This window comes from Micromonospora inositola (assembly GCF_900090285.1).
GTDB lineage: Bacteria > Actinomycetota > Actinomycetes > Mycobacteriales > Micromonosporaceae > Micromonospora > Micromonospora inositola.
The window spans coordinates 566192-1459613 of sequence record NZ_LT607754.1 but is presented as its reverse complement, the minus strand read 5'-3'; the positions used below and the strand labels follow the sequence as shown (position 1 = coordinate 1459613).

The following is an 893422-nucleotide window of genomic DNA, read 5'->3' as shown; positions in this document are numbered from 1 at the left end:
CGTCGGTCAACTTCGGGAAATACCCCAACCGCTGGTACGCCTTCAACCACACCACAGCGCCAGCAGACCGCCGCAGCCGTAGCCCGCCCCAGTCCTCGCCGTCGTCATCGTCGTCCGGCTCGGCCGCGGCCGGGCGAGTACGGCGATGGCAGTCTTCCGCCCGCCAGGATGCTGCTAGACCTCGACTACATCGTGCGATGGGTGCAACCCACTGGGCGAGACCGCCATTTCACCTTCTGGGTCGCGCCCGCGACGCTCGTGTTCGAACGGGCGTGGAGCATCGAAGGCACGCTCGGCCCGCTCCACGAAGTCATGGAGATCGCCGACGTTCACCGACTTGATTCCCCAGACAGCAGCCCGGAGCCGTTGTGGCACATTGAGGGTCAGAACTTCGAGTTCCGTCTTCGAGCTGTTGGCTACACCCAGTACCTCCGGCTGCCGCCGCAGCACATCCCCCGGCAGGCCCTCACCTCCACCGAGCGCGCCGGGATCAGCTTCGCCGAGCGGTCCTTTACGTGACAACGGCGCACGGATCTGCCGCGCTCCGCGCGGTTGCAGCTAGACGGTTGGGCCCGCCTGGGCCGTTTTCGGGAGCCCGCTCATCATGAGCGGGCTCCCCGGAGCCTGGCCCGGCTCGAACGATGCTGCCATCCCTGTGTTCAGTGACGCGCGGTACCGGCGCCGCACGTTGGGCAGGCCGGCCTCCGAGCTTAGTGCGTCCAAGCCCAAGGCAGGGGTGTCCGCACATGCCGCATATGGCGTAGTAGCGCTATTACCGCTCCGTGTTGCGCGGCGACCGTTGGCGGCTCCGTCCCGCGCTGTGGTCGTTGCGGGCAACGAACCGTGGTGGTGCCGTGTTCCGCGGGCGGGCCATGATTGCTTCGGTGACCAGTTTTCCCGCGCAGGCTAACCGCGTCCGCGACAGCACACTCCCGCCACAGCGGAGGCTGTATGCGCTGCGGGAATGCACGCTGCACTGTGCTCCGTACGGGTTCCGTGCCACCTGGCACCACCTGGTCGTTTCCGCCCGCATCCCACGCAGGCTCGCAGACGATCCCGACGCACTCGTGCGCGCCGCAGACGAACTCCAACGTGCTCGCGACGTGGTCATGCCGCAGGTACAGGAGTACGCCGAGCGGCGGCGCCGGGAAAAAGCGGTAGGCATGCGCGCCCCACAGGCGCCGCCGCCCTGGAACTCGTGGGGCTGGTGTGGGATCGCCTACTGTCCCGACCCAGAGCACCACCCGGCGGGACCCCTCGCCACGGTCGTGCAGGGGGTACTCAACCGCTACACCGCCGGAATCACCGTCGACACGCACTGCCTCGCATGCGGCATCGAACGCCGCCGGCCAGGCCGCGCATGCCCGACCTGCGGCGTCCACCCGGACGGTCCCGCCGCACGTTGGCGTGTCCCTTCCACCGAGGAGCGTTGGAGGCGGATCTGGCGCCGCGACCTCGGTAACCGCTCGGAGACCCTCGCCTCATAGTCCTCGGCCGTACCAACCCGTCGCGGGCCACCTTCCGGCGGCGCACTTATCTAATGGCGCAGACAGCGAAGACGCGAAATTGCCGATGAGCGGCCGTTCAAGCGGGACGGCCGAGTGCCGCGGAAGTCGTCGCTAATGTGAAGGCGGCGTTCCATCCGAAGAGACGCCGTGCAGCTCGCGGGAGCAGGATGCGTCAGGCTGCGGCGAGCGCCTTGATGATGTTCCACTCGGCCAAGTCCAGCATCCACTGCCGATCCGGGAAGTCAGTGTCCGCGATGCGCAGTGGCCCCTCGATCAGGGACAGCGTCTGCGCGTATCGATAGAGCTCCAGGCGGTGGGGGTCGAGATCGACCGGACGCAGGTCGGGTACGTGTCGCCGAAGCGCATCTGCAGCCAGGCGTGGTCCCATTCGATGTCGAAGTACGCCAGGCCCTCAAAGTCGATCATGACTGCTTCGCCGGCCGGTGTGACGAGCACGTGATCCGGGCCGAGCTCACCGTGTACCAGCCCGTATTCCTCGCGCGCCATAACCGCGCTCCTCAGGTAGCGCACGTGAGCAGCGATCCGGTGATGCGCATCGGCCAGTCGGGCGTCGCGGGCCGCTGCTGGCGGTCACGATCCCCTCGGCCTCGAGCCGCGCCTCGGCGCGGTGGTCGTCGGCCTGCTCCTCGGCGAGTTTGAGGATCTGTTCTACCCGGGTGCCCAGGCCGCTGAGGGTTGGCCGCTGCCGGTTCCGCCGTCGTCGTTCCGCGACGACCGCGGTTCCTGTGGTCGTCCCGTCGCCTGCGACCCCGGCGTCCTCGTCGCGGTCGACCAGGCCGTCCCCAACGAGATCGGATTCCGTCGTACCGACCAGGGAGAGCACGACGCCGAGCGCGGCGATCGCGACGCCGGACCAGACGGCGGCCGGCCCAAGGGACGGACCGACCGTGGCGCCGACACCGAGTCCGAAAAGGACGCAGCAGTCTTGGCCGGCTTGCGCATCGGTCCTCCTCGCGTGGTGCGGGCATGGGGCTTCCGGTTCCAGCATGAAGAACGAGTCAACCCGGGTCGATCCCCGACGGAACGTCCCGACGCAAAAGGGGTGCTGGATCAGTCGAGCTCGTAGTCCCCAGTGGCGGACAATCGAATATCCGGATCTGCCCCGGACCGCGCGTCACGCAGCGTGGACGGCGGCCGAGGGACGGGCGTCCAGACGTGGCCGGACATGCCGATGAGCATGTGCTGGCCTCACCGCTTGTATCGATGGAACCGTTCGGCTATTCAAACCGGTCAGCGAGCTTCGTCAGCTTGGTGACGTACGCCGGCCAGTCATAGTCGTGGGGGACGTTGGTGTTCTCCCGCCGCAAGCCGATCGCCGTGTCGTGCTGCTCGCGCATGATGTCGGCGTGACCGGCGTGACGGGCGAGGTCGGCGGTCACGTGGATGATGATCCTTTGCAGCGTCACGATCTGTCCACCAGGCTGCCACCACGGCACTCGCCCCGGCGCGTCGAGCGGTAGCTGTTCGATCGTCTGATCCGCGAACACCCCGATACGGCGATACAGGTCGATCAGCCCATCCTTCGTCTCGTCCTCTCGCGCGTACCAGTCTGCCTGCGGATCCTCGTCGTACGCCTGCATGGGGACCAGTTCCTCGGGCGTCGGGAACTCACGCCCGAAGGTAGGCCCGAAGTAGCCGGCTTCGACATTGAGGCAGTGCTTGAGGACTCCCAGCAGGTTGTTGCCGGTCGCGGTGCGGGGCAGTCTGGCCTCGCGTTCACTCAGCCCCTCGAGCTTCCAGATGAGGTCATCGCGAGTCGCCTGCAGGTAGTGGTGCAGCGCCGCCTTCGGGTCACCCAGATCAGCCATGCCCGCCAGTCTTCCTTATGCGCCGGACCATCGTGCGAGCTGTCGCCTGCAAGATCAGTGCCCGACTGGGTGGGCCGGCATCCTCATCTGCCGCTCCGGGCGTGCTGGCGTTCATCGCCGCTGGGGACGCACGGTGATGTATGGCTGTCTTTCCTGCTCCCGCTTCCGCTCGGCCTGCGGATCTTCGAAGCCTGCGGGGCCAGCATCGCCGACCTGGGCGAGGAGCACGGCCACCGGGTACTGCGCGTGCGCGGCAAGGGTGGCAAGGTCGTGCTCGTCCCGCTGCCACCCGCGGTGGCCCGAGCCATCGACCGGGCCGTCGACGACCGCACCAGCGGGCCGGTCCTGCGCAACACCCTCGGCGTGCGGATGGACCGGCACGCCGCGACCCGCTGGCTCAAGCACCTGGCCCAGGCCGCAGGGCTCCGGATGCCGAGGATGCATCCCCACATGCTGCGCCACACGTTCGTGACGACGATGCTCGACGCCCGGCGTCAGTCTGCGCGACGTGCAGATCGCCGCCCGCCACGCCGACCCGCGAACCACCATGCGCTACGACCGGGCCCGCAAGAACCTCGACCGGCACCCCAACTACATCCTGGCCGCGTACCTGGCCTCCGGGACATAGCCAGCCGCTCGTGGCTTTGCCGATGAGCGATAGACAGTTCCGAAGGACCACCGATCGCGCGGGAGCTACGGGCTGCCCCAACGGGCGATCGGGCTACTGCGTCTGAGCCGGTCGCGAAGGGGCGTCGAGGAGTACCTCGTATAGGTAGAGGTCACCGTTGGTGCCTATTTGGCGGAACCCGGCACGTTCGAGGGTCCGCTGGGAAGCGACGTTGTCCCCGGTGGTGTGGGCGACAACTCGGGACAATTCGTGATCGGCCGCGACGTTCAGCAGGGCGACGAGTGCCTCCGCTGCATAGCCGTGACCACGGGCTGATGGGGCAAGGCCGTAACCGACCTCGACACATCCGTCGTCCGGCTGACCCTTGAAACCGATTCCACCGATGGCCTTCCCGTCGGCGGTCCGGGTGATCCGGTAGTGCCCGAAAGGGCGCTGGTCCCCGTGGGCGGCCGTAGCTGTGAGAAAGGCCGTGACGCCCATGACGTCGCCGTCGAAAGGAAAATCCTCAGCCCAGGCATCCCCGGCTCCGGCGCGCCGCCCGACGATGCGTTCACCCTCTGCTGTGTCGATGGCGTGCAAGCCCAGTCGCGGCGTTTGAAGTTCGGTCACGGGCAACAGCGAAGCAGCCCTCGACACTCCGCACAAGCCGATTACGCCACCTCGGAAAAGGCCGGTCGCGGAACCCCTTGGGACACGCGCACATGCCGCTGACCGGGCGTCCCGGTGTGTTACGAGGGGTGCGTGCAGCGAACAGCCGGTCCTTCCCGGGAGAGTGCGCGCACCTGGCTCAGCCCGGATGGGCCCACGATACGGTTCGAGCGTGATGGCCGGCCTTGCCAACAGCCCCTTGATCTTCGTCGATGTCGACGGACCGCTGATCCCGTTCAAAGCCCGGCCGGTTAGCCGCGAGCGTTCTTTGGGCGGTGCCGTCGTGCAGCCACTGGACGGTACTGGCAACCCTCTGCTCGATCGGCTTGACCCAGATGAGGGCGGAGGCTGTTGGCACTGGGATGCCAGTTGGTCTGGGCGACGACATGGATGGCGGAGGCGAACGAGGTCATCTCGCCACGGCTCGGGCTTCCGGACCTGCCGGTCGTCGAATGGCCGGACGACGACGAGGATCCGGAGCACGGTCTGCACTGGAAGACCGTATTCCTTGCCCGGTGGGCGGCCGGCCGCCCATTCGTCTGGCTTGACGAGGAGATAACTGATGCTGACCGGCGATGGGTAGCAGCACACCACCCGGTGCCGGCGCTGCTGCAACGTGTCGACCCCATACGTGGGCCTGACCGAAGCGGATTTCTCAGCGGTCCGTCGATGGCTCGGGCAGCTTGACGGCGCCGCTTGATCACCTGCACGCTCATGCCGCATCCGCGCTACGTCACGTCACGCCGAGCTGGCCCGGGTGCCGTCCGGACGCCGATGAGCGGACGTAGCGACCGGCTGCATGGGCGAGCCCAACGCCGTCATGGCCGCCCGCCAGCGATCTCGGCGTCGCTCCGAAGAATGCAGAACTCGTTGCCTTCCGGATCGGCAAGCACAACCCATCCCGTTCCGTCGGCCTCGCGGCGGTCAGCCACGACGGCCGCACCGAGCTCGGTCAGCCGCGCCAGCTCCGCGTCGCGCGTGCCGTCGACAGGACGCAAGTCGAGATGGATCCTGTTCTTGACCTGTTTTACTTCCGGCACCTCGATGAAGAGCAGGCGGTGCCGCCCGTCACGGGAGTAGATCATGCATTCCTCGTGGCCGGGCTCGTTCGGATCGTCCGGGTTCTCGCTGTAGTCGAGAACGGCTTGCCACCAACGACACAAGGCGTAGGCGTCGGCACAATCCACGGTGGTGTGGGACACGTAGGAGGTCACCACTGGATCATCGCAAGGCGAAGGTAGGCGGGGGAACTCTGTACGCGCCGCGAGCGCACGCTCATGCCGCTGTCCGCGCGTTGGCCGCGCCCAGCCCACTGCGCTGCGCTGTCATGCCGAGATGAGGATGTGCACGCCCAGTCAGCTGCCGCATCCGTGCAGCTACGCCGGGTCCCGCTCGACGAGCAGCCGGGCATAATTGCCCATCGACCGCTGGTAACGCGCCAGGTGCGGGGCGAGTGCGCCCAGCGCCAGCGCGACGGCCTCCCGGTCGCGCCCGACGTCGACCAGCGCCAGAGCCAGGAACCCCGCGACCGCGTCGTCGAGCTCGTCGCTACCGGCGTCCCGTTCGGCCGTCAGGAGCGCCACGCTCTCCCCGGCGCGACCGAGGTTGCGCAGCGAGCTGGACATCTGGATGATCGTCCGGCGCCGCCGCAGCCCGTTGAGCCCAGCCTGCAGTGCCTGCCGGTAGAGCGGGACAGCCAGATCGGAGTGCCCGGTCGAGTCCCACGCGCAGGCGCGCTCGAACAGGCCGACCGCGCTGTCGGCGGGTAGTTCAGCGGCGAGCTCGCCGATCCGACTGACGAAGTCGTCCTCGGCGAAGCTGTCCATCGTCGCCCACGCCTCGGCGACCCGCCGCTCCCAGTCGGCGCTGATCTCGCTCTGGCTGGTCACGTCATGCATGGTGATCTCCCTCGTTGCGGGCGGCCGGTCGGCTCGCGCCCGCCCATCCTGGGAGAGTCGCTAAGCTCGAACCACTGATTCGGTCACAACCGAATCTCTCAGACTCTGCGGGGAGGAGCCAGCCATCGCGGCAACCCTCCGATTCAGCACCGCCGACCTGCTGCGCTGCCGCTTCGCAATCTCGCCGGCCTTCGAGACGCTGTCGGCGATCCGGCTCACCCTGCCGGCGGAGTCCCCCGGGCAGCACCGGCGCTGGCTGGACACGGTCGCCGGCCAGGTCGCCGGAATCGACCTGCGGCCGATCACCCTGCTGCAGCCCCGACGCGGCTACTCCCCGGACTTCCTGGCCCCGCCCCCAGCCGGGCCGCTCGCAACCTTCGAGGACGATCTGGCCCGGATCGCAGACACCCCGCCCAGCCAGGTCGCCGCCGAGATCGCCCGATCCCTGCACGACACCCCGGGTGCGGCCGACAGCGAGATCGGCCGATACCTGCTCGGCGATCCCGTCGAGGTCCTCGCGACGCTGACCGGCCTGATCCGTACCGCGTGGCACCAGCTCGTCGAACCCAGCTGGCCCCGCGTGCGTGCCCTGCTCGACGCCGACGTGGGCTTTCAGACCAGGCGGCTCGCGGAGGGTGGCCTCGACCGGCTCTTCGCGGAACTGCATCCCACCCTGCGCTGGCACGACAACACGCTCATCCGCGAGTACGGCGACGACGACCACCCGCGACCTCGCCGGTGCAGGGCTCGTCCTGATGCCCAGCGCGTTCAAGTGGGACCAGGTGGTTGTGGTGATGGACGAGCCGTGGCAGCCCACCGTGATCTATCCCGTCCGCGGGTCCGGCACACTCTGGCAGCAGCTCAGCGGCACGCCCGACGCCGCACTGGGTCGCCTGATCGGGCGGACCCGGGCCGCGCTGCTGATCGGGCTGACCGAACCCGCGACGACGACCACGCTCGTCCACCGGCACGCTCTCGCCCCGGCCACCGTCTCGGAACACCTGACGGTGCTGCGCGACGCCGGGTTCATCATCGGCGAACGCCACCGGCACGAGATCCGCTACCGGCGTTCGGCGCTGGGCACCGCCGCGGTCGACCGGCGGTCTTGAGCACCCACATCTGCCGCGAGTCGCGCGGTTGTCGCGATCACTGTCAAGCGTCATCCGAGGCCCTGTCGTGGCCTGTGAGACCAGGCAACCCGGCAGCTGGCAAGCGGCAGCCGGACGTGTCACTCACGTGAAGTGATCCCCTGAGACCGGACACCTGCACCCGTTCGCGGCATAACCCGGTGTCCACATCCCCGGGGAACCTCACTAGACGGTCAGTGGAGACGGGCCCGCAGGTCGGCGATCCGATCCGCCGCGGCGATGAAGCCGGCGGAGTCGAGCTGGCCCCCGGTCTGGGCGTTGACCAGCGCGGCGGTGGCGGCTTCGCCCTGGCTGACGTCACGGGCGGAGCACAGGATGAGGTCCATGCCGGCGGTCGCGGCGGCGACCGCGCGCTGGCCGGTGCTGCCGTAGTGAGCCAGCGCACCGGCTTCCAGGGCGTCGGTGACGGTCACCCCGGTGAACCCAATGCGGCCGCGCAGTTCCTGCCTGACCACGGTCGGCGACAGGCCGGCTGGGCGGTTCGGGTCCAGCGCCGGGTAGATGGCCCAGGACACCATGACGAGGTCGACGCCGATGGCGACGGCGGCTGAGTACGGGAACTCGTCGGTGCCGCGCAACCTGGCCAGCGACTGGGACAGGGTGATCGGCCGGGTGTCGGTGTTCTGGGCCGTTGCCGCCCATCCCAGTCCGGGGAAGTGCTTGGCGGTGGCGGCCACGCCGGTGCGCTGCTGGGCGGTGATGAACGCCCGCCCCAGGGACGCGACGGTGCCGGGGTTCGCGCTGTAGGAGCGCTGGTACTGGTCGATGAAGTTGCCCGCAGTGGAGTAGACGTCGAGAACCGGGGCGAGGTTTACGTTCATGCCCACCGCGGCGACGGTGCGGCCGGCTCCGGTGCCCGCCGCGGCCGCCGCGGCCACCGGATCAGCGGCCTGGCCGATCCGCTTCTCCGACAGCGCGGGCGCCCCCGACAGCCGCCGGATCAGGCCACCCTCCTGGTCGACCATCAGCAGCAGCGGCACGTGGACCGGGCTTTGCGCCTGGGCTCGTCGCAACTGGGCGATCACCGAGCTGATCTGGGCGGTGCCGGCGATGTTCTCCCCGAAGAAGATCACCCCGGCGGCCTCACCGGCGCGGATGATCCTCAACAGGCTCGCCGGTGGTGTCAACCCGGGATAGGAGTAGATGATCCGCTGCCCGGCCAGTTGCCACCTGGTCAGGCCGGCCGACCTGCTCGGCGCCGGCACGGACGGTACCGACGCGGGTGACGTGCCCGGGGCCTTCGTGGGCGGCGGCGCGGTCGATGTGGACGGCGATGCCACCCGTCCGCCACCCGACCCACCGGGCGCGGACCAGATTGAGCGTGCCGCATCAGGGGCGGACGGCCCGGGCGTGGGGGCGTGCGAGGACTGGCAGGCGACCATGGCAAGGCCGAGCGTCCCGGCCGCCAGAACGGTGCGAACCTTCGCCGCTGGGTACATGACCACCTCCGCGTAGCCCGCACCGATCCCGGTGCGCCTGACGGGACCCGACGATCAGTCGACGGTGACCGGTCTGCGGTGTTCCGATCTCATCCGCCGGCGACGATGAACGGTGGCATCCGCTCCGGCGGCGATCGCCAGCCCTGCGCCTGCGGCATAAGTGCCTCCCGGTGTCACCGGACCCCGTGCGGCGGCTCTGTCAATAAGCAGTATGTGCGGGACATTCGTCGGTGACTAGTCGCCCACATCATCGCCCTACGCGGCCATTCGGCTAAACCTTCGCCCCTGCTCCTCACTCTTTGCCGATGGGCCGCCGAATCGCTGCACGGTGTCGGGGAGATCACCCCTGCCGGTTCCATCCGCCAGGCCACCTGCGCCGACAGTGAATCGGTGCTCGGCCCAGACCACCCCGACACCCTGACGACCCGCCAGCAAATCGTGGACAGGACCACCGCGGGCGAAACCAGACGACCGAGGTGCACCGGGGCCGCCCCGAACACACGCTCATGCCGCTGGTCGGCCGTTGACAGCTCGCCGAGCGGGGCACGTCCGACTCTGCCGCGAGCAGTGCGATGGCATAGCTACCTGGAGGACGAGCTGGAGAGCCACCACGGTTCGCCGGCCGGAGCTGCGTCCGGCCGCCCCGAAACGACGAGTGACCGTTGATCAGTCGTGGCCAAGAGTAGTGTGCCGTCGTCCGTGACATGGGCCTCTGCGATCGTGGCGCCGTTGAGAGTGAGCGCAGCTGTTAGCCAGGTGGCCTCGTCGGCAGCGGTGCCCCGAACACGAGAACCGGCCTCGATACGCCAATCGGTGTCCAGGTAGAGGCGGCTTTCTTGCGGCGGCGTCGATCGGTTGTCACAGAACCCGAGAAAAGGCCATGCCGGGCGGAGGCCGACCTCCACGACGAAGCAGCCGGCGAGTTGGTCAGGAGCCACGAGTAAATAGTGCCCGGCGTTGAACGCTCCGCGTGCCCTGATCTCGCGGGCCGTGCCCGACAAGATCACGTGCACGCTTCTGCCGCGACTCGCGCGCTACGCAGCGTCACGCCGAGCCGGCCCGGTTGCCGTCCGGACGTGCCCATGACCGAGCGGTGGATCAGCCTTGACGCCACTCCCGCAACCTGAGCAGGCGACCTGCCTTGCTCGCGGGCTTGACCTTGACGCAGGGTCAACCCTGCATGCTGGCGCCATGTCCATGAGTCTTCAGATGACAACCGAGCAGGTCCGCGGGCCTGCGATCCAGGTCCAGGGCCTGGAGAAGTCATACAAGGAGCTGCACGTGCTGCGCGGCGTGGACTTCGACGTGGCGCGCGGCAGCATCTTCGCCCTGCTCGGCTCCAACGGGGCGGGCAAGACCACGGTCGTGAGGATCCTGTCCACGCTGCTCAAGCCGGACGCGGGGACGACCAGCGTCAACGGCTTCGATGTCGTCACGCAAGCGGCGAAGGTGCGGGAGTCCATCAGCCTGACGGGACAGTTCGCGGCCGTCGATGAGATCCTCAGCGGGCGGGAGAACCTGGTGCTGGTCGCCCGGTTGCGGCATCTGAGGGATCCGGGCCGGATCGCGGATGACCTGCTGGCCCGCTTCTCACTGACTGACGCGGCCACACGGAAGGTGTCGACGTACTCGGGCGGCATGCGCCGCCGCCTCGACATCGCGATGAGCCTCATCGGGGACCCGCCAGTGATCTTCCTCGATGAGCCGACGACCGGGCTCGATCCACAGGCGCGTCTCGAAGTGTGGCAGGCCGTCAGGGAACTCGCCAGGCAGGGCACGACGGTGCTGCTCACCACGCAGTACCTCGACGAGGCCGAACAGCTCGCCGACCGGATCGCGGTCCTCCACAAGGGGCGCATCATCGCGAACGGCACTCTCCCCGAGCTCAAGCAGCTGCTCCCGCCCGCCAAGGTCGAGTACGTCGAGAAGCAGCCGACCCTCGAGGACGTCTTCCTCGCCATCGTCGGCGACGACGGCACCGACAGAAAAGTAGGCGCCGCCAGCCCAGACGGCACGAACAACTAAGGACCCTCGATGATCAAGCATTTCTTCAGCGACACCGCCGTCCTGCTGGGCCGGTCCCTGCGCCACATCAGCCGCAGCCCGGACACCATTATCACAACCGCGATCATGCCGATCGCATTCATGCTGCTGTTCGTCTACGTATTCGGCGGCGCGATCCAGACCGGGTCGGACAAGTACGTGAACTACCTGCTGCCTGGCATCCTGCTCATCACCGTCGCCTCGGGCATCTCCTACACCGCATACCGGCTCTTCCTGGACATGAAGGGCGGCATCTTCGAGCGGTTCCAGTCCATGCCGATCGCACGCTCGTCCGTGCTGTGGGCGCACGTGCTGACCTCGCTGGTCGCCAACCTGATCTCGCTCGCGGTGGTTGTGCTGGTCGCCCTCGTCATGGGCTTCCGCTCGGGGGCCGGCGTGCTGGACTGGTTCGCGGTCGCCGGCATCATGATGCTGTTCACGCTGGCCCTGACGTGGCTCGCCGTCATCCCGGGCCTGACCGCGAAGTCCGTGGATGGCGCGAGCGCGTTTTCCTATCCGCTCATCTTCCTGCCGTTCATCAGCTCGGCCTTCGTACCCACGGCGAGCATGCCCGGGCCGGTGCGCGCCTTCGCCGAGAACCAGCCGGTGACGTCCATCGTCAACACGATCCGCGACTTGTACGCTCAGCAGCAGGTCGGCGCCGACATCTGGATCGCCCTCGCCTGGTGTGCCGGCCTCCTCATCGTCGCATATGGCGTCGCCATGGCCATCTACCATCGCAAGATCAGTTGACGATGTGTCTCCTTCGTGCAGGCTGAAGCCATGCTGACGATCGGACGGCTGGCGTCCTACGCCGGGGTAACCATTCGCGCGGTGCGGCACTACCACCAGATCGGTCTGCTCCGGGAGCCAGAGCGCGACGCCTCCGGCTACCGGACGTACGACGCGGCCGCAGTCGTGCGACTCATCCGGATCCGGACCCTAGCCGAGGCCGGCGTCCCGCTGGCCCGGGTCCGCGAGCTACTCGACGCTGACCCCGAGACGTTCGCCGCCGCGACCACCGAGATCGACCGGCAGCTGCGCGCGCAGATCCGCGCACTGCAGGAGCACCGGCGGCGGATCGCGCAGCTGGGCTCCGGCGATTCGTTGGCTCTCCCGGAGGAGGTGATCGACTACCTGGACCGCCTGCGTGCCACCGGAGCGCCGGAGGCGATGATCGTGGCCGAGCGGGACGCCTGGATCCTGATAGCGGCGCGCTGGCCGGAGGCTATCCCGGCGTTCATGGCCCAGAAGGTGGCCGAGCTGGCCGACCCGAAGATCGTCCGGCTCTACCAGCTCATCGGTCGGATCGCGGAGGACTGGGAGGACGAGGAGCTGCTGCGCGAGACGGCCGACCTGATGAGCGAGTTGTTCGAGCAGGCGGCGGCCAATGGGCAGCTGGACTGGCGGGACGAGCACGGGCCCGATGCGGAGTTCATCCGCCTGATGGACGCGTTCGCCGATGGCGCCCACCCCGCCGTCGCGCGGCTGCGGGAACTGATCGCCGAGCGTGGTTGGACCGGGTGGACTCGGGTCGAGAAGCGCGAGCCCTGAGGCGTCACGCCGTGCCCGCACCCGCGTCTGATCAGGCGCAGCCATCTAATGGGTTCTGTCAGCCTGCTGGTGCGGGATGGCTCCGGTAGGGGCTGGCGGCGCTCACCCGCCGCACCAACCAGTGCTACCTTCCACCGTCCGCGGCATATCTGCGCCGTCTACTCGACGATTAGAACGGCAGCCGCCGTTCATGGCGGCAGCTCTACGGCCACGCCGAGCGAAGCCGACGCATGTCATCTCTCTTGCCGCGGGGAGCGCGGCCATGCTCGCCGGCAGGGCCGAACGGCCCGCTCGGACGCGTCGGATGCCTGGCCCGGAACTGCGCCTGCCAGTCGTGCGTGATCCGATTCCGTGTCACTTGCTTGGAACTCGACGGCGTGCAACCCGCAGGCGTGGGCGAGTGGGGCTCCACTCCTTCTCCTGCGCGGCCAAGCTTGGCCTTGATGCCCAGAACGGCGAAATCGTGCTGGACCCCGACATCCCTGAGGAGATCGGCCGGATTCGTCCTGATCGGCACACACGTGTTCGCCAACCGCTGGGCCGGTGGAAGCGACGGGAAACCCGTTACAACGGCCGCCTCGCCCCTGACAGCTCCACGAACAGCCACGCGGCCTGCGTGGGCTCGGTCAAGGAGCGAGGCAGGGAGTAGTCCGGGCGCCCTTGCATCCACGTCGGTTAGTCGTTGTCGCCATGGGTACTCCCTTCTGTGGGCATCTCAGGCCGCAAGAGGCTCCCCATGCTGCCGCCCACCCTCGGCGGCGCGGAGCGGCACGGTACGAAACCCTTCCTCATGGCCGAGGGCCGGAACCCTGGGTGGGTAGGAAAACGTCAGGCGCTGCGGGGCCGTGGGGGCGAAGGCGGTGCGGCGCGGAACGCGTCGTACGTTGCGGTGCCGGCTCCTCTGCTGGCCCCGGCCGCGTTGGTGCGCACGGCGCTGGTCGTCGCGGCTGCCGTCGCCGCTGGTTGGCTCGTGGGCTGGCTCATTGGCGTAGCCATCAAGAAGGCGGCGAGGGAGCCCTACCGGTCGTTGTTGATGCCGACCTATCGCGCCTGCCGCCGCCTGACGATTTTCATCCTGGTACTCGCTGCGCTGTACTTCACACTGCAATACACCGACCTGCCCAATGATTGGTTGCCCCACGGCCGTAACGCGCTGCGCCTGGTGTTGGTCCTTGCACTCGCTTGGTTGGTGGCCAAGGCGCTGCGCGTCACCGAGGCAGGCACCCTGCTACATCTCCCTATGCACAGCAAGGATCCGTCCATCCGGCGGACCCGCAACGAGATCCGGCTGCTCCGCAAGCTGGCCGGGGCTGTCGTCACAGTGCTGGCGATCGGCTGGGCCCTGACAACCTTCGACACCCTGCGGGCATTCGGCATATCCCTGCTGACATCCGCCGCAGTCCTCGGCGTCATCGTCGGCCTCGCCGCCCGGACCACGCTCGGCAACGTCCTCGCCGGACTCCAGGTGGTTGTCGCCCACGCCATGCAGGAAGACGACGTCGTCGTGGTGAACGACGAGTGGGGCCGCATCGAGGAGGTGAACCTCACCCACGTCGTCATGCGGATGTGGGACGAACGGCGGCTGACCCTGCCCACCACCTACTTCACCGAACGCCCTTTTCAAAACTTGACCCGACACGACGCGCGAGTGATCAGCGAAGTCACCCTGCACTTGGACTTCACCGCCGAGTTGAACGAGCTGCGCAGCGAGGCGCAACGCCTCCTGGAGGCGAACCCGCTGTGGGAACGCGACAACAAATGGCAACTACAGATGGTCGACGTGACACCGCAAACAATCGCCGTCAAGCTACGCGCCTGGGCCGCAGACTCACCCAGCGCCTGGAACCTCGCCTGCGAAGTGCGGGAGGCCCTCACCACGTACGTCCGGGACCAACACCCGCAATGGCTCCCACGGACCCGGGGCGAGTATCACCCGTAATGCCTCGCCCGGGACGGCCGCAGGTCGACTGCGGCAGCAGCGCCGAGCCGGGTCGTGCGGAGGCGGACTCCGGTTCGTGATCGCGCGCTCATGCCGCTGACGGCGCTGGCGCCACACGGGCACCGCTGTCGGTGGGGGCTGACGTTCTCTGCGCAACGGGGGTCGGGGATGGTGTGCACCTACACTGCCCGGCCGTAGGTGACGGCTTCGCGGACGAGCCGAGGCGCTTTCTCGGCAAGCTGCGGATCCGGCCGCGCTCCCAGCGCGTCGTTGACAGTCGAGAACGCCAGCCGGAACGCGATCCACGTCGTCGCCTCGAAGATTTCCTGGTCATTGAGGCCCGCGTCGCGTAAGCGGTCCACGTCCGCCTGGGTCGTGGCATTCGGATCCTGGACGACCTGACGAGACCAGCCGGCCAGTGCAGCCTCCCGATCGGAGAGGCCACCGTCAACGCCTTGCAGCACCCTTGCGGCGGTCGCCTCGTCGCTGAGTTCGGCCAGCCTGGATCCCCAAGCCAGCGCGCAGTAGGCGTCGCGGCGGGCAGCGGCGGTGGCGGCGACCATCACGGCCACTTCCCGGGGCGACAGGCCCGAATCGGCCAGGAGATCAGCACGCACGGCTTGGAAGGACGCCAGCACATCCGGACGCCAGCACCAGGCGCGGGTGAGGTTGTTGACGTAGCCGTCGGAGGCGACATCGGCCTGGTAGACGGCAGTGACCGCAGGGCTTTGCGGCGGATCGGCAAGGAACGCAGCAGCGTGATTCATAGGGTCAATGTGCATTACCCGACGATCATTCAGTGACCGATCAACGACAGCTCAGAAGTCCGATACTTCTCCTGCGTGCCGCGCTCGGTCGCGGCGAGCTTCCCAATGCCCTGTTGTTGACGTCGATGGCGTGTTCTTATACCGGGACGACGATGTCAGTGACCTCGTCGCGGCGACCCTCGGCCATCCCGCTCCGTGACCCCTCCATCCCCCAGACGTGAAAGGTGCAACGATGCGCAGGAGATCGACGTTCCAACTGGCAGTCCTGACCGCTACCGCTGCGACATTCTTGGCGGCCGGTGGAGCCTCCGGGGCGGTGGGCACGGCAGCGTCCGTCACCGCCTCCGCGGGTGTTGCGGCGTGCGAGCCGGGTGCCGAGGGGCACAGCGCGGCGCGGGTGAGCGTGGGCGCCACCGCACAGGAGCCGGAGCTGTATTCCAAGAATGAGGCGAACGCCTACGGCGTGATCAAGGATTCGCCGCGGCTGACCAACGGCAGCGTCACCGTGCCCACGATCTTCCACATGGTCTCCGACCACCCCCTCGGCGCGGCCGAGACGAACAGGTGGAACACCCTGATCGCGGCGCAGATGACCGTGCTCAACGATTCGTTCGCGGGCCGCACGGCGGCGAACGCCTCCGACACGCCGTTCCGGTTCTCGCTCGTCGACACGACGTGGACGGTGAACAGCGACTGGTACACGGTCGTGCCGGGCAAGAACGAGCGGGACATGAAGCAGGCGTTGTACACCGGCGACTCCCGCACCCTGAACGTGTACGCGGCCAACATCGGTGGCGGGCTCCTCGGCTGGGCGTACTTCCCGAAGGGTTACAACAACGGCCGGGACTACATCGACGGCGTGGTGATGCTCGATGAGTCGATGCCGGGCGGAACGGCGGGCAAGTACGCCCTGGGTGACACGCTGACGCACGAAGTCGGGCACTGGCTGATGCTGGAGCACACCTTCGCGCACGGGTGCTCCGCTTCCGGCGACTACGTCGCGGACACTCCGCGGGAGGCGGCGCCGCAGTTCAACTGCCCGGTGGGCGCGGACACCTGCACCGCACCCGGGCTGGACCCGATCCACAACTTCATGGACTACACGCAGGACTCCTGCATGGACATGTTCACCGCAGGACAGGCGGACCGAATGAGCGACGCCTGGGTGGCGTTCCGGGCCGGTGGCGTCAAGTAACCCAGCCTGGGTGGGTACGTGTCGGGGTTGACGGGTCGCGGCCAGCGGCTCGTCAACTCCTTTCGTATACGCAGACCGAAGCGCTACCGAACGCCGGCGAGCTGGTCCGGTCGGTGCACCCGGCGTGACCAGACCGACGGGCTGGACCCCTCGTCGGGGTGCAAATGGACTCCGGCACGGCCCTGCCGTTCGGTTGCGCGAGGTCGTAGGTTGGGCGCGTGACCGAAGAGCTGGTGCCACGGCCCGAGATGCGGGTGTCCGACGCCGAACGGGAGCGGGTGGTCGAGCAGCTGAACCAGGCGGTCGGCGAGGGGCGGCTCACGCTCGCCGAGTTCGAGGACCGGATCGGGGGCGTGCTGGCCGCGCGTACCCACGGCGACCTGGCGCCGTTCACCGCGGACCTGCCGGCGACCGGCGCACCGCAGGTGCTGGAGTTGCGCTCCCGCGCGTCGTCGCTGAAGCGGGCCGGACGGTGGGTCGTGCCCCGTCGGGTGGTCGTCAAGGCCCGGTCGTCGAGCGTACGACTGGACCTCACCGAGGCGGTGATCGTGTCGCCGACGGTGGAGGTGTTGCTCGACGTCCGGTCCAGCTCGGTGACGGTGGTGCTGCCGCACGGTGCGTCCGCCTCGGTGGATGAGGTGGAGATGTCGTCCAGCTCGGCCAGGGCGGGCGTGCCGGACTCGGGCGGTCTGCACGTGGTGATGCGCGGTCACCTGCAGACCTCGAGCCTCACGGTGCGACATCAGCGCCGGTTCCTGCGCTGGCGGTGGTGACCGGGACAGGTGCCGGTGGTCAGCGCGCGAGCACCGCGCGGCGAGCCTGCCGGGCGGCCCGCCGCGGTGGGGCGCTCAGCGGGCCGGGCTCAGCCGTTCGGCCAGGAAGTCCTCCCAGGTCCGCGCGCCCACGTCAGCGCCGTCGAGCGTCAGGTTCGCGCCGGCCCGGTACGCCCGGCCGGCCTTCCCCGGCATCCGTACCGGCAGCATCGGGCGGCGCTTGCCGCTTGCCCGCAGGTAGCCGCGGGCCAACTCGGCCAGCCCGTACACCCGGGGCCCGGCCAGATCGGGCACCGGGCCGGCGGGCTTGTCGAGGGTCAGGTCCACGAGCCGGGCGGCCACGTCCCGCACGTCAACCGGCTGGAACCGGAGCCCGCCCGGGACCGGTATCACCGGCAGCTTCGCCATCTTCTCCACCACGGTGAAGGCAAGGTCGTGGAACTGGGCGGCCCGCAGCGTCGTCCAGGGCAGGCCGGAGTCGGCGATCGCCCGCTCGGCGTCCAGCTTGGACCGGAGCCAGCTCAGCGGCACCCGGTCCGCGCCGATGACGGAGATGTACACCAGGTGTCGCACCCCGGCCCGCGACGCGGCCCGAACCAGGTTCCGGGTCGCCTCGTCATCGCCCTTGGGGCCGCCCGCGAGGTGCACGACGGTCTCGGCACCGGCCACCGCCGACTCGACCCCCGCGCCGGTGAGCAGGTCGCCGGTGACGTGCTCGACGCCGCTCCCGGGCTGGTGGCGCCCCCGGCTGAGCACCCGCACGTCGCGGCCGGCGTCCCGCAGGCGCGGTACGACGAGGCGGCCGAGGGTGCCGGTGCCACCGGTGACCAGGATGGGTGACGTCATGGCTGCTCCAAACTCGTTCGGTTCGGGAGTCGATCTCCCGGTCACATCGGCTGTGTTTCGTGGGTCTACCGCTGTGACACCCGGCGAGAAGGGGATGTGACCGGTGGATGAGCGCGAATTTCTGACCGAGCGGTTCGAGGAGCAGCGGAGCCGGCTGCGGGCGGTGGCGTACCGGATGCTCGGTTCGGTGAGCGAGGCGGACGACGCCGTCCAGGACGCCTGGCTGCGGGTCAGCCGCGCCGACACCCGTGACGTGGAGAACCTCGGCGGGTGGCTGACCACGGTGGTGGCCCGGGTCTGCCTGAACATGCTGCGGGCGCGGGCGCACCGGCGGGAGGAGCCGCTCGACGTGCGGGTGCCCGATCCGGTCATCAGCCCGGAGTCCGGCGCCGACCCCGAGCGGGAGGCGGTGCTCGCCGACTCGGTCGGGCTGGCGCTGCTGGTGGTGCTGGAGACGCTGACGCCGGCCGAACGGCTCGCGTTCGTGCTGCATGACATGTTCGCCGTGCCGTTCGAGGAGATCGCCCCGATGATCGAGCGGACCCCCACCGCGGCCCGGCAGTTGGCGAGCCGGGCCCGCCGCCGGGTACGTGGGCAGGCCCCCGAGCCCGACCCCGACGCCAGCCGTCAGCGGGAGGTCGTCAGCGCGTTCTTCGCCGCCGCCCACGACGGCGACTTCGACGCGCTCGTCGCGGTGCTCCACCCCGACGTGGTGCTGCGGGCCGACGGCGGGCTCACGCGGGCCCGCCAGACGGTCGTGCTCACCGGCGCGCACACGGTGGCCGGACAGGCGCTCACCTTCGGGCGGCTCTCCCCGTTCGCGCGCCCGGCGCTGGTCAACGGCGCCGCCGGGGTCGTGGTCGTCGTACAGGGGCGGCCGGTCTCGGTCATGGGCTTCACCGTCGCCGCCGGGAAGATCGTCGCCATCGACGTGCTCTCCGACCCCGAGCGGCTGGGGAGGCTCGACCTGTCGGTCCTCGACGGCTGACGATCCGCGGCGAGGCGGCAGGGTGGCCAGCGGGAATCCGGGGACCTGAGGTCAGCGGCCGCGGCGCGCCTCGCGCTCGGCGCGCTTGCGCTCGCGCTGCTCCCGGCTCCACTGCTTACGATTCTCCAGGTCCCGCTTCCACTGCTCCCGTGCCTCCTGCGAGCCGCCGTGGACGGCGTTGTCGACCGTCGCGGGGCCGGCAAGGTTCCGGTAGACCCAGTCCAGGATCCGGCCGCCCTTGCCCTGGTCGTCGGGAGTCTTGCTCTCCTCCGCCATGTGTCCCACCCCTCACCATTGGCAATCCAACGATTGGTACACCAACTATTGGTACGGTAACAGCGAGAGGGAGGGGCCGATCGGATGGGTGACCTGAGCGACATCGATGATCCGCTGGCGCTGGAACAGCAGGTCTGTTTCGCCCTCTCCGTCGCGGCCCGTGGAGTGGTGGCCGTCTACCGCCCACTGCTCGAACCGATGGGACTCACCCACCCGCAGTACCTGGTGATGCTGGCCCTCTGGCAGCACGCGCCGCTCTCCGTACGCGAGCTGAGCCGTCTCCTGCAACTCGACCCGGGCACCCTGTCGCCGTTGCTCAAGCGGCTGGAGGCGATCGGCTACCTCCGGCGCGAGCGCGATCCGGCCGACGAGCGCAGCCTGGCCGTGACGCTCACCCCCAAGGGTCAGGCGTTGCGAAGTCAGGCCCAGCGCATCCCCCCGGCCATCGTCGAGCGCCTGGGCATGCCGATCGAGGACCTCAAGCGCCTGCACGCCACGCTGACCGACGTCATCGAGGCGGCGCGGCAGGCGTCGAAGGCGCCTCCCGCCAGCCACGGCGCGGAGTGAAGCCGGCCAGGTGCCACAGCCCGGCGTACCGGGGGTCGGGGAGCCAACGGGCGTGCGCCGCCTCGTCGGGACGAGGCGGCCAGTCCCGGTACGGCAGGTAGGCCAGCCGCCAGGCGATCACCAAGAAGACGTACCCGCCGACACCGACCGGCCAGAGCAGGGCATCGCGTCGGCGGTAGGAGACCCTGGGCGCGAGCCAGGCCAGCACCGCCATGGGGACGACGACCGCGCCGGCATCCGCCAGTGGAGCAAGACCGGTACGTGCCGCGATCAGATCGCGGATCAGCAGCGCGGGAATCATCACGGCGATCACCAGCAGCACCGTGATCACCGTGCGCGGCACCCGGCCCAGCGGCGGACGTAGCGGCGTGTCGGTCATGATCGGAGAATACGGATCGTCGGCGATCGTGGACGCGGGTGAGGACGGGAAGGCGCCGCATGACCGAGATCGGTGTTGAGCTGGACGAGGACGACGAGGACGAGGACGAGGCTCCCGGCTGGGACGCTGTCGGAACTTTCCGCGTCGTCGCCACTCCTGGTCACCGATCCCGCCCGGTGACGGCAACAAGCTGCGGCGTTCACCGCAGCGGACCGAGCCCGGCGGGCTCGGCTCCGGGCCGGCCCGCCGGGCTCACTCCGGCAGGGAGACGACGTGCGTCAGAGGTTGCGGCGCGGGTCGGCCGGATCGGCCGGATCGGCCGGGAAGGTGCTCGTCCGGGGCGTCGGGACGTCGGTCACCACGTACTCGGTCTCGGTCTCCGGCGTGCTGGTGCCGTCGTCGCTCGACCGGTGCTTGGTCACTGCCGCCGCGCCGGCCGCGGCCGCGCCCGCGACGGCGGCGCCGGCCGCCACGGCCTTGCCGGAGACGCCGGCCTTGCCGTCGTCGCCCCGCGACGAGGCGGCGTGCTCCACGCCGGGGGTGCCGAGGTTGCGACCGTCGTCGATCGTGCCCCGCCAGGCGCCGGTCTCGGTGCCCCGGCCCTCGATGTACGACTTGAACTTCTCCAGGTCCGCCTCGGCCCGCTTCTCGACGATGTGCAGCTTGTCGCCGGCCTTCTCGACCAGCCCCTCGGGCTCGTACTCGAGGGAGAGCCGGACCTGGGTGCGGTCGGTGCCGACCGGCTGGAAGTAGACGGCGCCGGCGTTGGTGGCGCCCTCGGTGGCGGCCCAGGCCACCTTGCGGTCCGGGACCTGCTCCAGGACCTTGGCGTCCCACTCGCGCTTCACGCCCGCGATCTCGGCGACCCAGTGCATCCGCTTGTCGTCGAGCTGGCGTACCTCCTGGACGCCCCCCATGAACCGGGGGAACTCCTCGAACTGGGTCCACTGGTTGTAGGCGGTGCTGACCGGAACGTTGACTTCGATGGACTTCTCGACCTTCGTGGTCATGGGCACTCCTTGTCGTTGAGTCGTCAGGAGGGTCTCTCCTCGCGTTACGAGAACTCCTACCCTCGGAAGAGGCGCTCAACCGGACCCGGTGCACTAGGGACGAGCCCGTCCATCGGCCAGGTGGATCAGGCGGCGGTGCTGCCGGAGTTGGCGGCGACGATGAACACGAAGACGATCAAACTGAGGATGCCGAGGATCGTGAAGATGTAGCTCAGCACCAGACCGGCGGTGGCCAGGCCGCTGCCCTGCTCCCCGGTCCGCCGGATCTGCTTCTTGGCGATGTGGCCGAGCACGATGCCGACCGGGGAGAAGACGAAGGCGAAGACCAGGGACAGGATCGCCATGACGTTGGTGCCGCGGACCGCCGGGGCCGCGCTGCTCCGCGGATGCTCCGCATACGACGGCTGGCTCATCGGACCCTCCAGTGTGAAACGACCTGGAGGCTTCTGATATCCACCGGTTCACCTGCCCAAACATCGCGGTCGATGGCCGGGCGGGACCGCCGGTACGACCTGCCGGAGGCCCAGGTCAACGCGCTGACCTGGGCCTCCGGACCGACGCGGGGACGGTGGCCGTCCCCGCGTACGCTCAGCCGTCCTCGCGGTCCGGGCTCTCCAGCCGGAAGAAGTTGCTCTGCTTCCCGTCGGAGCGTTCCTCCTGGTAGATGAAGTTGAGCCGGCGCTCGTCGAACGCGCGGAACCACTCCTCCCAGCTGATCTCGCGCAGTCGCGCCTCCCGGCCGTTGGCCGGGAAGTCGAAGCGCAGCACCCCGGCGTGCCCGTCGTGCTCGCTGCCGTCGACCGTGGTCGGTACGCCCTTGCGCTCCTCGGCCCACCGCCGGATCACCTCGTGGTCGGTGGTGACCAGGCTGCGCCCCGGGCGCTCCGGCTCGTCGTCGACGGAGGTGATCTCCTGCGAGTATCTGATCGACTTCGAGCTGTGCTCGCCGGTACGGATGCCGCCACCGGCCGGGCCCGAACCGCCGGACCTGCCGGGGCCGTCGCGCAGGGTCTTGATCAGGGTCTTGACCAGGTCGTCCTTGTGCATGTCGGCGGTGTCGGTGACGCCGCGGTTGCGCAGCCGGTTGCGCAGCTCGTCGACCTTGAGGCGGGCGATCTCGCTCTCGTTGATGTCGGGGGTGTTCGGGGTCTGGTTACCCGGCGGGTTCTTGGTCGCGGTGGAACCACTGCCGCGCGCCGAGCTGTTCTGCGTGGGCATCGAACATCATCCTTCCTCGACCCGTGTCCAGGGGGTACAGCGCCGCGTGACGCGGTGGACCGTCCCTTGATCTGTACCCTCAGCCGACCGCTCAAACGTCAGTCGTCCGCCGCCGGCTCGGGCAGCTCACGCAGCGCGCGGACCGGGGAGAAGGCCACCCAGAGCAGACCGCCGAGGGCCCCGACGGTGGCGATCCAGAGCGCCGGTCGTACGCCGAGGGCCTGGCCGAGCGCACCGCCCAGCAGGGCGCCGATCGGCCGGATGCCGTAGTTGACCGTGCGTCGGACGCCCGACACCCGGGCGAGCAGCCGCGGCGGGGTGAGCGCGGTCTGCACCGAGCCGCCGGCGATGTCCAGCATCATCACCCCGGCGGCGGCCAGGAACTCGGCGACGAACAGCATGCCCAGCACCAGCGGCATGGGTCCGTCGGCCAGCGGGACGAGCAGCAGCGGGGCGGGGAAGAGGACGTAGCTGGCCACCACCGTCGGGCCGACGCCGAAGCGGCGGGCCAGCCGCCCGGTCAGCGCCGCGCCGATCAGCCCGCCGATCGCGCCCGCGCCGATCACCGCGCCGAGCACGCCGGGCGTGATGCCCAGCTCGCGGGTGGCGTACAGCACGAAGAGTGCGATGAACATGAAGTTGAACAGGTTGACCGTGGTGGACCCGAGCAGGAGCCCGCGCATCATCGGCGAGCGGACCAGCACCCGCAGCCCCTCGCCGATGCCGAGGCCGGCGCCGCGCGCGGGCGCCGGCTCCGTCGGCCGGATCCGCCCCAGGAAGTACGCCGAGACGAGGTACGACAGGGCGTCGGCGACCAGCGCGACCGGCGCGCTGAGCACCTGCACCAGGACGCCGGCGGCACCCGGGCCGGCCACCGTGGACATCGCCCGGCTGCCGTTGAGCAGCGTGTTGGCCTCGACGTAGTCCTGGCGGTCGACCAGGGACACGAACAGCGTGCTGCGGGACACCTCGAAGAGGACGGCCAGCGTGCCGATCGCGAAGGCGACGACGTAGAGCTGGGTGAGGGCCAGCACGCCGAGCAGGTACGCCACCGGAACGGTCGCCATCAGCAGCGCCCGGCCCACGTCGGTGAGCACCATGATCCGACGCTTGTGCGGGTACCGGTCCACCCAGGCGCCGACCAGGAGCGGGAAGAGCAGGTTCGGGGCGAGCCCGGCGGCGGTCAGGTAGCCCATCTCGGCGGGCCCGGCCGTGGTGCCGAGGACGGCGAGCAGCGGTAGGGCGAGCGTGGAGACCTCGTCGCCGAAGAGGGAGACCGTGGTCGCCGACCAGTACCGCCGGAACGCCCGCTCACGCAGCAGGCGGGGCAGTGCCGGGCGGCGCGTCCGCACGGGTGGCGCCGGCGGGAGCGTGGCGGTGCCCGCCGGTTGCTCAGTCATCGGCCTGGGCGCGGTCGTCCGGGCTCGGACCGTCCTCGCCGGGTCGGTCGAGGCCGGCTGCCGGGGGAGCGGCGGGCGGCGGTCCGTCCTCGATCGGCATGAGCATCTGGAAGAGCGCGACCGGCCGGGTGCCGGCGGGCCGGGCGGCCGGGTCGGTGACGCGGTCGTCGTACTCGGCGAAAAGGGCGTCCATCCGGCGGGTCAGCTCGGCCAGCTCGGCGGGGGTCACGTGCAGCAGCGCGTCGCTGAAACCGGTGACCGCGCGCCAGGACGCCGGCTCCTGGGCGCGCCGGGCGACGAAGTCCTCGGCCCGTCGGACGTACCGGGCGAGCTGCACGGCGCTGAGCTGGTCGGTGGCCGCCCGCATCTCCGGGTCCTCGGCGCCCTCGTCCCAGGTGGTCACCGCGGCGGTGGCCCGCCAGGGCCGTTCCCGGCCGTCCGCGCCGGGCACCCGCTCGGCCAACCCGTACTTGGCCAGCTGCCGCAGGTGGAACGAGCAGCTCGGCACGCTCTCCCCGAGCAGCTCGGCGGCCCGGGTCGCGGTCATCGGGCCCTGCCGGCGAAGCAGCCCGATCAGGGTCATCCGCAGCGGGTGGGCGTAGCCGCGCAGCGTGACGGGGTCGGAGAGATTCACCCGGGAGAGCGCCATACGCTAAAGCTATCTTTATAAAGATGTCTTTAGCAATGTCGCGAGCGACCTCCGACCCCGGTCGGACCGGCTGGCTCAGGAGTAGATGTGCGCGGCGTAGTCCGGGCCGTAGTGGCGCTCCAGGTCGGCGAGGCTCTCCGCCGGGGCCTCCACCTCCTTGATCAGCCGGGCCCGGGACGGCAGCGCGTCCGGCCGCCAGGTCGCCGGCTGCCACAGCTCGGAACGGAGGAACGCCTTCGCGCAGTGGTAGAAGATCTGCTCGATCTCCACCACCACGGCCAGCACCGGGCGGTGCCCCTTGACCACCATGTCGTCGAAGAACGGCGCGTCCCGGACCAGCCGGGCCCGGCCGTTGATCCGCAGCGTGTCGGTGCGCCCGGGGATCAGGTAGATCAGCCCGACGTGCGGGTTGTCCAGGATGTTGCGGTAGCCGTCCGCCCGGCGGTTGCCCGGCCGCTCCGGGATCGCGATCGTCGTCTCGTCGAGCACCAGCGTGAAGCCGGGCGGGTCGCCCTTCGGCGACACGTCGCAGCTGCCGTCCGCGCCGGCCGTGGCGACCAGGCAGAACGGCGACGCGGCGAGCCACTGCCGGTCCCGCTCGTGCAGCACCGTCCGCTCCTTGGCGACGGCCCGGGGCATCGGCGTCCCCAGCAGCTCGCGCAGCTCCTCGTGCGAAGTGATCTCCACCGTCACGTGTGCCTCCCCCGTCCGTTGACCCCGGTGACGGGCCGGCGGAACAGCCGGTCCTCACCGCCGACAGCCTAGGCGAGCGCGTCGAACGCGAGGTTTGCCCGGGAACCCCACGGGTACCGCCTAACCCGCAGCGCGCTCGGACGCGACCGATGGAGGCCCCATGGAGAGCCGACTGAAGGTGCTCGGCCATCCCGTGCACCCGATGCTGGTGATGTTCCCGGTGGCGCTCCTGGTCACCGCGGTGATCTTCGACGTGGTCGACACCGTCGGCGGGCCCGACTTCCTGGGCGAGGTGGCGTACTGGAACATCACCGTCGGCCTGATCGGCGGCCTGCTGGCCGCGGCGGCCGGCACCGTCGACCTGCTCGCCCTTCCCACCGGAACCCGGGCGAAGCGGGTGGGCCTCACCCACGCCGCCGCCAACGTCGCGGTGATCCTGCTCTTCGCCGCGGTCTGGGTGGTCCGGCTCAACGCCGACTCCCGCGCCGCCGGGGGCGCCCTGATCGCCATCGAGGTGGTGGCCGTGGCGATCCTCGGCATCAGCGCCTGGCTCGGCGGTGAGCTGGTCGACCGGCTCGGCGTCGGGGTCGACCCGCAGGCCGACCTGAACGCCCCGAGCTCGCTGCGACCCCCCACGGCCAACCAGCGGATCGGAGACGTGCGATGACGGAACAGCCGAGCGGCCGGGGCTGGCGCGGCCGGCAGCAGGGGTGGGACCCGATGGGCGAGCTGCAGTCGCTCCGTTCCGAGCTGCGCCGCCTGGTCGGCGGCCGGTCCGGCCCGCCCGACGTCGAGCTGACCGAGACCGCCGACGGTTGGGAGGTCGTCGTCCGGCTGCCCGGGGTGGCGCCGGAGGAGGTGGCCGTCGAGCTGGACGACCGGGAACTCTGCGTGCGAGCCCGCTCGGAGGCCGAGGTCAACGCCGACCAGGGCATCCCGGGCGGCTTCCAGACGCGCGGCTTCGAGTACCGGGTCGACCTGCCGTCCCGGGTGGACCCGGACCGGATCGACGCGGTGATGGACCACGGCCTCCTCCGGGTCCGGCTGCCCCGGGCGTCCCGACCCACGCCGCGCACCATCACCGTGGGCCGCACCGGCTTCCAACAGGCCGGCCCGCCCACCGGTACGCGCACCCTCGCCGACCCGGCCGCGGACCGGGAGATGCACCACCCGGACACCACGGTCGACGAGATCGACCGGCCGTAGCGGCGCGAGTGGACAGCCCGTCCCTGCTCGGGCCGGTCGGCGAGCGGGTGCCCGACGTCGAGCGGATCGCCGTGCTCCGGGCCAACGCGCTCGGCGACTTCCTCTTCACCCTGCCCGCGCTGGAGGCGCTGCGGGCCGCGTACCCGTCGGCGGAACTCGTGCTGCTCGGCGCGCCCTGGCACGCGGAGCTCTGGCGCGACCGGCCCGGCCCGGTGGACCGGGTGCTGGTGGTCCCGCCCGCACCCGGCATCCGCGACCCCGGCCCCGACGAAGCCGGGCCCACCATGGACGACTTCCTCGCCGCGGCGCGCGAGCAGCGCTTCGACCTGGCGTTGCAGTTGCAGGGCGGCGGCCGCAACTCCAACCCCGTCGTCGCCGCGCTGGGTGCCCGGGTCAGCGCCGGGCTGCGGGCCGAGGACGCCCCGCCGCTGGACCGCTGGATCCGGTACGTCTACTACCAGCACGAGGTGATCCGCTACCTGGAGGTCGCCGCCCTGGTCGGGGCGCCGGCCACCACGATCATCCCGGCCCTCGCGGTGACCGACGCGGACCGGGCGGAGGCCCGGCAGGTGCTCGGCGAGCCGCGGCAGCCCCGGGTCGCGCTGCACCCGGGGGCCACCGACACCCGCCGGCGCTGGCCGCCGGAGCGCTTCGGTGAGGTCGCCCGCACCCTGGTCGGCGACGGGTACGAGGTGCTGGTCACCGGGACGCCAACCGAGCGCGAGGTGGTCGAGGCGGTGGTCGCGGCGGCCGGGGTGCCGGTACGCCCGCAGGTCGGCACGCTCAGCCTCGGCGGGCTGGCCGCCTGCTACGCGGGCTGCGCGCTGGTGGTCTCCAACGACACCGGTCCGCTGCACCTGGCCGCCGCGGTCGGCGCCCCGACCGTGGGCGTCTACTGGGTCGGGAACCTGATCAACGGGGCCACCCCGCTGCGCGCCCGGCACCGGCCGATCGCCTCCTGGACGACCCGCTGCCCGGTCTGCGGCGTCGACTGCACCCCCGGGATCTACCCGCACCGCCCCGGCGACGGCGACTGCCCGCACCGGGACTCCTTCGTCGCCGACGTGCCCACCGTGGAGGTGGTCGAGGCCGCCCGCGAACTGCTCGGCGGCTGATCGGGCGCTCAGGCGGGCTGCGGGGTGTCGGACTCGGTGAGGATGACCTCCCAGGCCTCCACGTCCCGCTCGGTCACCGTGGTCGGCGACTCCAGGTGGTACGCGCCGCTGGGCAGCACACCCGCGCCGCCGTGCCGGGCCATCACCGCGAGTTGCGCGGCGACGTCCTCGCCCTGGTGCCGCTCGTGCAGCCGGCGCCAGAACTCGAAGCCGCCGGCGTCGACCAGCTTGGCCCGGTCGTAGAGCACGCACCCGCCGATCCAGGAGATCTTGTACGCGCGCCACGCGCCCGCCGGCAGCCGAAGCTTCTCGGTGACGTGCAGCAGGTTCGCCGCCGGGTGGATCCGCGCCCGGTGCCAGGCCGGGGTGCCGGGGCGGACCCGCTCGGGGGTCGGCGGACCCTGCCACTCCTCGTAGTGCCCGTGCGTCTCCGGCCGGACGTCGTCGACGTACGACAGGCCGTGCACGGCGTTGCCGACGAACCCGCAGCCCAGCTCGCGGATCGCGGTGACCAGCCGGGACAGCGTGCCCGGTTCCAGCCAGACGTCGTCGTCGAGGCAGAGGACGTACCGGGCGACGGACCGGTCCAGCAGGTACGCCCGGTGTTCGGCCAGGCCGCGCCGGGGCAGCCGGCGGGTCAGCAGCACCGGGTGGCCCCGGTGGCGCAGCGCCCGGACCATGGTGGCCGCCGCCGGGTGCAGGTACGCCGGCTCCTCGTCGGACTGGTCGCTGACCACCACCCCGAAGTCGGGGACGCCCTCCTGGGCGGCCAGCCCGGAGAGGGTGACCGCCAGCTCGGCCGGGCGGTCGCGGGTCGGGATCAGCACGTCGAGCTGCCGCCGCCGGCGGAAATCGTCCGGCGTGCCGAGGTCGACCGGTCGGTTCACGTCGGCCTGCCGGGCGCACCGTCGGTGACGGTCGAGGGCCGCGGCGCCGCGCCGTGCCCGGCGACGGACTGCGCCCGGATCCGGTCGATGATCGCCGAGGTGGACCGGTCCGGCACGTAGCCCAGGGTGCGCACCTGGCCGCCCAGCCGGCGGACCAGGGGCGCCTCCGGGACCATCTCCGGCGGGTAGTCGCCGCCCTTGACGTAGACGTCCGGGCGGACCGCCTCGATCAGCGGCGCCGGGGAGTCCTCCTCGAAGACCACCACGTGGTCGACGCACGCCAGGGCGGCGAGCAGGGCGGTCCGGTCCTCGACCGGGTTCACCGGCCGGTCCGGCCCCTTGAGCCGGCGTACGCTGCCGTCCGAGTTGACCGCCACCACCAGCAGGTCGCCGAGCGCGCGGGCCTGGGTCAGATAGCGGACGTGCCCCGGGTGCAGCACGTCGAAGCAACCGTTGGTGAAGACCACCGAGCGGCCGGACCGACGGTGGTCCTCGACGATCGAGGTCAGCTCGTCGGCGTCCACCAGGGTCGGGTGGCCGGTCTCGTCCGGCCCGGTGCCCAGCGCCGCCAGGAGGTCCTCCCGCCGGCACACGCAGGTGCCGGTGTCGGAGACCGTGATGGTGGCGGCGAGCTGGGCGAGCTGGGCGGCGGTGGGCAGCGTCGCGTCGGCGGCCAGCGCCAGCGTCATCGCCGCCAGGTACGCGTCCCCGGCGCCGACCGCGTGGCTGGCCGGTACCGGGATGCTGTGGCTGCGTCGGGGCTCCCCGTCGGCCCCGCCGACCACCGCGCCCTCGGTGTCCAGGGTCACCGCGACCACGTCGGCGCCGGTGTGCGCGCGCAGCTCGGCCAGGCGCGACTCGGCCAGCACCGCCCGGTCGACCCCGTCGCCGGCCGCCGCGTTCACGGTGACGCCGGTGCCGGTCACGCTGAGCCCGTCGCCGGTCATCGCCACCCGTTCCTCGCCGGGTGTCGGTTCCCCGGTCGGCTCGCCGCCCGTGCGGGCTCCGGCCGGGCCGAAGTTCGCGCCCCGGTCCGTCGCGCGCGGATGCGAGTCCACCGACTCGGCGCCGGTCGGGCGTTCGCCCGCCCCGCCCGGGGCGGTGCCGACGCTGAGCTCGGAGGGGCCGTCCGCCGGGTCGGCGACCGGGTGGTCCAGGTGCAGGTCGGGGCCGGCGTGCTCCCGGGGGGCGGGGCGCGGGTCGGCGTTGAAGCCGGCCGCGGCGCGGGCCAGCAGCCGGGCCGCCTCGGCGAAGCTCGGGGTCACCACCGTCGGGTTGAGGCCGCGCCAGTCGGCCAGGTCGTGCGCGTCGAGGGCCACGGTGGCGTAGCGGTCCCGGTTGGCCACCAGCCAGGCGCGTACCGCCGCGGGCAGCCCGCCCAGGCCGTAGTCGCAGACCACCAGCGTCGGCGGTTGGCCGCCCGCCGCGGCCTTCAGCTCCTCGGTGGCACAGTCGAGCGCGGTGAGCAGCCCCGCCAGGCCGTCGTCGTCGAGCGCGTCCTCCGGGTCGCCGGAGTCCTCGCGCAGCAGGATCTGGTTCCCGGCGAGCATCCGTCGCTTCACCGGGGTCGGCCGGCCGGGCTGGTTCACCGTCCGGTCCCAGACGCCCGCGCGGTCGAGGCAGTCGTGCAGCTCGTCGCCGGCCACGTCGGCGCCGATCGGGGCCACCAGCACGGCCCGGCCGCCGAGGGTGGCCACGTTGACCGCCGTGTTCGCCGCCCCACCTGCTGCGGAGATGCGCCGGCGCAGGGTGAGGACCGGGGCGGGCGCCTCGCGGCAGAGCCGCTCGGACTCCGCGAACCGCCACTCGTCCAGCATGGCGTCGCCGACGACCAGCACGGGACGCCCCTGCCAGCCCGCCACGACGGTGGCCAGCCGGCGCTCTTCCGCTGCTGCTCCTGCCATGCCTCCCGGGGTCCCCCGAGGCATGCCGGTCAAACCTGGGGCGGGCGTGGGCCGAGGCGTCCGTGCGGTCGGCCACGCCGGATGCCGGGCTCACGGCGGGGGCCGCGTTTCGGTCATCCGGGCTCGGGAAGGCATACCTGGTACCCGAGAGGAGAACCGACATGGCAGCGACACTGCAGGGCAAGCGGATCGCCTTCCTGGCCGCCGACGGCGTCGAGGAGGTCGAGTACGTCAAGCCGCGCGAGGCGGTCGAGAACGTCGGCGCCCGGGTCGAGCTGGTCTCGCTCAAGCCCGGCTCGATCCAGTCCTTCAACCACCTCGACCCGGGCAGGACGTACGACGTGGACGTGACGGCGGCCGAGGCGGACGCCGGGGCGTACGACGCGCTGGTGCTGCCCGGCGGGGTGGCCAACCCGGACTTCCTGCGTACCGACGCGGACGCGGTGCGGTTCGTGCGGGCGTTCTTCGACGCCGGCAAGCCGGTCGGCGTGATCTGTCACGGCCCGTGGACGTTGATCGAGGCGGACGTGGTGCGCGGTCGCCGGTTGACCTCCTGGCCCAGCCTGCGCACCGACCTGACCAGTGCCGGCGCCAGCTGGGTCGACGAGCAGGTGGTGACCGACGCCGGCCTGGTCAGCAGCCGCAAGCCCGGCGACCTCCCCGCCTTCTGCGCGAAGATCGTCGAGGAGTTCGCCGAGGGCCGGCACTGACCTGTTGATTTCCCCCGCCGTCCGGGCATGTTCCGGGAGGCGGGGGAAAGAAGCGGGATGACCACCGAAGCTCACGCCCGGCCGGTGCTGCACGCCCGCCAGATCCGCCTGCTGATGTTCGGCCTGATGACCGGGATGCTGCTGGCCGCGCTGGACCAGACCATCGTCGGTACGGCGTTGCCCACCATCGTCGGCGAGCTGGGCGGGATCAACCACTACTCGTGGGTGGTGACCGCGTACCTGCTCGCCTCCACCGCCTCGACCCCGCTGTACGGCAAGATGGCCGACCTGTACGGGCGCCGGCCGGTCTTCCTCTTCTCGATCGGCACGTTCCTGCTGGGCTCGCTGCTGGCCGGCCTGTCGCAGAACATGACCCAGCTGATCGTCACCCGGGGCGTGCAGGGGCTGGGCGCGGGTGGCCTGTTGACGCTGGCGTTCACCATCATCTCGGACGTGGTGTCGCCCCGGGAACGTGGCCGCTACCAGGGGCTCTTCGGCGCGGTCTTCGGGCTGTCGTCGGTGGCCGGGCCGCTGGTCGGTGGGTACTTCGCGGAGACCAACTGGCGGTGGATCTTCTACATCAACGTGCCGCTGGCGATCCTGGCGATCGTGGTCTGCTACCACGTCATGCGGCTGATCCCGTTCCAGCGGCGGGAGCACGCCATCGACTGGCTCGGCGCGGCGCTGCTGGTCGCCGGGGTGAGCTGCCTGCTGCTCGCGCTGAGCTGGGGCGGCAACGAGTACGCCTGGAGCTCGGGCCTGATCATCGGGCTCTTCGTGGCCGGCGCGGTGCTCGGGGTGCTCTTCGTGATCCAGGAGGCCCGGGTCGCCGAGCCGATCCTGCCGCTGCGGCTGTTCCGCAGCCCCACCTTCGCGCTGGCCAACTCGGCGGGCTTCGTGCTCGGTCTGGTGATGTTCGGGTCGATCATCTTCATCCCGCTGTACCTGCAGATCGTCAAGGGCGCCTCGCCGACCCGCAGCGGTCTGCTGATGCTGCCGATGATGGCCGGCATCATCGTCACCTCGGTGCTGACCGGGCGGGCGATGAGCCAGATCGGGCGGTACAAGTGGTTCCCCGTGGCGGGCTCGGCGGTGCTGGTCACCGGCATGCTGCTCTTCACCCGGCTCCAGGTGGCCACCTCGCTCTGGATCGCGTTCGGGTTCATGGTGGTGATCGGCGTCGGGCTGGGCCTGTGCATGCAGTCGCTGATCCTGGCCGTGCAGAACGCGGTGGACATCCGGGACCTGGGGGCCGGTACCTCCTCGGCGACGTTCTTCCGGTCGCTGGGCGGGTCGTTCGGCGTGGCCATCCTGGGGACGGTGCTGTCGTCGCGGCTGACCGGTCAGCTCGCCGACCGGCTGCCGGCGGCGATCGCGCAGCTTCCGCCGGACCAGCAGGCCGCGGTGGCGGCCCGTGGCGGCGCCAACATCTCGATCAACGACCCGGCGACCATCCTCGCCCTGCCCGGCCCGGTCCGGGCCGCCATCCAGACCGCGTTCACCGAGTCGCTGCACCTGGTCTTCCTGACCACCGGCCTGATCGCCGTCCTCGCCGTGCTGGTCACCCTGGCGCTCCCCGACGATCAGCTGCGCGGCGCCGGCCCGCAGGGCGCCACCGGCGGCGCCGACCCGCTGGGCGGCAAGGCCGCCGCCCCCGGCGGCAAGCCCCTGTCCAAGGAGTCGAAGGAGGAAGCCGCCGCCGAAATGGAGGCCAAGTCCCAGACCCTGCTCTGACCGCCGACCACACCGGTGATCAAGAAGTTACTTGAGGATCAGGCGGTTGGTCTGTTCGAAGACGTCGAGGTCGGCGAGGGTTTCCGTGACGCTGGCGGAGAGCGGGGCGGGGAGTTCGTCGCGGTGGAAGAAGCCGGCGTCGGTGGTCTCGTCGGTGACCCGGACCAGCTCGCCGTCCCACTCGTCGACCCGGAACGCGCTGGTGAAGATCTGGTACGTGTGGCCGTACATGTTGGTGTGGGTGCGGTCCGGGCCGGTATAGAGGGCGAACGCGCTGACCCGCAGGGCGCGCAGCCCGGTCTCCTCGCGTACCTCCCGGACGGCGCAGTCGGCGATCGACTCGCCCAGCTCCATCGCGCCGGCCGGCATCGCCCACTGGCCGTTGTCCGAGCGCTCGATCAGCAGCACCCGGGCGGCGTTGTCGCGGACGACCGCGCGGGCGCCGACGAACATCAGGGTGCGGTCACCGGCCAGGGCGCGCAGCTGCCCCACGTACGAATCGGCCCAGGAGATGCTCACCCGGACAATTTACGGGGCTTCCCAACGTGTGACCGCCGACACTAGCTTGTTACCCATGCGTAGCACGATGATGGACGCCCCCCTCCAGGTCGCCCGGATCCTCGAACACGGCTCCACCGTGCACGGCACGGCGGAGGTGGTCACCTGGACCGGCGGCGAGCCCAAACGGATGTCGTACGCCGAGGTCGGGCGGACCGCCGCCCGGCTGGCCCACGCGCTGCGCGACGAGTGCGGGGTGACCGGCGACGAGCGGGTCGCCACGTTCATGTGGAACAACAACGAGCATCTGGTGGCGTACTTCGCCGTGCCGAGCATGGGCGCGGTGCTGCACACCCTCAACATCCGGCTCTTCCCCGACCAGGTCGCCTACATCGCCAACCACGCCGAGGACCGGGTGGTGCTGGTCGACTCGACGCTGATCCCCCTGCTCGCCCGGGTGATCGGCGAGATGACCACGGTGCGGCACGTGGTGGTGGTCGGCGGCGGCGACCCGGCGCCGCTGGTGGCCGCGGCCGGCGACCGGATCGCCGTGCACCACTGGGACGCCCTGCTGGCCGACAAGCCGGACGGCTACGACTGGCCCGAGGTGGACGAGCGCGACGCCGCGGCCCTCTGCTACACCTCCGGGACCACCGGCAACCCCAAGGGGGTCGCCTACTCGCACCGCTCGATCTACCTGCACTCGTTGCAGGTCTGCATGCCGGAGGGGTTCGGCCTCGGGCCGACCGACCGCGAGCTGGCCATCGTGCCGATGTTCCACGCGATGTCCTGGGGCCTGCCCTACGCGGCGTTCCTCTCCGGCGCCTCGCTGATCATGCCGGACCGGTTCCTCCAGGCCGCCCCGATCGCCGAGATGATCGCCGCCGAGCGGCCCACCCTGGCCGGCGCGGTGCCGACCATCTGGACCGACCTGCTGGCCTACCTGGACAGCCACGACGTGGACACCTCCTCGCTCACGGAGGCGATCGTCGGTGGCTCGGCCTGCCCGCCGGCGCTAATGCACGCGTTCCACGAGCGGCACGGCATCGAGGTGATCCACGCCTGGGGGATGACCGAGATGTCCCCGCTCGGCTCGGTCTCCCGGCCGCCGGCCGGCGCGACCGGCGACGCGGCCTGGCGTTACCGCTACACCCAGGGCCGGGTGCCGGCCGGGGTCGCCGCCCGCATCGTCGGCCCGCTGGGCGAGTCGCTGCCCGCCGACGGGACGGCCGTCGGCGAGCTGGAGGTCCGTGGGCCGTGGGTGACCGCCCGGTACGTCGGCGACGAGACCCCGGACGAGGAGAAGTTCCGCGACGGCTGGCTGCGTACCGGCGACGTCGGCACGCTCTCGCCGGACGGCTACCTCACCCTCACCGACCGGGCCAAGGACGTGATCAAGTCGGGCGGGGAGTGGATCTCCTCGGTCGAGCTGGAGAACGCCCTGATGGCGCACCCGGCAGTGCTGGAGGCGTGCGTGGTGGGCGTGCCGGACGAGCGCTGGGACGAGCGGCCGCTGGCGACCGTGGTGGTCCGGGAGGGCGCGTCGGTGACGGCCGAGGAGCTGCGCGACTTCCTGGCGAAGTCGGTGGCCCGCTGGCAGTTGCCCGAGCGGTGGGCGTTCATCGATGCGGTGCCGAAGACCAGCGTCGGCAAGTTCGACAAGAAGGTGGTCCGTTCCCGGTACGCCGACGGCGGCCTGGAGGTACGCGAACTGACCGCGCCGTAACACTTTCCGACGTACCGTCGCTGCAATGGGTAGGGACTGATCCCTGTGGACATCCCTCCCCAGGGGCGGCCCCGGCGTTCGCACCGCGCCGGGGCCGCCCGTCCATGGGGCGCACACCAATTGTCGCGAAACTTGTTCGCCTCTGTCTCGATGACGGAGAAATCCGTTTCGTGGTCCTACGTCTCGCTCGTGGTGATGAGCACCTTGCCGACCACCGAGCTCTCGACGGCCTTGTGGGCCGCCGCCGTCGCCGCCAGCGAGTAGTGGTGCAGCGGCAGGCCGGCCTCCTCGCCCACCCGGATCGCGCCCTGGGCCACCGCCGCCGCGATGTCGGTCACCGCCTGCGCCTTCGTCGCCTTCGGGGCGGTGTAGATCAGCACGAACTGCCAGCGCGCGTTCGGCACCATCAACGGCCGGATCGGGAGGGTCACCTCGTCCCCGCCGTCGTCGGCGTACGCGCACACCGCGCCGCCGCTACGGAGGAGCTGGACGTCGGTCGCGGCGTTGCGGGCGGCGGAGACCTCGACGATCGTGTGCACCCCGTCGGGGGCGATCTTGCGGACCTCCTCGACCACGTCCTGCTCGCGATAGTTGACCACGAAGGAGGCGCCGGCCGCCGCCGCCAGCTCCGCCTTCTCCGGGCTGCTCACCGTGGCGACCACGCAGGCGTCCGCCCACCGGGCGAGCTGGATCGCCGCGTTGCCCACCGCGCCCGCCCCGCCCTGCACCAGCACCACGTGGTCGCTCAGCGCGCCCGCGTGCAGTTTGTCCGGCATGAACTCGCCGGCGGTCAGGCAGCGGTGCGCGGTCATGAACGGGATGCCCAGGCAGGCGCCCAGGTCGAACGAGGCGGAACCGAGCCGCACCGCGTGCCGGACCGGGACCAGCGTGTACTCGGAGGCGGTGCCCCAGGGCCGCTGCCAGGCCGCCTCCCAGAGCCACACCCGCGCGCCGATCAGGATCTGGTCGACACCCTCGCCGACCGCCTCGATCACGCCCGCGCCGTCCTGGCCGGGGATCTGCCAGCCGGCCGGCAGCGGCCACGCCTGGCGGGCCTTCCAGTCCGTCGGGTTCACCCCGGAGACCGCCATCCGCACCAGCACCTCGCCCGGGGCCGGCTCCGGGATCGGCCGCTCGACCAGTTGGAGCACCGAGGCGTCCCCGCTGCGCTCGTACACGATCGCCCTCATCGCCGTCTCCTCCCCGCCGGACGCCGGCACCGCGGCCTGCGGTACCCCGCCGATCCCTGATCATTCCGATCCGGTCCGCCCGGGAAACCGTACAACCCGGTAGTCGGTGGCAGGAGGGGTGACATGCGGGACGTACCGGTGGCGGATCGACGACCTGCCCCGACGCGGGCCGCGACGGAGGCCGGCGGCCCGGAGCGGCCCGCGGACGAGCCGGCCCGGCCGCCGGGCCCGGCGCCCCGGCGGTTCCTGCCGAGGTCGAGCCGGAGCCGGGCGGTCTGAGCGCGGGGTCGGTGCCGGCGTCCAGCTTCGCCCCGCTCAGCCGAGCCGCTCCACGACCTCCGGGGTGAGCGCGTCGACCGAGGGCAGCAGCACCGCCGCGTGCCCTTCCGCGTCCGGATCGAGGGGGTACGACCCGTGCGGGATCGCCACCACCCGCATGCCGGCGGCGGCCGCGGAGCGCACCCCGTTCGAGGAGTCCTCGACCGCCACGCAGCGGGTCGGGTCGACGCCGAGTCGCGCGGCGACGGCGAGCCAGACGTCCGGCGCCGGCTTGCCCCGCGCGGTCTCCTCGGTGGACAGCGTCGCGCCGAAGGCGTCGGCCAGGCCCGTCGCCTCCAGCGCCGCCGCGATCAGCGCGGTGGGGGAGGAGCTGGCCAGCCCCAGCGGCCACCGCGCGGCCATCCGGCGCACCACCGCGGCGGCGTCGTCGATCAGCGGTACGCGCTCCGCGTACCGCCGGGTCATCTCCGCGACCACCTCGGTGGCGACCTGCTCGGGACTCCGGTCGACGCCCAGCTCGCCGCTGAGGTAGGCGGCCCACTCGCCGGTGCTCATCCCCATCAGCCGGCGCTGGGTGTCGGACTGCCAGGTCCCCCCGTGCGCGGCCACGTACGCCCGCCGGACCTCCTCCCAGACCGGCTCGGAGTCCACGATCACGCCGTCCAGGTCGAAGAGCACCGCGTCCACCATGAGCCCATCCTGCCCTGCCCTCCCGACGGCGGGCCGGCTCAGGTCAGGAAGGGTGCCCACTCCCGGATCTGGACGATCTCGACGCCGCGCGTGGTGAAGTACGGGTCGGCGGCCAGCAGCCGGTCCAGCTCAGGCCGGTCCGGCACGTCGAAGACCAGCACCGCGCCAGAGTCGTCGGCCAGCGGCCCGGTGATCCGTACCTTGCCCTCGGCGTGCAGGGCGGTGAGCCGCTCCCGGTGGGCAGGTCGGGCGGCGAGCCGCTCCGGGGCGTCGGTGAAGGCGAGTTCCACGATCCACATGCCGGGCACGCTACGCCGACCGCCGGGTTGCCCTCCGCGGGGTTGCCGCGGCCCGGGGTCAGGTGGGCTGGGTCGCCGGCAGGCCGATCGGGCTCTGCCGGGGGATGATCGTGCGGCAGCGGCGGGCGATCGGTTCGAGCAGCTCGCGCAGCCGCTCCGTACGGTCGGCGCCGAGCGCCCGCCACGGGCCGGCAGCGGCCCGGTCGGTGGCCTCCTCGACCGCCCGGAACGTGTTGCTGGCGTGTTTGGTCGGCGCCCGGTCGGCGGTCAGCCAGCCGCGTTCCACCAGCCGCTCCTCCGCGGCCGCCCACTCCTCGTCGGTCCAGCCCCGGGCCGCCTGGTGGAACTCCCGGGACTGGTCGACCCGGCAGCGCCAGGCCAGCACCTCCACCGGGTCCAGCCCGGTGGTGACCAGGGCGGCGACGTGCCCGTCGCCCCGGTGCTCGCGCAGGGTGGTGGCGGCCTGCCAGAGCCGGGACAGCGGGTACTCGCCCCGGGGCAGGGCGGCGTTGACCGCGCCGAGCACCCGGCCGGCGGTCTCCACCCGGCCAGCCGCCTCCTCAAGCAGGTCCGCCGCCTCGACCAGGTGCGCCTCGGGCAGCTCGTAGGTGAACTCGGCGAGTGCCTGGACGGCGCCGGTGAGCCGGGCCCGCAGCGCCTCCTCCGGAGTGGCCAGCCGCCACACCGAGGGCAGCGCCCGGGCCACCATCGGGGGCGCGAAGCTGAAGAACGCGGCGATCACCGGCGGCGCGGGCGTCGGGCCGAGCGGGGCGGCCCGGCCGGCGAAGTAGCCCCGCCAGTAGCCGCGCAGCCCGACCGCCTCGTACGCCGCCCGGGCGCGCGGGTGGAAGTAGGTCACCGCGTGGACCGGCTCGAAGTGCGTCCACATCACCCGGGCCAGCCGGGGGTCGTCCAGCGCCGCCACGTGCACCTCCGCCTCGGTGACAGGTCACCGTGGGCGGGTGGTGCCGCCCACGGTGACCATGAACCTACTGCCGGTAGGTGACCGGAAGGAAGACCGTTGTGAGCTACTGCGCGGCCAGCACGTCGACGATGAAGCGCAGCGGGCCGGCCGGGCGGCCGCCCGCGCCGTCGTTGCCGTACGCCAGGTCGGCGGGGATGTCGAGCTGCACCCGGCTGCCCACGGTCACCCCGACCAGGCCCTGGTCCCAGCCCTTGATGACCTGGCCGACACCGATCGGGAAGCTGGCCGGCTGCCCGTTGTTCCAGGACGCGTCGAACTCCTTGCCGTCCTTGTAGAAGACACCCACGTAGTTGGTGGTGATGGTCTGGCCGGCCTTGACCGCCGGGCCGTTGCCCTTGATCAGCGGGGTGACGGTGAGCTTGGTCAGCTCGCCCTTACCCGGGTCGACCTTCGGCTTGGTGGCGAGCGCAGGGTCCGCGCCCTCCGGGAGCTGCTGCTGTGGTGCGGCGGGGGCGGTGGCTTCGGGGGCCGGGGCGGTCGCCGAGGGGGTGCCGGCGGCCGGCTTCTTGTCGTCGCCCCCGCTGTTCACGACGACGAAGACGCCGATCAGCACCGCGACGACGGCGACACCGGCGAGCGCGCCGAGCAGCGACTGCCGGCGACGCTTCGCCTCGGCCGCCTTCTTCGCCGCCAGCTGGGCGGCCAGCCGCCGCTCCGCCTTGGTGCCCGGGCCCTGGCCCGCCGACCGGTTCTGCACACGCTCGCTCACGTCGAACTCCCCTGCTGGGTGGGTGGGTGCGGCCCGGCGGCCGCTGCCGAGACCAGCGCACACGGTACCCGTCGGGACGCCCTCGGTGCCCCCTCGCCCGGGCCGAATCGGGCAGGAGGCCGGTCGGCGGCAATTTCCGGTAGTAGGTTCTCGACCATGGCGATCCTCACCGAAGTAGACCTGGCCCTGCTCGAAGAGCCGCAGCTCGCCCACGTGGCCACCATCGAGGCCGACGGCACCCCGCACGTGACCCCGGTCTGGGTGGACACCGACGGCGAGCACATCGTGTTCAACACCGCGAAGGGCCGGCAGAAGTACGTCAACATCCAGCGCAATCCGGTGGTCGCGGTCTCCGTGGTGGACAAGGCGGACGACTTCCGCACCCTCTGGGTCAAGGGCACGGCCGAGTTCGTCACCGAGGGCGCCGACGAGCACATCGACAAGATGGCCAAGAAGTACCTCGGCCAGGACACCTACCCGTTCCGGCAGCCGGGCGAGGAGCGGGTCATCGTCCGGATCACCCCGACCGGCAAGCTCGGCCGGGGCTGACGCCCGGTCCCCCTGCCGTCCGATCCGGCTCGGCAGGGGGCGGTCGCAGGTCAGGCGGTCTTGCGGGGTGCCGCCTTCTTCTCGGCGGCCTTCTTCGCCGGGGCCTTGGCCGCCTTCTTCTCCGCGGTCTTCTTCGCCGCCGCCTTCTTGGCCGGCTCGGCCTTCTTGGCGGCGGCCTTCTTCGCGGGCGCCTTCTTCGCGGCCGCCTTCGTGGCCGGCTCCTTGGCGGCCTTCTGCGCCGACCGGGCAGCCGAGATCGGCGTCGGCTCGGCGGCCTTACCGGAGGGCTCTTCGCCGCGGGCCGCCCGGGCCCGCTCGACCGAGGCCTTCAGCGCGGCCATCAGGTCGACCGCGGCGGCCGGCGCGGCCTCTTCCTCCTCCGGCTGGACCACCTCGCGACCCTCGACCTTCGCGTCGATGACCTCCTGCAACGCGGCCCGGTAGTCGTCGGTGAAGGCGTCCGGCTGGAACTCCCCGGCCATCGAGTCGATCAGCGAGCTGGCCATCGCCAGCTCCGGCGGCCGGACCTTGAGGTCCTCGTCCAGGAAACCGAAGTCCGGGGTACGCACCTCGTCCGGCCAGAGCATCGTGTTGAGCAGCAGCACGCCCTCGCGTACGCGCAGGGTGGCGAGCTGTTCGCGCTGGCGCAGCGCCACCTTGACGATCGCCACCCGCTCCGAGTCGGCGAGCGCGTCCCGCAGCAGCACGTACGGCTTGGTCGCCGTCCCCTCCGGCTCCAGGAAGTACGCCTTGTTGTAGAGGATCGGGTCGACCTGCTCGGCGGGGACGAACTCCAGCACGTCGATCGCGTGCGAGGTGGTCAGCGGCAGCTCGGCGAAGTCCTCGTCGGTGAGGATGACCATCTCGCCGCCGCCGAGGTCGTACCCCTTGGCGATGTCGTCGTAGGTGACCTCCTCGCCGCAGACCGAGCAGGTGCGCTTGTAGCGGATGCGGCCACCGTCGTCCCGGTGCACCTGGTGGAAGCGGATGTCCTTCTCCTCGGTGGCCGAGTAGAGCTTCACCCCGATCGACACCAGCCCGAACGACACCGCTCCTTTCCAGATCGCCCGCATCACGCGCTCCTCTCCCCGGTTCTGCTCAGGATCGCAAACGATCGAACGGGACGCACGCTCTTCGCGGTCCAACTACAGTCAGAAGGTGCCCGGCGCGCCGTTGAAGCCGATGCTCGCGATGACCGGGCAGCTCCCGGCCGGTGCCGGCTGGGCGTACGAGTTCAAGTGGGACGGGGTCCGCGCGCTCGCCGACATCACCGCCACCGCCATCCGGCAACGCCTGTACGCCCGCTCCGGCGTGGAGATCACCACCGCGTACCCCGAACTGATCACCCTGGCCGACCAGGTCGACGACGCGCTGCTGGACGGCGAGGTGGTGCTCTTCAACGCCGCCGGGCAGCCGTCGTTCACCGCGCTGGCCGAGCGGATGCACGTCCGGAACCCGGCGAAGGCGGCCCGGCTGGCGGCTACCGTGCCGGTGACGTACATGATCTTCGACCTGCTCCGGCTGCGCGGCGAGGACCTGACCGGTCGCTCCTACCGGGACCGGCGGGCGGCGCTGGAGTCGCTCGGGCTGGGGGCCGCGCGGTGGGCCGTCCCGCCGAGCTTCGGCGACGGCCCGGCCACCTACGAGGCGGCCGGCGAGCACGGCCTGGAGGGGGTGATGGCCAAGCGGGTCGACTCGGTCTACCGGCCCGGGGTGCGCTCGCCGGACTGGGTGAAGGTCAAGCTGGAGGTGACCGGCGACTTCGTGGTGGGCGGCTGGCGGCCCGGTGCCCGGAAGATCGGTGGCCTGCTGGTCGGGGTGCCCGGCCCGGACGGCCGGCTCACCTACCGGGGTCGGGTCGGCGGCGGGATCGGCGCGGCCCTGGAGCGGGAGCTGCTGCGCGAGCTGGAGCCGCTGCGCACGGCGGCGTCGCCGTTCGCCGGCGACGTGCCACGCGAGGATGCCCGGGGCGCGATCTGGGTAACCCCGCAGATCGTGGTGGAGGTGAAGTACGGCCAGCGCACGCCGGACGGCCGGCTGCGCTTCCCCCGGATCCTGCGCCTGCGCCCGGACAAGCCGCCCGAGGAGGTCGAGGATGCCAGCTGACCGGTTGAAAGTGGAGGTCGAGGGACGTTCGCTGGAACTGTCCAATCTGGACAAGGTGCTCTATCCGGAGGCCGGCTTCACCAAGGGCGAGGTGATCGACTACTACACGCGGATCGCCCCGGTGCTGCTGCCCCACCTGGCCGACCGGCCGCTCACCCGGATCCGCTACCCGAACGGCGTGGGGGGTGCCTCGTTCTTCGAGAAGAACGCCCCGGCCGCCACCCCCGCCTGGGTACGCACCGAGACGCTGCCGGCGCCCGGATCGAGCAAGGGCCGGGAGACCATCGACTACGTGGTCGCCGACGACCTGCCCACCCTGGTCTGGCTGGCCAACCTCGCCGCCCTGGAGCTGCACACGCCGCAGTGGAAGATCGGCGACCACCCGGACATGATGGTGGTCGACCTGGACCCGGGCGCGCCGGCGGCGCTGAAGCAGTGCTGCGAGGTGGCGCTGCTGATGCGGGACCGGCTGGCCGAGGACGGCATCGACTCGTACCCGAAGACGTCCGGGAAGAAGGGCATGCAGCTCTGCTGCCCGATCGCGGGCACCCAGGACTCCGATCTCGTCTCCGGTTACGCCAGGCGGATCGCCCAGGAGCTGGAGAAGGCGCATCCGAAGCAGATCGTGTCGAAGATGGCGAAGAACCTGCGCCCGGGGAAGGTCTTCATCGACTGGAGCCAGAACAACGCCGCGAAGACGACGGTGGCGCCGTACTCGCTGCGCGCCCAGGCGGTGCCGGCGGTATCGACCCCGCTCACCTGGGACGAGGTGGAGGCGGGCGCGGCGGGCAAGCGACCGTCGACCAAGCCGTACACGGCGGGTGAGGTGCTCAACCGCGTCGAGAAGCAGGGCGACCTGCTCGCCCCGCTGGTGGAGGGCGGGCCCGAACTTCCCGAATCCTGACGACAGCCGGTTCCTGGCGGTGCCCGCAGCGGCATGCCCGGCCGTGGCCGGCGCGTGGTGTGTCGACCCGCTTGGATTCCCGGCGGCGGATCCCGGGCTGTGCGGCGCGTGGTACGACTGACGGCATAAATGCGGCAGAACTGACAGAACGGGCGCGCCGATGACCGCCGGCAACACGAGCGACCTGCTGCGGAATCACGCCGAGCCGCAGCGCGCCACCTACGTCGAGCTCTTCTTCGACGTGATCCTCGTCTTCGCGCTGACCCGGCTGTCGCACACCCTGTTCACCGACCTCACCTGGCTCGGCGCCCTGCACACCGTGATCCTGCTCGCCGCGTTCTGGTGGGTCTGGGTCTTCACCGCGTGGACCACGGACCGCCTCAACCCTGCCCAGCCCGCGATTCAGGTCGTGATCATCCCCATCATGCTCGGCACCCTGATCATGGCGGGCGCGGCGCCCACCGCATTCGGCGAGGATGGCATGATCTTCGCCGCCACATACGTGATCATCCAGGCGGCCGGGCCCTCTTCGTCACGACCGCGATGCGCCGCCGGCCGGAGGTGGCGATCGGCTCGGTGCAGCAGCTCATCTGGAACTGCTTCTCAGGAGTGCTGTGGATCGCGGGCGCACTGACCCAGGGCACCACCCGGGTGGTGATCTGGCTCCTCGCGGCGGCCCTCGGCTACACGATGAGCCGGCTGGACTACCGGCTGCCCAAGCTCGGCCCGGCCCGGATCACCACCCAGGTGGTCTCCGCGGAGCATCTCGCCGAGCGCTACCAGCAGATCATGATCATCGCGTTCGGTGAGTCGATCCTGGCAGCAGGCGGGCAGTTCGCCGCGTACGGGTTCGAGCGGGATCGGCTGATCGCATTCGTGCTGGCGTTCGCCATCACCACGCTGCTGTGGCGGATCTACTTCTACCGCGCGGGCCTGCTCCTCCCGGCTGCGATCGCGGCCAGCGCCGCGCCGGCATTCTTCAGCCGGTCCGCCTCGTATGCCCATCTGGTCATGGCCGGCGGCATCGTACTCAGCTCGGTTGGCGACGAGATCATCATCAACCACCCGTTCGCCGAGGCCAACCTGGTCTGGTCCGCCGTCATCCTGTGCGGGCCCGCGCTCTACCTGGCCGGGCGTGCTCGGCTCGACTACCTGTCGTTCAGCAGGGTCGCCGTGTCCCGAGTGATCGGTCTACTCCTGCTCGTCGTCCTGTCACCCGTGGTGGCGTTCATGTCACCGATCCTGATCGCCGTCGTGGCCGTTGTCATCCTTATCGCGATCGCCGCCTCGGACACCATCTCCTGGCGCTTCCGCCCGAGCAAACCGAACCCGCCGCCGCCCGGCAGACCGTACCGACGCCGGTAGCGCCACAGCCGGGCGGCTGTCGGCGAGCAGCCGGATGGTGGTCGGTGCCCGCCCCACCACCTCGGCGTCGGCGTCTCGGACGATGACGGACCGGTCGAAGTCGGGCGTGATCAGGGACATCGGACGGCTCCTTCGCGGGGATGGCGGGTGGGCTACAGGGCGAACAGCAGGACGGCGTCGAGGAGTACGACCACGGCGGTGGCGAAGTGGATGCCGAAGGCGGTGGCCTTCGTGCCGCCGTGGCGGAGCACGATCACGGTGTCGCCCAGCGGTTCGAGCGCGCCGAGCAGCATGTACCAGGCGACCGCGGTGGGGGTGGCGAACGCGATCAGGGCGAGGCCGAGCAGGCCGTAGGTGAGGTCGCGCAGTCCCTTGACGGTGAGGTAGGCGCGGTCACCGTCCGGCTTGGCCGGGACGCCGTAACCGGCGGCGGCAGCCTCGGGCTGCAGGAGGAAGCGGGCGCCGATGACGACGACGAGGAGGCTGATGACGACGGCGAGTCCGTAGGCGAGGGGGCTGAGCATGTCCGACTCCGATTCGCTAGCGCTGCTAGGTCTGAGAGCGAAGCTAGCAGAACGTCGGCAGAATCGCTAGCGGTGCTAGACTTGCGGTCATGGCTATACGAGAGCGCCGGGAGCGCGAGCGGGCGGAACGGGAGCGGGCCATCGTCGCCGCAGCCCGGGAGCTGGCCGAGTCGGAGGGCTGGGACGCCGTCACCACCCGCCGCCTCGCGGCGCAGATCGAGTACAGCCAGCCCGTCCTGTACAGCCACTTCAAGGGCAAGGACGCCATCATGGCCGCCGTCGCGGTGGAGGGCTTCGGCGATCTGGGCCGGGAGCTGGCCGCCGCGCGTACCGCCGCGATCGACGAGCGGCACGCGGTGGCCGACGTCGCCGCGGCCTACACCGCGTTCGCCGAGCGGCGGCCCGCGCTCTACGACGCGATGTTCACCCTCGCGGTCGACCTGCCGTTCGCCAGCCAGGACGTCCCGGTCGACCTGGCCCGGGGCTTCGCCGAGCTGGCCGAGACCCTGCGGCCGGTCGCCGGCGACGACGACCTGGAGACGTTCACCGAGACCTTCTGGAGCGGGCTGCACGGCCTGGTCACGCTGATGCGCAGCGGGCGGCTCCGGCGTGCCGACCACGACCGGCGGCTGGCGCTGCTGGTGGACCGATTCTGCCGCTGACGCTGGATCGTTAGGGTGATCGGACCGGCAGGGAGGAGCACCCCGATGGCTGTCCACACGCCCGTAACCGTTCCGGCCGACGCGCCGCGCGAGGCCGACCTTCCGCTGCTCACCTACTACGACGACGCGACCGGGGAGCGCACCGACCTGACCGCGCAGCAGCTCGGCGGCTGGGCGGCGCGCAGCGCGGCGCTGCTGCGCGACGGCTGCGGACTCGGCCCCGGCAGCCGGGTCGCGGTGCTGCTGCCGCCGCACTGGCGTACCGCTGCGGTGCTGGTCGGCGCCTGGTCGATCGGGCTGGCGGTGTCGTTCCGGCCGCGGGCCACCGCCGGCCTGCCGGTCCTCGAACCCGGCGCTGACCTGCCGTACGACGCGGTCTTCGTGACCCGGGAACGCCTCGACGACTGGCTGGAGGACGTGCCCGACGGGGTGCACCGCTACCTCGTCGGCACCCGGCCCGGCCCACTGACCGACGTGCCCCTCGGCTGGCTCGACTGGTCCGCCGAGGTGCTCCGGCACACCGACACCCCACCCGACTACACCGGCATCCGCCCGTCCGACCCGGCCAGCCCGGACGGCACCAGCTACGGCGAGTGGGCCGCCGTGGCGAAGGGGCTCGCCGAGCAGCTCGACCTGCGTTCCGGGGCCCGGCTGCTGGTCGACACGGCCGAGCACGAGCAGCCGCTGAAGTGGCTGCTCGCGCCGCTCGCCGCCGGCGCGTCGGTGGTGCTCTGCGCCAACCTGGACCGGGCGCGGCTGGACGCCCGGATCGCCGCCGAGCAAGTCACCCGCGTCCTCTGAGCCCTCGTACCGGCGAAACCGCGTTGACAGGGTCGGTGGCTGGGACGCCTACTGGTGCGCCGGAGCAGGACGACGGAGGACGACGGTGGACCGGACGTACCCGGGCGTGGACGCCCTCACCTGGAAGGAATTCGGCGAGGAGCACCTCGCCGGGTTGACCGAGCTGGCCGAGGTGTGCCTGGCGGCCGACGGCGGGCTGCCGTTGTTCGCCGGCCCACCGCTGCTGCGGGCGCGACTGCTCCAGACCCGTACCCTCGGCGCCTGGCACGACGGCGCGCTGGTCGCGGCCATCGGCGTCGGCACCGACCGCCGGCCGGCCACCGGCACCGGGCTGGTGCATCCGGCGTGGCGCGGGCAGGGCCTCGGCAGCCGGCTGCTGAGCTGGGCGGACGAGCAGGCCGGCGACGCGGACCTGGTGCTGACCACCGAGTCGTGGAGCGCCGACGCGGACGCCCTGTTCACCGCGCGCGGCTTCGACCAGACCTTCCTGGAGTGGGTGCTGCGGCACGACCTCGACGCGCTCCCCGGAGTGGCGGCGCCGGACGGAGTGCGAACCGAACCGATCACCTGGGAGATCGGCCCCGAACTCTTCGAGGCCTACCGTGCGTCGTTCGCCGACCGGCCCGGCTTCGTGGAGCCGGAGGCCGACGAGTGGCTGGGCGAACTGCGGGAGGACGACGAATACCGGCCGGACCTGTCGATCATCGCCCGAGGTCCCGACGGCGCCGCCGTGGGCTTCCTCAACGTCATCGACAACTGGATCGACCAGGTGGGCGTCGTCCCCGGCTGGCGGCACCGCCGGGTCGGGGCGTACCTGGTGGCGAGCGCGCTGCGCGCACTGACCGCCGACGGCGCCGGCGAGGCGTGGCTCTGCGTCAACGACAACAACCCGGCCGCCGCCCTGTACCGGCGGCTCGGCTTCCACAATGCTGGCCGCCGCGCCCGCTACCTGCGCCGCCACCCGTGACCGCCGCCGAGCGGGACGACCACCTGCCCGAACATTTGCGCCCGGTCGTCTTCACCGGCGGCTGAGCCACGGCGCGCCGCCGGCCGCGAGGGTCATCGGCTTCCGGCGGGTGGCGCTGTCACTGAAAGATCCTGCCGGGCCTTCTGGAGCGGCTCGGCTTGGTGATCAGGGAATCCTTGCGCCTGCGGCGCACCATGATCGAGTTTGTCTTCCTCTTCAACCCCTTGAGGATTCTGTCCTTCATCGCATGCCTCTCTTCTCGCGTACGTCGGATCGGAGATGGCGATTCCGCCCCGAACAACGGGCCGGCGTGGCAGCGGCACGGGGTCTACCCGGCCTGATCCTTCGCGTATCGCAGCCCGCGTACCCGATGGGACAGCAGTCATTCACCAGCGTCGGCCCACGCCGCGTCGACGACCCACGTGACGGAAATGACCGGGTTCGTCGAGGCCGAGCGCGCCTGGCAGTACGACCACCTGCCCGCCCACCTGCGCCCGGTCGTCTTCACCGCCGGTTGAGCCACGGCGCGCGCCGCGAGCAGGGCGAGGTGTGGTCCACCGGCTGCGCACACCGCCCGCCGCCGGGCAGTGGTCGGTCACAGAAGACCCAATGGCGTACGCCCTGCTGGTCCTCGGCCGAGACGGTCACCCCGCCCGGCTCGACGCGTGCGCTGAGCCGGGCCAGCACCCGGGCGGCGGTACGGGCGAAGATCCGGGCCCGGAGCAGGTCGGGCGCGGTGACCGGCAGGTGAATCACCCAGCGGTCGGTCATCGGTAGCGGTGGTTCGCCGACTGGGCGCTCTGCCAGGCGCGCAGGGCGTTCTTGATCCGTACGTTCTCCTCCTGCACCGCGACCAGGGCGGTCTGCGCGACGGTGAGTTCGTCGGCCACCCGGTGCAGGAACGCGCGGATCTCGACCGGGTCGAGGCCGTGCCGGCGGACGTTGAAGCACCGGTCGCGGATCTGCCAGGGCCGCAGCGGAAGCCGACCCTGGAGCGGGCCGGCGTTTTCCGTCGGACGTCGTTGGTCGTGTCGGCTCGCCAGCCGACGGATCAGGTTGCGCACGGGTGACCGCCCATCGTCGGATCGCGTCGAAGTGGAGGGGGCGGTCTCCGCCGGTTGTGGTCGGCGGAGACCGCCCGCCCTGCCACCGCAGCCTCGATCGGCGGTACGACAGCAGGGCCGCGCCGGGGGAGCGCGGAGGGTGAGGTCTCGGCGGCGATGCGAGACCGGTACGAGAGGCGCCAACCGACCGCAGCAGCACCGCATCACCGAGAGCGACGGTATTGCCACCGAGTCACCTATGTCAAGCATGTCTCTGAGTCAGTCGCCCACCTACGCCATTCGTTCTACATGCGTTGCCTGCGTCGAAGCGGCTGATCAATACTGGGTGGGCCAACCGACTGCAAGGGGCCTGACGTGCCTATTCCGCCCACGATGGACGAGCTGCTCGACGATCTCCTGAGCAAGATCAAGGACGGGACCTATCCGCCCGGCTCTCAGCTCCCCTCCGGGCGGGCGCTGGCGGCGGAGTACGACGTCTCGCAGTCCACGATCAGCCGGGCTGTGGCGACGCTGCGAGAGCGGGGTGTGCTGGTCGGCCGCCCGGGTCGCGGCGTCTTCGTCGCGGAGTCCACCCGGCGCTGACCCTCGACGGCTGGCGCGAGCAGGCCCAACGCAGACGGTCCGGCCTTATGACCTCGCCAAGTCACCGCCCTCGAAGGCCGCCTGACGGACCGACCGTTGACCTACGCATTACGAGATCAAGTTGCCCGCTCCGGTGGCCTGGGTGCATGGGGGTCTAGCAGCGGAAATGCCTCTCGACATCTCACAACACTCGCCCGCCGTCCGTCGACCTCTTGCGGACTAGATGCGGACTAGTCGCCGGGCGGGACCATGAACATCGCGGGCGATGCTGTCGCCGTCTCAGAGATTGCTGCGCCGCGATCCACTCGCGCTGTCGCTCGCCAAACTTTCTGACCGGTTCCATGGAACCTTTGGCCCCGCTCGTGAGTGGACGTGGTGGAGAAGGGAGGTGACGGTGTCCGACGGTGATCTGATCTCCGAGTTGTACGCAGGCTGTTTCCGGCGGCTGGTCGTCCAGCTGTACGCGGTGAGCGGGGACGTGAACGAGGCCCAGGAGGCGGTCCAGGAAGCGTTTACGAGGGCGCTGGCTGCGCCCCGGCGCTTCGCTCGTCTGGAGAATCCGGAGGCGTGGCTTCGGCGGGTGGCGGTGAACGTTGTCCGCAGCCGGCATCGGCGGCGTCGGGTGCTGGACAGGCTGCTGCGCCGGATCGGCCCGCCGGCTGCGGTTGTCGACCGGTCGCCGGAGCATGTTGCGCTGCTAGCCGCCCTGCGGAGCCTGCCCGAGGGGCAGCGGCATGCGCTGGCCCTGCACTACCTGGTCGACCTGCCGGTCGATGAGGTTGCGGCGACTCTCGGCGTCTCCGCCGGCACGGTCAAGTCCCGTCTATCGCGGGGTCGGCGGGCGCTGGCGGAGCTTCTCACCGACCCCGATGTCAACGACAGCACGAGCACCGGGAGAATCGATGTCCGATCGTGAGTTCACCGGCTTCGATGTCGACACCATCGCCGACGCCGTCCGGCAGCCGCCCCTCGACGATCTCCGGTCAGCAGCGAGGTCCCGCCGGCGCCATCGCATCGGCGGGGTGGGGGTGGCCCTCGTGGTCTTCGCCGGCCTGGCGGTCCTGCCCCTGGCCGCCGGCCCGCGCGGCGTGGACTGGGCCGACCCGACCCCGCCTCCGCAGGCCGACGACCGCGGCACCCAGCTCTTCATGACCGGTCCGGACTCCGGTGTCGGCGTCGAACAGGTCGACTTCGGGTGCACGGTGCGCTTCGCGCACACCGAGGACGGCGGGCAGAGCTGGACCGAAGACGACACGGCCCAGTACCGGGCCACGACCTGCCGGGTCAACGGGTCCGGGAACAAGGAGGCCGACATGGCGTTCTCCGTGCTCGGGCAGCGCTCCTACCTGGTCCTCGACGGCGACAAGTCCCGGCTCTCCAGCGACTACGGCCGAACCTGGCGGGACGCGGAGCAGGCGATGGTAACCGTGCCCGCATTCCCGCCGAAGGCCCGTGCTGTGTTCTGTCAGCAGGGCTGCGGCGCGATCCGCCAGCCGCTCGCCGTGGACCCGTCGACCGGGACGGTGTACCGGCTCGGCGGGAAACCGGCCTCGCCCTACCCCCCGTACAGCATCTATCCGAGCGCCGACGGAACTATCTGGGCGACCTACTGGCCGGGCGACGTCGACGTCATGATCGTCGCCCGGAGCGTCGACCAGGGCGCCACGTGGAACACCTGGCGACCGGCCAAGGGGGCGGACGTAATCGCGGTCGCCGGGGTCAGCGAGCGGGAGGCCTACCTGCTGATCGAGCCCCCGCCATCGCCCGGCGCCGAGCCGATGGAGCGCAAGGGCCCGTCCCAGCTACTGCACACCACGGACGGCGGAGCGACCTGGAAGGACGTCGGCACAGACCTGCCCGCGTCGCCGGCGCACCGGCCGTTCGCCATCGGCTCGGACGGCTCCCTGCTGATCGCCCAGCCGGGCAACATGACGCCGGCCCTCGCCTCAGCCCTGCTAGTCAGCCGGGACGGAGGGCGGCATTTCACCAAGTCACGGGAGTATGACCGGCTTGATGGCGGGGTCGGGGCCGCCCCGGGTTTCGCCTGGCTCTACGGGCGGGACGACATGTCGGCGCTCGGCGCGGACCACACCGCGATCACGCGGGACGGTTCCTCCTGGGCCCGACTCGATCTCCCTCACTAAGCCCGGTGCGTCGGCGTGGCCGGGCGGCCGCGCCGACACGCGTCGGATCACTCTCGCCCATCGGGACAGGGTGTAAGAGGCGGAGCCCAGCCGGATGCGGGAGTCGCCGTTCATGTCGGCCATCCAGCGTCGCGGCATCTCGGGTGCATCCCACGGCCTGAAAGCGGACCTCCTCGTCGGGCAGTCGCCAGACCGTCCAGCCTCCCCGGACGGGGACCAGGTGGAGCGCCCTACCGGACGAACGACCTGGTCCCCGTCCGGGGAGGCTGGTAGCCCTTGTGGTGCCCGGCGAGGTGATCCGCGGCTGATCTCTGAGGAGGGTCGGGGTTCGGGGCGGAGCCCCGAGGTCTTCAAGGCATTGTCGTCCCCAAGCGTGGCCGGCCGGCCCGGCCGATGCCGGCCGGAGGTCGCCAGCAGGCCGGGGCTGGGCCGGCGCGGCCCGCTTTGCGGGCCGCCTTGATCTGATAGAGCGGAATTCGGCAATGCACGCGGTCCGCGGTCTGTCCTCCGTCGACTGATGTGCGACACATGTCCGCCAACTGATCTGCGACACCTCAGCACGCTGATCGCGGCATGTGCGGGCGCTACCGCGCAGTGGCCGATGGCGGGAGGTGCGAGTGTGACCCTGAGGGCGCGCAGCTACGTCTCCCGCCGGGTGGATACCAGCATGTCTGACGTGCTGGTATCAGGGGCCACCGAGCAGTTGCTGGCGAGCCGCAGCAAACTCCTCGTCGGTCAACTCGCCGCGTTGATGCTGCCGGACCAGCACCGACAGTTGGGAAATCTGGCCGATGATCGGACGGGCTGCCCCAGCGACCGGCGCTGGCGCCGAGTCGCCCAGGTAATGAGTTGCTGGCGCCGAGTCGCCCGGGTAATGAGTTGCTGGCGCCGAGTCGGCCAGGTAATGAGTTGCTGGCTGCGGTGCCAGCTGTCTGACCGGACGGAAGAAGCGGTTGGCTGAGGGTCGCGCGAGCAGCACGACGACGACGATCAGGGCGAGCATCGCGAAGAGGGCGAAGCCGGCGCTGAGGTACTGATAGGCCGGCGGGTACGCGGCCGGCAACCGCTGGACGAACGTGTGAGTTCCGGAGGCGTCACGGCTGAAGGCGGACACGTAGGCGATTCCGCTGAAAGCGGGCGTACCAGCTTGACCCAGCCCGCAGAAGCTGCACATCAGGGACAGACCGATCGCGATCCAGGCGATGATGCGGCCCGCGAAGTGCCCCGCACGCACTGAGGCCGCGATACCCAGTAGGACCAGTGCTGCCACGGCGGTGATCAACGCCGCGACGTAGGGCAATGCCGAGGCCAGTGGTTTGAGAGCGTCAAAGGCACGTGGGTCGACGTCGGAGGCGTTCAGTGCCTCGCGCACTCGGTCCGGGTATGCAGCTGCCCCAGCGGCGACCGCCACCGCGTCTGCGAGATACCCGGCGGCCACGACGGTCATCAGAGTCACTGCAATCGTTACCGACCGCGGCCGTCCGCCGACCTTCGCCCGATCCACCATCGGCACTCCCTTCTCAACGGTTGCCGGTGACGCTAGCAGCGGCCGTCGATGGGAGCGATCGGCGGCTCGACACACTCTCGGCATAGAAAGACGTTCTGCGTGTCGATGCAGGACGTAGGAACGTCCCCCTGATGCGCTTGGCGGGCTTGGTGTCCCATCGCAGGAGGAGGACGTTCATGGGTAACGGTAGCGGCGTGTCCCGGGGTGACCGCAACCGCAACGCGCGGCTTGCTCGGTTGCGGGTGCTGGTCCCGGCCACGAACGCGATCGTCGGCATTGACCTGGCAGATAAGAAGCAGATGGTCGTGGTCACCGATCATGACTCAAAGGTGTTGGCGCGCAAGACGTTCAGGTGCCGGGCGTGGGATCTGGGTGCGGCGCTGGACTGGGCCGCCGAGCGGGCCGCGGCGAGGGGGTGGGCGGGGGTGACGGTGGCGTGCGAGCCGACCGGGCACCGGTGGCGGGTGCTCGGGCAGCTGGCCGCGGACCGGGCGATGCCGTTCGTGTGCGTGCAGCCGATGCTGACGTCGTGGGCGCGGCGCAGTGAGGACCTGACCTCGGACAAGACCGACGAGAAGGACGCGGTGCTGATCGCCCGGCTGACCGCGCAGCTGCGCTGCTACGTACCCGAGCCGGTCGATGAGACCTGGGGCCGGCTGCGGCATCTGGGCGCCCGCCGCGAACAGCTCATCATCGAGATGGTCAGCCAAATCCAGCAAATCCGCGCGCTGCTCGAGTGCGTGTGGCCCGCCGGGCGAGCGATGCTGCTGTGGCCCGCCTCACGGCCGAATTCGCCACCTACCTCACCGTCTACTCAGACATCGAGATCGTCTATAACGGCCAACAGATCGATCCCCAATCCTCGATTCATCGGGACGAACGCTATCCGCTGACGTTTTCGAGCGCGGACGGACCGGAGAAGCACGCCGTTCTCCGGGTAGTTGAGTGGACCATGCGGACTCCCCGAGAGCTTCACCTCTGCGATGCGGACGGAATGACGATAGACATCGCAAACGCAGGAATCCAAGCTCCTGAGTTCGACTTCACGGCCTACGTGCTGTGGGACGAAATGAGAGAACATCAGGGGCAATTCCTGCTGATGGAGAGCGAAGATTCTGAGATATTCGCGCTAATTGGGGCCGCCCGGTCGCAACTCCGAGAACACTTCCGGGAGCGTTCAACGGAGCGGCGACGTGAGGTCATCGAAAAGTGGAAGGCTGATGGCTCATACCCATACAAGGATGAGCCGGAGGATGATGTCGAGCGACTTGAGCGTGAAACCTTCGACGTCGTCGCTACCACCGTGCATCGCCACATGCCTCGGCCCAAAAGGCAGCAGAAGGTCACGCTCGCTCTTATTAGGGAAGCAGTAAAGCACCAACCTGAAAATGTGCACCGAATCCTCGATGAGGTTTTCCGACTCTCCAACGACGACAAGTCGGCACTAGATAACCTGCTCAACCGCACCAACCTCTCTAGCATGATCAAGGCGTCCAGCAACGTTGCGGATCGGCTCGACTTTCTTGCGGCACTTAGTCACATGGTCATCGACCCCGAAGTCAGGAAGATGGTCAAAGAGAGGTCGCAGCTCCATAAGATCCTCGAAAACGAGGCGTGGGTCTTTGGTGATCACTACAGCATCTTGGTCAGCGATCAGGCGCTAGACACGGTACTTGACCGGCATCTGCACATTCTGGGCCGCGAGAACAGGGCGCCCGAGCCAGTGCGTCGCCTTGACGGCTCGACCGGGATCGTGGACCTAATGCTCTCTCGCGCTAGACGTGAGCACGATCGCCGCCAGCATCTTGTTGTCGAACTCAAAGCGCCGGCAGTGGTGGTTGGAGCAAAGGAAGTCAACCAAATCAAGAGCTACGCCCAAGCTGTTGCCTTCGATGATCAGTTCCATGACCGGACGGTCGAGTGGGACTTCTGGCTTGTGACCACCAGGATGGACAGGGTTGCCAGAATCGACGCAAATCAGCGTGAGAGAAAGCCGGGATGCGTTTGGGACTTCACCGAAGGAGCGATCACTGTCCGGGTCTGGCTCCGCACCTGGTCCGAAATAGTCGAAGAATGCCACGATAGGTTGCAGTACTTCCGCGAGCACTTGGACCATGACCCAAATCTCGGGCACGCCCTCGAATACCTCAACGCGAACCACAGCGCGGTTATACCCTCCGCCCTGCGGTTGCCTGAACAACAGGACGCCGAGGATTTCGCTCTAGAGAGCCTGGATGGCGCCGGTACGCAAAGTGCCGGTCGGCCGAGGTAATGGCTTGCTACGGTAACCGCACTGCGAGACCCTATTCGACGAACCGGAGAGACTCCACCGGGAACAGCCCGAATGCCTCAGTCTGCACCCCTGCGCGATCGACGCTGTACGGCCGTGCTAGCTCTGGATCTCCTGGGCAGCGCGGACGATCAGTCGCCGTGCATCTTCACCGGTGACGGCTTCGGTCCAGAGTCGTTCGATGGCCCTGGTGTAGGTGGCTGCTTCGTCGTCGCGGTAGGTGGTCTCGCCGACGAAGGTCTCCACGATGGCGACGTCGTCGTACATCTGGAAGGAGTTCTGCGGGGTGGTGGCGAGGGGGACGCCGAGCGGCAGGATGCCGAAGCGGATGTTCTGTACGCCGACGACGGTTTGCAGCCGGTCGAGCTGGCCGCGCATGACCTCGGGTGAGGCGAGCAGCCACCGCAGCACGGGTTCGGCGAGCAGGAACTCGAACCGCTTGGTGGTGTCGTAGAGGAGCTGTTGGCGCTGCATCCGGGTGGCGACTGCGGTGTCCACGTCGGCGATGTCGAGGTTGTGCAGCTCGACCATCTCGGTGAGGAGGCGGCGGGCGTAGTCGGCGGTCTGGAGCAGCCCGGGTACGTACACGGTTTCGAAGTGCCGGATCAGGCGTGACTCGGCGACGAGCTGGTTGTAGCTGTCCTGAACGGCGGCCTGGCCTTGGCGCATTCGGCGGCGGAAGCTGCGGTGGGCGGCATGGACCTCGCCGAGCATCCGCAACAGGTCCTGGGCGGCGGTGTCGTCGGCGCCGCAGGCGCGTGCCCAGGCGTACAGGTCGGCGGGGGCCGGCATCTGGCGGCCGTTCTCCAGTCGGGAGACCTTCGACGGCGCCCAACCGTTCGCCTCGGCGAGTTCCTTGCCGGACAGGCCGGCCTGCGTGCGCAGGGCACGCAGGCGATCGGCCAGTCCTTCGGGCTGGGTCAGCCACTCTTCCATCGGGTTCACTTACCGCTTGGGGCCGATCAGGCTGAACACGTCGCCCTCCCGGCCGTCCTCGCGGACCAGCGTCGCGGTCAGCCCTAGCCGGCGGCGGGCCTGGAGGTCCGCGGTCAAAAGAGGGTTTCTTGAAGATCACCAAGGAAAGCGCCCGGCCCAGGATCGGATGATCCTGGACCGGGCCGGATTCGTCTGCGCGTCAGTCGAACGCGGCGGCGAACATGCCGGGCTGGTAGGAGCCGCCCTGCTGGTGCACGATCACGGCGAGCCGGTTGGCTGCGTTGATCAGGGCGACCAGGGAGACCAGCGCGGCGACCTGGTCGTCGTCGTAGTGCTTGCGTACCTGGGCCCAGGTCTCGTCGGACACGCCCTGGTGAGCGTCGGCGAGCCGGGTGCCCTCTTCGGCGAGCGCCAGCGCGGCCCGCTCGGCCTCGGTGAAGACGCTGGACTCGCGCCAGGCGGCGACCAGGTGGAGCCGGACCGCGGTCTCGCCGGCGGCCGCGGCCTCCTTGGTGTGCATGTCGATGCACCAGCCGCAGCCGTTGATCTGGCTGGCGCGCAGCGACACCAGTTCCTGCGTGGACTTCGGCAGCGGCGACTGCTGGATCACCATGCCGGCGTTGGCGAACCGCTTGAAGAACTTCATGGCGATCTCGTTGTCGAACATGTTGAATCGGGCGTCCATGGTTCCGTCCTTCACTCGTGGTGTTCGGTGGACGAACATGAGATGCCGGCGATCGGGTCCCTGTGACGGCGCGGCCAGGTGACGGCCGCCACAGCCGGAGGTGTCACACAACGGCGGGGTCCGGCATCTGGTGGGCGACACAGTCGAGAGCGAACGGGAGTCACCCATGGTGGGCACGCCGCAGACCGCAGCCGACGATCGAGGCCGGGGCATCGGCCGTGACGACCGCCCGGATCCCGCCACCGAGGCGTTCCTCGCCCACCGCAACCTGCTGTTCACCGTCGCGTACGAGATGCTCGGCTCGGCCGCCGATGCGGAGGACATCCTGCAGGAGACGTGGTTGCGGTGGGCGGGCGTCGATCTCGGCACGGTGCGGGAACATCGTGCCTACCTTGTCCGGATCACCACCCGCCAGGCACTCGCCCGGCTGCGTACGCTCGGCCGCCGCAGAGAGTCCTACGTCGGCTCCTGGCTGCCCGAGCCGCTGCTCACCGCGCCCGACGTTGCCGAGGACGTCGCGTTGGCCGACAGCGTCTCGATGGCGATGCTGCTGGTGCTGGAGACGCTCGCGCCGACCGAACGGGCGGTGTTCGTGCTGCGCGAGGTGTTCGACGTCGGGTACGACGAGATCGCCGAAGCCGTCGACAAGAGCCCCGCCGCGGTCCGTCAGATCGCACACCGGGCACGGGCACACGTCGCGGCACGACGGCCGCGCCGGGTCGTGTCGGCGACCGAGACCCGGTACGCGCTCGACGCGTTCCAGCGGGCGCTCGAAACCGGCGATCTGCAGAGCCTGCTCGACATCCTCGCCCCCGATGTCGTCCTGCTCGGCGACGGTGGCGGGATCAAGCAGGCCGTCCCGCGACCCATCGTCGGAGCCGACAAGGTCGCCCGCCTGCTGGCCGGCGGCTGGGGCAGAATCGCCGACATTACGTCGCTTCGGCCGGCGCAGGTCAACGGCCACCCGGCGCTGATCATCCGGCTCGACGGTGAGCTGGACACCGTGCTGGCCGTGCGGATCGACGACGGCCTCATCACCGGGCTCTACGCCGTGCGCAACCCCGAGAAGCTGTCGCACATGGAGCGGGAGACCGTCCTGAGCCGCTGACTCCGGCAACGGACGCGTGGCCGGCTGAGTCGTTTACGACATCAGCTCCACAGCGTGCGAGACAGACACCTGCGCCGGGCCGCGCGTCAGTCGACCGTCGGCAGCGACGGGCCGAGGACGTCGTCGGCGTCGATGATCGTTCAGGCGTACCCCTGCTCGGCGAGGAAGCGCTGCCGGTGGGCGGCGTACTCGGTGTCGATGGTGTCCCGGGAGACCACCGTGTAGAAGTGGGCCTGCCGGCCGTCGGCCTTGGGCCGGAGCACTCGGCCGAGCCGCTGCGCCTCCTCCTGGCGGGAGCCGAAGGTGCCCGACACCTGGATCGCCACCGCCGCCTCGGGCAGGTCGATGGAGAAGTTGCCGACCTTGGAGATGACCAGGGTGCGGACCTCGCCCGAGCGGAACGCGTCGAACAGCCGCTCCCGCTCCTTGTTGGTGGTCGAACCCTGGATGATCGGCGCGTCGAGGTATTCGCCGAGCTGGTGCAGTTGGTCGATGTAGCCGCCGATCACCAGCACCTGGTCGCCCTTGTGCCGGTCGACGAGCGCCTTCACCACCGGCAGTTTCGTCCGGGCGGTCGCGGCCATCCGGTAGCGCTCCTCGGCCTCCGCCGTCGCGTACGTCATCCGCTCGGCGTCGGTCAGCGTGACCCGTACCTCGGTGCACTCGGCCGGGGCGATCCAGCCCTGCGACTCGATGTCCTTCCACGGCGCGTCGTACCGCTTGGGGCCGATCAGGCTGAACACGTCGCCCTCCCGGCCGTCCTCGCGGACCAGCGTCGCGGTCAGCCCCAGCCGGCGGCGGGCCTGGAGGTCCGCGGTGAACCGGAAGATCGGCGCGGGCAGCAGGTGCACGGCGAAGCGTTGAAAATATGGTACCGCCAGCAGTACCATATACCGGTGCCGTCCATAGACAAGCTCGTTGAAGCGATGCGAAGGAACCAGCAGAACGTCGCCTACAACGATCTCTACGGGGTGTGCGAGCACTACTTTGGGAAGCCACGGCAGGCTGGCACCTCCCACGCGGTGTTCAAGATGCCCTGGGCGGGCGACCCACGCGTCAACATTCAGAACGACAAAGGCAAGGCCAAGGCGTATCAGGTACGGCAAGTCCTCAAGGCGATCGACAAGAAGGAGGCCATGTGATGCAGACCGATCCCCGTCCTGAGGTATCCCACTACACCTACCGCGTCACCTGGTCGACCCAGGACCGCGAGTTCGTTGCCACCTGCGCCGAGTTTCCGTCCCTCTCGTGGCTGGCGTCTTCTCAGATCGAGGCTCTGCAGGGACTCCAGGATCTGCTGCGTGACGTGATCGCGGACATGGAGGAGCAGGGCGAGCAGGTGCCGCAGCCGTTCGCTGAGCGCAGCTACTCGGGCAAGTTCAACCTCCGCGTCGGAGAGAGCCTGCACCGCGAACTCGCCATCCACGCCGCCGAGGATGGCATCAGCCTCAACCAGTACGTCCTGCGGAAGCTCAGCGCGGCCTGATCAGTCCACGCTCGGGAGCTTCGGGCCGAGGACGTCGTCAGCGTCCACGATGGTGTACGCGTACCCCTGCTCGGCGAGGAAGCGCTGCCGGTGGGCGGCGTACTCGGTGTCGATGGTGTCCCGGGAGACCACCGTGTAGAAGTGGGCCTGCCGGCCGTCGGCCTTGGGCCGGAGCACTCGGCCGAGCCGCTGCGCCTCCTCCTGCCGGGAGCCGAAGGTGCCCGACACCTGGATCGCCACCGCCGCCTCGGGCAGGTCGATGTAGCCGCCGATCACCAGCACCTGGTCGCCCTTGTGCCGGTCGACGAGCGCCTTCACCACCGGCAGCTTGGTCCGGGCGGTCGCGGCCATCCGATACCGCTCCCTCGGACTCCGCCGTCGCGTACGTCATCCGCACTGGGACGGCCAGCCGCTCGCAAGGGGCCTCCACGTGCCGAATCGCCAGCCATGGACGAGTTGATCAAGGATCTGCTGAAGCGGATCGAGGTGGGCGAGGTTCAGCCCGGATCGCTGATACCGTCCAGCCGAGAACTTGGCTGCTCACTACGACTTGTCGCTCTCGACGGCTCTGCTGCGGGCTTGTCATACACGTCCCGGTACTCCCGACACCGGCACCCCAACCATCGGACGTGCTCGTTCGTCTTAATGGTGGGGCGGCAGGAACCCGATACGAACGAGGCGGAGAAGGGGGCGGGGTGACGAGCTGGGAAGGCGTGCTCACCGGGCTGGTGCAGCAGCGGGGCACTACGCTCAAGCGGTACGGCTACCTCCTGTGCGGTGACAGCAGCGAGGCCGAGGACCTGGTTCAGGATGCCCTCGTTCGCACGTTCAGCTCGGCCCGGCGCACGGATGTGGGACAGGTCGAGGGGTACGTCCGCACCGTCATGCTGCGCTTGTACCTCGACCGGACGCGTCGCCGGAACCTCTGGCGGCGGATCCAGCCGCTCGCGGCGCCGGCGCCGCAGCCGGATCAGCACGCGTACGCGGACCTGCGGGGAGATCTCGGCCGCGCGCTGCGGGAGTTGTCCGCCCGGCAGCGGGCGTGCGTAGTCCTGTATTACTACCTCGACCTTCCGGTGCAGGAGTGCGCCGATCTGCTCGACCTCAAGCCCGGAGCCGTCAAGCGGTACCTGTACGAGGCCCGCTCGCGGCTCGCCGAACGGCACGGGCCTCCCGAGCCTGCCCGGGAGGAGCACTGATGCAGCCTGATGAGCCACAGCTGCGCGACGGCCTGGAGGTGGTCGCAGCGCAAGCCGGGCCGCTCCGCCTCGACGCGGCACCTGTCGTACGGCGGGTACGCCGCCGTCGCCGTCGCCGGGCGCTGGTCGGCGCCACCGCCGGGACCGCGATCGCGGTGCTGGCCGTGACGGCGATCGTGGGGAGCCTCGGCGGCGCTCCCCGACCGGAGCGGGCGGTCGGGGGCGATGCGTCGGTTGATCCGTCGATGGCGGTCACGTCCCCGGTCGCCTCGCCGGTGCCCGACTCCCCGGTGTTCATGTGCGGCCGCCGGCTCGAGCTGCCCGACGCGGCGAGCACCCGGTCTGCCCTCACCATGACGGTGGGCAGCGCCAGGTACCGCAGCGATGAGGTCGGGCCGATGCTCAGCGTGACCTTCACCGCCAGCGCCGCGACCCACGTCACCTCCAGTCCGCCGGGCCTGTTCCAGGTGCTCTATCTCCGGGACGGGCTCATCGTCGGCGGTGGCCCGATGTTGAACGGCCCAGGGGACACGCAGCCCCAGGGCATCGATGCCGTGGGCTACGGGTTCGAGCTCGGGCCCGGGCATCCGGCACAGCTCGATCTCGGCGCGCGCGACCGGCTCTGTCCGTCCCTGACCTGGCGCCAGATCTGGTCCGAGCCCGAAGCGTACGAGGTGGTGGTGCTCCAGGGGCCGGTCCAGGGCGGGTCGGGGCAACTCTCGGTTGGCATCCCTGCCCTGTCCGGTCCGCTGCTGAGAGGCCGAGCCCGGTTGTCCAGGTGAGCGGTGCGCGGCGCCGACATGGCACCGCGCACCAATCAGCTCACGGCGCGAGGGTCATTCCGAAGTTGGAGAAGATGTATGGCGCCTCGGTCCGGCCGGAGCACCCGGCTGAGCCGCTGCGCCTCCTCCTGGCGGGAGCCGAAGGTGCCCGACACCTGGATCGCCACCGCCGCCTCCGGCAGGTCGATGGAGAAGTTCGCGTACGTCATCCGCTCGGCGTCGGTCAGCGTGACCGGACGGATCTCCTTGCGGGCGAAGCGGTTGCTGCAGTTCCGGGTGCGGGTCTACCGACGGGGCCCTGGTAACGGGAGTGGCCAAACGGGCACCACACCGAGCAAGGAATCTTTAGGTTTAAGGATGTGCCGAAGTACCGCATCGAGGTCTTTAGCGACGCCGTCATGGCCATTATCATTACCCTCCTCGTCCTTGATCTGCGAGCACCAGAAATCGACGCCCACGCCACCTTGCATGAATACCTGCAAGCGATGACGCCCCTTGTGCCAAAGTTCGTCAGCTTCGCCCTGTCATTTACCATGGTGGCAATCTTTTGGGTAAACCATTACTATTTCTTCCGCCGTATCAAACGAGCCACCGGCCGTCTGGTCTGGCTCAACAACCTGCTCCTCTTTTGGCTCTGCCTACTACCGTTTCCCACGCAGTTCCTCGGTGAGCATCCGACCGATCAAATCCCTGTCATGCTCTATGGCGTAGATATCTTCTTCTGCGGTGCGGCCTTTCAAATGCTTCGTTGGCATGCCTCACGGGCTGGACTGCTTGAAGGTGGTGACGAGGTAGTGCGAGCCCACGGACCGCGGCAAAGTGTACCTTCCGTCATCCTCAGCGGTCTGTCAATCGTGCTCACGCTGATCAATGTACATGTTGCCCTGGCCTGCCTCGTGCTAGTACCTCTCCTGTATTTCGTCCCTCAGGCTTGGCGTTATGCGGCGAGCCGGCTGTCCGCACTTGAGCAGCGTGTCGCCCGTAAATGAGGCTCGCCTCTGACGGCTGAATCGTTTACGACATCAGGTCTGTAGCGAGCGCGAGGGCCAGTCGCTCCCCGCGCGGCCTCCCCGAGGCTCTCGGTGGCCGATGCCGCTTCCCGGAAATGGCGTTGTCGGGGCGACCCGGACACCGAAACATCCCGGAAGCCGAGTCGATCAAGGACGAGGGCTCAGTCGAACGACGGCAGCGACGGGCCGAGGACGTCGTCGGCGTCCACGATCGTGTACGCGTAACCCTGCTCCGCCAGAAACCGCTGCCGGTGCGCGGCGTACTCGGTGTCGATGGTGTCCCGGGAGACCACCGTGTAGAAGTGGGCCTGCCGGCCGTCGGCCTTGGGCCGGAGCACTCGGCCGAGCCGCTGCGCCTCCTCCTGGCGGGAGCCGAAGGTGCCCGACACCTGGATCGCCACCGCCGCCTCGGGCAGGTCGATGGAGAAGTTGCCGACCTTGGAGATGACCAGGGTGCGGACCTCGCCCGAGCGGAACGCGTCGAACAGCCGCTCCCGCTCCTTGTTGGTGGTCGAACCCTGGATGATCGGCGCGTCGAGGTATTCGCCGAGCTGGTGCAGTTGGTCGATGTAGCCGCCGATCACCAGCACCTGGTCGCCCTTGTGCCGGTCGACGAGCGCCTTCACCACCGGCAGTTTCGTCCGGGCGGTCGCGGCCATCCGGTAGCGCTCCTCGGCCTCCGCCGTCGCGTACGTCATCCGCTCGGCGTCGGTCAGCGTGACCCGTACCTCGGTGCACTCGGCCGGGGCGATCCAGCCCTGCGACTCGATGTCCTTCCACGGCGCGTCGTACCGCTTGGGGCCGATCAGGCTGAACACGTCGCCCTCCCGGCCGTCCTCGCGGACCAGCGTCGCGGTCAGCCCCAGCCGGCGGCGGGCCTGGAGGTCCGCGGTGAACCGGAAGATCGGCGCGGGCAGCAGGTGCACCTCGTCGTAGACGACCAGGCCCCAGTCGCGGGCGCCGAACAGGTCCAGGTGGGTGAACGCGCCGCCGCGCCGCGAGGTGAGCACCTGGTACGTGGCGATGGTGACCGGGCGGATCTCCTTGCGCTCGCCCGAGTACTCGCCGATCTCGTCCTCCGTCAACGACGTGCGGGCAATCAGCTCCCGCTTCCACTGCCGGCCGGCGACCGTGTTCGTCACCAGGATCAGCGTGGTCGCCTTCGCCTCGGCCATCGCCGCCGCCCCGACCAGCGTCTTGCCCGCGCCGCAGGGGAGCACCACCACGCCCGACCCGCCGGCCCAGAACGCCTCCACCGCCTCCCGCTGGTACGACCGCAGCGTCCACGGCTTACGCCCGCCCTTGCCGGCCTCGGCCAGCTCGATCGGGTGCGCCTCGCCGTCGACGTACCCGGCCAGGTCCTCCGCCGGCCAGCCGAGCTTGAGCAGCGCCTGCTTCAGCCGGCCCCGCTCCGACGGGTGCACCTGGATCGTGTCGTCGTCGATCCGGTCGCCGAGCATGCCGGCGAGCTTCTTGCTCTTGGCGACCTCGACCAGCACCACCCGGTCCAGGGCGCGCAGCACCAGACCGTGCGCCGGGTCGTTGGCGAGCTGGAGCCGGCCGTACCGGTCCATCGTCTCGGCCACGTCGACCAGCAGCCCGTGCGGGACCGGGTAGCGGGAGTACTTGATCAGCGTGTCCACCACGCCCTCGGCGTCGTGGCCGGCGGCCCGGGCGTTCCACAGCCCCAGCGGGGTCAGCCGGTAGGTGTGCACGTGCTCGGGGGAGCGCTCCAGCTCGGCGAACGGCGCGATGGCCATCCGGCAGGCCTGCGCATCCTGGTGGTCGATCTCCAGCAGCAGAGTCTTGTCCGACTGCACGATCAGTGGTCCACCGCTCACGCCAGCGTCCTCTCCCTTGCCGGATTTTCGCGCCCGTCGGCCGGCTGACCAGCCGAAGGCCGACCATCCAGTGTTGCACGCGCAGGAGTGTTACCGAAAAGTCGCACAGCCGACGCAACGCACCCGGCGCTCCCATACGTCTAGCAAGGTGACGGCTGTCCAGGGGAGGGCCCATGAAGCATGTCCGGATTGTCGCTCGGGTCGTCGCCCTGGCAGCGGTCCTGCTGGTCGGCGTCGGTGCGTGCGCGCTCGATCCGCAGGGCGACGGAACCGGCGCGGCCGCGCCGGCCCCCGTCGGCCTGACGGAACGGGCATCGGGGGCGAGCGCGACGCCCGCGCCTGACCCGACCACCGGTCGTCCGGCTCCGCAGCCGAGCCGGACGGCCACGCCGAAGCCCAGCCGCACGGCGACGCCGAAGCCGAGCGCCACACCGAAGCCAGGCAGCTCCGGCTTCACCGGCTGCCCGCAGGGCGAGCACCAACGGGCCGTGGAGACGTACCTGGCCCGGTTGGGTGGGTTCGGGAAACTGACCGTGGACGGGCGGCAGTCCGCCGCCGACTGCGCCGCGATCAAGAAGTTCCAGCGCCGGTACGGCATCAGCCCGGCCGCGGGCCGCGCCGGCGCCACCACATACGACGTGGCGAAGCGGCTCGCCACCACCGACGTGCACCGCTGCCGGGCCGGCTCGGGGCTCACCTTCTGCATCGACCTGACCCGGCAGACGGTCTGGGCGATGCGCGGCGGCACAGTCGTGCTCGGCCCCACCGTCACCCGGACCGGCATGGCCGGGTACGCCACGCCGGCCGGCACCTACCACGTCGGCGGCCGGAACCTGCGGGAATGGTCCAACCCGTACGAGGTGTGGCTGCCGTACTGGCAGCAGTTCAACGGCGGGATCGGCTTCCACGAGACCACCACGTACCTGCACAACGGCGCGATCGGCTCGCACGGCTGCGTCAACCTGCTGCACGCCGACGCCGTCCGGCTCTGGGAGCTGGGCTCCATCGGCACCCGGGTGGTCGTCATCGGCCGCCGCCCCGGCACCTGAACCGGATCGGGGTTTTCGCCCCTGTCACCGCCGCCCGCCGGGTGACACGCTGGAGGTCAGGCCCGGCCGGGACGGGGGTGGGAGATGACGGTCGACCAGGACGCGATCCCCGACGACGATCGGGCACCGGCCGACCAGGTCTCCACGGCGGCCCTGGTCGGCTACGCGGCGGCCGCGGTCGGCCTGGTCGGCTGGTTCCTGTTCGGGCTGCTGGTGCAGCGGCAGGGCTTCGTCGACTCGGTCGGCGAGTCGGCCGGCGCCGGGTTCGCGCTGCTGCTGGCCGTCTCGGTCATCGGCACGGTCCGGCGCAACGGGCGCTGACCGGCCGGCTCAATCCTCCAGCACCGCCGCGGTGATCCGGTGCAGCGCGAAGGTGTGCAGCATCTCCGTCCGCTCGTCCTCCGCGCGCAGGTAGCCCGCTCCCATCGACACCGGCCGGACCAGCCGGGACGCGGTCGCCCCGTGCGCGTCGACGTACCCGACCCAGACCAGCGCCTTGTCGCGGATCGCCTGCTGGAGCACGGCCAGCGCCTCGCTGTGCCCGTGCGCCGGCGCCGGCCCGGTGTGCGCCGCGCCGCCGCGGACCACCGCCGGGGCCCGCCGGGCCGCCCGCGCCGCCGCCTCGCCGCGCCGGATCTGCTCCACCACGCCGCGCAGCCGGGGCAGCGGCAGCTTCGGCGCCGCCAGCGGGTCGAGGGTCCGGGTCGACACGGGCACCCGGGCCGGCGCCCGCCGGGTCTTCGGCCGGGCCAGCACCGTCGCGCCGCTGGCGTCCTCCGGCACCGGGGCGTAGCCGGCGTCGCGCAGCGCGACCAGCATCCGCTGCACCTGGTACGGGGTGGAGAGCACCGTCGGGGCCAGCCGGCGGAACGCCAGCGACTCCAGCCGCCGGTCGGCCAGCACCTCGGTGAGCAGCGCCTCGTCGTCGCTGCGGACGTAACCGCCGGCGGAGCCGACCCGCAGCCCGCCGTGCTTGCGCGCCACGTCGTCCACCAGGTACGTCAGGCCCTGCGGCACCGGGGTACGCGACCGGCGGCGGAACAGCTTGTGCAGGTCGTCGGCCGAGTAGCCGGCGTCCAGGGCACGCCGGACGCTGGCCGTGGTGACCCGGTGCACGCTCGCCCCGCCCGCCGACTCGTGCTCGGCCACCACCTCCAGCTCGGCGGCGAGCGCCGGGTCGGGCGGGCCGGGCACCACCACGGTCAGGTCGGCCTGCACCAGGAAATGGTCGACCGGGGCGGGGAGCAGGGCGTCCAGCGCGCGTACCGCGGTGGACGGCTCGCCCGACTCGGCGTCGGAGCGCAGCCCGAGCGGGTCGTCCGCGCCCCGCTCGTCCGCCTCGGCCACGTCGGACAGCAGCAGCCGCCCGTACGAGGTGAGCGCGCCGAGCCCGGTCACGCCGAGCTGGGCCGCCTCGGCCAGCACCTCCCGGTGCGCGGTCTCCCGGCCCCGGGCGCGTCGGGGCGTCCGCCAGTCCAACAGCTCCAGCACCTCGTCCGGGGTGGGCGCGGTCGCCGGTTCCAGGTCGGCCAGCACCCCCAGCACGGCCCGGCGGGCGGCCGGCGCGCCGGCCCGTTCCGCCTCGGCGGAGAGCACCGAGATCGGCCGGTCCCGGTCGTCCCGCTGCCCCACCAGGCCCGCCTGACGGGTCATGGTCAGCCAGGCCCGGGCCAACTGCTCCCAGCGGTGCGCGAGCGAAGTGGCCCGCCACACCTCGTACCCGCCGGTGGGCAGGACCTGCTGGTCGCCGCCGTACCGGGTGGTGGCGCTGCCGGTCAGGTCGAGTTCCCCGAGCAGCCCGGCCGCGTACGCCACCTCGAAGAGCAGCGCGGTCGTCGGGTCGTCCAGGCCGAGTCCCCGGGCCAGCCGGCGCAGGTCGCGGACGCCGACGCCGCCGGAGCGGAGCACCGGGGCCGGCTCGGCGGCGAGCGCCTCCAGCAGCGCCTCGGTGTGGCGTACCACCTCCATGGTCTGCCCCGTCCCGGCGGAGTCGACGGCCTTCGGCTCCCGCGGCGGGCTCGACACCCGGGGTGGGCTGGTGCGCAGCGGGCCGAGCGGGCCACTGTCCCGACGCAGCAGCAGCCCCACCTCGCGGGGAAGTTCGACGGTGCCACCGTTCTTGCCGCCCGACACCCGGACGAGCAGCCGGTGGTCGACCAGCCAGCGAATCGGGGAGCCGGTCGGCGCGCCGCCGTTGGTGGTGTCCGGGGGCAGGCTGTCCTCCGCGCCGACCGCGGGGGCCTGCAGCGCTCCCGGCGGCACGCTGCCCACCGGCGGGCCGGCCGCGAGCCGGTCCAGGATCGCCCGGGCCGAGGGGGGTGCGGCCAGCAGCGTGCGCCGCAGCTTCGCCGGGTCCGCGCAGAGGGCCGCCGTCCGCGGGTCCAGCTCCGCCGCCGGTCGGCCCAGCCCCGCCGGGTACGGGGCCACCTCGTCGACGCCGGCCACCACGCGCAGGTCGTGCTCGGGGCCGTACAGCAGGAAGAGCGCGCGGAGCTTCTGCACCGCGGCACGGACGGCGGTCGGGGCGGGCGGGTGCGGGCCGGCGGTGGCCATCGCCAGGATCGCCGCGGTGGCGGTGCCCCCGGAGCCGGGGTCACGGGTGAGCCGGGCGGCGTCCAGGATCTGGAGGGTGAACTGGTCCAGCCCGTCGAGGGCGCGGGCCACGGAGACCCGGGACTGGGCGCGGATCGCCAGCGCGGAGACGTCGGCGGGCACCGGCACGACGAGGTCCGGCCGCAGTTGGAGCAGGGCGGCGAGGGCCTCGTCGGGGAGGGTCCGCAGCTGGTCGGCGAGTGAGGTGGTCATCGTCGTTCCACGCTAGCCCGGCCGGGGCCGGTCCCGCCCCTCGGACGTCCGGCTCGCCGGGGTTGGCCGCGGTTGGCCGGGTACGTTCTCGACATGCCCCCACTGATGGTCGGATTCGATCTCGACATGACCCTGGTCGACTCGCGTCCCGGCATCGCGGCGGCCTACCGGGCCCTGACCGCGCGGACCGGTGTGCACGTGGACGCCGACGCGGCGGTGTCCCGGCTGGGCCCGCCGCTGCGTACCGAGATCGCCCGTTGGTTCCCGCCGGAGCGGGTGGAGGATGCGGTGACCGCGTTCCGGGAGCTCTACCCGGCGTACGCGATCACGCCGACCCTGCCGATGCCCGGCGCGGAGGCGGCGATCCAGGCGGTGCACGCGCGCGGCGGTCGGGTCATGGTGGTGACCTCGAAGATCGGCCGTTTGGCGAAGCTGCACCTGGACCATCTGGGGCTGGCGGTCGACGAGCTGGCCGGGGACCTGTTCGCGGAGGAGAAGGCAACCGCGCTGCGGGAGCACGGGGCCACCCTCTACGTCGGGGACCACGTGGCGGACATGGCGGCGGCGGAGGCGGCGGGCATCCCGGGTGTGGGAGTGGCGACCGGGCCGTGTTCGCCGGCGGAGTTGTCGGCCGCCGGGGCGTACCTGGTGCTGGATGATCTCACCGGATTCCCGGCGGCGCTGGACCGGATCATCGGGCTAGCCTTGGAGCAGTAGACGTTTCGAGCGAAGCAGGGGTTTCAGGTGCCGACGGGTCGAGTGAAGTGGTACGACGCGGCCAAGGGATACGGGTTCGTCACCAGTGACGAGGGCGGCGACGTGTTCCTGCCCAAGGGCGCGCTGCCGGCGGGCGTCGCCGACCTGAAGGGTGGTCAGCGGATCGACTTCAGCGTGGTCGACAGCCGCCGGGGCGCCCAGGCGATGGGGGTCAAGCTGCTGGAGGCGCCGCCGTCCGTGGCGGAGCTGCGCCGCCGGCCGGCCGAGGAGCTGCACGGCCTGGTCGAAGACATGATCAAGGTGCTGGAGGCGAAGGTCCAGCCGGACCTGCGCCGGGGCCGCTTCCCGGACAAGAAGACCGCGCAGAAGGTCGCTCAGCTGGTCCACGCGGTGGCCCGCGAGCTGGAGGTCTGAGGGACGAGCCCGGCGTCGGTGGCCCGGCCCAGCAGCGCCTCGACGGCGGCGAAGCCGGCCTCTCCCAGGTCGGCGGTGAATTCGTTGACGTAGAGGCCGATGTGCCGGTCCACCACGTCGGGCTCCATCTCCTGCGCGTGGGAGAGCACGTACTCCCGGCTGGCCTCCGGGGCGGCCCACGCCTGGCGTACCGACTCGCGGATCCAGGCGGCGGCCTCGACCGGGTCGACCGTGCCCTTGCGGGCCAGGATCGCCCCGAGCGGGATCGGCAGGCCGGTGTCGCCCTCCCACCACTCGCCGAGGTCGACCAGGGCGGTCAGCCCGTGCCGCGGGTAGGTGAACCGGGCCTCGTGGATCACCAGTCCGGCGTCGTACCGGCCGGCGGCGACACCCGGCATGATCTCGTGGAACGGCACCACCTCGATGCGCGCCGGCGGCCGCTCCGCCGACCAGAGCCGGAAGAGCAGGTACGCCGTGGTCCGCTCGCCGGGCACCGCGACGGTCGCACCGGAGAGGTCGGTCCGGTCGCCCCGGGTGAGCACGAGCGGGCCGCAGCCGCGGCCGAGCGCCCCGCCGCAGGGCAGCAGGTGGTAGTCGTCCAGGAGCCAGGGCAGCGCCGCGTAACTCACCTTGACCAGGTCGAACGCCCCTCGCTCGGCGGCCGTGTTGGTGACGTCCACGTCGGCGTAGGTCACCTCGACCGGCGGGGCGCCGGGCACCCGCCCGTGCACCAGGGCGTCGAAGACGAACGTGTCGTTGGGGCAGGGCGAGATCGCCAGAGAGAGCGCCACGCCCCCACGTTAGCCCCGCCCCCCTCCCGGCCGTCGGCCCGCCCGCCCGCCGCCGGCCGGCCCGCTGCCGGCTCGCCCGCCGCCGTCGGCCCGCCCGCCGTCACCCCGGCTCTTCGTCGGCGGCCGTCCCGGCCTTCGGCAGCCGCCGATCGGACCGTCGGCGTCGTCGCCCTGGGCTTCGATGCAGTTGTCTACCTCGGACGCTACGAAGCTGATGACGTAGATGGATCAGGGGGCTCGGCTGCCGGTCGGGCCGGCTGGTGGATGGGGTGAGTCATCCACGTCATCAGCCTCGTAGCAGGTCGTCACCACATCGTTGTCCCCAGCGTTGGCCGTTTTCCACAGGCTTGCCCACAGGCTTGTCCACAGGATCCCGGCGGGTGTTGAAGGCGGGCGAGGCGGGCCGGAGCATGGCGGTGTGCGGGAATTCGGGCCACGAGTCGACCTCGGGGGAACGCTGCGGGCGCTGCGCCGCCAGGCCGACCTGAGCCAGCGACAACTGGCCGAGCGGTCCGGGGTGCCGCAGGCGACGATCGCCCGGATCGAGTCGGGCCGGACAGCCGACCCGACGCGCCTCACGGGCGGTGGCCTCCCCGCGACGTCGTGGCGGTTCCTCGCCGAGCTGCCCGACGGCGAGTTGGTCGGCGAGCTACGGGCGCACGAGCGCAGTGTCGACCTGCTGCTCGGGCACGACCTGGACGACCGGCGGGAGCTGGTGCTCGACGGGGTCCTGATCGACCCGGCGCACCGTCTGCTGGGTGTCGGACGCCAGCTGGTCGAAGCGCTTCACGCCGAGATGGACCACCTCGGTGTCGCCACCGTCCACGCCATCGCGCAGTTCGGCGGCGTCGGCTTCCTGATCGCGTGCGGTTTCGAGGCCGAGTGGGGCCGGCCGTCGGCGCTGCGGTGGGAACGGCCGGTCAGCGCAGGGCGGCGGCCGCCGCGGTGAGGGCGGCGAAGGCCTCCTTCATCCGCCAGGCGCCCCGGTCCCGCGGTCCGATCGGGTTCGACACCGTCCGCAGCTCGGCGAAGGGCAGGCCGGCCTGAGCGGCGGCGACGGCGACGCCGTACCCCTCCATGGCCTCGGCCACCGCGTCGGGGTGCCGGTCGGCCAACGCCTCGGTGCTCGCGACCGTGCCCGTCACCGTGCTGACCGTGAGCACCGCGCCGACCGCCGCCGCCGGCAGCGCCGTCCGCAGCGCCCCGAGCAGCCCAGGGTCGGCGGGGACGGCAACCCCGCCACCCAGCAGCTCCGCCGGCATGCCCAGCTCGTCGACCGGGATGAAGCCCTCCGGCGACTCGGCGCCCAGGTCCGCCGCCACGCTGCGGGTCGCCAGCACGGTCCCGCCGACCACCACCCGGCCGGCGAAGCCGCCGGCGATCCCGGCGCTCACCACCGCCCGGTACGGCCGCCCGGCCGCCTCGGCCAGCGCGAGCAGCCGGGCGGTGGCGGCGCCGGCGACCGCCGGGCCCACCCCGACCGGGACGACCGTCACGGTGGGCTCGGTGAGGCCCGCCAGGAGCGCCGCCGCCTCGGCCGGCACGGCCGTCACCACCAGCAGACCGCTCACGCCACCGGTCCCCGGGGCTCCCGCCGGTTCTCGTCCTCGGCCCCGCCCGGCCCGCCGACCGAGGAGGAGGGGCGGTAGATGTGGTAGCCCGGTGGCGCCAGACCGTCGTCGTCGACCGGTGCCGGCGTACCGCACTGAGGCGGTGCCGGCGAGGTCGGCGCGGGATCGGCGAACCCGGCCTGCGGATGGTCGGTCCCGAGCGGGCCGGTCTGCTCGGCGGCCAGTTCGTCGTCACCGAGTGGCCGGCCGACCAGCCGCTCGTTGCGCAGCCGACCGGCCACCACCAGGCCACGCGTGGCCACCAGGGCCGCGACGCCGGCCGCCACCGCGACCCCGATCCGGCCGGTGAAGGGGACCAGACCGAGCCCGCCGCCGGCCACGAAGGCGAGCATCAGCGCGGTCTCCGAGTGGGCGAACGAGCTCGCCCGCAGCCGCTCCGGGATCCGCTCCTGGATCGACGCGTCGACCGCGAGCTTGGCGATCCCGCTGAACAGGGCGGCCACCAGGCAGAGCAGCGCCACCATGGGCAGCGAGAACTTCAGCGCGGCGAGGACCGCGACGCCGGCCACGATGATCATGCCGCTGGACTGGATCGCGGTCGGTCGGTGGATGCGCAGCCGGGTGCCGACCGCGGTGGCCAGGAAGCTCCCCACGGCCAGGGCGCCGCCGACCAGGCCCAGCGCGCCTTGGGCGCCCAGCGTGCGGCCGAAGAAGTCGGTGGTCAGGTCGCCCGCCTTGATGGCGAAGGCGAGGAAGAGCAGCAGGAAGCCGTACAGCCCGCGCAGCGCCGCCGCCCCGATCAGCGTGGCGATCACCAGCCGCCCGGCCGGCCGGCCCCGGCCCAGTGGCCGTTCCCCGTCCCGCCGGCGCAGCGCCCGCAGCGGTTGGGGCACCCGCTCCGGCGGCTCCGAGTCGGCGCGTGGCGGCAGGCGCAGCGAGATCACCATGCCGACCAGGAAGATCACCGAGGCCACCCGGAGCGGCCACTGCGCCCCGAACCAGAACGCGCCCAGCCCGATCGGGGCGACCAGCGCCCCGGCCACCGTGCCGTAGACGCTGGCCCGGGCGCCGACCTGGGACAGCCCGACCCCCTCGGGCAGCAGCCGGGGCACGGCCGCCGAGCGGGCCACGCCGTACGCGCGGGAGAGGGCGAGGACGCCGAACGCGGCCGGGTACAGGCCGAAGCTGCCGATGTAGTCGGAGATCAACCAGGCGAGGAAGGCCCGGCCCAGCATGGTGGCCGCCAGGGCGTACCGGCGGCCGTGCCGGAAGTGGTCGAGCAGTGGCCCGACCACCGGCGCGAGCATGGCGAACGGCACCATCGTCACGAGCAGGTAGAGCGCGACCTTGTTGCGGGCCTCGCCGAGCGGTACGTCGAAGAAGATCGTCCCGGCCAGGCCGATCGCGATCAGGGTGTCCCCGGCGCAGGAGAGGGCGTGCAGGTCGAAGAGGCGGACCATGCCGACCTCGTGGCCCGCGCTGCGCGCCCGGGCCCGGCCGGCCCGGCGGGTCATCCACCGTCCGCTGGTGACCGAGCCGCGGACCAGCAGGCGGGTGGCGCGGATGCCCGTGCCGACGGTCCGCCCGAGGACGGACCGCCCGGAGCGGGAGGACAGCGGCATGTGCACCATCCTCGCCCATCTGATCCACGTGTGCCGCGCCACCCGGGGAGAACTACTCCGGGGAGTCCCTGTCAGTCGACCGTGGGCATGGGGAACAATGGGCGGGTGACCAGGCCCGCCTCCGCCCGTGCCGCCCGCCTCGACCAGGTCTGCGCCGCCGCCGTCGAGGTGGCCCGCGCCGGCATCATCGAGGTGGACCCCGCCGACGTCGGCGACCACCTGCAGGCCGTCGCCGAGGGCGACCGGCTCGTCACGCACTACTTCGAGTGCCGGCTGGCCGGCTACCGCGGCTGGCGCTGGGCCGTCACGGTGACCCGGGTGCCGCGCAGCCGGCACGTCACCGTCTGCGAGACGGTCCTGCTGCCCGGCGCCGACGCGCTGCTCGCCCCCGGCTGGCTGCCCTGGCAGGAGCGGCTCAAGCCGGGCGATCTCGGCCCCGGCGACCTGCTGCCCACCCCGGCCGACGACGAGCGGCTGGCCCCCGGCTACCTGCTCTCCGACGACCCGGCCGTCGAGGAGACCGCCTGGGAGCTGGGCCTGGGCCGCCCCCGGGTGCTCTCCCGCGAGGGCCGCGCCGAGGCCGCCCAGCGCTGGTACGACGGCGACCACGGCCCCTCCGCCCCGATCTCGATGGCCGCGCCGGCCGCCGCTCGCTGCGGCACCTGCGGGTTCTACCTGCCGCTCGCCGGTGCGCTCCGGCAGTCCTTCGGCGCCTGCGGCAACTTCTACGCCCCCGACGACGGCCGGGTGGTGAGTGCCGACCACGGCTGCGGCGCCCACTCGGAGACGCTGGTGGAGGCGGGCGAGACCCCGGTCGACGAGCTGCCCACCGTCTACGACGACAGCGCGGTCGAGGCCGTGTCGGTCAGCCGGGCCCCGGGCTCGGTGGAGTCCGCCGAGCCGGCGGAGCCGTACGGCCACTCCTGAGCGTCAGTCCTGACCGGCCGCCGCCCGGCGGCGCCGCCGGTTGGCGTCGTGCCGCATCATCACCGCGAGACCGGGAAAACCCCACAGGAATCCGGCCAGGCAGGTCCAGAGCCAGTTCTGGTGCCCGTGCTCGGTGAGCCAACCGCGGCAGAAGATCAGCAGGACGAGCCCGACCACCGCCCAGACGACCAGCCCGGCGACGGCGATCGGCACCATCGGGGGGTCGAGCGGTTCGGGCCGCGGCGGTTGCTCTTCTGGCACGGGGAAAGGGTACGCGATCGACCTTTCCCGCCGGCCGGGTGATCTGGGACGATGCGCGCGACCGACGTGAGCATGGTCATATCGCATGTCGTTAGCCAGGCTCATTAGTTAAGCTAACGATTGTGACGGAGTGGACGGTGACGGCGAAACGCGTGCCACCGGCGCAGCTGGCCCCTCAGCTGCGGGATGCGATCACCCGGTTCAACCGGCGGGTCCGACGGGCCCGGCCGGTGGGCGACCTCACGGTCACCCAGCTCTCCGCGCTCACCAGCCTCAAGCTGGCGGGCGCGCTGACGCCCCGGGAACTGGCCGACATCGAACGGGTGCAGCCACCGACGATGACCAAGATCGTCGCGAAGTTGGAGGAGCGCGGCCTCGTGCAGCGCACCCCCCATCCGACCGACGGTCGACAGGTCATCCTGGCGGCGACCGAGGGGGGACGGGCCGTGCTCGAGCAGTTCGAGCGGGCCCGCAACGAGTGGCTGGCCAGCCGCCTGGCCGCGCTCACGGAGGACGAACGCGACACGCTGCGGCGGGCCGCCGAGATCCTCCAGCAGCTCGCTCGCGCCTGACTCGAGCGTCCCGCAGTCCGCGCCGTCCATCGTCGATGACGCGTACGACCGCGAGGAGGCGCACCAAGAGTGCAGGCCAAGCTGAGCACGATGTTCCAGTCCCTACGAGTCCGCAACTACCGACTCTTCGCCACCGGACAGCTGATCAAACTGATCGGCGTCTGGATGATGTTCATCGCCCAGGACTGGCTCGTCCTCGAGCTCTCCGACAACTCCGCCACCGCGCTCGGCGTGGTCACCGCGCTCCAGTTCACCCCCGTACTGCTGCTGACGCTGCTCTCCGGCCGCCTCGCCGACCGGTACGACAAGCGGCTGCTGCTCTTCGTGGCCAACGCCTTCTGGACGGTGCTGTCGCTGGCGATGAGCCTCCTGGTGCTCACCGGTCTGGTCCAGCTCTGGCACGTCTTCGCGTTCGCCGCCCTGCTCGGCGTGGCCAACGCGGTGGAGACCCCGGTCCGGCAGGCCTTCGTCTCCGAACTGGTCGGCATGCCGCTGCTGCCGAACGCGCTCTCGCTCAACGCGGCGGTGTTCAACTCCGCCCGGATCGTCGGACCGGCCGTCGCCGGCCTGGCCATCGCCGCGTTCGACGTCGGGCCGGTCTTCCTGATCACCGCGTTCAGCTCGATCGCTCCGCTGGTCAACGTGGTCCGGATGCGCCCGGCCGAGCTGCACCGCAAGGACCTCCTGCCGGTCGGCGAGCGCGACCAGGCGAAGGTGATCGACGGGCTGCGCTACGTGTGGCGCCGCGCCGACCTGCTGCTGCCGATGGTGCTGATGTCGGTGGTCGGCATGACCCTGTTCAACTTCCAGCTCACCCTCGCCGCGCTGGCCAAGACCGTTTTCAAGACCGGGGCGGCCTCGTTCGGCCTGTTCACCACCGCGCTCGCGGTCGGCGCGCTGGCCGGGGCGCTGGCCGGCACCGGGCGGCGCAGCCGGCCGTCAATCTGGCTGGTGCTCGGCGCGGCGGTCGGCTGCGCCAGCTTCGGCACCCTGGTCGGGCTCGCGGGGGCGTACTGGCTGGTGGTGGCGCTGCTGCTGCCGACCGGGTTCTTCATGGTCTTCTTCGCCCAGGCCGCCAACCAGCGGGTCCAGCTCGGCGTCGACGCCGCCTTCCGCGGCCGGGTCATGGCGCTCTGGGTGCTGGTGTTCCTCGGCACCAACCCGGTGGGCGCGCCGCTGATCGGCTGGGTGGCCGAGACCTACGGCGCCGGGGCGAGCATCTGGATCGGCGGGCTGATCTCGCTGGCCGCCGCGCTGCTCGCGCTCACCTGGCAGCTGCGCCACTCCGGCGCCCGGCTCCGGATGCGGGTGCTGCCCATGCCGCGCTTCTACGTGGTGTCGCCCACCGGCGAGTGACGCCGGCGATCGCCCTCGAAAGACCGGTTCCCGTCGTGGGGGCCGGTCTTTCCGCATTCAATCGCGTCCGGATACCGGCAATCGGGTGGCGGGCGGTCATGGCGCGGCTTAGCGTCGATGTGTGGGAGTGGGGCGCGGTCTGCTGCTGATGTTGGCGATCCTCGCTGTCTGCTGCCTGCCCGCCGCCTTCGCGCTGCTGTTCTGCGCCGACGAGATCATCGATCGGGTGGCCTGCCGGTGGGCCGAGTGGCGGGAGCAGCGGCGCGAACGACGCACCATCGCCCGGCTGGACCGGGCCATCGAGGCGGACGCGCTCACCCGCGACATCGACCTGACCGAGTTCGACCGGGACGGCCGGCGCCCGTTGGAACAGATCGCCGCCGACCTGCGCCGCCTAGGCGGGCACCGGCTCGCCGCCGTCGAGCGCTCGGTGGTCTGGCACGGCGCGGTCATCGACGCGTACGACGAGCGGCTGCGGGCCGCCTGCCGGGCGCTGGGCATCCCCGAACATTTGGCCGAGCTGGAGGGTGTGGACCGGGAGATCGAGCGGGTCCGGGTGGAGGGGCTGCTGCACGCCGCCGGGGTCACCCTGCCGACCGCCCGGGCCGGCCACCGCCAGCGGCACCGCTGAGCGGGCTCCCGGGTGCGGCTCTTCGTCGCGGTCTATCCGCCCCGGCCGGCGGTCGACGACCTGACCGCCCAGGTGGCCCGGCTCCGGGTGGGCGCAGCCTCCGCCGCCGGCACCAACGTCCGGCTGGCCGACCCGGGCCACGCCCACCTCACCCTCGTCTTCCTCGGCGACGTCGAGGACGGGCGACTGGTGGACGTGGAGAGCACGCTCGGCCTGGCCGTCGAGACGTTCCGGGACGGACGGGACAGCTCGCCCCGGCTGCGCCTCGGCGGCGGGGGAAGCTTCGGGCGGGGCCGGTTCACCGTGCTCTGGGTGGACCTCCGAGGTGACGTCGAGGAGCTGGCGACGCTCGCCCGGCTGCTCCGGTTCGGACTGCGCCGGGCCCGGCTGCCGCACGACGAGAAGCCATTCCGGGCGCACCTGACCATCGCCCGCCCGGGCGACCGGATCGACCGCGCCGACGTGCTCGCCGACCGGGAGACCATGCACGACTACCTGGGGCCGGAGTGGCCGGCGAGCGAGCTCGTCCTGGTCCGCAGCCACCCCGGCCCGCACCCCACCTACGACCGCCTGGCCGCCTGGCCGATCTGACCCCCGGGAGCCCCCGCCCGAAGATGGGCGGGGGCGGGGTGGGTCAGGGGTGGAGGGTCACCAGGCCCAGGCTTCCGGGCCGGGGCCGCCGTTGCCGACGGGCGGGAAGAGCTCGTCCAGGCGCTTCAGGGTCGGGTCGTCGAGGTCGACCTCGAGCGCGCCGAGGGTGCCGTCGAGCTGGTCGAGGGTGCGTGGGCCGATGATCGGGGCGGTCACCCCGGGGCGGGAGAGCAGCCAGGCCAGCGCCACGTCGGCCGGGTCGTGGCCCAGGTCGGCGCAGAGCTTCTCGTACGCCTCGACGGTGGGCCGGTGCTCGGCGAGCGCGTCGGCGGCGCGGCCGCTGGTGCCGCGCGCCGCGCCGCCCTCGGCCATCTTCCGCAGCACCCCGGCGAGCAGCCCGCCGTGCAGCGGCGACCAGGGGATGATGCCCAGCCCGTAGTGCTGGGCGGCGGGAACCACCTCCAGCTCGACGTACCGGGTCATCAGGTTGTAGATGCACTGCTCGGCGACGAGGCCGAGGAAGTTGCGCCGGCCCGCCGCCGCCTGCGCCTGGGCGATGTGCCAACCGGCGAAGTTGGACGATCCGACGTAGATGACCTTGCCCTGGGCGACCAGGGTCTCCATCGCCTGCCAGATCTCCTCCCACGGCGTGGTCCGGGAGATGTGATGCATCTGGTAGAGGTCGATGGTGTCGGTCTGCAACCGGCGCAGCGACTCCTCGCACGCCCGGATGATGTGCCGGGCGCTCAGGCCCTGGTCGTTGGGCCAGTCGCCCATCTTGCCGTAGACCTTGGTGGCCAGGACGACCTTGTCGCGGCGACCGTCGCCCTGGGCGAACCAGCGGCCGATGATCTGCTCGGTGATGCCCTCGCCGAGCTGCCAGCCGTAGACGTTCGCGGTGTCGAAGAAGTTGATTCCGTGTTCCAGCGCCCGGTCCATGATGGCGAAGCTGTCCGGCTCGGTGGTCTGCGGCCCGAAGTTCATGGTGCCGAGGCAGAGCCGGCTCACCGACAGACCGGTGCGTCCCAGGTTCGTGTACTCCATGGGTCCACCCTGGCACGCGGGCACTTCGAGTGCCCTACGACAACTCCAGTTCGGCTGACGGCCATAATTCGGCCTCCGCGCCGCTTGGCGGCGCTCCGGACCGAATGAAGGCCGGTCTGACGCCGCGCTGCGACCTGGAGCCGTCGCGCGTTACCAGGGTGGCCGATGGATCAGGAGGACTCGCGGGCCGCGGGACCGGTGCCGAACAGGACGTCGTCCCAGCTCGGCAGCCGCTTGCGCGGCTTGCCGCTGGCATCCGTCGACTCGGCGCCGCCGGCGGCCGCCGCCGCGCCCGTCCGTCGCGGTCGGAGCACCGCCAGCGACGGTACGGCCGGGATCTCCTTCGGCGCGTCCGAGTCGTCGTCGAACGCCGAGCCCTGACCGCCGCCGAGCAGGGCCGCCGCGCCGCCACCGACCGCCCGCTGGCGGGGTGCGTCCTGCGCGGCCGGCGAACGCGGGTCGAGCCCGCGCCCCGAGGTCGAGCCGAGCGGCCGGTCCAGCGAGGCGAGCAGCGCGTCCCGCCCGGCCCGGATCGGGTCCCGACCGGGACGGGCGTGTTCGCCCGCCGACGGCAGGCCGTGCCCGCCCCGGCTGGGCTCGCCGCGCGACGGCCCGGGCAGCGCGTGGCCGCCCCGCTCCGGCGCCGGCTCCTGGCCGAGGATCGGGGTGGGGCGCTCGGCGCAGAGGTACTGCGCCATGTCGTCGTGCGGGGTGACGTTCTGCCGGAGCTTGTCGAGATCCCAGACCGCCTGCGCGGTGGCCTTGCCGGACGGCCAGGTGGCGATGATGCGCCAGGTGCCGTCGTCGCGCCGGTACGCGTCCCAGGAGATCTTCTCGGTGTCGATCCCGTGCTGGGCCAGCCGGCCGTTGACCACCTCGGCCAGCGGGGTCGGCTTCTCCGCGCCCTTGAGCCGGGTGCGCCGGGCGTGCTGGGCGAGCATGGCCCGCTCCTGGAGCACCGGGCCGGCGTAGCGCAGGACCCGGTCGACCGGGACGCCGGCGATCCGGGCGACGTCCTCGGCGGACTCACCGGAGCGGATCTTGGCCTGGATGTCCCGCGGGGAGAGCGACGGCCTCGGGTCGGCGGCGGTCGGCGCCACCGCCAGGGGGGCCGCGCCGGGCTCGGCGTGCAGCGCCGAGGCGATGCGTTCGTCGATGGGGAGGGCGAGCAGCCGCCCGACCTCGTCGGCGAGCACCATAGCCTGGCCGTCCTCGGAGAGGGCGACGAAGCGTACTGGGCGCATGGCGGTGCCTCCGTCCCGCTTCGCTGGCCGCGTCACGCCACGAGCCGGCCACCCGGGCGTCTCGGACCACCGTACGCGCATCTACCCGGAGGTGGGGGATGCGACACCCGGCATGTCGTGATTGAGCTGCGGCGATGATCACGGTGGGTGGTCGCCGGGGTCCCGACGGCCACCCACCGTGACGGCCTGCTAGAGCCGCTCCACCACGTAGTCGATGGAGGCGGTCAGCGCCTCCACATCGGCCGGCTCGACCGCCGGGAAGAGCGCGACCCGGAGCTGGTTGCGGCCCAGCTTCCGGTACGGCTCGGTGTCCACGATGCCGTTGGCCCGCAGCGCCTTGGCGATCGCCGCGGCGTCCACCCCGTCGGCGAAGTCGATGGTGGCGACCACGTTGGAGCGCAGCGCCGGGTCGGCGACGAACGGCGTGGCCACCTCGGAACGCTCGGCCCAGCCGTACACGATGCCGGCGCTCTCGGCGGTCCGCTTGGCCGCCCAGGACAGGCCGCCCTGCGAGTTCATCCAGTCGGTCTGCTCGGCCGCCAGGAAGATGGTGGCCAGCGCGGGCGTGTTGTACGTCTGCTCCAGCCGCGAGTTGTCGATCGCGGTGACCAGGTCGAGGAAGGCCGGGATGTAGCGGCCCGACGCCTTGATCTCGGTGGCCCGCTCCAGCGCGGCCGGCGACATCAGGGCCAGCCAGAGGCCGCCGTCCGAGCCGAAGCACTTCTGCGGGGCGAAGTAGTAGACGTCGGTCTCGCCGACGTTGACCTCCAGGCCGCCCGCACCCGAGGTGGCGTCGACCAGCAGCAGCGAGCCGGGGTCGGCGCCGGCCACCCGGCTGATCGGCACGGCGACGCCGGTGGACGTCTCGTTGTGCGGGGTGGCGTAGACGTCCACGCCGGCCTCGGCGACCAGGGTCGGCGCGGTGCCCGGCGCGGACTTGCGGACGGTCGGCTCGCCGAGGAACGGCGCGTCGGCGACCGACTTGGCGAACTTGGCGCCGAACTCGCCGAAGCTGGCGAACTGGGCCCGGTCGCGGACCAGGCCGAAGGTGGCGACCTCCCAGAAGGCGGTGGTGCCACCGTTGCCGATGATCACCTCGTAGCCCTCGGGGAGGGAGAAGAACTCGGCGATGCCCCGGCGGAGCCGGGCCACCTGGTCGCGGACGGTCTTCTGCCGGTGCGAGGTGCCCAGGTAGCTGGTGGCCACATCGGCGAGTGCGGAGACCGCCGCTGGACGGACCTTGGACGGCCCGCAGCCGAACCGGCCGTCGGCGGGCTTGATGTCGTCGGGAATCCGGATGGTCGGTGCGTCAGCCACGGTGGTCGAGATCCTTCCGCAAGGGCGAGGGCGGGCCCGCTTCTTCGAGAGCGGGCGCGGATCGACGGCGGGCTCGTGCGCGGGGCGCACGGGGGAGCCGGGATCCGAGCCCGGTCCGGCGGCACTGCCGAGCCTTCATCCTCGCACCTGTGCCGGCCCCGGCGACGGGAGGTCCCACGGCGGACGCTGAGGCGTGCGCCACAGGCCGGCGGGTCCGCCAACGTGCGAAGGGCCCCGTCCGCGCGGACGGGGCCCTTCGCGGGTACGACTCAGACGCCGTGCGGGATCGCGCTCCAGCCCTCGACCTCGCTGGGCTTGCGGCTGCCCGGGCCGACGTACTTCGCGGACGGGCGGACCAGCCGCTGGAGCTTCTTCTGCTCCAGGATGTGCGCGGACCAGCCGCCCATCCGGGCGCAGGTGAACATCGAGGTGAACATGTGCGCCGGCACCTCGGCGAAGTCCAGCACCACGGCCGACCAGAACTCGACGTTGGTGGCCAGCACCCGGTCCGGGCGGCGGGCCTGGAGCTCGGCCAGGGCGGCCTTCTCCAGCGCCTCGGCGACCTCGAAGCGCGGCGCGCCGAGCTCCTTGGCGGTGCGGCGCAGCACCCGGGCGCGCGGGTCCTCGGCCCGGTAGACCCGGTGGCCGAAGCCCATCAGCCGCTCACCCCGGTCGAGGACACCCTTGACGTACCCCTCGGCGTCGCCGCTGCGCTCGACGGCCTCCAGCATGCTGAGCACCCGGGACGGCGCACCGCCGTGCAGCGGGCCGGAGAGGGCGCCGATGCCGGAGGAGATGCAGGCCGCGGCGTCGGCGCCGGTGGAGGCGACGATCCGGGCGGTGAACGTGGAGGCGTTCAGGCCGTGCTCGGCGGCCGAGATGAAGTACGCGTCGACGGCCTTGACGTGCCGCGGGTCGGGCTCACCCCGCCAGCGCTTCATGAACCGCTCGACGATCGTCTCCGCCTTGTCGATCTCCTTCTGCGGCACCGCCGGCAGGCCCAGGCCGCGGGCGGACTGAGCGACGAAGGAGAGCGCGGTGACCGACACCCGGGCGAGGTCCTCGCGGGCCTGCTCGTCGGAGATGTCCAGCAGCTGGCTGAGCCCCCAGTACGGGGCGAGCATGGCGACGGCGGACTGCACGTCGACCCGGATGTCGCCGGAGTGCACCGGCACGGGGAACGGCTCGGCCGGCGGCAGGCCCGGGCCGAAACGCCCGTCGACCAGCAGCGCCCAGACGTTGCCGAAGGAGACCTGACCGATCAGATCCTCGATGTCGACGCCGCGATAGCGCAGCGCGCCGCCCTCACGGTCCGGTTCGGCGATCTCGGTCTCGAAGGCTACGACGCCCTCCAGGCCCGGTTTGAAATCGGACATGTCGTCTCCTGGCTTCCGGCTCGGTACGCCCGAGCGGGCCGATCAGGCCCGGCACCTTAGGCGACCCTCAGGGTTGTGTTCGTGACATCTTGCCTGCTCGGTAACCGAGTGCGCGACCCGCGGCGACTGTGCCGCACGCGACATCTCCGCGGGTGGACAAGCTCACGCGCTCGGGAAGACTGGGCGGTGGGCTCTGGCCAGCGTCTCCGGGACGCTGACGGCCCGGCGAGGGGGAAGAGCAACGTGACGGGCGACACAGTGGTCCCGGCGGCCATGCGTAACGAGTACACCGCCGACCAGGGCCTTTCCGAGGCGGACCTGGCACCGGACTGGCCCAGCCAGTTCGACCGCTGGTTCGCCGACGCGGTGGCGTTCCCCCTTCCGGAGCCGAACGCGATGGTCGTCGCCACCGCCGACGCCGCGGGGCGTCCCAGCGGCCGGACGGTCCTGCTGAAGGGGTACGACCCGGAGGGCTTCGTCTTCTACACCAACTACGACTCGCGCAAGGGCGCCGAGGCGGCCGCCAACCCGTGGGTGAGCCTGGTCTTCCCCTGGTTCCCGATGCAGCGCCAGGTGGTCGTCGCCGGGCAGGTGGAACGGGTCGACCGGGCGGAGACCGAGGCGTACTTCGCCAGCCGGCCGCGCGGCTCCCAGCTGGGGGCCTGGGCGAGCGCCCAGTCCCGGGTGATCTCCGACCGCGCCGCGCTGGACGAGGCGTACGAGGCGGTGGCCGAGCGCTTCGCCGAGGTCGAGCGGATCCCGGCGCCACCGCACTGGGGCGGGCTGCGGGTCCGCCCCGAATCGGTGGAGTTCTGGCAGGGACGGGCCAGCCGGCTGCACGACCGGCTGCGGTTCCGGCGTACCGACGGCGGCGCCTGGGTCACCGAGCGGCTGGCGCCGTGACCGGGGTCAAGGAGGCCCGGCCGCGCGGGGCGCGCCGCTGGGCGATCGACCTGCGACCGCTGGGCGTGCCCGCGTTCCGGCGGGTGTGGCTCGGCAACGGCGTGGCGATGTTCGGCTTCCAGTTCACCGCGGTCGCCGTACCGGTGGAGATGTTCGCGCTGACCGGCGGCTCGCTCTGGGTCGGGCTGCTCGGCGTCGCCGGGTTCCTGCCGCTGCTGATCTTCGGGCTCTGGGGCGGGGCGGTCGCCGACGCCCGGGACCGGCGCCGGGTGCTGCTGGCCGGGGGCGCGCTGCTCTGGGTGTCGACGCTGGCGCTGCTGGTGCAGGCGCTGCTCCGGGTGGGCAGCCCGGTGCTGCTGCTCGTGCTGGTGGCGGTGCAGTCGATCGCGTTCGCGATCACGTCGCCGGCCCGCAGCGCGATCCTGCCCCGGCTGGTGCCGGTCGATCTGGTGCCGGCGGCGAGCACGCTCAACTTCACCACCTTCACCGCCACCTCGGTCTTCGGGCCGCTGACCGCCGGCCTGATCTTCGCCACCTGGCGGACCGACGTCGGACTGCCGATCGCGTACGCGGTGGACGCCGTGCTCTTCACCGTCTCGCTGTGGGCCACCCTGCGGCTGCCGGCAATGCCGGCGGAGCCGGACCCCGAGGGCGACGGGACGCCGCGCAAGGCGGGGCTGGCCAGCATCGTCGACGGCTTCCGCTACCTGGCCACGACTCCGGTGCTGCTGCTCTCGTTCGCGATCGACCTGATCGCGATGATCCTGGCCATGCCCCGGGCGCTCTTCCCCGAGGTGGCCCAGGAGCGCTTCGGCGGGGGTGCGGCGGTGGGCTGGCTCTACAGCGCCATCGCCATCGGCGCGATGCTGGGCGGCCTCACCTCCGGGTGGATCGGCCGGCTGCGCCGGCAGGGGCTGACGCTGGTGCTGGCCGTGGTCGGTTGGGGCGTCGCGATCGCCCTGGCGGGGCTGGCCCGCCAGCTCTGGCTGGTGGTGCTGCTGCTCGGGCTGGCCGGCGCGGCCGACCTGGTCAGCTCCGTGCTGCGGCAGTCGATGCTGCTGATCTACGCGCCGGACCGGATGCGCGGCCGGCTCCAGGGCGTGAACACGGTGGTCGTCGCCGGCGGCCCGCGCCTGGGCGACCTGCGGGCCGGGGGGATGGCCGCCGGCTTCGGCACCGGCGTCGCCTGGGTCGGCGGCGGCCTCGCCTCGGCCGCCCTCGCGGTCCTGCTGGTCGTGGCCTTCCCGGCCCTGCTCCGCTATCGGGCCGCCGCCGCGGCGAGCGCCGACCGGGACTGAGCTGCCGGCGTCGACCGATCGCCGGCTGGGACGGTAGTGCCGGGCGCAGCGGGGGCCGGGGCCCACGGACTAAGGTCGCCGGCATGGAGCACGCCGCGAACCGGTCACCGTCCGGTGCACAGTGGACAATTGCCGCCGACGGCCACGAGGCGGTCCTCGTCGAGGTGGGCGGTGGGCTGCGGGCGTACCGGCACGACGGGGTGGACTACGTCGACGGGTACGCGGCGGACGAGCTCTGCCCCGGCGCGGCCGGGCAGGTGCTGGCGCCCTGGCCGAACCGGATCCGGGACGGGGCGTACACCTTCGGCGAGCGGTCGTTGCAGCTCGACCTCAGCGATCCGGCCCGGCACAACGCCATGCACGGCCTGGTCAACTGGGTCTCCTGGCACCTGGTCGAGCAGTCCGCGGACGCGGTGACGGTCGGCTACGACCTGCCGCCGAGCCCGGGCTACCCGTGGCCGCTGCGGCTGCGCACCCGGTGGAGCGTGGGCCCGGCGGGGCTGCGGGTGGAGCACGAGGCCACCAACCTCGGCGGCGAGCCCTGCCCGTTCGGCTACTCCATGCACCCCTACCTGCGGCTGCCCGGGGTCCCGGTGAACGAGCTGACGCTGCGGGTGCCGGGGCGCACCCGGGTGCTGCTGGACGGCCGGCTGCTGCCGATCGCAGCCACCCCGGTCGCCGGCACCGAGTACGACTTCACCGAGCCCCGCGCGATCGGCGGCGCGGTGCTCGACGTGGCCTTCGGCGACATCGTCCGGGACGACGACGGCGGCTCGGCGGTGACCCTCGCCGCGCCGGACGGCTCGGCCGCCGTGCACGTCTGGGCGGACCGGGAATTCGGCTGGTGGCAGGTCTTCACCGGCGACACCCTCAGCGGGGAGCGGCACCGCCGTTCGGTCGCGGTGGAGCCGATGACCTGCCCGGCGGACGCGTTCCGCTCCGGCAAGGACGTGATCGTGCTGAAGCCCGGGCAGACCTGGCGGGGCGCCTGGGGCGTCCGGCCCGGCGTCTGAGCGGCGCGGGGCAGCGGCATGGAGTTCGCCGAGGTGGTCCGGCGCCGCCGGATGGTGCGCAACTACGACCCGGACCGCCCGGTCCCGCCCGACGTGGTGGACCGGCTGCTGGACCACGCGGTGCGGGCGCCGTCGGCGGGCTTCGCGCAGGGCTGGGGCTTCCTGGTGCTGGAGACGCCGGAGGACCGGGAGCGGTTCTGGACGGCGGCCACCCCGGGCGGCGGGGGCCGGGAACGCTGGCTCGCCGGGATGCGCCGGGCGCCGCTGATCGTGGTGCCGCACGCGAACCGCTCGGCGTACCTGGAGCGGTACGCCGAGCCGGACAAGGGCTGGGCGGACCGCTCGGCCGAGCGGTGGCCGGTGCCCTACTGGTACGTCGACACCGGCTTCGCCGCCCTGCTGATGCTGCTCACCGCGGTGGACGAGGGGCTGGGCGCATGCTTCTTCGGCATCCCGCCGCAGCGGCTCGACGCCTACCGGGAGGCGTTCGGGGTGCCCGCCGAGTACCAGCCGATCGGCGCGGTGACGGTGGGTTACCCGGCGCCCGACCACCGGTCGCCGTCGCTGCGCCGGGGCCGGCGCCCGGTCGGTGAGGTGGTTCGCCGGGGTCGGTGGAGTTGAGTGCGATTCGTCCCGTCGCGCCAGGGGTACGAGCGGTAGCGAAACCGACATGAGGGAGCAAAACGCAGTGTGGCGAGGGCGGCTAGGCTGGCACGGACATCAGCGCCACGCCGCGCGGTGCCCCGCCGTTCACCGGCGCGGCGCCGGGGGCCGGCCGGATCGAGGGGAGGGGAGCGTGCCGTGATCTTCAGAGCGGTCCGGGACGGACGTCCCTACCCGGAGCACAACCTCACGCTCAAGCAGTGGGCGGAGATCCCGCCGCGCCCGCTGCGGCTCGACCAGCTCATCACCACCAAGCGGGAGCTGGCGCTGGACAAGCTCCTCGCCGAGGACTCGACCTTCTACGGCGATCTCTTTCCGCACGTCGTGCAGTGGAACGGCGGCCTCTACCTGGAGGACGGCCTGCACCGGGCGCTGCGCGCGGCGCTCCAGCAGCGCAACCAGATCCACGCCCGGGTGCTGGTGCTCAGCGGTCAGGCCGAGTGACCCCCGCCTGAAGACTCGTTAAGGTGACCCCCATGAGCCCTCTCGACCTGCTGGACATCGACGCGTCGCTCAGCGAGGAGGAGCGGCAGATCCGGGCCGTCGTGCGCCAGCTCGTCGAAGACCGGGTACGCCCGCACGTCGCCGGCTGGTACGAGGACGGCCAGGTGCCCGCCCGCGAACTGGCCCGGGAGTTCGGCAAGCTCGGTTTGCTCGGCATGCACCTGACCGGGTACGGCTGCGCCGGCGCCTCCGCCGTCGCGTACGGGCTGGCCTGCCTGGAGCTGGAGGCCGGTGACTCCGGCGTCCGCTCGCTGGTCTCGGTGCAGGGTTCGCTGGCCATGTACGCCATCTGGCGGTTCGGCAGCGAGGAGCAGAAGCAGCGCTGGTTGCCCGCGATGGCGGCGGGCGAGGCGATCGGCTGCTTCGGCCTGACCGAGCCGGACCACGGCTCCGACCCGGCGTCGATGGCCACCCGGGCCCGCCGCGACGGCGACGACTGGATCCTGTCCGGCGCCAAGATGTGGATCACCAACGCGCCGATCGCCGACGTCGGGGTGATCTGGGCGCGCACCGACGAGGGCGTGCGCGGTTTCGCCGTACCGATGGACACGCCCGGGGTGACGGCGCGGGAGATCCGGCACAAGATGTCGCTGCGCGCGTCGCTGACCGGCGAGATCGCCCTCGACGATGTCCGGCTGCCCGCGGACGCCCGGCTGCCCGAGGCGATCGGGCTCAAGGCGCCGCTGAGCTGCCTGACCGAGGCCCGGCACGGCATCGTCTGGGGTGCGCTCGGCGCGGCCCGCGACTGCCTGGAGGCGGCCCTGTCGTACGCGACCACCCGGACCCAGTTCGGCCGGCCGCTGGCCGGCTTCCAGCTCACCCAGGCCAAGCTCGCCGACATGGCGGTCGAGTGGAACAAGGGCCTGCTGCTCGCGCTGCACCTGGGCCGGCTCGCCGACGCCGGGAAGCTGCGCCCCGAGCAGGTCAGCGTCGGCAAGCTGAACAACGTGCGGGAGGCGCTGGCGATCGCCCGGGAGTGCCGGACGATCCTCGGCGCGAACGGCGTCTCCGGCGAGTACCCGGTGATGCGGCACGCCAACAACCTGGAGAGCGTGCTGACCTACGAGGGCACCTCGGAGATCCACCAGCTGGTCATCGGGCAGCGGCTGACCGGACTGTCCGCGTTCGCCTGACCTGCGGGTTCAGCCGTTCGGGTCGCTCACCGAGCGGGTGTCGTACCGGGGACGTACCGTCATCATCAGGCGAACAGTCTGACGAGGACGGTGAGGGCGATGGCACGCGACGGTGGCATCAACGAGCCCACCAGGGAGTTCCCCGGTTACCCGACCGGCGACGACCTCCGGGCCCGGTCGGACGTCCCACCCGAGTCGGCGCCCGGCGCCCCGGCGTCACCCGGTGGCCCGGCCCGTGGCCTGCTCTGGGTGCTCGGCGCGGCCACGCTGGCGGTGGTGGTGCTGCTCGGCGTGCAGGCCACCGGGATCCTGCCCGACTTCCGCAACCCGTTCGCCAAGCAGCAGACCGACCGCAGCCAGCCGCCGCTGCTGAAGTCGATCCGCGACCTCAGCCGGTACGTGGCCGCCGAGGGCAACTTCCAGGTGGTCGTCGACCTGCAGAACGACCGGCAGAACGTGCCGGAGTTCCTGCTCAACGAGCGGACGCTCTTCGTCGGGGCGGGCAGCGTCGAGGCGTACGTCGACTTCGCCAAGATCGCTGACGGGGCGGTGGTCGTCTCCGCCGACGGGAAGTCGGTGGAGATCAAACTCCCCGCGCCGCAGCTCGGCGAGACCAACCTCGACCTGGAGAAGAGCTACGTCTTCGCCGAGCAGCGTGGCCTGCTCAACCGGCTGAACGAGCTGGTGAAGGGCGACCCCAACCGGCAGCAGCAGGTGTACAAGCTGGCCGAGGACCGGATCACCGCCGCCGCTCGGGACAGCGGGCTGACCGCCCGTGCCGAGGAGAACACCCGGAAGATGCTGGAAGGGCTGCTGCGTTCGCTGGGCTACGAGAAGGTGACCATCACCTACACCGCCCCCTGACCGGGTACGCGACGCGCCCGCCCCGGGCCGGGGCGGGCGCGTCGCGTCCGGGGATCAGTAGCGGGTGGCCGCGTAGCGGTCCTCGTTCGGCATCAGGATCCACAGCACCAGGTAGACGATCACCTGGGTGCCGGGCAGCAGCAGCGACAGCAGGAACAACAGCCGGATCATGCCGGCCGACATGCCGAACCGCTGCGCCAGGCCGGCGCAGACACCGGCGAGCATGCGCCCCTGACGGGGCCGGACCAGTTTGCGACTCATCGTCGTACTCCCACTCTGCGGCGGTCCGCCGCGCTGTCTTCAACGCTAGGAACGGGTGGCCGTCCCGCCCTCGGCCCCGAGGAGGATCGGCGTCCCCGGCACCCGTAGGTACTTACCCGGCGGGGTCGACGCCGACGCGCCGTGCCGGATCGTGCCGGTGCCGGCTGCCCCGGGGCACGCGCGGACGGGGGGTGACCTGGGCGGGTAGGCTCGCCGGTCGGGCGCCCACACCCCGGGCACCCGCCAGCCCGCCCCGGACCGGGGTCGGCACGACCGGGCCGGACTCCGCACAACGGGTACGACGGCGAGGAAGCGCAGCCATGATCAGTGTTTTCGACCTCTTCAGCGTCGGCATCGGGCCGTCCAGCTCGCACACCGTCGGGCCGATGCGAGCGGCCCGGACCTTCGTGACCGGGCTCAAGGCGGACGGGCTCCTCGCCGACACCGCGCGGGTGCGGGCCGAGCTCTTCGGGTCGCTCGGCGCCACCGGGCACGGCCACGGCAGCGACCGGGCGGTGCTGCTCGGGCTGGAGGGCGAGTCCCCGGAGACGGTCGACACCGACACGGTGGGGCCGCGGGTGGACCGGATCCGCGCCGAGCGGCGACTCAGCCTGCTCGGCGCCCAGGAGATCGACTTCGACCCGGACCGGGACCTGGTGCTGCACCGTCGCCGGTCGCTGCCGTACCACCCGAACGGGATGACGTTCGCGGCGTACGACGCGGCCGGGGGGCAGGTCCGGGTCCGCACGTACTACTCGGTGGGCGGCGGGTTCGTGGTCGACGAGGCGGCAGCCGGGGCGGACCGGATCGTCCCGGACACCACCCGGGTGCGCCACCCCTTCCTGACCGGCGCCGAGCTGCTGACGGTCACCACCGGCACCGGGCTGTCGATCAGCGAGGTGATGCTCGCCAACGAGCTGTCCTGGCGTACCGAGGGGGAGGTGCGGGCCGGGCTGCTGGAGATCTGGCGGGTGATGCGGGAGTGCGTCGAGCGCGGCTGCGAGCGGGACGGCACCCTGCCGGGTGGGCTGAAGGTGCGGCGCCGGGCGGCCGAACTGCGGCGCAGCCTGGAGGCGGAGGTCGACTCCACCGACCCGCTGCGGGCGATGGACTGGGTCACCCTCTTCGCCCTGGCGGTGAACGAGGAGAACGCGGCCGGCGGCCGGGTGGTCACCGCGCCGACGAACGGGGCGGCGGGCATCATCCCGGCGGTGCTGCACTACTACACCCGGTTCGTGCCGGACGCCTCCGACGAGGGGGTGGTCCGCTTCCTGCTGGCCGCCGGCGCGATCGGGGTGCTGTTCAAGGAGAACGCCTCGATCTCCGGGGCCGAGGTCGGCTGCCAGGGCGAGGTCGGCTCGGCCTGTTCGATGGCGGCCGCCGGGCTCGCCGAGGCGTTGGGCGGCACCCCGGAGCAGGTGGAGAACGCGGCCGAGATCGGCATGGAGCACAACCTGGGACTCACCTGCGACCCGGTCGGGGGCCTGGTGCAGATCCCCTGCATCGAGCGGAACGCGGTGGCTAGCATCAAGGCGATCACGGCCGCCCGGCTGGCGCTGCGCGGCGACGGGGTGCACGCCGTCTCGCTGGACAAGGTCATCAAGACCATGCGGGAGACGGGCGCCGACATGAAGGTCAAGTACAAGGAGACGGCGCGCGGCGGCCTGGCGGTCAACGTGATCGAGTGCTGAACCTGCCGGGGTGACCCGATCCGACGCCGCCGGCGGGCGGCGCGCAGCGAGGAGGGGTCGGTGACGTCAGCCGTCGCGGCGCTCTGGTCGGCCCGCAACTCGCTGCGCATCCTGGTCAAGCGGGACCTCGCGGTGAAGTACCAGCAGTCGGTCCTGGGTTACCTCTGGTCGCTGATCGAGCCGCTCGGCATGGGCGCGATCTACTGGTTCGTCTTCGGGGTGCTCTACTCCGGGGCCACCCGCCGGCACCTGGGCGCCGCGGCGGGGTCGTACCCGCTCTTCCTGATCACCGGCATCTTCGCCTGGATGTGGGCCAGTTCCGCGATCAACGAGGCGACGAACGCGCTGACCGGCCAGGCCCGGCTGATCACCACCATGAACGTGCCCCGTCAGGTCTTCCCGATCGGCCGGGTCACCGGCCGCTTCGCCGAGTACGCCGCCGGCCTGCCCATCCTGATCGGTATCGCCGCGGTCTACGCCGCGCACGGGAAGATCCACCCCGGCTGGTCCCTGCTCGCCCTGCCGCTGGCGGTGACCGTGCAGCTCGTCCTGCTGGTGGGGATCTCCCTGCTGCTGTCGGCGCTCAACGTGCTGATGCGCGACATCGAGCGGTTCATGCGGCTGATCATCCGGGTGCTCTTCTACGCCACCCCGATCATCTACCCGCTCAGCCTGGTCCGGGACTCGGGCATGCCCACCTGGGTCAAGGTGGCCTACGAGCTGAACCCGCTGGTCGGCATCTTCCAGCTGCACCACGCGATCTGGTACCCGGACGAGTTCCCGGACGCCCGGCTGCTCGCCACCACCGTGCTGGGCAGCCTGCTGCTGCTGGTGGTCGGCTGGTGGTCGTTCCGTCGGCTCGAACCCGCCGTGCTCAAGGAACTGTGAATGGCGATCATCGAGGCGGAGGGCCTCGGCATCCGCTTCGTCCGCAACCGGCGCCGCCAGCTCCGGCTGCGGGAACTGCTCATCCACCGGGGCGGGCGGACCGCGGCCGCCGGCCAGTTCTGGCCGCTGCGTGACGTGTCGTTCCGGGTCGAGCCGGGCGAGACGGTCGGCGTGGTGGGGCGCAACGGCACCGGGAAGAGCACGCTGCTCCGGCTGATCGCCGGGGTGCTGATCCCGGACGAGGGCCGGATCCGGGTCAACGGGGACGTGGCGCCGCTGCTGGAACTCTCCGCCGGGTTCTCCAACGACCTGACCGGCCGGGAGAACCTCTACCTGGTCGGCGGCCTGCACGGGCTCTCCACCGGCTACCTGCGCCGGCACTTCGACGAGATCGTCTCGTTCGCCGGCGAGCAGATCGAGCGCTCGATCGACACCTCGGTACGCCACTACTCGTCCGGGATGAAGGTCCGGCTCGGCTTCGCGGTGATCGCGCACCTGCCGCACCCCGTCCTGCTGGTGGACGAGGTGACCGCGGTCGGGGACGCGGAGTTCCGCGCGAAGTGTTATGCGACCATCGAGCGACTTCTCGCGGAAGGGCGCACGCTGGTGCTGGTGTCACACAACGAAAAGGACCTCACCCGGTTCTGTCGTCGGGGGCTCTACCTCGACGCGGGACGGTTGACCGTCGACGGGACGATCGACGAGGCGCTCGCCGCCTACGCCAGCGCGGCGCAGCGGTGACGCTCGCGATCGTGCTCGCCGCCGACGCGGCGGGCGGGACGGACGCCGCGGAGCGCCTGGCCGGGCAGTGGCGGCGAGCCGGCATGGCCGACGTGCGGGTGGCCGCCGACCTGTCCGAGCTGGCCGCGCTGGTGGCCGCCGCCACCGGCCCGGTGCTGGTCAGCGGTGCGGACCTGGTGGCGCACACCGCCGTACTCAAGCACCTGGCGACCAGCCCGGTCGGGCCGACGGTGGCGTTGGTGCTCACCGACCCGCCCGCGCCCGGGCAGGTCGCGGTCCGGGAGGAGCGCGGCCAGGTGGTCGCGGTCGGCGCCCCCGGCGAGCTGCCCGACGCCACCGGCGTCTTCGGCGGCGCGCTGCGGGTCGGCGTCGGCGACCTGCCGGCCCTGGCCGCCGCCGCCCGGTCGGCCGCGACCGGAGCCGCGCCCGCGACGGCCGGGTCCGCGGTGGACCGGCTCTTCGCCGGTCTGGCGGCGTGCGTACCGCTGATCTTCGCCCACCGGGTACGCCTCCTCGTCGCGCACCGGGTCGTCGATCCAGCCGGCCGGGCCGCCGCCGAGGCGGCCGTCGCCGCGGTCGACGAGGACAAGGCCGAGCTGCGCCTGTCGGTGAAGGAGCGGGACGACTTCTTCACCACGTTCTTCGTCAGCACCTGGTCGCCGTACGTGACGAAGGCGGCGGCCCGGATCGGGCTGGGCCCGACCGCGGTCACCATGATCTCGGTGGCCTTCGCGGTGGCCGCGGCGGTGCTCTTCGGCGTCGGTGGGCGGCCCGCGCTGGTCGCCGGCGCGGTCCTGCTCTACCTGGGCTTCGTGCTGGACTGCGTGGACGGCCAGCTGGCCCGCTACACCCGGCACTTCAGCGCCTGGGGCGGCTGGCTGGACACCATGGCCGACCGGGCCAAGGAGTACCTGGTCTACGCCGGCCTCGGCTACGGCGCCACGCACGCCGGTTTCCGCTACGGCTGGGCTCTCGCCATCGCCGCGATGACCCTGCAGACCGTCCGGCACATGACCGACACCTGGTACGGCGTGCTGCACGACGAGGCCGCCCGCCGCCCCCGCCCGGCGACCGGGGACGCCGGCGGCATCGGCGGGAAGCTGAACGCCGCCTCGACGAAGGTGCAGGCGGACACCGGCTCGGTGTCGTACTGGCTGAAGCGGACGGTGGTCTTCCCGATCGGCGAGCGGTGGGCGTTGATGGCGCTGACCGCCGCGCTGTTCGGCCCGCTGGTGGCGCTCTGCGCGGTGCTGATCTGGGGGACGTCGGCGTTCGCGTACACCGGGGCGTTGCGGACGCTGCGGGCCCGCTGGATGCGGGTGCCGGTGCTGACCACGGTCGACGCCACCCTGCACCGCGACGACGGACCGCTGGCCCGTTCCCTGCCGGCCGCGCGCGGGCCGCTGGCGCTGGCGGCGTTCGGCGCGCTGGGCGCGGCGGTGCTGCTGGTCGCCGCGCTGCGCACCGTGCACGCCGACGACCGGCTGCCGGGTTGGGCGGTGCCGGTGGGCCTGCTGGTCCTGCTCGTCGCCGGGTTCGGCGCGCGGGCGGCGCACGCCGGGCCGCTGGACTGGCTGGTGCCGGCCGCGCTGCGGGCCGGCGAGTACCTCTTCGCGATCGCCGTCGGGGTGGCCGGCCGGGCCCCGGCCTGGCTGATCTTCGGGTACGTCCTCGTGCTCGCCCTGCACCACTACGACCTGACCGCCCGGCTGGAGAAGCGGCAGGCGGCCCCGCCGCTGCACGCCGCCACGCTGGGCTGGGAGGGCCGGTCGGCCGTGCTGGCGGTCGCGTCAATCGCCGGAATCGCGAGTATCGCTCTGGCTACACTCGGTGCGTACCTTCTCGTGGTTTTCGTCGCGAGTGTGGTCCTCGCCTGGGTGGTCCTGCCCGCCCGCGCCCGACGGACGCCGGTCCCGGTCGGCGGAGGTGACCGCTCGCCGGGCTGACGGAGGACCAGGCCGGGATGACTCTGATCAGCTTCGTCGTACCGGCCTTCCGGGTGCAGGGCTACCTGCGCGAATGCCTCGACTCGATCCTCGACCAGCCGTTCGCCGACCTGGAGGTGATCGGGGTCGACGACGCCTCCCCGGACGACAGCGGCGAGATCTTCACCGAGTACGCGGCCCGCGACCCCCGGGTCCACCCGGTCCGCCTCACCGAGAACGCCGGCCTCGGTCCGGCCCGCAACATCGGGCTGGACCGGGCCGTCGGCGAGTACGTCTGGTTCGTCGACGGCGACGACTGGCTGGTCACCGGCTGCCTGCCGCACGTCGCCGACCGGCTGGTCGCCACCCGCCCCGACGTGCTGATCGTCGACCACGTCCGGGCCCACTGGAACAACACGGCGACGCGCAGCGCCATGCGGGACGTCTTCCCCGAGCCGCCCGGCGAGGAGGCGTTCCGGCTGCGGGACCGGCCGGAGACGATGTGTCTGCTGCACACGGCGTGGAACCGGGTGGTCCGCCGGGAGTTCCTGGTCGACCGGGGCCTGCGCTTCGCGCCCGGCTGGTACGAGGACGTCTCGTTCAGCTATCCCGCCCTGATGGCCGCCGACCGGATCGGGGTGCTGGACCGGGTCTGCGTCAACTACCGGCAGCGGCGGACCGGGGCGATCACCCGGACCCGGGGCGACCGGCACTTCGAGGTGTTCGCCCAGTGGCACCGGGTGTTCCGGCTGATGGACCGGTGGGGGCCGGCGGTCGCGGAGCTGCGGCCCGCCGTCTTCGAGCGGATGATCTGGCACTACCTGACCGTGCTCGGCAACTGCGACCGGATCGTCCCGGAGCTGCGGCCCGCGTTCTTCGCCCAGATCCACGCCGACTTCAACCGGTTCCGGCCGCCCGGCGGGTACCCGGTCCCGGGCGGCGTCGAGGGGGTGAAGCACCGGCTGGTGGCGGCGGGCCGGTGGCGTACCTTCAGCGCCCTGCGCGGCGCGAACCAGGCCGGGGACGCCGCCCGGCGCTCGGTGCGACAGGCCCGCCGGCGGGTGCTGCCGGTGGCCCGGCGGACCGCGCGGCGGTCCCGGGACGCGCTGCTGCGCGAGTACTACCGGGCCGAGCTGCGCCGGCCGATCGACCCGACGCTCGCCGTCTACGCCGCCTACTGGTACCGGGGGTACGCCTGCAACCCGGCCGCCGTGTACGCCGCCGCCCGCCAACTCGCCCCGCACGTACGCGGGGTGTGGATCGTCCGGCGGGACCGGGTCGGCACGGTCCCGCCCGGGGTGGAGTACGTCGTCGCCGGCACCCCCGCCTACTACCGGGCCCTGGCCCGGGCCCGCTGGCTGGTCAACAACGTCAACTTCCCGGACTTCGTCCGCAAGCGGCCCGGCTCGGTGCACCTGCAGACCCACCACGGCACACCGATCAAGGTGATGGGGCTGGACCAGCAGCGGTACCCGGTCGGCGCGATGCGGATGGACTTCGCCCGGCTGCTGCACCGGGTGGACCGCTGGGACTACAGCGTCAGCTCGAACAGCTTCTCCACGCAGATGTGGGAGCGGGCGTACCCGGCCGCGTACACCACGCTGGAGATCGGCTACCCGCGCAACGACCGGCTGGCGCTGGCCACCCCGGACGAGGTCCAGAAGGTCCGGGCGGAGCTGGGCATCGACCCTGACGAGCGGGTGGTGCTCTACGCGCCGACCCACCGGGAGCACCTGCCGGGCTGGCGGCCGCCGTTCGACCCGGACCGGCTGCTCGACGTGCTGGGCCCGGCCAGCCGGCTGCTGATGCGCAGTCACTACTTCCACGACCGGGACCGCAGGCCCCGTGGGCCGACGGCGGCCCAGCTGCTCGACGTCAGCTCCCACGACCGGGTTGAGGACCTCTACCTCGCCGCGGACGTGCTGGTCACCGACTACTCGTCGGCGATGTTCGACTACGCCGTCCTGGACCGGCCGATCATCGTCTACGCGCCGGACTGGGAGGCGTACCGGGTGGCCCGGGGCGTCTACTTCGACCTGCTGGCGGAGCCGCCGGGCGCAGTGGCCCGGGACTTCCCCGAACTGCTCGAAGTGTTCCGCTCCGACGCGGTCCGGTCGACGGCCGCCGAGCAGGCCCGGCAATGCTTCCGGGCCCGGTTCTGCGCACTGGACGACGGGCACGCCGCCGAGCGGGTGGTCCGCCGGGTCTTCCTCGACGAGCCGGCGGAGAGCGTGCCGAGCCATCGTGACGGACCGATGCGTGCGTAACACGCCTGTCACGAGACGAACATGGCACGTTTACCCGATGTGCTGATCGAATGATCCTGGTCACAGTCATTCCCGGGTTCGGCCGACGAGCTGGGGGAGGAGACGGTGAGCACCGTCGCACTCAAGGATGTGACCAAGGTGTTCCAGGACGGGACAATCGCGGTCGACACCATCAATCTGGACGTCGACGACGGCGAGTTCATGGTGCTGCTCGGCCCGTCCGGCTGCGGCAAGTCGACCGTGCTGCGGATGGTGGCCGGTCTGGAGGACCCGACCACCGGCGCGGTGCTGCTCGGCGGCGAGCTGGCCAACGACCTGTCACCCCGGGAGCGGAAGATCGCCATGGTCTTCCAGGACTTCGCGCTCTACCCGCACATGACGGTGGGCGACAACATCGCGTTCCCGCTGCGCCTGGCCGGGGTGGAGCCGACGCCCCGCGGTGAGCGGGTCACCGACGTGGCCGGCGCGCTGGGCATCGGCGACGTGCTCGGCCGCAAGCCGAGCCAGCTCTCCGGCGGCCAGCGGCAGCGGGTGGCGATGGGGCGGGCGATAGTGCGCCGCCCGGGGCTGTTCCTGATGGACGAGCCGCTGTCGAACCTGGACAGCGGGCTCCGCGCGGAGCTGCGGGCGGAGATCTCCGGTCTCACCCGGGAGCTGGGCGTCACCACCATCTACGTCACCCACGACCAGGCCGAGGCGCTCACCATGGCCGACCGGGTCGCCATCATGCGCAAGGGGGTGCTCCAGGACGTCGGCACCCCCACCCAGGTGTACGGCCGGCCGGCCACCCTCTACGTCGCCGCGTTCCTGGGCAGCCCGCGGATGAACCTGCTGGAGGCCTCGGTCTACGTCCACCTCGACCGGTACGTGACGCTCAACCTCGGCGAGCAGGCGCTCTACCTGCCCTGGGACGACATCCGCAGCCGGGCGGTGGCGCACTACCACGGCGAGCGGATCGTGGTGGGGATGCGGGCCGAGGCGCTCACCCCGGTCACCCCGGACACCCCGGGACACGTGCTCCAGGGGCGGATCCGCTACCTGGAACACCACGGGCACGAGTCGCTGGCCTTCCTCGACATCGGCGCCACCGCGATCGTGGTGGACGAGATGGGTGGCCCGGTGGAGTCCGGCGAGAACGGCCAGCGCGGCCTGCGCCGGTTCGGCCAGGTGATGCAGCGGCTGGCCGGCCGGGCCGCCGAGGCGCCGGTCTCCGCGCCCACCGGCGGGGGTAACCGGACCAGTGTGCTCAACGACCCGGGCCGGCACCACCGCCGACCGGCCGAGCTGGCGGTCCGGCTCGCCCCGTACCCGGCCGTGTCGGCGGGTCACCCGCTGGCCGTGCAGGTCCGGATGGACGCGCTGCACTTCTTCGACGAGCGCGGCGACCGGATCGACGTCGGCTGGCGGTGAGCGTGATGCCTGGCCGACGGGGTCTTGCCGGGGAAGTTACCGACGAGTAGCGTCTGGGCATGTCCATCGACTCTCGCCAGGTAGCGGCCGGTCTGCTGGAGGCCGTGCCGTTCGCCCGCACGCTCGGAATCGAATTCGTCGAGGTCGCGCCGGAGGCGGAGGGCGGGGTCCGGGCCGTCGTCCGGCTCCCCGACTCGCCGGCCACCCACAACCACGTCGGCGGCCCGCACGCCGGGGCGATGTTCACCCTCGGGGAGACCGCCTCCGGCGCGGTGGTGCTCGTCGCGTTCGGGCCGGTGCTCGACCGGGCGGTGCCGCTGGCCGTCCGGGCGGAGATCGCGTACCAGAAGGTCGCCCTGGGCCCGGTGCTCGCCACCGCCCGACTCGGTCGCCCGCCGGCCGAGGTGCTCGCCGAACTGGACGCCGGCAAGCGGCCCGAGTTCCCGGTCGAGATCGAGATCGGCACCGAGGACGGGACGGTCACCTCCGTGCTGACCGTGGTCTGGACGCTGCGCCCGAACCGCTGACGGCCCGCGCGAATCGGGTTTGCCCGGCCGATCCGCTGGATAGATTCGAAGGGTGCTGGGCCTACCCGCTCATGTGACCGCCTGTCTCTTCGATCTGGACGGTGTGCTGACGCAGACCGCCCGGGTGCACAACGCCGCCTGGACCGAGACCTTCAACGCGTTCCTGCGGGACCGCGCAGCGGCGACCGGCGAGCCGTACCGCCCGTTCGACCCGGGACCGGACTACAACCGGTACGTGGACGGCAAGCCGCGCGCCGACGGGGTGCGCTCCTTCCTGGCCTCCCGCGGGATCACCCTCCCCGAGGGGACGGCGGACGACCCGCCCGAGGCGGACACGGTGCACGGGGTGGGCAACCGCAAGAACGTCATCCTCCTCAAGCGGATCCACACCGACGGCGTCGAGGTCTACCCCGGCTCGGTGGCCTACCTGGAGGCGGCCGCCGCCGCCGGGCTGCGCCGGGCCGTGGTCTCGGCGAGCGCCAACTGCCGGGACGTGGTCGCCGCCGCCGGACTGGACCGGCTGCTCGAGGCCCGGGTCGACGGGGTGGTCGCCCGGGAGCGGGGGCTGCGCGGCAAGCCGCACCCGGACACCTTCCTCGCCGGCGCCGAACTGCTCGGGGTCGCCCCGGCGAACGCCGCCGTCTTCGAGGACGCCCTGGCCGGGGTGGCCGCCGGTAGGGCCGGCGGCTTCGGGCACGTGGTCGGGGTCGACCGGGTCGGCCAGGCCGACGAGCTGCGCGCGCACGGCGCCGACGTGGTGGTCACCGACCTCGCCGAGCTGCTGAAGGAGCTGGCGGCATGATCCGCGAACGGGCCTATCCGGTCGAGCCGTGGCACGTCCGGGAGGTCCGCCTCGACATGGACGTGCTGGCCCAGTCCGAGTCGGTCTTCGCCCTCTCCAACGGGCACGTCGGGCTGCGCGGCAACCTGGACGAGGGTGAGCCGCACGGCCTGCCCGGCACCTACCTCAACTCCTTCTACGAGCTGCGTCCGCTGCCGTACGCGGAGGCCGGGTTCGGCTTCCCCGAGTCGGGCCAGACCATCGTCAACGTCACCAACGGCAAGCTGATCCGGCTGCTCGTCGACGACGAGCCGCTCGACGTCCGGTACGGCGAGCTCCTCTCCCACGAGCGGGTGCTCGATTTGCGCGCCGGCACCCTGCACCGGGAGCTGCACTGGCGATCGCCGGCCGGGCGGGAGGTCAAGGTCCGCAGCACCCGGCTGGTGTCGTTCACCCAGCGGTCCGTCGCCATGATCAACTACGAGGTCGAGGCGGTCGACGGGCCGATCCGGCTGATCCTCCAGTCCGAGCTGGTCGCGAACGAGACCCTGCCGGCGCAGAGCCGCGACCCCCGGGTGGCCGCCGTACTGGAGTCGCCGTTGCAGGCCGAGGAGGAGCTGACCACCGACGACGGCGGGCTGCTGATCCACCGCACCAAGGTCAGCGGGCTCCGGGTCGCCGCCGCCATGGCGCACGACGTGCACGGCCCCGAGCGGACCACCATCGAGTCCGAGGGGTACGAGGACTGGGTCCGGACCACCGTCGGCTGCGTGCTCAAGCCCGGCCAGACGCTGCGGGTGGTCAAGTACCTGACGTACGGCTGGTCCAGCCGGCGGTCCCTGCCGGCCCTGCGCGACCAGGTCGGCGCGGCCGAGGCCGCCGCCCGGCTGGACGGCTGGGACGGGCTGCGCCGGGAGCAGCGGGAGTACCTCGACGAGTTCTGGGACGCCGCCGACGTCCGGGTGGAGGGCGACCCGGAGGTCCAGCAGGCCGTCCGCTTCGGGCTGTTCCACGTGCTCCAGGCCGGTGCCAGGGCCGAGCGGCGGCCGATCTCCGCCAAGGGGCTGACCGGCCCGGGCTACGACGGACACGCGTTCTGGGACACCGAGATGTTCGTCCTGCCGGTGCTCACGTACACCCAGCCGAGCGCGGCCCGGGACGCGCTGTACTGGCGGCACTCCACCCTGGCCCAGGCGCACGAGCGCGCCCGGACCCTGAACCTGGAGGGCGCCGCCTTCCCATGGCGGACCATCGATGGCCCCGAGTCGTCGGCGTACTGGCCGGCGGGCACGGCCGCGTTCCACATCGCCGCCGACGTCGCCGACGCGCTGCGGCGGTACCTCCTGGTCACCGGGGACGACACGCTCGAACAGGAGATCGGCCTCGAGCTGCTGGTGGAGACCGCCCGGCTGTGGCGCTCGCTGGGGCACCACGACCGCAACGGCCAGTTCCACATCGACGGGGTGACCGGCCCGGACGAGTACACCGCGGTCAAGGACGACAACATCTACACCAACCTGATGGCGCAGCGGAACCTGCTGACCGCCGCCGACTGCGCGATGCGCCGCCGGGACCAGGCGTTCGACCTCGGGGTGAGCGAGGAGGAGGCGGCCGCCTGGCGGGACGCCGCCAACGCCATGCACGTCCCGTACGACGAGGACCTGGACGTGCACGCGCAGGTCGAGGGCTTCACCCGGTTGCAGGAGTGGGACTTCGAGCACACCCCGCCCGAGAAGTACCCGCTGCTGCTGCACTACCCGTACTTCGACCTGTACCGCAAGCAGGTGATCAAGCAGGCCGACCTGGTGCTCGCCATGCACTGGCGGGGCGACGCGTTCACCGGCGAGCAGAAGGTGCGCAACTTCCTCTACTACGAGCGCCGGACGGTCCGCGACTCGTCGCTGTCGGCCTGCACCCAGGCGGTGATGGCGGCCGAGGTGGGTCACCCGGAGCTGGCCCACCGCTACCTGCGCGAGGCCGCCCTGATGGACCTGCACGACCTGAGCGAGAACACTCGCGACGGCGTGCACATGGCCTCGCTGGCCGGCGCCTGGATGGCCCTGGTCGCCGGCTTCGGCGGCCTGCGCGACCACGACGGGACGCTCTCCTTCTCGCCGCGGCTCTCCAGCCGGCTCAGCCGACTCGAGTTCTCGCTGCAGTGGCGGTCGATGCACCTGCGCGTGGACGTCCGGCCGCACCAGACGACGTACTCGCTGCGGCACGCCGGGCCGGACGCCGTGCTGGAGCTGCGCCACCACGGCGAGACGATCCGGGTCACCCGAGACCAGCCGGTCACCGTGCCGGTGCCGCCGGCCCACCCGTCCGGGCCGGCGCCGGAGCAGCCGCCCGGCCGGGCGCCCCTGCTGCACCTGCCCGAGCACGCGACCTGAGTGGCTGGCACGCGGCGCGTCCCCGCCCGGGCGGGCGGGGACGCGCCGGTGCGGTCAGAACTGGCGGCCGTTGGACGGGCGGCCGCCCGCGTCCCGGGGCGCCACCGCCCGCCGGTCCTCCGGTGTCCGGGCCTCGGCCGCCTCGTCCCCGAAGTTCCGGGCGTGCTCGGCGTCCTTTTCCTGCCGTTCAAGCTCGGCGATCTGCTGCCGGGACCTGTCCTGCTGCTGAGCCATGACGATCCTCGCGATCCGTCGGGGCGCGGCTGCGCCGATCTACGGTCCCTCCGCGCCTTCCCGCTCGACCCGCCGGCAAACGGCCGCTCACCCCTCGAGGTGTCGCGCGAAGCTCAGCCGGAGGTGGTTCTTGGGCCGGGCGCCGACGATCGAGCCGACCACCTCGCCGCCCCGGAAGACCAGCAGCGTCGGCATGGACATCACCCCGTACGCCCGGGTGGTGGCCGGATTCTCGTCGGAGTTGAGCGCGGCGAAGAGCAGCGCGTCGCCGAACTCCTCGGCCAGCTCGGCCAGGTGCTTCGAGACCGCCCGGCAGGGCGGGCACCACTCCGCCCAGAAGTCGACCACCACCGGCCGGGTGCTGGCCAGCACCGTCGCGGCGAACGTGTCGTCGGTGACCGTGGTCAGTCGGGCCTGTTCCGTGTCCTGAGGCATGTCTTCTCCCGGTGGGCGATCGCCTGGGCCAACTGGTCGTGCAGTTGCCGCCGTACCGTGCCGAGCCGGTCGAGGTAGTCGTCCACCTCGGCGAGCTTGCGGCGCAGCACGGCGACCGAGTCCGGGCAGACGTCGCCGGAGCTGTTGCCGGCCCGCAGGCAGGCCACGAACGGCCGGATGTCGTCGAGGTCGAAGCCCACCGCCAACAGCGCCCGGATCTCGTGCACCACGCGCAGCTCGGCCTCGTCGTACACCCGGTAGCCGTTGGCCGAGCGGCGTGGTCGTACCAGTCCCCGGGTCTCGTAGTACCGCAGGGTGCGGGTGCTCGTGGCGGCACGTTCCGCCAGCTCACCGATCAGCATCCGACCTCCCTCGCCCGCCCTCGACGCCACGCTAAACCTTGTCGTCGGCGTCAACGCAACAGGTGAACAGGGGTCTCAGCGGGGTATGCGCGCGATCGGCAACGTGTGGAGGTCGCAGATGCGTACGCGCGAGGTGACGATCCCGGTGGTCGCGGACGGCCTGCCGGCCGACCTGATCATTCCCGAGCGGGCGACGGGGGTGGTGCTCTTCGCCCACGGCAGCGGCAGTTCCCGGCACAGCCCGCGCAACGTCGCGGTGGCCCACGTGCTCAACGACCGGTCGCTGGCCACCGTGCTGGTCGACCTGCTCACCCCGGCGGAGGACGCGGTGGACGCCCGTACCGCCGAGCTGCGCTTCGACATCGGGATGCTGGCCGACCGGTTGGCCGCGATCGTGGACTGGATGGCCACCGACCCGGACCTCGGCCCGCTGCCGGTCGGCCTCTTCGGCGCCAGCACCGGCGCCGCGGCCGCCCTGGTCGCCGCGGCCGCCCGCCCGGAGCGGGTCCGGGCGGTGGTCTCCCGTGGCGGCCGACCGGACCTGGCCGGCACCGCACTGTCGCAGGTCCGGGCGCCGACGCTGCTGCTGGTGGGTGGGCTGGACGAGGAGGTGATCGTGCTCAACGAGCAGGCGCAGGCCAAGCTGGGGGACGTCGCGGAGCTGCGGATCGTCCCCGGCGCCACCCACCTCTTCGAGGAACCCGGCACCCTCGACCAGGTCGCCGACCACGCCGCCGGCTGGTTCGCCAACCGGCTCGCCGTCCCGGCCTGATCCACGGCTTGCGCTGGCGCCGCGGCCTCAGGTGTGGGCGGACCCGGTCGCCGGCTCGCGGTGGCGTTGGACGGTGTCGATGATCCGCCAGGTGACGGCGGCGATGGGCACCGAGACGAAGGCGCCGGCGATGCCGGCGATCAGGGTGCCGGCCGTGACCACGACCAGGATGACCGCGGGGTGCAGCTGCACCTGACGCTTCATGATCAGCGGCTCCAGCAGGTTGCCCTCGATCTGCTGGACGGCGATCACCGCGGCCAGCGTGAGCAGCGCGGTCGTCGGGCCGTTCGCGGCGAGGGCGACCAGCACCGCCACCGCGCCCGCCACCGTTGCGCCGATGATCGGCACGAACCCGCCGAGGAAGGTGATCAGCGCCAGCGGCAGGGCCAGCGGCACCCCGAGCAGCACCAGCGCCAGGCCGATGCCGATCGCGTCGATCGCCGCGATGATCATCGTGCCCCGGCTGTACGAGCCGAGCGTCCGCCAGCCGACCCGGCCGGCCTCCGCGGTGACCGCCCGGTTCGGACCGGTCATCCGGCGCAGCACCCACCGCCACATGGACCGGCCGTCCTTGAGCAGGAAGAAGAGCAGCACCAGCGCCAGCAGCACGGAACCGGCCACCTCGGCGGCGGTGCGCGCCCCGCCGATCGGGTCGGGGGCGCTGCCGCTCAGCCCGTCCCGGGTCTGCTGGATCAGCCGGTCCAGCTGGGCGTCGGTGATCGGCAGGGTGGAGGTGACGAAGTCGCGGCTGCGTTCCAGGCCCTGGTCGAGCTGCTGGCTCAGCTCACCGAACTGGCTCGCGGTCAGGTTCCACACCAGCACGCCCACCCCGACCAGGACCCCGAGCAGCAGCAGGATGGTGAGCAGGGCGGCGGGGGCCGCCGGCACCCGGAGCCGGCGCAGCAGGAGCAGCACCGGGTCGAGCAGCGCGGTGAGGAAGAGCGTCCCGGCCAGCGCGATGGCCAGCGGCGCCAGCAGCACCGCGATCTTGCCCAGCAGCCACAGCCCGGCGATCACCACCACCAGGCAGGCGCTCCACGTCACCGCGGTCCGGACCGGCCAGGGCAGGCCCGCCCAGGCCTGTCGGGGTCCCGCCGCGCGGGTGCGCTCCGCCGTCACCTCGGGCGTCCGCCCGGTACCGTCCTCGACCACGTCGGTCCTCCTCGATCGTGGCCGCTCGATACCCGCCCGGCCCCGATCCGACACCCGGGCCGGGTCCCGCCCGGGCTGCGTTTGCGCTCCCGACCCGAGGGAAGGCATCAGGGCAACGAAGGGAGATCCGAGCATGAGTGACTTCATGGACAAGGCCAAGGACGTCGCCGGCCAGCACGACAAGCAGGTCGACAAGGGGCTGGACAAGGCCGGCGACATGGCCGACCAGCGCACCGGCGGCAAGTACGACGAGCAGACCGACAAGGGTGTCGACAAGGCGCAGCAGCGGACCGGCCAGGGCGACACCGACCGCTGACGTCACCGCGCTCCCGGGCCGCCGCACCGCCGGTGCCCGGGGGGCGGCGTTTCCGGTCGGCGGAAATCCGTCCCGGGCGGCTGGTCCGGGTCGACGGATCTCGCCCCGATCCGCAATCGGGGCCTGACTCAGCGTCGAGTCGTGCGGAGCCGACCCGCACCCACGGCGGTGCCGTGGACGAGAGCGAGCCAGCCGGTGCCCGAGACCTCCCAGGCGACCATCCCGCAGCGCGGCTGCCCGTCCCGAACCGGGGGCGGGCGGCCGCGGCGTTGCCGGCGGCGGCAGCTCAGCCGCGTAGCAGGGCGGGCAGCTCGGCCAGGGAGGCGAGCGTGCGGCCGTCCCAGGCCGGGTCCGTGTCGTTGTGCTCGGTCGTCCGCAGCACCGTCATGCCGATCGCCGCCGCTCCGGCCAGCTCGCCGTCCGCGCCGTCCCCGACGTAGACGCAGTCGGTCGGTGCGGCGCCCAGCCGGTCGGCGGCGGCGAGGTAGCTGGCCGGGTCCGGCTTGGCCACGCCCAGCTGGCAGGAGAAGACGGCCGCGTCCAGCCGCCGGGCCAGCACGGTCTCCGGCCACGCCTCGGCGGTCTCCGAGGTGGCGTTGCTGAGCAGGGCGAGCGGGTGGCCGGCGGCCCGCAGCGCGTCGAGCGCGTCCAGAGTGGCCGGTGACACCGAGGCCAGCACCCGTCGGGCCAGCGCGCACCGGTGGGCGGCCGCCCGGGCCACCGCCTCGTCGGAGGGCGTGCCGCCGAGCCGCCCGGCCAGGATCCGGACGGTCTCCGCGACGTCCCAGCGGACCAGCCGCTCCCGCCACGTCGCGTGGTACGCGGCGACCAGCGCCGGCGGGTCCACGCCCACCATGACGGCCATCTCGCCGACCACCCGGTCGCGCTCGGCGTCCGCGCCGCGGACCAGGGTGTGGAAGAGGTCGAAGATCACCGGTCGGCGCACGGTCCAGATGCTACCGACGCCGGTTGGCCGCCGTGGACTCCGGCTCCGGTCACCTCGAGGGCTGCCCGCCGCCGCCGACGTGGTGCAGACCTGGTGCCTGGCCGCCGGGCTGGCGGTCGAGCGCGCCCCGGCCGCCGACCCGGCGCCCCGGGTGGCGCTGCTCGCCAGCCTGATCGACGAGGTCGCCCGGGCCGACCGGTCCTGAGCACAACGAAGGGCCGGTCTCCCCGCTCGGGGAGACCGGCCCTTCGTCGGTCGTGCTCATCAGGAGCTGTAACCGCGGCCCGCGATCCAGTTGGCCAGCTCGGTCACGTCCATCCAGTACTCCGGCTCGTTCGGGCTGGCCGGGTCGGCGATCATCACGGTGTTGCCGTCGTCCTTGTACTCCACCACGGTCACATAGTGGCCGGGGAAGCCGTGCTGGACACCGTCGATGTCCAGCGCGGTGCCCATCGCGTTGGCGACGACCGGGCGACCGGCGTCCACCGCCGTCTTGACGTCCTCGCGCAGGCGCTCGACCTGCTCCTTGGTGGCCACGTCGTCCCGGAGCTCGGTGGTCTTGTACTTGCCACCGGTGTACTCGTTCAGCACCCGGGTGACGTCGAAGGCCGAGTCGGTGCCGTTCTCGGTCGTGCCGAGCTTCTGCGCCACCTCGTCCAGGCTGACGACCTTGCCCTCGGCCGACAGCGCCATCGCGGTCGCCGTCGGGCCGCAGTAGAAGAAGTTCGGCTGGGCCTCGTACTGGTAGTTGGCACGGCGCTCGCTCTTGTCGGCGCCCTTGCCGTTGCCCTTGCCGTTGTCCTTGTCGGCCTTCACCGAGCTGACCGGCTTGGCCTGGGCCGGGGCGGCGGCCTGCGCGGCCACGGCGGCACCGGCGATGACACCAGCGGACATGATCAGGCCGGCGACGGAAAGCATGCTGTTGCGGAACATCAGGTACATGTAGAAGCTCCATCGGGGGGTTGACGCCTCCGGGTAAGGAGACGCAGCACCGGGACTGGCGCTCGGCTTGTAGGAGGGATCGGTGGACCGGGGCGGCACCCGCTGGCCCATCGGGGAGGTAACGACCGGCCGCCGCGGGCCATTCCGCCCGGCCGACCGTCCTGCTCAGTCGTACGGAGGACGTAACGACCAGGGCCGGGCCGCGATTCCACCAGCAGCGCGACGCCGGTCACCGCCAGACCGGACACCAGCCCCATCCCTCGCGCCTGGCCCGAGACCGGACGCCGTTCAGGACAGGTGGATCATGAGGGACCGGGTCGGGCGGTCAGCTGCGTGGCTCGGCGGCGGGGAGGCTGCCCAGCAGGCGGGTCACGGCGATCTCGATGACCACCCGCGCCGGGTTCGGTCGGGGCTGCCGGTACCGCTCGGCGTACCGGCGCTCGGCCTCGGCAACCGACCCGGGATCCCGGCGGAGCATCGCCCGGCCCTCCACGGTCAGCCACCACCGCCCGTCCGCCTGGCAGACCGCCACCGGCGTGCCGTCGGGTCCGGCCGTCGCCACGTTCCGGGCCTTGGCCGAGGTCCCCGAGGTGATCACGCGGGCCAGCCCGGCTTCCGCGTCGAAGGTGACCCCGACCGGTACGACGTGCGGGGTACCGTCCGCGCGCAGGGTGGTCAGGGTGGCGAGGTGCCGGTCCCGGAAGAACGCGGCGACCCGTTCGTCCCGCGGGTCCAACCGGTGGTCGCCCGCCATGTACCGCCCCCTGTCCGCCCGTCCGGGCCGACCATCGGCCCGGACGGAGATCATGACACGGGACGACGGAGCCGGCCCTGTTCCGGCGGAGGCTCCGGTTGACCGGGCAGCCGCCGCTGCGCGGCCCGATGCTTGTGGGCCAGCCGGGTCAGATAGATCAGGGCGCCGGCCAGGACACCCATGTCGTCCAGATAGATCGGGTCGGGGAGCACGTCCACCGGAAGGATCGTGTAGATCAGCGCGCCGTAGAAGGCGACCTTGCCGCCCACCCCGAGCGCGCCGAGCAGCCGGCGGGCGCGCACCAACCGGACGGCGAGCAGCACGGCCCCGACCAGCGTCGCCAGCGCGACGATGGCGGCGAGCACGACCAGGATCCAGGTCTGGCGGGACACCCGGTCACGCTAACCCAGTCCGACCACCCCCGCGAGCGGCCCGGCCGGGTCGTCGCCGCCGTCAGTACGCCGGCACGGCCGCTCGACCGCGGGCCACGGTCGGCGTCTCCCGGGTGGTCTCCGTCGCTGCCCGGGTCGCCAGCGCGGCATCGCGGGTGGTCGCACCGGCCAGGTCCACGGTGGCGAGCAGCGACTGCGCCCCGGGCGCCCGGCCGGTCGCCGCGTACGCCTCGTCGCGGAGGCTGCGGGCGGCGGCGGCGGCCAGCTCGGCGGCCCGCCAGGCGGCCTGCTCCCGCTCCCGGGCGGCCTGCTGCCGGGTGCGCAGGTTGTCGCGGACCAGCCGGCGCAGCAGCAGCTCCTGCTCCACCGGGTGCCGGCTCGGTTCCCAGCCACGGTGGCCCAGGATGTCGCTGAGCTGCTCCACCGTGATCTCCTGCCGCCACTGCGCGTCGAGCGCCGCCCGGTGCAGCCAGCGCTCCCGATCGGCGTACTCGGCGGGCGTCCGGGGGGTACGCGGCAGCGGCAGCGCGGCGGCGGCCGCCAACCGGCGGACGTCCTGCTCCGCCGCCTCGTACGCCCGCCAGGCCTCCTCGACCTCCTCCTGGGCGGCCAGCCACTCGGCGCGGCGCCGCTCGGCGGTGACCGCCGCGCGTTCCGTGGCCACCGCCACCTCCTGCGCGTAGCGGGCCTGTTCCCGGGCCTCCTCGGCCAGCTCGAAGCTGCTCGGCATCGCGGCTTCGCTGATCCGGTCGCCGAACACCGACCGGAACAGGGCGGGGCGCACGATCAGCGCGGCGACGGCGATCGCCGCCACTGCGAGCAGGACCAGCCAGATCCCGGCGGCCTGGGGGACGTCGGGCAGGACTGTGGAGAAGACGGTCTGCATCCAGCACCTCGTGGTGGATCGTTCGAATTGGACGGTCGTGCCCGGCCGGCGAACGGGGATCGCCGCGGGGCGCGACGGCGGCGCGGAACGGTCCTCGTGGCCGTACCCGAGCGGGTCAGCGGGCAATCAGCGGGACCGCACGGCGGCGGGAAGTCGGCGAGACCTCCCGGCGTCGGCCGGCCGGATCAGCCGCGCGGCGGCCCGCGCCGGCCGACGGCGTCCCGGCCCGGGTCGACGGGGGCCGGGCCGGACGCGGGGGCTGGCGAGAGAGCGGCGGAGCGCCGCGCCGGCCGCTCGGGAGCGGCCCCGGCCGGGCGCCCGCCCGGCGTGCCGGTGATCCGCTCGGCGGCGGACGCTCCGCTCGGGGCGGCGACCCACTCGACGGCGGCGCCGGCGCTCCGGTCGGCGGTCGCCGGGCCGACGAAAGAAACTGGGGCGACCTGGAACGCGGCGACCTGGCCGGGCTCCGCGGTCGGCCGGAAAGCCTCGGCGGGAGCAGCGGAGGCGGTCGCGCCGCCGAGCCCGGCGACGAGCACCAGGGCCGTCACCGCCAGGCGGGTCAACTTCCGCAGGGTGCGCAGCGTCGCTGCCCAGAGGGGCGGGGCGAAAGCTACGGGCAGCACCATCTCAACCTATCGGTCAGGTCCGCCTCATGCAGCTCGACGATCTACCGGGTCGACGTGACGCGCCCCACCATGCGCTGTGGACGGAGGCATCCAACCCCGCAGGTACGTCGCGGTGGCGGATCAGTTGGTGCCGAGCACCGGGGGCGGGGCCGCCCCGCCGTCCCCCCAGACCATCTCGTCCTCGGTCAGCCAGGTCAGCCGCTCGTCCGACTCCTCCGCGTCGGGCTCGCCGCGCCCGCCGAGCACGCCATTGCGGTTGCCGCCGGCCATGGCGGACCGCCCGGTGGCGCCGCGGCCTCCGCCGGAGCGGCCCTCCACGTCGACCGCGCCGGCCCGGCCCGACGCCAGTCGACCGGTGCCGGCCGCCGAACGGCTCTCCGGGCCCGCCGTCCCGCCGCCCGCCCGGGCGGAGGTCGGCGTGCCCTGCCCCGACCCGGCCAGCGATCCGGTGCCGACCACACCGCCGGCCGGCGTGCCGCCGGGGACCCCGAAGAGCAGACCGGCCCCGCCGGTCGTGGCCGTCGCGGTCGCGCCGGCCGTCCCGGCCCCGGCGACGCCGCCGGCCAGCAGCCCTCCGCCGAGCAGCGGGGCGGCACCGGCCAGCGAGGTGCCCGCATCCGGGTCCACCACGCCGGGAGTGCCGCCGGTGTGGCCCGGCGTGCCGGAGCCCGCCGTCTGGCTGTCGGGCCCGGCCGGGCCCGCGGAACCACCGGTCGGTGCCGGGTGGTGCACGCCGGAGGTGGTCGCGGTGGCGCCGGTGAACGTGCCCGAATGCGGCGCGGCCGACGGGGTGCCCACGGACGGTCCGCCGCTCGGCGTCGTGCCCGACCGGTCGGTGTGGCCCGGCAGGTCCCGATCCGGTGCCGGAGCGGTGACGACCCGCCCGTACGCGGAGAAGTCGTAGCCCTCGGCCAGCGCCGCCACCACCTGCACCATCCGCTGGTGCGCCTTCTCCTGCTCGGCCTTGTCCTGCTCGTGGCCGAGGAACCCGCCGACGAGGGCGCCGGGGACACCGCCGAGGAGCAAGCCCTTACCGGCGCCGGAGAGCGCCTTGTCGTTGTCGTCGGTCGCTTCCGGGCTCTCCGCCTTCGCCTGGGCGGTACGCAGCTCGTCGGCCATCATGGTGAGCGCCCCGCGGACGTCGGTCATCCCCTGGGCGAGGTCCCCCGAGTAGCCGACCACCAGGTCCAGCCGGCGGTGGAACTCGCGGGAGGCGTCGCCCGTCCAGGATCGGGCCAGCGCGTCCAGGTCGCCGGCGAGGTCCCGACCGAGGCTCTCCAGCGTGTCCTGCAGCGAACTCCACTGCGCGCTCAGGCCGTCCACCTGCCTGGGGTCGCCGGACTTCACGCCGTTGTACAGCTCCTGGTGGCTGACGTGCTGGTAGCGCTGGGTGTACTCAGACACGCGGGTCCCCCTCCGCCGGCTTCAGCGCCTCGTCGACGCCCGCGAGGGCGGCCATGATGTCGGCCGCGGTGGCCGCGTTGCGCGCCTCGGTGGTCCGGTAGTTGGCCATGATCGTGCTGGTCGCCGTCTGCGCCGCGATGATCGCCTTGCGCAGCCGCTCGGCCTGCGTCACGTAGCTGGCGTGGGTCTCGCTGTAGCGGCGGGCGTTCCCCGTGGCGTCGGCGAACGTGCCGAGCGCCGGCGGCCGGCACTGCAACTCGGTGTTGAGCTTCCGTAGCACCGACTCGACCTCGGTCAGCCGACCCGCCAACCGCTGGTGGAAGTCCTCCAAGGACAGTACGTCGACTGTCGTGCGCCCGGTCATGGCTGCATCCCCGTAGTCATCGTCGATAACCATTGGCCATGCCCAGGTTAGTCGACCGGGGCCAACCGGGGCGACCCGTCGACCCCGGCCTTCCAACTCCACATCGGACCGGGGGACGCTCAGCCGCCCTGGGCCGGCGTTGCGTCCGGGCTCTCGGCCGTCGGTCCCGCTGTGGCGGGCGTCGAGCCGTCGGCCTCCGGCTCGAAGTAGGCCAGCGCGTCCGCCCGCTCCAACGCGGGACCGGTCGGGATGAGCGCCAGCAGCGCCGCGGGCACCGCCAGCGGGGACACGCCGCCGTACCCGAGCGCGGCCAGCGCGTCCCCGGAGCGGGTGCCCAGTGGGTAGCGGACGCCCTGGCCGCTGACCAGGTAGACGGTCGAGCCGGCCGCGGCGGCGCCCCCCTCGCCCGACCCGGCCGCGGCCTGGACCAGGACACCCTTCCCGCCGGGAAGCAGCACGCTCTCCGCGGTGCGGACCGCGTCCCGGGCGCCCTGGCGTACGGCGACCCCGGCGTCCCCGGTCAACTCGGCCGGCGCCCGGTCGAAGACCTCCAGGGTGGTGGTCGGCGGCCCGCCGGCGGCGCCGGCCCGGTAACTGGCGCAGACCACGGTCTGGCCCGCGCGGATGTCGTGCACGGTGGGGAGCTGCTGCGGCATGCCCTCGGCATCCAGCCGCTGGTCGGTGAGGAGCTGACCGGCCTGGTCCGGGGTGATGTCGGTGATCTGACCGCCGTCGCCCAGCAGCAGCAGGGCGGTGATCTCCTTGATCGCCGCCAGTCCCTGCCGGGTCAGCACGTAGTGCTGGCCAGCCGCCCGGTACACCTGGCCGATCCGCGCCGGACGGTCCGCCACCGTCAGGCCGCTCGGGTCACCGTCGCCGTCGATCGTCGGCTTCCGCAGCTCCGGCCCGGCCGGCACCGCGTTGAGCAGTTGCTGCCCCACGGTGAGGGTGGCCGCGCCGGCCATCTTGAGGGCGACCAGCGCCTGCTCGCCCCCGACGATGCGCAGCCGCGAGCCGCCGGTGAGCAGGTACCTTTCGCCGTCGACCCGGGCCAGGACGGCCTGGTCGGTGAGCGGGATGCCGCCCGGCAGCGGTCGGTCGATCGCCACCCGGGTGCCCGAGCGCCGCGGGTCCGCCGGGTCGGGCACGTCGCAGACCGACCAGGGGAGGCCGACCAGCGACTTCCGGTCCGGCAGGTCGTCCGGGGCGCCGACGATGCCCACGGTACGACCGCGCGGCCGGTCCTTGATGGACGCCTGGGACATGGTCCGCACCTGCGGGTACGCCTCGTTGAGGATGAGCCGGGCGGAGGCGTAGTTGAGCGTCGGGTGCAGCTGGCCGTCGGCGAAGACGTACGTGGCGCCGGTCTCCCGCTCGATCACCAGGGTGTTCGCCTCCAGCGGGGCGGCGTTGCCGGTGAACTGGCCGTACGCGCCGGCGCCGCCGAGCACGATGGCCGCCACGAGGACGCTGCCGAAGACCGCCATGCCGAGCCGCCGCATCGGCAGGTCGTTGGTCTCCGGGTCGCCGGAGAGCAGCGCGGAGACGATGCGGCGGGTGACGAAGCGGTACGCCTGCACCTGGTCGCGGCGGGTCCGCATGACTAACCTCCGGCGGGGGTGGGTCCGCGACGATCAGGTCCGAACTCCGCCGCGGGCTTCCCTACGATAAGGGGCCGTCGGCGGTCCACCGGGACCACTGCCCGTCCTCCGGCCGCACCGCTCCGGCGGATGTCCAAAATGTCCAGAAGGGACGCTCACCGATGACGCAGGTCCAGGCGCCACCCGGTCGTACGGCCGCCGTCCCCGCCGTGCCGGCGGACCGACCGGTCACCCCGGTCGACCGGCGGCGCCGCGGCCGGCTCGGGCCGGTGGTCGTCGGCCAACTGGTGGTGCTGGAGTGCGCCGCGCTGGCCCTCTGGCTCGCCACGGGCGGCCCCGGCTGGCTGCTCGGGCTCGTCGGCGGGCTCGCCGTGCTGGCCGTCGGCGCCGCCTTCGCCCGCCGCGGCGGCCGCTGGTGGTACGAGGACCTGATGCTCCGCAGCGGGCTGCGGCGTCGCAGGCAGCGGTCCCGGGCGGCGGTGCCCGCCGGCGATCCCCGGCTGGCCGCGCTCGCCCCGGAGCTGACCGTCGTCGAGCTGACCGAGCGGAACACCCGGCTCGGCATCGGCCAGGACGACCGGGGCTGGTTCGCCGCGGTCGCGCTGACCGGGCGGTCCGGCGCGCCGGCGGGTTCCCTTGAGGCGGCCGTGGTGGACCGGGCGCTCGCGGTGCTCGCCGACTTCACCGGGCCGGTCACGCAGACCCAGGTCGTCTCGCACACCCTGGTCTGGTACCCGGCGCCGGGCGCGCCGCCGGCCGCGCACCGGACCGTCTGGGTGGCGCTGCGGCTCTCGGTGTCCGACGCCCGCGCCGAGACGGTCAGCCGGGGCGGCGGGATGCGCGGCGTGCACCGTACGGTCGCGGCCGGGATCGGCCGGCTCGGCAAGACGCTGAACGCCGCCGGTCTCAGCCATCGGGTCCTCGGCCGGGACGAGCTGTACGCGGCGGTGGTCTCCGCGGCCGGGCTGGACCTGGCGCCGGAGTCCCCCGCGGAGAGCTGGACCAGCCTGCGCGGTGGCGGCTGGACCCAGCGCTGCCTGGCCCTGCGCCCCCGGTCGAACGGCTCGCTCGGCGCGCTGGTCGACGCGGTGACCGCGACCTCCGCCCCCTCGCACACGGTGGCCGCGGTGGTGCTGCCCGGCGGGCGTCGGGTGCCCCCGCTGCTGCGGGTGGCGGCGATGGACGACCACGCGGCGGCGCTGGTGAAGGCCGTCCGGGAGGTGGCGAAGCGCTGCGGCGTGCCCGCCCGCCCACTGGACGGCCAGCACGGTCCCGGCGTCTACGCCACCGCGCCGGTCGGCGCCGGGATGGGCACGGTCACGGTCGAAGGTTGACGATCCAGCCGTAGAGGCCGCATACCCAGGCCGCCAGCGGCACCAGGGCGACGATCAGCAGGACCTCGACGATGTCGAGGGTCCGCCCCCACACGGGCGAGATCCGCTTGCCGGCCACGGTCAACCCGTAGATCAGGCTGATCACCGCGGCCAGCAGCAGCCCGCCCAGGATCAGGCCCAGCCGGACCGGCAGCGATCCGGCGCCGAAGGTGGCCGCGGCGGCCAGCCCGAGGCCGACGGTGCCCGCGAAGAGCACCGGCGTGCGCTGGGCCCGGCCGATGAACGGCCGCGCCCGCAGCAGCGACAGCAGCGACAGCACGAGGCAGAGCACCACCGGCGGCAGCCGGCCGTTGTCGGCGAGGACGACCTGCCCGCCGAGGACGAGCAGGGCGACCGTCCACAGCAACCCGGTGAGGAACTGGTCCGCGCGCTCGCTGTCGCGCAGCACCTGCCGGCCGTCGACGGTCTCCGCGTCGGTCTTCAGGTCCTCCGGGCCGGTGGGGATCGACGGCACGGGCAGCCGGGCCAGCCGGTAGGCGATCATCGGCAGGGCCGGCAGGGCGGCGAACGCGACGGTGGCGACCACCGCGGCGGCGGCCGCCGCGCCGATGCCGAAGGCCAGGCAGAGCGCGGCGCCCAGACCGACCGCCGCGCCGACCGCGGTCGCGCCGAAGAACAGCGGCAGCCGGTCGCCGACGGCCAGCGCCGCGATCGCCCCGAAGAGCACCACCGCGGTCGCGGCCAGCAGCACGTGCGGGCTGGCCAGGTCCGTCAGCTTCCGGTCGCCGGCCAGGACCAGCAGCCCGCCGACCGCCGCGTAGCCGAGGGCCCCCACGGCCAGCACCGCGCCGGTCCGGCTGTCGCCGCCCGCCCGGGACACCACCGCGGCGCTCACCAGCAGGGTGACCGCGACCGCCAGCGCGGCCAGCGCGCCGGGCAGCTGGGGTGGGCCGGCGAAGAGCACGGCCAGCGCGCCGGCCGACAGGGCCGCCCCGGCGAAGAGCACCGCGAAGGAGCGGGTCGTGCCGACCTGCCAGGTGCCGGGCCGCTGGTTGGTGGCGGTGGCGACGGCGTCCACCACGTCGTCGAAGACGATCTCCGGTGCGGTGCCGGCGCGGGGACTGAAGTAGAGCACCTCGCCGTCGCGGACGCCGAGCTGCGCGGGGGTACGACCACCGTCCAGCGGCTGGCCGCCGAGCCGGGACAGGCTCCACCCGCCGTGCCGGACTCCCTCGTCGGCGAGGTCCTCACCGGCGTACCGGAGCAGGGTCGGCAGCAGGTCGGCCAGGGGCACGTCGGACGGCAGGGCGAGATCCATCCTGGTCCGCGGCGCCACGATGGTGATCCGGCTCAGCCCGCCGGTCGCCGCCTTCGTCGCCACTATGGCCTCCTCGTGCTCGCCTACGATCCACCTCGGCCGTTGACGTCGCCCACCCGGTGGGTCCACGACGCCCACGGGAGATTACCTACGATGGCGGGCGCATAGGATGCCCACCCGACGACTCGGTCGGTCGCGAACCGCATCAGGGCCGCTCTTGGGGAGGAGACAGCCGTGAGCACCGTGGTGTTCCGCCGGCTTCCGCGTCAACCGGGGCCCGCGCTGCCGCGGGGCGAGGTGCTGCTGGAGTCCCCGCCGGAGCTGCCCGAGCCGCAGCCGCGCGGGATGGGTCAGCTGCTGATGATCCTGCCGATGATCTGCGGCGTCGGCGCGATGGCGTTCCTCTACGCCGGCCGCGGCGGCGGCATGATGACGTACGTCGCGGGCGGCCTCTTCGGCGTGTCCATGTTGGGCATGGCGATCGGCACGATGTCCAACGGCGGCAACGACAAGGCCGAGCTGAACGCCGAGCGGCGCGACTACATGCGCTACCTGGCCCAGATGCGCAAGCGCACCCGGCGGGCCGCCGAGCAGCAGCGCGCCGCGATGTCCTGGCGGCACCCCGAGCCGGACGCGCTCTGGTCGATCGCCTCGTCCCGGCGGCTCTGGGAGCGGCGGATCACCGAGGACGACTTCGGCGAGGCCCGGATCGCGCTCGGCCCGCAGCAGCTGGCGGTGGAGATCGTGCCGCCGGAGACCAAGCCGGTGGAGGACCTGGAGCCGATGAGCGCGATCGCGCTGCGGCGCTTCGTCCGCGCCCACTCCACGGTGCCGGAGCTGCCCACCGCGCTGTCGCTGCGCGCGTTCAGCCGGATCGTGCTGCGCGGCGACCGGGAGCCGGTGCTCGACCTGACCCGGGCCGCGCTGGGCCAGCTGATCGCCTTCCACGCCCCGGACGACCTGATCGTCGCGGTGGTGGCCGCGCCCGACCGGCAGCCGGTGTGGGACTGGGTGAAATGGCTGCCGCACGCCCAGCACCACGGGCGCACCGACGCGGCAGGCGCGCGCCGGCTGGTCTTCGCCAGCCTCGCCGAGGCCGAATCGGCCCTCGCCGACGAGCTGGCCGGCCGGCCCCGATTCGCCCCGGAGGCGAAGCCGCTCACCACCGCCCCGCACGTCGTGGTGGTGATCGACGGTGGCGAGATCTCGCCGACCTGCCACCTGATGGGGCCGGGCCTGCTCGGCGCCACCGTCATCGACCTCTCCGGGACGGTGCCGCGGGACGCCGGCCGCTGGCTGCTCTGCCTCGACGCCGGCGACGGCAGCGGGCTGGACCTGGTCCGCGGCTCCTCGACGTCCCGGCTGGGTCGGCCGGACCGATTGAGCGAGGCGGCGGCCGAGGGGCTGGCCCGGCTCATCGCCCCCTACCGGCTCTCCCAGCAGCAGGCCAGCACCGAGGAGCCGCTGGCCCGCAGCATGGAGCTGCCCGACCTGCTCGGCGTCGGCGACGCCGCCGCGGTGGACGTGCGGCAGAGCTGGCGGCCGCGCAGCCACCGGGACCGGCTGCGGATCCCGCTCGGCGTCGGGCCGGACGGCAATGTGGTGGAGCTGGACTTCAAGGAGTCCGCGCACGAGGGCATGGGCCCGCACGGTCTGGTCATCGGCGCGACCGGTTCCGGCAAGAGCGAGCTGCTGCGGACGGTGGTCGCCGCGCTGGCGGTGACGCATTCGTCGGAGGAGCTCAACTTCGTCCTGGTCGACTTCAAGGGCGGCGCCACCTTCGCCTCGCTCGACGCGTTGCCGCACACCAGCGCGGTGATCACCAACCTCTCCGACGAGCTGCCGCTGGTCGACCGGATGCGGGACGCCCTGGCCGGTGAGATGAACCGCCGGCAGGAGGTGCTGCGGGCCGCCGGCAACTACGTCTCCCGGTACGACTACGAGCAGGCCCGGGCCGCCGGCGAGCAGCTGGAGCCGATGCCCAGCCTGCTCATCATCTGCGACGAGTTCAGCGAGCTGCTCGCCGCGAAGCCGGACTTCATCGACCTCTTCGTGATGATCGGCCGGCTCGGCCGGTCGCTCGGCGTGCACCTGCTGCTGGCCAGCCAGCGACTGGAAGAGGGGAAGCTGCGGGGGCTGGACACCCACCTGTCGTACCGGATCGGTCTGCGGACCTTCTCCGCGGTGGAGAGCCGGATCGTGCTCGGCGTGCCCGACGCGTACGAGCTGCCCAGCGCCCCCGGCCACGGCTACCTGAAGACCGACACCAGCACCATGTTGCGGTTCCGGGCGGCGTACGTGTCCGGGCCGTACCGGGCGCCGGGGCAGGTGCAGCGGTCGACCCGGGCGCAGGTGCAGCGTCGCATCGTGCCGTACGGGGTGGACTTCGTGCCGGTGCCGGTCGCCCAGACCGCGGTGGAGGCGACGCCGGAGCCGGAGCAGCCGACGGACGGTAAGACGGTCGCCATGCTGGACGTGCTGATCGACCGGCTGAAGGGCCAGGGCCGGCCGGCGCACCAGGTCTGGCTGCCGCCGCTGGCCGAGCCGCCGAGCCTGGGCGAGCTGCTGCCGCCGCTCGGCGTGCACCCGACCTTCGGGCTGTGCACGGCGAACTGGCCCGGCCGGGGCCGGCTCGCGGTGCCGGTGGGCGTCGTGGACCGCCCGTACGAGCAGCGGCGCGACCCGATGATGGTGGACCTGGCGGGCGCGGGCGGCAACGGGGTCGTTGTCGGCGCCTCGCTGAGCGGCAAGAGCACCATGCTCCGGTCGATGATCGCGTCCCTGGCGCTCACCCACACCCCGCGCGAGGTGCAGTTCTTCTGCCTCGACTTCGGCGGTGGGGCGTTGCGCAGCCTGGAGGGGCTGCCACACGTGTCCGGGGTGGCCGGCCGGCGGGACACCGAGGCGGTCCGCCGGACGGTGGCCGAGGTGGTCGCCGTGCTCGACGACCGGGAGACCTTGTTCGCCCAGCACGGCATCGACTCGGTGGCGAGCTACCGGCGGCGGCGGGCGGCCGGCGAGTTCTCCGACGACCCGTTCGGTGACGTGTTCCTGGTGGTCGACGGCTGGAACACGCTGCGCCAGGAGTACGAGGAGCTGGAGCAGACCATCACCAACCTGGCCAACCGGGGGCTGGGTTTCGGCGTGCACGTGGTCATCACGGCCGTGCGCTGGGCGGAGATCCGGATCAACATGCGGGACCTGCTGGGCACGAAGCTGGAGCTGCGGCTCGGCGACGCGGCCGAGTCGGAGGTCGACCGGCGGGCGGCGCAGAACGTCCCGGTCGGCTCGCCCGGTCGCGGTCTGACCCGCGACAAGCTGCACTTCCTGACCGCCGTTTCGCGGATCGACGGCAAGCGGGACGTCGACGACCTGACCGAGGCGTCGGTCGCCCTGGCCGGGCACGTGGCGGCGAACTGGCCGGGCCGACCGGCCCCGAAGGTACGGCTGCTGCCGCGCAGGCTGCCGGTGGCCGAGCTGGCCAAGGTCGTCGACCGGTCGGCGCCGGGCCTGCCGATCGGGGTCAACGAGTCCGCGCTGGCCCCGGTCTACCTGGAGCTGGCGAACGAGCCGCACCTGACCGTCTTCGGCGATGCCGAGTGCGGCAAGACCAACGTGCTGCGGCTGATCGCCCGGGGCATCGTCGAGCGGTACACCCCGGCCCAGGCCCGGCTGGTGATCGCCGACTACCGGCGTGGCCTGCTCGGCGCGGTGGAGGGCGACCACCTGCTCGACTACGCGCCGTCCAACCAGGTGTTCAGCCAGGGGCTCGGGTCGATCCGCAGCGCGCTGCAGAACCGGCTGCCGGGACCGGACGTGACCACCGCGCAGCTGCGCGACCGGAGCTGGTGGGCGGGACCGGACCTCTACCTCCTGGTCGACGACTACGACCTGGTCGCCTCGGGCGGCAGCAACCCGCTCAGCGCGCTGCACGAGCTGCTGCCGCAGGCCCGGGACATCGGCCTGCACCTGATCGTCGCGCGCCGGGTCGGCGGTGTGGCCCGGGCGCTCTACGAGCCGGTGCTGCAACGGCTGCGGGAGCTGGACTCGCCGGGCCTGCTGATGTCGGGCAACCGCGAGGAAGGCGCCGTCTTCGGCAACCTGCGGCCGAGCCCGCAGCCGCCGGGCCGGGGCACGCTGGTGCGCCGGCGCGACGGTCAGCAGCTCATCCAGACCGCCTGGTCGGAGCCAACCTGATCCGAGCCGTTCCGTGGCCTCCCTTGTGGACGACGGCAATCGGTCGATGTCGTGAACTCCACTGCGGACTCGCGCCATTTGCCGGATTGGCGGGCTGCGACCCCTTGCCGCCGTGGGCTACCGTCTCAGTGAGGATGTCCGTCGGTGGGGTTGGTTTGCTCTGCCGCGGGGGAGGGGCGCGGCAGATCCGCCGCCACGAAAGATGACGGAAGGGTGTGAAGCATGGCGTTCGAGGTCGAAGCTGCGACTCTCCATACCGCCGCGAGTGACGTGCGGTCCACGCGCAGCGAGGTCGACGGCGAGCTGAAGAAGCTCTGGAACGTGGTCGACGACCTGGCCATCGCCTGGAAGGGTCAGGCGTCCGGTGGCTTCCAGCAGCTCATGCAGCGCTGGAACGAGGACACCGTCAAGCTGCTGACGGCGATGGACAGCATCGCCGACCTGCTCGACAAGTCGGGTACGACGCACCAGGTCAACGACGAAGAGCAGCAGCAGATGCTGGACAAGTTCCACTCTGCTCTCAACCCGTGATCCGCGCAGACGAGCAGAGGAGGAACTCATGAGCATCAAGGTTGACTACGCAGTCCTCGAGAGCAGCAACCAGCAGATGCAGGCCATCTCGCGGACCATCGACGAGAAGCTGGACACGCTGCGCTCGATGCTGACCAAGCTGGAGTGGGACGGTCAGGACCGGGCCGCGTACCAGCAGCACCAGGCCCAGTGGGACGCCGCCGTGCGGGACATCAACAAGGTCCTGAACGACATCGGCGCGGCCGTGGGCATCGCGCGCGAGAACTACGTCTCCACCGAGATGAGCAACGCCAAGGTCTGGCAGTGAGATAATCGACCGCTGCGGCTCCGGTCCGGCCCGACCGGACCGGAGCCGCAGCGCGTCACGTGTCGACCGAGGTCCTGGGAGTGCCATGGGTACGGGGAAGCGCCGACCACTGCTGAGTTCCGCCGCCGCCATGCTGACGCTGGTCGCCACCGCCGGCGCCGGCCTGCTGGTCGGGCCCGCCCCGGCGCGCGCCGCGGACACCGTACGCGGTCTCCAGTGGTACCTCGACCCGCTGAAGATTCCGCAGGCGCACCAGCTCTCCAAGGGCCGCGGCGTGGTGGTGGCGGTCGTCGACTCCGGCGTCTACGCCGCCCACCCCGACCTGAAGGGCCAGGTGCTGCCCGGCAAGGGGCTCAGCCCCGACGTGGCCGCCGACGGCCGGAGCGACCCGGACGGGCAGAAGGGCCACGGCACGGGGATGGCCGGCGTCATCGCGGGCCGCGGCGGTGGTGTGATGCACGAGTTGGGGATCGCCCCGGAGGCGAAGATCCTGCCGGTCGGTCTCGGCGCGGACGACCGCAACGCCGACATCGCCGCGGGCATCCGGTGGGCGGCGGACCACGGCGCGGACGTGATCAACGTGTCGCTGGTGAACGACTCCCTGAAGCGCGAGCTCTCCGAGGCGGTCCGGTACGCGCTGAGCAAGGACGCGGTCGTGGTGGCCGGGGCCGGCAACGTCGAGCAGGGCATGGTCGGCGTGCAGGCGCCCGCCAGCATCCCGGGCGTCGTCGCGGCCGGCGGCACCGACCGTTCCGGGGGCCTGTGGACCGGTTCGGCGACCGGCCCGGAGCTGGTGCTGGCCGCGCCCGGGGAGCGGATCATCGCCCCGGCGCCGCCGACGGTTTCGCCCAACGGCTACGTGGTCAACGACGGCACCAGCCTTTCCACCGCGATCATTTCCGGGGTGGCCGCCCTGGTCCGGTCGCGCTATCCGAAACTCGACGCGGCCAACGTGGTCAACCGTCTGATCCGGACCGCGCGGGACGAGGGGCCGTCGGGGCGGGACCCGCGATTCGGGTTCGGCGTCGTCGACCCGCTGGCGGCGCTGACCCGTTCGGTACCCCCGGTCTCCGCCAGCCCGCTGGTCGAGGCCGCGCCGCCGGCGCCGACCGCCAGCAGCAGCCGGGACGGCCGCGACGACGAGCCGATGGTCACCTTCGGGCTGGCCAGGGGCGCGGGTCCGGCCGTCGCGACCGCGCTCTGCCTGCTGGTCGTGGCGGCCCTGGTCGTGCTGCTGGTGTGGCTCACCAGGCGCGGTGTGCGTCGCCGGGCGGCGCGGACGGCGTCCGGCCCGCACCCGCCACTCGGCCCGCCGCCGGGCCACCGTCCGCCCGGCTTCGGCCCGCCGCGCGGCCCGGGTCAGCCTCCCGGCTACCCGCCGCCGGGCAACGGTCAGCCGGCGGGCTTCGGCCCGCCGCCCGGTCACGGGCCGGCGTCGCCGCACCCGTACCAGCCCTGGCCGGTGAACCAGCCGACGGCGCCGCACCCGTACCCGCCGCCCGCCGGGACGGTTCCGCCGGCGACCGGGCCGGTTCCACCGTCCACCAGTCCTGAGCAGGGCTGACGCCGGGCACCACGAGCACCGCCAGGGGGAGGACAGGTATGAGCTGGGACATCAGCCACAACGTCAGCAAGGATCCGGACCGGGTCGAGCAGCGGTTCGACGTTCCGATGCCGCTCAATCCGGGCATGCCGCTCGTCGGTGACCTGCGAGGTGTCAACTTCGACCGGGTCGGGGTCGACCAGGCGGAGACGCCGAGCAAGCTGGTCGCCGGCGACGGCGAGCGGGGCGTGGCGACCGAGTGGGACGCCGGCAACCTCGACTCGGCGGTGACCTGGCTGGAGACCCACGCCAGCTACGTGCACCGGCTCTCCTACGACATGTCCGCGATCAAGGACGAGCTCGCCCCGAACGAGTGGGCGGAGCCGGGCCAGGGCGCGCTGGGCGGGTTCCCGAACGCCCAGGAGCTCACCAAGAACCACGACGCCCTCTTCTCATCCACCCAGCAGGGTCTGCGCACCCTCTCGGACGGGCTCTGGGCGGCCGCCGACGCGCTACGCGAGGTCAAGCGGAAGTACGAGGACGCCGAGCACGCCAACGCCATGTCGGCGCAGGAGATGCAGCAGGCGTTCACCGACGCCGCCAGCGGCGGCAACGGCTAGACCGGGGGAGCGGAGAGATGGCCGACTGGGAGCAGATGGCCCGCGAGGTGCTCGTGGCGGGCCGGCCGGACAAGGTGGAGAGCGCGGCGCTCGGCTGGAAGGAGCTGGTCAAGAACATCGGGCAGGTCCAGGAGAGCCTCCAGCAGAACGTCAAGGACCTCGGCACGGTCTGGAAGGGGCCGGCGTACGAGGCGTTCAAGTCGCACGTCGAGGCCCTGGCCAAACAGGCCGGCGGCCTGGTCGACGCGGCCGAGAAGCCCGGCCGGGACCGGGTCAGCATCGTCACCAATCTGGAGACCGCCGCCCGGCAGCTCCAGACGGCCCAGGACAGCATGCCCATCCCGTCCGCCTGTGTCGGCGACGTGCTGGCGGCCCGTAACGGCGAGGTCGTGATCGGCGCGGGGCTCTTCGAGACCCGCGTCAAGGCGGACCTGATGGGCAGCTGGCCGATGGAGAAGATCGGCGAGCTGGGCGACTGGGTGTCCGGCTGGTTCTCCGACCAGGAGGGCGACGCCCGCAAGGTCTACAACGAGGTCAACGGCAACTACCAGGACCGCGTCCTGGAGGCCCCGAGCGGCGGACCGAGCGGCAGCGTCACCAATCCGCGCCCGGACATCCCGAACCTCGGCAACGGCCCCGGCACCGGCGGTGGCGGCGGCGTACCGGGGATCGGCGGGACGCCCTCCACCGGCGGCCTGGGCGGCGGCCCGTCGGCCGGCAAGATGCCCGGCGTGGGCTCGGGCGGCCCGAACATCGGGTCGAGCGCACACCCCGACCTCTCCTCCGGCGGCTACACCCCGTCCACCGGCACCGGCTACCCCCCGTCCACGGGTACCGGCGACTACGGCACCGGGCTGGCCGGCGCGGGCACCGCGACCGCGCCGGGGCTCGGCTCCGGCTTCGGTTCGGGCGGTGGGCTGCCCGGCAGCACCGGCCTCGGTGGCAGCGCCGGTGGCCTGGGCGGTGGCGGGCTCGGCGGTGGCGGCATCGGCCGGGCGGTGAGCCCCGGCCTGCCCCCGATGATGGGCGGCGGCGGTATGGCCGGCGCCGGTGGTCGTGGCGGCGGTGGCCGTACGGGCGCCGGGAAGCTGGGGGCGGGCGGCAAGCTCGGCGCGGGCGGAATGGCGCCCGGCATGGGCGGCGGCATGGCCGGGGCCGGTGGCCGGGGTGCCGCCCGGGGCGGCGCGGCCGGCGCCGCCGGCGGTGCCCGGGGCGCCGGCGCCCGGGGTGGCATGGCCGGCATGGGCCACGGTGGCGGCGCCGGGTACGGCGAGGAGGACAACGCCCGCAACACCTGGCTGGAAGAGGACGAGGACATCTGGGGCGCCGACAGCGGCGGCACGCCGGGCATCCTGCGCTGATCGTCGACCGGCGCCGGCCACGGTGACGTGGGCGGCGCCGGGTCGCCGGCACGTCCGTCCGGTGTCGACGGTCAGGCGTCGGGCGCCGCCGAGCGGCGTCCGGGACGCCAGCCGCGTCGGCGGCCGAGGGTCAGGACGGGCCGGGCCGCCAGCAGGACGCCCGCCAGGAGCGCGCCGACCGCGGCCACCCAGACCGCCACGGCCCGCTGCCAGGCCAGCGGGTCGGCGGGCGGGACGGGCTCCGCCATCGCGCCGGGCGGCGGATCCGTCCGCGTCCCCAGCAGGCTGGTCACCGCCCGGTACGGGTTCACCACCCCGTACCCGACCTCGGCGTTGCGCCCGTCGGGCGGATTGTCGGCCGTCCGGGTCAGCCGGAAGGCGACGTCGGTCGGGGTGAGTTCCGGGTGGGCGGCGCGGACCAGCGCGGCCACCCCGGAGACGTACGCGGCGGCGAAGCTGGTGCCGCCCTGCGGCTCGGCGAGGTAGCCCGCTCCCTGCGGCGCCGGGCCGACGATGTCCAGTCCGGGCGCGGCGATGTCGACGTAGTCACCGGCGACGGAGGTGCCGACGTGGCCGCCCTGCGCGTCGACCCCCGCCACCGCGATCACCCCGGGGTACGCGGCTGGGTACGCCGGCTGGTCCTGCTGGTTCTCCTGCCGGTTGCCGGCGGCGGCCACCACGACGACCCGCTTGCGGAGCGCGTAGTCGATCGCGTCCTTCAACTCCGGCCGGTCCAGCGTCACGAGGGAGAGGTTGACCACGTCGGCGTCGTGGTCCACCGCCCACCGGATCGCCTTGGCGATCTCACCGGGGAGCGCTTCATCGGTGGTGCGCTCGGTGGAGGCCAGCACCCGCACCGGCAGGATCCGGGCCTCGGGGGCGATGCCGCTGTACGGCGTGCCGGTCCCTTCCTGGCCTGCGATGATGCCCGCCACGATGGTCCCGTGACCGGCCAGGTCGCACTGCCCCCGGAGCTGAGCCAGGCCGTTGAGGTCGTCACCGGCGAGCACCCGGCCCTTGAGCAGGGGATGGGTGGACGAGACGCCGGAGTCCACCACCGCCACGGTCACGCCCTCGCCCCGGGTGATCCGCCATGCCGACGACGGGTCGAGCCGGCGCAGCGCCCACGGGGCCTCGGTCGGGCCGGGGCCGCCGGGCCGGCCGCACTTCGGCGCCGCCGACGCCGGCGGCGGAGCCACCAGCAGTGTGCCGAGCAGCGCCGCGGCCGCTCCACAGAGGACCGACCGGGATCGGTGCCCGGTTCGGGCGCGCAAGGTCGTCCCGTCCGGCCGCAAGCTGTCGCGCACGCGCTGAGATTACCGTCGTCGCGCCCGTCGCGCGGTGACGGGAGCGCCCAACCGACCGGGACTCGCTGTCGCGTCGCCGGCGGCCGGGCTCAGGACTCGGTGGCGGGTTCGGCGGTGAAGAGGGCGAGCAGGGCGCCGACCTGCTGGTCGGCCTCGGCCGGGTGGCGGAAGTGGCCGCTCGGGTTGATCGTGTACTCGTTGCGCCGGCCCACTCGGGTGCGTTGCAGGTAGCCGCCCGCCTCCAGGTCGGCGACGATGGCCTGGGCGGCCCGCTCGGTCACCCCCACCTCGTCGGCGACGTCGCGCAGTCGGGCGGTGGGGTCGCGCGCGATGGCCAGCAGCACGTGCCCGTGGTTGGTGAGGAACGTCCAGTTCCGGCTGCTCCCGTTCTGGCCTGCTGTCGTCGCCATGTGCGTCATCGTATGGCCCTTCGTTCGCGTTTCCGGCCCTGCCCTGGCCCGGACGGTGCGCGGCCGTCCCGGCCGCGCTGGACGCACTCGTCCCGCCGTCAAGTCTCACGCAACGTATGAAATCCGTATCACGTAAATCTTGACGTGCCTTGGGCTGCGTGTGACCGTTGGTCGCGTGGCCGCCTCCGCCGCCGGCCCGGCTGACCAGGTCGTTTCATGCGAGGACGAGGTGAGGGAATTGACCCCGACCACTCCCGAGCAGGCACTCGCCGAGCTGCATGCCGGGAACCGACGGTTCGTCACCGGCGTTCCGCGCCACCCCAACCAGGACGCCGGCCACCGGGCGGCGGTCGCCGACGGCCAGCACCCCTTCGCGGTGATCGTCGGCTGCTCCGACTCCCGCCTCGCCGCTGAGATCATCTTCGACCGCGGCCTGGGTGACCTCTTCGTGGTCCGGACCGCCGGCCACACGGCGGGTCCCGAGGTGCTCGGCAGCGTCGAGTACGCCGTGACGGTGCTCGGCACGCCGCTGGTGCTGGTGCTCGGGCACGACTCCTGCGGCGCGGTGCAGGCCGCCCGGGAGGCGGTCAGCACCGGCAGAACCCCGGCCGGGCACCTCGGCGCGGTGGTCGACGCCGTGCTGCCCAGCCTGCGCCGGGCGGCGGCGGAGGGCATCGAGGAGATCGACGGCATCGTCGACATTCACATCGCGCAGACCGTCGAGGCGCTGCTGGCCGGCTCCGCCGTCCTGGCCGGTGAGGTGGCCGCCGGTCGGTGCGCGGTGGTCGGCATGTCGTACCAGCTCAACGCGGGCGAGGTGCGGACGGTGGCCGTGGTCCCGGCGGGTGCCGCGACCACGCCGCCGCCCGCGCAGGTCGACCGCGCCGAGCCCACCGCCGTCGCCGGCTGAGCGCCCGGCCACCGACGACAACGGCCGAGGGGCCGTCCCGCGGGTCGGCGGGGCGGCCCCTCGGCCGGGTACGTCGTCGGTCAGAGCAGCGACATGTGCACGTGGTCGGTGTGGTTGGAGGGCCCGCTGTAGGACTTCCAGCCGGTCGCCGGGAACCAGATCTGCCGGTTCCAGATCACGTAGTAGATGCCGAGCCGGTCCGCGTTGCGGATCAGGAAGGCGGCGACGTTGTTGCCGTACATCCGGGTGTCGTTGTTGTGCCAGGGGGCGAACCCGCTGTTCTGCAGCGACCAGTCGCAGGCCCGGCCCTTGGGGTGCTCCCACGGCCCGCCGGGCCGGTAGCAGCCGACGAAGCGGTTGAAGCCGGCCCGCTTGACCTCCTTGTACGCGTGCAGCGTGCGCGGCGTGATGCAGCCGGAGGTGGTGGGGTCGTTCTCGCTGCACGACTCGGGCTTCCAGTCCCCGTCGGCGGTGCGACCGGGGCCGATCCGGGCGACCGGCGAGGTGGCCGAGACCAGGCCGCCGGTGAAGCCCTTTCCGCCGACCAGGGCGAGCGCCTTCTCCGTCTCGATCTTCTCCCGGGCCATCGCGTTAGTCAGCGTCTGCTGCGCGCGCACCTCGGCGTCGAGCGCCAGCTTGGCCTGCTCGGCGCGGGTCTTGGCCGCGTTGACCTCGGCGAGCTTCTGCGCGTTGACCATGTTCAGCTCGTCGAGGGCGGCGGCCCGCCGGACGAACGAGTCCGGGGCGTTGCTCTCCAGCAGCATGGCCAATGCGCCGATCCGGCCGGTCCGGTACGACTGCGCCGCGATCTGGCTCACCTGCGGGCGCAGGGCGTCCAGCTGGCGCTGCGCCGTCCGTACCTCCAGGGCGAGCTGGAGCTGGCGCTGCTGCGACTTCGCCAGCTTGGTCTTCGCCTGCAGGTAGTTGCGGTTGGCGGCCTCGATGGCGTCGGTGATGAGCTTCGGCTCGCCGTCCTCGTCGTGCCCGGAGGGGATGGGCGGCGTCGTCGGCGCCGCGATCGCCGGGGCGGGGCCGGCGAGGATGGCGAACGCGGCGAGCACGGCCAGCACGGGTGTCAGCCAGCGGCGCAGGGGTGCCGTCACAGTGTTCCCTTCCGTCGACCGCCGACCGGGTTAGCTGACGGGTTCGGGACGGAAGTGGCCCCTACCGCTGGCGCGGATTCACCCCAGGTGCCTGGTTCCCCGGCTCGCCGTGCGGCGATTGGGCGGCGGCACCGCAGGCGCCGCTGCGCGCCTTCGTCGGTGACCGGCAGCGAGGTTACCCGAGAGTCGTCCCGAGGATCTACGTCCGGAAGCCGACTAAAAGCGGTAATTCGGCGCGCGACTCCGTGACCAGCGTCGCGTTCGGCGCGGACGGTCACGCTGCGCAGTGTCACCATGCGGTGTCCGTGCTCCTTTCCGGTCCGGTCCTGCCGCCGAGGGCGCCCGGGGCGGCGCCGGCGCGCGGTGCGCTGAGCGCCGCCAGCGCGGCGTCCGGTTCCGCGGGGGGACGGGACGCCGGCGCGGCGGACCCCGCCGCCCCGCCCCGGCCGGCGGCGGTCACCACGGCCGCCAGGCCGGTGGTGAGCGGTACGGCGGCGATCAGGCCGATCGTGGCCACCGCGCTGCGGACGATCTCCTGCGCCATGAACTCGCTGGTGAGGATCTCGCTCACCGGCCGCGAGTCGGCGACGAGCAGGAGCAGCAGGGGCAGCGAGGCGCCCGCGTACGCCAGCACGATGGTGTTGACCGTGGAGGCGATGTGCGCGCGGCCGACCCGGGTGGCCGCCCGGTAGAGCTGCAACCGGGACAGCCCCGGATTGGCGTGCGCCAGCTCGGTGACGGTGGCCGCCTGGGTGACCGTCACGTCGTCCAGCACGCCCAGCGAGCCGATGACGATGCCGGCCAGCAGCAGCCCGTGCAGGTCGACATCGCGCTGGAACATCGACAGGGTGGTGGCGTCCTCGCTGCCGAACCCGGTCAGATGGGTGGCCGCCGTGGCGAGGGTGCCGAGAACGCCGGTCAGCACCAGGCTGCCGAGGGTGCCGAGGACCGCCACCGAGGTCTGCGCGGTGATCCCGTGGGTCAGGTACAGCACCACGAACATGATCAGCGCCGAGCCGACGATCGCCACCAGCAGCGGCGACTGGCCGGCGCCGATTCCCGGCAGCACGAAGCCCAGCAGGATGGCGAAGCTCGCGACCAGGCCGCCCAGCGCGGCCAGCCCCCGCCAGCGGCCGAACGCGACGATGGCGACGGCGAAGAGCGCCGCCAGCCAGATCAGCGGCTTGCCCCGCTGGTGCTCGGCGATGTTGTAGCTCTTCGTCGCAGGGTCGGCCGGGTCCAGCAGCTCCACCAGGACGATCCGGTCGCCGACCTCGACGGTGGGTGCGCCGGGGCCGGCGGGGAGCGGGGTCTCCACCTGGCGGCCGGCGTCCGGGCCCTGCTCGACCGCGACGCCGACCGTGCCGCACGGCCCGGCGGAGCCGCCCGGGGTGCCCTCCGGCACCTCCGCCGCCGGCGGGCACGGCTCGGTCACCACCCGGGTCACCGTGCCGTGGTACCGCGGCACGTCGGCGGCGTGCTCCGGCGTCGGGGTGTGCCGGGGCCAGAGCACCAGGGCGGCGAGCACGGTGAGGACGAACAGCGGGACCACCGTGGCGACGAGGATCCGTCGTACCCCCGGCGGGGCGGACGGAGCCGGACGGGTGTGGTCGGCGCCCATGGCGAGTCTCCCAACGGTTCTCAGGCGAGGTACGTGTCACCGGGCCGGTCGGTTCACCCGGCCGGGAGAGGCGCCCGCCGGTGCGGCGGTCGCCGGGCCGTCGCCGGGAAATGCTAGTCAGGGCGACCCGTGTCCCGCCGGACGGTTGGGCGCGCGTCCGGCGCCGCGGACCTGGCCTTTCCTCCCGACCGGTACGCCCCGGCAGACTAGCGTGGTCGTCGTGCGTACCAAGGCGGCGCTGGCGACCGGACGGTGGGTCCGGCTCCTGGTGCTGCTCGGCACGCTGGTCGGGCTGGCCGCCATGCACACCGTCGGCCACGGCGCGCACGCCTCCGGCGGGCACCGGGCGGGTCATCCGACGCAGCGCGCCGGGCACCACCTCGGTCTTCCGGCGGTCCTCGCCGAGCCGGCCGCGACCGTCGCGACAGCGGTCGGCGCGGTCGCCGGCTGCCCGGGCGACGGGTGCCACGCCCGCGCGCTCCCGCTGTCCGGTCCCGGTGGCGACCGGTCCGGGTGGAGTGTGTGCCTGGCCGTGCTCGGCGCGTTCGCCGTGGCGCTGCTGGTCGCCGTGCTGCTGCGGGCCGCTTCGCGGGCCGTCGGACGGGCCGCCCGTGGGTCGCTGCGACCCGCCTCGGGACCGCGGGCCCCGCCGTCCCGGCCGTTCGCACTGCGTCTGGGGACGGCGTCGGTGCTGCGCAGATAGGACGCCCGACGCGGGTGACCGGCCGGTGACCCGCGTCAGTGTCCGCTGCGTACGTTCCGACACCGAAAGGTCCTTCCCGTGTTCACTCGTACCATCGCGCGTCGTGCCGGCCTGGCCGGAGCGACCGCTCTCGCCGCGCTCGCCCTGGCCGCCTGCGGCGACGCCGACCATTCGACATCCGGCTCGGGCCACGGCATGCCCGGCATGGGCGGCACCGGCGCGCCCACCGTGGGCGCCTCGGCATCGTTCGGCGAGGCCGACCTGATGTTCGCCCGGATGATGATCCCGCATCACCAGCAGGCCGTGGAGATGTCCGAGCTGGCCGACAGCCGGGCCGCCGACCCGGAGGTGAAGAGGCTGGCCGGGCAGATCAGGGCGGCCCAGGCGCCGGAGATCGCCACCATGACCGGCTGGCTCGCCGCCTGGGGCCGGCCGGTCCCGTCGGCCGGCGCCGGTCATGGCATGCCGGGGATGGACCACGGCATGCCCGGCATGATGTCCGACGCCGACCTGGCGAAGCTCGCTGCGGCGTCCGGGGTCGACTTCGACCGGCAGTTCCTGACCATGATGATCGCTCATCACGAGGGCGCGATCACGATGGCGCAGGAGGAGACCGCGAAGGGCGTCAACCCGGAGGCCAAGGCCCTGGCCCGGCGGATCGTCACCACCCAGCGGGGCGAGATCGACACCATGAACAAGATCCTCGACCGGCTCTGAGTCCCCGTGCCGGGCACCCGGTGGGGTCGGCCGGAGTGCGCTCGTCGGGGGCCGGCCGGCGGCTCACGCCAGGCCGGCGCGGCGGCTGCGATACTCCTCCTCGTCGATCTCGCCGCGGGCGTACCGCTCGTCGAGGATGCGCCGGGCCGACGAGGGCAAGGTCCCGCCCAGTTGACCGCCGGTCAGCCGGGCCGCCAGCCAGACCAGGACCAGCAGGACCGCCAGCCCCAGCAGCGACCCGATCCACATCCAGCCCATCAGCGGGCCGTTCCACATCATGGCTGCCCTCCCGAGTGCCGAGGGTCGGCCGGTCCGACGTGCCGGGGGCGCCGGTACCGGTCGCCACCCCGACCCTATGGCGGGAGAGGAACGGCGGAGCCTGGTCGAAGGACCCGACGTACGGGCCGGAGGTCCCGGTCAGCCGCGCTTCATCAGCCGGCCGACGGCGGCCATCATCTCGCTGGCCATCTCGTCGGCGCGCCCCTCGGCGGCGCCCTCGTGCATGCAGTGCCGGGCGTGCCCGTCGAGCAGGCCGAGCCCGACCTTGTCCAGGGCGGCCTGGATGGCGGAGATCTGGGTCAGCACGTCGATGCAGTAGCGGTCGTCCTCGACCATCTTCTCGATGCCGCGGACCTGGCCCTCGATGCGGCGGAGCCGCGCGAGGAGCTGGTCCTTGCTGGCGGTGTAGCCCCGGGTCGGGGTCGTCGGTGCGGTCATGACGTCCAGGATAGCGTACCCCTCGGGGGTATGGTACGGTCCTCCTCGTCGCCGATACCCCCACGGGGTAGAGGTAACCGGAGAGTAGGATGTGAACGGCGGAAGGGGAGTTGCGATGGTCACCACCACCTACCAGGTCCAGGGCATGACGTGCGGGCACTGCGTCAGCTCGGTCAGCGCCGAGGTCGGCGCGATCGCGGGCGTCAGCGACGTCCAGGTGGACCTGGCCTCCGGTCGGGTCACCGTCACCAGCGAGAGCCAGTTGGACACGGACACCGTGCGCGCCGCCGTGGACGAGGCCGGGTACGACCTCCTCGGGGCGTGACCGGTCCGGGGACCCGAAGGAACCGAGGTATCACGATGAACACGGCGACGAAGCTGAGCGGCTTCGCCCTCGGCCTCGCGGCGGTGTTCGGCGCGGCGTACGGGGTCGGCCAGGTGGCCGGCCCCGACACCCCCGCCGTCGCGACCCGCCACGACGCCACCGACGCCGGTCACACCGACGGTGACCACCCGACCGGCGCCGCCACCACCAGCCACCTGCCCGGCGGACTGCTCGTCTCCGACCGCGGCTACACGATGCAACCGGTGACCGCACCGGCCGGGGAGTTCGCCTTCCGGATCACCGGCCCGGACGGCGCGCCGGTCACCCGCTACGACGTGGCGCACGACAAGCGGATGCACCTGATCGTCGCGCGCCGCGACCTTTCCGGCTTCCGGCACGTCCACCCGGAGCTGGCCGCCGACGGCACCTGGCGGGTCGCCTCGCCGCTCGCCGGCCCCGGCGTCTGGCGGGCGTTCGCCGACTTCACGCCCACCGGCGGGGAGCCGCTGACCCTCGGGGTCGACGTCACCGTCCCCGGCGCGCTGGCGGCCCGGCCGCTGCCCGCGCCGGCCACCAGCACCACCGTCGACGGGTACACGGTCACCCTCGCCGGCGCCCCGCAGCCCGGCCGCACCGCCGAGCTGACCCTGAGCGTCAGCCGGGACGGGAAGCCGGTCACCGACCTCCAGCCCTACCTCGGGGCGTACGGGCACCTGGTCGCGCTGCGGCAGGGCGACCTGGCGTACCTGCACGTGCACCCGGACGGCGCACCCGGCGACGGGCGCACCCCCGCGGGTCCCGTGGTGACCTTCTTCGCGGAGGTGCCGTCGGCCGGCAGTTACCGCCTCTTCCTGGACTTCCGGCACGGCGACGCCGTGCACACCGCCGAGTTCACCGTCGTGGCCGGCAACCCGGGCGTCCCGGCGACCACGGCCGCGCCGGCCGCCACGACCACCCCGACCGCCGACCCCGGGCACGGCGCCCCCGGTCACGGGCACAATTGACAGGAGGTGCCGTGATGACATCGACCGCCAAGTCCCTGCCGGTCGCCCCGAACCTGATCGAACTCGCGATCGGCGGCATGACCTGCGCGTCCTGCGCCGCCCGGATCGAGAAGAAGCTCAACCGGATGGGCGGCGTCGAGGCCACCGTCAACTACGCCACCGAGAAGGCCACCGTCCGGTACGCCGACGAGGTCACCCCGGCCGACCTGATCGCCACGGTGGAGAAGACCGGGTACACCGCCGTCGTACCGCCCCCTCCGGCGTCGGCCGGGGCCGAACAGAGCGCCGAACCGGTGGACGAGCTGCGCGGACTGCGGACCCGGCTGTGGGTCTCGGTGGCCCTGGCCGTGCCGGTGATCCTGCTGGCCATGGTGCCGGCCTGGCAGTTCGACTACTGGCAGTGGCTGTCGCTGACCCTGGCCGCCCCGGTCGTGGTCTACGGCGGACTGCCGTTCCACCGGGCCGCGCTGGTCAACCTGCGGCACGGCGCGGCGACCATGGACACCCTGGTCTCGCTGGGCACCCTGGCCGCGTTCGGCTGGTCGCTCTGGGCGCTCTTCCTCGGCGACGCCGGCATGCCCGGGATGACCCACCCGTTCCGCTTCGACATCACCCGCACCGACGGCGCCGGCAACATCTACCTGGAGGCGGCGGCCGGGGTCACCGTCTTCATCCTCGCCGGCCGCTACTTCGAGGCCCGCTCCAAGCGGACCGCCGGCGCCGCCCTGCGCGCCCTGCTGGAGCTGGGCGCCAAGGACGTGGCGGTGCTCCGCGGCGGCCAGGAGGTCCGCGTCCCGGTCGACCAGCTCGCGGTGGGGGACCGGTTCGTGGTCCGGCCCGGCGAGAAGGTCGCCACCGACGGCGTCGTCGAGGAGGGCGCCTCCGCGGTCGACGCCAGCATGCTCACCGGCGAGTCGGTGCCGGTCGAGGTCCGGCCGGGCGACACCGTGGTCGGCGCGACCGTCAACGCGGGCGGCCGGCTGGTCGTCCGGGCCACCCGGGTCGGCGGGGACACCCAGCTCGCCCAGATGGCGAAGCTGGTCGAGGCGGCGCAGACCGGCAAGGCGGCCGCGCAGCGGCTCGCCGACCGGATCTCCGGGGTGTTCGTGCCGATCGTGATCGCGCTGGCCGTCGGCACCCTGGGTTGGTGGCTCGGCACCGGGGCGGGGACGACCGCCGCGTTCACCGCCGCGGTGGCCGTACTGATCATCGCCTGCCCGTGCGCCCTCGGCCTGGCGACGCCGACCGCGCTGCTGGTGGGCACCGGCCGGGGCGCCCAGCTCGGCATCCTGATCAAGGGTCCGGAGGTGCTGGAGTCGACCCGCCAGGTGGACACCGTGGTGCTGGACAAGACCGGCACCGTCACCACCGGGAAGATGACCCTGGTCGACGTGCTGCCCGCCGCCGGCGAGGACCGCGCCGACCTGCTCCGGCTGGCCGGCGCGCTGGAGGCCGCCAGCGAGCACCCGATCGCCCAGGCCATCGCGGTCGGGGCGGCCGAGGCGGGGACGCTGCCCACGGTGACCGGGTTCGGCAACGTCGAGGGTCTCGGCGTGACCGGGTCGGTCGACGGCCGTGAGGTGGTGGTCGGGCGGCTCCGGCTGCTGCGGGAGCGGGGTCTGGACGTACCGGATGAGGTCGCGCGGACGGTGACCGACGCGGAGGCCGCCGGACGGACGGCGGTCCTCGCCGGCTGGGACGGTCGGGCCCGTGGGGTCCTCGCGGTGGCCGACGTGGTCAAGCCGACCAGCCGGACGGCGGTCGCCCGGCTGCGCGGGCTGGGGCTCACCCCGGTGCTGCTGACCGGGGACAACGCCACGGTCGCGAAGGCGGTGGCCGCCGAGATCGGCGTCGACGAGGTGATCGCCGAGGTGCTGCCGGCCGACAAGGTGGACGTGGTGCGGCGGCTCCAGGCCGAGGGGCGGACGGTGGCGATGGTCGGTGACGGGATCAACGACGCCGCCGCGCTCGCCCAGGCCGACCTGGGGCTGGCCATGGGAACCGGCACCGACGTGGCGATCGAGGCGTCCGACCTGACCCTGGTCCGGGGCGACCTGACGGCCGCCGTGGACGCCATCCGGCTCTCCCGGCGGACCCTGGGCGTCATCAAGGGCAACCTGTTCTGGGCCTTCGCCTACAACGTGGCCGCCCTGCCGCTGGCCGCCGCCGGCTTGCTCAACCCGATGATCGCCGGGGCCGCGATGGCGTTCTCGTCGGTCTTCGTGGTGGCCAACAGCCTGCGCCTGCGCCGCTTCCGCCCGGTCGGCTGACGTCGGCTCCGGCCGCTCCCCTCCTCACCGTCCGTGAGCGGCCATTGGTGACGGAGGGTTGAGCAACCGGACGTGGGGGTACTTCCAGGGCGTAGCGAAAACCGCTGAGTGGAGGTTCGCATGGGTATCGACGACAAGATCGACAACGCGTCCGAGAACACCGCGGGCAAGGTCAAGGAAGGCGTCGGTCGGGCCACCGACGACGAGCGCCTCGAGGCCGAGGGTCGCAACGAGCAGGCCAACGCCAACCTCAAGCAGGCCGGCGAGAAGATCAAGGACGCCTTCAAGAGCTGACGTACGCCATTCGCACGCCGGGCCGGCAACCGCCGGCCCGGCGTTCGGTCGATCTGTTCGGGGCGCGGGCGGCAGCACGACAGCGAGCCCCGGTTGCCCGAGGACCGTCCACGGGACGGCCACCGACCGTACGGGGGAGAACGATGTCCGGTACCACCGCGATCCGTACCGCCGCCCTGGTGACGCTGACCGCGCTCGCCGGCGGCTGCTCGTCCAGCGGGGAGGAGACGGCGGCGCCGGGCGGCACCACGGCCCCCGCGCCCAGCGCCTCCGCCCCGGCCACCGGGACTCCCGCCGCCACCGCCGCGCCGTCCCCGGTGACGACGGCGAACACCGCGGCGGTGTGCGCCAGCCTCGACAAGCTGATCATCGCCGGCAGCCGGAAGATCGCCGACGACTCCGCCGCGGCGACCCGCCGCGAACTCACCCCCGAGCAGGTCAACGCGCAGCTCAAGGGCAACCTCACCGACCTGGCCGACGACGTACGCGGGCAGGCCGCCGGGGCCCGGGATCCCGAGATCAAGGCCCTGATCACCGACACGGCCGATTGGATCGACGCCGGCGCCAGGTCGGCCACGCCGGTGAAGTGGCTCAGCTCCACCTTCGTCGGCATCCCACGCCGCCTCACCGACGAGTGCCACGCCTGACCGTCCGTCCACCCTGATCAGCGCACCACCCGGCACCTGACGTGGGTGACGATCGGCGCGGGAACTCATCGGTCGGCGGCCAGCCGGGCGGCGCGTACCTCCAGATAGCGCCGCTCCGGCAGGCTGGTGGTGCCCCGGGCGGCGGCCAGGTACGCCGCCCGCGCCGCCTCGCGGTCACCGGCCAGTTCCAGCAGATGGGCGCGGACCGCGGCGAGGCGGTGGTGCCCGGCGGTCCGCTCGTCGGCGTCCAGCGGCGCCAGCAGGGCGAGCCCGGCGCGCGGACCGTCCACCATGGCAACCGCGGCGGCCTGGTTGAGGGTGACCATCGGGTTCGGCGCGACCCGGGCGAGCAGCCGGTAGAGCGCGACGATCTGCCGCCAGTCGGTCTCCGCCGCCGACGGCGCCTCGGCGTGCACCGCGGCGATCGCCGCCTGCACCTGATACGGCCCCGGCGGCGACCAGGTCAGCGCCTCGGTCACCAGGGCGACCCCCTCCGCGATCGCGGCCCGGTCCCAGCGGCTGCGGTCCTGCTCGGCCAGCGGGACCAGCTCGCCCCCCGGCCCGGTCCGGGCGGCCCGGTGCGCGTCGGTGAGCAGCATCAGCGCCAGCAGCCCGGTGACCTCGCCGTCGGCGGGGAGCAGCCGGCGCAGCTCCCGGGTCAGCCGGATCGCCTCCCCGGTCAGCTCCGCCCGGTGCAGGTCCGGCCCGCTGGAGGCGGTGTACCCCTCGCTGAAGACCAGGTAGAGCACGTGCAGCACGGCACCGAGCCGCTCGTCGCGATCGGCGGCCGAGGGCAGGACGAAACGGGCGCCGGTCGCCTCGATCCGCTGCTTGGCCCGGCGGATCCGCTGGCTCATGGTCGCCTCCGGCACCAGGTACGCCCGGGCGATCTGCGCGGTGCTCAGGCCGCCGACCGCGCGCAGCGTCAACGCCACCTGCGCCGGGACGGTGAGCGCCGGATGGCAGCAGAGGAAGAGCACCTTCAGCGTGTCGTCCCCGGCCGGCGGCTCCTCGTCGGCGGGCGGCGCGACCGCCGCGTACCCGGGCTCGCGGAGCGCCACCGCGACCTCGCGGTCCCGGCGGGCCCGCTCGCTGCGCCACTCGTCGGTGAGCCGGCGGGTCGCCACGGTGACCAGCCAGGAGCGGGGGTGCTCGGGCACGCCCTGCTCGGGCCACTGCACGGCGGCCGCGACAAGGGCCTCCTGCACGGCGTCCTCGCAGGCGTAGAACTGGCCGTGCCGCCGCACGAGGACGGCGAGGACCTGCGGCGCCAGGGTGCGCAGCAGGTCCCCGCCGGCGTGGTCGGCAGCGGTCACATCTCCGTCCCGGCCTCGTCCATGACCGGCCGCACCTCCAGCACGCCGAGGCCCATCCGGACGTCCGGCCAGCTCGCGGCGATCTCGGCGGCCCGCTCCGGGCTCTCGCAGTCGACCATCAGGTAGCCGGCGAACTGCTCCTTGCTCTCCATGAACGGGCCGTCGGTGATCTCGGCGCGGCCGCCGACGGACCGGACCGTCCGGGTCTGCGACGGGTCGGCGAGCGCTTGGCCGCCGACCAGCTCACCGGACTCGGTCAGCTCCTTCATGATCTCGTCGACCTCGCCGAAGATGGCGTTCCGCTCCTGCACGGAGAGCTCCTCCACGAAGCCGGGACGGTTCCAGATCAGCAGCATGTACTTCACGGTGCACTCCTCGGGTACGGGCCACAGGCGTGGGCGCCTCTCGGTGAGGGGTCGGAGCCGAGGCGCCGTACCCGACATCCTCGCCCGAGGAATCTTGTAACGGGGTCAGCGCCGCCCGCGTACCGGCCGGCGGGCCGGGGCGCCGGCGTCGAGGGAGGCCCGGTCGGCGGCGGAGGTCCCGGAGGACCAGCCCTCGGCGTCCCGCACCTGGAGGCGGTGCCGGGTGACCCCGGGGAAGAGGGTGTCCAGTCGTTCCCGGACCGCGTCCGAGCGGGCGGCGAGCACCGGAAGCAGCCGGTCGTCGCCCCGCTCCTCGGCCGCCTCCCGGTCGGCCGCCCGGGTGGCCGCCCGCAGCCGTTCGCCGATCCGCAGCGCGAACGCGTTGAGGAACGACTCGTCGTAGCCCTTCGTGCGCCGGCTGCCGCTCTTCGCCCGCCGCTCGTCCCGGCCGCGCAGCATCGCGGCGGTGGCCTGCACCAGCAGCGAGGTGTGCAGCAGCTCGACCGCCGCCAGGTCCGCCGGGAAGCCGAGCACGGTGGCGAAGCCGAGGTCGTCGGACCAGACCGACTCGCACCGGTTGGCCGCCGCCACCTCCTGCACCAGCAGCGCCTTCGCGGCCGCGTACGGGGCGTCGGTGCTCAGCCGTAACCCACCCGGCTGGTCCGGCCGTTCGGCGGTCGCGTCGAGCAGGGCGGCGTCGATGCTGTGCCGGGCCATCAGCTCCTGGGCTTTGCCGGTCAGCGCCTCCGCCTCGGCTGGGAAGGTGGTCGACTCGGCCTTGGCCAGCAGCGCGCGTACCCGGTCCAGCATCCGCGACCCGGACACCGGGGCGGCCACCCGGGCGGTGGCGGCCGGTCCACCCGGCGGTGGGCGGAGCAGCGCGATCGGGGGAAGTCCCTCGACCAGGCCGAGGGCGTCGACGGCGTCGCGCAGCGCGGTGATCCGATCCACACCCGCCCGGGCCGCCCACCGGTTCAGCCAGTCGACCTCGGTGTCCCACCCGGCGTTCAGCTCGGCCACCTGCTCGTCGAACCACTGCGGAACGGGCCCGGGCAGCCCGGCGCGCTGGGCCGCGACCGCCTCCCGGACCAGCCGGGTGGCGCGCGGGTCGAGCCGCCGGGCGGCGAGCCGGTCCAGGTCGACCGGCTGCCAGCCGCGCGGCCAGAGCCGGCCGACGCCGCGGCGCAGCCGGGCGAGGAGAGCGGCGTCCACCGCGGGGCTGTCGCCGACCACCAGCTGGTCCAGGGCGCGTTCCGCCTCGCGTACGTCGGTGCCGCGCGCCGCCACGAGGGCGTCGGCGACCAGGTTGTCGGCGTCCGGCACGGGCTGGCCCCTTCTCCACGGTCGTTCCGGTGCGGCCGACCCCGGGTGGCGAGGTGCACACCCGCCCCGAACGGTACCGGCGCCCTGGGTGCCCTGACCCGTGAGCGACCTCACCAGCGGCCCCGGCCGGGATTTCGCCGCCGCGGGGTCAACCGACCCGGGCCGCCGTCCGTACTCCAGGGCGGACCTCGGGCGGCGCGACGGACGGAGATCGATGTGGGCGGGCGTACCAGGCGGGACAATGGCCTGCACCGCCGACGTCGGGCGTCCCGCGCCGGCTCGGTGACCCTGCTGGCGCTGGTGGTGGCGGTCGGGCTGGCCGCCGGTGGCGCGTACGCCGCCCGGCGCGGCGGCCCCGACCTGCTGGTCCGGGCCGGCGTCCGGTCCGCCGGCCCGGCCTCGGCGCGCCCGGCGGCGTCGACGCCCCCGCCGGCCGTGCCGGCGGCAGGCCGGGTCGCCCAGCCGCCCGTCACCTACCCGTCCCGGGGTACGGGAAGCTTCCGTACCGCGACCGCCCTCGGGGCGGTGGCGGGCCGGAGCGGCCGGCTGCTCCGCTACCGGGTCGCGGTCGAGGAGGGCATCGACGCGGTGGACGTGGAACGCTTCGGCCGGGAGGTCGCGGTGATCCTCGCCGATCCTCGGGGCTGGACGGGCGACGGAGAGTGGCGGTTGCAAAGGGTCGGCCCGGACAGCCCGGCCGACTTCACCGTGCTGCTGGCCACCCCGGTGACGCGCGGGGAACTCTGCGGCGACCCCATCGACCACTACACCTCGTGCCGTAATGGTGACCGGGTGGTGATCAACGTGACCCGGTGGGCCCGCGGTGTCCCGCAGTTCGACGATCTGGGCAGCTACCGGCAGTACCTGCTCAACCACGAGGTAGGTCACCGCCTGGGCCGGGGCCACGAGCTGTGTCCACGGGCCGGCGGGCCGGCGCCGGTGATGGAGCAGCAGACGCTCGGCCTGCACGGCTGCACGCCGAACGCCTGGCCCCGGGTGGACGGCACCCTGCACACCGGCCCGTCCGGCCAGTACGACGACCCGATCCCCGCGGAGTTCTGACCCGCCCGGCGCTGCGCCGCGCCTGCCGCGGTGGTGAGATGGACCGCGGAGCAGCGGAGCGGGGAGAGGACGGCGGATGAGTCGGGTCGTGGTCACCGGGGGCAGTGGGAAGCTCGGCCGCGCGGTCGTGGACGAGTTGCTCGCCCACTCGTACGACGTGGTGAACCTGGACCTGGTCGCGCCGGCCGAGCCGCGCTGCCCGTTCACCCGGATCGACCTGACCGACCAGGGGCAGGTGCTGGAGGCGTTCACCGGGATCGACGAGCGCTACTCGGGGGTGGACGCGGTGGTCCACCTGGCCGCCATCCCGGGGCCGGGGGTGGCCGGGAACGCGGTGACCTTCCGGAACAACATCACCGCCAGCTACCACGTCTTCTCCGCCGCTCGCGCGGTCGGCATCACCAACGTGGTCTGGGCGTCCAGCGAGACGCTGCTCGGCCTGCCGTTCGAGACCCCGCCGCCGTACCTGCCGGTGGACGAGGAGTACCCGGCCCGGCCGGAGACGTCGTACGCGCTGGCGAAGCACCTGGAGGAGCAGATGGTGGCCCAGTTCTGCCGCTGGGAGCCCCGGCTCAAGGCGATCGGGCTGCGCTTCTCCAACGTGATGGAGCCGGCCGACTACGCCGCCTTCCCCGGGTACGACGCCGATCCGGCGCTGCGCTCGTGGAACGCCTGGGGCTACATCGACGCCCGGGACGGGGCGCAGGCGGTCCGGCTGGCGCTCCAGCGCGAGGCGACTGGGATGGACGTCTTCATCATCGCCAACGCCGACACGGTGATGAGCCGCCCGAGCGCCGAGCTGGCCGCCGAGGTCTTCCCGGGCGTGCCGCTGCGCCGGGAGCTGACCGGCAACGAGACCCTGCTCTCCATCGACAAGGCCCGCCGGGTGCTCGGTTACGAGCCGAAGCACGGCTGGCGCTGAGGAGGCTCACCGCATGCGGTACGTGAAGTTCGGGTCCACCGGCCTGGAGGTGTCCCGGCTCTGCCTGGGCTGCATGAGCTACGGCGAGCCCTCGCGGGGGGCGCACCCGTGGTCGCTGCCGGAGGAGCAGAGCCGGCCGTTCATCAAGCAGGCGTTGGAGCTGGGGGTCAACTTCTTCGACACCGCCAACGTCTACTCCGACGGCACCAGCGAGGAGATCGTCGGCCGGGCGCTGAAGGACTTCGCCAACCGGGACGACGTGGTCATCGCCACCAAGGTGCATGGCCGGATGGGCCCGGGGCCGAACCGGGGCGGGCTCTCCCGCAAGCACATCATGAGCGAGATCGACGCGAGCCTGCGCCGGCTCGGCACCGACTACGTGGACCTCTACCAGATCCACCGGCTGGACCCGACCACCCCGATCGAGGAGACCCTGGAGGCGCTGCACGACCTGGTCCGCGCCGGCAAAGTCCGCTACCTCGGCGCCTCGTCGATGTACGCCTGGCAGTTCGCGAAGGCGCTCTGGGCGGCCGAGCGGCACGGCTGGACCCGGTTCGTGTCGATGCAGAACCACTACAACCTGCTCTACCGCGAGGAGGAGCGGGAGATGCTGCCGCTCTGCGCGGACCAGGGGATCGCGGTGATCCCGTGGAGCCCGCTGGCCCGGGGGCGGCTGACCCGGGACTGGGGCGAGCGCACCGGGCGGACGGAGACCGACGAGTTCGGCCGGGAGCTCTACGCGCGCACCGAGGAGCCGGACCGGCGGGTGGTCGAGGCGGTGGCCCGGATCGCCGAGGCGCGGGGCGTACCGCGGGCACAGGTGGCGCTGGCCTGGGTGGCGCGCAACCCGGCGGTGACCGCGCCAATCGTCGGCGCGACGAAGCCGCACCACCTGACCGACGCGGTGGCCGCAGTGGCGCTGGAGCTGACCGACGAGGAGGTGGCGGCGCTGGAGGCGTCGTACGTCCCGCACCCGGTGGCCGGCTTCTAGCCGGCCAGCCGCCGTGCGGTCTCCGGCAGCGGCAGGTCGTCGGCGATCGCCAGGCTGGTCAGGGTGAGCGGGGGAAGGACGCCCAGATGTTCTTGGTGTCCGGCGTCGCGTACCAGCCGACGGCGAGGGAGACCGACTGGGCCAGCAGCAGCCCGCGACCGCCGGAGTCGAGCGGCTGGGTGTCGGCCAGTTCGGGCACGGTGGTCAGGTCGCGATCAGCGACGTCGAGGATGAAGCAGTCGTCGGCGGCGAGCAGCGTGACGATGGTCGGCGGGATGCCGTGCCGCAGCGCGTTGCTCGCCAGCTCGGTGGCGACCAGTACGACCAGGCCGGGCACCTCGTCCAGCTCCTCGCCCTGGGTCAGGCCATAGCGGGTCAGCGCCGCGCGCAGCGACGCCCTCAGCTCGCGGAGTTCCGCCCCGTTGCCGAGGTTCCACCGTTCGAGCTCGGTGGCCTGCGGCGGCGGCGGCGACGTGTGGAGCTGGCCCATGATCCCGCTTTACCCTGCGTAGCCATCGGTTAAGCGGACGGGCCCGTCCGCGGGAGAAAGAGATGCGTCGAAGCGCTTGACGGACAGAACCGGCCTCTGTAATTTACGAGTCAGTTAAATAACGACTTCGTTAACCAGCGAGGAGTGATCGGGATGGGCAAGGTCGTCGCGGTGGAGTACGTGACCCTCGACGGGGTCTTCGAGGAGCCGATGTGGAGCTTCCCGTACTTCAACGAGGAGCTGCAGCAGTGGCAGTGGGAGAACCTTCAGGAGGCCGACGCCCTGCTGCTGGGCCGCAAGACGTACGAGGGCTTCAAGGCGTCGTGGCCGCAGATGGACGAGGGCTACTTCGGCGAGCGGATGAACGCCATCCCCAAGCACGTCGCCACCACCACCCTGACCGAGCCGGAGTGGGGGGCGAGCTTCCTGCCCGGCGACGTGGCCGAGGAGGTGGCCGCGCTGAAGGCTCAACCGGGCACCCTGCTCATCAACGGCAGCGCCGAGCTGCTCAACCACCTGACCGCGCACCGGCTGGTCGACGAGTACCGGATCATGGTCTTCCCGATCGTCGCCGGCAAGGGCCGCAAGCTGTGGGCCGAGGGCGTGGCGGTGGACCTCGCGCTGACCCGCTCGCACATCACCACCAGCGGCGTCGCCGTGCTCACCTACGTCCCGGCGTGACCGGGGCGCGGCGCGGTCGGGCCGGCCCCCGGGTACGGGTGCCGAGGGGCCGGCCCGGCCGGTCAGCGCCGGAGCAGCGCGAAGACGCCCCAGCCCAGGTACTCCCGCTGGTAGCGGACGTGGCGGAGCGGGTCCTCGGTCAGCTCCCGCCGCAGCTCATCGGCGAGCTCGTCGTCCGGGTTCTCGTCCAGCCAGCGGCGCAGGTTCAGCCAGTGGGCGGCGGCGTACCGGTCCCAGCTGTCCTGGTCGGCGAGGACCATCTCCACCAGGTCCCAGCCGCACTCGCCGAATAGCCCGACCAGGCCGGGCAGGTCCCGGAACTGCTCCTTCGACTCCGCGTGGCACGCCGCCACGGTCTCCCCGTCCGGCGGGTCGAGCCGCCAGTACGGCTCCCCGACGAGCAGCATCCCGCCGGCGCGCAGACTGCGCGCCAGCAGCTCGATCGTGCCGGGAACACCCCCGCCGATCCAGGTGGCGCCGACGCAGGCGGCCACGTCGACAGGCTCCTCGGGTACGAACGTCGCGGCATCGCCGTGCACGAAGCGGACCCGGTCGGCGACGCCCAGGGCGGCGGCCCGCTCCCGCGCCGCGGCGGTGAAGGCGGTGCTGATGTCCACTCCGGTGCCGACCACGCCGTGGTCGCGCGCCCAGGTGCAGAGCAGCTCACCCCTGCCGCTGCACAGGTCGAGGATCGACGTGCCCTGCCTCAGCTTGACCGCCCGCCCGAGGGTGGCCAGCTTGCCGGCGTCGATGGGGTTGAGGATGCGGAGGTCGCCCTCACGGATGACGAAACTACGTGGCAGGTCCATGTCGGTGACTCCAGACGGTCGATGTCGGGGCGGGGCGGCGCTGAACGCTGGTCGGCTCGGATCAGCACGCTGGGCACCGGCACCAAAACACCCTCTTCGACTCGTCGGAGTGACGTCGCGGCCAGGCTAGGCGGCGTCGCGTCGACCGCCAACCGAAATACCCCGGTGGTCCGTCCACACCAGCGGCGGCCGCGAGGTGTCCGCCGCATGGATATCCGCTGTGGTCTATGTCACGTTAATGTCCTGGCACGCCGGTGAGTCGCCGGTGCTGCAAACGGGAGAACGCCATGAAAACATCGTGGAAAGCCGCCACCATCCTCGCCGCGGCCCTGCTCCTGGTCCTGCCCGCCACCACCGCCGCGCGGGCCGCCAACACGCCGTACACGAAGGCGCCGGTCGCCGGGACCCTCCGCACGTACCCCGTCTCCGCCGTCTACGTCGCCGGGGTCTCCTCCGGCGGGTATCTGGCCACCCAGCTCCAGGTCGCCTACTCCGCGCGGATCCGGGGCGCCGCCGTCTTCGCGGCCGGGCCCTACTACTGCGCCCAGAACAACGTCTCGCAGGCGCTCTACGGCTGCGGCGACAACATCTACCCGACGTACGTCCCCACGTTGGAGAGCTACACCCGCAGCTGGGCGTCGTACGGCTGGATCGACGGCACCGGCAACCTCGCCGGCCAGCCCGTGTACGTCTACCACGGCGGCAGCGACAGCACCGTGAAGAAGTCCGTCACCGACGACCTGGTCCGCTACTACCAGGACTTCGGGGCCAGCGTGCGGTACGACGCCGGCAGCGCCGCCGGGCATGCCTGGGTCACCCCGTACGGCACGGTGGGCTGCGCGGCGACCGCCTCGCCGTATCTCAACGACTGCGGGACCGACCCGCAGGGCGCCTTCCTCGGCACGCTCCTCGGCTCGGTGGCGGCGCCGAACATCGGCCCGCTCGGCGGCACGCTGATCCGGTTCAGCCAGGACACGTACGCGGTGAACGGCTGGGCCAACGGCCTGAGCATGGACGCCAGCGGCTTCGCGAACGTCCCGAGCGCCTGCGCCGGCGGGCAGACCTGCCGGCTGCTGGTCGCCCTGCACGGGTGCGTGCAGGGCTACTCCAAGGTCGGCACCGCCTTCGTCGACCGGGCCAACCTCAACCAGTACGCCGACACCAACCGGCTGATCGTCCTCTACCCGCAGGCCATCCCTTCCGGAGCGAACCCGAACGGCTGCTGGGACTGGTGGGGCTACCTCGGCGGGACCAACTACCCGATCAAGGGCGGCGCCCAGGTCGAGACGATCATGAACATGGTGCGCCGGCTGGACGGCTGAGCCGCGCCGCGGCCCGGGGCCGCGAAACCGCAGTGATCCCGGCCCCGGGCACGTGCTCGTCCGCCCGGGGCAGGTTCTGCCGTCCGTGATGGCCGTCGCCGCGCCTTCTGTCCGGTACGGCGTCGGGGGTGGGCGGGTGGGCCGGCCCTGATCCGGCTGCCGGGCGGTGCGGTCCGACCTCCTGTTGAGATACCGTCGGCAGGTGATCGTCGAGGAGCACTGGTGGAACGGGAACACGACGGCGCGTGGGCGTCGCGACGTGTACATCCGCACTGATGGGCAGCGGTGGGAGGTCCAGGCGCAGATCGGCGGCGCCCTCGGCCGGTCGAAGGTGCAGGAGTGCCCCAGCCGTGGCTCGGCCAGCATTCTCGCCGGGGCGTGGCGCGGGGGCGACCCGGCCTGGCGCGAACTGCGGCGCTGACCGCGTCGGCGCGCGCCCGACGTCGGCTCCCGGCCGCCGTTGTCGGCGGCTCCGGGTCAGCCCATCGGCAGGCCGTGGGTGCCCGCGTACGGGAAATGCAACCGGACGCTGGTGCTGCTCTCCCCGCAGTGCATGGTCACCACGTCGGCGAGCTGTCGGGCTAGCCAGAGACCTCGCCCGCCGACCCGGTCCGCGCTGCCGGCCTGGTGGAAGCCAGCCGCCGGGGGGATCCGGCGGCCGCCCGAGTCGTCGACCTGGACGATGAGCATGTCCCCGTGGTGCCAGCTCCGGAGGCGTACCGGGAGCGCCCCGTGGACCAGGCCGTTCGTGGCCACCTCGGTGACCGCCACGACCACGTCACCCGTCGCGTCCGCGTCGAACGATCTCGCCCCCGCCCAGCTGCGCAGCGCGCTGCGCAGCTGGGTGAGCTGATCGAGGTCGACGAGGCCGACGTCGAGGTCCACCACCGGCGGCACCGCCTCGAGCGGGATCTCGCTGCGCGCCCGCAGGTAGTCGGTCGACGCGACGTAGCCGGAGTTGGGCTCGCAGCCTTTCCCGGTGAGTTCGTGGTTGTGCAGGTCCCGGACGCGCTCGATGAGGACGGTGGGGTGGCGCCTGCTGTCCCAGAGGCAGGTGACGGCGCAGCCGTAGTCGGCGTACGCGTCGTCGCACGCGGACTCGTACGAAAGGTGGGCGGTGGCGCGGTCCACCGGGGCGTCCGGCGCGGGGTCGGCCGACACGTCGGGTTCGGTGATCACGTGGACGCTGCTGCCGGCGGCGTGCTGGGCGGCCAGATACCGGCGGAGCCGCTCGTACGCGAAGCCCAGCCGGGCGTAGAAGGTGGCCCGTTCGCCCCATTCGAGCCGGTCGGCCAGCGCGCCCAGGGCATCCCGGACGACCCGTTCGACGTGCGCGCCGACCAGCAGGTGGACCCGTTCGTGCGCTTCGATCGACCGCCGCAGCGCGGGGACGAGCCGGGAACGCAGGGTGTCGTCCGAGTCGACGATCAGGGCGGAGTGCACGAAGTCCCGCCCCACGGGGGAGGGGTGGCCCGTCATGCGGCCCCCCCAGGCGGCGCCGTGCCGCGGTAGCCGGCGGCGTCGACCCGCCCGGTGCCGTCGGGGACGCCGACGAGGGCGGGTACGAGGGCCGGGGGCCGGTCCGCCATGTGACACCACGCCTTCCGGGAAGGAGGGGCAATCCGGGGCGGTACGGCGTCGGCGTGGGTGTCGAAGTCGGTGATGCCCGACGGGGTAGGTCCCGTGGGACGAGCCTAGCCCGGTCCCCCGACCCCCGCTCAGCTCACGGTCATCATGCAGCGACGCCGACGGGGACGGGCGGCGCCCATGCCGGCCGGGGTCGCCTCCGCAGCGCGGCCCGGATGATTGGCCATGCGGTCGCGGGGTACCAGGAACATGCCGCCTCCCGGGCTGCTCACGTTCGCCGATGTGTTGCCGGCGGGGTCGGATAGCGTGGTAGCCCTGGTGTGCCGGGAAGTCTGGTCGGCGATGGATGACGCGACCCCTGTCGACGAGGAGACCCCGTGACCGACGCCGCCCGGCGCCGTGCCAGCCTGTTCGCCCGCCGCTCGTGGGGCGAGACCAGTCGCATCTCCGCCATCCTCCGCAAGGAGACGGTCGGTGGGGCGCTGCTGCTCGTCGGCGCGCTGCTGGCCCTGGTCTGGTCGAATTCCCCCTGGTCGGACGGCTATCGCGAACTGCGCGACCTCCGCTTCGGTCCGGCATCCCTGCACTTGGATCTCAGTGTGGCCAGCTGGGCCGCCGACGGCCTGCTGGCGATCTTCTTCTTCGTCGCCGGGTTGGAGCTGAAGCGCGAGTTTGTCGCCGGCGACCTGCGGGACCCGCGCCGGGCGGCGGTGCCGGTGGCGGCGGCGGCGGGCGGCGTGCTCGTACCGGCCGTGCTCTACGCCCTGATCGCCGGGGGCGACGGCGCGAAGGGGTGGGCGATCCCGACCGCGACCGACATCGCCTTCGCCCTCGCCGTGCTCGCCGTGGCGGGCCGCTTCCTGCCGTCGGCGCTGCGCACCTTCCTGCTCACCCTGGCGGTCGTCGATGACCTGCTGGCGATCGTGATCATCGCCGTCTTCTACACCGCTCACCTGTCCGTCGTCCCGCTGCTCGGCGCACTGGTTCCGCTCGCGATCTTCGCCGTGCTGGTGCGTCGGCGGGTCCGGTCCTGGTGGCTGCTGCTGCCGCTGGCGGCCGTGACCTGGGCGTTGGTGCACGCGTCCGGGGTGCACGCCACGGTGGCCGGCGTCCTGCTGGCCTTCACCGTGCCGGTGATCCGCAGTCGGGCCGCAGGCGGTCCCGACGCCGGCCCGGGCCTGGCCGAGCACTTCGAGCACCGGTTCCGGCCGATCTCCGCCGGCATCGCGGTGCCGCTCTTCGCGTTCCTCTCCGCCGGTGTCACCGTCGGCGGCGTCGCGGGCCTGGCCACCGCGCTGACCGACCGGGTCGCGCTCGGCATCGTCGTCGGCCTGGTCGTCGGCAAGCCGGTCGGCATCATGACCGCCACCTGGCTCGTCTCCCGCTTCACCCGCGCGGATCTGGAGGAGGGCCTGAACTGGCTCGACGTGCTCGGCCTCGCCCTGCTCGGCGGCATCGGGTTCACCGTGTCGCTGCTGATCGGCGAGTTGGCGTTCGGCCTGGGCAGCGAACGCGACGGTCACGTCAAGGTCGCCGTGCTCACCGGGTCGCTGCTCGCCGCGATGGTGGCCACGATCATCCTGCGCGCCCGCGGCCGCCTCTACCGCCGGGTGTACGAGGCGGAGACCGTCGACCGCGACCGGGACGGCGTGCCGGACATCTACCAGCCGGAGCCTGATCGGCCGACCGGCTGAGGCGGCCGTCCCGCCGGGTCCCGCTCCGGCGGCTGGTCAGTCCTTTCGGCGGTGGTGACCGAGGTCGGCCCAGAGTCGCTCCTCCACCGGCGACATCGGCACGTGTGCCGCGAGCCGCTCGGGGTGTCCCGATGCCGGGGCCGCCGGGGCCGTGCCTGCCGGCTGCGTCGTTCCGTGGTGCGGCGGCAGGATCAGCCCGGCGTAGCTGGCCCCGCAGTGTTGCAGGCCCAGCCACAGTGTCCGCGAAACCGTCCGGAGCCATCGCACGTACCCTGCCGGCACCGACCTCACCACCCACGACTCTGCCCGCCCCGACGCCCGACGCCCGGCGCCGGTGCGCCCATGGTCGGTGCACCGGCTCGAGGAACGCTCGACGCGGCGGCGTGTCCCGATCGTCACGCCCGCCCGCCCTGTTCGGTCACCCCGCTTTCGCGCCGCCGGAACCCGACGACCGTTCGCCGATGCCGGAGGCTGAAGCGTGCATTTTCCCGCGCTTTTCGCGCCACCCGACAACGCGGCCGACGCGGGCCCGATCAATGGTTTCCGACCGTCGTCAAATTCCCGTCAAAATTGCGCCACCCCGCGTAGCAGATGTGTGAAGGCCGTCGACGATCACCGCCGGTGGGGACTGGTATGGCCTGAGCCGGGCCCGAGGTGCGGGCCCGGGCCGGCGCCGGAGGCGGGTCATGAACGTCGATCGAGATCAGGAAGCCGCGGGGCGCGAGGAGCCGACGCCGGTTGGGGTCAGCGTGGCGGCCGGTGCGGTGCTGGTCGTCGCGGCGACGCTGCTCGCGGCGGCCGTGTTCCCGGCGCCGGACCTGGCGGGGCGGGCGCTGCTCGTGGCCGTCGCCGTCGGCGCGTACGCCGCGGGGGTGGCGGATCTGCGGACGGTCGGCGCGGTGGCGGCCCTGGCGGTGGCGACGTTCGTCGGCTTCCTCGCGCACCGCTTCGGTGAGCTGACCGGGGGCGGGGACGCCTGGTCCTACACGCCGGTGATCGTGCTGGCCGTCGTGCTGGGCGCCGGTTACCGGCGCCTGAGGTCGGTCGCGTCCGCCACCGCCGGCGACGTTCCGCCGGATGCCGCCGCCGTCGTCGCCCCGCCGGACGACGTGCCGGGCGGATTCCGTGCGGCGTGACCACGCCGGTGCCGACCAGCGGCGGGCACCGGAGCCCGACGGGCTGTCGGTGTCCGTCGAACTGGTGAACGGGCGCGGCCTGGACTGGTTGCGCCGCCCGGGTCGCGTCTTCGCGGCGAGCGCTGGGGTGCCCCCGCCGGAACAGTACGGGCGGATCCGTTCTGACCACCTTGTCGATGGCTGTCCGCACCAGGGTTCGGGGGCGTCGCTGGCGGGTCTCCCGCCGGTTCTGCCGTCCTAGGGCAGGCCCTTCTGACCTTTCGTCCGCGGTGATCCCCTTCATCTGAGCGGCGGACGGCGTCAAGAACGCGTCAAGAAATGGCGGGTCGGCGTCATGGTCGCGTTATGGACCCTGTCCATTCGAAGGGTGTGGCGTTTTGATTGCCCGGCGCGACCGGAAGGCGGTCGTGACGAACGAGTCCGCGATGAGGAGTCAGCTGTGTCTGACGTGGTGTTCGTGCTGGTGACGGTGGCGCTGTTCGCAGCGCTCGCCCTGGTGGTACGGGCGGTGGAGAAGCTGTGAGCGCCGTCAACGCCGTCGGCCTGGTGCTGGCGATCGGCCTGGGTGTGTTCCTGGTGGTCGCCCTGCTGTTCCCGGAGCGCTTCTGATGACCATGACAACAGCCGGCGTCATCTTCGTCCTGTCCCTGATCGCGGCGCTCGTCGCGGTCTACAAACCCTTCGGCGACTACATGTACCGGGTGGTCTCCGGCACCCGGCAGTCCCGGGTCGAGCGCGGGATCTACCGGCTGGTCGGGGTCAACCCGGCCGCCGAGCAGTCCTGGGGCGTGTACGCCCGCAGCGTGCTCGCCTTCTCCGCCATTTCGATCCTGTTCCTGTACGCGTTCCAGCGGGTGCAGAACCACCTCTGGTGGTCGCTCGGCTTCGACCCGGTGGTGCCGCACGGCGCCTGGAACACCGCGGTGTCGTTCGTGACCAACACGAACTGGCAGTCGTACTCGGGTGAGTCGACCATGGGCCACCTGGTGCAGATGGCCGGGCTGGCGGTGCAGAACTTCGTCTCCGCCGCCGTCGGCATCGCGGTCGCGGTCGCGCTGGTGCGCGGCTTCGCCCGCAGCCGCACCGGCGAGCTGGGCAACTTCTGGGTCGACCTGACCCGGATCACGCTGCGGATCCTGCTGCCGATCGCGGTGCTGGCCACGCTCGCCCTGATGATCGGTGGCGTGGTGCAGAACCTCTCGGGCGGCACCGACGTGACCACCCTGACCGGCGGCGGCCAGACCGTCACCGGCGGCCCGGTCGCCAGCCAGGAGGCGATCAAGGAACTCGGTACCAACGGCGGCGGCTTCTACAACGTCAACAGCGCCCACCCGTTCGAGAACCCGACCGCGTGGACCAACTGGCTGCAGCTCTTCCTGATCCTGCTGATCCCGTTCAGCCTGCCCCGGGTCTTCGGCCGGATGGTCGGGCAGAACCGGCAGGGCTACGCGATCGCGGCCGTGATGGGGATCCTGGCTTTCCTCAGCATCGCCATGACCAACGTCTTCGAGCTCGCCGGGCACGGCACCGTGCCGCAGGCGGTCGGCGCGGCCATGGAAGGCAAGGAGGTGCGGTTCGACGTGTCGAACTCGGCCACCTTCGCCGCCGCCACCACGCTGACCTCGACCGGCGCGGTGAACTCGTTCCACGACTCGTTCACCTCGCTCGGCGGCATGATGACCATGGTCAACATGATGCTCGGCGAGGTCGCGCCCGGCGGTACCGGTTCCGGTCTCTACGGCCTGCTCATCCTCGCGGTGATCACCGTCTTCGTCGCCGGCCTGATGGTCGGCCGCACCCCGGAGTACCTGGGCAAGAAGATCGGATCGCGGGAGATCAAGTTCGCCTCGCTGTACTTCCTGATCACCCCGGCGCTGGTGCTGATCGGCACCGCGGCCGCGTTCGCGACCGGCAACAACTCGACGGCGCTCAACGTCGGACAGCACGGGCTGTCCGAGGTGCTCTACGCGTTCACTTCGGCGAGCAACAACAACGGCTCCGCCTTCGCCGGCATCACGGTCAACACCACCTGGTGGGACACCGCGCTGGGCCTGTGCATGCTGCTCGGCCGGTTCCTGCCGATCATCTTCGTGCTCGCGCTGGCCGGCTCGCTGGCCCGCCAGGCACCCACCCCCGCCTCCGAGGGCACCCTGCCGACCCACCGACCGCTGTTCATCGGAATGGTCGTCGGCGTCACGGTGATCCTCGTCGCGCTGACCTTCCTGCCCGCACTCGCTCTCGGCCCGCTGGCCGAAGGGCTGTGACCACCATGAGGAACAAGGACATGTCCGTCACGCCAGTGACATCCGGGACCGAAGAACAGCCGACCGCCGGCACTCCGGCCACCCACGGCAACCGGGTCGGCGGGGGCCTGCTCGACCCCCAGCAGCTCATCAGGTCGCTGCCGGACGCGCTGCGCAAGCTCGACCCGCGCACCCTGTGGCGCAACCCGGTGATGCTGATCGTCGAGATCGGCGCCGCGTTCACCACCGTCCTGGCGGTGACCGAACCGTCGGTGTTCGCCTGGGCGATCACCGTCTGGCTCTGGCTGACCGTGCTCTTCGCCAACCTGGCCGAGGCGGTCGCCGAAGGCCGGGGCAAGGCGCAGGCCGCGGCGCTGCGGCAGGCGAAGCGGGACACCATCGCCACCCGGCTGATCGGCTGGACGCCCGGCGCCGCGGCGAACACCTACCGCGACGAGGCCGTGCCGGCCCCCGCGCTCAAGCAGGGCGACGTCGTCCTGGTCGAGGCGGGCGGGATCATCCCGGGCGACGGCGACGTGGTCGAGGGCATCGCCAGCGTGGACGAATCCGCCATCACCGGCGAGTCCGCCCCGGTGATCCGGGAGTCCGGCGGCGACCGCAGCGCGGTCACCGGCGGCACCAAGGTGCTCTCCGACCGGATCATCGTCAAGATCACCCAGAAGCCGGGGGAGAGCTTCATCGACCGGATGATCGCCCTGGTGGAGGGCGCGAACCGGCAGAAGACCCCGAACGAGATCGCGCTGAACATCCTGCTCGCCGCGCTCACGATCATCTTCGTGCTGGCCGTGGTCACCCTCCAGCCCCTGGCGATCTTCTCCAAGGGGTACCAGGCGGCCGCGTCGGACAGTGGCGCGATCACCGACGCGGGCGTCACCGGCGTCGTCCTGGTGTCGCTGCTGGTCTGCCTGATCCCCACCACGATCGGCGCGCTGCTCTCGGCCATCGGCATCGCCGGCATGGACCGGCTGGTCCAGCGCAACGTCCTGGCGATGAGCGGCCGGGCCGTCGAGGCCGCCGGCGACGTCAACACTCTGCTGCTCGACAAGACCGGCACGATCACCCTCGGCAACCGGCAGGCCACCGAGTTCCTGCCCGTCGAGGGCGTGACCGCCGAGCAGGTCGCCGACGCCGCCCAGCTGTCCAGCCTCGCCGACGAGACCCCCGAGGGGCGCTCGATCGTCGTACTCGCCAAGAACGCCTTCGGGCTGCGGGAGCGCGAGCCGGGCCTGATCCCGCACGCCACGTTCGTGCCCTTCACCGCACAGACGCGGATGAGCGGGGTGGACCTGACCCCGGACGCCAGCGTCGACGGCGGGGCCACCGGACCGGTGCGCCGGATCCGCAAGGGGGCTGCGGCCGCGGTCATGAAGTGGGTCCGGGAGAACGGCGGTCGCCCGACCGAGCAGGTCGGCCAGCTCGTTGACGAGATCAGCGGCATCGGTGGCACTCCGCTGGTGGTGGCCGAGCACCTCGACGGGGAGCCGGCCCGCACCCTGGGCGTCATCCACCTCAAGGACGTCGTCAAGACGGGCATGCGGGAGCGGTTCGACGAGATGCGCCGGATGGGCATCCGGACCGTGATGATCACCGGTGACAACCCGCGTACGGCGAAGGCGATCGCCGACGAGGCCGGCGTGGACGACTTCCTCGCCGAGGCCACCCCGGAGGACAAGCTCGCCCTGATCCGCAAGGAGCAGGAGGGCGGCCGGCTGGTCGCGATGACCGGCGACGGCACCAACGACGCCCCCGCGCTGGCCCAGGCCGACGTCGGCGTCGCGATGAACACCGGCACGTCGGCCGCCAAGGAGGCCGGCAACATGGTCGACCTCGACTCCGACCCGACCAAGTTGATCGAGATTGTGGAGATCGGCAAGCAGTTGCTGATCACCCGGGGAGCGCTGACCACCTTCAGCATCGCCAACGACATCGCCAAGTACTTCGCGATCATCCCGGCCATGTTCGCCGGGCTCTACCCGAGCCTGGACGCCCTGAACATCATGCGGCTGGCCAGCCCCGAGTCGGCGATCCTCTCGGCGGTCATCTTCAACGCCCTCGTGATCATCGCGCTCATTCCGCTCGCCCTGCGCGGCGTCCGCTACCGGCCCGCCGCCGCGTCGAAGCTGCTCAGCCGCAACCTGCTGGTCTACGGCCTCGGCGGCATCATCGTGCCGTTCATCGGCATCAAGCTCATCGACCTGCTCATCCAGTTCATCCCAGGGATCTCGTGATGCGCCTACCCACCTGGCTCGCCCAACACCTCGCCGCCCTGCGCGCGCTGCTCGTCTTCACCGTCCTGCTGGGGCTCGCGTACCCGCTCGCCCTGGTCGCGGTGGGCCGGCTGCCCGGCCTCAACGACAAGGCGGACGGCTCGCTGCTCGCCGCGAACGGGAAGACCGTCGGCAGCGCGCTGATCGGACAGTCCTTCACCGACGCGGACGGCAACGCCGTCCCGCGCTACTTCCAGTCCCGGCCGTCCGCCGCCGGCGACGGCTACGACCCGACGTCGACCGCGGCCAGCAACCTCGGCCCGGAGAGCGTCGTCGACACCATCGCCACCGACCCGGCCGAGTCGACCCCGAGCCTGCTCAGCCTTGTCTGCGCCCGCAGCAAGGCGGTCGGGGAACTCGAGGGCGTCGACGGGCGGCGCCCGTACTGCACTCCCGACGGGGTCGGCGCCGTGCTCGCGGTGTTCCGCGCCGACGGACTGACCGGCCGGATCACCCGGGTGGTCAGCGTCAACCAGACCGCCCCGGCCACGCCGTTCGTGGGCTCGTACCAGGGCGTGCCGGTCGAGCTGGCCAAGGCGGGCGAGGACTACGTGGCGGCCGGCGGGGTGATCACCCCGATGCGCGGTGACGCCCCCGCCGACCCGGCGGTGCCGTCCGACGCGGTCACCGCGAGCGGCAGCGGCCTCGACCCGCACATCTCCCCGGCATACGCGAAGTTGCAGGTCAACCGGGTCGCTCGCGAGCGGGGCGCGGACCCGGCGGCGGTCCGCCGCCTGGTCGACGAGCACACCACCGGGCCGTCGCTGGGCTTCATGGGCGCACCGGGCGTCAACGTCCTGGAACTCAACCTCGCCCTGGACCGGAAGTTCCCGGTCCGCTGATCCACCCGGGGCGAGGCCGGACCCGACCGGCCGCGCCCCGGCCGCCGGCCCCCACGCCACGGCACCGACCCCGGTCGGTGCCGTGGCGGCTCGCGATCAGGAAGGATGTTCTGCGTGCCACGAGGAGAACTCCGCATCTACCTGGGGGCTGCCCCCGGTGTCGGCAAGACGTACGCGATGCTGGAGGAGGCTCAGCGCCGCGCCGAACGCGGCACCGACGTGGTGATCGGCCTGGTCGAGACCCACGGCCGCCCGCACACCGCCGCGATGATCGCCGACGTGGAGGTGGTCCCGCGCCGGGAGATCAGCTATCGCGGCACCGAGTTCACCGAGATGGACCTGGACGGCCTGCTGGCCCGCCGGCCCGAGGTCGCCGTCGTCGACGAACTGGCCCACACCAACGTCCCCGGCTCCCGGCACGAGAAGCGCTGGCAGGACATCCAGGAACTCCTCGACGCCGGCATCTCCGTCCTGTCCACGGTCAACGTCCAACACCTGGAATCGGTCAACGACGTCGTCGCCCAGATCACCGGCACCACCCAGCGCGAGACCGTCCCCGACGAGATCGTCCGCGCCGCCGAACAGGTCGAGCTGGTCGACATGACGCCGGAGGCGCTGCGCCGCCGGATGGCCCACGGCAACATCTACCGGCCCGACAAGATCGACGCCGCGCTTGGTAACTACTTCCGGGTCGGCAACCTCACCGCGCTGCGCGAGCTTGCCCTGCTCTGGCTTGCCGACAAGGTCGACGACCAGCTCGACCGCTACCGCGCCCAGCAGGGCATCTCCGCCACCTGGGAAGCCCGCGAACGGGTCGTCGTCGCGCTCACCGGCGGGCCCGAGGGCGAGACCCTGATCCGCCGCGCCGGCCGGATAGCCGCCCGCAGCAGGGGCGCCGACCTGCTCGCCGTGCACGTCGCCCGCAGTGACGGCCTGGCCGACGCCGACCCCGCCCAACTCGCCCGGCAGCGGGTCCTGGTGGAGAGCCTCGGCGGCACGTACCACCAGGTCCTCGGCGCCGACGTGCCCGCCGCGCTGCTCGACTTCGCCCGCGGCGTCAACGCCACCCAGCTCGTCCTCGGCGCCAGCCGGCGCGGCCGGTTCGCGCAACTGTTCTCGCGCGGCGTCGGGGTGACCACCACCTCGCTCTCCGGCCCGATCGACGTACACCTGGTCACGCACCCGCAGGCGGGTCGCGGCCGGCGCGCAGCCGGCGTCCCGGCGGCGCTGTCCCGGCGCCGCCGGCTGCTCGGCTTCGCGCTCGCCGGGCTCGGCATGCCGCTGCTCACCCTGCTGCTGTGGGCGCTGCCAGACCTCAGCCTCACCAACGACATCCTGCTCTTCCTCGCCGGGGTCGTCGGCGTCGCGCTGGTCGGCGGGATGTGGCCGGCCCTGGTCGCCGCGCTCGTCGGCTCCCTGCTGCTGAACTGGTTCTTCACCCCGCCCTTCTACACGCTGACCATCGCCGAGGCGGACAACCTGCTCGCCCTCGGCGTCTTCGTCGGCGTCGCGGTCGCAGTCAGCTGGGTCGTGGACGTGGCCGCGCGGCGGACCCGGGAGGCCGCCCGCGCCTCCGCCGACGCGCAGACCCTGGCCACCGTCGCCGGCGGCGTCCTGCGCGGTGAACGGCCACTGCCGGCCCTGCTCGACCGGCTCCGGGAGACCTTCGGACTGCGGGCGGTCAGCGTCCTCGAGCTGGCCGCCGACGCCGAGGGGCGACCCGGCCGCGCCCGCGACGAGGGCGCCTGGCGGGTGGTGGCCAGCGTCGGTGACCAGCCGCCATGCAGTCCCAGCGCGGGGGAGACCGCGGTGCCGGTCGACGACCGGCTCACCGTGGTGCTCAGCGGCCGGCGGCTGGAAGCCGCCGACCGGCGCATCGTCGAGGCCTTCGCCGCCCAGGCCGCCGTCGCCCTCCGCCAGGAGCGCCTCGCCGAGGAAGCCGCCACCGCCCGCCCGCTCGCCGAGGCCGACCGGATGCGCACCGCGCTGCTCGCCGCGGTCAGCCACGACCTGCGTACGCCCCTGGCGTCAGCGAAGGCCGCGGTGAGCAGCCTGCGCAGCCACGACATCGAGTTCGGCGCCGAGGACCGGGAGGAGCTGCTGGCCACCGCCGACGAGTCTCTCGACCGGCTCAGCCGGCTGGTGGCGAACCTGCTCGACATGAGTCGCCTGCAGGCCGGTGCGCTGGGCGTGACCCACGCCGCGATCGGGCTGGAGGACGCCGTACCCCGTGCCCTGGACGAACTCGGCCCGGCGGCGGCCGACGTCAGCACCGACATCCCCGCCGACCTGCCCGCCGCCACCGCCGATCCGGGCCTGCTGGAGCGGGTGCTGGTCAACCTCGTCGCGAACGCGCTGCGGCACAGCCCGCCCGGGCAGCCGCCCACCGTCACCGCGAGCGCCCACGCCGGGCAGGTCGAGCTGCGGGTCATCGACACCGGCCCCGGCATCCCCGAGGACAAATGGGAGCACGTCTTCCTGCCGTTCCAGCGCCTCGGCGACCGGGACAACCAGACGGGCGTCGGGCTCGGCCTCGCCCTGTCCCGCGGCCTCGCCGAGGCGATGGGTGGCAGCATCACCCCGGAGACCACGCCCGGTGGCGGCCTCACCATGGTCCTGCGGCTGCCAGCGGCCACCGACACCGCGACGGAGGGACCGCAGGAATGACCCGAATCCTGGTCGTCGACGACGAACCGCAGATCCTGCGCGCCCTGCGGATCAACCTGCGCGCCCGCGGCTACGACGTCCAGCTCGCCGACACCGGCACCGCGGCGCTCAAGGCCGCCGCCGCCCACCCCCCGGACCTGGTGGTGCTCGACATGGGGCTGCCCGACCTCGACGGCGTCGACGTCATCCGCGGCCTGCGCGGCTGGACCGCCGTGCCGATCATCGTGCTCTCCGGCCGGGCGGGCAGCGAGGACAAGGTCGCCGCGCTGGACGCCGGGGCCGACGACTACGTCACCAAGCCCTTCGGCGTCGACGAGCTCCTCGCCCGGATACGGGCGGTGACCCGCCGGCTCACCGTCGCGCCGGCCGACGCCGCGGCGCCCTCGGCGCTCCGGGTCGGTCGGCACACGGTCAGCCTCGCCGACCGGACCGTCACCCGCGACGACGGTACGGAGGTCAAGCTCACCCCCACCCAGTGGGCGATGCTGGAGAAGCTGCTGCGCCACCCGGGCAAGCTCATCAGCCAGCGCCAGCTGCTGCACGAAGTGTGGGGCCCCGAGTACCAGCAGGAGACCAACTACCTGCGCCAGTACATGGCGCAACTGCGGCGCAAGCTCGAGGACGACCCGGCCCGCCCTCGCCACCTCATCACCGAACCGGGCATGGGCTACCGATACCGGCCCTGACGGCGACCGCGGACGACGGGAGCGCCACGGCCGCGGCGTACAGCACTGGCAGGCTGATGCCGCGGCCGTCACCGGCCCGGTAGCGCAACTCGCACAGCTGAGCGTCCAACAGCCGCCGGCGCAGGGCCATCCGGCCCGTCCGGCCGCCCGGCGGGGTCAGCCGGCGTGCACGTGCGGCCGGCGGGACCGGTCCGGCTCCTGCTGGCGCAGGATCTCCCGGGTGACCGGGGCGATCTCGCCCTGGCCGAAGATCAGGTAGCGCAGGAAGTTGCCGGCCGGGTTGCCCTCGGTCCACTCGAAGTAGATGTGCGGGCGGCGGTGGGTGAGATCCCGGATGTGCAGCAGCAGCGCGGCGAGCGCGTTGGGCACCGACGAGCTGGACAGGCGCAGCACCCGGTACTTGCCGTGCAGCACCGCCCCGGTGACCCGCAGCTCGGTCTCGAAGTCCGACGGGTCGGTGACGGTCACCTCGACGAAGATGACGTCGCTGTCGGCGGGGAAGTCGTTGTCGGCCACGATCTGGGCCAGCTTGGCGCGGTACTCGGCGGCGTCCCGGCTGGCCGACTCGTGGGCGATGAGCCGGATGCGTCGCCGTGCGCAGTCGGTGATGAACTGCCGCGCGGTCGGGTCCAGTTCGACGATGTCGACCCGCAGTTCGAACGCCCGGAACAGGCGGGACAACAGCGACACCCCGATGATGCCGGCGATGAAGCAGGCGGCGATCTTCACGCCGTCGGGGCGTTCCACCACGTTGGCGATGGTGGTGTAGACGAAGATCACGGTGATGATGCCGAAGGCGACCGTGAGACCGTGCTGGCGGCGGTGCCGCGCGGAGAGGGTCACCGCGGTGGCGGCCGAGGTGATCAGCACCAGCACGCCGGTGGCGTACGCGCCGCCCTGGGCGTCGACGCTGGCTTTGAAGATGACGGTGATGAGGAACGCCACGGCGGTGAACACCAGCACCAGCGGTCGGACCGCCCGCGCCCAGGTGGGTGCCATGCCGTAGCGGGGCAGGTAGCGGGGGACGAGGTTCAGCAGGCCGGCCATGGCGGACGCGCCGGCGAACCAGAGGATGGCGATGGTCGACAGGTCGTAGACGGTGCCGAACGCCTCGCCGAGGTTCTGGTGGGCCAGGAAGGCCAGCGCCCGCCCGTTGGCGGGTCCGCCCGGCTCGAACGCCTCGGCGGGGATCAGCACGGTGGTGGCGATGCTGCTGGTGACCAGGAAGATGCTCATGATGACCGCGGCGGTGGTGAGCAGCCGCCGCGTGCCGCGGATCCGTCCGGTCGGCTTTTCCTCCGTGTCGTCCGGATCGCCCTTCACGTGTGGCATCACCGCGACACCGGTCTCGAAGCCGGACAGGCCGAGCGCGAGCTTGGGAAAGACCAGCAGCGCGATCGCGACCATCAGCAACGGGTCGCCGTGCTGGGTGGTCAACGCCGTCGTCCAGTCGCCGATCGCGCTCGGGTGGGTGAGCACCCGCCACAGCGCGTCGGACACCACCACCGCGTTCAGCGCCAGGTAGACCCCGACGAGCCCGACGGCGATGCCGATCGCCTCGCCGAAGCCCTTGAGGAACACCGCTCCCAGCAGTGCCACCAGCAGCAGCGTGATGATCACCTCGTGGCCCTTGAGGCTGTCGGGCCAGAACGGGTTCTCGTCGATGTGCGCGGTGGCGTCCGCCGCGGACAGGGTGATGGTGATGATGAAGTCGGTGGCGGCGAAGCCGAGCAGGACGAGGACGAACAGCTTGCCCTGCCAGTACGTCAGGAGCTTCACCAGCATGGCGATGGAGCCCTCGCCGTGCGGGCTGTCGTGCGCGACCCGCCGGTAGACCGGTAGCGCGCCCAGCAGGGTGACCAGCACCAGCACCAGGGTGGCGATCGGGGAGAGCACCCCGGCGGCCAGCGCGGCGATGCCGGGCTGGTAGCCCAGGGTGGAGAAGTAGTCCACGCCGGTGAGGCACATGACCTTCCACCAGGTGCGGTGGTGCTGCTCGGGCGGGCGGGCGTACGGCCCTTCCGTCTGCGCGGGCCGCGCGGACATGTCCGACAGCAGCCACTCGCGCAGGGGATGTTTCTCCCGGGTCCGCGCCCGGTTGCGCGTGCCGACGCTCATCGTGCCTCCCCAACTCGCCATGGCCGCGGCGAGTATGCGCCGCGCGACCGTCGGGCCAGCAGCCAGTACCCGACACGCGTGTCCGACGCCTCTCCGGTCCTGGCCGGCGCCTCCCCGGCGGGGTTTCACCCGGATCGGGTGGGGGATCCAGCGGCCGGACCACCGCCGCGTGCTGGCGGTGTGCGCGGCGGACGACTTCCGGGAGGGCGATGGGCGACTACGGGTGGCCTCCCCGGACCGAAGGCTTCGGACGCCGCCTGGACGAGCACGAGCGGGTCGACGCACGGCCGGCGCCGACCCGGAGCCGGGTGGTCGACAGCGCCGTCTACGCCGGGGGCCGCCGCCACGCCTCCCCGGCCACCCTCGCCGACACCTACCGCTGCCTGCAGGAACTCGACGGCGCGATGGCCTGGATCGGTCTCTACCGACCCGGCACCGGCCAGCTCCGATCCCTGGCCCGGGAGTTCCAGCTGCACGACCTGGCTGTCGAGGACGCCATCAACGCCCACCAGCGGCCCAAGCTGGAACGCTACGGCGACACGCTGTTCGTGGTCCTGCGCGCCGCGCGTTACCTCGACGCCCGCGAGGAGGTCGAGTTCAGCGAGCTGCACCTGTTCCTCGGACCGGGCTTCGTGATCACCGTCCGCCACGGCGAGGCGCCCGACCTCGCCGCCGTCCGCCGCCGGCTGGAGGCCGACCCGCAGGTCCTGGCACTCGGGCCGGAGGCCGTGCTGTACGCGGTCCTCGACCAGGTCGTCGACGGCTACGCCCCCGTCGTCGCCGGGCTGGAGAACGACATCGATGAGATCGAGACCCAGGTCTTCGGCGGCGACCCCAACGCCAGCCGCCGCATCTACGCGCTCAGCCGGGAGGTCATCCAGTTCCAGCGGGCGGCCCGCCCGCTGCTCAAGGTGCTCGACGCCCTCACCGCCGGGTTCGGCAGCTACGGCACGGACGAGGAGCTGCGCCGCCGGCTGCGTGACGTGGCCGACCACCTCACCCAGGTGGTGGAACGGGTCGACGGGTTCCGGCACCTGTTGCAGAACATCCTCACCGTGAACACCACCCTTGTCAGCCAGGCGCAGAACGAGGAGATGCGCAGCCTCACGGCTGCCAGCTACGCCCAGAACGAAGAGATCAAGAAGGTCTCCTCATGGGCGGCGATCCTGTTCGCGCCGACCCTGATCGGCACCGTCTACGGCATGAACTTCACGCACATGCCGGAACTCGCCTGGCGCTACGGGTACCTGTTCGCGCTCGCCCTGATGGCCCTGGTCTGCGGCAGCCTCTACCTGATCTTCAAACGCCGCGGATGGTTGTGACCGGGCGGCACCCCGGCACGCTGGGAACCCGCGCTCATGCCCCGACTGCCCTCGTCCCGGCCCCGGGCAGGGCGAGCGGCCGAAGGATGCCGTGTACGGCCACCACCTCCGCTCCGCCACGCAGCCGCAGATCCCCCACGGCCCGATGCAGCGCCGTCCGGCTCGGCGACGACAGCAGGACCACCGCGTCGATGTCGGCCGCGATCCACCAGGCCTGGACCGCGCACGGCTCGGCGTGCAGGAAGTCCAGCAACCTGCTGCCCGGGGTGGCCGCGGTCAGCCGGACGCACACCAGCACCGCGTGCGTCCGCGCGGCTGGCTCGGACGCCGCCGCGGCACCGAGGACCTGCTCCGGTTCGGCCGCGGCCGGTGCCCGGCCGGTAATCGGCAGGTTCCACCGGTCACGCCGTCTGACCAACTCCGACGTCATGCCGTCCATGCTCACGCTTCCCAGCGGTGTCGTCGGCGGCCGCTACGCCGAATTGACGGCCCGGGCCGACATTTTCACGTCTCCTTGACACGTGGCGGGGACCGGCCGAACCAGCCGGGTGGCGGATGCCGCCGAGGCGGGCCAGCGGGGTGGAGCCAGCCGGCGATCTTCTGACTCCGCGACTCCGCGCCCGCGAAGGGACGGTCGCCTGGCGCAGGTATGGTCGGCCGCCGACCGGGTACGAGCCGCCATGTTCGGTGACGGTCCGCCGAGGCGAGGAAGCCGGCGGGCACCGGCCGACCGGGCCGCCGACGGCCGCGGGGCGGTAGCGGTGGCGCAGCTGCGGCGCCGGTCCGCGCAGTCGGTGCGTGAGCGGCTGCGTCGGGTCCGGGCTGGCACCGGCCTGGCGGCGCAGGCGGGGCTGGCGGCGGGCCTCGCCTGGTGGGTGGCCGACGACCTGCTGCATATTCCGCTCCCGTTGTTCGCGCCGATCTCCGCGGTGGTGGCCTTGGCCGCGTCCGTCGGGCAGCGGCTGCGCCGGACCGTCGAGCTGATCATCGGGGTGTCGGTCGGCGTACTTGTCGGCGACCTGCTGATCTACCTCATCGGGGCCGGCCCGTGGCAGCTCGGCCTGATCGTGGTGCTGGCCGTTCTCGTCGCGGTGTTCATCGGCGGCAGTCCGGCGCTGGTGGTCCAGTCCGCAGCCACGGCCGTGCTCATCGGCACCCTCACCCCGTCGGTACCGAACCTGGAGATCCCCCGGTTCGTCGCCGCTCTCGTCGGCGGCGCGGTGGCACTGGTGGTGACCGCGGTGTTGCTGCCGCTGAACCCGCTCCGGGTGGTCAACCGGGCGGCTGGACCCGCGTTGGACCTGCTGATCGACCAGTTGGACGCCACCGCCGAGGCGATGAGAGGTCGGGACGCCGACCGCGCCCAGGTCGCCCTGGACCGGCTGCGCGACAACAAGAAGCAGTTGGGCGCGTTCAGCGAGGCGGCACAGGGGGCCCGGGAGGCGAGCACCCTGTCCCCGCTGCAGCACTGGGGCAACCGGGGCGGCCCCATCGACCGGTACGGGCAGTCGGTGGAGCCGGTCGACCGGGCCATGCGCAACAGCGGAACACTGATCCGCCGGACGGTGACCCTGATCGAGGACGGCGAACCGATCCCCGAGGCGATGCCCGCCGCGGTGGCCGCGCTGGCTCAGGCCGTGCGGGTGCTGCGGCGCGAGCTCACCGCGGGCGAGGAACCCGACGAGACGCGGGAACAGGCGTTGCGGGCGGTGTGTGAGGCAGGCCGGGCGTACCGGGCCGGGGTGGGATTCTCCGGTGAGGTGGTCGTCGCCCAGGTCCGTACGGCGGCCAGTGACCTTCTGGTCGCGACGGGAACCAGTCAGGACGACGCGAACCGGATGATCCGGCACACCTTCGGGTCGCTCACGCCGGCGGCCGGGCCCGCCCCGCCGCCGGGGCGTCCGTAGGCGGGCCGCACGGGGCCCGGCCGAGGAGGCTCAGGCTGACCGCTCGGCGACGCTCGACGTCGCAGCCATGGCGGCGGCCCGGCCAGCCGTCCCGGACGTCCCCCGTCATTGTCGCGACAAAGGGCACGCGGCGGGTCAGGGCCGTACAACCCTGACCCGCTGCGTGGTGGAAGGGACGGGGCTCGCGGCGTCCGTGGCCCGGATGCGCGGGACGGCCACGCCCTGTCTGGACCGCGCCGACCGCCGCCGACCGCGCCGGTTCACGCGTGTGCGTACCGGTCCCCGCCGGGCTTGCCACCGTCGTCCTTCCCACCTCGTCGGGCTCCGTCGTCCCGACCAGCCCAGGACACTCCCTCACCGCCGCACCGCGCCTCCCGTCGCCGTCGGAGGAACCCGTGCGGCCGTGGTCAGAAAATCGAGGCGGCGTGACGTGGCGCCGGCTCAGTTCACAGGGTAGAAACAACCTCATCCACATCCTTCACGGCCTGATATCGATCGGAGCACGGTGAGAGCGCTCTCTAGGGTCTCGCCTTTCATATCCGGCCACCCGTCCCCCTGATGAGGCAGGTCCATGGCGATCATGAGCCACGCCGGCACGCGAGAACGCTCTCGCGCCCGTCCCACCGCCCGCGCCCGTTGCGCCATCCTCATGCCCGGCTTTCAGACCGACGGCGCTGTGCCCGTAGCGCCGGCCGCCCCGTGGAAAGGACGAACCGCATGACGACCCAGCACCCTGGTGGTGACGGCGCCGCGAGGCGGCACCCCGGCCTCCGGCACCTTCGGCGGGCCTTCGCGATCGGTCTGGTGCTGACGACCGCCGTGCTGACGACGGGAACGGCCGCCACCGCCGCCCCGCCACCCCCCAGCACCCCGGACCTCGGGCCGACCGTCACCGTCTTTGATCCCAGCATGCCGGTCGGCGAGATCCAGGCGGCGCTCGACGCGGTGCACGCCACGCAGGTCGACAACGAGATGGGCAGCCAGCGCTACGCGTTCCTGTTCAAGCCGGGATCGTATGGCACCGCCGAGCACCCGCTGCAGATCAAGGTGGGTTACTACACCGAGATCTCCGGCCTGGGCGCCTCGCCCACCGACGTGGTCATCAACGGCAAGGTGGAGGTCTACAACCGCTGCCTGGCCGACGGCGGCACGAGCAACTGTCTCGCGCTTGTCAACTTCTGGCGTACCCTGTCCAACCTGTCGATCAACGTCAACGCGGCCGGCCAGGACGGTTGCCGCGCCTCGGCGGACTTCTGGGCCGTCTCCCAGGCCGTGTCCATGCGCCGCCTCAACGTCAGCGGCGCCAACCTGTCGCTGATGGACTACTGCACCGCCGGCCCGCAGTACGCCAGCGGCGGCTTCGTTGCCGACTCCCGGCTGCCGTTCGTCGTCAGCGGGTCGCAGCAGCAGTGGCTGACCCGCAACAGCGAGGTCGCGGGCTGGTCCAACGGGGTGTGGAACCAGGTCTTCTCGGGTGTCGTCGGCGCTCCGGACGACGCCGCCTTCCCGAACCCGCCCTACACGACGCTCGACGCCACTCCCCTGAGCCGCGAGAAGCCGTACCTGTTCGTCGACGCGCAGGGCAGGTACAACGTCCGCGTACCCGCCGCGCAGCGGAACAGCCGCGGTATCTCGTGGGCCGACGGCATGACGCCGGGCCGTACGGTGCCGATCAGCGACTTCTTCGTGGCGAAGCCGTCGGACCCGGTGCAGGTCATCAACAACCAGCTCGCGCGCGGTAAGCACCTGCTGTTCACCCCCGGCGTGTACGACATCGCCCGGAGCATCCGGGTCAAGCGTCCGGACACCGTGGTCCTCGGGCTCGGGCACGCCACGCTCACCGCCGTGAACGGCGCCGTACCGCTCGACGTCGCCGACGTTCCCGGCGTCGTAATCGCCGGTGTCACGATCGACGCGGGCCTCAAGGAATCGCCGGTACTGCTGCGGGTGGGTAGCCGGTACGGCGACCAGCCGAGTTCCGCGGACAACCCGACGACGCTGTCCGACGTGTACTTCCGGGTCGGTGGACCGCACGTCGGCAAGGCCAACATCGCGCTTGAGGTCAACAGCGACAACGTGCTCATCGACCACACCTGGGTGTGGCGCGCCGACCACGGTGTCGAGGGTTTCACCGACACCGAGCGCTGGAACACCAACACCGGCCGCTACGGCGCGGTGATCAACGGCGATCACGTGACGGCGACGGGCCTGTTCGTCGAGCACTTCCAGCGGTACAACACGGTTTGGAACGGTGAGGACGGCACGACGATCCTCTACCAGAACGAGCTGCCGTACGACCCGCCGGCGCAGGCCGACTGGATGAACGGCAGTGTCGAGGGCTACGCCGGCTACAAGGTCGGCGACCAGGTCAGGACGCACACCCTCTACGGCGGTGGCGTGTACGTCTTCAACCAGAACAACCCGTCGATCCACACGGAGAACGGCTTCGAGGTGCCCGAGACCCCCGGTGTGAAGCTCCACCACATCATGACGGTCAACCTCAGCGCCGGAACGATCGACCACGTCGTCAACGGCGTGGGCGGGGCGGCCGACACCACCAAGATCGGTGTGCCGGTGTACGTCGTGGAGTACCCGGCGCCGTAGGACGGCCGGACCGCTCACCGAGCGCGAATGGGGTGCGGCTGACGCCGCACCCCATTCCCGTCCTTGCTTGCGTCAGCAGCACAGATTGCCGCGCGGGTCGGCGGGAGACTCGCCGTCCGCGAAGAGCCGTCGACCGGGTGTCCAGTACCGGCGGGTCCAGTAGCAGCAGGTACGGCCCAGGCTGCGTCTTCAGCTCGACCGCCGCCCCGACAGGTCGTCTTTGAAAGGGACAGGGTGCACCCAGGGCGCGGTCGTTCAGGGTGGTCGACTGGGCGTACGTCGGCGGCGCTCCGGGTCGACCTCGATTGAGCCCGGACCGAGGCGCAGGCCGGCGTGCCCCACTGCCATGCTGAGGGGGTTCCGACGGTGCCGGAACCCCCTCATGCCCCACCTTCTGCTGTGGCTGATTTTTCCACGGTAGTGCGCGCCCGGACGATCAGCCGCGCCCGTGGCGCCGATGACGACCATGGCGAGCCCGATTCCGAACAGCCACCACAGGGCGCCGGAGCCGCCCACGGTGACGGGAGCATCGGTGCAGCTGTGGGGCCGGCGGTTCGGGTCGCCGGTCGGTGCGGCCGTGGGCTGGGTCGCTGTCGGGGTGGGAGGTCGCGCCGGGATCTGACCGGGTGTGACAGTGGGTGCTGCTGCTAACGGCTGCTTTCGGTGAACAGCGCGGCGTAGCGGGCGAGGTACAGCGGCCATCCCTCGTCGTAGGCGACGCCGTCGCTGACGGCCTGCCAGCCGGGGCCGTGCCGGTCGATGTGGCGGTGCTCCAGCTCCACCCGGGTGCGCTGCGGGGTCTCGGCGACGAACCGGACTTCGACCTCGCTGGTGTTGTCCGGATCCGTCTCCACCTGCCACTGTGGGCTGATGTCCCAGCTGAACACGACCCGGTCCGGTGGTTCGTAGGCGAGCACCCGCGCCCAGCGACACTCGCTGCCGTCGGCGGTGCGGTCGTAGATGTGCCCGCCGACCTTCGGCTCGAACACGGTCTCGGCGATCGGCGCGCCGAGCAGGTTGTGCTCCGGCGGCTTGAAGTCGCCGAACCGCTCGGTGAACACAGTGAAGGCATGCTCGATCGGTGCCTGAACGACGATCTGCTTGCGGACGACCGCGGCTGTTGTTTCCGTCATGACGTCTCCTCGGGTGATTGCTCGGCGACGTCCTGATAGCCGTCCAGCGCTCGGTTCCAGAACGTCTCAAGTTGATCACGCAGCGCGGCCACGCCTGCCGGATTGAGTCGATATACCCGGCGGGTGCCGGCGGCGCGGGCGGTGACCAGTCCGGCGTCCTTGAGCACCTTCAAATGCTGGGACACCGCAGGCCGGCTGATCGGCAGCTCGTCGGCGAGCTCGCCGACAGCCCGCGGTCGCTCGGCCAAGCACGCGACGATGGCGCGTCTGGTGGGATCTCCGAGAGCGTCCCAGCCATCACCAGCTTGGTAAGTAGCCACGAACGGAAAGTTACAACTTACGGATGAGGAAAGGCAAGACCGGCGAGCCGGCAGAAGGGCCGGAGTCTGCAGAGGGTCGTGCCGGTGTTCTACGGCGGGGGTGATCTCGTACAGGCAGGCCTGCCACAGGACGACTTCCCACTGCCGGGACGATGTGCCCTTCACCTGACCTGCCGCACAGCAGCGCGTCCACCCATTCGACGGTGCGTGTTCTCCGGGCAAGGGGCGTGCGGTACGAGCGCTCTGTATGCCCAGGCCGGCAAGGTCTGCGGACGCAGGCTGGGGATGGGCAGCCGTGACCACGGCCGGGCAGTCATGGACATGCCCGCGTCTGGTGCCGACCGGTGTGCTCCATGTGGGCTCCATCGGCCGTACACGGGACGGCTGGCATCCGTGAGCACCGGCGGGCAGTCCTGGGTACTCGGGGGCACCCGCTGGCAGGTAGGCTGGGCGTTCGCGCCCTCGTAGCTCAGGGGATAGAGCATCGGTTTCCTAAAACGGTGCTGGTCGATCGGTGATGCCCGCGTGACCTGCGGGTCAGGCATCATCGCCCGCCTTCTGCCAGTCGCATTGGCGCGGGCTCTGCTCGGTCGGTCGACTGCTCGTCTGAGAGTGGGGATCGAGTTGCCGATGTGGTCACTAGTCGTGTGTCGGCCGGAAGGCGAAGCCGGTGCTGTTCCGGTAGGTGTGGTGGCTGACCGAGCACCCGACGGTCGACGCCGATCAGGCTGACGGGCGCTACCACCAGGTGAGAGCGCTCTTGGCTGCACCCCTGTTACGTCGACACGCCGCTCAGTAACATTGATGATTGTCACACCCGTCGGTTTGCGCGACATGCCTTGTTGTGCCCCAAGGACCCCCTTCAGGACCCTGAAGACCCTCGGGGCTCCGCCCCGAACCCCGACCCTCCTCAGCGATCAGCCGCCGATCACCTCGCCGGGCACCACAAGGGCTACCAGCCTCCCCGGACGGGGCCAAGGTCGTTCGGCTGGTGAGGCGCTCCACCTTGTCCCCGTCCGGGGAGGCTGGGTCGGTCTGGCGACTGTCCGACGAGGAGATCAGCTTTCAGGTGCGGCAGATATCCACCGAAGCAGCGGAGAGGCTAAAGCGAGATCGGTCAGTCCGTGCAGGTACGACACCCTAGCCCTTGCCGCATACGACGACGACCCGGACTAATGTGGCCGCCCCCCGCTCGATCGCACGCCTTTCGGAGGATGTTAAGTCTGCGACCCTTGATCCACGGACCTCACGCACTTGATATGCGTTGAGTACACAGGGAAGCCGCTCGTCCACGCGCAACCAACCTAGCTCCTCCTCGAATCGGCTCCGGGGGGGTCCATTCGGGTAGTCGCGGCGCAGCTGGCGACCGTCGTATTGGATCGCAGGCGCGGCGTCGACTGGCCTACCTGTCTGAATCCAGATTCTCGACACAGCCTGGAAGTTGGCGTAGTCCTCGCCACGGTACTCAAAGCCCGTGACCCTCACCTTGTCCAAGTGACGGGCGGCCGTCCGCTCTTCCGCGTCGCTGTACTTCAGGTAGGGCCAGACGAGGGCGGCCCCGACCAGAAGCGCACGCACTCCCAGCAGAGTGACAAGCGACCAGCGTCGGTCTGACTGAGGTGAGGAAGTGCAAGCCTGCCCGGCGAACACGTGACCTCGTTCCTGCGGCGAGGCATCGACAGCGTAGATCGATTAGTACGTAGGCCATCTAAGAGCCTGGTAAATAAGGGTTTGGGTCGGCTGGATGGCCGGGCAAGAGATCGATGATTCCGCCGGGCCGGCGTGGCGGCGTGACATGGGGAAGGGCCTTCGGTACGAGCAAGGCGACTAAACCAGCACGACCGAAGGCCCAACCCTGTCTGTATACCTTGTCGCCGGTGTCGCCGCATCTACCGCCCCGGCCAGCCTCGCCGATCACCTGCCCACCGCCCGGCCACGGCACTACCCGTCCGACACCACGGATGCCGAATGGGCCGTCCTGGCCCCGCACGTGCCGGCCGGGACCGGACGCGGCCGGCCGATCATCTACCCCCGCCGGGACGTGGTGGACGCGATCCGTTACCTCGACCGGACCGGCTGCCAGTGGGATGCGCTGCCCGCCGATTTCCCCCACCACAAGCTGGTCTACCACTACTTCACGGCCTGGACCCGCGACGGAACGTTGAACCGGATGCACAACAGCCTGCGGGAACAGGTCCGCGAACAGGTCGAGGGCCGCAACCGGCAGCCGACCGCCGCGCTGGTCGACTCCCAGTCGGTACGGGGCGCGGAGACCGTCGGCCGGGGCGGGCGTGGCTATGACGCGGGGAAGAAGGTCAACGGCCGCAAACGCCACATCGCCGTGGACACCTGCGGACTGCTGCTGGCGGTCCTGGTCACCGGCGCGCAGGTGCAGGACCGCGACGCCGCCCGACCCCTGCTACGGGCGCTACGTGCCTGCTTCCCCACCATCAGCGTGACCTGGGCCGACAGCGGCTACGCCGGCCGGCTCGTCGACTGGGCCACCGCCCACCTCACCCTGACCGTGCAGATCGTCGCGAAGCTCGCCGGGCAGACCACGTTCGTCGTCCTGCACCGTAGGTGGGCGGTCGAGCGCACGTTCTCCTGGATCAACCGGTGTCGACGCACCGTCCGCGACTACGAACGGCTACCCGACCACCACGCCGCGATGGTCCAATGGGCCATGATCATCGTCATGACCCGCCGCCTCGCCCGCCACCAACCCACCTGAAACCATTATTTACCAGGCTCTAAGACGAGTCGAGCGGCACGCGCTGTGCCGCCGGAGGACTGTACAGCCATCCGTACGGCCAAGCCAGCCGACCGAGCCGGTCATGAGCGGAACCCGTCCGCACTCGTCCGGCTTGGGCCGCCACCGTTGATGTCACCGGCTGATGTCAGGTCGCCGCTGCTGCACTCCCTGCCCGCGAGTGGTGACCCCCGTCGGGGGGAGCCTGTCCGGCGTTGTCGACCAGTGTCAGCGGGTGTCGTTCGCTGTGATCCGCCCTCGCTGTCGCGCCGTCCGCGGCCGTTGGTGTCGGTCGCGCATCGCCACGTTCGCTGACTTTCTGCTGACCGGGGCCGCCCTCGGCTTCCTTGTGCCGGCCGTCCCTCCACCTCGGGGTGAGTGAGGCCGACGGGCTCCTTAACCGAAACTTATGGTTCCTTTAGCGAAGCCTCTGGGTGCGACGCCTTACCGTCGGTCGATCATATCCACAAGGGACACGGGGCCCAGGAGGACATCCAGTGGTCAGCCGCAATGCCGCACGACTCGTCGTCGCTCTCGTAGGGGTGATCGCTCTGCTTGCCGCGGGGCAGACCGCCGCCTTCGCCGCGCCGACGAACGACGACTACTCCGCCGCCATCGCGGTGGAGACCGTTCCTTTCACAACCACCATTGACGCCAGCGGAGCAACGACGGGCCCGACCGACCCGACGACCTGCTCCAACAAGGGGTCGGTCTGGTTCACCGTCACGCCCGAGCGGGACGGCCGCCTGCAGGCCGACACGATCGGGAGCAACTACGACACCGTGCTCTCCGCCTGGATCGGCGACCCGGGGGCGTTCACCCAACTGGCCTGCAACGACGACTACCAGGCCCAGCAGTCGAGGGTCGCCTTCCCGGTCACCGCCGGGACCACCTACCGCTTCATGGTCGGTGTCTGCTGCGGCAACGGCGGGGTGGGCGGCGGGTCGCTCCGGTTCTCGGTCAGCTACGTCCCGCCGCCGCCGAACGACAACTTCGCCGACGCGATCGCGGTCACCGGGCTGCCCTACTCGAACACCCAGCCCTACGAGGCTGCCACCCAGGAGGCGGGCGAAACGTCGGTCTGCGCCTCCTCCCAGCACACCACCTGGTACTCGTACACACCGACGACCACCGTGTCGGTCGTCGCCCAGACGAACCCGATGTACGCCGGCATCAATGTGTACCTCGGCTCCTCGCTCGGCGGTCTGTCCTTCGTCCGGTGCACCGGTCTCTACGACTACCGCTCGCTGACCTTCGCGGCGGAAGCCGGCCGGACGTACCTGTTCCAGGTCAGCGGGGACGGCATCGCCCCGCACGCCTTCCAGTTGGCGGAGGCACCGGATCCCGTCGCCAACTTCGCGTACTACCGGAGCGATCCCAATTCCTTCGACCTCGTCGCGTTCTCCAACACCGCCTACGATCCGGCCGGCGCCGGCCTCGAGTCCTTCGCCTGGGACTTCGGCGACGGTACGACCTCGACGGAGCCGAACCCCGGCCACCGCTTCCCCCGCGACGGCGACTACCCGGTCCAGCTGACGGTGGAAACGCCGGACGGGCGCAGCGACTCGATCACCCGGGTGGTCGAGGTGCGTACCCATGACGTGGCGATCGTGCGGGTGAAGGTGCCGACAAGTGCCCGGGTGGGGCAGACCGTCACGGTCGAGGTCCACGTCCAGAACAGCCGGTACGAGGAGAATGTCCAGGTGGACCTCTACAAGAGCGTCGCGGGGGACTACTCCCATCTCGGGGCGCTGAAACAGATGGTTCCGGTCAGGGAGACGGGCAAGACCACCCGCTTTGCGTTCACCTACACCGTGACCACCGACGACCTGGCCCTCGGGAAGCTCACCTTCCGGGCCGCCGCGGACCTGAGTCCGAACCGGGACGCGATCCCGGCGGACAACGAACTGCTCTCCACTCCCGTCAAGATCATCTGAGTGCTCGACGCCCCCGGGTCCCAGACCCGGGGGCGCGGCCTCCATGACCGGGCGGGACTGGCACCCGACCCCCCGCGGCCCCGCCCGGTCCCAATCCGAACAGCACACCAGCACAGCGACGGAGGGCATCCCGTGATGGCTAAGTCGGCACCCCGAACCCCGCCACCGCTGTGGCCGAACCGCGGCCATGTGGTGGCCGTACCTCCGGCATGGAACCAGCCAACTCAGCCTCTTCGCCAGCAAGGGCACCGACGCGAACGGTGGCCCTATGCCACGTTCGGCGGAATCATCCTGATGGTCGGCTGCTTCGCAAGCCTCGTGGCCGCCCTCGCTCGGTGATCCGGGCAGTCACCTGTTCTGTCGGCCAGGGTCGCCGAGGCCGATGCCTCGCTTACAAGAGGAACATGCCGCTGGCGCGGCACCCGGCCGTCTGGAAGTAGCCCAAACCAGTCCATCTCACTCACGCCTAGGACTACTTCCGTCTGAGCTCTGTGCGCCTAGTCCTCAGTTGTCCCTCTACGTGCGTCACCTCGAACGCTCGTCCACCGCTGCCGTTCCGGGTCTCGGTGGATCCGTACCGGTTGCTGTCGCCGTTGCTGTCGACTCGGGAGATCGACGTACCCTGCCGATCGGTCAGCTTTGTCGGGTAGCGCTCGCCACGGGGCAGGCGGGAGCCGTCGGCGTAGACGCCGGCCGTCGGCGTAGCGCCTCGGGCGCGGAGCAGGATCGGCGGGTGCAGTCGCTGCACCGGCTTCGGCTCCACGGGTCGACGGGATCCGGTAGAACTCGCCCGAGTGCGTTGCCACGTCGTCCTGCCACAGCGTGCGGAGCACCTCGACGAACTCGGCGGCGCGCTGACCCGGCCGGTGTCTGCTCGCACCGGTCGCCTGATACTCCTCGTCCGACCAGCCGAGGATCATGTTGTCCGGTGTGGCCCATGACCCGGAGACCGGTGGGGCGAATCCAACGTCCACGCCGGCACGGTGCGACTTCTGCGCCGGGTGCGGAGCCAAAAGCCGCTGCTCGGCGCAAGCGGCGCCAGATCCGGTTGGCGGGGATACCCGCCGGGCCGGGGCTCAGGGCCGGGCTGATCCTCCCGGCCTGGAGCAGCACCGGGTCAGGCTGTCGCCATCTGGCGGACGTGTTTGCCCTCGGCGAACTCCTCGACCATCTTGGCGCAGAAGGCCGGAAGGTCGCTGGGGCTGCGGCTGGTGACCAGGCCGTTGTCGACCTGCACCTGTTGGTCCACCCAGTTCCCGCCCGCGTTGCGGATGTCGGTGCGCAGGCTGGGGAACGAGGTGACGGTCCGGCCGTTGACGATCCCGGTCTCGACCAACGACCAGGGGCCGTGGCAGATCGCCGCCACCGGCTTCTGTTGCTGGAAGAACGCCCGGACGAAGTCCATCGCCTGCGGGTTCATCCGGAGCCGGTCGGGGTTGACCGTCCCGCCCGGCAGCAACAGGGCGTCGTAGTCGGCCGCATTGGCCTCGTTCACGGTCCGGTCCACCCGATAGTGGTTGGCCGGATTGATGTCCTGGTTCATCGACTGGATCTCGCCGGATTTCAACGAGATCAGGTGGACCTCGGCCCCCGCCTGCTCCGCGGCGGCCCGGGACTGGGTGTACTCCACGTCCTCCACCCCGTCGGCGGCGAGGCAAGCGACTCGCTTGCCGGTCAGTGGCTGCTGGCTCTGCGCCATTTCTGCGGCCTCCCTTCGCGGCGCCGCCCCGTCGGCGGCGCATCGCTCGCTCGCGGTCGCCTTCCCGGTGCGGGCACCGGCAAACAGGCCAGCGAACGCCGCTCGAGGGCGCACAATTCGGCCGCATGCCCACTGCACAGCGAGGGCCTGCGCGGAGAAAGGTCGCGCTACGAGGGTGTGCTGCCTGTCGCAGCGGGTAACGCAGGCAACCCACTGGTACCCAGGCTCCCGGAAAGGTCGACATGACCCTCGCTGCCGAGGCGATCGAGCTGCCGTCCGGCCAGACGATGCCCGTGCTCGGCCAGGGAACCTGGTACCTGGGCGAGCGCCCCGCGAGGCGGCGGGACGAGATAGCCGCCCTACGCACCGGGCTCGACCTGAGCATGACCATGATCGACACTGCGGAGTCGTACGGTGACGGCGCTTCCGAGGAACTCGTCGGCGAGGCGATCATCGGACGACGCGCCGACGTCTTTCTGGTCGACAAGGTGCTGCCGTCCAACGCTAGCCGACGGGGAACCGTGCAGGCCTGCCGCCGCAGCCTGCAACGACTCGGCGTCGACCACATCGACCTTTACCTGCTGCACTGGCGCGGCACGCATCCACTCGCGGAGACGATCGAGGCGTTCGTCGAACTCGTCGACGCCGGTGACATCGGGCAGTGGGGCGTGAGCAACTTCGATCTTTCCGACATGACGGAGCTACTCGAGGCGGGCGGGAACTCCTGCGCGACCAATCAGATCCTGTACAACCTCACCCGCCGCGGTCCCGAGTACGACCTGCTGCCGTGGCTACGCGAGCACCGAATCCCGGTGATGGCGTACTCGCCTATCGAGCAGGGCCGACTGCTCGGCCACCCCCAGGTCGCGGAGATCGCCGCCCGGCACGGGGCCACGCCCGCTCAGGTGGCCCTGGCCTGGCTGCTGCGGCAGGAGATGGTTGCGGCCATCCCCCGATCGTCCAAGCCCGAACACACCCGGGAGAACGCGGAAGCGCGCGACCTGCATCTGACTGAGGAGGACGTGGCGGCACTCGACACGGAGTTCCCGCCGCCGGCCGGCCCGCAACCGCTGGAGATGTTGTAGCGTCACCGACCGTTTCGGCGGACGGCGCCGGTCGAGGTCGGCGCCATCCGCTCGGCGATCCAGCGATGGAGGGCGGTGAGCGCCGGGCTGACGGTGGCGGTCAGTGGCGTCGGGTCGGCCAGCCTGCGGGCCGCCTCCGGGAGCCAGGCGAGATCGGCGTCGAACCGGTGGCGCTCGCGTACCTCGCCCGGGGGGGCGGCCGGGCCAACCCGACGGCCGTCGCGCATGACCGGGGCCAGCAGCGGTGGGCGGTCGCCCGGTGGCGGCTCGTCGCGTAGCCCGACCACGTCACCGCTGTCCCCGCCGGGATCACGGAAGACCTGCTTGGGGCCGGGGCAGGGTGGCCTTGCCGGGCGACAGCTTGAGCACCGGTCGGTCGCCGACCGCCACCACCTTGTACGCGCTGTCCAGGGACGGCGCGTCGTACGAGACGCCCATGCAGGTGCCGACGCCGTACGCGTCGATCGGCGCCCCCTGGGCCACGAGCGCGGCGATGACGTCCTCGTCGAGGCTGCCGCTCGCCACGATCTGGGCCTGGGGCAGCCCGGCGCGGTCGAGATCGCGCGGGCCTGCACGGCCAACGTGGCGAGGTCTCCGGAGTCGAGCCGGGCGCCGACCGGCCCGGTCAGGCCCAGCTCGGGGATGACGTCGACCGCCGCGCGTACGCCGGCGGGCGTGTCATGGGTGTCGACAAGGAACGCCGCGTTGGTGGGAAAGTCGGTGGCGAAGGCACGGAAGGCCGTCCGCTCGTCGGGGAAGGCCTCGACGTAGGAGTGCGCCATCGTGCCGGACGGCCTCAGCCCGTACCGTCGGGCGGCCTCCACGTGGCTGGTGGCGGCGAGGCCCGCGATGGCGGACGCCCGCGCCACGGCCGCACCGGCGTCGATGCCGTGGGTACGGCGAAACGCGAAGTCGATCACCTGTGCGTGCCCGGCGGCCAGCCGGCAGCGGGCGGGCTTGGTGGCCACCGTGGTGTGGAAGGTGATCAGGTTCAGCACGCCGGTTTCCACCAGTTGCGCCTCGGCGATCGGCGCCGTGACCTCCAGCAGCGGCTCGTCGGCGAACACCACGCGCCCCTCCGGCACGGCCCAGACGTCGCCGGTGAACCGCAGTCGGGCGAACGCCTCCAGGGTCGACTGATCGAAGCCGACATCCCGCAGATAGCCCAGGTCCTCCTCGGCGAAGTCGAAGCCTTCGAGAAACGCCAGCGCCTCGGCCAGCCCGGCGGCGACCAGGAAGCCGCGTTGCGGCGGCAGGCGACGGACGGCAATGAGGGTCAGGTTGGCCACTCCACGGCCTGCACGGCAAACAGCGGCACGGTCCGCAGCGCCGTGCAGGTCAGCCCGGACCAGGCCCCGTCCAGCGCCAACCCGGCGGCGTACGGGGCGCAGCGAACCAGCCGCCAGAACCGAAAGATCAAGTGACGTTGGAGTATCAGGCCGCCGCCGACCGCTCGGTCCGCGCGTGGGCGATGGTCCGTCCGCGTTCCGACTCTGGGAAGCGGTCGAGCATGGCGCGCAGCTCGTCGGCGCTCACGTTGGCGCCATTGCCGTGGATGGCTCGCGCCAGCCTCCGCCCGATTGCCGCGTCGCTGATCGTCGGGGCGAAGTCGGCCATATCCCGGTACCAGACGTAGGACGGCAGCATCGACTCCAACGTCCGCCCTCCAGAACACGATCTCAGCCGTCTGCGGGTTGATCAGCTCCCGCGCCGTCTTCGAGCCGGTCGCCTGACCGTCACCTCCCCGATGCCGGGGGGCGATGCGCGATCCGGCGGCTGAGAGGCAACTGGTACAGACCGGCGCTGGTGACGGCGTAGAACACCGGCAGCACGACGAAGATCACCAGGCCGGCGAGCGGTGCGACCAGGTACCCGATGAGCCCTGCGGCGGCATAGAGGATGACCCCGACGAGTGCCCGCACCCGCTCGGCGGGGAAGTGCCGCTCACTCACCTCCTCCTCGAGCAGGTCTTCGCGCCGAGCCAGGTAGTGGAAGAACGCCAGCCAGCTCGCGCAGAGCAGCGCGCCGATCAGCGCGTAGAAGGCGACGGCCACGCGTTGGTCCTGCTGGTCATGCTCCTGAAGCGCGCGCGAGACGACGGCGGTCGGGAACGGCAGCAGCGCGGTGGTGAACAGGACGAAGAGGTTCACCCAGTGCAGGCCCCGGTCACTCTCCTTGACGCGATTGAACGCGCCCTTGTGGTTCAGCCAGACGATGGCCACGTAGGTGTACGAGGCGAGATAGGCGACGTAACCCGGCCACTGCTCCAGCAGCCCCGACAGCAGGCGACCGGGCGGTACGTCCGGCATCCGGAGATCCAGCACGAGCAGCGTGATGATGATGGCGAAGACGGCGTCACTGAACGCTACGGCACGGCTGGTGTCCGACCGGGTGCCGATGTCGTCGGTTGGCCTGCTCACCGCCGGTGGCTACCCACCGACGCCCACGATAACCGGCTCCTCGCAACCGAACCAATAGCGCGAATCATGAGGTGGGGGGGCGAAGCGGATTGCAAGAATTTGACTGCCAGGCGGTCTTGGAGCCGCAGTAGGGGCGGAATCTTCAGCGGGGGTAGTGAATGAAGGCAGTCGTGTACGACGGGCCACGGACAGTCAGCGTCAAGGAGGTGCCGGACGCCAGGATCGAGCGACCGACGGACGCCTTGGTACGCATCACGACGACGAACATCTGCGGGTCCGACCTGCACATGTACGACGGGCGCACGGATCTGCAGCCGGGCACGGTGCTCGGGCACGAGAACATGGGTGAGGTCATCGGGATCCGTTGCGTTGAGCGTTAGCAAGATCGAGACAGACTTGGGCTGTGAAGTCGTCGATCCGTCCTCGCCCGTGGCTACCTCCGAAGTCGGCGTTCGCTGGGTTTCGGTTCCCGCCCGAGGTGATCGTCGTCGCAGTCCGCTCGTACCTGCGGTTCAACTTGTCCTACCGCGACGTTGAAGAACTGCTGGTCGAGCGCGGCGTCGAGGTCGATCACGTCACCGTTTACCGGTGGGTGCAGCGGTTCACCCCGCTGCTGGCCGACGCCGCCCGGTTCGCCCGCCACTCGCCCGGCGACAGGTGGCACGTCGACGAGACGTACGTGAAGGTCAACGGAGTTTGGCGGTACGTCTACCGGGCGGTCGACCAGTACGGGCAGGTCATCGACGTTCTCGGTCCGCCGGGACACCGACGCGGCCCGGCGGTTCTTCCGACGAGCGCTAACGGCGTTGAAGGTGACACCCAGCGAGGTCGTCACCGACGCCGCCGCGGTCTACCCCGGCGTCCTCGACGAACTGATCCCGCAGGCGTGGCACCACGTCGAGCAGTACGCCAACAATCCGATCGAGGCCGATCACAGCCGGCTCAAACACAGGCTGAGACCGATGCGCGGCCTCCTGACCGACAAGACAGCACAAGTCATCATCGCCGGACACGCCTTCATGCAGAACTTGCGCCGCGGGCACTACGAACTCGCCGTCGACACCCCGCCGGCAACGCGGGTCGCCGCTGCGTTAACCGAACTCGCCCAAGCGATCTGACCGCGGACCCGGCGCGGGTTCAACGCGTCCGCCGATCCCACAACGCAACGGCGCCCTGCTGATTCCAGGTGAGGAGATGCTCTCCTGCTTCGAGGCCATGAGGGACTTCGTGGTCTTCACCAACAAGCGGCTGATTGCCGTGGACGTGCAAGGCATCAGCGGCAAGAAGCGCGACTTTACTTCCCTGCCCTACAGCAAGATCCAGGCCTTCTCTGTCGAGACGGCGGGCTCCTTTGATCTCGACGCCGAACTCGACCTGTGGTTTAGCGGACTCGGCAAGGTCCGACTCGAATTCAAGTCGAGCTGCGACATCCGAGCGGTCGGCCAGTTGGTCGCGACCCACGTTCTCTGAGTCTCAGCGGGCCTTCTTCGTTGCCCTCTTGCGGGGCGGCGTCAACAGGTCGGCGATCGCCGCGATCGCGGACGGCACCAGGCGGTAGTACGCCCAGACGCCTCGCTTCTCGCGCTCAAGCAGGCCGGCCTCGGTGAGGATCCGAAGGTGATGACTCACGGTCGGCTGGGAGAGGCCAAGCGGTGCGATGAGGTCACTCACGGACGCCTCGCCCTCCGGAGCGGACTGGATCAGACTGAGCAGTCGCAGTCGCAGCCGGGCCGGGTCGGCGAATGCCTTCAGCACTCCCGCGAGCCGTTCGGCATCGGCAAGCTTGATCGGCAGCAAGCGGCGAGATAGCAGGCATAGCAGTTTTCGCCGTTCCCACGTCTTCCATCGTTCCACCAACACCATCGATAGGCCGGTGGAACCAGGACCAGTACCCCGATGGCGACCGCGAGGCCGAGTGCGAGGGATACAGGGGACGGGTGAGCACCGATGACCGGTGTGGCGCGGGAGGGGCGACCCGATGCACCCGGCGTGGTATCTAAAATCTCCAATTCGTCCGGCAACCTTGTAGTATGCGGCGGACGACGGGCGGCAGCCGGAGCGCGGCTCTGGTGCGTACGACTCGGCGGGCGGCATTGCCGGGTCGGGTGGCCGCGGCGCCGGTCAGGCCGGGGCCGGAGTGAGAGAGGAACCTGCTCGGCGTGTTCCAGGAACTGGACCGAACCAGGATGACCGGCGGAAACGTAGTTGGCGGGGGGCCAGGCGCCACGGGCCGGGCGCCAGGCGTCGACCCGCCGGAGGCGTGGGACGCGGAGCTGGCCAAGGCGGTGCGGCACGTCGCCGTGGCGCGCACCGGGTTCTATGTTGTCGTGCTGCTGGTCGCGCTCGGCGGCCAGGTGTCCGGGGCGATGGAACGGCTCGGCATGCCGTGGTACGTGGCCCTTCCCGCCGTTGGGGCGTTGGAGCTGGGCGGCGTTGTGGTGCTGGCGAACGTCGACGTACGCCGTCGACTAGGCGAAGGGGCGATCCTGTCCCGCGTGCTGTCGGCCGGCATCGCCACCGCTGCGGTCGCTTTCAACTGGCTGGCTCACGGCAACCACCTCGAAGGCGGTTTCTACGCGGGCATGTCCCTGCTCGGTTATCTGGTGTGGCTGATGAACACCGAGAACCAGCGGCGGGACCGGCTGCGGGCCAGGCAGCAGCTGCCACCCACGACGCCGGCGTACGAACCGGTCGGGCACTGGTTGCGATACCCGTGGCTGACCCGTCGTGCCCGTTCGCTGGCCAAGGCCGACCCCGGCCTCGGGCTGTACGGCTCGCTGGACGCGGCCCGCGCGCAAATTCGCGCCGAGCGGCGGCAGGCGGCGCTCAGCAAGGTGTTGCGCCGCAAGATCCGCCGAGCGCTGGACGCCACCACCGCGGACATCGCCCTGACGGTGTACGACCTCGACGAGATCGCCCGGCGGCTGGCCGAGCAGGCGGACTACGACGGGCTCACCGCGCTGATCGCCGCCGATCTGGCACCGGCGCGCGTGCTGGCCGGGAACCTGCCGGCGGGCGGCCGCCGCCGACGGTGGCGTCGGGCCGGTCAACCCGACCCCGTCGCACTAGCCTCGGCCGCGCGGCTGCTCGCCGACGCCCCGGAGCGGCTGCTCGCCCACGCCCCCGAGCCGCTCACGGTCGCGGCCCCCGCGCCGGACGCGGCTCCCGTAGCCCCTGCGGCGGACGCGGCCTCCGGCGACTCAGCGCGGCCAGCGTCGGCCGGGGACGCCGTTCAGCAGGCCAACGCCACCGAGCAGGCGGGAGACGACGCCGAGCGACCGGGATCGGAGCGGTCCCGGGCGGCGACGCCGGACCGTACCGACCGGCAGTTGAAGCGGTCCGAAAGCACGGGCCAGCTCACCTCGACCACGGATCAGTCCGACCCGCCCCGCGCTTCCGACTGGGCGGCGCTGCACGCGGAACTCGCCCCGCTCCTGCCGGCAGCCGCACCGCGCCGAATGCCGCGCAACACACCAGACCGGTCGGCCACCAGCCGGGCGGAGGCACCGTCGACCACGGACGCGCCAGGCTCCGCAGCGGAGCCGGCCGATACCGCGCCGCCGGCAACGACCCGCAGCGCGGCACCGATGCCGCGAACCGCGACGGGGCAGGCACGTGTGGCCCGAGTCGCCGACCCGGCGGGCGAGCCGGGGCCGATCGCGGGAGTCACGCGAGAGCTACCCCTGGTGGCCGGGCGGGACCTGCCGGACCTGGTAGACACCGCGGCGAGTCGTACCACACCACCCGTCGCGGCCCCCGACGCGGTGGAAGGGGCCACCGAGCAACGATCAGCGTCGCGACCGCGGCAGCGCCGGCGGGACGACACGGACCCGCGACCGGGCTCGGAGACCGTCCGGCGTCGGTCGAACACCCAGTCGGCCGAGGCCGGTCGGCCCTGACCGAAAGATCCTCAACGGCCTGATCAACGAATACTCCAGGCCGCATAGCCGAAACCGAGTTTTCGAGCGGTACAGGCTGACGAACTCGCGTACGTCTGCGCGGACCGCAGCGTCGTCCCACTTCACCCGGGTCAGCAGGTCCTGCATCCCGTCCGGCGAGGCGTCCCGGCGTGCTCAGCCATCGTCCAGCAGTTCATCGGACCGGCGGTGCGCCGCGATCCCGGTGTACCCGGGGTACGGTCATCCGATGGTGCATGTGCCTTCCCTGCCGCGGCGGGAGCGGCAAGTGCTGGCCGCGCTGTGCGCAGTAGCCGGGCGTTACGGCATCGGCGAGGATCGGCACGCCCCGCGGGCCGAGGCGATCGCCGCAGTGCACGAGGTGACGACAGACCCGTGGCTGCTCGGCATCGAGGCCGGGGTGGCGATGGCCGACTCGACGGGCATTAGCGGGCCAACTGTGAGGCTGCTGGAGGCGGCTGGCGCCGACATGCGGGTGGCCGCCGGGCACGCGGTCGAGGTCCGAGGGTTGGTGCACCGGTGGGTAAAGGCGCACGCCCTGCCTCCTTACGACCAGGGGCTCTACCGCAGCGTAACGGCGAGGGATCACTAAGGCCAGGTCAATAGTGGACAGCCGAGGGCGTTGCTGTCCATGTCCCGGGCGGGGCCGTCCCCCCACCTCGCGGTCCCGCCCGGTTCAACCCGAACACGCACCATGACGCCCCGCCGGAGGCTCACGGGGACAAGGGATGGGCGATGCAGGCCAAGTAGGTGCCGACTCAGGGGCTGCTTGGTGGACATAGGAGCCGCTCCGCTATTGGTAGCTGTAGTGGGTCAGGGCAGAGGCTGACGACGGGCGCGTTCGGTGAGGGCTGTGCGGTGGTCGGGGCCGGACCGTTGGCCGGGGACCGCGTAGTGGTCGGCGCCGTATCGGTGGTCGACGCAGGACCGGTGGTCGGGGTCGGGTGGGCAGCCGGACCCGCGGCTGCGACCGCTGGTGCGGATGAGGAGCCCCGGTGCGCGGTGCCTTGGCGCCGGATCTGTCCGTCTACTCCTTGCGCGCCGCCCATAGGCCGAGTTGCCGTCGGGCCGGTCAGCGACGCGGCTGTACCGCTGTCCGGCGCCGCCAGCTTGGAGGGGGTGCTCGGGGTGGTGGTGCCGATGGCGTTCGGCGCGCCGGTGGTTGCGGTGCCGAGCGCCGCTGGGCCCGCTCGGTACGGCAGGCCGTCTTGCTCCGATTTGGACGTTGCGACAGTCAACGTCGCGCACGCGAACGCGAGGAGGGCTGCGGCGGCGGCCGCTAGGCGATCGGGACGCAGCGGGGTCAGCCGGGCGTGGTCTGGCTGGGCCGGTGGCGGTGGCAGCGGCCGCGTGTTCTGGTGGGCGTCCAACAGCGCGTCGATCTGCGCGGCGACGGCGGCGCGTTCCCCGGTGGCGGCGGCGAATGCGAGGGTGAGGTAGAAACGGAAGTTCACGGAGGCGTCGGCCGGCACCCGCAGCCCGGCGAGCCGACTCCCGTCGGTGGTGTGCAGCAGGGTGAGTGGGACGTCGGGGTGATGCGCGGGCCCCACCATGTCCGCATATGACCACTGGCGCCGTCTCTCGCGCCCCGAGAAGGCCACCCGATGGTTGGTCACGACGGCCATCCCCACGTCGACGACCCGGAGGCCCCTCGGCAGCGCGCGGCCGGGTGCGCCGACGCTGGCCGCGGCGGCGGTCAGGCCCGGCGTGGGTAGCCCGACGATGTGCCGCCCCTCCGCCTCGACCAGCTCCGCGGCCGGCAGCACCCGGTAGACGACCTCGTCGTCGTCGAGGTCCACCGGCAGGCCGGTACGCGGCTGCGTGCACCCGAGGAACTCGGCCGCCTCGATCTGCAGCCGGATCAGCTGGTCATTTCGTCGGTGCCAGGCCCCGGCCTCGGTGTCGTACGCGCGCCGCCGCCGGTCGTTCTCGCGTTCCGCCCACGCGATCCGCCATCGGGGGCGCTCCTCCGCCCGGATCATAATGATCGCCACAATTTCGCCGTCACACCCGGTACAACCGCTCACGTTCGATCCGGGAAACGTGCGGGATCGATACTCGCCAGTGTTTTCGATAGGAGAAGATTGATCCACGGCGATCCGGTGCCGGGTTGCTGGGCCCCAGGGGGCGGCGCACCGGGCGCTCGAGTAGCCGGGAGGGCAAGGCTGAACCTCGCCGTCCCAGCGTTACCGGGATAATCCTGGCGCATTGATGGCTATGCCGTGTCCCGTGAGGTGTTTGGTGGGTTGTACAAGGTGTGACGCCGAAGGAAGAGCCATCTTCACAGGAGGCGACCTGGGGTGTGGAAGACACAGCCGATCGGCTTGCGCGGATGGCGTGAGCGGTGGGCCGACCGGAAGAACGAGCAGTACCAGCGAGCGTACGACGCCGCGCTAGGGGCGTGGCAGCAGCGGGACACCAAGCTGCGACGGCTGCGAGCGGCGGCGTCTGAGTTCAGGGGGTCGGCGGATGCAGCCGTCGGTCTCTCCCTGGAGTTCTTCCCCGGTGAGGTCGTCTACACCGTGCTGCCCGCTGCCGAGCTCATCGAGGCGGAGGGGCGCCACATCGCCGGCCTTCCCCGGCCCGAACGGGCGGTCCTGGCCACGCCCGATACGACGCTCAGCCCGGTACTTGCAGACGGGCTCCACGTGGTCGACGCGGGAATGGTGGTGGTGACAGACCGCGCCGTCGCCTTCCTCGGCCGCGATGGGGTACGCGAGTGGATGTACGCGCGGCTGTGCGGGGTGGCGCACGATCGGCGGGCACCGTTCACCCTGATGCACTCGCCGAGATCTCCGCCAAGATCGCCTCGGCTCTGATCGACCCGCCGGTGATCGATCCGGCTGCGTGAACGTCTCTGCACCCGCCGGCGCTCTCAATCGCGCCGGCGGGTCGCCTGCGGGGCGTCGCTTGTCGAGGCGTCCAGTGCCCGGTGGCGGTTGGCCGATGTCAGCTCCCGCACCTGGTCGCCGTACCCGTCGAACCCAGGCGGTGCTGATCTGCCCATCGCGTTCGGCGGTGTTCACCGCGCCGGCGTTGGCGCCCAGGTAGGTGACCACGGCCCGGTCGTATGAGCCAGGCAGAGCGCCGGTGGCCGAGTCGCCGGTCGGCACCCGCGTCGGGGGGAACAGCTCCGTCGCCTCGGTCGGCGGCTCGGTCTGCCCCATTGGATGGGCCCGGCCAGAATGCAGCGACTGCGCGCCATCCTGCGCAAGGCTCAGATGCTCAAGCCGAAGCTCATCGAGCTGAATCCGGGCGCACAAGCCCGGTACGGCCACGCTGGAGGCTGCGGCTGGCGACGCTGCGGCGGAGGCACCCAAGGCGGCTGGCAACATCGAGACGCATTGAAGCCGTGAAGCGCTAAACCCAGCGCGAGCCCGTAGGCGACCAGGACGGCGACGGTCGGGGCGCCCACCGGTTCCACTGCGAGCGGCCGGCTCCCCCTCGCCTACCCCCAGACCGCACGATCGTGTCCTTCATCGAACCCCGCAGTGCCTGAACCGCGGGAGGCGGACAGGCCGGGACGTAGGACAGCCTCGTCGTACGAGCACCATTCGATCACCAATGCGTCCATGGGCAACGACAAGAGGCGCCCGACCGCCTTCTGGCAAGTCAGACGCCCCTTGATCTTGCGTGTCCGAAGGGACTCGAACCCCTAACTTCTGATCCGGTAGTCCGATGCCGAACGACCGCCGCGATTGCGCTGTCCTCTACCCGGCAAACCGCAAGATCGACGAACGGCGACGGCCGAGCCACTGCACTCTCTGCCATGCTCGAAAAGTGCTCGGTGAGTCATGGGTACATATGGCAGCCCCTGGCCACGGCCGGGCAGCGATGGGCATGCCCGCATCTGGTGCCGACCGGTGTGCTCCATGTGCGCTCCATCGGTCGGAGCGCGGGACGCCTAGCATCCGTGAGCACCGGCGGGCACTCCCGACTACTCGTGAGCACCCGCTGGCAGGTAGGCTGGGCGCTCGCGCCCTCGTAGCTCAGGGGATAGAGCATCGGTTTCCTAAACCGTGTGTCGCAGGTTCGAATCCTGCCGGGGGCACCTCCAAGATCAGCGAAAACGCCATCTGAAATGGCAATACGCACGGCACTCTATTGGTTGGCGTGTGCAGCCGTAGGCCACTGAAAGCCGCCGTTTGTCAGCTCATCGACGGCATCCGGTGGCGGGTCCGGGTGGGCTCACCCTGGCGGGACGTACCGGAGTGCTACGGACCCTGGCAGACGGTCTACGGGTTGTTCCGCCGCTGGCAACGCGCGGGAGTCTGGCAGCGGATCGTCACCGGGCTGCGGACCCGCGCCGACGCTGCCGGTCTGATCACCTGGGACGTCAGTATCGATTCCACGATCAGTCGGGTGCATCAGCACGCCGCCGGCGCCCGCACCGAACCCGCAGATGTCTGGGGCGAAAGAGGTGGAGGAGCGGCCGTCACGGGGGAACGGCCGCTCCCTCGGTACGGCCGTGTCTCACTGGTTGCCGCGCGGAGCTCCACCTGGGTCGGCGGCCGGGTTCTCGTCGGCGGGTGAGGTGCCGCCCGACGAAATCCCCGCGACGCCCATCGGGGACTGGAACTGCTCATCGGGCTCGCCCGGGTCGGCATGGAGCCGGTCCGGCGCCCCGGGCCCTGGGTCGGCACCGCCGGCATGCTCGTCGAGTTCGTCGGGCAGAGAGGGATCAACCAGGTTCGTCATGCGGACCAGGTACCACCAGGGGAGTCGGCGAAACCGGGCCATGGGATGGATGGAGGTCGGGCGCGGACGGGCCGGCACCCCGCTAACAGCCAACTTCGGGTGCTCGTGCTCGACCTCGATGAGCCGCCCGGAGCAGCAAGATCATCGGGCACACGTCGGGCACAACTGACGCCGACAAGGAGTGTCAACCGCGGTAAGGCAGCGAAAGAACTCCCCCACGTCAGGCAGCCGATCGGTCCGATTCGAGTCGATCAGGAGAGCGCCGGAGGGGTTCAGGGTTCGAGTCCCTGGCGGCCCACTCACACGTCGGTCAGCGGCCCTGATCGAGCCTCGGAACGCCGTGATCAGGGCGTGATTCGGGCCGCCACCGGCAGGTGGTCGCTGCCGGTGGCCGGCAGCACCCACGAGCTCTCCGGCTTCACGCCTCTGACCAGGATCTGGTCGATCCGCACCACCGGGAACTTTGCCGGCCAGCTGAAGCCGAAGCCGTTCCCGGCCGCGTCCTGGGCCGAGCTCAGCTGCGAGGTGATGCTGGCGAACGCACGGTCGTCCATGGTGCCGTTCAGGTCGCCGAGCAGCACCACCCGCTCGTTCTGCTCGGCGGCGATGGCCTTGCCGAGCGCCTGCGCGTTTCTGTCCCGGTGGCCCGTCCAAAAGCCCGCCCTGAGATTCACCCGTGCGGACCCCAGGTGGGCTACATACACCGCCAGCGGACCCTGGTCCGTGGTCACCGTGGTGCGCAGCGCCCGGGTGTAGGCCATCTTGATGTCGACCGGCTTGGTGTCCGCCAGCGGCCCGTAGTCCATCTTTGTGTCGACCGGCTGGGTGTCCGACAGCGGCAGCTTGCTCCACAGCCCGACCGTGCCCTGCACCGTGTGGTAGGGGTACGCCTTCGCCAGCTCGTTCTCGTACGTGCCCCGGGCCTGTGGGGAAAGCTCCACCAGGGCCAGCACGTCGGCCGCGGAGGCGGCCAGGTCGCGGGCGGTGCCGGCCGGGTCGGGATTGCCGGCGCCGACGTTGTGCTCGGCCACGGTGAGGTCGCTGCCCGGGTGGGACTTGTCGCCGAGCAGCCCGCCGAAGAGGTTCAGCCACACCACGACCGGCAGCAGCAGCGCGGCCACCGCGGAGGCGGAGCGGCGCCACAGCGCCCCGATCAGCAGTACGGGGATGAACAGGCCGAACCACGGCAGGAAGGTCTCCACCAGGCTGCCGAGGTTCCCGATCCGGTTCGGGATCTTCGCATGCAGCAGCATGAGCAGCCCGAGCAGCAGCGCCAGCGCCGCGAGCACCCGGCCGCGCTTCCAGGGGCCCGGCCGGGAGGCGGCGCGTATCGCCCGGCGGATGCGCGGGCGCCAGGTCCCGGCGTCGGTATCCCGGCGGCCGGTGCCGCCCTGCCCGGTCTCCGCCGTGTCCACCTGCATCATCGTCTGTCCTCGCTCACCGCCGGTCACTGCTGCATCCTCGGGTCCTGGATGGGGTCGGCATACATTCTCGGGCAGCAGCCGTCGTCGATCGCTTCGGGGCGCAATTCGTAGTGCCAGGCACCTCGCTGCCGCATCCCTACGCGAGCCGAACGCGAGGCACTCAACGCCGCCCTGCTCGCCACCGGCACCGAAACCGGCTTCTGGGACGACAGCGGCCGCCCCGCACCCTGGCCCGACGACATCGAGGACTGGGCACCCGACATCCGCGAATCCCGCACCCCCGAACCCGGACAGCCACCCTTCTAACCGCCCCACCCACGCCTGTCGGCGTACTGGTTGTTGTGCAGAGCCGCGTACGACTGATCTTGCAGAGCAAGCACTGGCCGAACCATTGAGGTTCCGCCTCCGCCGGTCGGGCCAGGGCGGGACTCAGGAAGGGAACACCAGGGCCACGTCGTTGGACGTGATCGGTGAGCTCACATCGCACCGTAACCGCGTGCGGTCTGTCCGTGGCATCCGGCCACGGAGCCTGCGCAGAAACACGTTTGGCGGATCACGGCGACCGCTGCTAGTTTTCCGGAGGCCGTGCGAGAGAACGAGGAGGTGGTACCCGTGAACGTTTCGACATGGGTGCTCCTCTGTGGGGTCACGGGCGGGCGATAGGTCGTCCGGGAGCGCCGTTCAAGAGCACTCCCGAAAGGCACGACCATGCAATTCACCTCTGAACGGCGCCTTGACGACGGCGTCCTCGAACGCGAATTCACCCTCGGCGAGATCCCCGGCATCCTGTGGACGCCCGGATCCGCACCGGCACCGCTGATCCTGCTCGGCCACCCCGGCGGACTGCACAAGATGTACCCCCGACTGGTGGCCCGGGCCCGGCACTCCGCGGCGGAGGGCTTCGCCGCGGCCACCATCGAGCTCCCAGGGAGCGGTGACCGGCCCCGTTCCGCCGCCGCCGAGGAGGCCCGCGCCGACCTGCGCCGGGCGCTGGAGGCCGGCGAGCCGGTCGACGAGGAGATCGTGGACCAGCTCGTCCTCCCGCTGGTCGACAAGGCGGTCCCGGAATGGCGGGCCGCCCTGGACGCCCTCCTTTCGCTGCCCGAGATCGGCGGCCCGGTCGGGTACGCGGGAGGGGTGATCGCCATCGGCATGCGGCTGGCGGTGGTCGAGCCGCGCATCTCGGCCGCCCTTCTGTTCGCCGGGAGTTTCGTGCCCCGCACCATGTTCGAGGAGGCCCGGCAGGTCAGCATTCCGCTGCAGGTCCTGCTGCAGTGGGACGACGAAGGAAACGACCGGCAGCTGGCCCTGGACCTGTTCGACGCCTTCGGCTCCAAAGAGAAGACGCTGCACGCCAACATGGGCGGGCACACCGGCGTCCCGCAGTTCGAGGGGGACGACGGGAACCGGTTCTTCGCCCGGCACCTGAAGTGAGGCCGGGCCGTCAGGCCGGCAGCAGACGATAGGAGCTGTCGGCCAGGATGCCGCTCATCGAGGACAGGTCCCGGCCCTCCTCGACGGCTATGGCCGACAGATGCACAACCGCCCCGACCGCGGCGGTGCCGGTCATCGGCGGTACCGACCGGTCGGGGCGGAGCTCTGCTCTTGGTGACCAGCTTGACCTCTGCAAAATCAGCTGTACCTACTTCTGTACTCCAAGGAGTACCCCGACAACGCCCGGGAGCCGGTCCCATTACATGAGCCCAGGCCAGGGGGAATTGCATGAGCGTCAACACTAGTACTCCAGCCGGGGTTGTTGACCTTGGCTGGGCTGCGGTTCGATGCGATGCGGGAACGAAGGCAGCCACCGTCGATCATGGACGGTTGTGTGGACTGACCATGACGCAGCGGTGGCTGCCGGATACAGGGTAGACGCCCAGCGTTGGCGGGTGTTGTTCGACGACCTGATGTTGACTGTCGGGCATCGTTTCCGCAGGCCGGAGCCTCGCCGCCGGGTGCGTGACTTCGTGCGGGGCCTGCTGGCGCCGTTGCCGACGAAGAACTGCTGGACCATCGCGGAGCACGCCGGGGACGCCGGCCCGGATGGGATGCAGGACCTGCTGACCCGGGTGAAGTGGGAGGACACCGCCGTCCGTGCCGACGTGCGGGAGTTCGTCGGGCACCACCTCGGCGAGACTGACGCCGTGCTGGTCAACGATGAGACCGGTGACCTGAAGAAAGGACGGCACACCGTCGGCGTTCAGCGGCAGTACTCGGGCACGGCCGGGAAAATCGAGAACTGTCAGCTCGCCGTGCACCTGGTCTACGCCACCGACGCTGCTCACGCGATGCTCGACACGGCCCTCTACCTGCCGAAGTCCTGGTGGGACGACCCCGAGCGGCGAGCCGAGGCCGGCATTCCCGGTTGCGTACGGTTCGCGACCAAGCCGCAACTGGCATCCCGGATGATCGAGGCCGCGGTCGCCGCCGGGCTGCCCTGCCGGTGGGCGGCCGGCGACGAGGCCTACGGCAACGATCCGCGCCTGGCCGCCCGGCTACGCCAGCTGCGACTGGGCTACGTCCTGGCCCTGGCCTGCTCACATCAGGTGACCACCGGCATAGGCACCTACCGCGTCGACGTGCTGGCCGCGGAGCTTCCCGCCACCGCGTGGCAGCGCGTGTCCGCCGGCCGAGGCGCGAAAGGCTACCGCTACTACGACTGGTCCTTCACCGCTCTGCCACACGCCGACGACGAGCACGGCGGACACCACTGGCTGCTGATCCGCCGCAACCGCAGAACCGGCGAGCTGGCCTTCTACCGCTGCTGGTCACCCGAACCCGCCGCGCTGCACACCCTCGTCACGGTCGCCGGCCACCGCTGGAAGATCGAGGAATCGTTCCAAGCCGCGAAGACCGGACTCGGCCTGGACCAGCATCAGAACCGCCGCTGGACCTCCTGGCACCGCTGGACCACCCTCGCGATCCTCGCCCACGCCTTCCTCGCCGCCGCGACCGCCGGCCACCGCCATCACGACGAGCCGACCGATCTGATCCCGCTGACCGTCAACGAGCTACGCCACCTGTTCAACATCCTGATCATCGAACCCACCCGCCGCCGCTGCGACCTGCTGCTCTGGTCCATCCGCCGACGCCGTCACCAATCCCGAGCCAAGACCAGCCACTACGCCCGACAAGCCCTCATCGAGCCATGATCACGATCCCCGGCTGGAGTACTAGGAGCAACGCCGTTCAGTTAGGTCGGTGGTCGGCGTGTCAAGGCGTGTCTGAGACGTAAAGCAGCGGAGCTCCGGTATAGAGGGTGGTCACTCTAAGACGCCCTGACACCTGGAGCTCCGCTGGCAGATCAGATTGCCATATCCCGGTCGGTGACGGTAGCCGCAGGGGTGTTCGCGCCGGGTCATCTGGGCGAGCTGACCCGGCTGGTGCCGTTCGAGATGGTCGATGATGTTCTGGTCGCGACCGGGCGTACACAGTCGCGGGTCCGGCTGTTGCCGGCGCGGGTCGTGGTGTATCTGCTGCTCGCGGGATGCCTGTTCGCCGAACTCGGCTACCGGCAGGTGTGGTCGAAACTCACCAGCGGCCTGCGCGGCCTGCCGATCGCCTCGCCCAGCGGCAGCGCGTTACGTCAGGCCCGGCAACGCCTCGGCCCGCGACCGGTGCGCGCGTTGTTCGACCTGTTACGCGGCCCTGCCGCTACGAGCGCCAGGCAGGTGCGCTGGCGAGGTCTGCTGCTGACGGTGATCGACGGCACCACCCTGGTCGTCGCGGACTCGCCGGCGAACACCGGCCGATACACCAAGCATCGCTGCGCCAACGGTAGTTCCGGGTACCCCCAGCTGCGGTTGAGCGCCTTGCTGACCTGCGGCACCCGCTCGGTGATCGATGCCGTGTTCGACCCCGTCACCGTCGGTGAACTCGACCAGGCCCGGACGCTGACCCGTAGCCTGCAGCCAGGAATGCTGCTGCTGGCCGACCGCAACTACGCCGCCGCCGACCTGCTGACCACCATCGCCGCGACCGGCGCGCATCTGCTGATCCGCAGCAAAGCCAACCGTCGTCTGGCGATGATCGCTCGCCTGCCCGACGGATCCTGGCTGTCCAAGATCGGCGCCCTCACGGTCCGGGTCGTCGAAGCCCGGATCAGTATCACCACCACCGCGGGCACCCACACCGGCGACTACCGGCTGATCACCACCCTGCTCGACCCACACACTCATCCCGCCGCCGAGTTGATCCGGATCTACCACGAACGCTGGGAGATCGAGACCGCCTACCTCGAACTGAAATCCTCGATCCTCGCCGGACGTGTGTTACGCGCCCGCACCCCCGACGGCATCGACCAGGAAATCCACGCCCTGCTCATCGTCTACCAGCTCTTACGCACCGCCATGGCCGACGCCACCGACAGCCAGCCCGGCCTCGACCCCGACCGGGCCAGCTTCACCACCGCCCTGAACACCGCCCGTGACCAGATCGTGCACGCCGCCGGCGTCATCGCCGAGACCGTCATCGACCTGGTCGGCGTCATCGGCGCTCAGATCCTGGCCAACCTGCTACCCGAACGCCGCCTGCGCACCAAGACCCGCATGATCAAACGCTCGAACTCCAAATACCAAGCCCGCGGCCCGAACATCGACCGACACAGCTACAAAGCCACCACCAGCATCGACATCATCAGCCCCGACCCTTGACACGCCGACCACCGCCCTAACTGAACGGCGTTGGTACTAGGAGCGGAGCCCGATCGCGTTGCGCTTGCGCTTGACCTGTCGGAGCGGGTCCTGCGGCGACTGTCCGCTTGGTCTCCGGCCATCCCGAAGGATCTCGTAAACTCCTTCGGCGCCGGCGGCGAGCAGGAGTCATTCAATGCGCACCTGCCTACCGGCCCACTGCTGGCATGCGGTCGTGCCTTCATCAGCCTGCTCCGCGGCGAGTTCCCACCCGGATTCGACAGGTGGGCGTGTTGAGATCCTCTGGGCAGACGGCCCGGGGCAAGCTCCTGCCAGGCATCAGAAAAGCAGCAAATCGGGTGCCAGACATCGTCAACGATTGCGCAAGCGGCAACTGACCTGTACCGCCACACAGCGGAGCGCAGCGAACGACAACGGTTGACGTCCGGTGCCGGTGTTCGGGACGAAGAGGTCGCTTCGATCCGGCCACCGCGACCAGGTCAAGGGCCATCTCCCATCGAAGAAGACACCCTTGTGAGTTCTGTACAACGGCTCTGTCCAGCGGTAGCTCTTGACGCAGGTTGAGACTCGTCGCACCTTTCTGCGGCGGCACGTCGCTCGCGGGACCCGCTACCGCCCACCGTGACTACCGCATGGTTCGCGGTCAGCACCGCTCACCGCGGGCCTTCAGAACGTCGGCGAGGTGGTACCGGGCCGAACGAGTTTCGGCGTGGTCCGGGCCTAGGGTTTCCTGCAGGGCGGCGAGAACGGCTCGATACTCGGCCTCGGCCGCGTCCAGATCACCGCGGGCCTTCAGCACGCCGGCGAGGCGGTACCGGATCGAACGAGTTTCGGCGTGGTCCGGGCCTAGGGTTTCCTGCAGGGCGGCGAGAACGGCTCGATACTCGGCCTCGGCCGCGCCCAGATCACCGCGGGCTTCCAGCACCTCGGCGAGGTCGTGCCGGGTGATCAGGGTGTCGCGGTGGTTGGCACCCAGGGTCTCCTGCTCGGCGGCGAGAACGGCTCGATACTCGGCCTCGGCCGCGTCCAGATCACCGCGGGCCTTCAGCACGCCGGCGAGGCGGTACCGGATCGAACGAGTTTCGGCGTGGTCCGGGCCTAGGGTTCCCTGCAGGGCGGCGAGAACGGCTCGATACTCGGCCTCGGCCGCGTCCAGATCACCGCGGGCCTTCAGCACGCCGGCCAGGTGGCGCCGTAGGTGTAGTTCGCTGATTTTGGAATCGGCCTGGGTGGAGTGCGTGGCATCATCCCCATCCGACCTTGATGCGAGAACGGCTCGATACTCGGCCTCGGCCGCATCCAGATCACCGCGGGCTTCCAGCACCTCGGCGAGGTCGTGCCGGGTGATCAGGGTGTCGCGGTGGTTGGCACCCAGGGTCTCCTGCTCGGCGGCGAGAACGGCTCGATACTCGGCCTCGGCCGCGTCCAGATCACCGCGGGCCTTCAGCACGCCGGCGAGGCGGTACCGGATCGAACGAGTTTCGGCGTGGTCCGGGCCTAGAGTTTCCTGCAGGGCGGCGAGAACGGCTCGATACTCGGCCTCGGCCGCGCCCAGATCACCGCGGGCTTCCAGCACCTCGGCGAGGTCGTGCCGGGTGATCAGGGTGTCGCGGTGGTTGGCACCCAGGGTCTCCTGCTCGGCGGCGAGAACGGCTCGATACTCGGCCTCGGCCGCGTCCAGATCACCGCGGGCCTTCAGCACGCCGGCGAGGCGGTACCGGATCGAACGAGTTTCGGCGTGGTCCGGGCCTAGGGTTCCCTGCAGGGCGGCGAGAACGGCTCGATACTCGGCCTCGGCCGCGTCCAGATCACCGCGGGCCTTCAGCACGCCGGCCAGGTGGCGCCGTAGGTGTAGTTCGCTGATTTTGGAATCGGCCTGGGTGGAGTGCGTGGCATCATCCCCATCCGACCTTGATGCGAGAACGGCTCGATACTCGGCCTCGGCCGCGCCCAGATCACCGCGGGCTTCCAGCACCTCGGCGAGGTCGTGCCGGGTGATCAGGGTGTCGCGGTGGTTGGCACCCAGGGTCTCCTGCTCGGCGGCGAGAACGGCTCGATACTCGGCCTCGGCCGCGTCCAGATCACCGCGGGCCTTCAGCACGCCGGCGAGGCGGTACCGGATCGAACGAGTTTCGGCGTGGTCCGGGCCTAGGGTCTCCTGCTCGGCGGCGAGAACGGCTCGATACTCGGCCTCGGCCGCGTCCAGATCACCGCGGGCCTTCAGCACGCCGGCGAGGCGGTACCGGATCGAACGAGTTTCGGCGTGGTCCGGGCCTAGAGTTTCCTGCAGGGCGGCGAGAACGGCTCGATACTCGGCCTCGGCCGCGCCCAGATCACCGCCGGCTTCCAGCACCTCGGCGAGGTCGTGCCGGGTGATCAGGGTGTCGCGGTGGTTGGCACCCAGGGTCTCCTGCTCGGCGGCGAGAACGGCTCGATACTCGGCCTCGGCCGCGTCCAGATCACCGCGGGCCTTCAGCACGCCGGCGAGGCGGTACCGGATCGAACGAGTTTCGGCGTGGTCCGGGCCTAGGGTTCCCTGCAGGGCGGCGAGAACGGCTCGATACTCGGCCTCGGCCGCGTCCAGATCACCGCGGGCCTTCAGCACGCCGGCCAGGTGGCGCCGTAGGTGTAGTTCGCTGATTTTGGAATCGGCCTGGGTGGAGTGCGTGGCATCATCCCCATCCGACCTTGATGCGAGAACGGCTCGATACTCGGCCTCGGCCGCATCCAGATCACCGCGGGCTTCTAGCACCTCGGCGAGGTCGTGCCAGGTGATCAGAGTGTCGCGCTCGTTGACGCCCAAGGTCTCCTGTTGGGCGGCGAGAACGGCTCGATACTCGGCCTCGGCCGCGTCCAGATCACCGCGGGCTTCCAGCACGCCGGCCAGGTTGCGCCGGATGGCCAGGGTGTCGCGGTGGTTGGCGTCCTGTTGGGCGGCGAGAACGGCTCGATACTCGGCCTCGGCCGCGTCCAGATCACCGCGGGCTTCCAGCACGCCGGCCAGGTTGCGCCGGATGGCCAGGGTGTCGCGGTGGTTGGCGTCCTGTTGGGCGGCGAGAACGGCTCGATACTCGGCCTCGGCCGCATCCAGATCACCGCGGGCCTTCAGCACGCCGGCCAGGTTGTGCCGGGTGATCAGGGTGTCGCGGTGGTTGGCGCCCAGGGTCTCCTGCTCGGCGCCGAGAACGACTCGATACTCGGCCTCGGCCGCATCCAGATCACCGCGGGCCTTCAGCACGCCGGCCAGGTTCTGCCGGATGGCCAGGGTGTCGCGGTGGTTGGCGTCCTGTTGGGCGGCGAGGACGGCTCGATACTCGGCCTCGGCCGCGTCCAGATCACCGCGGGCTTCCAGCACGCCGGCCAGGTTGCGCCGGATGGCCAGGGTGTCGCGGTGGTTGGCGTCCTGTTGGGCGGCGAGAACGGCTCGATACTCGGCCTCGGCCGCGTCCAGATCACCGCGGGCTTCCAGCACGCCGGCCAGGTTGTGCCGGATGGCCAGGGTGTCGCGGTGGTTGGCGCCCAGGGTCTCCTGCTCGGCGCCGAGAACGACTCGATACTCGGCCTCGGCCGCATCCAGATCACCGCGGGCTTCCAGCACGCCGGCCAGGTTGTGCCGGGTGATCAGGGTGTCGCGGTGGTTGGCGCCCAGGGTCTCCTGTTGGGCGGCGAGGACGGCTCGATACTCGGCCTCGGCCGCATCCAGATCACCGCGGGCCTTCAGCACGCCGGCCAGGTTGTGCCGGGTGATCAGGGTGTCGCGCTCGTTGACGCCCAAGGCCTCCTGGTCGGCGGCGAGGACGGCTCGATACTCGGCCTCGGCCGCATCCAGATCACCGCGGGCCTTCAGCACGCCGGCCAGGTTGCGCCGGGTGATCAGGGTGTCGCGGTGGTTGGCGCCCAGGGTCTCCTGTTGGGCGGCGAGGACGGCTCGATACTCGGCCTCGGCCGCGTCCAGATCACCGCGGGCGTTCAGCACGCCGGCGAGGTTGTGCCGGGTGATCAGGGTGTCGCGGTGGTTGGCGCCCAGGGTCTCCTGTTGGGCGGCGAGGACCGCCCGGTACTGCGCCTCGGCTTCCGCAAACGCTCCATTCTCGTGCAAAATCCGCGCGAGATTAGAACGATTCCTCAATGAGCGCCCGGAGTTGCTCCATGGCATGCGGCCTAATATTCTCAATTGACTTCGAGCGAAGTCGCTCTGCGCTTCCGCGTTATTGCCAGGCATCACTAGGCCACACAGAGATACCGCCACCATTTCACCAAGCGTCTTATTGTAGGACCAAATTGCCCTAAGGATAAGAGGTGCGGCCGACTTGAGCTCTACGAGGGCGTCGCCATAGTTACCCAACTCCCAAAGGTAATGGCCCATTCGGTGGCGGATTCGTTTGGTAGCTCTAGACCTAGCCCCGAGAACCGAAGTGGCGAGCTGGCGATAGGCAACCAAGTCGTCAAGCCTGGCGCTCGATGATGCATCCCTTGATAGATCCGGCGCCAGAACGCCGAGAACCCGCGCCAGCCTCTTCGCAGAGGAAGGGTTGCAGAACGCTTGATCCGAGACGCACCGCTTGGTGACAGCCCTCAAATGCGGTTCCAAGATCGAAAGCGTGCGCCATTTGTCCGGCGAGGCGTTCGACCCTTCGCACAAACCCGTCAACAAGTCGACGGTCGCACTTCGTATCCGCATGGGCTTCTCGGGATCCTTGTTCAAGTTCTCTGAAATCACCTCGGAAACCAAGGGATGGACAAGTACTTTGCGGTTCCACACGTCCGAGATGTCCTGGCCATCGCCAAGCCCTGCCGACCGGAAATTAGTTTCCACCAACGCCAACTCGCGCAAAGCGCCGAGAACCTCGCAAAGCCGTTGCACGTTCTCTGCGGCACGCTTGCCGTTCGGCTCCAGTTGGGCCAATGGTGGAATCAAGGCCAGAGGCACGGGAGAGGGCCCGTAACAGGAAAGGACCTGAATAACTGGACTTGCTTCAGAAAAACCGCGCTGATCAAGAAAGTCTAGGGATAATCCCCATGTTGCCATTACCATATTTCGCGAATCGGTAGCATCCGAGACTACCGAACCCTTAGACGCCGAGGCATCTATTATTTGACCAAACCTTGAATCCAGCGCAGTTCGATACCTGTTAAGGAGTCCCGCTGTCGGGGAAGTATCCGCTGAAGCGAGATACTGCCCAGCAGCCCTAAGGGCCAACGGCAGGCCGCACAGCCGATCGGATATCGCCTTGGCTTCGTTACGTAAGCCAACTCCAGCCCGCCGCTTCGGGTCCAGTAGATCGAGTATTATTTCGGCACCGGGATCCGATGGAAGCGGATCCATGCGCCGAATGATTGCTGCGTCTCCCCATGCGGCCCTTGTTCCTATGCGACTAGTAACTAGGATGAATCCCCGAGAAGGTTGCCGGAGCCATCCGTTACCCGCGGGTCTCTGGTATCCGTCGGCGGCAAGGAAATGAGGATTGTCGGCGTTGTCTAGTACTAGCACCCAATCGTTTGTCGCAGACTCAAAAATCGCCCAAATTGAGTCGATTGCACCCGGCTCGGCGGGTGATGCCGGCAACCTTGAATCCTGATTGTTGCTCAGGTCCCGAGCTGCCGCCCACATAGCGGCTTGTAGCTCAGTCCGATCAGAGGCATTGACCCAGTATGTTCTGGCTTGCGTCTGCAAATCCCGTGCAACGGTCAACGCGACTGCAGACTTCCCCACGCCTCCAAGCCCGTGAAGCACCCAAATCCTATTCTGTCTCTCGCTACCCGACCCGAGTGATGGCTTGGGTGTCCTTGCCGCTCTGACGATCTCGGCTACTAGGCCCTCTCGTCCCCGTAGACGCCTTGGCAGCAGGAGGAACGGCGGATGCGTCGATATTCCTGCCATCGGTCGTTGGAGGGGGCCCGCTGCAACATTTGTGATCGTGATGGGGGCGCTAATGTTGTGTCCTGCGGCTACGGACCCTTGTCCAATCGCTTCGACTCGCTCACGCCTGGGCACAGCAACCCCTTCAGTTATCGCTGGAGTCGATCCTGATCCTTCCTTTAACGTTTCTTCCAGCGGCCACGGATCCGGTACCTGATGCCGACACGCCGTCCGTAGTTGCAGATCTTGCGCGGTTCCTGTGGCCACGCGCTCGGGTCTCGATGTCAGCCGTGACGGAGCCACCTGCAGCGATGGCGCCAGTTCCTGACGCACTGACATTGTCGACTCGCCGTTCAAGTTGCGATAGCCAAAGCTGCGAGATGACCATTATGACCGCCGTGACAAGAAGTGTGGTGGCCAACGTCCAGCTCCATTTATCGGTGATCTTGTTCGTTATGAAACCAGCAATCAATCCACTTAGCACCGAGCCAGCAACCCCCAGTGCTCGGCCGAATGAGCTGCTCATATATCGCGCTCCTTTGGGGCTACGCAGGCGCCACCATGGGCGGCCCGCCAGGCTGGATGCACATTGCCAGCGTCAACCGCTGGCGCTGGTACCGATAGCTGGGCGAGTCGGCCTTTTGACGATGGCTTGCCCTGAAGGGGCTGTCAATGTCAGTAGTCTTCATGTCGCCCATCTGACAGTCAGTCTCCCGTCGACCGGTCCGCCTAGAAACCATGCCTCTACTACCGCCACTGGCCCATCATGCCGCCGGCCGCGTCAGGTAGTTTCGGTTGTGGTCTCTTCGCCGAGCTACGCAGGGGGATGCTGCCGTTCATCAGAGGGCGGCATACCAGCTCACGGCCCCGGCCGAACCGTCGCAGACTAGCGATCGCAGACCTCGAAAGCTTGTGAGGGCAGAGCGCTCGTCTCAGTTGTCGTCTCGTTCGGCCACGTTCAAGATGGTCCGGCCACGGCGCATCCCGCATAGGCACCGCTGTTTGGTACGGCTACAGATCTCGTCGAACGCTGGGCCACAGACTTGGAAAGCGTGTCGGGTTTACTGGGTGACGATCGGAGCGGACACCTACGGACGTCCACGGACCTCCGAAGGACTGTTTCGGCAGCTCAACGGCGGCGTGGCGGCAGGTCACGACTCGATAGAGGAGGCACTGGGCCACATGTCCGGCAACCGAACCGTCCTCAGGTCGTGGCTGTGGAACGTCGTGGGCTTCGCGGCCCTCGGCTTGATGGCGGTCGCCGCCCTGGCCACCGTCGACTCCACAACTGACCGGCTCGTCCAGGCGGGATTCCTCGGGATGTGCGTCCTTCTGGCGCTCATCGCGGTCAGGTTCCTGTTCAGCCGGGTCATCGTCCGGCCGGAGGGTCTCCTGGTTGCCGGCGCAGTCCGCTCGCGTCGGATTCCCCGGGAGGCGATTCGAGACGTGACCTGCGAGGTGTTGGCCGGCGGGCAGCTGCTCACCGCCTTCACCCCGGTCGTCCACCTGGTCGACGGCAAGGAGGTCGAGCTGAACCAGCTCGCCGGATATTCGCAGACAGCAGTAGAAGAGCACCAGCGGAGAATCAAGCAGTTGTTGCAGGTTTCTGCTCGCTGACCGGCCGTCAGCCTCACCTCGACGGCGATCCATCCTCAGGCTGACCGTGTGCCCCCGTATCCCGCGGCTGATGCCGTGGTCTCACTCGTGGTCTCGTTCGCAGGCGTGTGTCGTCGTTCGCCACCCGTGGTTGGAGGTTCCTCACCATGGTCGAGCATGCGGGCGGCTGGGGCTGAACGGTAGGTCGCAGACCTCGAAAGCATGGGACTGCCGGTCTTGTTAGCCAGCGCCCCGAACGCGACGCGTGAGGCAGCCAGCCCGGACGAGTACCCAAGTGAGCAGCCAAGCCCGCGGGCATGGGCGGACGATCACGGACTGGGACACCATGAAGAGCAAGAGGACCGATCGCTGGACCATCGCTGCGGGACTGACTCGTAATGCGTAGGTCAGTCAGCGGCCGACGCGGATGCGGTCGGCGGGGTAGAGCTCACGGGAGCCGTCGGCGCGGAAGATCACCAGGACAGGGACGCCTTCGCCGATGTCCAGCTCCTTGCGCTCGGCAGGGGTGGGCATCCGGGCCGAGGCGGTGTCGCCCTTGCGTAGGGTCACCGTCTCGGTCGGCTCCATGCTGCGGACGAAGGTGCCGCGCGGGGGTTCGACGATCACGAGCCCTTCCGACCGGAGTAGTGAGATGGCCTGCCGGACGCTGGTCCGGCTCAGTCCATACTCCTGAGCCAGCCGCAGCTCGCTGGGCAGCGACGCGCCGGGTGCCAGGTCGCCGGACGTGATCCGGTCACGCAGCAGGTCGGCGAGCTGCCGGAACACTGCGCGATCCGCGCTGGGGTCGATCACGAATGTGACGCTACGTGTCCAACAGTTCTACAGGTTATTGTATCTACAGTCCTACGTATATATGTTGGCCCAGGCGGGTGCGGTGGTCGGATGACCAGCTACGGGCCAGGCCGCCGTGCCGTCGACGATGCCGAGGGGAGATCCGGTGCGGCGTGTCTCGTACGAGGAGTACCTGCTCGCCACCGCGATGACCCTCGCGCGGCGGCATCGGCCGGTCTGGTGCTGGCGGCGGTGGCGACAGGTCTGCCGGTGCGGAGCCGAGCTGCCATGCCGCGCCCGGCAACGGATTCCGATCAATCGTGGCCACTGGCCGGGGGAGGGGGAGCTGTGAACGACTGGCAGGAGCAGGCGATCCTCGCGGTTCACGTCCGAGGGCTCGACGGCATGTGCGCCGGCTGCCACGCTTGGTGGTCGCGGTTGGCTCCGTACCCGTGCTGGCAGGTGGATTGGGCGACCAGCCGGCAGGCCCGAACGATCACCGCCCGGTTCCTGGGTGGTGTGCGGTGACCACTCACGGCCCGGTCATGCCGATCTGGAGCTGCGGAGGCTGCGACCTGCCCTGGCCCTGCCCAACCCGGAAGCGGGAGCTGCGGGCGGAGTACGCAGACGCCCCCGTGTCGTTGGCCCTCTACCTCGGCTCCTACCTCGTCCAGGCGGCCGAAGACATGGCCTGGATGCCGGCCGGCGCGCTGCACCGCCGGTTCCTCGGCTGGACACGGGAAGCTAACCGGACGAAGCAAGCAGTACAGCAGCGAAGTACAGCAACCGTGCCAGCCGAACCGAGCCGAGACCGACGTCAGCAGGCCGTCTGACCTCGCAGCAAGCGTGACCCGACCTGCTCGCCGAGAGTTCGGGACGAAGTGCCTGCCCTAGCTAGGCATTGGGTAACCGTGGAGTGTCGTAGAAGGTTGGCGATCCGTCGGCGGGGAACTCGACTCCCATGAATGGCGGATGCTCACCGAACGGTGACAGCAATCGGATGATGGTGCCATCGGGGTCCGGCACGTCGAGCTGGACACCGCCTCCAGGCCCGCGATCGAAAAGCGGTTCGTGGGTGATCCCGAGTTCGTCGAAGTGATGTATCAGGTTATGCATTGCCTCCACGGAGGCGACGCCGAAGCTGAACAGGTCGAAGCCAGGAAACTCGGGCTGGCCGGGAATCACTTCACGGTGACGCAGACCGAGGAGGAAGCGCTCGTGCTCGTCGGTTAGGACGGCACCGCGCACCACGCCGGTTTCGCAGAACTCCCAGCCGAGGCGCAGCCCGAACGCCCGGCAGTACCAGGTGACGCTGCGCGACAGGTCTGATACGGGAATCTTGACCTGCAGGATCCGCTTAGAACTCCTAACAGAATGATCTAGAGGTCTTCTGTCCCTCGTAGACGATCAACTACAGTGCTCGGTCGTGAGGCGAGGTGAGCAGCCGCCGTGGATCGTGTCGGACGGGCTGTGGCAGCGCGTCGAGCCGTTGCTGCCCCAGATCGAGCGACGACAGCGTTATCCCGGCCGTAGGCGGATCCCGGATCGGCAGGTGCTGTGCGGGATCCTGTTCGTGCTCTACACGGCGATCCCGTGGGAGTTTCTGCCTCAGGAACTCGGGTTCGGCTCAGGCATGACGTGCTGGCGGCGCCTGGCCGAGTGGCACGCCGCCGGCGTGTGGCAGCGTCTGCACGAGGTCCTGCTCGCCGAGTTGCACGCCGCCGGCAAGCTCGACTGGTCCAAGGCGGTGATCGACGCATCCCACGTACGGGCGCTCAAGGGTGGCCCAAAACCGGTCCGAGCCCGGTCGACCGCGCCAGGACCGGCTCGAAACACCATGTGATCACCGAAGGCGCGGGCATCCCGCTGGCCGTCAGCCTCACCGGCGGCAACCGGCACGACGTCACCCAACTACACACTCTCATCGAGGCCATCCCACCCGTGCGCGGCAGACGCGGACGGCCCCGCCGCCGACCCGACCGGCTCTACGCCGACCGCGGCTACGACTACGACACCCACCGCCGCGCCGTCCGGGCCAAGGGGATCACCCCACACATCGCCCGCCGCGGCACCGAACACGGCTCCGGCCTGGGCGTGCACCGGTGGGTCGTCGAACAAACCATCGCACTGCTGCACTGGTTCCGCCGGCTGCGCGTGCGGTGGGAGATCCGCGACGACATCCACGAAGCGTTCATGAGTCTGGCCTGCGCGATCATCTGCTACCGCAGACTCTTCAGATGATCATTCTGTTAGGAGTTCTTAATGCCAAGGTCCATCGTTGTCCTTGCCCTCTGCTGATCGCCCTAGACGTGATCAAGTACCGCATGGTGGTGCTTATTGTTCCCGCTCCCGCCCGCGGTGGCCAGGCCCGCGCCCGCAACTGCCACTCACGACGGCAAGCGGCAGCCCAGCCATGAAGATCACGGACGGATGTAGCTGAGCACGTCGCGATTATTTGACCGCCGCCGACAGCAACGCTGACGGCAATAGAGCCGGACGAGGACTGCGGCCAGCGGCCGGGCGCGGACAGTTGCCCGAGGTGGCGGATGCGCACGGACGCCGCTGGACGAGGCGCTCAGAACTTACAAGCGAGGGGTCGGAGGACATGGGGAGCTGCCTTCGCGCGTGCTCGACGAGGACCAGGTCCAGGCCGTCGCCAGGCCGTCGCCCGCGGCGTGAACATGTCGGCCGGCCGTCGTGCGTGGCGAAACAGGTGACCAGACCGATCAGGAATCGAGAAGCGCGGACCCCCGAGCCGCAGCTAGCGTGACCGCCGGGGGATCGGGCGGTCGATTCCGGCTTCCCGTTCGTCTTCGAGCCACACAATCCCGACCAGAACCACGACTTCAGGAGTGACCATGACCGGCTCTTCCAGCCAGGGAATCAAGACCGTGCTGCATCCCGTTTCCGACCTGGCGACGGCCAAGAAGGTGTACGCCGCCCTGCTCGGCGTACCGCCGCAGACCGACGAGCCCTACTACGTCGGCTTCGAGGCCGCGGGCCAGCACATCGGGCTGGTGCCGGGCGGTGGACCGCAGGGCATGACCTCGCCGGTGGCCTACTGGCACGTGCCGGACATCGAGGCGAAACTGGCCGAGGTGTCCGCCGCGGGTGCCACCGTGAAGGAGCCCGCGCACGACGTCGGTGGCGGCCGCCTGGTGGCCACCGTCACCGACCCCGATGGCAACGTCCTCGGGCTGCTTCAGGACCGATGAGTGCCGACCCTCGCTCCCGCCCCCAGCGTCGTCGCGACACTGAGCATCGGCTCACCCACGACTGGGCCACACCCGCGACGTGTCCATGATCGAGGGCGAAGTCGAGGTCCGGCGGGCAGGCCGCGTGGCCGGGCCCTGAGGCTCCGCGGGCCGAAACGAAGGAGAACCTGACGTACTGCTCGAAGCTGGTCAGATCGAAGCCAGGGACGCGACGGAGACCGCGAAGGCGGCCCCGCCAACAGATGGAGACACAATTGAGCATGGCCACGAGGATGGACACGCAGTCGCCTGCGCAGCACGTTGCCGACAGCCACGATCTGATCCGCGTGCACGGCGCGCGCGTGAACAACCTCAAGGATGTCAGCGTCGAGCTCCCGAAGCGCCGGCTGACGGTGTTCACTGGCGTCTCCGGCTCGGGCAAGAGCTCGCTGGTGTTCGCCACGATCGCCGCTGAGTCGCAGCGGATGATCAACGAGACGTACAGCGCCTTCGTGCAGGGCTTCATGCCGACGCTGGCCCGGCCCGAGGTCGACGTGCTCGACGGGCTGACGACCGCGATCATCGTGGACCAGGAGCGGATGGGCACCGACCCCCGCTCCACGGTCGGCACCGCCACCGACGCCAACGCGATGCTGCGCATCCTCTTCAGCCGGCTCGGGAAGCCGCACATCGGCTCGCCCCAGGCGTTCTCCTTCAACGTCGCCTCGATCAGTGGCGCGGGTGCAGTCACCCTGGAGCGCGCCGGACGGGCCGTGAAGGAGCGTCGCAGCTTCAGCATCACCGGCGGCATGTGCCCGCGCTGCGAGGGTCGGGGCTCGGTCAACGACATCGACCTGTCCCAGCTGTACGACGACAGCAAGTCGCTCAACGAGGGTGCGCTCACGATCCCCGGCTACAGCATGGACGGCTGGTACGGCCGCATCTTCACCGGCTGCGGCTTTTTCGACCCGGACAAGCCGATCCGCAAGTTCACCAAGAAGCAGCTGCACGATCTGCTCTACAAGGAGCCGACCAAGATCAAGGTCGACGGCATCAACTTGACCTACGAGGGACTGATCCCGAGGATCCAGAAGTCGATGCTGTCCAAGGACGTCGACTCGCTGCAGCCCCACATCCGCGCCTTCGTGGAGCGGGCGGTGACGTTCACCACCTGCCCCGACTGCGGAGGCACCCGGCTCAGCGAGGAGGCTCGATCGTCGAAGATCGACGGGATCAACATCGCCGACGCCTGTGCGATGCAGATCAGCGACCTTGCCGAGTGGGTGGGGGGTCTGGCCGAACCGTCCGTCGCGCCGCTGCTGACGGCGCTGCGGCACACCCTCGACTCGTTCGTCGAGATCGGGCTGGGCTACCTCTCGCTCGACCGGCCGTCGGGCACGCTGTCGGGCGGCGAGGCGCAGCGCACCAAGATGATCCGGCACCTCGGGTCGTCGCTCACCGACGTCACCTACGTCTTCGACGAGCCGACGATCGGGCTGCACCCCCACGACATCCAGCGGATGAACGACCTGCTGCTGCAGCTGCGCGACAAGGGCAACACCGTGCTGGTCGTGGAGCACAAGCCGGAGGCGATCGCGATCGCCGACCACGTCGTCGACCTCGGCCCGCGCGCCGGCACCGAGGGCGGCGAGGTGGTGTTCGAAGGCACCGTCGAGGGGCTGCGGGCCAGTGACACGCTCACCGGGCGGCACCTGGACGACCGGGCGTCCCTGAAGCCGTCGGTGCGGACACCGTCGGGGACGCTGGAGGTGCGCGGGGCGGGCACCCACAACCTGCGGGACGTCGACGTCGACATCCCGCTCGGCGTGCTGGTCGTGGTGACCGGGGTGGCGGGCTCGGGCAAGAGCTCGCTGATCCACGGCTCGGTGTCCGGGCGGGACGGGGTGGTGTCGGTCGACCAGACCTCGATCCGCGGCTCCCGGCGGAGCAACCCGGCGACGTACACGGGACTGCTCGACCCGATCCGCAAGGCGTTCGCGAAGGCCAACGGCGTGAAGCCGGCGCTGTTCAGCGCCAACTCCGAGGGTGCCTGCCCCGCCTGCAACGGCGCCGGCGTCATCTACACCGACCTGGGGATGATGGCCGGGGTGGCCACCGTCTGCGAGGTGTGCGACGGGAAGCGGTTCCAGGCCGAGGTGCTCGAGTACAAGTTCGGGGGCCGTGACATCAGCGAGGTGCTCGCGATGTCGGTGGCCGAGGCCGAGGAGTTCTTCGGCGTCGGTGAGGCCCGCACGCCCGCCGCCCACAAGATCCTCACCCACCTGGCCGACGTCGGGCTCGGCTACCTCACCCTCGGCCAGCCGCTCACGACGCTGTCCGGCGGTGAGCGGCAACGGATCAAGCTGGCCACGCGCATGGCCGAGAAGGGCGGCGTCTACGTCCTGGACGAGCCGACCGCCGGCCTCCACCTCGCCGACGTCGAACAGCTGCTCGGCCTGCTCGACCGGCTGGTCGACGCCGGCAAGTCGGTCATCGTCATCGAGCACCACCAGGCGGTCATGGCGCACGCCGACTGGATCATCGACCTCGGCCCCGGCGCCGGCCACGACGGCGGCCGGATCGTCTTCGAGGGCACACCCGCCGACCTCGTCGCCGCCCGCTCCACCCTCACCGGCAAGCACCTCGCGGCCTACGTCGGCACCTGACCGAGGCCCTCGCGGACACCGTGAGACGAGTTCTCTCATCTGTTTCGACTCGTCCCACTCGACTGGCAGGGACGGGAGTTGATGAGGCGGGAGCAGGGGCGCGCCAAGAGCGGACGCGGAGTGGGGTGGGACGTCAGCGGCGCTGGGCAACTCCGGTGCGACGTGGCACGATCGGGCGGGTGACCAGCAGACCCGCCGCGGCGCAGCACCTGCGCGACCTCGCGCGGCTGCGCCGCGTCCGCGACCGGATCGACCGGGAGTACGCGCAGCCGCTGGACATCGAGGCGCTCGCCCGCGGCGTGAACATGTCGGCCGGGCACCTCAGCCGCGAGTTCCGGCTCGCCTACGGTGAGTCGCCGTACGCCTATCTGATGACGCGGCGCATCGAGCGGGCGATGGCGCTGTTGCGCCGTGGCGACCTCAGCGTCACCGAGGTCTGTTTCGCGGTCGGCTGCGCGTCGCTGGGCACCTTCAGCACTCGCTTCACCGAGCTGGTCGGTGTGCCGCCCAGCGTCTACCGGCGCCACGCGGGGCGTGCGACGGCGGGGATGCCGTCGTGCGTGGCGAAACAGGTGACCAGACCGATCAGGAATCGAGAAGCGCGGGTCACGGAGCCGCAACTAGCCTGACCGGCATGGACCTCACCATTCACTTCACCTTCCTCCCGCACAACGACCCGGACGCCTCCCTGGCCTTCTATCGCGACACCCTCGGCTTCGAGGTCCGCAACGACGTCGGATACGGCGGGATGCGCTGGATCACGGTCGGCCCCGCCGACCAGCCCGGCACGTCCATCGTGCTGCATCCGCCGGGCGCCGACCCCGGCATCACCGACGACGAGCGCCGCACCATCGCCGAGATGATGGCCAAGGGCACCTACGCCAGCATCGTCCTGGCCACCAAGGACCTCGACGGCGTCTTCGCGCGGCTGGAGGCCAGCGGCGCCGAGGTCGTCCAGGAGCCGACCGAGCAGCCGTACGGCGTTCGCGACTGTGCCTTTCGCGATCCCGCGGGCAACCAGATCCGCATCAACGAGCCGCGCTGAGCCGTCCGGCGATCGCAGCCATCCTCGCCCCGCGGTTCCCGCGGCTCAAGGAATGGGCGTACGCGGGATCGTTCTTCTACGGCCGCAAAGCTGCGCCCTCGGCATACTCCTGCCACCAGCGGCCGTTTCCGGACCCGCTCGGGCGCGCCGGGAGGGATCGCGGTTGATCACGGCCGACGTGACGAACAGAGGGGCCAGCCATGGACCAGGCTGCCGGACAATCTGTGCTGACCGACGACCGATCGGGGTCCGGCACCCGGTCGTGGATCGGGTCCCTCGGCCGGGTGCTGAGCCAGCCGATGCTACGCCGGGTCATGCCCGGGATGCTCGTCTCGGCACTCGGCGACGGGATGAGCCTGGTCGCGGTGGCGTGGCTCGCGGTGCAGATCGCGCCACCCGACCAGGCTGGTGTCTGGACCGGGCTGGCAGTGGCGGCGTACGCGCTGCCGGCCACCATCGGCGCGGCCATGCTCGCCCGGCTGGTGCGCGGGTTCCGCGGCGCACGACTGGTCGCTGTGGACGCAACGCTTCGGGCGGTCGCGCTGGGCGCGATCGCGGTGCTCGCGGTGGCGGGGCTGCTCGACCCGGTGGTGTACGTGGTGCTGCTCGCGACCTCGTCGCTGCTGCACGCGTGGGGCAGCGCCGGGGCGTACACGCTCATCGCCGAGTCGCTGCCGGAGGAGGACCGGGTGAGCGGCAACGCGATCCTGTCGACGTTCACGCAGGCGGCGGTCGTGGTGGGCCCGGCGCTGGCCGGCGGGCTGACCGCGCTGGTCGGTCCCGGCTGGGTGATCGGCGCCGATGCGGCGAGCTTCGCCGTCCTCGCCGCGACCTGCTGGACGGCCTCGCCGCGGCGGGCCACCGCCGTCCGCCCCGTGCCGGCGGCGGCGACCGGGGGCGGGCGCGTCATTCTGGGCCAGCCGCGGCTGCTCGGGCTGCTCGCGGTGACCTGTGTCTTCTTCTTCCTCTACGGCCCGGTCGAGGTGGCCCTGCCTGTCCATGTTGCACAGGAGCTCCATGGCTCGCCCGGCCTGCTGGGCCTGTACTGGGCCGCGTTCGGCGTCGGGGCGACGCTGGGAGGTCTCGGTGCCGGCCTGCTCCGGCACCGCTCGCTGTGGCTGGTGGTGGTGAGCATCATCGTCGGCTGGGGAGCCGCGCTGCTGCCGCTGGGGCTGACCGACCTCGTCGCACCAGGACTGATCGGCTTCGCCGTCGGTGGGCTGATCTACGGCCCGTTCACCGCGATCTGCACGGCGCTGTTCCAGCGCACCAGCCCGCCGGATGCGCTCAGCCGCGTGCTCGCCACCCGGACCGCGCTCACCATCCCTTCCACCGCGCTGGGCACGCTGCTGGGCGGCCCGCTCGTCACCGCGGTCGGTGGCCGGTACACGCTGCTGCTGTCCGCGTTGCTGACCATCGCGCTCGGGGTATCGGTCGCGGCGGTCCTCGGGGTGGGCCGACGTCATGCCGGACGGGCTCGACAGCCGTCCCTCCGCACCTTCGCATGAACACCCCGAGACCGTCAGCTACAGGTTGAGGGTTCGTGTGCTGGCAGGTTGGGTGCACCTCAGGCTGTCCGAGCCTGGCGGAACGCGGGGTGCCGGCCGACGGGCGGCTGTTACCCTCCGTCGGAGAGCGCGGAGCGTGACGAACGGGCCTCGCGGGCCCCGGTTGGCAATGTCGGTACCCTGCTAGTCCTGGCCTGCCCGCGACGACATGGTGGTACTTGATGAACGATCTTCGAGTAGTGGCGTTCGACCTGGACGACACCCTGGCAGTCTCCAAGTCCCAGATCGATCGTCGCATGGCGGAACTGCTCAGCCACCTGCTCACCGAGGTCGACGTCCTCATCATCTCCGGCGGGCGGTTCGAGCAGTTCAAGTCGCAGGTGCTCGCGCACCTCGACCTCAACGAGGAGCAGCGCGTCCGGCTGCACCTGATGCCCACCTGCGGCACCCGCTACTACCGCTGGCAGAACGGGGACTGGCGGCAGGTCTACGCGGAGGACCTGAGCGCCGAGGACAAGGCCCGGGTGATCGAGGTCCTGACCGAGTCCGCGAAGGCGTTGGACCTCTGGGAGACGAAGACCTGGGGCGACGTCATCGAGGACCGGGGCAGCCAGATCACCTTCTCCGCGCTGGGCCAGTCCGCGCCGCCCGCGGAGAAGTACGGCTGGGACCCGGACGGCGACAAGAAGAAGCGACTCCGGGACGTCGTCGCCGAGCTGCTGCCCGACCTCGAGGTACGCGGTGGCGGCTCGACGTCGATCGACGTCACCCGCAAGGGCGTGGACAAGGCGTACGGCATGCGGAAGCTGCTGGAGTGCCTCGACCTGAAGACCGACAACGTGCTCTTCGTCGGTGACCGGCTGGACCACGGCGGCAACGACTACCCGGTCAAGGCGATGGGCATCCAGTGCGTTCCCGTCACCCGGTGGGAGGAGACGGCCGACTACGTCGAGGCCCTCGTCGACGACCTGGTCAAGCTGCGCGCGCAGCGCGCCTGACCGCCGGCCGCCGCCCCGGCGGATCCGGGGCGGCGGCGTTGGCGTCAGAGTGCGGCGCGGATCGCCTCGGCGAGCGTCGTCGGCGTGCGGCCGAGCAGCCTCGCCAGGTCGTCCCCGACCGCCAGGTCGCCCTGGGCAAGACCCCGGTCGCCGTCGGCCAGCACGGCCGCGTACCCCTCGGGCACGCCGGCCGCGACCAGCAGCTCGGTGTACTTGTCGACCGGTAGGTCGAGGTACGAGACCGCGGTGCCGGTCTGCCGGGAGATCTCGGCGGCCAGGTCGGTCAGGGTGAAGGGGGCGCCGCCCAGCTCGTACACCTGGTTGGTGTGGCCCTCGATGGTGAGCACCGCCGCGGCCGCCTCGGCGTAGTCGGCGCGGGTGGCCGCGCTGACCCGGCCGTCATCCGCCGCGCCCGCGACACCGTGCTGGAGGTACGTCGGGAGCTGGGCGGTGTAGTTCTCCAGGTACCAGCTGTTGCGCAGGAAGACGTACGGCAGGCCGGAGTCCTTGATCAGCTGCTCGGTCGCCTTGTGCTCGGCGGCGAGCACGAGGCTGGAGGTGTCCGCCTTCGCGATGCTGGTGTAGACCACCTGCTTGACGCCGGCCTCCTTGGCGGCAGTGACGACGTTGCCGTGCTGCACCACCCGTCGGCCGACCTCGCTGCCGGAGACGAACATCAGCTTCTCGGCGCCCGCGAAGGCGGCCTGCAGCGACTCGGCGTCGTCGTAGTCGGCCAACTGGGTGACCACCCCGCGCCCGGCCAGGTCGGCCAGGCGGTCGGTGTCCCGGCCGACCGCCACGATCTGGTCGGCCGGTACACCCCGGGCGAGCAGCGACTCGATGATCAGGCGGCCGAGCTGGCCGGTGGCGCCGGTGACGACGATGGACATGGGAACTCCCTGTGGTTGCGACAAGAACTTCTTCCCACCGGAACGGGAACACCGGAGGCTTACTTCCCGTTGGAGAGTAGGCACCTCGAAGTTCGGTACGCACCGAAAGAGAGTAATGGCGTGAACCCGGATATCTTCAACCGGAACTGCGGCAGCCGGAAGGTCATCGACCGGATCGGCGACCGCTGGAGCCTCCTCGTGGTCCTCGCCCTCGCCGACGGCGACAAGCGCTACGGCGAGCTGGCCGAGCGGGTCGACGGGATCAGCCAGAAGATGCTCACCCAGACCCTGCGCGGCCTGGAGCGCGACGGCCTGGTCACCCGGACGGTGCACGCCACCGTCCCGCCCCGGGTGGACTACGCGCTGACCGACCTGGGGCGCAGTGTGCTCGACCTGGTCGCCGGCCTGGAGGCGTGGGCCACCACCCACCTCGCCGAGGTGGAGGCCGCCCGGGCCCGCTACGACGCCCGCTGAAGTTCCGGAACCGGCGCAGTCTGGCGCGCACTGCGAGCGTCGGCTCGTACGGCACCAGCCCGGTGGTCAGCTAACTGTGACGTGCGGGCGCGCGTACCGGTGATGTAACAGAAAACCACCGGAATACGCTGCGCCCGCTCCGCCCTGCGGTCGCTCGTCGCCCACCATAGGCTCCGGCTATATCGAGTACCGGCGCTTCGTGGCCGCCCGGGGAACGGGTGACGGACGCGATCGAGGGGGCGTGTCCGCCGCCGGCCACGGCCGGTGCCTCGACCATCCGCTCTGCAAACGACCTGCCCTGACCCGACGCGCCACCGGCGGCCGGCGGGGCCATCCCGCCGGCCGCCCCGGGGCCGGCCGACGGGACGCCGGCCGTCAGCCGGGCAGCTGCTCCACGCCGCTGAGCACCCGGTCGATCAGGCCGTACTCGCGGGCCTGCTCGGCGGTGAACCAGCGGTCCCGGTCCCAGTCACGCCGGATCTCGTCCAGCGTCCGCCCGCTGTGCTCGGCGGTCAGCTGCTGCATGGTCCGCTTGACGTGCAGCATGTTCTCCGCCTGGATGGTGATGTCCGAGGCGGTGCCGCCCATCCCGCCGGACGGCTGGTGCATCATGATCCGCGAGTGGGGGAGCGCGAAGCGCTTCCCGGCCGCTCCCGCGCAGAGCAGGAACTGCCCCATCGAGCCGGCGAGCCCGAGCGCCAGGGTGGCCACGTCGTTCCTCACGTAGCGCATGGTGTCGTAGACGGCCATCCCGGCGCTGACTGAGCCGCCGGGTGAGTTGATGTAGAGGAAGATGTCCCGCTTCGGGTCCTCGGCGGCGAGCAGCAGGATCTGCGCGCAGATCTGGTTCGCCGACTCGTCGGTGACCTCGGTGCCGAGGAAGATGATCCGCTCGCGGAGCAGCCGCTCGAACACCTGGTCACCGAAGGACGGCTGTCCGCCGTCCAGCATCCACACGCCGTACCCCATGATCCGACCGCCCTCCGCGCCGCCGGCGGGCGACGGACCGCCCGGGGAACCGGCGGTCTCCAGCCTCCGGCGGCCCGGCCGCCGTGGCCCAGCGATTCTGCCCCGGGCAGATCGGCCGTGGGCAGAACCGGGCCGGCCTAGTCGGCGGTCAGCCGCCGTCGGCCCGCCCGGGCCCGCCTGCGGGCCAGCCCGTCGGAGGTCCGCGGGCGGGGGCGCCCGGCCGGGGCGGAGGCGATCAGCCGGACCCGCAGGCCCGCCCCACCGACCGTCGGCCCCACGTGCCCGGTCGCGCCGCCGGCGGGCAGTCCGCCGCCGGCTCGCAGCAGCGGCCCGGCCGGACCGCCGATCTGCGACAGGTGCCCGCCGAGCGTCGCACCGCCGACGTACGGGACGCGCCCGCCCGCCCCCGGCGTCGCGTCGATGGAGGACCCGTCCAGGTGGGGCACCCCGCCGTCGGGGTGGAAGCCGATCCGCAGGCGGGGGCCGGCGGCGTCGCGGCGGGCGGCCGGCACGCGGTCGAGCCGGGCCAGGCCCGTCCCCGACGTGGCGGGGACCCGCCGCTCGACCCGGCGCAGCTCGTCCCGGGCCTCCTCGAGCAGATCGGAGAGGTTGATCTCGAGGGCCCGGCAGATCGCCGCCAGCACCTCCGAGGAGGCCTCCTTGCGACCGCGTTCGACCTCGGAGAGGTAGGGCAGCGACACCCCGGCCGCCAGGGCGACCTCGCGCAGCGTGCGGCCCTGCCGCAGCCGCACCCGGCGCAGCACCCCGCCGATCACCCGTCGCAGCAACGACATGCGGGCCTCCTCGCGGTCGTCGTCCCGGGACACCCCCATCATGCCCGTTGGCCGACGTCACGGGTGGCCCGGCCGGGCCGGGCACCCTCCCGGTCCGTCCGGACATCGATGCCGGCCACCCGGCGGGCCGGCGGACGCCGTACCCGCTATGTTGTGGGCGTGCAGGCGACGGTGGCGGGGCAGGACCGACGGTGATCCATTTTCCCGCGCAACGGCGGGGGCCGCTGAGCGCGCTCAGTCTGCGCCTGCTCGCCGCCCTGGGCCTGGTCCTCGCCGTGGTCGCCGCGGTCTACCTGGACCGGGACGGCTACCGCGACGTCAACGAGGACGGGCTCACGCTCCTCGACTGCTTCTACTACGCGGTGGTCTCGCTCTCCACCACCGGGTACGGCGACATCACCCCGGCGGCGCCCTCGGCGCGCCTGGTCAACGTCCTGTTCGTCACCCCCGCCCGGGTGCTCTTCCTGATCATCCTGGTCGGCACCACCCTGGAAGTCCTGACCGAGCAGTACCGGACCGGCCGTCGCCTGTCGCGGTGGAGGAGGACCGTGAAGGACCACGTCATCATCTGCGGCTACGGCACCAAGGGCCGCAGCGCCGTCTCCGCCCTGCTGGAGAACGGGCTGGACCGGTCCCGGATCGTGGTGGTGGAACGCAGCGGCCCGGCCCTGCGCCAGGCCACCTCGGCCGGGCTGGTAGCCATCGAGGGCTCGGCCACCCGCTCGTCGGTGCTGGAGGAGGCGCACATCCGGACCGCCAAGTCGGTGATCATCGCGACCGACAGCGACGACGCCTCGGTGCTGGTGGCGCTGACCGTCCGGCAGCTCACCGCCGGCCAGGTCCGGATCATCGCGGCGGTCCGTGAGGCCGAGAACGCGCCGCTGCTCAAGCAGAGCGGGGCGCACCACGTGATCGTCTCCTCGGCCACCGCCGGCCGGCTGCTCGGCCTCTCCACCTCCGCACCGCCGCTGATCGACGTGGTGGAGGACCTGCTGACCCCGGGGCAGGGCATGGCGCTGGCCATGCGCTCGGCCGAGCGCGACGAGGTGGGTCGGTCGCCGCGTGAGCTGGAGTCCCTGGTCATCGCCCTGGTCCGGCGGGGCAAGGTGGTCACGCTGAACGACCGGGCCGCCGCGGTGATCGAGACCGGCGACATGCTGGTCCACGTCCGGGACGACCGCCCCCAGGCCGCCACCTCCGCCCACTGACGAACGAGAGAAGGAGGCCGTTCCCCGGGCGGGGAGCGGCCTCCTTCTCTCGTCGTGTCGTCAGCGGGTCAGAGGATCGTCCAGGTGTCGCCGCTGGCGAGCAGGCCGGTGAGCTGCTGCTCGGGGGTCTCGGCGACCTTCGCCTTCGCCGTGGCGACCTGCTCCTGCACCGCGCTGTCGTAGGACGGGCGGCTGACCGAGCGGAACACGCCGATCGGGGTGTTGCGCAGGTCCAGCCCGGGCAGCCGGGACAGCGCGAAGGCGTACGCCGGGTCGCTGACCGTGGCGTCGTGCACGACGATCTCCTCGGGGCGGACCGAGGCGGTCTCCCGCACCTCGAGGCCGAACCCGCCCGGCGGGTGGACGACGCAGAACTGCCCGTCGGAGCCGAACGTGACGGGCTGCCCGTGCTCCAGCCGGATCAGGAAGTCGTCCCGGGTGCCCGGCTCCTTGAGCTGGTCGAACGCGCCGTCGTTGAAGATGTTGCAGTTCTGGTAGATCTCCACGAAGGCCGAGCCCTGGTGCTCCGCCGCGGCCCGCAGCACCGACTGGAGGTGCTTGCGGTCCGAGTCGATGGTGCGGCCGACGAAGGTGGCCTCCGCGCCGAGCGCCAGCGACAGCGGGTTGAACGGGGCGTCCGCCGAGCCGACCGGGGTCGACTTGGTGATCTTGCCGACCTCCGACGTCGGCGAGTACTGCCCCTTGGTCAGGCCGTAGATCCGGTTGTTGAACAGCAGGATCTTCAGGTTGACGTTGCGGCGCAGCGCGTGGATCAGGTGGTTGCCGCCGATGGAGAGCGCGTCGCCGTCACCGGTGACCACCCAGACCGACAGGTCCGGCCGGGACACCGACAGGCCGGTGGCGATCGCCGGGGCACGGCCGTGGATCGAGTGCATCCCGTACGTGTTCATGTAGTACGGGAAGCGCGACGAGCAGCCGATCCCGGAGACGAAGACGGTGTTCTCGCGGGGGATGTTCAGCTCCGGCATGAACTGCTGGACGGCGGCCAGGATCGCGTAGTCGCCGCAGCCGGGGCACCAGCGCACCTCCTGGTCGGACTTGAAGTCCTTGGCGGTGAGCTTGAGGGCGACGGGCTCAGACATTCTTCAGGACCTCTTCCAGCATCGTCTCCAGCTCGGCGGCCGTGAACGGCAGGCCGCGGACCTGGTTGTAGCCGATCGCGTCGACCAGGTACTTCGCCCGGATCACGTGGGCGAGCTGGCCGAGGTTCATCTCGGGGATGACGACCCGGTCGTACGAGCGCAGCACCTCGCCGAGGTTGGCCGGCATCGGGGCCAGGTGGCGCACGTGCGCCTGGGCGATGGAGAGCCCGCGCTGCCGCAGGCCCCGGCACGCCGCCCCGATCGGCCCGTACGTCGAGCCCCAGCCGAGCACCAGCACCCGGGCGTCGCCGTCCGGGTCCTCCACCTCGATGTCCGGCACCGGGATCGTCTCGATCCGGGCCGCCCGGGTCCGCACCATGAAGTCGTGGTTCGCCGGGTCGTACGAGATGTCGCCGGTCTTGTCGGCCTTCTCCAGGCCGCCGATCCGGTGCTCCAGCCCCGGCGTGCCCGGGATGGCCCACGGCCGGGCCAGGGTCTCCGGGTCGCGCAGGTACGGCAGGAAGGTGGTGCCGTCCTCGCCGTTGGGCGCGGTGGCGAACTCCACCCGCAGGTCGGGCAGGGACTCCACGTCGGGCAGCAGCCACGGCTCCGAGCCGTTGGCGACGTAGTTGTCCGACAGCAGGATCACCGGGGTGCGGTAGGTCAGCGCGATCCGGGCCGCCTCCAGGGCGGCGTGGAAGCAGTCGGCGGGCGACCTGGGCGCGATCACCGCGACCGGGGCCTCGCCGTGCCGGCCGTACAGCGCCATGTTGAGGTCGGCCTGTTCGGTCTTGGTCGGCATGCCGGTGGACGGCCCGGCCCGCTGCACGTCGACGACGACCAGCGGCAACTCCAGCGCCACCGCCAGGGAGATGGTCTCGCTCTTCAGCGCCACACCGGGACCGCTGGTGGTGGTCACGGCGAGCGAGCCGCCGTACGACGCGCCGAGCGCGGCCCCCACCGCGGCGATCTCGTCCTCGGCCTGCATGGTGATCACGCCGAACCGCTTGTGCTTGCTCAGCTCGTGCAGGATGTCCGAGGCCGGGGTGATCGGGTACGCCCCGAGGAAGACCGGCAGCCCGGAGCGGACCCCGGCGGCCACCAGGCCGAGCGAGAGCGCGGCGTTGCCGGTGATGTTCCGGTAGGTGCCCGCCACCATCTTCGCCGGCTTCACCTCGTACCGGACCGAGAAGTCCTCGGTGGTCTCGCCGAAGTTCCAGCCGGCCCGGAAGGCGGCCACGTTCGCCGCGACCAGCTCGGGCCGGGCGGCGAACTTGCGCTCCAGGAAGCGCAGCGTCGACTCGTACGGCCGGGAGTACATCCACGACAGCAGGCCCAGGGCGAACATGTTCTTGGCCCGCTCGGCGTCCTTCTTGGACACCTCATGCGTGGCCAGCGCGCCGACCGTCATCGAGGTCAGCGCCACCGGGTGCACCACGTAGCCGGCGAGCGAGTCGTCGTCCAGCGGACTGACCTGGTAGCCCACCTTGGCCAGGTTGCGCTTGGTGAACTCGTCGGTGTTGACGATGATGTCCGCGCCGCGCGGCAGGTCGGCCAGGTTGGCCTTGAGCGCCGCCGGATTCATCGCGACCAGGACGTTCGGGGCGTCGCCCGGGGTCAGGATGTCGTAGTCGGCGAAGTGCACCTGGAAGCTCGACACGCCCGGGAGGGTGCCGGCGGGGGCCCGGATCTCGGCCGGGAAGTTCGGCAACGTCGAGATGTCGTTGCCGAGCTGCGCCGTCTCGGAGGTGAACCGGTCGCCGGTGAGCTGCATGCCGTCGCCGGAGTCGCCGGCGAACCGGATGACCACCCGGTCGAGTTGACGGATCTGCTTGGTCACGCCCGCACCTCGCTTCGCTCAGCACCGTCGCACGGGCGGCTGAACATGTTGGTGACCCCGCCTTGCCCGGCCACGTGACCTCCTTGACGCGCTGCTGCCGCTGACCGCCCGAAGCGCTCCGGCCCGCAGGTGTTCCTCACGTCAGAGCCTACGTCGGTCCCTTAGGGCCACCTTGGTGGAGGTCCGACGTATGGGACCCGATCGACCCGCTGTATGCCCGCCTTTGCGGTGTTTAGTACCGGCACCCGTAATTCAGATCACCGCATGCTAGGGAGCTGGCCGGCCGGGGAGGGCAGCCCCGGCCGACGGCGTTCACTCGGCGGCGGTGGTCGGGTCGGTCGGCGGCGCGTTCATCCGCCGGCGCAGCGAGGTGGTGGCCAGCACCAGGGCAAGCACCACCAGCAGCCCGGAGACCGCGATCAGGGTGATCGCCGTCCGCTGCACCGAGCTGAGGCCGCCCTCGTCGGAGGCCTGCTCGGCGGCGGCGAGCACGCCCTGGGAGCCGGTCGGCGCGGGGGTGGCGACCGGCGGGGTGGCCAGGGCCGCCGCGGCGGTGATCCGGAAGCTCATCTGCACCTGCCGGCGCGGGCCGCTGCGCGGGTCGAGCCGGCCGACGACCGCGCCGGCCAGCGGAGCCTGGCGCTGTGCCGCCGGCGTGGCGGTCACCGGCAGCCGGAGGGTCGCCGTCCGCCCGGCGGGCACCGTGCCGAGGTCGCACCGCGTCCGGGTCGGCGCCAGCGGGACGCAGCCGGCCGACGGGCCCGACGCGGTCACCCCGTCCGGCAGGATCACCTCGACCCGACCGGCGGCGTCGACCCGGCCGGTGTTGCCAAGGCGGACGGCCACGGCGCTCGGGGCGCCGCTGATGTCGAAGAGCACCTCGTCGGCGCGGAGCGAGATGCCGGGCACCGGCGGACCGGGCGGGAAGAGCACCGCGAAGCCCTCGTTGTCCGCCGTCGCGCCGGCCACGCCCGGGGCGGTGGCGGTCACCCCGACGGACCCGCTGAGCGGCATCGAACGCCAGGCCGTCCCGTCGACCCGGACCCGGATCGAACTGCTGAACCGGGCACCGGGCGCGGCGGTCCACCCGCCGCAGCGGTAGCTGCCGCCGCCGGCGGACGCGCACCCGGTGGTCCCCGCGTCGGTGAGCCCGGCCGGCAGCCGGTAACCGAGCCGGATCAGCTCCGGCACCCTGCCGGTGTTCGTGACGGTCACCCGCAGCGTCGTCACCCTGCTGTCGGCGTTCCAGTAGGCCGAGGTGAGCGAGACATCCTCGGTGGTCACCCGGACCCCGAGCTGGCCGGCGGGCGGCTGGCCGGGGCCGGGTGGAGCCGGCGGCTGCACCGGCGGCACGACGGGCGGGGGCGGCGCCGGGGCGGTGGTGGTGGGCGCCGTGGTGGTCGGCACCGGGTTCTCCGGGGCGGTGGTGTCCGGCACGGGCTCGGTCGTCGGGGCCGGCGGGGTGGTCTCCGGCGGCGCGCTCTCGGTCGGTGGCGCCGTGGTCTCCGTGACGGTCGGTTCGACCGGGGGAGTGGTGTCGGTCGGGTCGGTGTCGGGCTCACCCACCGGATCGGTGGCTGCGGTGACCACGCCCGTCGCTGTCCGTGACGCGGTCGCCCACGCGGGAGCGACCGCGACCGCGGTCGCGGTCGCCAGGCCGACCGCGGTCGAGGCCGCCAGCAGTGCGGAGGTACGTCGCCGGACCACCCGCCGGTCGGGGCGTACGGGCAGGTTCGCCATTTGTCCTCCGCGACACTCAGTGACGTTTCATTATTCGGTAATGGTTGCCGAGGGGCACTAGTCCCGCAAGGAAACAAATCCGTAACGTGTTCGATACGCCTCGACGACGGGCACGGTAGGCTCGTCCTCCGTGACCGGTTACCTCGGCTCGTACGCCACGCTCGGTCTCCTGCTGCTTGCCAGCGCCCTCTTCTTCGTTACGGCGTTCTCGGCCAATCGGGTGTTACGTCCTGGCCGTCCGGCCGATCCCTGGGGCAAGCGGGCCAGCTATGAGTGCGGACTCGACCCGGTCGGCGGCGACTGGGCGCAGATGCAGATCCGCTACTACGTCTACGCGTACCTCTACGTGCTCTTCGCGGTCGAGGCGGTCTTCCTCTTCCCGTGGGCACTGGTCTTCGACCGGCCCGGGTTCGGCGTGACCACGGTGGTCGAGATGGGGGTCTTCGTCGCCGTGGTCGCGCTCGGCATCCTCTACGCCTGGCGGAAGAACATCCTGCGCTGGACCTGACCTCCGCCGGCCCGGCCGACCACCGGTCAGGCCAGGCCGCGCCGGGTCAGGGTGGGCGGCCGGTCGCCCCGGATCGAGGCGACCATGTCCAGCACCCGACGGGTCTGGAGCACCTGGTGGGCGCGGAACACCCGGGCCCCCAGCCACGCCGAGACCGCGGTCGCGGCCAGGGTGCCCTCCAGCCTGTCAGGCACGGGCAGGTCCAGCGTCTCGCCGATGAAGTCCTTGTTCGACAGGGCCACCAGCAGCGGCCAGCCGGTGCCGGAGAGCTCGGCGAGCCGCCGGGTGATCTCCAGCGAGTGCCGGGTGTTCTTGCCGAAGTCGTGCGCCGGGTCGATCAGGATGCCGTCGGGGCGTACGCCGAGGGCGACCGCCCGCTCGGCGAGCCCGGTCACCGTCGCGACCACGTCGGCCACCACGTCGTCGAAGGCCGCCCGGTGCGGCCGGGTACGCGGACTGAGCCCGCCGGCGTGCGAGCAGACCAGCCCGGCGCCGGTCGCCGCGGCGACCCGGGCCAACGCCGGATCCGCCCCCGACCAGGTGTCGTTCAGCAGGTCGGCGCCGGCCGCCACCGCCTCCACCGCCACCTCGGCCCGCCAGGTGTCGATCGAGATGACCACGTCGGGGAAGGCGGCCCGGACCGCGGCGATGGTGTCCACCGTCCGGCGGATCTCCTCGGCGGCGTCGACCCCCTCGCCCGGTCCGGCCTTCACCCCGCCGATGTCGATGATCTCGGCGCCCTCGGTGACCGCGCGCTCCACCGCGCGCAGCGCGCTGTCCGCCGCGAAGGTGGCGCCCCGGTCGAAGAACGAGTCCGGCGTGCGGTTGACGATCGCCATCACCACCAGTTCCCCGGGGGCGAACGTCCGCCCACCGAGCCGCAGCGCCCCGGCCATCCCGCCTCCTGGTCTCCACCCGCCGTCGGCCGTGCCGCCGGCCGCCCCCGACGCTATCCGGTCCGCCACCGACCGCCCCGTCCGGTCCGTCCGGGGGTTGCGAATCATGATCGGAGCGGGTGGAGGGCTCGCCCGGGACCGGCCCGCATGCCACGATCTCCCCATGGGTGAGGTGCTGCTCCTCTTGGTCGTCGCGCTGACCGTCGCGGCGGTGGTGTTCGGGGTGACGGTGCTGGTTTCCGGGCGCGACCCGGGCCTGGCGCCGGCCGAGCCGGACGGGCGGGCCGCGCCCCTGCCGAGCAGCCGCCCGTTGCACGAGTCGGACGTCGCCGAGGTCCGCTTCGACACCGCCCTGCGCGGCTACCGGATGGCCCAGGTCGACCAGGCGATGCGCCGGGCCGCCTACGACATCGGCTACAAGTCCGAGCTGATCGGCGTGTTGGAGGCGGAGGTCCTCGCGCTGCGCGAGGGGCGCACCGCGGACGCCGACGCGCTGCGCCACGCGCGCGAGGCGGCCGCCGGCGGCCCGGTTACCGCCGCCGCCGCCGCCCCGGCCGACGCGGTGAGCCCGGCCGCCGACACCCCGGCCCTCGCCTCCACCGCCGAGGCGGGCGTGGCGGAAGCGCCGGCCGCCGCCGCCGTCGAGGACGAGGCAGCGCTGCCGACCACCGACGCCCGGGCGACCGCCGGCGGCCAGGTCGTCCCGGCCGCGGCACCCGTCGACCAGCCGGCGGCCGACGTTTCTCTCCGGGCGCCGGCTGATCCCACCGCCGCCCCCGCAACCGACCCGACCGCCGGCGTGCACGTGGCGTCGCCGGGCACCGACGAGGCCGGCCAGGACGGGAACGACCGGGACCGCGGACCGGCGGTCCGGTCGGAGTCGGCGTGACCGGGCCCGAAGGCGCCGACGGGCTGGCCGAGGCGGCCCAGCCCGGCGCGGGCGAGGTGACCGCCACGGTGATCGTCGACGCCCCGGCCCAGCGGGTCTTCGCGGCGCTGACCGCCTGGGAACGGCAGTCCGACTGGATCCCCTTCACCACCGTCCGGGTGGTCGAGGGGGACGGTGGCGAGGGCAGCCTGGTCGAGGCGGTCACCGCGCTCGGCCCGGCGGTGCTCCGCGACGAGATGCGGGTGATCCGGGTCGACGCGCCGTACGAGGTCGGGGTGGTGCACTGCGGGCGGCTGCTGCGCGGACCGGGCGTGCTGCGCTGCACCCCGGTGGAGCGGGACCGGACCCAGGTGGTCTGGCACGAGTGGTTCCACCTGCCCGGCGGGACCGCGGGCCGGGTCGCCTGGCCGGTGCTCTGGCCCGGCTCGAAGTTCGGCCTGACCCAGGCACTGAAGAAGTTCGCCCGGCTGGTGGAGCAGGGCCGGCTGCCCTGACCCCCGTGTCTTGTCGGTGGGCTGGCCTACCGTGTAGGCCGTGACTGACCTGGTGACCGGCCCGGAGGGGCTGCCCCGCTGCGCCTGGGGCGCGAGCACGCCGGATTACGCCGTCTACCACGACAGGGAGTGGGGGCGGGCGCTGCGCGGCGACGACGCGCTCTACGAGCGGCTGACCCTGGAGGCGTTCCAGTCCGGCCTGTCCTGGCTGACCATTCTGCGCAAGCGACCCGCGTTCCGGATCGCCTTCGACGAGTTCCGCATCGACAAGGTCGCCGGCTACGGCGAGGCGGACATCGCCCGCCTGCTCGCCGACACCGGCATCGTGCGCAACCGCGCCAAGGTCGAGGCGGCCATCGCCAACGCCCGGGCCGCCCTGGACCTGCCCGACGGGCTCTCCGCGCTGCTCTGGTCGTACGCGCCGGCGCCCCGGGCCACCCGGCCCCGGTCGTTCGCGGAGGTGCCGGCGCTCACCCCGGAGTCCACCTCGCTGGCCAAGGCGCTCAAGAAGCGCGGCTTCCGGTTCGTCGGCCCGACCACCGCGTACGCGCTGATGCAGGCCACCGGCATGGTCGACGACCACCTGATCGGCTGCCACGTGACCATCGACCCGGCCGGGGCGTGACGCGGGCGGCGCCCGGCCCATGTGGCGCCGCCAGCGCCGACCCGGCGTGATGGGATTGGACCATGACCGACACCGAGGTCCGCGCGAGCGGGACGATCGACGGCGGCAGCCGGCCCGGCGCCTGGGCGGTGCTGCTGCCCGCCGAGCGGTACGAGGCCGAGCGGCTCGTGCACCACGACACCCTGGAGCTGACCGGGCTGGACGGGTCGGCCCGGCCCCGGCCCGGCGACCCGGTGGCGGTGCTGGTCGACGAACCGCCCCGGCTGGTGGCTCTCGGTCGGGTCGCCGCGGCCATCGCCGAGACCCGGGAGGATCCGGACGACCCGCAGTCCGAGGCCGGTCCGGGCGCGCTCGTGGTGACGTACACCCGGCGGGTCTTCGACGAGCCGGTGCCGGCGGACGGCCTGGCCCTCGACGGGCCGGTGACCGGGCTCGACGTGGCCACCTGGCGGGAGCTGGCCGACCGGCTCGGCCCGCCGCCGGCGCGCCGCTCCTGGCTGGTCAGCCTGGACCTGCCGATCGAGGCGGCCTCGCCGGCCGAGGCGGTCCGGCTGTTCTGGGCGTACGTGCAGGAGCTGGGGCCGCGTGAGCTGCCCGCCTTCGTCTCGCCCTCCGGCGACGAGCTGGCCATGCAGGCGTTCGTGCTCGGCGCGGAGGCCAACCAGGATCCCGAAGAGGACGACTGACCGACCGGCACCCGGTTACGGTGCCGGGGAGGGCCGGCGCCGGCCGGCCGGGCGAGGGAGTCCGATGCGGTTTCAGGACAGGGTTGCGCTCGTCACCGGCGGGGCGGCCGGGCTCGGCGAGGCGGCCGCCCGGCGGTTCGCCGCCGAGGGGGCCAAGGTGGTGATCGCCGACATCGACGCCGAGGGCGCCGAGCGGGTCGCGGCCGGGCTTCCCGACGGGTACGCGGTGACCATGGACACCGGCGAGGCAACCTCGGTGGAGCAGGGCATCGCCGACGCCATGCAGCGGTACGGCCGGATCGACGTCATCTTCAACAACGCCGGCATCGACGGGCAGCAGCAGCCGCTGCACGAGATGGACGTGGCGAACTGGGAGCGGGTGCGCCGGGTCAACGGCGACGGCGTCTTCTTCGTCCTCCGGTACGGCATCGAGGCGATGCTGCGCGGCGGCGGCGGCGCGATCGTGAACACCTCCTCCACCACCGGGCTGGCCGCCCAGGAGAACATCTCCCCGTACACCTTCACCAAGGCCGGCATGGTCGGCCTGACCCGCTCGGCGGCGATCGAGTACGCGGCGCGCGGCATCCGGGTCAACGCGGTCGCCCCGACGGTGGTGCTGACCCCGCTGGTGGAGCACTTCATCGACAGCGCGCCGGACCCGGGGCAGATGCGCCGGCAGATGGAGTCGTTCAACCCGAAGCCCGGCATCCCCACCCCGGACGACGTGGCCGGGGTGGTCGCCTTCCTCGCCTCCGACGAGGCCGCCTGGATCACCGGCCACACCGTCCCGGTCGACGGCGGCTACGTGGCCCGCTGACCGCCGCGGGTCGCGGGCGACGCCGGGTCAGTGTCCCTCGAAGACTGGTTTCTGCTTGTTCACGAAGGCCATGGTCGCGGCCTTGTGGTCGGCGGTGGCGCCGCAGATCGACTGGGCCTGCGCCTCGGCGGCGAGGGCATCGGCGAGGGTGCCGGCGTCGGCGATGGAGAGCTGCCGCTTGATCGCCCCGTACGCCACGGTCGGGCCGGCGGCGAGCCGGGCGGCCAACTCCTGCGCGGTGGGCAGCACCTGCTCGTCGTCGTCCACCAGCTTGTTCAGCAGGCCCAGCCGGCAGGCCTCCTCGGCGCCCACCGGCTCGGCGAGCATCAGCAGCTCGACGGCCTTGGCGTGGCCGACCAGCCGGGGCAGCGTCCAGGAGGCGCCGGTGTCGGCGGCGAGCCCGACCCCGGCGAAGGCCATCAGGAACCTCGTCTTCGGGCCGCCGATCCGGAAGTCGGTGAGGAAGGCCAGCGAGGCCCCGGCCCCGGCCGCCATCCCGCGGACCGCGGCGACCACCGGCTTGGGCAGGTTGGCCAGCCGGGCGGCGATCGGGTTGTAGTGGGCCCGCACGGTGGCCAGCGGGTCGGCGTCGGCCGCTTCCAGGGTCTGCACGTGCTCGCGGAGATCCTGCCCGGCGCTGAACGATCCGCCCGCCCCGGCCAGCACGACCGCGCGGCAGGAGCGGTCGGTCTCCAGCTCGGCGAGGGTGTCCCGGAGCGCCTCCTTGAGCGCCACGTCGAGCGAGTTCATCGCCGTCGGGCGGTTCAGCGTCAGGGTGACGACGGCGTCGGTGCGGTCGACGAGCAGCGGCTCGGTCACGTTCTCAACGACCCTTCTGTCGGGCGAGGCGGTTGTTGGCGTCGAGGCAGTGCTCGACGTACCGGTCGGCGGCCGGCCGGAGCCGGGCCGCGTGCCGGTCGAAGAAACTGGCCGCGCTGGTGCCCGGCCAGCGCTCGGGGAGCAGCGCCGGGGGGAGCTGCGGGTCCCGGAAGAGGAAGGTACGCCACGCGTGCACGAGCCGGAACCGGGCCGCGTACGCCTCCTCGTCGCTGCTGCGTACGGTCACGCCCGCCAGCAGCGGCTTCTGCTCCGCGGCGAACCGCTCGTACGCCCGGCCGATCTCGGTGAGGTCCCAGGCGCGGCGGACCACGCCCATCGCTCCCGGGGTGCCGGCGGCGTGCGCGGCGGTGAACCGCTCGTAGCGCACGCCGGCCTCGGCGAGCAGGACGTCCACGTCCTCCCCGGGGCGGGTGGCCACCCAGGTGCAGTCGTCGAGCGTGCCGTAGCCGAGGAAGGTCAGGTTGGCGGCGAGCCGCTGGCGGTCCCGGCGGGAGGCGGGGGCCGCCAGGACCAGCAGGTCGAACCGGCCGTCCCAGCTGTGCCGTCCGGTCCGGTAGATCCGGGCGGCCGCCTCGTCGAGTCTGCGGGCGGCCTTGGGTGTGATCGAATATCCCGGGCCGGAGGCCAGCCGGAGCGGGTCGAGCCAGCCCTGGCGGACCATCCGGGAGACCGCGGTGCGCACGGCCGGAGGTGCGATCCCGAGCGGCGCCAGCAGCTTGACCAGGGCGGCGACGGGTGCGCGCCCACCCCTCGCCCGGAGGTGGTCGCCGTACAGGTCGAAGAGTGCCGACCGTGCCTGCATGACCGCACATTGTGACAGGCCTATCCAGGATAAGCTAGATGCTGTTACATCAATGCTGCTTCGGTTTGGGTCCGGCGGTGTTCATCAGGGAAAATCATTGGTCGACACCCCGCGAAGGCTGCGGCGGTGATGGCGAAGTGGCTGTGGGGCAACCCACCGACCCTGGTGTAGGTCTGAGGGGAGACAACATGGCGGCGATGAAGCCGCGGACGGGCGACGGTCCGCTGGAAGTCACCAAGGAGGGCCGGGGCATCGTGATGCGGGTCCCGCTGGAGGGTGGTGGCCGGCTCGTCGTCGAGATGACTCCCGACGAGGCCAACGCGCTCGGTGACGCGCTGAAGGCAGCCGCCGGCTGATCGAGGAGCGGTCCGCGCGGCGCACGCCGTGCGGACGGTTCGTCCTGCCCTGAGCCACCGGCCCGGCCGGTGGCTCAGGGTCTTCACAGGCCGGGAAGCGGCAGTCTGTCCCGGTTCGCGAACTTTCTGGAGGTCCGGTCGAGCGTGCTGGCCATTCGTCTGGTGAGCGAGCCCGCGCGGCTCGACACCCTCGTGCTGCCCATTCGTCCCGTCGGGCCGGCCGAGGGCGCGGACGCCCCGGCCGCGCTGGTCCCGACCACCCCGCCGCCCGGCGATGTGCGGGCCGAGGCGGACGCCCTGCTGCCCGCCGCGCGCCTGACCGGGCGCGCCGGCGAGCTGCGCGAGCACCTGCGACTCGGCGGGACGCCGCAGCGGCTGGTGCTGCTCGGCGTCGGCGAGGGCGACGAGCGGGGCTGGCGGACCGCCGGCGCGGCGCTCGCCCGAGCCGCCAGGGATGAGACGTATGTCACGGTGATGCTTCCGGCCGACGCCGCGGCGGCGCTGCGCGGCCTGGCCGAAGGGCTGCTGCTGGGGTCGTACCGGTTCCGGATGACCGACGCCGGCGGCGCGCCCGCGCTGGCCGAGGTGGACGTCGTGGTGGCCGACCCGGACGCGCTCGCCCCGACCCTGGCGGCGGCCCGGACCACCGCCGAGATGACCCGGCTGGCCCGGGACCTGACCAACACCCCCTCCTCCGTGAAGAACCCGCAGTGGTTCGTCGAGCAGGTCGAGACGGCCGTGGCCGGCCGGCCGGATCTGCGCCTGCGGGTACGGGAGCCGGAGGAACTGGCGGCCGAGGGGTTCGGCGGAATCCTCGCCGTGGGCCGAGGCTCGGCCAGCGGTCCCCGCCTGGTCGAGCTGGACTGGCGCCCGGCGGACGCGCGTAGCCACGTCGTGCTGGTGGGCAAGGGGATCACCTTCGACAGCGGCGGCATCTCGATCAAGCCGGTGCCGGCGATGAAGCTGATGCGCAAGGACATGGCCGGCGCCGCCGCCGTGCTCGCCGCGACGCTGGGCGCCGCAGCGCTCCGGCTGCCGGTGCGGATCACCACGCTGACGCCGCTGGCGGAGAACATGGTCAGTGGGTCCGCGTTCCGCCCCGGCGACATCGTCCGCCACTACGGCGGCCTGACCAGCGAGACCACCAACTCCGACGCCGAGGGGCGGCTGGTGCTCGCCGACGCGATGGCGTACGCGGTCCGGGAGCTCGAACCCGACCTGCTGGTCGACCTGGCGACGCTGACCGGCGCCAACGCGGTGGCCCTGGGCAAGCGGCACGGCGCCCTCTACAGCGAGAACGACCAGCTCGCCGCCGACCTGCTGACCGCGATCGAGGCCGCCGGAGAGCACGCCTGGCGGATGCCGCTGCCGGCCGACTACGTGGAGTACCTGGGCAGCGAGCTGGCCGACCTGCACAGCTCCCCGGCCCGGGGGGCCGGCTCGGTGACCGCCGCGCTCTTCCTCCGGGAGTTCACCGGTGACCTGCGGGACCGCTGGGTGCACGTCGACATGTCCGCCCCCTCCTGGGCGGAGGAGGACGACGCCGAGCTGACCCGGGGCGCCACCGGCTGGGGCGTACGCGGGTTGCTGCGCTGGCTGGCCACGCTGGGCTGACGGCCCGGCCCGGCCCCGCGCCCGACGGACCTGGCGGTGCGCCGGACGCGGGATCGGCTCAGCACTTCACGGCGGCGAGCAGGCCGTGCCCGACCGGGAGCAGTGCCGGGATCCAGTGCTCCGACTCCCGGATCGCCTTGATCGTCTCCCGGACGGTGACCGTCTCGACGTCGCGGGCAGCCGGGTCGCCGATCCGCCCGCCGGCCAGCGTGCCGTTGAGCGCGAGCACCCCGCCGGGCCGCAGCAGCCGCAGCGCGGCGTCCACGCAGGCGGTGAAGCCGGTCGCCTCGGCGTCGACGAAGACCAGGTCGTAGGCACCATCCGCGAGCCGCGGCAGCACGTCGAAGGCCCGGCCGGTGATGATCCGGGTACGCCCCGACGGAAACCCCGCCTCGACGAAGATCCGTCGGGCGATCCGCTGGTGCTCCACCTCCACGTCGATGGTGGTGAGCACCCCGTCGGGCCGCATCCCGCGCAGCAGCCAGACCCCACTGACTCCGGTGCCGGTGCCGATCTCCACCACCGCCCGGGCGTTGCCGGCGGCGGCGAGCAGTCGCAGCGCGGCGCCGGCGCCCGGCGTCACCGCGTCGACACCCACCTCGCGGGCGAGGCTGCGGGCGGTCCGCAGCACCAGATCCTCGGTGACGTAGGACTCGGCGAACTGCAGGGCCTGGGCCGTCGAGTTGCCGGGACTGGCGACCGTGGCGATGGGACACCTCCGGGCGGCGGGAGTGGTGCGGGGGCGGGTTGGCGGTATGAGCCTAGAGGCGGGACCCGAGGGGCGCAGCCGCGAGTCCGTCGCATGACGATCACGGGGGCAACCGCTGACTCCACCCGGGGCATCCGTGCAATCCTGGACGGTATCCCGCGCGGCGTTGCCGGACGGCTCCGCCGGATCGCGGCGCGGGATGCGGGACGGACTGGGAGGCACCGACGTGACCGACGGCTGGGACTGGCGCCAGCCCGGCGGAACTCCGGCACCGGCGGGACCGCCGGCGTCCGGGTCCTCGCCAGGGCCGTACGGGGGTGGCCCGACATCGCCCTGGTGGTCCGACGCGCTCGCCGACCCCTGGCGCGACCCGTACGCGCCCGCCGCGGTGGTGGTGCCGGCCGTCCCCGCCGACGGCAGCGAGCCGGAGCCGGTCACCGACCCGGACGCCCCCGGCCGCCCGAAGCTGCGCCAGGTCGTGCTGATCTCGCTGATCACCGCGTTGCTGGCCGGGTCGCTCGGCAGCGCCCTGACCTACGCCTTCCTGCGCGGTGGGGGTGGCGCCACGGTGCTCGGCGCCCGTCCCGCCGAGGCCCCGGCCCTGGCCCAGCGCAGGCCGGAGTCACTGGCCGGCGTCGCCGAGAGGGTCCTGCCCAGCGTGGTCACCGTCCGGGTGGCCAGCCTGGGCGGGACCAGCGAGGGTTCCGGCTTCATCGCCAGCGCGGACGGGCACGTGATCACCAACGACCACGTGGTCGCGGGCGGCACCGGCAAGGCCACGGTGGTCTTCAACGACGGCAGCTCCACCCCGGCGACCGTGGTGGGGCAGGACCCGGAGTCGGACATCGCGGTGATCAAGGTGTCCCGTGCCGGGCTCAAGCCGGTGCAGTTCGGCGACTCCGACGCGCTGGCCGTCGGCGACCCGGTGCTCGCCATCGGATCGCCGCTCTCGCTGGCCAACACGGTCACCGCGGGCATCGTCAGCGCCCTGGACCGGACGATGCAGGCCGGCGAGCCGGGCGGCCCGGTGCGCTACTACGCGGCGATCCAGACCGACGCGGCGGTCAACCACGGCAACTCCGGCGGTCCGCTGGTCGACGGGGCCGGCCGGGTGGTCGGGGTGAACTCGACGATCAAGTCGCTGGTCGCCGACGGGCAGGAGGCCGGCAACATCGGGCTCGCCTTCGCCATCCCGATCAACCAGGCCAAACGGGTCACCCAGGACATCATCGGCACCGGCAAGGCCCGGCGTACGGTGATCGGCGCCCAGGTCGGCGGCACGGGCGCGGCGGCCGGCGCCGGCGTACGCCTCAACGCGGTGGAGCCGTCCGGCCCGGCGGCGGCGGCCGGACTGAAGGCCGGCGACGTGATCCTGCGGCTGAACGGCCGGCCGATGACCGAGCCGACCGACCTGGTCGCCCTGGTCCGCAAGTACGCGCCCGGCTCGGTGGTGACGGTCGAGTACCAGCGGGGATCCGCCCGCCAGAACGCCTCGGTGACACTCGCCGCGGATGCGAAGTGAGCACCGGTCACCCCCTCCCGGAGCGGCCCCGGACGTGCGTAGTCTTGTCGTGAGACGGACGAGGAGGCCGGAGTGCTCGACAACCTGAACTGGTGGGAGATCGGTGCGCTGCTGCTCCTGGCGCTGCTGATCTTCGGCGACCGGCTGCCCGTCGTGATCAACGACGGCCTCCGGATGGTCCGCAACCTCCGCAACATGGCCCGCAACGCCACCGGCGACCTGAGCCGCGAGCTGGGCACCGACATCCAGCTGGAGGATCTGCACCCGAAGGCGTTCATCCGGAAGCACCTGCTCACCGAGGAGGACGAGCAGGCCATCCGGAAGCCCCTGCAGAGCGTGTACGACAACCTGCGCTCGGACGTCACCGGAGTGCACAACGAGCTGAAGGACGTCGCGAACGCGGCCGACCTGCGCGGCAACGGCACCCGCCCCGCCACCGCGACGGGCGGCACCGCCCCCGCCCCGGCCCCCCGTCCCAGCTACGACGACGCCACCTGACCCGGTCGGGCGCGAGGTCAGCGGCCGGCGGGCTTCAGGCCGAGCGGCTTGCCGAGGAGGGACTCGCGGCGGACCGCCAGGCGGTCGGCGACCTGGTTGAGCGCCCTGGCGGCCGGGGCGTCCGGCTCGGCCAGCACGATCGGGGTGCCGGCGTCGCCGCCCTCGCGGACCCGGGTGTCGAGCGGGATCTGACCCAGCAGCGGCACCTGCGCGCCGATGGTCCGGCTCAGCGACTCGGAGACCGCCTCGCCGCCGCCGGCGCCGAAGACCTCCACCCGCGAGCCGTCCGGCAGCTCCATCCAGGACATGTTCTCGATGACCCCGACCACCCGCTGGTGGGTCTGCAGCGCGATCGCGCCGGCCCGCTCGGCGACCTCGGCGGCCGCGGCCTGCGGGGTGGTGACCACCAGGATCTCGGCGTTGGGGAGCAACTGGGCCACCGAGATGGCGATGTCGCCGGTGCCCGGCGGCAGGTCCAGCAGCAGGATGTCCAGGTCGCCCCAGTACACGTCGGCGAGGAACTGCTGCAACGCCCGGTGCAGCATCGGACCGCGCCAGACCACCGCCGCGTTGCCCGGGGTGAACATGCCGATCGAGATGACCTTCACGCCGTGCGACTGCGGCGGCATGATCATGTCCTCGACCCGGGTCGGGCTGCCCTCCGCGCCGAGCATCCGGGGCACCGAGTGGCCGTAGATGTCGGCGTCGACCACGCCGACGGCGAGGCCGCGGGCGGCCAGCGCGGCGGCCAGGTTGACCGTGACGCTGGACTTGCCGACGCCGCCCTTGCCACTGGCCACGGCGTACACCCGGGTGCGGGAGCCGGGCTGGGCGAACGGGATCACCGGCTCCTGGGTGGCACCGCCGCCGCGCAGCTTCGACTGGAGCTCCTGGCGCTGCTCGGGGCTCATCACGCCGAACTCGATCTCGACACCCGTCACACCGGCCACCGCGGCCACGGCGGCGGTGATGTCGCTGCGCAGCTTGTCCTTCAGCGGGCAGCCGGCGACGGTGAGCAGCAGCTCGACCCGGACGACGCCGTCGTCGCCCACCACGGCGGACCGGACCATGCCCAGCTCGGTGATCGGCCGACGGATCTCCGGGTCGTTGACGGTGGCCAGGGCGGCCTGGATCGCGTCGGAGACGGTGCTGACGGGTGCTGACATGCCGGCAATGTTACGTCGGTGGTCATCGGCGGCCGCCGCTGGCGGTGGCCGGTGTGAGCGAATCGATGGCACCTACCGGTGCCTGGTCGGGCTCAGCCCTCCGGGCGGCGGTCCCGGGCGGCGAAGTCGCCGTCCAGGTCGTCCCGTGGCTCGTCCAGCGGCGCGCCGCCGCCCGGCCGCTGGCTCGCCCGCTCCTGCTGCCGGCGTTCCAGCTTCTGCCGGCGCTGTGCCGCCTCGTCCAACTCCTCGGCGAGCCGGGTCAGCTCGGAGCGGACGAAGTCCCGGGTGGCCACCTCGCCCATCGCGATCCGCAGCGCGGCGATCTCCCGGGCCAGGTACTCGGTGTCCGCCTTCTGCGCGGTCGCCCGCCGCCGGTCCTCCTCCAGCGCCACCCGGTCCCGGTCCGCCTGCCGGTTCTGCGCCAGCAGGATCAGCGGCGCCGCGTACGAGGCCTGCAACGACAGCACCAGGGTCAGGAACGTGAAGGTGTACGGGTCGAACTGCAGGTTCGTCGGGGCCAGCGTGTTCCAGGCGAACCAGGCGGCGATCACCACCGTCATGTAGACGATGAAGTTCGCCGTGCCCATGCCCCGGGCGATGCCCTCGGACCACCGGCCGAACGCCTCCGGGTCGAACCGGGGCAGCTTGACGCCCCGGGGCTCGCGCGGCTGGTCCAGCCGCTCGGCCCGTCGCTGCTCAGCCATCGGTGCCGTCCGGCTCTGCCTCGGCGGCGGACGGGGCCGCTACGGCGTCCCGGTCCCGCCAGTCGGGGGGCAGCGAGTGGTCCAGCACGTCGTCCACGGTGACCGCCCCGACCAGCCGGTTGCTGCGGTCCACCACCGGCATGGCCACCAGGTCGTAGGTGGCCATCCGGCGGGTGATCTCGGGCAGCGGCGTGGTCGGCCGGAGCGGGTCGATGTCGTTGACCACCACCCCGCCCAGCAGGTCCGCCGGGGGCTCGCGGAGCAGCCGCTGGAAGTGGACCATGCCCAGGTACCGCCCCGTGGGGGTGGTCATCGGCGCCCGGGTCACGAAGACCTGCGCGGCCACCGCGGGGGAGAGCTGTTCCTCCCGGATCCGGGCGAGCGCCTCCGCGACGGTGGCGTCCGGCGGCAGGATCACCGGCTCCGACGTCATCACGCTGCCGGCCGTGCCCGAGGCGTAGCGCAGCAATTGGCGGACCGGGTCGGCCTCGTCCGGCTCCATCAGGTCGAGCAGCACGTCCTGCTCGGGCGGGGGCAGCTCGTTGAGGAGGTCGGCGGCGTCGTCCGGGTCCATCTCCTCCAGCACGTCGGCGGCGCGTTCCCGGTCCAGCGCGGCCAGGATCTCCACCTGGTCGTGCTCGGGCAGTTCGCTGAGCACGTCGGCCAGCCGCTCGTCGTCCAGCGCGGCGGCGACCTCGTTGCGCCGGGCGTCGGGCAGGTCCTGCAGGGCGTTGGCCAGGTCGGCGGGGCGCATGTCCTCCAGCACGGCGAGCAGGTTGGCCGTACCCCGGTTGGCGGCGATGTCGCTCAGGCCGCGCACCCGGTCCCACTCGACCTGGTGCAGGTGGCCGCGGCGGGTGAGCCGTCCGGTCTGCTCGCGGACCGCGACCCGGGTCAGCGACCATTCGCTGCCCCGGCTCTGCTCCATCGCCACGTCGACCACCGTGCCCGGCTGGCCGCCCGGCTCGAGCTGGACCCGCCGGTCGAGCAGCTCCTGGAGCACCAGCAGCTCGTTCGGGCGCTTCTCGAAGCGGCGCAGGTTGAGGGTGCCGCTGCCGAGCACGACGGCGTCCGCGTCGATGGAGGTGATCCGGTTGATGGAGAGGAAGATCCGCCGCCGCATCGGCATCTCGGCGACCAGCCCCACCACCTCCGGCGGACGTTGGGTCGGCCGGAGCCGGGCCACCGCGTCGCGCACCCGGCCCACCTGGTCACCGTTCGGGTCGAAGACGGCGACTCCGGCGAGTCGGGCGATGTAGACCCGGTTCGGCGTGCTCACGGGCACCAGCCTAAAGGCCTAGTGTTTATCAACATGTCGACCTTGGCCTACGAGATCGTGGACGTCTTCACCGACCGTCCCTTCGCCGGCAACCCCCTGGCCGTGGTGTTCGGCGCCGAAGGGCTGGCCACCGAGCAGATGCAGGCGCTCGCGCTGGAGTTCAACCTGTCCGAGACGGTGTTCGTGCTGCCGCCCACACAGGTCGGGGCGACCTACCGCGCGCGGATCTTCACTCCGGCCGACGAGCTGCCGTTCGCCGGGCACCCCAGCGTCGGCGCCGCGGTCACCGCAAGCCGACGCGGGATGTTCGGGGTGGGCCGGGTCACCCAGGAGTGCGGCGCCGGCGTGCTGCCGATCGAGGTGACCGCGACCGGCGCGACGCTCACCGGCGGCACGCCCACCCTCGGCCCCGAGCTCGACCCGGAGCCACTGCTGGAGATGGCCGGGCTCACCGCCGCCGACCACGCCGGCCCCGCGCCACGGGTGGCCGGCTGCGGGCTGGAGTTCCCCTACCTTCCGGTACGCCCGGACGCGGTGGCCCGCGCCCGGGTGAACGCAGCGGCGGCGGAGCGGTACGGCGTGGAGCACGTGAGCGTCTTCTCCTGGAACGCCGGCGCGCAAACCGCGCACGCCCGGGTCTTCGTGCCGGGCCTCGGCGTGCCGGAGGACCCGGCGACCGGCTCGGCCGCCCTCGGGCTCGGCGTCTGGCTGGTGGCCAGCGGACTGCTCCCCGGCGAGGGCAGCTCGGCCTACGCGGTCCGCCAGGGCGTCGAGATCAACCGGCCGTCCGCGTTGGCCTGCACCGTGACCGCGCTCGGCGGCTCGGCGGTCGGCGCCACCGTCTCCGGCCAGGTGATGCCGGTGGCCCGCGGCGAGATCGCCGTCCCACCCTTCGTGGGCTGAGGCGGACGTGCCGGGACGGGGAGCGGGACGATCCGCCCGGACCGGTACCCGCGCCCGCCTGGTGAGGCGCGGTCGCGGGCGATAGCGTGCCGCCGAGGGTGCGGTCTTCGCCGGACCGGCCGGCGGGGCGTACGAGAGGATGCCGGTGTGACGGACGAGCTGGACAGCCGTGGGACGACGCCGCTGGTCGACGAGGCGATGAAGAAGGCGGCCGTCTGCTGGGTGAGTGTCGGCGGCGGGCCGGCGTACGCGCTGTGGTGCCTGCCGCTCGAGGGCGCGCTCCTCGTCGTCACCGGGCCCGGCGAACAGTCCGCGCCCGGCCTGGCCGACGCCACCGAGGCGCGGGTCATCCTCCGCGGCGACCACGGCGGACAGATCGTCACCTGGCCGGCCCGGGTGACCCGGCTGCGGCCCGGCACCGAGGAGTGGACCACGGCCGCGCCGCTGGTCGCGGCGAAGCGGCTGAACGCGCCCGGTCCCTCGGCCGAGCTGGCCGACCGGTGGGCGGCCGAGGGCTGTGCGCTGAACCGGCTGGCGCCGGCGGGTGCGCCCGTCGCGGGTGCCGACCTGCCGGCGGAGTCGCTGGCGGAGGAGCCCCGGCCGGCCCCGGTGGTGCGGGCCACCCGTAAGCCGTTCCGGCTGCACAAGGTCCGCCGCCGCTGACCCGCTCGCGTCACCCCTGGGGCCGGCACGTCTGGAGCCGGGTCAGGGGAGGGCGGAGGCGATCGGCTCGACGGCCGGGTCGACCAGCTCGAGCGCCTCGGTCAGCGAATTCAGCACCGGGCCCGCCCAGCCCCGCTCGGCGTTGAAGACCAGGTGTTCGGCCAGGTCCGGCGCGGCCAGCCGGACCGCCGTCATCCCGGCCCGCTCGGCCCCGGTGAGTTCCTGACTGCCGCCGTCGCCCACGTAGAGACAGTCGGCCGGGGCCAGTTCGAGCCGCCGGCACGCGGCCAGGTAGAGCGCCAGGTCCGGCTTGCAGCGCCCCACCTGTACCGAGAAGACCCGAACGTCCAGCAGCGGGGCGATCGCCAGTTGGGGCAGGAACGCCGGCAGTTCGTGGGTGCAGTCGCTGATCAGCCCGGTGCGTACGCCCCGCTGGCGCAGGCCGGCCAGCACCGGCACCGCCTCGTCGCGCAGCCGGGTGTCGGCGCGTACGGCCCGGTGGCGGGACGCGACGGCGGCGCGTACCGCCCCGTCCGACGGGTGGACGCCGGCCTGGTCGCAGACCCAGCGCAGGGTCGCCTCGGCGTTGCCGAGCAGCCCGCTGGCCCGCTGGTAGTAGGTGCGGTCGAGCACCTCGACCAGGGTGTCGCTCGGGCAGCCGAGCAGCTCGGCGGTCCAGCGGTGGGCGGCGCCGCGCTGGACGGGCCGGGTGAGCGTGCCGAAGAAGTCGAACAGCACCGCTTGGAACCTGGGCATGGTGGAGCGCCTCCGGGCGTCGAGGGGTCGCCGGCGCGGACGGGCATGAGCGTAACGGAGTCCTGACGGTCCGTGCTGTCCGCTGACGTGTGAGGATTGCTCTCCGTGTCCACCGTTCCGCACCGCCCGCCCCTGGATCCGCTGACCGTCGGCGTGGTCGTGGTCGCCGTCGCGGCCGTCTCGTCCTCCGCCCCGCTGGTCGCCTTCGCGGCCGCCCCCGCCCTGGCCATCGCGTTCTGGCGGAACCTGCTCTCGGTGGCCGTGCTCGGCCCGTTCTCGCTGGCCCGGCGGCGGGCGGAGTTCCGCGCGCTGACCGTCGGCGCCGGCCGGCGGGAGGGCCTGTACTGCGTGCTGTCCGGGGTGGCGCTGGCCGCGCACTTCGCCACCTGGATGCCGAGCGCGCAGCTCACCTCGGTCGCAGCGGCCACCGCGCTCGGCGCGACGCAGCCCGTGTGGCAGGGGCTGATCGCCCGCTGGCAGGGCCGACGCCTGCCGGTGGCGGTGTGGGCGGGCATCGCGGTGGCGGTGGTCGGCGCGGCGCTGGCCACCGGCGCCGACTTCGGCGCCTCCGGCCGGGCCTTCGCCGGTGACCTGCTCGCCGTGGCGGGCGGGATGTTCGCCGCCGTCTACACCGCCTTCGGCGAGCGGGCCCGGGCCACCATCAGCACCACCACGTACACCACCATCTGCTACGGGATCTGCGCCGCGATCCTGCTGGTGGTCTGTCTGCTCGGCGGGGTACGCCTGCACGGTTACGACGGCGGCACCTGGCTGGCCATCCTCGGCCTGGTGGCCGGCGCCCAGCTGCTCGGCCACTCGATGTTCAACTACGCCCTGCGCCGGATCTCCGCCACCACGATCAGCGTGCTGATCCTGCTGGAGGCGCCCGGCGCGGCCCTGATCGCCTGGGTGTGGCTCGGCCAGCTGCCCCGGCCGCTGGCGCTCCCCGGCCTGGCCCTGCTCCTGGCCGGCGTGGTCGTGGTGGTCCTCGGCGGCGCCCGCACCGGCCGCCGCCCCGAACCGGTCGCGGTTCCCGCCGACGCCGGACCCCTCGTCGAGTGACCCCCCCGCACTTTCCTGGAAACTGTGGCCATTCCGCCGCCGGAAGGGCGACTTTCCGTGAAAGTGCGGAGGGTGGGAACGGGACCGGACCGGCGGGACGCGCAGGGCGACGAGGTCGAGCGCGGCACCGTCGTCACGCCCTCGGCCGAGTTCCCCCCGCTGGCGCCGGACGAGCGGGCGACGCTGCGCCGGATCGGCGACCGCTGGCGCGGCGCCCGCCGGCCGGGCGAGCTGCCCGTCGACCCGACGCTGGGCCGCAATGGGCGCCGGCCGGCGCCGAGCCGCTTCGGCCGGTTGGCGCCGATCGAGATGTTCACCGTCGAGGAGCCGGACGAACTGGTCGCCACCGAGCCGGCGCAGCTGCCCGGCTCCCGGCTGGGGCGCGGCCTCACCCGGCTCCGGCAGGCGCTCTTCGGCCCCCCGTTGCGCAGCTCAGCGGTGCTGTACGAGCGGATGCGCAAGCTGGTGGCCCTGCCGATCCTCTCGTCGGACCTGCTCAGCTCGGTCGCGTACGGGCCGGAGGCGATGCTGACCGTGCTGGTGCTGGCCGGCGGCGGCGCGCTCGGGCTGTCCCTGCCGTTGGCCGCCCTGCTGGTCGTGCTGATGATCGCCGTGGGGCTGTCGTACCGGCAGACCATCCCGGCCTATCCGCACGGCGCCGGCTCCTACATCGTCGCCGGTGACAACCTCGGTGCCACTGCCGGACTCGCCGCCGCCGCCGGGCTGATGCTCGACTACATACTGACCGTCTCGGTCTCGGTGGCGGCCGGGGTGCACGCGGTCACCTCGGCGCTGCCCGGGCTGACTCCGGCCACCGTGCCGCTCGGCGTGCTGGTGATCGCCGTGCTGCTGGCCGGAAACCTGCGCGGGGTCCGTACCGCCGGCAACATCTTCGTGCTGCCCACGTACGCCTTCGTGGTGACCCTCGTGGCGCTGCTGGTGGTCGGATACCTGCGCGCTGCGGGCCGGGGCTTCGCGCCGGCGCCCCCGCCGGCGGTGCCGGCGGCGGAGGGTCTGGGACTGCTGCTGGTGCTGCGCGCGTTCGCCTCCGGCGCGGTGTCGATGACCGGCATCGAGGCGGTGTCGAACGCGGTCCCGGCGTTCCGGCCCACCGAGTGGCGCAACGCCCGCACCACCCTCGCCTGGATGGTCGCCATGCTGGTGGTCCTCTTCGCCGGGCTGGTCGTGCTGATCCACCTGGCCGGCCTGGCGCCCCGCCCGGACCAGACCCTGCTCTCCCAGCTCGGCCGGGTCACCTTCCCCACCGGCCCCTGGTACGCCCTGCTCCAGGCCACCACCGCGCTGATCCTGCTGCTGGCCGCGAACACCGCGTTCAACGACTTCCCCCGGCTGCTCTTCTTCATGGCGCGGGCCGGTCACGCGCCCCGCCGCTTCCTGCACCTGGGTGACCGGCTGGAGTTCGGCAACGGTCTGGTCGCGCTCAGCCTCGCGGCGACGGTCATCTTCGTGGTGTTCGGCGGACACACCGAGGCGCTGATCCCGCTCTACGCGGTCGGGGTCTTCCTCGCGTTCACCCTCTCCCAGGCCGGCATGGTGGAGCATTGGCGGCGCCACCGGGGCCGGGGCTGGCGGCGTCGGCTGGCCTTGAACGCGCTCGGCGCCGCGCTCTCCGGTCTGGTGCTGCTGACCGCCGCGGTCGCCAAGTTCGCCGAGGGCGCCTGGGTCGTGGTGGTCGCCGTACCGCTGCTGGTGCTGCTCTTCCGCCGGATCCACCGGCACTACGCCACGCTGGACCGGGCGCTGGCGCTGCACCCGCCGCCGACCGCCGGGTCCGCGGCGGACGACCGGCCCGTCGAGGGCGAGGAACTGCCCCAGGAGGTACGCCACCTGGTGATCGTGCCGGTGGCCCGGTTGAACCGGGCGTCGCTGCGCGCGCTGGCGTACGCGGCCTCGCTGGGCCAGCCCACGCTGGCCGTGCACATCGCCCCGGAGGACGCCGAGGCGGACCGGTTCCGCGAGCAGTGGCGGGCCTGGGGTGACCACGTGCGGCTGGAGACGATCGTGTCGCCGTACCGGGCGGTGATCGGGCCGCTGGCGCACTATTTGGAGGCGCTGCACGCCGCTCGGGCGGAGCTGACGTTGACCGTGATCGTGCCGGAGGTGGTGCTGCGCCGCCGCTGGGTTCGGCCGCTGCACAGCCGGGCCGAGCAACGGCTGCGGTCCGCCCTGCGGGCGCTGCCGGGGGTGGTGGTCACCAGCGTCCCGGTGCACATCTCCGACTGAGGCTCACAGGTACGCCGCGAAATGCCTCGCGACCAGCCCGGCGACCGCCTCGGCGTCCCGGCCACCGTCCACCTCGATCACCCGTACGCCCAGCTCCCGGGCCCGTGCGACGGCGTCCGCCGCGACCAGCTCGTCCCGGGCCAGCCGGTTGCGCAGCGCGCGCTCCGGCTCACTGACCCCCGGGTGCCGCGCGGTCGCCCGGGGCAGCCGCCCGGACTGGTACGCCCGGAACTCCGGCGTCGGCACCAGCACCACCATCTGCCCGGTCGACTCGACGACCGCGGCGACCAGCTCCGGTCGCAGCCCCCACCCTTCGGCGACCACCCGCCGGCCGGTGACCAGGGCGCTGAGGTCGTCCAGCACCCACTCGAAGCGGCGCGGAAATCCGGCCAGGGTCTCGGCGGCCATCTTTTCCGGATCGGTGTGCACCCAGACCGCGTCCGGGTCGGGGCCGGTGGGCGGCTTCCCGCGCCGGATCCGTTCGGCGACCCGCCGGTCCTCGTGCCCCCGGGCGTCGTGCCGGTCGTAGAGGTACGCGGTCAGCCCGTACCGCAGAGCCAGGGTGACGGCGAGGGTGGTCTTGCCGGCCCACTGGGCGCCGCCGATCCAGAGCGCCCGCCGGGCGGTGGCCAGGGGATCGAAGTCCATGCCGACGAGCCTGCCCCCGCCAATCACCAAGATCAAGTCTTGTTCTGACCGGCCCCGCGTGATGAAGTGAGGGGGAGGGGCCGGTCAGACGTCGTGGACCTCCAGCACCCGGGTGACCGGCGCGGCGTCGCCGAGCGCCGCGCGCAGCGCGGCCCGTTCCGGGTCGACGAGGAACGACTCGTAGCCGGCCCGGGTGGCGAACCGGATCACGTGCGCCTCGCTCCGCCCGTCGCCGGCCCGCAGCCGCCGCTCCAGTCGCCCGCCGTGCCGCCCGAGCAGGGCGAGCACCACGTCCTCGTACCGCTGACCGGCGGCGACCGCGTCGGTGCCGAACTCCACCAGGGCGACCAGCCGCACCGCGGCGGCCGGGTCGTGCACCAGCGACTTCCAGAATTGGTGGTCGACGTGGCCGCCCGGGATGCCGTCCCGGATCCCGGTGTCGGAGTAGCCGTGTCGCCGGTAGAAGTCCGGCGCCTGGAACGAGAAGGACGACACGGAGATCTCCGTGCAGCCGCGCCGCGCGGCCTCCTCCTCGGTGGCCCGCAGCAGCCGCCCGCCCCAGCCCTCGTGCCGGCGGTCGTCGCGCACCCACACCATGTTGATCCCGGCCCGGCCGCCCCAGGTCCAGCCGGTCAGCCCGCCGACCAGTTCCCCGTCCGCGTCGACCACCCGCACCGACAGGTCGGCCTCGTCGTCCGCGCCGGTCGCCGCGTTGTTGTACGCGGTCAGCTCCCGTTCGAGCCGGGCCGACAGCTCCGCGTCCTCGCCGCCCACCCGCAGCTCACCGGCCGGCCCGCCGACCTCGGTGGCGCTCGTCGCCCGGCCGGCGTCGGTGCTCCGCGCACCGGTGTCGTTCCCCGTCGTCATGTGGCGGAGTATCGCAGCGGGACGGATCGCTCCGACACCGAAAAACCCTCACCCCTCGATGCCGAGGGCCTTGGCGCTGGCCGTCCAGAGCCGGGCGGCGAGCCGCGGGTCGGCCGCCTTGGCGAGCGGCCGGCGCGGTCGCCGGTCGTGGTAGTAGCCGCCGTCGACCAGCCGGGACGGGTCCTGGTTGGCCAGCCAGACCAGCGTCTCCGCGCCCTTCTCCGGGCTGCGGAACGGCAGCAGCCGCATGCCCAGCGCGACCAGCCGGCTCTCGTTGCCGAACCGGGTCCGCACCACGCCCGGGTGGAACGAGTACGCCGGCACGTCCGGCCAGCGCCGGGCCGCCTCGGCGGTGAAGAGGATGTTCGCCTGCTTGCTGGTCCCGTACGCCTGCATCGGTCGGTAGCGGCGCAGCGCGGCGTTGAGGTCGTCGGGGTCCAGCGCCCCGCTGCGGTGCGCGCCGGAGGCGGTGACCACCATCCGCCCGATCCGGTCGGCGAGCAGGTTGCTGAGCAGGAACGGGGCCAGATGGTTGGCCTGCATGCTCAGTTCGAAACCGTCGACCGTGGTCGCCGGCTGGAGCACGATGGCGCCGGCGTTGTTGGCCAGCACGTCGATCCGGTCGTACGACTCCCGCAGCCGCTCGGCGAGCCGGCGGACGTCGTCCAGGACGGCGAAGTCGGCGCGGAACAGCTCGGGCCGTTCGCCGCAGGTCTCGCGGACCCGGTCTCCGGCCGACTGCAGCCGGGCCGGGTCCCGGCCGACCAGCACCACCCGGTCGCCCCGGCGGGACAGGTCGACGGCGGCGGCCAGTCCGATGCCGGAGCTGGCGCCCGTCACCACCACGGTCCGACGCCCAGTGAGATCTTCCACAGGTCCATTCACCCCGGTCACGGCACGAGGTTACCGTGACGTCACCACGCCCTTTGGGATCGTTAGGTTTTCGGCTTTTCATTCGTCGGCGTCGGCTGCCTGCCGGACGCTGGAAGGAGCGCATCCATGGCCGCTGTCGGTCGCCCCCGCCGGTCCTGCCTCGCGGTACCCGGTTCCAGCGTCAAGATGCTCGGCAAGGCCCAGGGCCTGCCGGCCGACCAGGTCTTCCTGGACCTGGAGGACGCGGTCGCCCCGCTGGCCAAGCCGGACGCCCGGAAGAACATCGTCGCCGCCCTGAACGAGGGCGGCTGGGCCGGCAAGACCCGGGTGGTCCGGGTGAACGACCTGACCACGCCGTGGACCTACCGGGACGTGATCGAGGTGGTCGAGGGCGCCGGCGCGAACCTGGACTGCATCATGCTGCCGAAGGTGCAGAACGCCGCCCAGGTGCAGTGGCTGGACCTGACGCTGACCCAGATCGAGAAGACGCTCGGCCTGGAGGTCGGCCGGATCGGCATCGAGGCGCAGATCGAGAACGCGGCCGGCCTGGTCAACGTCGACGCCATCGCGGCCGCCTCGCCGCGGGTGGAGACCATCATCTTCGGCCCGGCCGACTTCATGGCCTCGATCAACATGAAGTCGCTGGTGGTCGGCGCGCTGATCCCGGACTACCCGGGCGACCCGTACCACTACATCCTGATGCGGATCCTGATGGCCGCCCGGATGCACGACAAGCAGGCCATCGACGGCCCGTTCCTGCAGATCCGGGACGTCGACGCGTTCCGCGAGGTGGCCAAGCGGTCGGCGGCGCTCGGCTTCGACGGCAAGTGGGTGCTGCACCCGGGCCAGATCGACGCGGCCAACGAGGTCTACTCCCCGGCCCAGGCCGACTACGACCACGCGGAGTTGATCCTCGACGCGTACGAGCACTACACCTCGGAGGCGGGCGGCAAGCTCGGCGCGGTGATGCTCGGCGACGAGATGATCGACGAGGCCTCCCGCAAGATGGCCCTGGTGATCGCGGCCAAGGGGCGCGCGGCCGGGATGACCCGTACGTCGAGCTTCACCCCGCCGTCGGAGTGAGCGGAGGCCGCCCTCGTGCGGCGCGGAGGGCCGTCCCGGTCGACCGGGACGGCCCTGCCGTCGTCAGAAGGTGCTGCTGCTGCTCGAGTCGCCGTTGGCGATCGCGATCACGATCACCACGATGTAGAAGGCGATCAGCAGCGCCAGCAGGCCGGTGAGGATCCAGCCGACGATGATGGCGGCCTTGGCCATCCCCTCGCCCTGCTCGCCGGTCTCGCGGATCTGCTTGCGGGCCACGTGGCCGAGGATCGCGCCGACCGGCGCGGTGATGCAGGAGGCGAAGCCGACCAGCGAGAGCACCAGCGCCACGATGGCCATGGTGTTGGTCTTCGCCGGGGCCGGGTAGCCGTACCCCGGGTAGGCCGGCGGGGGGTAGCCGGCCGCGGCGTACGGGTCGGCCATGGGCTGCCCCCCCGGCGTCCCGGCGTACGGGTACACCGGGGCGTACGGGTCGGCGGAGGTCGGCTGGGCGGGGATCGGACTGCCGCCCATCGCGAGGGTCGGGTCGGCGGGCGGCGTGGACTGCTGGCCGGGTGCGGACGGGTCGTGCCAACCACCGGACGGCGGGGGATAGCTCATCAGGTTTCATCTCCGTTGGAAGCGGGTGCGCCGTCAGGGTAGCCAGCCCCGCCCAAAACCGAGCACCCCTTTCCGGGTGCCGCGTTGCCCGGAAGGTCCACAGCGGGCAGGATCGCGGCATGGCACTTGACGCGCGTGGTGGCCGACCGAGACGGGACGTGAGCCGTCCGGGCCTGGTCCGGCGCAGCCGAGGCACCGCCCCGGCGGGCTCCGCCGACGACTCCGACCAGCCGGCGCCGCTCGCCGAGCCGGTCACCATGCGCCTCGACGGCCGGGTCGCCCTGGTCACCGGAGCGGGCAGCCCGGACGGCATCGGCTACGCCACCGCCCGCCGGCTGGCCGACCTGGGGGCCCGGGTCGCCATCGTCTCCACCACCCGCCGGATCCACGAGCGGGCCGGCGAGCTGGGCGTGACCGGCTTCGTGGCCGACCTGACCGACGAGTCGGAGGTGGGCGCGCTCGCCGACGCGGTGGCCGAGCAGCTCGGCGACGTCGAGGTGCTGGTCAACAACGCCGGCCTGGCCAGCCGGGCCAGCCCCGAGGTGCTGCGGCCGGTGGCCCAGCTCAGCTACGACGAGTGGCGCGGCGAGATCGACCGGAACCTGACCACCGCGTTCCTGTGCAGCCGGGCGTTCATCAGCGGGATGGCCGAGCGCGGCTGGGGTCGGATCGTCAACCTGGCGGCGACCGCCGGCGCGGTCAACGCGCTGCCGACCGAGGCCGCGTACGCGGCGGCGAAGGCGGGCGTGGTGGGGCTGACCCGGGCCTTGGCGATGGAGATGATCGCCGACGGGGTGACCGTCAACGCGGTCGCCCCCGGCACCATCTACACGGCGGCGTCGACGATGGCCGAGATCAAGCAGGGGCTCGGTACCCCCGTCGGCCGTCCGGGCACGCCGGACGAGGTGGCCGCGGCGATCGCCTTCCTCTGCTCGCCGGCCGCCTCGTACATCACCGGGCAGATGCTGGTGGTGGACGGCGGCAACAGCGTCCGCGAGGCGGAGTTCCGCTGAGGGCGGGTCAGCTGTAGGAGTCGCCGCTGTCGGAGTTCGCCCAGATGGCCAGGGCGATCCAGCCGCAGCAGGCGAGCAGCCCGATCGCGGTGAAGACGTAGCTGAGCACCAGGCCCCAGGTGGCGAGCTGGGCGCCCTCCTCGCCGGTCTGCCGGATCTGCCGCTTGGCCAGGTGGCCGAGGACGATCCCGGCCGGGGCGAAGACGAAGGCGAAGACCAGCGACAGGACCGCCATCACGTTGGTGCCACCGCCGCCCCCGCCGGGCGGCGGGCCGTACTGACCGTACGGTGGCTGCGGCGCGTACGGCGGCTGCTGCCCCCACTGCGGCTGCTGGCCGTACGGGTCGTGGTGGGGCGGCTGGCCGTAGGACGGCGGCTCGTACGGCGACGGGGGCTGGTCCGGCTCCCCGGGTGGTGGATGGCTCACCCTAGCTCGCCCCCTCCGTCGCAGCTCAACGGGCATCTCTCTTGCGGACGCTACCCGCAGCGGTGAACCTTTTCACAGCGGTTGTGTGGACTGGTCACCTTGGCCTCGCCGGTCGCGGGACCGATACTGACCGAGCGTTCAGTTACCCACGAGTAATGCGCCGATCCCCCGGAGGCTGAGATGGCCCGACTCGCCCAGACGCCCGGCCTGACCGATGTGCAGCGGTCGATCCTGGAAACCGTCCGGGAGTTCGCGGACAAGGAGATCATTCCGCACGCCCAGCGGCTGGAGCACGCCGACGAGTACCCGACCGACATCCTCGACGGGATGCGCGAGATGGGGCTCTTCGGGCTCACCATCGACGAGGAGTACGGCGGGCTCGGCGAGTCCCTGCTCACGTACGCCCTGGTGGTCGAGCAGCTGTCCCGGGGCTGGATGTCGATCTCCGGCATCGTCAACACCCACTTCATCGTGGCGTACCTGATCTCCCAGCACGGCTCGGCGGAGCAGAAGGCCCGGCTGCTGCCGAAGATGGCCACCGGCGAGGTGCGCGGCGCCTTCTCGATGTCAGAACCGGAGTGCGGCTCCGACGTCTCGGCGATCAAGTCGAAGGCGGTCCGCGACGGCGACAACTACGTGCTCAACGGCCAGAAGATGTGGCTGACCAACGGGGCGTACTCCTCGGTGGTGGCCACCCTGGTGAAGACCGACACCGGTGCGGACTCGGTCTACGGCAACATGAGCACCTTCCTGCTGGAGAAGGAGCCCGGCTTCGGCGAGACCGCCCCCGGCCTGACCATCCCCGGCAAGATCGACAAGATGGGCTACAAGGGCGTCGAGACCACCGAGATGGTGCTCGACGGGGTCCGCGTCCCGGCCTCCGCCGTCCTCGGCGGCGAGGAGAAGGTCGGCCGCGGCTTCTACCAGATGATGGACGGCATCGAGGTCGGGCGGGTCAACGTCGCCGCCCGCGCCTGCGGCATCTCCATCCGCGCCTTCGAGCTGGCCGTCGCGTACGCCCAGCAGCGCCGCACCTTCGGCCAGCCGCTCGCTCGGCATCAGGCCATCGCGTTCAAGCTCGCCGAGATGGGCACCAAGATCGAGGCCGCGCACTCGCTCATGGTCAACGCGGCGCGGCTCAAGGACGCCGGCCAGCGCAACGACGTCGAGGCCGGCATGGCCAAGCTGCTCGCCTCCGAGTACTGCGCCGAGGTCGTCCAGGAGGCCTTCCGCATCCACGGCGGGTACGGCTACTCCAAGGAGTACGAGATCGAGCGGCTGATGCGCGAGGCCCCGTTCCTGCTCATCGGCGAGGGCACTTCGGAGATCCAGAAGACGATCATCTCCCGAGGCCTGCTCAAGGAGTACAAGCTCTGACCGGCGCGCCGGTCACCCGCCGGCCGGCCCGACGGCCGGCTCCGGCGCGGTGACCGGCGGCCCTCCGGCCTAGCTGTCCGAGCCGGGAAGCGAGACCGTCAGGTGTTGGCGGGCCCGGGCGACCAGCGCCTCCGGGTCGTCGGCGTAGAGCCGGATCGCGGTGACCGGCCCGCTCGGCCCCTTGGGCAGCGGGACGGACAGCGGTTCGCGGAGCACGACGTCGACGCTGGTCTGGCTGCCGGTGCCGACGTTCAGGATCGTCACCGCGTCGTCCTGCTCGACCTGAATGGCCCGGCTGGAGGGTAGCGAGCGGTATCGGGCACCGATGGTGGCGACGGCCGTCCAGGGCACCATGAAGTCCACCGAGATGCCGTTGCGAACGCGCAGACCGGCGGCGTCGGCGACGTGCGGGTGGATCCGCAGGCTGGCGAAAAGGCCGATCATCCACAACAGACCCCAGATGCCGAGCGCCAGCGCGGTGTGCCGCACCGACGGCCACGGCACGGTGTGCCGGAGGATCAGGTCGAAGATCGGGATCTCGATCGCGGACAGCGCGATGAAGGCGCCCAGGATCGGCTTCACCACTCCGACGTAGCTGAACGCCTCGGCCCCGGGCGTGTGCACGAGGGGCCGGCGCAGCAGCCAGCGGTAGAGGCTGTGCCACATGCCCACCTCGTACGCGACCGCGCGACGCAGCAACGCGACGGGACGACTCTCTTTGCGCACGGCCACCTGGCCCTTCAGGTCTTTTCCATTGCAGTCGCAACGTAACCAGCGGGCGGCGACATGTCAATGCAGTCGTATTGTGAAAACATGGGGTCATGCCGAAACGGGTCGACCACCGGGAGCGCCGCAAGCTGATCGCCGACGCGCTGATGCGGGTGGCCGCCGAACACGGGCTCGAAGCGGTCAGCCTGCGTCACGTGGCGACCGAGGCCGGCGTCTCCTCCGGGATGGTGCAGCACTACTTCCGCACCAAGGACGAGATGATGACCTTCGCGCTGTCGGTGGTCCACGAACACAGCGAGGCGCGGGTGACCCGGGCGGTCGCCGCGCTCGACGACGCCCCCTCCCCCCGTACGCTGCTGCGGACCATGCTGGTCGAGCTGCTGCCGCTCGACGAGTCGCGCCGGGCGGACGGGCGGGTGGCGCTGGCCTTCCTGGCCTACACGGCGGTCCGCCCGACCGTCGCCGCCGCGCTGCACCAGGAGACCGCCGGGCTGCTGGCCTTCGTCGCCGGGCAGATCCGCGTCGCGCAGGCGGCCGGGACGGCCGACCGGCACGTCGACCCGGACCGGGCCGCGGTCGGGCTGCTGGCGATCATGGAAGGGCTGGGGGTCTACCTGCTCGGCGGACACTATTCACCCGAGACCGCGCTCGCCGCGCTCGACGCCCAGCTGGACCTGGTCCTCGGCTCCGACGAAGCGGGGAAGTGATCGGCGCGGGCCGGTCCGCTCAGCCGAGCCGGGTCAGCCCGGCGGCTGCCCGTTCCACGATGAGGCACCGGTCCTCGACGTAGTCGATGCCGGCCTCCTCGGCGATCCGCCGCGCGTCGGCCGACACGATCCCGAGCTGCAACCACACCGCCGGGGCGCCGATCGCCACCGCCTGCCGGACCACGTCGACCGCGTCCCGGGCGGGGCGGAACACGTCGACCAGGTCGACCGGGTGCGGGATGTCGGCCAGTGACGGGTACGCCTTCTCGCCGAAGAGCTCGTCCACGGTCGGGTTCACCGGGATGATCCGCCAGCCGTACCGCTGCATCTGCAACGGCACGCTGTGCGCGGCCTTGCCCGGGTCGCGGGACGCGCCCACGACGGCGATCACGGCGGAGTCGGCGAGGATCTGCTGGGCTGAGCGCACCCGCCGAGCCTAACCCCGCGGCCCACCTCGCGCGCCGGTCACCCGGACCGGGCGGCCAGCCAGCGGCGTTACTGCCCCTGACGTGGCCGCCGGAGTCGTGACGGCCCCGCGACCGGTACGTCAACTCTGTCCAGCGCGCCGATCGCTCTCACGAGGGCCGGGCGCATCAGCCGTGCCGCCGGACGTTCCACGAAGCGGTGAATGCACCACGCCGCGACCAGCATGACCACGATCAGGCCGAGCCGGAGCGGAAGATACGGCAGGTCGGCCAGCTCCGCGAGGACCGTCCCGCCGATGTACTGGTGGATGAGGTAGAGCGGATACGTGAGGGCCCCGGCCACGCTGAGCCACTTCCAGTCCAACCGCAGCCAGCCCAGTGCCACCGCCGCCATCAGCGCGAAGAACAGGGCCAGCACCAGGGCGGCTGGCCAGCCCGGCAGGTCGGCGCGCCCGGAGGCCTTGTTCCAGCCGACGGCCAGCCCGACGACGTGGTTCGCCGAAAGTAGGAAGCAGACGCCGACGAGGCCCCACAACAGCAGGGTCTGGCCGTACCGGTGGATCAGGAAGAACGCGATACCGGCGATGAAGTACGGCGCCCACTCCGAGACGAGGACGGTGTTGGCGACGCCCGGGGTCTTCATCGTGAGCACGGCGCCGAAGAGCCAGGCGACGCAGAACACCACGGCCCGCCGGTAGGTCACGCCGAACCACACGACGGCCGAGAAGAGCAGGTAGAACCGCAGCTCGACCCAGAGCGTCCAGTAGACGCCGTCGATCCTCCGTACGCCAATCCCGCCCTGCAGCATGGTCAGGTTGGCGGCGATCTCAGCCAGGGACGGTGGCTTGCGGACTTGCCAGATCAGCAGGACGGCGCTGGTCAGCAGCACGCCGAACCAGTACGCGGGAAACAGCCGCACGATCCGCGAGGTCATGAACTGCCCCACCGTGTGGCCCATGCTGCTCATGCAGATCACGAAGCCGCTGATCAGGAAGAACAGCTCGACCCCGAGCCAGCCGTACGCGGTGGGCATGGAGACGAAACCGAAATAGTGGTAGCTCACGACCATGAGCGCGGCGAGGAGACGCAGGCCGTCGAGCACCCGAATCCGGGGCCGCTGCGGCTGGTGCCCGCCCTCCCCGCCGGGGGCCACGGTGGCCCGGGATGTCGTCGGTGCGGCAGTGCCGCCACCAGACACGTCCCGCTCGACAGGATGGCCCACGCTCGCGGTCAGCACCACTGATCTCCCCGCTCCCCATCGAGGTGCAGCTGTGAGGGGCTGCACGGACGAACGGGCATGTTACCGGATGTGCGCGGTCGGGCAATGCCACTGTCATCGCCCCCCGCGAGCCCACCGGCTGGGACGGTGCTCGGGATTTGTCCATCCCGGGTCGGCCGCGACCGTCCCCGCCGCCGCCACCACCGGCCGGCGGATCGGTGGATCCTAGAGCAGGGTCAGCTGTTCGGCCGGGGCCGGCGGCGGCGGCTCGGGCGGCCGCCGGTTGTCGCCGACCTCGGCGCGGTGCAGCCCGTGCCGGCGGGCCGCGATCCGCACCCGCGCGGTCAGTTCCCGCTGGTACGCCTGCGGCGCGTACGCGCCCGCCCGGTAGAGCTGGCGGTAGCGGGGGACCAGGTGCGGGAACGCCCCGGCCAGCCAGTGCGCGTACCACTCGCGGGCGCCGGGGCGCAGGTGCAGGGCCAGCGGCGTCACGCTGATCGCCCCGGCGGCGGCGACCGCCGCCACGGTGGCCTCGATCGACCCGTCGTCGTCGCTGAGCCCGGGCAGGATCGGCGCCATCAGGACTCCCACCTCGAACCCGGCGTCGGTGAGCTGGCGGACGGCGTCCAGCCGCCGGCGCGGGCTCGGGGTGCCCGGCTCGACCGCGCGCCACAGCTCCTCGTCGACGAAGCCCACCGAGAAGGAGAGGCCGACCCGGGTCACCTCGGCGGCCTGGCGCAGCAGCGGCACGTCCCGCAGGATCAGCGTGCCCTTGGTGAGGATCGAGAACGGGTTGGCAAAGTCGCGCAGCGCCTCGATGATCGGCGGCATCAGCCGGTAGCGCCCCTCGGCCCGCTGGTAGCAGTCCACGTTGGTGCCCATCGCGACGTGCGCGCCGCGCCAGCGCGGGGCGGCCAGCTCGCGCCGGACCAGCTCACCGGCGTTGACCTTGACGATCACCTTCCGGTCGAAGTCCGCCCCGGCATCCAGGTCGAGGTAGGTGTGGGTGTTCCGGGCGAAGCAGTTGTGGCTGACCACCCCGTTGGCGATGAAGTCGCCGGTGCCGGTGGTGATGTCCCACAACGGCAGCTCCAGCCCGAGCGACTCGATGCTCGTCACCCGCAGCGCCGCCTGACACTTCAGCGCCGCACCCTCGATCGACCGCTTGCGGGTGATCGCCGGATCGGTCATGTGGAAGAACCGCAGCCGCGCGGGCAGGCCACCCGTCAGCCGGATCTGCCGAACGCGGTTGGGCAGGCCGGGATCGTCCAGCACCCAGGTGAACCCGAAGCGGTCCAGGGCCGCGGCCGTCTGGTCGAGGATCTCGTCGTCGCCGTTGCTGATCCGGAAGACGCCCCGGCTGCAGCTTCCCTCGGCGTCGAAGATGCCGGCGAGGAAGCCGAGTCGCCAGTCGTCGGTCGGCTTCTCAGGCCAGCGGATCAGCTCGGCGATGGCGTCGATGTCGCGCTGCCGGGAGGTGCGGACGGCGGTGATCGCCCGGCGGGTCGCGCTGACCGGGGCGAAGGAGAAACGCTGCGTCCTGATGCCCGCGTCGCTGAGGAACCGTTCGGTGCGACCCAACCCTTCCTCGTCGGCCAACGCCAACCGGAATCGGTGCACCTTCCCGTAGGAGTTCGGATGGCTGCCGAGGCTGGCATCGCCCCTGACCATGCCGCAGAGGTAGCCCTGCCGGTAGTCGGCCGAGTCCTTGGGCGCGGCGGCGAAGCGGCCGGTCCCGATCAGCCGGCTGTTGGTCGTCAGGTAGGGGCGCGGCCCAGCACCGGCCATGGCGCCGGTCACGTACTTCCAGCCCCGATCGGAGAGAAAGCGATGGTCGCCGCTCGCCACCAGGGTGGTGCCGTCCTCGAGGGTCACCCGGTAGGCCGGCTTCGCCGTGGACCACTTGTCGAGGACGGTGGTAACGACGTATCGACGGTAGGCACCCCGGCGCTCGGTCCCGTAGATCCGGTCGCCCGGCTCCAGTTCGCTGATCGGCTTCGTGCGGCCGTCCGCCATCAGGATCGGGGTATCACCAGACATACAGTAACGGCACGCATGCGAGCAGCCCCGGTACGGGTTGATCGTCCACTCGAACGGGACGCGGGACTCCCCGGGCACCCGGTTGATGATCGATTTGGCCCGCACCTCGTAGAAGGTCATGCCGGCGAAGCCCGGGGTGTCGAAGGTGCGGGCGATCGCGCCGGGGAGCGCCAGCGGCAGGGGTGGAGCCGCTGGCGCTGCCCCGTCGGGAATCCCCTCGTCCGGGGGAGCGGAGAGGTTCTCCCAGCGCATGGACCTCATTCGAACACGCGTACGAACGATGTGCAAGTGACTCGCCGGACACCGGCGCCCGACGCGCGCCGGGCGGGTGGAGGATGGGGGGCATGGAGACGTCGACCTTCGTCTACGACGGCGACTGCGCCTTCTGCAGCCGCTGCGCCGAGTTCATCGAGCGCCGGATCCCGACCGGCGTCCGCGTGCTGCCCTGGCAGTTCGCGGACCTGGCCGCACTCGGCCTGACGGAGGCCGAGTGCGAAGAGGCGGTGCAGTGGGTCGGCGCCGACGGCTCCCGCGCGGCGGGTCCGGACGCCATCGCCAGGCTGCTCGGCGACAGCGCGCCGCTCTGGCGGGTCGCCGGGGCCGGCCTGCGCTTCCCGCCGGTGCGGGCGGCCGCCTGGCCGGCGTACCGCTGGGTGGCCCGCAACCGGCACCGGCTGCCCGGCGGCACCGCCGCGTGCTCGCTGCCGCAGGAGGCGCGCGAGCGCCTCTACGGCCCGACCGGCCGGCCCACCGCCGGCTCCTGACCGACAGTCGGCTACGGCGTGGCTGGCCCGACTGCCGGCTCGGGGCCGGTCAGGGCAGTCGGCGGCGCGGCCGCGTCGTCCGGGACGGCCGGCTGGCCCCCGCGGGCGAGGAGGCGACGCGCCCACACCACCGGGCGGACCTTCTCCAGCGGCAGGAAGCTGGTCATCGCCGCCAGGTGCGGGGCGAACGAGATCGTGATCGTCGCAACGGTGACCAGGTGGAACGAGTAGAAGAAGCCCACCGTCGCCAGCCGCCACCGTTCGGGCAGCACGAACACCACCGGGCTGAGCAGCTCGAAGGCGAGGATGCCGAACTGGGCGACGATCAGCAGGTGCGGCACCTGGGCGACCAGGTCCGCCAGCTCGGTGCCGCGTCGGATGATCGCGCGCGCCAGCACCGAGCCGGTCGCCCAGTCCAGGCCGCCGAAGCGGAACTTGGCCCAGGCCGCCAGGAAGTACGTGCAGATCACGGCGATCTGGGTGACCCGTAGCGCCCAGCCGCCGGCCTCGGTGCGGGTGGCGTCGCCGTGCCGGGCGCGGCCGGCGGTGGGCAGCGCGGCCAGCGCGACGAGCAGCCCGACCCGGTCGTGGTCGACCTTGCCGTAGCTCATCGCGACGACCATCCACTCGAAGTAGAGCGCGAAGACCGTCCAGCCGAGCAGCCGGGGCGCCCGTCCGGTCGCGGCGAGCAGGGCCAGCACCAGCAGGGCCCAGAAGAGCAGGCCGACCAGCGCCGGGGTGGGGGTGGGCAGCGGGAGCAGCCGGCCGATCAGCAGCGGGTGGTACAGCTCGCCGGGCACGTCGACCCGGGCGCGTACCCAGGGGGTGAAGACGACCAGGTCCGCGGCGACGAAGAGGTAGACCAGGGTGCGGAAGGCGGCCACCCGGCCGCGGGGGACGGCCTCGGTCAGCCAGCCGCTCATCGGTCGGCCTGCCAGCGTACGGCGGTCTCGTCGGTCCACCGGCCGGTCGGGCGGCCGTCCCGGATGCCGTACCAGCGGATCACGATCCGCATCTCGACCAGCGCGGGCGCGGCGGGGTGGCGTTCGGCGTACGCGTCGGCGACCTGGCGCAGCAGCGCGGGGTCGGCAACGTAGCGGCCCTGCTGACCCTCGATCTCGGCGCGGCGGATGCCGGTGGCGTCCTGGCCCAGCTCGACCACCGCGCCGGTGCGGTCGACGCCCTCGACCCGGGTGTCCGGGGCGGGCGCGTCCGGCGGGTCGGAGGTGGAGTACATCCGGAACGGCCCGAACGGAAAGTCGTCGTCGGTGCCCCGGACGGTGCCGACGAGGAGCAGTGCCAGCCCGAGCGCGGTCACGCCCAGCCGGACCGCGCGTCCGCGGGTGGTCAAGGTCTCCATCGGTTGGGGACGATACGGGATCGGGGTACCCGGAAGGCCTCCTTCCGTCGTCCACTCCTCGCTGACCGTGTCGCCGGTCCGGGGAGTCCGGAGAGCGGCAGTGAGCTCCGGAAACGGCGCCGGCCGGGCCCCCGAGCGGGGACCCGGCCGGCGCCGGAGTGGTGGTGGATCAGTGCTTGTGCTCGGCCATCTGCTTGCGGACCTCGTCCATGTCGAGCTGCTCGACCTGCTCGATCAGGTTCTCCAGGGCGGACTCCGGCAGGGAGCCCGGCTGGTTGTAGACGATCACGCCGTCCTTGATCGCCATCACCGTCGGGATCGAGCGGATGTTGAACTTGGCGGCCAGCTCCTGCTGCGCCTCGGTGTCGACCTTGCCGAAGGTGATGTCCGGGTGCTTCTCAGAGGAGCGCTCGTAGACGGGGGCGAACTGCTTGCACGGGCCGCACCAGTCGGCCCAGAAGTCGAGCAGGACGGTGCCGTCGCTCTCGGCCACCTCGTCGAAGTTGGCCGTGGTCAGCTCAACCGTTGCCATTGCACTCTCCGATCAGCGCGAATTACCTACGTCCTCTGGAACCAGGGCGGGTGTCGTCGCATTCCCGACGCCGGCTCGTCGAAACGCCCGGTGACGAGACGGTGACGTGCAGCGGTATCGAACGCTATCTGTGCTCACCGAACTGCGGAACGCAAGTGCGAGGCGCAGTTGCGTGACGAGCCGTAATGGGAGCGCTTCCAAGGAGATCGATTGGATTGAGCGCTACGAATCGGTAACTTGGGCCTTGACATGGAGCGATTCGGTCCGCAGAGATCGCTCCCACGGACAGCCTCGGTGACTCCCGGTAGTGTTACAAAAAGATAAATGTGACGCCCGTCTCTGTCCGGGCGGTATCGCCGTACGGCAGAATCTGTCGCATCAGAGCGTGGGCGGCGGGTGCCGGGGAGGGCCCCGCCGCTCATTGCGTCTCCCCCGGTTGTGGCCGGTGTGACATTTCCTCACCACCAGCGCCCCGGTCGATGCCTTAACAAGCGGTAAGGCATGCTGTGCCGAACTCCATCGCCGCCCGTCGAAGGGGACAAGGATGCAGTTCGGCCGCTACTACGAGGAGTTCGAGGTCGGCGCGGTCTACCGGCACTGGCCCGGCAAGACGGTCACCGAGTACGACGACCACCTCTTCTGCCTGCTCACCATGAACCACCACCCACTGCACATGGACGCGCACTACGCCGAGACGGCGAGCCAGTTCAAGCGCAACGTGGTGGTCGGCAACTACATCTACTCGCTGCTCCTCGGCATGTCCGTGCCGGACGTCAGCGGCAAGGCGATCGCCAACCTGGAGATCGAGTCGCTGCGGCACGTGGCCCCCACCTTCCACGGGGACACCATCTACGGCGAGACGACCGTGCTGGACAAGCGGGAGTCCTCCTCCAAGCCCGACCGGGGGGTGGTCGCGGTGGAGACCCGCGGCTACAACCAGGACGGCACGCTGGTCTGCGTCTTCCGCCGCAAGGTCATGGTCCCCAAGAAGGAGTACGCGGCCGCCGCCGTGCCCGACGGCGTCGACCCGGAGCGGCCGAGCTTCCCCGAGCCGCGCTGACCTCCCGTACGGCCCAAGGGCCCCTTGCCCGCCGCGTTCCGGTGGGGAAGGGGCTCTTTTCGCTGTCCGGGGCATATGCTGACGCCGGAGGTCCCCATGAGCCACTCCGTCGCCGGAGAGCCGCCCTCTGCCGGACGCCGTGCCGCACCGCTGACCACCGCCGTCTACTCCGCAGCGGAATGGGACCTGTTGACCGGCTTGCCGGGCCGGGTCCTCGTCGCCGCCGCCTCGCCGGGTCCCGGGCGTCCGCCCCGGGGGGTCAGCGCCGGGCTCGCCGGTCTGGACGCGGTGGCCGCCGGGCGGGGTTTCGACAGTGACCTGGTCCGGGCCGTGGTGGCCGCGATCTACGCCCGCCACGACGGGACCTCCACCGGGGGTGAGCGGCTCACCGACGTGGTCGACCTGCTGGCCGCCTGCCGGGCGACGGTACGCGTGCTGGAACGCCGGGCCGACCCGGCGGACTCGGCCGCGTACCGGCAGTGGGTGGAGTCGGTCGCGGCGCGGGTCTGCCGGGCCGCCGCCGGCGAGTCGAGCCCGGCCGACCGACGGTTCCTCGACCGGGTCGGCGGCGCCCTGGGGCTGCGCTGACCCGCGACGCCCGCGGCTGCGGCGTCCCGGCCGGGACGGAACCCTCGCCGCGGTGGCGGCCGGCAGGGGCCGTACCCTCTGGAAACCGTGACCGGTGACCAGCTCGACGTGGGTGTGGGGCCGTGGCCCGGCGACCTGCCGGACGACCCGCGGTACGACCCCGAGCTGCTCGCCGAGGGTGACCGGCGCAACGTGGTCGACCGCTACCGCTACTGGCGGCGGGAGGCCGTGGTGGCCGACCTGGACCGGCGTCGGCACGCCTTCCACGTGGCCATCGAGAACTGGCAGCACGACTTCAACATCGGCACGGTGGTCCGCAACGCCAACGCCTTCCTCGCCGCCGAGGTGCACATCGTCGGCCGGCGGCGGTGGAACCGGCGGGGCGCCATGGTGACCGACCGCTACCAGCACGTCCGGCACCACCCGACGATCGAGGAGTTCGTCGAATGGGCGGCGGCCGAGCGGTTGCCGGTGGTCGGCATCGACAACCTGCCGGGTTCGAAGCCGCTGGAGAGCAGCACCCTGCCGCGCCGCTGCGTGCTCCTCTTCGGCCAGGAGGGCCCCGGCCTGTCGGACGCCGCCCGGTCGGCCTGCGACGAGGTCTTCTCCATCGCCCAGTACGGCTCGACCCGCTCGATCAACGCCGGGGTGGCCAGCGGCATCGCCATGCACGCCTGGATCCGCTCGCACGCCGGCCCGCCGCCGGACTGATTTCCCCGGTCGGCCCGCCGGCTCCCGTCGTACTGATTCCCGGGCGGGTCCGTTCGCTCCGCTTGACGGGCCGCCTGCCCGGGGCGACGGTGGTGGTGTGAGTGTCGCGGTGAGTTGTCCGAGATGTGCGGGCCCGGTGCGGGAGCCGGACCTGATGCACGGTGAGTCACGCTGCCTGCGGTGCGGGCCGGTGTCCCCGCTGCACGTGCCCGAGCACATCGGCGCCGAGATCGTGGCGAGCGTGGTCGAGCAGGTGGTGACGGCCGCCGACCGGCCGGGCGTACCGCTCTGGTGCCCCTGGCCGCTCCCACCCGGTTGGACGCTGACCGGGGTGGCGTGGGCCGGGGACGAGCGGAGTGGCGTGCGGGCCACGGCGGTGGCCTGCGCCGGTCCGGCCCCGCTGGACGGTGGACCGGCCGACCTGCTCTTCGTGGCGGAGGAGCCGGGCGTCGGCCTGGGCACCCGGTTCGCCGGCGTGCCGGGCCCGGACCCGGGGCCCGAGCTGGCGGCGGCGTTGACCGATCCCGGCCCTGGTCACGCCGAACGCCTACCGCACGCCAAGATCCGGGTGGGCGGCCACCCGACTCCACTGTGGCTGGTGAATTCGCCGACGGATCGAAGTGCGTACGCCGGCGAGGCTCGGGGTATGTGGCTGCATGCGATAGCCTGGCCGGCGAGTGCGGGTCACCTCCTCGCGGAAGAAGTCGTGCTGCACGACCTCGCCGAGTGGACTCCGCCCGAACTCGTGTACGGCGCACCATCTCCGTACCTGCACGGAGCGGCCTGACCGGCCGATCCGGGCGAGTCGGATGCCGAACGCAGATATTCACTGTACGACACGATACTGATACTCTGGGTACCCCCGGTGATAATGGGGCCCGGCGCCGCGCGAGAGGATGGCCCACCATGGTCAAGAAGGTCCTCACCTGGGCCCTGGTCGCATTCTTGATCTTCTTTGTCGCCTACCGGCCCAACTCCGCCGCGGACGTCGCCAAGTCGCTCGGCGGCGGCATCATGGACATCGCTCAGGGCTTCGGCGACTTCTTCACCAGCCTCGTCGCCTAACCGCCGATGGGAAGCCCCTCCGGTCCACCCTTCGACCCCGACGATCCCGACCGGGAACGCCGGGAGCGCGACACCGAGCCGATCCCCCGGATCGAGCCCGACGACGGTCCCGGCTACGGCGCCGGCCCGGGCCTCGGCGACGGTCCCTCCCTTTCGGACGACGTCGGTTACGGCGACGGGCCGGGCTACGCCGGCGAGGGCCGCTCCGGCCGGGCCTGGATCCGCGATCCGGAGGCCGGTTACCCGCAGATCTCCGAGGACGAGCTGGCGGGGCTGCGCGCCGACGCGGCCGGCATGGCCCCCCGCCGGGTGCTGCCGCTGGAGGACGAGCCCAGCTCGCTGGTCGCCCGCTACCTCTTCCCCACCGAGCGCTACCGGGGCGAGTGGAAGCGGCACTGGATCCACCTCTCCACCCCGATCATCGTCGGCATCGCGGCGACCTTCGTGCTCGGCTACCTCTCCGGCTTCCTCGCCGGGCGGGACGTGGGCGCGCTGACCACCGTCGCGGTGCTGCTCTGGTTCGCGGTGATGGGCTGGGTCGCCTGGCGGGTCGCCGACTGGTGGTACGACCGGTTCATCCTCACCAACAAGCGGGTGATGGTGGTCAACGGGATCATCACCCGGCGGGTCGCGATGATGCCGCTGGTCCGGGTCACCGACATGAAGTACGAGCAGACGCCGAGCGGCCGGGCGCTCAACTACGGCACCTTCGTGCTGGAGTCCGCCGGCCAGGAGCAGGCCCTCCGCGAGATCAAGAACCTGCCCAACCCGAACGAGCTCTACCTGCGTGTGGTCGAGGAGATGTACGAGCCGCAGGCGGTCGAGGCGCGGTTGGGCAAGGAGGCGGACGAGGCCAAGGCCGACGACGGGGCGTGAAACTTTTCGTCCGAACATCGGAGGAACTGCGCACCATTTGCCGTCGACCCGACCCTCCCGGCCGTGGCAGCCTGCCATGGAGGACGGGCGCGGAGGTGAGCGGTGGCGAGCAGGGACCCGCTGGAGGAGGAGTTCCGCGAGTTCGTGGCGGCCCGCTCCGGCGCCCTGCTGCGCACCGCCTACCTGCTCGCCGGGGACTGGGCGACCGCCGAGGACCTGCTCCAGACCGCGCTGACCAAGACCTACCTGGCCTGGAAGCGGCTCGGCGGGATCGAGGCCCTCGAGCCGTACGCCCGCCGGGTCCTGGTCAACACCTCCACCAGCTGGTGGCGGCGCCGCTGGCACGGTGAACGCCCCACCGACGTGCTGCCCGAGCGGGCCGGGGTCGACGAGATCGAGCAGCAGCTCGACCGTGACGCGCTCTGGCGGCACCTGAGCGCGCTGCCCGCCCGCCAGCGGGCCGTGCTGGTGCTCCGCTTCTACGAGGACATGTCCGAGGCGCAGACCGCCGCCCTGCTGGAGATCTCGCCGGGCACCGTCAAGAGCCAGACCTCGCGGGCACTGTCCACCCTGCGCCGGCGGCTCGGCTCCCAGGCCGCTCTCGGCCTGCCGGCCGAGGACGCGACGTCGCCCGCCCGCCCGGCACCGCGTACCCCGGAGCGTCCCCGACCCGCGGCGGCCCCGACCCCCGCGACGGCCCCGACCCGTGCGGCGGCGCCGACCGCGCCCGCGGTCCGGCCGGCCGCTCTCACCGGCCGCTCGGCCGCCGCCCGGCCCGCCAGCGTCCCGGCGGAGACCCGATGAACCGGACGACCAACCCCTGCGACAACCAGACCGAGGGTCCGGAGCGTCCATTCGCCGTGACGCAGGACGAGCTGGAGCGGGCGCTGCGGGAGACGTTCGCCCGTCGGGTCGCCGCGCCGGTGCCGATCGCCGCCGACCCGGCCGCCCTGGCCATCCGCCGGGCCAACCGGACGGTACGTCGCCGCGCCCTGACCGGTCTCGCCCTGGCGGGGGCGGCCACGGTCCTCGTCACCACGGGCATGGCCCAGCTCGGCGACCGGCCCGGTCACCAGGGCACCCCGACCGTGGTGCTCGGCGATCCCCGCAACCCGCCGGCGTCGCCGCTGCCGACCGCGTCGCTGCCCACGCCGCCGAAGGGGCCGGTCGGGGCCGAGCTGGATCTGATCATCGGCTCGTGGATCGAGAGCAGCGGCGGCGAGCGGCGGGAGCTGACCGGCGTGGGTCCGGTCGACCGGGCGCAGCGGCTCGCCGACTACGGCGGCTGGCTGGTCACGTCGGTGGCCACCGCCGCCGGTCGTACCCTCTGGTGGGTGCCGCCCAACGGCAGTGCGCCGCAGGTGCTGCTGGCCGGCGCGGACGCGATCGCGCTGGCTCCCGACGGACGGCAGGTCGCCTGGCGCGACGGCCGGGAGGTGCTCGCCGCCGGCCTGGTCGGCGGCCAACTGCTCGCGACCACCCGCACGCCGGCCCCGGACGGCGCGGTGCCGGTCGGCTTCGCCGGTGACGCGGTCCTGGTCCGGCAGCCCGGGCCGGGCGGCTTCACCGTCTGGCGGCGGTTGGCCGGCGCGCTGCCGTCCACTCCCGAGCGGAGCGTGCTGAACGTCTACGGCGTGCTGCCCGACGGCCGGGTGGTCGGCCAGGTCTCCGCCGGTACGCCTCGGCGGCCCTGCCTGGCCCTGCTCGACCCGGCTCGCGGCCTGGCCCCTTTGCGCACCGGCTGCGGGCCGGAACTGGGCACCGACGGCCGGGGCGGGGTCTCGGTCGACGGGCGGTGGTTGCTGGTGAACGGGGCCGGGAAGGGTGCGCTCCTGGTCGACCTGGGCACGCTCGGCTCGACGGTGTCGGCCCGGGCCGCCGGGCCGGCGGTGACCGACGTCGTCGCCTGGACGCCGAACGGGACCGCGCTGCACGTCGACGGCGCCGGCGGGCTCGTCCGGGTGCGGGTCGAGCGGGTGCTGGCCGGTGAGCGGCCCGGCGCGGCGCCGGTCGACGGCGTCGCACCCGGCGACCGGCCGGTCCTGGTCAGGGACACCGTCTCCTGACCCTCGGGGCCGCCCGGCGGCGGTCGGCCCGGACCGGTAGCGTCGGCGGATGACCGCGGCGCCCAGGATCGACCTGCACACCCACTCCACCGCCAGCGACGGCACGCTCAGCCCCGAGGAGCTGGTCCGGGCCGCCGCCGACGCCGGGCTCGACGTCGTGGCCGTCACCGACCACGACACCACCGCCGGCTGGGACGCCGCGGTACGCGCGCTGCCGCCCGGGCTCACCCTGATCCGCGGCGCGGAGATCTCCTGCCGCTGGTACGGGGTCGAGCCGGCGATCCCGCTGCACCTGCTCGCGTACCTGTTCGACCCGGCCGAGCCGGAGCTGGTCGCCGAGCTGGCCCGGGTCCGGCTCGCCCGCGAGGAGCGCGGTGAGCGGATCGTGGACCTGCTGCGCGCCGACGGCATCGACGTCAGCTGGCCGGAGATCCTGGCCGGCGCGGCAGGCGGAACGGTCGGCCGGCCGCACATCGCCCAGGCCCTGATCCGGGCCGGGCTGGTGGCCACCACCACCGAGGCGTTCGGACCGGACTGGCTGGGGGAGCGGTACCGGCTGCCCAAGGAGGACATCGACGTCTTCCGGGCGGTGGCGCTGGTGCGGGCGGCCGGCGGCGTCCCGGTGTTCGCCCACCCCCGGGCCACCCGGCGGGGCCGGATCGTGCCGGACGAGCTGATCGTCGAGCTGGCGGCGGCCGGGCTGGCCGGCCTGGAGGCCGACCACGAGGACCACTCGCCGGCCGAGCGGGCCCACGTCCGCGGGCTCGCCGCCGAGCTGGGCCTGCTGGTCACCGGGTCGTCGGACTTCCACGGCACGCACAAGACCGTCCAGCTCGGCGCGCACACCACCGACCCCGGGGCGTACGAGCGGATCGTCGCCGCGGCCCGCGGGGTGACCCCGATCGCTTCGGGCTGAACCGTTCGGACGCCGCGGCTACCGTGTCCGGGTGGATCTCAAGCTCTTCGGCGAGGTATTCGTGACCCTGCTGGTCATCACCGACCCGCCGGGCATGATGCCGATCTTCCTCGCGCTGACCGGGCCGCTGCCGGCCCGGGACCGGAACCGGGCGGCCTGGCAGGCCGTCGCGCTGGCGCTCGGGGTGATCGTGATCTTCGCGGTGGCCGGGCAGACACTGCTCGCCTACCTGCACGTCGACCTGCCGGCGTTGCAGGCCGCCGGCGGGTTGCTGCTGATCCTGGTCGCCCTGGAGCTGCTCACCGGCAAGGCGGACGACCCCAGCCAGCAGGTGACGTCCAACATCGCCCTGGTGCCGCTGGGCACCCCGCTGCTCGCCGGGCCGGGCGCCATCGTCGCCACCATGCTCTTCGTCCAGCAGGCCGGCGGGCTGGCCGACTACACCGCCATCGCCGCCGCGATCGTCGCGGTCATGGCGGCGGTCTGGGTCGTGCTGCGCTTCTCCGGCGTGATCGTCAAGATCCTCCGGCCGGGCGGGATCGAGGTGCTGACCCGGATCGCCGGCCTGCTGCTGGCCGCCATCGCGGTGCAGCTCATCGCCGACGCGATCGCCGCCTTCGTGACCCAGTACCTCACCATGAGCTGACCGGCCCGGCCCGCCGCCGCCCGGTGTCGTACCGGAGTGGCAGGATCTCAGGCGTGCGACGACCCTCCCCGACCGGACGACCGGGCACCGGCGGCCGGGCACCCCGGCCCCGCGCCGAGCAGGCCGAGCAGCTCGGCTTCGAGGGCATGCCGGAGCGGCTCTTCGTCTGCACCCCCAGCAAACTCGGCGCGTACGCCGACTGCCCGCGCCGCTACCGCTACTCCTACGTCGACCGTCCGGCGCCGCCGAAGGGCCCGCCGTGGGCGCACAACTCGCTCGGCGCCAGCGTGCACACCGCCCTGAAGAACTGGTACGCGCTCGCCCCGGAGCGCCGCCGGCCGGAGGCCCTGGCCACCCTGCTCCGCGGCACCTGGGTGCGCGAGGGCTACCGCGACGACGCGCAGGAGCGGGACGCCTACCGCCGGGCGCTGGCCTGGCTGGAGTCGTACGTCGCCGGCCTGGAGCCCGGGGACGAGCCGGTCGGCGTGGAGCGGGTGGTGGCGGTCAGGACCGGGGTGCTGGCCTTCAACGGCCGCGCCGACCGGATCGACTCCCGCCCGGGTGAGGACGGCCCGGAGCTGGTCATCGTCGACTACAAGACCGGCCGCACCGGCCTGGACGCCGACGACGCCCGCGGCTCGCAGGCCCTCGCCCTCTACGCGTACGCGGCCGAGCGGGTGTTCCGCCGGCCCTGCCGCCGGGTCGAGCTGCACCACCTGCCCACGGGCACGGTCGCCGCGCACGAGCACACGACCGAGTCGCTGGCCCGCCAGGTCACCCGGGCCGAGGAGACGGCCCGGGACATCATCGCCGCCGAGCGGGCGGTCGCCGACGGCGCCGACCCGGACGAGGCCTTCCCCACCACCCCCGGGCCGCGCTGCGGCTGGTGCGACTACCGCCGCACCTGCCCGACCGGCGCCCAGACGCCGGGCAAGGACCCGTGGGCGGCCGTGGAGCGCGTCGCGGACCAGGACTGACCCGCTCAGGCGGCCTCGGTGGTGGCGGTCAGGCGGGCCGCCCGCTCCCTGGCCGCCTGCTGCAACGGGCCCTCCCGGTAACGGCGGGGCAGCGCCGCGAGGGCGAGCCGGAGTGCCCGGACGCTCAGGTCCGCCGAGAGCGACGTCGTGGGCAGCCCCGGACCGCCGTACATCCGGCGCGCCCAGGCCGGGAGCAGCCCCAGCGCGGTGCCGGCGATCCCGAGGTACGCCCACCGGGCCGGGCCGAGGTGCAGGCCGAGCCTGACCGGCAGGCTGAGCTTCCACGGGATCGGCGGGGCGGTCAGGAAGAGGGCGGTCTCGGCGGCCTCCTTCGTCATCCGCAGGTCGCCGCGGATCCGCCGGTAGTAGTCGGCCACCTCGGCGGCGGTGCCGGGCACGTCCGCCGGGTCCAGCCCGACCAGGGCCGCCGCCCGGCGCTGCTCGGTGTAGTAGCCGTCGACCTCGGCGTCGGTCAGGGTCAGCCCGGACCGGCGGGCCGTGCTGACGAAGGACTCGACCTCGGTGACGTGCACCCAGCGCAGCAGCTCCGGGTCGTCGATCCGGAACTCCTCGCCGGTGAACGGGTCGCGGGCCCGCATCCGGGCGTGCAGCGTACGCAGCCGGCGGCCAGCCGCCTCCGCCTCGGCCGTGGTGCCGTAGATCGTGGTCGCCACATAGGTGGCGGTGCGGATCAGGCGACCCCAGGCATCGGTCTGGTAGCTGCTGTTCTGCGCCACCCCCGCCATCGCCCGGGGGTGCAGCGCCTGCAGATAGAGCGAACGCAGGCCGGCGACGATCAGGATCGGCTCCTCGTGCACCTTCCACGTGACCGATCCGGGACCGAAGAGGCCGAGGTCATCGGTGTCCACCGCCCAAGAGTGCCATGCGGCGGGACGCCTGGTGCGTGCGCGTGAGGGCCGAACGACGTCAGTCGTCGGCGGAGCGGCGGGTCTGGCAGGTGGGGCAGAGGCCCCAGAAGGTCACTTCCGCCTCGTCCACCTCGAAGCCGTGGCTGGTGTTCGGGTCGAGGCAGGGGGCGCTGCCGGTCGCGCAGTCGACGTCGGCGATCTCGCCGCAGCCCCGGCAGACCACGTGGTGGTGGTTGTCCCCGGCCCGGGCCTCGTATCGGGCGGGACTGCCGGCCGGCTCGATCCGGCGGGACAGCCCGGCCCGGGAGAGCGCGCCGAGCACGTCGTAGACCGCCTGGGTGGAGACCGAGTCCAGCCGTTCGCGGACCCGGCGGGTGATCTCGTCGACCTCCAGGTGACCCCCGCCGGCGAGCACGTCCAGCACGGCGAGGCGCGGTCGGGTCACCCGCAGGCCCCTCGACCGGAGCAGCTCCTCACCACCACTGGACATGACGCAATGACAGCACGAGCCCACCGGGGCGACAAGCGAGCCGGCACCGGGGTGGCCCGGGACACAGCCGCCAGATGGACCAGATTGCGGTGAACCTCGACCCCGGCTCCCGCGTGTACCGGAATGATGAACAGCGACGGCCGTCACACCGTCGTACGCTGATCGCCCGCGGTACCCGTCCACTCGCCGGAGGTGTCGGTGTTCAGGGAAGTCAATGGTCTGCCGGGTCACGTCCTGGTCATCCATGCCGTCGTGGTGCTGGTGCCGCTGCTGGCGCTGCTCTCCGTCGCGTACGGGGTGCTGCCTCGCTGGCGGTCCCGCTTCGGTTGGGCGGTGGCCGTCCTCGCGGTGCTGACCCCGATCGTCACCTTCGTGGCAAAAGAGTCCGGCGAGGAGTTGGAGAAGGTGCTGACGGGGCAGGGCTACCCGCCGGAGGGCCTGCAGAAGATCCGCGAGCATTCCGAGTACGGCGACACGCTGCTCTGGTTCACCCTCGGCCTCGCCGTGGCGGCACTCCTGCTGCTGCTCGTGACCAGCGGCCTCGAACGGGTGCGCAGGCTGCCCTCGTGGCTCGGCTGGGCACTCACGGCAGTGGTTGCCGTCCTCGCGGTGTTCGCGCTGGTGTACGTCTATCGCACCGGGGACAGCGGGGCCAAGATGGTGTGGAGCAACATCGTCTGACACCGGGCCGGCCGGCTCAGAAGATCACCCGGGAGCAGAGCAGGCAGACCAGGAGGACCAGCACCACCGCCGCCACCACGCCGACGCCGTAGGTGAGCCGTTGGGCCTGCTGCTCGGCGCTGTCCATGCCGGCCATGTCCTGCGGGGGCAGCTGTCGCGGCGGCGGCACCTGCACGTGCACCGGCGGTCGCCAGCCGGGCGGCGGCGGCACGGTCGGCGGGGGACCGGTGTACCCGCCCGGCCCGGCGCCCGCGCCCGCCGCGCCGGGGCCCGGGCCGGCCATGGGTCCACCGGCGCCCGCGCCCACCTGGCCCGCGGTCGGCTGGCTGGTCCCGTCGGTCGGCGGCTGGTCCGGCGGGCGCCGCCAGAACTCGTCCCCGGGGCTGGCTCCGCTCGGCGTCGTCACGCCGTCCGACGCTACCAACGGCTCGGCCGGCCGGCCGCCCGACGCGGCCGGCATCTTCCGGCGACCGCGTGCCGGTCCGGCACCCGGTCGCGGACCGACGCGGCAGCCGTCGTGGCCGTGGCGAGCCGGTCGGCGATCGTGGTGCCGGCTCCGGCCGCTCCCTCCGCTGCCCGATGGCGCCACGTCGTCCCCGGTCGGCGGTATCCTTGCCGCTCGTGAGCACCGAGGACCCCGGCGTGCAGGGCGCGCGCGGCGACGACGACGACCGTACGGTCGACCTCAGCGACGACTTCGTGGTGCTGCCCGAGCAGACGGCGGACGACACCGACCGTGGCTGGGGCGAGCGGGCGGGCGGCAACGACGACTGGCTGCTCGCCGAGCGGCCGCCGCACTGGGACTGATCGGCCCGTCCCGGGGCCCGACGCGACCGGCTCAACCCCGGACGACCACGGCGAACCGGCTTCCCTCGGGCCGGCCGACGGCGCGCTGGGCCTGCTCGGGCCGGAGCGCCAGGTAGAGCGCCGACGACCCGTCGGCTGCGTCCGCGCCCACCACGTCGAGCACCAGCGCCCGGGAGGCGACGAGGACGGCCTCGCCGGCTGCCCCGCCAGCCGTTACGACCAGCAGGTCCACCCGGGCGCCCGGGTGGAGCACCGCGAGGGCGGCCGGCTCGGCCAGCCGGACCGGTACGCCCACCGCGCCGTCGGGCAGCGGCAACGCGTCCCCGCCCGACCCAGGCCGGGTGGCGGCCGGGCTGGCCGACGGGGTCGGGCCGAGCGCGGCCGGAGCTGCCCCCGGTGGGCAGCCCGACGGTGTCCGCAGGACGGCGGCGGCCAGGCCGAGCAGCATCGCCACCAGCGTCACCCGGAGCAGGGTGCCGCCCCGGGGCAGCCCGCGCCAGCGCACCGGACGCAGTGATTCCTCGCTCGCCGTCACGCCAGTGCCTCCCCGCCTCGGCCAACCCGGCGCCGCCGTCCGACGGCGCCCGGTCAGCAGGCTAAAAGCGGGGAGTCCCCGGAGGCGGGCCCGCGTGGGCCGCCTGTGGACAACCGGCCCACCTGTGGACAACCTCCGCGCCGGCGAGGGATGTGCTACGCCCGAACGGATCTGTGGGCTCGCCGGGCCGGTGCGGTCAGCGCCGGTGGCGTCCGGGGCCGGCCGGGATCAGGACGAGGAGCTGGAGGTGCTGGCGGCCGGGGTCTTGGCGGATCCGCCGCTGGTCGAACTGGACGAGCCGTTCGACGTGCCGTTCGACGAGCCGGAGTCGCCACCGGAGGACGACTCGGACTTCGCCGGCTTGCTCGGGGTGCTCGCCGCGGTGTCCGAGCCCGATGAGCGCGAGTCGGTGCGGTAGAAGCCCGAGCCCTTGAAGACGATGCCGACCGAGTTGAAGACCTTGCGCAGCCCCCCCTCACACGCCGGGCACTCGGTCAGCGGCTCGTCTGAGAAGGACTGCACCGCCTCGAGCTGCTGGCCGCACGCGGTGCAGGCGTACTGGTACGTGGGCACGTTCTCCTCCGGATCTGGCACGGCCGGTTGGCACTCGACGTAATCGAGTGCCAATGGTGCGTCATCGGGCCCGGGTTCGTCCACCTGAAGTGTGTGGGCCGACACCGGGTGCCTCGGCAAGGGTACGCAGCCCCTCGGCGGGCGTGACAACGGCGCGGACCGGGCGGTCGTGCGGCTGCGCGGGGACGCTCTCCACCAGCTCCCCGTCGTGCAGCAGCGCCACCGTGACGGTCGTCACGGGCACCCGGGCCAGCGCCCGGTCGTACGAGCCGCCGCCGCGGCCCAGCCGCAGCCCCCGGTGGTCCACCGCGAGGGCCGGGACGATCACCAGCCCGGCGTCGGCCACCGCCGACCGCCCCAGCCGGGGGCCGACAGGCTCGCGCAGCCCACGCCCGGCCGACACCAGCGCCGCCGGGGCCGTGTACGCCGCCCAGTCCAGGTCCAGGTCGTCACGGAGCACCGGCAGCAGCAGCTCGGCCGCCGGCTCCAACGCCGCCCGCAGCACCGCCGGCAGGTCCGGGCCGCCCGGCTCCGAGCCGACCGGGACGTACGCGGTCATCCGGGCCGGGCGCAGCCGGCGTACCAGGGAAATCAGCTCGGCCTGGACGCGCGCCGCCGCCTCGGCCCGCTGCGCACCGGTCAGCGAGCGGCGGCGGGCGAGCAGCGCGACCCGGGTCTCCCGCTTCGCCTCATGCGCCACATCCGCTTCATCAGCAAATTCCGGCAACGCAACACTCCTCACGCAACGCTCGTATGACCGTTGCTCTGTGTCAGCATCGCAACATCGGGCGCGCAACTTTCCGGGGGGAAGCGTTGACGCTACGCGGGCGGTTGACGGCGGCCTTCCTCGCGGTGGTGCTCGGCCCCGTCCTGCTCGGCGCGTTCTTCGTGGGCTCGACCATGTCGGCCGTCGACCGGGGCCGCTCCACCGAGCGGCTCGGGCTGGCCGCCGCCGGGGTGCGTACCTCGGTGGACGCCCTCTGCCAGCAGTTGCGCGCGGCGGCCGACGCGGTCGCGCTGGTCGCCGACCCCGCCGCCCGGCCCGGCGCGGCGACCCAGGTGGTCGGTCGCGGCCTGGCCGCCGCCGTCCGGGTCACCGACACCGCCGGCCGGACCACCTACGCCACCCCCGGCGGGCCGGCCGAGCCCTGGCAGGACTGCTCCGGCGTCCCAAGGGCCAGCGGACCGGTCCGGGCGCTCGCCGCCCGGGTCCAGCTCCGCGACCCCACCGGCGCGGACCTCGGCACGGTCGTCGCCGCCCAACCCGTCGACCCGGCGTTCGTCGCGCGCCTCGCCGCGGTGACCGGCGTCGCGGTCACCCTCCTCGACGACGCCGCCGGCCCCGTCCGGGTCACCCACACCACCGAGAACCGGGCGGTACGCGCGGCGGTGCTCGCCGCCGCCGACCGGATCGACGGCGACCGGGTCACCGCGACCGCCGACGGCCGGTACGTCCGCCGGGTCGGCCCGGCCCCGGGGCAGCCGCTGCCGTTGGTGCTCTCGGTCCCCGGCGAACGCCCACCCGGCCTCTACGCCGCGCTGGTCGGCGCGGTGGTGCTGGCCGCGCTGCTGGCGGTGCTGGCCGCCGGGCGGCTGGCCCGGGTCACCACCCGGCCGCTGGTGGAGCTGGCCGGCGCGGTGGACCGGGTGGCGCACGGCGACCTGAGCACGCGGGTGCCGGTGCGCACCCGCGACGAGATCGGCCGGCTGGCCCTCGCCTTCAACCGGATGACCCGGGAGACCGGCACCTACGTGACCGCGCTGACCAGCAGCCGGGACCAGCTGCGCGGGCACCTCGCGGTGCTCGGCGACACCCTGGCCAGCACGCACGACCTGCACCGCATCCTGCGGGTGATCCTGCACAGCGCGATCGCCGCGACCGGCGCCCGGGCCGGGGCGGTGCTGCTGCTCGACGCCGGCGGTGTGCTGGTCGGCCAGTGTGCCGAAGGGCTGGAGGGGCGCTGGGCCGCCGACGACCCGACCGACGCGGCGACGCTGCGGGTGCCGGTCGGCGTGGGGGTCGTCGGCGCGGTGATCGCCACCGGGGAGCCGCTGCGCGGCCGGTGGGAGCCGGCGACCGCGGCGACCGGGGAGCCGCTGTGCGAGACGTACATCGCAGTGCCCTTCGCCGCGCCCGGGGCCGCGGAGCTGGGCGGGCGCGGCGACCCCGACCGGCCGGGCCACCCGCCGGCCGGCGGGGACGGCGACGGCGGCGCGGCCGGCGGCGGGACACTCGGGGTGCTGGCCCTCTACGACCGGCTCGGCGCCGACGAGTTCGACGACGACGACCTGGAGACGCTGCGGACCTTCGCCGGGCACGCCGCGGTCGCGGTGGACAACGTGCGGGTGCACGAGGAGGCGCAGCGGCTGTCGCTGACCGATCCGCTCACCGGGCTGTGGAATTACCGCTACCTGCGCGAATCGATCCGCCGGGAGGTGGAGCGGGCCAACCGGTTCGGCCGGATGCTCAGCGTCCTGGCGCTGGACCTGGACCGGTTCAAGGACGTCAACGACACCTGGGGCCACGCCGCCGGGGACGCCGTGCTGGTCGAGTTCGCCCGCCGGGTACGCGGGGAGATCCGCGAGGTGGACCTGGCCTTCCGGCACGGCGGCGAGGAGTTCGTGGTGCTGCTGCCGGAGACCGACGCCCGGGGTGCCGCCATCGTCGCCGAGCGGCTCGGCGCGGTGGTCCGGGGCAGCCCCGTGCCGGTCGACGGGCACTCGGGCGAGCCGGTGCTGGTACCGGTGACCGTCTCCATCGGCATCGCCGTCTACCCCGACCACGCCGCCACCGGCCAGCACGTGCTGGACGCGGCGGACGACGCCCTGTACGCGGCCAAGGCCGCCGGCCGGGACGGCTACCGGGTGGCACAGCCGCCGGACCCGGCGCCCGCGCAGGAGCTCCCGGTGGTGGCCGGGGCGGTCAGCCCGCCCGACGGACAGCCCCGGGCCGGCGCCGTGGACGCCGCGGGCGGGGGCCCGAGCGGCGCGTCTTCCGGTCCTCACCCGCCGCGGCAGAGCCGTGGCCGATAGTCTCGCGACATGTCGGAGCACTCAGCGAACCCCTCAACGACCGCCGCGACCGGTCGTCCGCGCGCGGTCAAGGCCGTCATTCCGGCCGCCGGCCTGGCCACCCGGTTCCTGCCGGCCACCAAGGCGGTGCCGAAGGAGCTGCTGCCGGTGGTGGACCGGCCGGTGCTGCAGTACATCGTCGAGGAGGCCACCCAGGCCGGCATCGCCGACGTCCTGCTGATCACCGGCCGCGGCAAGACGTCGATGGTGGACCACTTCGACCGCCGCCCGGACCTGGAGGCCCGGCTGGAGGAGAAGGGCGACACCAAGACGCTGGAGGCGGTGAAGCGCCCCAGCGAGCTGGCCGAGATCTACACCTGCCGCCAGCCCGAGCAGCTCGGCCTCGGCCACGCCGTCGGGTACGCCGAGTTGCACGTCGGGGACCAGCCCTTCGCGGTGCTGCTCGGCGACGAGTTCGTCAAGCCGTCCGAGCCGCTGCTGCCGGCGATGCTGGAGCTGCAGGCCCGCACCGGCGGCATCGTGCTGGCCTTCTTCGAGGTCGACCCGGCCGACACCAAGCGCTACGGCATCGCCTCCGTCGAGCCGGCCGAGGGCGAGCTGACCGACGTCGGCGACGTCGTCAAGGTCACCGGCATGGTGGAGAAGCCGAAGCCGGAGGACGCGCCGAGCAACCTCGCCGTCCTCGGCCGGTACGTGCTGCCGGGGAAGATCTTCAACGCGATCCGGCGGACCGAGCCGGGCAGCGGCGGCGAGATCCAGCTGACCGACGCGATGGAGCTGCTGCGCACCGAGGGCACCCCGGTGCACGCCATCGTCTACCGGGGCACCCGCTACGACACCGGCATGCCGCTGGGCTACCTGCAGACGGTCGTCCAGATCGCCGCCGAACGGGACGACCTGGGCACCGAGTTCCGCAAGTGGCTGGCCGAGTTCGTCAACTCCGACGCGTCGGGCGGTCCCAGTACATGACCGCGACGGCCGACGCCGAGGCGGCCGCGAACGGGTTGACGCCGCTCGCCGACTACCTGGGCAGCGTGCTGCGCAGGTTACGCGCGCTGCCTCCGCTCGACCTCGACCTCACCCAGGCGTACGGCAACGTCCTCGCCGAGGACGTCGTCGCGCCGCACTCGTTCCCCGCCTTCGACCAGTCGGCGGTGGACGGGTACGCCGCACGCTGGGAGGACATCTCCGGCGGGAGTCGGGGGCCGGGATACGTCCCGGCCCCCTCCGGCACGCCCGGTGGCCGCAGCATCCGGCTGAACGTGGTCGGCGATCTCGGCGCGGCGAGCTGGCGGCCGGTCCGGCTCACCCCGGGCTCGTGCTTCTCGGTGGCCGCCGGGGCGCCGCTGCCCATCGCCGCGGACGTGGTGGTCCCGGTGGAGTGGACCGACCAGGGCATGGCCGCGGTGGAGATCTTCCGCGCCCCCAAGCGGGGGTACGGCGTCCGCCGCGCCGGTGAGGAACTGCCCGCCGGCACCCTGCTCGCCCGCGCCGGCACGTATGTCTCGCCGGCGCTGGTGGCCGTCTTCGCCGCCACCGGCATCGGGCACGTGGTGGTCCGGCCCAGCCCCCGGGTGGTCATCGTGGCCACCGGCGACGAGCTGGTCGACGTGGGCCGGGGCAGCCAGCCCGGGCAGGTGGTGGACGCGAACTCGCACGCGCTGACCGCCGCCGCCGCCGAGGCGGGCGCGCTGGCGTACCGGGTGGGGATCTGTGACGACGACCCGGAGGGGCTGCGCGGCCTGCTGGAGGACCAGACGCTGCGGGCCGACCTGATCATCACCACCGGCGGCACCGGCACCGGGCCGGGCGACATGGTCCGCCGGATCCTGTCCCGCCGGGAGGGCGGCCGGGCCGGACCGGTGGTCTTCACCGACGTCGCGCTCTATCCCGGAACGGCCCTCGGATTCGGTACGGTCGGCGCCGAGGAGGTGCCGGTGGTGTGTCTTCCCGGTGAGCCCGGCGCGGCGCTGATCGGCTTCGAGGTGCTGGCCCGGCCGGCCATCCAGTTGCTGGCCGGCGCGGAGCCGGTGTTCCGGCCCAGCGTCCGCGCGCACCTGCTGGAGACCCTCTCCTCCCCGGTGGGGCTGCGCGAGTTCCGCCCGGCGCACGTGGCCGAGCGGCGCGGCGGCGGGTACACGGTGCAGCCGCTCAGCGGGGGGCCGTTCACCCTCTCCGGCCTCGCCGAGGCGAACGGGCTGCTGGTCCTCGGCGAGCGGGTCACCACGGCCGCCGCCGGGTCCACGGTGGACGTCCTTCTGCTGGACCGGCGTCGGTGAGCGCGAGGAGTGAGCTTGCGAGCCCCGCGGTCGCGACCGGAAGGTTAGCTCGGTGAGCTGGTTCCAGCGGCCGCCCGGGTGGCCGGCGGTGCTGGTGGACGGTCCGGTGGTGCTGCGGCCGTACCGGCGCTCGGATGCGGCCGCCTGGTCGGAGGTGCGGCGGGCCAACCGGGCCTGGCTGTCCCCTTGGGAGTCGCACCTGCCCGGGAGCTGGGACGAGTCGAACTCGCCGGCCGCCTTCCGCTACGTCCACGTTGACCAGCGCCGCTCGGCGCGCACCGGCGACGGCATGCCGTTCGCCGTCTGCCTGCGGGAGAACGGGCAGGAGCGGCTGGTCGGCCACCTCAACATCGGCAGCATCGTGCGGCGGGCGTTCTGCTCCGGGTACGTCGGCTACTGGGTGGACTCCCGGGTGGCCGGTCGCGGGGTGATCCCCACCGCGGTGGCGCTCGCCGTGGACCACGCGTTCGGCCCGGGCGGCCTGCACCGGGTCGAGGTGAACATCCGGCCGGAGAACCGGCCGTCCCGACGGGTGGTGGAGAAGCTCGGCTTCCGCGAGGAGGCGTACCACGTCCGCTACATGCACATCGACGGCGGCTGGCGGGACCACATCGGATACGCGATGACCAGCGAGGAAGTGGCCGCCGAGGGCGGGCTGCTGGCCCGCTGGCACCGGATCCGCTCCGCCCCTGAGTGAGCCGTCCCACGGGCGGGATCGGCGCGGCGCGCCGGCTTGACGGTCGGCGGCCCGTAACCTCAAGTAACTGCAAGCTGTGGCAAGCGCTGCGCGCCCGCAGGATCTGCGCCATGGACGACCATCCGGGGAAGATCCTGCGGCCGACCGGCGGTTGCCCCGAACTCGGTGACGGGAGGGGTGAGGGTGCCGACCTCGGTGCTCCTCGCCGTCCTCGCCGCCGCCGGCCTGCTCGCCCTCGCGCCGGCACTGGTCCGCCGGTACGACGCCACCGAGCGGCTGGTGGCGGAGCGGGCGCAGTCGACGGCGCGGGTGCTCCAGCGCCGCCGGCGGCGCCGCACTGTGCCGGGACGCCGCCCCGTCAACCCGGCCCGCTCCCTCACCATCACACTGAGCGAGGATTCGGGCACCGGTAGTCTGGCCGCGCCGATCTCGGCCCCGCCGGCCCCACGCCGCCCGAACCGGCTGCGCGCGGTGCCGCCCGCCCCGAGCAGGTCCCGCCGACGGCACCCGCCGAAGCGGCGCCACCACACCCCGGCGATCTACCGCCGCCGCCGGGTGCTCGCCGCGCTGCTGCTGCTCAACTTCGTCGAGCTGATCGGCGTGGTCCTGGTCAGCCCCGGGTTCTGGATAAGCGTCTCCGTCACCGGGACACTGCTGGTGGCGTACGTCGTACACCTGCGGCAGCGCGCCCTCGCCGAGCGCCGGCGGCGGCGCGCGGAGGCCCGGGAGGCGGCCTGGCTGGCCGCCCGGCAGGCCGAGGTGCGCCGGGAGCAGGCCCGCCGCGCCGCAGCCCGCCGGGAGGCTCAGCGCCGCCTGGCCGCCCAACGCGAGGCCGTCCGCCGTACGGCGATGGGCCTCGACCGCCCCGCCGACCTCCCGGCCGCGGCGGCCGGCGGCTCGGTCTCCTACCGCCGCACCGGCGGCCTCCGCGGCCGCCCCTACCAGTCCGGCCGCAACCCGCACTCGGCCTGACCCACCGCCGCCCTTTCTTGATCGACCCCACCTCGGCGAAGGGGGATCCCGGGGCCCGGGACACCGCCACCTCGGCGAGGTCGAGTTGATCATGGGCGGGTTTCGGAGGGGCGATTCGCGGCGGGGGCCGGAGACCTGCTAGCCTTGTCGCCGGCCCGCCCGGTGAAAGCCGGGTGGGACCGACGCTGGTTCGCCGGCGGAGGGGCTGTGGCGCAGACCGGTAGCGCACCTCGTTCGCATCGAGGGGGTCAGGGGTTCAAATCCCCTCAGCTCCACCAGTAACACCGATGAGCAGCGGAACCGCTGCCAGCAAGATCAGCGAGTACATATCCGGTACAAATCAGTGCTGATCTTGGTTCTCCGGGGAGCGCTGCCGCTTGGCGCTCGCGTCGCGAAGCGCGCTGCTGATGATGTTGCGGCGGCGGTCTTTCTTGGGCCACCAGTGAACGTAGGTCTCCAGCGTGATCCGCAGGCTGGAGTGACGTAGCGCGTTCTGCACGTCGGTTGGGTCGGCACCCGAGGTGATAAGGCGGGTGGCGAAGTAGTGCCGCAGGGAGTGGAAGGTGCCTTCGTCGGGCCAGCCGGCGGCCTTGCGCCAGGTCTGCCACAGGTCGGACCACCGTTGGTCGTGGATCGGTCGGCCCTGGTCGTCGGTGAACAGCAGCGGGACCAAGCGCCGCTTGGGTTCCTTGCCGGGGTCAGGCGTGCCCGCGGTGACGTCGGGCAGCTCGACTAGGACGGGCGGGTACTTGCGGACGTGTTCCGCGAAGACCGCCGAGACGTGGTCGTCCAGGTCCACGTCTCCGACTGAGCCAGCCTTCGGGGGGGCCAGGTAGAAGCCGCCGTAGGTGGCCTTGTGAAACCGCAGTTGCTGAACCACGTGGACTTCCTGGCGTTCCGGGTCGATGCACCGCGTGCTGTCCTCCAGGCCGAGGACTTCGCCGAGTCTCATTCCCTCGCCGGCGCCCGCCCAGATGGCTGCCTGATATTCGTCCGGCACCACGTCGACCAGGGCGAGCACGTCGTCATCGGTCGGCACCCACTTCGGTGCGCGGGAGAAGCCCCGCAGGATCGCGAATAGCCGGATCGATTTGCAGGGGTTGTCGGGTATCACCTTGTCGGCCACGGCCGAGTTCATGATGTTGTTCAACAGGTCGAAGTAGGTCTTCACCGAGGACTGGGCGACGTTGTTTTGTAGCAGCTTGGCGACCCACTCCAGGACGTCCGTGACGGTGATCGCGCGGATCGGTCGATGGCCGAAATGCGGATAGTGGTGGTGGCGTAGCCGGGATTCGATGTGGCGCTGGTAGTCGAGTGCCTGCCCGATCTGGCGGGACAGTCGCCACCGTTCCGCGTAGTCGTGGAAGGTCGTGCGCCGCTCGCCCTGGTCCACCTGGGTTTCCTCGGCGGTGCCGCTGCTCGCCTTCTTGTCCCATGCGTCGGCGTCGGCCTTGCGGTCAAAGAAGCGGGTTCGGGGACGACCGCTGGCATCTTCGTAGCGGCAGCGCCAGCGCTTCCCCCGGCCGTGGCGCTTTGACTTCACCCGCTCTCCGTCGGGGCCGCGCTTGGTGAGGTACCACAGGTCATCTACGGCCATCGTCGCCCCCTTGCCCGGTCAGCCAGGACCGGACCTCGGCCGGGTCGTAGCGGAGGTGCCGGCCGACCTTGAAGGCGCGAGGGCCGGTGCGACGGGACCGCCATTGATAGAGGGTGTCTACCGGGATGCGTAGGAACGCTGATACCTCCTCGATGGTCCAGAGCGGTTCAGTGGTGGCTATCGTCATCGGCTCTCCTTTCGCTGGCCGTGAGGTAGAGGCGGACATATCCGGTCCGGCGTGCGGACCGGGTCTGAGTTCGGATTGCGACGCCAGGTCCGAGCAGTTGCCGTGCTCGCTGGGCGACTTCGGCGATGACGACCTGGGCGTGATCCGGGTCGGCGATGACCCGAACCTGAAGTAGCGGCATGGGCCGGGCGTCGGCCATCGACGTTCCTTCCTGGTTGTGGGTGGCCGGGGTGGCGTGTTCGCTTGTCCTCTGTGGAGTTGTCAAAGAACCGGGATCACGGGTGTTGACACGTACGTGTCAAGCGGCGGCGGGTTGACCGGCGGTGGTGCGGGCGGCCAGCTCGTCGGCCAGGGCGTCGAGGCCGGCTTGGTGTCGGGCGCGGGCCAGGGCGGCGGCGGTGTTGGCGAGGAGGGCGTCTCCGGTGCTGATCCAGCCGGTGGCCTGGTAGCCGAGTTCGTAGATGACCCGCTCGGTCTGCTCGTCGTCCCAGGTGTGGGGGTGGCCTTCGGTGCGTCGCCAGATGGTGCGCTGGTGGCGGATGAAGCCGAGGGTGACGGAGAAGGCGCGGCTCTTGGTGGTGATGTGGCCGCCGTAGCCGAACTGGTGGGCCCAGCGGCGGAGCCGGTTGTAGTCGGGGTGTTCGCCGAGGTCCCAGCAGGCGCGGATGAGCCGGCCGAGGTGTGTGCGCGGGTTGCCGTGGATTTCCACGGAGAGGTCGTCGACGCGGCGGAGGTTGAGGCCGGTTACTTCGGTGCTCTTGGTGACGTACTTGGCGATGTAGCCGGTGATTTGGGCGAGGTTGACTTCGCCGCCGGGGGCGTTGACGTGCTTGATGTCGAGGCCCTTGTCGCCCCAGGCGATCCGCCATCCTTGGCCGTCGTTGGCTGGATGCGGCGCGGAGGTGTAGGCCGTCTTGACGAAGGCGGTTCCCACGGCTTCGGCGAACATCTGCCGGGTGATGACCGCCGGCGGCGGGACGATCGTGCCGGGGCAGTCGGGGTGCTCGCCGTCCAGGCGGATGAGGGCGTGGTAGTGGATGACGCCGCGTACCTGGAACTCGTAGACCTTGATGTAGCGGCGGCGCAGTTCGACGCCGTGGGCGCGGCCGAGGCGGCGTAGCTCGCGGTCGGCTTGCTGGATGGTGCGGCGCCACAGTTCGGGGGCTTCGTGGTTCCAGACGACCTGGCCGGCGTGGTCGTAGCAGTCCAGGCAGAGCGGCTGCCCGAGTTGGGTGTCTCCGGCCTTGTGGCGCTGGCCGCAGCGCAGCTCGACGCCGTGCGGGCAGGTACGGCCGAACGGGTGGCACACCGAGGCGCGGCAGGTGCAGCCGTCCTTGCGGCGGCAGTCCGCGGCGTGGACCTTGACCACGCGGTGGTGAACCGGGCCGAATGAGGGTGCGGTGGCGGTGAGGAAGATGGCGATGTGTTCGTGCAGCGGCGGCAGTCCCCACCGGTCACCTTGCAGCCCGGCTTTGATGAGGTGGAAGGTGTCGCGGCGGTAGACCTCGGCGCAGGACGGGCAGACGGAGGCGCGGCGGTTGCCGCAGGGAGTGTAGATCGCGCCGTCCGGCATGTCCTCGGTGTCGATGGTGGCCATGCGGTTGCCGTCGGTGTCGTTGACGTGGATTTGCCCGGCGAGCCGGATGGGGTGCTTGCAGGCGGCAGCCGCGCGGACGTGGCCCAGCCAGTCGGGGTAGTCGGGATCCTGGGCGCGGGCGCGGCCGGAGGCGACGGTGCGGGGGTCGTGGCCGCGTACCCAGCCGTCGGCGGCCAGGTCGCGGGGGCCGGTGGTGGGGGCAGCCCAGGGCCAGTAGCCGGTGTCTGCGTCGGCGTAGGCTCCCGTGCCCGAAACCGTGGTGGTTTCGGGCGCGAGAGCCAGCGTCGAGGAGGTCACGCGGTGGCTCCGACGGCGGTGCCGTTGTGCGGTCGGTTGATGGTGGGTGGGTTGTTGAGGGCCGTCAGGATGTCGGCGGCCGTGGTGGTGGGTACGCGCAGCCTTACGGCGAGCTGGCCGGCGGTGATGGGCTCACCGTGGGCCTTCTCGTGGGCCGTGGCGATGATGCGGGCACCGGGCAGCAGTGCCGGCGCGGGTCCGGTCTTCGCAGCCGTAGTCGCGACGGGTGCCGCGGTCGGATCCTTCTCGGTGGTGTCCGGGGTGGGCTCGACCGTCGTCGGGGTGTCGGTGTCCTTGCCAGAGGTGGGCAGGGCGATGGGTTCGTTGGCGGGTTCGGTGTTGGGTGCGGGGTTGGTGGCCGGGGTCGCGGCGGCCGGGCGGACCAGCGGCGAGGCGGGGATGTCGAGTGACGGGGCCTCGGCGGTGGTGGCCGGCGTGGGTGCCGGGACGAGATCGGTTGGCCGGGTGGTGTGCCTGGTGGCGAGTAGCGCGGCGGTGGCCATGAGCATCAGGCCATCGACGGCGAGGGGACCGAACCAGACGACGAGGGTTTCCTCGTTGTAGTGGTCGAGCAGCCCAGACAAGTGCCGGTAGGACACGAACGCGGCGACCAGGGCGACGGGCGGCAGCCCGACCCAGCGCAGCACGTTCCAGCCCCAGCCGGTCGGCCAAGGCGTGCGGGCAAGGATCTCGATAGCGATGAACAGGAACAGCGGCCAGACGATCGAGGAGACGACCGCGCCGAGTTCCGGCTTCCAGTTCTCAGGTGCCCCATCCGGGGCGATGAACGAATGAGCGATGTTGGCCGCAACGGACACGAGTCCGCCGAGGATCAGGCCGAGGTATGACCAGCCGCGCGAGGGTCGAGAGTTCGTGGTCATGACGCCGCCGTGGGGGTGTTGAGGCTGGCGGCGGAGCGTCGCTCGGCGAGGATGCCGACGAGTCCGGCACGGATGGCCTCGCAGGTCAAGCAGAGGTCGCCGTCGCTGGCGGTGCACTCGGCGAGGTGGGCTTCGTGGATGATGCGAATCGACTCGGCGTAGTAGCCGGACAGGAACGAGTCGAGGGCCAGCCGACCATGGTCGGCGAAGTCGCTCGCGATGGCGGTGACGACGTAGTCGTCAGGCGTCATTCGCTGTTGCGCGGCAGTGTTCACAGCCGAGGCGGTCATTCGGCACCTCCCGGGGTGCAGTCGAGGCAGACGCCGGTACGGCGGGGGATGTAGTAGGGCTTGACCTGACCGCAGTCGGGGCAGGTACGCCGCGCGGTGAGCGCCTTGGTGATGGCCGCCCATTGGGCGGGTGTGGCGGTGCGCTTGGGCAACGCCAGGTCGAGACGGAACAGGTAGGCGACGCGCTTACCGCGACGCCAGAGAAGCTGCGCGGCGGCTTCCTGGCCGCCGGGGCGCAGCTGTCGGTCGCGGAGTTGGCGACGGGTCAGCAGTCCGTCCGGGGCGAGCTTGAAGGGGTAGGTCGGCAGGCCGAAGCGCTCGCCTGTGGGGTCGTAGAAGACCATCGGGTCGTCGTCCTCCGAGTCGTCGCCCTTGTCGTGGTCGTCGCCGGCCGGGGTGCCGGTGGCGAAGGTGGGGTGTTCGTAGGTGTCGCGGTCGATGTCCTCGGGCAGGAACGCGGCGCCGCAGACGGCGCAGACGATCGGGCCTTCCTCGAAAGCCGCCTTGGAGATGCGCAGCTTGCGGGGGCACTCGCACTCGCACGAGACGCCGTTGTTGTTGTTCGTGCGGGACTTGCCTTCCCCGGTCGGTTCGGGATGGCGGTAGAAGCGCAGCGCCTCGGAAAGGTCAGCGATGACCGTCCGGTAGCGGGCGCGGGTGAGGTCGGTCAGGGTGCAGGGCGAGTAGCCGAGTTTGTCGTCCTTGGTGGCGGACAAGCCGAGTTCGGCCGCGAGGGTGGCGAACTTCTTGTTGTGCCAGCGGCCCTGACGGGAGGTGTCCTGGATGCCCCGCACGTCGGCCAGGGCGTGAGTTGCTTCGTGCAGCAGCGTGGTGAACACGGCCTCGGGCTCGCGGCCCAGGCCCTCACCGGAGATGAGGATTTCGGGGAGCTGGTTGTCCCCGGCCTGCCAGCGCAGCGCGGCGAAGTGGCCCCACTTCATGCCCTGATTGGGCTTGGCGGGAGAGCCGGAGCCGACGACGATTACCGCCGCCGGAACCTCGGAGTGCCGGCCGCGGATGGCGGCCCAGGCGGATTCGAGTGCGCCGATCAGCGCGGCGGTGGAGATGTCGTTTTGACACGTACGTGTCACGTCGGTGATGTGGGCGGCGGTGCTCATGCGGCCCTCCGGATAATGTGTCGGCGGTAGGCGATGGCGGCGGCGCAGAGCGCCTCGATGACGTCGGCCGGCGTGCGGCCGGGGGTGCTCTCCCAGGCGAAGACCGGGGCGTGCAGGCCGGCGTGGCCGACCGCGATGAGGTAGGTGTTGAACCACTCGACGGCGGCGCTGTAGGTGTGCCGGTCGGCGTCGGTGATGCCGGTGAGGTACCAGCGGGGTTGGCCGAACACGGCAGCCCGGATCGCGTCGAGGATCGACGCGGGGTAGGTGCCGGTGCGGTGACAGGCGCACTTGGTGGTGCAGTCGTCGTGCCCCTCGTAGAGACCCGTCGGGGTCCAGCCGTGGCGGCCCAGGTAGAGGGCGGCGCGATCGAGGATCGCGTGGACGTTGCCGGTCGGGAGGGCGGCGACGGTGCTCATCGGGCACCGAGCCAGGCGAGGAAGCCCTCACGGGTGGTGTGCTTGTCCGCCCACGCGCACGCGTCGGCGTAGGTTTCGAGGTCGTCCTCGGTGGTGTGCGACCAGTCGTAGTCGTCGGCGGCGGCGCGCAGGGTCGTGATGACCTGCTCGGCGGTCTGGCCGGGACGGTCATTCCAGGACAGGGGGCAGGTCGGGTCTTCGTCCTCGGCGTCCCGAGACTGCGACTCGTTGAGGTCGAGGTAATCGGAGAGGGCGTCGAGAGCCCGGGTGTAGTCGCGGACGCCGGGCTTGGCCTTGTCGTCGTGCGGAAGCCAGATGCAGCGGCCGTGGGCGGCCATGCCGATCGCGCCGGCAACGCAGGCCTGCGGGAACGGGCTGTCGTGGGCGACGCGGTAGTAGACGCCTTGCGTCCAGCCGTGCAGTTCGAGGTAGCGGGCGGCGCAGCGCAGGGTTTCGGCCGGGGTCAGGTCGGCCAGCGCGCCGGGAGTGTGGGGCTGTTCTTGGGTAGGGTTCATGGCGGCCACGTCCCTTCGTGGGCGTTGGTTGGTGGCCGACGGGCCGGGTTCGCTTTCTCAGGGCAGGTCCCGGTCTGTCGGCCGTTCCTCTATCGGTGGTGCAGGTGGAGCCGGAGGAACACCCGCTGCCGGCCGTCGTCGGTGGCAGTGGGTGCGGAGCGGAAGATGAGCGCGCCCGCGTGGCGGGCGATGGCGGTGAGTGCGGCGATGTCCTCGCCGGTGCCGACGAGCACCAGGTCCAGGACCCGAGTCGGAACGGTCGTGGTGTTCATGCCGCCGCCTTGATGTCAGTGGTGGCGTGCCGCTCGGTGGGAGTGACGAGGCCGCTTTGCCGGCGGGTCCAGGCCGCGTAGTCGGCGACCCGGATGATGTCGGCGTCCGTCATGTAGGCGGCCTTGACCAAGGCAGGGATACCGCCTTCGGCGATGAGGAAGCCGGCGCCCTGGTTGTTGGGGTCGATGGTGTTGGAGGAGTAGCCGCGGGCGGCCCAGCCGTGCCCAAGCACGATGTCGCTCGACACGTCGGTGGTGCAGCGGCCGGCGAAGCGCCAGGCGAAGATGTCCCGCAGCGAGGTCGGGATGATGTCCGACGACGGGCGCTGCGTGGCGGCGGCCACCATGATGCCGACGGCGCGGCCACGAGCCACGATGTCGCGCAGCAGTGCGTGAAACAGCTCCTGGTCCTTCTTGTCTCCGGCGGTGGCGGAGAAGTAGGCGATCTCGTCGCAGGCGACGAGGATCTGACCGAACACGTCGTTGGGGCCGATCTTGCGGCGACGGCTCGCTTTGAGGAAGGCGTACCGGTTGTCCATTACCGTCTGCACCCGGCGAAGCGTGCGGATCGCGTGGTTCAGGTCCGGGCCGACGAACACGTCGCAGGCGTCCTCCCACAGCCCAAGCTCGACCTGCTTGCCGTCCAGCAGGCACAGCCGCACGTCCGGGCAGAGTGCGGCGTGTCCGACGATGGTGTTGAGCAGGCTCGACTTGCCCGCGCCGGGCTCACCGCCGATGAGGATGTTCCGGTAGATCATCGGCAGGTACACGGCCTGGCCGAACTCGTCGATGCCGAGGAACACCGGGTCGAAGATGGACAGGCCAGCGCCGACCGGCACCGTGTCGGGCGGGTCGCTCGGGCTCTCCTGGGCGGGTAGTTCGATGGTGTCGGTGAGGTCCACGGCAGGGCTCCCGGTGGGTCGGTTGACACGTACGTGTCAAAGCGGGTGGGGGAGGGGAGAGGCGCGGACGCTCGACCCGTCAGGGGTGCTTGGTCCGCGCCGTTCCGGTCAGGCGTAGTCGGAGGGATCGAACCCGTTCTTGCTCGTCGTGGTGGTGGGGTTGCGCGGCTTTCGCGGCCGGGAGGTGTCGGCCGGTGCGGTGACCCGCTCGTCCGGCACGTCGGGCAGGTCAAGGCCGACAGGCGGCATGCCCGGTGAGGTGGGAGCGTTGGCCGGCACGTCGGTGGGGACGTAGTCCGGCAGCGGCGAGACGATCGTGGCCGCCAGCGGTTCGCGGCGGGTGATGTCCACGCGGATCAGCGCCGCGTACTTGCGGGAGGCGCGCAAAACGCGGACCTCGTTGGCCCAGCACGCCACGGCGAGCTTCTGCACTTGGCCGTCCTGCTCCAGGTCACGCAGGGACAAGCCGGGCCGCAGCCACACCCAGACTCGTTCGCCGGCCGGGGTTGACCGGGCGAGCAGGATCAGCGGCAGCGAACCGGAGCGGTTGGTGGCGATGAACGCCGCGAAGCACATCCGCAGCCGATGCCGGACGACTAGGCACCAGATCCAGGCGACGATCCGGCGGCGGATCGGGCCGATCGCGGCCGGGAGGCCGACGACCAGGGCGACGATGAGCAGCGACCCCCACAGCGAGGTGGACTGCATCACCGCGATCCAGCCGTAGACGGCGACCAGGCCGAGCACGATCTCAGCCAGCCAGTGCCAGAACACCCGCAGGACCGGCCACGACACGATGAGCGCGAACACGACCGCGCCGACCGCGAAACCGATGAACCCGCCGACCAGCGCACCCAGGATGGGGTGCAGGTAGTGCGAGGCCACCGTGGCGGCCAGCAGGCCGACCACCCCGAGCGTGACCCAGAAGGCGATGGTGGCCCGACGGCGGTACGAACGGGCGACCGGAGCTTCGATGACAGTGACAGCGTTGCCCCCACGGTTCGACCAGCCGAACGGGGACCGCGAACTAGACTTGGACACGACAAGTCCTCCCTAGGTAGGGACCGGATTTGTTGGGGCAGGACGCGGGGTCGCAGACGACGCCAATCAACGGCGACCCCGTGTCCACCACTTCGCTTCTGTGGAGCCGTCGGCACGCCCGCCGCTAGGCGGCGGTGTCCATCGCGGTCAGGGCCGAGGCCCGGAACGCCACACCGGAGCGGACCTTGCCGTCCCGGTCGTTGACCCAGGGCAGCGCTTCCAGGTCCACCGGCACGACCGGCTGACGGACCGTCACCGGCGGCATCACCGGGTTGACCACCGTCACGTTGATGACCTCCGCGCTCCCCTCGGAGAGGGCGTAGAGGTGCACCGTCCACATCGGGTTCTTCGTCTCCCGGTCGAACTTCTGCTGACCGTTCTGGTCCAGCTTCGGCACCGGGTTCACCGACACCTCGTACGACACCCGCGAGGTGTCCAGCAGCAGACGTCCCATGACTGACTCCTTCATCTCGTGAGCTGGGCCCGCATCGATGGGCCAGGTGCGTCCTCTCTGGACGGCAGCTCTTGCGGAATCAGAGTGCGTCGATCAGTAGTGACGAGTTCACCACCAGACATGGACGACTAGGGACGTCCTTGATAAGGTTAGTCGTCCCACTGAGTCGTCCTCGCCGTTCGACGAGCAGGAGTCGAGATGCCGAACGACCGGCTACGCAGCGGAATGCTCAAGAAGGGCCTGACGCCGGCCACGCTCGCCGACAGACTCGGCGTCGATCCGAAAACCGTGGAGCGGTGGGTCACCCAGAGCCGAAACCCATACCCGCGCTACCGCCACTCCATCGCCGAGCTGCTGGACGAGAGCGAGTCGTACCTCTGGCCGGACGCTCTGCCCACGCAGCGAGCCGTGCAGGTCAGCCAGTCCGAGCTCGTCCACATCTACCCGCGCCGCGGGGCCGTCCCCACCGACCTCTGGCAGCAGCTCTTGGAAAAGGCCACCCGACAGGTCGGCGTCCTCGTCTACGGCGGGTTGTTCCTGCCCGAGTTCAACCACCGCTGGGTGCCAACCCTGCGCGAGAAGGCGTTGGCCGGCGCCCAGGTCGAGCTGCTATTCGGCGACCCGGAGGGCAAGAACATCGCCGATCGCGGGGACGACGAGGGTATCGGCGCGGCCATGTCCAGCAAGATCCTGAACGCGCTGGCCTTCTACAAGGACCTACGGGACCTCGACAACGTCGGGATCTACTACCACGACACGATCCTCTACAACTCCATCTACCGCTTCGACGACGAGATGCTCGTCAACACCCACCTCTACGGCACACCGGCCGCCTACGCCCCGGTGATGCACCTGCGCCGGCTCGGCGGCGGGGATCTGTTCGACAGCTACGTCGCCAGCTTCAACCGTGTACTCGGAAAGAAGCGGGCTGTCTGGCCTGAACACTGAGCCTTCGGCGGTGAGAGGCTAGGGCCATGGCGCGGATCGAGCACTTCAACAACCCGGAAGCCCCCAAGCCGAACAGCATCGTCGTCGCGGTGACCGTCTTCGTCCAGGACGACCAGGGGCGGGTGCTGCTCATCCAGCGCACCGACAACGGCCTGTGGGCGCTGCCCGGCGGCGCCCAGGACTTCGGCGAGTACATCGCCGAGACGGCCGTACGCGAGACCCGCGAAGAAACCGGCGTCGAGATTGAGGTCACGGGCTTGGTCGGGATTTACACCAACCCGAACCACGTCGTGGAGTACAGCGACGGCGAGGTGCGGCAGCAGTTCTCGATCTGCTTCCGAGGCCGATACGTTCTCGGTGACCCAATGACAAGCGAGGAGTCGTCGGCTGTGCGCTGGGTCGCCCAAGGTGAACTGGAGGAGCTTTCGATCCATCCGTCGATGCGGCTCCGCATCGACCACGGCTTCGCACCACGGGCCGACCCCTACATCGGCTGATCCGCCATCCGCCGGCGCACTCGATCGACGACCAGGAGCAGCGGCACCTCCGCCTTCTCCCAGAATCGGCTCACAAGATCATTCGGCCCATACCGCAGGCGGATCTCCGCGAGCCTCTCCTCGACGCTCAGGTCCTGGCCGTCAGGACCCGTCGTCATGTCCGCGTACCAGAGCACATCAGATGTCGGCGACTCTTCAAGCGGGAACTCGGCAGCCAGCTCCTCCGCGAGTTCCCGCTCTGCGGCTTCATACGAGGCACACGAGTGGTTCGCGACCAGTCCGGCCAACCTGGGTGCGAAGCCCTGCCGCAGCAGCCACCGCGCCCCGTCCAAGGCGTGAAAGCCGGTATCCACGATGCCAGGGGCGTAGCCGATGTCGTGTAACCAAGCCGCGGCAACGAGCAAGTCCCGCTCCTCTGGGGCGACCAAGTGCCCCAATCGGCGAGACTTGGCTCCCACCGCTTGAACGTGCCTCCATCTACGGGGCAGGGCCACCGCTAGGTGTTCTTCGGCTAAGTCGGCCGCCCGCTGCGCGCTGATCTGCACGAAACGAGGGTACGACTACTGGCCGACCGCCACACCACCCATCGCAACTCGCCAGCGTGGCGCCCGCCCGGCAGGCCCCAACCAGGCCCTACTGTCACACCAGATCAGTCGGACACCTAGAATCGGAAACCAAAGAGGCCGCCACTCTCAAACTTGTCAGAAAGCGTCGGGCTCAGCACAGCGTCTTCTGACTTGAAGCCGACGCGCTGCGCTTTCTCAAGGTCGTCTGAGTTGAGCGTGACAACGTACTGCAACCCCTCTTTCTCGCAAACCTGGCGCGCCAACTCCAAGCTTCTGGCGAGCTGCCGTTCGTCGACGCCGTCAAAGAGATGGCTGTCGTGGACTAGGAAATCCGGAGCTCGGCCAGCGCGATGAGCGATTACAGCAATGGCCAGGTCGAAGCAGAAGGTAACCATACTGCTAATACCAACGCTAGCATCGCTAGCGATATGAGGCTCAATAACAAGACTAGAAGTGCCCGATTCGATCCGCAGATAGGCTTCGCGTTCAGGGCCATACAAGCTCCTCGCAAAATTGGAGAAGAGTACGATTGCTCGGCTCACCACCTCCCCCCGGTCCGTCAGGTCGGCGTCCATCTCGTCCTGCAATGAAGCCCTGGCGAGGGTAATCTCGCGCTTGCTGGCCTCCACGGCCTGAGCAGCCTCAAAGCGGTGCCGGAGAGCCGAGAGCAATGACTCCTCTTGCGCATATATGCGCTGGAGAGTGGTCAAGGCATCCAGCGCTCCGCCCTCTCTAAGTGCACGCAGCTTTTCGGCAAGTTGCTCGCCGAGTTGCGCTCGCTCCTGCTCGCGCTCCCTAAGGAGTTGAGTCAGGCGATCGGCCTCTGAGGAGAGGTAGCGACGACGGTTTCTCACTACTGACTGGTGGAACGCTTGGACCTCCTCAAAGCGGCGGACTACCTGACCGCCGAGCATCACACCGAGTTCTTCGTAGACAGGACCGACGTAGTCAGTGTCGGGCTCGTGAGACTCTTCGACAGAACGAGTTACATCTTCAAGATTCCTACGGTCGATTTCCTCTTGGTTTCTGAGGTCTCTAATTCGGCGGTTGAGGTCATCCGCCTCTTCTCTGAGCCTCTCGTAGCCGGGGACCACCCGAAATCCATCTATCTGGCGCTTCAACTCGCTGACTCGGTTCTCGGCTACGGCGATCTGGCCCCGCAACTCAGCCACCGAGCCAACAATCTTCCCAAGGATAGGGTCATCGGCCGCCTTCTTGAGTTCGCGACGCATTCGTTCCCGCGCCTGAATCTCTCGATAACGGTTGGCGATCCCCCAATCCAAGCCAAGAAGATACGCGAGGTTTGTCGCACCCTCTGCATCCGACTGCCTGATATACGTACGTACAGGACTTGCAAATCCCCCTGATCCTGCGCGTCTCATCAGGAACGAAAGCAGGGTACGACCACTGATGCCAGGGTGCTCTGTCGGCAGACGAAACAGGTCCCGCTCAATCAGACGTTGCCATTCCTGGAGCCTTACCTCCTGGCCGAAAATGCTCTGGGTATGCTCCGCGCCGGGCGGCAGTGGTGAGACCTCGACAAGGCCAGGACGTCCACCCGATCTACTGACAGTGATCGGCCGACCCATTGTTGGCCAATCGAGTGTCATCGAGAACGTCCGAGACCGAAGCTTCGGCTTTGTGAATAGCGTGCCCTTGTCCGCGGATCCTCCGAGCATGAAGTGCATCAGCTCGATAAGACTCGACTTGCCTGCACTGTTACGGCTGTCAGTTTGACGAGAGTCCCGAGTTGTGTCAGCGACGACGATGTTCATGCCAGGGCGGAACGTGAACGCCTTAAAGCCTTCGTAGTTAGCGCTAAGTTCACGCAACACGGGCGTTCCTCCTCCTTACCAGCAACTCGCCGTCGAACTCAACAAGCCCTAGGCTATAAAGAACATCCAGGGATAAGACGAACCACCAGAAGGGCACTGGTGACCGATGCCCGTTGGACGCACGCCATTGGCGAAGCCGGTTCCAAGCTTGGTTGACCGACAACGGCTGATCTTTGAGGACGGTTAGCACCTGCGCACCCACCGCGAGCAATGACCGCTGAGGGGCGATGCCCTTGGTGGGCGTGATCACGTCTCACTCCAGCTGTCTTCTGGGGACCATCCGGGCGGTGGATTTTCAAAGATGTCGCATCGTTCGAAAAAGTGAGCCAGCACTACCCACAGGGCTCGTTCTCGGGCAGGGGTTACTCTGGCATTTCCCGACAGATAGTTTTGGAGTTCAAAAATCACCTCATCCGGATCATTGTACTCCACTGAGATGGCATGATAGTAGTGGCTGAAGTTGCGAGCGACTTCATCGCGCTCTGTTACATCGTCGATGCCGGCGTAGTATTCCTCGATTAAGAAGGTGCGGCTCATTCCCTCCACGAGGCTGCGCCTGTTATCCGGATCCAAGCGGTTGTAATCCAGCTTCATGTCGGACACTGGGTTGGGCGCAGGCTCGAGAGCAGTACGCGCTCTCCCCTGCACGAGGTGTTCCAGGAGAGGGCGGATGTCCTCCAAGCCGATCCCGTAAACGCGTTCGCTGACGACGATCGGGGCGTTCATCAAGTCTTCGATCACATGGCGATCGAGACGATGGATTTCGGCAAGGAGATCGTGCGGCCCTAGCCGCTCGAACTTTAAGGTCGAATGGGCGTTGCGCGCTTCTGCCAGAAGACTGGCCACTGCTGGATGAATTCCAGGGGCGTCGTTGTGCACAAAGACGAACGTCGTAAATTCACTGCCCCGCTTCTCAATAGCTTTCGCTAAGTCGCTAAGAAACTTGGCTTCGATTCCTGCAACCGCATCCTTGTTGAAGGTCCTTGGTCCGAAGCAGGCGTACAGCTTCTTGCTATTGAGCGATAGTCCGTCCGAGCCCATATCGCCTATGCCGCCGCCATGTACTCTCACGTCGATAAAGTCGCCATGTCGGGCGCGCATCACTTTGTGGAAGAAGGTTTCAAAAGCATTTCCCTCAAGCTCTAGCAGCTTGTTCCGAAAGAGAAGCGAGACGTACATCCTCTCCTCAAAGCTGAGCATGAGGTGCTCCCTGTTGTCTCGGCTGTCTGAGGGACCAGCCTGGCGTCCCAAACCCGTGCGAGGTAGCCCTACGTGGCCATTGACTAACGCTATGGCCCTTTGGGTGGATGCGCCACCGGTAGACCGGTCCGAAGTGGATCGTGAGGATGGCCTGCCTAGTCCCACCACTTGCTTGACGTTTCCGTCCCACCAGATGCTTGACGGATGGTCTAGGGATTGTCGGCCGGGTACGTCCCGCCGGCCAGCGACGTGAGCAGCCGTTGGTACTCGTCGGGTGTGCCGATTGCAGCACGGTGCTCGGGGTGCTCCACGTAATGGCGAAGAGCGTCGGCGATGAACCACGGATGCACGCTGTCGATGCTCAGCCGCTTGTTCCAGCCAAGCCCCCGGCGGCGCACCAGTCCCGGTTGCGCGAAGGGCAGCGCCAAATGCTGGGCTCGCAGCGGTGGCCGATGCAGCCGCCCGGCGTCCACGGCATCCCAGGGCACAACCAGCGAACTGACGGTGCCTCGTTCCTCGATGCCCTCGGGGCGCAGGTGAAGCCGGGTGCCCCGCCACGCGTCAGCGACCCGGACCGCCGCCAGGAAGGTCCACGCCACGCACGTGGACAGATACAAGGCGCGACCCTCTGCGGAGTAGGACCACAGCATGGCCACCTGCAGGCAGGGCAGGACGGCGGTCGTGGCGGCGAGGTACACCTCGGGCGCGCTCGACGGGGCGCGGAAGGACCGGCGCTGCGGGTCGACGACCAGCATGGCGGGACGGGACCGTCCCCAGATGCGGGAGCTCATCACCAACGGGACCAGCAGTACGAGGCCGAACACGGTGACCAGAGAGGCGAGCGTCCTCGGGTTGCGCTGCTGCAGCAGGAGCGCCAGGACCAATCCGACCGCCGCTGTCACTACGCCGACCAGGATCGGGCGGCGCCGATGGACCACAACGGCGTCGATTGCGGCGAGCATGGCGATGAGCGTACGTGTGTCAGGGCGTGAATGACGTCCCACGAGGGCGCGATCTTGTCAAGCATCTGGTGGGACGCAGGTGTAAAGCATCAGCCGGGACACGACACCTGCCTAGTCCCACCACATGCTTGACCATTTCCGTCCCGGCTGATGTTTGACACTGAGCCTAGGAAGCGTGCCCATGGCCGGAGCCAGTGGGCGCAGACGTCAGCGCATGCCAGAGCCGTTGGTATTCGGCTGGTTCGCCTATCGCCGCCCGGTGCTGTGGGTGGTCGACGTAGTGCCGGATCGTGTCGGCGATGAACCATGGGTGGATGTTGTCGGTGCGCAGCCGCCGCCAGCCCAGGGGAAGGATGCCGCGGCGGCGTACCAGGTCCGGTTGTGCGTACGTCAGCGCCAGGGTGGAGGCCCTGACTGCGGGCCGGGAAGGGCGGCCGGGTGCCAGGGCCTCCCACGGCACCATCAAGGAGCCGACGAAGTCGCGTTGATAGACACCGTCCGGTCGTAGCTCGATCGAAGAACCGCGCCAGCTGGCGGCAAGCTGGATACCGATGGCGACGAGGAGCAGGAACTGCAACACCAGGACCAGGCCCACGCTGACCCTGTGGAAGGTGCCAATGGTCAGCAGCTGCGAGGAGGCCACGAACGTGAGCCCTACGGCCAGATAGATCTGGACCGCGCTCGGTTCAGTGGCGAACGCCCGAACCTCGGGCTTGACCAGAAAGGCTGCCGGCCGTGGTCGCCGTAGGGCGAGCAGGGCAAGCGCCAGCAACAGAACCAGCACGCCGGTGAGGCTTGTCGCGATGGCCAGGATCAGGCCCAGCGTGGGTGACAGCTGGCGGACCACGGCCAGGACCACGGCCAGGACAAGTGCAACGGTGAGGATCGGCCGCCGGTATCGGACCATGACGGCGGAGATCGTGGCCAACATGCCAGGAGCGTAGTCGACCTCATCCAGGCCCTCGGCCCCTCAATTTCCGGATCTTGTCAAGCATCTGGCGGGACGCGAGTGTCAAGCATGTGCCGTGACGGGACATGATGATGAGCCTCATGTCGGGTCTCAGGACCTGCGTGACAAACCAGTCTCGGGACGTGGGCGACACGTCCGGCTAGACGACCTTTTGACGTTGGGTATTTCTTGAGGCCCGTCTGGTCCCTGGCCCTGACGGTTCGCCCGTGAAGGACCGGGATTCCGTGGTGGGTCAGATCCGCGGGGCGGGTAGCTCGGGTGCGCGGCCCCGGGCGCGCCAAGCGTCCGAGCCGGCGACTCCGGCCAGTACCGCGGCGGCGGCGCCACCGGCGGCCAGGGGTGGCAGGTGCCAGGTGGCGGGGATCAGGAGGCCCAGGGCGAGCAGGCCGGCCAGCCGCGATCGGGAGATTCGGCTGAAGACCTGCAGTTCGAGAAGTGACCGGCCGGCCAGGAACAGCGCGGGCCCGCCGAGGATGGCGATGAGCCAGTTCGGTTCCGGCCGGCCGAGCGGCTCCACGATGTACAGCTCGAAGCTGACACCGGCCAGGAAGACACCGGCGATCATGAGTAGGTGAGTCCCGGCTACCGCCACGGACTGCCGGAGCGGGTTCCGGGCACCCGTGATGGCCAGCGGCAGGACAGCGCCGGCCCGGAAGAAATAGACCCGCCAGAGCAGCACGACGGCGACGAACGCCAGCCCGAGCCCGGTCGCATGCGGGGTGCCTAAGTCACCGGCGCTAAGCGCCTTGCCGGCCACGAAGATCGCCTCACCTAACGTGATCAAATAGAACTGCTGCAACCGGTCGGCCAGGTGCTCGCCCGCGATCGGTGCGCCAGTGAATCGTTTAAAGCCGGCCGTGAACCTGAAGTAGCCGATGGCCAGCCCGAGGGTCCAGAGCACGGCGCGGAGACCCTGCTCGTGCACCAGCGCGCCCACGATCCACAGCACCGCGCCCACAGCAACCCAGAGCCCCGTTGAGGGAGTGAACCCTAGCCGGCGGAAGACCAGGAGGAGCAGCAGGCGGCTTATCCGGACCGCCGCATAGGCGCCGGCGAAGACGAGAGCCCGCTGCTCGAACCCCTGCGGTACCACGACGGCCATCACCACGGCGCCGGCCATCGCCAGGAACACCACGATCTGGACCAGCAGCAAATCCGGACTTCGCCGGCTGGTCAACGCGACCGTCGACAACCACAGGACCCAGAACGCCAGGAACAGCAGCAAGGTCGGGGCAGCCTCACCGATCAGGAGCTCGTGCCCGGTGCCGAAGTCCTTGATCAGCCGCAAGCCGACCTGATTGAGCGCGAACACGAACACAAGATCGAAGAGCAACTCCAGGAAGCTCGCCCGCATCCAGCCAGCTTCCTCGCGTACGAGCCGCTCGCCGCCCGGCTCACCCATCCCTCATCAGCCCGACGCAGAGTCCCAACATACTCATGGCGCTTCCTCTCGTATCACTCCATCCAAACGAGCCAGGAACGACGAAGCCGCTCGCCACGGCAGAACACCTAGCGCGACCTTGGGAAGCGACAGTCGACGGAGTTTCACCCATCAGCTGAAGCCGCGGGTTCGGATTAGCTCGTCGACCTTGGCCAAGCGTCTGCTACGGAGGGCGGAGTGTCACCCAGGTCCTGATACCGATATGTCACGCAGGTCCTGAGACCGGACATGATGATGAGCCTCATCGTGTGAGGAGTTTCTGTACGAGATCAAGGCGGCCCGCGTCGCGGGCCGCTCGCGCCGCCGAACCAGGGCCGGGCCGGTGGCCCGCCGCCGCGCCTCTGGCCTTCGGCCGCCAGCGCGTCGGTGATAGCCCGCCGGCGGCGCGACATACGACGAAGCCCCGGGCCGCCATGAGGACTGGCGGATCCGGGGCTTCGTATTGGTCGGGCAAAAGGGCAGTGCCTCCGGCGGGGTTCTCGGGCACTCCGGGATGGTGGCGCCATCCCGACAACCTTCGTCCGGGCGGAGCCGAGCCGGTGGGGCCTGCCCGGTCAAGGTCGTTCAGCCGCTGGGTGCTCCACCTTGACCAGGCAGGCCCCACCCACTCCACGGGTGTGCGGACGAAGGCCGACGGGATGGCTAGGTCGCGAGGTCAGGACACGAATACATCTCGACCGTTGCACTGTCCACCCAGCGGGCAAGGACACTCAGGGCGGCAAGCTGTTCGAGCGCCTCATCCTCTGACAGATCTGCCTGCACCACGTGGCTCGCCGGGTTGCGGATTGCTGCATAACAACCTTCTGCAAACGCCATAACCCCTCGATGCAGGCTATGGAACGTCTGCGAGCCATCAACTTCGGCTAGTACTCCAGCCGGAGATGTTGATCTGAGTCGGGGCGAGGTTCCCCCGGGGCTGGAGTGGGTGCAGCCACCGTCGAGCATGGACGGTTGTGTGGACTGACCATGACGCGGCGGTGGCTGCGGCTTACAGGGTAGACGCCCAGCGGTGGCGTGTGTTGTTCGACGACCTGATGTTGACCGTGGGATCGCGTTTCCGCAGGCCGGAGCCGCGTCGGCGGGTGCGGGACTTCGTGCGGGGCTTGTTGGCGCCGCTGCCGCGGAAGAACTGTTGGACAATCGCCGAGCACGCCGGGGACGCCTCGCCGGACGGGATGCAGGACCTGCTCGCCCGGGCGAAGTGGGACGACGAGCAGGTCCGCGCGGACGTGCGGGGGTTCGTCGCGGAGCACCTGGGTGACCCCGACGCGGTTCTGGTCGTAGACGAGACAGGAGATCTGAAGAAGGGCCATCACACCGTCGGGGTGCAGCGCCAGTACTCGGGCACCGCCGGGAAGATCGAGAACTGTCAGCTGGCGGTGCATCTGGTCTACGCCACCGAGGCCGGGCACGCCCTGATCGACGCGGCGCTCTACCTACCCAAGGTGTGGTGTGAGAACCCGTCACGCAGGAGCGAGGCAGGTGTCCCCGACGAGATCAGGTTCGCCACCAAGCCGCAGCTGGCGGCACGGATGATCGACGAGGCTGTCGCCGCCGGCCTGCCGTGTCGATGGGTGGCCGGCGATGAGGCCTACGGCGGTGACCCGCGGCTGGCCGCCGCGCTACGCGGTCACCGCCTCGGCTACGTCCTCGCGGTGGCCTGCTCCCATCAGGTGATCACCGGCATCGGCAGCCGGCGGGTCGACCACCTCGCCGCCGGCCTGACCCGTACCGCCTGGCAGCGCGTCTCGGCCGGTGCCGGCGCCAAGGGGCACCGCTACTACGACTGGGCCTGGATGCCGTTGCCCGCGCACGCCGACGCACACGCCGGCCACCACTGGCTGCTGATCCGCCGCCACCGCCGCACCGGTGAGCTGGCCTTCTACCGCTGCTGGTCACCCGAGCCCGCGCCACTGGGCGCGCTGGTGTCCGTGGCCGGCCGCCGCTGGAAGATTGAAGAGTCGTTCCAGACCGCGAAGACCGCCCTCGGCCTGGACCAACACCAGAACCGGCGCTGGACCTCCTGGCACCGATGGACCACCCTGGCGATCCTCGCCCACGCCTTCCTTGCCACCGCCACCGCTCGCCGAACCCAACCGAGCCCGTCCGGGCTGATCCCACTGACCGTCAACGAACTCCATCGCCTGTTCAACGCCCTGGTCATCGAACCCAGCCGACGCCACGCTGACCAGCTCAAGTGGTCGATCTGGCGACGGCGCCACCAAGCCCGAGCCAAAGCCAGCCACTACGCCCGACAAGCCCTCACCGAACCGTGATCACGATCTCCGGCTGGAGTACTAGGCGCAGGCGCGGCTTTCCTGGCTGCGGAGAGTCTGTCGTGAAGGTTTGCTTGAAGAGGTCGGTTTCTGATATATCGAAGCGCCCCGTCTTGTTCTGAGTTTCCGCGTTGAGCTTGATCGTGGCCGCGCGAACCGCCTCTCGGTAGTGCTGGCTCTGCCAAAGGGAGCGAGCACCATCCCAGATCCAAGGGTGGAGACGAGCTGCATTCAACTCGGGTGCGTTGTCGCCTAGCTTTTCGCGGATTTCCTCGCGCCGGACGAGCTCGGCCCTTGCGCGTTCGGCCGCCTCCATGTGTTGACACCACCGGTTCACGCTGATGTTTCTGGAGCCCGATACGGAATCGCGTCGCCAGCCTCTGACCACGCGGTCCAGGATCTGCTCGACTACTTGAGCCTTGGCGATGATGTCCCCGTCTCTTCCTCGGTTCGCGCGTCGACGACTGGTGAGCGAGGCCGGACGAAGCTCCGTGAGGGCCAGAAACTCGTCGATCTCCGCGATCGCCCAACGGGAATCCATGAGCAGGATCCTAAGAGGTCCTAACAAAGTCGTGCGACGTGTCGGTACGTGATGATGCAGGTGGCCAGGGCGAGGAAGGCTTCGTGGATGTCGTCGCGGCGTTCCCACCGGATGCGTAGCCGTTTCATGCCGTGGTACCAGGCGATCGTGCGTTCGATCACCCACCGGACCGCTCCCTACGTCTCGTCGGCGCTGTCGTATGCGATCTGGTGACGGCGGATCTCGGCGTGGTTGTCGGCGGACCAGGCCGCCAGGGCCAGGACGGTCGACAGAAGCGAGGTGCCGAGTTCGGTGAGGGCGTATTCGACGCGCGGCGGGACTTCCGGGTAGGAGGTCCGGGTGACGAGCCCGGTGCGCTGCAGGTGCTTCAGGGTCAGCGTGAGCATGCGCTGGGAGATGCCGGGGATCGCGTCGGCCAGGTCCGAGTAGCGGACGGGATTGTCGGCGAGCGTACCGATGATCAACACGCTCCACTTGTCACCGACAAGATCCAGGACCTCGCGGATGAAGTCGGCGTCTTCGTCGTTCCAGTGCGCACAGGGCCCTGGCACTCTCCGGACGTTCGCCCGGACGTTGGTCCGCCTCCGCCGAAGATCCTCCGCACGCATACCTGCCACCCCTTCTGCTCAGCCTCTACGCACATGAATGTGCCTTTTGCGCGGCCTACACGCACATGAATGTGCCTTTTGCACGCTTCCGATTCTAATGCATCATGGGCCTACGAACAGAGAGTAGGAAATGAAGGGAGCGTGCGATGAAGATCGAGTTCTGGTCAGACATCGTCTGCCCGTACTGCGGGCTGATGGACCACCGACTCCACCTGGCCCTGGACCGGTTCGCCTACGGCGACCAGGTGCAGGTGGTCCACCGGTCGTTCCAGCTGCACCCTGACCTGCCACGGTCGGGCGTCACTCAGCGGGAGCTGATCGGGATGGCCGGGGCACCCGCGTCGACCGTCGAGCGGGTCCTGCGGCCGATCGAGCGGGCCGCCAAGGCGGAGGGCCTGACGCCCTACCGCGCGGTCGATCGCACGCTCGGCCCGACCGACCTGGCCCACGAGCTGCTCGCCTACGCCGCGGACCAGGGCCGGGCCAACGAGATCTGGACGGCGATGTTCCGCGCGCACTTCGGGCAGGCCCGCAAGCTGTGGACCGCCGACGAGGTCCTCGACTTCGCCGCCGAGGTGGGCCTGGACCGTACGGAGGCAGCCGAGGCACTGCGCAGCCGCCGTTACCGGGCCCGCGTATCGGCCGACCAGCGTGAGGCACAGCGCCTCGGCGCCCGTGGCGCGCCGTTCCTCGTGTTCGACGGCCGCTTCGCCGTCCCCGGGGCCATCGGTACCGATGACCTGCTGGCGGTGATCACCAAGGCATGGGACGAAAGTCACCCCACGCCGCAGTCGCTGCCGGTCGTCGCTGGCGCCGACGGCGTCTGCACCCCGGACGGCTGCGCATAGCCCGAGCCCGGCACCGCCTGACAGTCCGTCCGGAACCCCGCCGGCGACATCCCGCCCGGCATATCTCGCTAGCTACCCGAGCCAACCGCTCGGGGGAACAAGCGGTGGACCCACGAGGGCTCGCCATACCGATCTGGAGTTACAAACCATGACAAACCTGAAGGCGCAGGACAGTGCTCTGATCCTGATCGACCACCAGGTCATCTCGATGGGGTTCATCAAGACCCAGTCGCCCGAGGTCGCCAAGTTGAACAGCATCACCCTGGTCAAGGCGGCCAAGGTCCTCGGCATGCCCAACGTCTGGACCAGCAGCACCGAGGACGACAACAAGGACTGGTGGATGCCCGGGCTGGAGGAAGTCAACCCGGAGGCCTACGCGAACCGGATCAAGCGCACCGGCATCGTCGACTCCTGGGACGACCCGGACTTCGTGCGGGCAGTCGAGGCCACCGGTCGCCGGACCCTGATCATGGCCGGCACCACCAACGACGGATGCCTGGTCTACACCGCCCTCAGCGCCAAGCGGGCCGGATACGAGGTCTACGCGGTGCTCGACGCCGGAGGGTCGGTGTTCCAGTACTCCGAAGAAATAGCCCGACTGCGCATGATTCAGGCCGGCGTCAACCTGATCACCACCGCCGCGGTCCTCGGCGAACTCGCCAGGGACTGGGCCACTCCGCATGGCGCGGAGATTCGCAAGCTACTGGCCGAGAACCTCACGACCACCATCGGTGGATTCGGGTTGGCGAAGTAGACGCAGTGCCCCAGCGGGCCCGACGGCAGGCTGCGCTCGCTCAACTCAGCCCCCGCCGGGCCCGCTTCAGGGGCATGACGGTTACGGATTCCGCACGCAGAGGTATCGGACTCGCGCGCCACCGTGTTCGCCAGTTGAGCAGGAGCGCGACGGCCTGGTGGTCTAGCCCACAACTCGTCCGAGACGACCCACGGCGGCTGCTCACCCCTCCTCACGGCCGAGCACTCTAGCCGGTCGTCCATCAAGGACGAACGCCCTAGATCATTCTGTTAGGAGTTCTAAGTGCAGGTGAGCGCAAGCCAGGTAGGGCCCGCTTCGCCGAACGGAACCTTGGATGCAGCGGCAGGAGCGTGCACAAGATCATCGGGTACAGATCCACTACAACTGAGAGCGACGAACGGCGACAGGCGTTGGCAAGGGCCGGCAGTCTCCGCCCTGGTCGCAAGGCCGAACGGTTCGGTTGGTGATGTTCCCTCGCTACCGTGGGTGTAAGGGGTTCAAATCCCCTCAGCTCCACCCCAGGTCAAAGGCCGTTTCCGTCAGTCGGAGACGGCCTTTTTCGATCTTATGCAGCAGCGGAGTACAGCACCTCCCCCGGGCTGTGTCAGCTCATGAAGTTTGTCGGTGGCGTCACGGGCGTCCCCTTCTGGACGTGCTCGCCGGGCTGCTTGCCCCGGATCTCATCCCGCTGACATCGATAATTCGGGTTAGCGGCGGTTGAGTCAGCGGGCACCACTCGTTCCGACCGTCGCAGGCTCTTGGGCGATCGATCGGTTCCAGCTCGCCAGTCGCGACCCGTGACGGCAGTAGGAAGGCAGGCGTCCGGGGTTCAGACCACCTCCGGTGGGCGGGGCCGCTGTTGCAGGTATTTCCGGGCACGCGGCAGCGGGTCGTGCGCGTACTGCTCCGGCATTCGGTGGTTGTGAGCGGCGCAGAACTGCCGAAGTATCGAGGTGATTGGCAGTTGCTCCCAGCTCGGGTCTGTTTCGTACTCCGCTGTGGCGCGCAGCAGCTCGGGCAGGGGTGTCCAGCCATCGTGGTCGAAGGCCCAGCGGCCGTTGCTGATGATCACGTGACTGACACAGGGCTCACCGAGCTTACGTAGGCCCACGATGCCGAAACCGGCTGAGGCGTACCGCTCGACGGCGACCCAGGCGAGCACGTGGCATGCGCCAGCGGCGAAGAACGCCTGGTCCGACCGCTTCCATGACAGCAGTTGATCTATGCGTTCGGCTTGCGTGCGGCGGAACCTCGCCGCAGGAGTGTAGGGCGTGCCCATCCCGGAAGTATCTAGCAAGCACACCAGGCCACGGGGATCTAGCGGCTGCTGGCATGTGCCCGTGCCGTGCCCGATCATGCGGTCAGTAGTGGCGAGAAAGGGTAGGTCGGTGGGCGAGGCTACTACGCAGCGTACTGTCCCGAGTCATGGCTGACCGCCACCGTCGCGCCGACGCTTCACCCGGGCGATCTCGCCCCGGATGGGCAGCCAGTAGAAGGGAATGAACGCGGCGATCACAGCCACGCCGAGGGCGGGGACCAGGGCGCCCAGCACGGTTCCGGTACCGATCCAGGCAAGGGCGAGCCGGTAGCGCCGGCTGATGGCTCTTACACCGGCGGAATCGATGGTGGTGGTGAGCAGCCGGCGGTTATGGCGCGCGTACCACCAGATGACGTTGAACAGAATGGCTGCCAATTCGAACGCGATGCCGTGGAAGACGACGGCGGTGCGCTGCCCCTGTCCGTCGCGGAACGCCTGGGCCAGAACGGAGGCGGCGAACGGCAGGAACGCGATGTCCATCAGCAGCACGGTGTTCAGGAACAGCACCACCCGGTCGGCACTACGGATGTGGTCGAACATGACGTGATGATTGGCCCACACCTGCCCGATCAGCATGAAGGTGATGACGTAAGCCAGGTAAGACGGCCAGAGCGTGGCGAGGCCGTGGAGCAGGTGCCGGGTGTCCTGTGGCGGGCGGATCTCCAGGACAAGCAGAGTGACGGCGATGGCGATGACCGCATCGCTGAACGCGACGACCCGCGCAGGATCGCGCTCCGCGCCGAACGGCCTTGGCCTTCCCGGTCCACGAACAGGTTCTGTCACCGGCCAAGCCTGAGACACCAGACGCCGCTGCGCGCGGAGCCGAGCGGCGTGTCGTTTGGTACCAGATCGCGGGATTTGGTCATCCTGGGTCGTGGGTGGTTGCCGTCTTCCTTGGGGGCTGCAAAGCACGCCCTCGTGATCCGACGAGGGAGATTCGGTGCCGCGCGTCTCGTACGAGGAGTACTGGTCGCCGTCGCCCTCACCCTCGCCCGCCGGCACCGGCAGGTCGATTGGGCGACCGAGATGGTCGAGGAGTTGGTCAGACGTCGACGACCAGACGAACCGTCACCACGTCCCCCACCTCGAGCCCTTCCACCTTCCGCACTCTCGCCTTCACCGGCACGAGGTAACGCCCGTCTTTGGGGAAGAGCGAGGTCTCCCACCGGGTTTCCCCGATCTGAGCCATGACCGGGATCATCCCCCAGCCGTAGCTCACCAACCGCGAAGCCCCGTTCAGCTCGTGGCATTCCGCTTCCGGAACGGTGATGAAGTGCCAGGGCGCTGGACCTCTCCAGAACCACATCTCGCCGCTGAACTCCAGGTCCATCGGCCCAGGATAGGAGCCCAACCACTCCCATCACCGGCCGCAGGCCCGGCACGGCCGGCGGGTCCGCTGGTGAAAGCTCAGCGCGGCCAGGCCGAGCCCCCAGCCCCACACCCAGTACGCCGGCTCGGCCAACCAGAAGAACGCCAACGGGTAGCGGCCGTCACCCGGGTCGAAGGTGCCGGTGACCGTCTCGACGGCGAGTCCGGCGATGCCGACGCCGAAGTAGACGATCAGACCGACCGAGAAGACCGCCGCCGGGACGAGCAGCACCGCGCGCGGGATCCGGCGGCCGGCCAGCAGCGGCACCCAGCCGGGCCAGATCCGACCCCAGGAGTGCACCAGGGCCAACGGCAGCAGCACCCCGGCGAGCAGGAAGCCCACCTCGAAGGCGACCATCGACGCCCCCTGCGCCGGGGGCAGGTCGCCGAAGCCGACCGCCACCTGGGCGGCCAGGCGCAGCAGACAGCCGGCGGCCGCCGCGTACGCGGCCGCCCGCGCCCAGCCTGGTGCCCCGGCGCCCACGCGGCGCTGCACCAGCGGGCCGGTACGCCCGCAGCCTCGGCAGTCGCCGCGGTACCGCCGCCGGTGGCCGACGATCGCCGCGTTCAGCAGCACCGCGCCGGTGAGGCAGCCGATCCGGCTGACGAATCCGGCCACCGTGAACGCCTCGGTGGGCGCCAGGATCAGGAAGCCGACCAGGTCGAGCAGGAGCAGCGCGCAGGAGAGCACGATCGCCGCACAGACCACCCAGCCGGCCGCGGCCAACGCCGGACGCCAGGACCGGGCGGTCGCGAGGCCGCCGGCGACCAGCGCGGCGGCGGCGCAGAGCGCCACCGCCCACCAGCCGGTGAAGACCACCAGATCGGTGCCGAGCGGCGGGAACTCCGGTGCTCCGGCGACCGCCCACCACAGGCGGAGTGCGCCGTAGCCCGCGGCCCAGGCGAGGACGAGGTACGGCAGGAGCGCACGACGGTCCGAGGCCGGTGGGGCCACGGGCGGCAGGCTGAGTGTCATGCCTCCACCCTGTCGTCGGGCCGGACACGGTGCCTCCCGGCCAGGAGGGGCATCGCTCCCTCGCCCGGGGGACCCGGCGGGTCAGCCACCGCGGGCCCGGCGGCGCCGACCCAACTGGTGGGGGCGGAAGGGTCGGCGGATCCGCCGCTGTGGCTGGCCCTCGATCTCGTCAACGGCCACGGGTGGGCGAGCCGGTAGTGCGGGATGACAGACTCCGCCCATGCAGCTGCCACCCGCCATCACGCCAGAGACCGCCGACTGGACGTTCGTCATCACCGAAGGCTGCGCGGAGTGCGGCTTCTCCCCACAGGAGGTCACGTCCACGGGGGAGCGGCTGCGCGCCACGATCCCGAGCTGGCAGGCCGCCCTGGCCCGGGACGACGCCTCCGTACGGCCGTCGCCGACGGTCTGGTCACCGGTGGAGTACGCCTGCCACGTGCGCGACACCTGCCGGATCTTCCGCGGCCGGCTGGAGCTGATGCTGCGGGAGGACGATCCGGTCTTCGCCAACTGGGACCAGGACGCGACGGCGGTCGAGGAGGGCTACTTCCACCAGGCCCCGGCGGAGGTGGCCGACCAGCTGACCGCGGAGGCGGAGGCGACGGCCGCGGCGTTCGACGCGGTCCGGGCGGACCAGTGGGAGCGGCCGGGCCGGCGGAGCAATGGCTCGGTGTTCACCGTGCGCACCTTCGCGGTCTACTTCCTGCACGACATCGAGCACCACGTGCACGACGTCACCCGCTGAGGCCCGGGCCGCCCCGCTATCGGCTCTTGCTGGCCCGGTCGACGCCCTTGTGCACCCGCACCGTGCGCTCGATCAGCTCGCGCAGCGAGGTCTCGTCGACGTCGTCGAGCCGCTTCAGGTAAAGGCAACCCTTCCCGGTCTTGTGCGGACCGAGCCGAGCGAGCACCGACGCGTACCGCTCCTCGAAGCCACCCACGAGGTAGACGACGAGCTGCTGCTTGCGCGGCGAAAAGCCGGCAAGCGGCCAGTCGCCGGTGCGCCCGCTCTCATAGGTGTAGCGGTAGCTGCCGAAGCCGACGATGCTCGGGCCCCACATCACCGCCGGCTCGCCCGTCACCTCGCGCAGGATCGTGCAGAGGCGCTGTGCGTCGGCCCGCCGGCGGTCGTCGGGAACGGCGGCCAGGAAGTCGTCGACGCTGGCGTCGGTCGGGGCCGTCACTGGCTGCTTCGATGTCGGCATGACGTGATGCTGCCACGCGAGTACGACACGGCCGACGGCTTGACCGGGTAACGGCGGAGGCCCACCCGGCGAAGGGTGATCGGCACCTCCACCGGGACGAGGGCGACGTCCTGGCCGGCGGCGGGGTCGGTGTGGGCCGCGACGGGGCCGCTCCCCGAGCGGGGAACGGCCATCCTTCCCGTCCCGGCTATCGTTCCCCGTACGGCTGCTCCGGCTGGTGGTGCGGGGGGACGGGGGCCCCGGAGTGCGGATAGGGCGCGTACTGCTGCGGCGCGGCGTGCGGGTAGGGCTGGTACTGCTGCAGCGCGGCCGCCTGGATGGCCGCGGCCTGCTCGGCGAAACGCTCGTGGGCGCGTCGGATGTGGACCGTGTTGCCGTCGTTCGACACGTACCCGGAGGCGATCGGCCCGTACGCGGCGGTGCTCGCAACGCCCAGCCCCGCGATGACCATCAGCACGAACACCAGCACGATCGGGCCGGCGGTCGGGTCGTTGGCCGAGAGGAGGGCGGGGACGACAACCGCGCCGACGACGGCGAGCGCCACCAGGCCGACGCCGATGAGGAACCGGCGGGTGCGTAATTTCCCGCAGTCCTGGCAGAACGGCCAGGACGGCGCCTTGACCCGCTTCTGCAGGGCGGCGGCGACGATCGCGAACGGCAACACTCCGACGAGGATCAGCAGGTAGGCCCACTTCGGGGTGTAGGACCGGAAAACCACCTTCTTCTGCCGGGCGGCGGGCTGACCGTGGCGGGCGCAGACCTCTGTAGCGGCTCCTGCGGCGACCGCCGGAGCGGGTAGGTCGACTGTCATGACGGCTCCCAAAAGGAATGGATGGCTGCCTGAGCTGCGGCGGTGCTGGTACTCCACCGTGCCGTTCTTGTCCTTCACGCGGAAGTTGTCGACGGTGAGCTGGATCGTGCCGTCCTCGTCTTCGATGACCAGGGTCTCGCCCGGTACCGGTGATGGACAACCGCCCGCCACGGCCTCAAGGCAGCGGTAGTACGGCGGCGGTGCGGACCAGGTCGGCGTCGACGGTGAACCGCCCGGTGACCAGCGCCGGCGGGTCGGCGACCGGGGCGGTGTACCGCCGGGCCGGGGCGATCCGGGCGATGAACGTCCCGGCGTCCGGGTCGAGGGTCACCCGGGCGTCGTGGAAGTCCAGCCAGGTGCCGACGACCGGGTGCCAGAGCTTGTAGACCGTCTCCTTGGCGCTGAACACCACCGCCGGCCAGGAGACCCCGGCCGGCATCCCGGCGAGCTCCGCCTCCTCCTCCGGCAGGCAGATCATCCGGCGTACCCCCGGGTTGAGCTCCCGGTGCCGCTCGGCGTCCATGCCGACCGACCGGATCTCGCCGGACCGGGCCGCGGCCGCCGCGCAGTAGCCGTCGGTGTGGGTGATGGCGCCGACCACGCCGGCCGGCCAGACCGGGGACCGGTCGGGCGCCGCGGGCACCGGCGCCGCCGGCAGCCCGAGCGCGGCCAGCGCCCGCCGGGCGCAGACCCGGCCGGCGGTGAAGTCGCGCCGGCGGCCCGGCACCGCGCGGCCGGACAGGCAGGCCAGTTCGGTGGGATGCAGGTCGCCGGCCCAGTCGTCGGGACCGGCCACGGCCACCGCGACCGCCGCCGGCAGCAGGTCACGCATCACCCACCTCCTTCAGGTACGACCGACGGCGGTGGCGTCCGTGCCGGCGGGCCGGCCGAGCAGGTGACGCCCCGCTCGCCAGGCGAGCACCCGGTCGACGGTCGGGGTTCGGACGGCCATGACCGGTGAACGTACCGCAACGACGTAACGCCGGAGAGCTCCGCAGCGCTGTACGGGCGTCACTGGGGGGAAGCAGATCCACACTCGACGGCCGGACCACGTCCGGCGACGGCGCGGCTGCCCAGGCACGGTGAGGGGATAAGGGATGACAGGTGGGGACGAATCCGGAACACGGCCGGGCGAGCATGCTCCAGTGACTCCCGATTGGACCTGCGGCTCCTGCGGCGAAGACTGGCCGTGCGCCACGAAGCGGACCCGGCTGCTCGACGAGTACCAGGTGGACCGCGCTTCGCTGAGCGTCTATCTCGGATCGTGCCTGGCCGCCGCCAGTCAGGATCTGCGCACCGCGCCGGTGTCGTCCCTGCAGGACCGGTTCATCGGCTGGGTGCCGCGGAACCCCCGCACCGCCTGACCTCCTCCGCGTGAGCCGCTGACGTCGAGCACCAGCTCGACCTCGGGGGGCTCGGCGGGGGGCTCGGTGGTCTCGTCGTCGGCCGCGGCGTCGTCAATTGCCGGATGTGAACCATTCGGCCGGTGGTGCATCCGTAGGAAATCTGACCCAACTCCGCCCGTTGTGAACATGCTGGAGTGTGGTTAAGCTCTTCATGCGCGCCCCAATCGCCCGCTTCCCCCGTGGCAGGCGATCGGGGCGCGCTTCTCTGTGCCCGATCCGCGCCTTCGGTGTGCCCGACCCGCGCCGGCGGCCGTGCGGGCCACGCCCCTCGGGCGTCAGATCCAGCGGCCGTCCAGCCACATCCGGGCCGACCAGTCCGCGTACGGCAGCAGCCGCCCGACGAAGATCGGGTAGAAGTAGGCGAAGCAGAGCGCCACCAGCAGCACGTACGCGCCGGCGATGATCCCACCGACCAGCCGCCGGTCGGAGACCTCCTCCGCCGCGGGCGCGGCCGTCGCCCCGAGGGGCGCGCCGGCCGGCGAGATGATCGCGCCGAGCACGTAGACCACCGCCAGCACCAGGAACGGCAGCGCCGGCGCGGTGTAGAAGGAGAACATCGTCCGCCCGTCCAGGGCGAACCAGAACCAGGGCAGCAGGCCGGCGGCCACGCACAGCAGGATCGCGCCGGCCCGCCAGTCCCGCCGGGCCGCCCCGAGCCAGACGGTCGCCGCCAGCGCCGGCAGGAACGACCACCAGAGCAGCGGGGTGCCGAGCAGCAGGATCTCCGAGGCGCAGCTCGGCGCGCCGCAGGCGCCCTCGCCCGACCAGTAGAAGGCGACCGGCCGGCCGAGCAGCAGCCACTGCCACGGCCAGGACTGGTACTTGTGCGGGTCGTCCAACTGAGTGTGGAACCCGTACGCGGCCTTGTGGTACTCCCACAGGTTGATCAGTGGGCCGATCACCGGGGCGTCGCTCAGCCCCGGGGTGTTCGGGTAACGGCTGGCCAGGCGGTAGTAGCCGTCGTCAGTGAGCAGCCAGCCGGACCAGGTGACCAGGTAGGTGCCGACCATCAGCACCCCGGCCGCCAGCAGCCAGGGCAGCTCGTCGAGGAGGGCGTCCCGCCACGGGCGGCGTACCCCGGCGGAGCGGCGGACGCCGACCTCCCAGAGGATCACCAGCAGCGCGAAGGCCGGCACGAAGTAGAGGCCGCTCCACTTGACCGCGCAGGCGCAGCCGAGCAGCACCCCGGCGAGCAGCCGCCACCACGGCCAGTCCCGCCAGCCCGACGGCGGCCGGCCGGCCCGCCCCGGACGGGACGGGTCCAGCCCGGCGTCCAGCGCCCGGGCCCAGCGGCGCCGGCGGGCGTCCCGGTCGAGCACCAGGGCGCCGAACGCGGCCAGCACGAAGAGCAGCAGGAAGATGTCGAGCAGGGCGGTGCGGGAGAGCACCAGATGGAAGCCGTCCAGGGTGAGCAGCAGCCCGGCCGCGCAGCCCAGCGTGGTGGAGCGGAACAGCCGCCGGCCGATCCGGACCAGCAGCAGCACCGACAGCGTCCCGGCGACGGCGGCCGCGAAGCGCCAGCCGAACTCCGGCGCGGTGGTCATCAGGTGCCCCGGGACGGACAGCTTCGTCTCGGCGTCCTGGTAGCCGAAGGCCCACTCGCCGAACCCGATCAGCCACTTCCCCAGCGGCGGGTGCACCACGTACGACGGGCCGTTGTCCTTGTAGTTCCATTCGACGCCCCGGTCGATCAGGCCGTACGCGTCGCGGGCGTAGTAGATCTCGTCGAAGATCTTGCCCTTGGGGCCGCTCAGGCCGACGAACCGCAGGATCGCCGCGATCAGCACCACCACCCCGGTGGCCAGCCAGGCGTGCCCGTCGAGCCGGGCGTCGACGGTGGCGAGCCGCCGCCGGACGATGGCCGGGACGCCGCTCCCGCCGGTCGCCACGGACTCGCCGACCGGGCCGGCGGCGGGGTGGGCGGGCGTGGTCCGGTCCGATCCGGGACGGCCCGCGCTCGCGCTCTGTGCTGTCGACGCACTCGTCACCCGGCGATCGTAGGCTGCGAAGGTGCCCGGTGGCGCCCGCCGTCGCCGAGATTGGTACGCCGTCGATGAAGGAGCGCCATTCGTGGGTGAAATGTCCGAGGTAGGGCGGCTTATTCTGCTCGGCGCGCCGCTGGGCAACCCGGCCGACGCCTCGGCCCGGTTCCGCGAGGTGCTCGCCACCGCCGACGTGGTCGCCGCCGAGGACACCCGGCGGCTCACCCGGCTGGCCCGGGACCTGGCCGTCACGGTCCCCGGCCGGATCGTCTCCTACTTCGAGGGGAACGAGGAGCGCCGCACCCCGGAGCTGGCCGAGGTGCTCACCGCCGGGTACGTGGTCGCCCTGGTCACCGACGGCGGCATGCCCAGCGTCTCCGACCCCGGCTACCGGCTGGTCCGGGCCGCGCTCGACGCCGGCGTCCCGGTCACCGCCGCCCCCGGACCCAGTGCGGTGACCACCGCCCTGGCGCTGTCCGGGCTGCCCAGCGACCGGTTCTGCTTCGAGGGCTTCCTGCCCCGCTCGCCGGGCGCCCGCCGGTCCCGGCTGCGGGCCCTGGCCGCCGAGGAACGCACCCTGGTGCTCTTCGAGGCCCCGCACCGGATCACCGGCGCGCTCGCCGACCTGGCCGCCGCCTTCGGCCCCGACCGGCCCGCCGCGCTCTGCCGGGAGCTGACCAAGACGTACGAGGAAGTGGTCCGCCGGCCGCTGGGCGAGCTGGCCGACTGGGCCGCCGAGGGCGAGCCCCGGGGCGAGATCACCCTGGTGGTGGCCGGCGCGCCGCCCGCCCCGGCGGCCCGGCCCGACGACGACACGCTCCGCGCGGCGGTGGCCGAGCGGGAGTCCGCCGGGCTGTCCCGGCGGGACGCCATCACCGAGGTCGCGACCGAGTACGGGCTGCGGCGTCGCGAGGTCTACGGCGTCGTGCACAGCTGACCGCCGGCGGTCACCAGGCGGCGGCGAGAGCCACCCGCCACCCCGGCCGGCCTATTGGTTCGCGGCAGCCCGGCAGCGGTCACTAGGCTTGCTGGTCATGAGTCACGTTCTCGCCGCGGTCGCCTGGCCCTACGCCAACGGCCCGCGCCACATCGGCCACGTTTCCGGATTCGGCGTTCCCTCCGACGTCTTCGCCCGGTACATGCGAATGGCCGGTCACGACGTGCTCATGGTCTCCGGCACCGACGAGCACGGCACGCCGATCCAGGTGCAGGCCGACGCCGAGGGGGTCACCCCGCGCGAGCTGGCCGACCGGTACAACCGGGTGATCGTCGAGGACCTGCACGGCCTCGGTCTCTCCTACGACCTGTTCACCCGGACCACCACCCGCAACCACTACGCCGTGGTGCAGGAGCTGTTCGAGGGGATGTACCGCAACGGCTACATCGTCCCCAAGACCACCATGGGGGCGATCTCCCCGTCCACCGGCCGGACCCTGCCCGACCGGTACATCGAGGGCACCTGCCCGATCTGCGGCTACGACAGCGCCCGCGGCGACCAGTGCGACAACTGCGGCAACCAGCTCGACCCGATCGACCTGATCAACCCGAAGTCGAAGATCAACGGGGAGACCCCGAAGTTCGTCGAGACCGAGCACTTCTTCCTGGACCTGCCCGCCCTCGCCGACGTGCTGCGGCAGTGGCTGGACACCCGGGAGGGCTGGCGCCCGAACGTGCTGCGCTTCTCGCGGAACCTGCTCGACGACCTCCAGCCCCGGGCCATCACCCGCGACCTGGAGTGGGGCGTGCCCATCCCGTTGGAGGGCTGGCGGGACCGCACCGACAAGCGGATCTACGTCTGGTTCGACGCGGTGATCGGCTACCTGTCCGCCTCCATCGAGTGGGCCCGCCGCTCCGGTGATCCGGAGGCCTGGCGGAAGTGGTGGTCCGCCGACGCTGAGGGGAAGGACGCCCGGGGCTACTACTTCATGGGCAAGGACAACATCGTCTTCCACTCGGTGATCTGGCCGGCGCTGCTCAGCGGCTACTCCGGCGAGGGCAGCCGGGACGGCGAGCCGGGCGGACTGGGCCGGCTCAACCTCCCCACCGAGGTGGTCTCCAGCGAGTTCCTGACCATGGAGGGGCGCAAGTTCTCCTCGTCCCGCAAGGTCGTCATCTACGTCCGGGACTTCCTGGAGCGGTACGACGCCGACGCGCTGCGCTACTTCATCGCCGTCGCCGGCCCGGAGAGCAACGACACCGACTTCACCTGGGCCGAGTTCCTCCGCCGCAACAACGACGAGCTGGTCGCCGGCTGGGGCAACCTGGTCAACCGGTCCGTCTCGATGGCGGCGAAGAACTTCGGCGCGATCCCGCCGGTCGATCCCGCCGGGCTCACCGAGGCCGACGAGGCGCTGCTCGCGACCGCCCGGGCCGGCTTCGCCGTCGTCGGCGACCTGATCGCCAAGCACCGGCAGAAGCAGGCCATCGGCGAGGCGATGAAGGTGGTCGCCGAGGCGAACCGGTACCTCTCCGAGCAGGCCCCGTGGAAGCTCAAGGGCGAGGCGGACAAGCCGCGGATGGGCACCATCCTGCACGTCGCCCTCCAGGTGGTCAGCGACGCCAACACGCTGCTCACCCCGTTCCTGCCGCACTCCGCGCAGCAGGTCCACGAGCTGCTCGGCGGCACCGGAGTGCACGCGCCGATGCCCTCGATCGTGGCGGTGGAGGACCTCGACGGCGGGCCGGCGTACCCGGTGCTGACCGGCGACTACACCGTCGGCGCGCGCTGGGAGTCCGTACCGCTGGAGGCCGGCCGGCCCCTCGCGGCGCCGAAGCCCGTCTTCCGCAAGCTCGACCCGTCCATCGTCGACGAGGAGCTGGCCCGGCTCGCCGGCTGAGCCCGAACCGACCACGGCCGCGGCCCCCGGGTTTCCCGGGGGCCGCGGCCATGCTGGCGGCGGGTCATGCGCGGGCCATGGACGGCGCGCTGATGAACTCCATGATCGCCTTGTTGACCTGCTCGGGGTTCGTCCACGGGATGCCGTGCGGCGCGCCCGGAATCGTCACCAAGTGGCTGTTCGGCAGCATCCCCTGCAACCGCTGCCCGGTCTTCGGGTACGGCAGCACCGCGTCCTTGTCGCCCTGCACGATCAGCACCGGCACGTCGATGCGCGGCAGGTCACCCCGGAAGTCGCTCAGCCAGGCCGTCACGGAGTCATGGGTGCCCTTCGCCGACGCCCGCGCGCCGATCTCCCAGTGCCCCCGGAACGCTTCCTCGCTGACCAGCTTGCCCTTGTTCTCCTCATAGTTGAAGAACGCGTTGCAGAACTGGGTGAGATAGGCGAACCGGTCGTCGCGGATCGCCTGCTGGAAGCCGTCGAAGAGGCTCTTGTCGACCCCCTCCGGGTTGTCCGCGGTCTTCAGCAGGTACGGCGCCAGCGGGGCCAGCAGCACCGCCCGGTCCACCCGCCCCGAGCCGTACGCCCCCAGGTAGCGGGTCACCTCGCCGGTGCCCATCGAGTGCCCGACCAGGATGACGTTGCGCAAGTCCAGCTCGGTCATCAGCACGTCCAGGTCGGCGGCGAACGTGTCGTAGTCGTACCCAAAGGCCGGCTGGGCGGACGCGCCGAAGCCGCGACGGTCGTACGTGATCGTCCGGTACCCGGCGTCGAGCAGCGCGTTGGTCTGCTTCTCCCAGGTTGCTCCGTTGAACGGGAAGCCGTGGATGAGCACCACCGGCTGCCCGGAGCCGTGATCCTCGTAGTACAGATCGATGGGGGCGGAATTCTCCGTCCCCACGGTGATGAAGGGCATGGTCGTCTCCTGATGCGCGGCGTCTCGGTCGTGCCGCGCATTCCCGGGCCGCTCCCCTTTATTCCACCGGATAGGGCAGGTCCACCACCCGGTCGTCGGTCAGCTCGGCGCCCGGCGCCCAGGCCTCGTAGACGCCCCGTTCGTGGCACTGTGCCCCGGTCGTCGCCACCGCGTCCGCATCCGGGCGGCACAGCCGCAGCCGCAGCCAGCCCGCCTCCTCCCGGAGCACCAGGCAGGGCACGCCGCGCCAGGTGGCATGGCGCAGCCGGCGGGCCGCCGCGTCCACCGGGTAGCGGGCCGCACGGGTCATCGCCAGCACCCGGAACCCGCCGGGCTGATCGGCCACCGCCTCGTACTCGCTGCCGGCGTAGGCGCCGACGAGCTGGGTGGAGCGCGGCGCGTCGCCGGTCGGCACGTACTCCTGGTCCGGGGAGAGGCCGGGCACCGCAGCGAGCAGGTGCCGCCACTGCGGGCCGACCATGCGCAGCCAGCCGCGCTGCTCCGCCTGGTAGGTGTAGAGCACCACCTCCACCCCCTCGGCCGGGTAGGCGAGCAGGGTGGCGTTGGCCGGCATCGGCAGGTCCGCGAAGTCCCGGGTGATGAACTCCGGGATGAACTGGGCGTTGCTCGGCACGAACCCGGTGCCCAGCACCGGCGGCCCGAGCCGGTCCCGCGGCGGCAGGGCGGTCAGGCCCCGGTGCCCCGCGCCGACCGGCACGTCGTAGTCCTCCGGGCCGCCCGCCCGCCAGCGCAGCGCGTACGCCACGTCGGTGCCGTCCCGGCCGCCCTCGCCGTCCCCCCGCAGCACCGCCATCCCCGCCGGTGTCCGCAGGTGGGCGACGTCGTGCTCCCGGTAGCAGAAGCCGTGCGGCAGCCAACCCCGCACGTATCCGCCGAGCTGGCGGGCGGAGAGCACCTTGACCATCCGGGTGCCCGGCCGGATCACCGCCGAGGCGCGGACCGCGGCGAGCACCCGGTCGCCGGCCGCGGCGGGCTGCTGGCTGAGCTGGTGCAGCTGCGCCCACCCCCGCTCCCGGTGCACCGGCATCAGCAGCGGCGACTCCGCCTCCTCGGTGGGCTCGGTCGACCCGTGCACCGCCGTCACCTCGGTGACGTGCACGAACTTCCGCCACCGGTAGGTGGCGCCCCGGGGCGCCCGCTCGAAACCGGGCACCTCGTCCGCGCTGAACAGCTCGTACGCCGCGCCCCGGGCGATCTCCTCCGCCGGGTGGACGCGGCCGTCGTACGTCACGTGCAGCCCGGCCCGCTCCGACGCGGTACCGCTGGCCTGAGGGGTGACGGTCACCACCAGGACGCTAAGCGTGACACATGTTGCGCAGGTGAACAGTCGGTGGCGGTCCGGGAACGCGACCGCGGTTCCGTGTGTGATGCTGGCCGCGATGACCGAGCAGACCGAATCCCGCAAGCAGCGCGCCGCCCGCCGGGCAGGGGAGTTCCCGCCCGCCCCGGAGGCGCTGCCCCGGCCCGTGCTGGACAGCCACACCCACCTCGACATCACCGTCAGCGAATACGGCGTGCCCCCGCGAGCGCGAGGAGAGAGCCGGGGTTGCGAGCCCCGCAGTCGCGAGCAAAACGGCGACTCAAGCGGGCGACCCGCCGACGACCCGGTCGCCGCGGCGATTGAGGTGGCCGCCGGAGTGGGCGTGGACCGGCTGGTCCAGGTCGGCGTCGGCGTCGACTCCTCCGGCTGGGGCGCCGACGTCGCCGAGAAGTACGGCGCGGTGGTCGCCACCGTCGCGCTGCACCCGAACGAGGCGCCCCGGCTGGCCGACCTCGACGAGGCGCTGCGCCAGATCGAGGCCCTTGCCGGCCGGGACCGGGTCCGGGGCGTCGGCGAGACCGGGATGGACTTCTTCCGTACCGGCGACGAGGGGCGGGCCGCACAGGAGGAGAGCTTCCGCGCGCACATCGCCATCGCCAAGCGCTACGGCAAGGCGCTGGTCATCCACGACCGGGACGCGCACGCCGACGTGCTGCGCATCCTCGACGACGAGGGCGCCCCCGACACCGTGGTGCTGCACTGCTTCTCCGGCGACGCCGAGTTCGCCGCCGAGTGCGTCCGGCGGGGCTACCTGCTCAGCTTCGCCGGCACGGTCACCTTCGGCAGCGCCGGGGCGCTGCGGGAGGCGGCCGCGCTCACCCCGCTCGACCAGATCCTGGTGGAGACCGACGCGCCGTACCTGACCCCGATGCCGCATCGGGGACGGCCGAACGCGTCGTACCTGATCCCGCTGACGGTCCGGTCGCTCGCCGGGACCACCGGCGCGGACCTGGAGGAGCTCTGCGCCGCCATCTCGGCGACCGGCGACCGCGTCTTCGGCCCGTGGTGAGCGGACCGGAACCCGCCGCTACGCTGCGGAGCATGACCGGTCTCCTCGGCCCGGCGGAGATCCGGGAACTCGCCGCCCGCCTCGGCGTCGCGCCCACCAAGAAGCTCGGCCAGAACTTCGTGCACGACCCGAACACCGTGCGCCGGATCGTCACCGCCGCCGGCCTCGCCCCGGAAGACGTGGCGCTGGAGGTCGGCCCCGGGCTCGGCTCGCTCACCCTGGCCCTGCTCCCGGTCGCCGCGCACGTGCACGTCGTCGAGATCGACCCGACGCTGGCCGGCGCGCTGCCGGAGACCGCCGCCCGGTTCGCCGGCCCGGACGCCGCCCGGCTCACCGTGCACCACGCCGACGCGCTGCGCGTCCGCGCCGCCGCACTGGCCGAGCCGGCGCCCACCGCGCTGGTGGCCAACCTGCCCTACAACGTCGCGGTGCCGGTGGTGCTGCACCTCCTCGCCGAGCTGCCCACCCTCCGGCACGGCCTGGTGATGGTGCAGAAGGAGGTCGCCGACCGGCTCGTCGCCGGTCCCGGCTCCAAGGTGTACGGCATCCCGTCGGTCAAGCTCGCCTGGTACGCCCGCTCCCGGGCCGCCGGGAAGGTTCCGCCGAACGTGTTCTGGCCGGTGCCGAACGTCGACTCCGGCCTGGTCGCCTTCACCCGCCGCGAGCCGCCCCGCGCCGATGTCGCCCGGGAGGCGGTCTTCGCCGTGGTGGACGCGGCGTTCGCGCAGCGCCGCAAGACCCTGCGCGCCGCCCTCGCGGGCTGGGCCGGTGGCGCGGACCGGGCCGCCGCCGCGCTCACCGCCGCCGGGGTGGACCCCGGCGCCCGCGGAGAGTCACTCACCGTGGACCAGTTCGCCGCCATCGCCGCGTCGGCCCCGACCGCCACGCCGGCCGCGCAGTAGGCTGGCGCCGTTGCCCGACCCCGCCGAGGAGTTGATCGTGGAGAAGCCGTTCGACATCCGCCTGCGCCTGCGGGACATCGCCCCGTGACCGAGGCCTGGCGACCGGACGACGAGGACGAGCAGCGGCGGCGCGGGGCCAGCGGCCCGGTCAAGGTCCGGGTGCCCGCCAAGGTCAACCTGCACCTCGGGGTGGGCCCGCTGCGCCGCGACGGCTACCACGAGCTGAACACCGTCTACCACGCGATCTCGATCTACGACGAGCTGACCGCGCGGCGGGGCGACACCCTCACCCTCACCATGGAGGGGGAGGGGGCCGGCGAGCTGGCCCTCGACGACACCAACCTGGTGATCCGGGCCGCCCACGCCCTCGCCGGGTACGCCGGCGTCCCGCCGCACGCCCGGCTGCACCTGCGCAAGCAGATCCCGCTCGCCGGCGGGCTGGCCGGCGGCAGCGCCGACGCGGCCGCCGCCCTGGTCGCCTGCGACGCCCTCTGGGGCACCGGGCTGTCCCGCGACGAACTGGCCGGCATCGCCGCCGACCTCGGCTCCGACGTGCCGTTCCTGATCCACGGCGGCACCGCGCTCGGCACCGGCCGGGGCGAGGCGGTCAGCCCCGTGCTGGCCCGCCCCACCTCCTGGCACTGGGTGGTGGCGATCGCCGACGGCGGCCTCTCCACCCCCGCCGCCTACCGCGAGCTGGACCGGCTCCGCGACGCCGGCACCGCGGGCGAGCCGCTGGGCAGCACCGACGCGCTGCTCGGCGCGCTGCGCCAGCGCGACCCGCGGGTGCTCGCCGCCGCCCTCGGCAACGACCTGCAGGACGCCGCGCTGAGCATGCGCCCGGCGCTGGCCGACACCCTGAAGGCGGGGGAGGCGGCCGCGGCGCTCGCCGGCCTCGTCTCCGGCTCCGGCCCGACCTGCGTCTTCCTCGCCACCGACGAGGCCCACGCCGGGCGGATCGCCGCCGACCTGGAGGCCGCCGAGGTGTGCCGGGAGGCCCGGGTCGCCCACGGCCCGGTCGCCGGCGCCCGCATCGTCTGAGCCGCCGGGGGCCGCCCTGGCCCCGCGTCATCGGGCCTGCCCGGGCCGGCCGCCGTCCAGCGGCGGGCGCGGTGGGTACGTCACGCCGCGGTCGACGGAACAAGCGGACGCCGAGGCTGGTTGACTCCCGAGGGCCCGGCCCTCGGCCGATCAGCCAGGTGTCCGCGTACCCTGAAACATCGCAGGCGTCCCACGTGCCCCCCCGGCACCGGGACGCCTTGATCATGGGAGGTAGGTGAGGTCGTGGCCAACATCGTCAACCTGGACCGGGTGTCCAAGGGGTACGGCGCCGCCGGGCCGCTGCTCACCGACGTCTCGCTCGGCCTCGACGACGCCGACCGGATCGGCGTGGTCGGCCTCAACGGCGCCGGCAAGTCCACCCTGCTGCGGCTGCTCACCAAGCAGGAGGAGCCCGACGACGGCCGGGTCACCCACCGCCGCGACCTGCGCGTCGCCTGGCTGCCGCAGAGTCTCACCCTGGCCCCCGAGGCCACCGTCCGGGACGTGGTGCTCGGCACCGCCTGGCTCGGCGAGAGCATGGGTGCCGAGCACGAATGGGCCGGCGACGCCGGCGTCCGCGCCATCCTCGACGGCCTCGGCATGCCCCACCTCGGCCTCGACCAGCCGGTCGGCCCGATGTCCGGTGGCGAGCGCCGCCGAGTCGCCCTCGCCGCGCTGCTGGTCCGCGAGGCCGACCTGCTGATCCTCGACGAGCCCACCAACCACCTCGACGTCGGCGGCGTCGACTGGCTGGCGAAGCACCTGGTCACCCGCAAGGGCGCGCTCGTCGTGGTCACCCACGACCGCTGGTTCCTGGACGCGGTCTGCACCACCACCTGGGAGGTCGCCGACCAGACCGTCCGGGCGTACGAGGGCGGCTTCGCCGCCTGGACCCTCGCCCGCGTCGAGCGCGAACGGGTCGCCGCCGCCACCGAGGCCCGCCGGCAGAACCTCCTCCGCAAGGAGATCGCCTGGCTGCGCCGCGGCCCGCCCGCCCGCACCTCCAAGCCGCGGTTCCGCATCGACGCGGCCAACGCGCTGATCGCCGACGTGCCGCCGCCGCGCGACACCATGTCGCTGCAGCGGCTCGCCACCGCCCGGCTCGGCAAGCAGGTGTACGACCTGGAAGACGTCACCCTGCACGCCGGCCCGAAGGAGATCCTGCACGACGTCACCTGGCAGGTCGGCCCCGGCGATCGGATCGCCGTCCTCGGTCGCAACGGCGCCGGCAAGACCACCCTGCTGCGGATGCTGGCCGGGGTGACCCGTCCCGATGGCGGCCGGTTCGCGACCGGCTCGACCGTCAAGCCGGCCTTCCTCTCCCAGGAGCTGGCCGAACTCCCCGGGCACCTGCGGGTCCTCGAGGCCGTGGAGGAGGTCGCCCGCCGGGTCCAGCTCGGCGACCGGGAGGTCTCCGCCGCCCAGCTCGCCGAGATCTTCGGCTTCGACGACCGGCGGCTCTGGACCCCGGTCAGCGACCTCTCCGGCGGCGAGCGCCGCCGGCTGCAGATGCTCCGGCTGCTCGCCGGCGAGCCGAACGTGCTCCTCTTCGACGAGCCCACCAACGACCTGGACACCGACACGCTCGCCGCGCTGGAGGACCTCCTCGACTCCTGGCCCGGCACGATCATCGTGGCCAGCCACGACCGCTACCTGATCGAGCGGGTCACCGAGACCGCGTACGGGATGTTCGGTGACGGGCGGCTGGTGCACCTGCCAGGCGGGGTCGACGAGTACCTGGCCCGGGCCGCCGCGCGCGGCGGCCCGGCACCCGCCGACCTCACCCCGGCCGCGGCCGCCCCGGCCCGCGAGGGCCTGTCCGCCGCCGAGGTGCGGGTGGCGAAGAAGGAGCTGAGCCGGCTGGAACGGCAGGTCGGCAAGCTGGAGCAGAAGGAGGCCAGCCTGCTCGACCAGCTCGCCGCGAACGCCACCGACTACGCCAAGGTCGCCGAGCTGGACGCCCAGCTCAAGGAGCTGCGGGCCGAGCGGGAGCGGACCGAGGAGGCCTGGCTCGCCCTCGCCGAGGACCTGCCGGCCGGCTGAAGTCGACACGGGTGGGGGGTGTGCGGGGTCACAGCCCGGCGTGCGGGACAATCGTCGCCGACCCCTCACCCGAACGGTCTTGGAGACTCAGACATGGCCCACACCCCCGTCAACCACCCCGCGCGGCCGATCTACCGGGCGATCGGCGGGCTCGTTGGTCTGTACTTCGTGGTCTTCGGCGTGCTCGGCATCATCGCGAGCGCCGGAAACGACGTCCTCGCCCAGAACGACACCACGATCCTCGGCCAGGGCACCAACACCGGCTACTCGCTGCTCGCCGTCCTGTTCGGGCTCGTGATGCTGGCCGGCACCGTCATCGGCCGCAACCTCGACGTGGCGGTCAACCAGTGGCTGGCGTACGCGCTGATGGTCCTCGGCCTGGCCGAGCTGGCCTTCATCCGGACCGACGCGAACATCTTCAACTTCTCCATCGCCACGGTCATCGTGACCCTCGGCCTCTCCCTGGTCCTGCTGATGGTCGGCATGTACGGCAAGGTCGGCACCGACGAGGAGCAGGAGGCCTGGGAGAAGGCTCGGCTCGTCCTCTGAGCTGGTCCTATCTGGTTGCGCTCGGGGGTTTCGCCGGAGCCCGACCCGTCCTGCCGAAGGCCCGGCTCGTGCCGGGCCTTCGGCGTTTCTCGGGACAGGGTCTCTTCGAGCGCGGGACAATGTGGCGAAATCGGTCACTTGGCTGGAGGAGCTCATGGCGCACTTTCCGGTGAACCATCCCGCGCGCCCGCTCTACCGGGTCCTCTCCGGGCTCATCGGGCTCTACATCCTGGTCTTCGGCGTGTACGGGGTGGCCGTGACCTGGGGCGACCCGCTCTTCTCCCGCTCCGGCACCTACGCGCTCGGACTCCGTACCAACCTGGCCTTCTCGCTGGTCTCCGTGGTGTTCGGCATCGTGCTGATGATCGGAGCGTCCCGGCGCGGCAACCTCGGCCACTACATGGACCTGACCGCCGGGGCGGTCTTCCTGGTCACCGCCATCCTCATGATGTCCGTGCTCCAGACGTCGGCGAACTTCCTCAACTTCTCGATGTCCACCGTCATCGTGTCACTGGTGTTCGGGCTGATCCTGCTCGCCACCGGCCTCTACGACAAGGTCGGCCCGCCGGAGCACGCCGAGGAGGAACGACGCCGCCGCGAACACCCCATCGCCGAGACCCACCGCTGAACCCCAGCTCAGCCCGGCTTGCGGACCGTGATCAGTCCCGGCTTCGCCTCCAGGTGCGACAGGCCGTTCCAGGCCAGGTTCACCAGGTGGGCGGCGACCGTCTCCTTGCGCGGCTTGCGCACCTCGAGCCACCAGCGGCCGGTCAACGCCACCATGCCGACCAACGCCTGCGAGTAGAGCTCGGCCAGCTTCGGGTCGTACCCCCGGCTGGAGAACTCCGCGCCCAGGATGTGCTCCACCTGGTGCGCGACGTCGTTCATCACGCTGCTGAAGTTGCCCGTCGCCGACATCAGCGGCGACTCCCGGACCAGCACCCGGAACCCGCTGGTCTCCTCCTCGATGTACGTCAGCAGGGTCAGCGCCGCCTGCTCCAGCAGCTCTCGGGGATGCCCCGCGGTCAGCGCGCTGGTGATCCGCTCCAGCAGCGAGCGGACCTCCCGGTCCACCACCACCGCGTAGAGCCCCTCCTTGCCGCCGAAGTGCTCGTAGACCACCGGCTTGGAGACCCGGGCCCGGGCCGCCACCTCCTCGATCGAGGTGGCGTCGAAACCGCGTTCCGCGAAGATCTGCCGGGCGATCGAGATCAGCTGCTCGCGCCGCTGCGTCGCGGACATCCGTACCCGGGAGGAGGACTTCGCCGCCGGGACGGCCCGCCGCCGCGCGGCGCTGGCGTCGTTGCCGGGAACCTGTGTCATCTTGTCACCTTGCTGGCGCTCGGTGACGCCCTGCCGTGGGATGCGCGTGCTCACGTCGTGACCTCGCCGACCCCGCGGCCGGCACCCTGGCGGCCCCGGACCTGCCGGCGGTGTGGAAGCTCGATCACCCGGCCATCCTGCCAGGTGGGTGCGCGACCCACCGCCCGGTTTCACCGCGCCGGCCGCTCCGGCCCGGCCGTGACCCGTTCGGAGCGGACCAGCTTCGCCGTGATGCGTTCCGGCTTCGGCCAGCGCACCGCCCAGGCGGCGCCTGCCTTCTCCAACAGCCAGATCACCCGGGCGGACATGTCGATCTGGCCGCGCAGCACCCCGTGTCGGGCGCTGGTCGGCTCGGCGTGGTGCAGGTTGTGCCAGCTCTCCCCGAACGACAGGACCGCCAGCGGCCAGAAGTTCGACGCCCGGTCGCCCTGGCGGACGGCGAACGGGCGCTCACCGTAGACGTGGCAGACGGAGTTGATCGACCAGGTGACGTGGTGCAGCAGCGCGATCCGGACCAGCCCGCCCCAGAAGAGCGCGGTGAGCGCGCCGGACCAGGACCAGGTCAGCAGCCCGCCCATCGCCGCCGGCCCGAGCAGCGAGACCACCACCAGCAACGGGAAGAGCCGGTCCACCCGCCGGGTCGCCCGGTCGGCGAGCAGGTCCGGGGCGAACCGCTCCCGGTTGGAGAGCTCCCGGTTGAACAGCCAGCCGACGTGGGCGTGGAACAGGCCCCTGGCCAGCCCACCGACGCTCTCCCCGAACCGCCACGGCGAGTGCGGGTCACCCTCCAGGTCGGAGAAGGCGTGGTGGCGGCGGTGGTCGGCCACCCACTGGATGATCTCGCCCTGCACGGCGAACGAGCCGGCGACGGCCAACATCACCCGCAGCCACGGCTTGGCTCTGAAGGAGCCGTGGGTGAAGTAGCGGTGGTAGCCGACGGTGATGCCGAGCCCGGACAGCACGTACCAGAAGCCGGCCACGGCGATGTCGGTCCAACTCAGCCAGCCGCCCCAGGCGACCGGTACGGCGGCGAGCAGGGCGAGGAACGGGACGACCACGAAGGCCCAGAGGGCGACCAGGATGCCCCGGGACTGGTGGCCCTGGGTCAGCGGCTTCGGACCGGCGGCGTTCGGGTCGGTGAGGGCGGTCGACATGGCACCTCCCAGCGAGGACGGGCTACGCCTACGTCACCGTAACCGGGGGCGTTCTAGATCACACGGGACACTGTCGATCGTGAATGGAGTGACTGTCGTACGCCCGTTCTAACGTGCTGGTCGTGATCGATCCCCTCGCCGCCGAGGCGCGCCGGCTGCGCGTCGTGGAGCAGCTCTCCGTCCGTGACATCCAGGCCCGCCTCGGCATCGGCCGCAACCGCGTCCACGAACTGCTGCGGGGGGTTCCGCCCCCAGAGTGGACCCGGCGCCCCAACGCCAAGGACGGGCTGCACGCCGAGGCGGTGGCGTTCCGGGCTGAAGGTTGGTCGGTGAACGACATCGCGGCCCGGCTGGGGGTGAGCAAGTCGACCACGTACCAGTGGGTGAAGCACCTGCCGCTCGATCTGGATTCGGAACGTGTGCGAAAGCGCCGCGTAGACGCGGCCGCGCTCCGGAGAATCAAGAATGATGAACGGCGGGAGCAGCGACTGCTGAGGGAATCGGAGGCACGTCAGCGGGCTGCGGCCTGGGCAGGCAGCGCAGACCTGCGGGAGATCCTCCTGATCGGTGCTGCGCTCTACTGGTGTGAGGGCACCAAGAGCAAGCCTGAGAACCAGCGGTACGACTTGATCTTCACCAACAGTGACATCCGGCTGGTGGAGCTGTTCATCAGGTTCATCGAGGCGAACGGGCGATCCCGCACGGATCTCCGGTACCGGGTGAGCATCCATGAGAACGCCGACGCCGAAGCGGCCGGGAGATGGTGGGCGGACAAGCTGGGGATCGGCGTGGAGTGCCTACAGCGCCCGACGCTCAAGAGGCACAAGCCGCAGACGACGCGTCTCAACACCGGGGACAACTACCGAGGGTGCCTGGTGGTGCGGGTGCCGAAAGCCCGAGAGCTGTATCTCTGGATCGAGGGCGTGATGGACGGCCTCAGCAAGCCGGCCGGTGCCCCGGAGTGAGTCTCGTGGCGGCCTGCGGCAGGCGCTAAGCTATCGAGCGTTGCAGTCGGCCGTGGTGTAATTGGCAACACCCAAGATTTTGGTTCTTGAGTTTCAGGTTCGAATCCTGGCGGCCGAGCAGTTTTCCGGTACAGGCGTCCTTGTCGGGGTATTCAACGGCCTGCCTTGTGGTCTGGTTAGCATGGCCGCGAGACTGTCGCCGTCCCGACGGGAGCCACGTCGTGCCCCAGCCCCACCTCCGCACCGTTGTCGTGCTCGCCGCCGGTGAGGGCAAGCGGATGAAGTCGTCCCTGCCCAAGGTGCTGCACCCGCTGCTCGGTCGTACCCTCCTGGGCCACGTGCTGGCTGCGGCCGCGCCGCTGCGCGCGGACCGCACCGTGGTGGTGGTCGGGCACGGCGCCGAGCAGGTCCGCGCCCACCTGGCCGAGATCACCCCCGGGGTTACCCCGGTGCTCCAGGCGCAGCAGCTCGGCACCGGGCACGCCGTGCGGATCGCGTTGGACGCGGTGCCGGACGCCGCCGGCACCGTCGTGGTGATCAACGGAGACGTGCCGCTGCTGCGGCCGGAGACCGTCGCCGCTCTCGTCGAGGCGCACGAGGGCGCGGGTGCGGCGGCGACCGTGCTCGCCGCCGAGGTGCCCGACCCGACCGGCCTGGGCCGGATCGTGCGGGACGCCGACGGGCGGCTGGAGCAGATCGTCGAGGAGCGCGACGCGACCCCGGAGCAGCGGGCGCTGCGGGAGATCAACGCCGGCATCTACGCCTTCGACGTCGTGCGGCTGCGCGACGCGCTGGGCAAGCTCTCCACCGACAACGAACAGGGCGAGGAGTACCTGACAGACGTTTTCGGCCTGCTGCGCGACGCCGGTGAGCCGGTGGCGGTGTACTGCGCCGCGGACCACGTGGAGACGCTGGGCTGCAACGACCGGGTGGAGCTGGCGGCGCTGCGCCGGCTGCTGCGCGACCGGGTCAACGAGGGCTGGATGCGCACCGGGGTGAGCATCCTCGACCCGCACACCACCTGGATCGACGTGACGGTGACCGTCGAGCGGGACGCGGTGCTCGACCAGAACACCCAGCTTCAGGGTGCGACGGCGGTCGGCGCCGGCGCGGTGGTCGGGCCGGACGTGACGCTGATCGACACCACGGTGGGCGAGGGCGCGACCGTGGTGCGCAGCCACGCGGTGGGCGCGGAGGTCGGTCCGCAGGCCACCGTCGGGCCGTACGCGTACCTGCGGCCGGAGTCGCGGCTGGCCCGCAAGGCCAAGGTGGGCACGTTCGTGGAGACCAAGAAGGCCACGATCGGCGAGGGTTCCAAGGTGCCGCACCTGTCGTACGTGGGGGACGCGACCATCGGCGAGCAGAGCAACATCGGCGCGGCGACGGTCTTCGTCAACTACGACGGCGTGCGGAAGCACCACACCACCATCGGCAGTCACGCGCGTACCGGGGCGGACAACATGTTCGTCGCGCCGGTCGAGGTGGGCGACGGTGCGTACACCGCGGCCGGGTCGGTGATCATCGCGGACGTGCCGCCGGGCGCGATGGCGGTGGCCCGGGGGCAGCAGCGCAACGTCGAGGGCTGGGTGCTGCGCAAGCGGGCTGGTACGCCGGCCGCCGAGGCGGCGCAGCGGGCCCGCGAGGGTGCGTCGGGCGGGGCCGCCGCCGCAAGTGAAGGTGAGCCAATCCACGGGGGTCCGGAGACCGTGGGAGGACCGGCCGGCGCGGGGGATACTGCAACCGAATAGTCCGCGGCTCCACCGCCGCCGGGAACCACCGACCAACGGGAGCAGACGGGCCCATGGGCAGCATCGTCGCCGAAAACCGCAAGAGCCTGATGCTCTTCTCCGGACGTGGCTTTCCGGAGTTGGCCAAGGAGATCGGTGAGGTGCTCGGCGTCGCGCCGACCCCCTCCGACTCGTACGACTTCGCGAACGGTGAGATCTTCGTCCGGTTCAAGGACTCGGTACGCGGTTCGGACGCCTTCGTGGTGCAGTCCGTGACGCACGGGGTCAACACCTGGGTCATGGAGACCCTGATCATGATCGACGCGCTGAAGCGCGGTTCGGCCAAGCGGATCACCGTGGTGCTGCCGTTCTACCCGTACGCGCGGCAGGACAAGAAGCACCGCGGCCGGGAGCCGATCTCGGCTCGGCTGATCGCCGACCTGCTGAAGACGGCGGGCGCGAACCGGATCCTCACGGTCGACCTGCACACCGCGCAGATCCAGGGCTTCTTCGACGGCCCGGTGGACCACCTCTTCGCGATGGACATCCTCGCGGAGTACGTCGAGCGCAGGTACGCGGGCCGGCCGATGACCGTGGTGGCGCCGGACTCGGGCCGGGTGCGGGTGGCCGAGCGTTGGACCGACCGGCTGGGCGGCTGCCCGCTGGCCTTCATCCACAAGACCCGTGACCCGCTGAAGCCCAACCAGGTGGTGGCGAACCGGGTGGTCGGTGAGGTCGAGGGCCGGGTCTGCCTGGTCGTCGACGACATGATCGACACCGGTGGCACGATCACCAAGGCGGCCGAGATCCTGAAGGAGACCGGCGCGGCTGAGATCGTCGTCGCCGCGACCCACGCCCTGCTGTCGGATCCGGCGACCGAGCGGCTGAAGAACAGCCCGATCAGCGAGGTCGTGGTGACGAACACGCTGCCGTTGCCGCCGGAGAAGCAGCTCGACAAGCTCACCGTGCTGTCGATCGCGCCGCTGCTGGCCCGAGCGATCCGGGAGGTCTTCGACGACGGCTCGGTGACCACCCTCTTCGGTGGCCTGAGCTGATCTTGCGCGCGGCGGCGAGCGCCGCGCGCCCATGCCGTTCCCGTCGGCCGCGGGTCGACGGGAACGGTGATGTGGGGACTGCCGGAAAGCTCGGAATCCGCTCGGGTAGACTGGTGCGGTTGCCACGGCGAGGGTGCCCGGCGGGTCGCTGAAAAGCACCGCACGGAGGCGCCGTCATCGACGCGGTGCTCCGGGCAGTCGTTCATGACGCATGAGCCCCAGCGAGCCCCTCGCCCAGCACCGCCAGACGACAAGCCGCCGCAGCGAAGCATCAGGAGTTTTCCCGTGTCCGAGGTAAAGATCAGCGCCGAGCCCCGTACCGAGTTCGGCAAGGGTGGTGCCCGTCGTACCCGCCGGGCCGGCAAGGTGCCCGCCGTGCTGTACGGCCACGGCGAGAAGCCCAAGCACATCGCGCTCCCGGCGCGTGAGTTCGCCGCCGCGATCCGCAAGGGCGGCGCCAACCAGCTCTTCGCGATCGAGGTGAGCGACGGCACCCAGGTGCTGGCGCTGCCGAAGGCGATCCAGCGTGACCCGATCAAGGACACCTTCGAGCACGTCGACCTGCTGCTGGTCCGCCGCGGCGAGAAGGTCACCGTCGAGGTCCCGGTCCGGCTGACCGGTGAGGCCGCGAAGGACACCCTGATCGTGCACGACCACGACACCCTCTCGGTGACCGCCGACGCCACCAAGGTGCCGGACCACCTGGAGGCCTCGATCGAGGGCGCCGAGGCCGGCACGCAGGTCACCGCCGGGGACGTGGAGCTGCCCGCCGGTGTCGAGCTGGCCGTCGACCCGGAGCTGCCGGTCGCCTCGGTGACCGCCGCGCCGACCGCCGAGCAGCTCGAGGCCACCCTCCCCGAGGTCGAGGTCGCCGACCAGGAGGCCGAGGCCGGGGTCGGCGAGGAGACCGCCGAGGGCGCCGAGGGCGCCGAGGCCGGCGAGCCGGCCACCGCCGGTGGCGAGGAGAGCGCCGAGGCCAAGACCGAGGCCTGATCGGTCCGCAAGCTGTGCGACAGGCGCTCCCGGGGTTCGGGGGCGCCTGTCGGCGTATCGGGACGGCCGTCGGGTGGCGGCGGCGCGGGAGGGGCGTGGCGTGACGGACGAGGCGGGGCCGTGGCTGGTGGTCGGCCTGGGCAACCCCGGTCGGGAGTACGCGGGTAACCGGCACAACGTCGGTTTCATGGTGGCCGAGCTGCTGGCCGGCCGGGTGGGCGGGAAGTTCGGCCGGCACAAGCGCGCGGTGGCGGAGGTCGCCGAGGGGCGGCTCGGCTTCGGCGGGCCGAAGCTGGTGCTGATGAAGCCGCTGACGTACATGAACCTCGCCGGTGGCCCGGTCGCCGCGCTGGCCCAGTTCCACAAGATTCCGCCGGGCCGGGTGATCGCGGTGCACGACGAGCTGGACATCCCGTACGGGCAGCTGCGGGTGAAGTGCGGTGGCGGCGAGGGCGGGCACAACGGCCTGCGGTCGATGTCGAAGTCGCTCGGCACGAAGGAGTACGTCCGGGTGCGGTTCGGCATCGGCCGGCCGCCGGGGCGGCAGGACCCGGCCGACTACGTGTTGTCGGACTTCTCCCCGGTGGAGCGCAAGGAGTTGGAGTTCCTGGTCGACCGGGCGGCGGACGTGGTGGAGTCGGTGGTCACCCGCGGCGTGGAGCCGACGCAGAACCTCTACCACGGCGGCTGACCCGGGCGGGGCGTACCCGGTCCGGGCGGTCCGGGCCGGTAGTCTCCGCCTTCTGGCGTGGCGGAGCCGACGACGCGGGTCGCGGCGGGGCGACGGGAGCGGTACATGGGCAGTCCTCCGATGATCGACGGCGCGTTCGCCCGGTGGCTGGCGGCGCGGGCCGGGCAGGCGCTGGTCAACCTGCGCGCGGAGCTGGGCTTCGCGGACGCGGGGGCGTTGAAGTCGGCCGGGGACAAGGTCTCGCACGACCTGATCCGTACCGAGTTGGCGAAGTGGCGCCCGGCCGACGCGGTGCTCTCCGAGGAGGACGAGGGCTCCCGGCTGGCCTGGGCGGCCGAGGTGAACACCGACGCGGTGTCCCGGCTGAACGCCGACCGGGTCTGGATCATCGACCCGTTGGACGGCACTCGGGAGTTCGCCGAGGAGGGGCGCTCGGACTGGGCGGTGCACGTGGCGCTCTGGGCGCGCCACGCGCCGACCCCGCACGGCCTGGTCGCGGGCGCGGTGGGCCTGCCGGCGCAGCACCGGGTGCTGGGCACGGACTACCCGCCGGCGTACCCGCCGATGACGTTGGAGGCGGCGACCTCGGGCGGTGCCCGGACCATCCGGTTGGCGGCCAGCCGAAGCCGGCCGCCGGTCTTCCTGACCGATCTGGCAGCGGATGTCGGCGCGCATCTGGTGCCGATGGGCTCGGCGGGCGCCAAGATCGCCGCTGTGGTCACCGGTGAGGTCGACGCGTACATCCACGCCGGCGGTCAGTACGAGTGGGATTCGGCCGCTCCGGTCGCTGTGGCGACGGCCACCGGACTGCATGCTTCCCGGATCGATGGTTCTGCGCTGAAATACAACGAGGCCGACCCGCGGCTGCCCGACCTGCTGGTCTGCCGCAAGGATCTCGCCAGTCGGTTGCTTGCAGCGCTGCAGCGGCATTCCGGGTAGCCTGAGCGCTTGTTCTTGATGTATCCGACCGGAAAGGTCTGGAATCCATGAGCGGATCCGCGTCCATCGAGACCGTGTCATGACCGCCCGCGCCCGCTTCTACCAGGTCTCCCACCTCGACGCGCTCGAGGCGGAGAGCATCTTCGTGATGCGCGAGGTGGTCGCGGAGATGGAGCGCCCGGTGCTGCTCTTCTCCGGCGGCAAGGACTCGATCGTCATGCTCCGGTTGGCCCAGAAGGCGTTCGCCCCGGCCAACATCCCTTTCCCGGTCATGCACGTGGACACCGGGCACAACTTCCCCGAGGTCCTGGAGTACCGCGACCAGCGGGTCGCCGAACTGGGCCTGCACCTGGTCGTGGCAAGCGTGCCGGAGGCCCTGGGCAGCGGCATGGTCCGCGAGTCCGGCGACGGGATGCGCAACCGGATCCAGACCCCGGTACTGCTGGACGCGGTGGAGAAGCACCGCTTCGACGCGCTCTTCGGCGGCGCCCGTCGCGACGAGGAGAAGGCCCGGGCCAAGGAGCGGGTGTTCAGCTTCCGCGACGAGTTCGGCCAGTGGGACCCGAAGAACCAGCGTCCCGAGCTGTGGTCGCTCTACAACGGCCGGCACCACCCGGGCGAGTCGATCCGGGTCTTCCCGCTGTCGAACTGGACCGAGCTGGACGTCTGGCACTACATCGCCCGCGAGCGCATCCCGCTCCCGCCGATCTACTACGCGCACGAGCGCGAGGTGGTCGATCGGGACGGCATGCTGTACGCGGTCAACGAGTTCTTCCACCCCCGGTCGGGGGAGGAGCGGTTCAAGACCCAGGTGCGCTACCGCACCGTGGGCGACGCCTCCTGCACGGCGGCCGTCCGATCGGACGCCGACACGGTGGAGAAGGTCATCGAGGAGGTGGCCGCCACCCGGATCACCGAGCGCGGCGCGACCCGCGGCGACGACCGGGTCAGTGAGGCCGCCATGGAGGACCGCAAGCGGGAGGGCTACTTCTGATGAGCACCGAGACCGTGGCCCCGGCCGCCGAGGCGGCCGCCCGGCCGATGGACCTGCTCCGCTTCGCCACCGCCGGCAGCGTGGACGACGGCAAGTCGACCCTGATCGGCCGGCTGCTGTACGACACGAAGTCGCTCTTCACCGACCAGCTCGCCGCGGTCGAGGCGGTCAGCGCGGCCCGGGGCGACGAGTACACCAACCTGGCGCTGCTCACCGACGGCCTGCGGGCCGAGCGGGAGCAGGGCATCACCATCGACGTGGCGTACCGCTACTTCGCCACCCCGCGGCGGAAGTTCATCATCGCCGACACCCCGGGGCACATCCAGTACACCCGGAACATGGTCACCGGCGCCTCCACCGCCGACCTGGCGCTGATCCTGGTGGACGCCCGCAAGGGCCTGGTGGAGCAGTCCCGCCGGCACGCGTTCCTCTGCTCGCTGCTGCGGGTGCCGCACCTGGTCCTCTGCGTCAACAAGATGGACCTGGTGGACTGGTCGCAGGAGGTGTTCGAGCGGATCTCCGACGAGTTCACCGCGTTCGCCGCGAAGCTCGACGTGCCGGACCTGACCGTGGTGCCGATCTCCGCGCTGCGCGGGGACAACATCGTCAGCCGCTCGGAGAACATGCCCTGGTACGACGGGCCGTCGCTGCTGCACCACCTGGAGCGGGTGCACATCGCCAGCGACCGCAACCTGGTCGACGTGCGGTTCCCGGTGCAGTACGTGATCCGGCCGCAGTCCACCACCGTCACCGACTACCGCGGCTACGCCGGTCAGGTGGCCTCCGGCGTGCTGAAGCCGGGTGACGAGGTGATGGTGCTGCCGTCCGGCTTCACCAGCCGGATCGCCTCGGTGGAGACGGCCGACGGACCGGTGGACGAGGCGTTCCCGCCGATGTCGGTGACCGTCCGGCTGACCGACGAGATCGACATCTCCCGCGGCGACATGATCTGCCGGCCGCACAACGCCCCGACCGTCGCCCAGGACATCGACGCGATGGTCTGCTGGATGGACGAGAGCCGCCCGCTCCACGTCGGCGGCAAGTACGCGATCAAGCACACCACCCGTTCGGCGCGGGCGATCGTCCGGGGACTGCACTACCGGCTGGACATCAACTCGCTGCACCGGGACGAGTCGGCGGCCGAGCTGAAGCTGAACGAGATCGGCCGGGTCCGGCTGCGGACGACGGTGCCGCTGCTGGCGGACGAGTACCGCCGTAACCGCACCACCGGCGGCTTCGTCATCATCGACGAGACCACGAACCGTACGGTCGGCGCCGGGATGATCGTCGAGGCCGGCTGACCCGCCCGTCGCCGTAGGCGCAGAATCACCGGTCCATGCCGCAACTCGCGACGATCTTCGGCGCCGGGTCAGTCGAGGCGGGTGGCGCCGGCGGACGGGAGAACCGTCAGGGTGCCGGGGGTGGCGAAGCCGCGCTCGGCGTACGCCTCGACGACGGCCCGCGCCACGGCGTCGGCGGAGGACGCCTCCACCAGGGCGAGGACGCAGCCGCCGAAGCCGCCGCCGGTCATCCGGGCCCCGTGGGCCCCGGCGGCCAGGGCCGCCTCGACGGCGGTGTCGATCTCCGGCACGGTGATCTCGAAGTCGTCCCGCATCGAGGCGTGCGAGGCGGTCAGCAGCGGTCCGATGTCGCGGATCCGGCCGGCGCGCAGCAGCGCGACGGTGTGGAGCACCCGTTGGTCCTCCGTCACCACGTGCCGCACCCGGCGGCGCATCTCGTCGTCGTCGAGCCGGGTCAGCGCGGCGTCCAGGTCGGCGGGGGAGACGTCCCGCAGGGCGGGCACCCCGAGCAGCTCGGCGGCCCGCTCGCAGGACTTCCGGCGGGAGGCGTACTCGCCGTCGGCGTGCCGGTGCGGAGCGCGGCTGTCGATCACCAGCACGGCCAGTCCGGCGGCGTCCAGGTCGAACGGGATCTGCTCGACGGACTCGGTGCGGCAGTCCAGGAAGAGCGCGTGTCCCTCCCGGCAGCGGATCGCCGCGGACTGGTCCATGATCCCGGTGGGTGCGCCGACGTAGTCGTTCTCGGCCCGCTGGGCGAGCCGGGGCCGCCGCTCGGCCGGCAGGTTCAGCCCGCCCAGCTCGACGAGGGCGGCGAGCACCGCCGCCTCGATCGCCGCCGAGGAGGAGAGCCCCGAGCCGAGCGGCACGTCGGAGGCGATCGCGAGCCGGGCGCCGGGCACGGCGTGGCCGGCCGCCCGCAGCGCCCAGACCACCCCGGCGACGTAGGCGGCCCAGCCGGTGACCCGGCCGGGCTGGTCGGCCTCGGTGGCGCCGAACTCGACCGGGGAGTCGGCGAGCTCCGACCAGACCGTCCAGCGCTCGCCGTCCTGCGGCGCGGCGGCGACCACGGTACGCAGCGGCAGCGCGAACGGCAGCACGAAACCGTCGTTGTAGTCGGTGTGCTCGCCGATCAGGTTGACCCGCCCGGGAGCCGCCCAGCGGCCCGCGGGCTCGGCGCCGTACCGCTGCCGGAAGCCGGCGGTGGCGCGCTCCGCGACGTCACCGACCGGCGTGCCCGGCTCGGTCACCGCTGCTCCAGGATGTGCGCGCGGTAGAAGGCCCAGGCGTCGCCGACCATGTCGTGCAGGGTGGGCTTCGCCGGCACCCAGCCCAGCTCCTCGCGGGCCAGCGCGGAGGAGGCGACCAGCTCGGCGGGGTCGCCCTCGCGGCGCGGCGCCACCTCGACCGGCAGCGGGTGCCCGGTGACCTCGCGGACGACCTCGACCACCTGCCGGTTGGTGAAGCCGTTGCCGTTGCCCAGGTTGTAGATCCGGTGCCGGCCGGGCGTCGCGGCGGCCAGCGCCAGCAGGTGGGCGCGGGCGAGGTCCTCGACGTGGATGTAGTCGCGCACGCAGGTGCCGTCGACGGTCGGGTAGTCGTCGCCGAAGAGCTGGAGCTTCTCCCGCCGGCCGGCGGCGACGTCCAGCGCGATCGGGATCAGGTGGGTCTCCGGGTCGTGCCGCTCGCCGATCGCCCGGCCGCCGTGCAGGTACGCCCCGGCCACGTTGAAGTAGCGCAGCGAGACGGCGGCCAGGTCGTGGGCGATCGCCTCGGAGGTGAGCGCCATGTCGACCGCCAGCTTGGTCGCCCCGTAGGTGTTGGTGGGGGCCTTGACGGCGGTCTCCGGGATGGGCAGCTCGGTGGGGTTGCCGTAGACGGCGGCGGTGGAGGAGAAGACCAGCCGGGGTACCCGCGCGGCCCGGACCGCGTCGATCAGGGCGAGCGAGCCGACCGTGTTGGTGTGCCAGTACAGCTCGGGCTTGACCATCGACTCGCCGGCGGCGATCAGCGCCGCGAAGTGCAGCACGCCCTCGAAGCCGGCGTCCGGGCTGAGCACCCGGGCGGCCTCGTGGATCGGCAGGTCGACGTGGGTCGCCTCGGGGGCGAGGGCCTCCCGGTGGCCGGTCCGCAGGTCGTCCAGGACCGTCACGTCGTGGCCGTTGTCGAGCAGCATCCGGGTCACCACGCTGCCGATGTAGCCGGCGGCGCCGGTGACGAGCAGTTTCACGTCGGATTCCTCCTGCCTGGCCGCTCCCGCCGCGGCCGTTCGTGATCACCCTACGGCCGTCGGCTGTGCCCGCGCTCTGCGTGCCCACCCGCTATTCCACCACGATCCGCCACGATTGAACAGATCCGAACATCGCCGCGGATGCCGAGCCAGCGCTGTCTACCATCCTTGTCATGCGGGAAGCAGGCGGTCCCGGACCCCGGCGGCGCCCGCCGGGGCGGCCCCGACGCGAACCGGGGCCGGTCGCCCGGACCGTCGCCCGGCTCGTGGTCCGCGCCGCCGACGGCGCCACCCGTCTCGTCACCGACCTGCTCGGGGCCAGCCCGACCGCCGGCCGGGAACGGATCAGCGAGGCGGACCTGCGCGACCTGGTCGCCGCGAACACGCTGCTCGACCCCGACGAACGTCGGATCATCGACGAGGTGCTGGTGGCGGGGGCGAGCCTGGTCCGCGAGGTGATGATGCCCCGCACCGAGGTCGTGTTCCTCTCCGCCCGGCTCACCATCGCCGAGGCGGAGCGGCTGGTCCGGGTCGAGACGCACACCCGGTACCCGGTGGTCGACGGCACCCACGACGACGTGGTCGGCTTCGTCCACCTGCGGGACGTGCTGCTCCATCCCGGCCGCGACCCGCGCATCACCGTCGGCGAGCTGACCCGCGAGGTCAAGCAGCTGCCCGGCAGCAAGCGGGTGCTCGCCGCGCTCACCGAGATGCGCCGGGAGGGGCACCACCTCGCGGTCGTCGTCGACGAGTACGGCGGCACCGCCGGCATCGTCACCTGCGAGGACCTGATCGAGGAGCTGGTCGGGGAGATCCACGACGAGCACGACAGCCCGCCCGACCCGGCTCACGCCGGCCTGCCCGCCGTCGTCGACGGGCGGCTGAACCTCGCCGACTTCGCCGAGCGCACCGGCGTCCCGCTGCCCGGCGGGCCGTACGAGACGGTCGGCGGCTTCGTGATGGCCGCCCTGGGGCGGCTCCCAGTCGCCGGGGACGAGGTGCCGGTGACCCCGGGGCCGGACGGGGCCGGCGTGCCCGACGCGGACGAGCCGCCCGGCTGGCTGCTGCGGGTGCTCGCCCTCGACGGGCGGCGGGTGTCCCGGCTGGCGGTCTCCGCGGCGCGGCTGCCCGAGCAACGGCGCGAGGTCACCCCGGCGGTGCCGGCAGAGAGTCGACCCGCCGGCCCGTCATGACGTACGCCGGGCGTTGCTGACAGAATTGCCGGCATGTCCGACGTACCCGCCCGCCCACGCGTCTTCTCCGGCATCCAGCCGACGGCCGACTCGTTCCACCTCGGCAACTACCTGGGCGCGGTACGGCACTGGGTGGCCCTGCAGGAGACCCACGACGCGTTCTACTGCGTGGTCGACCTGCACGCGATCACCGCGGGACACGACCCGAAGGTGCTCAAGCAGCGCTCCCGGGTCGCCGCCGCCCAGCTCTTCGCGGTCGGGCTCGACCCGGAGCGCAGCACCCTGTTCGTCCAGTCGCAGGTGCCCGAGCACCCGCAGCTGGCCTGGGTGCTCGGCTGCATCACCGGCTTCGGGGAGGCCGGCCGGATGACCCAGTTCAAGGACAAGTCGCAGAAGCAGGGCAGCGAGCGGGCCAGCGTGGGCCTGTTCACGTACCCGATCCTGCAGGCCGCGGACATCCTGCTCTACCAGGCCAACGCCGTCCCCGTCGGCGAGGACCAGCGCCAGCACCTGGAGCTGTCCCGGGACCTGGCCCAGCGGTTCAACTCGCTGTTCGGGCCCACCTTCACGGTGCCCGCGCCGCACATCGTCAAGGACACCGCGAAGATCACCGACCTGCAGGACCCGACGGCCAAGATGTCGAAGTCGTCCTCCTCGCCGGCCGGCATCATCGACCTGCTGGAGGATCCGGCCCGCTCGGCCAAGAAGATCCGCTCGGCGGTCACCGACACCGGCCGTGAGATCGTCTTCGACGCCGAGACCAAGCCGGGCATCTCCAACCTGCTCACCATCTACTCGGCGCTCTCCGGCCGGGGCATCGACGACCTGGTGGCCGCGTACGCGGGCAAGGGGTACGGCGACCTGAAGAAGGACCTCGGCGAGGTGGTGCGGGGGTTCGTCACGCCGATCCAGGAGCGCACCCGCGCCTACCTGGACGACCCGGCCCAGCTGGACAAGCTGCTCGCCCACGGCGCGGAGAAGGCCCGCGCGGTCGCCGCGGCGACGCTGCGGACGGCGTACGAGCGGATCGGGTTCTTCCCGCCGGTCCGCTCCGAGTAGCGGCCCGGGCGCGACGGGAACGGGTGGGGGACGCAGTCGGTGGCCGGAGGGGTGGCGCGGAGCGTGGATCGCAGGGACGGGGTGCCGGACGCCGGCGACACCATCCAGATCGGGATCGCGGTGGACATCCCCGAGCCGTGGGGCGGGATGCTGACCCGCCGCCGGGTCGAGGCCGGTGACCCGCAGGCCGTCCCGGCCCACGTGACGCTGCTCGGGCCGACCGAGATCCCGGTGGCGGCGCTGCCGGCGGTCGAGAAGCACCTGGCCGAGGTGGCCACCGCCCACCTGCCGTTCACCCTGCACCTGCGGGGCACCGGCACGTTCCGGCCGGTGACCCAGGTGGTCTTCGTGGCGGTGGCGGCCGGGATCAGCGAGTGCGAGCTGCTCGCCGTGGCGATCCGCTCGGCGCCCGAGCTGCACCGCGAGGCCCGCTTCCCGTACCACCCGCACGTGACGGTGGCGCAGGACGTCGCCCCGGAGGCGCTGGACCGGGCGTACGAGGACCTTGCCGACTTCTCCGCGCTGTTCGAGGTGGAGGCGTTCACCCTCTTCTCGCACAGCGGACAGACCCGGTGGCAGCCCCGCCGGGACTTCCGGCTCGGCGGCTGAGCTGACCACGCGGCCCGGCTGCCCTCGCGCCGCCCACGGATCGGCGAGGATGACGTGGTGAACGTGATCGGCCGGATCGAGGCCAGTCTCGGCCGCCGGGTGGACGCGGTACGGCGGCGCTCGGCGGCCTTCGACCACCTGTGGCGGGCCGGCACGCTCTACGGCGACGTGCTGGGCGGCCGGCTGGCGGCGGCGATCGCCTACTACGGTTTCTTCGCGGTCTTCGCGCTCGCCCTGGTCGGGTACTGGGTCTTCGGCGCGATCCTGCAGGACAACGAGGAGGTCAGCGCGGCGGCGGCGGGCTTCCTGAAGGAGAACCTGCCCTTCCTCGACGCGCAGCAGATCGCGCAGAGCAGCAACACGGTCGGCGTGATCGGTCTGGTCATTCTGGTCTTCACCGGGATCGGTTGGGTGGAGGCGATCCGCTCCTCGCAGCGGCTGATGTACGGCTTCAACCAGCAGCCCGGCAACCTGGTGGTCCGCCGGCTGGTCGATCTGGGTGTGCTGGTGGCGGTCTTCGTGCTGCTCGGCCTGTCGGTGGCCGCCGTCGACACGCTGGAGTCGCTGCTGCGCTTCCTGCTGCGCAGCACCGGGTCGGTGGGGCTGACCACGGTCAGCGCCGTGCTCAGCGTCCTGATCAACGCGGTGGTGGCCACCGCGCTGCTGGTGGCGGTGCCCCGGCTGCGGATGAGCCGCCGCCGGCTGCGGCCGGTCGTGCTGGCGGTCGCCATCGGCATCACGCTGCTGAACACCCTCGGGCGCTACTACGTGGTGCGCACCGAGCGGAACCCGGCGTACACGGTGGTGGCGACCGCGGTCGGGCTGCTGCTCTACCTCTACCTGCTCAACCAGTTGGTGCTCTTCGGTGCGGCCCTGGCCGCCACCAGCCGGTACGGCCGGGTGGTCGACCTGGCGGACGGCCCCTCGGCGGCGGAGGTGGACGTGGAGGTCGACGAGGAGACCGATCCGGGTACGCCGGGAGGGGCGGGCTGACATGCGGATCCGGATCGACCAGACCTCGGCGGTGCCGCCGTACGAGCAGGTGCGCGGGCAGCTCGCCCGGATGATCGGGGACGGCCGGCTGCCGGTCGGCACCCGGCTGCCCGCCGTCCGGCAGCTCGCCACCGACCTCGGCCTGGCGGTGAACACGGTGGCCCGGGCGTACCGGGAGCTGGAGACCGCCGGGCTGGTGGAGACCCGGGGCCGGCACGGCACCGTGGTGGCGCCGGGGCGCGACGACGCGACCGACCGGCTGCACCTCGCGGCGGCCGGGTACGCCGCCGAGGCGCTGCGGCTCGGCGTCCCGCCGGACCGGGCGCTGGCCCTGGTCCGCGCCGCCCTGGACACCACCCACCCGCGCTGACCCGGCGGATCCTGAGGGGATGTCATGAGGGCGACAGGGGGAGAAGCAGCAGTTGGGGTGAATGGCGCCCACGTCCGCGCCGCGAACGACCATGATGAGCGCGTGGGCGCTCTCGTGACACTGGACCTGCCGGACGACTCGCCGATGCTCGGCCAGCCGTGGATCATCACCTTCGGCCCCCTCGGCGAAGCCGACGAGTGGGAGCCGGTGGTCTGCGGGCCGTACGAGCGGCCGCACGCGCTCGCCCTGGCCGAGGCGGTGGTGGCGGAGGAGCAGCTGATGGCGGTGGTCGAGCCGCTGCTGCCGGCGCTGTCGGCGGAGGAGATCCGGGGCGAGATCGCCGCCGCGCAGATCGCCGCCGAGGACGAGACCGCCCAGATCGACCAGGCCGACCTCTACGGCGACTTCGAGGACGTCATCGACGAGGAGCTGGAGCTGGCCGCCGAGCAGGAGCCGGTGGCGGAGCCGCTCACCGCGCCGAGTGAGGCCGAGCTGCGGGCCGGCTTCGCCCGGATCGCGAAGCTGCTCACCAGCAAGGGCGGCTGAGCCGCCCCAGATGGACACCGGCGCCTCGGAGAGCGGACTCCCGAGGCGCCGGCGCCACCTCACCCCCCACCACAAGGGGTCGGCAGCCCAGCCGCCCGTCGGCGCGGGGCACAACGGACGACCAGGTCAATGGCGGGTTACCCGGCTCAGCGCCGTTCGAACCACGCAGCTGCGTCAACCGGCAGGACGTGTCCGGCGCCCTGCGCGGTGAGGTCGGCGCTGGCGACGACCGGCCGGCCGTACCCGGCGATCGTGACCTCGGCGCCGCTGATGTTGACCACGCAGGTCAGCACGGCGTCCCCGGCGGCCCGGTGGAACGCCAGCACGCCCGGCTCGGTCTCCAGCCAGGTGACGCCGCCGGTGGTGCCGGCCAGCGCCGGGTGCTCGTGCCGGATCCGCAGCGCCGCGCGGTAGAGCTCCAGCGTGGAGCCGGGCACGCCGGTCTGGGCGGCCACCGAGAGGGCACGCCAGGTCGCCGGGGCCGGCAGCCAGCTCAGCTCGCTGCCCTCCGGCCCGAAGCCGTACGGGGCCAGCTCGCCGCTCCACGGGATCGGCACCCGGCAGCCGTCCCGGCTCTCCCCGGTACGCAGGAACGCCGGGTCCTGGCGCAGCTCGTCGGGGAGGTCCAGCACCTCCGGCAGGCCCAGCTCCTCGCCCTGGTAGACGTAGGCGCAGCCGGGCAGGGCCAACATCAGCAGGGCGGCGGCCCGGGCGCGGCGCAGCCCGACCTCGCCGTCGCCGTACCGGGTGACGTGCCGCTGCCGGTCGTGGTTGGAGAGCACCCAGGTGGTCGGCGCGCCGACGATGGTCGACTCGGCCAGCGCGGTGTCGATCACCTTGCGGAACGAGTCGGCCGACCAGGTGGCGTCGAGGAAGTCGAAGCTGAACGCCTGGTGCAGCTCGTCGGCGCCGATGTAGCGGGCCAGCCGCTGCGGCGTCTCCGCCCAGGCCTCGGCCACCGCCATCCGGCCGCCCGGGTAGCTGTCCAGGATCGGCCGCCAGGCACGGTAGATGTCGTGCACCTCGTCCTGGTCGAAGTAGGGGAGTCGGCCCTTGCCGAGCAGCTCCGACTGGCGCTGGCCGGTGGTCATCGAGTTGAAACCGACGTCCGGCAGCCCTTCGGCCTTGATCATGCCGTGGGCCACGTCGATCCGGAACCCGTCCACGCCCCGGTCGAGCCAGAAGCGCAGCACGTCCTCGAACTCCGCGCGGACCTCGGGGTGGCGCCAGTTCAGGTCCGGCTGGGCCGGGTCGAACAGGTGCAGGTACCACTGGCCGTCCGCCACCCGCGTCCAGGCCGGGCCGCCGAAGATGCTCTCCCAGTCGTTGGGCGGCAGCTCGCCGTGGGCGCCCTTGCCGTCGGCGAAGAGGTAGCGCTCGCGCTCGGCGGAGCCGGGGCGGGCGGCCAGGGCCGCGGTGAACCACGGGTGCGCGCTGGACGTGTGGTTGGGGACCAGGTCGACGATGATGCGCAGGCCCAGGGCGTGCGCGTCGGTGATCATCGCGTCGAAGTCGGTGAGCGTGCCGAAGAGCGGGTCGACATCGCGGTAGTCGGCCACGTCGTAGCCGGCGTCGATCTGCGGCGAGGTGTAGAAGGGGGTCAGCCAGAGCGCGTCCACCCCGAGATCGCGCAGGTACGGCAGGCGCTCCCGGATGCCCCGCAGGTCACCGACGCCGTCACCGTTCGCGTCGGCGAAGCTACGGACGTAGACCTGGTAGACGACCGCGGATCGCCACCAGTCGTCGTCGGAGGTCAGCGGCGTGGGGTTGGTGGCGGCGGTCATCGGTGACGATCCCCGTTCTCTGGCGCGGGACGGCGGCACACCGCGCGGGCGTGGGTGGTGGGCGGGGGTGCGTGAGCAGAATGCCGCCCCGGCGCTGCAAGAGTCAAGCATTTCTTGCGCAAGGCATGACGCCCGTCACGCCCCGCCAGCACGGCGTCACGCCGGCGGCCGCTGGCGGCCCGAGCGCCGGGTGGTCGGTCAGGCCGGGATGGCGATCGTGGACGTGGTCGGGTGCTGCCGCTGCGGGTCGCCGCCGGGTGCGGCGGTGGCGCCCGGCTGCCGGACCACCGCCGTCGAGCCGCGGACCACCAGCTCCGGACGGAAGATGTACTCCGAGTGCGGGGCCGCGTGCCCGTTGATCTCGTCGACCAGGGCCCGGACGGCGGCCACCGCCATCGCGGCGACCGGCTGGCGCATGGTGGTCAGCGGCGGGTCGGTGAAGGCCATCAGCGGGGAGTCGTCGTACCCGACCACGGAGATGTCCGCCGGAACGGAGAGGCCGCGCTGCCGGGCGGCCCGGATCGCACCCAGCGCCATCAGGTCGGAGCCGCAGACGATGCCGGTCACCCCGCGTTCGATCAGCCGGCCGGCGGCGGCCTCGCCGCCCTCGACGCCGAAGAGGGAGAGCTCGGCCAGCTCGGCCAGCTCGCTCTCGGGCACGCCGGCCAGCCGGGGCATCGCCGTCCGGAAGCCGGCCACCCGGCGCTGCACCGGCACGAACCGGTCCGGCCCGGTGATCAGGCCGATCCGGCGGTGGCCGAGCGCGACCAGGTGGGCGACGGCCAGCTCGGTGGCCTCCCGGTCGTCGCAGGAGACGAAGGGGGCGGCGATCCCGGGCGCGTACCCGTTGATCATGACCACGGGCAGCGGCCGGGCGATCAGCGCGCGGTACCGGTCGTGGTTGGCCGCGGTGTCGGCGTGCAGGCCGGAGACGAAGACGATGCCGGAGACCTGCCGGTCCAGCAGCATCTCCACGTACTCGTCCTCGGTGACGCCGCCCGGAGTCTGGGTGCAGAGCACGGGGGTGAACCCGCTCTGCGCCAGGGTCGACTCGATGACCTGGGCGAACGCGGGGAAGATGGGGTTTTCCAGCTCCGGGACGACCAGCCCGACCAGCCCGGCGCTGCGCTTGCGCAGCCGGGCCGGGCGCTCGTAGCCGAGCACGTCGAGGGCGGTCAGGACGGCCTGCCGGGTCTCGGGGGCCACACCGGGGCGGTCGTTGAGCACCCGCGACACCGTGGCCTCGCTGACTTCGGCCTGTTGGGCGATGTCGGACAGTCGAGCGCGCATGGCGGCACTTTAGCTCAAGGGCAAGTTCTTGCGTACAGCCCTGCAATCCCTTCCATTCCCTGCAACCTCTTGCTAACGTCCCCGCAACACGCGACGCAGCGGCGCGGCACCCTCGCGCCGGTCAGCAAGAACTTTCAGAGGTTTCCACTGGCGGGTCGCCCTTCCCCCCGCGGGCCGCCACAACGACAGGAGTACCGATGCGCATCCGTACCGCGGGTGTGGTCGCCGTTCTCGGTCTGGCGCTCGCCGCGTCCGGCTGCGGCGACAACAGCAAGGACGAGCCGGCCGCCAAGGAATCCCCCAAGGCCGCCAGCGGCAAGCTCGTCATCTGGGCCGACGACAAGCGGACCGCCGCCCTCAAGCCGTTCGCCGAGCAGTTCGGCAAGGACAACGGTGTCACCGTCGAGGTGCAGGCCGTCTCCAAGGACCTGCAGACCAACTTCGTCACCGCCTCGCAGCAGGGCAGCGGCCCGGACGTCGTGGTCGGCGCGCACGACTGGATCGGCAACCTGGTGCAGAACGGCGCCATCGACCCGGTGCAGCTCGCCGCCGAGCAGAAGAGCGGCTTCAACGAGACCGCGATCAAGGCGGTGACCTTCAACGGCCAGCTCTACGGCGTCCCCTACGCCACCGAGAACGTCGCGCTCATCCGCAACACGGAGCTGGCCCCCGAGGCGCCGAAGACGATCGAGGACCTCGTCGCCGCCGGCAAGAAGCTCAAGGCCGAGAAGAAGGCCAGCGAGATCCTCTGCCTCCAGTCCGGCCAGAACGGCGACGCGTACCACGTCTACCCGCTGTACACCTCGGGTGGTGGCTACCTCTTCGGCACCACGGCCAACGGCGACTACGACCCGAAGGACCTGGGCGTGGGCAAGCCGGAGTCGATCGCGGCCTTCCAGAAGATCGCGAAGCTGGGTGAGAAGGGCGAGGGTGCGCTGAAGCGCTCCATCACCGGCGAGAACTCGATCGCCACCTTCACCGGCAAGAAATGCGCCTTCCTGGTCTCCGGCCCGTGGGCGATCGCCGACGCCAAGAAGGCCAACATCAAGTACGACATCTCCCCGGTCCCCGGCTTCGCCGGTGGCAAGGAGGCCCAGCCGTTCGTGGGCGTCCAGGCGTTCTACGTCGCCGCCAAGGGCAAGAACAAGGCCCTGGCCCAGGAGTTCGTCACCAACTACGTGACCAAGCCGGACCTGGCCGTCGCCCTGTACCAGGCCGAGCCGCGTCCGCCGGCGCTGACCGCCGCCTTCGAGCAGGTCAAGGGCACCGACCCGGACCTGGCCAAGTTCTCCGAGGCCGGCAGGAACGGCCAGGTGCTCCCGGCGATCCCGGCGATGGCCGCGATCTGGGACCCGTTCGGCAAGGCGGAGGCCGCCATCATCGGCGGCGCCGACCCGGCCAAGACGATCACCGCCGCTGGCAAGACCATCGCGGGTCAGATCAAGTAATGAGCACGTCGCTGTCCGGCCCGGAGCCTGCCACGCAGGCTCCGGGCCGGGAGCCCGTTCGCTCCGGGCTCCCGCGCAAGTCCCGTAACGCGCGGAACCACGCGCCGATCACCGCGACCGGCCTCGTCGTCAAGGTGGTCCTGCTCGGCCTGGTGGCCGGGATCGCGATCTGGGCGGCCTTCCCGCTCATCGAGGCCGAGATGTGGGTCGGGCTGGCCATCCTGGCGGCCACCACCGCCGGTCTGTGCTACCTCTACCTCACCCGCCGGCACATCCCGGCGAAGTACCTGGTCCCCGGCACGCTCTTCCTGATCGCCTTCCAGGTCTTCCCGGTGCTCTACACCGCGAGCACCGCCTTCACGAACTTCGGCGACGGCCACCGCGGCAGCAAGGACGACGCGATCGTCGCCATCCAGAGCTCTTCGGTGAAGCAGGTCCCCGGCTCCACCGAGTACGCCCTCTCCATCGCCACCAAGGGCGACCCGACCACCGGCCCGCTGGTCTTCCTGGTCACCGACGCGAAGACCGGCACCGTCTCCGCCGGCGACGCCGAGGGGTTGCGCCAGCTCGACGCCGGCTCGGTCACCGTCGCCCCGGGCGGCAAGGTCACCGCCGCCGACGGCTACACCATCCTCAACATCGGCCAGGCCAGCGTCCGCAGCCCGGAGATCACCGCCCTGGTGGTGCCCACCTCCGGCGGCGCGATCCGCTCCACCGGCCTGTCCCGCGCCTACGAGGGCAAGGCCGTCCGGGCGTACGACGCCGGCTGCGACTGCGTCAAGGACAGCGAGACCGGCAAGACCTGGACCGCCGACGCGGCCGCCGGCTCCTTCGTCGCCGCCGACGGCGAGCGGCTGACCCAGGGCTGGAAGGTCAACGTCGGACTGAAGAACTTCAGCCGGGTGCTCACCGACCCGAACATCTCCGGCCCGTTCTTCGGCACCCTGATCTGGAACTTCGCCTTCGCGATCGGCTCGACCGGGCTCACCTTCCTGCTCGGCATGGCCATCGCGCTCGCGCTGCACTCGCCCCGGATGCGCGGCACCAACCTCTACCGGGTGCTGCTGATCCTGCCGTACGCCATGCCGTCGTTCGCGATGCTGCTGGTCTGGCGGGACATGTTCAACACCGACTTCGGCCTGGTCAACAACCTGTTCGGGCTGGACGTCGACTGGTTCGGGGGGGCCTGGACCGCCCGCGCGGCGGTGCTGCTGGTGCAGCTCTGGCTGGGCTACCCGTACATGTTCCTGGTGGCCACCGGCGCGCTTCAGGCGATCCCGCGCGAGCTGACCGAGGCCACCTCGGTGGACGGCGCCTCGCCGTGGCAGTCGTTCCGGGCGGTCACCCTGCCGCTGCTGCTGGTCGCGCTCTCGCCGCTGCTGATCGCGTCGTTCGCGTACAACTTCAACAACATCAACGCGATCTGGCTGACCACCGAGGGTGGACCGTTCGCGCCCGACAACCCGACCAACGGCGCCACGGACCTGCTGATCACCTACACCTACCGGCTGGCCTTCGGCGCCCAGGGCGCCGAGTTCGGCATGGCGGCCACCGTCTCGATCTTCATCTTCGCGATCGTGGCGACCGTGTCGGCGATCAGCTTCCGGCGTACCCGCAAGCAGGAGGAGGTGTACTCGTGACCACCTATGCGGACGCCCCCGTCGCCAACCGCAACGCGACCGCGCAGTCGCGGGGCCGCTGGTTCGCCCGGGTGGGCTGGCGGCACGTGGTCGGGGTGCTGGCGGTGGCTTTCAGCCTCTTCCCGATCCTGTTCGTGCTCTCCGCGGCGCTCAACCCGCTCGGCACCCTCTCCTCGACCGAGCTGCTGCCGACCGGGGCGTCGCTGGAGAACTTCAGCAACCTGTTCGACCGGACCGCGTTCGCCCACTGGTTCCTCAACTCGCTGCTGATCGCCGGTGCGGCCAGCTTCGTGTCGATCTTCCTGTCCGCGCTCGCGGCGTACGCCTTCTCCCGGATGCGCTTCGCCGGCCGTCGGTTCGGGCTCCTCACGCTGCTGCTGATCCAGATGTTCCCGCAGTTCCTGGCGATCGTGGCGATCTTCCTGATCTTCACCACGGTCACCGACCTGTGGCCGGCGCTCGGCTTCAACACCCCGTGGGGCCTCTTCCTCCTCTACATGGGTGGCGCGCTGGGCATCAACACCTGGCTGATGAAGGGCTTCTTCGACACCCTGCCGCGGGAGCTGGACGAGTCGGCGACCATGGACGGCGCCACGCACGCCCAGGTCTTCTTCCGGATCATGCTGCCGCTGGTGGCGCCGATCCTGGCGGTGACCGCGCTGCTGTCGTTCATCGGCACGATCAACGAGTTCATGATCGCCAACGTGTTCCTCACCAACACCGAGTCGAAGACTCTCGCGGTCGGCATGTTCGGCCTGGTGGCCGGTGAGCGCAACAACAACTTCGGGATCTTCGCGGCGGGCACGCTGCTCACCGCCGTCCCGACGGTGCTGGTCTTCCAGCTCCTCCAGCGCTACATCGTCTCCGGCCTCACGGCTGGAGCAGTCAAGGGCTGAGCCTCCTCGGCTCACGCTGCGGCAAGGGCGTCGGCGTCCGACGTACACCGGAGCAGTCACGGGCTGACCGCCGCGGCCGGGAGAACGGCCGCGGCGGGCGACCCCTTCCTCTCCCCGTCCGACCGACGCGAAAGGTCTCACCATGTCGCTGCAGCCGCACCACGACGGATCCGCCAGCTACGTACCCGAGCAGGAGCCCGCGCTCGGGCAGACCGTGCCGGTGTTCGTCCGGGTCCCCGAGGGCGCCGACGTACGCCAGGTGCGCGCCCGGACCACCGGCGACGGCGAGCCGCGCTTCGCCGAGGCCACCGTCGACCGCACCGAGGGCGGCGAGGTGTGGTGGCGGGCCGACGTCGAGGTCCGCAACCCGGTCAGCAACTACCGGTTCCTGCTCGCCGGCAGCAGGGGCTACCGCTGGCTGAACGCGGCCGGGCTGGTCGACCACGACGTGCCCGACAACGGCGACTTCAAGCTGGTCAGCTACGCCCCGCCGCCGGCCTGGGCCCGGGATGCGGTGATCTACCAGATCTTCCCCGACCGGTTCGCCCGCTCCGCCGCCGCCGACACCCGGACCGCGCCCGACTGGGCGATCCCGTGCGACTGGGACACCCCCGTCATCGGGCGCGGGCCGGAGACGCCGCACCAGTTCTACGGCGGCGACCTGGACGGCATCACCGAGCGGCTGGACCACCTCGACCGGCTCGGCGTGAACACCCTCTACCTCACTCCGATCTTCCCGGCCCGCTCCAACCACCGGTACGACGCGGCGAGCTTCGACGCCGTCGACCCGCTGCTCGGCGGCGACGCCGCGCTGGCCCGGCTCGCGGACGCGGTACGCGCCCGGGGCTGGCGGCTGCTCGGCGACATCACCAGCAACCACACCGGCGACGCGCACGAGTGGTTCACCAGCGCCGCCGCGGACGTGCGCGCGCCCGAGCGGGAGCTCTACTACTTCGACGAGGCCACCGGCGACTACGAGTCCTGGAACGGGGTCAAGTCGCTGCCGAAGCTGAACTGGGGCAGCGCCGAGCTGCGCCGCCGCTTCGCCACCGCCGGGGACTCGCTGCTGCGCCGCTGGCTGCGTCCGCCGTACGGGCTGGACGGCTGGCGGGTGGACGTCGCCAACATGACCGGCCGCCGGCGCGCGGACGCGTACACCCACGAGGTGGCGCGGCTGCTGCGCGAGGTGGTCGCGGACACCCGGCCCGACGGGCTGCTGCTCGCCGAGCACGGCCACGACCACACCGGTGACCTGGACCGCGACGGCTGGCACGGCACGATGAACTACGTCGGCTTCACCGACCCGGTCTGGTCCTGGCTGCGGCTTGGTGACGCCCCGGTCCCGAACTTCCTCGGCACTCCCGGCGGGGTGGCCCGGCGGGACGCGGGCGCGGTGCTGGCCACCATGAACACCTACCGGTCGCTGATCTCCTGGCGGTCGTACGTCCACTCGTGGCAACTGCTCGGCTCGCACGACTCGGCCCGGATCCGGACGGTGGTCGGCGACGCCGCCCGGCAGGAGGTCGCCGCCGGCCTGCTGGCCACCATGCCGGGCACCCCGGTGATCTTCGCCGGTGACGAGCTGGGGCTGACCGGCACCAACGGGGAGGGTTCGCGTACCCCGATGCCGTGGCACCGGCCGGAGAGCTGGGACCGGCGGACCTTCGCCGCGTACCGGTCGTTGCTGGCGCTGCGGCGCGCCGAGCCGGCGCTGCGCCAGGGCGGCCTGCGCTGGGTGCACGCCGACGCGGACACCCTGGTCTTCCTGCGGGAGGCGCCCACCGGCTCGGTGCTGGTGCTGGCCCGCCGCGCGGCGGGTGCCCCGGTCCGGCTGGCCGGCCTGCCGGCCGGGGAGAACGTCCACGGCGGCGCGCCCGCCCTGCGCCCGGACGCCGACGGCGCGGTGCTGCTGCCCGCCGAGGGCCCCACCTTCCAGGTCTGGCGCCTGACCTGACCCCTGCTCGACGGCTCCTGGTGGCGGGAGGCGGGGGCAACGGACTCTTCGCAATGGCCGCCGGCCTCGCCCTGGTGTCGGTCGGCCGGCACCGGTCGGCCGGCACCGGTCGGCCGGTGCGACGGCCCCGGGCGGGCGGGCGGCCGAGGTCACGGTATGAGATCGGCTCGGCGGGCCGCCTACTACAAACCGTCGTTGATGGGGGAGGATGCCCGTCGTGGAAGCTCTTCGGCTGGTACTTCTCTACGTCCATCTGATCGGGTTCGCGCTGCTGCTCGGCGGCTCGATCGCCCAGTACGTCAGCGGCCGGCTGCGGATCAACGCCGCCATGCTGTGGGGCTCGGTGATCGGTCTGCTGACCGGCCTGGGCCTCGCCGCCCCGCTGCGTGACGGCGACGAGCCGGCACCCGCCAAACTTGTTACCAAGTTGGTGCTCGCGCTGCTGATCTTTGTCATGGTCTTCTTTTCCCGTAAGCGGGAGTCGGTCAACCGTGGCCACTTCCTCGCGATCATCGGCTTGACCCTGGTCAACGCGGCGGTGGCGGTGTTCTGGCGGTAGCGTCGGGGGTAGGGGAAAGGCCACGGGAAACGGACGTTCGCGGCATTCGCTCCCGGACGGTAGCGGCACGAATGGTGATCTGCCCCACCCGACGGTTACGTACGGATAACGGGCACTCAACGTTCGTGCACGATTGTCGGCCGGTGGGTGGGCGCGGGCGTACGCTCCCGTCCGTAACGTGGGACGCCGGCGGCAAGCGCAGGCCGGCTCAAGGGCTGCCACCGCTGGGAACGCGGTGTGCAATGGGAAGGAGACGTCTTGCGCTCTGTGCGTGGGATGCGGATCGCCTCCGCCTTCGTGGCGGGTGGGCTCGTGCTGGGCGCCGCCGCGTGTGGTGAGGCCCCCAAGAAGGACGACAACGCCGGTGGCAACGGCGCCAAGAAGTACAGCGCCTGCATGGTGACCGACGTCGGCGGCATCGACGACAAGTCGTTCAACACCTCGGCCTGGAAGGGTCTGCAGGAGGCCAAGAAGGCCAACGACAACATCGACATCAAGAACGTCCAGTCGAAGGCCGAGGCGGACTACGAGGTCAACCTGACCGGGTTCGTCAACCAGAAGTGCGACTTCATCCTGGCCGTCGGCGGCCTGATGTCGGACGCGACCAAGAAGGCCGCGACCGCGAACCCGAACCAGCAGTTCGGCATCGTCGACTCCAACCCGGGCGTCGACAACGTCTACCCGATGCAGTTCGACACCGCGCAGGCCGCGTTCCAGGCCGGCTACCTGGCCGCCGGGATGAGCAAGTCCGGCAAGGTCGGCACCTACGGCGGTCTGCCGATCCCGCCGGTGACCATCTTCATGGACGGCTTCGCCGACGGCGTGGCGTACTACAACAAGGCCAAGGGCAAGAACGTCCAGGTCCTCGGCTGGGACAAGGCGACCCAGAAGGGTTCCTTCACCAACGACTTCGTCAAGCAGGACGAGGGCAAGAAGGTCTCCGACGCGCTGGTCGCCCAGGGCGCGGACATCATCATGCCGGTCGCCGGCGGCTCGGGCCTCGGCACCACCGCCGCCGCCCAGGCCTCGGGCGGCAAGTACTCGGTGATCTGGGTGGACGTCGACGGTTGCGAGAGCACCCCGAACTGCCCGGCGCTGGTGACCACGGTCGTCAAGAACATCCCGGACGCCGTCAAGGAGGCCGTGCTCAAGGCCGCCGGTGGTGAGAAGCTCCAGGCCAAGCCGGGCTTCGTCGGCACCCTGGCCAACAACGGCGTCTCGATCGCCCCGTACCACGACTTCGACAGCAAGGTCCCGGCGGACCTCAAGGCCGAGGTCGACAAGATCAAGGCGGACATCGCCGCCGGCACCATCACGGTCACCTCGAAGGCCCAGCCGACCAAGTGACCTGTCCGCCGGCCGCCGCGGTGAGATCATCGGCAGCGGAGGCCGGCGGGCACCAGGCATCACGATCCGGCCGCCTCGGCGTACGCGGGGACACCCGCGCCGCCGGGGCGGCCGATCCGCTCCACCCCGGGGCCGGGCCGGCTCGGCACCCGGCGCGGCAGCCGCTACGCTGCACCATCGCTCGCACTCCAGGAGGTTGCGCTGAGACTCGAACTGCGCGGCATCACCAAGCGGTTCGGTGATCTGGTCGCCAACGACCACATCGACCTGACGGTGGAGCCTGGAGAGATCCACGCCCTGCTCGGCGAGAACGGCGCCGGCAAGTCGACCCTGATGAACGTGCTCTACGGGCTCTACCAGCCCGACGAGGGCGAGATCCTGGTCGACGGGAAGCCGCTGAAGCTGAGGGGACCATCGGACGCCATCGCGGCCGGGATCGGCATGGTGCACCAGCACTTCATGCTGGTGCCGGTCTTCACCGTGGCGGAGAACGTCATGCTCGGCGCGGAACAGGTCAAGGGGGCCTTCGCCGGCTTCCTCGACCGCCGGCGGGCCCGGCGGGAGGTCGCCGAGGTCTCCGAGCGGTACAACCTCCGGGTCGACCCGGACGCGGTGATCGAGGACCTGCCGGTCGGCATCCAGCAGCGGGTGGAGATCGTCAAGGCGCTCACCCGCGACGTCGACCTGCTGATCCTGGACGAGCCGACCGCTGTGCTCACCCCGCAGGAGACCGAGGAACTGCTCGCGGTCATGCGGTCGCTCAAGGCCGCCGGCAAGTCGATCGTCTTCATCACCCACAAGCTGGGCGAGGTCAAGGCCATCGCCGACCGGATCACCGTGATCCGGCGCGGAAAGACGGTCGGCACCGCCTCGCCGACCGCCAGCCGGGACGAGCTGGCCGCGCTGATGGTCGGCCGAAGCGTCCGACTGACCGTGGAGAAGCAGCCGGCCACCCCGGGCCGGCCGATCCTGGAGGTCGCCGGCCTGGTCGTCGACGACGACCGGCAGATCCGCGCGGTCGACGGCGTCGACCTGACCGTGCACGCCGGCGAGGTGCTCGGCGTCGCGGGCGTCCAGGGCAACGGCCAGACCGAGCTGATCGAGGCGATCATGGGCCTGCGGCCGACGCTCGCCGGCACGGTGACCCTCGACGGCGAGGCCGTGCACGGCTGGCCGACCAAGAAGGTGCTGCGCGCCGGGGTCGGCTACGTGCCGGAGGATCGCAGCGTCGACGGCCTGGTCAAGGAGTTCTCCGTCGCGGAGAACCTGGTGCTGGACATCTACGACCGGCCGCCGTTCGGCAAGGGGCTGTCGCTCAAGCCGGACGCCATCGCGAAGTCGGCCAAGGAGCGGATCGAGCAGTTCGACATCCGTACCTCGTCGGCGGACGCGCCGGTGGGCACCCTCTCCGGCGGCAACCAGCAGAAGGTGATCGTGGCCCGGGAGCTGTCCCGGCCGCTGAAGCTCTTCATCGCCACCCAGCCCACCCGGGGCGTCGACGTCGGCTCGATCGAGTTCATCCACTCCCGGGTGATCCGGGAGCGGGACATCGGCACCGCGGTCATGGTCGTCTCCAGCGAGCTGGACGAGGTGGTCGGCCTCGCCGACCGGATCGCGGTGATGTACCGGGGCCGGATCATCGGCATCGTCGGCCCGGACACCCCGCGCGAGGAGATCGGCCTGCTGATGGCCGGCATCACCCCGGAGACGGCCGAGGCCGGGACGGCCACGGCGGCGCCGGCCCCCGAGGGCCCTGGTAGCGAGGACGAGGCATGACCAACCCGAACCCGGTGTCGGGCTCCCCCGACAAGGAGCCGGCGACCGAGTCCCAGGCGGCGCAGAACGCGGTCGGCAACACCGACCGCGCGGCCACGACCGCCACCGCCCCGAAGCGGCCCGAGGAGCGCCCCCGTCCCACGCTGGGCAGGCTGTTCCTGGACAACCTCTGGGCCGCCAACACGGTCACCGTCACGGTGCTCGCGGTGGGCCTGGCGCTGCTCGTCGGCGCGGTGCTGATCATCGTCTCCGACCCGGAGGTGCTGGCCACCTACAGCTACATCACCGCCCGCCCGGCCGACGCCCTCAACTCCAGCTGGACCGCGGTCAGCGAGGCGTACGCGAACCTGTTCAAGGGCGCGATCTTCGACCCGCAGGCGTCCGGCTTCACCGCCGCGCTGAGCCCGATCTCGGAGACGCTCACGTACACCGCGCCGCTGGCCTTCACCGGCCTTTCGGTCGCGCTCGCCTTCCGCGGCGGCCTGTTCAACATCGGCTCTCAGGGCCAGGCGACCATCGGCGTCATCCTCGCCGCGGTTGCCGGCTTCGCGCTGCCGCTGCCGCCGGTGCTGCACCTGCTCGTCGCGCTGATCGCCGGCGCGGCCGGCGGCGCGCTCTGGGGCTTCATCCCGGGCATCCTCAAGGCGCGGACCGGCGCCCACGAGGTGATCACCACGATCATGCTCAACTACGTCGCGGTCTACTTCCTGTCCTGGATCATCGTCCAGAACGGGGTGCAGAACCCGAACCGGTCGGACGCGATCAGCAAGCCGGTCGAGTCCTCGGCGCAGCTGCCCCGGCTGCTCGGCGACAACCTGCGGGTGCACTCCGGCATCCTGCTCGCGGTGCTGGTCACCTGGTTCATCGCCTGGCTGCTGAACCGCTCGACGATCGGCTTCGAGCTGCGCGCGGTCGGCGACAACCCGGACGCCGCCCGGACCGCCGGCATCAGCGTCACCAAGACGTATGTGCTGGTCATGGTGATCTCGGGTCTGCTGGCCGGCCTCGGCGGGTCGAACATGGTGCTCGGCTCGACCGCGGACGCGTTGACCCCGCTGGTGATCGCGCAGATCGGCTTCGACGGCATCCTGGTCGCGCTGCTCGGCCGGGTGAAGCCGTGGGGCGTGCTGCTGGCCGCGCTGCTGTTCGGCGCGCTCCAGGCCGGCGGCAACCGGATGCAGTCGTACTCCGGGATCTCGCTGGAGCTGGTAACCGTGCTCCAGGCGCTGATCGTCATCTTCATCGCCGCGCCGGCCCTGGTGAAGGCGATCTTCCAGCTCCGGGCGGCCCGCGCGGCCCGGCTGCAGACGAGCCTCGCGAAGGGCTGGTGAGCATGTCCACCACCGCTGTCCCCGAGGTCGCGGTGACCACGGTCGACGAGGGCTTCTGGACGCGCGCCCGCAAGACCGGGGCCGTCCTGCTGGCGCTGGGCGTGCTCGCGGCGGCGCTGTTCGGCGCGCTCGCCACCGACCAGCAGGCCCGGTTCACGCTCAGCGAGACCGAGGGCGGCGCCGCCCTGGGGATCAACGGCACGGTCGGCGCGATCCTGTTCGGGGTCATCGCCGCCGCGGCCGGCGCCGCCCTGCTCGCCGGGGTGCCGAAGCGCTGGTTCACCCTGGTGCTCGGGGTCGGGCTGGTCGCCTTCGTGCTGAGCTTCCTGTGCTGGCAGGTCTCCGCCGCCCCTGCGGGCCGCAACTTCATGCCGCTGGTGAATGTCGTCCGCGGCACGTTCATCCTGGCCCTGCCGCTGATCTTCGGCGCGCTCGCCGGGGTGCTCTGCGAGCGGACCGGCGTGGTGAACGTGGCGATCGAGGGCCAGCTGCTGATGGGGGCCTTCTCCGGCGCGCTCTTCGGCAGCATCTCCGGCAACGTCTGGGTCGGGCTGGTCGCCGCCGCGATCGGCGGCGCGTTCATCTCGCTGCTGCTCGCCGTCTTCGCCATCCGCTACCTGGTCGACCAGGTGGTCTTGGGCATCGTGCTCAACCTGCTGGCGGTCGGCATCACCGGCTTCCTGTACGAGCGGCTGATGCAGACCGACGCGACGAAGTACAACAGCGCGCCCCGGTTCAGCAACTGGGAGATCCCGCTGCTCAAGGACATCCCGCTGATCGGTCCGGCGCTGTTCCGCGGCAACATCTTCCTCTACCTCGGCCTGCTGCTGGTGCTGGTCATCCACCTGGCGCTGTTCCGGACCCGGTGGGGCCTGCGGACCCGCTCGGTCGGCGAGCACCCGACGGCTGCCGACACGGTCGGCGTGAAGGTGCTGCGCCTGCGCTACCGCAACGTGCTCATGGCCGGGCTGGTCGCCGGCGTCGGCGGCGCCTCGTACACGCTCGCGCTCTACTCCTTCACCAAGAACATGATCGGCGGTAAGGGCTTCATCGCCCTGGCCGCGCTGATCTTCGGCCGGTGGAGCCCGACCGGCGCGCTGCTCGCGGCGCTCTTCTTCGGCTTCGCCGACCAGCTCGCCACCTACCTCGGCGCGATCGGCAGCAGCATCCCCAGCCAGTTCCTGGCGATGCTGCCGTACCTGGCGACGATCCTGGCGGTGGCCGGGCTGGTCGGCCGGGTCCGGGCGCCGGCCGCGGACGGCAAGCCGTACATCAAGGGCTGACGGGGGTAAGCACGTGGAGATCGACTGGGAGCGGCTGCGGGCCGCGGCCACGGAGGCGATGCGGCACGCGTACGCGCCGTACTCGAAGTTCCCCGTCGGGGCGGCCGCCCTGGTCGACGACGGCCGGGTGGTGGTCGGCTGCAACGTGGAGAACGCCGCGTACGGCGTCACCCTCTGCGCCGAGTGCGGGGTGGTCACCTCGCTGCACGCCACCGGCGGTGGCCGGCTGGTCGCCATGTCCTGCGTCGACGCCAACGGTGAGCCGCTGATGCCCTGCGGCCGGTGCCGGCAGCTGCTGTGGGAGAACGGCGGCCCGGAGTGCCTGGTCGAGACGAAGGGCCGGCCGCTGCGGATGGCCGAGCTGCTGCCACACGCCTTCGGCGTGGAGGACCTGGAGTCCGTCGTCGGCGAGACCCCGCTGCCGGTGGTGCCGGAGCGGCTGGCCGCCTGGCGGGGGCGGGGCAGCGTCTTCGTCCACCCGGACCTCTCCGCCGGGCAGCAGGTCTGGACGGCGTACTGGGAGCGGTCCGCCGGGGACACCGAGGGCGCCGAGACCGGCGTGCTGGAGGAGGGGCCGAGCTGGGACGATCCGGCGGAGGCGGTCACCTGGGGGCTGGCCCGTACGCCGCGGGTGGTGGTGGTGGACGCTTCGGGCGCGATCTTCTGGGCCGGTGAGGGTGAGCCGCCGATGGAGATACCGATCCGCTGGGGTGGCTGAGCTTTGGGGATCGGGCCCACCGTGCCCGGCTCCGGGCGGTCAGGCTTGATCCCTCCGCCGGGCGCGGTGGGCCCAATCCCTCGGTGGTAGCGGGCCGCGGGTCGGTATCCGCAATGACGACGAGGGAAGATCATCTAATGAGTGCTTTTACAGCAGTCGATGTCATCCGGGCCAAGCGGGACGGGGGGGTGCTGAGCGACGGGCAGATCGACTGGGTGGTCGACGCGTACACCAAGGGACTGGTGGCCGACGAGCAGATGTCGGCGCTGGCCATGGCGATCCTGCTGCGCGGCATGACCGCGCCGGAGATCGCCCGGTGGACCGCCGCGATGATCGCCAGCGGGGAGCGGCTGGACCTCTCCTCGGTGTCCCGGCCGACCGCGGACAAGCACTCCACCGGCGGCGTCGGTGACAAGATCACCCTGCCGCTCACCCCGCTGGTCGCCGCCTGCGGCGGCGCGGTGCCGCAGCTGTCCGGGCGCGGGCTGGGCCACACCGGCGGCACCCTGGACAAGCTGGAGTCGATCCCCGGCTGGCGGGCCGCGCTGACCAACGACGAGTTCATCGCGCAGCTCCGCGACGTCGGCGCGGTGATCTGCGCCGCCGGCGAGGGGCTGGCCCCGGCGGACCGCAAGCTGTACGCGCTGCGCGACGTCACCGGCACCGTCGAGGCGATCCCGCTGATCGCCAGCTCGATCATGAGCAAGAAGATCGCCGAGGGCACCGGCGCGCTGGTGCTCGACGTGAAGGTCGGCTCGGGCGCGTTCATGAAGTCCGTGGACGACGCCCGCGAGCTGGCCCGGACCATGGTGGAGCTGGGCGGCGCGCAGGGCGTGAAGACGGTCGCCCTGCTCACCGACATGTCCACCCCGCTCGGCCTGACCGTCGGCAACGCGGTCGAGGTGACCGAGTCGGTCGAGGTGCTGGCCGGCGGTGGTCCGGCGGACGTGGTGGAGCTGACCCTGGCCCTGGCCCGGGAGATGCTGGCCGCGGCCGGCCTGCCGGACGCCGACCCGGAGGCGGCGCTGCGCGACGGCCGCGCGATGGACGTCTGGCGGACGATGATCCGGGCGCAGGGCGGCGACCCGGACGCTCCGATGCCGAGCGCCAACGAGGTCGAGGTGGTCCGGGCCGCCGAGGACGGCTTCGTCGCCTCCGTCGACGCGTACGCCATCGGGGTGGCCGCGTGGCGGCTCGGCGCCGGGCGGGCCCGCAAGGAGGACCCGGTGAGCATCCCGGCCGGGGTGGTCCTGCACAAGCGCCCCGGTGACCCGGTACGCGTCGGCGACCCCCTCTACGAGCTGCGGGCCGAGCACGCGGAGCGGATCCCGGCGGCGCTGGCCGAGGCGGAGCGCGCGGTCCGGATCGCGCCGGACGCGCCGGCGGCGACGCCGCTGGTCATCGAGCGCATCAGCTGATCAATTCCGGTCATGAGGTGCCGTGGTGCTGATCATCGGGAGCCGCTATCCTCCCTGCCCAGGGGGGACAGACCGGCGATGAGCCGATGCGAGCAGACAGGGACCTGAGCCGTGCGCGTACCCGCCCCCGATCCCCGGGCCGTCCGTGAGGCGAGCCTCGACGAGCTGTCCCGGCTGGGCCTGCCACTTCCGCCGTCCCAGTTCCCGCTGGTGTGGGAGCCGGGCGACGAGATCGAGCTGCGACCCACCGTCGAGATCGAGGCCCGGATCGCGGTGCTGCACCTGATCCTGGCCAGGTGCTTCGGGATGCCCCCGCAGGCGGCGATGAGCTGGCTGCTCGGCTCGCACCTGGTGGACATGGTGACGCCGCCGGAGTGGCAGTTCGTGATGGGCGGCAAGGGCGACCACCGGTCGTTCGTGCTGCATCACGACGCGCTCTTCTCGCTGGCCTGGGTGCTCGGGCTGACCAAGGTGCTCGACCCGACGGTGCCGGTGGACGAGCGGCTGGTGGAGCGGATGCCGCACGTCGGCGGTGGGGAGACCTTCGCCCAGTGGCGGTCCCGGATCCTGGCCGCTCCGCAGCATCCCGCCGACGCGGCGGCCCTGCTCGACCTGCACTACTGCCTGGACTGGGCGTACCTGGAGACGGAGCGGGCCGGCCGACCGCTGCCCGGGCTGGTCGACGGGAACGCGATCGGGCAGCGCCGGTGGGCGCTGGAGTGGGCGGTGATGCTCCGCGGCCCGTACCACGACGAGCCGCCCGGCTGGGAAGAGGTCGACCTCTCCACCTGACCAGGTCAGCGCGGCCGGTGCACGCCCAGCCGGACAGCGAGCGTCACCGGCACCGGCTCGGGCAGGGCGGCGATCCGCTCGGCGAGCCGGGCCGGGTCGGTGTGCCAGGCGCTCGGGCCCATTCCGACCAGGGTGGCCACCTCCGTGCGGGTGAGCGCGAGCCGGGCCCGGCGCACCTCGGTCGACGCCTCGGTGAAGTGCCCGGCCAGGCTGCCGGCGACCCGGTCCGCCTTGGCCGGGTCCACCTTCAGCAGGTCCAGGGCGTCGACGAGCTCGACCAGGTGCTCCTCGGCCGGGGTGACCACCAGCAGCGCGCCCGCCGGGTCGAGCACCCGGTGGAACTCCGCGCCGTTGCGCGGGGCGAAGACGTTCAGCAGCACGGTGGTGGAGGCGTCGGCCAGCGGCAGCCGCTGCCAGGTGTCGGCGAGCGCCGCCGCCGCCCGCGGGTGGGCCCGGGCCGCGCGGCGCAGCGCCGGCTTGGAGACGTCCAGGGCCAGGCCGACGGCGTCCGGCAGCGCCGCCAGCACCGCCGCGAGGTAGCGTCCGGTCCCCGCGCCGGCATCCACCACCAGGGGGTACGCCGTCCTGCCCGTCCGGTCGCCGTACGCGATCTCGGTGGCCGTGGTGGCGAGGGCGGCGGCGATGGTGTCGTAGTGGCCGGCGGCGAGGAAGTCGGCGCGGGCGGCGATCATCTCGGCGCTGTCCCCGGCGTGCGGGGCACGACCGGCGAGCAGGTTGACGTACCCCTGCCGGGCGAGGTCGAAGCTGTGCCGGCGCGGGCAGCGCAGCGCGCGGGCGGTGCCCGCGGTGACCTCCGCCAGGGGATCGCCGCAGACCGGGCAGCGCAGCCGGTCGAGGATGCGTTCGTCCACGTCAGGCCTCCGGCGGGCTGGTGGTCGGGGTGGCGTGCCCGGCGAGGTGGTCCACCACCCGGTGGGTCAGCGCGCCGAGCGCCTCGACCTCGTCGGGGGTGAGCAGGTCGATCAGGTGTCGCCGGACGGCGGCCACGTGTCCGGGGGCCGCCGCCTCGATGGCCCGCCGGCCGGCGGGGGTCAGCGCGACCACCGAGCCGCGGCCGTCGGACGCGCACTCCTCGCGGGTGACGAGGCCGCGCTGCTGCATCCGGGTCAGATGGTGGGAGAGCCGGCTGCGGGACCAGAGCATCCGGTCGGCCAGCTCGCTGAGGCGCAGCCGCTGGTCGGGCGTCTCGGACAGGTCGGAGAGGACGTCGTAGTCCGGCTCGGAGAGCCCGGCGTCCTGGGTCAGCTCGCGGGCCAGCTCCAGGTCGAGCAGGCGGCGCATCCGGCGGTAGCCGCGCCAGGCCCGCTCCTCCCGCTCGTCCAGCCACCGTGGGGCATCCATGCCGACTATCCTAGCCCAGTTGTTGACATGTCATCGAAACCATCCTACGGTCGATGACATGTCAACCAGATTGCCCGTACGGCTGGTCCGCCTCCTGCTCGGCCTGGCCCTCTTCGGCGCCAGCATCGCGCTGATGGTCCGCGCGGACCTCGGCCTGTCGTCCTGGGACGTGCTGCACCAGGGCCTGGCCACCCGGTCCGGCCTGCCGCTGGGCTGGGTGGTCAACGGCGTGGCGCTGGTGGTCCTGCTGCTCTGGCTGCCGCTGCGCCAGCGCCCCGGCGTGGGCACCGTGGTCAACGTCGCGCTGGTCGGGGTGGCGCTCGACGCGGTGCTGGCGGTGCTCCCGCCGGTGCACGCGCTCCCGGTCCGGGTCGGCCTGCTGCTCCTCGGCGTCCTGCTCAACGGGGTCGCCACCGCCCTCTACCTCGGCGCCCGGCTCGGCCCCGGCCCCCGCGACGGGCTGATGACCGGCCTGGCCGCCCGCGGCCTGCCGATCGGCCGCGTCCGCACCCTGATCGAGCTGAGCGTGCTCGCCGTCGGCTGGCTGCTCGGCGGCACCGTCGGCGTCGGCACCGTGCTCTACGCGCTGAGCATCGGACCGCTCGCCCAGTTCCTCATCCCCCGACTCGCCGTGCCGGCCCCCGGCCGACCCGCCCCGACAGGAGTGACCCCGCCATGTCCCGCCTGAACGTGATCGTCGCCAGCACCCGCCCCGGCCGGGTGGGCCGGCGGATCGGTGACTGGTTCACCGCGGCCGCCGTCCGGCACGGCGGCTTCGACGACGTACGCCTGGTCGACCTCGCCGAGCTCGGGCTGCCCTTCCACGACGAGCCGCACCACCCCTCGGAGGGGAACTACCTGCACCGGCACACCCTGGAGTGGAGCGCGACGACCGCCGCGGCGGACGCCTTCGTCCTCGTGATGCCGGAGTACAACTACGGCTTCAGCGCGCCGCTGAAGAACGCGATCGACTACCTCTACCAAGAGTGGCGGCACAAGCCGGTCGGCTTCGTCAGCTACGGCATGACCTCCGGCGGGCTGCGCGCCGTGCAGATGATCAAGCAGGTGGTGACCACGCTGAACATGGTGCCGGTCAACGAGGCGGTGACCGTCTTCCTGCGGCAGGCGCTGGACTCCGGCGGCGAGCTGCGGCCCGACCCGGGGCGCGACGAGGCCGCCGACCTGATGCTCGACCAGTTGGCCCGGCTGGCCGCCGCCCTCGCGCCGCTGCGGGTGGCGGCGTGAGCGCCCGGCTGTGGGAGCTGTTCGGCGAGCGGGGGCGCGGGGTGGTGGTCACCCTGCGTCGGGACGGCCGGCCGCAGCTGTCGAACGTCGACTACCTCGCCGAGCCGGGGCTGATCCGCTGCTCCACCACCGGCGACCGGGCCAAGGTCCGCAACCTGCGCCGCGACCCCCGGGCCAGCTTCCACGTGACGACCGCCGACGGCGGGGCGTACGCGGTGGCCGAGGGGACGGTGACGCTCACCCCGCCGGCCGCGGCGGCCGACGACGCCACCGTCGAGGAGCTGGTCGAGGTCTACCGGCGGATCCGCGGCGAGCACCCCGACTGGGCGGAGTACCGGGCGGCGATAGTGGCCGACGGCCGGCTGGTGGTCCGCCTCGCGGTGGAGCGGGTGTACGGCTGGCGCCCCTGACCCGCCCGGCCCGGTCCGGTCTCGTCCCGCGGGCACCGATGACTAATGTCTGAGCATGGTCGCAATCCGGTACGAGGACATCGTCAAGGTCCCGAAGGCGCTGCTGCACGATCACCTGGACGGCGGTCTGCGGCCCGCGACGATCGTCGAGCTGGCCGCCGAGGTCGGCCACGAGCTGCCCACCACCGACCCGGTGGCGCTCGGCCGCTGGTTCGCCGAGGCGGCGAACTCGGGTTCGCTGGAGCGCTACCTGGAGACGTTCGCGCACACCGTGGCGGTGATGCAGACCGCGCCCGCGCTGCGCCGGGTCGCCCGGGAGTGCGCGCTCGACCTGGCCGCCGACGGGGTCGTCTACGCCGAGGTCCGGTTCGCCCCGGAGCAGCACCTGGAACAGAACCTCACCCTGGACGAGGTGGTCGAGGCGGTCGTCGCCGGGTTCGTGGAGGGGAGCGCGCAGGCCGCCCACGCCGGCACCCCGATCCGGGTCGGCACCCTGCTCACCGCGATGCGGCACGCCGCCCGCTCCCAGGAGATCGCCGAACTGGCCGTTCGGCACCGGGACGCCGGCGTGGTCGGCTTCGACATCGCCGGCGCGGAGGCGGGCTTCCCGCCCACCCGCCACCTGGACGCCTTCGAGTACCTCCAGCGGGAGAACTTCCACTTCACCATCCACGCCGGCGAGGCGTTCGGGCTGCCCTCGATCTGGCAGGCGATCCAGTGGTGCGGCGCCGACCGGCTCGGTCACGGGGTGCGGATCGTCGACGACATCGTCCCGGGCCCGGAGCCGGTGCTCGGCCGGCTGGCCGCGTACGTGCGGGACAAGCGGATCCCGCTGGAGCTGTGCCCGTCGTCGAACGTGCAGACCGGCGCCGCCCCGTCGATCGTGGAGCACCCGATCGGACTGCTCCGGGATCTGCGCTTCCGGGTGACGGTCAACACCGACAACCGGCTGATGAGTGGTACCTCGATGTCTCGGGAGATGGCGCTGCTGGTGGAGGCCTTCGGCTACGGCTGGAAGGAGCTCCAGTGGTTCACCATCAACGCGATGAAGAGCGCGTTCATCCCGTTCGACGAGCGACTGAAGATCATCGACGAGGTGATCAAGCCGGCGTACGGGAAGCTGATCGGCTGATCACGGGTGCCGGTGCGGGTGGCCGGCGAGCAGGGCGGCCACCCGGCGCAGTACCTCCCGGGCCGGGCCGCCTCGGCGCCCAACCCGGTCTGCCGGCGCAGCACGGCCGGCTCGGCGCGGAGCAGGGCCACCCCGCGGCTCAGCAGCACCCGTGGCGCCTTGCGCTGCTCGGCCAGGTCGCGGGCGAGCCGGCGGAGGAAGGTCGCCCCGCGCGGCCGGTGCAGCGCGTACGCCCCGGCCAGGAGGCCGCGGCGGCGGCACTCCTCGACGATCTCGGCCGCGAAGATCCCTTCGGCGACGAAAAGTGGCGATCCGGCGACGTCGAATGGCCGAGTGGCCACCCTCCGGTCCGCGCCGATCGCATAAACCGGCACTTCGGCCTTGCCGTGCCGGGCCAGCCGGGCGATTGTTTCCACCGCCGTCTCGGCATCCCAGGACCCGGGAGACTCCCAGTCGACCTGTCCGTTTCGACGCGGCAACGTGGGGTCATCGCCGTCCTTGTAGAAGTCGTCCAGACACAGGACAGGAAGTCCGGTTCGCTGCGCTATATAGGACTTTCCGGAGCCGGAAGGGCCGGCGAGCAGGACGACACGGTGACGATTTTCCATTACTTTGAGTGACTCCGGCCAGACGGATTGCTAGCAAATTGCATCAACATCTCATCACACCTCCGGCGAGGGACAACCTGGGCTTTCTCTTTGCGAGGCGGCGTGATGGAATCTCGGAGGTCCGACCCGCCGGGTCGGTCGCTCGGCGTTGCCCCTGGCGACGCACGAACGCTGTGATGCGAGGGCGGTGACGTGAGCAAACGGCCGAAGACGGCGGGCTCCTTCCTGTCGCGTCTGCGCCGGCCGGCCAGCCGGCTCCGCGACATGCCGATCTGGTCCAAGCTCGGTCTGATCATGATCGTGCCGACCATCGCCACGGTCGTGGTCGGCACCACTGGTCTGGTCGACCATCTGCAGACGCTCAACAATGCCAACCGGACCGGCGACCTGGCCAACCTGATCGGCTACTCGGGTGAGCTGATCGACACCCTGCAGGACGAGCGGACCGCCGCCGTGCTGCTGCTGAGTGCCGACACCGCCCAGGCCAAGACGCCGTACACCGCGGCGTACGACCAGGTGAACACGAAGGTCGACCACGCCAAGGATCAGTACTCGCAGCAGCGCGCCAAGCTGAACGACCTGCCCGCCACGCTGGATAACCTCCTTGACGGGATCGACCAGAACCTCACCGACCTGCCCGGCACCCGCAGTCAGGTCATCAACGGCAAGATGGTGACCAGCCAGGCGATCAGGGAGTACGAGGGCCTGATCAGCGACCTGCTGGCGATCCGCGACTCGAGCACCCAGCTCGCCGGCGACAGCGACCTGAGCGACCGGATGCGCGCCGCCGCCGCCATCGCCCGCACCAAGGAGTTCCTCTCCGAGCGCCGGGTGGTGGTGCACCGCGCACTTGACCTCAAACGGCTCAGCCCGAGCCTGCGCCAGGACTACATCGCCAGCGTCACCGCCGGAGGGCAGGCGCAGGAGGCCTTCTCCGCCATCGCCAACCGCTCCGAGGCCGAGTTCTACCAGCAGACCGTCGCCGGGGGCGACCTGCGCGAGGTGCTCTCCTACCAGGGCCAGATCGCCAGCAACGAGACCGGTGACCTGTCTACCCTCTCCTTCGGTCCGAAGGAGTGGGACTCCGCGGTGGTCGGCAACGCCAAGCTGATCCGTACCGTCGAGTCGAAGCTCGACGGCGACGTGGTCAAGCAGGCCGACAAGCTGCGGTCGGACGTGCAGCGCCAGGTCTTCCTGGAGACCGGCCTGCTGCTGAGCGTGCTGCTGCTGGCGATCCTCTTCGCGTACCTGGTCGCCCGTTCGATGGCCAGGTCGCTGCGCGACCTGCGGCAGGGCGCCCTCTCGGTGGCCCAGTACGGCCTGCCGCAGGCGGTGGCCCGGCTGCGCGACCCGCAGGTCACCGGGCAGCTCACCCCGGTGCAGCTGGCCAACCAGATCGCCGAGCCGCTGCCGGTCCGGAGCAAGGACGAGTTCGGCCAGGTGACCGAGGCGTTCAACGCCGTCCACCTGGAGGCCGTCCGCACCGCCGCCGAGCAGGCCGCGCTGCGCGCCTCCGTCGCGACGATGTTCGTCAACCTGGCCCGCCGTTCACAGATCCTGGTCGACCGGCTGATCGGTCACCTGGACCGGCTGGAGCGCGGCGAGGAAGACCCGGACCGGCTGGCCGAGCTGTTCCAGCTCGACCACCTCGCCACCCGGATGCGCCGCAACGACGAGAACCTGCTGGTCCTCGCCGGCGCCGACTCGACCCGCGTGCAGCGCGAGCCGGCCGCCCTGATCGACGTGCTCCGCGCCGCGCAGTCCGAGGTCGAGCACTACACCCGGATCGAGTTCGGCGTGATCGACCGGGACATCGAGGTCGCCGCGCACGCGGTCAACGACCTGGTGCACCTGGTCGCCGAGCTGTTCGACAACGCCACCGCCTTCTCTCCGCCGGACTCGCAGGTCATGGTGGAGGCCCGGCGGGTGGGTGACCGCGCCTCCCTCTACGTCGAGGACCGGGGCATCGGCATCAGCGGCGAGCAGCTGCGTGACCTCAACGAGCGGCTCGCCACGCCGCCGCAGGTGGACGTGGCCGTCTCCCGGATGATGGGTCTGGTCGTGGTCGCCCGGCTGGCCTCCCGGCACGGCGTCAAGGCCGAGCTGCGGCCCGGCGCCGACCGGGGCACGGTCGCCGACGTCACGCTGCCCACCTCGGTCCTGGTGCCGCGCGCCCTCTCCGGGCGGGGCCAGCAGCCCGCGGCGCTCCCCGCGGCCGCCGGTCCGGCGCCGGCCTTCGGCGGCCCCCAGCCGGTCGGCCCGGCCCCCGCCTTCGGCGCTCTGGCGGCCCTGAGCAACGGCCCGGCCACGCCACCGGCCCCGCGCCCGGGTGAGACGGGCAACCAGGTGACCCTTGGCGGTCGCCCGTTCGACCCGGCCCCGCGCAACGGCTCCGGCGCCCCGGCCACGCCCGGCGGCATGCGCTCGATGCCCGCCTGGTCGGATCTCACCGGCGCCAGCGGGATCAACGGCAGCGACTCGTTCGCGCCGCGGACCTCCAACGGGCAGCCGATCGACCCACTGCCGCAGCGCCGCAACGCCGGTGACGGTGACCCGTCCGGCACCGGGCAGCAGCCGGCGATCCCGCGGCAGCTGCCCAGCAGCCCGGAGACACGTCCGTACAACCCGCCGCCGGTCTCCGCCCCGCCGCTGCCGCCGATCTCCGGCGTCCCGATGTCGGCATCGCCGGTGTCCGGCCACCCGGTCTCCAGCCAGCCGTACTCGGGCCAGCCGTACTCCGGTCAGCCGGTGTCGGCCGCGCCCGCCCCGGGCCAGCCGTTCTCCGCGCCGCCTGCTCAGGGTCAGCCGTTCTCGGCGCCGCCTGCTCAGGGTCGGCCGTACTCCGCGCCGCCCGCCCAGGGTCAGCTGCCGCCGCAGGCTCCGCCGACCGCCGGCGCGCCGCCGGCCTGGCCGCCGGTCGCCGCGCCCGACCGGGACGCGGCCACCCCGCCGGTTCCGGAGCGGCTCGCCGCCGCCCTGGACATGACCACCGAGCTGCCCCGGGTGCAGCGCCCGGAGGCCGCTCCGCCGGCCGCCATGCCCCCGGGCGCCAACCGGCCGCCGGCCGCCAACCGGCCGACGACGCCGCAGCAGGCCGGGAACCGCCAGCGGTACGCCGACGAGACGATGGAGCTGCCGATCTTCCGGGAGCTCGAGTCGGCGTGGTTCCGCACCCGCCGGCCCGGGCCGGAGGAGGCCGCCGCCCCTGCGCCCGGCGCCGCGACCCAGCAGTTCGCCAAGGTCGACGCCGCCGGTCGGGCCGGCCGGCAGACACCACCCGGGACGACAGGTAACGCACCGATGGCACACACTCCGACGGCCGGTGGAGCGCCGCGCGACAACGGGACGGGCACCAACGGCGGCGTCCGCCCCGGCCCTGCCGAGGCGCTGCCGAACCGGCGGCCGCAGCCGCCGCCCGGTGGCTGGCAGACCGCGGCCGACGACGGCTGGCGGGCCGCCTCGGCGGCCATCGAGGTACCGGTGGAGGAGACCACCCAGAAGGGGCTGCCCAAGCGGACGCCAATGGCGCAGCTCGTCCCGGGTGGGGTGGAGAAGCCATCGACCTCGGTGCAGCGCCGGACGCCGGAAGGCGTACGCGGTCTGCTCTCGGCCTACCATCGGGGCGTGCAGCGGGGGCGTCACAACCCGACCGACAGCAACTCGACCGGCCCGGAGGCGACCCCGGGCGGGCAGCAGTCCTCGCAGTCTGGCTCTGGGCCGGTGGCCGGGAGCGGGCAGAAGGAGCAACAAGGATGACAACTACGCAGGATCTCGGATGGCTGCTGGCCAACTTCGCCGACCGGGTGCCCGGTGTCGCGCACGCGGTCGCCGTCTCCGCCGACGGCCTGCTCCTCGCGTCGTCTCGTGACCTTCCGCGGGACCGGGCGGACCAGCTCGCCGCGATCTCGTCCGGACTGGTCAGCCTGACCCAGGGCGCCGCTCGCTGCTTCGAGGGCGGGGCGGTCCTGCAGACCGTCGTGGAGATGGACAACGGCTTTCTCTTCCTGATGTCCATCTCGGACGGCTCATCGTTCGCCGTCCTGGCGGCGCGCAGCTGCGACGTCGGGCAGGTCGGCTACGAGATGGCCCTGCTCGTCGACCGGGTGGGCGACGCGTTGACCCCGCAGCCGCGTACGGCTGTCGGAATGATGGGCTGACCGAGCTGACCGGCGGGTCGGCACGGCAGGAACTACACGAAAACAACGACGGGAACCACCGGGCGAGAGCCGGTGCCGGGTGCGAAGGAGGTGAGCGGCGACATGGCCGATCGTGACGAACCGACCGGAGCGTTGGTCCGTCCATACGCCGTGACCCGCGGTCGTACCCGTCCCCGACTCGAGATCGCGCTGGAGGCGCTCGTCGAGACGACGGTGCGCGGCCGGGCCGCTGCCAGTGGGAATGGCGGCCAGGGTCGTGAGCACCAGTACATCGCCGCGCTGTGTGACGGACGTGTGCAGTCGCTCGCCGAGATCGCGGCGCGGCTGCAGCTTCCGCTCGGCGTGGCCCGGGTGCTCATCGCCGACATGGCGACGGACGGCCTGGTCGCGGTCCACGAGCCGACCATTTTGGACGACTCTGACGACGCGGTGGGCACTGAACTGCTGGAGAGGGTGCTGAGTGGACTTCGCAGGCTCTGACATGTCGCACCGGCCGCCGACCCCGAGCGGGCGCGTGACGTCGGCGAAGATCGTTATCGCCGGTGGATTCGGCGTCGGCAAGACGACGCTGGTCGGCTCGGTCTCGGAGATCACGCCGCTGACCACCGAGGCGATCATGACTTCCGCCGGCGTGGGCGTCGACGACACCCGGCAGGTGCCGGGCAAGACGACGACCACGGTGGCGATGGACTTCGGTCGTATCTCGATCGACCGGGACCTGATCCTGTACCTGTTCGGTACGCCGGGTCAGACGCGGTTCTGGTTCATGTGGGACGAACTGGTCCGCGGCGCCATCGGCGCCGTGGTGCTGGTGGACACCCGCCGGCTGGCCGACTGCTTCGCCGCCATCGACTTCTTCGAGCACCGGCGGCTGCCGTACCTGGTGGCCATCAACTGCTTCGACGGCATGCAGTACCACGACCCGCAGGACGTCCGGGACGCGCTGGCCATCTCCAGCGACGTGCCCGTGGTGGCCTGTGACGCCCGGAACCGGGAGTCGACCAAGCACGTGCTGATCTCGCTGGTCGAGTATGTGCTGACCATGCGTCGCTCGCGGGCGGTCGCGCCCGCCTGACCGGCGTCAGGACGCGCCCGGTGACAGCCTCGGCCGTCACCGGGCGCTGCTCGCTGTCCGGGGTGGCGGCCCGCCGTCCACCGGAGAGCGGGCCGCCAGCCGTCAGGCGTACGGCGTCCAGGTGCCCTGGGTGACCACGTAGACGCCGAGGGAGTCCCGCTCCATGCCGCCGTGCCGGATCGGCGCGAAGGCGTACCCGCCGGCGATGCCCTCGGTCACCTCGGTCTGCAGATACGCGCGCAGCCGTCCCGGTCGACGCTGCTGGCCAACCGGGCCGCCGTGGCGAGCAGCTGCAGCCGCGCTGCTGCCGGTGCTGGCCTGATCCTGCGGCCCGGCCGGCACCGCAGGCGCTGAGCAGCAGCGTGCCCGCCGCCGCGGCGAGGACGCCTCGACGGGTCAGCACGGAGGAGTCGATTGCCGGTGTCGCCATTGGAGTCGCCTTCCCACCCGGCGACACCCGCCGCCGGCAGTTTCGCCGGTATTCCTCCGGCCGCCCCGACCCGGCGTCAAATTATCCGGGTGTGGGCAGGAACACGCAGGTGGCGGGCGGTCGGCGCCCGGTCAGGACCGGTAGCCGGCGGAGCGGTACTCGTACTCCCGGTCGTCGTCCCGGTCGCCGGTGTCGCGGCTGAAGTCCCAGCCGCCGGCCGACTCCCGGCCGGGGCGACCGCCGACCGCGAACCCGCCGATCTCCTGGCCGCGCCGCCAGCCACGGAAGTAACCGGTGGTGTTCTCGGCGAGGCTCGCCGCGTTCCGGACGATCCGCAGTGGACGCTCCTCGCGCAGCGGCGAGCCGGGGACCAGGTTGGCCTTGGGGACCCGCTTCGGCAGGCCCGCCGACGTCTCGTCGCCCACGGCCGGGCGGGCCGCCTGCTCGGCGGCCTGCCAGCCGGTGTCCGCGGTGGTCGACCAGTCCAACTCGGACTCTTCGGCGTGGCCGACGAACCAGGCGGACTTCGCCTGGGCGAAGATGAGCAGGTCGCCGTCGCCCTCGTCGGAGACCGGCGGGGGCCGGTGCTCCAGCGGCTCGGGCCGCCGCTCCAGCGGCTCGGGAAGATCGGCACGGGGTCCGGGCCGGCCGCCGCGGTCCGCCGCGGCCCGCTCGACCAACCGCAACGGCGGAGCCTCCAGACCGGGATCGGTCCGCGGGTTCTGGCCGTCCCGCAGCGCCCGGTCGGCCAGCGGTGGCGGCTCGACCAGCCGCAGCATCGGGGGCTCCTGGGGCAGGTCGTCGGCGAGCCAGGGCGGGGTGACTCGACCCTTGCCCGGGTCGGTCGGCGCGTCGACCTTCCGTCCGCCCCGGTCGCCGTAGGGGTAGCCGGACGGCGCGTCGGCGGGGCCGTCGGCGAGGTCGTCGCCGTTGTTGACCAGCGGCCAGTTGGCCCGGGACCCCGGCGGGGCGGACTCCTGGCCGGGACGGGGGGTCGGCACCGGGATGGTCAGGTCGGTCGCGCTGAAGCCGCCGGTGGGCGGCGCCGGCTCGGGGGTGGTCTTGGGGCGCGGCGGGATGATCGTCCGCTGCCGTTCGGCGCGGGCGCTGTTGATCGCCGCGGTGGTCAGCGTGGGCCGGAACGGCTCGCCGGCCTCGGCCGGCGGAATGTTGCCGCGCTGCGCCGGGGCGATCGGGGTGATGCCCGGGGGCGGCGGGGGCGGCGCGGAGACCGGACGGTTGGTCGGCGCGTCCACCCGGTGCGGCATCGGCGGGACCGGTTCCCGGCGCGAGGGCGGTGCGGAGATCGGCGTGCCGCTGGCGGCGGCCGGGATGACCGGCGCCGGGGCGACCGGCGGCGGCGTGACCGGGGCCGGGGCGACCGGCGGCGGGCCGAGCGGCCGGGGCGGCAGCGGCGCCGCGCCGCCGGTGAGCGGCTCGGGACGGCTGCGGCGGCCCACCGGCTCGGGCTCCGCGGGCCGGATCGTCCGCAGGCCGGTCGCGGTGGTGCCGGTCAGACCGGCGAGCTCGCCGACCTGCTCGCCACGACGGGCGGCGGCCCGCCGGCCGGGAACCGGGGCGGGCGTGGTGACCCGGGCGCCGAGGGCGCTGACGAGGGCCTCGCAGCCGGCGTCGCAGGCCCGGACGGAGGCGACCGCCTGCCGCACGGTCTCCGCGACGGCCGAGGTGAGCACCCGGTTGACCGTGGCCCGGCGGGGCGTCTCGGAGATGGCGACCCGCAGGGCGGTGATCGCGTCGTTGATCTGGCCGGCGCTCGCGACGCCCTCGGCGGCGAGGTGCGCGGCGACGGCGTCCGCGGCGACCGAGACCTCGCGGCCCCGGGTGACGGTGCCGGCGAGCATGCCCGGCTCCGGCAGCGCGTCGAGGACCGCCAGCGAGACCGGCTCGGCCGGGTCCGGGTAGGCCCGCAGGGCGGCCGGGTAGAGCTCCCGCAGCACCTCGCGCAGCGCTACCGCGGCGGAGTGCCGCCCGTTGGCCAGGGCGGCGTGCGCGGCGAGGACCTGCTTGTAGTTGGCCAGGTCACGGGGTGCGGGCAGGGTGACCGCGGAGAGCGCGCCGGCCTGCAGCGCCCGGGCCAGCCCGACGGCGCGACGCTCGGCCGCCGGCGAGTTCATCTCCTCCAGGGAGTCGTCGTCGGCGAAGCGCTCGGCGAAGTCGTCCACCGAGTCGTCGTCGGCGATCGCCAGGGGACGACCCGCGGCGCTGAGCAGCGAGGTGACCGTGTGGTCGTCGCTGTCGGCGGCGATGGCCGCACCGCTCGGCCCGCCCGACCGCTCCACGAGCAGCGCGACCAGCTGGGCGTAGCCCGCCGGGTCGTCGCTGATCTCGCAGACATGCAGCAGACGGCCTGCGTCGTCGACCACAGCGGACGTCAGCGCCGAACCGGCCGAAGCCGGTCGGTCGGCCGGATCCGCCGAGGCCAGACCGCAGTACACGCGCACGAGCGCCACGGCGTCGTCCTCCTCCCGGGACACAGGTCGTTACTTCTGCCAGAGACTGATGCTCCCCGCTACGGGTCAGTCGCGCCAGTCCACGACAGCAGAGATCTTGCCGACAATGGTGCGCCAACCCAAACTTGCGGTTTGTGCCCCGATTTTCTTGAGGCGCCGCCGGCCCAGAAATGCACCGATTCCGCCGTTGACAGAGGCCCGCAGCGCCTCGTCCAGGTCGTCCAGGCTGGAACCCGCGGAGAGCATGTCCAGCACCGCCGGTAGCCGCAGCGCGTACGCAAGGTCACGGGCGACCTCGCCGGCCTCGATCAGGAGCGTCGGGTCCCACGTGTCGTGCCCGCCGCGGAGGTTCTCCACCACCAGGTCGAGCTCGTAGGTGTCCTCGTCCAGCGGGGCGATGTCGGCCGGTTCCACCCGTTCGGACAGTTCACTCCAGCTGTCCAGTTGAGACAGGTCGTTGGGCGCACCGGAACGGACGAAGCTGACCAGCGACTCCGGCGTCTTGAACAGCAGCAGCCGGCCGCGGTGGCTGAGGAAGATCGGCACCTCCTCGTCACCCGCGGCCTCCTCGTCCTCGTCCTCGTCGGCCTCGGCCAGCTCCTCCGCCTCCTCGGCGGCGCCGCGCCGGCGCCCCGCGGGCCGCTCCTCGTCCTCGTCCTTCTCCGCGGACAGGGCGGCGAACTCCTCGTCGAGGATCACCACCTCCTCGTCCGCGTCCTCGGCCTCGACGACCTGGCGGCGGGCCAGGAAGGGGTCGTCCTCGTCGCGCTCGGCGACGTCGGTCGGGGTCAACTCCCGCGCCGGCCGGTACGCGCGCAGGGTGAAGCCGGTGCCGGCGGGCAGGGCGATCTCCACCGGGTCGATCCGCAGCTCGTCCCAGAGCGCGCGGTCGGCGGCCGGGCGGTCGATGTCGACCTCGTCTGCTGCCGACGACGCGGTGTTCTCATCGAGCTCGGGCTCGTCGGCGTCGGGCCGTTGGGGCGACTGGCGGGCCACGCTGACCTCCGTGTGCTTTCGGGTTTGCCCACCCGGCGACACCTTCGGTCGCCGAGTGACTCTGCGCACATACCCTAGTGGGCGACCCGGCGAGGCCGGGACCGCACCCCGGTGGCGTCCCGGCGGGCGGACAAGTAGCGTTGCTACTTATGAAGGCCCAGGCGCTGCACGGACATCTGGACGCGCTGCTGCTGGCGGTCCTGGAGCAGGGCGAACTCCACGGGTACGCGATCATCGAGGCGCTCCGGGCGCGGAGCGACGGCACGCTGGACCTGCCCACGGGCACCATCTACCCGGCGCTGCGCCGACTGGAACGGGCGGGCTACGTCGCCAGCTCGTGGAGCACCGTCAACGGCCGGGAACGACGGACCTACCAGCTCACCGAGGCCGGCGGGCGCGCGCTGGCCGGCGAGCGGGCCGGCTGGCGCGAGTTCAGCGCGACCGTGGGCCGGTTCCTCGGCGCCGACCAACCGCCGACCGCACCTGCCTGACCTCGGACGGCGGCTCACCGGCGGCGTGTCACCGGGTGGTCAGCAGCCAGCAGCGGGCGGCCCGCGCCAGCGCGAACCAGGCCACGCTCACCAGCACCGTCCCGAAGATCATCGGCGGCCAGGTGAGCGCCGCCTCCCAGAGGCCGATCGACCAGGCGAGCAGAGCGCTGCCGGCGAGCGCGCCCAGGCCCAGCGCGCCGGTCAGGCCGAAGCCCACCGCGCGCCCCAGGCGGGGCAACCGGGGCGACCCGTACCGCGCGGCGAGGAAACCCAGCAGCAGCCCGGCCAGCGCCAGCCCGGCGACCAGGCCCCAGATCCCGTTCAGCGAGGCGGACAGCAGCCGGTAGCCCTCGGGCGGCGGACCGCCCCGCCAGTGGGCGCCCCGCCAGGTCAGATCGCCGCCGGCCATCAACGCCACCGCCACCGCCAGCGCCCGCAGCGCCAGCCCGCGCAGCGCCCCGGCCGTCAGCTCGGCCTGGTAAGCCGGCGCGAGCTGGGCGTTGCTGCCGAACTCGGCCACCGCGCGCCGCTCGGCCTCCGTGGTCGGCAGGCCGTCCTCCCGGTACGCCTCGGCGGCGTCCAGCAGCGCGTGCCGCGCCTCGGTGAGCAGGTCGGTCTTCAACCTGGCCGGCCCACGCAGGTGCCCGGCCAGCTCCCGCAGGCGCTCCTCCACGAGCACGCCGTCGTACCCCCGCATGGCCTCACCCTGCCACCCGGCGCGGCCCGGCGCGTCCGGGGATTTCCCGGAGACCGCTCAGGGGGCCAGGGCCAGGTAGCCGCGCTCGGCCGCCTCCTGGAGCAGCCACTGCTCCCGGTACCAGCCGGGCCGGGCCACCAGCTCGGCGTGCCGGCCACGCCGCACCACCCGACCGGCGTCGAGCACCACGATCTCGTCCAGGCCCGCCAGGCCGCTGAGCCGGTGGCTGATCAGCAGCACGGAGTGCCCGGCCGGGGCGGCGGCCAACGCCGAGGCGAGCACCGCGTCGGCCGCAGCCGGGTCGAGGCCCTCGGTGGGCTCGTCCAGCACCAGTACGGCCGGCGCGGCCAGCAGCGCCCGGGCCAGCGCGAGCCGCTGTCGCTGCCCGCCGGAGAGCTGCCCGCCCTCCTCGCCGACCACGGTGTCCCAGCCCGCCGGCTGGGCGCGTACCCAGTCGAGCAGGCCGGCCGCCCGGGTCGCGGCGGTCAGCTCCGCCTCGCCCGCCCGGGGGCGTCCGAGCAGGAGGTTCTCGCGGACGGAGGCGTGGAAGACGTACGCCTCGGCGAGCAGCCCCCCGACCGCCCGGGGCAGCTCCTCGGCCGGGTACGCGGACACGTCCACCCCGTCCAGCGTGACCCGGCCGGCGTCGGGGCGTACCGCGCCGGTGAGCACCGCCGCGAGGGTGCTCTTGCCGGCGCCGCTCGGCCCGACCACGGCGACCCGACGGCCGGCGGGCAGGTCGAGGCTGATCCGGTCCAGGGCGGGTGCCGCCCCCGCCCGGTACCGGACGGTCACCTCGTCGAATCGCACGTCGTGGCCCGCCGAACCAGCGCCGGCCGTCGTGCCCGCCCGGGTCCGGCCCGTCGTCCCGGCCGTGCCGATCGACGGGCTCGCGGCGGTCCCGGTGCCCCTTCCCGGCGCCGGGGCCGGGCCGGCCGCCGGGACGGGCCCGGTGAGCAGCGCGGCGACCCGCTCCAGGCCGGCGCGGAGCTGGGTGCGCTGCCGCGCCGCGCCGACCAGCGCCAGCGCGACCTCCACGGCGGCGAGCGCGCCGACGGCCAGCACCCCGACCAGCACCCCGCCGACGTCGGCGCGGAGCGCGACGACCACCACGGCGGCGGCGGTGAGCCCGCCGACCAGGACCCCGGCCCCGTCGACCGCGAAGCCGGCCGCGGCGAGCCGGCGCTCCAGCCGGGCGAGACGTCGGGCGCGCCGGTCGGCCGCCGCGAGCGCCGCGCCGGTGGCGCCGAAGGCGGCCAGGTCGGCGGCGCCGTGGGTCAGGTCGACCGCGTCCACGGCGAGCGCGCCGCGCAGCGGGGCCACCTCGTCGGCGGCCCGCCGGGTGAGCACGGTGGCCAGCGCGGGCAGCGCCACCCCGGCGACCAGCAGCCCGGCGGCCAGCGCCCCGGCTGCGGGGAGCGAGATCAGCGCGGCCCCGCCGACCGCGAGCACGCTCACCAGCCCGGCGGCCGCTCCCGGCACCAGCACCCGCAGCAGCAGGTCCTGCACGGCCTCCACGTCGGACACGAGTCGGCTCAGCGCGTCACCGGAGCGCTCCGGGGCGGTGTCCCGGCGGGCGGCGAGGGTGCCGAACACCCGGGCCCGGACGTCGGTGATCATGCGGAGCACGGCGTCGTGCCCGGCGAGCCGTTCGACGTAGCGGAACACGCCCCGGCTGATGGCGAGCGCCCGGACCGCCACGATGGCCACGGTCAGCCGGTCCAGCGGGGGCCGGCCGGCGGCGCTCATCAGCAGCCAGGTGGCGGTGGCCATCAGCGCCAGCCCGGCGAACTCGGTGGCGGCGGCGAGCAGCCCGGCCCCGACGAGCCGGCCCAGGTACGGCCGCGCCAGCCGCAGCACCGTCCGCTCAGCCCGGACGCCTCCGGCCCCGGCCGGCACCGCCCGCGCGCCGGCCGGACGGGCGGGTGGGACTCCGGCGGTCGTCGCATCGGCGCCCACCGCCCCGGCCGCGCCGGCCTCGACGGCGGCCGGCCCGGTGGGTACGGCATCGTCCGGGGCCGGCCCGGTGGGTACGGCCTCGTCGGGGGCCGGCGCGGTGGGTACGGCACCGGGCGCCAGCTCCGGCGGGAGGGTCTCGGCCGGGGTGGGCGGTCCCGGGTCGCGCGCGGCCGGCGTGGTCCCGTCGGCCGAGACACCACCCGGCACGGCCCGTCCCGGCTGGTCGGGGCGGTCGGGGACGGCCGGTCCGGGGCTCATCGGGTCGCCTTCCCGGCCGGTGCCGGGGTCAGCTCGGTGACCCGACCGTCCTCGACGCGGATGATCCGGTCGGCGTCCTCCAGCAGCGCCGGCCGGTGCGCGACGAGCAGCGCCGTACGCCCGGCGACCAGCCGGCGGGTGGCGGCCAGCACGACCGCCTCGCTGGCGGAGTCGAGCCGGGCGGTGGGCTCGTCGAGGAGCACCACCGAGGCGTCCCGGAGGAACGCCCGGGCCAGCGCCACCCGCTGCCGCTGGCCGCTGGAGAGGCCGTGCCCGCGCTCGCCGAGCTCGGTCGCCAGCCCGTCGGGCAGGGCGGCGACCACCTCGTCCAGCGCGGCGTCGGTGACCGCCCCGCCGAGCGCGGCGTCGGTGGTGTCCGGCGCGCCGAGGCGGATGTTGTCGGCCAGCGAGGCGGCGAAGAGGTGCGCCCGCTGCGGCACCCAGGCCAGCTGGCGGCGCCAGGCGTCGAGGTCGACGTCGGCCAGGTCGACCCCGGCCACGGTGACCCGGCCGGCAGTCGGCGTGACGAAGCCGAGCAGTAGGGCGAGCAGGGTGCTCTTGCCGGCGCCGCTCGGGCCGATGACCGCGATCCGCTCGCCGGGGCGGATGGTCAGGGTGACGTCCCGCAGCGCGGTGGTCCGCTCGTACTCGACGGTCACGCCCTCGAAGCGGATCTCGCCGGCACCGGCGGGCGCCGGGGCCCGCACGGCGGTCGGCGCGGCGGCGTCCGGAGCGGCGGAGAGGGTCAGCGCCTCGTCCAGCGCGGTGAGCCCCTCCATGCTGGCGTGGAACCGGCTGCCCGCTGCCCGCAGCGGCAGATACGCCTCCGGGGTGAGCAGCAGCACCAGCAGCGCGGTGGAGAGGGTGATCCCGCCGCCGAGCAGCCGGATGCCCACCGGCACGGCGACCAGCGCCACCGAGAGGGTGGCGACCAGTTCCAGCACGAGCGCGGAGAGGAAGGCGATCCGTAGCGTCCGCATGGTGGCCTGCCGGTGCCCGTCGGCCATCCGGCGGACCACGTCGACCTGCGCCCGGGCCCGGCCGAACGCGCGCAGCGTCGGCAGCCCGGCGACCATGTCGAGGAAGTGCCCGCCGAGGCGGGAGAGCCGGCGCCACTGCCGTTCGGTGGCGGCCTGCGCCTGCCAGCCGAGCAGCGCCCCGAAGACCGGGATGAGCGGGATGGTCAGCGCGATGATCAGCGCCGAGCTCCAGTCGGCGAGGACGATCCGGGCCAGCACGGCGAGCGGCACGGTGACGCTGAGCACGAGCTGGGGGAGGTAGCCGGTGAAGTAGGCGTCCAGCGCGTCGAGGCCGCGCCCGACGAGGGTGGCCAGCTGCCCGGCCTGCTGGCCGGCGACCCAGCCTGGGCCGTGCCGGCCGACGGCGCGGAGCAGGTCCGCGCGGAGCGCCGCCTTCACCGTCGCCGCGGCCCGGGCCGCCACCGTGCCCTGGGCCCAGCTGACCAGCGCCCGGGCGGCGACCGCCGCCACGAAGCCGGCCAACGCCGGCCGGTGCAGCCGCCCGTCGACCGCGGTCGCCAGCAGCGTGGCCAGCGCGGTGGCCTGCGCGACCACCAGCAGCGCGGTGAGCCCGCCGAGGACCGCGAGCACGGCGAGGTCGCGCCGGGCCGCGGGGACCCGGCGCAGCAGACGCGGGTCGAACGGGCGGCGGTTCACCAGTACACCGGTGCCCTGCCGTCGGTCCTTCCCCGGAACACCCACCAGCACATCGCCTGAAAGCCTAGTAGGGCCGGCAGGAGCGGCAGCGCGAGCCAACCCAGCAGCCGCAGGGTGGGCCCGCTCGCCGCGGCGTCGGCCACGGTCAGCCCGGCCCCCGGCTCGACCGTGGAGACCAGCGCCCAGGGCCAGAGCGCCGCCCCGATCAGCACCACCGGCAGCGCCAGCGCCGCGCTGGTGGCGGCGAAGGCCAGCCCGGGTCGCCGCCAGCGGAGCGCCGTCCGCGCTGCCAGCAGCGCCGCCACCAGCACCAACGGCAGCAGTACGGCCGCCGCCGGCTGCGCTGCCGCGGCGCGTACCCGGTCGGAGAGCAGGCCGAGGACGGTGGCCGCGCCGACCGCGGCGAGCGCCACCGGGATCAGCCGGCGGGCCAGCCGGGCGACCGGCGTGACCTCGGTGGCCGGTAGCCGGAGCGTGAGGAACGTCGCACCCTGCACAGCGACCAGCGACAGCATGGCCAGCGCGGCGGCGGCCGCGAACGGGGTGAGGAGGTGGGTCATCCCGGCGACGTGCCCGTCGGCCCGCAGCGGTACGCCCTGCAGCAGCCCGGCGAGCAATGCGCCCCAGCCCAGCGCGGCGAGGGCGCTGCCGGCGACGACCACCCGGTCCCAGCCGGCCCGGGCCCGCTCGCCGTCCGGTCTGCTGCGCAGCTGCACCCCGGCGGTCACCAGGACCACCCCGGCCAGCGCGCCGAGCACGGCCGGGTAGAGCCCGGAGAGCAGCTCGCCCTCCAGGGTGGGGAAGGCGCCGAAGAGGATGCCGACGGTGGCGACCAGCCAGACCTCGTTGCCGAGGAAGAACGGCCCGACGGCGGCGAGCGTCGCCCGCCGGGCGGCCGGGGTGGCGCGCCGGGCCAGCAGCAGCCCGACGCCGTAGTCGTAGCCGCCGAGAACGAGGTAGGTGGCGAAGAAGAGGCCGAGCAGGGCGTACCAGGCGAGTTCCACGGCGGGCTCCCTCAGGCGAACGCGGGTTCGGGGCGGATGTCGGGGTCGGGCGCGGGCGGGCGGCCGAGGGCCGGGTCGGCCGCGCCGCGGGCGGCCTGCCGGGCGAGCAGCACCCAGTTCGTGACGGCGAGGGCGCCGAGCAGCAGGCTGAAGCCGATCAGCGAGGTGAGCATCGCTGCGGCGCCGACCGGGGAGACCGCCTGCCCGGTCGGCAGCAGCCCGTACGCGACCCAGGGCTGGCGGCCCACTTCCCGGGCGATCCAACCGAGGAGCACCGCGGCGAAGGGTAGCGGCAGGGCCAGCAGGATCAGCCAGAGCGGGAACCGCAGCCGGATGATCCAGTCCCGCCAGAGCAGCGGCAGCAGCAGGGTGCCGAAGAAGAGCGTGAACCCGATCAGGATCATGAAGCCGAGGCCGACGCTGGAGAGCGGCGGCGGTGTGTAGTCGCCGGGGCCGAACTTCGCGGTCCAGCCGGCGATCAGGGCGTCCCGCTCGGGACCGCCGCCGAACTTGGTCGGCTGCACGCGGCCGACCGGGCCGAACTGGGCGAATCCGAAGCCGATCAGAAGGACCACCGCGGGCGCGGCGGTGAGCAGCCCGAGCCGGAGCGACTTGCGGAAGAGCGCGAAGTCGGGGGTACGCCGGACCAGGTGCCAGGCGCTCACTGCCGCCATCAGCATGCCGCCGGTGACCAGGCTCGCCGAGACGACGTGGGCGAAGGCGAAGCCGAGGGTGGGGTTGGTGAGCAGCGCGCCGAAGTCGGTCAGGTGGGCGACTCCGTCGCGTAGCTCGTAGCCGACCGGGTGCTGGAGCCAGGAGTTCGCCACCATGATCCAGAAGGCCGACGCGTACGCGGTCAGGGCCACCCCCCACAGCAGCGCGAGGTGTACGCCCCGGCCCAGCCGGTGCCAGCCGAAGATCCACATGCCGAGGAGCGTGGACTCCAGGAAGAACGCCACCAGCGTCTCGATGGCCAGCGGCGCGCCGAAGACGTTGCCGACGTAGCGGGACAGCCCGCTCCAGTTCAGCCCGAACTGGAACTCCATCACGATGCCGGTGGCGATGCCGAGCACGTAGTTGATCACGTAGAGCTGGCCCCAGAAGCGGGTCAGCCGTTCGTAGATCGGCTTGCCGGTGAGGTAGCCGGCGGTCTGCAGCCCGACCAGCAGGGTGACCAGGCCCAGCGTGACCACCACGAAGAGAAAGTGGATCGAGGTGGTGGTGGCGAACTGCAGACGGGCGAGGAGCAGGGTGTCCATGGTCGATCTCCCCCGGGTTGACTCGCGTGTCGTAGCGAGCCTACACGTAGAATCCCTACGCATATCTACTACGCCATGTAGTAGTAAACCTTACGACGGACCGTAGTGGTCCGGCGCGCGGGGTCGCCAGGAAGTGGATCGGACCCCGGTCAGCTCAGAAAGAGGGAGATCGGCAGGGCGACCAGGGTGGTCGCCACGGCCAGCGCGGTCGCGCCGAGCAGCCGGGGCGTGCGGTCGGCGACCAGCAGCCGTTGCACCCGGACGTCCAGGTCGCGGTCCCCCACGCCGAGGGCGCCGGCCGGGGTGATCCGGTCGCCGCAGGCGGCGAAACGACGCAGCGCGCCGGCCAGCGGGGCCTCGGCGTGCAGTTCGCGGGCCTTGTCGTCGGCCCGCATCTCGACCAGCAGGGCCACCCGCTCGTGCGCGTCGCGGACCCAGCGGAACCAGGGCAGCGCCCGGCAGAGCGCGGTGAACGGCAGCAGCACCAGGTCGTGCCTCTCCTGCGCGTGCGCCCGCTCGTGGGTGAGCACCGCCGCCAGCTCGGCCCGGTCGAGCAGGCTCAGCGTCCCGGCGCTGACCACCACCCGCGGCTTCACCCCGGGCAGGCAGTACGCCGCCGCGCTCGGGTGGTCGAGCACCAGCGCTCCGGGCGCCGTGGGGTCGCGGCGGGCGACCAGGGTGAGCAGGTCGCGGTGCCGGCGCTGGGCGCGAACGGTCGCGTGGATGCTGCGGGCGGTCGTGGTGACCAGCACCGCACCGATGCCGAAGCCGACCCCGACCAGTCCGAGGTGCACGGCGCCCAGTCCGGCCGGGAGGGTGCCGTGGATCAGGTCGGTGGCGAGCGCCAGCAGGGCGCTGCCGGTCGGCCGGTCGTACGGGGCCAGGCCGAGCGCCATCGGCACGCCCATCGCGGAGAGGCCGAGCGCCAGTCCGACCGCCTGCCAGCACACGATGGCGACCCGGGGGGCTGCCCACGTCCAGGTCGACTGGGAGAGGACCTGCGCGGTGAGATAGCAGGCCAGCATCGACGCGGCGAAGTGCAGGGCGTACGGCACGGCGGCCGCCCTACCGGTCCGTCGCCTCGTCGACGCGCCGCGGCCGGTCGGCCCAGGGGTCGTCGACCCGGTCGGTCAGCCCGGCCTGGCGGTCGGCGGGCCGGGCCAGCCCCGCCTCGGCGCCCAGGGCGGCCCGGAGCACCTCGGCCTCGGTGCCGGTGACCGAGCGGGCGAAGCGCACCAGCGCGGCATCCCGGCTGCCACCGAGGTCGAGCGCGTCGAGCATGAGCTGGGCGATGTGCGCCTCGCGGCTGGCGGCGGCCCGGTAGCGCCAGGCCCGCCCCTCCCGCTCGCGCTGCACCATGCCCTTGCCGGCGAGCCGGTCCAGCACGGTCATCACCGTCGTGTAGGCCAGCTCACGCCCGTCCAGCGCGTCCGCGACCTCCCGCACGGTCACCCCACCGGACGTGGCGGGCACCAAGTCCCACAACACGTCCATCACCGCACGCTCAAGATCGCCCAACCGAGTCACGCCGCAATCCTACCCCGCGTAGTAGAGCCCTCCCAGGGCAGCACCCCTGAGCTGAACCCTCGCCGCGGACCGGGGACGAGACCTCACACCCCCTTGGGATGCCAGACCGTCTTCGTCTCCAGCAGCGTGGTCATCCGGGCCAGGCCCGGGTCCGCGAACCAGTCGTGGTCGACCGGCGCCGGCCGGAGCACCCGCTTCAGGTTCTCCGCCGCCTTGACCTCCAGCTCGGCCGCCAGCTCAGCGTCGGCCACCCCGGTCAGGTCGATCGCGTTGACGTCCATGTGCGCGGCCAGCGTCGGCACGGTCTCCGACAGGCGACCGGTGAGGATGTTGACCACGCCGCCAGGCAGGTCGGAGGTGGCCAGCACCTCGGCGAGGGTCACCGCCGCGAGCGGCTGCGCCGGCGAGGCCGCCACCACCACCGTGTTGCCGGTCACGATCGCCGGGGCGATCACGCTGACCAGGCCGAGCAGGGCCGGCGCCTCGGGGGCGACCACGGCCACCACGCCGGTCGGCTCGGGCGCCGACAGGTTGAAGTACGGCCCGGCGACCGGGTTCGCGCCGCCGTACACCTGGGCCAGCTTGTCCGACCAGCCGGCGTACCAGACCCAGCGGTCGATGGCCGCGTCGACCTCGTCCGCCGACGAGCCGAGCGCGACGAACTGCTCGCGCCGGCCCTCCAGCATCTCGGCGACCCGGTAGAGGATCTGACCCCGGTTGTACGCGGTCGCCCCGGCCCAGCCCTTCACGGCGGCGCGGGCGGCGACGACCGCGTCCCGGGCGTCCTTGCGGGAGGAGAGGGCGACGTTGGAGTCCTGCACGATGTACGACCGTCCCGACTCGCTGCGTGGGAACTTCCCGCCGATGAAGAGCTTGTACGTCTTGCGTACCGCGACCCGCTCAGACATTGAGGTAGCCCTCCAGCCCGTGCCGGCCGCCCTCGCGACCGTAGCCCGACTCCTTGTACCCGCCGAACGGCGAGGTGGGGTCGAACTTGTTGAACGTGTTGGCCCAGACCACGCCGGCGCGGAGCCGGTCGGCCATCCAGAGGATCCGGGAGCCCTTGTCGGTCCAGATCCCGGCCGACAGCCCGTACGGCGTGTTGTTCGCCTTCTCCACGGCCTCGGCCGGGGTGCGGAAGGTGAGCACCGACAGCACCGGGCCGAAGATCTCCTCCCGGGCGATCCGGTGCGCCTGGGTGACCCCGGTGAAGATCGTCGGCGCGAACCAGAAGCCCCGGTCGGGCAGCTCGCACGGCGGCGACCAGCGCTCGGCGCCCTCGGCGGAGCCGGCGTCGGAGAGCTCGCGGATCCGCGCCAGCTGGGCGGCCGAGTTGATCGCGCCGATGTCGGTGTTCTTGTCCAGCGGGTCGCCGACCCGCAGCTGGGCCATCCGCCGCTTCAGCGACTCCAGCACCCGGTCGGCGACCGACTCCTGGACCAGCAGCCGGGAGCCGGCGCAGCAGACGTGCCCCTGGTTGAAGAAGATGCCGTTGACGATCCCCTCGACGGCCTGGTCGATCGGGGCGTCGTCGAAGACGACGTTGGCGGCCTTGCCGCCGAGCTCCAGGGTGAGCTTCTTGCGGGTGCCGGCGACCGACCGGGCGATCGCGCGGCCGACCTCGGTGGAGCCGGTGAAGGCGACCTTGTCCACGCCCGGGTGCTCGACCAGGGCACGGCCGGTGTCGCCGGCGCCGGTGACGATGTTGACCACGCCGGCCGGCAGGTCGGCCTGCTGGCAGATCTCGGCGAACAGCAGCGCGGTCAGCGGGGTGGTCTCGGCCGGCTTCAGCACCACCGTGTTGCCGGCGGCGAGGGCCGGGGCGATCTTCCAGGCCAGCATCAGCAGCGGAAAGTTCCACGGGATGACCTGCGCCGCGACGCCGAGCGGCCGCGCGTTCGGCCCGAAGCCCGCGTGCTCCAGCTTGTCGGCCCAGCCGGCGTAGTAGAAGAAGTGCGCGGCGACCAGCGGCACGTCGACGTCGCGGGACTCCTTGATCGGCTTGCCGTTGTCCAGCGACTCCAGCACGGCCAGCTCGCGGGAGCGCTCCTGGATGATCCGAGCGATCCGGAACAGGTACTTGGCCCGGTCGCGGCCCGGCATCGGACCCCAGACCTTGTCGTACGCCTCCCGGGCGGCACGGACCGCGCGGTCCACGTCCTGGCTGCCGGCCTCGGCGACCTCCGCGAGGACCTCCTCGGAGGCCGGGTTGATCGACTTGAAGCTGCCGCCGTCGGTGGGGTCGACGAATTCCCCGTTGATGAACAGCCCGTAGGAGGCTTTCAGATCCACCACCGAGCGGGACTCGGGGGCGGGCGCGTATTCGAACATCGGCTCTCAGTCCAGGGTGAAGTAGTCGGGACCGGAGTAGACGCCGGTCGTCAGTTTGGTGCGCTGCATGAGCAGGTCGTTCAGCAGGCTGGACGCGCCGAACCGGAACCAGTCCGGGTCCAGCCAGTCCGCGCCGACGGTCTCGTTGACCATGACCAGGTACTTGATCGCGTCCTTGGTGGTCCGGATGCCGCCGGCCGGCTTCACGCCGACCTGCCGTCCGGTGGCGGCGCGGAAGTCGCGGACCGCCTCCAGCATCACCAGGGTCACCGGCATCGTCGCGGCGATCGGGACCTTGCCGGTGGAGGTCTTGATGAAGTCGCCGCCGGCCAGCATGGCCAGCCAGGAGGCCCGGCGCACGTTGTCGTAGGTGGCCAGCTCGCTGGTCTCCAGGATCACCTTGAGATGGGCGGCCCCGCAGGCCTCCTTGGTGGCCACGATCTCGTCGTAGACCTCCTTGTAGCGTCCGGCCAGGAACGTGCCCCGGTTGATCACCATGTCGATCTCGTCGGCGCCGGCCTCGACGGCTGCCCGGACGTCCGCCAGCTTGATCTCCAGCGGCGCCTGGCCGGACGGGAAGGCGGTCGCCACGCTGGCCAGGTGCACGCCGCTGCCGCGCAGCACCTCGGCCACGTACGGGACCATCGAGGGGTAGACGCAGACCGCGCCGACGTGCGGGCAGGACGGGTCCGCCGGGTCGGGGCGAACCGCCTTGGCGGCGAGCGCCCGCACCTTGCCGGGGGTGTCCGCTCCTTCGAGGGTGGTCAGGTCGACCATTCGGATCGCCAGGTCGATGGCCTGGGCCTTGGCGGTGGTCTTGATGGAGCGGGTGCCGAGCTGTGCCGCCCGCTGCTCCGCGCCCACCTGGTCCACGCCGGGCAGGCCGTGCAGGAAGGTCCGCAGAGCGGTCTCGGATCGTCCCAGCTCGGAGAGGTCCGACCGGGCCGACGTCGCTGTCGCCGTCATGCCTCGAATACTACGCATCCGCGCGTCGAGTGATCTTGGTCACCTGGACACCGTCGGCGGCGCCGCGTGAGCGGCGTCGCTGGTCAGCCGGCACCCGCAGTGCCGACGCGCGCGGACCGGTAGGTTGAGCGATCGTGGACGTACACGTCATTGACCACCCGCTCGCCCAGTCGCGGCTGACCGCCATGCGGGACGCCCGGACCGACTCGTCGACATTCCGGGCCGCGCTGCACGAACTCACCACCATGCTGGTGTACGAGGCCGCGCGCTCCTTCCCGGTCGAGAAGTACCCGATCCAGACCCCGGTCACCAACGCCGAGGGCACCCGGCTGGCCAACCCGCCGCTGCTGGTGCCGGTGCTGCGGGCCGGCCTCGGCATGGCCGACGCCGCGCTCGGCCTGCTGCCGGAGTCCTCGATGGGCTTCGTCGGGCTGGCCCGTGACGAGCGGACGTACGAGCCGCGCGCGTACATGGAGTCACTGCCCCGCGACCTGACCGGCCTGCCGGTGCTGGTGCTCGACCCGATGCTGGCCACCGGCGGCTCGCTGGAGCACGGCTGCCGGCTGCTCGCCGACCGCGGCTGCACCGACATCACGGTGCTCTGCGTGCTGGCCGCCCCGGCCGGCATCGAACGGCTGAAGAAGTCGGGCCTGCCGCTGCGCCTGGTCACCGCCTCGATCGACGAGGGCCTCAACGACCGGATGTTCATCGTCCCCGGCCTCGGTGACGCGGGCGACCGCCAGTTCGGCGGCATGCCCCGCTTCTGACCGGACCGGTCGGCCCGCCGATGACCCGGCGGGCCGGACGGGTCGACCGGGCGAGTTGCCGTGCGGGGGGATGCGGACAACCGCTACCGTCTCGGGCCATGACTGGTGTTGCGCTCGCCGAAGAGTTGCTGCTCCTCGCCTATGACGACGAAACCGGCAAGGCGACCATGCCGCGGATCAGCCTCGACCTCGGGATGGCCGCCGCGGTGCTGATCGAGCTGGCCCTGGCCGGCCGGATCGCGTACGCCGAGGGTTCCCTGGCGGTGACCGACCCGGCGCCCACCGGCGTGCCGGTCGCCGACGAGGTCCTCGCCCGGATCGCCGCCGACACCCCGCACACGCCGTCCTCCTGGGTGCAGCGGCTGCGGCACGGCCTGCGCGACCGGATCCTCGGCGACCTGTGCGGCCAGGGCGTGGTCCGGGACGTCGACGAGACCGAGCTGGGCTTCATCCACGTGCACCGCTACCCGGTGGCGGACGCCTCGGTGGAGGTGGACATCCGCCGCCGGCTGGCCGAGGCGCTGACCAACGGGCAGCTGCCGGACGAGCGGACCGCCGCACTCGCCACCCTGGTGGCCGTGCTGCGGATGGAGCCGGCGCTGGGGTTGACCGGCGACGAGGCCCGGGACGCCCGCCGCCGGCTGGAGGAGATCGCCGGCAGCGCCGGCTTCTCCGGCAACGTGAGCCTGGACGACTCCGTGGTCCGCCCCTCGGTCGGCCTGGTCGTCGCCGCCCTGGGCAAAGCCGTCGACGCCGCCCTGGGCAAGCGCGCCTGACCCTCGGCGGGCGGGCGGCGTCGGCCCTCCGGCGGGCGCCGCGGACGCCGGCACGGCGCGGTGGGAGTGGTCCCGGGCGCCGCGACGGCGCCCGGGACCGCCGTCAGACGCCGAGGGCGGTGGCAATCTCGCTGCGGAGCGCCGAGATCGCGGCGGCCGCACGCTGCCGGGCCCCGGGCACGTCGGCGTCCGCGACCGGCTCCACCACCTCCAGGTACGCCTTCAGCTTCGGCTCGGTGCCCGAGGGGCGGATCACCACCCGGGCCGCGTCGGTGTGCAGGATCACCACGTCGGCCTCGGGCAGCAGGTCCGTCGCCTCGGTGACCGGGTGCCCGAGCAGGCTCGTCGGGGTGGCCGCCCGGATTCGGGTCATCATCTCGGCGATCACCCGCAGGTCCTCCACCCGCACCGAGAGCTGGTCGGTGTGGTGCACCCCGAACTCGGCGGCCAGCTCGTCGAGCCGGTCGGTGAGCGTGCGGCCCTGCGCCTTCAGGCCGGCGGCCAGCTCGGCGACGGTCAGCGCGGCGGTGATCCCGTCCTTGTCGCGGACGTGCTCCGGCGCCACGCAGTAGCCGAGCGCCTCCTCGTACCCGAAGACCAGCGGCTCCGCCCCGCCACCGGCCCGGACGATCCACTTGAACCCGGTCAGCGTCTCGTCGTACGGCAGGCCCCGGGCCACGCACATCGCCCGGAGCAGGGACGACGACACGATGGTGGTGGCGTACAGGCCGGTCACGCCCCGGCGCATCAGGTGGTCGGCGAGCAGCGCGCCCACCTCGTCCCCGCGCAGCATCCGCCAGCCGGCGGAATCGTCGCGGATGGCCACCGCACAGCGGTCGGCGTCCGGGTCGTTGGCGATCGCGAGGTCGGCACCCGTCGAGTCGGCCAGCGCGACCAGCCGGTCCACCGCGCCCGGCTCCTCCGGGTTGGGGAAGCCCACCGTCGGGAAGGCCGGGTCCGGCTCGGCCTGGTCGGGCACCACCCCCGGCACCGGGAAGCCGGCCCGGGCGAAGGCGGCGGTCAGCACCGCCCCGCCCACCCCGTGCAGCGGCGTGTACGCCACCTTCAGGTCCCGGGGGCCGTCCGGGTCGATCACCGCGGCGGCCCGCTCCACGTACGACGCGACGAGGTCGTCGCCGAGCACCTCGCCGGCCGGGCCGAGCGGCACCTGCGCCAGCGGACCGACCGCCCGGATCGCCGCCTCGATGCCGGCGTCGGCCGGCGGCACGATCTGCGCGCCCGCGCCGAGTTCCCCGCCGAGCTGCGCGCCCAGGTAGACCTTGTAGCCGTTGTCCTGCGGCGGGTTGTGGCTGGCGGTGACCATCACCCCGGCCACCGCGCCGAGGGCCCGCACCGCGTACGCGAGCACCGGCGTGGGCAGCGGCCGGGGCAGCAGCAGCGCGGGACGCCCCGCCCCGGTGGCCACCTGCGCGGTGCGCTCGGCGAAGGCCCGGGAACCGTACCGGGCGTCGTACCCGATCACCAGCGGACCGGTCCCGCCCTGGGCGGCGAGCCAGCCGACCAACCCCGCGGCGGCCTGGGTGACCACCGCGAGGTTCATCCCGTTCGGGCCGGCGCGCAGCGGGCCGCGCAGCCCGGCGGTGCCGAAGGTCAGCGGCCCGGCGAACCGGTCGGCGAGCTCCGGCGCGCTGGCCGGCAGCCCGTCGAGGACCATCCGCAGCTCATCCCGGCTGGTCGGGTCGGGGTCGTCGTCGAGCCACCGCCGGGCCTGCTCGCGAAGTTCGTCAAAGTCAGTGGTTTCCGCCGCCATTGCCTCTTGATAGCACGGCGGCGGATCACCACTGTCCGTTGCCCTCGACTCAGTTGGCTCCGCTGAACTGGAACGAGTTCGCCATCGCGTCGAAGATCGGCCGGCTCGCGGCGAACTCGGCATCGTTGGCGGTCAGGTAGAACGAGTAGACCTTGCCGTCCTTCACCGCTCCGCGCCACACGCCGTGCCGCTTGGTCGCGCCGTCGCCGCAGGTGTACTCGAACTCGGCCGCCGGCTCGCCGGCGAGCTCCTGCTGCTGGGACATCGAGAGCTGGTTGTAGGGCTCGGCGCAGGACTTGCTCTTGTCCCGGAGGTTCCGCGAGGCGAATTGCGCCCAGCTGGCCGAGGTGCCGCTCCACGCCTCGGCGAGGATCCGCACCTTGCGCCCGCTGTCCTGTGGGTCGACGTAGTCGACGAAGACCCCGCCGGTCTTCCGCTCCCAACCCTTCGGCACCTGGACGGTGACGCCCTTGGCCGAGTGCTCCTGCATCTCCACGCCCGGCCCGGCCGGCGCGGTGGCGCTCGGCAGTGACGTGACGATCTGCCGGTTCGGCTCGCCGTCGCCGCTGAACAGCACGACCGCGCCGATCAGCAGCAGCACCGCCAGCCCGCCGGCCGCGGCGAGCTGCATCTTGCGCGGCCAGCCCTTCACGGCGCCGACCACCTTGCCGCCGGCGCCCTTCAGCGCGCCATCCGAGCCGGAACCGCCGGACGCGTCGGCCGGCGAGGTCCACGGCTGCCCGGTGCCCGGCACCGACCACTGGCCGCCGCCGTACACGGGCTGGGTGGCCTCGAGGGCGCGGCCGTACACCGGCTGGGTGGCGTCCGGGTGGCCGGTGCCGATCCGCTGGGTGGCCTCCGGCGCCGCGTGGCCGAGGCGCCGGGTGGCGTCGGGGGAGATCCGCTGGGTCGCGTCCGGGGTGCCGTATGCGGTGCCGCCGCGCCCCGGGGTGGGCATCGCCCCGGTCGGCGTGTGCAGCGGACCGGCCAGGGCGTCCGCGCTGGTCTCGTCGAGCGCGGCGCCGCTCCCGCCGGCCGGCTCGGCGCGCTCGCCCCCGCGCAGGGCGGCGAGCCGGTCGGTCAGCGACTCGCCCGGCCCGATCATGGCCCGGCCGCCGATCTGGCCGCTCGGCTTCGGCTCCGGCGCGGCCGGGGGCGGCGGCGCGGACGGCCGCTGCACCGGCACCACGGCGTACGGGTCGGTGACCGAGTTGACCGCGGTCGCGGTGCTGGTCAGCGGGCCGGCGAGCAGCTCGCGGAGCATCGCCCGCGCGGTGTGCACGTCCAGCCGGCGGGCCGGGTCCTTCTCCAGCAGCCCCATCAGCACCCGGGTCAGCGGGCCGCTGCGCTGCGGCGTGGCCGGCGGGTCCTCGACCACGGAGTGCATGGTCTCGATCGGGTCGCCCTTGTCGAACGGCGGACGCCCCTCCACCGCGGTGTAGAGCGTGACGCCCAACGAGAAGAGGTCGCTCGGCGGTCCGAACTCCTGGCCCATCGCCCGTTCCGGCGAGATGAAGTGCGGTGAGCCGAGCACCATGCCGGGGGTGGTGAGCTGCACGTCGGTGGGCATCCGGGCCACCCCGAAGTCGGTCAGCACGCAGCGACCGTCGGAGCAGATCAGCACGTTGGCCGGCTTGACGTCCCGGTGCAGCACGCCGATCGCGTGCGCCACCTCCAGGGCGCCGAGCAGGGCGATGCCGATCTTGGCGACCGCGCGGGGCGCCACCGGCCCGTCCTCGATGACCATGTCGGCGAGGCTGCGGGCGTCCAGCAGCTCCATCACGATCCACGGCCGGCCACCCTCGGTGACCACGTCGTACACCTGCACCACGGCGGGGTGCTGGATCGCGGCGGCGGCGCGGGCCTCGCGCAGGGTCCGTTCGTACATCGCGTCGCGGTCGCTCGGGGCCAACCCGGGCGGGAGGACGACCTCCTTGACCGCCACGTCGCGGCGGAGCAGCGTGTCTGTGGCGCGCCAGACCGTGCCCATGCCGCCGTTGCCCACCGGGGACCGCAGCGAGTAGCGACCACCGATGGTGGTGCCGGGTGCCGCACGTCCGTTGGGGGGACTGACTGGTCCGCCGCTCCACGTCGGGATCTGAGTCACAGAAAAGCCACCGGGGGATATCGAGGGGGGCTGGGACACAACCCCCCTATCTTGCTGGTTCCGACGGCCGATGCGAAACCCGACGCGGCCGACGTTTACCAACTCGACGGTATGTGGCCAGGTGTTCACCTGTCGTCGATCTGCGTTGACCTGGGTGTGCGGTATCCCTCACCCACCGACGTCCCGGCGCGTCCTACCATCCGGTGATGAGCGAACGGCGGTCAAGCGAGTCCGGTTTCCCGATCAAGGGCGTCTACACGGCGGCCGACCTCCCCGGGGAGCTGGCGGACCGGCTGGGCGCGCCGGGCGAGTACCCGTACACCCGCGGGGTCTACCCGACCATGTACACCTCCCGTCCGTGGACCATGCGGCAGTACGCCGGCTTCGGCACCGCCACCGAGTCCAACGCGCGCTACCACCAGTTGTTGCGGGCCGGCACCATGGGCCTCTCCGTCGCCTTCGACCTGCCCACCCAGATGGGATACGACTCCGACGACCCGATCGCGCACGGCGAGGTGGGCAAGGTCGGCGTGGCCATCGACTCCATCGAGGACATGCGGCTGCTCTTCGACGGCATCCCGCTGGACAAGGTCTCCACCTCGATGACCATCAACGCGCCCGGCTCGGTGCTGCTCCTGCTCTACCAGCTCGTCGCCGAGGAGAACGGGGTCGCCGGCGGCGCGCTCAACGGCACCATCCAGAACGACATCCTCAAGGAGTACATCGCCCGGGGGACGTACATCTTCCCGCCGAAGCCCTCGTTGCGGCTGGTCGCCGACACCTTCGCGTACTGCCGCAAGGAGGTGCCGAAGTGGAACACCATCTCCATCTCCGGCTACCACATGGCGGAGGCCGGCGCGACGCCCGCGCAGGAGATCGCCTTCACGCTGGCCAACGGGGTCGAGTACGTCCGGGCGGCGCTGGCGGCCGGGCTGGCCGTGGACGACTTCGCGCCTCGGCTGTCGTTCTTCTTCGTCGCCCGGACCACCCTGATCGAGGAGGTCGCCAAGTTCCGCGCGGCCCGACGGATCTGGGCCCGGCTGATGCGCGACGAGTTCGGGGCGAAGGACCCGAAGTCGATGATGCTGCGGTTCCACACCCAGACCGCGGGCGTGCAGCTCACCGCCCAGCAGCCGGAGGTCAACCTGGTCCGGGTGGCGATCCAGGGGCTCGGCGCGGTGCTCGGCGGCACCCAGTCGCTGCACACCAACAGCTTCGACGAGGCGATCGCGCTGCCCACCGAGAAGGCGGCCCGGCTGGCCCTGCGTACCCAGCAGGTGCTGGCGTACGAGACGGACCTGACCGCCACCGTGGACCCGTTCGCCGGGTCGTACGTGGTGGAGGCGATGACCGCCGAGATCGAGGCGGCGGCGACCGAGCTGATGGAGCGTGTGGCCGACCACGGCTCGGCGGTGGACGCGATCGAGGCCGGCTTCCAGAAGCGCGAGATCGAGCAGTCGGCGTACCGGATCGCGCAGGAGATCGACTCCGGCGAGCGGGTGGTGGTCGGGCTCAACCGGTTCCAGATCGACGAGGAGGAGCCGTACGAGCCGCTGCGGGTGGACCCGGCGATCGAGGCGGCCCAGGCGGAGCGGCTGGCGAAGCTCCGCGCCGAGCGGGACAACGGCGCGGTCGAGCGGGCCCTGACCGAGCTGCGCGAGGCCGCCGAGGGCTCCGCGAACGTGCTCTACCCGATGAAGGAGGCGCTGCGGGCCCGCGCCACGGTGGGCGAGGTCTGCGGCACGCTGCGCGCGGTGTGGGGCATGTACCGGCCCAGCGACCGCTTCTGATCCTCGTCAGCGCTTCCGAGCTGCGAAAACGGGCGTCGCCGAAGGTCGTCGAGCGGCGCTACAGTCGGTGTTCTCCGCGGAGCGGAGGCGCGGTGCGGACCTCCCGGGCGACGTCGCCCGGCCCGTCCGCCCGGCCCCGGGGCAGTGGGGCCCGCCGCCCGCGTGAGTGTGCGGATCGGGAATGCGGGTAAACCCGGTCGGGTGATCGGGACGGACAGCCTGTGCGGTCGCGTACCGGCCGATCATGTCACCGTCGGGAGTCGTTCGGCCCCCGAGCGTCGTCGGCTAATTGTCGGAGCGGCAGTTAATTGTCGCGACTAATGCGACAATTCGGAACGACGGCCCGGGTTTTCGTGACCGCCGAAACGGTTACGCGTTGTAGGAGGTGGGGGGCAGATGACGGCGTTCGACCGCGATCTACCTGCTGTCCCGCAGATATTCGAGCCCTCTCACCAGGGCATTCGTGACGCTGTGCGGTCCGATCGCTACGGGAAAGATGTTGCCCAGCGTCACCGCCGGAGGTCTAGGCTGTCTGCTGTCCTCCCCGATGATCCATCCATCTCTAGTGATCGAGAATTCGACGTGACGAGTGCGTTGACGCTGCCCACCAGCGGCCAGCTGGCGTCGTCCTGGCCGGAGGCGCCATCCGGGTCCCAGCCCCTGCCCTTCGAGCTCGACCATCTGCTCGCCCTCCGGGTACCCGGCCTCATCGCCACCCGGCGTCACATCCACTCCCACCCGGAGCTCTCCGGCGAGGAGTTCGAGACGGCGGCCCTGATCGCCCGGGAACTCTCCCTGGCCGGGCTGAACCCGCGCCTGCTGCCCAAGGGCAACGGCGTCATCTGCGACATCGACGGGCGGCCGGACGGCCCGGTGGTCGCGCTCCGCGCCGACATCGACGCGCTGCCGCTGACCGACCCGAAGGACGTGCCGTACCGGTCCACCGTGGCCGGCGTCTGCCACGCCTGTGGCCACGACGTGCACACCTCCGTGATGCTCGGCGTCGGCATGCTGCTGGCCCAGCTCGCCGACCTGGGTCAGCTCGACGGCCGGGTCCGGCTGATCTTCCAGCCGGCCGAGGAGATCCTGCCCTGCGGCTCTCTGGAGGTCATCGAGGCCGGCGGCCTCGACGACGTCGTGCAGATCTTCGCCGTGCACTGCGACCCGAACCTGCCGGTGGGCAGGGTCGGCCTGCGGGTCGGCCCGATCACCGCCGCGGCCGACAACGTCACCGTCCGGCTCACCGGGCCGGGTGGGCACACCGCCCGCCCGCACCTGACCGTCGACCTGGTCGACGCGCTCGGCCGGCTGGTCACCGAGGTGCCCGCCCTGGTCAGCCGCCGGGTGCCGGCCAACAGCGGGCTGCTGCTGGTGTTCGGCCACGCCTCGGCCGGCACCCGTTACAACGTCATCCCGTCCGAGGCCTGCGCCGCCGGCACCCTGCGGGTGATGGACCGCGACACCTGGGAGCAGGCCCCGAAGATCGTCGCTCAGGTGGTCCGGGACGTCATCGCCCCCACCGGCGCGACGGTCGACCTGGAATACCTGCGCGGCCGCCCGCCCGTCAGCAACGACGCCCGGGCCATCGGGGTGCTGACCGCCGCGACCGCCGCCGCGCTCGGCCCCGAGGGGATCGCGGAGACCCCACAGAGCATGGGCGGCGAGGACTTCTCCTGGTACCTGGAGCACGTGCCCGGCGCGCTCGCCCGCCTCGGCGTCGGCCGGGCCGGTCCCAACGTGGACCTGCACCGGGCCTCGTTCGACGTGGACGAGCGGGCCATCCCGGCCGGCGTACGCCTCATGGTGCAGACCGCGTTGCGGGCACTGGCGGCGGCGCGGTAGGACCACCCGGCTGGCCGGCCGGCGGCGTCGGCCCGGCCGGCGGCGTCCGCCGCCGGCGGCGGCGCAGCACCCGGATCAGCAGGGCCACCGGTACGCCGACCGCCACCAGCCACGGCAGCAGCGCGCCGAGCACGGTGAGCAGCACGGTCACCGAGGCGACGAAGACCTGCCAGCCGCCCCGCAGCCCGACCAGGAACCCGATGTCGGTCTGCTCCTCCTCGGTGGAGGCGTCCGTCCCGACGAACGTCACCGTGATGGTGGAGAGCGCGGTCAGGTCGGCCAGCCGGCGCTTCTTCGCCTCCAGCGAGGCGAGGTCGGCCTCCCGCCGCCCCAGCTCGTTCTCCAGGTTCACCAGCTCGCTCGTCGAGGTCGCCCGGTCCAGCAGCTTGCGGGCGCTCTCCACCCGGGCCCGCTGGCTGGTGATCCGGGCGTCCAGGTCGACCGTCTCCTCGGTGACGTCCTGGGTGTGCACCTCGCGCCGCTGCTGCCGGCCGAGCTTCGCCAGCTCGTCGACCACCGCGGTGAACTTCGCCGCCGGCACCCGCAGCTCCAGCTCGGCCCGCGCGTCCGCCGACTCGCTGCGGCGCTGGTCGCCGCCGACGAACCCGCCCGCCGCGCTCGCCGTGGCGATCGCCTCCCGGGCGGCCCGCTCCACGTCGTCCACCCGCACCTGCATCGTTCCGGTGTAGATGATCGACCGCTGGTCGACCCGCAGGTCCGGCGCGCCCGCGCCGGCCTGGCCCGGCGCCGCCTCGCCGCGGTCGGCCGCGCCCCCGGCCGGCGCCTGCGCCGCCGAACCGTTGTCACTCGTCGCGTCGCCCGCGCTGCAACCCCCCGCGAACAGCACCGCGACCAGGCCCACCGCCGCCAGGGGTACGCCCCGACGCCCTTTTCCTCGTACGCTCATCCCCGCCCCGATCCTCACGGCCCCGCATCGGGGCGATACGTCGGACGCGGCGCGGTGCCGCGCCGGTTCCGGCAGACTGCGCTCAGGACGTCACGATTCGATAATCGAGGAGTCACGATGCAGGTCACCAAGTACGCCCACTCCTGTGTCCGGGTGGAGCACGACGGGGGAGTGCTCGTCGTCGACCCCGGCGTGTTCAGCGAGCCCGAGGCGTTGGACGGGGCGGACGCGGTGCTGATCACCCACCAGCACCCGGACCACGTGAACCCGGAGACGCTCGCCCGGGCGCTGGAGCGTCGGCCGTTCACCGTCAACGGTCCGGCCTCGCTCGCCGGCGTCCTCGGTGACGCGGCCGAGGCGCTGACCGTGGTCGCGCCGGGGGAGTCGTTCACCGCCGCCGGGGTGGCGGTCCGCGCGTACGGCGGCCAGCACGCCGTCATCCACCCCGACATCCCCGTGGTCGAGAACCTGGGCTACCTGATCAACGACGTGGTCTACCACCCGGGGGACTCGCTGGTCGTTCCCGAGGAGGTCCAGGTGGACACCCTCTTCGCGCCGATCCACGCGCCCTGGTCGAAGTTTTCCGAGGTGGTCGACTTCATCCGGGCGGTCGCCCCGCGCCGCGCGTACGCGCTGCACGACGGCCTGCTCAACAGCACCGGGTTCGCCGTGCTCGACCGCCAGTACAAGACGCTGTCGAACACCGAGTACCAGCGGCTCGAACCGGGCTCCCGGTTCGACGCCTGACCCGTGGCCGGCCCCTCCCGAGAGCTGATCCAGCGGCTCTACGCGACGCCGCCGGACCGGTTCGTCGCGGCCCGGGACGCCGCCGTCGAAGAGGCGCGCCGGGCCGGTGACCGGGCCGCCGCCCGGGAGATCGCCCGGCTGCGCCGGCCCACCGTGGCGGCCTGGCTGATCAACCTGCTGGCCATCCGCCGGCCCGAGCTGGTGGCCGACCTGGCGCAGCTCGCCGACGCGCTCCGCGCCGCCCAGCGCGACCTGCGCGGCGGCAAGCTTCGCGAGCTGTCCGCGCAGCGCCGGGCCGTGGTCGGTGCCCTGGTGGCCGAGGTACGCAAACTCGCCGCCGAGACCGGGGACGCCCCGCCGGCCGGGAAGCTGCCGCTGGCCGAGGTCGAGGCGACCCTCAACGCGGCGCTCTCCGACCCCGAGGTGGCCGAGCAGGTCCGCTCCGGCCGACTGCTCCGGGCCACCAGCTACGCCGGCTTCGGCGAGGTGCCCCGCCCCCAGCTGCGACTGGTCACCGGGGGCGCTGAGGAGCCCGCCGTACCGGACCGGGCGGCCGAGCGGGCCGAGACCCGGCGGGCGCGGGACGAACGGGCGGCGGAACGGGCCGCCCGGGCCGAGCGGGCGAAACGCCGCCGGGCGCTGGACCGCGAACTGGCCCGGGCCCGGGCCGACCAGGAACGCGCCGAGGCGGAGCTGACCGGCGCGGTGCGGTCCGCCCAGGACGGCGCGGCCGAGCTGGACCGGATCGAGACCGAACTCGCCGAGCTGGAGCGCCGGCGGGCCGTCGCCGAGCAGGAGCTGAGCCGCGCCAAGCTGGCCCGTCGCGCCGCCGAGCGGGCGGTCACCGCCGCCCGCCGGCGCACCGGCGAGGTCGAGGGCGCGGTGGAGGCGCTGGACGCCGAAGAGGGGGATGCCGCCGGCGGCGGTCAGGAGGCAGACTGACCGAGATGGACGACCACGGTGGACGGACGGTGTCCGCGCCTCCCGCTGCGGTGTCCGGCGCATGACCCCCGAGCAGGTCGCCGCCGCCAGCAAGCCGCTGGTGCTGGAGCTCGGGGAGGCGTTCCGGCGCTGCCCGGGGACCCTGCGCCGGGCCCGCCTGCTCGGCATCTCCGGCTGGGCGTTCTACATCACCGGCCGGGCCGGCGCGCTCGGCGACGTAGGCGCCGAGACGGTCGCCGCCGCCCTCGGTTTCATCGCCCCCGACGCGGTCGCCGACGGCTGGGACGCCGCGGCCCGTACCATCCGACCGGTGGAGGTGGCCGCGGCGAACCTGGCCGAGTGCTGCCGCTGGGGCGCCCAGCATCTCGGCGACGCGCCGGGGGTGGCCCGGCTGGTCGGGCTGCTGGAGCGGGTCGTCGACGCGGCGGAGGCCAGCGGGACGCCGCTCTTCGCCGCCTGGCGCGCCATGCCGGTGCCGGACCGGTCGCCCGGGGCCCGGACGGCCGTCGGGCTGCTCCTGCTCCGCGAGCACTTCGCCGGGGCGTACCTGCTCGCCGTCCGGGCGGCGGGGATGACCCCGCTGGAGGCGGTCCTGGCCGGGCCGGAGGGCGAGGCGGGCGCCGCCGCCTGCGGCTGGCCGCCGCCGTACCCGCCGGTGGGGCCGCTGGTCCGGCGGCGGCTCTGGGCCGAGGCGGTGACCGACCGGTTGGCCTCGACCGCGTTCCGGGCGCTCGGCCCGGGGGAGGGGGCGGAGCTGCTCGACCTGCTCACCGCCACCCGGCTGCACCTGCGCGGTTCCGCCGGCTGAGGGGGCGCGGCGCCGCCTGCTCGGTTCAGCGAGAGCGCTTCCGGTACCGGACCTGCCAGCTGAGCAACCCGGCGGCCGGTGGCGTCAGCGGCCGCCGGCCCTCGGCGAAAATCGGCGGCGCGGTCGGCGGGCGGGCTGCCAGGATCTGCGGCGTGACGCTTCCCGCCGGCTGGACCGCCCGCCGACCCACCCTGGATGACGTACCGGCGATCCTGGCGGTGGTGCACGCCGCCGACACCTTCGCCATCGGGTACCCCGACTTCTCGGCCGAGGACGTGGCGGAGTGCCTGACCGCGCCGTACGTCGATCCGGCCGCCGACTCCTGGCTCGGCCTCGATCCGGACGGCACGGTGGTCGCCTGGGCGATCATCGACAACCCGACCGGCGTGGGGCGGGAGTTCGTCGAGGTGTACGTCGATCCCGACCAGGGCCGGCCGCTGCGCGGCCCGCTGCTCGCCCGGCAGCTGGACCGGGTCGGCGAGCGGGCCGCCGAGCGGGGCCTGCCGGCGCTCGCCGTCCGCTGCGCGGTCTACGAGCCGGAGACGGAGTGGTTGGCGATCCTCCTCGACGCCGGGTTCACCCTGGCCAAGCGGTACGTCCGGATGAGCCGGTCGTTGGCCGGCGTGCCCGCCGAGCCTCCCGCCCCGCCGGCCGGTGTCACGGTCCGGCCGGTACGCCGCGACGACGACGCCGACCTGCGGACCTTCCACGGGATCTACGACACGGCGTTCCGGGACACCCCGGACTACGAGCCGCTTGACTATGAACGATGGCGGGCCCGAATCGGCGACGGCAACGCCTGGGACGAGTGGTTCGTGGCCGAGGTGGACGGGGAGCCGGCTGGCATCCTGCAGTCCTCCGACCAAGCGCTCGACCAGGACCAGGGCTGGGTCAAGAACGTGGCGGTGCTACCCATGCGACGGCGTCGGGGGGTCGGCGCAGCACTGCTCGGCCACGCCTTCGCGAGGTACGCGGCCAAGGGCCGGGCGAGCGCGGGGCTCGGGGTCGACTTGGCCAACCCGACCGTCCCGATGTCGCTGTACCGCTCGGTCGGGCTGCGCGACGTACGCATCGTCGACATGTACCAGGTGGTCGTCCCGGCCGCCGGCTGATCTCTTCCCGCCCGGCCCGTTCCGGCCCCGACTGGGTCACCACGGTGTGTGATAGGCGACCCGGTCCGGGGTCGGCGGCCGGTCGGGGCGACGGCCGGAGCAGACTGGAGGCGTGCGATACGCGCTACGCCGACGCGGTGCCGGTGGGGCGGGACCGCAGGTCGGTGACGTAGTCGTCCGGCGCGCCCGCCTTCTCGGCCGCGTTCGCGATCTCCGACAGGTACCACGACGTCGGCAGGCCGCCCTCGTACCCGTCGAAGACGTAGACCCAGGCGGTCACGTCCCCGTCCAGGGTCGAGACGCGGACGGTGAGCTTGCGGTACGTCCCGGCGGCCACGCCCTCGAGCTCGTCGAGCTGGGCGGCGTCGTACGGGTGGATGTCGTAGAGCGCCACGAAGACCCGGTCACCCGGGGACTCGACCACGGTGCTGACCGAGCCCTCCCAGCCGATGACGTCCTCGCCCGCGAAGGTGAGCCGCCAGCCCTCCAGCCAGCCGGTGCCCACCATCGGCGAATGCGGGCAGTAGGCGCGCATCCGGGCGGGGTCGAGGTTTGAGCCGTAAGCGGCGTAATGACGCACGGCGATGACGATAGCCCGGCCGGCGGGTGGGGGAGAATACGACGGTGCGTGTCGAGCGCGTTGGGAAGAAGAAAGTCACTGTGAGCACTGACGAGGGGCGAGCGCTGTGAGCCAGATCGTGATCATCGGCGGGGGGCCGGCCGGGTACGAGGCGGCGCTGGTCGCCGCCCAGCTCGACGCCGATGTCACCGTGGTGGAGGCGGAGGGGGCCGGCGGCGCCTGCGTGCTCTCCGACTGCGTCCCGTCGAAGACCTTCATCGCCAGCTCAGAGGTGGTGACCGGCTACCGGGACACCGAGGAGTTCGGGGTGCACTCCGACGGGCTGGAGGCGGTCACCGTCGACGCCCGAACGGTGCACGAGCGGGTGAAGCGGCTCGCGCTGGCCCAGTCCGCCGACATCCACGCCAAGCTGATCAAGGCCGGGGTGGAGTTCGTCGCCGGCGTCGCCCGGCTCGGCGAGGACACCCTCGGTCACACCCACCGGGTGGTCGTGACCCCGGCCGACGGCGCCGAGGAGTACTCCATCGCCGCCTCCACCGTGCTGGTCGCCACCGGTGCGACCCCACGCCAGCTCCCCACCGCCGTGCCGGACGGCGAGCGCATCCTGACCTGGCGCCAGGTGTACGACCTGCCGGAGCTGCCCGAGCACCTGATCGTGGTCGGTTCCGGCGTGACCGGCGCCGAGTTCGCCTCCGCCTACCTGGCCATGGGCGTCGAGGTCACCCTGGTCTCCAGCCGGGACCGGGTGATGCCGCACGAGGACGCCGACGCGGCGATGGCGATCGAGCGGGTGTTCCGCAACCGGGGCATGAGCATCCTCAACAACTCCCGGGCGAACGCGGTCCGGCGGACCGAGGACGGCGTCGAGGTCGAGCTCTCCGACGGTCGCAAGGTGTACGGCACGCACGCGCTGATCGCCGTCGGCTCGATCCCGAACACCGCCAACCTGGGCCTCGCCGAGTACGGCGTGGAGCTGGCCCGGGGCGGCTACGTCACCGTCGACCGGGTGTCCCGGACCAACGTCCCCGGCGTCTACGCCGCCGGCGACTGCACCGGCGTGCTGCCGCTGGCCAGCGTCGCGGCCATGCAGGGCCGGATCGCGATGTGGCACGCGCTCGGCGAGGCGGTCCGGCCACTGCGGCTGCGTACCGTCGCGGCGAACGTCTTCACCGATCCGGAGCTGGCCACCGTCGGCGTCTCGCAGGACGAGGTGGACGCCGGCAAGACCCCGGCGCGCCAGGTGATGCTGCCGCTGTCGGGCAACGCCCGGGCGAAGATGGACGACCTGGCCGACGGTTTCGTCAAGCTCTTCTGCCGCCCGGCCAGCGGCCAGGTGATCGGCGGCGTGGTGGTGGCCCCCAAGGCCAGTGAGCTGATCCTCCCGATCACCATGGCGGTGGAGAACAACCTCACGGTGAACGAGCTGGCCCAGACCATCACCATCTACCCGAGCCTCTCCGGCTCGATCACCGAGGCCGCCCGCCAGCTCATGCTCCACGAACTGGAGTGACGGCCGCGCAGCTCGCCGCGACCACGGCGAGCAGGCCGACCTCGGTGAGGATCAGCAGCCGTTCGGCGAGGCCGATCAGCACCCGGTCGCCGGGGTAGGCGGACCAGACCATGGCCGCGGCAAACGCCAGGCTGGTCAGGGCGAGGGCACGCAGCCAGGGGGCGGCCCGGCCCTGGTGCCGGGCGAGCAGCCAGCCGGCGAGCGGCAGGGCGAGGAAGGCGACCACCGAGGCGTACCGGTGCAGGTAGGCGGCGGTGTCCATGGGCGCACCCGGCTCGTTGGTCGGCACCAGCGCGGCGACCACCAGTCCGGCGGTCCACGCCGCGAGTAGAACCTCCGCCGGCCGACCCGCCCCGACCCGGGGGAGGACCGGGATCAGAACCGCGGTGGCCGCGGCGAGCACCGCCATGGCCGCGTCGATGACCCCGCCCCGGTCGGAGACGGCGAAGTCGCTGACGGTCAGCGACCACGGGTCCAGGTCGTCGTTCACCTCGAGATGACCGAGTACGGCGAGCGCCGCCGCCAGGGCGATCCCGCCGAGGGCGAGCAGCGCGCGGGTCCGAATTCCAGGCATGCCCCAGCCTGTCGCCGCAGGCACCCGAAGCGGATCCGGGACCGCCACCGACATCGATCCCGGGGTCGCCCCCTAGAGGACATGGCTCACGACCTCGCCGGCCTCCGCGATGGCGGTCAGTCGACCGGGACCTCGGGGCGGCTGTTGCGGGCGCTGATCGCGGTCATCGCCCAGCCGGCGCCCGCGAACCCGGCCGCCGCCGCGCCGCCGATCAGCGCCAGCCGCCAGGCCGACTGGGTCAGCGCGGTCCCGCCCAGGTGCCCGACCAGGGTCCCGTACGTCGCCCAGCCGGCCGCCGCGGCGGCCTCGTAGAGCAGGAAGAGCCGGTACGGGTAGCGGCTGCGCCCGGCGGAGAAGCAGGCCGCCATCCGGCCGCCCGGCACGAACCGGCAGAGCAGGATCACCAGTGGTCCCGGTTCGCGCAGCCCCCGGGTGACCCGGCCGGCCATCCGGCGGGCCCGGCCAGGCATGGCGTGCCGGGCCTCCCGGCGGTCCGGGGCGCCGCGCCCGATCAGGTAGCAGGCCAGGTCGCCGGCGAAGACGCCGAGCGCGCCGACGGCGATGGTGAGCGGCAGGCTCAGCCCGCCGTAGACGGTCAGCGCGCCGCTGGTGATCATGACTACCTGGGTCGGGATGACCGGTACGAAGGCGTCGGCGACCAGCAGCGCCAGCAGCACGAGGTACGCCCACGTAGGCGACGCGACGTCAGTGATGAGTTCGGGCACGACTGCCACCTCGCCGGTTTCCCCCGATTGCCTGCACCGAGCCTGACGGCGTGTCCGGCGTCACCGGGCGTGGCCCTGGCCGGTGGTGACCCCTGACGCGGCAGGACCACTGAATGACAACGAGACGGCGACGCCCGATGTGACGGGACGTCGGCGTGGCGCGCGGCGCGACGGCGGGCGGCGGATCCGCCTTCGTCGGCGTACCGTTGTCGGCGCGCGGCCCCACGGACGTCGGGTCCCCCGTTCCTGACGACCGGGCCGCCGCGGGTCGCCGGCAGGTCCCGTGCCGGCGACCCGCCCCCTCTCCGCGTGCGGGCATCCCCGCGACGGCGCCACGAAATCCGGATGCGCGACCCGTCGAGGCGGACGTACCGTCGCCGCATGCGCAGCGCGGTGGTGACCACGACGCCGGGAATCCCCGGCGCGCCGCACTGACGTAACCGTCGACGAGGCCCCGGGGCGAACCGCCCCGGGGCCTCGCGGCGTTCCGGGCCGCGTCGCCTTCGGGTCGTACCCGATCAAGGAGAGCGACATGATCGACCACCGCAGGCTCGGCCGGGAGCTGGAGCTGTTCGTCTCCGACCCGCTCGCGGGCTCCGGTCTGCCCATCTGGCTGCCGGCCGGCGCCGCCGCCCGGCACGCCGTCGAGGAGTACGTCCGCGAGCTGGAGCGCCGGGCCGGCTACCGGCACGTCTACTCGCCGCCGCTGGGCAAACGAGAGCTGTTCGAGATCTCCGGGCACCTGGGCTACTTCGCCGACGACATGTTCCCGCCGATGCGACTGAGCGCCGACGACGAGTTCGTGCTCCGGCCGGCGCTCTGCCCGCACCACGCGCTGGTGTTCCGCGCCCGGGGACGCTCCTACCGGGAGCTGCCGCTGCGGATCGCCGAGCTGGGCGGGATGTACCGGGCGGAACGCTCCGGCGTGCTGGGCGGGCTGTCCCGGGTCCGCGCCATCTCCCTGAACGACGCTCACAACTTCTGCGCCCTCGACCAGGTCGGCGACGAGGTACGCGAGATCCTGCGGCTGATCCGCGAGGCGCACGCCGCGCTCGGCGTACGACCGGCCGGGTTCCGGCTGTCGCTGCGCGGGCCGGGGGAGAAGTACGTCGGGGACGACGGCTCGTGGGCGCGGGCCGAGGAGCTGCTCCGCGCCGCGCTCGACGGGGTGGACTTCACCGAGGCGCCCGGCGAGGCCGCCTTCTACGGCCCGAAGATCGACATCCAGATCGTCGACGCGGCCGGCCGGAAGTCCACCATCTCCACCATCCAGCTCGACTTCGACAAGCCGGAGAAGTTCGACCTGTCGTACACCGACGCGGACGGGTCGCGGCGGCGGCCGGTGCTGGTGCACCGGAGCCTGGTCGGGAGCATGGAGCGGCTCTTCGCGTACCTGATCGAGGTGCACGCCGGCGCCTTCCCGGCCTGGTACGCCCCGGTGCAGCTGGTGCTGCTCCCGGTCGACGAGGGGCAGGCCGACGCGGCGGTCGACCTGGTCCGCCGGGCCGAGGCGGCCGGGCTGCGGGCCGAGGTCGACGTGGCCGGCTCGCTGGGCGCCCGGATCCGCGACGCCGCCCGCCACCGCATCCCGTACGTCGGGGTGCTGGGCGTCCGGGAGGCGGCCGACGACCGGGTCACCCTGCGCCTGCGCGACGGTCGCGGGCTGGAGCCGATGCCCGCCGCCGACGCGCTCGCCCTGATCGGCCGGGCGGTCGCCAGCCGCGCGCCCGATCTGCTTCCGGGAGCCTGAGCCCGTCACGACGACAGCGCCCCCTGGACCGACGGTGTCCGGGGGGCCTCGTCGGCCTCGTCGTCGACCACGGCGCCGGTGAACTGGGAGCGGTACAGCCGGTGGTACGCCCCCTGCGCGGCGAGCAGTTGCTCGTGGGTGCCCTGCTCGACGATCCGGCCGTGCTCCATCATCAGGATCAGGTCGGCGTCCCGGATGGTGGAGAGCCGGTGTGCGATGACGAAGCTGGTCCGGTCCGAGCGCAGCGCGGCCATGGCCCGTTGGAGCAGTACCTCGGTGCGGGTGTCCACCGAGCTGGTCGCCTCGTCCAGGATGAGCAGCGACGGTTCGGCCAGGAACGCCCGGGCGATGGTGATCAGCTGCTTCTCACCGGCGCTGACGTTGCTGCCCTCCTCGTCGATCACGGTGTCGTACCCGTCGGGGAGGCTGCGGACGAAGCGGTCCACGAAGGTCGCCCGGGCCGCGGCGAGGATCTCCTCCTCGCTGGCGCCCGGCCGGCCGTAGGCGATGTTGTCCCGGATGGTGCCGCCGAAGAGCCAGGTGTCCTGGAGCACCATGCCGATCCGGCCGCGCAGCTCGTCCCGGGGCATCGAGGTGATGTCCACCCCGTCCAGAGTGATCCAGCCGGAGTCCAGCTCGTAGAACCGCATGACCAGATTGACCAGGGTGGTCTTGCCGGCGCCGGTCGGGCCGACGATCGCCACCGTGTGGCCCGGCTCGGCGACCAGCGACAGGTCGTCGATCAGCGGCTTGTCCGGGTCGTACCGGAAGGAGACGTGCGAGAACTCGACCCTGCCGGTGACCCGGGCCGGTGCGGGCCGGTCCGGGGTCTGCTCCTCGGCGTCGAGCACCGCGAAGACCCGCTCGGCGGAGGCCACCCCGGACTGGAGCAGGTTCGCCATCGAGGCGACCTGGGTGAGCGGCTGGGTGAACTGCCGCGAGTACTGGATGAACGCCTGCACGTCGCCGAGGCTCATCGACCCGGAGGCCACCCGCAGCCCGCCGACCACGGCGATCGCGACGTAGCTGAGGTTCCCGACGAACATCATCGCCGGCATGATGATCCCGGAGATGAACTGGGCCCCGAAGCTGGCCTGGAACAGCTCCTCGTTCTTGGCCGCGAAGGCGGCCTGCACCTCGCGCTGCCGGCCGAAGACCTTGACCAGCTCGTGGCCGGTGTACGCCTCCTCGATCTGGCCGTTCAGCTCACCGGTGTGCCGCCACTGGGCCATGAACCTGCGCTGCGACCGCTTGGCGATCTGCTGGGTGACGATCACCGACAGTGGCACCGCGACCAGGGCGACCAGCGCCAGCAGCGGCGAGATCCAGAACATCATCGCCAGCACGCCGATCAGGGTCAGCAGCGAGGTGAGCAGCTGGCTGAGCGTCTGCGAGAGGGTCTGCGAGATGTTGTCGATGTCGTTGGTGACCCGGCTGAGCAGCTCGCCCCGGGGCTGCCGGTCGAAGTACGGCAGCGGCAGCCGGTTGAGCTTCTCCTGCACCTCGGCGCGCAGCCGCAGCACGGTCCGCTGCACCAACCCGTTGAGCAGCCAGCCCTGCCACCAGGACAGCAGGCTGGCCACCAGGTAGAGGCCGAGTGCGAGCAGCAGCACCCGGCCGAGCGCGTCGAAGTCGATGCCGACGCCGGGCACCACGTCCATCCGGGCCAGCATGTCGGCGAAGTTGTCGTTGCCGGCCGCCCGGGCCGCCGCCGCGGCCTGCTCCGTGCTGGTCCCGGCGGGCAGCTGCCGGCCGATCACCCCGCTGAAGATCAGGTCGGTGGCGTGGCCGAGAAGCTTCGGACCGACCACGCTGGCCGCGACGCTCGCCACCGCCAGGGTGATGATGGCGGCCAGCTGCAGCCGGTGCGGTCGCAGCCGGCCCAGCAGCCGCTTGGCGGACGGCCCGAAGTTCATCGACTTCTCCGCCGGCATGGCGGCGCCCATCCACGGCGGGCCGCCGCGCTGCCCGCCCGGGGGCAGTCGCTTCGGCGTCCGCGCGTCGGCGGCCGGCTGCCGGCCGGCGGGCTGCTGGCCTGCGGCCGGCTTCTGCTCGGGTACGGGCGTCATGCCACCACCTCGCTGCGCTCGGCGCCGCCATGGCCTCCGCGACTGAGCTGCCTGATCCGCTCACGGCGCCCGCTCACGCGGTCACCTCCGCCGCCTGCTGGGACGCCACGATTTCGGCGTACGTCGGGCAGTTCTTCAGCAGGTCCGCATGTCGTCCCATACCGACGACGCCCCCGTCCTCGAGCACGATGATCTGGTCGGCGTCGACGATCGTGGAGACCCGCTGGGCCACGATCACCACCGCCGCGTCCGCGGTGACCGGCCGCAGCGCCGCCCGGAGCCGGGCGTCGGTGCTGAGGTCGAGCGCCGAGAACGAGTCGTCGAAGAGGTAGATCTCCGGCTGGCGGACCAGCGCCCGGGCGATGGCCAGCCGTTGCCGCTGGCCGCCGGAGACGTTCGTGCCGCCCTGCGCGATCGGGGCGTCCAGCCCGCCCGGCATCTCGGCCACGAAGTCCCGCGCCTGGGCGATCTCCAGCGCCGCCCACAGCTCGGCGTCGGTGGCGTCCGGGTTGCCGTACCGCAGGTTGCTGGCCACCGTTCCGCTGAACAGGTACGGCCGCTGCGGCACCAGCCCGATCCGGCGCCACACCTCGTCCGGTTCCAGCAGCCGCACGTCAACCCCGTCGACCAGCACCGCGCCGGCGGTCGGGTCGACCAGCCGGGGGATCAGGGTGAGCAGGGTGGTCTTGCCGGCGCCGGTGGAGCCGATGATGGCCGTGGTCCGGCCGGGCCCGGTGCGGAACGAGATGTCGTGCAGCACGGGCGCGCTCGCCCCGGGGTACTGGAAGGCGACGCGGCGGAGCTCCAGCTCGGCGTGCCTGGTCATCGCGATCATCGGCTCGGCCGGCGGCACCACCGACGACTCGGTGTCCAGCACCTCGACGATCCGTTCGGCGCAGACCGCCGCGCGCGGCACCATCATCAGCATGAAGGTGGCCATCATGACGGCCATCAGGATCTGCATCAGGTACTGCAGGAACGCGGTCAGCGCGCCGATCTGGATCTGGCCGGCGTCGACCCGCTGCGCGCCGAACCAGAGCACCGCGACGCTGGAGACGTTGAGCACCAGCATCACGACCGGGAAGATCAGGGCCATCAGCCGGCCGACGCGCAGCGCGGTCGCGGTCAGGTCGGCGTTCGCGACGCCGAAGCGCGCCGTCTCGTACGGCTCCCGGACGAATGCGCGGACCACCCGGATGCCGGTGATCTGCTCGCGCAGCACCCGGTTGACGGTGTCGATCCGGGTCTGCATCAGCCGAAAGCCGGGCACCATCCGCCGGATGATCAGGCCCAGCGCGACGGCCAGCACCGGCACGCAGACCAACATCAGCCAGGAGAGCCCGACGTCCTCGTTGAGCGCCATCACCACCCCGCCGACGCTCATGATCGGCGCGGCGACCAGCATGGTGCAGCTCATCAGGACGAGCATCTGCACCTGCTGCACGTCGTTGGTGTTGCGGGTGATCAGCGACGGTGCGCCGAACCGGGCGACCTCGCGGGCCGAAAAGCGGTTGACGTGCCCGAAGATGGCCGCGCGTACGTCCCGTCCGAACCCCATCGCGGTCCGCGCGCCCAGGTACACCGCGGCGATCGAGCAGGCGATCTGGACCAGGCTGACCCCCAGCATCCAGCCGCCGGTGCGCATGATGTAGTCGGTGTCGCCCCTGGCCACGCCGAGGTCGATGATGTCGGCGTTCAGACTCGGCAGATAGAGCGAGGCCATCGTGCCGACGAACTGGAGCAGCACCACCGCGACCAGCGGCCGGCGGTACGAACGCAGCTGGTGGCGGAGCATGCGGATCAACATGGACGGCTCCCCGGCGTCGGGTCGGTTGCGGAATCCTCGTGTTGGTTCAACCGACCGACCTCCCCGTCGGACATGCTCGTGATCAGCTCGGTCAGGAACTCCCGGATCACCGCCTTCTTCGCCGGGTCGGCGTCGACGGAGGTGAGCGGGCGGTCGCTGTGGATCAGTTCGGTGAGGTGCTGGGCGTGCCGGCGGCCCTTGTCGGTCAGGGTCAGTTGCACGGTGCGGCGGTCGGCGGCGTCCCGGCGACGCTCGACGAAGCCGTCGCGTTCGAGTGTGTCGACGATGCCGGTGAGGGTGGCGGGCCGGACGAAGCACCGCTCGGCGACCTCCCGGTGGGTGCTGTCACCGGCGCGGCTCAGGATGAACAGCACCCGCATGCCGGCCGAGGTGAGCCCGTGGTGCTCGGCCAGGTAGCGCCCCCAGTGCTGCTCGACGACATGGCCGGCGATCGCGAGCAGTCGACCGAGCGGCGCGTGCTGGAGCATGTCGGGGAAGCGGACGAGCGGTTCCATCTTCACAGTCGTCAGGTTAGCTACCGGACCGTCAGGGGCCAAACTAATTCGAGACACCCCATCTTGTCGTTGGCAAGATATGGTCCGGGGTATGACGACCCGCGGATACCACCATGGCGACCTGCGGCGGGCCCTGCTCGCCGCGGCGGTCGAGGCGATCGACGAATCCGGGCCGGCCGCGCTGAGCCTGCGTGACCTGGCCCGGCGGGCGGGCGTCTCGCACGCCGCGCCCGCGCACCACTTCGGCGACAAGGCCGGCCTGCTCACCGCGCTCGCCGTCGAGGGCTTCGACCTGCTCGCCGAGGCGCTCGGGTGGGCCGGCGACGACCTGCTCGAGATCGGCGTGGCGTACGTCCGCTTCGCGGTCGACCACCGCGCCCACTTCGAGGTGATGTTCGCGCCGGGGCTCTACCGGGCCGACGACCCCGAGGTGGCGGCCGCGCGCGCCCGGGCCGGGGCGGCGCTGCGCGGCGGGGTCGCCACCCTGCCCGACCGGCCGGCCGTCGAGCCCGCCCGGGACGCGCTCGCGGCCTGGTCGATCGTCCACGGCTTCGCCACGCTCTGGCTGGCCGGCGCGCTGCCGTCCGACGCCGGGCGGGACCCGGAGGCCGCCGCCCGCGCGGTCATCCGCCGCCTCTTCGAGTGACCCCGCCCCGTGGTGGACGTCGGCTCGCCGGTCACCAGCTGGTGGGCAGCGGCATGCCTTCGGTGTAGCCGGCGGTGCTCTGCACGCCGACCAGGGCCTGCTCGTGGAACTCGTGCAGGTTGCGGGCGCCGGCGTAGGTGAAGGCGCTGCGGACCCCGGAGATGATCTCGTCGATCAGGTCCTCGACGCCGGGCCGGGCCGGGTCCAGGTACATCCGGGCGGTGGAGATGCCCTCCTCGAAGATCGCCTTGCGGGCCCGGTCGAACGCGCTGTCCTCGGCCGTACGCGCGCTGACCGCCCGGGCCGACGCCATCCCGAAGCTCTCCTTGTACCGGCGGCCGTCCGCGTCGGTGTAGAGGTCGCCGGGGGACTCGTAGGTGCCGGCGAACCAGGAACCGATCATCACGTTGGACGCCCCGGCGGCCAGGGCCAGCGCCACGTCGCGCGGGTGGCGTACGCCGCCGTCCGCCCAGACGTGCCGACCCAGCTCCCGGGCCGCCGCCGCGCAGTCGAGAACCGCCGAGAACTGGGGCCGACCCACCCCGGTCATCATCCGGGTGGTGCACATCGCACCCGGGCCGACGCCGACCTTGACGATGTCGGCGCCCGCCTCGACCAGGTCGCGTACGCCGTCGGCGGTGACCACGTTGCCGGCCGCCACCGGGACCGCCGGGTCGAGCTTGCGGACCGCCCGCAGCGCCGAGATCATCCGTTCCTGGTGGCCGTGCGCGGTGTCCACCACCAGCGTGTCGACCCCCGCCTCCAGCAGGGCGGCGGCCTTGCCGGTCACGTCGCCGTTGATGCCGACCGCCGCGGCGATCCGCAACCGGCCCCGGTCGTCCACGGCCGGCTTGTAGAGGGTGGCGCGCAGCGCGCCCTGCCGGGTGAGCACCCCGACCAGCCGACCCTCCGCGTCCACCACCGGGGCGAGCCGCCGCCGCCCGGCCGAGAGCCGGTCGAAGCCGGTACGCGGGTCCGCGTCCGCCGGCACGGTGTGCAGCTCGGTCGACATCACGTGCCGCAGCTGGGCGAACCGGTCCACGCCCACGGTGTCGGCCTCGGTCACCACGCCGAGCGGGCGGCCGGCCGCGTCGACCACGATCACCGCGCCGTGCGAGCGCTTCGGCAGCAGGTGGATCGCGTCGCCGACGGTGTCGGTCGGGCCGAGCGTGATCGCCGTGTCGTGCACCAGGTGCCGCTGCTTGACCCAGGCGACGACGTTGGCCACCACCTCGATCGGGATGTCCTGCGGGATCACCGCGATGGCGCCGCGCCGGGCCACCGTCTCGGCCATCCGCCGGCCGGCGACCGCGGTCATGTTCGCCACCACCAGCGGGATGGTGGTGCCGGTGCCGTCGCCGGTGGACAGGTCGACGTCGAGTCGCGAGCCCACCTCGGAGCGGGCCGGCGCCATGAAGACGTCGTTGTAGGTCAGGTCGTGCGCGGGAACCGCGCCATGAAGGAACCGCACCCGGACATCATTCCTGCTCGCGCCCGCTGCCGCCGCCGCAGGTGTCCCAAACCACCCACCGGACCGGCCGGACGCCCCTGCCGGCGAGCCGGTCGGGGCGACGGATCAGGCGATGGTGCAGATGGCGGCGCCGGCGGTGATGACCGCGCCGACCTCGGCGGAGAGGCCGCTGACCGTGCCGGCCTTGTGGGCGTGCAGCGGCTGCTCCATCTTCATCGCCTCCAGGACGACTACCAGGTCCCCCTCGGCGACGGTGTCCCCGTCCGCCACGGCGATCTTCACGATGGTGCCCTGCATGGGGGAGGTGAGCGCGTCACCGCTGACCGCGGCGCCCGCCTTGGCCCCGCCACCCCGGCGGGCCGGCTTCTTCGCGGCGGGCGCGGCGGTGGTCGTACCGGCGCCCAGGCCGGCGGGCAAACTCACCTCCAGCCGCTTGCCACCCACCTCGACCACGACGGTCTCGCGCTCGGCCGGCGCCTCGGCGGCACCGGCGGCGGCGGTGAACGCCGGCACGGTGTTGTCGAACTCGGTCTCGATCCACCGGGTGTGCACGGTGAACGGCTCGGCGGTGAACGCGTCGTCCCGGACCACCAGCCGGTGGAAGGGCAGCGCGGTCGCCATGCCGTCGACGACCATCTCGTCGAGCGCCCGGCGGGCCCGCTCGATCGCCTCGGCCCGGGTCTCGCCGGTGATGATCACCTTGGCCAGCAGCGAGTCGAAGTTGCCCCCGATCACGTCGCCGGCCGAGATGCCGGTGTCCACCCGGACGCCCGGGCCGGTGGGGAGTCGCAGCGCGGTGACGGTGCCCGGGGCGGGCAGGAAGTTGCGGCCCGGGTCCTCGCCGTTGATCCGGAACTCGATGGAGTGGCCGCGCGGGGTCGGGTCCTCGGTGAACCGCAGCTTCTCGCCGTCTGCGATCCGGAACTGCTCGCGGACCAGGTCGATGCCGGCGGTCTCCTCGGTCACCGGGTGCTCCACCTGGAGCCGGGTGTTGACCTCGAGGAAGGAGATGGTGGCGTCCGCGCCGACCAGGTACTCGACGGTGCCGGCGCCGTGGTAGCCGGCCTCCCGGCAGATCGCCTTGGCGCTGTCGTGGATCTGGGTGCGCTGCGCCTCGGTGAGGAACGGCGCGGGGGCCTCCTCGACCAGCTTCTGGTGCCGGCGCTGCAGCGAGCAGTCCCGGGTGCCGACCAGGATCACGTTGCCGTGCTGGTCGGCGAGGACCTGAGCCTCGACGTGGCGGGGCTTGTCGAGGTACCGCTCGACGAAGCACTCGCCCCGGCCGAACGCGGCGACCGCCTCGCGGGTGGCCGACTCGAAGAGCTGCGGGATCTCCTCCATGGTGCGGGCGACCTTGAGGCCGCGACCGCCGCCGCCGAAGGCGGCCTTGATGGCCACCGGCAGGCCGTGGTCGACGGCGAAGGCCATCACCTCGTCCGGGCTGCCCACCGGGTCCGGGGTGCCGGGGACCAGCGGCGCCCCGGCCCGCTGGGCGATGTGCCGGGCGGTCACCTTGTCCCCGAGGTCGCGGATGGCCTGCGGGGTGGGGCCGATCCAGGTCAGCCCGGCGTCGATGACGGCCTGGGCGAAGTCGGCGTTCTCGGAGAGGAAGCCGTAGCCGGGGTGCACCGCGTCGGCGCCGGCCTTCCCGGCGATGTCGATCAGCTTGTCGATCCGCAGGTAGCTCTCCGCCGCGGTGTCGCCGCCGAGCGCGTACGCCTCGTCGGCGAGGGTGACGTGCAGGGCGTCCCGGTCGGAGTCCGCGTAGACGGCGACGCTGCCCAGACCGGCGTCGCGGCAGGCGCGGATGACGCGGACGGCGATCTCGCCGCGGTTGGCGATGAGTACCTTGCGCACCTTGGTGGCTCCTCCCGGGAGGTCGATGCCGGGAGTGTATCGGCCGGCCTGGCGACCCTAACGATCGCTCAGTGTGGGATGCCGCACTCGAACGGCGAGCACTAGTCAAACTTGTTTATTACGCTTGTCCGATGTCGGCGACGCGGATGATGATTCTCGGGCTGGTCAAGTGGATGCAGCCGGTGCACGGCTACGACGTGCGCCGCGAGTTGCTGAGCTGGAGCGCGGACAAGTGGGCCAACATCCAGCCCGGCTCGGTCTACCACGCGTTGCGGAAGCTGACCGAGGAAGGGCTGCTCCGCGCGGTCGCCACCGAACAGGTGGGCGGCCGGCCGGCCCGGACCACGTACGAGATCACCGAGAAGGGCGCGGACGAGTTCGAGACGTTGCTGCGCGGACTGTGGTGGCAGTTGCAGGAGCCAACCGATCCGTTCACCGCGGCCTTCTCCTTCCTGCCGGCCCTGCCCCGCGAGGAGGCGGCGGCGGCCCTGCGGAACCGGGCGATGCTGCTGCGTGCCGGCGCCGAGTCGATGCGGGCGGCGATCGACTCCGAGTGGATGCGGACGACCCGGCCGGTGCACGTGGGCTGGATCTTCGAACTCTGGTCGGCCCGCTCGGAGGCGGAGATCGCCTGGTGCGAGCGGATCGTCGAGCGGATCGAGTCCGGAGTGTCGTACCTGCCTGCTGGACTGGTCGGCGGGGAGAACTGGGTCGAGCGGCAGCAGCGGACCGCCGAACCGGGTGACTTCTCCACGCAATAATCAACGTTGACTACAAACGCTATATCGCGTTAGCCTGAGCCGCACAACGGGGGGAGCGCGCCGTCCGGCGTCGTCCCCAGGCGAGAACGGCCGGCGCGCCGGCCCGGACGACCAGGAGCAGAAATGATCGAGACCAGGGGGCTGCGGAAGTCGTTCCGCTCCCGGGCGGGTCGCGAGACGAAGACGGTGGACGCCGTCAGAGGTGTCGACCTCAAGGTGGCGGAAGGGGAGATCTTCGGCTTCCTCGGCCCCAACGGCGCCGGCAAGACGACCACCCTGCGGATGCTCGCCACCCTCATCGAGCCGGACGGCGGTGAGGCCACCATCGCCGGCGCCGACCTGCGCACGGACCCGGCCGAGGTGCGCCGCCGGATCGGCTACGTGGCCCAGGGCGGCAGCACCTGGGACGAGTCCACCGCCCGTGAGGAGCTGGTCCTGCACGCCCGGCTCTACGGGATCGGCAAGGCCGAGGCGCACCGCCGTGCCGCCCGCGCCCTGGACGCCTTCCAGCTCACCGAGTACGCCGACCGCAAGTGCAAGACCTACTCCGGCGGTCAGCGCCGGCGCGTCGAGATCGCCCTCGGCATCATCCACGAGCCGAAGATCGTCTTCCTGGACGAGCCGACCACCGGCCTCGACCCGCAGAGCCGCGCGCACATGTGGGACGAGATCCGCCGACTGCGGGCCGACGGGATGACCGTCTTCATCACCACGCACTACCTCGACGAGGCGGACGCGCTCTGCGACCGGATCGCGATCATGGATCACGGCGAGGTGGTCGCCGAGGGCACCCCGGCCGAGCTGAAGCGCGAGATCTCCGGCGACGTGGTGCTCGTCGGCCTCGACGCCGCCGCCGCCCCGCAGGCGGCCAAACTGCTCGACGCCGAGCCGTACGTCAACAAGCTGGAGACCGGCGAGGAGGGTGGTCTGCGCCTCTACGTCGAGGACGGCGCCACCGCCATCCCGCAGGTGCTGCGCCGCCTCGACCACGCCGGGCTGGACCTGCGCTCCATCGAGCTGCACCGCCCCAGCCTCGACGACGTCTTCCTCACCAAGACCGGCCGCTCGCTGCGCGAGTCCTGAGAACCGGAGACACGACCATGAAGCTCCTCCGCGACACCTGGCTCATCTTCGAGCGCCAGATCCAACTGCTGCTGCGTAACCCGGTCTGGGTCTTCGTCGGCGTCTTCCAACCGGTGATGTACCTGCTGCTCTTCGCCCCGCTGCTCAAGCCGGCGCTGAACGCGCCCACCCAGGCGGCGGCCTACAAGATCTTCGTACCCGGCCTGCTCGTGCTGCTGGCCATCTTCGGTGGCCTGTTCCAGGGCTTCGGCCTGATCGCCGAGCTGCGCGCCGGGGTGATCGAACGGTCCCGGGTCACCCCGGTCAGCCGGCTCGCCCTGCTGCTCGGCCGCTCGCTGCGGGACGTGGTCTCGCTGATCGTGCAGGCGGTCATCATCACCCTGCTCGCGCTCCTGTTCGACCTGCGCGTCTTCATCGGGGACCTGCTGCTGGCGTACCTGATGCTGGCCCTGATCGCGCTGATGACCTCGGCCGTGTCGTACGGCGTCGCGCTCAAGGTCAAGAGCGAGGACGCGCTCGCCCCGCTGATGAACACCGTCGCCCAGCCGGTGCTGCTGCTCTCCGGCATCCTGCTGCCGCTCACCTTCGCCCCCGGCTGGCTGCAGGGCATCGCCGACTGGAACCCGTTCTCCTGGGCGGTCGACGGCACCCGGGCGCTCTTCGCCGGCGACCTCAGCAACGACAAGGTCTGGCAGGGGCTGACCATCACCGCGGTGCTCGCCATCGCCGGCGTGGTCTGGGCCGCCCGGCAGTTCGCCCGCAGCGTCCGCTGAGAGGAGAGACCTGCCTCTCATCCGGGGCGGGGCACCGGTCCGACGCTTGTAGCGTAAGGCCAGTGCCCCGCCTCACCCATGACAAGATCACCCAGCTGACCTACGCTCAGCTGGGGCTGTGGGGCTTCTTTCTCTACGGGTTCGGCCCGGTCGTACCGCTGCTCCGCGACGAGCAGGGCACCAGCGCCGCCGTCGCCGGCCTGCACAGCACCGGCATCGCGGTCGGCGCGCTGCTCGGCGGGGCGATCTTCGCGCCGGTCGCCCGCCGCCTCGGCCGCGGCCCCACCATCTGGCTCGGCCTTGCCGGGGTGGCCGCCGGCGTCACCGCGCTCGGCCTCCTGCACCCGCTGGCGGCGACCATCGCCTCGGTGGCGGTGATCGCCACCTTCGGCATGATGGTGATCAGCGGTGTCAGCGTCGTGCTGACCGCCCGCCACGGCGATGCCGCCCCCGCCGCCCTCACCGAGGCCAACGCCGCCTGCGCCGGCATGGGCATCCTCGCCCCGCTGGTCATCGGCGTCACCGTCGACGCCGGCCTCGGCTGGCGGCCGGTGATGGCCGTCGAGGTCGGGCTGATCGCGCTGGTCGCCCTCGCCGCCCTGACCTTCCGGGTACGCCTCCCGCACGCCGCCCCCGCTGCCGCGGCTGCCGACCGACCCGTCGGGGTGACCGCCGCGGACCGGCTGCCCCGGGCGTACTGGATCGCCTGGGTGCTGATGGCGGTCACCGGCTCGATCGAGGTGTGCCTGTCGCTGTGGACCGCCGACGTGCTGCGCAGCCACGCCGGGCTGAGCGCCGGTAGCGCGTCGGCGGCGATCGCCGCGATCGTCTGCGGGATGTTCGTCGGCCGGCTGGCCGGGGGCCGCTTCGCCCTGCGCTGGCCGCCGGTGCCGCTGCTGCTGGCGGCGCTGACCGTGTCGCTGGCCGGCTTCGCCCTCTTTTGGATCGCCCCGATGGGCTGGCTCGCCGTCACCGGACTGGTCGTGCTCGGCCTGGGCAACGCCCTGCACTACCCACTGGCGATCTCCATCGCGCTCGCCGTCGCCGGGCCGGCCGCCGACAAGGCGGCGGGCTGGGCGTCGTACTCGATGGGGGTGGGTTTCGGCATCGCGCCGGTAGCGCTGGGGTGGGTGGCCGACGGGGTGGGTCCGCACCTGGCCTTCCTGCTGCTGCCCGCCTTCATCGCGGCGGCCGCGCTGCTCACCGTGCGGCTCGGCCGCGCCCTGCGCGCCGCCCGCCCCACCGACGACCAGGCCCCCGTCCCGATCCCCGCCTGAGCCCGGGCGTACGGTCAGGCTGTCATCTCTGGCGCGGCGGTTTGATCGACTCCGTCTCGCCGAGATGGCGGCATCCGAGGCGTCACCCCGGCTTGATCAACTCCGTCGCGGGCGGCTTCAGCGCACCCGGGCGAGCGTGACGCCGTCGGCGATCGGCAGCATCACCACATCCACCCGGACGTCGGCCAGGATCTCGTCGTTGAACGCGGCGATCGCCCGGTCGTCGGCGTTCTGCGGGGCGAGTACCCGGCCGCCGCGCAGCGTGTTGTCGACCGCGACCACCGCGCCCGGACGCATCCGCGGCACCAGCTCGTCCCAGTAGATCGGGTAGCCGACCTTGTCCGCGTCGATGAACGCGAAGTCCAGGTACCGCTCCCGGGGCAGCTCCCGCAGCGTCTCCCCGGCCGGCCCGATGCGCAGGTCGATCCGGTCGTCGACGCCGGCGCGGACCCAGTAGCGGCGGGCGATGCTGGTGTACTCCTCGGAGATGTCGAAGCAGGTGAGCCGGCCGCCGTCGGCCAGCCCCCGCGCGATGGCCAGGGAGGAGAGGCCGGTGAAGGTGCCGACCTCCACCGCCTGCCGAACCCCGAGCAGCCGGGTGAGGAAGGTCAGGAACGCGGCCTGCTCGGGTGCGACCTGCATGGTGGCCTGGTCGGGCAGCGCCGCCCTGGTCTCCTCGGTGAGCTCACGGACGATCTCATCAGGGGCGGACCCGTGCGCGACGAGGTAGGCGTGCAGTTCCGGGGTCAGCGGCAGCGGCTTCGTGCTCATGACCGGACGTTAGCCGAGATGCTCGATCTCCTGGCCCCCCGGCGCGACCTTCGTCCACAGGGCAGTCACGCTCAGCTCCAACTCGCCGAGAAGGTTGCGCAGCAGCGGCAGGCTGAGCCCGACCACCGTGCCCGGATCACCCTCGATCCCGGTCAGGAACGCGCCGCCCAACCCGTCGATGGTGAACGCCCCCGCCACGGCCAGCGGCTCGCCCGTCGCCACGTACGCGGCGATCTCCTCGTCGCTGATGTCGGCGAAGTGCACGGTGGTGGAGCCCACCCCCTCCGCCCGCGCCTCGCGGGTGACGTCGATCAGGCAGTGCCCGGTGTGCAGCACACCGCTGCGCCCCCGCATCCGCTCCCACCGTCGGGTAGCGTCCGCCGCGTCGGCCGGCTTGCCGAGGATCTCCCCGTCGAACGCGAGCACCGAATCGCACCCCAGCACCAGCGTCCGCTCGTCCGGCGTCGACCGCAGCCGACCCAGCACCGCCTGCGCCTTGAGCCGGGCCAACTCCAGGCACAGATCCTCGGCCCGGTCACTCACCACCTGGGACTCGTCCACCCCGCTCACCAGCACGTCGGGTTCGATCCCGGCGGCCTGGAGCAGCTTGCGGCGAGCGGGACTCTGCGAGGCGAGCACGAGACGTGGCGGTACGGAGTTCAGCACCTGATCGACGCTACCGGCTGATCCGCGGCGGCGGGTCGTCGGCACGTCGACGACGCCGCCAGATCAGGTAACCGCCGCCCGCCGCCGCCAGCACACCCAGCGCGGCCAGTGCGCGGGCCGTCGCATCGCCGTCCCCGGCATCACTCGCGGCCGGCTCAGCGGCCGTCGTTGCCGTCGTGTTGGTAGCCGACACGGATTCGAAGCCGAGCGGGGGTACGTCCGCCGTCAGAGCGGCGACGAGGTCGATGACGCCGTAGCCGTACTCGTCGTCGCGTCCGGGCGGCCCTTTGTCGACAGCGGTGGCGGTGAGCCGGTGCGCGACCTCTTGGGCGGGAAGATTCGGGTACTTGGACCGGATCAGAGCGGCGGCGCCAGCAACAATCGCTGTGGCGCCGGATGTACCAGACCCCTTTGAGTATTTCCCGCCGTAGCTCGTGCTGTAGATATCCACTGCTGGTGCCACAACATCAATGTCAGGGCCGGTCACCGAAACGGCTGCGTGCTCACCGGCTCTGTCGATGCCGCCGACCGCGATGACTCCTTCATGAGAGGCTGGATAACCGACCGAGGAGGCTTCTGGTCTGTTGCCGACTCCTGCAACGACGATGATGTTTGCGGCCAGCGCGGCGTTAATCGCTTGGATGAGGCGCACGCTGGAACCGCCAGCACTGGAAATGCTGATTACGTCAACTCCGTGGCGGGCAGCGTATTCGATACCTGCGGCTAGATCATCGGCCTCCCCTCGATTGTCAGCTAAAGATGACATGATCGGGAGGATCTTGGCCTTCGGTGCGATGCCAAGCGCACCGAAATGTTCGCCTCTGCCATGCGCCGCTATCAGGCCGGCCATCGAGGTGCCGTGGCTGTTGTGGTCTCCATGACCGTCGCCGCTGCCGCCTTGGACGATGTCGGTTCCGATGAGAAGGTTGTTGATCAGATCGGGGTGTGGATCCACTCCAGTGTCTGGAACAGCAACGACAATGCCCTCGCCCTGGCTCATCCGATGCGCCTCGGCCACCTTGAGGTAGGTGAGGTGCCACTGGTCTCCACGAATCTGTGTAAGGCCACCGGGGCGAGGAGCGGCGTGAGCGGGACAAACCGCCAGCAGTCCTAGCGCCGACACAGCTAGTGCGGCGAGAGCTGCACGGATGACCTGCCGCCTCACCGGCCGAAGCCGATGGCGGGGCCCGGGTCTATCGGACCCTCCCCGTCCGGGGGGCGTACTACAGGGGGCACCCCCTTGTCGGTCTCCCACGGGTTATCCGGGTCCCAACGACGCGACTCGTCGTCAATTTGCTCTCGACGCCCCGGCCGTCCGGACGCAGGGCTCGTTCCGTAAGGGCCACCCCCCATGCTGGGGGCGCCGCCGATCGGCGGAGACCCGTGGACACCTGCCGGCCCGCGACCGGCCCCGGGACGGGAACCGGCGGCACCGGTCGGTGCGGTGCCGGCGCCGCCGCCTCCGATCACGCCTCCGATTGGGTTGACCCGACGGGGCGGGACCGCGGCCCTGCCAGGTTGGCCAAGTCCCAGACCTGGGGTCTCACCGATTAGTCCGCCTGGCGGGAGTGGCCGTGGTGGTGTGGTGTGCGGCAGCCCAGTTGCGCCTCCGACCGGCTTACCTACTGAGCTCGAGCGTCCATCCACCGGGCCACGTGTACCAACTCGGCCCGGTGCGGCAGTAACCGGCGGCAGTGCCGGTGGCAGCCCGAGGCCACCGACAGGTGGGGCGGAAGTGGGCGGGAGCGGTGCCGCCATGCCTGACAACCCAGCGCTGAGAGGAGGCGGTGCGAGCCCGGGAGCGGCCGCGCCGAGTACAGGTCCGGCCCCGACCGCCGGCCCAACCCTCGGAGCGGTTGGGGTCGCTTCCCGTCGGTTCGCACTCGACATTCGCTCCGGCGAGTGCGCCGTGCCGGACGCCGCGATCGGCACCGGCACGATTGGCGGAATGATTGGGGTCGGAGGGTTACTCCCGTAGACATCGGGATCGTTCGGCTGGATGCCTGGCCGACGAGGTGGAGCGGGCGGCGTGCGGAGCATGACCTGGGCTTGTTGGAGTTCGCCGCTGAGTCCCGTCATCAGGCCCCGCGCCTGCACATTCAGCCGCTCAAGGTCCGCGTCGGTCACCGGTGGCTGCGCCGGTAGCCGGCTGCCCGCCACCGCCTTCGGATCGGCGACCGTCGCCTCGTACGCCTGCTTCTGCTGGAGCTTGGTCGCGTACTCCCGGTAGAGCGGCTCAAGCTCAGCGTGGGTGCTGCCGATGGCGCGGGTCGCGGCGGCGAGCGCGTCGTAGTTCGCGGCGGCCGCGTCGTGGGTGCGTTGGACCTTGTCGATGAGCTGGTCCAGTTCGCCGATGTACGCGCGGGCGGCGGCGTTGGTCTCCGGCGGCCACGCCGCGGCTAGCCCGCGGCGGTACTCCTGTAGGCGGCTGAGGTGGGTCAGCGCGAGGTCGCAGACCTTGCGCCAACCGGCGACCTGTTTCCAGTGCCCTGCCGTGTCGTGGTCCTGGAGGCAGGCCCACATGCTGAGCACGTCCATCAGCCGCCAGTCGGTGAGGCCGGACGTCCGGCCGCTGCCCCGCTCGATCACGGCAGCACCACCCGCCCGCTCTCCGGCCCGGTCGGATCGGGGAGCGCGGGCAGGGGGCGTGCCGTTGTTGCGGAGGGACCGGCCAGGGCGCGTTCGACGTCGGCCACCCGGGCGGACGAGAACGCGTCCGAGTCGGCGTAGTCGTCGGCGATCGTGCCGGCCGCCTGGGCCAGCCGGCCGGTCGCGGGGGCCATCCCCCAGACCACCTGAGCGGTGGCCTGCTGGGTTTCGTGGTGCGCTTGGAGGAACTGCACCAGCTCGATGAACGCGTCGGCCGGGTTGGGGATCGGGGCCTTCATGTCGTCCGCGATGTACGACAGGTGGGGGGCGTAGTTCCGCTCGACCTCGGCCTGGAGTCGGTCGGCGAATTCCCGCATCTGTCGGATGTCGGCCTCGATGCTGGCGTAGTCACGCAGCCAGCCCGCCGGCCGGTCCTCCTCGGGGATCATCGGCCCTCCTGCCCGTCACCACACCGTTTCCCTGAGTGAGGTTAATGGCTGCGGCGCGATCTCGGCAGTCCCGACGAACTTCTTCCCACTCAGGACCGCCGTACCCGGGAAGGTCAGCGGGGGAGGCCGGAGGCGCGCCACGCGCCGGGACCCGCGGCGGGCGTCGCGCCGGCCGGCCGGCCGCTGCGCGCCCATGCCGACACGGCGACCGGCGCGGGGGCGGCGGCTGGGCGGGTCCGGACGACGATGGCGCCGACGAGGGCGGCCAACTCCTCGGCGTTCGGCACGCCGCGGACGATCCGGAACAGCGGCTCTTCGGCAGACATGACCTCAGGGTACGCGTCGAGAACTTGACCTTCGCCGCACAGTGGCGTGCCGGCGGTGTGACGCCCGCGCCTGCCGGGTACCGTCTCACCGATGTCGAACGCGCTTCCCCAACTCGTCGCCGACCGGTACCGGCTCATCTCGCCGCTCGGCCAGGGCGGCATGGGTCGGGTGTGGAAGGCGCGCGACGAGGTGCTGCACCGGGACGTTGCCATCAAGGAGCTCGTTCCACCGCCCAGCCTCACCCCGGAGGAGCGCCGCGAGATGCGGGAACGCTCCCTGCGGGAGGCGCGGGCCATCGCCCGGCTCAACAACATCAACGTGGTCCGCATCTTCGACGTGCTACGCACCGACGGCGATCCGTGGATCGTCATGGAGTACGTGCCGTCCAAATCGTTGCAGGACACCCTCGCCGAGGACGGCCCGGTGTCGTCGGCCAAGGCGATCGAGATCGGCCTCGGCGTGCTGGGCGCGTTGAAGGCCGCGCACAAGGCGGGCGTGATGCACCGGGACGTCAAGCCGGGCAACGTGCTGCTCGGTGACGACGGCCGGGTGGTGCTGACCGATTTCGGTCTGGCCACCATCCCCGGCGACCCGAACGTGACCCGCACCGGCATGGTCCTCGGCTCGCCCGCGTACATCGCGCCGGAGCGGGCCAGAGACGGCACCGCCGGGCCGGAGGCCGACCTCTGGTCGCTGGGCGCGACCCTCTACGCGGCCGTGGAGGGCAAGTCGCCGTACGCCCGACCGTCCGCTATCGCCACCCTGGCCGCGCTGGCCACCGAGCCGCTGCCGCCGCCGAAGAACGCCGGGCCGCTCAAGCCGGTCCTGCAGGGCCTGCTCCGCAAGGACCCGGCCGAGCGGATCACCGCCGAGGTGGCCGAGCGCCTGCTCCGCAAGGCCGGGGGCAAGCGCGCCAAGGGGATCTCGCTGCTGGACGGCGTACGCCGGCCGGGGCCGAACGGTCCGCGCGAGCCGCGCCCGCCGCTGGTGCCGGCGCCGCGCCCGCCCGCCGTGCGCGCCGACCGGCCGGCGGGCGCGCCGGCCCCGCGCAAACCCGATGCGGGTACGGCCACTGCCGCTGCCGTGGGCACCGCGCTCGCGGCCGACGCCGCCGCCAACACTCCCATCGGGTCGGCCGCCGCCCCGACCGCCAAGGTCGACCCGCCGGTGTCCACCTCGGACGCCGAGCCGACCGCGAAGGTCGAGGCCCCGGCGCCGGCTCTCGACGAGACCCGCGTGGACGGACCGCCGCCCGTCGCCAACGACACCCGTGTGGACGCGGCGGCTCCTGCGGCGGCCGACGACACCCGGGTGGATGCGCCTCCGCCGGGCAAGCCGGCGAACCCCACCTCGGTGATGCCGGCGCCGGTGAGCCCGGCACCGTCAACCGGCCGTGCCACCGTCGTTCCCGGCATGCGGCCGGACCACAAGCGCCGCAACCTGCTGATCGGCGTGCTGATCGCGCTCCTACTGGTCGCGCTCGTGGTGGCCGTGCCGCTGCTGAACAAGGGCGGCGACCCGAACGACGGCGGAGGCCAGCAGGCCGGCGCCACCACCGCCGCCTCGGAAGGGCCGCCGGCCGCTGCCACCTCGGAGCCGGCCGCGCCGGCCCCGTCCAGCGCCGCGCCCAGCGTGACCCCGTCGGCGAGCGCCTCGCCGGGTACGGCTCTGCCAGCGGGTTGGACGTTGCACAGGGATCAGAGCGGCTTCTCGGTGCCGGTGCCGCCCGGGTTCAGACTGAACTATCGCCAGCACTTCGGATCGGGGCCGGAGGACTGGCGGGTTCGCTTCTCCGACGGCAAGGGCCGCTCCCTGCTGATCGACCAGACGACGCGGCCGCTCAAGGATGCCGAGGCGGACTGGCGGGATCAGGAGCGGCGTCGTCGGGGCAGCTACTCCGGCTACCAGCTGGTGAAGATCGGCTCGGTGGACTACTGGGACGAGGCCGCCGACTGGGAGTGGATCTACAACGAGAACGGTCGGCGGACGCACGTCCGCAACCGGGGCTTCGTGACCGCGCCCGACAAGGGTTACGCGATCCGCTGGGATTGCCCTGCGGCGGACTGGGCGGCGAACGAGCCCAACTTCAAGATCATCGCGGATGGGTTCGTGCCGGTCCGAAAGTGATTCGCATGGCCTTCCGTCGGACGGGGTACTGATCCCGCGACGCCGGAAGGAGGTACGACATGAGTTACCGACGCAAGGACACCCGGCCCCGACTGGCACTGTGGATGCTGGTCGCGCTCGGGGACATCGTCCTGCTGCTGGTGAGCGCCGGCATCTCCGCGCTGGTCGCGCTGCTCGGTGTCGTGGCCGTCACCGTCGCCGGGGTGGCCGCCTGGCGTCTGACGCGGCGGAGCACCCTGGCCGGAGAGGGCACGGTTCCCGTGCCGGTCGGCGCCCGACGGAGGGCGTGACCGACGCAGGGACGACGGTGGCGGCAGCCGGACCAGCTATCGACCGAGGGTGATAGCCGATCCCGCTGCCGCCGACCGGTCGTCAGGGATCAGGTGTTGTTGGCCAGGGCGATCAGTCGGCTCCGGTCGCCGTTCCAGTAGTTGCGGTCGACGTTGCCGCTGATCCCGGAGACGCTGCCGCTGCTGGTGTACTGCCAGAAGCTCCAGACCGAGGCGCCGGCGGGCAGGGCGCCGGGGGTGCTGGACCAGCGGGCCAGCCAGAGCGGGTGGTTGGCCCACGGGCTCGTCCAGCTGCCCGTGCACTGGTTCCACCAGCTGGTGGTGGTGTAGATGACCGCGTACCGGCCGGTGCGGGATTTGTAGGTGGTGAGGAAGCTCTGGATCCAGCTCCGCATGCCGGAGGTGGTCAGGCCGTAGCAGTAGCCGCCGCTGTACGGGTTGGCCTCGATGTCGAGCGCGGCGGGCAGGGTGCGGCTGTCCGCCGACCAGGCACCGCCGTTGCTGGCGAGGTAGTTCGCCTGGGTCGAGCCGGCCGAGATGTTGGGCCGGGCGAAGTGGTACGCCCCGCGGATCACGCCGGCGTTGTAGGCGTTCACGTAGTTGGCGTTGAAGTTGGGATCCTTGTAGCTCGTGCCCTCGGTGGACTTGATGAAGGCGAACTGGATGCCGGCGTTGCGGACGCTCGTCCAGTTGATCGAGCCCTGGTAGCGCGAGACGTCGATGCCGGGAGTGGTTGCCGCGGCGGCCGGTCCGGCGGTCGCTACGAGGGCCGCGGCCGCGGTGGCGGCGACGGTGAGGCCGGCGGCGATGAGCCGGCGTACGGAGAGTCTGGTACTGGCCATTGATGCCTCCCGGGACGGCAACTGATTGACGCCCATCATTGGAGGTAACCGCCCTAGATCGCAAGGGGGCTTAAAGAATTCTTCATAGATGGCCGTCGTCGCCTGGGTGGCTGATCGAATGACGGTCAGCGGAGGGCGGCGGGGTCGATCTGCCAGCGGAAGGGCTCGGTCAGGGTCAGCGTCTCGCCCGCCTTGGCCACCCGGTCCTCGACGGCCGATTCGGCGGCGTTGGCCAGCCGGCGGGAGACGGTGCCGCGCTCATCGGCGTTCACCTCCCGCTCCGATCACCACCCGATCAGTTTCACACCATACGAGCCCGCGCCCCGGAAACGACACCCGATCAGCGAGTAGGCTCCCCGCCCATGCCCCTGATCGACGGCCTGACCACCCTCTGGGACAAGCTCCTCGGCGCGCAGCCCGACCCGCCGCCGCTGCTCGTCCTGCTCACCGCCGCCGTCGCGCTGGTGGTCGTCGCCACCCGGCTGCCCTGGCGGATCGCCCGTAACGCGGTCACCATCGCGCACGAGGGCGGCCACGCGCTGATGGCCCTGCTGACGGGCCGGAGGCTGCGCGGCATCCGGCTGCACTCGGACACCTCCGGGCTCACCCTCTCCGCCGGCCGGCCCAGCGGCCCGGGGATGATCCTCACCCTGCTCGCCGGGTACGTCGCCCCCTCGCTGGTCGGCCTCGCCGGCGCCTGGCTGCTCGCCGGCAACCGGATCACCCTGCTGCTCTGGGTGGCCGTGGCGCTGCTGCTGGCCATGCTGGTGCTGATCCGCAACGTCTTCGGGGTGCTCTCGCTGCTGGTCACCGGCGGGGTGGTGCTCGCCGTCTCCTGGTACGCCTCCCCGCAGGTGCAGGCCGCCTTCGCCTGGACCTCCGTCTGGTTCCTGCTTCTCGGGGGCGTACGACCGGTGGTGGAGCTGCAAAGGCTGCGGGGCCGGGGCCGGATGCCGGAGTCCGACGCCGACCAGCTCGCCCGGCTGACGCCGTTCCCGGCGCTGTTCTGGGTGACCGTCTTCGCCCTGATCAGCCTGGCCGCCCTGGGCGTCGGCGCGCTGCTGCTCGCCGGCCCGATCCTGACCGACGCCGGCCTGACCTTCTGACAGACCGGGCAACCCGCCGACGGACGGGGGACCCCGGTCGAGGGGGCAGCCGCGATCCGGACCCGCGGTTAGGCTGCCTCGGCATGGACGAGGTGATCGCCCGGAACCGGGCCGCGTACGACCGGATCGCCGAGGACTTCGCCGCCCGCAATCCCGACGTGCCCGCCCCCTACCTGGCGTTCGCCGACGAGTTCCAGCGGCGCGCCGACGGGCCACTGCTCGATCTGGGCTGCGGCCCGGGCCGGGACCTCGCCTTCTGGGCCGGACGGGGAGTGGCGGCGGTCGGGCTCGACCTGTCCGCGGCGATGCTGCGGGCCGCGCGCACCCGGGTCCAGGCCCCACTCGTGCAGGGTGACCTGCTCCGGCTGCCGTTCCGGGCCGGGGTCTTCGGCGGGGTCTGGTGCTCGGCGGCGCTGCTGCACCTGCCCAAGGCGGCCGCGTCGGCGGCGCTGGCGGACATGCGCCGGGTGCTCCGGCCGGGCGGTCCGCTGCTGCTCAGCCTCCAGGAGGGCGACGGGGAGTCCTGGCAGCGGTGGCCGGGTGAGAACGCCGACCGGTTCTTCGCCCGGTACCGCGCCGAGGAGGTCGGGGAGTTGCTGCGCGGGGTGGGCTTCACCCTGCTCGGCCGGGAACGCGACGTCACGCCGACCGGCAAACGGTGGCTCTGCCACCTCGCCGCGGCGGGATGACCCGGCGACGGGCAGAATCGGACAGATGCGATACGTGATCATCGGGGCGGGCGCGGTCGGCGGCACCATTGGCGTACGGCTGGGGGAGGCCGGCCGCGACGTGGTGCTGGTGGCCCGCGGCGCGCACCTGGACGCGATCCGGGACCGCGGGCTGACCCTGCGCTCCCCGGACGCGACGGTGACCTGGCGCGGGTCGGCCGCCGGCGGGCCGCCGGCGGCGCCGCTGCCGGCCGACACCGTGCTGGTGCTGACGGTGAAGTCGCAGGACACCGAGGCGGCGTTGGCCGCCTGGGTGGACGCGCCGGTCGACGGCGGCGGCACGGCGGGGGAGCGGTTGCCGCTGCTCGTCGCCCAGAACGGGGTGGCCAACGAGCGGGCCGCGCTGCGGCTCGTCGCCCGGGTGCACCCGGTCTGCGTCTGGCTGCCCGCCACCCACCTGGAGCCCGGTGTGGTCGTCGCCAACGGCCACCCGCACCCGGGGATGCTGCAGCTGGGCCGCTACCCGTCCGGGTCGGACGACACCAGCCGGGCGGTCGCCGCCGACCTGACCGCCGCCGGGTTCGTCGCCCCGGTCCGCGACGACGTCATGCGCTGGAAGTACGGCAAGCTGCTGAGCAACCTCGGCAACGGCCTGCAGGCGCTGCTCGGCCGGGACGTGCCGGAAGGCCTCGCCGAGCGGGTCCGGGCCGAGGGGGTAACGGCGCTCGCCGCGGCCGGGATCGCGCACACCTCGCCCGAGGAGGAGGCGGCCGAGCGCGGCGACCAGGTCCGGCACCGGCCGGTCGACGGCGAGGAACGGGCCGGCGGCTCCACCTGGCAGAGCCTGGCGCGGGGCGCGGGTTCCGCCGAGGCCGACCACCTCAACGGCGAGATCGTGCTCCTCGGCCGGCTGCACGGCGTGCCGACGCCGGCGAACGCGGCCGTCCAGCTCGCCGTGCGGCGGGCGGTGCGCGAGCGGATCCCGGCCGGGAGCTTCCCCCGCGTCGAGCTGGAGAAAATGATCGGCTGACCGGCAACCGCGGGCCCGACGCCAGGCGTCTCCCCTGCGACCGCCACGGGGGAGGTACCAGGGTGTCGGACGTCGACGGGTTCGACGAGTTCTACCGGGGCAGCCGGCAACGACTGCTCGGCTTCGTCTACGTGCTCACCGGGAACCTCGCCGAGGCCCAGGACGCCGTGCAGGAGGCGTACATCCGGGCCTGGCAGCGCTGGTCGACGGTGCGCGAGTACGACGACCCGGAGGCCTGGCTGCGGGTGGTCGCCAGCCGGATCGCGGTGAGCCGCTGGCGCAGCCTGCGCAGCCGGGCCCGCGCCTACCTGCGGCACGGCGTCGAGGAGACCAGCCCCGCCCCGAGCACCGACACGGTTGCGGTGGTGGAAGCGCTCCGCCGGCTGCCCGAGGAGCAGCGCACCGCCATCGCGCTCTACTACCTGCTCGGCATGCCGGTGGCCGATGTGGCCCGGGAGACCGAGGCGCCGGTGGGCACCGTGAAGGCCCGGCTCTCCCGGGGGCGCGCCGCGCTCGCCGGCCTGCTCGCCGTCTCTGACCTGGAGGAGGCCTGATGTCCGAGGACCTGAGTTTGGTCGATCGGCTGCACCGGGACATGGCCGCGGTCCGCTGGGCCGAGCCGGAGGAGATTCGCGCCCGGGCGCGCCGCCGCAGCCGACGTGCGGCGGTGGTGGCGGGGACCGCCGTGCTCGCGGTGCTGTCGGGCTCCGCGTACGCGACGGCCGGGCGGCCGACGACCCTGGCACCGCCGGTCGCCGCCCCCGCGCCGACGGTGACCGCCGCGCCGGCCGAGATCCCGCCGCAGACCCTGCTCACCGCGCGAGACGTGCCGCTGAAGACCGGTGTGCGACTCAGCGAGAGCGGCCTGGGGGAGACGGTACGGGTCGACCCGGTGCTGGAGTCGTGCGGCCGCGAGCGCGGGGTCCCGTCGACCGGACCCACCTCCCGCTATTCGCGGTCGCAGACGCTGTTGCGGGCGGCGGCCGACCGGACGGCGGCACCGGGCCCGGTGCTCACCCAGGACGTCTACCGCATCGACCCGGACCGGGGCCGCCTGCTCTTCGGTGCGGTCTCGCTGCTGACCGACGCTTGTGCCGAGTGGCAGCAGACCGGATCAGCGGTCCTGGCCGGCCGAACGGTGCTGACCGTGAGCACGCACCGGTGGGAGACGCCGATCACCGACTTCGCCGGTGACGAGTCGGTGATACTGCGCCACGTGTCGCTCGCGCCACGCAGCCGCGCCGACGGGAAGGTGGTGTCGCCGACGCCGCCGATCGAGGTCACCATGGTGGTGCGGGTCGGTGACCTGGTCACCGTGATCGCGACCGGCCCGGACACGCTCAAGGACACGGTCGACGGCATCCGTCGCGGCCCCGGCCTGAGCTACGCCGACCTGACAACGTTGGGCCGGACCGCCGCGCGCCGGATGTGCGGGGCCGCGAAACCGCCCTGTTGAGCGGGAGCCCCGCGTCCACGGCGGACGCGGGGACCTCTCGCCGGGCCGCTACAGCGGGATGTTGCCGTGCTTCTTCGGGGGCAAGGTCTCCCGCTTGGTGCGTAGCACCCGCAGCGCCCGGACGATCTGGGTACGCGTCTCGTGCGGCGGGATCACCGAGTCGACGTAGCCGCGCTCGGCGGCGATGTACGGGTTGGCGAAGGTGTCCTCGTACTCGGCGATCTTCTCGGCCCGGACGGCGGCCGGGTCGTCGGCGTTCGCCAACTCGGAGCGGTAGAGGATGTTCACCGCGCCCTGCGCGCCCATCACCGCGATCTGCGCGGTCGGCCAGGCGAAGTTCAGGTCCGCGCCGAGGTGCTTCGAGCCCATCACGTCGTACGCGCCGCCGTAGGCCTTGCGGGTGATCACGGTGACCTTCGGGACGGTCGCCTCGGCGTACGCGTAGATGAGCTTCGCGCCGCGGCGGATGATGCCGTCCCACTCCTGGCCGGTGCCGGGGAGGAACCCGGGGACGTCCACGAAGGTCAGCACCGGGATGTTGAACGCGTCGCAGGTCCGTACGAACCGGGCGGCCTTCTCCGACGCGGCGATGTCGAGGGTGCCGGCGAAGTGCATCGGCTGGTTCGCGACCACGCCGACCGGGCGCCCCTCGACCCGGCCGAAGCCGACCACCAGGTTCTGCGCGTAGAGCGGCTGGACCTCCAGGAACTCCCCGTCGTCCAGGACGTGCTCGATGACCCGGTGGATGTCGTACGGCTGGTTGGCCGAGTCCGGGATCAGCGTGTCCAACTCCCGGTCCTCATCGGTGATGTCGAGGTCGGCCGGCGCCTCGAACACCACCGGCTCGTCCAGGTTGTTCGACGGCAGGTACGACAGCAGCGCCTTGACGTACTCGATCGCGTCCTCCTCGTCGCTGCCGAGGTAGTGCGCGTTGCCGCTGCGCGAGTTGTGGGTACGCGCGCCGCCCAGCTCCTCCATCCCGACGTCCTCGCCGGTGACCGTCTTGATCACGTCGGGGCCGGTGATGAACATGTGCGAGGTCTGGTCGACCATCACGGTGAAGTCGGTGACCGCCGGGGAGTAGACCGCGCCGCCCGCGCACGGGCCCATGATCAGCGAGATCTGCGGGATGACGCCGCTGGCCCGGACGTTGCGGAAGAAGATCTCGCCGTAGAGGCCCAGCGACGCCACGCCCTCCTGGATGCGTGCGCCGCCGGAGTCGTTGATGCCGACCACCGGGCAGCCGATCTTCATGGCCAGGTCCATCACCTTGACGATCTTCTCGCCGAAGACCTCGCCGAGGGAGCCGCCGAAGACGGTGAAGTCCTGGGCGAAGACGCAGACCTGCCGGCCGTCCACGGTGCCGTAGCCGGTCACCACGCCGTCGCCGTACGGGCGGGTCTTCTCCAGCCCGAAGTTGGTGGACCGGTGCCGGGCCAGCTCGTCCAGCTCGACGAAGGAGCCCTCGTCGAGCAGCATCTCGATCCGCTCCCGCGCGGTCTTCTTGCCCCTCGCGTGCTGCTTCTCGACCGCGCGTGCCGACCCGGCGTGCACCGCCTCGTCGACCCGACGGTCCAGGTCCGCCAGCTTGCCCGCGGTGCTGTGGATGTTGATCCCGGTCTCGGTAGTCACCCAGGGAATATAACGATGGTTCAGGCGACCACCGCTGTGCAGTGCGCCTCACCGGGCTCCGGCCGGCATCCGGCCGACGCCGGAAGGCCGGGGCCGTAGGCTGGCGGGATGGCCGGCTCGCCGTACACCGATCTGGACCGCCCGCCGCTGTCGGTGGCCCGGCTGCGGCGCGCGCTGGTCGCCCCGCACGGCCCGTGGCGCCGGCTGGAGCTGCGCGCGGAGACCGCCTCCACCAACGCCGACGTGGTCTCCGCCGCCCGGGCCGGCGAGCCGGAGGGCCTGGTGGTGGTCGCCGAGCGGCAGACCGCCGGCCGGGGCCGGCGCGGCCGTGTCTGGCAGTCGCCGCCCCGGGCCGGCATTGCGACCAGCGTCCTGCTCCGGCCCGGCGAGGCCGTTCCGGAGCGCGGCTGGTCGCCCGTCCCACCCGCCGGGTACGGCTGGCTGCCGCTGCTCGCCGGGGTGGCGCTGGCCGAGGCGGTGGCCCGGCTGGCTGAGCTGGAGGCGGGCCTGAAGTGGCCCAACGACCTGCTGATCGACGGCGCGAAGTGCGCGGGGGTGCTCGCCGAGGCGGTACCCGGCACCGCCCCGACCGAGCCGCCGGCCATCGTGGTCGGCATCGGCCTCAACGTCACGCTCCGCGCCGACGAGCTGCCGGAGAACCCGACCGGGCTGCCGGCCACCTCACTGCAGCTCGCCGGGGCGGCGGCGACCGACCGGGATCCGCTGCTGCGCGCCCTGCTCCGCTCGCTCGCCGACTGGTACGACCGCTGGCGCGACGCCGGGGGCGACGCGGTGGCCAGCGGGCTTCGCGACGCCTACCTGGCCGGCTGCGCCACCATCGGCCGCCAGGTCCGGGTGCTGCTGCCGGACGGCCGCGAGGTGAAGGGGACCGCCACCGGCGTGGACCCGGACGGCCAGCTGCTGGTCGAGGGACCCGAGGGGCAGCTGCGCCTCGCCGCCGGCGACGTGCTGCACGTCCGCTGACCCGCTTTACCGCCGTGCGGCTGATCCGTGGGCGAGCGTCGACCGGTTACGGTCAGCGCGTCCTGTTCTGCGAGGAGGTTTCCGTGGCGTTCCCCGAAGACGTGCTCACCGAGGATGAGCGCGTCGTGCTCCACCTGCACCCGCACTGGAAGGCGCTGCTGCGCCCGATCCTGGTGCTGGTGCTCGCCGTCGCGGCGGTGGTGGCGGGCTGGATCCTGCTGCCCGACGGCGACGGCGCCACGATCGCGCTCTACGCGATCGCCGCGCTCGGCCTGGCGCTGGTGCTCTGGCTGGGCTTCTGGCCGTTCCTGGTCTGGCGCACCACGCACTACCTCTTCACCAACGAGCGGGTGCTGCTCCAGGAGGGCGTGTTCTCCCGGAACCGGCGGGACCTCCCGCTGACCCGGATCAACGACCACTCGATGCACCAGCGCTTCCTGGAGCGGCTGCTCGGCTGCGGGACCCTGACCATCGAGTCGGCCGGCGAGCGCGGCCAGTCGGTGCTCAACGACGTCCCCCACGTCGACCGGGTGCAGACCAAGCTCTACGAGCTGGTCGAGGCCCACCACGACAAGCACTCCCTGGGCGACGGCGAGATGCGCGAGATCCTCGCCGACATGCGCGACGGCAAACCCCTTCACGACCCCAGCGCCTGACCCCTGCCGCCTGCCCCGTCCCCGCCCTGCCGGGCGGGGACGGGGCCGGGCGCGGGCGGTGGGTGGGTCAGCGGCGCGGTGAGCGGCGGGTGCCGGCGTGGAGTTCGGCGGCGAGCTCGGCGTCCAGGTCGGCGTCGAGGATGCGGCCGAGCCCGGCGTCCGCCGTGGCGGGGCGACCCTGGGTCGGCGCGCCGTACTCCGCGGCGGCGCCGCGGCCGGCCGTCCGGTCGCGGCGCTCGCCGGGCGGGGGCTCGGACTCCTCCAGCTCGCTGACCGACTCGGCCAGCTCGGCCACCGGGTCCATCTCCGCCATGGTGTCCCATTCGTCACGCGGGATGCTGTGCCAGGTCTCCTGCGCGTGCTTCGGCACCGGCTGGAAGACGAACGTCCGGTACGACCAGAAACGGAACATGGTGGCCAGCAGCACGCCGCCGGTCTTCGCCACGTTCAGCGCCAGCAGGCTGGTCACGCCGAGGCCGTACTTCGCGCCGGCGAGGACGCCGAGTTCGATGATCAGGCCGGTGGCGTTGAACAGGAAGAACAGGACGTATTCGCGGCGTAGGGCGGATTTGGGGCGATCCCGGTACGTCCAGTGTCGATTCATCAGATACGAGGTGATGGTGGCCACGATGGTCGCGATCACCGTCGCCTTGAGCTGCCCGTCGCGAAAAACGGTCAGTGCCAGCGCATTGAACACCGCGTAATTGATGACGGTGTTGATGCCGCCGACGATGCCGAATTTGAGCGCCTCGTGGATGAACTTCTGCCAGCGCTCGGGCAGCAGACGGACCAGACGCATGCGGAACACCTTAGGACAGTGGGCAGGGCCGGCTCGGCCCGGCGGGACGAGGTGGGCGGTAGGTCACGCCCCGGAGTCTCGGTCGTGGCTCGTTTCCCGAACGGGAGGAGTTCCCGCTTCCACGAAAACGAACCGCCGGTACGACCAGAATCGGAACAGCGTCCCGAGACCGGTGCCGACGATGAAGCTGGCGATGTTGTCGGCCAGCGGGGTCTGGAACACCTCCGGCCAGACGCTGCCCAGCCCGTAGCGGCTGATCGCGAGGCAGGCGACGGCGATGCCCAGGCCGACCCCGTTGAAGAAGAAGAAGAGCGCGTACTCGCGGGCGGGGTTGGAGCGCTGGCGGTGCCGCCAGGTCCAGAACCGGTTGCCCAGGAACGCCATGGTCGCGGCGATCACGGTGGAGATGGTCTTCGCGGCGATCGGCGGCATGTGGCGGACGCTGGCCAGGTAGTTGAAGAGCGCGAAGTCCACCAGGAAGGCGAGCCCGCCCACCGTGGCGAACTTGCTCAACTCGCGGACGAGGTGGCCGAAGCGGTCGAGGAGGGAACTGATCAGACCCGGCCGGGTCTGCGGAGCGCCCGGTTGGTCCCCGGTCATCGTCGCGGCCACCCGCCGAGCCTACCGGGTGCCCGCACCGCGGACGGGTAGCAACGACGAGCCGGACCCGGCGGCTTCCCGCGCCCGCCCGTTCCCGTGGTCCGGTGAGCAGAGCGTAACCGGCCGTGGCGGAATTGCGGATCGGATCGCCGAATCGTCGCCCTCGGCACCGGCGGGCGCTTCCGCTCATCGTGCACCCCGGACCAGACCTCGCGACCGGCGTCCGCCGGAGGTTGCTCGCAGGATTTGCGTGAAACTGCGCGCGAAAGCGGGTATTAGATCGCGATGCCGCAGCGTGGCCGTACCTTGTGCAGTTCTTCACAACCAGTCCCACTGACTGGCGGCGCAGCCCGGTTTACGCTGAGCCCAATCCCAGGTTTCCACGAAGGCGACGACTCGCTCGCCAGAACTCGTGCACCCCATACATCGGTCAGCGTCGACCACAAGGAGATGTGACATGGTTGCTCCGGCTACTGTTCGGGGTATCGATCAGGCCCCGACGTCCAACCCCAAACTGCTCGCGTGGGTCCGAGAGGTCGCGGAACTGACCACCCCCGAACGGGTGGTCTGGGTGGACGGGTCCGATGAGGAGTGGCGCCGCCTCACCGACGAGCTTGTCGAGAGCGGCACCCTGATCCGGCTGAATCCTGAGAAGAAGCCCAACTCGTTCTATGCCCGGACGGACCCGACGGACGTCGCCCGGGTCGAGGAGCGCACCTTCATCTGCTCCGTCGACGAGGCGGACGCCGGCCCCACCAACAACTGGATGGCGCCGGCCGAGATGAAGCGGACGATGACGGAGCTGTACCGCGGCTCGATGCGCGGACGCACCATGTACGTCATCCCGTTCGTCATGGGCCCGGTCGAGGCCGAGAGCCCCATGTTCGGCGTCGAGATCACCGACAGCCCGTACGTGGTCGCCTCGATGCGGATCATGACCCGGATGGGCGCCAAGGTGCTCGAGGCGATGGGCGACGAGGCGGACTTCGTGCACGCGCTGCACTCCATCGGCGCCCCGCTCGCCTCGGGTCAGCAGGACGTGGCCTGGCCGTGCAACGAGACGAAGTACATCTCGCACTTCCCGGAGACCCGGGAGATCTGGTCGTTCGGCTCCGGCTACGGCGGCAACTCGCTGCTCGGCAAGAAGTGCTACTCGCTGCGGATCGCCAGTGTGATGGGGCGCGACGAGGGCTGGCTCGCCGAGCACATGCTGATCCTCAAGATCACCTCGCCGGAGGGCAAGGTCCACCACATCGCCGGGGCCTTCCCGTCGGCCTGTGGGAAGACCAACCTCGCCATGGTGGAGCCGACCATCCCGGGCTGGAAGGTCGAGACCATCGGCGACGACATCGCCTGGATGCGGTTCGGCGAGGACGGCCGGCTCTACGCGGTCAACCCGGAGTACGGCCTGTTCGGCGTCGCGCCCGGCACCGACTGGAAGACCAACGCCAACGCGATGCGGACGCTGGACCGCGGCAACTCCGTCTTCACCAACGTGGGCCTCACCGACGACGGCGACATCTGGTGGGAAGGCATGGGTGAGCCGCCGGCGCACCTGATCGACTGGAAGGGCAACGACTGGACGCCGGAGAGCGAGAACACCTCCTCCCACGCGAACAGCCGGTTCTGCACCCCGATCACCCAGTGCCCGATCCTGGCCGACGAGTACTACGACCCGAACGGCGTGCCGATCGACGCGATCCTTTTCGGCGGCCGACGTCGGGACACCGTCCCGCTGGTGACCGAGGCGCGCGACTGGGTGCACGGCGTCTACATGGGTGCCACGCTCTCCTCGGAGACCACCGCCGCCGCCTCGGGTGCGGTCGGCGTGGTCCGCCGTGACCCGATGGCCATGCTGCCGTTCATCGGGTACCACGCGGGTGACTACTTCCGGCACTGGATCGAGATGGGCAAGGGCGCCGACGGCGACGCCGCCAAGCTGCCCAAGATCTACTACGTGAACTGGTTCCGCAAGGACCCGGAGGGCTCCTTCCTCTGGCCGGGCTTCGGCGAGAACTCCCGGGTGCTGAAGTGGGTCGTCGAGCGGATCGAGGGCACCGCCGACGCGGTGGAGACCCCGATCGGCATGGTCCCGACGCAGGACGCCCTGGACGTCGAGGGTCTGGACATGACCCCGGAGGACGTCCGGATCGCCCTCAAGGTCGACCCGGAGGAGTGGCGCAAGGAGCTGCCGCTGGTCACCGAGTGGTTCGAGAAGTTCGGTGACAAGCTGCCCGGCGTCCTCTGGGCCGAGCTGGACGCCCTGCGCGCCCGGCTCGACGCGGAGCAGCCGCAGCCGCAGAAGTAGGTGTGACGGTTGCCCGTACCGGGCAACATCAGATCCCATGAGGACGGCCGCCGAGACCACCGAGGTCCGGCGGCCGTCCGCCGTCCGGGCGCTGACCACCCTGCTCGCCGTCACGGCGGCGGCCACCGTCGTGGTCGAGCTGCTCAATTACTGGTACGCCCCGGAGCAGGAGTTCGGTCTGGCCGTACGCACCGGCTGGGCGATGCTCCGCTCGCTCGGCTTCCTGGTGCTCATCGGGCACGTCAACCGTGGTCGTACCGTGGCCCGACCCTTCGGGCTGATCCTCGCGGTCACCACCGTCTTCGCGGTGGGGCGGCTGGTCGTACCCCGGGAAGGGGTGCCGGCGCTGCCCGGCCTGCTGGGGTTCGGGCTGCTCACCGCGCTCTGCGTGGCCGTGGTCGCGCTGCTCTACCGCTCCGACGCCGTCGGCGGGCACCTGGTCCGGCACCGGAAGTCCCTGGTCGTGGAGGGCGGGACGATCTCCTGGCGGGAGGTCGCGCCGAAGCGTACGCCGGTGACCGGGTGGCTGCTCACCAGCCGGGTCGCCGCGTTCACGTACAGCCCGCTGATGCTGGTCCCGGCGCTGGTCGCCGGCGGGTCCATCCTGGACGGGCGGATCCGCGCCGTGCCGGCCGTGCTCTTCTGGTTCGTCGTCGGCATCGCCGTCAGCTACCTGGTCCTCTTCTGCACCGCCTTCCTGATGCGCGGCCGGGCCTGGGCCCGCCGGCTCCTGGTCGCGATCACCCTGGGCGTACTCGCCGTCGACCTGCCGCTCTGCTGGTGGCTGCTCGGCGTCGACGGCCTGGTCCGGGACGGCGGACCCCTGGTAGCCGCCGCCCTCCTGGCCCTCTACGGCCTGTGGCGCGCCGCCCGCGCGGGCGAATCCCCCACCCCGGTGCGGCATCGGGGTTGGTGAGCGGGTGGCGGGGCAGGATGGGCGGGAGGGGAGCCGGGCTGGGGCGGGAGGCGATGCCGTGGGCGACGAGTTCGACGTGATCGTGGTCGGGGCGGGGCCGGCCGGTGCCGCCGCCGCGCTGGCCGGCCGGCGGGCCGGGGCCCGCGTGCTGCTGCTCGACCGGGCCGACTTTCCCCGGGACAAGGCGTGCGGCGACGGAATCGCGGCGCACGCGCTGGACGTCCTCGCCGAGTTGGGCGTCACCGACGCCGTCGACGGGTACGCCCCACTGCCCGCGCTGCGGCTGGTCGGCCCCGGCGGCGCGGCGGTGGCCCGGGCGCTGCCCCGGCCCGCGTACACGGTGCCCCGCAAGGTCTTCGACGCCCGGCTGGTGGCGGCGGCCGTGGCGGCCGGTGCGGAGCTGCGCCGGCACACGGTGCGCCGGGTGGAGCTCCGGGACGACCGGGTGGTGCTGGACGGGGAGCTGTCCGGAGGCGCGGTGGTGGGTGCGGACGGCGCGGGCTCGGTGGTCCGCCGGGCGCTCGGCCACCCGGTGAACCCGGACCGCCACCTGGCGCTGGCCATCCGGGGGTACGCGCCGGTGCTGCCCGGTCCGCCCGAGCAGCTCATCGTCACCTCGGCGCGGCGCTGGCCGGCGTACGCCTGGTCCTTCCCGATCGGCGACGGCCGGGCGAACGTCGGGTACGGGGAGGTGCTGCGCGGCGAGCCGGTGAGCCGGGCCCACCTGGTGGACCGTCTCGCCGCCCTGCTGCCCGGCACCGACCCGGCGACGGTCATCGAGCTGCGGGCCCACCACCTGCCGCTCTCCACCCATCGGCCGGCGCCGGGGCGGGGCCGGGTGGTGCTGGCCGGCGACGCGCTCTCGCTGATCAACCCGTTCACCGGGGAGGGCATCTTCTACGCGCTGCGGTCCGGCGCCCTCGCGGGCGCGGCGGCGGCCGGTTCCCCGGGCCAGGCCGCCCGCCGGTACGCCGACACGCTGCGCCGGCGGCTCGGCACCCACCTGCGGCACAGCTCGGTGGCGGCCTGGCTGGCCCGGCGCCGGCGGGTGGTCGACGCGGCGGTCCGCGCGGCCCGCCGCGACGACCGGGTCTACCGGACGGTGGTGGAGCTGGGGCTGGGTGACGGACGGCTGGATGCCCGCACGCTGGCCATGATCGGCATCGGTCTCCCGACCAGGGATCGGCCTCCGCGGCACTGATCTTCAACGGGGGTCGCTACCCTGCAAGGTGATGACTCTGCGGAAACTCCTCTACTCCGTGTACGAGCGCCGGCTCACGGCCAAGCTCGCGGGCAAGCCGGTGCCCCGGCACGTCGGTGTGATGTGCGACGGCAACCGCAGGTGGGCCCGGGAGATGGGCTTCGTCGATCCCAACGACGGCCACCGGATGGGCGCCGAGCGGATCAAGGAGCTGCTGCGCTGGTGCGACGCGGCCGGCGTGGGCCACGTGACGCTCTGGCTGCTCTCCACCGACAACCTGTCCCGGCCGGCGGCCGAGCTGGACCCGCTGCTCCAGATCATCGAGGACCTCACCAGCGAGCTGGCCGAGGAGGGCAACCCCTGGCGGCTGCGGATGGTCGGCGCGCTCGACGTGCTGCCCGCGCAGCACGCCGCCGCGCTGAAGGCCGCCGACGAGCGCACCCGGGACCGCAGCGGCGGCGCCCAGGTCAACATCGCGGTCGGGTACGGCGGCCGGCGGGAGATCGCCGACGCGGTCCGCTCGCTGCTGCTGGAGCACGCGGCGAACGGGGGCACGATCGAGGAGCTGGCCAACTCGATCGACGTCGACCACATCTCCGAGCACCTCTACACCAAGGGCCTGCCCGATCCGGATCTGATCATCCGGACCAGCGGCGAGCAGCGCCTCTCCGGCTTCATGCTCTGGCAGTCGGCCCACTCGGAGTTCTACTTCTGCGAACTCAACTGGCCGGACTTCCGCCGCGTCGACTTCCTCCGCGCCCTGCGCTCCTACGCCACCCGCCAACGCCGCTTCGGCGCCTGACCCCCGCCGCCCCTGTCGCTCAGGTGAGGTGGGGGAGGGCGTCGGTGAGGAAGGTGGCGAGGGCGGCGGGGGAGTCGAGGGTGAGGTCGGCGGCGTCGGCGACCTCGTGACCGGTTTCCGGGTTCGCGACGGCCACGCAGACGCCGACGAAGTGGGGATCGGCGGCGGCGCGGGCGCGCAGCGCGGCGAAGGCCTTGATGTCGGAGACGTCGTCGCCGAAGTACCAGGCGCCGCCGGCGTCCCGGACGATCTCGCCGATCACCATGCCCTTGTCCCGGTCGACCGGGGGCTTGAGCTCCAGCACCATCCGGCCGGCCTGGCAGCGCAGCCCGAGCCGCTCGGCGCGGGCCCGGCCCCACTCCTGCACCAGGCCGCCGAGCTGCGGGGCGGTGCGCCAGTGCAGGGCGACGGAGAGCCGCTTGAACTCCACCAGGGCGCCGGGCGGCAGCTCGGCGCGGGCCTGCTCGGCCAGCTCCGACATGGTGGGCACCCAGGGCAGGGCGGCCGGCTCGGTGACCGTCTCGCCGCCGGAGTGGCTGTGCTCCAGGCCGTAGAGCCCGTACAGGTCGATCCCGGCGAGGCCGCCGAGGTGGTCGCGGAGGAACTCCACCGGCCGCGCGGAGACGATGGCGATCCGGCGTACGAGCGGGGCGAGCGACTCCAGCGCGGCGAGCACCTTCGGGGCGGGCTGGACCGCGGTCGGGTCGTCGTCGACCGGCGCGAGGGTGCCGTCGAAGTCGAAGAAGAGCACCGTGTCGGCTGCCCGCTCGGCGGTGGCACGCCACGCATGCTCGGCGTCCAACGGGGTCATCGGCTGCTGGTTGCCCAGATTCAACGGCGGCACGCGCGACAGCGTACCCCGGGCGGGGCGGCTCATTCGTGGCCGAGATGTGACGCTCGGCGGTCGGGAAACTCAGCGTTCGGCGGCCCCCCGTCCCCGGCGTCCGAACGGCACGACGGCCGCGTCCTGGCCGTGGCTGAGCAGGTAGCCCTCCACGAAGCCGGTGTTCCGGTCGCCGGTGTGCGCCTCGATCTCGTTCAGCCGGGCCACCAGGAACTCGGTGAGCGCACTGACCCGGTCGTTGAGCCGGTCGTGCAGCTCGGCGATCACTGCGAGAACCACCGCGGTGCCGGCGGCGGTGAGGGCGAAGAGGTTGACGACCAGGGGAAGCTGCCCGCCGTTGATCACGCCGACCACCACGTTGCCGGTCACGCACGATGTCACCGACACCACCGCGACCACGACTGCCAACCATTTCAGGGTCATGGACAGACCCCTCCTTCTGTCCCGCAGGGCTGGATTCGGCCTTGTCCCGTCCCCCCGCCGACGACGAGCCCAAGCAGTACGAATAGGGACGCTAGCGCGCCCGTTCCGGCCCCGGAGTGAAACGATCGGGTCTGCCTTACCGTTCTTTCGCCATCTGAGCAAATGACCCAGCTTGTTAACTATCCGGCCTGCCTGCCTCGTTTTCCCACGTCAGCCGGAAGCGTCGGACGATAGGCGAGGTAACGAATGGTTTCCCGGATGTGGAACTTCTCCGCCTCCGACACATTCGGATCCACCAGGCGGCGGAGCAGCGCCTCGACGTCGGGGTCCATCGGCGGTGGCGTGGGGGCGCTGCGGGGCGGGGTCGTCCGGTCCCAGCCCAGCGCGGTGAAGGCGGTCGCCGGGTTGAGGCCCAGTCCCTCGCAGAAGGCGACCACCCGCTCCGCCTCCGGGTCGCTGGCCCAGTCGCCGCGTACCCAGCGGTTGATGGTCTGTCGGGAGACGCCGGTGCGGCGGGAGACCTCGGTCCCGCTCCAGGCCCGCATGGCCCGGGCGTCGTCCAGCGCGCGTCGTACGAAGGTGGCGAAGGCGATCTTCCGTGCGTTAGCCGTCTCGGTCACCCCGTGACGGTACGACCAGTCGTCCGTCCCGGGGCCGCCCGGCACGCTGCTGTCACGCGGACGTGACGGCTCTCTCGGGCTTCCGGTAAACGATCCAGCGCTGCTCTTGAGGGGTGTCACCCGGGCAGAATAGATGCCCGCCAGTACGGCGGTAAACAGACGAAAAGCTGATACTGTCACGCTCATGAGACAACTTACGGTGTGTCACGTGCTTGAGACGACGAGTGCTCACATGCGTCACTCCGCGGGTTTCAGGGGGGTCTTGTGACCGAGCTCGCCACCCGCGCCCAGGCGTTCGGCCTGATCGCCGAGGGGGTGGCCGCCGGGCTGAGCGCGCCGTGGCGCCTCTACCTCGCCCGGGGTTGCCGCTACCTGTCGCTCAGCGTCGGGGACCGGGACGAGTGGAACGCCTGGCGTACCCACCTCGGCTGTCCCGAACTGAGCGTCCGGGTCTATGACGCCGGCGGCGAGATCCGGCGCTCCTCGGTCGCGGAGGTCGTCCTGGACGGCTGCCGGATCAGCGTCGAACTGGTCGAGGAGGTCAGCACCGCCGATCTGGAGCGGCTGCTGGTCGTCGACCCCGCGGCCGAGCCGGAGGAGCGATGACCCGGCGGGCGACCGCGGTGTCCGGTGATCCGACGCCGGCGGGAGCGGCCGGATGAGCCCCTTCCTCGCGGTCTTCCTCGTCCTCGTCCTCGGGTCGACCAGCTACGCGGCGGGCCGGCTGCACGGCCAGCTCAGCTACCGGATCGGCTACCGCTTCGGTTACCGACAGGGCTACTTCGACGGTGACCGGGGCGCCTGGAACCGCCGGCGCCGCGACGCCCAGGCCGCCATCGCCTCGGCGCTGGCCGGCCCGGTCGTCGCCCCGGGGCCGCCCGCGGCGGCGCCGCGGAGCGGCACGACCTCCGCCGCGGTCCCGCTGGGCGGCACGACGACGCCCGCCGCGGTCCCGGTCGACGGTACGGCGACATCGGGGGCCGTCCCGCTCGGTGGTCGCCCCGCGCCCGGCCCGTCCTCGCGCGGCACCGCGACCGCGCAGCTCGGCGGGATCGCCACCCGGCAGGGGACCACCTACACCGGGTCCTCGTTCACGCAGTCGGTGAGCACGGTGGTCGGCCGGCACCCGACCGGGACGCTGGCCCGCCGGCAGGGCTGAGGTCCGCCAGAGACACGGTGCGTCGTCCGCGGCGGACACGCACCGTCGGGACCACGTCAGACCGGTGACGCAGGTCCCACCGGCCGGGATGCGCGCAGGGGGCATGCATCCCGGCCGGTTCCGCCGCCCGGCGTGCACGCCCCGGCCGGGTGGGATCCGATGTCGCCTACTAGCCGAAGGGCCGTGACGCGGTTAGCGTCTACTCATGGCGCGGGGTTCTCCCGGGCCAGCCGGCCAGCCCGGACCTGCGACCTCGCGCACGGGGCCCGCATCCGACCCCGTGTCCACCGGGCACCGGACGAGGCGGAACACGGGTGGCCGGGTGCCCATCCGCGGAGCAGGCCTGTGACGACTCGCCGTACCCCCGCCGGTGCCGACCAGACCCCGGCCGCGACTGCCACGACCCGCCGGACCGCCCGCAGCCGCCGCACCACCGCGGCCGCGCCGGTCGGCACCGAGGAGCCCCGACCAGCCGGCCAGGCCTTCGTCCTGGACACCTCGGTCCTCCTCTCCGATCCCGCGGCGTTCCACCGCTTCGCCGAGCACGAGGTGGTGCTGCCGCTCGTCGTCATCTCCGAGCTGGAGGGGAAGCGGCAGCACCCGGAACTGGGCTGGTTCGCCCGGCAGTCGCTGCGCATGCTCGACGAGCTGCGGGTGAAGCACGGCCGGCTGGACCGGCCGGTGCCCGCCAACGACCAGGGCGGAACGCTCCGGGTGGAGCTGAACCACACCGACGACGGGGTGCTGCCACCCGGCTTCCGGAACGAGTCGAACGACGCCCGGATCCTCTCCGTGGCGCTCAACCTCGCCGCCGAGGGGCGTGAGGTCACCCTGGTCAGCAAGGACATGCCGCTGCGGGTGAAGGCGGCCTCGGTCGGCCTGCGGGCGGACGAGTACCGGCACGGCCAGGCCAGCGACCCGACCTGGACCGGCATGGCCGAGCTGGAGTTGGGCGAGGAGCAGATCGGCCGGCTGTACGCGGGCGAGACGCTCGACCTGGACGCCGCCGCCGGGCTGCCCTGCCACACCGGTCTGGTGCTGCACTCGGCCCGCGGCTCGGCGCTCGGTCGGGTACTGCCCGACAAGACCGTTCGACTGGTCCGCGGCGACCGGGAGGCGTTCGGCGTGCGCGGCCGCTCGGCCGAGCAGCGGGTGGCGCTGGACCTGCTGCTGGACGAGTCGATCGGGATCGTCTCGCTCGGCGGGCGGGCGGGCACCGGCAAGTCCGCCCTGGCGCTCTGCGCCGGGCTGGAGGCGGTGATGGAGCGTCGCCGGCACAAGAAGGTGGTCGTCTTCCGTCCGCTCTACGCCGTCGGCGGTCAGGAGCTGGGATACCTGCCCGGGTCGGAGTCGGAGAAGATGTCGCCCTGGGCCCAGGCGGTCTTCGACACCCTCGGCGCGGTGGTGCACGAGAACGTGCTGGAGGAGGTCACCTCCCGGGGCATCCTCGAGGTGCTGCCGCTCACCCACATCCGGGGGCGGAGCCTGCACGATGCCTTCGTGATCGTCGACGAGGCCCAGTCGCTGGAGCGGGGGGTCCTGCTCACCGTCCTCTCCCGGATCGGCCAGGGGTCGCGGGTGGTGCTCACCCACGACGTCGCCCAGCGGGACAACCTGCGGGTCGGACGGCACGACGGGGTGACCGCGGTGATCGAGGCGCTGAAGGGCCATCCGCTCTTCGCGCATGTCACGCTCAGTCGTTCGGAGCGGTCGCCGATCGCCGCCATGGTGACGGATCTGTTGGAGGACATCCCGCTCTGATATCGATCCACTGCCGTGTTTGTCACTGTTTGAGCGCATTCATTTTGTGGCCCAGGTCACAAATGAGGCTCTTGGTTTCCCATCCGCCTCACTGTGCGCAATGGTGTCCAACGAGCGCCCACGCACCTATGAAGATCGTCGGTCATCGTTCGCCCCCCCGGGCGACGGAGGTCGGTGAACGCCGGTGCGTCGATTGCGACCCGCGAGGTCGGGGCGCTCACGGCGCCGACGCGGCCACGACGGCCACGCCTCGCGTCGTGTCCTTGCCCCCGACGAAGGGACCACTTCGTGAGTCGGCTGTGGAGCCGGTTCGGCGCCCGCACTGCCGCTGTCGCGCTGCTCTCCGTGGGCGTTGCCGGTGGCTTCTACCTGGGCGAAGACCGGGAAACCCAGCAGCAGGGCCTGACCGCGCAGGTCGGCCTCGAGGTCGACCAGGCGGAGTACGCGTACCAGCGTGACCGGCAGGCCGATCACCGGCTGGATTCGGCCAAGCAGCGGGCCGCCGAGTACCAGGCGAAGCTGCGGGCCGCGGCGGCGGCCAAGGAGGCCGCCGAGCGGGCCCGCGAGGCCGAGGCCGCGGCGGCGTCCCGGAAGAAGGAGCGGGCGGCGGCGGACGCCGCGGCCAAGGCGGCCACCAAGCCGTACGACGGCCCGATCCCGGCCTCCTGCGAGGAGTACAGCGGCAACCGGGCGATCGGCTGCGCGCTCATGCTCGACGCGGGCTTCGGCATCGACCAGTTCCCGTGTCTGGACAAGCTCTGGACCAAGGAGAGCGGCTGGAACCACAAGGCCTACAACTCCGGCTCCGGTGCGTACGGCATCCCGCAGGCGCTGCCCGGCAGCAAGATGGGCTCGGTCGCCGACGACTGGAAGACCAACCCGGCCACCCAGATCAAATGGGGGCTCGGCTACATCGAGGGCCGGTACGACGACCCGTGCGGCGCCTGGTCGCACTCGCAGAGCACCGGCTGGTACTGATCCGACCTGACGACGGCGGGGTGTGTGGGAAGCCGCACACCCCGCCGTCGTCGTGTCGCGGGGGGACGCGCCGCACGAGTGGCGGTCGACCGCGATTGCTGATAGCCATTGGTACGTGACCTGGCGCGGCGGCCCGACGGGCGGCGATCCCCACCGGTTCGGCACCGAGGCGTTCTACGCCTCGCTGGGCCGGGCCTTCGTCGCGATGTGCGCGGTCGTGCCGGTGCTGTTCCTCATCGAGGCGCTCGACGTCGGGCTGCACGCCGACCTCGACGTGGCGGCCGGGATCATCCCGCACCGGATCCAGGGGCTGGACGGCGTCTTCTTCTCGCCGTTCCTGCACGCCGACTTCAACCACCTCTACAGCAACAGCATCCCGCTGATCCTGCTCGGCACCTTCGTGCTCGCCGCCGGCACCCGCCGATTCCTCTGGTCGACGCTGGTGATCATCCTGGTCAGCGGGCTGGGGGTGTGGTTCACCGGCTCACCCAACTCGGTGGTGGTCGGCGCCAGCGGCGTCATCTTCGGCTACCTGGGCATCCTGCTCACCCGGGGCGTCGTCGAGCGGAGTTGGTGGAACGTCGCCGTGGTGCTGCTGGTCGGCCTGCTCTACGGCTGGCAACTGCTCGGGATCCTCCCCACCGACGAGCGGATCTCCTGGCAGGGCCACCTGTTCGGGCTGCTCGGCGGGATCGTCGCGGCGATCCTGTTCCGGCGTCGCCGCGCCGAGCTGGACCAGCCGCAGCACACGGAGCCGCCGCTCACCCTGCCCTGACCGGCCGTCACGGTCGCCCGAAAGGGTCATGGGACGTGCTTGCCCGGCGGCATCCGCACGCATACCGTCGGCATCAGCACACGTTGATCCGTAAGGCGAAAGTGACGGTACGCATGCGCGAAGTCGATGTCGCCGTGATCGGGGCCGGTCCGGCCGGGCTCTTCGCCGCGTACTACGCCGGGTTCCGTGGGCTCTCCGTGGCGGTGATCGACGCGCTGCCCGAGCCGGGCGGCCAGGTCGCCGCGATGTACCCGGAGAAGCTGATCCTCGACGTCGCCGGGTTCCCCGCCGTCAAGGGGCGGGACCTGGTGGCGAACCTGGTCGCCCAGGCCGCGCCGTTCGCGCCGGCGTACCTGCTGGGCACCCGGGCCGAGAAGCTCTCCTACGTCGACGGGCGGCCGGTGCTGGGTCTCGCCGGGGGCGAGCAGCTGAGCTGCGGCGCGGTGATCGTCACCGGCGGGCTGGGCAGCTTCACGCCCCGGCCGCTGCCCGCCGCCGACAGCTTCGTCGGCACCGGAATCGTCTACTTCGTACCGCAGCCGACCGAACTGGCCGGCCGGGACGTGCTGATCGTCGGCGGTGGTGACTCCGCCTTCGACTGGGCCCTGACCCTTCAGCCGCTGGCCCGGTCGGTGACCCTGGTGCACCGCCGCGAACGGTTCCGCGCCCACGCGTCGACCGTCGCCCGGGTGCTGTCCCTGCCGGTTCGGGTGGTGGTCAACGCCGAGGTGACCCGGCTGCACGGGGAGGACCGGGTGACCGCCGCGGAGATCGTCGTCCGGGCTGGCGCGGCGGAGATGCTGCCGGTGGACACCGTCATCGCGGCGCTCGGCTTCACCGCCGACCTGGGCCCGCTCGCCGAGTGGGGGCTCCAGCTGGACCGCCGGCACATCGTGGTGGACAGCGCGATGGCCACGAACCTGCCCCGGGTCTTCGCCGCCGGTGACATCACGGAGTACGCGGGGAAGGTCCGGCTGATCGCCACCGGCTTCGGTGAAGCCGCCACGGCGGTGAACAACGCGGCGGTGGCGATCGACCCGACCGCCCACCTCTTCCCCGGCCACTCCTCCGACGGGAGCTGACCGGTCGGGGAGCCCGGCCCGGGTCGCGCCCGAGGGCGGGTCAGGACGGTCGGGGGAGGCCGATCAGGTCGGCCATCAGGCCGGTCTGGTGGTCGAAGTACTCGTCCCGGTGCGGGAGCATCCGATTGATCCGGCCGAAGAGTTCGAAGCTGATCAGCCCGAACAGCTGGGTCCAGCCGGCCATGCCGCGGGCCAGCAGCGCCTCGGACATGCCGGGGTACAGGCCGGCGGCGATCTCCGCGAGGTCCCGGCGCAGGGGGCCGGGCAGCTCGTCGTCGGGCGGTGGGGTGAGCCGGCCGCTGGTCACTCCGTCGTGGAGGATGCCGACCAGCACGACCGGGGGACGCGCGGCCGGCCCGACCGTGTCGTCCGGGGCCGCGTACCCGGGGACCGGGCTGCCGTAGATCAGGGCGTACTCGGCCGGGTGGGCCAGCGCCCAGGCCCGGGCGGCCCGGCAGACGGCGTGCCAGCGCCCGCGCAGGTCGTCCCGCCCGACGGCCGCGTCGGCCGCCTCCACCGCGTCGCCGAGCGCGTCGTACGCCTCCAGGATCAGCGCGGTGAGCAGGTCGTCCCGGCTGGGGAAGTAGCGGTAGATGGCCGACGAGACCATGCCCATGTCCCGGGCGACCGCGCGCAGCGAGAGGTTGGCGCCGTCGGTGGCCAGGTGGCGGCGGGCCACCGCCTTGATCTCCTCGATCATTCCGGCGCGGACCCGGGCGCGTAGCGAGGGAGCGACCATGCCCCCACTCTGCCACGGACGAGAGCGCCAATCAAAACCGAGAGCACCGCTCTTGACGAAATGGCGCGGGGCGCGTCATGCTGGTCGCGTCCTCACGAGAGCGGTGCTCTCTAATCGGATCCCTGCTTCGAAAGGTGGCCTCCCATGGCCCTGCACGTCATCGTCGGCGCCGGCCCGGTCGGCACCGCCACCGCCCGGCTCCTCGCGGAGCGCGGCGACCGGGTCCGCGTGGTGACCCGCCGGGGCACCGGACCCGAGCACCCGGCCGTCGAGCGGGTCGCCGCCGACGCCGCCGACGCGGACCGGCTGGCCGCGCTGACCGACGGCGCCGACGCCCTCTACAACTGCGCCAACCCGGCGTACCACCGGTGGCCGACCGACTGGCCGCCGCTCGCCGCCGCGCTGCTCACCGCCGCCGAGCGCAGCGGCGCGGTGCTCGCCACCGTCGGCAACCTCTACGGCTACGGCCCGGTCGACGCCCCGATCACCGAGGACACCCCGCTGGCCGCGACCGGCACCAAGGGGCGGGTACGGAACCGGATGTGGGCCGACGCGCTCGCCGCCCACCGGGCCGGGCGGGCCCGGGTCACCGAGGTGCGCGGCTCCGACTACCTGGGCGTGGGCGCCACCGCGCTGCCGATGATGGTGCTGCCGAGGGTCATCGCCGGGCAGCGCGTCTTCCTGCCGGTCGACATGGACGCCCCGCACACCCTCACGTACGTCGACGACGTGGCCCGCACCGTCGTCGCGGCCGCCACCGACCCGCGGGCCTGGGGCCGCGCCTGGCACGTGCCCAGCGCGCCCGCCGTCACCGTGCGGGAGCTGGCGACCCGGGTCGCTGCCCTGACCGGCGCCCCCGCGCCGAAGCTGACCCGGATGCCCTACCCGGTGCTCTGGCTCGGCGGCCTGGCCAACCCGATGGCCCGCGAGCTGCGGGAGACCGCCTACCAGTTCGACCGGCCCTACCTGCTCGACTCCAGCGCGGCGACCGCCACCCTCGGCGTCGAGCCGACCCCGCTGGACCTCTCCCTCGCCGAGACCGTCGCCGCGCTGCGCCGCTGACCGGCCGGCGCCGCCCGCGTCGCCCGCCGTCCGGCGGGCGTCAGCGGCGCGGTGCCGGCCCGAGCGCCGCGATCAGGACCGCGACCAGGGTCAGCGCCGCGCCGAGCAGGGTGGTCGGTCCGGGATGCGAGGCCGCGGCCGGTAGGACCAGGTCCAGCAGTACGGCGCCGACGATCTGCCCGGCGATGGTGGCCAGCCCGAGCAGCAGCACCCCGGTGAAGCGGACGATGGCGGCGGCGAGCGCGATGAAGACGATGCCGATCGGGCCGCCCAGGTAGAGCCAGGGCTCGGTCGGGAAGCTGCCACTCGGGCGGCCGCGGACCGCCATCTCGATCGCGAGGGTGGCGAGCAGGGCCACCGTGCCCACCGTGAAGTTCACCAGCGTGGCCGCCAGGGCGCTGCCGGCGGCCCCCCGCACCCGGCCGTTGACCGCCTGCTGCCAGGCGATGCCCACCCCGGCGAGCAGCGGCAGCAGGGCCAGCGCCAGGGCGCCCGGGTCGCCGAGCCGGTCGCCCACCGCCAGCAGCACCGCGACCACGGTCAGCACCGCGCCGACCAGTCGGTTCGGGGTGACCGGCTGCCGGCCCGTCGGCCCGATGCCGGCCCAGTCCACCAGCAGGCTGCTGCCGGACTGGCCGGCGACCACGGCGACGGTGAAGAGGGCGACGCCGAGGGTGCCGATGGTCAGCCCCTGGGTGGCGACCAGGAACGCGCCGCACACCCCGCCGAGGCACTGCCACGGCCGCAGCGACCCCTCGGCCAGCGCCGCCCGCAGCGCGGCCAGCCCCCGCCGGCCACCCCGGGTGGCGGGGACCAGCACCAGCAGCACCAGCAGGCCCAGGCCGAACGAGACCACCGCCGCGGCGATCCCGTCGGCCAGCCGTACGCCCAACTCGCCGTTGATCCGGGACTGCACGGCCACCGCGACCCCGGCGGCGGAGGCCAGCCCGACGCCGCCGATCCGCCGCGTGGTCGACAGCGTGGGGGGCGCCGCCGTCCCGGTTGCGGTCACTCCTGCTCGGCCAGCGGGCGGCCGTCGAAGTCGACGGCCGAGTAGAGCGCCAGCTTCTCCAGCCGGTGGTACGAGTCGATCACCCGGATGGTGCCGCTCTTGGAGCGCATCACGATCGACTGGGTGTACGCCCCGCCGGCCCGGTAGCGGACGCCGCGCAGCAGGTCGCCGGAGGTCACCCCGGTCGCCACGAAGAAGCAGTTGTCCCCGGTGACCAGGTCGTCGGTGAGCAGCACCCGGTCCAGGTCGTGCCCGGCGGCGAGCGCCTTCTCCCGCTCCTGGGCGTCGCGCGGCCAGAGCTTCGCCTGCATCGCCCCGCCCATGCACTTGAGCGCGCAGGCGGAGATGATGCCCTCCGGCGTGCCGCCGATGCCCATCAGCACGTCGACGTCGGACTCGCCGCGGGCGGCGGCGATCGAGCCGGCGATGTCGCCGTCGGAGATGAACCGGATGCCGGCGCCGGTCCGCCGGATCTGCTTGACCAGGTCGTCGTGGCGGGACCGGTCCAGCACGCAGACCGTCACCTCGGAGACGTCGGTGCCCTTGACCTTGGCGATCCGGCGCAGGTTGTCGGCCACCCCGGCGTTGATGTCCACCACGTCGGCGTACATCGGGCCGACGGCGAGCTTCTCCATGTAAAAGACGGCGCTCGGGTCGAACATCGAGCCCCGCTCGGAGACCGCGAGCACCGCGAGGGCGTTCGGCATGCCCTTGCTCATCAGGGTGGTGCCGTCGACCGGGTCCACCGCCACGTCCACCTCGGGGCCGCTGCCGTCGCCGACCTCCTCGCCGTTGAAGAGCATCGGGGCGTTGTCCTTCTCGCCCTCGCCGATCACCACGACGCCCCGCATCGGGATCGAGTTGATCAGTTTGCGCATCGCGTCGACGGCTGCCCCGTCGCCGCCCTCCTTGTCGCCCCGGCCGACCCACCGGCCGGCGGCCATCGCCGCGGCCTCGGTGACCCGGACCAGGTCGAGGGCAAGGTTGCGGTCGAGATCCTGCGGGATCCGCGTCCTGGTGTTCGTCATGACGGCTTCCTCCTCGCGACGTTGCGGGGTGGACCGGCAGGATGCGGCCGTCGCCGCTGCCGGCTTTGTCGCTGATCCTCACACGATCGCCGACGTGACGGCGGGGCGGGGCGGGGATGACCAGCTTCCCGCCGTCCGGGCGGTCCAGGCCCCGGCCGGTCGTGACCTGCCCGATCCGCCGCAGGCCGACTCCGCGGCGGAGTCGGCTGTGAGATCGGTCGCTCTCCGCGGCGGCGGGTCGCTCCCGCCGGTCGGCGCCAGCTCGCGGCCGCCGTCGTCGGGTCGCCCCGCCGGCCGTCGCGCGGGGTGGTGGCGTGGGCGAGTCGGAAAGCCGGGCGGCGGATCGCGACCGGCCCCGGGCCGTGGGCGCCGGTGGCCGGGCGGCACCGATCGGCCGGCTGCGAGAATGTGCGGGTGGAACCCGCACAGCCAGCCGACCGCGTACCCGCCGACGCGACCCCACCGGACGGCCAGCCGCCGGTCCGGTCGACCGCCGGGCCGTCCCCGCAGGCCGGGGAGCCGGCCCTCGTCGAGCCCGCCACCGGGCCTGCGCCCATCGCGGACGCGGGCGAGCCGGCGCTGGTCGAGCCCGTCCACGGCGCGGCCCGGGGTGGGGCTGGCGAGCACCCGGCGGTCTCCGGCGACCAGCCCGCGCCGCCGCCCCGGCGGGAGAAGTCCCGCGCCGAGCGGTCGCCCCGGGACATGGTGCTCTCGCTGCTCGTGCTGCTGGTCCCCATCGCGCTGCTGCTCGCCTTCTACCGGGGATTCCTCGGCGGCGACGAGCCGGCCACCGTCGACCCCGCGCCCGCCGTCGAGCAGGCCCGGGCGGCCAACACGTTCCCGGTCAGCACGCCCGCCGGCCTGGCCGCCGACTGGCGTACGGTCAGCGCCCGCTACCAGACCGAGCCGACCGGGGCGACGCTGCGGATCGGCTACCTGACCCCGGAGGGGCGCGGCGCCCAGCTCGTGCAGAGCAACGTGCCCGCCGAGAAGCTGCTGCCCGCCGAGCTGAGCGGCGGCCAGCCGCAGGGGACGGCCGACCTGCCCGGCGGGAGGTGGCAGCGCTACACCGCCCGCGGCAACGAGCAGGCGCTGGTGCTGCTCGAACCGGCGAGGACGGTGATCGTGGTCGGCGACGCCGGGGAGGCCGAGCTGCGCCAGCTCGCCAACGCCCTCCGCTGACTTCCGGGCCCCATGCGGGCCCGTCGTCCTCCGCCAGGCTGCCCGGGCTCCTAACCCGGCACGCCCGGCGTGGACCGCGAGGACCGGACAGTGATTGCGGAAGGCCGCTTCAGGGAACAGAGGGAGCACGAGCTCGCCGGGTCGCTCCGCCGGCCGGACGGTGCTCGTGCGCCGGAGCCGGCGTGAGGGCTGCGGCGCCACGCCTCCGGCGCCTCCGTGGGCCGGACGACCCACCTGGAGAGGTTCACGTGATGATTCGACGTTTCAGCGCGGCGGCTTTCGCCGCGGCGCTGCTCACTCCTGGCCTGGCCGCCTGCAACAGCACCGGGACCGGCGAGGCGGGGGCCTCCGCGTCCCCGACGGTCTCCGGCAGCATCGCGCCGAGCGGTGCCACCCCCGTTACCGGCGACGCCAAGCAGGCGCTGCTGAACTCCACGAACGAGATCCGGAACGGCAACTTCCGGTTCACCATGTCCGGCGCCGGCTCCACCGCCGAGGGTCAGGTGCACGAGCCCAGCCAGAGCGCGGAGATGCGGGTGACGATCGGCGACCCGTCCTCCGACCTGATGATGAAGCTCGACCTGATCCACTTCAAGCCGGACAGCTGGGTGAAGGTGGAGCTGGGCGGCAAGTCGGCCAGCAGCATCCCCGGGGTGCAGAAGCTCAACCTCGGCAAGTACCAGCACCTGGACCAGACCCGGATCAAGGGCAACCGGGCGCTGGGCTTCGACTTCGACAAGGTCGACCCGGCCGGCAGCGCGGTGCTGACGCAGGGCATCACCGAGGTCCGGCAGACCGGCGAGGGCACGTACGCCGGCACGCTCGACGTGTCCCGGGCGGCCGAGGCCGGCTCGGTCGACCCCACCGTGATCACCGCGGTCGGCGCGCAGGCGAAGTCGGTGCCGTTCACCGCGAAGCTGGACCCGCAGGGCCGGCTCAGCGAGATGGTGGTCCAGGTGCCGGCGGCCGGCCAGAGCGCCGCCCAGGACATCAAGATCACGTACTCGGACTACGGCAGTGCCACGGCCGCGCAGAAGCCGCCGGCCGACCAGGTCGTGGAGGCGCCGCCGGAGTTCTACAACCTGTTCAACTGAGCCCGCTGGCGGGGCGGCTCCGGCCGTCCCGCCGCCGGCGTCAGTCCTCGGCGCGCTGCCGGGCCGCGTCGATCCGCGCCCGGGCGCCGTCCAGCCAGCGCTGGCAGATCTCGGCCAGCTGCTCGCCGCGCTCCCAGAGCGCCAGCGAATCCTCCAGCGACGTGCCGCCGGTCTCCAGCCGCTCGACCACCTGGGCCAGCTCGGCGCGGGCCTGCTCGTAGCTGAGCCGCTCGTCCTGCTTCTCGTCAGTCATCGCACCCATCCCACCACATCCGTCCGCCGTCGCCCGCTGCGCGCCCGACCGTCAGCCGTCGACGGTCGCGGTCAGCTCGCCGTCGGCGAGGCGTACCCGCAGCGGGTCGCCCTTGGCCACCTCGGCGGACGCTCGGACCACGTGGCCGTCGGCGCGCTGCACGATCGCGTACCCGCGGTCGAGAGTGGCGGCGGGGGAGAGCGCGCGCAGCCGGGCCAGCGTGTGCCGCAGGTCGTCGCCGGCGGCGCCGAGCCGGTGCTCCAGGCAGCGGCCGGTCCGGTCGCGCAGCGCGGTCACCTCGGCGGCCCGCTGGTCGACCATCACCTGCGGCCGGGCCAGCACCGGGCGGGAGCGCAGCAGGTCCAGCCGGTGCGACTCCCGGTCGACCAGGTTGCGTACGGCCCGCTCCAGGCGGGACCGGGCCTGGCCGATGAGGCGTATCTCCTCGGTGAGGTCCGGGACGATCCGCTTCGCCGCGTCGGTGGGCGTCGACGCGCGGACGTCGGCGACGTAGTCGACCAGCGGGGCGTCCGTCTCGTGGCCGATCGCGCTCACCACCGGCGTCCGGCAGGCGAAGACCGCCCGGCAGAGCGCCTCGTCGGAGAAGGGGAGCAGGTCCTCGATGCTGCCGCCGCCCCGGGCCAGGATGATCACGTCGATGGTCGGATCGGCGTCGAGCACCTTGAGCGCGTCGACGATCTGCGGGACGGCGCCCGGTCCCTGCACCGCGACGTTGACCGTGCGAAACTCCACCGCCGGCCAGCGCCGCCGCGCGTTGGTCAGCACGTCCCGTTCGGCGGCCGAGGCGCGGCCGGTGATCAGCCCGATCCGCCCGGGCAGGAACGGCGGGCGGCGCTTGCGGTTCCGGTCGAAGAGCCCCTCGGCGGCGAGCAGCTTCTTGAGCTTCTCCAGCCGGGCCAGCAGCTCACCGAGCCCGACCTGCCGGATCTCGTCGGCGCGCAGGCTCAGCGTGCCCCGGGCGGCGTAGAACTCCGGCTTGGCGTGCAGCACCACCCGGGCGCCCTCGCGCAGCTCCGGCGCGCCCGCGTCGAGCACGTCCCGGTTGGTGGTGACGGTCAGGCTGAGATCCGCCGACGGGTCGCGCAGGGTGAGGAACACGGTGCTCGCCCCGGGCCGGCGGCTGATCTGCGCCACCTGCCCGTCCACCCACACCCACCCGAGCCGCGCGATCCAGGCGCCCACCTTCTGGCTGACCACCCGTACCGGCCACGGCTCTTCCGACGTGCTCCGCCCCGCCTCGCTCACCCGCCCACCCTACGGCCGGCCTTGTCGATCGAGGGGTTTGCGTCCGCGCACGGGCGTTTTCCGGACGCAAACCTCCTGATCACCGGGCTCAGGCCTCGGCGGCGAGGGAACCGGGGAGGAGGTGGGACTCGGCGGGGCGGGCGGTGAGGACGCGCGGGCCCGCCTCGGTGATCGCGACGGTGGGCACCTCGGCCAGGACGGCACCCGCCCGGGCCATCAGCTCGATCTCGTCGGGGGTCTTCTGGATCACCATGCGCGCGTCCTCTCGTACCCGTGCAGGGGTTCCCGATGGCCCCGCGCGCTGCCGGTCCGGTCATTCTGCCAGCCCGTGCGGCCCCCTGTGGCACGGGTCGCAGCCGCTGCCGTCGGAAAACCCGGCACGTAGGATGGGTGGGTGACTCAGGCTGAGACGACTCCCCGGACCGGCAAGCGCGTGCTCCTGGCCAAGCCCCGCGGCTACTGCGCGGGCGTGGACCGGGCGGTGCAGACCGTCGAGGAGGCGCTGAAGCTCTACGGCGCGCCCATCTACGTGCGCAAGCAGATCGTGCACAACAAGCACGTGGTGCAGACCCTGGAGGCCGAGGGCGCGATCTTCGTGGAGGAGAACGAGGAGGTGCCCGAGGGCGCCACCGTGATCTTCTCCGCGCACGGCGTGGCCCCCGAGGTCTACGAGCAGGCGAAGGCGCGCTCGCTCAAGGCGATCGACGCGACCTGCCCGCTGGTCACCAAGGTGCACCAGGAGGCCAAGCGGTTCGCCGCCGAGGACTACGACATCCTGCTGATCGGCCACGAGGGGCACGAGGAGGTCGTCGGCACCGCCGGTGAGGCCCCCGCGCACATCCAGCTGGTCGACGGCCCGGACGGGGCCGACAAAGTCACCGTGCGTGACCCGAACAAGGTCGTCTGGCTCTCGCAGACCACCCTGTCGGTGGACGAGACGCTGGAGACCGTGGCCCGGCTCAAGTCTCGGCTGCCGCTGCTCCAGTCGCCGCCCAGCGACGACATCTGCTACGCCACCTCCAACCGGCAGCACGTGGTGAAGGAGATCGCCCCCGACTGCGACGTGGTGATCGTCGTCGGGTCGCGCAACTCCTCCAACTCGGTCCGCCTGGTCGAGGTGGCGCTGGACGCCGGCGCCCGCGCCGGTCACCTGGTCGACTTCGCCGACGAGATCGACGACGCCTGGCTGGCCGGTGCCGGCACGGTCGGCGTCACCTCCGGTGCCAGCGTCCCCGACGAGCTGGTCCAGCAGGTGCTCGCGCACCTCGCCGAGCGGGGCTTCACCGACGTCGAGGAGATCACCACCGCCAACGAGCGGCTGACCTTCTCGCTGCCGCAGGAGCTCAAGCGGGACATGAAGGCCGCCGCGACGGCCGCGCGGGACTGACCGGCCGCCGGGAACGGACCACCCCCGCCGTACGTCCGATACGGGTATGAGGAACCTTCGGCTCGCCGTCCCCGCCCTGGTCGTCTGCGCGGCGCTGAGCGCCTGCGGCGGCCAGGACGGTCCGGACGGCACCGCCACCCCGACGGGAGCAGCCCCGGTGACCAGCCAGCCGACTCCGGAACCGACCGCCAGCCCGAACGACCCGGGGAACCCGGTGGACCCGCTGCCCACCACGAAGGGCCCGACCGCCCCGCCGAGAGGTGGCCCGACGAAGCCGCCGCCGGCCGGCGACACCGTCCTCACCGGCACCATCCAGGCCGGCGTGGAACCGAACTGCCTGCTGCTCGACGGCAACCTGCTGGTCGGCGGCCCCCGCGACGTGCTGAAGCCCGGGGCCAAGGTCACCGTCACCGGCCGTTCCCAGCCGGGCATGATGACCACCTGCCAACAGGGCACCCCCTTCGTCGTGGCAGCCGCCCGCCCGGCCTGACCCCCGTCCTCCCGGCGGTGGCCGGGCCGAAACGGGAGGAGCCCCACCCCCGGGAACGGGGGCGGGGCTCCTTGGTTCAGCGGGCGGTCAGTTCACCGCGCCGATGGCCACCGAGCCACGGCCGACGACCGCGCCCTCGATGGTGGTGACGGCCAGGTCGCCGAAGAGCTCGCGACCGGCGGCCGGGGTGGCCAGGGCGGTCACCGTACCGGTGAGGGTGGCGGTGGCGCCGTTGGCCAGGGACAGCGGGGTGTTCGGGGCGGACAGCGAGCCCAGCGCCGCAGCCGAGAAGGAGTCCCGGTAGTCGTACGCGGTGCTGGTGCCCGGGCCGTCGACGGCGTACCCGTCGATCCGGACCCGGTAGGTGCCGGCGGCCGGGTTCTTCAGGGTCACCGCCTCCTCGGAGTCACCGTCGGCCGAGCGGCCGACCTCGGTGGCCCCGAGGAAGACGTACAGGTCCAGGTCGGCGCCGAGGTTGGCGGTGTTGCCGATCCGAGCGGTGAACGAGGTCGCCCCCGCCGGAACGTCCACCAGGTACTCCTGGACGGCGCCCTCGGCGATGGTCGGGCGCTCGGCGCGGACGCTGGAGAGCGGGCCACCCACGCCAGTGACCTGGACCGGGCCGAAGGTGTTGGTCAGGCCCCAGCTCACCTGGGTCGGCGTGCCGGCGGTGACCGACGGCAGCTCGACCACGGCCGGCTCGACCTTGACGCCCTGCACCCGAGCCTGGAGCTGGAACGGGTTGTCCAGCGCCGGCGAGGTCCGGCGGGCCTCCACCTCGATCTCCCAGACACCCGGGATCGGGTTCTGGTAGTCCCGCTCCTGGGGCTTGCAGACGGCGGCGTCGGAGAAGTTGGTGTAGCAGGCGGTGCTTGCGGTGCTCTCCACCGGCACGCCGTACGGGTTGAAGGCGACGAACCGGGTCTGCGAACCGGTCGCGATGCCGGAGAGGTTGACCTGGAGCGCGCCCGCGCCCTGCGGCACCGTCACGAAGTACGAGGTGAAGCCGTTCCGCTCGACCGAACCCTCGGTAGAGAAGGAGTACGCCGGGGCGGAGACCGCGGTCGAGGCGACCACGACGGTGGAGACCTCGAAGTCGACCACCGAGGTGGCCGGGTCGTCGATCGTCATGATCGCGCCGTGCGCCCCCGCGGTCAGCGGCTTCGCCTTGATCTTGGCGGTGACGGTCTTGTTCAGCGGCAGCCACACGACCTGCGGCGCGGTGAACGTGCCGTCATTGCCGCGGAACGCGACGTTGTGGGCGATGCCCTTGTTCGGGCCGCTGGTCCGGGTCAGCCTGACCTCGTAGGAGCGACCCTCCTTGACCTTCTGACCACCGCGATCGGCGGCGCAGCGGTTGTAGACGCCGACGCCCACGTTCGGGGTCGACTCGAACTCACCGGAGTCCTTGTTGTACTTCGTCAGGTTCTCCGACAGTTCGGTGCAGACCGGCGCCGCGGAGGTGTAGGTCCGGGTCTGCACGCCCTTGCTCAGCAGGCCCCACGCGCCGGGCACATTGAACATGCCGTAGCCCTGGCCGTACGTCGGGACGCCGGCGATCGGCTTGGCGGAGGTGTAGATGGCCCGGCGCAGCGCGGCCGGGGTGACGCCCTTGTCGGTCGCCTTGGCGGCCGACAGCAGCAGCGCGGCGGCGCCGGTGGCCTGCGGGGAGGCCATCGAGGTGCCGTTCAGCATCTGGTAGCCCGGGGGCAGCGGGTAGCCGGCCTCGGGGACCGGGTTGCCCGGCTGCCAGGTCGGCGCGGTGGAGATGGCCGAGCCGGGGGCGGAGATGTTCGGCTTGAAGCCGCCGTCCTCACGTGGGCCGCGCGAGGAGAAGTTGAACAGCGCGTTGTCCTTGCGGACCACCGAGCCGTAGTTGGCCAGCCAGGTGTCCTTGCTGATGTTCGCGGCGACGCTGACCACGTCGGCGGCGACGGAGGGGTCGCCGACGGTGTTCAGGCCCGGGCCGGAGTTGCCGGCCGAGATGAACATCTGCACGCCGTACGTGTTGATCAGGTCGTTGTAGAGGTTCGCGCGGGCGTTCGAGCCGTCGTTGAGCGCCGGCAGGCCGCCGATCGACATGTTGACCACGTCGACCTTGCGGTTGATCACCAGGTCGGCCATGCCGGTGGTGAGCGCCGCGGCGGTGCAGCCACCGCCCCAGGAGCAGGCCCGGGCGGAGACCAGCTTGGCGCCGGGGGCGGCGCCGTCGAAGGCGCTGTTGCCCAGCATGTCGTTGGCGGCGGTGATGCCGGCGACGTGCGTGCCGTGGGTCGCCTCGATGATGCCGATGTTCACGTAGTCGACGAGGCCGGGGCCGCCGACCGGAGTGGTGTCGACGTCCTCGCGGTACTCCACGACGAACGGGATCTGCTCGCGGACCGCGGTGGCCGGGTTGTCCGTGCCGAAGTGACCGACCTGGAACTTCTCCTTGTACGGCCGCATCACGTCGTCGTCGGTGAAGTCCTTGTTCTGGTTGACGTCCACCCGGATGTCATGGGTCACCGGGTTGTAGAGGATGCCCCACACGTCGGTGGTGTCGCCGTCGCGGTTGACGTCACCGGCCGGGTCGCTGGCGGCGGTGATGGACTCGCGGAAGGTGTTGAACTTGTACGTGCCGGCCGGCGCCGTCCAGGTGCCGAGGGAGTTGGTGAACGACGGGCCGGTCACCTCGGTGATCATCGCGCGCCAGGTGGCGTCCTCGAGCGGGTCCGTCGCGGTGACCCAGTCGACGATCTTGCGCTCGCCGGTGGTGGTCTTCTGCAGCGCCGGCTGGTCCAGGTCGATGCCGGAGTCCATGATGCCGATGGTGACGCCGCGGCCGTCCCACGCCGGGTGGGCGGCCTTGAAGGCCTCCGCGCCGGTCTCGTTGGTCGGCATGTACGGGTTGACCGCACCGGTGTCCCCACCGGGGCCGGCCAGCGTCTCGCCCTGCGCGGCGGTCTTCGCGCCGGCCGGGGCGGCCTCGGGGGCCGGGTCGGGGAGCTTGATGGTCTCGTCGAGGTCGACGGCGGAGACGCCGGGCAGCGTGGCGGCCTTGAGGACCTTCGCGGTGGGGACCTTGGCCAGCAGGTAGCCGACCTGGTCGTACCGCTCGCTGATGGAGGCGCCGAGGCCCTTCAGGCCGTCGGCGACCTTCTTGGCGGAGCCCTTCTTGGCGGCGATGATCAGGGTGACGGTCGGAGCGTGCTTCGCCTCCGCCTCGTCGAGGAGCTTGGCGTCGTGCGCGCCCAGCGTCTCGACGGCGGTCGGCTGCGAGGCGTCGGGGGTGGTGGCGGGGGCTGCGCTCGCGGTCGCGGCGCCACCCCCCACGGTCATCGCGCCGGCCGCGAGGACCGAGGCGAAGAGCGCGGCCGAGGTACGCCGGCTCCGGTTGCGGGGTTGACTCACGTTCTCTTCCTCCAGAGAACAGGGCCCTTCAGAGAGAAAAAGGGCACGCGTGATCGAAATCCTTCGGGGTGGCCGGCGTCGATGTCACTACTCCGAAGTAGGTTGTGACCACTCCGTGACGTGAGTCGGCCCTCACCGTCACGCCCGTCGTGTTAAACGTCGATGTCTGTTGACCGTTCGGCCGATGTGGACCGACCCTCGTCGACGGTCCCGACCAGCTCCGGGGCCTGCGGCTGCCGGGGTGCCAGCTCCACCTGCGCCGGGGTGGCCAACTCCTGGTCGGAGACGCCCAGCTCGGCGAGCTTGCGCGCGCTGACCAGCACCCGTGCCTCCAGCGACCCGACCGCCCGGTTGTACGCGGTCACCGCCCCGCCGAGCGACGCGCCGAGCTTGCCGACGTGGTCGCCCAGGGTGGACAGTCGCCCGTACAGCTCGCGGGCCAGGGAGTGCACCGCGACCGCGTTGCGCGCCAACGCCTCCTGCCGCCACGAGTAGGCCACCGTGCGCAGCAGCGCCACCAGGGTGGCCGGGGTCGCGAGCACCACGTTGCGGGCGAAGGCGTGCTCCAGCAGCGACGGGTCGCGCTGCAACGCGACGTCGAGGAACGGGTCGGCCGGCACGAAGAGCACCACGAACTCCGGCGTCGAGTCGAACGCCGCCCAGTAGGTCTTGGCAGCGAGCGCGTCCACGTGCGCCCGCAGGTGCCTCGCGTGCGCGTCCAGGTGGGTGTCCCGCCCCCGCTCGTCGCGCGCCTCCATCGCGGTCAGGTACGCGTCGAAGGGCGCCTTGGCGTCGACCACCACGCTGCGCCCGCCGTGCAGCCGCACCACCAGGTCGGGGCGTACCCCCTGGTGGTCGGTGGCGGCGGTGACCTGCTCGTCGAAGTCACAGTGCTCCAGCAGGCCGGCGGCCTCGACGATCCGGCGGAGCTGGTGCTCACCCCAGCGCCCCCGCACCTGCGGCGCGCGCAGCGCGGCGACCAGCTGCTTGGTCTCGGTGCGCAGCTCCCCGGAGACCATGCTCATCGCCCGGACCTGCTCGCGCAGCTCGGCGTACGCGTCGACCCGGTCGTGCTCCAGCTCGGCGACCCGCTGCTCGTACCGCCGGAGCGTGTCGTGCAGCGGGGCGACCGCCCGGGCGACGGCCTCCTGCGACTGGGCGGTGGCCTCGTAGCTGAGCGCCCGCATCGACTGCTCCAGCCGCCCCTCGCCCGCCCGAGTGGCCTCCAGCGTCGCCTCCAACCAGGCGATCTGGGTCGCCGCGCGGGACCGGGCGGCGAGCCAGCCGACGGCGCCGCCCGCGGCGAGGCAGAGCACCACCACGGCCAGCGTCGCGAAGTTCATGCCGAAGAGCTTGCCAAACGGATACGACGAGCGCCCGGTGGGTAGGTTCGAGGGCATGGAAGTTGCCCTGTGGGTGATCCTGGTCCTGATGCTCGGAGGTGCGTTCGTGTTCTGGCGATGGGGGAGCAGGTCCCGACGGGCCACCGAGCTGGCCGACGCCCGCGCGGAGGCGCAGCGCTGGTACGAGCGCCTCGGTGGCCAACTGATGAACCTGCACGGCGACGCGCCGGCGGTGCGTCAGGCGCTGGCCGACGCGGGTGAGCGGTACAACGCCGCCGGGTCCCAGCTGGAGCAGGCGAGGACCCCGCACCAGTTCGCGCTGGCCCGGGAGACCGCGTTGGAGGGGCTGGCCTACATCCGGGCCGCCCGCACCGCGATGGGCATCGACCCGGGCCCGGAGCTGCCACCGCTGGCCGCCGCCCGGGGCGCGGGCATGCTCACCAAGGAGCGCGAGGTCAACGTGCAGGGGCAGACCTACCGGGCCGGCCCGCAGCCGGGCAACCAGACGCCCTACTACTACCCGGGCGGCAACTGGCAGGGCCGTCCGGTGCCGGCGGGCTGGTACTCGACGCCGTGGTGGAAGACCGCGCTCGGCACCGGGGCCGGCGTGCTCGGCGGCATCCTGATCGCCGACGCGCTCTTCTCGCCGGCCTTCGCGGGCCCGGGCTACGGCTACGAGGCCGGCTACCAGGAGGGCTTGAACGACGGCCAGGACCAGGGCGGGGACTTCGGCGACCAGGGCGGCGGCGACCAGGGCGGCGGCGACCAGGGCGGCGGCGACTACGCCGGGGACTTCTCGGGCGGTGGCGGTGGCGGCGACTACGCCGGCGGCGGGGACTTCGGCGGCGACTTCGGTGGAGGCGACTTCGGCGGCGGGGACTTCGGCGGCGGCGGCGACTGGTGACCGCCCGCTGAACGCACGGAAAGGGCCCGGTCGAGGGCCGTCTCCGTGCGTTCCGGGTCAGCCGGTGTTGCGCATGCCGGCGGCGATGCCGTTGACCGTGGTCAGCAGCGCCCGCTCCAGCGCCGTACCGTCGTTGGGGGCGCGGCGGCCGCCCGGTGCGGTGGCCACCGCCCGGCCGGCGGCGCCGGAGTCGCGGTACTGCTGGAGCAGCGCCACCTGGAGATGGTGCAGCGGCTCCAGGTAGGTGTCCCGCACCGCCAGGGTGCGCTGGAGCACCGGCGAGTTCTCCAGCAGCGCCGGCGACGCGGTCACCGCCAGCACTTCCTGCTTGGTCAGCTCGTACTCCTGCTGGATCTTGTCGAAGATCGGGTGCAGCTTCTTCGGCACCAGGGTCTCGACGTACCGCCGAGCGATCGTCAGGTCGGTCTTGGTCAGCATCATCTCGACGTTCGACAGGAACGTGCGGAAGAAGTGCCAGTTGCGGTTCATCTCGGCGAGCACGTCCTCCAGCCCAGCCGCCCGCGCGGCGGCCAGGCCGGAACCGACGCCGTACCAGCCCGGCACGATCTGCCGGGTCTGCGTCCAGCCGAACACCCACGGGATGGCCCGCAGGCCGGCCAGCCCGGCCCCGGTGTTCGGCCGCTTCGCCGGTCGGGAGCCGATGTTCAGCGCGCCGAGCAGCTCGGTCGGGGTGGAGGCCCAGAAGTACGCCGGCAGGTCCGGCTCCTCGACCAGCGACCGGTACGACCGGAACGCCGCCTCCGAGACGACGTCCATCGTGGCGTCCCAGCGTTCCAACATCTCGGCCGGCTGCCGGGGCGCGGTGTGCAGCAGCGTCGCCTGGAGCACCGCGGCCACGGTCAGCTCCAGGTTCTCCCGGGCCAGCGCGGGCAGCGTGTACTTGTCGGAGATGACCTCGCCCTGCTCGGTCACCTTGATCGCGCCGTCCAGCGTGCCGTACGGCTGGGCCAGGATGGCGTCGTGCGTCGGCCCGCCACCGCGACCCACGGTGCCGCCGCGGCCGTGGAACAGCCGCAGGTGCACGCCGTGCCGGGCGGCCACGTCGCGCAGCGCGCGCTGGGCCCGGTGGATCGACCACTGGCTGGTGGTGATGCCCGCCTCCTTGTTCGAGTCGGAGTAGCCGAGCATCACCTCCTGCACGTCGCCCCGGGCCGCGACCAGGGCCCGGTACGCGGGCAGCGACAGCAGCTCGTCCAGCAGCTCGCCGCCGGCGTTCAGCTCGGCCGGGGTCTCCAGCAGCGGCACGAGGCCGATCCGGGCCCGGCCGGAGTGCACGTCGACCAGGCCGGCCTCGCGGGCCAGCACCACCGCGGCGAGCACGTCGTCCACGCCCAGGGTCATCGAGATGATGTACGACTCGATCACCTCGGAGCCGAACCGGTCCTGCGCCTCCCGGATCGCCCCGAACACGTCGAGCGTCTTCTGCGCGCCCTCGGTCAGCGGGGTGTCCAGGGTGGAGAGCGGCCGGCGGCCGGCCAGCTCGTCGGCGAGCAGCTTGGTCCGCTCCAGCCGGGTCAGCGACGGGTAGTCCGACACCTCGCCGACGGCCGCGTACAGCTGGGCGAGCACCGCGTGGTGCGCCTCGGCGTGTTCCCGGACGTCCATGGTCGCCAGGTGCAGGCCGAACGCGGAGACCGTACGGATGGTGGAGGCCAGCCGGCCGACGGCGGTGAGCTGCCCGGAGTTGCGGGCCAGCGAGGCGCGCAGCAGCTCCAGGTCGGCGATCAGCTCGGCGGAGCCGCGGTAGTCCCGCCCCGGCACGTGCGCGGTGCCGGCGCGCAGCCGCTCCCGGGTGTTGGCCAGCTTCGCCTTCACGCAGCGGGCCTTGAGCCGGTACGGCTCCTCGGCATTGACCCGGCGGAACCGGGGCGCCACCTCGGGCAGCGCGTCCAGGTCGGCGGCGAGGCTGGCGGAGAGGTCCAGCGACACCGCGCGCAGCCGGCGGGAGACGGAGACCTCGTTGATCAGGTGCTCCATCGCCGCCTCGGTGGCCGAGATCCCGTGCTCGTGCTGGATCCGCAGCACCTCCCGGGTGACCCCCGGGGTGACGAACGGGTTGCCGTCCCGGTCGCCGCCGATCCAGGTGCCGAAGGTCAGCGGGCGGGACGTCGGCGAGGTCTCCACGCCGAGGGTGCGCAGCGTGTCGGCGAGGTCGTCGAGGACCTGCGGGGCAGCCTCGGCGTACAGGTCCCGCAGGTAGTAGATGGCGTTGCGGGCCTCGTCGGTCGGGTCCGGCCGGTCCAGCCGCAGCTCGTCGGTCTGCCACATCAGGTCCAGCAGCTCGGCCAGACGCCGGTTGGCCGGCCCCTCGTCGCTGGCCCCGTAGAGGATCGCGTTGGCGGTCTCGGCGTCCAGCTCGTCGGCGATCGCCCGCAGCTTGGACAGGATCGAGCGGCGGGCCGCCTCGGTCGGGTGGGCGGTGAAGACGGGGCGTACCGCGAGCCGGCGGGCCGCGGCGGCGATCTCCTCGGCCGGCACTCCGCGCTCGGCGATCATCTTGGCGGCCTGGTCGAGCCAGCCGCCCTGGACCGCCCGGCGGCGCCGCAGGTCGCGGGCCCGGTGCACCTGCTCGGTGATGTTGGCCAGGTGGAAGTAGGTGGAGAAGGCCCGGGCCAGCTTGGTGCCGGTGGTGACGTCGAGGCCGCCGAGGCGCTGGGCGGCGGCCGGGGGGTCGGATCGGACCTGCGCTCGGATCTCCTCGACCAGGTCGAGCAGGGGGCGGCCCTCCTGCCGGGCGAGGGTCTGCCCGAGGAGGGTGCCGAGCCGGCGGATGTCGGCCCGCAGCGCTGCGTCCGGGCCGTCGTGGTCGTGCTGGTCGGTCACGGTGCGCTCCTTACGTGAGTACGAAGGACAGCGCTGTCCGACTCCCTGGATCGTATCTGCGCCGGCCCCGCCGCAAGGAGGGGGCCGGCGTGACGATCTGCACTCTGGGACGGGCGGGACGGCTCAGCCATCGGTGACCGGCTCGCCGGGTCCGGTCGGACGCGCACCGGCAGCGCGGCGGCCCCGCCGGTGGGTGTGGAAGATCGTGGCGGTGATCAGCCCGAGGATCCCGAGCAGCGCCCACACCACGAGGCCGGTCAGCGTCCAACCCATCGACCGGCGGTCGAAGTAGACCGCCGACTTGATCTGGTCGGTGGCCAGCCCGGTCACGTTCCACCGGTGCATGCCGCGCAGCCAGCCGGGCAGGAACTCCGGCGCGTAGATGCCGCCGGAGCCGGGGTTGCCGAGCACCACCAGCAGCAGGATGACGATGCCGGTGCCGAGCAGACCGAGCCAGGCCTGCACGGCGGAAGCGACCATGGCGGCGGCGAGGACGATCAGCGCGCCGACCGCGGCGACGGCCGGCACGTCGTGGTGCCAGACGTCGAGGACCGGGCCGACGAGCGTCGCGCCGACGACGCCGAGCACGATCGAGTAGACCGCCAGCGCGGCGACCCGCAGCCCGGCCCGGGCCAGGCTCACCGGCGCGGTGCCGGTCTTCAGGCCGAGCGCGGTGGAGGCCAGGTATCCGCCGAGGACGTAGCCGACCGCCAGGTAGAAGGGGACCAGCCCGCGCGGGTCGGTCCCCTCGACCGGCACCTCATCGGTGACCTGCAGCGGCAGGTTCGCCTGCCGGGCGGCCTGGGTGAACACCTGGGTGACCAGGTCGGCGGCGGCGGGCGCGGCGGCGCTGGCGGTGGTGAGGCGCAAGCCGTTCTCCGGGCCGGAGGTGAGCAACGCGTACACCTCGCGGGCGGTCAGTCCGTCGTCGGCGGCCCGCGGGTCGTCGTACCCGATCGGTTTGATCTTGTCGGTCCGGGCGCGCAGCGCTCCCATCACCGCCTGGGCGCGCTGGTCGCCGAGGACCACCCCGACCGGCACGTCGCGCGGGGTGGGCTGGTGCAGCGCCCCCACGTACGCGGCGATGAACGCGGTGGCCAGGGCGAGCGTGCCGACCAGCAGCGCCGCGGTACGCGGCAGCCAGTCCCGCACCGCGGGTTCCCGGTCCTCGTTCACGTCGCCAGCCTAGGGTGGCGGTTCGCCCGGGTTGTGAGGTTTCGCCGCCCCGCGCCCCGGCCGGTGCCAGGCTGGCACCATGGCGCGTGACGACCTGCCGGTCCCGGCCGAGGGCATCCTGCTCACCCACTTCGTGGTGGCCGCCGACGTGGCCCGGTCGGCGGCGTTCTACTCCGACGTCCTCGGCGGCACGGTGGTCCGGGAGGCCGATCCGGCGGTGGTCCGGCTCGCCAACGGCTGGGTGATCATCAACGTCGGGGGCGGGCCCACCGAGGACAAGCCGGACGTCATCCTGGAGACCCCGCCCGACCCGCACCGGACCAGCGCTTTCCTGAACATCCGGGTGGCCGACATCCGAGCCGTGCACGACGAGTGGAGCGCCCGCGGCGCGGTGTTCCTCACCCCGCCGCAGGACCGGGGCAGGGAGATCCGCTGCTACCTGCGCGACCCCGACGGGCATCTGATCGAGGTCGGCCAGACCGTCTGAAAAGGGCTTGGCCCGGTTCGGTAGCGTCCGATCATGGACCTGCCCGTCTATCCGCCCAAGCCCCGGCCCGGCGACCGGGTTGCCGTCGTGTCGCCTTCAGCCGGCCTGCCGGGCCTCTTCCCGCACGTCCACGAGCTTGGCCTGCGCCGGTTGCGCGAGGAGTTCGGCCTGGAGCCGGTGGAGTACCCGACCACCCGGGTGCTGGGCGCCGACCCGCGCGACCGGGCCCGGGACCTGACCGCCGCCTTCGCCGATCCGACGATCACCGCTGTGCTCGCGACCGTGGGCGGGGACGACCTGATCACGGTCACCCCGCACCTGGACGACGAGGTGCTGCGGGCCAACCCGAAGCCGTACTACGGCTACTCGGACAACACCAACGTGCTCAACCACCTGTACCGGCTGGGCATCGTGGCGTACCACGGCGGGTCGGTGCTGGTGCACCTCGGCCGCTCCGGGAAGCTCCACCCGCTCACCGCCGAGTCCCTGCGGGCCGCGCTCTTCACCTCCGGCTGGTACGACCTGGCCCCCGTCACCGAGTGGGGCGATGAGCCCCGTGACTGGCGGGACCCGTCAACCCTGGCGCACGAGCCGGTGATGTTCCCCGGGGAGGGTTGGCGCTGGCAGGGCCCTTCCACGGTGGTGGAGGGGCGTACCTGGGGCGGCAACCTGGAGATCCTGCACTGGCTGATGGCGACCGACCGGGTCCCGTCCGCCGCGGCGCTGGCCGGCTCGGTGCTGATCATCGAGACGTCGCAGGAGCTGCCGTCGGCCACCGAGGTGTTCCGCATCCTGCGCAACATGGGGGAGCGTGGGCTCCTGGCGGGCTTCCCGGCGGTGCTCGTCGGCCGGGCCAAGGCGTGGGACTTCGACAAGCCGCACACCCTCGGCGAGCGGCGGGCCTGGGCGGACGACCAGCGGGACGCGGTGACCCGGGCGCTGGCCGCGTACGCCCCCGACGCCATGGTGGTCTTCGACGTCGACCTGGGCCACACCGACCCGCAGTTGATCGTCCCGTACGGCGGGGAGATCCGGGTGGACGCGGTCGAACGGCGCATCTCGGTGCGGTACTGAGCCAGCTGCGGGACGTCGCGGTGTCCGGCGGCATCGGATGCCGCGACCTCCCGCAACCGGACCCGCTCCTGACCGGGCGGGTCAGGTGTCGATCGTGGCGAAGGCGCGGACCGGGAAGGTGCCCATGCCGGCCACCCTCGGTGGGGCGGCGGTGAACCGGAAGCCGGTTGGCGGCAGCGCGTCGAGGCCGGTCAGGTGCTCCACGACCGGCACGCCGGCGGCCAGCAGGGCACTGTGCGCCGGGCGCTCGCCCCGAGCCGCCGGGCTCATGTCGTCGATGTTGATCGAGTCGATGCCGACCAGGGCGGCGCCGGCGTCCACCAGCGCACGGGCGGCGTCCCCGGTCAGGTACGGGGCCGCGGGTCCGGCGTACCGGTCGGTGCCGAAGTGCGCGTCCCAGCCGGTGTGCAGCAGCACCGCCCGCCCGGCCACGTCGTACGGGGCCAGCAGCAGCCGGTCCACCGCGCGGGTGCCGGCCGGTACCCGCACCACCAGGCCGGGCAGGTCGGCGAGACGGTCCAGCGGGGTACCGGTGAGGTCGGCCCCGTCGGCCCAGCGGTGCGCGGGCGTGTCCAGGTAGGTGCCGGTGTTCGCGATCATGTCGATCCGGGCGACGTGGAACTCGGTGCCCGGGGCGTAGTTCGCCCGGGACGCCTCCCGGGTGAGCCAGTCGGTGATCCGCGGCGCGGGCCAGCCCGGCAGGGTGGTCATGCCGTCGCTGATCACGTGACTCAGCTCGACCAGCCGCCGCGCCGACGGGGTGTCAGTGGCGACGCCGTGGCCGCCCTTGTGCGGCTCTTCGATGATCGTCCTGCGGTCGATCCGCACCTCGGCGACCATCAGCAGCCCGAGGTGCCGGACGAAGAGCGCGGCCAACTCGTCGTCGGCGATGTCCCGGCCCGGAATGTCCAGCCGGAACCCCTCCGTCCGCAGTCCGCCACCGTTGGCGAAGGTGACCTCCGCGTCGAACTGCGCCCGATACTGCTCTGCCACCCGGCAAGCCGATCACGGGCCGGCACCGCGGTCAAGATCCGACCGGGCGGGCCGTCCGGCCGGGATCTGAGCAATTTTCTTCAAGAACGCGGGACCGCCGTGGCCCGAGGATGGAACGCGTCAGCCCGGACGGGCCGCCACGCCGGCGGCGATCGGAGCGGGGGGACGCGCGGACCTGTTCGGGGAGGTCCGACGCCCCCCGCCGGGCCTGTGCGGCCGCCCCCCGGCGTGCCACCCGGAGCCGTACGCCCCCTACGGCACCTCCACCTGCCGGTCCGATCAGTCGGCGAGGAGGCGGCGCAGCCGGGCCGGCGGGTGACCGACCTGGTTGCGTACCACCCGGGTCAGGTGGGCCTGGTCGGCGAAGCCGTACTCACTGGCCAGCGCCCCGAGCGGACGCCCGTCCGGCTCGGCGAGGCTGTCCAGCACCGCCCGGACCCGCAGCCGGTTCCGGTACGCGGTCAGGCTGCTCCCGGTCATCCGCTGGAACACCCGGCTGAGGTGGTGCGGCGAGGTGCCCACCTCCCGGGCGACCTCCTCCAGACCGAGGGTGAAGTCCGAGGTGGCCAGCACCTCCCGGGCCCGGTCGGCGAGGCGCCGGTGCGCGGCCAGGGTCGCCGGTCGCCGTCGCACGGCCCGCTCGATGTCGCCGCCGGCGTCCTCCCCGGCCAGCGGGCTGTGCTGGAGCAGCCGGCCCAGGAAGCGGTGCAGCCGCTCGGCCATCTCGAACCGGTCCAGGCCGCGCCGGCACTCGGCGACCAGCAGCCGGTGCGCCAGGTCCAGGGGCGCGTCGGAGGTGCCCGCCCAGCCGGCCCGGCCGAGCCAGCGCGCCGCGTCCGGCCGGTCCGTCAGCACCGCCTGGTCGATCTCCAGGCAGGTGTACGAGTCGCCGCAGCCGTACGGGTGGGCCACGGCCACCTCGTCACCGGGGCGGGTGATCAGGACGGAGGTGGCGTCGGAGACGCCGGTGCGGCCGTTGAGGCGGCGCTGGTAGGCGCCCGAGCGACCGAGGATGATCTTGTGCCGGTCCTCGGCGGCGGGCTCCGTCCAGCCGTGGTGCTCCACGATGCACTGGACCTGGTAGATCAGCATCCCGTCCGGGTGCCCCAGCACCCGCCACCGGGCCGGGGTGGTCTTGCGGCGCGGATCACTGCCGGTTCCCTCGGCGGGCATTCGTTTCCCCCAGGTGTTCCTCGACGGCACGGCGGCCGATCGTCCCCCCGGAGAGATAGTGTCGAATCTGCAAACCCCCCGTCCAGACCGGGCGCGGGGTGATCGTCGTGTGCCCATTCGCGGGAAGTGATCACTGATGCTCACCGGACTGTTCGCCGCCGCCCTGGCCGACCCGGGGTTGGCCCGGGCGCGTGACCTGGCGCGTTCCGGTGCCGCCCAGGTCGACGGCCTGGACCTCACCGCCCCGGCCGCGTTGCGCCCGTTCGCGGTCGCGGCCGTCGCCGCGGACGAGCCCGCGGGCGGCGCCGGCCGCCCGGTGCTGGCGGTGACCGCCACCAGCCGGGAGGCCGACGACCTCGCCGCCGCGCTGGGCAGCCTGCTCCCGCCGGAGCAGGTGGTGGTCTTCCCGTCCTGGGAGACACTGCCGCACGAGCGGCTCTCGCCCCGCTCCGACACCGTCGGGCGTCGGCTGGCCGTGCTGCGCCGGCTGGCCCACCCGGAGTCCGCGGACGCGCACGGGCGTACCGGGCCGCTGCGGGTGGTCGTGGCACCGGTCCGGTCGCTGCTGCAACCCCAGCTCAAGGGGCTCGGCGACCTGGAGCCGGTGCAGCTCGCCGCGGGCGACGAGGCGGATCTGGAGGAGGTTGCCCGCCGGCTCACCGACATGGCGTACGCCCGGGTCGACCTGGTCACCAAGCGGGGCGAGTTCGCCGTCCGCGGCGGCATCCTCGACGTCTTCCCGCCCACCGACGAGCACCCGTCCCGGGTCGAGTTCTGGGGCGACGAGGTGGAGGAGATCCGCACCTTCGCCGTCGCCGACCAGCGCACCATCGAGGGCGTGCCGCAGCTCTGGGCGCCGCCCTGCCGGGAACTGCTGCTCACCCCGGCGGTCCGGAAGCAGGCTGCCGCCCTCGCGCAGGAGCACCCGGAGCTGGCCGAGATCCTCGACAAGCTCGCCGAGGGCATCCCGGTGGAGGGGATGGAGTCGCTGGTCCCGGCGCTGCTCGGCAACGAGAGCCTGGAGCTGTTGCTGGACTGCATGCCGGCCGGCACCCATGTGCTGCTCTGCGACCCGGAGCGGATCCGCACCCGGGCACACGACCTGGTGCGTACCTCCGAGGAGTTCCTCCAGGCCAGCTGGGCCGCGGCCGCCGTCGGCGGCCAGGCCCCGGTCGACCTCGGCGCCGCCGCCTTCAAGACCCTGGCCGACGTACGCATGCGCGCCCGCGCCCTGCGCCAGCCCTGGTGGACCCTCGCGCCGTTCGGCCTGGTCGAGGCGGACGCCACCGCACCGGCGCGGCAGCCCTGGGAGGACGAGCCGACCGAGGTCGACGTCACCCCCGACGAAGCGATCGCGGTGACCCTGGCCGCCCAGCCCGCCCCGCTCTACCACGGCGAGACCGCCCGGGTGGTCGACGACCTGAAGCGGTGGGCCGGTGAGGGCTGGTCGATCGCGCTGGTCTTCGAGGGGCACGGCCCCGCCCAGCGGGCCGTCGAGGTGCTCCGCGACGCCGGCCTCGGCGCCCGGCTCACCGAGCAGGTGCCGACCGCGCCCGCCCCCGGCGAGCTGCTGGTCAGCTGCGGCTGCCTGACCGCCGGCTTCGTCGACGAGGCGTCCCGGTTCGTGCTGCTCACCGGCAACGACGTCACCGGCGGCCGGGGCACCTCCACCCGGGACATGCGCAAGATGCCGAGCCGGCGGCGCAACACCATCGACCCGCTGGAGCTCAAGGCCGGCGACCACGTGGTGCACGAGCAGCACGGCATCGGCCGGTACGTCGAGCTGGTGCAGCGCACGGTCAACGGCGCCTCCCGGGAATACCTGGTCATCGAGTACGCCGCGAGCAAGCGCGGCCAGCCCGGCGACCGGCTCTTCGTCCCCACCGACCAGCTCGACCAACTCTCCCGGTACGTCGGCGGCGAGCAGCCCACCCTGCACAAGATGGGCGGCTCGGACTGGCAGAAGTCCAAGGCCCGGGCCCGCAAGGCGGTCCGCGAGATCGCCGCCCAGCTGATCCAGCTCTACGCCGCCCGTAAGGCGTCCAAGGGGCACCAGTTCGGCCCGGACACCCCCTGGCAGCGGGAGCTGGAGGACGCCTTCCCCTGGCAGGAGACGCCGGACCAGCTCGCGGCCATCGAAGAGGTCAAGCGGGACATGGAGCAGACCGTCCCGATGGACCGGCTGATCTGCGGCGACGTCGGGTACGGCAAGACCGAGATCGCGGTCCGGGCGGCGTTCAAGGCGGTGCAGGACGGCAAGCAGGTGGCGGTCCTGGTGCCGACCACGCTGCTGGTGCAGCAGCACTACAACACCTTCGCCGAGCGGATGAGCCAGTTCCCGCTGACGATCAAGCAGCTCTCCCGGTTCCAGACGCCGAAGGAGACCGAGCAGACCCTGGCCATGGCCGCCGAGGGTAGCGCCGACATCGTCATCGGCACCCACCGGCTGCTCCAGTCGGCCACCCGGTTCAAGCAGCTCGGACTGGTCGTCGTCGACGAGGAGCAGCGCTTCGGCGTCGAGCACAAGGAGCACCTGAAGACCATGCGGGCCTCGGTCGACGTGCTGAGCATGTCGGCCACCCCGATCCCGCGGACGCTGGAGATGGCGATCACCGGCATCCGGGAGATGTCCACCATCGCCACCCCGCCGGAGGAGCGGCACCCGGTGCTGACGTTCGTCGGGGCGTACGACGACCGGCAGGTGGCCGCCTCGATCCACCGGGAGCTGCTCCGCGACGGGCAGGTGTTCTACCTGCACAACCGGGTCGAGTCGATCGACAAGGCGGCCCGCCGGCTCCGGGAGCTGGTGCCCGAGGCGCGGGTCGCGGTGGCGCACGGCCAGATGGGCGAGGAGGCCCTGGAGAAGGTGATGGTCGGCTTCTGGGAGAAGGAGTTCGACGTGCTGGTCTGCACCACGATCGTGGAGTCCGGCATCGACATCCCGAACGCCAACACCCTGATCGTGGAGCGCGCCGACCTGCTCGGTCTGGCCCAGCTGCACCAGATCCGCGGCCGGGTCGGCCGGGGCCGGGAGCGGGCGTACGCATACTTCCTCTACCCGCCGGAGAAGCCGCTCACCGAGCACGCGCACGAGCGCCTGGCCACCATCGCCCAGCACACCGAGCTGGGCGCCGGCATGTACGTGGCGATGAAGGACCTGGAGATCCGGGGCGCGGGCAACCTGCTCGGCGGCGAGCAGTCCGGCCACATCGAGGGCGTCGGTTTCGACCTGTACGTCCGGATGGTCGGGGAGGCGGTCTCCGCGTTCAAGGGTGAGCAGCCCGAGGAGGAGACCGACGTCAAGATCGACCTCCCGATCGACGCCCACCTGCCGCACGACTACGTCGGGGTGGAGCGGCTGCGCCTGGAGATGTACCGCAAGCTCGCCGAGGCGCGCGACGAGGAGCGGCTGCGCGAGGTGGTCGCGGAGATGACCGACCGGTACGGCGAGCCGCCCGCCCCGGTGCAGAACCTGGTCGCGGTGGCCCGGTTCCGGCTGTTGGCGCGCCGGTACGGGCTCACCGACGTCTCGATGCAGGGCAAGCACCTCCGGTTCGGCCCGCTGCCGCTGCCCGACTCGAAGCAGTTGCGGCTCAAGCGCTACCACCCGGACTCGGTCTACAAGCAGGCCACCGACCAGGTCAGCGTGCCCCGGCCGAGCACCCGGCGGGTGGGCGGCGAGCCGCTGCGCGACCAGGCGCTCCTGGAGTGGTGCGCCCAACTCCTCTCCGACGTGCTGGGGGAGCCGGCCATGGCGGGAGTCCGGTGAGCGCGCGCAGGTGGGCGGCGTCACAGCGGCGTACGGGGCGTGAGAGAGTGGCCGTCATGCGTGCTCGCCGTCTCACCGCCGCCGCCAGCGTCGCGGCCCTCGCTCTCCTCTGCCTCGCCGCCTGCGGACGGTCCGCGCCGGACGTCGCGGCGTACGTGGGTGACAAGACCTACTCGGTCGACCGGGTGGACGCCATCCACGACGAGGCCCAGGCGGCGTACGAGGATTCGGTGAAGGCCTCCGCCGCGCAGCAGGGGGCGACCCCGTCGCCGGAGCAGCTGAAGCTGAACGTGGACCGGCAGGACATCCTCAACCTGCTGGTCGGCATCGACCTGGGCAAGCGGATCGCCGAGGAGCAGAAGGTCGAGGTGCAGGACCAGCTCAGCGCCGAGCAGATCGGCAAGGAGCTGGGCGTGCCGAACACCGAGTACGCGAAGCTCGCCGCCGAGTGGTACGACCTCTACCTGGGCCTGCAGGCGGGGCTGCCGCCGGCCGAGCTGACCGACGACTCGCGCGGCGATCTCTACGACGCGCTGGTCAAGGCCGGCGTGGCCCCGGCCGGTTGGTCCGCCGACGAGCAGCGCAAGCAGTTCGAGCAGGCCCCGTTCACCCGCCAGGTCTCCGCGGTGAGCGCGGCGCTCCAGGACGAGGTGAAGAAGCTCGACGTCACGGTGAATCCGCGCTTCCCGGCGCTGGAGATCCCGGCGCTGCTGCAGACCCAGAGCGGTTTCCGCCAGTACGACCTGCCGTACGTCGACGGCAACGGCCAGGTGACCGACGTCTCCACCCCGGGGCCGGTGGCCACCGAGGCGACCGGCCAGGCCGCCTCCTGAGCATGTCCGCGCGGATCGTCCTGCTGGTCACCTCGCCCCGGCTGCCGGCCGGCCTGCTGACCGCGGCCGCCTGGGACGTGGTCCGCTCCGGGCCGGTGCTGGCGGGCGTGGAGAGCCCGTTGACGGCGGCGGTGCGGTCGGCGGGCGCCGAGGTGACCGTGGTCGAGGGCGGCGCCACCCAGGCATTGCTGGACGCGGTCGCCGCCCACGGCACAGCGGTGTGGCTGGCCGGCCCGGCCGGCGACGAGGCGCTGGCCCGGGAGCTGGGGTTGCGGCTGGCCCGCGAGCCCGGCCTGGCCGAGCTGGAGCTGATGTACGGCTCGTGGGATCCGCCGGGCGCCCGGCTGCTGGACGCGGTCGAGGTGATGGACCGGCTGGCCTCGCCGGGCGGCGACCCGTGGAAGCGGGCGCAGACCCACCGCAGCCTCGCCGGCTTCCTGCTCGAGGAGTGTTACGAGGCGTACGACGCGATCAGCGCCGACGACACCGACGCCCTCCGCGAGGAGCTGGGCGACGTGCTGCTCCAGGTGTTGCTGCACGCCCGGCTCGCCGAGGACCTGCCCGAGGGCGAGCGGTGGAACGTCGACGACGTGGCCGGCGGGCTGGTCGACAAGATGGTCCGTCGCAACCCGCACGTCTTCTCCGGCGCCGAGACGGGCTCGCTGGAGGAGATTGAGGCGAACTGGGAGCGGATCAAGCGCGCCGAGAAGGCCCGCGAGTCGGTGCTGGACGGCATCGCGCTGAGCCAGCCCGCCCTCGCCCTGGCCGCCAAGATCCTCGACCGCGCCGCCCGCGTCGGCCTCGCCGTCCCGCCCCCACTGGCCGACACCCAGGTCGGCCCCGAGGCCAGACTGGGCGCCAGCCTCCTGGCCACGGTCGCCGCCGCGAGGGAGGCAGGAATCGACCCCGAGGCCGCCCTCCGCCGCACCACCCTCGCCTACGCGGACGCCGTCCGCACCGCCGAACGCGCCGCCCGCAGCAACCCGTCGAGTTGACCATGAAGTTGTCGTCGTCCGGCACGGCGGGTCGTGACAACAACTTCATGATCACCCGAGGGGCGGCCGCCGTCCGGGGCGGTCGGTAGGGTCGGGTAATGGAGTCGTTCGTGCCGCTCGCCGAGCGGATCGTGGAGGCGTTGCTGGAGAGCCGGCCCGGGCTGGCCACGTTGGCCGGGGACCACCGGTACGACGACCGGCTGCCGGACCTCTCCGCGGACGCGGTCGCGGCGGACCAGGGGATGCTCAAGGAGGCCGCCGACGCGCTCTCCGAGATCGACCCGGACTCGCTCGACCTCGAGGAGGGCGTCGACCACGCGCTGCTGAGCAGCCTCGTCGACCGGGCGCTGTTCGAGTCGACGGAGATCCGCGCGCACGAGTGGGACCCGCTGAGCCACAACCCCGGTCCCCTGCTGCACGCGCTGCTCGCCCGCCCCTACGCGCCCGTCGACGAGCGGCTGTCCCACCTGGCCGGGCGGCTGTCGGCCGTACCGGACGCCCTGGCGACCGCACGCGCGACGCTGCGGGACATGCCGCGGATCCACGCCGAGACTGCGGTCGGGCAGTTCGCCGGCACGGCGGCGCTGATCCGCGACGAGGTGCCCCGGTTGCTGGCCGAGGCGCCCGGGCTGTATGGCCGGGTCGAGCCCGCCGCGACCGACGCGATCGCCGCGCTGGAGGAGTTCGTGGCCTGGCTGCGGATCGGCCTGGCCGCCGATGCCGGGCCGGGGCGCGACCCGCGGCTGGGCCGGCGCCGGTGGGAGGCGCGGCTCTGGCACACCCTCGACACCGAGTTGGGCGCCGCCGAGGTGCGGCGCCGGGCCTGGGCCAACCTGGAGCGGGTCACCGCGGAGATCCGCGAGGCGGCCGTCGAGCTGGTCGGCGGTCCGGCCGACGACGAGACGGTACGCCGCGCGCTGGACCTGCTCGCCGCCGAGCACCCGGACGACCAGTCCATCGTGGACCTCGCCTCGGTCACCCTGGACGAGGCGAGCGACTTCGTCCGCGCCCACGACCTGATCACCCTGGTCGACGACCCGTGCGTGATCCAGGAGATGCCGGAGTTCGCCCGGGGCGTCGCGGTGGCGTACTGCGACTCGCCGGGCCCGCTGGAGACGGCCGACCTGCCGACCTTCTACTGCATCGCCCCGACCCCGGTGGACTGGTCGGCGCACCGGGTCGAGTCGTTCTACCGGGAGTACAACGACCACATGATCCGCAACCTGACCGTGCACGAGGCGATGCCCGGTCACTTCCTCCAGCTCGCCCACGCCCGCCGGTACGCCGGCCCCACCCGGGTCCGCGCGCTGACCGAGTCCGGCGTGTTCGTCGAGGGCTGGGCGGTCTACACCGAGGAGCTGATGGCCGGCCTCGGCTTCGGCGGCCTGCCGGTGCGGTTGCAGCAGCTCAAGATGCAGCTGCGGATGACCATCAACGCGCTGCTCGACCAGCTCGTGCACTGCGAGGACCTGCCCGAGTCGGAGGCGATGGCGCTGATGACCGGGCGCGGCTTCCAGGAGGAGGGCGAGGCGGCCGGCAAGTGGCGCCGGGCGCTGCTCACCTCGACCCAGCTCTCCACCTACTTCGTCGGCTACAGCGAGATGGCCGACATCGCCCGGTCCCGGCCGGACGGGGTGCCCGTGCGCGAGTGGCACGACGCGATGCTGGCGCACGACTGCCCGCCGCCCCGGCACCTGCGCACCCTGCTGGGCGTCTGACCCCCGACGGTCAGCGTCCGGCCGCGACGGCGTCGATCAGCCAGCGGGAGATGGAGTACGCCGGGGGCAGCTCCGCCGGCAGCGCGTCCAGCGGGAACCAGCGCGCCTCGGTGAGCTCCTTCGCGTCCACCACCGGCTCGGCGGCGGGATCGGCGACGGTGGCGGTGAAGCCGACCAGCAACGTACCCGGCCCGGACATCGCCCAGGGCTGGCTGCCGAAGTAGGTCGGCTCGGCGATCGCCAGGCCCACCTCCTCGCCGACCTCCCGGTGGGCGGCCGCCTCCAACGACTCGCCCGCCTCGACGAAGCCGGCGACCAGCGCCCACAGCTCGGTCGGGCCGTACGCGTGGCGGACCAGCAGCAGCTCGGCGGGGCCGCCGGCCCGGCCGGGGCGGGTGATCGCGACCAGCACCGCGGCGGAGAGCGGCATCGGTACGTACAGGTCGCAGCCGGGGCAGCGCCGCGCGGTCTCGCCGGGCACGTCGGCCAGCTCGGCCCGGCAGGCGCCGCACCACCGGTGGGTACGCCGCCAGGTCACCACGGCCAGCGCCCGCCCGGCCAGCGTGGCCAGCGGCTCGGGCAGCTCGGCGGCGATCCCCCGCCAGCCCCGCCAGCGCCCGGGCAGCTCCGCCTCGTCGGTCAGCTCGGCCGCCCAGGCCGGTACGCCGTCCAGCGTCCCCACCGGCACCCAGTCGTGGACGGCCGGCAGGTCGCCGACCCTGGGGAAGAGCCCGTCCGGGCCGGTCAGCAGCCGGCGCCCGGCGACCGGCAGCGCGATGTCGGCGGGCGTGGGTGGGGAGCTGCCGTCCGCGCCGGGCACGAAGCCGGTCACGACGTCGTCGAGCGGCGGCGGTCCACCACGCCCGCGCCGGCCGGCACGTCGAAGGCGGTCGGGTCGACCGTCTCGGTGTAGCCGGTCAGCGCCACCTCCGCCGGCTTGCCGTCGAGGGTGCCGGTGAAGCTGCCCAGCACCCCCTCGGTGGTGACGCAGGCGGTGAACCGGTCGCCGGACCGGGTGACGTCGACGCAGGTGGCGTGGTGTCCGGAGAGCGTGGTGTCGCTCTGCCCGATGGTCGCCTCCGGGTCGAGGGCGGCCTCGGTGAGCAGTCTGATCACGGCCGGCGGGGTGACCAGGCCGAGCTTGCCGGCCTCCGCGTAGACGGCGACCGACGGCTTGCCGGCGGTCAGCACCGGGGACAGCACGGTGCACGAGGTGCGGCCGGCCGTCGTCGCGCACCGGGTGAGCGCCTCCTGGGTCACCGTGATCTTGCCGGCCGGCCAGGTGTACGCCGACCGGAGCGGATCCGCCGTCTGGGCGATCGAGGCGGTCTTCCCGCCGGGAAGCTGGTAGTCGGCGGCCCAGGTCTGCTCCAGCGCCCGGTCCATCCGGGCGGCCAGGTCGTTGACCAGGTCGGCCCGGCCGAGGGCCTGTCCGGCGTCGTCGAGCGCCTGACACCCGGTAACCGTCAGCGACGCGATGACCGAGGTGGCGAGCACGCGGAGGGTGGTCGAGGCGGCGGGCATGGCGCCCAGCCTTGTCGATCGGGGCGACCTCTCGCAAACTCGTTGCCGGTTGACGCCCGAGAATCCGGGAATGTCCGTCGTGGCGGGGTGGCCGGCGTCGCTCGGGCCCGTCCGGGCGCGCCGGGCCACGACGTGCGCTCGACCGTCGCCCGATACGCTGCGTTCAACACCTGCCTCAGCCGCACCGTCGCGGCCCATACCGGACCGGAACACACAAACGAGGAGCGACTCAGTGGCAACCATCGAGGGAATCGTCGCCCGGGAGATTCTGGACTCGCGGGGCAACCCGACGGTCGAGGTCGAGGTCGGGCTCGACGACGGCACGATCGCTCGCGCCGCCGTACCCTCCGGCGCCTCCACCGGCGCCTTCGAGGCGATCGAGCTGCGCGACGGTGACGCGGACCGCTACCAGGGCAAGGGCGTCGAGAAGGCCGTCTCGAACATCGAGGACAAGATCGTCGACCAGCTCATCGGGTACGAGGCCAGCGAGCAGCGGCTGATCGACCAGAAGATGCTCGACCTCGACGGCACGGACAACAAGGCCGAGCTGGGCGCCAACGCCATCCTCGGCGTCTCGCTGGCGATCGCGAAGGCCGCCGCGGGCAGCGCCGAGCTGAGCCTGTTCCGCTACCTGGGCGGCCCGAACGCGCACCTGCTGCCGGTGCCGATGATGAACATCCTCAACGGCGGCGCGCACGCCGACTCGAACGTCGACGTCCAGGAGTTCATGATCGCGCCGATCGGCGCGCCCACCTTCCGCGACGCGCTGCGCTCCGGCGCCGAGGTCTACCACGCGCTGAAGTCGGTGCTGAAGAAGAAGGACCTGTCGACCGGCCTCGGCGACGAGGGCGGCTTCGCCCCGAACCTGCCCACCAACGCCGCCGCGCTGGACCTGATCGCCGAGGCGGTGGAGAAGGCCGGCTACCGGCTCGGCACCGACATCGTCTTCGCCCTGGACGTGGCCGCCACCGAGTTCTTCGACAACGGCACGTACACCTTCGAGGGCAGCGCGAAGACCGCCGAGGAGATGAGCAACTACTACACCAAGCTCATCGGCGACTACCCGATCGTCTCCATCGAGGACCCGCTGTCCGAGGACGACTGGAGCGGCTGGGCCACCCTGACCGCGGCGGTCGGCGACCGGATCCAGATCGTCGGCGACGACCTCTTCGTCACCAACCCGCAGCGGATCGCCCGCGGCATCACCGAGAAGGCCGCCAACGCGGTGCTGGTGAAGGTCAACCAGATCGGTTCGCTGACCGAGACCCTGGACGCGGTGGACCTGGCCCACCGGGCCGGCTTCAAGTGCATGATGAGCCACCGGTCCGGCGAGACCGAGGACACCACCATCGCCGACCTGGCGGTGGCCACCGGCTGCGGCCAGATCAAGACCGGCGCGCCGGCCCGCTCCGACCGGGTCGCCAAGTACAACCAGCTCCTGCGCATCGAGGAGGAGCTGGCCGACGCGGCGCGGTACGCCGGTGCGGGTGCTTTCCCGCGTTACCGTTCGGCCTGAGCGCGTAGCTCCGGGGGAGGGGTGTGACGATGCAGCAGCGCCGCACACCGGGTGGTCAGCGGCCCGCCCGTCGGCCGGGTCAGGCCGGCCGGACGGGCGCGCCCCGGGCCCGGTCGTCGGTCCGCGAGGGTGGCGTCCGCGCCGAGCCGCGCGGCGCCGCCGGCCGGTCGCCCGGCACGGCCCGCGGCGCGGACGGCGTACGCTCCGCGAGCCGGCCCGCCGCCGCCCGGCGGACGGCCGCCGGCGGCAGCGTCAAGCGGCTCTCCGCACCCCACCCCCGGCGCTTCACCGGGCGGGCCACCGTGCTCTTCGCGGTGTTGATCGCGCTCGCCCTGGCGTACACCTATCCGGTCCGGGTGTACCTGGACCAGCAGGCCGACATCGAGCGGATGGAGGCGTCCCAGGCCGATCAGCGCCGGCTGATCGAGGACCTCTCCGCCGAGGCGGCCAAGTGGCAGGACCCGGCGTACATCGAGACGCAGGCCCGGGAGCGGTTCTTCATGGGCAAGCCGGGGGAGACGCTGCTGGTGGTGCTCTCCGACCCGGAGGGCGCCGCCAAGGACGCCGGCAAGGGCGCGAAGCCGGGGCCGCCGAAGGCGCCGGATCCCTGGTACGACACGCTGTGGTCGAGCGTGCAGGCGGCCAACGCCGAGCGCCCCGACAAGTGAGCGCCACCCGAGCGCCGAACGAGAGATGGGCACCGTGACCGTCGTACCACCGCAGGACCCGGCGGCGGGTTCCGTACCCCCGCCGGAGCGGCAACCGGCCACCGAGGCCGACCTGGCCGCGGTGGCCGCGCAGCTCGGACGCCCGCCCCGGGGCACCCGCGCGGTGGCCCACCGCTGCCCCTGCGGCCTGCCCGACGTGGTGGAGACGACGCCCCGGCTGGCCGACGGCACGCCCTTCCCGACGCTGTTCTACCTGACCTGCCCCCGGGCGACGGCGGCGTGCAGCCGGCTGGAGTCGGCCGGGCTGATGAAGGAGATGGCCGACCGGCTGGCCACCGACCCGGAGCTGGCCGCCCGCTACCGGGCGGCGCACGAGGACTACCTGACCCGCCGGGAGGCGATCGGCGAGGTGCCGGAGATCACCGGCATCTCGGCCGGCGGCATGCCCGGCCGGGTGAAGTGCCTGCACGTGCACCTGGGGCACGCGCTCGGCGCCGGGCCGGGGGTCAACCCGTTCGGGGACGAGACCCTCGCCCTGGTGGAGAAGTGGTGGACCGCCGGTCCGTGCGTGGACGTCCCGGCGGAAGAGTGAGCGGGGCCGAGATCGTCGTCCGCCGGGCCCGGACGGGTGACGTACGCGGGATCCGGCGGCTGGTCGACACCTACACCGATGACCGGCGGCTGCTCAGCAAGGCCACCGTCACCCTCTACGAGGACGTGCAGGAGTTCCGGGTCGCGGTGGTGCCCGACGGCACCGTGGTCGGCTGCGGCGCGCTGCACGTGATGTGGGAGGACCTGGCCGAGATCCGCACCGTCGCGGTGGACCCGGCCTGTCGGGGCCGCAGGCTCGGCCACCGGATCGTCGGCGAGCTGATCGACGCGGCCCGGGAGCTGGGCGTGGCCCGGATCTTCGTGCTCACGTTCGAGACGCGATTCTTCGGCTCGTTCGGCTTTCGGGCGATCGACGGCGCGCCGGTGCCCCACCCGGTCTACGAGCAGCTGCTGCGCTCGTACGACGAGGGTGTCGCCGAGTTCCTCGACCTGGAACGGGTCAAGCCGAACACGCTCGGCAACACCCGAATGCTGCTGCGCCTGTGACGGGCGGCTCGACCCGCCGGGGGTCAGGCCCGCCTGGGGTGGGCGGCGAAGAAGGCCCAGATGAGGTCGGTGGCCACCACACCCGCCCGCGGCGCGGCGAGCTGACCGGAGGCCGCTCCGGGCCACGAATGACCCATTTCCGGGATCGTGTAGACGGTGACGTCGCTGCCGTCCGGGCAGCGTGCGTCGGTCCGGGAGATCCGGGTGGACGACATGGGCCGCTGTCCGGGCGCCGGCCGGCAGCCCAGCCGCCGCTGCCAGGTCCGCACGCCCTCGGTGAAAATGGCGGCGTAGACGTCCTGACCGCCGATGAAGGTGATGACCGAGACCGGGTGTTTCGGCACGTAGTTCTCGGCGGCCGTCCGCGGCCCGCTGTAGCCGCCGCTGACCACGCCGATCGCCGCGAACAGTCCCTCGGCCTCGACCGCGGCCCGAAAACTCATGTCACCGCCGTTGGAGATGCCGGTGAGGTAGACCCGGTCCGGGTCGGCCCGCCACGTCTCGACCAGGTGCGCGGTGAGCGCCTTGAGGAACCCGACGTCGTCCGACGATCCGCAGCAGATCAGGGCGTTGAAGCCGCCGTACCGGCCGTCCGGGTAGGCGACGAGCGCCTGTTCCCGGTCGGCCTTGGCGTCCAGGCCCACCATCTGGCGCATCGCCTCCCCGTCGCCGGGGTAGAAGTGCAGCACGATCACCAGCGGGAGCGGCGTGGCCGGGTCGTAGCCGGGCGGGGCGTGCAGGAGGTAGGCGCGGTCCGTCCCGTCGTGTCGCAGGGCCAACCGATGGTCGCCGGCCGCCGGCCGCTCGGTCACGACCGACGGGGGCGGGGACGGAGTCGCCCGGGTATGCCCCCGCTCATCACCGCACGCCGCGCCGAGGATGAGCAGGCAGAGTCCCGTCAGCACCGCCATCGTCCGCCGCACGCCCCGCCCCCTTCGTGGATCCGACGTCCACAGTGGTGAGCCGGGTGCGGCGGGGTCAACCCTTTCGGCCCTCGCCGAATACCGGCACGCTGCTTCTATGCTTCGCCTTCAGCTGACCCCGGTGGACCTGTGCCGGGTGCGGTTCGTCGACACGCTGCACCCGGTGGGCACCGCGATGCTGGCCCGTCAGGCGCTGCACGACCCGACCGCCGCCGGCCTGGTGCCGGCCCTCGCCGCGCGGCAGGCGGCCGCCGCCGCGGCAGCACCGGTGCGCGCCGCCGCCGCATCGCTGGCACACCTGCTGCCCGTCCGCGGTCGGCTGCCGGACTTCCTCACCCCGTTCGAGGGCCTGGACTCGGTGCCGGCTGGCCTGGCGGCGATCCGGGCCACCCCGCCCCGACGGGTCCGGGCCGAGCTCATCGCGGCGTACGCCGAGCTGCCGGCGACGCCGCTGCGCCGCCGGTTCGCCGAGGCGGACCCGGCGATCCTGGACCTGTTCGACGAGGCGGTGGCCACCTGGTTCGGGGCCGTGCTCGCGCCGCACTGGGCCGATCTGACGTCCGTCCACCGCCACCAGGTAGCGACCGCCACGCACCGGTTGGCCACGGGTGGCCTGGAGGGCCTCTTCGCCGGACTGCATCCGGCGATCCGCTGGCGGCCGCCGGTGCTGGAGGTGCGGACGTGGTGGAGTGGGGACGTGACCGGCACCGGCGAGGGTCTCGTCCTGTTGCCCTCGCCGCTCGCCGGTCCGCGCCCCCGGGTGCTGGTCGAGCCGGGCCGTCCGGTCCTGCTCGTCTACCCCGCCGCGATGCCGGGCGGCGCCGCCGCCCCGGGCGCCGATCCGCTCGGCCGCCTCCTCGGGGCCACCCGGGCGGCGTTGCTGCGTCGGCTGGGTCAGCCCGGCCGGCACACCACCACGGCGCTGGCCCGGGCGGCCGGGGTCAGCATCTCGACCGCGTCGGAGCACATGACGGCGCTGCGGGCCGCCGGTCTGATCCGGACCGGGCGCGACGGCCCGGCGGTGCTGCACCGGCTGACGCCGCTCGGCGGGCACCTGCTGGGCGGGCCCGGAGGCGTCGGCTCCGGAACCGACCTGCCCGACGAGTGGCGCAGCCGGGAGGGCTGAGACCGTCGGGTCATCGGGAACGGGGCCGCGCCCGCAACCGTGGCGCCCCGGCCGGGGCGCTGCCGTAGGGTTGCTGCCGTGACGACGCGTGTGGCCGCCATCGACTGCGGGACCAACTCGATCCGCCTGCTGGTCGCCGACCTGCCCGACCCGTCCGCCGGTCCGCAGGCGCCGCTGGTCGACGTGACCCGCCGGATGGAGATCGTCCGGCTCGGCCAGGGCGTCGACAAGACGGGCCGGCTCGCCCCCGAGGCGATCGAGCGCACCCGGGTCGCGCTGGCGTCGTATGCGGCCGAGATCGAGAAGCTGGGCGCCGAGCGGGTCCGGATGTGCGCCACCTCGGCGACCCGGGACGCCGCCAACGCCGCCGACTTCCGGGCCATGGTCGAGCAGACCCTGGGCGTCGAGCCCGAGGTGGTGACCGGCGACGAGGAGGCCCGGCTCTCGTTCACCGGCGCGGTGCGCGGCCTGCCCGCCGACGCCGAGCCGCCGTACCTGGTGGTCGACATCGGCGGCGGCTCCACCGAGTTCGTGGTCGGCACCCGCGAGGGTGGCGTCGAGGCCGCCATCTCGATGGACATCGGCTGCGTCCGGATGACCGAGCGGCACCTGCACGGCGACCCGCCGACCCTGGACGAGATCGCGGCCGCCCAGGCCGACATCGCGGTCGCGGTGGACCGGGCGCTGGCGGCCGTGCCGGGCCGCGAGGCCGCCACGCTGGTCGGGCTCGCCGGGTCGGTCACCACCGTGGTCGCCATCGCCCAGGGCCTCAAGGAGTACGACCCGGCGCGCATCCACCACGCCCGGGTGTCGTACGAGCAGGTCGCCGACGTCACCGCCGACCTGCTGGCGAAGTCCCGCGAGCAGCGGCTGGCCATCCCGGTGATGCACCCGGGCCGGGCCGACGTGATCGGCGCGGGGGCGTTGGTGCTCCGCGTCATCATGGAGCGGGCCGGTATGCCTTCGGTGGTCGCCTCCGAGCACGACATCCTCGACGGCATCGCCTGGAGCCTCGCGTAGGCCTCGGGAAAGGTGGTTTCCCTGCGTGTGGCCGGTATGATTTCCATATGGTCACCACCGTAAATCTGCCCGACGGACTGCACGAGCGGCTCAAGCAGCTCGCCGAGCAGGAGCACCGGTCGATGAACGCCACGATCGTTGTGGCGGTCGAGGAGTACGTCTCGGCGCGCAACCGTCGTGCCCGTGTGCGGGATCTTGCGCGGGAGGTCGCCGACCGCGACGCCGAGCTGCTGCGGCGGTTGGCGGAGTGATCAACTACCTCGAGGTCGACGACCTTATGGAGATCGCCTCGATTGTGTTGGGTGAGACCCCGCAGGTCCGTGACTTCGGCCTGCTCTCGTCGGCGGTGGTTCGCCCGGCCACCGTGGCGTTCGGCGAGGAGGCGTACACCGATCTCTGGGGCAAGGCCGCCGCGCTGCTTCACTCGGTCTGCATGAACCACGCTTTGATCGATGGGAACAAGCGTCTCGCCTGGTCGGCGGCGCGCGTCTTTCTGGCCCTCAACGAGGTGCCGATTCAGGAAGTCGACGTTGATCAAGCCGAGGCTCTCATGATGTCGGTGGCCAGCGGCACGCTGACCGACGTCTCCGACATCGGCCGCGAGCTCCGCAAGCTTTACGTCTGATCCATCCGCACCTGCTGCTGAGTCAGGCCTCGCGACCGCCGTACGTCGGCCATTCGAGGCCGTGCGGCGGTATCCCGAATCAGGCGCGTTCGGTGGCGAGGCGGGCGCTGAAGCCGAGCAGGGCCACCCCGGTCAGCCCGTCGAGCCAGCGTCGTACCCGGCGGCGGGCCAGCAGGTCGCGGGCGCGGTTCATCGCCCCGACCAGCACCAGCAGGTAGGCCAGCCCCAGCACCGCGTGGCTGAGCGCGAACACCAGCAGCACCCCCAGGGGCGCGGAGCCGCCGACGAACTGCGGCAGCACGGCCAGGTAGAAGGCCAGCACCTTCGGGTTGGTGATGTTGGAGAGGAAGCCCTGCCGGAAGGCGGTCAGCGCCTCGCCGGACGAGGTGGCGCCGCCGTCGGCCAGCGGGGCGTACCGGCCCTGCCAGGCCGAGCGCCCCGCCTGCACACCGAGGTACGCCAGGTACGCGACGCCGGCCCAGCGGATCGTCTCGAACAGTGGTTGGGAGCGGACGATGAGCGCGCCCAGCCCGGCCGCCGCGGCGACGCCCTGTACGGCGTTCGAGCCGGTCACTCCGACCGCGCTCCACCTGCCGCGCCGTCGACCGGCGGCCAGGGTGTTCCGGGTGACCACCGCGAAGTCCGGGCCGGGGATGAGGATCAGCACCGTGGCGAAGATCAGGAACGATCCGTAGCTGCTCCACGACATGTTTCCGACCCTACGACGCGGCCCGCGAAAGCTAGTGTTTTCTTGACGGTACTATGTAATGCGCACTACTGTCGGAAACGTGGATACCACCCAGCTCCTCAAGGGCGTGCTCGACCTCGCCGTCCTCGCCGTGCTCCGGGAGGAGGACGGCTACGGTTACGACATCCTCCGCCGGTTGCGCGACGCCGGCCTGGAGGAGGTCGGCGACGCGTCGGTCTACGGCACGCTGCGCCGGCTCTTCGCCGCCGGCCTGCTCACCACCTACGTCGTGCCGAGCGAGTCCGGCCCGCACCGCAAGTACTACGCCCTCAACGCCGCCGGCCGGGACCAGCTCGCCCGCTCCGGCAAGACCTGGCGCTCCTTCGCCACGACCATGGACGCACTGCTCGACGATCGGGGGATGGCGGCATGACCGTCACTGGGCAGGACATCGCGGACTACGTCGACCGGGTCCGGGCCGCACTGGCCGACCTGCCGCCCGCCGTCCGCGACGAGTTGACCGAGGACCTGCCGGAGCACCTGACCGAGGTCGCCGCCGAGGCGGACGGCTCGCTGGTCGACCGGCTCGGCGAGCCCGAGGCGTACGCCGCCGAGCTGCGGGCCGCCGCCGGCGCCGACGGCCCCGGCGGTGACCGGCACCTCGGCGGGCGGATCGCCGTCGCCCGGGTCCGGCTCGATGCCCGGCTGCGTGCCTTCGACGCCCGGCTGGGCCCGCTCCTCGGGTACGCCAAGGCGTCCGATTTCCTCCGGCTGCTCCGGCCGGCCTGGTGGGTGCTGCGGGGCTGGCTGGCGGCGCTGCTGGTCTCCGCCGCGCTCGGCGAGCCGTCGGGCCTGCTGCCCCGGCTCGGCGACAGCGCGGTGGCGGGCCTGTTCCTGCTCGCCGGCGGCGTCCTCGCCTCGGTCTGGTTGGGGCACCGCTCCGGCGGCCTGCGGGGCTGGCCCCGCCGTCTGCTGCGCCTCGGCACCGCCGCGTTACTACTCTTCTCCTTCGCCATGCTCGTCGACGTGGACCAGAACGCCGAGTCGGACGAGTTCGGCTACAAGGGGGTGTCGGTCGGCGACCGGTACGACTCCGTCCAGGACGTCTTCGTCTACGACAGCGAGGGGCGGCTGGTGGAGAATGCCCGGCTGTTCGATCAGAACGGCGTGCCGATCCGGCTCGGCTACCCGTCGTGTGTCGACCCGGCCCAACCGGACGCCGCGCTGCGGACCGGCTACCCGTTCTGCCCGCAACTCGCGCCGTTCCGGCCGCGGCCGCCCGCCGCGGTCCCGGTGCCACCGGCGGGCCGAGCGCCCGCGGCGACCCCGGCGTCGCCGCAACCGACGGACAGTTCGTCGCCGACGGCTGCCGCCACGCCGACCCCGGTCCCCACCGCAACGGTGACCCCGGCCCCGACCAGCACGGCTCCGGTGCCGAGTCCGACCCGCTGAACCATGCCGAGGGGCGCCCGCCGATCCGGTGGGCGCCCCTTTCGCGTCCACGGTGGACCGGGGCGGGACTGCGCGGCCCGATCTTGGTCGCTACGGTGTCGCTTGCTCACCCCACCCCGGAAGGAACGCCCGTGTCAGAGCAGGTCGCCGAGACTTTTGCACCCGCCGCGCCCGAGAGCGAGCAGCAGCCGGCAGCCGCGGCAGCCCCGACCGGCGGGCGGTCCCGGATCGGCACGGTCCTCGGCGTCGTCGTGCTGGTCCTCGGCGTGCTGGTCGCGCTCGCGGTGACCGCGGTGCTCAAGCTGGGTCCCGGACCCCTCGGCGGGTCGCTGGCCCCGGACGGCACGGCCGACGCGAAGGCCGGCGACTGCGTCGCCGACCTGCCCCGGGTCGACGGCGCCCGGGCGATGTCGGCCGACGACCCCAGGATCGTTCCCTGCACCAGCGCCCGGGTCGGGTACGCCGTGATCGGCCGGGTGGACGACCCGGCCGCGGCGCGGAGCCGCTCGGCGGCGGCGTGCGAGCCGTACTTTCGGCCCGGCGACGACGGATACGTCTTCTACCGCGTGGACGGCGACGGCGACGGCTACCTGCTCTGCCTCGTCCACAAGGCGAACGGGAGGTGAATGCCACTGTCCCGGCGTCTTCCCCGGCGCGGTGACGGCGTGGCAGGCTACCGGCACGTAGGACCACTGGGCGACCAGCCAACGATGACTGACCGCTAGGAGGACGGGCCATGGGCGAGACGGTGAGCTTCACCAGCAACGGAGGGACGAGCGAGGGGTATCTCGCGATACCCTCCGGCGGTGTGGCCAGCCCCGCGGTCATCGTCATCCAGGACTGGTGGGGCCTCGTGCCCCACGTCCGGGCAGTGGTGGACCGCTTCGCCGAGGCGGGCTTCGTCGCCCTCGCCCCGGACTTCCGGCACGGCGAGCCGGCCAGCAAGCCGACCGAGCCCCGGCAGATGCTGAACGGGCCGCAGATGGACGAGGCGGCGACGGACATCGCCGCCGCGGCGGAATACCTCGCCAACCGTCCCGAGGTCACCGGCAAGGTCGGCTGCGCCGGCTTCTGCGCCGGCGCCAGCCTGGCCCTCTGGTCGGCGACCTTCTCGGAGCGGATCGTCGCCACCGCCGGCTTCTACCCCCGGCTGCCCTGGGAGGGCATGCGCTCCGACTGGGCCGACTACGCCGGCAAGGCCGCCCTCATCCACTGCTCCGAAGAGGACGGCCTCTCGTCGGCCGACGGCGTGCAGGCCGCCCGTCTGGCCATCGAGGCGGCCGGCGGCACCTGCCAGACGTACGACTACCCGGGCACGTCACACGCGTTCTTCAACGAGGACCGGCCGGAGAAGTTCGACCAGCGGGCCGCCGCCACCGCCTGGGCCCGCACCCTGGAACTCTTCCGGGCCAAGCTTGGCTGAGCCGCGTACCCCCGCCGAGGTGGTCGCCCGCGCCGCGCGGGCGACCGACCTCGCCGACCTCGACGGCGCGGTGAGCAACTGCTTCGCCTGCCCGCGCCTGGTCGCCTGGCGGGAGGAGGTCGCCCGGGTCAAGCGGGCCGCCTTCCGCGACCAGCGGTACTGGGGCCGCCCGGTGCCCGGCTTCGGCGCGTCGGACGCGCGGATCGCCATCCTCGGCCTGGCGCCGGCCGCGCACGGCGGCAACCGCACCGGCCGGATCTTCACCGGCGACCGCTCCGGCGACGTGCTCTTCGCCGCACTGCACCGCGCCGGCCTGGCCAACCAGCCGACCAGCGTCGCCGCCGACGACGGCCTGACCCTGCGCGACACCCGCATCTTCGCCGCCGTGCGCTGCGCGCCGCCGGACAACAAACCCACCCCGGCCGAGCGGGACACCTGCGCGCCGTGGCTGCACCGGGAGGTCGCGCTGATCCGGCCCACCCTGCGCGTCGTGGTCGCGCTGGGTGCCTTCGCCTGGGCCGCATGGTGGCCGGTGCTGCGCGACGTGTACGGCGTCCGCCCGCCCAGTCCGCGACCGGCCTTCGGCCATGGGGCACACTGGTCCGGCAGTTCCGCACCGGCGCTGCTCGGCTGCTATCACGTCAGCCAGCAGAACACCTTCACCGGGCGGCTGACACCAGGGATGCTGGACGACGTGTTCGCCCGGGCGAAGCAGTTGGCCGGGGTGCACTGAGGAATGCGTGGGGCGGTGGGATGGACCTCGGCGTGCTGCGCAGGTGGTGGCCGGTCGCGGCGGTGACCGTCCTGCTGGCCGTCGCCGCGTTCGCGGCCGGGCACTCCTCGATCGGGGCCAGCCGGATCCCGCCCGCCGCGGACAACATCCCCTACGTGCCGGACTACCCCTCCGCCGAGCCCGCGCCGTCGATCGCCGTCGAGCCGAGGGACGGCGCCGAGGCCACCCAGGCGCAGATCCCGCACTGGATCGTCACCGCCGCCACGATCGTGCTCGGCCTGTCGGCCCTGCTCGCCATCGGGTACGTCGGCTGGACGCTGGTCCGGGGCGCGCTGCGGCGTACCACCCGGGCGATCCCCGTGCAGCGGGCCCGGCGTACCGCCGAGGGCACCGCGCGGGAGGTGGTGGCCGCGCTCGACGCGGGCCTGGTGGAGCTGGACGACCGGGACACCGACCCGCGCACCGCGGTGATCGCCTGCTGGGTCCGCCTGGAGGAGGCCGCCGAGGAGGCCGGCGTGCCCCGACTCGCCGGGGACACCCCGACCGACCTGGTCAGCCGGCTGCTGCGCGGCGACCCGGCCGCCGGCGTACCGGCGATCGCCAGCGCCGACGTGCTGGACGGGTTCGCGCACGTCTATCGGGAGGCCCGGTACGCCACGCACACCGTTGACAAGCGGATGCGCGACCAGGCCCGGGCGTCCCTGCGCCGCCTGCGCGGCGAGTTGACCAGCCTCACCGCCTCCGAGCGGGTGACGCCGTGAGCGCGAGGAGTGAGCCGGTCTTGCGAGCCCCGCAGTCGCGAACCAGGGTGACGCCGTGAGCACCAGCATCGACGACCTGCTGTCGTTCGAGGAAGAGCCGGCCGGACCGGTGGTCGCGTCCCGCGGTGGCCGGTTACGCCTGGTGCTGCGGACCCTCGCGGTCACCGCGGCGATCGTGGCGGTCGTCGTGGCGGGCCTGCGGACGGTCGGCCTTCAGATCTCCCTGTGGATCATCGTCGCCGGGGTGCTCGCGCTGCGCGCCGTGCGGCGGGTCACCGCCGCGCTGGCGCCCCCGCCGCCGCCCCGGGCCGGTTACCGGGCGCCCGCCGGTGAGGAGCCGGGCACCTGGAACTGGGCCGCCCGGGACGCGCTGCGCGCCGCGATCAACGGGTGGGAACGCCCGCTGGACTGGTGCGCGGGCAACCGCGAACGGTTCACCGAGCGGATCCTGCCGCGTCTCGGCGAACTGGCCGACGAGCGGCTGCGCCAGCGACACGGCATCACCCGCGAGTCCGACCCGGCCCGCGCTCGCAACCTGTTGGGAGAAACACTGTGGACCTTCCTCAGCACGCCCTCCCGCCGCCCCCCGTCGCCGCGCGACCTCGCGGCGATCGTCACCGAACTGGAGAAGCTGTGTTGACATCTTCCCGGCCCTGAAGGACCGGGATTCCCACGGTCGCCCGTGAAGTTTCCTGCTTCGTCACCGACCGCCTTGTCCGGGAGGGCTCCCGTTGAGGTCTTACACCAGCTCCACAGGCAGACACCGCCAGCCCGGCGGCCAGAATGTTCCGCGCGGCGTTCACGTCACGGTCGTGGATGGCGCCGCAGTCGCACGTCCAGGTCCGGACGTGCAGCGGCATCGTGACCCGTACGGTTCCGCAGGTCGAGCACAGTTTGGAGGAGGGGAACCAGCGGTCGACCGCGATCACCTTACGGCCGTACCACTGGGCCTTGTATTCCAGCATGCTGCGGAACTCGCGCCACGCCGCGTCGCTGATGGCGCGGGCGAGTGTGTGGTTTTTCAGCAGGTTCCGAACGGTAAGGTCCTCGATCACGATCGTTTGGTTGTCACGAACGAGCCGAGTGGTGATCTTGTGCAGATGGTCGCGTCGCCGGTCGGCGATGCGAGCGTAAACCTTGGCGACCTTGCGGCGCGCGTTGTCCCGGTTCGCCGAGCCCTTGGCCTTCCGCGACAGCTCCCGCTGGGCGCGGGCAAGCCGGACACGGTCGCGCTGCCCATGCCGAGGATTGGTGATCTTTTCCCCGGTCGACAGGGTCAGCAGGTGGTCGAGCCCGGCGTCTATCCCGATCGCCGCGGTGGTCGGGGGCAGCGGCTGCAGGGTCTGGTCCTCGCACAGCAGGGACACGAACCAGCGGCCCGCGCTGTCCTGGGACACGGTCACCGTCGACGGCTTCGCACCCTCCGGGAGAGGGCGCGACCACACGATGTGCAGCGGCTCCCCCATCTTCGCCAGCGTCAGCGTGCCGTCGCGGAAGCGGAAAGCGCTGGTGGTGTACTCCGCCGACTTCCGCGATCTCTTCCGCGACTTGAAACGCGGGTACTGCGCGCGTTTAGCGAAGAAGTTTGTGAAGGCCGTCTGAAGGTGCCGCAGGGCCTGCTGAAGCGGAACCGAGGAGACCTCGTTGAGGTAGGCCAGTTCCCCGGTCTTCTTCCACGCGGTCAGCATCGCCGACGTGGCGTTGTAGCTGACGCGTTCCTGCCGGAGCGTCCACGCCTCCGTACGGGCCGCCAACGCGAGGTTGTAAACCTTGCGCACGCATCCGAACGTGCGCGACAGCTCGGCTGCCTGCGCCTCGGTCGGATAGAAGCGGTACTTGAATGCCCGCTTCACGCGCGTGGTCTTCATGGCTACCGAACTATCGCATCGCCCTGTGACAATCTGCGGGCTCTCGGGAGGGGCCACCAGTCCGCCTTGCCGGCGAACCGGCTATCCCTGCCCTGCTCCGCAGGAGTTCGATTCCTCCCCGCCCTGAAGGGCGAGGTCTCCTCGAAGGAGTTCTGATGAACGACGTGGACCGGAGCATGCCCCCCGCCGAGGTGGGCCGGCTGGCCCGGGCGGTGCTGGACGCGGTCGGCACGGTCGTGGTCGGCAAGCGGGAGGCGCTGGAACTCGTCCTCGCCGGCATCCTCGCCGGTGGGCACGTGCTGCTGGAGGACCTGCCGGGGCTGGGCAAGACGCTGACCGCGCGCTCCTTCGCGCAGGCCCTCGGGCTGGACTTCCGCCGGCTCCAGTTCACCCCCGACCTGCTCCCCGCCGACGTCACCGGCTCCTTCCTGTACGACCAGCGCAGCGGCGACTTCTCGTTCCGGGCCGGGCCGGTCTTCACCAACCTGCTGCTCGCCGATGAGATCAACCGGACCCCGCCGAAGACCCAGTCGGCGCTGCTGGAGGCGATGCAGGAGAAGCAGGTCTCCGTCGAGGGCGTCACCTACCGGCTGGACGAGCCGTTCCACGTGCTCGCGACCGCCAACCCGATCGAGTACGAGGGGACGTACCCGTTGCCGGAGGCGCAGCTCGACCGGTTCCTGCTCCGGGTGTCGTTCGGCTACCCGAACCACGAGGAGGAGTGGGAGGTGCTGCGCCGGCGGATGGCCCGCCGCCGCGAGGAGGCCGAGATCAAGCCGGTGGTCGACGCGGCCACCCTGCGCGCCATGCAGGCCGCGCTGGAGGACGTGGTGGTCGAGGACTCGATCGGCCGCTACATCGTGGCGCTCACCGCGGCCACCCGGGAGCACCCGTCCGCGCTGGTCGGCGCCTCGCCGCGCGGCTCGCTGGCGCTGCTGCTGCTGGCCCGGGTCCGGGCCGTCTTCGCCGGCCGGGACTACGTCGTGCCGGAGGACGTCAAGGAGGTGGCGGCGCCCGCGCTGGCCCACCGGATCACGCTGCGCCCGGAGATGTGGCTGCGGCGGGTCGACCCGTCCTTCGTCGTCGGGGAGGTCCTCGAGCAGACGCCCGCCCCGGCCAGCGGCGCGCTGCCCAGCTACGCGGCCGGGCGGCCCGGGCGCTGATGGCCAGCCGTCACGAGCCGGAGCCGGCGACGGGTTGGGCGCCCACCTGGGCGCTCGGCCGGGCGGTGCTGCTCACCGGGCTGCTGCTGATCGCGGCGGTGCTGTTCGGCCGGATCGATCTGGTGGTGCTGGCCACGCCGTTCGCCCTCGGCACCGCGTACGCGCTGCGCCGCCGGCCCACCGCCGGCCCGGAGCTGGAGATCAGCACCGGGGACGCGCACCTGGTCGAGGGCGGCCCGATGACCGCCACGGTCGCCGTCGGCAACCCGGACACCGTGTCGTACGACGTGGCGGTGGTGCGGACCCGGATGTCGCCCTGGCTGCGGGTGGAGAAGGTCGGCTTCGGCGGGGCAGGCGTGGAGGTGGCCCGCTCCGGGGGCGCCGACCGGCCCTTCGTCACCTCCGTACCGACGGGCACGGCGGTGGACCTGGAGCTGTCCGGGACGGCCCTGCGGTGGGGCCGGCACCCGATCGGTCCGGCCGGCGCCCGGGTCGCCACCGCGGACGGGCTGCTGGTCTCCCGGGCCGTGATCACCGACCCGGTGCGGACGCGGGTCTACCCGATGACCGAGCCGTTCGAGGCGGTGGAGGCGATGCCCCGCGCGGCCGGGCTGGTCGGCGCGCACCACTCCCGGCGGCCGGGGGAGGGCGGCGAGCTGGCCGGGGTGCGGGTCTTCGCCCCCGGTGACCGGCTGCGCCGGATCGACTGGCGGGTCTCGCTGCGGGCCCGCCAGCTGCACGTCGCGGCCACCCTCTCCGACCGGGACGCCGAGGTGGTGGTGCTGCTCGACGTGCTGGCCGAGGCGGGCCGCTCGGGGGGCGTCAACGGTCCCGCCTCGGTGCTGGACACCACGGTCCGGGCGGCGGCCGCGATCGGCGAGCACTACCTGCACCGGGGCGACCGGGTGGCGATGCTGGAGTACGGTCCGGCCGCCCGCCGGCTGCGCCCGGCCACCGGTCGCCGGCAGTACCTGACCGTGCTGGAGTGGCTGCTCGACGTGCACGCCGAGTCCTCCCCGCACGAGCCCTACGACCAGGTCTTCGGGCCGCAGGTGCTCTCCGCCGACGCGCTGGTGGTGGTGCTCACGCCGCTGCTGGACGAGCGGTCGGCGCAGATGCTGGCCCGGCTCGCCCGGGGCGGTCGGTTCGTGGTCGCGGTGGACACCCTGCCGACCGACCTGCCGCCGCCGAAGGACCGGGGCTGGGCCGAGGTGGCGTACCGGCTGTGGCGGCTGGACCGGGACACGATGATCGGTCAGCTCCGCGAGCACGGCGTGCCGGTCGTCCGTTGGGCCGGCGCGGGCAGCCTGGACCAGGTGCTCCGGGACGTGGCGAGACTGGCCACCGCGCCGCGGGTGGGTGCCCGGTGAGCGCGAGGAACGCAGCGCAGCGGAGTCCCGCAGGCGCGAACGAAGGCGGGCACAGGTGAGCGCGAGGAACGCAGCGCAGCGGAGTCCCGCAGGCGCGAACGAAGGCGGGCACAGGTGAGCGCGAGGAACGCAGCGCAGCGGAGTCCCGCAGCCGCGAACGAAGGTCGGCACGGATGAACGACATGCTGGACGCGCTGAACGAACGGGTCCGCGCGGTGCGGTACGCGGCCACCCGGGTCAGCCTCGCGCCGCTGCTGGTCCGGGCCGCCATCTTCGGCACCGTGCTGGTCGGTTTCCTGCTGGCGTACCCCGTGCAGGTCTTCGCGGCGCGGGCGCTGCTGGCCCTCACGGTGGTGGCGGTGCTGCCCGCGTTCGGGCCGCGCCGGGTCTGGCCGACCTTCGCGGCGCTGGTCACGGTCGGCGGGTGGTTGCTGGCCGCGGCCGGCTTCGACCGGCCGATCGCGCTGTGGCGGCTGCTCGCCGTGGCCACGCTGCTCTACCTGGCGCACTCCCTCTGCGCGCTCGCCGCGCTGCTGCCCCTCGACGCGGTGGTCGACCCGGACCTGATCCTGCGGTGGTTGACCCGGGCCGGCGGGGTGGTGCTCGCCAGCGCGGTGCTCGGCATCCTGCTGGCCGGGCTCGGCGGCGTGGGTACGGACCGGGGTTTCCAGGCGGCCACGGTCGCGGGCTTGCTGGTCGCGGTGGCCCTCAGCGCGTTGCTCGGGTGGCTGTTGCGTCGCAGATAGCGGGATGATGCGGGACGTTGTGCGGGTCACAGGTGTTGTGCTCCGTCACAGAAGGGGGTCTCGAACGGGATTAGCCCAGCCGCCCGGGGAAAGATAGATGACGTGAATCCGAAGCGGATCCTTGTCGTGGGTGCCGGGCACGTCGGCCTGTACGCCGCTCTGCGCCTGTCCAAGAAGCTGAGCTCCCGTGAGGCCGAGGTCGTCGTCGTCGACCCGCAGCCGCACATGACCTACCAGCCGTTCCTCCCCGAGGCGGCGGCCGGCAACATCTCGCCCCGGCACTCCGTGGTGCCGCTGCGGCGCGAGTTGCGCAGGTGCAAGGTTGTGGCGGGCACGGTGACCCGGATCGACCACGACCGGAAGACGGCGATCGTGCAGCCGATCAGCGGGCCGACCCGGGAGATCCAGTACGACCACGTGGTCGTCGCCCCCGGTTCGGTGTCCCGGACGCTGCCGATTCCCGGCCTGCACGAGCACGGCATCGGTTTCAAGACCATCGGTGAGGCCATCTTCCTGCGCAACCACGTGCTGGACCGGCTGGACGTGGCGGCCGCCACGACCGACCCGGACGTCCGCCGTTCCGCGCTGACCTTCACCTTCGTCGGCGGTGGCTACGCCGGCATCGAGGCGCTGGCCGAGATGGAGGACATGGCCCGGGACGCGCTTCGCTACTACCCTGAGCTCAAGCCGGACGACATGCGCTGGGTCCTGGTCGAGGCCACCCAGCGGGTGCTGCCCGAGGTGGATCGGGACATGGGCGCCTACACGGTGCAGCAGCTGCTCAAGCGGAACATGGACATCCGGCTGGACACCCGCCTGGAGTCCTGCGTCGACGGGGTGGTCAAGCTCTCCGACGGCGACAGCTTCCGCTCCGACACCATCGTCTGGACGGCCGGTGTGAAGCCGTCGCCGATGCTGGACGCCACGGACTTCCCGCGGGACGAGCGCCGACGGGTCACCTGCCTGCCGACCCTCCAGATCGTGGACGGCGACCGGGTCGTCGAGGGCGCCTGGAGCGCCGGCGACTGCGCCGCCGTGCCGGACCTGACCAAGGAGCCGGGCAACTTCTGCTCGCCCAGCGCCCAGCACGCGGTCCGGCAGGCCGCCCGGATGGCCGACAACATCGCGAACGTGGTCCGCGGTCGCGAGCCGGTCAACTACAAGCACAAGCACGCGGGCAGCGTGGCCAGCCTCGGCCTGCACAAGGGCGTGGCGCAGGTCTACGGGATCAAGATGACCGGCTGGCCGGCCTGGTTCATGCACCGGACGTACCACATGTCGCGGATCCCGTCGTTCAACCGCAAGGTCCGGGTCGTGGTCGACTGGTCGCTCGCCTTCTTCCTCAAGCGTGAGGTCGTCGCGCTGGGCCAGCTGCACGACCCGCGCGAGGAGTTCGCCGAGGCCTCCCAGCCGATCGGCGCGGCGCGCGGCTGAGCCGTACGAGCAGGGCCCGTCGCCACGCGTGTCGTGGCGGCGGGCCTTTCCCGCTCGCGGCCCGGGCGGACCTGCGGCGTGACTCTGCGGCAGTACGCCATCCGGTCACCGTCGCAGTAGGCCGGCGGGGTGTGGGTCAGAAGCGCCAGGTCCAGGCGTCGGCGATCCGGGTGCCGGGGCCGAAGAGCTGCTCCAGCGTCCGGCGCAGGACCAGCGCGTGCGGGGCATCGTCGGTCAACGCCACGCACGACGCCCCCCAGAAACGGACATCCTGGGCGGCCTGCCGACGCTGCTCGTCGCCGACGGCCGCCGGCACGCCCCGGTTGGCCACCTCGGCCAGCAGCGCCGAGGTGGGGCGCTTGTAGGTGCCCATGGTGGCCGAGCCGCCCCGGCCGTACGGGCCGATGAAGAAGCCCTCTGGCATGCCGAACTCCGCGTCCGCCGCGGTCGCCCAGCGCATCGGCCACGGGTCCTTCGGGGTGGCCGGCGGCACGGGGACCAGCACCCCGCCGGGGCGTACGCACTGCCGCCAGTGCCCGGCGGTGACGAACTCGGGCAGCGCCGGCCGGTCGGTGGTCGGCAGCGGCGCCGGGAAGACGCTGAGCAGCGCCGCGCCGACCGCGAGGGGAACCAGCCGTCGGGCCCGGCCCGGCTCCCGCAGGGCGCGGTCCAGCGCCAGCGTCAACAGCGTGCCGATCAGCGGGAGCACGGCGAGGCCGAACCGCATCGGCAGCGCGCCGTCCACCACCGGCAGGCCGCCCAGCAGGGCGTACGGGCCGGGCAGCGCGGTCCGCTCGCCGGAGATCACCAGCTCCGGGCCGAGCGACAGCGCGCCCATCACCAGCGCCCCGGCGACGCAGGCGACGACCACCGGCCGGCGGCCGAGCCAGATCGCGCACGCGGCGGTGACCAGCAGCAGCGGCCAGCCGAGGAAGGTGTTGTACTCGGCCGGCCCGGTGGTCAGTCGGGACGAGGTGTCGCTGCCCAGCACGGAGAGCGGGGAGACGGTCCACCAGCTGCTCAGGTCGGCGGAGAAGTAGTGCGGGCTGAACATCCCGTCGGCGACCCCCTGCGGCCCGGCGAACTGGTACCTGAGCGGGTAGGCGAGCACCAGCAGCGCCAGGCCGGCGGCGAGCATCAGACCGCCGCCGAACGTGGGCAGGGCCCGCCGGAGCAGCGGCCGGTCGGTCACCGCGTACGCGACGGTCATCACCACCAGGGTGAGCGCGGCGAGGAAGAGCACCTCCTCGCCGACGAAGACCTGGAAGGTGACCGCCGCGGCCAGCCCGACCGCCGAGCTGACCAGCCGGCGGCGGTCCGGCCCGTCCAGGGTGCCGGCCGGGTCTGCCGCCCGGAGCAGCCGGACCACCAGCCAGACGATCAGCGGGACCAGCCACTGCGCGGTCATGTGCAGGTGACTGTTGCTCTGCGAGACCATCCCCGGACCGAAGCCGCACAGGGCGGCGCCGAGTCCGGCGGCGAGCCGGCGGGCCCGCAGCGTCCGGGTGAACAGCAGGTACCAGGCGACCGCCGTGCCGGCCAGGTTCCCGGCCGCCAGCAGCGCGAAGGTGACCGGCGCCCCGACCAGCAGGGTGACCGGGGCGAGGAGCACCCCGAGCGCGATCACGGTGGTGTTGGTCATCAGGTTGACCCCGTCCGGCGCGTTGAGCCGGTCGGTGAGCAGGCTGAAGTCGCCGAGCAGGGCGCGCGAGTCGACGGCCAGGAACCACTCGTAGAGGGTCTGGTCCTCGGGGTTGAGCGCGAGCATCCGCTGCGTGGGCGCGGGCCACAGCCCGTGGGTGAGCCAGCCCGCCAGCAGCGCGAAGAGCAGCCCGGCCAGCAGGTCCGCGCGGTAGCGGATCGCGGTGGCCAGCAACCGGGCGGACCGGGAGCGGCGGGCGGCCTCCGGTTCGAGGCGGACAGCCTGGCCGGGGTCGGGCCCGGGGGCGGTACGGGCTGCGCTGGTCACGGCCTCGACCATAGTGGCGCGACCACCGCGGGGTACGCCGGGTCGGGACGCAACGGCTACGGTGAGACTGCACCGCCGCGTGTCGACGCGCCGGTGTCACCCGCCCGGGTGGTGGAACGGCAGACACGGCCGCCTTAAAAGCGGCTGCCGCAAGGCGTGCGGGTTCGACCCCCGCCCCGGGCACCGAGACTCTCAGGTTTCCCACAGCTTCGCGCCCGGCATGGGCTGCGGGCCCGGTTTACTCTTGAGGGTGCACGTTCACGTGCACTGACCCCCTGAGGGAGGCCTGAGAAGTGAAGACCTCGAACCCGGTGCTCGCCCGGCTCGGCCAGGCGGCCGAGCGTGAGCGGGCGGCCGGGTACGCCCAGCCCGGGCCGTACGGACAGCCCGGTTACCCCCAGCAGTACGCGCCGTACCAGCAGCAGTACCCGACCGGCGTCGGCTACCCGGCGGCGCCGCCCACCGTGACCCCGATGACCCTGGACGACGTCGTCGTCAAGACGGTCATGCTGCTCGGCATCCTCGGCGCCTCCGCCGCCGCGGCGTGGGTGCTCGTGCCGGACGCCCTGGTCGGTGTCGCCTGGATCGGCGCCGCCGTGGTCGGCCTGGTGCTCGGCCTGATCATCTCGTTCTCCCGGATGGCGAACCCGGCGCTGGTCGTGGCGTACTCGATCGTCGAGGGCGTCTTCGTCGGCATGGTGAGCAAGGCGTTCGAATCGCTCTACGACGGCATCGTGCTGCAAGCCGTGGCGGCCAGCTTCGGCGTCTTCTTCCTGATGGCGATGATCTACAAGGCGCGGATCATCCGGGCCACCCCGCGGTTCGCCCGAATCATGATCTCGATCATGGTCGGCCTCTTCGCGGTGATGCTGATCAACCTGGTGCTGGCGCTCTTCGGCGTCAACACCCACCTGCGCGACGGCAGCCCGCTGGCCATCGGGTTCAGCCTGGTCTGCATCGTGGTTGCCTCGCTGAGCTTCGTGCTCAACTTCCACGAGATCGAAGAGGGCGTCCGGATGGGGCTCCCGCAGCGCTACTCCTGGACGGCCGCCTTCGGCATCGTGGTCGGCCTGGTCTGGCTCTACCTGGAGATCCTGCGACTGCTGAGCTACTTCCAGGGCGACGACTGACCCGTTCGCCGTACGACCCCGGCGCCCGCCCCCGCGACAGCGGCGGCGGGCGCCGTCGTTTTCCGGTCGCCGCCGGGCCGTCGGGGGCAGAGTGGGAGCCGGGGGGTACGTCGGCGAGGAGGTCGCGGTGCAGAGTGCCAATCCGGTGCTGACCCGACTGGACGACGTCGGCCGGACCGAACGTCAGGTGCTCGGGGTCGGGGCCGTCGAGGCGATGACGGTGGACGACGTGGTGGCCCGGACGGCCGGCCTGCTCCTGCTCACCGGCGTCACCGCGGCGGCTGCCTGGGTGGTGGTCCCGCAGGCGGTGTGGCTCACGGCGGCGCTGGCCGGGACCGCGCTCGCCGGCCTGGTGCTGGTGCTGGTCATCTCGCTGAAGCAGATCACCAACCCGCTGGTCATCGCGGCGTACGCGGTGCTCCAGGGGCTGCTGCTCGGGGTGGCCAGCCGGGCCTTCGAGCTGGTCTACCCGGGGATCGTGGTGCAGGCGGTGGTCGGCACGTTCGGCGTCTTCCTGGGCATGGCGCTGCTCTACCGGGCCCGGCTGATCCGGGCCACCCCGCGGCTGGCCCGGCTGGTCGTGGGGGCGCTGATCGGCATCGTCGCGATCGGCCTGGTGAACCTGGTGACGTACCTGCTCACCGGGCGGCAGGGGTTTGCGGCGTACAGCCTGACCGGCCAGGTCGGCTGGCTGCCGTACGTCTTCTCCGGGGTGGCGATCATCGCCGGGGCGTTCAGCTTCATCCTCGACTTCGACCTGGTCGAGCGGTCGGTCCGCGCGGGCCTGCCCCGCCGGTACGCCTGGTTCTGCGCGTTCGGCCTGCTGGTCGGGTTGATCTTCCTGTACTGGCAGATCCTGCGCCTGCTCAGCTACCTGCGCCGGTGACCGGCGGTCCCTCGTAGACTCGGCGGCGATGAGCGCAGCGGAACTGGACCGGGCAGTGGAGCTGCTGGTCCGTCAGGTCTCTCACTGGCAGCAGCCCCGGTGGTCGGCGGCGGCCGAGGGCGGCAACGTGTCCCGGGCCGATCTGGTGCACAAGCTGGTGCAGGAGATCGGCAACCTGGCGGCGGACGCGGAGGGCGGGCCCCGGCGGGACGTACCCCGGTTGGGCAATGACCTCGTGCTGCCCGACCAGCTCCGGGTGGTCGCGGCGGATCTGCTGGCGGCCGGCCCGCCGGAGGCGATGCTCGCCCAGGCCGCCGCGGCGATCACCGCCACCCGCTCGGCGCTCTGACCTCCGGGCGCGTGGCGCGCCGGCCGCTGGCCATGGCGCGCCGAGAGCTGAGCGCGGGGCGCGGCGGCTGAGCGCGGGGCGGGGGCCGGTCAGCCCTTCAGCCAGCGCCGCAGCTTCCGCCGGCGGGCCCGGTCGCGGGCCCGGATGACGGCCGGCACGTCCCGGCCGGCAAGCGCGGCCTGCCGCGCATGCAGGACGCCGTACGTGAAGGTGTTCTCGCCGTCGGCGTACGCGCGCAGCGCCTGCCGCCGCAGCACCTCGCGGGTGACCACCGAGTCCTGGTGCGCGCCGAGCAGGTCCTGCAGGTCCCTGAGCCGGTCCACCAACGCGCCGGCCGGTTTCCCGACGGCCGGCTCGCGGACCTCGACGGCGTACCGGGCCGCCTTGTACGCCTTCCGCGCCTCGTGCAGCGCGACATCCGGGTCCGCGCCGTGCGGATGGTCGCCGGCCAGGGCCCGGTCCAGCCGGTCGTCGGCCCGGGACACCGCCCGGCGCACCCGCCGGGCGACCCACCGCGCGTCCACCGTCCGCGCGGTCGGCCCCTCCAGCAGCGCGTCCAGCCGGGTCAGCAGGCCGGGGTACCGGTCGGCGTCGAGCGCCGCGCCCAACTCGTCCAGGGCGGTGGCCAGGTCGGCGGCGAACCGGGCGGAGATCCGCGCCGCGACCGGGCCGAGCACCAGGTCGGCGGGCTCGGCGTGCACCGCGTCGGTCAGCCGGGCCGCCATCACCTGGGTGTCGCGGACCGGCCCGAGCTGGGTACCCAGCCAGCGCAGCTCGGTTCGTAGCCACTCGCTCTCCCGGCGGTCCCACAGCCCCCGGAAGGTCCGCAGGGTGGACCGCAGCCGGCGGACGGCGACCCGCACGTCGTGCACCGCGTCCTCGTCACCGCCGATCGCGCCGGGGTGGTTGGCGATCAGCGCGTCGCGTTGGGCGAGGGCGTAGTCGAGGACGGGCGCGGCGCCGGGGTCGGGGGTGGCCGTCGGGACGGCGAGCCGGGTGGCCAGCGCCCGGTGCGACTTGGAGACCGGGACCGGGCGGGCGCCGGCCGCGCGCAGCCGGGCGTCCACCGCGTCGAGCAGCGCGTCGTCGCCGTCGACCAGCTCGACCTCGATCTCCCGCCAGGCCTGGCGCTCGCCCGTGACCAGGTCGCGTCCCTCGACGGTGTCCTCGGCGACCTCGGCCAGCACCCCGCCCCGCTCGTCGAGCAGCCGGCGCTCGACCCGGCGGGTGGTGATCCGCGCCGCGGGGGCCACGGGCTGTCCCCGGGACGCGGCCCGGAACAGCGCGACCAGCTCCGCCGGCGGGTCGGCATCGTCCGCCCCGGCGGGGAACTGGTATTCGGTCCGGTCGCCGCCGGCCGACCCGACCTTCAGGTGCCAGCCCGCGTCGTGCCCCCCGCTGCGCCGGCGCAGCGCGAATCCGCTGCGCGCCAGCCGGAGGTCGGCGGTGTCCAGGTAGATCGCGTCGAGGTCGAGGGCGGTGGCGTCCGACACGGTCGTGACGCCACCGCACCCCGTCAGGTCCGGCAGGCGGAACCCCTCGTCACCGGAGTACTTGCGCTCCCGTTCCACGACCGTCGCCATGACGGAACGGTACCCGGGGGCGGGAGCGCCGAATCGGGCCTCAGCTCAGCCGTTCGAGCACCATCGCCATGCCCTGGCCGCCGCCGACGCACATGGTCTCCAGGCCGATGGTCCTGTCGTGCCACTCCAGGGCGTTGAGCAGGGTGCCGGTGATCCGGGCGCCGGTCATGCCAAACGGGTGCCCGACGGCGATCGCGCCGCCCATCACGTTCACTTTCTCCTCCGGGATGCCGAGCTGCCGGTAGGAGGGGATCACCTGGGCCGCGAACGCCTCGTTGATCTCGACCAGGTCGACGTCGTCGATGGTCATCCCGGCCCGCTTCAGGGCCTGCTTCGAGGCCTCAACCGGGCCGAGGCCCATGATCTCCGGCGACAGCGCGGTGACGCCGGTCGAGACGATCCGGGCCAGCGGGGTGAGCCCGAGGTCCTTCGCCCGCTGAGCGCTCATGATCACTACGGCGGCGGCGCCGTCGTTGAGCGGGCAGCAGTTGCCGGCGGTGATGCGGCCGTCCGGGCGGAAGACCGGCTTGAGGCCGGAGACCGCCTCCAGGGTCACCCCGGGGCGGGGGCCGTCGTCGGCGCTCACCACGGTGCCGCCCGGCGTGGTCACCGGGGTGATCTCGCGGGCCCAGAAGCCGTCGGCGATCGCCTTCTCGGCCAGGTTCTGGCTGCGGACGCCGAAGGCGTCCATGTCCTCGCGGGTGATGTCGTACACCTGGGCGAGGTTCTCCGCGGTCTGCCCCATCGCCAGGTAGACGTCCGGGAGCTGGCCGGCCTCGCGCGGGTCGGTCCACACCTCGGCGCCGCCGGCCGCGCGGGCCTTCGAGCGCTCCTGCGCCTCGGTGAAGCGTGGGTTCTCCCAGCCGCCGCCGACCAGGGCCTGCGCCTCCGGGGGCAGGGTGTCGGAGTTGCCGCGGGCGTACCGGGAGACCATCTCGACCCCGGCGGAGATGAACGCGTCGCCCTCGCCGGCCCGGATCGCGTGCATCGCCATCCGGGTGGTCTGCAACGAGGAGGCGCAGTAGCGGGTCAGGGTGGCGCCGGGCAGGCCGTCGAGGCCCATCAGGGTGGCGACCACCCGGGCCATGTTGAAGCCCTGCTCGCCGCCGGGCAGGCCGCAGCCCAGGTAGAGGTCGTCGATCTCGGTCGGGTCGAGCCCGGGGACCTTGGCCAGGGCGGCCTGGACGATGGTAGCGGCGAGGTCGTCCGGGCGGACGTCACGCAGCGAACCCTTGAACGCGCGGCCGATGGGGGACCGGGCGGTGGCGACGATGACGGCGTCGCGGGACGACTCAATCGGCATGAACCAACGTTAACCCGCGAGTAACTTGACGCGGAAGCTGGTCACCCGGCGGGAAATGTCACGCCCGCCGGGGCGGTCAGTGGTGGCGGGAGGCGACCGTCGCGGCGGCGGACACGGCCGGCAGGAGGGCGTGCGCCCAGACCCGGTAGCCGTCGGCGGAGGGGTGGTAGCCGTCGTGGCAGAGCGTCCCGGCGTCGGCCCGGAACACCGGCCCGGTCTCGGTGGCCAGGTCGACCACGCTGCCGCCCGCGTCCAGCACGGCCGTCGTCTGGGCACGGGCGACCCGCCGCCCGGACCAGCCGAGCACCTGCCGCAGCGGGGACGCCACCGCGCGGACCGCGCCGAGATCCGGGCAGGTCCCGACGACCACCTCGACGTGCGCCTCGCGCAGCCGGCGCACCGCCGAGCCGAGGTAGGCCGCCGCGTCGGCCGGCCGGGTCATCGCGGTGGCGTCGTTCGCCCCGACCAGGATCAACGCCACGTCGGGGCGGTCGCCCAGCAGCGCCCGGGCCACCTGGGTGGCCAGGTCGGTCGAGCGGGAGCCGGAGACGCCGACGCTGGAGAGGTGCACCTGCCGCCCGGTGGGGCCCTCGGCGAGCAGGTGGGCCAGCTGCCCGCCCACGGTCTCCTCGAAGCGTTCCACCCCGACGCCGAGCGCCGAGGAGTCGCCGAGCAGCACCAGCCGCAGCGGTGGGGCGCCCGCCCGGCCGACCGTGGCGCGCAGGGCGAGGCCCAGCTCCGGCTGGGCGTACCGGCGGTTGCGGGCGGCGATGGCCTGGCCGGCGAGGACGGCCGCCCCGCCCACCGTGCCAGCGACCAGCGAGAGCGCCGCGGCCCGACCCAGCCGGAACGCGAGCTCGTGGTGCTCCGTCATGACCTCACCACCCGGACCCTGCGCTCGCTCATGCCAGTCCCTCCAAAGTTGGGGAGTCCGCGGTGGTGCCGGGTTGCGGCACCGCGCCGACGCCGAAGAAGGCCCGCCGCCGCAGCTGCGCCCAGCGACCGCCCGGTCCCCGGTCCCGGCCCCGGACCTGGGTGCCGCTGACCTCGGTGCCGGCGTGCCGGGCCGCCTCGTGGGCCGCCTCCGGCAGCGACCGTACGCCTTCGCCCCGGGCGACCGTCACCCGGCGTTCCGGGCCCGCGCCGAGCGCGGAGAGCACGGTGGGCAGGAGCGCCGCCGTGGCCACCGCGTACCCCTCGGCGGACGGGTGGAACCGGTCCCAGGCGAACATCCGGGCCGGCTCGGCGGCGAACCGGGGACCCAGCATGTCGCCCAGGGAGACCGTCCAGCCACCCGCCTCGACCACCGCCATCGTCTGGGCGGCGGCCAGCTGGCGGCTCCAGCGCCGGGCCAGCCAGCGCAGCGGCGGCTGGATGGGTCGGATCGCGCCCAGGTCGGGGCAGGTGCCGACGACCACCTCGCAGCCGGCCGCCCGCAACGTGCGGACCGCGTCGACCAGATAGCGCACGGCCAGCGCCGGCGGCGTCCGGTTGGTGACGTCGTTGCCGCCGACCAGGATCACCGCGATGTCCGGTTCGACCTCCAGGGCCGACTCGACCTGCGGCTTGAGTCCGGCCGACAGGGCGCCGACCACGGCGTACCGGTGCAGCCGCACCGGCCGGTGCAGCCGGCGGGACAGCCCGGTGGCCAGCAGCGCGCCCGGGGTCTCCCGGCGGCGGTGCACGCCGTAGCCGGCGGCGGAGGAGTCGCCCAGCATCACCATGGTCATCGGCGGGCCGGGGAACTTGGCGCCGTACACCCCGTCGCAGCGCGGCGGGGGCGCCTCGGCCATCGGGATGGTCCGCCGGGCCTGGCGGGCCTGGCCGAGCAGCACGCCACCCGTCGCGACGGTGGCCGCCACCGTGGCGCCCGTGCCGATCGCCGCCATACGAGCGATCCGCCGGGCGCGTCGCCAACCGGCCGGTACGACGGATCCAGCGTCCCCCATGAGCCGACATTATCGCGCCGGCCCGACACCCCGCTCTCCTCGTGACGGCTGGTTCGCGGCTGGGGGACGACCGTTCTGGGTAGCTCTTCCGGCAGGGCCGCCGAGCGGCGGTCCGGCCGGCGGGCGGCGCGGGCTTGCGCCCGGGCGGCACGCTGGTCGAGCGGAAAGGGGCGCAGACGATGGGGAAGACGTTGAAGCGGAGCGCGGCGTTCACCGCGCTGGCGCGGGCACTCATGGCGGGCGCGCGGGGCGGGCCGTCGCTGGGCGAGCGGCTGGCCGCGCTGCCCCGGATGATCAGGGCGACCGCCCGGGGGGAGTACGACGGCGGCCTGCGGCTGGCCATGATGACCGCGGCGACGGCGTACGTGGTCTCCCCGGTCGACGTGGTCCCGGAGCTGTTCCTGACCATCTTCGGTCTGGTGGACGACGCGGTGATGGTCACCTGGCTGGCCGGCAGCGTGCTGTCGGAGACCGAGCGCTTCCTGGAGTGGGAGGCACGTCGCAGCTCGGTCATCCCCGGGCATGTGACGCCCTGACGGCACGTACCCTGGGCATCGAGAAATACGTCTGCCCGGCCGCCGTCGCCGGCGCCGCAACGAAGGGCACAACGAGGTGCAGTACTACGACAACGTCGTCGAGCTGATCGGCAACACCCCGCTGGTACGGCTGCGCAACGTCACCGAGGGCATCCAGGCGACCGTGCTGGCGAAGGTGGAGTACGTCAACCCGGGCGGTTCGGTGAAGGACCGGATCGCGCTGCGGATGGTGGAGGACGCCGAGGCGGCGGGCATCCTCAGGCCGGGTGGCACCATCGTCGAGCCGACCAGCGGCAACACCGGCGTCGGCCTGGCCCTGGTGGCCCAGCTCAAGGGCTACAAGTGCGTCTTCGTCTGCCCCGACAAGGTCAGCCAGGACAAGCAGGACGTGCTGCGCGCGTACGGCGCCGAGGTGGTGGTCTGCCCGACCGCCGTGGCACCGGAGGACCCGCGCTCCTACTACAACGTCTCCGACCGGCTGGCCCGGGAGATCCCCGGCGCCTGGAAGCCCAACCAGTACAGCAACCCAGCGAACCCGCGCTCGCACTACGAGACCACCGGCCCGGAGATCTGGAAGCAGACCGAGGGGGAGATCACCCACTTCGTGGCGGGCGTCGGCACCGGCGGCACCATCTCCGGCATCGGCCGCTACCTCAAGGAGGCCTCGGCGGGTCGGGTCCAGGTCATCGGCGCCGACCCGGAGGGCTCGGTCTACTCCGGCGGCACCGGCCGGCCGTACCTGGTCGAGGGCGTCGGTGAGGACTTCTGGCCGGAGACGTACGACCGGGGCGTCGCCGACGAGATCGTCGAGGTCTCCGACAAGGAGTCCTTCGAGATGACCCGCCGGCTGGCCCGCGAGGAGGGGCTGCTGGTCGGCGGCTCCTGCGGGATGGCCGTGGTGGCCGCCCTGGAGGTGGCCCGCAAGGCCGGCCCGGACGACGTGATCGTGGTGCTGCTGCCGGACAGCGGCAAGGGCTACCTGTCGAAGATCTTCAACGACAAGTGGATGGCCCGGTACGGCTTCCTGGACAACTCGGGCACCGAGCCGACCGTCGCAGACGCGCTGGCCAGCAAGCCGGGCGGCCTGCCCGAGCTGGTGCACGTGCACCCCACCGAGACGGTCCGCGACGCCATCGACTACATGCGCGAGTACGGCGTCTCCCAGCTCCCGGTGCTCAAGGCCGAGCCGCCGGTGGTGACCGGCGAGGTGGCCGGCTCGATCGCCGAGAAGGACCTGCTCGACGCGCTCTTCACCGGCCAGGCCCACCTGCACGACACCATCGAGCGGCACATGGCCGAGCCGCTGCCGATGATCGGCGGCGGCCAGCCGGTGAGCGAGGCGGTCGGCCTGCTGGAGAAGTCCGACGCGGCGCTGGTGCTGGTCGACGGCAAGCCGAAGGGCGTGCTGACCCGCCAGGACCTGCTCGCCCACCTCGGCGCCCGCTGACCCGGTCGACGGGGCCTCTCCCCGGCGGGAGGGGCCCTGTCGTCGTCAGCGGGTCAGTTCGGTGGGGACGGCGACCACGTCGACGAAGGCGCCCTTGCGCAGCACGGTGACCGCCAGCCGGGTGCCGATGGCCGGGCCGAGCATCAGCCGTTGCAGGCCCTGGCCGTCCTGCACCGACCGGCCACCCGCCGAGACGATGATGTCCCCCAGGTAGATCCCGGCCACCCCGGCAGGGCTGCCCGGGACCACCTCGACCACCCGCAGGCCGCGCCGCTGCCCGGTCCGTTCGGTGAGCTCCGGAGGCAGCGGCACCGGCACCCCGGCGACGCCCAGCCAGGCCCGCCGGACCCGACCGGTGGCGGTCAGATCGGCGATGATCTGCCGGGTGGTGGCGTTGATCGGCACGGCCAGCCCGAGGCCGTACCCGGCGACGGCGGTGTTCACCCCGACCACCCGACCGGCCGAGTCGGCCAGCGCGCCGCCGGAGTTGCCCGGGTTGAGCGCGGCGTCGGTCTGGATGACATCCTCGATCAGCCGGACCAGCCGGCCGTCCCGGGCCGGCAGGGACCGGCCCAGCCCGGAGACCACCCCGGCGGTGACCGAGCCGGCCAGCCCCATCGGGTTGCCGACCGCCACGACGAGCTGTCCGATCCGCAGGCCGTCCGCGTCGCCCAGCTCGACCGGCGGCACCGCCGCCTCCTCGGCCCGCAGCACGGCCAGGTCCGACAGCGGGTCGGCGCCGACCACCCGAAACCGGGTCTCGGTGCCGTCGCCGAAGGCGGCCGAGCCGTCCCCGGCGCCCTGCACCACGTGGGCGCTGGTCAGCAGCAGGCCCTCGGCGTCGATGGTGACGGCCGAGCCGGCGCCGGCCCCGCGTGGGATCCGCACCGACAGGGCGGCGACGCTGGGCAGCACGCGCGCCGCCACGCCGGTCACCACCCGGGAGTACGCGTCCAGGGCGGTGTCCTCCGCCCGATCGGTGTGCTCGGTGTCCATGACGAGGGCAACGCGGCCGGATCGACGGTCATGCCCCGATCCGCTCAGAGCGAACGGCCGCCCGATCCGAGGGCACCATCCGGCCCGGCCGGCGCGGTGCCGGCGGTCGAGGCGACGGTCAGAGCGGGCGCTCGTAGCGGAGCTGGCGGGTGGGGGCGGAGCCGATGTGTTCGTCGCGGGCCATTCCGGTGGGCGTCCAGCCGCCGCGCTCGTAGAAGGCCCGGGCGCGAAAGTTCTCCCGGAGCACCCAGAGGACGGCCCGGGACCAGCCACGGGCGCGCAGGGCGTCCAGCGCGTCGACCATCAGCGCCCGCCCGGTGCCCCGGCCGCGCTCGTCCGGCTCCAGGTGGATCGCGTTGAGCAGGCCCGTCGCCGGGTCGCCCTCGTCGTCCGGGCCCAGGTAGCTGAAGCCGACCAGCCGGCCGTCGCGCTCGGCGACGGTCATCCGGTGGTCGTCCCGCTCCCAGCTCCACCGCTCCACCCAGTACCGCCCCATCGCCTCCGGCGTCGGGTCGGCCAGCGCCTCCGCCGGCAGGAACGACGAGTACGCCGCCACCCGGGACCGCCGGTGCAGGGCGCCGACCGACAGCAGGTCGGCCTCGGTGGCGGGGCGCAGGGTGACCGTCACCCGGCCGAGGCTACCCGCCGGGGCGGGACCGGCACGGTCATCAGATCCTCGGCGACGATCAGCTCCCCGTCGAAGTGCGCCCGGGCCTCGTCGGCGAAGCGGCGCGGGTCGGCGTACCGCTGGGAGAAGTGGGTGAGTACCAGCGTGCGTACCCCCGACTCGGCCGCCACCCGCGCGGCCTGCGCCGCGGTGAGGTGGCCGACCTCGGCGGCGAGCGCGGCCTCCGGCTCCAGGAACGTCGACTCGATGACCAGCAGGTCGGCGTGCTCGGCGAGGGCGTACACCCCGTCGCAGAGCCCGGTGTCCATGACGAAGGCGAACCGCTGCCCCGGGCGGGTCACGCTCACCTCGTCCCGGGTGACGCGGCGTCCGTCGAGGTCCAGGTGGCCGACGCGGAGCAGCTCCCCGACCGCCGGACCCGCGATGCCGTACGCGGACAGCTTCTCCGGCAGCATCCGGCAGCCGTCCGGCTCGACCAGCCGGTAGCCGTACGTCTCGATCGGGTGCCGCAGCCGGCGGGCCTCCAGCGTGCCGATGCCCAGAGTGATCCGCTGCCGGTCCGCCTCGATCGGCTCGACGCGCAGCTCGGCGGTCTCGTAGAAGGAGCTGGCGTGCCGCAGCCGGGCGAAGTAGTCGGCCCCGTCGGCGGGGAAGTGCACGGCCACCGGGTGCGGCACCCGGTCGAGAGAGAGCCGCTGGATCATGCCTGGCAGCCCCAGGCAGTGGTCGCCGTGGAAGTGGGTGACGCAGATCCGGGTGAGGTCGGTGGCGGAGATCCCGGTGTGCAGCAGCTGCCGCTGGCTGCCCTCGCCCGGGTCGAAGAGGAGCACCTCGTCGTCCCAGCGCAGCAGGTAGCCGTTGTGGTTACGCTGCCGGGTGGGCGCCTGGCTGGCCGTCCCGAGCACCACCAGCTCGCGCATAGACAAAGCAGCCCTCCGCTGAGCTGACCGGTCCGGCTTCGCCGAAGATGAAGCGACCCCCGGGGCTTCCGCGCTCGCGCGCGGGCCGGCTGGACTGGGCCGGCACCCCGGGGGTCGGGTGGCTGTCGTGGTTTCGCCGCACCGCTGCCACACGGTCTCGACGATGGTGCATTTGCCCGCCTCGCGGCGGACCGAGTTTCACTGTCGAGGACAGCGGCTAGCGGACAGCCACCTCACGAGTCCGATTGCTATACAAGTCTGGACCACCTCCTTTCCCGTGTACCGCCACGCTATCGACTCCCCGGCGGCCCCGGCAACGGATTTCGATCACAGGCCCGGCCGGGACTGTCCGGTGGACGCCCGCAGCGCCCGGCCCGCGAGGTCGCGCAGGTGGTTGCGGAGTTCGGGGGGCTCGTGCACCTCGACCTCACAGCCGAGCGTGGTGAGCCGGAACGCGAGCCAGTCCAGGGTGTCGACGTGCGAGACGAGCCGGCAGGTGCGCTCGTCGACCGGTGTCAGCTCGCCGTCGCCGACCCGGCCCCGTACCTCGGCGACCGGGGCGTGCAGGGTGGCCACCGCCCGGTACGTGGGCGCGAGCGCGTACAACTTCTCGTGCACGTACGCCGCGGCGTCCGCGGCCGGCAGGTCCCTGGGCACGGCGCGGACCCCGGTGGCGGAGGCGTCGGCGAGCCGGTCCACCCGGTAGATCCGCCAGTCGTCGCGGTCGTTGTCGTACCCGACCAGGTACCAGCGGTGCCCGGCGGCGACCAGCCGGTACGGGTCCACGTGCCGGCGGCTCTCGGTGCCGTCGTGGCTCCGGTAGCCGAACCGGACCCGCTGCCGGCCGCTGATCGCGGCGGCGAGCGTGGTGAGCACGTCGGGGTCGACGGGATCGGGCGCACCGAACGGCGCCATCGGCACGGTGGCCGCGGTGAGGTTGCGGACCCGGTACCGCAGCCGGGACGGCAGCACCTGGTCGAGCTTGGTCAGCGCCCGCAGCGCGGCCTCCTCGATCCCGGTCACCGCCTGCCGGGCCGCGGTCCGCAGGCCGACCGCGACGGCCACCGCCTCCTCGTCGTCGAGCAGCAGCGGTGGCAGGGCGGCCCCGGCGACCAGCCGGTAGCCGCCGGTCACGCCGAGGGTGGCCGCCACCGGGTAGCCGAGGTCGCGCAGCCGGTCGACGTCCCGGCGGATGGTGCGAGGGCTGACGGCCAGGCGCTCGGCCAGTTCGCTGCCGGGCCACTCACGCGGGGTCTGGAGCAGCGAGAGCAGTCGGAGTAGTCGACCGGGGGTGTCCGTCACGCTTTCCAGCATGCCAGGGAACGAGGACGGGAACTGACCTAGATCGTGGTTACCGTCCTCGGCATGACCGACGAGATCAGGAACTTCCGCATCGACGTCCCCGAGTTCGACCTGGCGGACCTGCACCGCCGGCTGGACGCCACCCGGTGGCCGCGCCAGCTCCCCGGCCAGGACTGGCAGCGCGGCGTGCCGGTCGACCACCTGCGCGAGCTGGCCGGGCACTGGCGCACCGGGTACGACTGGCGGGCACAGGAGGCGCGGTTGAACGCGTTCTCGCAGTTCGACACCGAGATCGACGGCCTCGACGTGCACTTCCTGCACGTCCGCTCGCCGGAGCCGGACGCGCTGCCGCTGCTGCTCACCCACGGCTGGCCGAACTCGTTCGTCGAGTTCGCCGAGCTGATCGGGCCGCTCACCGATCCGCGCGCCCACGGTGGCGACCCCGGGCAGGCGTTCCACGTGGTGGTGCCGTCGGTGCCCGGCTTCGGGTTCTCCGCCCCGCCGGCGGAGGCCGGTTTCTCCGTCGCTCGGGTCGGGCGGATGTTCGCGGAGCTGATGCGCCGGCTCGGGTACGACCGGTACGGCGTCCAGGGCGGCGATCTCGGGGCGTACGTCGCACCGGAGGTGGCCCGGGCCGCGCCGGAGCGGGTGGTCGGCGCGTACGTCACCGGCGGGCTCGGCATGCCCACCGAGGCGGACCTGCCGGAGCTGACCGAACCCGAGCGGGCGTTCTACCACCAGATGCGGGAGTGGGCCGGCGTCGGGGTGGACCACCACGGCCTGCTGCGGGCCGCCCCGCAGACGTTCAGCTATGCGTGGCAGGACTCCCCGGTCGGGCTGCTGGCCTGGATGATCCACAAGTTCAAGGAGTTCACCTGGACGGTGGACGTCCCGGAGAAGGCGATCGACCGCGATCTGCTGCTGACCAACGTGAGCCTCTGGTGGTTCACCGGCACCTCCGGCTCGTCGTCCTGGTTCATGTACGACAACACCGCCTTCGCCTGGCCGCAGGGGCAAAACCTGGTCCCGACCGGCGTGTACTCCGGCGCCCCCGGGATCCGCCGGCTCGCGGAGCGGCACAACCGGATCACGCACTGGCCGGAGGGGAACCCGGGCAGCCACTTCGTGGCGATGGACGAGCCGTACGCCTTCGCCGCCGATCTGCGCGCCTTCTTCGCCCAGTTCCGCTGACGGCGGGTGCGGCGGGTCGCTACGAAGCTGATGACGTGAATGGATTAGCGCCCGGGCCGCCGGGGTGAGTCATCCACGACATCAGCTTCGTAGCCCCGGGTGGGCTTACACCGGGCCCTGCGAGGCCGGTTCGGCGACGCCGATCGGGCCCTCGCGCGGGCCCTCCTCGGAGGCCGGCTGGACGGCCAGCGACGGGAAGTCGGCCAGGTCGCCCGCCGGCTCGGCGTCCCACTCGGGGAAGACCAGGTCGCTCTGCAGGTAGAGGCAGAGCAGTTGGGTGAGGTGGCGCAGCCCGTCGAGGTGGGTGCGCTCGTGGCCGTGGGTGGCGTCGACGCCGAAGCCGAGCAGCGCCACCCGGGCGTGCGCGCCCGCCTCGACGGCCGCGGCCACGTCCGAGCGGTAGTAGTCGAAGACGTCCCGGACCAGGTCGACGCCGTGCTCCCTCGCGATGGCGGCCAGGTTGCGGGTCAGGTGGTAGTCGAACGGGCCCACCCCGTCGCCCATCGCCAGGGTCGCCGCGTCCTCCCGGGACTGCTGTCCGGGGGCGACCACCGCGGCGTCCACCGAGACGATCTCCGCCACGTCCGGGTCGAGGCCGTGGCTGGCCCCGTGCCCGATCTCCTCGGTGACGGTGACCAGCAGGTGCGCGGTGACCGCCGGGGTGATCCCCGCGTCGACCATCGCCTTGAACGCGGTGAGCACCGCCGCCACGCCGGCCTTGTCGTCCAGGTGCCGGGACTTCACGTACCCGCTGGGGCTGATCGTCGGGTCGGGCAGGAACGCCACGAAGTCGCCGGAGTCGATGCCGAGCGCCCGCAGCCCGGCGATGTCGTCCACCGGCTCGTCGACCCGGACCTCGACGTGCTCCCAGCCGACGCCCTGCAGGTCGACGTCGTCGTTGTAGCGGTGCCCGCTCGCCTTCAGCGGGAGCACCTGACCGGTGATCACCCGGTCCAGGTCGTCGGTGAAGATCCGCACGTGGGCGCCCTCGGCGAACCGGGCGCTGTGCGTGCCGATGGTCTTCAGCTCCAGCCGGCCGTTTTCCTTGAGCCGCTTCACCATCTCGCCGATGGTGTCGGTGTGCACCACGATCGCCCGGTCGGCGCCGGTCTGCCGGGGCCCGGGCAGGCAGGCGCTCAGCGCGCCGCGCCGGGTCAGCGTGGAGGAGATGCCCAGCGCGGACAGCCGTTCCCCGACGTACTGCTGGACGTGGTCGGTACGCCCCGACGGGCTGGGGATCTCCAGCAGCTCCACCAGCACCTGGCGGAGGTAGTCGAGGTCGAGCTCCAGCGGTTTCGGACTCACGCGGCACCTCCCGCCCTGGCCGGCGACCAGAGCCGCTGCGGCGCCCGGGTGCCGGGGAAGAGCAGGTCCACGAAGCGTTCGGCGGTCGGCTGCGGCTCATGGTTGGCCAGACCGGGCCGTTCGTTCGCCTCGATGAAGACGTGTTCCGGCCGGTCCGGGGCGGGCACCAGCAGGTCCAGCCCGGTGACCGGGATGTCCAGCGCCCGGCTGGCCGCCACGCAGGCCTCGGCGATGGCCGGGTGCAGCTCGGCCGTGACGTCGTGGATGGTGCCGCCGGTGTGCAGGTTGGCGGTCCGGCGTACGGCGAGCACCTGGCCCTCGGGGAGCACGTCGTGCATCCGGTGGCCGGCCTCCGCCACCACCTCGCGGGTCATGTCGTCGATCGGGATGCGGGATTCGCCGCCGGTGGCGCCGGCCCGGCGCCGGCTCTGCCGCTCGATCAGCTCGGTGACGTCGTGCACCCCGTCGCCGGTGATCTGGGCGGGGCGGCGGACGGCGGCGGCCACCACCTCGTGGTCGATGACGATGACCCGCAGGTCCTCGCCGTCGCGCAGCTCCTCGATCAGCACGTCCGGGCAGAACCGCCGGGCCAGCTGCACCGCCGCGGTGAGCGCCTCGGCGGTGCGCACCCCGACGGCGATGCCGTTGCCCTGCTCGCCCCGCGCGGGCTTGACCACCACCGGGCCGACGTCCGCCAGGAAGGCCAGGTCGTCCGGCTCGCCGGTGGCGGTCCGGCCGCGCGGCACCGACAGCCCGGCCTCGGTGAGGATCCGCCGGGTGACCCGCTTGTCGTCGCAGCGGCTCATCGCCACCGCCGAGGTCAGCTCCGACAGCGACTCCCGGGTGTGGACGGTCCGGCCGCCGTTGGTCAGCCGCAGCTCGCCCCAGCGCGGGTCGGTGACCTCCACCCGGATGCCGCGCCGCATCGCCTCGTCGGCGACGATCTTCGCGTACGGGTTGAGCTCGTCGTACCCCTCGGGGGCGGCGGGCAGGAAGAGCCGCTCGTTGATCGGGTTCTTCCGCTTCACGCAGAGCGTGCCGGTGCGGTGGAAGCCCAGCCGCTCGTAGAGCCGGATCGCGCCCGAGTTCTCGGCCAGCACCGAGAGGTCCACGAAGGCGCGTCCCCGCTCGTCGAGCCGGTCGGCCAGTCCCGACAGGAGCGCCTGGCCGGTGCCGGGCGGCGCGTGGTTGAAGTCCACCGTCAGGCACCAGAGGCTGGCGCCGTTCTCCGGGTCGGCGAAGACCGCCACGTGGTCGACGCCGGTGATGGTGCCGACGATCTCACCGGTGGACGCCTCGGCGACCAGGTGCAGGAAGCGGTCGCTGCCGGCGTTGTCGACCAGCACCTCGACCGGCGCGGTCACCATGCCGTTGCGGGCGTAGATCCGGTTCACCGCGTCGGCGTCCTCGGCGTCGCGCAGCGCACGGATCACCACGCCCGGGGTCTCCCCGCCGGAGTCGGTGGCGGCCGGTCGCCGGTCGCCCAGCGGCAGCCGATAGGTCAGCGACGGGTCGATGAACAGCTCGTCCGGCAGCCGGGAGACCAGCACGTGCGGGTCGCGCAGGTAGATGCAGATGTCCCGGGCGCCGGCCGCCTCCGAGCGGAGCACCGCGGCCACCGCCGCCTGGTCGCCGAAGGTCTGACCGAAGACCAGCCGGCCCCAGCCGCAGTCCAGCACCACGCCGTCGTCGTCCCCGGGCGCCGCCGGCTCGGCCGTTTCGGGCGCCACCGGGTCGCCGCCCGGACCGGTCCGCTCGCGGCGGCGGCCGAGCACCCGTTCCCGGTCGATACGCGCCGTGCCGGTGGCGAGGGTGTCCGTCACGGTCAGTCGATTCCGTGGCTCTGGAGCCACATTTCCAGGAGTCCCAGCTGCCACAGCTTGTTTCCGTTCAACGGGGTCAGTTCGGCGTTCGGGTCGGCGAGCAGCGCGTCGACGTAGTCGGCGCGGAACAGGTCGCGGCGGCGGGCCTCCGGCGCGGAGAGCGCGTCGCGTACCCGGTCGAGGAGCTTGCCCTCCAGATGGGTGAGGCCCGGCACCGGGAAGTAGCCCTTGGGCCGGTCGATCACCTCGTACGGGAGGACCCGGCGCCCGATCTCCTTGAGCACGCCCTTGCCGCCCTGGGCCAGCTTCAGCTCCGGCGGGCAGCCCGCGGCCAGCTCCACGAACTCGTGGTCGAGGAACGGCACCCGGGCCTCCAGCCCGTGCGCCATGGTCATGTTGTCGACCCGCTTCACCGGGTCGTCGGTCAGCATGATCCGGGTGTCGATCCGCAGGCCGGCGTCGACCGCGGTCTGCGCCCCCGGCTGGCCCAGGTGTGCGGCGACGAACTCCCGCGCGGGGTCTCCGTCGGCGAGCCACGCCGGGTTGAGCACCCGCGCCAGGCCGGCCGCGTCCCGGTCGAAGAACGCCTTCGCGTACGTCTCGAGCGCCTGCTCGCGGTCGACGCCGGCCAGCGGCGGATACCAGTGGTAGCCGCCCAGGATCTCGTCCGCGCCCTGGCCGGACTGGACCACCTTGACGTGCCGGGCCACCTCCTGGCTGAGCAGGTAGAACGCCACGCAGTCGTGGCTGACCATCGGCTCGCTCATCGCCGCCACGGCGGCCTCCAGCGGCGGCAGGAGGTCGCCGGTGGGCACCTTGATCTGGTGGTGGTCCGTGCCGAACATCTTCGCCACCAGGTCGGAATAGACGAACTCGTCGCCCTCCCGGCCGCCGACCGCCTCGAAGCCGATGGAGAAGGTGGAGAGCCCGGACTGCCCCTCCCCGGCGAGCAGTGCGACCACCAGGCTGGAGTCGAGGCCGCCGGAGAGCAGCACGCCGACCGGCACGTCGGCGACCATCCGGCGGCGTACCGCGGTGGTCAGCGACTCCAGCAGCGCGTCCTGCCAGTCCCGCGCTGACCAGTCGGCGTGCTCGGCGGCGCGGGTGAACGCCGGGTCCCAGTAGACCCGCTCGCGGGTGGAGCCGTCCGGCTCGTAGACCCGGACGGTGGCCGGGGGCAGCTTGGTGACGCCGCGCAGGATGGTCCGCGGCGGCGGCACGATGCTGTGGAAGCTCAGGTAGTGGGCGAGCGCCACCGGGTCGATCGAGGTGTCGATCCCGCCGCCGGCCAGCAGCGCCGGCAGGGCGCTGGCGAAGCGCACCACGCCGGGCGTCTCGGCCAGGTAGAGCGGCTTGATGCCGAGCCGGTCCCGGGCCAGCACGAGGCGGCCGCTGTCCCGCTCGGTGATCGCCACGGCGAACATGCCGATCAGGTGGTCGACGAAGTCGAGTCCCCACTCGGCGTACGCCTTGACCACGACCTCGCTGTCGCCGGAGGAGAAGAAGCGGTGCCCCTTGGCCTGCAACTCCTGGCGCAGCTCACGGTAGTTGTAGATGCAGCCGTTGAAGACGCCGGTCAGGCCCGAGGCGGCGTCGACCAGCGGCTGGCCGCTCGCCGCGGACAGGTCGATGATCTTCAGGCGGCGGTGGCCGAGGGCCGTCGGGCCCTGGGACCAGACCCCGCTGTCGTCCGGTCCCCGGTCGCTCATCGTGGCCGCCATGCGCTCCACCGCCGCCACGTCGGCGCGTGAACCGTCACGGCGGAACTCTCCCGCAAGTCCGCACATGCCGGCCCATGCTGCCAGAGGCGATCGCGGTTCGCCCGTTGAGCTGATGTCTGTGGGGTTACGTGTTTGCTAAAATGCGCGCCTCTTGTTTTCGGGGCGCTGCCAGCGCCGACATTCCTGCCGACGGTCCGCGGGGTGCCCGAATCGAGCCGGGCCCGCGGTGTGACAAACACCGCAGGCCCGGGAAACGGACATCAGGTCGGTCAACTGGCGGTTCGCGCCACGCCGACCGGGCAGCTCAGCCCGTTGGGGCCGTGGTTGCAGTACCCGTTCGGGTTCTTCGTCGGCGACAGGTACTGCTGGTGGTGGTCCTCGGCGAAGTAGTAGTCGCCGAGCGGGGCGATCTCCGTGGTGATCTCACCCTTGCCGGCCCGCGCCACGATCGGCGCGAACGCGTCCCGCGACGCCTGCCCGGTGGCGCGCTGATCCTCGGTGGTCGTGTAGATCGCCGACCGGTACTGCGTACCGACGTCGTTGCCCTGACGCATGCCCTGGGTCGGGTCGTGGTTCTCCCAGAAGACCTTGAGCAGGTCCTCGTAGCTGATCTTCGCGGGGTCGTAGACCACCTGGACCACCTCGGCGTGCCCGGTCATCCCCGAGCAGACCTCCTCGTACGTCGGGTTCGGGGTGACGCCACCCGCGTAACCGGCCGACGTGGTGATCACACCCGGCAGGGTCCAGAACAGTCGCTCGGCACCCCAGAAGCAGCCCATTCCGAAGACGGCGACCTGCGAGCCCTCGGGGAACGGGCCCTTCAGCGAGGACGGGAGCACCTCATGCCGGTCACCGATCGGCATCGCGATCGCGCGGCCCGGCAGGGCCTGGTCGGGGGTGGGCAGCTCGGCCTTCATGCGGCGAAGGAACACGGTGGGACTCCTCTCGTACCTCTCCCAGCCTGCAACACCGCCAGGCGCCGCTTCCTTACCCGCCCGGCTCCCTGTCAGGCGGGCAGACCCGCGGCCACCCGCCGGGCGAATCCTTCGGCCTCGGCGTCGTCGGTGTAGCGGGTCCGCGGCCAGAAGAAACCGCGCAGGCCGTCACCCTTGGTTCGGGGCACCACGTGGGTGTGCAGGTGCGGCACGGACTGCGACACCCTGTTGTTCAGCGCCACGAATGTCCCGCCGGCCCCCAGACCGGTCTCCACCGCGAGGGCCAGCCGCTGGACCAGGCCGAAGTAGCCGGCCAACGCATCCGCCGGCAGGTCGGTCAGGGTGACCAGGTGGGTCCGCGGCACCACCAGCAGATGCCCCTTGAAGACCGGCCGGGTGTCCAGGAACGCCACCCCCTCCGGCTCGTCGGCGACCCGGAACGCCGGCACCTCGCCCGCCACGATCCCGCAGAACACGCACCCGCTCACCGTGCCAGGCTATTACCGGCATCGTTCGGCCGCCCTCCGGGCGTGGCGGTGCGTGGCCGGGAATAGCGAGCGCGACGGACCACCGGCGACGTGCCGCCGGGCGGGTTCCGCCCGAGCCGGCACACCGGCGGACTAACGTCTCGGGAATGAGTCACGGCTTTGAGACGCTCGCCATCCACGCCGGCCAGGACCCGGAGGCCCGCACCGGCGCGGTGATCCCACCGATCTACCAGACCAGCACCTACGCCCAGGACGCCGTCGGGGCGCCCCGCCAGGGCTACGAATACAGCCGTTCCGGCAATCCCACCCGCGACGCGCTCCAGGAGTGCCTGGCCGCGCTGGAGGGCGGGCCCGTCGGCCTCGCCTTCGCCAGCGGCCTGGCTGCCGAGGACACCCTGCTGCGCACCGTGTGCAAGCCGGGCGACCACGTGGTGATCCCGGACGACGCGTACGGCGGCACGTACCGGCTCTTCGCCAAGGTCGCCGAGCGCTGGGGGCTGGACTTCACGCCGGCGAAGGTCTCCGACCCGGACGCGGTGCGGGCCGCGATCCGCGCCACCACGAAGATCGTCTGGGTGGAGACGCCGACGAACCCGCTGCTCGGCATCGCCGACATCGCCACCCTGGCCGCCGTCACGCACGACGCCAACGCGCTGCTGGTGGTCGACAACACCTTCGCCTCGCCGTACCTGCAGCAGCCGATCGCGCACGGCGCGGATGTGGTGGTCCACTCCACCACGAAGTACATCGGTGGACACTCCGACGTGGTCGGTGGCGCGCTGATCGCCGCCGACGCCGGGCTCGGCGACGGGCTGCGCTACCACCAGAACGCGATGGGCGCCGTCAACGGCCCGTTCGACGCCTGGCTCACCCTGCGCGGCATCAAGACCCTCGGCGTACGGATGGACCGGCACTGCGACAACGCCGAGCGGATCGCCGCGTACCTGGACGGGCACGCCAAGGTCGGCCAGGTCCTCTACCCGGGCCTGCCGTCGCACCCCGGCCACGAGGTGGCCGCCAAGCAGATGCGCCGGTTCGGCGGCATGATCTCGTTCCGCGCCGCAGGCGGCGAGGAGCACGCGGTGGAGATCTGCAACCGGGCGAAGCTCTTCGTGCTCGCCGAGTCGCTCGGTGGCGTGGAGTCCCTGATCGAGCACCCCGGCCGGATGACACACGCAAGTGCTGCCGGCTCGCCGCTTGAAGTTCCCGGCGATCTCGTGCGACTGTCTGTCGGCATCGAGACGGTCGACGACCTGCTCGCCGATCTGGAGCAGGCACTGGGCTGACCGCTGGGGAGGGTGGCCGTGCAGGACATCATGCCGACCTGGGTGGGGGCGACCGCCAAGCAGATCGCCCGGGGCGTACGCCGGGGCGACGTCTCCGCCACCCAGGTGGTCGCCGACCACCTGGACCACATCGCCCGGGCCGACGCCGACCTCGCCGCGTTCCGCGCGGTACGCGGCGGGGAGGCGATCACCGAGGCGGAGAAGGTCGACGAGCAGGAGGACCTGGCCAACCTCCCGCTGGCCGGGGTGCCGGTCGCGGTCAAGGAGAACACCCCGGTCGCCGGCCTGCCCACCTGGAACGGGTCGGCGGCGGTGCGTACCCCGATCGCGGAGGCCGACCACGAGGTGGTCCGCCGGCTGCGCGGCGCCGGAGCGGTGATCCTCGGGGTGACCCGGATGCCGGAGCTGGGCCTGTGGGCCCTGACCGACGACGAGACCGGGGTGACCCGCAACCCCTGGGACACCCGGCGCACCCCCGGCGGCTCGTCCGGCGGCGCCGCCGCGGCGGTGGCCGCCGGGCTGGTGCCGATCGCGCACGGCAATGACGGCCTCGGCTCGATCCGCATCCCGGCGGCCTGCTGCGGTCTGGTCGGCCTCAAGCCCGGCCGGGGTGTCGTCCCCTGCCAGCTCGGCGCGGATGACTGGTTCGGCCTCACCGAGCACGGCATGCTCACCACCACGGTCGCCGACGCGGCCGTCGGCTTCCAGGTGCTCGCCGGCCGACGTCAGGAGAAGCTGGTGCCGCCGTCCCGGCTGCGGGTCGGCGTCTCGCTGCGCTCCCCGGTCCGCGGCGTCTCGCCGGACGCCCCCAACCGGGACGCGGTGGCCGCCGCCGGCCGGCTGCTCGCCGCCGCCGGGCACGACACCGTCCCCGCCGACCCCGTCTACCCGACCCGGCTGGGCCTGCAGGGCATCGCCACCTGGTTCGCCGCGGCCGCCGCTGACGTGCAGGCCGCCGGGCTGGAGCGGCGGGTCCTCCAGCGGCGCAGCCGCCGGCACGTCGCGCTCGGCGAGTGGGCGCAGCGGCGGGGGTACGTCCGGGAGGCCGACCGGGCCGCCTGGCGTGAGCGCTCGGTGAACTTCTTCGGCGACCACTCGATCGACCTGCTGCTCACCCCGGCGCTGGCCGGCCCGCCGCCGGACGCCGCCGGCTGGTCGGGCCGCTCCTGGGCGGCGAACATGAAGGCCAACATCCGGTACGCCCCGTACGCCGCCCCGTGGAACATCGCCGGCCTGCCCGCCATCGTGGTGCCGGTCGGCCGGCGTCCCGACGGGCTGCCCGTCGCCGTGCAGCTGGTCGGGCCGCCCGGCTCGGAGCTGCTGCTGCTCGGCATCGCCGGCCAGTTCGAGATGCAGGCCCCGTGGCAGCGGCACGCCCCGGGCTACCCGCGGGTGGGCACGGGGTCGCCGGCCGCCGCTTGATCGTCTAGCGTGTGCGCGACTTTCCACGCGCGCACGGGAGACAGACATGCGGTGCCAGATCTGCGGGGCCGAGCCGACCACGACCGTCGGCCCCTGCCCGAGCTGCGGTACCTCGTCGGACCGGCCGGCCCTGTCGCCGGGGATGCCGACCTATCCGGTACGCGGCACAGGGCTGGCCGCGGCGGTCGGTGTCGGCCTCACCATCCTGCTGTACACGCTGGTGGCGCTCTCGCCGGCCGTGCGCGCTCTGCTGTCCCGGCGGGCCGGGACGGCCGGTGATCCGGGCCTCGAGCGGGAGGTCACCGTCGTCGAGGGCCTCCTCTCCCTGTCGTATCTGGTCGTCTTCCTGACCACCGCGGTGCTGGTCATGCTCTGGATGTTCCGGGCGCGGAAGAACACCGACGCCTTCCCGGGCGTGGGGTCGTCCCTCGCCCCGCACTGGGCGATCACCGGCTGGTGGGTGCCCGTGGCCAGCCTGGGCGTGCCCTGCGTGGTGATGGCGGGCATCGTCCGGGACAGCCTCGGCCGGGTCCGGCTCCGTGCACTGGTCGCCCTCTGGTGGGTGGGCTGGCTGGCGTTCGGCATCGCCGACCTGCTCAGCAACCTCGGCCAACTCGAGGCCGACGTGCGGCTGGCGGAGCAGGCGGCGGTACCGGACTTCGACCACTACCGCGAGGCGGCCCTGCGGAACTCCGTACCGGTGCTGGCCTGCCTGGTGGCCGGGGTGTCGTTGATCGTGCTGATCCTGCGGATCTCCGCGGCCCAGCAGGAGCGGATCTCCCGCGGCGCGCCCCAGTGGCCGGCCGAGCAGGTCGCGCCCCTGCCGCCCGGCCAGCCGGCGCCGCAGCCGGTGACCGAGCCATCGCCGCAGGTACCGACCGCCGGTACCGTGGCGTCGCCGCCGGCCCAGGCGGCCTCGGGTGGCACGATCGGGGCATGACGGAAATGGTCGGTCTCGCCGACGTACAGGCCGCGCGGGAGCTGCTCGCCGGCATCACGCGTACCACCCCGCTGGAGCCCTCCCGGCCGCTCAGCGCCGCCCTGGGCGGGCCGGCCTGGTTGAAGTGCGAGAACGTGCAGCGCGCCGGGTCGTACAAGGTGCGCGGCGCGTACGTGCGGATCTCCCGGCTCTCGGCCGAGGAGCGCGAACGCGGCGTGGTGGCCGCCAGCGCCGGCAACCACGCGCAGGGCGTGGCGCTCGCCGCCGGCCTGGTCGGTACCCACGCCACGGTCTTCATGCCGGTGAACGCGCCGCTGCCGAAGGTCGCCGCCACCAAGGGGTACGGCGCCCAGGTCGAGCTGGTCGGCAACACGGTGGACGAGTCGCTGGTCGCGGCGCAGACCTTCGCCGAGCGGACCGGGGCGGTGCTGATCCACCCGTTCGACCACCGGGACGTCATCGCCGGGCAGGGCACGGTGGCGCTGGAGATCCTCGAACAGTGCCCCGACGTGAAGACCATCGTCACCGGGGTCGGCGGTGGCGGGCTGATCTCCGGCATCGCGGTGGCGGCCAAGGCGCTGCGTCCGGACGTCCGGGTGATCGGGGTGCAGGCCGCGACCGCCGCCGCCTTCCCGCCCTCGCTGAAGGCCGGCGAGCCGGTACGGCTGCCGTCGTTCTCGACGATCGCCGACGGCATCGCGGTCGGCTGCCCGGGCCAGATCACCTTCACCCACGTCCGCAAGCTGGTCGACGAGATCGTGACGGTCTCCGAGGAGGACATCTCCCGGGCGCTGCTGATGCTGCTGGAGCGCGGCAAGCAGGTGGTGGAGCCGGCCGGCGCGGTCGGCGTGGCCGCGTTGCTGGCCGGCGTGGTCGAGGTGGAGGCGCCGGTGGTCGCGGTGCTCTCCGGCGGCAACATCGACCCGCTGCTGATGCTACGGGTGATCGAGCACGGCCTCGCGGCAGCCGGCCGGTACCTGCGGGTCACCGTGCGCTGCTCGGACCGGCCGGGCCAGCTCGCCTCGCTGCTCAGCGAGATCGCCGAGCACCGGGCCAACGTGGTCGACGTGGAGCACCAGCGGGCCAACCCGCACCTGAGCCTCGGCGAGGTGGAGGTGGCGCTGTCGGTGGAGACCCGGGGCGTGGAGCACTCCGACACGCTGATCAGCGCGCTGCGGGCCAGCGGCTACCAGGTGGTCTTCGCCGCCGAGGCGTGACGCTGGCCGCCCCGCCGGAAATGCGACCGCCCCGGCCGGGGTACGGCCGGGGCGGTGCGGCAGTCGGGTCCGACCGGCCTGTCAGCCCCGGTCGGGGTCGGGCCCGGGCCTGCCGGCGCGGGTCCGGGTGCGGCGCTCAGCCGGAGAAGGGCTCGAACCTGACCACGGTCACCTTGATGTCGGCGCCGCTTGGGGCCGTGTAGGTGCAGGTCTGGCCCTCGCGGCCGCCCAGGATCGCCTTGCCGAGCGCGGACTCGGGGCTGTAGACGGTCAGCTCGGTGCTGGACGCGATCTCCCGCGAGCCGAGCAGGAACGTCTCGGTGTCGTCGGTGTCGTCGTCGAAGTAGATCGTCACGACCATGCCGGGCGCCACGGCGTCGGCGCTCGGTGCCTCACCGACCTGGGCGGTGCGGAGCAGCTCCTTGAGGTAGAGGATGCGCCCCTCCGCCTTGCCCTGCTCTTCGCGGGCGGCGTGGTAGCCACCGTTCTCCCGGAGGTCGCCCTCCTCGCGCCGCGCGTTGATCTCGGCGGCGATCACCGGACGGTTGGCGATCAGCTCGTCGAGCTCGGCCTGGAGGCGGTCGTGCGCGTCCTGGGACAGCCAGGTGGCGGGCGCCTCGTTGTCATTGGTGGACACAGGCGATCTCCTTGGTTGTGCGGACTGGCTGACAGGTGAACTACCAAGTTACCAGTGCGGGACACGTCGGGGTGACGCCGATCACCCGGGGTGCCGGCTGCGGGACCGGCCGCGGGCGTCCGGCAGGTCGGGCCGGCCGCGTGGGGTCAGGCGGCCGGGCGGCAGCGCAGCACCTCACCGATGAACGGCCGGGCGCTGGTGACCAGCCGGTGCCGGGCGTCGACCCGGCGTTCCCCCGGCTGCGCGGTCACCGTGACCTCCTCGCGCCCCACCTCGGCGCCGTCGGAGGCCCGGGCCCGGAGCACGCAGGTCGCCGAGCCGCCCGCCGGCACGGTGACCCGGAAGTCGACCACCACCTGGGAGTCGGTGATCTCGGTGTAGGTGATCACCTGGGCGTCGTACCGCGGGTCGCCGTACTGGCGGTAGAGCTTCGCGGCGAGCAGGCCGAGGGTGGCCAGCAGGACCACCGCCAGCAGCGCCGGGAGCATTGGTCGGCGGCGTCCCGGTTCGCGGCGGCGACCGTACCGGCCGGCCGGGAAGACCGGCGCGCCCGGCGTGATTGTGGCGTGCGTCTCGGTCACCGGCGGGTATCTCCTGGCGTTGTTGTCGGCGGCATCGGCAAGAATGGCAGAGTCCATCTTCCCAGCCCGGCGCTGACCCAAGGATGGCAGGTCGGCGGTGACGCGGACAGGTCAGCACGGGGGATTTTTCCGGGTGCGGGGGAGATTCCGGCAGGTCAGCCGGGTGACCCGGGGTCGGGTCGCCCGTCGGGCACAGACGAGGAGTGCCGAAGGTGGCAGAGCAGCTGCGTCTCATGGCCGTGCACGCCCATCCCGACGACGAGTCGAGCAAGGGCGCCGCGACCACGGCGAAATACGTCGCCGAAGGGGTGGACGTCCTGGTCGTGACCTGTACGGGCGGTGAGCGGGGCAGTGTGCTCAACCCGAAGATGGACAGGCCGGACGTCTGGGCCAACATCGCCGACATCCGCCGCGCCGAGATGGACGCGGCCCGCGCGATCCTCGGCATCGAGCAGGCCTGGCTCGGGTTCGTCGACTCCGGGCTGCCCGAGGGCGACCCGCTGCCGCCGCTGCCCGACGGGTGCTTCGCCCTTCAGGACGTGGAGGTCGCGGCGGCGCCGCTGGTGCGCCTGATGCGGCAGTTCCGACCGCACGTGGTCACCACGTACGACGAGGAGGGTGGCTACCCCCACCCGGACCACATCATGACCCACAAGGTGACCGTGGCCGCGTTCGAGGCCGCCGGCGACCCCGAGCGCCACCCGGAGCTCGGTGAGCCGTGGCAGCCGCTGAAGCTCTACTACGACATCGGCTTCTCCAAGGGCAAGATCATGGCGCTGCACGAGGGCATGCTCGCCGCGGGCCTGGAATCGCCGTACGAGGAGTGGCTCAAGCGCTGGGAGGATCGTCCCGACAAGGGCCCGCGGATCACCACCCGGGTCGAGTGCGCCGAATACTTCCCGGTCCGCGACGACGCCCTGCGCGCCCACGCCACCCAGATCGACCCCGACGGCTTCTGGTTCCACGTCCCGATGGAGCTCCAGCAGCGCGCCTGGCCGACCGAGGACTACCAGCTCGCGCGCTCGCTGGTGGACAGCCCGCTGCCCGAGTCGGACCTCTTCGCCGGGGTCCGCGAGACGTGCCATGCCCGCTGATCCGGCGGAGGGCTACGCTGGACGGGAGCCGCACATCGGAGGAACACCATGCTGACCACTGCCCAGGTGCTCGCGGAGAACAACTTCGGTGACACCCGCACGGGTGGCCTGGCCGGGCCGATGGGCCTCTTCCTCATCGTGCTGCTGGCCACCGCCACCGTCCTGCTGATCCGCAACATGAACGCCCGACTGCGCCGCCTGCCCGACCGGTTTCCGCAGCAGGCCGGTCCGGCGGACCTCGGACGGGCCGACGGGACAGTCGCCGATCCGACAGACGGGACCGGAGCGCAGGAATCATCCACGAGCGATCCCAACGGCTCCCAGCAGCGCCGGAACGGGTAGTCAAGGGGTGATTCACGTCGAAGCCGGTCGTCGCCCCCTGTTGCGACCACCGGCTTTGGCTTAGCCTTCCGCCGGGGGGACCGAAAGGTCCCCGAGCCGTGCGCGGAAGGGGGGCGCCGATGACCGTCGAAGCAGCGGCCACCCGCCGCGCCCCCGGCGTGCCGGCGGACGGGGTGGATCCGTGACCTCGGGCCGGGACGGCCATCCCCTCGACCGGCTGGGCCTGCGCGGCACGCCGACCGAGGTGCTCCTGCTGACCGCCGCGGTCGGGGTCACCGCGCTGGTCGCCGCCGTCGTCGGCCTGACCGTCCCGGCGTCCCTCCCGTCGGACGACCCGGTGCCGGGTCCGGCCCGCTTCGGGATCGCCGTCGTCGTGTTCGCCGTCGCCCAGTTCGCCCGGCTCCGGTTCCGTACCGCCGCCGGGATGGTGAGCATCACCTGGGGCGAAGCCGCCCTCATCGTCTGCCTGTACCTCGTACCGGCCGGCTGGCTGCCGGCGGCGGCCCTGCTCGGCGCCGGGACAGCCTGGACGGCGATGTCCCTGCTCACCGACCGCCGGCCGGCGTTGGAACTGGTCCGGATCACCGGGTCGCTGACCGCCGCCACCGCGCTCGCCGTCGCGGTGGCCAGTGCGCTGGGCCGACCCCTGCTCGCCGCGCCGACCCCGGCGCTCGCCCTCGCGCTCACCGCCGGCTCGGTGACCTACCTGCTCACCACCGGCTGGCTCGGCGGGGCGACCCTGGCGCTGCGGCACGGCGTCCCGATCGGACCGCCGCTGCTCGCCGCGCTCCGCGGCAAGCTGCTGATGTTCGTCGGCAACGTGGCCGTCGGCCTGGTGGTCGTCACGCTGCTGGAGCTCGACGCCCGCTGGCTGCTGCTGCTCCCGCCGCCGCTCTGGCTGCTCCAGCAGACGTACCGCCACCGGCTCCGGGCCGACCAGGAACGGCGTACCTGGCGGGCGTTCGCCGAGGCCACCGCCGCCCTCAACCAGCTCGACGAGCGGGGCGTGGCGACGGCCGCGGCGGCCGGCGCGCTCACCCTGTTCGGGGCGGAACTGGTCGAGGTGGACGTCGCCCGGGGCGACGGCCGGTGGTGGCGGTACCGGGCGGACCTAGGCGGCCAGCTCCGCGACCGCGAGGTGGACCCGCCGGGGCGTACCGAGCCGGCCGAGCACGAGCTGGTCCGACCGCTGACCGTGGGCAGCGTCGGAGTGGGGGAGCTGCGGCTCCACTTCGCCCGGTCGGCCCCGCCCAGCGCCCGCGAGCGGGACGCCGTCGCGGCCTTCGGCGACGCCCTGGCCGCCGCCCTGCACGACGCCGCGACGCACCGTGAGCTGCGGCTGGTCACCGCGCGTTCCTGGTACGAGGCGGTGCACGACCAGCTCACCGGGCTGGTCAACCGGGCCGCCATGCTCGACCAGGGCGACCAGGCGTTGCGCCGGCTCGCCCACGACCACCCGGTGGCGCTGCTGCTGCTCGACATCAACCAGTTCAAAGAGGTCAACGACACGCTCGGGCACGCGGCCGGCGACCAGCTGCTGCGGCTGACCGCGACCCGGCTGGCGGCCCTCGCCCGTCCCGGTGAGCTGCTGGGCAGGCTGGGTGGGGACGAGTTCGCCCTGCTGCTGACCGCGGTTCCGGTGGTCGGCGACCGTGCCGCGCCGATGGCGTACGCGCTGCGGCAGGCCCGGGAGATCGCCGAGCGGCTCGCCGCGCCGACGGAGGTGGCGGGCGTACGGATGTCCATCGAGGTCTCGGTGGGCGTGGTGGTCGCCGACGCGGGCAACGCCGACCTGACCGAGTTGCTGCGCCGGGCCGACATCGCGATGTACCAGGCGAAGGAGGGCGGCGGCAGCGTGGCCGCGTACGACAGCTCCCGGGACGCCGCGAGCACCGACCACCTGGCGCTGCTCGCGGAGCTGCGGGAGGCGCTGGCGGCCGACGACCAGCTGGTGCTGGCGCTGCAGCCGGCGGTTGACCTGGCCACCGGCGCTCCGACCGGGGTGGAGGCGCTGATCCGCTGGCGGCACCCGCGCCGCGGCTGGCTCGGCCCGTCCGACTTCATCCGCCCGGTGGAGAACAGCGAGCAGCTCGGCGCCTTCACCCGGTACGTGCTGGACAAGGCCCTCGCGGTCGCCGCCGACTGGGCCCGTGAGGGGCTGGACGTGCCGATCTCGGTGAACCTGTCGGCGCGCAGCCTGCTCGACCCCCGCCTGCCGACGGAGATCGGCGAGGCGCTGCGCCGGCACCAGGTGCCGCCGCGCCGGCTGGTCCTGGAGATCACCGAAACGGTGGTGATGAGCGAGCTGGAGGTCATCGACGAGGTGCTCGCCACGTTGCGTGCGATGGGGGTGCAGCTCGCCGTCGACGACTTCGGCACCGGCTTCTCGTCGCTGACGTTCCTCACCCGGATCGCCGTCGACGAGCTGAAGGTCGACCGCTCCTTCGTGATCCGGATGGCCGACTCGCCCGAGGCGGCGGCGATCGTCCGGACCACCGTGGGGCTCGCCCACGAGCTGGGGCTGCGGGTGGTCGCCGAGGGGGTGGAGACCGCCGAGCAGCGGACCGCCCTGGCCGAGCTGGGCTGCACCGCCGCGCAGGGCTACCACTTCTTCAAGCCGATGCCGGCGGACAAGATCAACGCCGTCCTCGGGTCGCTGCTCGACACCGCCCCCGGCAACGTCTTCCCGCTCCGCGCCGACGGCGCCTCCTGAGATCCCCGCACCGACCCCGCCCGGGAACCTCCGGCCGCCGCGCCGTCCCGCGCCGCCGGGGTGGACCGGCGGCGCGGCACCCGCGGCTCAGCCGCGCGGCAGCACCGCCGCCCATCGCGGCGACCATGGAGGGTGACCTCCGGCGGGTGGGGTCGGCGCTGGATATGGTCGTCGGGTGAACCGACTCGCCAACGCCACGTCGCCCTACCTGCTCCAGCATGCCGACAACCCGGTCGACTGGTGGCCCTGGTGCGACGAGGCGTTCGCGGAGGCGAAGCGGCGCGACGTTCCGGTGCTCATCTCGGTGGGCTACGCCGCCTGCCACTGGTGCCATGTGATGGCGCACGAGTCGTTCGAGAACGAGGCCGTCGGCCGGCTGATCAACGACGGCTTCGTCCCCATCAAGGTGGACCGCGAGGAGCGGCCCGACGTCGACGCCGTCTACATGACCGCCACCCAGGCGATGACCGGCCAGGGCGGCTGGCCGATGACGGTCTTCGCCACCCCCGACGGCACCCCGTTCTTCTGCGGCACCTACTTCCCGCGCGCGAACTTCATCCGGCTGCTGGACTCCGTCGGCACCGCGTGGCGGGACCAGCGGGAGGCCGTGCTCCGGCAGGGCGCCGCCGTGGTCGAGGCGATCGGCGGGGCCCAGGCCGTCGGCGGGCCCACCGCGCCGCTCACCGCCGACCTGCTCGACGCCGCCGCCGCGCAGCTCGCCGCGGAGTACGACCGGACCAACGGCGGCTTCGGCGGCGCGCCGAAGTTCCCGCCGCACATGAACCTGCTCTTCATGCTCCGCCACCACCAGCGCAGCGGCTCCGCGCAGAGCCTGGAGATCGTCCGGCACACCTGCGAGGCGATGGCCCGCGGCGGCATCCACGATCAGCTCGCCGGCGGCTTCGCCCGCTACTCGGTCGACGCGCACTGGACCGTGCCGCACTTCGAGAAGATGCTCTACGACAACGCGCTGCTGCTGCGGGTCTACACCCAGCTCTGGCGGCTCACCGGCGACCGGCTGGCCCGGCGGGTGGCCCGGGACACCGCCCGGTTCCTCGCCGATGAGCTGCACAAGCCGGGGGAGGGCTTCGCCTCCGCCCTCGACGCGGACACCGAGGGCGTCGAGGGGCTCACCTACGCCTGGACGCCGGCCCAGCTCGTCGAGGCGCTGGGCGAGGAGGACGGCCGCTGGGCCGCCGACCTGTTCGCGGTGACCGACGAGGGGTCGTTCGAGCACGGGATGAGCGTGCTGCGGCTGGCCCGGGACGTCGACGACGCCGACCCGGCGGTGCGCGCGCGCTGGCAGAACGTGGTGGGGCGGCTGCTGGCCGCCCGGGACACCCGGCCGCAGCCCGCCCGCGACGACAAGGTGGTGGCCGCCTGGAACGGCCTGGCGATCACCGCGATCGCCGAGTTCCTCCAGGTCGCCGCCGTCTACGCGGCCCCCGACGACGAGGATGCGAACCTGATGGACGGGGTCGCCATCGTCGCCGACGGTGCGCTGCGGGACGCCGTCGAGCACCTGGCGAAGGTGCACCTCGTGGACGGCCGGCTGCGCCGGGTCTCCCGCGACGGGGTGGTCGGCGAGCCGGCCGGCGTGCTGGAGGACTACGGCTGTGTGGCCGAGGCGTTCTGCGCCATGCACCAGCTCGCTGGCGAGGGGCGCTGGCTGGAGCTGGCCGGTCAGCTCCTCGACGTCGCGCTGGCCCATTTCGCCGCGCCCGACGGCGGGTTCTTCGACACCGCCGACGACGCCGAACGGCTGGTCACTCGGCCGGCCGACCCGACCGACAACGCCACCCCGTCGGGCCGCTCGGCGATCGTCGCTGCGCTGGTGGCGTACGCGGCGTTGAGCGGGGAGGTGCGGTACCGGGAGGCCGCCGAGGCCGCCCTGTCGACCGTCGCGCCGATCGTCGGCCGGCACGCGCGGTTCACCGGGTACGCCGCCACCGTCGGCGAGGCGCTGCTCTCGGGCCCGTACGAGATCGCGGTGGTCACCGACGATCCGGCCGATGACCCGCTGGTCCGCGCGGCGCACCGGTACGCCCCGCCCGGCGCGGTGACGGTGGCCGGCCGCACCGACCAGCCGGGCGTGCCGCTGCTCGCCGACCGGCCGGCGCTGAACGGCAGGTCCACCGCGTACGTCTGCCGGGGTTTCGTCTGCGACCGCCCGGTCACCTCCGTCGACGACCTGGTCGCCCAGCTGGGCTGACCCCGCGGCCGGTCACGGCCAGAGCAGCTCGCGCTCCCACCCGCCCTCGGCGCGGCGGTAGCGCAGCCGGACGTGCCGGCGTTCCCGGTCGGCCTGCCAGAACTCCACCGTCGCCGGCGCGACGGCGTAGACGGTGTGCGACTCGGCGACCAGGTCGGGGTCGGCGTCCAGCCGGGCGCGGACGTCGGCCAGCTCCCGGTCCAGCTCGGCCCGGTCGGCGAGGACGGCGCTCTGCCGGCCGGCCAGGGTGGCGATCCGGGAGCCCTCCGGCCGGGCCAGGAAGTCCCGCCGAGAGACGGCCGGGTCGGCGGCCCGGGCGGTGCCGCGGACCCGGACCTGGCGGCCCTGCTCCCGCCAGTGGAAGGTGAGCGCGGCCCGGGGGTCGGCGGCGAGCTGGCGACCCTTGGCGCTGATCGCGGTGGTGGCGAAGTGCCAGCCGGTCGCGTCGAGGTCCTTGAGGATCAGCACCCGGGCGTCCGGAGCGCCGTCGGCGTCGACGGTCGACAGGGTCATCGCGTGCGGCTCGTCCACGCCGGCGGCGACGGCCTCGGTGAGCCAGTCGGCGAAGAGCGTCATCGGCTCCGCCGGCACGCCGGCCGGGTCGAAGGACGGCATCTGGTGGGCCAGCACCGGCAGCGCGCGCAACGTCTCGCGGGTCGTCATGAGCTGATCATCCCAGCCCGGCGTAGCCGTCAATCCTCCGCGTCGCCGGTCGGGCGGCCCTCCGTGCCGGGCGTGTTCCCCGGCTCGGCGGCGGGGGCGCCCAGCGCGGGCGGCAGCCCGTCGAACCAGTCGAGCACCGCCCGCTCGTACGCCAGGCCGAAGCGCAGGGTGGCCACCGAGTACGGGTCCATGGCGTCCGCGTCCTCGGGGAGCGCGGCGGCGACCTGCTCATACCCGGCCAGCCGTTCGGCGTGCGCGGCCCGGTGCTGCGCCAGGAACGCCGCCATCCGATCCGCCGGCAGGTGCCGGCCGAAGAGCACGGTGAGCAGCAGGGGGAACCGGATGGTCTCCGCGGCCGGCGGCCGGGCGGCCCACTCGGCGAAGGCGGCCCGGCCGGCCTCGGTGATCTCGTACGGCTGCCGGTCGCGGCGGCCGCGCTCGCCGGCCCGGACCAGTCCGGCGGCGGCCATCGCGCTCAGCTCCCGGTAGACCTGGCTCTGGGTGAGCGACCAGAACGCCCCGATCCGCTGTTCGGCGACCGTCACCAGGTCCCAACCGGTCATCGGGCCGTCGTGCAGGAAGCCCAGCAGGGAGGCGGCGGTGGCGTTCAACGGCCGAGCTGGCATCGGGGCGTGCTCCTTCGCGTTTTCGCTTGACATCCCATTGTGTCAGGTTCCAGGATGAAGCCACCGACCTCCCACTGTGGGAGGTTACGGGGGAGGCGTCATGCACACCGTTCTCGTCCTCATCCACGCGGCCAGCGGCACCACCGGGCTGCTGCTCGCGCTGCCGATCCTCCTCGCCCCCAAGCGCCGCGGCCGGCACACCCTGCTCGGCCGGGTGTACGCGGTGGCCGCCGCCGGGCTCAGCCTGAGCGCGCTGGGGCTCTTCGCCCTCGACCCCGCCCGACTCTGGGGGCTGGCGATCCTCGGCGTGCTGACCCTGGGCTGGCTGCTCGGCGGGCTCTGGTTCGCCCGCCGCCGGCCCCGGGGCCTCGGCGGTCGGGGCTGGCGGGTGTGGCACCTGAACCTGATGGGCAGCACCGTGATCGCCTTCGTGACCGGCTTCGCCGTACAGCTGACCGACGGCAACCTGGTCGCCTGGCTCGCGCCCACGGCGATCGGTTCGGTGCTGATCGCCCGGCGCACCGCCCGGGAGCTGGCCCGCGCCCCGCGCCGCATCGTGGTGGGCGCGGCGGGCTGATCCCGCCCTCCGGGCCGGGACCGGTGCCCGCCCGGATAGGCTGGCGCCGCTATGGATTCCCGTACCGGACTGCCTGTTGTCGGCATGGTGGGCGGCGGCCAGCTGGCCCGGATGACCCACCAGGCCGCGATCGCCCTCGGCCAGTCGCTGCGCGTGCTGGCGCTCGCCCCCGACGACGGCGCCGCGCTGGTCGCGGCCGACGTCAACTACGGCGACCACACCGACCTGACCGCGTTGCGCACCTTCGCCAAGGGCTGCGACGTGGTCACCTTCGACCACGAACACGTGCCGACCGAGCACATCCGCGCTCTCGCCGACGAGGGGGTGAAGCTCTTCCCGCCGGCCGACGCACTGCTGCACGCGCAGGACAAGCGGGTGATGCGCGAGCGCCTCGGTGAGCTGGGCGCGCCGAACCCGGCCTGGCGACCGGTCCTCGAGCCGGCCGACCTGATCGCCTTCGGCGACGAGGTCGGCTGGCCGGTGGTGTTGAAGGCGGCCCGGGGCGGATACGACGGGCGCGGCGTCTGGCTGGTGGACGACGCGGCGCAGGCCGCCGAGCTGGGCGCGACCCTGCTGGCCGGGGGCACCTCGCTGATCGTCGAGGAGCGGGTGGCGCTGCGCCGGGAGCTGGCGGTCCAGGTCGCGCGTTCACCGTTCGGCCAGGTGGCCGCGTACCCGGTGGTGGAGACCGTGCAGCGGGACGGGATCTGCGTGGAGGTGCTGGCCCCCGCGCCGGACCTGCCGGAGGAGCTGGCCGTCGCCGCCCAGCAGCTCGCCATCGACCTGGCCACCGCGCTCGGCGTGGTCGGCCTGCTCGCGGTGGAGCTCTTCGAGACCCCCACCGGACTGGTGGTCAACGAGCTGGCGATGCGTCCGCACAACTCGGGGCACTGGACCATCGAGGGCGCCCGGACCTCGCAGTTCGAACAGCACCTGCGGGCGGTGCTCGACTACCCGATGGGGGACACCTCGCTGACCGCGCCGGTGGTGGTGATGGCGAACGTGCTCGGCGGCGAGCCGGGCGGGATCTCCATCGACGAGCGGCTGCACCACCTGTTCGCCGCCGAGCCGGGCGCCAAGGTGCATCTGTACGGCAAGCAGGTGCGCCCCGGCCGCAAGATCGGGCACGTCACGGTGCTCGGCGACGACCTGGACGACGTACGGGCGCGGGCCGCGCGGGCCGCCCGCTGGCTGCGCGAGGGGCACGAGTGAGCACCGTCGGGCTGATCATGGGCAGCGACTCCGACTGGCCGACCATGAAGGCCGCCGCCGAGGCGCTGGACGAGTTCGAGGTGCCGTACGAGGTCGCGGTGATCTCGGCGCACCGCACCCCGGTCAAGATGATCGAGTACGGCCGAAACGCCGCCGACCGCGGCGTCAAGGTGATCATCGCCGGTGCCGGCGGCGCGGCCGCCCTGCCCGGCATGGTCGCCTCGGTCACGCCCCTACCGGTGATCGGCGTGCCGGTGCCGCTGAAGCACCTCGACGGGATGGACTCGCTCCTGTCCATCGTGCAGATGCCGGCCGGCGTGCCCGTGGCCACCGTGTCGATCGGCAACGCCCGTAACGCCGGGCTGCTCGCCGTGCGCATCCTTGCCGCCTCGGATCCGGCGCTGCTGCAGCGGATGGCCGTGTACCAGGCGGGCCTGGAGGAGCTGGTGGCCGAGAAGGACGCCGCGCTCCGCGCCTCGCTCGGCTGATCCAGCCCGCCTGTCCGCCTCGCCGCGCTTCTCGGTCCGGCCGCACGCGCTCGTGGCCGGGCTCAGAGCGCTACTCCCCGGTCAACCTCGGCCGGCCCGCCCGGTCGAACCCGCGCCCACACTGCCCGCCCCGGACGCAGGCCCCACGACCCTCCGCTTCATCGCATGCCGCGCAACGCCGTCTGCAGGCGCTCCTGCGCGCGGCGGCGGCGTTCGTTGCTCGCCCCGAGCACCAGCAGCACGAAGCCGACCGGGATCAGCACCAGCCACGGCCCGAGGTTGAACAACGCGTGCACCGCCGCGATCGCGGTGACCGTGGCGCCCACGATAACCGGTGCCTGCTGCCGGCTGGTCGAGCCGAAGATCAGCACCGCCACCGCGCCGAGCAGCAGCAGCACCTGCCGCAGCATGCTGGAATCGGTGGCCAGCACGATGGCCAGGGTCGGCACGAACGCGGCCACCAGCGCCGGACCGTACGCGATCCAACTCGACAGGTCCGGCCGGTGGCGCAGCTCCAGCACCCCCACCAGCAGGGCGAGCGCCGCGAACGGCAGCGTGTACGCCTCCGGCAGCGCCACGTCGGCCACCCACATTAGGATCCACCAGGCGGTGATCTCGCAGCCCACCACCGCCCAGAACAGGATCAGTCGCTCCACCGGCCGGCGGCCCTGCCGGCTCGCGGCCACCCCGAGGACGGCACCCCAGGCGGCCAGCAGCGCGGCGATGTGCCGGGGGGAGTCGAAGGCCAGGGCCAGCGCGATGAGGGCGGCGGCGTACCCGCTCCATTCCACGGTGGCCGCCTCCCGGAACGCCTCCGGGCGGCGCAGCCGGGGCAGGGTGGCGGCGAAGACCTGCAGGACCGCTCCCACCGCCAGCACCCCGAACGCGGACCAGACGGCGGCCAGCCCCGCCACCAGGCCGAGGGTGAGCACGAAAAGCTGCGCCATCAGCGAGGCGAAGAGCCAGCCGAGGATGCGGGCCCGCTGCGTGGTGCCGAAGAGCGCGGCGACCGCACCGACGCCGACCGCCCCGCCCAGGGTGAAGAGGGTCAACTCCCGGGTGGCGAGACTGCCCGCCAGCCCGGCACCGCCGGCGGCCAGCCCGATCGCGAAGACCAGCACCCGGGTCACCCGCAGCGACCGGGCCGGCTCGGCCAGCGGCGGTGGCGGGGTCAGGGCCAGCCCCAGCATCGAGATGGTGAAGACCGCCAACCCGGCCAGCGCGCTTTCGGGCCAGCCGTGGCCGAGCGCCACCGGGGTGATCAGCAGGGTCACCGCGGCACCGGGCAGCACCACCGGCACGGCCCGGGAACGCCGGCCGCCGGTGAACCCGGTGGCGGCGAGCGCGGCGGTCACGGTGAGCAGCAGCGCGGTCAGCACGTGCGTCGGGTCGACCGCGCCGGGCGGCGGAGTGCGCAGCTCCGGCGGTGGACCCTGCCAGACCTGGGAGAGCGCGCGCATCGGCTCCCCCAGCGCGAACACCAACGGCGGGGCCAGCGTCACCAGCGCCAAGGCGGTGGGCAGCGCCGCCGCCGCGAGCGCCCCGGCCGCCGGACTGACCCGCCAGCGCAGCTCACCGCCGTCGTCCGGCAACCGGCGCAGCGCCCCGCCCAGCAGCACCGACCAGCGGCGTACCGGCCGGGCCGAGCCGGCCGGCGGGGTGGTGGCCGCCCGGACCAGTTCGGCGAGCACGCCGAGCAGCGCCGCCGCGGCCGCGTACACCCCGGAGGGGAGGCCGGTGAGGATCGCGGCCAGCGCGCTGACGGTCGCGCCGCCGACCACCGCCACGCTCGCGTACGGCAGGTACTGCGGGACGTGCCGGCGGACCACCGCCACCACGGCCAGGCCGAGGCTGGACGCGGCCAGCGCCCCGGTGACCACCACCTGCGGGGAGCGCCCGAACTCGGCGGCCAGGGCCGCCACCGCGCCGGGAAGCGCGAGCAGGGCGGCGCCCGCCGCCGCGCCGCCCACCTGCACCAGGTGCGGCGGCATCCCGTCGGTCTCGATGTCCTCCACCAGCGGCGGCGCGAGGCTCCGCGCCAGGGCGGCCACCACCACGCCGATCAGCGCGATGCTGCCGAGCGCCAGCGCGGTGGTCCACGGCCGGACCAGCCCGGCGCCGGCCGCGTGCAGGGCGACCACCCCGGCCACGGTGGCCCGGGACAGCGCTGCCCGCGGGTCGATCGCCGCGACCGCCGCCATGCCGAAGACCGTGGCGACCGCGGCGCCCACCAGCACCGGCGACCACCAGGGCAGGTCGAAGGCGGCCGGGGTGCCGATGGTGGCCAGCACGACGGCCACCCCCGCCACGTCGTATCTCCACGGCGGCGGTAGCAGGATGCCGGCGGCGACGGCCAGCAGCGCCAGCGCGACCGGCGCCTGCCAGGTCGTCCCGCCCGTCGGCGCGGCCGGCCAGCCGGTCAGGTCGCCGGCCCAGATCGGACCCGGGGTGGCCAGCACGCCCACCCCGCCGCGCAACGCCGTCCAGCCGGCGATCAGGCCGATGAGCGTGCCACCGACCGTGATGCCGAGGACCGGTCCCCGCCGCCACTCCTCGGGCATCGCCCGCGCCGCGACGGCGACCATCAGCACCAGCGCGGCCGCCACCACGAGCTGCCCACCGGGCGCGAGCACGGCGGCGATCCGGGCCAGGGTGGCGATCAGCGCCACAGTGGTCGCGGCGGCGGCCAGGTCGGACCCGTCCAGCGAGAGGTCGGGGCGGCGACCCCGGTCGATGGACGGGGCGAGGAAGAGCAGCACCGCGGCGACGAGCAGCAACGAGCCCACCCAGGCGTCGGCGCTGGTCGTGCCGGGAGCGCCGAACGCGGCCGCGGCGACCGCCAGCGCGCCGAGCCCGGTGCCCACGGCGTGCGGCAGGCTGAGGTGCCGCTGCGCCACCTGGCGGATGGCGGCGTAGCCGAGGGTGACGCAGACGCCGAGGAAGCTCGCCGCGAGCACCGGGACGGTGACCTCGCGCAGACTCGCCGGGGTGGGGGTCGGGTCGGTGGGCACCGTGGCGGTGACGAACGCGGCCACCGCTCCCGGCAGCGCGAACGCCGCCCCGCCGGCGGCCCAGCCGGAGACCGTGTCCGCCGCGGCCGGGGCGATCCGGATCCGGGGGGCGAGCGAGACCAGCGCGCCGGCCAGGAAGAGGGTGGTCAGCGCGGCGGCGGTCAGCGCCGGGCGGGAGAGCGCCGCCCCGGCACCGAACAGGCCCAACCCGGTCGCGGTGACCGCGTGCACCACGGCGGACCGGGCGCTCTCCGCGGCGAGCCCCAGCACGCCGATGCCCACCGCGGCGAGCAGCATCGGCCAGGGGGCGGTCGTCCAGCCCAGTCCGAGGGAAGCCGGTACGGCGAGCGCGGTCAGCGCCGCCCCGAGCACCGCGAACTCGCGCCGGATCTCCGGTGGCAGGGCGACCACCGCGGCGACGGTCAGCAGGAAGGCGCTCGCGGCGAGCTGCCAGCCGGTCGGGCCGACCGCCGCCGCCAGCGTGGCCCGCCACCGGTCCAGGTCTGCCGCCCAGGCGGGCATCGCCGCCCGGACCGGCGCCAGCCCGGCCCGCAGCGCGCCACCGGCCACCACCAGGCCGCTGACCGTCAGGGCCACGGCCGAGGCGAGCTGCGGTCCACGTCGGGCCGCCTCCGGTACGGCCCGTACGGCCAGCCCGGTGATCGTGATCACCGCCGCGATGAGCAGCAACGACCGGCCGGGGAAGGCGACCGAGGCGATCCGGCCCAGCGCGCCGATCACCGCGAGGGTGACGATGCCGGCGCCGACGTCGGGCAGCGGCGGCCGACGCAGCACCAGCGTCCCGGCCAGCCCCACCAGCGCGGCGAGCAGCAGCACCACGCCCGCGCCGGTGGCGACCGGCACCGTGTCGGCGCGCAGCAGCGCGGTGACCGCGTACGCCAGGGCGACCGCGACCGCCGCGCCGTGCAGCACCCAGGTCAGCTCGCCCAGCCAGGGCACCGGCCGGGCCGGTCCGGGCGCCGGGGCGGCGGACTCTTCCGCGCCGAGCACCTCAGCGGACTCCTCGGGGTCCGTCTCCGGGCGACCCGCGGCGGCCCGCTCCCGGGCGGGTGCCGTGGCGGGTGGGGTGGGCAGGTCGCGCCGGACCGGTCGCTCGACCACCACCGCCGAGCGGGCCAGCGCGAGGTCGACGACGGCGACCACGGTCAGCACCAGCGCCCAGCCGGCCGGCCCGATGATCCGGTCGTACGCCAGCAGCGGCAGCACCGGCTGGGCGGCGAGCACGGTGGCGAAGCGCGGCGCACGCAGCCCGGTCCACTGGGCGTACCCGAAGGCGACCAGGGTGGTCACCAGGAAGATCGACCCGGCGAAGACCGCGCCCGAGGCGCCGCCGATCCGGTCGACCGCCCAGAGCGCGTACCCGGCCAGCGGCACCAGCAGCAGGCCGACCGCGGCGATCGTCTCGGCGGTCGTGATGAGCCCGCGGCGGGCCAGCACCGGCGGGGCGAGCAGCATCAGCACCGTCGCGACGAGCAGCACGCCCAGCCGGGCCAGCGCGTCCATCGAGCTGGTGGCGACCGCGGCGAAGACCACCGCCGCAACGCCGAGCAGCAGCGCGCCGAGGCCGAGGGGGATGTTCTGCACCTCGCGGGAGGAGGCCTCCGGCGGGTGCTCCGGGTCGTCCACGTCGAGCCACTGCGGCGTGGACCGGGGCGGCGGCGGGAGGTCGTCCGGGCCGGGTGGCGGCGTGCCCTGCCGGGGCACCCGGGGCGGCGCGCCGGTGGTGGCCGTCGGCGGGCGGCGGCCCGGCCGGCGGCGCAGCACCCGGCGGGGCCGGGTGGCCTGCTTGATCCGTTCCTCGCCGGCGTGCGCGAGGATGTCCCGCTGGAAGAGGGCGGCCTGCATCTTGGCGGCGATCTGCCGCTGTTCGCGGGCGATCTCGGCGTCCCGCGCCTTCATCTCCGCGATCGAACGCTCGATCTCCGCCAGGTGCTCGGCCCACTGTGGCTGGTCGGCCCCGCAGTGCGGGCAGATGACGGCCGGCTTGATCTCCCGACCGCACGAGGCGCACCTGAAGGTCTGCACGACACCCCTCCGTCCGGCCGGCCCGCACTGTGGACCTCCACTGTCGCAGCATGCCCTGACCGGGCGCGGATTTCGACAGTTGCCGGCCGGTTCGGGGCAACAAAAAGAAGCGGCCGGCCGTGGAGCAGCTCCACGGCCGGCCGTACGCGTCGGGCCGGGGTCAGGGGCGGCCCATGCCGCGGTACTCCCAACCCGCCTGGGTCCAGAGTGTGGAGTCGAGGCAGTTGCGCCCGTCGACGACTCGCCGGCCCTGCACCAGCTCGCCCAGGGCGACCGGGTCCGCGTTGCGGAACTCGGCCCACTCGGTGAGCACGCAGACCAGGTCGGCGCCGCTGACGGCGTCGGTCACGGTCTCCTCGTAGGTCAGCTCGGGCACCGCCCGGCGGGCGTTCTCGGTGCCCTGCGGGTCGAAGACGTGCACGTCGGCCCCGGCCTTGCCGAGCAGCGAGGCGACCGCGAGGGCCGGGGCGTCCCGGACGTCGTCGGTGTTCGGCTTGAAGGTGGCGCCGAGCACGGCGATCCGGGTGCCGGAGAGGTCCGGCCCGGCCGGGCCGGAGCGGCGGCCGAGCAGCTCGGCGGCGAGCTGGACGACGCGGGTCCGGCGGCGCAGGTTGATCAGGTCGACCTCGTGCAGGAAGCGCAGCGCCTCGCCGGCGCCGAGCTCCTGGGCGCGGGCCTGGAAGGCCCGGATGTCCTTGGGCAGGCAGGCGCCGCCGAAGCCCAGACCGGCCTGGAGGAAGCGGTTGCCGATCCGGGGGTCGTACCCGATCGAGCGGGCCAGCTGGGTGACGTCGCCGCCGGCGGCCTCGCAGACCTCGGCCATCGCGTTGATGAAGGAGATCTTGGTGGCGAGGAAGGCGTTCGCGGCGACCTTGACCAGCTCGGCGGTGGCGAAGTCGGTGACCACCAGGGGGACCTCGCGGTCCTCGGTGGCGGCCAGGTCGAAGACGCCCTTGTGGGCGGCGTAGAGCATGCCGTTGGCCCACTCGCTCTTGACGCCGACCACGATCCGGTTGGGGCGCAGCACGTCGTCGACGGCGAAGCCCTCCTGGAGGAACTCGGGGCTCCACGCCACCTCGACGCCGAGGTCGGCGGGGGTGTGCTTGCCGACCAGCTGCTCGACCCACTCGGCGGTGCCGACCGGGACGGTGGACTTGCCGACGATCAGCGCCTTGCGGGTCAGGTGCTGGGCCAGGCTGGTCACCGATGCCTCGACGTACGACAGGTCGGCGCCCATGCCGTCGGCGCGCTGGGGGGTGCCCACGCAGATGAAGTGCACGTCGCCGAACTCGGCGGTCTCCGCGATGTCGGTGCTGAACCGCAGCCGGCCGGCGGCCAGGTTGCGCCGGAGCAGCTCGTCCAGGCCCGGCTCGTGGATCGGCACCTCGCCGGCGTTCAGCTTGGCGATCTTGTCGGCGTCGACGTCGTAACCGAGCACCTCGTAGCCGAGCTCCGCGTAGCAGATGGCGTACGTCGCACCGAGGTAGCCGGTGCCGAGGAAGGTCACCCGGGGCCGGGCGGCGCCGGAGGGCGGGGTCACCGCGGCGATGGCCGGCACCGGCTGGGTGTTCGGGTACGGGATCGTCACGCCTGTCTTCTCCGCTCGCACTGGCGGCGCTTCCTTGCGTCGCGTTCAGCTGCGGCGCCTGGCCGGGCACCGGTTGGGGGGACGTTCTGCGGCTGCCGGTCGGCGTCGACGCCTGTCACGCACGAGCCTACGCGGCGGTAAGGAGCACCAGAACCCCGGTCGCTATCCTTCACTCTGCGCGGTCGGCGGTTCTCAGGTGGCGCTACAGACTGGGCATGATAGCGGTGAAGGGGAGGGGCCAACATGGCCGCAGAGCAGTCGTTCGACGTCTACCGGTTGCCGGAGGAGCACGAGGCGATCCGGGAGGCGGTCCGTGAGGTCTGTGCGGCCAAGGTGGCCCCGCACGCGGCTGAGGCGGATGAGACCGGTGAGTTCCCCAAGGCGTCGTACGACGCCCTGCGGGCCGCCGACTTCCACGCCCCGCACATCCCCGTCGAGTACGGCGGCGCCGGCGCGGACGCGCTGGCGACGGCCATCGTGATCGAGGAGGTGGCCCGGGCCTGCGCCTCGTCCTCGCTGATCCCGGCGGTCAACAAGCTGGGCACGATGCCGCTGATCCTGGCGGGCTCGGAGGAGCTCAAGCGGAAGTACCTGACCCCGGTCGCGGCCGGGGACGCGATGTTCTCGTACTGCCTCTCCGAGCCGGAGGCGGGCAGCGACGCCGCCTCGATGACGACCCGCGCGGTGCGTGACGGTGACCACTGGGTGCTCAACGGCGTGAAGCGATGGATCACCAACGCCGGGGTCTCCGAGTACTACACGGTCTTCGCTGTGACCGATCCCACAGCCCGCTCCCGGGGCATCTCCGCCTTCGTGGTGGAGAAGTCCGACGCCGGGGTCAGCTTCGGCGCGCCGGAGAAGAAGCTGGGCATCAAGGGCTCCCCGACGCGCGAGGTCTACCTGGACAACGTCCGGATCCCGGCGGACCGGATGATCGGCGCCGAGGGCACCGGCTTCGCGACCGCGATGAAGACCCTGGACCACACCCGGGTCACCATCGCCGCCCAGGCGGTCGGCATCGCGCAGGGCGCGCTGGACTACGCCAAGGGGTACGTGAGCGAGCGCAAGCAGTTCGGCAAGGCGATCGCCGAGTTCCAGGGCATCCAGTTCATGCTCGCCGACATGGGCATGAAGCTGGAGGCGGCCCGGCAGCTCACCTACACGGCGGCCGGCAAGTCCGAGCGCGGTGACGCGGACCTGACCTACTTCGGCGCGGCCGCGAAGTGCTTCGCCTCGGACGCCGCGATGGAGATCACCACCGACGCGGTGCAGCTGCTCGGCGGCTACGGCTACACCCGCGACTACCCGGTCGAGCGGATGATGCGGGACGCCAAGATCACCCAGATCTACGAGGGCACCAACCAGGTGCAGCGCATCGTCATGGCCCGCCAGCTGCTCAAGGGCTGACCGGGCGGAACCGTTAGGGCGGGCGGGCCGGGGACACCGGCCCGCCCGCGACGGTCAGCGGATCTCGGTCGTGCCCTCCGGTCGGGTGGTGGCGCGCGGTGGCGCGGACCACGGCGACTCGCCGGTGCTCCGGCGGGGCAGCGGTTCGGTGGGGGTCGGGTCGGGATAGCCGAGGGTGGGCGGGGTGGTGTCCCGGGCGCCGGACGGCGGCCAGTCGCTGAGCGCGAAGGTGCTCTCGGCCGGCTTGGCGGCCGAGGTCAGCTCCGCCTCGGTCGCGGGCGTTGCCGGCCACTGCCGCCAGCGCTGCGCGCTGAAGGCCGCCATCAGCAGCAGCACGCCGATCAGGAACACCGTGCCGTTCTCCACCGGCTGTTGCAGCGGCAGGGGGTCCCCGAGCACCTTCCAGGCATCGGGGATCCAGCCACGGACGGTGAACGGCGCGATGAACATCCCGACGTACGGGGTGATCAGCAGCAGCCCGGCGACGAGCGCGCCGAGCGGCGAGAAGCGCAGCGTGCCGAGCAGGCCGAGCAGGATGCCGGCGACGCCGAGGTAGACGGCCGGCTCGATCAGGTTGGGCGTGCTGTACGTACCGATCTCCACCCAGCGGTGCACGGTACGTCCAGACCCGTCCTGACCGAGCGTGACGAGCACCCAGGTGACGGGCGCCACCACCAACCCGGCGAGGAAGCTCCAGAGATGTCGCATCCGCGCACCGTACCGTTTTCGGCATGACAGATCATCCCTCCACCGTGCCGATGGGCAAGCCGACGTCGTACTCCCGGGTCACGCTCAGCCGTATCATGACCGCGGTCGATGTCAATCTGTACGGGACCGTGCACGGTGGGGTACTGATGAAGTTCGTCGACGACGTGGCCGGGGCGGCCGCGGCGCGGCACAGCGGCGGCACCGCGGTCACCGCCTCGATCGACGAGATCGTCTTCTCCGAGCCGGTCCGGGTGGGCGACCTGGTGCACGCCCACGCCCAGGTGAACTGGACCGGCAACACCTCGATGGAGGTGGGCGTGCGGGTGGTCGCCGAGCGCTGGGACTCGGCCGAGGACGAGCCGGTCCGGGTGGCCACCGCGTACCTGGTCTTCGTGGGGGTGGACGTGGGCGGCGCGCCGCGGGCGGTCCGGCCGGTGCTGCCGGAGACCCCGGAGGACGAGCGGCGGTTCCGGGAGGCGGAGATCCGCCGGGCGCACCGGCTGGCCAAGCGCCGGGCGATCCAGGCCCACCGCGCCGGCTGACGCCGGTCCACATACCCGCCGGGCCGGGCGTGTGGGCCGGCCACGCCCCCTGGGCGGCACCCGGTGCGGAGAATGGCGCTGCGAGGTAGGGCAAGATGGCGGCACGGCCCATGTCACAGTGTCGTGCGGGCCGCAGGGAGGGTGGAGCAGTGGGTGACGTGCTGTGGACGCCGCCGGCCGACGTGCGCGAGCGGTCCCGGATCGGTGACTACCTGCGCTGGCTGGCCGAGCACCGGGGGCTGGAGTTCGCCGACTACGACGCGCTCTGGCGGTGGTCGGTCACCGACCTCGACGCGTTCTGGCGGTCGATCTGGGAGTACTTAGACGTCGTCGCGCACACCCCGCCGACCGCCACGCTGACCGATCCGGCGATGCCCGGCACCCGCTGGTTCCCCGGCGCGACGCTCAACTACGCCGAGAACGTGCTGCGGATGCCCGGCCGGGGCGACGACGATCCGGTGGTGATCGCGCACGGGCAGAGCCGGCCGCCGGTCACCCTGACCGCGGCCGAGCTGCGCGAGCAGGTCCGCCGGGTGTCGGCCGGGCTGCGTCGGCTCGGCGTCGGCCCCGGTGACCGGGTCGCGGCGTACGCGCCGAACATCCCCGAGACGTACGTGCTGCTGCTGGCCACCGCCAGCCTCGGCGCGATCTTCTCCTCCTGCGCGCCGGAGTTCGGCACCCGCAGCGTCACCGACCGCTGGCAGCAGATCGAGCCGAAGGTGCTGGTCGCGGTCGACGGCTACCGGTACGGCGACAAGCCGGTGGACCGGCGCGGCGAGGTGGCCGCGGTCCGGGCCGCCCTGCCGTCGCTGGCGCACACCGTCGGCATCGCGTACCTCGACCCGGCCGGCGCGCCGCCGGAGGGCGCGCTCTCCTGGACCGAGCTGGCCGCGCCGACCGACGAGCCGCTGGTCTTCACCCCGGTGCCGTTCGACCACCCGCTCTACGTGCTCTACTCCTCCGGCACCACCGGGCTGCCCAAGCCGATCGTGCACGGTCACGGGGGCATCCTGCTGGAGCACCTGAAGATGCTCGCCCTGCACCACGACCTGGGCCCGGCGGACCGGTTCTTCTGGTTCACCACCACCGGCTGGATGATGTGGAACTTCCTGGTCTCCGGGCCGGCGGTGGGCGCGACCATCGTGCTCTTCGACGGCAACCCGGGCCACCCCGACCTGGGCGCGCTGTGGCGGCTGGCCGCGGAGACCGGCACCACGTACTTCGGCACCTCGGCGCCGTTTCTGCTCGCCTGCCGCAAGGCCGGGCTGGTGCCGAGCGAGATCGCCGACCTCTCCGCGCTGCGCGGCGTCGGCTCGACCGGCGCGCCGCTGCCCGCCGAGGGCTTCACCTGGGTGTACGACAACGTCGGCGACCGCCTCCAGTTGCAGTCCCTCTCCGGTGGCACGGACGTCTGCACCGGCTTCGTCGGCGGGGTGCCGCTGCTGGCGGTGCACGCCGGGGAGATCACCTGCCGGGCGCTCGGAGCGAAGGTGGAGGCCCGGTCGGCCGACGGCACCCCGGTCATCGGGGAGCTCGGCGAGCTGGTGATCACCGCGCCGATGCCGAGCATGCCGGTGGGTTTCTGGAACGACCCGGACGGCGTCCGCTACCGGGAGGCGTACTTCGAGGTCTATCCGGGCGTCTGGCGGCACGGGGACTGGATCACGATCAACGAGCGCGGCGGCTGCGTGATCACCGGCCGCTCCGACGCCACCCTCAACCGCGGCGGCGTACGGCTGGGCACCGCGGAGTTCTACTCCGTCGTGGAGGGGCTGGACGAGGTCGTCGACTCGGTGGTGGTGCACCTGGAGGACGACCAGGGCGGCGCGGGGGAGCTGCTGCTCTTCGTGGTGCTGGCCGAGGGCCTGGAACTGGACGACGCGCTGCGGAAGAAGATCTGCCGCGAGCTGCGGACCGCCCTGTCGCCCCGGCACGTCCCCGACGAGATCCACCAGGTCCGCGCCGTCCCCCGCACCCTGTCCGCGAAGAAGCTCGAGGTCCCGGTCAAGAAGATCCTCACCGGCACCCCGGTCGACAACGCCGCCGCCAAGGGCGCCCTGGCCAACCCGGAATCCCTCACGGCCTTCGCCGCCTTCGCCCAGCGCCGCGCCACCTCGGAGGACTCCACCCCGGCCTGACCGGGGGTGGGTCAGGTCAGGGTGCGGGTGACCTTTTCGGACGCGGCGCGGGAGTCGACGCTGGCGAGGTCGAGGTTGCCGCAGAGGACGATGCTCGCGCCCGCCGTCAGCGGGGCGAGGAGCCAGTCGACCGGGTCCGGGTGGCGGGCCGCGTCGATCAGGACGCGGTCGCCGGCGGCGAGGCAGAGTTCCGTTGCCCGCTCGGCCGCGCGGGCCAGCAGGTCCGCGTCCGTGTCGCCACCGCCCGGGTACGGGCTGAAGTGGTCGCCGTGGCCGCGTACCTCGACGACGTAGTCGACGAAGCCGGGCGGTACCTGACGCAGCGGGGCGGCGAACGGGGCGAGCGCGAGGGCGTACCGTTCGCCGGCCGACCAGGCCTCCGCCTCGGCGGCCCGGTCCGCCGCCGCGAAGAGCACGTCCACGTCACCCGGCGCGTCGACCACCGTCAGCTTCGCCGACCAGCAGCCGAGCAGCACCGCGGCGGTCTGCCAGTGCGGCGACAGCAGCACCGCGGCCGTGTCGCCGGGGGCGAGGGCCGCCTCGTCGACGAGCAGGTTGGCCGTCTTGGCCACCCAGTTCGCGAGCGTCGCGCCGGAAAGCTCGGTCCGCTCGCCGGTCGCGTCGTCATACCAGGTCAGCAGGGGGCGGGTCGGGTCGGTCGCGATCGCGTCGGCGAAAACCCGGGCAATGTTGTCGGCCATCGACGCGAACGATACGCGCTCGGAGCCCGTACTCGATGACGATGACAAGTCGGCGTACCGTCGGGTCGCAGTCAGCGTCGGGGCCCCGCCCCGGCGTAGGCTTGCCGACAGTGTTGTTCACCACAGACCCCAGCCTGAGGAGTCGCCCCGTGACCGCCGGTCGCCCGCCCCGCGTGCTCATCGACGCCACGAGTGTCCCCGCCGACCGTGGCGGCGTCGGTAGATACGTCGACGGCCTGCTCGGCGCCCTCGGCAAGGTCTGCGGATCCGGCGTGGACCTGGCCGTGGTGAGCCTCCGCACCGACCTGGAGCGCTACACCCGGATGCTGCCCGGGGCCGAGGTCATCCCCGCCCCGGCGGCGGTCGCGCACCGTCCCGCCCGGCTCGCCTGGGAGCAGACCGGCCTGCCGCTGCTCGCCCAGCAGGTGGGCGCGGAGGTGCTGCACTCGCCCTTTTACACCTGCCCGCTGCGGGCCGGCTGCCCGGTCACGGTCACCGTGCACGACGCGACCTTCTTCACCGAGCCGGAGCACTACGACAAGTCCCGCCGGACGTTCTTCCGCAGCGCGATCAAGACGTCGCTGCGCCGCGCCGACCGGGTGATCGTGCCGAGCAAGGCCACCCGGGACGAGCTGATCCGGCTGCTCGACGCCGACCCGACCCGGATCGACGTGGCGTACCACGGTGTCGACCAGGCCGCCTTCCACGCCCCGAGCGAGGAGGAGAAGGCCCGGGTCCGGGCCCGGCTGGGGCTGGGCAGCAGCAGCTACATCGCGTTCCTCGGGGCCAAGGAGCCGCGGAAGAACGTACCCAACCTGATCCGCGGCTGGGCCCGCGCGGTGGCCGACCGGACCGACCCGCCAGCCCTGGTCATCGCCGGCGGCCAGGGGCACGACGACGACATCGACCGCGCCGTGGCCGAGGTCCCGTCCCACCTGCGGCTGCTCCGCCCGGGCTACCTGCGCTACGCCGACCTGCCCGGCTTCCTCGGCGGTGCCCTGGTCGCCGCCTACCCGTCGTACGGCGAGGGTTTCGGCCTGCCGATCCTGGAGGCGATGGCCTGCGCCGCGCCGGTGCTGACCACGCCCCGGCTGTCCCTGCCCGAGGTGGGCGGTGACGCGGTGGCCTACACCAGCGAGGATCCGGCCCAGATCGCCACCGACCTGGCCGCCCTGCTGGACGACGAGCACCGCCGGCTCTCCCTGGCCAAGGCCGGTTTCGACCGGGCCAAGGAGTTCACCTGGGAGTCCAGCGCCGAGGTGCACATCGCGGCGTGGAGCCGGGCCCGTTCCTGAACGTGCGGTGCCGGTACGGACGACAGTGCGTCCGTAGCATGGCGGTTCGGGCATGATGTGCTGATGTTCTACGCCGTCATCCCGGCGGGTGGCAGCGGCACGAGGTTGTGGCCGCTGTCCCGTGCCGGGCATCCCAAGTTCCTCCACCCGCTGACCGGCACCCCGGCCTCGCTGCTGCAGGCCACGGTGGACCGGCTCGCGCCGCTGACCGCACCCGAGCGCACGTTGGTGGTCACCGGTGCCGCGCACGTCGCGGCGGTGGCCCGGCAACTGGCCGGCCTCCCGGAGGAGAACATCCTGGTCGAGCCCTCGCCGCGGGACTCCTGCGCGGCCATCGCGCTCGCGGCGGCGGTGATCGCGGAGCGTGACCCGGCGGCGGTGATGGGCTCGTTCGCCGCCGACCACCTGATCGGTGACCCGGCCCGTTGGGCGGAGACCGTGCGCCAGGCGATCGGCGGCGCCGAGCGGGGGCTGCTGATGACGGTGGGGATCACCCCGACCCGGCCGGAGACCGGCTACGGCTACCTGGAGACCGGCGAGCCGACCGGTGACGGTCCACTGCGCCCGGTCACCGAGTTCAAGGAGAAGCCGGCCGCCGAGGTGGCCGAGGGGTACGTCCGCTCGGGGCGGCACCTGTGGAACGCCAGCATGTTCGTCTGGCGGGTGGACGTCTTCCTGGCCGAGTTGGCCCGGCAGCAGCCGGCGCTGCACGCCGGGATCACCGCGATCGCGGCGGCCTGGGGCACCCCGGAGCAGGACGATGTGCTGGGCACGGTCTGGCCGACCCTGCCGAAGATCTCCGTGGACTACGCGGTGATGGAGGGCGCGGCGACGGCCGGCCGGGTGGCCACCGTGCCGGGCGACTTCGGCTGGAACGACGTCGGCGACTTCCACACCCTCGGCGAGGTGCTCCCCGCCGACGCCGACGGCAACGTGGTGCTCGGCATCGAAGGCAAGCCGGGCGTGCTGCTGCGGGACACCTCCGGCCTGGTGGTGGTGCCGCAGTCGGGCCGGCTGGTGGCCGCCCTCGGCGTGCACGACCTGGTCGTGGTGGACACCCCGGACGCCGTGCTGGTCTGCCCCCGCGACCGGGCCCAGGACGTCAAGAAGCTGGTCGACGAGCTGAAGGAACGCGGCGAGGAGGGCCTGGTCTGATCCCTGCGGGCCGACTGGGTCACGTGCCGGCGGGGCTGGCGGGCCGTTCCGGCCGCGGCGGGTGAGCGGCCGCCGGTTCAGCCGGCGGACCGGCGGGCCAGGGCGGCCAGGGCCGGCGCGACGAGCTGGACCGTCCCGTCGGCCAGCGGCTCGGGCAGCCGGTCCGGCGGGAACCAGCCCAGCGCCGCCGACTCGGCGCTGACCCGCTCGGTGGCCCCGGCCGGGGCGAACACCGCGAACCGGACGTCGTAGTGCAGCGAGCCGCCCTGGCAGCCGACCGGGTGGATGTCCACGTCGATCGGGACCGGGTCGATTGCCAGGCCGGCGATCCCGGACTCCTCGGTGGCCTCGCGCAGCGCGGCGCCCGCCAGGGTCCGGTCGCCGGGCTCGCAGTGCCCGCCGAGCTGCACCCACTTGCGGAACTTGCCGTGCAAGCAGAGCAGCACCCGCCCACCGGTGGGATCGAGCACCAGCGCGCTGGCGGTGACGTGCCCGGCGCGGTGGCCCCGGCTCATCGCCACCGGTCCCGCCGCCAGCAGGTCCAGCGTGCTGTCCCGCGCCGCATCCGCCGCCGCACCGGTCGGGGTCCAGCCGGTCAGCACGGCGCAGGCGTCGGCGTGCAGGTCGGCGTACGCCTCGGCGGTGGGCGACGGGACGGCGGGAGCGGTGACGGGGACGATGTCGGGCACCCCGACACTCTACGAGCGCGGTCTCCGTACCCTGGTTCAGTGACCCTGCGACTCGTCGAGTTCGTCGTGGCCGGCAACGAGGCCAGTGACCTGCTGCCGGTCCGCTCGCCGGCGTTGCTGCGCGCGCACCGCGCGCGGCGCGGCTTCTGGACCGTCCTGGACGAGGGCCCGGTGGAACGTTGCCTGGCCCTGCTGCTCGAACGCGCGAACGGCGAGTGGGTGGCGCACCACGTCGCCGCCGACGCCGGCGCGGAGAACGGCCGGACAGAGGACGGTGAGGCGCTCGCCCACCACGACGGCTGGGTGTACGTCTTCGGCTCGCACTTCGGCTCGAAGGCAGGCCCGCTGCGGCCCCGACGGGCGTTCGTGGCCCGGTTCCGGGAGGACGACGCCGCGACCGGAACGCTGCCTGTGCACGTGGTGCGAAACCGGTTCCGGCTGCACCGGGCGGTCAATGACGCGCTCGCCGCCGCGCCGCTGACGCCGCTGCCCCCGGGCGAGCGGGTCCGGCACCGGTTCATCGTGGAGACCCTGGCCCGGGGCACCGCCCGGGCGAAGAGTTGGGTGAGCCGGCTGGCCGAGCACGACCTGCCGCTCAACGTCGAGGCGGCCGCCTTCACGCCGGCCGGCACGGTGCTTCTCGGGCTCCGGTTCCCGGTGACCGCCGAGGGCGAGCCGATCCTGGTCGAGCTGGCCGGGGTGGCCGGGATGTTCGCCGCCGACCCGGCCTGGCCCCGGGCCGTCGGGGCGTACGCGCTGACCGGGGTGACCCCGCCGGGCGCGCTGGCCGGCTTCCGGGCGATCGCGCCCACCGCGGACGGCGGGTACGCGGCGGTGGTCGGGTCGATCGACGCGCTGGGCAAGGGGTCGGTGCTGCTCGACGATCATCCGCAGGGCGGCGAGGTGACCTCGCGGCACGTCCGCTTCCGGCTCGACGTCACGCCGGACGCGCGGGTGGCCGGGAAGGTGGTCGCCGACCTGGCGCCGTTCCATCACGTGGAGGGCCTGGCCGAGCGGGCGGGAGGCTGCTGGTACGTCACCGACGAGGACCATCGGGTCGCGCTCTGGAGGGACGGACAACCGGCTTGAGCCCGGGGGGTGACCGGGTGACACCTCTGCGGAGCGTGGGCCGCAGACCCTCGTGGTGCCGCCCGGTCGCCGGTTCCCCGGCCCTCGGTCGCCCCGGCGCCGGTGACGTACCGGCCCCGGTGGGTAAGGGGAAGCATGCCCAATCGGGCCCGGCCACGTCGAGGTTTTTCAGCTCACGCTTAAAGATGGAGATTAGTGCCGGCGGGTACAGTGCAGATGGTCGGCGGCCAAACCCTCTGCCCGCCCCCGGGAGCACTCCATGCTGAAGATCTTTTTCACGAGCGAGGACATCCTGCGGACCAGGGTGGCCCCCGCCGCGGACCCGGTCTGGGAACTGGTCCTCAGCCTGCACCTGCTGCAGGGCCGCAGCCGGGACCCGCTGATGGCGAACTGGCGGCGCAGCGTGGCCCGGACCCTGCGTACGGACAGCGCCGCGGACCGCCTCCGCCTTCTCTTCGCGCTGAACCCGCCCCGCGGCTACTTCCCCGACTTCCTCACCCCGTACGAGAGCCTGGCGGGCTTCGGCGCGGGGCTGGAGGCGGTCCGGGGCACTCCGGTCGGGCTGCTCCGCCGGGACCTGACCCTGCTGGCCGGGGAGACCACCCTGCCCTCTTCGGCGTCCGCGCTGGCCCGGGGCGAGCCCGAGGTGCTGAGCCACCTCACCGACTCGATGGCGCGGTACCAGGAGCTGGCCATCGCGCCGTTCTGGCCCCGGATCCGGGCCGCGGTCGAGGCCGACCGGGCGCGGCGGGCCCGGGCCCTGCTCGACGGCGGTGTGGAGGGACTGCTCGCCAGCCTGCGCCCGAGCATGCGCTGGGAGGCGGGCATGCTCGAGGTGCTCGACTACCCGGACACCCGGGAGCTGCACCTGGACGGCAGGGGGTTGCTGCTGGTCCCGTCGTTCTTCTGCGCGCGGACCCCGGTCGCGCTGCTCGACCCGGCCCTGCGCCCGGTGCTGGTCTACCCGGTCGACCGGCTCGGCGGACTCGCCCCGGAGCCCGGCCGGGGCGCCGGCCAGGCGCCGACCGACGGGAACCGCCAAGCCCTGGCGGCCCTGCTCGGGCGGACCCGCGCCGCCGTGCTGGAGGCGACCGACGACGGCTGCACCACCGGCGAGGTGGCCCGCCGGCTGCACATCTCGCCGGCCGCGGCCAGCCAGCACACCGCCGTGCTGCGCAACGCCGGGCTGCTGGTCAGCCACCGGGACCGCAACACCGTGCTGCACACCCTCACCCCGCTCGGCCGCGCCATGCTCGACGCCTGACCCACCCGTACCGCCCGGGCGGCCGACATCGGCGCGGCTGGTCCCAGGGTGCGGAGGCCGGCCGGCGCGGGCCGCGGGTCAGATGGCCAGGGCGGCGCTGGCGGTGCTGCCGACGGGCGGCGGCAGGAGCGCGGAGGAGATCCCCTCCGCGGCCAGCGCGGTCCGCAGCCGCTGCAGGTCGGCGCCGAAGCGCACCAGGTCCGGCTGGTCGACCGGGGTCGGCGGGGCACCGAGGAGCAGCCCGCTGGCCCGCTCCGGCCAGCCCGGCACGGTGGCCACCAGACCGGCGCGTACCTCCTCGTCCCTGACGTGGGTGAAGACCGTGCCGGGCGCGACCACGTCGGCGACCGCGGCGACGGCCCGGTCGACCGCGGCCGGGTCGGCCGGCGTCGGCCCGGGCCCGTCTGCCAGGGTGGCGGCCGCGCGGAGCCCGGCCGCCTTCGCTTCGGCGGTACCCAGCGAGAAGAGGTCCAGCTCGGCGTCCCGGACCAGGGCCCGGGCGCCCTCGCCGTCGTCGGCCCGGGCCACGCCGAGGTAGCCCCGCACCACCGCGACCGGCACCTGGTCGCACTTGCCCTTGATCAGCTCGCCGGCGCCGGCCAGCTCGTCGACCACGGCCATCTGGGTCAGTTGCAGCTCGTTGCCGTACGGATCGATCTCGCCCCGGTGGTCCCGGATGGCAGGCATCCCGGCCACCCCGAGCGCCACGTCGGTGAGCCCGTTGCGCCAGGGCCGGCCCATCGTGTCGCTGATGATCACCGCGACGTCGAGGTCGTAGCGGTCCCGCAGCGCGGCGCGCAACGCCCGGGCCGAGGCGTCCGGGTCCTCCGGGAGGAGCACCAGCCGGGTCTTGTCGACGTTCGAGGCGTCGATCCCGGCGGAGGCCATCACGAAGCCGTGGTGGGTCTGCACGATCCGGGTCGCCCCCCGGGCGGCCACCACCCGGGCCGTCTCGGCGGCGAGCACCTCGTCCCGGGCGGCGAGCCGCTCCGGGCCGTCCGCGGGCACGTCGACCAGCCGGCCCTCCGCCTTCGACACGATCTTGCTGGTCACCACGAGCACGTCGCCGTCGTGCAGCCACGGCGCCGCGGTGGCGATCAGCGCCGCCAGGTCATCGCCCTCGGTCACGTCGCCGATGCCCGGCACCGGCAGGATCTCCAGCCTCACACCAGCTCCAATGCGGCGCGGACCATCGCTACCGTCGCCGCCTCGTCGGTCATCCGCAGCGGCGCCGTCCGCACGGTCACCTCCGGCACCAGTGCGCCCTCGTCCTCCGGCGCGACCAGCCAGCCGTCGAGCAGCCCGCCCGTCGACCGTCCGCCGTAGAGCCCGCCCACCCCGGCCGCGCTGCACTCCACGCCGAGCACGGCCAGGCAACGATCGGCCATGCCGCGCACCGGCGCCCCGCCGATGACCGGCGACAGGCCCACCACCGGCGCCGGCCCGTCGGTGACCGCTTCGCGCAACCCGGGTACGGCCAGGATCGGCGCGATGCTCACCACCGGGTTGCTCGGCGCGATCAGCACCACGTCGGCGGAGCCGATCGCCTCCAGCACCCCCGGCGCCGGCTTCGCGGTCTCCGCGCCGACGAAGACGAACCGGTGCGTCGGGATGTCCGCCCGGTACCGCACCCACCACTCCTGGAAGTGGATCGCCCGCTGCCCCTGGTCGCCATCCACGACCACGTGGGTCTCCAGCCGGTCGTCGGTGGCCGGCAGCATGGCCAGGCCCGGCTCCCACCGGGTGGCCAGCGCCCGGGTCACCGCGGAGAGCGGATACCCGGCGTTGAGCATCGTCGACCGCACCAGGTGCGTCGCGATGTCCTTGTCGCCGAGGCCGAACCAGCTCGGCTCGGCGCCGTACGCCGAGAGTTCCGACTTGACCGTCCAGGTCTCACCCACCCGACCCCAGCCCCGCTCCGGGTCGGCGCCGCCGCCCAGCGTGTACATCACGCTGTCCAGGTCGGGGCAGACCTTCAACCCGTGCAGCAGCAGGTCGTCGCCGACGTTGACCACAGCGGTCACCTCGGCCCCCACCTCCCGGGCGTACGCCCGGACGCCGAGCAGGAACCGGGCGCCGCCGATCCCGCCGGTCAGAACCACGATGCGCATGGCGTCCATCCTTGCGCACGGGCCGCCGCCGTCCGCCGGTGGCCGGGGAGACGTGATTTCTAGTCCCACCACATGCTTGAATCCGTCCCACCACATGCTTACAGCCGGCCTTGGATGCTCGGTCATGGTGGTTACTGTCGGTGACAGCTGGGCGTCGTGGCGGCGCACTCACGTGCCGATGAGTCCGTCCGCATCCTGCAACGAGCAGGCGACCCCGACATCGCCCTGCAAACCCCACACCACAAGGTGAAGCAGATCCTGCAGGACAGGACCGATCGCCACCGGACCAGACTGCCGGTCCAGGAGTCCAGCCCGGCCAGCACCGAGCGGAGAGCGAATAATCCGAACCGCTCACCAATGAGCAACCAGTAGTAAGCAGACTAGGCTCACGTCGGCAACTGTCCGTTTTCGTCCCCAGGGGGAGCTCGTGACCAGCCCCGCCGAGCCCGCGTCCACCGACGCGACGCAGGCCAGCCAGCTGACCAAGCCACTGCGCGAACTGGCCGCGCTCGTACTGCTCGGCGCGAACGCCGTGCTTCTCTTCGTCGGCCTCTTCCGGCTGCTGGTGCCGATGGACGACTACAGCACCTTCAGCGGCCGGGCGGGGAGCACCTTCTTCATCTTCGTCGGCGTCGAGTCGACCGTGCTGCCGGTGCTGGCCGTGCTGCTCGCCACCCATGTGCGGCCGGTGCTGCCCAAGGCCAAGCTGATCACCCAGGTCGCCCTCGGCGAGTACGCGTTCGGCGCGCTCTTCGGCGCGCTGACCTTCCTGATCTGGCTCGTCGGCCGGCTCGCCGAGGCGGAGGTGCTCGACGCCCTGCTCGGGCTGCTGACCCGGGCCGCCTGGCTGGCGATCTTCGCCGTCGCCGGATACGTCGTCTTCAAGGTCTGGCGCGCCCTGTACTACACGCCCCGGCCCAAGCCGCAGCCCGGCGTCTACGGCCAGCCGCAGCCCGGTTGGCCGCAGCAGGGCGGCCACCCCGGCCAGCCCGGCGGCTACCCGGTGCCCGGCCCGGGCGGCTACCCGTCGGCCGGCGGTTACCCGGCCCCCAACCAGCCCGGCTACCCGGCCCCGAACCAGCCCGGCGGCTACCCGCCGCCCGGCCAGCACGGGCAGCCGAACCCGTCGGCGCCGCCGTTCAACACCGCCCCGCCGTACGGCACCGCGCCGCACTCGGCCCCGCCGGCCGGCGCCCCGCACTCGGCGCCACCGTTCGGCCAGCCGCCGTCGGCCGACCCGACCCAGGCCATCCCGCGGCAGTCACCGGAGTTCGGCCAGCCGACCCCGCCCGACGGCGACCACACCCAGCGCTTCCACCGGGACGACCCCAACCACCCGCGCTGACCCACCGCCGGCGCTCCGGCGACCGGTCCCACGCCACGAACGACTGTCTGTAAGGAGTGGCCTCCGCACACGGGGAGGCCACTCCTTCCGTTGCAGCGCGGCCTCCCGAGGGCCGCCGGCTGGCGGCGCCGTGCGGCGGCCTCGTCGGGGAGCCGCCGGGTTGCGGTGTGGCGGAGGACGGGCGGCGTTCGGCGGGGTGGGGTCCCGGCGTGCGGGCGGACCGTCGGCGTCAGCGCATAGGCTGGGCGGATGGTTGATCGCACCGACTCCGCCCCGACCGCGGCAAGTGTGCAGCGGGCGCTGCGCCGGGCCGCGACCGGGCGGGCGCTGGACCTGGACGAGGCGACGGCGCTGCTGACCGCCCGGGGCGTCCCGCTGGACGAGCTGCTCCGGATCGCCGGCGACATCCGCGACGCCGGTCTGCGCGAGGCCGGACGTCCCGGTGTGGTCACCTTCTCCAAGAAGGTCTTCGTCCCGCTGACCCGGCTCTGCCGGGACCGCTGCCACTACTGCACCTTCGCCACGGTGCCGCACCGGCTGCCGGCCGCGTTCCTCGACCGGGACGAGGTGCTGGCGATCGCCCGCGCGGGCGCCGCGCAGGGCTGCAAGGAGGCGCTCTTCACCCTCGGCGACCGCCCGGAGGAGCGCTGGCCGGCGGCGCGGCAGTGGCTGGACGAGCGCGGCTACGACTCCACCCTGGACTACCTGCGCGCCTGTGCGGTGGCGGTGCTGGAGGAGACCGGGCTGCTGCCCCACCTGAACCCGGGCGTCCTGTCCTGGTCGGAGCTGCAACGGCTCAAGCCGGTCGCGCCGAGCATGGGGATGATGCTCGAGACCACGGCGAACCGGCTCTGGTCGGAGCCGGGCGGCCCGCACTTCGGCTCGCCGGACAAGGAGCCGGCGGTCCGGCTCCGGGTGCTCGACGACGCCGGCCGGGTGGGGGTGCCGTTCACCACCGGCATCCTGATCGGCATCGGGGAGACCCTCGCCGAGCGGGTCGACGCGCTCTTCGCGATCCGCCGCGCCTGGCGGGAGTACGGCCACCTCCAGGAGGTGATCGTGCAGAACTTCCGCGCCAAGCCGGACACCGCGATGCGCGGCATGCCCGACGCCGAGCTGCACGACCTGGCCGCCACGGTGGCGGTGGCCCGGGTGCTGCTCGGGCCGAGGGCCCGGATCCAGGCCCCGCCGAACCTGATCGAGGGCGAGTACGACCTGCTCCTGCGCGCCGGCATCGACGACTGGGGCGGGGTGTCCCCGGTGACCCCGGACCACGTCAACCCGGAGCGCCCCTGGCCGCAGCTCGACGAGCTGGCCCGGCACACCGCCGCGGCCGGCTTCACCCTGCGGGAACGGCTCACCATCTACCCCGAGTACGTCCGGGCCGGCGACCCATGGCTGGATCCGCGCCTGCTGCCGCACGTGACCGCGCTGGCGGATCCGGCGACCGGCCTCGCGGTGGAGTCGGCCCGACCGGTGGGCCGCCCGTGGCAGGAGCCGGAGGAGGTGTTCGGCGGCCGGACCGACCTGCACGTGACCATCGATACCGCCGGCCGCACCGACGACCGGCGCGGCGACTTCGACAGCGTCTACGGTGACTGGTCGGAGGTGGCCGACAAGGCCGATGCCAGCCTGGCCGGCGCCGTTCGCATCCCGGCCGGGGCCGGGACGACGACCGGCGCGGGCGACCACGACCTGCGTACCGGACTCCGGTTGGCCGCCGACGACCCGGCGGCGCTGCTCGATCCGGCGCACGAGGCGAAGGCGCTGGCGCTCTTCGCCGCCGACGGCCCGGCGCTGGACGAGCTGTGCCGGATCGCCGACGACGTGCGGCGGGACGCGGTTGGCGACGACGTCACCTACGTGGTCAACCGCAACATCAACTTCAGCAACGTCTGCTACGTCGGCTGCCGGTTCTGCGCCTTCGCCCAACGGGAGAGCGACGCGGACGCGTTCCGGCTGTCGCTGGAGCAGGTCGCCGACCGGGCCGAGGAGGCGTGGGCCGCCGGCGCCAGCGAGGTCTGCCTGCAGGGTGGGATCGACCCGAAGCTGCCGGTCACCGGCTACGCCGACCTGGTCCGGGCGATCAAGAGCCGGGTGCCGGGGATGCACGTGCACGCGTTCTCCCCGATGGAGATCGTCACCGCCGCGGCGAAGGCGGGCGTACCGGTGAAGGAGTGGCTGATCCAGCTCCGCGACGCCGGCCTGGACACCATCCCGGGCACCGCCGCGGAGATCCTCGACGACGAGGTGCGCTGGGTGCTCACCAAGGGCAAACTGCCGGCCGCCGCCTGGGTCGAGGTGGTGAGCACGGCCCACGAGCTGGGCATCCGGTCCAGCTCCACGATGATGTACGGCCACGTCGACCACCCGGGCCAGTGGCTCGCCCACTTCCGGGTGCTGGCCGGCGTGCAGGACCGTACCGGGGGCTTCACCGAGTTCGTGGCGCTGCCGTTCGTGCACACCAACGCGCCGATCTACCTGGCCGGCATCGCCCGGCCCGGTCCGACCTGGCGGGAGAACCGGGCGGTGCACGCGATGGCCCGGCTGCTGCTGCACGGCCGGATCGACAACATCCAGTGCTCCTGGGTGAAGCTGGGCGACTCCGGCACCGTGGCGATGCTCCGGGGCGGCTGCAACGACCTGGGCGGGACCCTGATGGAGGAGACCATCTCCCGGATGGCGGGCTCCGACAACGGCTCGGCGCGGACCGAGGAGCAGCTGCGGGCGATCGCGGCGGCGGCGGGGCGACCGGCCCGCAAGCGGACGACCGCGTACGGTCACGCCCGCGGGTAGCGTCGAACCTTTCCCCGCCGTCGGCCGTACCACTGCATGCCGGCGGCGGTTGCGGCGAGGACCGCCGCCGGCAGCCCCCACCGGGGGTGCCCGGCGGCGTCCGCCTCGGCGGGGCGCCCGGGGCTCCCGATCACCGCGGGCGCTGACGCGCCGGCCCGGAAAGGTTGCCCATGACCAGTGATCAGCGGAAGCGGCCCTGGCCGCGACTGACCCGCCGGCAGACGTTGACCGCCGCGGCGAGCGCCACCCTCGGCGCCGCCGCCCTCACCGTGCCGGGCCTGTCGGCCGCACAGAACACCCCGTCCGCGGGCCGTCGGGACGACCCGATCGTGGTCCACCTCCGCGACGCGGCCTCCGGGACCATGGACGTCTTCGTCGGCACGACCCGGATCGAGGTACGCGACCGCGCCCTGGCGGACCGGTTGCGGCGCGCTGCCCGACGCTGACCCGCCGCGCGCCGCCGGCGGCGCGACCTCTCCCGGCGCAGGCCCTCGGCGCCGGTGATCCCGCTCGACCATCGCTTCCCAGACGCAAAGGTGTGGTCCGCCATGTCCTCCCACCGCGAAGCCCCGGAGATAGCCAAGGATCCGGTCGCCGACAGCTCCGACCTGTACGCGTTCGTCAGTCCCGATCATCCGGACACGGTCACGTTGATCGCCAACTACGTGCCGCTGCAGCTCCCCTCCGGCGGTCCGAACTTCTTCGAGTTCGGTGACGACGTGCGGTACGAGATTCATATCGACAACGATGGCGACGGCTATCCCGATGTGACGTACCGGTTCGAATTCCGTACCGAGATCACGAATCCGAACAGTTTTCTCTACAACACCGGGCCGATCGAGTCGCTGGACAGCAAGAACTGGAACCGGCGGCAGTTCTACCGGCTGACCCGGGTGGCCGACGGCAAGGAGCACGTGCTCGCGCACAAGCTGCCCTGCCCGCCGTGCAACGTCGGTCCGCTCTCCACCCCGAAGTACCACGACCTGGTCCGGCAGGCCACGTACCGCCTCTCCACCGGGGAGAAGGTCTTCGCCGGGCAGCGGGCGGACGGCTTCTTCGTCGACCTCGGCGCGATCTTCGACCTCGGTACGCTGCGGCCGTTCCAGCAGTTGCACGTGGCCGGCAAGAAGATCTTCAAGACCGAGGGAGAGCCGGTCAACGCGCTGGACCGGATGAACGTGCACAGCATCGCCGTGCAGGTGCCGCTGAGCCGGGTCCGCCGCAAGGCCGCCCGGTACGCCGCCGCCGACCGGGCCTCGACGATCGGCGTGTGGACGTCCGCCTCGCGGCAGCAGGTGCGAGTGCTCGGCGACCGCGTCGCCGCGGACACCGCCGCCGGTCCCTTCACCCAGGTCTCCCGGCTCGGCAATCCGCTGTTCAACGAGGTCGTCGTGCCGATGCCCACGAAGGACCTGTGGAACACGCTGCCGCCCGCGGAGGACAAGCGGTTCGCCCGGTTCGTCGAGCAACCGGAGCTGGCCGCCCTGCTGCCGGCGCTCTACCCGGGCGTCTTCCCCAATCTGGACGCGCTGAACAAGTCGAAGAAGCCGCGGGCGGACCTGGTGGCGATCCTGCTGACCGGCATCCCGGCCGGCCTGATCGACGGCTTCACCAACGCGACCGGCGACGTCCAGGCCGACATGTTGCGGCTGAACACGGCGATCAGGCCGAACCGCAAGCCGGACCGGTTCGGGGTGCTCGGCGGCGACCTGGCCGGCTTCCCGAACGGCCGCCGGGTCGGCGACGACGTGGTGAGCATCGCGCTGCGGGCCATCGCCGGGCTCACCGTGCCGCTCGTGGACAAGTCGTTCAAGCCGGACGCCGCGGCGGCGGCGGTCACCCCGGGGTTGAGCGCCGCCGACGTGACGGCCCCGTTCCTGGGTGACTTCCCGTTCCTCGGCACTCCGTACGACGGGTTCAACAACCCGCCGGCGGCGAAGTCCTGAGGAGCGGGTCGTGCACGAGCACCACCACAGCTACGGTCCGACGGGCAGCGGCAGCGTCGTGCTGAACCTCGGCGGGAGCTCCGGCGCGCTGATCATCTACACCGGACGGGACCTGCACGGCCGGGAGATCGAGATCAGCCGGGGGGACGAGGAGCGGCGTACGCACTCGGCGGTGCGGGAGCGCCACGTCCGCGACGGGGTGTTCCACAGTGCCGTCTATCCGGATCTTGAGGCGGGCCTCTATACCGTCTGGTGGGACGATCGGACGTCGGCCGGAGCCGTCTCCGTCACCGGTGGCGCGATCGCCGAATTCGTCTGGCCGAGCAGCTCTCCGCTGGGGACCGGCTGATCCCTCGAGCCGCTTCGGCCGCTGCGCCCCGTCCCATCATCTGGACGGGGCGCTGTCGGCGTTTTCCGGCTCGACGGGCGGTCCGGGCGGACTCGGGTTAACCTTTGCCCCACCACAATGCTGATCTTGGACGCTGCCGCGCCGGCCGCCCGGGCCCGGCCCGCCGGAGTCTTCACCGGGGGGCCGGGCCCGCGGTGTCGTCGTCGGGCGCGCCACGGCAGAAAAGCCGGGCAACTCGCCGGAGAGGGCGTTACTCGTCCGGGGTCTGAATCGATAGGGCAGGTTGCGAGGTTCGGGCGGCTCGGTCGTCGTCCGGAACGTGTCGGGAGGGCGACTCCATTATCAAGTTCGGCTTGACGGCGCACGTATTACACGCGTGTAATTTGAATGGGGTTGTTCGCGCCGAACGCAACAAAATGTGACCGGACGGACAAGCACGCCTTTCGCGTGGGGGGTTGCAGCGGCGATGACGCCGGTGCGCGACAAGGAGGCATTTGATGGACGGCCAGCTCGAGGTGGCCGACCTGCTCGGAAACGCGCCGGAGTGGCAGGAGCGGGCGCTGTGCTCGCAGACCGACCCGGAGGCGTTCTTTCCCGAGAAGGGCGGCTCGACCCGCGAGGCGAAGCGCATCTGCTCGCGGTGCGAAGTCAAGACGGAGTGCCTCGAATACGCTCTCGGCCACGACGAGCGGTTCGGGATCTGGGGTGGGCTCTCCGAGCGGGAGCGGCGCAAGCTCAAGCGGCGGGTCGCCGCCTGAGACAGTGCCGGGCCGGGGCGGTGGGGGCGCCCGGCTCGGGTCGGCGGCTCGACCGGCGGGGGCCGGTCGGGTGTCGGCGATGACGGTGGGCGCCGGCGGCGCGACGGGGGTCGCGGCGGCCGGCAGTCCCGGGGTGATCGGGTTGTGCGCGCCGGGGCGCGCCCCTCAGGCCAGCTCGTCGGGATCGACCCCGAGCAGGTTCGCCACCTGCTCGATGATCACGTCGTGCACCAGGTCGGCGAGGTCCTCGCGGTCCATCGCCCGGAACTCCAGCGGCCGCCGGTACAGCACGATCCGCGGCGGCACCTCCTGCCGGCCCGGCCGGCCCGGCAGCAGCCGGGCGAGCGGCACCTCGCCGTCCTCCAGCACGTCGGAGTCGTAGACGTTCAGGTCCGGTGGGACGTCCTCGACCGCGAACTCGACGCCAGCCAGCTCCTTGGCGAAGCGGCGTTCCAGGGTCTCCACCGTGTCGAGCACCAGGTCGTCGAAGACCTCCGCCTTGGTCCGGGCCAGCGGCACGGTGGCCGGCACCAGCCGCCCGCGCAGCCCTCGACCGTGGCGGTCGCGGTGGGTGCGCCGGCCGGAGCCGGGGCGGCGGTGTTCCGGGCTCGTCATGAGGAAGAGGGTAGCCCTCGCCACCGGCCGGCCCGCCGCTGCTCCGCCGGCCCGGCGTGCCGGTGATCCGATCGGGCGAATTGTGATCACCATGACGGGCGTGTCGCAGCGCGAAGCGGTGCGCCGGACCCGGTAATGGGGTTACCCTGCCGCCGTGAGGTCACCACGGCGCTGCTCCCGTAACGGCTGCCCCCGGCAAGCGGTCGCCACCTTGACCTATGTCTACAACGACTCGACGGCCGTGGTGGGCCCGCTTGCGGCCTTCGCCGAGCCGCACACGTACGACCTCTGCGAGCCGCACGCCCGCAACCTGACCGCCCCGCGCGGCTGGGACGTGGTCCGGCACGAGGGCGAGTTCGAGCCGCCGCCGCCCACCACCGACGACCTGGTCGCCCTGGCCGAGGCCGTCCGCGAGGCCGCCCGCCCGGCGCCTCCCCGTCCCCCCGAGGACGACCGCGACCTCCACCAGAACCCGCCGACCGGCCGCCGCGGTCACCTCCGCGTCATCCCCCCCACCCACTGACCCCGGCGCGGCACCCGCGCCCGGCGGGCAGTACCGAAGGCCGGTCACGAACCGGCCGATGGCCGAGGCCGCCGTAACCGGGTGGCCGGGTCGGCGTGGTGGTGGCGCTGGCGCCGAGGCTGGAACTGCTGCGGCCTCCGTCGCCACGGCGTCGATCATGAGGTTGGCGGGTCAGTCGATTGCTGATCCGCCCGGCAACCTCATGATCAACAAATGAGCGCGGGGGGGGTGGGGGGTGGAGGGTCAGTGGCCGAGGAGGCGGGAGAAGGCGGCGGCGCGGCGGGACGGGCGGTTGGTGCGGAGTTCGGCCTCGTCGGCGGAGAACATCAGCCTGAGGCCGGCGTTGACCGCCAGCCAGCGCAGCGGCTCCGGCTCCCACCGTGGGGAGCGGTGGTTGACCCAGGGGAGGGTGGTCAGCTCGCTCTCCGCGCCCCGGATCAGGTCGGCGAGGGTACGGCCGGCGAGGTTGCTGGTGCCCACGCCGTCGCCGACGTACCCGCCGGCCCAGGCGAGACCGTTGCGGTCCAGCCCCACGGAGGCGGCCCAGTCCCGGGCCACGCCGAGCGGCCCGCCCCAGGTGTGGGTCACCGGGACCTCCGGGCCGAGCGCCGGGAAGAGCTCGCCGAGCACCCGGCGCAGCGCGGCGAAGACCCGCGGCTCCCGGTCGAAGCCGGGGGCGGTGCGGGAGCCGAAGTGGTAGGGGGCGCCCCGCCCGCCGAAGGCCAGTCGACCGTCGGCGGTGCGCTGGCCGTAGATGATGACGTGCCGGTAGTCGGAGAACGTCTCCCGCTCGGCCAGCCCGATCCGGGCCCAGGTCTCCTCCGGCAGTGGCTCGGTGGCCACCATCAGCGAGTAGACCGGCGCGACGGTCCGGCGCTGCCCCGGCAGGGCGGGGGTGAAGCCCTCGGTCGCCCGGACCACCACCGGCGCCCGGACCACCCCGGCGGGCGTCACCGCCGCGCCGGCCCGGACCGCCGTCACCGGCGTCCGCTCGAAGATGGTCACCCCGCGGCGTTCGACCGCCCGGGCCAGCCCGCGGACCAGCCGGGCCGGATGCACGGCGGCGCAGTGCGGGGTGTACGTCCCACCGCGCACCCCGTCGGCGGCGCAGCGGGCGGTGGCCTCGGCGGCGTCGAGGAGCACCAGGTCCTCCTCGGACAGGCCGTACTCTCGGGCCTCCTCGACCGCGGCCCGGGCCCGGCCGAGCTGGGCCGCGGAGCGGGCCAGCACCACCGTCCCACCGGGCCGCCAGTCGCAGTCGATGCCCTCGGCGGCGACCACCCGGCCGACCTCGCGGACGGTCTCCTGCATGGCCCGCTGCATGGCGAGCGCCCGGTCCCGGCCGTGCCGGCGGGCCAGCGCGGGCAGCGACGTCGGGAAGAGCGCCGAGCACCAGCCGCCATTGCGTCCGGAGGCGCCGTACCCGGCGATCTCCTTCTCCAGGACGGTGATCCGCAGCGTCGGGTCGGCCTCCGCCAGGTAGTACGCCGTCCAGAGCCCGGTGTAGCCGGCGCCGACGATCACCACGTCCGCGTCGGTGTCCCCGGGCACTGCGGGGCGCGGGGTCAGCGGCTCGTCCACGCTGGACAACCAGTACGACAGCTCCTGGTAGCGCATCACCACTCCGGTGGGGGCAGGTCGTGGCGCAGCCGCGGATCGGGCTGCGGAGTGCCGTACGCCTCGACGACCGGCACCACGCCGGCCCAGACCGGGCGGTCGAGGTCGTCATCGGGGTCGTCGGGCGGCCCGGCGCTGACCTTCACCGAGCACTCGTCCAGTGGCAGCGCGAGCACCAGCGTGGCGGCCAGTTCCTTCGCCGAGGGTGGCCGGATCATCGCCCACCGGCCGGGCAGCAGGTGTTCGGCCAGGCGTTCCAGCGCGGCCAGCTTCTCCTCGCCGCCGAGCGCGACGAGCCGGCCGAGCGCCATAACGCAGCGGTAGTTCATCGAGGACTCGAAGGCGCTCCGGGCCAGCACCAGGCCGTCGAGCAGGGTGACGGTCAGGCAGGCCGGGGCGCCGGCGGCCAGGTGCCGGAAGAGCCGACTGCCGGTGGAGCCGTGCACCAGCACCCGGTCGCCGTCGCGGGCGTACGCCACCGGCAGCGCGTACGGCTGGTCGCCGTCGACGATGGCCAGGTGCCCGACCCGGCCGGCGTCGAGAACGGCGGACAACGTCTCCCGGTCGGGCACGGCCAGGTCGGGCAGCCGGCGTACCCGGGTCCGGTCGGTCCCGCCGACGGCCGCGCGGACGACGCGGGGCCGGTCCCCGGTGTCCCGGAAGCCGGCCCCGTCCGAGCCTGGCCCGCCGGTCAGAGGCGCGCCCATGCCTCGGTCAGCACGGCGCGGAGGATCTGCTCGATCTCGTCGAACTGCTGCTGCTCGGCGATCAGCGGCGGGGCGAGCTGCACGACCGGGTCGCCGCGGTCGTCGGCACGGCAGTAGAGGCCGGCCTGGAACAGTGCGCTGGAGAGGAAGCCGCGCAGCAGCCGCTCCGACTCGGCCTCGTCGAAGGTCTCCTTGGTGGTCTTGTCCTTGACCAGCTCGATGCCGTAGAAGTAGCCGTCGCCCCGGACGTCGCCGACGATCGGCAGGTCGTTGAGCTTCTCCAGGGTGGACCGGAAGGCGTCCTCGTTGGCCCGGACGTGCCCGACCAGGTCCTCGCGGGCGAAGACCTCCAGGTTGGCCAGGGCCACCGCGCAGGAGACCGGGTGGCCGCCGAAGGTCACCCCGTGGGCGAACATGCCGGTCTCGGTCAGGAACGGCTCCATCAGTCGCTCGCTGGCGATCATCGCGCCGAGCGGGGCGTACCCGGAGGTGAGGCCCTTGGCGGTGGTGATGATGTCCGGCTGGTAGCCGTACCGGGTGGCGCCGAAGTACTCACCCAGCCGGCCCCAGGAGCAGATCACCTCGTCACTCACGAGCAGCACGTCGTACGCGTCGCAGATCTCGCGGACCCGCTCGAAGTAGCCGGGCGGCGGCGGGAAGCAGCCGCCGGAGTTCTGCACCGGCTCCAGGAAGACCGCGGCAACCGTGTCCGGCCCCTCCCGCTCGATGGCGCGGCCGATCTCCTCGGCGGCCCAGCGGCCGAACGCCTCGGGGGAGTCGCCGTGCTCGGGGGCCCGGTAGAAGTTGGTGTTCGGCACCTTGATGCCGCCGGGGACCAGGGGCTCGAAGTCGCTCTTGATGCCGGGCAGGCCGGTGATCGACAGCGCGCCCATCGAGGTGCCGTGGTACGCGATGTAGCGGCTGACCACCTTGTGCTTGTTCGGCTGGCCGGTGCGCTTGAAGTAGGCCCGGGCCAGCTTCCACGCCGCCTCGACGGCCTCCGAGCCGCCGGTGGTGAAGAAGATCCGGTTCAGGTCGCCGGGGGCGAGGGAGGCGATCTTCTCGGCCAGCTCGACGGCCTTCGGGTGGGCGTACGACCAGAGCGGGAAGTAGGCCAGCTCGCCGGCCTGCTTGGCGGCCGCCTCGGCCAGTTCGGTGCGGCCGTGGCCGGCGTTGACGACGAAGAGCCCGGCGAGTCCGTCCAGGTAGCGGCGGCCCCGGGAGTCCCAGACGTACGCGCCCTCGCCGCGGACGATGGTCGGCACCTCGCCGTCGGAGTAGCTGGCCATCCGGGTGAAGTGCATCCAGAGGTGGTCGGTGGCGTTGGCCATGTCAGCCCCATCGGGTTTCGGGCCGGTCAGGGGTGATCACCGGCCGCTCTGCCCACGGTTATCGCACAGCGGATGCCGATAACGCAAGTGCCGAGGGTCTAGCGCAACGGATTCAGCGAAAGTAGTTGACTATTGCAACGGAATCCGCATCAGGCCGTACCCCAGCTGTAGGTCTGCTTGCGGAGCTTGAGGTAGACGAACGCCTCGGTGGCCAGCACGCCCTCGACGGCGCGCAGCTTCTGCAGGATCTCCAGCAGGTGGGCGTCGTTGCGGCAGACCACCTCGGCCAGCAGGTCGAACGAGCCGGCGGTGATGACCACATAGTCGATCTCCTCGAACCCGGCGAGCCGGTCGGCCACGGTCTCCAGGTCGCCGTCGGTCCGCAGCCCGATCATCGCCTGCCGGGGGAAGCCGAGCTGGAGCGGATCGGTCACCGCGACGATCTGCATGACGCCGGCGTCGAGCAGCCGCTGCACCCGCTGGCGGACCGCCGCCTCGGAGAGGCCGACCGCCTTGCCGATGGTCGCGTACGGGCGGCGGCCGTCCTCCTGAAGCTGCTCGATGATCTGCTTCGCCACGTCGTCGAGCAGAACGTGGCTGGCTCCCTCGCGCACGGTGACGCGACGCGAGCCGTTGCCAGTCTCCAGGTGCCGGTTGTTCATCGCCGCTCCCCATGTCCGATTCCGTGGGCCTGAGCGTAGTGCTCCGCCGCAGTCTGGCGTATTTCGTCGCCCATCGCTATTCCCGCAACGGAATCCCTTGTAAGGAGGGTCACTCCATGTCAGGATCAGTCGTCCATCGCCACTGACCCTCCCGCCGGCGCGCCACCCCCGTCCCGCCGCCGACGATGACCCCCCTAGGAGTCGTCACATGCGTAGTCCCCTCCGGCCCCTGTCCCGGCGTGGTCTGCTCACCGGCACCCTCGGCTCGGCAGCGCTGCTGGCCACCGCCGGTGCGCTGGCCGGTTGCGGCACGAAGGGCGCCCAGCAGACCGAGACCGGTTGCAAGAGCGATGACCTCTCCGCCACGGAGAAGACGCTGGCCTTCTCGAACTGGCCGCAGTACATGGACGTCGACGAGAAGGACGAGTCGAAGCGCCCCTCGCTCGACGCCTTCATCGCCAAGTCCGGCATCAAGGTGACCTACACCGAGGACGTCAACGACAACAACGAGTTCTTCGGCAAGGTGCAGAACCAGCTCGCCGGCTGCCAGACCACCGGGCGGGACGTCATGGTCCTCACCGACTGGATGGCGGCCCGGATGATCCGGCTCGGCTGGATCCAGAAGCTGGACAAGGCCAAGATGCCCAACGTCGAGGCCAACCTGCTGCCCTCGCTGCGCAACCGCTCCTTCGACCCGGACAGCCAACTCGCCATCCCGTGGCAGTCCGGCCTCGCCGGCCTCGCCTACAACGCCAAGGTGGCCAAGGAGATCCGCACGGTTGACGAGCTGCTCACCCGCCCCGACCTCAAGGGCAAGGTGACCGCGCTCTCCGAGATGCGGGACACCATGGGTCTGCTGCTGCAGTCCAACGGCCATGACCCGGCGAACTTCACCGCCGCGCAGTTCGACGACGCGCTGAACAAGCTCAAGAGGGCCGTGGACTCCAAGCAGATCCGCAAGTTCACCGGCAACGACTACGCCCCGGACCTGGCCAAGGGCGACATCGCCGCCTGCATCGGCTGGTCCGGCGACGTGATCCAGCTCGGCTTCGAGGACGAGAAGATCAAGTTCGTGGTGCCCGACTCCGGCGTGATGCTCTGGTCCGACAACATGCTCGTGCCGAACAAGGCCACCCACCGGGCCAACGCCGAAGAGCTGATGAACTACTACTACGACCCGGCGGTGGCCGCGAAGCTCGCCGCGTACGTGAACTACATCTGCCCGGTCAAGGGCGCGCAGGCCGAGATGGAGAAGATCGACCCGGACCTGGCCGCCAACCCGCTGATCTTCCCGGACGAGGCGATGCTGTCGAAGTCCAAGGTCTTCATGGCCCTGGACGAGAAGCAGGAGAAGGACTACGAGGCCAAGTTCCAGCAGGTCATCGGAGCGTGAGAACAATGGGACACGAGACACCGGCCGGCGATCTGCGGCTGGCCAACCTGACCAAGAAGTTCGGCATCTTCACCGCGGTCGACGACCTCAGCCTGACCATCCCGCAGGGCTCGTTCTTCGCCCTGCTCGGCGCCTCCGGCTGCGGCAAGACCACCACCCTGCGGATGATCGCCGGGCTGGAGGAGCCGACCAACGGGCAGGTGCTGCTCGGCGACCGGGACATCGCCCGGCTGCGGCCGTACAAGCGACCGGTGAACACCGTGTTCCAGAGCTACGCGCTCTTCCCGCACCTGGACATCAACGAGAACGTGGCCTTCGGGCTGCGCCGGCGGGGCATCCGCAAGGTCGCCGACCAGGTCGACCGGATGCTCGCGCTGGTGCAGCTCGAAGGGTACGGCCGGCGCCGGCCCGCCCAGCTCTCCGGCGGACAGCAGCAGCGGGTCGCGCTGGCCCGCGCCCTGATCAACCAGCCGCAGGTGCTGCTGCTGGACGAGCCGCTCGGCGCGCTCGACCTGAAGCTGCGCCGGCAGATGCAGATCGAGCTGAAGCGGATCCAGACCGAGGTCGGCATCACCTTCGTGCACGTCACCCACGACCAGGAGGAGGCCATGACCATGGCCGACACTGTCGCGGTGATGAACGCCGGGAAGATCGAGCAGCTGGGCGCCCCCGCCGACATCTACGAGTTCCCGGCGACCGCGTTCGTGGCGAACTTCCTCGGCCAGTCCAACCTGCTCGCCGGCGAGGCCGGCGGAACGAGCGGCGACCACGTGCTGGTCTCCGCGCACGGCGGGCGCTACGCCGTGCCCGCCGCGCGGGCCCGCCTCGACCGGGGACCGGTCTTCCTCGGGGTACGCCCCGAGAAGCTGCACCTGGTCGGGACCGCCGCCCAGGTGCCGGCCGGCCACCAGCACGTCGGCGGCGTGGTGACCGACGCCTCCTACGTCGGGGTGAGCACCCAGTACCTGGTGAAGACCGGATGGGGCAGCGAGCTGTCGGCCTTCTCCGCGAACAGCGGCCTCGGCGGGCAGTTGCCGGTCGGCAGCCCGGTGGTGGCGCACTGGAATCCGCGGCACGCCTTCCTGCTCCCCCGGGAGGCGGGCGAGGACGACCGCACCACCCCGCTGCTCGACGACCCGACGGTGGTCCTGGCGTCATGACCGCTCTCGCTCACGTACCCACCGGGTCGGGGCAGTCGGCGCCGCCGCCGCCCCGGCGCGGGCGGTACCGGCTGCTGCCGTACCTGCTGCTGCTGCCGGGCGCGGCCTGGCTGCTGATCTTCTTCGCCCTGCCGCTGCTCCAACTCGCCGCGGCCAGCCTCTACGACCCCAGCGGCTCGCTCTCCACCGGATACGCGCTGACCTGGGCGTTCGGCAACTACCCGGAGGCGGTGCAGGCGTACTGGCCGCAGTTCCTCCGGTCGTTCGGCTACTCGGCGATCGCGCTGGTGCTGGCCCTGCTGATGGGCTACCCGCTGGCGTACGCGATCGCGCAGAAGGCCGGCCGGTGGAAGAACCTGCTGCTGGTCTGCGTGGTCGCGCCGATGTTCACCAGCTTCCTGGTCCGCACGCTGGCTTGGAAGACCATCCTGTCGGACAACGGTGCGCTGGTCGGGCTGCTCCGGGACGTGCATCTGCTCGGCCCGGACGGTCGGCTGCTGGCCACCCCGGTCGCGGTGGTGCTCGGCCTGACGTACAACTTCCTGCCCTTCCTGGTGCTGCCGCTGTACGCGAGCCTGGAGCGGCTGGACCACCGGCTGCTGGAGGCGGCGAGCGACCTCTACGCCAGCCCCCTCAAGGCGTTCCGGAAGGTCACCCTGCCGCTGTCGATGCCCGGCCTGATCGCCGGCACGCTGCTCTTCTTCATCCCGGCCACCGGTGACTACATCAACGCCGAGCTGCTCGGCACCCCGAACGAGTACATGATCGGAAACGTCATCGACTCGGCGTTCCTGGTCCGGCTGGACTACCCGCAGGGCGCGGCGCTGTCGTTCCTGCTGATGGCGGCCATCCTCGCGGTGGTCTTCGTCTACCTGCGCAAGGCCGGCACGGAGGAGGTGCTGTGAGACTGTCCCGTTGGTTGGCCGACCGCTGGGTGATGGGCGTGGCCCTGCTCGTCCTGGGCTACCTCTCGCTACCGATCGTCGTGGTGGCCGGCCTGTCGTTCAACCGCCCGTCCAGCCGGCTGTCGTACGACTTCCACGAGTTCACCCTGGACAACTGGGCGCACCCCTGCGCCACCTCCGACATGTGTGACGCGGTGGTGCGCAGCGTGCAGATCGGCTTCATCGCCACCGTGGTCTCCACGGTGCTCGGCACGCTGATGGCGTTCGCCCTGGTCCGGCACCGGTTCAAGGGGCGCTCCGGGATCAACCTGCTGATCTTCCTGCCGATGGCCACCCCCGAACTGGTGATGGGCACCTCGCTGCTCGCCCTCTTCGTCGCCGCCGGGGTGCCGCAGGGCTTCTGGACGATCGTCATCGCGCACGTGATGTTCTGCGTGTCGTTCGTGGTGGTGACCGTGAAGGCGCGGCTCGCCGGCATGGACAGCCGGCTGGAGGAGGCCGCCATGGACCTCTACGCCAGCGAGTGGCAGACCTTCCGGCGGATCACCCTGCCGCTGGTGCTCCCCGGCGTCGTGGCCGCCGCGCTGCTCGCCTTCTCGCTCAGCTTCGACGACTTCATCATCACGAACTTCAACGCGGGCACCACCGTCACCTTCCCGATGTACGTCTGGGGCGCCGCGCAGCGCGGCATCCCGCCGCAGGTGAACGTCATCGGCACGGCGATGTTCGTGATCGCGCTGCTGCTGGTCGGGGTCAGCTCGCTGCGCGGCCGGCGGGCCAAGCGCCGGTCATGACACTCCCGCATACCGGCCGGGCGCTGGCCGACGCGGCGCCCGCGCCGTACTGGCTCGACCGCCCGGAACGCCCCGACCCGCTGCCGCCGCTGACCGGCGCGACCACGACGGATCTTCTGGTGGTCGGCGGCGGGTACGCCGGGCTCTGGACCGCCCTGCTCGCCAAGCGGGCCGACCCGGCCCGCGACGTTCTCCTGGTCGACGCCGGGACCTGCGGCTGGGCGGCGTCCGGGCGCAACGGCGGGTTCTGCGCCGCCTCGCTCACCCACGGCCTGGCCAACGGCGTCGACCGCTTCCCCGGCGAGATCGACGAGCTGGAACGGCTCGGCCGGGAGAACCTGGACGCCATCGCCGCCACGGTCGCCGAGCACGGCATCGACTGCGACTTCGAACGCGCCGGCGAGCTGGCGGTGGCCGTCGAGCCGTACCAGCTCGCCGGGCTCGCCGAGGATGCCGAGCTGGCCCGCCGGTACGGCCACGACGTCCGCCTGCTCGACCGCGACGAGGTACGCGCCGAGGTGGACTCGCCGACGTACCTCGGCGGGATGTGGGACCGGGACCGGGTGGCGATGCTCGACCCGGCGAAGCTCGCCTGGGGGCTGCGCCGGGCCTGCCTGGACCTCGGCGTGCGGATCCACGAGCACACCCGGGTCACCGGCCTGCGCCGCGACGGCGCGGCGCTGCGGCTAGGCACGGCGGGTGGCGCCGACGCCGCCCCGGGGAGCGTCCGCGCCCGGCAGGTCGCGCTCGCCACCAACGCGTTCCCGCCGCTGCTGCGCCGGCTGCGGGCCTGGCTGGTCCCGGTGTACGACTACGCGCTGACGACCGAGCCGCTGTCGGTGGAACAGCGCAAGCTGATCGGCTGGGCCAACCGGCAGGGGCTCGCCGACACCGGCAACCAGTTCCACTACTACCGGATCACCGCCGACGGCCGGATCCTCTTCGGCGGGTACGACGCGGTCTACCACTACGGCAACCGGATCGCCCCCGAGCTGGAACAGCGGACCGCCACCTTCGCCGCCCTCGCCGAGCACTTCTTCACCACGTTCCCGCAGCTCGACGGCCTCCGGTTCAGCCACCGCTGGGGCGGGGTCATCGACACCTGCACCCGGTTCTGCCCGTTCTTCGGCACCGCCTACGAGGGGCGGCTGGCGTACACCGCCGGGTTCACCGGGCTGGGCGTCGGGGCGAGCCGGTTCGGCGCCCGGGTGATGCTCGACCTGCTCGGCGGCGAGGAGACCCCGCTGACCCGGCTCGGCCTGGTGCGCAGCAAACCGCTGCCGTTCCCGCCGGAGCCGTTCCGGGCCACCGGCATCAATCTCACCCGCTGGTCACTCGCCCGCGCGGACGCGCGCGAGGGCCGGCGCAACCTCTGGCTCCGTACGCTCGATCGTCTTGGTTTGGGGTTCGATTCCTGATGCGCATCCTGCTCGTCGGCGCCGGCGGTGTCGGCTCCGCCGCCGTCGCCATCGCCGCCCGCCGCTCCTTCTTCGAGACCATGGTGGTCGCCGACTACGACCTGGGCCGCGCGTCCCGGGCGATCGCCGAGCACGACGGCCGCTTCGTCGCCGCCCAGGTCGACGCGTCGTCGGCGGACGCGGTCGCCGCGCTCTGCCGGGAGCACCGGATCACCCACGTGCTCAACGCGGTCGACCCACGCTTCGTCATGCCGATCTTCGACGGCGCGTTCGCCGCCGGCGCCGACTACCTGGACATGGCGATGTCCCTGTCCCACCCGCACCCGTCCCGGCCCCACGCGGAGACCGGGGTGAAGCTCGGCGACGACCAGTTCGCGGTCGCCGAGCGGTGGGAGGCCGCCGGCCGGCTGGCGCTCTGCGGCATCGGCATCGAGCCCGGCCTGTCGGACGTCTTCGCCCGCTACGCCGCGGATGAGCTGTTCAGCGAGATCGACGAGATCGGGGTCCGCGACGGCGCCAACCTCACCGTCGACGGGTACGACTTCGCGCCGTCCTTCTCCATCTGGACCACCATCGAGGAGTGCCTGAACCCGCCGGTGATCTGGGAGGCAGACCGGGGCTGGTACACCACGCCGCCGTTCAGCGAGCCGGAGGTCTTCGACTTCCCGGAGGGGATCGGCCCCGTCGAATGCGTCAACGTGGAGCACGAGGAGGTGCTGCTGATCCCGCGCTGGGTGAAGGCGAAGCGGGTCACCTTCAAGTACGGCCTCGGCGACGAGTTCATCGAGGTGCTGAAGACCCTGCACAAGCTGGGCCTGGACTCGACCGCTCCGGTCCGGGTGGGCGGCACTTCGGTGTCTCCGCGCGACGTGGTGGCCGCCTGCCTGCCCGACCCCGCCACCCTCGGCGACCGGATGCGCGGCAAGACCTGCGCCGGGACGTACGTCACCGGCACCGGCGTCGACGGCCGGCCGCGGAAGGTCTACCTCTACCACGTCGTCGACAACGGGTGGTCGATGAAGGAGTACGGCCACCAGGCGGTGGTCTGGCAGACGGCCGTCAACCCGGTCGTCGCCCTGGAACTGCTCGCCGCCGGTGCCTGGTCCGGCGCCGGGGTGCTCGGTCCGGAGGCGCTGCCGCCGGTGCCCTTCCTGGACCTGCTGACCGGCTACGGCTCGCCGTGGGGGATGGAGGAGCGGTGACCCGCTACGGCCCGATGTTCGGCCCCGACATCACGTTCCTCGGCGTGCCGCCCTGCACCATCGAGGAGCCGGTGACGTACGCGGACGCGGACGTCGTCATCGTCGGCGCGCCCTTCGACGGGGGCACCTCGCACCGGCCGGGCACCCGGTTCGGCCCGTCCGCCATCCGCCAGGCCTGCTACCTGCCGCACGACGGCTCCCGCCCGTCCCTCGCGTTCCGCGTCGACGCCCTGCGGGACCTCCGGGTGTACGACGCCGGCGATGTCGAGATGTTCTCCGGCGACATCGAGCGGTCCCTGAGCGCCCTGGAGGAGGCCGTGTATGCGGTCGCCTCCGCCGGGGCGATCCCGATCGTGCTCGGCGGCGACCACTCCATCGCCCTGCCCGACGCCACCGGCGTGGCCCGGCAGCACGGGCTCGGCCGGGTGTCGCTGGTGCACTTCGACGCACACGCCGACACCGGGGACATCGAGTTCGGCTCGCTGCACGGGCACGGCCAGCCGATGCGCCGGCTCATCGAGTCCGGCGCGGTACGCGGCGACCGCTTCCTCCAGATCGGCCTGCGCGGCTACTGGCCCGGCCCGGAGACGCTGTCGTGGATGGCGCAGCAGCGGATGCGGTCGTACGAGATGACCGAGGTGGTCGCCCGAGGGCTCGACGAGTGTCTGTCGGAGGCCTTCGAGATCGCCACCGACGAGTGCGAGGGCGTCTTCCTCTCCGTCGACGTGGACGTGGTCGACCCCGGCATGGCCCCCGGCACCGGCACCCCCGAGCCGGGCGGCCTCACCTCCCGCCAGCTCCTCGACGCCGTCCGCCGGGTCTGCTACGAGCTGCCGGTGGTGGGGGTCGACGTGGTCGAGGTGGCCCCGCCCTACGACCACGCCGACATCACCGCCTACCTCGGCAACCGGGTGGTCCTGGAGGCCCTGTCGGCGATCGCCCGCCGCCGCCGCGACGCCGCCGGCGGCCCACCCTGGAACCCGCGCCAACCCCTCCTCGACGCCCGCTGACCGGCCCCCACCCCACCCCCACCCCACCCCACCCCACCCCACCCCACCCCTCCCCGCGTGATCTTGCACTTAGTGCCCCCGCATTGCCGGCAAATCGCGCAAATGGGGGCCCTAAGTGCAAGATCGCGAGGGAGGACGGGGGGTTAGGGGGCGAGGTGGGAACGGATCAGGAATCTCACGCCGTCGGGGGCTTCCAGGGAGAAGCCGCCGCCTCGGCCGGGGACGACGTCGACGGTGAGCCTCGTGTGTTTCCAGAGGTCCCACTGAGCCTTCGACATCCAGAACTCGACGGGCTCGGGGACACCGTCCACCTCGAGAGACGCCAGGAGGACGTCGGAGCCGCCGGTGCGGAACTCGCCGGCCGGATAGCACATCGGGGCGCTGCCGTCGCAGCAGCCGCCGGACTGGTGGAACATCAGCGGCCCGTGCCGCCCCCACAGCGACCGGATCAGCTCGGCCGCGGCGGGCGTCACCGTCACGGGCGGCGGCGCCGCGGCGCCCGGCGAACCGGGCGCCGCGGCGCCGTCGGAGACGGCACCCATCAGAAGAAGCCGAGCTTCTTGGTGGAGTAGCTGACCAGCAGGTTCTTGGTCTGTTGGTAGTGCTCCAGCATCATCTTGTGGTTCTCCCGGCCGATGCCGGACTGCTTGTACCCGCCGAACGCGGCGTGGGCCGGGTAGGCGTGGTAGCAGTTGGTCCAGACCCGCCCGGCCTGGATGGACCGACCCGCCCGGTACGCGGTGTTCATGTCCCGGGTCCACACGCCAGCGCCGAGGCCGTACAGCGTGTCGTTGGCGATCTTCACGGCGTCGTCGAGGTCGGCGAAGGAGGTCACCGAGACGACCGGGCCGAAGATCTCCTCCTGGAAGATCCGCATGGAGTTGTCGCCCTCGAAGATCGTCGGCTCGACGTAGTAGCCGCCCGACAGGTCCCCGCCGAGGTCCGCCCGGGAGCCGCCGGTCAGCACGCGAGCCCCCTCCTGCCGGCCGATGTCCAGGTAGGACAGGATCTTCTCCAACTGGTCGTTGGATGCCTGCGCGCCGACCATCGTGTCGGTGTCCAGCGGGTGGCCCTGCTTGATCGCGCCGGTGCGGGACACCGCCGCCGCCAGGAAGTCGGAGTAGTGGCCCTGCTGGATCAGCGCCCGGGACGGGCAGGTGCAGACCTCACCCTGGTTGAGGGCGAACATGGTGAAGCCTTCGAGCGCCTTGTCCAGGAAGTCGTCGGAGTGAGCGCTGACGTCGTCGAAGAAGATGTTCGGGCTCTTGCCGCCCAGTTCCAGGGTGACGGGTTTGATGTTCTCGCTGGCGTACTGCATGATCAGCCGCCCGGTGGTGGTCTCGCCGGTGAACGCCACCTTCGCCACCCGTGGCGAGGACGCGAGCGGCTTGCCCGCCTCGACGCCGAAGCCGTTGACCACGTTGACCACGCCCGGCGGCAGCAGGTCGGCGATCAGCGACAGCAGGTAGTGGATGGACGCCGGGGTCTGTTCGGCGGGCTTGAGCACCACCGCGTTGCCGGCGGCGAGCGCTGGGGCGAGTTTCCAGACGGCCATCAGGATCGGGAAGTTCCACGGGATGATCTGCCCGACGACGCCGAGCGGCTCGTGGAAGTGGTACGCCACCGTGTCGTCGTCGATCTCGCCGAGCGAGCCCTCCTGGGCCCGGATCGCCCCCGCGAAGTAGCGGAAGTGGTCGATGGCCAGGGGAATGTCGGCGGCCAGGGTCTCGCGTACCGGCTTGCCGTTCTCCCAGGTCTCGGCGACGGCCAGGGATTCCAGGTTGTCCTGCATCCGGTCGGCGATCTTGTTGAGGATGAGCGACCGCTCGGCGATCGAGGTGCGTCCCCAGGCGTCGGCGGCGCCGTGCGCGGCGTCGAGGGCCTTCTCGACGTCCTCGGCGGTGCCGCGGGCGACCTCACAGAAGGTCTGGCCGGTGACCGGGGTGGGGTTCTCGAAGTACTGGCCGCCGTGCGGCTTGACGTACTCGCCGCCGATGAAGTGGTCGTAGCGGGACTGCCAGTGGGTGGGAGCGTCGTAGCGCGCCATGGTTACCTCCGCCGTCGGTCTCGGGTGACGGCGGGGACGTTAGTTTCGGGGACGTTGCAGCAACGTTGCGCGCGGCAGGTCGTACTCCAGGGAGAGTTGGTTGGCGCGCGCCACCGCGAGGGGCCGGCGCGGCGCGCCCGGCGGCAACGCCCGCGCCAGGGCCTGCCAGGCGGTGAGGTCGTCGGCCCCGGCGGCCGTCGCGGTCCAGGCCGCGAGCTGCGCCGGGTTCGCGGTCGCCAGCACGGCCGCGCGGAGCTGCCCGTCGATGAGCCGGCGCAGTCGCGTCACTCCCGGCGCGTCCGACCCGGGCAGCAACGGCCCGCCGTACGCCCCGAGCGCTCCCGCCGCGTCACCGCGTTCCAGCAGGTCCGTGACGGTACGGAAGTCGGCGCGCACGGTCCCGCGCAGCCGGTACGGCCGGGAGTCGAGCAGCTCCGGGCCGAGCGCCCGGCGCAGCCGGGACAGTTCGGCGCGCAGGGTGACCGGATGCAGCCGGTCGTCGCCGTACAGGTCGAGGCCCAGCTGCTCGCCGGTCCGCCCCTCGGGGTGGTCGAGGAGCAGCACCAGCAGTTCGCTGTGCCGGCGGCCGAGCCGGATCCGGCGACCGCCGACGCGCAGCTCCGCCTCGTCGCGGCCGAGCGCGCTGACGGTGACCACGTCCGGGTCGAGGGGCTGGGCGAGGAACGCCTCGGCGGCCCGGGCGGTCGCCCGGACCAGGGCGAGGCTCTGCGGGTTGGCCAGGTGGTCGCCGCCGGTGATGTCGACGGCGCCGAGCAGCCGTCCGGTGGCCGGGTCGTGGATGGGGGCGGCCGCGCAGGTCCAGCGCTGCACCGGCCGGACGAAGTGCTCGGTGGCGAAGATCTGCACGCTGTGGTCGACGGCGAGGGCGGTGCCGGGGGCGTTGGTGCCGGCGTGTGCCTCGTCCCAGCGGGCGCCGGGGATGAAGTTCATCCGCTCGGCGTGCCGGAGCACCCCCGGATGTCCCTCCACCCAGAGCAGCCGCCCGTACGCGTCGCAGACCGCCATCAGGTGCGCGCCGTCCTGGGCGATCCCGCCGAGCAGGTCGCGGAAGAGCGGCAGCACCCGGGCCAGGGGATGCGCGGCGCGGTAGCTCTCCAACGCGTCGTCGGTGAGGTCGACCGGCGCGGTGGCCTCCGGGTCGAGCAGCGCTCCGGCCGACCGCCGCCACGACTCGGCCACCACGTCCCGCACCCTGCCCGGATCGGTGCCGGCGGTGAGGAACGCCGCGTGGGCGGCGCCGACCTGCGCGATCCGCTCAGCCGGATCGGCACCGAATTCCAGGGCGAGCCACGGGTCAGCCATGGGCGACCTCCTCGGCCCCATCGTGACGCAGCTCACCCCCGATCGCCAAGGGCTGGAGCCGGCCTTTCCGCGACCTCCCACCGCTCGACGGCCGGTGACCCCGGGTGCTCGTTGTCGACGACGACGTGGGCCCGGGACTCCGGGTCGGCTTCCCGCTGGTAGAGCGCCTGGCCCGGTAGGTAGCGGGCCAGGTAGCGCCGCTCCACCTCGGACACCGAGCCGAACAGGTCGACGTCCCGCAGCCGGGCCCGGCGCAGGCTCTCCTCGGGGGTGATCCGCAGATGGACCGCCAGGTCCCAGTGGTCGCGCAGCTCCGGTCGGAGCAGGAACACCCCGTCGACGACTAGCGCCGCGACCGGCGGCGCCGGCAGGGTGACGTCCCGCGGCTCGTCGGTGTGGAGGTCGTGCCGGCCGACCCGGATCCGCTCCGACCCGGCGCGGAAGGGGAGCAGGCAGTCGGTGATCAGCGCGTCATGGTCGAAGGCGTCCCGGTAGTAGCCCTCCGGCGACAGCGCGCCCCGCCGGCGCCGCAGCTCGGCCGGCTGGTGGAAGTCGTCGACCGAGACGCGGAGCGCGGGCACGCTCAGGGCTTTGCCGAGCCGGTCGGCCAGTGTCGTCTTGCCGGACGCGTCCGGCCCGTCAATCCCCACCAGCACCCGCGGCCGGTGTCGAGCCAGCTCTGTCACGGCATCGCCGAGCCGGGTCAGCAGGTCCATCCCGCGAGCATGCCAGATCTTGCCATTGACAAGTTCCCGCGTCACGCGCAAACTTGACAGCGACAAGACAAAGCGATGGGGAGGTCGAGATGGAACTGAACATGGTCCGGCAGATGTGGCAGCTCACCGAGCCGGTGCACGCGCTGCTGTACTACGCGCCCGAGCTGACCGAGGAGGCCACGGCCCTCGGACTGCCGACGGACGAGCGCTGGCCGAGCTACTTCGCCTGGCGCACCGCCCCGCTGGGAGCCGCCGGCCCGAAGCTGGTCGACGCCACGTACTACAGCTTCAGCCCGGCGATGGTCCGGAAGTACGTACCGCAGATCTGGTCGGTGGCCGACCCGGCCAAGGTCCTCGACGCCCGGCTGTCCGGAGTGGACCGGGCCCTGCGCGCGCTGCTCGGCGACGCGGTCGACGGTCCGGAGCTGGCCGAGGCGGCCGCACTGGCCCGCCGGGCCGCCGAGGCGGCCGACGTGGCGGGCCGGCCGCTCGCCGCCGCCAACGCCGAACTGCCCTGGCCGGAGGCGCCGCACCTGATGCTCTGGCAGGCGCTCACCGTGCTGCGCGAGCACCGCGGCGACGGGCACGTCGCGGCGCTGCTCACCGCCGGTCTCGACCCGACCGAGGCGCTGGTGTCCTTCGCCGCGATCTGCGCCGCGCCGGTCGAGGTCTTCGCCAGCCGTGGCTGGACGGACGAGGAGTGGGCCGCCGCCCGGGATCGACTCGCCACCCGCGGCCTGGTGGATGCCGCCGGCGTGGCGACCGAGGAGGGGCGCCGGGTCCGGGACGAGGTGGAGCGGCGTACCGACGAGCTGGCCGCCGGACCGTGGCGGGCGCTCGGTCCGGCCGTCGGCCGGCTCGCCCAGCTGGTGGTGCCCGTCATGCAGGCCGTGGTCGGGTCCGGCCTGCTGCCCTCGCAGAGCACCCTGGGGATCCATCGCGGACGGTGACCGGCAGGGGGTGGGTTCATGCAGCGTCGTGGACTGGTTCACGCAGAGTGGTAAGTCGTCAGGACGGTGAACGGTAGACCGCTCCCAGGCCGTACCAGTCGTCGTACGGACACCACCGGACGACGGGAGAAGCGGTGAAGGTGCAGCGGAAGCACGTGCTGGCGGCGGGGATGGCGGTGGCCGCCTCGGCGGTGCTGGCGGTCGGGACGGGGTTCGGGTTCGCCGACACCGCGCCGGCTCGGGCGTCGGCGTGTCAGGGGTCGATCACGTTCTCGGCCGAGGGTGGGGCGCCGGCGGCGACCAGCGGTCAGTTCCCGGTGGGGACGCGGTTGCGGGTGACGAACCTGGACAACAACCGGTCGGCGACGGTGACGGTGACCGGCCCGTCGGGCAGCTGCGTGCTGCTCAACGCGGCGGCAATGGACCTGGTCCGAGAGCCCGGCAAGAACGTGATCCGCCGCAACCTGGTGGAACGTCTGGACGGGGGCGCCGCCGCTCGGCCCGGCGGTGTTGCTCAGCCCGTGGCCACCGCTTCCGCGCCGGCTGGGCCGTCGGCGTGTCAGGGGTCGGTCACCTTCTCGGCCGAGGGTGGGGCGCCGGCGGCAACCAGTGGCCAGTTCCCGGTGGGGACGCGGTTGCGGGTGACGAACTTGGACAACAACCGGTCGGCGACGGTGACGGTGACCGGCCCGTCGGGCAGCTGCGTGCTGCTCAACGCGGCGGCGATGGACCTCGTTCGCGAGCCGGGCAGGAACGTCGTCCGCCGCAACGTCGTCGAGGTGCTCCGCTGAGCTGAGCCGGGGCGGGTGGGTGTCGTGCGGTGCGTCCGCGACACCCACCCGCCGTCCGGCGCACCGGCGTCGGGTTCAGCCGAAGGCGACGTCCAGGATGTCCAGGCCCCTGGCCAGCTCGTCGTCGGAGATGACCAGCGGGGGCAGGAAGCGCAGCACGTTGCCGTAGGTGCCGCACGTCAGGGTGAGCAGGCCGGCGGCGTGGCAGGCCGCCGAGATCGCCGCCGTGGCGGCCGGGTCCGGGGTGAGGGTACCCGGCTGCACCAGCTCCACGGCGAGCATCGCGCCCCGCCCGCGTACCTCGGCGATACGCGGGTCGCGCTCGGCGATGGCCCGCAGCCGGGCGGTCATCGTCGCCTCGATCCGGCGGGCCGCGACGGCCAGGTCCAGCTCGTGCATGGTCTCGATGGACGCCAGCGCCGCCGCGCAGGCGATCGGGTTGCCGCCGTACGTGCCGCCGAGGCCGCCGACGTGCACCGCGTCCATCAGCTCCGCCCGCCCGGTCACCGCCGCGAGGGGCAGGCCCCCCGCGATGCCCTTGGCCAGCGTGATCAGGTCCGGCTCGACGCCCTCGTTCTCACAGGCGAACCAGTTCCCGGTCCGGCAGAACCCGGTCTGGATCTCGTCGGCGACGAAGACCACCCCGGCCGCCGTCGCCCACTCGCGCAGCGCCGGCAGGAACCCCTCCGCCGGTACGACGAAACCGCCCTCGCCCTGGATCGGCTCGATCAGCAGCGCGGCGACGTTCTCCGCGCCGACCTGCTTCTCCACCATCTCGATCGCCCGCGCCGCCGCCTCCACGCCGGAGAGGCCGCCGTCGCGCAGCGGGTACGACATCGGCACCCGGTAGATCTCCCCGGCGAACGGCCCGAACCGGTGCTTGTACGGCATGTTCTTCGCGGTCAGCGCCATGGTCAGGTTGGTCCGACCGTGGTACGCGTGGTCGAACACCACCACCGCCGGCCGCCCGGTGGCGTGCCGGGCGATCTTGACGGCGTTCTCCACCGCCTCGGCGCCGGAGTTGAACAGCGCCGAGCGCTTCTCGAAGCTCCCCGGGGTCAGCGCGTTGAGCTGCTCGCAGACCGCCACGTACGACTCGTAGGGGGCGACCATGAAGCAGGTGTGGGTGAAGCGTTCGACCTGCGCCCGCACCGCCTCGACCACGCGCGGGGCGGAATTGCCCACGTTGGCGACCGCGATGCCGGCGGCGAAGTCGATCCACTCCCGCCCGTCGACGTCGGTGATGGTGCCGCCACCGGCACGGTCCACGTAGGACGGGATGACGCTGCCGACGCCCCGGGCCACCGCAGCCCCGCGCCGCTTGTGCAGTTCCTCTGACGAAGCCATGGAATCAGCCCTCGATGTTGTGCATGACGTGCTTGATCCGGGTGTAGTCCTCCAGGCTGTAGACCGAGAGGTCCTTGCCGTGCCCGGAGTGCTTGAAGCCGCCGTGCGGCATCTCGGAGACGAACGGGATGTGGGTGTTCACCCAGACGCAGCCGAAGTCGAGCCGGCGGGTCATCCGCATCGCCCGGCCGTGGTCCTTCGTCCACACCGAGGCCGACAGGCCGTAGTCGACGCCGTTGGCCCAGCGCACCGCCTCGTCCTCGTCGGAGAAGCGCTGCACGGTGATGACCGGCCCGAACACCTCGTCCTGGATGATCTCGTCCTGCTGCCGCACCCCGGAGACCACCGTCGGGGCGTAGAAGTAGCCGCGGTCGCCCTGGCGGGAGCCGCCGGCCTGCACCGAGGCGTGGTCGGGGAGCCGGTCCAGGAAGCCGGTGACCCGGGCGAGCTGGTTGGCGTTGTTCAGCGGGCCGTAGAGCACGTCCTCGTCGTCCGGGGCACCGGTCTTCGTGTTGCGGGCCTGCTCGGCGAGGGCCGCGACGAAGTCGTCGTAGATGCCGGGGCCGGCGAGCACCCGAGTGGCGGCGGTGCAGTCCTGGCCGGCGTTGAAGTAGCCGCCGACCGCGATCGCCTCGGCCGCCGCCGCGATGTCCGCGTCGTCGAAGATCACCACCGGAGCCTTGCCGCCCAGCTCCAGGTGGGTCCGCTTCAGGTCGGGGGCGGCGGCGGAGGCGACCTCCATGCCCGCGCGGGTCGAGCCGGTGATCGACACCAGCTGCGGGGTCGGGTGCGAGACGAGGGTACGACCGGTGTCCCGGTCACCGCAGACCACGTTGAACACGCCCGGCGGGAAGAACTCCGACGCGATCTCGGCCAGCAGCAGCGTCGACACCGGCGTGGTGTCCGACGGCTTCAGCACCACCGTGTTGCCGGCCGCCAGGGCCGGGGCGATCTTCCACACCGCCATCATCAGCGGGTAGTTCCAGGGCGTCACCTGCGCGCAGACGCCGATCGGCTCCCGCCGCACGTACGAGGTGTGCCCGGCCATGTACTCGCCGGCCGAGCGGCCCTCCAGCAGGCGGGCGGCGCCGGCGAAGAAGCGGAACTGGTCCACCGCCGGCGGCAGCTCCTCGTCGGCGGTGAGCTGGCGGGGCTTGCCGGTGTTGCGCACCTCGGCGTCGACCAGCTCGGCGGCCCGGGCCTCCACCGCGTCGGCGAGCTTGAGCATGGCCTTCTGCCGCTCGCCGGGCGTGGCGTCCCGCCAGCTCTCGAAGGCGGTGGCGGCGGCCTTCATCGCCGCGTCGACGTCCGCCGCCCCGGAGACGGGGGCCTGGGCGAAGACCTCGCCGGTACAGGGGTCGATCAGGTCGGCGTACCCGCCGTCCACCGGGTCGACGTACTCGCCGTTGACGAAGTTGCGCAGCTGCTGCTGGTCGCTCATCAGAAGTCTCCGAGGGATGGCCGGGGGTGAGGTCAGCGGAGGTTATCGCAATCTGACTGCCATCTTTGCTACTGAATTCGCGGCCCACAAGGCCTTGGGCAACTGTTTCCGCGCGGCTCTCCGTCGTCTACGCTGCGGAACGTGGAGCCGAGAGCCTTCTTCGTCGCCGGCCGCCCCGCTCACGGCGAGGGCGAGCTGACCGTCACCCACCCGTACGACGGCCGGACGGTGGGGCGTACCACCCTCGCCACGGCCGACCAGGTCGAAGCCGCTGTCGCGGCAGCGGCCGGGGTGGCCGCGACGGCCGCGGCCCTGCCCGCGCACGTCCGCGCGGCGGCCCTGGACCACGTCTCCCGGCGGCTCGCCGAGCGGGCCGACGAGGTCGCGGCGCTGATCACCGCCGAGAACGGCAAGCCGGTCAAGTGGGCGAAGGCCGAGGTGGGCCGCGCGGTGTCGACGTTCCGCTGGGCGGCCGAGGAGGCCCGGCGGTTCTCCGGCGAGCTGCAACGCCTCGACACCGACCCGGCTGCCACCGGGCGGATCGCCCTGGTCCGGCGGGTGCCGAAGGGGCCGGTGCTGGGCATCGCGCCGTTCAACTTCCCGCTCAACCTGGTCGCCCACAAGGTCGCCCCGGCCATCGCCGTCGGCGCGCCGATCATCGTCAAGCCGGCCCCGGCCACCCCGCTGTCGGCGCTGCTGCTCGGCGAGATCCTGGCCGAGACCGACCTGCCCGAGGGGATGTTCTCGGTGCTGCCGCTGCCCAACGAGCGCGCCGCCGAGCTGGTCGCCGACCCGCGGCTGCCGGTGGTGTCGTTCACCGGCTCCGGGCCGGTCGGCGCGGCCATCCGCCGGCAGGTGCCGGAGAAGCACGTGACCCTGGAGCTGGGCGGCAACGCGGCGGCGGTGATCTGCGAGGACTGGGCGTCGGACGAGGACCTGACCTTCGCGGCGCACCGGATCGCCACCTTCTCCAACTACCAGGCCGGCCAGTCGTGCATCGCCGTGCAGCGGGTGTACGTGCACGAATGGCTGTACGACGGCTTCCTGCCGAGGCTGATCGCCTCAGTTGAAGAGCTGCGCACGGGCGATCCGTCCGACCCGCTGACCGACGTCGGGCCGCTGGTGTCGGTCGAAGCGGCTGAGCGGGTCGAGGCGTGGGTCGACGAGGCCGTTGCCGCCGGGGCGACCATCGAGGTGGGCGGGCGGCGGGAGGGCGCGACCTATCCGCCGACCGTGCTCTCCGGGGTGCCGGCGGACGCCAAGGTGTGCACCGAGGAGGTGTTCGGGCCGGTGCTGGTGGTCGGCCCGGTCGAAAGCGACCAGGCCGCGTTCGCCGCCGTCAACGACTCGGCGTACGGCTTGCAGGCGGGGGTGTTCACGCACAACCTGCAGACCGCCTTCGCCGCCGCGCGCAGCCTGGAGGTCGGTGGGGTGATCGTGGGGGACGTGCCGTCGTACCGGGCGGACCAGATGCCGTACGGCGGGGTGAAGGGGAGCGGAGTGGGGCGGGAAGGGCTGCGCAGCGCCATGGACGACTACACGGAGCCGCGAGTCATGGTCCTGACCGGGGTGGCGCTGTAGGCAGGGCCATCAACGAGACGATCTTCCGCGGTTCGGCGATCTACAGTGGCGTCGATGAAGCTGGTTGAGATCCGCCGATATCCGATCAAGTCACTGCTCGGTGAGCGGCTCGCAACAGCCGAGGTCGACCAGCGAGGACTGGCCGGCGACCGCTTGTGGGCCGTGCGCGACGCAGACGGGAAGTTGGGCAGCGGAAAGAGCACCCGTCGCTTCCGGCGGATGCCCGGCCTGTTCACGCTTCGCGGACATTCTGGCGATCTGGTGCCGGTCGTAGAACTGCCGGATGGACGCCGCTTCGCTGCGGACGAGTCCGCGGGGCATGAGGCTGTCAGCGAGGTGCTAGCCCGTCCCGTCACGATCGAGCGCGAAGCGGAGGTCATGCACCATGACGAGGGCCCGATCAGCCTGATCAGCAGCGCCGCCCTACGGCGACTCCATGACCTGCTGGGGGAGCCGGTCGACCCGGTGCGGTTCCGAGCGAATCTGCTCGTCGATGTACCGGGCAGCGACTTCCCCGAGGACGGCTGGCTCGGGCGAGACGTCCGCATCGGTGCGCAGGTTGTATTGCGACCACGCCGGCGGCTCACCCGATGCGTCATGATCGACCTCCCTCAGGAGGATGTTCCGGCCCATGAACACCTCTTGCGGACCGTTGCCGAGCACCACGACATGACCTTCGGCGTGTGGGCAACAGTCGAACGCCCTGGTCGTATCGAGCTGCAGGATGCCGTCGAACTCTTGCCGCGCTGAGACCCCAGTCGGGCCGACGGTGTGTGACGCACCTCGTGATACCGCTCCGTCCAGGCGTCCCAAGGCCGAACATTGCGGCAGAGTCAGTCTTCATCAACTACGCGATCATGAAGTAGTGTGCTGGCGCTCTCCTCGTGTCGGTCCGGGAGGCGGGCGCCGTTGCTACTACCTGGCCAGTGAGTCTCGGACGTAGACGCCCTTGCCCTGCTTGCCGTCGATCAACCCTTCCGCCTTCTGCCTTTCGGGCAGGCCGGTGAAGCGGCCGCCGGCGGCCCGGCCGACGGTGAGCACCTGCGTCGGGCCGTCGCCACCGAGGCACGCGGCCGCCGCCAGTAGCACCGGCGTGCGGGCCTCGTCACCAGGTGCCGTCGTCGCGGACCCGGGCGGGGGCCCGGCCGAGCAGCAGGGTGGTCAGGGCGGCGTCGATGTCCGGGCCGAGGAACCACTCACCGGCCTGGTCGAGCGCGAAGATCCGGCCGTGCTCGTCAACGGCGATGACGCTGTCACCGCGTTCGGCGCCGAGCGGAAAGAGCCGGACGCCGAGGACGGCCCCGAAGTCGGCGAGGGTGTCGGCGGTGTGGCCCATTTCCCATGGGTGGATGTCGAATCGAGAGATCCATACCTGCTCACCGGGGCCCCGGCGCGGGCTTTCCAAACCGGGGAAGGCGGTGATGGTGAGCAGAAGGGCTGGAAACACGGCGTGCGTATGCCTCGTGCCGGTCACCGCGGTGACATCGCGAACCGCCGCCTGCGCCAGGACCTCGTCACCGAAATGGGGGCGCCAGCCAGCAGTCACCAGCGCGTTCGCGACCTCTGACGGGAACCGCCCCGGGTCGGGGTCGGTTTGGGGTTCTGCACGCCACTCCCTCGTGTAAGCGAGGTGGGACCATGGCAGCGCGTTGAAGCGCACCAGGAAGTTGATGCACGAGTCGCAGGGGATCTCGGCCGCCCCGCCGGCTGGGTCGCCCGGCTCGCGGATCCGGAAGATCTCGACCCGCGCGCTGCCCAGCAGGGTCGCCGCCTCCTCCAGTGTCAGCGGAGGAAGGCCGTCGGTCGCACGGCGGTGGTCGTATTCGTGCAGGACGTCGGAGACGACGATCATCTCGGCGTGCCGCTCGCCACCGCGTACCAGGTGACCGGGTGGCAGCTCGTCGAGATACGCCCGTACCAACGGATGGTGCCGCAGCTCGACCTCGCCCTTGGCGCCGAGTGCCCGGTGGATGCGACCGTCGAGGGTGAGGTGGGCGGCGGCGCCCGGCGTCGGTTGCCGGGTGATTTCGCGGAGCAGCTGGCCGGCCGGGTCCACCGTGCGGGGAGCGCGCGGTGCGGGCGGTAGACGCTGCCGGTACATCTGCTCGACGGCGGGGAACGGCAGGCGCGGCCAGGTGGAGACATCCCCGGTTTGCTTCTCGACGATGGTCGTCGGCAGGTCGCCGGGGAGCGCGCGCGCCTCGGCGGCGACCTGCGAGGTGATGAGGTAGCCGAGGTCGAACTCCTCGACCACCGGCGTACACGGGAATCCCAGCCGTTCGGAGTCCCGCTGGGCCCACACGGCGGCCAGCTGCTCGGCCTGCTGACGCTCGATCACGACCTGAAATTACCGGACCCCACGGATTCCGTGGCACCCGGTATGGTCTGCCCTACCGACGGTGACGGAGAGGGGCGGCCTTGGCCGAGAGCGTGGACCGGGACGTCAACCGCGCGCTGCGGGCGCGGTTCGACGAGGTGTATGGCCAGTACCAGCGCCTTCGGTCCGGATTGGACGAACTTCAGGTCAAGCTCGCCGAATTGCGGGTGACCGAGCGCTCCGACGACGGACAGGTGACCGCGACCGTCGGCGCACGGGGGGAGCTGATCAGCGTGGAGGTCGAGCCGTCGGTCTTTCACGATCGTGACGCCAGAGCGCTGAGTCGGAAGATCACCACGACGATCCACCAGGCCTCCGCCGCAGCCGTCAGTGCGACCCAGGAACTGGTCGCCGGCTATCTGCCGGCCGGCTCGCCGTCGGTGGAGTTCCTCCGCACCAACGACTTCGACGCCCTGCTGGGCCGCGCCGAAACCGCGCTCCAGCGTGGAGAGTGACCGCCGTGACCGACGGGCAGCTCTGGCTGGACCCTGACCGCGCCCGCCGCGGCGGGGCGGACCTGACGCTCGCGGGCGAGGCGGTCAGCGCCGCCCGGCGACAGGTGGGCGGGGCGATCGCGGACGCGAGCACCGAGCGGCCCTGGGGGCGGGACGACATCGGCGCGGCGTTCGAGAAGCAGTACCGCCGTTACGAGGAGACGCTGCTGCGCGCCTGGGAAATGGTGGGTCGCTCCCTGGACGGGCTCGGTGCCGACGTGGCCCGATCCGTCGCTGCGACCGTGGAAAACGACGAGGCGACCGCGCGTCAGCTCGGCCGCATCCCCGACCAGCACCATTTCCCGCAGCGGCACCGGCGCTGACCTCCGGAGGATCCGCGCGTGAGCATCCTGCCCAGCCCGATCCCGCACCCGCTCGACTACTGCCCCTGGGACCTGCCCGGCTGGATCCACGAGGCCCTGGACTGGGTCGTCGGGGTGGAATGGCCCGAGGGGAACGAGCGCGCCGTCTGGGACCTCGCCGACCAGTGGTACGGCGTCGCCGCCGTCCTGGCCGGCCCGCGCGACGACGCGACCTCGGCGGCGTCCGAGGTGCGCAGCGGCTACGGCGGCATCGGCGCGGTGGCCGAGGCCTTCGACACCGCGTGGCGGCGGGTGGCCGAGGGCGACGAGGCGCCGCTGCCTGTGCTGCTCGCTGTCACCGGCGAGCTCGGGCAACTGGTCGAGTCGTGCGGCTGCGACATCGAGGGCGCCAAGCTCGAAGTCTGGATCGAGCTGGGCATTCTGGTCGTCGAGCTGCTCTCGCTGGCGGTCGCGACGGTCCTCACCGCCGGCGCAGCATCCCCCGCGGCCGGCGTGGCGATCACCACCACCCGGATGGTGGTGCAGCAGATCTTCAAGCGGCTCATGACGCAGCTCGCCCGCAAGGCCCTGAAGGAAGGCGCGAAGGAGGCCAGCGAGCGGGCCGCGAAGGAGGTCGTGAAGAGCGGCCTGCGCGGGTTCGCCCGTCGTGCCGGGCTCAGTGGGCTTGTTGAGGCCGGGCAGGAGGCCGGCGTCAGCCTCGCCACCCAGGCGTACCAGAACTCCACCGGTCGTCGGCACGGCCTGGACGTCACCGACGTTGGAATGTCGGCGGCCGGTGGCTTCGCCGGTGGCGCGGTGGCGCCTCTGGCGGGCCTGGGCGGGCACGCGAACGGGCGGCTCGCCGAGACCGGCGAGCGGTTCGGCCGGGAGATGACCGGCGAGGTCTTCGCCGAGGGCGCCGCCGGCCTGGTCACCGGGCAGGGGGTGTCGCTGGAAGACCTGGCGCGGGCGGCCGTCTCCGGTGTCAGCGGCTCGGCGACGAGTCAGGCGGACACCGCGCTGCACCACCGACTCGACGGGCGGATGGCCGCCCTCGCCGGCACCACCCTGCCGCCGACGGACCTCAGCGGTACGGCTGCCCGCGCGCCCGGCCCAGACTCATCAGGACCGGATACGTTCGGTGAGAGCGCGCCGCCACCCGCCGCCGCGACACAGGTGGCCGGCGCCGGTCCGGGCAGGGAAGCAATCTCCTCGCAGATATCCGGCCCTCAGTCCGGACCGGCCGCTGCTGCGCTGCTCGGGACGCCTTCGGTCGACGGGCCGGTCGTCCAGGACGCCCTGCCCACTCCCGTCCCGTATCCGGCGTCGGGCGCGTCCGTCTCGGTCACCGTCGACCCGGTCTCATCCCCGGACTCGGCCGTGACCACGCAGGTGGGGGTGACGCCAACCCTCTCCTCGACCGCCGTCGACCCGCGCCTGGCGTCGACGGTCCCGGCGTCCGTCGAGGCAGGTCCGGCGCACCCGACGGCAAGCGTGGACAGCACTCCGCTGCGATCCGCGGTGACGGCGGAGCCGTTGGTGGGCCCGAACCAGACACCCGTCACCGCCGCCTTTTCATTCGCAGGGGCACAGGGGTCAGCGTCACAACCGGCGGCGGGCGGAGCCGTGCCGGTGGGCACTGAGGCGCCTCGCACCGGCGGCAGCAACCCCATGACCGGCCGCTCCTCGGCCGGCAATCTTACCCCGCCGGCCGTGCCGACCATCGCGTCGCTACCCACCCACGTTGCCGCGCCCACCGCGCCGGGCCGCGACGTCGGTCCGCCCGGCCCGGAGCCGTCACCATCGCCATCACCGCGATTTCCGCTGCTGGAGGCGTTGGCACCCGGACCACCAAGGCACACGGACGACGCCTCGCCGATTCTCCCGGGGCCGTTCGACCCGCTGCCGCCCCGCCCTCGTACGCCGGAACAGCTCACCGCCTACCGAGCTGTCGAGCGCGAGGGCCTGGATCGACGCCGCTATCAGGGCTACTTCGAGGCGCAGCGGGCGTGGTTCGAGGACAGGCGACGGCAGCAAGAAGCTGCCTGGCTTCGCGCGAGCGCTGATCGGCACCAACGTTCAGCCGGCGAATACGGCGCCCAGGCGCAGCAACTGCAGGAGGCGGGCCACGATCTGCTCGCGCGACGGTGGCGTCAAGCCGCGCTTGATGCCAGCACCATGAGCTACGAGTTGCAGGACCGTGCGCAGGCGGTGCTGAACGGGTCTGTCGCGCCCGCGCACGTGACGGTCGAGGACGACGCGGACTTCTACCGGATCAACGACGACGTCGCCGACCTCGCCCCCGGTTCGGTCGAGACGTCCGACCGGTCGGCGCTCACCGGAGACGACGACGACCCACCGCCGATCGACCGCTCCCGGAGGTTCGGCGTGCGGGGCGGGCTGCGCCCACCGCTCGCGCTGCACCAGACGGACCTCGAACGGCAGATGCCGCGCAACCCGGACGGCAGCGTCCGGCGGACCGCTGACCCCCGGCACGGCGGCTGGTTCCAGTTGGCGAACGACGGCGGCCCGCAAGCCGACCCGACCCGGGGCATCAACTGTCTCGACTGCACGCTGTCGCTCTACGAGACCTGGGTGCACGGCCGGCCGCGGGTCTCGGCTCCGCGTACCTTCGACGGCTACCTGGAGGGGGACGTCCGCCGTCCGGTCGGCGGCGAGGCGGACGGCCCGCGACGGGTCGAGGAGAGCACCGGCGGGCGTTTCCAGAACCTCTGTGACGTGGCGGGCACCACGAGCCCGTTGGCCACGCGGCAGGTGGTCGAGCGTGGGTACCGCGCCCTCCACGAGCAGTTGCTCCTGGGCGGGCACGGCAGTTACGCGTTCCTCATCACCAGCTGGGAGGGCGGCGGCTCGCACGCCTGGGTGGCACTGAACCAGAACGGCACGGTCCTCTACCTCGACCCCCAGAGCGGGTACGTCGCGAATCTGCCGCTCTTCACCCACAGCGGCGTGGCCGGTGGGACGAACGTGGTCGGGATCGACGCGCTGGTCCTCGGTCGGGACGGCGCGCCCATGCCGCTGGCCGGTCGCCCACCGGGTGACTTCAATGCCCTTCCCGGACCGCCGGAGCGGCCGGCGCCACCACGGCCACCGGCGCCGCCGCCACCTCCTACGGACGACGTGCCGGACTTCAACCACGTCCATCTGCTCGGGGAGTCGAGTGCGGTCGATCCCTCCGGCGGGGCCCCGCTGCCCGGTGCCCGACCGGAGCCGGATCCGGAAGGTCTGCGGCGGGCACACCGGAGCGCCCACGCCGATCGGATATCGGCCGGGGTGTTCGTACGGGACGCCGTTGCCGCGAGCGGCGACCTCGACGAGGTCTTCGCCGCTGGCGTGACCCCGGTCGAGCTCGCGGACCATCTCGACGCGCCCACGCTGCGCCGCTTGGCACCGGGCTTGGACGAGATCGGGGCCCGGGACGTGGCGCGACTCCTCGCCGATCCCCGTGTTCAGCACATGCTGGACCAGGCCTGGGAGGCGCCACCGCGCGGTGAACCGACGCTCGCTGAGACGCTGGTCCGGCAGCTGACGCAGCGGCCCGACCTGGCCCGGATGATCCTGTCGACACCCGAGCTGGCCAACTCCTTGACGGCCAGACCGATGACGCTGCACCACCTCGCCACCCACCAGAAGGCGATCGACGTCCTCGGTGACGTCCTGCAGGACATCACTCAGCGTGGTGCGGCCGCGGTCGCCACCGGACCGCTACCAAAGGTCCTGCCCACGCCGCTCACGGCTGAGCAGCGACAAGTGAGCTCCTCCTTCGACCTCGATCGCCCTCAGCCGTTCCAACCCGGCTTCGACAGGCAGCAGTGCGGAGACCCGACGTACCGGCGCCAGTATCTTGACCAGTTGTACGAGGCCGCGGCGGTCGCTCAGATTGAGATCGACACCCTGGGGCGGAGGCTGGCCGAGGCGTCGCAAGGCGGCGCGGAGTATCGACCACGGCCAGGGCCCAAGGACCGACAACGGGCCGAGGACAAGGTGGCGAAGTATGAAGGTGATGCGTCACGACTGAATGATCTGGCTGCGGGACGGGTTTCCTATCAGTGTCTCGCCCACCTCTACGCGGCGTTGGAGGTGTTGAGAGGCGATCGGGAGGTCAGGATTGCGCAGTTCGAGGACCGTTTCCTCAGCCCCCAGCGCAGTGGTTATCGGGACGTGCAGATGATGCTGCGCACATCCTCCGGGCATGTGGCCGAGTTTCGTCTGCAACTCGCCGCACTCGACAAGGTCGCCGAGTGGGAGCATGCCCTGTTCGAAGTGGGACGCGACCTCGAAGCGGTGGCCGCGGAACAGGGCCGTAGCGTGTCAGAGAAGGAGACGGCCATTTTGAAGGGCATCCTTCAGCGGGAGCGTGAGTACTTCTGGGCGGCCCTCCAATCGACGCTGGGCGGAGGGTCGGACCGATGAACGCTCTACCTGGCCTCGAACTGCCGGCCTATTTCTCCTATTACGAGGCACCGGTGAAGATGGTGTCGACGCCCGACGGCGGGCTGGCCGCTTGGCGGTTGAATCGAGAGTCGGGTGGCTGGAAGCCAGCCAACGACATCGTGGGCGAGATCCTTCTCGCCATCGGCGGGGACATCAGCGTGCTCACGCCGGACCGGTTCGTCCAGCGGACGGAATTCGAGCGGGCCGTCTACCTCAAGGGTGAGGGGCCGATCTTCGCGCTGTACGAGACCGTGAGGGCCATCGAGGACACCGCCGAGGCCGAATGCCGGGACCTGACGACGCAGGAGCAAGCCCTGATCCGTGGCATCCGGCGGAGGACGTTCGTCATGTTCGAGGAGGAGCTTCAGCGGGCCGGTGATCCCGGCGCGGATCCCACGATCGCCACCGGCCAGGCATGAGGGCGTAAATGCGTTGCGGGAGGGTCGAGCGTGGGTGAGGGTCCGGGCATGGCTGACGCGCGTACCACTACCGAGACCGACCAGCCCGCTCCCCAGTTCGCCTGGTCGAACATGTTCGTCCGTCCCGAGGACGATCCGCGCTCCGAGGGCGGCTACCACGACGAGCGGTCGATGCTCGTCGGATACCTCCGGGACTATCGGCTGACCCTCGAGCTGAAGTGTGCCGACCTCGATGCCGAGCAGCTCGCCCGGCGGTCCGTACCGCCGTCGAAGATGTCGCTGCTCGGCCTGGTGCGGCACCTGGCCGAGGTGGAGCGGAGCTGGTTCCGGCGGGTGATGGCCGGCCAGGACGTGCCCAAGCTCTACTCGGCGGAGGGTGAGCGCGACGGCGCGTTCGACGACGCGGTGGGGGACCCGGCGGTGGTCGACGAGGCGTGGCGGGCCTGGCGGGCCGAGATCGCATTCGCCGAGGAGTTGGTCGCCGGGACGGCGGACCTGGGCGTCCGGGCGCGGATGTCCGACGGGGAGGAGATCTCGCTGCGCGAGCTGCTGCTGCACATGATCGAGGAGTACGCCCGGCACAGCGGTCACGCCGACCTGCTGCGCGAGCGGATCGACGGACGGGTGGGCCAGTAGGTGACCGCATCTTCCGTCGGCGCCGAGGACCGGATCGAGCGGGCCCGGAAGCTCTGCGACGACGCCATGTTCGCCGCCGACCCGGCCGCGTTGGCGGCCGCCGAGCGGACGCTCGACACCGTCGAGGCGGACCACGCGCTCGCCCGGGGTAGGGCGTTGCACGTGCGCTTCCTCGAGGAGCGGGTCGAGGACCCGCATGAGCTGGAGCTTTTCGAGCGGGCCGCCGAGCTGTACCGGCAGCTCGGCGACCCGCGCGGCGAGGGCGAGGCGTTGTTCCGGGTCGGCTCGGTCCACCAGGTCGTTCGCGGGGACCACGACGCTGCGGTCCCGGCGTTCGTCCGGGCCCGCGAGCTGGCGACCCAGGTCGGAGACCGGCTGACCCTCTCGTACGTGCTGCGGCACCTCGCCTTCGTCGAGCAGGCGGCGGGCCGGACCGCCGAGGCCGTGGAGTTGATGGCGGAGTCCACCCGACTGCGCCGGGAGATCGGCTTCCTACCCGGGGTGGCCGCGAACCTGGTCGGGCTCGGCTACCTCACCGCCGAAGCCGGTCAACCCGACCGGGCGCTCTCCTTCATTGACGAGGCCGCCACCGTCGCGGAGGTCGCTGGCGCGCACGGCATCCTGCGCTGGGTCGACGAGGCCCGCGTCAATCTGCGCCCCGCCTGACGGTCACCATGACGGACGGTGGGCACCGGTACGTGGCACCGGGGAGCGTGGCGGAGGCGCTGCGCGTACAGGAGAAGTTGCGGCCGCTGGCCGACCTGGCCGGGCCGGGCCCGACGGCGCCCGCGACGGTGGCCGGCCTCGACGTCGCGTACGCGGAGAGCGGCGATCGGCTCGCGGCGGCCGTCACGGTGCTGGACGCCCGGACGCTGGCCGTGGTGGATTCGGCGGTCAGCGTCGGCCGGCCCGCCTTCGGGTACGTGCCCGGGCTCTTCGCCTTCCGCGAGCTGCCCGGGCTGCTCGACGCCCTGGACCGGCTGACCGTCCGTCCCGACCTGCTGGTCTGCGACGGGCACGGGTTGGCCCACCCGCGCCGGTTCGGGCTGGCCTGTCATCTCGGCGTGGTGACCGGCCTGCCCGCGATCGGGGTGGGCAAGACGCCGCTGGTCGGCGAGTGGGACGAGCCGGGTCCACGCCGGGGCGCGTGGACGCCGCTGCGGGACGGCGGGGACGTGGTCGGCCGGGTGCTGCGTACCCGGGACGGGGTGAAGCCGGTCTTCGTCAGCGTCGGCCACCGGATGAGCCTGGGGAACGCCGTCGACCGGGTGCTGGCGCTGACCCCGCGCTACCGGCTGCCGGAGACCACCCGGGCGGCCGACCGGCTCTGCCGTGACGCCCTCGCCAGCGCGTCGACCTGACGCCACGTCGGCGATGAGCAGTCGATCAAGCCCGGCAACCCGCCCGATCAAGGGGGCGCTGACGGGATCGTGCGGCGTGTCGCCGCACACATGCGGAGCGCTCAATGAGCGGAGGTCCCCCTGGCCCGGTAGTAACCTGACCCGCGGGCCCCGCCGGGGCGAGGAACGGTGAGGTGGACATGTCGGTTCGGCGGCACGTGGTGCGGCTGGCCACGGTCGGCGCGCTGCTGGGCGGCCTGGTGACCGTCGGGGCGGCCCCGGCGCTGGCCGACGGCGACCGGGTGGAGACGCGTTCGGCGGGCACCTTCACCGTCGGTGGATCGCCCGGCACGGTTGCGGTCGAGGTGCGCAAGCGCACCGACGGGTGTGTGCTGCTGCGGACCGGGTTGGGCCTGCGGCTCGACGGCGTCCGGGCCGACCAGGTCCAGGTGCAGGTCAACACCGGGGGACAGTGGCAGGCGGTGGGGGTCGGCGGTGACGGCGGCACGGTCGGTACGGCCCGTACCTCGCCGGCCAACCCGACCCTCTGCAAAGGCAAGAGCATCACGGTCCGTTACCGGGTCGCCTTCCTGGCGGGCGCGCCCGGCGGTCGGTTGACCGTCGTGGGCGAGGCGACGACCGCGAACGGCCGGCTGCTCGGCCGGGCTTCCGACTCGGCCCGGGTGGTGGGTGCGGCGCCGGCCACGCCCTCATCGACGGCGTCGCGGAAGCCCTCGCCGAGCCCCAGCCCGACGCCGAGCGCTGTGGCGACCGAGCCGAGCGCCGCCGACACCGCGGCCGCCGCGCTCGATCCGGCCACCGGCCAGAGCACGGCCGCCAGCGACTCATCCGGAGGTTCCCCGATCATGTTCTTCGGCATCGCGCTGGTGCTCGTCGGCATCGCCCTCATCGTGCTGCTGGTCCGCCGCAACCGGGCGGAGAAGGTCGACCAGCAGCCGGCCGGCTACCCGGAGGTCCCGCTGCCGCGCAACACCGGCGGCACCACCTACGGCACCCCGAGCGGCCAGGTGTACGGGCAGCAGCCACCCGCCCCCGGCGTCTACGGCGGTACGCCGGCGCCCCGCCCCACCGGCAACGTCTACGGCGGCCCGGCCGGTGGGCAGCAGCCCGGCGGCGAGCCGCCGGCGCCGGCCGGCGGCGACGCCACGACCGTCATGCCCCGCCTGCCCGGCTGAGCCCGGACGGGGCCGCCGTGCTCCGTTACGCTCAGTCGTGGTGATTGGGTGTGGTGAGGAGCGGAACGCCGGGCGGCGGATGATCTGGTTCCGTGGCACGGTGTCCGGCCGGGTTCGCCGATAAGATCGCGTGCGCCGGCCGGCACCGCCGACCGGTGAGACCGCATACGTGGAAGGAGCCGCGCCGTGGCCCTGGACCCGCAGTTGCTCGAGATTCTCGCCTGCCCGGACACGCACCACGCCCCGCTCGACTACGACCCGCAGGCCCAGACCCTGACCTGCACCGAGTGCGGTCGGATCTTCGAGGTCCGCGACGACGTGCCGGTGCTGCTGCTGGACGAGGCGCGCGGCGGACCCGCGGCGGACAATGCGCGCGGTGGCTCCGCGCCGCAGCGGTGATGGAGGGTACGGCCGGGGTCAGCGGCCGCCGGCACGCCGACGAGTCGCTGCTGGACGACCCGGACGCGCTCGCCGAGCACGACCCGGGCGGCATGCTCCGGTTCACCGCGTCGGCCGGTGCCCAGGTGCGGGAGTCGGCCGCGCTGGCCGCCGAGGCCAACCTGAGCCTGCTCGCCGACGAGGGGCGGCCGCGGGCGGTCGTCATCGCCGGCATCGGCACCGCCGGGCGTACCGGGGACGTGCTGGCCACGGTCGCGGGCCCGCGCTGCCCGGTGCCGGTCATCCCGCACCGCAGCGCCGGGGTGCCCGGCTGGGTCGGCGCGGCGGACGTGGTCATCGCGGTCAGCGCGTCGGGCCGCAGCCCCGAGGCGCTGGGCGCCGCTGAGGCTGCGCACCGGCGGGGCGCGCGGCTGGTCGCCGTCGGCGCGCCGGACTCCCAGCTGCAGTCGGTGGCCGAGCGGGCCCGGGCGCCGTTCATCCCGGTGCCCCGGCGCGCCCCGGCCCGGGCCAGCCTTTGGGCGCTCACCGTGCCGGTTCTGCTCGCGGCCCGTACGCTCGGGCTGGTGAAGGTCAACGAGGCGGACCTGGCCGAGACCGCGGCCCGGCTCGACGCGGACGCCGACCGGTGCCGCCCCACCGCCGAGTCCTTCGTCAACCCGGCGAAGTCGCTGGCCCTGGGCCTGGCCGGCTCGATCCCGATCGTCTGGGGCTCGTCCCCGCTGGCCACCGTGGCCGCCCGCCGGTTCGGCGACACGCTCTCGGCCAACGCCCGTTACCCGGTGGTCACCGGTGCGCTCGGCGAGGCCGGGCGCGGTCGCGTCGGCCTGCTCGACGGCGTCTTCGGCGGGCTGGTCGAGGGGGAGCGGGACATCTTCGCCGACCGGGACGAGACCGACGACCCCGACGCCACCCGGCTGCGGCTGGTGCTGCTGCGCGACGGCGGGCTCAACGCCGAGGACGACACCGACGAGCCCCTCGCGGTGGAGGAGCGTCGGGCCGACGCCGTGCAGACGCTCGCCGAGCGGCGCGGCGTGCGCTGCGACGTGGTCACCGCCGAGGGCGGCTCGGCGCTGGAACGGCTCGCCTCGCTGATGGCGGTGCCGGACTTCGCCTCGGTCTACCTCGCCCTGGCACACGGGCTGGACCCGATGGCGGTCCCGGCCATCACCGAAATGAAGGAGCTGTCGAACCAGTGAGCGCCAACGGTGGGACGAAGGCGATCGTCGCCGCCCTCGCGGCCAACATCGGCATCGCCGTCACCAAGTTCATCGCGTTCCTGCTGACCGGCTCCTCGTCGATGCTGGCCGAGTCGATCCACTCGGTCGCCGACTCCGGCAACCAGGGCCTGCTGCTGCTCGGCGGCCGCCGCGCCAAGCGGGAGGCCACCCCCGAACACCCCTTCGGGTACGGGCGGGAGCGCTACATCTACGCGTTCATCGTGTCGATCGTGCTGTTCAGCCTCGGTGGCCTCTTCGCGCTCTACGAGGCGTACCACAAGGCGGCCGAACCGCACCCGATCGAGAGCTGGCAGTGGGTGCCGGTCGCGGTGCTTCTGGCGGCGATCATCATGGAGGGCTTCTCCTTCCGGACCGCCATCAAGGAGTCCAACCTGATCCGCGGCGGCCAGTCCTGGCTGCGGTTCATCCGCCGGGCCAAGGCGCCCGAGCTGCCGGTGGTGCTGCTGGAGGACTTCGGCGCGCTGATCGGTCTGGTCTTCGCGCTCTTCGGCGTCGGGATGACCCTGATCACCGGCAACGGCCTGTGGGACGCCGCCGGCACCGCCATGATCGGCCTGCTGCTGGTGATCATCGCGGCCACGCTGGCGATCGAGACGAAGAGCCTGCTGCTCGGTGAGGGCGCCGAATCGAAGGAGGTGGCCGCGATCGAGCAGGCCGTCAAGGCCGGTCCGGAGGTCGAGCGGATCATCCACATGAAGACGCTCTACCTCGGCCCGGAGGAGCTGATGGTGGCCGCGAAGATCGCCGTGTCGCCGTGCGACAGCGCCGAGTCGCTGGCTCGGGGCATCAACGCGGTGGAGGCGCGGATCCGTACGGCCGTGCCGATCGCCCGGGTCATCTACCTGGAGCCGGACATCTACAGCGCGGCGGCGGACGAGGCTGGCACCGGCGCCGCGTCGCACACCGCGGTGCCCCAGCCCGAGACCGGCGAGCAGGCCGCCCATCCTGGGAGCTGAACGTGGAACTGCTGCAGGGTCGGATCCGGGACTACGCCTGGGGCTCCCGCACCGCCATCGCGGAGCTGCAGGGCCGCCCGGTGCCGAGCGCGGGCCCCGAGGCCGAGCTGTGGCTGGGCGCCCACCCGGGCGCCCCGGCCACGGTCGACCGGGACGGCGCACCGGTCGACCTGACCGACCTGCTGGTGGCCGAGCCGGCGAGCTGGCTCGGTGAGCGGCTGGTCGGCCGGTTCGGCACCCGGCTGCCGTTCCTGCTCAAGGTGCTCGCCGCCGACGCCCCGCTGAGCCTGCAGGCCCACCCGGACGCCGAGCAGGCCCGGGCCGGGCACGCCGCCGACGTGGAACGGGTCAACTACGTCGACCCGTTCCACAAGCCGGAGCTGCTGGTCGCGCTCTCGCCGTTCGAGGCGCTGTGCGGGTTCCGCGACCCGGCGGAGTCGGCCGCGGCGATCGCCGCGTTCGGCGTACCCGTGCTGGAGCCGGTGGTGGCCGCGCTGCGTGAGGGGCCGGCGGGGCTGCGGGAGGCCGTACGCCTGCTGTTGAGCTGGCCCGAGGCGGAGCGCGCCGGGCTGGTCGCGGCCGTGCTCGCGGCGGAGGCCGGCGGTCCGGACGCGGTGCTGGCCCGCGCGCTGGCCGTCGACTACCCGGCCGACCCGGGGGTGCTGGTGGCGCTGCTGCTGCACCACGTGCGGCTGGCCCCGGGCGAGGCGATCTGGATGCCGGCCGGCAACCTGCACGCCTACCTGCGGGGCGCCGGCGTGGAGATCATGGCGGCCAGCGACAACGTGCTGCGCGGCGGGTTGACGCCCAAGCGGGTCGACGTGGACGAGCTGCTGCGGGTGCTGCGCTTCGAGGTGCTCGACGAGCCGGTGGTCCCGCCGGTCCGGGTGGCGCCCGGGGTGGTGACCTGGCCGGTGCCGGTGGACGACTTCGCGCTGCACCGGGTGCTGGTGGACGCGGGGTCCCCGCAGGTGCGGCTGGCGTTGCCCGGGCCGCGGGTGGTGCTCTGCCGGGCCGGCAGACTCGCCGTGGACGACGGGGTGGGCACGGTCACCCTCGGGCCGGGGCAGGCGGCGATCGGGACCGCGGCCGGCGGGCCGCTGATCATCGGCGGCGAGGGCGAGGCGTACGTCGCCACCTGCGGCCTGTGCTGATCTGCCCACGCTCCGCATCCGGCGCAAGTCCGACTTTCCCGAAATAGCTTGACGCGACCCTTGCACAGTGTGACTCTATGGGTGCGCAGCGTTGTCGCGACGAAGGTCCGGTAACGCGCGGGGGAACCAAACCGGGGGGATGCACGGGGCGGCGGCTGGTGGATGGAAAGTCCGTCCACGACCGACCGCCCCGTGCGCTGTCCGCCGACCGGGCCGTGCTCCATCCGCCCGCGAGCGTAAGGTGGAAGGCTGCGCAGCACATCGTTCGACAGGAGCTTCCATGACCAGCACCCTCCCGGCCGCCCCCAGCGGCGCGCCGTCCGAGGCCCGGCCGAGCACCCTCGCCGAGGGCGACTACAAGGTGGCGGATCTGTCGCTCGCCGAGTTCGGGCGCAAGGAGATCCAGCTCGCCGAGCACGAGATGCCCGGCCTGATGGCCATCCGTCGCGAGTTCGCCGACGCGCAGCCGCTCGCCGGCGCCCGGATCACCGGCTCGCTGCACATGACCATCCAGACCGCCGTCCTGATCGAGACCCTGGTCGCGCTCGGCGCGCAGGTCCGCTGGGCGTCCTGCAACATCTTCTCCACCCAGGACCACGCCGCCGCGGCGATCGTGGTCGGCCCGACCGGCACCCCCGAGGCGCCGGCCGGGGTCCCGGTCTACGCCTGGAAGGGCGAGAGCCTCCCGGAGTACTGGTGGTGCACCGAGCAGGTGCTCACCTGGCCGGACGGGCAGGGCCCGAACATGATCCTGGACGACGGCGGCGACGCCACCCTGCTCGTCCACAAGGGCGTCGAGTTCGAGAAGGCCGGCGTCGTGCCGCCGGTCGAGTCCGCCGACTCCGAGGAGTACGCGGTCATCCTCCAGTTGCTGCACCGCTCGCTCGCCGAGGACGGTCAGCGCTGGACCCGGATCGCCGCCGGCATCAAGGGCGTCACCGAGGAGACCACCACCGGCGTGCACCGGCTCTACGAGATGCACCGTGCCGGCACGCTGCTCTTCCCGGCCATCAACGTCAACGACTCGGTGACCAAGAGCAAGTTCGACAACAAGTACGGCTGCCGCCACTCGCTCATCGACGGCATCAACCGGGCCACCGACGTGCTGATCGGCGGCAAGATGGCCGTCGTGCTCGGCTACGGCGACGTGGGCAAGGGCTGCGCCGAGTCGCTGCGCGGCCAGGGCGCCCGGGTCGTGGTGACCGAGGTCGATCCGATCTGCGCGCTCCAGGCGGCGATGGACGGCTACCAGGTCGCCACCCTGGACGACGTGGTCGAGCAGGCGGACATCTTCATCACCGCCACCGGCTGCTTCGACGTCATCACCAACGAGCACATGGCCCGGATGAAGCACCAGGCCATCGTCGGCAACATCGGCCACTTCGACAACGAGATTGACATGGCCGGCCTGGCCAAGCGCTCCGACGTCGAGCGGGTCAACATCAAGCCGCAGGTCGACCTCTGGAAGTTCGCCGACGGGCACGCGATCATCGTGCTCTCCGAGGGTCGCCTGCTGAACCTGGGCAACGCCACCGGCCACCCGAGCTTCGTCATGTCGAACTCGTTCGCCAACCAGACGATCGCCCAGATCGAGCTCTTCACGAAGCCGGAGGAGTACCCGATCGGTGTCTACGTGCTCCCCAAGCACCTGGACGAGAAGGTCGCCCGGCTGCACCTGGGGGCGCTCGGCGCCAAGCTGAGCACCCTCACCAAGGAGCAGGCCGCCTACCTCGGCGTGTCCCAGGAGGGTCCGTTCAAGCCCGAGCACTACCGCTACTGATCGACACCCGGAACCGGGTCGGCCGCACGCGCGGCCGGCCCAGTTCCGTATTTCCGGCCTGTCGGGCGGCCGTTGTGCGCTGGCGCTGGCGGTGGAAATCGACGGCCGGTGCGGGATGGCCGCACCGGCCAGGGCCGGTGAGCGTCAGCTCGGGCCGGGCGGCCTCAGCCGGGGCCGCGGCGGGTCGGGCGGATCCAGGTCCAGACGCACCAGGCGAGCCAGGCCAGCGAGACGGCGGTGGCCAGCGGGCGCAGCCGCAGGGCGCTGAGCAGCAGCACCAGGGCCAGCACGGCCAGCCAGGGCAGCAGTCCCTTCACGGCCGCCGTCCCGGGGTGGCCCTCACGGCAGCCGTACCGGGGTGGCTCACGACCGCCACCGGCCGCGTACCAGGCGGCGGACCAGGGGCGGGGCGATCCAGGACCAGAGGCAGTAGAGCAGCCAGCCGAGCGCCACCACGAGCGCGGGGATGTAGAGCTTGGCCAGGTTGAGCACCGCGATGCTGCCCACCGCGATCAGCCACATGCGGATGCCCAGCCGGTAGAGCGGCCGCAGCGGGAGCAGCAGCGGATGGGTGTAGACGCGGGTCTCCCAGGCCGCCTCGGCGTAGTCCGGGTCGTTCGGGTCGTGGGCGACCGCCCGGCCGAAGGAGCGGTGCGCGTCCACGATCCGGCCGCGCTCCACGGCGATACCGCCGTGCACGGCCAGCGCCGCGGGGTGCTCCGGGTAGCGGCCGAGGAACTCCCGGGCCACCCGCTCGGCCGCCCGATCGTCGCCGCGCGCGTACGCGAGCTGGACCCGGCTGGCGTAGACGGCCGGGTCCTCTGGGGCCAGCTCGGCGGCGCGGGCGAGCAGGCGGCTCGCCTTGTCGGTCTGGCCGACCGTGACGCAGAGGTCGGCGTACTGGCAGAGCAGCCACGGGTCCTGCGGTTCGAGCGCCAGCGCGTCGAGCAGCGCCCGCTCGGCCGGGGCGAAGGCGCCCTGACTCCGGAGCGCTACGCCCAGCCGGCCGAGCAGCTCGGCGTCCGGCCCGACCTCGGCCAGCCCCTGCCGGGCCACCTCGGCCACCTCGTCCCAGCGGTCCAGCGTGCTGAGCGCCAGCGCCCGCAGCCGGTACGCGTGCCGGTCGGTGGCCACCGACCCGGGCAGCCGGCCCAGCTCCTCCAAGGCCTGCTCCGGCCGGTTCATCTCGAGCAGGCCGACCACCCGGGCGAGCTGGTCCACCGGTGCGGTCACCGGAGCGCCGCCGCGACCACGATGAGGACCGCCTCGACGATGCCGAGCCCCAGCGCCGCCGCGATCCCCGGCTTCACCAGCGAGGCTGGCGCGCCGCCGCGCATCTCGTACGTGCGGAACCGGCCCTTCTGCGTCAGGTTGGCCACCGCCCAGACCAGTACGCCGGAGAGGGCCCCGACCAGCCGGGCCGACCCCGAGGTGCGGCCGTCGAGCAGCACCACGGTGATCACCAGCCGGGCGACCAGGGCGGCCGCTCCGGTGCCGGCGATCGCCAGGGCGGCACCGGTGGGCAGGCGGAGCCGGCGGGCGTTGACCAGGGCCAGCACGGTGGCCGCGAGTGCCCCGCCGAAGACCGCGGGGTAGACCAGCGAGCCGGGCCGCCAGGGCGGGCGGCGCTCGGCGTACGCGGCGGGGGTGATGGTGGGGGTGAAGAGGTCATCGGCCACGGTCGTTCCTGTCTGAGGGGCTGGGCCGGATCCTGCCACAGCCGGTCATCTGCCGGATGCCCCGTGGACAGGGTGACGTTGCCGTGAACGACTTGACGGCGGGTCGGATCAGTAGGAAGGTATGGCTGCCCTAAGTTAACTGAGGCGTGCCTAACTGATCACGGAGTACCGATGTTTGCCACGTACCTGATCGGCCTGCGGGAAGGCCTGGAAGCGACCCTGGTGGTCAGCATCCTGGTCGCGTTCCTCGTGAAGTCGCAGCGGCGGGACAGACTGCCGCAGGTCTGGGCCGGCGTCGGCCTGGCCGTGGTGCTGTCGGTCTTCTTCGGCTGGCTGATCGAGTACACCTCGACCTCGCTGCTGGCCCGCTCCGAGGACCGTGAGCTGTTCGAGGCGGTCACCTCGGTGGCGGCCGTCGTCTTCGTGACCTGGATGATCTTCTGGATGCGCAAGGCCGCCCGGACGATCGCCGGTGAGCTGCGCGGCAAGCTCACCGACGCGCTCGCGGTCGGCTCCCTCGCGGTGGCCGGCATGTCCTTCCTCGCGGTGATCCGGGAGGGCCTGGAAACCGCGCTGATCTTCTACTCCGCCGCCCAGAGCGCCGCTGGCGGCGCAGGCCGCGGCCCGCTGCTCGCGCTGACCGGCGGCATCGCCACCGCCGTGGTGCTCGGCTTCCTGCTCTACCGCAGCGCTCTGAAGATCAACCTAAGCAAGTTCTTCACCTGGACCGGCGCGCTGCTCATCCTGGTCGCCGCCGGCATCCTCAAGTACGGCGTGCACGACTTCCAGGAGGCCGGTGTCCTGCCCGGCCTGAACAACCACGCCTTCGACATCTCCTCCGTGCTCGACCCCAGCACCTGGTATGCGGCGCTGCTCGCCGGCATGTTCAACATCACCGCCACCCCGAGTGTGCTGGAGATGGTCGCCTGGGTCGCCTACGCGGTGCCGGTGCTGGCGCTCTTCCTGCGCAAGCCGGCCGCCCCGGCCAAGCCCGCCGCCGCCCCGGCCAAGCCCGCAGGCGCCCCGGCCGCCGCCAGCGAGGCGGCGACCGACGAGTCGACGGCGGCCGCCCGGCCGAGCCCGTGACCGACGCTCCGGCCGACGCCCGCCAGCGCACCTGATCCGCCTGATCCGCCTGTTCCGAGGAGAGACAGCTCTGATGCGTACCACCCGCTTCGTCGTGCTCGCCGCCGCCGGCGTGCTGACCGTCACCGGCGTTACCGCCTGCGGCGGCGGCACCGACGACAAGAAGGCCGCCAAGGCCGGCAACGCGGTGAAGGTCAAGGCCACCGACACCGCCTGCGAGGTGGACGTCAACGAGCTCAGCGCCGGTCAGGCGACCTTCTCGGTGACCAATTCCGGCAGCAAGGTCAACGAGTTCTACATCTACGCCGCCGGTGACCGGGTGATGGGCGAGGTCGAGAACATCGCGCCCGGGCTGAGCCGCGAGCTCCGCGTCGCGCTGCCCGCCGGAACGTACGAGACGGCCTGCAAGCCCGGGATGAGCGGCCGCGGCATCCGCGGCGCGCTGAAGGTAAGCGGCACCGCCGCGACCGTCGCCCCGGACGCCGCGCTGAGCCAGGCCACCGCCAGCTACCAGCGGTACGTCACCAGCCAGACCGCCGCGCTGCTGACCAGGACCGAGGAGTTCGTCACCGCGGTCAAGGCCGGCGACGTGGCCAAGGCCAAGGCGCTGTACCCGGTCGCCCGCACCTACTGGGAGCGGATCGAGCCGGTGGCGGAGAGCTTCGGCGACCTCGACCCGAAGATCGACGGTCGGGAGGAGGTCGTCGAGGAGGGTATGCAGTTCACCGGCTTCCACCGGATCGAGAAGGACCTCTGGACCACCGGCGACATCAGCAAGGACGGCCCGATCGCCGACCAGCTGCTGACCGACGTCAAGGCGATCGTGGCCAAGGCCAACGCCGAGAAGCTCACCCCGCTCCAGCTCGCCAACGGTGCCAAGGCGCTGCTCGACGAGGTGGCCAGCGGCAAGATCACCGGCGAGGAGGAGCGGTACTCGCACACCGACCTCTGGGACTTCAACGCCAACCTGGAGGGCTCGAAGGCGGCGATCGCCGCGCTTCGCCCCGCCCTGGAGCAGCGCTCGCCCGAGCTGGTCAAGCAGCTCGACACCGAGTTCGCCAACGTCGAGGCCACGCTCGGCAAGCACCGCGCCGGCGACGGCTGGAAGCTGCACACCCAGCTCAGCAAGACCGAGCTGAAGGAACTGTCCGACAGCATCAACGCCCTGGCCGAGCCGATCAGCAAGGTCGCCGCGGTCGTCGCCCGATGACGACCAACCCCGGAGGTGCAGCGATGAGCGAGCAGAACACCACTGGCGAGGCGCCGGCCGCCGACGCGCCGCGCGGCAAGCTGTCCCGGCGCCGGGCCATCACCCTGGCCGGCGTCGGGGTCGCCGGAGTGGCCGGTGTCGCCGCCGGAGCGGGCGCGCTGGTCCGCGGCTCGGATCACGCGGAGGCGAACGAGGGTGTCGCCGCCGGTGCCGTGGAGTTCCTCGGCGAGCACCAGGCCGGCATCACCACCCCGGCCCAGGACCGGCTGCACTTCGTCGCGTTCGACGTGATCACCAAGGACCGGGCCAAACTCGTCGCGCTGCTGCAGGAGTGGACGGCGGCTGCCGCCCGGATGACCGCCGGGAAGGACGCCGGGCTGATCGGCGCGGTCGGTGGCATGCCGGAGGCGCCGCCGGACGACACCGGCGAGGCGCTCGAGCTGCCCCCGTCGCAGCTCACCCTCACCATCGGCTTCGGCCCGACGCTCTTCCGCGACGCCCGGGGCAAGGACCGGTTCGGGATCGCCGACCGCCGACCGCCCGCGCTGGCCGACCTGCCGCACTTCGCCGGGGACGCGCTGCGTCCGGAGATCTCCGGCGGGGACATCTGCGTCCAGGCCTGCGCCAGCGACCCGCAGGTGGCGGTGCACGCCATCCGGAACCTGGCCCGGATCGGCATGGGCGTGGTCAGCGTCCGCTGGTCGCAGCTCGGCTTCGGGCGTACCTCGTCGACCTCGCGGGACCAGGCCACGCCGCGCAACCTCTTCGGCTTCAAGGACGGCACGGCGAACCTGAAGGCCGAGGACGCCGGCCTGCTCCGCGACCACCTCTGGGCGCAGCCCGGCGACGGGCCGGACTGGATGACCGGCGGGTCGTACCTGGTCACCCGCAAGATCCGGATGCAGATCGAGACCTGGGACCGCAGCTCGCTGGCCGAGCAGGAACAGATCGTCGGCCGGACCAAGGGCCGCGGCGCGCCGCTGGGCAGGGGCGACGAGTTCGACGAGCCGGACTTCGCCGCGAAGGGCGACGACGGGGAGCCGGTGATCGCCGAGACCGCGCATGTCCGGCTCGCCCACCCGACCCAGAACGACGGCGCCCGCCTGCTGCGCCGCGGCTACAACTTCGTGGACGGCTCCGACGGTCTGGGTCGGCTCGACGCCGGCCTCTTCTTCATCGCCTACCAGCGGGACCCGCGCAAGCAGTTCGTGCCGATCCAGACCCGGCTCTCCCGGAATGACGCGATGAACGAGTACCTGCGGCACGTTTCCAGCGCCGTGTTCGCCTGCCCGCCGGGCGTCCGCGACGCCGCCGACCACTGGGGACGCGCGCTCTTCGCCTGACGCCGGCCCCCTGCGCCGCCGATCAGCCGGCCAGGTGCTCGGCGTCGACCGGGGCGGGCTGCCCGCGTACCGGATCGGGCTGGATGGGGAGGGCGAGCGCCGGCGCGGCGGGCCGCAACCCGGTCGGGGTCGTCGCCGGCGTGGTCGTCGCCGGCGGCGGCGCGACCGGCGACGCGGTCAGCTCGGGCCAGAGCGCCGCGGTGACCCCGCGGGTACGGCGCAGCCGGTCCACGGCCCGACGGTGCCGCTCGGCCAGCACCGCGGCCAGGTAGACGGATTCCGGCGCGGCCCACGGCGGCGGCGGGGAGATCACGCCGGCCACCTCGGCCCAGAGTGCGCGCCCCAGCCGGGCCCGCTCCGGCTCCACCAGCTGGTGCACCCGGCCCAGGTACTGCCGGGCGGCCAGGGCCAGCCCATCGTCCAACCGGGTCAGGTCCAGGGTGTGCGCCCAACCGAGCAGCGCCGGGACGGCCAACGGGACCGGCCGCCACACCGCGGCGCCCCGGGTGTGCACCACCATCGTGCCGGCCACCAGGTCGCCGAGGCGCCGCCCGCGCGGGTCGGTCAGCATCACCGTCACGCTCGCCACCCAGCTCAGCAGCGGCAGCACCAGCCCCGGCCACTCCACCGCGACGCCCACCAGGGCCCGGGTCAGCGACTGCCCGACCCCGATCGGACCGCCGTCCGCGCGGACCACCCGCAGGCCCACCGCGAGCTTGCCGACCGTCCGGCCGCCGGCGAAACGTTCCATCAGCACCGGGTAACCGACCAGCACCAGGACCAGCAGCACCGTCTGCAACGCGCCCGCCAGGGCGGCGTCCACGATCGCGACGGGCAGGGCGAGGAGCAGCAGGGACAGTCCGGCAGACAGCATCGCCGCCACGACCACCTGGGCCAGCAGGTCGATCAGCAGGGCGAGCACCCGGGAGCCGAGCCGGGCCGCCCGGATGTCCAGCTCCACCGCCTCGCCGCTGACCAGGCCCGCGTCGGCCCACCGGTCCGCGGCCCGCGCCGGTGCGGGAGGTTGCGCTCTCACCCGGACAGTGAACACTATGGGCGCCGGACGGGGGAGGACGAGTGGATCTCGACGCTTACGTGGCGGAGCACGGCGCCGAGTGGCGGCGGCTGGAACAGCTCGCCGGCCGGCGTCGGCTCGACGCCGCCGAGGTCGATGAGCTGGTCGCGCTCTACCAGCGGGCGGCCACCCACCTCTCCGTGCTGCGCAGCCGCTCACCCGACCCGGCGCTGGTCAACCGCCTCTCCCACCTGGTGCTCGCGGCCCGGGCCCGGATCACCGGTCGACCCCAGCCCTCCTGGGCGGCGGTGCGCCGGTTCGTGGTCGCCGATCTGCCGGCCGCCCTGTACCGGGCCTGGCCGTGGTGGTGCGGGGTGGCCACGGCGTTCAGCGCGCTCAGCGGGTTCCTCATCTGGTTCGTCGCCGGGCACCCGGACACCGCCGCCGCGTTCATCGGCGAGGAAGCCGCCGCCGACCTGGTGGACTCCGGCTTCGCCGGCTACTACACGGAGTTCGCCGCGCCCACCTTCGCCTTCCACCTCTGGACGCACAACGCCTGGATCGCCGCCCAGTGCCTCGCCTCCGGCGTGCTGGTGGTGCCGGTGTTCTACCTGCTCTGGCAGAACGCGCTGAACGTCGGCGTGGTCGGCGGGGTGATGGTCTCCTACGGCCGGGCGGACGTCTTCTTCGGCCTGATCACCCCGCACGGGCTGCTGGAGTTGACCGGGATATTCGTCGCGGCCGGGGTCGGCCTGCGGACCGGGTGGGCGTGGATCTCGCCGCCGGCGCACCTCAGTCGCGGTCGGGCGGTCGCCGCCGCGGGCCGCTCCGCCATCGTGGTCGCCGTCGGCCTGGTCGGCCTCTTCGCCGTGTCGGCGCTGCTGGAGGCGTTCGTGACCCCGGCGCCCGTGCCGGTCGCCGTCCGCGTGGCGGTCGGCGCCGCCGTCTGGCTGGCCTTCCTGGCGTACGCGCTGCTGCTCGGTCGGTACGCGGCCACCCGCCCCCGGCCCAGCCCGTCGAGACAGCCGGTCAGAGCTGGCCGAGCGCCTTGAGCCGCAGGTAGGTGTCGGCGACCGTCGGGGCCAGCCGGTCGGCGGGGGCGTCCACGACGGTCACGCCGTGTCGGGCCAGGGCGGCGCGGACCCGGTCCCGTTCGGCCAGCGCCCGCCAGGCCGCCGCGGCGGCGTACACGCCGTCCGGCCCGCTCGGCGGGTCGGTGGTGAGCCCGGTCAGCACCGGGTCGTGGGTCGCGGCGATCACCACCCGGTGACGGGCGGCGAGCCGGGGCAGCACGGGCAGCAGCCCCTCGCCGAGCGCGCCCGCCTCCAGCGCGGTGAAGAGCACCACCAGGCTGCGCTGCCGTTCCCGGCGCAGCACCTCACCGGCGATCAGCTCGAAGTCCGTCTCCACCAGCGCCGGCTGGAGCGGGGCGACCGCGTCGACCAGTCGGGAGAGCAGGGCGGGACGGCCGCTGCCGGTCACCGTCGCCCGGACCGCCGCGTCCGCCGCGATCAGGTCGACCCGGTCCCCGGCCCGGGCGGCGAGCACGGTGAGCAGCAGCGCCGCGTCGATCGCGGTGTCCAGCCGCGGCTCGTCGCCGACCCGTACGGCGGAGGTCCGGCCGGTGTCCAGAACGCACACCAGGCGCCGGTCCCGCTCCGGCCGCCAGGTGCGGACCAGCACGTCGGAGCGGCGCGCGCTGGCCCGCCAGTCGATCGAGCGGACGTCGTCGCCGACCACGTACTCGCGCAGGGTGTCGAACTCGGTGCCCTGGCCGCGGCCCCGGGTGACCTGGATCCCGTCGATGATCCGCAGTCGGGCGAGCTTCTCGGGCAGGTGCCGCCGGGAGTCGAAGCGGGGCAGCACGCGCAGCGTCCACGGTGGCGTGCCGGGGCGGCCGGCGCGCTGCCGGAAGGCCAGCCGCAGCGGCCCGAAGGAGCGTACGGTCAGCGCCGCCGCCGGCCGGTCGCCGCGCCGGACCGGGGTGAGCCGGACGGGCAGCGCGGCGCTGTCGCCCGCCTCGACCAGCAGCACCCGCTCCGGCGGTACGTCCGGCCGGGCGCCCGCCGACGGCACCCAGGCGTCGCGCACCTGGGCGCGCAGCGTACGGCCGGAGGTGTTCGCCAGGTGCAGCGTGACGGTGGCGGTGCCGCCCAGCCGGACCGTCCGGTCCCCGGAGCGGGTGGCGCCGACCGCGTGCAGCGGCGCGGCCAGCGCCCAGTCGAGTGCGACGAGCAGCAGCACCAGGCCGGTCATCGCCGCCACGCCCAGGAACGGCGCCGGCCAGGCCGGCAGGGTCAGCGCGCCCGCACCGAGCAGCAGCGCCGCCCGCCAGGTCATCGCGGCGTCGGCACGGTGGCGAGCACCGTGTCCAGCACCGCGTCGACGCTCACGCCCTCCAGCTCGACCTCCGGGCGCAGCCGGAGCCGGTGGCGCAGGGTGGGCCGGGCGACCGCCTTGACGTCGTCGGGGACGACGTGGTCGCGGCCGGCCAGCCAGGACCACGCCTTCGCCGTGTTGAGCAGGGCGGTGGCGCCGCGCGGCGAGGCGCCCAGCTCCAGCGCCGGGGTGTTCCGGGTGGCCCGGCAGAGGTCCACGAGGTAGCCGAAGAGCGGCTCGGCCACGTGCACCCGACGGACCGCCTCGCGGGCGGCGGCCAGGTCGGCCGCGGTGGCCACCGGGCGTACGCCGGCCGCCCGCAGGTCGCGCGGGTCGAAGCCGGCGTGGTGCGCGCGGAGCACGCCCAGCTCCTCGTCCCGGCTGGGCAGCGGCACGGTGAGCTTGAGCAGGAACCGGTCGAGCTGGGCCTCGGGCAGGGGATAGGTGCCCTCGTACTCGATGGGGTTCTGGGTGGCCGCGACGATGAACGGGTCGGGCAGCGCCCGCCGCTCGCCCTCGACGGAGACCTGCCGCTCCTCCATCACCTCCAGCAGCGCCGACTGGGTCTTCGGCGGGGTGCGGTTGATCTCGTCGGCGAGCAGCAGGTTGGTGAAGACCGGCCCCTCCCGGAAGGTGAACGCGGCGGTGTGCGGGTCGAAGATCAGCGACCCGGTCACGTCGCCGGGCATCAGGTCCGGGGTGAACTGGACCCGCTTGGAGTCCAGGTCCAGCGCGGTGGCCACGGTCCGGATGAGCAGGGTCTTGGCCACCCCGGGCACGCCCTCCAGCAGCACGTGTCCACGGCAGAGCAGGGCGATCACCAGGCCGGTGACCACCGCGTCCTGCCCGACGACCGCCTTGGCCACCTCGGCCCGCAGCCGGTGCAGGGCCGCGCGGGCGTCGTGCTGCTCGCCGGCCGGCGCGGCGGCGGTAACGGGTCCGGTCACCGGGGATCTCCTTCGGTCGGATGGTCGTCGGGTCGGGTGGCGACCGTACGGGTCAGCCGGTCCAGCGCGCGAGCCAACTCCAGCAGCTCCTGGTCGGTGGCCGGCTCGTCGCCGTGGAGCAGCTCCGCCGCCCGGTCGGGGGCGAGGCCGGTGCGCGCGGCGACCCGGGCGGCCACCTCGGCGGGTGGCGCGTCGGGCGGCAGGTTGAGCCGGGGCAGCAGGCGGTCCAGGGCGGCGGCGCGCAGCGTCTCGGCGACCGGGCCGCGGGCGCCCGCGCGCCGGTAGAGCCGAGCCCGCCCGAGCACGGTCTCGGCGGACCGGACGGTCACCGGCAGCGGCTCCGGCACGGGCGGGCCGAGCCGTCGGGCCCGCCAGAGCACCATCAGCAGGCCGGCGAGCGCGAGCTGGACGAGCAGCGCCCAGAACCAGACCGGGAAGGCGGCCCAGAGCGGGTTCTGGTGCGGCTGCGGGCCGCCCGCCCGGTCGTCGCCCGGCTGGCCGCCGTCGCGACGGTCGCCGTCCCGGCCCGGCTGGCCGCCGCTCCCCGGCTGGCCGTCACCCTTCGGTCCGGCGGAGCCGTCCGGCGACGGCGACCAGGCGGGCTCGCCGTCGCTGCTGTCCCCGAAGGTCGGTGCGGGCGCCGGGCCGTCCAGGTCGAGCCAGACCAGCGGGCGGGGTCCGCCGAGCAGCCCGGTGGCGAGGGCTCGGTTGCCGTACTCGTCGATCCGGTCGTTGCGGAACGGGTCGCCGGCCCCGATCACCACCACCTCGGTCCGCCAGGCCACCCGAACCACCCCGCCGGCATAGCAGCTGGTGGACGACCAGCTGGCCGGGGTGGCGTACCGCTGCCGGTCGGCGGCGGCGGTGCCGGCGCGGGCCGCCTCGGGCAGGGCGCAGGGGTGGCCGTCGGCGTCCGGGGAGGTGGCCCGGGTGGCCCAGCGGCGGTCGCCGGGCGTCACCGGCAGGCCGAGCCCTTCCAGCACCCGCCGGGACGGGTCGACCAGCACCAGGCGGCTGCCGGCGGGCAGGTTGTCCAGGGCGGCGACGGTGTCCGGGTGCACCAGCTCCGGCGCCGGCACGAAGAGCGTGGCGGGACCCGGCCGGGCGGCCAGCAGCGCGCGCAGGGTGTCGGTCTCCCGGCGTACGGTCATCCCCTGCCCGCGCAGCGCCTCGGCCAGCCGACTGCCCCCGTCGTCCCCGGTGGCGACCGGGGAGAGGAACCCCGGATCGGTGGGGTCGGGCTGGTCGACGGCGTGGGCCACCAGGGTGGCCACGATCAGCAGCAGGGCCAGCCCGAGCGGGATCAGCACCCGGTGCCGGCGGCGGGCGCGGCGGGGCGGATGGCCGACGGCCGAGGTCGGAGCGACGGTGCTGGTCACGAGTGGTCACCGCCCCCGGCGGTCAGCTCCCGGTGCAGGTCGTCGGCGAGCTCGCGCATCCGGTGGTCGTGCTCGGGAGTGGCCGGGCGCTGGGCGTACCAGAGATCGGAGAAGATCGTCCCGGCGGCGTGCAGGACGGGGTGCACCCGGGGCCGGTTCCGGGCCGCCGCGGCCGTCACCTCGGTGACGGTCATCCCGGGCCGCTGCTCGACCACCCGCCGGGCGACCAGTTCGCGGACCATGTCGCGCAGCCGCTCCCGGACCGACTCGGCGTACCGGCCCTCGGCGGCGAGGCGGTCGGCGAGCGAGGCGTACCCGGTGGCCGCCCGTTCCGGCTCGGCGGTCCGGGGCGCGGGCACGGCGGGCGCCCCGGCGGACCGCGCGGGGCGGCGTCGACGGCGGGGCAGCCGGGGCCGGCGCAGTCGGAGCCGGGGCAGTCGCCAGCGGGGCAGCCGGAGCCGGGAGAACCGGAGCCGGGGGAACCGCAGTCGGGGGAACCGGCGGGGTATCCAGGCCGGGAAGAAGTACCAGGCCAGCGCGGCCAGCAGGGCGGCGAGCACCAGCAGCAGGGCGGCGAGCGGCAGCGGGACGAGGTCGCCGAGTGCGGCGACGGCCTCGGTCCACCACCGGCTCACCGCTGCACCGCCAGCAGGACGGGCTCCGGCGTGCCGGCCGGGGACCGGGCGAGCCGGATGTCCAGGCCCTCGGTCCGCATCCGGGTCTCCAGGTGCAGCACCGCGTCGAGGCAGGCCAGGGCCGGGTAGGCGACCGCGTTCACGCCGACCCACGCCGCTGTGGCCACCGGCAGGGCCCACGCCGGGTCGGTCAGGTCCACCAGCGCCAGCAGCATGAGGCCGTAGAAGACGCCGAGCCCGATGCCGAGCCGGATGAGCCACCAGCCCACGTAGCCGAGCAGCCGGATGCCGGCCGCCCGGCCGCCGGAGCGGACCGCCAGCCCGAGCGCGCGCAGCGGCGCCCGGTACGCGGGGACCCGGTCCACCACCAGCGCGGGGACGACCGCGCCGAGCAGCCCGTACGCGACGAACCAGGCCGGCCCGAGCAGCGCCGCGACCAGCACGCCGAGCCCGACCGCCAGCGCGATCGCGACGGTGGCCCCCCACCGGGCGCCGGCGGGTCGCAGCAGCTCGCGCGGCCCGGCCCGGCGGCCCAGCAGCGCCGCCGCGGCGCCCCGGGCGGCCGGGTTGCCGAGCAGCGCGATGATCGTCGCCTCGGTGGCCGCGCCCACCGCGAGCAGCAGCCAGTACCAGCCGAACCGGCCGGCGTCGAGCCAGTACTCCGGCGGTCGCGCGTCGGCCAGCACCCGCAGCGGGTGCAGCAGCAACTGCTCGCCGAGCGCGAGCAGGCCGGCGAGCGGGACCAGCAGCCGGGCCTGGCCGCGCAGCAGCAGGACCGCCGAGTCCAGCAGCTCACCCACCGTCAGCGGGCGGCGCGGGAGCACGGCGGTCGGGCCGACGTCGGGCACGCGTACTCCTGGCGGACGGGCGGTGGTGGCGGGCGGCGGCACACCCGGGGATCATGGTTGCACGGCCGGTCCTGCGCCGGTGGACCCGCACGCCGGGCGGCGCGCCACGCGCGTTCTCCGTCCCGGCATCTGCGTTCTCCGTCCCGGCATCTGTGGTGCCTGTTGCTATTGAGCAGTACCGTGCCGTGGTAAAGCCCAACCCTCCGAACCGAACGGGGATGGAACGATAAACCCCATGAGAGCCCGGGTACTGGTGGTCGACGACGACCCCGCGCTCGCCGAGATGCTCGGCATCGTCCTGCGCAGCGAGGGCTTCGTGCCCGCCTTCGTCGCGGACGGGGAACGGGCACTGGCCGCGTTCCGTGACAACCGACCCGACATCGTCCTGCTCGACCTCATGCTGCCCGGAATGAGCGGCATCGACGTGGCGCGGGCGATCCGGACCGAGTCCGGCGTGCCGATCGTGATGCTGACCGCCAAGAGCGACACGGTGGACGTGGTGCTCGGCCTGGAGTCCGGGGCCGACGACTACGTCGTCAAGCCGTTCAAGCCCAAGGAACTGGTGGCCCGGATGCGGGCCCGACTGCGCCGGGGCGAGGACGTGGCGCCGGAGCTGCTCACCATCGGGCCACCCGGCAACCAGATCTCCATCGACGTGCCGGCGCACACCGTCAGCCGGGACGGCGAGGAGGTGAAGTTGACCCCGCTGGAGTTCGACCTGCTGGTCGCGCTCGCCCGCAAGCCGCGTCAGGTCTTCACCCGCGAGGTGCTCCTGGAGCAGGTCTGGGGCTACCGGCACGCCGCCGACACCCGCCTGGTCAATGTGCACGTGCAGCGGCTGCGCGCCAAGATCGAGCCGGATCCGGAGCGACCGGAAATCATCCTCACAGTGCGGGGCGTGGGCTACAAGGCGGGTACCGGATAACCTGGTCACACTGTGGTGACCTCCCCGCCCCCCGACTCGCCGACCGTCGCGTCCCGCCGGCTCCACGCCGCACGGGCGCTCTGGCGCGCCCTCGCCGGCCGGTCGGCCCGACTCGTCGCCGGCCTGCACCAGACCTGGCGGCGGTCGTTGCAGGTCCGAGTGGTGACCATCACCCTGGTCGCGTCCAGCCTGCTGGTCGGCGGGTTCGCGTACCTGATCGCCGACAAGATCACCAGCATCCTGCTGGAGAACGCGGAGACCGACGTCCTGCTGCGGCTGCGCAACGGCAGCGACTACGCCTCGAAGCAGTTCGGCCTCTTCAGCCTGCCGCAGGAGGCGCAGCTCCAGGACACCATCGACGGCACGGTCAACTATCTGGCCGGCGGTGACCCCGCGCAGACGAGCGGGGTGGTGGTGGCCATCACCGCCGACAACTTCACGGGCTTCATCGAGCCGCGCACCTCGCCGGACGTCCAGGTCCGCCCGCTGATCAGCCGCGAGCTGCGGGCCTCCGTCGCCGCCGGCCACGTCGCCCACCAGATCCGCACCGGTGATCTCGCCGGCCAGCGCACCAAATACCTGGTCTACGGCTCGCCGGTGCCGACCCGGTTCGGTCAGGTGGAGCTCTACTACCTCGTACCGCTGGCCCGGCAGGACGCCACGGCCGCGGACGCCCGGGCCACCGTGGTCGCCACCGGCGCCGCCCTGGTGCTCCTGCTCGGCCTGCTCGCCGCCCTGGTGACCCGGCTGGTGGTGACCCCGGTGCGGGTGGCCGCCCGGACCGCCCAGCGGCTCTCCGCCGGTCTGCTCGACCAGCGGATGGTGGTCAACGGCGAGGACGACCTTGCCCTGCTCGCCGCCTCGTTCAACCAGATGGCCACGAACCTGCAACGGCAGATCCTCCGGCTGGAGGAGATGTCCCGGTTGCAGCGTCGTTTCACCTCCGACGTCTCGCACGAGCTGCGGACCCCGTTGACCACGGTCCGGATGGCCGCCGACCTGATCTTCGCCGAGCGGGACGGGTTCGACCCGGCGGTGGCCCGCAGCGCCGAGCTGCTCCAGGCGGAGCTGGACCGGTTCGAGGAGCTGCTGACCGACCTGCTGGAGATCAGCCGCTTCGACGCCGGCTTCGCCATGCTGGATTCCGAGCCGACCGACCTGGTGCCGGTGGTGCACCGGGTGGCCGACCGGCTCGCGGGCCTGGCCGAGCGGGTCGGCGTGACCATCGAGCTGGACATCTCGGCCACGCCGGTGATCGCCGAGGTGGACCCGCGCCGGGTCGAGCGCGTGCTGCGCAACCTGGTCGGCAACGCGGTCGAGCACGGCGAGGCCAAGCCCGTGCTGATCACCCTCGGGATGGATCAGAACGCGGTGGCGATCACCGTCCGGGACCGCGGTGTCGGGCTGAAGCCGGGCGAGGAGAAGCTGGTCTTCAACCGGTTCTGGCGTGCGGACCCGTCACGGGCCCGGCAGACCGGCGGCACCGGGCTCGGCCTCTCCATCAGCCTTGAGGACGCCCGGCTGCACGGCGGCTGGCTGGAGGCGTGGGGCGCGCCGGGGCAGGGCGCCCAGTTCCGGCTGACCCTGCCGGCCCGGGCCGGTGACCGGCTGACCACCTCGCCGCTGCGGCTGGTGCCGGCGGACGCCACGCTGCCGTTCGGCGGCCCCCGGGACGGCGGCCTGCTGGCCATCGGCCCGGGCAGCGCCGGCGCGCTGGTGATCGGCCCGGCCGACGGTGACCGAGCGGAGGTGACGTCGTGAGGCGTCGGCTGCTGGCGGCGCTGCTCGGTGGGGCGCTCCTCCCCGCCGGGCTGACCGGCTGCGGCATCCCGGCCGACTCGGACGTCCAGGTTGACGGCCCCGGGCCGGCGGCGGGGGCCGGCTTCACCAACGGTGGCGGCGCGCAGCCGGTCACCCAGACGGCGAGCAGCGACCCGAAGGAGTTCATCCTCAACTACCTGGCCGCGGCGGCGGGTGAGCGGGAGCAGGCGTACAGCCGGGTCACGCAGTTCGTCGCGAAAGAGGCGAAGGGCCTGCCCCCGAAGAAGCAGAACAGCGAGGTCGCGCTGACCGTCGTCCGGCTCCGGGAGAAACCGGAGGCCACGCCGAACAGCGACGGCACCAGCGTGGTCACCGTCAAGGTCCAGCAGGTCGGCGTGCTGCGGGCCGACGGCACCCTGGCGCCACCGGTGGCCACCGAGACGACGTACCAGTTCCGGCTCCGGCCGGCCGACACCGGCCAGCCGGGACTGCTCATCACCGACCTGCCGAACGTCATGCTGCTCAGCGACGAGGCCCTGCGGACGTACTATCGCGCGCGCACCATCTACTTCTGGAACTCCAACCAGAGCCGGCTGGTGCCCGACCTGCGTTACCTGCCGCTGGCCATGTCCGCCGAGCGGCAGGTCACCGAGGTCATCAAGTGGCTCGCCAGAGGCCCCTCCGACTGGCTCGACACCGGGGTCAGCCGGCTGCCCGACCGCACGAACCTGATCAACAACGCCACCAGCTCGGACGGCCGCTGGGAGGTCAACCTGGACATGCCGGGCGCCAAGGACGCCTGGCTGGCCCGGCTCGGCACCCAGCTCGCTTGGTCGCTGCCGGAGCTGAACGGGCAGCTCGACCTGAGAATCCAGAACCAGAACCGGCTCACCATCGACGTCAGACAGGAACGGCTGGACCACCCGACGTACCCGAGCAGCGGGAGCCCGGAACGGTACTGCGTCTACGACGGCGCGATCCATCCGCTCTCCTTTCCCGGCGGGTCCCGCGGCACCGTGCCGGTGGGTCCCGCTCAGAACAAGGGTGTCGTCTCGGCGGCGCTCAGCCGTTCGCAGGACGACATCCTCGCCGCGCTGGTGGTGACCGGGGCGGATCGGCGGCAGCGGCTGCGGGTGGGCTCCGGCCCGAACCCGGTGACCAAATTCAACGACAGCGGCTGGTACGCCTCGCTCGGCCGCCCGGTCTGGCTCCGCTCCCTCGATCGGAAGAACCCGTACGGCCTGGTGGTGGCCGACAACAACCGGCTCTACCGCTTCGACGGCCAGGCCGGCATGGAGCTGGTGTCGCTCGCCGTGCCGGGCCGGGTGACCGCAGTTGCCGCCTCCCTCGACGGGCACCGGATCGCGTTGATCGTCGACGGAGCCCTCTACGTCGCGGTGGTCAGCCTCGACGGTGGCGTGGTCACCGTCGGCCAGCCCCGCCGGCTGATCACCCGGCTGACCGGCCTCACCGCCGTCGACTGGTACGCCGAGAACGAGCTGGTCTTCGCCGGCTCGGAGGGGCGGCCGGCGATCTACCAGACCACCGTCGACGGCGGGCTGGAGACCGCGCTCAAGCGGGACATCGGCGCCCGGGTGACCCACCTCTCCGCCTATCCCGGCGGGCCGGTTCCCGGGCTGCCCACCGGCTCCTTCATGTACGAGGCCAACCGGGTCGCCTACCGGAACAACCCGTTCGGCACCATCCAGCGGGACCAGGTGCTGGATGTGACGCCGCCCGCGGCGGGGGTCAAGCCGTCCAACCCGACCGTCCCATTCTTCCTGTACTGAGCCGCCGGTGCCGGACCTGGGCGGGCTCTGGTCGGATCTGACCGACCTGGTGCTGCCGGCCGGGTGCGCCGGCTGCGGCGCGCGGGGCTCGGGTGCGCGGCAGGGCTTCTGCCCCGGTTGCGTCCGGGAGCTGGAATCGTTGCGTCCCGCCCCGACCCGTCCCATCCCGGCCCCGCCCGACCTGCCGCCCTGCGTGGCCCTGGGGCCGTACGCCGGGGCGCTGCGGGAGGGCCTGCTGGCGTACAAGGAGCGGGGTCGGCACGGGTTGGCCCGGCCGCTGGGGGCGCTGCTCGCCGAGGTGGTGGCCGCGGCGGTGGACCGGTCCCGGCCGGTGGCCCTGGTGCCGGTGCCGGACACCGCGCCGGCGGCCCGGGCCCGGTACGGCGACCACCTCGACCGGTTGGCCGGCCATGCGGCGGCCCGGCTGCGCCGGGCGGGCTGGCCGGTGCGGGTGCTCCGGCCGCTGCGGGCGCTGCCGCGGCCGGACTCGGTCGCCCTGGACAGCGCGGGCCGGGCCGCGGCGGCGGACTCGGCGTTCCGGCTGCGCCGCCTGGGCGCCCCGCCGCCGGTCGGCGGGGACACCACGGTGGTGGTGCTCGACGACATCGTCACCACCGGGGTGACGCTGGCGGCGGCCAGTCGGGTCTTGCACGCGGCGGGAATGACGCCAAACGTCGCGGCGGTGCTCGCCGCAACGCAAAAACGACGCCATTGGTGACGCTTCGTGTTTCCGTTTCACCCCATGGTGTACGAGCTGTGAAAATTCCTGGGCGGTCTCGACAACGAGGGGTGACTGTCACAGGAACAGGCGTTAGCGTTTTCCTGTCGGGGGTAGGAGGTCTTGCCACCCGCCGCCGGCGGTGAGAGGAGGCGTAGCCGTACTTGAACCGGTCGACGCCGAACGGGGAATCTCCTAGGCGTGCCGACCGGGTGACCGGACCGAACGACCGTCCGAACAAGGGAGGTCACGTGGACATCGTGGTCAAGGGCCGTAACGTCGAAGTGCCGGACCATTACCGGGTGCACGTAGCCGAGAAGCTCGCGAAGATCGAACGCTACGACCACAAGCTCATTCGTGTCGATGTGGAGTTGTTCCACGAGCGCAATCCGCGCCAGGCCGATCATTGCCAGCGGGTGGAAATCACCTGCGTCTCACGTGGTCCGGTGATCCGGGCCGAAGCCTGCACGAATGATTTCTACAGCGCGCTGGACGCGGCCATCGCCAAGCTGGACACCCGGTTCCGCCGGGCGGCCGACCGGCGTCGGGTCCACCGGGGGCGGCACGCGCCGCTCTCCGTCGCCGCCGCCACCGCGGGCCTGCCGGTCGCCGATCTCGGCGAACCCGCGCTGGCCGCGCTCGCCGACGGCGGCCGGACGGCCACCGTGGTGGCCGAACGACCCGAGGACAGCTACGAGGAGTACGACGACGACCAGCCGTGGCACATCGCGCGGGAGAAGGTGCACCCCGCCGAGCCGATGACGGTCGACGACGCCCTGTTCCAGATGGAGCTGGTCGGCCACGACTTCTACCTGTTCCAGGACAAGGAGTCCGGTCGGCCGAGTGTCGTCTACCGCCGGCGCGCCTACGACTACGGGATCATCTCGCTCGACGCATGACCCCTGACCACTCCTGACACACCGGCCGCGGAGCCGTGGTGGTCGACCACCACGGCTCCGCGTCTCAGCGCGCCGCCGGCAGGTCGGTGGCGAGCAGGCCGTACAGGACGGAGTCGACCCGGGTGTCGTCCGGGCCGGGGAGCCGGCCCCGGGTGAGCCCCTCCCGGCGGAAGCCGACCTTCTCCAGCACCCGCCGGGAGGCGAGGTTCTCCGGCCGGGTGCCGGCCCAGAGCCGGGCCAGCCCGACGCCGAACGCCCAGCCGGCGAGGAGCCGCACGGTCCGGGTGGCCAGCCCTCGGCCGCGGGCCTCCGGCAGCAGGCTGTAGCCGACCATCGCCTGGCCGGTCGACGGTTCGTCGTACACCAGCGCGCAGCCGCCGGCCACCGCGCCGGTCGCCGCGTCAAGCACGGCGAAGTCGGCGGAGGCGCCGGCCAGCCAGTGGCTCTCCGCCCGCCGACAGCGCCGCTCGATCGCCGCCCGGGTGGGCGGCGCCGGCGGTACCCGGTTCGCCACCACCTCGGGCCGGGTGTGCAGCCGGTACATCGCGTCCACGTCGTCCGGGCCCAGCCGGCGCAGGGTCACCACGCCGTCGGTGAGCCGACCGTCGGGCAGGTCGGGCAGGAGCCGGGCGGCCGGTCCGGTCGGGTCGTCGGCGAGGCGTACCCAGGCGATCAGGTCGTGCCGGCCACCCCCACGGACCGGGCCGGCGGACCGGCGTACCCCCTCGTGCCGGAAGCCGGCAGCGAGGGCGACCCGCTGGCTGGCCGTGTTCTCCGGGTGGGTGAGCAGCTCCAGCCGGGCGGTCCCGGTGGCGAACGCGTGCCCGGCGAGGGCGCGGGTGGCGGCGCTCGCCACGCCGCGACCCCGCGCCCACGGCGCCACCCAGTAGCCGATCTCCGCCTGCGCGCGGTAGTGCACCACCTGGCTCAGGCCGACGCCGCCGAGCAGCCGGTCGGTGGCCGGATCCGCGATCGCGTACGCGCAGCCGCCGCCGGTCCAGGCCGCGGGCGCGCCCTCGGTGATCCACCAGCGGGCGGTCTCCTCGGTGTACGGGTCGGGCAGGCCGGAGATGAACCGCTGGGTGAGCGGGTCGGCGCAGCCGGCCGCGGTGCCCGCCACGTCGTCGTCGCGGAACAGCCGCAGCCGGACCTCGTCGGACTCGATCACCGCCGGCGTCACGTCAGGTCCTCCGGGATCAGCGCCGCGACCCAGGCGTCCAGCCGTTCGCCCCGGTGCTGCACGCCGGCGCGGGCGGTGCCCTCGAAGACGAAGCCTGCCTTCTCCGCGACCCGCCGGGACGCGGTGTTGCCCACGTTGGCCCGCCACTCCACCCGGGCCAGGCCGAGGGTGGTGAAACCCCAGGTGCTGACCGTGGTCAGCGCGGCCGGCATGAAGCCGCGCCCGCGGGCGTGCGGCGCGGTCATGAAGCCCACGTCGGCAACGAGCGGGTCGGCGGTGGAGAGCCGCAGGTCGAGCGAGCCGGCGTACCGGTCGTGGGCGTCGGCGATGGCGAAGTACGCGCCGGTGCCCCGCGCCCAGGCGGCGCCGGCGACGTCGCGCAGGTAGCCCTCGGCGTGCGAGCGCTGGTACGGGTGCGGCACGGTCGTCCACCGGACGGTGTCCTCGTCCCGGCAGGTCTCCACGACCGCGTCGAGGTCCCGCTCCTCCATCGGCCGCAGCCGCAGCTCGGTGGCGCCGGCGGTGGCGAAGAGGACGGGCTGTGGCCGGCCGAAGACGGCGGCCCGGCGGGCCTGGAGGGTGTCCGGGCCGGCCGGCGTGGGCTCGCCCGGCGCGGCCAGTTCGTCCGGGAAGAGCGAGCCGATCCAGCCCTCCGGGCGACCGTCGACCGCCGGATGGGCCAGTCGCAGTTCGCCCTCGACCCGGAAGCCGGCCCGGAGCGCCACCAGGCGGGAGGCGTGGTTGCCGACCTCGGCCTGCCAGATGATCCGCCGCAGCTTCAGCGCGTCGAACGCCCAGCGGGCGACCGCCCGGGTGGCCCGCACCGCGACGCCCCGGCCGCGGGCCCAGGGCGCGGTCCAGTAGCCCACCTCGGCGGAGTCCAGACCCCGGTCGACGGAGACCAGGCCGACCGAGGCGAGCAGCTCACCGGTGCCGGCGTCGCAGACCGCGAACGGCGCCTCGGTGCCGTCCGCCCAGGCCCTGCCGCTGATCTCGGTGACGAACCCGAGGGCGTGTTCGGGCAGGTACGGGCGAGGTACGGTGGTCCAGCGCTGGATGTCCGGATCCTGGCAGGCGCGGTGCACCGCGTCGGCGTCCTCCGCCCGCCAGGGTCGCAGCAGCAGGCCGTCCTCGGTGATCTCCACAGGCTCCATCCGAGCCATCGTGCCGGATCGTTCGCGTTGGGCGTAACCCGATAACCGCCGGTCAGGGCGTGGGCCGCGCGTTATGTCGGTTTCGCTGTCCCGGACCGCCGCCACCAGTGACCATCGCCGCGGCGGAGCGCCTACGATGGTTCGAGACTGTCTAGGGGAGCGTTGATCCGTGTCGATTCTGGAAAAGGTCCTTAGCGCGGGCGAGGGCCGTATGGTGCGCCGGCTCAAGGCCATCGCCGCCGCCGTCAACTCGATCGAGGACGACTACGTCAACCTCACCGACGACGAGCTGCGCGGCCTGACCGAGCAGTACCGCGAGCGGCTCGCCGACGGTGAGACCCTCGACGACCTGCTGCCCGAGGCGTTCGCCACGGTGCGCGAGGCGGCCGCCCGGGTGCTCGGCCAGCGGCCGTACGACGTCCAGGTGATGGGCGGCGCGGCGCTGCACTTCGGCAACATCGCCGAGATGAAGACCGGTGAGGGCAAGACGCTGACCTCGGTCATGGCGGTCTACCTCAACGCGCTCTCCGGCAAGGGCGTGCACGTGGTCACGGTGAACGACTACCTGGCCCAGCGCGACGCCGCCTGGATGGGCCGGGTGCACGAGTTCCTCGGCCTCACCGTGGGTGTCGTCCTGCCGAACCGGCCGGCCAGCGAGCACCGCGCCGCGTACGAGTGCGACATCACCTACGGCACCAACAACGAGTTCGGCTTCGACTACCTGCGCGACAACATGGCCTGGTCGAAGGACGAGCTGGTGCAGCGCGGCCACAACTTCGCCGTGGTCGACGAGGTGGACTCGATCCTCATCGACGAGGCCCGGACCCCGCTGATCATCTCCGGCCCGGCCGAGCACTCCGCCCGCTGGTACCAGGAGTTCGCCGGCGTGGTGGCCCGGCTCCAGCCGGGCACCGACGGCGAGGGCGACTACGAGGTCGACTACGCCAAGCGGACCATCGCAATCACCGAGCGCGGCGTGGCCAAGGTCGAGGACCGGCTCGGCATCGACAACCTCTACGAGTCGGTGAACACCCCGCTCGTCGGCTACCTGAACAACGCCATCAAGGCCAAGGAGCTCTACAAACGCGACAAGGACTACATCCTCAGCGAGGGCGAGGTCCTGATCGTCGACGAGTTCACCGGCCGCATCCTGCACGGCCGCCGCTACAACGAGGGCATGCACCAGGCGATCGAGGCCAAGGAGGGGGTGGAGATCAAGCAGGAGAACCAGACCCTGGCCACCATCACCCTGCAGAACTACTTCCGCCTCTACGAGAAGCTCTCCGGCATGACCGGTACCGCCCAGACCGAGGCGAGCGAGTTCAACAAGGTCTACAAGGTCGGCGTGGTGACCATCCCGACGCACCGGCCGATGGTCCGGCTCGACCGGGCGGACGTCATCTACAAGACCGAGAAGGCCAAGTTCAACGCGGTCATCGAGGACATCGCCGAGCGGCACCAGGCCGGTCAGCCGGTGCTGGTCGGCACCGTATCGGTGGAGAACTCGGAGATTCTCTCCACGCTGTTGCGCCGCCGGGGCATCCCGCACTCCGTGCTGAACGCCAAGTTCCACGCCAAGGAGGCGGAGATCGTCGCCCAGGCCGGGCGCAAGGGCGCGGTCACCGTCGCCACGAACATGGCCGGTCGCGGTACGGACATCCTGCTCGGCGGCAACGCCGAGTTCCTCGCCGCCAACGAGCTGCGCCAGCGCGGCCTCGACCCGGTCGAGCAGCCGGAGGAGTACGCCAAGGCGATGGAGGAGGTCCTGCCCACGTGGAAGCAGGCCTGCGACGTCGAGGCGGAGGAGGTCGCCGTGGCCGGTGGCCTCTACGTGCTGGGCACCGAGCGGCACGAGTCCCGGCGGATCGACAACCAGCTGCGCGGCCGGGCCGGCCGCCAGGGTGACCCGGGCGAGTCCCGCTTCTACCTCTCGCTCCAGGACGAGCTGATGAAGCGCTTCCGGGCCGGCGCGGTCGAGGCGGTGATGGAGCGCTTCAACATCCCGGAGGACGTGCCGATCGAGTCGAAGATGGTCACCCGCCAGATCAAGAGCGCGCAGGCCCAGATCGAGGGCCAGAACGCCGAGATCCGGAAGAACGTCCTCAAGTACGACGAGGTGCTCAACAAGCAGCGCCAGGTGATCTACGCCGAGCGCCTCCGGGTGCTCAACGGCGAGGACCTCTCCGAGCAGGTCCGCAACATGATCGACGACGTGCTCACCGCGTACGTCGTGGGCGCCACCAGCGACGGCTACGCCGAGGACTGGGACCTGGACCAGCTCTGGTCCAGCCTCAAGCAGCTCTACCCGGTGGGTGTCACCGTCGAGGAGCTGGAGGAGGAGGTCGGCTCCCGCGCCGGCCTCGACCAGGACTTCCTGCTCGCCCGGCTCAAGGAGGACGCGCACGCCGCGTACGACCGGCGCGAGGAGACGCTCGGCGAGGAGGCGGTACGCCAGCTCGAGCGGATGGTGCTGCTGCAGGTCATCGACCGCAAGTGGCGTGAGCACCTCTACGAGATGGACTACCTGCAGGAGGGCATCAGCCTGCGGGCGTACGCCCAGCGCGACCCGGTCATCGAGTACCAGCGCGAGGGCTTCGACATGTTCGCCACCATGATGGACGGCATCAAGGAGGAGACGGTCGGCTTCCTCTACAACCTGGAGGTCCAGGTTGAGGAGCCCGAGCCGGAGGCGGAGGAGGTGCAGCTGCTGGAGAAGCCGGTGGAGATCCGCGCCAAGGGCCTCAACCGCGCCCCGCAGCAGCAGGGCCTGCAGTACTCCGCGCCCACCATCGACGGTGAGGCGGGCGCCGGCGCGGTGGCCGTCGAGCCGGCCGAGGAGCAGGCGCCGGCGCTCGGCCTGGGCCGCCCGGAGAAGACGGCCCGGCCGGCCGCCCCGGCCAACCCGTCCTCGCCGCGTCGCCCGGCGGCGGCCGGCATGAGCGGTCAGTCGGTCGCGGCGAGCACCGCGCGTCGGGCGGCGCCGGGTCAGGTGGACGGTGAGGGCGGCCCGTCCCGCAACGCGCCGTGCCCGTGCGGCTCCGGCCGCAAGTACAAGCGCTGCCACGGCGCGCCCAACAACGGCGGCTGAGCAACCCGCAGCAACGACGGGCCCCGGCCGGGAACGGCCGGGGCCCGTCCGCGTCTCCACCCCCGGCTGCGACGGGGCCTGTGACGTGGGGTGCTGGGTCAGAGGACCTGGAGGGTGGTGCAGAGCCAGTTGCCGCGGCGGTGTTCCAGCCGGAGGGCGATCGCCCAGCTGGCGCCGCCGGCTCCGGTGAGCACCGCGGCCGCCTCCACCGCCCCGGCCCGTGGCTCGCAGACGCGCAGCCGGCGGAGCCGGAGCACCGGGCGCGTCGACCGGCGGCGTACCGGGCCGACGCGTTGGGCGGCGCGGGCGAGTTCGGCCGCGACCTCCGTCGCCGCGGCGGGGTCGCTGAGCGGCCGGAGCTGCCCGGGCGGCCGGTAACCGTTGACGATCTCCAGGAAGGTGCGGACGAACCGGTGTGCCGCCCGGGTGGCCGCCGGCGTGGCGGTGACCAGGGCGGCGGCCGGTGGCCCGCCAGCGCGGCGCCCGGGCCCGGCGGGGGTCGGGCGGACGTCGACGTGGCGCCCCACCGGGCGGCCGGGATCGCGTCGGCGAGGGTCGAACAGGTCGAGGGTGAGCTGGTCCGCGCCCGGGCGGAACCAGGGTTCGCCCTCGTCGACGCACGGCGGGTCTATCGGTGGCGCGGGGCGGAGGCGGACCGGCGGGCGCGGTGCCGCTGGGCGGCGAGTGTCGACCATCCTCAACCTCTGCTCCTTGCGTTTGCCTTCGTTTGCCTCCGACAGTCTCCAGTTTCCGGCAGGGAAGTGTCCGTCGTCAATGCCGCGTCATTCGCCGTCGCGGTCGGTGAGCGGGTTTCCGCGTACCCATTCGGCGGTCTCGGCGTACTTCTGCTGGATGTACTCCTCCAGCCGGGCGCGCTCGACCCGCCACTGGCCCCGGCCGCCGATCTTGATCGCGGGCAGCTCCCCGCTGCGCACCATGTGGTAGACCTGCGAGTCCGAGACGTTGAGCTCCGCGGCCACGTCGGACAGGAGCAGGAACCTCGGCTCCACGGCGAACTCCCGGGGTTGACGTCGTTTGCCTCAGTTTGCCATCAGTGGCGTCGCAGACCCAGCCGCGTCCCCGCCGGGTCGGGCGCCGGCCGACGGGACACACCGGCGGGGAACTTCTCCCGGGCGGGTGCAAGGTGTATGACGGTCACGGCGTACGGCATGATCGGCGCCCGGGGCCGGCGTCCGTCGGTCCGGGTCTGAGCAGGGGAGACACCGGTGACCGACGAGCTTGTCCGGGTGTACGTGCCGGCGACCCTCCCGATGCTGTCGCGGCTGCGCGAGCAGGGACTCGCCGATGGCGAGGCGCACGCGGTCACCCCCCAGCTGCGCGAGTGGTACGCCGAGGGTGACGAGGAGGAGCTGGAGTACGTCGCCTTCACCCGGGCCGCGCAGGACGCGCTGCTTCTGCTCCGGGCCGACCCGGCAGCGCCCCGCCGTCGGGTGGTGGTCTCGCTGGACGTGCCGGCCTCGGCGGTCGATCGGGTCGACGGTGAGCTCGGGTCCAGCCTGGTCCGGTTGACCGGGCCGGTGCCGGTGACCGCGGTCGCCGCGATCCACGTCGACGGCGCGGAGGCGGTGGACGACGTGGCCGCCGCCGCCGAGGTGGTCGCCGAGGCGCAGGCCGGTGACCCGGACGCCCAGTTCACCGTCGACGGCGCGGAGGACCACGAGCTGGAGTGGTACGACGTGACCGAGCTGGACCTGTTGCTCCGCTCGGTCACCTGACCGCTGCCCCGGCCCGCCGGCCGGGGGACCTCAGCGGGCCGGCTCGTCCTCGGCCGGTTCGGCCTCGTCCGCGCCGGCCGCCGGGCCGAGGGTGCGGCCGAAGGCGATGAGCGTGGTCAGCGCCCCGACGAACAGCACCCAGATGCCGTTGTCCACCCGCGAGGTGCCGAGCGCGGTCTGCGCGACCCCGTCCGCGTCGCTGAGCGCGGCGGCCAGGTCGAGCAGCGTCCGGCCGCCGACCCGGATGATCACCTCGGTGAGCAGCAGGAGCAGGCCGGGTCCCGCCCCGGCGAGCAGGTAGGCCGGCCAGCGCGGCTGCGGCGCTGCCGGGTCCCGGCGGGCCCGGCGGCGCGACCAGGTCAGGTAGCCGAAGGCCGCCAGTCCGGCGAGCAGCCCGACCAGCAGGGACTCGGTCCGGGAGACCCACTTCGCGGCGCTGACCACCGACTCCTGGGTGTCGCCCGCGCCGAACAGGTCGGAGAGCGGGTCGCGGGCGCGGCTGAAGGCCACCACGAAGATCAGCGCGGCGAGCGCGGCGGTCGCGATCGCGCCGACCACCCGGGCGTTGCGGGCGCCGGCCACCGCGCCGCCGATGATGGCGGCCGCCGCGGTGGTGCCGGCGATCGTGTTGGTGGTCGCGTTGTCGGCGTAGGTCAGGTTGATCGCCACCGCGGCGGCCAACCCGACCAGCAGGCCGGCGCCGACGGCGGCGAGGAAGCGCAGGGTGGCGCGTTCGGTGCGCCGCGTCAGCGGGTTGGTCACCGCCAGGGCGACCGCGGCGCCGGCGACCAGCGCCGCCGAGATGACGCCGGGCAGCGCGTACGCGGAGAGGCTGATCGCGGTGAGGCCGGCCGCGGCCGAGTGGATCGCGGCCCGGGTCGACCAGAGCATCGCCGCCAGCCAGCCGACGGCCACCAGCGCGAGCACCAGCGCGCCGGGCGCGAACGTGGCCCGTGCGCTGCCCACCGGCGCCGCGACGGCCTCGCCGGCCACGTCGACCGGGGCGGCCTCTTCGGGCGGGGCGGCCGTGGGCTGGTCCGGTTCCGCGGCCGTGAAGCTGCCGGGCTGGTTGCTCATCGTCTCCCCTTCGACGGACGCCGGATCGGCCGCGACGGCCGGGCAGGTCACCGGCCCTCCAGGGTACGCGTCGGGGCCCGTCCTCCTCCGCGCCCGCCGCCGCCCCCACGGCCGGGCGTAGTAGCGGCCGCTCCCAGCGCCTTCGGCGGTGACCGAAGGATCGGAGGAATATTGTCCTTCCAGCCGACGGTTCACCGCCTCTGCGGCCGTTCCTGTCTACGGTCCGCTGTGCGGTGGTCCGTCCCGATGATCCGCGAGAGGAGCGGCGGGTGTGGGGCGCGGAAGCCGGGGTGGGGTGGCCCGAGGGGGGTCGCATGAAAGAATCGGCGCAGGTCCCGCCGCCGCGACCGGTTCACCGCGCGGCGCCCGGCGTCCGGCCGTCCGGTCGGTGCCCGCGGGTCCGGTTTCGCCACCGCCGTCGAGATCGCACAGGAGCCTGTGATGGACGCCGTGTTCTCCGTACCCGAGCCGCGCAACGAGCCGGTACGCACCTACGAGCCGGGCAGCGCCGACCGGGAGCGGCTTCAGCGGCGGCTCACCGAGCTGGCCGCCGAGCGGTTCGACCTGCCGATGACCATCGCCGGCGAGCAGCGGATGGCCGGCGGCGAGTCGATCAACGTGGTCCAGCCGCACAAGCACGCGCACGTGCTCGGCGTCACCGGTCACGCCACCCACGACGACGCCCGCGCCGCGGTCAAGGCCGCCAAGGACGCCGCCCCGATGTGGCGGGCGCTGCCGTTCGAGGAGCGCGCCGCGATCTTCCTGCGCGCCGCCGAGCTGCTCTCCGGCCCGTGGCGGGACACCCTCAACGCGGCCACCATGCTCGGCCAGTCCAAGACCGCCGTCCAGGCCGAGATCGACTCGGCCTGCGAGTTCATCGACTTCCTCCGGTTCAACGTGCACTTCGCCCGCCAGCTGCTGGAGGCCCAGCCGAAGTCGTCGCCGGGGGTGTGGAACCGATTCGACCACCGCCCGCTGGAGGGGTTCGTCTACGCGGTCACCCCGTTCAACTTCACCGCGATCGCCGGCAACCTGCCCTCGGCCCCGGCCCTGGTCGGCAACACCGTGGTCTGGAAGCCGGGCCCGACCCAGCAGTTCGCGGCGCACTTCACCATGCGGCTGTTCGAGGCGGCCGGCCTGCCGCCCGGCGTGATCAACATGGTCACCGGGCGCGGCGAGGAGGTCTCCGACGTCGTGCTCGCCGACCCGGACCTGGCCGGTATCCACTTCACCGGCTCCACCAAGGTCTTCCACCACCTGTGGCGGACCGTCGGCGAGAACATCGCCGGCTACCGGGGCTACCCGCGCCTGGTCGGCGAGACCGGCGGCAAGGACTTCGTGGTCGCGCACCCCAGCGCCGACGTGGACGCCCTGCACACCGCGCTGATCCGTGGCGCCTACGAGTACCAGGGCCAGAAGTGCTCGGCCGCCTCGCGGGCGTACGTCCCGCGGTCGCTCTGGGAGGGCGGGCTGCGCGACCGGCTGGCCGTCACCACCGACTCGCTGACCTACGGCGACGTCACCGACTTCCGCAACTTCGGCGGCGCGGTGATCGACGACAAGGCGTTCAGCCGGCACACCGCCGCGCTGGAGCTGATCTCCGACGACGACAGCTGCCGGATCCTGGCCGGTGGCACCGCCGACGACTCGGTCGGATACTTCGTCCGGCCGACCCTCTTCGAGTGCTCGGACGCCGCGCACGAGACCTTCACCACCGAGTACTTCGGCCCGATCCTCGGCGTGCACGTCTTCGATGACGCCCGCTTCGACGACGCGGTCGCCCAGGCCGAGTCGATCGCGCCGTACGCGCTCACCGGGTCGATCTTCGCGACCGACCGCCGGGTGGTCGAGGCGGTGGCGGAGAAGATGCGGTACGCGGCCGGCAACTTCTACATCAACGACAAGCCGACCGGCGCGGTGGTCGGGCAGCAGCCCTTCGGCGGCGCCCGGGCCAGCGGCACCAACGACAAGGCGGGCTCCTGGCACAACCTGGTGCGCTGGATGTCGCCGCGGACGATCAAGGAGACCTTCGTCCCGCCGACCGACCACACGTACCCGCACATGGGCTGAACCGCGGCGGCCGCCGGTGGCGCGCGGAGCGTCACCGGCGGCTCGGCCGGGCCCCGGATCGACGTCCGGTGGAGGGCATCGATGGTCCTCGGCGGACTGTCGCCCGCCGACAGTGCACATTGGAAGCCCCATCGGGTGGCGAAAACGGCAAATCCTGGACGCCGGGTCGGCAAAGTGGCAGCTTAGAGGGCATGGCGGAATCCGGAGTCAACCCCACGGCGGCGGCCCTGCTGGGCCTGCTGCACGAGGGCCCGATGACAGGCGGCCAGCTGATGGCCGCCGCTGAACGGCGGTTGGCGCCGTACTGGTCGATGACCCGCAGTCAGGTCTACCGCGAGTTGCCGGTGCTGGCCGAGCGGGGTTTCGTGCGGCTCGGCAAGCCCGGGCCGCGGATGAGTCAGCCGTACTCGATCACCGCGGCCGGGAAACGGACATTTTCCCGCTGGCTGGCCGAGAATCCCGGGCGGGACACCATCCGCAACCCGATCGCGCTGCGGATCGCCTTCGGCAACCTGCACTCGGCGAGCCAGCTGAAGAGCCTGTACGCCTCGGCGAACGAGTACCACACCGAGGCCCTCGCGGCGGTCCGGGAGCAGGTGAAGAACGCCAAGAAGGAAGGCGACACCTACGACGCCAGCGCGCTGGAGTTCGCCGTCGCCTACCACAAGGCCGCCCTGTCCTGGCTCAAGAGCGCCCCGGTCGGCTGACCTGCCCCGGCGGGTCGGGCGGCTGAGGTGAACGGACCGCACGGAGCCAAGTACGCTTGTCTGTCGTGACCGCTGCCGATTACGCCGAACAGCTCAAGGAACTCGACGCCACCCTCCGCAACATCGAGGCCGTCCTCAACCTGGACCGGCTGCACGAGGAAAAGGCCCGGCTCGAGGAGCAGGCGTCCGCGCCGGACCTGTGGGACGACCAGGCCAAGGCCCAGCAGGTGACCTCGCAGCTGTCGTACGTCAACGGCGAGATCAGCAAGCTCGGCAGCCTCCGGTCCCGGCTCGACGACGCCGGCGTGCTGCTGGAGCTGGCCGAGGCGGAGTCCGACCCGGGGGTGCTCTCCGAGGTCGAGAGCGAGATCGCCGGGTTGACCAAGGCCATCCAGGAGATGGAGGTCCGCACCCTGCTCTCCGGCGAGTACGACTCGCGGGAGGCGCTGGTCGCCATCCGCGCCGGCGCCGGCGGCGTGGACGCGGCGGACTTCGCCGAGATGCTGCTCCGGATGTACCTGCGCTGGGCCGAGCGGCACGGCTACCCGACCGAGGTCTACGAGACCTCGTACGCCGAGGAGGCCGGCCTCAAGTCCGCCACCTTCACGGTGAAGGTGCCCTACGCGTACGGCACGCTCAGCGTCGAGTCGGGCACCCACCGCCTGGTCCGGATCAGCCCGTTCGACAACCAGGGCCGCCGGCAGACCAGCTTCGCCGGCGTCGAGGTGCTGCCGGTGGTGGAGCAGACCGACCACATCGACATCCCCGAGAACGAGATGCGGATCGACGTCTACCGCTCCTCGGGCCCCGGTGGGCAGAGCGTCAACACCACCGACTCGGCGGTGCGGATCACCCACATCCCGACCGGCATCGTGGTCACCTGCCAGAACGAGAAGTCCCAGCTGCAGAACAAGGCCTCCGCGCTGCGGGTGCTCCAGGCCCGGCTGCTGGAGCGCAAGCGCCAGGAGGAGCAGGCCAAGATGGCGGGCCTGAAGACCGAAGCCGCCGGGTCGTGGGGCGACCAGATGCGGTCGTACGTCCTGCACCCTTATCAGATGGTGAAGGATCTGCGTACGGAGCAGGAGACGGGCAATCCGTCCGCGGTCTTCGACGGCGAACTGGACAGCTTCATCGAGGCGGGCATCCGCTGGCGCAAGCAGCAGCAGATGGCCGGCGACGCTGCGTGATCACCTGCGGGCGGAGCGCGTCATCGATCTCCACATCAGGCACCAAATAGATGACGCGACTCGCTCCAGGGGGGCGGGGGGCTTGGCTCTCCGGTTACACCGCGTAGACTTCCGACCCGTGATTCAGCTTGAGCAAGTGACGAAGACGTACCCGAAGGCGTCCCGGCCTTCGCTCGACAACGTGTCCGTCTCGATCGAGAAGGGCGAGTTCGTCTTCTTCATCGGTCCATCCGGCTCCGGCAAGTCCACGATCATCAAGATGCTGCTGCACGAGGTCAGCCCCAACAAGGGTCGGGTCGTCGTGAACGGCAGGGACGTCACGACGATGCGCTCCTGGAAGCGACCCCACTTCCGGCGTTCCATCGGCTGTGTCTTCCAGGACTTCCGGCTGCTGCCCAACCGCACCGCGTACGAGAACGTGGCGTTCGCCCTCGAGGTGATCGGCAAGACCAAGGCGGTCGCCCGCCGGGTCGTACCCGAGGTGCTGGAGCTGGTCGGGCTCGGTGGCAAGGAGCACCGCTACCCGCACGAGCTCTCCGGTGGTGAGCAGCAGCGCGTGGCCGTCGCCCGGGCGTTCGTGAACCGTCCGCTGATCCTGCTCGCGGACGAGCCGACGGGAAACCTGGACCCGGACACCTCGGTCGAGATCATGCGCCTGCTGGACCGGATCAACCGCACCGGCACGACCGTCGTGATGGTCACGCACGACTCCAACATCGTGAACCAGATGCGTCGCCGGGTCGTCGAGATCGAGAGCGGCCGCATCGTGCGCGACCAGGCCCGCGGCGTCTACGGGTGAGCCGGCGCTCCACCCCTGCCGTACATCCTGACGACGAACACCTCATGCCGGAGAGCCGGAGGAACACCCGATGCGGATGAAATACGTCCTGTCCGAGGTCCTGGTCGGACTGTGGCGCAACGTCACCATGACCATCGCCATGATCATCACCATGGCGGTGTCGCTGTTCATGCTGGGTGGCGCCGGCCTGCTGTTCCAGAAGGTCGGCGACATGAAGGACCTCTACTACGAGAACGTCGAGGTCTCGATCTTCCTGAAGACCGACGTCAACGAGCAGCAGCGCACCGATCTGGACGCCAAGCTGAAGAGCGACCCCCTGGTGAAGGAGGTCACGTACGTCAACAAGGACGAGGCGTACAAGCGCTTCCAGGAGATGTACCAGGACGCTCCGGACCTGGTGAACGCGGTCAAGCCGGAGCAGCTGCCCGAGTCGTTCCGGCTCAAGCTGGTCAACCCCGAGCAGTACAAGAACATCTACGACCAGTACAAGGACACCGAGGGGGTCGACGAGATCGTCGACCAGAGCAAGCTGCTCGACAAGGTCTTCGGCGTCCTCACCGGCATCCAGACCTTCGCGCTGGTCATCGCGGTGTTCATGGCCGCCGCCGCGCTGCTCCTGGTGGCGAACACCATCCAGGTCGCCGCGTACAGCAAGCGGCGTGAGGTCGCGGTCATGAAGCTGGTCGGTGCCTCCAACTGGTTCATCCAGGCGCCGTTCGTGCTGGAGGCGGTGGTCGCCGGTCTGATCGGCTCGATCCTCGCCCTGACGTTCCTGGTGGCCGGGAAGTACTTCGGCGGCGGCGGCTCGCTGGCCGCCCTGGAGGGCCTGATCACGCCGGTCTCCTGGGGCGACCTCTTGCTGATGTTCCCGATCATGGCCGGCGTCGGCGCCCTGTTCAGCGCGGTCACCGGCTGGATCACGCTCCGCTTCTACCTGCGGGTCTAGTCACCCCACGGCTCTGGAAAGGGCCCTTCCGCGCCAGGAATAAACGGCGCGGGAGGGCCCTTGTCATTCGGGTAGCATGATCTCCGCCCCGCGGCCGGTCACCGGTCGTGGGTCATTCGGAAGGGGGTGGCGCCGATGCCACGGGAAAAGGGTCGCAAGGTGGTCGCCTCCAACAAGAAGGCGCGGCACGACTATGCCATCCTCGACACGTACGAGGCGGGCATGACGCTGACCGGCACCGAGGTCAAGTCGCTGCGGGCCGGCCGGGCATCGCTGGTCGACGCGTTCGCCCAGGAGCGCGACGGCGAGCTCTACCTGCACGGCATGCACATCCCGGAGTACACCCAGGGCACCTGGACCAACCACGAGCCCCGGCGTACCCGCAAGCTGCTGCTCAACCGGCTGGAGATCGACCGGCTGATCGGCAAGACCCGCGAGGGCGGCCTCACCATGGTGCCGCTGCAGGTCTACTTCTCCGACGGCTGGGCGAAGGTGGAGATCGCCCTGGCCAAGGGTAAGAAGTCGTACGACAAGCGGCAGGACCTCGCCAAGCGGGACGCGGACCGGGAGATCGCCCGGGTGGCCGGCCGGCGCGGCAAGGGCATGGACGACTGATTTGTTCGCTTTGTCCCGGTCGGCGCGCCCGGCCCGGGGCTCGGGATGAAACCCGTTGCGGCAGGCGTTAGGCTTGTCAGTGCCACCACGAAGGTGGCCCGTCGAGGGGGTGACTGGTTTCGACTTCGTACGTTGCGGCAGGGGAAGCGAGCCGAGGAAGCCGACGTCGTCTCGAGAATCGTTCGTCGGAAACCAATAAGCGCCAAGAACAATCGCGCTGACTTCGCTCTCGCCGCCTGAGGCGAGTAGTGAGTCTGTCGGCCTGGGAGCGCCTTCGACCCAGATGGCCGGCATCAGCTAGAAGGCTGGCCAACCGGACCCGGTCGCGGGGTCCGTGCGGCGAGATCAATCAGCGACTGGGCCCGTCACACCAACTTGCTCGCGTGAGCGGTGGGGCCGAGTAGAGGCACAGCGAGCTGCGCTCGGAGAAGCCCTGACAAACCGGCGAAGGACCCGGGTTCGATTCCCGGCACCTCCACCACCTGAACTGTGCGCCCCGGTCGACCTGGACCGGGGCGCACGGTCGTCTCCATCCCCGGTCGGGGCGCATGTTGGCTGTGCGCCCTAGGCTGCGACCTGTGACGAACGAGAAGGTCCGCCTGTCGGTGGGTGCGTCGCCCGGCCAACGCGCCTTCACGGCGGTGGTGGGCGTGCTCTTCGGCGCCTTCGGGGCGGTCTTCGTGCTGTTGCCGCTGCTCGCCGACAACCTCCTGCGCCGGCTGACCGGCTTCGGCGACCCGGTCCCGTCGTACGACGAGGTGCGGGACCTGCCGCCCGGCATGCTCCCGCCGGACCTGTCCGGCAGCACCGAAGCTCCGGGGCCCGGCCGGTTCATCGGCCTCTGCGGCATCCCGTTCGTGCTGCTCGGGCTCTACCTCGTGCTGCGGGTGCTGCGCACCGCCGCCTGGCTGGACGGGACCCGGGCCTCGGTCCGCGGCGCGCTGGGCACCCGCACCGTCGACCTGGCCACCGCCGAGGTCACCGCCGGGGCCGTCGGCTACCGGGCCGGGGAGGAGGCGGTGGTCCGCGTACCGACGGTGGTCGCTCGCGACCGGGGGACCGGCCGCAGGGTCACCGTCCCGTTGCAGGGCATGGGCTTGGCCACGCTCCCACCGTACGAGCTGCGGGCGCTCGCCGACGCCATCACGGCGGGGCGTCCGACCGACGGCCGGGACGCCGACGCGCACGTCCTCGCCGGCCAGCTCCGCACCATGGCGGGCAATCCGCTGGGCCGGTGAGCACTGCTGGGGCTGCTGGGGCGGATGGGGCAGATGAGGCTTTCCCCGGCCCTGGACAGGGCGGTCAGGCGGGTCCACCATCGCTGTACGCGGTAGCGCAGCAGTGCGGGAGGTGCCCATGGTCACCGGTCCGATCCAGCCGCCGTCGACCGTAGTCGCGGCGGTCCGCCCGCCCGTCGCGCGCCAGCACCGGCCCACTCTCCTCGGCGACGTGCGCGCTCTCGCGCGGGCGCTCGCCGCGCCACCGGGAGAACCCCGCTGGCGCGAGCGGCTGATCACCCGCCTCGGTCCGGTCCGGCAGGACTTCGCCGAGCACGTCCGGCTCACCGAGGGACCCACGGGCCTCTACGCGGAGGTGCTGCATCACGCCCCGCGCCTGGACCGGGGGGTCCGGCTGCTCACCCGGGAGCACGCCGCCATCGCCACGGCGATCGCCGCCCTCCAGCACGTCGCCGAGCGGCCCGGGGTACCGGACGAGGAGCTGTGCGGGCGGGCGGGGCAGCTGCTACGCGCGCTGCACCGGCACCGGCAGCGCGGCGCCGACCTGCTCTGGGAGGCGTACCAGGCAGACCTGGGCGGGGAGACCTGAGCGCTGGTTGGTCGCTGCGCCTCGTCCCGGCCCGCGTGCTGCTGCACCGAGCCCGTCGAACCCGCCGAACCCGGGGTGCGAGCGGGAACCGGTGGGGCGGGCGCGGCGTCCAAGGGGCATGCGTCGCGTGATCGCCCTGCTGGGGCTGCCCCTCATGGTCGCCGCCGGCTGCGCCCCGGCCGGCTCCGGCCCGGCCGCCGGTGGGCCGTCCGCCGGCAGTCCCGACCACCGTTGGGAGGCGTTCGGCCAGCGGGCCGTCGAGGTGGCCGAGGCCTGGCGCCCCGGCCCGGCCTGGCGTAGCGGGTACATCCCGCTGCAGGACGCCACGGTGCTGACCGGCGACCCCGGCTTCGGCCCCGACACCGAGGCGGCGTTCCGGGCGGGTTGGTACCGCGACCAGGTCGAGCTGCCCACCGCGAAGCCGGGCGACGGCACCGTCCGGTTCCCGGACGGGACCCTGCCGGTGCCGCTGGTCAGTGCCGCCGAGGCGTACGCCCAGCTGGACCAGGGCGATCCACCGGCCTGCGCCGGCCGGCCGAAGGAACCGGGGCGGCCCGGGCGGCCCAAGGACGGCCCGACCATCGAACCCGGGCCGGACGGCTGGGTGAGCAGCAGCCCCGCCGACCAGGGCGCCTGCATTCCGCTGACCGTGACGGCCGTGCGGCTGGGCGCCGCCCCCGTACGGACCAGCCGGGGAGTCGCCGACGTGCCGGCCTGGCTGTTCACCGTGGCGGAGCTGAAGGCCCCGGTGGCCCGGCTCGCCGTCGCGCCGAGCGCGGTCACCGCCGTACCGGAGGGGGTGGCGCCGACCCGGCCGGCGCCCGACGGCGTGGTCGGCACGCAGGACCTCGCGGCGCCGGCCGAGGGCGCGCGGTTGACCTACCGGCTCGGCGTCGGCGCCTGCGACACCGGCATCACGCCGCTGGTGCTGGAGCGCGACGACGTGGTGGTGGTCGGCGGGGGCGTGACCCGCTCGACCGGCGCCTGCACCGACCAGCTGATCATCCACCCGGTCACCGTCACGCTGCGGGCCTCGCTGGGTGTCCGACCGGTGCTCGACGTGCTCACCGGCGCGCCGCTGGTGGTCGGCCAGCGCTGAGCCGCGCCCGACCGACCCGCCGGCTGGTGACGGCTACAGGATGCGCGGCACCTCGGTGCTGATCGGCACCGGCAGCACCGTCGGCCGGTCGGCGGCGAGGGCCGTGCCCAGGGCGTCGCCGAGCCGGTCGAGCGGGTCCACCACCTCGGCGGCGCAGCCGTAACCGTGCGCCACCGCGATCACGTCCAGCCCGGGCAGGTCCAGCGCGGGCACCCCGGGCGTGTGCTTGAACTCGGCGAACGCCTTGAGGATCGCGTACTGGTGGTTGACCGGGACCACGACGGGCAGCGGCAGCCGCAGCCGGGCGGCGGTCCAGAGCGCCTGCACCGAGTAGTGGAACGACCCGTCGCCGATCACCGCCACCACCGGCCGGCCGCGCCCGGTGTCCCGCTCCGCCAGGGCGATCCCCACCGCCGCCGGCAGCCCGAATCCCAACCCCCCGCTGGCCATCGTGAAGTACGACCCGGGTCGGCTGACCCGCAGCCGGCGGCGCAGCGCGGACAGGTTGGACGGGGACTCCTGCACCAGCACCCCGTCGGTCGGCCAGCGCCTGGCCAGCGCGGCGAAGAGGGCGTCCGCGCTCGGCGGGCTCGACTCCGCCGGCGGCTCCGGCTCGGGGCGGGCGGTCGGGGCGGGACGGTCCGTCGCCGGCAGCAGGTCCAGCAGGCCCGTCAGGGCCAGCCCGGCGTCGCCGAGCAGGCTCTCCCCGACCGGGGCCCGGGCCGACTCGTCGGGGTCGTCGGTGACGTGCAGCAGCCGCGCCTCGGCCGGCAGGTAGTCGCCCGGCACGTGCGGGTAGTAGCGGAACACCGGCGCGCCGACCACCAGCACCGTGTCGTGCCCGCGCAGCGCCTCCGCCAGCGGCTCGATGGCGAACGGCAGCACGCCCCGGAAGTGCGGATGGTCCTCGGGGAAGACGGCCCGCTCCGGCGCCGGGGAGGACCAGACCGGCGCGGCCAGCCGCTCGGCCAGGGCGACCGCCGCCGGCCAGGCGTCGGCCCGGTCCACCGCCGCGCCGAGCACCAGCACCGGGGAGCGGCTGGCCGCCAGCACGGCGGCGAAGTCGCGCAGCCGCACCGGGTCCGGCGCGTACCGGGTGGCCACGCCGCGCACCTGCGGCGGCCGGCCGGCCGGCCGGTCCCAGTCGTCCATCGGCAGGGAGAGGTAGACCGGCCCGGTCGGGGGCTGCACCGCCGTCGCGTACGCCCGCATCAGCGCCGCCGGGATGTCCTGCGCCCGGACCGGCTCGTGGCTCCACTTCACGTACGGCTGGGCCAGCTCCACCGCCTGGCGGCTGGCCAGCCGGGGTTCGATCAGCAGCATCTCCCGGTTCTGCTGCCCGGCGGTGACGATCAGCGGGGTCTTGTTGTGCCAGGCGGTGACCAGGTTGCCCATGCCGTTGCCGGTGCCCGGGGCGGTGTGCAGGTTCACATGCGCGGGCTTCCCGGTTGCCTGGGCGTACCCGTCGGCCATTCCCACGGCCGCTGCCTCCTGCAGCGCGTGCACGTACTGGAAGTCGGCCGGGAAGTTCCGCAGGAAGGGTTCCTCGGTGGAACCGGGGTTGCCGAAGACGGTGGTCAGGCCCAGGTCGCGCAGCAGGTTGTACGTCGTGTCGCGCACCGTTGCCATCGCCGGCTGCCTCCGTCTGTCGCGCTGCGCCGGAGACGGCTCGATGATCAGTCCCCGACCAGCCGAATCTATCGGGGCGTAGCAGCCAGGGCGGGCGCTTCCCGTGTCTCACGGACGGTCAGGGCAGCGGGAACGGCAGCTTGATCCCGTCCAGCGCATGGCCGCAGGGGCAGTCCCGCTCCGCGGGCAGCGCGGCCAGCGCGTCCAGCAGCACCCCGCGCAGCCGGTCGGTGTTCTCCGCGAAGACCCGGAACACCTCCTCCTGGGTGACCGACTCGCCGCTCTCCACGCCCGCGTCCAGGTCGGTGACCAGCGCGATCGAGGTGTAGCAGAGGGCCAGCTCGCGGGCGAGCACCGCCTCCGGGTGGCCGGTCATGTTGACCACCGACCCGCCGATCGCGGCGAACCAGCGGGACTCGGCCCGGGTGGAGAAGCGCGGCCCCTCGACCACCACCACCGTCCCCCCGTCGACCGCCGGGACGGCCCGGCCCGCCGCCGCGTCGAGCAGGGTGCGGCGGCCGACGGGGCAGTACGGGTCGGCGAACGAGACGTGCACCGCCCCCCGGTCGTAGTAGGTCTGGGTGCGCCCGCTGGTCCGGTCGATGAGCTGGTCCGGCACCACGAAGGTGCCCGGGCCCAGCTCCGGCCGCAGTCCGCCGACCGCGCAGGGGGCGAGCACCTGGCGTACCCCGAGGGACCGCAGCGCCCAGAGGTTGGCCCGGTAGGGGATCAGGTGCGGCGGGTAGCGGTGGTCGCGTCCGTGCCGGGGCAGGAAGGCCACCCGGCGACCGCCCACCTCGGCGAGGGTGACCGGGTCCGACGGCGCCCCGTACGGCGTCTCCAGCACGTGTTCGGTGGCGCCGTCGAGCAGGGCGTAGAGCCCCGATCCACCGATCACCGCCAGCTCGGCCGTCGGCCCCATCGAAACTCCCTCGGTCATGTTCGATCACCCGCCCGTCAGACCTTAGCCACCGTGCCGGGCGCAGGCTATGGTGCCAGGCATGGCGTTGACAGCGCGGATGGTCCACGGCATCGGGTTCCCTGTCCCGGCGCGCGGGTGACGAATGTCCGACATGCAGGAGGGGCAGACGATCGGTGGTCGGGCCATGGAGTCGATGACCGGACGGCTGCTGGTCGCGACTCCGGCACTGAAGGACCCGAACTTCGACCGTACGGTCGTGCTGCTGGTCGCCCACGAGCCCGGCGGCGCCCTCGGCGTGGTGCTCAACCGCGCCACTGAAGTGGCGGTCGCCGACGTCCTGGGCGACTGGAGCGACCTAGCCCGCCACCCCGCGGTGCTCTTCGAGGGCGGCCCGGTGCAGCCGGAGTCGGCCATCTGCCTGGCCCGGATGCGGCATCCGATCAAGCCGGTGAAGGGCTTCCACCGGGTCTCCGGCGCGGTGGGCACGATCGATCTCTCGGTGGATCCGGAGCGGCTGCGGGACGCCATCGGCGGCATCCGGGTCTTCGCCGGCTACTCCGGGTGGGGAGCGGGGCAGTTGGAGCGGGAGATCGAGGAGGGTTCCTGGTTCGTCCTCGACGCGCTGCCCGGCGACGCCTTCGTCGACCGGCCGGACGACCTCTGGCCGATGGTGCTGCGCCGGCAGGGCGGCATGATGGCGGCGGTGGCCCACTTCCCCCCGGACGTGGCCCTGAACTGAGCCCTGGGCAGGGGACCCCCCGCGAGATGACCATGCCGACCGGCGTGTGTATAGTTCTCTGCGTGCCCGGGCGACCGGGACGACAGCAAGGGGCCGTGGCGCAGCTGGTAGCGCACCACACTGGCAGTGTGGGGGTCAGGGGTTCGAGTCCCCTCGGCTCCACCCTTGAAATAGGCGAAAAGACGCCCTGGTCAACACCGAGACGGTGAAGGCCAGGGCGTCCGTCGTTTCACCCTCCAAGCGGTCGACGTGCCAGATCCATGCCAGATCACGGCCCGGCCTGTCCTCTCTACACCAACCCCCTCAAGTCGGACACACTCACGACTTTGCCGGGGCCCCGCCCCCAGGCCGTGGAAACGACCCCCGCTCGCCCTGGTTCGTGCGCAGGGCGAGCGGGGGCGTCCTCGTAGAGAGGCCGCCACGGGGGAAGCGGCCCCGCCGGTCGGATCCTGTGTCCTCATCTGCAAGCGCTCAATTAGCGGCCGGCGCAGCAGTTCCTCTTCGAAGACGTTGCAGAAGCAACAGGGCCGCTGCCGCAGCGCCGCACGCTGCGCCTACAGCCACGACTAGCAACGCAGGACCAGTAAGTGCGTAGGCGCGCGACGTATCAGCCAACGCGAACGGGTGCTTTGCTTTGCTCGGAATCTGGACTTCCCACTCATATTCTGAGTTGGGATCAGTAGTTAGCGCCTGCCAATCCGTGCCGACGTCAACCCCGGAGATTGGCCCCGAGGTGACCGTTTGACCCGCTCGGGTCCAGTAGCCGACGCACCGACTTTCCTGGTTTTCCTGTCGATCGTACGTCACGTAGCAATGGTCTACAGTGACGCCGAAGGTGTCGCCAGGGGTCAAGCCCGTCAGCCACGTCAGCGCGATGATCCCTAGTGCCGCCATTACGTACCGAAATACACGCATTTCAGAGCCACCATCTTGAGGCAGGGTGTGGTGATCGCGAACCCACAGGTGCGGTGAGGAGGCCCGGCCGGCCTCCCCACCGCGTTGCGTCAGCCCGTGGAGGAAGTGATGATACCGAAGGTCGAGCCACCGTTGGAAATCCAGGGCGAGTTTACATCGCTGAAGATGGTGCTCAACGGGATGTAGTTGTTCTGCTCTCCTGCATAGCACGCGCCAGTGCGGGTTTGCAGGCTTCCCTCCAAGATGCCGTAGCCGGTGCTGTCAATCTGGCTGAACAGTGGGCCACCGCTGTCGCCCGCTCGGGCGCAGATATCAGTGTTGATGGCCCAGTCCTTTCCGATTACCTTCCCGCAACGGGTGCCAACCAGGTAACCGGCGCCGGCGCCACTGCCGTAGGACTCAGGGTAGTTTGCGGTATCGGATCCACTCCCACTAGCACACACTACCCAGCCGGATTTAATCTCGGATAGCGTGTGAGTAGCGGTAATGTACTGGTTGGCCGAGGTGGCCTGGGTGCCACACGGTGTGTCCGCGTCGCTATCCTGGCCGCCGTTACGGCAATACTTCAGGATTCGATTCTTCCCAGTGAAGTTGTCGAGCCAACTCTGCGAGTAGGTGCCGTTGATGTACGGCAGAATCGCGTAGTCGTAAGGGAACGTGTTGAATTCCAGATTTCGATTCCGTGTGAGGATGTTGTAGCCGTTGTGGTGGATGTAGGTGCTGTTCGCCTTTCCGACGACACAGTGACCTGCTGTCAGCACCCAAGCCCAGTTGTTGTAGGCGCCGCCGTGGCTGCGGACGTTGAAGCCGCTCGTGCATCCACCCCAAGTGCCGTTGTCGCGCTTGATGTTCAGCCTTAAGCCACCCCGCATAGGACCATAGGTAGTTTTACAGTAAAGGGGGTGGCAGTAACCCCAGTCAACATAAGGGGTGTACAGGGGGTGCGGGAGCTTCATGGCCCGCCGAGCGACTGACGCGCCTTCCGCCGCGGCAGCCGCGTTCGCAATGGCTACTTCCTCATCGACGGCTGCCGCTCGCTCAGCCGAGCTGGTTGTCGGCTGAGTACCGACATCCGATGGCCTGGGGGCGAAGGTGCCTGCCCGCTTCGCGTCGCGTACCCAGGTGCGCTCCCCCAGTACAACTTGGTTTCCTTCCTCATCGACGGCGGGCAGGAAGATGGCGTTAGGTCCGGCGTGGACCTTTTTGGAAAGCCGCGCGCTGATGGCGTCGAGTTCTGAGAGAGGGTGCCTTACCTGCCGGACCCGGACGTGTTGACGATCAGGCATCGACGCTACATATGAACTTGCGGCCCCCGGCTGCGTGAACGAAAGAACCAGCACGCCTCCAGCGGCCTGGTCAAGGAGCATTCCACCGTAGGTCTGGGGCTCCGCCTTTCTCAATACGCGGTCGAGCTCCTGGCCATCGCTTTGCAGCTGGAGACGCCGCATGCCCTCAGCTTCATCAATGCCGTAAGTGGACGTCAGGTAGTGAAGCGATTCCTGGACGCTTTCGCGGTCCATAGGGGCGGAAGGAGAAAATGCGTAGCTCGGCGCGGCGTTCACGACTGCGCCAAGCGCGATTGAGAGGGCCATCGTCGCGAGGACCGCGCAGCGCTTCTTTGCGTGGGCGAACAAGGTTCGCTTTCGATACATCGCTCGGACCATTCTTTGACTGCTCCTTGCCGTAGAGGGGTGTCGCTGACCGCCCATAGAAGTCGGACGATCGGCAACGGTGGCGCGGATCGTATCGGGTTGGAGGGTGTGTGGGTGCCCGACCGTTGCCAGCTCAAAGCAAACGCCCGCTGCGCAGCGTCACGGAATTTCGGAAGCTCGAGCGATAGGTCCGTATTGATCGCCATAACCGAGGTAGGTTGATCACGGACGGCGAATATCACGTTTAGGTAACGAATCCTGAAGGTAGGCCCGCACCTAATATCCGTTCGGCCCCTTTAAGCCACTTTCTTCCATGGGGATTGAGGCATTTGGGGCCATGCAGGACCTGGTTGCGGAGCAGGTCGAGGCCTGTGGCGCCCGGAAGTCTCTCGGGCCATCCATCGGCCAGTAACCGTGGAGCGTAGCGGTCACGAGCGGGCCCGAGACGCAACCGGTACGGCCACGGGCCGCAGGCGTTTCGGGCAACGCGGTCGGTTAAGTGCGCTCTTCCAAACTGACCGCTCCGTCTGCGGTGACCACCTCCTCGCATCGCACATTGGCCGCCACAAGGAGCGCCTTGAATGCGGGTGTCGTTGCGGTGATCTACGGGGGTGCCCGTCGTCGACGCGAAGACCAGCCGAGGGTCTGCCCAGGCGTCGCCGAGAGCTGCGAGCTCCTGCCGCTGGCGTTGCTGGTGCTGGCGCAGAGCGGCTACCAGCGGGCCGGGATGCGTACGGGCCAGGTGCGGTCGTCGACCAGCCTGCTGATCGGCAGCTGGTGGCGGAGGCGGTCGCAGGTGTGGGGTATGCGCTGGGCCGCCTGTCATCCGACGGTGCTAGCTACCGGGTGACTGTGACGCGGATCGGGGACACGCCCTGACAACGAAGATGACCTTTGCCCAGCTCACGCTCGGTGACGGACTGCCAGAGCAGGGGCTGCCGCCGACCTCTACCTGTAGTTGGTGAACTGATGACGCCGGGGTCAGACAGGACCTAGTGCGCCGGGGAGGGGGCCTCGGGGGGACGGCCGGCGGCGTGGCGGGCGTCGGCGAGGGCGACGGCGAGCAGGACGAGCGCGGCCACGACCGCAGCGGCCAGCGGCGGGGCGAAATTCAGGGGGACGGCGGCGATCGCCAGGGCGGCGATGGCGGCGACACGGCGGATGGAAAGCCGGTCGAACACGACGCGTTCCAGACGGATGCGGCCGTAGAGGAACAGTGCCGGACCGCCGAGGATCGCGACGAGCCACGCCGGCTCCGGCGAGCCGTCTGGGTGTTTCAGTACGATCTCGAAGCCGACGGCGGTGGCGACGATGCCCAGCACCATGACGACGTGGGCAGTGCCGATGGCGAGGCCGGCGGCGTCCCGGTTCCCCGCCGCGGCGACGGCTTCGGCGAGGACCTGGCCGGAGCGGTAGAAGTAGATGCGCCACAGCAGCACCGTCGACAGGAACGCCAGCACCAGCCCCGCGGCGGTCGCCGTGGTGACCGGCTGGTTGGTCAGCGTGGTGCCGACGGCGAGCACGGTTTCCCCGAGGGCGATCAGCAGGAACTGCTGGTAGCGCTCGGGCAGGTGGTGGCGGCTGTCCGTGGCCCACGCACTGACCGGCGGCCCGGCCATCCCCGGTACCGGCCAGCGCAGCTGCGCGGCGACGAAGTCAACGATTACGGCGGCCCCCCACAGGGCGGCCCGGGCGCTGCCGCTGACGGCCGCGCCGGCGAACCAGATCACCGCCGAGGCCGCGAACCACAGCACCGACCGGCGATAAAGCTGCCGCAGGGGGTGTCCGCGTAGCGCGGGCATCAGGATGAGCGGCCGGCCGCACTGCAGGATCACATACGGCAGCACGAACGCCCACCCGCGGCCGATGAACGCGTACGGAAGCGATGAGGCCATGACCAGCAGCCCGAAGGCACTGGCCAGTACGATCCACTGGATCTTGCGGCGGCGGGGGTCGAACCAGCTGGTGATGTGCGCGGTCGTGATCCACAACCACATCAGCGGCAGCGACAGCACGAGCAGGAAGGCCATCGACCGCCATCGGACGACAACGTCTTCGCTGACGATGTCCCGCGCGACCCGGCTGACCACCCCGGCCAGGGCGAACACCAACACCAGGTCGACGAACAGTTCCAGGAAGTTGGCCTGCCGCACGTCCTCGCGACGTTGCAACAGGTCCTGACCCTGTACACCGCCTTCCCGATGCCCCATACCGCTCATCGTCGCCCGCACAGCCGCGGCTCACCGGCGGGTTGGAAGTCGCATACCCGGAGGAAAGGCACCCACCGGTGACCCCCAACCGCTCCTGGCCCGACCAGGATGCCCCCGATCAGGATCACTACGGACCGGCACGCAGGGTGAGATGCGGGTCAAGTAGCCACGCGAGTAGCCAAGGCGGCGCATCCTGACGGACACCGCCGTACCTTGGCGGACCCGTTGAGCAGTGTCCGGTGACCTTGACCCGGCCTCGCCCGCTCCTGGCAGTGTGGGGGTCAGGGGTTCGAGTCCCCTCGGCTCCACCCTTCACGATCAGGGCGTTCGTCAGACATGACGGGCGCCCTTCGTCGTCTTCGGGTAGGAAACCTCCGCGATTTGCTGTGTAGAGGACAAAACGGTCATAGGTTCGAACTCGACCGGGGCCGTGATTCCTTGACGACGGCTGCTTCCGAGGGCGCGTTGGCGTGGGCTGGCTCCGGACTGTCCACGACTTGAAAGGAAGACATGAGAACTCTTGTACGCGGTTGCACCTTCGCGGGCTGAGTAGCCACGCGAGTAGCCAAGGCGGCGCACCGGCCGGGACACCCCGTACCAGGTCGGACCGCCGGGCCGAGGTGTGTCCCGCCCGCCCTCGGGTAGTCGCCGCAGTCGGTGTCGGCGAGGGCGGGAGATCTGATGGACTCGTACCCGGCCGTGGAGGGCCACGGCTTGATCGGTGACCTGCAGACTGCGGCGCTGGTGAGCAGAGACGGGACGTTGGACTGGTTCTGCGCCCCCCGCTTCGACTCGCCGAGCATCTTCGGTGGCCTGCTCGATCGGCACGAGGGTGGGTACTTCCAGGTTTCGCCCGTTGGGGTCGACTACCGGAGCAAACAGCTGTACGTGCCTGGAACGCCCATCCTGATCACCCGCTTTCTCAGCGCGGACGGCGTGGCTGAACTCGTGGATTTCATGCCTGTCGCGGGAGATCGCGCCACCGACCGGCACCGCCTGGTCCGCGTGATCCGGATCGTTCGCGGCACGATGCGGTTCCGCATCGAGTGCCAACCACGGTTCAACTACGGGCGCGATCCGCACGAACTCGACGAGTATCCGGACGGCGTCATCTACCGCACCCCCAGCCTCAGCCTGACCCTGAACCCCGTCCGCGAGGTCGAGGTCGGGGTCGACACGTATATCCGGCGTACCAGCGAGGGCGTGTCTGCGATCGGCACGCTCCGAGAGGGCGAAATCGGTGGCGTCGTGCTGGAAACAGCGTCGCCTGGCCCGCCACGCGTGGTCAGTTCGGGTGAGGTGTGGGAGATGCTCGACCAGACCCGCGACTTCTGGCGGCGCTGGCTCGGCCGCTCCTGCTACACCGGCCGGTGGCGGGAGATGGTCGAGCGTTCCGCGATGACGCTCAAGCTGATGACGTACGCGCCGACCGGCGCGCTGATCGCCGCCCCCACCGCCGGGCTGCCGGAGCAGATCGGCGGCGAGCGCAACTGGGACTACCGCTACACCTGGGTCCGGGACGCCTCCCTCTCGGTGCACGCGCTGCTCGGCCTGGGCTTCACGGACGAGGCCGGCCGCTACCTGGGCTGGCTCAACGATCGCATCCGCGACTCGGTGGCGACCGGCGTGCCGCTCCAGATCATGTACCGGGTCGACGGCTCACCCGATCTCACCGAGGAGGTGCTCGACCACTTCGAGGGATACCGCGGATCGAGCCCGGTGCGCGTGGGCAACGGCGCGGCCGGCCAACTGCAACTCGACATCCACGGTGAGGCGATGAGCGCGCTGCACCTCGCCGACAGGCACGGGTTTCAGGGCTCGCACCAGGGGTGGCTGAACGTGCGGCACCTCGTGGACTGGCTCTGTGACCACTGGGACCAACCCGAGGACGGGATCTGGGAGACCCGCTCCGGCCGGCAGGACTTCACCTTCGGGCGACTGATGTGCTGGGTGGCACTCGACCGCGCCATCCGCCTCGCGAACCGCCGTGGCCTGCCGGCCGACACCACCCGCTGGGCGAACGCCCGCAACGACATCTACGAACAGATCATGGCGCGCGGCTTCCACCCCGGACGCGGTGCCTTCGTGCAGCACTACGCGACCGACGTCCTGGACGCGGCGCTGCTCACCATGCCCGGCGTTGGATTCGTGTCGCCGACCGACCCGATGTGGCAGTCGACCCTGCGGGCCATGGACGCCGAACTCGTCTCCGACAGCCTCGTCTACCGGTACGAGCCGGCCGCCTCACCCGACGGCCTGCGCGGCAACGAGGGCACCTTCAGCATGTGCACCTTCTGGTACGTCCAGGCCCTCGCGTACTCCGGTCGGCTCGACGAAGCCCGACTGACCTTCGAGAAGATGCTCACATACAGCAGTGACCTCGGGCTCTACGCGGAGGAGATCGCGCCCACCGGCGAGCAGATCGGCAACTTCCCGCAGGCGTTCAGCCACCTCTCGCTGATCAGCACCGCCGTCAGCCTCGACCAGCTCCTCGACGACCGTCCCTGAGGCGAAACGCCCTGGAGCGGGAGCCGATCCCGGTCCAGGGCGTTCCTCGACTCCGCCGGGGCAGGGTCAGCGCGGACGGCGGCTCTTGGGCAGGTCGAACTGATCCGCGGCCCGGCAGTCCTTCGGCCCGCCGACGGCGTCCTCGCCGATCCGGTCGAGGGCCTGACGGGCCCGGTACCGGCCCAGGTTCCAGGCGTACCAGGGGTCGGGCTCGGCCAGGTCGTCGTCGACCCAGCTGAGCGTGCACCGGCGTACCGGGTCCGGCAGCCGGGTCAGGGAAGGCGTGGCGTCGGCGGAGAGCGCCCGCAGGTACCAGGCGTCGATCTTGCCGGTCTGCTGGTACCGGGCGATGTTGCGCTGGGCGGCGTAGTCCTCCGGGTTGAGCACGGCCAGGCTGAGCAGCATCACCACGGCCAGCCCCACGGTCGCGCCGGGGATCCACCGGCCCCGCCACCGGATCCCGGCGGCCAGGATCATCAGGAAGACCGCCCCGAGCAGCAGCTCGAACGCCATCACGAAGATCCGCTCGCCGGTGAAGCTGTAGACCTTCTGGTACGTGTACATGCGGGACAGTGCCGACACCACGATCACCACGCTGAGCGCGCTGAGCAGGCCGAGCAGGACGCGCAGCACGGTGCGCTCGACCTTGCGTTCCCGGCTGGCCCAGCGGCTCACCGCACCGAGCACCGCCAGGGTCAGCAGGGTGACGAAGAGCAGCTGCCAGAAGCCGCTGCGGGCGTACTCGGAGTAGCTGAGCCCGGCGACCTTCTGGACGTGCCGCTGGCCGCCGAAGAGCACGGTGAACTGCACGACGACGAAGCCGGCGAAGAGCACCGTCAGCGCGCCGATGGCCGGGGCCCACTCCAGCAGGCCGAGGTTGCGCCTGCTCGGCTTGTCCACGGTGGACAGGTCCGGCGGGGCGGCCAGCGTGTAGACGGCGGCGACCGCGATCAGCGCGCCCACCACGGCCAGGAAGATCCAGCGGAACACCGTACCGACGTTGATCTCTGGGACGATCGCGCCGAGAACCTCGGAGAACGCCGCATCGGCCGAGGAGAGCAGGCCGCCGAAGACCAGCAGCACCAGCACCGTCGCGACGACCGAACCGGTCACCCGGCGAACCATCCCCGTGTCGGGGGTGGCGGTGATGTGCCGACGTACCCAGGGCAGGCCGCGGAGCGCCGCGAACGGCGCGGCGACCAGGCTGAACAGGATCGAGCGGACCAGCCGGCCGCCCACGATGGCCAGCGTCGCGCAGCCGAGCGCGCCGAGGACGCAGAACGTCACCAGCCACCAGGCGTTGCGGAAGGCGAGGACGGAGAGCAGCGCCAGGGCCGCCACCGCCCAACCGCCGCGAACCAGGCGTTCGGTGCGGGGCAGTTCGGCGGTGCCCCGCCGGACCGCGGCGACCACGCCGGCGGTCAGGACGAGCCAGCCGAGGAACCAGCCGATGCCGGTCCGGCTCAGCGGGACGAAGAACGCGATCCCGAGCGCGCCGGCGAGCACCGCGAGCGGGGTGGCCCGACCGGTGGCCGGCTGCGGCCCCGGCCAGCTGGCGCCGAGGAACGAGGTCCGGGGCACCGGCGGGCGGGGCGCCCAGGTCGCGCCCGGCTGCGGCGGGAAGGTCGCCCAGGGCGGCGCCGGCTGCCCGGCGTACGGCGCCGTCGGGGCGCCCGGGCCGATCGCCGGCTGCAGCACGGCCTCGGGGCGGCCCGGGACGAGACGCTGCTGCGGCACGGTCGGCGCGGGCCCGGACGGCGTCCCCGCGGCGGCGGCGGTCGGTGCCGCTGCGGGCTGTGTCGCCCCGGCGGATGTCGGCGCGGTCACCGGCGAGGCGGGCGCGGAGCCCTCGGCGGTGGCCGTTTCCGGGGCGTTCGGGGGCGTCTGCTCGGCCGAGCCGTCGGCGACGGAGGCCGGGGCGTCAGGCGTCGCGACCTGCGCGGGGATGACCGGGGCGCCGGCCGTGGCCTGGGGGGCGACCGGGGGCGGCGGGGCGGCCGGCCCCTCGCCGGCGGGGGCCGGGACCAGCGGCAGGAAGACGGCGTACCCGCGCGTGCCGGCCGGGACGGTGACCGGGATTGCCCAGGCGGGCTGGCCCTCCTGGCCGGGCCAGACGATGTCGGGCGGCGACCCGTCTGTGGTGGGCATGACGAGCAGGTACGGCGTGGCGTCGCCGGGTGCGTCGCCACCCGTCGGCCCGGCCGCCGGGGCGGTCCGGGGGGAATCTGGCGCCGGTGGCGGCTCGGACACGGGACGCTCCTTGATCACAGGGTGTGGTTACTGTAGGGCCAGACCCGGGCCGCCCGCCGCCCCCCGACCGGACCGTCCCCACCGGATCGACCGTTCGGCTGACCCGCGCCGCCGAGACGCCGCGGGGAGAAGAACAGCCACCCGGCCGGCGTCGTCGACCCGTTGCCGACGCGCGTCGGGGTAACCGTCGAACCTTTGCCGCTCCCCGCCCGTACCTCTGCCCGGGAGGTCGATCACATGGCCGTACGCCGAATGCTCGCCGCCGTCGCGGTCGTCGCCGCGACCCTGCTGCTCGCCGCCGCGCCCGCCGCCGCGCACGGTGCACCGACCGACCCGCTCAGCCGGGCGGCGGCCTGCGGCCCGGAGGGCGGCCACGCGGCGACGACAGCCTGCCGCGCGGCGATCGCGGCCGGTGCGGCGGTACGGGAGTGGGACAACATCCGGGTCGCCCGGATCGACGGCCGGGACCGGGAGCGGATCCCCGACGGCGAGCTGTGCAGCGGCGGGCTGTCCGCGTACCGGGGGCTGGACCTGGCCCGCACCGACTGGCCGGCGACGACGCTGACCGCCGGTGGCCGGTACACCTTCAAGTACCGGACCACGATCCCGCACAAGGGCACGTTCCGGCTCTACGCCACCACCGCCTCCTACGACCCGAGCCGGCGGCTGACCTGGGCCGACCTGGAGACCCGGCCGTTCCTGACGGTCACCGACCCGCCGATCCGCGCCGGCGCGTACCAGATGCCGGGGCGGCTGCCGTCGGGGCGCAGCGGCCGGCACCTGATCTACATCATCTGGCAGAACTCCGACACCCAGGACACGTACTACTCCTGCTCCGACGTGGTCTTCCGGTCGTCCTCCGGCACCGCGTCCGGCGCCCGCGGCGGCCCGTCGGCCAGTCCGGCCGCCACCATCGAGCGGGCCACCCCGGGTGCCCTCGCACCGGCCGCCGCGCCGGGCGGCGCGGCCGGCGTCCCGGCGGAGGCCGGGGTGCCGGTGGCCTCGGTGACCGACCTCGGCGGCGTCCGCTGGCCGCTGGTGGCCGGGGCCGCCGCGGTGGTCACCGTGCTGTTGGCGGCCACCGTCGGGATGCGGCTGCGCCGGGCCGGCAGCGTGCCGGTCGGCCGCACCTGCGAGGTACGCAACCACCGTGCCGGCCGCCGCCGGATCTGGTGAGCCGGCTCAGTCCCCGAGGGAAGGTGCGCCGGACCGCACCGTCGCGGCCGTCCGGCGACGGACGTTGACGGCGCGGTCCGACAACGCGGGTCAGCCCAGGTGATGGTCGATCTCGGCCAGCTCCTCGGTGGTGAAGTCGAGGTTGTCCAGCGCGGCCACGTTCCCCTCGAGCTGTGCCACGCTGCTCGCGCCGATGATCAGGCTGGTCATCCGTGGGTCGCGCAGCGCCCAGGCCAGCGCCAACTGGGCCAGCGACTGGCCGCGCCGCTCGGCGATCGCGCCGAGCGCCCGGATCGTGGCCATCTTCTCCGGGCTGAGGTCGCTCTCGTTGAGGAACACGCTGGTGCGTACCCGGGAGTCCGCGGGGATGCCGCCGAGGTAGCGGTCGGTGAGCAGGCCCTGCGCGAGCGGGCTGTACGCGATGCAGCCGGCGCCCACGTTCTCCAGCGTGTCGAGCAGGCCGTCGTCCTCGATCCAGCGGTTGAGCATCGAGTACGACGGCTGGTTGATCAGCAGCGGCGTACCCAGGTCCCGCAGGATGGCGGCGGCCCGGGCGGTCTGCTCGGAGTTGTGGTTCGAGACGCCGACGTAGAGCGCCTTGCCGGAGCGGACGATCGCGTCGAGCGCGCCCATCGTCTCCTCCAGGGGAGTGTCCGGGTCGAACCGGTGGGAGTAGAAGACGTCGACGTAGTCCAGCCCCATCCGGCGCAGCGACTGGTCCAGCGAGGAGATCAGGTACTTGCGCGAACCCCACTCGCCGTACGGGCCCGGCCACATCAGATAGCCGGCCTTGCTGGAGACGACCAGCTCGTCCCGGTACGGCTTGAGGTCGGTGGCGAGCAGCCGGCCGAAGTTCTCCTCCGCTGAGCCGGGCGGCGGGCCGTAGTTGTTGGCCAGGTCGAAGTGGGTGATCCCGAGGTCGAAGGCGCGGCGGATGATGTCCCGCTGCCGCTCGAACGGGCGGTCCGGCCCGAAGTTGTGCCACAGCCCCAGCGAGATGGCGGGCAGCGGGAGCCCACTGCGTCCGCTGCGCCGGTAGGTCATGGTGTCGTAGCGCTCATCGGCGGCAAGGTAGGTCACTCCGAAGACCCTAGCCCCGCCCCCGGGCGGCTCCGCGGCCAGAGGTCGCGGCGGAAGTGCGGAGGGCGCGGGCGTCGGAACGGGCGTGCCGATCCGCCCTGCCGGGTAGCTTCGAGGCCATGCGCTTCGTCCAGCTCGACACCCCCAAGCCCATCTCCAAGATCGGCCTGGGCACCTGGCAGTTCGGGTCGAAGGAGTGGGGTTACGGCCCGGACTACGAGCGCCGGGCGGCGGACATCGTGCGGCGGGCGCTCGAGCTCGGGGTCACCCTCTTCGACACCGCCGAGCTGTACGGCTTCGGCCGCAGCGAGCGGATCCTCGGCGCGGCGCTCGGCGACGACCGAGCCAAGGTCGTGGTGGCCAGCAAGATCTTCCCGGTGCTGCCGATCGCCCCGGTGGTCCAGCAGCGCGCGGTGGCCTCCGCCGCCCGGCTCGGGGTCAGCAGCATCGACCTCTACCAGGTGCACCAGCCCAACCCGGTGGTCGCCGACACCACCACCATGCGCGGCATGCGCGTCCTCCAGGACGTCGGGCTGGTCGGCGAGGTAGGGGTCAGCAACTACCATCTGCGCCGCTGGCGGTTCGCCGAGGCCGCGCTGGGCCGCCGGGTGCTGAGCAACCAGGTCCGCTACAGCATGGTCGACCGCGGCCCGGAGGAGGACCTGATCCCGTACGCGGAGCAGGCGGGTCGGGTCGTCATCGCGTACAGCCCGCTGGCGCAGGGCTTCCTCTCCGGCCGGTACGACGCGAAGAACCCGCCGAGCGGGGCGGTGCGCCGGGCCAACCCGTACTTCCTGCCGGAGAACCTGGACCGCGGCACCGCGCTGATCGCCACGCTGCGCGAGGTGGCCGACGCGCACGACGCCACCCCCAGCCAGATCGCCCTGGCCCATGTGCTGCGCCACCCCAACGTGGTGGCCATCCCCGGCGCATCCAGCGTGGAGCAGATGGAACGCAACGCGGCCGCCGCCGAGATCGACCTGACCGACGACGAATACGCCGCCCTGTCCACCGAGGCCCGACAGTTCCGCCCGATCACCGGGCTCGCCGCGGTGCCCAAGCTGGTCCGCGCCCGTACCGGAAGGTGACCATCATGGACGACATCACCGCCCTCATCCTCGACGACCACGCCGCCTTCCGGCGCGGCTTCGCCCGGCTCGACGACGCCCGGGACGACGCCGAGCTGCTGGCGATCTGGGACGCGCTCGCGCTGCACCTGGACATCCACGCCGAGGCGGAGGAGGCGATCCTCTACCCGCACCTGGTGAAGCACGGCGACGACGGCGAGGACGAGACCGAGGACGCGGTCGGCGACCACAACAAGATCCGGGACGCGATCGCCGAGGCCAAGAAGCATCCGGTCGGCTCCGACCAGTGGTGGGCGGCGGTGTGGACGGCCCGCCGGGAGAACAGCGAGCACCTGGCCGAGGAGGAGGACGAGGCGCTGCCCGACTTCCGCCGGCACGCCGGCGCCGAGCTGCGGGCGGAGCTGGGGTCGCGCTGGCTGAAGTTCTACGGCGAGCACAAGAACGGCCGGAACCTGCGCTTCCAGGACAAGGACCCGGGGAAGTACGTCGACGAGCACCGTTGACCGTTCCCCGACCCGGGGGCGGCGATCTCCCCGACGTGGGGGAGTCGACCAGGCGTCGCTCGGCGGGAGAATGGCCGCGTGACGATCCGCGGGCTGTTGGGGCCGCTGGTGCACCGGAGCACCTGGCGGCGCGCCGTGTTCCTGCTGCTGGGCGGGGTGCTCGCGCTGCCGTACGCGCTACTCGCGGCGGCCTTCGCCCAGTTGCTGACCAACGACGACGTACCCCGGCCGCTGGCCATCGGGCTGCTGCTGGTGGCCGCGGTCATCGCGGCCGTGCCGGTCTTCCTGAGCGGGAGCCGGGCGCTGGAGATCGCCGCCGCCCGGGCGTTGCTCGAGGTCGACCTGCCGGAACCGGCGGCGGGCCACCCGATCGACCGGGAGACCCGGCTGCGCTCCGCGCTCTGGATCGCCCTGCACCTGGTCACCGGGGGTCTGGTGCTGTTCGCGGCGATCAGCGCCTTCCCGATGGCGCTGGTCTTCATCGCCCAGCAGTTCGGCATCGACACCGGGCAGGCGGAGGGCGACGCGGTCGGCCCGCTGACCGGGCGGCACCCGGGCTGGCTGACCCTGACCGGGGTGGTGCTGCTGGTCGGGCTGGGGTACGCCGTGGCCGGGCTGGGCGCGCTCGCCGCGTCGATGGCGCCGGTGCTGCTCGGCCCGTCCCACGGGGAGCGGCTCGCCGCCCTGGAGGCCCGGGCCACCCGGCTCGCCGAGCGGAACCGCCTGGCCCGAGAGCTGCACGACTCCGTCGGGCACGCGCTGACCGTGGCGACGCTCCAGGCCGGCGCCGCCCGGCAGTTGCTCGACGCCGACCCGGAGTTCGCCCGCCGGGCGCTGCGCGCGATCGAGGAGACCAGCCGGCACGCCATGGACGACCTGGACCACGTGCTCGGGCTGCTCCGGGAGAGTGAGACGGGGGCACGGGCACCGGCCGGCACCGCGCCACAGCGCACCCTGAGCCAGCTGGACCGGCTGGTCGCCGACACCCGGGCCGCCGGCCTGGCGGTGGAGTCGCGGGTCACCGGGGCGGTCGGGGAGTTGCCGTCGGCGGTCTCCCGGGAGGGGTACCGGATCGTCCAGGAGGGGCTGACCAACGCGGCCCGGCACGGCCGCGGCCCGGTGACGCTGCGGGTCGACGTGCGCCCGGCAACGGCTCCAGGTCCCGGCGCGGCGTCAGACGCGCCGAGCTGGAGTTGTCGGAGTCTGGAGATCGAGCTGGTCAACGGCCTGCACGGCACGACCGGACCGGGGCGGGGCGGACGCGGCCTGGACGGCATGCGGGAGCGGGTGCTGCTGCTCGGCGGGCGGCTGACCGCCGGCCCGGACGACGGGCGCTGGCGGGTGGAGGTACACCTGCCGGTGCCCCGGAGCGGGACGCGGTGACGGGCGGTCCCGCCGGGGCCGGGCGGGGGGCGCGGTGCGGCCGGGAAGGGGGCGCGGGGTGACCATCGACGTGCTGATCGTCGACGACGACGAGCTGATCCGGGTCGGGCTGCGGGCGATCATCGACGCCCAGCCGGACCTGCGGGTGGTCGGGGAGGCCGCCGACGGCGCCGAGGTGCCGCCCCTGGTGGCGAAGCTGCGCCCCCGGGTGGTGCTGATGGACGTCCGGATGCCGGCAATCGACGGCATCCAGGCCACCCGGCAACTGCTCGCCACCTCGGCCGACCCGCCCCGGATCCTGGTGATCACCACCTTCGCCAACGACCAGTACGTCTACGACGCGCTGCGCGCCGGGGCCAGTGGCTTCCTGCTCAAGCGGGCCCGTCCCGCCGAGGTGGTCGAGGCGGTCCGGGTGGTCGCCAACGGGGAGTCGCTGCTCTTCCCGGCGGCGATCCGGCAGCTCGCCGGCGCGTACGGCGGGCGGGGCGGGGACGGGCTGCGGGCGGCCCGGCTCACCGAGCGGGAGGCGGAGGTGCTCCGGCTGATGGCCACCGGCCTGTCCAACACCGAGATCGCCGCGCACCTGGTGGTCGGGACCGAGACGGTGAAGACGCACGTCGGCAACGTGCTGACCAAGCTCGGCGTCCGGGACCGCACCCAGGCGGTCATCGCCGCGTACGAGTCGGGCTTCGTCGTCCCTACCGGCTGATCCCCTCAGTGGGGGAGCGGGTTCCACACCGCTGGGGAGGGGCGGCGGCCCGTCGCGGCCGAGGCTGGAGCCATGACGACGACCACCGATTCCCCACCCCGGCGGGCCGGCCGGCTCCGACTCGACCTGGCCCCGCCGCTCGCCGCCGCCTGGCTGGGTGGCTGGGGCGCACTGGCCCTGGTGGCCACCCTCACCGGCACCGGCTACCCGTTCGGCGCCAACGACCCGCACGGCGGCGGGGTGAACCTGCTGCGGTTCGTGCCGGTCGCGGTCGGTGCCCCACTGTTCGCCGGGCTGCTGCTGGCCGGGGCGGTCGCCGCCCTGGTGATGACCGGCGCCGGCACGGTACGCGGCCTGCCCCGCGCCCTGCCGCTCGGCTACGGCTGGGCGCTCGCCTTCGCCCTCGCCGTCGTGGTGCCCGACGCCCGGGTGCTGATCGTGCTCGGCTACGCGCCGATGCTGATCCTCGGCGCCCCGTTCGGCTGGCCCCCGGTCGACTACGCCGACATCTTCACCTGGGCGCTCTTCGCCCGATGCGCGGCACTGGTCGGCGGGATCCTGCTGGCCGGGGCGCTGCTGGCCGGGCAGCGGCGTACCACGGGAGCCTGCCTGGCCTGTGGGCGCGGCGACGACCCGCGCGGCTGGACCACGGCGGCGTCGGCGACCCGGTGGGGTCGGTGGGCGGCCGGGGTCGCGGCCGTGATCCCGGTGACCTACGCGGCCGTCCGGTTCGCCTGGGCGGCCGGGATCCCGCTCGGGATCTCCCGGGACTTCCTGGCCGAAATGCAGGAGACCGGCCTGGTCTGGGCCGGCGCCGGCCTGGGCGCCTTCGCCACCGTCGGCGCGGTGCTCACCCTCGGCCTGGTCCGGCCCTGGGGGGAGCGCTTCCCGCGTTGGATGATCGGCCTGGCTGGTCGGCGGGTGCCGATCGGGCTCGCCGTCGTCCCGGCGGGGCTGGTCGCCGTCTCGGTCACCGCCGCCTCCCTCGGGCTGGTCAGCAACCCGCGGTTCTGGGCCATGGCGGGCGGCCTCAGCCTGACCACCCTGCCGATGCTGTTCTGGCCGCTGTGGGGGGTCGCCCTCGGCGCGGCGGCGCTGGCCTACCACCTGCGCCGGCGGGGAGTCTGCCGCCGCTGCGGCCGCGGATGACTGGGATGATCTGGTCCGAAGCGGGCGGCCGGGTGACCGACCGCGCTAGCGTTGGCCGGGTGACTGCGCCCAACCAGGTTTCCCCGGTCCCGCCCGCCGACCTGCCCGGCACGCTCGGCGAACTGCGGGCGTCCGGCCATCACTACCGCACGGTCAAGCAGGAGATCCGCGACAACCTTCTCGCCCGGATGCGCGCCGGCGAGGACCGCTTCCCCGGCATCGTCGGCTACGAGGACACGGTGTTGCCGGAGGTCGAGCGGGCCCTGCTCGCCGGCCACGACATGGTGCTGCTCGGCGAGCGCGGCCAGGGCAAGACCCGGCTGATCCGCTCGCTCGGCGCGCTGCTCGACGAGTGGACCCCGGTCATCCCCGGCTCGGTGCTCAACGAGCACCCGCTGCACCCGCTCACCCCGGCCTCCCGCGCGCTGGTCGCCGAGGCCGGTGACGACCTGCCGATCGGCTGGCTGCACCGCTCGATGCGGTACGGCGAGAAGCTGGCTACCCCGGACACCAGCGTCGGCGACCTGATCGGCGACGTGGACCCGATCCGGATCGCCCAGGGGCGCACCCTCGGCGACCCGGAGACCATCCACTTCGGACTGGTGCCGCGCACCAACCGCGGTATCTTCGCCGTCAACGAGCTGCCCGACCTGGCCGAACGCATCCAGGTGGCGCTGCTGAACGTGCTGGAGGAGCGGGACATCCAGGTCCGCGGCTACCAGCTGCGGCTGCCGCTGGACCTGCTCCTGGTGGCCAGCGCCAACCCGGAGGACTACACCAACCGGGGCCGGATCATCACTCCGCTCAAGGACCGCTTCGGCGCGGAGGTCCGCACCCACTACCCCGTCGACCTGGAGCTGGAGCTGGCGCTGATCCGGCAGGAGGCCGGCCTGGTCGCCGAGGTGCCGGAGCACGTGCTGGAGGTGCTGGCCCGGTTCGCCCGCGCGGTCCGCGAGTCGCCGTCGGTGGATCCGCGCTCCGGCGTCTCCGCCCGGTTCGCCATCGCCGCCGCCGAGACGGTCGCCGCCGCCGCGCTGCGCCGCGCCGGCCTGCTCGCCGCAGCTCCCGCTGCCGAGGGGGTACGCGCCGAGGCGCCCGTCGCCCGGGTCGGTGACGCCGTCTCCGTCACCTCCACCCTGCGTGGCAAGGTGGAGTTCGAGAGCGGCGAGGAGGGCCGGGAGATCGAGGTGCTGGCCCACCTGCTGCGCACCGCCACCGCCGAGACGTTCCGGGCCCGGCTCGCCGGGCTGGACCTGTCCGGGTTCACCGGGCTGGTCGCCGAGGGCACTGTGATCGAGACCGGGGAGCTGGTCTCCTCGGCCGAGCTGCTGCGCCAGGTCGGTCCGGTGGACGGGCTGGCCAAGGTCCTCGACCGGCTCGGGCTGGGTGACGCGCCCACCCCGGAGGAGGCCGCCGCCGGGGTCGAGTTCGTCCTGGAGGGGCTGCACCTGACCCGCCGGCTCGGCAAGGACGTCACCGAGTCGGGTCGCACCGTCTACGGCGGCCGGGGCTGACCATGGCCGGCAACCGGTTCCGGTACGGCCAGTGGCGCGGCGGGCCCGACCCGCTCGCCCCGCCGTACGACGTGCGCGCCGCGGTGGACGCGGTCGGCGCCGAGGTGCTGAACGGCGGCAGCCTCCGGGAGGCGCTGCGCGACCTGCTGCGACGGGGCCCGCAGGGGCGGGGCGGCCTGGACGAGCTGGCCGCCCGGGCCCGGCGGCTGCGCCGCGACGCGCTGCGCCGGGGCGACCTGGACGGGGCGGTGACCCGGGCCCGGGCCCTGCTCGACCAGGCGCTCGCCGCCGAGCGGGACGAGCTGCGCGGCCGCGACGGCGACGACGCCCGCTTCGCCGAGGCGGTGCTGGACAACCTGCCCCGCTCGACGGCCCGGGCGGTGGAGGAGCTGTCCGGCTACCAGTGGGCCAGCGACGAGGCCCGGCAGACGTACCAGCGGATCCTCGACGGGCTCCGCGGCGAGGTGCTGGAGCAGCGCTTCGCCGGGCTGCGGGACGCGGCGCGGGCCGCCGCCGACCCGGCCGCCCAGCGGCAGCTCGCCGAGATGATGCGGGACCTCAACGACCTGCTGGCCCGGCACGCCCGCGCCGAGGACACCACCGACGCGTTCGCCGAGTTCATGCGCCGGCACGGCGAGTTCTTTCCGGAGCAGCCGAAGGACGTCGACGAGTTGGTCGACGTGCTGGCCCGCCGGGCGGCGGCCGGGGAGCGGCTGATGCGGTCGCTGTCCGACCGGCAGCGGGAGGAGCTGGCCGGCCTGATGCGCCAGTCGCTCGGCGAGCAGCTGGCCGGCGAGCTGTCCGCGCTCGACGCCCACCTGCGGGCGCTGCGGCCGGACCTGAGCTGGCAGCGCGGCGAGCGGGTCCGCGGTGACCAGCCGCTCGGCTACGGCGAGGCGACCGGGGCGCTCGGCGAGATCGCCGAGCTGGACGAGCTGCTGGATCAGCTCGATCAGGAGCACGCGGGCGCCACCCTGGACGACGTGGACGTCGACGCGGTGGCCCGGACGCTGGGCCGGGACGCCGCCGACGACGTACGCCGGCTGCGGGAGCTGGAACGGGAGCTGCGCCGGCAGGGCTGGGTGAGCCGGGACGCGGACGGGCTGACCCTGAGCCCGAAGGCGCTGCGTCGGCTCGCCGGCACCGCGCTGCGCCGGGTCTTCGCCGACCTGACCGCCGGGCCGCGCGGCCAGCACGACCTCCGTTCGGCGGGCGCCGCGGGCGAGGTCAGCGGGGCGTCCCGGCAGTGGGAGTACGGCGACGAGCAGCCCCTCGACGTGGTGCGCACCCTCACCCGCGCGGTACGCCGGGCCGGTCCCACGGTCCCGGTGCAGCTCGACGTCTCCGACTTCGAGGTGGTGGAGACCGAGCGCCGGGCGTCGGCGGCGGTGGCGCTCTGCGTGGACCTGTCGTACTCGATGATCTCGCAGGGGCGCTGGGGGCCGATGAAGCAGACGGCCCTCGCGCTGTCGCACCTGGTGGCGACCCGGTTCCCGCAGGACGCGTTGCAGATCGTCGGCTTCGGCCGGGAGGCGCTGCCGCTGACCCAGCAGGAGCTGGCGGCGGTGGAACCGGACATGGAGCAGGGCACCAACCTCCAGCACGCGCTCCGGCTGGCCGGCCGGCACCTCCGCCGGCACCCGGGCGCCGAGCCGGTGGTCCTGGTGGTCACCGACGGCGAACCCACCGCCCACCTCGACCCGGAGGACGGCGAGGCGTACTTCCACTGGCCGCCGCTGCCGGAGACGATCGAGGCGACCATCCGCGAGGTGGACAAGCTCACCCGCTACGGCGCCACGCTCAACCTGTTCATGCTCGGCGACGACCCGGGCCTGCGCCGCTTCGTCGACGCCGTGGCCCGCCGCTCCAAGGGTCGCATGTTCACCCCGGACCTGGACGACCTGGGCGAGTACGTCGTCAGCGACTACCTCCGCGCCCGCCACGGCCGCCCCTGACCCCTCCCCCCGTCGATCATGGAGTGGTGGTCGTGGACGAATCCCCTCATCCGGGTGAAATGGACGCCATAACTCCCTGATCGGCGGGTGGGGGCGGGGTTGACTGCGGGGATGGAGAGCGGGGGGTTGCGGCGGGTCTATGACGAGGTGCTCGAGGAGGTGGACGCGGGCGGGTTCGGGGCGCCCGCCGAGGGCGAGCTGAGCGCGGAGCAGATCGTGGCGCATCTGGCCGCCAACGACGAGCTGCTGAGCGAGGCGACCGAGGCGGTGCTCGCCGGGTCGCCGTTCGCCTACTACGACCTGGAGACGATCCACCGCCCGCAGCTCGACGCGCTGGTCTCCGAGTGCGGCGGGCTGGACGGGGTGGGCAGCCTGCTCCGGGCCACCAGCCAGAAGCTCTGCGTGCTGGTCGAGCGGCTCGGCCCGGCCGCCGACACCCCGGTCGAGACCCACCTGCGCGAGGGCTTCGACCTGATCGTCGACCAACACCTGCCCTGGGGACGCACCCTCGACCTGCACACCCGCGTCCACCTGCCGATGCACCTGGCCCAGCTCCGGGTGCTGCGGGACGGCCCAGCCCGCGCACCCGTGGCCGGGTCGTGAGCCGCCGGGGCTGGTGAAGCCCTCCCGCTGGGTGTCGGTCCGCCGATCGGCGTTCGACACCACCGGACCCGGCCGGCTGCGGCACCGGATCCGGGTGGCCGCGCCGCTGATCGTCCAGTGCGCGCTGATGGCCGGCGTCGCGTGGTGGATCTCCCAGTCGCTCTTCGGCCACGGGACGCCGATCTTCGCCGCCACCGCCGCGCTGATCTGCCTGACGGGCGGGATGGGCGGCCGGGGGCGGCAGGCCGTCGACCTGTTCGTCGGGGTGCTGGCCGGTGTCCTGGTCGGGGAGGGCGTGAGCGCGCTGCACACCGGCAACGAGTTCTGGTTGATCGCGCCGGCGATCGCGCTGGCCATGTCGATCGCCGCGCTCGTCGACCCCCGGCCGTTGACCTACATCCAGGCCGGCGCCGCCGTGCTGATCGTGGTGGCGGTGGGGGCGTCGAGTTCCCCGTTGGACTACCTGGTGGACGCCGCCGTGGGCGGTCTGGTCGGGCTCCTCGGCAGCCAGGTGCTGTTCAGCCCGGACCCGGTGAAGCTGGTCGAGGCACCCGTCCGGGAGATCCTGCGGGACACGGCGGACGCCCTGCGTACCGCGGCCGAGGCGCTGCGCGGGGGCTCGGTGGCGCAGGCGCGGGTCGGCTGCGAACACGCCCGGGACGCGCACGCCCGGCTCGGGGAGCTGGCCGGGGCCCGCGCCGCGGCCCGGCGGGTCACCGGTCGCACCGTACGAGGCCGGCGGCGGTTGGCCCGGCTGCGGCGGGCCGACCGTCCGCTCGACGACGTCGACGTGCTGGTCGCCGCCGTCCTGCTGCTCTGCGACGACGTGCAGACCCGACTGGCCCGGGCCGCGTCGCCGGCGACCGATCCACTGCCGGCCCGGCTGACCGAGCTGGCCGACGGGGTGGCCGAGCTGGCCGCCCTGCCGCTACCGGCCATGGCGCCCGCGATGACCGCCCCTCCCGACCACCACCGACGATCCGCCACCCCCACGCCCCCCACCCAGTACCCCCCGACCACCGAGGTCCACCTCCACGCCGCCCGCACCGCCCTCCACCACCTCCACCCCCCACCCCCCACCCCCTGACCCCTGACCCCCGCCCCACCCCCCTGCCGATCTTGCAGTTGGTGCCTCGGCAAAAGCCGCAAACAGGCCATCGGAGGGGCCCCAACTGCAAGATCGCGAGAGCGGGGAGTGGGGAGTGGGGGTCAGGAGGTGTGGCGGAAGGTGCGGCGGTAGGTGGCGGGGGCGACGCCGAGGCGGTGGTGGAAGTGCTGGCGCAGGGCGGCGGTGGTGCCGAAGCCGGCGTGGCGGGCCACCTGGTCGACCGTCAGGTCGGTGGTCTCCAGCAGCAGCCGGGCGTGCTCGGTGCGCTGCTGGAGCAGCCACTGCGCCGGGCTCAGCCCGGTCTCCGAGCGGAAGTGCCGGGTGAAGGTGCGTACGCTCATCCGGGCGTGCGCGGCCAGGTCGCGCAGCGCGACCGGCTCGTGCAGCCGTTGCCGGGCCCATTCCCGGGTCGCCGCGGTGCCCGTCACCACCGCCCGGGGGACCGGCCGCTCGATGTACTGGGCCTGGCCGCCGTCCCGCCACGGCGGCATCACGCAGCGCCGCGCCGCCCGGTTGGCCACCTCGCTGCCGTGGTCGGTGCGGATGACGTGCAGGCAGAGGTCGATGCCGGCGGCCACCCCGGCCGAGGTGAGCACCCCGTCGTCGATGAAGAGCACCTCCGGGTCCAGGTCGACGTCCGGGTGCAGCCGGCGGAACAGGCTGGCGTACGCCCAGTGGGTGGTGGCCCGACGGCCGTCGAGGAGCCCGGCGGCGGCCAGCACGAAGGCTCCGGTGCAGATCGACATGATCCGGGCGCCCCGCTGGTGGGCCGCCTGGAGTGCCGCCGCGACGTCCGGGTCGAGCGTGCCGTCGGTCATTGGGGGACCGCCGTGGATGCCCGGGACGACCACCGTGTCGGCGGTCTCGACCAGTTCCAGCCCGTGGTCGGGGAGGACCTGGAAGCCGGCGGTGCTGCGGACCGGCCGACCGCCCGGGGTGCAGGTGTCGACGGTGTAGAGCTGCGCCAGGTCGCCGGTGCGGGCGGTGCCGAAGACCTGGGACGGGGTGCCGAGGTCGAGGCCGACCACCTGGTCGACGGCGAGCACCGCGATCCGGTGCGGGGCGAGGGTCATGGCCCGATTATTGCGCATGATGGCTTTCCGGCCACTCGTCGTTCCGGCCGAGGTTGCCGAGACTCGTACCGTGACCCGATACCGCCGTCTCCACCCGGCCTGGTCCGTCGCCGCCGTCGCCTTCGTGGCGCTGGTCGGCGCGGCCGGCTTCCGCGCCACGCCCGGGGTGCTGCTGCACCCGCTGCACGCCGAATTCCGCTGGCCGCTGGCGACCATCTCCGCCGCCGTCTCGGTCAACCTCATGCTGTACGGGCTGACCGCGCCCTTCGCCGCCGCGCTGATGGACCGCTTCGGCATCCGCCGGGTGGTGGCCGGCGCGCTGGTGCTGGTGGCCCTCGGCAGCGGGCTGACCGTCTTCATGACCGCGAGCTGGCAGCTGATCCTCTGCTGGGGCGTCCTCGTCGGGCTGGGTACCGGGTCGATGGCGCTGGCCTTCGTGGCGACCGTGACCGGGCGCTGGTTCGTCCACCGGCGGGGCCTGGTGACGGGGGTGCTGACCGCGGGCGGGGCCGCCGGGCAACTGGTCTTCCTGCCGCTGGTCGCCGTGCTGGTCCGCGACCACGGGTGGCGGGTGGCGGCGCTCGTCGTCGCCGGGGCCGCCCTGGCGGTCGTACCGCTGGTGGTCTGGCTGCTGCGCGAGCACCCGGCGGACCTCGGGCTGCCGGCCTACGGCGCGACCGAGGTGGCGCCCCCGACGCCGCCGGCCGGCGGCGCGGCGGCCCGGGCGGTCGGCGCGCTGGCCCAGGCCGCCCGGACCCGGCCGTTCTGGCTGCTCGCCGGCGGCTTCGCCATCTGCGGCGCGACCACCAACGGCCTGGTCGGCACGCATTTCGTGCCGGCCGCGCACGACCACGGCATGCCGGAGACGACCGCCGCCGGGCTGCTCGCCCTGGTCGGGCTCTTCGACATCGTCGGCACGGTGGCCTCCGGCTGGCTCACCGACCGGATGGACAGCCGGCTGCTGCTCGGCATCTACTACGCGCTGCGCGGCGCGTCGCTGCTGATGCTGCCCGCCCTCTTCGCCGGCACCGCCGAGCCGAGCATGCTGGTCTTCATCGTCTTCTACGGCCTGGACTGGGTGGCCACCGTGCCGCCCACGGTGGCGCTGTGCCGGGAATACTTCGGCGCCTCCGGCGCGGTGGTCTTCGGCTGGGTCTTCGCCGCCCACCAGGTCGGCGCGGCGATCGCCGCCACCGGCGCCGGACTGGTCCGCGACCGGCTCGGCGACTACGCCCTGGCCTGGTACGTGGCCGGCGCGCTGTCGATCGGCGCGGCCGGGCTCTCGCTGCTGTTGCGCCGGCGGGGGCCGGTCGCCGTCCCGGTGCCGCCGATCCCGGCCGCCGTGCCGGCCGGGCCCCGCGCCTGGAGCTACCGGGGCTGAGCGGCGGCGGTTCGGGCCGACGCCGAACCTGTTCCCGCCCTCTGCGCCGGCTGGCGTGGCTACCTTGACGGTATGGAGACCGCGGAGCCGTGCCGGCGGACCGACCTCCGGCGCCCCGGGGTCGGTGCCGCCGGGCTCGGGCCGTCCCCGGTGGGTGAGCCGGCGGAAGGTGGCTCGCCGACCAACCGCCGATCCGGGTGATCCGGCGTCCGGACCGGCTCACGCCGACCCTGCGTTCGGCGCTCGACGCCGCCAGCCCCGGGCCCCTGCGGCACCGGCTACGCCAGGCGGTGCCGGTGATCGCCCAGTGCTCGGTCACCGCCGGCGCCGCCTGGTGGATCGCCGGGTCGATATTCGGGCACCAGGCCCCGGTCTTCGCCGCATCCGCGGCGGTGGTGTGCCTGGCGGCCGGCGTGGGCGGGCGCGGCCGTCAGGCCGTCGACCTGCTCGCCGGCGTGCTGGCCGGGGTCGCGGTGGGGGAGCTGTTCCGGCTCGTCGGCATAGGGACCGGGCCGTGGCAGACCGTGCTGGCGGTCGCCCTGGCGATGGTGGCGGCCGCGATCATCGATGCCCGACCGCTGGCGTACATCCAGTCCGGTGCCGCCGTGCTGTTCGTGCTGACCCTCGCCCCGGCGGGGAGATCGCTGGGACATCTGTTGGACGCCGCGGTGGGCGGCGCGCTCGGCCTGCTCGGCAGCCAGGTGCTGTTCAGTCCCGATCCGCTGAAGCTGGTCGCGGCGCCGGTGCGGGAGATTCTGCACGCCACCGCCGACGCCCTGCGTACCGCCGCCGAGGCGCTCGGCCGCAACTCGTCGCACCTGGCGGCGACGGCCTGCGACCGGGCCCGGGACGCCCACGCCCGGCTCGGTGGGCTGGCCCGGGCGCGCCTGACGGCCCGGCGGGTGACCGCGCGGACGGTACGCGGGCACCGGCGCGCCGCCCGGGTGCGTCAGGTCGACGATCGGCTCAGCGACATTGATGTCCTGGTCGCCGCCGCCCTCCTGCTGTGCGAGAACGTGCGGGAGCGGATCAGGACGGGTGAGGAGAATGCCCCCGACCGGTTGCCTGATCAGCTCCTCGGCCTGGCCGCCGGACTGGACGAGCTGGCTGGGCGGCACCTTCCGGCGGTGGGCGAGGTGACGGCCGACGGGGTCGGGCCGCGAGGACCGGCGCGTCCCGCCGTGGGGCCCCGCTCCGGCCTGGAGCGGGCGGGGTTCGACGTGCACCTGCACGACGCCACGGGAGCGCTGGACCGGCTGCGCTCGGCGACCACGGCCGACTGAGCGGGCCGCGACGGCGGGGCACGTCGGTCCCGGCGGCTTCCCGGCGTGGCCGCAGTGGCCCTGGTCAGCCCACCGTCCACTGCTGCTCGGGCGCCCCGGTGCAGGCGGCCTGTTCGAGCTGGTCACCAGCCTCGGTGCCGGCGTCGTGCACCTGGGCGCACTTGCCGCTGTGCACGGCGACCAGCAGCACCGGACCGGCGCCGGCCGGGGTGAGCCGCCACTGCTGGTTGGGCTGGCCGTTGCAGGACCACTGCACCACGTCCGTGCCGTCGTCGGTGCCCTGCCCGTAGACGTCCAGGCACTTGCCGCTGGCCGCGTTGGTCAGGCTGAACACGTCGGCGGCGACCGCCGTCGCCACCCACTGCTGCTCCGGGCCGCCGGTACACCCGGCCAGCTCCGCATGCGCGCCCTCGGGGTCCTCGTCGCTCACGCCGACACAGAGGCCGGAGGCGGCGGCCCGGAACACCTTCGGCCCGGCGGCCGGTGCCGGCGGGGTGGTGGGCGCGGGGGTGGGCGACGGCGCGGGCGGGGTGGTCGGCGCGGCCTCGGTGGTCGGCGCCGCCTCGGTCGGCCCGTCGGCCGGCCGGGTGGGCGCGGCCGCCGCGGGCAGCACCGGCTCGTCGTCGCCGCCGCCGAGCACGCCGGTGGCGAAGAACGCCCCGAGCAGTACGCCCACCAGCGCCACCCCCAGCGCGATCCGCATCAGCGGGTCCCGCGGCAGGCCGGGGCGGGCCGCGCGGCGGGCGCCGTACACGGTGCCGGGCGGGTCGGTGTGCGGGTCGGACATGGGGGCATCCTGACCCACGGCGACCGCCGCTGGCCAGTCGCCCCGGTGTCGGGGTGACTCAGTCGACGACCCGGACGTCCTTCCAGAAGGCCACCCGGTCGCGCACCATCTCCGCGTCCGGCTTGGGGTCCGGGTAGTACCAGACCGCGTCGGCGCTGGTCTCCCCGTCGTGTTCGAGCGTGTAGTACGAAGCGGTGCCCTTCCACGGGCAGACGGTGTGCGTGGCGGAGTCGCGGATCAGCTCGACGCGCAGCGCCGCGCGGGGGAAGTAGTGGTTGCCCTCGACCACCACGGTGTCGTCACTCTCGGCGACGATCAGGTCGTTCCAGACGGCTTTCGGCATGACCCCACGCTATGCCGGCCCCGCGGCGGCGGCCAGCGGTCAGCGGGCGGGCTCGGGATCGGTGACGTCGGCGACCGTGGCCGCCAGCGCCGTGACGGCGGCGTCTGCGTCCACCGCGACGGCCACCCCGGGCTCGCCCGCGCCGAGGGTGATCTCCCGGCCGCGCAGCCGCTCGTCGGCGACGACCGGCCAGGCGGTGGTCGAGCCGAACGGGGTGATGGTGCCCCGTTCGTAGCCGGTGGCGGCCCGGGCGGCCTGGGCGTCCGGCATGGACAGCCGGCTCACCCCGAGCAGGGCGCGCAGCTTGGGCCAGGAGACGACCCGGTCGCCGGGGGTGAGCACGAAGAGGTGGTCGTCCTCGCCCCGGCGTACCACGATCGTCTTGACCACGTCGGGGACCGCGACGCCGCGGGCGGCGGCGGCCTCGGCGAGGCTGCGGACCGGTCCGTGCCGGATCACCCGGTACGGCAGGCCGGCGGCGTCGAGGGCGGCGAGCGCGGGGGACGACATGCCCGCCACGGTAACCCGGCGGCCCGGTGCCGGACGCGAAATGGCCACCGTGGACATCCCACCGAACTGGCGGGTGAGGCGTAGTGTGATCACATGCGCTCGGAGCGTGTGGATCATCCGGTTGACCATGATCAGGCGGTGGACACGCTGCGGCGGTCGTACGCCGCGGTGCCACCCGGCGAGCCGGTACGGCTGGCCAAACGCACCTCCAACCTGTTCCGGCCCCGATCCGCACCGCGGACCCCGGGGCTGGACGTCAGCGGCCTGAACGGCGTGCTCGCCGTCGATCCGGCCGCCCGCACGGCCGACGTGCAGGGCATGTGCACCTACGAGGACCTGGTCGACGCGACCCTGCCGCACGGGCTGATGCCGCTGGTCGTGCCGCAGTTGCGCACGATCACCCTGGGCGGCGCGGTGACCGGGCTGGGCATCGAGTCCACCTCCTTCCGCAACGGGCTGCCGCACGAGTCGGTGCGGGAGATGGACGTGCTCACCGGGGCGGGCGAGATCCTCACCGTCCGGCCCGAGGGCGAGCACGCCGACCTGTTCCGGGCCTTCCCCAACTCGCTGGGCAGCCTCGGCTACGCCACCCGGCTGCGCATCGAGCTGCAACCGGTCCGCCGGTACGTGGCGTTGCGCAACATCCGGTTCAACCGGCTGGAGGAGCTGACCGACGCGATCCGTGACGTGGTGGCCAAGGGCGAGTGGGCCGGTGAGCCGGTCGACGCGATGGACGGGGTGATGTTCAGCCCCGGCGAGGCGTACCTGGTGCTCGGGACGTTCAGCGACGACGCGGAGCCGCCCAGCGACTACACCGGCCAGGACATCTACTACCGCTCGCTGCGCCGGCGCACCCGGGACACCCTCACCACGTACGACTACCTCTGGCGCTGGGACACCGACTGGTTCTGGTGCTCGGCGGCGTTCGGGGTACAGCACCCGGTGGTCCGCCGGCTCTGGCCGGCCCGGTACCGGCGCAGCGACTTCTACCACCGGCTGGTCCGGTTGGAGCACCGCCACCAGGTGGCCGCCCGGGTCGACCGCTGGCGCGGCCGGCCGGCCCGGGAGCGGGTGGTGCAGGACGTCGAGATCCCGCTCGACGGCACCGCCGACTTCCTGCGCTGGTTCGCCCGGCAAGTCGGGATGAACCCGGTCTGGCTCTGCCCGCTGCGGCTGCGTGAACCGGCCGGTCCGGGATCCGCCCGGGCCTGGCCGCTGTATCCCCTCCAATCGGGCGAAACCTATGTAAACATCGGCTTCTGGGGAAGCGTGCCGATCGCCGAGGGCGCCGCCGACGGCGACGTCAACCGGGCGATCGAGCGCGCGGTGTCGGAGGCGGGCGGACACAAGTCGCTCTACTCCGACGCGTACTACGACCGCGCGGCGTTCGACCGGCTCTACGGCGGGGAGACCTGGCGCGCGGTGAAGGACCGATACGACCCGGACCACCGGCTCACCGGACTCTACGAAAAGGCGGTAGCAAGGCAATGAGCCTGATCGACCGTGAACAGGGGGCGGCGAACGCCCCGTCCAGCCCGCCGGCGGGAGGCCGGCACACGGGACCGACCGTGGCGGAGGTGGTCCGCGCGGTGACCACCGGCGCGCTGCCGGTCCGGGTCACCGGCTACGACGGCAGCGCCATCGGCCCGGCCGACGCCGGGATCACCCTGTCCATCCGTTCCGAGCGGGGCCTGTCGTACCTGCTGACCGCCCCCGGCGACCTGGGCATGGCCCGGGCGTACGTCAGCGGCGACCTGGGGCTGGACGGCGTCCACCCGGGTGACCCGTACGAGGCGCTGCGGGTGCTCAAGGACGAGATGCCGCTGCGGTTGCCGCCGGTGGCGGAGGCGCTGGCCCTGGTCCGGGGCCTCGGCTGGGAGCGGCTGATGCCGCCGCCGCCCCCGCCGCAGGAGGCGTTGCCGCGCTGGAAGCGGGTGATGAACGGGCTGCGGCACTCCCGCACCCGGGACAGCACCGCGATCTCCCACCACTACGACGTGTCGAACGCCTTCTACGAGAAGGTGCTCGGCCCGTCGATGACGTACACCTGCGCGGTCTTCCACAGCCCCGACGACACCCTCGAGCAGGCCCAGCAGGCCAAGTACGACCTGGTCGCGAACAAGCTGGCGCTGAGGCCGGGGATGCGGCTGCTCGACGTCGGCTGCGGCTGGGGCGGCATGGTCCGGCACGCCGCCCGGGAGTACGGCGTCAAGGCGCTCGGGGTGACCCTGTCGAAGGCGCAGGCCCAGTGGGCGCAGGCGGCGATCGAGCGGGAGGGGCTGGGCGAGCTGGCCGAGGTGCGGCACCTGGACTACCGGGACGCGCCGCGCGAGCAGTTCGACGCGATCTCCTCGATCGGGCTGACCGAGCACATCGGGGTACGCAACTACCCGGCGTACTTCGGGGCGCTGCGCAACCGGCTGAAGCCGGGCGGGCGGCTGCTCAACCACTGCATCACCCGAGCGGACAACCGGGCCCCGCACCGCTCCGGCGCGTTCATCGACCGGTACGTCTTCCCGGACGGCGAGCTGGCCGGGCCGGGCCGGCTGATCAGCGAGATCCACGACGCCGGGCTGGAGGTGCACCACGAGGAGAACCTGCGGCAGCACTACGCGCTGACCCTGGCCGGCTGGTGCCGCAACCTGGTCGAGCACTGGGACTTCTGCGTCGACGAGGTGGGGCCGGGCACCGCCCGGGTGTGGGGGCTCTACATGGCCGGCTCGCGGCTGGGCTTCGAGCGCAACGGCATCCAGCTGCACCAGGTGCTGGCCACCCACAACGGCCCGGACGGCGTGAACGGTTACCCGCTGCGCCCCGACTGGACGCCCTGACGATCTGACGAGAGGGACGGCCGCGCGGCCGTCCCTCTCGTCGTTCCTATTGACAAAGAAGTTTTGTACGTACAAGCTGATTTTGCCATGAGAGACGTCCTGTACCTGGAGCAGATCGAGCAGGCCGAGGCCCTGCTCAAACCGCAGCGTGTCGAGGTGCTGCGGCAGCTCGCCGAGCCCGGCACCTGCACCGAGATCGCCGCCCGCCTCGAGCAGACCCCGCAGCGGGTCTACTACCACGTCAAGCAGCTCGTCGCCGCCGGCCTGGTCGAGCAGGTGTCGACCCGCAAGGTGCGCGGCATCAGTGAGGGCATCTACCAGGCTGTGGCCCGGTCGTACTGGCTGTCGCCGCGGCTGGTCGGGCGGATCGGCGGGCTGCGCCGGGCCCGTGACGAGCTGAGCCTGGGCTACCTGCTCGACCTCATGGAGGAGGTTCAGGCCGACGTCGCGGCCCTCGACCGCACCGCGCCCGAGCTGCCGTCGATCGGTGTCTCCGGCGAGATCCGGGTGCCGGCCGAGCGGCGCCAGGAGTTCCTGCACGACCTGCAGTCGACGCTGCGGGACCTGTTCACGCGCTACGGGGGCGCCGAGGGGGACGCCTTCAAGCTCGCCGTGGCCTGCTACCCGAAAGGCGACAACCATGAGTGACCTGCTGACCGTGCGGGCCCGCCTCGCCGCTCCGGCCGAGACCGTCCGCCACGCCCTGACCGACCCGGCCGAGCTGCGCGTCTGGCTGGCCGAGCACGCCGAGGTCGAGCTGCCCGAGCGGTACTCGTTCTGGGGCCGCTTCACCCCCGAGGGCGACGCGCCGCACCAGCGGCTGCTCCACGCCGACGAGCACATGCTGCGCTTCGCCTGGCCGCTCGACGGGGTGGAGACCACCACCGAGTTCGAGCTGACCCCGGAGGGCGAGGCCACCGTCCTCACCCTGCGGCAGAGCCACTTCGACTTCGCCGAGGCGATGAGCGGCAGCAGCATCCGCGGGGTCCTGCAGACCTTCTGGGCCCTGGGCATCGCCAACCTGGCCGCCCACCTGGAGGGCCGGCCGCTGCTGCCCCGCACCGACTTCACCTCCGCCGACCTGCGCGGCGAGCTGACGATCGCCGCGCCGATGGACCGGGTGTGGCAGTCGCTGACCGACTCGGAGCAGGCAAGCGCCTGGTTCGGCTACCCGATCGGCATCGAGCCCTGGGTCGGCGGCCGGTACGCCATGGGCGGCTTCGAGTCCGGGTACGCCGCCAAGGTGGTCGACCTGGAGCCGGGCCGGAAGCTCTCCGTCGACTGGGGACCGACCGGGATCAGCACCTGGGAGCTGGCCGAGTCCGCCGGGAAGACCAAGCTCACCTTCGTGCAGAGCGGCTTCGACGAGGGCAACCCGCCGTACGCGGCCTGGACCGGGTCGGTGGCCGGGCTGGCCGAGCTGCGCCGCTACCACGAGATGGCGGACTGGCAGCCGATCTGGCTCTCCGTCGACATGCCGACGGCTGGCGCGACAAGCTGACTACGGATCCGAGGGTTAGGGGTTCGAGTCTCTTCGGGCGCACAGCATGATCAAGGCCGTGAACAGCGGAAACGCCGGTCACGGCCTTGATCCTTTCCCGGGATGCGGCGTGATCCACCACCATGTGGGAGGTTGGTACTCCGATGGTGGTCCCTTGTCACTGCTGTTTCGGCGGGGTTCGTGCCGATCCGTACTGACCGGTGATTATGGGTGTCGCCCGGTCTGGGTCATGGCCGGGTGGCGGCGGGCCGGCTCACGGGTGGCTGTCCACTATCGCCAGGACTGTGGATCTTCGCTTGCTGAGGTGGTGCCGGAGCGGTCAGCCGCGGACGTGGCGTTCGTGCCCGGCGCCCAGTTCTTCGCTGTGAACCCGGATTCGACCACGCTGCGGCTGTCGTTCACTACGCACAACCCCGCGGAGATCGCCGAGGGCATGCGCCGCCTCGCGACGGTTCTCCGGGACTGAGTTCCGCCGCTCGCCGGAGGTGCCGTCGGGAACGATGGCGCCTCACCAGTCGCGGTGCTCCAGGAAGCGGCGCTCGTGGTCGATCTCCGAGCGGATGGCCGCCTCCGCCGTCTCGGCCAACGCGTCGTAGAAGGCCCGCTCCGGCGAGCCCTCGGCCAGCGTCGCCGCGACGGCCCGGCTCCAGTCGCGCTGCTCGACGTCCTCGGGGGAACGGTTCATCGACCGGGCCTTCCCATCCGCCGCTCCGCACCGGGACGGGGCCGCCCTTACCGTCCCGGCGCGCTCCTTGCGGCATGAGCAGCCGCATATCACCCGATCCAGCCCCGAAATATCCCTGACCGCCAGATCAGGGGAGTCGCCACCCGTACCCGCCATAACGTGGGAAAATTTCACCAAAGGGGGCGCCGACTCGGCCCGAGTGCCGAAGTCCTCGAGAACTCCCATTTCCGCGGTGAACGGCGCCTTCACGCCTGCGCGCCCCACGGATGGTCATCGCCGTCGGTGAATCCGGGCCCAGGCGTCATCTAGGGAAGGAGCAGCAGTGATGGTGGGACGTACCCGACTCTTGGCGGTGGCGGTGGCGGTGGCGGTCAGCGCGGCGGTGGCGGGCACCGCCGTGGGAAGCGCGGCCATGGGCGACGGACGCGACTCGCACGACTCCCGCGACTCGCACGACTCTTTCGACTGGCGGGACGCAGGCAACCAGGACGGGCGAGACCGGGGCGACGAGCGGGACCGGGAGACGGTGCGGGCGAAGCTCAGCGGATTCGAGGAGGACCCGAAGCCGATCTCGACGCCCGGCTCCGGCCGGTTCGAGGCCAAGATCGACGAACGGGACAAGGAGATCAAGTTCCGGCTGAGCTACGAGGACCTGAAGGACGTCCAGCAGGCGCACATCCACTTTGGGGGGCGGCACCAGAGCGGCGGCATCGCCGTGTTCCTGTGCTCGAACCTGAAGGACATGAAGGGTGGCCCGTCGAAGGACGTCCAGCCCTGCCCCGAGGCCCCGGCCACGATCGAAGGGACCATCAAGCCCGATGACGTGATCGGCCCCGCCGACCAGGGCATCGAGCCGGGTGAGTTCGACGAGCTCGTCGATGCGATCGAGGCCGGCGTCACGTATGCCAATGTGCACACCAAGAAGTTCCCGAACGGCGAGATCCGCGGCCAGATCAAGAGTGACGACCGGGACAAGAAGGACGACGACGACTGGGGCCGGGACAAGGACGACCACGGCAAGGACAAGGACGACCACGGCGACAAGGACGACCACGGCAAGGACAAGAGCGACGACTGACGGTCGCGCTCACCCGACCGGCTGAACGTCCGACCCGGCATGACGGGCCGGGCGTTCAGCCATGCGTGGCGCCAGCGCTGCACAGGCAACCCGGATGACCAGCCAGGCGATCGCGGCGATGTCGCCGCCGTCGACCGGTGCCCCTATCGACGACCGTCTCGGCGCGCTGGACCGTCACGTCGCGGATCGGTTACTGACCCGTCCTGGTCAGAGTTCGGCATTTGCTCGACCGGCTCTTCCGCGCCCCAGGGGTGGGCCAAGGTGAGGTCGTGGACTTCCTGCATCTCGACTGGTGGCCGACGTTCAATCGCGCCGACAGGGCCCCGGTCCGGGGCGTCGCCGTTGCGGTACTGCTGAGCCTGCGCAACGTGCCGCTCACCGCCGCTCCGTCCGTGGGCGGCGACGCGGTCCACCTCGGCGGCACCGGCGGCGGCCGTGATGGGCGCTGAGGTCGAGACCACCGTCACCGGTCGGGGCGCCGGGGCTCGTATCGCCCTCGCGGTGGCGGTCGCCGCCCCGGCAGTGATCATGCGGCTGGCCGGGGTGGAGTTGCCGCCGGTGGCGGCGGTGGCAGTTTTCGGCGCCGCCGTGCTCGCCTCGGTGGCGCTGCTGATGTGGGCCTCGGAGGCCGCGCGGGTGGACATCTCCGGCAGCCTCGCGCTGGCCATCCTGGCGTTGGTGGCGATCCTGCCCGAGTATGCGGTGGACATCTTCTTCGCCTACACCGCCGGTCACGACCCGGCGTACGCCGCCTACGCCACGGCGAACATGACCGGCGCGAACCGCCTGCTCATCGGGGTGGCCTGGCCGCTGCTGGTCGTCTTCGCGATCGTCGCGGTACGCCGCTGCGGCGTCCGCGGCGAACGCAACGCCGTGACCTTGCTGGCACACCGCCGTACCGAGATCGTGTTCCTCGCCGTCGCCACCAGCTACGCCCTGGTCATACCGCTGACCGGCCGGCTGGCCTGGTACGACGCGCTGGTGCTCGGTGGGCTGTTCGCCGCCTACCTGTGGCGGATCCGCGGCAAGGAGGAAGCCGACGAAGAACTGGCCGGCGTGGCAGCCACCATCGCTGTTCAGCCGACCACCCGCCGGCGTGGCCTGGTCGCCGCGCTGTTCGTCGCCGCCGGGATGATCATCCTGGCCGCCACCGGACCCTTCGCCGACGCCCTCGTCGGTGCGGGCGCCGACCTGGGCATTGACGAGTTCCTGCTCGTCCAGTGGCTGGCCCCGATCGCCTCCGAAGCGCCCGAGGTCATCGTCGCGATCATGTTCGCCCTGCGTGGACGCGCCGACGACGGCATGGGCGCACTGCTGGCCGCGAAACTCAACCAGTGGACCCTGCTGATCGCCTGCCTGCCGGTCGCCTACTACCTCGGCGGCGGAAAGTTCGCCGGGTTGCCGCTGGACGCCCGCCAGACCGCGGAACTCGTGCTCACCTCCGCCCAGACGCTGCTCGGCGTGGCCGTCCTGACCGACCTGCGACTGGCTCGCGGTGAAGCCGCCCTGCTGTTCGGCCTGTTCGCCGTCCAGTTCGTGCTGCCCGCACCGAACATCCGTTACGTCATCGCTGTCGCCTACACCGCGCTGGCCGTCGTGCTGCTCATCCGGCAGCGTCGCCACGTCCCCGAGCTGATCAAGTCCCTGTAACACCGATCGGATCGCCGGCTGGTTGTCCAACCCGAAGCCGTCGCTACCGATGAATGGCCCAGCGGCGGGCTGGTTGTCAGCCCGCTGGGGCGCCCGGCGGAGTCGGGGTGCTTGGATTGCGGCGCCAGCCGGCGACGTCGCCGGCGGCAACCCCGAGGAGGATCGCCACCATCGTCGCGGCGACCGCCAGCGGCGGTACGGCGATCATCACGGGAGTGACGGCCACCAGCACGGCGAGCCCGATCCGTCGGGAGTACGCGACCCGGCTGAACACGGTGTACTCCAGGCGGGCCCGGCCAAGCAGGAACAGCACCGGCCCAGCCATGATCGCCGCGGTCCAGGACGCGTTCGGGCGCGCCAGTGGCTGGGCGATGACGAGCCGGTCAGCGACGCTGACGGTGATGGTGGCTGCCGCGATGAGGAGATGGGTGTACGCGGTGGAGCGGCCCAGGTGTGCGGGATTCGGCGACCGGGCGAGCGCCTGGGACATCAGCTCACCTGCCCGGTAGATGTAGATCCGCCAGAGCAGACCGGTGACGGCGAAGGAGATCACCAGCGCCACCACACTGTGGAGACCGAAGTCGCTCGCCCCGAAGGTGGTTCCGGCGACGATGATGGTGCCGCCGAGAGCGACGATGACGACCTGTCGGAACCGCTCGGACATGTGCGCCGCAGCGAGCCCCCACTCTGAGATCGGGGATCGGCCGGCCCAAGGGGTGGGATAGTCGAGTCGGGCCGCAACATAGTCCATGGTGATGGCGAGCGCCCACAGAGCCAGCCGCAGCCCCCCGCTGCTCGCGGCGCCGAGCAGCCAGGGCACGGCCGACACGGCGAACCAGAAGAGCGTACGCAGGCTCGGGCGGCGCAACTCGTGGCGGCGCAGGACGACCACCAGGTACAGACTGCGCCCCAGCTGAACGGCGACGTACATGCCGGCGAAGAACCAGCCGCGGCGGCCGACGGCGTCCGGCACCGCGGATGCCAGGACGAGGCTGCCCAGCATGATCCCGATGACGGTCAGCTGGGTCGAGGCCCGTTCCGGATCCAGCCGGTCCGTCATCCAGACCGTCATCATCCAGATCCACCAGACGGCGGGCAGCAGCACGATCGCCTCCACCAGGTCCGACCAGTCCAGCTCGTCGATCAGGCCCTGGGAGACGCGGTCGAGCGCGAACACGAAGACCAGGTCGAAGAACAGCTCGAGAAATGTCACGTGCTGCGGGCTGGTGGGATCGCGCAACACTCCAGCGTCGCTCGCCGGCATCGGCATGCCCTTCCGAGAGTCGGTCGCTGTTCCGCGCCCGGCTGTCGTACCACGTTCAGGGACGTCGCCGAGCCGAAACGGCTCGCCCGCCCGTGCCGCGCGCGGTCACGGGCCGCCGACGGTCAGGCCGTCGGCGCGCTTGACCAGTGCCGTGCGTTCGGCGGCGGAGTTCACCAGGGCCGCGGCGGCCCGGAACAGCGCGGCGGCGCGGGCGGGGTCACCCCCTCGGGCGGTGAACTCGGCCTCCGCCGCCAGCGCCGGCGGGTAGCCGTCGAGCGCGCCGCCCGCGCGGGCCTCGGCCAGCAGCGCCAGCCCGGCCGCCGGGCCGGACGCGAAACCGTGGGCCACCGCCCGGTTGAGCCGGATCACCGGGGTCGGGCGGAGCCGCGCCAGCTGGTCGTACCAGTGGGCGATGGCCGGCCAGTCGGTGTCGGCGGCGGTCGGCGCGGTGGCGTGGCAGGCGGCGATCCGGGCCTGGAGGGCGTACGGACCGTGGCCGGCCCGGTCCAGCAGCGACCGGCCCTCCGCGATGGCGGCGTGGTCCCAGCGGGATCGGTCCTGCTCGTCGAGGGTGAGCAGGTTGCCGCCGGCGTCGCGGCGGGCCGCCCGGCGGGAGTCGTGCAGCAGGAACAGCGCGAGCAGCCCGGCTGCCTCCGGCTGCGCCGGCATCAGCTGGTCCAGCAGCCGGGCCAGCCGGATCGCCTCCGCGGCGAAGGCGGGCTCGCCGTCGGCGTCGTACCCCCGGGTGAAGAGCAGGTAGAGCACGGCCAGGACGCCCGGCAGCCGCTCGACCAGCGCGGCCCCGGTCGGCACCCGGTACGGGATGCCGGCCGTGGCGATCTTCGTCTTGGCCCGGGTGATCCGCCGGGTCATGGTGGACTCGGTGACCAGGAAGGCGCGGGCGATGTCGGCGGTCGGCACCCCGGCCACGGTGCGCAGCGTCAGCGCCACCCGCGCCTCCAGGGCCAGCGCCGGGTGGCAGCAGGTGAAGATGAGCCGCAGCCGGTCGTCCACCACGTCCCCTTCCGGCTCGGCCGGCGCCCGCTCCGGGTCGGTGAGCAGCGCCAGGTCGCGCAGCCTGCGGCGTTCCACGGTGGCCCGGCGCAGCACGTCCAGGGCCCGGTTCCGGGCGGCCGTCAGCAGCCAGCCGCCCGGATTCGCCGGTACGCCGTCGCGGGGCCAGCGCTCCAGCGCCGTGGCCAGCGCCTCCTGGGCGCAGTCCTCGGCGAGCGTCCAGTCCCCGGTGACGCGGATCAGCGTCGCCACGATCCGCGGGTACGCCTCGGCACCCGCGACGGCGACCGCCTCGGCCGCGTCGATCACCGGCGTCAGTCCAGGTCCACGAGGGGCCGAAGCTCCAGCCGGCCGCTGTACGCCATCGGGTGGGCGCGGGCCACCTCGATCGCCTCGTCCAGGTCGGCGCACTCGAGCAGGTCGAAGCCCACGATCACCTCCTTGGTCTCGGCGAACGGGCCGTCGGAGAGGAGCAGCTCCCCGTCGCGTACCCGGACGGTGGTGGCGGCCGACGCCGGCCCCAGCACGCTGCCCATGAGGCGCTGGCCCTTGCCGTCCCGCTCGGCCACCCACTCGTCGATGTCCGGGGCGGCGGTCGGGTCGGCGTCCGGCTCGGTGTCGGTGCAGACGAACATCAGGTACTTCATCGGTGCGCTCCTCCATGTCGTGGTTGCAGCAGCATGACGAACGGCACGCGCGGATCCGGACACCTGCCTACCAGAATTTTCGGTGGTGATTTTTCGGGCCCGGCTGGGTACTGCCGGACGATGCTCTTCATCTTCGGGCTCCGTACCAAGGTCGACCAGTCCGGTGTCGTCACCCAGGTCTGCCGCAACTGCGGCAACCAGGCCGCCCAGGTGATCACCCGCCGGGCCACCAAGTTCACCCTCTTCTTCGTCCCGTTGATCCCGGTGCGGACCCGGTACACCCAGCAGTGCACCTTCTGCGGCGCCGAGTACGACATCGCCCGGGCCGAGGCGCAGCGCCTCCCGGTCGGCTGACCATGGCCCGTTTCCTCTGCTGGCTGATCGGCCGGCAGCCGGTCGTCCCGGCCACCGCCCCGGTGCACACCGTCTCCCGGCCGCCCTGCACGCCCGGCCGTCGGCGCCGTCGTCGCAGCCGGCCGTCGGCCGGCGCCGAGTCCCCCCGCTCGCCCTGGAACCGCTCCGCCGGCCGCTGACCGGCCTGTGATCTTCAGCCCCGTACGAAGAACGCCTATCCTGGCGGATCATGACGAGCAGCGCCGAGCGACTGGCCCAGATCCGCGGCGGGGTGTCGCCCCGGCGGCACAACGCGCGGACCATCGCCGCGTTGACCGGCAACCCGGGCTGCACTCGCCGGGCCGTGCTGGACAGCGCGGGGGTGGACAAGCCGAAGCTGGCCGAGCGGATCGGCTTCCCGGCCCGGTTCGGCCAGTCCCGCTTCGCCATCACCCGTGGCAACGCGTTCGAGGCGCAGGTCAAGGCCGACGGTGGGGTGGAACTCCTGCGGCTGGTCGCCGAGCGGCTGGGCGTACCGGTGCCGGCGGGGGCGAGCTGGACGGACCTCGGTGGCGCCGAAGACCTGCCGGACCGGCACGAGCGGTCCCGGGCGGCGCTGACCGACCCGGGCGAGGGCGCGGCGCTCTTCGACCATCCGCTGCTCGGCCTGGACGTGGCCGGCCAGCGGGTGCACCTGGAACCGGACCTGGTCGCCGCCCGGCTCGCCGGCCGGTTCCACGTCGTGGAGATCAAGTCCTTTCCGGTGATCGACGGGCAGGCCGACCCGGTGAAGGTCTCCGCCGCCGCCATCCAGTCCGCCGTCTACGTGCTGGCGCTGCGCCAGCTGCTCGCCGCCGAGGGACACGACCCGGAGCAGGTGTCGCCCGACGTGGTGCTGGTCTGCCCGCGCGACTTCGCCAACCAGCCGGTGGCCAGCCTGCTCGACGTCCGCAAACAACTGCTGGTGCTGCGTCGCCAGCTCGACCGGATGGCCCGGATCGACGCCCTGCTCGCCGACGTGCCGGCGGACTTCACCGCCGACCTGACCGCCGACCCGGCCACGCTGGTCGCCGCGCTGTCCCGCGTGGAGGCCCGCTACGCGCCGGAGTGCCTGGCCGCCTGCGAGCTGGCGTACTTCTGCCGGCACGAGGCGCGCGGGCACACCACGGCGCTGGGCCGCCCGGTCCGTGAGGCGCTGGGCGGGATCGCCGAGGTGTCCGACGTGCTGGCGCTGGCCGAAGGCGTTCGCACCCCCGAGCCGGAGCAGGGGGAGGCCGCCGCGCTGCTGCGCGCCGCCGCCCGCCTGCGCGCCGACGCCCGGACCGGAAACCCCGCATGAGTACGCTGCGCGCCCTCGCGAAGGCGCAGGCCCTCGCCGCCGGGGTGGCCCAGCCGGTCGCCACCGTCCGGCACCTGCACCTGGCGGAACGCCCGCTGGTGCTGGTGCCGCTGGCCATGGCCGGCGAGGCGAACGCCCCCCTGGCGGCCCTGGTCGGCGCGGCGCCGGACGAGGCGCGGCTGCTCATCGTGCCGCAGCCCCGCAACCGCCAGCAGCGGTTCGCCTTCGCCGCCGAGCTGGCCGGCATCGTGCTGCCGTACCTCGACACGTTCCGGGGCGTCGCCGAGGCGGTGCCCACCGACCGGGGCCGGGACGTCCGCCACCGGTACGTCGACGCGCCGCAGCTGCTGGTGCCGAACCCGGCCGGGGTCACCTTCCTGCGGCTGCTCGGCCGCTCCACCCGGTTCCGGCGGCCCGACGGCGACCACCCGGTGCACCCGTCGGTGCCGCTGCTCGGCCGCTGGCTGACCTTCTTCGCCGAGCGGGCCGAACACCCCGGCTCGGCGGCGCTGCTGGCGATGACCGAGGCGTTGACCCTGCACTGGGCGACCGGGCAGAGCCCGGTGGAGGACCTGCACCTGCCGGCGCTGCTCGGCTGGATCGCCCACCGGCCGGGCTGACCGGCGCGGAGGCGGCCGCCCGGGCCGAGGACCCGGCGGTCTGCCCGCCGGCCGGCCCGGCCACCGACCCGGACTTCGACAACAAGTGCCTCGCCCCGGCCATCGCCGCGTACGCGGACGCCGAGGCGGACCCGGTCGCCCGCGCGGCGGCGTACGCGGAGCTGGAGCGCCTGCTGCGCGACCAGCTCGCGCCCACCTGGGAGCTGATGTGGCGCGGCGTGGGGCTGCTGCGCGCCCTGCCACCGGGGGCCCGGGTGGCCGGCCGGTGGGACGGCGACAAGGACGCCTTCACCGGGTACGCCGAGCACGTCGACGCCGGTGGCGGCCCGCAGCCGCGCCGGGACGGCGCGGTGGCCGCCGCCGTGCGCCTGCACCGGCTGGAACGCGCCCTCACCTCGTACGCGGTGCAGCGCGCCTACGACGATCCGCTGGTGATGGCCGAGCACCGGCTGACCGGGGAGGCGTTCGTCGGCGAGGTGACCTTGGTCGATCCGAAGCGGGTGGACGACACCGGCAAGCGGCCCGTGCTGCGCCCCCGGATCCAGGTGGTCACCGCCGAACCGGTGCTGGTGCCGGTCGGGGCGACCCTGTACTCGCCGACCCGCCCCGCGCAGAAGGCCCGGGTGGCCTTCGTGACGCCGGGCGCGGACGGCAAGACCGAGGTGGTGCTGGAACTGTCCGGCGGGATGGGCCGGGGGTTGGCCGCGCCGCCGGGCAGCGTGCCGGAGGTGGGGGAGCGGCTCTGCTTCACCACCCTCTCGGACGCCTTCCTGCCGGCGGGGAACTTCCCCGCGGCGGAGGAGACCCCGTGGACGCATGGTGGGCCGCCTGCCGCCGCGGCGCCGGCGGACGGGCCGGCGGCTTACGTCGATGGCGGTTCCGAGGTCGCCACTCCCGGAGGCGACGACGGTGAACCGGCGGAGGAGTGGGCCTGAGGTCGCGGCAGGCATCCCGGCCATCCACGGTGGACCGTGCCATATTGGCCCGATGAGCGGTGGTCACGATCGGGTTCGGCGCAGCTACGACACGGTGGCCGAGGAGTACCGGTCGCGGCTCGCCGACGAGCTGGCGGGCAAGCCGTTGGACCGGGCGCTGCTGGCGGCGCTGGTCGAGGAGGCCGGGCCGGGCGTGGTCGTCGCCGACCTGGGCTGCGGGCCCGGGCACGTCACGGCCTGGCTCGCCGGGCACGGTGTCCGCGCGGTGGGGATCGACCTGTCGCCGGAGATGGTGGCGGTGGCCCGGCGCGCGTACCCGGCGGCGGAGTTCCGCGAGGGTGACCTGCTGCGGCTGCCCGCCGACGACGGCGAGTTCGGCGCGGCTGTGGCGCTCTACTCGGTCATCCACCTCGACCCGGGGGAGCTGCGCCCGGCCTGCGCGGAGCTGCGGCGGGTCCTGCGCCCCGGCGCACCGCTGCTGGTCGCGGTCCACCTCGGCTCCGAGGTCCGGCACCTGGACGAGTGGTGGGGTCACCGGGTGGACGTGGACTTCCACTTCTTCGCGGCCGAGACGGTGGTGGCGGCGCTGACCGACGCCGGGCTCGCGGTCGAGGCGCGGCTGGAGCGGGTCGCGTACCCGCAGGAGGCGGCGACCCGCCGCCTCTACGTGCTGGCCCGCCACCCCGGGTAGCCACGTCACCCGCCAAAAGCGGCCGGCGGAGGTCCGCCCCGTCGTCCCACCGGGCCGGACCGTGGCCGTCGGTCCGCTTCAGAGACCGGCCAGGGCCTCGCGCGCCTCGTCCGCCGTCGACCGCCGTGGGTCGTCGGCCAGGAGGGCCTCCAGTGCCTTCCGGTACGCCACGTCGCGCGCCTCGGCGGCGGTGACCGGGACGTCCGGGGCCACCCCGCAGCCCTCCCAGTTGGTGCCGCTCACCGGGTTGACCGGCCGGGCGACCGGCACGGTGACCTCCAGGTGCGGGTGGGCCCGGTACCCGGTCCGGGGATGTGCCCCACCCCTGGTCCGCTCGCCGACCACCGTGGCCCGGCCGAGTTGCTGGAGGTCGTACGCCAACTCCTCGCCCCCGGAGAAGGTCTCCGGGCCGGTGAGCACGAGGACCGGCTTGTCGACGGCGTACCGCGGAACGGGCAGGTACGCGGCGCTCCAGGACTGGCGGGCCCCGCCGGTCCGGTCGTGCATCGTGAGCAGGTGCGCCGGCTCGGCGAAGAACCAGCCGCAGACCAGCGCGGCCATGTCCGGGCTGCCGCCCCGGTTGCCGCGCAGGTCAAGCAGGAGCGCGTCGGTGTCGACGAGCAGGCGCAGCGCCGCCATCATGGCGTCCCCGCCGAGCTGCGGCGGGAACAGGTACGGCCGGATCTCCAGCAGGCCGACGTTGCCGGCCAGGCGTTCGACCCGGGCCACCCCGCTCATGGTGGCGGCGGCCAGCGGAGCCCACGCGTCCTGGTCGGGCTCCTCGTCCCGGTCGGGCAGCGCCGTGACGTGGTGCTTGAGCCGCAGGTGCAGGTCGCCGTTAACCGACTGGAGGTCCTCGGTCACCAGCTCCGCGAGCGTGCGCGGGTCGGGGACGTGGGCGTACCGGCCGGCGCGGAGCCGGTCGCCCAGGTGCGCGGCGACCTGCTCGGCGACCTCGGGAAAGACGTAGTGCTCGGCGACCAGCTTCGCGGTCCGCTCCACGACCTCGGCGATCTCGTCCTGTCGCATCGGTTGCCCCCGATCGTGTTCCACTGTGGGATTCGCAGTACAGCAGCCAGATTGACAAAGCGTCAAGAGAAATGGACGCTTTATCGGTGACCGAGGAGATCCCCGACGAGGTGCTGGAGGTCCGCACCCCGGCCCACTTCAAGGCGCTCGCGCACCCATTCCGCCACCGGCTGCTCTTCGCGCTGGGCAGGCGGCCCGCCACCATCAGCCAGCTCGCCACCGGCCTCGGTACAGCCAAGGGCACCGTGGCCCACCACCTCAAGGTGTTGGCCGAGGCCGGCATGGTCCGGGTCGGTCACTCACGGCAGGTGCGCGGCGGCACCGAGCAGTACCACGAGCGCACCTTCCGCCGGATGATCGGCGAGGCGGGCGACCTGGACGCCACCGCCGCGCTGCTCAACGCGGTCGCCCAGCAGATCGCCACCGACCGCGACCCGCTGCTGCACCTGCGCCACCTCCGGCTCACCCCCGCCCAGGCGGACCGGCTCCGGGCCACCCTGGACGACCTCGTCGGCGGCGCAGAGGAGGCCGGCCCGGACGCGCCCCGGTACGGCGTGCTGGTCGCCCTCTACCGGCAGGGCGACAGCGGGTCACCGTCCTGATCGGGCGGGTGACGGTTGCCGATCGGCTCTGGCGGCGGCATCGGGCGGTGACTACGCTTGCGGCGTTCGCCGCCCGTGACCGGTCCTCATCGTCGAGGGTGCACGTCTGAGAGAGAGCCGGAGCGAATAGTTGTGCTGCCGCAGGACGTGAGCCACGCCGTCGTGGCCCGTCCCACGCTGTCCGGCCGCGTCGGTCTCGTCGCGGCCGCGGTCGTCGTACTCGGAGAAGCCGGCTGGCTGGTGGCCGGGCTGCCCGGCGCGGCCGAAGTCAGCGACCTCGGCGCGGTGGCGGTGGCGGGCTGGGCGGCGGTCGCCTGTGTCGGCGTGGCCCGTCGGCACCCGCCGACGCTGCGCCGGTTCTGGACGCTGCTCGCGGTCACCATGGCGCTCGCCGCGCTCGGCCGGATCCTGTGGACGGTGGAACGGCTCGGTGGCCGGGAGCTGCCCCACACGCCCCTGATCGGCGGCATCTTCACCGCCGGCATCGTCACCGGCACCGCCGCGCTGCTCTGCTCGCTGGCCGCCCCGCGCAGCCTGGTCGGGCAGGCCCGGACCCTCCTCGACGGGGTGATCGTCGGGCTGGCCCTGATCCCGATCGGCTGGGTGGTGGTGTTCCGCGACGTCGCCGCCGCCGACCTCACCGACCCGATGCGCACCCTCGGGCTGCTCTATCCGATGTTCGACCTGATCCAGCTGACGATCCTGGTCGCGGTCGCCGGGCCGTTCCGGCCCATGTGGCGCGCGTGGGCGGTGATCGGGGCCAGCCTCGCCGCCCGGGCCGCGGCCGACGCCGGCTACGTCTCGCTCGTCGTGCACGGCAGCTACGCCCCCGGCCACCCGATCGACGTGTGTTGGCCGCTGAGCTACCTGCTGATCGGTGCCGCCACCGCATACCGGCCGCCCGCCGGCGGCGACGGCGGCGAGGAGACCGCCGAGTCGCCGCTGCCGCCCTGGTGGCGGGTGGCCCTGCCGTACCTGCCGGTCGGCGGGGCGATCGTCGCGGTGGTGCTCGCCCGCCGGCCCACCGGCCAGACCCCGCACCTGGTCTTCCTCGGCATGATGGCGCTGCTCGGCGTGCTGGCGCTGCGCCAGGGGCTGGCCGCCAACGAGAACCTGCGGCTGGTGGCCCGGCTGCGCCGGCTCGCCTACGCCGACCAGCTCACCGGCCTGCCCAACCGGCTGACCTTCAACCGGCGGCTGCGCCGCGCCCTGCGCGACGAGGCGCCGGTCGCCGTACTGCTGCTTGACCTGGACGGGTTCAAGCAGGTCAACGACCGCTTCGGGCACGCCACCGGGGACCGGCTGCTGGCCAGCATCGCCGAGCGGATGCGGGACGCCACCGGCACCGACGGGATGATCGCCCGGCTCGGCGGCGACGAGTTCGCGGTGCTGGTCGAGCCCGACCGCCCGCCGGAGCGGCTCGCCGAACGGCTGCTCACCGCCCTGGAGCCGCTGCCCGGCGAGGAAGACTTCGGCCTCAACCCGTCGGCGAGCATCGGCATCGCCGAGTACGGGCCGCAGCACACCTCCCACACCGACCTGCTCCGCGACGCCGACATTGCCATGTACGCGGCCAAGGCGGCCGGCAAGTCCGCCTACCAGACGTGCACGCCGGCACTGCGCGAGTCGGCGGTGAGCCGCGCGGAGCTGATCGCCGACCTGCGCCGCGCCGTCGAGGAGGGGCAGCTGCACCTGGAGTACCAGCCCATCGTCGACCTGGCCACCGGCGTGGTCCGTAGCGCTGAAGCGCTGGTCCGCTGGCGGCACCCCCGGCTCGGGGTGTTGGCCCCGGCGAAGTTCCTGCCGGTGGCCGAGGAGACCGGGCTGATCCTGCCGGTCGACCGTTGGGTGATCCACGAGGCGTGCCGGGCCGCGGCCGCCTGGCGGGAACGCGCGCCCCAGGTGACCGTCGCGGTGAACATCGCCGCCGCGCACCTGCGCCGGCCCGACCTGATCGCCACGGTCCAGGCCGCCACCGCCGGCGCCGGCCTGCCACCGTGCGCGCTCACCCTGGAACTCACGGAGTCGGCGCTGATCGAGGGGAGCGACGCGGTGCTGGACCAGCTGCGCCAGCTCCGCGAGCTGGGCATCCGGATCGCCATCGACGACTTCGGCACCGGCTACTCCTCGCTGAGCTACCTGCACCGGATCCCGGCCACCGAGCTGAAGGTCGACCGCTCCTTCGTGGCCCGGCTGGGCGCCGAGGACCCGCGGGCGTACGCCACGGTGGACATGGTCAACCGGCTCGCCGCCGCGTTCGACCTGGCCGTGGTGGCCGAGGGGGTGGAGACCGACGCGCAGCACGCGGCCATCACCGCGATCGGCTGCGTCCACGGTCAGGGCTTCCGGTACGGCCGCCCCGCCCCCCTGCCGGAGCTGCTGGCCACGCTGACCCCGGTCGACGTCACCCGTTGACCGGCAACCCGGCCCGTCCGACACAGGCCGAAGGTCCCGACCGGGACAGGGGGTTCGACCCTGCTCCCAGCGGCTCCCGCACCGCGACGATGGAACTGTCACCGAGAAGCGCCATCATCCATACAGGAGCCCCCCATGAAGCGACGGACTTTGGACCTGCTGTTCAGCATCGGCGGCCTGGGCCTCGCGGTCCTGCTGCTCGTCGTGGGCATCGTCCTGACGACGAACGCCAACTTCGCCAACACCTACGTGCACGACCAGCTCAGCGCGCAGCACATCAGCTTCAAGCCGGCCGACCAGCTGACCGACGAGGAGAAGAAGTCCGACTGCCTCCGGGAGTACGCCGGCGAGCAGCTGAACACCGGCAAGCAGGCCGAGTGCTACGCCAACGAGTTCATCGGCCTGCACCTCAAGTCGATCGGCGGCGGCAGGACGTACGCCGACCTGGGCGGGCCGGAGGCCGCGCTGAAGGCGCAGGTGGCCCAGGCCGAGCAGACCAACGCCGCCAACCTCGCCGACCTGCAGAAGCAGCTCGCCGCCGCCACCGCCCAGCGGGAGACCGTCTTCAAGGGCGAGACGCTGCGCGGCATGCTGCTCACCTCGTACGGCTTCAGCGAGTTCGGCCGCAAGGCAGGGCAGGGCGCCCTGGCCATGTACCTCGGCGCGGCGTTGCTCCTGCTGCTCTCGCTCGCCGGCCTGGTGCACGCCTTCCGGACCCCGGCCACCGAGACCTTCGCCGCCCCCAAGCAGGCCCGGGAGCGCGTCACCACCTGACCCGACCAGCCCCGAACCAATCGCCCCCGGTCTCCCGCGCCCTCGGGAGACCGGGGGCGATCGTGTTCCCCGGACACCTCCGGCGGCGGGGCCGCAGAATCGGACTTGACCCTCACGTAACGGCAGGCGGGAGCCTTGGTCGCGGAAGGGAGGGAACCATGGCGTACACGGTGGGTCAGGTGGCGAAGGCGGCCCGGGTGACGGTGCGGACGCTGCACCACTACGACGAGATCGGGCTGCTCTCGCCGAGCGGCCGGACGGCGGCGGGCTACCGCCGCTACGACGACGCGGACCTGGAGCGGTTGCAGCTCATCCGCTACTACCGGGAGCTGGGGTTCCCGCTGGACGAGATCGCGGCGATCCTCGACGACCCGGGTGCGGACCCGGCGGCGCACCTGCGCCGGCAGCACGAGCTGCTCAGCGGGCGGATCGGCAAGCTCCAGGAGATGGTCGCGGCGATCGAGGTGGCGATGGAGGCGAGAAGGATGAACATCAGGCTCACGCCGGAGGAGCGGTTCGAGGTCTTCGGCGACTTCGACCCGGACGCGCACGCCGAGGAGGCGGAGCAGCGTTGGGGCGACAGCGAGGCGTACCGGGAGTCCAACCGGCGTACGGCCAGCTACTCGAAGGAGGACTGGCTGCGCAACAAGGCGGAGAACGAGGAGTGGGGGCGGCGCGTCGCCGCCGTCATGGACTCGGGCGCGCCGGCCGACAGCCCGGAGGCGATGGAGCTGGCCGAGGAGCACCGGCAGCTCATCAGCCGCTGGTTCTACGAGTGCAGCTACGAGATCCACACTGGGCTGGCCGACATGTACGTGGCGGACCCGCGGTTCACCGCGTACTACGAGAAGATCCGGCCGGGGTTGGCCGCCTACCTGAGCGAGGCCATCCACGCCAACGCGATCAGCCGGGCCTGACGTGCCAGGATGGCCCTGACGGGTAGGGCTCACCACGGGAGGCCACCAGTGCTCATCGTCGCCGGCAGTCTCTACGTCGACCCGGACGGCCGGGACGCCTACCTGGCCTCCTGCGTGGAAGCGGTCCGCCAGGCGCGCTCCGCGCCGGGTTGCGTGGACTTCGCGGTCAGCGCGGACCTGATCGAGCCGGGCCGGGTCAACGTCTACGAGCGGTGGGAGACCGACGAGCAGTTGCTCGCCTTCCGCGGGTCCGGCCCGGCGGAGGAGCAGACGGTGGCGATCCTCGGCGCCGAGGTGCACAGGTACCGCATCTCCGGCGTCGAGGCGCCGTGAGTCCGAACAGTCCTCGGCCCGCAGCGCGGGCGCGATCCGGGTCCGCTGCCGCTACAACACCAGGTCGAGCAGCAGGACGCCGACGAAGCCGACCACCGAGATGATCGTCTCCATCACCGACCAGCTCTTGATGGTCTGCCCGACGGTCAGCCCGAAGTACTCCTTGACCAGCCAGAATCCGGCGTCGTTGACGTGCGAGAAGAACAGCGACCCACAGCCGATGGCGAGCGCCAGCAGCGCCACCTCCGGCCGGTCCAGGGTGGCGGCGAGGGGGGCGACGATGCCTGCGGCGGTGATGGTGGCGACCGTGGCCGAGCCGGTGGCGACCCGGATGCCGACCGCGACCAGCCAGCCCAGCAGCAGCGGGGAGAGGTTGGCGTCCTTCGCCGCGTCGGCGACCAGGTTGCCCACGCCCGCGTCGACCAGCACCTGCTTGAAGCCGCCGCCGGCGGCGACGATCAGGATGATGCCGGCGATCGGCGGCAGCGAACCGCCGAGGAAACCCGAGACCTGGGCGCGGCTGAAGCCGGTCCGGTAGCCGAGGAAGATCATCGCGAAGATGACGCCGGCCAGCAGGGCGACGATCGGGGTGCCGGCGATGTCCAGCGCCTTGCGTCCCCCGGTGCCCTTGTCGAGGGTCAGCTCGCCGATCGCGCGCAGCAGCATCAGCACCACCGGGAGCAGGACCGTGACGACCGCGGCCCACAGGGCGGGCCCTCGGCGCGCGCGTACCCGCTCGGTGGCGGCCTCGTCGATGGGCTCGCCGGGGCGGCCGGTGCCGGGGTTGACCAGGTCGTCCTCGGCGACCAGGTCCCCGTCGGCGTCGACCGGGCCGCGCGCGGGTCCCCGCCCGCCGGCGGCGGCCAGCGGCCGCCGGGTGGGCAGCAGCGCCTCCGGCGCGGTGGCGGGCACGTAGCGGGCGATGAAGTTACCGAAGACCGGACCGGCGACGATCACCGTCGGAATGGCCACCAGCAGACCCAGCGCGAGGGTCTGGCCGAGGTTGGCGCCGAGGGCGTCGATCGCGACCAGCGGGCCCGGGTGCGGCGGCACCAGGCCGTGCAGCACGGACAGGCCGGCCAGCGCCGGGATGCCGATCTTCATCAGCGGTACGTCGGTCCGCCGGGACACCAGCAGCACGATCGGCACCAGCAGCACCACGCCGACCTCGAAGAAGAGCGGCAGGCCGATCAGCGCGGCGACCCCGGCCATCGCCCACGGCAGGGCGGTGCCCGAGACCCGGCTGACCACCCGTTCGACGAGGCTGTCCGCGCCGCCGGACTCGGCGAGCAGGCCGCCGATCATCGCGCCGAGGGCGATCAGCAGGCCGACCCCGCCAACGGTGGAGCCGACCCCGCCGCTGAACGAGGTGACGATCTTGTCGGGGGCCACGCCGGCGATCACGCCGAGCACGGCCGCGCCGAGGATCAGGGAGAGGAACGGGTGCACCTTGCCCCAGGCGATGAGCAGCACCACCGCGGCGATGCCCAGCAGGGCCGCGATGATCAGTTGGGTGTTCCCGGCGTTGGTGAGCGGCTCCGCCGGCGCGGCGAGCACTGTGACCACGGCTATCACGACCTTCGGTAGTCGTCCGTGCCTCGGGACGGGCGATCACATGGGAAGAGCGGTGGGTGGTGGCTCCGGCGGCAGGCTCGGCGCCAGCCGTCGCAGCGACGCGAACGTCGGAACGAGCGCGTCGTACAGCTCGGAGAAGAGCGGCAGCAGGGCCGCGTACGTGGCCGCCGAGGCCGGGTCGGGGCGTACCGTCTCGTCGATCTCCACGAGGTCGGCGGCGACGTCGATCGAGTCGATCAGGCCGAGGGCCTGCATGCCGAGCAGTGCGGCGCCGAAGCTGGACCCCTCGTGCCCGGCGGGGAAGCGCACCGGCATGCCGAGCGCGTCGGCGAGGATCTGCCGCCACAGCGTGCTGCGGGCGAAGCCTCCGCTGGCGCGGATCTCCCGGACCTCGTTGCCGGCCGCGCGGACCGAACCCAGCACCAGGGCGAGCTGCTGGCAGACCCCCTCCAGCGCGGCCCGGACCAGGTGCGCGCGCCGGTGGCCATGGGTCAGCCCGACGTACGCGCCGCGGGGCAGCGCGCTCCAGTGCGGCGCCCGCTCGCTGAGCAGGTACGGCAGCATGATCAGCCCGCCGGAGCCGACCGGCGCTTGGGCGGCCAGGTCGAGCAGCTCCTCCTCGGCGTGTTCGCCCAGCTCGGGGGCGAGCGCGTCGCCGGCCCACTGCAGCACGATGCCGCCGTTGTTGATCGCGCCGCCGACCACCCAGCGGTTCTCGGTTAGCGCGTAGCAGAACACGCCGCCGAGCGGGTCTACGCCGGGCCGTTCGACGGCCACCCGCATCGCCCCGGAGGTGCCGATGGAGCAGGCGACCACGCCGGGCTTGACCGCGCCGAGGCCGAGGTTGGCCAGCGGGCCGTCCCCGGCGCCGACGACGAGGGGGGTGGCCGCGGGCAGGCCGGTCGCCGCGGCCGCCTCGGCGGTGAGGCCGGGCAGCACGGTGGTGGTGGGGACCAGCTGCGGCAGCTGCTCCTCGGTGATCCCGGCGACGCCGAGCGCCTGGGCGTCCCAGGCCAGCTTGTGGATGTCCATCAGGCCGGTGGCGGAGGCGACCGAGTGGTCGGTGACCAGCGCCTCGGCCAGCCGCAGCAGCACGTAGTCCTTGATGCCCACCCAGTGCGCGACCCGCTCGAAGAGCTTCGGCTCCTGCTCGGCGTACCAGACCAGCTTGGGCAGCGGCGCCATCGGGTGCACCGGCGTGCCGGTGCGCCGGTGCAGGGCCAGCCCGGACGGCACGGCGCGCAGCCGCTCGGCCTGCGCGCTGGCCCGGGAGTCCGCCCAGGTGACCGACGGGGTGAGCGGGATGCCGTCGGCGTCCAGCCCGATCAGGCTGTGCATGGCGGTGCTGAACGACAGCCCGGCGATCGGCTCGGACAGCTCGGCGACCACGGCCCGGATCGATTCGACCACCGCGTCGAGGATCAGCCGGGGGTCCTGCTCGGCGTAGCCCGGGTGCGGCTCGTCGAGCGGGTAGCCGACCGAATGGGTGGCGAGCTGGCGCCCGTCGGAGTCGTACGCGACGGCCTTGGTGCTGGTGGTGCCGATGTCCACGCCGACCACGACGGTGGAGGTCGTGTCGCTCACCGGTCCACCTCCCTCGCCCCGAGGCCACGGCGCACCCCGACTGTGGCTGACGTTACCGACGCCGGGACCCCCTCGCACGGTGAAGCGGTCCGACCCGGAGCACACCCGCTCCCGCCCCCGGAATCGAACGCGGCGGGCTCCGCCTATCGTGCGCGTCAATCAACCGATCGGTCGGAATAGCGACTTTCGCGTGTCTTATCGGCCTTCTGTCACAGTTGATGTGAATGACACCCCGATTGGTGGGCTCGCGCGGCGGAGGAGTCGGCGTGACGAAGACTGATTCGACGGGTTCCACCTGGCGTTACCGGTGGGCGCACCGGCAGAACGACCGGCGGCAGCGGGCCTTCCGCGACGCCGACGAGGCGTGGCGGCGGCGCGACGACGAACTGCGTCGGCTGTATACCCTCGCCGGCTCCTTCCAGGGCTCGGCGGAGGCGGGCGTAGGCCTGCCGATGGAGCTGGCCCCCGGCGAGGTCGTCTTCTGGACACTGCCGGCCGCGCAACTGGTCGAGGTGCGGCACACCGCCGTGCTGCCGGCCCCCGAGCTGACCGTCGACCCGGACCCGCCGGCCCTGCGCCCGCGCCGCCCGGAAGGCCTCAAGGTCACCGACGCCGGGCTCGCCGTCCTCACCAACCGCCGGCTGGTGCTGCTCGGCGGGCGCGGCCGGCGCGACTGGGCGTACGGGCGGATGACCGGGCTGGCCCACGACCCGGCGGCCCCGGTGACGCTGATCCAGGTGCTCGACCGGCGCCGCACCTCCGGCCTGCTGCTGCCCACCAGCGCGATCGCCGACTTCCGGTTCAAGCTCACATTGGCCTTCGCCGACGCCATCGAGCAGCGGGCCGCCGTGGTCGCCCAGCTCGACGAGCTGATCGCCGAACACGCCCAGACCCAGCCGTTCCGGCCGGGCATCGTCACCCCGGCGCAGGCCCGGCCCTTCGCGCGGGTGCCGGGCGGCCGGCGCACCGTGGCGGTGGCGGCGGCCCTCGCTCTGGTGGTGCCGGCGATCCTCTTCGAGTCCAACCCGCCGGTGCGGCCCGGCTCGGACGTCGCCTCCGCCGCCACCCCGGCGGCCACCGCCACCCCCGCACCGCAACCGGTGGCGCCCGCGGTGCAGGTCGACGCCACGATCCCGCCGAAACCGCGGAAGAAGACCAGCGCCGCGCCGACACCCGCACGGTCCCGCACCGCCGCACCACGGCCCGCCGGCGAGCGCCGCTGCGGCGCCCCGGCCAACCCCTTCGGGTACGACTTCTGCGGCGGCTACCGGATCCGGAAGCCGGCCGGGCGGATCTGCGACTACTTCGAGTGCGCCCCGGGCTTCTGGTCCGGCCGCGGCTACCTGCTGCAGTGCCGCGACGGGATGATCAGTCTGACCGGCGGCCAGCCGGAGGCCTGCGCCGGTCACCTGGGCGTCCGCCGCACCGTCTGGACCTGATCCACGCTCCGCTGTCCACCCCGGCGCCCAAACGCGACACCGCCCGCGTCGTCGGTGAGCTTGTCGCGCCCCCAGAGCACCACCGCCAGCCCGCCGGCCTGGAAGAAGACCGTCTCCTCGACACGCGCCGCCCCGCGTCCGGCTGCCCGCCATCCACCGTTCGACCGTAATGAATCAACCGAACCGGTCCACGGCGACGGCGTGTCCTGCACCGGCCCGCGCGGTTGTATCAGGTTGACGCGGAAACCCTTCGCGATGAGAGGCGACCCGGTGACGGCGACGGACGGCACGGCTTCGGGCTGGCGGACCCGGTGGACCAGACGAGAGAACGAGCGGCGGCGCACGGCGTACGAGTCCGCGATGGAGGCGTGGCGACGACGCCACGACGAACTGCGGCAGGTCTGCGCCTGGGCCGAGGAGCCCGAGGAACGGGGGGAACCGCCAGCCGGGCTGCCCGTGCCCTTGGAGCAGGGCGAGGTCGTGGCCGCGGTGCAGCCGGCGGCGGACCTCATCGAGGTGACGGCCCGGCACGCCGCCGGTCTGCCCGCGCCCGAGCTGACCGTCGTTCCCATCGAGGACACCGGCCGGTCGCCATGGCTGCCGAGGGGCGTGGCCGTGGTCGACGCCGGGACGGCGGTGGTGACCGACCGACGGCTGATCCTCGTCGGCCGCGACGGGATCCGGGAGTGGGCGTACGCGCAGCTTGCCAGCGTGGCGCACGATCCCCGCGAGCCGTACACCCTGCTGCACCCGCACGACGGGGGCCGGATCGCGGGAGTACGGCTGCCCCGGGCCGCCGCGTCCGCCTTCCGGCTGCGACTCACCCTCGCGTACGCCGAGGCGACAGGAGCGCGGGACGCGCTGCTGGACCGGCTCGACGAGGCGGTGGTGGCGCACTGGCGTACCCGACCCGCGGACCCCGCGCCGGCCGCGCCGGCCGAAGCCCCGGTCGTCGCCCGTCTCGCCCGCCCGGGGCTGGTCGCCGCCGTCGCGGTGCTGGTGGCTGTGGCGGCGGTCGCCGGCGCGGTGCGCTGGTCCACGGCGGATCGGCCGGTGGTCGGGATGGAAATCGACGGCGGACCCGGCCCGGCCCCGACCGGCCCGAGCGAACCGTCGCCGTCCACCGGCGTCGGCGCGCCGGTCAGCTCCACCGCTGCCACCGACGGCCCCGGCGCGCCCGGCAGCTCCCGGCCCGGTACGGCGCCGTGGGCACCCAGCTCCGGACCGGCCACGTCGGGCGCGCCGAGCCCGACCCTGGGCGGGCCGGGAGTCACGCCCTCGGGTCTGCCGACGCCCAGCGGCACCGGCGGCCCCGGTCCGAGCCCGTCCGCCGGCTCGCCGAGCCCGACCGCGATCGACCGCTGCGGCGCGCCGGAGAATCCGTACGGCTACAACTACTGCGGCGGCTCCTACGTCTATGACCCCGCCACGGACGTCTGCGACTGGTTCGACTGCGTCGAGACGTTCTGGAACGGCAAGGGATACATGGTCCAGTGCAACGACGGCCTGGTCAGCATGACCGGCGTGCCGCGCGGACCCTGCGCCGACCACGGCGGCACCTGGCGCCCGGCCTACGTCTGACCCGGTTCTCCGGGGACGGGCCGTCGATCCCGCCGGATTCAGGGCTCGGGCCGCCGGATCTGAAGCAGTCCACCGAAGACGAGCGCCGCGCCGACCGGCAGCAGGTCCAGGTCCACCGCGATCGCGACGAAGCCGACCAGCACCAGCACCGGCGCCCACACCGGCAGCAGCCGGCCGACGGCCACCCGGACCAGCAGCGTCAGCAGACCCAGCTGGAACAGCGCCGGCCCGCCGATGAGCACCACGTCCGGCGGCGGCACCGCGTCGGCGAAGCGCGGGAACAGGTCGCCGAGGATCACCCAGCCGAACGCGGCCGCGCCGACCAGCCCGGCCACGGTCGCCACCTCGGTGAGCAGCCGCTGCCGGGGCGAGGTGGCCAGCAGCAGGCGGCGCAGCTCGACGATGAACACCCCGAACAGGACGATGCCGAGCAGGAACAGGGTGTGCCCCGTCATCCAGGGCCACCCGGACTTGTCGCGGTACCCGTCCAGGCCGTCGAGCAGACGGAGGACGCCGTAGCCGAAGAGCAACATCGACGCGCTGAGGGCCGCCGGGCGCAACCAGGGGTACCTGACGTGCCCGGCCGCCCGGGAATCGGTGGTAATCATTGCCTCAGCGTGGCGGTGGGGTGACCCGAGGACATCCGGGCCATACCCGTAGCGGCCCCGGAACGCCCGACCCGGAGCCGCTCAGGGGTCCCCGGTAAACCCTTCGCCAGATCGGTGCGGCGGGCGTTACCGTCCCGCGCGTGTCCCGCACCGTGACCCTCGTCCTGGTCGACCCCGCCGGCGCGCCGCTGGGCGCCCTCCCCCCGTACGACGTGCCGGAGCCGTGGTGGCAGGAGGTCGGCTCGGTGGTCGCCGAGGCCCGCCGCCGGTACGGCGTCGACGTGGCGGTGCTGCGGCTGCTGACGGCGGATCGGCCGGAGCCGCCCGGCGGCCACCTCACCTACCTGGGTCAGGTCCCCGAACGACCGGCCGTCCCACTGGATCCGGTGTCGGTGGACCTGTCGCCGCACCCGCTGCGCGCCCCGTGGGCCGAGCCGGGCGGCCCGGCCCGCAGCCTCGCCTGGGCCGCCGCCGAGCTGGGCCGCCTCGGCCGACCGGTGGCCACCGTCGCGCAGCAGCGCACCTGGAACCTCTCGGCGATCTGGCGCCTCGACGGCGAGGACGGCAGCGCCTGGCTCAAGCAGGTGCCGGTCTTCTTCCGACACGAGGGTGCGGTGCTGCGCTGGCTCGCCCACGCCGCGCCCGGCGTCACCCCGACGGTGCTCGCCGACGACGGGGCGGGCCGGGTGCTGCTCGACCACGTGCCGGGCGAGGACCGCTACGCGGCCGGCGTCGACGAGCGGGTCGCCGTCGCCGCCGACCACCACGCGATCCAGGTGCGTGCCGCCGACGACGTCGCCGGGCTGATCGCCGCCGGCGTACCGGACCGGCGGGGGCCCGCCCTCGCCCGCTGGATCCGCGCCATGCTCGCCCCGCACGAAGTCTCCACCGTGGACGGCCTGCTCGCCGGCCTCGACGACCGCCTCGACGAGGTACGCCGCTGCGGGCTGCCCGACACCCTCGTCCACGGCGACCTGCACCCCGGCAACGTGCGCGGCGACGGTGAGCGCCGGGTGATCATCGACTGGGGCGACGCCTTCGTCGGGCACCCCGCCTTCGACATCCTGCGGCTCACCGAGACCCTCGACCCGGCGACGGCCGGGCCGCTGCTGGCGGCCTGGGCGGCCCGGTGGCGGGCCCACGTGCCCGGCTCCGACCCGGAGCGGGCGGTGGCGCTGCTGCGTCCGATCGCCCCGCTGCGGCTGGCCGCGGTCTACGCGATGTTCCTCGCCGGGATCGAGCCGAGCGAGCACCCGTACCACGCCGGTGACGTGCCGGCCTGCCTGGCGCAGGCCGCCGCCGAGGCGAAGCGGGACTGACCCAGCCGACCTGCTTGTATCGGCTCATTGACACAACTGAGACGGTCGGGTCATGCTCACTTGTGGCAAACGATTGAGACAAGAGGAGCGGCCATGGTCGTCACGACCATCCTGGGACTCGCGCTGTTGCTGCTGCTCGGCGCCGCGCTGACCCGCCCGTCGGCGACGGCGGACCCCGCCACCGCCCACATCCGGCGGACCACGCGGCGCTGGCGGTGGACCGGCCTGATCCTCGGGGTGGCTGTCGCCGCCGTCGCCGCCGGCTACGACCCGCTCGGGCGTGGCGTGCTGCTCGCCGCGCCGCTGTTCGGCCTCTGCGTGCTGGCCGGCGTGGTGGCGGGGGAGAGCCGCGCCGTCCGCCCCGCCGGCACCACCCGCCGGGCAGCGCTGGAGACCCGGCAGGTCCGCCAGTACCTGCCACGCCGACCGCTCACGGCGGTGGCCGTTGCCGGCGCCGCCCTGACCGCCCTGCTCGCCGCGACCACCGCCGCCGGAGCCACCGACGACCTCGGCCGCGCCGGCCGCTCCCTCGCGTACGACTGCGGTCAGTTCACCGGCTCCCACGGCCCGTGGGCCGGCTCGTTCTACAGCATCCCGCTCGCGCTGGTGGTCGGCGTCGGCGTGCTGGTCGCCGCGCTGGCACTGCGTCGTGTGGTCGGGCGCCCCCGCCCGCAGGCCGCCGCGGGCGACCTGGTGCCCGACGACGCCGAGCGGCGCCGGTCCGCGTACGCGGTCACCGGCGCGTGCGGAGTGCTGGTCACCATCCCGCTGATCGGCGTATCCCTCGTCACCGCCGCCGGCCTGCTGGCCAACCCGTGCCGGCCGGCGTGGTGGACCGTCGCCGCCTGGCTGCTGATCCTGCTCACCCCGGGCTGGACCGCGCTCCTGTGGTGGAGCGCCGCCGCCGTCCTGAACCCTGGCACCCATGCACCCCGGCCCGCTGCGCTGCCCGCGTGAGCGGGCCACCGACCCTGCGGGTCGACACCGACGACCCCACGCCCCCGTACGAGCAGCTGCGCCGGCAGCTCGTCGACCTGATCCACGCCGGAGTGCTCCACCCGGGGGACCGGCTGCCGCCGCTGCGGCAGCTCGCCGGCGACCTCGGCCTGGCCGTCGGCACCGTCGCCCGCACCTACCGGGAGCTGGAGACCGCCGGCCTCGTCAGGTCGCGGCGCGGCGGCGGCACCCGGGTGGCGGACGGCGCCGCCGTGCCGGCCGACGAGCGCCACCGCGCCCTCGACCGGCACGCGGCCGCCTACCTGCGGCAGGCGCGGCTGCTCGGCGCGGACCGGGAGGCGGCGCTCGACGCCCTCCGGCGGGCCTGGCCCGCCGAGGGCTGAGATCTTCAGGTCCGCCGCACCGGGATCCACAGCTCGGCGTCGGCCCGCTTGCCGTCCGCAGACACCCGCACCTTCGAGATCTCCGGGCCGGGCCGGCTCTCGTAGGGGTTCGACGGGAACCACTGGGTGAAGACGTCCCGCCACAGGTACTGCACCGCCTGCGGAAACTCCCCGGAGGTCTCGAAGACCGCCCAGCTGCCCGCCGCCACCGGCAGGGCGTCCAGGTCCTCCGGCATGTCGGCACCGGTGACCACCCCGTGCCAGTAGTCCAGCTCCGTGCCCTCCTCCCGGCTCCCGGCGAGGTCGTCGCTGACGTTGACGATGCCCCGCGGCTCCTGGTCGGACAGCGCCTCCATCCGGCGTACGGCCTCCTGGTCGATGCCGCGGATGAACGCGACGATGGCCGGGTTCATCCCCTCGTGGACCAGGGGGACGCGGGCCTTCCGCCCGACCAGGCGGAACTCGTCCTTCTCCACGATCCGGTATCGCATGCTGGTGCTCCCTTCGACAACGAGTCGGAAGGACATCCGGGGCTGGGCGCGAAGCGCCGCCCCCGTACGCCGGGCCTCGCTCGGACCGATGCCGTGCACGGCGCGGAACGCCCGGGCGAACGCCTCGTTGGAGCCGTACCCCCAGCGGACCGCGATGTCGAGCAGCGACTCCCCGCCCGCCAGCACCTCCGCGCCGGCGACGGTGAGCCGCCGCCGGCGGACGTACTCCGACAGCGGGATGCCCGCGAGGGCGGAGAACAGCCGCCGGAAGTGGTACTCCGACGTGACCGCGATCCGCGCCAGCTCGGCCACCTCGACGGGCTGGTCGAGGTGCCGCTCGATGTGCTCCATGGCCTGGTTGAGCCGCTCCAGCACCCGGTGCTCCTTCCTCTTTCCGCCATCGACGCTAGGCAGCCTCCGGGGTATCCGACCCGACATCCCGAGCCCGATCCGGTCGGGTCCGTTCTGACCCGGAGACGTGATGGTAGAAGCCGATGGATAAGAAGGGAGTGATCAGAACGTGACCAGGGCCACGCATGACCCGGTGCCCCGACCGTCGTTGGGCTGATGAGCGACTGGCGGAGTGGCAGACCATGGTGGAGGGGCCGAGCATGACGGAATGCGCCGAGTGGGACGACCTGCGCGAGCGCCGGGTGGCCGAGTCGGGCACCGCGGAGGCGTACGAGGCCGCCCGGATCGCGTTCGAGCTGGGTCAGACGGCGCGGAAGTTGCGGGAGCGCACCGGCCGGATCGCTCTCCGCCGGCGGGCGGCTCGCCCCTCAACACCTTGATGCCGGGAGACGTGCTGGCTCGTGCCACTGATGCACCGGCTCGGGCGACGCAGAACCTCGCCGGGAAGGACGCTGTCGACCTCGCCCGGCTGGTCGACGTGCTGATCACCGCCACCCGCCGCCCTGTGGCGCCCGAGGGGGCGGTGTCGGTCGCTCGCCGGGTCGGCGCACGGTTACCGGTGGGCCGAACCGGACCGGGACGCCGGGGGAGTACAGCACGCTCGCCGGCGGCCCGGCCGGCGGCGGCAGCCCGGCGGCGGTGACCAGCTCGTCGTCCAGGTGCAGCAGCTCGGCCCGGTGCAGCGGCCAGCTGGGATGCCAGTTCGGCAGGTGCAGCGTGCGCCCGTACGCCCGGGTGTGCAGGCCCCAGCGGGCGGTGACGAAGTGCTCGAGGGGGGTCGGGTGGGCGATCGGCTCACCCACCCGGACCACCATTCGGCTGGTCGCGCCGACGGGGCCGGGCCAGCGGCGCCGGCAGCGGTAGCTGTACCGGTCACCGTCCCGGTCCAGCCGCATCGCCGACCACTTGTACGGCAGCCGCAGGCTCAGCTGCGCGACCAGCACCAGGGCCAGCCGGGACGCGTCGAGCGAGCGGAACACCACGGCCCGCCGGCCGGTGTCGTCGACGGAGTACAGCCGGATGTTGGTCTCCCAGAAGCTGCCGAAGTACGGCACTCCCGGTCCCCGTCCGAGCCCCAGCCCGACCAGCCGGAAACCGATCAGCCCGACGTAACTGAGCCCGTCGAGGGTGTCCGGGCGGGTGCCGCCGGGCAGCAGGGGCGCGACCAGTTCGGGCGCGACGGCCCAGTGCAGGAAGGTGAGGTCCTGCCAGCGCTGCCGCAGGATCGCGCGCGGGAACTTCTGTTCGGGCGCGCAGTCGACCGGCTCGCTGTCCACGTACCCATCGTCCCCCCGAGGGCGTTGTCCGGGCGGACGGATCCCGCTCCGCGAGGATGCTCCTATGGATGTCAAGGGGTGTCGAGGGCGGTGAAGTCGGCGAGTAGGGCGGTGTGGACCTCGCGGACGACGTAGCGCTTGAGGCATCGCATGATCTCTTTTTTGCTGAGGCCTTGTTTGGTGCGTTTGTCGAGGTAGGCGCGGGTGCGGGGTTCGTAGCGCATGCGGCTGAGCACGATCGTGTGCAGCGCGTTGTTCGCGGCTCTGTCGCCGCCGCGGTTGAGGCGGTGGCGGTCGGTGCGTCCGCTGCTGGCGGGGATGGGTGCGGCGCCGCAGAGGTGGGCCAGGGCGGCTTCGGAGCGCAGCCGGTCGGGGTTGTCGCCGGCGGTGGCCAGGAGTTGACCGGCGACCTCGGGTCCGACACCGAACAGGGCGCTGAGGGTGGGGGCGGTGCGGGCGACGGTGGGACGTAGTCGCTGGTCGGCGAGGGTGATCTCCGCGGTCAGGGCGTGGATCCGGGCGGCGATCGCGGCGAGGGAGGCTTTGGTGGCCTCGGCGGGGTCGCTGAGCCGGGTGTCGTCGTAGGTCAGGGCGGCGCAGTGGTTGATCAGGGCAGCGCCTGAGTAGCCGGCGAGTTCGGCGCGTAGCGGCTCGGGTGCGGCGGTGAGCAGACCGTGGAGCTGGTTGATCGCGGCGGTGCGGGCCTTGACCGCGCCGTTGCGGGCTACCCGCAGCGCGCGGATGGCCTCGACCGGTCCGGTTCGGGTCTTCGGTACGCCGCACGCTTGTCCGGACAGCGCGGCGCGGGCGGCGGCGAGCGCGTCGATCGGGTCGGACTTGCCCTTCACCCGGCGGGTCTTACGGTCTGGTCGGTCGACCTCGACGACGGTGATCTTCTGGCCGCTCAGGTAGCGGGCCAGGCCCGCGCCGTAGGCGCCGGTGCCCTCGACACCGACCTTCACCACCGTGGCGAAGGTGCGAAGCCACACCAGCAGCTGCTGGTAACCGGCCGCAGTGGCGGGAAACTGCTGATCACCGAGTACACGTCCGGTCTGGTCAACTACGGCCGCGTGGTGCGTTCTGCCGTGAGTATCGACGCCGCCGGTGACCTTGCGCTTCTTGGCTGTCATGCTGGAACCGTCGTCCCTTTCGCTTGCACCGAACAGGGTCGGCACGCACCGCTGGGACGGGCGGACAGGACAGTGGCGGGGCCTCTTGCACAGGCTCCTATCAGGTCACGACGCCCCTGCCAGTGACGTGCAGGAACGGGGCCACCCGGAACCGGTCGACGGATCCTCAGCAGGACAACATCGTCGGTCAGGCGGTGAGTCAGACCAGACCGGGTGACCCCACCCCCACATCCTCACTGTCAGGTGAGGAAGGCGAGAAGCTGCCGGGTCGTCTCGTCGGGGGCCTCCTCCGGCAGGAAATGCCCGGCCGCGATGGGACGCCCGTCCACCTGATCGGCCCAGGCCCGCCACACCTCCAGCGGCTCATACCAGCTCGCCACGGGGCCGGCGTGGCTCCAGAGCGCCAGGACGCGGCACTGGATCCGCCGTTTGCCGCGGTCGGCTTCGTCGTGCTGGTAGTCCAGCCCGGCGGCCGCCCGGTACTGCTCGCAGATGGCGTGGACGGTGTCCGGGGCACCGAGCTTCGCCACGTACTCCGCCCGGACGGCGGTCGGGAAGGCGTCCGGTACCTCGGACAACGAGTCGAGCATGTAGTCGACGATGACCTCCGGGGCCTGGGCGACGAGTCGTTCGGGCACCGGCTCGGGAGCGGCGAGGAACGACCAGAGCCAGAACCCGAGGGCGTGCAACTATTGGCGAATTAACTAAGCGGTCCTATGTGATATTATATGGATCATGTCGTTGCTGCGCCTGGGTCCGGCTGCCGAGTACGTCGGTGTGCATCCTGTGACCCTGCGCCGGTGGGCGGATGAGGGACGTGTGGCGGTGACGTGGGTGGGTCGGGAGCGTCGATTCGACTCTGCGTTGCTTGACGCGTTTGTTGGACGCGGTGAGGTGGAACGGCCGCGTCGTGAGGCGTTGTATGTGCGGGTGTCGGGTGCGGCTGGCCGGGAGACGTCGCTGGTGGCCCAGGAGGCGGAGCTGCGGGCTACCGCTGCCGCCGAGGTAGTGGCAGTGTTCAAGGACAGGGCGTCTGGGTTGCGGGAGAATCGGCCGGGGCTGACCCGGCTGTTGAAGGGCGCGGCGGCCGGCGAGTTCACCGTAGTAAGAGTCACGCACAGGGACCGGCTGGCCCGGTTCGGCACGGTGTGGCTGACGGCTCTACTCGGTCGTGACGGGGTGAGCGTCGAGGTGCTTCACCCGAAGGGTTCGGCCGGTGGGGTCGAGGAGCTCCTGGACGATTTCATGTCCCTGGTGGCCACGTTCGCCGGCCGGATGTACGGCCTGCGGTCCCGTGAGGCCAAGCGTCGACTGCTGGCAGCCGCGGCTAGGGACGTGGGGTAGTGGCTGGCTCGGTGTTGACGTCGATCGCGACGTGCACCGCGTACCGTGCGGTGTGCGGCGGTAAGCCCGGTGTGCCCGGCGTGCGGGTGCCCGTATCGGGGCGGGTGCTCGCCGAACGGGTGGGGTGGCTGGCAGACCTGGTTCGGGGCATGGCCGACGAGGTGATCGCGGCGCACTGGTCGAATGCCGAAATGGCGGAGCTTGCCGGTGGGGTTGGCCCTGATGGGAGGCGTCTGCCGAGCAGCGGGTGGATGGCGCTGCGCCGGCTCGGCTGGTGTGCCGTGCCGTCGGCGGGTGTGGTGGTGTCGGACCGGGTTCGTCGGATCGCCGAGGAAGAAGCCGCCCGGGCTCTGCGTCTGGCGTGCCACCGTCGTGGAATCGTTGCCGCGCTGCTGGCCACGTGGCCGGCCGATCCGTTCGCCCGGACCGATGACGAATGGTCAGCGTTGCGGGCGGCGCTACCGGCGGGAACTGATAACGCCACGATCCGCAACCGGACCCGACAGATCACCGGGTACATCGGCGTGTATGGCCGGTTCCCGGTAGGCCTGTGTGAGTTGGAGGGTCCGCCGGCCGCGGCGCGGCAGGTGAGCCTCGCGGCGGCCGACCGGCAACAGGTCGTCGTCGACCGGGTCGACGACCGCGTCGTACGGGTGTGGGCGCAGCTTCCCATATGTGCAGCGCCGGCCTCATACCGCGACTGGGTTTGGCACGATGTCGACGTGGTGCTGCCGGCGACGGTGCCCGCCGGGGTGAAGGTGTGCACCCCGACGCTGCGGCCCGGCGATGGCAAGGTTCGCGTCGACCTGCCCTGGCAGACCCCGCACACCCGGCCGCCGTTGGACGGCCACACTCGTGCGCTTGGTGTCGACTGGGGGGTGAACACCCTGCTGACCGCGACCGTGGCCGACCTCGACCAGGACGGCTCCGTGGTGGTGCGGGGGCGCCCGTTGCGGTTCGACGCGACCGGCGTGTCGGCGAAACTGGTGCGACTACGGCGCCACCGCGAACACCTCAAAACCAAAGCCGACCATCTGACGCGGCTGCGTGACGGCCGGCCCGCCGACGCCCCCGCCGACCCGGCCCTGACTGGCAAGCTTGTCCTCCTGGAGGCCGAGCATTCGGCGGTGTGCGCCCGGATCCGGCATCTCAACAAGGCTCTTGCCTGGTCGTCGGCGCGGTGGCTCGTCGACCACGCGACCGCGGTCGGCGCCACCGTGATCTACGTCGAGAACCTCGCCACGCTCGAGGCGGGTGGTCGGTCACGCAGCCTCAACCGGCGACTGTCTGGTGCGGTGCGCGGCACCGTGTTCACCGCCATCGCCCACCTCGCCGCGAAGGTAGGCATCGCCGTCATCACTGTTCCGGCGCGTGGCACATCGTCGGGCTGTCCCCGCTGCGGCGGCGCGGTCAAGCACGTCAAAACACCACAGGGGCGCGTGGCCGGGTACCGGTGGGCTACCTGCTCGTGTGGCATGTCGATGGACCGTGACCACGCCGCGGCGCAGCGGATCGCCGCCCGAGGCCTGGCCAACCAGGCCAAAACCCGCCGCGACCGTAACGGCAACGCCGCGATCCGGACCGCCACCGATACACCGGTCCGTCACCGGCCGCGTCGACCAACCCAAGCCGCCACGATCAGGCCGCCGCGAGACCGGCGCAAGACGGTACCCACCCCGAAGCAGGTCCGACCTGCAACGGTCAAGACTACACGCCTGCTGCCCTCGCGACGGCAGGTTCCCGCCCCGGCAGACTCCCCATTGGGATCTGCCGGCAAGCGTCCGGCGGGACGGACACCCCAGGAGACCAACCCGAAAGGGCCGGTTCCCCAGGTGCCGCACACGGTTCCCACCACCGCTCCCCGACACCCTCACCGGGTGCGCGGAGCAGTCCTCGGCCGCGGCTTCCACCGCCACGTGCACGCCACCCCGGTCACCGACCGGAACGGTAACGCCGGCCGGATGCCCGACTTGCCGAGGATCACATAGGAAACCAGAGACGCTGAAGTCCATGTCGGCGCGGCCGAACGCGTCGCCGGTGGGCACGATGTCGAGCACCGCGAGGCGGGTCACCGTGTCGGGGTGGTCCAGCGCCATCCGGTACGCGCAGCGCGCGCCGCGGTCGTGCCCGACGACGGCGAACCTGTCGTACCCCAGCAGCCGCATGACCTCCACCTGCTCGCGGGCCACCTGGCGCATGCTGTACGGGGCATGGTCCGGTGTGCTCGGCGGCTTCCCGCTGTCGTCGAAGCCGCGCAGGTCGGTGGCCACCACGGTGAACCGTTCCGCGAGTCGCGGCGCGACCCGGTGCCACATGAGGTGGGTCTCGGGCATGCCGTGCAGCAGCAGGACCGGCGGGCCGTCGCCGCCCCGGCGTCCGTGGATGGTCGTGTCCATGGTGCCGATGTCCAGTTCCTCGAAGCCCTCGAACACCAGTTCCGTCCCCTTCCCCGTCGGCTTCAGACCCGCACCGCGCCGCAGTGCCAGCGACGGTGATGGTGGCCTCGGCCGGTTCAACGAGGGGACCGCCGTACCGCTGCTGGACCACCGGGACCCGCTGCAGCCCGTGACGGCGGCAGCGGGCCCTGGGGGGCTGGCGTTAACTGGCGAAGTACTCCGCCATCAGGCGGTCGACCCACTCCGACTGCCGGCTGTGCTCCGGGAGGAATTGGCGCATCACAGGTTTGATGTCGAGGACCGGTGTGCCGTCGACCGCGTCCAGTCCGCGTACCCGCAGTTCCCGGCCGCGGGCCGAGACGACCTCGCAGATGGTGCAGCCGATGCGGTTGGGCCGGCGTGGCCCGCGGTCGGCGAACACCCCGACCTCGGGCAGGTCGGCCCGGCCGCGGGGCCGCAGGGGCTGCCGGTAGGCGTCGCGTTCGGCGAGGCGGTCGAAGAAGAAGACCACCTCCACGTGAGAGAAGTCGGCGAGTCCCGTGAGGCAGCGGTCGCCGAAGCGTGGCTCGACCAGGATGGTGCTCGCCACGTCGGCCCAGTGGTCCGAGTTTCCCGGGTCCGATCGCCCGTTGTGAACCGTGCCGATCGGGGTCACGGTGATCGCCAGTTCGGTCGCGGCGTGGCTGATGCCGCTCGCCTCGACCTTGCCTGAGTCGGCTGCCATCTGCTCCTCCGTTTCGCTGGTGGGGTGTAGGTCATCTGTTGCGGAGCAGGCGCACCGACAGCGGCCCGAAGACCGCCGTCAGGACGGCGCAGGCGGCCAGGATCCACCCGATCTCGCGGCCGGGCATGGTGCCCGCCATGAGTTCCCGGGCCGCCGTCACCAGGTGGGTGATCGGGTTGACGTCGACGAAGGTGCGCAGCCATCCGGGCAGGGTCGCCGGGGCGATGAAGATGTTGCTGAAGAAGGCCAGCGGGTACAGCACCGCCTGGGTCACGCCGAGCACGGCACCCGGCGACCTCATGGCCAGCGCCAGCGCCGTCCAGACCCAGGACAGGCTGACGCTGAAGGCCACGACGAGCAGCACTGCGGCGGCCACGCCGACGACGTTGCCGTGCGGGCGGAAACCGAGCGTGAGCCCGAGCCCCACGACCACCGTCGAGGCGAACGCGTACCGCACCACGTCGCCGAGGAGGGCCCCGACGAGCAGGGCGGCGGGCCGGATCGACAGCGTACGGAACCGGTCGAACACGCCGCTCGCGATGTCGATGCTCAGCGCGGCGCCGGTCGTGCCGGTGGTCACCAGGAGCGTCATGACGAGAATCCCCGGGACCAGGTAGCCGACGTACTTCCCCGTCGATCCGCCGATCGCGCCGCCGAACAGGTACGTGAACATCAGGGTGAACACGACCGGGTGGACGGCGACGTCGAAGAGTTGGACGGGGGTACGCCTGATCTTCAGCAGGGCTCGCCGGCCGAACGTCAGGCAGGCGGTCAGGGTGCCGGGCCGGGTAGGGCGCGGGCGCGCGGTGAGCACCGCGCGTGACGGGCGGGCGCCGGTGTCGAGCGTCGTCATTCGGCCTTCTCCTTCAGCGCGGCGTCCGCAGTGGCCGGACGGCCGGTCAGGGCGAGGAACACCTCGTCCAGGCTCGGCTGTCCGAGGGCGAACTCGGTGACCGTGACCCGGGCCCGCGACAGTTCGGCCAGCGCGTGGGTCGCAGCCTCGGCGTCGGCGAGTCCGCCGGCCGGTACCTGCCCGGTCAGGACGGCTGGATCGGGGTCGAGGGCCACGGGCCCGTGGAGCGCCTGCCTCAGCACCCGCTCGGCGGTGGGCCGATCGTGCGGGTCGGCCAGCCGGACGTGCAGCGCGCCGCCGCCGACCGATGCCTTGAGTTGGCTGCTGGCGCCCTCAGCGATGAGGGTGCCGTGGTCGATGACGGCGATGCGGTCGGCGAGTTGGTCCGCCTCGTCGAGGTACTGAGTGGTCAGCAGGACCGTGGCGCCGTCGGCGACGAGGGCCCGGACGATGCTCCACACGTCGTTGCGGCTGCGCGGGTCCAGCCCGGTGGTGGGTTCGTCCAGGAACAGCAGGTCGGGTGTGACGATGAGGCCGGCGGCGATGTCCAGCCGGCGTCGCATGCCGCCGGAGTACGTCTTGACCAGCCGGCCGGCCGCCCCGGTCAGGGAGAAGGCCTCCAACAACTCGTCGGCTCGGGTCGCCGCGCCGGCCCGGGAGTGGCCGTGCAGTCGGCCGAGCAGGGCGAGGTTCTCCCGCGCGGTGAGGCCGTCGTCGAGCGAGGCGTACTGTCCGGTCAGGCTGATCCGGTCGCGTACCGCGGTGGCGTGGCGGACCACGTCGTGGCCGAAGACCCGGGCGGTGCCCGCGTCGGGGCGCAGGAGCGTGGCCAGCATGCGGATCGTGGTCGTCTTGCCGGCACCGTTGGGGCCGAGGAACCCGTACACCGAGCCGGCGGGGATGCTCAGGTCGATGCCGTCGACGGCTCTTGTCGGGCCGAACGTCTTCACCAGGCCGGAGGCTTCGACGGCCAGGTGGCTGGAGCGGGTCATCCGGCCCACACATCCTCGTCGACCACGTCGCCCTGCTCGGCGCTGACATCGCGGGCGACGGCGAACGCCGCGGTTGCCTCCGACAGGCGCGGCGCGCCGTCGAGGGCCGCGCGCAGGGTCTCGTGCGAATCCCACCGCCACATGTCCACCCAGGTCCGCTCATCGACGCGGATCAGTCGGGTCTCGGTCGGGCCGGCGAACGCCGCCCGGAGCGCTTCGAGGAGCTGCCTGCGCCGCTCGAGCACGGTGTCGGCCTCGGCGGGGTCGGCCGTGAACCGCGTCGTCCGGATGAGAGCCATCTCGATCACCTTCTCTGGAGTTCGTTTTTAGAGTTGGCCTCTAGTGTTACAGTATAGAGATGCAACTGGTCAAGAGCACCGGCAAGAAGGGCGAGAAGTCGCGGCAGACCCGGCGACGGATCCTGCAGGCCGCGTACGAACTGTTCGTCGATCAGGGCTACGGAGCGACGACGCTGCAGGGCGTCGCCGAGCGGGCCGGGGTCGCCGTGCAGACCATCTACTTCGCCTTCGGCAACAAGCCTTCTCTGCTCAAGGAGCTGGTTGACGTCACCATCGCCGGCGACGACGAGCCGATCCCCACGATGCAGCGGGTCTGGTTCCTCGACGCTCTCGCGGCCGACACCGCCGAGGCGCAGCTGCGGGCGCACGTGCGAGGCACCTGCGACATGCTCCAGCGGGTAGCGCCGATCATGGACGTCCTGCGCGCCGCCGGCACGCAGGATCCGAGCCTGGCCAGCATGTGGCAGCAGGACACCGATCCGCGCCTCGAAGTCCACACCGCCGCGGCCCGGAGCCTGGTGGCGAAGCCCGGCGCCAAGCCGGGCCTGTCCGTCGAACACGCCGCCGACGTGCTCTTCGGCCTGCTCAGCCCGGAGCTGTATCTCCTGTTCGTCCGCGACCGGGGGTGGGCCCCGGATCGCTGGGAGCAATGGGTCTACGACACGTTGCACGCGCAGCTCTGCGACTAGGACCGGCCGACGAGGCCGGCAGGCGCTTGATCTTGGGCGCTCGACGGGACCCGAACTTCTGATTCGTGGTCAGAGGGCGATGACCACCTTGCCGGTCGCGTGGCCACCCTCGACGTGCCGGATCGATTCGGCCGTCTCGGCCAGCGGAAAGGTGCGGTCGACCACCGGCCGCAGCCGCCCGGCCTCGATCAGCCCAGTCAGCGCCACCAGGTTCGCGGTGCTCTCCTTCGCCACCAGCGGCACCAGCCGCTGACCGACGAGGGGTGACAGCGCCAATGCCCGCAACTGCCGGTCGAAGCCCTGCAACCACTTCCCGTCGCTGGCCTCCCCGCCGACCAGGACGAGGGACCCCTTCGGCGTGAGCGCCCGGCGCAGCCGGGACAGCGGCCGGTTGCCGGCGGTGTCGATGACCACGTCGTACCGGTGGTCGGGGAAATCTGCACGGGTGTAGTCGATGACCTCGGTGGCGCCGAGGGAGCGGACCAGGTCGAGCTTGCCCGGCCCGCAGACACCGGTCACCCGCGCGCCTGCGGCGACGGCGAGCTGGACGGCGTACGAGCCGACGCCGCCGCCGGCGCCGATGACGAGGATCCGGTGCCCGGGGCGGACCCGGGCGGCGTCGCGGACGGCGGCCAGGGCGGTCTGCCCGGAGACCGGGACGGCCGCGGCCTGGACGAAGCTGAGGTTGGCGGGTTTGCGGGCGAGCCGATCGGCGGGCGCGAGCGCGTACTCGGCGAAGCTGCCGGCGCCGGTGCCGAAGACCTCGTCGCCGGGGGCGAACCCGGTGACGCCCGGCCCGACGGCGGCGACCACGCCGGCCAGGTCGAGGCCGGGGACGCGGCGGCGGGGTCGGCGCAGCCCGTAGCCGAGGCGCACCGCGTACGGCAGGCCGGTCATCAGGTGCCAGACGCCGGGGTCGACGCCGGCGGCGCGGACTCCGACGAGCACCTGACCGGCGCCGGGAACCGGCTCCTCGACGTCGGCGAGGCGCAGCACGTCGGCCGGGCCGTACCGGTGCTGGACGATGGCCCTCACGATTCCTCCCGCGGGTACTGGAACACGTCGGTCAGCGGCACGCCGAAGACGGCCGCGATCTGGAAGGCCATCTCCAGCGAGGGCGAGTAGCGGCCCTGCTCGATGGCGATGACGGTCTGTCGGGTGACGCCTACCCGGCGGGCGAGCTCGGCCTGGGTCATCTCGTCGTGGGCGAAGCGCAGCGCCCGGATGGTGTTGGTGATCCGGGTGGGCTTCACCACGACTGGAAGCCCCGCCGGTAGGCGACGATCTTCGCGACCGAGCCGACCACCGCGGACAGCACGAAGCACAGGTAGATGACGTTGGCGATCCAGAACTGGTCCCACTCGGCGAGCGCCATCGCGAGGGCGGCCACCCCGCCGACGATCACGAAGGACTGGCCGATGTATTCGCCGAGCCGGTGGATCTCCCGGTCCCGCTGGTCCTTCTCGTTGGCCCCCTCGGGCGAGACGATCGACACCAGGATGTTCAGCGCGATCGAGGCGGCGATCGCCGCGGCCACCGTGGCCAGCAGGGGGCTGGCGTAGGAGACGCCCGCGAGCGGCTCACCGTCCGCGCGGCCGAGGACCACCATCGCGTACGCGGCATAGCCCGCGACCGCCACCAGCGCCATGATCCAGGCGCGCTTCTCCTCGAAGGCCACGACCACTCCCCATGTAAAGAATCCTTGACACGGTGAATGTAAAGCCCGGCGGACATGGTGTCAAGAACTCTTTACGTACGCTCCGTGATGCTCACCCTGCGGCGTGTCCTGTGGCCGCCTCAGCGGTTGTACCGGATGCCACCGAAGGATCCTCATGAAAGGCGGGGCCGGAATGACCCATGTGGACAGCACCGGTGCCGGTTGGCGGGCCCGCTGGGCCAGGCGGGAGAACGCCCGGCGGCGACGTGCCCACGAGGACGCCGTCGAGGCCTGGTGCCTGCGGGGCGTACGCCTGCAACGCCTGCGGGCCGCCGCCGAGGACCGCCCGACGATCCGGCCGGCCGTGCCCGTGGACCTGGCCGATGACGAGACCGTTGTCGCCGTCCAGCCGTCGACCGGGCTGGTCACGGTGCCGCGACACGCGGACCTGCCCCTACCCGACCTGTCGGCGATCGCGGTCGCACACCCGGAATCCGCACCTCGGTTGCCGGAGGGCGGCCGGGTGACCGACGCCGGCACGGCGGTGGTCACCGACCGCCGGATCGTCCTGGTGAGTCGAAAGAGGACCCACGAATGGCCGTACGCCGAGCTGAGCGGTTTCACCCACCACCCGGCGGTGCCGGCCACCCTGTTGCACGGGCCCACCGGTGCGCTGGTGGCCGGCCTCCGCGTGCCCCGGGGCGCCGCGGCCCGGTTTCGGCTGCGCCTGACCCTCGCGTACGCCGATGCCACCGGGCAGCGCGACGCCGTGCTCGCCCGGCTCGATCAGGCGGTGGCCGCCAACCGACGGTCACAGCCGGCGGCGCCGATACTGGTCAGCGCCACGCAGGCGCCCGGGAACGCCCGCCTCACCCGACGCGCGGTCGCCGCCGCCGCGGCGGCACTCGTCGCCCTGGTGGCGCTCGCCGCCACGGCCGACTCGGACCCGACCGGCCGCCCACCCACCGCCCTCCCCACCGGCGGCGGCGTCGTCGTGCCCGCCACCGCCACCCCGGGCGCCGACACCGGCATCGGGCCGGAGGCCAGCAGCGCCCCCGCGGACGTGCCGGGCGGGCCCGCGCCGCGCCCGGAGCCGGCGGGCATCGCCGCCGGCGGCCCCATGCCTCCGCCGGCCGATCGGCGCGTCCAGCTCCCCTCGGACCTTGCCACCGGCCAGGCGCCGCAGACCGGGCACGTCCCCACCCCGGGCCCGGTCGATCCGAGCAGGACGCCCTCGCCGACCCCCGCTCCGACGACGACCTCGCCGACCCCGACTCCGACCTCCTCCGACCGGTGCGGAGCGCCGGAGAATCCGTTCGGCTACACCTACTGCGGCGGCTCGCTGATCCTCGAGCCGGCGGTCGACGTGTGCCGCTACTTCGTCTGCGTGGATGGATTCTGGGCGGGCCAGGGCTACCTGGTGCGGTGCGGGGACGGGACCGTGGGCATGGTGGGCGGGCGGTACGGCACCTGTCCCGACCGGAAGGGCAGGAAGCAGCCGGTCTACGGGCCGGCGCCGCACGGTGGCCGGGCCGCGGCGGCACCCGCCAGCGTGGTCCTTGTCCCTGCGCCGCGCGACCTGCTCTGATGGGTGGCCATGGGGGAGTCGGAGGCGCACCGCACCGTCGAGGCGGTGTGGCGGATCGAGTCAGGGCGGGTGATCGCCGGCCTGGCCGCGCTGGTGCGCGACGTCGGGCAGGCCGAGGAACTGGCCCAGGACGCACTGGTCGCCGCGCTCGAGACGTGGCCGCGCGAGGGCGTACCGGCAAACCCGGGCGCGTGGCTGATGACCGTCGCCAAGCGCCGGGCGATCGACGCGCTGCGCCGCCGGCAGACCCAGGAACGTAAGGTCGCCGAACTCGGCCGTGACCTGGGCACCGAGGAGTTCACCCCCGACTTCGACGCCGCGTTCGAGGAACGCATCGAGGACGACCTGCTCCGGCTGATCTTCGTCGCCTGCCACCCGGTCCTCTCGCCGATCGCCCGGGCCGCGCTCACCCTCCGGCTGGTCGGCGGCCTCACCACCGCCGAGATCGCCCGCGCCTTCCTCACCACCGAGGCCACCGTCGGCCAGCGGATCACCCGCGCCAAGCAGACCCTCACCACCGCCCGGGTGCCGTTCGAGGTCCCCGGCCCCGCCGAACGCGCCGAACGGATCGACTCCGTGCTGGAGGTCATCTACCTGATCTTCAACGAGGGCTACTCGGCCACCGCCGGCGACGACTGGATGCGCCCGGCGCTCAGCCAGGAGGCGCTGCGCCTGGCCCGCATCCTCCAGGGGCTGATGCCCGACGAGCCCGAGGTGCACGGGCTGGCCGCGCTGCTGGAGATCCAGGCCTCCCGCACCGCCGCCCGCACCGGCCCCGACGGGGAGCCCGTCCTCCTCAACGACCAGGACCGCAGCCGCTGGGACCAGCTGCTCATCCGCCGCGGGCTCGCCGCCCTCGACCGGGCCCGGGCGCTCGGCGGCACCCCCGGCCCGTACGCCCTCCAGGCCGAGATCGCCGCCTGCCACGCGCGGGCGCGTACCCCCGACCGGACCGACTGGGCACGGATCGCCGCGCTCTACGCGGACCTGGCCCGGGCCGTGCCCTCGCCCGTGGTCGAACTCAACCGGGCCGTCGCGGTCTCCTTCGCCGACGGACCCGCCGCCGGCCTGGAACTGGCCCGCGCCCTGACCGAGGAGCCGGCGCTCGCCAACTACCACCTGCTGCCCAGCGTGCTCGGCGACCTGCTCGCCAAACTCGGCCGCCACGACGAGGCCCGCGCCGAGTTCGAGCGCGCCGCTTCCCTCACGGGCAACGCGCGGGAGCGGGCGTTGCTGCTGGATCGCGCCGCCGCCAGCACGGGCCTGAAAAAATCTTGAGAGGTGATGTCGGATCCGAGCCGACCCGATCGACGCGTCAGTGAGAGCCGATGACGAGGAGATCGAGATGACCAGTACGACGATGCCGCGGGCCGGGATGACCGACAGGATGTCCACCCGGACCCTGCTCGCCGCCGGGATCGCCACCGGGCCGTTCTTCGGGGTGGTGGCGACGGCCCAGGTGCTCACCCGGGACGGGTTCGACCTGAGCCGGCAGCCGCTCAGCCTGCTCGCCCTCGGCGAGCACGGCTGGATCCAGGTCGCCAACTTCGTACTCACCGGGTTGCTGGCGCTCGCCGGCGCCGCCGGGATGCGACGGGCGCTGCGCGGGACGGCCGCCGGGACGTGGGGCCCGGCGCTGGTGGCGGTCTTCGGCGTCGGCCTGATCGTCGCCGCGGCGATGCCCTCCGACCCCAGCATGGGCTGGCCGGCCGGCGCGCCCGAAGGCTCGCCCGACTCGCTGAGCTGGCACGCCATCGGTCACGGCGTCGGGGCCATGCTGGCCTTCGGATCGCTCACCATCGCCTGCCTGGTCTTCGCCCGCCGGTACCTGCGCACCGGGCGGCGCGGCTGGGCGGTGTTCTCCCTGGCCTGCGCCCTGGCGACCGTCGTCGTCATGGCCTGGCCCGACCAGGACAGCATCAGCGTCCGGCTGGCGCTGGGCTCGGTCTTCATCTTCGGGTGGCTCACCGCGGTGTCCGCCCACACCTTGAATGAGAGGAACCACTGAGATGCGCTACATGGTGATGCACAAGCTGGACGAGGACGTGCCCGGCAACTTCGACCCGAGCCCGGAGTTCATGAAGACGATGGGCGCCTTCATGGAGGAGGTCGTCCAGGCCGGCGTGCTGCTCGCCGCCGAAGGGCTCTGCGCCAGCAAGGAGGAGGCGGCCCGGATCACCGTCAGCAACGGCAAGAAGACCGTCACCGACGGGCCGTTCACCGAGACCAAGGAACTCATCGCCGGGTTCGCCCTGCTCGACGTGCGGTCCCGGGACGAGGCGGTGGAGTGGGGCAAGCGATTCACCGACGTCTTCGTGCAGCACGGGATCGACGTCGAGGTGGACGTGCGGCGGGTCTACGAGGGCTGACGCCTTCTACTGTGGGGAGCCGGCGCTTCGGGGCCGGCTCCCCGTGTCACATCGTCCGGTGGTGGCCCGTCAGGCGGGCATGAGAAGCATCGTGCGGGTCCTGGTCGCGCTGCTCGGTCTGGCGGCGATGGTCGTCGGGGTGTGGGCGCTGGTGGCGCCTGCCTCGTTCAGCTCGGCGGTCGACTTTCCGCCCAGCGAGCACTTCGTGCACGACGTGGGGGCGTTCCAGCTCGGCATCGGGGCGACCCTGCTGCTGGCCCTCATCTGGTCCGACGCACTCGCGGTGGCGCTGGCCGGCTACCTGGTCGGCGGGGCGGCGCACACGGTGTCGCACGCGATCGACGGTGAGGTCGGCGGCAGCGCCGTGCAGACCTGGCTGGTGCTGCTGTTGGCCGTGCTGGCCCTGGTCGCGCTGGTGTATCGGCTGCGGGAGCTGGGGTGGGTGGTCGGCTATGTCTCGCCCTCCGCTGCCTCCTTCTGGACTGGCTTTGTGCGGCAGAAGACGGTGGTGTTGACGACGTACAAGCGGGACGGGACGCCGGTGCCCACGGCCGTGAGCATCGCGGTGGAGGGGGATCGGGCGTACGTGCGCAGCTTCGAGAAGGCGTGGAAGACGGTACGGCTGCGGAACGACCCACGGGTGACCGTGGCGCCGTCGACGGCGCTCGGCAAGTCGACCGGGGCCGCCGTGGAGGCGGTGGGGCGGCGGCTGAGCGGGGCGGAATACCGGGCGGCCGGTCGGGCGCTGCGGCGCAAGCATCCGGTGCTGCACGGGGTGCTGGTGCCGCTGACGCACCGCCTCGGCCGCCGCCGGACCGGCCGTACGGTGCACTTCGAGCTGACGACGCTCGATCGAGGAGGTGCAACCGTGGCGACCGGAGAAACGTCACAGAGGTGTGAGGACACCCGGGTGGAGTGAGCGTCGCTTACTGCCGTGGATCACCGCCGCGGCACTGCTCGTCGGCTGCGGGTCCGCGGGGAGCGGCCCAGCAGCCGACGAGGTGGAGGGCCTGCGCCAGCAGGCGTCCGACGCGCTGGCCCGGTACGAGGCAGCGGTTCGGGCGGTGGCCGGCCCGCCGCGGTTCGTCCCGGTGGGCGAGCTGACCCGTCAGATCGGCGACTGGGAGCCGGCGAACGGAGACCACAAGCAGGCGCTGGGAGCCGGTCGGATCGAGGCCATCGTGACGCTGCCGGGACGGTCCGAAACGAGCGGGAAGGTCGTCTGGGCTGACGGCACCAGCGACGACCTGCCGCTCGTCTCGGCGGATGCGGCGTTGGCGCAGATCCAGCAGACGCGCCCCGGCGAGTGCCCCGACTGTGTGCCGCTGAAGGTCACCGGTGCTCGGCTGACGACCATGACGATCGCGACCACCCGCGGCATGGTGACCGCCCCCGCCTGGGAGTACACCCTCAGCGGCACCGCCGTGCGGGTGGCCCGGCTGGCCGTCGACCCCTCCGCCATCGTGCGGGTGACGCCACCGCCCTGGGACGACGACCACCCCCACGCCGGGCTGGCGATCGAATCGGCGGCCACCACGACCAACGGCCTCGAGTTGACCGTCACCTTCACCGGAGCGCCCGGCCCGGGGAGCGAGCCGTGCGGCATCGACTACGGCGCCGAGGCGGCCGAGTCGGACCAGGCGGTCGTCGTGATCATCATCGCGTACCCGCACGGGGGCGGCGGCGAGGCGTGCCCGTCCATCGGAGCGGAACGCACGGCCACGGTCGAACTCGCGCGACCGCTGGGGGAGCGGGCGGTCCTGGAGGTGCAGCAGGGTCTGCCGGTCGCGATAACGATCACCGGCTGACCCGACTGGCTAGGTGAGTGAGACCTGGACGGCGACGTCGTGCTTCGGGTAGTGCTGGTCCACCTGATCCGAGCCGTACTTCTCGCGGAACATCTCCACCACGTGGTTGACCCGGTCCGCGTCCGTGATCGGCGTGGCGGTCGTGCTCACCGCCGTCCCGTTGGCGGCCAGCTGCACCATCGGTGTCTGCCGTACGTTCTTGTACCAGTCGCTGTCCGACCCGGTTACCGGGACCAGGAAGGCGCTCTCCTCCTCCTGGACGAACCACACCGGGTGGGTGATCTGCCGTCCGGTCTTCCGGCCGGTCACGGTCAGCTCGATCTCGCTGACGCCCTCAAGCGCATCCCTGACGGCCTTGGTCACGGTGTCCTCCGTCAACGTCTCGAAGTGCTCCCGCCTGCCAGGCTATGGACGTTCGCGCCTGCCCGGTGCGCGATCCGCGAATCAGGTCAGTCCCGAGCCTCCTCGAGCAGGCGCTGACCGTTGCGCTGCACCGTCCACTGTTCCGCCGGCGGCGGGGAGGGCATCTGCCAGGTGGGCCTGAGGAGCTGTACGCCGTGCGATGCCTGCACGGACTCCTGGACAGGCGCAATTGCAAACAAAAGGTCCCCTGCGCCGGTCCTACGTCCTTGAAAGCCGCATCAAAGCGGGTACCTTCAAAGACTTCAATGCTGTTAAAGTGGGCGAGCGGAACATGGGGACGGTCCGACCTCGCCCGGGGGATGGCTCATCGTGGATCAGCAGGCCAGGGAGCAGATAAAACTTCTGCGCAGACTCGAGAAAGTGATATCAGAAACCGAGTTCTCGTGGTCGCTGTGCCTGGTCGGTGAAGACCAGTCCCGGAAGCTCAACGAACTGGCCAACGAGCTTCAGCGTCCCTTCTCGTCAACTGGCGACGAGAAAAGGATTGTGTCCGGTTATTCGTACTGGGGAATCGAGCCGGCGGTCAACTGGCAGCGGGCCTGCACCGACCCCAATTATCCCGTCATGAGAGACGGGATCGAGACCTTCAGCCGGCGTTGGCGGAGCCTGCATTCCCGGCACAATGGCCAGCCCTATCACTACATCAGCCTGGGCCCCGGGACGGGGGAGAAGGACGCCGTGGTTCTGGCCGATCTCCAGCCGCTGAACCCGGAAATGTACTACGTGCCCGTCGACATGAGCGCGGAGATGCTACGTCTCGGCTTGAAGCCGATGAAATCCCTGCCCTTTTTCATGCAGTTCCGGAACCAGCTGCTTCCGGTGCAACTCGACTTCTCGGTCGAAGAGAACGTGGCCGAGCTGAACGAGTTGCGTGACCGGCTGATGGGGGACGAGCCGGTGCTGTTCTCTCTGCTCGGTAACACGATGGCCAACTTCGACGACGACGTCGACCTGGTCGAGCGGCTGAGCAAGCAACTGCTACGCCCGCAGGACAGGCTGCTGGTGGAGGTCGCCACAGCGTCTCATCTCGACGACCGGATGGCGCAGCAGGCAGCCCGGGAGTATGAGACCAGTTGGGTGTTCCGCGAGTTCGTCATAAGCGCGTTGCACCAGAACACCGACCTCTCGATCAATATGAACCATGTGCGATTCGAGGGAGTGGTCGAAGAGGGTCGCTCGCTGCTCATCAAGGTGATCTACTGCAACAAATCGGTCGAAGATCTGAAGATCGTGCTTCCGAACCGCAGTGAGGTCCATTTTCCGAGCGGGGACACCATTCGCCTCCACATCACGCGAAAATACCAGTTGAAGGCCCTGGAGGCTGCGTTGGTCAAGGCGGGCCTTTTCGTGGAGAATGAGGCCTACACGCAGTTCCAGGCCTACGAGAGAGTCCGTCGGTTCGGCATGGATCTCATGCTCCTCTCGAACAGCGATGCTGGCAACGGCCCCGACACGGCCGCACGAGACGTGTTCCGCCGCGTAGGGAAATGATGAGTGGGCCGGTGCGGCCTCGAGTTGAGGTGCGGTTGCGCCGCGTGCCCCTGCCGTCGTGGGTGAAGACGCCACGCACATGGATCATGGCGGTCACGGCCGGCAGCCTGGCGGTGGCTTTCGTCGTCAGTGCTGCCTGGTGGCGCCGGTCATCCGGCCCGTCGCGCTTCGAGCCGGCGGTGCAGGTCATGGGTCTGCTCGCGGGCATAACAGGCATCGTCGCCGAGCGATGGGCGGCGAATCGTGAGAGGCGTGCGGAGGCCCTCCAGGCCATCGGCGACGAGTTGCAGGCCAACAGGAAGATCCTCACCTCTCCGCCCTTTGCCATGGGAACCAACCCGCCAGCTCGTCGGCAGGTCTACCCACGGATGAACCTGTCGGCGGTGAATGCTGCGCTGTCCTCGGCCGTGCTGTCCCCAGGGCGCGATGAAACGTTTGCCAGCCTGCTCCATGAATGGCGGAACGAAGCGGAGATATTCAATCACCAACTCTCCCTCGCTGAGATACTGGCGTTCACCAACGGATCTGATGACGTGCTCCGTCACCTTTACCAGGGACTGCACAGCGCCGACGGTCCACTGGAACGTATGCAAGACCAACTCAAAGTCCTCTTGGCCACGTCTCCGCTCGCTACGGCCAGCCTCAGACCGCACAACGCCAGGGAAGCGGGCAGGGCCCGATAGGTACCTGCCCGCCGCCGGATGCCCTGCCAGCGCTGGGACGCCGGCCGCACCTCCGTGGTACGCCTGGCGCCCGTGCCGACTCCCGCGGGGTTTCCTACGACGCCGCCGCTGCCCGCTCGACCGGCGGCGCCGCGACCGGCCGGATCGCCGGCCGCGCCAGGGCGCTCGGCCACCAAACACGGGGGCCGACGTGCAGTGCCAGCGCCGGGACGAGCAGGCTGCGGACGAGGAACGTGTCGAGCAGCACCCCGACGCCGATGATGACTGCCGACTGCACCGACGGCACCAGCGGCAGCACGCTCAGCGCGCCGAACGTGGCGGCCAGCACCACACCCGCGCTGGTGATCACCCCGCCGGTCACGGTCAACGCGTGCAGCACGCCCCGCCGGTGCCCGAGCCGCGCCGTCTCCTCCCGGGCCCGGGTGGTGAGGAAGATGGTGTAGTCCACGCCGAGCGCGACGAGGAACAGGAACGTCTGCAGCGGGATCCCGACGAATAGCTTCGGGTAGCCCATCGCGTCGAGGATCAGCCCGGCCGCGCCCATCGCGGCGACGTAGGACAGGACCACGCTGGCCAGCAGCAGCAGCGGCGCGACCAGCGCGCGCAATAGCAGCACCAGGATGACGAAGACGACCGCCAGCACCAGCGGCACGACGACCAGGTTGTCCCGGCCGACCGTCCGCTCCTCGTCGAGCAGGTACGCGGTGTCCCCGCCAACGAGGGCCTGCGCCCCCGGCACGGCATGCACCGCATCGCGGAGCCGGTCGACGGTGTCCAGCGCCGCGTCGCTGTCCGGCGTGTCGGCCAGGACCGCGGCGATGTGCACCCACCGGCCGTCCGGCGAGCGCTGCGGCTCGCCCACCTCGGCCACCCCCGGCACCGCACGGGCGGCGGCCACCACCTGGTCGGCCGGCCCGGCGGCGGCCAGGATCTCGGCGGGTGCGACGGCTCCCCTCGGGTAGTGCGCCTCGATCATCCGCTGCCCGGTGACCGAGCCGACCTCCTTGGTGAAGGACTCGTCATGCGGCATGCCGATGCTGAGGTTGCCGATGCCGAAGCTCAGGGCGACCAGCGCCGCCGCCGTTCCCAGCCACACCGCGCGGGGCCGCCGCCCGACGAAACCGGCGATCCGGCGCCACACGCCGTGCTGGGCCGCCACGTCGAGCCCGACCGCGTCCGGTGAGTACCGCGGCACGAACGGCCAGAACAGCCACCGCCCGAAGATGACCAGCACGGCCGGCAGCAGCGTGGTCATGGCGAGCAGCGCCGCGGCGATCCCGACCGCGCCGACCGGTCCGAGCCCCCGGGTGGACGGCAGGTGCGCGGCGAGCAGGCACAGCAGTCCGATCGCGACGGTCGCCGCCGAGGCGCCGATCGCGCCGATCGACCGCCGCAGCGCGACGGCCATCGCCGCGTGCCGGTCGGCGTGCCGGCGCAGTTCCTCCCGGTAGCGGGCGATGAGCAGCAGGGCGTAGTCCACGCCGACGCCGAAGACCAGCACGGTCAGGATGCTCTGGCTCTGGAGATCCACGGCCAGCCCGGCGTGCCGGGCCAGCAGGTACACCACCGCGCTGGCGAGCTGGTTGGCCACCGCCACCGTGATGAGCGGGATCAACCACAGGACCGGGCTGCGGTACGTGACGAGGAGCAGCAACGCGACGGTGGCCGCGGTCGCCAGCAGCAGCGTGGTGTCCATGCCGGCGAACGCGTCGAAGACGTCGTCCTCGCCGCCCGCCGGACCGGTCAACGCGGTCCGCAGGCCGGCCGGTGCGTCGCCCAGCTGCTCCTTGACGTCGGCCACCGCGTCGGCGCGCTGGTCGGCGTCCCCTGCGACCGGGAAGGAGAGCAGCAGCGCCTGCCCGTCGTCGCTGGGGATCGCCGGGGGCACCTGGCCGCCGTCCGCGTACCGGGTGAACGCCGTGCGGTCGCCGTCCACCTTCGCTCGGTCGGCGCCGGTGAGCCCGCCGTCGCGGACGTAGACGGCGACGGCCAGGGGCTTCTGCGAATCCGGGAACGCGTCCTCCGCCCGCTGCACCGCCCGGCTGGCTTCGGCGGTGGCGGGCAGCGCGCCGAGGGTGTCGTTGTCCTGCACCTCGGTCAGCTTGATCGCCAGCGGCCCGGCCGCCGCGACGAGGACGAGCCAGAAGATGAGCATGGCGTACTTGCTGCGGCGGCCGGACGCCAGGCCGGCCAGCCGGTGCTTTTCTTGCAGCCTTGTGGTCATGTCCTCGATCCTTCGGCGGGCGTGGGGCGAAGACAGGAGTGCCAGGTCCCGAACGGAGGTGGTGGTAGCACCACCGAATCCGGTGGCGGCGCAGGCGGAGAATGGCGCCGTGGACAGCTCACTACGTGCGGTCGTCCGGCAGCAGATCCGACCGGGCGCGCTCGCCGCCGTGCAGGGCCTGGCCGTGGCCCTGCTGAGCCTGACCACCAACGCGTTGCTGTTCGCGCTGTCGGTGGTCTCGCTCGCGCTCATTCCCGTGTTCGGCATCGGGTTCGCGCTCTTCCCGGCGGTGACCGTGCTGGTGCGGTTGTCGCTGCGGCTGCAACGGCGGCTGAGCCGGTGGTGCGGGCTGCCGATCGCGACGCCGTACCGACCGGTGCCGGCCGACGCTCAGTTCGGCACCTGGAAGCGGTTCCGGTGGGTGGTCGGGGACCCGGCGACCTGGCGGGACTTCGCCTGGCTGATCCCCGGCGCATTCACCGGCGGGGCGTGCCTGCTCGGGTTCGTGCTGGTGGCGTACGGGCTGGAGGGCGTCCTGTTCGTGCCGCTGGTGCTGTACCTCAACGGCGACTGGCACGGCTACGGCGTGTTCTGGCCGATGGACAACATCCTGAAGGTGTGGCTCGCCGCGCCGCAGGGGTGGTTGATCCTGTTCGGCGGGCTGGCCGTCGCGCCGTGGCTGGTGTGGCTGCACTTCCGCTTCGCCGGCTTCTTCCTGACGCCGACCCGGGCGCAGGAGCTGGCACTGCGGGTCCGGCACCTCGCGGCCACCCGCGCCGACACCATCGACACGCAGGCCGCCGAGCTGCGCCGGATCGAACGCGACCTGCACGACGGGGCGCAGGCCCGGCTGGTCGCGCTGCGGATGAGCATCGGCCTGGCCGAGAAGCTCCTGGCCGACGATCCGGCGGCGGCGCAGCGGCTGCTGCTTGAGGCGCAGGAGGCCAGCGGCCACGCCCTGGCGGAGCTGCGCGACCTCGTACGCGGCATCTACCCGCCTGTGCTCGCCGAGCGTGGCCTGGACGGAGCGGTGCAGGCCCTCGCCCTGGCCGTCCCGCTGCCTGTGGACGTCGAGGTGCGGCTACCGGGCAGCCCACCGGCGGCGGTCGAATCCGCGGCTTACTTCGCGATGGCCGAGGCGCTGACGAACGTCACCAAGCACAGTGGCGCGACACGCGCCTGGATCCAGGTGTTGCACCGCGACGGTGTGTTGAGCATGAAGGTCGGCGACGATGGCCGTGGCGGCGCGACCTCGGACGCGGGGACCGGCCTGGCGGGTGTGCGACGGCGTTTGGCAGCCTTCGATGGCACGATGACCGTGACGAGTCCGCCCGGCGGACCCACCGTCGTGACCATGGAGCTGCCGTGCGAGTTGTCATCGCGGAGGACCTCGCCCTCCTCCGGGACGGGCTGACGCGCATCCTCGACGCGTACGGCTTCCGGGTCGTCGAGGCCGTCGCGGACGGGCCGTCCGTGCTGCCGGCGCTCACCCGGCACCGCCCCGACGTCGCGGTCCTCGACGTACGCCTGCCCCCGACCTTCACCGACGAGGGCCTGCAGGCGGCGCTCGCGGCCCGGACGCAGCTTCCCGGGCTGCCGACCCTCGTGCTGTCCCAACACGTCGAGCAGCTGTACGCGCGGGAGTTGCTCGCCGACCGGCGTGGGGGAGTCGGCTACCTGCTCAAGGACCGGGTGTCGAACGTCGGACAGTTCATCGACGCGGTACGCCGAGTGGCCGACGGCGGCATGGTGATGGACCCCGAGGTGGTGTCCCAGCTGCTGGCCCGCAACACCGGCGCGCAGCGGCTGCGGGACCTCACCGGCCGGGAGCGGGAGGTGCTGGGGCTGATGGCCGAGGGGCGGTCGAACGCCGCGATCGCCGGGCGGCTGTTCGTCACCGAGAAGGCGGTCAGCAAGCACATCAACAACATCTTCAGCAAGCTGGGGATGCCGCCGTCGGATGACGACAACCGGCGGGTGCTCGCGGTGCTCGCGTACCTGAACGGCTGAGACTCAGGCGGCCCCCGCACCCCGAGCGTCCGAAAAGGATTGCCAGGCGAAGGTACGCTGCACAAGGGGTAGCGAAGGCTGCCCGGCAGAGTGACGGGCGGGTGCCCACGGGCGCTCCAGGCCCCAGACGTCGGTTGTGCCGAACACCCGGGGGGAAACCATGTTCGAGCGGCTGGGCAGATTCGTTGTACGCAGGGCGTGGTGGGTGATTGCCGGCTGGGTGGTCGCGGCAGCCGCCATCATCGTCACCACACCGTCTCTGAGCGACATCACCTCCGCCGACCAGGAGAGCTTCCTGCCCCACTCCTACGAGTCGGTGCAGGCCACCGAGATCGGGAAGAAGGCGTTTCCGCAGCAGGCCACCGCGACGGCGACCGTCGTGGTCAAGCGCGCCGACGGGCAGTCGCTCACGCCGGCCGACGAGGCGAGGGTGGGCCAGCTCGCCCAGTCGCTCAAGGCCAGGAACATCTCGCACACGTCCGGCTACCTGACCGGCCCGCCGGCCGTGGCACCGGACAAGTCGGTGCAGGTGGTGAGCGTCGGGCTTGACGCGCCCGCCCCGGACGACCCGGCGCTGCTCGACGCCGTACGCGACCTGCGGGCGGCCATCGGCCCGGAGCTGGCGGGCAGCGGGCTGACCGCGGGCGTGGCCGGCGACGTGGCGAGCTTCGTCGACAACGAGAACACCTTCAACAAGGCTTTCGCGGTGGTCGGCATCGCGACGATCATCCTGATCATCGGACTGATCCTGATCATCTTCCGCAGCCCCATCGCCGCGCTGCTGCCCGTGCCGGTCATCGCCGTTGTCCTTACCGTCACGACCGGGCTTGTCGCCGCGGCGGGCAAGGCGTTCGACCTCAATGTCAGTCAGGATCTGCAGACGGTACTGCTGATCGTGCTGTTCGGCATCGGCACCGACTACATCCTGTTCCTGCTGTTCCGCTATCGGGAGCGGCTGCGTGCCGGTGACGACAAGCGCACCGCGATGATCGTCTCCGTCGAGCGGGTCGGCGAGGTCATCACGTCGGCCGCGGGAGCGGTCATCGTCGCGTTCCTCGTGCTGCTCCTCGCCTCACTGGGCTTCTTCGGCTCACTCGGCCCGGCGCTCGCGATCGCCGTCGGCGTCATGCTGGTCACCTCGCTCACGCTCGTCCCGGCGGTTGTCTCGCTGCTCGGCCGGTACGTCTTCTGGCCGTCCAAGGCGTGGCGGCGTGCCCCCAAGGCCACCATGTCGCGCCGTCTCGGGACCGCCATCGGACGCCGGCCGGCGCTCGTCGCGGCGGCATCCGGCGCCCTGCTGGTCGCGCTCGCCGCGGGCGTGTTGAGCTACAAGGCCGACTACGACTTCAGCGCCGGCTTCCCACAGGACACCGAGTCGGCGAAGGCCGCTGCGGACCTGCAGCGCGGGTTCGCCGCCGGTGCCCTCGCTCCCACCGAGGTCTACCTGACCACCGGCAACGGGTCGCCGCTGACCGAGCAACAGATCAGCGACTTCGCGGCGACCGCGGCGAACGCTCCGGGGGTGGGCCGGGCGCAACCCCCGGAGCGCAGCAGCGACCCGAGTGTGGCCCGGGTCAACCTGCTGCTCAACGAAAACCCGGTCTCCAACGAGGCGATCACGCTCGTCCGCGACGAACTACGCGACGCCCTGCACAAGGCGGCCCCGCCCGGCACCCGGGCGGTGGTCGGCGGACCCACCGCGATCTTCGCGGACATCAACTCGGCGAACAACCGCGACCTGTCGGTGATCCTGCCGGTGGCGGCCGGCCTGATCGCGCTCATCCTCGCGCTGCTGCTGCGCAGCCTGGTCGCGCCGATCTACCTCGTGATAGCTGTGCTGCTCAACTTCGCCGCCACGCTGGGTGCCACGGTCTATCTCTTCCAAGGGCTGCAGGACAAGCCCGGGGTCACCTTCCAGCTGCCGATCATCCTCTACCTCTTCGTGGTGGCGATCGGGACCGACTACAACATTCTGATGATCGCCCGGCTGCGTGAGGAGGCACGGGAGGGCAACGAGCCGCACCAGGCCGCCGCTATCGGAGTGGAACACGCCGGCCCGACGGTCGCGGCGGCAGGGCTGATCCTTGCCGGGACGTTCGGGGTGCTGATGCTCGCGCCGATCTCGTTCCTGCAGCAGATGGGCTTCGCGGTGGCGATCGGCATCGTGCTGTCGGCGTTCGTCATGTCGATGTTCTTCGTTCCGGCGCTGACCGCGCTGATCGGGCACAAGGCGTGGTGGCCGGGGCATGGCGACGAGCGGCCGGCCAGCGGGCGGCACGCCGAGCCGGAGCCGGCGAGCGTGGCGAAGGCGTAGCGGGCGCCCAGCCGACCGCCCGACCAACGTCCGTCCTGCGCCCATCGATCTTGACTGATGGTGAGACGGCGATCACACTTTGCGAAGCTGCGGCAGTCGAGGTCGTCCACCGACACCTCGACTGCGCGGCCCTCGGGATCGCCTCGCCGGAAGGACTCTCATGAGGAGTACAAGAAGATCCAACGGACCGCGCCGCTTGTTGGCCCTGCTCGTGCTACCGCTGGCGCTCGCCGTCAGCGCACCCGGCCTGGCGAGTCCGACGTCGGGCAGCGCGGTGGTGCCCGACCGGTCGTCGACCGGCGAACAGAACGGCGTCGGCCTGATGCGCATCGTCGTCGCCGACAAGTCGGGCATCGACCGCCTCAACGAACTCGGCGTCGACCTCGCCGAGTACGTCAAGCCGGTCGACAACGGCATCGAGGTGCACGCGATCCTCAGCCCGGAGGAGAGCCAGGCGCTGCGGGACAAGGGCTTCGACGTGCAGGACGCCATCTCCGACCAGAGCGACTACGCGGACAACATGGCCGAGCGGTCGGCCTCGATCCGAGCCGCGACGGCGGCGACGGCCAGCACCGACACCTTGACCGTGCTGCGGTCCGAATGGTTCTCCAGCCTCAACAACCAGCTCTTCCTCAACATCGAGGTGAAGTCGAGCGCCGGCACCGACTCGACGACGGTGCTGACGGCGAGCTGGGACAGCGGGCCAGGCACGGAGATGGGCTCCGGCGGCACCGCCACCATGTCCCGGTTCACCGACGCCGGCCAGTACATGTATCACCGGTTCAGCAACCCGGTCGCCCTCAACGCCGCGCCGGCCAAGGCCACCATTACCAGCAACAAGGGCGGCTCGGTCACGGTCGACGTCTCGAAGTGGCTGGGCAGCCCGCGCAAGGTCACCGGTGACCACCCGTACGTGTCGGACTTCGTCGACCATTACCTGGACCCGACGGAGGTCACCGCGCGGTTCACCGGGCTGGCCGCGGAGTTCCCGAAGCTGACCGAGCTGATCGACCTGCCGTACAAGACGAACGGCTACCGGCGCAAGGCGCAGGTGCAGCTCGGCACCGCCGCAGCCAGCATCGTCTACGTCACCTCGACGGCGTACGGCTCCGAGGGTGGCAACGACGTCACCATGTCGCTGGTCAACCCGGGCACGGCGAACGCTCCGCTGGCGGTAAGCGTGTCCGGCAAGGCCGTCACCGTGAGCCTGGCCACCAACGGCTCCGGCGCGATCACCAGCACGGCGGCGCAGGTCGTCGCCGCGGTCAACGGCAACGCCGACGCGGCCAAGCTGCTCACGGCCAGCACGTACCGGGGCAACGCCGGCACCGGCGTGGTGGCCGCGGCTCCGGTGATCCAGCTGACCGACAACCTGAAGGCGCCGGCGAGCGTTTCCCGCGAGCCGTTCCAGATGAAGGCGCTGCGGATCGGCAAGCACCGCGACGGCTCGAAGGTCGGCGTCTTCCTCTACTGCCAGGAGCACGCCCGGGAGTGGGTGACCCCGCTGGTCTGCGTGGAGTCGGCCGAGCGGCTGCTGCGCAACTACGCGCAGGACCCGAATACCCGCAAGATTGTCGACGACCTGGACATCTTCATCCTGCCGGTCGTCAACCCGGACGGCGCGCACTACAGCATGTACGACTACAACATGCAGCGGAAGAACATGACCAACTACTGCTCGGCGTCGTTGGCGGACCCGGCTGCCCGCAACGCCTGGGGCGTGGACATCAACCGGAACTTCTCGGTCGGTTCCGTCTTCGACGGCTACGTTGGCGCGTCGGCGACCAACTGCACCGGCGAGACCTTCGCTGGCCCGAGCGAGCTGTCCGAGCCGGAGGCGCGCAACGAGGTCTGGCTGGTCGACCACTTCCCGAACATCAAGCTCTCCATGAACACCCACTCCTACGGCGGGTACTTCATGTGGCCTCCGGGGGCGTACAAGGCCGCGGGGCGGGAGGTGCTGCCGCGGGTGGACCAGGGCACCGAGGCGTACTTCTGGACCTCCTCGGACTACATCCTCTCCCGGGTGCAGGAATACCGTGGCACGGCGATCTGGCCGGGCCGCACCGGGCCGGTGACCGACGTGCTGTACTCGGCGGCCGGCAACAGCGCCGACGAGCACTGGTACAACCGCGGCATCATCGGCTGGGACTTCGAGGTCGGCGCGGACGTCTACAACCCGACGACCAAGCGGTTCACCGCGGTCGGTTTCCAGCCGCCGTTCGCCGAGGGGCACGAGGAGGCGATGGAGTTCGCCAACGGCAACATCGCCATCCTCGAGGTGGCCCGGGCGTACGCGACGGACAAGATCCAGCCGCAGACCAAACTGACGATCGTCAAGCAGGAACCGGGTGCCACGGCCTTCACCTTCAGCACCAGCGAGCCAGCGAACGTCTACTACACGCTCGACGGCAGCCGGCCGACGTACAACTCGCCCAAGCTCGCCCTGGCCGGCATGCGCGAGGGCGTCCAGAACATCGCAGTGAACAGCGACACCACTGTCAACTGGTTCTCGATCGACATCGCCGGCAACGTCGAGAGCAACTACAAGCCGGACGGTGAGGGCACGAACTACAACAAGCAGAGGGTCGGCGTCCAGTAGGCAAGTCGCCGCTTGGACACGGGTGGCCGCCGACCACGGGTCGGCGGCCACCAGCCTGTGGAAGGCCGGCCCCGACCGTGGCGCTGCCTGTGGACGTCAACGTGCAGCTACTGGTCATGCCGCCGTCCGATGACGACAACCGGCGGGTGCTCGCAGTGCTCGCTCACCTGATCGGCTGAAGCCGCTACCGGCATCGTGCAGAACCTATCCGGCATCCCGCTTGTCGTCATCCCACCGTGCCAGCGCGGCGGTGGTTGTCAGATAGTGTCGGGTACCTGGTTCCGTGGCGCCGCCAGGGTCACGGACATGACAGTTTCCACTCCTGACCTGTCCCGCTTCCGCCGGGCCGGGGTGATCGCGGCGGCCACGCTGGCCGCGGTGGCTCTCGGTGTCGTTCCGGGGGCCCGCGCCGAGGCCGCCGCCGGCACCCTTCCGCTCGGCGACGGCGAGCTGACCGAGGTACGCACCGATCGCGCCCTGGCCGACGGCGTCACCCTCACCCGGATCGTGCGGGGGACCGAGCCGGCCCCGGCCGACCAGGTCAACATCACCACGCGGGGTCCGTGGGTGGTCAACGTGCTCACCATCGACCCGAGCAAGGCCCGTGGCCACCTGCAGGCGACGTACGGCCCGAAGCTGAGCCAGGTCGAGAAGACCACGGACCTCGTCCGCGCCTCCGGCGCCCTGGCCGGGGTCAACGCCTCCTTCTTCACCTTCACCGCCAGCCAGCTCTACCCCGGTGACCCGGTCGGGCTGGGGCTGTTCGGCGGGAAGCTGCTCAGCGAGCCCACCACCGACCCGGCCGAGGTCAACTTCGTCGTCGACGCCAACAGCAACCGGGCCATGACCGGGAAGCTGACCTGGTCGGGCAGCGTACGGAACCGGCAGACCGACGCCACCTTGCCGCTGGAGTTCATCAACCACCCGCCGGTCGTGCCCGGCGGCTGCGCCACCCTCGCCGACCAGACCCAGTGCACCCTCCCCGGCGACGTCGTCGAGTTCACCCCCGAGTTCGCCGCGGCCACCCCGGCCGGCGCCGGCACGGAGGTCGTGCTCGACCGGCTCGGCTGCGTGGTCCGTACCTCGACCACCCGCGGCACCACCCTGGCCACCGGCCAGACCTCGCTGCAGGCCACCGGGCGGGACACCGTTGCCCTGCTGAACGCGACCGGACAGGGCTGCGTGAGCCAGACCTCAACCCTGACCGACCAGAACGGCGAGGAACTTCCCGTGCGGCCCGGGCTGTTCGGGGTGAACGGGCGGTACCCGTTGACGGCGGACGGCCAGATCGTCGTACCGGCCGGATCCGGCAGCTTCTTCGACCGCAACCCCCGTACCATCGCCGGCACCACCCGCGACGGCAAGATCGTCCTCGCGACCATCGACGGCCGCCAGACCACCAGCGTCGGCACCACCATGGACGAGACGGCCGCCGTCGCCCAGGCGCTCGGCATGGACGACGCGATCAACCTCGACGGCGGCGGCTCCACCGCGATGTCCGTCGAGGGAGCCCTGGTCAACCGGCCGAGCGGGTCGACCGAGCGGGCCGTCGGCGACGCGCTCATCTACGTGGACGGCCCGTACCGCAGCGGGAACTGACCGCCGCCACCGACGCGAGCCGCGGCGGCCGGCCAACCGGCTGGCCGCCGCGCCCGGCGACAGGACCAGGGTCAGCTCTCCTGGTCGAGAAAAGCGAGCGTGACCGCGGCGAACAGCGGGGAGTCGACGAGGTCGTAGTGGGTCAGCCCGGGCAGGATGGCCAGCGCGTGCCCGCCCTTCGGCCGCCCCTCGCCCGCCCAGCCGCCGTCGCGCAGCCCGCCGTCGAGCAGGTTGAAGACCTCGACGAAGTGGCTCGGCGGCGCCATGTCGGCGTCGGCGGCGACCACCAGCGTCGGCACCTGCAGGCCGCGGACCTGCTCGGTGTAGTCGAAGTCCTTCGCCATCGCCTCGCCGATCTTGTCCAGCAGCCGCGGGAAGTCCTCCGGGCGAGGCGCCACCCGCTGGTACAGCTCGTACATCGGGGTGTCCTTCATGAACTCGGCGGCCGCACCGGAGACCTGGCCCTGCTGCTGGAGCATCTCGGGGTAGATGGCGCTGCGGCGGATGTTCGCCGACGCCGAAACCAGGCGGCCCACCTTCTCCGGGTGGCGGATGGCGACCTGGAGCGCGACGCCGCCGCCGAGGGAGAAGCCGACGACGTCCGGCTTCTCCAAACCGAGGTGGTCGATGAGGGCCGCGACGTCGTCGGCCATCAGCGTGATGTCGAGCGGCCGGTCGACATCGGCGGTCCGGCCGTGCCCCTGCAGGTCGACCAGGATGACCTGGTGCCCGTCGGCGAGCGTGGGCAGGATCGGCCCGAACATCTCACCCGAGCCGAGCCCACCGTGCAGAAGGATCATCGGGCCGCCGGCCCCGTGCGCCTCGTAGTACAGGTTGACGCCGTTGACCTCGGCGTACTGCACGGAGGCGGTGGGTTCGGCGGTCCGCTGCGTGGTGGTCATGAGGTGCTCCTCGTGTCGTGTCGGCATCCGATGCCCTAGTGACCGGGCGAACGCCGGAGACTCATCGCCGTGGGCGGCACGGATTTTCGCCGGGCCCGGACCAGCGGGGTACCGGCTAGATTTGTCGGCGTGAGTGACGTGGCGACCAGCGCACCGATCGAGTCACAGCTGGAGGCGTACCGGCCGGAGCTGACCGGCTACTGCTACCGGATGCTGGGCTCCGCCTTCGAGGCCGAGGACGCCGTACAGGACACCTTCGTGCGGGCGTGGCGCAGCTTCGAGCGGTTCGAAGGGCGGTCGGCAGTGCGGACCTGGCTGTACCGGATCGCGACGAACGTCTGCCTCAACATGCTCGCCAGCGCGCAGCGTCGGGTCCGCCCGATGGACCTCGGTCCCGCCGGGTCCGGCGGCGCCACCCACCCGGGCGAGCCGCGTCCCGACGAGATCTGGGTCGGCCCGGCGCCGGACAGCCGGGTCCTGCCGGAGGGCAGCGACCCGGCCGAGGTGGTCGCCGGCCGCGAGTCCGTCCGGTTGGCGTTCGTCGCCGCGCTGCAGCACCTGCCGCCGCGGCAGCGGGCTGTGCTCATCCTGCGCGAGGTGCTGGCCTGGTCGGCTCAGGAGGTGGCCGACCTGCTCGACACCACGGTGGCGAGCGTCAATAGCGCCCTGCAGCGGGCCCGGGCCACCCTCGCCACCACCGACACCGCCGCCGAGGTCTACCGGCCGCTGGACGACGAGCAGAAGGCGCTGGTCGCGCGGTACGTGCGCGCATTCGAGGCGTACGACCTGAAGGCTCTCACCACGCTGCTGCACGAGGACGCCACGCTGTCCATGCCGCCGCTGCCGCTGTGGCTGCGCGGCCACGACGACATCCTCGCCTGGATGGCCGGAACGGGCAGCGGTTGCCGGGGCTCCCGCCTGGTGCCAGTGGTGGCCAACGGCCTGCCGGCGTTCGGGCAGTACCGCCCCAGCCTCGACGGCTCGGGCCACGACCCCTGGGCGCTGATCGTGCTGGAGATCTCAGGGGGACGGATCGCGGCGGTCAACAACTTCCTCGACACCGCCCGCCTGTTCCCGCTGTTCGGGTTGCCCGGCCGGCTGCAATAACAGGCCGGTCAGGCCGAGCAGGTCGGCAAGTTCCAGCAGATCGGCGCTGCCGCCGGTGACCATCTGCCGCCAGCCGTGCCGCCGCGCGGTCAGGCCCAGCCGGGCCAGCGCCTCGACGGTGACCACGTCGGGGCGTGCCCCGGTCACGTCGCAGACCACCACGCCACGGTCCCGGCCGCGCAGCACCTCGGCCAGCTCAGCGCAGAGGGCGGGGATGTCCGCGCGGGCCAGCGTCCCGCCGACGGCGAAGGAGATCGCGGAGGTCCTCACCCCGGTAGGACCGTCGGGCGCCGGGAAACTCACCGCACCCGGACCGATGAATCCCGTCCGACCCCGCGGTCTGGCGTTCGCCGTCCGGGCCACCGGCCACTGGCCAGAGCCGGATGTCACTCCCGGTCTCTAACATGGGCGACAGTTGGCTGAGCGGTTAGGGACGGGCATACGGCGGTGACGATCGAGTTCGACGAGGTCGAGTGGCTGCGCCGCAACAACGCAGCGTGGCGGCTGTTGCGCGCCGACCACGCCGCTCTGGTGCTGAGCTTCCTCGGGCGGGTGTTCGTCGAGGAGAACGTGCGCTCCATTTCTGGCGTCGAGCTGACCGCGCGACTGGAGGACGAGCTGTTCGCACTCAATGAGCGTCTCGGCGCGGGCACCTTCCCGCGCGCCGCCAAGTCGTACCTCGACGACTGGGCGCAGCCGGAAGTCGGCTGGTTGCGCAAGTACTATCCGCCCGACTCGGACCAGGTGCATTTCGACGCGACTCCGGCCGTGGAGCGGGCACTGTCGTGGGTGCAGTCGCTGCAGGCCCGGTCGTTCGTCGGTACCGAGTCCCGGCTCAACATCGTGCTCGAGCTGCTGCGTCAGATGGTCTACGGCGCGGAGACCGACCCGGACGCCCGGCTGGCGGAGCTGCAAGCGCGTCGTGAGGCGATCGACGCCGAGATCGCCAAGGTGCGTGCCGGTCAGGTGGAGGTGCTCGACGGAGCGGCGCAGCGCGATCGGTACCAGCAGTTCGTGGCAACCGCGCGGGGGCTGCTCGCCGACTTCCGTGAGGTTGAGGCGAACTTCCGGGCGCTCGATCGGGCGCTGCGCGAGAAGATCGCCACGTGGAGCGGCTCGAAGGGCGAGCTGCTCGACGAGGTCGTCGGCAGCCGGCACGCGATCGCCGACTCCGACCAGGGCCGCAGCTTCCATGCCTTCTACGACTTCCTGCTGTCTCCGCAACGCCAGCAGGAGTTCAGCGACCTGCTTGCCCGGGTGCAGTCGCTCGACGTCATCGGGGCATCCGATCCGCGCATGCGGCGCATCCACTACGACTGGCTCGACGCCGCAGAGCGCACCCAGGCAACCGTACGGCTGCTGTCGGAGCAGCTGCGCCGGTTCCTCGACGACCAGGTATGGCTGGAGAACCGGCGGGTGATGGACCTCCTGCGCGGCATCGAGACGCACGCGCTGGCGCTGCGCGACCAGCGGACGGACGGGCTGGTCTTCGAGCTCGATGCGGCCGCCCCGCAGGTCGTGCTGCCGATGGAGCGTCCGCTGTACCGGCCTCGGGCGAAGCAGCCGCTGGACAGCACGGTCGACACCGGGGAGCCCGACGTCGACGTTTCCCGCCTGTTCGAGCAGGTGCATGTCGACCCGGTCCGGCTGACCGATGCCGTGCGCGCCGCGCTGCGCCGCAGCTCGCAGGTTTCCCTGCCAGAGGTCCTGGCCAACCGCCCGTTGGAGCAGGGCCTGGCCGAGCTGGTGACATACCTGTCGCTGCGCGACCCGGGTTTCGACGTCGTCTTCGACGAGGACCGGCGAGACCAGGTGCGGTGGTACGACCCGGACGGGCGGACTCGGACAGCGCTCCTGCCCGCCGTCTCGTTCCTGCGCAGGGTTCCGGCATTGGATCGTGTGTGATGGCCGCAACCAGAAGGGAGGAGCCGAGCCTGTCGGTGGCGGCTGTCCACCTGATGAAAGGGGTCGTCTACCGCGACACGCACCCGGTGCCGTGGCATCACCTGATGCGGTTGCAGGCGCAGGTCCGCGACTATGTCGCCGTGCTCGGCCTCACCGTCGTCATCGACGAAGCGGAGGGGTACGCGTTCCTGCGCTCCCAGCCGGGCGACGACGAGGCGGACGGGCAGCAGGCGATCCGCCGGCTCATCCCTCGCCGGGCGCTGTCGTTCCACGTCAGCCTGCTGCTGGCGCTGCTGCGCAAGAAGCTCGCCGAATTCGACGCCAGCAACGCCGACACCCGGCTCGTGCTGACCCGGCAACAGATCGTGGACCAGTGCGCGGTTTTCCTGCCCGCGTCGACCAGCGAGGCCCGACTGATCGACCAGATCGACACGCACATCGGCAAAGTGGTGGAGCTGGGGTTCCTGCGGCGCATCAACGACGCCGAGGCGACGTACGAGGTACGCCGCATCATCAAGGCCTTCGTCGACGCGCAGTGGCTGGCGGACTTCGACGCGCGGCTGGCGGAGTACGCCGCCGAGCTGGAGGCGACCAGATGACCGAAACCCTGACCGAAGTGAGCATGCTCGAGGTGCCGTCGACCCTCGCCGGGTTTCGCCTGAAACGGCTGGAGCTGCACAACTGGGGCACGTTCGACGGCCGGGTCTGGATGCTGCGCCTCGACGGCGCCAACGCCCTGCTCACGGGGGACATCGGCTCCGGCAAGTCCACCGTCGTCGACGCCATCACCACGCTGCTGCTGCCGGCCAACCGGATCTCGTACAACAAGGCGGCCGGCGCCGACATTCGGGAACGCTCGCTGCGCTCCTATGTGCAGGGCCACTACAAGTCGGAGCGAAACGAGAAGACCGGCGCATCCGAGCCGGTCGGCCTGCGCCGCGGCTCGTGTTACTCGGTGCTGCTCGGCGTCTTCGCGGAGCCGGTCAGCGGGGCGACGGTCAGCCTGGCGCAGGTGTTCTGGCTGCACGACGGCAACCCGGGCCAGCCGGAGCGCTTCTACGTGACCTCCGGTCAGGAGCTGAGCATTGCCGGCGACTTCGCCGACTTCGGCTCGGAGATCGGCCAGCTGAAGCGGCGGCTGCGCCAGTCCGGCGCCAAGGTGTACGACCACTTCCCGGAGTATGGCAAGGACTTCCGTCGCCGCCTCGGCATTGCCTCGGACCAGGCGATGGAGCTGTTCCACCAGACCGTGTCGATGAAGGCGGTCGGTGATCTCAACGACTTCGTCCGCCACCACATGCTGGAGCCGTTCGACACCGGCGACTGGATCCGCCGCCTCGTCGAGCACTTCCAGGACCTGACCAAGGCGCACGAGGCGGTGGTCAAGGCCCGCCAACAGCTGGCCGCGCTGAAGCCGCTGCTCGACGCGTGCGACGCCTACGACGCGTACGGCCAGACGATCGGCGAGCTGGACGCCAAGAGGGAGGCGCTGCCGTACTTCTGCGCGCGGGGCAAGGCCGAGCTGTATGCCGCCCGGGTCGCCGCGCACACCGCCGAGCTCGCGGAGCTGCGTGCGCAGTTGTCCGCCACCAGGGCCAGGCTGGCCGACCTGGACGGCGAGCGGCAGCGCCTGGAGCTTGAGCGCGCCGGGCACGGTGGTGACCGGATCGCCGAACTGGAACGGCAGATCGCCGACGCCGAGAGCACCCGCGACGAACGATGGCGCCGCTTCGAGCGATTCAGCGGGCTGCTGGCCAACGCTGACTTACCGGCGGTGGAGGCGATCGAGCAGTTCACCGCCCGGCAACGGGAGGTCGCCGACGAGCTGACCGGCGCCGAGGAGCAGCGCGCTGCCCTGCAGAACGACCTGACCGACGCCGCGGTGCGGGTGCGGGAGCTGGAGCAGCAGGAGAGGGAGGTGAATGCCGAGCTGCGCAGCCTGCAGGAGCGGCGCAGCAACATTCCCCGGCGAAACCTGGACATGCGGGCGCGCATCTGCGCCGAGCTGGATTTGCCGGAGGCGGCGTTGCCGTTCGTGGGCGAGCTGATCCAGGTCCGGGCCGACGCCGCCGACTGGGAGGGAGCGGCGGAGCGGCTGCTGCGCGGGTTCGCGCTGTCGATCTTGGTGCCGGACGAGCATTACCCGGCCGTGGCCGGCTGGGTCGACCGCCACCATCTCGGCGGCCGTCTCGTCTACTACCGGGTACCGGCGACGCTGCCCCGGCAGGCGGAGCCGCTGCCGGCCGACGCCGACCGGCAGTTGTTCGCCAAGCTGGAAATGCGGGAATCGCCGTTCCAGCCTTGGCTGGAGCGCCAGCTGCGCCGCCGAGCCGGCTACGAGTGCCTGCAGACGATCGACGAGTTCCGCCGCGCCGAACGGGCGATCACCAGGGCCGGCCAGGTTAAGGACACCGGCGGCCGGCACGAGAAGGACGACCGCAGCCGCATCGACGACCGCAGCACCTACGTGCTGGGCTGGAGCATCGAGCTGAAGATCGATGCGCTGCTGACCAAGGCGCGCGTACTGACCGCCGACAAGGCGCAGGCAACGAAGACGCGGGACGCTGCCGGCGATCGGCTCGGCGCGCTCAACCGCCGGCTCGGCGTGCTGGGCAAGCTCGTCGAGTTCACCGACTTCACCGACATCGACTGGCAGTCCTCGGCACAGCGGGTGCGGCGGCTGCGCCAGGAGAAGCAGCAGCTCGAACGCTCGTCCCGGGAACTGGAGCGGGTCACCGCGCAGCTGAAGTCGGTGCTCGAGGCGATCGACGGCGGCAGCATCGAGCGCGACGACCTGCAGCGCCGCATCGCCCAGGCCGACGTACATCTGGAACAGGCCGCGCACGGCCAGCGCGACGCCGAGGCGCTGCTGCGGGAGCCGGCGGTGCGGGAAGCGGAACCCTGGTTCGCGGCGATGGCCGAGCTGGTCGGGGACACCGCGCTGCCGAGCCCGGAGGACTACGACCAGTTGCGGAACGCCGTCGAGGGGCAGCTCACCAAAGACCGCAACGAGGCAGCCCACCGGCAGACACTGGCCAGCAACCGGGCGGTGCGTGCCATGGAGGACTTCCGCAACACCTACCCGGTCGAGGCCGCCGAGCTAGACAGCTCGATCCAGTCCGCGCCGGAATACCGGGCGATGCACGACCGGCTGGTGCGCGACGACCTGCCGCGCTTCGAGAGCGAGTTCAAGACGTACCTCAACACCAACACCATCCGCGACATCGCAGGCTTCCACTCGCAGTTGCACAAGCAGGCCGACCTCATCCGGGAACGGATCGACACGATCAACCGGTCTCTCGTGGGCATCGACTACAACCCCGGCCGCTACATCCGGCTGGAGGGGAACCGCACACCCAACGTGGAGATCCGCGACTTCATCAACGACCTGCGGGCCTGCACCGACAATTCGCTTGCCCGCGATGACAGCGACCAGTACTCCGAACAGAAGTTCATGCAGGTCAAGCAGCTCGTCGAACGGTTCCGGGGCCGCCCGGGCTTCACCGAGATCGACAAGGCGTGGGCGCGGCGGGTGACCGACGTGCGCAACTGGTTCGTGTTCTCGGCCTCGGAGCGGTGGCGGGAGGACGACAGCGAGCACGAAACCTACAGCGACTCCGGCGGCAAGTCCGGCGGGCAGAAGGAGAAGCTCGCCTACACGATCCTTGCCGCGTCCCTGGCTTACCAGTTCAAGCTCGATTTGACCACCGACCGCGGCCAGACCTTCCGCTTCGTCGTCATCGACGAGGCGTTCGGCCGTGGCTCCGACGAGTCGACCCGGTTCGCGCTCGCGCTGTTCCAGCGGCTCGGGCTGCAGCTGCTCATCGTCACTCCGCTGCAGAAGATCCACGTGATCGAGCCGTACGTCTCCGCCGTCGGCTTCGTGGACAACCCCACCGGCAGCGACTCGCGGCTGCGCAGCCTCACCATTGAGGAGTACCACCAGAAGCGCGACGTGCACCAGCTCGCCCATCTGATCAGCGTCGAGGAGTGACCGTGGCGGCATGGCGCTGGTCCACCCCGTCCGAGCTGCTGACGAAAGTGCGCCGGCGGTGGAGTTCCGGGGAACTGCTCACCGCGTACGCGCGGCAGCGCTGGGAACCGGTTGTCGTCCCGTTGCGCGCGCCGACCGCGGCCGAGGTGGCCGAGCGCTTCGGCGCGGCCCAGGACTGGCTCGCGGAGTGGAAGGCCGTCGATCCGGCCCTGATCCGGCTCGACTGGAAGCGCGTCGGAGGGCGCCTCGTCGGCAGCAACGAGGTGCCGCACCGGGCCTCCATCGACACTCCCGACCAGGCGTGGGCCCTGCTGCGCGTACGGCGGAACGTGGAGACGTTCACGCGGCTGCTGGATCTGACGCGGCAGGCCGCGCCCGCACTCGTCGAGTGGATGACCGCCGAGCCGATGAAGGTCCTGGACAACGCGGACAGCTGGGCCCGCCTGGTCGAGGTCGTGCGCTGGATCGACCGGCACCCCACGACCGGGCGGTACCTGCGGCAGATCGACGTTCCCGGCGTCGACACCAAGTTCATCGAGCAGCACCGCACCGTCCTGGCCCAGTTGCTGGACCGGCAGCTGGCACCCGAGCGGATCGACCCGGCACAGCCGCCGGCCCGGTTCGCCGAGCGATACCGGTTCCGCACCAAGCCCACGTACGTACGGCTGCGTGCACTGGACCGCCCCGCCCCCGCGGCGCTCGGCCCGTTCAGCGAGGTGACGGTCCGCGTCGACGAGCTGGCCCGGACCCCGCTCGACGTCGCCCGGGTGCTCGTCGTGGAGAACGAGACGACGCACCTCGCCCTTCCCTCGATGCCCGGCACGGTCGCGGTCTTCGGCGGCGGCTACGCGGTGCGCGCGCTGGCGCCGCTCACCTGGCTGCACGATCGGGAGCTGACCTACTGGGGCGACATCGACACCCACGGGTTCGCCATCCTCGACCGGCTCCGGCAGGTGTTTCCCCACACGACGTCGGTGCTGATGGACTCCGAGACGCTGCTGGGCCACCGGGCGCACTGGGGCCGCGAGGCCGCCCCGGTCACGACCGAACTCGCCCACCTGACCGCAGAGGAGCTGCAGCTGTACCGCGATCTGGTCGCCAACCGGTACGCGCCCGCGCTGCGCCTGGAGCAGGAACGAATCCGGTTCAGTGCCGTAGAACGAACGTTGACCGGCTGACGTTGGCCCTTTTGCATCGATGAGAGCACCCGCTCGGCTGAACGCGTCAGCTACTCCCTGCCTGGAACTTCCGGGGCGGGGAACCAAGCGTCGTCGCCGAGCGACCCGAGGTAGACGTAGAGGACACTACTGCCGCCTCTGCCGAGCGGCGCGAAGAACTCGCAGGCCTCGTTGATGTAGATCCGGCCGCCCCCGTTCTTGACCTTTCCCGCCCGGCGTAAGAACCCCTGGGGTCCCTAAGAAACATTAGGGAGTCGGGATAGGTTGATCTTGCAGGTCGGTTCCTGTCTGGCCGGGTTTCCGCAGCTCAGACACCTGACAGAGCAGTTCGACAAGACTCGTCTGGGGCCTCGAATCGCCGACGCCCCCAACCGAGCCCCCAATGCCGCACTCAGCCGAGCCCTCATGCGCGCTGACAACAACAGGCCCGGATCGGCCGCGACGAGAGCCCTCAACAGTCCCTCTCAACCGCTCGCACGGGTCGTCGCGTTGCCCGCCGGCCGCCGCGGCGGCTGCCGTCGGTACGGCGGCTGGCCGACAGAGGAGCAGCTACTAGCGGTCGCTTTCCTTTCGAGAGCCGTCCATAATCGACTGTTGTGAAAAGCACCTATCGGCGAGGTTGCCAAGTGGGTGGGCCGTTCGGTGAGCACGGTGCGTCGGTGGGAGGCGGGGGCCGGATCACGGGCCGTCGTTTGCCGCCCGGGCAGCGGTATTTCGACGATTCGGATGTGCCAGGGCGCTACAGCCGGGCTTCGACGCCGACCGGCGGAAGGTTGTGGTGTATTGCCGGGTCTCGTCGCCGGGTCAGAAGTTCGACTTGGCCTTGCAGGTGGCGGCGATGCAACAGTTCTGCCTCCCTGTACGGTCTGCGCCGCTACGAGAAGGAGCTGAAAAGGACGGACTTGACCATGGACGGTGACCGGTGAAGGTCACCCGGATCGCCTATTCGGCCCGACTGAATCCGGGCAAGTACGCCGCCCTGGTGGAGCAGGCCCGCCGGTTGGGCCGGGTGCGCAGCGAGGTGTGGCAGCGCTACGGCTCGATCGCCGGGGTTGGGTCTGGGTTGGCAGATCGGCAGGTACGGGACCGGTGGCTGGTCGACGGCACGCACATCCGGTTTGGCGTGCTGGCGAACGCGTGGAAGGAAACCCTCCGCGACGCCATGGCCGACATCGCCGCGAACCTCGAGGCGGCCAAGGTCGACGTCCGGCGAGCGATAAGCCGACGCACCAACGACCCGGCCGAGCGTAAGCGGATGTTCACCGCCTTGAAGGCCGACCAGTGGGCCAGTGACCCGTTCCTGGCCCGGCAGATGCGCAAGCACTGGAAGCGTGGGCGCAACCGCACGCATCATCAGATCGTGGTGCGCGCCGACAAGTACAGCACCGCCGTCGATCGGAGGGGCCGGTTGTGGCTGGCGGTTCCCGGTCTCGAGCCCCGCAAGATGGTTAGGATTCCGCTGTCCACGACCGTGGCGCCGACGGGTACGTTGCGGCTGGTCCTGCGCAGCGGCCGGGTTGAGGTGCACTACCAGATCGACGCGGCGCAGATGCGGTCGTCGCAGCGGCCGTGCGGCGACCGAAGGCTCGGTGTGGACAAGGGCTACACGGAAGCCCTGACCGACTCCGACAGCCAGCCCCACGGTGTAGGGCTCGGCGTGATGCTGTCCAGTGAGTCGGACCGGTTGAAGGAACGTAACCGGCGGCGGGCGAAGCTGCGTTCGATCGCGAACAGCGCCGCCCTGCGTGGGGATCACGCGAAAGCGCACCGGATAACGGTCAACAATCTCGGCGCGGTGAAGCGGGATCGGCAGGCGGCACGGCATCGGGCGCGGGTACGGACGGAGATTTTCACCGCGGTGCACGAGGTCGTGGACGAGGCCGGTACCGTGATCGCCGAGGATCTCACCAAGCGCTTCACCGGCCGCAAAAAGCTTCCTAAGAACATCAACCGGCGTCTCGCCACGTGGACCAAGGGAGTCACCGCCGAGGCCCTGAAAAGCGTGTCGGAGCGCAGAGGTTCTGCGCTCGTTCTCGTCAATGCCGCCTACACCTCACAAACCTGTCACCGCTGCGGCCGGTTCGGCCGCCGCAGCGGGGACCGGTTTCACTGCACCTCGTGCGGGGTGGCGTGGCAGGCCGACGTGAACGCCGCGATCAACATCCTGCAAAGAGCCGGCGACCCCGACATCGCCCTGCACACCCCACACCACGTGGTGAAGCAGATCCTGCAGGACCGGAACGATCGCCACCGGACCAGACTGCCGGTCCAGGACTCCAGCCCAACCACCGCTGGGCGGAGAGCGAATTATCCGAACTGCTCAGCTATGAGCAACGAGTAGGAAGCAGGTGTCATGCGGCGTCGTCAACTGCTGGCGTCCGGGATGTTCACGGCGATCGGGCTCAGCGCCGGCGAGCTGCTAACAACAGCGCCGGCCGCCGCCGAGACGGTCCCGCTGAAGAGCGTCGGCACCCAGCTGCCGGTGGACGACCTGCTGGCGATCGAGCTCGACGAGGCGCGCGGCCGCCTCTACATCGCCCAGGGGGTCGGTGGCGGGCTGCCGCTGGTGGTGACCGACCTCGACGGCCGGCTGCTGAACCGGGTCACGGCCGTCGGCGACATCTCCGACCTCGTCCTCAGCGACGACGGGCGCATCCTGTACGTGGCCCAGGGCTTCAACCGGATCGTCGCGTTGGACGCCGATACGCTCACCATGGTCGCCAGCTACCCCGCACCCCCGGGCGCCTGGCTGTACACCGTCGAACCGACCGGTGAGAAGGTCGTCGGCGGGTTCATCGACGCGGGCATCGGCTCCGGCGGTCTGCTGATCTGGTCCGCCCCCGGCAGCCCGCCGGTGGTCTACACCGCGGGCCCCAACTACCACCCGATCATCGACGCCAGCCCCGGCGCGCCGGGCCTCCTCGTCGCCGGCGACACCGGCTATTCGCCGGTCACCACGTACGCCATCGACGTCTCTGGTGACAGCCCGAGGATCCTCGCCCGGCGGGACAACACCGGCAGCAACCTGATCGACTACGCCGTGAGCCCGGACGGCACCGAGGTGGTGGAGACGGTCGGCCACCCGTACGAGCACCACTCGTACCGGCTGCCGGATCTCGGCGACGCCACCGTCTATCCCAGCGGCGTCTATCCGCAGGACGCCGCCTGGTCCGGGGACGGCTCGACCGTCGCCATCGGCCGCGCCTCGACCTCCACCGGTGACGCCGACGTCTACCTCTACGACAAGGGCAGCACGGTCCCGACGTACGCCGTCGACTTCCGCAGCGGCGACAGCCTGTGGGAGGGCACGCTGCTGGTCAACCGGGACGGCACCCGGGCCTGGGCGGTCAGCTCGACCGACCCCTACCAAGAAACGCAGCTGCTGCACTCCTTCGGGCCGGCGCACCCGCCGACGCCGCCGATCACCGACCTCGCCGTCACCGCCCAGGTGGGGACCGGCAAGGAAAAGGGCACCGCGCAGCTCACCGTGACCTGGAGCTCGCCGATCGGCGACGACAACTACTGGTGGATCACCGCGTCGACCAACGGCGGGGCCGAGCGGGAGTTCTGGCGCGGCAAGCTGGACGCCAGCGGCAGGTACACCCTCACCTACTCGCTGCCCCGCGGCACCACCACCTTCACGGTCCGGTACCGCGACTACTACCAGTTCTACCCGGACGGCTACGCAACCGCGGGGCTGCAGCGATGAACGCACCGACCCGGCGGCGCCGTCCGCTCGTCCGCTGCGGCGTACTGGCGCTGCTGCTGACCACCGGTGTTGCCGGCTGCGCCCGACCGGGTGCTGCCGGCGCCGTCTGGGCCACCTCGGCACCCACCGTCGGGGCGGCGGCGCCCACTGGGGCGGCGGCGACGAGTGCCGCCGCGGTGCCGGCCCCCACGCCGAGCAACCTGGCCGCGAGCGCCTCCCCGACATCCAAACCGCGCACGCCGGCGACAGCGCGGGCCGGCTCGGCCGCCGCCCCGCCGCCGGCCCCGGCTGCCAGGGCCACCCCGGCCCCGGAATTCCCCCGCGGCTACACCCTGCTGTCGCAGACCTGCACCCTCCAGGCCGGCCAGCAGGTGTACGTCTCGCGCAGCGGCAAGACGAAGGGAAACTTCCGCTTCTGCACCCAACGGCTGCGCAAGAACGACACGGGCCGCTACTACCTCAACCCGTACGTCTTCGTCGAGCCCTTCTTCCTCGACGGCGGCCGATGGCTCCCGGACTCGCGTGAGCCGCTGAGCCTGACCATCACCTGCCGGGTCATCCACGCCGGCGAACAGGACTACTCCCTCACCGCCACCTCACCGAGCGGGAACGGGCCCGGGCACACCGCGTCCTGCGGCCGGCTGGTGCCGCACGCCGTCAGCCCGACGACGGGCAGCGACGCCTACACGATCCGGTTCAGCGGATACACCTCGGGCGGGCACTACGGCGTGCTCGCCTTCGACACCGAGGTGCATTTCCCGGGCGCCGGCAAGCCGACCCCGGAGCAGCAGGTGACCGTGCCCTCCTAACCCGCCAGTACGACTACCGCTTTTCCTCACCAATCGACTCGCTGGCAGGCGGAGTGGGCTGCGGCTGTAGAGGTGAGAGCCGGTGACCTGCCGGATTTCCCGCCCCAACCTCCTGCGATGACGTGAAGATAGTTCATATGAGGAGAGTGTCGTCTGCCCTGCTTCTGTCGGTCCTACTCGCGGCCGGCTGTAGCGGCACACTCGGCCGCGCGGACACCAAGCCGCCCGGGGGAGCTTCGACCGCCAGCCGCTCGCCCGCGCCGAGAACCAAGATCACCGTCGTCGCCGCCGGTGACCTCTTGGTACATCCTGAGTTGACGGCGCAGGCCGGGGCCGACGCCCTCGTCGCCGGACGCGCCGGCCACGACTTCACCCAGGTCCTGGCCGCGGTACGGCCGGTGGTGAGCCGGGCCGACCTGGCGATCTGCCACATGGAGACCCCACTGGCGGAGCCGTCCGGCCCGTTCACCGGTTACCCGGTCTTCAGCGTGCCCCCCGAACTGGCCGATGCCGCGGCATGGGCTGGTTTCGACACCTGCTCGACAGCGTCCAACCACTCCCTCGACACCGGTCTACCGGGTATCCGCCGCACCCTCGACAAGCTGGACCAGGTCGGACTACGCCATGCCGGGACCGCGCGCAGCGCGCAGGAGGCCGCGCGGCCCAACATCCTCGACGTGGCTGGGGTGAAGGTGGCCCAGTTGTCGTACGCCTTCGGTTTCAACGGCATCCCTCGGCCTGAGGGGCAGGACTGGGCCGCGAACCTAGCCGACCGCAGCGCGATCCTGGCCGAGGCTCGGCGGGCCCGGAACCTGGGTGCGGAGATTGTCATCCTGTCGATGCACTGGGGCACGGAGTACCAGAACAAACCGAACGATGACCAGCTCCAGCTCGCCCGGGGGCTCCTCGCCTCACCCGACATCGACCTCATCGTGGGCCACCACGTACACGTGGTGCAGCCGTTCGAAAAGATCGGCAAGAAGTGGGTCGCGTACGGGATGGGCAACTTGACCACGTACGGCTCCGAGGAGAGCACCCAGCAGGCGGTGGTGCCACAGTTCACCTTCACTCGTGCGGCGTCGGGCCGGTGGGAGGTGAGCGACGTCGAGGTGCACGCCACCTGGATGCAGTACCAGCCGGCGGCCCGGGTGGTCGACCTGGCCAGCGCTGTGAACGACGTCCGGGCGCCCGAGGATCGCCGGGCCGCCCTGGCCCGCGTCCAGGAGCAGATCACCCGGTACGTCGATATGAGGGGTGCCCTGGCCGCCGGGCTCCAGATGCGGCGCTGACCGTCACGCCGTCTTTCCCCGACCTCAGGTACCCGCAGTCTGCCCGCAGTAGTAGGACCTCGGCGGCTTTCCCGCGCACCAGCGCGACATCGGCAGAAAGTGCAATCACCGGGTCTCAGCTGCCAGGCGTAGACCGAGGGCGATGAGAACCGTTCCACTGACCGCATCGAGCCGGCGGCGGACCGCTGGTCGGCGGAACCACGCGCCAGCACGCCCCACTATCGCGGCCAGCGTGAGATACAGGGCGATCTCGACAACGACCTGAAGCAGGGCGAGAAGTGCAGCCGTGGCGAACAAGGGCCGGTCGGCGGGTACGAACTGCGGATAGAACGCGATCATGAACGCGGCGGCCTTGGGATTCGCCAGCATCACCACCGCGCCCTCACCGAACGCCTTCGACCAGCCGCGCGCCGAAGTCGATGGTGTGCTGTCGTGGAGTTCCAGGCCTGTACCGGCCTTGCGGCTGCGCCACGCCGTCCGCCACGCCTTCACTCCCAGATACAGCAGGAAGCCTGCGCCGACGACGCGGAGCACGATGAAGGCAACCTCCGAGGCCGCGACCAGGGCGGCCAGACCGGCAGCGGCGAACAATGCCCAGAGGTAGAGACCGGTCTCCAGGCCAAGCACCGTCGGTACGGCGGCCGCAAAGCCCTTCAGAGCGGCGCGGCGCATGATCAACGCCATTGCTGGACCTGGTGACGCGGAGATCAGCACGACCGCGGCGACAAAGGCGGGCAGCGTAGCAACAAGGTCCATAGTGGGCATCCTTTCCTACGTAATTGTCGAGTTGCGCGCTTGTTGATCTAGCGGTGCGGGTGGGCGACGTCATGGCGGGCTGGTCGGGCCAAACTGGCGGCTGGAGTCTGCGGTCCCGCGTCGGTGGCGGCACCCACGGCTGTGCCCGTGCCCTCCCGGCGGCTGATCACGGCACCGACGAGGACGACCACGCCGCCGATCAGCGCCGCAGGAGGGATGCTCTCGTCGAGGACGACGAAACCGATGCCGATGGCCAGTACCGGCACCAAGTACAGGGAGGTGGCGGCTGCGGCCACCGACAGGCGCGCCTGGGCGTAGGCCCAGGTTACGAAGCCGAGGGCGCTGGGGGCGATGCCCAGGAAAAGTAGGGCTAGGACGGCGTCGCCGGAGGCTTGCGGGGCCTGGTGAACCAGAGCAGGAAGCAGCGGCAGGGACAGCGCGGTGCCCGACCACACGACGTAACAGGTCAGTTCCAGCCCTCGGTAACGGACGAGTAGGGGCTTCTGAAGCACGAAGAACAACGCCTGGGCGACGGCCGCGCCGAGGACAAGCAGCGCGTCCTTGCTGGGCGTGAATCCGTCACCTTCGGCCACGGCGATGATCGTGGCGCCGGTGAATCCCAGCGCCAGAGCGATGACGCCGCGCTGGTGCAGGCGCTCACGCAGCAGGATCAAGGCGAGCACGGAGGCAACGATCGGCGCGCTGTTGACCAGCAGGCTGGCGGTGCCAGCCGGCACGCTGCGTTCGCCGGCGTTGAGCAGGATCTGGTAGGCCGTCATGCCGGTCAGGGCGCAGCCGAAGATGCGGGCCAGATCGGAGCGGGCGGGTCGGCGTACGCCCAGCAGCGGGGCGATCACCGCCAGCATCAGCGACGCCACCATCAGGCGCCCCACCGACAGGCCAGCCACGCCGAAGTCGGGAAGGGCTACCCGGATGGCCACGAACGCCGACGCCCACAGGGCCACGGTGACGCCCACCGCAACGCCGACTCGTTGATTACCGATCATGCCGCTACCTTGCCGAGGCAGAGCCATAAGCGCCATTAACAACACTTCGAGCTATCTTGTAGCGTTGCTTTATGCTCGACGTTCGTCGCCTGCGTGTCTTGCTGGCCGTGGCCGAGCACGGTGGCGTCGCCGCCGCCGCGCGGGCCCTGACGTTCACCCCGCCGGCGGTGTCGCAGCACATCGCCGCGCTCGAACGCCAAGTCGGCGTGCCGCTGGTCGACCGCAGCGGTCGCACCGCCCGGCTGACTGCGATCGGTCACCGCCTGGCCGGACATGCCCGTCAGGTGCTTGCCGCGCTAGAGGCCGCTGAAGCCGACGTGGCGACCATCGGTGGTGCCCTGCGCGGCACGCTCACCATCGGCACGACTACTCTCGGTGCCGCACTGGTGCCTGCCGTGCTGACCACGCTGCGCGTCACCGCGCCAGAGGTGGATCTGCGCATCGAACAGTGCGAACCGGAGGAGAGCCTGCCTGCCCTGACCCGCGGCGAGCTCGACCTTGTCCTGGCCGGTGAATATGGCCTCGCGCCGCACCGGCGGCCCGCACACCAAGACCGCATCGACCTGTTCACCGAGCCGCTCCTGGTCGCCGTCGCCGCCGACCACCGTCTCACCGGGCCCGACGTCGATCTCGCTGAACTGCGCGACGAACGCTGGATCGCCCCGGCCGCCGGAAGCTCCTGCGAAGCGATCCTGCAGCGCTCCTGTGCCCTGGCCGGCTACGAACCCCACGTGGTGGCACACTGCGGCGACTTCGCCGTCGCCGTCGCCCTGGCAGCGGCTGGCCACGGCGTCACCCTGCTCCCCAGCATCGCCACACCCACCACAACCGGGCACCACGGCCCGATCAGGCTGCTACCCGTCCGCCAGCCTCACATCCACCGCACCCTGTACGCCGCCATCCGCCACGGCACCCGCCAACACCCTCTGATCAGCTGTCTCCTCGACACGTTGATCAGCAACGCCCGACAGTTGCGGCGTTGACCCCGTAGGGATTGTCTGAGTAAGCGTGTGACCCGGCGGCGGCCCAACGATCCCGGGTCACGGCCCGCGAGCACCCACCCGGCGAGCGCCGCGAGCACCGGCAGGCCGACGACCGTCGCCGCCAGGTGCGCGACCGGTACGCCGCGAGCGCCCCGAGGTCGCAGTGCAGCACGAGCATCCCGGCTGGGCCGGAATCCGATCACCGGCCCGATCGTGTTACCCCGTCAGGGGATGGCGAAGAAGTCGAGGAACCGGAAGGCCAGCCACGGCTTACGGCCCCACGCCCGCAGCTTCCCGCGCGCGATCAACGGCCACTGGCCGTTCAGGCCCGCGCTCAACAGGAAGAACGACACCGGGTCGACCGAGATGGTGCAGTCGACCCGCCCCGGCGCCGTGTCGGCGCCTGGGCATTCGCGGCGGCCAGCCCGGCCTTCGTCCCATCCCCGTGTGCCGCCGGTCGGCCGGCGGCGATCGTCGCCATGAGTTCGTTGGCCATTGCCAGATGGGCCGCCGCCTCGGCGACGGCCCACTCCGCGCCGGGGATGGGGATGTCGGCGTCGGGTAGGGCGCCGATCAGGTCGGCCAGCCGCCCGGCCACGGCAAGGATTTCGCCGGACAGGTCGCCGCGCTCGGTGGGGTCAGCCGTTGCCTGGGCCATGACCGCGAATCTTGGCCGACCCCGAACCTCCTGTCCAGCGCGCCCTGATAACGGGCGTTCAGCGGATCGCCTGCGCCACCAGCGGGATGCCCTCGCGGTAGGTCGGCACCGCCGGAGCCCAGCCCAGCTCGCGCTTGGCCTTGGCGTTGGAGACGCGCATCGAGGTGGTCATCAGCGCGTGGGCGTACGGGATGGGCCGCAGCAGCCAGGTCGGGACCCGCCACGGCCGGCGCGCCCCGAGCTCGGCCGCGAGCGTGTCCAGGTAGTCACCCCAGCGCACCGGCTCGTCGTCGACGATGTTGTACGCCTGTCCGGCGCGCCCCTTCTCCAGGGCGGCCACGGTGGCCGCGGCGGCGTCCTCCAGGTAGATGAAGTTGGTGAAGCCGGCGGACGAGGCCACCGGCAACCGGCGCTTGCGCACCAGGTTGACGATCATGCGGGTCATGCTGTCCTGGCCGTAGAAGAATCCGTAGCGCAGCGCGATGCCCTCCATCTCGTCGGCCGAGAACACCTGCTCCTCGGCGGAGCGCATGGCCGCGACGGCGGCTCCGAACTGGCCGGTCATGGGTTCGCCGAACGGGGCATCCTCGGTGATCACGTGCGGGCCGTGGTCGCGGTAGCCGTACCCGAGCACGATCGACTGGGTGACGAAGCGGTGGGCGCCGACTGCCCGGGCGGCCGCGAGGAGGTTGGCGGTTCCGGTGGTACGCAGGTTGTTCGTGCCCTCCATCGCCTCCCGCATCTTCGTGGTGCCCAACGCGGTCAACTGGTGCATGACCGCGTCGGCCCGCACCCCCCGTACGGCGGCGAGCAGGCTCTCGCGGTCCAGCACGTCGGCCACCACGGCCTCGGCGCCGGCGTTGCGCAGCCGCTCGGCGTTGGACTGGCTGCGGCTGATGCCGACGACCTGATGGCCGGCGGCGAGGAGTTGGCGGGTGAGGGGCGTACCGATGGCGCCCGAGGCGCCGGCGAGCAGAACTCTCATGGCTTCGGTCCCTTCCTGTAGGTCTCGCCCCTGTGGACGGATTACCGGTCGGTCATGTGATGACCCGGCGGTGTGTCATCCCGCACAGCCGACGTCGTCCTTGCCGAGAATGCGTCGGCTCGCGAAACGGGTTCGTGCCGTCCAGCGGCGTTGAATAGGATCGGGACATGGCCCGGACCTTCCACATCATCAGCCCGCCGCGCTTCTGAGCGGGGCGCCTCTGCTCACCGTGTCCAGCTGGTGTCGGCTGGACGCGCGGCCCGTGCAGCGCTGAGTCCGGTACGCCCCGCTTCCGCGACCCCAATTCCTTCGTCGCAGGAGCGATTTCTTCATGCTTGTCTCCGAACACCCGGTGGCCGCCGCCCGGCGCTCCGCCACCGGCCTGTGGTCTCTTGTCATCGCCGGCGTGCTGTGGGGCACCGGTGGCCCCACCGGCAGCCTCCTCGCCCACGAAACGGGGCTGTCACCGCTGGCTGTGGCCGCCTACCGGCTCGCCGCCGGCGGCATACTCGTCTTGATCTGGCTCGGTCTGACGCGGCAGCCGCTGCCACGCGGCCGGCACGCCTGGGCCCGGCTGGTCGTGAACGGACTGCTCGCCGCCGTTTTCCAGGCCTGCTTCTTCGCCGCGGTGTCAGTGACCAACGTCAGCCTCGCCACCCTGCTCACCATCGGCGCCTCACCAGCCCTGGTCCTCTCCGCTGAACGGATCACCAGACGGCGGCGGATCGGCGCGTCGATGCTCGCCACGGTGGCGCTGGCCGTCAGTGGTCTGGCCCTGCTCGTCGGTACGCCGGCCGACGGTATCACCACCAAGGATGCGCTCACCGGAGCCGGACTCGCATTGTTTTCGGCAGCTGGCTTCGCCGCCATCACCGTCATCGGCACCCGGCCCGTCGCCGGCCTCGACGATCTGGCCGGGACCGGCGTGAGCTTCGCGATCGGCGCGGCCGTGCTCGCCCCTGCGGCCACGGTGACATCCAGCATGGATTTCGTCCCGACCCCGGCGGCCGTGGGACTGCTGCTCCTACTCGGCATCGCACCCACCGCGATGGCGTACGCCCTCTACTTCCGGGGCCTGCGCACCACCGCGGCGAGTACGGCAGCGCTGATCGCGCTCCTGGAACCACTCGTCGCCACACTCCTGGCCACGCTGTTCCTCGGCGATCGCCTCAGCTCGACCGGGCTCGTCGGCGCCGGGCTGATCACGATCGCCATCGTGCTGAACACCCGCAGCACGCCCCACTGACCAGCGGGGCCCGGGCAGGACCAATCGGAACCTGCCCGGGCCCCGGGTCTCCGGGACGTCGGCGCTTCGACCGGGAGCAGCGATCGTCAGGCAGGCTCGTCGTCCCAGGCCAGCGAGCTCATCTTCCAGCCCGATGGGGTTTTGACGAACTGGGTCGTCTTCGTTCCCCCGCCCTCGAACCACTCGCCGTGCAGGTAGCCGGACTTGCGGTACTCGCTGAACCGGTGGGCGATCGAGCCGTAGATTTCGGTGGTCTCCGAGGTCTCCCATTCCCGGAACTCGGTCAGCGTCCCATCGGTGAGGATCTTCTCGCGAGGTTCGACGAACTGGCGCAGGTCGTAGATCACCGGGGTCGCGCCGACGTTGCTGATGATCATCCCTTCGGGGATGAACACCTCGTAGATCGCCTCGACGTTCGGCCTGGCGCCGCCCGGGTTGGCAAAGGCGCCCAGGAAGGTGGCCATCAGGCCGTCGAGTTCGGCTTTTACATCAGCGGACATGATGATGGCTGGTGAGCAGGCCCGGCCGGCGCGGCGGGCCCGCCACCCGTCGGCCAGCACCGACCAGATCTCAAGGTCGATCCGTCCGCCCGCTCCGTCCGGATAGACCTGACGCAGCGTTCCGTCGTGGCTCATTCCCAGCCGCTGCGCGACCGCGATGCTGCGTTCGTTGCCCGATTTGGTGCGCCACTCGATGCGAGCAATCCCGCGCTCGTCGACGGCCCAGTCGATGATCCGCTCTGCGGCTCGGGTGATCAGCCCGCGGCCCTGCGCGCCGGGCTCCAGCCAGCAGCCCGCTTCGCAGACGCCCAGCGCGGTGTCGAAGGAGACGAACATGACGCCGCCGATCAGGCGGCCGTCCAGCCAGATGCCCCAGATGCCGCCGCCGTCGCAAGCCCGCTTGTCCGCGTAACGCTGCAGTACCGCGCGAGCCTCGCCTACGTCGCGGGCGACGAACGCGGGCGAGACCCACGGCAGGATGTGCTCGCGCGCCCGGTCCAGGTGGTAGAGGAACTCCTCTGCGTGCCAGGGCTCGAGCGGGCGCAGCACGGCCGAGTCGGTGAGGGGCAGTGCGAACATCACAGCCTCCGTACATAACAAACGTTTGGCATGTACGCTAACAGGCCATGACCCCGGCACGTACCGACCATGACTCCCGGCGCCAGGACGTCTCGGAGGCGGTATGGCAGGTCCTGGCCGAGCACGGCTTCGGCGGCCTCACCATGCGCGCCGTTGCGGCGGCCCTGGGCTCCTCGACCGGACTGGTCACCCACTACTTCGCGGGCAAGCGCGAACTGATCGCCCACGCCCTCGACATCCTCGAGGTACGCACCGCGCAGCGCCCCCGGCAGGCCGCTCCCGCACCTGGACGGGCGGCGCTGCGCACGCAGATGCTCAACATCCTCCCGCTGACCCCCGATGCAGCGGCGATGAACCGGATCTGGGTCGGCTCCTGGGACGTCGCCCTGTCCGACCCTGACCTGTTTGCCGCCCAGAGCCTTCGCTACGAGCGCATCCGGGTGGGCCTGCGCACCTCCATCGAGGACGCCCAACGGCTGGGCGAGCTTCCCGACGGTGACTCGGGCCGGCTCGCGACGACCGTGCTGGCGTTCACCCACGGCCTGGTGGTTCAGGCGCTGTTCGACCCCGAGCGGCTACCGGCCGCGACACAAACCCGGCTCGTCGACGACTTCCTCGCAGCTCTCACCCGCTGATTCGCGGCGCTCAACTCCCCAGCACCGAAAATGGCCGCTTCTCCGGCGCGGGTCGCGGCGATGACGGCCGCCGCCACGCGGATCGGGAACGACCTCGCCGTGCGGCGTTGACGCGGAACGAGCCAGGCCCCGGGGACGGGATCGGAGGGGCGGGCGGTCAGGTCCAGCGGGCCGGACCGCCGTGATTGTCCACAACGGCGGCCGCACCGGCGTAGGGTCGGCGGCGTGGTAGGGGCGGGGCGTCGATACCGGTACGTCGGGCCGGCGGACGTGCGGGCGTCGGTCGCCGACGCCCCTCAGGGCTGGCCCATCCGATCACCGGTCGATCTCGACACCTACCTGGCGGCTGCAGATCCGCGCGACCGCGACGAGCCCTTCACCTACGTCGTCGACCCCGGCGGTACGTTGCGGCTCGCGCCGAGACGCAGCGAGCACGTCGCCTGCGCCGGCGGTGGGGAGGTCCTCGGCGCGGGAGAGATCGCCTTCGCCGGCGAGCGGGACGGCTGGGTCGTCACCGAGGTGAGCAACCACTCCACCGGCTACTGCCCCGATCCCACCTCGTGGCTGGCGGTGGCGGGCGCCCTCGACAGGGCGGGTATCTGCCGCCCGGAAGGCTTCACCGCGGCCGTCGTCTTCCGGCGCTGCCTTGACTGCGGCGAGCGCAACCTCGTCCGCGACGACGACTACATCTGCGCGCTCTGCGGTGCTGAGCTGCCGGAGGATGTGGAACCTCGGCTGACAGCCCAGCGGTCGACCGACCAGCGTCCGCGCTGACGACCGAGCCGGCTGAGAGCGCGCTCAGTCATCCGGACGTACGCGGCGGCCGGTTGCCGGCCCGCCAGGACACCTGCCACCAGAGCGGCGACAGGTGCCCGGGCGATCTTGCCGGGTCAGGTCAGGCGCCGCCGCCACCGGGCTGGACGACTCCGTTGACCTTCAAGGTGTAGGGCGCGTACTGGTTGACCTGCTCGGTCGGCTCGTCGTAGGCGACCACGGCGACGACCTTCTCGAACGGGCTGAGCAGGGCCAACTGCTCTCGGCTGAGCGTCAGGCCGGACCTGCCGTCGAACTCCACCTGCCGTGCGGACGAGTGCCGCTCGTCGATGCCGATCAGCCGCAGGTTCCAGTTCTTGACACTGATCGGCCTGATCTCGGTCGGCGAATCGAACGGCGCGAGACTGCTCCCGTCGCTGATCGTCGTGCCGCCGATGGTGATGTCGTCGATCAGCCACCCGCCCTCGTTGACGCCGCCGTCGCTGACATAGCGGAAGCCGAGCAGGACGGTCTTTCCGGCGTACGCGGACAGGTCGTACGAGTGTGCCTCGAACCCGTCGGTCGTACCGTTGACCGCCGGGCCGAGCGGCCCGTCGACCGTCTTGTCGCCGGGGATGGCGGTGTAGGTCGCGCCGCCGTCGGTGGAGACGGTGACGTAGCCGTAGTCGAAGCCAACCTCCGCGCCGTACTTGGCGAGGAAGCGCAGCGTCGGGTCGGCGGTCGGCACGGCGACCGACGTGACCGCCCCCGCGTCCGTGTTGCTGTCGTTTCCGGACCAGAGGACGGGGTTCCCGGACCGGTCCGGATCGTTCGACACGACGGTCCACTCCAGCGGGAGCGGCGGCAGGGTCTTGGCGCCCTGGAACGACAGCGACCGCAGGTCGCGGCCGCGCAGGACCTGCCCCTTGGCGTCCTGCAGCGGTACGTAGTCGGCACCGTTCGGTGCCGCGCCCGGGGTGGCGTTGGCGGCCGGGTTGGCCAGGTTGACCGTGGACCGCAGGCTCGGCGTGGTCACCCGGCTCTTCGATACGCCGAGCATGACCCCGTGGCGCTCCCCGACGATCTTGTCGACCAGCGTCATCGTCTGGTAGTCGTGGATGACCTGGTACATGTTCGTGGCGCCCTCGGCCTTCAGCGCCGCGTCCAGGCTGGCCAGACCCTGCAGCTCACCGTCGTTGTGCAGGCGGGAGATGATGTCCGTGCCGTACCGGTCGTGGAGGAACTGCATGAACGAGTACGCGTTGCCGTAGTCGGCGAGCACCGCGTTCGGGTTGGGGCTCTCGCCCCAGAGCGTTAGCGAGTTCTCCGGGCCGCCGCAGTCCCGCGGGTTGGTGTTGAACGGCGTCTGCACCGTGCCGAAGCCCTGGTAGCAGTAGAGGTGGCTGTCGGCTCCCCGGTCGAAGACGGTCGCCGTGGTGTCGACGTAGCCGACCAGCGTCTGGGCGAAGTCGGACAGACCCTCGTTGACCCAGCTCGTCTCGAAGGGGTCGGTGTAGTAGTGCGCCAGGTGCTGCCACTCGTGGGCGAAGGTCCCCTCGTAGAGGTGCGGGCGGGCGGGGCGGCTGGTGCACAGGTCGCCGGTCGGCTCGTTCGGCGGGTTGGCACCAGTACGGTGCAGCCAGTCGAACGCGTCGATGGTCATGACGTTGCGGTCGAAATACTCGTTGAGCGCGGCCGAGAAGAACCCGGCGATGTAGGTCGGCGCGGCCGGGAACGTGTAGTAGTTGTCGTCCCGGACGTTGTCGACGAGGGTGACGGTCTTGTTGCCACCGCCGGTGTAGACGCCGCCGTTGCCGCTGGCGTCCGGCCCGAGCCGGGCGTTGCTGCCGTCGCGGTCCGGTGGCGTGCTGAACGCCGCCGTCTCCTTCGGATACATGTTGTTGTCGAACTCGTTGACGAGGTTCGTGACCTGCGCGTCGGTGATCTGCGTCGACGAGGGGATCTGGGTCCGGCAGTCGCCGGCCGGGAAAGCGATGTCGTTGGCGACCCACACCTCGATGTTGTTGCCAACTGCCCGCAGCGTGTAGTTCTTGCGGTAGTACCGGCCCTGGAAGTCGTCGAGCCCGAGCCACTGACGGACTGTGCCAACGGGCGGAGTCGCCGCTGCTGCCATGGTTTCCGAACGCGCCTGCGCGCGCGGCTGGTATCGGGCGGGCGTCTGGACCTTGTGGCCGTCCAGCGTGAAGTCCTTGCGGGTGAGCTCTCGGACGTCGCTGGGCCCATCCTTCTTCGCGGCGGCCGGTTGGGCGGGGGCGGCCGCCGCGGCTGACGCGGGAAGGACGCCCAGGAGTGGTAGGACGAGTGCGATGGCTGCTGCCCCGGCGATGCGGCTGCGTGCCATTGGCCCCCCTCGGGTTTTGTGAATCCGGTCAACGATCTTCGTCGCAAGTAACCGGGCTGACATTCACGTTCGTACGCCCATTAGTTGCCTGTGGCAATCGTCTTACCGCACGACTTGGCATACGGCGATGCGGTCGGAGCACGGGGCGAGGGCCAGGACCGCGGACGTGAGGTGACCGGAGGATGGTCAGGCCCTGGCGGTAGGGTCCCGGCGATGCCCCGTCGAGAGGTGTGGTCATGCTTGCTGGGCTGGAGGTGCCGCCCGCGGTCGAGGCGGAGCGGGTGATCCCGGCCGTGCTGGCCGACCTGCGCTCCGGCGCGCACCGCGGCGTGGTGGTCGACTCGCCGCCCGGCGCCGGCAAGTCCACGCTGGTGGTGCGCGCCGCCGTCGAGCTGGCCGCCGCCGGCGAGCCGTTGATCATCATCGCGCAGACCAACGAGCAGGTCGACGACCTCATCGACCGGCTCGCCCGCAGGGCCCCCGAACTGCGCATCGGCCGGCTCTCCGCCGCCGACTACCGGCCCTCCGATCGGGTCAAGGACCACGACACCGTCCGGGTCGCCGCCAAGGTCGCCGACCTCGGCGGTCCGGCCGTCATCATCGGTACGGCTGCGAAGTGGGCCACCATCGCCGAGGGCTGCTGGCCGTGGGCGATCGTCGACGAGGCGTACCAGATGCGGTCGGACGCCCTGTTGCGCGTGGCCGGCCGGTTCGAGCGGGCGCTGTTCGTGGGCGACCCCGGGCAGCTCGACCCGTTCTCCACGGTCGAGACCGTGCGCTGGACAGGCCTGACCTGGGATCCGATGCAGTCGGCGGTGGCGGTGCTGCTGCGCCACAACCCCGAGTTGCCGGTACACCGCCTGCCCGTGTCGTGGCGGCTGCCCGCCTCGGCGGCGCCGGTGGTCGCCGCGGCGTTCTACCCGTTCACCGGGTTCCGCGCCGGTACCGGCCCCGACGACCGGGCGCTGTCGTTCACCGAGCCTGGGCCGGGTGACGCACTCGACGCGTCCGTGGAGCTGGCCGCGACGACGGGCTGGGCGCTGTACGAGCTGCCGGCCCGGCACACCCCGCGTACCGACGGGGAAGCCGCCGCGGCCTGCGCGGCCCTGGCCCTGCGGGTGTTGCGGCGCGGAGCGGTCGCCGTCTCCGAGCACGCGCCGGCCGGCGCGCCGGTCACCGCGGACCGCATCGCCGTCGGGGCCGCCCACCGCGACCAGGTCGCGGCCATCCGCGCGCAGCTCGGCGAGGCCGGGGCGGGCATCACCGTCGACACCGCCAACCGGCTCCAGGGCCGCGAGTACGACGTGACGATCGTGCTGCACCCGCTGTCCGGACGGCGGGACGCGACGACCTTCCACCTGGAGTCGGGGCGGCTCTGCGTGCTGACGTCCCGCCACCGGCACGCCTGCATCGTGGTGGCGCGGGCGGGCATCGGGGAATTGCTGGACGCCCACCCGTCGACGGAGACGGTGCACCTCGACGTGCCGGTCAAGTTCCCCGACGGCTGGGCCGCCAACCAGACGATGATCGCCCATCTGGGCGCGAGCTAGCTGCTGTTGCGTCCGTGGACGTTGCGGGACGGCAGTCCCGGTCGCGAGGGCCGGTGGGGAGAACCCTGCGGCGGCAGCGTTCGGGCACGCCCGACTGCCGTCCGGCCCGGCTCAGCGTCCCTCGGCCCTTGTCATGCCGTCACGGGATGGCGAAGAAGCCGAGGAACCGGAAGGCGAGCCACGGCTTGCGTCCCCACGCCCGCAGCTTCCCGCGCGCGATCAACGGCCACTGGCTGCTCAGACCCGCGCTCAAGAGGAAGAACGACACCGGGTCGACCGAGATCGTGCAGTCGGCCCGGCGGTGCGGGATGTCGCTCACCGTGGCGACTCCGTCGGCGAAGAGCACCGAGAACCGGGAGAGACCGCGCAGCCGCAGCTCGTAGCACGCGGTCAGGTCCTGAACGGCGGTCCGGTCGACGAGGCGGGGCATCGTGACGTGGATGAACGGCAGGATGAGTTCGACGTGCCGCGGCCGGACGATCGGTGGCTGCCGGAGGGCGCTGGCGATCGCGCTGCCGTGGCTGAGCATGTGCGCGAGCAGGTAGCAGCTGAACACCCCCAGCGGCATCGGGCCCATGGGCGTGTCGACGACATCCGCGGCGGGTCGGGCCCGGGCCGCCTCCAGGAACGCGGCGGCCTGTTCCGTGATCCGCTGCGCGAGCACGGCCGGGTCGCGTTCCGTGTGCTCGGTCAGCGACTGCGCGTTCGCGCTGGCCAGGCCGGCCTTCGTGCCGTCGCCGTGAGTCGCCGGTCGGCCGGCGGCGATCGTCGCCATGAGTTCGTTGGCCATCGCCAGATGTGCGGCCGCCTCGGCGACGGTCCAGGACGCACCGGGGATGGCGATGTCGGCGGTGGGCAGCGCGCCGATCAGGTCGGCCAGCCGCTCCGCCACGGCAACGATTTCGTCGGAAAGGTCAGCGCTCTCGGCGCGGTCAGCCGTCGTCTGGGCCATGACCGCCGATCTTGACCGATCCCGAGCCTCCTGTCCAGGCACCTAGTGCCTTGACCGCACAGGTTCACCGGGTTGGTGGTCGCGTCGATGGCGCCGAGGGCCGATTGGATGTTGGTGGCGCCCGAAATAGTGCGGGCGACGTCGCGGTGGTTGCCGGCCACGCTTCGCGGACGGTGGTGAGCTGCACTCCTGCGGCCGTCGGGGCGGGACGATGCTGGTCTGACCGGTGGGGATCAGCTTCGCCCCGTATTCTGCACGGCATGATCAACTCGTACGCGAGTCCCGACGATGCCGGGGTTGCGGTAGCTGCGGCACGTGCCGGCGCGGACGTGGTGAGCAACATGTACGGCCAGCGGCTCACCCGCATCGACAAAGGCGCCGGGGACTTCGCCACCGCCGCCGATGTGGAGGCTGAGCAGACGATCCTCGGCGTCATCCGTGCCGCCCGGCCCGATGATGGGGTGCTCGGCGAGGAAGGCGGGCAGCGGGGCGCGGCCGACGCTGTGCGCCAGTGGTTGGTGGATCCCCTGTGCGGCACGCTGAACTACGCGGTCGGCAACATGCTGGTGGCCGTCAACGTGGCGCTGCGCAACGGGGCAGCGGCGGTGGCCGACCCGTTCAGCGGCGAGGTCTTCTTCACCGACGGTGAGACCGCCTGGGTGCGGCACGACGGGGTCGATGCGCAGCTGACGCCCACCCCCGTCACCCAGCTGGTGGACGTCAACCTGGATCCGCCGTTCCCGAGCGCGCCCGGATTCCGGGCCGTGGACCTGCTGACCCGCCCCGAGTTCGTCGAGCGGTTCCGGCCGCGGGTCGTGTCCACGACGCTGGCCTTGGCCTGGGTTGCGGCCGGCAAGCGCGCCGCATACGTCACCGATGGCGGTGACCTGTCCTGGAGTGTGCATTTCGCCGCCGGCATCGCTGTGTGCCGGGCCGCCGGCTGCGTAGTCACCGGGATCGACGGCGCCCCGATCGGGCAGGCAGGCCGCGGGCTCGTGGTGGCCGCCGATGCCGAGACCCACGGGCTGCTGATGTCGATGATCCGCAGCCGAAGCTAGTGCTGTGACCGCATAGGTTTCGCCGGGCTGGGTCAGGCTGCGGCTTGGAGGGGGCGCCCGCCCCAGCGGATGCCCTTCTCGCTGCGGATGCTTGCTCTTTGACGATGCCCGGTGGCTCCGGACCGGACGGGTCAGCCGGGGCGGCGAGCACCGCTGTAAGGCATAGTCGCCAGCTGGGCCATTCGGACCACGTCCCCGGTGTGCGGGGCGTGGACGATCAGCCCGTTGCCGACGTACATACCCATGTGATGGTGATCGGCGTAGAAGAAGACGAGGTCACCCGTGCGAAGGTTCGCTCTGCTCACCGCCACACCTGCGGTCCATTGAGCACCTGTGTAATGGGTCAGCTGCACCCCGGCGGAAGCCCACGCGTACTGGGTCAGGCCGGAGCAGTCGAACGAGTCTGGACCGTTGGCCGCCCACACGTACGGCTTGCCGATCTGCTTGCACGCGGTCTTCGCCGCGACGCCGCCGCTACCCGTGATGGGGACGGCGGGGCACTTCCCACCGATGAACAGTGGACTGCTCGACGTGATGGGTGAGGTGCTGCTCGCGGTGGCGGCTGACTGGGCGGCGGCTGCGGCTCTGGCCGCCGCGGCGTCCGCGGCCGCCTTGGCCGCCGCGGTCGCCTCAGCGGCGGCGGTCTGTCGGTGTAGCGCATCCAGCCGCTTGATCTCGGCGTCGATGGCCTTCTTGCGAGCCGCTAGCTGGGCCTGCTGGCGCTGCCGTATCGCGATCAGCGCGTCGACCTTCTCCTTGTCGGCGTCGTAGCTCGCCTGCTGGGTCGACAGCCGGGTGATCTGTCGCTGCTCCGAATCTGCCACCTGATTCACGAGCGCGAGTTGATCCCCCACCGCTGTCGGCGGCGAGCCGCGGGACAGCAGGGCGTTGAATGTGGAAAGCGACTTCTCCCGCTTGTAATACCCCGCCACAATCTCCTGGACCTGGGTCCTGCTGATCTCCACCGACTTGCCGAGTGGCTCGATCCTTCGGCTCAGTTCGGCCGATCTCCGCTGGTTCGCGGCCAGTTCCGACCGGACCTTGTTGTATTGCTCGATGACGGGTTCGAGCTTCTGCCACGCCGCGTCGATCTGCTGCTGCACATCGGCGGCCGACGGTGCGGCGTGGGCGTGGGCCGCTGGCCCGACGGCCACCATGGCCGCCGCCGCGACGGCGAGGATTCTGGTGAACAGACGCGATCCGGCAGGCCGGGTGCGCACGGGTGGCAACGGGGTCGGCTCCTTCCATTCGAGGCCGACGCACGTCACCGCGCACCTACCTCGACCGCCTGCCGGGTTAGCTGACGGGTTCGGGCGTGGAAGTCGCCCTACCGCTGATGCGGATTCACCCCGAAACCTGCGGTGGTTCCCCGGCTCGCCTGGCGACGCCAATGACGTCCAGCGACTCGGCGGTGGCCGTCCCGGGGCACTCCAGGTGGAGACCGACATCCGGAACGGACGCTGACAACATTAGTGAGGACGGCCCGAGGAAATCAACGAGCGGGTAATGCCAATTCTCTGCGCTGTCAGGCGCGCACATTGGGTGCCGGAATTATGCGTACGATAAGACTCCGCTAATCGGAATCTTAATCATCCCTAATCTTGGCTTTCAACCTGCGCTGTTTCCTACGGCAACCCTCAGGTGACGCTTAACCGTTTTCCCGACGTCATGGCGCCTCCCCCGTCCCGTAAGCGAACCACCCGCCGCCGGGGCCGGCCGAGGCTACCTGCCGTGCGGGTCGGACGCGTTGAGCGTCGCGACGACCTGGTCGTAGTCGCCGCGCGCCTCGCCGTAGCGGAGGAACTTCACCCGCTCGACCTGGATCTCCTTCGCGTCGGGCTGCGCCTCGAGCAGCGCGACGACCTCCGCCACGAACTCGTCGAGCGGCATCGCGAACTCGCTGTTCTCCTGCCCGGGCAGCAGCGAGGTACGGACGGCCGGAGGTTCCAGCTCCACGACCTTCACGGTCGTGTCCGCGAGCTGCAACCGGAGAGACTCGCTGAGCATGTGGATCGCGGCCTTCGACGCGTTGTAGCTCGGGGTGACCTTGAGCGGCGCGAACGCGAGGCCCGAGGAGACGGTGACGATGGTGGCATCCGGCTGCGCCCGCAGGTGCTCGATGAACGCGGCGATGAGGCGGATCGGGCCGAGCACGTTGGTCGTCACGGTCGTCTCGGCCGAAGTGAGGAACGATTCGGGCTGGTGCCAGTCCTCGATGCGCATGATGCCGGCCATCGTGACGAGGACGTTGAGGTCCGGGTGCTTCGCCAGCACCTCCTTCGCGGCCGAGTCGATGCTCGCGGGGTCCGTCGTGTCGATCTTGATAGCGTCGATGCCGGGGTGCTCTGCGGCGATCTTGTCGAGCAGGTCGGCGCGCCGACCGCCGACGATGATCGTGTTGCCCTTGGCCCGCAGCTCGAGCGCGAGGGCGAGGCCGATTCCGCTCGTGGCGCCGGGGATGAAGATGGTGTTTCCGGAGATGTTCATGCTCCGAGCCTCGCCGATCGTCCGGCCTGGGGGCAGAGACCGGTTATCGGGGGATCGGCAATCCCTGGCTCGCCCGCGCTACCGGCGGATACTGGGATCATGGACCGTGCAGCCCTGGCCGATTTTCTCCGCCGCCGCCGCGAGGCGCTGCAGCCCGGGGACGTCGGGCTGGCCGCGGGCGCGCGCCGGCGCGCGCCGGGCCTGCGGCGTGAGGAGGTCGCTGCCCTCGCCGCGATGTCGACCGATTACTACACCCGCCTCGAACAGCAGCGCGGCCCGCAGCCGAGTGCGCAGATGCTCGCGTCGCTCGCCCGGGCGCTGCGGCTGACGAAGGACGAACGCGACTACCTGTTCCGGGTGGCGGGGCACAACGCCCCGGCAGTCGTGTCCGCGGCGACGCACGTCGCCCCGGCGCTGCTGCGCGTGCTGGACCGGCTCGACGACACCCCGGCGCTCATCCTGTCCAACCTCGGCGAGACGCTAGTGCAGAACCGGATGGCCGCAGCCCTGTTCGGCGACAAGTCGGGCTACACGGGCCTCGCCCGCAGCGAGATCTACCGGTGGTTCACGGCTCCCGCGGAGCGGCTGCGCTACCTCGAGGAGGACCGCGACCGGCAGAGCCGCGCCCAGGTCGCCAACCTGCGTGCCGCGTACGGATCGATGGGCCCGCAGTCGCGGGCCGGTGAGCTGGTGCGGGCGCTGCAGAAGGCGAGCCCGGAGTTCGCCGAGCTGTGGGAACGGCACGAGGTCGCCAAGCGCTTCGCGGACCACAAGACGCTCATCCATCCCCAGCTCGGTGCGATCGGGCTCGACTGCCAGGCGCTGTTCACCGAGGACCAGTCCCAGGCACTGCTCGTGCTCACCGCGTCCCCGCGCAGCGAAGGCTGCGAGAAGCTGCAGCTGCTCGCCGTGCTGGGGCACGAGCGCTTCCCCGCCGACACGACACCCGGTTAGCCCTGCCGGAGAAATCCACTACACCTACAGATGAGGTGTATAGAATTTCTCCTGTGCTGGCGAATGAGCCTGACGGAGAAGAGGCGGCCTTACGTCGGCTTCCGTCAACCTTCACCTACTCCCAGGCCATGGCAGCCGGGGTCTCCCGCTGGCGGCTCTACCGCCTACGCGACCAGGGCGCAATCGACCTGGTCGGCCGAGGTCTCTACCGCCGGCATGAAGCTGAGGCGGTGGACATCGATCTCATCGAGATCGCTCGTCGCGCACCGCTCGCCACCCTCTGCCTGGCCACGGCGTTGGCTCGGCACGGCCTCACCGACGAGATCCCGTCCCGCATCGACGTCGCGCTGCCACGCGGACAGCACCGGCCCGCCACCATCGCGCCGGTCGTCTGGCACTGGTTCGACCCGACCACGTTCGAGATCGGGCGCACCGAAATGCCCCTCGACCAGGAAACGTCGATCGGGCTCTACAGCTCCGAACGGAGCATCATCGACGCTCTGCGTCTGCGGCACCGTGAGGGCCCGGACCTGGCGTACGCGGCGCTCAAGCGATGGCTGAGGCGGCGCGGCGCGTCGCCGTCAAACCTGTTGGCGATGGCTCGCCACTTTCCTCAGGTCGAGCGGCCACTTCGAGAGGCACTGGAGATCCTGCTGTGACCGAACGTCCGACCCGAGCCACCGTCGCCGGCCGCGCTTACCTCGATCTTCAGAACCTCGCCCGCCGCACCGGTCGGCCCACAGACGAGCTGCATCAGGTCTATGCGCTGGAGGGCTTCCTCGCTCGCCTGGCCCAGTCCGCGTATGCGGGCAAACTCGTGCTCAAGGGCGGCGTGCTGCTCGCCGCGTACGCCGCTCGTCGGCCCACCCGTGACGTCGACCTTCAAGGCCGATGGATCTCCAATGGCACAGATCAGGTGCTCGGTATCGTCCGCGGCATCGCAGCACAGCATCTCGACGACGGCCTGGTATTCGACGCGGCAAGCGCGAGCGCCGAGATGATCCGGGACGACGACGTTTACTCCGGAGTCCGTGTCAGCCTCACCGGTAGCCTCTCCGCCGCGCGGCTGACCTTCCACGTCGACGTCAACGTCGGTGACCCGATCTGGCCCGATCCGCAACCGATCAAGCTGCCGCGCCTGCTCGACGGGGAGATCGTGGTCACCGGCTATCCGCTCCCCATGGTGTACGCCGAGAAGCTGGTGACGGCGTTGCAGCGAGGCGTGGCGAACACCCGCTGGCGTGACTTCGCCGATGTCTACCTGCTGTCGGAACGGCACGATGTCGACGGCGACGAGCTGGCGGCGGCCGTGCAACGGGTGGCCGAGTATCGCGAGGTTGCGCTAGCACCGCTGAGCCAGGCCCTCGAGGGCTATGCAACGCTGGCGCAGCCGCGGTGGGCGGCCTGGCGGCGTAAGCACCGTCTCGACGATCGGCTTCCCCAGAACTTCGACGTGGTGTTGCAGCGGGCGTTTGCGCTCGCCGATCCTGCCGTGAGTGGGATCTCTCGTAGCCAAACCTGGATCGCGAGGGCCTCGGCTTGGACAGCTATGTGACAGAGGCGGCCCGTCGCCGGCTCTCGCCACGCGTCCGGCGTACACCTCAGTCCTCGTTGTTACCCGTCTACGCGGCGCTTGCGTAGCGTCAGCCTGGCTGGCGGTCGATTCCGCGTCGTCGAGACGACGAGATCATGGTTCGGCTGACGCGCCGCCAGATCATGACAACCGGAGCCGCACTCGCTTGCTACACGGACTACTGCGAACAGCATGCCGCGCGGGCAAGGTCCGGGTACGGGGCCTACCCAGTCAATTCTTCACCGAGTTCAGGCTTGAGGGCTTCGCCACGCCTCCGCAACCGGTACGCCGCGATCGCATTGCCGACGCCGAGCAATGCCAGGATGCTGACCGCCAGCCAGAACCCGACGGCCGGTACGGCGGACATGGCCTCGTCGTAAGGCGGCGGATCAAAGCGACGCAGTGCGCCTCGCAGGCCGAGCGCAAGCGCCCCCGCCGCGACGAATGCCGCTACCGCCGAGACCACCAGGCGGGACTTGACACCGGCCAGGATCCTGGCAAGCACGCCGGCCAGGACACCCAGCGCGGCGACCATGAAGAGCGGTTGCCCCGGCAGGTAGATGGGCTCTTCGGGACCGATCTGCGGCGCCTCGTTCGGCACCTCCTGCATGACGTACTGACCACGGTCGCCATCCCAGAGCAGAGTCTCCAGGTGGACCTGAGCCCCGCCACCGACGGTCAAGCCCCAACCAGTCCAGGTCACCGCCACACGCCATTCCTCGGCCTCACCCTTCAGCGCCGCGAACGGTAGGGCGAACAGGAGAGCGACCGCGGCGAACGCCAGCGGACTCAAATTCGTGCGGACCCAGTCCACGGCCGCCTCCTCGACAGATCGACAACGGCAGGATGGGGGGCGGACATCTCCCCCCGATCGCGCTCAGATCTCGGTTCGCATATTCCTCCATGGACTTGACCGCTCCTACGTTTCACCGCCAACCAGGGGTGGCTCGGCCGCCGGTGGAGGCGTTCGTGCCGCAGGTACAACTCACCGGGGGCTGAGGCGGAGGTCGACTTCGGCGAGGTCGTGGTCCACCTCCCTCCGTGTCCGTTTCGGCGACGTGCGCGAGTTCTTCCGTAAGCTCCGCTGACCGCACCCAGCCAGGCCGGCCGTCTCGTCGCCCGGACCGCCCGATCCGGGCGACGAGACGGCACGTTCCGAGGTCATCCGAAGCCTGGGAACGCCCACCCGAACCACGACGCCGGGGAGACGTGCTCGATGACCAACCTTTCGACGATGGTGCCGCGGCTGTCCTGGCCGATGCGGCGCAGGGTGGGCCGAGTCGGTGCTGCGGTGGCGGTTCGACGACGCTGTGTTCGCCGTGACCATGGCCCTGTTCATCGCGCCGGAGCCTCTCCAGAATGACGAGCTGAGGCGGCTCGCCTACCAGGCCGCGTGCAACGGACTGGGGCTCGACCCGGGTAGCGAGGAGCAGGAGCGGGGCTGGCGCCAGCTCACCGACAACGACACCGACCGCCTGCTCGACCAGCTGGCCAGGCTCGGCGCGATCGAGAAGGGCGAAGGTGCTGTCGCACTGACCCCCTTGGGCGTCGGACTGTTTGGCCGGGCACCTGCGTGAGCAGGACGTCACCGTGCCGACCATCGACCAGCTGACGGATGAGACCGCGGAGGTGGTGATCGCCACCGCCACCGGCAGCCCGGCGGAAACCGCCGCCGCCCTCATGCACGCCTGGCGCGCACGCAACCCCGCCACCGCTTCAGCGGAGTTGCGCGCGCTGGCCGAACGCACCGACGACCCCGAGCATCGCAGGCACGCCCTGGCGTACGCCTGAACCGGCGCACACGACGACCATCGCCGCGTGTGGACGGCGTCCAAGGCGTTGTTCCCTTGGTGGTGCGCGGCGCCTGCAGCGGGCGGGATCAGCCGCCGAAAGCCAGTCGATGTGCTTGTAGTCGTCGGGCGCCCGGTCGCGGAACAGCTCGTTCCGCAGCAGCGCCGCGAGGCAGAATCGTTGGTTACCTGCCCGGAGGCTCGTACGCGGCCCTCTGATGGGTCGCCTGGTCTATCTCCTCCGCGGTCAGCACCGGCGTGACCCGAGTCTCCACGCCGGCCGCCGACCGGAAGGCGATGGCCAGTGCGGCGGCGGTCTTGTGGTCCGGCAGTTCACACAACACGTAGGTGTCGTGCTCAGCGAACGAAAAGTGCATCGACTCCATCCGCCCGCCGTGAGCCTCGATCGTGTGTTGGACGACCTCGACGCGCTTGGTACCACCGTCACTGATCAGCCCTTGGAGCCCGCTCACGGTGTAGTTCGACGTCAACAGGAATCTCGGCACCTTCACATCACCCCCACATGTGCCGGCGGGTCACCAGGATCGGGGGCGTGCTCAGGCCCCGCCCTGGCGTTGGACCCGTTCGCTGCCCTCGACTCTCGCCCGGCCTTGGTCGCGCTCGGTGCCCGAGGTCCCGGTCGCCGCGCGCAGGTGCCGCCGGTCCGGCGAGTGCTCCACCTCCGAGCCCTGCCGACCCCGGGGGCCGCTGCCCGGATGCCGCCGCCCCCGTGCCGATTCGCCGCCGGGATCGTGCTTGTTTGGCTTGTGGCTACCCATGGCCCGCGCGTACCCGGTACGCGGGCGGCTAGTCATCCGCCGGCCGGAGGCCTCGCCCCGAACGGGCGCTGCCCCGGCGGCGGCGCCCGGTCCGGGGCGACCCGCCGCCGGGGCTGCGGTGAGCGGCGTGAGTACACCTCGGCAGTGGTCAGAAGCCGTTGTTGACCAGCCAGTCGCTGACGTAGACGGCGACGTAGCCGATCAGGGCGAGGATGCTGATCACGGTCGCCGCCACTGCGAGGCCGCGTCGCCGGGCGTCCCGGGCCCCCGCCAGCCCGAGCACCAGGCCGCCGGTGCCGAGCACCGCCGGCAGGCCGGTCCAGAAGACGAACGGCGTGAGCAGCAGCGCGGGCAGCGCAAGTGCGAGCGCGGTGGGTCCGGTGGCGCGGCGGCGCAACGCCCGGGGGACCAGCCACCCGAAGACGGCCAGCTCCGCGACGACGACGAGCGCGGACATGGTCAGGAACTCGAGCCAGGCGTCCGGGTCGGCCGCACCGGCGCCCCAGACGCCGACCGCGATCAGGGCGATGGCGAGGACGGCCGAGCCGATGGCGGCGGGCAGGACGCGGCGCCGGACGGCGGTGCGGTCGATGGTCGGTTCGGCGGCGGTCAGGGCGGTCATGGGGGTCTCCTCGGTTCGGGCGGCGCTTCCGACGAGCGCCGATGTCCGAAGTCTTCGCCGGGCCGGCTCGCGGGTCGTCCCTCCGGCCGGTGACATCGGACCGTCCGGGACGGTCACGGTGAGCGTCACCCCACGGGGTGGTCGTTCCGTCGTCCTGGCGGGTGATGTGTCGCACCGAAGGCGCTGGCTAGGGTGCCGCTGTGATCCCTTGGTCGCGGTGGCGGAACTGGTCCGACCGGCTGCTCGCCGGCGGCCTCGCCGCGCTCGCCCTGCTCGACCTGGGCCGGGCCGGCCTGCTCTTCACCGAGCCCGCCTCGGCGCTGTTCGCGCTCGGGGCCACCGTCCCACTGGCCTACCGCCGACAGCTGCCGCTCGGGTCGTTCCTGGTGGTCTGGGGCGCGCTGCACACCGGCCTGGCGTCCGGCCTTGGGCTGGGCGAGGACATGCTGACCTTCCTGCTGGTCTTCATCGTGGCGCTCTACTCGCTGGGCGCGCACACCCACGGCTGGGCCGGCTGGGCCGGTGGCCTGCTGGCCGGCAGCGGGATCGTGCTGTTCATCGTCACCGACCCCGGCACCCCCACCGCGGGCGACGTGCTCTTCGCGACGATCGTGGTGGGCGGGCCCTGGGCGGTGGGCCTGGCCGTGCGGCTGCGCCGGGACCGGGAGCGGGCACTGCTGGCCGAGAACGACGGACTGCAGCGCGAACAGGCGGAACGTGCCCGGGCCGCGGTCGCCGAGGAACGCGCGCGGATCGCCCGGGAGCTGCACGATGTCGTGTCCCACGCCATCTCGGTGACCGTGCTCCAGGCCCGAGGTGGCCGGCGGGTCCTGGCCGCCGACCCGTCCGCCGCGCGGGAGGCGTTCGACGTCATCGAACGCACCAACGCCCAAGCCCTCGGCGACATGCGCCGGCTGCTGGCCGTGCTGCGCGAGTCGGACGAGGAGCTGGCACACGTGCCGCAGCCCTCGCTGGGCTCGGTGACGGAGCTGGTAACACAGATGCGCTCGTCGGGGCTGGACATCGCGCTGCGCGTCGAGGGGGACATCGGCGGGGTCCCCCCGGGGGTCGACCTGTCCGCCTACCGCATCGTCCAGGAGGCGCTGACCAATGTGCTCAAGCACGCACCGCGGAGCCGGTGCACGGTGACCGTCGGGTACGGCGAGGTCGCCGTCGACGTCGCCGTGGAGAACGACGGGCAGGGCCGGGCCGAGATCCCGCCGCAGCGGGAACCGGGCGGCCATGGGTTGATCGGGGTCCAGGAGCGGGTCGCCGTCGCCGGAGGTGCGCTGGAGGTGGGCCCAACTCCGACCGGCGGCTTCCGGGTGCGGGCCCGCCTGCCGTACGAGGTCCCGGCATGATCCGCCTGGTGCTCGCCGACGACCAGGCCATGGTCCGGGCCGGCTTCCGGATGATCCTGTCGGCCGAGCCGGACCTGCAGGTCGTCGCCGAGGCCGGCGACGGGTACGAGGCGGTGAGCGCGGTCGCCCGGCACCAGCCGGACGTGGTCCTGATGGACGTACGGATGCCCGGGCTGGACGGGGTGGAGGCGACCCGCCAGATCATCGAGCAGACCAGGGCCGGCGGGTCGACTGCGCACGTCCTGGTGCTCACCACGTTCGACCTCGACGAGGTGGTCTACGGCGCCCTGCGGGCGGGGGCCAGCGGGTTCCTGCTGAAGGACGCGCCGGAGGACCGTCTGGTCACCGCCATCCGGGTGGTGGCCGACGGCGGCTCCATGTTCGCGCCCTCGATCACCCGACGGCTCGTCGAACAGTTCGCCCGACACGCGCCCGGCAACCCGTCCCGGGAACTGGCCCGGCTCACCGACCGGGAGAAGCAGGTGCTGGTGCTGGTCGCTCGGGGCATGACCAACGCGGAGATCGGGGCCACCCTCTTCGTCACCGAGAACACCGTCAAGACGCACGTGGCCCGGATCCTGCAGAAGCTCGGCCTTCGAGACCGGGTGCAGGCGGTGATCGCGGCGTACGAGTCCGGGCTGGTGACTCCGCATCCTCCCGGCTGAGCCGCCTGGAGCGACGCCGGCCCACCTCGATCGGGGTGCCGGGCAGCGAGTACCGGAATGTCGCGCGCGGCGCGGTCAGCGGCGGGGGGGTGGCCGTGAGGCGGCGGCCGCCCCCCGGCTTGTGCTTCGATCGTGGCAGCGTCACCGGGCGCAGCGCCCGCGGTCGCGGCCGGCGTCGTCGCTCCTGCCTTAGAAGTCGTCCGGCTCAGCGGGCGCGCTGAGCCGGCACCTGGTCATGCGGCTGCACCCGGTCCCGATTCTTGGGTAGGCGGTCCCTGTCGCGGTCGAGGTGATCGATGAGGTCGATCAGCCTGTGCTGAAGCATGACCAGGCGCTGGTTCCCCTCGACCCCACCCTGCTCAATCTCGTCGACTTGGGCGCGAAGGCGGTCGAACCAGGCGGCGAAACGAGGGTAGTTGTCCAGACGTGCACAGAACGCGGCGTATCCCAGTACTTCGTGGCGGACGCCGTCGGACGCGTCGGTCCGAGTCAGCATCAGCTCGCCGATGGCGCGTTGCTGGCCTCGGAACAGCCGGAACGGACCCGAAACCGTGTCAGTTCCAAGGATGGCTCTTGTCTTGTCGATCGAGGCGAAGAACTCCGTGGTGTCGGCGACATCGCCGATGTCGAGGAAGCGCTGGTCTCGTCGGAGGAGTTCCAGCCAGCCCAGGTACTCGGCCAGCAAGTAGACGGTGTTGTCCCGCACGTACCGTTCTTCCTCCGGGTCGCCGCTGCGCAGGTACGTGGTTAGGAAGCCTCGGCTGAGGGCGTTGAACAGCCGGGACTGGAGGGAGTGGGCCGCCCAGAGCAACGGCTCCCGATAGCGCCGGAACAACTCTTTCGCGAGCTCGGCCTTGCTTCGCTGATGAGTCTGCTCCTGCAGCCGGTGCTCCATCACGGTGGTCCGATAGGTGGCAACACTGCTGACCAGAGCACTGACAAGTGATACAGCGGCCGCCGTCACTGCGATGAGTATCTCTGCCGTCATGTCCACAGTGTGCCGAACCGGCGGAGACTCTGCGCCTCTTTCCCAAGGCAGAGCTCCGGCTTCGGATCGGCCCGCAGCGGCCACGCTGCCTGGCTCAGGCGGCCAGTGAGCGTGGCCAACCGCGAGGCAATCAATCCGACTCACGCGCGTAGGTGGCGAGGAGTGCGCCGGTGCTTGTCGGCCGGCTGCCCACGAGACGCAGCGTCCTGAGCTGGCCGTCGTCGGCGAAGATGCGCTTGCCGCCGCCGAGCAGCACCGGGTCAATCATCAGCCGCAGCTCGTCGACCAGGTCATGCTCGAGCAGCGTCTGCGCCAGCCGCGCGCTGCCGATCAGATGCAGCTCACCCTCGCCAGACTCCTTGACCTCGGCCACCGCCTCGGCCACGTCGCCGGTCAACAACGAAGAGTGTTCCCAGGCCAGCGGTGAGGCGAGCGTCGCCGACACCACGTATTTCGGCTTGTTGTTCAGCGGGTCGGCGACCACCTTCTCGGGCCCGGTGACGTGCGGCCAGTGCGCGGCGAACCGCTCGTAGGTCAACCGTCCGAAGAGGAACCCGGAAGCGCATTCCAACCCGTCCACCACCCACTGCCGGGAGGTGTCGTCGAACCAGCGCAGGTGCCAGCCGCCATGTGCGAAGCCGCCGCTGGGATCCTCGTCGGGCGCGCCGGGCGCCTGCACCACCCCGTCCATGCTCATCCACTCGACCACCACGAGCTTCACGCCGCCACCTCCGCCAGCTTGTCCAGCACCGACTTCCAGCCGGGCGCGACGCCGTCGGCCACCTGCGGCATCGCCCCAGCCAGGTCCTCCAACCTTTCGTGCACGAGGGTGAGCGCGGTCCCGCCCTCCGGCTTCCCGTCGAGGGTGACGGTGAGCAACGAGTCGAAGGTCGGGCCGGCGGCGCGCTGCGGGCCGACGAAGCCCCAGCGCCAGACGAGGCGCCGGTCCTCCTCCAGCTCCACCAGTTCGCAGTCGAAGCCGCCGACGTCGGTGCCGGCGTCGGTGTGCCAGATCCGGTACCGGCCGCCGATGCGGGGCTCGACCTCGGCGCGGGCCACCTCGAGCCCGCCGGGGGCGAGCCAGCGGCGCAGCAGGTCGGGGTCCAGCCAGGCCCGGTAGACCTTGTCGGGTGGGGCGGGCAGGTCGCGGTGCAGCCGTACGACGGTGCTCATCGGTCGGTCCCTTCGTCGTCGGTGAGGAGCGCTTCGAGGGCGTCGAGCCGGTCGGCCCAGTGGCGCCGGTAGAAGTCCAGCCAGGCGGCGGCGGTGGCGAGCGGGGCCGGTTCCAGCGCGCAGACGTGCCGGCGGCCGGTGATGGTGCGCCGCACCAGGCCGGCGCGTTCCAGCACCTGCACATGTTTGGACGCCGCGGCCAGGGACATCTCCAGGGGCTCGGCCAGCTCGCCGACGGTCAGCTCCCGTTCGGCGAGCCGGCGCAGCATGGTGCGCCGCGCCCCGTGCGCGAGGGCGTGGAACACCTCATCCATCCCCACCGGATCCTCAACCATGAGGTTGACAATAGCCGGCCTCGGGCCATTAGTAAACCGATTGGTTGAGCTTCGGTGGGGCGGGGCGGCTCACGACCCGTCCGGGGCCTCCTCGCCCTCCAGCAGCCGGGCCAGGCCCGTCGCGCCGGGGCCGACCCGCTTGACCTGGTCGTTGAAGAGCATGTGGATGGTGCCGTCCACGTCCATCGCCAGGCTGGCGTGCCCGTCGTACTCCTCGCCGACCGGGTAGAGCTGACCGGCCGTCGACCCGTCGAGGCTGTCGAACCACTTCTTCTGCCCCAGACACAGGGTCGGGTCGAGCCGTACGCCGATCCGGGCGTAGTCCCGGCCGGGACCGCTCACCGGCACGGCCAGGCCACCGAACTCGGTGAGGAACGCGCGCGCGGGCGGGTGCATGGCGAACCCCTCCGGGGCGAGCGCGCTCTCCCACCCGGACACGTCCACGCGGCGACGCGGCGACCAGCCCGCCGCCTTGAGCTCCCGTTCCGCCCGCGCCGGCAGGTCGCGCTCGTCGCCCCGCATCACAACGCCTCCCTGAGGTCGAACTCGTTCCGCAACGACTTGCAACTGTTGCAGCACGGGTTGTGGGCGCCATGGCCGGGGTTGCCGGGGGCGCGGATCCGCGCCGCGCCGATGGCGCCCCCGCGCGGGTCGACGCCCCGGTCCAGCAACTTCGACAACGACTGCGGCAGCGCGCAGTTGCCGTGCCACGGCGCGCGGAGGTTCTGCGGCACGCTGTCGAGCGCCCGGGCCACCTCGCGGTGGTGCGGGTAGATCTTGTCCGGACCGTCGCTCACCGACACCGCGGTGTGCCGGCCGTCCGCCGTGGTGACCGCCTCGGCGGTGCCGTTGACCCGCCCGTTGCGCTGCTGGCGGTCGGCCTCCCGCCGGGCCCGGTACGACGCCTGCCGGGCCGGGGACGCGTTGCGGGTCGGCCGTGCGTCGGGTGTGCCCCGCCGCCGACGCTTGACCTTCTTGAGATCCCGGACCCACTCCCGGGCGAACTTGGCGGCGACCTTGCCGGTGCGGTTCCTAACCATCGATCAACCGCCAGACGGCCTCCTGCATGAGGTTGCCGATGATCGTGCGGGCCAGCGTCTGGAACACGGGAATCTCCAGCAGGGACGCGCCGAAGGTCGGGCCGGCGGTGGCGAGCGCCTGCGCGATCTGGATCGCCAGGATCGTCAGCTGCACGATGACTGCGATCTTCAGGGCCAGCACGATCGCGGCGCAGATGATGAGCCCGGCGCCGCCGACCACCGCCCCGGTGACATTGCTGACCAGACTCGCGGTCGGGCTCTCCTCGCCCGCCCACCAGTTCCGGAACGCCTCGATGTCGCCGCCCTCGTTGCCGGTGAGGGCGTTGGTGGCGGCGGTGACGGCCCCAGCCAGGAACTCGGCCATCTCGTCGCTGAACTCGAGCCACGCCTGGCCCAGCTCGAACAGCTTCTGCTCGTCCGAAGCCGGCCAGTCGTAGCCCAGGATGTCGAGCAGACTGCGCAGCTCACCGGGGATCTGCAGGCCCACGCCGTCAGCCTCCGAGCCGTCCGAGGATGGAGTGGAACAGGTCGCTGGTGTCGGCCTCGTTCGTCTCGTGCGACCGCGCCATCGCGGCGAGGTCGTCGCCGGCGAAACCAACCTCCTCGAGGGCCTCGGTGAGCACCTCGAAGACGAAGCCGGACGCCTCCTCGTACGCCATGCCGAGGAGGGAACCCGTGTCGTCGTCGCCGAACGCCGGGCCGATCGAGGCCAGTCGCGCCTGGAAGGCCGTCACCCGGCTGGCGAAGTCGTCGGCCGTCGACCGCATCGCGTTGCCGGCGGCGGCCAGCCCGTCCGGATCGATCTGCACGACGGGGTCACCCGCCCCGACGGCTCAGCCGGTCCTGCGCGTCGGCGAGCCCGTTGAGGAACGTCGTGAACTGCCGGGCGGCGTCCTGCTGGATGACGCTCAGCTGCCGGCCCAGGTCGCCGAGGTCGACCGGGCCCGCCGTCGTCGCCGTGGCCCGCTGGAGGTCCTCCATCGCGTTGTTGACCGCGACCATGATGTGGTCGGTGAGCGTCGCGAGGTCGAGCCGGAGCAGCCGCGGGTCGACCTCCAGCGCGGTCATCCGGCCCGGCGGTGCGGTGCGGACCCGGACCAGGCCGTCCGCCGCCTCGCCGTACCCCTCGGGCGGCGACGCATCCGCGTTTTCCCTTGTGGACTGTTGGGCGGCAAGGCTGCGTAACGTGTCGGTGAGCGCCTTGTCGATGCCGGACGGGTCGGTAGACGCCACCTCAGCCCCCGCTTCCGTTGTGACTACGTCAGCGTGATCTTAAGCGACCGCCGCAAGCGCATCGACGCCCGTCGGGTCCCACGCGGCCGTTCCCCTCATCATGTCGGCCCGTTCCGTTACGGTCGGGGGGTCATGCAGCCGCGGTTCGGCGAGACCATCATCGGGCGGGAGCACCCCGCGGGCCTGCTGCGCGCCGAAGTGGACCGGGCGACCGCGAGCCACGGTGGCGTCGTGCTCGTCACCGGCGAGCCCGGCATCGGCAAGACGACGCTCGTAACGGCCGTGGCCGAGGAGGCCCGGCAGCGGGGCGCGCTGGTGCTCGGCGCCGCCTGCTGGGATTCCGACAGCGCGCCCGGCTACTGGCCCTGGGTGCAGGTGCTGCGCGGCCTGCGCCGCTCGCCCGACGACTGGGCGCTCGCGCGGGACGCCGCCGAGCCCGGTCTCGGGGTCCTGCTCGGCGAGGCGACCGGCGGCCCGAGCGACGAGGACGACGGCGACCAGGAGGCGTTCGCCCTCTACGACGCGGTGACCACCGCACTGGTCGCGGTCTCCCAGCGACGCCCGGTCGTGGTCGTCCTCGACGACCTGCACTGGGCCGACCCCGCCTCGATGCGGCTGCTGCGGTTCGCCGCCCAGCACACCTGGTTCGAGCGGTTGCTGCTGATCGGCACCTACCGCGACGCGGAGGTCGAGTCGGGCGACCATCGGTTGCGCCCGCTGCTGCTGCCACTGACGGCGAAGGCGACCACCGTCACCCTCACCGGCCTGTCCCGCGACGAGGTGGGCGCGCTGATGACCCGCACGGCCGGCCGGGAGCCCGACCCGGGGCTCCTCGACGAGGTGCACCGGCGCACCGGCGGCAACCCGTTCTTCGTCGAGCAGACCGCCCGGCTGTGGCGCGCCGACGGCCTGGTCACCGCGATCGCCCCCGGCGTCCGGGAAGCCGTGCGGCGGCGCCTCGCCCAACTGCCCGCCCCGGTGGTCGAGGCACTCACCGTCGCCGCCGTGCTGGGCCGCGACTTCCACCGCCAGGTTCTCTCCGCCTGCGTACCGACCCCGGCCGCGCAGGTCGACCGGCTGCTGGACCGCGCGGTGACCGCCCGGCTCGTGGTGGCCCGCGGCGGCGGCCGGTTCGCCTTCGCCCACGATCTGGTCCGCGAGACCCTCTATGACGGGCTGCCCGACGACGACCGGCGCGTCCGACACGCCGCGGTCGTCCGGGCCGTCGACCGCTCGGCGGCGCTCGCCGAGCGGCTGATCCCCGCTGACCTGGCCCGCCACGCCTGGCTCGCCGGCGTTGACCTCGACCCGTCCCGAGCCGCCGAGCTGCTGGTCGCCGCCGCCCGGGACGCGAGCCGCCGGCTCGCCATGGAGGAGGCGGCGGTCCATTTCCGCCGGGCGCGGGAAGTCGCCGCGGATCCGACCCAACGCGTCAAGATCATGGTGGAGCTCGCCCAACTGCTGCACCACGTCGGCGGCAGGGACGAGGCCGAGCAGCTTCTCGCCGACGCCGCGACCTTGGCGCTCGCGCTCGACGAGCCGGTGGTGCTGGCCCGCGTCGCGCTCACCGTCCATCGGCAGCGGCCCACCGCACGCCGATCCGCTGACCCGGAGGAACTGCTGCGTGAGGCGTACCGGCGGCTCATCGGCGAGCCCGATGTCACCGGGCCGCTCAGCACGCTCGTCGCCGACCTCATCACGGCCACCGAGACGCTCGCCCGCCGCGGCAACGACGACGAGGCGCTCACCTTCAGCCTGTGGGCCCGCCACGACACGACCTGGGGGCTGGGCACGGCCGCCGACCGGGCGGCGCTCACCGCCGAGATCCGCGACGTGGCCCGCCGCACGGGAGACCGGGAGACCGAGATGTGGGCGACCTCGCTGCGCTGGGTCGCGCTGCTGGAACTCGGCGACCCGGGCTACCACCGGGAGCTCACCGCGTTCGTCACGGCCGGCCGGGAGAGCGACAACGCCCGCCACCGGATGGGGGCGGCCGTCGACGGCGGCATCATCGCCGCGTTCCGGGGCGACTTCACCGAGGCCGACGAGTTCTTCTCCGAGTTGGCGGATTTCGGCGAGTGGGAGCACTCCGACCACGCGTTCATGGGCCATCACCTGCGCTGGTCGCGGCTGCTGTTGCAGGGCCGGTTCGACGAGCTCGACACGCTGCTCGACGCGCCGGACATGGCCCGGCACCCCCACCCGGAACTGCTCCGGGCGATCACCGCCGCCGAGCGCGGCGACGACGAGACGGCCGCACGCCTGACCGCCGGCATCGAAGCCGCCGGGACGACGTACTCCCGTGCGGTGTCGCCGCTGTGGGTGCGGCTGCGCGCGCAGGCCGCCGTCGCGACCCGCGACCCGCGCCGCTGCGCCGAGGTGCGGCAGGCGCTGGAGCCGCACCGCGGCGGCTGGCTGGCCGCGCTGTTCGGCTGCGACATCAGCGGCCCGGTCGACCACTGGCTGGGCCTCGTCGACGCCGCGCAGGAGCGGTGGGACGACGCGGTGGCCCGCCTCTCCTCGGCCCGCGATGCCGCCGACCGGATGGGTTCCCGCCCCTGGTCGGTCATCGCCCGCGCCGCGCTCGCGGACGCGCTGACCGGGCGCGACCGGCCGGGCGACGGGGCCGCCGCGGCAGAGCTGCGCGCCGCCACCGAACGCGACGCCCGCACGCTCGGCATGGCGCAGGCGGTCACCCGGCTGAGCAGCGCGGTGCCCGCCGGGGCCGGCGCGACGACAGCCGGACAGATTCACCCGCCCACCGCGGCGCCCACCACGGGGCAGCACCCGGCCGAGGCGTCCTCCGTCGGGCTGACGGTCGCGCGGCGGCTCGTTGAGGCGTACGAGTTCCGCCGCGACGGTCCCGTCTGGCAGCTCACGTACGCCGGCGTGGTCGCGCACCTGCCCGACGCCAAGGGATTGCACGACCTGCGGCTGCTGCTGAGCCGGCCCGGCGTCGACGTGCCGGCGGTCGAGCTGCTCGACCCCGCCGCCGGCCCGGAACTCGTTGCCGCCCGCCGGCTCGGCGGCGACCCGGTCCTCGACGACGAGGCGAAGGCCCGCTACCGGCGCCACCTGCAACGGCTCGACGACGAGATCGACCGGGCCGCCGCGCGCGGCGACGAGTCGAAGCTGGCCGGCCTCGACGCTGAGCGCGCGGCGCTGCTCGACCAGTTGCGCGCCGCGGCCGGGCTGGCGGGCCGTAGCCGCCGCCTCGGTGACGAGGCCGAGCGGGCCCGCAAGACCGTCACCGCCCGCATCCGGGACACGCTGCGCCGGCTCGACGACCGCCACCCCGCGCTCGCCGCCCACCTGCGCGACACCGTCTCGACCGGCAGCACCTGCCGCTACCTCCCGCCCGAGCCGCTGCCCTGGGGCCTCTAGGCAGCGTCCTCATCTGGCCGGACTGCGCACTTGGCGCCAGTTGACAAGTAGTCGATGACCGGATCTTCACGTCGGCACATGGTCCAACCGAGGCGGCTGATACCGCCTGTCAACTTCCTGACGCGGCCGGACAGAGCACAGTATACCGAGTATGATACGCAGCATGACATCGAGGGTGGTGACGTCATCATGAGCATCCGGCACGCGCTGTTGGCGCTGCTCAGCGAGGGCCCGAAGTACGGCCTTCAGCTGCGGGAGGAGTTCGAGGCACGGACCGGCGAGGTGTGGCCGCTCAACGTCGGGCAGGTGTACACGACGCTCCAGCGGCTGGAGCGCGACGGCATGGTGGAGTCCGACGACGACGCCGATCCCGGGCCGCAGAAGGGTTTCCGGATCACCGCCGACGGCGCCGAGGAGCTGGCCGGCTGGCTGCGTACGCCGCCGGACCTGGCGTCGCCGCCCCGCGACGAGCTGGTCATCAAGATCCTGGTCGCGGTACGCCTGCCCGGCGTCGACGTGCACGAGGTGATCCAGGCGCACCGGCGCTACCTGGTGGAGCTGATGCAGCAGTGGACCCGGCTCAAGGAGGAGGAAGCCGACCTCGACCTCGGCCTGGCGCTGGTGGTCGACGCGGAGCTCTACCGGCTGGACTCGGTCGTGCGGTGGCTGGACACCGCCGACGGGCGACTCAAACGCGCCGCGCTGGAGCCGCCGGCAACCGCCAAGACGCCGGCCGCTCCGCAGATCCGGCGCCGGACGGGAGTACGTCGATGAGCGACGTGCTGGAACTGCGCAGGGTGTCGAAGACCTACCTGGACGGCGCGGACGAGGTGCACGCCCTGCATGAGGTGGACCTGTCCGTCGAGACCGGAAAGATGGTGGCGGTGATGGGGCCCAGCGGCTCGGGCAAGAGCACGCTGCTGACCATCGCCGGCGCGCTGGAGTCGCCGACCGCCGGCGAGGTGCTCGTGGCCGGTCAGTCAGTCTCCTCGATGTCGCGCGACGACCGGGCCCGGCTGCGCCGGCGCGCCATCGGGTACGTGTTCCAGGACTTCAACCTGCTGCCGGGGTTGACCGCGGCCGAGAACGTGGCGTTGCCGCTGGAGCTGGACGGCGTGTCGGCCGGCAGGGCACGCGCCGCCGGGCTGCGCGCGCTGGAGGAGCTGGGCCTCGCCGAGCGGGCGTCCCGGTTCCCCGACCAGCTGTCCGGCGGTGAGCGGCAGCGGGTGGCGATCGCCCGGGCCGTCGTCGGCGACCGCCGGCTGCTGCTCGCCGACGAGCCCACCGGCGCCCTCGACTCGGCCAACGGCGAGGCGGTGATGCGGCTGATGCTGGCCGCCTGCAGGCGCGGGCTGGCCGCGGTGGTGGTGACCCACGACGCGCAACTCGCCTCGTGGGCGGACCAGGTGGTGTTCCTCCGCGACGGCCGCATCGCCGACCGTACCGCCGCCCGCCCGGGGCCGGACTCCCTGCTCACCGGCGAGCCGGCCCGATGAGCGTCGACGTCCAGGATCCGCCGCTCGTCCTCGGTAGCGGCCATGGCGGGATGGCGGCCCGACGGGCCGTGGTGCGCTGGGCGTGGCGGTTGTTCCGCCGGGAGTGGCGCCAGCAGTTGCTGGTGCTGGCCCTGTTGCTGGTCGCCGTCGCGGCCACCACGGCCGGCCTCGGCGTCGCCGCCAACACGTTGGGAACGCAGTCCTCGTCGTTCGGTACCGCCGACCACCTGGTGACAGTGAGCAGCACGGGCGCGCAGCTGGACGCCGACGTGGCCGCGCTGCGCAGCGCCTTCGGCACGGCCGAGGTGATCGAGCACCAGAATATCCCGGTGCCGGGCTCGGCGAACCCGGTCGACCTGCGGGCGCAGGACCCGCACGGCCCGTACGGCCGATCGATGCTGCGGCTGAATGCCGGCCGGTATCCGCAGGGCCCGGACGAGATCGCGGTCACCGACGGCGTGGCGAAGATCTTCAGCCTGCACCTCGGCGGCACCTGGGACCAGGGCGGCCGGCACCGGACCGTGGTCGGCCTGGTCGAGAACCCGCTGAAGCTGCTCGACCGCTTCGCCCTCGTGGCGCCTGGCCGGGCCAGCCCGCCCGACCACGTCATCGTGCTGATCCGGGCCACCCAGACCGAGTTCGCCGGGAAGACCCTGCCCGACGGGGTGTCGGTCGAGATCCGGGGCGAGGAGCCGGACACCGCCAGCGTCGGGGTGCTCATGCTGGCCACGATCGGACTGCTGTTCGTCGGCCTACTGGCGGTTGCCGGGTTCACCGTGATGGCCCAGCGCCGCCTGCGGGCGCTCGGCATGCTCGGCGCGATCGGCGCGAGCCATCGGCACATCCGGCTGGTACTGGTGGCCAACGGCGCCGTCATCGGCGCGGTCGGTGCGCTCGCCGGCGCCGCGGCCGGGCTCGCCGGCTGGTTCGCGTTCAGCCCGCGACTGGAATCCCTCGTCGGGCACCGCATAGACCGCTTCCAACTGCCCTGGCTGGCGGTGCTCGTCGCGGTGCTGCTGGCGATCGTGACCGCGGTCTGCGCCGCGTGGTGGCCGGCGCGCGCCGCCGCCCGGGTGCCCGTCGTCTCCGCCCTGTCCGCTCGTCCGGTGCCGCCGCGGCCCGCGCGCCGGTTCGCAGCGCTCGGCGGGGTACTCCTACTCGGCGGGCTCGGCTCACTCGTCGCGGCACAGCAGACCAAGCCGTTGTTCATCATCGGCGGTGTCGTGGCCACGGCCCTCGGGCTGCTGCTGCTCGCCCCGGTGGGCATCGCCGGCCTGGGCCGGCTCGCGCGGCTCGCTCCATTGGCGCCGCGGCTGGCGCTGCGCGACCTGGCGCGGTACCGGGCCCGGTCAAGCGCGGCGCTGGCCGCGATCGCGCTCGCCGTGGGCATCGCGGCCGCCGTCGCGCTGGGCGCGGCCGTGTCGGTGGCCAAGGCGGCGGCACCCACCGGCGGCAACCTGCCCGCCGACCAGCTCATCGTCTGGCTGTCCGAGAACGCGCTCAACGGGCCGGTGCCGTCGCTCACGCCCGCGCAGGCGGACAACGCCCGGCTGCGGGTCGACGCCATCGCCGCCGACCTGCACGCCACGTCCGTGCTGCCGTTGCAGGCGGCGGTGGACCCGAACGCACCGCAGGTGGGTGGCTCGGGCGGCCGGGAACCCATGCAGTTGGGCAAGCCGCACCCCATAACGGTCGACGGGCGCCAGGGCTTCAGGTACAGCAGCGCCGACGCGGTACCGCTGTTCGTGGCCACGTCGGAGTTGCTCGGGCACTACGGGATCGACCCGACGAGCATCGACGCGGGCACCGACATCGTCACGTCGCGGGCCGACCTCGACAGCTACGACCTGTTCCCCGGCAGGTACCGCGACTGGCGCCCACGGCTCCAGCACGCGCCGCTGCCGACGTACACGTCCCTGCCCGGCACCCTGCTCACCACGCACGCCGTGCAGTCGCTGCACCTGACGCCGATTCCGGCCGGCTGGCTGGTCCGGGCGCCGCGCCCGCTGACCCAGGCCCAGATCGACCGGGCGCAGCGGACGGCGTTGGCCGCCGGGCTCAGCGTGGAGACCCGACCTACCGGAGCGGACCTGGCGCGGCTGGCCGACAACGTCACCGGTACCGGCATCGCGGTCGCCCTCGGCGTGCTCGCCATGACCGTCGGGCTGATCCGCAGCGAGACGGCTCGGGACCTGCGCACGCTGACCGCGGCCGGTGCGCGGCGCGGCACCCGCCGGGCGCTCACCGCCGCGACCGCCGGGGCCCTCGCCCTGCTCGGCGCGGTGATCGGCACCGCCGGTGCGTACCTGGCGTTGCTCGCCTGGTACCACCGGGAGCCGCACTGGCTGGGTCACGTGCCGGTACTCGACCTGGCCGCGATCCTGGTCGGCCTGCCGGTCGTCGCGTACGCCGGCGGCTGGCTGCTGGCGGGGAAGGAGGCGCCCACCTTGGCGCGCCAGCCGCTCGACTGACGCGCGAAACGGTCGCCGGCGTCGGAAGCCCTGTGATCCTCAGGCCGCGGGGCGGAATCTCAGCGCGGACCAGGTGCCGTCGACGGAGATCTGGCGCACCGGTTGGACCCCGCGCTGGCTGAGGAGGGCCGCGAGCGTGTCCCGGTTGAGGTCGGTGCCGAGTTGGCGTCCCTTCGGGTAGGCCACCCATGTCAGGGCATCCAGTCGTGCGAGGGCCAGAACCGCTTCCACGTCGGGGGTGGCGAGATTCGCTGCGGCGGTCACGAAGACCAGGGCCAGGTCAGCGGCGGTTGTAGCGGTACATCGTCAGCGTGCCGAAGACCACCACGAAGCCGGCGCTCCACAGCAGCAGCCACATCGTGTTCGTCGGGTCGGACGATCCCGCCATCGCCGCCCGCACCGCCGCCACCAGATGGGTGATCGGGTTTACCTTGACGAACGCCTGGAGCCAGCCCGGCATGGTGCCCGGGTCGACGAACACGTTGCTCAGGAAGGTCAACGGGAACAGCACCATCATGCTGACCCCCATCACCGACTTCTCGCTGCGCAGGACCAGCCCGAAGAACGTCCAGACCCAGGAGAACGCGAACGAGAAGACCACCAGCAGACCGATCCCGGCCAGCACGCCGAGCAGCCCACCGTCGGGCCGGAACCCGAGCGCCAGCCCGACGCCGAGGATGACCAGGGCGGCGAGGATGTAGCGCAGCACGTCGCCGAAGATCATGCCGACCAGCGCGGCCGGCCGCCAGACCGGCAGCGTCCGGAACCGGTCGAAGACGCCCTTCTCGATGTCGGTGTTCAGGCCGACGCCGGTGTACATGGTGATCATCACGACGCTGGTCACCATGATGCCGGGCAGGAAGAACTGCAGGTAGTCCCGCGGGCTGTCGGCGAGGGCGCCGCCGAACAGGTAGGTGAACATCAGCACCATGATGATCGGGAACGCGGTCACGTCGAACAGCTGCTCCGGCACGTGCTTGATCTTCAGCAGGGCCCGCCAGCCGAAGGTGAGCGACGCCGACAGCGCGCCCGGCCTCGGCGGTCGCGCGCCGGGCGCGAGGACGGTCGCCAGCGCCTCGGCGGACGGCACGTAGACGGACGGGGCCCGCCCGGTCGTGGTAGTGGCGTCGCTCATCGCGCTGCCTCCAGCTGGTCGTCCCGCTCGCCGGCCTCGACGGCGGGGTGGTCGGTCAGGGCCAGGAAGACCTCGTCCAGGCTCGGCTGGCCGAGGGAGAAGTCGTCGACGGCGATGCCGGCGCGGGCCAGCTCCCCGAGCGCCCGGGCCGCCTGCTCGCTGGCGTCGAGGTCGGAGCCGTCCCCGCCGACCCGGGCCGTCATCGCCACCGGATCCGGTTCGAGCTGCACCGGCACGCCGAGTGCGGCCTGGAGCACCTTCTCGGCCTCCGACCGCTGCCCCGGGTCGCGCAGTCGCAGGTGGACCGTGCCGGAACCGACCGACGACTTCAGCTCGCCCGGCGTGCCCTCCGCGATCACCTTGCCGTGGTCGACCACCGCGATCCGCCCGGCGAGCTGGTCCGCCTCGTCCAGGTACTGCGTGGTCAGCAGCACCGTCGTGCCGTGTGCCACCACCGCCCGGACGATCTCCCACACCTGATTGCGGCTGCGCGGGTCCAGGCCCGTCGTCGGCTCGTCGAGGAACAGCAGGTCGGGGGTGCTGAGGATGCTCGCCGCGATGTCGATGCGCCGCCGCATGCCGCCGGAGTACTTCTTGACCTGGCGGCCGGCCGCCTCGGTCAGACCGAACGCGGCCAGCAGGCTCTCGGCCCGCTGGCGGGCGGCCAGCTTGCCCAGCCCGAGCAGCCGACCGAGGAGCACCAGGTTCTCCATGCCGGTCAGGTCCTCGTCGACCGAGGCGTACTGGCCGGTCAGGCTGACCCGGGCGCGGACGGCGTCGGCCTCCGCCACCACGTCGTGCCCGAAGACCCGCGCCCGGCCGCCGTCGGGACGCAGCAGCGTCGCCAGCACCCGTACCGCCGTGGTCTTGCCGGCGCCGTTCGGGCCGAGCAGGCCGTAGACGGTGCCGGCGGGGACCTGGAGGTCCAGGCCGTTCAGCGCGCGGGTCTCCCCGAACGACCGGGTCAGGCCGTCGGCCTCGACGGCCAGGCCGGTGGTGCGCTTACTCATGATCGCAACCTTCCTCTCACACGTTCAGGAGACGTACGGACGCGCCGCGCGACCGTCGCGCAGCGCCAGACCCCACCAGCAGAGCTGGTCGAGCAGCACCCGCGAGTCCTGGCGCAGCTGGTCCTCGGCCTGCGGCGTCGGCTCGCCGCAGAGCAGGTCGACGCCGACGATGTCGCGCACCGTCACGGCGTGCAGGGCGGTGAAGACCGTCCGGAGCTGGTCGACCGCGTGCAGGCCGACCGAACGGCAGCCGTACGACACGAAGCCGACCGGCTTGGCCTGCCACTCGTCGTACGCGTAGTCGATCGCCTGTTTCAACGAGGCCGGGAAACTGTGGTTGTACTCGGGGGTGACCACGACGAACGCCTCCGCCCGGCTCACCTGCTGCGCGAACGACCGCATCGTCGGGGTCGTCTCCGCCGGATAGCTGGCGGGGAAGTCGTACCCGGCGAGGTCGACGACGGTCACCGCCATCTCGTCACGCTGCCGCGCCTGGTCGACGAACCAGCGACCGACCCGGTCGCCCATCCGTCCCTCACGGGTGCTGCCGATGATCACGGCAAGCCTCAGCGGCGTCATGCTCCCCTCCCACCTCGGTCGGGCTTCAACCTTCAGGCGCGAGAGGACGGCGAGCGCACGCTAGATCCGATCTAGCGGCTCGGACCACGGGCGCTTCGGTGGTCGAGGGTGAGATGCACGGAACCGTCGGTGGCGGCTGTTTCAATGAGCCGTCGGGAGAACGGGAGCGACATGTCCGAGGTGCGCATCGAGCAGTGGAACGAGGGCGACCTCGACCTGCTGCGGCAGCTCAACGCGCCGGAGATGGGTTGGGCGATCCTGCCCGCGTACCAGGGGCGGGGCCTGGCGACCGCGGCGGTGCGCGCGGTGATCGCCGAGTATTCCGTCAATTCCGGCAGCGACAGTAGTTGACGGCCTGGTGACGGAATCGACCGATATTGTCGGCCCCCTCCGATCAGCTTCGCCAAATGCCGCCGCCTGCTCCGGGCGTTGATCTGTGGAAACCTGTCCTACGTAGAGAGTGGTGTGGTGTCAGTTCCGCTCGATCAATTCGTCCCGTCGGCGTCGACCGGGCAACGACCGGACGGGCTCACGGAACAGCGGGACTCCGTTGCGAAACCGAACGGGCGAGTCGGAAACCACGAAGATAACGATCGCGTAACGGCGGTTTCCTGTGGACGTTTCGTAACAGTGGCTGGCCATACTGGAGCGTCGGCAGCTGACGTGCAGTTTTGTTTGCAGAGCGGAAGGATTTCTCCCAATGGTCCCGGTGCCGCGCGGGCTCGACAGACATGCCTCCCTGTAGCACCCTGTACTCCTCTGAGCACGCTTCGCATTCGGTGGCTGGGGGGCGGGGTCTATGCAGGAGCGACGTGGCACCCGAAAGACCGTGATGAATTTCGCCATCTACATCCTGGCCATACCGCTCATCATTCTGGCGGGCGGCACGGGCTGGCTCCGGCACCGTTTCGACGGGAACGGCGGGTGGATCGGCCGGCACGGAGATCTGCTCGAAGCAGCCGGGCGGATCTTCTTTTTCCTCCTCGCCGCCGCGGTCGGCCTATTGATCTTCTCGCGGCTGCGCGATCGGTTGGGCCGTGAGACCGCCGACCCCGAGCCGCCTGTCGATCCCGACGTGGCATGGCTGCAGGAACTGCAGAAGTCGGCGGCCAGCCGGATCACCGAGGATGACCGTAAGGCCATCGCGATGTTCGTGGAGCTGATCGTGGATCCGGCCCGACGCCGCTCCCGCCTGACCGAGACCATCGACCTCGACGAGCGGGCCGTGGTGCAGCAGGTCTCGATCTCGTTCTCGCTGCCCCACGCCGAGAATGGCGGTCGCGTGCTCTATGTGCCGGTCGTGCAGCCGCGCAAGGGCGAACTGGTGGACAACTTCCACCTCCGCAATGCCCGGGGCGACTCGCTGCCCACGATGTCCTACGAGGAATCCATCCGCCTGGCGTCGGCCGGCCTGCGGCTGCTGATCGAAATGTCCGGCAGTGAGCAGGTTCCTCCGGCGCATCGCACGCTGGGCGAGGCGGAGCGGGCCGCCGAGCTGGCCCTGCTGCAGATCGTGGCCACCCGCGGGCCAATGAACAGCCAGGTCGTCGACCGCAAGATGGACATCATCCTCGAGAAAATCAAGTTTCGCGATGACGAGAGCCGGCTGCGGGTCCGCAAGTACGTCGCCGCACTCAGCTCGTCGTACCCCATCGTCGCCGTCGTCCCCGCTGCCGAGGCGACCAGTGGTCGCCTGCTGCTCAAGTACGAACGGACCTTCGTCCCGTCCTCACTCACCCGGGGTTGGCGCGGCCTGCTCCGGCTCAGCCTCGGTCTCAAGCCCGACCAGGTGGCGGTCCCGGTGGAGCTGGCGTTGACCGCCGAGAGTTACCACCTGCGGGTCAACGCCCCGTCCAACAAGTACGTGCTCAAGCAGTTCCTCCAGTGCCGCCACTGTCGCACCCTGGCGACGCGCAAATGGCGCGGCATGCAGCCGCGCGGGATGAAGGACGAGGACGACAAGCAGGGCCTGTGCGCCCACAAGGTCGGGCCGGCCGTCGAGGTCGACCACCACTTCCGGGTACGCCGCCGGCGCGGACAGAACTTCGTGCACGTGTACATGCGGGGGTACGCGAAGGCGTCGCCGAAGATGCGGGATCTTCAGGTCCTGGCGCGATTCAAGGAGGTCCCGCCCGGGGCGCGGGGCCGGGCGACGGTAACCGCGCTTGCGACGACGCTGCTGATCGCGGTCGCCGGAAATCTGGTCGGCACCGCGCACGGAGCACAGGTGGGTGGCCTGCCGGCCCTGATGCTGGCTCTGCCGGCCGTCGCCGCAGGCTGGTTCGGCATGGCGTCGGACAAGGACGCACTCGTCGGTGGCTCGCTGCTCGCCCGCCTTTCCCTCATCGTCAGCGGCGCCGTCTCCGTCGCCGCGGTCGTCCTCTATCTGGGGTCTCCGGCGCCGGCGCCGGCGGGCAGCATCGCGCAGCCCCTCAGCTTCGTTGGTATCACCGACTGGCGGTGGATAGCGCTCTGCGCCGTCTCCGCCCTCAACCTGATCTACGTCTCCTACCGGTTCACGCTCAAGCTCGTGCACTACAGCGATCTGCTCAAGCGGGAAGACCTCGGGACGGGGGAGTTCGCATGGAGATAATGGAGACCATTGGAGGAGTGGTGACAACTTCGCCCGAGCCCGAGCGGCAGCAGGCGCAGCCCGAGGAGCGGTACGTCGCGGACGACGCCCTCTGGGTCGTGCCGTCCAGCAGCTATGTCGACCCGGAGCCACCGTTGAAGACGAGCCTCTTCGACGACCCCCAGCGGCTCGGCAATGCCTGGCGGCTGGCCATGTCGACCCTCCAGGCCGAGGCTCGGGAGTCACCCGAGCAGAAGCGGCTGATTGAGGAGAAGGCACGCGCGCTGATCGACGAGGCCAACCTGGCGGTCGCGCCACCCGACGACCCTCAGCCCGACGGGCCGGCGGAGGCCGGTCAGCCGGCCGCCGAGGCGAGGGGGGAGGCGGCCCGCGGCATCATCGGCCGCTTCGACCGCGCCACCAGGCGCCTCGTCCTCGGGCACAGCTGACGGGGCAGACCGGCCAGAGAGGCTCGCCTCACCAGGGCAGCAACCCGTAGCCGCCGCCGGCGTCCATCTGGTACCCCCACAGCAGCCCACTCGGCCCGTCCGCCGGCAGCGTCGCCAGGTGCACACTGACTTCGGCGCCCTGCTCCGGCGTACGGAAGCCGCTGTGGTGGTTGAGGTCGGTTGCGCAGTAGCCGGGGTTGGCCGCGTTCACCTTGATCGGGGTGTCCCGCAGCTCCTTGGCGTACATCGCGGTGACCATGTTCAGCGCCGACTTCGACGACGGGTACGGCACCGAGGTCAACTCGAACAGGGCGCCCTGCGGGTCGGTCATCACCGCGATCGAGCCGACCTCGCTGGAGACGTTCACGATCCGCGCGGCCGGGGCCTCGCGCAGCAGCGGCAGGAACGCGTTGGTCACCGCCACCACGCCGAAGACGTTCGTCTCGTACACCTCGCGCAGGGTGGCGAGGGTGGTCTCGCTGGGCAGTGCCGTCCCGTCGGCCCGGATGATCCCGGCGTTGTTGACCAGCACGTCCAGGTGGCCGTACTCCTGCTCGACCAGCTTGGCCGCGGCGGCGACCGACTCCTCGTCGGTCACGTCCAGCGGCACGTACCGGGCGTCCGCGCCGCCGTCGCGCAGCGCCCGCTCCGCCTCCCCGCCGCGCGCCGCGTCCCGCGCGCCGACCAGCACGGTCCACCCGCGCGCCCCGAGCTGCTGGGCGGTGGCCAGCCCGATTCCCTTGTTGGCCCCGGTGATCAGGGCGATCGTCGTCGTCATGCCATCGAGCCTGCCGCCGGGCACGGCGGGCCGGGAGAGGCCGGCCGAGGCTGGGACCGGCGGTACCACCCTCGCCGGCTGTGGGTGCGGCAAGCTGGAGGGCATGACCACCCTGCGCCGCGATGAGCTGGCGGCCTTCCTGCGCAGCCGCCGCGCCCGGCTGCGCCCCGCCGAGGTGGGCCTCCCCGACGGGGTACGCCGCCGCACGCCCGGCCTGCGCCGCCAGGAGGTCGCCCAACTCGCCGGCATGTCGATCGACTACTACATCCGGCTCGAGCAGGGCCGCGGGCCGCACCCGTCCCGGCAGGTGCTCGCCGCGCTGGCCCGGGCGCTGCTGCTCACCCGCGACGAGCGGGCGTACCTGTTCCGGATCGCCGGGGAGAGCGCGCCGGAGTCCGTCGGCCCGAGCCGGGAGGTGTCCGACGGGCTGCGGCACCTGCTCGACGCGATGGCGGAGACCCCGGCGTACCTGGTCGACGCGAGTTACGAGGTGCTGGCCTGGAATCGGCTGGCCACCTGGTTCGTCGGGGAGTTGTCCGCGGTGCCGGCCGATGAGCGGAACATGATCCGCTGGATGTTCCGGCGGGAGGTCCCCGAGTCGTATTGGGCTGACCCGGAGGTGCTGCGCTTCGCCCGTACCTCGATCGCGGATCTGCGCGTCGCGTACGGCCGTTACCCGGGCGACCCGGCGATCGCCCGGCTGGTCACCGAGCTGCTCGGGGTGTCGCCCCGGTTCACCGCGCTCTGGGCGGAGCACGAGGTCGGGGAGCGCCGCCCGACCGTCAAGCGGGTCGACCACCCTGAGCTGGGGCCGCTGGAGTTCGAGTGCCGGGTGCTGCACGTCCCGGAGACCGACCAGCGGTTGATCGTCTACGTCCCCGAACCGGGCTCGCCGACCCAGGCGGCCTTCCGCCGGATCGCCGACCGCGTCGGCGCCTGAGGGATCAGGTCGCCTTCTGCAGGGCGGCGGTGGCCAACGGGGCCAGCCGGGTCAGCAGCGTCTGGCTGGCCTTCAGATCGCCGTGCTCGTCGGAGGCGTCGATCTCCAGCACGAAGTTCCCGCGGGCCAGCAGCAGCGTGCACTGGTGGAACGGGCGGCTGCTGGCGAGCCGTTCGCAGAAGGTGATGGTCTCCGGCCCGTCCGGTAGCAGCGGGGGCGACGGGCGGACGATCGTCGACACCTTGCCGTCGGACGAATACGTGTACCGCTTGCACTTCGCCAGGGTCGCGCGCAGCTCGTCGGCGAGCTTGCGGCCGGGCACCTTCAGGTAGCCGACGACGTACTGGCGGATCCAGACCTTCTCCCCGCGCCAGAGCCGCTCCCGCTGCCCGCTGCGCTTGCGGTCCGACGGCAGGGTGTCCCGGCAGGGCGCGATCAGCTTCACCGCCTCGGCGCTCTCCTCGGCGTAGTCGGCCGTCTCCGGGTGGAAGTCGGCGTCCAGGTCCAGCATCGCGGCCTTCACCCGGGTGCGGACCTGGGCGGCCGTTGTGGGTGTGGGCCGCAGCGGCGGTGGGGGCGTCGCCGAGGGGGTCGGCGGCGCGGACCAGCGGCTGGCCTGCGGGGCCGCGGCCGGTCCGCAGGCGCCGACTCCGGCGACGACCAGCAACGACAGCAGGGCCAGCGGGAGACGGCGGCGCATCATCGCGGCGAGGTCGTCCTTTCCGTACGCGAGGAAGGGGCCCTTCCGGGGCCCCCTCCTTACCTGCGCCGCGATCTCCCGGTGCGTTACGTCAGCTCGGTACGTAGTCGAAGGTGTCCGGGTTCGGGCCCTGCCGACCGGCCTCGCCCTTGTCCAGGTTCGTGATCCGGTCCATCGCCGCGTCGTCCAGCTCGAAGTCGAAGATGTGGAAGTTCTCCTCGATCCGCTTCGGGGTGGTCGACTTGGGGAAGACGACGTCGCCCCGCTGCACGTGCCAGCGCAGCACCACCTGGGCCGGGGTGTGGCTGACCTCCTGGGCGATGTCGACGATCGTCGGGTCGTCGAGCACCTTGCCCTGCGCGATCGGCGACCACGCCTCGGTCACGATGTTGTGCGCCTTGTCGTACGCGCGCACCTCCTCGTTGCCGAAGTACGGGTGCGCCTCGATCTGGTTCACCGCCGGCACCACGTCCGCCTCGGCGGCCAGCCGCTCCAGGTGCGCCACCTGGAAGTTGGACACACCGATCGACCGGACCAGGCCGTCGCGCCGCAGCTCCTCCAGCACCTTCCAGGTGGAGACGTAGTCGCCGTCGTAGAGGGTGGGCAGCGGCCAGTGGATGAGGAACAGGTCGAGGTAGTCGAACTGCAGCTCCCGCAGCGTCGACTCGAACGCCTTGCGGGCGTCGTCGGGCCGGTGGAAGCCGTTGTTCAGCTTGCTGGTCACAAAGACCTCGCCGCGATCCAGCCCGGAAGTGCGGACCGCCTGCCCCACCTCGGCCTCGTTGCCGTACATCTCGGCGGTGTCGATGTGCCGGTAGCCGACCTCCAGGGCCTTGCCGACCGCCGTCGCGGTGTCCTTCGGCTCGATCTGGAAGACCCCGAAGCCGAGCTGCGGGATGGTGTTGCCGTCGTTGAGTGAGATGTCGGGAACCGTGTTCGCCATGCGGCTGTCTCTCCCATCGTCAAAGGGCGCCCGGGCCGGCGCCGGGAGCGCTGCCACGGCCTCGCCGGACGCGCGTGCACCAGAATGACGTACCCAGCCGGGCGATTTCCTCACGCTGGCCCGACGGTGATCTGCGACAAGCGACCGCGACACCCGGAGTTCACCCAATGTTGGCCGTCCAGTTGGTTTGCCGGTGCTACCAACGACCTCGATCCACCCGAATGTGGGTCTTCGACCGGACAGGAACGGGGTACGGGTGCGGGCCAAGGGGTTCACGGCGCTGGCCGTGATGGTGCTGGTGCTGGTCACCGGCTGCACGAACGGGGATCCGGCCGACCGGCCGAGCAGTGGGCCGAGCGCCGGCACCCTGCGGCTGGTCGCCGGCAGCGAACAGGCCAGCGTCGTCGACACGACCGTGAAGCCGTGGTGCGCGAGCCGGCACTACACCTGTCAGGTGACGTTGAAGGGGTCGGTGGACCAGGCCCGGCTGCTCGCCGCCGGCAGCGCCGACTACGACGCGTACTGGTTCGCCTCCAGCGTCTTCCTGCAACTCGGCGACCGGGCCAGCGCCCTGCGCGACGTCCAGCCGATGTTCCTCACCCCGGTGGTCTTCGCCGCCTGGCGCTCCGAGATGGACAAGCTCGGCTTCGCCGGCCGCTCCGACGTACCGATCGCCGACATCCTGCGGGCCGTCGAGTCGGGCCGGACCAAGGTGTGGATCACCAACCCCACCCAGTCCAACTCCGGCGCCACCGTGCTGTTCGGCTTCCTCAACTACTTCGCCGGCAACGGACCCGGCACCCCGCTCACCCAGCAGCAGCTCGACTCGCCCGCCGTCGAGCAGGGCGTCAGCCGGTTCGTCAAGGCGATGGACCAGACCCCGCCGTCCACCGGCACCCTGATGACCGAGTGCCTCGCCCACGCCGATCAGTGCCGGGCCATGTTCACCTACGAGGACCTGGTCATCGAGAAGAACGCCGAGCTGGTCAAGGCCGGCCGGGAACCGCTGCTGGTGGCGTACCCCAAGGGGTCCCTCGCGGTCAGCGACGCCCCGCTGGGCTTCCTGCCGCAGGCCGGCAACGACGACGCCCACCGGATCTTCACCGAACTGCAGGACCACCTGCTCAAGGACCCGGGCGCGCAGGCCACCCTGCTGAAGCTGGGCCGCCGGCCGGCCGCCGGGGTGGGCCTCACCCTCGACAAGCCCGACCCGGCAGTCTTCAACCCGGCCTGGGGCATCAAGGGCACCATCAACGAGCAGGCCATCCAGTTCCCCAGCGCGCCGGTCATCCAGGCCGCGCTGGACCGCTACCAGACCCGCTACCGCCGGCCCGTCGCCGTGTACTACTGCCTCGACGGCAGCGGGTCGATGGGCGACAACGACGGCTGGACCGGCATCCAGGCGGCCGCCGGGCAGATCTTCGACCCCGACCAGGCGGCGCTGAACTTCCTGCAGACCCACCCGAAGGACAGCACGACTGTCAGCATCTTCAACGACGACCTCGCCGGCGGCAGCCCGTGGACGGTGCAGGGCAACGACCCCACCGCCCTGCGCGGCCTGCAAGGCAAGGTCACCGGCTACCGGCCCGACGGCGGCACCGACATGTACGCGTGCCTGCTGCGCGCCGCCGACGAACTCGCCCGCCCGCAGGCCGACGACCGCAAGCGGCTGGTCGTGCTGATGACCGACGGGCAGTCCAAGAGCCGGCGCCGGGGCGAGGCCTTGTCCGCGCTCACCGCCGCCGGCGTGCCCGTGGTCGCCATCGCGTTCGGCCGCGACGCCGACCCCAGGCAGCTCAAGGAGGTCGCCGAGGCCACCCACGGCACCTTCGTCCGGCAGGACGACCTGGTGGCGGCGCTGCGCCAGGCGGCGGGGTACCGGTGAGGCGCCGCCTGGCCGCGCCTCTCGCCCTGGCCGCCGCCGTCGCCGCGTTCGCGCTGGTCTTCGCCGTCACCGGCAGCCTGCTCTGGGCGCCGCTGCTCGCCGTCGCCGCCGCGCTCGGGCTCTACCTGATGCTCGACGACCGATCCGCCACGCGGGTGGACAGCGACAGCTACGCCGACGAGGCCCGGGACCGGGTCGACGAGGCGCTGCGGGTGCTGCGCGGCATCGAGCGGCTCAGCCGGGACGTCCGCCGTCCGGAAGCCCGCCAGGCCCTGGCGGACGCCTGCCGGTACGTCCCGGAGCTTTTCGAGCGGGTCAGGGACCGCTCGCCCGACAGCCTCTACTCCACTGCCGCCCAGGTCGGCGGGCACCTGCGCAGCCTCGACGGCGCGGTCCGGCAGTACCTGGACATCCAGCATCAGCCGGTGCTCTACCACGACCCGCAGACCTTGCAACGCAACGGTGAGCTGGCGTTCCGGCGTTTCGCAGACTTCGCCCTGGACAGCGTTCGGCTGGTCAACCAGGGCGACATCGCGCAGTACACCGCCAACCTCGACACCGTTGCCCCACCGACCCTGCCCGACCTGGGCCGATAAGGAGTCACGTTGAGATTGCCGAGCATCCGGTTCCTGATCGGGCTGGTCACGGTGATCGCCGTCTGCGTGGTCGCCGCCGTGCTGTGGCAGCGGTCCGGGGACACCCCGGCCACCGCCGGCCCGCCGACGACCCTCACCTGCCTCGGCGGCTCCGAGAAGTCCGAACTGATGGCCGACGCCGAGGTCAAGCGGATCCTGCGGGACAGCTACCGGCTGGAGGTCGCCTTCCAACCGCTCGGCTCGTACGACCAGGTGCAGCTGAGCACCGACGAGATCAAGAAGCGGAAGCTGGACTGCCTCTGGCCGTCCAGCGCCAGCGCGCAGGGCGTCTTCGAGGCCCAGCACGCCGGCGCGTTCCCCGACTACCGGGCGGAGAACCTGCTCCAGTCGCCCGAGGTCGTCTACGCCGGCCCGCGCGGCACCGACGCGCTGCTGCGCAAGGGCATCGTGCAGCGTCGCGGCGACCGGTACTTCGTGGTCGACATGAAGGCCCTGCTGCTGGACCACGTCGTCAAGCGCGGCACCTGGGAGGCGATCGGCGCCAACGACCTGCGCGGGCCGATCACCGTGGCCAGCACCGACCCGGCGAAGTCGAACAGCGGCTTCACCATGGCCCAGCTCCAGCTCAACATCGTCGCCACGGCCGACGGCTTCTCCGCGCCCAGCCTCGCCCAGGCCCGCCGGGCGCTGCCCACCATGCGCGCCCTGCACGACGCGCAGGGCCTGCAGTCGCGCAGCTCCGACTCCGGCTTCCGGGAGTGGCTCACCCAGGGCGGCGAGTTCAAGGCCCCGCTCTACGCCGGCTACGAGAACCAGATCATCCAGCAGGTGGTGCAGAGCGGCGACAACAGCGGGCCGCTGCTGAAGAACGTCCGGGTGCTCTACCCCGACCCGACCATCTACAGCGACCACCCGGTGCTCGCCCTGAACCCGGCCGCCGGCCGGCTCATCGACGCGCTGAAGGACCCGAAGATTCAGCAGATCGCCTGGCAGCGGTACGGCTTCCGCTCCGCCGTGCAGGTCGGCGCGAACGACGTCGCCGACTTCCCCGGCATCGGGCTGGCCGACCAGCTCCGGGCCGCGCCGGCGCCCGCCGCCGACGTCACGCTCGCGCTGCTCAGCTGCATGAAGGACGCCACCACCTGCAAGTGAAGGGGACCCACGTCATGACCGAGGGACTGCAGATCGACTTCGGCAGCATCGTCGGCGGCCCGGCCGACCCGCCCGCTGGCGCCGCCGACGCCGCCATCACCACCGCGCTGGCCACCGGCGCCGAGCCGCAGACGTTCGCCTGCAAGGACCTGCTCACCCCGGCCCAGCTCGGCCAGGCCGAGCAGGCCTCCCGGCAGCTCTACCCGACCATGCTGGCCAACACGGAGGCCCTGGCCAGCTTCGGCAACCAGGCCCTCGACCAGGTCAACGCCCAGGTCAGCCGGATCTTCCGGGAGGTCGGCCGGGTCGACATCCCGGAGCTGACCGGCATCATGCACGAGATCAACGACCGGATGCGCAGCTTCCGCCGCAAGTACGACCCCAGCGACCCGAAGGTCCGCGAGACCTTCACCAAGTTCTCCGACGCCATCCGGGGGCTGTTCCGCAAGGGCCGCGACCTGCTGGAGATGCTCTTCGAGGAGGCACGCACCGTCGAGCAGCAGCTCGACCGGGTTGCCGGGCAGCTCAGCGACAAGCAGCTCCAACTGCGCCGCAACGTGGTGCTCTGCGACGAGCTGTACAAGGCCAACGAGGCGGCCATCGGCCAGCTCGTCGGCGCCATCGCGGTGATGGAGCTGGTCCGCGACGTGGCGCTCGCGGACGCCAAGTCGATCACCGTGACGCCGGGTGCGCCCGACGAGCGGGATCAGCGGGAACGGCTCTCCCTGGTCACCGAGTTCGCGCAGGCGCTGGAGGTGCGGATCAACGAGTTCCAGCAGCGGCTCTTCGTGGCCTGGTCCACTTCGCCGCAGGTGCGCAACATCCGCACCCTCAACTACGGCCTCGGCCAGCGGCTGGCGCTGCTGATGAACCTCACCATCCCGACGATGAAGCTGACCATCGCCCAGTGGGCGTTGCTGCTGCAGGCCAACCAGGCCGCCGACATGCAGCAGGCGGTCGCCGACGGCGCCAACGACGTGCTGTCCGCGTACGCGACGGCGTCGAAGACGGCGGTGCCGCAGATCGCCCGGGTGATCCAGACCCCGACGATCCGGCCGGAGACCATCCTCGAGGTCGCCGAGTCCATCGACGCGCAGGCCCGGGGCATCGAGGACGCCGTCCGCTACGGCCAGCAGAAGCGGGCCGAGGTGGTCGGCGCGATCATCACCGCCAACCGGTCCATGTCGGAGTCCTCGGAGCGACTCAGCCGGACGGTGGTGGAGCTGGTCACCCGGGCGCAGGAGCCGGTGGCGCTGCCGGCCGGGCCGCAGCTGCCCGCCGCGGTGCTGGAGCAGGCGCCGGCGGTCGTCCCCGCCCAGCGTTGACGTTCTCCCCGCCCTGAAGAGCGGAGATTCCCTCCACGCTGCGGGTGGAACATGCAGCGTCGGGGCGGATTCCTGCTTCTGCGGCGCAGCTCGTGCAGCGACGCCGCTGTCAAGCTGTCAACCGGTACGGCGCTTTGCCGGGTTCAACCAGTACGACCGGGCGGGCTGCGGCGTGGGTCACCGCGGTGGTGAAGCTGCCGTCGGCGAACTGGGCCACCGGCCCGCGCGGGGACCGGCCGACCGCAATGACGCGCGCGTCGACGTCGTCGGCGTGCTGAGCGAGGACTTGACCTGCAGCGGCGTGGTCGCCGACGCTGGCGAGTACCTGACCGGTGGCGGCGATGCCCTGCGCGGCCAGCCGGTCGAGGTGGCCCAGGACCGCGGAGTGTGCCTGCTCGGCGTCCTCGGCGTCGATGGCCAGTTCCTCGACTACGGCGGTCTCGCGGACGTGGACAACCTCCAACGGGCGGCCGGCGTCGCGGGCGATTGCGGCGGCCGCGTCGACGATCTTGGCGGCGTCTTCGGTGGCGCCGACCGCGACGATGACAGGTTGGTACCCAGCCGGCGGTGTGGCCCCGACGCGCTGCAGGCTCGGGCGCACCGACTCCCCCTCGACCATGCCCTTCTCGGCCGCGGCGACCAGCTTGTGGCCGGAGGCGAGAACGACGATGGCCAGGATGAAGGCGACGCCGCCGAGGTAGAAGGGGACGCTGAGGTTGGTGGCGTCGGCGAGCTTGCCCGCGGCGAATGGGGCGAGGCCGCCGCCGATGAACCGGACGAAGCCGTACGCCGAGGAGGCGACCGGCCGCTCCACCGGCGAGACGAGCATGACCGCCTGGGTGGTCAGCGTGTTGTTGATGCCGATGAACGCGCCACTGACGATGACCGCGCCGATGACCGCCGCCGGGGTGTTCACGCCGATCGCGATGATGGCCATGACGATGCCGAGGCAGAGCAGGTTGACGTAGAGCACCGGCGCGGTGCCGAACCGCGCCTGCAGCCGCGGGGCGAAGAACACGCTGAAGGCGGCGACCAGCAGGCCCCAGCCGGTGAAGACCAGGCCGAGCCGGTGGGCGTTGAGTTCCATGGGGTACGGCGCGTAGCCGAGCATGGTGAAGAAGCCCCAGTTGTAGAGCAGCGCCATGATGCCCATGGTCAGCAGGCCGCGGTGCCGCAAGGCCTTGAGCGGCGCGGCCAACGATGTCTTGTGCTCGGGCTTCGGCAGGTCCGGGACGAACGCGACGGTCGCGACGAGGGCGATGAACATCAGCGCCGCGACGCCGAAGAATGGTCCGCGCCAGCTGATGCTGCCCAGCTCGCCGCCGAGCAGCGGCCCGACCGCGATGCCGAGGCCTAGCGCGGTCTCGTACAGGATGATCGCCCCGGCGAAGCCGCCGCTGGCCGAGGCCACGATGACGGCGAGGCTGGTGGCGATGAACAGGGCGTTGCCCAGGCCCCAGCCGGCGCGGAAACCGACAATGCCGCCGATCGAGTTCGACGTGCCGGCGAGCGCGGCGAACACGACGATGAGGATCAGGCCGACGACCAGTGTGCGCTTGGCGCCGATGCGGCTGGATACCCAGCCGACCACCAGCATCGCGACCGCGGTCACGACCAGATAGCTGGTGAACAGCAGCGACACCTGGCTCGGCGTGGCGTGCAAGCTGCCGGCCAGTGCGGGCAGGATCGGATCGACGAGCCCGATGCCCATGAACGAGACGACACAGGCGAACGCCACGGCCCAGACGGCACGCGGCTGCTTGAACGGGCTCGGGGCCGTCCCATGTGATGCGGTCATATGCAGGTTCTCCTGAAGGTGGCGTTTGTCGATGCGCGTATTCAGTCGGACGCCCGGGCCTCGACGAGCCGGGCGAGCGCGGGTAGTGCGGCGGCGATAGCGGCCTGATCCTGCGGATCGAGTCGGTCGAGCAGGTGCTGCAGGGCGTCGGCGCGCTCCGCACGCCGACGCCTGAGGAGGTCGAGGCCGGCGTCGGTCGCCTCCACCACCACGCCGCGCCGGTCGCCGCGGTTCGCGGTGCGGCGCACCAGGCCCTCGCGTTCCATGCGGGTAACCAGCTGCGTCATCCCTGGCTGGGAGACGCCCTGGGCGTGAGCCAGCTCCGTCAGCCTGTGGGGTCCGTCACGTCCGAGGCGGTTCAGGGCGGACGAGGCTGCCGTGCTGAGACCGCCGGCGGTGGAGACCTGGCGGATGAGCGTCACGAGGTGCTCGAGCACCACAACCAGGTCAGTGCCGGAGGCATTCGAGTGCATAACCCCATTATGCATAACCTCCTTATGGGTATAGCGCGCCGACCCGCAAAAGTGACTTGGAACTCAAATCTCCCGGGTCGTACGCCTGGGTCTTTCCCAAGGGCGACCGGCTCATTCCAGGTGGGGTGCGTGCAGGCGGTGGTAGCAGCCGTACGGCGCGGCCGGGTGCGGCGACCGGTCCGGCCAGGCTGCCGACGTGCGCTTCACCAGCGGCGCCCCGACCACCGGCCGCCAGGCGATCCGGGGTTCCCGGCGGGCCAGCGCCGCCGGCTCGAGGGCCACCGCGCCGCCGGCCAGCACCAGCCCGAAGAGGAACTCCGGGTTGCGGGCGTGCCGCACCCGGCCGGGCGTGAAGCCGTACCGCCGGCAGACCGCCAGGACGTGGTCGTGCAGGCCGGGCGCGGTCGCCGGGGGCGCGGTGACCAGGTCCAGCCCGGCCAGCTCGGCCAGGTCGACCTGCCGGCCCCGGGCCAGCGGCGAGGCCCGCGGCAGCAGCACCCCCAGCGGTACGTCGACCGCCGGGCCGAACCGCAGCCCGGCCGGGTCCACCGGATGGTGCAGCAGCCCCGCGTCGAGCCCACCCTCGGCGAGCATCCGGACCTGCTCGGCGCTGGTCAGCTCGTGCAGGTCGACCTCCAGCCCGGGCGCCTTGGCGGCGAGCCGGTCCAGCAGCGCCCGCAGGGTCACCGCCGGGGTCTCCGGCGGTACGTCGGCCCGCAGCACGCCCAGCGCGCCCCGGCGTACCTGGTGGATGAGGTTGCGCAACCGCTGCTCCCCGGCGAGCAGCTCGTCGGCCTCGCCGAGCAGCAGCTGACCGGCGGTGGTGAGCCGGACCTGTCGCCGGGACCGGTCGAACAGCTCGACCCCGAGCTCCCGCTCCAGCCGTTGGATCGACTGGCTCAGCGGCGGCTGGGCCATCCCCAGCTCCTCGGCCGCCCGCCCGAAGTGCAACTCCCGCGCGACGACCACGAAGTGCCGCAGATGCCGCAGCAGGTCCACCCCCGCACCCTAATACTCCAGCCCGGGTTCGTAAGTTTGGCGCTGAAGCCACAACCGAATCGGGTCCCGGACCACTCATAGTGTTGCTGGGAGGCCGGGTTGCGGGATGAACGGGAATACGTCGACTACGTGCAGGCGCGCACGCCGTCGCTGCGGCGGCTTGCACACAGGCTGTGCGGAGAGTGGTCGGCCGCTGACGATCTGGTGCAGGAGTGTCTTGTCGCGCTGTACCGGCACTGGCGGAAGGCGTCGGCGGCGGACTCGATCGACGCCTACGTGCGGGCGATGCTGGTCCACGCCTACCTGGCCGAGCGGGAGCGCACCTGGACCCGCCGGGTCCGCCCCGCCGCCGACGTGGCCGGGCCCTCGGCTACACCGCTGACCGGCGCCGAACACCGCATCGACCTGCTGGCCGCGCTCGGCAAGCTGTCCCGCGGGCAGCGCGCGGTGCTGGTCCTGCGCTACTGGGAGGACCTCGACGTCGCCCGGACCGCGGCGGCGCTGGGCTGCTCGACCGGGACCGTCAAGAGCCAGACGTCGTACGCCATCGCGGCGCTGCGACGCCTGCTGCCGAACTACGTGCCGGGAGGGTCGGACATCCCATGAGAGACCTGTTCGCCACCCTGCCGGACGAGCCGGCGCCGCCGATGCCGGCCGGCTATCTGGACACCGTGCTCACCCTGGGCCGCCGCTCGGCCCGCCGGCGGCGGATCGGCACCGCCGCAGTGTGGGCGGTCGTCGTGCTCGCCCTCGCCGTCCTGGTCGTGCCCGGCGTGCAGCTTCCTGCCCAGCCGGGCGCCCCGTCGAAGAAGCCCGGCCTGCCGGACCGCTTCGCCGGGTATTCGCTGCTCACCAGCACCGTCACCAAGACCCCGCCCGGCCGCGCGATCGCCCTCTACGGCTACGGCAACGGCGAACTGTTCAACATGTTCCAGCCGCTGGTCGTCGGGGCCGACCGGGACACGTACCGGCAGGTCGACGCCCTGCAGGAGCGCAACCGCCCGTCTGCGCTGCTCGCCCCGGACGGCACCGGCGTGCTGCTCGGCGACGACCGCGGCGCGACCGACGACCTGGTCCTCGTCGACCTGGCCGCCGGCAAGCGCCGGTCGATCCCGCTCGGCGGCCCGGTCGGCGTGCGGCTGCTGGCCTGGTCCCCCGACGGCCGCTACGTGGCCTACAGTGCCGCGCCCCTCACCGGCTCCGGCGAGTTCGGCAGCGTCAACTTCGTCGAACCCGAGGTGGCTCGCACCGGCACGCTGCGGCTGCTCGACCTGTCGACCGGACGCAGCACCGAACTGCCGGCGATCAAGCCAGCGTGGACGGCGGCGTTCGCGCCGGACAGTCGCCGGCTCGCCGTGCAGGTCGGTCAGGAGGCCCACCTCATCGACCTCGACGGCCGCGAGTCCGGCAGCGTCCACATCACGGCCGGGCGCGAGCTGGCCGCCAATGTCGGCTGGTCGCCGGACGGCAGGTTCCTCGCCACCGTGCCATGGGCCGCGGACGGGCCATTCGACGGTACCGTCGGCGGCAACACCAACCACGGCGTGTTCCTGTCGATCCCCGGCAACGTCGGCTTCGTAGCCATCACCGCCGGCGGCACGCCGCCGCCGGCGCCGGTCCAGGACGTCGTGCAGCTCCTGGGCTGGCGCTCGGCGGGCAGCGTGGTCGCCGCGACCGCGAACGCCGCGGGGCAGCTGTCGCTGACCGAGGTGCAGCTCGGCGCCGGCACCCGCCGGACACTGTCCCGCTTCGACACGGGCGACAGCTGCGAACTGGGCATGCAGACCTGCCAGGTGTTCGACCTGCAGCTCGCCACCGGCCTGCTGCCCGACCTGACCGTCCGGCACGCCGGCCGCCCGCAGCGCGGCCCCTGGCCGGCCACCCTGACGATCCCCGTCGCCACCGTCGTCCTCGGCGCCGCCCTCCTGCTGTGGCGCCGGGTGCGCCGGACCTGACGGCCCACGGCTCGAGTTGGCGGCTGTTTGGCAGGAGCCCGATCGGATCCCGTGGCGGTTGCCGGCGGCACAACCACGGCGCGGCCAGAGCCAGCCACCAACCGACACCCGGGAGGCGCGGGCCCGACGTGCGAGATCGGCGGGGCGGGGGCGGGATTAGCGTGGCGGGATGGGTGTGGGGGAGCGGGTCGGGGAGATCTTCGGGCGGGTGGGGATTCGGGGGAACCTGCATGTGGTCCCGCTGGATGGCGGGGGCGCGGGGCGGGAGGTGGCCGTCCGGGCGGATGAGCAGGTGGTGATCGCCTCGGTGTTCAAGATCCTGCTGGTGCTGGAGTTCGCCCGGCAGGCCGCCGCCGGCCAGCTCGACCCGACCGAGCGGGTGCTCGTGCGGGCCGAGGACCGGCTCGGCGGCTGGGGGATCGCCGGCTGCGCCGACGACGCCGAGGTCTCCCTGCGCGACCTGGCCTACTTCGCCATGTCGGTCAGCGACAACACCGCCGCCGACCTGCTGCTGCGCCGGGTCGGCCCGGACGTGGTGCCGATGCTCGCCGCCGAGCTGGGGCTGCCGCGTACCCGGATCGTGGGTGGCCCCCGGCAGCTGGTGGAGACGATGCTCGCCGACGTCGGCGCCCGCACCGAGGCGGACTTCGCCCGGATCTTCCCGACGCTGCCGCCGGAGCGGGTCCGGGCGATGCGGGTCCTCGACCCGGCGCACACGACGTCCAGCACCGCCCGGGAGCTGACCCGGCTGCTCGGCCTGATCTGGCGGAACGAGGCCGGACCGCCCGCCGCCTGCGCCATGGTCCGGGCGTTGATGGGCCGTCAGCTCTTCTGGACCCGGCTCGCCTCCGGCTTCCCGCCCGGGGTGCGGGTCGCGGCGAAGAGCGGCACCCTGCCGGGCCTGCACCTGGAGGCGGGCGTCGCGGAGTACCCCGACGGCGGCCGGTACGCGATCGCGGTGTCCGCCCGCACCGAGCGGCTCGACACCCGCCGGATCGACGTGGACCTGGCGATGGGCGAGGCCGCCCGGGTGGCCGTCGAGGCCCTGCGCGGCGGCTGAGTTTCGGACCGGTCCGACCCGCCGGCACCCGCCGTGACCTGCTCCGATATGCGGGCCGATATCGACGGTGCGGCTGGTCGATCTTGGACGCGGGGCTCGTCGGGGTGGTGGGGTGGGCCTACCGATCACCGAACCTCACGGGGAGGACGCACCATGCCCGAGAACCCCGGCATCGACCGTCGCCGCCTGCTCCGGGACGCCGCGGTCGGCGCCGCCACCGTCTCGGCCGGGGGGCTCGCCGCCGCGGCGCTGACCGCGCCGGCCCAGGCCGCGCCGCCGGCCGCCGCGCCGGTCGGCGCCACCACCGGCCGTCGCCGCGGCGCGGTCAGTTTCCGCTGGTGGGGTACGTCCGGCTGGCGGATCGACATCGGCGACCGGACCGTCCTGGTCGACCCGTACCTGAGCCGCTTCGACACCGGCCTGTTCACCGGCGCCTTCCACCCGCAGACCCCGCTGGAGGTGAACACCACCGTCATCGACCAGCACGTGGACCGGGCCGAGAACGTGCTGGTCACGCACACCCACTGGGACCACTTCAACGACGTGCCGTACATCGCCGGCCGGACCCGGGCGCGGGTCTTCGGCACGCTGACCGCCTACCACCTGGGCCTGGCGTACGGGGTGCCGGCCGGCCAGCTCAGCCCGGTGAAGGGCGGCGAGGTGCTCGACTTCGGCGACTACACCGTCGAGGTGGTCGGCTCGCTGCACAGCCGCAACGGGGCGTACTCGATGGCCTTTCCCGGGGTGCGGGTGACCCCGCCGCCGAAGCCGGCGACCATCGCCGACCTGCCCGAGGGCGACACCCTGGCGTACCAGATCCGGGTCGCCGGCGGCCCGGCGGTGTTCTTCATGGGCGCCAGCGACTTCAACGGGCGCAACCTTGCCGGGCTGGCGCCGGACGTGGCGATGGTGGCCTCGGCGGCGACCACCTCGACCGCCGACTACGTGCCGCGGCTGATGGCGGCGCTGGACCACCCGAAGGTCGTGGTGCCGGTGCACTGGGACAACTTCGAGTCGCCGCTGACCAACCCGCCGACCGTCGCCCCGAGCGACCGTCAGCGCCTCGACGACCTGGTCGCGGCCGTGCGGAAGGCGTCCCCGCGCAGCCGGGTGGTGGTGCCGGAGTACCACAGCGCGTACCACTTCTAGGGGTACGGCGCAGGGGCCGGGATCGGCGATCCCGGCCCCTGCGCGCGGTGCTCACTTGGCGAGCGGCTGGCCCTGCTTGTCCTTGAACGACCCGACCAGGATCAGGATGAAGTCGATCAGGGTCCAGATGCCGAGGCCACCGAAGGTGATCAGCTGCAGGATCCCCGTGCCGACCTTGCCGGCGTAGAAGCGGTGCACGCCGAGCACGCCGAAGAAGAAGCAGAGCAGAAGCGCGACCACCCAGGACTTCTGGGCGGTGGCGGCGACAGGAGCGGTCACAGTGGTCCTTTCACAGGTGAGGTAGCGGCCGGCAGCGTAACGGGGCCGCGGACCACCGGACAAGATCTTAAAGATGAAGTTCAGTCGGACGGTGGACTCGCCGCTCAGCCCGCCGCCAGGTCGCGCAGCGCGCAGACCGACTTCCAGTTGCGGGTGGTCGCCACCACGCCGAGCTGCTTCTCCAGGTACGCGTTGGTGAACTTCGTCCGGCCGTACCCGCCGTCGGGGAAGTGCAGGTGGATCTCCCGTCCGACCACCGTGTACTCGACGTTCTCCCCGGCCGGCACGGTCAGGGCAGCCACGCGGGTCTTCGCGGGCGGCGCCGACAGGAAGGCCACCAGCAGCCGGGTCGGGTCGTGCTGCCGGTCGGAATACGGGCTGCCCTCGGCGATCGCCGCCAGTTCGGCGCCGCTGCGGACCAGTACCGGCACGGTGAGCCCCAGCTCGTCGCTGATCGCCCGCTCGATGCCGCGGGCCAGCTTGGCGGTGTCCGTCGCGGTGCTGCTGAAGACCGCGTTGCCGCTCTGCAGGTAGGTCTTCACGTCCTCGTGCCCGAGGTCGGCGACGAGCCGGCGCAGGTCGGCCATCGCGATCCGGGTGGTGCCGACGTTGACCCCGCGCAGCACGGCCACGTACCGGCTCGCGCCAGCCTTTCGGTCTGCCATCCCGCCTCCTCGTCTCGATGTGCGTCCCGGTTCAGCCTAGGCAGTCCGCGCGGAGCCGGCGTGGCCCCGCCGACGGTTGACCCGGCGACCGGCGGAGCGTAGAAGTTAATCAATAGTGAAACCCGTCTCACTTTCTCCGGTCCACACCCGCCGCTCCATCACGTGACTCCACCCTGCCCCTTCCCGTCATGAGCGGATAGGAGACGTCGGTGACCCGACCCCCTGGCGAGGCTGCCACCCCCATCGAGCGCTTCGGCTACCGGCAGGAGCTGAGCCGCTCGCTGAGCTTCACGGACCTGCTGGTCTACGGTCTGATCTTCATGGTGCCGATCGCCCCGTTCGGCATCTTCGGCAGCGTCTACGCCGGCTCCGGCGGCATGGTGGCGCTGGCCTACCTCATCGGCATGGTCGCGATGATGTTCACCGCCCTGTCGTACGCGCAGATGGTCAAGGCCTTCCCGATGGCCGGCTCGGTCTACAGCTACGCCGGCCGCGGCATCGCCCCACCGGTCGGCTTCCTCGCCGGCTGGGTGATCCTGCTCGACTACATCCTGGTGCCCGGGCTTCTCTACCTGGTGGCCAGTGTGGCCATGCACTCGCTCGTGCCGGCCGTGCCGGTGTGGGTGTGGCTGGCCGCCTTCGTGGTGCTCAACACCGTGGTCAACTTCCTGGGCATCCGGATGACCGCCCGGGTCAACCGGGTCATGCTGGCGGCCGAACTGGTCATCCTGGCGATCTTCCTGGTGGTCGGCGTGGTGGCAGTCGCCCAGGGCAAGGGCGACGGGTTCAGCCTGCGCCCGCTCTTCGACTCCGGAACGTTCTCCTGGCCGCTGGTGTTCGGCGCGGTGTCGATCGCCGTGCTCTCCTTCCTCGGCTTCGACGGCATCTCCATGCTCGCCGAGGAGAGCCGGGAGGAGGCCCGCCAGATCGGCCGGGCCATGGTGGCGGCGTTGCTGCTCGCCGGCACCCTGTTCATCGTGCAGACCTGGGTCGCCGCGCTGCTCGTAACCGACTCGGCGGACCTGCTGGCCAACGGCGACCCGGAGGGCACGGCGTTCTACGATGCCGCCCGGGTGGCCGGCGGCGGCTGGCTGGCCGGGCTCACCGCCCTGGCCACCGCGATCGCCTGGGGCTTCGCCAACTCGCTGGTGGCGCAGGCCGCCACCTCTCGCCTGCTGTACGCGATGGCCCGGGACGGGCAGATGCCCCGGGTGCTGGCGCGGGTCAACGCCCGGCACCGGGTGCCGGCCAACGCCACCCTGCTGGTCGCCGGCATCTCCCTGGCCCTCGGGCTCTGGATGGCGAGCCGGGACGATGGCATCTCCCTGCTCTCCACGCTGGTCAACTTCGGCGCGATGACGGCCTTCCTGGCGCTGCACGTCTCCGTGGTGGTGCACTACGTGATCCGTAACGGCAGCCGGGACTGGCTGCGCCACCTGGTCGTGCCGGTGGTCGGCTTCGTCATCCTGCTCTTCGTCGTGATCAATGCCAAGGTCGCCGCCCAGGTGCTCGGCTTCGTCTGGCTGGGCATCGGGGTGCTGGTCCTGCTGACCTTCTACGCCACCGGCCGGCGCCCCGAACTCCCCGCCCTGGCCGACGCCGCGCCCGAGCCCACCGACGAGCCCGTGAAGGAGGGCGCATGACCGAAGTGGTGAAGTACCGGCCCGAGCCGGACGAACTGTCGTACACCTTCGGCGGGCGGGAACCGGTGCGCCGGGTACGGCCGGGCACGATCCTGGAGCTCTACACCGAGGACTGCTTCGGCGGGCGGGTACGCGGGGTGGACGACCTGCCGTCGCGGGTGTGCGAGTTCCCGTACCTCAACCCGGTGACCGGCCCGATCCACATCGAGGGCGCCGAACCGGGGGACACCCTCGCCGTCCACTTCGTCGCCATCGAACCGGCCCGGGACTGGGCGGTCTCCACCACCTTCCCGCATTTCGGGGCGCTCACCGGCACCCACGCCACCGCCACCCTGCATCCCCCGCTCGACGAGGTCGTCTGGCGCTACGACGTCGACGTGGCCGCCGGCACGGTCACCTACCGCGCCCGGCGCGGCGACTTCACGGTCGAACTGCCGCTGGACCCGATGCACGGCACCGTCGGCGTGGCGCCCGGCGCCTTCGAGGCGCGCATGACGATCACCCCGGACGCCCACGGCGGGAACATGGACACCCCCGAGCTGCGGACCGGGGTCACCGCCTACTTCGGCGTCAACGTGCCGGGAGCCCTGTTCGCCCTCGGGGACGGCCACTGCCGGCAGGGCCACGGCGAGGTCTGCGGCACCGCCGTGGAGGCGGCCATGAACACCACGATCGTGGTCGACGTCATCAAGGGCGCCGGCACCCCGTGGCCGCGCCTGGAGTCCGACGACGCGTTGATGTGCACCGGCTCGGCCCGGCCGCTGGAGGACGCGTACCGGATCAGCCAGCACGACCTGGTCACCTGGACGGCCGAGCTGGTCGGCCTGGACCAGCTCGACGCGTACCAGCTGATCAGCCAGGCCGGCGAGGCGCCGGTGGGCAACGTCTGCGACCCGAACTACACGATGGTCGCCAAGGTGGCCAAGCGCTACCTCGGCGGGGCGAGCACGTACGAGGGGACGCACGCCCGGCTGCGGCAGATCGCCCGTGACTACCTGACCCACCGCTGAGCCCGTGGGGGAGCGCGCCTCGGCGGCGGTCGGGGCGGCGTGTCGCCGCCGGCCGGGCTGGAACCCGTTGCGCGATATACCGGCGCCCGCGCCGGCCGCCGGGGCGGGCGCGGTCGGCTCGTCCGGTGGTACCTGGTGACGGAGCGCCAGGTAGCGGGCCCTCCTGGGGGTCGCTGCGCCGGGGCGTCGTGCCTCAGCGCTGGCGGATGGCGGTGGAGTCGAGCCGGAAGCCGATGGTGCGGTCGACGATCCGATCGACCAGCTCCATTTTCCGCAGTCCGGTGACCCCGCGCAGCCCCGTCCGCGCGGCCAGCGCCCGCAGGTCCCGGGTCGTCCACGACGACAGGTACGCCGTACCGTCGTCGCGCCGCGACATGGCGGCGAGCGCCGCGTAGGCGTGCTCGGTGTCCACGGCGGACGCCGCCACCGGCCGCGTGGCCCGCGGGGCGGCGGCGCCGGTCGGCGCCGCGACGGTGGTCGTCCCGGCGGCGGTCGCCAGGGCCGGGGAGGCGACGGGACCAGTTGGCGTGACGCCCCCGGCCGGGACCAACGCCAGCCGGGCCCGCCCCTCGGCGAGCGCGGTGAGGTCCGCCGCCGACAGACCGGTCAGGAACTCGGCGACCCGGGCCAGGGCGGTGCGCGTCGGGTCGGTCATGCCGTGGCTCCGGCGGGCTGGAGGTGGGCGAGGAACTCGGTGGTGATCTGCCGCAGCTCCTCGCGGACCGGCGGGGCGGTGATCCGGTCCCGCAGCACCACCGGCACCCCGCGCGGCGTGTTCGTGGCGAAGAGCGTGACGTTCTCCCGCAGCGCGGTCGGGAAGACCGGTACGCCGAGCGCCCGCACCTGGTCCATGTAGCCCTGGTGGGCGGCGATCGGCCGCTGCGCCATCAGCTGGATCATCGTGAACACGACGCCGGCGATGCCCGGCGCGACCTTGTGGTGCCGGCGGATCTTCGCGAACCGGCGGGAGTCGGCGTTGTACCGGTCGACCAGCTCCCGGACGTTGCCGTGCAGATAGTCGATGCCGAGGGTGGAGAGGTAGTCGGCCTTCGCCGGGATGAGCAGGTGGTCGCTGGCGATGATCGCCGACTGGGTCACCACGTTGAAGTTCGGCGGGCAGTCGATCAGCACCAGGTCGTACGGGTCCAGCGCCTCGTCGTGCAGCCCCTCGGCCAGCGAGCCCCGCACCCGGAACAGCTCGGCGTCGTACTCGTCGCCGTCGGCCACGCTCCGGGCCAGCGCCAGGTCGATGTCGACGAGCTGCAGGTGGGACGCGATCAGGTCCAGCCGGCCGGCGCCCTTGAGGTGCGCGTTCGCCGGGCCGGGGGAGACCACCAGCTCGCCGAGGGTGACCCCCGGGGTGTCCCCGCGCAGCCCGTCGTACCAGCGCTTGACGGTGCGGCTGTCGCGCAGCCGGTCCCGCCAGTCGTCCGGCTCGTAGAAGCTGAACGTCAGGCTGGCCTGCGGATCGAGGTCGATCAGCAGCACCTTCATCCCCCGGTTGGCCAGCTCGGCCCCGAGGTTGGCGGTCATGGTGGTCTTGCCCACCCCGCCCTTGTAATTGATCACCGATACGACGTACACCGGCACCTCCCCGACCGGGAACGGTAGCGGTAGCCGGGACGAGTGGACCGCCCGGGACCGCCGGACGCCGCGCGGCAATCGTCCTTACGGCGGCGGGCGACGGCCGTTCGTGCCGCAGTTGTGACCTGCCGCCGCTTCGCAACCGACCGTCCCAAATGGTTGCCTGAAGTCAACAATCCCCTGCTCAGCTGCTGCTTCGCGCAGTATCCGCAGGGGACGGACGTGTTACCTGACGGCGGTGGCCGGAGCTGATCACCGCCTCATCGGCAGGAGGCATCCGCGTGCGAATGAGACGACCGAGCCGGATCGCGGCCGCAGTGGCGGGCGTGACAGCGCTCGCCTTCACGGTCTCGGCCCCGGCCCAGGCCAACGATCACGAGAACCTTCCCGGCGAACCGACCATCACGCTACCGATCAACGACAGCGCGGCGGGCGGGACCTACAACCAGGACTTCACCCGGGTGTACGCCAACACCACGCCCGACGGCACCCCGGTCTACATCTACGTTCCCAAGGGGACCCCGCTCGACGGCACCGCACCGGCCGGCGTGGCCAGCCTCGACCCGCAGTTCGACCACAACCCGGGCGACGGGTTCACCCCGTGCGCCACCGCCACGGCGGCGCAGTTCACCCTCACCAGGGCGGAGATCGACTACGTCGGCGACAAGCTCGCCCACCAGATCGTCGCGGTGGACGAGGAGCACTTCGGCCCGATGCAGGCCGCGGACCCCGCCGAGCCGGCCAGCGACTCGCTGGTGATGGTGCTCTACAACATCCAGGACGACGCGTACTACGACTGCTCGCAGACGTCGTACACGGCCGGGTACTTCGCTCCCGACTTCATCGACAGCGTCGGGATGAACGTGATCGTGGTCGACGCCCTCGACTGGGCCAACCGGGTCGGGCCGAACACCTCGCCGTGGCGTGACACCAACCCGGCCAACGACCGCCCCGAGCTGTACGAGGGCACCGTCGCCCACGAGCTCCAGCACCTGCTGCACAACTACAGCGACCCCGGCGAACTCTCCTGGGTCGATGAGGGCCTGGCCGACTTCGCCATCTTCCTCAACGGCCTGGACGCCGGCGGCTCGCACCTGAGCAACCAGCAGGTCTTCTACGAGGAGACCTCGCTGACCCGGTGGGGTGGGACGCTGGCCAACTACGGCGCCTCGTTCACCTACTTCCAGTACCTGTGGGAGCAGGCCGGCGGCAACGGCGACGGCACCTACACCCCCGACAAGCAGTACGACGGCAAGGCCGGTGACCTGCTCATCAAGACCATCTTCGAGGAGCAGGCCGACGGCATGACCGGCGTGCAGAACGCCATCGACGACTTCAACGCGGCGACCGGCGCGCACCTGCGCAGCGCGGCGGACCTGTTCCGCGACTGGTCGGTGGCGGTCTACCTGGACGACGAGGACTCGCCGATCTACGACATCAAGGCGTTCAACTTCGGTGATCCGGCCGACACCTCGTGGACCATCGACATCGCCGACGACGTCTTCTGGGCCGGCCGGGGCAGCTACAACGGCGCCACCCCGGAGGCCAAGTGGGCCCGGCTGAAGAACCGACCGGACACCACCGCCGTGCCGTTCGGCATGTCCGTCGAGCGGTTCCGCAACCCCGGCCCGACCGTCGCGCTGGCCTTCGACGGCGACGACGAGACGGTCATCGCCCCGCACACCGGCACCACCCACTGGTACGCCGGCTACGAGAGCCAGAACGACAACATCCTCGAGGTGAACACCAGCGGCACGGTCGGCTCGCTGGACTTCTGGAGCTGGAACTTCATCGAGGAGGGCTGGGACTACGGCTTCGTCGAGGCCCTGGTGAACGGCGACTGGGTCACCGTCCCGTTGCGCAACGACGCCAACCAGGTCGTCACCACCAACGACGACCCGCACGGCAACAACACCGAGGGCAACGGTCTCACCGGCACCTCCGGCGGCGAGTACTTCGTCGACGACCCGGTCTACGTGCACCTCACCGCCAACCTGCCGGCCGGCGCCACCGACGTGCGGTTCCGTTACTCCACCGACGCCGCCTACCTGGACACCGGCTGGTTCGTCGACGACGTCCGGGTCAACGGCGCCGCCGCGACCCTCACCTCGGCGCCGGGCAACTGGTTCACCACCACCGGCGTGCAGGACAACAACTGGACCGTCCAGGTGGTCAGCCACTGCGACCTCACCCCGGGCGCCACCTCGGCGGGGGAGACCACCGACGGCGCGGGCAACTGGGTCTACCGGTTCACCGGTGACCAGTTCACCGCCAGCAACCTCAACACGAAGTGCGCCAGCGGCAACCAGGACGACTTCGCTGTCCTGGTCTCCAACCTGCCGACCGGCGACCTCACCTTCCTCGACGCGGACTACACCTTCCGGGTGAACAACACCGGCAACAAGAAGTAGGCCGTACCACCACCGGGTGGGCCCGTGCCGCACGGCGGCACGGGCCCACCGCCGTGACCGGGGTGGTGCGTACGCTTCGGAACCCGGATTCCGCCGCGCCTCGGGACGGCCGGGCGGCTCAGGGCTTCTTGTAGACGGGCAGGCCGAGGCTGGCGCGTACCTTGTTCGCCTGCGCGCCGCCGTCGTGCGCGGCGGCCGCGCGGATCTCCCGCATCAGCGCGGCGGCGCCCGTCGCCTCGCCGGCCAGCTTCCAGTGCGGCAGCGCCAGGTCGTTCTCCTTGAGCAGCGCCGCGACCGGGGCCTGCGCCTTCGCCGGCCAGGCGGTCGTCCGCAGCTGCTCCGCGTGCGCGGCGTTGGTGGTGGCGACCGCACGGGCCAGGGTGCGGACCGTCCGCCACGGCTTGCCGGCCTTCATCGCCTCCTGCAGCTCCTCCAGCGCCGTGTTGTACGGCGCCACGATCGCCAGGTAGCGGCCCTTGGCCTCCTTCGCGGCCAGCGGGGCCGGGGCCGTCGGCGAGGGAGTCTGCCAGGCCGGCAGCTGCGCCGTCCGTTCGATTCCGCCGCCGCAGCCGGAGAGCAGCAGGACCAGGGCAAGGGCGGCGGGCCAGCGATGCACGGGACTTCCCATCTGGGCCGGGGGCGGGACACCGGGAGTCTAAGGGTGGCCCGGCGACCGCGCCGGCCGCCGACCTATTCGGCGACGGGGAGCGCGACCTCGTTACGGCGCAGGAACCACGGCTTCCACGGCGGGTCGAAGCGGGCGTACCGGACCGCGCCGGCGGGCTGGAACCCGGCGGCGGCGACCGCCCGGCCCAGCGCGGTCGACCGCACCTCGAACGCCCGCGTGGTCCACCGGCCGGAGAACCGGGTCGCGGCGACGAGCTGCCCGGGGATCTCCCGGGTGGTGATCCGGGGATCGGTCATCGCCTGCTCCCGGCCTCGCTGTCCCGCCGGAAACGCTACCGGCTCCGGTGGCGAAGCACGTCGGGATTGAACTCCTGCCGGCCGGCGGCCGTACCAGTGGGCGAGGATGTGGTGTGGCGGGTCAGCCGCACCGCTGCCGAGCTGCGGGAGGCCTGCCGTGCGAGTTGGTGAGCAGTCGACGGATCCCATCGATCAGATTCTGGGCGAGGTGCCGGTGCCGGCGCCGCTGACCCCCGAGGATGTCCGGCTCGCGGTCCGGGCGGTGGTGGTGCACGCCGCCGAGGAGTGGCCCGCCGGACCGAAGTGCCGCAACGACGGCGCGTCGTACCCCTGCCGGCTGCACCGTTGGGGCCGGCGGGTGCTGGAGGTCCACGGCCTCAACGAGCGGCAGATCGACGCGCTGGTGCGGCACGGCAACCCGTTCGTGCACGTGCCCTTCCCGTTCGTGCTGACCGGGCCGGCGTCCGCGCGTCGGCCGGCCCCGGTCACCCAGTCCCCGCGCGGCCAGGCCGGCCGGGTCGTCGCACCTGGGGTGCGGCCCGCCATCCGGCCCGGCGGTACCGGTCGGCCGGTGGCGCCTCCCGCCACCAGGCCGCGCTGGCCCCGGGCGAGCTGATCGGGGCGCGCCCGACAGCCCGTGGCCCGGGGTGGCACGACGGCGGCCCGGCCGCAGGGTCCCCCACCCCTGCGCCGGGCCGCCGTCCACGTCCGCCGGCTGCATGTTGCCGGCGGCGGTCAGATTCCGCAGTTCGACGCGGACCAGCTGGTCGTGCTCCGGCTCCGGTCGCTGTTGTTCTCCCGGCGGGAGTCCACGTGGACGTGGTTCCCGTGGCCGGGGTAGCCGGGACCGTAGATGCCGCTGAAGCCCCGGCTGCGGGCCGTGCGGGCCAGCTGGCACAGCGAGGAGCTGCGCGAGGTCAGGTCGGCGGCGTTGCCGTAGAGGTGCTGACTGTCCGACGCCCCGCCGACCTGGTTGTTGCAGGCGATGCTGCGGAAGCCGCTGTTCACGTAGAGCGGCTTGTCGCCGAGGCTGCGCCGCAGCGCCTCCAGCTTCCACATGGTGCGTACCGCCGTCTCCCTGGTGGCGCTCGGCGAGAGCGGGCCCCCGCTCCACCCGCCCTTGCCGCAGCCGTTGTCCAGTTCGCTGTAGCTGAAGTGCTTCGGCGTGCAGTCGCTGTCCTGGAGTTCGTAGATCTTGGCGAAGGTCTGCGGGCCGGCGATGCCGTCGGCGCGCAGCCCGTACGCGGACTGGAAGCGCCGGACCGCGGCGGCGGTCTCCGGTCCGTAGCTGCCGTCGACGGCAACGATGTCCCGGTACGCGGCCCAGCCGGCCACCCGGATCTGCAACTGGCGGACGTCCGCGCCGGAACGCCCCTGGGACAGGGTCCGTTGCCAGGTGTAGCAGCCGTCGGCGTGGGCCGCCGGCGCGGCGACCAGCGTGGCGATCGCAGCCCCGGGCAACGCCAGGGCGAACGCGACGACCGCCCGCTTCAAGGTGTTCACGCGCACAGAAGTCCTCCCGATAGAAGAGCCAATGGGATGGTGATCAGGGCATCGGCCGGGACGTCCTGTCCCTTCCACTCTGACAGCGTGTCGGGGGATTGGCGGCTAATAACCAGAATAGTCCTCATAATTGGTTGTTCCTGAGTGCCGCCTGTGAATTGCACCGAATTCCGAAACGCCCATTCGGACCGTCCGCGTCGAAGCCGTCCGGGAATGCGCAGAGGTGACGGAGCCGGCGGTTCGGGGCCACCAAGGGTGATGCCGGCTCGTGACCCGGGGCCGGTAACGTCTGCGCCGGGCTCCGCGAACGGGGAGGTGGGCGTGGCGCGCGGTGGCGTCTTCTGCATCGAGGGCCAGTGGCACCGGGACCTCAACGAACGCGGGTCCGTCCTGCCCACGCTGGAACTGCTCGAACGGCTCGGTCGGATCCGGTTCATCCACAAGGACGCGGCCACCCACGACGAACTCTTCTACTTCCTCGATCGCTGGCTGCTCAAGCAGTACGCCGACTACCGGGTCGGCTTCTTCGCCATGCACGGCGAACCGAGCCGGCTCTGCCTCACCGACTGGGACTCGGTCGAGCTGGCCGACGTCGCCGAACGGATGGCCGGCCGGTGCGAGGGGCGACGGCTCTACTTCGGCAGCTGCTCGGTGCTGCGCGCCTCCGACGCCGTGCTGCGGGATTTCCTCGACGTGACCGGGGCGGCGCTGATCTGCGGATTCACCCGCGAGGTCGACTGGGTCGAATCGGCCGCCTTCGAGACCGTGCTGCTCGACGTGCTCGCCAACGGTCAGCGACACAACGCCGCCGAGCTGCGGATGGGCTCGGCGCACTGGGCGCCGCTGGCGTCGTACCTCGGCTTCCGGGTGATCTACGCCAACGGCCGGGCCTGGCGGCCGGCGGTCCGCCCCCGGGTGCCGGCGCAGCCCTCCCCGCGCCGCGTCGCCGACCACCCCCGGTGACGCCGCGCCGCCCGGCCGGGGCGCACCCGGGCGGCGGGCCGGGGGCCTGGTAGAACCGACGCATGGCACGCAGCATCGCGAGTAACACCCGGGTCGACCGGGACGCCCTCATCGAGTTCCTCCGTCCCCGGCACAAGGTCGTGCTGATGACCACCCGCGCCGACGGCCGGCCGCAGTCCTCGCCGGTCTCCTGCGGGGTGGACGGCGCGGGCCGGCTGGTGATCTCCACCTACCCGGAGCGGGCGAAGGTGACCAACATCCGGCGCGACCCCCGGGTCTCCGCCTGCGTGCTCTCCGACGACTGGAACGGGCCCTGGGTGCAGGTCGACGGCACCGCCGAGGTGCTCGACCTGCCCGAGGCGGTCGAACCACTGGTCGAGTACTTCCGCAGCATCTCCGGCGAGCACCCGGACTGGGACGAGTACCGGGCGGCGATGGCCAAGCAGGGCAAGTCGTTGATCCGGGTCACCATCGACAGCTGGGGACCGGTCGCCACCGGCGGCTTCCCTGCCCGGCTCGCCGACTAGTACGCGGCGGTGAAGCGGGCGTTCGGGAACCGCGGGCTCTCGATCTCGTCCACGATCGCCACCGCCAGGTCCTCGTAGGTCAGCACCGAGCGACCCTGGGCGTCGGTCACCGGGTGGTCGGTGCCGGTGCGGTAGTGGCCGGTGCGCTCGCCCGGGTGGAACTCCAACGGCGGCGGGGAGACGTAGGTCCAGGTCACGCCCTCAGCGGCGGAGCGGTAGACGGCGAGCGCGTCGGCCTGGCCCTCGGCCGAATCCCGGTACTCGTCCGGGAAGCCCGGCTCCTCGAGGAACGGGGTGTCCTTCGGGGTCAGCAGCGTCGCGCCGCCGCCGATGTGGATCACCCGGGGCGGATCGGGCAACTCGCGCAGGGTGTTCACCAGGGTCTGCGCGGCGTCCCGCCACAGCGTCCGCTCACCGCCGCCGATCGCCACCACGAACACGTCGGTGTCCTCGGCCAGCTCCCGGACGCTCCGCGCCGAGGTCGCGTCGCCGGTGACCGTACGCACCCCGGCCGGCAGGTAGCTCGTCGCCTCCGGGCGGCGCACCGCCGCGGTGACCCGGTGACCCCGCTCGACCGCCTCGGCGGTGATCCGCGACCCCGCGGTGCCGCCGGCGCCGAACACGACGATGTTGCTCATGGCCTGACCGCCTCCCGCCCCGACCTGCCTCGTCTCCCAGGCTATGGAGCGGGCCGCCCGGCCGGTGCCGTAACGGCGATCCTGGCCGGGCGCGCCCCGGATCGGTCAGTCGATCAGCGCGGAGTAGACCAGCTGACGCAGCTGCGAGCGCAGCGGGTACGTGCTCGACGGCATGAGCTGGGTGAAGAGCAGCGCGGTGACCTCCTCCACCGGGTCCACCCAGAACGCGGTGCTGGCCAGGCCGCCCCAGTAGAACTCCCCGACGCTGCTCGGCACCCGGGCCGGGACCGGGTCCAGCACCACGGCGAAGCCGAGACCGAAGCCGATCCCGTCGAGCACCGTCTCGGCGAAGCCGTCCGGCGAGAACGAGGCCAGGTCGCGGCCGTCGGGCAGGTGGTTGCGGGTCATGAAGCGCAGCGTCCGCGGGCCCAGCAGGCGTACCCCGTCCAGCTCGCCGCCGCGCAGCAGGAACTGGGTGAAGCGGTGGTAGTCGGCGGCGGTGGAGACCAGCCCGCCGCCCCCGGAGAACCAGCTCGGCTCGGCCAGCGCCGCCCGGCCGACGCCGTCGGCGCGGACCGCCTGCCCGGTCGCCGGGTGCGGGGCGTAGAGGGCGGCCAGCCGCTTCGACTCCGGCTCGTCGACCCACCAGCGGGTGTCCGTCATGCCCAGCGGCCGGAGGATCCGCTCGGTGAAGAAGGCGTCCAGGCGCTGCCCGGAGACCACCTCGACCAGCCGGCCCAGCACGTCGGTGGAGACCCCGTAGTTCCAGCTCGTGCCCGGCTGGAAGAGCAGCGGCAGCCGGGCCAGGCCGGCCGAGGCCGCCGCCAGGTCCGCGCCCGCCGGCACGCCCAGGTCGAAGCCCGCCGACCGGTACAGGCCGTCGACCACCGTGCTCTGGGCGAAGCCGTACGTCAGGCCGGCGGTGTGGGTGAGCAGGTGCCAGATCCGGATCGGCTCGACCGCCGGCACCGTGTACGGCTTGAGGACCGAGCCCCTGTCGTAGACCCGGACGTCGGCGAACTCGGGCAGCCAGCGGCTGATCGGGTCGGTCAGCTCGAACCGGCCCTCCTCCCAGAGCATCATGGCCGCGACCGAGGTGATCGGCTTGGTCATCGAGTAGATGCGCCAGAGCGTGTCCGACTCCACCGGGGCGCCGGCCTCCCGGTCCCGCAGTCCGTAGGTCGACGAGTGGGCGATCTCGCCCCGGCGGGTGACGACGATCTGCCAGCCGGCGAGCCGGCCGTCGTCGACGTACCTGCCGAAGTGCTCGTCGATCCGCGCCAGCCGGGCGGGGTCGAAGCCGATACGTTCCGGGTCGGTGCTCACTGCCACGCTCACGCCGCCGAACCTACTCGTTGGTACGCGGGTCGGGAAGTGTCGGTCCGCGCCACTAATCTGGCCCGATGGCTGAGCCCACCGAGGACGTCACCTACCGCCACGAGGACTGGTACGCCGAAGAGCTGGGCGACCGGCACTTCGTCCGCTGCTCGTTCTTCCACGTCGACCTCACCGAGGCGGTCAGCCAGGGGGCGGTCTTCACCGAGTGCGTCTTCGGCAACGTGGCGTTCAACGCCTCCCGGCACACCGACTCCGCCTTCACCCGCTGCACGTTCAAGCGGTGCAACCTCTTCGAGGCCGAGTTCACCGGCTGCAAGCTGGTCGGCAGCAGCTTCGACCAGTGCGACCTGCGCCCGCTGCGGATCAGCGGCGGCGACTGGTCCTTCGTCGCGCTGCCGGGCGCGGACCTGCGCGGGGTGAGCGTCACCGACGTACGGATGCGCGAGGCCGACCTGACCGGCGCGAACCTGACCGGCGCGACGGTCACCGGCGTCGACCTGTCCGGCGCCCAGCTGCACGCCTCCCGGCTCTCCGGCGCGGACCTGCGGGGCAGCGACCTGACCTCGCTGGACCCGACCACGGTGGAGCGGGCCGGCGCGATCGTCGACGCCGAGCAGACGATCGTGCTGGCGCAGGCGCTCGGCTTCCAGATCCGCTGATCGGGAAATTGCGTACGGACGGACAGCTTCTCGACGATCGAGTCGTGTGACATCCTCCGTGCGGCGGGTCACCGGCGGTGACCCCCGACGCCGGTGGCCGAGGGAGGGGTCGGTGGCAGAGGAGGAACTCACCCAGACCGGTATCCGGGTCGGGCGCTGGCTGCCCGCCGTACCGGGCGATCCCGCGCGGGCACCGGATCCGGCGGCCGTCCCGCGACGGTTCCCCGACGACGGGTTTCCGTCCGACCAGCCGGCCGCCGACCCGATCCCGGACCGGGCCGGGCGCGAAGCCGTCCAGCTCTATGCCCGTCAGCCGGACGCCGGTTGGCCCGGTGCCGGGCCGGTGCCCGCTCCGCCGGTCGCATGGGCCGCCTCCCCGCCGCCGGCCGATCCGGCCGTCGCCACCCCGCCTGCTGCTGCGGTCTCGCCGGCCGTGGCGACCCCGCCGGCGGACGGACCGCCGTCGGCGGCGGCGGGTGGCATGGCGGCGCGGCCGGCCAACGTGCGCGGTCCGGCCACGGACCGGCGGCGCGCGGCCGTGGACGGTGCGCCGGCCGGACCGGCCACCCGGGTCGGCGCGGCCCGGGTCCGGCGCCGCCGCCGCCGGGCCGTGCAGGGCGCCGCCGTCGTGGCCGCCGCGGTGCTGCTGCTGGTGTACGCCGGGTGGGGCCCACGGTCGGACCGCGGCCGTCGGATGCCCGCCGCGGTGCCGGCCCCGCCGACGGCCGCGACCTCCTCGGCGGCGCCGGCGGCGGCGCGCACGACCGTGCCGGTCACCGGGGCCCCGGCCTTTCCGGGCGGGCCGCTGCTCTCCGTGGACGAGGAGCACGTGCCGGCGATGGTGGACCTGACCGCCCTCGGCGCCCGGGACTGGATCCACTGGGGGATGAACGGCGGCGACACCGTGCAGCGCAAGCAGGCCGGGACCGGCGAGATCAGCGACCCGGGCGGCGAACGGCTCCAGCACGGCGCGAGCGTCGCGGGCTTCGGCTGGACGGACGGGACGCCGGCCGGGCGACAGGACGGCACTCGGTACGGCGTCTTCCAGCGCGGTGCCGGGAAGGCCTTCTCCCTGGCGGTGGCCGGCAGCGGGGACCTGCGCACGGTCCGGTTCTTCGCCGGTACGTTCTCGGCGGGCGCCCGCCTGGAGCTGCGGCTCTCGGGCGGGGGCGGGGTCGCCACCCGGGAGGTTCCCCAGGTCACCGGCGACCGCTTCGTCGAGTACGTCATCCACTTCCGGGCCCCACGTGGCACCCGGCTGCTCGTCACCTGGCGGGCGCTCGGCGTGGCCGGCGGGGAGAACGACGGGGTGAGCATGGAGGCGCTGACGGTCAGCTGACCGCTTCAGCTACTGGTTGGTAACAAACTGGAAACGCACCGCCGTCCCCATATGGCGCATTCGCCCGGCCGATGAAACCGTGAAGCCCTTCACGCCCGCCCGTCCGGTGCGTGGGGGGAGCGGAGGTGCGGTGGCGGAGGAAGACCTCACTCGGTTCGGCGGCCGGGCGTCGTCCCCGTACGGGTGCCGGCCGAGCCGGTCGGCGCTCCGGCGGATCGCGCGGGTCCGGCAACGCCGCCGTTGGATCGTGGAGGCGCTGGCCGCGTTCGCCTGCCTGGCCGCCCTCGTCGCGTACCTCGGCGCCGAGCAGCACGCGGGGTCCCGCCAGGAGGAGAGCGGCGTCCGGCCGGGACCGGCGCCCGGGGCCGGGCGGCCGGCCGTACCGTCCACCCAGCGGCCCGGGGCCGACGCCGACGCCGCGTCGCCCGGGTTGCGGCCCCGGCAGCGGCCCCCGTCGCCGTCGCCGTCGCCGTCCCGGCCGGCCGTCGAGCCGGTCCTCACCGTCACCCAGGCCGACGTGCCGGCGCGCGTCGACCTCACCGCGGCCGGTCCGGTCGACTGGGTCCAATGGGGACTGCTCGGCGCGGACCGGGCCGTGCGCAAGCGCAACGGCTCCGGGGCGATCCGCGACGAGGGCGGGCGCGGCCGGCGGGAGAGCTACAGCAACAACCCCGAGGCGTACGCCTGGCGGGACGGCGCAACCGTCGGGTCCGCCAGCGGCACCACGTCCGGGGTCTACACCTGCGGCCGGGGCAACGGCTTCGTGCTCGCCGTGAACGCCGACGGCGAGCTGCGCACGGTGCGGCTCTACGCCGGCCTCTGGATGGCCCGGGGTCGCCTCGACCTGCGGCTCTCCACCGGCGGGCCGACCAGCACCCGGCGGCTGGAGGACCCGCACACCCAGCACACGGCCGAGTTCACCATCCGGTTCCGGGCGCCCCAGGGGGCGAAGCTGCTGGTGCACTGGACGGTGGAGGAGTCCCTCGGGGACTGCGGCAACGTCAGCGTGCAGGCGGTGGCGCTGCGCTGACGTCCGTTCGCCCGGTGCCGTCCGCGGCCCGGGAGTAGCGTGGGCGCGACGGCCGGCCGATGACCTGGAGGGACCCATGACGGCGAGCGAGCAGGTGCTGGACAGTCCGGAGGGGTGGGTCGCCGACCACATCCGCCGGTACGTCGAGACCGACGGCGCGGAGGGCCACGAGTGGCGTCCCGGCGTCTGGACCCTGCTGCTGACCACCCGAGGCCGGCGCAGCGGCAAGCTGCGGCGCACCGCGCTGATCTACGGCCGGGACGGCGACGCCTACCTGGTGGTCGCCTCCCAGGGTGGCGCGCCCGAGCACCCCGCCTGGTATCTCAACCTGCTCGCCGAGCCGGAGGTCCAGGTGCAGGTCGGTGCGGAGAGGTTCACCGCCCGGGCGCGGACCGCCACGCCGGAGGAGAAGCCCCGGATGTGGCGGACCATGACCGCGACCTGGCCGGCGTACGACGGGTACCAGACCAGGACCGACCGGGAGATCCCGGTGGTGGTGCTCGAACGGGTCTGACCTCGGGACAGTTTGTCCGTCGCGCGGCCACGGTGGCGTCGTAGCCTCCGGGTGTCCCGGTCCGACCATCCTCGGCGAACGCACCGCCGGTCCGCGCCCGCACCGGTCCGGCGCCTGACCGCCGACGCGGGCCCCATCCCACCCCCGCGGGAAGGGGCCCGCGTCGGTTCAGCAGGCGATCGGCACGGGATCTGGACCGGAAACCCCTGGTCACCACGCCGGATACCCGTTCCGGGCCGGATAACGCCCGCCGCTGCCACCACGGTGTCGACTGACTCCGCTCTATTTGACGGATGCCCGGTCAGGGTGCACCGTAGGCCATGAGGGGCGTTCAACCTGCCCTGGTTTGCACGGCGAAGACCGATTCGCCTTCCTGGGTGCGGGCCCGGCCCGCGCGGCCGCTGACCCGCCGCGATCCCGAACAGCCACGAGGAGTTCCGCCATGCTGACCATGACCGAAAACGCCACAATGGTGATCCGCGACCTCGCCGTCCAGCAGGACGTCGCCGACGACGGCGGGCTGCGCATCGCGGCCGACACCGACGCCGGCTCGCTCTCCATCGAGCTGGTGCCGCAGCCGATGCAGGGCGACCAGGTGGTCGACAACCAGGGGGCCCGGATCTTCCTCGACGCCGACGCCGCCGAGCTGCTCAACGAGACCTCCGTCGACGCGACCGTGGACGACGAGGGGATCGTGCAGTTCGGCTTCACCGAGAAGGAGTGACCCGGGCGGCTCAGCCCGCGCGGCGGGCCTCCCCGCCCCGGTGCGGCCGGCCGGACCGTCCCCGCTCGGGGGCGTCCTGGCCGGCGCCCCAGGGCCCGGGCCGCTGCCCCCGGTCCGGCCGAAGCAGCGTGCCCAGCACGTACGCCAGATGGTGCGACGTGCTCCACGCCGCCCAGTTGGTCGCCGAGCCGGCGCCCGCCCCGCGCCGGGCCCGGCGCAGGATCTCGTGGTCGCCCCAGGAGAAGGCCGCCCCGACCGCCGGCCAGTGCGGGGCCGCCACCAGCGTCCGGCACAGGTCGGCGAAGCGGTCGTCGCCCCGACCGCCCCGTCGGGACCAGCGGTAGACCCACCAGACCCCGTCGGCCGTGTAGCGCAGCGTCGGCAGCCGGTCGCCGGGGCCGTCCGCGCCGGGCATCGCGGAGCCGACCCCGTAGTCGCCGTATCCCACGCCCAGATCGGCCAGCCGCTGCCAGAGCTGCCAGTCGAAGCGGTCGAGGCGGACCGGTTCGTCGGTGGGAAGGCGGGCCAGGGTCGGCGGCATCCCCCCGGCCGCCACGGTGACCGAGCGCCAGGCGTGCCGCCCGGCCCAGCCCAGCAGCCGCCGGATCCGAAGCTCGGCCAGCCGCACGTCTGCCGGGCAGCAGACGTCGCCCGCGTCGACGAGCAGGTCGCACTGCTCCGGGACCAGCCGGGCGAGCCGCCAGACCCGCTCCACCGCGGTCGTCGTCGCGTCCGGGCCCGCCCGGTCCTGCCCGGTCCGCAGTCGGACCACCGCCCGCCGGGCGTACGCCCGCGCAGCCACGCCGTGCGCCACCAGCCGTCGGTCGCTCTCCGCCAGCCCGACCACCGGCACCAGGGGTACGCCCCAGCGGACCAGCTCGGTCTCCGGGACGTCCGGCAGGGCGGAGACGTCGACGGCAGGAAGCAGCCCGGTCGGCAGCCGGCCGACGAGGTCCACGGTGCACGGATCGACCGCGCAGACGTCGAGGACCGGAGCGAGCAGCGGAGCGGCGGCGTCGTCGAGATGGGCCAGTGCCTCCAGCTCACCTCGGCGACCCGTCAGAATGGGGCGGTAGACCGGTTCCGCCGCCCGGCCGCCGTGGGCGGGCACCATACTTCAGGGTAGCGAGACATCGGCGCCGGTCACAGGCTTTCGGCCTGGGACGCCCGTGCCGCCGCCCGAACCATCCGATCGGTGGGTGGGGCTGGCGCTGACCGGCGACAACCAACCCCCGACCGGGCTGCGCCGCACGCTGACCCGCTCCGGGGCCCGGGCAGAGGTGGTCTGGCCGGACTCCGGAAGCGATGGGTCATTCAGTCGTCCGTGCCGGTGCGGTCGCCGCCGTGGTCGTCGGCCGGCTCCCGCTCGATCTCGAGCACGGCGCCGTCGGCCCGGTCGACCTTGACCTCGTACGCGGTGCCGCCCTGGACAATCTTGACACTCCACACCGGACGGCGGTGCTCCTCCTCGGCCTCGATCTCCACGATCCGGCCGCCGCCGGCACGGGTGAGCGCGATCTCGCCGGCCTGCTTGCGGCTCACCGTGCCGCCGGCCCCGGAGGGGCCCGCGCTGCCGGTCGGGGTGGCGCCGCTGGGCGTCGCGTCGCCCGTCGGGTTGTCGTCGGCCGTCGGGCTGACCGTCGCGGCGGCGAGCGCGCTGCCGGGGGTCTCCCGTTCGACGGCGGTCACGCCGAGCGCGGCACCGGTGACCGCCAGCACGGCGGCCCCGCCGGCCGCTGCCAGGACCAGGGAAGTTCGTCGCATCATCTCCACCTCTCCTCGGTTGTCCTGTCGAGGATCGGTCCGCAGTGGATAGCGGCGCGCTGCCCGGGGGCTAAGCCCGGGTTAAGGCCGCGGCGGTCCGAGCCGGAGCAGCACAACCGCGCCACAGCCTGGCCCGGCCCGCAGCTCCAGCCGCCCGCCGCTGGTCCGGGCGGCCCGGTCGGCGATGTCGAGGCCGAGGCCGGTCGACCCGGCCTGGCTGGCACCCCGCAGTACCGCTCCGGTCGGCATCCCCGGGCCGGAGTCGGCAACGGTCAGCACGACCTGTCCCGCGTCCGGGGCGAGCCGTACGGTGAACGGCGTTCCGTCCGGCGTGTGCGCGAAGACGTTGCCCAGCAGCGCGTCCACCGCCGCGGCCAACTCGTCGGCGGCCACCCCTACGGGCAACGGGCCGTTGGCGAGGTCGAGGGTGACCGTACGGCCGGTGTCCTCGGCGAGCACCGACCAGAACGCGACGCGCTCGCCGACGACCGCGGCCGCATCAGAACCGGCCGTGCCGTCCGGCGCCGAGCTGCGCCAGCGGGCCTGCCGGATCAGGCCGGTGACGGCCCGTTCCAGGCCGTCCACCGCCGACGTCAGCCGGGCCGCGTCGGCCGGGTCGCGCAGCGACTCGGCCTCCAGCCGCAGCGCGGTCAACGGGGTGCGGAGCCGGTGCGACAGATCCGCCACCTGCTCGCGCTCGTCGCGCAGCAGCACCTGGATCCGTCCGGCCAGGTGGTTGAGCGCGCCGGCGACCTCCCGCAGCTCGGCCGGTCCGGCCGGGGCGACCCGGGCGTCGAGTTCGGCGTTGGCGAGCCGGTGGGAGACCCGGGACAGCTCGGTGATCGGCCGGACCAGCGTGCGGGCCAGCCGGTCGGCGACGACCAACCCGACCAGCACCAGGAGCACGCCGAGCAGCGCAAGCACCAGCCAGGCCCGGGTCACCCCGGCGGTGAGCTCCGACCGGGGGACCACGGTGCGGATCACCCTGGTCCCGTCCGAGCGGCCCTGGACGGCGATCACCACCTCCCGGCCGCCGTCCGACTCCGCGGTCAGGCTCTGCCCCCGGGCGGCGAGGGTCACCGCGGGCGTACGCGGCACGGGCGCGCCGAGCACGGTGCCGTCGGGCAGGAACACGCTGACCGGCCGTCCCGAGTCGGCGGCGAGCTGCTCGACGGTGAGCCGGATGGTGTCCGGGTCGGCCGTGCCGACCACCGGCGCCAGGCTCTGCGCGTCGGCGGTGGCCCGCACGGTCGCCCGGTCCGCGGCGACGGTGCGTACCAGTAGCGCCAGCGGCACCAGGAAGGCGGTCAGGATGAGCACGCTGACGGCGGCGGCGAGCAGCGCCAGGCGGCTCCTCACCGGTCGTCCCCGGGGGCCGCCAGCCGCACCCCGACGCCCCGGACGGTGTGCAGGTAGCGCGGGTCCTGAGCGCTCTCGCCCAGCTTGCGCCGCAGCCAGGACAGGTGCACGTCGACGGTCTTGTCGGCGCCGCCGTACGGGATCCGCCAGACCTCGGTGAGCAGTTCCCGCTTGGTGACCACCTGCCCCGGCCGACCGGCGAGGTGGTGCAGCAGGTCGAACTCGCGAGGGGTCAGCTCGACCGGGACTCCGTCCAGGCTCACCTGCCGGGACCGCGGGTCGATCCCCAGCCCGCCGACCACGAGCGTCGGGTCCCCGGCTCCGGCGCCGTCCGCCGACCGGCGCAGCACGGCCCGGGCCCGGGCGTCCAGCTGCGCCGCGGTGAACGGTTTCACCAGGTAGTCGTCGGCTCCGGCGTCGAGCATCCGGACGATCTCGGTCTCGTCGTCCCGGGCGGTGGCCACGATGACCGGCACCGAGCTGACCGCGCGCAGCATCCGTAGCAGCTCGCGACCGTCCAGGTCGGGTAGTCCCAGGTCGAGGACGACCAGGTCGGGCCGGTCGTCGAGCGCGTCGCGCAGCCCGGTCATCGCGGTCGAGGCCGCGGCCACCGCGTGGCCGCGCTCCCGCAGTGCCCGGATCAACGGAGTACGGATCGTCAGGTCGTCCTCGATGAGCAGTAGCCGGGCCACAGCAGGCAGGCTAACCCCGGTGGCCGTCCGGGCCGGTACCCGTTAACCCGCCCTTAGCGTTTCCCGGTGCCGGGCTCAACCTTTCGTCCGCGACACTTGGTGCATGGGCCGTCGTCCGATCCTCGCCGCCGTCGGGTGGTTGGCCACCACCGTCGCCGCCACGCTCGTCGGGCTGGGCGCGATCCGGCTGGTCGGGGAGGACATCACCGGCACTCCCGGCGGTGTACGCGCCCAGCACGAGGTCGAGCGCGCGCTCGCGTCGCCGGAGCCGGCACCCGTCGCGCCGACCGGCGACCCGACCGGGAGCCCGACAGCGACGGCCACCCGGACGCCGACCCGTGCTCCGGTCGAGGGCGGGGTCCGGCGGAGCTTCGCCACTCCGGGTGGCACCGCGGTGGTGGAGTGCGGGCCGCTGGGGGCACGCCTGGTCTCCTGGGCGCCGGCCCAGGGCTACCGGGTGAAGGACGTCGACCGGGGGCCGGACGACCACGTCGAGGTCCGGTTCGCCGGTCCCGAGGGTGAGCACGAGCTGAAGCTGCGCTGCGTCGGCGCGGAGCCGGTGGCCGTCGCCCACGATTGACGACGTCTGCCTAGCTCAGCGGGTGCGGGCGGTCGCACAGACGAGCGCACGGCGCCGCTCGACCTCAGTCGTAACGTCGCCGCGCTCGGCCGTCTCCCACCACCGCAGCCGTACGGCGGTACGACAGCGGGGACCTGGCTCGACCGGCCGTCCATGCACCGGTCTTGGCGCTCCAGATGCCCGTCGGGAGGGGATCCAAACCACGGATCAGTGGGGAATTCCACCATCTGCCAGTCCCGGCGTGGCCGCGGGCCCGACCGGGTATGTCGGCGCCATGGAGCATTTCACGATCGCGACCGTCGCCGAGAAGAGCCCGGACTTCCGCCGGGTGCTCTGGACCGGGGAGCACACCCAGCTGGTGATCATGACGATTCCACCCGGTGGGGAGATCGGCGAGGAGGTCCACGAGGACGTCGACCAGATCCTGACCTTCGTCAGCGGCACCGGCGAGGCCCGGGTGGCCGGCGAGAAGAAGGAGGTCGTCTCGGGGGACCTGGTGGTCGTACCGGCCGGCACGAAGCACAACTTCGTCAACACCGGCCCCAACCCGCTGGTCCTCTACACCGTCTACGGGCCGCCGGAGCACGCCGACCAGGCCGTGCACCGGACCAAGGAGGAGGCCGACGCGGCGGAGGCGGCCGGCCAGGACGAGCCGCCGACCGCCTGACCGGCCCGGCCTGAACGCCCCGGGTCCGGGTACCCAGGGCGGGTGCATCAGCCGGCGATCTCCGACTACGGATTCATCTCCGACTGCCGCTCCGGTGCCCTCGTCAGTCGGGACGGTTCGGTCGACTGGTGGTGCCCGGACCGGTTCGACTCGGCGTCGGTCTTCTGCCGGCTCCTCGACCCGGCCGGCGGGCACTGGCGGATCGCGCCGCTGGCCGCGAGCCGGGTGGAACGCGCGTACCGGCCGGACACCCTGGTGCTGCGGACCGTCCACCACACCCCGGAGGGCAGCGTCGCGGTCACCGACGCGCTCGCCGCCGAGCTGGGGGCCCGCGGCCACCAGCTGGGGATGAACTCACCGGCGGTGCTGCTGCGGGTGGTCGAAGGGCTGACCGGACGGGTGCGGATGCACCTGGACTTCGCCCCGCTCCCGGAGTACGGGCTGCTCACCCCGTACCTGCACGAGCAGCCGGACGGCGGGGTGCTGGCCACCACCGGGTCGGTGGCGCTGGTGCTGCGCGGGGACGGGCAGGTGCTGCGCGTCGACGGGGACCGGGTCGGGCACACCTTCGAGATCGCCGCCGGCCAGACGATCGGCTTCGACCTGGCGTACGCCCCGGTCTACGGCCCGCCGGCGGCCCGGTTGGACCCGGTCGCCACGCTCGCCGAGACGGCGCGGGCGTGGGAGGCCTACCGGGAGGCCCACCACTACGACGGCCAGTACATTCCGCAGGTCCGGCACAGCGCCACCGTGCTCACCGGCCTGACGTACGCCCGCAGCGGCGCGGTCGCCGCGGCCCCGACCACCTCGCTGCCCGAGCGCACGGGCGGCGACCGCAACTACGACTACCGCTACTCGTGGCTGCGCGACTTCTCGATGACCATGGACGCCCTCTGGGTGGCGGCCTGCCCGCACGAGGCGTCCCGGCTCTTCGCCTGGGCGGCCCGCTCCATCGGCCGGATCGGCGATGCGCCGGTGCCGGTGCTCTTCGGGCTGGAGGGGGAGCGGGACATCTCCGAGCACGCGTACCCGCACCTGCGCGGGCACGCGGAGAGCCGGCCGGTGCGGATCGGCAACGACGCCTGGCGGCAGCGGCAGCTCGACGTGCCCGGCGAGGTGTTGGCGGCGGTCTGGCGGCTGCACGACTACCTTGGTGAGACCTTCGACGAGGAGTTGCGGGAGATGGTGGTGGGCCTGGCCGAGCAGGTCGCCGCGATGTGGCGGCTGCCGGACCGGGGGATGTGGGAGACCCGGGACACCGAGCGGCACTACCTGTCGTCGAAGGTGCTCTGCTGGGTGGCGCTGGACCGGGCGGTGAAGCTGGCGCCCCGGCTCGGGGACCGGGCGGATCCGCGTCGCTGGGCGGCGATCCGGGACGAGATTCGGGCGACCGTGCTACGCGAGGGCTGGAACGACCGGATCGGCGCGTACACCGGGGCCTTCGGCTCGGCGGAGCTGGACGCCTCGGCGCTCTACCTGCCGGTGGTGCAGTTCCTGCCGGCGACCGACCCGCGGATGCGCTCCACCATCGAGATGGTGGAGCGTGAGCTGGGCACCGACGCCGGGCTGGTGCGGCGCTGGAACAACGACCCGGCCGGCTTCGTGCTCTGCTCGTTCTGGCTGGTGGAGTGCCTGGTGATGACGGGCCAGCGGGACCGGGCCCGGGCGCTGTTCGAGAAGGTGCTCGGACAGGCCAACGACGTTGGCCTGTTCGCCGAGCAGATCGACCTGCGCACCGGCGCCCAGCTCGGCAACACCCCGCAGGCGCTGTCGCACATCGGGCTGATCAACGCCGCCTGGCGGCTGACCGATCCCACCACCGCCTGAGCGGGCGGGCCCACGCGGACCGCACAGTCCGCGGGGCACCGGCGTCTCACAGCACCGGTACGCCCGACACGTCCACCGTCTCCGGGTACTTCAGCCCCGCGCCGGTGTTCAGCACCACCACCCGCTCGCCGGCCCGGATCCAGCCGCCGGCCCGCAGGTGGCGGGCCGCCGACAGGCAGGCCGCCCCCTCCGGGCAGAGCAGCAGCCCCTCCCGGGCGGCGAAGTCCCGCAGGTCGGCCAGGATCTCCGCGTCGTCCACCGCGATCGCCGTACCGCTGCTCTCCCGCAGCGCGTCCAGGATCAGCTCGTCGCCCAGCGGCGCCGGCACGGTGATGCCGAAGGCCACGGTGTGCGCGTCCGCCCACGGGGTGGCCCGCGGCTCCCCGGCGGCGAACGCCCGGACGATCGGCGCGCAGCCGGTGGACTGCACCGCCACCAGCCGGGGCAGTTTGTCCTCCACCCAGCCCAGCTCGCGCAGCTCGTGCAGCGCCTTGTGGATGCCGATCAGCCCGACCCCGCCTCCGGTCGGATAGATGATCACGTCGGGCACCTGCCAGCCGAACTGCTCGACGATCTCGTACCCCATGGTCTTCTTGCCTTCCAGGCGGTACGGCTCGCGCAGCGTGCCCGCGTCGAAGATCCGCCCGCCCGACTCGGCGACCAGGCCGGCGACCCACCGGCCGGCGTCGCTGATCAGCCCGTCGACCAGCCGCAGGTCGGCCCCGGCGGCCAGGCACTCCCGGCGGCAGATGGTCGGCGCGGACAGCGGCATGGCGATGGTCGCGCCCATCCCGGCGCGGGCCGCGTACGTCGCCCAGGCCGCCCCCGCGTTGCCGTTGGTCGGCATGGCGATCCGCTCGACGCCCAGCTCCCGGGCCCGGCTCACCCCCACCGCCGCGCCGCGCGCCTTGAACGACCCGGTCGGGGTGAGCCCCTCGTCCTTGACGATCAGGTCCGGGATGCCGATCTCCGCGCCGTACGCCGGGGCGCGCAGCAGCGGCGTCCAGCCCTCGCCCAGCGTGGTGACGAACCGGGCGTCGGCCACCGGCAGCAGCTCCCGGTAGCGCCAGAGGTCCGCCGGGCGGAGCCCGAACTGTTCCGGGGTCACCGAGGCGGCCACCGCGGCCAGGTCGTAGCGGGCCAGCAGCGGGGAGCCGCAGTCGCAGAGGTTCTGCAACTTGTCCGCCGGGTGCTCCGCACCGCAGCGCGGGCACTCCAGGTGCGTCAGGTGCACGGTGCTCCTCAGCTCGTGTCGATGCTCAGCCAGCGCCGGCTGCGCCGACCCGGCTCGTACGGGGAGTCGAGCCGCTTGGCCACCACCCCCGGGAGCCCCTGTTCACGGGCGGTCCGCAGGGCGTCCGCGCCGACACCCGGGAACCACGGCGGAGTCTGCCAGTGCGGGCCGGCGAGCGCCAGACCGTCGAGCAGCTCCCGGCGCTGCGCGTACGGCACGTCCGTGCTGGTCACGCCCTCCAGCCAGAGCAGGTCGAAGACCAGGAACTGGTCCTCCGGGCCGCCCTTCCCGCCGGTCGCCGGCCGGACCCGGCCCGCGCCGTCGATCCGGACCAGCACGCCGTCCAGCACCGCCTCCGTCGGCGCCAGTTCCTCGGCCAGCTCCCGCAGCCACGGGTAGCTGCCGGTGATCTCCTCGTCGGTCTCCGAGAGCAGGCGCAGCCGGCCGCCGGAGACGTACGCCATCACGCGCACGCCGTCCCAGCGCAGCTCGTACCCCCACTCGGCCTCGTTCTTCGGCAGCCTGCGGGCCGGCGTCGGGTGCATCGGGCGGACCAGTTCGGGCCTGCTCGTCCAGCCGGGCGGCGGGGGATCGGTGCGGCGGATCATCCAGTCCCGGCCGCCGGTCGCGAAGAGCACGTAGCGGCCCGTGGTCCGTTTCCCGTCGAGCACCACGATCACCTCGTCGTCGCGCCACTTCTCCGCGCGGTACGTCCCGGTGTCGTGGATGGTCATCTTCCCGCCGCCGTACTCGCCGGCCGGGATCTCGCCGTGGAAGGTGAGGTACTCCATCGGGTGGTCCTCGGTGTGCACGGCCAGGTGGTTGCGGCCGGGCTCGCGGGGCAGGCCGCGCGGCACCGCCCAGGAGGCCAGCACCCCCGCGTGCTCTAGCCGCAGGTCCCAGTGCAGCCGGCGGGCGTGGTGCTGCTGGATGACGAACCGGGCCTTGGCGCGGCCCGCCCGCGCCGGCTCCGGGGTCCGCTCCGGCACCGGTTCGGGGGTACGCTTCGCGTCCCTCCGCCGCCGGTACTCCTCCAGCCGGTCCGCCACCCCCGCATTCTGCGGCACCCCGGGGCCGATCGCAGGCCGCCGCCCGGCCGATTCGTCCCCGTTTCCCTGGGAAGCTGCCGCGCGCGCCGTTCCGGCCGGAACCACCGCTGCCGTCCCGGCCCGACCGGTTCGGGCGGTGCCGGCGGGTCGCCGGCATGGCGGGCCTGATCAGGGGTAGAACAGCCGCCATGACCACCGCTGAACAGCCCACCGTCCCGCTCGCCGGCGACGCCCGGATGCCGCTGCTCGGCTTCGGCACCTGGCAGGCCACCGGCGAGGCCGGGTACAAGGCCGTGCTCGCCGCTCTCGACGCCGGGTACCGGCACATCGACACCGCCACCATGTACGGCAACGAGGAGGAGGTCGGTCGGGCGATCAAGGAGAGCGACCTGCGCCGGGAGGACGTCTTCCTCACCACCAAGCTGCCGCCGGACCGGGTGGGCCGGGAACGGGAGACCATCGAGGCGAGCCTGCGCGCCCTCGACACCGACTACCTCGACCTGTGGCTGATCCACTGGCCGCCGTCCTCGCCGGGCGACAGCATCCCGGTCTGGCGGGAACTGCTCGCCGCCCGGGACGAGGGACTGACCCGGACCGTCGGGGTGAGCAACTACAGCATCAGCCAGATCGACGAGCTGATCCAGTCCACCGAGGAGACCCCCGCGGTCAACCAGATCCGCTGGAGCCCCTCCCTGTACGACCGGCAGACGCACGCCGCCCACCGGGACCGGGGCGTGGTGCTGGAGGGCTACAGCCCGTTCAAGACCAGCGACCTGTCACACCCGGTGCTGGCGCGGATCGCCGCCGCGCACGGAGTCTCACCCGCGCAGGTCGTGCTCCGCTGGCACATCGACCACGAGATCGTGGTGATCCCGAAGTCGGTCACCCCCGACCGGATCCGGGCCAACGCCGACATCTTCGGCTTCTCACTGACCGCCGAGGAGATGCGCGACATCGACGCCCTGGGCGGCTGACCGGGCGGGGAAGGGGCAGCGGGAGCCGCGTGGTGGCGGCGGATGCGAGGGCCGTCGGGCGTGCCGGGTGAGCGGCCGGAGCCGGGCGGACGTCCGGCGGGCGCCTCATGTCCGACCCGCCGTGCCGGTTCTCCGGGTGGCGGGCAGGTCCGGGCGGTGGGACAAGTGCGCCGCGCCGAGGGGTCGGACGCGTCGGGGCCGATGGCCCCTACCGTGCACCGGTTGCCGCGAGTAGTGTCTTGCCTCCAACGCGTGCCGAACCCCTCCGGAGGCGTACACCACCATGGGTGGCTTCCCCCTGCGCATCCTCGTCGTCGGCGCGGGCATCGCCGGTCTGGCCGTGGCCCGGGCGCTGCGGCTCGCGGGGTTCCGGCCCGACGTCACCGAGAAGCTGCCCCCCACCGAGCTGGTCGACACCGGCCTCTACCTGCCCGGCAACGCCGCCCGGGCGCTGCGCCGGCTCGACCTCGACGGACCGGTCCGCCCACTCGGCCAGGTGATCCACCGGCAGCGCTTCCTGGACGCGGCCGGCTCGCCGCTCTGCGAGGTCGACCTCGACGCCCTCTGGGCCGGGGTCGGGGAGTGCCGGGCACTGCCCCGCGCCGAACTGCACCGGGTGCTGCTCACCGGCGCCGGCGGCGCCGTCCGGCACGGCGCCGAGATCAGCACCGTCGAACCGCTGCCCGGCGGCGTCGCCGTCGGCTTCACCGACGGCACCTCCGGGGAGTACGACCTGGTGATCGGCGCCGACGGGCCGCGCTCGGCGGTCCGCACCCTCGCCGCCCTCGGCGGCCCGCCCCGGCCCGCGGGGCAGGTGGTCTACCGCAGCGTGGTGCGCGACGGGCCACGGATCACCGACTGGACCGCCCTGCTCGGCCAGCGGTCCGGCTTCCTGCTGGTGCCGATCGGCGCCGGGCGGCTGTACTGCTACGCCGACGAGGCCGGCGCCGTCCCGCCGGCCGACCCGCCGGCCCGGCTGCGGGAACTCTTCGCCGGCTACGGCGGCCCGGTGCCCGAGGTGCTGTCCGCCCTCGAACAGGTGCACGTCGGCGTCACCGAGGAGGTGGAACTGGGTCGCTGGTTCCACGGCCGGGTGCTGCTCATCGGCGACGCCGCCCACGCCACCGCGCCGACCCTCTCCCAGGGGGCCGCCATGGCCCTCGAGGACGCCGTCGTGCTCGCCGAGTCGCTGAAGGCGGCCGGCAGCGTCGAGGCCGCGCTGCTGGCCTACGAGAGTCGGCGGCGACCGCGTACCCGATGGGTGCGGGACCGGACCCGGGACCGCAACCGGACCCGCGACGTGCCGCCCGCGCTGCGCGACCCGCTGCTGCGCGGGCGCGGCGGACGGATCTTCCAGGAGCACTACCGGTTGCTGGTCGACCCGCTCTGATCGGCGGGCCGGGGGCGGATGATCGTAGCCCGCCACCCCACGCGGCGGGGCCACCTGCCGGGGACTATCCTCCTTGCGGATGACGGCCCGCAGATCCAGCGCGCGCCGAGCGGGACAACCGAGAACCGGAGGCCACTCGTGACCACCGTCGCACCCAAGCCGGTCGTGACCCGGCCCTGGCCGGTCCGAGAGCCGGTCAAGGGGTCGGCAATCGCGCGGCTGCTGCGCACCACGGACGCGAAGCAGATCGGGATCATGTACATGGTCACCGCGTTCGCGTTCTTCATGATCGGTGGCCTGATGGCCCTGATCATGCGCGCCGAGCTGGCGCGGCCGGGCCTGCAGTTCCTGTCGCCCGAGCAGTACAACCAGCTCTTCACCATGCACGGCACGATCATGCTGCTGTTCTTCGCGACGCCGATCGTGTTCGCCTTCGCGAACTACGTGGTGCCGCTGCAGATCGGCGCGCCGGACGTGTCGTTCCCCCGGCTGAACGCCTTCGCCTACTGGCTGTACCTGTTCGGCGGCACCATGGCCGTCGCGGGCTTTGTCAGCCCCGGCGGCGCGGCCGACTTCGGCTGGACCGCGTACACGCCGCTGAGCACCGCCGAGCACTCGCCGGGCGTCGGCGCGAACATGTGGGTGGTCGGTCTGGCCATCTCCGGTCTGGGCACCATCCTCGGCGCGGTCAACCTGATCACCACGATCCTGACCCTGCGCGCCCCCGGCATGACCATGTTCCGGATGCCGATCTTCACCTGGAACATGCTGGTCACCAGCCTGCTGGCGATCCTGGTCTTCCCGCTGCTGGCCGCCGCGCTCTTCGCGCTCGCCGCGGACCGGCTGATCGGCGCCCACGTGTACGACCCCGCCACCGGCGGCCCGATGCTCTGGCAGCACCTGTTCTGGTTCTTCGGGCACCCCGAGGTCTACATCGTCGCGCTGCCGTTCTTCGGCATCATCACCGAGATCATCCCGGTCTTCAGCCGGAAGCCGATCTTCGGCTACAAGGGCCTGGTCGCCGCGACCATCTCCATCGCCGCCCTGTCGATGAGCGTCTGGGCGCACCACATGTTCGCCACCGGCCAGGTGCTGCTGCCGTTCTTCAGCTTCCTCAGCTACCTGATCGCCGTGCCGACCGGCATGAAGTTCTTCAACTGGATCGGCACCATGTGGCGGGGCCAGATCACCTTCGAGACGCCGATGCTCTGGGCGGTCGGCTTCCTGGTGACCTTCCTCTTCGGTGGTCTGACCGGTGTGCTGCTCGCCAGCCCGCCGCTCGACTTCCACCTGCACGACTCGTACTTCGTGGTGGCGCACTTCCACTACGTGCTCTTCGGCACGATCGTGTTCGCCGTCTTCGCCGGCATCTACTTCTGGTTCCCGAAGATGTTCGGCCGGATGCTCGACGAGCGGCTCGGCAAGGTGCACTTCTGGCTGACCATGATCGGCTTCCACACCACCTTCCTGATTCAGCACTGGCTCGGCGCCGAGGGCATGCCCCGCCGGTACGCCGACTACCTGCCCGGCGACGGGTTCACCACGCTGAACACGATCTCCACGATCGGCGCGTTCATCACCGGTATCTCGACCCTGCCGTTCATCTGGAACTGCTGGAAGTCGTACAAGACCGGCCCGGTGGTCGAGGTCGACGACCCGTGGGGCCACGGCAACTCGCTCGAGTGGGCCACCAGCTCCCCGCCGCCGCTGCGCAACTTCGACCGGATGCCGCGGATCCGCTCCGAGCGCCCCGCGTTCGACGCCAAGTTCCCGGAGCTGGCCGCCGGCCACAGCCTCGCCGGCCCGCCGGAGGGTGGCGCCAAGCCGCTGACCAGCGAGTCCAACGGTGGCGCCAGCTACCAGGAGGACACCGCCGGCAACCTCGACCAGCGCTGACCCGCTGAAACACCGCGCCCCGGGCGCCGTACCCCTTCCAGGGGTGCGGCGCCCGTCGCCGTTTCCGCCGGTCGCCGGTCCGCCGGTCCAGGCTCCCGGGCAGCCCGCTCCCGACCGACGCCGAACGGGCGGGACGAACGGACGCCGGCGGCTTGATCGCCTGCCCAACCGGGCCGGCCGACCGGGCCGACCCGGCCCGGGCCGGGCGGCAGGGCCGGGCTGGCGTGGCGGGTCGCCGGGTTCAGGTGGTGGCGGTAGCCAGCTCGGCAGGGACGCCCTCGCCGACGGTCTCCCGGCGGTGGCGCAGCTCGACGGGGAGCACGGCCAGGGCCACCAGCAGGCCGATCGCCCCGGTCACCGCGAAGCCCCAGAGGGGCAGCGAAGCGTCGATCACCGCGCCGGCGAGCGGGGCGCCGACCGCGATGCCGACGGTGACCGCGGAGCCGTGCAGGCCCATCGCCTCGCCGCGTACGCCGGCGGGGGCGAGCCGGCTCACCGCGTCGGAGGTGGCGGCGATGGTGGGGGCGCAGAGCGCCCCGGCCGGGACGAGTGCCAGGCAGAGCAGCCACCAGTGCGACCCGCCCAGCCCGACCGGGATGGTGCAGAGGCTGAGCGCGGCCACCAGCGCCAGCGGCGAGAACGACCGGCTGACCGCCCCGTACGCGAAGCCGCCGACCAGCGACGCGACCGCCCACATGGCCAGCACCGCCCCGGTCCAGCCAACCTCGCCGCTGGCCCGCAGCACGGCGACCACCGCGACGTCGGTGCCGCCGAGCACCAGGGTGGCGGCGAGGCTCACCGCCAGCACGGCGAGCAGGCGGGGGGTGAGCCACTCGCGGCGGGGCACCTTGCGGTGCGGGCCCGCCGGCTCGTCGGCGCTGCGGGTGGGCGGGTTCAACAGCCAGAACGCGACGCCGGAGGCGACGATCCCGGCGCCGACCGCCCAGAGGGTGATGCGTGGGGAGACGGCGGTGGCCAGCGCCACGGCCAGCGCCGGGCCGACCATGAACGACAGCTCGACCGACATCGAGTCCAGCGCGTACGCCGGGCGGCGGCGCTCGGCCGGGACCAGCGCGGCCACCGACTGGCGGACGACCGAGAAGACCGGCAGGGCGAGCAGCCCGGCCAGGAACGCGGCCGGCAGCAGCACGGGGTAGGACAGCGTGGGGGCGGCGGCCCAGAAGACCGCCTCGGCGACGGTGGTCAGGGCGAGCACCGGTCGCAGGCCACGCCGGTCCACCAGCCGGCCGAGCAGCGGCGAGCCCAGCGCGGCGCCGACGGTCGACGCGGCGCCGACCAGGCCGGCGGCGCCGTATCCCCGGCCGAGGTCGAGCACGACGTGGAAGGTGAGCGTCACCCCGGTCGCGGTGAGCGGGATGCGCGCCAGCACCGACACCAGCAGCAGCGACCGGAGACCGGGCAGGGCGAGCGCCTGCCGGTAAGGCTTCAAGTTCACGACGGTCCGTACCTCCGGCGCCATCCTCGACGCCGGGTACGACAGTCGCAAGCGATTACCTGGTCAAGCGGCCCTGATCACAGGCTCTCCGAGCATGGTGACCCCGGCGCCGTCCATCGCCCGCAGCGCCACGTCGAGGGTCATCGGCGCGACCGCGGCGGTGAGGTCCAGCAGCACCGTGGTCCCGAAGCCCTCCCGGGCGGCGTCCAACGCGGTGGCCCGGACGCAGTGATCGGTGGCGATGCCGACCAGGTCGACCCGGTCCACCCGCCGCGCCCGCAGCCAGTCGGCCAGGCACTCGCCGTCACCCGCGTGCCCCTCGAAGCCCGAGTACGCGGCCGCGTGTTCGCCCTTGTGGAAGATTGCCTCCACCCGCCCGGTCTCCAGGTTCGGGTGGAACTCGGAGCCGGCGGTGCCGACCACGCAGTGCCGGGGCCAGGAGTCGACGTAGTCCGGCGGGTCACCGAAATGCTCCCCCGGGTCGACGTGGTAGTCCTTGGTGGCGACCAGGTGGTCCCACCGGTCCGGCTCGGCGGCGAGCAGCCGGGAGATGCCGGCCGCCACGTCGGCCCCGCCGGCCACCGCGAGGGACCCGCCCTCGCAGAAGTCGTTCTGCACGTCCACGATGATCAGCGCGTTCGCCATCGGAGCGCCCCTTCTCTCAGCTCGCGGGTACGACGGTCACCGGTACGGCCGGGTCGCCACCGGAGAGCTTCAGGCCCTCCCACGGGATGGAGATCAGGCATTCCCGCAGGTGCTCCCGCGACTCGTCCAGCGTCGGCAGCGCCGCCGGCTCGCCGTCCACCACGAACGAGCGCTGGAGGAGCCGGTCGTTGGGCTGCCGGTCCGGTACGCCCTGCGGCACGATTATCTCCTCGGTGGCGGTGCCGGTGGGCTTGTGCCGGCGTACCGCCACCTTCCGGCCGCCGATGGTGGCCTTGTGCTCGGAGCGCTTGACCACCGGCCGCCCGTCCACCTCGACCAGCTTGTAGACCAGGCCGGCGGTGGGCGCGCCGGAGCCGGTCACCACGGCGGTGCCGGCGCCGTACATGTCGACCGGCTCGGCGGCGAGCGAGGCGATGGCGTACTCGTCGAGGTCGCCCGAGACGATGATCTTCGTCTCGGTGGCGCCGAGCGAGTCGAGCAGCTCGCGGGACTGCTGGGCGATCACCGCCAGGTCGCCGGAGTCGATCCGGACGGCCCGCAGCTCCGGCCCGGCCACCTCGATCGCGTTACGGATGCCCTGGCCGATGTCGTACGTGTCGACCAGCAGCGTGGTGTCCTTGCCCAGCGTGGCGACCTGCGAGGCGAACGCCGCCTTCTCGTCGTCGTGCAGCAGGGTGAACGCGTGTGCGGCGGTGCCGGCGGTGGGGATGCCGTACCGCTGGCCGGCGGCCAGGTTCGAGGTGAACCGGAACCCGGCGAGGTACGCCGCCCGGGCCGCGGCCACCGCCGCCTCCTCGTGCGCCCGGCGGGACCCCATCTCGATCAGGGCCCGGCCCCGGGCGGCGGTCACCATCCGGGCGGCCGCCGCGGCGACCGCGCAGTCGTGGTTGAGCACCGACAGCACCAGCGTCTCCAGCACCACGCACTCGGCGAAGCCGCCGGAGACGGTGAGGATCGGGGAGTTGGGGAAGAAGAGCTCACCCTCGGCGTACCCGTCGACGTCGCCGGTGAAGCGGTAGTTGGCCAGCCAGTCGGCGGCCCGGTCGTCGACCACGCCGGTGCGGCGCAGGAAGTCGACCTCGTCGGCGTCGAACCGGAAGTCCCGGATCATCTCGACCAGTCGTCCGGTGCCGGCGACCACCCCGTAGCGGCGGCCCGCCGGCAGCCGCCGGCTGAACACCTCGAAGACGCAGCGGCGGTCGGCCGTGCCGTCCCGCAGGGCGGCGCTGACCATGGTCAGCTCGTAGTGGTCGGTCAGCAGCGCGGGGCGAAGGGTGCTCACCGGTCCAGCCTAGAGTTCAGGCGGGATCCGTGCCGTCGTGGCCCGGCGTCGACCGGAGGGCGGCCTTCAGCTCGGCCCGCCCGGCCACGCCGAGCTTGCTGTAGACGCGCTGGAGGTGGTTCTCCACCGTCCGGCTGGACAGGTAGAGCCGCTCCGCGATGGCCCGGCTGGTCACCCCGGCGGCGGCGAGGCGCGCCACCTCCCACTCCCGTTCGGTCAACGCCGGGCGAAGCAGTCGCAGCGCCGGCGTGGAGACCTGGTCACAGCGGCTCAGCAGGGCGGCGAGTCGCTCCCGCGCCGGACCGGTGGCGGCGGAGCGGCTCTGCCGCAGCCGGTGCAGCGCCAGCGCGACCGCCTCGGCGGCGTGCACGGTCAGGCCGAGCCCCGCCAGGTCGTCGGCGACGGCGAGCAGGTCGGTGGGGGAGTCCGCCACGGCGGCGCGGGCGTACCGGGCGAGCAGCGGCGGCAGCACCCCGTCGACCTGCTCGGAAAGCTCGGCCAGGCGTTGCGCCACCGTACGCCGGCCGCCGTCGGTGCAGGTCGGGCCGACCGGGACGGCGGCCTGGTCCAGCCGGACCAGGTCGAGCAGAACCAGCATCTCGTGACCGGTGAGCCCGTCCGCGCGGAGCCGGTCGGCGAGCTGGCCCAGGTGCTTGGTCGCGCCGGGCAGGTCGCCGCTCGCGGCGAGCACCGCGCCACGGGCCTGCTCCAGCCAGGGGTAGAGCACCGCCATCCCGGGGGCGTGGGTCCGGTCCGCCTCGGCCATCGCCTCCGCGGCGTGTGCCGGGTCGCCGCGCAGGGCCGCCGCCTGGGCGCGCTCGGCGTGCGCCAGCCCGGCGTACACCCGGCTGGTGGCGAGCACCGCGCAGGCGCCGAGGCTGGTCTTCAACGCCTCGTCGCTCTGCCCGCGCAGCCGTGCCGCGTACGCCTGGAGAATGGCCAGGTAGCCGGTGCCGAGCCGGAAGTCGCCGGCGCCCGCGAGGTCGGCGAACTCGTCCGCCACGATCGCGTCGATGCCTGCCAGGTCCCCGGAGAGCGCGAGCCGGGTGCCCCGGGCCAGCTCCATGGCGAGCTGGAGGTACGGCATGTCGCCCCGCCAGCGCGCCGCCTCGGCCTGCACCCGGGCGATCGCGGTGGCGCTGCGCCGGAACTGGCCCTGGGCGGCCTGGAGGTGGGCGATAGTGCACCGGGCCAGCTCCCGGGCGGCCACCGGGGCGGCCGGGCGGTCCAGCACGGACTGGGCCAGCCGTCGCGCGACGCCGGTGTCCATCCGGTGCAGCCGCATGATCGCTTCGAAGGCGCGGACCCGGGCCAGATCGGCCAGGTCGGTCAGCTCGGCGCCGCGGGCGCCGATCTCCTCCACCGTGGACTCCCGGCTCAGCCCCCAGTAGCTGACCATGCCGCGCACGGTCAGCCAGCGGCTGCGCCGCCGGTCGGAGCGGACGTCCCCGGCGACCGAGTCGAGCACCTCGATCGCCTCGTCCGGCCGGTCGGCGAACATCAGGATGGTGGCGAGCAGCTCGGCGGCGTCGAACCCGCCGTCGGCCTCCAGCGCGGCCCGGGCCAGCCGGGTCGCCAACGGCACGTCGTACCGGCCGAAGGCCTGGGCGGCCGCGTCGAGCAGCAGGGCCGGGTCCTGCGCGGTGCCCGAGTCCAGCCGCCACACCGCCACCCGGAGCAGGTCGTCGCGGCGCCGTGTGCCGACCTGTTCCAGCAGGTCGGCCAGGGTCGCCTGGAGTCGGCGGGTCCGGCTCACCGGGCACTGCCGGCGCATCACCTCGCCGTAGAGCGGGTGCGCCAGCCGCACGTCCAGCCGCCGATCGTCCAGCACCAGACTGATCAGGCCGCGCTCCTCGGCGGTCTCCACATCGGTCGGCTCCACCGCCCGCTCCAGCAGTTGCAGGCCGAGCGGCTCACCGAAGGCGACCAGCTCGACCACCGAGCGGACGCCGGGGGTGAGCTGGCCGACCCGGGTGTCGATCAGATCGGTCAGGGTCGGCGCCAGCTCCAGCCGGCCGGTCCACTTCCAGATGCCGTACGTGCGGGTCAGCTCGCCGCCACCGGCGGCGGCCAGCACCAGTTCGCGCAGCAGCAGGGGATTGCCCGCGGAGAGCCGGAACAGCCGCTCGGCCGACCCGGCGTCGACCGGGCCGTCGAGGACCGCGGCGAGCAGCCCGGTGGTCTCGGCGGAGCCCAGCGGGCCCAGCTCGACGAGGTCGACCAGATCATCGGTCCAGAGGGCACGGATCGGCAGCGGGATCTGCTCGCCGTTGCGCAGCGTCCCGAGCACGGTGGCGTTCTCGGCCCGGGCGATCAGGTGCACCAGCGCCGCCGAGGGTGGGTCGAGCAGGTGGGCGTCGTCGATCGCCAGCACGATGGGTCGTCCGGCCGCCTGCTCCTGCAGCACGTCCACCGCCCAGCGCAGGATGCCGGCGGGGGAGAGGCCCTGGGGCTGGTCGGCCGGGAGCACCTGGACCAGCCCGCCGAAGGGCAGCGCGGCGGTGGTGGCGCTGGCCGAGACCGACCAGATCGCGTACCGGTCGGTGGGCAGGGCGGCGACCCCTTCCCGCAGCAGCCGGCTCTTGCCGACCCCCGCGCTGCCGCTGAAGAGCAGTCCACGCCCCTCGGGGCCGACCGCCGACAACAGACGGTCGAGCTCATCCGTGCGGCCGACGAAGTCCCACCGACTCATCCGGGCAGCATATCGACGGTTCTCCGTCCGCGCGTACGCCGTCACTCAGCGAAGTTGAGTAAGCTGTTGATTACTGGTGAGTATCCGAAGTGTTCGGCCGAGGACGGGCTGCGCACGTACTCTTCCGGCATCCGGGGTGCCACCACCCGGATTCTTCCCACGCGACCGGACTGCAACCCGGTTGCCCGACCGGGAGGCAGCCTGATGAAGCCGGGTCCGCGCCCCGCGGTCGACGTGCCCGACGACGCGGGTGAGTCGACACAGCGGCTGTGTCACTGGCCGCTGCCCACCCGGCTCCCCGTGACCCCCGCCCCGGGGCCGGACGAGCGGCTGGCCGTGGTCGCCGCCGGCCCGGCCGGTGCGGGGCGCCGCGAGGTGCTCGCCGCCCTGCTCGACCTCCCGGCCGGCGTGCTGGCGGTGCCGACCGGCAGTTTTCTGGTGGTCAACCACGCCCGGGTGCCGACCCGCGCGGCGTACGTGCCGGGCTACCGCCAGCCGCACGCGTACGGGGCCGACCAGGCGGCGGCCGGGCCGGCGCTGGCCCGTCCCCCGCGCCGGGTGGAGCTGAGCGTCCCCGATCCGCTGCTGCGGCACTTCGCCGTGCTCGACACGCCGGACACCGGCTCGCTCGGCTTGGCCGGGGGTCGGGTGTTGCTCGACGCGGTCGGCCGGGCCGGCGCGCTGCTCTTCGTGATCTCGGCCGACCAGGCGTTCAGCGCCGTCGAGCTCCACCTGCTGGCCGAGGTCGCCCGCGCCCCGGTGGAGGTCTTCTTCATGGTCACCCCGGGGCTGGCCGGCTGGGCCCCGGTGCCGGAGGGCACGTCGACGGAGGATGCGGGGGCCTCCGTCCCGTCTCCCGTCGGGCCCGGGGCCCCGGCCCGGGGCCGGGCCCGGGTTCCGGTCGACCCGGCCGCGGTCTCCGTCGCGGCCCACCGCGCCGCCCTGCTCGCCACCGTTCCCGCGCTCGCCGGGGCGCGGTGGTACCCGGTACGGCAGGCCGACCACGCGGCGCTGCGCCGGGCCCTGGTCGGCTGGGCCGCCGACGAGGGGCTGCGCCGCGCCAGCGCGCAGCCGCCCGTGCTGCCGGGCGAGCACGGCCGGGTGGCCGTCGTGCCAGGGCTTGACCCGGGCGACCTCGCCGAGCGGCTGGACCGGCAGGTCCGGTTCTGCGCCCAGCGGATCCGCCAGCACCTCGCCCTGGAGCTGGCCAACATCCACCTGCGGGTGGTGCAGGAGATCGTCTTCGGGGTCGGCCCCGCCGGCCTGCCGCAGCTGCTCGACCGGGAGATGGAGGCCCTGTCGCTGCTCGCCACCGCCCAGTGCGACCAGGCCGCCCGGGCCATCCTCGACGAGGCGGCCGCCCGGGTCTTCGGCGCGCCCCTCGCCGAGGGGGTGCGCCAGCGGATCGCCAACGCCGTGCGCTGGGGCCTCGCCGACCACCCGGCCGCTCGGGAGCTGGACCGGGTCCTCCTGGTCACCAGCACCGGCGGGGTGGCCGGACTGAGCGGCGCGGGCGCCATCGATGCGCTGGCCGGCTTTCCCGGGGCGGAACGCGTCGAGATCCTGCCGCCGGTGGGGGTGGCCCTCTCCGGGGGCTGCTGGCAGCACTGGCGCGGGCCCGGCAACGACGACCCGAACGGTGCGCGCTCCTGGGCGCAGCGGGCGCTGCGTGAGGTCGAGCTGGAGCTCTCCAGCGAGGTGTCCCGCCGCTTCGAGGTGATCCGTCTCTCGTTGGGCGCGGTGCTCACCGATGCTGTCGACCACGGCATCCTGCTCGCCTGAGGTCGGCCGCGCCGACCCGTCTCCGGCCGCCCGGGAGGGTGATCCGGGGCGGCGCGGCGTTCCGGTTCATCGCTTCCCCGGATCCGGTGGCACGATGGGGGGCATGGCGGCTCCACAGGTTGCACCGGTCGAGACGCCGGACACCGACGAGGTGCCGGTCTCCGACCGGCCATGGGTGACGATCGTGTGGGACGACCCGGTGAATCTGATGACGTACGTGACCTGGGTCTTCCAGAAGCTTTTCGGGTACAGCCGGGAGAAGGCCGAGCAGTTGATGCTGGACGTGCACCACAAGGGCCGCGCGGTCGTCTCCAGCGGCGCCCGGGAGCGGATGGAGCACGACGCGTCGCAGCTGCACGCGTACGGCCTGTGGGCGACGGTGGACCGGTCGTGAGCATGTTCCGCCGGCAGGGCGACCGGTACGTCGCGGACCTGGCCCTGGACGAGGTCCGGGTGCTGCGCAAGGTCGCCTCCGAAGTGGTGGGGCTGCTCACCGACGGCTTCGACCACAGCGACCCGGTGGTGGGCCGGCTCTTCCCGGAGGTCTACCCGGACGACTCGGCGAGCACCGCCGAGTTCCGGCGGTACACCGAGGGCGACCTGAAGACCGCCAAGATCGACCAGGCCGGCGCCATCCTCGCCGCGCTGCCCGACTCCTCCGGCGCGGCGGGCGGCGAGGTGCGCCTCGACGCCGAGGCGGCCGAGGCGTGGCTGCGCGCGCTCAACGACGCCCGGCTGGCGATGGGCGTCCGCCTGGAGATCAAGGACGGCACCGACCTGGGGGAGGAGCTCGACGACGCGGTCGCCGAGGACCCGACCTCCTCCCGGGTGTTCCAGCTGTCGGTCTACGCGTACCTGGGCTATCTGCAGGAGTCCCTGCTCAACGCCCTGATCGACTGAGTCGTGACGGTCGCCACCTCGCCGGGGGTCAGCGGCAGGCGCTAGGCTGGTCGGCGTGCTGAGCATCGACCGGTCGATCGTCGACGCGATCGTCGCCCACGCGCGCCGCGACCACCCGGACGAGGCGTGCGGCGTGGTCGCCGGTCCCGTCGGCAGCGACACCCCGACCCGGCACATCTCGATGGAGAACTCCGCCCGGTCCATGACGTTCTACGAGTTCGACTCGATGGAGCAGCTGCGGGTCTGGCGGGAGATGGACGACCGCGACGAGGAGCCGGTCGTCATCTACCACTCGCACACCGCGACCGAGGCCTACCCGTCCCGCACGGACGTCTCCTTCGCCGGTGAGCCGGGAGCGCACTACCTGCTCGTCTCGACCCGCGAGCCCGACACCGAGGAGATCCGCTCCTTCCGGATCGTCGACGGCGCGGTGGCCGAGGAGCCGGTCCGGATCGTGGATGCCGCCGTGGACCCGCACGCCGTCCAGTCCTACATGTTCGGGCAGAGCCCGGCGACGGTCGACTACGAGTGTTCCGGCCGCTGACTTCTCAGCGCCGGCCCATTCCCTTTCTTCCCGTCACCGCGGCACACCCGATCAAGGAGCACGACATCATGGCCATCGAGGTTCGCATCCCCACCATCCTGCGCAGCTACACCGGCGGCGCGAAGGTCGTCGAGGGCGCCGGGGACACCCTGGGCGACCTGCTCACCGACCTGGACTCCCGGCACGCCGGCCTGAAGGCCCGGCTGGTCACCGACGCCGGCGCGCTGCACCGGTTCGTCAACGTCTACGTCAACGACGAGGACGTCCGCTTCCTCGGCGCGCTCGACGCCAAGCTCAACGACGGCGACAGCGTCACCATCCTGCCGGCCGTGGCCGGTGGCGCGTTCGGCTTCGCCGCAGCCGCCGCGATCGCCGGGCACCGCGCGGCCGTCGCCGCCCGCTGAGGGCGGTCGCCATGGCGCGGTACGACAGCCTGCTCGACGCCTGCGGCGGCACGCCCCTGGTCGGGCTGCCCCGGCTCTCGCCGACGGTGCCCGAGGGGGCGCCGCCGGTGCGGCTCTGGGCGAAGTTGGAGGACCGGAACCCGACCGGCAGCATCAAGGACCGGGCGGCCCTGTTCATGGTGCGCGCGGCCGAGGAGGCCGGCCGGCTCCGCCCGGGTGACACCATCCTGGAGCCGACCAGCGGCAACACCGGCATCTCGCTGGCCATGGTGGCCAAGCTGCGGGGGTACCGGCTGGTCTGCGTGATGCCGGAGAACGTCTCCACCGAGCGGGTCCAGCTGCTCCGGATGTACGGCGCGGAGATCATCTTCTCGCCGGCCGCCGGCGGCTCGAACCAGGCCGTCGCCACCGCGAAGCAGATCTCCGCCGAGCACCCCGACTGGGTGATGCTCTACCAATACGGCAACGAGGCGAACGCCCGGGCGCACTACGAGACGACCGGGCCGGAGCTGCTGCACGACCTGCCCACGATCACCCACTTCGTGGCCGGTCTGGGCACCACCGGAACCCTGATGGGCACCGGGCGCTACCTGCGGGAGAAGGTGGACGGCATCCAGGTCGTCGCCGCCGAGCCCCGCTACGGCGAGCTGGTCTACGGCCTGCGCAACATCGACGAGGGGTACGTCCCGGAGCTGTACGACGCCACCGTGCTGTCGCGCCGCTTCTCGGTGGGCACCCGGGACGCGGTGCTGCGCACCCGTCAGCTCGTCGAGGTGGAGGGCATCTTCGCCGGGTTCTCCACCGGCGCGATCCTGCACGCCGCGCTGGCCGTGGCGCACGAGGCGGTCCGGGACGGCCGCCGGGCCGACGTCGCGTTCGTGGTCTGCGACGGCGGCTGGAAGTACCTGTCGACCGGGGCGTACGGCGGCACCCTCGCGGACGCCGAGGACGCCCTGGAGGGGCAGCTGTGGGCCTGAACGGCCACGGGGCCGGCCGGCGGCGTCCTGCCGCCGGCCGACTCTGCGTCACGGGCCGCCGCGAGACGCGTGCGGGTGTCACGTTGACGACATCTTCCGGCAGATGATTCTTCACCCGCAGTGGCGACGCGTAGGCTGCGCAGCGTGGCGTACGCGTCGGTAGAGATCATCGGCGGGTCGGTTGCCGGCGCGTCGACTACTCGGCGTGACATCGGGACGACCGGATGCGACTGACCGTTCTCGGCTGCGCGGGCAGCTTCCCCGGCCCCGAATCCCCCTGCTCCGCCTACCTGGTGGAGGCGGACGGCTTCCGGCTCCTGATCGACTTCGGCTCGGGATCGCTCTCCACGCTCCAGCGCTACGTCGGGCTGCACGCCCCCGACGCCATCCTCCTCACCCATCTGCACTGCGACCACATGCTCGACGCGGTGTCGTACGTGGTGGTGCGCCGGTACGCCCCCGACGGGCCGTACCCGCCCCTGCCGGTGTACGCGCCCGCCGGCGCGCCGGACCGGCTTGCCGCCGCTTCCGACCAGCCGGACAGAACCGTCGAGGACGTCTACCAGTTCTACGGCCTGCAGCCCGGCACCTTCCCGATCGGCCCGTTCACCGTGACCGTCGAGCGGATGAACCATCCGATCGAGACCTACGGCGTGCGGCTGGAGCACGACGGGCGGGTGCTCTGCTACTCCTCGGACACCGCCCTCTGCGACGCGTTGCTGCGGCTCGCCCAGGGCGCCGACCTCTTCCTCTGCGAGGCCAGCTACCTCGACGGCGTGGAGAACCCGCCGGACCTGCACCTCACCGGCCGGGAGGCCGGCGAGGTGGCGACCAAGGCGGGCGCCGGCCGGCTGCTGCTCACCCACCTGGTGGCGGCCTGGGGCAGCGAGGCCCACACCCTGGAGTCGGCCGCCGTCGCGTACACCGGTCCCCTCGAGGTGGTCCGACCCGGCGCCTGCTACGACGTCTGACCGTCGCCCGGCGCGCCGGGTTGCCGTACTGTTTGCCGGCCGGTCAGCGGCCGGTCGCCTGCCGCTCCGGTGCGGCCTTCACCCTCGGGCCATGCGGATCGCCATCGTGACCGAGTCGTTCCCGCCGGACGTCAACGGCGTGGCGCACTCCGTCGTCCGGACCGCGGAGCACCTGGTGGCGCGGGGGCACGAGCCGTTGGTCATCGCGCCGGCGCCGGCCGGCGCGCGAGGCCGGGCGGCCGACCGGCTGCCGTACCCGGTGGTGCGCATCCCCAGCGTGCCGATCCCGCGGTACCAGGGCTTCCGGCTCGGCGTGCCCAGCGCCCGGCTGGCCGGCGCGCTGCTCGGCCACGAGCCGGACGTCGTCCACCTGGCCAGCCCGTTCGTCCTCGGCGCGGCCGGCGCCTCCCTGGCCACCCGGCACGGGCTGCCCACCGTCGCCGTGTACCAGACCGACGTCGCCTCCTACGCCCGGGCGTACCGGGTGGGGTGGGGCGAGGCGGCCGCCTGGCGGCGGCTGCGGGAGATCCACAACTCGGCGCAGCGTACGCTCGCGCCCTCCACCCGGGCCGCCGCCGACCTGATCGCCAACGGGGTGCAGCGGATCTGGCTCTGGCGCCGGGGCGTCGACGCCGAACGCTTCCACCCGGCCAGGCGCTGTGATTCGCTGCGGCGGGCGCTGGCACCGGACGGTGCCGTGCTGGTCGGCTACGTGGGACGGCTGGCCCCGGAGAAGCGGGTCGAGCTGCTGGCGGCGACCACTGCGCTGCCCGGTGTGCGGGTCGTGGTGGCCGGCGACGGACCGGCCCGTCGGCAGCTCGAGCGGGCCCTGCCGGCGGTGCGTTTCCTCGGCGTCCAGCACGGCGAGGCGCTGGCCCGGCTCTACGCCAGCCTCGACGTATTCGTGCACACCGGTCCGCACGAGACCTTCGGCCAGACCCTCCAGGAGGCCGCCGCCAGCGGGGTGCCGGTGGTCGCGCCGGCCAGCGGCGGGCCGGTGGACCTGGTCGAGTCCGGGGTGACCGGGCTGCTGGTCCCGCCCGCCGACGGGGACGCGCTGGCCGCCGCCGTGGCGGAGCTCGTCGCCGACCCCGCCCGCCGGGCTGCGTACGGCCTGGCCGCCCGCGCCGCGGTCGGCCGGCGCACCTGGAGCGCGGTGGGCGACGAGCTGATCGGCCACTACCGGGCAGTGCAGGCCGGCGCGCCGGCCGCCGGCCTGCCGGCGCTCGGATGACCGGGCGACCGGCCGGCCCGGCGCTGCGGATCGTCCGGGTGGCCAACTTCGTGACCGGCCGCTCCGGCGGCCTCCGCACCGCGCTGCGGCACCTCGGCGAGGGCTACCTGGCCGCGGGCCACGAGCCGGTGCTGGTGGTCCCCGGCGAGCGGTACGGCGACACCCGGCGGCCGTGGGGGCGGGTGGTCACCCTGCCCGGGCCGGTCGTCCCCGGCAGTGGGGGATACCGGCTGCTGACCGACCGGCGGCGGCTGGCGGCGGTCCTGACCGACCTCGGCCCCGACCGACTCGAGGTCTCCGACCGGAGCACCCTGCGCTGGACCGGCCGCTGGGCCCGGGAGCGCGGCGTGCCGTCGGTGATGGTCTCCCACGAGAGCCTGACCGGCCTGCTCGGCCAGTGGCGGCTGCCCGCCGGACCGGCCCGCCGGGTCGCCGACCGGCTGAACCGGGAGACCGCCCGGCGGTACGACCGGATCGTCTGCACCACCCGGTGGGCGGCGGAGGAGTTCGAACGGCTCGGCGCGCCCCGGGTCGAGCTGGTGCCGCTCGGCGTCGACCTCGCCACGTTCCATCCGGACCGCGCCGACCCGGTGCTGCGCGAGCGGTACGCCGACGCCACCGAGGTGCTGCTGGTGCACTGCGCCCGGCTTTCTGTGGAGAAGCGGCCCGAGCTGGCGGTGGACGCGTTGGCCCGGTTGTGCCGGGCGGGCGTACCGGCGGTGCTGGTGATGGTCGGCGACGGGCCGCTGCGGGCCGCGCTGGTGCGGCGGTCGGCGGGCCTGCCGGTGCACTTCGCCGGCTTCCTGCCCGACCGGACCGCGCTGGCGGCGTTGCTGGCCGGCGCGGACGTGGTGCTCGCGCCCGGCCCGGTGGAGACCTTCGGGCTGGCGGGGCTGGAGGCGCTGGCCTGCGGTACGCCGGTGGTGGCCAACGCGGCCAGCGCGCTGCCCGAGGTGATCGGGCCGGCCGGGCTGGCCGCCTACGGCACCCCGGCGGCGATCGCCGCGGCGGTCGTGCGGTTGCTGGAGCGCCCGGCGGCGGACCGGCGGGCGGCGGCCCGCCGGCGGGCCGAGGAGTTCGGCTGGCCCGCGGCGGTCGCGGGTTTCCTCCGGGCGCACGGCGTCGAGCCCGGGCATGCGCAGTCCGACGTCAGCGCCGCCTCCTGACCCTTCCCGGGCACGCCGCGGGACGGTTCGATCACGGCACCGCATAAGGTGCAGGCATGGCGCGACCTGACGGGCGGCGGCCCGACCAACTCCGACCGGTGACCCTGACCCGGGGCTGGAGCACCCACCCGGAGGGCTCGGTCCTCGTGGAGTTCGGCGCGACGCGGGTGCTCTGCACCGCGAGCGTCACCGAGGGGGTGCCCCGTTGGCGCAAGGGTTCCGGCCTCGGCTGGGTGACCGCGGAGTACGCGATGCTGCCCCGGGCCACCAACACCCGGTCGGACCGGGAGAGCGTCAAGGGGCGCGTCGGCGGGCGTACCCATGAGATCTCCCGGCTGATCGGCCGGAGCCTGCGGGCCTGCATCGACCTCAAGGCGCTCGGCGAGAACTCGGTCGTGCTGGACTGCGACGTGCTCCAGGCCGACGGCGGCACCCGGACCGCCGCGATCACCGGGGCGTACGTGGCGCTGCACGACGCGGTGAACTGGCTGGCCGAGCGCAAGGCCCTCGCCGGGAAGCCGGAGAAGGTGATGCACCGGTCGGTGGCCGCGGTCAGCGTGGGCATCATCGCCGGCGAGCCGCGGCTGGACCTCTGCTACGAAGAGGACGTGGCCGCCGAGGTCGACATGAACGTGGTCTGCACCGGCACCGGCGACTTCGTCGAGGTGCAGGGCACGGGCGAGGCCGGGGTCTTCGCCCGCGAGCAGCTCGACGCCCTGCTCGACCTGGGCGTGGCGGGCTGCCTGGAGCTGGCCGACGCACAGCGGAAGGCGCTCACCTCATGAACAAGGTGCTCCTCGCCACCCGGAACCGGAAGAAGCTCGTCGAGCTGCAGCGGATCCTCGACGGCGCGCTCGGCGCGCACCGGATCGCCCTGCTCGGCCTCGACGACGTCGAGGAGTACCCGGAGCTGCCGGAGACCGGCCTGACCTTCGGCGAGAACGCGCTGATCAAGGCGCGGGAGGGCTGCCGGCGGACCGGCCTGCCGACCATCGCCGACGACTCCGGGCTGGCCGTCGACGCGCTCAACGGCATGCCGGGCGTGTTCAGCGCCCGCTGGGCCGGCCGGCACGGCGACGACCTGGCCAACCTCCAGCTGGTGCTGGACCAGATCGCCGACCTGCCGGACGAGCATCGGGCCGCCTCCTTCGTCTGCACGGTGGCGCTGGTGCTGCCGACCGGCAAGGAGCACCTGGTCGACGGCCGCCAGTCCGGCCGGCTGCTGCGCGCGCCGCGCGGCGACGGCGGCTTCGGGTACGACCCGATCTTCCTCGGCGACGGGCAGCAGCGGACCAACGCGGAGCTGACGCCCGAGGAGAAGGACGCGGTCAGTCACCGTGGCAAGGCGCTGCGCGAGCTGGCCAAGCTGGTCGCAAAGGTGCTGCCGCCCGCGGCCTGACACCCCGTTGGAAGCCCACGTCCCGGTGCTCGCGGTCAGGGCCTAGCTAGTGCGGTGACCACAAACGTTGGCCGGGTTGGTCGGGGTTGCGACAATGTCGTAGGGATGGTGTTGGCTTCGGTTCGTGCCTCGCCGTCGGGATCCCGCCGCTTCGCGGGTCGTACATCGCACGGCCCGGGTTGCTGTGCGGGTGACGTCTGGGCAGCGGAGGCGGTGTTTCGGGCTGCTGCGCTCGGCCGGTGACGTGTGGGCGTGTGTGCTGGAGGTCAACGCGTGGCGGCGCCGCCGCCACGACGCGCCCCTGGTCGGCTATCAGGAATTGTGCCGCGAGCTGGCCGCGTCGGGGCCGGGCACGTTCGCCGACCTGGACTCCACGGGTGCCCGGTCGGTGTTGCGCCGGTTCTCCGACGCGTGGTTCGCGGCGGCGAAACGCCGCACAGCCGGTGACCTGTCGGCGCGGTTCCCGCGTCGTCGGCGGGCGTTGGTGCCGGTGCGCTGGTATCACGGCACGTTCACCCTCGACGGCCGGCGGGTCCGGATCCCGACCGCCAAAGGCGGTGCGCCGTTGTGGGTGCGCCTGGCCAGGGAGGTGCCGTACCCGGCCGAGCAGGTCCGCTCGATCACCCTGCTGCGTGAAGGCGGCCGGCTGTTCCTCGACGTGACCGCCGAGGTGCCGGTGGCGGTCTACCCGCCCGGTGAACAACCGGATCCGGGCCGGGTCGCCGGGGTGGACCTGGGGATCATCCACCCCTACGCCGTGGCCGGCCCCGACGGCGAAGGGCTGCTGGTGTCGGGGCGGGCGATCCGCGCCGAACACCGCATGCACCTGGCCGACACCAAGGGCCGCCGCCGTGCCGTGGCCCGGCGGGCGCCGAAGCCGGGTCAGAAGGGGTCACGCCGGTGGCGGCAGTACCGCCGTCGGGCCCGCCTGGTGCAGGGTAGGCACCGGCGGCGGGTGCGTCAGGCCCAGCACGAAGCCGCCCGCACGGTCGTCTCGTGGGCGGTGCGGCAGCGGGTCGGTGTCCTGCACGTCGGCGACCCCCGCGGCGTGCTCGACATTCCTGCTGGGCGGCGGCACAACCTGCGGTTGCGGCAGTGGCAGATCGGCCGGCTCCTGCAGGTCCTCACCGACAAGGCCACCCTCGCCGGCATCACCGTCCGGCTGGTCGACGAACGTGGCACGTCCTCCACCTGTCCCGCCTGCCACAGGCGGGTGCCGAAACCTCGTGGGCGGACGTTGTCCTGCCCGCACTGCGCGTTCTCCGGTCACCGTGACCTGGTCGCGGCGGCCAGCATCGCCACCCGTGTTCCGGGCGGCGGATCCACCACCCCGACAGCGGTTGTGCTGCCGGAGGTGGTCACGCACCGTCGAGCCGGCCGGCACCTGCCCGGTGCCGGCCGGTCCCGACGTGACCCCCGCCGCCCACCCGGGGCGGCGCGAGGATCAGTTGGCCCGCGGAGGCCCGCCCCACCACCCGGTGGGGAGTCGCTCGCCCACACGGCGAGGATCCATGACACCCACCGGAAACCCGGTGAACGTTAGTGGACACCCGCACTAGGTGCCCGTCCAGTGGACCTTCCGGCGTATGAGCTCGTCGCTTTTTTCCAAGTCCTGTCCAGCATGCGTCAACTACGACATGAGTCGCCAGCCTTCCCGGTCCTTCCAGGCACCCGCGGGTGGTCATACATTGGGTATGTGACGGTGCGTCGGCGGGCGCTGCCGATCTGGCTGATCGCCGTGTTGATGTTTGCAGGTGCCGGTTGCGGGACCGGCACGTCACGCGAGCCTGAGCAAGTTGAGGAGCGCCTCAGCCAGATCGCCGCCGAGGCTGGGCGGCCGGTCTACTACCTCGGCCCGCGGTTCCGTGATTGGCCGCTGACCGAAGTGGGCGCGGACGAAACCGGGCGGGTCGGCGCGATCTACGGGACATGTCTCGCGGTCGTCGACGGGTGTTCGCCCCCGCTCGAGGTCATTAATCAACCGCTCGACCCGGCTGCGTGGAGTATGGCCGTCGGTTGCAGCCGCCTGGCGCCGGTCCGCGGCGTCCCGGCGCTGCATTTTGGCGGTGCGCTCGTCCTGCTCACCGGTGACTCGCTGGTCACCGTCGGCGTCACCGGTGATGACACGGCGACCGCCATCGCCGTGGCGGATCAGCTGCGCGAGGTCGGTGCGGAGCTTTCCCGTGCGGCGCTTCCGCCGCCGGACACCGCGGCCCTGCAGGTCGTCGAAGCTGCCTGCGGGAAGAACCCGGGCGACACCGGTCGCATGGAGCCCGACGAGGGATCGGAACCGGTCGGGGACATGCGGGTGCCTGACTTCACCGTAGGCCAGCTCGGCGGTGGTGAGCTCCGTTGGGCGGCGCATCTCGGCAAGCCGGTCGTGGTCGTGGTCGGTGACGTTCCCTACGTGCTCACCGGGATTGAACGCGTCCTTGCGGTGAGCGCCAGTCCCCGGCCGGCCGTCATCGGTTTGGTATGGAAGCCGTTCGGGTCCAAAGAGGCCCCGGCACCGATCGCAGAGATCGAGCAGGAGGCCGGCCAGGTTCCCGTTCCAGTCGGTTACGCCGCGATCCCACGGCCGGCAGTCTGGTTCTTCGACATGGCCGAGGTCGATGCGGCGCAGGCAGGCGTGATCGTGTTCGTCAACGCCGACGGCGTCGTCACCCGCCATGTCCGAACGGACGCGACCGACGATGCGATAGCCGCTGCCCTGGAGCGGCTCGCACGCTGACCCGCAGTTTGCTGACTGAGGGGCGACAGTAGGCTCGCGGGGAGTCGCCTCGGATGTGCTTGTCCGCCCCGCCTACCCTGACGCCACCTTCGGTGAGGGGAGGGGTGGCGTGCAGATCACCGAGGTCAGCGAGCTGGGGCTGCGATCCGCCGTGATCACCCTGGCCCGGTCCGGGTCACCGATGCGGATCGTGCTCTTCCCGATGGTCCACTTCGGGCTGCCGTCCTTCTACCGGCAGGTGGCACGCCGGCTCGCGGAGTGCGACCTGATCGTGGCCGAGGGCTACGACGGTCCGAGCAGCACCGGGCTGGCGTACGCGATCGCCTTCCGGCTGACCCAGCAGCATGGCGCGAGCGGGCTCGTACACCAGGACATCGACTACCGGGCGCTCGGCGTACCGGTGGTGTGGCCGGAGCGGCTGACCGGCCCCGGGCGACGGGACCGGCTGTCGTGGTGGGGCTGGCTGGACGTGATCCTGCTCGTCCCCGTGCTCACCGTGATGGCGGCCGTCGGCGGCCGGGGTCAGCTGTTGCGGCGCGGGTACGAGGCGAGCGACGACAGCGACCCCCGGCTCTTCCTGCGTTTCCTGCAGAAGCCGCTGCTGAACGACCGGGACGACGAACTCGTCGCCGAGCTGGCCCGGATCCACGACGTCCGCCACGGCGAGGCGATCCGGGTCGCGGTGGTCTACGGGGCGGCTCACCTGCCCACGGTGATCCAGACCCTGCACGAGAAGTACGGCTACCGCGCCGTCCGGGGCGGGGAGTGGCTCACGGTGATCGACCTCTGACCAGGAGGCCCCTGTCCGGTTGCGGGGTGTGACGACGGCCATACCGTCAGCTCGCTCCCTACCAGGGCTTGGTCACGACGTCGCCGAGTTCGTCGACGGCGACCCGGTCCTCGGTCGCCAGGATGGTGATCATCTGCTCGGCCTCGGCGAGGGTGACGTGCTGGCCGGTCGCGGTGGCCGTTTCCGGGTGCGGCGTCTCGAGCCAGCGCCGGTCCCCCTGCCAGCACATCTGCACCACGCCACCGGAGCGGCCGACACAGGAGAGGAAGTCGCGGGTGTGCGGCTGCAGCCGGTGCGCGATCGCGGCGGCCTCCGCCGCCTCCAGCGCCACCGAGTTGCCGTGGCCGGTGGCGTGGTCGTAGCTGGCCTCGATGAAGTCGGCGGGGCCGGGGTGGTGGTCGGTGGCCGGCCCAGCAGGGCCATGCCGTCGTACCGGCCCACTGTGGCGGTGGGGCGGCCGCGGTCGTCGTGCTCGCCGGTCAGCGCGTCACCCTCACGCCGGACGGTGACGGTCACGGAGTCGGTGGACAGCCGCACCCGGGCGTCGGCGGGCATCCAGGGCAGGTGCAGGGCGGTCAGCCGGACGGCGGACTGGGCGCCGTCGCGTGGCGCGTACGGCCCGGACCAGGCGGTGCGCGATCTGACGCCGGACGAAGGCGCTGATCTCGTCGCCGAGTTCCTGTTCATCGGGTTCCACGACGGCGAACGCTAACAGCGGCGCCCGACAGCGCCGTCGGACGATCCCACCGACGTACCGACCGCTCCGCTCACCGGGCCAGGAAGTGCCAGCCGAGCCAGAGCCAGACCCCGAGCACGACGGCCCGACCGGCGACGGTGCGGGACGCGGCGATCAGCATCTCGCTCAGCGGGGCGAGCCGTCGCCGCACGCCTCCGTACCGGGCGGCCAGGTCCACCGCGAGCATCAGCGCGAGGACGACGGCGAAGCCGACAGTGATCACGGCACGGGCGGTCACCGGGTCACCAGCCAGGCGCCGGTGCCGAGCCAGAGCAGGTAACCAGCGAACCGTCCCGGGTAGGTGGCGAGCGCCGGGTCGGCGGCGGGGCGCCCGCACCACGCCCACCAGGAGGAGTGCGCAGCCGGGTGCCAGAACGGCGACGACGGCCGCCCCGGTCAAGGGGCGGGCGGTCGCCGCCACCAGCGCGTACCCGGTGAGGGCCGGCCAGACCAGCCGGCGCCACCTCGGCGGCGCCAGCACCCCGGTCCGAACGGTGGTCGGTTCCACCTCTCCAATGTGGAGCCTCGACGCGGCGGGCCGGTCAGCCGAGCGGGCCGACCTCCCGCTCGATCGCCGCGCGCAGCTCCGGCCCGGCCAGCACCGCCCGGGCCGCTTCCATCACCGGGGCGAGGAACACGTCCGGCCCGGGCTCGCCGGCGATCCCGCCCAGCGCCGCCACCGCGGCCCGCCCGGCCGGGGACGGCTCCAGCGGGGCGCGGAGCTGGAGCCCGCGTACGGCCGCCAGCAGCTCCACCGCGAGCAGGCTGGTCAGGTTGTCCAGCACGGTGCGCAGCTTCTTGGCCGCCGCCCAGCCCATCGAGACGTGGTCCTCCTGCATGCCGCTGGTGGGCAGCGAGTCCACCGAGGCGGGGGCGGCGAGCCGGCGATTCTCCGCGACGATCCCGGCCGCGGTGTACTGGGCGATCATCAGGCCGGAGTTGACCCCGGCGTCGGGGGAGAGGAAGGCGGGCAGCTCCCGGTTGCGGGTGACGTCGAGCAGCCGGTCGACCCGGCGTTCGGCGATCGCGCCCACCTCGGCGGCGGCGATGGCCAGGTAGTCGGCGGCGAAGCCGAGCGGCGCGCCGTGGAAGTTCCCGGTCGACTCGACCCGCCCGTCCGGCAGCACCACCGGGTTGTCCACCACCGACCGCAGCTCCCGCCCGGCGACCGTCTCGACGAAGTCGAGGGTGTCCCGGGCCGCGCCGGCCACCTGCGGCGCGCAGCGCATCGAGTACGCGTCCTGCACGGCGTGCGCCAGGTCGTCCCGGTGGGAGTCCATTACCCGGGAGTCCTGGAGCAGCCGGTGGATGTTCGCCGCCGACGTGGCCTGACCGGGGTGTGGCCGGATGGCGTGCAGCTCGGGCAGGAAGGGCCGCTCCGAGCCGAGCATCGCCTCGATCGCCAGGGCGGCGGTGACGTCGGCCATGGCGAACAGGTGCCGGGCGTCGTGGATGGCCAGCAGCAGCATGCCGAGCATGCCGTCGGTGCCGTTGATCAGCGCCAGCCCCTCCTTGGCGGCCAGCTCGATCGGCGCCAGCCCGACCCGGCGCAGCGCCTCCGCCGCGTCGAGCCGCTCGCCGGCGGGCCCGAGCACCCAGCCTTCGCCGAGCAGCACCAGCGCGCAGTGGGCGAGGGGGGCCAGGTCGCCGGAGGCGCCGAGCGAGCCGTGTTCCGGCACCCACGGGGTGATGTCGTGGTTGAGCAGGTCGACCAGGGCCTCGGCGACCAGCGGGCGGACCCCGGACCGGCCCAGCGCCAGCGAACGAACCCGCAGCAGCATCATCGCCCGGACCACCTCGCGGGGCATCGGCGCGCCCACCCCGGCGGCGTGCGAGCGGATCAACGCGTGCTGGAGTTCGGCCCGACGCTCGGGCGCCACGAAGGTGTTGGCGAGCGCCCCGAACCCGGTGGAGACGCCGTAGACGGGGCGGCCGGCGGCCTCGATGCCGTCCACGATCGCGCGGCTGGTCGCCATCGCGTCGACGGTGGACGGGTCGAGGACGACCTTGGCGGTGCCGCGCGCGACGGCGAGCACGTCGGCGGGGGAGATTCCGGTGGGCTGGATGGTCACGGTCGACATTGCGGCACTCCGTTGCGCAGAACCTGGCGGATCAGTGGCACACCCGGCCGGTAGGCCAGGTGCAGGTAAGAGGGGGCGTCGAGGATCATGAGGTCGGCCCGGGCGCCGGGCCGCAGCACGCCGACGTCGTCGCGGCGCAGCGCCGCCGCCCCGCCGGCGGTCGCGGCCCACACGGCCTCCGCCGGGGTCATCCGCATCTCGCGTACGGCGAGCGCGATGCAGAACGGCATCGACGAGGTGTACGACGACCCGGGGTTGCAGTCCGTCGCCAGCGCCACGGTGACGCCCGCGGCGAGCAGCCGCCGGGCATCCGGGTACGACGACCGGGTGGAGAACTCCGCGCCCGGCAGCAGCGTGGCGACGGTCGGCGAGCCGGCCAGCGCGTCGACGTCGGCGTCAGACAGATGGGTGCAGTGGTCGACGCTGGCCGCGCCGAGCTCCACCCCGAGCCGCACGCCCGGCCCGGGGCCCAGCTGGTTGGCGTGCACCCGCACACCCAGCCCGACGGCCTGGCCGCAGGCGAGGATCGCCCGGGCGTGGTCGACGTCGAAGGCGCCCCGCTCACAGAAGACGTCGATCCAGCGGGCGTACGGGGCGGCGGCGGCCAGCATCGGCCCGCACACCATGCCGACGTAGTCGTCGGGGCGGCCGGCGTACTCGGCGGGGACGACGTGCGCGCCGAGGAAGGTGGTGTCCTCGCTGAACTCGGCGGCGATCCGCAGCGAGCGGGCCTCGTCGGCGACGGTGAGCCCGTACCCGCTCTTGATCTCGATGGTGGTGGTGCCCTGCCGCATCGCCTCGGCGCGCAGCCGGCGGACGTTGGCCCGCAGCTCGTCGTCGGAGGCGGCGCGGGTGGCCCCGACCGTGGTCCGGATGCCGCCCCCGGTGTACGGCTCGCCGGCCATCCGGGCGGCGAACTCCGCGGCCCGGTCCCCGGCGAACACCAGGTGGGCGTGGCTGTCCACGAAGCCGGGCAGCACCGCCGCGCCCTCGGCGTCGATCCGCCGGTCGGCGGCCGGGGTGTCCCTGGCTGGTCCGATCCAGGCCACCAGGCCGTCCTCGACCAGCAGGGCGACGTCCCGGCGGATGCCCAGCGGCCCGCCCTCGCCCTCGCCGACGGAGTTGGTCACCAGTTCGCCGATGTTGTCCACCAGCAGGCTGCCCGGGTGGTGCACCGCCGGGCGCACCGGGTCGCCCGACCGGACCGGCCGGTGTTGCCGGCCCTCTGGGTTCATGAGGTCACCGCCTCGATGGCGTCGCGCAGCTCGGTCGGCACGTCCACGGTCCGGTGCCGCCCGTCGGCGACCACCACGCGCCCGTCCACCACGACATGGCTGATGTCGGCCGCGGTGGCCGCGAAGAACGCCCCGACGGGCGGCACCCCGGCCGTCCGGGCGCTGTCCAGCCGTACGGTGACCAGGTCGGCGCGGTCGCCGACCGCGAGCCGGCCGGCGTCCGCCCAGCCCAGCGCGGCGTGCCCGGCGACGGTGGCGGCGGTGAACAGCTCGACGGGGCTGAAGTGGCCGCGTCGCCGGGTCCGCAGCCGCTCGTCCAGTTCCACCGCGCGGGCCTCCTCGAAGAGGTCGACCACGGCGTGGCTGTCGCTGCCCAGGCTGAGCGGGCTGCCCGCCTCGGCCATCCGCCGGGCCGGCCCGATCCCGTCGGCGAGGTCCCGTTCCGTGGTGGGGCAGAGGCAGATGCCGGTGCGGCTCTCCCCGAGCAGCGCCAGGTCGGCGCCGGTGGGGTGGGTGGCGTGTACCGCGGTGGTGTGCCGGCCGAGCACGCCGTGGTCGGCGAGCAGCCGGGTCGGGGTGCAGCCGTGCAGCGCGCGGCAGGCGTCGTTCTCGGCCGGCTGTTCCGACAGGTGCACGTGCAGGGGCATCCCGTTGCGGTCGGCCCAGCCGGCGACGGTGGCGAGCTGTTCCGCCGGCACGGCGCGGACCGAGTGGATCGCCGCGCCGGTCCGGGCGTGGTCGTCGTCGGGGGCGAACGCGCTGACCCGTTCGGCCCAGCGCAGTGCGTCCCCGTCGCCGAACCGCCGCTGCGGTCCGGTGAGCGGCGCACCGTCCACGGTGGCGGTCAGGTAGCAGGTGTCCAGCAGGGTGAGCCGGATGCCGGCGTGCGCGGCGGCCTCGACCAGCGCCGCGCCCATCGCGTTCGGGTCGGCGTACGGGGTGCCGTCGGGGCCGTGGTGCAGGTAGTGGAACTCGCCCACGCAGGTGATCCCGGCGAGCGCCATCTCGGCGTACGCCGCCCGGGCCAGGGCCAGGTAGGTGTCCGGGTCGAGCCGGGCGGCGACGTCGTACATGCCGTCCCGCCAGCTCCAGAAGTCGCCCCGCCCGCCGTGGGTGCGCCCGCGCAGCGCCCGGTGGAAGGCGTGCGAGTGCGCGTTGGCCAGGCCGGGCAGGGTCAGCCCGGGCAGCCGGACCGCGTCGCGCAGCACCTCCACCCCGGCCATCGGCGCGCCGCCCCCGACCAGCGGCGTCACGGCGGTGATCCGGCCGTCCTCCGCCTCGATCAGCACGTCGCGCGTGGGTTCGGCGTGGTCGGGCAGCCAGGCGTACTCGGCGAGCCAGCGGGTCAGCGGCATGCCAGCTCCTCCAGCACCGCGGCCAGGGCGGTGACCCCGGCGGCGCAGTCGGCGTCGGTGGCGGACTCGGCGGGGGAGTGCGACACCCCGGTCGGGTTGCGCACGAAGAGCATCGCGGTGGGCAGGTGCGCGGCGAGCACCCCGGCGTCGTGTCCCGCTCCGGTCGGCAGCACCGGCGCGTCGAGCAGCGCGGCCAGCCGCTTCGCCAGCCCGCCGTCGAACGCCACCAGCGGCGTCGCCGACTCCTCGGTCAGGGTCAGCTCGGTGCCGTCCCGCTTCGCCCGCTCCGCGGCCTTGGCGCGTACCGCCTCGACCAGGCCGTGCAGCGTCGCCGGCTCGGCTGCCCGGGCGTCCAGCCAGCCGGTCACCTTCGCCGGGATCGCGTTGGTGGCGTTCGGCTCGACCGCCACCCGGGCGACGGTGGCGTGCGCGTCGCGCAGCCGGGCCTCCTTGTTCGCCGCCAGCACGGTGAAGGCGTACGTGAGCATGGGGTCGCGGCGGTCGGCCATCCGGGTCGTACCGGCGTGGTTGCCCTCGCCGTGGAAGTCGAAGCGCCAGCGGCCGTGGGGCCAGATCGCGCTGGCCACCGCGACCGGCGCGTCCTGCTCGACCAGCGCGCGGCCCTGCTCGACGTGCAACTCCACGAAGGCCGCGAAGCGGCCGAGCAGCGCCGGGTCGGCGCCCGCCGGGCGGTCACCCAGCGCCTCGGCAAAGCTCACCCCCGCCGCGTCGCGCAGCACGGCCGCGCGGTCGGCCGCGATCTCCCCGGTGAGCAGCCGCGACCCCAGACACGGTACGCCGAACCGCGCCCCCTCCTCCTCGACGAACGCGCCGACCACCAGCGGCCGGACCGGGGTGACCCCGGCGGCCCGCAGCTCGTCCACGGCGAGGAACGCGCTGACGATGCCGAGCGGCCCGTCGTACGCCCCGCCGTGCGGCACCGAGTCGAAGTGGCTGCCGGTGAGCACCGCGTCGCCGGCCGCCGGGTCGCCCCACCAGGCGAACAGGTTGCCGTTGCCGTCCTCCTGCACCGGCATGCTCCGCCGGTCGGCCTGGTCGCGGAACCAGGCGCGCAGGCACAGCTCCGGCTCGGTCAGCGCGTAGCGCAGGTAGCCGCCGCTGCGCTCGTCCCGCCCGACCGGGGCGAGCTCGTCCCAGAGCGCGCGGAACCGGCCGGCCAGGTCGATCACGCCGGACCCTCCGCCATCGGCACCCGCACGCCGGTCCGCTCGGCGACCTCGCGGGCGGGGTCGTAGCCGGCGTCGACGTGCCGGATGACGCCCATCGCCGGGTCGTTGGTGAGCACCCGCTCGATCTTCTGCCCCGCGAGGGCGCTGCCGTCGGCGACGCAGACCTGGCCGGCGTGGATCGACCGGCCGATGCCCACTCCGCCGCCGTGGTGGATCGACACCCAGGACGCGCCGCTGGCCGTGTTGACCAGCGCGTTGAGCAGCGGCCAGTCGGCGATCGCGTCGGAGCCGTCGGCCATCGCCTCGGTCTCCCGGTAGGGGCTGGCCACGCTGCCGCAGTCCAGGTGGTCCCGGCCGATGACGACCGGCGCGCTCAGCTCGCCGGAGGCGACCATCTCGTTGAACCGCACCCCGGCCTTGTCCCGCTCGCCGTAGCCCAGCCAGCAGATCCGCGCCGGCAGGCCCTGGAAGGCGACCCGCTCGCCGGCCATCCGCATCCACCGGGCGAGGGACTCGTTCTCCGGGAACAGGTCGAGGATCGCCCGGTCGGTGGCGGCGATGTCCTTCGGGTCGCCGGAGAGCGCCGCCCAGCGGAACGGGCCCTTGCCCTCGCAGAACAGCGGCCGGATGTACGCCGGCACGAAGCCGGGGAAGTCGAAGGCGCGCTCGTACCCGCCGAGTTTCGCCTCGCCGCGGATCGAGTTGCCGTAGTCGAAGACCTCCGCGCCCGCGTCGAGGAAGCCGACCATCGCCTCGACGTGCTTCGCCATCGACACCCGGGCCCGGTCGGTGAACTCGGCCGGCTTCGCCGAGGCGTAGTCCCGGGCGTCGGCCAACTCCACCCCCTCCGGCACGTACGACAGCGGGTCGTGGGCGCTGGTCTGGTCCGTCACGATGTCGATCTCGACGCCCCGGCGCAGCAGCTCCGGGAAGACCGTCGCCGCGTTGCCGACCACGCCGACGCTCAGCGCCCGGCGCTCCCGCCTCGCGGCCAGCACCCGCTCGACGGCGTCGTCGAGGGAGTCGGCGACCTCGTCCAGGTAGCGGTCGTGCACCCGGCGATCCAGCCGGCTGCGGTCCACGTCCACGATCAGGCAGGCGCCACCGTTCATGGTGACCGCCAGGGGCTGCGCCCCGCCCATCCCGCCGCAACCGGCGGTCAGCGTCAGCGTCCCGGCCAGGGTGCCGTTGAACCGCTTCGCGGCGACCGCGGCGAACGTCTCGTACGTGCCCTGGAGGATGCCCTGGGTGCCGATGTAGATCCACGAGCCGGCGGTCATCTGCCCGTACATGGTCAGGCCGAGCTGCTCCAGGCGGCGGAACTCGGGCCAGGTGGCCCAGTCGCCGACCAGGTTCGAGTTGGCCAGCAGCACCCGGGGCGCCCACTCGTGGGTACGCATCACCCCGACCGGCCGGCCGGACTGCACCAGCATCGTCTCGTCGTCGCGCAGGTCGGTCAGCGTCCGCACCAGGGCGTGGTACGACGGCCAGTCCCGCGCGGCCTTCCCGGTGCCGCCGTAGACGACCAGGTCGTCGGGGCGCTCGGCCACCTCCGGGTCGAGGTTGTTCATCAGCATCCGCAGCGCGGCCTCCTGCGGCCACCCCTTCGCGGTGCGTGCGGTGCCGCGGGCGGCGCGGACGGGCTGGTGCATTTCGTACTCCTCTCAGCCGAGGAACAACTGACGACGGGCGGCGGACGACTCGAACGCCTCGAGCCGGGCCTGGGTGTCGGCCGGGGCGGCGTCGCAGATCGCCTGGAGCACCACCATGGCCAGGGTCATCGGGGCGGTGTGCAGGTCGAACACGAGGTCGGTGCCGACGGCGGCGGCGAGCACCACCTCGGCGTGCTCGGTGGCGGGGCTGACCGGGGAGTCGGTGATCGCCACCACGGTGAGCCCGGCGGCCCGGGCCTCGCGCAGCGCGTCCAGGGTCTCCCGCGGGTAGCGGGGCAGCACGAAGGCGAGCAGCGCGGTCGCCCCCGCCGCCGCGGCCTGTTCGAGCCGGTCGGTGAGCAGGCTGCCACCGTCGTCGAGCACCCGGACGTCCGGGTGCACCTTCGCGGCGAAGTACGCGAAGTACGCGGCCAGCGGCGCGGCGGCGCGCAGGCCGAGCACCGGCAGCGGGCGGCTGGCGGCGAGCAGCTGCCCCACCTCGGCGATCCGGTCGTGGTCGGCGAGCTGCCCGTTCAGCCGGTCGAGGTTGCCGATCTCGGCGCGGACGGCCCGCTGCAGCGCGTTCCCGGCGTCGACCGGGTCGGCCGCCGCGGTGGCGGTGAGCTCGCGCAGCCGGCGGCGCAGCGCCGGGTAGCCGTCGTGCCCGAGCGCCATGGCGAACCGGGTCACCGACGGCTGGCTGACCCCGGCCAGCTCGGCCACCTCCGCCGCCGACAGGTACGCCGCCGCCCGGGCGTGCTGCACCAGGCAGTGCGCGATCCGGCGCTGGGTCGGCGTGAGCCGGACCCCGTGGAAGAGGTCGAGCACCCGGTCGGTCGGCGCCGCGACGACACCGCTCTCATTCACGTCGCGACTCTATGCATAAAAACTTTCAGAGGCAAGCGGCCACCGGGCTTCCTGCGCTGGCGACCTCGGGAGGGAGGCCAGGGTGACCGACCAGGGAGGCGCCTCCGAGCGACCGGGCGAGGAAGGCCTGGCCTGCCGGCGGTGGGAGCCTGGACGCCGTTGCGGAAGCCCTCGGCCCCTCGGCTCGCCGCCTCGGGCACTCCCGCTGCTACGGGACCGTCCACATCGGGCGTCCGTGTGTCGGTTAGGGCCGACCGGCGGACGGACCGATGGGCGGGCCCTCTGTACTATCCGCACGGCGGGTGAGCAGAGGAGTGGGGCATGCAGCCGGAGGGTCCGTACAGGTTCACCGAAACGCTGGGTGAATGCCAGGTCGGCAGAGCCTGGGCGGCTCTCGACGGGCAGGATCGGCCGGTGAGCGTGGTTGTACTCGAGGGCGCTGCGGCCGGCGACCAGCGGTGGCGGGAGGCGTTCACCAACGCGGCGAACGTGCTGGCGCAGACCCCGGGCGGTCACCGGTACGTCAACGCCGACTTCGCCGCCACCCAGCCCTGGGTCGCATACCCGTCCGAGGAGGAGGGAGCGGCCGCGCGGCTGTTCCAGACCCTCGGGATGGACTACCAGCGGACGCCGACCGCGGAGATGCTCCCGCCGCCGCCGGTCTCCGCCCCGCCGCAGCCCGTCTCCGGCCCGCCCCAGCTGCCGTGGGCTCCGCAGCCCTGGGCGATGGCGTCCCAGCCTGTCTCCGGCGCACCGGTGTCCCCGGTGTCCCCGGTGTCGCCGGTGGCCGCCCCCGCGACGTTCGCCGCTCCGGATCCGCTCGACTCGTCCGGCGACCGACGGATCGCTCCGACCGAGCGAGCGCCGCGCAGCCGGACCGGCCCATGGGTGGGCAGCATTGTCCTGACCGCGGTGCTGGCCGGCGGCGCCGGACTCCTTGCGGGCAACGCGCTCGGCGGCGCGGAGCCGACGACGAAACCGTCGGCCAGCGCCACTCCGCCGTACGACGTGGCTCAGTACAAGTCGAACAAGTCGAAGTTCGACGGTGACCTCCTGCCACTTGCCGAGCCTTGGCTCTCCGAGGTGGGCGAGTGCGCGGCGGACACGGACGCCGGTGGTCCCAAACTGCCGAAGGACGAGAAGCGGCACGTCTTCTGCCAGTACGGAATCGTGTTCGTGAACTTTGCCCTCTATGAGTCGCCGGCCAAGAAGGACGCCGCCCGCGCGAACCGTAAGGCATTGGGCATCGCCGGCAGCGCCCTCGCCCCGGGCATGCGGGAGGCGATGCGAACCATTGGCGGGGTCAGTAAGACCCCTGGCAGCTACATCGAGTACGCAGGCAACCCCGGCGACGGGCGCGTCATGTGCGGGATCTGGTGGGACCGCGACGACAGCGTGGCCGCGATCTACTTCGAGACCCCGTGCCAGGCGGGAATCGCTGGCAACTGGAGCGTGCTGCGCGACCTGTGGCGCCGGAACAGCTGAAGGTCGGTCGGTTCGGCTCGTTGGCACCGGTCCGCACATGTGTGAACCGGAACGTCGGCGCGCATCAGTTCGGGCTGCGAGAGGTGCCGCTCCGGCAGCCCGATGTGCCTCGGGCCGCGCGGGTCGCTGCTCAGGATCAGGATGTTCATCGCCCGCCGGACCATTGTCCCGCTCGGCGGGCTGCGACACGCCCGACCAGCAGCAGGGCCTGGCTCGGGCGACGGCTCACTGCACCTTGATGACCTGGAATTCGACCGTGCCGGCACGGTTGAATGTGAGCTGCCGGTAGTGGAAGGCGCCGAAGGGTTCCTGCCAGGCAAGCTGGGCGGGGAACGACACCAACAGCGGCCCGTCCGCCAGTGCCTCCGGCAGTCGAAACGTCCCGTCGTCCGTGGCGACCTGGATCGGTGACCAGTCCTTCAACACGGTGTGTACCAACGAGGCCGCGAGCGAACTCGGCTGTGGGGTGTAGCGCACGACGAGCATCTCGTCCGGACCGACTTCCGGTGCTGCGACCGGAGCGCCCGCCTGCACCGGCTGGGTGAGGATCGTCTGCGGAACCGAACAGCGGTTCTGGTTGTGGTGCAGGACTGACCAGCGGTCAGCGCGGGTGCCCACCCGGTAGTTGCAGGCCAGCGCGAGCACGTACCGGGGCGTGTCCCAGCGGATGTTGCGGTTGTCGATGCCGGTCGTCGCCTCCTGGAGCACGATCTGGTCCGCCGGCGCTTCAACCAGCGCCTTGGCGTTGAGTTCGTCCAGGTACGGTGTGTAGGCCGAGAACGACTGAAAGACCGGGACCGGGTGCCAGTCCAGCGAGTACGCCCACGGCAGCGTCAGCTCCGACGGGTCAACGTGCACGGGGTGGTTCCGCAGTTCGCCGACGACGCTTTCCGGTAGCTGGTACCTCTCGCGAGCGCGGTCCTTGCTCGCTTCCACCGATGTGCGGCGGTAGTTGTCGTTCATCAACAGTTCTGCGCCCGTCCGCCACTGGTTCCGGGCCAGGAACGGGTCGTAGTTCGCGAAACTGCTGGGCACCATGACAAATGCCACCGCCGCGCTCGCGAGCATGATCTCGGGTCGTCGTGACCAGACGACGAGGCCGACGAATATGAAGCCTGCTATGACGAAGAACGAGATTTCGTGTGGCGGGTCGTGTCTCGTAAACCCGTGCTTGAATCCGAATTCCAGCATGACTGCCGCGACTGCAACGACGCCGACTGCCGCGACGGTCTTGTGGCGCAGCGCCGTGCGGAGCGCCAGGAATCCGATAGCGAGCGCCAGGATCCCGGCGACAATGTAGCCAACCAGATATTCGCCACTTTCGACGGAAAGGGCCTCCTGGTAGCCGCTGGATATCTCCTGCGAGCCGCGCACCCATGGCACGATGTCGTTGATTCGTTGCTGCGCGGCGAGCCAAATCGTCAGGAATGTCAATACAAACGTCGCCAGGAACACGCCGATGCTTGCGACGAGCGCCCTCAGCGACGCGACGCTGAGGGCGACGAGGCCGGCCAGGGCCAGAAGTGCCACGCCTTCCGAGAACTTGACCTGTAGCAGCAGGGTGCCGACGGCGACCAGTAGCGCGGTTGGCAGGGTGTCCCGCCAGTCGCATGTCTTCCTGACGCTTCTCTTGTGCAGTGTCAGCAGTGCGACCAGGAGGCCGGCGTAGACCAAGCGGCCGCCCGGCCCGGCTGGCCCACTGGCAATGGTAACGGCGAACGCGGCCGGTCCAGCGACTCTGGCCGACCACCTGAGCCGGACACAGCGGTAGGTGAGGCAGAAGGTGGCAACCACCGCCGCCGTCGAGAACAGGAAACCAAGAACAGCCTGCGAACGGCCTACGTGCTGAGGCCAGTCAAGGAATCCCCACGGACCGTAGTTGAAGACTATGTCGTCTCCGAAGTGGAAATTCTGAGACGCCGCGAAGCCAATACCTGCTTGCCAACTGGTGTCGAAACCGGGCGTAGGCAGTGCGGCGGACGGCGCACCCCCTATCAGGATGGTGAGGCCGAACCAGACCAATGCCGTCATGCCCGGCGAGCGTGCTGACAGCTGCCTCGATTTGGACGTGACCCACGCCTTCGTCCCACTGAAGGCTTCCGGCTCGACTCGCTCGGTGGAGTTGTCGCGCCCGAGTAAGGCGGATTTCGCGGCAACGGTGGCTTCGGCGCTGCCTGGCTCTGCTGTCTGCATGCGTCCGCCCCGTGGCTCGGCATTTGGTCGGCGACATCCTATCGGTTGCTCCACCCGTTTTCGACATGGGCTACCGATGCCGGATGAGCGTCCCGACTTGCCCCGACTCCCAACACGCTTCGGGCCGTTATGCCCACAATTAACGATTTCTTGCACGCCGTGCGCACCCGCTATCTCAGGTCCCGGACACGCGCCCGCTCGTGTCGAGGAAACACTCAGCGCCGCAACTGACACGTCCGGATCGGCGGCGACGGGTGACCTGATCGACGCCAGCACGGCACGCGCCTGCACGATCCGACGGCGCAACGGGTACGCAACGAACCTGTGCCAGGGACAACCGTGACTTCGGTCAGGGCGTCGAGGACTGCGGGTCCGCCATTCTGGATACTGTCGGATTCACCGGCGCCAGCGTAGGTTCGGGTTCGTAGCGGCGGACCAACGCCAGTCCCAGCACGACCACGGCGCGAGCCAGGTAGAGGGCTGCTCTGGCGGGGGTCTGGCTAGGGGTGCCGGCCATTCGGGGTCGCATCGCGACCGGCACCTGAATGACGCGTAGCCGGAGCCGCGCCAGGTGCATCACGGTTTCGACGGTGTCCCCGAGGTATTCCACCGGGTACGAACGGGCGAAGATCTCGATTACGCGCCGGTTCACTGCGCGAAAGCCGGAGGTGACATCGCTCAACGGCGATCTGGTGGCCCGACTGAGTGCTCTGGCGAGGAGGATCATCGCGTAGCGCCGCGGGCCCTTGACCGGATAGTTGCCGACGCCCGCGAACCTGGCGCCGATCACCATGTCCGCCTTCTCGAGCGCGGCCACCAGTTGGGGCACGAATCGCGGATCGTGTTGCCCGTCGGCGTCGACCTGAATCGCCACGTCGTACCCGTGGTCTCGGGCGTAGCGGTAACCGAGTCGCATCGCCCCACCCACCCCGAGGTGGTACGGCAGACGCAAGACCAGCGCACCTGCCCCGCGGGCCGCAGCGGCCGTCGCGTCCGCCGACCCGTCGTCCACGACGAGCAAACCGACGCCCGGCAGCTCGGTTGCCACCTCACGGATGACACCGGCGACGGACTCAGCCTCGTTCCAAGCCGGAATGATGACCAGGATGCGGTTATTCGAGATCATCGGCCGTCCCGTCTACCGCTGATGGCGCACGCAGCAGGGCGACCTCCTCGGCGAGGACCCGGGTCTTGACCTCCAGCCGGTTCAGCTCCCAGCTCAGGTGAATCGTGATCAATAGGAGGAAGGCTACGGCGCTGAAGAGCACGAGACTGACGCCGTTCACTACGCCCAGCAGCCCGGCGAGATGGTCCGGCAAGCGGGGAAAGAAGGCCAGCGGCAGGGCCGCCAAGGCGACGGCGACCCACAGCGCCGCGTACTTCTCGCGCAGTTGGCGACGGCGCATCATCTCGACGACGATGGCCAGCAGTATCAGTCCGGTGGCTCCGGTGAGCAAAGTCAGACGCATGTGGCGGCCTCGTCTCCATGGGCCTGCATGGGGGCCTACGCCGACAAATCAGGCTCCACGCTGGCGGGTGAGTGACGGTCATCATCGGCTGGCACGTCCACAGCGGATCGTGCGCCGATCCGGTAGTAGAACAGGATGAAGAGAACTGCGGCGCCCACCGCGATGGCGATGGGCAGTACCGAGCCGATCGCCGGCTGCCACGCTCCGCCGACGGGGTTGAGCGACGGTGGGCGACTCACGAACATCCCCCGCTGATACCGGATCATGGTGTAGCAGAGAGAGCTGACCTGCGCCGGCAGCAGGATGACCACGAAGAGCTTGGTCAGCCTCGGGGTCAGATCGAACGGGACGCGCTCGCCCAGCAGGTAACCGGCGAGGATCGGAACGCCCACCAACATTGGCAGGAAATACCGGCCCTGGGAGATGAACCCGTACTGGTTGACATTGACAACCTCGATCAGCACGGGGACGGCCAGTCCCAATCCGGCCAGGCCCAGGACCCTCCACCGGTCGGCTGGTCGCCCTACCGCAAGGGCGAGCATGGCGAGGGTGCCGGTGGTCAACCACCACGCGAGGTAGACCGCGATCGGGAGGGGAGTGTCGAGCCAGCCCATGACGCCGATCATCTGGTCGGCGAACTTCGGAAACCGACGGACCACTTCAATCTTCAGGGCGTCTTCCATGGACAGCGTCCTGGTCGGGGGAGACGGAACGATCTCGTACGAGCGCTTCCACAGGGTCCAGGCACCTCCGGCCAGTCCCGTCACCGCCCAGGTGTCCACCAACCACCAGGTGCGGTTCGACCGTGCCAGGGCCACATAGCGGCGGCGGCCAAGCGGCACCAGCATGATGGCCACGATGATGGCGAACCAGATCGGCCCGGCGGCCCGGACGTTCAACATCACGGCGCCGGAAGTGCCGGCTAGCCACCAGGCCGAGCGCACGCTGCCGGCCGTGTCCGGTTCGAACAGGATCGCGATCAGGGCCGTCACCAGCCCGACGCCGGCAGCGATCTCGATCGCGTTGGGGTTGACGGCCCCGGCGAGATGGGCGGTCATTGGCGTGAGCGCGACGATCAGACCGGCGGTCGCGCCGCGCCGGCGGAGCGAGACGGCGACCAGAGTCGCCCATCCGAACAGGCCCGCGACCAGCGCGGCGTTGACCAGCCGGGCAACGATCACGCCGGCCATGTCCGGGGAGATGACCAGTGGCCAACCGACGGCCAGGTAGAAGAGCGGGTTGTACCGGCCCGCCGGTGTGTCCACCGCGGTCAGGGTCTCGTCGCCACCCGGCTCCCGGCCGCCGCAATTCGCGGGCACGTACGCTCTGCCGGCGAAGCAGGCGTCGGGTGGAAGGCTGCGGGGAACGTCCTGTACCGCGCCCTTCTCGGCCAACGCCGGTGCCACGTCCCCCGAAGCCGCGCCGTATGCCCGCCAGATGTGCGCGGCTTCGTCGGGAGACCCGTTGTAGGGCATTGCCAGCGCCCAGGCGGCGAACAGGAGAAAGTAGGCGACAAAGGGAACCGATCTCCAGATGCCTGGCCTTTTCTTTCCCACGGCGGTGCGGCGCCAGTCCTCAGGCGCTGCGGGCGAAGGCATGCGCAGGCGAAGCACTTCAGGGGACCTGAAGCCCCGGCTGGGATGGCGCCGCTGGCGGCTCGCCATTCGTGGTGACCGGCGCGGCCGACACGGGCGAGCCGATCAGGGTTGCCGCCTGCCGGTGCCGGCGGGCGGCCGGAGGGAAGCCGACCAGGAACTCCGGAAACATGCCGAAGAATGTCCTGGCGCTCTGCAATTCCAGCGTGTGCGCCCGCGACCACCGGAACGAGTTCGTCGCGCGGCCCCAGTGATGGGTCCACCGGACGTCGCCGAGCAGTGCCACCGGAAAACCCCTGCGCCACGCACGCAGACCGAGCTCGTGGTCCTCGTAGTAGAGGAAGAACCGCTCGTTCCATCCGCCCAGCTCGATGAAATCCGCAGTCCGTGCGGCGACTGCGGCGCCCATCACCCAGGCCACCCAGACTGCCGCACCAGGCTCGGCCGTCAGCCGGTACGAGGCATGCAGCCGGGACAACGGCCAGAGTTTCCGGTTGCCCAGCTTCGCGGTGGCGTAGGGAAATCCGCGGCCGTTGGCTTGGGGAACGCCCTCCGACGAGAGCAGCTGGGGCGCTGCCAGACCGCCGTGCGCGTCGAGGTGCCGCCTCAGCACGTCGAAGCCGTCCGGACAGATTTCCAGGTCCGGGTTGGCGAACAGGACGTGCTCACCCGCCGCCTCGCGTAGCCCGACATTGTTGGCCTTGGCGAAGCCGACGTTCTCCGGTAGCCGGATCACCCGGGCGCCCAACTCCTCGGCGACCTTGACCGAGTCGTCGTCGGAACAGTTGTCCACGACGATCCACTCGTACGGCTTGGTCTCGCCGCGCCAGCACCGGCGCAGCGTGGCCGCCGAGTTGTAGGTGACCGTCACGACACTCCAGTGACGTCCTGCCATCACGCTCTCCGAACCGTCAGATAGCTGAACAGGGATGCAAAGCCGAACCGCTTGCCTTTCCATCGCCGACGGGCGGCCGGCCCCTCCCGCAGGCCACGTCCCACGCCGCGAAGGAACGGTCGCAACAGGCCCTGACGCACCCGGCGGGCGGCCAGCGCGAGGTGCGCCAACGCGAGCATCGGTATTGCGACGAGCATCAGCGGCCAGGTGAAGGTCCGGGCCGCGACCAAAAGCCGGTTGCGGGCCAGCAGGAAGGCACGGAAGCCCTGGAGCTTGTTGTCACCCTCGACGCTGTGGCCGCCTGCGTGCGGTAGCACCAGGTCCAGCGGACGGGTGCGTACGCCGGACGCGTAGAGCCGGAAGGCCAGATCGGCGTCCTCGCCCCAGGCGAACAAGTGCTCATCGAACCCGCCGAACCGGCGGAACAGGTCGGTCGGGAAGACGGCGGCGCCGCCCGACGGACCCACCGGCCCGCGGGACACCGTGGCCGACCGGTCGATGAACAGCGAGATCGGGTTCAGGTCGATGCCGACGAACTCGCCGCCGTGCATCGCCAGACCGACCGCGATCGGCGTACCGGGGTCCTCGGCGATGGCGGCGCAGATCCGGGCCAGCGCGTCGTCGGGCAGCCAGACGTCCGGATTCAGCAGGAGAACGTGACTCGTCGACGCGCTCGCCACCGCCCGGTTGCAGCCGGCCGCGAACCCCGGATTCGACGAGTCTGGAAGGTACTCGTACCGGTCGTCGTCCAGACAGTTGGCGATGACCTTCTCGCAGCCGTCCTCCGGCCAGTTGTCGGCGAAGACGAACCGCACCGGAAGCCCGTCGGCACTCCGGACCCAGGTGGGCAGCGTCTCGGCGAGCATGTCGCTGGACCGGTAGAGCACCGTGACGATCGTCAGGGTTTCCACGTGGGCATCACCAGCCTGGATGGGTTGCTGACCAGATAGAACGCGACGAGACCGGGCACGAGAGACAACCAGAACGGCTGGATGACCGGGTAGAACTCGTAGACCCCGAAGGTGGCGTAGTAGATGAGGAAGGCCCGCCCCAGATGGTGCGCCGGACTTCGGGTCTGGCCGAGGCGGCGCTCGACGAAGCCGACACAGAGCCCGGTCAGGGCCAGGAAGATGGCCGCGCCGACCGGACCGTAGTCCATCAACGGCACGGCCGCGAACGTCGCGGTGTTCATGTAGAACGGTTGGCTGAGCCCGCCGGTGACCTTGTAAAGGTCGACCGGCCCGAGGAACCGGTCGCCGACCGAACCGGTGAACGTCAGCGAGTAACGGCCCCAGGCCAGCTCGTGCTCCGCGCGATGTTCCCAGAGCCGGCCGAACGTCTCCACCGACGAACTGAGCGACAGGTCCAGGGACCCTACGCTCGTGTAGATCGGGTTGCCACCGTACTGGGCCCGGAACTGGTCCTCGAAGGTGCCGGTGCCGGCCAGGGTCCGCTGCCCGCCGAGGTAGACCGCCCCGCCGACGGCGCCCAGTCCGATCAGAATCACGACCAGCGCCGCGATCCGCCGGTTCCGGCTGCTCATGGCCGTCTCGCGGCGGGTGGAGAGGGCGGCGACGAGCGCCGGGACGATGCCGACCAGGACCGAGTTCTTGCTGGCTCCCAGCGCTGCGCCGAACGTGAAGACCACGACCAGCAGGAGGTAGCGCCAGCGGGCCTCCGCCTTGCCGTTCAACGCGCGCAGGAGGGAGATCGCCATGCCGAGCGTCCACGCCTCCGCGAGCAGACCGACGTAGATGTTCGACTTCTCGCCCAGCGACGCCCGGGCCACGTCCGGGTTCTCGGCGAAGAGCGGAGGCAGCGTCGTGCCGAACTTCAGCGCGCCTCCGATGATGGCGATGAGCAGCACGACCAGCAGGAACGCCGTGAGGCGGTTGTCCGACGGCCACCGCAACGTGGGTCGGGTCGACCGGGTCCGGCCAGCCGCCGACGAGCCGGGGCGCACCGACTGGTCCGTTGGCCGGATCCACCACAGCGGAGGGCCGGGCTCCGGCTCCGCCGCCGGGTCCGGTCGGCCGTCGCCGGCCAGCCGCCGGCCGGCGTACCAGGCGGCGAGGAAGCAGGCCACGAAGAGCCCCAGTACCGGGATGACGCCGCGACCCGCCGGGGAGTCGTACGGTCCCGGGATCGTGAGCACGGCGAGGAAGACGAGCGACCAGGCGGCGGAACAGACCGCGAGCCAGAAGGCGGACCGCACCGCGATGACGGCGACGGCGGCGAATGCCGCCACCACGCCGGTCGCGGGATTGATCAGGAAGACCGGTACGACGACGGCGACCGCGGCGACCCAGAGCCCGATGTTGAGATACGTCCGGAAGCTCATGTGGCGTTCCTCGTCAGAAGCGACCGGTAGAGGCTCTGCCACCGCTCCACGCACCGATCGAAGGCGTACTCCTTCGCGTACCAGTCCGCGACCATGTGCCGCTGCTCCGGGCTCGTCGCGCCGACGGCCTGGCGGATCGCGGCGGCGATCGACGCGGGTACGAGGTCGCTCTGGAACGCCAGCGTTCCCGCCGCGTGCCGGGTGACCTCCGCCAGGCCGCCGGCACCCGAGTGGACCACCGGCACGCCCAGTGACATCGCCTCGAGGGCGCTCAGACCGAAGGCCTCGACCCGGGACGGCACCACAAGGCAGTCGAGCTGCCGCAGGAAATCGGCGGCGTTGACCCGGCCGACACATTCGAGGTTCGGCCGGGGATCCAGGGCCAGCACCCCGCTGCCGGCGATCGCGAAATCGGTGTCCGGCATGAGCGACGCGACCTCGGGCATCAGGTCGACGCCCTTCTCGGGCTCCACCCGCCCCAGGTAGCCGACCAGGAGCCGGCGGGACGGGTCCGGCATCCGAGCCGGCGTGGGAGCCGGCCAGGTCGCCGGGAGGGGATTGGGGATCAGGTGGACGTTCTTGACGTGGCCGCGGTTGCGCAGCTCCTCCGCCTCGAACTGCGACACCGCCACGCTCGCGTGCGGACGTAGGCGACGCATGACGAGGTCGAGCGTGATGTTGGACTGGATGCTGGCCTTCCGCTTCAGTGATGGTGCCGTGTCGCGGAACTGCCACAGGCTGGTGTGCATGGTGACCACCAATGGCGTACGACGGCTTGCCGTGGTCAGGGCGGCCCGGGAGTGCATCGCCGCCGAGAGCAGGTGGGCACATACCACGTCCGGCTTGACCTCGTCGACGAGGTGCCTGAGTGCCCGGGCGTAGCTCAGGTCGACCCGGCTGGCCGCGCTGAGATTCACCCACGGGACTCCGGACTCCCGGAGGGAGGCACCTACCTCGTCGTCAGAGGTCGCGGCGATGACGTCGACATTGGTCCGGGCATGCGCGGGGATGATCTCTGTCAAGATCCGCTCCGCGCCACCGAACTGGCGCCGGCCAGAGCCGCCCGTGGTGCAGACGAACAGCACCTTCATCGGACACGTAGTCCTTCGAGGGCGCCACGTGCGATCGCCCGCCGTACCGGATTCCGGCCGACCGCCGCCCGCAGCAGGACTCCCAACACGAAGGCGGCGCTGGCCACCTGGCCCCGCCTGCCGGCCATCTGCCGGGTGGCCCGGATGAACTCGCGCGTCCGACGCTGTGAGATCTCCTCCTCGGACCAGCGCCGCTTGGCGGTGACGTCGTCCTCGTGCGTGATCACCGCGTCGGGCAGGTACGCCAGGCGCAGGCCCCGCTGCCGTACCGCCCAGCAGAGGCGCATGTCCTCGCCGTAGAAGAAGGATGTCTCGTCAACGCCACCGATCGCGTCGAGAGTGCTCCGCCGCAGCGCCACGAACGGCCCGGTCAGCCAGTCCGCCTTCGTCGGCTCGGCGATGATCCGCAGGCTCGGGACAACCAGACTCAGGCCGGTGGCGTGGGCCATTCCCACCCGCACGCTGAGGAAGCGACCACCCTCCGTCTGGGGTACCCCCGACGGGGTGACGACGCCGGGAAATGCGGCGCCCACCGTGGAATCCTCGAGTGCCGCCAGCAGCCGCTCCACCGCACCCTCATGGACGATGATGTCGTTGTTCGACAGGATGACGTTCGCCCTGGTGGTGTGTCGAACGCCCAGGTTCATCCCCTTGGCGTAACCCAGGTTCGAGTCGGACTGGACGTACCTGACTCCCTGTCGAGCACAGAACTCGCTCAGCGCCTGCCGAATGCCCTCCGAGCTCCCGTTGTCGACGACGACGATCTCCGCCTCGGCGGGCAACGACAACACACAGGCACGCGTGCGCTCGTAGTCCTCCCAGGCGAGGACCACAATCGAGACATCCAACTCATACCGTCCCAGGATTTGGCGGCTGCGACTTTCGCAAGCTCGCACGTGAGGTGAAGGCGTGTACGGCGTAGGCGAGCGAGGAGGCGAGCGCCGCTCCGATCACGCCACCCCAGGGGATGATCGCGAAGTAGGCGGGTATCGCGACGGTCAGCGTGACGATGGCTACGACCGTGGTTGCCCGCTCGCCACGCTTCTTCAGAAGTAGCGAGCTCCAGGTCTTGCCGGCCGCCGTGGCCAGCGTCCCGGGCAGGAGGCAGAGACCCACGATCCACGCGTGCCGGTACTCCGGCTGCAGGAAGCCCAGCACCGCCAGTCCGGCCACGGCGGCCAGGGCCACCGGGATCGCCGCGTTGACAACAGGTGCGGCCCGGTGTGCGGCGGCGTCGCCGTCACGGTCGGTGAGGATCCGCTGCGCGCGCACCACGGCGCCGGCCTGTGCGAACTCCAACGCCGCGACCGCCAGGGCGTAGACGCCGAGCGGACCGGCCCCGACGAACCTGGCCACCAGAATCTGGTTGAACCGGAGCGTCATCATTTGCGCGAAGATCCCGACATGCAGGTTCCCGACCGCGAGCATGTCGGCGCGGTAGTCCGATCCCGCGGCCGTGGGCGCCGGGGCTGACCCGACCCGCGAGACCATCCGCAGCACCAGGCCGCACACGGCCAGCGCGCTGAGCCACTGCACGCCAAGCCAGACCAGGCTCCACAGGCCGCCGTCGAGCTGCCCGACGGCGTAAAGGGCGGCGTAACCGCCCACCAGGACGGCCCCGCTCGCCGCACGCATCGAGTAGACGAGCCGGAAGCTCTTCTGTCGCAGCGCGATCGACGAGACCGTGTTGAAGACGGTCAGGCCCGCAGCAGAACCCACGCAGACCAGGTAACTACCGACGCCGGCCACCGCGGTGAGCAGGGCGGCGGCGACACCGGAGAGGAGAATCGAGATCCCGAGGATCGCGACGACCCAGGTCCGGCCCCGGGAGAAGACCCAACCGCCGGGGCGGGACAGCAGGAAGGTGTCCAGCGACAGTCCGCCGACGGCGGCGCCCAGCGTCGCGCTGACCATGTTCGCGGAGAGCTCGCCGCGCTCGGCGGCGGGCAGCGCCACCGACATGACCGCCGCCAGGCCGGTCAGACCGAGGGCGGCGATGTAGAGCCGTTCGGGCGCGACGAGCCGCCGGAGCAGATCTGGCATCCGGTACCCGGGGGGAGGCTTCGTGCCGAGGTCTGGCGACGAGTGGGCAGCGTTGACCAGCGAAACGCCTCTCACTCGTCTCCCCCAAACGGTGCGGCACAGGTGCCGGTGCGACGAGTTCCACGTCGCTGGCAATTTCTACCCGAACGATGCTCCACCCGCAATCGCCCTTGCGGCTCTACTGTCGGGCTCGGCATCGCCATGCTCCATGAGGGCGGGACGGCACACCCATCGGTGCCGGCGTGAAGACCGTCTGGGGCGCCCGTGCGAAGGTGGTTGTGATCATTCTGGGCGGCTGGGCGCAAGCCGAGGCTCCGCCCGCTACGGGGTGGCTACCGTCCGGGAGCGGAGGCGCCCGCACCCGAACTCAATCTGGCCGTGAACGCCTGGCAGCGCTGGTAGTCCGGCAGCAGCCCCGACTCGAGGGCCTGGGCCAGGCTCGGCGCGGCCGCGTCCCGGGCCGACAGCAGCGGCGTCTCGGCCGGCCAGTCGATCGCGAGTTGCGGGTCGAGGGGGTGCACGGTGTGCTCGCCGGTCGGGTTGTAGGTGGTGGAGCAGAGGTAGCTCAGGGTGGCGTCGTCGGTCAGCGCGCAGAAGCCGTGTCCCAGGCCCTCACTGAGGTAGACGGCGCGTCGGTCGACCTCGTCGAGGCGGATGGCCTCCCACTGGCCGAAGGTCGGCGAGCCGACGCGGATGTCCACGACCATGTCGACGACCGCCCCGCGTACGCAGGTCACGTACTTTGCCTGGCCGGGTGGGACGTCGGCGAAGTGGATGCCGCGGACCACTCCTTGCGCGGAGACCGAGAGGTTGCCCTGGGCGAGGCGCAGCGGGTGTCCGACCGCGTCGGCGAGTCGGTCGAAGCGGTACCACTCCATGAACAGCCCGCGGGGGTCGCCGTGCTGCTGTGGGGTGATCTCCCAGGCCCCTTCGATGCTCAGCGGTCGGATCTTCATCGGTCAGTCCCGCCGTGCGGCTGCTCGGCGAGCAGGCTGAGCAGGTAGGTGCCGTATCCGCTCTTGGCCAGCGGCTCGGCCAACGTCCGCAGTTGTTCGTCGTCGATCAGGCCGGCCCGCCAGGCGACTTCCTCGACGCAGCCGATCTTCATGCCCTGGCGTTCCTCGATGACCCGGACGAACTCGGCGGCCTGCATCATCGAGGTGAAGGTGCCGGTGTCCAGCCACGCGGTGCCCCGGTCCAGCACCGTCACGGAAAGCTCTCCCCACTCGCGGTAGGTCTCGTTGACCGCCGTGATCTCCAGCTCGCCCCGCGCGCTGGGGGTGAGCTTGCGGGCGATGTCGACCACCCGGTTGTCGTAGAAGTACAGGCCGGGCACGGCGTACCGGGACTTCGGCTTCGCCGGCTTCTCCTCGATCGACAGCACGCGCCCGGCCGGGTCGAAGTCGACCACCCCGTACTCCTTCGGGTTGGCCACCGGGTACGCGAAAACCCGGCCACCGACCGGGTCGCCGTGACCGGCGAGCTGCCGGCCGAGGCCGACACCGTGGAAGATGTTGTCGCCGAGGATCAGCGCTACCGACTCGTCGCCGATGAAGTCCGCGCCCAGCAGGAACGCCTGCGCGATGCCCTCCGGGCGGGCCTGCGTGACGTACTCCAACCGCAGGCCCCACTGGCTGCCATTACCGAGCAGCCGCTGGAACTGGTCCTGATCCTCCGGCGTCGTGATGATCAGGATCTCCCGCACCCCGGACATGACGAGCGTGGAGAGCGGGTAGTAGACCATCGGCTTGTCGAACACCGGCATGAGCTGCTTGGACACCGCCCGGGTGATCGGCCAGAGCCGGGAGCCGGTGCCACCAGCGAGAAGGATTCCACGCACCCGCGGAGACTACCTGCACCGGCGGGAACCCGGGACCCCGGTCGCCGCCCCCCAGCTGTCCTGCCGATTCGCGTACACTCCTCGACCCGTGAGGATTCTCGTCACCGGCGGAGCCGGGTTCATCGGGTCGGAGTACGTACGGATGCTGCTGGGCGTGCCCGGCGGCGACGTCGCCGGGGTGCCGGCCGTCGAGCCCTCCGCGGTGACCGTGCTTGACAAGCTCACCTACTCCGGCAACCTGAACAACCTCGCGCCGGTGCGGGAGGACCCGCGCCTGCGGTTCGTGCAGGGTGATATCTGTGACCAGGCGCTGGTCGATGAGGTCGTCGCCGGTCACGACGTGATCGTGCACTTCGCCGCCGAGTCCCATGTGGACCGGTCCATCAACGGGGCCGCCCCGTTCGTGACCACGAACGTGCTCGGCACCCAGACCCTGCTCGACGCCGCGCTGCGGCACGGCACGCACCGGTTCGTGCACGTCTCCACCGACGAGGTGTACGGCTCCATCGACGAGGGCTCCTGGACGGAGACCTGGCCGCTGTCGCCCAACTCCCCGTACTCGGCCTCCAAGGCCGGCTCCGACCTGCTGGCGCTGGCCTACCACCGCACCCACGGCATGGACGTGGTGGTCACCCGCTGCTCCAACAACTACGGGCCCTACCAGTTCCCGGAGAAGGTCATCCCCCTGTTCGTCACCAACCTGCTCGACGGTGGCACCGTGCCGCTCTACGGCGACGGCGGCAACGTCCGGGACTGGCTGCACGTGCACGACCACTGCCGGGGCATCGCGCTGGCCCAGGACAAGGGCCGCGCCGGCGAGGTCTACAACATCGGCGGCGGCACCGAACTGACCAACAAGGAACTCACCGCCCGGCTGCTGGAGGCCTGCGACGCCGGCTGGGACCGGGTCGTGCCGGTCGCCGACCGCAAGGGCCACGACCGCCGCTACTCGCTGGACATCAGCAAGATCAGCGCCGAACTCGGGTACGCGCCGAGCATCGACCTCGAGCACGGCCTGGCGCAGACCGTGCAGTGGTACCGGGACAACCGGGCCTGGTGGGAGCCGCTGAAAGCGGCCACCAAACCGGCCGCCGCCGCATGAGCCGGCTGCTCGTCACCGGCGCCGGCGGCATGCTGGGGCGGGACCTGCTGGCTGTACTGCGTTCCCGGGACGACCTGTCGGTCACCGCCACCACCCGCGCCGACCTGGACATCACCGACCCGGAGGCGGTGCACGCCGCCGTCGCCGGGCACGACGTGGTGATCAACACCGCGGCGTGGACCAACGTGGACGCGGCCGAGGCTCAGGAGCAGGCCGCCACCGCAGTCAACGGCGACGCGGTCGCGAACCTGGCCGGCGCCTGCGCCCTGACCGGCGCCCGGATGATCCACGTCTCCACCGACTACGTCTTCCGCGGCGACGCCACCCAGCCGTACCAGGAGGACGCGCCGACCTCTCCGGTCAACGCGTACGGGCGCAGCAAGCTCGTCGGTGAGCTCGCCGTGACCCGGCTGCTCCCCGACACCGGCCACGTCGTGCGCACCGCCTGGCTCTACGGTCAGCACGGCCCCAACTTCGTCGCGACCATGCTGCGCCTCGCCGGGGAACGCGAGCGGCTCGACGTGGTGAACGACCAGCGGGGGCAACCCACCTGGTCGTACCGGCTGGCGGAGCAGCTCGTCGCGCTGACCGACGCCGCGTTGGCGGGCCACGCCTCCCCCGGCGTCTACCACGGCACGGCTTCGGGCGAGACCACCTGGTACGACCTCGCCCGCGCCGTGTTCACCCTGCGCGGCCTCGACCCCGACCGCATCCGGCCGACGACCAGCGACCGCTTCCCCCGCCCGGCAGCCCGTCCGAGCTACAGCGTCCTGGCCCACGACCGCTGGGCCGCCACGAAGCTGGGGCCGCTGGCGGACTGGCGGTCGAGCCTGGCCGAGGCGCTGGCCAGCGACGCCCTGTAGCCGACCCCCTGCGGCCCGGCGGACGGGCGGCAGGGGGCCGGGTCCACTACGCTCGGCCGGGCCGGCTCAGCGACCACCACCGCGGAAGACCTCCGCGACGGTGCGGAGCACGATCTTGATGTCGAGCCAGAGCGACCAGTTCTCGACGTAGAAGTTGTCGAACCGCGCCCGGTCGGAGATCGGCGTGTCGCCCCGCAGGCCACTGACCTGCGCGAGCCCGGTGAGCCCGACGGGGACCCGGTGGCGCATCGCGTAGTTGGGGTACTCGACCGAGAACTTCTCGACGAAGTACGGCCGCTCCGGCCGCGGCCCCACCACGCTCATCTCGCCGCGCAGGATGTTCCAGAGCTGGGGCAGCTCGTCCAGCGACGTCCGGCGCATGAACCGCCCGATCGGCCCGACCCGCCGGTCGTTCGCGATGGACCAGTTCGTCTGCGACTCGTGCTCGTCGACCGGGCGCATCGAGCGGAACTTGATGACCTTGAACGGCTCGCCGTACCGGCCGATCCGCTCCTGGTAGAAGAAGATGCCGCGGCCGCCGTCGAGGAACGTCGCGATCGCGCAGAGCAGGAGCACCGGGCTCAGCACGATCAACGCCAGCGCGGCGAAGAGCACGTCGGAGGCCCGCTTGATTTTCCACCGCGGACCGGTGAGCGTGGTGTCCCCGATCTTGACGATCGGGATGGCCCCGACGTGGTCGGGATAGCCGCCCTGCGACCGGGAACCCCAGAGGCGAGGCACCGCCCAGAGGTCGCAGCGCGAGCTGGCCGGCCGGAGCAGGGTGTCCATCAGGGCGGACTCCGTGCAGTCCGGGTCGGCGATGACCAGGACCTCGCACCCCATCAGCCTGGTGAGGTGTTCGAGGTCGTCGAGGGTGCCGATCAGCGGAATCGAACCGAGGCCCTGCCGCGACGGGGCGTCGACACAGCCGACGAACCGCAGGCCGTACTGCGGATAGCGCCGAAGCAGCCGGGCGAGCTCCACGCCGACCGGACCGCTACCGATGATGATGGCGTTGTGCTCCACCCACCGCCGCTTACGCGCGACGAGGATGAACGTGTGGTTGACGGCGCGGCCCACGATCACCAGGCCGGCGGAGAGCGCGACGCCCTGCATGAAGCCGCTGACGTACGGCACCGAGTCGTGACGCTGGGCCGCGATGATGGCCACCACCGCGCCGGCTGCCAGGAGCCGCCCGCCGAGGCTCGGCAACTCGTCCAGGATGCTTATGTGCCGGCGGGCCCGGTAGAGCCCGCCGGCCGCGAAGAAGGCCACCGTCAGGCCGGCGTTGGTCAGGGTCCCGCGCCAGTAGTTCTGGGTCACCAGCAGCGGCGCGAGCAGCGCGACGACGTCGATGGGCGCCGTCATCATCCAGGCCCGGAGCCAGCGCGTGCGCTTCGAGGCCCGGGAGCTGGCATATGGGATCACCGCAGTCGTGTCGAGACCGGTGCGCGTCTCCGCCGCGACCAGCGGCTCCTTCGCCGACCGGACGGGGGGGATCACCACAGTGATCCCCGCACCGCCGGTCGGATCTTCCTGCAATGCCACCGGCTGCTGCGAAGTTCCGCCGAGGTCCGATACGGACGCAGCAGGGTGACCAAACACCGGTAGGCGTGACATGGTCGATCCTTCCCCCGTGAGAACCCCTGGCCAGGTGTGCGACGCCGGGGCGATCGAAGGATACGAACGGGCCAGCCGTGCCGCCAGAGCCGGCAAGGTAGTTCGACGTCCTACTTTCCGGCAGCCAGGATGTCGGGGACCGAGTCGCGGCGGACCGCGTCGAAGAGCGTCTTCGCCTTCGTCGTGTTCGCGAACACGACGCTCTCGCTGCCGACCCGGCCCGTCCCCTTCACGGGGCAGGTGAAGAACCCGAGGTTGCCGCCCCGCAGGCCACGCAGCTCCATCGCTAGGTCCAAGAGGGACAGTGACTTGTCCACCGCCACCGCGTTCGACGTGGCCTTCACGAACGAGTTCAGCTTGCCGGGGCTGGCCAGCACGCCGCCGGAGGCAGCCTTGTCCAGGATTGCCTTGATCACCTGCTGCTGGTGTCGGATCCGGGCGAAGTCGCCGTCGGCGAAGGCATGCCGCTCACGCGCGTAGTCGAGCGCGGCGGCCCCGTCCATGGTCTGCCGACCCTTGACGAACGTCCGGCTACCGCTCAGGGAGTAATTCGTGGTGAAGTCCTTCTCCACGTCGATCTCGACACCACCCAGCGCGTCGACGATCTCCTTGAAGCCGGAGAAGTCGACCATCGTCACATGGTCGATACGGACGCCGGTGAACTGCTCCACCGTCTGCACCATCAGCGGAACGCCGCCCCATGCGTATGCCGCATTGATCTTGGCATCCCGGCCGCCGTGTTGGCCGTCCTTCGAGCGTGGCACCGACACCCAGGTGTCCCGCGGAATCGAGATGAGCTGGGCGCTCGACCGGTCCGCTGGCAGGTGGGCGACGATGATCGTGTCGCTCCGGGACCCCCCGGTGTTTTCCGGGTCGCGGGAGTCGCTGCCCAGCATCATGATGTTCATCGCGCCCTTCGCCGCGACCTCGACCTGCGGGCGGGACTCCTCGGGCACGCCGTCGAAGGCGTCAACGCGCTCGACGGAGGAATTGATCGAGCGGTAGTACAGGCCGCCCGCGAGGAGGCCACCCCCGGTGAGCAGCACCAGCACCAGCAGCACGATCAGGGCGATACGCCGGCCGCGTCGGCGACGCGGAGCCGGCGAGGACGTCTGCTCCGTGGCGTCGAGATCCACTTCGGACGCTGGGTAGCGCGTTTCGTAGTCGGCGAACTGGTGGCGACGTGACATGTGCGGGATGCTACTGACTCGCCTTCCGGCGCGGGAACCCTCGTCCGGTCGGTCAGGTCCGGCCACCCGGTCGGTGCCTGAGAACTTTCCTCGCCAGTCGCCACCCCGACCTGGTAAAACCGCACACGTGGACGCAACGAAGCTCCGGCGGGCCATCGCCCGCACCCCGTTGGCTCCGGTCGCCGCCTTCCCGGTGCGGCTGGCCCGGGTCGCCCGGCACGACGCCAAGGTGCTGCGCACCTCCGCCCGCTGGCTGGTCACCTCGCGTGAGCATCACAACTACACGTACGAGCTGACCAAGCTGAGCCGGCACCACCTTGCCTGGTTCGTCAGCGTGGTCTGTGACGTGCCGGTCAAGCAGGTCCGGGCGTACCTCAACGAGATCGAGACCGACGAGGAACTACGCCGGCACATCGAGCGCGCCACCGCCGCCGCGTCCCGCCGCGGCCTGGCCGACAAGCACGTCCGGTACGCCCGCCGGATCGGCTGGTACGCCACCGTCCGCGCCCGCAAGCCCGCGCACGTGGTGGAGACCGGCGTCGACAAGGGGCTCGGCAGCTGCGTCCTCGCCGCCGCGCTGCTGCGCAATGCCGCCGAGGGGCACCCGGGCCGGCTCACCTCGCTGGACATCAACCCGGAGGCCGGCTACCTGGCCCGCGCCACGCCCTGGGCCGACGTGGTCGACCTGGTGATCGGCGACTCCGTCGCCTCGATCGCCGCGCTGGACCGCCCGGTCGACCTGTTCCTGCACGACAGCGACCACAGCCGGGTGCACGAGAAGAGCGAGTTCGAGGCGGTGGAGCCGAAGCTCGCCCCCGGGGCGATGCTGCTCACCGACAACGTCACCGTCACCAACGTCCTCGCCGAGCACGCCGAACGGACGGGGCGGCGCTTCCTCGCCTACCGGGAGACACCGGCCCGGCACTGGTACCCGGGCGACGGGATCGGGGTCGCCTGGTGAGGCTCGCCGCCGTGCACACGTACCCGGTCAAGGGCTGCCACCGGCTCGACCACGACGGCGCCCGGGTCGAACCGTGGGGCCTGGCCGGCGACCGGCGCTGGCTGGTCATCGACGAGCACGGCGTCGGCGTCACCCAGCGGGAGGCCGCCGAGCTGGTCACCCTGGGCGCCACCCCGCGCGCCGGCGGCCTGGTGCTGCGCGCCCCGGACCGCGCCGACCTGGACGTGCCCGAGCCGGACGCGGGCGAGCCGCTGCCGGTGCGGGTGTTCCGCAGCCGACGGCCGGTCGCCGCGCTGCCCGCCGGTCCGGCCGCCGACGACTGGCTCGGCGGGCTGCTCGGCCGGCCGGTCCGGCTGGTCTGGCTGCGCGAGCCGACCCGGCAGATGGACCCGGATGAGCGCGACCACGACACCGGCGACCAGGTCAGCTTCGCCGACGAGTACCCGCTGCTGCTGGCCGGCGCGGCCTCGCTCGACGCGCTGAACGACTGGCTGGCCGAGGCGGGCGAGCCGCCGGTGCCGATGGCCCGGTTCCGCCCCAACCTGGTCGTCGAGGGGGCCCCGGCCTGGGCGGAGGACGGGTGGGCCGGCCGCCGGCTCCGCGTCGGATCGGCCGTCTTCCGCGCCGCCGGGCCCTGTGACCGCTGCGTGGTCACCACCACCGACCAGGAGACCGGCGTACGCGGCAAGGAGCCGCTGCGCACCCTCGGCCGGCACCGCAACATCAACCAGAAGCTCCTCTTCGGGCTGCACCTGGTCCCCGACGGGCCGGGCGAGGTGCAGGTCGGCGATCCGGTGACCCTGCTGGACTGACCACCCGGCGTGCCGCCGCCGGCCCGGGCCACCGCGATCTGCTCGGGTCGGCGGCCCTTGGCTTTCCCTTGGCCCGCTGGTCGCTCGGCGGTGCTTGACCTGGTGCCGCGCCCGCTGCTCCGGCCGGGGACTGGATGGCCGGTCGGGTGTCCTGGTCGGGCGCTACGAAGCTGATGACGTGAACGAATCACCGCGGACGCAGGGCGGCGAGTTCCGCCGGCTGTGGCGATTCATCCACGACATCAGCATCGTAGGACCCTGCCGTGCTTCCAAGGGTGGCCCACGGGATGGATCGGCCGGGACCCGATGATGGGTGCCGGGCCCGGGGAGCCCGGGCGTCAGGCCCCCGGCCGGTCCAGGTCCAGCCACATGAAGACCTCGTCCCGGTCGTCGCCGGGGGCGAGGCGCAGCGCGCCGGGCAGCCGCCCCACCTCCCGGTAGCCCAGCCGGTCGTAGAACGGCTCGAGGCCGAGCCCGCCCCGGACGGTCACGTGCAGCGCCGCCAGGCCCAGCTCGCTGCCGAGCCGCTCGGCCTCGCGCATCAGCGCGGCGCCGTACCCGCGGCCCTGGGTGTCGGGGTGGACCATCACCCGCTTGAGCACCCGATAGTGCGTCTTCAGGTGGAACCGGTTGTCGCAGATGATCAGGATGCCGACCGGCCGATCGCCCTCGTAGCCGACCAGCAGCCGGTCCGGCCCGTCGACGATGTCGGCGAAGGCGGCCTCGGCCATCGGCCGGACCTCGGCCGCGGTCACCGGGGCGACGAAGCCGACCGCGCCGCCGGCGTTGGTGACGTCCACCCAGAGCGAGACGATCTGCTCGCGCAGCTCAGGGGTGAGATCAGGATCCAGTACGAAACGCAGGCTCACGCCTGCCATCCTGAGGGAGTGGCTAGGCATGAACCCCACGTTCGTGATCCTCACGACATCGCCTCTGGTGCGGGAGAGGGGAGTCGAACCCCCACGTCCTTTCGGACAATAGGACCTAAACCTATCGCGCCTGCCTGTTACGCCACTCCCGCGGACCTGCTGAGTCTAGAGCGTCGGGCCTCTGGGGTGGTGAGCCCAGCCTCCCTCAGGATTAGCGGCGTACGACAGTCTCAGTCCAGGCCGAGGTCCCGGCGGAGCTTGGCGACGTGCCCGGTGGCCTTGACGTTGTAGAGCGCGCGCTCGATCTTGCCGTCCTCGTCGACGACGAAGGTCGAGCGGATCACCCCGGTGACGGTCTTGCCGTACATCTGCTTCTCGCCGTACGCGCCGTACGCGGTCAGCACCGCCTTGTCGGTGTCGGCGACCAGCGGGAAGGTGATCGCGTCCCGGTCGCGGAACTTGGCCAGCTTCTCCGGCTTGTCCGGGGAGATGCCGACCACCTGGTAGCCGGCGGCCTGGAGGGAGGCGAGCGAGTCGCGGAAGTCGCAGGCCTGCTTGGTGCAGCCGGGAGTCATGGCGGCCGGGTAGGCGTACAGGATGACCTTGCGGCCACGCAGGTCGGTCAGGGAGAGCGTGTCGCCGGTGTCGGTGGGGAGAGTGAACTCGGGCGCGGGGTCGCCGGGGTTGAGGCGGTCGGTCATGGCGCAGACGATACCGCCGCCGCGCGGGACGCCGACGGTGGCGACGCGCCGCCACCCGTGATCAACACCATGCCTTGTTGCAATAAATTGGCAACAAGGAGCCGGCGCAAATAAGCTGACCCCGTCGGTGTGGGCCCGCCCGCCGCGCCCCGGGAGGTCGAGTGGAAACCCTGGCGATGCACATCTCGAACGGGATCATCAACGGTCCCGTCGCCGCGGTCTTCGCCGCCTTCGCGCTCGCCGTGCTCACCCTCTGCGTGCTGCGCGGCCGCCGCGACCTGGACGACCGGCTGGCCCCGATGGCGGGCCTGGTGGCCGCGTTCATCTTCGCGGTGCAGATGCTCAACTTCCCGATCTTCACCGCCGGGGTGAGCGGTCACCTGCTCGGGGGCGCGCTCGCCGCGCTCCTGGTCGGCCCGTGGGTCGGCGCGCTCTGCGTGGCCGTCGTCCTCGTCGTGCAGGCACTGGTCTTCGGCGACGGCGGGGTGGCCATGCTCGGCCTCAACGTCACCAACATGGCGATCCTCGGCACCGCCGTGGCGTACCTGCTGATCGCGCTGCTGCTGCGGGTGCTGCCGCGTACCCCGGCCGGGCTCGGCATCACCGCGTTCGTGTCGGGCCTGATCAGCGTGGTGGTCGCCAGCCAGGGCTTCGTCCTGCAGTACTGGCTGGGCGGCACCACCGACCTGGGCGGCAACCTCGCCGGGCTGGCCGGCACGATGGCCGGCGTCCACCTGCTGATCGGTGTCGGCGAGGGCCTGATCACCGCCACCACGGTGGTCACCGTCGCCAAGGTCCGCCCCGACCTGGTGTACGCGCTGCGCGCCCTGAAGCCGGCCGCGCCGGCCGCCGTCGTCCCGGCCGCCGGGGGTGCCCGATGACCAAGCGCAACTGGGGCTTCGTCCTCGGCGGCCTGCTGGTCGCCCTGCTGCTCGCCGGCGTGGTCAGCAACTACGCCTCGGCGCACCCGGACGGGCTCGACTCGTCCCTGCTCAAGGGCTGCACGGTGAACGCCGACGGCGAGATCACCGGCGGCAGTTGCCCGGCGCAGCAGGCGAAGAACCACGAGCTGTCCGACAGCCCGCTGGCCGACTACGGCATCCGGGGCGTGGACAACCGGTTCCTCTCCACCGGCCTCTCCGGCGTCCTCGGCGTGCTGCTCACCTTCGCCCTCGGCGGCGGCCTCTTCTGGCTGGCCCGCCGGCACGGCCCCACCGGTCCCGGCGCGTCGGGCGACGACCCCGCCCGCTCGGGCGGGTCGGCCGGCGACACCGACCCGGCCGACGCCGGGCGGCGCGCGGCCCGCGCCGGCTGAGGGGACACGTCGACATGGGCGCCGGACACGCGCACGTGCTCTACCGCGAGTCCACCTCGCTGGTGCACCGCCTCCCACCGGAGGTGAAGATCGCCGCGATGGTGCTGTTCACCGTCGCCGTGGTTGCCACGCCCCGCGAGGCGTACTGGGCCTTCGGCGGGTACGCGCTGCTGGTCGCCGCCGTCGCGGCGCTGGCCCGGGTGGGCCCGCGCTGGCTGCTCGGCCGGGCGCTGATCGAGCTGCCGTTCGTGCTCTTCGCGTTCGCGCTGCCCTTCTTCGGGGCGGGGGAGCGGGTCGAGGTGGCCGGGCTGGGCCTCTCCGTGGACGGGCTGCTGGGCGGCTGGAACATCCTGGCGAAGGGGACGCTGGGCGTACTGGCGTCGCTCCTGCTCGCCGCGACCACGACGACGCGGGACCTGATCGTCGGCCTGGACCGGCTGCGCTGCCCGCAGATCCTCACCCAGATCGCCACCTTCATGCTGCGCTACCTGGATGTGCTGGTGGGCGAGGCCCGGCGGATGCGGGTGGCCCGGGTCTCCCGGGGCGACGACCCGCGTTTCCTCTGGCAGTTGCGCGGCTTCGCCGCCGGGGTCGGCGCGCTCTTCCTGCGTGCGTTCGAGCGCGGCGAGCGGGTCTACCTGGCCATGGTGTCGCGCGGCTACTCGGGCCGGATGCCGGCGGTCTGGCAGGGGGCCGGCGCGGCCACCGCCGGCCAGTGGGCTGCCGCCGCCACGGTGCCGCTGGCGGCCGCCGCCATCGCCGCCGCCGCGGTCGTCCTGACATGATCGGGTACGTGCAGACGGCTCCCTCCCTGGACGTGCGCGGCGTCCGGTACGCGTACCCGGACGGTCACGTCGCCCTGCACGGGGTGGACCTGACGGTGCCGCGCGGGGACCGGGTGGCGCTGCTCGGCCCCAACGGGGCCGGCAAGACGACTTTGGTGCTGCACCTCAACGGCATCCTCACTGCCACCGAGGGGACGGTCGCCGTCGGCGGGCTGACGGTCAGCCGGGACCGGGACACGCTGGCCGAGATCCGCCGCCGGGTGGGCATCGTCTTCCAGGATCCGGACGACCAGCTCTTCCTGCCGACCGTGGCCGAGGACGTGGCGTTCGGCCCGGCGAACCTGGGGCTGCGCGGGGCGGCGCTGGCCGCCCGGGTCGACGAGGCGCTGGCCGCGGTCGGAATGAGCGAGCACCGGGACCGGGCGCCGCACCACCTCTCCTTCGGTCAGCGCCGCCGGGTGGCGGTGGCCACGGTGCTCGCCATGCGGCCGGAGATCCTGGTCCTCGACGAGCCGTCGTCCAACCTCGACCCGGCCGCCCGGCGGGAGCTGGCGGAGATCCTGCGCGGCCTGCCGGTGACCCTGTTGATGGTCACCCACGACCTGCCGTACGCGGCGGAGCTCTGCGACCGCTCGGTGATCCTCGACGCCGGCCGCATCGTCGCCGACGCCCCCACCGTCGACCTCCTCACCGACGAGCCCCTCCTCGCCCGCCACCGCCTCGAACTCCCCTACGGCTTCACCCCCCGCCCCTCCTGACCCGCAGCGGGGGTGGCGGGGGTCGGGACCGGCTGGCGGCTGGCGCGGGAGGCGGCGTGGAGGCGCAGGATGCCGGCGCCGAGGGCGCCGGCGCCGGTGGCGAGGATCAGGGCCACCAGCAGCCGGGCGGTGGTGGCCGGCCAGACCACGGGAACCACCGAGCGGGAGAGCACGGCGATGTTGGCGAAGCCGGCGAAGATCGCCAGGCAGGCGCCCGCCAGAGCGAGGGCGAAGTCGGCGGCCTCCCGGCGGGCCAGCGCGTACCCGCCGGCGGCGATGGCGCCGAGCCCGGTGAGCAGCATCCAGACCTGACCGTTGATCAGCCCGAGCAGCACCCCGCCGAGCCCGTCGGCGCCGGCATCGAGTTCCCGGCCGATGGTGAACGCCACGGTGGCCAGCCCGCCGAGGGCGAGCAGGGCGCCCACGCCCCGCAGCGCGCGTACCCCGGTGGCCGTGCCGGCGGGGGCGAGCCCGGCCGCCGCGACGGCGAGGAAGCCGAGGGTGGCGGCTACCCACCACGGGTATGCGTCCGGTGGCGGCACCCAGTCCAGGGTGCCCCGGACCTCGATCGTCTCGTCGCCGGCGCGCAGCGGCACCACCCAGTCCCGGACCCGCTGCTGGCGCCCCGGGTCGGCGGTCACCTGGGCGGGCGGCGACGACTCGAGCCAGAGCGTCCGCTGGTCGTGCCAGCGCACCGACTGCCCCTTGCCGACCCGGGACCAGACCGGGGCCGCGGCCGGGTCTGCCGCCGGCGGGAGGCTGGTGTCACCGGCGATGGTCTGGTTGAGGTAGGTGGCCGGGGAGCGGCGGTTCTCGTACACCCCGCCCGGGCCGACCCGCAGGTACGGCTCGCCGGAGTAGCCGAGCACCTCGACGTCCCGCCCGGTGCGGTTGATCAGCTCCAGCCGGGCGCCCGCCTCGACGACCCGGACGGTGAGCCCGGGCCGGGCGGGGGCGAGCGCGGTGACCTCGGCCCGGTAGTCCGTGCCATCGGGGGCGTCCGCGCCGTGCGCGGCGGCCGGCGCGGCCAGGGCGAGCAGGGCGGCGAGCGCGACGGTGACGACCACCGTGGCCCGTCGCAGCGGTACGGGGATCACTTGCCGGCCGCCGCCACCGCCGCCTTGATCCCCTCCGGGGAGCGGTCCTCGACGTCCTTGCCGTTGACCTTGATGGTCGGGGTGCCGGTGACGCCGGACTTGCTCGCGTCGTCGGTGACGTGCTCGGTCCACGGCTTGTACGTGCCGTCCTTCACGCAGGAGCCGAAGTCGTCGCGGTTCAGCCCGACGCCCGCCCCGATGTCGATCAGCTCGTCGTTGCTGAGCCCGGCGCTGCCCTCGGCCGGCTGTCGGGCGAAGAGCGCGTCGGTGAACTCCTTGAACTTGCCGCCCTGGGCGGCGCAGCCCGAGGCGGCCGACGCGCGGGTGGAGTACTCCGTGGTGGAGAAGCGGTTCAGGAAGGCCACCGGATGGAAGATCACCCGCACCTTGTCCTCCCTGATCAACTGGTCGATGGTCGCGCCGTTGACCTGCTGGAACTGCTTGCAGACCGGGCAGAGGTAGTCCTCGTACAGGTCGATGGCGACGGGACCGGCGCCGGCGACGATCCCGGTGCCGCCGGCGTTGGCGCCGGATGGGGCGGTGAAGGTCTTCGACTTCTGGCTGGAGTAGACGGACCAGCCGATCAGCCCGGCGATCACCAGCACCACCACGGCGCCGACCGAGGTCCAGATGGTACGCGTGCGCCGCTTCTCCCTGGCGAGCTGCGCGCGGACCACCTGGGCGGCGTTCTTCCGCCCCTTGCGACTACTCATCCTCGCCCTCCACGGGTGCATCGCCCGCCAGCCAGCCGTCCACGGAGACGGGGGTGCGGGGCCAGATCAGCAGGAATCCGGCCAGCGCCAGGAATCCCAGGTCCCGGAGGATCTCCGGGAGGTAGCTCGGGGCCCGCCCGGCGGCGAGCTGCCCGCCGCTGCCGAAGCACCCGCAGTCGATGGCCAGGCCGCGGCTCCAGGCCGAGGCGATGCCGGTGATGAAGACCACCAGCAGCGCCGCGGAGACCCCGGCGGCCAGTCGGGTGGCCAGCCCGATCAGCAGCAGTACGCCGAGCGCCAGCTCCACGAAGGGCAGCGCGGCGCCGATCACGGTGGCGAGGTCGTACGGCATGACCTGGTAGGCGTTCACGGCCCGGCCGGAGGCGGCCAGGTCGCCGACCTTCGCGCCGCCGGCGATCAACCAGACGGCGGCCAGCCCGAGTCGGGCGGCGGTGCCGAGCCAGGGCCGGACGGCGGGCCAGCGGGCGGCCCGGGTGCTCGGTGCAGTCACGGTCATTTGTCGTCCCGGATCCGAGGAAAGTTCCGCGTCAACCGGCGAGCGCGTCGCCGACGGCCTCGACCAGGTCGCAGCGGGCCCGGGCGACGCGGGAGCGGATGGTGCCCACCGGCACCCCCTCCACGGCGGCGGCCTCGGCGTACGACAGGCCGAGCAGTTGGGTGAGCACGAACGCCTCGCGCCGGTCGGCGGGGAGCCGGCGGACCAGGTCGGTGGCGCCGAGGTGCCCGGCCGGGTCGGGGTACGGCCGGTCGGTGTGGGCGTGCGCCGCGAGCCGTTCGTCGAGCCGGCGGCGGCGCACCACGGTACGCAGGTGGTCGGCGCAGGCCCGGCGGGCGATGCCCAGCAGCCAGGTACGCACGCTGGAGCGGCCCTCGAAGCCGGGCAGCGCGCGGAACGCCCGCAGGTACGTCTCCTGGGTGAGGTCGTCGGCGCTGTCCGCGTCGACCAGCGCGGCGGCGAACCGCCACACCTCGGCCTGGGTGGCCCGGACGAAGGCGGCCTGCGCGACCGGGTCGCCGTCCCGGGCGGCCAGCGCCCACCGCGTGGCGCCGTCCCGCGCGGCCTCGCCGCGCGCCTCGTGGCGGCCGGCGGTGGTGTCGCGCGGGGCGGGGATCACGACAGACGAGGTTACGCGGCGTACCTGGGTGAGGCAGGGCCCTTCGGCCCTTTCTATGGCCCGGCCCACTCCGGGAACTTTTCCGCGCCCACCCCCGACTACCTGCTCATGAACTGCGACGACGTACGGGTGGCGCTGTCGGCGCGGCTGGACGGCGAGGACCCGCAGGCGCCGGTGCCGGCGCTGGAGGCGCACACCGAGGCCTGCCCCGGGTGCCGCTCCTGGCTGGCGCGGGCCGAACGGGTGACCCGACTCACCCGGCTCCAGGCGGTCGACGTACCCGATCTGACCGCCCCCGTGCTGGCCGCGGTCGCCGCGGACCGGGCCGCGGCGCGGGACGACGCCGCCGCCACCGTGCGGGCCCGGCGCCAGTTGCTGCGGGTGGCCGTGGCGGTGGCCGCGGTGGCGCAGCTCGCCATCGCGCTGCCGATCCTGCTCGCCGGCGTCGGGGTCGAGGCCGACCCGCACACCAGCCGTGAGATGGCCTCCTTCGACGCGGCGCTCGCGGTCGGGTTCGCGCTGGCCGCCTGGCGGCCGGAGCGGGCCCGGGCGTTCCTGCCGGTGGCGCTGGTGCTGGCGGTCTGCCTGGCCGGCACCAGCGCGGTGGACATCGCCCGGTCGAGCACCGCGCTGGTGCACGAGCTGGGCCACCTGGCCGCCGTGGTGCAGGCGGGCCTGCTCTGGGCGTTGGGCCGGGTCAGCGGCGAGCCGCCGCGCCGGCTGCCCCCCGCGCTCGCGCCGGGGCGCGGGTGAGGCCGGGTCGCCGAGCACGGGCCCGGTCGGCGAGCATGATGGTCATGACTGCTGCCGTACGCCGCCGGCCCGTGGCCGTCGCCGACCGTCGATGGGCCGCCCGGGTGTGCGCCGCCGCCGGTCTGCTGGTCGCCCTCGTCGCCCTGCTGCTCGCCCCGGCCACCCCGGCGAGCGCCCACGCCGTCCTGGTCAGCAGCAGCCCGGCGGCCTCGGCGGTGGTGCCGAGCGCGCCCGCCGAGGTGGTGCTGACCTTCAGCGAGGGGGTCCGCAAGGTGCCCGGCAAGATCCGGGTCATCGCGCCGGACGGCTCCCGGGCGGACCGGGGTGAGCCGTCCTTCTCCGGCGCAGCGGTGACCGTCCCGGTCGATCCCTCCGGTGCCCGGGGCACCTATCTGGTGAGCTACCGGGTGATCTCCGCCGACAGCCACCCGGTCTCTGGCGCGTTCACGTACTCGGTGGGCGCCCCGTCGCCGCCGCCGGTCGACACCGGCTCGGACAACCGCGCCGACCCGGTGGTGGAGAACGCCGTGAAGGTGGCGAAGTACCTCGGCTACGCCGGACTGCTGCTGCTGGTCGGCCCGGCGCTGGTGCTGGCCGCGCTCTGGCCGCGTCGGCTGCCCCGGCGCGGGCCGGCCCGGCTGGCCTGGGCGGGGCTGGGCCTGCTGGTCCTGGGCACCCTCGCCGACCTGTGGTTGCAGGTGCCGTACACGGCCGGCGGCGGGCTGTTCGACGTGACCTCCTCGGGGTTGGGCGACGTGGTGGGCAGCGCCTTCGGCACCGCCCACCTGGTCCGGCTGGGGCTGCTCGCCGCGGCGGCGTTCCTGCTCCGGCCCCTCTTCGCCGGGCCGGTCGGCCGGACCGACGGGATCATCCTGGCCATTGTCGGCGGGGCGGCGCTGTTCACCTGGCCGCTGGCCGGCCACCCGGCCGCCTCGCCCGCGCCGGCCGTCTCCGTGGTGGTGGACGCGGTGCACCTGGGCAGCATGGCGGTCTGGCTGGGCGGCCTGGTGATGCTCGCGGTGTTCCTGCTCCGCCGGGCCGACGAACGCGAGCTGGGGGCGATCCTGCCGATCTGGTCCCGCTGGGCGGCCCTCGCCGTGGCGGCGCTGCTGCTCGCCGGCACCGTGCAGGGGCTGATCGAGGTGGCCACCCCGAAGGCCCTGGTCGACACCACCTACGGGCGGCTGCTGCTCGCCAAGATCGGGCTGTTCGCGCTGGTGGTCGGGGTGGCCGCGTACTCCCGGGCGTTGGTGCGGCGGCGGATCGCGGCGCAGCGTCCGGGGCGGATGCGCCAGGCCATCTGGGTGGAGCTGGCGATCACGGCGATCGTGCTCGGCGTCTCGGCGACCCTGGTGCAGACCACCCCGGCCCGGACCGCCGCCACCGACGTGGCCGGTACGACCACCGGCTACTTCTCCACCACGCTCGCCAGCCCGGTCGCCTCAGTTCAGGTGGAGCTGGACCCGGCCGAGCGGGGCAACAATTCCGTACACCTCTACGCGTACACGAAGGACAACCGGCCGCAGCCGGTGCAGGAGTGGAAGGCCACCGCCGCCCTGCCGTCGGCGGGGATCGAGCCGATCGAGATCCCGCTGCTGCCGCTGACCGACAACCACGTGACCGGGGAGATCAACCTCCCGGCCGCGGGGGAGTGGCAGCTCCGCATCACCGTCCGCACCACCGACATCGACCAGGCCACGGTGACCGCCACCGTACCGATCAAGTAACGGAAGGCTCTCAGACACATGATCCGTCTCCGGCGTCCCGCCACCGCCGCCGCGCTCGCGCTCACCGCCGTCGCCACTGCCGTGTTCGGCCTCGCCGGGCCCGCCTCGGCGCACGTCACGGTCAACCCGAAGGAGGCGACCCAGGGCGGCTACGGCCGGTTCGCGTTCCGGGTGCCGAACGAGAGCGACACGGCCTCGACCACCAAGGTCGAGGTGGTGCTGCCGCAGAACGCCCCGGTCGGCTCGGTGTCCACCATGCCGGTGCCGGGCTGGACGGTGGCGGTGGAGAAGCGCAAGGTGAACCCGCCGATCGACGTGCACGGCAGCCAGCTCACCGAGGCGGTGTCCAAGCTGACCTGGACGGCCGCCGCGAACGCCGGGGTCAAGCCGGGCGAGTTCCAGGAGTTTCCGGTCTCCATGGGGCCGCTGCCGCAGGTCGACCGGATGGTGTTCAAGGTGCTCCAGACCTACTCGGACGGCAACGTGGCCCGCTGGATCGAGGAGCCGACGCCGGGCGGGGAGGAGCCGGAGAACCCGGCCCCGGTGCTCACCCTGACCGCCGCCTCGCCGTCCGCCGCGCCGAGCGGGAGCGCGGGCGCGGCCGCCCCGGCCGGTGACGACGACTCCGACGACGACTCCGACGGCGCCGGCACCGCGTTCGGCGTCGCCGGTCTGGTCGCCGGGCTGGCCGGCCTGATCCTGGGTGGCCTGGCCTTCCTGCGGACCCGTCGGGAGCCCACGCCGAAGCCCTGAGCTGCGTCGTTGTCGGCGGCCCGTCGGATCTTCCGGCGGGCCGCCGGCCTTTCTGCGGTCCTCGGGGTGCATGCCGTGGATATCCGGCGATTGTGCGGTTCGCGTCGGTAAGGTCGGCCGGGTAGTTGGCTACCGAGGGGGACGACGCGAATGCGGTTCGTGCGAACGATCGCCGGCATGCTGCTGTTGACCATGGGGATTCCGGTGCTTATGGCCGGCGGTGGCCTGTGGACCATCGGCCGGCACGCCGACCCCGACGGCGGCTTCGGCGCCCGTTTCGAGACCGCCCGCACCCCGGGCCAGGCGATCGTGGTCACCGACGTGGACGCTCTGCTGCGCGCCGAGGCGCCGTTCGCCCGGACCGGGCAGGCCCGGCTCCGGCTGACCGCCCGGACCCCCGACGGCCCGGCCTTCCTCGGCCTGGCGCCCAGCGACCAGGTGCGGCGCTGGCTCGACCCCGTCCCGCACGCCACCGTCCGGCGGGTCGCGCTGGCCCGAGGTCCGCTGCCGGTCCGGCTCGACCCGGCCGGGCCGGCCGCCGCCGGCACCGCCGCCGCCGTCCCGCTCGGCCAGGATTTCTGGGTACGCGAAGGGATCGGCGCGCTGGAATGGAACCCGGGCGAGCTGGCCGGCCGATCGCTGAGCCTGGTGGTGATGCGCCCCGACGGCCGGGCCGATCTCGCCGTGGACCTGCGCGCCGAGCTGCGCGCGGGGTGGCTCCAGGGCGCGGCGTGGGGACTGCTCGCCGGCGGAATCCTGCTGGTGATGCTGGCCGTGGCGCTGCTGCTGCGTCCGGTCCGCCCGCGCGAGGTGGTCTTCGTGGTCGAGCCGGACCAGGTCCCGGTGCTCGCCGGCCGGCTCGGCGTGACCTCGCTCAGCGGCCTCGGCGCGCAGAAGACCGCCGAGGGGCGGCCGCCGTTGGCCGACCGGCAACTCGTCTCGGTCGGCCCGGCCCACGCGGGGCCCTCCCGGGCCGCGATCGGGCCGGTCCCCACCCGTCGGCCGGAGACCCTCGCCGACCTGCCGACGAGTCCGGGGATGACGACGACCTGGTCCTGGCCACCCGGGACGGTCGAGGAGAGCACGCGCCCGGTTTCGGTGGACGGCCCGGCCCGGCCGGCGTCGCCGGACGCCCCCGGCGCCGACGGCTGAGGTCCGCCGCAACGACGGGTGGCCCTCCGCGCTGCCGACGCGGAGGGCCACCGTCACCGGGGGATCGGTGCTACCTGGGAGAAACTTGAGGTAGTTGGGACCAGATTAGCGCCGATCGAGGCCGGTCGGGACGTCTGTCCATTTGGTGCAAGTTTCAGGGTGTCGCCGGGGACTCGGCGGACCGACGCCTGGGCCGGGTCGGCAGCGCCACCAACAACAGCAGGCTGAGCAGCACGTACGCGTTGCGGGCGGCGAACTCGCCGAGGTTGTCGGTACGCGCCGGGGCGACGCCCCAGTCCTGGAAGGACACCACTCCGTAGATGATCACGAACGCGGTGCCGACCGCGAGCGTCAGCAGCCAGCGGCGCCGCCGCACCCCCTCGGCCGTGCCCCGGTCGGTGCCCAGCGCGGCGTCCACCAGCACCACCACCGCCGGGATGAACCAGTACAGGTGGTGCGTCCAGGTGATCGGGCTGACCAGCCCGCCGACCAGACCGGTCAGCGTGAGGCCGGCGAGCGCGTCGCCGGCCCGGGCGGCGCGGGCGGCCCGCCACAGCCCGTACCCGGTGACCACGACGACCAGCAGCAGCCACGGGAGCTGGCTCGGCTTCTCCGGCGCGGTGATCCGGCTGAGCAGGCCGAACAGCGACTGGTTGCCGGTGTAGTCGGTGCGCCCGACCCGGTCGGTCGCCCAGAGCTCGTGGGTCCAGAACCGCCACGAGTCGGCCGGCGCGACCGCCGCCGCCAGCAGGGTGGCCAGCGCCGCGGTCGCGGCGGCCACCGCCGCCGCCCGCCAGCGCCGGGTCGCCAGCAGGTAGAGGATGAAGATGCCCGGGAAGAGCTTGAGCGCCGTCGCCAGCCCCACGCCCACGCCGGCCCAGCGCCGCCCCTGCGGTACGGCGAACAGCAGGTCGGCCAGGATCAGCACCACCAGCAGCATGTTGATCTGACCGAAGGTGATCGTCTCCCGGGTGCTCTCCACGGCGAAGACCAGCAGGACGGCGAGCGTGAGGCTGAACAACCGGGGCAGGTCGTGCCGCGCGACGACCGGGGTCACCAGCCAGCGCGTCGTCACCACCACGCCGATCGCGGTCAGCACGGTGAACACCGCCACCGTGAGGCCGAGCGGCAGCAGGGCGAACGGCCGCAGCAGCAGCGCGGTCAACGGGGGGTAGGTGAAGTAGAGCGCGCCCTGCACCCGGTCCGGCTGGACGTAGTCGTAGAGCGGATGGCCGCCCGCCCACCAGTCCATCGCCCGCATGTAGATCTTCAGGTCGAAGAAGTGGTGCCCCAGCCCCGGCAGGTACAGCGCCGGCAGCACCGCCGCGAGCGCGATCACCGTGACCAGCCGGCGGACCGTACGGCCGCCCGGGTCGTCCTCGGTGACGGCGGGCGGTGCGACGGGTTCGGCTGGCACGCAGAAACCCTAGCGGTCCGTTCCGGCCATGGTGCCGAGGCGCGGGCGGGTGAGCGGCGCGTAGTCTGGTCCGGTGGCTGATCTTCTCGTCTGGATCGACTGTGAGATGACCGGGTTGGACCTCGGGCGCGACGCGCTGATCGAGGTCGCCGCGCTCGTCACCGACTCCGACCTCAACGTGCTGGGCGAGGGTGTCGACGTGGTCATCCACGCCGGCGAGGCGGCCCTGGAGGGGATGCCGGAGATCGTCCGGACCATGCACGGCAAGTCCGGGCTGACCGAGGAGGTCCGGCGCTCCACGGTCAGTTTGGCCGAGGCCGAGGCCATGGTGCTGGACTACGTCAGGACGCACGTGAAGGTCCCGGGCAGCGCGCCGCTCTGCGGCAACTCGATCGCCACGGACCGGGGCTTCATCGCCCGGGACATGCCGCGCCTCGACGCCCACCTGCACTACCGCATGATCGACGTCTCCTCGATCAAGGAGCTCTGCCGCCGGTGGTATCCCCGGGTGTACTTCGGGCAGCCGCAGAAGGGGCTGGCCCACCGGGCCCTCGCCGACATCCGGGAGAGCATCCGCGAACTGGAGTACTACCGGCGGACGATCTTCGTACCGCTGCCCGGGCCGGACGTGGAGAGCGCCAAGGCCATCGCGGCCCAGCTCTGACCGCTGCGCGCCCCGCCGGCCTCGGCCGCGGATCGGGCTCGCTCAGGCCGGGCGGTGGACAGGGTCCGGTCGGCGGGCCGGAACCCGGTGGACGCGGCCGGCGCGGGTGTGGCTATTATTAGTCCGCGCCCCGCCCGGCTCGTCCGGTGCGGAGAGCATGGTGGCTGTAGCTCAGTTGGCAGAGCACCGGGTTGTGGTCCCGGTTGTCGTGGGTTCAATTCCCATCAGTCACCCGGATCCGGAAGCCCCCTCCCTCGGGAGGGGGCTTCCGTCGTTGTGCGTCCGGGACGGGAAACGGCGGAGCCCCCTCCGGTCGGGGAGGGGGCTCCGGTCGGTCACTGCCCGGTCAGGGCGTCGGCTCGGTGCTCGGGTCGTCCCCTGTGCCGGGCTCGGCGCTGGCCTCGTCGCCGGGCTGCGCCGGCGGCTCGTACGGCAGGGCGCTGCCCTTGACGTACTCGTCCCAGCTCAGGTTCCAGTCGGTCCAGCCGTTGCCGTTCTGGAGCTTCCGCTCGGTGCCCTTGACCGTGATCGGGTCGCCGATCCGAGTGTTGGTGAAGAGCCAGGCCCCGTCGGCCATCGACACGTTCACGCAGCCGTGAGAGACGTTTACCGTGCCCTGCTGCCCCTCGGACCAGGGCGCCGCGTGGATGAACTCGCCGCCCCAGGTCAGCCGCTGGGCGAAGTCGATCTTCGTGCGGTAACCCTCCTCCGGGCCCAGCTCCTCCATGGTGTCGAAGACCGTCTTGCGGAGCTTCTCGATCACCACCATGGTGCCGCTGGACGACGGGGTGGTCTTCTTGCCCAGGCTGACCAGGATCGTCTTGATCACCCTGCCGTCCTTGGTGACCGTCATCCGCTTGGTGCGGTTGTCGACGGTCATCACGAACGACGGACCGATCTTGACATCCACGGTGAGGTCCGAGCGGCCGTACCAGCCGTCGCCCAGGGGCAGGCCACCCGCCTGCACCCGGTACGACACCGTGGTGTTGGCCTTCCAGAACGTCTTCGGCCGGTAGCGGACCTCGGTGGGGCTGACCCAGTGCCAGACGCCCTCCTGGGCCGGCTTGCTGGTCACCGTCATCCGGCGCTGGACGTCGTCCCGGTAGTCCTGCGGGATGGCCCGGCTGAACCGGATGATCAGCGGCATCGCCACGCCGACCACCTGGTTGTCGCCGAGGAAGCTGCTCACCCGGATCTGCTGGGCGGGCTTGGCCATGGTGGTGAAGGCGCTGGTCGCGGTGGCCGGCTTGCCGTCGTCACCGGTCGCGGTCACCGTCGCCGTGTACTTCTCGCCGTACTCCAGGGCGCCGTCGGGAAGCCAGCTCTTCCCGTCGGCGGAGAGCTCGCCCTCGACCGTCTCGCCGGCCGAGTCCTTGAGCTCGACGCTGGTCTCCTGAGCGTCCTTCGTGGTGAAGGTGATGGCGGTGGAGGCCGGCACGTCGGCGGCGTCGGCCTGGGGCTCGGTGATCGTGGCCGCCGCCTTCGGCTGGCTCTCCCCGCCACCCTGCCAACTCGACGGCTTGCCACCGTCGTCGCCGCTGGTGCAGGCGGAGGTCAGGGCCATGGCGGCGGCGAGCACCACCGCCGCGAACCCGCGACGTCGCCCGCCGCGCCGGGCGGCCCCGCGCCGGATCAGCTCGTCCTGGCTAGCTTCCATGATTCCCTCACAGTCGTGGTCCCCGGGTGCCATAGTCCCCTACTGATGCAGGAATTCGAATACCCGTTCCCGCAGCTGAACCCGAACATCCCGACCATGATGCACCGATTTTGGTACGCTTCGCGCTTCGCGAGTGAGGCACGTCTCCATCAACGACGGCGGCGCAAGCGTCCATCGTCACGGACCGTTGCCCGCCGGGCCTGCCGGGCAACGGCACCCGCGCTCAGAAGGCCGGGCCCACCCCGCCCTTCGGCACCGGGAGAGCACTGCCCGCGATGAACTCCGACCAGCTCATGTTCCACGCGGTCCAGCCGTTGCCCGGGACCAGCTTCCGCGAGGTGCCGCGGACCGTGATCGGGTCACCGACCAGCGTCCGGTCGAAGAGCCATTTGCCGTTCGCCATGGAGACGTTGACGCAGCCGTGCGAGACGTTCACCCGGCCCTGCACCCCCTCGGACCAGGGGGCGGCGTGGATGTACTCACCGCCCCAGGTGATCCGCTGGGCGAAGTCGATCTTTGTGAGGTACTGGTTGTCCGGGTCCGGCTCGTCCCGGGTGTCGAAGACCGTCGACTCCTTCTTCTCCATCACCACCATGGTGCCGCTGGAGGAGGGGGTGCTCTTCTTGCCGAGGCTCACCGGCACGGTCCGGATCAGCGCGCCGTTCTCGTACACGGTCATCTTCTTGCTGGCGTTGTCGACCTTCATCTCGAAGGCGCGGCCGATCTTGGCGGTCGCGGTCCGGTCGACGTTGCCGTAGCGGCCGTTGCTGAGCGGGATGCCGGCCAGGGCCAGCCGTACGGAGATCGTGGTGCCCGGCTTCCAGTACTCCGGCGCCCGGTAGTACGCCTGGGTGCCGTTGTAGAGCCAGTGCCACGCGCCCGGCTGCGG

858 protein-coding genes, 7 tRNA genes, 1 other RNA gene, 18 pseudogenes and 2 riboswitches (1 of these 886 only partly in view) are annotated in these 893422 nt (G+C 72.3%); of the genes and pseudogenes, 497 read left to right on the top strand and 387 right to left on the bottom strand.

The genetic code is table 11. The annotated features are described in order from the left end of the window. Positions 1 to 168: 168 nt before the first annotated feature. Positions 169 to 519: a hypothetical protein gene (locus tag GA0070613_RS07025; protein WP_089011551.1), complete on the top strand. Its 351-nt coding sequence runs from the start codon at positions 169 to 171 to the stop codon at positions 517 to 519. 1161 nt (positions 520 to 1680) lie between these two features. Here GA0070613_RS07025 and GA0070613_RS07020 read toward each other — a convergent pair. Then, positions 1681 to 2093: pseudogene (locus GA0070613_RS07020) on the bottom strand (phosphotransferase); the annotation flags it as partial. Between the two features lie 43 nt (positions 2094 to 2136). Between GA0070613_RS07020 and GA0070613_RS32680 the strand changes: the two are divergent. Next, a complete protein-coding gene (locus GA0070613_RS32680) occupies positions 2137 to 2595 on the top strand; it encodes a hypothetical protein (RefSeq protein WP_089011550.1) in 459 nt (152 codons plus the stop codon). Positions 2596 to 2746: 151 nt separating this feature from the next. Here the strand turns inward: GA0070613_RS32680 and GA0070613_RS07010 are convergent, their stop codons facing one another. Beyond that, positions 2747 to 3337, bottom strand: a complete 591-nt coding sequence (locus tag GA0070613_RS07010; RefSeq protein WP_089011549.1) for a DinB family protein — start codon at positions 3335 to 3337, stop codon at positions 2747 to 2749. Between GA0070613_RS07010 and GA0070613_RS34330 the strand changes: the two are divergent. Beyond that, positions 3299 to 3763, top strand: a pseudogene (locus GA0070613_RS34330) (tyrosine-type recombinase/integrase); the annotation flags it as partial. The gene GA0070613_RS07010 and the pseudogene GA0070613_RS34330 overlap by 39 nt on opposite strands. A 295-nt stretch (positions 3764 to 4058) precedes the next feature. Here GA0070613_RS34330 and GA0070613_RS07000 read toward each other — a convergent pair. Continuing rightward, complete coding sequence (locus tag GA0070613_RS07000) at positions 4059 to 4574, bottom strand: GNAT family N-acetyltransferase (protein WP_197699056.1); 516 nt, start codon at positions 4572 to 4574, stop codon at positions 4059 to 4061. 214 nt (positions 4575 to 4788) lie between these two features. Between GA0070613_RS07000 and GA0070613_RS06995 the strand changes: the two are divergent. After that, positions 4789 to 5313 (top strand): annotated as a pseudogene (locus GA0070613_RS06995) (HAD domain-containing protein). Positions 5314 to 5431: 118 nt separating this feature from the next. On the opposite strand, the gene GA0070613_RS06990 reads toward GA0070613_RS06995, so the two are convergent. The 3 genes from GA0070613_RS06990 to GA0070613_RS32925 form a co-directional block, all read right to left on the bottom strand. Beyond that, the gene (locus GA0070613_RS06990; RefSeq protein WP_089011548.1) at positions 5432 to 5827 is read right to left on the bottom strand and encodes a VOC family protein; all 396 of its coding nucleotides are present in this window, start codon (positions 5825 to 5827) and stop codon (positions 5432 to 5434) included. Between the two features lie 162 nt (positions 5828 to 5989). After that, positions 5990 to 6502: a tetratricopeptide repeat protein gene (locus GA0070613_RS06985; RefSeq protein WP_231929694.1), complete on the bottom strand. Its 513-nt coding sequence runs from the start codon at positions 6500 to 6502 to the stop codon at positions 5990 to 5992. 1 nt (position 6503) lies between these two features. After that, entirely contained in the window at positions 6504 to 7235 is a 732-nt protein-coding gene (locus tag GA0070613_RS32925) for a hypothetical protein (RefSeq protein ID WP_197699055.1), read from the bottom strand. Between the two features lie 31 nt (positions 7236 to 7266). Between GA0070613_RS32925 and GA0070613_RS32920 the strand changes: the two genes are divergently transcribed. Continuing rightward, on the top strand, positions 7267 to 7620 hold the full coding sequence (locus GA0070613_RS32920) for an ArsR/SmtB family transcription factor (protein ID WP_197699054.1): 354 nt from the start codon (positions 7267 to 7269) through the stop codon (positions 7618 to 7620). A 212-nt stretch (positions 7621 to 7832) separates the two neighbouring features. Here the strand turns inward: GA0070613_RS32920 and GA0070613_RS06975 are convergent, their stop codons facing one another. Further along, positions 7833 to 8864, bottom strand: a complete 1032-nt coding sequence (locus GA0070613_RS06975; RefSeq protein ID WP_197699053.1) for a glycoside hydrolase family 3 N-terminal domain-containing protein — start codon at positions 8862 to 8864, stop codon at positions 7833 to 7835. Between the two features lie 1431 nt (positions 8865 to 10295). Between GA0070613_RS06975 and GA0070613_RS06970 the strand changes: the two genes are divergently transcribed. From GA0070613_RS06970 to GA0070613_RS06955, 4 genes are all read left to right on the top strand, one after another. Next, entirely contained in the window at positions 10296 to 11123 is an 828-nt protein-coding gene (locus GA0070613_RS06970) for an ABC transporter ATP-binding protein (RefSeq protein WP_408630991.1), read from the top strand. 9 nt (positions 11124 to 11132) lie between these two features. Beyond that, on the top strand, positions 11133 to 11894 hold the full coding sequence (locus GA0070613_RS06965; protein ID WP_089011545.1) for an ABC transporter permease: 762 nt from the start codon (positions 11133 to 11135) through the stop codon (positions 11892 to 11894). A 30-nt stretch (positions 11895 to 11924) separates the two neighbouring features. Then, entirely contained in the window at positions 11925 to 12695 is a 771-nt protein-coding gene (locus GA0070613_RS06960; protein WP_089011544.1) for a MerR family transcriptional regulator, read from the top strand. 736 nt (positions 12696 to 13431) lie between these two features. Continuing rightward, on the top strand, positions 13432 to 14634 hold the full coding sequence (locus tag GA0070613_RS06955) for a mechanosensitive ion channel family protein (protein ID WP_231929693.1): 1203 nt from the start codon (positions 13432 to 13434) through the stop codon (positions 14632 to 14634). A 179-nt stretch (positions 14635 to 14813) separates the two neighbouring features. Here the strand turns inward: GA0070613_RS06955 and GA0070613_RS06950 are convergent, their stop codons facing one another. Continuing rightward, complete coding sequence (locus GA0070613_RS06950; protein WP_231929692.1) at positions 14814 to 15401, bottom strand: carboxymuconolactone decarboxylase family protein; 588 nt, start codon at positions 15399 to 15401, stop codon at positions 14814 to 14816. 316 nt (positions 15402 to 15717) lie between these two features. Between GA0070613_RS06950 and GA0070613_RS06945 the strand changes: the two genes are divergently transcribed. Next, positions 15718 to 16596, top strand: coding sequence for a zinc metalloprotease (locus GA0070613_RS06945; protein WP_231929691.1), 879 nt, complete (start codon positions 15718 to 15720; stop codon positions 16594 to 16596). 218 nt (positions 16597 to 16814) lie between these two features. Next, the gene (locus GA0070613_RS06940; RefSeq protein ID WP_089011541.1) at positions 16815 to 17369 is read left to right on the top strand and encodes a DUF1707 SHOCT-like domain-containing protein; all 555 of its coding nucleotides are present in this window, start codon (positions 16815 to 16817) and stop codon (positions 17367 to 17369) included. A 75-nt stretch (positions 17370 to 17444) separates the two neighbouring features. On the opposite strand, the gene GA0070613_RS06935 is transcribed toward GA0070613_RS06940, so the two are convergent. Next, positions 17445 to 18215 (bottom strand): SDR family oxidoreductase, encoded by a 771-nt coding sequence (locus GA0070613_RS06935; protein ID WP_089011540.1) that lies wholly within the window; start codon positions 18213 to 18215, stop codon positions 17445 to 17447. A gap of 103 nt (positions 18216 to 18318) precedes the next feature. Here GA0070613_RS06935 and sigJ point away from each other — a divergent pair, with 103 nt between their 5' ends. Then, positions 18319 to 19203 (top strand): RNA polymerase sigma factor SigJ, encoded by an 885-nt coding sequence (gene sigJ / locus GA0070613_RS06930; RefSeq protein WP_089011539.1) that lies wholly within the window; start codon positions 18319 to 18321, stop codon positions 19201 to 19203. 51 nt (positions 19204 to 19254) lie between these two features. Here the strand turns inward: sigJ and GA0070613_RS06925 are convergent, their stop codons facing one another. After that, positions 19255 to 19479 carry a hypothetical protein gene (locus GA0070613_RS06925; RefSeq protein WP_089011538.1) on the bottom strand — a complete coding sequence of 75 codons (225 nt, stop codon included), beginning with the start codon at positions 19477 to 19479 and terminating at the stop codon, positions 19255 to 19257. 84 nt (positions 19480 to 19563) lie between these two features. Between GA0070613_RS06925 and GA0070613_RS06920 the strand changes: the two genes are divergently transcribed. Beyond that, positions 19564 to 20046, top strand: coding sequence for a MarR family winged helix-turn-helix transcriptional regulator (locus tag GA0070613_RS06920; RefSeq protein ID WP_172875767.1), 483 nt, complete (start codon positions 19564 to 19566; stop codon positions 20044 to 20046). Here GA0070613_RS06920 and GA0070613_RS06915 read toward each other — a convergent pair. The 7 genes and pseudogenes from GA0070613_RS06915 to GA0070613_RS06885 all read right to left on the bottom strand — a co-directional run bounded on the left by GA0070613_RS06915 (position 19988) and on the right by GA0070613_RS06885 (position 25395). Then, positions 19988 to 20425, bottom strand: coding sequence for a hypothetical protein (locus GA0070613_RS06915; protein ID WP_089011537.1), 438 nt, complete (start codon positions 20423 to 20425; stop codon positions 19988 to 19990). The genes GA0070613_RS06920 and GA0070613_RS06915 overlap by 59 nt on opposite strands. Before the next feature lie 560 nt (positions 20426 to 20985). Further along, positions 20986 to 21435: pseudogene (locus GA0070613_RS33260) on the bottom strand (SRPBCC family protein); the annotation flags it as partial. 125 nt (positions 21436 to 21560) lie between these two features. Next, entirely contained in the window at positions 21561 to 21848 is a 288-nt protein-coding gene (locus tag GA0070613_RS06905; protein WP_089011535.1) for a DUF4190 domain-containing protein, read from the bottom strand. Positions 21849 to 22023: 175 nt separating this feature from the next. Continuing rightward, the gene (locus GA0070613_RS06900; RefSeq protein ID WP_089011534.1) at positions 22024 to 22653 is read right to left on the bottom strand and encodes a hypothetical protein; all 630 of its coding nucleotides are present in this window, start codon (positions 22651 to 22653) and stop codon (positions 22024 to 22026) included. Between the two features lie 98 nt (positions 22654 to 22751). Then, a complete protein-coding gene (locus GA0070613_RS06895; protein ID WP_089011533.1) occupies positions 22752 to 24053 on the bottom strand; it encodes an MFS transporter in 1302 nt (433 codons plus the stop codon). After that, positions 24046 to 24702, bottom strand: a complete 657-nt coding sequence (locus GA0070613_RS06890; RefSeq protein WP_089011532.1) for a winged helix-turn-helix domain-containing protein — start codon at positions 24700 to 24702, stop codon at positions 24046 to 24048. The genes GA0070613_RS06895 and GA0070613_RS06890 overlap by 8 nt, the downstream gene beginning before the upstream one ends. A 75-nt stretch (positions 24703 to 24777) precedes the next feature. Further along, the gene (locus GA0070613_RS06885; RefSeq protein WP_089011531.1) at positions 24778 to 25395 is read right to left on the bottom strand and encodes a pyridoxamine 5'-phosphate oxidase family protein; all 618 of its coding nucleotides are present in this window, start codon (positions 25393 to 25395) and stop codon (positions 24778 to 24780) included. Between the two features lie 160 nt (positions 25396 to 25555). On the opposite strand from GA0070613_RS06885, the gene GA0070613_RS06880 reads away from it, so the two are divergent. The 3 genes from GA0070613_RS06880 to GA0070613_RS06870 are packed head-to-tail and all read left to right on the top strand — an operon-like array spanning position 25556 to position 27716. After that, on the top strand, positions 25556 to 26062 hold the full coding sequence (locus GA0070613_RS06880) for a DUF2231 domain-containing protein (RefSeq protein ID WP_089011530.1): 507 nt from the start codon (positions 25556 to 25558) through the stop codon (positions 26060 to 26062). Then, positions 26059 to 26601, top strand: coding sequence for an Hsp20/alpha crystallin family protein (locus GA0070613_RS06875; protein ID WP_089011529.1), 543 nt, complete (start codon positions 26059 to 26061; stop codon positions 26599 to 26601). The genes GA0070613_RS06880 and GA0070613_RS06875 overlap by 4 nt, the downstream gene beginning before the upstream one ends. Positions 26602 to 26609: 8 nt before the next feature. Then, positions 26610 to 27716 (top strand): glycosyltransferase family 9 protein, encoded by a 1107-nt coding sequence (locus GA0070613_RS06870; RefSeq protein WP_089011528.1) that lies wholly within the window; start codon positions 26610 to 26612, stop codon positions 27714 to 27716. Positions 27717 to 27724: 8 nt separating this feature from the next. Here GA0070613_RS06870 and GA0070613_RS06865 read toward each other — a convergent pair whose 3' ends face one another. Together GA0070613_RS06865 and rfaE2 are read right to left on the bottom strand one after the other, a co-directional pair. Continuing rightward, a complete protein-coding gene (locus GA0070613_RS06865; protein ID WP_089011527.1) occupies positions 27725 to 28603 on the bottom strand; it encodes a glycosyltransferase in 879 nt (292 codons plus the stop codon). Then, positions 28600 to 30507: a D-glycero-beta-D-manno-heptose 1-phosphate adenylyltransferase gene (gene rfaE2 / locus GA0070613_RS06860; protein ID WP_089011526.1), complete on the bottom strand. Its 1908-nt coding sequence runs from the start codon at positions 30505 to 30507 to the stop codon at positions 28600 to 28602. Before rfaE2 ends, GA0070613_RS06865 begins: the two co-directional genes overlap by 4 nt. Before the next feature lie 161 nt (positions 30508 to 30668). On the opposite strand from rfaE2, the gene GA0070613_RS06855 reads away from it, so the two are divergent. Then, positions 30669 to 31217, top strand: coding sequence for a type 1 glutamine amidotransferase domain-containing protein (locus GA0070613_RS06855; protein ID WP_089011525.1), 549 nt, complete (start codon positions 30669 to 30671; stop codon positions 31215 to 31217). A 57-nt stretch (positions 31218 to 31274) separates the two neighbouring features. Next, a complete protein-coding gene (locus tag GA0070613_RS06850; protein ID WP_089011524.1) occupies positions 31275 to 32951 on the top strand; it encodes an MDR family MFS transporter in 1677 nt (558 codons plus the stop codon). A 27-nt stretch (positions 32952 to 32978) separates the two neighbouring features. Here GA0070613_RS06850 and GA0070613_RS06845 read toward each other — a convergent pair whose 3' ends face one another. After that, positions 32979 to 33470, bottom strand: a complete 492-nt coding sequence (locus GA0070613_RS06845) for an NUDIX domain-containing protein (protein WP_089011523.1) — start codon at positions 33468 to 33470, stop codon at positions 32979 to 32981. 55 nt (positions 33471 to 33525) lie between these two features. On the opposite strand from GA0070613_RS06845, the gene GA0070613_RS06840 reads away from it, so the two are divergent. Continuing rightward, positions 33526 to 35175, top strand: a complete 1650-nt coding sequence (locus GA0070613_RS06840) for a fatty acid--CoA ligase (RefSeq protein WP_089011522.1) — start codon at positions 33526 to 33528, stop codon at positions 35173 to 35175. A gap of 176 nt (positions 35176 to 35351) precedes the next feature. On the opposite strand, the gene GA0070613_RS06835 is transcribed toward GA0070613_RS06840, so the two are convergent. From GA0070613_RS06835 to GA0070613_RS06815, 5 genes are all read right to left on the bottom strand, one after another. Then, complete coding sequence (locus GA0070613_RS06835; protein WP_089015798.1) at positions 35352 to 36365, bottom strand: NADPH:quinone reductase; 1014 nt, start codon at positions 36363 to 36365, stop codon at positions 35352 to 35354. Between the two features lie 315 nt (positions 36366 to 36680). Beyond that, a complete protein-coding gene (locus tag GA0070613_RS06830) occupies positions 36681 to 37334 on the bottom strand; it encodes an HAD family hydrolase (RefSeq protein WP_089011521.1) in 654 nt (217 codons plus the stop codon). Between the two features lie 38 nt (positions 37335 to 37372). Next, positions 37373 to 37633, bottom strand: coding sequence for a YciI family protein (locus tag GA0070613_RS06825; RefSeq protein WP_089011520.1), 261 nt, complete (start codon positions 37631 to 37633; stop codon positions 37373 to 37375). A 58-nt stretch (positions 37634 to 37691) separates the two neighbouring features. Next, positions 37692 to 38522 (bottom strand): SCO6745 family protein, encoded by an 831-nt coding sequence (locus GA0070613_RS06820; protein ID WP_089015797.1) that lies wholly within the window; start codon positions 38520 to 38522, stop codon positions 37692 to 37694. Positions 38523 to 38661: 139 nt separating this feature from the next. Beyond that, positions 38662 to 39327: an FKBP-type peptidyl-prolyl cis-trans isomerase gene (locus GA0070613_RS06815; RefSeq protein ID WP_172875766.1), complete on the bottom strand. Its 666-nt coding sequence runs from the start codon at positions 39325 to 39327 to the stop codon at positions 38662 to 38664. Between the two features lie 156 nt (positions 39328 to 39483). Between GA0070613_RS06815 and GA0070613_RS06810 the strand changes: the two genes are divergently transcribed. Further along, positions 39484 to 39876 carry a PPOX class F420-dependent oxidoreductase gene (locus GA0070613_RS06810; protein WP_089011519.1) on the top strand — a complete coding sequence of 131 codons (393 nt, stop codon included), beginning with the start codon at positions 39484 to 39486 and terminating at the stop codon, positions 39874 to 39876. Positions 39877 to 39926: 50 nt separating this feature from the next. Here GA0070613_RS06810 and ku read toward each other — a convergent pair whose 3' ends face one another. Then, complete coding sequence (ku, locus tag GA0070613_RS06805) at positions 39927 to 40949, bottom strand: non-homologous end joining protein Ku (RefSeq protein WP_089011518.1); 1023 nt, start codon at positions 40947 to 40949, stop codon at positions 39927 to 39929. Positions 40950 to 41034: 85 nt separating this feature from the next. Between ku and ligD (GA0070613_RS06800) the strand changes: the two genes are divergently transcribed. The 3 genes and pseudogenes from ligD (GA0070613_RS06800) (at position 41035) to GA0070613_RS06785 (ending at position 44251) form a co-directional block, all read left to right on the top strand. Beyond that, the gene (gene ligD / locus GA0070613_RS06800) at positions 41035 to 41982 is read left to right on the top strand and encodes a non-homologous end-joining DNA ligase (protein WP_089011517.1); all 948 of its coding nucleotides are present in this window, start codon (positions 41035 to 41037) and stop codon (positions 41980 to 41982) included. Beyond that, the gene (ligD, locus tag GA0070613_RS06795; protein WP_089011516.1) at positions 41972 to 42886 is read left to right on the top strand and encodes a non-homologous end-joining DNA ligase; all 915 of its coding nucleotides are present in this window, start codon (positions 41972 to 41974) and stop codon (positions 42884 to 42886) included. The genes ligD (GA0070613_RS06800) and ligD (GA0070613_RS06795) overlap by 11 nt, the downstream gene beginning before the upstream one ends. Before the next feature lie 160 nt (positions 42887 to 43046). Then, positions 43047 to 44251 (top strand): annotated as a pseudogene (locus GA0070613_RS06785) (low temperature requirement protein A). A 152-nt stretch (positions 44252 to 44403) separates the two neighbouring features. Here the strand turns inward: GA0070613_RS06785 and GA0070613_RS06775 are convergent. After that, on the bottom strand, positions 44404 to 44775 hold the full coding sequence (locus GA0070613_RS06775; protein ID WP_089011513.1) for a DUF4267 domain-containing protein: 372 nt from the start codon (positions 44773 to 44775) through the stop codon (positions 44404 to 44406). An 89-nt stretch (positions 44776 to 44864) separates the two neighbouring features. Between GA0070613_RS06775 and GA0070613_RS06770 the strand changes: the two genes are divergently transcribed. From GA0070613_RS06770 to GA0070613_RS06760, 3 genes are all read left to right on the top strand, one after another. Further along, positions 44865 to 45437, top strand: coding sequence for a TetR/AcrR family transcriptional regulator (locus GA0070613_RS06770; RefSeq protein ID WP_089011512.1), 573 nt, complete (start codon positions 44865 to 44867; stop codon positions 45435 to 45437). A 45-nt stretch (positions 45438 to 45482) separates the two neighbouring features. Continuing rightward, positions 45483 to 46238 (top strand): TIGR03089 family protein, encoded by a 756-nt coding sequence (locus GA0070613_RS06765; RefSeq protein WP_089011511.1) that lies wholly within the window; start codon positions 45483 to 45485, stop codon positions 46236 to 46238. A gap of 85 nt (positions 46239 to 46323) precedes the next feature. Then, positions 46324 to 47205, top strand: a complete 882-nt coding sequence (locus tag GA0070613_RS06760) for a GNAT family N-acetyltransferase (protein WP_089011510.1) — start codon at positions 46324 to 46326, stop codon at positions 47203 to 47205. A 504-nt stretch (positions 47206 to 47709) separates the two neighbouring features. On the opposite strand, the gene GA0070613_RS06750 is transcribed toward GA0070613_RS06760, so the two are convergent. Further along, positions 47710 to 47976 (bottom strand): hypothetical protein, encoded by a 267-nt coding sequence (locus tag GA0070613_RS06750; protein ID WP_089011508.1) that lies wholly within the window; start codon positions 47974 to 47976, stop codon positions 47710 to 47712. Then, positions 47973 to 48269 carry a DivIVA domain-containing protein gene (locus tag GA0070613_RS06745; RefSeq protein ID WP_408630975.1) on the bottom strand — a complete coding sequence of 99 codons (297 nt, stop codon included), beginning with the start codon at positions 48267 to 48269 and terminating at the stop codon, positions 47973 to 47975. Before GA0070613_RS06745 ends, GA0070613_RS06750 begins: the two co-directional genes overlap by 4 nt. Positions 48270 to 48641: 372 nt before the next feature. On the opposite strand from GA0070613_RS06745, the gene GA0070613_RS06740 reads away from it, so the two are divergent. The 3 genes from GA0070613_RS06740 (at position 48642) to GA0070613_RS06730 (ending at position 50995) form a co-directional block, all read left to right on the top strand. After that, on the top strand, positions 48642 to 48851 hold the full coding sequence (locus tag GA0070613_RS06740; protein ID WP_089011507.1) for a winged helix-turn-helix domain-containing protein: 210 nt from the start codon (positions 48642 to 48644) through the stop codon (positions 48849 to 48851). A 265-nt stretch (positions 48852 to 49116) separates the two neighbouring features. Continuing rightward, on the top strand, positions 49117 to 49767 hold the full coding sequence (locus tag GA0070613_RS06735; protein ID WP_089011506.1) for an RNA polymerase sigma factor: 651 nt from the start codon (positions 49117 to 49119) through the stop codon (positions 49765 to 49767). Then, complete coding sequence (locus tag GA0070613_RS06730) at positions 49754 to 50995, top strand: WD40/YVTN/BNR-like repeat-containing protein (RefSeq protein WP_089011505.1); 1242 nt, start codon at positions 49754 to 49756, stop codon at positions 50993 to 50995. The genes GA0070613_RS06735 and GA0070613_RS06730 overlap by 14 nt, the downstream gene beginning before the upstream one ends. Before the next feature lie 685 nt (positions 50996 to 51680). Here GA0070613_RS06730 and GA0070613_RS06725 read toward each other — a convergent pair. Beyond that, the gene (locus tag GA0070613_RS06725; RefSeq protein WP_157746289.1) at positions 51681 to 52442 is read right to left on the bottom strand and encodes an SHOCT domain-containing protein; all 762 of its coding nucleotides are present in this window, start codon (positions 52440 to 52442) and stop codon (positions 51681 to 51683) included. Between the two features lie 191 nt (positions 52443 to 52633). On the opposite strand from GA0070613_RS06725, the gene GA0070613_RS06720 reads away from it, so the two are divergent. Beyond that, positions 52634 to 53395 (top strand): IS110 family transposase, encoded by a 762-nt coding sequence (locus GA0070613_RS06720; RefSeq protein WP_089011503.1) that lies wholly within the window; start codon positions 52634 to 52636, stop codon positions 53393 to 53395. 1496 nt (positions 53396 to 54891) lie between these two features. On the opposite strand, the gene GA0070613_RS06710 is transcribed toward GA0070613_RS06720, so the two are convergent. Continuing rightward, entirely contained in the window at positions 54892 to 55728 is an 837-nt protein-coding gene (locus GA0070613_RS06710; protein ID WP_157746287.1) for a helix-turn-helix domain-containing protein, read from the bottom strand. Between the two features lie 199 nt (positions 55729 to 55927). Next, positions 55928 to 56413 carry a carboxymuconolactone decarboxylase family protein gene (locus GA0070613_RS06705; protein WP_089011500.1) on the bottom strand — a complete coding sequence of 162 codons (486 nt, stop codon included), beginning with the start codon at positions 56411 to 56413 and terminating at the stop codon, positions 55928 to 55930. Between the two features lie 166 nt (positions 56414 to 56579). Here GA0070613_RS06705 and GA0070613_RS06700 point away from each other — a divergent pair, with 166 nt between their 5' ends. Continuing rightward, positions 56580 to 57521, top strand: a complete 942-nt coding sequence (locus GA0070613_RS06700; protein ID WP_089011499.1) for an RNA polymerase sigma-70 factor — start codon at positions 56580 to 56582, stop codon at positions 57519 to 57521. Between the two features lie 140 nt (positions 57522 to 57661). On the opposite strand, the pseudogene GA0070613_RS06695 reads toward GA0070613_RS06700, so the two are convergent. Then, positions 57662 to 58372, bottom strand: a pseudogene (locus tag GA0070613_RS06695) (helicase-related protein); the annotation flags it as partial. A 45-nt stretch (positions 58373 to 58417) separates the two neighbouring features. Here GA0070613_RS06695 and GA0070613_RS06690 point away from each other — a divergent pair. Together GA0070613_RS06690 and GA0070613_RS06685 are read left to right on the top strand one after the other, a co-directional pair. Beyond that, positions 58418 to 58663 (top strand): toxin HicA, encoded by a 246-nt coding sequence (locus GA0070613_RS06690; protein ID WP_231929690.1) that lies wholly within the window; start codon positions 58418 to 58420, stop codon positions 58661 to 58663. Next, entirely contained in the window at positions 58663 to 59007 is a 345-nt protein-coding gene (locus tag GA0070613_RS06685; protein WP_089015794.1) for a type II toxin-antitoxin system HicB family antitoxin, read from the top strand. The genes GA0070613_RS06690 and GA0070613_RS06685 overlap by 1 nt, the downstream gene beginning before the upstream one ends. On the opposite strand, the pseudogene GA0070613_RS06680 reads toward GA0070613_RS06685, so the two are convergent. Beyond that, positions 59008 to 59458: pseudogene (locus tag GA0070613_RS06680) on the bottom strand (DNA repair helicase XPB); the annotation flags it as partial. On the opposite strand from GA0070613_RS06680, the pseudogene GA0070613_RS34325 reads away from it, so the two are divergent. From GA0070613_RS34325 to GA0070613_RS06665, 3 genes and pseudogenes are all read left to right on the top strand, one after another. Continuing rightward, positions 59455 to 59653: pseudogene (locus GA0070613_RS34325) on the top strand (GntR family transcriptional regulator). The pseudogenes GA0070613_RS06680 and GA0070613_RS34325 sit on opposite strands and share 4 nt — an antisense overlap. 49 nt (positions 59654 to 59702) lie before the next feature. Continuing rightward, positions 59703 to 60206, top strand: a complete 504-nt coding sequence (locus tag GA0070613_RS06670; RefSeq protein ID WP_089011498.1) for a sigma-70 family RNA polymerase sigma factor — start codon at positions 59703 to 59705, stop codon at positions 60204 to 60206. Continuing rightward, positions 60206 to 60988: a hypothetical protein gene (locus tag GA0070613_RS06665; RefSeq protein WP_089011497.1), complete on the top strand. Its 783-nt coding sequence runs from the start codon at positions 60206 to 60208 to the stop codon at positions 60986 to 60988. The genes GA0070613_RS06670 and GA0070613_RS06665 overlap by 1 nt, the downstream gene beginning before the upstream one ends. 92 nt (positions 60989 to 61080) lie before the next feature. Here GA0070613_RS06665 and GA0070613_RS34320 read toward each other — a convergent pair. Continuing rightward, a pseudogene (locus tag GA0070613_RS34320) lies at positions 61081 to 61185 on the bottom strand (hypothetical protein); the annotation flags it as partial. A gap of 162 nt (positions 61186 to 61347) precedes the next feature. Here GA0070613_RS34320 and GA0070613_RS06655 point away from each other — a divergent pair. Then, on the top strand, positions 61348 to 61977 hold the full coding sequence (locus GA0070613_RS06655) for a TMEM175 family protein (RefSeq protein WP_089011496.1): 630 nt from the start codon (positions 61348 to 61350) through the stop codon (positions 61975 to 61977). A 182-nt stretch (positions 61978 to 62159) separates the two neighbouring features. Here the strand turns inward: GA0070613_RS06655 and GA0070613_RS06650 are convergent, their stop codons facing one another. Further along, positions 62160 to 63839 carry a DNA repair helicase XPB gene (locus GA0070613_RS06650; protein ID WP_089011495.1) on the bottom strand — a complete coding sequence of 560 codons (1680 nt, stop codon included), beginning with the start codon at positions 63837 to 63839 and terminating at the stop codon, positions 62160 to 62162. Positions 63840 to 64012: 173 nt separating this feature from the next. Here GA0070613_RS06650 and GA0070613_RS06645 point away from each other — a divergent pair, with 173 nt between their 5' ends. Beyond that, positions 64013 to 64888, top strand: a complete 876-nt coding sequence (locus GA0070613_RS06645; RefSeq protein WP_089011494.1) for a L,D-transpeptidase family protein — start codon at positions 64013 to 64015, stop codon at positions 64886 to 64888. Between the two features lie 84 nt (positions 64889 to 64972). After that, positions 64973 to 65209, top strand: coding sequence for a hypothetical protein (locus GA0070613_RS06640; protein WP_089011493.1), 237 nt, complete (start codon positions 64973 to 64975; stop codon positions 65207 to 65209). A gap of 9 nt (positions 65210 to 65218) precedes the next feature. Here the strand turns inward: GA0070613_RS06640 and GA0070613_RS06635 are convergent, their stop codons facing one another. Next, the gene (locus tag GA0070613_RS06635; protein WP_089011492.1) at positions 65219 to 67693 is read right to left on the bottom strand and encodes a helicase-associated domain-containing protein; all 2475 of its coding nucleotides are present in this window, start codon (positions 67691 to 67693) and stop codon (positions 65219 to 65221) included. Positions 67694 to 67786: 93 nt separating this feature from the next. Between GA0070613_RS06635 and GA0070613_RS06630 the strand changes: the two genes are divergently transcribed. Both GA0070613_RS06630 and GA0070613_RS06625 read left to right on the top strand, forming a co-directional pair. After that, positions 67787 to 68410 (top strand): HAD family hydrolase, encoded by a 624-nt coding sequence (locus tag GA0070613_RS06630; RefSeq protein WP_089011491.1) that lies wholly within the window; start codon positions 67787 to 67789, stop codon positions 68408 to 68410. 27 nt (positions 68411 to 68437) lie between these two features. Beyond that, the gene (locus GA0070613_RS06625) at positions 68438 to 68824 is read left to right on the top strand and encodes a cold-shock protein (protein ID WP_089011490.1); all 387 of its coding nucleotides are present in this window, start codon (positions 68438 to 68440) and stop codon (positions 68822 to 68824) included. On the opposite strand, the gene GA0070613_RS06620 is transcribed toward GA0070613_RS06625, so the two are convergent. Then, positions 68785 to 69615, bottom strand: coding sequence for a 1,4-dihydroxy-6-naphthoate synthase (locus tag GA0070613_RS06620; protein WP_089011489.1), 831 nt, complete (start codon positions 69613 to 69615; stop codon positions 68785 to 68787). The two genes, GA0070613_RS06625 and GA0070613_RS06620, sit on opposite strands and share 40 nt — an antisense overlap. Before the next feature lie 418 nt (positions 69616 to 70033). Between GA0070613_RS06620 and GA0070613_RS06615 the strand changes: the two genes are divergently transcribed. After that, the gene (locus tag GA0070613_RS06615; protein WP_089011488.1) at positions 70034 to 70564 is read left to right on the top strand and encodes a GNAT family N-acetyltransferase; all 531 of its coding nucleotides are present in this window, start codon (positions 70034 to 70036) and stop codon (positions 70562 to 70564) included. Here GA0070613_RS06615 and GA0070613_RS06610 read toward each other — a convergent pair. Both GA0070613_RS06610 and GA0070613_RS06605 read right to left on the bottom strand, forming a co-directional pair. Then, positions 70536 to 71186: a futalosine hydrolase gene (locus GA0070613_RS06610; protein ID WP_089011487.1), complete on the bottom strand. Its 651-nt coding sequence runs from the start codon at positions 71184 to 71186 to the stop codon at positions 70536 to 70538. The two genes, GA0070613_RS06615 and GA0070613_RS06610, sit on opposite strands and share 29 nt — an antisense overlap. Further along, positions 71183 to 72808: an MFS transporter gene (locus GA0070613_RS06605; RefSeq protein ID WP_089011486.1), complete on the bottom strand. Its 1626-nt coding sequence runs from the start codon at positions 72806 to 72808 to the stop codon at positions 71183 to 71185. The genes GA0070613_RS06610 and GA0070613_RS06605 overlap by 4 nt, the downstream gene beginning before the upstream one ends. An 87-nt stretch (positions 72809 to 72895) precedes the next feature. On the opposite strand from GA0070613_RS06605, the gene GA0070613_RS06600 reads away from it, so the two are divergent. Beyond that, positions 72896 to 73735, top strand: coding sequence for a DUF3027 domain-containing protein (locus GA0070613_RS06600; protein ID WP_089011485.1), 840 nt, complete (start codon positions 72896 to 72898; stop codon positions 73733 to 73735). A gap of 3 nt (positions 73736 to 73738) precedes the next feature. On the opposite strand, the gene GA0070613_RS06595 is transcribed toward GA0070613_RS06600, so the two are convergent. Beyond that, on the bottom strand, positions 73739 to 73996 hold the full coding sequence (locus GA0070613_RS06595; RefSeq protein WP_089011484.1) for a DUF2530 domain-containing protein: 258 nt from the start codon (positions 73994 to 73996) through the stop codon (positions 73739 to 73741). Positions 73997 to 74118: 122 nt separating this feature from the next. Between GA0070613_RS06595 and GA0070613_RS06590 the strand changes: the two genes are divergently transcribed. The 4 genes from GA0070613_RS06590 (at position 74119) to thpR (ending at position 77146) form a co-directional block, all read left to right on the top strand. Next, positions 74119 to 74568 carry a MarR family transcriptional regulator gene (locus GA0070613_RS06590; protein WP_172875765.1) on the top strand — a complete coding sequence of 150 codons (450 nt, stop codon included), beginning with the start codon at positions 74119 to 74121 and terminating at the stop codon, positions 74566 to 74568. 69 nt (positions 74569 to 74637) lie between these two features. Then, a complete protein-coding gene (locus GA0070613_RS06585; RefSeq protein ID WP_089011483.1) occupies positions 74638 to 75924 on the top strand; it encodes an MFS transporter in 1287 nt (428 codons plus the stop codon). Positions 75925 to 76045: 121 nt separating this feature from the next. Continuing rightward, entirely contained in the window at positions 76046 to 76555 is a 510-nt protein-coding gene (locus GA0070613_RS06580) for a hypothetical protein (RefSeq protein WP_089011482.1), read from the top strand. A gap of 12 nt (positions 76556 to 76567) precedes the next feature. After that, a complete protein-coding gene (thpR, locus tag GA0070613_RS06575; protein WP_089011481.1) occupies positions 76568 to 77146 on the top strand; it encodes an RNA 2',3'-cyclic phosphodiesterase in 579 nt (192 codons plus the stop codon). Positions 77147 to 77203: 57 nt separating this feature from the next. Here thpR and GA0070613_RS06570 read toward each other — a convergent pair whose 3' ends face one another. The 4 genes from GA0070613_RS06570 to GA0070613_RS06555 all read right to left on the bottom strand — a co-directional run bounded on the left by GA0070613_RS06570 (position 77204) and on the right by GA0070613_RS06555 (position 82127). Next, positions 77204 to 78190, bottom strand: coding sequence for an aldo/keto reductase (locus GA0070613_RS06570; protein WP_089011480.1), 987 nt, complete (start codon positions 78188 to 78190; stop codon positions 77204 to 77206). 170 nt (positions 78191 to 78360) lie between these two features. After that, positions 78361 to 79434, bottom strand: coding sequence for a septation protein SepH (gene sepH / locus GA0070613_RS06565; protein ID WP_089011479.1), 1074 nt, complete (start codon positions 79432 to 79434; stop codon positions 78361 to 78363). Between the two features lie 189 nt (positions 79435 to 79623). Next, on the bottom strand, positions 79624 to 80751 hold the full coding sequence (serC, locus tag GA0070613_RS06560) for a phosphoserine transaminase (RefSeq protein ID WP_089011478.1): 1128 nt from the start codon (positions 80749 to 80751) through the stop codon (positions 79624 to 79626). Between the two features lie 269 nt (positions 80752 to 81020). After that, positions 81021 to 82127, bottom strand: coding sequence for a citrate synthase 2 (locus GA0070613_RS06555; RefSeq protein ID WP_089011477.1), 1107 nt, complete (start codon positions 82125 to 82127; stop codon positions 81021 to 81023). Positions 82128 to 82400: 273 nt separating this feature from the next. Between GA0070613_RS06555 and pdxH the strand changes: the two genes are divergently transcribed. The 7 genes from pdxH (at position 82401) to GA0070613_RS06520 (ending at position 88505) form a co-directional block, all read left to right on the top strand. After that, on the top strand, positions 82401 to 83030 hold the full coding sequence (pdxH, locus tag GA0070613_RS06550) for a pyridoxamine 5'-phosphate oxidase (RefSeq protein WP_089015792.1): 630 nt from the start codon (positions 82401 to 82403) through the stop codon (positions 83028 to 83030). Beyond that, the gene (locus tag GA0070613_RS06545; protein WP_089011476.1) at positions 83027 to 84328 is read left to right on the top strand and encodes an MFS transporter; all 1302 of its coding nucleotides are present in this window, start codon (positions 83027 to 83029) and stop codon (positions 84326 to 84328) included. Before pdxH ends, GA0070613_RS06545 begins: the two co-directional genes overlap by 4 nt. 83 nt (positions 84329 to 84411) lie before the next feature. Further along, entirely contained in the window at positions 84412 to 85341 is a 930-nt protein-coding gene (locus tag GA0070613_RS06540; protein ID WP_089011475.1) for an aldose 1-epimerase family protein, read from the top strand. Between the two features lie 18 nt (positions 85342 to 85359). Continuing rightward, positions 85360 to 85962 (top strand): nitroreductase family protein, encoded by a 603-nt coding sequence (locus GA0070613_RS06535; protein WP_089011474.1) that lies wholly within the window; start codon positions 85360 to 85362, stop codon positions 85960 to 85962. A gap of 180 nt (positions 85963 to 86142) precedes the next feature. Next, positions 86143 to 86448, top strand: a complete 306-nt coding sequence (locus tag GA0070613_RS06530) for a type II toxin-antitoxin system VapB family antitoxin (protein ID WP_089011473.1) — start codon at positions 86143 to 86145, stop codon at positions 86446 to 86448. A gap of 32 nt (positions 86449 to 86480) precedes the next feature. Beyond that, positions 86481 to 87641, top strand: a complete 1161-nt coding sequence (locus GA0070613_RS06525; RefSeq protein WP_089011472.1) for an acyl-CoA dehydrogenase family protein — start codon at positions 86481 to 86483, stop codon at positions 87639 to 87641. Between the two features lie 99 nt (positions 87642 to 87740). Then, positions 87741 to 88505 carry a DUF4230 domain-containing protein gene (locus GA0070613_RS06520; RefSeq protein WP_089011471.1) on the top strand — a complete coding sequence of 255 codons (765 nt, stop codon included), beginning with the start codon at positions 87741 to 87743 and terminating at the stop codon, positions 88503 to 88505. Between the two features lie 54 nt (positions 88506 to 88559). Here the strand turns inward: GA0070613_RS06520 and GA0070613_RS06515 are convergent, their stop codons facing one another. Further along, the gene (locus GA0070613_RS06515; protein WP_089011470.1) at positions 88560 to 88766 is read right to left on the bottom strand and encodes a PspC domain-containing protein; all 207 of its coding nucleotides are present in this window, start codon (positions 88764 to 88766) and stop codon (positions 88560 to 88562) included. A 320-nt stretch (positions 88767 to 89086) separates the two neighbouring features. Here GA0070613_RS06515 and GA0070613_RS06510 point away from each other — a divergent pair, with 320 nt between their 5' ends. The 9 genes from GA0070613_RS06510 (at position 89087) to GA0070613_RS06470 (ending at position 101386) form a co-directional block, all read left to right on the top strand. Beyond that, a complete protein-coding gene (locus GA0070613_RS06510) occupies positions 89087 to 90457 on the top strand; it encodes an L-serine ammonia-lyase (protein WP_089011469.1) in 1371 nt (456 codons plus the stop codon). A 60-nt stretch (positions 90458 to 90517) separates the two neighbouring features. Next, on the top strand, positions 90518 to 91345 hold the full coding sequence (locus GA0070613_RS06505) for an ABC transporter permease (protein WP_089011468.1): 828 nt from the start codon (positions 90518 to 90520) through the stop codon (positions 91343 to 91345). Beyond that, positions 91346 to 92086: an ABC transporter ATP-binding protein gene (locus GA0070613_RS06500; RefSeq protein WP_089011467.1), complete on the top strand. Its 741-nt coding sequence runs from the start codon at positions 91346 to 91348 to the stop codon at positions 92084 to 92086. Beyond that, complete coding sequence (locus tag GA0070613_RS06495; RefSeq protein ID WP_089011466.1) at positions 92083 to 94032, top strand: DUF5941 domain-containing protein; 1950 nt, start codon at positions 92083 to 92085, stop codon at positions 94030 to 94032. Before GA0070613_RS06500 ends, GA0070613_RS06495 begins: the two co-directional genes overlap by 4 nt. A 17-nt stretch (positions 94033 to 94049) precedes the next feature. Next, on the top strand, positions 94050 to 96278 hold the full coding sequence (locus GA0070613_RS06490; RefSeq protein ID WP_089011465.1) for a bifunctional glycosyltransferase/CDP-glycerol:glycerophosphate glycerophosphotransferase: 2229 nt from the start codon (positions 94050 to 94052) through the stop codon (positions 96276 to 96278). A 105-nt stretch (positions 96279 to 96383) separates the two neighbouring features. After that, positions 96384 to 97688, top strand: a complete 1305-nt coding sequence (locus GA0070613_RS06485; RefSeq protein ID WP_089011464.1) for an ABC transporter ATP-binding protein — start codon at positions 96384 to 96386, stop codon at positions 97686 to 97688. Positions 97689 to 97747: 59 nt separating this feature from the next. Next, a complete protein-coding gene (locus tag GA0070613_RS06480; protein ID WP_089011463.1) occupies positions 97748 to 98215 on the top strand; it encodes a DUF4442 domain-containing protein in 468 nt (155 codons plus the stop codon). Positions 98216 to 98267: 52 nt separating this feature from the next. Next, a complete protein-coding gene (locus tag GA0070613_RS06475) occupies positions 98268 to 99017 on the top strand; it encodes a beta-phosphoglucomutase family hydrolase (protein WP_089011462.1) in 750 nt (249 codons plus the stop codon). After that, the gene (locus GA0070613_RS06470; protein WP_089011461.1) at positions 99014 to 101386 is read left to right on the top strand and encodes a glycoside hydrolase family 65 protein; all 2373 of its coding nucleotides are present in this window, start codon (positions 99014 to 99016) and stop codon (positions 101384 to 101386) included. The genes GA0070613_RS06475 and GA0070613_RS06470 overlap by 4 nt, the downstream gene beginning before the upstream one ends. Positions 101387 to 101440: 54 nt before the next feature. Here the strand turns inward: GA0070613_RS06470 and GA0070613_RS06465 are convergent, their stop codons facing one another. From GA0070613_RS06465 to GA0070613_RS06455, 3 genes are all read right to left on the bottom strand, one after another. Then, positions 101441 to 101620: a hypothetical protein gene (locus GA0070613_RS06465; RefSeq protein ID WP_089011460.1), complete on the bottom strand. Its 180-nt coding sequence runs from the start codon at positions 101618 to 101620 to the stop codon at positions 101441 to 101443. Positions 101621 to 101707: 87 nt separating this feature from the next. Next, on the bottom strand, positions 101708 to 102055 hold the full coding sequence (locus GA0070613_RS06460; RefSeq protein WP_089011459.1) for a thioredoxin family protein: 348 nt from the start codon (positions 102053 to 102055) through the stop codon (positions 101708 to 101710). Beyond that, the gene (locus GA0070613_RS06455) at positions 102025 to 102417 is read right to left on the bottom strand and encodes a MerR family transcriptional regulator (protein WP_089011458.1); all 393 of its coding nucleotides are present in this window, start codon (positions 102415 to 102417) and stop codon (positions 102025 to 102027) included. Before GA0070613_RS06455 ends, GA0070613_RS06460 begins: the two co-directional genes overlap by 31 nt. A gap of 118 nt (positions 102418 to 102535) precedes the next feature. Here GA0070613_RS06455 and GA0070613_RS06450 point away from each other — a divergent pair, with 118 nt between their 5' ends. Further along, on the top strand, positions 102536 to 103189 hold the full coding sequence (locus GA0070613_RS06450) for a dienelactone hydrolase family protein (RefSeq protein WP_089015791.1): 654 nt from the start codon (positions 102536 to 102538) through the stop codon (positions 103187 to 103189). A gap of 27 nt (positions 103190 to 103216) precedes the next feature. On the opposite strand, the gene GA0070613_RS06445 is transcribed toward GA0070613_RS06450, so the two are convergent. Next, positions 103217 to 104341, bottom strand: coding sequence for an AI-2E family transporter (locus GA0070613_RS06445; protein WP_231929688.1), 1125 nt, complete (start codon positions 104339 to 104341; stop codon positions 103217 to 103219). 133 nt (positions 104342 to 104474) lie between these two features. On the opposite strand from GA0070613_RS06445, the gene GA0070613_RS06440 reads away from it, so the two are divergent. Beyond that, positions 104475 to 104657 carry an antitoxin gene (locus GA0070613_RS06440; protein ID WP_089011456.1) on the top strand — a complete coding sequence of 61 codons (183 nt, stop codon included), beginning with the start codon at positions 104475 to 104477 and terminating at the stop codon, positions 104655 to 104657. Positions 104658 to 104943: 286 nt separating this feature from the next. On the opposite strand, the gene GA0070613_RS06435 is transcribed toward GA0070613_RS06440, so the two are convergent. Then, the gene (locus GA0070613_RS06435) at positions 104944 to 105603 is read right to left on the bottom strand and encodes an HAD family hydrolase (protein ID WP_089011455.1); all 660 of its coding nucleotides are present in this window, start codon (positions 105601 to 105603) and stop codon (positions 104944 to 104946) included. Between the two features lie 7 nt (positions 105604 to 105610). On the opposite strand from GA0070613_RS06435, the gene GA0070613_RS33255 reads away from it, so the two are divergent. Continuing rightward, complete coding sequence (locus GA0070613_RS33255) at positions 105611 to 105808, top strand: hypothetical protein (RefSeq protein ID WP_157746286.1); 198 nt, start codon at positions 105611 to 105613, stop codon at positions 105806 to 105808. A 59-nt stretch (positions 105809 to 105867) separates the two neighbouring features. Here GA0070613_RS33255 and GA0070613_RS06430 read toward each other — a convergent pair whose 3' ends face one another. The 8 genes from GA0070613_RS06430 to eccB all read right to left on the bottom strand — a co-directional run bounded on the left by GA0070613_RS06430 (position 105868) and on the right by eccB (position 112572). Then, a complete protein-coding gene (locus tag GA0070613_RS06430) occupies positions 105868 to 106545 on the bottom strand; it encodes a C39 family peptidase (protein ID WP_089011454.1) in 678 nt (225 codons plus the stop codon). Positions 106546 to 106870: 325 nt separating this feature from the next. After that, positions 106871 to 107299, bottom strand: a complete 429-nt coding sequence (locus GA0070613_RS06425) for a pyridoxamine 5'-phosphate oxidase family protein (protein ID WP_089011453.1) — start codon at positions 107297 to 107299, stop codon at positions 106871 to 106873. Positions 107300 to 107349: 50 nt separating this feature from the next. Beyond that, positions 107350 to 107691 carry a YkvA family protein gene (locus GA0070613_RS06420; RefSeq protein ID WP_089011452.1) on the bottom strand — a complete coding sequence of 114 codons (342 nt, stop codon included), beginning with the start codon at positions 107689 to 107691 and terminating at the stop codon, positions 107350 to 107352. Positions 107692 to 107752: 61 nt separating this feature from the next. Beyond that, positions 107753 to 108577 carry a hypothetical protein gene (locus GA0070613_RS06415; protein ID WP_089011451.1) on the bottom strand — a complete coding sequence of 275 codons (825 nt, stop codon included), beginning with the start codon at positions 108575 to 108577 and terminating at the stop codon, positions 107753 to 107755. A 185-nt stretch (positions 108578 to 108762) separates the two neighbouring features. Further along, positions 108763 to 109200, bottom strand: a complete 438-nt coding sequence (locus GA0070613_RS06410) for a hypothetical protein (protein ID WP_157746285.1) — start codon at positions 109198 to 109200, stop codon at positions 108763 to 108765. A gap of 123 nt (positions 109201 to 109323) precedes the next feature. Continuing rightward, complete coding sequence (locus tag GA0070613_RS06405; RefSeq protein ID WP_089011449.1) at positions 109324 to 110607, bottom strand: WXG100 family type VII secretion target; 1284 nt, start codon at positions 110605 to 110607, stop codon at positions 109324 to 109326. Further along, on the bottom strand, positions 110600 to 110971 hold the full coding sequence (locus tag GA0070613_RS06400; protein WP_089011448.1) for a hypothetical protein: 372 nt from the start codon (positions 110969 to 110971) through the stop codon (positions 110600 to 110602). Before GA0070613_RS06400 ends, GA0070613_RS06405 begins: the two co-directional genes overlap by 8 nt. Positions 110972 to 111090: 119 nt before the next feature. Continuing rightward, positions 111091 to 112572, bottom strand: a complete 1482-nt coding sequence (eccB, locus tag GA0070613_RS06395; protein WP_089011447.1) for a type VII secretion protein EccB — start codon at positions 112570 to 112572, stop codon at positions 111091 to 111093. 161 nt (positions 112573 to 112733) lie between these two features. Between eccB and GA0070613_RS06390 the strand changes: the two genes are divergently transcribed. Then, positions 112734 to 113906: a type VII secretion protein EccE gene (locus GA0070613_RS06390; protein ID WP_089011446.1), complete on the top strand. Its 1173-nt coding sequence runs from the start codon at positions 112734 to 112736 to the stop codon at positions 113904 to 113906. Here GA0070613_RS06390 and eccD read toward each other — a convergent pair. After that, the gene (eccD, locus tag GA0070613_RS06385; RefSeq protein ID WP_089011445.1) at positions 113890 to 115287 is read right to left on the bottom strand and encodes a type VII secretion integral membrane protein EccD; all 1398 of its coding nucleotides are present in this window, start codon (positions 115285 to 115287) and stop codon (positions 113890 to 113892) included. The genes GA0070613_RS06390 and eccD overlap by 17 nt on opposite strands. A gap of 171 nt (positions 115288 to 115458) precedes the next feature. Between eccD and eccCa the strand changes: the two genes are divergently transcribed. From eccCa to GA0070613_RS33930, 6 genes are all read left to right on the top strand, one after another. Continuing rightward, positions 115459 to 119421, top strand: coding sequence for a type VII secretion protein EccCa (gene eccCa / locus GA0070613_RS06380; protein ID WP_089011444.1), 3963 nt, complete (start codon positions 115459 to 115461; stop codon positions 119419 to 119421). A gap of 222 nt (positions 119422 to 119643) precedes the next feature. Then, on the top strand, positions 119644 to 119952 hold the full coding sequence (locus tag GA0070613_RS06375; RefSeq protein ID WP_089011443.1) for a WXG100 family type VII secretion target: 309 nt from the start codon (positions 119644 to 119646) through the stop codon (positions 119950 to 119952). A gap of 28 nt (positions 119953 to 119980) precedes the next feature. Continuing rightward, on the top strand, positions 119981 to 120259 hold the full coding sequence (locus GA0070613_RS06370) for a WXG100 family type VII secretion target (RefSeq protein WP_089011442.1): 279 nt from the start codon (positions 119981 to 119983) through the stop codon (positions 120257 to 120259). An 85-nt stretch (positions 120260 to 120344) separates the two neighbouring features. Further along, a complete protein-coding gene (locus GA0070613_RS06365) occupies positions 120345 to 121823 on the top strand; it encodes a S8 family serine peptidase (RefSeq protein ID WP_089011441.1) in 1479 nt (492 codons plus the stop codon). Between the two features lie 38 nt (positions 121824 to 121861). Next, complete coding sequence (locus tag GA0070613_RS06360; protein WP_089011440.1) at positions 121862 to 122422, top strand: hypothetical protein; 561 nt, start codon at positions 121862 to 121864, stop codon at positions 122420 to 122422. Between the two features lie 17 nt (positions 122423 to 122439). Beyond that, positions 122440 to 123783, top strand: coding sequence for a WXG100 family type VII secretion target (locus tag GA0070613_RS33930; RefSeq protein WP_089011439.1), 1344 nt, complete (start codon positions 122440 to 122442; stop codon positions 123781 to 123783). 71 nt (positions 123784 to 123854) lie between these two features. Here GA0070613_RS33930 and mycP read toward each other — a convergent pair whose 3' ends face one another. Both mycP and GA0070613_RS06345 read right to left on the bottom strand, forming a co-directional pair. Next, a complete protein-coding gene (gene mycP, locus GA0070613_RS06350; protein WP_231929687.1) occupies positions 123855 to 125090 on the bottom strand; it encodes a type VII secretion-associated serine protease mycosin in 1236 nt (411 codons plus the stop codon). A gap of 89 nt (positions 125091 to 125179) precedes the next feature. Further along, the gene (locus tag GA0070613_RS06345) at positions 125180 to 125509 is read right to left on the bottom strand and encodes a helix-turn-helix transcriptional regulator (RefSeq protein ID WP_089011438.1); all 330 of its coding nucleotides are present in this window, start codon (positions 125507 to 125509) and stop codon (positions 125180 to 125182) included. 229 nt (positions 125510 to 125738) lie between these two features. Here GA0070613_RS06345 and GA0070613_RS06340 point away from each other — a divergent pair, with 229 nt between their 5' ends. Beyond that, on the top strand, positions 125739 to 126410 hold the full coding sequence (locus GA0070613_RS06340; RefSeq protein ID WP_089011437.1) for a carbonic anhydrase: 672 nt from the start codon (positions 125739 to 125741) through the stop codon (positions 126408 to 126410). Between the two features lie 80 nt (positions 126411 to 126490). On the opposite strand, the gene GA0070613_RS06335 is transcribed toward GA0070613_RS06340, so the two are convergent. Continuing rightward, positions 126491 to 127513, bottom strand: a complete 1023-nt coding sequence (locus GA0070613_RS06335) for a hypothetical protein (protein ID WP_089011436.1) — start codon at positions 127511 to 127513, stop codon at positions 126491 to 126493. A 4-nt stretch (positions 127514 to 127517) separates the two neighbouring features. Further along, positions 127518 to 127648, bottom strand: a riboswitch (cyclic di-AMP (ydaO/yuaA leader). 154 nt (positions 127649 to 127802) lie between these two features. Further along, complete coding sequence (locus GA0070613_RS06330) at positions 127803 to 129134, bottom strand: YibE/F family protein (protein WP_089011435.1); 1332 nt, start codon at positions 129132 to 129134, stop codon at positions 127803 to 127805. A 220-nt stretch (positions 129135 to 129354) separates the two neighbouring features. Between GA0070613_RS06330 and GA0070613_RS06325 the strand changes: the two genes are divergently transcribed. Both GA0070613_RS06325 and GA0070613_RS06320 read left to right on the top strand, forming a co-directional pair. Then, positions 129355 to 129837, top strand: coding sequence for a hypothetical protein (locus GA0070613_RS06325; RefSeq protein ID WP_157746284.1), 483 nt, complete (start codon positions 129355 to 129357; stop codon positions 129835 to 129837). 78 nt (positions 129838 to 129915) lie between these two features. Further along, a complete protein-coding gene (locus GA0070613_RS06320) occupies positions 129916 to 130554 on the top strand; it encodes a DUF305 domain-containing protein (protein ID WP_089011433.1) in 639 nt (212 codons plus the stop codon). Between the two features lie 63 nt (positions 130555 to 130617). Here GA0070613_RS06320 and GA0070613_RS06315 read toward each other — a convergent pair whose 3' ends face one another. Next, complete coding sequence (locus tag GA0070613_RS06315) at positions 130618 to 130833, bottom strand: SHOCT domain-containing protein (RefSeq protein ID WP_089011432.1); 216 nt, start codon at positions 130831 to 130833, stop codon at positions 130618 to 130620. Between the two features lie 138 nt (positions 130834 to 130971). After that, positions 130972 to 131271 carry a metal-sensitive transcriptional regulator gene (locus GA0070613_RS06310; RefSeq protein WP_030504325.1) on the bottom strand — a complete coding sequence of 100 codons (300 nt, stop codon included), beginning with the start codon at positions 131269 to 131271 and terminating at the stop codon, positions 130972 to 130974. Positions 131272 to 131386: 115 nt separating this feature from the next. On the opposite strand from GA0070613_RS06310, the gene GA0070613_RS06305 reads away from it, so the two are divergent. From GA0070613_RS06305 to GA0070613_RS06285, 5 genes are all read left to right on the top strand, one after another. Then, positions 131387 to 131596 (top strand): heavy-metal-associated domain-containing protein, encoded by a 210-nt coding sequence (locus tag GA0070613_RS06305; RefSeq protein ID WP_089011431.1) that lies wholly within the window; start codon positions 131387 to 131389, stop codon positions 131594 to 131596. Positions 131597 to 131631: 35 nt separating this feature from the next. Continuing rightward, on the top strand, positions 131632 to 132600 hold the full coding sequence (locus GA0070613_RS06300) for a hypothetical protein (RefSeq protein WP_089011430.1): 969 nt from the start codon (positions 131632 to 131634) through the stop codon (positions 132598 to 132600). Positions 132601 to 132614: 14 nt separating this feature from the next. Further along, positions 132615 to 134870 (top strand): heavy metal translocating P-type ATPase, encoded by a 2256-nt coding sequence (locus GA0070613_RS06295; RefSeq protein ID WP_089011429.1) that lies wholly within the window; start codon positions 132615 to 132617, stop codon positions 134868 to 134870. Positions 134871 to 134990: 120 nt separating this feature from the next. Continuing rightward, the gene (locus tag GA0070613_RS06290; protein WP_089011428.1) at positions 134991 to 135164 is read left to right on the top strand and encodes a CsbD family protein; all 174 of its coding nucleotides are present in this window, start codon (positions 134991 to 134993) and stop codon (positions 135162 to 135164) included. Positions 135165 to 135307: 143 nt separating this feature from the next. Beyond that, a complete protein-coding gene (locus tag GA0070613_RS06285) occupies positions 135308 to 135811 on the top strand; it encodes a hypothetical protein (RefSeq protein WP_089011427.1) in 504 nt (167 codons plus the stop codon). Positions 135812 to 135876: 65 nt separating this feature from the next. Here the strand turns inward: GA0070613_RS06285 and GA0070613_RS06280 are convergent, their stop codons facing one another. The 3 genes from GA0070613_RS06280 to GA0070613_RS06270 all read right to left on the bottom strand — a co-directional run bounded on the left by GA0070613_RS06280 (position 135877) and on the right by GA0070613_RS06270 (position 138815). Continuing rightward, on the bottom strand, positions 135877 to 137127 hold the full coding sequence (locus GA0070613_RS06280) for an RNA polymerase sigma factor (RefSeq protein ID WP_089011426.1): 1251 nt from the start codon (positions 137125 to 137127) through the stop codon (positions 135877 to 135879). Then, positions 137124 to 137483 (bottom strand): YciI family protein, encoded by a 360-nt coding sequence (locus GA0070613_RS06275; RefSeq protein WP_231929798.1) that lies wholly within the window; start codon positions 137481 to 137483, stop codon positions 137124 to 137126. Before GA0070613_RS06275 ends, GA0070613_RS06280 begins: the two co-directional genes overlap by 4 nt. 114 nt (positions 137484 to 137597) lie before the next feature. After that, entirely contained in the window at positions 137598 to 138815 is a 1218-nt protein-coding gene (locus GA0070613_RS06270; RefSeq protein ID WP_089011424.1) for a DUF2786 domain-containing protein, read from the bottom strand. A gap of 216 nt (positions 138816 to 139031) precedes the next feature. Here GA0070613_RS06270 and GA0070613_RS06265 point away from each other — a divergent pair, with 216 nt between their 5' ends. The 3 genes from GA0070613_RS06265 (at position 139032) to GA0070613_RS06255 (ending at position 141790) form a co-directional block, all read left to right on the top strand. Next, positions 139032 to 139877, top strand: a complete 846-nt coding sequence (locus tag GA0070613_RS06265; protein WP_231929686.1) for a DUF3152 domain-containing protein — start codon at positions 139032 to 139034, stop codon at positions 139875 to 139877. A 76-nt stretch (positions 139878 to 139953) separates the two neighbouring features. Continuing rightward, a complete protein-coding gene (locus tag GA0070613_RS06260) occupies positions 139954 to 140799 on the top strand; it encodes an NAD-dependent epimerase/dehydratase family protein (RefSeq protein WP_089011423.1) in 846 nt (281 codons plus the stop codon). Positions 140800 to 140812: 13 nt separating this feature from the next. Then, positions 140813 to 141790: an aldo/keto reductase gene (locus GA0070613_RS06255; RefSeq protein ID WP_089011422.1), complete on the top strand. Its 978-nt coding sequence runs from the start codon at positions 140813 to 140815 to the stop codon at positions 141788 to 141790. A gap of 58 nt (positions 141791 to 141848) precedes the next feature. Here GA0070613_RS06255 and GA0070613_RS06250 read toward each other — a convergent pair whose 3' ends face one another. Further along, on the bottom strand, positions 141849 to 142280 hold the full coding sequence (locus GA0070613_RS06250; RefSeq protein ID WP_089011421.1) for an ATP-binding protein: 432 nt from the start codon (positions 142278 to 142280) through the stop codon (positions 141849 to 141851). A gap of 153 nt (positions 142281 to 142433) precedes the next feature. On the opposite strand from GA0070613_RS06250, the gene GA0070613_RS06245 reads away from it, so the two are divergent. Further along, on the top strand, positions 142434 to 142961 hold the full coding sequence (locus GA0070613_RS06245; protein WP_089011420.1) for a dihydrofolate reductase family protein: 528 nt from the start codon (positions 142434 to 142436) through the stop codon (positions 142959 to 142961). 62 nt (positions 142962 to 143023) lie between these two features. Here GA0070613_RS06245 and GA0070613_RS06240 read toward each other — a convergent pair whose 3' ends face one another. Further along, the gene (locus GA0070613_RS06240; protein ID WP_089011419.1) at positions 143024 to 143770 is read right to left on the bottom strand and encodes an SAM-dependent methyltransferase; all 747 of its coding nucleotides are present in this window, start codon (positions 143768 to 143770) and stop codon (positions 143024 to 143026) included. 287 nt (positions 143771 to 144057) lie between these two features. Here GA0070613_RS06240 and GA0070613_RS06235 point away from each other — a divergent pair, with 287 nt between their 5' ends. Together GA0070613_RS06235 and GA0070613_RS06230 are read left to right on the top strand one after the other, a co-directional pair. Continuing rightward, positions 144058 to 145092, top strand: a complete 1035-nt coding sequence (locus tag GA0070613_RS06235; RefSeq protein WP_089011418.1) for an extracellular catalytic domain type 2 short-chain-length polyhydroxyalkanoate depolymerase — start codon at positions 144058 to 144060, stop codon at positions 145090 to 145092. A 202-nt stretch (positions 145093 to 145294) separates the two neighbouring features. Then, positions 145295 to 145513, top strand: a complete 219-nt coding sequence (locus GA0070613_RS06230; RefSeq protein WP_089015788.1) for a hypothetical protein — start codon at positions 145295 to 145297, stop codon at positions 145511 to 145513. 56 nt (positions 145514 to 145569) lie between these two features. Here the strand turns inward: GA0070613_RS06230 and GA0070613_RS06225 are convergent, their stop codons facing one another. Further along, positions 145570 to 146571, bottom strand: a complete 1002-nt coding sequence (locus GA0070613_RS06225) for a sensor histidine kinase (RefSeq protein ID WP_089011417.1) — start codon at positions 146569 to 146571, stop codon at positions 145570 to 145572. A gap of 485 nt (positions 146572 to 147056) precedes the next feature. On the opposite strand from GA0070613_RS06225, the gene nhaA reads away from it, so the two are divergent. Continuing rightward, a complete protein-coding gene (nhaA, locus tag GA0070613_RS06220; RefSeq protein WP_089011416.1) occupies positions 147057 to 148373 on the top strand; it encodes a Na+/H+ antiporter NhaA in 1317 nt (438 codons plus the stop codon). A 36-nt stretch (positions 148374 to 148409) separates the two neighbouring features. Here the strand turns inward: nhaA and GA0070613_RS34315 are convergent, their stop codons facing one another. Then, on the bottom strand, positions 148410 to 148640 hold the full coding sequence (locus GA0070613_RS34315) for a DUF6059 family protein (protein WP_408630990.1): 231 nt from the start codon (positions 148638 to 148640) through the stop codon (positions 148410 to 148412). Positions 148641 to 149059: 419 nt separating this feature from the next. Between GA0070613_RS34315 and GA0070613_RS06215 the strand changes: the two genes are divergently transcribed. From GA0070613_RS06215 to GA0070613_RS06180, 8 genes are all read left to right on the top strand, one after another. After that, complete coding sequence (locus tag GA0070613_RS06215; RefSeq protein WP_157746283.1) at positions 149060 to 149509, top strand: hypothetical protein; 450 nt, start codon at positions 149060 to 149062, stop codon at positions 149507 to 149509. Positions 149510 to 149843: 334 nt separating this feature from the next. Further along, positions 149844 to 150032, top strand: coding sequence for a hypothetical protein (locus GA0070613_RS31920; RefSeq protein ID WP_157746282.1), 189 nt, complete (start codon positions 149844 to 149846; stop codon positions 150030 to 150032). Beyond that, positions 150029 to 150118, top strand: a complete 90-nt coding sequence (gene kdpF / locus GA0070613_RS06205; protein WP_036343797.1) for a K(+)-transporting ATPase subunit F — start codon at positions 150029 to 150031, stop codon at positions 150116 to 150118. Before GA0070613_RS31920 ends, kdpF begins: the two co-directional genes overlap by 4 nt. Next, positions 150118 to 151773, top strand: a complete 1656-nt coding sequence (gene kdpA / locus GA0070613_RS06200; RefSeq protein WP_089011413.1) for a potassium-transporting ATPase subunit KdpA — start codon at positions 150118 to 150120, stop codon at positions 151771 to 151773. The genes kdpF and kdpA overlap by 1 nt, the downstream gene beginning before the upstream one ends. Positions 151774 to 151793: 20 nt before the next feature. Continuing rightward, positions 151794 to 154001 (top strand): potassium-transporting ATPase subunit KdpB, encoded by a 2208-nt coding sequence (kdpB, locus tag GA0070613_RS06195; protein ID WP_231929685.1) that lies wholly within the window; start codon positions 151794 to 151796, stop codon positions 153999 to 154001. After that, complete coding sequence (locus GA0070613_RS06190; RefSeq protein WP_089011411.1) at positions 154001 to 154882, top strand: potassium-transporting ATPase subunit C; 882 nt, start codon at positions 154001 to 154003, stop codon at positions 154880 to 154882. Before kdpB ends, GA0070613_RS06190 begins: the two co-directional genes overlap by 1 nt. A gap of 114 nt (positions 154883 to 154996) precedes the next feature. Continuing rightward, positions 154997 to 157549 carry a DUF4118 domain-containing protein gene (locus GA0070613_RS06185; protein ID WP_089015787.1) on the top strand — a complete coding sequence of 851 codons (2553 nt, stop codon included), beginning with the start codon at positions 154997 to 154999 and terminating at the stop codon, positions 157547 to 157549. Continuing rightward, on the top strand, positions 157546 to 158235 hold the full coding sequence (locus GA0070613_RS06180) for a response regulator (protein WP_089011410.1): 690 nt from the start codon (positions 157546 to 157548) through the stop codon (positions 158233 to 158235). Before GA0070613_RS06185 ends, GA0070613_RS06180 begins: the two co-directional genes overlap by 4 nt. 156 nt (positions 158236 to 158391) lie before the next feature. Here the strand turns inward: GA0070613_RS06180 and GA0070613_RS06175 are convergent, their stop codons facing one another. Continuing rightward, positions 158392 to 160353 (bottom strand): APC family permease, encoded by a 1962-nt coding sequence (locus tag GA0070613_RS06175; protein WP_089011409.1) that lies wholly within the window; start codon positions 160351 to 160353, stop codon positions 158392 to 158394. 209 nt (positions 160354 to 160562) lie between these two features. On the opposite strand from GA0070613_RS06175, the gene corA reads away from it, so the two are divergent. After that, positions 160563 to 161675 carry a magnesium/cobalt transporter CorA gene (gene corA, locus GA0070613_RS06170; protein WP_089011408.1) on the top strand — a complete coding sequence of 371 codons (1113 nt, stop codon included), beginning with the start codon at positions 160563 to 160565 and terminating at the stop codon, positions 161673 to 161675. A gap of 34 nt (positions 161676 to 161709) precedes the next feature. Here corA and GA0070613_RS06165 read toward each other — a convergent pair whose 3' ends face one another. Then, positions 161710 to 162105, bottom strand: coding sequence for a hypothetical protein (locus GA0070613_RS06165; protein ID WP_157746281.1), 396 nt, complete (start codon positions 162103 to 162105; stop codon positions 161710 to 161712). Between the two features lie 250 nt (positions 162106 to 162355). On the opposite strand from GA0070613_RS06165, the gene GA0070613_RS06160 reads away from it, so the two are divergent. Continuing rightward, positions 162356 to 163582 (top strand): FUSC family protein, encoded by a 1227-nt coding sequence (locus GA0070613_RS06160; protein WP_089011406.1) that lies wholly within the window; start codon positions 162356 to 162358, stop codon positions 163580 to 163582. Positions 163583 to 164299: 717 nt separating this feature from the next. Beyond that, entirely contained in the window at positions 164300 to 166186 is a 1887-nt protein-coding gene (locus tag GA0070613_RS06155) for an adenylyl cyclase (RefSeq protein WP_089011405.1), read from the top strand. A 647-nt stretch (positions 166187 to 166833) separates the two neighbouring features. On the opposite strand, the gene GA0070613_RS06150 is transcribed toward GA0070613_RS06155, so the two are convergent. Together GA0070613_RS06150 and GA0070613_RS06145 are read right to left on the bottom strand one after the other, a co-directional pair. Further along, positions 166834 to 167319 (bottom strand): SRPBCC family protein, encoded by a 486-nt coding sequence (locus GA0070613_RS06150; protein WP_089011404.1) that lies wholly within the window; start codon positions 167317 to 167319, stop codon positions 166834 to 166836. After that, a complete protein-coding gene (locus GA0070613_RS06145) occupies positions 167316 to 167639 on the bottom strand; it encodes an ArsR/SmtB family transcription factor (RefSeq protein WP_089011403.1) in 324 nt (107 codons plus the stop codon). Before GA0070613_RS06145 ends, GA0070613_RS06150 begins: the two co-directional genes overlap by 4 nt. Before the next feature lie 1855 nt (positions 167640 to 169494). Here GA0070613_RS06145 and GA0070613_RS06135 point away from each other — a divergent pair. Both GA0070613_RS06135 and GA0070613_RS06130 read left to right on the top strand, forming a co-directional pair. After that, positions 169495 to 170370 carry an IS5 family transposase gene (locus GA0070613_RS06135; protein WP_197699094.1) on the top strand — a complete coding sequence of 292 codons (876 nt, stop codon included), beginning with the start codon at positions 169495 to 169497 and terminating at the stop codon, positions 170368 to 170370. Positions 170371 to 170930: 560 nt separating this feature from the next. After that, positions 170931 to 172325, top strand: a complete 1395-nt coding sequence (locus GA0070613_RS06130) for a PKD domain-containing protein (protein ID WP_089011400.1) — start codon at positions 170931 to 170933, stop codon at positions 172323 to 172325. A 497-nt stretch (positions 172326 to 172822) separates the two neighbouring features. On the opposite strand, the gene GA0070613_RS34310 is transcribed toward GA0070613_RS06130, so the two are convergent. Continuing rightward, a complete protein-coding gene (locus tag GA0070613_RS34310; protein WP_089011399.1) occupies positions 172823 to 173245 on the bottom strand; it encodes an LLM class flavin-dependent oxidoreductase in 423 nt (140 codons plus the stop codon). A 197-nt stretch (positions 173246 to 173442) separates the two neighbouring features. Continuing rightward, the gene (locus GA0070613_RS06120) at positions 173443 to 174024 is read right to left on the bottom strand and encodes a type 1 glutamine amidotransferase domain-containing protein (protein WP_089011398.1); all 582 of its coding nucleotides are present in this window, start codon (positions 174022 to 174024) and stop codon (positions 173443 to 173445) included. Between the two features lie 242 nt (positions 174025 to 174266). On the opposite strand from GA0070613_RS06120, the gene GA0070613_RS06115 reads away from it, so the two are divergent. Beyond that, positions 174267 to 175109, top strand: a complete 843-nt coding sequence (locus tag GA0070613_RS06115; protein ID WP_089011397.1) for an aldo/keto reductase — start codon at positions 174267 to 174269, stop codon at positions 175107 to 175109. Between the two features lie 2 nt (positions 175110 to 175111). Here the strand turns inward: GA0070613_RS06115 and GA0070613_RS06110 are convergent. The 4 genes and pseudogenes from GA0070613_RS06110 to GA0070613_RS06100 form a co-directional block, all read right to left on the bottom strand. Further along, positions 175112 to 176446: pseudogene (locus GA0070613_RS06110) on the bottom strand (nicotinate phosphoribosyltransferase). Then, a complete protein-coding gene (locus tag GA0070613_RS33240; RefSeq protein WP_231929683.1) occupies positions 176386 to 176529 on the bottom strand; it encodes a hypothetical protein in 144 nt (47 codons plus the stop codon). The pseudogene GA0070613_RS06110 and the gene GA0070613_RS33240 overlap by 61 nt, the downstream one beginning before the upstream one ends. A gap of 14 nt (positions 176530 to 176543) precedes the next feature. Then, positions 176544 to 176756: a hypothetical protein gene (locus GA0070613_RS32915; RefSeq protein ID WP_089011396.1), complete on the bottom strand. Its 213-nt coding sequence runs from the start codon at positions 176754 to 176756 to the stop codon at positions 176544 to 176546. Between the two features lie 89 nt (positions 176757 to 176845). Beyond that, complete coding sequence (locus tag GA0070613_RS06100) at positions 176846 to 177529, bottom strand: TMEM175 family protein (RefSeq protein ID WP_197699052.1); 684 nt, start codon at positions 177527 to 177529, stop codon at positions 176846 to 176848. Positions 177530 to 177687: 158 nt separating this feature from the next. On the opposite strand from GA0070613_RS06100, the pseudogene GA0070613_RS06095 reads away from it, so the two are divergent. From GA0070613_RS06095 to GA0070613_RS06085, 3 genes and pseudogenes are all read left to right on the top strand, one after another. Beyond that, positions 177688 to 177882 (top strand): annotated as a pseudogene (locus GA0070613_RS06095) (alcohol dehydrogenase catalytic domain-containing protein); the annotation flags it as partial. A 62-nt stretch (positions 177883 to 177944) separates the two neighbouring features. Further along, a pseudogene (locus GA0070613_RS06090) lies at positions 177945 to 178647 on the top strand (IS6 family transposase). Positions 178648 to 178681: 34 nt separating this feature from the next. Continuing rightward, positions 178682 to 178999 carry a PH domain-containing protein gene (locus GA0070613_RS06085; RefSeq protein ID WP_269459045.1) on the top strand — a complete coding sequence of 106 codons (318 nt, stop codon included), beginning with the start codon at positions 178682 to 178684 and terminating at the stop codon, positions 178997 to 178999. Between the two features lie 3 nt (positions 179000 to 179002). Here the strand turns inward: GA0070613_RS06085 and GA0070613_RS06080 are convergent. Continuing rightward, positions 179003 to 179375: pseudogene (locus tag GA0070613_RS06080) on the bottom strand (ArsR/SmtB family transcription factor). Positions 179376 to 179715: 340 nt separating this feature from the next. Here GA0070613_RS06080 and GA0070613_RS06075 point away from each other — a divergent pair. Beyond that, entirely contained in the window at positions 179716 to 181428 is a 1713-nt protein-coding gene (locus GA0070613_RS06075) for a hypothetical protein (protein WP_157746279.1), read from the top strand. A 247-nt stretch (positions 181429 to 181675) separates the two neighbouring features. Then, a complete protein-coding gene (locus GA0070613_RS06070) occupies positions 181676 to 182038 on the top strand; it encodes a hypothetical protein (protein ID WP_231929682.1) in 363 nt (120 codons plus the stop codon). Between the two features lie 166 nt (positions 182039 to 182204). Here GA0070613_RS06070 and GA0070613_RS06065 read toward each other — a convergent pair whose 3' ends face one another. After that, positions 182205 to 183440, bottom strand: coding sequence for a hypothetical protein (locus tag GA0070613_RS06065; RefSeq protein ID WP_157746278.1), 1236 nt, complete (start codon positions 183438 to 183440; stop codon positions 182205 to 182207). 306 nt (positions 183441 to 183746) lie between these two features. Here GA0070613_RS06065 and GA0070613_RS06060 point away from each other — a divergent pair, with 306 nt between their 5' ends. The 3 genes and pseudogenes from GA0070613_RS06060 to GA0070613_RS06050 all read left to right on the top strand — a co-directional run. Next, positions 183747 to 184265, top strand: coding sequence for a hypothetical protein (locus tag GA0070613_RS06060; protein WP_089011392.1), 519 nt, complete (start codon positions 183747 to 183749; stop codon positions 184263 to 184265). A 1159-nt stretch (positions 184266 to 185424) separates the two neighbouring features. Next, positions 185425 to 185497: transfer RNA gene (locus GA0070613_RS06055), tRNA-Arg, on the top strand. A gap of 74 nt (positions 185498 to 185571) precedes the next feature. Next, positions 185572 to 185841: pseudogene (locus tag GA0070613_RS06050) on the top strand (transposase); the annotation flags it as partial. A gap of 78 nt (positions 185842 to 185919) precedes the next feature. On the opposite strand, the gene GA0070613_RS32675 reads toward GA0070613_RS06050, so the two are convergent. Next, positions 185920 to 186144 carry a hypothetical protein gene (locus GA0070613_RS32675; RefSeq protein WP_172875720.1) on the bottom strand — a complete coding sequence of 75 codons (225 nt, stop codon included), beginning with the start codon at positions 186142 to 186144 and terminating at the stop codon, positions 185920 to 185922. A gap of 344 nt (positions 186145 to 186488) precedes the next feature. Then, on the bottom strand, positions 186489 to 187568 hold the full coding sequence (locus tag GA0070613_RS06045; protein ID WP_089015785.1) for an endonuclease/exonuclease/phosphatase family protein: 1080 nt from the start codon (positions 187566 to 187568) through the stop codon (positions 186489 to 186491). 708 nt (positions 187569 to 188276) lie between these two features. On the opposite strand from GA0070613_RS06045, the gene GA0070613_RS06030 reads away from it, so the two are divergent. Then, positions 188277 to 189002 carry an alpha/beta hydrolase gene (locus GA0070613_RS06030; RefSeq protein WP_089011390.1) on the top strand — a complete coding sequence of 242 codons (726 nt, stop codon included), beginning with the start codon at positions 188277 to 188279 and terminating at the stop codon, positions 189000 to 189002. A gap of 10 nt (positions 189003 to 189012) precedes the next feature. On the opposite strand, the gene GA0070613_RS33925 is transcribed toward GA0070613_RS06030, so the two are convergent. Continuing rightward, a complete protein-coding gene (locus tag GA0070613_RS33925; RefSeq protein WP_269459032.1) occupies positions 189013 to 189138 on the bottom strand; it encodes a hypothetical protein in 126 nt (41 codons plus the stop codon). A gap of 337 nt (positions 189139 to 189475) precedes the next feature. Between GA0070613_RS33925 and GA0070613_RS06025 the strand changes: the two genes are divergently transcribed. Next, a complete protein-coding gene (locus GA0070613_RS06025; protein ID WP_172875960.1) occupies positions 189476 to 190720 on the top strand; it encodes an IS701 family transposase in 1245 nt (414 codons plus the stop codon). 174 nt (positions 190721 to 190894) lie between these two features. Continuing rightward, on the top strand, positions 190895 to 192220 hold the full coding sequence (locus tag GA0070613_RS06020) for an IS4 family transposase (RefSeq protein WP_231929389.1): 1326 nt from the start codon (positions 190895 to 190897) through the stop codon (positions 192218 to 192220). A gap of 643 nt (positions 192221 to 192863) precedes the next feature. Here GA0070613_RS06020 and GA0070613_RS32670 read toward each other — a convergent pair. Together GA0070613_RS32670 and GA0070613_RS32665 are read right to left on the bottom strand one after the other, a co-directional pair. Beyond that, positions 192864 to 196376, bottom strand: coding sequence for a tetratricopeptide repeat protein (locus GA0070613_RS32670; RefSeq protein ID WP_269459031.1), 3513 nt, complete (start codon positions 196374 to 196376; stop codon positions 192864 to 192866). A gap of 1849 nt (positions 196377 to 198225) precedes the next feature. After that, entirely contained in the window at positions 198226 to 198606 is a 381-nt protein-coding gene (locus GA0070613_RS32665) for a hypothetical protein (protein WP_172875762.1), read from the bottom strand. A gap of 656 nt (positions 198607 to 199262) precedes the next feature. Between GA0070613_RS32665 and GA0070613_RS06005 the strand changes: the two genes are divergently transcribed. Beyond that, positions 199263 to 199697 (top strand): hypothetical protein, encoded by a 435-nt coding sequence (locus GA0070613_RS06005; protein ID WP_157746277.1) that lies wholly within the window; start codon positions 199263 to 199265, stop codon positions 199695 to 199697. A 390-nt stretch (positions 199698 to 200087) separates the two neighbouring features. On the opposite strand, the gene GA0070613_RS06000 is transcribed toward GA0070613_RS06005, so the two are convergent. Then, positions 200088 to 200489 (bottom strand): GntR family transcriptional regulator, encoded by a 402-nt coding sequence (locus tag GA0070613_RS06000; protein WP_089011385.1) that lies wholly within the window; start codon positions 200487 to 200489, stop codon positions 200088 to 200090. Positions 200490 to 200579: 90 nt separating this feature from the next. Between GA0070613_RS06000 and GA0070613_RS33235 the strand changes: the two genes are divergently transcribed. Further along, entirely contained in the window at positions 200580 to 200996 is a 417-nt protein-coding gene (locus GA0070613_RS33235) for a hypothetical protein (protein WP_089011384.1), read from the top strand. Further along, a complete protein-coding gene (locus tag GA0070613_RS34150) occupies positions 200993 to 201301 on the top strand; it encodes a hypothetical protein (RefSeq protein ID WP_089011383.1) in 309 nt (102 codons plus the stop codon). Before GA0070613_RS33235 ends, GA0070613_RS34150 begins: the two co-directional genes overlap by 4 nt. 61 nt (positions 201302 to 201362) lie before the next feature. Here GA0070613_RS34150 and GA0070613_RS05985 read toward each other — a convergent pair whose 3' ends face one another. Continuing rightward, positions 201363 to 201818, bottom strand: coding sequence for a VOC family protein (locus tag GA0070613_RS05985; RefSeq protein ID WP_269459044.1), 456 nt, complete (start codon positions 201816 to 201818; stop codon positions 201363 to 201365). 103 nt (positions 201819 to 201921) lie between these two features. Between GA0070613_RS05985 and GA0070613_RS05980 the strand changes: the two genes are divergently transcribed. From GA0070613_RS05980 to GA0070613_RS05945, 7 genes are all read left to right on the top strand, one after another. Beyond that, positions 201922 to 202709, top strand: a protein-coding gene (locus GA0070613_RS05980) for an IS5 family transposase (RefSeq protein WP_197699092.1) whose coding sequence is annotated in 2 segments (ribosomal slippage) — positions 201922 to 202255 and positions 202255 to 202709 — 789 coding nt in all. Because the reading frame shifts where the segments join, the coding sequence is not laid out codon by codon here. Positions 202710 to 203326: 617 nt separating this feature from the next. Further along, a complete protein-coding gene (locus GA0070613_RS05970) occupies positions 203327 to 203683 on the top strand; it encodes a VOC family protein (protein ID WP_089011381.1) in 357 nt (118 codons plus the stop codon). A gap of 260 nt (positions 203684 to 203943) precedes the next feature. Next, complete coding sequence (locus GA0070613_RS05965; RefSeq protein WP_231929681.1) at positions 203944 to 206328, top strand: ATP-binding cassette domain-containing protein; 2385 nt, start codon at positions 203944 to 203946, stop codon at positions 206326 to 206328. Positions 206329 to 206507: 179 nt separating this feature from the next. Further along, complete coding sequence (locus GA0070613_RS05960; RefSeq protein WP_089011379.1) at positions 206508 to 206957, top strand: helix-turn-helix transcriptional regulator; 450 nt, start codon at positions 206508 to 206510, stop codon at positions 206955 to 206957. A 5-nt stretch (positions 206958 to 206962) separates the two neighbouring features. Then, the gene (locus tag GA0070613_RS05955) at positions 206963 to 207373 is read left to right on the top strand and encodes a VOC family protein (RefSeq protein WP_089011378.1); all 411 of its coding nucleotides are present in this window, start codon (positions 206963 to 206965) and stop codon (positions 207371 to 207373) included. Positions 207374 to 207597: 224 nt separating this feature from the next. Continuing rightward, positions 207598 to 208881, top strand: coding sequence for an MFS transporter (locus GA0070613_RS05950; RefSeq protein WP_231929680.1), 1284 nt, complete (start codon positions 207598 to 207600; stop codon positions 208879 to 208881). Between the two features lie 221 nt (positions 208882 to 209102). Beyond that, the gene (locus GA0070613_RS05945; RefSeq protein ID WP_089011376.1) at positions 209103 to 209879 is read left to right on the top strand and encodes an HAD-IIB family hydrolase; all 777 of its coding nucleotides are present in this window, start codon (positions 209103 to 209105) and stop codon (positions 209877 to 209879) included. 44 nt (positions 209880 to 209923) lie between these two features. On the opposite strand, the gene GA0070613_RS05940 is transcribed toward GA0070613_RS05945, so the two are convergent. Then, a complete protein-coding gene (locus tag GA0070613_RS05940) occupies positions 209924 to 210769 on the bottom strand; it encodes an SDR family oxidoreductase (RefSeq protein ID WP_089011375.1) in 846 nt (281 codons plus the stop codon). 120 nt (positions 210770 to 210889) lie between these two features. Here GA0070613_RS05940 and GA0070613_RS05935 point away from each other — a divergent pair, with 120 nt between their 5' ends. Then, positions 210890 to 211243, top strand: coding sequence for a winged helix-turn-helix transcriptional regulator (locus tag GA0070613_RS05935; protein ID WP_089011374.1), 354 nt, complete (start codon positions 210890 to 210892; stop codon positions 211241 to 211243). Positions 211244 to 211618: 375 nt separating this feature from the next. On the opposite strand, the gene GA0070613_RS05930 is transcribed toward GA0070613_RS05935, so the two are convergent. Then, positions 211619 to 212212, bottom strand: coding sequence for an ATP-dependent Clp protease proteolytic subunit (locus GA0070613_RS05930; protein ID WP_089011373.1), 594 nt, complete (start codon positions 212210 to 212212; stop codon positions 211619 to 211621). A gap of 137 nt (positions 212213 to 212349) precedes the next feature. Continuing rightward, the gene (locus GA0070613_RS05925) at positions 212350 to 213006 is read right to left on the bottom strand and encodes a helix-turn-helix domain-containing protein (RefSeq protein WP_089015784.1); all 657 of its coding nucleotides are present in this window, start codon (positions 213004 to 213006) and stop codon (positions 212350 to 212352) included. 191 nt (positions 213007 to 213197) lie between these two features. On the opposite strand from GA0070613_RS05925, the gene GA0070613_RS05920 reads away from it, so the two are divergent. Beyond that, a complete protein-coding gene (locus GA0070613_RS05920) occupies positions 213198 to 214214 on the top strand; it encodes a potassium channel family protein (RefSeq protein WP_089011372.1) in 1017 nt (338 codons plus the stop codon). A gap of 68 nt (positions 214215 to 214282) precedes the next feature. Here GA0070613_RS05920 and GA0070613_RS05915 read toward each other — a convergent pair whose 3' ends face one another. The 3 genes from GA0070613_RS05915 to GA0070613_RS05905 all read right to left on the bottom strand — a co-directional run bounded on the left by GA0070613_RS05915 (position 214283) and on the right by GA0070613_RS05905 (position 218897). Continuing rightward, positions 214283 to 215317 (bottom strand): 2-oxoacid:ferredoxin oxidoreductase subunit beta, encoded by a 1035-nt coding sequence (locus GA0070613_RS05915; RefSeq protein ID WP_089011371.1) that lies wholly within the window; start codon positions 215315 to 215317, stop codon positions 214283 to 214285. Then, a complete protein-coding gene (locus GA0070613_RS05910; RefSeq protein WP_089011370.1) occupies positions 215310 to 217157 on the bottom strand; it encodes a 2-oxoacid:acceptor oxidoreductase subunit alpha in 1848 nt (615 codons plus the stop codon). The genes GA0070613_RS05915 and GA0070613_RS05910 overlap by 8 nt, the downstream gene beginning before the upstream one ends. 312 nt (positions 217158 to 217469) lie before the next feature. Next, positions 217470 to 218897, bottom strand: a complete 1428-nt coding sequence (locus GA0070613_RS05905; protein WP_089011369.1) for a hypothetical protein — start codon at positions 218895 to 218897, stop codon at positions 217470 to 217472. Between the two features lie 130 nt (positions 218898 to 219027). On the opposite strand from GA0070613_RS05905, the gene ndhC reads away from it, so the two are divergent. Then, positions 219028 to 219405: an NADH-quinone oxidoreductase subunit A gene (gene ndhC, locus GA0070613_RS05900; protein WP_089011368.1), complete on the top strand. Its 378-nt coding sequence runs from the start codon at positions 219028 to 219030 to the stop codon at positions 219403 to 219405. A gap of 26 nt (positions 219406 to 219431) precedes the next feature. Here ndhC and folP read toward each other — a convergent pair whose 3' ends face one another. After that, positions 219432 to 220301: a dihydropteroate synthase gene (gene folP / locus GA0070613_RS05895; RefSeq protein WP_089011367.1), complete on the bottom strand. Its 870-nt coding sequence runs from the start codon at positions 220299 to 220301 to the stop codon at positions 219432 to 219434. Between the two features lie 163 nt (positions 220302 to 220464). Here folP and GA0070613_RS05890 point away from each other — a divergent pair. From GA0070613_RS05890 to GA0070613_RS05870, 5 genes and pseudogenes are all read left to right on the top strand, one after another. Continuing rightward, positions 220465 to 221073, top strand: a pseudogene (locus GA0070613_RS05890) (DivIVA domain-containing protein); the annotation flags it as partial. A 113-nt stretch (positions 221074 to 221186) separates the two neighbouring features. Continuing rightward, positions 221187 to 221684, top strand: a complete 498-nt coding sequence (locus tag GA0070613_RS05885) for an SRPBCC family protein (RefSeq protein ID WP_089011365.1) — start codon at positions 221187 to 221189, stop codon at positions 221682 to 221684. A 40-nt stretch (positions 221685 to 221724) separates the two neighbouring features. Then, positions 221725 to 222309, top strand: coding sequence for a DNA-3-methyladenine glycosylase I (locus GA0070613_RS05880; RefSeq protein ID WP_089011364.1), 585 nt, complete (start codon positions 221725 to 221727; stop codon positions 222307 to 222309). Between the two features lie 62 nt (positions 222310 to 222371). Continuing rightward, positions 222372 to 222995, top strand: coding sequence for a hypothetical protein (locus tag GA0070613_RS05875; RefSeq protein ID WP_089011363.1), 624 nt, complete (start codon positions 222372 to 222374; stop codon positions 222993 to 222995). Positions 222996 to 223059: 64 nt separating this feature from the next. After that, positions 223060 to 223812, top strand: coding sequence for an SDR family NAD(P)-dependent oxidoreductase (locus GA0070613_RS05870; protein WP_089011362.1), 753 nt, complete (start codon positions 223060 to 223062; stop codon positions 223810 to 223812). 27 nt (positions 223813 to 223839) lie between these two features. On the opposite strand, the gene GA0070613_RS05865 is transcribed toward GA0070613_RS05870, so the two are convergent. After that, positions 223840 to 224631: an enoyl-CoA hydratase/isomerase family protein gene (locus GA0070613_RS05865; protein ID WP_089011361.1), complete on the bottom strand. Its 792-nt coding sequence runs from the start codon at positions 224629 to 224631 to the stop codon at positions 223840 to 223842. Between the two features lie 4 nt (positions 224632 to 224635). Continuing rightward, positions 224636 to 225454, bottom strand: a complete 819-nt coding sequence (locus GA0070613_RS05860; protein WP_089011360.1) for a PaaX family transcriptional regulator — start codon at positions 225452 to 225454, stop codon at positions 224636 to 224638. Positions 225455 to 225642: 188 nt separating this feature from the next. On the opposite strand from GA0070613_RS05860, the gene GA0070613_RS05855 reads away from it, so the two are divergent. Beyond that, positions 225643 to 225810 carry a DUF3117 domain-containing protein gene (locus GA0070613_RS05855; RefSeq protein ID WP_007455245.1) on the top strand — a complete coding sequence of 56 codons (168 nt, stop codon included), beginning with the start codon at positions 225643 to 225645 and terminating at the stop codon, positions 225808 to 225810. A 144-nt stretch (positions 225811 to 225954) separates the two neighbouring features. After that, entirely contained in the window at positions 225955 to 227424 is a 1470-nt protein-coding gene (locus tag GA0070613_RS05850; protein ID WP_089011359.1) for a leucyl aminopeptidase family protein, read from the top strand. 58 nt (positions 227425 to 227482) lie between these two features. On the opposite strand, the gene GA0070613_RS05845 is transcribed toward GA0070613_RS05850, so the two are convergent. Beyond that, positions 227483 to 228091 carry an O-methyltransferase gene (locus GA0070613_RS05845; RefSeq protein ID WP_172875959.1) on the bottom strand — a complete coding sequence of 203 codons (609 nt, stop codon included), beginning with the start codon at positions 228089 to 228091 and terminating at the stop codon, positions 227483 to 227485. A 253-nt stretch (positions 228092 to 228344) separates the two neighbouring features. Between GA0070613_RS05845 and GA0070613_RS05840 the strand changes: the two genes are divergently transcribed. Then, on the top strand, positions 228345 to 229655 hold the full coding sequence (locus GA0070613_RS05840; protein ID WP_172875958.1) for a S1C family serine protease: 1311 nt from the start codon (positions 228345 to 228347) through the stop codon (positions 229653 to 229655). Positions 229656 to 229727: 72 nt separating this feature from the next. Beyond that, a complete protein-coding gene (locus tag GA0070613_RS05835) occupies positions 229728 to 230153 on the top strand; it encodes a Sec-independent protein translocase family protein (RefSeq protein ID WP_089011357.1) in 426 nt (141 codons plus the stop codon). A 17-nt stretch (positions 230154 to 230170) separates the two neighbouring features. On the opposite strand, the gene GA0070613_RS05830 is transcribed toward GA0070613_RS05835, so the two are convergent. From GA0070613_RS05830 to GA0070613_RS05820, 3 genes are all read right to left on the bottom strand, one after another. Next, on the bottom strand, positions 230171 to 231319 hold the full coding sequence (locus tag GA0070613_RS05830) for an Mrp/NBP35 family ATP-binding protein (protein ID WP_089011356.1): 1149 nt from the start codon (positions 231317 to 231319) through the stop codon (positions 230171 to 230173). Between the two features lie 92 nt (positions 231320 to 231411). Next, the gene (locus GA0070613_RS05825; protein ID WP_089011355.1) at positions 231412 to 232023 is read right to left on the bottom strand and encodes a DUF1003 domain-containing protein; all 612 of its coding nucleotides are present in this window, start codon (positions 232021 to 232023) and stop codon (positions 231412 to 231414) included. Beyond that, on the bottom strand, positions 232016 to 233302 hold the full coding sequence (locus tag GA0070613_RS05820; RefSeq protein WP_089011354.1) for a magnesium transporter MgtE N-terminal domain-containing protein: 1287 nt from the start codon (positions 233300 to 233302) through the stop codon (positions 232016 to 232018). Before GA0070613_RS05820 ends, GA0070613_RS05825 begins: the two co-directional genes overlap by 8 nt. A 33-nt stretch (positions 233303 to 233335) precedes the next feature. Between GA0070613_RS05820 and GA0070613_RS05815 the strand changes: the two genes are divergently transcribed. Beyond that, complete coding sequence (locus tag GA0070613_RS05815) at positions 233336 to 234205, top strand: PhzF family phenazine biosynthesis protein (RefSeq protein ID WP_089011353.1); 870 nt, start codon at positions 233336 to 233338, stop codon at positions 234203 to 234205. 198 nt (positions 234206 to 234403) lie between these two features. After that, positions 234404 to 234868: a hypothetical protein gene (locus tag GA0070613_RS05810; RefSeq protein WP_408630989.1), complete on the top strand. Its 465-nt coding sequence runs from the start codon at positions 234404 to 234406 to the stop codon at positions 234866 to 234868. A 42-nt stretch (positions 234869 to 234910) separates the two neighbouring features. Here the strand turns inward: GA0070613_RS05810 and GA0070613_RS05805 are convergent, their stop codons facing one another. Next, positions 234911 to 235624 carry an HAD family hydrolase gene (locus tag GA0070613_RS05805; protein ID WP_089011351.1) on the bottom strand — a complete coding sequence of 238 codons (714 nt, stop codon included), beginning with the start codon at positions 235622 to 235624 and terminating at the stop codon, positions 234911 to 234913. A 105-nt stretch (positions 235625 to 235729) separates the two neighbouring features. Here GA0070613_RS05805 and GA0070613_RS05800 point away from each other — a divergent pair, with 105 nt between their 5' ends. Both GA0070613_RS05800 and GA0070613_RS05795 read left to right on the top strand, forming a co-directional pair. Further along, positions 235730 to 236686: a DMT family transporter gene (locus tag GA0070613_RS05800; protein WP_089011350.1), complete on the top strand. Its 957-nt coding sequence runs from the start codon at positions 235730 to 235732 to the stop codon at positions 236684 to 236686. 72 nt (positions 236687 to 236758) lie between these two features. After that, on the top strand, positions 236759 to 238930 hold the full coding sequence (locus GA0070613_RS05795) for an APC family permease (protein WP_089011349.1): 2172 nt from the start codon (positions 236759 to 236761) through the stop codon (positions 238928 to 238930). A 3-nt stretch (positions 238931 to 238933) separates the two neighbouring features. On the opposite strand, the gene GA0070613_RS33230 is transcribed toward GA0070613_RS05795, so the two are convergent. From GA0070613_RS33230 to GA0070613_RS05780, 3 genes are all read right to left on the bottom strand, one after another. Next, complete coding sequence (locus tag GA0070613_RS33230) at positions 238934 to 239578, bottom strand: hypothetical protein (protein ID WP_089011348.1); 645 nt, start codon at positions 239576 to 239578, stop codon at positions 238934 to 238936. Between the two features lie 84 nt (positions 239579 to 239662). Further along, complete coding sequence (locus GA0070613_RS05785) at positions 239663 to 240445, bottom strand: GNAT family N-acetyltransferase (protein ID WP_089011347.1); 783 nt, start codon at positions 240443 to 240445, stop codon at positions 239663 to 239665. Between the two features lie 48 nt (positions 240446 to 240493). Next, entirely contained in the window at positions 240494 to 241318 is an 825-nt protein-coding gene (locus GA0070613_RS05780; protein WP_089011346.1) for an SDR family NAD(P)-dependent oxidoreductase, read from the bottom strand. Positions 241319 to 241444: 126 nt separating this feature from the next. On the opposite strand from GA0070613_RS05780, the gene GA0070613_RS05775 reads away from it, so the two are divergent. Continuing rightward, positions 241445 to 242401, top strand: a complete 957-nt coding sequence (locus GA0070613_RS05775) for an HpcH/HpaI aldolase/citrate lyase family protein (RefSeq protein WP_089011345.1) — start codon at positions 241445 to 241447, stop codon at positions 242399 to 242401. 63 nt (positions 242402 to 242464) lie between these two features. Here the strand turns inward: GA0070613_RS05775 and GA0070613_RS05770 are convergent, their stop codons facing one another. Beyond that, positions 242465 to 242980, bottom strand: coding sequence for a DUF4190 domain-containing protein (locus GA0070613_RS05770; protein ID WP_089011344.1), 516 nt, complete (start codon positions 242978 to 242980; stop codon positions 242465 to 242467). Between the two features lie 119 nt (positions 242981 to 243099). Between GA0070613_RS05770 and GA0070613_RS05765 the strand changes: the two genes are divergently transcribed. Next, on the top strand, positions 243100 to 243993 hold the full coding sequence (locus GA0070613_RS05765; protein WP_089011343.1) for an SDR family NAD(P)-dependent oxidoreductase: 894 nt from the start codon (positions 243100 to 243102) through the stop codon (positions 243991 to 243993). A 7-nt stretch (positions 243994 to 244000) separates the two neighbouring features. Here GA0070613_RS05765 and GA0070613_RS05760 read toward each other — a convergent pair whose 3' ends face one another. After that, positions 244001 to 244420: a DUF4190 domain-containing protein gene (locus tag GA0070613_RS05760; RefSeq protein ID WP_172875760.1), complete on the bottom strand. Its 420-nt coding sequence runs from the start codon at positions 244418 to 244420 to the stop codon at positions 244001 to 244003. A 180-nt stretch (positions 244421 to 244600) separates the two neighbouring features. On the opposite strand from GA0070613_RS05760, the gene GA0070613_RS05755 reads away from it, so the two are divergent. Then, positions 244601 to 245797 (top strand): acyl-CoA dehydrogenase family protein, encoded by a 1197-nt coding sequence (locus tag GA0070613_RS05755; RefSeq protein ID WP_089011341.1) that lies wholly within the window; start codon positions 244601 to 244603, stop codon positions 245795 to 245797. Between the two features lie 69 nt (positions 245798 to 245866). Here GA0070613_RS05755 and GA0070613_RS05750 read toward each other — a convergent pair whose 3' ends face one another. Then, positions 245867 to 246523 (bottom strand): hypothetical protein, encoded by a 657-nt coding sequence (locus GA0070613_RS05750; RefSeq protein WP_231929679.1) that lies wholly within the window; start codon positions 246521 to 246523, stop codon positions 245867 to 245869. 95 nt (positions 246524 to 246618) lie between these two features. Here GA0070613_RS05750 and GA0070613_RS05745 point away from each other — a divergent pair, with 95 nt between their 5' ends. Continuing rightward, a complete protein-coding gene (locus GA0070613_RS05745) occupies positions 246619 to 247233 on the top strand; it encodes a TetR/AcrR family transcriptional regulator (protein WP_089011340.1) in 615 nt (204 codons plus the stop codon). 19 nt (positions 247234 to 247252) lie between these two features. On the opposite strand, the gene GA0070613_RS05740 is transcribed toward GA0070613_RS05745, so the two are convergent. The 3 genes from GA0070613_RS05740 to GA0070613_RS05730 form a co-directional block, all read right to left on the bottom strand. After that, the gene (locus GA0070613_RS05740; protein WP_089011339.1) at positions 247253 to 247660 is read right to left on the bottom strand and encodes a CoA-binding protein; all 408 of its coding nucleotides are present in this window, start codon (positions 247658 to 247660) and stop codon (positions 247253 to 247255) included. Positions 247661 to 247728: 68 nt separating this feature from the next. After that, positions 247729 to 248895 (bottom strand): acyltransferase family protein, encoded by a 1167-nt coding sequence (locus tag GA0070613_RS05735; protein WP_231929678.1) that lies wholly within the window; start codon positions 248893 to 248895, stop codon positions 247729 to 247731. A gap of 207 nt (positions 248896 to 249102) precedes the next feature. After that, positions 249103 to 251169 (bottom strand): intein-containing Rv2578c family radical SAM protein, encoded by a 2067-nt coding sequence (locus tag GA0070613_RS05730; RefSeq protein ID WP_089011338.1) that lies wholly within the window; start codon positions 251167 to 251169, stop codon positions 249103 to 249105. A 92-nt stretch (positions 251170 to 251261) separates the two neighbouring features. On the opposite strand from GA0070613_RS05730, the gene GA0070613_RS05725 reads away from it, so the two are divergent. Next, positions 251262 to 251681 (top strand): thiol-disulfide oxidoreductase DCC family protein, encoded by a 420-nt coding sequence (locus GA0070613_RS05725; protein ID WP_089011337.1) that lies wholly within the window; start codon positions 251262 to 251264, stop codon positions 251679 to 251681. An 11-nt stretch (positions 251682 to 251692) separates the two neighbouring features. Here the strand turns inward: GA0070613_RS05725 and GA0070613_RS05720 are convergent, their stop codons facing one another. The 3 genes from GA0070613_RS05720 to trxA all read right to left on the bottom strand — a co-directional run bounded on the left by GA0070613_RS05720 (position 251693) and on the right by trxA (position 253573). After that, a complete protein-coding gene (locus tag GA0070613_RS05720) occupies positions 251693 to 252604 on the bottom strand; it encodes an HTTM domain-containing protein (RefSeq protein ID WP_089011336.1) in 912 nt (303 codons plus the stop codon). Continuing rightward, the gene (locus tag GA0070613_RS05715; RefSeq protein ID WP_089011335.1) at positions 252601 to 253041 is read right to left on the bottom strand and encodes a hypothetical protein; all 441 of its coding nucleotides are present in this window, start codon (positions 253039 to 253041) and stop codon (positions 252601 to 252603) included. The genes GA0070613_RS05720 and GA0070613_RS05715 overlap by 4 nt, the downstream gene beginning before the upstream one ends. Positions 253042 to 253210: 169 nt before the next feature. Next, positions 253211 to 253573, bottom strand: a complete 363-nt coding sequence (trxA, locus tag GA0070613_RS05710; RefSeq protein WP_089011334.1) for a thioredoxin — start codon at positions 253571 to 253573, stop codon at positions 253211 to 253213. A 544-nt stretch (positions 253574 to 254117) separates the two neighbouring features. On the opposite strand from trxA, the gene GA0070613_RS05705 reads away from it, so the two are divergent. The 11 genes from GA0070613_RS05705 (at position 254118) to GA0070613_RS05660 (ending at position 262478) form a co-directional block, all read left to right on the top strand. Then, positions 254118 to 254633 (top strand): MaoC family dehydratase, encoded by a 516-nt coding sequence (locus GA0070613_RS05705; protein WP_089011333.1) that lies wholly within the window; start codon positions 254118 to 254120, stop codon positions 254631 to 254633. Between the two features lie 96 nt (positions 254634 to 254729). Further along, the gene (locus tag GA0070613_RS05700) at positions 254730 to 255221 is read left to right on the top strand and encodes a hypothetical protein (protein ID WP_089015780.1); all 492 of its coding nucleotides are present in this window, start codon (positions 254730 to 254732) and stop codon (positions 255219 to 255221) included. An 87-nt stretch (positions 255222 to 255308) separates the two neighbouring features. Beyond that, complete coding sequence (locus GA0070613_RS05695; protein ID WP_089011332.1) at positions 255309 to 255932, top strand: TrmH family RNA methyltransferase; 624 nt, start codon at positions 255309 to 255311, stop codon at positions 255930 to 255932. A gap of 97 nt (positions 255933 to 256029) precedes the next feature. Then, a complete protein-coding gene (locus GA0070613_RS05690) occupies positions 256030 to 256719 on the top strand; it encodes a DUF6758 family protein (RefSeq protein WP_331716724.1) in 690 nt (229 codons plus the stop codon). 119 nt (positions 256720 to 256838) lie between these two features. Continuing rightward, on the top strand, positions 256839 to 256997 hold the full coding sequence (locus GA0070613_RS32660; RefSeq protein WP_172875759.1) for a hypothetical protein: 159 nt from the start codon (positions 256839 to 256841) through the stop codon (positions 256995 to 256997). A 6-nt stretch (positions 256998 to 257003) separates the two neighbouring features. After that, a complete protein-coding gene (locus GA0070613_RS05685) occupies positions 257004 to 257873 on the top strand; it encodes a PH domain-containing protein (RefSeq protein ID WP_089011331.1) in 870 nt (289 codons plus the stop codon). 102 nt (positions 257874 to 257975) lie between these two features. Then, a complete protein-coding gene (locus GA0070613_RS05680) occupies positions 257976 to 258677 on the top strand; it encodes a SigE family RNA polymerase sigma factor (protein ID WP_089011330.1) in 702 nt (233 codons plus the stop codon). Next, positions 258674 to 259939, top strand: coding sequence for a TolB-like translocation protein (locus GA0070613_RS05675; RefSeq protein ID WP_089011329.1), 1266 nt, complete (start codon positions 258674 to 258676; stop codon positions 259937 to 259939). Before GA0070613_RS05680 ends, GA0070613_RS05675 begins: the two co-directional genes overlap by 4 nt. Positions 259940 to 259988: 49 nt before the next feature. Continuing rightward, positions 259989 to 260855 carry a PHP domain-containing protein gene (locus GA0070613_RS05670; RefSeq protein ID WP_089011328.1) on the top strand — a complete coding sequence of 289 codons (867 nt, stop codon included), beginning with the start codon at positions 259989 to 259991 and terminating at the stop codon, positions 260853 to 260855. A gap of 31 nt (positions 260856 to 260886) precedes the next feature. Then, entirely contained in the window at positions 260887 to 261501 is a 615-nt protein-coding gene (locus tag GA0070613_RS05665) for a MarC family protein (RefSeq protein WP_089011327.1), read from the top strand. Positions 261502 to 261647: 146 nt separating this feature from the next. Continuing rightward, entirely contained in the window at positions 261648 to 262478 is an 831-nt protein-coding gene (locus GA0070613_RS05660) for a RecB family exonuclease (RefSeq protein WP_089015778.1), read from the top strand. A 5-nt stretch (positions 262479 to 262483) separates the two neighbouring features. On the opposite strand, the gene GA0070613_RS05655 is transcribed toward GA0070613_RS05660, so the two are convergent. Together GA0070613_RS05655 and GA0070613_RS05650 are read right to left on the bottom strand one after the other, a co-directional pair. Further along, positions 262484 to 263347, bottom strand: a complete 864-nt coding sequence (locus tag GA0070613_RS05655; protein WP_089011326.1) for an oxygenase MpaB family protein — start codon at positions 263345 to 263347, stop codon at positions 262484 to 262486. 58 nt (positions 263348 to 263405) lie between these two features. Further along, positions 263406 to 263837 carry a Fur family transcriptional regulator gene (locus GA0070613_RS05650; protein ID WP_089011325.1) on the bottom strand — a complete coding sequence of 144 codons (432 nt, stop codon included), beginning with the start codon at positions 263835 to 263837 and terminating at the stop codon, positions 263406 to 263408. 198 nt (positions 263838 to 264035) lie between these two features. Between GA0070613_RS05650 and GA0070613_RS05645 the strand changes: the two genes are divergently transcribed. Continuing rightward, the gene (locus GA0070613_RS05645; RefSeq protein ID WP_089015777.1) at positions 264036 to 264518 is read left to right on the top strand and encodes a DUF2231 domain-containing protein; all 483 of its coding nucleotides are present in this window, start codon (positions 264036 to 264038) and stop codon (positions 264516 to 264518) included. Positions 264519 to 264534: 16 nt separating this feature from the next. On the opposite strand, the gene GA0070613_RS05640 is transcribed toward GA0070613_RS05645, so the two are convergent. Next, positions 264535 to 264924, bottom strand: coding sequence for a hypothetical protein (locus GA0070613_RS05640; RefSeq protein ID WP_089015776.1), 390 nt, complete (start codon positions 264922 to 264924; stop codon positions 264535 to 264537). 215 nt (positions 264925 to 265139) lie between these two features. Between GA0070613_RS05640 and GA0070613_RS05635 the strand changes: the two genes are divergently transcribed. Then, complete coding sequence (locus GA0070613_RS05635) at positions 265140 to 265325, top strand: hypothetical protein (protein WP_089011324.1); 186 nt, start codon at positions 265140 to 265142, stop codon at positions 265323 to 265325. 31 nt (positions 265326 to 265356) lie between these two features. On the opposite strand, the gene GA0070613_RS05630 is transcribed toward GA0070613_RS05635, so the two are convergent. From GA0070613_RS05630 to GA0070613_RS05620, 3 genes are all read right to left on the bottom strand, one after another. Beyond that, a complete protein-coding gene (locus GA0070613_RS05630) occupies positions 265357 to 265860 on the bottom strand; it encodes a flagellar biosynthesis protein FlgA (RefSeq protein WP_089011323.1) in 504 nt (167 codons plus the stop codon). Between the two features lie 228 nt (positions 265861 to 266088). Next, positions 266089 to 266454: an FmdB family zinc ribbon protein gene (locus GA0070613_RS05625; RefSeq protein WP_231929677.1), complete on the bottom strand. Its 366-nt coding sequence runs from the start codon at positions 266452 to 266454 to the stop codon at positions 266089 to 266091. A gap of 40 nt (positions 266455 to 266494) precedes the next feature. Next, complete coding sequence (locus tag GA0070613_RS05620) at positions 266495 to 267160, bottom strand: 5-formyltetrahydrofolate cyclo-ligase (protein WP_089011322.1); 666 nt, start codon at positions 267158 to 267160, stop codon at positions 266495 to 266497. Between the two features lie 86 nt (positions 267161 to 267246). Between GA0070613_RS05620 and GA0070613_RS05615 the strand changes: the two genes are divergently transcribed. The 6 genes from GA0070613_RS05615 to GA0070613_RS05590 all read left to right on the top strand — a co-directional run bounded on the left by GA0070613_RS05615 (position 267247) and on the right by GA0070613_RS05590 (position 273692). Beyond that, positions 267247 to 269466, top strand: a complete 2220-nt coding sequence (locus GA0070613_RS05615; RefSeq protein WP_172875758.1) for a GGDEF domain-containing protein — start codon at positions 267247 to 267249, stop codon at positions 269464 to 269466. Positions 269467 to 269475: 9 nt separating this feature from the next. Continuing rightward, positions 269476 to 270435 carry a UTP--glucose-1-phosphate uridylyltransferase gene (locus tag GA0070613_RS05610; protein ID WP_089011321.1) on the top strand — a complete coding sequence of 320 codons (960 nt, stop codon included), beginning with the start codon at positions 269476 to 269478 and terminating at the stop codon, positions 270433 to 270435. Continuing rightward, positions 270432 to 271745, top strand: a complete 1314-nt coding sequence (locus GA0070613_RS05605; protein WP_089011320.1) for a molybdopterin molybdotransferase MoeA — start codon at positions 270432 to 270434, stop codon at positions 271743 to 271745. Before GA0070613_RS05610 ends, GA0070613_RS05605 begins: the two co-directional genes overlap by 4 nt. Positions 271746 to 271833: 88 nt before the next feature. After that, on the top strand, positions 271834 to 272442 hold the full coding sequence (locus tag GA0070613_RS05600; protein ID WP_172875957.1) for a GNAT family N-acetyltransferase: 609 nt from the start codon (positions 271834 to 271836) through the stop codon (positions 272440 to 272442). Between the two features lie 177 nt (positions 272443 to 272619). Then, the gene (gene sepX / locus GA0070613_RS05595; protein ID WP_172875757.1) at positions 272620 to 273414 is read left to right on the top strand and encodes a divisome protein SepX/GlpR; all 795 of its coding nucleotides are present in this window, start codon (positions 272620 to 272622) and stop codon (positions 273412 to 273414) included. Between the two features lie 201 nt (positions 273415 to 273615). Continuing rightward, positions 273616 to 273692: transfer RNA gene (locus GA0070613_RS05590), tRNA-Ala, on the top strand. Between the two features lie 62 nt (positions 273693 to 273754). Here GA0070613_RS05590 and GA0070613_RS05585 read toward each other — a convergent pair. Together GA0070613_RS05585 and GA0070613_RS05580 are read right to left on the bottom strand one after the other, a co-directional pair. After that, positions 273755 to 275011: a tyrosine-type recombinase/integrase gene (locus GA0070613_RS05585; RefSeq protein WP_089011317.1), complete on the bottom strand. Its 1257-nt coding sequence runs from the start codon at positions 275009 to 275011 to the stop codon at positions 273755 to 273757. Then, positions 274998 to 275198 (bottom strand): helix-turn-helix transcriptional regulator, encoded by a 201-nt coding sequence (locus GA0070613_RS05580; RefSeq protein WP_089015773.1) that lies wholly within the window; start codon positions 275196 to 275198, stop codon positions 274998 to 275000. Before GA0070613_RS05580 ends, GA0070613_RS05585 begins: the two co-directional genes overlap by 14 nt. Here GA0070613_RS05580 and GA0070613_RS32655 point away from each other — a divergent pair. Beyond that, entirely contained in the window at positions 275185 to 275373 is a 189-nt protein-coding gene (locus GA0070613_RS32655) for a hypothetical protein (protein ID WP_172875719.1), read from the top strand. The genes GA0070613_RS05580 and GA0070613_RS32655 overlap by 14 nt on opposite strands. 123 nt (positions 275374 to 275496) lie before the next feature. Here GA0070613_RS32655 and GA0070613_RS05570 read toward each other — a convergent pair whose 3' ends face one another. The 10 genes from GA0070613_RS05570 to GA0070613_RS05520 form a co-directional block, all read right to left on the bottom strand. After that, positions 275497 to 277092, bottom strand: a complete 1596-nt coding sequence (locus tag GA0070613_RS05570; protein WP_089011315.1) for a replication initiator — start codon at positions 277090 to 277092, stop codon at positions 275497 to 275499. After that, on the bottom strand, positions 277089 to 277973 hold the full coding sequence (locus GA0070613_RS05565) for a DUF2637 domain-containing protein (RefSeq protein ID WP_089011314.1): 885 nt from the start codon (positions 277971 to 277973) through the stop codon (positions 277089 to 277091). The genes GA0070613_RS05570 and GA0070613_RS05565 overlap by 4 nt, the downstream gene beginning before the upstream one ends. Beyond that, the gene (locus tag GA0070613_RS05560; protein WP_089011313.1) at positions 277970 to 278224 is read right to left on the bottom strand and encodes a hypothetical protein; all 255 of its coding nucleotides are present in this window, start codon (positions 278222 to 278224) and stop codon (positions 277970 to 277972) included. Before GA0070613_RS05560 ends, GA0070613_RS05565 begins: the two co-directional genes overlap by 4 nt. Before the next feature lie 35 nt (positions 278225 to 278259). Further along, positions 278260 to 278607 carry an RRQRL motif-containing zinc-binding protein gene (locus GA0070613_RS05555; RefSeq protein WP_089015772.1) on the bottom strand — a complete coding sequence of 116 codons (348 nt, stop codon included), beginning with the start codon at positions 278605 to 278607 and terminating at the stop codon, positions 278260 to 278262. Between the two features lie 770 nt (positions 278608 to 279377). Beyond that, a complete protein-coding gene (locus tag GA0070613_RS05545; RefSeq protein WP_089011312.1) occupies positions 279378 to 279800 on the bottom strand; it encodes a DUF6197 family protein in 423 nt (140 codons plus the stop codon). Then, positions 279797 to 280315: a DUF6197 family protein gene (locus GA0070613_RS05540; protein ID WP_089015771.1), complete on the bottom strand. Its 519-nt coding sequence runs from the start codon at positions 280313 to 280315 to the stop codon at positions 279797 to 279799. Before GA0070613_RS05540 ends, GA0070613_RS05545 begins: the two co-directional genes overlap by 4 nt. 89 nt (positions 280316 to 280404) lie before the next feature. Beyond that, positions 280405 to 280587, bottom strand: a complete 183-nt coding sequence (locus tag GA0070613_RS05535; protein ID WP_089011311.1) for a hypothetical protein — start codon at positions 280585 to 280587, stop codon at positions 280405 to 280407. After that, positions 280584 to 281471: an FtsK/SpoIIIE domain-containing protein gene (locus GA0070613_RS05530; protein WP_231929795.1), complete on the bottom strand. Its 888-nt coding sequence runs from the start codon at positions 281469 to 281471 to the stop codon at positions 280584 to 280586. The genes GA0070613_RS05535 and GA0070613_RS05530 overlap by 4 nt, the downstream gene beginning before the upstream one ends. A 126-nt stretch (positions 281472 to 281597) precedes the next feature. Beyond that, on the bottom strand, positions 281598 to 282530 hold the full coding sequence (locus tag GA0070613_RS05525; protein ID WP_089011309.1) for a hypothetical protein: 933 nt from the start codon (positions 282528 to 282530) through the stop codon (positions 281598 to 281600). 124 nt (positions 282531 to 282654) lie between these two features. Continuing rightward, positions 282655 to 282984, bottom strand: a complete 330-nt coding sequence (locus GA0070613_RS05520) for a hypothetical protein (RefSeq protein ID WP_089011308.1) — start codon at positions 282982 to 282984, stop codon at positions 282655 to 282657. A gap of 198 nt (positions 282985 to 283182) precedes the next feature. On the opposite strand from GA0070613_RS05520, the gene GA0070613_RS05515 reads away from it, so the two are divergent. Beyond that, positions 283183 to 283932: a helix-turn-helix domain-containing protein gene (locus GA0070613_RS05515; protein WP_089011307.1), complete on the top strand. Its 750-nt coding sequence runs from the start codon at positions 283183 to 283185 to the stop codon at positions 283930 to 283932. A gap of 26 nt (positions 283933 to 283958) precedes the next feature. Beyond that, complete coding sequence (locus tag GA0070613_RS05510) at positions 283959 to 284429, top strand: NUDIX domain-containing protein (RefSeq protein WP_089011306.1); 471 nt, start codon at positions 283959 to 283961, stop codon at positions 284427 to 284429. Here GA0070613_RS05510 and GA0070613_RS05505 read toward each other — a convergent pair. From GA0070613_RS05505 to GA0070613_RS34300, 8 genes are all read right to left on the bottom strand, one after another. Next, positions 284417 to 284923 carry an HD domain-containing protein gene (locus GA0070613_RS05505; protein WP_269459043.1) on the bottom strand — a complete coding sequence of 169 codons (507 nt, stop codon included), beginning with the start codon at positions 284921 to 284923 and terminating at the stop codon, positions 284417 to 284419. The genes GA0070613_RS05510 and GA0070613_RS05505 overlap by 13 nt on opposite strands. Positions 284924 to 285090: 167 nt before the next feature. Continuing rightward, complete coding sequence (locus GA0070613_RS05500; RefSeq protein WP_089011305.1) at positions 285091 to 286830, bottom strand: ABC-three component system protein; 1740 nt, start codon at positions 286828 to 286830, stop codon at positions 285091 to 285093. After that, complete coding sequence (locus GA0070613_RS05495; RefSeq protein ID WP_089011304.1) at positions 286820 to 287080, bottom strand: ABC-three component system middle component 6; 261 nt, start codon at positions 287078 to 287080, stop codon at positions 286820 to 286822. The genes GA0070613_RS05500 and GA0070613_RS05495 overlap by 11 nt, the downstream gene beginning before the upstream one ends. Further along, positions 287077 to 288030: an ABC-three component system protein gene (locus tag GA0070613_RS05490; RefSeq protein ID WP_231929676.1), complete on the bottom strand. Its 954-nt coding sequence runs from the start codon at positions 288028 to 288030 to the stop codon at positions 287077 to 287079. Before GA0070613_RS05490 ends, GA0070613_RS05495 begins: the two co-directional genes overlap by 4 nt. A gap of 209 nt (positions 288031 to 288239) precedes the next feature. After that, positions 288240 to 288992: a hypothetical protein gene (locus GA0070613_RS05485; RefSeq protein ID WP_089011303.1), complete on the bottom strand. Its 753-nt coding sequence runs from the start codon at positions 288990 to 288992 to the stop codon at positions 288240 to 288242. 166 nt (positions 288993 to 289158) lie between these two features. Then, positions 289159 to 289923: a hypothetical protein gene (locus tag GA0070613_RS05480; protein ID WP_089011302.1), complete on the bottom strand. Its 765-nt coding sequence runs from the start codon at positions 289921 to 289923 to the stop codon at positions 289159 to 289161. 271 nt (positions 289924 to 290194) lie between these two features. Beyond that, positions 290195 to 291364, bottom strand: coding sequence for a low temperature requirement protein A (locus GA0070613_RS05475; RefSeq protein WP_089011301.1), 1170 nt, complete (start codon positions 291362 to 291364; stop codon positions 290195 to 290197). Positions 291365 to 292045: 681 nt separating this feature from the next. After that, positions 292046 to 292348, bottom strand: coding sequence for a TIGR02391 family protein (locus GA0070613_RS34300; RefSeq protein ID WP_089011300.1), 303 nt, complete (start codon positions 292346 to 292348; stop codon positions 292046 to 292048). An 89-nt stretch (positions 292349 to 292437) separates the two neighbouring features. On the opposite strand from GA0070613_RS34300, the gene GA0070613_RS05465 reads away from it, so the two are divergent. Beyond that, positions 292438 to 293679 carry an IS701 family transposase gene (locus GA0070613_RS05465; RefSeq protein ID WP_157746638.1) on the top strand — a complete coding sequence of 414 codons (1242 nt, stop codon included), beginning with the start codon at positions 292438 to 292440 and terminating at the stop codon, positions 293677 to 293679. On the opposite strand, the gene GA0070613_RS05460 is transcribed toward GA0070613_RS05465, so the two are convergent. From GA0070613_RS05460 to GA0070613_RS05455, 3 genes are read right to left on the bottom strand one after another with little or no spacing between them, the layout of a single operon-like run. Continuing rightward, a complete protein-coding gene (locus GA0070613_RS05460; protein ID WP_089011298.1) occupies positions 293666 to 294220 on the bottom strand; it encodes a TIGR02391 family protein in 555 nt (184 codons plus the stop codon). The two genes, GA0070613_RS05465 and GA0070613_RS05460, sit on opposite strands and share 14 nt — an antisense overlap. A 20-nt stretch (positions 294221 to 294240) precedes the next feature. Then, positions 294241 to 294381 carry a hypothetical protein gene (locus tag GA0070613_RS31905; RefSeq protein WP_157746274.1) on the bottom strand — a complete coding sequence of 47 codons (141 nt, stop codon included), beginning with the start codon at positions 294379 to 294381 and terminating at the stop codon, positions 294241 to 294243. A 15-nt stretch (positions 294382 to 294396) separates the two neighbouring features. Further along, on the bottom strand, positions 294397 to 294771 hold the full coding sequence (locus tag GA0070613_RS05455) for a winged helix-turn-helix transcriptional regulator (RefSeq protein ID WP_231929675.1): 375 nt from the start codon (positions 294769 to 294771) through the stop codon (positions 294397 to 294399). Positions 294772 to 294974: 203 nt separating this feature from the next. Here GA0070613_RS05455 and GA0070613_RS05450 point away from each other — a divergent pair, with 203 nt between their 5' ends. Further along, positions 294975 to 295676, top strand: a complete 702-nt coding sequence (locus GA0070613_RS05450; protein ID WP_089011296.1) for a DsbA family oxidoreductase — start codon at positions 294975 to 294977, stop codon at positions 295674 to 295676. A 148-nt stretch (positions 295677 to 295824) separates the two neighbouring features. Next, positions 295825 to 296430 (top strand): isochorismatase family protein, encoded by a 606-nt coding sequence (locus GA0070613_RS05445; RefSeq protein ID WP_089011295.1) that lies wholly within the window; start codon positions 295825 to 295827, stop codon positions 296428 to 296430. Positions 296431 to 297259: 829 nt separating this feature from the next. Here GA0070613_RS05445 and GA0070613_RS05440 read toward each other — a convergent pair. The 4 genes from GA0070613_RS05440 to GA0070613_RS05425 all read right to left on the bottom strand — a co-directional run bounded on the left by GA0070613_RS05440 (position 297260) and on the right by GA0070613_RS05425 (position 300092). Beyond that, positions 297260 to 297709 (bottom strand): hypothetical protein, encoded by a 450-nt coding sequence (locus GA0070613_RS05440; RefSeq protein WP_089015768.1) that lies wholly within the window; start codon positions 297707 to 297709, stop codon positions 297260 to 297262. Between the two features lie 144 nt (positions 297710 to 297853). Next, positions 297854 to 298531 (bottom strand): TMEM175 family protein, encoded by a 678-nt coding sequence (locus tag GA0070613_RS05435; protein WP_197699049.1) that lies wholly within the window; start codon positions 298529 to 298531, stop codon positions 297854 to 297856. Between the two features lie 259 nt (positions 298532 to 298790). Further along, on the bottom strand, positions 298791 to 299078 hold the full coding sequence (locus tag GA0070613_RS05430; RefSeq protein WP_089011294.1) for a DUF1905 domain-containing protein: 288 nt from the start codon (positions 299076 to 299078) through the stop codon (positions 298791 to 298793). A gap of 30 nt (positions 299079 to 299108) precedes the next feature. Beyond that, complete coding sequence (locus tag GA0070613_RS05425; protein ID WP_089011293.1) at positions 299109 to 300092, bottom strand: hypothetical protein; 984 nt, start codon at positions 300090 to 300092, stop codon at positions 299109 to 299111. A 220-nt stretch (positions 300093 to 300312) separates the two neighbouring features. On the opposite strand from GA0070613_RS05425, the gene GA0070613_RS05420 reads away from it, so the two are divergent. Continuing rightward, positions 300313 to 300837 carry a DinB family protein gene (locus GA0070613_RS05420; RefSeq protein WP_089011292.1) on the top strand — a complete coding sequence of 175 codons (525 nt, stop codon included), beginning with the start codon at positions 300313 to 300315 and terminating at the stop codon, positions 300835 to 300837. A gap of 16 nt (positions 300838 to 300853) precedes the next feature. Here the strand turns inward: GA0070613_RS05420 and GA0070613_RS05415 are convergent, their stop codons facing one another. The 3 genes from GA0070613_RS05415 to GA0070613_RS05405 form a co-directional block, all read right to left on the bottom strand. Continuing rightward, positions 300854 to 301297 carry a DUF1801 domain-containing protein gene (locus tag GA0070613_RS05415; protein ID WP_089011291.1) on the bottom strand — a complete coding sequence of 148 codons (444 nt, stop codon included), beginning with the start codon at positions 301295 to 301297 and terminating at the stop codon, positions 300854 to 300856. 187 nt (positions 301298 to 301484) lie between these two features. After that, entirely contained in the window at positions 301485 to 302279 is a 795-nt protein-coding gene (locus GA0070613_RS05410) for a hypothetical protein (RefSeq protein WP_089011290.1), read from the bottom strand. Positions 302280 to 302283: 4 nt separating this feature from the next. Continuing rightward, a complete protein-coding gene (locus GA0070613_RS05405; RefSeq protein WP_089011289.1) occupies positions 302284 to 302940 on the bottom strand; it encodes a 4'-phosphopantetheinyl transferase family protein in 657 nt (218 codons plus the stop codon). A gap of 313 nt (positions 302941 to 303253) precedes the next feature. Between GA0070613_RS05405 and GA0070613_RS05400 the strand changes: the two genes are divergently transcribed. Beyond that, on the top strand, positions 303254 to 303472 hold the full coding sequence (locus GA0070613_RS05400; RefSeq protein WP_231929674.1) for a hypothetical protein: 219 nt from the start codon (positions 303254 to 303256) through the stop codon (positions 303470 to 303472). Positions 303473 to 303789: 317 nt separating this feature from the next. On the opposite strand, the gene GA0070613_RS05395 is transcribed toward GA0070613_RS05400, so the two are convergent. Next, entirely contained in the window at positions 303790 to 305502 is a 1713-nt protein-coding gene (locus tag GA0070613_RS05395) for a dolichyl-phosphate-mannose--protein mannosyltransferase (RefSeq protein ID WP_089011287.1), read from the bottom strand. A 91-nt stretch (positions 305503 to 305593) separates the two neighbouring features. Here GA0070613_RS05395 and rsmI point away from each other — a divergent pair, with 91 nt between their 5' ends. Together rsmI and metG are read left to right on the top strand one after the other, a co-directional pair. Next, on the top strand, positions 305594 to 306433 hold the full coding sequence (gene rsmI / locus GA0070613_RS05390) for a 16S rRNA (cytidine(1402)-2'-O)-methyltransferase (RefSeq protein WP_408630988.1): 840 nt from the start codon (positions 305594 to 305596) through the stop codon (positions 306431 to 306433). Between the two features lie 97 nt (positions 306434 to 306530). Continuing rightward, the gene (metG, locus tag GA0070613_RS05385; protein ID WP_089015767.1) at positions 306531 to 308333 is read left to right on the top strand and encodes a methionine--tRNA ligase; all 1803 of its coding nucleotides are present in this window, start codon (positions 306531 to 306533) and stop codon (positions 308331 to 308333) included. A 64-nt stretch (positions 308334 to 308397) separates the two neighbouring features. Here the strand turns inward: metG and GA0070613_RS05380 are convergent, their stop codons facing one another. Further along, complete coding sequence (locus GA0070613_RS05380) at positions 308398 to 309249, bottom strand: alpha/beta fold hydrolase (protein WP_089011285.1); 852 nt, start codon at positions 309247 to 309249, stop codon at positions 308398 to 308400. 58 nt (positions 309250 to 309307) lie between these two features. Further along, positions 309308 to 310555 carry a hypothetical protein gene (locus tag GA0070613_RS05375; RefSeq protein WP_089015766.1) on the bottom strand — a complete coding sequence of 416 codons (1248 nt, stop codon included), beginning with the start codon at positions 310553 to 310555 and terminating at the stop codon, positions 309308 to 309310. An 82-nt stretch (positions 310556 to 310637) separates the two neighbouring features. On the opposite strand from GA0070613_RS05375, the gene GA0070613_RS05370 reads away from it, so the two are divergent. From GA0070613_RS05370 to GA0070613_RS05345, 6 genes are all read left to right on the top strand, one after another. Continuing rightward, positions 310638 to 311600 (top strand): TatD family hydrolase, encoded by a 963-nt coding sequence (locus GA0070613_RS05370; protein ID WP_089015765.1) that lies wholly within the window; start codon positions 310638 to 310640, stop codon positions 311598 to 311600. 32 nt (positions 311601 to 311632) lie between these two features. Then, the gene (gene rsmA, locus GA0070613_RS05365) at positions 311633 to 312502 is read left to right on the top strand and encodes a 16S rRNA (adenine(1518)-N(6)/adenine(1519)-N(6))-dimethyltransferase RsmA (RefSeq protein WP_089011284.1); all 870 of its coding nucleotides are present in this window, start codon (positions 311633 to 311635) and stop codon (positions 312500 to 312502) included. A gap of 84 nt (positions 312503 to 312586) precedes the next feature. Beyond that, a complete protein-coding gene (locus tag GA0070613_RS05360; protein ID WP_089011283.1) occupies positions 312587 to 313543 on the top strand; it encodes a 4-(cytidine 5'-diphospho)-2-C-methyl-D-erythritol kinase in 957 nt (318 codons plus the stop codon). A gap of 243 nt (positions 313544 to 313786) precedes the next feature. After that, positions 313787 to 315586 (top strand): ABC-F family ATP-binding cassette domain-containing protein, encoded by a 1800-nt coding sequence (locus tag GA0070613_RS05355; RefSeq protein ID WP_089011282.1) that lies wholly within the window; start codon positions 313787 to 313789, stop codon positions 315584 to 315586. A 93-nt stretch (positions 315587 to 315679) separates the two neighbouring features. Then, complete coding sequence (locus GA0070613_RS05350) at positions 315680 to 316135, top strand: DUF4383 domain-containing protein (RefSeq protein WP_089011281.1); 456 nt, start codon at positions 315680 to 315682, stop codon at positions 316133 to 316135. Positions 316136 to 316289: 154 nt separating this feature from the next. Next, positions 316290 to 316763 carry a DUF4383 domain-containing protein gene (locus GA0070613_RS05345; protein ID WP_089011280.1) on the top strand — a complete coding sequence of 158 codons (474 nt, stop codon included), beginning with the start codon at positions 316290 to 316292 and terminating at the stop codon, positions 316761 to 316763. Positions 316764 to 316771: 8 nt separating this feature from the next. Here the strand turns inward: GA0070613_RS05345 and GA0070613_RS05340 are convergent, their stop codons facing one another. Next, positions 316772 to 317458: a TetR/AcrR family transcriptional regulator gene (locus tag GA0070613_RS05340; protein WP_089015764.1), complete on the bottom strand. Its 687-nt coding sequence runs from the start codon at positions 317456 to 317458 to the stop codon at positions 316772 to 316774. 170 nt (positions 317459 to 317628) lie between these two features. Beyond that, on the bottom strand, positions 317629 to 318612 hold the full coding sequence (locus tag GA0070613_RS05335; protein WP_089011279.1) for an acyl-CoA desaturase: 984 nt from the start codon (positions 318610 to 318612) through the stop codon (positions 317629 to 317631). 122 nt (positions 318613 to 318734) lie between these two features. On the opposite strand from GA0070613_RS05335, the gene GA0070613_RS05330 reads away from it, so the two are divergent. The 9 genes from GA0070613_RS05330 to cysN all read left to right on the top strand — a co-directional run bounded on the left by GA0070613_RS05330 (position 318735) and on the right by cysN (position 327277). Then, complete coding sequence (locus GA0070613_RS05330) at positions 318735 to 319577, top strand: helix-turn-helix domain-containing protein (RefSeq protein WP_089015763.1); 843 nt, start codon at positions 318735 to 318737, stop codon at positions 319575 to 319577. Between the two features lie 46 nt (positions 319578 to 319623). Then, positions 319624 to 319695: transfer RNA gene (locus GA0070613_RS05325), tRNA-Gln, on the top strand. Between the two features lie 103 nt (positions 319696 to 319798). After that, the gene (gene glmU / locus GA0070613_RS05320) at positions 319799 to 321325 is read left to right on the top strand and encodes a bifunctional UDP-N-acetylglucosamine diphosphorylase/glucosamine-1-phosphate N-acetyltransferase GlmU (protein ID WP_089011278.1); all 1527 of its coding nucleotides are present in this window, start codon (positions 319799 to 319801) and stop codon (positions 321323 to 321325) included. Positions 321326 to 321378: 53 nt separating this feature from the next. Next, on the top strand, positions 321379 to 322359 hold the full coding sequence (locus GA0070613_RS05315; protein WP_089011277.1) for a ribose-phosphate diphosphokinase: 981 nt from the start codon (positions 321379 to 321381) through the stop codon (positions 322357 to 322359). Positions 322360 to 322644: 285 nt separating this feature from the next. Then, entirely contained in the window at positions 322645 to 323352 is a 708-nt protein-coding gene (locus GA0070613_RS05310; protein ID WP_089011276.1) for a 50S ribosomal protein L25/general stress protein Ctc, read from the top strand. Positions 323353 to 323452: 100 nt separating this feature from the next. Next, entirely contained in the window at positions 323453 to 324043 is a 591-nt protein-coding gene (gene pth, locus GA0070613_RS05305) for an aminoacyl-tRNA hydrolase (protein WP_089011275.1), read from the top strand. Positions 324044 to 324148: 105 nt separating this feature from the next. Then, positions 324149 to 324982, top strand: a complete 834-nt coding sequence (locus GA0070613_RS05300; protein ID WP_089011274.1) for an inositol monophosphatase family protein — start codon at positions 324149 to 324151, stop codon at positions 324980 to 324982. A gap of 79 nt (positions 324983 to 325061) precedes the next feature. Further along, entirely contained in the window at positions 325062 to 325976 is a 915-nt protein-coding gene (gene cysD, locus GA0070613_RS05295) for a sulfate adenylyltransferase subunit CysD (RefSeq protein ID WP_089011273.1), read from the top strand. Then, positions 325976 to 327277, top strand: coding sequence for a sulfate adenylyltransferase subunit CysN (cysN, locus tag GA0070613_RS05290; protein WP_089011272.1), 1302 nt, complete (start codon positions 325976 to 325978; stop codon positions 327275 to 327277). The genes cysD and cysN overlap by 1 nt, the downstream gene beginning before the upstream one ends. A gap of 68 nt (positions 327278 to 327345) precedes the next feature. On the opposite strand, the gene galK is transcribed toward cysN, so the two are convergent. Then, complete coding sequence (gene galK / locus GA0070613_RS05285) at positions 327346 to 328524, bottom strand: galactokinase (RefSeq protein ID WP_089011271.1); 1179 nt, start codon at positions 328522 to 328524, stop codon at positions 327346 to 327348. Continuing rightward, positions 328521 to 329504, bottom strand: coding sequence for a UDP-glucose 4-epimerase GalE (galE, locus tag GA0070613_RS05280; RefSeq protein WP_089011270.1), 984 nt, complete (start codon positions 329502 to 329504; stop codon positions 328521 to 328523). The genes galK and galE overlap by 4 nt, the downstream gene beginning before the upstream one ends. A 173-nt stretch (positions 329505 to 329677) precedes the next feature. Here galE and GA0070613_RS05275 point away from each other — a divergent pair, with 173 nt between their 5' ends. The 6 genes from GA0070613_RS05275 (at position 329678) to GA0070613_RS05250 (ending at position 334274) form a co-directional block, all read left to right on the top strand. After that, a complete protein-coding gene (locus tag GA0070613_RS05275; protein WP_089011269.1) occupies positions 329678 to 330697 on the top strand; it encodes a hemolysin family protein in 1020 nt (339 codons plus the stop codon). Positions 330698 to 330730: 33 nt separating this feature from the next. Continuing rightward, on the top strand, positions 330731 to 331756 hold the full coding sequence (gene trpS / locus GA0070613_RS05270) for a tryptophan--tRNA ligase (RefSeq protein WP_089011268.1): 1026 nt from the start codon (positions 330731 to 330733) through the stop codon (positions 331754 to 331756). A 63-nt stretch (positions 331757 to 331819) separates the two neighbouring features. Beyond that, on the top strand, positions 331820 to 332365 hold the full coding sequence (locus GA0070613_RS05265; RefSeq protein ID WP_231929673.1) for a 2'-5' RNA ligase family protein: 546 nt from the start codon (positions 331820 to 331822) through the stop codon (positions 332363 to 332365). Positions 332366 to 332422: 57 nt separating this feature from the next. Then, positions 332423 to 333358 carry a YihY/virulence factor BrkB family protein gene (locus GA0070613_RS05260; protein WP_089011266.1) on the top strand — a complete coding sequence of 312 codons (936 nt, stop codon included), beginning with the start codon at positions 332423 to 332425 and terminating at the stop codon, positions 333356 to 333358. Between the two features lies 1 nt (position 333359). Beyond that, positions 333360 to 333728, top strand: a complete 369-nt coding sequence (locus GA0070613_RS05255; protein WP_089011265.1) for a GntR family transcriptional regulator — start codon at positions 333360 to 333362, stop codon at positions 333726 to 333728. A gap of 102 nt (positions 333729 to 333830) precedes the next feature. Then, entirely contained in the window at positions 333831 to 334274 is a 444-nt protein-coding gene (locus GA0070613_RS05250) for a hypothetical protein (RefSeq protein ID WP_089011264.1), read from the top strand. A gap of 146 nt (positions 334275 to 334420) precedes the next feature. On the opposite strand, the gene GA0070613_RS05245 is transcribed toward GA0070613_RS05250, so the two are convergent. Then, positions 334421 to 336058, bottom strand: a complete 1638-nt coding sequence (locus GA0070613_RS05245; protein ID WP_089011263.1) for a glycoside hydrolase family 13 protein — start codon at positions 336056 to 336058, stop codon at positions 334421 to 334423. Positions 336059 to 336256: 198 nt separating this feature from the next. Then, the gene (locus GA0070613_RS05240) at positions 336257 to 337348 is read right to left on the bottom strand and encodes a LacI family DNA-binding transcriptional regulator (protein WP_089011262.1); all 1092 of its coding nucleotides are present in this window, start codon (positions 337346 to 337348) and stop codon (positions 336257 to 336259) included. Positions 337349 to 337545: 197 nt separating this feature from the next. On the opposite strand from GA0070613_RS05240, the gene GA0070613_RS05235 reads away from it, so the two are divergent. From GA0070613_RS05235 to GA0070613_RS05180, 12 genes are all read left to right on the top strand, one after another. Beyond that, the gene (locus GA0070613_RS05235) at positions 337546 to 338796 is read left to right on the top strand and encodes a sugar ABC transporter substrate-binding protein (RefSeq protein WP_089011261.1); all 1251 of its coding nucleotides are present in this window, start codon (positions 337546 to 337548) and stop codon (positions 338794 to 338796) included. Continuing rightward, entirely contained in the window at positions 338796 to 340436 is a 1641-nt protein-coding gene (locus GA0070613_RS05230) for an ABC transporter permease subunit (RefSeq protein WP_089011260.1), read from the top strand. The genes GA0070613_RS05235 and GA0070613_RS05230 overlap by 1 nt, the downstream gene beginning before the upstream one ends. Beyond that, on the top strand, positions 340433 to 341332 hold the full coding sequence (locus tag GA0070613_RS05225; RefSeq protein WP_089011259.1) for a sugar ABC transporter permease: 900 nt from the start codon (positions 340433 to 340435) through the stop codon (positions 341330 to 341332). The genes GA0070613_RS05230 and GA0070613_RS05225 overlap by 4 nt, the downstream gene beginning before the upstream one ends. A 142-nt stretch (positions 341333 to 341474) precedes the next feature. Further along, positions 341475 to 343286 (top strand): glycoside hydrolase family 13 protein, encoded by a 1812-nt coding sequence (locus tag GA0070613_RS05220; RefSeq protein ID WP_089011258.1) that lies wholly within the window; start codon positions 341475 to 341477, stop codon positions 343284 to 343286. Between the two features lie 217 nt (positions 343287 to 343503). Next, positions 343504 to 343845 (top strand): hypothetical protein, encoded by a 342-nt coding sequence (locus GA0070613_RS05215; RefSeq protein WP_089011257.1) that lies wholly within the window; start codon positions 343504 to 343506, stop codon positions 343843 to 343845. A gap of 276 nt (positions 343846 to 344121) precedes the next feature. Beyond that, complete coding sequence (locus tag GA0070613_RS05210) at positions 344122 to 345192, top strand: BMP family lipoprotein (protein WP_089011256.1); 1071 nt, start codon at positions 344122 to 344124, stop codon at positions 345190 to 345192. Between the two features lie 201 nt (positions 345193 to 345393). Then, on the top strand, positions 345394 to 346968 hold the full coding sequence (locus tag GA0070613_RS05205; RefSeq protein WP_172875956.1) for an ABC transporter ATP-binding protein: 1575 nt from the start codon (positions 345394 to 345396) through the stop codon (positions 346966 to 346968). After that, positions 346965 to 348299: an ABC transporter permease gene (locus GA0070613_RS05200; RefSeq protein WP_089011254.1), complete on the top strand. Its 1335-nt coding sequence runs from the start codon at positions 346965 to 346967 to the stop codon at positions 348297 to 348299. The genes GA0070613_RS05205 and GA0070613_RS05200 overlap by 4 nt, the downstream gene beginning before the upstream one ends. Positions 348300 to 348301: 2 nt before the next feature. Continuing rightward, entirely contained in the window at positions 348302 to 349582 is a 1281-nt protein-coding gene (locus tag GA0070613_RS05195; protein ID WP_089011253.1) for an ABC transporter permease, read from the top strand. 13 nt (positions 349583 to 349595) lie between these two features. Beyond that, a complete protein-coding gene (locus GA0070613_RS05190) occupies positions 349596 to 350300 on the top strand; it encodes a cytidine deaminase (protein WP_089011252.1) in 705 nt (234 codons plus the stop codon). Positions 350301 to 350437: 137 nt separating this feature from the next. Further along, positions 350438 to 351718 (top strand): thymidine phosphorylase, encoded by a 1281-nt coding sequence (locus GA0070613_RS05185; RefSeq protein WP_089011251.1) that lies wholly within the window; start codon positions 350438 to 350440, stop codon positions 351716 to 351718. Between the two features lie 111 nt (positions 351719 to 351829). Continuing rightward, positions 351830 to 352510 (top strand): DUF4272 domain-containing protein, encoded by a 681-nt coding sequence (locus tag GA0070613_RS05180; RefSeq protein WP_089011250.1) that lies wholly within the window; start codon positions 351830 to 351832, stop codon positions 352508 to 352510. A 5-nt stretch (positions 352511 to 352515) separates the two neighbouring features. Here GA0070613_RS05180 and GA0070613_RS05175 read toward each other — a convergent pair whose 3' ends face one another. Together GA0070613_RS05175 and GA0070613_RS05170 are read right to left on the bottom strand one after the other, a co-directional pair. Next, positions 352516 to 353382 carry a putative RNA methyltransferase gene (locus GA0070613_RS05175; protein ID WP_089011249.1) on the bottom strand — a complete coding sequence of 289 codons (867 nt, stop codon included), beginning with the start codon at positions 353380 to 353382 and terminating at the stop codon, positions 352516 to 352518. Position 353383: 1 nt separating this feature from the next. Further along, positions 353384 to 353872 carry a MarR family winged helix-turn-helix transcriptional regulator gene (locus GA0070613_RS05170; protein WP_089011248.1) on the bottom strand — a complete coding sequence of 163 codons (489 nt, stop codon included), beginning with the start codon at positions 353870 to 353872 and terminating at the stop codon, positions 353384 to 353386. A 58-nt stretch (positions 353873 to 353930) separates the two neighbouring features. Here GA0070613_RS05170 and yczE point away from each other — a divergent pair, with 58 nt between their 5' ends. The 8 genes from yczE to GA0070613_RS05125 all read left to right on the top strand — a co-directional run bounded on the left by yczE (position 353931) and on the right by GA0070613_RS05125 (position 362499). Next, positions 353931 to 354560 (top strand): membrane protein YczE, encoded by a 630-nt coding sequence (gene yczE, locus GA0070613_RS05165; RefSeq protein WP_089011247.1) that lies wholly within the window; start codon positions 353931 to 353933, stop codon positions 354558 to 354560. Then, positions 354548 to 355117 (top strand): NADPH-dependent FMN reductase, encoded by a 570-nt coding sequence (locus GA0070613_RS05160; protein WP_089011246.1) that lies wholly within the window; start codon positions 354548 to 354550, stop codon positions 355115 to 355117. The genes yczE and GA0070613_RS05160 overlap by 13 nt, the downstream gene beginning before the upstream one ends. After that, positions 355114 to 355527 (top strand): PPOX class F420-dependent oxidoreductase, encoded by a 414-nt coding sequence (locus tag GA0070613_RS05155; protein ID WP_089011245.1) that lies wholly within the window; start codon positions 355114 to 355116, stop codon positions 355525 to 355527. Before GA0070613_RS05160 ends, GA0070613_RS05155 begins: the two co-directional genes overlap by 4 nt. Positions 355528 to 355582: 55 nt before the next feature. Beyond that, positions 355583 to 356659 (top strand): adenosine deaminase, encoded by a 1077-nt coding sequence (locus tag GA0070613_RS05150; RefSeq protein ID WP_089011244.1) that lies wholly within the window; start codon positions 355583 to 355585, stop codon positions 356657 to 356659. A gap of 800 nt (positions 356660 to 357459) precedes the next feature. Then, the gene (locus tag GA0070613_RS05140; protein WP_089011243.1) at positions 357460 to 361023 is read left to right on the top strand and encodes a sensor histidine kinase; all 3564 of its coding nucleotides are present in this window, start codon (positions 357460 to 357462) and stop codon (positions 361021 to 361023) included. After that, positions 361020 to 361424, top strand: coding sequence for a roadblock/LC7 domain-containing protein (locus GA0070613_RS05135; protein WP_089011242.1), 405 nt, complete (start codon positions 361020 to 361022; stop codon positions 361422 to 361424). The genes GA0070613_RS05140 and GA0070613_RS05135 overlap by 4 nt, the downstream gene beginning before the upstream one ends. 102 nt (positions 361425 to 361526) lie before the next feature. Next, positions 361527 to 361904: a DUF742 domain-containing protein gene (locus GA0070613_RS05130; protein ID WP_089015762.1), complete on the top strand. Its 378-nt coding sequence runs from the start codon at positions 361527 to 361529 to the stop codon at positions 361902 to 361904. A gap of 1 nt (position 361905) precedes the next feature. Next, positions 361906 to 362499, top strand: a complete 594-nt coding sequence (locus GA0070613_RS05125; protein ID WP_089011241.1) for a GTP-binding protein — start codon at positions 361906 to 361908, stop codon at positions 362497 to 362499. A 561-nt stretch (positions 362500 to 363060) separates the two neighbouring features. Here the strand turns inward: GA0070613_RS05125 and GA0070613_RS05120 are convergent. Further along, positions 363061 to 365424 carry a transposase gene (locus tag GA0070613_RS05120; RefSeq protein WP_089011240.1) on the bottom strand — a complete coding sequence of 788 codons (2364 nt, stop codon included), beginning with the start codon at positions 365422 to 365424 and terminating at the stop codon, positions 363061 to 363063. 42 nt (positions 365425 to 365466) lie between these two features. Then, on the bottom strand, positions 365467 to 366438 hold the full coding sequence (locus GA0070613_RS05115; protein WP_172875955.1) for a DNA primase: 972 nt from the start codon (positions 366436 to 366438) through the stop codon (positions 365467 to 365469). 107 nt (positions 366439 to 366545) lie between these two features. On the opposite strand from GA0070613_RS05115, the gene GA0070613_RS05110 reads away from it, so the two are divergent. Continuing rightward, entirely contained in the window at positions 366546 to 366887 is a 342-nt protein-coding gene (locus tag GA0070613_RS05110; RefSeq protein WP_089011238.1) for a PadR family transcriptional regulator, read from the top strand. Between the two features lie 28 nt (positions 366888 to 366915). Here GA0070613_RS05110 and GA0070613_RS05105 read toward each other — a convergent pair whose 3' ends face one another. The 10 genes from GA0070613_RS05105 to deoC form a co-directional block, all read right to left on the bottom strand. Next, the gene (locus tag GA0070613_RS05105; protein WP_089011237.1) at positions 366916 to 367584 is read right to left on the bottom strand and encodes a permease prefix domain 1-containing protein; all 669 of its coding nucleotides are present in this window, start codon (positions 367582 to 367584) and stop codon (positions 366916 to 366918) included. Positions 367585 to 367641: 57 nt separating this feature from the next. Next, positions 367642 to 369801, bottom strand: coding sequence for a thiol reductant ABC exporter subunit CydC (cydC, locus tag GA0070613_RS05100; RefSeq protein ID WP_331716723.1), 2160 nt, complete (start codon positions 369799 to 369801; stop codon positions 367642 to 367644). Then, complete coding sequence (gene cydD / locus GA0070613_RS05095) at positions 369798 to 371477, bottom strand: thiol reductant ABC exporter subunit CydD (RefSeq protein WP_089011236.1); 1680 nt, start codon at positions 371475 to 371477, stop codon at positions 369798 to 369800. Before cydD ends, cydC begins: the two co-directional genes overlap by 4 nt. After that, positions 371474 to 372481 (bottom strand): cytochrome d ubiquinol oxidase subunit II, encoded by a 1008-nt coding sequence (locus tag GA0070613_RS05090; RefSeq protein ID WP_089011235.1) that lies wholly within the window; start codon positions 372479 to 372481, stop codon positions 371474 to 371476. The genes cydD and GA0070613_RS05090 overlap by 4 nt, the downstream gene beginning before the upstream one ends. Before the next feature lie 11 nt (positions 372482 to 372492). Next, positions 372493 to 373740, bottom strand: coding sequence for a cytochrome ubiquinol oxidase subunit I (locus GA0070613_RS05085; protein WP_089011234.1), 1248 nt, complete (start codon positions 373738 to 373740; stop codon positions 372493 to 372495). A gap of 149 nt (positions 373741 to 373889) precedes the next feature. Then, entirely contained in the window at positions 373890 to 374795 is a 906-nt protein-coding gene (locus tag GA0070613_RS05080) for a M56 family metallopeptidase (RefSeq protein WP_089011233.1), read from the bottom strand. Positions 374796 to 374805: 10 nt separating this feature from the next. Beyond that, positions 374806 to 375267 (bottom strand): BlaI/MecI/CopY family transcriptional regulator, encoded by a 462-nt coding sequence (locus GA0070613_RS05075; protein ID WP_089011232.1) that lies wholly within the window; start codon positions 375265 to 375267, stop codon positions 374806 to 374808. Positions 375268 to 375350: 83 nt separating this feature from the next. Next, a complete protein-coding gene (locus GA0070613_RS05070; protein WP_089011231.1) occupies positions 375351 to 376175 on the bottom strand; it encodes an aldehyde dehydrogenase family protein in 825 nt (274 codons plus the stop codon). Continuing rightward, on the bottom strand, positions 376168 to 377598 hold the full coding sequence (locus GA0070613_RS05065) for an aldehyde dehydrogenase family protein (RefSeq protein ID WP_089011230.1): 1431 nt from the start codon (positions 377596 to 377598) through the stop codon (positions 376168 to 376170). The genes GA0070613_RS05070 and GA0070613_RS05065 overlap by 8 nt, the downstream gene beginning before the upstream one ends. 6 nt (positions 377599 to 377604) lie before the next feature. Next, entirely contained in the window at positions 377605 to 378564 is a 960-nt protein-coding gene (gene deoC, locus GA0070613_RS05060; protein WP_089011229.1) for a deoxyribose-phosphate aldolase, read from the bottom strand. A gap of 134 nt (positions 378565 to 378698) precedes the next feature. Here deoC and upp point away from each other — a divergent pair, with 134 nt between their 5' ends. After that, entirely contained in the window at positions 378699 to 379331 is a 633-nt protein-coding gene (upp, locus tag GA0070613_RS05055) for a uracil phosphoribosyltransferase (protein WP_089011228.1), read from the top strand. Between the two features lie 98 nt (positions 379332 to 379429). Continuing rightward, on the top strand, positions 379430 to 380107 hold the full coding sequence (locus GA0070613_RS05050) for a GOLPH3/VPS74 family protein (RefSeq protein ID WP_089011227.1): 678 nt from the start codon (positions 379430 to 379432) through the stop codon (positions 380105 to 380107). 103 nt (positions 380108 to 380210) lie between these two features. On the opposite strand, the gene GA0070613_RS05045 is transcribed toward GA0070613_RS05050, so the two are convergent. Both GA0070613_RS05045 and GA0070613_RS05040 read right to left on the bottom strand, forming a co-directional pair. Then, entirely contained in the window at positions 380211 to 381878 is a 1668-nt protein-coding gene (locus tag GA0070613_RS05045; protein ID WP_089011226.1) for a phospho-sugar mutase, read from the bottom strand. Between the two features lie 49 nt (positions 381879 to 381927). Next, positions 381928 to 383985, bottom strand: a complete 2058-nt coding sequence (locus GA0070613_RS05040) for a serine/threonine-protein kinase (RefSeq protein WP_089011225.1) — start codon at positions 383983 to 383985, stop codon at positions 381928 to 381930. A 206-nt stretch (positions 383986 to 384191) separates the two neighbouring features. Here GA0070613_RS05040 and GA0070613_RS05035 point away from each other — a divergent pair, with 206 nt between their 5' ends. Then, positions 384192 to 385775: an acyl-CoA mutase large subunit family protein gene (locus GA0070613_RS05035; protein WP_089011224.1), complete on the top strand. Its 1584-nt coding sequence runs from the start codon at positions 384192 to 384194 to the stop codon at positions 385773 to 385775. 582 nt (positions 385776 to 386357) lie between these two features. Beyond that, positions 386358 to 387617 carry an amidohydrolase gene (locus GA0070613_RS05030; RefSeq protein WP_089011223.1) on the top strand — a complete coding sequence of 420 codons (1260 nt, stop codon included), beginning with the start codon at positions 386358 to 386360 and terminating at the stop codon, positions 387615 to 387617. Here GA0070613_RS05030 and GA0070613_RS05025 read toward each other — a convergent pair. Then, complete coding sequence (locus tag GA0070613_RS05025; RefSeq protein WP_089011222.1) at positions 387574 to 388524, bottom strand: DUF4349 domain-containing protein; 951 nt, start codon at positions 388522 to 388524, stop codon at positions 387574 to 387576. The genes GA0070613_RS05030 and GA0070613_RS05025 overlap by 44 nt on opposite strands. Before the next feature lie 117 nt (positions 388525 to 388641). Here GA0070613_RS05025 and GA0070613_RS05020 point away from each other — a divergent pair, with 117 nt between their 5' ends. The 4 genes from GA0070613_RS05020 (at position 388642) to GA0070613_RS05005 (ending at position 392133) form a co-directional block, all read left to right on the top strand. Beyond that, entirely contained in the window at positions 388642 to 389271 is a 630-nt protein-coding gene (locus GA0070613_RS05020; protein WP_089011221.1) for an MBL fold metallo-hydrolase, read from the top strand. Positions 389272 to 389274: 3 nt separating this feature from the next. Continuing rightward, positions 389275 to 390213, top strand: a complete 939-nt coding sequence (locus GA0070613_RS05015) for a hypothetical protein (protein WP_089011220.1) — start codon at positions 389275 to 389277, stop codon at positions 390211 to 390213. A gap of 61 nt (positions 390214 to 390274) precedes the next feature. After that, the gene (locus GA0070613_RS05010; RefSeq protein WP_089011219.1) at positions 390275 to 391021 is read left to right on the top strand and encodes an SCO6745 family protein; all 747 of its coding nucleotides are present in this window, start codon (positions 390275 to 390277) and stop codon (positions 391019 to 391021) included. A gap of 152 nt (positions 391022 to 391173) precedes the next feature. Then, positions 391174 to 392133, top strand: coding sequence for a GNAT family N-acetyltransferase (locus GA0070613_RS05005; RefSeq protein WP_089011218.1), 960 nt, complete (start codon positions 391174 to 391176; stop codon positions 392131 to 392133). A gap of 124 nt (positions 392134 to 392257) precedes the next feature. Here the strand turns inward: GA0070613_RS05005 and GA0070613_RS05000 are convergent, their stop codons facing one another. Continuing rightward, positions 392258 to 392713: a gamma-glutamylcyclotransferase gene (locus GA0070613_RS05000; RefSeq protein ID WP_089011217.1), complete on the bottom strand. Its 456-nt coding sequence runs from the start codon at positions 392711 to 392713 to the stop codon at positions 392258 to 392260. Positions 392714 to 392819: 106 nt separating this feature from the next. Here GA0070613_RS05000 and GA0070613_RS04995 point away from each other — a divergent pair, with 106 nt between their 5' ends. After that, positions 392820 to 394223: an NAD(P)H-quinone dehydrogenase gene (locus GA0070613_RS04995; protein WP_089011216.1), complete on the top strand. Its 1404-nt coding sequence runs from the start codon at positions 392820 to 392822 to the stop codon at positions 394221 to 394223. Here GA0070613_RS04995 and GA0070613_RS04990 read toward each other — a convergent pair. Further along, on the bottom strand, positions 394201 to 394797 hold the full coding sequence (locus GA0070613_RS04990) for a DUF998 domain-containing protein (protein ID WP_089011215.1): 597 nt from the start codon (positions 394795 to 394797) through the stop codon (positions 394201 to 394203). The genes GA0070613_RS04995 and GA0070613_RS04990 overlap by 23 nt on opposite strands. 116 nt (positions 394798 to 394913) lie before the next feature. Further along, on the bottom strand, positions 394914 to 395522 hold the full coding sequence (locus tag GA0070613_RS04985) for a DedA family protein (protein ID WP_089011214.1): 609 nt from the start codon (positions 395520 to 395522) through the stop codon (positions 394914 to 394916). Between the two features lie 532 nt (positions 395523 to 396054). Here GA0070613_RS04985 and thrS point away from each other — a divergent pair. Then, complete coding sequence (gene thrS, locus GA0070613_RS04980; protein WP_089011213.1) at positions 396055 to 397272, top strand: threonine--tRNA ligase; 1218 nt, start codon at positions 396055 to 396057, stop codon at positions 397270 to 397272. 5 nt (positions 397273 to 397277) lie between these two features. On the opposite strand, the gene GA0070613_RS04975 is transcribed toward thrS, so the two are convergent. From GA0070613_RS04975 to GA0070613_RS04965, 3 genes are all read right to left on the bottom strand, one after another. After that, positions 397278 to 399341: an ABC transporter ATP-binding protein gene (locus GA0070613_RS04975; RefSeq protein ID WP_089011212.1), complete on the bottom strand. Its 2064-nt coding sequence runs from the start codon at positions 399339 to 399341 to the stop codon at positions 397278 to 397280. A gap of 73 nt (positions 399342 to 399414) precedes the next feature. Further along, on the bottom strand, positions 399415 to 401148 hold the full coding sequence (locus GA0070613_RS04970; RefSeq protein WP_089011211.1) for an ABC transporter ATP-binding protein: 1734 nt from the start codon (positions 401146 to 401148) through the stop codon (positions 399415 to 399417). Continuing rightward, a complete protein-coding gene (locus tag GA0070613_RS04965) occupies positions 401142 to 401663 on the bottom strand; it encodes a MarR family winged helix-turn-helix transcriptional regulator (protein ID WP_089011210.1) in 522 nt (173 codons plus the stop codon). Before GA0070613_RS04965 ends, GA0070613_RS04970 begins: the two co-directional genes overlap by 7 nt. 91 nt (positions 401664 to 401754) lie before the next feature. On the opposite strand from GA0070613_RS04965, the gene GA0070613_RS04960 reads away from it, so the two are divergent. Next, the gene (locus GA0070613_RS04960; RefSeq protein WP_089011209.1) at positions 401755 to 402309 is read left to right on the top strand and encodes a TetR/AcrR family transcriptional regulator; all 555 of its coding nucleotides are present in this window, start codon (positions 401755 to 401757) and stop codon (positions 402307 to 402309) included. A gap of 31 nt (positions 402310 to 402340) precedes the next feature. On the opposite strand, the gene GA0070613_RS04955 is transcribed toward GA0070613_RS04960, so the two are convergent. After that, positions 402341 to 403780, bottom strand: coding sequence for a GuaB1 family IMP dehydrogenase-related protein (locus GA0070613_RS04955; protein ID WP_089011208.1), 1440 nt, complete (start codon positions 403778 to 403780; stop codon positions 402341 to 402343). A gap of 105 nt (positions 403781 to 403885) precedes the next feature. Further along, on the bottom strand, positions 403886 to 405637 hold the full coding sequence (locus GA0070613_RS04950; protein ID WP_089011207.1) for an acetyl/propionyl/methylcrotonyl-CoA carboxylase subunit alpha: 1752 nt from the start codon (positions 405635 to 405637) through the stop codon (positions 403886 to 403888). A gap of 131 nt (positions 405638 to 405768) precedes the next feature. On the opposite strand from GA0070613_RS04950, the gene GA0070613_RS04945 reads away from it, so the two are divergent. From GA0070613_RS04945 to GA0070613_RS04930, 4 genes are all read left to right on the top strand, one after another. Then, positions 405769 to 406398 carry a PadR family transcriptional regulator gene (locus tag GA0070613_RS04945; RefSeq protein ID WP_231929672.1) on the top strand — a complete coding sequence of 210 codons (630 nt, stop codon included), beginning with the start codon at positions 405769 to 405771 and terminating at the stop codon, positions 406396 to 406398. A gap of 123 nt (positions 406399 to 406521) precedes the next feature. Then, positions 406522 to 407481 carry an ATP-binding cassette domain-containing protein gene (locus GA0070613_RS04940; RefSeq protein ID WP_089011205.1) on the top strand — a complete coding sequence of 320 codons (960 nt, stop codon included), beginning with the start codon at positions 406522 to 406524 and terminating at the stop codon, positions 407479 to 407481. 17 nt (positions 407482 to 407498) lie between these two features. Continuing rightward, positions 407499 to 408254 (top strand): ABC transporter permease, encoded by a 756-nt coding sequence (locus tag GA0070613_RS04935; protein ID WP_089011204.1) that lies wholly within the window; start codon positions 407499 to 407501, stop codon positions 408252 to 408254. Between the two features lie 62 nt (positions 408255 to 408316). Continuing rightward, positions 408317 to 409531 carry an MFS transporter gene (locus GA0070613_RS04930; RefSeq protein ID WP_089011203.1) on the top strand — a complete coding sequence of 405 codons (1215 nt, stop codon included), beginning with the start codon at positions 408317 to 408319 and terminating at the stop codon, positions 409529 to 409531. A 117-nt stretch (positions 409532 to 409648) separates the two neighbouring features. Here GA0070613_RS04930 and GA0070613_RS04925 read toward each other — a convergent pair whose 3' ends face one another. From GA0070613_RS04925 to GA0070613_RS04900, 5 genes are all read right to left on the bottom strand, one after another. Continuing rightward, positions 409649 to 410302, bottom strand: coding sequence for an O-methyltransferase (locus GA0070613_RS04925; protein ID WP_089011202.1), 654 nt, complete (start codon positions 410300 to 410302; stop codon positions 409649 to 409651). 9 nt (positions 410303 to 410311) lie between these two features. Then, positions 410312 to 410968, bottom strand: coding sequence for a Maf family protein (locus tag GA0070613_RS04920; protein ID WP_089015760.1), 657 nt, complete (start codon positions 410966 to 410968; stop codon positions 410312 to 410314). 10 nt (positions 410969 to 410978) lie between these two features. After that, the gene (locus GA0070613_RS04915; protein WP_089011201.1) at positions 410979 to 411968 is read right to left on the bottom strand and encodes a S8 family serine peptidase; all 990 of its coding nucleotides are present in this window, start codon (positions 411966 to 411968) and stop codon (positions 410979 to 410981) included. A 1585-nt stretch (positions 411969 to 413553) separates the two neighbouring features. After that, entirely contained in the window at positions 413554 to 414006 is a 453-nt protein-coding gene (locus GA0070613_RS04905) for a hypothetical protein (protein WP_089011199.1), read from the bottom strand. A 113-nt stretch (positions 414007 to 414119) separates the two neighbouring features. Then, the gene (locus GA0070613_RS04900) at positions 414120 to 414332 is read right to left on the bottom strand and encodes an acyl-CoA carboxylase subunit epsilon (protein WP_089011198.1); all 213 of its coding nucleotides are present in this window, start codon (positions 414330 to 414332) and stop codon (positions 414120 to 414122) included. A gap of 91 nt (positions 414333 to 414423) precedes the next feature. Here GA0070613_RS04900 and GA0070613_RS04895 point away from each other — a divergent pair, with 91 nt between their 5' ends. Continuing rightward, positions 414424 to 416460 carry a serine/threonine-protein kinase gene (locus tag GA0070613_RS04895; RefSeq protein WP_089011197.1) on the top strand — a complete coding sequence of 679 codons (2037 nt, stop codon included), beginning with the start codon at positions 414424 to 414426 and terminating at the stop codon, positions 416458 to 416460. A 59-nt stretch (positions 416461 to 416519) separates the two neighbouring features. Beyond that, the gene (locus tag GA0070613_RS04890; RefSeq protein ID WP_089011196.1) at positions 416520 to 416750 is read left to right on the top strand and encodes a hypothetical protein; all 231 of its coding nucleotides are present in this window, start codon (positions 416520 to 416522) and stop codon (positions 416748 to 416750) included. An 89-nt stretch (positions 416751 to 416839) separates the two neighbouring features. Here GA0070613_RS04890 and GA0070613_RS04885 read toward each other — a convergent pair whose 3' ends face one another. Both GA0070613_RS04885 and GA0070613_RS33220 read right to left on the bottom strand, forming a co-directional pair. Then, positions 416840 to 417592 carry a GH25 family lysozyme gene (locus GA0070613_RS04885; RefSeq protein WP_089011195.1) on the bottom strand — a complete coding sequence of 251 codons (753 nt, stop codon included), beginning with the start codon at positions 417590 to 417592 and terminating at the stop codon, positions 416840 to 416842. A gap of 125 nt (positions 417593 to 417717) precedes the next feature. Next, complete coding sequence (locus GA0070613_RS33220; protein ID WP_231929671.1) at positions 417718 to 417864, bottom strand: hypothetical protein; 147 nt, start codon at positions 417862 to 417864, stop codon at positions 417718 to 417720. Positions 417865 to 417954: 90 nt separating this feature from the next. Between GA0070613_RS33220 and GA0070613_RS04880 the strand changes: the two genes are divergently transcribed. From GA0070613_RS04880 to GA0070613_RS04860, 5 genes are all read left to right on the top strand, one after another. Further along, positions 417955 to 418698 carry a M50 family metallopeptidase gene (locus GA0070613_RS04880; RefSeq protein WP_089011194.1) on the top strand — a complete coding sequence of 248 codons (744 nt, stop codon included), beginning with the start codon at positions 417955 to 417957 and terminating at the stop codon, positions 418696 to 418698. Positions 418699 to 418781: 83 nt separating this feature from the next. Continuing rightward, complete coding sequence (locus GA0070613_RS04875) at positions 418782 to 419387, top strand: class I SAM-dependent methyltransferase (RefSeq protein WP_089011193.1); 606 nt, start codon at positions 418782 to 418784, stop codon at positions 419385 to 419387. Positions 419388 to 419412: 25 nt separating this feature from the next. After that, the gene (locus GA0070613_RS04870) at positions 419413 to 420396 is read left to right on the top strand and encodes a ketopantoate reductase family protein (RefSeq protein ID WP_089011192.1); all 984 of its coding nucleotides are present in this window, start codon (positions 419413 to 419415) and stop codon (positions 420394 to 420396) included. A gap of 62 nt (positions 420397 to 420458) precedes the next feature. After that, positions 420459 to 420950: a SigE family RNA polymerase sigma factor gene (locus tag GA0070613_RS04865; protein WP_089011191.1), complete on the top strand. Its 492-nt coding sequence runs from the start codon at positions 420459 to 420461 to the stop codon at positions 420948 to 420950. Then, positions 420950 to 421852: a hypothetical protein gene (locus GA0070613_RS04860; RefSeq protein WP_089011190.1), complete on the top strand. Its 903-nt coding sequence runs from the start codon at positions 420950 to 420952 to the stop codon at positions 421850 to 421852. The genes GA0070613_RS04865 and GA0070613_RS04860 overlap by 1 nt, the downstream gene beginning before the upstream one ends. Positions 421853 to 421900: 48 nt before the next feature. Here the strand turns inward: GA0070613_RS04860 and GA0070613_RS04855 are convergent, their stop codons facing one another. Then, positions 421901 to 423484, bottom strand: coding sequence for an acyl-CoA carboxylase subunit beta (locus tag GA0070613_RS04855; RefSeq protein WP_089011189.1), 1584 nt, complete (start codon positions 423482 to 423484; stop codon positions 421901 to 421903). A 108-nt stretch (positions 423485 to 423592) separates the two neighbouring features. On the opposite strand from GA0070613_RS04855, the gene GA0070613_RS04850 reads away from it, so the two are divergent. Both GA0070613_RS04850 and GA0070613_RS04845 read left to right on the top strand, forming a co-directional pair. After that, positions 423593 to 424468 carry a biotin--[acetyl-CoA-carboxylase] ligase gene (locus tag GA0070613_RS04850; protein ID WP_089011188.1) on the top strand — a complete coding sequence of 292 codons (876 nt, stop codon included), beginning with the start codon at positions 423593 to 423595 and terminating at the stop codon, positions 424466 to 424468. Positions 424469 to 424551: 83 nt separating this feature from the next. Continuing rightward, positions 424552 to 425124, top strand: coding sequence for a PH domain-containing protein (locus tag GA0070613_RS04845; RefSeq protein WP_089015759.1), 573 nt, complete (start codon positions 424552 to 424554; stop codon positions 425122 to 425124). A gap of 67 nt (positions 425125 to 425191) precedes the next feature. On the opposite strand, the gene GA0070613_RS04840 is transcribed toward GA0070613_RS04845, so the two are convergent. Then, positions 425192 to 425923: a GtrA family protein gene (locus tag GA0070613_RS04840; RefSeq protein WP_089011187.1), complete on the bottom strand. Its 732-nt coding sequence runs from the start codon at positions 425921 to 425923 to the stop codon at positions 425192 to 425194. Between the two features lie 63 nt (positions 425924 to 425986). Further along, positions 425987 to 426523 (bottom strand): GtrA family protein, encoded by a 537-nt coding sequence (locus GA0070613_RS04835; protein ID WP_089015758.1) that lies wholly within the window; start codon positions 426521 to 426523, stop codon positions 425987 to 425989. Positions 426524 to 426980: 457 nt separating this feature from the next. Between GA0070613_RS04835 and GA0070613_RS04830 the strand changes: the two genes are divergently transcribed. The 4 genes from GA0070613_RS04830 to GA0070613_RS04815 are packed head-to-tail and all read left to right on the top strand — an operon-like array spanning position 426981 to position 431750. Then, the gene (locus GA0070613_RS04830) at positions 426981 to 428831 is read left to right on the top strand and encodes a phosphoenolpyruvate carboxykinase (GTP) (protein ID WP_089011186.1); all 1851 of its coding nucleotides are present in this window, start codon (positions 426981 to 426983) and stop codon (positions 428829 to 428831) included. 37 nt (positions 428832 to 428868) lie between these two features. Then, entirely contained in the window at positions 428869 to 429747 is an 879-nt protein-coding gene (locus GA0070613_RS04825; RefSeq protein WP_089011185.1) for a hypothetical protein, read from the top strand. Between the two features lie 58 nt (positions 429748 to 429805). Continuing rightward, positions 429806 to 430948: a geranylgeranyl reductase family protein gene (locus tag GA0070613_RS04820; protein WP_089011184.1), complete on the top strand. Its 1143-nt coding sequence runs from the start codon at positions 429806 to 429808 to the stop codon at positions 430946 to 430948. A 31-nt stretch (positions 430949 to 430979) separates the two neighbouring features. Next, complete coding sequence (locus GA0070613_RS04815; RefSeq protein ID WP_089011183.1) at positions 430980 to 431750, top strand: isoprenyl transferase; 771 nt, start codon at positions 430980 to 430982, stop codon at positions 431748 to 431750. A gap of 19 nt (positions 431751 to 431769) precedes the next feature. On the opposite strand, the gene otsB is transcribed toward GA0070613_RS04815, so the two are convergent. From otsB to GA0070613_RS04800, 3 genes are all read right to left on the bottom strand, one after another. Further along, a complete protein-coding gene (gene otsB / locus GA0070613_RS04810) occupies positions 431770 to 432594 on the bottom strand; it encodes a trehalose-phosphatase (RefSeq protein WP_089011182.1) in 825 nt (274 codons plus the stop codon). A 69-nt stretch (positions 432595 to 432663) separates the two neighbouring features. Continuing rightward, entirely contained in the window at positions 432664 to 433017 is a 354-nt protein-coding gene (locus GA0070613_RS04805; protein ID WP_089011181.1) for a hypothetical protein, read from the bottom strand. 179 nt (positions 433018 to 433196) lie between these two features. Continuing rightward, on the bottom strand, positions 433197 to 433637 hold the full coding sequence (locus GA0070613_RS04800) for a helix-turn-helix domain-containing protein (protein ID WP_089011180.1): 441 nt from the start codon (positions 433635 to 433637) through the stop codon (positions 433197 to 433199). Between the two features lie 264 nt (positions 433638 to 433901). Between GA0070613_RS04800 and GA0070613_RS04795 the strand changes: the two genes are divergently transcribed. The 6 genes from GA0070613_RS04795 to GA0070613_RS04770 all read left to right on the top strand — a co-directional run bounded on the left by GA0070613_RS04795 (position 433902) and on the right by GA0070613_RS04770 (position 439392). After that, positions 433902 to 434243, top strand: coding sequence for a hypothetical protein (locus GA0070613_RS04795; protein ID WP_089011179.1), 342 nt, complete (start codon positions 433902 to 433904; stop codon positions 434241 to 434243). Between the two features lie 52 nt (positions 434244 to 434295). Next, positions 434296 to 434796 carry a hypothetical protein gene (locus GA0070613_RS34295; protein WP_231929669.1) on the top strand — a complete coding sequence of 167 codons (501 nt, stop codon included), beginning with the start codon at positions 434296 to 434298 and terminating at the stop codon, positions 434794 to 434796. Positions 434797 to 435141: 345 nt separating this feature from the next. Beyond that, the gene (locus GA0070613_RS04785) at positions 435142 to 436557 is read left to right on the top strand and encodes a PhoH family protein (protein ID WP_089011178.1); all 1416 of its coding nucleotides are present in this window, start codon (positions 435142 to 435144) and stop codon (positions 436555 to 436557) included. A gap of 288 nt (positions 436558 to 436845) precedes the next feature. Then, positions 436846 to 437535 (top strand): aggregation-promoting factor C-terminal-like domain-containing protein, encoded by a 690-nt coding sequence (locus tag GA0070613_RS04780; protein WP_089011177.1) that lies wholly within the window; start codon positions 436846 to 436848, stop codon positions 437533 to 437535. Positions 437536 to 437650: 115 nt separating this feature from the next. Continuing rightward, positions 437651 to 438310: a rhomboid family intramembrane serine protease gene (locus GA0070613_RS04775; RefSeq protein WP_089011176.1), complete on the top strand. Its 660-nt coding sequence runs from the start codon at positions 437651 to 437653 to the stop codon at positions 438308 to 438310. Between the two features lie 113 nt (positions 438311 to 438423). Then, the gene (locus GA0070613_RS04770; RefSeq protein ID WP_089011175.1) at positions 438424 to 439392 is read left to right on the top strand and encodes an NAD(P)/FAD-dependent oxidoreductase; all 969 of its coding nucleotides are present in this window, start codon (positions 438424 to 438426) and stop codon (positions 439390 to 439392) included. Positions 439393 to 439432: 40 nt separating this feature from the next. On the opposite strand, the gene GA0070613_RS04765 is transcribed toward GA0070613_RS04770, so the two are convergent. Beyond that, positions 439433 to 440131 (bottom strand): TetR/AcrR family transcriptional regulator, encoded by a 699-nt coding sequence (locus GA0070613_RS04765; RefSeq protein WP_089011174.1) that lies wholly within the window; start codon positions 440129 to 440131, stop codon positions 439433 to 439435. Positions 440132 to 440275: 144 nt separating this feature from the next. Between GA0070613_RS04765 and GA0070613_RS04760 the strand changes: the two genes are divergently transcribed. After that, positions 440276 to 441193, top strand: coding sequence for an NAD-dependent epimerase/dehydratase family protein (locus GA0070613_RS04760; RefSeq protein ID WP_089011173.1), 918 nt, complete (start codon positions 440276 to 440278; stop codon positions 441191 to 441193). Between the two features lie 40 nt (positions 441194 to 441233). Here the strand turns inward: GA0070613_RS04760 and GA0070613_RS04755 are convergent, their stop codons facing one another. Together GA0070613_RS04755 and glpX are read right to left on the bottom strand one after the other, a co-directional pair. Beyond that, positions 441234 to 442205 carry a DMT family transporter gene (locus GA0070613_RS04755; protein WP_089011172.1) on the bottom strand — a complete coding sequence of 324 codons (972 nt, stop codon included), beginning with the start codon at positions 442203 to 442205 and terminating at the stop codon, positions 441234 to 441236. Continuing rightward, complete coding sequence (glpX, locus tag GA0070613_RS04750; protein ID WP_089011171.1) at positions 442202 to 443233, bottom strand: class II fructose-bisphosphatase; 1032 nt, start codon at positions 443231 to 443233, stop codon at positions 442202 to 442204. Before glpX ends, GA0070613_RS04755 begins: the two co-directional genes overlap by 4 nt. A 414-nt stretch (positions 443234 to 443647) precedes the next feature. Here glpX and GA0070613_RS04745 point away from each other — a divergent pair, with 414 nt between their 5' ends. After that, positions 443648 to 444415 carry a DUF4245 domain-containing protein gene (locus tag GA0070613_RS04745; protein WP_089015757.1) on the top strand — a complete coding sequence of 256 codons (768 nt, stop codon included), beginning with the start codon at positions 443648 to 443650 and terminating at the stop codon, positions 444413 to 444415. A gap of 251 nt (positions 444416 to 444666) precedes the next feature. Continuing rightward, positions 444667 to 445509: a hypothetical protein gene (locus tag GA0070613_RS04740; protein ID WP_231929668.1), complete on the top strand. Its 843-nt coding sequence runs from the start codon at positions 444667 to 444669 to the stop codon at positions 445507 to 445509. Between the two features lie 40 nt (positions 445510 to 445549). Here GA0070613_RS04740 and GA0070613_RS04735 read toward each other — a convergent pair whose 3' ends face one another. From GA0070613_RS04735 to GA0070613_RS31890, 3 genes are all read right to left on the bottom strand, one after another. Further along, positions 445550 to 445762, bottom strand: a complete 213-nt coding sequence (locus tag GA0070613_RS04735) for an exodeoxyribonuclease VII small subunit (protein WP_089015756.1) — start codon at positions 445760 to 445762, stop codon at positions 445550 to 445552. A gap of 51 nt (positions 445763 to 445813) precedes the next feature. Next, positions 445814 to 447028, bottom strand: coding sequence for an exodeoxyribonuclease VII large subunit (gene xseA / locus GA0070613_RS04730; RefSeq protein ID WP_089011169.1), 1215 nt, complete (start codon positions 447026 to 447028; stop codon positions 445814 to 445816). Between the two features lie 88 nt (positions 447029 to 447116). After that, positions 447117 to 447281, bottom strand: coding sequence for a hypothetical protein (locus GA0070613_RS31890; RefSeq protein WP_157746273.1), 165 nt, complete (start codon positions 447279 to 447281; stop codon positions 447117 to 447119). 141 nt (positions 447282 to 447422) lie between these two features. Here GA0070613_RS31890 and GA0070613_RS04725 point away from each other — a divergent pair, with 141 nt between their 5' ends. Both GA0070613_RS04725 and GA0070613_RS04720 read left to right on the top strand, forming a co-directional pair. Continuing rightward, positions 447423 to 448415 (top strand): 4-hydroxy-3-methylbut-2-enyl diphosphate reductase, encoded by a 993-nt coding sequence (locus tag GA0070613_RS04725; protein WP_089011168.1) that lies wholly within the window; start codon positions 447423 to 447425, stop codon positions 448413 to 448415. A gap of 46 nt (positions 448416 to 448461) precedes the next feature. After that, the gene (locus GA0070613_RS04720; protein ID WP_089011167.1) at positions 448462 to 448905 is read left to right on the top strand and encodes a hypothetical protein; all 444 of its coding nucleotides are present in this window, start codon (positions 448462 to 448464) and stop codon (positions 448903 to 448905) included. 87 nt (positions 448906 to 448992) lie between these two features. Here the strand turns inward: GA0070613_RS04720 and GA0070613_RS04715 are convergent, their stop codons facing one another. Together GA0070613_RS04715 and GA0070613_RS04710 are read right to left on the bottom strand one after the other, a co-directional pair. Further along, positions 448993 to 452295, bottom strand: coding sequence for a S8 family serine peptidase (locus GA0070613_RS04715; protein ID WP_089011166.1), 3303 nt, complete (start codon positions 452293 to 452295; stop codon positions 448993 to 448995). A 152-nt stretch (positions 452296 to 452447) separates the two neighbouring features. After that, a complete protein-coding gene (locus tag GA0070613_RS04710; RefSeq protein WP_089015755.1) occupies positions 452448 to 453638 on the bottom strand; it encodes a DNA recombination protein RmuC in 1191 nt (396 codons plus the stop codon). 55 nt (positions 453639 to 453693) lie between these two features. Here GA0070613_RS04710 and GA0070613_RS04705 point away from each other — a divergent pair, with 55 nt between their 5' ends. Then, a complete protein-coding gene (locus GA0070613_RS04705) occupies positions 453694 to 454542 on the top strand; it encodes a hypothetical protein (RefSeq protein WP_089011165.1) in 849 nt (282 codons plus the stop codon). A 57-nt stretch (positions 454543 to 454599) separates the two neighbouring features. Here GA0070613_RS04705 and ppc read toward each other — a convergent pair whose 3' ends face one another. Both ppc and GA0070613_RS04695 read right to left on the bottom strand, forming a co-directional pair. Beyond that, a complete protein-coding gene (ppc, locus tag GA0070613_RS04700; RefSeq protein ID WP_089011164.1) occupies positions 454600 to 457386 on the bottom strand; it encodes a phosphoenolpyruvate carboxylase in 2787 nt (928 codons plus the stop codon). 123 nt (positions 457387 to 457509) lie between these two features. After that, entirely contained in the window at positions 457510 to 458562 is a 1053-nt protein-coding gene (locus GA0070613_RS04695) for an ABC-2 transporter permease (RefSeq protein ID WP_089011163.1), read from the bottom strand. Between the two features lie 79 nt (positions 458563 to 458641). On the opposite strand from GA0070613_RS04695, the gene GA0070613_RS04690 reads away from it, so the two are divergent. Both GA0070613_RS04690 and GA0070613_RS04685 read left to right on the top strand, forming a co-directional pair. Then, complete coding sequence (locus GA0070613_RS04690) at positions 458642 to 459049, top strand: VOC family protein (protein ID WP_089011162.1); 408 nt, start codon at positions 458642 to 458644, stop codon at positions 459047 to 459049. Positions 459050 to 459082: 33 nt separating this feature from the next. Continuing rightward, positions 459083 to 460123 carry a S66 family peptidase gene (locus GA0070613_RS04685; RefSeq protein WP_089011161.1) on the top strand — a complete coding sequence of 347 codons (1041 nt, stop codon included), beginning with the start codon at positions 459083 to 459085 and terminating at the stop codon, positions 460121 to 460123. A gap of 81 nt (positions 460124 to 460204) precedes the next feature. Here GA0070613_RS04685 and GA0070613_RS04680 read toward each other — a convergent pair whose 3' ends face one another. Both GA0070613_RS04680 and GA0070613_RS33210 read right to left on the bottom strand, forming a co-directional pair. After that, positions 460205 to 461116, bottom strand: a complete 912-nt coding sequence (locus tag GA0070613_RS04680) for a cyclase family protein (RefSeq protein ID WP_089011160.1) — start codon at positions 461114 to 461116, stop codon at positions 460205 to 460207. A 279-nt stretch (positions 461117 to 461395) separates the two neighbouring features. After that, on the bottom strand, positions 461396 to 462289 hold the full coding sequence (locus GA0070613_RS33210) for a helix-turn-helix domain-containing protein (RefSeq protein WP_157746272.1): 894 nt from the start codon (positions 462287 to 462289) through the stop codon (positions 461396 to 461398). A 136-nt stretch (positions 462290 to 462425) separates the two neighbouring features. Between GA0070613_RS33210 and mfd the strand changes: the two genes are divergently transcribed. The 4 genes from mfd to GA0070613_RS04655 all read left to right on the top strand — a co-directional run bounded on the left by mfd (position 462426) and on the right by GA0070613_RS04655 (position 469604). Then, positions 462426 to 466058: a transcription-repair coupling factor gene (gene mfd / locus GA0070613_RS04670; protein WP_089011158.1), complete on the top strand. Its 3633-nt coding sequence runs from the start codon at positions 462426 to 462428 to the stop codon at positions 466056 to 466058. A gap of 56 nt (positions 466059 to 466114) precedes the next feature. Then, complete coding sequence (locus GA0070613_RS04665) at positions 466115 to 466891, top strand: hypothetical protein (RefSeq protein ID WP_089015754.1); 777 nt, start codon at positions 466115 to 466117, stop codon at positions 466889 to 466891. A 2-nt stretch (positions 466892 to 466893) separates the two neighbouring features. Continuing rightward, on the top strand, positions 466894 to 467886 hold the full coding sequence (locus GA0070613_RS04660) for a nucleoside triphosphate pyrophosphohydrolase (protein WP_089011157.1): 993 nt from the start codon (positions 466894 to 466896) through the stop codon (positions 467884 to 467886). 98 nt (positions 467887 to 467984) lie between these two features. After that, positions 467985 to 469604, top strand: coding sequence for a DUF885 domain-containing protein (locus GA0070613_RS04655; RefSeq protein ID WP_089011156.1), 1620 nt, complete (start codon positions 467985 to 467987; stop codon positions 469602 to 469604). 10 nt (positions 469605 to 469614) lie between these two features. Here GA0070613_RS04655 and GA0070613_RS04650 read toward each other — a convergent pair whose 3' ends face one another. Continuing rightward, positions 469615 to 470436 carry an NAD(+) diphosphatase gene (locus GA0070613_RS04650; protein ID WP_089011155.1) on the bottom strand — a complete coding sequence of 274 codons (822 nt, stop codon included), beginning with the start codon at positions 470434 to 470436 and terminating at the stop codon, positions 469615 to 469617. Continuing rightward, positions 470433 to 471128, bottom strand: coding sequence for a hypothetical protein (locus tag GA0070613_RS04645; RefSeq protein WP_089011154.1), 696 nt, complete (start codon positions 471126 to 471128; stop codon positions 470433 to 470435). Before GA0070613_RS04645 ends, GA0070613_RS04650 begins: the two co-directional genes overlap by 4 nt. Positions 471129 to 471360: 232 nt before the next feature. On the opposite strand from GA0070613_RS04645, the gene eno reads away from it, so the two are divergent. The 4 genes from eno to GA0070613_RS04625 are packed head-to-tail and all read left to right on the top strand — an operon-like array spanning position 471361 to position 474410. Further along, positions 471361 to 472644 (top strand): phosphopyruvate hydratase, encoded by a 1284-nt coding sequence (gene eno, locus GA0070613_RS04640; protein WP_089011153.1) that lies wholly within the window; start codon positions 471361 to 471363, stop codon positions 472642 to 472644. A 29-nt stretch (positions 472645 to 472673) separates the two neighbouring features. Further along, complete coding sequence (locus tag GA0070613_RS04635) at positions 472674 to 473312, top strand: FtsB family cell division protein (protein ID WP_089015753.1); 639 nt, start codon at positions 472674 to 472676, stop codon at positions 473310 to 473312. A 34-nt stretch (positions 473313 to 473346) separates the two neighbouring features. After that, positions 473347 to 473904, top strand: coding sequence for a DUF501 domain-containing protein (locus tag GA0070613_RS04630; protein WP_089015752.1), 558 nt, complete (start codon positions 473347 to 473349; stop codon positions 473902 to 473904). Then, positions 473901 to 474410, top strand: a complete 510-nt coding sequence (locus GA0070613_RS04625) for an amino-acid N-acetyltransferase (protein ID WP_089011152.1) — start codon at positions 473901 to 473903, stop codon at positions 474408 to 474410. The genes GA0070613_RS04630 and GA0070613_RS04625 overlap by 4 nt, the downstream gene beginning before the upstream one ends. 23 nt (positions 474411 to 474433) lie before the next feature. Here the strand turns inward: GA0070613_RS04625 and GA0070613_RS04620 are convergent, their stop codons facing one another. Then, positions 474434 to 475333, bottom strand: a complete 900-nt coding sequence (locus GA0070613_RS04620) for an alpha/beta hydrolase family esterase (RefSeq protein ID WP_231929667.1) — start codon at positions 475331 to 475333, stop codon at positions 474434 to 474436. A 97-nt stretch (positions 475334 to 475430) separates the two neighbouring features. On the opposite strand from GA0070613_RS04620, the gene GA0070613_RS04615 reads away from it, so the two are divergent. The 4 genes from GA0070613_RS04615 to GA0070613_RS04600 all read left to right on the top strand — a co-directional run bounded on the left by GA0070613_RS04615 (position 475431) and on the right by GA0070613_RS04600 (position 478104). After that, on the top strand, positions 475431 to 476459 hold the full coding sequence (locus GA0070613_RS04615; protein ID WP_157746271.1) for an ArsR/SmtB family transcription factor: 1029 nt from the start codon (positions 475431 to 475433) through the stop codon (positions 476457 to 476459). 90 nt (positions 476460 to 476549) lie between these two features. Next, positions 476550 to 477479 carry a Ppx/GppA phosphatase family protein gene (locus GA0070613_RS04610; RefSeq protein ID WP_089011151.1) on the top strand — a complete coding sequence of 310 codons (930 nt, stop codon included), beginning with the start codon at positions 476550 to 476552 and terminating at the stop codon, positions 477477 to 477479. 47 nt (positions 477480 to 477526) lie between these two features. After that, a complete protein-coding gene (locus GA0070613_RS04605) occupies positions 477527 to 477730 on the top strand; it encodes a ribbon-helix-helix domain-containing protein (protein ID WP_089011150.1) in 204 nt (67 codons plus the stop codon). Further along, positions 477727 to 478104, top strand: a complete 378-nt coding sequence (locus GA0070613_RS04600; RefSeq protein ID WP_089011149.1) for a type II toxin-antitoxin system death-on-curing family toxin — start codon at positions 477727 to 477729, stop codon at positions 478102 to 478104. The genes GA0070613_RS04605 and GA0070613_RS04600 overlap by 4 nt, the downstream gene beginning before the upstream one ends. Positions 478105 to 478183: 79 nt before the next feature. On the opposite strand, the gene GA0070613_RS04595 is transcribed toward GA0070613_RS04600, so the two are convergent. Further along, positions 478184 to 478813 (bottom strand): LysE family translocator, encoded by a 630-nt coding sequence (locus GA0070613_RS04595; protein WP_089011148.1) that lies wholly within the window; start codon positions 478811 to 478813, stop codon positions 478184 to 478186. A gap of 79 nt (positions 478814 to 478892) precedes the next feature. Between GA0070613_RS04595 and GA0070613_RS04590 the strand changes: the two genes are divergently transcribed. The 7 genes from GA0070613_RS04590 (at position 478893) to GA0070613_RS04560 (ending at position 483801) form a co-directional block, all read left to right on the top strand. After that, complete coding sequence (locus GA0070613_RS04590) at positions 478893 to 479225, top strand: PadR family transcriptional regulator (protein ID WP_089011147.1); 333 nt, start codon at positions 478893 to 478895, stop codon at positions 479223 to 479225. Continuing rightward, positions 479222 to 480244 (top strand): HAAS signaling domain-containing protein, encoded by a 1023-nt coding sequence (locus GA0070613_RS04585; protein ID WP_089011146.1) that lies wholly within the window; start codon positions 479222 to 479224, stop codon positions 480242 to 480244. Before GA0070613_RS04590 ends, GA0070613_RS04585 begins: the two co-directional genes overlap by 4 nt. Before the next feature lie 131 nt (positions 480245 to 480375). Beyond that, complete coding sequence (locus GA0070613_RS04580) at positions 480376 to 480870, top strand: LppU/SCO3897 family protein (protein ID WP_089011145.1); 495 nt, start codon at positions 480376 to 480378, stop codon at positions 480868 to 480870. Positions 480871 to 480980: 110 nt separating this feature from the next. Beyond that, entirely contained in the window at positions 480981 to 481667 is a 687-nt protein-coding gene (locus tag GA0070613_RS04575; protein ID WP_089011144.1) for a dienelactone hydrolase family protein, read from the top strand. Further along, complete coding sequence (locus GA0070613_RS04570) at positions 481660 to 482400, top strand: uracil-DNA glycosylase (protein WP_331716720.1); 741 nt, start codon at positions 481660 to 481662, stop codon at positions 482398 to 482400. Before GA0070613_RS04575 ends, GA0070613_RS04570 begins: the two co-directional genes overlap by 8 nt. Positions 482401 to 482420: 20 nt before the next feature. Beyond that, positions 482421 to 483161: a DUF4129 domain-containing protein gene (locus GA0070613_RS04565; protein WP_089011142.1), complete on the top strand. Its 741-nt coding sequence runs from the start codon at positions 482421 to 482423 to the stop codon at positions 483159 to 483161. Positions 483162 to 483216: 55 nt separating this feature from the next. Beyond that, on the top strand, positions 483217 to 483801 hold the full coding sequence (locus GA0070613_RS04560; RefSeq protein WP_089011141.1) for a hypothetical protein: 585 nt from the start codon (positions 483217 to 483219) through the stop codon (positions 483799 to 483801). Here GA0070613_RS04560 and GA0070613_RS04555 read toward each other — a convergent pair. Continuing rightward, positions 483776 to 485029, bottom strand: coding sequence for an RNA-guided endonuclease InsQ/TnpB family protein (locus GA0070613_RS04555; protein WP_089011140.1), 1254 nt, complete (start codon positions 485027 to 485029; stop codon positions 483776 to 483778). The genes GA0070613_RS04560 and GA0070613_RS04555 overlap by 26 nt on opposite strands. A gap of 155 nt (positions 485030 to 485184) precedes the next feature. Between GA0070613_RS04555 and GA0070613_RS04550 the strand changes: the two genes are divergently transcribed. The 4 genes from GA0070613_RS04550 to GA0070613_RS04535 all read left to right on the top strand — a co-directional run bounded on the left by GA0070613_RS04550 (position 485185) and on the right by GA0070613_RS04535 (position 489742). Next, positions 485185 to 486192 (top strand): AAA family ATPase, encoded by a 1008-nt coding sequence (locus GA0070613_RS04550; RefSeq protein WP_089011139.1) that lies wholly within the window; start codon positions 485185 to 485187, stop codon positions 486190 to 486192. Beyond that, positions 486192 to 487562 carry a DUF58 domain-containing protein gene (locus tag GA0070613_RS04545; RefSeq protein ID WP_089011138.1) on the top strand — a complete coding sequence of 457 codons (1371 nt, stop codon included), beginning with the start codon at positions 486192 to 486194 and terminating at the stop codon, positions 487560 to 487562. The genes GA0070613_RS04550 and GA0070613_RS04545 overlap by 1 nt, the downstream gene beginning before the upstream one ends. Positions 487563 to 487744: 182 nt before the next feature. After that, complete coding sequence (locus GA0070613_RS04540; protein WP_089015749.1) at positions 487745 to 488308, top strand: hypothetical protein; 564 nt, start codon at positions 487745 to 487747, stop codon at positions 488306 to 488308. A 102-nt stretch (positions 488309 to 488410) separates the two neighbouring features. Continuing rightward, positions 488411 to 489742, top strand: coding sequence for an NAD(P)/FAD-dependent oxidoreductase (locus tag GA0070613_RS04535; RefSeq protein ID WP_089011137.1), 1332 nt, complete (start codon positions 488411 to 488413; stop codon positions 489740 to 489742). Positions 489743 to 489878: 136 nt separating this feature from the next. Here GA0070613_RS04535 and GA0070613_RS04530 read toward each other — a convergent pair whose 3' ends face one another. Next, positions 489879 to 491711: a hypothetical protein gene (locus tag GA0070613_RS04530; RefSeq protein ID WP_408630974.1), complete on the bottom strand. Its 1833-nt coding sequence runs from the start codon at positions 491709 to 491711 to the stop codon at positions 489879 to 489881. A gap of 102 nt (positions 491712 to 491813) precedes the next feature. Between GA0070613_RS04530 and GA0070613_RS04525 the strand changes: the two genes are divergently transcribed. From GA0070613_RS04525 to GA0070613_RS04510, 4 genes are all read left to right on the top strand, one after another. Next, positions 491814 to 491894 (top strand) — tRNA-Leu (locus GA0070613_RS04525). Positions 491895 to 492004: 110 nt separating this feature from the next. Next, the gene (locus GA0070613_RS04520) at positions 492005 to 492841 is read left to right on the top strand and encodes a Bax inhibitor-1/YccA family protein (RefSeq protein WP_089011135.1); all 837 of its coding nucleotides are present in this window, start codon (positions 492005 to 492007) and stop codon (positions 492839 to 492841) included. Positions 492842 to 492968: 127 nt separating this feature from the next. Beyond that, positions 492969 to 493727 (top strand): Bax inhibitor-1/YccA family protein, encoded by a 759-nt coding sequence (locus GA0070613_RS04515; RefSeq protein WP_089015748.1) that lies wholly within the window; start codon positions 492969 to 492971, stop codon positions 493725 to 493727. 28 nt (positions 493728 to 493755) lie between these two features. Then, positions 493756 to 494076, top strand: coding sequence for a hypothetical protein (locus tag GA0070613_RS04510; protein ID WP_089011134.1), 321 nt, complete (start codon positions 493756 to 493758; stop codon positions 494074 to 494076). Positions 494077 to 494165: 89 nt separating this feature from the next. Here the strand turns inward: GA0070613_RS04510 and GA0070613_RS04505 are convergent, their stop codons facing one another. The 4 genes from GA0070613_RS04505 to GA0070613_RS04490 form a co-directional block, all read right to left on the bottom strand. Then, positions 494166 to 495659 carry a CYTH and CHAD domain-containing protein gene (locus tag GA0070613_RS04505; RefSeq protein ID WP_089011133.1) on the bottom strand — a complete coding sequence of 498 codons (1494 nt, stop codon included), beginning with the start codon at positions 495657 to 495659 and terminating at the stop codon, positions 494166 to 494168. A 40-nt stretch (positions 495660 to 495699) separates the two neighbouring features. Beyond that, positions 495700 to 496962, bottom strand: a complete 1263-nt coding sequence (locus GA0070613_RS04500; RefSeq protein ID WP_089011132.1) for an acetyl-CoA C-acetyltransferase — start codon at positions 496960 to 496962, stop codon at positions 495700 to 495702. A 76-nt stretch (positions 496963 to 497038) separates the two neighbouring features. Continuing rightward, positions 497039 to 497836, bottom strand: coding sequence for an SGNH/GDSL hydrolase family protein (locus GA0070613_RS04495; RefSeq protein ID WP_089011131.1), 798 nt, complete (start codon positions 497834 to 497836; stop codon positions 497039 to 497041). A 28-nt stretch (positions 497837 to 497864) separates the two neighbouring features. Continuing rightward, positions 497865 to 498911 (bottom strand): SGNH/GDSL hydrolase family protein, encoded by a 1047-nt coding sequence (locus GA0070613_RS04490; protein WP_089011130.1) that lies wholly within the window; start codon positions 498909 to 498911, stop codon positions 497865 to 497867. A gap of 179 nt (positions 498912 to 499090) precedes the next feature. Between GA0070613_RS04490 and GA0070613_RS04485 the strand changes: the two genes are divergently transcribed. Next, the gene (locus tag GA0070613_RS04485; RefSeq protein ID WP_089011129.1) at positions 499091 to 499447 is read left to right on the top strand and encodes a YkvA family protein; all 357 of its coding nucleotides are present in this window, start codon (positions 499091 to 499093) and stop codon (positions 499445 to 499447) included. Between the two features lie 76 nt (positions 499448 to 499523). Further along, positions 499524 to 500894 (top strand): cystathionine beta-synthase, encoded by a 1371-nt coding sequence (locus GA0070613_RS04480; protein WP_089011128.1) that lies wholly within the window; start codon positions 499524 to 499526, stop codon positions 500892 to 500894. Between the two features lie 45 nt (positions 500895 to 500939). Here GA0070613_RS04480 and GA0070613_RS04475 read toward each other — a convergent pair whose 3' ends face one another. From GA0070613_RS04475 to GA0070613_RS04460, 4 genes are all read right to left on the bottom strand, one after another. Then, the gene (locus GA0070613_RS04475) at positions 500940 to 501890 is read right to left on the bottom strand and encodes a S1C family serine protease (protein WP_089011127.1); all 951 of its coding nucleotides are present in this window, start codon (positions 501888 to 501890) and stop codon (positions 500940 to 500942) included. A gap of 118 nt (positions 501891 to 502008) precedes the next feature. After that, entirely contained in the window at positions 502009 to 502518 is a 510-nt protein-coding gene (locus GA0070613_RS04470; protein ID WP_089011126.1) for a GNAT family N-acetyltransferase, read from the bottom strand. Further along, the gene (locus GA0070613_RS04465; RefSeq protein ID WP_089011125.1) at positions 502515 to 503444 is read right to left on the bottom strand and encodes a ribonuclease Z; all 930 of its coding nucleotides are present in this window, start codon (positions 503442 to 503444) and stop codon (positions 502515 to 502517) included. Before GA0070613_RS04465 ends, GA0070613_RS04470 begins: the two co-directional genes overlap by 4 nt. 321 nt (positions 503445 to 503765) lie before the next feature. Beyond that, a complete protein-coding gene (locus GA0070613_RS04460; RefSeq protein WP_172875756.1) occupies positions 503766 to 504740 on the bottom strand; it encodes a helix-turn-helix transcriptional regulator in 975 nt (324 codons plus the stop codon). 63 nt (positions 504741 to 504803) lie between these two features. On the opposite strand from GA0070613_RS04460, the gene GA0070613_RS04455 reads away from it, so the two are divergent. Then, entirely contained in the window at positions 504804 to 505931 is a 1128-nt protein-coding gene (locus GA0070613_RS04455) for an epoxide hydrolase family protein (RefSeq protein WP_089015747.1), read from the top strand. 105 nt (positions 505932 to 506036) lie between these two features. On the opposite strand, the gene GA0070613_RS04450 is transcribed toward GA0070613_RS04455, so the two are convergent. From GA0070613_RS04450 to GA0070613_RS04430, 5 genes are all read right to left on the bottom strand, one after another. After that, on the bottom strand, positions 506037 to 507236 hold the full coding sequence (locus GA0070613_RS04450; RefSeq protein ID WP_089011123.1) for an osmoprotectant NAGGN system M42 family peptidase: 1200 nt from the start codon (positions 507234 to 507236) through the stop codon (positions 506037 to 506039). Next, entirely contained in the window at positions 507233 to 509059 is a 1827-nt protein-coding gene (ngg, locus tag GA0070613_RS04445) for an N-acetylglutaminylglutamine synthetase (protein WP_089011122.1), read from the bottom strand. The genes GA0070613_RS04450 and ngg overlap by 4 nt, the downstream gene beginning before the upstream one ends. 2 nt (positions 509060 to 509061) lie before the next feature. Beyond that, positions 509062 to 510846, bottom strand: a complete 1785-nt coding sequence (locus GA0070613_RS04440) for an N-acetylglutaminylglutamine amidotransferase (RefSeq protein ID WP_089011121.1) — start codon at positions 510844 to 510846, stop codon at positions 509062 to 509064. A gap of 203 nt (positions 510847 to 511049) precedes the next feature. Then, positions 511050 to 511712, bottom strand: a complete 663-nt coding sequence (msrA, locus tag GA0070613_RS04435; protein WP_089011120.1) for a peptide-methionine (S)-S-oxide reductase MsrA — start codon at positions 511710 to 511712, stop codon at positions 511050 to 511052. A gap of 74 nt (positions 511713 to 511786) precedes the next feature. Then, the gene (locus GA0070613_RS04430) at positions 511787 to 512203 is read right to left on the bottom strand and encodes an HIT family protein (RefSeq protein ID WP_089011119.1); all 417 of its coding nucleotides are present in this window, start codon (positions 512201 to 512203) and stop codon (positions 511787 to 511789) included. A gap of 146 nt (positions 512204 to 512349) precedes the next feature. Between GA0070613_RS04430 and GA0070613_RS04425 the strand changes: the two genes are divergently transcribed. From GA0070613_RS04425 to ilvA, 4 genes are read left to right on the top strand one after another with little or no spacing between them, the layout of a single operon-like run. After that, a complete protein-coding gene (locus tag GA0070613_RS04425) occupies positions 512350 to 513489 on the top strand; it encodes a cystathionine gamma-synthase (protein ID WP_089011118.1) in 1140 nt (379 codons plus the stop codon). 12 nt (positions 513490 to 513501) lie between these two features. Next, the gene (locus tag GA0070613_RS04420; RefSeq protein ID WP_089011117.1) at positions 513502 to 514911 is read left to right on the top strand and encodes an amidase; all 1410 of its coding nucleotides are present in this window, start codon (positions 513502 to 513504) and stop codon (positions 514909 to 514911) included. Between the two features lie 46 nt (positions 514912 to 514957). Then, positions 514958 to 515851 carry a DUF4328 domain-containing protein gene (locus GA0070613_RS04415; protein WP_089011116.1) on the top strand — a complete coding sequence of 298 codons (894 nt, stop codon included), beginning with the start codon at positions 514958 to 514960 and terminating at the stop codon, positions 515849 to 515851. Continuing rightward, a complete protein-coding gene (gene ilvA, locus GA0070613_RS04410) occupies positions 515848 to 517068 on the top strand; it encodes a threonine ammonia-lyase (RefSeq protein WP_089011115.1) in 1221 nt (406 codons plus the stop codon). Before GA0070613_RS04415 ends, ilvA begins: the two co-directional genes overlap by 4 nt. Positions 517069 to 517204: 136 nt before the next feature. On the opposite strand, the gene greA is transcribed toward ilvA, so the two are convergent. Then, entirely contained in the window at positions 517205 to 517705 is a 501-nt protein-coding gene (greA, locus tag GA0070613_RS04405; protein ID WP_089011114.1) for a transcription elongation factor GreA, read from the bottom strand. 146 nt (positions 517706 to 517851) lie between these two features. Beyond that, positions 517852 to 518286: a DUF4307 domain-containing protein gene (locus tag GA0070613_RS04400; RefSeq protein ID WP_089011113.1), complete on the bottom strand. Its 435-nt coding sequence runs from the start codon at positions 518284 to 518286 to the stop codon at positions 517852 to 517854. Between the two features lie 212 nt (positions 518287 to 518498). Here GA0070613_RS04400 and mca point away from each other — a divergent pair, with 212 nt between their 5' ends. From mca to GA0070613_RS04380, 4 genes are all read left to right on the top strand, one after another. Further along, entirely contained in the window at positions 518499 to 519380 is an 882-nt protein-coding gene (gene mca, locus GA0070613_RS04395) for a mycothiol conjugate amidase Mca (protein WP_089015746.1), read from the top strand. 48 nt (positions 519381 to 519428) lie between these two features. Continuing rightward, positions 519429 to 519722 (top strand): hypothetical protein, encoded by a 294-nt coding sequence (locus GA0070613_RS04390; protein WP_089011112.1) that lies wholly within the window; start codon positions 519429 to 519431, stop codon positions 519720 to 519722. Between the two features lie 217 nt (positions 519723 to 519939). Continuing rightward, the gene (locus GA0070613_RS04385; protein WP_231929789.1) at positions 519940 to 522435 is read left to right on the top strand and encodes a putative bifunctional diguanylate cyclase/phosphodiesterase; all 2496 of its coding nucleotides are present in this window, start codon (positions 519940 to 519942) and stop codon (positions 522433 to 522435) included. Positions 522436 to 522610: 175 nt separating this feature from the next. Further along, positions 522611 to 524647 (top strand): thioredoxin domain-containing protein, encoded by a 2037-nt coding sequence (locus GA0070613_RS04380; RefSeq protein WP_089011110.1) that lies wholly within the window; start codon positions 522611 to 522613, stop codon positions 524645 to 524647. Between the two features lie 12 nt (positions 524648 to 524659). Here the strand turns inward: GA0070613_RS04380 and GA0070613_RS04375 are convergent, their stop codons facing one another. Both GA0070613_RS04375 and GA0070613_RS04370 read right to left on the bottom strand, forming a co-directional pair. Further along, a complete protein-coding gene (locus GA0070613_RS04375; protein WP_089011109.1) occupies positions 524660 to 525310 on the bottom strand; it encodes a pyridoxine/pyridoxamine 5'-phosphate oxidase in 651 nt (216 codons plus the stop codon). Between the two features lie 29 nt (positions 525311 to 525339). Then, the gene (locus tag GA0070613_RS04370; RefSeq protein ID WP_089011108.1) at positions 525340 to 525936 is read right to left on the bottom strand and encodes a PadR family transcriptional regulator; all 597 of its coding nucleotides are present in this window, start codon (positions 525934 to 525936) and stop codon (positions 525340 to 525342) included. 100 nt (positions 525937 to 526036) lie between these two features. On the opposite strand from GA0070613_RS04370, the gene GA0070613_RS04365 reads away from it, so the two are divergent. The 3 genes from GA0070613_RS04365 to purE are packed head-to-tail and all read left to right on the top strand — an operon-like array spanning position 526037 to position 528213. Beyond that, positions 526037 to 526513 carry a hypothetical protein gene (locus GA0070613_RS04365; protein ID WP_089011107.1) on the top strand — a complete coding sequence of 159 codons (477 nt, stop codon included), beginning with the start codon at positions 526037 to 526039 and terminating at the stop codon, positions 526511 to 526513. A gap of 51 nt (positions 526514 to 526564) precedes the next feature. Further along, on the top strand, positions 526565 to 527725 hold the full coding sequence (locus GA0070613_RS04360) for a 5-(carboxyamino)imidazole ribonucleotide synthase (protein ID WP_089011106.1): 1161 nt from the start codon (positions 526565 to 526567) through the stop codon (positions 527723 to 527725). Beyond that, positions 527722 to 528213: a 5-(carboxyamino)imidazole ribonucleotide mutase gene (gene purE, locus GA0070613_RS04355; protein WP_089011105.1), complete on the top strand. Its 492-nt coding sequence runs from the start codon at positions 527722 to 527724 to the stop codon at positions 528211 to 528213. Before GA0070613_RS04360 ends, purE begins: the two co-directional genes overlap by 4 nt. Positions 528214 to 528371: 158 nt before the next feature. Here purE and GA0070613_RS04350 read toward each other — a convergent pair whose 3' ends face one another. After that, the gene (locus tag GA0070613_RS04350; protein ID WP_089011104.1) at positions 528372 to 533270 is read right to left on the bottom strand and encodes an SCO7613 C-terminal domain-containing membrane protein; all 4899 of its coding nucleotides are present in this window, start codon (positions 533268 to 533270) and stop codon (positions 528372 to 528374) included. A gap of 160 nt (positions 533271 to 533430) precedes the next feature. Then, positions 533431 to 534858: a UDP-glucose dehydrogenase family protein gene (locus tag GA0070613_RS04345; RefSeq protein WP_089011103.1), complete on the bottom strand. Its 1428-nt coding sequence runs from the start codon at positions 534856 to 534858 to the stop codon at positions 533431 to 533433. Positions 534859 to 535101: 243 nt separating this feature from the next. On the opposite strand from GA0070613_RS04345, the gene GA0070613_RS04340 reads away from it, so the two are divergent. Further along, complete coding sequence (locus GA0070613_RS04340; protein ID WP_089011102.1) at positions 535102 to 536265, top strand: acyl-CoA dehydrogenase family protein; 1164 nt, start codon at positions 535102 to 535104, stop codon at positions 536263 to 536265. A gap of 54 nt (positions 536266 to 536319) precedes the next feature. On the opposite strand, the gene GA0070613_RS04335 is transcribed toward GA0070613_RS04340, so the two are convergent. Further along, complete coding sequence (locus GA0070613_RS04335; protein WP_089011101.1) at positions 536320 to 536973, bottom strand: hypothetical protein; 654 nt, start codon at positions 536971 to 536973, stop codon at positions 536320 to 536322. 23 nt (positions 536974 to 536996) lie between these two features. Here GA0070613_RS04335 and GA0070613_RS04330 point away from each other — a divergent pair, with 23 nt between their 5' ends. Next, positions 536997 to 537515 (top strand): acyl-CoA thioesterase, encoded by a 519-nt coding sequence (locus GA0070613_RS04330; protein ID WP_089011100.1) that lies wholly within the window; start codon positions 536997 to 536999, stop codon positions 537513 to 537515. A 149-nt stretch (positions 537516 to 537664) separates the two neighbouring features. Continuing rightward, on the top strand, positions 537665 to 539653 hold the full coding sequence (locus tag GA0070613_RS04325; protein WP_089011099.1) for an acetoacetate--CoA ligase: 1989 nt from the start codon (positions 537665 to 537667) through the stop codon (positions 539651 to 539653). Positions 539654 to 539664: 11 nt separating this feature from the next. Here the strand turns inward: GA0070613_RS04325 and GA0070613_RS04320 are convergent, their stop codons facing one another. Then, positions 539665 to 540354 (bottom strand): TIGR03089 family protein, encoded by a 690-nt coding sequence (locus GA0070613_RS04320; RefSeq protein WP_089011098.1) that lies wholly within the window; start codon positions 540352 to 540354, stop codon positions 539665 to 539667. A 149-nt stretch (positions 540355 to 540503) separates the two neighbouring features. Here GA0070613_RS04320 and GA0070613_RS04315 point away from each other — a divergent pair, with 149 nt between their 5' ends. Further along, positions 540504 to 541649 carry a glycosyltransferase family 4 protein gene (locus tag GA0070613_RS04315; protein WP_089011097.1) on the top strand — a complete coding sequence of 382 codons (1146 nt, stop codon included), beginning with the start codon at positions 540504 to 540506 and terminating at the stop codon, positions 541647 to 541649. Between the two features lie 63 nt (positions 541650 to 541712). After that, a complete protein-coding gene (locus tag GA0070613_RS04310; protein ID WP_089015745.1) occupies positions 541713 to 542804 on the top strand; it encodes a mannose-1-phosphate guanylyltransferase in 1092 nt (363 codons plus the stop codon). A gap of 77 nt (positions 542805 to 542881) precedes the next feature. Here GA0070613_RS04310 and GA0070613_RS04305 read toward each other — a convergent pair whose 3' ends face one another. Then, entirely contained in the window at positions 542882 to 543484 is a 603-nt protein-coding gene (locus tag GA0070613_RS04305) for an NUDIX hydrolase (RefSeq protein ID WP_089015744.1), read from the bottom strand. Between the two features lie 48 nt (positions 543485 to 543532). On the opposite strand from GA0070613_RS04305, the gene GA0070613_RS04300 reads away from it, so the two are divergent. Beyond that, a complete protein-coding gene (locus GA0070613_RS04300) occupies positions 543533 to 544582 on the top strand; it encodes a hypothetical protein (protein WP_089011096.1) in 1050 nt (349 codons plus the stop codon). Positions 544583 to 544841: 259 nt separating this feature from the next. Continuing rightward, on the top strand, positions 544842 to 545846 hold the full coding sequence (locus GA0070613_RS04295) for an ArsR/SmtB family transcription factor (RefSeq protein WP_089011095.1): 1005 nt from the start codon (positions 544842 to 544844) through the stop codon (positions 545844 to 545846). Positions 545847 to 545924: 78 nt separating this feature from the next. Here GA0070613_RS04295 and GA0070613_RS04290 read toward each other — a convergent pair whose 3' ends face one another. Together GA0070613_RS04290 and cofD are read right to left on the bottom strand one after the other, a co-directional pair. Then, positions 545925 to 547013: a coenzyme F420-0:L-glutamate ligase gene (locus tag GA0070613_RS04290; RefSeq protein ID WP_089011094.1), complete on the bottom strand. Its 1089-nt coding sequence runs from the start codon at positions 547011 to 547013 to the stop codon at positions 545925 to 545927. Continuing rightward, the gene (cofD, locus tag GA0070613_RS04285) at positions 547010 to 547957 is read right to left on the bottom strand and encodes a 2-phospho-L-lactate transferase (protein WP_089011093.1); all 948 of its coding nucleotides are present in this window, start codon (positions 547955 to 547957) and stop codon (positions 547010 to 547012) included. Before cofD ends, GA0070613_RS04290 begins: the two co-directional genes overlap by 4 nt. Before the next feature lie 427 nt (positions 547958 to 548384). Between cofD and GA0070613_RS04280 the strand changes: the two genes are divergently transcribed. The 6 genes from GA0070613_RS04280 to GA0070613_RS04255 all read left to right on the top strand — a co-directional run bounded on the left by GA0070613_RS04280 (position 548385) and on the right by GA0070613_RS04255 (position 555151). After that, entirely contained in the window at positions 548385 to 549302 is a 918-nt protein-coding gene (locus GA0070613_RS04280; protein WP_089011092.1) for a hypothetical protein, read from the top strand. Positions 549303 to 549551: 249 nt separating this feature from the next. Further along, positions 549552 to 552098 carry a bifunctional FO biosynthesis protein CofGH gene (locus GA0070613_RS04275; RefSeq protein ID WP_089011091.1) on the top strand — a complete coding sequence of 849 codons (2547 nt, stop codon included), beginning with the start codon at positions 549552 to 549554 and terminating at the stop codon, positions 552096 to 552098. A 170-nt stretch (positions 552099 to 552268) separates the two neighbouring features. Next, positions 552269 to 552544, top strand: a complete 276-nt coding sequence (locus GA0070613_RS04270; protein ID WP_089011090.1) for a hypothetical protein — start codon at positions 552269 to 552271, stop codon at positions 552542 to 552544. A gap of 102 nt (positions 552545 to 552646) precedes the next feature. Next, complete coding sequence (locus GA0070613_RS04265; protein ID WP_089011089.1) at positions 552647 to 554044, top strand: DUF4331 domain-containing protein; 1398 nt, start codon at positions 552647 to 552649, stop codon at positions 554042 to 554044. Positions 554045 to 554054: 10 nt separating this feature from the next. Further along, entirely contained in the window at positions 554055 to 554393 is a 339-nt protein-coding gene (locus GA0070613_RS04260; protein WP_089011088.1) for a phospholipase, read from the top strand. Between the two features lie 497 nt (positions 554394 to 554890). Next, entirely contained in the window at positions 554891 to 555151 is a 261-nt protein-coding gene (locus GA0070613_RS04255) for a WhiB family transcriptional regulator (RefSeq protein ID WP_013284161.1), read from the top strand. A 165-nt stretch (positions 555152 to 555316) separates the two neighbouring features. On the opposite strand, the gene GA0070613_RS04250 is transcribed toward GA0070613_RS04255, so the two are convergent. Beyond that, positions 555317 to 555766, bottom strand: coding sequence for a metallopeptidase family protein (locus GA0070613_RS04250; protein ID WP_088963879.1), 450 nt, complete (start codon positions 555764 to 555766; stop codon positions 555317 to 555319). Between the two features lie 154 nt (positions 555767 to 555920). On the opposite strand from GA0070613_RS04250, the gene GA0070613_RS04245 reads away from it, so the two are divergent. Further along, positions 555921 to 556289 (top strand): DUF3499 domain-containing protein, encoded by a 369-nt coding sequence (locus GA0070613_RS04245; protein WP_089011087.1) that lies wholly within the window; start codon positions 555921 to 555923, stop codon positions 556287 to 556289. A gap of 243 nt (positions 556290 to 556532) precedes the next feature. On the opposite strand, the gene GA0070613_RS04240 is transcribed toward GA0070613_RS04245, so the two are convergent. From GA0070613_RS04240 to GA0070613_RS04225, 4 genes are all read right to left on the bottom strand, one after another. Beyond that, positions 556533 to 557906 (bottom strand): NAD(P)/FAD-dependent oxidoreductase, encoded by a 1374-nt coding sequence (locus GA0070613_RS04240; protein ID WP_172875754.1) that lies wholly within the window; start codon positions 557904 to 557906, stop codon positions 556533 to 556535. After that, positions 557906 to 558613, bottom strand: coding sequence for a pyridoxamine 5'-phosphate oxidase family protein (locus GA0070613_RS04235; protein ID WP_089011086.1), 708 nt, complete (start codon positions 558611 to 558613; stop codon positions 557906 to 557908). The genes GA0070613_RS04240 and GA0070613_RS04235 overlap by 1 nt, the downstream gene beginning before the upstream one ends. Continuing rightward, positions 558598 to 559944: an aspartate aminotransferase family protein gene (locus tag GA0070613_RS04230; protein WP_089011085.1), complete on the bottom strand. Its 1347-nt coding sequence runs from the start codon at positions 559942 to 559944 to the stop codon at positions 558598 to 558600. Before GA0070613_RS04230 ends, GA0070613_RS04235 begins: the two co-directional genes overlap by 16 nt. A gap of 149 nt (positions 559945 to 560093) precedes the next feature. Beyond that, positions 560094 to 560606, bottom strand: coding sequence for an Lrp/AsnC family transcriptional regulator (locus GA0070613_RS04225; protein ID WP_089011084.1), 513 nt, complete (start codon positions 560604 to 560606; stop codon positions 560094 to 560096). Between the two features lie 208 nt (positions 560607 to 560814). On the opposite strand from GA0070613_RS04225, the gene GA0070613_RS04220 reads away from it, so the two are divergent. From GA0070613_RS04220 to speB, 7 genes are read left to right on the top strand one after another with little or no spacing between them, the layout of a single operon-like run. Then, complete coding sequence (locus GA0070613_RS04220) at positions 560815 to 561999, top strand: polyamine ABC transporter substrate-binding protein (protein WP_089011083.1); 1185 nt, start codon at positions 560815 to 560817, stop codon at positions 561997 to 561999. A 5-nt stretch (positions 562000 to 562004) separates the two neighbouring features. Further along, a complete protein-coding gene (locus GA0070613_RS04215) occupies positions 562005 to 563159 on the top strand; it encodes an ABC transporter ATP-binding protein (protein WP_089011082.1) in 1155 nt (384 codons plus the stop codon). Next, complete coding sequence (locus tag GA0070613_RS04210) at positions 563156 to 564064, top strand: ABC transporter permease (RefSeq protein ID WP_089011081.1); 909 nt, start codon at positions 563156 to 563158, stop codon at positions 564062 to 564064. The genes GA0070613_RS04215 and GA0070613_RS04210 overlap by 4 nt, the downstream gene beginning before the upstream one ends. Beyond that, on the top strand, positions 564061 to 564858 hold the full coding sequence (locus GA0070613_RS04205) for an ABC transporter permease (RefSeq protein ID WP_231929666.1): 798 nt from the start codon (positions 564061 to 564063) through the stop codon (positions 564856 to 564858). Before GA0070613_RS04210 ends, GA0070613_RS04205 begins: the two co-directional genes overlap by 4 nt. After that, entirely contained in the window at positions 564855 to 566276 is a 1422-nt protein-coding gene (locus GA0070613_RS04200) for an NAD(P)/FAD-dependent oxidoreductase (protein ID WP_089011080.1), read from the top strand. Before GA0070613_RS04205 ends, GA0070613_RS04200 begins: the two co-directional genes overlap by 4 nt. Next, entirely contained in the window at positions 566276 to 567478 is a 1203-nt protein-coding gene (locus tag GA0070613_RS04195) for a saccharopine dehydrogenase family protein (protein WP_089011079.1), read from the top strand. Before GA0070613_RS04200 ends, GA0070613_RS04195 begins: the two co-directional genes overlap by 1 nt. Further along, positions 567475 to 568488, top strand: coding sequence for an agmatinase (gene speB / locus GA0070613_RS04190; RefSeq protein ID WP_089011078.1), 1014 nt, complete (start codon positions 567475 to 567477; stop codon positions 568486 to 568488). Before GA0070613_RS04195 ends, speB begins: the two co-directional genes overlap by 4 nt. A 143-nt stretch (positions 568489 to 568631) precedes the next feature. Here the strand turns inward: speB and GA0070613_RS04185 are convergent, their stop codons facing one another. Genes GA0070613_RS04185 through GA0070613_RS04170 form a run of 4 tightly spaced genes read right to left on the bottom strand, consistent with a single transcriptional unit; the run spans position 568632 to position 572574 of the window. After that, a complete protein-coding gene (locus GA0070613_RS04185; RefSeq protein ID WP_231929665.1) occupies positions 568632 to 569030 on the bottom strand; it encodes a DUF779 domain-containing protein in 399 nt (132 codons plus the stop codon). Next, entirely contained in the window at positions 569030 to 570535 is a 1506-nt protein-coding gene (gene adh, locus GA0070613_RS04180; RefSeq protein WP_089011077.1) for an aldehyde dehydrogenase, read from the bottom strand. Before adh ends, GA0070613_RS04185 begins: the two co-directional genes overlap by 1 nt. A 39-nt stretch (positions 570536 to 570574) precedes the next feature. Continuing rightward, entirely contained in the window at positions 570575 to 571858 is a 1284-nt protein-coding gene (locus GA0070613_RS04175; RefSeq protein ID WP_089011076.1) for a GAF domain-containing protein, read from the bottom strand. 32 nt (positions 571859 to 571890) lie between these two features. Beyond that, positions 571891 to 572574: a nucleoside/nucleotide kinase family protein gene (locus GA0070613_RS04170; RefSeq protein ID WP_089011075.1), complete on the bottom strand. Its 684-nt coding sequence runs from the start codon at positions 572572 to 572574 to the stop codon at positions 571891 to 571893. An 89-nt stretch (positions 572575 to 572663) separates the two neighbouring features. On the opposite strand from GA0070613_RS04170, the gene GA0070613_RS04165 reads away from it, so the two are divergent. Both GA0070613_RS04165 and GA0070613_RS04160 read left to right on the top strand, forming a co-directional pair. Beyond that, entirely contained in the window at positions 572664 to 573524 is an 861-nt protein-coding gene (locus tag GA0070613_RS04165; protein WP_089011074.1) for an SCO6745 family protein, read from the top strand. Positions 573525 to 573658: 134 nt separating this feature from the next. Further along, positions 573659 to 574315 (top strand): RlpA-like double-psi beta-barrel domain-containing protein, encoded by a 657-nt coding sequence (locus GA0070613_RS04160; RefSeq protein ID WP_089011073.1) that lies wholly within the window; start codon positions 573659 to 573661, stop codon positions 574313 to 574315. A 75-nt stretch (positions 574316 to 574390) separates the two neighbouring features. On the opposite strand, the gene gabT is transcribed toward GA0070613_RS04160, so the two are convergent. Next, positions 574391 to 575662: a 4-aminobutyrate--2-oxoglutarate transaminase gene (gabT, locus tag GA0070613_RS04155; RefSeq protein ID WP_089011072.1), complete on the bottom strand. Its 1272-nt coding sequence runs from the start codon at positions 575660 to 575662 to the stop codon at positions 574391 to 574393. 4 nt (positions 575663 to 575666) lie between these two features. Next, entirely contained in the window at positions 575667 to 577103 is a 1437-nt protein-coding gene (locus GA0070613_RS04150; protein ID WP_089011071.1) for a gamma-aminobutyraldehyde dehydrogenase, read from the bottom strand. A 141-nt stretch (positions 577104 to 577244) separates the two neighbouring features. Here GA0070613_RS04150 and GA0070613_RS04145 point away from each other — a divergent pair, with 141 nt between their 5' ends. Continuing rightward, on the top strand, positions 577245 to 578684 hold the full coding sequence (locus tag GA0070613_RS04145) for an aldehyde dehydrogenase family protein (RefSeq protein ID WP_089011070.1): 1440 nt from the start codon (positions 577245 to 577247) through the stop codon (positions 578682 to 578684). Between the two features lie 54 nt (positions 578685 to 578738). After that, positions 578739 to 579434, top strand: coding sequence for an MOSC domain-containing protein (locus GA0070613_RS04140; protein ID WP_089015740.1), 696 nt, complete (start codon positions 578739 to 578741; stop codon positions 579432 to 579434). Positions 579435 to 579599: 165 nt separating this feature from the next. Here GA0070613_RS04140 and GA0070613_RS31885 read toward each other — a convergent pair whose 3' ends face one another. After that, positions 579600 to 579773, bottom strand: coding sequence for a hypothetical protein (locus GA0070613_RS31885; RefSeq protein ID WP_157746270.1), 174 nt, complete (start codon positions 579771 to 579773; stop codon positions 579600 to 579602). Between the two features lie 16 nt (positions 579774 to 579789). After that, positions 579790 to 581022 (bottom strand): SUKH-3 domain-containing protein, encoded by a 1233-nt coding sequence (locus GA0070613_RS04135; RefSeq protein WP_089011069.1) that lies wholly within the window; start codon positions 581020 to 581022, stop codon positions 579790 to 579792. A gap of 80 nt (positions 581023 to 581102) precedes the next feature. Here GA0070613_RS04135 and GA0070613_RS04130 point away from each other — a divergent pair, with 80 nt between their 5' ends. From GA0070613_RS04130 to ahcY, 13 genes are all read left to right on the top strand, one after another. Beyond that, on the top strand, positions 581103 to 581516 hold the full coding sequence (locus tag GA0070613_RS04130; protein ID WP_089011068.1) for a YbaB/EbfC family nucleoid-associated protein: 414 nt from the start codon (positions 581103 to 581105) through the stop codon (positions 581514 to 581516). A gap of 5 nt (positions 581517 to 581521) precedes the next feature. Continuing rightward, on the top strand, positions 581522 to 581878 hold the full coding sequence (locus tag GA0070613_RS04125; RefSeq protein WP_089015739.1) for a hypothetical protein: 357 nt from the start codon (positions 581522 to 581524) through the stop codon (positions 581876 to 581878). Between the two features lie 18 nt (positions 581879 to 581896). Continuing rightward, complete coding sequence (locus GA0070613_RS04120; protein ID WP_089011067.1) at positions 581897 to 586291, top strand: toxin glutamine deamidase domain-containing protein; 4395 nt, start codon at positions 581897 to 581899, stop codon at positions 586289 to 586291. Continuing rightward, positions 586288 to 586731: a hypothetical protein gene (locus GA0070613_RS04115; protein WP_089011066.1), complete on the top strand. Its 444-nt coding sequence runs from the start codon at positions 586288 to 586290 to the stop codon at positions 586729 to 586731. Before GA0070613_RS04120 ends, GA0070613_RS04115 begins: the two co-directional genes overlap by 4 nt. A 48-nt stretch (positions 586732 to 586779) precedes the next feature. Beyond that, complete coding sequence (locus GA0070613_RS04110; protein ID WP_197699048.1) at positions 586780 to 587367, top strand: DinB family protein; 588 nt, start codon at positions 586780 to 586782, stop codon at positions 587365 to 587367. Next, positions 587368 to 588033: a tetratricopeptide repeat protein gene (locus GA0070613_RS04105; RefSeq protein ID WP_231929664.1), complete on the top strand. Its 666-nt coding sequence runs from the start codon at positions 587368 to 587370 to the stop codon at positions 588031 to 588033. Positions 588034 to 588041: 8 nt separating this feature from the next. Continuing rightward, on the top strand, positions 588042 to 588728 hold the full coding sequence (locus GA0070613_RS04100) for an endonuclease V (RefSeq protein WP_089011065.1): 687 nt from the start codon (positions 588042 to 588044) through the stop codon (positions 588726 to 588728). Between the two features lie 179 nt (positions 588729 to 588907). Continuing rightward, positions 588908 to 589903 (top strand): hypothetical protein, encoded by a 996-nt coding sequence (locus GA0070613_RS04095; RefSeq protein WP_089015736.1) that lies wholly within the window; start codon positions 588908 to 588910, stop codon positions 589901 to 589903. A gap of 186 nt (positions 589904 to 590089) precedes the next feature. Next, positions 590090 to 590302, top strand: a complete 213-nt coding sequence (locus GA0070613_RS04090; protein ID WP_089011064.1) for a Trm112 family protein — start codon at positions 590090 to 590092, stop codon at positions 590300 to 590302. Further along, on the top strand, positions 590299 to 591498 hold the full coding sequence (locus tag GA0070613_RS04085) for an SIS domain-containing protein (protein ID WP_089011063.1): 1200 nt from the start codon (positions 590299 to 590301) through the stop codon (positions 591496 to 591498). Before GA0070613_RS04090 ends, GA0070613_RS04085 begins: the two co-directional genes overlap by 4 nt. Continuing rightward, positions 591495 to 592496 (top strand): cation diffusion facilitator family transporter, encoded by a 1002-nt coding sequence (locus GA0070613_RS04080; protein ID WP_089011062.1) that lies wholly within the window; start codon positions 591495 to 591497, stop codon positions 592494 to 592496. Before GA0070613_RS04085 ends, GA0070613_RS04080 begins: the two co-directional genes overlap by 4 nt. A gap of 2 nt (positions 592497 to 592498) precedes the next feature. After that, positions 592499 to 593650 (top strand): mannose-6-phosphate isomerase, class I, encoded by a 1152-nt coding sequence (gene manA / locus GA0070613_RS04075; protein WP_089011061.1) that lies wholly within the window; start codon positions 592499 to 592501, stop codon positions 593648 to 593650. Between the two features lie 280 nt (positions 593651 to 593930). Then, positions 593931 to 595430 carry an adenosylhomocysteinase gene (gene ahcY / locus GA0070613_RS04070; protein WP_089011060.1) on the top strand — a complete coding sequence of 500 codons (1500 nt, stop codon included), beginning with the start codon at positions 593931 to 593933 and terminating at the stop codon, positions 595428 to 595430. 164 nt (positions 595431 to 595594) lie between these two features. Here ahcY and GA0070613_RS32650 read toward each other — a convergent pair whose 3' ends face one another. From GA0070613_RS32650 to GA0070613_RS04060, 3 genes are read right to left on the bottom strand one after another with little or no spacing between them, the layout of a single operon-like run. After that, the gene (locus GA0070613_RS32650; protein WP_165439892.1) at positions 595595 to 595747 is read right to left on the bottom strand and encodes a hypothetical protein; all 153 of its coding nucleotides are present in this window, start codon (positions 595745 to 595747) and stop codon (positions 595595 to 595597) included. Between the two features lie 46 nt (positions 595748 to 595793). Continuing rightward, positions 595794 to 596663 (bottom strand): tetratricopeptide repeat protein, encoded by an 870-nt coding sequence (locus GA0070613_RS04065; protein WP_089011059.1) that lies wholly within the window; start codon positions 596661 to 596663, stop codon positions 595794 to 595796. Next, complete coding sequence (locus GA0070613_RS04060) at positions 596660 to 597109, bottom strand: hypothetical protein (RefSeq protein WP_089011058.1); 450 nt, start codon at positions 597107 to 597109, stop codon at positions 596660 to 596662. The genes GA0070613_RS04065 and GA0070613_RS04060 overlap by 4 nt, the downstream gene beginning before the upstream one ends. Before the next feature lie 171 nt (positions 597110 to 597280). Between GA0070613_RS04060 and efeU the strand changes: the two genes are divergently transcribed. The 3 genes from efeU to efeB all read left to right on the top strand — a co-directional run bounded on the left by efeU (position 597281) and on the right by efeB (position 600748). Then, positions 597281 to 598195 carry an iron uptake transporter permease EfeU gene (gene efeU, locus GA0070613_RS04055; protein WP_089011057.1) on the top strand — a complete coding sequence of 305 codons (915 nt, stop codon included), beginning with the start codon at positions 597281 to 597283 and terminating at the stop codon, positions 598193 to 598195. Between the two features lie 73 nt (positions 598196 to 598268). Then, a complete protein-coding gene (gene efeO / locus GA0070613_RS04050) occupies positions 598269 to 599405 on the top strand; it encodes an iron uptake system protein EfeO (protein WP_089011056.1) in 1137 nt (378 codons plus the stop codon). A gap of 23 nt (positions 599406 to 599428) precedes the next feature. Continuing rightward, complete coding sequence (gene efeB, locus GA0070613_RS04045) at positions 599429 to 600748, top strand: iron uptake transporter deferrochelatase/peroxidase subunit (RefSeq protein WP_231929663.1); 1320 nt, start codon at positions 599429 to 599431, stop codon at positions 600746 to 600748. A 22-nt stretch (positions 600749 to 600770) separates the two neighbouring features. On the opposite strand, the gene GA0070613_RS04040 is transcribed toward efeB, so the two are convergent. Continuing rightward, positions 600771 to 601784 (bottom strand): RDD family protein, encoded by a 1014-nt coding sequence (locus GA0070613_RS04040; RefSeq protein ID WP_231929662.1) that lies wholly within the window; start codon positions 601782 to 601784, stop codon positions 600771 to 600773. Between the two features lie 41 nt (positions 601785 to 601825). On the opposite strand from GA0070613_RS04040, the gene GA0070613_RS04035 reads away from it, so the two are divergent. Then, positions 601826 to 602815: a stage II sporulation protein M gene (locus GA0070613_RS04035; RefSeq protein ID WP_089011054.1), complete on the top strand. Its 990-nt coding sequence runs from the start codon at positions 601826 to 601828 to the stop codon at positions 602813 to 602815. Here GA0070613_RS04035 and GA0070613_RS04030 read toward each other — a convergent pair. From GA0070613_RS04030 to GA0070613_RS04010, 5 genes are read right to left on the bottom strand one after another with little or no spacing between them, the layout of a single operon-like run. Then, a complete protein-coding gene (locus GA0070613_RS04030; protein WP_089011053.1) occupies positions 602793 to 604103 on the bottom strand; it encodes a DUF58 domain-containing protein in 1311 nt (436 codons plus the stop codon). The genes GA0070613_RS04035 and GA0070613_RS04030 overlap by 23 nt on opposite strands. Continuing rightward, on the bottom strand, positions 604100 to 605089 hold the full coding sequence (locus GA0070613_RS04025; RefSeq protein ID WP_089011052.1) for an AAA family ATPase: 990 nt from the start codon (positions 605087 to 605089) through the stop codon (positions 604100 to 604102). Before GA0070613_RS04025 ends, GA0070613_RS04030 begins: the two co-directional genes overlap by 4 nt. Next, entirely contained in the window at positions 605086 to 606468 is a 1383-nt protein-coding gene (locus tag GA0070613_RS04020) for a DUF4350 domain-containing protein (protein ID WP_089011051.1), read from the bottom strand. The genes GA0070613_RS04025 and GA0070613_RS04020 overlap by 4 nt, the downstream gene beginning before the upstream one ends. Then, positions 606465 to 607103, bottom strand: a complete 639-nt coding sequence (locus GA0070613_RS04015; protein ID WP_089011050.1) for a DUF4129 domain-containing protein — start codon at positions 607101 to 607103, stop codon at positions 606465 to 606467. Before GA0070613_RS04015 ends, GA0070613_RS04020 begins: the two co-directional genes overlap by 4 nt. Then, positions 607100 to 607951 (bottom strand): hypothetical protein, encoded by an 852-nt coding sequence (locus tag GA0070613_RS04010; protein ID WP_089011049.1) that lies wholly within the window; start codon positions 607949 to 607951, stop codon positions 607100 to 607102. Before GA0070613_RS04010 ends, GA0070613_RS04015 begins: the two co-directional genes overlap by 4 nt. 235 nt (positions 607952 to 608186) lie before the next feature. On the opposite strand from GA0070613_RS04010, the gene mtrA reads away from it, so the two are divergent. From mtrA to hpf, 5 genes are all read left to right on the top strand, one after another. Then, positions 608187 to 608876: an MtrAB system response regulator MtrA gene (mtrA, locus tag GA0070613_RS04005; protein WP_089011048.1), complete on the top strand. Its 690-nt coding sequence runs from the start codon at positions 608187 to 608189 to the stop codon at positions 608874 to 608876. A 12-nt stretch (positions 608877 to 608888) separates the two neighbouring features. Beyond that, positions 608889 to 610637 (top strand): MtrAB system histidine kinase MtrB, encoded by a 1749-nt coding sequence (gene mtrB / locus GA0070613_RS04000; RefSeq protein WP_408630973.1) that lies wholly within the window; start codon positions 608889 to 608891, stop codon positions 610635 to 610637. Beyond that, the gene (locus tag GA0070613_RS03995) at positions 610634 to 612427 is read left to right on the top strand and encodes an LpqB family beta-propeller domain-containing protein (protein WP_089011047.1); all 1794 of its coding nucleotides are present in this window, start codon (positions 610634 to 610636) and stop codon (positions 612425 to 612427) included. The genes mtrB and GA0070613_RS03995 overlap by 4 nt, the downstream gene beginning before the upstream one ends. A 7-nt stretch (positions 612428 to 612434) precedes the next feature. After that, positions 612435 to 613145, top strand: a complete 711-nt coding sequence (locus GA0070613_RS03990) for a ComF family protein (RefSeq protein ID WP_089011046.1) — start codon at positions 612435 to 612437, stop codon at positions 613143 to 613145. A 251-nt stretch (positions 613146 to 613396) separates the two neighbouring features. Then, positions 613397 to 614044 (top strand): ribosome hibernation-promoting factor, HPF/YfiA family, encoded by a 648-nt coding sequence (gene hpf, locus GA0070613_RS03985; RefSeq protein ID WP_089011045.1) that lies wholly within the window; start codon positions 613397 to 613399, stop codon positions 614042 to 614044. A 64-nt stretch (positions 614045 to 614108) separates the two neighbouring features. On the opposite strand, the gene GA0070613_RS03980 is transcribed toward hpf, so the two are convergent. Both GA0070613_RS03980 and GA0070613_RS03975 read right to left on the bottom strand, forming a co-directional pair. After that, the gene (locus GA0070613_RS03980) at positions 614109 to 615224 is read right to left on the bottom strand and encodes a GNAT family N-acetyltransferase (RefSeq protein ID WP_089011044.1); all 1116 of its coding nucleotides are present in this window, start codon (positions 615222 to 615224) and stop codon (positions 614109 to 614111) included. Beyond that, positions 615221 to 616378 carry a GNAT family N-acetyltransferase gene (locus GA0070613_RS03975; protein ID WP_089011043.1) on the bottom strand — a complete coding sequence of 386 codons (1158 nt, stop codon included), beginning with the start codon at positions 616376 to 616378 and terminating at the stop codon, positions 615221 to 615223. The genes GA0070613_RS03980 and GA0070613_RS03975 overlap by 4 nt, the downstream gene beginning before the upstream one ends. A gap of 169 nt (positions 616379 to 616547) precedes the next feature. On the opposite strand from GA0070613_RS03975, the gene secA reads away from it, so the two are divergent. Further along, complete coding sequence (gene secA / locus GA0070613_RS03970) at positions 616548 to 619466, top strand: preprotein translocase subunit SecA (protein ID WP_089011042.1); 2919 nt, start codon at positions 616548 to 616550, stop codon at positions 619464 to 619466. A 98-nt stretch (positions 619467 to 619564) separates the two neighbouring features. On the opposite strand, the gene GA0070613_RS03965 is transcribed toward secA, so the two are convergent. Together GA0070613_RS03965 and GA0070613_RS03960 are read right to left on the bottom strand one after the other, a co-directional pair. Further along, positions 619565 to 620161, bottom strand: coding sequence for an Rv3235 family protein (locus GA0070613_RS03965; protein ID WP_089011041.1), 597 nt, complete (start codon positions 620159 to 620161; stop codon positions 619565 to 619567). An 87-nt stretch (positions 620162 to 620248) separates the two neighbouring features. Further along, positions 620249 to 620476 carry a helix-turn-helix transcriptional regulator gene (locus GA0070613_RS03960; RefSeq protein WP_089011040.1) on the bottom strand — a complete coding sequence of 76 codons (228 nt, stop codon included), beginning with the start codon at positions 620474 to 620476 and terminating at the stop codon, positions 620249 to 620251. 216 nt (positions 620477 to 620692) lie between these two features. Here GA0070613_RS03960 and GA0070613_RS03955 point away from each other — a divergent pair, with 216 nt between their 5' ends. Next, a complete protein-coding gene (locus tag GA0070613_RS03955) occupies positions 620693 to 621202 on the top strand; it encodes a DUF6912 family protein (protein WP_089011039.1) in 510 nt (169 codons plus the stop codon). Between the two features lie 30 nt (positions 621203 to 621232). Here GA0070613_RS03955 and GA0070613_RS03950 read toward each other — a convergent pair whose 3' ends face one another. Next, complete coding sequence (locus tag GA0070613_RS03950; RefSeq protein ID WP_089015733.1) at positions 621233 to 622279, bottom strand: hypothetical protein; 1047 nt, start codon at positions 622277 to 622279, stop codon at positions 621233 to 621235. A 441-nt stretch (positions 622280 to 622720) separates the two neighbouring features. Between GA0070613_RS03950 and pruA the strand changes: the two genes are divergently transcribed. The 10 genes from pruA (at position 622721) to GA0070613_RS03900 (ending at position 631529) form a co-directional block, all read left to right on the top strand. After that, positions 622721 to 624349 (top strand): L-glutamate gamma-semialdehyde dehydrogenase, encoded by a 1629-nt coding sequence (gene pruA / locus GA0070613_RS03945; protein WP_089011038.1) that lies wholly within the window; start codon positions 622721 to 622723, stop codon positions 624347 to 624349. 191 nt (positions 624350 to 624540) lie between these two features. Next, positions 624541 to 625056 carry a PadR family transcriptional regulator gene (locus tag GA0070613_RS03940; protein WP_089011037.1) on the top strand — a complete coding sequence of 172 codons (516 nt, stop codon included), beginning with the start codon at positions 624541 to 624543 and terminating at the stop codon, positions 625054 to 625056. Between the two features lie 65 nt (positions 625057 to 625121). After that, positions 625122 to 626243 carry a peptide chain release factor 2 gene (gene prfB, locus GA0070613_RS03935; protein WP_089011036.1) on the top strand — a complete coding sequence of 374 codons (1122 nt, stop codon included), beginning with the start codon at positions 625122 to 625124 and terminating at the stop codon, positions 626241 to 626243. A 118-nt stretch (positions 626244 to 626361) separates the two neighbouring features. Next, on the top strand, positions 626362 to 627042 hold the full coding sequence (ftsE, locus tag GA0070613_RS03930) for a cell division ATP-binding protein FtsE (protein ID WP_089011035.1): 681 nt from the start codon (positions 626362 to 626364) through the stop codon (positions 627040 to 627042). 70 nt (positions 627043 to 627112) lie between these two features. Beyond that, positions 627113 to 627988 (top strand): permease-like cell division protein FtsX, encoded by an 876-nt coding sequence (ftsX, locus tag GA0070613_RS03925; RefSeq protein WP_089011034.1) that lies wholly within the window; start codon positions 627113 to 627115, stop codon positions 627986 to 627988. 135 nt (positions 627989 to 628123) lie between these two features. After that, positions 628124 to 628603 carry an SsrA-binding protein SmpB gene (gene smpB, locus GA0070613_RS03920; RefSeq protein WP_089015732.1) on the top strand — a complete coding sequence of 160 codons (480 nt, stop codon included), beginning with the start codon at positions 628124 to 628126 and terminating at the stop codon, positions 628601 to 628603. 105 nt (positions 628604 to 628708) lie between these two features. Further along, positions 628709 to 629084: a transfer-messenger RNA gene (gene ssrA / locus GA0070613_RS03915) on the top strand. 97 nt (positions 629085 to 629181) lie between these two features. Next, entirely contained in the window at positions 629182 to 629841 is a 660-nt protein-coding gene (locus GA0070613_RS03910) for a hypothetical protein (RefSeq protein WP_089011033.1), read from the top strand. 118 nt (positions 629842 to 629959) lie between these two features. Then, positions 629960 to 630430, top strand: a complete 471-nt coding sequence (locus GA0070613_RS03905) for a hypothetical protein (RefSeq protein ID WP_089011032.1) — start codon at positions 629960 to 629962, stop codon at positions 630428 to 630430. Between the two features lie 118 nt (positions 630431 to 630548). Then, positions 630549 to 631529, top strand: a complete 981-nt coding sequence (locus GA0070613_RS03900; protein ID WP_089011031.1) for a hypothetical protein — start codon at positions 630549 to 630551, stop codon at positions 631527 to 631529. 33 nt (positions 631530 to 631562) lie between these two features. Here GA0070613_RS03900 and mdlC read toward each other — a convergent pair whose 3' ends face one another. Beyond that, positions 631563 to 633158: a benzoylformate decarboxylase gene (gene mdlC, locus GA0070613_RS03895; protein ID WP_089011030.1), complete on the bottom strand. Its 1596-nt coding sequence runs from the start codon at positions 633156 to 633158 to the stop codon at positions 631563 to 631565. A 118-nt stretch (positions 633159 to 633276) separates the two neighbouring features. Then, a complete protein-coding gene (locus GA0070613_RS03890) occupies positions 633277 to 634080 on the bottom strand; it encodes an S-methyl-5'-thioadenosine phosphorylase (RefSeq protein WP_089011029.1) in 804 nt (267 codons plus the stop codon). Between the two features lie 142 nt (positions 634081 to 634222). Between GA0070613_RS03890 and GA0070613_RS03885 the strand changes: the two genes are divergently transcribed. Together GA0070613_RS03885 and GA0070613_RS03880 are read left to right on the top strand one after the other, a co-directional pair. Beyond that, positions 634223 to 634819, top strand: coding sequence for a YqgE/AlgH family protein (locus GA0070613_RS03885; protein WP_408630972.1), 597 nt, complete (start codon positions 634223 to 634225; stop codon positions 634817 to 634819). 89 nt (positions 634820 to 634908) lie between these two features. Further along, positions 634909 to 634981, top strand: a tRNA-Ala gene (locus tag GA0070613_RS03880). A gap of 842 nt (positions 634982 to 635823) precedes the next feature. Here the strand turns inward: GA0070613_RS03880 and GA0070613_RS03875 are convergent. Further along, positions 635824 to 637386: a S1 family peptidase gene (locus GA0070613_RS03875; protein WP_231929661.1), complete on the bottom strand. Its 1563-nt coding sequence runs from the start codon at positions 637384 to 637386 to the stop codon at positions 635824 to 635826. Between the two features lie 598 nt (positions 637387 to 637984). Here GA0070613_RS03875 and GA0070613_RS03870 point away from each other — a divergent pair. Continuing rightward, positions 637985 to 638236, top strand: a complete 252-nt coding sequence (locus tag GA0070613_RS03870; RefSeq protein WP_089011027.1) for a hypothetical protein — start codon at positions 637985 to 637987, stop codon at positions 638234 to 638236. Between the two features lie 142 nt (positions 638237 to 638378). Here GA0070613_RS03870 and GA0070613_RS03865 read toward each other — a convergent pair whose 3' ends face one another. Continuing rightward, positions 638379 to 639596 carry a low temperature requirement protein A gene (locus GA0070613_RS03865; protein WP_157746269.1) on the bottom strand — a complete coding sequence of 406 codons (1218 nt, stop codon included), beginning with the start codon at positions 639594 to 639596 and terminating at the stop codon, positions 638379 to 638381. 681 nt (positions 639597 to 640277) lie between these two features. On the opposite strand from GA0070613_RS03865, the gene GA0070613_RS03860 reads away from it, so the two are divergent. Then, positions 640278 to 642104 (top strand): glycoside hydrolase family 15 protein, encoded by a 1827-nt coding sequence (locus GA0070613_RS03860; protein WP_089011025.1) that lies wholly within the window; start codon positions 640278 to 640280, stop codon positions 642102 to 642104. 66 nt (positions 642105 to 642170) lie between these two features. On the opposite strand, the gene GA0070613_RS03855 is transcribed toward GA0070613_RS03860, so the two are convergent. After that, positions 642171 to 644354: a DUF4153 domain-containing protein gene (locus tag GA0070613_RS03855; RefSeq protein ID WP_089011024.1), complete on the bottom strand. Its 2184-nt coding sequence runs from the start codon at positions 644352 to 644354 to the stop codon at positions 642171 to 642173. Positions 644355 to 644591: 237 nt separating this feature from the next. Here GA0070613_RS03855 and GA0070613_RS03850 point away from each other — a divergent pair, with 237 nt between their 5' ends. After that, positions 644592 to 645530 (top strand): lytic polysaccharide monooxygenase auxiliary activity family 9 protein, encoded by a 939-nt coding sequence (locus GA0070613_RS03850; RefSeq protein WP_089011023.1) that lies wholly within the window; start codon positions 644592 to 644594, stop codon positions 645528 to 645530. 90 nt (positions 645531 to 645620) lie between these two features. Here the strand turns inward: GA0070613_RS03850 and mgrA are convergent, their stop codons facing one another. Beyond that, entirely contained in the window at positions 645621 to 646610 is a 990-nt protein-coding gene (mgrA, locus tag GA0070613_RS03845; RefSeq protein ID WP_089011022.1) for an L-glyceraldehyde 3-phosphate reductase, read from the bottom strand. Positions 646611 to 646729: 119 nt separating this feature from the next. Between mgrA and GA0070613_RS03840 the strand changes: the two genes are divergently transcribed. The 9 genes from GA0070613_RS03840 (at position 646730) to GA0070613_RS03800 (ending at position 656601) form a co-directional block, all read left to right on the top strand. Further along, the gene (locus GA0070613_RS03840) at positions 646730 to 647698 is read left to right on the top strand and encodes an aldo/keto reductase (protein WP_089011021.1); all 969 of its coding nucleotides are present in this window, start codon (positions 646730 to 646732) and stop codon (positions 647696 to 647698) included. 5 nt (positions 647699 to 647703) lie between these two features. Beyond that, positions 647704 to 648201, top strand: coding sequence for a hemerythrin domain-containing protein (locus GA0070613_RS03835; RefSeq protein WP_089015730.1), 498 nt, complete (start codon positions 647704 to 647706; stop codon positions 648199 to 648201). A 78-nt stretch (positions 648202 to 648279) separates the two neighbouring features. Then, complete coding sequence (locus GA0070613_RS03830) at positions 648280 to 649584, top strand: sensor histidine kinase (RefSeq protein WP_089011020.1); 1305 nt, start codon at positions 648280 to 648282, stop codon at positions 649582 to 649584. 58 nt (positions 649585 to 649642) lie between these two features. After that, the gene (locus GA0070613_RS03825; RefSeq protein ID WP_089011019.1) at positions 649643 to 650293 is read left to right on the top strand and encodes a response regulator transcription factor; all 651 of its coding nucleotides are present in this window, start codon (positions 649643 to 649645) and stop codon (positions 650291 to 650293) included. A 72-nt stretch (positions 650294 to 650365) separates the two neighbouring features. Continuing rightward, complete coding sequence (locus GA0070613_RS03820; RefSeq protein ID WP_089011018.1) at positions 650366 to 651442, top strand: hypothetical protein; 1077 nt, start codon at positions 650366 to 650368, stop codon at positions 651440 to 651442. 5 nt (positions 651443 to 651447) lie between these two features. Beyond that, on the top strand, positions 651448 to 652956 hold the full coding sequence (locus GA0070613_RS03815; RefSeq protein WP_089011017.1) for a sigma 54-interacting transcriptional regulator: 1509 nt from the start codon (positions 651448 to 651450) through the stop codon (positions 652954 to 652956). Positions 652957 to 652958: 2 nt separating this feature from the next. Further along, complete coding sequence (locus tag GA0070613_RS03810; protein ID WP_089011016.1) at positions 652959 to 654911, top strand: VWA domain-containing protein; 1953 nt, start codon at positions 652959 to 652961, stop codon at positions 654909 to 654911. Positions 654912 to 655022: 111 nt separating this feature from the next. Continuing rightward, positions 655023 to 655514, top strand: coding sequence for a hypothetical protein (locus GA0070613_RS03805; RefSeq protein WP_089011015.1), 492 nt, complete (start codon positions 655023 to 655025; stop codon positions 655512 to 655514). A gap of 13 nt (positions 655515 to 655527) precedes the next feature. Continuing rightward, positions 655528 to 656601: an FUSC family protein gene (locus tag GA0070613_RS03800; protein ID WP_089011014.1), complete on the top strand. Its 1074-nt coding sequence runs from the start codon at positions 655528 to 655530 to the stop codon at positions 656599 to 656601. Positions 656602 to 656723: 122 nt separating this feature from the next. Here the strand turns inward: GA0070613_RS03800 and GA0070613_RS03795 are convergent, their stop codons facing one another. Continuing rightward, positions 656724 to 657695, bottom strand: a complete 972-nt coding sequence (locus GA0070613_RS03795) for a GlxA family transcriptional regulator (RefSeq protein WP_408630971.1) — start codon at positions 657693 to 657695, stop codon at positions 656724 to 656726. A 70-nt stretch (positions 657696 to 657765) separates the two neighbouring features. Here GA0070613_RS03795 and GA0070613_RS03790 point away from each other — a divergent pair, with 70 nt between their 5' ends. Together GA0070613_RS03790 and GA0070613_RS32645 are read left to right on the top strand one after the other, a co-directional pair. Then, positions 657766 to 659076, top strand: a complete 1311-nt coding sequence (locus GA0070613_RS03790; protein WP_089015729.1) for an MFS transporter — start codon at positions 657766 to 657768, stop codon at positions 659074 to 659076. Positions 659077 to 659273: 197 nt separating this feature from the next. Then, positions 659274 to 660359, top strand: coding sequence for an FUSC family protein (locus GA0070613_RS32645; RefSeq protein WP_172875753.1), 1086 nt, complete (start codon positions 659274 to 659276; stop codon positions 660357 to 660359). 64 nt (positions 660360 to 660423) lie between these two features. On the opposite strand, the gene GA0070613_RS03780 is transcribed toward GA0070613_RS32645, so the two are convergent. From GA0070613_RS03780 to GA0070613_RS03770, 3 genes are read right to left on the bottom strand one after another with little or no spacing between them, the layout of a single operon-like run. Further along, positions 660424 to 661146 carry an RICIN domain-containing protein gene (locus GA0070613_RS03780; protein WP_089011011.1) on the bottom strand — a complete coding sequence of 241 codons (723 nt, stop codon included), beginning with the start codon at positions 661144 to 661146 and terminating at the stop codon, positions 660424 to 660426. A gap of 58 nt (positions 661147 to 661204) precedes the next feature. Next, on the bottom strand, positions 661205 to 661489 hold the full coding sequence (locus tag GA0070613_RS03775; protein WP_089011010.1) for a DUF427 domain-containing protein: 285 nt from the start codon (positions 661487 to 661489) through the stop codon (positions 661205 to 661207). A gap of 39 nt (positions 661490 to 661528) precedes the next feature. Next, positions 661529 to 661999 (bottom strand): aminoacyl-tRNA deacylase, encoded by a 471-nt coding sequence (locus tag GA0070613_RS03770; protein ID WP_231929660.1) that lies wholly within the window; start codon positions 661997 to 661999, stop codon positions 661529 to 661531. A 93-nt stretch (positions 662000 to 662092) separates the two neighbouring features. On the opposite strand from GA0070613_RS03770, the gene GA0070613_RS03765 reads away from it, so the two are divergent. The 5 genes from GA0070613_RS03765 to GA0070613_RS31875 all read left to right on the top strand — a co-directional run bounded on the left by GA0070613_RS03765 (position 662093) and on the right by GA0070613_RS31875 (position 666797). Then, positions 662093 to 663490, top strand: coding sequence for an FAD-binding oxidoreductase (locus GA0070613_RS03765; protein WP_089011009.1), 1398 nt, complete (start codon positions 662093 to 662095; stop codon positions 663488 to 663490). Further along, positions 663487 to 664830, top strand: coding sequence for a class I SAM-dependent methyltransferase (locus GA0070613_RS03760; protein ID WP_089011008.1), 1344 nt, complete (start codon positions 663487 to 663489; stop codon positions 664828 to 664830). Before GA0070613_RS03765 ends, GA0070613_RS03760 begins: the two co-directional genes overlap by 4 nt. 87 nt (positions 664831 to 664917) lie before the next feature. Then, positions 664918 to 665478 carry a winged helix-turn-helix domain-containing protein gene (locus tag GA0070613_RS03755; RefSeq protein ID WP_089011007.1) on the top strand — a complete coding sequence of 187 codons (561 nt, stop codon included), beginning with the start codon at positions 664918 to 664920 and terminating at the stop codon, positions 665476 to 665478. Beyond that, entirely contained in the window at positions 665471 to 666331 is an 861-nt protein-coding gene (locus GA0070613_RS03750; RefSeq protein WP_089011006.1) for an SRPBCC family protein, read from the top strand. Before GA0070613_RS03755 ends, GA0070613_RS03750 begins: the two co-directional genes overlap by 8 nt. A 307-nt stretch (positions 666332 to 666638) precedes the next feature. Continuing rightward, a complete protein-coding gene (locus tag GA0070613_RS31875) occupies positions 666639 to 666797 on the top strand; it encodes a hypothetical protein (protein ID WP_197699045.1) in 159 nt (52 codons plus the stop codon). Between the two features lie 42 nt (positions 666798 to 666839). On the opposite strand, the gene GA0070613_RS31870 is transcribed toward GA0070613_RS31875, so the two are convergent. Further along, entirely contained in the window at positions 666840 to 667016 is a 177-nt protein-coding gene (locus GA0070613_RS31870) for a hypothetical protein (RefSeq protein WP_157746268.1), read from the bottom strand. A gap of 325 nt (positions 667017 to 667341) precedes the next feature. Here GA0070613_RS31870 and GA0070613_RS03740 point away from each other — a divergent pair, with 325 nt between their 5' ends. The 3 genes from GA0070613_RS03740 (at position 667342) to GA0070613_RS03730 (ending at position 669744) form a co-directional block, all read left to right on the top strand. Beyond that, positions 667342 to 668094 (top strand): CHRD domain-containing protein, encoded by a 753-nt coding sequence (locus GA0070613_RS03740; protein WP_157746267.1) that lies wholly within the window; start codon positions 667342 to 667344, stop codon positions 668092 to 668094. Between the two features lie 221 nt (positions 668095 to 668315). Then, positions 668316 to 668543, top strand: a complete 228-nt coding sequence (locus tag GA0070613_RS03735) for a signal peptidase II (protein WP_269459030.1) — start codon at positions 668316 to 668318, stop codon at positions 668541 to 668543. Continuing rightward, a complete protein-coding gene (locus GA0070613_RS03730; protein ID WP_089011002.1) occupies positions 668533 to 669744 on the top strand; it encodes a sodium:proton exchanger in 1212 nt (403 codons plus the stop codon). The genes GA0070613_RS03735 and GA0070613_RS03730 overlap by 11 nt, the downstream gene beginning before the upstream one ends. Before the next feature lie 76 nt (positions 669745 to 669820). On the opposite strand, the gene GA0070613_RS03725 is transcribed toward GA0070613_RS03730, so the two are convergent. The 3 genes from GA0070613_RS03725 to GA0070613_RS32895 all read right to left on the bottom strand — a co-directional run bounded on the left by GA0070613_RS03725 (position 669821) and on the right by GA0070613_RS32895 (position 672669). Then, a complete protein-coding gene (locus tag GA0070613_RS03725; protein ID WP_157746266.1) occupies positions 669821 to 670984 on the bottom strand; it encodes a low temperature requirement protein A in 1164 nt (387 codons plus the stop codon). A 129-nt stretch (positions 670985 to 671113) separates the two neighbouring features. After that, positions 671114 to 672328, bottom strand: coding sequence for an RNA polymerase sigma factor (locus GA0070613_RS03720; RefSeq protein WP_089015727.1), 1215 nt, complete (start codon positions 672326 to 672328; stop codon positions 671114 to 671116). A gap of 8 nt (positions 672329 to 672336) precedes the next feature. Beyond that, positions 672337 to 672669: a YciI family protein gene (locus GA0070613_RS32895; protein ID WP_089011000.1), complete on the bottom strand. Its 333-nt coding sequence runs from the start codon at positions 672667 to 672669 to the stop codon at positions 672337 to 672339. 120 nt (positions 672670 to 672789) lie between these two features. Here GA0070613_RS32895 and GA0070613_RS03710 point away from each other — a divergent pair, with 120 nt between their 5' ends. The 4 genes and pseudogenes from GA0070613_RS03710 to GA0070613_RS03695 all read left to right on the top strand — a co-directional run bounded on the left by GA0070613_RS03710 (position 672790) and on the right by GA0070613_RS03695 (position 676587). Beyond that, positions 672790 to 673023 (top strand): zinc-ribbon domain-containing protein, encoded by a 234-nt coding sequence (locus GA0070613_RS03710; protein ID WP_089010999.1) that lies wholly within the window; start codon positions 672790 to 672792, stop codon positions 673021 to 673023. 229 nt (positions 673024 to 673252) lie between these two features. Continuing rightward, positions 673253 to 674341, top strand: coding sequence for a hypothetical protein (locus tag GA0070613_RS03705; protein WP_089010998.1), 1089 nt, complete (start codon positions 673253 to 673255; stop codon positions 674339 to 674341). Continuing rightward, positions 674338 to 675896 (top strand): annotated as a pseudogene (locus GA0070613_RS34290) (hypothetical protein). The gene GA0070613_RS03705 and the pseudogene GA0070613_RS34290 overlap by 4 nt, the downstream one beginning before the upstream one ends. Before the next feature lie 52 nt (positions 675897 to 675948). Next, positions 675949 to 676587 (top strand): class I SAM-dependent methyltransferase, encoded by a 639-nt coding sequence (locus GA0070613_RS03695; protein ID WP_089010997.1) that lies wholly within the window; start codon positions 675949 to 675951, stop codon positions 676585 to 676587. A gap of 78 nt (positions 676588 to 676665) precedes the next feature. Here the strand turns inward: GA0070613_RS03695 and GA0070613_RS03690 are convergent, their stop codons facing one another. Then, positions 676666 to 677616 (bottom strand): S41 family peptidase, encoded by a 951-nt coding sequence (locus tag GA0070613_RS03690; protein WP_089010996.1) that lies wholly within the window; start codon positions 677614 to 677616, stop codon positions 676666 to 676668. Positions 677617 to 677702: 86 nt separating this feature from the next. Here GA0070613_RS03690 and GA0070613_RS03685 point away from each other — a divergent pair, with 86 nt between their 5' ends. The 5 genes from GA0070613_RS03685 (at position 677703) to GA0070613_RS03665 (ending at position 682657) form a co-directional block, all read left to right on the top strand. Then, positions 677703 to 678218 (top strand): ArsR/SmtB family transcription factor, encoded by a 516-nt coding sequence (locus GA0070613_RS03685; protein ID WP_231929657.1) that lies wholly within the window; start codon positions 677703 to 677705, stop codon positions 678216 to 678218. A gap of 147 nt (positions 678219 to 678365) precedes the next feature. Then, entirely contained in the window at positions 678366 to 680633 is a 2268-nt protein-coding gene (locus GA0070613_RS03680) for a putative bifunctional diguanylate cyclase/phosphodiesterase (protein WP_172875750.1), read from the top strand. Positions 680634 to 680768: 135 nt separating this feature from the next. Then, positions 680769 to 681407: a hypothetical protein gene (locus GA0070613_RS03675; protein WP_089010995.1), complete on the top strand. Its 639-nt coding sequence runs from the start codon at positions 680769 to 680771 to the stop codon at positions 681405 to 681407. 158 nt (positions 681408 to 681565) lie between these two features. After that, the gene (locus GA0070613_RS03670) at positions 681566 to 682324 is read left to right on the top strand and encodes a MerR family transcriptional regulator (RefSeq protein ID WP_089010994.1); all 759 of its coding nucleotides are present in this window, start codon (positions 681566 to 681568) and stop codon (positions 682322 to 682324) included. 9 nt (positions 682325 to 682333) lie between these two features. Next, positions 682334 to 682657 (top strand): putative quinol monooxygenase, encoded by a 324-nt coding sequence (locus GA0070613_RS03665; protein WP_172875749.1) that lies wholly within the window; start codon positions 682334 to 682336, stop codon positions 682655 to 682657. A gap of 51 nt (positions 682658 to 682708) precedes the next feature. On the opposite strand, the gene GA0070613_RS03660 is transcribed toward GA0070613_RS03665, so the two are convergent. Together GA0070613_RS03660 and GA0070613_RS03655 are read right to left on the bottom strand one after the other, a co-directional pair. After that, entirely contained in the window at positions 682709 to 684223 is a 1515-nt protein-coding gene (locus GA0070613_RS03660; protein ID WP_089010992.1) for a GntP family permease, read from the bottom strand. Positions 684224 to 684268: 45 nt separating this feature from the next. Continuing rightward, positions 684269 to 685816 (bottom strand): gluconokinase, encoded by a 1548-nt coding sequence (locus GA0070613_RS03655; protein WP_089010991.1) that lies wholly within the window; start codon positions 685814 to 685816, stop codon positions 684269 to 684271. Between the two features lie 266 nt (positions 685817 to 686082). Here GA0070613_RS03655 and GA0070613_RS03650 point away from each other — a divergent pair, with 266 nt between their 5' ends. Both GA0070613_RS03650 and GA0070613_RS03640 read left to right on the top strand, forming a co-directional pair. Beyond that, the gene (locus tag GA0070613_RS03650; RefSeq protein WP_089010990.1) at positions 686083 to 687255 is read left to right on the top strand and encodes a hypothetical protein; all 1173 of its coding nucleotides are present in this window, start codon (positions 686083 to 686085) and stop codon (positions 687253 to 687255) included. Positions 687256 to 687525: 270 nt separating this feature from the next. Next, positions 687526 to 688836 carry a hypothetical protein gene (locus tag GA0070613_RS03640; RefSeq protein ID WP_157746265.1) on the top strand — a complete coding sequence of 437 codons (1311 nt, stop codon included), beginning with the start codon at positions 687526 to 687528 and terminating at the stop codon, positions 688834 to 688836. A 38-nt stretch (positions 688837 to 688874) separates the two neighbouring features. Here GA0070613_RS03640 and GA0070613_RS03635 read toward each other — a convergent pair whose 3' ends face one another. Further along, on the bottom strand, positions 688875 to 689444 hold the full coding sequence (locus GA0070613_RS03635; RefSeq protein WP_089010987.1) for a hypothetical protein: 570 nt from the start codon (positions 689442 to 689444) through the stop codon (positions 688875 to 688877). A gap of 140 nt (positions 689445 to 689584) precedes the next feature. Here GA0070613_RS03635 and GA0070613_RS03630 point away from each other — a divergent pair, with 140 nt between their 5' ends. The 3 genes from GA0070613_RS03630 (at position 689585) to GA0070613_RS03620 (ending at position 692103) form a co-directional block, all read left to right on the top strand. After that, on the top strand, positions 689585 to 690763 hold the full coding sequence (locus tag GA0070613_RS03630; protein WP_089010986.1) for a phosphotransferase family protein: 1179 nt from the start codon (positions 689585 to 689587) through the stop codon (positions 690761 to 690763). A 93-nt stretch (positions 690764 to 690856) separates the two neighbouring features. Continuing rightward, entirely contained in the window at positions 690857 to 691720 is an 864-nt protein-coding gene (locus tag GA0070613_RS03625) for a hypothetical protein (protein ID WP_231929656.1), read from the top strand. Further along, complete coding sequence (locus tag GA0070613_RS03620; protein WP_089010985.1) at positions 691717 to 692103, top strand: GntR family transcriptional regulator; 387 nt, start codon at positions 691717 to 691719, stop codon at positions 692101 to 692103. The genes GA0070613_RS03625 and GA0070613_RS03620 overlap by 4 nt, the downstream gene beginning before the upstream one ends. A 5-nt stretch (positions 692104 to 692108) precedes the next feature. Here GA0070613_RS03620 and GA0070613_RS03615 read toward each other — a convergent pair whose 3' ends face one another. Next, complete coding sequence (locus tag GA0070613_RS03615; RefSeq protein ID WP_089010984.1) at positions 692109 to 692969, bottom strand: AraC family transcriptional regulator; 861 nt, start codon at positions 692967 to 692969, stop codon at positions 692109 to 692111. 236 nt (positions 692970 to 693205) lie between these two features. Between GA0070613_RS03615 and GA0070613_RS03610 the strand changes: the two genes are divergently transcribed. After that, positions 693206 to 693385 (top strand): hypothetical protein, encoded by a 180-nt coding sequence (locus GA0070613_RS03610; protein ID WP_157746264.1) that lies wholly within the window; start codon positions 693206 to 693208, stop codon positions 693383 to 693385. 105 nt (positions 693386 to 693490) lie between these two features. On the opposite strand, the gene GA0070613_RS03605 is transcribed toward GA0070613_RS03610, so the two are convergent. The 3 genes from GA0070613_RS03605 to GA0070613_RS03595 form a co-directional block, all read right to left on the bottom strand. Further along, positions 693491 to 694282: a YqjF family protein gene (locus tag GA0070613_RS03605; protein ID WP_089010982.1), complete on the bottom strand. Its 792-nt coding sequence runs from the start codon at positions 694280 to 694282 to the stop codon at positions 693491 to 693493. Positions 694283 to 694353: 71 nt separating this feature from the next. Further along, positions 694354 to 695412, bottom strand: a complete 1059-nt coding sequence (locus GA0070613_RS03600; RefSeq protein WP_089010981.1) for an IS110 family RNA-guided transposase — start codon at positions 695410 to 695412, stop codon at positions 694354 to 694356. Positions 695413 to 695651: 239 nt separating this feature from the next. Beyond that, positions 695652 to 696101 (bottom strand): alpha/beta fold hydrolase, encoded by a 450-nt coding sequence (locus GA0070613_RS03595; protein ID WP_089010980.1) that lies wholly within the window; start codon positions 696099 to 696101, stop codon positions 695652 to 695654. Between the two features lie 46 nt (positions 696102 to 696147). On the opposite strand from GA0070613_RS03595, the gene GA0070613_RS03590 reads away from it, so the two are divergent. Then, positions 696148 to 696756 carry an IS607 family transposase gene (locus GA0070613_RS03590; protein ID WP_197699043.1) on the top strand — a complete coding sequence of 203 codons (609 nt, stop codon included), beginning with the start codon at positions 696148 to 696150 and terminating at the stop codon, positions 696754 to 696756. Between the two features lie 11 nt (positions 696757 to 696767). Beyond that, positions 696768 to 698744 (top strand): zinc ribbon domain-containing protein, encoded by a 1977-nt coding sequence (locus tag GA0070613_RS03585; RefSeq protein WP_172875748.1) that lies wholly within the window; start codon positions 696768 to 696770, stop codon positions 698742 to 698744. Between the two features lie 21 nt (positions 698745 to 698765). Here GA0070613_RS03585 and GA0070613_RS03580 read toward each other — a convergent pair. From GA0070613_RS03580 to GA0070613_RS03560, 5 genes and pseudogenes are all read right to left on the bottom strand, one after another. After that, positions 698766 to 699071, bottom strand: a pseudogene (locus tag GA0070613_RS03580) (alpha/beta fold hydrolase); the annotation flags it as partial. Positions 699072 to 699354: 283 nt separating this feature from the next. Continuing rightward, positions 699355 to 699876, bottom strand: coding sequence for an SAM-dependent methyltransferase (locus GA0070613_RS03575; RefSeq protein WP_089010978.1), 522 nt, complete (start codon positions 699874 to 699876; stop codon positions 699355 to 699357). A 31-nt stretch (positions 699877 to 699907) separates the two neighbouring features. After that, the gene (locus tag GA0070613_RS03570; RefSeq protein ID WP_089010977.1) at positions 699908 to 700729 is read right to left on the bottom strand and encodes an ABC transporter permease; all 822 of its coding nucleotides are present in this window, start codon (positions 700727 to 700729) and stop codon (positions 699908 to 699910) included. Continuing rightward, on the bottom strand, positions 700726 to 701721 hold the full coding sequence (locus GA0070613_RS03565) for an ATP-binding cassette domain-containing protein (RefSeq protein ID WP_089015722.1): 996 nt from the start codon (positions 701719 to 701721) through the stop codon (positions 700726 to 700728). Before GA0070613_RS03565 ends, GA0070613_RS03570 begins: the two co-directional genes overlap by 4 nt. Beyond that, entirely contained in the window at positions 701718 to 702020 is a 303-nt protein-coding gene (locus GA0070613_RS03560; RefSeq protein WP_157746263.1) for a hypothetical protein, read from the bottom strand. The genes GA0070613_RS03565 and GA0070613_RS03560 overlap by 4 nt, the downstream gene beginning before the upstream one ends. A 59-nt stretch (positions 702021 to 702079) precedes the next feature. On the opposite strand from GA0070613_RS03560, the gene GA0070613_RS03555 reads away from it, so the two are divergent. Then, complete coding sequence (locus tag GA0070613_RS03555) at positions 702080 to 702709, top strand: TetR/AcrR family transcriptional regulator (protein ID WP_089010975.1); 630 nt, start codon at positions 702080 to 702082, stop codon at positions 702707 to 702709. A 69-nt stretch (positions 702710 to 702778) separates the two neighbouring features. On the opposite strand, the gene GA0070613_RS03550 is transcribed toward GA0070613_RS03555, so the two are convergent. From GA0070613_RS03550 to GA0070613_RS03540, 3 genes are read right to left on the bottom strand one after another with little or no spacing between them, the layout of a single operon-like run. Continuing rightward, entirely contained in the window at positions 702779 to 703744 is a 966-nt protein-coding gene (locus GA0070613_RS03550; protein WP_089010974.1) for an NAD(P)-dependent alcohol dehydrogenase, read from the bottom strand. Further along, positions 703741 to 703965 carry a helix-turn-helix transcriptional regulator gene (locus tag GA0070613_RS03545; RefSeq protein WP_089010973.1) on the bottom strand — a complete coding sequence of 75 codons (225 nt, stop codon included), beginning with the start codon at positions 703963 to 703965 and terminating at the stop codon, positions 703741 to 703743. Before GA0070613_RS03545 ends, GA0070613_RS03550 begins: the two co-directional genes overlap by 4 nt. Continuing rightward, entirely contained in the window at positions 703959 to 704387 is a 429-nt protein-coding gene (locus GA0070613_RS03540) for a hypothetical protein (RefSeq protein WP_089015721.1), read from the bottom strand. Before GA0070613_RS03540 ends, GA0070613_RS03545 begins: the two co-directional genes overlap by 7 nt. Before the next feature lie 172 nt (positions 704388 to 704559). On the opposite strand from GA0070613_RS03540, the gene GA0070613_RS03535 reads away from it, so the two are divergent. The 6 genes from GA0070613_RS03535 (at position 704560) to GA0070613_RS03510 (ending at position 710131) form a co-directional block, all read left to right on the top strand. Beyond that, positions 704560 to 705954, top strand: coding sequence for a hypothetical protein (locus GA0070613_RS03535; RefSeq protein ID WP_157746262.1), 1395 nt, complete (start codon positions 704560 to 704562; stop codon positions 705952 to 705954). Between the two features lie 9 nt (positions 705955 to 705963). Then, positions 705964 to 707232: an RNA polymerase sigma factor gene (locus GA0070613_RS03530; protein WP_089010971.1), complete on the top strand. Its 1269-nt coding sequence runs from the start codon at positions 705964 to 705966 to the stop codon at positions 707230 to 707232. 67 nt (positions 707233 to 707299) lie between these two features. Continuing rightward, positions 707300 to 707962 carry a DUF998 domain-containing protein gene (locus tag GA0070613_RS03525; protein ID WP_089015720.1) on the top strand — a complete coding sequence of 221 codons (663 nt, stop codon included), beginning with the start codon at positions 707300 to 707302 and terminating at the stop codon, positions 707960 to 707962. Between the two features lies 1 nt (position 707963). Continuing rightward, entirely contained in the window at positions 707964 to 708323 is a 360-nt protein-coding gene (locus tag GA0070613_RS03520; protein WP_089010970.1) for a YciI family protein, read from the top strand. A gap of 79 nt (positions 708324 to 708402) precedes the next feature. Continuing rightward, on the top strand, positions 708403 to 709242 hold the full coding sequence (locus GA0070613_RS03515; RefSeq protein WP_089010969.1) for a PPOX class F420-dependent oxidoreductase: 840 nt from the start codon (positions 708403 to 708405) through the stop codon (positions 709240 to 709242). An 82-nt stretch (positions 709243 to 709324) separates the two neighbouring features. Further along, entirely contained in the window at positions 709325 to 710131 is an 807-nt protein-coding gene (locus GA0070613_RS03510) for a hypothetical protein (RefSeq protein ID WP_089010968.1), read from the top strand. Positions 710132 to 710140: 9 nt separating this feature from the next. Here the strand turns inward: GA0070613_RS03510 and GA0070613_RS03505 are convergent, their stop codons facing one another. Further along, on the bottom strand, positions 710141 to 710494 hold the full coding sequence (locus tag GA0070613_RS03505; RefSeq protein ID WP_089010967.1) for a nitroreductase/quinone reductase family protein: 354 nt from the start codon (positions 710492 to 710494) through the stop codon (positions 710141 to 710143). 369 nt (positions 710495 to 710863) lie between these two features. Between GA0070613_RS03505 and GA0070613_RS03500 the strand changes: the two genes are divergently transcribed. Together GA0070613_RS03500 and GA0070613_RS03495 are read left to right on the top strand one after the other, a co-directional pair. Then, the gene (locus tag GA0070613_RS03500; RefSeq protein ID WP_089010966.1) at positions 710864 to 712045 is read left to right on the top strand and encodes an L-histidine N(alpha)-methyltransferase; all 1182 of its coding nucleotides are present in this window, start codon (positions 710864 to 710866) and stop codon (positions 712043 to 712045) included. Positions 712046 to 712131: 86 nt separating this feature from the next. Beyond that, on the top strand, positions 712132 to 712728 hold the full coding sequence (locus GA0070613_RS03495) for a hypothetical protein (protein ID WP_231929655.1): 597 nt from the start codon (positions 712132 to 712134) through the stop codon (positions 712726 to 712728). 94 nt (positions 712729 to 712822) lie between these two features. On the opposite strand, the gene GA0070613_RS03490 is transcribed toward GA0070613_RS03495, so the two are convergent. Beyond that, a complete protein-coding gene (locus GA0070613_RS03490) occupies positions 712823 to 714952 on the bottom strand; it encodes an MMPL family transporter (RefSeq protein ID WP_089010964.1) in 2130 nt (709 codons plus the stop codon). Between the two features lie 109 nt (positions 714953 to 715061). Between GA0070613_RS03490 and GA0070613_RS03485 the strand changes: the two genes are divergently transcribed. From GA0070613_RS03485 to GA0070613_RS03465, 5 genes are all read left to right on the top strand, one after another. Beyond that, a complete protein-coding gene (locus GA0070613_RS03485; RefSeq protein WP_231929654.1) occupies positions 715062 to 716366 on the top strand; it encodes a sensor histidine kinase in 1305 nt (434 codons plus the stop codon). After that, positions 716318 to 716962 (top strand): LuxR C-terminal-related transcriptional regulator, encoded by a 645-nt coding sequence (locus GA0070613_RS03480; RefSeq protein WP_089010962.1) that lies wholly within the window; start codon positions 716318 to 716320, stop codon positions 716960 to 716962. Before GA0070613_RS03485 ends, GA0070613_RS03480 begins: the two co-directional genes overlap by 49 nt. Positions 716963 to 717167: 205 nt before the next feature. After that, the gene (locus GA0070613_RS03475; protein WP_231929653.1) at positions 717168 to 719276 is read left to right on the top strand and encodes an MMPL family transporter; all 2109 of its coding nucleotides are present in this window, start codon (positions 717168 to 717170) and stop codon (positions 719274 to 719276) included. Between the two features lie 196 nt (positions 719277 to 719472). Beyond that, positions 719473 to 721878: a M14 family zinc carboxypeptidase gene (locus tag GA0070613_RS03470; protein ID WP_157746260.1), complete on the top strand. Its 2406-nt coding sequence runs from the start codon at positions 719473 to 719475 to the stop codon at positions 721876 to 721878. A 354-nt stretch (positions 721879 to 722232) separates the two neighbouring features. After that, positions 722233 to 723477, top strand: a complete 1245-nt coding sequence (locus GA0070613_RS03465) for a phosphodiester glycosidase family protein (RefSeq protein ID WP_408630987.1) — start codon at positions 722233 to 722235, stop codon at positions 723475 to 723477. A gap of 71 nt (positions 723478 to 723548) precedes the next feature. Here GA0070613_RS03465 and GA0070613_RS03460 read toward each other — a convergent pair whose 3' ends face one another. After that, a complete protein-coding gene (locus tag GA0070613_RS03460; RefSeq protein ID WP_089010958.1) occupies positions 723549 to 724379 on the bottom strand; it encodes an alpha/beta fold hydrolase in 831 nt (276 codons plus the stop codon). 129 nt (positions 724380 to 724508) lie between these two features. Here GA0070613_RS03460 and GA0070613_RS03455 point away from each other — a divergent pair, with 129 nt between their 5' ends. Then, positions 724509 to 725486: a sigma-70 family RNA polymerase sigma factor gene (locus GA0070613_RS03455; RefSeq protein ID WP_089010957.1), complete on the top strand. Its 978-nt coding sequence runs from the start codon at positions 724509 to 724511 to the stop codon at positions 725484 to 725486. On the opposite strand, the gene GA0070613_RS03450 is transcribed toward GA0070613_RS03455, so the two are convergent. Then, entirely contained in the window at positions 725400 to 725756 is a 357-nt protein-coding gene (locus GA0070613_RS03450) for an STAS domain-containing protein (RefSeq protein WP_157746259.1), read from the bottom strand. The genes GA0070613_RS03455 and GA0070613_RS03450 overlap by 87 nt on opposite strands. A 177-nt stretch (positions 725757 to 725933) precedes the next feature. Here GA0070613_RS03450 and GA0070613_RS03445 point away from each other — a divergent pair, with 177 nt between their 5' ends. From GA0070613_RS03445 to GA0070613_RS03410, 8 genes are all read left to right on the top strand, one after another. Then, a complete protein-coding gene (locus tag GA0070613_RS03445; RefSeq protein ID WP_197699042.1) occupies positions 725934 to 727391 on the top strand; it encodes a DUF3375 domain-containing protein in 1458 nt (485 codons plus the stop codon). Next, positions 727391 to 727990, top strand: coding sequence for a DUF4194 domain-containing protein (locus tag GA0070613_RS03440; RefSeq protein ID WP_197699041.1), 600 nt, complete (start codon positions 727391 to 727393; stop codon positions 727988 to 727990). Before GA0070613_RS03445 ends, GA0070613_RS03440 begins: the two co-directional genes overlap by 1 nt. Then, positions 727987 to 731385: an ATP-binding protein gene (locus tag GA0070613_RS03435; protein ID WP_089010954.1), complete on the top strand. Its 3399-nt coding sequence runs from the start codon at positions 727987 to 727989 to the stop codon at positions 731383 to 731385. Before GA0070613_RS03440 ends, GA0070613_RS03435 begins: the two co-directional genes overlap by 4 nt. After that, positions 731382 to 732563, top strand: coding sequence for a Wadjet anti-phage system protein JetD domain-containing protein (locus GA0070613_RS03430; protein WP_089010953.1), 1182 nt, complete (start codon positions 731382 to 731384; stop codon positions 732561 to 732563). Before GA0070613_RS03435 ends, GA0070613_RS03430 begins: the two co-directional genes overlap by 4 nt. Positions 732564 to 733485: 922 nt before the next feature. Then, complete coding sequence (locus tag GA0070613_RS03425) at positions 733486 to 734904, top strand: RNA-guided endonuclease TnpB family protein (protein ID WP_089010952.1); 1419 nt, start codon at positions 733486 to 733488, stop codon at positions 734902 to 734904. 12 nt (positions 734905 to 734916) lie between these two features. Further along, on the top strand, positions 734917 to 736272 hold the full coding sequence (locus GA0070613_RS03420) for a hypothetical protein (protein WP_089010951.1): 1356 nt from the start codon (positions 734917 to 734919) through the stop codon (positions 736270 to 736272). Beyond that, positions 736269 to 737081 carry a hypothetical protein gene (locus GA0070613_RS03415; protein WP_089010950.1) on the top strand — a complete coding sequence of 271 codons (813 nt, stop codon included), beginning with the start codon at positions 736269 to 736271 and terminating at the stop codon, positions 737079 to 737081. The genes GA0070613_RS03420 and GA0070613_RS03415 overlap by 4 nt, the downstream gene beginning before the upstream one ends. Before the next feature lie 137 nt (positions 737082 to 737218). Continuing rightward, a complete protein-coding gene (locus tag GA0070613_RS03410) occupies positions 737219 to 738370 on the top strand; it encodes a CapA family protein (RefSeq protein ID WP_089010949.1) in 1152 nt (383 codons plus the stop codon). A 105-nt stretch (positions 738371 to 738475) separates the two neighbouring features. Here GA0070613_RS03410 and GA0070613_RS03405 read toward each other — a convergent pair whose 3' ends face one another. Continuing rightward, positions 738476 to 739126, bottom strand: coding sequence for a LysE family translocator (locus GA0070613_RS03405; protein WP_089010948.1), 651 nt, complete (start codon positions 739124 to 739126; stop codon positions 738476 to 738478). 47 nt (positions 739127 to 739173) lie between these two features. Continuing rightward, positions 739174 to 740133, bottom strand: a complete 960-nt coding sequence (locus tag GA0070613_RS03400) for a DMT family transporter (RefSeq protein ID WP_089010947.1) — start codon at positions 740131 to 740133, stop codon at positions 739174 to 739176. 71 nt (positions 740134 to 740204) lie between these two features. Here GA0070613_RS03400 and GA0070613_RS03395 point away from each other — a divergent pair, with 71 nt between their 5' ends. Next, positions 740205 to 741116: a LysR family transcriptional regulator gene (locus GA0070613_RS03395; protein WP_089010946.1), complete on the top strand. Its 912-nt coding sequence runs from the start codon at positions 740205 to 740207 to the stop codon at positions 741114 to 741116. A 224-nt stretch (positions 741117 to 741340) separates the two neighbouring features. Here the strand turns inward: GA0070613_RS03395 and GA0070613_RS33920 are convergent, their stop codons facing one another. From GA0070613_RS33920 to GA0070613_RS03385, 3 genes are read right to left on the bottom strand one after another with little or no spacing between them, the layout of a single operon-like run. After that, positions 741341 to 741469 carry a hypothetical protein gene (locus tag GA0070613_RS33920; RefSeq protein ID WP_269459029.1) on the bottom strand — a complete coding sequence of 43 codons (129 nt, stop codon included), beginning with the start codon at positions 741467 to 741469 and terminating at the stop codon, positions 741341 to 741343. Further along, complete coding sequence (locus GA0070613_RS03390; RefSeq protein WP_197699039.1) at positions 741451 to 741774, bottom strand: maleylpyruvate isomerase N-terminal domain-containing protein; 324 nt, start codon at positions 741772 to 741774, stop codon at positions 741451 to 741453. The genes GA0070613_RS33920 and GA0070613_RS03390 overlap by 19 nt, the downstream gene beginning before the upstream one ends. Positions 741775 to 741832: 58 nt before the next feature. Next, on the bottom strand, positions 741833 to 742759 hold the full coding sequence (locus GA0070613_RS03385) for an NAD-dependent epimerase/dehydratase family protein (RefSeq protein ID WP_089010945.1): 927 nt from the start codon (positions 742757 to 742759) through the stop codon (positions 741833 to 741835). Positions 742760 to 743090: 331 nt separating this feature from the next. Here GA0070613_RS03385 and GA0070613_RS03380 point away from each other — a divergent pair, with 331 nt between their 5' ends. Next, positions 743091 to 744005, top strand: coding sequence for a DMT family transporter (locus GA0070613_RS03380; RefSeq protein WP_089010944.1), 915 nt, complete (start codon positions 743091 to 743093; stop codon positions 744003 to 744005). A gap of 530 nt (positions 744006 to 744535) precedes the next feature. Here GA0070613_RS03380 and GA0070613_RS33195 read toward each other — a convergent pair. Beyond that, positions 744536 to 745084 (bottom strand): annotated as a pseudogene (locus tag GA0070613_RS33195) (GNAT family N-acetyltransferase); the annotation flags it as partial. Between the two features lie 47 nt (positions 745085 to 745131). On the opposite strand from GA0070613_RS33195, the gene GA0070613_RS03370 reads away from it, so the two are divergent. Both GA0070613_RS03370 and GA0070613_RS03365 read left to right on the top strand, forming a co-directional pair. Then, positions 745132 to 745719: a TetR/AcrR family transcriptional regulator gene (locus GA0070613_RS03370; protein WP_089010942.1), complete on the top strand. Its 588-nt coding sequence runs from the start codon at positions 745132 to 745134 to the stop codon at positions 745717 to 745719. Positions 745720 to 745944: 225 nt separating this feature from the next. Then, on the top strand, positions 745945 to 746493 hold the full coding sequence (locus tag GA0070613_RS03365; protein ID WP_089010941.1) for a hypothetical protein: 549 nt from the start codon (positions 745945 to 745947) through the stop codon (positions 746491 to 746493). A gap of 121 nt (positions 746494 to 746614) precedes the next feature. On the opposite strand, the gene GA0070613_RS03360 is transcribed toward GA0070613_RS03365, so the two are convergent. Next, positions 746615 to 748834 (bottom strand): choice-of-anchor J domain-containing protein, encoded by a 2220-nt coding sequence (locus GA0070613_RS03360; protein WP_089010940.1) that lies wholly within the window; start codon positions 748832 to 748834, stop codon positions 746615 to 746617. A 236-nt stretch (positions 748835 to 749070) separates the two neighbouring features. On the opposite strand from GA0070613_RS03360, the gene GA0070613_RS03355 reads away from it, so the two are divergent. After that, positions 749071 to 750384 (top strand): AAA domain-containing protein, encoded by a 1314-nt coding sequence (locus GA0070613_RS03355; protein WP_089010939.1) that lies wholly within the window; start codon positions 749071 to 749073, stop codon positions 750382 to 750384. A gap of 139 nt (positions 750385 to 750523) precedes the next feature. Here the strand turns inward: GA0070613_RS03355 and GA0070613_RS03350 are convergent, their stop codons facing one another. Next, positions 750524 to 751336, bottom strand: a complete 813-nt coding sequence (locus GA0070613_RS03350; RefSeq protein WP_089010938.1) for a maleylpyruvate isomerase N-terminal domain-containing protein — start codon at positions 751334 to 751336, stop codon at positions 750524 to 750526. Between the two features lie 260 nt (positions 751337 to 751596). On the opposite strand from GA0070613_RS03350, the gene GA0070613_RS03345 reads away from it, so the two are divergent. Further along, the gene (locus GA0070613_RS03345; RefSeq protein ID WP_089010937.1) at positions 751597 to 752394 is read left to right on the top strand and encodes an inositol monophosphatase family protein; all 798 of its coding nucleotides are present in this window, start codon (positions 751597 to 751599) and stop codon (positions 752392 to 752394) included. Positions 752395 to 752525: 131 nt separating this feature from the next. Here GA0070613_RS03345 and GA0070613_RS03340 read toward each other — a convergent pair whose 3' ends face one another. Both GA0070613_RS03340 and GA0070613_RS03335 read right to left on the bottom strand, forming a co-directional pair. Further along, on the bottom strand, positions 752526 to 753662 hold the full coding sequence (locus GA0070613_RS03340; protein WP_157746258.1) for a C40 family peptidase: 1137 nt from the start codon (positions 753660 to 753662) through the stop codon (positions 752526 to 752528). A gap of 2 nt (positions 753663 to 753664) precedes the next feature. Continuing rightward, positions 753665 to 753815, bottom strand: a riboswitch (cyclic di-AMP (ydaO/yuaA leader). Between the two features lie 301 nt (positions 753816 to 754116). Then, on the bottom strand, positions 754117 to 754881 hold the full coding sequence (locus GA0070613_RS03335) for an SDR family oxidoreductase (protein WP_089010935.1): 765 nt from the start codon (positions 754879 to 754881) through the stop codon (positions 754117 to 754119). Positions 754882 to 754980: 99 nt separating this feature from the next. Between GA0070613_RS03335 and GA0070613_RS03330 the strand changes: the two genes are divergently transcribed. Genes GA0070613_RS03330 through GA0070613_RS03320 form a run of 3 tightly spaced genes read left to right on the top strand, consistent with a single transcriptional unit; the run spans position 754981 to position 757390 of the window. Then, positions 754981 to 755835, top strand: coding sequence for a helix-turn-helix transcriptional regulator (locus GA0070613_RS03330; protein ID WP_089010934.1), 855 nt, complete (start codon positions 754981 to 754983; stop codon positions 755833 to 755835). A 35-nt stretch (positions 755836 to 755870) separates the two neighbouring features. Then, complete coding sequence (locus GA0070613_RS03325) at positions 755871 to 756494, top strand: type IV toxin-antitoxin system AbiEi family antitoxin domain-containing protein (protein WP_408630970.1); 624 nt, start codon at positions 755871 to 755873, stop codon at positions 756492 to 756494. Next, complete coding sequence (locus GA0070613_RS03320; RefSeq protein WP_197699038.1) at positions 756491 to 757390, top strand: nucleotidyl transferase AbiEii/AbiGii toxin family protein; 900 nt, start codon at positions 756491 to 756493, stop codon at positions 757388 to 757390. The genes GA0070613_RS03325 and GA0070613_RS03320 overlap by 4 nt, the downstream gene beginning before the upstream one ends. 241 nt (positions 757391 to 757631) lie before the next feature. On the opposite strand, the gene GA0070613_RS03315 is transcribed toward GA0070613_RS03320, so the two are convergent. Continuing rightward, a complete protein-coding gene (locus GA0070613_RS03315) occupies positions 757632 to 758222 on the bottom strand; it encodes a hypothetical protein (RefSeq protein WP_089010932.1) in 591 nt (196 codons plus the stop codon). 469 nt (positions 758223 to 758691) lie between these two features. Here GA0070613_RS03315 and GA0070613_RS03310 point away from each other — a divergent pair, with 469 nt between their 5' ends. Together GA0070613_RS03310 and GA0070613_RS03305 are read left to right on the top strand one after the other, a co-directional pair. After that, positions 758692 to 758985 carry a hypothetical protein gene (locus tag GA0070613_RS03310; RefSeq protein ID WP_089010931.1) on the top strand — a complete coding sequence of 98 codons (294 nt, stop codon included), beginning with the start codon at positions 758692 to 758694 and terminating at the stop codon, positions 758983 to 758985. 13 nt (positions 758986 to 758998) lie between these two features. Then, the gene (locus GA0070613_RS03305; RefSeq protein ID WP_157746257.1) at positions 758999 to 759199 is read left to right on the top strand and encodes a hypothetical protein; all 201 of its coding nucleotides are present in this window, start codon (positions 758999 to 759001) and stop codon (positions 759197 to 759199) included. 184 nt (positions 759200 to 759383) lie between these two features. Here the strand turns inward: GA0070613_RS03305 and GA0070613_RS03300 are convergent, their stop codons facing one another. Beyond that, a complete protein-coding gene (locus GA0070613_RS03300) occupies positions 759384 to 759704 on the bottom strand; it encodes a GYD domain-containing protein (RefSeq protein ID WP_089015717.1) in 321 nt (106 codons plus the stop codon). A gap of 421 nt (positions 759705 to 760125) precedes the next feature. Beyond that, the gene (locus GA0070613_RS03295) at positions 760126 to 760599 is read right to left on the bottom strand and encodes a hypothetical protein (protein ID WP_089010929.1); all 474 of its coding nucleotides are present in this window, start codon (positions 760597 to 760599) and stop codon (positions 760126 to 760128) included. 200 nt (positions 760600 to 760799) lie between these two features. Here GA0070613_RS03295 and GA0070613_RS03290 point away from each other — a divergent pair, with 200 nt between their 5' ends. Both GA0070613_RS03290 and GA0070613_RS03285 read left to right on the top strand, forming a co-directional pair. Then, complete coding sequence (locus GA0070613_RS03290; RefSeq protein WP_089010928.1) at positions 760800 to 761960, top strand: sensor histidine kinase; 1161 nt, start codon at positions 760800 to 760802, stop codon at positions 761958 to 761960. Continuing rightward, entirely contained in the window at positions 761957 to 762625 is a 669-nt protein-coding gene (locus GA0070613_RS03285; RefSeq protein ID WP_089010927.1) for a response regulator, read from the top strand. Before GA0070613_RS03290 ends, GA0070613_RS03285 begins: the two co-directional genes overlap by 4 nt. A gap of 205 nt (positions 762626 to 762830) precedes the next feature. Here the strand turns inward: GA0070613_RS03285 and GA0070613_RS03280 are convergent, their stop codons facing one another. The 9 genes from GA0070613_RS03280 to GA0070613_RS03240 all read right to left on the bottom strand — a co-directional run bounded on the left by GA0070613_RS03280 (position 762831) and on the right by GA0070613_RS03240 (position 767394). Further along, positions 762831 to 763613, bottom strand: a complete 783-nt coding sequence (locus GA0070613_RS03280; protein WP_157746256.1) for a hypothetical protein — start codon at positions 763611 to 763613, stop codon at positions 762831 to 762833. 130 nt (positions 763614 to 763743) lie between these two features. Further along, positions 763744 to 764334: a dihydrofolate reductase family protein gene (locus GA0070613_RS03275; RefSeq protein WP_089010925.1), complete on the bottom strand. Its 591-nt coding sequence runs from the start codon at positions 764332 to 764334 to the stop codon at positions 763744 to 763746. After that, complete coding sequence (locus GA0070613_RS03270; protein ID WP_089010924.1) at positions 764331 to 764786, bottom strand: SRPBCC family protein; 456 nt, start codon at positions 764784 to 764786, stop codon at positions 764331 to 764333. The genes GA0070613_RS03275 and GA0070613_RS03270 overlap by 4 nt, the downstream gene beginning before the upstream one ends. After that, positions 764783 to 765121 carry an ArsR/SmtB family transcription factor gene (locus tag GA0070613_RS03265; protein ID WP_089010923.1) on the bottom strand — a complete coding sequence of 113 codons (339 nt, stop codon included), beginning with the start codon at positions 765119 to 765121 and terminating at the stop codon, positions 764783 to 764785. Before GA0070613_RS03265 ends, GA0070613_RS03270 begins: the two co-directional genes overlap by 4 nt. Positions 765122 to 765190: 69 nt before the next feature. Beyond that, positions 765191 to 765643, bottom strand: a complete 453-nt coding sequence (locus GA0070613_RS03260) for an SUKH-3 domain-containing protein (protein ID WP_089010922.1) — start codon at positions 765641 to 765643, stop codon at positions 765191 to 765193. Continuing rightward, the gene (locus GA0070613_RS03255) at positions 765643 to 766161 is read right to left on the bottom strand and encodes a YwqJ-related putative deaminase (RefSeq protein ID WP_089010921.1); all 519 of its coding nucleotides are present in this window, start codon (positions 766159 to 766161) and stop codon (positions 765643 to 765645) included. The genes GA0070613_RS03260 and GA0070613_RS03255 overlap by 1 nt, the downstream gene beginning before the upstream one ends. Next, positions 766154 to 766648, bottom strand: coding sequence for a WXG100-like domain-containing protein (locus GA0070613_RS03250; RefSeq protein WP_089010920.1), 495 nt, complete (start codon positions 766646 to 766648; stop codon positions 766154 to 766156). The genes GA0070613_RS03255 and GA0070613_RS03250 overlap by 8 nt, the downstream gene beginning before the upstream one ends. A 4-nt stretch (positions 766649 to 766652) precedes the next feature. Beyond that, complete coding sequence (locus tag GA0070613_RS03245) at positions 766653 to 766970, bottom strand: hypothetical protein (RefSeq protein ID WP_089010919.1); 318 nt, start codon at positions 766968 to 766970, stop codon at positions 766653 to 766655. A 7-nt stretch (positions 766971 to 766977) separates the two neighbouring features. Then, on the bottom strand, positions 766978 to 767394 hold the full coding sequence (locus GA0070613_RS03240) for a YbaB/EbfC family nucleoid-associated protein (RefSeq protein WP_089010918.1): 417 nt from the start codon (positions 767392 to 767394) through the stop codon (positions 766978 to 766980). Between the two features lie 132 nt (positions 767395 to 767526). Between GA0070613_RS03240 and GA0070613_RS03235 the strand changes: the two genes are divergently transcribed. The 4 genes from GA0070613_RS03235 (at position 767527) to GA0070613_RS03220 (ending at position 774745) form a co-directional block, all read left to right on the top strand. Next, a complete protein-coding gene (locus GA0070613_RS03235) occupies positions 767527 to 770778 on the top strand; it encodes an ATP-binding protein (protein ID WP_089010917.1) in 3252 nt (1083 codons plus the stop codon). Between the two features lie 189 nt (positions 770779 to 770967). After that, the gene (locus GA0070613_RS03230) at positions 770968 to 771552 is read left to right on the top strand and encodes a PadR family transcriptional regulator (RefSeq protein ID WP_089010916.1); all 585 of its coding nucleotides are present in this window, start codon (positions 770968 to 770970) and stop codon (positions 771550 to 771552) included. Next, on the top strand, positions 771549 to 772274 hold the full coding sequence (locus GA0070613_RS03225) for an ABC transporter ATP-binding protein (protein ID WP_089010915.1): 726 nt from the start codon (positions 771549 to 771551) through the stop codon (positions 772272 to 772274). The genes GA0070613_RS03230 and GA0070613_RS03225 overlap by 4 nt, the downstream gene beginning before the upstream one ends. Further along, a complete protein-coding gene (locus tag GA0070613_RS03220) occupies positions 772271 to 774745 on the top strand; it encodes an FtsX-like permease family protein (protein ID WP_089010914.1) in 2475 nt (824 codons plus the stop codon). Before GA0070613_RS03225 ends, GA0070613_RS03220 begins: the two co-directional genes overlap by 4 nt. Positions 774746 to 774784: 39 nt before the next feature. On the opposite strand, the gene GA0070613_RS31865 is transcribed toward GA0070613_RS03220, so the two are convergent. Genes GA0070613_RS31865 through GA0070613_RS03205 form a run of 4 tightly spaced genes read right to left on the bottom strand, consistent with a single transcriptional unit; the run spans position 774785 to position 777469 of the window. After that, a complete protein-coding gene (locus tag GA0070613_RS31865; RefSeq protein ID WP_157746255.1) occupies positions 774785 to 775009 on the bottom strand; it encodes a hypothetical protein in 225 nt (74 codons plus the stop codon). A 16-nt stretch (positions 775010 to 775025) separates the two neighbouring features. Then, on the bottom strand, positions 775026 to 775880 hold the full coding sequence (locus GA0070613_RS03215) for an ABC transporter permease (RefSeq protein WP_089010913.1): 855 nt from the start codon (positions 775878 to 775880) through the stop codon (positions 775026 to 775028). Further along, the gene (locus tag GA0070613_RS03210; RefSeq protein WP_089010912.1) at positions 775877 to 776890 is read right to left on the bottom strand and encodes an ATP-binding cassette domain-containing protein; all 1014 of its coding nucleotides are present in this window, start codon (positions 776888 to 776890) and stop codon (positions 775877 to 775879) included. Before GA0070613_RS03210 ends, GA0070613_RS03215 begins: the two co-directional genes overlap by 4 nt. A 24-nt stretch (positions 776891 to 776914) precedes the next feature. Next, positions 776915 to 777469 carry an NADPH-dependent FMN reductase gene (locus GA0070613_RS03205; protein ID WP_089010911.1) on the bottom strand — a complete coding sequence of 185 codons (555 nt, stop codon included), beginning with the start codon at positions 777467 to 777469 and terminating at the stop codon, positions 776915 to 776917. 171 nt (positions 777470 to 777640) lie between these two features. On the opposite strand from GA0070613_RS03205, the gene GA0070613_RS03200 reads away from it, so the two are divergent. From GA0070613_RS03200 to GA0070613_RS03190, 3 genes are all read left to right on the top strand, one after another. Next, the gene (locus tag GA0070613_RS03200) at positions 777641 to 777820 is read left to right on the top strand and encodes a GNAT family N-acetyltransferase (RefSeq protein WP_089010910.1); all 180 of its coding nucleotides are present in this window, start codon (positions 777641 to 777643) and stop codon (positions 777818 to 777820) included. Between the two features lie 448 nt (positions 777821 to 778268). Further along, positions 778269 to 780062 (top strand): hypothetical protein, encoded by a 1794-nt coding sequence (locus GA0070613_RS03195; protein ID WP_157746254.1) that lies wholly within the window; start codon positions 778269 to 778271, stop codon positions 780060 to 780062. A gap of 20 nt (positions 780063 to 780082) precedes the next feature. After that, positions 780083 to 780490 carry a hypothetical protein gene (locus GA0070613_RS03190; RefSeq protein WP_157746253.1) on the top strand — a complete coding sequence of 136 codons (408 nt, stop codon included), beginning with the start codon at positions 780083 to 780085 and terminating at the stop codon, positions 780488 to 780490. Between the two features lie 28 nt (positions 780491 to 780518). On the opposite strand, the gene GA0070613_RS03185 is transcribed toward GA0070613_RS03190, so the two are convergent. Continuing rightward, on the bottom strand, positions 780519 to 781268 hold the full coding sequence (locus GA0070613_RS03185) for an SDR family oxidoreductase (RefSeq protein WP_089010907.1): 750 nt from the start codon (positions 781266 to 781268) through the stop codon (positions 780519 to 780521). Between GA0070613_RS03185 and GA0070613_RS03180 the strand changes: the two genes are divergently transcribed. Beyond that, a complete protein-coding gene (locus tag GA0070613_RS03180; RefSeq protein WP_231929650.1) occupies positions 781267 to 782208 on the top strand; it encodes a helix-turn-helix transcriptional regulator in 942 nt (313 codons plus the stop codon). The genes GA0070613_RS03185 and GA0070613_RS03180 overlap by 2 nt on opposite strands. Positions 782209 to 782212: 4 nt before the next feature. On the opposite strand, the gene GA0070613_RS03175 is transcribed toward GA0070613_RS03180, so the two are convergent. Together GA0070613_RS03175 and GA0070613_RS03170 are read right to left on the bottom strand one after the other, a co-directional pair. Next, positions 782213 to 782911 carry a hypothetical protein gene (locus GA0070613_RS03175; RefSeq protein ID WP_089010906.1) on the bottom strand — a complete coding sequence of 233 codons (699 nt, stop codon included), beginning with the start codon at positions 782909 to 782911 and terminating at the stop codon, positions 782213 to 782215. 88 nt (positions 782912 to 782999) lie between these two features. Beyond that, positions 783000 to 783851, bottom strand: a complete 852-nt coding sequence (locus GA0070613_RS03170; protein ID WP_089010905.1) for an aldo/keto reductase — start codon at positions 783849 to 783851, stop codon at positions 783000 to 783002. Positions 783852 to 784107: 256 nt separating this feature from the next. Between GA0070613_RS03170 and GA0070613_RS03165 the strand changes: the two genes are divergently transcribed. Genes GA0070613_RS03165 through GA0070613_RS03150 form a run of 4 tightly spaced genes read left to right on the top strand, consistent with a single transcriptional unit; the run spans position 784108 to position 788809 of the window. Next, on the top strand, positions 784108 to 785736 hold the full coding sequence (locus GA0070613_RS03165; RefSeq protein WP_089010904.1) for a vWA domain-containing protein: 1629 nt from the start codon (positions 784108 to 784110) through the stop codon (positions 785734 to 785736). Further along, positions 785733 to 786332, top strand: a complete 600-nt coding sequence (locus GA0070613_RS03160; RefSeq protein WP_089010903.1) for a hypothetical protein — start codon at positions 785733 to 785735, stop codon at positions 786330 to 786332. The genes GA0070613_RS03165 and GA0070613_RS03160 overlap by 4 nt, the downstream gene beginning before the upstream one ends. A 9-nt stretch (positions 786333 to 786341) precedes the next feature. Beyond that, positions 786342 to 787484, top strand: a complete 1143-nt coding sequence (locus GA0070613_RS03155; RefSeq protein WP_197699037.1) for a hypothetical protein — start codon at positions 786342 to 786344, stop codon at positions 787482 to 787484. A 14-nt stretch (positions 787485 to 787498) separates the two neighbouring features. Continuing rightward, positions 787499 to 788809, top strand: coding sequence for a toxic anion resistance protein (locus tag GA0070613_RS03150; protein WP_089015715.1), 1311 nt, complete (start codon positions 787499 to 787501; stop codon positions 788807 to 788809). 109 nt (positions 788810 to 788918) lie between these two features. Here the strand turns inward: GA0070613_RS03150 and GA0070613_RS03145 are convergent, their stop codons facing one another. The 3 genes from GA0070613_RS03145 to GA0070613_RS03135 all read right to left on the bottom strand — a co-directional run bounded on the left by GA0070613_RS03145 (position 788919) and on the right by GA0070613_RS03135 (position 792079). Further along, positions 788919 to 790607 carry an MFS transporter gene (locus GA0070613_RS03145; RefSeq protein WP_089010901.1) on the bottom strand — a complete coding sequence of 563 codons (1689 nt, stop codon included), beginning with the start codon at positions 790605 to 790607 and terminating at the stop codon, positions 788919 to 788921. A 41-nt stretch (positions 790608 to 790648) separates the two neighbouring features. Further along, on the bottom strand, positions 790649 to 791080 hold the full coding sequence (locus GA0070613_RS03140; protein WP_197699036.1) for a MarR family winged helix-turn-helix transcriptional regulator: 432 nt from the start codon (positions 791078 to 791080) through the stop codon (positions 790649 to 790651). Between the two features lie 111 nt (positions 791081 to 791191). Then, positions 791192 to 792079: a LysR family transcriptional regulator gene (locus GA0070613_RS03135; RefSeq protein ID WP_089010899.1), complete on the bottom strand. Its 888-nt coding sequence runs from the start codon at positions 792077 to 792079 to the stop codon at positions 791192 to 791194. Positions 792080 to 792178: 99 nt separating this feature from the next. On the opposite strand from GA0070613_RS03135, the gene GA0070613_RS03130 reads away from it, so the two are divergent. The 4 genes from GA0070613_RS03130 (at position 792179) to GA0070613_RS03115 (ending at position 796243) form a co-directional block, all read left to right on the top strand. Then, on the top strand, positions 792179 to 792685 hold the full coding sequence (locus GA0070613_RS03130; RefSeq protein ID WP_089010898.1) for a SigE family RNA polymerase sigma factor: 507 nt from the start codon (positions 792179 to 792181) through the stop codon (positions 792683 to 792685). Beyond that, positions 792682 to 794034: a hypothetical protein gene (locus GA0070613_RS03125; RefSeq protein ID WP_089010897.1), complete on the top strand. Its 1353-nt coding sequence runs from the start codon at positions 792682 to 792684 to the stop codon at positions 794032 to 794034. Before GA0070613_RS03130 ends, GA0070613_RS03125 begins: the two co-directional genes overlap by 4 nt. Positions 794035 to 794203: 169 nt before the next feature. Beyond that, on the top strand, positions 794204 to 795094 hold the full coding sequence (locus tag GA0070613_RS03120) for a serine hydrolase (protein WP_089010896.1): 891 nt from the start codon (positions 794204 to 794206) through the stop codon (positions 795092 to 795094). Between the two features lie 153 nt (positions 795095 to 795247). Beyond that, a complete protein-coding gene (locus GA0070613_RS03115; RefSeq protein WP_089010895.1) occupies positions 795248 to 796243 on the top strand; it encodes an MBL fold metallo-hydrolase in 996 nt (331 codons plus the stop codon). 51 nt (positions 796244 to 796294) lie between these two features. Here the strand turns inward: GA0070613_RS03115 and GA0070613_RS03110 are convergent, their stop codons facing one another. Together GA0070613_RS03110 and GA0070613_RS03105 are read right to left on the bottom strand one after the other, a co-directional pair. Further along, on the bottom strand, positions 796295 to 796522 hold the full coding sequence (locus tag GA0070613_RS03110; RefSeq protein WP_089010894.1) for a TM2 domain-containing protein: 228 nt from the start codon (positions 796520 to 796522) through the stop codon (positions 796295 to 796297). 104 nt (positions 796523 to 796626) lie between these two features. Beyond that, positions 796627 to 797187, bottom strand: a complete 561-nt coding sequence (locus GA0070613_RS03105; RefSeq protein ID WP_089010893.1) for a DUF1697 domain-containing protein — start codon at positions 797185 to 797187, stop codon at positions 796627 to 796629. A 209-nt stretch (positions 797188 to 797396) separates the two neighbouring features. On the opposite strand from GA0070613_RS03105, the gene GA0070613_RS03100 reads away from it, so the two are divergent. Beyond that, positions 797397 to 798830 carry an APC family permease gene (locus GA0070613_RS03100; RefSeq protein WP_231929649.1) on the top strand — a complete coding sequence of 478 codons (1434 nt, stop codon included), beginning with the start codon at positions 797397 to 797399 and terminating at the stop codon, positions 798828 to 798830. Continuing rightward, positions 798827 to 799840, top strand: a complete 1014-nt coding sequence (locus GA0070613_RS03095; protein WP_089010892.1) for an acetamidase/formamidase family protein — start codon at positions 798827 to 798829, stop codon at positions 799838 to 799840. The genes GA0070613_RS03100 and GA0070613_RS03095 overlap by 4 nt, the downstream gene beginning before the upstream one ends. A gap of 193 nt (positions 799841 to 800033) precedes the next feature. Here GA0070613_RS03095 and GA0070613_RS31860 read toward each other — a convergent pair whose 3' ends face one another. Both GA0070613_RS31860 and GA0070613_RS03085 read right to left on the bottom strand, forming a co-directional pair. Next, positions 800034 to 800495 carry a hypothetical protein gene (locus GA0070613_RS31860; RefSeq protein WP_157746252.1) on the bottom strand — a complete coding sequence of 154 codons (462 nt, stop codon included), beginning with the start codon at positions 800493 to 800495 and terminating at the stop codon, positions 800034 to 800036. After that, a complete protein-coding gene (locus GA0070613_RS03085; protein WP_157746251.1) occupies positions 800492 to 801424 on the bottom strand; it encodes a ParA family protein in 933 nt (310 codons plus the stop codon). The genes GA0070613_RS31860 and GA0070613_RS03085 overlap by 4 nt, the downstream gene beginning before the upstream one ends. 326 nt (positions 801425 to 801750) lie before the next feature. On the opposite strand from GA0070613_RS03085, the gene GA0070613_RS03080 reads away from it, so the two are divergent. After that, entirely contained in the window at positions 801751 to 803835 is a 2085-nt protein-coding gene (locus GA0070613_RS03080) for a M6 family metallopeptidase (RefSeq protein WP_157746250.1), read from the top strand. A gap of 118 nt (positions 803836 to 803953) precedes the next feature. On the opposite strand, the gene GA0070613_RS03075 is transcribed toward GA0070613_RS03080, so the two are convergent. Then, complete coding sequence (locus tag GA0070613_RS03075) at positions 803954 to 804451, bottom strand: hypothetical protein (RefSeq protein ID WP_089010888.1); 498 nt, start codon at positions 804449 to 804451, stop codon at positions 803954 to 803956. A 74-nt stretch (positions 804452 to 804525) separates the two neighbouring features. Next, a complete protein-coding gene (locus GA0070613_RS34140; RefSeq protein ID WP_231929648.1) occupies positions 804526 to 804759 on the bottom strand; it encodes a heme-binding protein in 234 nt (77 codons plus the stop codon). A gap of 157 nt (positions 804760 to 804916) precedes the next feature. Between GA0070613_RS34140 and GA0070613_RS03065 the strand changes: the two genes are divergently transcribed. Next, positions 804917 to 805375: a hypothetical protein gene (locus GA0070613_RS03065; RefSeq protein WP_089010887.1), complete on the top strand. Its 459-nt coding sequence runs from the start codon at positions 804917 to 804919 to the stop codon at positions 805373 to 805375. 119 nt (positions 805376 to 805494) lie between these two features. Here GA0070613_RS03065 and GA0070613_RS03060 read toward each other — a convergent pair whose 3' ends face one another. Next, the gene (locus tag GA0070613_RS03060; RefSeq protein ID WP_089010886.1) at positions 805495 to 806268 is read right to left on the bottom strand and encodes a D-Ala-D-Ala carboxypeptidase family metallohydrolase; all 774 of its coding nucleotides are present in this window, start codon (positions 806266 to 806268) and stop codon (positions 805495 to 805497) included. 315 nt (positions 806269 to 806583) lie between these two features. Here GA0070613_RS03060 and GA0070613_RS03055 point away from each other — a divergent pair, with 315 nt between their 5' ends. Both GA0070613_RS03055 and GA0070613_RS03050 read left to right on the top strand, forming a co-directional pair. Next, positions 806584 to 807225 carry a DUF6642 family protein gene (locus GA0070613_RS03055; RefSeq protein ID WP_089015712.1) on the top strand — a complete coding sequence of 214 codons (642 nt, stop codon included), beginning with the start codon at positions 806584 to 806586 and terminating at the stop codon, positions 807223 to 807225. A gap of 62 nt (positions 807226 to 807287) precedes the next feature. After that, positions 807288 to 807752: a PPOX class F420-dependent oxidoreductase gene (locus tag GA0070613_RS03050; RefSeq protein WP_089010885.1), complete on the top strand. Its 465-nt coding sequence runs from the start codon at positions 807288 to 807290 to the stop codon at positions 807750 to 807752. Here the strand turns inward: GA0070613_RS03050 and GA0070613_RS03045 are convergent. Both GA0070613_RS03045 and GA0070613_RS03040 read right to left on the bottom strand, forming a co-directional pair. Continuing rightward, positions 807749 to 808390 (bottom strand): NAD(P)-dependent oxidoreductase, encoded by a 642-nt coding sequence (locus GA0070613_RS03045; RefSeq protein WP_089010884.1) that lies wholly within the window; start codon positions 808388 to 808390, stop codon positions 807749 to 807751. The genes GA0070613_RS03050 and GA0070613_RS03045 overlap by 4 nt on opposite strands. A 105-nt stretch (positions 808391 to 808495) precedes the next feature. After that, complete coding sequence (locus GA0070613_RS03040) at positions 808496 to 809728, bottom strand: serine hydrolase domain-containing protein (protein ID WP_089010883.1); 1233 nt, start codon at positions 809726 to 809728, stop codon at positions 808496 to 808498. Positions 809729 to 809793: 65 nt separating this feature from the next. Here GA0070613_RS03040 and GA0070613_RS03035 point away from each other — a divergent pair, with 65 nt between their 5' ends. The 5 genes from GA0070613_RS03035 (at position 809794) to GA0070613_RS03015 (ending at position 813994) form a co-directional block, all read left to right on the top strand. Continuing rightward, positions 809794 to 810387: a pentapeptide repeat-containing protein gene (locus GA0070613_RS03035; protein WP_089010882.1), complete on the top strand. Its 594-nt coding sequence runs from the start codon at positions 809794 to 809796 to the stop codon at positions 810385 to 810387. 112 nt (positions 810388 to 810499) lie between these two features. Then, positions 810500 to 811726: a hypothetical protein gene (locus tag GA0070613_RS03030; RefSeq protein ID WP_089015711.1), complete on the top strand. Its 1227-nt coding sequence runs from the start codon at positions 810500 to 810502 to the stop codon at positions 811724 to 811726. A gap of 130 nt (positions 811727 to 811856) precedes the next feature. Further along, positions 811857 to 812756, top strand: coding sequence for a hypothetical protein (locus tag GA0070613_RS03025; RefSeq protein ID WP_231929647.1), 900 nt, complete (start codon positions 811857 to 811859; stop codon positions 812754 to 812756). A 76-nt stretch (positions 812757 to 812832) separates the two neighbouring features. Further along, entirely contained in the window at positions 812833 to 813270 is a 438-nt protein-coding gene (locus GA0070613_RS03020; protein WP_089010881.1) for a nitroreductase family deazaflavin-dependent oxidoreductase, read from the top strand. A 442-nt stretch (positions 813271 to 813712) separates the two neighbouring features. Further along, a complete protein-coding gene (locus GA0070613_RS03015; protein WP_089010880.1) occupies positions 813713 to 813994 on the top strand; it encodes an adhesin in 282 nt (93 codons plus the stop codon). A gap of 10 nt (positions 813995 to 814004) precedes the next feature. Here GA0070613_RS03015 and GA0070613_RS03010 read toward each other — a convergent pair whose 3' ends face one another. From GA0070613_RS03010 to GA0070613_RS02995, 4 genes are all read right to left on the bottom strand, one after another. Next, positions 814005 to 815108 (bottom strand): beta family protein, encoded by a 1104-nt coding sequence (locus GA0070613_RS03010; RefSeq protein WP_172875746.1) that lies wholly within the window; start codon positions 815106 to 815108, stop codon positions 814005 to 814007. A gap of 200 nt (positions 815109 to 815308) precedes the next feature. Further along, positions 815309 to 815761, bottom strand: a complete 453-nt coding sequence (locus GA0070613_RS03005) for a PepSY domain-containing protein (protein WP_231929646.1) — start codon at positions 815759 to 815761, stop codon at positions 815309 to 815311. Between the two features lie 78 nt (positions 815762 to 815839). Further along, the gene (locus tag GA0070613_RS03000; protein ID WP_089010879.1) at positions 815840 to 817117 is read right to left on the bottom strand and encodes a sensor histidine kinase; all 1278 of its coding nucleotides are present in this window, start codon (positions 817115 to 817117) and stop codon (positions 815840 to 815842) included. Then, positions 817114 to 817809, bottom strand: a complete 696-nt coding sequence (locus tag GA0070613_RS02995; RefSeq protein ID WP_089010878.1) for a response regulator transcription factor — start codon at positions 817807 to 817809, stop codon at positions 817114 to 817116. Before GA0070613_RS02995 ends, GA0070613_RS03000 begins: the two co-directional genes overlap by 4 nt. Positions 817810 to 817912: 103 nt before the next feature. Here GA0070613_RS02995 and GA0070613_RS02990 point away from each other — a divergent pair, with 103 nt between their 5' ends. The 3 genes from GA0070613_RS02990 (at position 817913) to GA0070613_RS02980 (ending at position 820883) form a co-directional block, all read left to right on the top strand. Beyond that, positions 817913 to 818389 (top strand): septum formation initiator, encoded by a 477-nt coding sequence (locus GA0070613_RS02990; protein WP_089010877.1) that lies wholly within the window; start codon positions 817913 to 817915, stop codon positions 818387 to 818389. Between the two features lie 274 nt (positions 818390 to 818663). Further along, positions 818664 to 819056 carry a cupin domain-containing protein gene (locus tag GA0070613_RS02985; protein WP_089015707.1) on the top strand — a complete coding sequence of 131 codons (393 nt, stop codon included), beginning with the start codon at positions 818664 to 818666 and terminating at the stop codon, positions 819054 to 819056. Between the two features lie 42 nt (positions 819057 to 819098). Beyond that, positions 819099 to 820883, top strand: a complete 1785-nt coding sequence (locus GA0070613_RS02980) for a glycoside hydrolase family 15 protein (protein WP_089010876.1) — start codon at positions 819099 to 819101, stop codon at positions 820881 to 820883. A gap of 46 nt (positions 820884 to 820929) precedes the next feature. On the opposite strand, the gene GA0070613_RS02975 is transcribed toward GA0070613_RS02980, so the two are convergent. Both GA0070613_RS02975 and GA0070613_RS02970 read right to left on the bottom strand, forming a co-directional pair. Then, positions 820930 to 822117, bottom strand: a complete 1188-nt coding sequence (locus GA0070613_RS02975) for a threonine synthase (RefSeq protein ID WP_089010875.1) — start codon at positions 822115 to 822117, stop codon at positions 820930 to 820932. A gap of 8 nt (positions 822118 to 822125) precedes the next feature. Beyond that, positions 822126 to 823166 carry a DNA polymerase ligase N-terminal domain-containing protein gene (locus GA0070613_RS02970; protein ID WP_089015706.1) on the bottom strand — a complete coding sequence of 347 codons (1041 nt, stop codon included), beginning with the start codon at positions 823164 to 823166 and terminating at the stop codon, positions 822126 to 822128. A gap of 188 nt (positions 823167 to 823354) precedes the next feature. Between GA0070613_RS02970 and GA0070613_RS02965 the strand changes: the two genes are divergently transcribed. From GA0070613_RS02965 to ctaD, 3 genes are all read left to right on the top strand, one after another. Then, entirely contained in the window at positions 823355 to 824140 is a 786-nt protein-coding gene (locus GA0070613_RS02965; protein ID WP_089010874.1) for an aldo/keto reductase, read from the top strand. Between the two features lie 283 nt (positions 824141 to 824423). Further along, entirely contained in the window at positions 824424 to 825530 is a 1107-nt protein-coding gene (locus GA0070613_RS02960) for an FAD-dependent monooxygenase (RefSeq protein WP_089010873.1), read from the top strand. A 138-nt stretch (positions 825531 to 825668) separates the two neighbouring features. Next, positions 825669 to 827426 carry an aa3-type cytochrome oxidase subunit I gene (ctaD, locus tag GA0070613_RS02955; protein ID WP_089010872.1) on the top strand — a complete coding sequence of 586 codons (1758 nt, stop codon included), beginning with the start codon at positions 825669 to 825671 and terminating at the stop codon, positions 827424 to 827426. Positions 827427 to 827667: 241 nt separating this feature from the next. On the opposite strand, the gene GA0070613_RS02950 is transcribed toward ctaD, so the two are convergent. From GA0070613_RS02950 to GA0070613_RS02935, 4 genes are read right to left on the bottom strand one after another with little or no spacing between them, the layout of a single operon-like run. Next, positions 827668 to 828906, bottom strand: a complete 1239-nt coding sequence (locus tag GA0070613_RS02950; protein WP_089010871.1) for an MFS transporter — start codon at positions 828904 to 828906, stop codon at positions 827668 to 827670. Between the two features lie 39 nt (positions 828907 to 828945). Further along, on the bottom strand, positions 828946 to 829527 hold the full coding sequence (locus tag GA0070613_RS02945; RefSeq protein ID WP_089010870.1) for an isochorismatase family protein: 582 nt from the start codon (positions 829525 to 829527) through the stop codon (positions 828946 to 828948). Between the two features lie 16 nt (positions 829528 to 829543). Then, positions 829544 to 830830, bottom strand: a complete 1287-nt coding sequence (locus GA0070613_RS02940; RefSeq protein ID WP_089010869.1) for a nicotinate phosphoribosyltransferase — start codon at positions 830828 to 830830, stop codon at positions 829544 to 829546. A gap of 16 nt (positions 830831 to 830846) precedes the next feature. Beyond that, the gene (locus tag GA0070613_RS02935) at positions 830847 to 833522 is read right to left on the bottom strand and encodes a helix-turn-helix transcriptional regulator (RefSeq protein ID WP_089010868.1); all 2676 of its coding nucleotides are present in this window, start codon (positions 833520 to 833522) and stop codon (positions 830847 to 830849) included. 204 nt (positions 833523 to 833726) lie between these two features. Here GA0070613_RS02935 and GA0070613_RS02930 point away from each other — a divergent pair, with 204 nt between their 5' ends. The 14 genes from GA0070613_RS02930 to GA0070613_RS02865 all read left to right on the top strand — a co-directional run bounded on the left by GA0070613_RS02930 (position 833727) and on the right by GA0070613_RS02865 (position 846420). Then, complete coding sequence (locus tag GA0070613_RS02930; protein ID WP_089010867.1) at positions 833727 to 835304, top strand: P-loop NTPase family protein; 1578 nt, start codon at positions 833727 to 833729, stop codon at positions 835302 to 835304. Positions 835305 to 835407: 103 nt separating this feature from the next. Next, positions 835408 to 835698, top strand: a complete 291-nt coding sequence (gene clpS, locus GA0070613_RS02925; protein ID WP_089010866.1) for an ATP-dependent Clp protease adapter ClpS — start codon at positions 835408 to 835410, stop codon at positions 835696 to 835698. A gap of 2 nt (positions 835699 to 835700) precedes the next feature. Next, a complete protein-coding gene (locus GA0070613_RS02920) occupies positions 835701 to 836204 on the top strand; it encodes a DUF2017 domain-containing protein (RefSeq protein WP_172875952.1) in 504 nt (167 codons plus the stop codon). Between the two features lie 55 nt (positions 836205 to 836259). Beyond that, entirely contained in the window at positions 836260 to 836748 is a 489-nt protein-coding gene (locus tag GA0070613_RS02915; protein ID WP_089010865.1) for a Mov34/MPN/PAD-1 family protein, read from the top strand. Positions 836749 to 836816: 68 nt separating this feature from the next. Beyond that, positions 836817 to 837152, top strand: coding sequence for a MoaD family protein (locus GA0070613_RS02910; RefSeq protein ID WP_089010864.1), 336 nt, complete (start codon positions 836817 to 836819; stop codon positions 837150 to 837152). A gap of 11 nt (positions 837153 to 837163) precedes the next feature. After that, positions 837164 to 838129 (top strand): PLP-dependent cysteine synthase family protein, encoded by a 966-nt coding sequence (locus GA0070613_RS02905; protein WP_089010863.1) that lies wholly within the window; start codon positions 837164 to 837166, stop codon positions 838127 to 838129. Between the two features lie 224 nt (positions 838130 to 838353). Continuing rightward, entirely contained in the window at positions 838354 to 839100 is a 747-nt protein-coding gene (locus GA0070613_RS02900; RefSeq protein WP_089010862.1) for an MBL fold metallo-hydrolase, read from the top strand. 91 nt (positions 839101 to 839191) lie between these two features. Next, positions 839192 to 840334: a glycosyltransferase family 4 protein gene (locus GA0070613_RS02895; RefSeq protein ID WP_089010861.1), complete on the top strand. Its 1143-nt coding sequence runs from the start codon at positions 839192 to 839194 to the stop codon at positions 840332 to 840334. Next, positions 840331 to 841500 carry a glycosyltransferase gene (locus GA0070613_RS02890; RefSeq protein ID WP_089010860.1) on the top strand — a complete coding sequence of 390 codons (1170 nt, stop codon included), beginning with the start codon at positions 840331 to 840333 and terminating at the stop codon, positions 841498 to 841500. The genes GA0070613_RS02895 and GA0070613_RS02890 overlap by 4 nt, the downstream gene beginning before the upstream one ends. Positions 841501 to 841556: 56 nt before the next feature. Next, positions 841557 to 842285, top strand: a complete 729-nt coding sequence (rph, locus tag GA0070613_RS02885; RefSeq protein ID WP_089010859.1) for a ribonuclease PH — start codon at positions 841557 to 841559, stop codon at positions 842283 to 842285. Continuing rightward, the gene (gene rdgB, locus GA0070613_RS02880) at positions 842282 to 842899 is read left to right on the top strand and encodes an RdgB/HAM1 family non-canonical purine NTP pyrophosphatase (protein WP_089010858.1); all 618 of its coding nucleotides are present in this window, start codon (positions 842282 to 842284) and stop codon (positions 842897 to 842899) included. Before rph ends, rdgB begins: the two co-directional genes overlap by 4 nt. Positions 842900 to 843089: 190 nt before the next feature. Continuing rightward, positions 843090 to 844442 carry an RNA-guided endonuclease InsQ/TnpB family protein gene (locus GA0070613_RS02875; RefSeq protein WP_172875745.1) on the top strand — a complete coding sequence of 451 codons (1353 nt, stop codon included), beginning with the start codon at positions 843090 to 843092 and terminating at the stop codon, positions 844440 to 844442. Positions 844443 to 844595: 153 nt separating this feature from the next. Further along, on the top strand, positions 844596 to 845630 hold the full coding sequence (locus tag GA0070613_RS02870) for a hypothetical protein (protein ID WP_157746249.1): 1035 nt from the start codon (positions 844596 to 844598) through the stop codon (positions 845628 to 845630). A gap of 109 nt (positions 845631 to 845739) precedes the next feature. After that, complete coding sequence (locus GA0070613_RS02865; protein WP_089010855.1) at positions 845740 to 846420, top strand: hypothetical protein; 681 nt, start codon at positions 845740 to 845742, stop codon at positions 846418 to 846420. A gap of 58 nt (positions 846421 to 846478) precedes the next feature. On the opposite strand, the gene GA0070613_RS02860 is transcribed toward GA0070613_RS02865, so the two are convergent. Beyond that, positions 846479 to 846751 (bottom strand): hypothetical protein, encoded by a 273-nt coding sequence (locus GA0070613_RS02860; protein WP_089010854.1) that lies wholly within the window; start codon positions 846749 to 846751, stop codon positions 846479 to 846481. Between the two features lie 174 nt (positions 846752 to 846925). Between GA0070613_RS02860 and GA0070613_RS31855 the strand changes: the two genes are divergently transcribed. Then, positions 846926 to 847132: a hypothetical protein gene (locus GA0070613_RS31855; RefSeq protein ID WP_157746248.1), complete on the top strand. Its 207-nt coding sequence runs from the start codon at positions 846926 to 846928 to the stop codon at positions 847130 to 847132. A gap of 55 nt (positions 847133 to 847187) precedes the next feature. Here GA0070613_RS31855 and GA0070613_RS02850 read toward each other — a convergent pair whose 3' ends face one another. Genes GA0070613_RS02850 through GA0070613_RS02820 form a run of 7 tightly spaced genes read right to left on the bottom strand, consistent with a single transcriptional unit; the run spans position 847188 to position 855536 of the window. Next, complete coding sequence (locus GA0070613_RS02850) at positions 847188 to 847664, bottom strand: DUF6186 family protein (protein ID WP_089010852.1); 477 nt, start codon at positions 847662 to 847664, stop codon at positions 847188 to 847190. A gap of 34 nt (positions 847665 to 847698) precedes the next feature. Next, entirely contained in the window at positions 847699 to 849237 is a 1539-nt protein-coding gene (hutH, locus tag GA0070613_RS02845) for a histidine ammonia-lyase (RefSeq protein WP_089010851.1), read from the bottom strand. After that, the gene (gene hutI / locus GA0070613_RS02840; protein ID WP_231929645.1) at positions 849225 to 850472 is read right to left on the bottom strand and encodes an imidazolonepropionase; all 1248 of its coding nucleotides are present in this window, start codon (positions 850470 to 850472) and stop codon (positions 849225 to 849227) included. Before hutI ends, hutH begins: the two co-directional genes overlap by 13 nt. Next, the gene (locus GA0070613_RS02835; RefSeq protein WP_089015703.1) at positions 850469 to 851821 is read right to left on the bottom strand and encodes a formimidoylglutamate deiminase; all 1353 of its coding nucleotides are present in this window, start codon (positions 851819 to 851821) and stop codon (positions 850469 to 850471) included. The genes hutI and GA0070613_RS02835 overlap by 4 nt, the downstream gene beginning before the upstream one ends. After that, a complete protein-coding gene (locus tag GA0070613_RS02830) occupies positions 851818 to 853017 on the bottom strand; it encodes an allantoate amidohydrolase (protein ID WP_089010850.1) in 1200 nt (399 codons plus the stop codon). Before GA0070613_RS02830 ends, GA0070613_RS02835 begins: the two co-directional genes overlap by 4 nt. Next, on the bottom strand, positions 853014 to 854669 hold the full coding sequence (gene hutU / locus GA0070613_RS02825; protein WP_089010849.1) for a urocanate hydratase: 1656 nt from the start codon (positions 854667 to 854669) through the stop codon (positions 853014 to 853016). Before hutU ends, GA0070613_RS02830 begins: the two co-directional genes overlap by 4 nt. A gap of 12 nt (positions 854670 to 854681) precedes the next feature. Further along, a complete protein-coding gene (locus GA0070613_RS02820) occupies positions 854682 to 855536 on the bottom strand; it encodes a MurR/RpiR family transcriptional regulator (protein WP_089010848.1) in 855 nt (284 codons plus the stop codon). A 414-nt stretch (positions 855537 to 855950) separates the two neighbouring features. Here GA0070613_RS02820 and GA0070613_RS02815 point away from each other — a divergent pair, with 414 nt between their 5' ends. After that, the gene (locus GA0070613_RS02815; protein ID WP_231929644.1) at positions 855951 to 857021 is read left to right on the top strand and encodes a hypothetical protein; all 1071 of its coding nucleotides are present in this window, start codon (positions 855951 to 855953) and stop codon (positions 857019 to 857021) included. Positions 857022 to 857246: 225 nt separating this feature from the next. Here the strand turns inward: GA0070613_RS02815 and GA0070613_RS02810 are convergent, their stop codons facing one another. From GA0070613_RS02810 to rfbA, 12 genes are all read right to left on the bottom strand, one after another. Then, positions 857247 to 859214 carry a hypothetical protein gene (locus tag GA0070613_RS02810; protein ID WP_157746247.1) on the bottom strand — a complete coding sequence of 656 codons (1968 nt, stop codon included), beginning with the start codon at positions 859212 to 859214 and terminating at the stop codon, positions 857247 to 857249. Between the two features lie 349 nt (positions 859215 to 859563). Further along, positions 859564 to 860340, bottom strand: coding sequence for a glycosyltransferase family 2 protein (locus GA0070613_RS02805; RefSeq protein WP_089010845.1), 777 nt, complete (start codon positions 860338 to 860340; stop codon positions 859564 to 859566). Then, positions 860327 to 860683, bottom strand: a complete 357-nt coding sequence (locus GA0070613_RS02800) for a DUF2304 domain-containing protein (RefSeq protein WP_089010844.1) — start codon at positions 860681 to 860683, stop codon at positions 860327 to 860329. Before GA0070613_RS02800 ends, GA0070613_RS02805 begins: the two co-directional genes overlap by 14 nt. 35 nt (positions 860684 to 860718) lie before the next feature. After that, positions 860719 to 862296 carry a DUF2142 domain-containing protein gene (locus tag GA0070613_RS02795; protein ID WP_157746246.1) on the bottom strand — a complete coding sequence of 526 codons (1578 nt, stop codon included), beginning with the start codon at positions 862294 to 862296 and terminating at the stop codon, positions 860719 to 860721. 1 nt (position 862297) lies between these two features. Then, complete coding sequence (locus GA0070613_RS02790) at positions 862298 to 863236, bottom strand: glycosyltransferase family 2 protein (protein WP_231929643.1); 939 nt, start codon at positions 863234 to 863236, stop codon at positions 862298 to 862300. After that, positions 863173 to 864084 (bottom strand): glycosyltransferase family 2 protein, encoded by a 912-nt coding sequence (locus GA0070613_RS02785; protein WP_231929642.1) that lies wholly within the window; start codon positions 864082 to 864084, stop codon positions 863173 to 863175. The genes GA0070613_RS02790 and GA0070613_RS02785 overlap by 64 nt, the downstream gene beginning before the upstream one ends. Further along, positions 864072 to 865514, bottom strand: coding sequence for an O-antigen polymerase (locus GA0070613_RS02780; protein WP_089010841.1), 1443 nt, complete (start codon positions 865512 to 865514; stop codon positions 864072 to 864074). The genes GA0070613_RS02785 and GA0070613_RS02780 overlap by 13 nt, the downstream gene beginning before the upstream one ends. Beyond that, positions 865511 to 866605, bottom strand: coding sequence for a glycosyltransferase family 4 protein (locus GA0070613_RS02775; RefSeq protein WP_089010840.1), 1095 nt, complete (start codon positions 866603 to 866605; stop codon positions 865511 to 865513). Before GA0070613_RS02775 ends, GA0070613_RS02780 begins: the two co-directional genes overlap by 4 nt. After that, positions 866602 to 867453, bottom strand: a complete 852-nt coding sequence (locus GA0070613_RS02770; RefSeq protein WP_089010839.1) for a glycosyltransferase — start codon at positions 867451 to 867453, stop codon at positions 866602 to 866604. The genes GA0070613_RS02775 and GA0070613_RS02770 overlap by 4 nt, the downstream gene beginning before the upstream one ends. A gap of 1 nt (position 867454) precedes the next feature. Then, entirely contained in the window at positions 867455 to 868648 is a 1194-nt protein-coding gene (locus GA0070613_RS02765; protein WP_089010838.1) for a hypothetical protein, read from the bottom strand. 332 nt (positions 868649 to 868980) lie between these two features. Then, positions 868981 to 869604, bottom strand: a complete 624-nt coding sequence (locus GA0070613_RS02760; RefSeq protein WP_089010837.1) for a dTDP-4-dehydrorhamnose 3,5-epimerase family protein — start codon at positions 869602 to 869604, stop codon at positions 868981 to 868983. After that, positions 869601 to 870488: a glucose-1-phosphate thymidylyltransferase RfbA gene (rfbA, locus tag GA0070613_RS02755; RefSeq protein ID WP_089010836.1), complete on the bottom strand. Its 888-nt coding sequence runs from the start codon at positions 870486 to 870488 to the stop codon at positions 869601 to 869603. The genes GA0070613_RS02760 and rfbA overlap by 4 nt, the downstream gene beginning before the upstream one ends. Positions 870489 to 870576: 88 nt before the next feature. Here rfbA and rfbB point away from each other — a divergent pair, with 88 nt between their 5' ends. Both rfbB and rfbD read left to right on the top strand, forming a co-directional pair. Further along, positions 870577 to 871590 (top strand): dTDP-glucose 4,6-dehydratase, encoded by a 1014-nt coding sequence (rfbB, locus tag GA0070613_RS02750; RefSeq protein WP_089010835.1) that lies wholly within the window; start codon positions 870577 to 870579, stop codon positions 871588 to 871590. Next, on the top strand, positions 871587 to 872453 hold the full coding sequence (rfbD, locus tag GA0070613_RS02745; protein WP_089010834.1) for a dTDP-4-dehydrorhamnose reductase: 867 nt from the start codon (positions 871587 to 871589) through the stop codon (positions 872451 to 872453). Before rfbB ends, rfbD begins: the two co-directional genes overlap by 4 nt. A 66-nt stretch (positions 872454 to 872519) precedes the next feature. Here the strand turns inward: rfbD and GA0070613_RS02740 are convergent, their stop codons facing one another. Further along, positions 872520 to 873956: a sugar transferase gene (locus GA0070613_RS02740; RefSeq protein WP_231929641.1), complete on the bottom strand. Its 1437-nt coding sequence runs from the start codon at positions 873954 to 873956 to the stop codon at positions 872520 to 872522. A 227-nt stretch (positions 873957 to 874183) separates the two neighbouring features. After that, entirely contained in the window at positions 874184 to 875263 is a 1080-nt protein-coding gene (locus tag GA0070613_RS02735; protein WP_089010832.1) for an LCP family protein, read from the bottom strand. A gap of 127 nt (positions 875264 to 875390) precedes the next feature. Here GA0070613_RS02735 and GA0070613_RS02730 point away from each other — a divergent pair, with 127 nt between their 5' ends. Together GA0070613_RS02730 and GA0070613_RS02725 are read left to right on the top strand one after the other, a co-directional pair. Continuing rightward, positions 875391 to 876224: an O-methyltransferase gene (locus tag GA0070613_RS02730; RefSeq protein ID WP_089010831.1), complete on the top strand. Its 834-nt coding sequence runs from the start codon at positions 875391 to 875393 to the stop codon at positions 876222 to 876224. Continuing rightward, positions 876221 to 877036 (top strand): MOSC domain-containing protein, encoded by an 816-nt coding sequence (locus tag GA0070613_RS02725; RefSeq protein ID WP_089010830.1) that lies wholly within the window; start codon positions 876221 to 876223, stop codon positions 877034 to 877036. Before GA0070613_RS02730 ends, GA0070613_RS02725 begins: the two co-directional genes overlap by 4 nt. A gap of 338 nt (positions 877037 to 877374) precedes the next feature. Here GA0070613_RS02725 and GA0070613_RS02720 read toward each other — a convergent pair whose 3' ends face one another. The 3 genes from GA0070613_RS02720 to bcp form a co-directional block, all read right to left on the bottom strand. After that, positions 877375 to 877914 carry a GNAT family N-acetyltransferase gene (locus tag GA0070613_RS02720; RefSeq protein WP_089010829.1) on the bottom strand — a complete coding sequence of 180 codons (540 nt, stop codon included), beginning with the start codon at positions 877912 to 877914 and terminating at the stop codon, positions 877375 to 877377. Between the two features lie 56 nt (positions 877915 to 877970). Beyond that, positions 877971 to 878057: transfer RNA gene (locus GA0070613_RS02715), tRNA-Leu, on the bottom strand. A 78-nt stretch (positions 878058 to 878135) separates the two neighbouring features. Continuing rightward, complete coding sequence (gene bcp, locus GA0070613_RS02710) at positions 878136 to 878606, bottom strand: thioredoxin-dependent thiol peroxidase (protein ID WP_089010828.1); 471 nt, start codon at positions 878604 to 878606, stop codon at positions 878136 to 878138. Between the two features lie 161 nt (positions 878607 to 878767). Here bcp and GA0070613_RS02705 point away from each other — a divergent pair, with 161 nt between their 5' ends. Genes GA0070613_RS02705 through GA0070613_RS02690 form a run of 4 tightly spaced genes read left to right on the top strand, consistent with a single transcriptional unit; the run spans position 878768 to position 881464 of the window. Then, a complete protein-coding gene (locus GA0070613_RS02705; RefSeq protein ID WP_089010827.1) occupies positions 878768 to 879487 on the top strand; it encodes an energy-coupling factor ABC transporter permease in 720 nt (239 codons plus the stop codon). After that, complete coding sequence (locus GA0070613_RS02700) at positions 879484 to 879921, top strand: PDGLE domain-containing protein (RefSeq protein ID WP_089010826.1); 438 nt, start codon at positions 879484 to 879486, stop codon at positions 879919 to 879921. Before GA0070613_RS02705 ends, GA0070613_RS02700 begins: the two co-directional genes overlap by 4 nt. Positions 879922 to 879935: 14 nt before the next feature. Continuing rightward, positions 879936 to 880706 (top strand): cobalt ECF transporter T component CbiQ, encoded by a 771-nt coding sequence (cbiQ, locus tag GA0070613_RS02695; RefSeq protein WP_089010825.1) that lies wholly within the window; start codon positions 879936 to 879938, stop codon positions 880704 to 880706. After that, entirely contained in the window at positions 880703 to 881464 is a 762-nt protein-coding gene (locus GA0070613_RS02690) for an energy-coupling factor ABC transporter ATP-binding protein (RefSeq protein WP_089010824.1), read from the top strand. Before cbiQ ends, GA0070613_RS02690 begins: the two co-directional genes overlap by 4 nt. On the opposite strand, the gene GA0070613_RS02685 is transcribed toward GA0070613_RS02690, so the two are convergent. From GA0070613_RS02685 to GA0070613_RS02670, 4 genes are read right to left on the bottom strand one after another with little or no spacing between them, the layout of a single operon-like run. Further along, positions 881437 to 882561, bottom strand: a complete 1125-nt coding sequence (locus GA0070613_RS02685) for a hypothetical protein (protein WP_231929640.1) — start codon at positions 882559 to 882561, stop codon at positions 881437 to 881439. The genes GA0070613_RS02690 and GA0070613_RS02685 overlap by 28 nt on opposite strands. After that, positions 882558 to 883274, bottom strand: coding sequence for a DsbA family protein (locus GA0070613_RS02680; protein ID WP_089010823.1), 717 nt, complete (start codon positions 883272 to 883274; stop codon positions 882558 to 882560). The genes GA0070613_RS02685 and GA0070613_RS02680 overlap by 4 nt, the downstream gene beginning before the upstream one ends. Continuing rightward, positions 883267 to 883791 (bottom strand): DoxX family protein, encoded by a 525-nt coding sequence (locus tag GA0070613_RS02675; RefSeq protein ID WP_089010822.1) that lies wholly within the window; start codon positions 883789 to 883791, stop codon positions 883267 to 883269. The genes GA0070613_RS02680 and GA0070613_RS02675 overlap by 8 nt, the downstream gene beginning before the upstream one ends. A 31-nt stretch (positions 883792 to 883822) precedes the next feature. Beyond that, complete coding sequence (locus GA0070613_RS02670; RefSeq protein ID WP_089010821.1) at positions 883823 to 884410, bottom strand: sigma-70 family RNA polymerase sigma factor; 588 nt, start codon at positions 884408 to 884410, stop codon at positions 883823 to 883825. A gap of 108 nt (positions 884411 to 884518) precedes the next feature. Here GA0070613_RS02670 and GA0070613_RS02665 point away from each other — a divergent pair, with 108 nt between their 5' ends. From GA0070613_RS02665 to GA0070613_RS34285, 4 genes are all read left to right on the top strand, one after another. Then, positions 884519 to 885163: a zf-HC2 domain-containing protein gene (locus tag GA0070613_RS02665; RefSeq protein WP_089010820.1), complete on the top strand. Its 645-nt coding sequence runs from the start codon at positions 884519 to 884521 to the stop codon at positions 885161 to 885163. A 44-nt stretch (positions 885164 to 885207) separates the two neighbouring features. Next, a complete protein-coding gene (locus tag GA0070613_RS02660; protein WP_089015700.1) occupies positions 885208 to 886890 on the top strand; it encodes a copper resistance CopC/CopD family protein in 1683 nt (560 codons plus the stop codon). Between the two features lie 18 nt (positions 886891 to 886908). Further along, complete coding sequence (locus GA0070613_RS02655) at positions 886909 to 887643, top strand: YcnI family copper-binding membrane protein (RefSeq protein ID WP_089010819.1); 735 nt, start codon at positions 886909 to 886911, stop codon at positions 887641 to 887643. A 177-nt stretch (positions 887644 to 887820) separates the two neighbouring features. Beyond that, the gene (locus GA0070613_RS34285; protein ID WP_408630969.1) at positions 887821 to 888795 is read left to right on the top strand and encodes a hypothetical protein; all 975 of its coding nucleotides are present in this window, start codon (positions 887821 to 887823) and stop codon (positions 888793 to 888795) included. Between the two features lie 154 nt (positions 888796 to 888949). Here the strand turns inward: GA0070613_RS34285 and GA0070613_RS02645 are convergent, their stop codons facing one another. Next, positions 888950 to 890212, bottom strand: coding sequence for a glycosyltransferase family 87 protein (locus GA0070613_RS02645; RefSeq protein WP_089010817.1), 1263 nt, complete (start codon positions 890210 to 890212; stop codon positions 888950 to 888952). Between the two features lie 73 nt (positions 890213 to 890285). Between GA0070613_RS02645 and orn the strand changes: the two genes are divergently transcribed. Continuing rightward, positions 890286 to 890876, top strand: coding sequence for an oligoribonuclease (orn, locus tag GA0070613_RS02640; protein WP_089010816.1), 591 nt, complete (start codon positions 890286 to 890288; stop codon positions 890874 to 890876). A gap of 160 nt (positions 890877 to 891036) precedes the next feature. Beyond that, positions 891037 to 891109 (top strand) — tRNA-His (locus GA0070613_RS02635). Positions 891110 to 891222: 113 nt separating this feature from the next. Here the strand turns inward: GA0070613_RS02635 and GA0070613_RS02630 are convergent. Both GA0070613_RS02630 and GA0070613_RS02625 read right to left on the bottom strand, forming a co-directional pair. After that, positions 891223 to 892533, bottom strand: coding sequence for a L,D-transpeptidase (locus tag GA0070613_RS02630; RefSeq protein ID WP_089010815.1), 1311 nt, complete (start codon positions 892531 to 892533; stop codon positions 891223 to 891225). Positions 892534 to 892756: 223 nt separating this feature from the next. Beyond that, positions 892757 to 893422, bottom strand: the 3' portion of a protein-coding gene (locus tag GA0070613_RS02625) for a L,D-transpeptidase (RefSeq protein WP_089010814.1). It continues 600 nt past the right edge of the window; the window shows 666 of its 1266 coding nt (coding positions 601-1266); its start codon lies off the right edge, out of view; it ends in the stop codon at positions 892757 to 892759.

Excerpts from the sequence above, each read along its gene's own strand:
- GA0070613_RS06880 (WP_089011530.1), top strand. The coding sequence starts at position 25,556 with ATGGAGAGCCGACTGAAGGTGCTCGGCCATCCCGTGCACCCGATGCTG.
- GA0070613_RS32895 (WP_089011000.1), bottom strand. The coding sequence starts at position 672,669 with ATGAAGTACCTGATGTTCGTCTGCACCGACACCGAGCCGGACGCCGAC.
- GA0070613_RS04635 (WP_089015753.1), top strand. The coding sequence starts at position 472,674 with ATGCAGCAGCGCCGCACACCGGGTGGTCAGCGGCCCGCCCGTCGGCCG.
- GA0070613_RS05730 (WP_089011338.1), bottom strand. The coding sequence starts at position 251,169 with ATGCGCTGGGAGAACCTCTCCGCTCCCCCGGACGAGGGGATTCCCGAC.
- GA0070613_RS03570 (WP_089010977.1), bottom strand. The coding sequence starts at position 700,729 with ATGACGACGCTCGACACCGGCGCCCGCCCGTCACGCGCGGTGCTCACC.
- GA0070613_RS05415 (WP_089011291.1), bottom strand. The coding sequence starts at position 301,297 with ATGCCGACATCGAAGCAGCCAGTGACGGCCCCGACCGACGCCAGCGTC.
- GA0070613_RS04275 (WP_089011091.1), top strand. The coding sequence starts at position 549,552 with ATGGTTGATCGCACCGACTCCGCCCCGACCGCGGCAAGTGTGCAGCGG.
- cofD (WP_089011093.1), bottom strand. The coding sequence starts at position 547,957 with ATGCGCATCGTGGTTCTGACCGGCGGGATCGGCGGCGCCCGGTTCCTG.
- GA0070613_RS05725 (WP_089011337.1), top strand. The coding sequence starts at position 251,262 with ATGGAGACGTCGACCTTCGTCTACGACGGCGACTGCGCCTTCTGCAGC.
- GA0070613_RS03460 (WP_089010958.1), bottom strand. The coding sequence starts at position 724,379 with ATGACCACCACGCAGCGGACCGCCGAACCCACCGCCTCCGTGCAGTAC.
- GA0070613_RS03590 (WP_197699043.1), top strand. The coding sequence starts at position 696,148 with ATGTCGTTGCTGCGCCTGGGTCCGGCTGCCGAGTACGTCGGTGTGCAT.
- GA0070613_RS05970 (WP_089011381.1), top strand. The coding sequence starts at position 203,327 with ATGACCGGCTCTTCCAGCCAGGGAATCAAGACCGTGCTGCATCCCGTT.
- GA0070613_RS03335 (WP_089010935.1), bottom strand. The coding sequence starts at position 754,881 with ATGAACATCTCCGGAAACACCATCTTCATCCCCGGCGCCACGAGCGGA.
- GA0070613_RS03865 (WP_157746269.1), bottom strand. The coding sequence starts at position 639,596 with ATGGGGCATCGGGAAGGCGGTGTACAGGGTCAGGACCTGTTGCAACGT.
- GA0070613_RS04210 (WP_089011081.1), top strand. The coding sequence starts at position 563,156 with ATGACCGCTCTCGCTCACGTACCCACCGGGTCGGGGCAGTCGGCGCCG.
- GA0070613_RS03740 (WP_157746267.1), top strand. The coding sequence starts at position 667,342 with ATGGTGGGACGTACCCGACTCTTGGCGGTGGCGGTGGCGGTGGCGGTC.
- GA0070613_RS04510 (WP_089011134.1), top strand. The coding sequence starts at position 493,756 with ATGAGCGCAGCGGAACTGGACCGGGCAGTGGAGCTGCTGGTCCGTCAG.
- GA0070613_RS03890 (WP_089011029.1), bottom strand. The coding sequence starts at position 634,080 with ATGGGGCCGACGGCCGAGCTGGCGGTGATCGGTGGATCGGGGCTCTAC.
- GA0070613_RS04500 (WP_089011132.1), bottom strand. The coding sequence starts at position 496,962 with ATGCCGATTGAGTCGTCCCGCGACGCCGTCATCGTCGCCACCGCCCGG.
- GA0070613_RS06310 (WP_030504325.1), bottom strand. The coding sequence starts at position 131,271 with ATGACCGCACCGACGACCCCGACCCGGGGCTACACCGCCAGCAAGGAC.
- GA0070613_RS04655 (WP_089011156.1), top strand. The coding sequence starts at position 467,985 with ATGGAGTCGTTCGTGCCGCTCGCCGAGCGGATCGTGGAGGCGTTGCTG.
- GA0070613_RS06740 (WP_089011507.1), top strand. The coding sequence starts at position 48,642 with ATGGACGAGCTGCTCGACGATCTCCTGAGCAAGATCAAGGACGGGACC.
- GA0070613_RS06455 (WP_089011458.1), bottom strand. The coding sequence starts at position 102,417 with ATGCTGATCGGTGAGCTGGCGGAACGTGCCGCCACGAGCACCCGCACC.
- GA0070613_RS04310 (WP_089015745.1), top strand. The coding sequence starts at position 541,713 with ATGTTCTACGCCGTCATCCCGGCGGGTGGCAGCGGCACGAGGTTGTGG.
- GA0070613_RS04195 (WP_089011079.1), top strand. The coding sequence starts at position 566,276 with ATGCGCATCCTGCTCGTCGGCGCCGGCGGTGTCGGCTCCGCCGCCGTC.
- GA0070613_RS04440 (WP_089011121.1), bottom strand. The coding sequence starts at position 510,846 with ATGTGCGGACTTGCGGGAGAGTTCCGCCGTGACGGTTCACGCGCCGAC.
- trpS (WP_089011268.1), top strand. The coding sequence starts at position 330,731 with ATGTCCGACGTACCCGCCCGCCCACGCGTCTTCTCCGGCATCCAGCCG.
- GA0070613_RS33230 (WP_089011348.1), bottom strand. The coding sequence starts at position 239,578 with ATGGACTTCGATCCCCTGGCCACCGCCCGGCGGGCGCTCTGGATCGGC.
- GA0070613_RS31920 (WP_157746282.1), top strand. The coding sequence starts at position 149,844 with ATGGTCGCGTTATGGACCCTGTCCATTCGAAGGGTGTGGCGTTTTGAT.
- GA0070613_RS05560 (WP_089011313.1), bottom strand. The coding sequence starts at position 278,224 with ATGACGCCTGACGACTACGTCGTCACCGCCATCGCGAGCGACTTCGCC.
- efeO (WP_089011056.1), top strand. The coding sequence starts at position 598,269 with ATGCGTACCACCCGCTTCGTCGTGCTCGCCGCCGCCGGCGTGCTGACC.
- GA0070613_RS05610 (WP_089011321.1), top strand. The coding sequence starts at position 269,476 with ATGTCGGAGCACTCAGCGAACCCCTCAACGACCGCCGCGACCGGTCGT.
- GA0070613_RS04110 (WP_197699048.1), top strand. The coding sequence starts at position 586,780 with ATGGCTGACGCGCGTACCACTACCGAGACCGACCAGCCCGCTCCCCAG.
- GA0070613_RS03560 (WP_157746263.1), bottom strand. The coding sequence starts at position 702,020 with ATGGCTCTCATCCGGACGACGCGGTTCACGGCCGACCCCGCCGAGGCC.
- GA0070613_RS04375 (WP_089011109.1), bottom strand. The coding sequence starts at position 525,310 with ATGACGACCCGCGAGACGTTGCGCGCGCTGCCGGTGCTGGCCCACCAG.
- GA0070613_RS05925 (WP_089015784.1), bottom strand. The coding sequence starts at position 213,006 with ATGTCGTTGCTGCGACGGGTGATCGGCGGGGTGCTGCGCCGGGTGCGG.
- GA0070613_RS04765 (WP_089011174.1), bottom strand. The coding sequence starts at position 440,131 with ATGGTCGCTCCCTCGCTACGCGCCCGGGTCCGCGCCGGAATGATCGAG.
- GA0070613_RS03395 (WP_089010946.1), top strand. The coding sequence starts at position 740,205 with ATGCTCGACGTTCGTCGCCTGCGTGTCTTGCTGGCCGTGGCCGAGCAC.
- GA0070613_RS03105 (WP_089010893.1), bottom strand. The coding sequence starts at position 797,187 with ATGGCAGACCGAAAGGCTGGCGCGAGCCGGTACGTGGCCGTGCTGCGC.
- GA0070613_RS03115 (WP_089010895.1), top strand. The coding sequence starts at position 795,248 with ATGCCCGAGAACCCCGGCATCGACCGTCGCCGCCTGCTCCGGGACGCC.
- GA0070613_RS05510 (WP_089011306.1), top strand. The coding sequence starts at position 283,959 with ATGGCGCGGATCGAGCACTTCAACAACCCGGAAGCCCCCAAGCCGAAC.
- GA0070613_RS02655 (WP_089010819.1), top strand. The coding sequence starts at position 886,909 with ATGATCCGTCTCCGGCGTCCCGCCACCGCCGCCGCGCTCGCGCTCACC.
- GA0070613_RS03020 (WP_089010881.1), top strand. The coding sequence starts at position 812,833 with ATGACGGCGAGCGAGCAGGTGCTGGACAGTCCGGAGGGGTGGGTCGCC.
- GA0070613_RS02735 (WP_089010832.1), bottom strand. The coding sequence starts at position 875,263 with ATGTCACGTCGCCACCAGTTCGCCGACTACGAAACGCGCTACCCAGCG.
- GA0070613_RS04320 (WP_089011098.1), bottom strand. The coding sequence starts at position 540,354 with ATGGCCGACAACATTGCCCGGGTTTTCGCCGACGCGATCGCGACCGAC.
- GA0070613_RS05940 (WP_089011375.1), bottom strand. The coding sequence starts at position 210,769 with ATGTCCATCGTCGTCACCGGCGCCACCGGCCAGCTCGGCCGCCTGATC.
- GA0070613_RS05035 (WP_089011224.1), top strand. The coding sequence starts at position 384,192 with ATGAGCGAACGGCGGTCAAGCGAGTCCGGTTTCCCGATCAAGGGCGTC.
- GA0070613_RS03095 (WP_089010892.1), top strand. The coding sequence starts at position 798,827 with ATGACCGAAGTGGTGAAGTACCGGCCCGAGCCGGACGAACTGTCGTAC.
- efeB (WP_231929663.1), top strand. The coding sequence starts at position 599,429 with ATGAGCGAGCAGAACACCACTGGCGAGGCGCCGGCCGCCGACGCGCCG.
- GA0070613_RS06190 (WP_089011411.1), top strand. The coding sequence starts at position 154,001 with ATGCGCCTACCCACCTGGCTCGCCCAACACCTCGCCGCCCTGCGCGCG.
- GA0070613_RS05445 (WP_089011295.1), top strand. The coding sequence starts at position 295,825 with ATGACAAACCTGAAGGCGCAGGACAGTGCTCTGATCCTGATCGACCAC.
- GA0070613_RS03495 (WP_231929655.1), top strand. The coding sequence starts at position 712,132 with ATGGCGGTCACGGCCGGCAGCCTGGCGGTGGCTTTCGTCGTCAGTGCT.
- GA0070613_RS04200 (WP_089011080.1), top strand. The coding sequence starts at position 564,855 with ATGACACTCCCGCATACCGGCCGGGCGCTGGCCGACGCGGCGCCCGCG.
- GA0070613_RS06955 (WP_231929693.1), top strand. The coding sequence starts at position 13,432 with ATGCTGCCGCCCACCCTCGGCGGCGCGGAGCGGCACGGTACGAAACCC.
- GA0070613_RS06430 (WP_089011454.1), bottom strand. The coding sequence starts at position 106,545 with ATGTACCTGATGTTCCGCAACAGCATGCTTTCCGTCGCCGGCCTGATC.
- cbiQ (WP_089010825.1), top strand. The coding sequence starts at position 879,936 with ATGGGCGCCGGACACGCGCACGTGCTCTACCGCGAGTCCACCTCGCTG.
- GA0070613_RS04690 (WP_089011162.1), top strand. The coding sequence starts at position 458,642 with ATGGCGCGTGACGACCTGCCGGTCCCGGCCGAGGGCATCCTGCTCACC.
- GA0070613_RS06765 (WP_089011511.1), top strand. The coding sequence starts at position 45,483 with ATGGCTGTCCACACGCCCGTAACCGTTCCGGCCGACGCGCCGCGCGAG.
- GA0070613_RS03150 (WP_089015715.1), top strand. The coding sequence starts at position 787,499 with ATGACCGAGGGACTGCAGATCGACTTCGGCAGCATCGTCGGCGGCCCG.
- GA0070613_RS04915 (WP_089011201.1), bottom strand. The coding sequence starts at position 411,968 with ATGAGCCAGGGCGAGGGCATTGTCGTTGCTGTTCCAGACACTGGAGTG.
- GA0070613_RS06515 (WP_089011470.1), bottom strand. The coding sequence starts at position 88,766 with ATGAGTCGCAAACTGGTCCGGCCCCGTCAGGGGCGCATGCTCGCCGGT.
- GA0070613_RS03260 (WP_089010922.1), bottom strand. The coding sequence starts at position 765,643 with ATGCGGGGCGACGAGCGCGACCTGCCGGCGCGGGCGGAACGGGAGCTC.
- GA0070613_RS06840 (WP_089011522.1), top strand. The coding sequence starts at position 33,526 with ATGCGTAGCACGATGATGGACGCCCCCCTCCAGGTCGCCCGGATCCTC.
- GA0070613_RS06535 (WP_089011474.1), top strand. The coding sequence starts at position 85,360 with ATGGAGTTCGCCGAGGTGGTCCGGCGCCGCCGGATGGTGCGCAACTAC.
- GA0070613_RS03705 (WP_089010998.1), top strand. The coding sequence starts at position 673,253 with ATGACGAGCAGCGCCGAGCGACTGGCCCAGATCCGCGGCGGGGTGTCG.
- GA0070613_RS04740 (WP_231929668.1), top strand. The coding sequence starts at position 444,667 with ATGATTCGACGTTTCAGCGCGGCGGCTTTCGCCGCGGCGCTGCTCACT.
- GA0070613_RS05070 (WP_089011231.1), bottom strand. The coding sequence starts at position 376,175 with ATGTCTGAGCGGGTCGCGGTACGCAAGACGTACAAGCTCTTCATCGGC.
- GA0070613_RS04565 (WP_089011142.1), top strand. The coding sequence starts at position 482,421 with ATGGACCTCGGCGTGCTGCGCAGGTGGTGGCCGGTCGCGGCGGTGACC.
- GA0070613_RS03390 (WP_197699039.1), bottom strand. The coding sequence starts at position 741,774 with ATGGCCCAGGCAACGGCTGACCCCACCGAGCGCGGCGACCTGTCCGGC.
- GA0070613_RS03235 (WP_089010917.1), top strand. The coding sequence starts at position 767,527 with ATGCAGCCGCGGTTCGGCGAGACCATCATCGGGCGGGAGCACCCCGCG.
- GA0070613_RS04905 (WP_089011199.1), bottom strand. The coding sequence starts at position 414,006 with ATGATCCCCGAGGAGGACCGGCCGGCGGGCTGGCTGCGTGACTACGCC.
- GA0070613_RS06225 (WP_089011417.1), bottom strand. The coding sequence starts at position 146,571 with ATGACGGGCCACCCCTCCCCCGTGGGGCGGGACTTCGTGCACTCCGCC.
- GA0070613_RS06630 (WP_089011491.1), top strand. The coding sequence starts at position 67,787 with ATGCCCCCACTGATGGTCGGATTCGATCTCGACATGACCCTGGTCGAC.
- GA0070613_RS04235 (WP_089011086.1), bottom strand. The coding sequence starts at position 558,613 with ATGGGCGCGCCTCTGACCGGCGGGCCAGGCTCGGACGGGGCCGGCTTC.
- GA0070613_RS05565 (WP_089011314.1), bottom strand. The coding sequence starts at position 277,973 with ATGACCACGAACTCTCGACCCTCGCGCGGCTGGTCATACCTCGGCCTG.
- GA0070613_RS05255 (WP_089011265.1), top strand. The coding sequence starts at position 333,360 with ATGCGGATCCGGATCGACCAGACCTCGGCGGTGCCGCCGTACGAGCAG.
- GA0070613_RS31860 (WP_157746252.1), bottom strand. The coding sequence starts at position 800,495 with ATGACCGACCCGACGCGCACCGCCCTGGCCCGGGTCGCCGAGTTCCTG.
- GA0070613_RS03760 (WP_089011008.1), top strand. The coding sequence starts at position 663,487 with ATGAGCCTGATCGACCGTGAACAGGGGGCGGCGAACGCCCCGTCCAGC.
- GA0070613_RS04665 (WP_089015754.1), top strand. The coding sequence starts at position 466,115 with ATGCGTGCTCGCCGTCTCACCGCCGCCGCCAGCGTCGCGGCCCTCGCT.
- GA0070613_RS05300 (WP_089011274.1), top strand. The coding sequence starts at position 324,149 with ATGGGCAGTCCTCCGATGATCGACGGCGCGTTCGCCCGGTGGCTGGCG.
- GA0070613_RS02805 (WP_089010845.1), bottom strand. The coding sequence starts at position 860,340 with ATGATCTCGAATAACCGCATCCTGGTCATCATTCCGGCTTGGAACGAG.
- GA0070613_RS06920 (WP_172875767.1), top strand. The coding sequence starts at position 19,564 with ATGGGTGACCTGAGCGACATCGATGATCCGCTGGCGCTGGAACAGCAG.
- GA0070613_RS06935 (WP_089011540.1), bottom strand. The coding sequence starts at position 18,215 with ATGACGTCACCCATCCTGGTCACCGGTGGCACCGGCACCCTCGGCCGC.
- GA0070613_RS03400 (WP_089010947.1), bottom strand. The coding sequence starts at position 740,133 with ATGATCGGTAATCAACGAGTCGGCGTTGCGGTGGGCGTCACCGTGGCC.
- GA0070613_RS05105 (WP_089011237.1), bottom strand. The coding sequence starts at position 367,584 with ATGCGGGGGTACGACGGCGTGCTCGTGGAGGAGCGCCTGCGGGAGCTG.
- GA0070613_RS05200 (WP_089011254.1), top strand. The coding sequence starts at position 346,965 with ATGACCAACCCGAACCCGGTGTCGGGCTCCCCCGACAAGGAGCCGGCG.
- GA0070613_RS06215 (WP_157746283.1), top strand. The coding sequence starts at position 149,060 with ATGAACGTCGATCGAGATCAGGAAGCCGCGGGGCGCGAGGAGCCGACG.
- GA0070613_RS05715 (WP_089011335.1), bottom strand. The coding sequence starts at position 253,041 with ATGGAGACCTTGACCACCCGCGGACGCGCGGTCCGGCTGGGCGTGACC.
- GA0070613_RS03180 (WP_231929650.1), top strand. The coding sequence starts at position 781,267 with ATGCCATCGAGCCTGCCGCCGGGCACGGCGGGCCGGGAGAGGCCGGCC.
- GA0070613_RS03515 (WP_089010969.1), top strand. The coding sequence starts at position 708,403 with ATGAGAAGCATCGTGCGGGTCCTGGTCGCGCTGCTCGGTCTGGCGGCG.
- GA0070613_RS04875 (WP_089011193.1), top strand. The coding sequence starts at position 418,782 with ATGGACGAGGTGATCGCCCGGAACCGGGCCGCGTACGACCGGATCGCC.
- GA0070613_RS04685 (WP_089011161.1), top strand. The coding sequence starts at position 459,083 with ATGGACCTGCCCGTCTATCCGCCCAAGCCCCGGCCCGGCGACCGGGTT.
- GA0070613_RS34310 (WP_089011399.1), bottom strand. The coding sequence starts at position 173,245 with ATGATCCTCGGCTGGTCGGACGAGGAGTATCAGGCGACCGGTGCGAGC.
- GA0070613_RS05220 (WP_089011258.1), top strand. The coding sequence starts at position 341,475 with ATGTCGCTGCAGCCGCACCACGACGGATCCGCCAGCTACGTACCCGAG.
- GA0070613_RS03840 (WP_089011021.1), top strand. The coding sequence starts at position 646,730 with ATGCGCTTCGTCCAGCTCGACACCCCCAAGCCCATCTCCAAGATCGGC.
- GA0070613_RS02935 (WP_089010868.1), bottom strand. The coding sequence starts at position 833,522 with ATGAGTCGGTGGGACTTCGTCGGCCGCACGGATGAGCTCGACCGTCTG.
- GA0070613_RS33255 (WP_157746286.1), top strand. The coding sequence starts at position 105,611 with ATGCTACCGACGCCGGTTGGCCGCCGTGGACTCCGGCTCCGGTCACCT.
- GA0070613_RS06260 (WP_089011423.1), top strand. The coding sequence starts at position 139,954 with ATGAGTCGGGTCGTGGTCACCGGGGGCAGTGGGAAGCTCGGCCGCGCG.
- GA0070613_RS04660 (WP_089011157.1), top strand. The coding sequence starts at position 466,894 with ATGTCCGCGCGGATCGTCCTGCTGGTCACCTCGCCCCGGCTGCCGGCC.
- GA0070613_RS06570 (WP_089011480.1), bottom strand. The coding sequence starts at position 78,190 with ATGGAGTACACGAACCTGGGACGCACCGGTCTGTCGGTGAGCCGGCTC.
- GA0070613_RS02765 (WP_089010838.1), bottom strand. The coding sequence starts at position 868,648 with ATGCCAGATCTGCTCCGGCGGCTCGTCGCGCCCGAACGGCTCTACATC.
- GA0070613_RS06295 (WP_089011429.1), top strand. The coding sequence starts at position 132,615 with ATGACATCGACCGCCAAGTCCCTGCCGGTCGCCCCGAACCTGATCGAA.
- GA0070613_RS04585 (WP_089011146.1), top strand. The coding sequence starts at position 479,222 with ATGACCGTCACTGGGCAGGACATCGCGGACTACGTCGACCGGGTCCGG.
- GA0070613_RS05855 (WP_007455245.1), top strand. The coding sequence starts at position 225,643 with ATGGCGGCGATGAAGCCGCGGACGGGCGACGGTCCGCTGGAAGTCACC.
- GA0070613_RS06830 (WP_089011521.1), bottom strand. The coding sequence starts at position 37,334 with ATGGTGGACGCGGTGCTCTTCGACCTGGACGGCGTGATCGTGGACTCC.
- GA0070613_RS06165 (WP_157746281.1), bottom strand. The coding sequence starts at position 162,105 with ATGACGTCGGAGTTGGTCAGACGGCGTGACCGGTGGAACCTGCCGATT.
- GA0070613_RS04475 (WP_089011127.1), bottom strand. The coding sequence starts at position 501,890 with ATGGACACCGAGCACACCGATCGGGCGGAGGACACCGCCCTGGACGCG.
- GA0070613_RS05915 (WP_089011371.1), bottom strand. The coding sequence starts at position 215,317 with ATGTCTGAGCCCGTCGCCCTCAAGCTCACCGCCAAGGACTTCAAGTCC.
- GA0070613_RS03050 (WP_089010885.1), top strand. The coding sequence starts at position 807,288 with ATGGCACGCAGCATCGCGAGTAACACCCGGGTCGACCGGGACGCCCTC.
- GA0070613_RS03905 (WP_089011032.1), top strand. The coding sequence starts at position 629,960 with ATGGTCACCGGTCCGATCCAGCCGCCGTCGACCGTAGTCGCGGCGGTC.
- GA0070613_RS06775 (WP_089011513.1), bottom strand. The coding sequence starts at position 44,775 with ATGCTCAGCCCCCTCGCCTACGGACTCGCCGTCGTCATCAGCCTCCTC.
- GA0070613_RS02985 (WP_089015707.1), top strand. The coding sequence starts at position 818,664 with ATGGAGCATTTCACGATCGCGACCGTCGCCGAGAAGAGCCCGGACTTC.
- folP (WP_089011367.1), bottom strand. The coding sequence starts at position 220,301 with ATGGCCGGGGCGCTGCGGCTCGGTGGGCGGACGTTCGCCCCCGGGGAA.
- trxA (WP_089011334.1), bottom strand. The coding sequence starts at position 253,573 with ATGGCAACGGTTGAGCTGACCACGGCCAACTTCGACGAGGTGGCCGAG.
- GA0070613_RS04225 (WP_089011084.1), bottom strand. The coding sequence starts at position 560,606 with ATGAACAACCGGCACCTGGAGACTGGCAACGGCTCGCGTCGCGTCACC.
- GA0070613_RS06120 (WP_089011398.1), bottom strand. The coding sequence starts at position 174,024 with ATGGCGCAGAGCCAGCAGCCACTGACCGGCAAGCGAGTCGCTTGCCTC.
- GA0070613_RS03625 (WP_231929656.1), top strand. The coding sequence starts at position 690,857 with ATGGTCGTCACGACCATCCTGGGACTCGCGCTGTTGCTGCTGCTCGGC.
- GA0070613_RS06875 (WP_089011529.1), top strand. The coding sequence starts at position 26,059 with ATGACGGAACAGCCGAGCGGCCGGGGCTGGCGCGGCCGGCAGCAGGGG.
- GA0070613_RS06770 (WP_089011512.1), top strand. The coding sequence starts at position 44,865 with ATGGCTATACGAGAGCGCCGGGAGCGCGAGCGGGCGGAACGGGAGCGG.
- GA0070613_RS06600 (WP_089011485.1), top strand. The coding sequence starts at position 72,896 with ATGGGGAACAATGGGCGGGTGACCAGGCCCGCCTCCGCCCGTGCCGCC.
- rph (WP_089010859.1), top strand. The coding sequence starts at position 841,557 with ATGGCGCGACCTGACGGGCGGCGGCCCGACCAACTCCGACCGGTGACC.
- GA0070613_RS04095 (WP_089015736.1), top strand. The coding sequence starts at position 588,908 with ATGTCGGTTCGGCGGCACGTGGTGCGGCTGGCCACGGTCGGCGCGCTG.
- GA0070613_RS05335 (WP_089011279.1), bottom strand. The coding sequence starts at position 318,612 with ATGTCGACCGCCCTCACCGACCCGAACGCCGCCGGTCCGAAGCCGCTG.
- GA0070613_RS04230 (WP_089011085.1), bottom strand. The coding sequence starts at position 559,944 with ATGGCCAACGCCACCGACCACCTCTGGATGCACTTCACCCGGATGGCC.
- GA0070613_RS03435 (WP_089010954.1), top strand. The coding sequence starts at position 727,987 with ATGACCGAAACCCTGACCGAAGTGAGCATGCTCGAGGTGCCGTCGACC.
- GA0070613_RS03610 (WP_157746264.1), top strand. The coding sequence starts at position 693,206 with ATGACGGAATGCGCCGAGTGGGACGACCTGCGCGAGCGCCGGGTGGCC.
- GA0070613_RS06720 (WP_089011503.1), top strand. The coding sequence starts at position 52,634 with ATGCGCTTGGCGGGCTTGGTGTCCCATCGCAGGAGGAGGACGTTCATG.
- GA0070613_RS06960 (WP_089011544.1), top strand. The coding sequence starts at position 11,925 with ATGCTGACGATCGGACGGCTGGCGTCCTACGCCGGGGTAACCATTCGC.
- GA0070613_RS34285 (WP_408630969.1), top strand. The coding sequence starts at position 887,821 with ATGCTGCTGTTGACCATGGGGATTCCGGTGCTTATGGCCGGCGGTGGC.
- GA0070613_RS33925 (WP_269459032.1), bottom strand. The coding sequence starts at position 189,138 with ATGACCGGCACCGCCGCGGTCGGGGCGGTTGTGCATCTGTCGGCCATA.
- GA0070613_RS32675 (WP_172875720.1), bottom strand. The coding sequence starts at position 186,144 with ATGACGAACCTGGTTGATCCCTCTCTGCCCGACGAACTCGACGAGCAT.
- GA0070613_RS06425 (WP_089011453.1), bottom strand. The coding sequence starts at position 107,299 with ATGGCGGGCGACCACCGGTTGGACCCGCGGGACGAACGGGTCGCCGCG.
- GA0070613_RS05160 (WP_089011246.1), top strand. The coding sequence starts at position 354,548 with ATGTCCCGCCTGAACGTGATCGTCGCCAGCACCCGCCCCGGCCGGGTG.
- GA0070613_RS03885 (WP_408630972.1), top strand. The coding sequence starts at position 634,223 with ATGTCCGACATGCAGGAGGGGCAGACGATCGGTGGTCGGGCCATGGAG.
- hutI (WP_231929645.1), bottom strand. The coding sequence starts at position 850,472 with ATGAACCCAGAGGGCCGGCAACACCGGCCGGTCCGGTCGGGCGACCCG.
- GA0070613_RS04615 (WP_157746271.1), top strand. The coding sequence starts at position 475,431 with ATGCTTCGCCTTCAGCTGACCCCGGTGGACCTGTGCCGGGTGCGGTTC.
- GA0070613_RS03120 (WP_089010896.1), top strand. The coding sequence starts at position 794,204 with ATGGGTGTGGGGGAGCGGGTCGGGGAGATCTTCGGGCGGGTGGGGATT.
- GA0070613_RS02920 (WP_172875952.1), top strand. The coding sequence starts at position 835,701 with ATGTTCCGCCGGCAGGGCGACCGGTACGTCGCGGACCTGGCCCTGGAC.
- GA0070613_RS04265 (WP_089011089.1), top strand. The coding sequence starts at position 552,647 with ATGTCCTCCCACCGCGAAGCCCCGGAGATAGCCAAGGATCCGGTCGCC.
- GA0070613_RS05830 (WP_089011356.1), bottom strand. The coding sequence starts at position 231,319 with ATGTCAGCACCCGTCAGCACCGTCTCCGACGCGATCCAGGCCGCCCTG.
- hutH (WP_089010851.1), bottom strand. The coding sequence starts at position 849,237 with ATGTCGACCGTGACCATCCAGCCCACCGGAATCTCCCCCGCCGACGTG.
- GA0070613_RS06005 (WP_157746277.1), top strand. The coding sequence starts at position 199,263 with ATGTCCGGCAACCGAACCGTCCTCAGGTCGTGGCTGTGGAACGTCGTG.
- GA0070613_RS03755 (WP_089011007.1), top strand. The coding sequence starts at position 664,918 with ATGAGAGACGTCCTGTACCTGGAGCAGATCGAGCAGGCCGAGGCCCTG.
- GA0070613_RS06365 (WP_089011441.1), top strand. The coding sequence starts at position 120,345 with ATGGGTACGGGGAAGCGCCGACCACTGCTGAGTTCCGCCGCCGCCATG.
- GA0070613_RS02665 (WP_089010820.1), top strand. The coding sequence starts at position 884,519 with ATGAACTGCGACGACGTACGGGTGGCGCTGTCGGCGCGGCTGGACGGC.
- GA0070613_RS32920 (WP_197699054.1), top strand. The coding sequence starts at position 7,267 with ATGCCCAGCGCGTTCAAGTGGGACCAGGTGGTTGTGGTGATGGACGAG.
- GA0070613_RS03750 (WP_089011006.1), top strand. The coding sequence starts at position 665,471 with ATGAGTGACCTGCTGACCGTGCGGGCCCGCCTCGCCGCTCCGGCCGAG.
- GA0070613_RS06360 (WP_089011440.1), top strand. The coding sequence starts at position 121,862 with ATGAGCTGGGACATCAGCCACAACGTCAGCAAGGATCCGGACCGGGTC.
- GA0070613_RS04925 (WP_089011202.1), bottom strand. The coding sequence starts at position 410,302 with ATGAGCACGAAGCCGCTGCCGCTGACCCCGGAACTGCACGCCTACCTC.
- GA0070613_RS03665 (WP_172875749.1), top strand. The coding sequence starts at position 682,334 with ATGGCCCTGACGGGTAGGGCTCACCACGGGAGGCCACCAGTGCTCATC.
- GA0070613_RS03010 (WP_172875746.1), bottom strand. The coding sequence starts at position 815,108 with ATGGTGCCCGCCCACGGCGGCCGGGCGGCGGAACCGGTCTACCGCCCC.
- GA0070613_RS05545 (WP_089011312.1), bottom strand. The coding sequence starts at position 279,800 with ATGAGCACCGTCGCCGCCCTCCCGACCGGCAACGTCCACGCGATCCTC.
- GA0070613_RS06375 (WP_089011443.1), top strand. The coding sequence starts at position 119,644 with ATGGCGTTCGAGGTCGAAGCTGCGACTCTCCATACCGCCGCGAGTGAC.
- GA0070613_RS33930 (WP_089011439.1), top strand. The coding sequence starts at position 122,440 with ATGGCCGACTGGGAGCAGATGGCCCGCGAGGTGCTCGTGGCGGGCCGG.
- GA0070613_RS05670 (WP_089011328.1), top strand. The coding sequence starts at position 259,989 with ATGACCGCGGCGCCCAGGATCGACCTGCACACCCACTCCACCGCCAGC.
- GA0070613_RS06250 (WP_089011421.1), bottom strand. The coding sequence starts at position 142,280 with ATGGGCCAGCTCCACACGTCGCCGCCGCCGCCGCAGGCCACCGAGCTC.
- GA0070613_RS04485 (WP_089011129.1), top strand. The coding sequence starts at position 499,091 with ATGGGGAAGACGTTGAAGCGGAGCGCGGCGTTCACCGCGCTGGCGCGG.
- GA0070613_RS05045 (WP_089011226.1), bottom strand. The coding sequence starts at position 381,878 with ATGGCGGCGGAAACCACTGACTTTGACGAACTTCGCGAGCAGGCCCGG.
- GA0070613_RS31890 (WP_157746273.1), bottom strand. The coding sequence starts at position 447,281 with ATGGTGATCCAGAAGACCCCCGACGAGATCGAGCTGATGGCCCGGGCG.
- GA0070613_RS03380 (WP_089010944.1), top strand. The coding sequence starts at position 743,091 with ATGCTTGTCTCCGAACACCCGGTGGCCGCCGCCCGGCGCTCCGCCACC.
- efeU (WP_089011057.1), top strand. The coding sequence starts at position 597,281 with ATGTTTGCCACGTACCTGATCGGCCTGCGGGAAGGCCTGGAAGCGACC.
- rfbD (WP_089010834.1), top strand. The coding sequence starts at position 871,587 with ATGAGCCGGCTGCTCGTCACCGGCGCCGGCGGCATGCTGGGGCGGGAC.
- rdgB (WP_089010858.1), top strand. The coding sequence starts at position 842,282 with ATGAACAAGGTGCTCCTCGCCACCCGGAACCGGAAGAAGCTCGTCGAG.
- GA0070613_RS06705 (WP_089011500.1), bottom strand. The coding sequence starts at position 56,413 with ATGGACGCCCGATTCAACATGTTCGACAACGAGATCGCCATGAAGTTC.
- GA0070613_RS06305 (WP_089011431.1), top strand. The coding sequence starts at position 131,387 with ATGGTCACCACCACCTACCAGGTCCAGGGCATGACGTGCGGGCACTGC.
- thrS (WP_089011213.1), top strand. The coding sequence starts at position 396,055 with ATGATCGACCACCGCAGGCTCGGCCGGGAGCTGGAGCTGTTCGTCTCC.
- GA0070613_RS03730 (WP_089011002.1), top strand. The coding sequence starts at position 668,533 with ATGGGCGCTGAGGTCGAGACCACCGTCACCGGTCGGGGCGCCGGGGCT.
- eccB (WP_089011447.1), bottom strand. The coding sequence starts at position 112,572 with ATGCGGACCCGCCGCGACCAGGTGCAGGCGTACCGCTTCGTCACCCGC.
- GA0070613_RS03695 (WP_089010997.1), top strand. The coding sequence starts at position 675,949 with ATGAGCGGTGGTCACGATCGGGTTCGGCGCAGCTACGACACGGTGGCC.
- GA0070613_RS32665 (WP_172875762.1), bottom strand. The coding sequence starts at position 198,606 with ATGAGCAGCTCATTCGGCCGAGCACTGGGGGTTGCTGGCTCGGTGCTA.
- ilvA (WP_089011115.1), top strand. The coding sequence starts at position 515,848 with ATGACGGAAATGGTCGGTCTCGCCGACGTACAGGCCGCGCGGGAGCTG.
- GA0070613_RS06235 (WP_089011418.1), top strand. The coding sequence starts at position 144,058 with ATGAAAACATCGTGGAAAGCCGCCACCATCCTCGCCGCGGCCCTGCTC.
- GA0070613_RS06490 (WP_089011465.1), top strand. The coding sequence starts at position 94,050 with ATGACTCTGATCAGCTTCGTCGTACCGGCCTTCCGGGTGCAGGGCTAC.
- smpB (WP_089015732.1), top strand. The coding sequence starts at position 628,124 with ATGCCACGGGAAAAGGGTCGCAAGGTGGTCGCCTCCAACAAGAAGGCG.
- GA0070613_RS04850 (WP_089011188.1), top strand. The coding sequence starts at position 423,593 with ATGGCCGGCTCGCCGTACACCGATCTGGACCGCCCGCCGCTGTCGGTG.
- GA0070613_RS02890 (WP_089010860.1), top strand. The coding sequence starts at position 840,331 with ATGACCGGGCGACCGGCCGGCCCGGCGCTGCGGATCGTCCGGGTGGCC.
- cysD (WP_089011273.1), top strand. The coding sequence starts at position 325,062 with ATGACCGCCCGCGCCCGCTTCTACCAGGTCTCCCACCTCGACGCGCTC.
- GA0070613_RS05580 (WP_089015773.1), bottom strand. The coding sequence starts at position 275,198 with ATGACGATAGCCACCACTGAACCGCTCTGGACCATCGAGGAGGTATCA.
- GA0070613_RS05810 (WP_408630989.1), top strand. The coding sequence starts at position 234,404 with ATGAAGAAGGCGGCCGTCTGCTGGGTGAGTGTCGGCGGCGGGCCGGCG.
- GA0070613_RS04965 (WP_089011210.1), bottom strand. The coding sequence starts at position 401,663 with ATGGAACCGCTCGTCCGCTTCCCCGACATGCTCCAGCACGCGCCGCTC.
- GA0070613_RS05535 (WP_089011311.1), bottom strand. The coding sequence starts at position 280,587 with ATGAACACCACGACCGTTCCGACTCGGGTCCTGGACCTGGTGCTCGTC.
- GA0070613_RS06285 (WP_089011427.1), top strand. The coding sequence starts at position 135,308 with ATGTCCGGTACCACCGCGATCCGTACCGCCGCCCTGGTGACGCTGACC.
- GA0070613_RS05480 (WP_089011302.1), bottom strand. The coding sequence starts at position 289,923 with ATGTTGGCCACGATCTCCGCCGTCATGGTCCGATACCGGCGGCCGATC.
- GA0070613_RS03285 (WP_089010927.1), top strand. The coding sequence starts at position 761,957 with ATGATCCGCCTGGTGCTCGCCGACGACCAGGCCATGGTCCGGGCCGGC.
- GA0070613_RS03860 (WP_089011025.1), top strand. The coding sequence starts at position 640,278 with ATGGACTCGTACCCGGCCGTGGAGGGCCACGGCTTGATCGGTGACCTG.
- GA0070613_RS06075 (WP_157746279.1), top strand. The coding sequence starts at position 179,716 with ATGACCGGCGGAAACGTAGTTGGCGGGGGGCCAGGCGCCACGGGCCGG.
- GA0070613_RS05520 (WP_089011308.1), bottom strand. The coding sequence starts at position 282,984 with ATGGGACGTCTGCTGCTGGACACCTCGCGGGTGTCGTACGAGGTGTCG.
- GA0070613_RS02700 (WP_089010826.1), top strand. The coding sequence starts at position 879,484 with ATGACCAAGCGCAACTGGGGCTTCGTCCTCGGCGGCCTGCTGGTCGCC.
- pdxH (WP_089015792.1), top strand. The coding sequence starts at position 82,401 with ATGCGTAACGAGTACACCGCCGACCAGGGCCTTTCCGAGGCGGACCTG.
- GA0070613_RS03780 (WP_089011011.1), bottom strand. The coding sequence starts at position 661,146 with ATGTCCGACCCGCACACCGACCCGCCCGGCACCGTGTACGGCGCCCGC.
- glpX (WP_089011171.1), bottom strand. The coding sequence starts at position 443,233 with ATGACGAACACCAGGACGCGGATCCCGCAGGATCTCGACCGCAACCTT.
- GA0070613_RS03525 (WP_089015720.1), top strand. The coding sequence starts at position 707,300 with ATGACCAGTACGACGATGCCGCGGGCCGGGATGACCGACAGGATGTCC.
- ftsX (WP_089011034.1), top strand. The coding sequence starts at position 627,113 with ATGCGGATGAAATACGTCCTGTCCGAGGTCCTGGTCGGACTGTGGCGC.
- GA0070613_RS02960 (WP_089010873.1), top strand. The coding sequence starts at position 824,424 with ATGGGTGGCTTCCCCCTGCGCATCCTCGTCGTCGGCGCGGGCATCGCC.
- GA0070613_RS05405 (WP_089011289.1), bottom strand. The coding sequence starts at position 302,940 with ATGCGTGACCTGCTGCCGGCGGCGGTCGCGGTGGCCGTGGCCGGTCCC.
- GA0070613_RS05905 (WP_089011369.1), bottom strand. The coding sequence starts at position 218,897 with ATGGCGAACCTGCCCGTACGCCCCGACCGGCGGGTGGTCCGGCGACGT.
- GA0070613_RS04140 (WP_089015740.1), top strand. The coding sequence starts at position 578,739 with ATGAAGCTGGTTGAGATCCGCCGATATCCGATCAAGTCACTGCTCGGT.
- GA0070613_RS04735 (WP_089015756.1), bottom strand. The coding sequence starts at position 445,762 with ATGACTGACGAGAAGCAGGACGAGCGGCTCAGCTACGAGCAGGCCCGC.
- GA0070613_RS03385 (WP_089010945.1), bottom strand. The coding sequence starts at position 742,759 with ATGAGAGTTCTGCTCGCCGGCGCCTCGGGCGCCATCGGTACGCCCCTC.
- GA0070613_RS06450 (WP_089015791.1), top strand. The coding sequence starts at position 102,536 with ATGCGTACGCGCGAGGTGACGATCCCGGTGGTCGCGGACGGCCTGCCG.
- GA0070613_RS06635 (WP_089011492.1), bottom strand. The coding sequence starts at position 67,693 with ATGACCACCTCACTCGCCGACCAGCTGCGGACCCTCCCCGACGAGGCC.
- GA0070613_RS06855 (WP_089011525.1), top strand. The coding sequence starts at position 30,669 with ATGGCAGCGACACTGCAGGGCAAGCGGATCGCCTTCCTGGCCGCCGAC.
- GA0070613_RS05185 (WP_089011251.1), top strand. The coding sequence starts at position 350,438 with ATGAGTGCTTTTACAGCAGTCGATGTCATCCGGGCCAAGCGGGACGGG.
- GA0070613_RS05485 (WP_089011303.1), bottom strand. The coding sequence starts at position 288,992 with ATGCTCGCCGCAATCGACGCCGTTGTGGTCCATCGGCGCCGCCCGATC.
- GA0070613_RS03805 (WP_089011015.1), top strand. The coding sequence starts at position 655,023 with ATGGAGAGCGGGGGGTTGCGGCGGGTCTATGACGAGGTGCTCGAGGAG.
- GA0070613_RS05555 (WP_089015772.1), bottom strand. The coding sequence starts at position 278,607 with ATGGTCTTCTACGACCCCACAGGCGAGCGCTTCGGCCTGCCGACCTAC.
- GA0070613_RS06970 (WP_408630991.1), top strand. The coding sequence starts at position 10,296 with ATGAGTCTTCAGATGACAACCGAGCAGGTCCGCGGGCCTGCGATCCAG.
- GA0070613_RS05515 (WP_089011307.1), top strand. The coding sequence starts at position 283,183 with ATGCCGAACGACCGGCTACGCAGCGGAATGCTCAAGAAGGGCCTGACG.
- GA0070613_RS04360 (WP_089011106.1), top strand. The coding sequence starts at position 526,565 with ATGGATTCCCGTACCGGACTGCCTGTTGTCGGCATGGTGGGCGGCGGC.
- GA0070613_RS06030 (WP_089011390.1), top strand. The coding sequence starts at position 188,277 with ATGCAATTCACCTCTGAACGGCGCCTTGACGACGGCGTCCTCGAACGC.
- gabT (WP_089011072.1), bottom strand. The coding sequence starts at position 575,662 with ATGGCTTCGTCAGAGGAACTGCACAAGCGGCGCGGGGCTGCGGTGGCC.
- GA0070613_RS06665 (WP_089011497.1), top strand. The coding sequence starts at position 60,206 with ATGCAGCCTGATGAGCCACAGCTGCGCGACGGCCTGGAGGTGGTCGCA.
- GA0070613_RS05785 (WP_089011347.1), bottom strand. The coding sequence starts at position 240,445 with ATGACGACGGGGAACGACACCGGTGCGCGGAGCACCGACGCCGGCCGG.
- GA0070613_RS05085 (WP_089011234.1), bottom strand. The coding sequence starts at position 373,740 with ATGGACACCCTGCTCCTCGCCCGTCTGCAGTTCGCCACCACCACCTCG.
- GA0070613_RS04830 (WP_089011186.1), top strand. The coding sequence starts at position 426,981 with ATGGTTGCTCCGGCTACTGTTCGGGGTATCGATCAGGCCCCGACGTCC.
- GA0070613_RS02660 (WP_089015700.1), top strand. The coding sequence starts at position 885,208 with ATGACTGCTGCCGTACGCCGCCGGCCCGTGGCCGTCGCCGACCGTCGA.
- GA0070613_RS03220 (WP_089010914.1), top strand. The coding sequence starts at position 772,271 with ATGAGCGTCGACGTCCAGGATCCGCCGCTCGTCCTCGGTAGCGGCCAT.
- GA0070613_RS04835 (WP_089015758.1), bottom strand. The coding sequence starts at position 426,523 with ATGACCGGGGACCAACCGGGCGCTCCGCAGACCCGGCCGGGTCTGATC.
- GA0070613_RS04170 (WP_089011075.1), bottom strand. The coding sequence starts at position 572,574 with ATGGACCTGCTGACCCGGCTCGGCGATGCCGTGACAGAGCTGGCTCGA.
- mdlC (WP_089011030.1), bottom strand. The coding sequence starts at position 633,158 with ATGGCAACGGTGCGCGACACGACGTACAACCTGCTGCGCGACCTGGGC.
- GA0070613_RS03440 (WP_197699041.1), top strand. The coding sequence starts at position 727,391 with ATGGCCGCAACCAGAAGGGAGGAGCCGAGCCTGTCGGTGGCGGCTGTC.
- GA0070613_RS03565 (WP_089015722.1), bottom strand. The coding sequence starts at position 701,721 with ATGACCCGCTCCAGCCACCTGGCCGTCGAAGCCTCCGGCCTGGTGAAG.
- GA0070613_RS04825 (WP_089011185.1), top strand. The coding sequence starts at position 428,869 with ATGAGGACGGCCGCCGAGACCACCGAGGTCCGGCGGCCGTCCGCCGTC.
- GA0070613_RS06175 (WP_089011409.1), bottom strand. The coding sequence starts at position 160,353 with ATGAGCGTCGGCACGCGCAACCGGGCGCGGACCCGGGAGAAACATCCC.
- GA0070613_RS05685 (WP_089011331.1), top strand. The coding sequence starts at position 257,004 with ATGGGAAGCCCCTCCGGTCCACCCTTCGACCCCGACGATCCCGACCGG.
- GA0070613_RS04415 (WP_089011116.1), top strand. The coding sequence starts at position 514,958 with ATGCGGTGCCAGATCTGCGGGGCCGAGCCGACCACGACCGTCGGCCCC.
- ahcY (WP_089011060.1), top strand. The coding sequence starts at position 593,931 with ATGACCAGCACCCTCCCGGCCGCCCCCAGCGGCGCGCCGTCCGAGGCC.
- GA0070613_RS05025 (WP_089011222.1), bottom strand. The coding sequence starts at position 388,524 with ATGAGCGTACGAGGAAAAGGGCGTCGGGGCGTACCCCTGGCGGCGGTG.
- GA0070613_RS04270 (WP_089011090.1), top strand. The coding sequence starts at position 552,269 with ATGACCAGTGATCAGCGGAAGCGGCCCTGGCCGCGACTGACCCGCCGG.
- GA0070613_RS06725 (WP_157746289.1), bottom strand. The coding sequence starts at position 52,442 with ATGACCGTCGTGGCCGCCGGGTATCTCGCAGACGCGGTGGCGGTCGCC.
- GA0070613_RS04605 (WP_089011150.1), top strand. The coding sequence starts at position 477,527 with ATGGTCACCACCGTAAATCTGCCCGACGGACTGCACGAGCGGCTCAAG.
- GA0070613_RS04940 (WP_089011205.1), top strand. The coding sequence starts at position 406,522 with ATGATCGAGACCAGGGGGCTGCGGAAGTCGTTCCGCTCCCGGGCGGGT.
- GA0070613_RS03410 (WP_089010949.1), top strand. The coding sequence starts at position 737,219 with ATGAGGAGAGTGTCGTCTGCCCTGCTTCTGTCGGTCCTACTCGCGGCC.
- GA0070613_RS06115 (WP_089011397.1), top strand. The coding sequence starts at position 174,267 with ATGACCCTCGCTGCCGAGGCGATCGAGCTGCCGTCCGGCCAGACGATG.
- GA0070613_RS06905 (WP_089011535.1), bottom strand. The coding sequence starts at position 21,848 with ATGAGCCAGCCGTCGTATGCGGAGCATCCGCGGAGCAGCGCGGCCCCG.
- GA0070613_RS04165 (WP_089011074.1), top strand. The coding sequence starts at position 572,664 with ATGGAACTGAACATGGTCCGGCAGATGTGGCAGCTCACCGAGCCGGTG.
- GA0070613_RS02945 (WP_089010870.1), bottom strand. The coding sequence starts at position 829,527 with ATGGCGAACGCGCTGATCATCGTGGACGTGCAGAACGACTTCTGCGAG.
- GA0070613_RS33210 (WP_157746272.1), bottom strand. The coding sequence starts at position 462,289 with ATGCCCGCCGAGGGAACCGGCAGTGATCCGCGCCGCAAGACCACCCCG.
- GA0070613_RS03555 (WP_089010975.1), top strand. The coding sequence starts at position 702,080 with ATGCAACTGGTCAAGAGCACCGGCAAGAAGGGCGAGAAGTCGCGGCAG.
- GA0070613_RS05245 (WP_089011263.1), bottom strand. The coding sequence starts at position 336,058 with ATGACCGCCGCCACCAACCCCACGCCGCTGACCTCCGACGACGACTGG.
- GA0070613_RS05660 (WP_089015778.1), top strand. The coding sequence starts at position 261,648 with ATGCCGGAGCGGCTCTTCGTCTGCACCCCCAGCAAACTCGGCGCGTAC.
- metG (WP_089015767.1), top strand. The coding sequence starts at position 306,531 with ATGAGTCACGTTCTCGCCGCGGTCGCCTGGCCCTACGCCAACGGCCCG.
- GA0070613_RS05380 (WP_089011285.1), bottom strand. The coding sequence starts at position 309,249 with ATGCCCTTCATCACCGTGGGGACGGAGAATTCCGCCCCCATCGATCTG.
- GA0070613_RS06820 (WP_089015797.1), bottom strand. The coding sequence starts at position 38,522 with ATGTGGACGCACTTCGAGCCGGTCCACGCGGTGACCTACTTCCACCCG.
- GA0070613_RS03185 (WP_089010907.1), bottom strand. The coding sequence starts at position 781,268 with ATGACGACGACGATCGCCCTGATCACCGGGGCCAACAAGGGAATCGGG.
- GA0070613_RS05195 (WP_089011253.1), top strand. The coding sequence starts at position 348,302 with ATGTCCACCACCGCTGTCCCCGAGGTCGCGGTGACCACGGTCGACGAG.
- GA0070613_RS04815 (WP_089011183.1), top strand. The coding sequence starts at position 430,980 with ATGACTCTGCGGAAACTCCTCTACTCCGTGTACGAGCGCCGGCTCACG.
- GA0070613_RS06390 (WP_089011446.1), top strand. The coding sequence starts at position 112,734 with ATGACGCAGGTCCAGGCGCCACCCGGTCGTACGGCCGCCGTCCCCGCC.
- GA0070613_RS06290 (WP_089011428.1), top strand. The coding sequence starts at position 134,991 with ATGGGTATCGACGACAAGATCGACAACGCGTCCGAGAACACCGCGGGC.
- GA0070613_RS06255 (WP_089011422.1), top strand. The coding sequence starts at position 140,813 with ATGCGGTACGTGAAGTTCGGGTCCACCGGCCTGGAGGTGTCCCGGCTC.
- GA0070613_RS04425 (WP_089011118.1), top strand. The coding sequence starts at position 512,350 with ATGAGTCACGGCTTTGAGACGCTCGCCATCCACGCCGGCCAGGACCCG.
- GA0070613_RS05315 (WP_089011277.1), top strand. The coding sequence starts at position 321,379 with ATGGGCAGCATCGTCGCCGAAAACCGCAAGAGCCTGATGCTCTTCTCC.
- GA0070613_RS02780 (WP_089010841.1), bottom strand. The coding sequence starts at position 865,514 with ATGAGCTTCCGGACGTATCTCAACATCGGGCTCTGGGTCGCCGCGGTC.
- GA0070613_RS05275 (WP_089011269.1), top strand. The coding sequence starts at position 329,678 with ATGCGGGAAGCAGGCGGTCCCGGACCCCGGCGGCGCCCGCCGGGGCGG.
- GA0070613_RS03690 (WP_089010996.1), bottom strand. The coding sequence starts at position 677,616 with ATGCGACAGGACGAGATCGCCGAGGTCGTGGAGCGGACCGCGAAGCTG.
- GA0070613_RS06640 (WP_089011493.1), top strand. The coding sequence starts at position 64,973 with ATGACGGTCGACCAGGACGCGATCCCCGACGACGATCGGGCACCGGCC.
- GA0070613_RS05340 (WP_089015764.1), bottom strand. The coding sequence starts at position 317,458 with ATGACACAGGTTCCCGGCAACGACGCCAGCGCCGCGCGGCGGCGGGCC.
- GA0070613_RS02790 (WP_231929643.1), bottom strand. The coding sequence starts at position 863,236 with ATGGAAAGGCAAGCGGTTCGGCTTTGCATCCCTGTTCAGCTATCTGAC.
- GA0070613_RS03770 (WP_231929660.1), bottom strand. The coding sequence starts at position 661,999 with ATGTCGTCCCCCGCGCTCGCCGCCCTCGACGCCGCCGGCCTGCCGTAC.
- GA0070613_RS04960 (WP_089011209.1), top strand. The coding sequence starts at position 401,755 with ATGACGACCCGCGGATACCACCATGGCGACCTGCGGCGGGCCCTGCTC.
- GA0070613_RS03965 (WP_089011041.1), bottom strand. The coding sequence starts at position 620,161 with ATGGTCGACACTCGCCGCCCAGCGGCACCGCGCCCGCCGGTCCGCCTC.
- GA0070613_RS03355 (WP_089010939.1), top strand. The coding sequence starts at position 749,071 with ATGCTTGCTGGGCTGGAGGTGCCGCCCGCGGTCGAGGCGGAGCGGGTG.
- GA0070613_RS34295 (WP_231929669.1), top strand. The coding sequence starts at position 434,296 with ATGAGCCCCTTCCTCGCGGTCTTCCTCGTCCTCGTCCTCGGGTCGACC.
- GA0070613_RS05540 (WP_089015771.1), bottom strand. The coding sequence starts at position 280,315 with ATGAACCCTACCCAAGAACAGCCCCACACTCCCGGCGCGCTGGCCGAC.
- GA0070613_RS05150 (WP_089011244.1), top strand. The coding sequence starts at position 355,583 with ATGGTCGCAATCCGGTACGAGGACATCGTCAAGGTCCCGAAGGCGCTG.
- GA0070613_RS04900 (WP_089011198.1), bottom strand. The coding sequence starts at position 414,332 with ATGTCTGCCGAAGAGCCGCTGTTCCGGATCGTCCGCGGCGTGCCGAAC.
- GA0070613_RS06890 (WP_089011532.1), bottom strand. The coding sequence starts at position 24,702 with ATGGCGCTCTCCCGGGTGAATCTCTCCGACCCCGTCACGCTGCGCGGC.
- GA0070613_RS04770 (WP_089011175.1), top strand. The coding sequence starts at position 438,424 with ATGCGCGAAGTCGATGTCGCCGTGATCGGGGCCGGTCCGGCCGGGCTC.
- GA0070613_RS03795 (WP_408630971.1), bottom strand. The coding sequence starts at position 657,695 with ATGACCCTCGCCCCGCACCGGATCGCGGTGCTCGCCGTCGACCAGGTG.
- GA0070613_RS02990 (WP_089010877.1), top strand. The coding sequence starts at position 817,913 with ATGGGCCGTCGTCCGATCCTCGCCGCCGTCGGGTGGTTGGCCACCACC.
- GA0070613_RS03710 (WP_089010999.1), top strand. The coding sequence starts at position 672,790 with ATGCTCTTCATCTTCGGGCTCCGTACCAAGGTCGACCAGTCCGGTGTC.
- GA0070613_RS06645 (WP_089011494.1), top strand. The coding sequence starts at position 64,013 with ATGAAGCATGTCCGGATTGTCGCTCGGGTCGTCGCCCTGGCAGCGGTC.
- GA0070613_RS03125 (WP_089010897.1), top strand. The coding sequence starts at position 792,682 with ATGAGAGACCTGTTCGCCACCCTGCCGGACGAGCCGGCGCCGCCGATG.
- GA0070613_RS02965 (WP_089010874.1), top strand. The coding sequence starts at position 823,355 with ATGACCACCGCTGAACAGCCCACCGTCCCGCTCGCCGGCGACGCCCGG.
- GA0070613_RS02800 (WP_089010844.1), bottom strand. The coding sequence starts at position 860,683 with ATGCGTCTGACTTTGCTCACCGGAGCCACCGGACTGATACTGCTGGCC.
- GA0070613_RS05230 (WP_089011260.1), top strand. The coding sequence starts at position 338,796 with ATGAGCACGTCGCTGTCCGGCCCGGAGCCTGCCACGCAGGCTCCGGGC.
- GA0070613_RS05805 (WP_089011351.1), bottom strand. The coding sequence starts at position 235,624 with ATGCCCAGGTTCCAAGCGGTGCTGTTCGACTTCTTCGGCACGCTCACC.
- GA0070613_RS32660 (WP_172875759.1), top strand. The coding sequence starts at position 256,839 with ATGGTCAAGAAGGTCCTCACCTGGGCCCTGGTCGCATTCTTGATCTTC.
- GA0070613_RS06850 (WP_089011524.1), top strand. The coding sequence starts at position 31,275 with ATGACCACCGAAGCTCACGCCCGGCCGGTGCTGCACGCCCGCCAGATC.
- ligD (WP_089011516.1), top strand. The coding sequence starts at position 41,972 with ATGCCAGCTGACCGGTTGAAAGTGGAGGTCGAGGGACGTTCGCTGGAA.
- GA0070613_RS03170 (WP_089010905.1), bottom strand. The coding sequence starts at position 783,851 with ATGGCGAACACGGTTCCCGACATCTCACTCAACGACGGCAACACCATC.
- adh (WP_089011077.1), bottom strand. The coding sequence starts at position 570,535 with ATGGCGCGCTACGACGCTCCCACCCACTGGCAGTCCCGCTACGACCAC.
- GA0070613_RS04840 (WP_089011187.1), bottom strand. The coding sequence starts at position 425,923 with ATGCGTCTGGTCCGTCTGCTGCCCGAGCGCTGGCAGAAGTTCATCCAC.
- GA0070613_RS04550 (WP_089011139.1), top strand. The coding sequence starts at position 485,185 with ATGAACGACGTGGACCGGAGCATGCCCCCCGCCGAGGTGGGCCGGCTG.
- GA0070613_RS04705 (WP_089011165.1), top strand. The coding sequence starts at position 453,694 with ATGGAAGTTGCCCTGTGGGTGATCCTGGTCCTGATGCTCGGAGGTGCG.
- GA0070613_RS05465 (WP_157746638.1), top strand. The coding sequence starts at position 292,438 with ATGTTGACCGTGGGATCGCGTTTCCGCAGGCCGGAGCCGCGTCGGCGG.
- GA0070613_RS06735 (WP_089011506.1), top strand. The coding sequence starts at position 49,117 with ATGCTGTCGCCGTCTCAGAGATTGCTGCGCCGCGATCCACTCGCGCTG.
- GA0070613_RS04175 (WP_089011076.1), bottom strand. The coding sequence starts at position 571,858 with ATGGCTGACCCGTGGCTCGCCCTGGAATTCGGTGCCGATCCGGCTGAG.
- GA0070613_RS05860 (WP_089011360.1), bottom strand. The coding sequence starts at position 225,454 with ATGCAGGCACGGTCGGCACTCTTCGACCTGTACGGCGACCACCTCCGG.
- GA0070613_RS03775 (WP_089011010.1), bottom strand. The coding sequence starts at position 661,489 with ATGCCGAAAGCCGTCTGGAACGACCTGATCGTCGCCGAGAGTGACGAC.
- rfaE2 (WP_089011526.1), bottom strand. The coding sequence starts at position 30,507 with ATGGCAGGAGCAGCAGCGGAAGAGCGCCGGCTGGCCACCGTCGTGGCG.
- GA0070613_RS04935 (WP_089011204.1), top strand. The coding sequence starts at position 407,499 with ATGAAGCTCCTCCGCGACACCTGGCTCATCTTCGAGCGCCAGATCCAA.
- GA0070613_RS05460 (WP_089011298.1), bottom strand. The coding sequence starts at position 294,220 with ATGGATTCCCGTTGGGCGATCGCGGAGATCGACGAGTTTCTGGCCCTC.
- GA0070613_RS04860 (WP_089011190.1), top strand. The coding sequence starts at position 420,950 with ATGTCCGAGGACCTGAGTTTGGTCGATCGGCTGCACCGGGACATGGCC.
- GA0070613_RS04720 (WP_089011167.1), top strand. The coding sequence starts at position 448,462 with ATGAGGAACCTTCGGCTCGCCGTCCCCGCCCTGGTCGTCTGCGCGGCG.
- GA0070613_RS06370 (WP_089011442.1), top strand. The coding sequence starts at position 119,981 with ATGAGCATCAAGGTTGACTACGCAGTCCTCGAGAGCAGCAACCAGCAG.
- GA0070613_RS05875 (WP_089011363.1), top strand. The coding sequence starts at position 222,372 with ATGACCGACACCGAGGTCCGCGCGAGCGGGACGATCGACGGCGGCAGC.
- GA0070613_RS03975 (WP_089011043.1), bottom strand. The coding sequence starts at position 616,378 with ATGGAGCCTGTGGAGATCACCGAGGACGGCCTGCTGCTGCGACCCTGG.
- GA0070613_RS04990 (WP_089011215.1), bottom strand. The coding sequence starts at position 394,797 with ATGCCTGGAATTCGGACCCGCGCGCTGCTCGCCCTCGGCGGGATCGCC.
- GA0070613_RS05675 (WP_089011329.1), top strand. The coding sequence starts at position 258,674 with ATGAACCGGACGACCAACCCCTGCGACAACCAGACCGAGGGTCCGGAG.
- GA0070613_RS06045 (WP_089015785.1), bottom strand. The coding sequence starts at position 187,568 with ATGATGCAGGTGGACACGGCGGAGACCGGGCAGGGCGGCACCGGCCGC.
- GA0070613_RS06440 (WP_089011456.1), top strand. The coding sequence starts at position 104,475 with ATGAGTGACTTCATGGACAAGGCCAAGGACGTCGCCGGCCAGCACGAC.
- GA0070613_RS06900 (WP_089011534.1), bottom strand. The coding sequence starts at position 22,653 with ATGCCCACGCAGAACAGCTCGGCGCGCGGCAGTGGTTCCACCGCGACC.
- GA0070613_RS05945 (WP_089011376.1), top strand. The coding sequence starts at position 209,103 with ATGAACGATCTTCGAGTAGTGGCGTTCGACCTGGACGACACCCTGGCA.
- GA0070613_RS06465 (WP_089011460.1), bottom strand. The coding sequence starts at position 101,620 with ATGGCTCAGCAGCAGGACAGGTCCCGGCAGCAGATCGCCGAGCTTGAA.
- GA0070613_RS06300 (WP_089011430.1), top strand. The coding sequence starts at position 131,632 with ATGAACACGGCGACGAAGCTGAGCGGCTTCGCCCTCGGCCTCGCGGCG.
- GA0070613_RS05135 (WP_089011242.1), top strand. The coding sequence starts at position 361,020 with ATGACAACTACGCAGGATCTCGGATGGCTGCTGGCCAACTTCGCCGAC.
- GA0070613_RS06150 (WP_089011404.1), bottom strand. The coding sequence starts at position 167,319 with ATGACGGAAACAACAGCCGCGGTCGTCCGCAAGCAGATCGTCGTTCAG.
- GA0070613_RS04540 (WP_089015749.1), top strand. The coding sequence starts at position 487,745 with ATGCTGGACGCGCTGAACGAACGGGTCCGCGCGGTGCGGTACGCGGCC.
- GA0070613_RS02690 (WP_089010824.1), top strand. The coding sequence starts at position 880,703 with ATGATCGGGTACGTGCAGACGGCTCCCTCCCTGGACGTGCGCGGCGTC.
- GA0070613_RS06470 (WP_089011461.1), top strand. The coding sequence starts at position 99,014 with ATGATCCGCGAACGGGCCTATCCGGTCGAGCCGTGGCACGTCCGGGAG.
- GA0070613_RS04890 (WP_089011196.1), top strand. The coding sequence starts at position 416,520 with ATGAGTTACCGACGCAAGGACACCCGGCCCCGACTGGCACTGTGGATG.
- GA0070613_RS04295 (WP_089011095.1), top strand. The coding sequence starts at position 544,842 with ATGCTGAAGATCTTTTTCACGAGCGAGGACATCCTGCGGACCAGGGTG.
- GA0070613_RS04220 (WP_089011083.1), top strand. The coding sequence starts at position 560,815 with ATGCGTAGTCCCCTCCGGCCCCTGTCCCGGCGTGGTCTGCTCACCGGC.
- GA0070613_RS07010 (WP_089011549.1), bottom strand. The coding sequence starts at position 3,337 with ATGGCTGATCTGGGTGACCCGAAGGCGGCGCTGCACCACTACCTGCAG.
- GA0070613_RS04895 (WP_089011197.1), top strand. The coding sequence starts at position 414,424 with ATGTCGAACGCGCTTCCCCAACTCGTCGCCGACCGGTACCGGCTCATC.
- GA0070613_RS06835 (WP_089015798.1), bottom strand. The coding sequence starts at position 36,365 with ATGAGGGCGATCGTGTACGAGCGCAGCGGGGACGCCTCGGTGCTCCAA.
- GA0070613_RS05775 (WP_089011345.1), top strand. The coding sequence starts at position 241,445 with ATGGCCGCTGTCGGTCGCCCCCGCCGGTCCTGCCTCGCGGTACCCGGT.
- GA0070613_RS05440 (WP_089015768.1), bottom strand. The coding sequence starts at position 297,709 with ATGGGCACGCCCTACACTCCTGCGGCGAGGTTCCGCCGCACGCAAGCC.
- GA0070613_RS05745 (WP_089011340.1), top strand. The coding sequence starts at position 246,619 with ATGCCGAAACGGGTCGACCACCGGGAGCGCCGCAAGCTGATCGCCGAC.
- GA0070613_RS02775 (WP_089010840.1), bottom strand. The coding sequence starts at position 866,605 with ATGAAGGTGCTGTTCGTCTGCACCACGGGCGGCTCTGGCCGGCGCCAG.
- GA0070613_RS02810 (WP_157746247.1), bottom strand. The coding sequence starts at position 859,214 with ATGCAGACAGCAGAGCCAGGCAGCGCCGAAGCCACCGTTGCCGCGAAA.
- mfd (WP_089011158.1), top strand. The coding sequence starts at position 462,426 with ATGCTCACCGGACTGTTCGCCGCCGCCCTGGCCGACCCGGGGTTGGCC.
- GA0070613_RS03835 (WP_089015730.1), top strand. The coding sequence starts at position 647,704 with ATGGACGACATCACCGCCCTCATCCTCGACGACCACGCCGCCTTCCGG.
- GA0070613_RS05720 (WP_089011336.1), bottom strand. The coding sequence starts at position 252,604 with ATGAGCGGCTGGCTGACCGAGGCCGTCCCCCGCGGCCGGGTGGCCGCC.
- GA0070613_RS03265 (WP_089010923.1), bottom strand. The coding sequence starts at position 765,121 with ATGGTTGAGGATCCGGTGGGGATGGATGAGGTGTTCCACGCCCTCGCG.
- GA0070613_RS05345 (WP_089011280.1), top strand. The coding sequence starts at position 316,290 with ATGGCGCACTTTCCGGTGAACCATCCCGCGCGCCCGCTCTACCGGGTC.
- GA0070613_RS04555 (WP_089011140.1), bottom strand. The coding sequence starts at position 485,029 with ATGAAGACCACGCGCGTGAAGCGGGCATTCAAGTACCGCTTCTATCCG.
- GA0070613_RS06400 (WP_089011448.1), bottom strand. The coding sequence starts at position 110,971 with ATGACCGGGCGCACGACAGTCGACGTACTGTCCTTGGAGGACTTCCAC.
- GA0070613_RS04340 (WP_089011102.1), top strand. The coding sequence starts at position 535,102 with ATGGCCGCAGAGCAGTCGTTCGACGTCTACCGGTTGCCGGAGGAGCAC.
- GA0070613_RS03370 (WP_089010942.1), top strand. The coding sequence starts at position 745,132 with ATGACCCCGGCACGTACCGACCATGACTCCCGGCGCCAGGACGTCTCG.
- GA0070613_RS03420 (WP_089010951.1), top strand. The coding sequence starts at position 734,917 with ATGCGGCGTCGTCAACTGCTGGCGTCCGGGATGTTCACGGCGATCGGG.
- GA0070613_RS03270 (WP_089010924.1), bottom strand. The coding sequence starts at position 764,786 with ATGAGCACCGTCGTACGGCTGCACCGCGACCTGCCCGCCCCACCCGAC.
- GA0070613_RS04885 (WP_089011195.1), bottom strand. The coding sequence starts at position 417,592 with ATGGCCAGTACCAGACTCTCCGTACGCCGGCTCATCGCCGCCGGCCTC.
- GA0070613_RS05125 (WP_089011241.1), top strand. The coding sequence starts at position 361,906 with ATGTCGCACCGGCCGCCGACCCCGAGCGGGCGCGTGACGTCGGCGAAG.
- GA0070613_RS32670 (WP_269459031.1), bottom strand. The coding sequence starts at position 196,376 with ATGCCATGGAGCAACTCCGGGCGCTCATTGAGGAATCGTTCTAATCTC.
- GA0070613_RS04240 (WP_172875754.1), bottom strand. The coding sequence starts at position 557,906 with ATGCGCTACCAGGAGCTGTCGTACTGGTTGTCCAGCGTGGACGAGCCG.
- GA0070613_RS04390 (WP_089011112.1), top strand. The coding sequence starts at position 519,429 with ATGCTGACCACTGCCCAGGTGCTCGCGGAGAACAACTTCGGTGACACC.
- GA0070613_RS06160 (WP_089011406.1), top strand. The coding sequence starts at position 162,356 with ATGTTCGGTGACGGTCCGCCGAGGCGAGGAAGCCGGCGGGCACCGGCC.
- GA0070613_RS04365 (WP_089011107.1), top strand. The coding sequence starts at position 526,037 with ATGCACACCGTTCTCGTCCTCATCCACGCGGCCAGCGGCACCACCGGG.
- GA0070613_RS02950 (WP_089010871.1), bottom strand. The coding sequence starts at position 828,906 with ATGGCGCCGGAGGTACGGACCGTCGTGAACTTGAAGCCTTACCGGCAG.
- GA0070613_RS05965 (WP_231929681.1), top strand. The coding sequence starts at position 203,944 with ATGGCCACGAGGATGGACACGCAGTCGCCTGCGCAGCACGTTGCCGAC.
- GA0070613_RS04335 (WP_089011101.1), bottom strand. The coding sequence starts at position 536,973 with ATGCGACATCTCTGGAGCTTCCTCGCCGGGTTGGTGGTGGCGCCCGTC.
- GA0070613_RS06025 (WP_172875960.1), top strand. The coding sequence starts at position 189,476 with ATGTTGACTGTCGGGCATCGTTTCCGCAGGCCGGAGCCTCGCCGCCGG.
- GA0070613_RS03230 (WP_089010916.1), top strand. The coding sequence starts at position 770,968 with ATGAGCATCCGGCACGCGCTGTTGGCGCTGCTCAGCGAGGGCCCGAAG.
- GA0070613_RS04030 (WP_089011053.1), bottom strand. The coding sequence starts at position 604,103 with ATGACCTGGCGGGCGGCGCTGCTGCTCGGTGCGGGCGCGCTGACCCTG.
- GA0070613_RS03200 (WP_089010910.1), top strand. The coding sequence starts at position 777,641 with ATGTCCGAGGTGCGCATCGAGCAGTGGAACGAGGGCGACCTCGACCTG.
- GA0070613_RS02720 (WP_089010829.1), bottom strand. The coding sequence starts at position 877,914 with ATGGCAGGCGTGAGCCTGCGTTTCGTACTGGATCCTGATCTCACCCCT.
- GA0070613_RS03225 (WP_089010915.1), top strand. The coding sequence starts at position 771,549 with ATGAGCGACGTGCTGGAACTGCGCAGGGTGTCGAAGACCTACCTGGAC.
- GA0070613_RS32915 (WP_089011396.1), bottom strand. The coding sequence starts at position 176,756 with ATGCTGCCGTCCTACGTCTGGTACCGGGATATGGCCGACTTCGCCCCG.
- GA0070613_RS05475 (WP_089011301.1), bottom strand. The coding sequence starts at position 291,364 with ATGGGTGAGCCGGGCGGCGAGCGGCTCGTACGCGAGGAAGCTGGCTGG.
- GA0070613_RS05065 (WP_089011230.1), bottom strand. The coding sequence starts at position 377,598 with ATGTTCGAATACGCGCCCGCCCCCGAGTCCCGCTCGGTGGTGGATCTG.
- GA0070613_RS03850 (WP_089011023.1), top strand. The coding sequence starts at position 644,592 with ATGGCCGTACGCCGAATGCTCGCCGCCGTCGCGGTCGTCGCCGCGACC.
- GA0070613_RS06895 (WP_089011533.1), bottom strand. The coding sequence starts at position 24,053 with ATGACTGAGCAACCGGCGGGCACCGCCACGCTCCCGCCGGCGCCACCC.
- GA0070613_RS05370 (WP_089015765.1), top strand. The coding sequence starts at position 310,638 with ATGCTGGCCGCGATGACCGAGCAGACCGAATCCCGCAAGCAGCGCGCC.
- GA0070613_RS05425 (WP_089011293.1), bottom strand. The coding sequence starts at position 300,092 with ATGACACTCAGCCTGCCGCCCGTGGCCCCACCGGCCTCGGACCGTCGT.
- GA0070613_RS03765 (WP_089011009.1), top strand. The coding sequence starts at position 662,093 with ATGCGCTCGGAGCGTGTGGATCATCCGGTTGACCATGATCAGGCGGTG.
- GA0070613_RS03280 (WP_157746256.1), bottom strand. The coding sequence starts at position 763,613 with ATGACGGCAGAGATACTCATCGCAGTGACGGCGGCCGCTGTATCACTT.
- GA0070613_RS03405 (WP_089010948.1), bottom strand. The coding sequence starts at position 739,126 with ATGGACCTTGTTGCTACGCTGCCCGCCTTTGTCGCCGCGGTCGTGCTG.
- GA0070613_RS02905 (WP_089010863.1), top strand. The coding sequence starts at position 837,164 with ATGGCGCGGTACGACAGCCTGCTCGACGCCTGCGGCGGCACGCCCCTG.
- GA0070613_RS02760 (WP_089010837.1), bottom strand. The coding sequence starts at position 869,604 with ATGAAGATCCGACCGCTGAGCATCGAAGGGGCCTGGGAGATCACCCCA.
- GA0070613_RS02680 (WP_089010823.1), bottom strand. The coding sequence starts at position 883,274 with ATGAGTAGTCGCAAGGGGCGGAAGAACGCCGCCCAGGTGGTCCGCGCG.
- GA0070613_RS06460 (WP_089011459.1), bottom strand. The coding sequence starts at position 102,055 with ATGCCTCAGGACACGGAACAGGCCCGACTGACCACGGTCACCGACGAC.
- GA0070613_RS03140 (WP_197699036.1), bottom strand. The coding sequence starts at position 791,080 with ATGCACTCGAATGCCTCCGGCACTGACCTGGTTGTGGTGCTCGAGCAC.
- GA0070613_RS03815 (WP_089011017.1), top strand. The coding sequence starts at position 651,448 with ATGATCTGGTCCGAAGCGGGCGGCCGGGTGACCGACCGCGCTAGCGTT.
- GA0070613_RS06245 (WP_089011420.1), top strand. The coding sequence starts at position 142,434 with ATGGGCAAGGTCGTCGCGGTGGAGTACGTGACCCTCGACGGGGTCTTC.
- GA0070613_RS06540 (WP_089011475.1), top strand. The coding sequence starts at position 84,412 with ATGGAGCACGCCGCGAACCGGTCACCGTCCGGTGCACAGTGGACAATT.
- GA0070613_RS06275 (WP_231929798.1), bottom strand. The coding sequence starts at position 137,483 with ATGCTGCTGATCTGGAACCGTCCCGGCTTCGTGGAGGAGCTCTCCGTG.
- GA0070613_RS06415 (WP_089011451.1), bottom strand. The coding sequence starts at position 108,577 with ATGCAGACCGTCTTCTCCACAGTCCTGCCCGACGTCCCCCAGGCCGCC.
- GA0070613_RS04945 (WP_231929672.1), top strand. The coding sequence starts at position 405,769 with ATGTCGGCGACGCGGATGATGATTCTCGGGCTGGTCAAGTGGATGCAG.
- GA0070613_RS03005 (WP_231929646.1), bottom strand. The coding sequence starts at position 815,761 with ATGATGCGACGAACTTCCCTGGTCCTGGCAGCGGCCGGCGGGGCCGCC.
- GA0070613_RS05430 (WP_089011294.1), bottom strand. The coding sequence starts at position 299,078 with ATGGACCTGGAGTTCAGCGGCGAGATGTGGTTCTGGAGAGGTCCAGCG.
- cydC (WP_331716723.1), bottom strand. The coding sequence starts at position 369,801 with ATGAGCCCCGGACCGGCCGTCCCCGACCGCCCCGACCAGCCGGGACGG.
- GA0070613_RS06700 (WP_089011499.1), top strand. The coding sequence starts at position 56,580 with ATGGTGGGCACGCCGCAGACCGCAGCCGACGATCGAGGCCGGGGCATC.
- GA0070613_RS02910 (WP_089010864.1), top strand. The coding sequence starts at position 836,817 with ATGGCCATCGAGGTTCGCATCCCCACCATCCTGCGCAGCTACACCGGC.
- GA0070613_RS05585 (WP_089011317.1), bottom strand. The coding sequence starts at position 275,011 with ATGGCCGTAGATGACCTGTGGTACCTCACCAAGCGCGGCCCCGACGGA.
- GA0070613_RS04370 (WP_089011108.1), bottom strand. The coding sequence starts at position 525,936 with ATGCCAGCTCGGCCGTTGAACGCCACCGCCGCCTCCCTGCTGGGCTTC.
- GA0070613_RS05705 (WP_089011333.1), top strand. The coding sequence starts at position 254,118 with ATGCAGTTCGGCCGCTACTACGAGGAGTTCGAGGTCGGCGCGGTCTAC.
- GA0070613_RS06345 (WP_089011438.1), bottom strand. The coding sequence starts at position 125,509 with ATGACGCACATGGCGACGACAGCAGGCCAGAACGGGAGCAGCCGGAAC.
- GA0070613_RS06750 (WP_089011508.1), bottom strand. The coding sequence starts at position 47,976 with ATGACCGACCGCTGGGTGATTCACCTGCCGGTCACCGCGCCCGACCTG.
- GA0070613_RS06070 (WP_231929682.1), top strand. The coding sequence starts at position 181,676 with ATGGTGCATGTGCCTTCCCTGCCGCGGCGGGAGCGGCAAGTGCTGGCC.
- GA0070613_RS05050 (WP_089011227.1), top strand. The coding sequence starts at position 379,430 with ATGACTGGTGTTGCGCTCGCCGAAGAGTTGCTGCTCCTCGCCTATGAC.
- GA0070613_RS02630 (WP_089010815.1), bottom strand. The coding sequence starts at position 892,533 with ATGGAAGCTAGCCAGGACGAGCTGATCCGGCGCGGGGCCGCCCGGCGC.
- GA0070613_RS05815 (WP_089011353.1), top strand. The coding sequence starts at position 233,336 with ATGTCGACCTTGGCCTACGAGATCGTGGACGTCTTCACCGACCGTCCC.
- GA0070613_RS06965 (WP_089011545.1), top strand. The coding sequence starts at position 11,133 with ATGATCAAGCATTTCTTCAGCGACACCGCCGTCCTGCTGGGCCGGTCC.
- GA0070613_RS04255 (WP_013284161.1), top strand. The coding sequence starts at position 554,891 with ATGGACGGCCAGCTCGAGGTGGCCGACCTGCTCGGAAACGCGCCGGAG.
- GA0070613_RS06555 (WP_089011477.1), bottom strand. The coding sequence starts at position 82,127 with ATGTCCGATTTCAAACCGGGCCTGGAGGGCGTCGTAGCCTTCGAGACC.
- sepH (WP_089011479.1), bottom strand. The coding sequence starts at position 79,434 with ATGCGCCCAGTACGCTTCGTCGCCCTCTCCGAGGACGGCCAGGCTATG.
- GA0070613_RS06730 (WP_089011505.1), top strand. The coding sequence starts at position 49,754 with ATGTCCGATCGTGAGTTCACCGGCTTCGATGTCGACACCATCGCCGAC.
- GA0070613_RS06925 (WP_089011538.1), bottom strand. The coding sequence starts at position 19,479 with ATGGCGGAGGAGAGCAAGACTCCCGACGACCAGGGCAAGGGCGGCCGG.
- GA0070613_RS06500 (WP_089011467.1), top strand. The coding sequence starts at position 91,346 with ATGGCGATCATCGAGGCGGAGGGCCTCGGCATCCGCTTCGTCCGCAAC.
- rsmI (WP_408630988.1), top strand. The coding sequence starts at position 305,594 with ATGTCCGAGGTAGGGCGGCTTATTCTGCTCGGCGCGCCGCTGGGCAAC.
- GA0070613_RS04595 (WP_089011148.1), bottom strand. The coding sequence starts at position 478,813 with ATGTCGTGGAGCAGCTACGGATCGTTCCTGATCTTCGCCACGGTGCTG.
- GA0070613_RS03295 (WP_089010929.1), bottom strand. The coding sequence starts at position 760,599 with ATGACCGCCCTGACCGCCGCCGAACCGACCATCGACCGCACCGCCGTC.
- GA0070613_RS05770 (WP_089011344.1), bottom strand. The coding sequence starts at position 242,980 with ATGAGCTATCCCCCGCCGTCCGGTGGTTGGCACGACCCGTCCGCACCC.
- GA0070613_RS05450 (WP_089011296.1), top strand. The coding sequence starts at position 294,975 with ATGAAGATCGAGTTCTGGTCAGACATCGTCTGCCCGTACTGCGGGCTG.
- GA0070613_RS06950 (WP_231929692.1), bottom strand. The coding sequence starts at position 15,401 with ATGAATCACGCTGCTGCGTTCCTTGCCGATCCGCCGCAAAGCCCTGCG.
- corA (WP_089011408.1), top strand. The coding sequence starts at position 160,563 with ATGGGCGACTACGGGTGGCCTCCCCGGACCGAAGGCTTCGGACGCCGC.
- GA0070613_RS04805 (WP_089011181.1), bottom strand. The coding sequence starts at position 433,017 with ATGACCCTGAAATGGTTGGCAGTCGTGGTCGCGGTGGTGTCGGTGACA.
- GA0070613_RS03210 (WP_089010912.1), bottom strand. The coding sequence starts at position 776,890 with ATGAGTAAGCGCACCACCGGCCTGGCCGTCGAGGCCGACGGCCTGACC.
- GA0070613_RS06915 (WP_089011537.1), bottom strand. The coding sequence starts at position 20,425 with ATGACCGACACGCCGCTACGTCCGCCGCTGGGCCGGGTGCCGCGCACG.
- GA0070613_RS02930 (WP_089010867.1), top strand. The coding sequence starts at position 833,727 with ATGAAGCCGGGTCCGCGCCCCGCGGTCGACGTGCCCGACGACGCGGGT.
- GA0070613_RS04100 (WP_089011065.1), top strand. The coding sequence starts at position 588,042 with ATGACGGACGGTGGGCACCGGTACGTGGCACCGGGGAGCGTGGCGGAG.
- GA0070613_RS03900 (WP_089011031.1), top strand. The coding sequence starts at position 630,549 with ATGCGTCGCGTGATCGCCCTGCTGGGGCTGCCCCTCATGGTCGCCGCC.
- GA0070613_RS31870 (WP_157746268.1), bottom strand. The coding sequence starts at position 667,016 with ATGAACCGTTCCCCCGAGGACGTCGAGCAGCGCGACTGGAGCCGGGCC.
- GA0070613_RS05700 (WP_089015780.1), top strand. The coding sequence starts at position 254,730 with ATGAGCCACTCCGTCGCCGGAGAGCCGCCCTCTGCCGGACGCCGTGCC.
- GA0070613_RS03415 (WP_089010950.1), top strand. The coding sequence starts at position 736,269 with ATGAACGCACCGACCCGGCGGCGCCGTCCGCTCGTCCGCTGCGGCGTA.
- bcp (WP_089010828.1), bottom strand. The coding sequence starts at position 878,606 with ATGACCGACCGCCTCAACCCCGGCGACCCCGCGCCCGAGTTCACTCTC.
- GA0070613_RS04970 (WP_089011211.1), bottom strand. The coding sequence starts at position 401,148 with ATGTTGATCCGCATGCTCCGCCACCAGCTGCGTTCGTACCGCCGGCCG.
- GA0070613_RS03810 (WP_089011016.1), top strand. The coding sequence starts at position 652,959 with ATGGCCGGCAACCGGTTCCGGTACGGCCAGTGGCGCGGCGGGCCCGAC.
- GA0070613_RS03195 (WP_157746254.1), top strand. The coding sequence starts at position 778,269 with ATGCAGGAGCGACGTGGCACCCGAAAGACCGTGATGAATTTCGCCATC.
- GA0070613_RS05420 (WP_089011292.1), top strand. The coding sequence starts at position 300,313 with ATGCAGCTGCCACCCGCCATCACGCCAGAGACCGCCGACTGGACGTTC.
- GA0070613_RS03215 (WP_089010913.1), bottom strand. The coding sequence starts at position 775,880 with ATGAGCGACGCCACTACCACGACCGGGCGGGCCCCGTCCGTCTACGTG.
- GA0070613_RS04455 (WP_089015747.1), top strand. The coding sequence starts at position 504,804 with ATGACCGACGAGATCAGGAACTTCCGCATCGACGTCCCCGAGTTCGAC.
- GA0070613_RS06525 (WP_089011472.1), top strand. The coding sequence starts at position 86,481 with ATGAGCCCTCTCGACCTGCTGGACATCGACGCGTCGCTCAGCGAGGAG.
- GA0070613_RS04575 (WP_089011144.1), top strand. The coding sequence starts at position 480,981 with ATGGGCGAGACGGTGAGCTTCACCAGCAACGGAGGGACGAGCGAGGGG.
- GA0070613_RS03255 (WP_089010921.1), bottom strand. The coding sequence starts at position 766,161 with ATGGTTAGGAACCGCACCGGCAAGGTCGCCGCCAAGTTCGCCCGGGAG.
- GA0070613_RS04150 (WP_089011071.1), bottom strand. The coding sequence starts at position 577,103 with ATGAGCGACCAGCAGCAGCTGCGCAACTTCGTCAACGGCGAGTACGTC.
- mtrA (WP_089011048.1), top strand. The coding sequence starts at position 608,187 with ATGAGAGCCCGGGTACTGGTGGTCGACGACGACCCCGCGCTCGCCGAG.
- GA0070613_RS05020 (WP_089011221.1), top strand. The coding sequence starts at position 388,642 with ATGCAGGTCACCAAGTACGCCCACTCCTGTGTCCGGGTGGAGCACGAC.
- GA0070613_RS03600 (WP_089010981.1), bottom strand. The coding sequence starts at position 695,412 with ATGACAGCCAAGAAGCGCAAGGTCACCGGCGGCGTCGATACTCACGGC.
- GA0070613_RS03330 (WP_089010934.1), top strand. The coding sequence starts at position 754,981 with ATGGACCGTGCAGCCCTGGCCGATTTTCTCCGCCGCCGCCGCGAGGCG.
- GA0070613_RS33235 (WP_089011384.1), top strand. The coding sequence starts at position 200,580 with ATGACCAGCTACGGGCCAGGCCGCCGTGCCGTCGACGATGCCGAGGGG.
- GA0070613_RS05130 (WP_089015762.1), top strand. The coding sequence starts at position 361,527 with ATGGCCGATCGTGACGAACCGACCGGAGCGTTGGTCCGTCCATACGCC.
- GA0070613_RS06510 (WP_089011469.1), top strand. The coding sequence starts at position 89,087 with ATGATCAGTGTTTTCGACCTCTTCAGCGTCGGCATCGGGCCGTCCAGC.
- GA0070613_RS05110 (WP_089011238.1), top strand. The coding sequence starts at position 366,546 with ATGAAGGCCCAGGCGCTGCACGGACATCTGGACGCGCTGCTGCTGGCG.
- GA0070613_RS03675 (WP_089010995.1), top strand. The coding sequence starts at position 680,769 with ATGAAGCGACGGACTTTGGACCTGCTGTTCAGCATCGGCGGCCTGGGC.
- GA0070613_RS04490 (WP_089011130.1), bottom strand. The coding sequence starts at position 498,911 with ATGGGGGACGCTGGATCCGTCGTACCGGCCGGTTGGCGACGCGCCCGG.
- GA0070613_RS05605 (WP_089011320.1), top strand. The coding sequence starts at position 270,432 with ATGACCGCGACGGCCGACGCCGAGGCGGCCGCGAACGGGTTGACGCCG.
- GA0070613_RS05825 (WP_089011355.1), bottom strand. The coding sequence starts at position 232,023 with ATGGCTGAGCAGCGACGGGCCGAGCGGCTGGACCAGCCGCGCGAGCCC.
- GA0070613_RS34140 (WP_231929648.1), bottom strand. The coding sequence starts at position 804,759 with ATGACCGATCCCCGGATCACCACCCGGGAGATCCCCGGGCAGCTCGTC.
- GA0070613_RS03530 (WP_089010971.1), top strand. The coding sequence starts at position 705,964 with ATGGGGGAGTCGGAGGCGCACCGCACCGTCGAGGCGGTGTGGCGGATC.
- GA0070613_RS06710 (WP_157746287.1), bottom strand. The coding sequence starts at position 55,728 with ATGGAAGAGTGGCTGACCCAGCCCGAAGGACTGGCCGATCGCCTGCGT.
- GA0070613_RS05650 (WP_089011325.1), bottom strand. The coding sequence starts at position 263,837 with ATGTCCAGTGGTGGTGAGGAGCTGCTCCGGTCGAGGGGCCTGCGGGTG.
- GA0070613_RS06480 (WP_089011463.1), top strand. The coding sequence starts at position 97,748 with ATGTCCATCGACTCTCGCCAGGTAGCGGCCGGTCTGCTGGAGGCCGTG.
- GA0070613_RS05955 (WP_089011378.1), top strand. The coding sequence starts at position 206,963 with ATGGACCTCACCATTCACTTCACCTTCCTCCCGCACAACGACCCGGAC.
- GA0070613_RS03035 (WP_089010882.1), top strand. The coding sequence starts at position 809,794 with ATGGCTGAGCCCACCGAGGACGTCACCTACCGCCACGAGGACTGGTAC.
- GA0070613_RS04330 (WP_089011100.1), top strand. The coding sequence starts at position 536,997 with ATGACAGATCATCCCTCCACCGTGCCGATGGGCAAGCCGACGTCGTAC.
- GA0070613_RS06240 (WP_089011419.1), bottom strand. The coding sequence starts at position 143,770 with ATGGACCTGCCACGTAGTTTCGTCATCCGTGAGGGCGACCTCCGCATC.
- GA0070613_RS06810 (WP_089011519.1), top strand. The coding sequence starts at position 39,484 with ATGGCGATCCTCACCGAAGTAGACCTGGCCCTGCTCGAAGAGCCGCAG.
- GA0070613_RS03950 (WP_089015733.1), bottom strand. The coding sequence starts at position 622,279 with ATGAGCAACCAGCCCGGCAGCTTCACGGCCGCGGAACCGGACCAGCCC.
- GA0070613_RS34300 (WP_089011300.1), bottom strand. The coding sequence starts at position 292,348 with ATGCTCGACGGTGGCTGCACCCACTCCAGCCCCGGGGGAACCTCGCCC.
- GA0070613_RS06330 (WP_089011435.1), bottom strand. The coding sequence starts at position 129,134 with ATGGGCGCCGACCACACCCGTCCGGCTCCGTCCGCCCCGCCGGGGGTA.
- kdpA (WP_089011413.1), top strand. The coding sequence starts at position 150,118 with ATGACCATGACAACAGCCGGCGTCATCTTCGTCCTGTCCCTGATCGCG.
- GA0070613_RS03635 (WP_089010987.1), bottom strand. The coding sequence starts at position 689,444 with ATGATTACCACCGATTCCCGGGCGGCCGGGCACGTCAGGTACCCCTGG.
- GA0070613_RS03015 (WP_089010880.1), top strand. The coding sequence starts at position 813,713 with ATGCTGACCATGACCGAAAACGCCACAATGGTGATCCGCGACCTCGCC.
- GA0070613_RS07025 (WP_089011551.1), top strand. The coding sequence starts at position 169 with ATGCTGCTAGACCTCGACTACATCGTGCGATGGGTGCAACCCACTGGG.
- GA0070613_RS02900 (WP_089010862.1), top strand. The coding sequence starts at position 838,354 with ATGCGACTGACCGTTCTCGGCTGCGCGGGCAGCTTCCCCGGCCCCGAA.
- GA0070613_RS04495 (WP_089011131.1), bottom strand. The coding sequence starts at position 497,836 with ATGACGGAGCACCACGAGCTCGCGTTCCGGCTGGGTCGGGCCGCGGCG.
- GA0070613_RS06605 (WP_089011486.1), bottom strand. The coding sequence starts at position 72,808 with ATGCCGCTGTCCTCCCGCTCCGGGCGGTCCGTCCTCGGGCGGACCGTC.
- GA0070613_RS02895 (WP_089010861.1), top strand. The coding sequence starts at position 839,192 with ATGCGGATCGCCATCGTGACCGAGTCGTTCCCGCCGGACGTCAACGGC.
- GA0070613_RS04645 (WP_089011154.1), bottom strand. The coding sequence starts at position 471,128 with ATGCCCGCCGCCTCGACCACCCTCCGCGTGCTCGCCACCTCGGTCATC.
- GA0070613_RS03535 (WP_157746262.1), top strand. The coding sequence starts at position 704,560 with ATGACCCATGTGGACAGCACCGGTGCCGGTTGGCGGGCCCGCTGGGCC.
- GA0070613_RS04215 (WP_089011082.1), top strand. The coding sequence starts at position 562,005 with ATGGGACACGAGACACCGGCCGGCGATCTGCGGCTGGCCAACCTGACC.
- GA0070613_RS05870 (WP_089011362.1), top strand. The coding sequence starts at position 223,060 with ATGCGGTTTCAGGACAGGGTTGCGCTCGTCACCGGCGGGGCGGCCGGG.
- GA0070613_RS06825 (WP_089011520.1), bottom strand. The coding sequence starts at position 37,633 with ATGTGGATCGTGGAACTCGCCTTCACCGACGCCCCGGAGCGGCTCGCC.
- pruA (WP_089011038.1), top strand. The coding sequence starts at position 622,721 with ATGGACGCCGTGTTCTCCGTACCCGAGCCGCGCAACGAGCCGGTACGC.
- GA0070613_RS03045 (WP_089010884.1), bottom strand. The coding sequence starts at position 808,390 with ATGAGCAACATCGTCGTGTTCGGCGCCGGCGGCACCGCGGGGTCGCGG.
- rsmA (WP_089011284.1), top strand. The coding sequence starts at position 311,633 with ATGACCGGTCTCCTCGGCCCGGCGGAGATCCGGGAACTCGCCGCCCGC.
- GA0070613_RS05765 (WP_089011343.1), top strand. The coding sequence starts at position 243,100 with ATGGCACTTGACGCGCGTGGTGGCCGACCGAGACGGGACGTGAGCCGT.
- GA0070613_RS05350 (WP_089011281.1), top strand. The coding sequence starts at position 315,680 with ATGGCCCACACCCCCGTCAACCACCCCGCGCGGCCGATCTACCGGGCG.
- kdpB (WP_231929685.1), top strand. The coding sequence starts at position 151,794 with ATGTCCGTCACGCCAGTGACATCCGGGACCGAAGAACAGCCGACCGCC.
- GA0070613_RS05010 (WP_089011219.1), top strand. The coding sequence starts at position 390,275 with ATGACCCCCGAGCAGGTCGCCGCCGCCAGCAAGCCGCTGGTGCTGGAG.
- GA0070613_RS04185 (WP_231929665.1), bottom strand. The coding sequence starts at position 569,030 with ATGGGTGCCGTCTCCGACGGCGCCGCGGCGCCCGGTTCGCCGGGCGCC.
- GA0070613_RS06155 (WP_089011405.1), top strand. The coding sequence starts at position 164,300 with ATGACGACCCAGCACCCTGGTGGTGACGGCGCCGCGAGGCGGCACCCC.
- GA0070613_RS03520 (WP_089010970.1), top strand. The coding sequence starts at position 707,964 with ATGCGCTACATGGTGATGCACAAGCTGGACGAGGACGTGCCCGGCAAC.
- GA0070613_RS04880 (WP_089011194.1), top strand. The coding sequence starts at position 417,955 with ATGCCCCTGATCGACGGCCTGACCACCCTCTGGGACAAGCTCCTCGGC.
- GA0070613_RS06685 (WP_089015794.1), top strand. The coding sequence starts at position 58,663 with ATGCAGACCGATCCCCGTCCTGAGGTATCCCACTACACCTACCGCGTC.
- GA0070613_RS04115 (WP_089011066.1), top strand. The coding sequence starts at position 586,288 with ATGAACGCTCTACCTGGCCTCGAACTGCCGGCCTATTTCTCCTATTAC.
- GA0070613_RS02675 (WP_089010822.1), bottom strand. The coding sequence starts at position 883,791 with ATGACCGTGACTGCACCGAGCACCCGGGCCGCCCGCTGGCCCGCCGTC.
- GA0070613_RS05235 (WP_089011261.1), top strand. The coding sequence starts at position 337,546 with ATGCGCATCCGTACCGCGGGTGTGGTCGCCGTTCTCGGTCTGGCGCTC.
- GA0070613_RS06520 (WP_089011471.1), top strand. The coding sequence starts at position 87,741 with ATGGCACGCGACGGTGGCATCAACGAGCCCACCAGGGAGTTCCCCGGT.
- cysN (WP_089011272.1), top strand. The coding sequence starts at position 325,976 with ATGAGCACCGAGACCGTGGCCCCGGCCGCCGAGGCGGCCGCCCGGCCG.
- GA0070613_RS05755 (WP_089011341.1), top strand. The coding sequence starts at position 244,601 with ATGGCCCGACTCGCCCAGACGCCCGGCCTGACCGATGTGCAGCGGTCG.
- GA0070613_RS04760 (WP_089011173.1), top strand. The coding sequence starts at position 440,276 with ATGGCCCTGCACGTCATCGTCGGCGCCGGCCCGGTCGGCACCGCCACC.
- GA0070613_RS03670 (WP_089010994.1), top strand. The coding sequence starts at position 681,566 with ATGGCGTACACGGTGGGTCAGGTGGCGAAGGCGGCCCGGGTGACGGTG.
- GA0070613_RS06315 (WP_089011432.1), bottom strand. The coding sequence starts at position 130,833 with ATGATGTGGAACGGCCCGCTGATGGGCTGGATGTGGATCGGGTCGCTG.
- GA0070613_RS03145 (WP_089010901.1), bottom strand. The coding sequence starts at position 790,607 with ATGACCGCATCACATGGGACGGCCCCGAGCCCGTTCAAGCAGCCGCGT.
- GA0070613_RS04870 (WP_089011192.1), top strand. The coding sequence starts at position 419,413 with ATGCGATACGTGATCATCGGGGCGGGCGCGGTCGGCGGCACCATTGGC.
- GA0070613_RS05240 (WP_089011262.1), bottom strand. The coding sequence starts at position 337,348 with ATGCGCGCTCGACTGTCCGACATCGCCCAACAGGCCGAAGTCAGCGAG.
- GA0070613_RS03345 (WP_089010937.1), top strand. The coding sequence starts at position 751,597 with ATGATCAACTCGTACGCGAGTCCCGACGATGCCGGGGTTGCGGTAGCT.
- GA0070613_RS05210 (WP_089011256.1), top strand. The coding sequence starts at position 344,122 with ATGCGGATCGCCTCCGCCTTCGTGGCGGGTGGGCTCGTGCTGGGCGCC.
- GA0070613_RS05170 (WP_089011248.1), bottom strand. The coding sequence starts at position 353,872 with ATGGATGCCCCACGGTGGCTGGACGAGCGGGAGGAGCGGGCCTGGCGC.
- GA0070613_RS03575 (WP_089010978.1), bottom strand. The coding sequence starts at position 699,876 with ATGGCAGCCGACTCAGGCAAGGTCGAGGCGAGCGGCATCAGCCACGCC.
- GA0070613_RS06180 (WP_089011410.1), top strand. The coding sequence starts at position 157,546 with ATGACCCGAATCCTGGTCGTCGACGACGAACCGCAGATCCTGCGCGCC.
- GA0070613_RS04975 (WP_089011212.1), bottom strand. The coding sequence starts at position 399,341 with ATGACGCCCGTACCCGAGCAGAAGCCGGCCGCAGGCCAGCAGCCCGCC.
- GA0070613_RS04545 (WP_089011138.1), top strand. The coding sequence starts at position 486,192 with ATGGCCAGCCGTCACGAGCCGGAGCCGGCGACGGGTTGGGCGCCCACC.
- GA0070613_RS03175 (WP_089010906.1), bottom strand. The coding sequence starts at position 782,911 with ATGATGCGCCGCCGTCTCCCGCTGGCCCTGCTGTCGTTGCTGGTCGTC.
- GA0070613_RS04505 (WP_089011133.1), bottom strand. The coding sequence starts at position 495,659 with ATGGCGACGGTCGTGGAACGGGAGCGCAAGTACTCCGGTGACGAGGGG.
- GA0070613_RS03350 (WP_089010938.1), bottom strand. The coding sequence starts at position 751,336 with ATGGCCCAGACGACGGCTGACCGCGCCGAGAGCGCTGACCTTTCCGAC.
- GA0070613_RS05930 (WP_089011373.1), bottom strand. The coding sequence starts at position 212,212 with ATGGGGTACGGCGTGTGGATGCTGGACGGCGGACAGCCGTCCTTCGGT.
- yczE (WP_089011247.1), top strand. The coding sequence starts at position 353,931 with ATGTCAACCAGATTGCCCGTACGGCTGGTCCGCCTCCTGCTCGGCCTG.
- GA0070613_RS03360 (WP_089010940.1), bottom strand. The coding sequence starts at position 748,834 with ATGGCACGCAGCCGCATCGCCGGGGCAGCAGCCATCGCACTCGTCCTA.
- clpS (WP_089010866.1), top strand. The coding sequence starts at position 835,408 with ATGGCGGCTCCACAGGTTGCACCGGTCGAGACGCCGGACACCGACGAG.
- deoC (WP_089011229.1), bottom strand. The coding sequence starts at position 378,564 with ATGACGGCGACAGCGACGTCGGCCCGGTCGGACCTCTCCGAGCTGGGA.
- ku (WP_089011518.1), bottom strand. The coding sequence starts at position 40,949 with ATGCGGGCGATCTGGAAAGGAGCGGTGTCGTTCGGGCTGGTGTCGATC.
- GA0070613_RS03940 (WP_089011037.1), top strand. The coding sequence starts at position 624,541 with ATGGCGGAATCCGGAGTCAACCCCACGGCGGCGGCCCTGCTGGGCCTG.
- GA0070613_RS04710 (WP_089015755.1), bottom strand. The coding sequence starts at position 453,638 with ATGAACTTCGCGACGCTGGCCGTGGTGGTGCTCTGCCTCGCCGCGGGC.
- GA0070613_RS03205 (WP_089010911.1), bottom strand. The coding sequence starts at position 777,469 with ATGACGCCGCTGAGGCTTGCCGTGATCATCGGCAGCACCCGTGAGGGA.
- GA0070613_RS03875 (WP_231929661.1), bottom strand. The coding sequence starts at position 637,386 with ATGTATCGAAAGCGAACCTTGTTCGCCCACGCAAAGAAGCGCTGCGCG.
- GA0070613_RS03820 (WP_089011018.1), top strand. The coding sequence starts at position 650,366 with ATGACGACGACCACCGATTCCCCACCCCGGCGGGCCGGCCGGCTCCGA.
- GA0070613_RS03490 (WP_089010964.1), bottom strand. The coding sequence starts at position 714,952 with ATGACCACAAGGCTGCAAGAAAAGCACCGGCTGGCCGGCCTGGCGTCC.
- GA0070613_RS04250 (WP_088963879.1), bottom strand. The coding sequence starts at position 555,766 with ATGACGAGCCCGGAACACCGCCGCCCCGGCTCCGGCCGGCGCACCCAC.
- GA0070613_RS05490 (WP_231929676.1), bottom strand. The coding sequence starts at position 288,030 with ATGCTCAGCTTTGAGGAGAGGATGTACGTCTCGCTTCTCTTTCGGAAC.
- hutU (WP_089010849.1), bottom strand. The coding sequence starts at position 854,669 with ATGCACCAGCCCGTCCGCGCCGCCCGCGGCACCGCACGCACCGCGAAG.